The sequence below is a fragment of the Streptomyces sp. NBC_00988 genome (assembly GCF_045162645.1).
In the GTDB taxonomy this organism is placed as follows: domain Bacteria; phylum Actinomycetota; class Actinomycetes; order Streptomycetales; family Streptomycetaceae; genus Streptomyces.
In genome coordinates, this window is record NZ_CP108730.1 from 7,085,716 (window position 1) to 7,994,783 (window position 909,068).

853 protein-coding genes, 6 tRNA genes, 4 pseudogenes and 2 riboswitches (2 of these 865 only partly in view) are annotated in these 909,068 nt (G+C 69.7%); of the genes and pseudogenes, 520 read left to right on the forward strand and 343 right to left on the reverse strand.

What is annotated here, in order from left to right; all coding sequences use genetic code 11:
• The 3 genes in view from OG496_RS32580 to OG496_RS32590 are tightly spaced (at most 17 nt apart) and all read right to left on the reverse strand, a layout consistent with a single transcriptional unit that may run on beyond the window.
• Positions 1-777, reverse strand: partial view of a glycosyltransferase family 2 protein gene (locus OG496_RS32580; RefSeq protein ID WP_405973462.1) — the 5' end (the start) only. Its footprint begins 1,167 nt before the window's first position; 777 of the gene's 1,944 nt are visible here — the first part of the coding sequence; it begins with the start codon at positions 775-777; its stop codon lies beyond the left edge, outside the window.
• 17 nt (positions 778-794) lie between these two features.
• Entirely contained in the window at positions 795-1,610 is an 816-nt protein-coding gene (locus OG496_RS32585) for a helix-turn-helix domain-containing protein (protein WP_405973463.1), read from the reverse strand.
• Positions 1,607-2,383, reverse strand: coding sequence for a peptidoglycan-binding protein (locus OG496_RS32590; RefSeq protein ID WP_405973464.1), 777 nt, complete (start codon positions 2,381-2,383; stop codon positions 1,607-1,609). The genes OG496_RS32585 and OG496_RS32590 overlap by 4 nt, the downstream gene beginning before the upstream one ends.
• Positions 2,384-2,679: 296 nt before the next feature.
• Here OG496_RS32590 and OG496_RS32595 point away from each other — a divergent pair, with 296 nt between their 5' ends.
• The 3 genes from OG496_RS32595 (at position 2,680) to OG496_RS32605 (ending at position 6,932) form a co-directional block, all read left to right on the forward strand.
• A complete protein-coding gene (locus tag OG496_RS32595; protein ID WP_405973465.1) occupies positions 2,680-3,117 on the forward strand; it encodes a peptidoglycan-binding protein in 438 nt (145 codons plus the stop codon).
• Between the two features lie 123 nt (positions 3,118-3,240).
• Entirely contained in the window at positions 3,241-5,175 is a 1,935-nt protein-coding gene (locus OG496_RS32600; RefSeq protein ID WP_405973466.1) for a P-loop ATPase, Sll1717 family, read from the forward strand.
• 83 nt (positions 5,176-5,258) lie between these two features.
• Positions 5,259-6,932 (forward strand): protein kinase domain-containing protein, encoded by a 1,674-nt coding sequence (locus OG496_RS32605; protein WP_405973467.1) that lies wholly within the window; start codon positions 5,259-5,261, stop codon positions 6,930-6,932.
• Between the two features lie 90 nt (positions 6,933-7,022).
• Here the strand turns inward: OG496_RS32605 and argS are convergent, their stop codons facing one another.
• The gene (gene argS / locus OG496_RS32610; protein WP_405973468.1) at positions 7,023-8,792 is read right to left on the reverse strand and encodes an arginine--tRNA ligase; all 1,770 of its coding nucleotides are present in this window, start codon (positions 8,790-8,792) and stop codon (positions 7,023-7,025) included.
• A 203-nt stretch (positions 8,793-8,995) separates the two neighbouring features.
• Here argS and lysS point away from each other — a divergent pair, with 203 nt between their 5' ends.
• Entirely contained in the window at positions 8,996-10,738 is a 1,743-nt protein-coding gene (gene lysS, locus OG496_RS32615; RefSeq protein ID WP_405973469.1) for a lysine--tRNA ligase, read from the forward strand.
• A gap of 55 nt (positions 10,739-10,793) precedes the next feature.
• Here the strand turns inward: lysS and OG496_RS32620 are convergent, their stop codons facing one another.
• The 3 genes from OG496_RS32620 to OG496_RS32630 form a co-directional block, all read right to left on the reverse strand.
• The gene (locus tag OG496_RS32620) at positions 10,794-12,119 is read right to left on the reverse strand and encodes a DUF2637 domain-containing protein (RefSeq protein WP_405976755.1); all 1,326 of its coding nucleotides are present in this window, start codon (positions 12,117-12,119) and stop codon (positions 10,794-10,796) included.
• A 199-nt stretch (positions 12,120-12,318) separates the two neighbouring features.
• The gene (locus OG496_RS32625; protein WP_405973470.1) at positions 12,319-13,272 is read right to left on the reverse strand and encodes a DUF3558 family protein; all 954 of its coding nucleotides are present in this window, start codon (positions 13,270-13,272) and stop codon (positions 12,319-12,321) included.
• Between the two features lie 118 nt (positions 13,273-13,390).
• Positions 13,391-14,245: a DUF3558 domain-containing protein gene (locus OG496_RS32630; protein ID WP_405973471.1), complete on the reverse strand. Its 855-nt coding sequence runs from the start codon at positions 14,243-14,245 to the stop codon at positions 13,391-13,393.
• 260 nt (positions 14,246-14,505) lie between these two features.
• Between OG496_RS32630 and OG496_RS32635 the strand changes: the two genes are divergently transcribed.
• The 3 genes from OG496_RS32635 (at position 14,506) to OG496_RS32645 (ending at position 18,677) form a co-directional block, all read left to right on the forward strand.
• On the forward strand, positions 14,506-15,699 hold the full coding sequence (locus OG496_RS32635) for an RtcB family protein (RefSeq protein ID WP_366497468.1): 1,194 nt from the start codon (positions 14,506-14,508) through the stop codon (positions 15,697-15,699).
• Between the two features lie 215 nt (positions 15,700-15,914).
• The gene (locus OG496_RS32640; RefSeq protein ID WP_405973472.1) at positions 15,915-17,282 is read left to right on the forward strand and encodes a hypothetical protein; all 1,368 of its coding nucleotides are present in this window, start codon (positions 15,915-15,917) and stop codon (positions 17,280-17,282) included.
• A 135-nt stretch (positions 17,283-17,417) separates the two neighbouring features.
• Positions 17,418-18,677, forward strand: a complete 1,260-nt coding sequence (locus tag OG496_RS32645) for an alpha/beta hydrolase-fold protein (RefSeq protein ID WP_405973473.1) — start codon at positions 17,418-17,420, stop codon at positions 18,675-18,677.
• Between the two features lie 33 nt (positions 18,678-18,710).
• Here the strand turns inward: OG496_RS32645 and OG496_RS32650 are convergent, their stop codons facing one another.
• The 3 genes from OG496_RS32650 to OG496_RS32660 form a co-directional block, all read right to left on the reverse strand.
• Positions 18,711-18,905 carry a hypothetical protein gene (locus OG496_RS32650; protein ID WP_405973474.1) on the reverse strand — a complete coding sequence of 65 codons (195 nt, stop codon included), beginning with the start codon at positions 18,903-18,905 and terminating at the stop codon, positions 18,711-18,713.
• A complete protein-coding gene (locus OG496_RS32655) occupies positions 18,905-19,681 on the reverse strand; it encodes an SDR family NAD(P)-dependent oxidoreductase (protein ID WP_399397366.1) in 777 nt (258 codons plus the stop codon). The genes OG496_RS32650 and OG496_RS32655 overlap by 1 nt, the downstream gene beginning before the upstream one ends.
• Before the next feature lie 134 nt (positions 19,682-19,815).
• Positions 19,816-20,151 carry a YnfA family protein gene (locus OG496_RS32660; protein ID WP_266769654.1) on the reverse strand — a complete coding sequence of 112 codons (336 nt, stop codon included), beginning with the start codon at positions 20,149-20,151 and terminating at the stop codon, positions 19,816-19,818.
• A gap of 125 nt (positions 20,152-20,276) precedes the next feature.
• On the opposite strand from OG496_RS32660, the gene OG496_RS32665 reads away from it, so the two are divergent.
• From OG496_RS32665 to OG496_RS32680, 4 genes are all read left to right on the forward strand, one after another.
• The gene (locus tag OG496_RS32665) at positions 20,277-20,762 is read left to right on the forward strand and encodes a hypothetical protein (protein ID WP_405973475.1); all 486 of its coding nucleotides are present in this window, start codon (positions 20,277-20,279) and stop codon (positions 20,760-20,762) included.
• Between the two features lie 110 nt (positions 20,763-20,872).
• Positions 20,873-21,346 carry a MarR family winged helix-turn-helix transcriptional regulator gene (locus OG496_RS32670; RefSeq protein WP_033282572.1) on the forward strand — a complete coding sequence of 158 codons (474 nt, stop codon included), beginning with the start codon at positions 20,873-20,875 and terminating at the stop codon, positions 21,344-21,346.
• 192 nt (positions 21,347-21,538) lie between these two features.
• Positions 21,539-22,087: a DUF1062 domain-containing protein gene (locus tag OG496_RS32675; protein WP_405973476.1), complete on the forward strand. Its 549-nt coding sequence runs from the start codon at positions 21,539-21,541 to the stop codon at positions 22,085-22,087.
• 174 nt (positions 22,088-22,261) lie between these two features.
• Positions 22,262-22,816, forward strand: coding sequence for a hypothetical protein (locus OG496_RS32680; protein ID WP_366497461.1), 555 nt, complete (start codon positions 22,262-22,264; stop codon positions 22,814-22,816).
• Here OG496_RS32680 and OG496_RS32685 read toward each other — a convergent pair.
• The 4 genes from OG496_RS32685 to OG496_RS32700 all read right to left on the reverse strand — a co-directional run bounded on the left by OG496_RS32685 (position 22,785) and on the right by OG496_RS32700 (position 27,099).
• On the reverse strand, positions 22,785-23,501 hold the full coding sequence (locus OG496_RS32685) for a response regulator (RefSeq protein ID WP_405973477.1): 717 nt from the start codon (positions 23,499-23,501) through the stop codon (positions 22,785-22,787). The two genes, OG496_RS32680 and OG496_RS32685, sit on opposite strands and share 32 nt — an antisense overlap.
• Complete coding sequence (locus tag OG496_RS32690) at positions 23,498-24,673, reverse strand: sensor histidine kinase (protein ID WP_405973478.1); 1,176 nt, start codon at positions 24,671-24,673, stop codon at positions 23,498-23,500. The genes OG496_RS32685 and OG496_RS32690 overlap by 4 nt, the downstream gene beginning before the upstream one ends.
• A gap of 123 nt (positions 24,674-24,796) precedes the next feature.
• Positions 24,797-26,230, reverse strand: a complete 1,434-nt coding sequence (locus tag OG496_RS32695; protein ID WP_405973479.1) for an MFS transporter — start codon at positions 26,228-26,230, stop codon at positions 24,797-24,799.
• A gap of 56 nt (positions 26,231-26,286) precedes the next feature.
• A complete protein-coding gene (locus OG496_RS32700) occupies positions 26,287-27,099 on the reverse strand; it encodes a DUF6597 domain-containing transcriptional factor (protein WP_405973480.1) in 813 nt (270 codons plus the stop codon).
• Positions 27,100-27,226: 127 nt separating this feature from the next.
• On the opposite strand from OG496_RS32700, the gene OG496_RS32705 reads away from it, so the two are divergent.
• The 4 genes from OG496_RS32705 to OG496_RS32720 all read left to right on the forward strand — a co-directional run bounded on the left by OG496_RS32705 (position 27,227) and on the right by OG496_RS32720 (position 31,369).
• On the forward strand, positions 27,227-28,330 hold the full coding sequence (locus OG496_RS32705; RefSeq protein ID WP_405973481.1) for an LLM class flavin-dependent oxidoreductase: 1,104 nt from the start codon (positions 27,227-27,229) through the stop codon (positions 28,328-28,330).
• A complete protein-coding gene (locus OG496_RS32710; RefSeq protein ID WP_405973482.1) occupies positions 28,327-28,923 on the forward strand; it encodes an FMN reductase in 597 nt (198 codons plus the stop codon). The genes OG496_RS32705 and OG496_RS32710 overlap by 4 nt, the downstream gene beginning before the upstream one ends.
• A gap of 211 nt (positions 28,924-29,134) precedes the next feature.
• The gene (locus OG496_RS32715; protein ID WP_405973483.1) at positions 29,135-29,902 is read left to right on the forward strand and encodes a response regulator transcription factor; all 768 of its coding nucleotides are present in this window, start codon (positions 29,135-29,137) and stop codon (positions 29,900-29,902) included.
• Positions 29,903-31,369, forward strand: a complete 1,467-nt coding sequence (locus OG496_RS32720; protein ID WP_399397381.1) for an ATP-binding protein — start codon at positions 29,903-29,905, stop codon at positions 31,367-31,369. It begins immediately after the preceding gene.
• 33 nt (positions 31,370-31,402) lie between these two features.
• On the opposite strand, the gene OG496_RS32725 is transcribed toward OG496_RS32720, so the two are convergent.
• Complete coding sequence (locus tag OG496_RS32725; RefSeq protein WP_405973484.1) at positions 31,403-32,785, reverse strand: histidine-type phosphatase; 1,383 nt, start codon at positions 32,783-32,785, stop codon at positions 31,403-31,405.
• 251 nt (positions 32,786-33,036) lie between these two features.
• Entirely contained in the window at positions 33,037-33,189 is a 153-nt protein-coding gene (locus OG496_RS32730; RefSeq protein WP_405973485.1) for a hypothetical protein, read from the reverse strand.
• Positions 33,190-33,332: 143 nt separating this feature from the next.
• Between OG496_RS32730 and OG496_RS32735 the strand changes: the two genes are divergently transcribed.
• Positions 33,333-34,049, forward strand: coding sequence for a GPP34 family phosphoprotein (locus tag OG496_RS32735; protein ID WP_405973486.1), 717 nt, complete (start codon positions 33,333-33,335; stop codon positions 34,047-34,049).
• 18 nt (positions 34,050-34,067) lie between these two features.
• Here OG496_RS32735 and OG496_RS32740 read toward each other — a convergent pair whose 3' ends face one another.
• From OG496_RS32740 to OG496_RS32750, 3 genes and pseudogenes are all read right to left on the reverse strand, one after another.
• Positions 34,068-34,889 (reverse strand): SAM-dependent methyltransferase, encoded by an 822-nt coding sequence (locus OG496_RS32740; protein ID WP_399397387.1) that lies wholly within the window; start codon positions 34,887-34,889, stop codon positions 34,068-34,070.
• Between the two features lie 132 nt (positions 34,890-35,021).
• Positions 35,022-36,037: pseudogene (locus OG496_RS32745) on the reverse strand (NAD-dependent epimerase/dehydratase family protein).
• 82 nt (positions 36,038-36,119) lie between these two features.
• Positions 36,120-37,169, reverse strand: a complete 1,050-nt coding sequence (locus OG496_RS32750; protein ID WP_405973487.1) for an aldo/keto reductase — start codon at positions 37,167-37,169, stop codon at positions 36,120-36,122.
• 135 nt (positions 37,170-37,304) lie between these two features.
• Between OG496_RS32750 and OG496_RS32755 the strand changes: the two genes are divergently transcribed.
• Positions 37,305-37,856, forward strand: coding sequence for a TetR/AcrR family transcriptional regulator (locus OG496_RS32755; protein ID WP_405973488.1), 552 nt, complete (start codon positions 37,305-37,307; stop codon positions 37,854-37,856).
• Between the two features lie 19 nt (positions 37,857-37,875).
• Here OG496_RS32755 and OG496_RS32760 read toward each other — a convergent pair whose 3' ends face one another.
• The gene (locus OG496_RS32760; RefSeq protein ID WP_405973489.1) at positions 37,876-38,943 is read right to left on the reverse strand and encodes a LacI family DNA-binding transcriptional regulator; all 1,068 of its coding nucleotides are present in this window, start codon (positions 38,941-38,943) and stop codon (positions 37,876-37,878) included.
• A 148-nt stretch (positions 38,944-39,091) separates the two neighbouring features.
• Here OG496_RS32760 and OG496_RS32765 point away from each other — a divergent pair, with 148 nt between their 5' ends.
• The 4 genes from OG496_RS32765 (at position 39,092) to OG496_RS32780 (ending at position 43,433) form a co-directional block, all read left to right on the forward strand.
• Complete coding sequence (locus tag OG496_RS32765; protein ID WP_405973490.1) at positions 39,092-40,210, forward strand: substrate-binding domain-containing protein; 1,119 nt, start codon at positions 39,092-39,094, stop codon at positions 40,208-40,210.
• A 228-nt stretch (positions 40,211-40,438) separates the two neighbouring features.
• On the forward strand, positions 40,439-41,473 hold the full coding sequence (locus OG496_RS32770) for an ABC transporter permease (RefSeq protein WP_366497443.1): 1,035 nt from the start codon (positions 40,439-40,441) through the stop codon (positions 41,471-41,473).
• The gene (locus tag OG496_RS32775) at positions 41,470-42,258 is read left to right on the forward strand and encodes an ATP-binding cassette domain-containing protein (RefSeq protein WP_366497442.1); all 789 of its coding nucleotides are present in this window, start codon (positions 41,470-41,472) and stop codon (positions 42,256-42,258) included. The genes OG496_RS32770 and OG496_RS32775 overlap by 4 nt, the downstream gene beginning before the upstream one ends.
• An 86-nt stretch (positions 42,259-42,344) precedes the next feature.
• Positions 42,345-43,433, forward strand: a complete 1,089-nt coding sequence (locus tag OG496_RS32780) for an aldose 1-epimerase (protein ID WP_405973491.1) — start codon at positions 42,345-42,347, stop codon at positions 43,431-43,433.
• Between the two features lie 237 nt (positions 43,434-43,670).
• Here the strand turns inward: OG496_RS32780 and OG496_RS32785 are convergent, their stop codons facing one another.
• Complete coding sequence (locus tag OG496_RS32785; protein ID WP_019061278.1) at positions 43,671-44,108, reverse strand: hypothetical protein; 438 nt, start codon at positions 44,106-44,108, stop codon at positions 43,671-43,673.
• A gap of 669 nt (positions 44,109-44,777) precedes the next feature.
• Between OG496_RS32785 and hemL the strand changes: the two genes are divergently transcribed.
• From hemL to OG496_RS32830, 9 genes are all read left to right on the forward strand, one after another.
• Positions 44,778-46,088, forward strand: a complete 1,311-nt coding sequence (gene hemL / locus OG496_RS32790; RefSeq protein ID WP_399397488.1) for a glutamate-1-semialdehyde 2,1-aminomutase — start codon at positions 44,778-44,780, stop codon at positions 46,086-46,088.
• Between the two features lie 83 nt (positions 46,089-46,171).
• Complete coding sequence (locus OG496_RS32795; RefSeq protein WP_405976756.1) at positions 46,172-46,819, forward strand: histidine phosphatase family protein; 648 nt, start codon at positions 46,172-46,174, stop codon at positions 46,817-46,819.
• Between the two features lie 162 nt (positions 46,820-46,981).
• Complete coding sequence (locus tag OG496_RS32800) at positions 46,982-48,274, forward strand: hypothetical protein (protein WP_405973492.1); 1,293 nt, start codon at positions 46,982-46,984, stop codon at positions 48,272-48,274.
• Between the two features lie 89 nt (positions 48,275-48,363).
• Positions 48,364-48,966 carry a TlpA family protein disulfide reductase gene (locus tag OG496_RS32805; RefSeq protein WP_405973493.1) on the forward strand — a complete coding sequence of 201 codons (603 nt, stop codon included), beginning with the start codon at positions 48,364-48,366 and terminating at the stop codon, positions 48,964-48,966.
• Between the two features lie 6 nt (positions 48,967-48,972).
• The gene (locus OG496_RS32810) at positions 48,973-49,734 is read left to right on the forward strand and encodes a cytochrome c biogenesis protein CcdA (protein ID WP_352111894.1); all 762 of its coding nucleotides are present in this window, start codon (positions 48,973-48,975) and stop codon (positions 49,732-49,734) included.
• 3 nt (positions 49,735-49,737) lie between these two features.
• Positions 49,738-51,861, forward strand: a complete 2,124-nt coding sequence (locus OG496_RS32815) for a cytochrome c biogenesis protein ResB (RefSeq protein WP_405973494.1) — start codon at positions 49,738-49,740, stop codon at positions 51,859-51,861.
• Positions 51,858-52,976 (forward strand): c-type cytochrome biogenesis protein CcsB, encoded by a 1,119-nt coding sequence (gene ccsB, locus OG496_RS32820; RefSeq protein ID WP_033282458.1) that lies wholly within the window; start codon positions 51,858-51,860, stop codon positions 52,974-52,976. The genes OG496_RS32815 and ccsB overlap by 4 nt, the downstream gene beginning before the upstream one ends.
• Positions 52,977-53,061: 85 nt before the next feature.
• Positions 53,062-53,682: an RNA polymerase sigma factor gene (locus OG496_RS32825; protein ID WP_405973495.1), complete on the forward strand. Its 621-nt coding sequence runs from the start codon at positions 53,062-53,064 to the stop codon at positions 53,680-53,682.
• Positions 53,679-54,635, forward strand: coding sequence for a CU044_5270 family protein (locus OG496_RS32830; protein WP_405973496.1), 957 nt, complete (start codon positions 53,679-53,681; stop codon positions 54,633-54,635). Before OG496_RS32825 ends, OG496_RS32830 begins: the two co-directional genes overlap by 4 nt.
• Positions 54,636-54,648: 13 nt before the next feature.
• On the opposite strand, the gene OG496_RS32835 is transcribed toward OG496_RS32830, so the two are convergent.
• From OG496_RS32835 to OG496_RS32850, 4 genes are all read right to left on the reverse strand, one after another.
• Complete coding sequence (locus OG496_RS32835) at positions 54,649-56,190, reverse strand: hypothetical protein (RefSeq protein WP_405973497.1); 1,542 nt, start codon at positions 56,188-56,190, stop codon at positions 54,649-54,651.
• On the reverse strand, positions 56,187-58,325 hold the full coding sequence (locus OG496_RS32840; RefSeq protein ID WP_405973498.1) for a hypothetical protein: 2,139 nt from the start codon (positions 58,323-58,325) through the stop codon (positions 56,187-56,189). Before OG496_RS32840 ends, OG496_RS32835 begins: the two co-directional genes overlap by 4 nt.
• Positions 58,326-58,468: 143 nt before the next feature.
• Positions 58,469-59,434 carry an isopenicillin N synthase family dioxygenase gene (locus OG496_RS32845; RefSeq protein ID WP_405973499.1) on the reverse strand — a complete coding sequence of 322 codons (966 nt, stop codon included), beginning with the start codon at positions 59,432-59,434 and terminating at the stop codon, positions 58,469-58,471.
• Positions 59,427-59,885 carry a nucleoside deaminase gene (locus OG496_RS32850; protein ID WP_019061264.1) on the reverse strand — a complete coding sequence of 153 codons (459 nt, stop codon included), beginning with the start codon at positions 59,883-59,885 and terminating at the stop codon, positions 59,427-59,429. The genes OG496_RS32845 and OG496_RS32850 overlap by 8 nt, the downstream gene beginning before the upstream one ends.
• Positions 59,886-59,985: 100 nt before the next feature.
• Here OG496_RS32850 and OG496_RS32855 point away from each other — a divergent pair, with 100 nt between their 5' ends.
• Positions 59,986-61,245: a PucR family transcriptional regulator gene (locus OG496_RS32855; RefSeq protein WP_366497430.1), complete on the forward strand. Its 1,260-nt coding sequence runs from the start codon at positions 59,986-59,988 to the stop codon at positions 61,243-61,245.
• Here OG496_RS32855 and OG496_RS32860 read toward each other — a convergent pair.
• On the reverse strand, positions 61,242-62,186 hold the full coding sequence (locus tag OG496_RS32860; RefSeq protein WP_405973500.1) for a transglutaminase-like domain-containing protein: 945 nt from the start codon (positions 62,184-62,186) through the stop codon (positions 61,242-61,244). The two genes, OG496_RS32855 and OG496_RS32860, sit on opposite strands and share 4 nt — an antisense overlap.
• Positions 62,187-62,256: 70 nt before the next feature.
• Positions 62,257-62,874 (reverse strand): TetR/AcrR family transcriptional regulator, encoded by a 618-nt coding sequence (locus OG496_RS32865; RefSeq protein WP_405973501.1) that lies wholly within the window; start codon positions 62,872-62,874, stop codon positions 62,257-62,259.
• Positions 62,875-63,062: 188 nt separating this feature from the next.
• On the opposite strand from OG496_RS32865, the gene OG496_RS32870 reads away from it, so the two are divergent.
• Positions 63,063-63,803, forward strand: coding sequence for a VOC family protein (locus tag OG496_RS32870; RefSeq protein WP_405973502.1), 741 nt, complete (start codon positions 63,063-63,065; stop codon positions 63,801-63,803).
• 1,513 nt (positions 63,804-65,316) lie between these two features.
• Here OG496_RS32870 and OG496_RS32875 read toward each other — a convergent pair.
• Together OG496_RS32875 and OG496_RS32880 are read right to left on the reverse strand one after the other, a co-directional pair.
• Positions 65,317-66,555, reverse strand: coding sequence for an IS256 family transposase (locus tag OG496_RS32875; RefSeq protein WP_405973503.1), 1,239 nt, complete (start codon positions 66,553-66,555; stop codon positions 65,317-65,319).
• Positions 66,556-66,781: 226 nt separating this feature from the next.
• Positions 66,782-67,417, reverse strand: coding sequence for a hypothetical protein (locus OG496_RS32880; RefSeq protein ID WP_405973504.1), 636 nt, complete (start codon positions 67,415-67,417; stop codon positions 66,782-66,784).
• Between the two features lie 117 nt (positions 67,418-67,534).
• On the opposite strand from OG496_RS32880, the gene OG496_RS32885 reads away from it, so the two are divergent.
• From OG496_RS32885 to OG496_RS32905, 5 genes are read left to right on the forward strand one after another with little or no spacing between them, the layout of a single operon-like run.
• Positions 67,535-68,479, forward strand: coding sequence for a Scr1 family TA system antitoxin-like transcriptional regulator (locus tag OG496_RS32885; protein ID WP_405973505.1), 945 nt, complete (start codon positions 67,535-67,537; stop codon positions 68,477-68,479).
• A complete protein-coding gene (locus OG496_RS32890; protein ID WP_405973506.1) occupies positions 68,436-68,555 on the forward strand; it encodes a DUF397 domain-containing protein in 120 nt (39 codons plus the stop codon). The genes OG496_RS32885 and OG496_RS32890 overlap by 44 nt, the downstream gene beginning before the upstream one ends.
• Before the next feature lie 48 nt (positions 68,556-68,603).
• Positions 68,604-68,705, forward strand: a complete 102-nt coding sequence (locus OG496_RS32895) for a DUF397 domain-containing protein (protein ID WP_405973507.1) — start codon at positions 68,604-68,606, stop codon at positions 68,703-68,705.
• 35 nt (positions 68,706-68,740) lie between these two features.
• A complete protein-coding gene (locus OG496_RS32900) occupies positions 68,741-68,806 on the forward strand; it encodes a hypothetical protein (protein WP_405976757.1) in 66 nt (21 codons plus the stop codon).
• Between the two features lie 12 nt (positions 68,807-68,818).
• A complete protein-coding gene (locus OG496_RS32905; RefSeq protein WP_366497424.1) occupies positions 68,819-69,310 on the forward strand; it encodes a DUF2505 family protein in 492 nt (163 codons plus the stop codon).
• Here OG496_RS32905 and OG496_RS32910 read toward each other — a convergent pair.
• Both OG496_RS32910 and OG496_RS32915 read right to left on the reverse strand, forming a co-directional pair.
• Positions 69,295-70,740: a cytosine permease gene (locus OG496_RS32910; protein WP_366497423.1), complete on the reverse strand. Its 1,446-nt coding sequence runs from the start codon at positions 70,738-70,740 to the stop codon at positions 69,295-69,297. The two genes, OG496_RS32905 and OG496_RS32910, sit on opposite strands and share 16 nt — an antisense overlap.
• Positions 70,741-70,837: 97 nt before the next feature.
• Positions 70,838-71,137 (reverse strand): PLD nuclease N-terminal domain-containing protein, encoded by a 300-nt coding sequence (locus tag OG496_RS32915; RefSeq protein WP_366497422.1) that lies wholly within the window; start codon positions 71,135-71,137, stop codon positions 70,838-70,840.
• Positions 71,138-71,213: 76 nt separating this feature from the next.
• Here OG496_RS32915 and OG496_RS32920 point away from each other — a divergent pair, with 76 nt between their 5' ends.
• Both OG496_RS32920 and mqnP read left to right on the forward strand, forming a co-directional pair.
• The gene (locus tag OG496_RS32920) at positions 71,214-72,665 is read left to right on the forward strand and encodes a menaquinone biosynthesis decarboxylase (protein ID WP_405973508.1); all 1,452 of its coding nucleotides are present in this window, start codon (positions 71,214-71,216) and stop codon (positions 72,663-72,665) included.
• Complete coding sequence (gene mqnP, locus OG496_RS32925; RefSeq protein WP_366497420.1) at positions 72,662-73,564, forward strand: menaquinone biosynthesis prenyltransferase MqnP; 903 nt, start codon at positions 72,662-72,664, stop codon at positions 73,562-73,564. Before OG496_RS32920 ends, mqnP begins: the two co-directional genes overlap by 4 nt.
• 9 nt (positions 73,565-73,573) lie before the next feature.
• On the opposite strand, the gene OG496_RS32930 is transcribed toward mqnP, so the two are convergent.
• Positions 73,574-74,179, reverse strand: a complete 606-nt coding sequence (locus OG496_RS32930) for a rhomboid family intramembrane serine protease (RefSeq protein WP_405973509.1) — start codon at positions 74,177-74,179, stop codon at positions 73,574-73,576.
• 142 nt (positions 74,180-74,321) lie between these two features.
• Between OG496_RS32930 and OG496_RS32935 the strand changes: the two genes are divergently transcribed.
• The 6 genes from OG496_RS32935 (at position 74,322) to OG496_RS32960 (ending at position 78,452) form a co-directional block, all read left to right on the forward strand.
• A complete protein-coding gene (locus tag OG496_RS32935) occupies positions 74,322-74,963 on the forward strand; it encodes a UbiX family flavin prenyltransferase (protein WP_405973510.1) in 642 nt (213 codons plus the stop codon).
• Positions 74,964-75,051: 88 nt separating this feature from the next.
• The gene (locus OG496_RS32940; RefSeq protein WP_019061245.1) at positions 75,052-75,507 is read left to right on the forward strand and encodes an Lrp/AsnC family transcriptional regulator; all 456 of its coding nucleotides are present in this window, start codon (positions 75,052-75,054) and stop codon (positions 75,505-75,507) included.
• A 92-nt stretch (positions 75,508-75,599) separates the two neighbouring features.
• Entirely contained in the window at positions 75,600-76,763 is a 1,164-nt protein-coding gene (gene mqnE / locus OG496_RS32945; protein ID WP_366497508.1) for an aminofutalosine synthase MqnE, read from the forward strand.
• Between the two features lie 45 nt (positions 76,764-76,808).
• Positions 76,809-77,330 (forward strand): GNAT family N-acetyltransferase, encoded by a 522-nt coding sequence (locus tag OG496_RS32950; RefSeq protein WP_405973511.1) that lies wholly within the window; start codon positions 76,809-76,811, stop codon positions 77,328-77,330.
• A gap of 104 nt (positions 77,331-77,434) precedes the next feature.
• The gene (locus OG496_RS32955) at positions 77,435-77,746 is read left to right on the forward strand and encodes a DUF4229 domain-containing protein (protein WP_366497416.1); all 312 of its coding nucleotides are present in this window, start codon (positions 77,435-77,437) and stop codon (positions 77,744-77,746) included.
• A 70-nt stretch (positions 77,747-77,816) separates the two neighbouring features.
• Positions 77,817-78,452 (forward strand): TetR/AcrR family transcriptional regulator, encoded by a 636-nt coding sequence (locus OG496_RS32960; protein WP_366497415.1) that lies wholly within the window; start codon positions 77,817-77,819, stop codon positions 78,450-78,452.
• Between the two features lie 29 nt (positions 78,453-78,481).
• On the opposite strand, the gene OG496_RS32965 is transcribed toward OG496_RS32960, so the two are convergent.
• Complete coding sequence (locus OG496_RS32965) at positions 78,482-79,348, reverse strand: MaoC family dehydratase (RefSeq protein WP_405973512.1); 867 nt, start codon at positions 79,346-79,348, stop codon at positions 78,482-78,484.
• Between the two features lie 353 nt (positions 79,349-79,701).
• On the opposite strand from OG496_RS32965, the gene OG496_RS32970 reads away from it, so the two are divergent.
• From OG496_RS32970 to OG496_RS32995, 6 genes are all read left to right on the forward strand, one after another.
• The gene (locus OG496_RS32970; protein WP_366497413.1) at positions 79,702-81,615 is read left to right on the forward strand and encodes an AMP-dependent synthetase/ligase; all 1,914 of its coding nucleotides are present in this window, start codon (positions 79,702-79,704) and stop codon (positions 81,613-81,615) included.
• 120 nt (positions 81,616-81,735) lie between these two features.
• Entirely contained in the window at positions 81,736-83,511 is a 1,776-nt protein-coding gene (gene kstD, locus OG496_RS32975) for a 3-oxosteroid 1-dehydrogenase (protein WP_405973513.1), read from the forward strand.
• Positions 83,512-83,682: 171 nt separating this feature from the next.
• A complete protein-coding gene (locus tag OG496_RS32980; RefSeq protein WP_405973514.1) occupies positions 83,683-84,201 on the forward strand; it encodes an SAV_915 family protein in 519 nt (172 codons plus the stop codon).
• Positions 84,201-84,503 (forward strand): DUF6317 family protein, encoded by a 303-nt coding sequence (locus OG496_RS32985; protein ID WP_405973515.1) that lies wholly within the window; start codon positions 84,201-84,203, stop codon positions 84,501-84,503. Before OG496_RS32980 ends, OG496_RS32985 begins: the two co-directional genes overlap by 1 nt.
• Positions 84,504-84,509: 6 nt before the next feature.
• On the forward strand, positions 84,510-85,784 hold the full coding sequence (locus OG496_RS32990; protein ID WP_405973516.1) for a WXG100 family type VII secretion target: 1,275 nt from the start codon (positions 84,510-84,512) through the stop codon (positions 85,782-85,784).
• A complete protein-coding gene (locus tag OG496_RS32995; protein ID WP_405973517.1) occupies positions 85,762-86,319 on the forward strand; it encodes a hypothetical protein in 558 nt (185 codons plus the stop codon). Before OG496_RS32990 ends, OG496_RS32995 begins: the two co-directional genes overlap by 23 nt.
• On the opposite strand, the gene OG496_RS33000 is transcribed toward OG496_RS32995, so the two are convergent.
• Together OG496_RS33000 and OG496_RS33005 are read right to left on the reverse strand one after the other, a co-directional pair.
• Positions 86,272-86,961, reverse strand: coding sequence for a class I SAM-dependent methyltransferase (locus OG496_RS33000; RefSeq protein ID WP_405973518.1), 690 nt, complete (start codon positions 86,959-86,961; stop codon positions 86,272-86,274). The genes OG496_RS32995 and OG496_RS33000 overlap by 48 nt on opposite strands.
• Positions 86,962-87,529: 568 nt before the next feature.
• A complete protein-coding gene (locus tag OG496_RS33005; protein WP_003998944.1) occupies positions 87,530-87,733 on the reverse strand; it encodes a cold-shock protein in 204 nt (67 codons plus the stop codon).
• Positions 87,734-88,019: 286 nt separating this feature from the next.
• Between OG496_RS33005 and OG496_RS33010 the strand changes: the two genes are divergently transcribed.
• From OG496_RS33010 to OG496_RS33030, 5 genes are all read left to right on the forward strand, one after another.
• The gene (locus OG496_RS33010; protein ID WP_405973519.1) at positions 88,020-88,868 is read left to right on the forward strand and encodes a menaquinone biosynthetic enzyme MqnA/MqnD family protein; all 849 of its coding nucleotides are present in this window, start codon (positions 88,020-88,022) and stop codon (positions 88,866-88,868) included.
• Between the two features lie 111 nt (positions 88,869-88,979).
• Complete coding sequence (locus tag OG496_RS33015) at positions 88,980-90,659, forward strand: serine/threonine-protein kinase (protein ID WP_405973520.1); 1,680 nt, start codon at positions 88,980-88,982, stop codon at positions 90,657-90,659.
• 7 nt (positions 90,660-90,666) lie between these two features.
• Positions 90,667-91,254, forward strand: a complete 588-nt coding sequence (locus OG496_RS33020) for a hypothetical protein (protein WP_405973521.1) — start codon at positions 90,667-90,669, stop codon at positions 91,252-91,254.
• Between the two features lie 89 nt (positions 91,255-91,343).
• On the forward strand, positions 91,344-92,543 hold the full coding sequence (gene mqnC, locus OG496_RS33025) for a cyclic dehypoxanthinyl futalosine synthase (RefSeq protein ID WP_393044103.1): 1,200 nt from the start codon (positions 91,344-91,346) through the stop codon (positions 92,541-92,543).
• Positions 92,544-92,550: 7 nt separating this feature from the next.
• The gene (locus tag OG496_RS33030) at positions 92,551-92,964 is read left to right on the forward strand and encodes an imidazolonepropionase-like domain-containing protein (RefSeq protein ID WP_405973522.1); all 414 of its coding nucleotides are present in this window, start codon (positions 92,551-92,553) and stop codon (positions 92,962-92,964) included.
• Between the two features lie 95 nt (positions 92,965-93,059).
• On the opposite strand, the gene OG496_RS33035 is transcribed toward OG496_RS33030, so the two are convergent.
• On the reverse strand, positions 93,060-94,109 hold the full coding sequence (locus tag OG496_RS33035; protein ID WP_405973523.1) for a chitinase: 1,050 nt from the start codon (positions 94,107-94,109) through the stop codon (positions 93,060-93,062).
• Positions 94,110-94,511: 402 nt separating this feature from the next.
• Here OG496_RS33035 and OG496_RS33040 point away from each other — a divergent pair, with 402 nt between their 5' ends.
• The 4 genes from OG496_RS33040 (at position 94,512) to OG496_RS33055 (ending at position 99,363) form a co-directional block, all read left to right on the forward strand.
• A complete protein-coding gene (locus OG496_RS33040; protein WP_405973524.1) occupies positions 94,512-94,820 on the forward strand; it encodes a hypothetical protein in 309 nt (102 codons plus the stop codon).
• A 19-nt stretch (positions 94,821-94,839) separates the two neighbouring features.
• Positions 94,840-97,251 (forward strand): bifunctional polysaccharide deacetylase/glycosyltransferase family 2 protein, encoded by a 2,412-nt coding sequence (locus OG496_RS33045; protein WP_405973525.1) that lies wholly within the window; start codon positions 94,840-94,842, stop codon positions 97,249-97,251.
• Positions 97,248-98,555 (forward strand): acyltransferase, encoded by a 1,308-nt coding sequence (locus OG496_RS33050; protein ID WP_405973526.1) that lies wholly within the window; start codon positions 97,248-97,250, stop codon positions 98,553-98,555. Before OG496_RS33045 ends, OG496_RS33050 begins: the two co-directional genes overlap by 4 nt.
• A 112-nt stretch (positions 98,556-98,667) precedes the next feature.
• Positions 98,668-99,363, forward strand: a complete 696-nt coding sequence (locus OG496_RS33055; protein ID WP_363099606.1) for a demethylmenaquinone methyltransferase — start codon at positions 98,668-98,670, stop codon at positions 99,361-99,363.
• A 46-nt stretch (positions 99,364-99,409) separates the two neighbouring features.
• On the opposite strand, the gene OG496_RS33060 is transcribed toward OG496_RS33055, so the two are convergent.
• Both OG496_RS33060 and OG496_RS33065 read right to left on the reverse strand, forming a co-directional pair.
• A complete protein-coding gene (locus OG496_RS33060) occupies positions 99,410-99,724 on the reverse strand; it encodes a PASTA domain-containing protein (protein WP_405973527.1) in 315 nt (104 codons plus the stop codon).
• Positions 99,725-99,844: 120 nt separating this feature from the next.
• Positions 99,845-100,351: a GNAT family N-acetyltransferase gene (locus OG496_RS33065; protein ID WP_366497396.1), complete on the reverse strand. Its 507-nt coding sequence runs from the start codon at positions 100,349-100,351 to the stop codon at positions 99,845-99,847.
• 97 nt (positions 100,352-100,448) lie between these two features.
• Here OG496_RS33065 and OG496_RS33070 point away from each other — a divergent pair, with 97 nt between their 5' ends.
• The gene (locus OG496_RS33070; RefSeq protein WP_019061216.1) at positions 100,449-101,732 is read left to right on the forward strand and encodes a geranylgeranyl reductase family protein; all 1,284 of its coding nucleotides are present in this window, start codon (positions 100,449-100,451) and stop codon (positions 101,730-101,732) included.
• A gap of 36 nt (positions 101,733-101,768) precedes the next feature.
• Here OG496_RS33070 and def read toward each other — a convergent pair whose 3' ends face one another.
• Positions 101,769-102,395: a peptide deformylase gene (gene def, locus OG496_RS33075; protein ID WP_405973528.1), complete on the reverse strand. Its 627-nt coding sequence runs from the start codon at positions 102,393-102,395 to the stop codon at positions 101,769-101,771.
• A 197-nt stretch (positions 102,396-102,592) separates the two neighbouring features.
• Positions 102,593-103,402, reverse strand: a complete 810-nt coding sequence (locus OG496_RS33080) for a C40 family peptidase (protein ID WP_366497394.1) — start codon at positions 103,400-103,402, stop codon at positions 102,593-102,595.
• Positions 103,403-104,147: 745 nt separating this feature from the next.
• Here OG496_RS33080 and OG496_RS33085 point away from each other — a divergent pair.
• Genes OG496_RS33085 through nuoN form a run of 14 tightly spaced genes read left to right on the forward strand, consistent with a single transcriptional unit; the run spans position 104,148 to position 120,120 of the window.
• Positions 104,148-104,507 carry an NADH-quinone oxidoreductase subunit A gene (locus OG496_RS33085; RefSeq protein WP_007383963.1) on the forward strand — a complete coding sequence of 120 codons (360 nt, stop codon included), beginning with the start codon at positions 104,148-104,150 and terminating at the stop codon, positions 104,505-104,507.
• A 14-nt stretch (positions 104,508-104,521) separates the two neighbouring features.
• Positions 104,522-105,076 (forward strand): NADH-quinone oxidoreductase subunit B family protein, encoded by a 555-nt coding sequence (locus OG496_RS33090; protein ID WP_094215591.1) that lies wholly within the window; start codon positions 104,522-104,524, stop codon positions 105,074-105,076.
• A complete protein-coding gene (locus OG496_RS33095) occupies positions 105,073-105,813 on the forward strand; it encodes an NADH-quinone oxidoreductase subunit C (RefSeq protein ID WP_405973529.1) in 741 nt (246 codons plus the stop codon). Before OG496_RS33090 ends, OG496_RS33095 begins: the two co-directional genes overlap by 4 nt.
• Positions 105,810-107,147: an NADH-quinone oxidoreductase subunit D gene (locus tag OG496_RS33100; protein WP_405973530.1), complete on the forward strand. Its 1,338-nt coding sequence runs from the start codon at positions 105,810-105,812 to the stop codon at positions 107,145-107,147. The genes OG496_RS33095 and OG496_RS33100 overlap by 4 nt, the downstream gene beginning before the upstream one ends.
• The gene (gene nuoE, locus OG496_RS33105; RefSeq protein ID WP_366497391.1) at positions 107,144-107,995 is read left to right on the forward strand and encodes an NADH-quinone oxidoreductase subunit NuoE; all 852 of its coding nucleotides are present in this window, start codon (positions 107,144-107,146) and stop codon (positions 107,993-107,995) included. Before OG496_RS33100 ends, nuoE begins: the two co-directional genes overlap by 4 nt.
• Positions 107,995-109,341, forward strand: a complete 1,347-nt coding sequence (nuoF, locus tag OG496_RS33110) for an NADH-quinone oxidoreductase subunit NuoF (protein WP_399397453.1) — start codon at positions 107,995-107,997, stop codon at positions 109,339-109,341. Before nuoE ends, nuoF begins: the two co-directional genes overlap by 1 nt.
• Positions 109,338-111,842, forward strand: coding sequence for an NADH-quinone oxidoreductase subunit G (locus OG496_RS33115; RefSeq protein WP_405973531.1), 2,505 nt, complete (start codon positions 109,338-109,340; stop codon positions 111,840-111,842). The genes nuoF and OG496_RS33115 overlap by 4 nt, the downstream gene beginning before the upstream one ends.
• A gap of 11 nt (positions 111,843-111,853) precedes the next feature.
• Complete coding sequence (gene nuoH, locus OG496_RS33120; protein ID WP_366497507.1) at positions 111,854-113,218, forward strand: NADH-quinone oxidoreductase subunit NuoH; 1,365 nt, start codon at positions 111,854-111,856, stop codon at positions 113,216-113,218.
• The gene (nuoI, locus tag OG496_RS33125; RefSeq protein ID WP_405973532.1) at positions 113,211-113,840 is read left to right on the forward strand and encodes an NADH-quinone oxidoreductase subunit NuoI; all 630 of its coding nucleotides are present in this window, start codon (positions 113,211-113,213) and stop codon (positions 113,838-113,840) included. Before nuoH ends, nuoI begins: the two co-directional genes overlap by 8 nt.
• A complete protein-coding gene (locus OG496_RS33130; protein ID WP_366497388.1) occupies positions 113,837-114,682 on the forward strand; it encodes an NADH-quinone oxidoreductase subunit J in 846 nt (281 codons plus the stop codon). Before nuoI ends, OG496_RS33130 begins: the two co-directional genes overlap by 4 nt.
• The gene (gene nuoK, locus OG496_RS33135) at positions 114,679-114,978 is read left to right on the forward strand and encodes an NADH-quinone oxidoreductase subunit NuoK (RefSeq protein ID WP_016437642.1); all 300 of its coding nucleotides are present in this window, start codon (positions 114,679-114,681) and stop codon (positions 114,976-114,978) included. The genes OG496_RS33130 and nuoK (OG496_RS33135) overlap by 4 nt, the downstream gene beginning before the upstream one ends.
• A gap of 14 nt (positions 114,979-114,992) precedes the next feature.
• Positions 114,993-116,888 (forward strand): NADH-quinone oxidoreductase subunit L, encoded by a 1,896-nt coding sequence (gene nuoL / locus OG496_RS33140; protein WP_405973533.1) that lies wholly within the window; start codon positions 114,993-114,995, stop codon positions 116,886-116,888.
• 5 nt (positions 116,889-116,893) lie between these two features.
• A complete protein-coding gene (locus tag OG496_RS33145) occupies positions 116,894-118,465 on the forward strand; it encodes an NADH-quinone oxidoreductase subunit M (RefSeq protein ID WP_366497386.1) in 1,572 nt (523 codons plus the stop codon).
• Positions 118,462-120,120: an NADH-quinone oxidoreductase subunit NuoN gene (gene nuoN, locus OG496_RS33150; RefSeq protein ID WP_405973534.1), complete on the forward strand. Its 1,659-nt coding sequence runs from the start codon at positions 118,462-118,464 to the stop codon at positions 120,118-120,120. Before OG496_RS33145 ends, nuoN begins: the two co-directional genes overlap by 4 nt.
• Positions 120,121-120,192: 72 nt before the next feature.
• Here nuoN and OG496_RS33155 read toward each other — a convergent pair whose 3' ends face one another.
• A complete protein-coding gene (locus OG496_RS33155) occupies positions 120,193-120,741 on the reverse strand; it encodes a hypothetical protein (protein WP_405973535.1) in 549 nt (182 codons plus the stop codon).
• A gap of 255 nt (positions 120,742-120,996) precedes the next feature.
• Here OG496_RS33155 and recQ point away from each other — a divergent pair, with 255 nt between their 5' ends.
• Entirely contained in the window at positions 120,997-123,066 is a 2,070-nt protein-coding gene (gene recQ / locus OG496_RS33160; protein ID WP_405973536.1) for a DNA helicase RecQ, read from the forward strand.
• Positions 123,067-123,264: 198 nt separating this feature from the next.
• On the opposite strand, the gene OG496_RS33165 is transcribed toward recQ, so the two are convergent.
• Together OG496_RS33165 and fahA are read right to left on the reverse strand one after the other, a co-directional pair.
• Positions 123,265-124,203, reverse strand: coding sequence for a M56 family metallopeptidase (locus OG496_RS33165; protein ID WP_366099681.1), 939 nt, complete (start codon positions 124,201-124,203; stop codon positions 123,265-123,267).
• A 222-nt stretch (positions 124,204-124,425) separates the two neighbouring features.
• Positions 124,426-125,640, reverse strand: coding sequence for a fumarylacetoacetase (fahA, locus tag OG496_RS33170; RefSeq protein WP_405973537.1), 1,215 nt, complete (start codon positions 125,638-125,640; stop codon positions 124,426-124,428).
• A gap of 196 nt (positions 125,641-125,836) precedes the next feature.
• Between fahA and OG496_RS33175 the strand changes: the two genes are divergently transcribed.
• Together OG496_RS33175 and OG496_RS33180 are read left to right on the forward strand one after the other, a co-directional pair.
• A complete protein-coding gene (locus tag OG496_RS33175; RefSeq protein WP_405973538.1) occupies positions 125,837-127,108 on the forward strand; it encodes an ATP-grasp domain-containing protein in 1,272 nt (423 codons plus the stop codon).
• 115 nt (positions 127,109-127,223) lie between these two features.
• Positions 127,224-128,444 (forward strand): FAD-dependent oxidoreductase, encoded by a 1,221-nt coding sequence (locus tag OG496_RS33180; RefSeq protein WP_405973539.1) that lies wholly within the window; start codon positions 127,224-127,226, stop codon positions 128,442-128,444.
• 62 nt (positions 128,445-128,506) lie between these two features.
• On the opposite strand, the gene OG496_RS33185 is transcribed toward OG496_RS33180, so the two are convergent.
• Together OG496_RS33185 and OG496_RS33190 are read right to left on the reverse strand one after the other, a co-directional pair.
• The gene (locus OG496_RS33185; RefSeq protein ID WP_405973540.1) at positions 128,507-129,184 is read right to left on the reverse strand and encodes a formylglycine-generating enzyme family protein; all 678 of its coding nucleotides are present in this window, start codon (positions 129,182-129,184) and stop codon (positions 128,507-128,509) included.
• A gap of 3 nt (positions 129,185-129,187) precedes the next feature.
• A complete protein-coding gene (locus OG496_RS33190; protein ID WP_405973541.1) occupies positions 129,188-129,922 on the reverse strand; it encodes a hypothetical protein in 735 nt (244 codons plus the stop codon).
• 324 nt (positions 129,923-130,246) lie between these two features.
• On the opposite strand from OG496_RS33190, the gene OG496_RS33195 reads away from it, so the two are divergent.
• From OG496_RS33195 to OG496_RS33210, 4 genes are all read left to right on the forward strand, one after another.
• Entirely contained in the window at positions 130,247-131,683 is a 1,437-nt protein-coding gene (locus OG496_RS33195) for a CoA transferase (RefSeq protein WP_405973542.1), read from the forward strand.
• Positions 131,684-131,688: 5 nt separating this feature from the next.
• Entirely contained in the window at positions 131,689-132,579 is an 891-nt protein-coding gene (locus OG496_RS33200; RefSeq protein ID WP_405973543.1) for an alpha/beta hydrolase family esterase, read from the forward strand.
• 24 nt (positions 132,580-132,603) lie between these two features.
• On the forward strand, positions 132,604-133,614 hold the full coding sequence (locus OG496_RS33205; protein ID WP_405973544.1) for an Lrp/AsnC family transcriptional regulator: 1,011 nt from the start codon (positions 132,604-132,606) through the stop codon (positions 133,612-133,614).
• A gap of 246 nt (positions 133,615-133,860) precedes the next feature.
• The gene (locus OG496_RS33210; RefSeq protein ID WP_405973545.1) at positions 133,861-134,133 is read left to right on the forward strand and encodes a hypothetical protein; all 273 of its coding nucleotides are present in this window, start codon (positions 133,861-133,863) and stop codon (positions 134,131-134,133) included.
• Between the two features lie 45 nt (positions 134,134-134,178).
• Here OG496_RS33210 and OG496_RS33215 read toward each other — a convergent pair whose 3' ends face one another.
• The 4 genes and pseudogenes from OG496_RS33215 to OG496_RS33230 all read right to left on the reverse strand — a co-directional run bounded on the left by OG496_RS33215 (position 134,179) and on the right by OG496_RS33230 (position 138,608).
• Positions 134,179-134,373 carry a DUF397 domain-containing protein gene (locus OG496_RS33215; RefSeq protein ID WP_405973546.1) on the reverse strand — a complete coding sequence of 65 codons (195 nt, stop codon included), beginning with the start codon at positions 134,371-134,373 and terminating at the stop codon, positions 134,179-134,181.
• A pseudogene (locus tag OG496_RS33220) lies at positions 134,370-135,238 on the reverse strand (helix-turn-helix domain-containing protein). Before OG496_RS33220 ends, OG496_RS33215 begins: the two are co-directional and overlap by 4 nt.
• A 127-nt stretch (positions 135,239-135,365) precedes the next feature.
• Positions 135,366-136,523: an arabinogalactan endo-beta-1,4-galactanase gene (locus OG496_RS33225; RefSeq protein WP_405973547.1), complete on the reverse strand. Its 1,158-nt coding sequence runs from the start codon at positions 136,521-136,523 to the stop codon at positions 135,366-135,368.
• A 78-nt stretch (positions 136,524-136,601) separates the two neighbouring features.
• Positions 136,602-138,608, reverse strand: coding sequence for a beta-galactosidase (locus OG496_RS33230; protein WP_405973548.1), 2,007 nt, complete (start codon positions 138,606-138,608; stop codon positions 136,602-136,604).
• A gap of 232 nt (positions 138,609-138,840) precedes the next feature.
• Here OG496_RS33230 and OG496_RS33235 point away from each other — a divergent pair, with 232 nt between their 5' ends.
• The 5 genes from OG496_RS33235 (at position 138,841) to OG496_RS33255 (ending at position 144,051) form a co-directional block, all read left to right on the forward strand.
• On the forward strand, positions 138,841-140,175 hold the full coding sequence (locus OG496_RS33235) for an ABC transporter substrate-binding protein (protein WP_399397472.1): 1,335 nt from the start codon (positions 138,841-138,843) through the stop codon (positions 140,173-140,175).
• On the forward strand, positions 140,172-141,161 hold the full coding sequence (locus OG496_RS33240; RefSeq protein ID WP_405973549.1) for a carbohydrate ABC transporter permease: 990 nt from the start codon (positions 140,172-140,174) through the stop codon (positions 141,159-141,161). Before OG496_RS33235 ends, OG496_RS33240 begins: the two co-directional genes overlap by 4 nt.
• A complete protein-coding gene (locus tag OG496_RS33245) occupies positions 141,158-142,039 on the forward strand; it encodes a carbohydrate ABC transporter permease (RefSeq protein ID WP_365308733.1) in 882 nt (293 codons plus the stop codon). The genes OG496_RS33240 and OG496_RS33245 overlap by 4 nt, the downstream gene beginning before the upstream one ends.
• Positions 142,040-142,097: 58 nt before the next feature.
• On the forward strand, positions 142,098-143,126 hold the full coding sequence (locus OG496_RS33250; protein ID WP_366497370.1) for a LacI family DNA-binding transcriptional regulator: 1,029 nt from the start codon (positions 142,098-142,100) through the stop codon (positions 143,124-143,126).
• Between the two features lie 106 nt (positions 143,127-143,232).
• Positions 143,233-144,051: an HAD family hydrolase gene (locus OG496_RS33255; RefSeq protein ID WP_399397475.1), complete on the forward strand. Its 819-nt coding sequence runs from the start codon at positions 143,233-143,235 to the stop codon at positions 144,049-144,051.
• On the opposite strand, the gene OG496_RS33260 is transcribed toward OG496_RS33255, so the two are convergent.
• The 3 genes from OG496_RS33260 to OG496_RS33270 form a co-directional block, all read right to left on the reverse strand.
• Positions 144,048-144,515: a transglycosylase SLT domain-containing protein gene (locus OG496_RS33260; protein WP_399397477.1), complete on the reverse strand. Its 468-nt coding sequence runs from the start codon at positions 144,513-144,515 to the stop codon at positions 144,048-144,050. The genes OG496_RS33255 and OG496_RS33260 overlap by 4 nt on opposite strands.
• 5 nt (positions 144,516-144,520) lie before the next feature.
• Positions 144,521-144,722, reverse strand: a riboswitch (cyclic di-AMP (ydaO/yuaA leader).
• Positions 144,723-144,953: 231 nt separating this feature from the next.
• The gene (locus tag OG496_RS33265; protein WP_405973550.1) at positions 144,954-146,948 is read right to left on the reverse strand and encodes a CocE/NonD family hydrolase; all 1,995 of its coding nucleotides are present in this window, start codon (positions 146,946-146,948) and stop codon (positions 144,954-144,956) included.
• A gap of 16 nt (positions 146,949-146,964) precedes the next feature.
• On the reverse strand, positions 146,965-148,470 hold the full coding sequence (locus tag OG496_RS33270) for a peptide MFS transporter (RefSeq protein WP_405862803.1): 1,506 nt from the start codon (positions 148,468-148,470) through the stop codon (positions 146,965-146,967).
• A gap of 205 nt (positions 148,471-148,675) precedes the next feature.
• On the opposite strand from OG496_RS33270, the gene OG496_RS33275 reads away from it, so the two are divergent.
• From OG496_RS33275 to OG496_RS33290, 4 genes are all read left to right on the forward strand, one after another.
• Positions 148,676-149,686 carry a polyprenyl synthetase family protein gene (locus tag OG496_RS33275; RefSeq protein WP_405843025.1) on the forward strand — a complete coding sequence of 337 codons (1,011 nt, stop codon included), beginning with the start codon at positions 148,676-148,678 and terminating at the stop codon, positions 149,684-149,686.
• A gap of 301 nt (positions 149,687-149,987) precedes the next feature.
• Positions 149,988-151,220 (forward strand): LolA family protein, encoded by a 1,233-nt coding sequence (locus tag OG496_RS33280; protein ID WP_405973551.1) that lies wholly within the window; start codon positions 149,988-149,990, stop codon positions 151,218-151,220.
• Between the two features lie 51 nt (positions 151,221-151,271).
• Positions 151,272-152,246 carry an ABC transporter ATP-binding protein gene (locus tag OG496_RS33285; RefSeq protein WP_366497363.1) on the forward strand — a complete coding sequence of 325 codons (975 nt, stop codon included), beginning with the start codon at positions 151,272-151,274 and terminating at the stop codon, positions 152,244-152,246.
• Positions 152,233-153,135, forward strand: coding sequence for an ABC transporter permease (locus OG496_RS33290; RefSeq protein WP_366497362.1), 903 nt, complete (start codon positions 152,233-152,235; stop codon positions 153,133-153,135). Before OG496_RS33285 ends, OG496_RS33290 begins: the two co-directional genes overlap by 14 nt.
• A gap of 7 nt (positions 153,136-153,142) precedes the next feature.
• On the opposite strand, the gene OG496_RS33295 is transcribed toward OG496_RS33290, so the two are convergent.
• The 3 genes from OG496_RS33295 to OG496_RS33305 form a co-directional block, all read right to left on the reverse strand.
• Positions 153,143-153,742: a flavodoxin family protein gene (locus OG496_RS33295; RefSeq protein WP_405973552.1), complete on the reverse strand. Its 600-nt coding sequence runs from the start codon at positions 153,740-153,742 to the stop codon at positions 153,143-153,145.
• A 292-nt stretch (positions 153,743-154,034) separates the two neighbouring features.
• Positions 154,035-154,592 carry a hypothetical protein gene (locus tag OG496_RS33300; RefSeq protein ID WP_405973553.1) on the reverse strand — a complete coding sequence of 186 codons (558 nt, stop codon included), beginning with the start codon at positions 154,590-154,592 and terminating at the stop codon, positions 154,035-154,037.
• A gap of 245 nt (positions 154,593-154,837) precedes the next feature.
• Positions 154,838-154,960, reverse strand: a complete 123-nt coding sequence (locus OG496_RS33305; protein WP_366489058.1) for a hypothetical protein — start codon at positions 154,958-154,960, stop codon at positions 154,838-154,840.
• Positions 154,961-155,311: 351 nt separating this feature from the next.
• On the opposite strand from OG496_RS33305, the gene OG496_RS33310 reads away from it, so the two are divergent.
• Entirely contained in the window at positions 155,312-156,088 is a 777-nt protein-coding gene (locus OG496_RS33310) for a hypothetical protein (RefSeq protein WP_405973554.1), read from the forward strand.
• 10 nt (positions 156,089-156,098) lie between these two features.
• On the opposite strand, the gene OG496_RS33315 is transcribed toward OG496_RS33310, so the two are convergent.
• Both OG496_RS33315 and rarD read right to left on the reverse strand, forming a co-directional pair.
• Positions 156,099-156,569: a VOC family protein gene (locus OG496_RS33315; RefSeq protein ID WP_405973555.1), complete on the reverse strand. Its 471-nt coding sequence runs from the start codon at positions 156,567-156,569 to the stop codon at positions 156,099-156,101.
• Between the two features lie 38 nt (positions 156,570-156,607).
• Positions 156,608-157,615 (reverse strand): EamA family transporter RarD, encoded by a 1,008-nt coding sequence (rarD, locus tag OG496_RS33320; protein WP_405973556.1) that lies wholly within the window; start codon positions 157,613-157,615, stop codon positions 156,608-156,610.
• A 159-nt stretch (positions 157,616-157,774) separates the two neighbouring features.
• Here rarD and OG496_RS33325 point away from each other — a divergent pair, with 159 nt between their 5' ends.
• Positions 157,775-158,083 (forward strand): alkyl sulfatase C-terminal domain-containing protein, encoded by a 309-nt coding sequence (locus OG496_RS33325; protein WP_405973557.1) that lies wholly within the window; start codon positions 157,775-157,777, stop codon positions 158,081-158,083.
• 28 nt (positions 158,084-158,111) lie between these two features.
• Here the strand turns inward: OG496_RS33325 and OG496_RS33330 are convergent, their stop codons facing one another.
• A complete protein-coding gene (locus tag OG496_RS33330) occupies positions 158,112-158,966 on the reverse strand; it encodes an SDR family oxidoreductase (RefSeq protein ID WP_405973558.1) in 855 nt (284 codons plus the stop codon).
• Positions 158,967-159,076: 110 nt separating this feature from the next.
• Between OG496_RS33330 and OG496_RS33335 the strand changes: the two genes are divergently transcribed.
• The 3 genes from OG496_RS33335 (at position 159,077) to OG496_RS33345 (ending at position 160,368) form a co-directional block, all read left to right on the forward strand.
• Positions 159,077-159,493, forward strand: coding sequence for a winged helix-turn-helix transcriptional regulator (locus OG496_RS33335; RefSeq protein ID WP_405973559.1), 417 nt, complete (start codon positions 159,077-159,079; stop codon positions 159,491-159,493).
• 84 nt (positions 159,494-159,577) lie between these two features.
• Positions 159,578-160,042 carry a DUF6082 family protein gene (locus tag OG496_RS33340; protein WP_405973560.1) on the forward strand — a complete coding sequence of 155 codons (465 nt, stop codon included), beginning with the start codon at positions 159,578-159,580 and terminating at the stop codon, positions 160,040-160,042.
• 68 nt (positions 160,043-160,110) lie between these two features.
• Positions 160,111-160,368: a hypothetical protein gene (locus OG496_RS33345; protein ID WP_405973561.1), complete on the forward strand. Its 258-nt coding sequence runs from the start codon at positions 160,111-160,113 to the stop codon at positions 160,366-160,368.
• A gap of 62 nt (positions 160,369-160,430) precedes the next feature.
• Here the strand turns inward: OG496_RS33345 and OG496_RS33350 are convergent, their stop codons facing one another.
• The 5 genes from OG496_RS33350 to OG496_RS33370 form a co-directional block, all read right to left on the reverse strand.
• Positions 160,431-161,510 (reverse strand): 2-oxoacid:ferredoxin oxidoreductase subunit beta, encoded by a 1,080-nt coding sequence (locus tag OG496_RS33350; RefSeq protein ID WP_405973562.1) that lies wholly within the window; start codon positions 161,508-161,510, stop codon positions 160,431-160,433.
• Positions 161,503-163,431, reverse strand: a complete 1,929-nt coding sequence (locus tag OG496_RS33355; RefSeq protein WP_405973563.1) for a 2-oxoacid:acceptor oxidoreductase subunit alpha — start codon at positions 163,429-163,431, stop codon at positions 161,503-161,505. Before OG496_RS33355 ends, OG496_RS33350 begins: the two co-directional genes overlap by 8 nt.
• Positions 163,432-163,749: 318 nt before the next feature.
• On the reverse strand, positions 163,750-164,409 hold the full coding sequence (locus tag OG496_RS33360) for a response regulator transcription factor (protein ID WP_366490331.1): 660 nt from the start codon (positions 164,407-164,409) through the stop codon (positions 163,750-163,752).
• A gap of 403 nt (positions 164,410-164,812) precedes the next feature.
• On the reverse strand, positions 164,813-166,162 hold the full coding sequence (locus OG496_RS33365; RefSeq protein WP_366489069.1) for a sensor domain-containing protein: 1,350 nt from the start codon (positions 166,160-166,162) through the stop codon (positions 164,813-164,815).
• A gap of 123 nt (positions 166,163-166,285) precedes the next feature.
• Positions 166,286-167,506: a sensor domain-containing protein gene (locus tag OG496_RS33370; protein ID WP_366489071.1), complete on the reverse strand. Its 1,221-nt coding sequence runs from the start codon at positions 167,504-167,506 to the stop codon at positions 166,286-166,288.
• Positions 167,507-167,764: 258 nt separating this feature from the next.
• Here OG496_RS33370 and OG496_RS33375 point away from each other — a divergent pair, with 258 nt between their 5' ends.
• The 15 genes and pseudogenes from OG496_RS33375 to OG496_RS33445 all read left to right on the forward strand — a co-directional run bounded on the left by OG496_RS33375 (position 167,765) and on the right by OG496_RS33445 (position 182,262).
• A complete protein-coding gene (locus OG496_RS33375) occupies positions 167,765-168,184 on the forward strand; it encodes an NADH-quinone oxidoreductase subunit A (RefSeq protein WP_405973564.1) in 420 nt (139 codons plus the stop codon).
• The gene (locus tag OG496_RS33380) at positions 168,175-168,870 is read left to right on the forward strand and encodes an NADH-quinone oxidoreductase subunit B (RefSeq protein ID WP_405973565.1); all 696 of its coding nucleotides are present in this window, start codon (positions 168,175-168,177) and stop codon (positions 168,868-168,870) included. The genes OG496_RS33375 and OG496_RS33380 overlap by 10 nt, the downstream gene beginning before the upstream one ends.
• Positions 168,867-170,249 carry an NADH-quinone oxidoreductase subunit C gene (locus OG496_RS33385; RefSeq protein WP_405973566.1) on the forward strand — a complete coding sequence of 461 codons (1,383 nt, stop codon included), beginning with the start codon at positions 168,867-168,869 and terminating at the stop codon, positions 170,247-170,249. The genes OG496_RS33380 and OG496_RS33385 overlap by 4 nt, the downstream gene beginning before the upstream one ends.
• Positions 170,246-171,214: a complex I subunit 1 family protein gene (locus OG496_RS33390; protein WP_366489074.1), complete on the forward strand. Its 969-nt coding sequence runs from the start codon at positions 170,246-170,248 to the stop codon at positions 171,212-171,214. Before OG496_RS33385 ends, OG496_RS33390 begins: the two co-directional genes overlap by 4 nt.
• Positions 171,214-171,828, forward strand: a pseudogene (locus tag OG496_RS33395) (NuoI/complex I 23 kDa subunit family protein); the annotation flags it as partial. The gene OG496_RS33390 and the pseudogene OG496_RS33395, both read left to right, overlap by 1 nt.
• Positions 171,829-172,175: 347 nt before the next feature.
• Positions 172,176-172,991, forward strand: a complete 816-nt coding sequence (locus OG496_RS33400) for an NADH-quinone oxidoreductase subunit J (RefSeq protein WP_405973567.1) — start codon at positions 172,176-172,178, stop codon at positions 172,989-172,991.
• Entirely contained in the window at positions 172,991-173,431 is a 441-nt protein-coding gene (nuoK, locus tag OG496_RS33405) for an NADH-quinone oxidoreductase subunit NuoK (protein WP_405973568.1), read from the forward strand. Before OG496_RS33400 ends, nuoK (OG496_RS33405) begins: the two co-directional genes overlap by 1 nt.
• Positions 173,428-175,422 (forward strand): NADH-quinone oxidoreductase subunit L, encoded by a 1,995-nt coding sequence (locus OG496_RS33410; protein WP_405973569.1) that lies wholly within the window; start codon positions 173,428-173,430, stop codon positions 175,420-175,422. Before nuoK (OG496_RS33405) ends, OG496_RS33410 begins: the two co-directional genes overlap by 4 nt.
• Before the next feature lie 6 nt (positions 175,423-175,428).
• Positions 175,429-177,003 carry an NADH-quinone oxidoreductase subunit M gene (locus OG496_RS33415; protein WP_366489081.1) on the forward strand — a complete coding sequence of 525 codons (1,575 nt, stop codon included), beginning with the start codon at positions 175,429-175,431 and terminating at the stop codon, positions 177,001-177,003.
• Entirely contained in the window at positions 177,000-178,523 is a 1,524-nt protein-coding gene (locus OG496_RS33420; RefSeq protein WP_405973570.1) for an NADH-quinone oxidoreductase subunit N, read from the forward strand. Before OG496_RS33415 ends, OG496_RS33420 begins: the two co-directional genes overlap by 4 nt.
• 189 nt (positions 178,524-178,712) lie before the next feature.
• The gene (gene htpX / locus OG496_RS33425) at positions 178,713-179,576 is read left to right on the forward strand and encodes a zinc metalloprotease HtpX (RefSeq protein ID WP_043682714.1); all 864 of its coding nucleotides are present in this window, start codon (positions 178,713-178,715) and stop codon (positions 179,574-179,576) included.
• Positions 179,573-179,965, forward strand: coding sequence for a YccF domain-containing protein (locus tag OG496_RS33430; protein WP_043682718.1), 393 nt, complete (start codon positions 179,573-179,575; stop codon positions 179,963-179,965). Before htpX ends, OG496_RS33430 begins: the two co-directional genes overlap by 4 nt.
• A gap of 12 nt (positions 179,966-179,977) precedes the next feature.
• Positions 179,978-181,135, forward strand: a complete 1,158-nt coding sequence (locus OG496_RS33435; RefSeq protein ID WP_405973571.1) for a barstar family protein — start codon at positions 179,978-179,980, stop codon at positions 181,133-181,135.
• A 114-nt stretch (positions 181,136-181,249) separates the two neighbouring features.
• Positions 181,250-181,816, forward strand: a complete 567-nt coding sequence (locus OG496_RS33440) for an SMI1/KNR4 family protein (protein WP_405973572.1) — start codon at positions 181,250-181,252, stop codon at positions 181,814-181,816.
• A gap of 179 nt (positions 181,817-181,995) precedes the next feature.
• Complete coding sequence (locus OG496_RS33445; RefSeq protein ID WP_366489088.1) at positions 181,996-182,262, forward strand: GlsB/YeaQ/YmgE family stress response membrane protein; 267 nt, start codon at positions 181,996-181,998, stop codon at positions 182,260-182,262.
• A 99-nt stretch (positions 182,263-182,361) separates the two neighbouring features.
• Here the strand turns inward: OG496_RS33445 and OG496_RS33450 are convergent, their stop codons facing one another.
• Positions 182,362-182,850, reverse strand: a complete 489-nt coding sequence (locus OG496_RS33450; protein WP_366489089.1) for a YajQ family cyclic di-GMP-binding protein — start codon at positions 182,848-182,850, stop codon at positions 182,362-182,364.
• 234 nt (positions 182,851-183,084) lie between these two features.
• Here OG496_RS33450 and OG496_RS33455 point away from each other — a divergent pair.
• Positions 183,085-183,166 (forward strand) — tRNA-Tyr (locus tag OG496_RS33455).
• A gap of 153 nt (positions 183,167-183,319) precedes the next feature.
• Here the strand turns inward: OG496_RS33455 and OG496_RS33460 are convergent.
• The 5 genes from OG496_RS33460 to OG496_RS33480 all read right to left on the reverse strand — a co-directional run bounded on the left by OG496_RS33460 (position 183,320) and on the right by OG496_RS33480 (position 187,782).
• Positions 183,320-184,684, reverse strand: a complete 1,365-nt coding sequence (locus OG496_RS33460; RefSeq protein ID WP_405973573.1) for a tyrosine-type recombinase/integrase — start codon at positions 184,682-184,684, stop codon at positions 183,320-183,322.
• Complete coding sequence (locus OG496_RS33465; protein WP_405973574.1) at positions 184,681-184,890, reverse strand: helix-turn-helix transcriptional regulator; 210 nt, start codon at positions 184,888-184,890, stop codon at positions 184,681-184,683. Before OG496_RS33465 ends, OG496_RS33460 begins: the two co-directional genes overlap by 4 nt.
• Positions 184,891-185,120: 230 nt before the next feature.
• Positions 185,121-186,521 carry a phage/plasmid primase, P4 family gene (locus tag OG496_RS33470; protein WP_405973575.1) on the reverse strand — a complete coding sequence of 467 codons (1,401 nt, stop codon included), beginning with the start codon at positions 186,519-186,521 and terminating at the stop codon, positions 185,121-185,123.
• Positions 186,518-186,871, reverse strand: a complete 354-nt coding sequence (locus OG496_RS33475) for a hypothetical protein (protein ID WP_405973576.1) — start codon at positions 186,869-186,871, stop codon at positions 186,518-186,520. The genes OG496_RS33470 and OG496_RS33475 overlap by 4 nt, the downstream gene beginning before the upstream one ends.
• On the reverse strand, positions 186,868-187,782 hold the full coding sequence (locus tag OG496_RS33480) for a bifunctional DNA primase/polymerase (protein WP_405973577.1): 915 nt from the start codon (positions 187,780-187,782) through the stop codon (positions 186,868-186,870). The genes OG496_RS33475 and OG496_RS33480 overlap by 4 nt, the downstream gene beginning before the upstream one ends.
• Before the next feature lie 165 nt (positions 187,783-187,947).
• Here OG496_RS33480 and OG496_RS33485 point away from each other — a divergent pair, with 165 nt between their 5' ends.
• On the forward strand, positions 187,948-188,385 hold the full coding sequence (locus tag OG496_RS33485; RefSeq protein ID WP_405973578.1) for a hypothetical protein: 438 nt from the start codon (positions 187,948-187,950) through the stop codon (positions 188,383-188,385).
• Positions 188,386-188,422: 37 nt separating this feature from the next.
• Here the strand turns inward: OG496_RS33485 and OG496_RS33490 are convergent, their stop codons facing one another.
• The 8 genes from OG496_RS33490 to OG496_RS33525 form a co-directional block, all read right to left on the reverse strand.
• The gene (locus OG496_RS33490; protein WP_405973579.1) at positions 188,423-188,887 is read right to left on the reverse strand and encodes a hypothetical protein; all 465 of its coding nucleotides are present in this window, start codon (positions 188,885-188,887) and stop codon (positions 188,423-188,425) included.
• A gap of 204 nt (positions 188,888-189,091) precedes the next feature.
• The gene (locus OG496_RS33495; RefSeq protein WP_405973580.1) at positions 189,092-191,224 is read right to left on the reverse strand and encodes an FtsK/SpoIIIE domain-containing protein; all 2,133 of its coding nucleotides are present in this window, start codon (positions 191,222-191,224) and stop codon (positions 189,092-189,094) included.
• Between the two features lie 59 nt (positions 191,225-191,283).
• A complete protein-coding gene (locus OG496_RS33500; RefSeq protein WP_405973581.1) occupies positions 191,284-191,598 on the reverse strand; it encodes a hypothetical protein in 315 nt (104 codons plus the stop codon).
• Positions 191,586-191,906 carry a hypothetical protein gene (locus OG496_RS33505; RefSeq protein WP_405973582.1) on the reverse strand — a complete coding sequence of 107 codons (321 nt, stop codon included), beginning with the start codon at positions 191,904-191,906 and terminating at the stop codon, positions 191,586-191,588. Before OG496_RS33505 ends, OG496_RS33500 begins: the two co-directional genes overlap by 13 nt.
• Before the next feature lie 2 nt (positions 191,907-191,908).
• Positions 191,909-192,307 (reverse strand): RRQRL motif-containing zinc-binding protein, encoded by a 399-nt coding sequence (locus OG496_RS33510; protein WP_405973583.1) that lies wholly within the window; start codon positions 192,305-192,307, stop codon positions 191,909-191,911.
• Entirely contained in the window at positions 192,307-193,173 is an 867-nt protein-coding gene (locus OG496_RS33515; protein WP_405973584.1) for a protein spdB, read from the reverse strand. The genes OG496_RS33510 and OG496_RS33515 overlap by 1 nt, the downstream gene beginning before the upstream one ends.
• Positions 193,170-193,616 carry a Pycsar system effector family protein gene (locus OG496_RS33520; protein ID WP_405973585.1) on the reverse strand — a complete coding sequence of 149 codons (447 nt, stop codon included), beginning with the start codon at positions 193,614-193,616 and terminating at the stop codon, positions 193,170-193,172. Before OG496_RS33520 ends, OG496_RS33515 begins: the two co-directional genes overlap by 4 nt.
• On the reverse strand, positions 193,613-193,882 hold the full coding sequence (locus tag OG496_RS33525; RefSeq protein WP_405973586.1) for a DUF6284 family protein: 270 nt from the start codon (positions 193,880-193,882) through the stop codon (positions 193,613-193,615). The genes OG496_RS33520 and OG496_RS33525 overlap by 4 nt, the downstream gene beginning before the upstream one ends.
• A gap of 497 nt (positions 193,883-194,379) precedes the next feature.
• Between OG496_RS33525 and OG496_RS33530 the strand changes: the two genes are divergently transcribed.
• On the forward strand, positions 194,380-195,174 hold the full coding sequence (locus OG496_RS33530; protein ID WP_067371678.1) for a GntR family transcriptional regulator: 795 nt from the start codon (positions 194,380-194,382) through the stop codon (positions 195,172-195,174).
• The gene (locus OG496_RS33535; protein ID WP_405973587.1) at positions 195,171-195,836 is read left to right on the forward strand and encodes a YdcF family protein; all 666 of its coding nucleotides are present in this window, start codon (positions 195,171-195,173) and stop codon (positions 195,834-195,836) included. Before OG496_RS33530 ends, OG496_RS33535 begins: the two co-directional genes overlap by 4 nt.
• 237 nt (positions 195,837-196,073) lie before the next feature.
• Here the strand turns inward: OG496_RS33535 and OG496_RS33540 are convergent, their stop codons facing one another.
• Both OG496_RS33540 and OG496_RS33545 read right to left on the reverse strand, forming a co-directional pair.
• Positions 196,074-197,276, reverse strand: coding sequence for a PIN-like domain-containing protein (locus tag OG496_RS33540; RefSeq protein ID WP_405973588.1), 1,203 nt, complete (start codon positions 197,274-197,276; stop codon positions 196,074-196,076).
• A gap of 469 nt (positions 197,277-197,745) precedes the next feature.
• Positions 197,746-199,416 carry an HNH endonuclease gene (locus tag OG496_RS33545; RefSeq protein ID WP_405973589.1) on the reverse strand — a complete coding sequence of 557 codons (1,671 nt, stop codon included), beginning with the start codon at positions 199,414-199,416 and terminating at the stop codon, positions 197,746-197,748.
• A gap of 269 nt (positions 199,417-199,685) precedes the next feature.
• Between OG496_RS33545 and OG496_RS33550 the strand changes: the two genes are divergently transcribed.
• On the forward strand, positions 199,686-200,186 hold the full coding sequence (locus tag OG496_RS33550; RefSeq protein ID WP_405976758.1) for an AAA family ATPase: 501 nt from the start codon (positions 199,686-199,688) through the stop codon (positions 200,184-200,186).
• A gap of 55 nt (positions 200,187-200,241) precedes the next feature.
• On the opposite strand, the gene OG496_RS33555 is transcribed toward OG496_RS33550, so the two are convergent.
• Positions 200,242-201,273 (reverse strand): hypothetical protein, encoded by a 1,032-nt coding sequence (locus OG496_RS33555; RefSeq protein ID WP_405973590.1) that lies wholly within the window; start codon positions 201,271-201,273, stop codon positions 200,242-200,244.
• Positions 201,274-202,245: 972 nt separating this feature from the next.
• Here OG496_RS33555 and OG496_RS33560 point away from each other — a divergent pair.
• On the forward strand, positions 202,246-203,058 hold the full coding sequence (locus OG496_RS33560; protein ID WP_365613403.1) for a polysaccharide lyase family 7 protein: 813 nt from the start codon (positions 202,246-202,248) through the stop codon (positions 203,056-203,058).
• A 57-nt stretch (positions 203,059-203,115) separates the two neighbouring features.
• Positions 203,116-203,328, forward strand: a complete 213-nt coding sequence (locus OG496_RS33565; RefSeq protein WP_033282563.1) for a hypothetical protein — start codon at positions 203,116-203,118, stop codon at positions 203,326-203,328.
• Positions 203,329-203,373: 45 nt separating this feature from the next.
• Here the strand turns inward: OG496_RS33565 and OG496_RS33570 are convergent, their stop codons facing one another.
• Both OG496_RS33570 and OG496_RS33575 read right to left on the reverse strand, forming a co-directional pair.
• Entirely contained in the window at positions 203,374-204,030 is a 657-nt protein-coding gene (locus tag OG496_RS33570; protein WP_399386481.1) for an NAD(P)H-binding protein, read from the reverse strand.
• Positions 204,031-204,173: 143 nt separating this feature from the next.
• Complete coding sequence (locus OG496_RS33575; protein ID WP_405973591.1) at positions 204,174-205,451, reverse strand: amidohydrolase family protein; 1,278 nt, start codon at positions 205,449-205,451, stop codon at positions 204,174-204,176.
• 269 nt (positions 205,452-205,720) lie between these two features.
• On the opposite strand from OG496_RS33575, the gene OG496_RS33580 reads away from it, so the two are divergent.
• From OG496_RS33580 to OG496_RS33600, 5 genes are all read left to right on the forward strand, one after another.
• Positions 205,721-205,793 (forward strand) — tRNA-Thr (locus OG496_RS33580).
• Between the two features lie 46 nt (positions 205,794-205,839).
• Positions 205,840-205,912, forward strand: a tRNA-Met gene (locus OG496_RS33585).
• An 88-nt stretch (positions 205,913-206,000) separates the two neighbouring features.
• On the forward strand, positions 206,001-206,165 hold the full coding sequence (gene rpmG / locus OG496_RS33590; RefSeq protein ID WP_003948671.1) for a 50S ribosomal protein L33: 165 nt from the start codon (positions 206,001-206,003) through the stop codon (positions 206,163-206,165).
• 94 nt (positions 206,166-206,259) lie between these two features.
• Positions 206,260-206,712, forward strand: coding sequence for a MaoC family dehydratase N-terminal domain-containing protein (locus OG496_RS33595; RefSeq protein ID WP_365308688.1), 453 nt, complete (start codon positions 206,260-206,262; stop codon positions 206,710-206,712).
• A 1-nt stretch (position 206,713) separates the two neighbouring features.
• Positions 206,714-207,142 carry a MaoC family dehydratase gene (locus OG496_RS33600; protein ID WP_390158025.1) on the forward strand — a complete coding sequence of 143 codons (429 nt, stop codon included), beginning with the start codon at positions 206,714-206,716 and terminating at the stop codon, positions 207,140-207,142.
• Positions 207,143-207,202: 60 nt separating this feature from the next.
• Here OG496_RS33600 and OG496_RS33605 read toward each other — a convergent pair whose 3' ends face one another.
• A complete protein-coding gene (locus tag OG496_RS33605; RefSeq protein ID WP_405973592.1) occupies positions 207,203-207,463 on the reverse strand; it encodes a hypothetical protein in 261 nt (86 codons plus the stop codon).
• Between the two features lie 124 nt (positions 207,464-207,587).
• On the opposite strand from OG496_RS33605, the gene OG496_RS33610 reads away from it, so the two are divergent.
• The 3 genes from OG496_RS33610 to OG496_RS33620 all read left to right on the forward strand — a co-directional run bounded on the left by OG496_RS33610 (position 207,588) and on the right by OG496_RS33620 (position 211,356).
• On the forward strand, positions 207,588-208,160 hold the full coding sequence (locus tag OG496_RS33610; protein WP_405973593.1) for a TetR/AcrR family transcriptional regulator: 573 nt from the start codon (positions 207,588-207,590) through the stop codon (positions 208,158-208,160).
• A gap of 93 nt (positions 208,161-208,253) precedes the next feature.
• Complete coding sequence (locus tag OG496_RS33615; protein WP_405973594.1) at positions 208,254-209,735, forward strand: DHA2 family efflux MFS transporter permease subunit; 1,482 nt, start codon at positions 208,254-208,256, stop codon at positions 209,733-209,735.
• A 565-nt stretch (positions 209,736-210,300) separates the two neighbouring features.
• The gene (locus OG496_RS33620; protein WP_405973595.1) at positions 210,301-211,356 is read left to right on the forward strand and encodes a UDP-N-acetylmuramate dehydrogenase; all 1,056 of its coding nucleotides are present in this window, start codon (positions 210,301-210,303) and stop codon (positions 211,354-211,356) included.
• 19 nt (positions 211,357-211,375) lie between these two features.
• Here the strand turns inward: OG496_RS33620 and OG496_RS33625 are convergent, their stop codons facing one another.
• Positions 211,376-212,008, reverse strand: coding sequence for an NAD(P)-dependent oxidoreductase (locus OG496_RS33625; protein ID WP_405973596.1), 633 nt, complete (start codon positions 212,006-212,008; stop codon positions 211,376-211,378).
• A gap of 123 nt (positions 212,009-212,131) precedes the next feature.
• On the opposite strand from OG496_RS33625, the gene OG496_RS33630 reads away from it, so the two are divergent.
• Both OG496_RS33630 and OG496_RS33635 read left to right on the forward strand, forming a co-directional pair.
• A complete protein-coding gene (locus OG496_RS33630; RefSeq protein WP_405973597.1) occupies positions 212,132-212,770 on the forward strand; it encodes a TetR/AcrR family transcriptional regulator in 639 nt (212 codons plus the stop codon).
• A gap of 30 nt (positions 212,771-212,800) precedes the next feature.
• Positions 212,801-213,466, forward strand: coding sequence for a hypothetical protein (locus OG496_RS33635; protein WP_405973598.1), 666 nt, complete (start codon positions 212,801-212,803; stop codon positions 213,464-213,466).
• Here the strand turns inward: OG496_RS33635 and OG496_RS33640 are convergent.
• Together OG496_RS33640 and OG496_RS33645 are read right to left on the reverse strand one after the other, a co-directional pair.
• Positions 213,447-214,487, reverse strand: coding sequence for an adenosine deaminase (locus OG496_RS33640; protein WP_405862854.1), 1,041 nt, complete (start codon positions 214,485-214,487; stop codon positions 213,447-213,449). The two genes, OG496_RS33635 and OG496_RS33640, sit on opposite strands and share 20 nt — an antisense overlap.
• A gap of 130 nt (positions 214,488-214,617) precedes the next feature.
• A complete protein-coding gene (locus tag OG496_RS33645; RefSeq protein ID WP_366489105.1) occupies positions 214,618-215,844 on the reverse strand; it encodes a pyridoxal phosphate-dependent aminotransferase in 1,227 nt (408 codons plus the stop codon).
• A gap of 260 nt (positions 215,845-216,104) precedes the next feature.
• Between OG496_RS33645 and OG496_RS33650 the strand changes: the two genes are divergently transcribed.
• The 11 genes and pseudogenes from OG496_RS33650 (at position 216,105) to OG496_RS33700 (ending at position 229,742) form a co-directional block, all read left to right on the forward strand.
• Positions 216,105-216,177, forward strand: a tRNA-Trp gene (locus OG496_RS33650).
• Between the two features lie 114 nt (positions 216,178-216,291).
• Complete coding sequence (secE, locus tag OG496_RS33655; RefSeq protein ID WP_019055477.1) at positions 216,292-216,579, forward strand: preprotein translocase subunit SecE; 288 nt, start codon at positions 216,292-216,294, stop codon at positions 216,577-216,579.
• A 77-nt stretch (positions 216,580-216,656) separates the two neighbouring features.
• Positions 216,657-217,505 carry a transcription termination/antitermination protein NusG gene (nusG, locus tag OG496_RS33660; RefSeq protein ID WP_405973599.1) on the forward strand — a complete coding sequence of 283 codons (849 nt, stop codon included), beginning with the start codon at positions 216,657-216,659 and terminating at the stop codon, positions 217,503-217,505.
• A gap of 168 nt (positions 217,506-217,673) precedes the next feature.
• Complete coding sequence (rplK, locus tag OG496_RS33665) at positions 217,674-218,108, forward strand: 50S ribosomal protein L11 (protein ID WP_019072313.1); 435 nt, start codon at positions 217,674-217,676, stop codon at positions 218,106-218,108.
• Positions 218,109-218,187: 79 nt separating this feature from the next.
• Positions 218,188-218,913 (forward strand): 50S ribosomal protein L1, encoded by a 726-nt coding sequence (gene rplA / locus OG496_RS33670; RefSeq protein ID WP_363099526.1) that lies wholly within the window; start codon positions 218,188-218,190, stop codon positions 218,911-218,913.
• A 158-nt stretch (positions 218,914-219,071) separates the two neighbouring features.
• On the forward strand, positions 219,072-220,013 hold the full coding sequence (locus OG496_RS33675; RefSeq protein ID WP_405973600.1) for a hypothetical protein: 942 nt from the start codon (positions 219,072-219,074) through the stop codon (positions 220,011-220,013).
• An 81-nt stretch (positions 220,014-220,094) separates the two neighbouring features.
• Positions 220,095-220,195 (forward strand): annotated as a pseudogene (locus OG496_RS33680) (DUF1396 domain-containing protein); the annotation flags it as partial.
• Positions 220,196-220,653: 458 nt separating this feature from the next.
• Positions 220,654-221,184: a 50S ribosomal protein L10 gene (gene rplJ, locus OG496_RS33685; RefSeq protein ID WP_359608910.1), complete on the forward strand. Its 531-nt coding sequence runs from the start codon at positions 220,654-220,656 to the stop codon at positions 221,182-221,184.
• A 123-nt stretch (positions 221,185-221,307) separates the two neighbouring features.
• The gene (rplL, locus tag OG496_RS33690; protein WP_366490336.1) at positions 221,308-221,691 is read left to right on the forward strand and encodes a 50S ribosomal protein L7/L12; all 384 of its coding nucleotides are present in this window, start codon (positions 221,308-221,310) and stop codon (positions 221,689-221,691) included.
• 571 nt (positions 221,692-222,262) lie between these two features.
• Positions 222,263-225,748, forward strand: a complete 3,486-nt coding sequence (gene rpoB / locus OG496_RS33695; RefSeq protein ID WP_366489111.1) for a DNA-directed RNA polymerase subunit beta — start codon at positions 222,263-222,265, stop codon at positions 225,746-225,748.
• A 94-nt stretch (positions 225,749-225,842) separates the two neighbouring features.
• Entirely contained in the window at positions 225,843-229,742 is a 3,900-nt protein-coding gene (locus tag OG496_RS33700; protein ID WP_366489112.1) for a DNA-directed RNA polymerase subunit beta', read from the forward strand.
• Between the two features lie 72 nt (positions 229,743-229,814).
• Here the strand turns inward: OG496_RS33700 and OG496_RS33705 are convergent, their stop codons facing one another.
• From OG496_RS33705 to OG496_RS33765, 13 genes are all read right to left on the reverse strand, one after another.
• Positions 229,815-230,081 carry a hypothetical protein gene (locus OG496_RS33705; protein WP_366489114.1) on the reverse strand — a complete coding sequence of 89 codons (267 nt, stop codon included), beginning with the start codon at positions 230,079-230,081 and terminating at the stop codon, positions 229,815-229,817.
• The gene (locus OG496_RS33710) at positions 230,078-230,353 is read right to left on the reverse strand and encodes a hypothetical protein (protein ID WP_399386507.1); all 276 of its coding nucleotides are present in this window, start codon (positions 230,351-230,353) and stop codon (positions 230,078-230,080) included. The genes OG496_RS33705 and OG496_RS33710 overlap by 4 nt, the downstream gene beginning before the upstream one ends.
• A gap of 26 nt (positions 230,354-230,379) precedes the next feature.
• Positions 230,380-231,258, reverse strand: coding sequence for a peptidoglycan-binding protein (locus tag OG496_RS33715; protein ID WP_405973601.1), 879 nt, complete (start codon positions 231,256-231,258; stop codon positions 230,380-230,382).
• Between the two features lie 126 nt (positions 231,259-231,384).
• Complete coding sequence (locus tag OG496_RS33720; protein WP_405973602.1) at positions 231,385-231,825, reverse strand: ATP-binding protein; 441 nt, start codon at positions 231,823-231,825, stop codon at positions 231,385-231,387.
• Between the two features lie 21 nt (positions 231,826-231,846).
• Positions 231,847-232,542, reverse strand: a complete 696-nt coding sequence (locus OG496_RS33725; RefSeq protein WP_366489120.1) for a hypothetical protein — start codon at positions 232,540-232,542, stop codon at positions 231,847-231,849.
• Positions 232,542-233,675 (reverse strand): hypothetical protein, encoded by a 1,134-nt coding sequence (locus tag OG496_RS33730; protein WP_405973603.1) that lies wholly within the window; start codon positions 233,673-233,675, stop codon positions 232,542-232,544. Before OG496_RS33730 ends, OG496_RS33725 begins: the two co-directional genes overlap by 1 nt.
• Positions 233,672-234,772: a hypothetical protein gene (locus tag OG496_RS33735; protein ID WP_366489124.1), complete on the reverse strand. Its 1,101-nt coding sequence runs from the start codon at positions 234,770-234,772 to the stop codon at positions 233,672-233,674. Before OG496_RS33735 ends, OG496_RS33730 begins: the two co-directional genes overlap by 4 nt.
• A gap of 23 nt (positions 234,773-234,795) precedes the next feature.
• A complete protein-coding gene (locus OG496_RS33740; RefSeq protein WP_405973604.1) occupies positions 234,796-235,989 on the reverse strand; it encodes a hypothetical protein in 1,194 nt (397 codons plus the stop codon).
• 14 nt (positions 235,990-236,003) lie between these two features.
• On the reverse strand, positions 236,004-236,348 hold the full coding sequence (locus OG496_RS33745) for a hypothetical protein (RefSeq protein WP_405973605.1): 345 nt from the start codon (positions 236,346-236,348) through the stop codon (positions 236,004-236,006).
• Between the two features lie 4 nt (positions 236,349-236,352).
• Positions 236,353-237,273, reverse strand: a complete 921-nt coding sequence (locus OG496_RS33750; protein ID WP_405973606.1) for a phage distal tail protein — start codon at positions 237,271-237,273, stop codon at positions 236,353-236,355.
• A gap of 36 nt (positions 237,274-237,309) precedes the next feature.
• Positions 237,310-238,593, reverse strand: a complete 1,284-nt coding sequence (locus OG496_RS33755; protein WP_405973607.1) for a tape-measure protein — start codon at positions 238,591-238,593, stop codon at positions 237,310-237,312.
• Positions 238,590-239,786, reverse strand: coding sequence for a phage tail protein (locus OG496_RS33760; RefSeq protein WP_366489131.1), 1,197 nt, complete (start codon positions 239,784-239,786; stop codon positions 238,590-238,592). Before OG496_RS33760 ends, OG496_RS33755 begins: the two co-directional genes overlap by 4 nt.
• Before the next feature lie 49 nt (positions 239,787-239,835).
• Positions 239,836-240,537: a hypothetical protein gene (locus OG496_RS33765; protein ID WP_405973608.1), complete on the reverse strand. Its 702-nt coding sequence runs from the start codon at positions 240,535-240,537 to the stop codon at positions 239,836-239,838.
• Between the two features lie 45 nt (positions 240,538-240,582).
• Here OG496_RS33765 and OG496_RS33770 point away from each other — a divergent pair, with 45 nt between their 5' ends.
• The gene (locus tag OG496_RS33770) at positions 240,583-240,834 is read left to right on the forward strand and encodes a hypothetical protein (RefSeq protein ID WP_405973609.1); all 252 of its coding nucleotides are present in this window, start codon (positions 240,583-240,585) and stop codon (positions 240,832-240,834) included.
• A gap of 393 nt (positions 240,835-241,227) precedes the next feature.
• A complete protein-coding gene (locus OG496_RS33775; protein WP_405973610.1) occupies positions 241,228-241,524 on the forward strand; it encodes an ATP-binding protein in 297 nt (98 codons plus the stop codon).
• A gap of 14 nt (positions 241,525-241,538) precedes the next feature.
• Here the strand turns inward: OG496_RS33775 and OG496_RS33780 are convergent, their stop codons facing one another.
• Entirely contained in the window at positions 241,539-241,745 is a 207-nt protein-coding gene (locus OG496_RS33780) for a hypothetical protein (protein ID WP_366489137.1), read from the reverse strand.
• Positions 241,746-242,024: 279 nt separating this feature from the next.
• Between OG496_RS33780 and OG496_RS33785 the strand changes: the two genes are divergently transcribed.
• The gene (locus OG496_RS33785; protein ID WP_405973611.1) at positions 242,025-242,903 is read left to right on the forward strand and encodes a hypothetical protein; all 879 of its coding nucleotides are present in this window, start codon (positions 242,025-242,027) and stop codon (positions 242,901-242,903) included.
• Positions 242,904-242,906: 3 nt separating this feature from the next.
• Here OG496_RS33785 and OG496_RS33790 read toward each other — a convergent pair whose 3' ends face one another.
• From OG496_RS33790 to OG496_RS33810, 5 genes are all read right to left on the reverse strand, one after another.
• Positions 242,907-243,185: a hypothetical protein gene (locus tag OG496_RS33790; protein WP_405973612.1), complete on the reverse strand. Its 279-nt coding sequence runs from the start codon at positions 243,183-243,185 to the stop codon at positions 242,907-242,909.
• A gap of 131 nt (positions 243,186-243,316) precedes the next feature.
• Positions 243,317-243,607 (reverse strand): hypothetical protein, encoded by a 291-nt coding sequence (locus tag OG496_RS33795; protein WP_399386531.1) that lies wholly within the window; start codon positions 243,605-243,607, stop codon positions 243,317-243,319.
• Between the two features lie 89 nt (positions 243,608-243,696).
• The gene (locus OG496_RS33800) at positions 243,697-244,296 is read right to left on the reverse strand and encodes a phage tail protein (RefSeq protein WP_366489141.1); all 600 of its coding nucleotides are present in this window, start codon (positions 244,294-244,296) and stop codon (positions 243,697-243,699) included.
• A 145-nt stretch (positions 244,297-244,441) separates the two neighbouring features.
• The gene (locus OG496_RS33805; RefSeq protein ID WP_405973613.1) at positions 244,442-244,855 is read right to left on the reverse strand and encodes a hypothetical protein; all 414 of its coding nucleotides are present in this window, start codon (positions 244,853-244,855) and stop codon (positions 244,442-244,444) included.
• Between the two features lie 289 nt (positions 244,856-245,144).
• Positions 245,145-245,615 (reverse strand): helix-turn-helix domain-containing protein, encoded by a 471-nt coding sequence (locus OG496_RS33810; protein ID WP_405973614.1) that lies wholly within the window; start codon positions 245,613-245,615, stop codon positions 245,145-245,147.
• 318 nt (positions 245,616-245,933) lie between these two features.
• Between OG496_RS33810 and OG496_RS33815 the strand changes: the two genes are divergently transcribed.
• From OG496_RS33815 to truA, 50 genes are all read left to right on the forward strand, one after another.
• Positions 245,934-246,269: a WhiB family transcriptional regulator gene (locus OG496_RS33815; RefSeq protein WP_405973615.1), complete on the forward strand. Its 336-nt coding sequence runs from the start codon at positions 245,934-245,936 to the stop codon at positions 246,267-246,269.
• A 10-nt stretch (positions 246,270-246,279) separates the two neighbouring features.
• Positions 246,280-246,951 carry a hypothetical protein gene (locus OG496_RS33820; RefSeq protein ID WP_405973616.1) on the forward strand — a complete coding sequence of 224 codons (672 nt, stop codon included), beginning with the start codon at positions 246,280-246,282 and terminating at the stop codon, positions 246,949-246,951.
• Positions 246,948-247,157 (forward strand): hypothetical protein, encoded by a 210-nt coding sequence (locus OG496_RS33825; RefSeq protein ID WP_405973617.1) that lies wholly within the window; start codon positions 246,948-246,950, stop codon positions 247,155-247,157. Before OG496_RS33820 ends, OG496_RS33825 begins: the two co-directional genes overlap by 4 nt.
• Before the next feature lie 164 nt (positions 247,158-247,321).
• Complete coding sequence (locus tag OG496_RS33830) at positions 247,322-247,879, forward strand: DUF1707 and DUF4190 domain-containing protein (protein ID WP_366489149.1); 558 nt, start codon at positions 247,322-247,324, stop codon at positions 247,877-247,879.
• Positions 247,880-248,406: 527 nt separating this feature from the next.
• Positions 248,407-248,778 carry a 30S ribosomal protein S12 gene (gene rpsL, locus OG496_RS33835; protein WP_003948652.1) on the forward strand — a complete coding sequence of 124 codons (372 nt, stop codon included), beginning with the start codon at positions 248,407-248,409 and terminating at the stop codon, positions 248,776-248,778.
• A 3-nt stretch (positions 248,779-248,781) separates the two neighbouring features.
• Entirely contained in the window at positions 248,782-249,252 is a 471-nt protein-coding gene (gene rpsG, locus OG496_RS33840) for a 30S ribosomal protein S7 (RefSeq protein WP_005481264.1), read from the forward strand.
• Positions 249,253-249,291: 39 nt separating this feature from the next.
• The gene (fusA, locus tag OG496_RS33845) at positions 249,292-251,421 is read left to right on the forward strand and encodes an elongation factor G (RefSeq protein ID WP_366489151.1); all 2,130 of its coding nucleotides are present in this window, start codon (positions 249,292-249,294) and stop codon (positions 251,419-251,421) included.
• A gap of 176 nt (positions 251,422-251,597) precedes the next feature.
• The gene (gene tuf / locus OG496_RS33850) at positions 251,598-252,791 is read left to right on the forward strand and encodes an elongation factor Tu (protein WP_366489152.1); all 1,194 of its coding nucleotides are present in this window, start codon (positions 251,598-251,600) and stop codon (positions 252,789-252,791) included.
• Positions 252,792-253,057: 266 nt separating this feature from the next.
• On the forward strand, positions 253,058-256,087 hold the full coding sequence (locus OG496_RS33855) for a glycosyl hydrolase 115 family protein (protein ID WP_405973618.1): 3,030 nt from the start codon (positions 253,058-253,060) through the stop codon (positions 256,085-256,087).
• Positions 256,088-256,150: 63 nt separating this feature from the next.
• On the forward strand, positions 256,151-256,531 hold the full coding sequence (locus OG496_RS33860; RefSeq protein WP_405973619.1) for a hypothetical protein: 381 nt from the start codon (positions 256,151-256,153) through the stop codon (positions 256,529-256,531).
• Between the two features lie 228 nt (positions 256,532-256,759).
• Positions 256,760-258,664, forward strand: coding sequence for a hypothetical protein (locus OG496_RS33865; RefSeq protein ID WP_405973620.1), 1,905 nt, complete (start codon positions 256,760-256,762; stop codon positions 258,662-258,664).
• Entirely contained in the window at positions 258,661-259,200 is a 540-nt protein-coding gene (locus OG496_RS33870) for a hypothetical protein (protein ID WP_405973621.1), read from the forward strand. The genes OG496_RS33865 and OG496_RS33870 overlap by 4 nt, the downstream gene beginning before the upstream one ends.
• Positions 259,201-259,210: 10 nt before the next feature.
• Complete coding sequence (locus tag OG496_RS33875) at positions 259,211-259,615, forward strand: hypothetical protein (protein WP_405973622.1); 405 nt, start codon at positions 259,211-259,213, stop codon at positions 259,613-259,615.
• A 109-nt stretch (positions 259,616-259,724) separates the two neighbouring features.
• Positions 259,725-260,231, forward strand: coding sequence for a hypothetical protein (locus OG496_RS33880; protein ID WP_405973623.1), 507 nt, complete (start codon positions 259,725-259,727; stop codon positions 260,229-260,231).
• Positions 260,231-261,814, forward strand: a complete 1,584-nt coding sequence (locus OG496_RS33885) for a translation initiation factor IF-2 (protein ID WP_405973624.1) — start codon at positions 260,231-260,233, stop codon at positions 261,812-261,814. The genes OG496_RS33880 and OG496_RS33885 overlap by 1 nt, the downstream gene beginning before the upstream one ends.
• Before the next feature lie 24 nt (positions 261,815-261,838).
• Complete coding sequence (mycP, locus tag OG496_RS33890) at positions 261,839-263,086, forward strand: type VII secretion-associated serine protease mycosin (RefSeq protein WP_405973625.1); 1,248 nt, start codon at positions 261,839-261,841, stop codon at positions 263,084-263,086.
• A gap of 146 nt (positions 263,087-263,232) precedes the next feature.
• A complete protein-coding gene (locus tag OG496_RS33895; RefSeq protein ID WP_405973626.1) occupies positions 263,233-263,685 on the forward strand; it encodes a hypothetical protein in 453 nt (150 codons plus the stop codon).
• 9 nt (positions 263,686-263,694) lie between these two features.
• Positions 263,695-265,521, forward strand: a complete 1,827-nt coding sequence (locus OG496_RS33900) for an alpha/beta hydrolase (protein ID WP_405973627.1) — start codon at positions 263,695-263,697, stop codon at positions 265,519-265,521.
• A gap of 130 nt (positions 265,522-265,651) precedes the next feature.
• Positions 265,652-266,098, forward strand: coding sequence for a hypothetical protein (locus tag OG496_RS33905; protein WP_399386557.1), 447 nt, complete (start codon positions 265,652-265,654; stop codon positions 266,096-266,098).
• A gap of 524 nt (positions 266,099-266,622) precedes the next feature.
• Positions 266,623-266,931, forward strand: a complete 309-nt coding sequence (gene rpsJ / locus OG496_RS33910) for a 30S ribosomal protein S10 (protein WP_003948644.1) — start codon at positions 266,623-266,625, stop codon at positions 266,929-266,931.
• A 17-nt stretch (positions 266,932-266,948) separates the two neighbouring features.
• The gene (gene rplC / locus OG496_RS33915) at positions 266,949-267,593 is read left to right on the forward strand and encodes a 50S ribosomal protein L3 (RefSeq protein ID WP_266861021.1); all 645 of its coding nucleotides are present in this window, start codon (positions 266,949-266,951) and stop codon (positions 267,591-267,593) included.
• 5 nt (positions 267,594-267,598) lie between these two features.
• The gene (rplD, locus tag OG496_RS33920) at positions 267,599-268,255 is read left to right on the forward strand and encodes a 50S ribosomal protein L4 (protein ID WP_033280017.1); all 657 of its coding nucleotides are present in this window, start codon (positions 267,599-267,601) and stop codon (positions 268,253-268,255) included.
• Positions 268,255-268,674 carry a 50S ribosomal protein L23 gene (rplW, locus tag OG496_RS33925; RefSeq protein WP_200681734.1) on the forward strand — a complete coding sequence of 140 codons (420 nt, stop codon included), beginning with the start codon at positions 268,255-268,257 and terminating at the stop codon, positions 268,672-268,674. The genes rplD and rplW overlap by 1 nt, the downstream gene beginning before the upstream one ends.
• A 38-nt stretch (positions 268,675-268,712) precedes the next feature.
• On the forward strand, positions 268,713-269,549 hold the full coding sequence (gene rplB, locus OG496_RS33930; protein ID WP_019055517.1) for a 50S ribosomal protein L2: 837 nt from the start codon (positions 268,713-268,715) through the stop codon (positions 269,547-269,549).
• Positions 269,550-269,561: 12 nt separating this feature from the next.
• Positions 269,562-269,843: a 30S ribosomal protein S19 gene (rpsS, locus tag OG496_RS33935; protein WP_019055518.1), complete on the forward strand. Its 282-nt coding sequence runs from the start codon at positions 269,562-269,564 to the stop codon at positions 269,841-269,843.
• Positions 269,844-269,883: 40 nt separating this feature from the next.
• A complete protein-coding gene (rplV, locus tag OG496_RS33940; RefSeq protein WP_006604878.1) occupies positions 269,884-270,231 on the forward strand; it encodes a 50S ribosomal protein L22 in 348 nt (115 codons plus the stop codon).
• A complete protein-coding gene (gene rpsC / locus OG496_RS33945) occupies positions 270,231-271,091 on the forward strand; it encodes a 30S ribosomal protein S3 (RefSeq protein WP_405973628.1) in 861 nt (286 codons plus the stop codon). The genes rplV and rpsC overlap by 1 nt, the downstream gene beginning before the upstream one ends.
• Before the next feature lie 5 nt (positions 271,092-271,096).
• Positions 271,097-271,516 (forward strand): 50S ribosomal protein L16, encoded by a 420-nt coding sequence (gene rplP / locus OG496_RS33950; protein ID WP_010986348.1) that lies wholly within the window; start codon positions 271,097-271,099, stop codon positions 271,514-271,516.
• Positions 271,516-271,740, forward strand: a complete 225-nt coding sequence (gene rpmC / locus OG496_RS33955) for a 50S ribosomal protein L29 (protein ID WP_003998824.1) — start codon at positions 271,516-271,518, stop codon at positions 271,738-271,740. Before rplP ends, rpmC begins: the two co-directional genes overlap by 1 nt.
• Positions 271,740-272,027, forward strand: coding sequence for a 30S ribosomal protein S17 (gene rpsQ, locus OG496_RS33960; RefSeq protein ID WP_019055521.1), 288 nt, complete (start codon positions 271,740-271,742; stop codon positions 272,025-272,027). The genes rpmC and rpsQ overlap by 1 nt, the downstream gene beginning before the upstream one ends.
• Positions 272,028-272,154: 127 nt before the next feature.
• Positions 272,155-272,523 carry a 50S ribosomal protein L14 gene (gene rplN / locus OG496_RS33965; RefSeq protein WP_003998823.1) on the forward strand — a complete coding sequence of 123 codons (369 nt, stop codon included), beginning with the start codon at positions 272,155-272,157 and terminating at the stop codon, positions 272,521-272,523.
• Between the two features lie 2 nt (positions 272,524-272,525).
• Complete coding sequence (gene rplX / locus OG496_RS33970) at positions 272,526-272,849, forward strand: 50S ribosomal protein L24 (protein WP_019055522.1); 324 nt, start codon at positions 272,526-272,528, stop codon at positions 272,847-272,849.
• Positions 272,849-273,406, forward strand: coding sequence for a 50S ribosomal protein L5 (gene rplE, locus OG496_RS33975; RefSeq protein ID WP_327401912.1), 558 nt, complete (start codon positions 272,849-272,851; stop codon positions 273,404-273,406). The genes rplX and rplE overlap by 1 nt, the downstream gene beginning before the upstream one ends.
• 5 nt (positions 273,407-273,411) lie before the next feature.
• Positions 273,412-273,597 carry a type Z 30S ribosomal protein S14 gene (locus tag OG496_RS33980; protein WP_003948630.1) on the forward strand — a complete coding sequence of 62 codons (186 nt, stop codon included), beginning with the start codon at positions 273,412-273,414 and terminating at the stop codon, positions 273,595-273,597.
• A gap of 213 nt (positions 273,598-273,810) precedes the next feature.
• Entirely contained in the window at positions 273,811-274,209 is a 399-nt protein-coding gene (gene rpsH, locus OG496_RS33985; protein ID WP_013001411.1) for a 30S ribosomal protein S8, read from the forward strand.
• Between the two features lie 22 nt (positions 274,210-274,231).
• Positions 274,232-274,771 (forward strand): 50S ribosomal protein L6, encoded by a 540-nt coding sequence (gene rplF, locus OG496_RS33990; RefSeq protein WP_019055525.1) that lies wholly within the window; start codon positions 274,232-274,234, stop codon positions 274,769-274,771.
• Between the two features lie 3 nt (positions 274,772-274,774).
• Entirely contained in the window at positions 274,775-275,158 is a 384-nt protein-coding gene (gene rplR, locus OG496_RS33995) for a 50S ribosomal protein L18 (protein ID WP_019055526.1), read from the forward strand.
• Positions 275,159-275,195: 37 nt separating this feature from the next.
• Positions 275,196-275,801: a 30S ribosomal protein S5 gene (gene rpsE, locus OG496_RS34000; protein ID WP_006376045.1), complete on the forward strand. Its 606-nt coding sequence runs from the start codon at positions 275,196-275,198 to the stop codon at positions 275,799-275,801.
• A complete protein-coding gene (gene rpmD, locus OG496_RS34005) occupies positions 275,801-275,983 on the forward strand; it encodes a 50S ribosomal protein L30 (protein ID WP_006376032.1) in 183 nt (60 codons plus the stop codon). The genes rpsE and rpmD overlap by 1 nt, the downstream gene beginning before the upstream one ends.
• Positions 275,984-275,985: 2 nt before the next feature.
• Positions 275,986-276,441: a 50S ribosomal protein L15 gene (rplO, locus tag OG496_RS34010; RefSeq protein WP_019055527.1), complete on the forward strand. Its 456-nt coding sequence runs from the start codon at positions 275,986-275,988 to the stop codon at positions 276,439-276,441.
• A gap of 256 nt (positions 276,442-276,697) precedes the next feature.
• Positions 276,698-278,011 carry a preprotein translocase subunit SecY gene (gene secY / locus OG496_RS34015; protein WP_366489166.1) on the forward strand — a complete coding sequence of 438 codons (1,314 nt, stop codon included), beginning with the start codon at positions 276,698-276,700 and terminating at the stop codon, positions 278,009-278,011.
• Complete coding sequence (locus OG496_RS34020; RefSeq protein WP_026150164.1) at positions 278,011-278,676, forward strand: adenylate kinase; 666 nt, start codon at positions 278,011-278,013, stop codon at positions 278,674-278,676. Before secY ends, OG496_RS34020 begins: the two co-directional genes overlap by 1 nt.
• Before the next feature lie 129 nt (positions 278,677-278,805).
• Complete coding sequence (gene map / locus OG496_RS34025; RefSeq protein WP_363099496.1) at positions 278,806-279,642, forward strand: type I methionyl aminopeptidase; 837 nt, start codon at positions 278,806-278,808, stop codon at positions 279,640-279,642.
• A gap of 258 nt (positions 279,643-279,900) precedes the next feature.
• A complete protein-coding gene (gene infA, locus OG496_RS34030) occupies positions 279,901-280,122 on the forward strand; it encodes a translation initiation factor IF-1 (RefSeq protein ID WP_003948620.1) in 222 nt (73 codons plus the stop codon).
• A 59-nt stretch (positions 280,123-280,181) separates the two neighbouring features.
• Positions 280,182-280,295: a 50S ribosomal protein L36 gene (gene rpmJ, locus OG496_RS34035; protein ID WP_003998809.1), complete on the forward strand. Its 114-nt coding sequence runs from the start codon at positions 280,182-280,184 to the stop codon at positions 280,293-280,295.
• A 206-nt stretch (positions 280,296-280,501) separates the two neighbouring features.
• Positions 280,502-280,882 (forward strand): 30S ribosomal protein S13, encoded by a 381-nt coding sequence (gene rpsM, locus OG496_RS34040; RefSeq protein ID WP_019055531.1) that lies wholly within the window; start codon positions 280,502-280,504, stop codon positions 280,880-280,882.
• 69 nt (positions 280,883-280,951) lie between these two features.
• On the forward strand, positions 280,952-281,356 hold the full coding sequence (gene rpsK, locus OG496_RS34045) for a 30S ribosomal protein S11 (RefSeq protein WP_006376016.1): 405 nt from the start codon (positions 280,952-280,954) through the stop codon (positions 281,354-281,356).
• 115 nt (positions 281,357-281,471) lie between these two features.
• Positions 281,472-282,494, forward strand: coding sequence for a DNA-directed RNA polymerase subunit alpha (locus OG496_RS34050; protein WP_019055532.1), 1,023 nt, complete (start codon positions 281,472-281,474; stop codon positions 282,492-282,494).
• Between the two features lie 83 nt (positions 282,495-282,577).
• A complete protein-coding gene (rplQ, locus tag OG496_RS34055; protein ID WP_399386568.1) occupies positions 282,578-283,072 on the forward strand; it encodes a 50S ribosomal protein L17 in 495 nt (164 codons plus the stop codon).
• A 126-nt stretch (positions 283,073-283,198) separates the two neighbouring features.
• The gene (truA, locus tag OG496_RS34060) at positions 283,199-284,044 is read left to right on the forward strand and encodes a tRNA pseudouridine(38-40) synthase TruA (RefSeq protein ID WP_405973629.1); all 846 of its coding nucleotides are present in this window, start codon (positions 283,199-283,201) and stop codon (positions 284,042-284,044) included.
• Positions 284,045-284,095: 51 nt separating this feature from the next.
• Here truA and OG496_RS34065 read toward each other — a convergent pair whose 3' ends face one another.
• On the reverse strand, positions 284,096-284,971 hold the full coding sequence (locus OG496_RS34065) for a hypothetical protein (RefSeq protein WP_366489171.1): 876 nt from the start codon (positions 284,969-284,971) through the stop codon (positions 284,096-284,098).
• A 348-nt stretch (positions 284,972-285,319) separates the two neighbouring features.
• Between OG496_RS34065 and rplM the strand changes: the two genes are divergently transcribed.
• The 3 genes from rplM (at position 285,320) to glmM (ending at position 287,907) form a co-directional block, all read left to right on the forward strand.
• Positions 285,320-285,763, forward strand: a complete 444-nt coding sequence (rplM, locus tag OG496_RS34070; protein ID WP_013001400.1) for a 50S ribosomal protein L13 — start codon at positions 285,320-285,322, stop codon at positions 285,761-285,763.
• Positions 285,764-285,809: 46 nt separating this feature from the next.
• On the forward strand, positions 285,810-286,337 hold the full coding sequence (gene rpsI / locus OG496_RS34075; RefSeq protein ID WP_019055538.1) for a 30S ribosomal protein S9: 528 nt from the start codon (positions 285,810-285,812) through the stop codon (positions 286,335-286,337).
• A gap of 211 nt (positions 286,338-286,548) precedes the next feature.
• Entirely contained in the window at positions 286,549-287,907 is a 1,359-nt protein-coding gene (gene glmM / locus OG496_RS34080; RefSeq protein ID WP_366489173.1) for a phosphoglucosamine mutase, read from the forward strand.
• Between the two features lie 38 nt (positions 287,908-287,945).
• On the opposite strand, the gene OG496_RS34085 is transcribed toward glmM, so the two are convergent.
• Positions 287,946-288,887: a DUF389 domain-containing protein gene (locus OG496_RS34085; protein ID WP_405973630.1), complete on the reverse strand. Its 942-nt coding sequence runs from the start codon at positions 288,885-288,887 to the stop codon at positions 287,946-287,948.
• Positions 288,888-288,934: 47 nt separating this feature from the next.
• Positions 288,935-289,903 (reverse strand): type I pantothenate kinase, encoded by a 969-nt coding sequence (gene coaA, locus OG496_RS34090; protein WP_405973631.1) that lies wholly within the window; start codon positions 289,901-289,903, stop codon positions 288,935-288,937.
• Positions 289,904-290,183: 280 nt separating this feature from the next.
• Between coaA and glmS the strand changes: the two genes are divergently transcribed.
• The gene (gene glmS / locus OG496_RS34095; protein ID WP_405973632.1) at positions 290,184-292,031 is read left to right on the forward strand and encodes a glutamine--fructose-6-phosphate transaminase (isomerizing); all 1,848 of its coding nucleotides are present in this window, start codon (positions 290,184-290,186) and stop codon (positions 292,029-292,031) included.
• A 536-nt stretch (positions 292,032-292,567) separates the two neighbouring features.
• Positions 292,568-292,978 carry a hypothetical protein gene (locus OG496_RS34100; protein ID WP_366489178.1) on the forward strand — a complete coding sequence of 137 codons (411 nt, stop codon included), beginning with the start codon at positions 292,568-292,570 and terminating at the stop codon, positions 292,976-292,978.
• 70 nt (positions 292,979-293,048) lie between these two features.
• On the opposite strand, the gene OG496_RS34105 is transcribed toward OG496_RS34100, so the two are convergent.
• On the reverse strand, positions 293,049-294,803 hold the full coding sequence (locus OG496_RS34105) for a M16 family metallopeptidase (protein ID WP_405973633.1): 1,755 nt from the start codon (positions 294,801-294,803) through the stop codon (positions 293,049-293,051).
• A 12-nt stretch (positions 294,804-294,815) separates the two neighbouring features.
• The gene (locus tag OG496_RS34110) at positions 294,816-295,829 is read right to left on the reverse strand and encodes a hypothetical protein (protein WP_366489180.1); all 1,014 of its coding nucleotides are present in this window, start codon (positions 295,827-295,829) and stop codon (positions 294,816-294,818) included.
• A gap of 149 nt (positions 295,830-295,978) precedes the next feature.
• Between OG496_RS34110 and OG496_RS34115 the strand changes: the two genes are divergently transcribed.
• The 6 genes from OG496_RS34115 (at position 295,979) to tsaE (ending at position 302,031) form a co-directional block, all read left to right on the forward strand.
• Positions 295,979-296,350 (forward strand): holo-ACP synthase, encoded by a 372-nt coding sequence (locus tag OG496_RS34115; protein WP_366489182.1) that lies wholly within the window; start codon positions 295,979-295,981, stop codon positions 296,348-296,350.
• A 74-nt stretch (positions 296,351-296,424) separates the two neighbouring features.
• A complete protein-coding gene (locus OG496_RS34120) occupies positions 296,425-297,876 on the forward strand; it encodes an NAD(P)H-hydrate dehydratase (RefSeq protein WP_405973634.1) in 1,452 nt (483 codons plus the stop codon).
• 224 nt (positions 297,877-298,100) lie between these two features.
• Positions 298,101-299,000: a L,D-transpeptidase family protein gene (locus OG496_RS34125; RefSeq protein WP_405973635.1), complete on the forward strand. Its 900-nt coding sequence runs from the start codon at positions 298,101-298,103 to the stop codon at positions 298,998-299,000.
• 55 nt (positions 299,001-299,055) lie between these two features.
• Positions 299,056-300,309, forward strand: a complete 1,254-nt coding sequence (gene alr, locus OG496_RS34130) for an alanine racemase (protein WP_405973636.1) — start codon at positions 299,056-299,058, stop codon at positions 300,307-300,309.
• Positions 300,306-301,544 carry an alpha/beta fold hydrolase gene (locus OG496_RS34135; RefSeq protein WP_399386583.1) on the forward strand — a complete coding sequence of 413 codons (1,239 nt, stop codon included), beginning with the start codon at positions 300,306-300,308 and terminating at the stop codon, positions 301,542-301,544. Before alr ends, OG496_RS34135 begins: the two co-directional genes overlap by 4 nt.
• A complete protein-coding gene (tsaE, locus tag OG496_RS34140; protein WP_366489189.1) occupies positions 301,510-302,031 on the forward strand; it encodes a tRNA (adenosine(37)-N6)-threonylcarbamoyltransferase complex ATPase subunit type 1 TsaE in 522 nt (173 codons plus the stop codon). The genes OG496_RS34135 and tsaE overlap by 35 nt, the downstream gene beginning before the upstream one ends.
• A gap of 346 nt (positions 302,032-302,377) precedes the next feature.
• On the opposite strand, the gene OG496_RS34145 is transcribed toward tsaE, so the two are convergent.
• Entirely contained in the window at positions 302,378-302,941 is a 564-nt protein-coding gene (locus OG496_RS34145) for a hypothetical protein (protein ID WP_405973637.1), read from the reverse strand.
• Between the two features lie 159 nt (positions 302,942-303,100).
• Here OG496_RS34145 and tsaB point away from each other — a divergent pair, with 159 nt between their 5' ends.
• The 5 genes from tsaB to OG496_RS34170 all read left to right on the forward strand — a co-directional run bounded on the left by tsaB (position 303,101) and on the right by OG496_RS34170 (position 305,891).
• A complete protein-coding gene (gene tsaB / locus OG496_RS34150; protein ID WP_405973638.1) occupies positions 303,101-303,754 on the forward strand; it encodes a tRNA (adenosine(37)-N6)-threonylcarbamoyltransferase complex dimerization subunit type 1 TsaB in 654 nt (217 codons plus the stop codon).
• Positions 303,755-303,783: 29 nt separating this feature from the next.
• Positions 303,784-304,302, forward strand: coding sequence for a ribosomal protein S18-alanine N-acetyltransferase (gene rimI / locus OG496_RS34155; protein WP_405976759.1), 519 nt, complete (start codon positions 303,784-303,786; stop codon positions 304,300-304,302).
• Complete coding sequence (gene tsaD / locus OG496_RS34160) at positions 304,295-305,398, forward strand: tRNA (adenosine(37)-N6)-threonylcarbamoyltransferase complex transferase subunit TsaD (protein WP_405973639.1); 1,104 nt, start codon at positions 304,295-304,297, stop codon at positions 305,396-305,398. The genes rimI and tsaD overlap by 8 nt, the downstream gene beginning before the upstream one ends.
• A gap of 14 nt (positions 305,399-305,412) precedes the next feature.
• Positions 305,413-305,652 (forward strand): hypothetical protein, encoded by a 240-nt coding sequence (locus OG496_RS34165; protein ID WP_405976760.1) that lies wholly within the window; start codon positions 305,413-305,415, stop codon positions 305,650-305,652.
• Positions 305,653-305,714: 62 nt separating this feature from the next.
• Positions 305,715-305,891, forward strand: a complete 177-nt coding sequence (locus tag OG496_RS34170; protein WP_366489196.1) for a hypothetical protein — start codon at positions 305,715-305,717, stop codon at positions 305,889-305,891.
• 22 nt (positions 305,892-305,913) lie between these two features.
• On the opposite strand, the gene OG496_RS34175 is transcribed toward OG496_RS34170, so the two are convergent.
• The 4 genes from OG496_RS34175 to OG496_RS34190 are packed head-to-tail and all read right to left on the reverse strand — an operon-like array spanning position 305,914 to position 311,356.
• Positions 305,914-308,226 (reverse strand): glycoside hydrolase family 3 N-terminal domain-containing protein, encoded by a 2,313-nt coding sequence (locus OG496_RS34175; protein ID WP_405973640.1) that lies wholly within the window; start codon positions 308,224-308,226, stop codon positions 305,914-305,916.
• Positions 308,227-308,260: 34 nt separating this feature from the next.
• On the reverse strand, positions 308,261-309,133 hold the full coding sequence (locus OG496_RS34180) for a carbohydrate ABC transporter permease (protein WP_399387577.1): 873 nt from the start codon (positions 309,131-309,133) through the stop codon (positions 308,261-308,263).
• Positions 309,134-309,164: 31 nt separating this feature from the next.
• Complete coding sequence (locus tag OG496_RS34185; RefSeq protein WP_405976761.1) at positions 309,165-309,980, reverse strand: carbohydrate ABC transporter permease; 816 nt, start codon at positions 309,978-309,980, stop codon at positions 309,165-309,167.
• Positions 309,981-310,027: 47 nt separating this feature from the next.
• A complete protein-coding gene (locus tag OG496_RS34190) occupies positions 310,028-311,356 on the reverse strand; it encodes an ABC transporter substrate-binding protein (protein ID WP_405973641.1) in 1,329 nt (442 codons plus the stop codon).
• Between the two features lie 108 nt (positions 311,357-311,464).
• Between OG496_RS34190 and OG496_RS34195 the strand changes: the two genes are divergently transcribed.
• The 5 genes from OG496_RS34195 (at position 311,465) to OG496_RS34215 (ending at position 317,115) form a co-directional block, all read left to right on the forward strand.
• Entirely contained in the window at positions 311,465-312,523 is a 1,059-nt protein-coding gene (locus OG496_RS34195) for a LacI family DNA-binding transcriptional regulator (protein ID WP_366489201.1), read from the forward strand.
• 138 nt (positions 312,524-312,661) lie between these two features.
• Positions 312,662-314,008 carry an endo-1,4-beta-xylanase gene (locus tag OG496_RS34200; protein WP_405973642.1) on the forward strand — a complete coding sequence of 449 codons (1,347 nt, stop codon included), beginning with the start codon at positions 312,662-312,664 and terminating at the stop codon, positions 314,006-314,008.
• A 135-nt stretch (positions 314,009-314,143) separates the two neighbouring features.
• On the forward strand, positions 314,144-315,196 hold the full coding sequence (locus OG496_RS34205) for an LCP family protein (protein WP_405973643.1): 1,053 nt from the start codon (positions 314,144-314,146) through the stop codon (positions 315,194-315,196).
• A gap of 166 nt (positions 315,197-315,362) precedes the next feature.
• Positions 315,363-315,719 carry a YciI family protein gene (locus OG496_RS34210; RefSeq protein WP_043676922.1) on the forward strand — a complete coding sequence of 119 codons (357 nt, stop codon included), beginning with the start codon at positions 315,363-315,365 and terminating at the stop codon, positions 315,717-315,719.
• A gap of 88 nt (positions 315,720-315,807) precedes the next feature.
• Positions 315,808-317,115 carry an RNA polymerase sigma factor gene (locus tag OG496_RS34215; RefSeq protein WP_405973644.1) on the forward strand — a complete coding sequence of 436 codons (1,308 nt, stop codon included), beginning with the start codon at positions 315,808-315,810 and terminating at the stop codon, positions 317,113-317,115.
• A gap of 46 nt (positions 317,116-317,161) precedes the next feature.
• On the opposite strand, the gene OG496_RS34220 is transcribed toward OG496_RS34215, so the two are convergent.
• Positions 317,162-318,343, reverse strand: coding sequence for a THUMP-like domain-containing protein (locus OG496_RS34220; RefSeq protein WP_405973645.1), 1,182 nt, complete (start codon positions 318,341-318,343; stop codon positions 317,162-317,164).
• Positions 318,344-318,444: 101 nt separating this feature from the next.
• On the opposite strand from OG496_RS34220, the gene OG496_RS34225 reads away from it, so the two are divergent.
• From OG496_RS34225 to groL, 5 genes are all read left to right on the forward strand, one after another.
• Positions 318,445-319,419, forward strand: coding sequence for a polysaccharide deacetylase family protein (locus tag OG496_RS34225; protein ID WP_405973646.1), 975 nt, complete (start codon positions 318,445-318,447; stop codon positions 319,417-319,419).
• Positions 319,416-320,132 (forward strand): hypothetical protein, encoded by a 717-nt coding sequence (locus OG496_RS34230; RefSeq protein WP_405973647.1) that lies wholly within the window; start codon positions 319,416-319,418, stop codon positions 320,130-320,132. Before OG496_RS34225 ends, OG496_RS34230 begins: the two co-directional genes overlap by 4 nt.
• A 78-nt stretch (positions 320,133-320,210) precedes the next feature.
• Positions 320,211-320,633 (forward strand): hypothetical protein, encoded by a 423-nt coding sequence (locus tag OG496_RS34235; protein WP_405973648.1) that lies wholly within the window; start codon positions 320,211-320,213, stop codon positions 320,631-320,633.
• A gap of 344 nt (positions 320,634-320,977) precedes the next feature.
• Positions 320,978-321,286: a co-chaperone GroES gene (gene groES / locus OG496_RS34240; RefSeq protein ID WP_019055579.1), complete on the forward strand. Its 309-nt coding sequence runs from the start codon at positions 320,978-320,980 to the stop codon at positions 321,284-321,286.
• 150 nt (positions 321,287-321,436) lie between these two features.
• On the forward strand, positions 321,437-323,059 hold the full coding sequence (gene groL / locus OG496_RS34245; protein ID WP_366489209.1) for a chaperonin GroEL: 1,623 nt from the start codon (positions 321,437-321,439) through the stop codon (positions 323,057-323,059).
• Between the two features lie 121 nt (positions 323,060-323,180).
• Here the strand turns inward: groL and OG496_RS34250 are convergent, their stop codons facing one another.
• Together OG496_RS34250 and OG496_RS34255 are read right to left on the reverse strand one after the other, a co-directional pair.
• Positions 323,181-323,954 (reverse strand): SDR family NAD(P)-dependent oxidoreductase, encoded by a 774-nt coding sequence (locus OG496_RS34250; protein ID WP_405973649.1) that lies wholly within the window; start codon positions 323,952-323,954, stop codon positions 323,181-323,183.
• Positions 323,955-324,062: 108 nt separating this feature from the next.
• On the reverse strand, positions 324,063-324,731 hold the full coding sequence (locus OG496_RS34255; protein ID WP_405973650.1) for an MOSC domain-containing protein: 669 nt from the start codon (positions 324,729-324,731) through the stop codon (positions 324,063-324,065).
• 80 nt (positions 324,732-324,811) lie between these two features.
• Here OG496_RS34255 and OG496_RS34260 point away from each other — a divergent pair, with 80 nt between their 5' ends.
• On the forward strand, positions 324,812-325,711 hold the full coding sequence (locus tag OG496_RS34260; protein ID WP_399386600.1) for a LysR family transcriptional regulator: 900 nt from the start codon (positions 324,812-324,814) through the stop codon (positions 325,709-325,711).
• A gap of 77 nt (positions 325,712-325,788) precedes the next feature.
• Here OG496_RS34260 and OG496_RS34265 read toward each other — a convergent pair whose 3' ends face one another.
• Positions 325,789-326,115, reverse strand: coding sequence for a WhiB family transcriptional regulator (locus tag OG496_RS34265; protein ID WP_405973651.1), 327 nt, complete (start codon positions 326,113-326,115; stop codon positions 325,789-325,791).
• A gap of 381 nt (positions 326,116-326,496) precedes the next feature.
• Between OG496_RS34265 and OG496_RS34270 the strand changes: the two genes are divergently transcribed.
• From OG496_RS34270 to OG496_RS34285, 4 genes are all read left to right on the forward strand, one after another.
• The gene (locus OG496_RS34270; protein WP_003948568.1) at positions 326,497-327,108 is read left to right on the forward strand and encodes a response regulator transcription factor; all 612 of its coding nucleotides are present in this window, start codon (positions 326,497-326,499) and stop codon (positions 327,106-327,108) included.
• A 266-nt stretch (positions 327,109-327,374) separates the two neighbouring features.
• On the forward strand, positions 327,375-327,962 hold the full coding sequence (locus OG496_RS34275; RefSeq protein WP_328680015.1) for a sigma-70 family RNA polymerase sigma factor: 588 nt from the start codon (positions 327,375-327,377) through the stop codon (positions 327,960-327,962).
• A gap of 192 nt (positions 327,963-328,154) precedes the next feature.
• Positions 328,155-329,660, forward strand: a complete 1,506-nt coding sequence (gene guaB, locus OG496_RS34280; RefSeq protein ID WP_366489216.1) for an IMP dehydrogenase — start codon at positions 328,155-328,157, stop codon at positions 329,658-329,660.
• A gap of 104 nt (positions 329,661-329,764) precedes the next feature.
• Positions 329,765-330,889, forward strand: a complete 1,125-nt coding sequence (locus tag OG496_RS34285; RefSeq protein ID WP_327401872.1) for a GuaB3 family IMP dehydrogenase-related protein — start codon at positions 329,765-329,767, stop codon at positions 330,887-330,889.
• A gap of 576 nt (positions 330,890-331,465) precedes the next feature.
• Here the strand turns inward: OG496_RS34285 and OG496_RS34290 are convergent.
• Together OG496_RS34290 and OG496_RS34295 are read right to left on the reverse strand one after the other, a co-directional pair.
• Entirely contained in the window at positions 331,466-332,029 is a 564-nt protein-coding gene (locus OG496_RS34290) for a hypothetical protein (RefSeq protein ID WP_405973652.1), read from the reverse strand.
• Between the two features lie 136 nt (positions 332,030-332,165).
• Positions 332,166-333,374, reverse strand: coding sequence for a nucleotide sugar dehydrogenase (locus tag OG496_RS34295; protein WP_366489219.1), 1,209 nt, complete (start codon positions 333,372-333,374; stop codon positions 332,166-332,168).
• Between the two features lie 289 nt (positions 333,375-333,663).
• Here OG496_RS34295 and OG496_RS34300 point away from each other — a divergent pair, with 289 nt between their 5' ends.
• The gene (locus OG496_RS34300) at positions 333,664-335,370 is read left to right on the forward strand and encodes a glycerol-3-phosphate dehydrogenase/oxidase (RefSeq protein WP_366489220.1); all 1,707 of its coding nucleotides are present in this window, start codon (positions 333,664-333,666) and stop codon (positions 335,368-335,370) included.
• 120 nt (positions 335,371-335,490) lie between these two features.
• Here the strand turns inward: OG496_RS34300 and OG496_RS34305 are convergent, their stop codons facing one another.
• Positions 335,491-336,660, reverse strand: coding sequence for a serine hydrolase domain-containing protein (locus OG496_RS34305; RefSeq protein ID WP_405973653.1), 1,170 nt, complete (start codon positions 336,658-336,660; stop codon positions 335,491-335,493).
• Between the two features lie 170 nt (positions 336,661-336,830).
• On the opposite strand from OG496_RS34305, the gene OG496_RS34310 reads away from it, so the two are divergent.
• The 7 genes from OG496_RS34310 to OG496_RS34340 all read left to right on the forward strand — a co-directional run bounded on the left by OG496_RS34310 (position 336,831) and on the right by OG496_RS34340 (position 350,261).
• A complete protein-coding gene (locus tag OG496_RS34310) occupies positions 336,831-339,278 on the forward strand; it encodes a serine/threonine-protein kinase (protein WP_405976762.1) in 2,448 nt (815 codons plus the stop codon).
• 164 nt (positions 339,279-339,442) lie between these two features.
• The gene (locus tag OG496_RS34315) at positions 339,443-342,766 is read left to right on the forward strand and encodes a protein kinase domain-containing protein (protein WP_405973654.1); all 3,324 of its coding nucleotides are present in this window, start codon (positions 339,443-339,445) and stop codon (positions 342,764-342,766) included.
• Between the two features lie 157 nt (positions 342,767-342,923).
• Positions 342,924-344,600 (forward strand): serine/threonine-protein kinase, encoded by a 1,677-nt coding sequence (locus tag OG496_RS34320; protein WP_405973655.1) that lies wholly within the window; start codon positions 342,924-342,926, stop codon positions 344,598-344,600.
• A 29-nt stretch (positions 344,601-344,629) separates the two neighbouring features.
• Entirely contained in the window at positions 344,630-346,336 is a 1,707-nt protein-coding gene (locus OG496_RS34325; RefSeq protein WP_405973656.1) for a serine/threonine-protein kinase, read from the forward strand.
• Positions 346,337-346,428: 92 nt separating this feature from the next.
• Positions 346,429-348,081, forward strand: coding sequence for a serine/threonine-protein kinase (locus OG496_RS34330; RefSeq protein WP_405973657.1), 1,653 nt, complete (start codon positions 346,429-346,431; stop codon positions 348,079-348,081).
• Between the two features lie 94 nt (positions 348,082-348,175).
• Positions 348,176-349,876 (forward strand): LamG domain-containing protein, encoded by a 1,701-nt coding sequence (locus tag OG496_RS34335; RefSeq protein WP_405973658.1) that lies wholly within the window; start codon positions 348,176-348,178, stop codon positions 349,874-349,876.
• 28 nt (positions 349,877-349,904) lie between these two features.
• Positions 349,905-350,261, forward strand: coding sequence for a hypothetical protein (locus tag OG496_RS34340; RefSeq protein ID WP_405973659.1), 357 nt, complete (start codon positions 349,905-349,907; stop codon positions 350,259-350,261).
• On the opposite strand, the gene OG496_RS34345 is transcribed toward OG496_RS34340, so the two are convergent.
• A complete protein-coding gene (locus OG496_RS34345) occupies positions 350,262-351,155 on the reverse strand; it encodes an AraC family transcriptional regulator (protein WP_405973660.1) in 894 nt (297 codons plus the stop codon). It abuts the gene before it with no gap.
• 102 nt (positions 351,156-351,257) lie between these two features.
• Here OG496_RS34345 and OG496_RS34350 point away from each other — a divergent pair, with 102 nt between their 5' ends.
• From OG496_RS34350 to OG496_RS34365, 4 genes are all read left to right on the forward strand, one after another.
• Positions 351,258-352,151: an MBL fold metallo-hydrolase gene (locus tag OG496_RS34350; RefSeq protein WP_405973661.1), complete on the forward strand. Its 894-nt coding sequence runs from the start codon at positions 351,258-351,260 to the stop codon at positions 352,149-352,151.
• Between the two features lie 44 nt (positions 352,152-352,195).
• Complete coding sequence (locus OG496_RS34355) at positions 352,196-353,689, forward strand: protein kinase domain-containing protein (RefSeq protein WP_405973662.1); 1,494 nt, start codon at positions 352,196-352,198, stop codon at positions 353,687-353,689.
• A gap of 159 nt (positions 353,690-353,848) precedes the next feature.
• Positions 353,849-355,480 (forward strand): succinic semialdehyde dehydrogenase, encoded by a 1,632-nt coding sequence (locus tag OG496_RS34360; protein ID WP_405973663.1) that lies wholly within the window; start codon positions 353,849-353,851, stop codon positions 355,478-355,480.
• A gap of 99 nt (positions 355,481-355,579) precedes the next feature.
• Entirely contained in the window at positions 355,580-357,358 is a 1,779-nt protein-coding gene (locus tag OG496_RS34365; protein WP_405973664.1) for a GMC oxidoreductase, read from the forward strand.
• Positions 357,359-357,448: 90 nt separating this feature from the next.
• On the opposite strand, the gene OG496_RS34370 is transcribed toward OG496_RS34365, so the two are convergent.
• The gene (locus OG496_RS34370; RefSeq protein ID WP_366489237.1) at positions 357,449-358,459 is read right to left on the reverse strand and encodes a cell wall protein; all 1,011 of its coding nucleotides are present in this window, start codon (positions 358,457-358,459) and stop codon (positions 357,449-357,451) included.
• Positions 358,460-358,671: 212 nt separating this feature from the next.
• On the opposite strand from OG496_RS34370, the gene OG496_RS34375 reads away from it, so the two are divergent.
• Positions 358,672-359,838: a hypothetical protein gene (locus tag OG496_RS34375; protein ID WP_405973665.1), complete on the forward strand. Its 1,167-nt coding sequence runs from the start codon at positions 358,672-358,674 to the stop codon at positions 359,836-359,838.
• 604 nt (positions 359,839-360,442) lie between these two features.
• Here OG496_RS34375 and OG496_RS34380 read toward each other — a convergent pair.
• Positions 360,443-360,700, reverse strand: coding sequence for a chorismate mutase (locus OG496_RS34380; protein WP_366489240.1), 258 nt, complete (start codon positions 360,698-360,700; stop codon positions 360,443-360,445).
• A 340-nt stretch (positions 360,701-361,040) separates the two neighbouring features.
• Here OG496_RS34380 and guaA point away from each other — a divergent pair, with 340 nt between their 5' ends.
• A complete protein-coding gene (gene guaA / locus OG496_RS34385; protein WP_327401854.1) occupies positions 361,041-362,612 on the forward strand; it encodes a glutamine-hydrolyzing GMP synthase in 1,572 nt (523 codons plus the stop codon).
• 14 nt (positions 362,613-362,626) lie between these two features.
• Here the strand turns inward: guaA and OG496_RS34390 are convergent, their stop codons facing one another.
• Positions 362,627-363,100, reverse strand: a complete 474-nt coding sequence (locus tag OG496_RS34390) for a pyridoxamine 5'-phosphate oxidase family protein (RefSeq protein ID WP_405973666.1) — start codon at positions 363,098-363,100, stop codon at positions 362,627-362,629.
• Between the two features lie 153 nt (positions 363,101-363,253).
• On the opposite strand from OG496_RS34390, the gene OG496_RS34395 reads away from it, so the two are divergent.
• Positions 363,254-364,048: a class II aldolase/adducin family protein gene (locus tag OG496_RS34395; RefSeq protein ID WP_366489242.1), complete on the forward strand. Its 795-nt coding sequence runs from the start codon at positions 363,254-363,256 to the stop codon at positions 364,046-364,048.
• Between the two features lie 5 nt (positions 364,049-364,053).
• Here the strand turns inward: OG496_RS34395 and OG496_RS34400 are convergent, their stop codons facing one another.
• Entirely contained in the window at positions 364,054-364,953 is a 900-nt protein-coding gene (locus OG496_RS34400; RefSeq protein WP_405973667.1) for a DUF4429 domain-containing protein, read from the reverse strand.
• A 209-nt stretch (positions 364,954-365,162) separates the two neighbouring features.
• Between OG496_RS34400 and OG496_RS34405 the strand changes: the two genes are divergently transcribed.
• Both OG496_RS34405 and OG496_RS34410 read left to right on the forward strand, forming a co-directional pair.
• Positions 365,163-366,443 carry a hypothetical protein gene (locus OG496_RS34405; protein WP_405973668.1) on the forward strand — a complete coding sequence of 427 codons (1,281 nt, stop codon included), beginning with the start codon at positions 365,163-365,165 and terminating at the stop codon, positions 366,441-366,443.
• A gap of 140 nt (positions 366,444-366,583) precedes the next feature.
• A complete protein-coding gene (locus OG496_RS34410) occupies positions 366,584-367,114 on the forward strand; it encodes a DoxX family protein (protein WP_405973669.1) in 531 nt (176 codons plus the stop codon).
• Between the two features lie 79 nt (positions 367,115-367,193).
• On the opposite strand, the gene OG496_RS34415 is transcribed toward OG496_RS34410, so the two are convergent.
• Both OG496_RS34415 and OG496_RS34420 read right to left on the reverse strand, forming a co-directional pair.
• Entirely contained in the window at positions 367,194-367,436 is a 243-nt protein-coding gene (locus tag OG496_RS34415) for a hypothetical protein (protein WP_405973670.1), read from the reverse strand.
• The gene (locus OG496_RS34420) at positions 367,423-368,844 is read right to left on the reverse strand and encodes a PspC domain-containing protein (protein ID WP_405973671.1); all 1,422 of its coding nucleotides are present in this window, start codon (positions 368,842-368,844) and stop codon (positions 367,423-367,425) included. Before OG496_RS34420 ends, OG496_RS34415 begins: the two co-directional genes overlap by 14 nt.
• Before the next feature lie 392 nt (positions 368,845-369,236).
• Between OG496_RS34420 and OG496_RS34425 the strand changes: the two genes are divergently transcribed.
• Together OG496_RS34425 and OG496_RS34430 are read left to right on the forward strand one after the other, a co-directional pair.
• Complete coding sequence (locus OG496_RS34425; RefSeq protein ID WP_405973672.1) at positions 369,237-370,565, forward strand: PspC domain-containing protein; 1,329 nt, start codon at positions 369,237-369,239, stop codon at positions 370,563-370,565.
• Positions 370,562-371,281, forward strand: coding sequence for a response regulator transcription factor (locus tag OG496_RS34430; protein WP_327401845.1), 720 nt, complete (start codon positions 370,562-370,564; stop codon positions 371,279-371,281). The genes OG496_RS34425 and OG496_RS34430 overlap by 4 nt, the downstream gene beginning before the upstream one ends.
• A gap of 47 nt (positions 371,282-371,328) precedes the next feature.
• Here the strand turns inward: OG496_RS34430 and OG496_RS34435 are convergent, their stop codons facing one another.
• Positions 371,329-372,408 carry an NlpC/P60 family protein gene (locus OG496_RS34435; protein ID WP_405973673.1) on the reverse strand — a complete coding sequence of 360 codons (1,080 nt, stop codon included), beginning with the start codon at positions 372,406-372,408 and terminating at the stop codon, positions 371,329-371,331.
• A 414-nt stretch (positions 372,409-372,822) separates the two neighbouring features.
• On the opposite strand from OG496_RS34435, the gene OG496_RS34440 reads away from it, so the two are divergent.
• A complete protein-coding gene (locus OG496_RS34440; protein WP_019055618.1) occupies positions 372,823-373,176 on the forward strand; it encodes a hypothetical protein in 354 nt (117 codons plus the stop codon).
• Here the strand turns inward: OG496_RS34440 and OG496_RS34445 are convergent.
• Positions 373,154-374,143 (reverse strand): tellurite resistance/C4-dicarboxylate transporter family protein, encoded by a 990-nt coding sequence (locus tag OG496_RS34445; RefSeq protein ID WP_405973674.1) that lies wholly within the window; start codon positions 374,141-374,143, stop codon positions 373,154-373,156. The two genes, OG496_RS34440 and OG496_RS34445, sit on opposite strands and share 23 nt — an antisense overlap.
• Before the next feature lie 97 nt (positions 374,144-374,240).
• On the reverse strand, positions 374,241-375,191 hold the full coding sequence (locus OG496_RS34450; RefSeq protein WP_405973675.1) for a C40 family peptidase: 951 nt from the start codon (positions 375,189-375,191) through the stop codon (positions 374,241-374,243).
• A gap of 311 nt (positions 375,192-375,502) precedes the next feature.
• On the opposite strand from OG496_RS34450, the gene pcrA reads away from it, so the two are divergent.
• Positions 375,503-378,004, forward strand: a complete 2,502-nt coding sequence (pcrA, locus tag OG496_RS34455; RefSeq protein WP_405973676.1) for a DNA helicase PcrA — start codon at positions 375,503-375,505, stop codon at positions 378,002-378,004.
• 31 nt (positions 378,005-378,035) lie between these two features.
• Here the strand turns inward: pcrA and OG496_RS34460 are convergent, their stop codons facing one another.
• The gene (locus OG496_RS34460; RefSeq protein WP_405976763.1) at positions 378,036-379,565 is read right to left on the reverse strand and encodes a peptidoglycan DD-metalloendopeptidase family protein; all 1,530 of its coding nucleotides are present in this window, start codon (positions 379,563-379,565) and stop codon (positions 378,036-378,038) included.
• 239 nt (positions 379,566-379,804) lie between these two features.
• Positions 379,805-380,695, reverse strand: coding sequence for a lipase family alpha/beta hydrolase (locus tag OG496_RS34465; RefSeq protein WP_405973677.1), 891 nt, complete (start codon positions 380,693-380,695; stop codon positions 379,805-379,807).
• A gap of 475 nt (positions 380,696-381,170) precedes the next feature.
• On the opposite strand from OG496_RS34465, the gene OG496_RS34470 reads away from it, so the two are divergent.
• A complete protein-coding gene (locus tag OG496_RS34470) occupies positions 381,171-381,587 on the forward strand; it encodes a cobalamin B12-binding domain-containing protein (protein WP_033280095.1) in 417 nt (138 codons plus the stop codon).
• Positions 381,588-381,821: 234 nt separating this feature from the next.
• Here the strand turns inward: OG496_RS34470 and OG496_RS34475 are convergent, their stop codons facing one another.
• Positions 381,822-383,438, reverse strand: a complete 1,617-nt coding sequence (locus OG496_RS34475; protein WP_405973678.1) for a DUF5691 domain-containing protein — start codon at positions 383,436-383,438, stop codon at positions 381,822-381,824.
• A 58-nt stretch (positions 383,439-383,496) separates the two neighbouring features.
• On the reverse strand, positions 383,497-384,843 hold the full coding sequence (locus OG496_RS34480) for an SWIM zinc finger family protein (protein ID WP_405973679.1): 1,347 nt from the start codon (positions 384,841-384,843) through the stop codon (positions 383,497-383,499).
• 409 nt (positions 384,844-385,252) lie between these two features.
• On the opposite strand from OG496_RS34480, the gene OG496_RS34485 reads away from it, so the two are divergent.
• The 7 genes from OG496_RS34485 to sucD all read left to right on the forward strand — a co-directional run bounded on the left by OG496_RS34485 (position 385,253) and on the right by sucD (position 393,847).
• The gene (locus OG496_RS34485; protein WP_405862938.1) at positions 385,253-386,383 is read left to right on the forward strand and encodes an AAA family ATPase; all 1,131 of its coding nucleotides are present in this window, start codon (positions 385,253-385,255) and stop codon (positions 386,381-386,383) included.
• A gap of 99 nt (positions 386,384-386,482) precedes the next feature.
• Positions 386,483-388,897, forward strand: a complete 2,415-nt coding sequence (locus OG496_RS34490; protein ID WP_405973680.1) for a DUF5682 family protein — start codon at positions 386,483-386,485, stop codon at positions 388,895-388,897.
• Between the two features lie 142 nt (positions 388,898-389,039).
• Complete coding sequence (locus OG496_RS34495; RefSeq protein WP_405973681.1) at positions 389,040-390,230, forward strand: vWA domain-containing protein; 1,191 nt, start codon at positions 389,040-389,042, stop codon at positions 390,228-390,230.
• A 65-nt stretch (positions 390,231-390,295) separates the two neighbouring features.
• Positions 390,296-391,126: a hypothetical protein gene (locus tag OG496_RS34500; RefSeq protein ID WP_405973682.1), complete on the forward strand. Its 831-nt coding sequence runs from the start codon at positions 390,296-390,298 to the stop codon at positions 391,124-391,126.
• 80 nt (positions 391,127-391,206) lie between these two features.
• Complete coding sequence (locus tag OG496_RS34505; RefSeq protein WP_366489267.1) at positions 391,207-391,401, forward strand: hypothetical protein; 195 nt, start codon at positions 391,207-391,209, stop codon at positions 391,399-391,401.
• Positions 391,402-391,761: 360 nt separating this feature from the next.
• Positions 391,762-392,940, forward strand: a complete 1,179-nt coding sequence (sucC, locus tag OG496_RS34510) for an ADP-forming succinate--CoA ligase subunit beta (protein ID WP_405973683.1) — start codon at positions 391,762-391,764, stop codon at positions 392,938-392,940.
• A 22-nt stretch (positions 392,941-392,962) separates the two neighbouring features.
• On the forward strand, positions 392,963-393,847 hold the full coding sequence (sucD, locus tag OG496_RS34515; RefSeq protein WP_355923795.1) for a succinate--CoA ligase subunit alpha: 885 nt from the start codon (positions 392,963-392,965) through the stop codon (positions 393,845-393,847).
• 61 nt (positions 393,848-393,908) lie between these two features.
• On the opposite strand, the gene OG496_RS34520 is transcribed toward sucD, so the two are convergent.
• Entirely contained in the window at positions 393,909-395,072 is a 1,164-nt protein-coding gene (locus OG496_RS34520; RefSeq protein WP_405973684.1) for a sigma factor-like helix-turn-helix DNA-binding protein, read from the reverse strand.
• Between the two features lie 96 nt (positions 395,073-395,168).
• Here OG496_RS34520 and OG496_RS34525 point away from each other — a divergent pair, with 96 nt between their 5' ends.
• On the forward strand, positions 395,169-397,031 hold the full coding sequence (locus tag OG496_RS34525) for a DUF6350 family protein (protein ID WP_405973685.1): 1,863 nt from the start codon (positions 395,169-395,171) through the stop codon (positions 397,029-397,031).
• Positions 397,032-397,044: 13 nt separating this feature from the next.
• Here the strand turns inward: OG496_RS34525 and OG496_RS34530 are convergent, their stop codons facing one another.
• Positions 397,045-397,809 (reverse strand): hypothetical protein, encoded by a 765-nt coding sequence (locus tag OG496_RS34530; protein ID WP_405973686.1) that lies wholly within the window; start codon positions 397,807-397,809, stop codon positions 397,045-397,047.
• 302 nt (positions 397,810-398,111) lie between these two features.
• Here OG496_RS34530 and purN point away from each other — a divergent pair, with 302 nt between their 5' ends.
• Entirely contained in the window at positions 398,112-398,741 is a 630-nt protein-coding gene (purN, locus tag OG496_RS34535; RefSeq protein ID WP_405973687.1) for a phosphoribosylglycinamide formyltransferase, read from the forward strand.
• Positions 398,738-400,312 carry a bifunctional phosphoribosylaminoimidazolecarboxamide formyltransferase/IMP cyclohydrolase gene (gene purH / locus OG496_RS34540; RefSeq protein WP_405973688.1) on the forward strand — a complete coding sequence of 525 codons (1,575 nt, stop codon included), beginning with the start codon at positions 398,738-398,740 and terminating at the stop codon, positions 400,310-400,312. Before purN ends, purH begins: the two co-directional genes overlap by 4 nt.
• Positions 400,313-400,390: 78 nt before the next feature.
• Here purH and OG496_RS34545 read toward each other — a convergent pair whose 3' ends face one another.
• The 6 genes from OG496_RS34545 to OG496_RS34570 form a co-directional block, all read right to left on the reverse strand.
• Entirely contained in the window at positions 400,391-400,861 is a 471-nt protein-coding gene (locus tag OG496_RS34545) for a hypothetical protein (RefSeq protein WP_405973689.1), read from the reverse strand.
• Positions 400,862-400,926: 65 nt separating this feature from the next.
• The gene (locus OG496_RS34550) at positions 400,927-401,868 is read right to left on the reverse strand and encodes a hypothetical protein (protein ID WP_405973690.1); all 942 of its coding nucleotides are present in this window, start codon (positions 401,866-401,868) and stop codon (positions 400,927-400,929) included.
• A gap of 93 nt (positions 401,869-401,961) precedes the next feature.
• The gene (locus OG496_RS34555; protein ID WP_405973691.1) at positions 401,962-403,521 is read right to left on the reverse strand and encodes a protein kinase domain-containing protein; all 1,560 of its coding nucleotides are present in this window, start codon (positions 403,519-403,521) and stop codon (positions 401,962-401,964) included.
• Entirely contained in the window at positions 403,518-404,276 is a 759-nt protein-coding gene (locus tag OG496_RS34560; RefSeq protein ID WP_405973692.1) for an FHA domain-containing protein, read from the reverse strand. The genes OG496_RS34555 and OG496_RS34560 overlap by 4 nt, the downstream gene beginning before the upstream one ends.
• A gap of 97 nt (positions 404,277-404,373) precedes the next feature.
• Positions 404,374-404,805, reverse strand: coding sequence for an ATP-binding protein (locus tag OG496_RS34565; protein ID WP_405973693.1), 432 nt, complete (start codon positions 404,803-404,805; stop codon positions 404,374-404,376).
• Positions 404,802-405,011: a hypothetical protein gene (locus tag OG496_RS34570; protein ID WP_405973694.1), complete on the reverse strand. Its 210-nt coding sequence runs from the start codon at positions 405,009-405,011 to the stop codon at positions 404,802-404,804. Before OG496_RS34570 ends, OG496_RS34565 begins: the two co-directional genes overlap by 4 nt.
• A gap of 109 nt (positions 405,012-405,120) precedes the next feature.
• Here OG496_RS34570 and OG496_RS34575 point away from each other — a divergent pair, with 109 nt between their 5' ends.
• Genes OG496_RS34575 through OG496_RS34585 form a run of 3 tightly spaced genes read left to right on the forward strand, consistent with a single transcriptional unit; the run spans position 405,121 to position 406,370 of the window.
• On the forward strand, positions 405,121-405,972 hold the full coding sequence (locus OG496_RS34575) for a Scr1 family TA system antitoxin-like transcriptional regulator (RefSeq protein WP_405973695.1): 852 nt from the start codon (positions 405,121-405,123) through the stop codon (positions 405,970-405,972).
• Complete coding sequence (locus OG496_RS34580) at positions 405,953-406,147, forward strand: DUF397 domain-containing protein (protein WP_405973696.1); 195 nt, start codon at positions 405,953-405,955, stop codon at positions 406,145-406,147. Before OG496_RS34575 ends, OG496_RS34580 begins: the two co-directional genes overlap by 20 nt.
• Positions 406,148-406,172: 25 nt before the next feature.
• Positions 406,173-406,370, forward strand: a complete 198-nt coding sequence (locus tag OG496_RS34585; RefSeq protein ID WP_405973697.1) for a DUF397 domain-containing protein — start codon at positions 406,173-406,175, stop codon at positions 406,368-406,370.
• Between the two features lie 68 nt (positions 406,371-406,438).
• On the opposite strand, the gene OG496_RS34590 is transcribed toward OG496_RS34585, so the two are convergent.
• Complete coding sequence (locus tag OG496_RS34590) at positions 406,439-407,044, reverse strand: RDD family protein (protein WP_366489283.1); 606 nt, start codon at positions 407,042-407,044, stop codon at positions 406,439-406,441.
• 244 nt (positions 407,045-407,288) lie between these two features.
• Between OG496_RS34590 and OG496_RS34595 the strand changes: the two genes are divergently transcribed.
• The 6 genes from OG496_RS34595 (at position 407,289) to OG496_RS34620 (ending at position 413,050) form a co-directional block, all read left to right on the forward strand.
• Positions 407,289-408,143, forward strand: a complete 855-nt coding sequence (locus OG496_RS34595; RefSeq protein WP_366489284.1) for a bifunctional methylenetetrahydrofolate dehydrogenase/methenyltetrahydrofolate cyclohydrolase — start codon at positions 407,289-407,291, stop codon at positions 408,141-408,143.
• An 88-nt stretch (positions 408,144-408,231) separates the two neighbouring features.
• On the forward strand, positions 408,232-408,735 hold the full coding sequence (locus tag OG496_RS34600) for a DUF3017 domain-containing protein (RefSeq protein WP_405976764.1): 504 nt from the start codon (positions 408,232-408,234) through the stop codon (positions 408,733-408,735).
• A gap of 255 nt (positions 408,736-408,990) precedes the next feature.
• Positions 408,991-409,452 (forward strand): helix-turn-helix domain-containing protein, encoded by a 462-nt coding sequence (locus OG496_RS34605; protein ID WP_399386666.1) that lies wholly within the window; start codon positions 408,991-408,993, stop codon positions 409,450-409,452.
• A gap of 94 nt (positions 409,453-409,546) precedes the next feature.
• Positions 409,547-410,725 (forward strand): DUF2690 domain-containing protein, encoded by a 1,179-nt coding sequence (locus OG496_RS34610; RefSeq protein ID WP_405973698.1) that lies wholly within the window; start codon positions 409,547-409,549, stop codon positions 410,723-410,725.
• Between the two features lie 371 nt (positions 410,726-411,096).
• Positions 411,097-412,086 carry a malate dehydrogenase gene (locus OG496_RS34615; protein WP_405973699.1) on the forward strand — a complete coding sequence of 330 codons (990 nt, stop codon included), beginning with the start codon at positions 411,097-411,099 and terminating at the stop codon, positions 412,084-412,086.
• A 154-nt stretch (positions 412,087-412,240) separates the two neighbouring features.
• Positions 412,241-413,050 (forward strand): hypothetical protein, encoded by an 810-nt coding sequence (locus tag OG496_RS34620; RefSeq protein WP_405973700.1) that lies wholly within the window; start codon positions 412,241-412,243, stop codon positions 413,048-413,050.
• Between the two features lie 35 nt (positions 413,051-413,085).
• Here OG496_RS34620 and OG496_RS34625 read toward each other — a convergent pair whose 3' ends face one another.
• Genes OG496_RS34625 through OG496_RS34635 form a run of 3 tightly spaced genes read right to left on the reverse strand, consistent with a single transcriptional unit; the run spans position 413,086 to position 415,173 of the window.
• Entirely contained in the window at positions 413,086-413,775 is a 690-nt protein-coding gene (locus tag OG496_RS34625; RefSeq protein WP_405973701.1) for a siderophore-interacting protein, read from the reverse strand.
• Positions 413,776-413,816: 41 nt separating this feature from the next.
• Complete coding sequence (locus OG496_RS34630; RefSeq protein WP_405973702.1) at positions 413,817-414,338, reverse strand: hypothetical protein; 522 nt, start codon at positions 414,336-414,338, stop codon at positions 413,817-413,819.
• On the reverse strand, positions 414,289-415,173 hold the full coding sequence (locus OG496_RS34635; RefSeq protein WP_405973703.1) for a GNAT family N-acetyltransferase: 885 nt from the start codon (positions 415,171-415,173) through the stop codon (positions 414,289-414,291). The genes OG496_RS34630 and OG496_RS34635 overlap by 50 nt, the downstream gene beginning before the upstream one ends.
• Positions 415,174-415,453: 280 nt before the next feature.
• Between OG496_RS34635 and OG496_RS34640 the strand changes: the two genes are divergently transcribed.
• The 5 genes from OG496_RS34640 to OG496_RS34660 all read left to right on the forward strand — a co-directional run bounded on the left by OG496_RS34640 (position 415,454) and on the right by OG496_RS34660 (position 422,689).
• Positions 415,454-416,980, forward strand: coding sequence for an aldehyde dehydrogenase family protein (locus tag OG496_RS34640; RefSeq protein WP_405973704.1), 1,527 nt, complete (start codon positions 415,454-415,456; stop codon positions 416,978-416,980).
• Positions 416,981-417,146: 166 nt separating this feature from the next.
• Positions 417,147-418,682 (forward strand): GMC family oxidoreductase, encoded by a 1,536-nt coding sequence (locus OG496_RS34645; protein ID WP_405973705.1) that lies wholly within the window; start codon positions 417,147-417,149, stop codon positions 418,680-418,682.
• A complete protein-coding gene (locus tag OG496_RS34650; protein ID WP_405973706.1) occupies positions 418,682-419,776 on the forward strand; it encodes a glycine betaine/L-proline ABC transporter ATP-binding protein in 1,095 nt (364 codons plus the stop codon). Before OG496_RS34645 ends, OG496_RS34650 begins: the two co-directional genes overlap by 1 nt.
• On the forward strand, positions 419,776-421,731 hold the full coding sequence (locus OG496_RS34655; RefSeq protein ID WP_405973707.1) for an ABC transporter permease: 1,956 nt from the start codon (positions 419,776-419,778) through the stop codon (positions 421,729-421,731). Before OG496_RS34650 ends, OG496_RS34655 begins: the two co-directional genes overlap by 1 nt.
• A gap of 1 nt (position 421,732) precedes the next feature.
• The gene (locus tag OG496_RS34660) at positions 421,733-422,689 is read left to right on the forward strand and encodes an ABC transporter substrate-binding protein (RefSeq protein WP_405973708.1); all 957 of its coding nucleotides are present in this window, start codon (positions 421,733-421,735) and stop codon (positions 422,687-422,689) included.
• Between the two features lie 6 nt (positions 422,690-422,695).
• Here OG496_RS34660 and OG496_RS34665 read toward each other — a convergent pair whose 3' ends face one another.
• Together OG496_RS34665 and OG496_RS34670 are read right to left on the reverse strand one after the other, a co-directional pair.
• The gene (locus OG496_RS34665) at positions 422,696-423,418 is read right to left on the reverse strand and encodes an isocitrate lyase/phosphoenolpyruvate mutase family protein (RefSeq protein WP_405973709.1); all 723 of its coding nucleotides are present in this window, start codon (positions 423,416-423,418) and stop codon (positions 422,696-422,698) included.
• A gap of 46 nt (positions 423,419-423,464) precedes the next feature.
• Complete coding sequence (locus OG496_RS34670; RefSeq protein ID WP_405973710.1) at positions 423,465-423,962, reverse strand: carboxymuconolactone decarboxylase family protein; 498 nt, start codon at positions 423,960-423,962, stop codon at positions 423,465-423,467.
• A gap of 46 nt (positions 423,963-424,008) precedes the next feature.
• Here OG496_RS34670 and OG496_RS34675 point away from each other — a divergent pair, with 46 nt between their 5' ends.
• Positions 424,009-425,400, forward strand: a complete 1,392-nt coding sequence (locus tag OG496_RS34675; RefSeq protein WP_405973711.1) for a PLP-dependent aminotransferase family protein — start codon at positions 424,009-424,011, stop codon at positions 425,398-425,400.
• 43 nt (positions 425,401-425,443) lie between these two features.
• Here the strand turns inward: OG496_RS34675 and OG496_RS34680 are convergent, their stop codons facing one another.
• Together OG496_RS34680 and rocD are read right to left on the reverse strand one after the other, a co-directional pair.
• Positions 425,444-426,289, reverse strand: coding sequence for a hypothetical protein (locus tag OG496_RS34680; RefSeq protein WP_399387589.1), 846 nt, complete (start codon positions 426,287-426,289; stop codon positions 425,444-425,446).
• 102 nt (positions 426,290-426,391) lie between these two features.
• On the reverse strand, positions 426,392-427,621 hold the full coding sequence (rocD, locus tag OG496_RS34685) for an ornithine--oxo-acid transaminase (protein WP_405973712.1): 1,230 nt from the start codon (positions 427,619-427,621) through the stop codon (positions 426,392-426,394).
• A gap of 91 nt (positions 427,622-427,712) precedes the next feature.
• Positions 427,713-427,802: riboswitch (ZMP/ZTP riboswitch) on the forward strand.
• A 31-nt stretch (positions 427,803-427,833) separates the two neighbouring features.
• On the opposite strand from rocD, the gene OG496_RS34690 reads away from it, so the two are divergent.
• On the forward strand, positions 427,834-429,288 hold the full coding sequence (locus tag OG496_RS34690) for a glycine hydroxymethyltransferase (RefSeq protein WP_405973713.1): 1,455 nt from the start codon (positions 427,834-427,836) through the stop codon (positions 429,286-429,288).
• A gap of 38 nt (positions 429,289-429,326) precedes the next feature.
• Here OG496_RS34690 and OG496_RS34695 read toward each other — a convergent pair whose 3' ends face one another.
• From OG496_RS34695 to OG496_RS34710, 4 genes are all read right to left on the reverse strand, one after another.
• Positions 429,327-430,085 (reverse strand): hypothetical protein, encoded by a 759-nt coding sequence (locus tag OG496_RS34695; RefSeq protein ID WP_405973714.1) that lies wholly within the window; start codon positions 430,083-430,085, stop codon positions 429,327-429,329.
• 49 nt (positions 430,086-430,134) lie between these two features.
• On the reverse strand, positions 430,135-430,839 hold the full coding sequence (locus OG496_RS34700; protein WP_405973715.1) for a hypothetical protein: 705 nt from the start codon (positions 430,837-430,839) through the stop codon (positions 430,135-430,137).
• Positions 430,840-431,085: 246 nt separating this feature from the next.
• On the reverse strand, positions 431,086-432,054 hold the full coding sequence (locus OG496_RS34705; protein ID WP_405973716.1) for a hypothetical protein: 969 nt from the start codon (positions 432,052-432,054) through the stop codon (positions 431,086-431,088).
• Positions 432,041-432,601 carry an RNA polymerase sigma factor gene (locus OG496_RS34710; protein WP_366489310.1) on the reverse strand — a complete coding sequence of 187 codons (561 nt, stop codon included), beginning with the start codon at positions 432,599-432,601 and terminating at the stop codon, positions 432,041-432,043. Before OG496_RS34710 ends, OG496_RS34705 begins: the two co-directional genes overlap by 14 nt.
• A 165-nt stretch (positions 432,602-432,766) precedes the next feature.
• Here OG496_RS34710 and trpS point away from each other — a divergent pair, with 165 nt between their 5' ends.
• Positions 432,767-433,780 (forward strand): tryptophan--tRNA ligase, encoded by a 1,014-nt coding sequence (gene trpS, locus OG496_RS34715; protein WP_366489311.1) that lies wholly within the window; start codon positions 432,767-432,769, stop codon positions 433,778-433,780.
• Positions 433,781-433,954: 174 nt separating this feature from the next.
• Positions 433,955-434,536 (forward strand): 2'-5' RNA ligase family protein, encoded by a 582-nt coding sequence (locus OG496_RS34720; RefSeq protein ID WP_405976765.1) that lies wholly within the window; start codon positions 433,955-433,957, stop codon positions 434,534-434,536.
• A 32-nt stretch (positions 434,537-434,568) separates the two neighbouring features.
• Here the strand turns inward: OG496_RS34720 and OG496_RS34725 are convergent, their stop codons facing one another.
• A complete protein-coding gene (locus OG496_RS34725; protein ID WP_366489313.1) occupies positions 434,569-435,312 on the reverse strand; it encodes a decaprenylphospho-beta-D-erythro-pentofuranosid-2-ulose 2-reductase in 744 nt (247 codons plus the stop codon).
• Between the two features lie 160 nt (positions 435,313-435,472).
• On the opposite strand from OG496_RS34725, the gene OG496_RS34730 reads away from it, so the two are divergent.
• Positions 435,473-436,423: a YihY/virulence factor BrkB family protein gene (locus tag OG496_RS34730; protein WP_366489314.1), complete on the forward strand. Its 951-nt coding sequence runs from the start codon at positions 435,473-435,475 to the stop codon at positions 436,421-436,423.
• On the opposite strand, the gene OG496_RS34735 is transcribed toward OG496_RS34730, so the two are convergent.
• Positions 436,374-437,690 (reverse strand): D-alanyl-D-alanine carboxypeptidase family protein, encoded by a 1,317-nt coding sequence (locus tag OG496_RS34735; RefSeq protein WP_405973717.1) that lies wholly within the window; start codon positions 437,688-437,690, stop codon positions 436,374-436,376. The two genes, OG496_RS34730 and OG496_RS34735, sit on opposite strands and share 50 nt — an antisense overlap.
• A 91-nt stretch (positions 437,691-437,781) precedes the next feature.
• Between OG496_RS34735 and OG496_RS34740 the strand changes: the two genes are divergently transcribed.
• The 4 genes from OG496_RS34740 (at position 437,782) to OG496_RS34755 (ending at position 441,574) form a co-directional block, all read left to right on the forward strand.
• Positions 437,782-438,021 (forward strand): SCO4848 family membrane protein, encoded by a 240-nt coding sequence (locus OG496_RS34740; RefSeq protein WP_366489316.1) that lies wholly within the window; start codon positions 437,782-437,784, stop codon positions 438,019-438,021.
• 4 nt (positions 438,022-438,025) lie between these two features.
• A complete protein-coding gene (locus OG496_RS34745) occupies positions 438,026-439,288 on the forward strand; it encodes a metallophosphoesterase (RefSeq protein WP_405973718.1) in 1,263 nt (420 codons plus the stop codon).
• A gap of 196 nt (positions 439,289-439,484) precedes the next feature.
• The gene (locus tag OG496_RS34750; protein ID WP_405973719.1) at positions 439,485-441,041 is read left to right on the forward strand and encodes an ABC transporter substrate-binding protein; all 1,557 of its coding nucleotides are present in this window, start codon (positions 439,485-439,487) and stop codon (positions 441,039-441,041) included.
• Positions 441,042-441,169: 128 nt separating this feature from the next.
• Positions 441,170-441,574, forward strand: a complete 405-nt coding sequence (locus tag OG496_RS34755) for an ATP-binding protein (protein WP_327401783.1) — start codon at positions 441,170-441,172, stop codon at positions 441,572-441,574.
• A gap of 30 nt (positions 441,575-441,604) precedes the next feature.
• Here the strand turns inward: OG496_RS34755 and OG496_RS34760 are convergent, their stop codons facing one another.
• A complete protein-coding gene (locus OG496_RS34760) occupies positions 441,605-443,059 on the reverse strand; it encodes a HAMP domain-containing sensor histidine kinase (protein WP_366489320.1) in 1,455 nt (484 codons plus the stop codon).
• The gene (locus OG496_RS34765; RefSeq protein ID WP_366489322.1) at positions 443,056-443,742 is read right to left on the reverse strand and encodes a response regulator transcription factor; all 687 of its coding nucleotides are present in this window, start codon (positions 443,740-443,742) and stop codon (positions 443,056-443,058) included. Before OG496_RS34765 ends, OG496_RS34760 begins: the two co-directional genes overlap by 4 nt.
• A 188-nt stretch (positions 443,743-443,930) precedes the next feature.
• Here OG496_RS34765 and OG496_RS34770 point away from each other — a divergent pair, with 188 nt between their 5' ends.
• A complete protein-coding gene (locus OG496_RS34770) occupies positions 443,931-446,333 on the forward strand; it encodes an MMPL family transporter (protein WP_405976766.1) in 2,403 nt (800 codons plus the stop codon).
• A 22-nt stretch (positions 446,334-446,355) separates the two neighbouring features.
• Here the strand turns inward: OG496_RS34770 and OG496_RS34775 are convergent, their stop codons facing one another.
• The 10 genes from OG496_RS34775 to OG496_RS34820 all read right to left on the reverse strand — a co-directional run bounded on the left by OG496_RS34775 (position 446,356) and on the right by OG496_RS34820 (position 453,795).
• Positions 446,356-447,159, reverse strand: coding sequence for a TetR family transcriptional regulator (locus OG496_RS34775; protein ID WP_405973720.1), 804 nt, complete (start codon positions 447,157-447,159; stop codon positions 446,356-446,358).
• Positions 447,160-447,170: 11 nt separating this feature from the next.
• Positions 447,171-447,707 carry a thiol-disulfide oxidoreductase DCC family protein gene (locus tag OG496_RS34780; RefSeq protein WP_405973721.1) on the reverse strand — a complete coding sequence of 179 codons (537 nt, stop codon included), beginning with the start codon at positions 447,705-447,707 and terminating at the stop codon, positions 447,171-447,173.
• The gene (locus tag OG496_RS34785; RefSeq protein ID WP_033280152.1) at positions 447,704-448,111 is read right to left on the reverse strand and encodes a hypothetical protein; all 408 of its coding nucleotides are present in this window, start codon (positions 448,109-448,111) and stop codon (positions 447,704-447,706) included. The genes OG496_RS34780 and OG496_RS34785 overlap by 4 nt, the downstream gene beginning before the upstream one ends.
• Before the next feature lie 96 nt (positions 448,112-448,207).
• Positions 448,208-448,618: a VOC family protein gene (locus tag OG496_RS34790; RefSeq protein ID WP_405973722.1), complete on the reverse strand. Its 411-nt coding sequence runs from the start codon at positions 448,616-448,618 to the stop codon at positions 448,208-448,210.
• An 80-nt stretch (positions 448,619-448,698) separates the two neighbouring features.
• A complete protein-coding gene (locus OG496_RS34795; RefSeq protein WP_405973723.1) occupies positions 448,699-449,307 on the reverse strand; it encodes a Uma2 family endonuclease in 609 nt (202 codons plus the stop codon).
• Between the two features lie 157 nt (positions 449,308-449,464).
• Positions 449,465-450,244, reverse strand: coding sequence for a succinate dehydrogenase iron-sulfur subunit (locus tag OG496_RS34800; protein ID WP_317884797.1), 780 nt, complete (start codon positions 450,242-450,244; stop codon positions 449,465-449,467).
• On the reverse strand, positions 450,244-451,998 hold the full coding sequence (sdhA, locus tag OG496_RS34805; RefSeq protein ID WP_019055697.1) for a succinate dehydrogenase flavoprotein subunit: 1,755 nt from the start codon (positions 451,996-451,998) through the stop codon (positions 450,244-450,246). Before sdhA ends, OG496_RS34800 begins: the two co-directional genes overlap by 1 nt.
• A gap of 30 nt (positions 451,999-452,028) precedes the next feature.
• On the reverse strand, positions 452,029-452,511 hold the full coding sequence (locus tag OG496_RS34810; protein WP_026150201.1) for a succinate dehydrogenase hydrophobic membrane anchor subunit: 483 nt from the start codon (positions 452,509-452,511) through the stop codon (positions 452,029-452,031).
• Positions 452,512-452,516: 5 nt separating this feature from the next.
• Complete coding sequence (gene sdhC, locus OG496_RS34815) at positions 452,517-452,897, reverse strand: succinate dehydrogenase, cytochrome b556 subunit (RefSeq protein ID WP_356053282.1); 381 nt, start codon at positions 452,895-452,897, stop codon at positions 452,517-452,519.
• Between the two features lie 262 nt (positions 452,898-453,159).
• Positions 453,160-453,795: a 2-oxo-4-hydroxy-4-carboxy-5-ureidoimidazoline decarboxylase gene (locus tag OG496_RS34820; protein ID WP_405973724.1), complete on the reverse strand. Its 636-nt coding sequence runs from the start codon at positions 453,793-453,795 to the stop codon at positions 453,160-453,162.
• A 132-nt stretch (positions 453,796-453,927) separates the two neighbouring features.
• Here OG496_RS34820 and OG496_RS34825 point away from each other — a divergent pair, with 132 nt between their 5' ends.
• The 5 genes from OG496_RS34825 (at position 453,928) to OG496_RS34845 (ending at position 459,235) form a co-directional block, all read left to right on the forward strand.
• The gene (locus OG496_RS34825) at positions 453,928-455,565 is read left to right on the forward strand and encodes a beta-N-acetylhexosaminidase (protein WP_405976767.1); all 1,638 of its coding nucleotides are present in this window, start codon (positions 453,928-453,930) and stop codon (positions 455,563-455,565) included.
• Between the two features lie 106 nt (positions 455,566-455,671).
• Entirely contained in the window at positions 455,672-456,361 is a 690-nt protein-coding gene (locus OG496_RS34830; protein WP_399386712.1) for a DUF4328 domain-containing protein, read from the forward strand.
• 146 nt (positions 456,362-456,507) lie between these two features.
• Positions 456,508-457,086, forward strand: a complete 579-nt coding sequence (locus OG496_RS34835) for a hypothetical protein (protein ID WP_366489329.1) — start codon at positions 456,508-456,510, stop codon at positions 457,084-457,086.
• A 123-nt stretch (positions 457,087-457,209) separates the two neighbouring features.
• Complete coding sequence (locus OG496_RS34840; protein ID WP_366489330.1) at positions 457,210-457,611, forward strand: hypothetical protein; 402 nt, start codon at positions 457,210-457,212, stop codon at positions 457,609-457,611.
• A gap of 148 nt (positions 457,612-457,759) precedes the next feature.
• The gene (locus OG496_RS34845; RefSeq protein WP_405973725.1) at positions 457,760-459,235 is read left to right on the forward strand and encodes an MFS transporter; all 1,476 of its coding nucleotides are present in this window, start codon (positions 457,760-457,762) and stop codon (positions 459,233-459,235) included.
• A gap of 23 nt (positions 459,236-459,258) precedes the next feature.
• Here the strand turns inward: OG496_RS34845 and OG496_RS34850 are convergent, their stop codons facing one another.
• Positions 459,259-460,449: a Gfo/Idh/MocA family protein gene (locus OG496_RS34850; protein WP_405973726.1), complete on the reverse strand. Its 1,191-nt coding sequence runs from the start codon at positions 460,447-460,449 to the stop codon at positions 459,259-459,261.
• 232 nt (positions 460,450-460,681) lie between these two features.
• Between OG496_RS34850 and OG496_RS34855 the strand changes: the two genes are divergently transcribed.
• The 4 genes from OG496_RS34855 to OG496_RS34870 all read left to right on the forward strand — a co-directional run bounded on the left by OG496_RS34855 (position 460,682) and on the right by OG496_RS34870 (position 463,572).
• Positions 460,682-461,281 carry an RNA polymerase sigma factor gene (locus OG496_RS34855; RefSeq protein WP_366489335.1) on the forward strand — a complete coding sequence of 200 codons (600 nt, stop codon included), beginning with the start codon at positions 460,682-460,684 and terminating at the stop codon, positions 461,279-461,281.
• A complete protein-coding gene (locus OG496_RS34860) occupies positions 461,274-461,465 on the forward strand; it encodes a hypothetical protein (protein WP_405973727.1) in 192 nt (63 codons plus the stop codon). Before OG496_RS34855 ends, OG496_RS34860 begins: the two co-directional genes overlap by 8 nt.
• Before the next feature lie 266 nt (positions 461,466-461,731).
• Positions 461,732-462,394 (forward strand): RNA polymerase sigma factor, encoded by a 663-nt coding sequence (locus tag OG496_RS34865; RefSeq protein WP_405973728.1) that lies wholly within the window; start codon positions 461,732-461,734, stop codon positions 462,392-462,394.
• Complete coding sequence (locus OG496_RS34870; protein WP_405973729.1) at positions 462,394-463,572, forward strand: hypothetical protein; 1,179 nt, start codon at positions 462,394-462,396, stop codon at positions 463,570-463,572. Before OG496_RS34865 ends, OG496_RS34870 begins: the two co-directional genes overlap by 1 nt.
• 208 nt (positions 463,573-463,780) lie before the next feature.
• On the opposite strand, the gene OG496_RS34875 is transcribed toward OG496_RS34870, so the two are convergent.
• Positions 463,781-464,635: a L,D-transpeptidase family protein gene (locus OG496_RS34875; protein ID WP_405973730.1), complete on the reverse strand. Its 855-nt coding sequence runs from the start codon at positions 464,633-464,635 to the stop codon at positions 463,781-463,783.
• A gap of 96 nt (positions 464,636-464,731) precedes the next feature.
• Between OG496_RS34875 and leuE the strand changes: the two genes are divergently transcribed.
• Entirely contained in the window at positions 464,732-465,388 is a 657-nt protein-coding gene (gene leuE, locus OG496_RS34880) for a leucine efflux protein LeuE (protein ID WP_366489343.1), read from the forward strand.
• On the opposite strand, the gene OG496_RS34885 is transcribed toward leuE, so the two are convergent.
• Positions 465,389-466,819 (reverse strand): FAD-dependent oxidoreductase, encoded by a 1,431-nt coding sequence (locus OG496_RS34885; protein WP_405973731.1) that lies wholly within the window; start codon positions 466,817-466,819, stop codon positions 465,389-465,391. It abuts the gene before it with no gap.
• A gap of 72 nt (positions 466,820-466,891) precedes the next feature.
• Between OG496_RS34885 and OG496_RS34890 the strand changes: the two genes are divergently transcribed.
• Positions 466,892-467,542 carry a TetR/AcrR family transcriptional regulator C-terminal domain-containing protein gene (locus OG496_RS34890; protein ID WP_405973732.1) on the forward strand — a complete coding sequence of 217 codons (651 nt, stop codon included), beginning with the start codon at positions 466,892-466,894 and terminating at the stop codon, positions 467,540-467,542.
• 3 nt (positions 467,543-467,545) lie between these two features.
• Here OG496_RS34890 and OG496_RS34895 read toward each other — a convergent pair whose 3' ends face one another.
• From OG496_RS34895 to OG496_RS34905, 3 genes are all read right to left on the reverse strand, one after another.
• The gene (locus OG496_RS34895; protein WP_366489348.1) at positions 467,546-468,037 is read right to left on the reverse strand and encodes an RICIN domain-containing protein; all 492 of its coding nucleotides are present in this window, start codon (positions 468,035-468,037) and stop codon (positions 467,546-467,548) included.
• A 94-nt stretch (positions 468,038-468,131) separates the two neighbouring features.
• Positions 468,132-468,980, reverse strand: coding sequence for a helix-turn-helix domain-containing protein (locus OG496_RS34900; RefSeq protein WP_405973733.1), 849 nt, complete (start codon positions 468,978-468,980; stop codon positions 468,132-468,134).
• Positions 468,981-469,001: 21 nt separating this feature from the next.
• Positions 469,002-469,955, reverse strand: a complete 954-nt coding sequence (locus tag OG496_RS34905; RefSeq protein ID WP_405973734.1) for a helix-turn-helix domain-containing protein — start codon at positions 469,953-469,955, stop codon at positions 469,002-469,004.
• A 202-nt stretch (positions 469,956-470,157) separates the two neighbouring features.
• Between OG496_RS34905 and OG496_RS34910 the strand changes: the two genes are divergently transcribed.
• A complete protein-coding gene (locus OG496_RS34910; protein ID WP_366489352.1) occupies positions 470,158-471,144 on the forward strand; it encodes a glycosyltransferase family 2 protein in 987 nt (328 codons plus the stop codon).
• The gene (locus tag OG496_RS34915) at positions 471,141-472,490 is read left to right on the forward strand and encodes a polysialyltransferase family glycosyltransferase (RefSeq protein ID WP_405973735.1); all 1,350 of its coding nucleotides are present in this window, start codon (positions 471,141-471,143) and stop codon (positions 472,488-472,490) included. The genes OG496_RS34910 and OG496_RS34915 overlap by 4 nt, the downstream gene beginning before the upstream one ends.
• Positions 472,491-472,559: 69 nt before the next feature.
• Here the strand turns inward: OG496_RS34915 and OG496_RS34920 are convergent, their stop codons facing one another.
• The 3 genes from OG496_RS34920 to OG496_RS34930 form a co-directional block, all read right to left on the reverse strand.
• Complete coding sequence (locus OG496_RS34920) at positions 472,560-473,735, reverse strand: acyltransferase family protein (protein WP_405973736.1); 1,176 nt, start codon at positions 473,733-473,735, stop codon at positions 472,560-472,562.
• 143 nt (positions 473,736-473,878) lie between these two features.
• Positions 473,879-475,219 carry a polysialyltransferase family glycosyltransferase gene (locus OG496_RS34925; protein ID WP_405973737.1) on the reverse strand — a complete coding sequence of 447 codons (1,341 nt, stop codon included), beginning with the start codon at positions 475,217-475,219 and terminating at the stop codon, positions 473,879-473,881.
• Positions 475,219-476,199, reverse strand: coding sequence for a glycosyltransferase family 2 protein (locus OG496_RS34930; protein ID WP_366490356.1), 981 nt, complete (start codon positions 476,197-476,199; stop codon positions 475,219-475,221). The genes OG496_RS34925 and OG496_RS34930 overlap by 1 nt, the downstream gene beginning before the upstream one ends.
• 198 nt (positions 476,200-476,397) lie before the next feature.
• Between OG496_RS34930 and OG496_RS34935 the strand changes: the two genes are divergently transcribed.
• From OG496_RS34935 to OG496_RS34960, 6 genes are all read left to right on the forward strand, one after another.
• Positions 476,398-477,708 carry a DUF6716 putative glycosyltransferase gene (locus OG496_RS34935; RefSeq protein WP_366489357.1) on the forward strand — a complete coding sequence of 437 codons (1,311 nt, stop codon included), beginning with the start codon at positions 476,398-476,400 and terminating at the stop codon, positions 477,706-477,708.
• Positions 477,709-477,755: 47 nt separating this feature from the next.
• Positions 477,756-479,057, forward strand: a complete 1,302-nt coding sequence (locus OG496_RS34940; RefSeq protein WP_405976768.1) for a cytidylyltransferase domain-containing protein — start codon at positions 477,756-477,758, stop codon at positions 479,055-479,057.
• Between the two features lie 14 nt (positions 479,058-479,071).
• Complete coding sequence (locus OG496_RS34945; RefSeq protein WP_329256252.1) at positions 479,072-480,010, forward strand: N-acetylneuraminate synthase family protein; 939 nt, start codon at positions 479,072-479,074, stop codon at positions 480,008-480,010.
• A 48-nt stretch (positions 480,011-480,058) separates the two neighbouring features.
• Positions 480,059-481,147 carry a hypothetical protein gene (locus OG496_RS34950; protein ID WP_366489360.1) on the forward strand — a complete coding sequence of 363 codons (1,089 nt, stop codon included), beginning with the start codon at positions 480,059-480,061 and terminating at the stop codon, positions 481,145-481,147.
• A gap of 239 nt (positions 481,148-481,386) precedes the next feature.
• Entirely contained in the window at positions 481,387-481,518 is a 132-nt protein-coding gene (locus OG496_RS34955) for a hypothetical protein (RefSeq protein ID WP_405973738.1), read from the forward strand.
• Between the two features lie 30 nt (positions 481,519-481,548).
• A complete protein-coding gene (locus OG496_RS34960) occupies positions 481,549-482,421 on the forward strand; it encodes a hypothetical protein (protein WP_405973739.1) in 873 nt (290 codons plus the stop codon).
• Here OG496_RS34960 and OG496_RS34965 read toward each other — a convergent pair.
• Positions 482,397-483,080 (reverse strand): class I SAM-dependent methyltransferase, encoded by a 684-nt coding sequence (locus OG496_RS34965; RefSeq protein ID WP_405973740.1) that lies wholly within the window; start codon positions 483,078-483,080, stop codon positions 482,397-482,399. The genes OG496_RS34960 and OG496_RS34965 overlap by 25 nt on opposite strands.
• Positions 483,081-483,311: 231 nt before the next feature.
• On the opposite strand from OG496_RS34965, the gene OG496_RS34970 reads away from it, so the two are divergent.
• The 8 genes from OG496_RS34970 (at position 483,312) to OG496_RS35005 (ending at position 493,239) form a co-directional block, all read left to right on the forward strand.
• Positions 483,312-484,541, forward strand: coding sequence for an amidohydrolase (locus OG496_RS34970; protein WP_366489363.1), 1,230 nt, complete (start codon positions 483,312-483,314; stop codon positions 484,539-484,541).
• A gap of 288 nt (positions 484,542-484,829) precedes the next feature.
• Complete coding sequence (locus OG496_RS34975) at positions 484,830-485,870, forward strand: BMP family protein (protein WP_405976769.1); 1,041 nt, start codon at positions 484,830-484,832, stop codon at positions 485,868-485,870.
• A gap of 228 nt (positions 485,871-486,098) precedes the next feature.
• Positions 486,099-487,157 (forward strand): BMP family ABC transporter substrate-binding protein, encoded by a 1,059-nt coding sequence (locus tag OG496_RS34980; RefSeq protein ID WP_366489364.1) that lies wholly within the window; start codon positions 486,099-486,101, stop codon positions 487,155-487,157.
• Between the two features lie 267 nt (positions 487,158-487,424).
• Complete coding sequence (locus OG496_RS34985; RefSeq protein ID WP_405976770.1) at positions 487,425-489,074, forward strand: ABC transporter ATP-binding protein; 1,650 nt, start codon at positions 487,425-487,427, stop codon at positions 489,072-489,074.
• Positions 489,071-490,198 (forward strand): ABC transporter permease, encoded by a 1,128-nt coding sequence (locus OG496_RS34990; protein WP_366489365.1) that lies wholly within the window; start codon positions 489,071-489,073, stop codon positions 490,196-490,198. The genes OG496_RS34985 and OG496_RS34990 overlap by 4 nt, the downstream gene beginning before the upstream one ends.
• Entirely contained in the window at positions 490,195-491,457 is a 1,263-nt protein-coding gene (locus tag OG496_RS34995) for an ABC transporter permease (RefSeq protein ID WP_399386744.1), read from the forward strand. The genes OG496_RS34990 and OG496_RS34995 overlap by 4 nt, the downstream gene beginning before the upstream one ends.
• Positions 491,454-491,864 (forward strand): cytidine deaminase, encoded by a 411-nt coding sequence (locus OG496_RS35000; protein ID WP_405973741.1) that lies wholly within the window; start codon positions 491,454-491,456, stop codon positions 491,862-491,864. The genes OG496_RS34995 and OG496_RS35000 overlap by 4 nt, the downstream gene beginning before the upstream one ends.
• A 97-nt stretch (positions 491,865-491,961) precedes the next feature.
• Positions 491,962-493,239, forward strand: a complete 1,278-nt coding sequence (locus OG496_RS35005) for a thymidine phosphorylase (protein WP_405976771.1) — start codon at positions 491,962-491,964, stop codon at positions 493,237-493,239.
• Positions 493,240-493,385: 146 nt separating this feature from the next.
• Here the strand turns inward: OG496_RS35005 and OG496_RS35010 are convergent, their stop codons facing one another.
• Complete coding sequence (locus OG496_RS35010) at positions 493,386-494,306, reverse strand: AEC family transporter (RefSeq protein WP_405973742.1); 921 nt, start codon at positions 494,304-494,306, stop codon at positions 493,386-493,388.
• Positions 494,307-494,406: 100 nt separating this feature from the next.
• Between OG496_RS35010 and OG496_RS35015 the strand changes: the two genes are divergently transcribed.
• Complete coding sequence (locus OG496_RS35015) at positions 494,407-494,802, forward strand: STAS domain-containing protein (RefSeq protein WP_405973743.1); 396 nt, start codon at positions 494,407-494,409, stop codon at positions 494,800-494,802.
• Here the strand turns inward: OG496_RS35015 and OG496_RS35020 are convergent.
• Both OG496_RS35020 and OG496_RS35025 read right to left on the reverse strand, forming a co-directional pair.
• Positions 494,686-495,702: a sigma-70 family RNA polymerase sigma factor gene (locus OG496_RS35020; protein WP_366489370.1), complete on the reverse strand. Its 1,017-nt coding sequence runs from the start codon at positions 495,700-495,702 to the stop codon at positions 494,686-494,688. The two genes, OG496_RS35015 and OG496_RS35020, sit on opposite strands and share 117 nt — an antisense overlap.
• A 139-nt stretch (positions 495,703-495,841) precedes the next feature.
• Positions 495,842-497,131, reverse strand: coding sequence for an MFS transporter (locus tag OG496_RS35025; protein WP_405973744.1), 1,290 nt, complete (start codon positions 497,129-497,131; stop codon positions 495,842-495,844).
• A gap of 63 nt (positions 497,132-497,194) precedes the next feature.
• Between OG496_RS35025 and OG496_RS35030 the strand changes: the two genes are divergently transcribed.
• On the forward strand, positions 497,195-498,151 hold the full coding sequence (locus tag OG496_RS35030; RefSeq protein WP_405973745.1) for a LysR family transcriptional regulator: 957 nt from the start codon (positions 497,195-497,197) through the stop codon (positions 498,149-498,151).
• A gap of 57 nt (positions 498,152-498,208) precedes the next feature.
• Here the strand turns inward: OG496_RS35030 and OG496_RS35035 are convergent, their stop codons facing one another.
• On the reverse strand, positions 498,209-498,973 hold the full coding sequence (locus tag OG496_RS35035; RefSeq protein ID WP_405973746.1) for a prolyl oligopeptidase family serine peptidase: 765 nt from the start codon (positions 498,971-498,973) through the stop codon (positions 498,209-498,211).
• 113 nt (positions 498,974-499,086) lie between these two features.
• Here OG496_RS35035 and OG496_RS35040 point away from each other — a divergent pair, with 113 nt between their 5' ends.
• Both OG496_RS35040 and OG496_RS35045 read left to right on the forward strand, forming a co-directional pair.
• A complete protein-coding gene (locus OG496_RS35040; RefSeq protein ID WP_405973747.1) occupies positions 499,087-500,253 on the forward strand; it encodes an adenosine deaminase in 1,167 nt (388 codons plus the stop codon).
• Between the two features lie 141 nt (positions 500,254-500,394).
• Positions 500,395-500,754 (forward strand): ATP-binding protein, encoded by a 360-nt coding sequence (locus tag OG496_RS35045; protein ID WP_366489377.1) that lies wholly within the window; start codon positions 500,395-500,397, stop codon positions 500,752-500,754.
• 76 nt (positions 500,755-500,830) lie between these two features.
• Here the strand turns inward: OG496_RS35045 and OG496_RS35050 are convergent, their stop codons facing one another.
• The 5 genes from OG496_RS35050 to afsQ1 form a co-directional block, all read right to left on the reverse strand.
• Complete coding sequence (locus tag OG496_RS35050) at positions 500,831-501,034, reverse strand: PspC domain-containing protein (RefSeq protein WP_318018402.1); 204 nt, start codon at positions 501,032-501,034, stop codon at positions 500,831-500,833.
• Between the two features lie 93 nt (positions 501,035-501,127).
• On the reverse strand, positions 501,128-501,679 hold the full coding sequence (locus OG496_RS35055) for a VanZ family protein (RefSeq protein ID WP_405973748.1): 552 nt from the start codon (positions 501,677-501,679) through the stop codon (positions 501,128-501,130).
• Between the two features lie 117 nt (positions 501,680-501,796).
• The gene (locus OG496_RS35060) at positions 501,797-502,441 is read right to left on the reverse strand and encodes a hypothetical protein (protein WP_366489379.1); all 645 of its coding nucleotides are present in this window, start codon (positions 502,439-502,441) and stop codon (positions 501,797-501,799) included.
• On the reverse strand, positions 502,438-504,027 hold the full coding sequence (locus OG496_RS35065; RefSeq protein ID WP_405973749.1) for an ATP-binding protein: 1,590 nt from the start codon (positions 504,025-504,027) through the stop codon (positions 502,438-502,440). The genes OG496_RS35060 and OG496_RS35065 overlap by 4 nt, the downstream gene beginning before the upstream one ends.
• Positions 504,024-504,701 carry a two-component system response regulator AfsQ1 gene (gene afsQ1 / locus OG496_RS35070; protein WP_033280216.1) on the reverse strand — a complete coding sequence of 226 codons (678 nt, stop codon included), beginning with the start codon at positions 504,699-504,701 and terminating at the stop codon, positions 504,024-504,026. Before afsQ1 ends, OG496_RS35065 begins: the two co-directional genes overlap by 4 nt.
• Before the next feature lie 278 nt (positions 504,702-504,979).
• Between afsQ1 and OG496_RS35075 the strand changes: the two genes are divergently transcribed.
• Positions 504,980-505,717, forward strand: a complete 738-nt coding sequence (locus OG496_RS35075) for a SigE family RNA polymerase sigma factor (RefSeq protein WP_366489380.1) — start codon at positions 504,980-504,982, stop codon at positions 505,715-505,717.
• A 178-nt stretch (positions 505,718-505,895) separates the two neighbouring features.
• Here the strand turns inward: OG496_RS35075 and OG496_RS35080 are convergent, their stop codons facing one another.
• Complete coding sequence (locus OG496_RS35080; RefSeq protein ID WP_405973750.1) at positions 505,896-506,552, reverse strand: uridine kinase; 657 nt, start codon at positions 506,550-506,552, stop codon at positions 505,896-505,898.
• A 127-nt stretch (positions 506,553-506,679) separates the two neighbouring features.
• On the opposite strand from OG496_RS35080, the gene OG496_RS35085 reads away from it, so the two are divergent.
• Positions 506,680-507,084: a hypothetical protein gene (locus OG496_RS35085; protein WP_405973751.1), complete on the forward strand. Its 405-nt coding sequence runs from the start codon at positions 506,680-506,682 to the stop codon at positions 507,082-507,084.
• A gap of 76 nt (positions 507,085-507,160) precedes the next feature.
• Here the strand turns inward: OG496_RS35085 and OG496_RS35090 are convergent, their stop codons facing one another.
• The 3 genes from OG496_RS35090 to deoC are packed head-to-tail and all read right to left on the reverse strand — an operon-like array spanning position 507,161 to position 510,504.
• The gene (locus OG496_RS35090) at positions 507,161-508,063 is read right to left on the reverse strand and encodes an aldehyde dehydrogenase family protein (protein WP_405973752.1); all 903 of its coding nucleotides are present in this window, start codon (positions 508,061-508,063) and stop codon (positions 507,161-507,163) included.
• Positions 508,064-509,539, reverse strand: coding sequence for an aldehyde dehydrogenase family protein (locus OG496_RS35095; protein WP_405973753.1), 1,476 nt, complete (start codon positions 509,537-509,539; stop codon positions 508,064-508,066). It lies immediately after the preceding gene.
• A 5-nt stretch (positions 509,540-509,544) separates the two neighbouring features.
• Positions 509,545-510,504 (reverse strand): deoxyribose-phosphate aldolase, encoded by a 960-nt coding sequence (deoC, locus tag OG496_RS35100; protein ID WP_405976772.1) that lies wholly within the window; start codon positions 510,502-510,504, stop codon positions 509,545-509,547.
• A 191-nt stretch (positions 510,505-510,695) separates the two neighbouring features.
• On the opposite strand from deoC, the gene OG496_RS35105 reads away from it, so the two are divergent.
• From OG496_RS35105 to OG496_RS35160, 12 genes are all read left to right on the forward strand, one after another.
• Positions 510,696-511,391 (forward strand): PH domain-containing protein, encoded by a 696-nt coding sequence (locus tag OG496_RS35105; RefSeq protein ID WP_366489386.1) that lies wholly within the window; start codon positions 510,696-510,698, stop codon positions 511,389-511,391.
• A 99-nt stretch (positions 511,392-511,490) separates the two neighbouring features.
• Complete coding sequence (locus tag OG496_RS35110; RefSeq protein ID WP_405973754.1) at positions 511,491-513,149, forward strand: hypothetical protein; 1,659 nt, start codon at positions 511,491-511,493, stop codon at positions 513,147-513,149.
• A 248-nt stretch (positions 513,150-513,397) separates the two neighbouring features.
• Positions 513,398-513,796 (forward strand): hypothetical protein, encoded by a 399-nt coding sequence (locus OG496_RS35115; RefSeq protein WP_405973755.1) that lies wholly within the window; start codon positions 513,398-513,400, stop codon positions 513,794-513,796.
• Between the two features lie 204 nt (positions 513,797-514,000).
• A complete protein-coding gene (pstC, locus tag OG496_RS35120; RefSeq protein WP_405973756.1) occupies positions 514,001-515,005 on the forward strand; it encodes a phosphate ABC transporter permease subunit PstC in 1,005 nt (334 codons plus the stop codon).
• A 78-nt stretch (positions 515,006-515,083) separates the two neighbouring features.
• On the forward strand, positions 515,084-516,358 hold the full coding sequence (gene pstA, locus OG496_RS35125; protein WP_405973757.1) for a phosphate ABC transporter permease PstA: 1,275 nt from the start codon (positions 515,084-515,086) through the stop codon (positions 516,356-516,358).
• A complete protein-coding gene (gene pstS / locus OG496_RS35130; RefSeq protein WP_405973758.1) occupies positions 516,355-518,058 on the forward strand; it encodes a phosphate ABC transporter substrate-binding protein PstS in 1,704 nt (567 codons plus the stop codon). The genes pstA and pstS overlap by 4 nt, the downstream gene beginning before the upstream one ends.
• Positions 518,058-520,523 carry a hypothetical protein gene (locus OG496_RS35135; protein ID WP_405973759.1) on the forward strand — a complete coding sequence of 822 codons (2,466 nt, stop codon included), beginning with the start codon at positions 518,058-518,060 and terminating at the stop codon, positions 520,521-520,523. Before pstS ends, OG496_RS35135 begins: the two co-directional genes overlap by 1 nt.
• A gap of 262 nt (positions 520,524-520,785) precedes the next feature.
• Positions 520,786-521,763, forward strand: coding sequence for a substrate-binding domain-containing protein (locus tag OG496_RS35140; protein ID WP_405973760.1), 978 nt, complete (start codon positions 520,786-520,788; stop codon positions 521,761-521,763).
• 99 nt (positions 521,764-521,862) lie between these two features.
• Positions 521,863-523,545, forward strand: a complete 1,683-nt coding sequence (locus OG496_RS35145; RefSeq protein WP_405973761.1) for a hypothetical protein — start codon at positions 521,863-521,865, stop codon at positions 523,543-523,545.
• A 113-nt stretch (positions 523,546-523,658) separates the two neighbouring features.
• On the forward strand, positions 523,659-524,621 hold the full coding sequence (locus OG496_RS35150; protein WP_405973762.1) for a sortase: 963 nt from the start codon (positions 523,659-523,661) through the stop codon (positions 524,619-524,621).
• A gap of 36 nt (positions 524,622-524,657) precedes the next feature.
• Positions 524,658-525,527 (forward strand): phosphate ABC transporter ATP-binding protein, encoded by an 870-nt coding sequence (locus OG496_RS35155; protein WP_405973763.1) that lies wholly within the window; start codon positions 524,658-524,660, stop codon positions 525,525-525,527.
• Complete coding sequence (locus tag OG496_RS35160) at positions 525,524-526,267, forward strand: hypothetical protein (protein ID WP_405973764.1); 744 nt, start codon at positions 525,524-525,526, stop codon at positions 526,265-526,267. Before OG496_RS35155 ends, OG496_RS35160 begins: the two co-directional genes overlap by 4 nt.
• 220 nt (positions 526,268-526,487) lie before the next feature.
• On the opposite strand, the gene OG496_RS35165 is transcribed toward OG496_RS35160, so the two are convergent.
• The 3 genes from OG496_RS35165 to OG496_RS35175 form a co-directional block, all read right to left on the reverse strand.
• The gene (locus OG496_RS35165) at positions 526,488-528,131 is read right to left on the reverse strand and encodes a phospho-sugar mutase (protein ID WP_405973765.1); all 1,644 of its coding nucleotides are present in this window, start codon (positions 528,129-528,131) and stop codon (positions 526,488-526,490) included.
• 120 nt (positions 528,132-528,251) lie between these two features.
• On the reverse strand, positions 528,252-529,076 hold the full coding sequence (locus OG496_RS35170; RefSeq protein ID WP_033280227.1) for a purine-nucleoside phosphorylase: 825 nt from the start codon (positions 529,074-529,076) through the stop codon (positions 528,252-528,254).
• 139 nt (positions 529,077-529,215) lie between these two features.
• Entirely contained in the window at positions 529,216-529,653 is a 438-nt protein-coding gene (locus OG496_RS35175) for a gamma-glutamylcyclotransferase (RefSeq protein ID WP_019055782.1), read from the reverse strand.
• Positions 529,654-529,827: 174 nt separating this feature from the next.
• Here OG496_RS35175 and OG496_RS35180 point away from each other — a divergent pair, with 174 nt between their 5' ends.
• Both OG496_RS35180 and OG496_RS35185 read left to right on the forward strand, forming a co-directional pair.
• Positions 529,828-531,276 (forward strand): NAD(P)H-quinone dehydrogenase, encoded by a 1,449-nt coding sequence (locus tag OG496_RS35180; RefSeq protein WP_262056026.1) that lies wholly within the window; start codon positions 529,828-529,830, stop codon positions 531,274-531,276.
• Between the two features lie 164 nt (positions 531,277-531,440).
• Positions 531,441-532,406 (forward strand): DeoR/GlpR family DNA-binding transcription regulator, encoded by a 966-nt coding sequence (locus OG496_RS35185; RefSeq protein ID WP_328679733.1) that lies wholly within the window; start codon positions 531,441-531,443, stop codon positions 532,404-532,406.
• A 5-nt stretch (positions 532,407-532,411) separates the two neighbouring features.
• On the opposite strand, the gene OG496_RS35190 is transcribed toward OG496_RS35185, so the two are convergent.
• Both OG496_RS35190 and OG496_RS35195 read right to left on the reverse strand, forming a co-directional pair.
• On the reverse strand, positions 532,412-532,987 hold the full coding sequence (locus tag OG496_RS35190; RefSeq protein ID WP_366489390.1) for a TetR/AcrR family transcriptional regulator: 576 nt from the start codon (positions 532,985-532,987) through the stop codon (positions 532,412-532,414).
• A 117-nt stretch (positions 532,988-533,104) separates the two neighbouring features.
• The gene (locus OG496_RS35195) at positions 533,105-534,877 is read right to left on the reverse strand and encodes an acetyl/propionyl/methylcrotonyl-CoA carboxylase subunit alpha (RefSeq protein WP_405973766.1); all 1,773 of its coding nucleotides are present in this window, start codon (positions 534,875-534,877) and stop codon (positions 533,105-533,107) included.
• Between the two features lie 390 nt (positions 534,878-535,267).
• Between OG496_RS35195 and OG496_RS35200 the strand changes: the two genes are divergently transcribed.
• A complete protein-coding gene (locus tag OG496_RS35200) occupies positions 535,268-535,744 on the forward strand; it encodes a hypothetical protein (protein ID WP_405973767.1) in 477 nt (158 codons plus the stop codon).
• Here OG496_RS35200 and OG496_RS35205 read toward each other — a convergent pair whose 3' ends face one another.
• Positions 535,745-536,365, reverse strand: coding sequence for a Maf family protein (locus OG496_RS35205; RefSeq protein WP_399386770.1), 621 nt, complete (start codon positions 536,363-536,365; stop codon positions 535,745-535,747).
• 36 nt (positions 536,366-536,401) lie between these two features.
• A complete protein-coding gene (gene mmpB / locus OG496_RS35210; RefSeq protein ID WP_405973768.1) occupies positions 536,402-536,533 on the reverse strand; it encodes a morphogenic membrane protein MmpB in 132 nt (43 codons plus the stop codon).
• 128 nt (positions 536,534-536,661) lie between these two features.
• Here mmpB and OG496_RS35215 point away from each other — a divergent pair, with 128 nt between their 5' ends.
• Entirely contained in the window at positions 536,662-537,759 is a 1,098-nt protein-coding gene (locus tag OG496_RS35215) for an SGNH/GDSL hydrolase family protein (RefSeq protein ID WP_405973769.1), read from the forward strand.
• 82 nt (positions 537,760-537,841) lie between these two features.
• Here OG496_RS35215 and OG496_RS35220 read toward each other — a convergent pair whose 3' ends face one another.
• Together OG496_RS35220 and OG496_RS35225 are read right to left on the reverse strand one after the other, a co-directional pair.
• On the reverse strand, positions 537,842-538,051 hold the full coding sequence (locus OG496_RS35220; protein WP_366489399.1) for an acyl-CoA carboxylase subunit epsilon: 210 nt from the start codon (positions 538,049-538,051) through the stop codon (positions 537,842-537,844).
• A gap of 13 nt (positions 538,052-538,064) precedes the next feature.
• The gene (locus tag OG496_RS35225; RefSeq protein ID WP_399386774.1) at positions 538,065-539,666 is read right to left on the reverse strand and encodes an acyl-CoA carboxylase subunit beta; all 1,602 of its coding nucleotides are present in this window, start codon (positions 539,664-539,666) and stop codon (positions 538,065-538,067) included.
• A 136-nt stretch (positions 539,667-539,802) separates the two neighbouring features.
• Between OG496_RS35225 and OG496_RS35230 the strand changes: the two genes are divergently transcribed.
• Both OG496_RS35230 and OG496_RS35235 read left to right on the forward strand, forming a co-directional pair.
• Complete coding sequence (locus tag OG496_RS35230) at positions 539,803-540,666, forward strand: biotin--[acetyl-CoA-carboxylase] ligase (protein ID WP_366489403.1); 864 nt, start codon at positions 539,803-539,805, stop codon at positions 540,664-540,666.
• Positions 540,667-540,784: 118 nt separating this feature from the next.
• Entirely contained in the window at positions 540,785-541,912 is a 1,128-nt protein-coding gene (locus OG496_RS35235) for an adenylate/guanylate cyclase domain-containing protein (RefSeq protein WP_366489404.1), read from the forward strand.
• 20 nt (positions 541,913-541,932) lie between these two features.
• Here the strand turns inward: OG496_RS35235 and OG496_RS35240 are convergent, their stop codons facing one another.
• Positions 541,933-542,538, reverse strand: coding sequence for a hypothetical protein (locus tag OG496_RS35240; RefSeq protein ID WP_405973770.1), 606 nt, complete (start codon positions 542,536-542,538; stop codon positions 541,933-541,935).
• A 146-nt stretch (positions 542,539-542,684) separates the two neighbouring features.
• Between OG496_RS35240 and OG496_RS35245 the strand changes: the two genes are divergently transcribed.
• On the forward strand, positions 542,685-543,479 hold the full coding sequence (locus OG496_RS35245) for an enoyl-CoA hydratase/isomerase family protein (protein WP_405973771.1): 795 nt from the start codon (positions 542,685-542,687) through the stop codon (positions 543,477-543,479).
• Positions 543,480-543,558: 79 nt separating this feature from the next.
• Here the strand turns inward: OG496_RS35245 and OG496_RS35250 are convergent, their stop codons facing one another.
• Positions 543,559-544,449, reverse strand: a complete 891-nt coding sequence (locus OG496_RS35250) for a hypothetical protein (protein ID WP_405973772.1) — start codon at positions 544,447-544,449, stop codon at positions 543,559-543,561.
• A 91-nt stretch (positions 544,450-544,540) separates the two neighbouring features.
• Positions 544,541-546,043: a cytochrome P450 gene (locus OG496_RS35255; RefSeq protein WP_405973773.1), complete on the reverse strand. Its 1,503-nt coding sequence runs from the start codon at positions 546,041-546,043 to the stop codon at positions 544,541-544,543.
• A gap of 227 nt (positions 546,044-546,270) precedes the next feature.
• On the opposite strand from OG496_RS35255, the gene OG496_RS35260 reads away from it, so the two are divergent.
• The 3 genes from OG496_RS35260 to hutH all read left to right on the forward strand — a co-directional run bounded on the left by OG496_RS35260 (position 546,271) and on the right by hutH (position 550,454).
• Entirely contained in the window at positions 546,271-547,644 is a 1,374-nt protein-coding gene (locus OG496_RS35260; protein ID WP_405973774.1) for a cytochrome P450, read from the forward strand.
• A gap of 37 nt (positions 547,645-547,681) precedes the next feature.
• The gene (locus OG496_RS35265; RefSeq protein WP_366489415.1) at positions 547,682-548,833 is read left to right on the forward strand and encodes a sensor domain-containing diguanylate cyclase; all 1,152 of its coding nucleotides are present in this window, start codon (positions 547,682-547,684) and stop codon (positions 548,831-548,833) included.
• An 82-nt stretch (positions 548,834-548,915) separates the two neighbouring features.
• Positions 548,916-550,454 (forward strand): histidine ammonia-lyase, encoded by a 1,539-nt coding sequence (hutH, locus tag OG496_RS35270; RefSeq protein WP_405976773.1) that lies wholly within the window; start codon positions 548,916-548,918, stop codon positions 550,452-550,454.
• 42 nt (positions 550,455-550,496) lie between these two features.
• Here the strand turns inward: hutH and OG496_RS35275 are convergent, their stop codons facing one another.
• Both OG496_RS35275 and OG496_RS35280 read right to left on the reverse strand, forming a co-directional pair.
• Entirely contained in the window at positions 550,497-551,321 is an 825-nt protein-coding gene (locus OG496_RS35275; protein ID WP_405973775.1) for a hypothetical protein, read from the reverse strand.
• Positions 551,322-551,362: 41 nt separating this feature from the next.
• Positions 551,363-551,656: an LAETG motif-containing sortase-dependent surface protein gene (locus OG496_RS35280; protein WP_033280240.1), complete on the reverse strand. Its 294-nt coding sequence runs from the start codon at positions 551,654-551,656 to the stop codon at positions 551,363-551,365.
• A gap of 130 nt (positions 551,657-551,786) precedes the next feature.
• Here OG496_RS35280 and OG496_RS35285 point away from each other — a divergent pair, with 130 nt between their 5' ends.
• Positions 551,787-552,140 carry a hypothetical protein gene (locus tag OG496_RS35285; RefSeq protein ID WP_328679704.1) on the forward strand — a complete coding sequence of 118 codons (354 nt, stop codon included), beginning with the start codon at positions 551,787-551,789 and terminating at the stop codon, positions 552,138-552,140.
• Between the two features lie 186 nt (positions 552,141-552,326).
• A complete protein-coding gene (locus OG496_RS35290; RefSeq protein WP_405973776.1) occupies positions 552,327-553,577 on the forward strand; it encodes an Ig-like domain-containing protein in 1,251 nt (416 codons plus the stop codon).
• 490 nt (positions 553,578-554,067) lie between these two features.
• Here the strand turns inward: OG496_RS35290 and OG496_RS35295 are convergent, their stop codons facing one another.
• Both OG496_RS35295 and OG496_RS35300 read right to left on the reverse strand, forming a co-directional pair.
• The gene (locus OG496_RS35295) at positions 554,068-554,301 is read right to left on the reverse strand and encodes a DUF397 domain-containing protein (protein WP_405973777.1); all 234 of its coding nucleotides are present in this window, start codon (positions 554,299-554,301) and stop codon (positions 554,068-554,070) included.
• Positions 554,273-555,106 carry a helix-turn-helix domain-containing protein gene (locus OG496_RS35300; RefSeq protein WP_405976774.1) on the reverse strand — a complete coding sequence of 278 codons (834 nt, stop codon included), beginning with the start codon at positions 555,104-555,106 and terminating at the stop codon, positions 554,273-554,275. Before OG496_RS35300 ends, OG496_RS35295 begins: the two co-directional genes overlap by 29 nt.
• A 142-nt stretch (positions 555,107-555,248) precedes the next feature.
• Here OG496_RS35300 and OG496_RS35305 point away from each other — a divergent pair, with 142 nt between their 5' ends.
• Positions 555,249-555,434: a hypothetical protein gene (locus OG496_RS35305; RefSeq protein ID WP_405973778.1), complete on the forward strand. Its 186-nt coding sequence runs from the start codon at positions 555,249-555,251 to the stop codon at positions 555,432-555,434.
• Positions 555,431-555,808 (forward strand): ATP-binding protein, encoded by a 378-nt coding sequence (locus tag OG496_RS35310; protein WP_405973779.1) that lies wholly within the window; start codon positions 555,431-555,433, stop codon positions 555,806-555,808. The genes OG496_RS35305 and OG496_RS35310 overlap by 4 nt, the downstream gene beginning before the upstream one ends.
• A 12-nt stretch (positions 555,809-555,820) precedes the next feature.
• Here the strand turns inward: OG496_RS35310 and OG496_RS35315 are convergent, their stop codons facing one another.
• Complete coding sequence (locus OG496_RS35315) at positions 555,821-556,387, reverse strand: DUF6817 domain-containing protein (RefSeq protein ID WP_405973780.1); 567 nt, start codon at positions 556,385-556,387, stop codon at positions 555,821-555,823.
• Between the two features lie 122 nt (positions 556,388-556,509).
• Between OG496_RS35315 and OG496_RS35320 the strand changes: the two genes are divergently transcribed.
• Positions 556,510-557,133 carry an exonuclease domain-containing protein gene (locus OG496_RS35320; RefSeq protein WP_405973781.1) on the forward strand — a complete coding sequence of 208 codons (624 nt, stop codon included), beginning with the start codon at positions 556,510-556,512 and terminating at the stop codon, positions 557,131-557,133.
• 343 nt (positions 557,134-557,476) lie between these two features.
• Here OG496_RS35320 and OG496_RS35325 read toward each other — a convergent pair whose 3' ends face one another.
• The 3 genes from OG496_RS35325 to OG496_RS35335 are packed head-to-tail and all read right to left on the reverse strand — an operon-like array spanning position 557,477 to position 563,393.
• Complete coding sequence (locus OG496_RS35325) at positions 557,477-562,147, reverse strand: putative T7SS-secreted protein (RefSeq protein WP_405973782.1); 4,671 nt, start codon at positions 562,145-562,147, stop codon at positions 557,477-557,479.
• Entirely contained in the window at positions 562,147-562,842 is a 696-nt protein-coding gene (locus OG496_RS35330; RefSeq protein WP_405973783.1) for a hypothetical protein, read from the reverse strand. Before OG496_RS35330 ends, OG496_RS35325 begins: the two co-directional genes overlap by 1 nt.
• Positions 562,839-563,393: a hypothetical protein gene (locus OG496_RS35335; protein WP_405973784.1), complete on the reverse strand. Its 555-nt coding sequence runs from the start codon at positions 563,391-563,393 to the stop codon at positions 562,839-562,841. Before OG496_RS35335 ends, OG496_RS35330 begins: the two co-directional genes overlap by 4 nt.
• 232 nt (positions 563,394-563,625) lie before the next feature.
• On the opposite strand from OG496_RS35335, the gene OG496_RS35340 reads away from it, so the two are divergent.
• From OG496_RS35340 to OG496_RS35360, 5 genes are all read left to right on the forward strand, one after another.
• The gene (locus OG496_RS35340) at positions 563,626-565,104 is read left to right on the forward strand and encodes an ABC transporter permease (RefSeq protein WP_405973785.1); all 1,479 of its coding nucleotides are present in this window, start codon (positions 563,626-563,628) and stop codon (positions 565,102-565,104) included.
• 158 nt (positions 565,105-565,262) lie between these two features.
• The gene (locus OG496_RS35345) at positions 565,263-565,949 is read left to right on the forward strand and encodes an ABC transporter ATP-binding protein (protein WP_366489436.1); all 687 of its coding nucleotides are present in this window, start codon (positions 565,263-565,265) and stop codon (positions 565,947-565,949) included.
• A gap of 288 nt (positions 565,950-566,237) precedes the next feature.
• A complete protein-coding gene (locus tag OG496_RS35350; RefSeq protein WP_405976775.1) occupies positions 566,238-569,585 on the forward strand; it encodes a S8 family peptidase in 3,348 nt (1,115 codons plus the stop codon).
• Positions 569,586-569,668: 83 nt separating this feature from the next.
• On the forward strand, positions 569,669-570,439 hold the full coding sequence (locus OG496_RS35355) for a group II truncated hemoglobin (RefSeq protein ID WP_405973786.1): 771 nt from the start codon (positions 569,669-569,671) through the stop codon (positions 570,437-570,439).
• A gap of 34 nt (positions 570,440-570,473) precedes the next feature.
• Positions 570,474-570,986: a hypothetical protein gene (locus OG496_RS35360; protein WP_405973787.1), complete on the forward strand. Its 513-nt coding sequence runs from the start codon at positions 570,474-570,476 to the stop codon at positions 570,984-570,986.
• Here the strand turns inward: OG496_RS35360 and OG496_RS35365 are convergent.
• The gene (locus OG496_RS35365; protein ID WP_366489440.1) at positions 570,976-571,908 is read right to left on the reverse strand and encodes a helix-turn-helix transcriptional regulator; all 933 of its coding nucleotides are present in this window, start codon (positions 571,906-571,908) and stop codon (positions 570,976-570,978) included. The two genes, OG496_RS35360 and OG496_RS35365, sit on opposite strands and share 11 nt — an antisense overlap.
• A 172-nt stretch (positions 571,909-572,080) precedes the next feature.
• Here OG496_RS35365 and OG496_RS35370 point away from each other — a divergent pair, with 172 nt between their 5' ends.
• Positions 572,081-573,121 (forward strand): NAD(P)-dependent alcohol dehydrogenase, encoded by a 1,041-nt coding sequence (locus OG496_RS35370; protein ID WP_366489441.1) that lies wholly within the window; start codon positions 572,081-572,083, stop codon positions 573,119-573,121.
• A 48-nt stretch (positions 573,122-573,169) separates the two neighbouring features.
• Here the strand turns inward: OG496_RS35370 and OG496_RS35375 are convergent, their stop codons facing one another.
• From OG496_RS35375 to OG496_RS35385, 3 genes are read right to left on the reverse strand one after another with little or no spacing between them, the layout of a single operon-like run.
• Complete coding sequence (locus tag OG496_RS35375) at positions 573,170-574,207, reverse strand: FecCD family ABC transporter permease (protein WP_405973788.1); 1,038 nt, start codon at positions 574,205-574,207, stop codon at positions 573,170-573,172.
• The gene (locus OG496_RS35380; protein ID WP_405973789.1) at positions 574,204-575,193 is read right to left on the reverse strand and encodes a FecCD family ABC transporter permease; all 990 of its coding nucleotides are present in this window, start codon (positions 575,191-575,193) and stop codon (positions 574,204-574,206) included. The genes OG496_RS35375 and OG496_RS35380 overlap by 4 nt, the downstream gene beginning before the upstream one ends.
• Before the next feature lie 32 nt (positions 575,194-575,225).
• Entirely contained in the window at positions 575,226-576,248 is a 1,023-nt protein-coding gene (locus OG496_RS35385) for an iron-siderophore ABC transporter substrate-binding protein (protein ID WP_405973790.1), read from the reverse strand.
• A 120-nt stretch (positions 576,249-576,368) separates the two neighbouring features.
• On the opposite strand from OG496_RS35385, the gene OG496_RS35390 reads away from it, so the two are divergent.
• Entirely contained in the window at positions 576,369-576,764 is a 396-nt protein-coding gene (locus tag OG496_RS35390; RefSeq protein ID WP_405973791.1) for a VOC family protein, read from the forward strand.
• Between the two features lies 1 nt (position 576,765).
• Here OG496_RS35390 and OG496_RS35395 read toward each other — a convergent pair whose 3' ends face one another.
• Positions 576,766-577,551, reverse strand: a complete 786-nt coding sequence (locus OG496_RS35395; RefSeq protein ID WP_405973792.1) for a hypothetical protein — start codon at positions 577,549-577,551, stop codon at positions 576,766-576,768.
• Between the two features lie 143 nt (positions 577,552-577,694).
• Here OG496_RS35395 and OG496_RS35400 point away from each other — a divergent pair, with 143 nt between their 5' ends.
• Positions 577,695-579,155, forward strand: coding sequence for an amidase (locus OG496_RS35400; RefSeq protein ID WP_405973793.1), 1,461 nt, complete (start codon positions 577,695-577,697; stop codon positions 579,153-579,155).
• A 144-nt stretch (positions 579,156-579,299) separates the two neighbouring features.
• The gene (msrA, locus tag OG496_RS35405) at positions 579,300-579,812 is read left to right on the forward strand and encodes a peptide-methionine (S)-S-oxide reductase MsrA (RefSeq protein ID WP_405973794.1); all 513 of its coding nucleotides are present in this window, start codon (positions 579,300-579,302) and stop codon (positions 579,810-579,812) included.
• Between the two features lie 84 nt (positions 579,813-579,896).
• On the opposite strand, the gene OG496_RS35410 is transcribed toward msrA (OG496_RS35405), so the two are convergent.
• The 6 genes from OG496_RS35410 to OG496_RS35435 form a co-directional block, all read right to left on the reverse strand.
• A complete protein-coding gene (locus OG496_RS35410; protein WP_405976776.1) occupies positions 579,897-580,832 on the reverse strand; it encodes a DUF5829 family protein in 936 nt (311 codons plus the stop codon).
• A gap of 113 nt (positions 580,833-580,945) precedes the next feature.
• On the reverse strand, positions 580,946-581,317 hold the full coding sequence (locus OG496_RS35415) for a hypothetical protein (RefSeq protein ID WP_405973795.1): 372 nt from the start codon (positions 581,315-581,317) through the stop codon (positions 580,946-580,948).
• A gap of 5 nt (positions 581,318-581,322) precedes the next feature.
• A complete protein-coding gene (locus OG496_RS35420) occupies positions 581,323-582,432 on the reverse strand; it encodes a threonine/serine dehydratase (RefSeq protein ID WP_405973796.1) in 1,110 nt (369 codons plus the stop codon).
• A 43-nt stretch (positions 582,433-582,475) separates the two neighbouring features.
• A complete protein-coding gene (locus OG496_RS35425; protein ID WP_405973797.1) occupies positions 582,476-583,090 on the reverse strand; it encodes a hypothetical protein in 615 nt (204 codons plus the stop codon).
• Positions 583,091-583,093: 3 nt separating this feature from the next.
• Positions 583,094-583,696, reverse strand: coding sequence for a DUF4291 domain-containing protein (locus OG496_RS35430; RefSeq protein WP_405976777.1), 603 nt, complete (start codon positions 583,694-583,696; stop codon positions 583,094-583,096).
• Positions 583,697-583,863: 167 nt separating this feature from the next.
• A complete protein-coding gene (locus tag OG496_RS35435) occupies positions 583,864-584,313 on the reverse strand; it encodes a DUF4304 domain-containing protein (protein WP_405973798.1) in 450 nt (149 codons plus the stop codon).
• Between the two features lie 394 nt (positions 584,314-584,707).
• Here OG496_RS35435 and OG496_RS35440 point away from each other — a divergent pair, with 394 nt between their 5' ends.
• Positions 584,708-587,170: a PA14 domain-containing protein gene (locus tag OG496_RS35440; protein WP_405973799.1), complete on the forward strand. Its 2,463-nt coding sequence runs from the start codon at positions 584,708-584,710 to the stop codon at positions 587,168-587,170.
• Between the two features lie 59 nt (positions 587,171-587,229).
• Here the strand turns inward: OG496_RS35440 and msrA (OG496_RS35445) are convergent, their stop codons facing one another.
• Together msrA (OG496_RS35445) and OG496_RS35450 are read right to left on the reverse strand one after the other, a co-directional pair.
• A complete protein-coding gene (gene msrA / locus OG496_RS35445; RefSeq protein WP_405973800.1) occupies positions 587,230-587,910 on the reverse strand; it encodes a peptide-methionine (S)-S-oxide reductase MsrA in 681 nt (226 codons plus the stop codon).
• Positions 587,911-588,073: 163 nt separating this feature from the next.
• Positions 588,074-589,192, reverse strand: coding sequence for a hypothetical protein (locus tag OG496_RS35450; protein WP_405973801.1), 1,119 nt, complete (start codon positions 589,190-589,192; stop codon positions 588,074-588,076).
• Positions 589,193-589,366: 174 nt separating this feature from the next.
• Between OG496_RS35450 and OG496_RS35455 the strand changes: the two genes are divergently transcribed.
• Positions 589,367-590,521, forward strand: coding sequence for a cystathionine gamma-synthase (locus OG496_RS35455; RefSeq protein ID WP_366489460.1), 1,155 nt, complete (start codon positions 589,367-589,369; stop codon positions 590,519-590,521).
• Positions 590,522-590,535: 14 nt separating this feature from the next.
• Here the strand turns inward: OG496_RS35455 and OG496_RS35460 are convergent, their stop codons facing one another.
• The 3 genes from OG496_RS35460 to OG496_RS35470 form a co-directional block, all read right to left on the reverse strand.
• Positions 590,536-590,784, reverse strand: a complete 249-nt coding sequence (locus OG496_RS35460) for a hypothetical protein (protein WP_405973802.1) — start codon at positions 590,782-590,784, stop codon at positions 590,536-590,538.
• Positions 590,785-590,818: 34 nt separating this feature from the next.
• Positions 590,819-591,322, reverse strand: a complete 504-nt coding sequence (locus tag OG496_RS35465; protein ID WP_366489463.1) for a sigma factor-like helix-turn-helix DNA-binding protein — start codon at positions 591,320-591,322, stop codon at positions 590,819-590,821.
• Positions 591,323-591,503: 181 nt separating this feature from the next.
• Positions 591,504-592,001, reverse strand: coding sequence for a MarR family transcriptional regulator (locus OG496_RS35470; RefSeq protein ID WP_366490373.1), 498 nt, complete (start codon positions 591,999-592,001; stop codon positions 591,504-591,506).
• Between the two features lie 163 nt (positions 592,002-592,164).
• Between OG496_RS35470 and ilvA the strand changes: the two genes are divergently transcribed.
• The 3 genes from ilvA (at position 592,165) to OG496_RS35485 (ending at position 595,465) form a co-directional block, all read left to right on the forward strand.
• A complete protein-coding gene (ilvA, locus tag OG496_RS35475) occupies positions 592,165-593,394 on the forward strand; it encodes a threonine ammonia-lyase (RefSeq protein WP_366489464.1) in 1,230 nt (409 codons plus the stop codon).
• Positions 593,395-593,591: 197 nt separating this feature from the next.
• The gene (locus OG496_RS35480; protein WP_405973803.1) at positions 593,592-594,611 is read left to right on the forward strand and encodes an ATP-binding cassette domain-containing protein; all 1,020 of its coding nucleotides are present in this window, start codon (positions 593,592-593,594) and stop codon (positions 594,609-594,611) included.
• Positions 594,608-595,465, forward strand: coding sequence for an ABC transporter permease (locus OG496_RS35485; protein ID WP_033285240.1), 858 nt, complete (start codon positions 594,608-594,610; stop codon positions 595,463-595,465). The genes OG496_RS35480 and OG496_RS35485 overlap by 4 nt, the downstream gene beginning before the upstream one ends.
• 120 nt (positions 595,466-595,585) lie before the next feature.
• On the opposite strand, the gene greA is transcribed toward OG496_RS35485, so the two are convergent.
• Both greA and OG496_RS35495 read right to left on the reverse strand, forming a co-directional pair.
• On the reverse strand, positions 595,586-596,086 hold the full coding sequence (greA, locus tag OG496_RS35490) for a transcription elongation factor GreA (RefSeq protein ID WP_366489467.1): 501 nt from the start codon (positions 596,084-596,086) through the stop codon (positions 595,586-595,588).
• Between the two features lie 168 nt (positions 596,087-596,254).
• Positions 596,255-596,653: a DUF4307 domain-containing protein gene (locus OG496_RS35495; protein ID WP_366489468.1), complete on the reverse strand. Its 399-nt coding sequence runs from the start codon at positions 596,651-596,653 to the stop codon at positions 596,255-596,257.
• A gap of 148 nt (positions 596,654-596,801) precedes the next feature.
• On the opposite strand from OG496_RS35495, the gene mca reads away from it, so the two are divergent.
• Together mca and OG496_RS35505 are read left to right on the forward strand one after the other, a co-directional pair.
• A complete protein-coding gene (gene mca / locus OG496_RS35500) occupies positions 596,802-597,662 on the forward strand; it encodes a mycothiol conjugate amidase Mca (protein ID WP_405976778.1) in 861 nt (286 codons plus the stop codon).
• On the forward strand, positions 597,655-597,924 hold the full coding sequence (locus OG496_RS35505; protein WP_405973804.1) for a hypothetical protein: 270 nt from the start codon (positions 597,655-597,657) through the stop codon (positions 597,922-597,924). Before mca ends, OG496_RS35505 begins: the two co-directional genes overlap by 8 nt.
• Before the next feature lie 33 nt (positions 597,925-597,957).
• Here OG496_RS35505 and OG496_RS35510 read toward each other — a convergent pair whose 3' ends face one another.
• Entirely contained in the window at positions 597,958-601,161 is a 3,204-nt protein-coding gene (locus OG496_RS35510) for a tetratricopeptide repeat protein (protein WP_405973805.1), read from the reverse strand.
• A gap of 147 nt (positions 601,162-601,308) precedes the next feature.
• On the opposite strand from OG496_RS35510, the gene OG496_RS35515 reads away from it, so the two are divergent.
• From OG496_RS35515 to OG496_RS35535, 5 genes are all read left to right on the forward strand, one after another.
• Positions 601,309-603,339, forward strand: a complete 2,031-nt coding sequence (locus tag OG496_RS35515; protein ID WP_405973806.1) for a thioredoxin domain-containing protein — start codon at positions 601,309-601,311, stop codon at positions 603,337-603,339.
• Positions 603,340-603,532: 193 nt separating this feature from the next.
• Entirely contained in the window at positions 603,533-604,801 is a 1,269-nt protein-coding gene (locus OG496_RS35520) for a glycosyltransferase (protein ID WP_366489474.1), read from the forward strand.
• Positions 604,798-606,444: an ArnT family glycosyltransferase gene (locus OG496_RS35525; protein WP_405973807.1), complete on the forward strand. Its 1,647-nt coding sequence runs from the start codon at positions 604,798-604,800 to the stop codon at positions 606,442-606,444. Before OG496_RS35520 ends, OG496_RS35525 begins: the two co-directional genes overlap by 4 nt.
• On the forward strand, positions 606,444-607,646 hold the full coding sequence (locus OG496_RS35530; RefSeq protein ID WP_405973808.1) for a glycosyltransferase: 1,203 nt from the start codon (positions 606,444-606,446) through the stop codon (positions 607,644-607,646). The genes OG496_RS35525 and OG496_RS35530 overlap by 1 nt, the downstream gene beginning before the upstream one ends.
• Positions 607,643-610,060, forward strand: a complete 2,418-nt coding sequence (locus OG496_RS35535; RefSeq protein WP_405973809.1) for a galactose oxidase-like domain-containing protein — start codon at positions 607,643-607,645, stop codon at positions 610,058-610,060. Before OG496_RS35530 ends, OG496_RS35535 begins: the two co-directional genes overlap by 4 nt.
• 25 nt (positions 610,061-610,085) lie before the next feature.
• Here OG496_RS35535 and OG496_RS35540 read toward each other — a convergent pair whose 3' ends face one another.
• The 3 genes from OG496_RS35540 to OG496_RS35550 form a co-directional block, all read right to left on the reverse strand.
• Complete coding sequence (locus tag OG496_RS35540; RefSeq protein ID WP_366489480.1) at positions 610,086-610,718, reverse strand: TetR family transcriptional regulator; 633 nt, start codon at positions 610,716-610,718, stop codon at positions 610,086-610,088.
• Complete coding sequence (locus OG496_RS35545; RefSeq protein ID WP_405973810.1) at positions 610,715-612,295, reverse strand: DHA2 family efflux MFS transporter permease subunit; 1,581 nt, start codon at positions 612,293-612,295, stop codon at positions 610,715-610,717. Before OG496_RS35545 ends, OG496_RS35540 begins: the two co-directional genes overlap by 4 nt.
• 138 nt (positions 612,296-612,433) lie before the next feature.
• Complete coding sequence (locus OG496_RS35550; protein WP_366489482.1) at positions 612,434-613,147, reverse strand: hemolysin III family protein; 714 nt, start codon at positions 613,145-613,147, stop codon at positions 612,434-612,436.
• Between the two features lie 329 nt (positions 613,148-613,476).
• Here OG496_RS35550 and OG496_RS35555 point away from each other — a divergent pair, with 329 nt between their 5' ends.
• The 7 genes from OG496_RS35555 to OG496_RS35585 all read left to right on the forward strand — a co-directional run bounded on the left by OG496_RS35555 (position 613,477) and on the right by OG496_RS35585 (position 620,773).
• Positions 613,477-615,354, forward strand: coding sequence for a phosphoenolpyruvate carboxykinase (GTP) (locus tag OG496_RS35555; protein WP_405973811.1), 1,878 nt, complete (start codon positions 613,477-613,479; stop codon positions 615,352-615,354).
• 252 nt (positions 615,355-615,606) lie between these two features.
• Positions 615,607-616,590 carry a serine/threonine-protein kinase gene (locus OG496_RS35560; protein ID WP_405973812.1) on the forward strand — a complete coding sequence of 328 codons (984 nt, stop codon included), beginning with the start codon at positions 615,607-615,609 and terminating at the stop codon, positions 616,588-616,590.
• Complete coding sequence (locus tag OG496_RS35565; RefSeq protein WP_366489485.1) at positions 616,577-617,038, forward strand: hypothetical protein; 462 nt, start codon at positions 616,577-616,579, stop codon at positions 617,036-617,038. The genes OG496_RS35560 and OG496_RS35565 overlap by 14 nt, the downstream gene beginning before the upstream one ends.
• An 80-nt stretch (positions 617,039-617,118) precedes the next feature.
• Positions 617,119-618,030 carry a hypothetical protein gene (locus OG496_RS35570; RefSeq protein WP_405973813.1) on the forward strand — a complete coding sequence of 304 codons (912 nt, stop codon included), beginning with the start codon at positions 617,119-617,121 and terminating at the stop codon, positions 618,028-618,030.
• Between the two features lie 32 nt (positions 618,031-618,062).
• On the forward strand, positions 618,063-618,824 hold the full coding sequence (locus OG496_RS35575) for a VWA domain-containing protein (RefSeq protein WP_366489487.1): 762 nt from the start codon (positions 618,063-618,065) through the stop codon (positions 618,822-618,824).
• Between the two features lie 3 nt (positions 618,825-618,827).
• Positions 618,828-619,619, forward strand: a complete 792-nt coding sequence (locus OG496_RS35580; protein ID WP_405973814.1) for a PP2C family serine/threonine-protein phosphatase — start codon at positions 618,828-618,830, stop codon at positions 619,617-619,619.
• The gene (locus tag OG496_RS35585) at positions 619,616-620,773 is read left to right on the forward strand and encodes a hypothetical protein (RefSeq protein ID WP_405973815.1); all 1,158 of its coding nucleotides are present in this window, start codon (positions 619,616-619,618) and stop codon (positions 620,771-620,773) included. The genes OG496_RS35580 and OG496_RS35585 overlap by 4 nt, the downstream gene beginning before the upstream one ends.
• Before the next feature lie 4 nt (positions 620,774-620,777).
• On the opposite strand, the gene OG496_RS35590 is transcribed toward OG496_RS35585, so the two are convergent.
• From OG496_RS35590 to OG496_RS35615, 6 genes are all read right to left on the reverse strand, one after another.
• On the reverse strand, positions 620,778-621,389 hold the full coding sequence (locus tag OG496_RS35590; RefSeq protein ID WP_405973816.1) for a hypothetical protein: 612 nt from the start codon (positions 621,387-621,389) through the stop codon (positions 620,778-620,780).
• Positions 621,376-622,914, reverse strand: coding sequence for a substrate-binding domain-containing protein (locus OG496_RS35595; RefSeq protein ID WP_405973817.1), 1,539 nt, complete (start codon positions 622,912-622,914; stop codon positions 621,376-621,378). Before OG496_RS35595 ends, OG496_RS35590 begins: the two co-directional genes overlap by 14 nt.
• Complete coding sequence (locus OG496_RS35600; protein WP_405973818.1) at positions 622,911-624,128, reverse strand: toxic anion resistance protein; 1,218 nt, start codon at positions 624,126-624,128, stop codon at positions 622,911-622,913. The genes OG496_RS35595 and OG496_RS35600 overlap by 4 nt, the downstream gene beginning before the upstream one ends.
• 14 nt (positions 624,129-624,142) lie before the next feature.
• Positions 624,143-625,222 (reverse strand): substrate-binding domain-containing protein, encoded by a 1,080-nt coding sequence (locus tag OG496_RS35605; RefSeq protein WP_405973819.1) that lies wholly within the window; start codon positions 625,220-625,222, stop codon positions 624,143-624,145.
• 117 nt (positions 625,223-625,339) lie between these two features.
• On the reverse strand, positions 625,340-625,744 hold the full coding sequence (locus tag OG496_RS35610; RefSeq protein WP_366489498.1) for a hypothetical protein: 405 nt from the start codon (positions 625,742-625,744) through the stop codon (positions 625,340-625,342).
• 132 nt (positions 625,745-625,876) lie between these two features.
• Positions 625,877-627,088 carry a pyridoxal phosphate-dependent aminotransferase gene (locus OG496_RS35615; RefSeq protein WP_399386865.1) on the reverse strand — a complete coding sequence of 404 codons (1,212 nt, stop codon included), beginning with the start codon at positions 627,086-627,088 and terminating at the stop codon, positions 625,877-625,879.
• 179 nt (positions 627,089-627,267) lie between these two features.
• On the opposite strand from OG496_RS35615, the gene OG496_RS35620 reads away from it, so the two are divergent.
• Positions 627,268-628,104, forward strand: a complete 837-nt coding sequence (locus OG496_RS35620; RefSeq protein WP_399386867.1) for a trypsin-like serine peptidase — start codon at positions 627,268-627,270, stop codon at positions 628,102-628,104.
• 26 nt (positions 628,105-628,130) lie between these two features.
• On the opposite strand, the gene OG496_RS35625 is transcribed toward OG496_RS35620, so the two are convergent.
• Both OG496_RS35625 and OG496_RS35630 read right to left on the reverse strand, forming a co-directional pair.
• Positions 628,131-629,738, reverse strand: coding sequence for an amidohydrolase family protein (locus tag OG496_RS35625; RefSeq protein ID WP_405973820.1), 1,608 nt, complete (start codon positions 629,736-629,738; stop codon positions 628,131-628,133).
• Positions 629,739-629,770: 32 nt separating this feature from the next.
• Positions 629,771-631,054, reverse strand: a complete 1,284-nt coding sequence (locus OG496_RS35630) for an amino acid deaminase (protein WP_405973821.1) — start codon at positions 631,052-631,054, stop codon at positions 629,771-629,773.
• Positions 631,055-631,192: 138 nt separating this feature from the next.
• Between OG496_RS35630 and OG496_RS35635 the strand changes: the two genes are divergently transcribed.
• The 5 genes from OG496_RS35635 (at position 631,193) to OG496_RS35655 (ending at position 635,774) form a co-directional block, all read left to right on the forward strand.
• Positions 631,193-632,239: a sugar kinase gene (locus tag OG496_RS35635; protein ID WP_405973822.1), complete on the forward strand. Its 1,047-nt coding sequence runs from the start codon at positions 631,193-631,195 to the stop codon at positions 632,237-632,239.
• The gene (locus OG496_RS35640) at positions 632,236-632,997 is read left to right on the forward strand and encodes an IclR family transcriptional regulator (RefSeq protein WP_366489507.1); all 762 of its coding nucleotides are present in this window, start codon (positions 632,236-632,238) and stop codon (positions 632,995-632,997) included. The genes OG496_RS35635 and OG496_RS35640 overlap by 4 nt, the downstream gene beginning before the upstream one ends.
• A gap of 10 nt (positions 632,998-633,007) precedes the next feature.
• Entirely contained in the window at positions 633,008-633,418 is a 411-nt protein-coding gene (locus tag OG496_RS35645) for a RidA family protein (RefSeq protein WP_366489508.1), read from the forward strand.
• Between the two features lie 127 nt (positions 633,419-633,545).
• On the forward strand, positions 633,546-635,021 hold the full coding sequence (locus tag OG496_RS35650; RefSeq protein WP_033285211.1) for a GntP family permease: 1,476 nt from the start codon (positions 633,546-633,548) through the stop codon (positions 635,019-635,021).
• A 75-nt stretch (positions 635,022-635,096) separates the two neighbouring features.
• Positions 635,097-635,774 (forward strand): hypothetical protein, encoded by a 678-nt coding sequence (locus OG496_RS35655; RefSeq protein WP_405973823.1) that lies wholly within the window; start codon positions 635,097-635,099, stop codon positions 635,772-635,774.
• 41 nt (positions 635,775-635,815) lie between these two features.
• On the opposite strand, the gene OG496_RS35660 is transcribed toward OG496_RS35655, so the two are convergent.
• Together OG496_RS35660 and OG496_RS35665 are read right to left on the reverse strand one after the other, a co-directional pair.
• A complete protein-coding gene (locus OG496_RS35660) occupies positions 635,816-637,069 on the reverse strand; it encodes a hypothetical protein (RefSeq protein WP_405973824.1) in 1,254 nt (417 codons plus the stop codon).
• A 101-nt stretch (positions 637,070-637,170) separates the two neighbouring features.
• The gene (locus tag OG496_RS35665; protein ID WP_366489514.1) at positions 637,171-637,689 is read right to left on the reverse strand and encodes a SigE family RNA polymerase sigma factor; all 519 of its coding nucleotides are present in this window, start codon (positions 637,687-637,689) and stop codon (positions 637,171-637,173) included.
• Positions 637,690-637,909: 220 nt separating this feature from the next.
• Here OG496_RS35665 and OG496_RS35670 point away from each other — a divergent pair, with 220 nt between their 5' ends.
• Positions 637,910-638,134 carry an antitoxin gene (locus OG496_RS35670; protein ID WP_393761594.1) on the forward strand — a complete coding sequence of 75 codons (225 nt, stop codon included), beginning with the start codon at positions 637,910-637,912 and terminating at the stop codon, positions 638,132-638,134.
• 46 nt (positions 638,135-638,180) lie between these two features.
• Here the strand turns inward: OG496_RS35670 and OG496_RS35675 are convergent, their stop codons facing one another.
• Together OG496_RS35675 and OG496_RS35680 are read right to left on the reverse strand one after the other, a co-directional pair.
• The gene (locus OG496_RS35675) at positions 638,181-639,455 is read right to left on the reverse strand and encodes an MFS transporter (protein WP_405973825.1); all 1,275 of its coding nucleotides are present in this window, start codon (positions 639,453-639,455) and stop codon (positions 638,181-638,183) included.
• A 113-nt stretch (positions 639,456-639,568) separates the two neighbouring features.
• Positions 639,569-641,263: a chitinase gene (locus OG496_RS35680; RefSeq protein WP_405976779.1), complete on the reverse strand. Its 1,695-nt coding sequence runs from the start codon at positions 641,261-641,263 to the stop codon at positions 639,569-639,571.
• Between the two features lie 387 nt (positions 641,264-641,650).
• Between OG496_RS35680 and OG496_RS35685 the strand changes: the two genes are divergently transcribed.
• The 17 genes from OG496_RS35685 to OG496_RS35765 all read left to right on the forward strand — a co-directional run bounded on the left by OG496_RS35685 (position 641,651) and on the right by OG496_RS35765 (position 657,028).
• Positions 641,651-642,460: a hypothetical protein gene (locus tag OG496_RS35685; RefSeq protein WP_366490377.1), complete on the forward strand. Its 810-nt coding sequence runs from the start codon at positions 641,651-641,653 to the stop codon at positions 642,458-642,460.
• A gap of 103 nt (positions 642,461-642,563) precedes the next feature.
• Positions 642,564-643,277: a Flp pilus assembly protein CpaB gene (gene cpaB / locus OG496_RS35690; RefSeq protein ID WP_366489517.1), complete on the forward strand. Its 714-nt coding sequence runs from the start codon at positions 642,564-642,566 to the stop codon at positions 643,275-643,277.
• Between the two features lie 9 nt (positions 643,278-643,286).
• On the forward strand, positions 643,287-644,537 hold the full coding sequence (locus tag OG496_RS35695) for an AAA family ATPase (RefSeq protein ID WP_405973826.1): 1,251 nt from the start codon (positions 643,287-643,289) through the stop codon (positions 644,535-644,537).
• 20 nt (positions 644,538-644,557) lie between these two features.
• Positions 644,558-644,962 (forward strand): TadE family protein, encoded by a 405-nt coding sequence (locus tag OG496_RS35700; protein WP_366489519.1) that lies wholly within the window; start codon positions 644,558-644,560, stop codon positions 644,960-644,962.
• 1 nt (position 644,963) lies between these two features.
• Positions 644,964-645,314: a TadE/TadG family type IV pilus assembly protein gene (locus OG496_RS35705; protein WP_366489520.1), complete on the forward strand. Its 351-nt coding sequence runs from the start codon at positions 644,964-644,966 to the stop codon at positions 645,312-645,314.
• Between the two features lie 25 nt (positions 645,315-645,339).
• Positions 645,340-646,680, forward strand: a complete 1,341-nt coding sequence (locus OG496_RS35710; protein ID WP_033285200.1) for a CpaF family protein — start codon at positions 645,340-645,342, stop codon at positions 646,678-646,680.
• 11 nt (positions 646,681-646,691) lie between these two features.
• Positions 646,692-647,633, forward strand: coding sequence for a type II secretion system F family protein (locus OG496_RS35715; protein WP_366489522.1), 942 nt, complete (start codon positions 646,692-646,694; stop codon positions 647,631-647,633).
• A gap of 16 nt (positions 647,634-647,649) precedes the next feature.
• Positions 647,650-648,540: a DUF5936 domain-containing protein gene (locus tag OG496_RS35720; RefSeq protein ID WP_366489523.1), complete on the forward strand. Its 891-nt coding sequence runs from the start codon at positions 647,650-647,652 to the stop codon at positions 648,538-648,540.
• A 393-nt stretch (positions 648,541-648,933) separates the two neighbouring features.
• Positions 648,934-650,118: a sensor histidine kinase gene (locus OG496_RS35725; RefSeq protein WP_405973827.1), complete on the forward strand. Its 1,185-nt coding sequence runs from the start codon at positions 648,934-648,936 to the stop codon at positions 650,116-650,118.
• A gap of 60 nt (positions 650,119-650,178) precedes the next feature.
• A complete protein-coding gene (locus tag OG496_RS35730; protein WP_405973828.1) occupies positions 650,179-651,054 on the forward strand; it encodes a response regulator in 876 nt (291 codons plus the stop codon).
• A 211-nt stretch (positions 651,055-651,265) separates the two neighbouring features.
• The gene (locus OG496_RS35735; protein ID WP_329349594.1) at positions 651,266-651,463 is read left to right on the forward strand and encodes a hypothetical protein; all 198 of its coding nucleotides are present in this window, start codon (positions 651,266-651,268) and stop codon (positions 651,461-651,463) included.
• Positions 651,463-652,065, forward strand: a complete 603-nt coding sequence (locus OG496_RS35740; protein WP_405973829.1) for a pilus assembly protein TadG-related protein — start codon at positions 651,463-651,465, stop codon at positions 652,063-652,065. Before OG496_RS35735 ends, OG496_RS35740 begins: the two co-directional genes overlap by 1 nt.
• Before the next feature lie 34 nt (positions 652,066-652,099).
• Positions 652,100-652,678 carry a hypothetical protein gene (locus OG496_RS35745; RefSeq protein ID WP_405973830.1) on the forward strand — a complete coding sequence of 193 codons (579 nt, stop codon included), beginning with the start codon at positions 652,100-652,102 and terminating at the stop codon, positions 652,676-652,678.
• A 55-nt stretch (positions 652,679-652,733) separates the two neighbouring features.
• Positions 652,734-653,321 (forward strand): OmpA family protein, encoded by a 588-nt coding sequence (locus tag OG496_RS35750; protein WP_399387611.1) that lies wholly within the window; start codon positions 652,734-652,736, stop codon positions 653,319-653,321.
• A 131-nt stretch (positions 653,322-653,452) separates the two neighbouring features.
• A complete protein-coding gene (locus OG496_RS35755) occupies positions 653,453-655,546 on the forward strand; it encodes a hypothetical protein (protein WP_405973831.1) in 2,094 nt (697 codons plus the stop codon).
• Entirely contained in the window at positions 655,543-656,373 is an 831-nt protein-coding gene (locus OG496_RS35760; RefSeq protein ID WP_405973832.1) for a hypothetical protein, read from the forward strand. Before OG496_RS35755 ends, OG496_RS35760 begins: the two co-directional genes overlap by 4 nt.
• Before the next feature lie 277 nt (positions 656,374-656,650).
• Complete coding sequence (locus OG496_RS35765) at positions 656,651-657,028, forward strand: hypothetical protein (RefSeq protein WP_405973833.1); 378 nt, start codon at positions 656,651-656,653, stop codon at positions 657,026-657,028.
• A gap of 78 nt (positions 657,029-657,106) precedes the next feature.
• On the opposite strand, the gene OG496_RS35770 is transcribed toward OG496_RS35765, so the two are convergent.
• Positions 657,107-657,472 (reverse strand): DUF192 domain-containing protein, encoded by a 366-nt coding sequence (locus tag OG496_RS35770; RefSeq protein ID WP_405973834.1) that lies wholly within the window; start codon positions 657,470-657,472, stop codon positions 657,107-657,109.
• A 132-nt stretch (positions 657,473-657,604) separates the two neighbouring features.
• Here OG496_RS35770 and OG496_RS35775 point away from each other — a divergent pair, with 132 nt between their 5' ends.
• Genes OG496_RS35775 through OG496_RS35785 form a run of 3 tightly spaced genes read left to right on the forward strand, consistent with a single transcriptional unit; the run spans position 657,605 to position 659,928 of the window.
• Positions 657,605-658,372, forward strand: a complete 768-nt coding sequence (locus tag OG496_RS35775) for a prepilin peptidase (protein ID WP_405973835.1) — start codon at positions 657,605-657,607, stop codon at positions 658,370-658,372.
• 55 nt (positions 658,373-658,427) lie between these two features.
• Positions 658,428-659,015, forward strand: coding sequence for a dihydrofolate reductase family protein (locus OG496_RS35780; RefSeq protein ID WP_405973836.1), 588 nt, complete (start codon positions 658,428-658,430; stop codon positions 659,013-659,015).
• 40 nt (positions 659,016-659,055) lie between these two features.
• Positions 659,056-659,928 (forward strand): LLM class flavin-dependent oxidoreductase, encoded by an 873-nt coding sequence (locus OG496_RS35785; protein WP_405973837.1) that lies wholly within the window; start codon positions 659,056-659,058, stop codon positions 659,926-659,928.
• Positions 659,929-660,022: 94 nt separating this feature from the next.
• Here the strand turns inward: OG496_RS35785 and OG496_RS35790 are convergent, their stop codons facing one another.
• Positions 660,023-660,562 carry a DinB family protein gene (locus OG496_RS35790; RefSeq protein ID WP_405973838.1) on the reverse strand — a complete coding sequence of 180 codons (540 nt, stop codon included), beginning with the start codon at positions 660,560-660,562 and terminating at the stop codon, positions 660,023-660,025.
• A 49-nt stretch (positions 660,563-660,611) separates the two neighbouring features.
• On the opposite strand from OG496_RS35790, the gene OG496_RS35795 reads away from it, so the two are divergent.
• The 5 genes from OG496_RS35795 (at position 660,612) to OG496_RS35815 (ending at position 667,275) form a co-directional block, all read left to right on the forward strand.
• Positions 660,612-661,418: a class I SAM-dependent methyltransferase gene (locus tag OG496_RS35795; protein WP_405973839.1), complete on the forward strand. Its 807-nt coding sequence runs from the start codon at positions 660,612-660,614 to the stop codon at positions 661,416-661,418.
• A gap of 808 nt (positions 661,419-662,226) precedes the next feature.
• Positions 662,227-663,000 (forward strand): isoprenyl transferase, encoded by a 774-nt coding sequence (locus OG496_RS35800; RefSeq protein ID WP_328679520.1) that lies wholly within the window; start codon positions 662,227-662,229, stop codon positions 662,998-663,000.
• A 372-nt stretch (positions 663,001-663,372) separates the two neighbouring features.
• The gene (locus OG496_RS35805; RefSeq protein ID WP_019058501.1) at positions 663,373-664,698 is read left to right on the forward strand and encodes a PhoH family protein; all 1,326 of its coding nucleotides are present in this window, start codon (positions 663,373-663,375) and stop codon (positions 664,696-664,698) included.
• Positions 664,699-665,079: 381 nt separating this feature from the next.
• Positions 665,080-665,796 (forward strand): lytic transglycosylase domain-containing protein, encoded by a 717-nt coding sequence (locus OG496_RS35810; protein ID WP_405973840.1) that lies wholly within the window; start codon positions 665,080-665,082, stop codon positions 665,794-665,796.
• A gap of 156 nt (positions 665,797-665,952) precedes the next feature.
• Positions 665,953-667,275, forward strand: a complete 1,323-nt coding sequence (locus tag OG496_RS35815; protein WP_366489540.1) for an AI-2E family transporter — start codon at positions 665,953-665,955, stop codon at positions 667,273-667,275.
• A gap of 125 nt (positions 667,276-667,400) precedes the next feature.
• Here OG496_RS35815 and OG496_RS35820 read toward each other — a convergent pair whose 3' ends face one another.
• The gene (locus OG496_RS35820; protein ID WP_366489542.1) at positions 667,401-667,937 is read right to left on the reverse strand and encodes an alkyl hydroperoxide reductase; all 537 of its coding nucleotides are present in this window, start codon (positions 667,935-667,937) and stop codon (positions 667,401-667,403) included.
• Between the two features lie 6 nt (positions 667,938-667,943).
• Complete coding sequence (locus tag OG496_RS35825; protein WP_405973841.1) at positions 667,944-668,495, reverse strand: peroxiredoxin; 552 nt, start codon at positions 668,493-668,495, stop codon at positions 667,944-667,946.
• A 135-nt stretch (positions 668,496-668,630) separates the two neighbouring features.
• On the opposite strand from OG496_RS35825, the gene OG496_RS35830 reads away from it, so the two are divergent.
• The 4 genes from OG496_RS35830 to OG496_RS35845 all read left to right on the forward strand — a co-directional run bounded on the left by OG496_RS35830 (position 668,631) and on the right by OG496_RS35845 (position 671,562).
• Positions 668,631-669,587 carry a LysR substrate-binding domain-containing protein gene (locus tag OG496_RS35830; protein WP_366489544.1) on the forward strand — a complete coding sequence of 319 codons (957 nt, stop codon included), beginning with the start codon at positions 668,631-668,633 and terminating at the stop codon, positions 669,585-669,587.
• A gap of 177 nt (positions 669,588-669,764) precedes the next feature.
• A complete protein-coding gene (locus OG496_RS35835; protein WP_405973842.1) occupies positions 669,765-670,673 on the forward strand; it encodes a MarR family transcriptional regulator in 909 nt (302 codons plus the stop codon).
• 96 nt (positions 670,674-670,769) lie between these two features.
• Positions 670,770-671,129 (forward strand): roadblock/LC7 domain-containing protein, encoded by a 360-nt coding sequence (locus OG496_RS35840; RefSeq protein WP_327407098.1) that lies wholly within the window; start codon positions 670,770-670,772, stop codon positions 671,127-671,129.
• Between the two features lie 4 nt (positions 671,130-671,133).
• The gene (locus OG496_RS35845; protein WP_026150674.1) at positions 671,134-671,562 is read left to right on the forward strand and encodes a hypothetical protein; all 429 of its coding nucleotides are present in this window, start codon (positions 671,134-671,136) and stop codon (positions 671,560-671,562) included.
• A gap of 32 nt (positions 671,563-671,594) precedes the next feature.
• Here OG496_RS35845 and OG496_RS35850 read toward each other — a convergent pair whose 3' ends face one another.
• From OG496_RS35850 to OG496_RS35870, 5 genes are all read right to left on the reverse strand, one after another.
• The gene (locus tag OG496_RS35850) at positions 671,595-673,934 is read right to left on the reverse strand and encodes an ABC transporter permease (protein ID WP_405973843.1); all 2,340 of its coding nucleotides are present in this window, start codon (positions 673,932-673,934) and stop codon (positions 671,595-671,597) included.
• Complete coding sequence (locus OG496_RS35855) at positions 673,931-674,623, reverse strand: ABC transporter ATP-binding protein (protein WP_366489548.1); 693 nt, start codon at positions 674,621-674,623, stop codon at positions 673,931-673,933. Before OG496_RS35855 ends, OG496_RS35850 begins: the two co-directional genes overlap by 4 nt.
• Positions 674,620-675,144, reverse strand: coding sequence for a PadR family transcriptional regulator (locus tag OG496_RS35860; protein ID WP_033286588.1), 525 nt, complete (start codon positions 675,142-675,144; stop codon positions 674,620-674,622). Before OG496_RS35860 ends, OG496_RS35855 begins: the two co-directional genes overlap by 4 nt.
• A 105-nt stretch (positions 675,145-675,249) precedes the next feature.
• On the reverse strand, positions 675,250-675,489 hold the full coding sequence (locus tag OG496_RS35865) for a hypothetical protein (protein WP_365305331.1): 240 nt from the start codon (positions 675,487-675,489) through the stop codon (positions 675,250-675,252).
• The gene (locus tag OG496_RS35870; RefSeq protein ID WP_366489550.1) at positions 675,486-676,412 is read right to left on the reverse strand and encodes an SPFH domain-containing protein; all 927 of its coding nucleotides are present in this window, start codon (positions 676,410-676,412) and stop codon (positions 675,486-675,488) included. Before OG496_RS35870 ends, OG496_RS35865 begins: the two co-directional genes overlap by 4 nt.
• Positions 676,413-676,647: 235 nt before the next feature.
• Between OG496_RS35870 and OG496_RS35875 the strand changes: the two genes are divergently transcribed.
• A complete protein-coding gene (locus OG496_RS35875; protein ID WP_405973844.1) occupies positions 676,648-678,972 on the forward strand; it encodes a transglycosylase domain-containing protein in 2,325 nt (774 codons plus the stop codon).
• A 77-nt stretch (positions 678,973-679,049) separates the two neighbouring features.
• Here OG496_RS35875 and OG496_RS35880 read toward each other — a convergent pair whose 3' ends face one another.
• The 7 genes from OG496_RS35880 to OG496_RS35910 form a co-directional block, all read right to left on the reverse strand.
• Entirely contained in the window at positions 679,050-680,507 is a 1,458-nt protein-coding gene (locus tag OG496_RS35880) for a catalase (RefSeq protein ID WP_405973845.1), read from the reverse strand.
• Positions 680,508-680,605: 98 nt separating this feature from the next.
• Positions 680,606-682,708, reverse strand: a complete 2,103-nt coding sequence (locus OG496_RS35885; RefSeq protein ID WP_366489554.1) for a SpoIIE family protein phosphatase — start codon at positions 682,706-682,708, stop codon at positions 680,606-680,608.
• Between the two features lie 289 nt (positions 682,709-682,997).
• Positions 682,998-683,690, reverse strand: coding sequence for a DUF402 domain-containing protein (locus OG496_RS35890; RefSeq protein WP_405973846.1), 693 nt, complete (start codon positions 683,688-683,690; stop codon positions 682,998-683,000).
• A gap of 72 nt (positions 683,691-683,762) precedes the next feature.
• Positions 683,763-685,166 carry a class II fumarate hydratase gene (locus tag OG496_RS35895; protein WP_365305324.1) on the reverse strand — a complete coding sequence of 468 codons (1,404 nt, stop codon included), beginning with the start codon at positions 685,164-685,166 and terminating at the stop codon, positions 683,763-683,765.
• An 89-nt stretch (positions 685,167-685,255) separates the two neighbouring features.
• Complete coding sequence (locus tag OG496_RS35900) at positions 685,256-686,053, reverse strand: DUF2690 domain-containing protein (RefSeq protein ID WP_405973847.1); 798 nt, start codon at positions 686,051-686,053, stop codon at positions 685,256-685,258.
• A 172-nt stretch (positions 686,054-686,225) separates the two neighbouring features.
• A complete protein-coding gene (locus OG496_RS35905; protein WP_405973848.1) occupies positions 686,226-686,609 on the reverse strand; it encodes an SH3 domain-containing protein in 384 nt (127 codons plus the stop codon).
• A gap of 273 nt (positions 686,610-686,882) precedes the next feature.
• On the reverse strand, positions 686,883-688,547 hold the full coding sequence (locus tag OG496_RS35910) for a fumarate hydratase (protein WP_366489560.1): 1,665 nt from the start codon (positions 688,545-688,547) through the stop codon (positions 686,883-686,885).
• A 183-nt stretch (positions 688,548-688,730) separates the two neighbouring features.
• Here OG496_RS35910 and OG496_RS35915 point away from each other — a divergent pair, with 183 nt between their 5' ends.
• Positions 688,731-689,450, forward strand: coding sequence for a DUF1707 domain-containing protein (locus OG496_RS35915; protein WP_405973849.1), 720 nt, complete (start codon positions 688,731-688,733; stop codon positions 689,448-689,450).
• A gap of 173 nt (positions 689,451-689,623) precedes the next feature.
• Positions 689,624-689,998 carry a WhiB family transcriptional regulator gene (locus OG496_RS35920; RefSeq protein ID WP_026150672.1) on the forward strand — a complete coding sequence of 125 codons (375 nt, stop codon included), beginning with the start codon at positions 689,624-689,626 and terminating at the stop codon, positions 689,996-689,998.
• Positions 689,999-690,161: 163 nt separating this feature from the next.
• Here the strand turns inward: OG496_RS35920 and glpX are convergent, their stop codons facing one another.
• Positions 690,162-691,196 (reverse strand): class II fructose-bisphosphatase, encoded by a 1,035-nt coding sequence (gene glpX, locus OG496_RS35925; protein ID WP_033286599.1) that lies wholly within the window; start codon positions 691,194-691,196, stop codon positions 690,162-690,164.
• Positions 691,197-691,322: 126 nt separating this feature from the next.
• Here glpX and OG496_RS35930 point away from each other — a divergent pair, with 126 nt between their 5' ends.
• The gene (locus OG496_RS35930) at positions 691,323-691,844 is read left to right on the forward strand and encodes a DUF4245 domain-containing protein (RefSeq protein WP_405973850.1); all 522 of its coding nucleotides are present in this window, start codon (positions 691,323-691,325) and stop codon (positions 691,842-691,844) included.
• A gap of 81 nt (positions 691,845-691,925) precedes the next feature.
• Here the strand turns inward: OG496_RS35930 and OG496_RS35935 are convergent, their stop codons facing one another.
• The 4 genes from OG496_RS35935 to OG496_RS35950 form a co-directional block, all read right to left on the reverse strand.
• Positions 691,926-692,516, reverse strand: a complete 591-nt coding sequence (locus tag OG496_RS35935; protein ID WP_366489565.1) for a malonic semialdehyde reductase — start codon at positions 692,514-692,516, stop codon at positions 691,926-691,928.
• A gap of 730 nt (positions 692,517-693,246) precedes the next feature.
• A complete protein-coding gene (locus tag OG496_RS35940; RefSeq protein ID WP_405973851.1) occupies positions 693,247-693,489 on the reverse strand; it encodes an exodeoxyribonuclease VII small subunit in 243 nt (80 codons plus the stop codon).
• 44 nt (positions 693,490-693,533) lie between these two features.
• Complete coding sequence (gene xseA, locus OG496_RS35945) at positions 693,534-694,742, reverse strand: exodeoxyribonuclease VII large subunit (protein ID WP_405973852.1); 1,209 nt, start codon at positions 694,740-694,742, stop codon at positions 693,534-693,536.
• Positions 694,743-694,836: 94 nt separating this feature from the next.
• On the reverse strand, positions 694,837-696,219 hold the full coding sequence (locus OG496_RS35950) for an APC family permease (protein WP_405973853.1): 1,383 nt from the start codon (positions 696,217-696,219) through the stop codon (positions 694,837-694,839).
• A gap of 99 nt (positions 696,220-696,318) precedes the next feature.
• On the opposite strand from OG496_RS35950, the gene OG496_RS35955 reads away from it, so the two are divergent.
• Both OG496_RS35955 and ppgK read left to right on the forward strand, forming a co-directional pair.
• Positions 696,319-697,344: a 4-hydroxy-3-methylbut-2-enyl diphosphate reductase gene (locus OG496_RS35955; protein WP_365305314.1), complete on the forward strand. Its 1,026-nt coding sequence runs from the start codon at positions 696,319-696,321 to the stop codon at positions 697,342-697,344.
• Positions 697,345-697,373: 29 nt separating this feature from the next.
• A complete protein-coding gene (ppgK, locus tag OG496_RS35960; protein WP_366489570.1) occupies positions 697,374-698,120 on the forward strand; it encodes a polyphosphate--glucose phosphotransferase in 747 nt (248 codons plus the stop codon).
• 449 nt (positions 698,121-698,569) lie between these two features.
• Here the strand turns inward: ppgK and OG496_RS35965 are convergent, their stop codons facing one another.
• Positions 698,570-699,145 (reverse strand): DUF6542 domain-containing protein, encoded by a 576-nt coding sequence (locus OG496_RS35965; RefSeq protein WP_405973854.1) that lies wholly within the window; start codon positions 699,143-699,145, stop codon positions 698,570-698,572.
• Positions 699,146-699,345: 200 nt separating this feature from the next.
• On the opposite strand from OG496_RS35965, the gene ychF reads away from it, so the two are divergent.
• The 13 genes from ychF (at position 699,346) to OG496_RS36030 (ending at position 712,785) form a co-directional block, all read left to right on the forward strand.
• Complete coding sequence (ychF, locus tag OG496_RS35970; protein ID WP_033286607.1) at positions 699,346-700,434, forward strand: redox-regulated ATPase YchF; 1,089 nt, start codon at positions 699,346-699,348, stop codon at positions 700,432-700,434.
• Between the two features lie 338 nt (positions 700,435-700,772).
• A complete protein-coding gene (locus OG496_RS35975; RefSeq protein ID WP_405973855.1) occupies positions 700,773-701,267 on the forward strand; it encodes a hypothetical protein in 495 nt (164 codons plus the stop codon).
• Positions 701,251-702,222 carry a bifunctional lysylphosphatidylglycerol flippase/synthetase MprF gene (locus OG496_RS35980; protein WP_405973856.1) on the forward strand — a complete coding sequence of 324 codons (972 nt, stop codon included), beginning with the start codon at positions 701,251-701,253 and terminating at the stop codon, positions 702,220-702,222. Before OG496_RS35975 ends, OG496_RS35980 begins: the two co-directional genes overlap by 17 nt.
• Before the next feature lie 202 nt (positions 702,223-702,424).
• A complete protein-coding gene (locus OG496_RS35985; protein ID WP_405973857.1) occupies positions 702,425-703,555 on the forward strand; it encodes an acyl-CoA dehydrogenase in 1,131 nt (376 codons plus the stop codon).
• Positions 703,556-703,689: 134 nt separating this feature from the next.
• A complete protein-coding gene (locus OG496_RS35990) occupies positions 703,690-704,802 on the forward strand; it encodes an SDR family oxidoreductase (protein WP_405973858.1) in 1,113 nt (370 codons plus the stop codon).
• Positions 704,803-704,996: 194 nt separating this feature from the next.
• Positions 704,997-706,346 (forward strand): aspartate aminotransferase family protein, encoded by a 1,350-nt coding sequence (locus OG496_RS35995; RefSeq protein ID WP_405976780.1) that lies wholly within the window; start codon positions 704,997-704,999, stop codon positions 706,344-706,346.
• Positions 706,347-706,533: 187 nt separating this feature from the next.
• Positions 706,534-707,001, forward strand: coding sequence for an SRPBCC family protein (locus OG496_RS36000; protein ID WP_366489581.1), 468 nt, complete (start codon positions 706,534-706,536; stop codon positions 706,999-707,001).
• A complete protein-coding gene (locus OG496_RS36005) occupies positions 706,994-707,566 on the forward strand; it encodes a flavin reductase family protein (protein ID WP_405973859.1) in 573 nt (190 codons plus the stop codon). The genes OG496_RS36000 and OG496_RS36005 overlap by 8 nt, the downstream gene beginning before the upstream one ends.
• Positions 707,563-708,909 (forward strand): NAD(P)/FAD-dependent oxidoreductase, encoded by a 1,347-nt coding sequence (locus OG496_RS36010; RefSeq protein WP_405973860.1) that lies wholly within the window; start codon positions 707,563-707,565, stop codon positions 708,907-708,909. The genes OG496_RS36005 and OG496_RS36010 overlap by 4 nt, the downstream gene beginning before the upstream one ends.
• 246 nt (positions 708,910-709,155) lie before the next feature.
• The gene (locus tag OG496_RS36015; protein ID WP_405973861.1) at positions 709,156-709,836 is read left to right on the forward strand and encodes a class I SAM-dependent methyltransferase; all 681 of its coding nucleotides are present in this window, start codon (positions 709,156-709,158) and stop codon (positions 709,834-709,836) included.
• Positions 709,837-709,841: 5 nt separating this feature from the next.
• Complete coding sequence (locus OG496_RS36020; protein WP_405973862.1) at positions 709,842-711,278, forward strand: cytochrome P450; 1,437 nt, start codon at positions 709,842-709,844, stop codon at positions 711,276-711,278.
• The gene (locus OG496_RS36025; protein ID WP_405973863.1) at positions 711,275-712,291 is read left to right on the forward strand and encodes a hypothetical protein; all 1,017 of its coding nucleotides are present in this window, start codon (positions 711,275-711,277) and stop codon (positions 712,289-712,291) included. Before OG496_RS36020 ends, OG496_RS36025 begins: the two co-directional genes overlap by 4 nt.
• Positions 712,288-712,785, forward strand: a complete 498-nt coding sequence (locus tag OG496_RS36030) for an SRPBCC family protein (RefSeq protein ID WP_405973864.1) — start codon at positions 712,288-712,290, stop codon at positions 712,783-712,785. Before OG496_RS36025 ends, OG496_RS36030 begins: the two co-directional genes overlap by 4 nt.
• Before the next feature lie 212 nt (positions 712,786-712,997).
• Here the strand turns inward: OG496_RS36030 and OG496_RS36035 are convergent, their stop codons facing one another.
• From OG496_RS36035 to OG496_RS36075, 9 genes are all read right to left on the reverse strand, one after another.
• Positions 712,998-714,551, reverse strand: a complete 1,554-nt coding sequence (locus tag OG496_RS36035; protein ID WP_405973865.1) for an ABC1 kinase family protein — start codon at positions 714,549-714,551, stop codon at positions 712,998-713,000.
• A gap of 93 nt (positions 714,552-714,644) precedes the next feature.
• A complete protein-coding gene (locus OG496_RS36040) occupies positions 714,645-715,256 on the reverse strand; it encodes a hypothetical protein (protein ID WP_405973866.1) in 612 nt (203 codons plus the stop codon).
• 62 nt (positions 715,257-715,318) lie between these two features.
• Entirely contained in the window at positions 715,319-715,822 is a 504-nt protein-coding gene (locus tag OG496_RS36045) for an RNA polymerase sigma factor (RefSeq protein WP_405976781.1), read from the reverse strand.
• A 292-nt stretch (positions 715,823-716,114) separates the two neighbouring features.
• Positions 716,115-716,336, reverse strand: a complete 222-nt coding sequence (locus tag OG496_RS36050) for a hypothetical protein (protein WP_405973867.1) — start codon at positions 716,334-716,336, stop codon at positions 716,115-716,117.
• Positions 716,337-716,572: 236 nt separating this feature from the next.
• On the reverse strand, positions 716,573-717,139 hold the full coding sequence (locus OG496_RS36055) for a nucleotide exchange factor GrpE (protein ID WP_405973868.1): 567 nt from the start codon (positions 717,137-717,139) through the stop codon (positions 716,573-716,575).
• On the reverse strand, positions 717,136-718,278 hold the full coding sequence (locus OG496_RS36060) for a tetratricopeptide repeat protein (RefSeq protein ID WP_405973869.1): 1,143 nt from the start codon (positions 718,276-718,278) through the stop codon (positions 717,136-717,138). The genes OG496_RS36055 and OG496_RS36060 overlap by 4 nt, the downstream gene beginning before the upstream one ends.
• Before the next feature lie 30 nt (positions 718,279-718,308).
• Positions 718,309-719,919: an Hsp70 family protein gene (locus OG496_RS36065; protein ID WP_366489598.1), complete on the reverse strand. Its 1,611-nt coding sequence runs from the start codon at positions 719,917-719,919 to the stop codon at positions 718,309-718,311.
• A gap of 199 nt (positions 719,920-720,118) precedes the next feature.
• Positions 720,119-720,874, reverse strand: coding sequence for an SDR family oxidoreductase (locus tag OG496_RS36070; RefSeq protein WP_405973870.1), 756 nt, complete (start codon positions 720,872-720,874; stop codon positions 720,119-720,121).
• Positions 720,875-720,922: 48 nt separating this feature from the next.
• A complete protein-coding gene (locus tag OG496_RS36075; RefSeq protein ID WP_405973871.1) occupies positions 720,923-722,446 on the reverse strand; it encodes an FAD-dependent monooxygenase in 1,524 nt (507 codons plus the stop codon).
• A gap of 58 nt (positions 722,447-722,504) precedes the next feature.
• Between OG496_RS36075 and OG496_RS36080 the strand changes: the two genes are divergently transcribed.
• Positions 722,505-723,116 (forward strand): TetR/AcrR family transcriptional regulator C-terminal domain-containing protein, encoded by a 612-nt coding sequence (locus OG496_RS36080; RefSeq protein ID WP_405973872.1) that lies wholly within the window; start codon positions 722,505-722,507, stop codon positions 723,114-723,116.
• A 572-nt stretch (positions 723,117-723,688) separates the two neighbouring features.
• Here OG496_RS36080 and OG496_RS36085 read toward each other — a convergent pair.
• Entirely contained in the window at positions 723,689-723,838 is a 150-nt protein-coding gene (locus OG496_RS36085) for a hypothetical protein (protein ID WP_405973873.1), read from the reverse strand.
• Positions 723,839-724,174: 336 nt separating this feature from the next.
• Here OG496_RS36085 and OG496_RS36090 point away from each other — a divergent pair, with 336 nt between their 5' ends.
• From OG496_RS36090 to OG496_RS36100, 3 genes are all read left to right on the forward strand, one after another.
• On the forward strand, positions 724,175-725,149 hold the full coding sequence (locus OG496_RS36090) for a glycoside hydrolase family 11 protein (protein ID WP_405973874.1): 975 nt from the start codon (positions 724,175-724,177) through the stop codon (positions 725,147-725,149).
• 40 nt (positions 725,150-725,189) lie between these two features.
• Positions 725,190-725,891, forward strand: a complete 702-nt coding sequence (locus OG496_RS36095; protein ID WP_405973875.1) for a polysaccharide deacetylase family protein — start codon at positions 725,190-725,192, stop codon at positions 725,889-725,891.
• A gap of 233 nt (positions 725,892-726,124) precedes the next feature.
• Positions 726,125-726,916 carry a hypothetical protein gene (locus tag OG496_RS36100; RefSeq protein WP_399386984.1) on the forward strand — a complete coding sequence of 264 codons (792 nt, stop codon included), beginning with the start codon at positions 726,125-726,127 and terminating at the stop codon, positions 726,914-726,916.
• A gap of 13 nt (positions 726,917-726,929) precedes the next feature.
• Here OG496_RS36100 and OG496_RS36105 read toward each other — a convergent pair whose 3' ends face one another.
• Together OG496_RS36105 and OG496_RS36110 are read right to left on the reverse strand one after the other, a co-directional pair.
• Positions 726,930-728,321, reverse strand: coding sequence for an ATP-binding protein (locus OG496_RS36105; protein WP_405973876.1), 1,392 nt, complete (start codon positions 728,319-728,321; stop codon positions 726,930-726,932).
• A 186-nt stretch (positions 728,322-728,507) separates the two neighbouring features.
• Positions 728,508-729,170 (reverse strand): response regulator transcription factor, encoded by a 663-nt coding sequence (locus OG496_RS36110; protein WP_405973877.1) that lies wholly within the window; start codon positions 729,168-729,170, stop codon positions 728,508-728,510.
• Between the two features lie 118 nt (positions 729,171-729,288).
• Here OG496_RS36110 and OG496_RS36115 point away from each other — a divergent pair, with 118 nt between their 5' ends.
• Positions 729,289-730,113 (forward strand): hypothetical protein, encoded by an 825-nt coding sequence (locus OG496_RS36115; protein WP_405973878.1) that lies wholly within the window; start codon positions 729,289-729,291, stop codon positions 730,111-730,113.
• Here OG496_RS36115 and OG496_RS36120 read toward each other — a convergent pair.
• The 3 genes from OG496_RS36120 to OG496_RS36130 form a co-directional block, all read right to left on the reverse strand.
• Entirely contained in the window at positions 730,094-730,723 is a 630-nt protein-coding gene (locus tag OG496_RS36120) for a hypothetical protein (protein ID WP_405973879.1), read from the reverse strand. The two genes, OG496_RS36115 and OG496_RS36120, sit on opposite strands and share 20 nt — an antisense overlap.
• Positions 730,724-730,762: 39 nt before the next feature.
• The gene (locus tag OG496_RS36125; protein WP_405973880.1) at positions 730,763-732,199 is read right to left on the reverse strand and encodes an NAD(P)/FAD-dependent oxidoreductase; all 1,437 of its coding nucleotides are present in this window, start codon (positions 732,197-732,199) and stop codon (positions 730,763-730,765) included.
• Between the two features lie 123 nt (positions 732,200-732,322).
• A complete protein-coding gene (locus tag OG496_RS36130) occupies positions 732,323-732,739 on the reverse strand; it encodes an SsgA family sporulation/cell division regulator (protein ID WP_318018619.1) in 417 nt (138 codons plus the stop codon).
• 209 nt (positions 732,740-732,948) lie between these two features.
• Here OG496_RS36130 and OG496_RS36135 point away from each other — a divergent pair, with 209 nt between their 5' ends.
• The gene (locus OG496_RS36135; protein WP_405973881.1) at positions 732,949-734,448 is read left to right on the forward strand and encodes a sigma-70 family RNA polymerase sigma factor; all 1,500 of its coding nucleotides are present in this window, start codon (positions 732,949-732,951) and stop codon (positions 734,446-734,448) included.
• On the opposite strand, the gene OG496_RS36140 is transcribed toward OG496_RS36135, so the two are convergent.
• Together OG496_RS36140 and OG496_RS36145 are read right to left on the reverse strand one after the other, a co-directional pair.
• Positions 734,410-736,005, reverse strand: a complete 1,596-nt coding sequence (locus tag OG496_RS36140) for a hypothetical protein (RefSeq protein WP_405973882.1) — start codon at positions 736,003-736,005, stop codon at positions 734,410-734,412. The two genes, OG496_RS36135 and OG496_RS36140, sit on opposite strands and share 39 nt — an antisense overlap.
• Positions 736,006-736,094: 89 nt before the next feature.
• On the reverse strand, positions 736,095-737,003 hold the full coding sequence (locus OG496_RS36145) for a LysR family transcriptional regulator (protein ID WP_405973883.1): 909 nt from the start codon (positions 737,001-737,003) through the stop codon (positions 736,095-736,097).
• A 90-nt stretch (positions 737,004-737,093) separates the two neighbouring features.
• Here OG496_RS36145 and OG496_RS36150 point away from each other — a divergent pair, with 90 nt between their 5' ends.
• The gene (locus tag OG496_RS36150) at positions 737,094-737,924 is read left to right on the forward strand and encodes an SDR family NAD(P)-dependent oxidoreductase (protein WP_405973884.1); all 831 of its coding nucleotides are present in this window, start codon (positions 737,094-737,096) and stop codon (positions 737,922-737,924) included.
• 90 nt (positions 737,925-738,014) lie between these two features.
• Entirely contained in the window at positions 738,015-740,243 is a 2,229-nt protein-coding gene (locus OG496_RS36155; RefSeq protein ID WP_405973885.1) for a DEAD/DEAH box helicase, read from the forward strand.
• A gap of 25 nt (positions 740,244-740,268) precedes the next feature.
• Here OG496_RS36155 and OG496_RS36160 read toward each other — a convergent pair whose 3' ends face one another.
• Both OG496_RS36160 and OG496_RS36165 read right to left on the reverse strand, forming a co-directional pair.
• Positions 740,269-742,881, reverse strand: a complete 2,613-nt coding sequence (locus OG496_RS36160) for a discoidin domain-containing protein (protein ID WP_405973886.1) — start codon at positions 742,879-742,881, stop codon at positions 740,269-740,271.
• Positions 742,882-742,981: 100 nt separating this feature from the next.
• The gene (locus OG496_RS36165) at positions 742,982-744,193 is read right to left on the reverse strand and encodes a serpin family protein (RefSeq protein WP_405973887.1); all 1,212 of its coding nucleotides are present in this window, start codon (positions 744,191-744,193) and stop codon (positions 742,982-742,984) included.
• Between the two features lie 297 nt (positions 744,194-744,490).
• Between OG496_RS36165 and OG496_RS36170 the strand changes: the two genes are divergently transcribed.
• The 6 genes from OG496_RS36170 to OG496_RS36195 all read left to right on the forward strand — a co-directional run bounded on the left by OG496_RS36170 (position 744,491) and on the right by OG496_RS36195 (position 751,222).
• Positions 744,491-745,807 carry a DUF4190 domain-containing protein gene (locus tag OG496_RS36170; protein WP_405973888.1) on the forward strand — a complete coding sequence of 439 codons (1,317 nt, stop codon included), beginning with the start codon at positions 744,491-744,493 and terminating at the stop codon, positions 745,805-745,807.
• A 147-nt stretch (positions 745,808-745,954) separates the two neighbouring features.
• Positions 745,955-746,707 (forward strand): GntR family transcriptional regulator, encoded by a 753-nt coding sequence (locus OG496_RS36175; protein WP_366489631.1) that lies wholly within the window; start codon positions 745,955-745,957, stop codon positions 746,705-746,707.
• Positions 746,708-747,049: 342 nt separating this feature from the next.
• The gene (locus OG496_RS36180) at positions 747,050-747,241 is read left to right on the forward strand and encodes an SPOR domain-containing protein (RefSeq protein ID WP_033286475.1); all 192 of its coding nucleotides are present in this window, start codon (positions 747,050-747,052) and stop codon (positions 747,239-747,241) included.
• A 31-nt stretch (positions 747,242-747,272) separates the two neighbouring features.
• A complete protein-coding gene (locus tag OG496_RS36185) occupies positions 747,273-747,683 on the forward strand; it encodes a (deoxy)nucleoside triphosphate pyrophosphohydrolase (protein ID WP_405973889.1) in 411 nt (136 codons plus the stop codon).
• 154 nt (positions 747,684-747,837) lie between these two features.
• Positions 747,838-748,245 (forward strand): ATP-binding protein, encoded by a 408-nt coding sequence (locus tag OG496_RS36190; RefSeq protein ID WP_405976782.1) that lies wholly within the window; start codon positions 747,838-747,840, stop codon positions 748,243-748,245.
• A gap of 262 nt (positions 748,246-748,507) precedes the next feature.
• Positions 748,508-751,222, forward strand: a complete 2,715-nt coding sequence (locus tag OG496_RS36195; protein ID WP_366489635.1) for a SpoIIE family protein phosphatase — start codon at positions 748,508-748,510, stop codon at positions 751,220-751,222.
• An 88-nt stretch (positions 751,223-751,310) separates the two neighbouring features.
• On the opposite strand, the gene OG496_RS36200 is transcribed toward OG496_RS36195, so the two are convergent.
• Positions 751,311-752,786 carry a hypothetical protein gene (locus OG496_RS36200; protein WP_405976783.1) on the reverse strand — a complete coding sequence of 492 codons (1,476 nt, stop codon included), beginning with the start codon at positions 752,784-752,786 and terminating at the stop codon, positions 751,311-751,313.
• Positions 752,787-753,015: 229 nt separating this feature from the next.
• Here OG496_RS36200 and OG496_RS36205 point away from each other — a divergent pair, with 229 nt between their 5' ends.
• The 4 genes from OG496_RS36205 (at position 753,016) to OG496_RS36220 (ending at position 756,022) form a co-directional block, all read left to right on the forward strand.
• Positions 753,016-754,338, forward strand: coding sequence for a hypothetical protein (locus OG496_RS36205; RefSeq protein ID WP_405973890.1), 1,323 nt, complete (start codon positions 753,016-753,018; stop codon positions 754,336-754,338).
• Between the two features lie 87 nt (positions 754,339-754,425).
• Positions 754,426-754,713: a hypothetical protein gene (locus OG496_RS36210; protein WP_366489637.1), complete on the forward strand. Its 288-nt coding sequence runs from the start codon at positions 754,426-754,428 to the stop codon at positions 754,711-754,713.
• Positions 754,710-755,714: a phosphotransferase family protein gene (locus OG496_RS36215; protein WP_405973891.1), complete on the forward strand. Its 1,005-nt coding sequence runs from the start codon at positions 754,710-754,712 to the stop codon at positions 755,712-755,714. Before OG496_RS36210 ends, OG496_RS36215 begins: the two co-directional genes overlap by 4 nt.
• Positions 755,711-756,022: a hypothetical protein gene (locus OG496_RS36220; protein WP_405973892.1), complete on the forward strand. Its 312-nt coding sequence runs from the start codon at positions 755,711-755,713 to the stop codon at positions 756,020-756,022. The genes OG496_RS36215 and OG496_RS36220 overlap by 4 nt, the downstream gene beginning before the upstream one ends.
• Here the strand turns inward: OG496_RS36220 and OG496_RS36225 are convergent.
• Genes OG496_RS36225 through OG496_RS36240 form a run of 4 tightly spaced genes read right to left on the reverse strand, consistent with a single transcriptional unit; the run spans position 756,003 to position 759,843 of the window.
• A complete protein-coding gene (locus OG496_RS36225) occupies positions 756,003-756,773 on the reverse strand; it encodes a succinate dehydrogenase/fumarate reductase iron-sulfur subunit (RefSeq protein WP_405973893.1) in 771 nt (256 codons plus the stop codon). The two genes, OG496_RS36220 and OG496_RS36225, sit on opposite strands and share 20 nt — an antisense overlap.
• Positions 756,770-758,713, reverse strand: a complete 1,944-nt coding sequence (locus OG496_RS36230) for a fumarate reductase/succinate dehydrogenase flavoprotein subunit (protein WP_405973894.1) — start codon at positions 758,711-758,713, stop codon at positions 756,770-756,772. Before OG496_RS36230 ends, OG496_RS36225 begins: the two co-directional genes overlap by 4 nt.
• Positions 758,713-759,534 carry a hypothetical protein gene (locus OG496_RS36235; protein WP_405973895.1) on the reverse strand — a complete coding sequence of 274 codons (822 nt, stop codon included), beginning with the start codon at positions 759,532-759,534 and terminating at the stop codon, positions 758,713-758,715. The genes OG496_RS36230 and OG496_RS36235 overlap by 1 nt, the downstream gene beginning before the upstream one ends.
• Before the next feature lie 18 nt (positions 759,535-759,552).
• The gene (locus OG496_RS36240; protein WP_019058435.1) at positions 759,553-759,843 is read right to left on the reverse strand and encodes a hypothetical protein; all 291 of its coding nucleotides are present in this window, start codon (positions 759,841-759,843) and stop codon (positions 759,553-759,555) included.
• A 292-nt stretch (positions 759,844-760,135) separates the two neighbouring features.
• Here OG496_RS36240 and OG496_RS36245 point away from each other — a divergent pair, with 292 nt between their 5' ends.
• The 8 genes from OG496_RS36245 to OG496_RS36280 all read left to right on the forward strand — a co-directional run bounded on the left by OG496_RS36245 (position 760,136) and on the right by OG496_RS36280 (position 772,007).
• The gene (locus tag OG496_RS36245; protein WP_405973896.1) at positions 760,136-762,316 is read left to right on the forward strand and encodes an ABC transporter family substrate-binding protein; all 2,181 of its coding nucleotides are present in this window, start codon (positions 760,136-760,138) and stop codon (positions 762,314-762,316) included.
• 84 nt (positions 762,317-762,400) lie between these two features.
• Positions 762,401-763,006 (forward strand): hypothetical protein, encoded by a 606-nt coding sequence (locus OG496_RS36250; RefSeq protein ID WP_405973897.1) that lies wholly within the window; start codon positions 762,401-762,403, stop codon positions 763,004-763,006.
• 153 nt (positions 763,007-763,159) lie between these two features.
• A complete protein-coding gene (gene typA / locus OG496_RS36255; RefSeq protein ID WP_366489645.1) occupies positions 763,160-765,067 on the forward strand; it encodes a translational GTPase TypA in 1,908 nt (635 codons plus the stop codon).
• Between the two features lie 685 nt (positions 765,068-765,752).
• A complete protein-coding gene (locus OG496_RS36260; protein WP_366489647.1) occupies positions 765,753-766,787 on the forward strand; it encodes an ABC transporter permease in 1,035 nt (344 codons plus the stop codon).
• A gap of 133 nt (positions 766,788-766,920) precedes the next feature.
• Entirely contained in the window at positions 766,921-768,729 is a 1,809-nt protein-coding gene (locus tag OG496_RS36265) for an ABC transporter substrate-binding protein (RefSeq protein ID WP_366489648.1), read from the forward strand.
• 94 nt (positions 768,730-768,823) lie between these two features.
• On the forward strand, positions 768,824-769,804 hold the full coding sequence (locus OG496_RS36270; protein ID WP_366489649.1) for an ABC transporter permease: 981 nt from the start codon (positions 768,824-768,826) through the stop codon (positions 769,802-769,804).
• 8 nt (positions 769,805-769,812) lie between these two features.
• Positions 769,813-770,874, forward strand: coding sequence for an ABC transporter ATP-binding protein (locus OG496_RS36275; protein WP_366489650.1), 1,062 nt, complete (start codon positions 769,813-769,815; stop codon positions 770,872-770,874).
• Positions 770,875-770,885: 11 nt separating this feature from the next.
• Positions 770,886-772,007, forward strand: a complete 1,122-nt coding sequence (locus OG496_RS36280) for an ABC transporter ATP-binding protein (RefSeq protein ID WP_399387027.1) — start codon at positions 770,886-770,888, stop codon at positions 772,005-772,007.
• Between the two features lie 1,366 nt (positions 772,008-773,373).
• Here the strand turns inward: OG496_RS36280 and OG496_RS36285 are convergent.
• From OG496_RS36285 to OG496_RS36310, 6 genes are all read right to left on the reverse strand, one after another.
• Positions 773,374-774,126: a class I SAM-dependent methyltransferase gene (locus OG496_RS36285; protein WP_405973898.1), complete on the reverse strand. Its 753-nt coding sequence runs from the start codon at positions 774,124-774,126 to the stop codon at positions 773,374-773,376.
• A gap of 162 nt (positions 774,127-774,288) precedes the next feature.
• Entirely contained in the window at positions 774,289-775,335 is a 1,047-nt protein-coding gene (locus tag OG496_RS36290; protein ID WP_366489654.1) for a dipeptide ABC transporter ATP-binding protein, read from the reverse strand.
• 25 nt (positions 775,336-775,360) lie between these two features.
• Positions 775,361-776,401 (reverse strand): ABC transporter ATP-binding protein, encoded by a 1,041-nt coding sequence (locus OG496_RS36295; protein WP_366489655.1) that lies wholly within the window; start codon positions 776,399-776,401, stop codon positions 775,361-775,363.
• A gap of 49 nt (positions 776,402-776,450) precedes the next feature.
• The gene (locus OG496_RS36300; RefSeq protein WP_366489656.1) at positions 776,451-777,431 is read right to left on the reverse strand and encodes an ABC transporter permease; all 981 of its coding nucleotides are present in this window, start codon (positions 777,429-777,431) and stop codon (positions 776,451-776,453) included.
• Positions 777,432-777,533: 102 nt separating this feature from the next.
• The gene (locus OG496_RS36305; RefSeq protein WP_366489657.1) at positions 777,534-779,264 is read right to left on the reverse strand and encodes an ABC transporter substrate-binding protein; all 1,731 of its coding nucleotides are present in this window, start codon (positions 779,262-779,264) and stop codon (positions 777,534-777,536) included.
• A 94-nt stretch (positions 779,265-779,358) separates the two neighbouring features.
• Positions 779,359-780,384 carry an ABC transporter permease gene (locus OG496_RS36310; RefSeq protein ID WP_405973899.1) on the reverse strand — a complete coding sequence of 342 codons (1,026 nt, stop codon included), beginning with the start codon at positions 780,382-780,384 and terminating at the stop codon, positions 779,359-779,361.
• 450 nt (positions 780,385-780,834) lie between these two features.
• Between OG496_RS36310 and OG496_RS36315 the strand changes: the two genes are divergently transcribed.
• From OG496_RS36315 to OG496_RS36335, 5 genes are read left to right on the forward strand one after another with little or no spacing between them, the layout of a single operon-like run.
• Positions 780,835-782,472 (forward strand): ABC transporter substrate-binding protein, encoded by a 1,638-nt coding sequence (locus OG496_RS36315; protein ID WP_405973900.1) that lies wholly within the window; start codon positions 780,835-780,837, stop codon positions 782,470-782,472.
• A 54-nt stretch (positions 782,473-782,526) separates the two neighbouring features.
• Positions 782,527-783,450, forward strand: a complete 924-nt coding sequence (locus OG496_RS36320; protein ID WP_405973901.1) for an ABC transporter permease — start codon at positions 782,527-782,529, stop codon at positions 783,448-783,450.
• The gene (locus OG496_RS36325; RefSeq protein WP_366489661.1) at positions 783,443-784,423 is read left to right on the forward strand and encodes an ABC transporter permease; all 981 of its coding nucleotides are present in this window, start codon (positions 783,443-783,445) and stop codon (positions 784,421-784,423) included. The genes OG496_RS36320 and OG496_RS36325 overlap by 8 nt, the downstream gene beginning before the upstream one ends.
• An 8-nt stretch (positions 784,424-784,431) precedes the next feature.
• Entirely contained in the window at positions 784,432-785,406 is a 975-nt protein-coding gene (locus OG496_RS36330) for an ABC transporter ATP-binding protein (RefSeq protein ID WP_366489662.1), read from the forward strand.
• Positions 785,399-786,472 (forward strand): ABC transporter ATP-binding protein, encoded by a 1,074-nt coding sequence (locus OG496_RS36335; RefSeq protein ID WP_405973902.1) that lies wholly within the window; start codon positions 785,399-785,401, stop codon positions 786,470-786,472. The genes OG496_RS36330 and OG496_RS36335 overlap by 8 nt, the downstream gene beginning before the upstream one ends.
• Before the next feature lie 150 nt (positions 786,473-786,622).
• Here OG496_RS36335 and OG496_RS36340 read toward each other — a convergent pair whose 3' ends face one another.
• Positions 786,623-788,740: a prolyl oligopeptidase family serine peptidase gene (locus OG496_RS36340; RefSeq protein WP_405973903.1), complete on the reverse strand. Its 2,118-nt coding sequence runs from the start codon at positions 788,738-788,740 to the stop codon at positions 786,623-786,625.
• Between the two features lie 201 nt (positions 788,741-788,941).
• Here OG496_RS36340 and OG496_RS36345 point away from each other — a divergent pair, with 201 nt between their 5' ends.
• The 8 genes from OG496_RS36345 to OG496_RS36380 all read left to right on the forward strand — a co-directional run bounded on the left by OG496_RS36345 (position 788,942) and on the right by OG496_RS36380 (position 796,809).
• The gene (locus OG496_RS36345) at positions 788,942-789,136 is read left to right on the forward strand and encodes a hypothetical protein (RefSeq protein WP_019058412.1); all 195 of its coding nucleotides are present in this window, start codon (positions 788,942-788,944) and stop codon (positions 789,134-789,136) included.
• Positions 789,137-789,159: 23 nt separating this feature from the next.
• The gene (gene mshB / locus OG496_RS36350; RefSeq protein WP_405973904.1) at positions 789,160-790,020 is read left to right on the forward strand and encodes an N-acetyl-1-D-myo-inositol-2-amino-2-deoxy-alpha-D-glucopyranoside deacetylase; all 861 of its coding nucleotides are present in this window, start codon (positions 789,160-789,162) and stop codon (positions 790,018-790,020) included.
• Entirely contained in the window at positions 790,020-790,436 is a 417-nt protein-coding gene (locus OG496_RS36355) for a DUF6113 family protein (RefSeq protein WP_366489667.1), read from the forward strand. Before mshB ends, OG496_RS36355 begins: the two co-directional genes overlap by 1 nt.
• Before the next feature lie 150 nt (positions 790,437-790,586).
• Positions 790,587-793,175 (forward strand): hypothetical protein, encoded by a 2,589-nt coding sequence (locus OG496_RS36360; RefSeq protein ID WP_405973905.1) that lies wholly within the window; start codon positions 790,587-790,589, stop codon positions 793,173-793,175.
• A gap of 148 nt (positions 793,176-793,323) precedes the next feature.
• Complete coding sequence (locus tag OG496_RS36365) at positions 793,324-794,250, forward strand: ABC transporter ATP-binding protein (protein ID WP_405973906.1); 927 nt, start codon at positions 793,324-793,326, stop codon at positions 794,248-794,250.
• Complete coding sequence (locus tag OG496_RS36370; protein WP_399387044.1) at positions 794,247-794,987, forward strand: ABC transporter permease; 741 nt, start codon at positions 794,247-794,249, stop codon at positions 794,985-794,987. The genes OG496_RS36365 and OG496_RS36370 overlap by 4 nt, the downstream gene beginning before the upstream one ends.
• 5 nt (positions 794,988-794,992) lie before the next feature.
• The gene (locus OG496_RS36375) at positions 794,993-796,198 is read left to right on the forward strand and encodes a histidine kinase (protein WP_366490382.1); all 1,206 of its coding nucleotides are present in this window, start codon (positions 794,993-794,995) and stop codon (positions 796,196-796,198) included.
• Entirely contained in the window at positions 796,195-796,809 is a 615-nt protein-coding gene (locus OG496_RS36380; RefSeq protein WP_366489671.1) for a response regulator transcription factor, read from the forward strand. Before OG496_RS36375 ends, OG496_RS36380 begins: the two co-directional genes overlap by 4 nt.
• Positions 796,810-796,910: 101 nt before the next feature.
• On the opposite strand, the gene OG496_RS36385 is transcribed toward OG496_RS36380, so the two are convergent.
• Together OG496_RS36385 and OG496_RS36390 are read right to left on the reverse strand one after the other, a co-directional pair.
• Positions 796,911-797,762, reverse strand: coding sequence for a tetratricopeptide repeat protein (locus OG496_RS36385; protein WP_405976784.1), 852 nt, complete (start codon positions 797,760-797,762; stop codon positions 796,911-796,913).
• Positions 797,763-797,785: 23 nt separating this feature from the next.
• Positions 797,786-798,790 (reverse strand): GNAT family N-acetyltransferase, encoded by a 1,005-nt coding sequence (locus OG496_RS36390; protein WP_405973907.1) that lies wholly within the window; start codon positions 798,788-798,790, stop codon positions 797,786-797,788.
• Positions 798,791-798,930: 140 nt separating this feature from the next.
• On the opposite strand from OG496_RS36390, the gene fdxA reads away from it, so the two are divergent.
• Positions 798,931-799,251: a ferredoxin gene (fdxA, locus tag OG496_RS36395; protein ID WP_019058397.1), complete on the forward strand. Its 321-nt coding sequence runs from the start codon at positions 798,931-798,933 to the stop codon at positions 799,249-799,251.
• A gap of 156 nt (positions 799,252-799,407) precedes the next feature.
• Complete coding sequence (locus OG496_RS36400) at positions 799,408-800,502, forward strand: bifunctional succinyldiaminopimelate transaminase/glutamate-prephenate aminotransferase (protein ID WP_405973908.1); 1,095 nt, start codon at positions 799,408-799,410, stop codon at positions 800,500-800,502.
• 83 nt (positions 800,503-800,585) lie between these two features.
• Here the strand turns inward: OG496_RS36400 and OG496_RS36405 are convergent, their stop codons facing one another.
• Both OG496_RS36405 and OG496_RS36410 read right to left on the reverse strand, forming a co-directional pair.
• Positions 800,586-801,038 (reverse strand): hypothetical protein, encoded by a 453-nt coding sequence (locus OG496_RS36405; protein WP_019072065.1) that lies wholly within the window; start codon positions 801,036-801,038, stop codon positions 800,586-800,588.
• 297 nt (positions 801,039-801,335) lie between these two features.
• On the reverse strand, positions 801,336-802,319 hold the full coding sequence (locus tag OG496_RS36410; RefSeq protein ID WP_405973909.1) for a heavy metal transporter: 984 nt from the start codon (positions 802,317-802,319) through the stop codon (positions 801,336-801,338).
• Between the two features lie 85 nt (positions 802,320-802,404).
• On the opposite strand from OG496_RS36410, the gene dapE reads away from it, so the two are divergent.
• Together dapE and OG496_RS36420 are read left to right on the forward strand one after the other, a co-directional pair.
• The gene (dapE, locus tag OG496_RS36415) at positions 802,405-803,484 is read left to right on the forward strand and encodes a succinyl-diaminopimelate desuccinylase (protein ID WP_399387055.1); all 1,080 of its coding nucleotides are present in this window, start codon (positions 802,405-802,407) and stop codon (positions 803,482-803,484) included.
• A gap of 75 nt (positions 803,485-803,559) precedes the next feature.
• Positions 803,560-804,318, forward strand: coding sequence for a TIGR00730 family Rossman fold protein (locus OG496_RS36420; RefSeq protein WP_366489679.1), 759 nt, complete (start codon positions 803,560-803,562; stop codon positions 804,316-804,318).
• 157 nt (positions 804,319-804,475) lie between these two features.
• Here the strand turns inward: OG496_RS36420 and folP are convergent, their stop codons facing one another.
• A complete protein-coding gene (gene folP / locus OG496_RS36425; protein WP_365305210.1) occupies positions 804,476-805,336 on the reverse strand; it encodes a dihydropteroate synthase in 861 nt (286 codons plus the stop codon).
• 135 nt (positions 805,337-805,471) lie between these two features.
• On the opposite strand from folP, the gene OG496_RS36430 reads away from it, so the two are divergent.
• Entirely contained in the window at positions 805,472-805,822 is a 351-nt protein-coding gene (locus tag OG496_RS36430) for a DivIVA domain-containing protein (RefSeq protein ID WP_405976785.1), read from the forward strand.
• Positions 805,819-806,400 carry a DNA-3-methyladenine glycosylase I gene (locus tag OG496_RS36435; RefSeq protein WP_405973910.1) on the forward strand — a complete coding sequence of 194 codons (582 nt, stop codon included), beginning with the start codon at positions 805,819-805,821 and terminating at the stop codon, positions 806,398-806,400. The genes OG496_RS36430 and OG496_RS36435 overlap by 4 nt, the downstream gene beginning before the upstream one ends.
• A gap of 7 nt (positions 806,401-806,407) precedes the next feature.
• Here OG496_RS36435 and OG496_RS36440 read toward each other — a convergent pair whose 3' ends face one another.
• Positions 806,408-807,211, reverse strand: coding sequence for an enoyl-CoA hydratase-related protein (locus OG496_RS36440; RefSeq protein WP_366489683.1), 804 nt, complete (start codon positions 807,209-807,211; stop codon positions 806,408-806,410).
• A 375-nt stretch (positions 807,212-807,586) separates the two neighbouring features.
• Between OG496_RS36440 and OG496_RS36445 the strand changes: the two genes are divergently transcribed.
• Positions 807,587-807,754, forward strand: coding sequence for a DUF3117 domain-containing protein (locus OG496_RS36445; RefSeq protein WP_003966491.1), 168 nt, complete (start codon positions 807,587-807,589; stop codon positions 807,752-807,754).
• A gap of 120 nt (positions 807,755-807,874) precedes the next feature.
• Here OG496_RS36445 and OG496_RS36450 read toward each other — a convergent pair whose 3' ends face one another.
• On the reverse strand, positions 807,875-808,573 hold the full coding sequence (locus OG496_RS36450; RefSeq protein WP_078622928.1) for an O-methyltransferase: 699 nt from the start codon (positions 808,571-808,573) through the stop codon (positions 807,875-807,877).
• 283 nt (positions 808,574-808,856) lie between these two features.
• Between OG496_RS36450 and sigE the strand changes: the two genes are divergently transcribed.
• The 5 genes from sigE to OG496_RS36475 all read left to right on the forward strand — a co-directional run bounded on the left by sigE (position 808,857) and on the right by OG496_RS36475 (position 814,482).
• The gene (sigE, locus tag OG496_RS36455) at positions 808,857-809,558 is read left to right on the forward strand and encodes an RNA polymerase sigma factor SigE (protein ID WP_019072074.1); all 702 of its coding nucleotides are present in this window, start codon (positions 808,857-808,859) and stop codon (positions 809,556-809,558) included.
• Complete coding sequence (locus OG496_RS36460; RefSeq protein ID WP_405973911.1) at positions 809,555-810,556, forward strand: anti-sigma factor family protein; 1,002 nt, start codon at positions 809,555-809,557, stop codon at positions 810,554-810,556. Before sigE ends, OG496_RS36460 begins: the two co-directional genes overlap by 4 nt.
• 738 nt (positions 810,557-811,294) lie before the next feature.
• Positions 811,295-812,866 (forward strand): trypsin-like peptidase domain-containing protein, encoded by a 1,572-nt coding sequence (locus OG496_RS36465; RefSeq protein ID WP_405973912.1) that lies wholly within the window; start codon positions 811,295-811,297, stop codon positions 812,864-812,866.
• Between the two features lie 201 nt (positions 812,867-813,067).
• Positions 813,068-813,517: a sec-independent translocase gene (locus OG496_RS36470; protein WP_366489687.1), complete on the forward strand. Its 450-nt coding sequence runs from the start codon at positions 813,068-813,070 to the stop codon at positions 813,515-813,517.
• 302 nt (positions 813,518-813,819) lie between these two features.
• Complete coding sequence (locus OG496_RS36475) at positions 813,820-814,482, forward strand: hypothetical protein (RefSeq protein WP_405973913.1); 663 nt, start codon at positions 813,820-813,822, stop codon at positions 814,480-814,482.
• Between the two features lie 96 nt (positions 814,483-814,578).
• Here OG496_RS36475 and OG496_RS36480 read toward each other — a convergent pair whose 3' ends face one another.
• From OG496_RS36480 to OG496_RS36490, 3 genes are read right to left on the reverse strand one after another with little or no spacing between them, the layout of a single operon-like run.
• The gene (locus OG496_RS36480) at positions 814,579-815,712 is read right to left on the reverse strand and encodes an Mrp/NBP35 family ATP-binding protein (protein WP_366489690.1); all 1,134 of its coding nucleotides are present in this window, start codon (positions 815,710-815,712) and stop codon (positions 814,579-814,581) included.
• A 43-nt stretch (positions 815,713-815,755) separates the two neighbouring features.
• Entirely contained in the window at positions 815,756-816,349 is a 594-nt protein-coding gene (locus OG496_RS36485) for a DUF1003 domain-containing protein (RefSeq protein WP_366489692.1), read from the reverse strand.
• Positions 816,339-817,706, reverse strand: a complete 1,368-nt coding sequence (locus tag OG496_RS36490) for a magnesium transporter MgtE N-terminal domain-containing protein (protein ID WP_405973914.1) — start codon at positions 817,704-817,706, stop codon at positions 816,339-816,341. The genes OG496_RS36485 and OG496_RS36490 overlap by 11 nt, the downstream gene beginning before the upstream one ends.
• A gap of 209 nt (positions 817,707-817,915) precedes the next feature.
• Between OG496_RS36490 and OG496_RS36495 the strand changes: the two genes are divergently transcribed.
• Complete coding sequence (locus OG496_RS36495) at positions 817,916-818,635, forward strand: hypothetical protein (protein WP_405973915.1); 720 nt, start codon at positions 817,916-817,918, stop codon at positions 818,633-818,635.
• 16 nt (positions 818,636-818,651) lie between these two features.
• Here the strand turns inward: OG496_RS36495 and OG496_RS36500 are convergent, their stop codons facing one another.
• Both OG496_RS36500 and OG496_RS36505 read right to left on the reverse strand, forming a co-directional pair.
• The gene (locus tag OG496_RS36500) at positions 818,652-819,167 is read right to left on the reverse strand and encodes a hypothetical protein (protein ID WP_405973916.1); all 516 of its coding nucleotides are present in this window, start codon (positions 819,165-819,167) and stop codon (positions 818,652-818,654) included.
• A 23-nt stretch (positions 819,168-819,190) separates the two neighbouring features.
• Complete coding sequence (locus tag OG496_RS36505) at positions 819,191-820,309, reverse strand: magnesium and cobalt transport protein CorA (protein ID WP_366489698.1); 1,119 nt, start codon at positions 820,307-820,309, stop codon at positions 819,191-819,193.
• A 520-nt stretch (positions 820,310-820,829) separates the two neighbouring features.
• On the opposite strand from OG496_RS36505, the gene OG496_RS36510 reads away from it, so the two are divergent.
• Positions 820,830-821,426: a suppressor of fused domain protein gene (locus OG496_RS36510; RefSeq protein ID WP_405973917.1), complete on the forward strand. Its 597-nt coding sequence runs from the start codon at positions 820,830-820,832 to the stop codon at positions 821,424-821,426.
• A 54-nt stretch (positions 821,427-821,480) separates the two neighbouring features.
• Here OG496_RS36510 and OG496_RS36515 read toward each other — a convergent pair whose 3' ends face one another.
• Positions 821,481-822,719, reverse strand: coding sequence for an MFS transporter (locus tag OG496_RS36515; protein WP_405973918.1), 1,239 nt, complete (start codon positions 822,717-822,719; stop codon positions 821,481-821,483).
• Positions 822,720-822,866: 147 nt separating this feature from the next.
• Between OG496_RS36515 and OG496_RS36520 the strand changes: the two genes are divergently transcribed.
• The 3 genes from OG496_RS36520 (at position 822,867) to OG496_RS36530 (ending at position 825,231) form a co-directional block, all read left to right on the forward strand.
• Entirely contained in the window at positions 822,867-823,508 is a 642-nt protein-coding gene (locus OG496_RS36520; protein WP_365305197.1) for a DUF6758 family protein, read from the forward strand.
• A gap of 196 nt (positions 823,509-823,704) precedes the next feature.
• Positions 823,705-824,562 carry a PHP domain-containing protein gene (locus OG496_RS36525; protein ID WP_405973919.1) on the forward strand — a complete coding sequence of 286 codons (858 nt, stop codon included), beginning with the start codon at positions 823,705-823,707 and terminating at the stop codon, positions 824,560-824,562.
• A gap of 63 nt (positions 824,563-824,625) precedes the next feature.
• Positions 824,626-825,231 (forward strand): MarC family protein, encoded by a 606-nt coding sequence (locus OG496_RS36530; protein ID WP_043674666.1) that lies wholly within the window; start codon positions 824,626-824,628, stop codon positions 825,229-825,231.
• Positions 825,232-825,374: 143 nt separating this feature from the next.
• Here the strand turns inward: OG496_RS36530 and OG496_RS36535 are convergent, their stop codons facing one another.
• A complete protein-coding gene (locus OG496_RS36535; RefSeq protein WP_019058373.1) occupies positions 825,375-825,527 on the reverse strand; it encodes a hypothetical protein in 153 nt (50 codons plus the stop codon).
• A 196-nt stretch (positions 825,528-825,723) separates the two neighbouring features.
• On the opposite strand from OG496_RS36535, the gene OG496_RS36540 reads away from it, so the two are divergent.
• Complete coding sequence (locus tag OG496_RS36540; protein ID WP_366489705.1) at positions 825,724-826,617, forward strand: NYN domain-containing protein; 894 nt, start codon at positions 825,724-825,726, stop codon at positions 826,615-826,617.
• Positions 826,618-826,621: 4 nt separating this feature from the next.
• Here OG496_RS36540 and OG496_RS36545 read toward each other — a convergent pair whose 3' ends face one another.
• Positions 826,622-827,500: an alpha/beta fold hydrolase gene (locus OG496_RS36545; protein WP_405973920.1), complete on the reverse strand. Its 879-nt coding sequence runs from the start codon at positions 827,498-827,500 to the stop codon at positions 826,622-826,624.
• A gap of 128 nt (positions 827,501-827,628) precedes the next feature.
• Positions 827,629-830,283 (reverse strand): DEAD/DEAH box helicase, encoded by a 2,655-nt coding sequence (locus tag OG496_RS36550; RefSeq protein WP_405973921.1) that lies wholly within the window; start codon positions 830,281-830,283, stop codon positions 827,629-827,631.
• A 480-nt stretch (positions 830,284-830,763) separates the two neighbouring features.
• Here OG496_RS36550 and OG496_RS36555 point away from each other — a divergent pair, with 480 nt between their 5' ends.
• On the forward strand, positions 830,764-831,501 hold the full coding sequence (locus OG496_RS36555; RefSeq protein WP_033282009.1) for a ferritin-like fold-containing protein: 738 nt from the start codon (positions 830,764-830,766) through the stop codon (positions 831,499-831,501).
• A gap of 21 nt (positions 831,502-831,522) precedes the next feature.
• Here the strand turns inward: OG496_RS36555 and OG496_RS36560 are convergent, their stop codons facing one another.
• From OG496_RS36560 to OG496_RS36575, 4 genes are all read right to left on the reverse strand, one after another.
• Entirely contained in the window at positions 831,523-831,792 is a 270-nt protein-coding gene (locus OG496_RS36560; RefSeq protein ID WP_366490386.1) for a hypothetical protein, read from the reverse strand.
• Positions 831,793-831,960: 168 nt separating this feature from the next.
• Positions 831,961-832,188: a DUF3107 domain-containing protein gene (locus OG496_RS36565; RefSeq protein WP_019072095.1), complete on the reverse strand. Its 228-nt coding sequence runs from the start codon at positions 832,186-832,188 to the stop codon at positions 831,961-831,963.
• Between the two features lie 176 nt (positions 832,189-832,364).
• Complete coding sequence (locus OG496_RS36570) at positions 832,365-833,009, reverse strand: TetR/AcrR family transcriptional regulator (protein WP_366489710.1); 645 nt, start codon at positions 833,007-833,009, stop codon at positions 832,365-832,367.
• 236 nt (positions 833,010-833,245) lie between these two features.
• A complete protein-coding gene (locus OG496_RS36575; protein ID WP_405973922.1) occupies positions 833,246-833,434 on the reverse strand; it encodes a hypothetical protein in 189 nt (62 codons plus the stop codon).
• A gap of 209 nt (positions 833,435-833,643) precedes the next feature.
• Between OG496_RS36575 and OG496_RS36580 the strand changes: the two genes are divergently transcribed.
• From OG496_RS36580 to moeZ, 12 genes are all read left to right on the forward strand, one after another.
• Complete coding sequence (locus OG496_RS36580; RefSeq protein ID WP_366489712.1) at positions 833,644-834,861, forward strand: alpha/beta hydrolase; 1,218 nt, start codon at positions 833,644-833,646, stop codon at positions 834,859-834,861.
• A 918-nt stretch (positions 834,862-835,779) separates the two neighbouring features.
• Positions 835,780-837,333 carry a DUF3152 domain-containing protein gene (locus OG496_RS36585; RefSeq protein ID WP_405973923.1) on the forward strand — a complete coding sequence of 518 codons (1,554 nt, stop codon included), beginning with the start codon at positions 835,780-835,782 and terminating at the stop codon, positions 837,331-837,333.
• Between the two features lie 56 nt (positions 837,334-837,389).
• On the forward strand, positions 837,390-837,482 hold the full coding sequence (locus OG496_RS36590; protein WP_405973924.1) for an Ms4533A family Cys-rich leader peptide: 93 nt from the start codon (positions 837,390-837,392) through the stop codon (positions 837,480-837,482).
• Positions 837,483-837,684: 202 nt separating this feature from the next.
• Positions 837,685-839,403: an ABC transporter substrate-binding protein gene (locus OG496_RS36595; RefSeq protein ID WP_405973925.1), complete on the forward strand. Its 1,719-nt coding sequence runs from the start codon at positions 837,685-837,687 to the stop codon at positions 839,401-839,403.
• A 4-nt stretch (positions 839,404-839,407) separates the two neighbouring features.
• Positions 839,408-840,514: an ABC transporter permease gene (locus tag OG496_RS36600; protein WP_405973926.1), complete on the forward strand. Its 1,107-nt coding sequence runs from the start codon at positions 839,408-839,410 to the stop codon at positions 840,512-840,514.
• On the forward strand, positions 840,511-841,509 hold the full coding sequence (locus OG496_RS36605; protein WP_393763330.1) for an ABC transporter permease: 999 nt from the start codon (positions 840,511-840,513) through the stop codon (positions 841,507-841,509). The genes OG496_RS36600 and OG496_RS36605 overlap by 4 nt, the downstream gene beginning before the upstream one ends.
• Positions 841,506-843,131, forward strand: coding sequence for a dipeptide ABC transporter ATP-binding protein (locus tag OG496_RS36610; protein ID WP_405973927.1), 1,626 nt, complete (start codon positions 841,506-841,508; stop codon positions 843,129-843,131). The genes OG496_RS36605 and OG496_RS36610 overlap by 4 nt, the downstream gene beginning before the upstream one ends.
• Positions 843,132-843,434: 303 nt before the next feature.
• A complete protein-coding gene (locus OG496_RS36615; protein WP_405973928.1) occupies positions 843,435-845,165 on the forward strand; it encodes a DUF3492 domain-containing protein in 1,731 nt (576 codons plus the stop codon).
• Positions 845,162-846,616, forward strand: coding sequence for a hypothetical protein (locus OG496_RS36620; RefSeq protein ID WP_405973929.1), 1,455 nt, complete (start codon positions 845,162-845,164; stop codon positions 846,614-846,616). Before OG496_RS36615 ends, OG496_RS36620 begins: the two co-directional genes overlap by 4 nt.
• Before the next feature lie 144 nt (positions 846,617-846,760).
• Positions 846,761-847,720 carry an NAD(P)-dependent oxidoreductase gene (locus tag OG496_RS36625; RefSeq protein ID WP_019058355.1) on the forward strand — a complete coding sequence of 320 codons (960 nt, stop codon included), beginning with the start codon at positions 846,761-846,763 and terminating at the stop codon, positions 847,718-847,720.
• Positions 847,708-848,457, forward strand: a complete 750-nt coding sequence (locus OG496_RS36630) for a spherulation-specific family 4 protein (protein ID WP_405973930.1) — start codon at positions 847,708-847,710, stop codon at positions 848,455-848,457. The genes OG496_RS36625 and OG496_RS36630 overlap by 13 nt, the downstream gene beginning before the upstream one ends.
• Positions 848,458-848,520: 63 nt before the next feature.
• On the forward strand, positions 848,521-849,699 hold the full coding sequence (gene moeZ / locus OG496_RS36635) for an adenylyltransferase/sulfurtransferase MoeZ (RefSeq protein ID WP_405973931.1): 1,179 nt from the start codon (positions 848,521-848,523) through the stop codon (positions 849,697-849,699).
• 89 nt (positions 849,700-849,788) lie between these two features.
• Here moeZ and OG496_RS36640 read toward each other — a convergent pair whose 3' ends face one another.
• The 3 genes from OG496_RS36640 to OG496_RS36650 all read right to left on the reverse strand — a co-directional run bounded on the left by OG496_RS36640 (position 849,789) and on the right by OG496_RS36650 (position 855,885).
• Positions 849,789-851,345: an alpha/beta hydrolase gene (locus tag OG496_RS36640; RefSeq protein ID WP_366489727.1), complete on the reverse strand. Its 1,557-nt coding sequence runs from the start codon at positions 851,343-851,345 to the stop codon at positions 849,789-849,791.
• A 139-nt stretch (positions 851,346-851,484) separates the two neighbouring features.
• Entirely contained in the window at positions 851,485-853,029 is a 1,545-nt protein-coding gene (locus OG496_RS36645) for an alpha/beta hydrolase (RefSeq protein WP_405973932.1), read from the reverse strand.
• Between the two features lie 96 nt (positions 853,030-853,125).
• Entirely contained in the window at positions 853,126-855,885 is a 2,760-nt protein-coding gene (locus OG496_RS36650) for a lysylphosphatidylglycerol synthase domain-containing protein (RefSeq protein WP_399387096.1), read from the reverse strand.
• Positions 855,886-856,071: 186 nt separating this feature from the next.
• Here OG496_RS36650 and OG496_RS36655 point away from each other — a divergent pair, with 186 nt between their 5' ends.
• From OG496_RS36655 to OG496_RS36680, 6 genes are all read left to right on the forward strand, one after another.
• On the forward strand, positions 856,072-856,458 hold the full coding sequence (locus tag OG496_RS36655; RefSeq protein ID WP_405973933.1) for an MGMT family protein: 387 nt from the start codon (positions 856,072-856,074) through the stop codon (positions 856,456-856,458).
• Positions 856,459-856,715: 257 nt separating this feature from the next.
• Positions 856,716-860,147, forward strand: a complete 3,432-nt coding sequence (locus OG496_RS36660) for an ATP-dependent helicase (RefSeq protein WP_405973934.1) — start codon at positions 856,716-856,718, stop codon at positions 860,145-860,147.
• Positions 860,148-860,247: 100 nt separating this feature from the next.
• Positions 860,248-863,835 carry an ATP-dependent DNA helicase gene (locus OG496_RS36665; RefSeq protein WP_405973935.1) on the forward strand — a complete coding sequence of 1,196 codons (3,588 nt, stop codon included), beginning with the start codon at positions 860,248-860,250 and terminating at the stop codon, positions 863,833-863,835.
• A gap of 4 nt (positions 863,836-863,839) precedes the next feature.
• The gene (locus OG496_RS36670; RefSeq protein ID WP_405973936.1) at positions 863,840-865,258 is read left to right on the forward strand and encodes a dipeptidase; all 1,419 of its coding nucleotides are present in this window, start codon (positions 863,840-863,842) and stop codon (positions 865,256-865,258) included.
• A gap of 155 nt (positions 865,259-865,413) precedes the next feature.
• Complete coding sequence (nudC, locus tag OG496_RS36675) at positions 865,414-866,358, forward strand: NAD(+) diphosphatase (RefSeq protein WP_366489735.1); 945 nt, start codon at positions 865,414-865,416, stop codon at positions 866,356-866,358.
• A 45-nt stretch (positions 866,359-866,403) separates the two neighbouring features.
• Positions 866,404-866,529 carry a hypothetical protein gene (locus OG496_RS36680; RefSeq protein WP_405973937.1) on the forward strand — a complete coding sequence of 42 codons (126 nt, stop codon included), beginning with the start codon at positions 866,404-866,406 and terminating at the stop codon, positions 866,527-866,529.
• Between the two features lie 72 nt (positions 866,530-866,601).
• Here the strand turns inward: OG496_RS36680 and OG496_RS36685 are convergent, their stop codons facing one another.
• Entirely contained in the window at positions 866,602-866,859 is a 258-nt protein-coding gene (locus tag OG496_RS36685; protein WP_318018708.1) for a mycoredoxin, read from the reverse strand.
• A 184-nt stretch (positions 866,860-867,043) separates the two neighbouring features.
• Between OG496_RS36685 and OG496_RS36690 the strand changes: the two genes are divergently transcribed.
• The 5 genes from OG496_RS36690 (at position 867,044) to OG496_RS36710 (ending at position 870,933) form a co-directional block, all read left to right on the forward strand.
• Entirely contained in the window at positions 867,044-869,239 is a 2,196-nt protein-coding gene (locus tag OG496_RS36690) for an ATP-dependent DNA helicase UvrD2 (protein WP_405973938.1), read from the forward strand.
• 168 nt (positions 869,240-869,407) lie between these two features.
• The gene (locus OG496_RS36695; protein ID WP_399387109.1) at positions 869,408-869,725 is read left to right on the forward strand and encodes a hypothetical protein; all 318 of its coding nucleotides are present in this window, start codon (positions 869,408-869,410) and stop codon (positions 869,723-869,725) included.
• A 173-nt stretch (positions 869,726-869,898) separates the two neighbouring features.
• Positions 869,899-870,267 (forward strand): WhiB family transcriptional regulator, encoded by a 369-nt coding sequence (locus OG496_RS36700; RefSeq protein WP_019058340.1) that lies wholly within the window; start codon positions 869,899-869,901, stop codon positions 870,265-870,267.
• Positions 870,264-870,590: a hypothetical protein gene (locus OG496_RS36705; RefSeq protein WP_366489738.1), complete on the forward strand. Its 327-nt coding sequence runs from the start codon at positions 870,264-870,266 to the stop codon at positions 870,588-870,590. The genes OG496_RS36700 and OG496_RS36705 overlap by 4 nt, the downstream gene beginning before the upstream one ends.
• 133 nt (positions 870,591-870,723) lie before the next feature.
• Positions 870,724-870,933, forward strand: coding sequence for a hypothetical protein (locus tag OG496_RS36710; RefSeq protein WP_405973939.1), 210 nt, complete (start codon positions 870,724-870,726; stop codon positions 870,931-870,933).
• Between the two features lie 49 nt (positions 870,934-870,982).
• Here OG496_RS36710 and OG496_RS36715 read toward each other — a convergent pair whose 3' ends face one another.
• Both OG496_RS36715 and OG496_RS36720 read right to left on the reverse strand, forming a co-directional pair.
• Positions 870,983-872,371 (reverse strand): AarF/ABC1/UbiB kinase family protein, encoded by a 1,389-nt coding sequence (locus tag OG496_RS36715; protein ID WP_366489741.1) that lies wholly within the window; start codon positions 872,369-872,371, stop codon positions 870,983-870,985.
• Positions 872,364-873,590, reverse strand: coding sequence for a TOMM precursor leader peptide-binding protein (locus OG496_RS36720; RefSeq protein ID WP_405973940.1), 1,227 nt, complete (start codon positions 873,588-873,590; stop codon positions 872,364-872,366). Before OG496_RS36720 ends, OG496_RS36715 begins: the two co-directional genes overlap by 8 nt.
• A gap of 218 nt (positions 873,591-873,808) precedes the next feature.
• On the opposite strand from OG496_RS36720, the gene OG496_RS36725 reads away from it, so the two are divergent.
• The 4 genes from OG496_RS36725 (at position 873,809) to OG496_RS36740 (ending at position 877,666) form a co-directional block, all read left to right on the forward strand.
• The gene (locus tag OG496_RS36725; RefSeq protein WP_262055785.1) at positions 873,809-874,405 is read left to right on the forward strand and encodes a M48 family metallopeptidase; all 597 of its coding nucleotides are present in this window, start codon (positions 873,809-873,811) and stop codon (positions 874,403-874,405) included.
• A gap of 113 nt (positions 874,406-874,518) precedes the next feature.
• Positions 874,519-876,201, forward strand: a complete 1,683-nt coding sequence (locus OG496_RS36730) for a TerD family protein (RefSeq protein ID WP_405973941.1) — start codon at positions 874,519-874,521, stop codon at positions 876,199-876,201.
• Between the two features lie 11 nt (positions 876,202-876,212).
• On the forward strand, positions 876,213-876,893 hold the full coding sequence (locus tag OG496_RS36735) for an AIM24 family protein (protein ID WP_329349496.1): 681 nt from the start codon (positions 876,213-876,215) through the stop codon (positions 876,891-876,893).
• A 17-nt stretch (positions 876,894-876,910) separates the two neighbouring features.
• On the forward strand, positions 876,911-877,666 hold the full coding sequence (locus OG496_RS36740) for an AIM24 family protein (protein WP_318018716.1): 756 nt from the start codon (positions 876,911-876,913) through the stop codon (positions 877,664-877,666).
• 80 nt (positions 877,667-877,746) lie between these two features.
• On the opposite strand, the gene OG496_RS36745 is transcribed toward OG496_RS36740, so the two are convergent.
• A complete protein-coding gene (locus OG496_RS36745; RefSeq protein ID WP_405973942.1) occupies positions 877,747-878,268 on the reverse strand; it encodes an NUDIX hydrolase in 522 nt (173 codons plus the stop codon).
• Entirely contained in the window at positions 878,265-879,704 is a 1,440-nt protein-coding gene (locus OG496_RS36750) for a zinc-dependent metalloprotease (RefSeq protein WP_399387122.1), read from the reverse strand. Before OG496_RS36750 ends, OG496_RS36745 begins: the two co-directional genes overlap by 4 nt.
• A 192-nt stretch (positions 879,705-879,896) precedes the next feature.
• Here OG496_RS36750 and OG496_RS36755 point away from each other — a divergent pair, with 192 nt between their 5' ends.
• The 4 genes from OG496_RS36755 to OG496_RS36770 all read left to right on the forward strand — a co-directional run bounded on the left by OG496_RS36755 (position 879,897) and on the right by OG496_RS36770 (position 883,074).
• The gene (locus OG496_RS36755; RefSeq protein ID WP_366489747.1) at positions 879,897-881,009 is read left to right on the forward strand and encodes an SDR family oxidoreductase; all 1,113 of its coding nucleotides are present in this window, start codon (positions 879,897-879,899) and stop codon (positions 881,007-881,009) included.
• A gap of 135 nt (positions 881,010-881,144) precedes the next feature.
• The gene (locus OG496_RS36760) at positions 881,145-881,606 is read left to right on the forward strand and encodes a molybdenum cofactor biosynthesis protein MoaE (protein WP_405973943.1); all 462 of its coding nucleotides are present in this window, start codon (positions 881,145-881,147) and stop codon (positions 881,604-881,606) included.
• Between the two features lie 152 nt (positions 881,607-881,758).
• Positions 881,759-881,923, forward strand: a complete 165-nt coding sequence (locus OG496_RS36765; protein ID WP_365305160.1) for a hypothetical protein — start codon at positions 881,759-881,761, stop codon at positions 881,921-881,923.
• Between the two features lie 53 nt (positions 881,924-881,976).
• Positions 881,977-883,074 (forward strand): PDZ domain-containing protein, encoded by a 1,098-nt coding sequence (locus tag OG496_RS36770; protein ID WP_405973944.1) that lies wholly within the window; start codon positions 881,977-881,979, stop codon positions 883,072-883,074.
• A 143-nt stretch (positions 883,075-883,217) separates the two neighbouring features.
• On the opposite strand, the gene OG496_RS36775 is transcribed toward OG496_RS36770, so the two are convergent.
• A complete protein-coding gene (locus OG496_RS36775; protein WP_366489750.1) occupies positions 883,218-883,760 on the reverse strand; it encodes a PPA1309 family protein in 543 nt (180 codons plus the stop codon).
• 174 nt (positions 883,761-883,934) lie between these two features.
• Here OG496_RS36775 and OG496_RS36780 point away from each other — a divergent pair, with 174 nt between their 5' ends.
• The 4 genes from OG496_RS36780 (at position 883,935) to OG496_RS36795 (ending at position 889,335) form a co-directional block, all read left to right on the forward strand.
• Positions 883,935-886,880, forward strand: coding sequence for a UPF0182 family protein (locus OG496_RS36780; RefSeq protein ID WP_405976786.1), 2,946 nt, complete (start codon positions 883,935-883,937; stop codon positions 886,878-886,880).
• A gap of 44 nt (positions 886,881-886,924) precedes the next feature.
• Positions 886,925-886,998: transfer RNA gene (locus OG496_RS36785), tRNA-Met, on the forward strand.
• Positions 886,999-887,203: 205 nt separating this feature from the next.
• Positions 887,204-889,072, forward strand: coding sequence for a tetratricopeptide repeat protein (locus OG496_RS36790; RefSeq protein ID WP_405973945.1), 1,869 nt, complete (start codon positions 887,204-887,206; stop codon positions 889,070-889,072).
• Between the two features lie 189 nt (positions 889,073-889,261).
• Positions 889,262-889,335 (forward strand) — tRNA-Met (locus OG496_RS36795).
• A 48-nt stretch (positions 889,336-889,383) separates the two neighbouring features.
• Here OG496_RS36795 and OG496_RS36800 read toward each other — a convergent pair.
• The 5 genes from OG496_RS36800 to OG496_RS36820 all read right to left on the reverse strand — a co-directional run bounded on the left by OG496_RS36800 (position 889,384) and on the right by OG496_RS36820 (position 893,341).
• Positions 889,384-890,529, reverse strand: a complete 1,146-nt coding sequence (locus tag OG496_RS36800) for an ABC transporter substrate-binding protein (protein WP_405973946.1) — start codon at positions 890,527-890,529, stop codon at positions 889,384-889,386.
• Entirely contained in the window at positions 890,526-891,389 is an 864-nt protein-coding gene (locus OG496_RS36805) for an ABC transporter permease (RefSeq protein WP_405973947.1), read from the reverse strand. The genes OG496_RS36800 and OG496_RS36805 overlap by 4 nt, the downstream gene beginning before the upstream one ends.
• Entirely contained in the window at positions 891,386-892,180 is a 795-nt protein-coding gene (locus OG496_RS36810) for an ABC transporter ATP-binding protein (protein ID WP_405973948.1), read from the reverse strand. Before OG496_RS36810 ends, OG496_RS36805 begins: the two co-directional genes overlap by 4 nt.
• A 152-nt stretch (positions 892,181-892,332) precedes the next feature.
• On the reverse strand, positions 892,333-892,749 hold the full coding sequence (locus tag OG496_RS36815; protein ID WP_328679190.1) for a Fur family transcriptional regulator: 417 nt from the start codon (positions 892,747-892,749) through the stop codon (positions 892,333-892,335).
• 151 nt (positions 892,750-892,900) lie between these two features.
• Positions 892,901-893,341, reverse strand: coding sequence for a cyclic nucleotide-binding/CBS domain-containing protein (locus OG496_RS36820; protein ID WP_399387134.1), 441 nt, complete (start codon positions 893,339-893,341; stop codon positions 892,901-892,903).
• 661 nt (positions 893,342-894,002) lie between these two features.
• On the opposite strand from OG496_RS36820, the gene OG496_RS36825 reads away from it, so the two are divergent.
• Positions 894,003-897,734 carry a tetratricopeptide repeat protein gene (locus tag OG496_RS36825; RefSeq protein WP_405973949.1) on the forward strand — a complete coding sequence of 1,244 codons (3,732 nt, stop codon included), beginning with the start codon at positions 894,003-894,005 and terminating at the stop codon, positions 897,732-897,734.
• 331 nt (positions 897,735-898,065) lie between these two features.
• On the opposite strand, the gene OG496_RS36830 is transcribed toward OG496_RS36825, so the two are convergent.
• The 4 genes from OG496_RS36830 to OG496_RS36845 all read right to left on the reverse strand — a co-directional run bounded on the left by OG496_RS36830 (position 898,066) and on the right by OG496_RS36845 (position 902,203).
• The gene (locus tag OG496_RS36830) at positions 898,066-898,917 is read right to left on the reverse strand and encodes a helix-turn-helix domain-containing protein (RefSeq protein ID WP_405973950.1); all 852 of its coding nucleotides are present in this window, start codon (positions 898,915-898,917) and stop codon (positions 898,066-898,068) included.
• A 24-nt stretch (positions 898,918-898,941) separates the two neighbouring features.
• Positions 898,942-899,469, reverse strand: coding sequence for a DUF6879 family protein (locus OG496_RS36835; protein ID WP_405976787.1), 528 nt, complete (start codon positions 899,467-899,469; stop codon positions 898,942-898,944).
• A gap of 104 nt (positions 899,470-899,573) precedes the next feature.
• A complete protein-coding gene (gene ltrA, locus OG496_RS36840) occupies positions 899,574-901,337 on the reverse strand; it encodes a group II intron reverse transcriptase/maturase (RefSeq protein ID WP_405973360.1) in 1,764 nt (587 codons plus the stop codon).
• A 599-nt stretch (positions 901,338-901,936) separates the two neighbouring features.
• A complete protein-coding gene (locus OG496_RS36845) occupies positions 901,937-902,203 on the reverse strand; it encodes a hypothetical protein (RefSeq protein WP_405973951.1) in 267 nt (88 codons plus the stop codon).
• Between the two features lie 226 nt (positions 902,204-902,429).
• On the opposite strand from OG496_RS36845, the gene OG496_RS36850 reads away from it, so the two are divergent.
• Both OG496_RS36850 and OG496_RS36855 read left to right on the forward strand, forming a co-directional pair.
• Positions 902,430-902,819, forward strand: coding sequence for a DUF6415 family natural product biosynthesis protein (locus tag OG496_RS36850; protein ID WP_405973952.1), 390 nt, complete (start codon positions 902,430-902,432; stop codon positions 902,817-902,819).
• A 23-nt stretch (positions 902,820-902,842) separates the two neighbouring features.
• On the forward strand, positions 902,843-903,052 hold the full coding sequence (locus OG496_RS36855) for a hypothetical protein (RefSeq protein ID WP_405973953.1): 210 nt from the start codon (positions 902,843-902,845) through the stop codon (positions 903,050-903,052).
• Between the two features lie 36 nt (positions 903,053-903,088).
• On the opposite strand, the gene hisN is transcribed toward OG496_RS36855, so the two are convergent.
• Positions 903,089-903,889 (reverse strand): histidinol-phosphatase, encoded by an 801-nt coding sequence (gene hisN / locus OG496_RS36860; RefSeq protein WP_366489757.1) that lies wholly within the window; start codon positions 903,887-903,889, stop codon positions 903,089-903,091.
• 215 nt (positions 903,890-904,104) lie between these two features.
• Between hisN and OG496_RS36865 the strand changes: the two genes are divergently transcribed.
• A complete protein-coding gene (locus OG496_RS36865; RefSeq protein ID WP_366489758.1) occupies positions 904,105-904,725 on the forward strand; it encodes a TetR/AcrR family transcriptional regulator in 621 nt (206 codons plus the stop codon).
• A gap of 9 nt (positions 904,726-904,734) precedes the next feature.
• On the opposite strand, the gene OG496_RS36870 is transcribed toward OG496_RS36865, so the two are convergent.
• The 4 genes from OG496_RS36870 to OG496_RS36885 all read right to left on the reverse strand — a co-directional run bounded on the left by OG496_RS36870 (position 904,735) and on the right by OG496_RS36885 (position 908,343).
• Positions 904,735-905,058, reverse strand: coding sequence for a multidrug efflux SMR transporter (locus tag OG496_RS36870; RefSeq protein WP_043674501.1), 324 nt, complete (start codon positions 905,056-905,058; stop codon positions 904,735-904,737).
• 87 nt (positions 905,059-905,145) lie between these two features.
• Positions 905,146-906,156: a ribosome small subunit-dependent GTPase A gene (gene rsgA, locus OG496_RS36875; protein WP_318018722.1), complete on the reverse strand. Its 1,011-nt coding sequence runs from the start codon at positions 906,154-906,156 to the stop codon at positions 905,146-905,148.
• Positions 906,157-906,168: 12 nt separating this feature from the next.
• On the reverse strand, positions 906,169-907,497 hold the full coding sequence (gene aroA / locus OG496_RS36880; RefSeq protein ID WP_405973954.1) for a 3-phosphoshikimate 1-carboxyvinyltransferase: 1,329 nt from the start codon (positions 907,495-907,497) through the stop codon (positions 906,169-906,171).
• Between the two features lie 123 nt (positions 907,498-907,620).
• Positions 907,621-908,343, reverse strand: coding sequence for a M50 family metallopeptidase (locus OG496_RS36885; RefSeq protein WP_366489761.1), 723 nt, complete (start codon positions 908,341-908,343; stop codon positions 907,621-907,623).
• Positions 908,344-908,393: 50 nt separating this feature from the next.
• Between OG496_RS36885 and OG496_RS36890 the strand changes: the two genes are divergently transcribed.
• Positions 908,394-909,068, forward strand: partial view of an SOS response-associated peptidase gene (locus tag OG496_RS36890; protein ID WP_366489762.1) — the 5' portion only. It continues 165 nt past the right edge of the window; only the first 675 of its 840 coding nucleotides appear in the window; its start codon is at positions 908,394-908,396; the stop codon falls past the right edge of the window.

The window sequence follows — 909,068 nt, forward strand, 5'->3', positions numbered from 1 at the left end:
CACGTGGTAGAGGCGGTGGAGGAGGCGGTTCTGGAGTGCGTCGATGTCGTCGGACGCTGGTGTGGCTTCCTTGAACTGGCGGACGATCGTACGGGTGTTGGGCCAGAAACCGTGCTTCGGGTTGAAACGGTGCTGGGTGTTGTTGCCGCCGTCGTCCCGCTTCATCCAGTAGTAGACGGGATAGTCGGCGAGGATCGAAATGCGCTCCGCCTTCAGATAGGCGGCGCTGACGAAGGCCAGGTCCTCCAGGATCCACGGGCCCTCGGGGAAGCGGAGTCCGTGTTCCTCGACGAACGCGCGCCGGAACATCTTGTGCGGCGACATGCTCTGCGTCAGCTCGTCGTTCTCGATCGTGCAGGCGTCCACCGTGTGCCGGAACAGTCGCCGGGGCCGCACCATCGTGCTGGACATCTTGCCGAGGACGACGTCCGCGTCGTTCCGCTTCGCGTGCTCGTACAGCCGCTCCAGGGCCTCGGGCCCGAGCGTGTCGTCGTGGTCGACGAACTGGATGTACTCGCCCCGGGCGTGCTTCATGCCGAGGTTGCGGGGCGCGCCCGGCCAGCCCGAGTTCGGCCGGGTGTGCACCTGGACGTTGGGAGCCCCGGCGGCGATCTTCTCCAGGCGGCTCAGTGTGTCGTCGGTCGAGCCGTCGTCGACGTAGATGACCTCGTACTCCTCGGCGGGCAGGCTCTGTCCCAGCAGGGACGGCGCGCACTCGTCGACGTACTTCCCGGTGTTGTAGACGGGAACGATCACGCTGACTTTGACTCTCGGCATTCCAGGACCCTACACAGCTACGCCACGCGCCCGTCAAAGCATTCCCGCTTGCCGCCCGCCGCCGGCTGGAAGCAAGCCCGCACCACAGTCCCCGGCCCCGTCACCGCCATCAGCGTGTAGACGTACGACTCCGCGTCCACGGCGTTGCCCACCTCGGCCGCGTGCACCGCCCCCGCCCGCCCCGGCACGCTCAGCTCGATGCGGTCGCCGATGTGGCCGCCCCAGGTGCGGGCCCAGGTCGTGCCGCACTCCCGGCTGTGGCGTAGTTCCATCCAGGCGCCGGTGGCCGTCCGATGCTGGGCGACGGTGTCCGGCTGGGCGGCGCAGCGCATGGCTATCGGGCTGCGGCCCTCGCAGGCCGCGCCGTGGCAGCCCGGGCCGGCGGGGGTGGCCGTGGTGGCGGCGGTGGGGGAGAGGGGTTCGGAGGCGCGGGAGTCGGGGAGCAGGAGCAGGGCGAGGACCACGGCGGTCACGGCCACCGCGCAGACGGACGCGAGGACCGCGAGGGTGACGACGCCCCGTTGTTCCGGGACCGGAGGCGGGGGCGGGGAGACGGGCGGTAGGGGGGAGGTGGGCGGCGGTGTCGCCTCCTCGGCCGTCGCCGCCCGCCCGCTGCCCTCCGCCTCCGCGAGCTCCCACAGCGCCACACACCGACCGACCGGTTCGCCCGCCAGTCGGCACAGCTCCTCCACCGCCTCCCTCGGGGGCAGGGTCTTGCCGTTGAGGTAGCGCTCCCAGGACGACTTGCTGTACGGCGTCTTCGCGGCGAGGCCCGCCAGGCTCAGGCCGGTGGCGGATCGCAACTCCCGCATCGCAGCGGCCAGTTGGTTCATCCCCTGAGGGCCTTCCAGGTGTGTGGGCCGACCATGCCGTCCACGACGAGACCGGACCGCTTCTGGAACGCCTTGACCGCGTGTTCCGTCAGCGGGCCGAAGATCCCGTCGATGCCGCCCGGTGAGATGCCCGCCCTGCGCAGCAGACACTGCGCCTCGGCGACATCGGGCCCGATGTCGCCCACGGCCAGATTCTCCTGCTGGGTACGGCTGTTGCCCGCGTACCAGTGGCCGTCGGACTGCTGGATCCGGCAGGAGTACGGCGGCGCGGACGTCGGCGCGGCGAGCGGGGCCGCCGATCGGGTCGTGGTCGTACTCGAAGCCGTAGGGCTGCCGGTGTTGTTGGCGTTCATGATGCGGACGGTCACCAGGACTGCCGACGAGACCGCCAGTACCAGGGTCACCGAGCCCGCCACGAGCGCGATGCGCAGGGCGCGGCGCTCGGGGGACCGCGGGGCCGTCTCCGGCGACGACAAGTGGCTTGCCGTCGGGGCCCGTTCGGGCGTGGCCGTCCAGCCCTCCGCCGCCACCTCCCGCAGCGCCAGCAGGCGGGCCGGGTCCTCGCCGCACGTCCGGGCCAAGGCCTCCAGCGCCTCCGCGGGTGGCAGCGAACGGGCGCCCAGATAGCGCTCCCAGGACTTCGCGCTGTACCCCGTCCGCGCCGCCAACTGCCGGATGCTCAGGCCGCTGTGGTCCTTCAGCCGGCGCAGGCGTACCACCAACTGCCGTACGCGCGGATCCAGTTCCGCGGGCAGCACTTTCCAACGCGACATGTGTTCCCCCCACTTCGCGTTCAGGGTCCGGGGTCAGCGGTCCCTGCCGCGTCGCATTCTGCATCACTGACACCGCATCGCACGGCTATTCGGTTCCAGCGCGTGGAGGGAATCGGCCATGGTCCGCAAGGGGCCGTCAGGCGTCCCGTCCCGTCGTCCCCGCTGTCGGTGTCCCTGCAGGTCAGAGGTGGTGGCGTCCCGTCGGGACGTCACTTCGGCGCCGGTTGTGGCGGGGCGGCCCGGGTGGACCGCAGTCTCGTTCCAGCACGACGACCGACTACCTGAAAGAGGAACGCATGCGACCGAATGTCGTGGCCAGGGCCCTCGTCAGCCTCACCGCCGTCGCCGGTATCGCGGTCGGGGGCGTCGCGTTCGCCGCCCCCAGCTTCGCCGCGCCGGCCGCCTCCGTACAGGCGTCCGACGTCTCGATCCAGGCGGTGCAGAACTTCGGCCTCTCCACCGCCGAGGCCAAGAAGGTGCAGAACTGGCTGCACACGTACTGGGGTTACACCGACACCATCGACGGACAGCTCGGCCCGAACAGCTGGAAGGCGTTCCAGCGCAACCTCCAGACCTACTGGGGCTACACCGGCGCCATCGACGGCGACCCCGGCGTCAACACCATCAAGGCGCTCCAGCGGCTGCTGCAGAACTGGGGCTACACCGGCGCGATCGACGGCGACGCCGGCTCCGGCACCCGGGCCGCGTTCAAGAACTTCGCCAACGGCATCTGAGAACACCGTTGTTGACCACCGCGGGCTGTCCCTCACGGGGGAGGGACAGCCCGCGGTTCGGCGTTCTCGTCGACCCGGCGTTCTCGCTACCGTGGGGGATGTCAACGACCGAGGGGGACGGGGATGGCGGACGGGCCACTGCTCGCACAGCTGCATTTCGGGCGCGAGGACGCCGAACGGGACGTGCAGGACGGCCTGTTGCTGCGCGGCGGGTTTCTGCCCAACGCCGCGTACCGGGGCGCGCTCAGCGGGCGGAAGATGCTGATCATCGGGCGCAAGGGGTCGGGCAAGAGCGCCATCTGCATGCAGCTCAAGTCGGACGGCGTCGGCCACTACGCCGGGACCGAGCTGATCCCCCCGGACGAGACCGTCGGTGAGGAGATCCGGCGCTTCGAACTACAGGGCTTGCCCGGGGACTCGGCGAAGGCGCTGATCTGGAGGTACCTCTTCGCCGTATACGCCGCCCGGCATCTGGTGGCCCACGCGAAGGGCGCGCACGGGCGCAGGCCCGACTCGGTGAAGGCGCTGGCACGGTTCCTGAAGCAGAACGGCGAGTCGGCGGACGGCCGGTTCGGGGACCGGCTCGCGCAGGCCGCCCGGGGGTTGCAGACCTCGCTGTCCCTGGAGGCGTTCGGGATCAAGGCGGGACTGGATCTCGCGCAGGCGCCGCTGTCCGAAGGGGTGCGGGCCACCCGGCAGTTGGACGTCGTCGAGCGGGGCGTGGCGCGGGCCTTCGCCGACCTCGGCTGCGACGCTCCCGACGGTGGCGGGGCGCACGGGCCGCTGCTGCTCATGGTCGACCAGCTGGAACTGGTGTGGTCGGCCGAGACGGACAGCAACTCCATGGTGATCGGGCTGCTGTTGGCCGCCAAGCACACGGCGAGCCTCTACGGTCGCGCCGTGAGCGTCCTGCTGTTCCTGCGCGCCGACATCTACGACTCGCTGCACTTCGGAGAGGGCGACAAGTTCCGCGGCGACGAACTGCGGATCACCTGGACCGAACAGGCCCTGCGGGACCTGGCGTTGGCGCGGGCACGGGCGTCGGCCGGGGCGGAGCTGACGCCCGAGGCGCCGTGGGGAGACCTGTTCCCGGCGGAGGTCGAGGGCGAGGAGACCGCCACCTACCTCTTCCGCCGCTGCCTGCCTCGCCCCCGGGACGCGATCCAGTTCCTCAACCTGTGCCAGGAAACAGCCTCGTTGATCCACGGGCGGGACCGGATCACGGAGGCGGACGTCGTACAGGCGGGCCGTCAGTTCTCCGACTGGAAGCTGAAGGACCTGGCGCTGGAGTACCTGGTCGCGCACCCTTTTCTGAAGCATCTGTTTCCGTTGTTCCAGAACACGGGATACGTCGTGACCCGGGCCGTCCTCGCGACCCGCTTCGAGGCGGCGGCCGAGTCGCTCCACCGTCTTTTCCCCGCTTACGCCGACGCGTTGACGGTCACCGGGGTCGTCGACGTCCTCTACGCGGTGGGTTTTCTCGGGGTGCGGCGCGGCAACGACGTGGTGTTCGCCGGGGGCGACGATCTGCCCGCGCAGTTCCACGAGACGGAGTTCCACGTCCACCCGTGCTTCCGGGCGGCGCTCGGGGCCACCAGCGCGATCGACCTGCGGCACTTCGAGATCGGCGCGGCGGCCGGCCGGGTGATCCAGGGCGGCTTCCCGGGCTCCTTCGACACGAGTTCCGGGTCGGCGCCCACCCGTGACCACCGGCTGGTGCAGGAACTCCGGCGCTCCTGCCACTCGATCCTCGCCCAGACCAGCAGGGCGGTGAGCCTCGCGCAGGGCGCCCAGGACGAGATCGCCCAGCAGATCAACCGCGTCCTCGATGAGGTCAACGGCCTGTCGTCGGGCGCCACTTCGGCCTACGACCTGGAGGACCGGGTCCTGACCACCGCCCACTACTTCGACACCCTCGCCGCGCAGCTCCTCGCCGGCGGACTGGACGACACCACCGGCGCGGGGGATGTCGTGCGGCGTGTGCAGGAGGAGGCGCGGAGGCTGCGGCGCCAGGCCGGCGGGTCGTACGGCAGCTCGGGCAACTCGTCGGGGCCCTGACCCTGAAGGCGCCATACTCGTAACGGAGTTCAGGGCCGGACCGTCGTGCGGCGGTGGCGATCCGCCGACGGGGGAGGGGACGGGTGCAGGGCGAACTGCTCGCCGGACGGTTTCGCATCGGAGACCGGTTGGGTGCCGGGGGGATGGGGCAGGTGTGGGCCGCTCAGGACGAGCGGATGCGGCGGGATGTCGCGGTCAAGGTGGTCCACCCGCAGTACGGCATGGACGAGGCGGAGACGCAGGCCCGGTTCCAGCGTGAGGTGCAGCTGGCGGGGCGGCTGTCCCACCAGAACATCGTCACCGTGCACGACTGGGGCGAGGTGTCGGTGGACGGGCGGCGGACGCTGTTCCTGGTGATGGAGCTGGTGCACGGGGTCCCTTTGCACCGACGGCTGGCGGAGTCCACGCCGGCGTGGCCGCTCGCGGTGGGGTGGGGTGCGCAGATCGCGGAGGCGTTGGCGGCCGCGCACGAGGAGGGGGTCGTCCACCGGGACATCAAGCCGGCCAACGTTCTGCTCACGCCTTCGGGGACGGTGAAGGTCCTCGACTTCGGGGTCGCCAAGTTCATGGGCGAGACCATCGGGGCGCGTGAACTGACCGTCACCGGGGTGCCGTTGGGGTCGCCCCCGTACATGTCCCCCGAACAGGCGGACGGTGACCGGGCCATCGACCACCGGAGCGACCTGTACTCGCTGGGGTGCCTGCTGTACCACGCGGTGACGGGGCGGCAGCCGTTCACGGGGAGCAGCCAGTGGGCGGTGCTGCGGAAGCAGATGGAGGCGGTTCCGGAGCCGCCGGGGGTGTATGCGGAGGGGCTCCCGTCATCTCTGGACGACCTCATTCTGAAGCTCTTGGCCAAGCGCCCGGAAGACCGGCCCGCCGACGCCGTCGCCGTCTATGAAAGCCTTTGTGCCCTCCTGGCTGACCACCTGGTGACCGAGCCCGGCGTGAGCATCCTGGACGTTACGCAGTTGGGGCGCAGCCACTCCGTGGCGAAGAGGATTCTGAGGGAGGCGTGGGAACTCCTTCGCTGGACGGAGTGGAACAAGGCAGAGCAGCGGAAGGCGGCGGACCTTCACCTGACGCGGGCCCGTGCGGCGGCCGACCAGATCCTGCTCAACGCGCACGCCGCCGCCGAGACTCTCCGTTCTGCGGCGCGGTCCGCGGCGGACGCGGATCGCCACGAGTCGCAGAAGCTGCTGGCCAAGGCCAGACGGGAAGCCGACTCGACCATGGAGCTTGCCGAGGAGATCGTCGCGGACGCGGCCGTCGAGGCTCAGAAGAACGCTGAAGAGGTGCTCGGCAAGGCATCCGAGGAAGCTGCGGGCACCATCAGGGACGCTGCCGAGGAAGCTGAGCGAATCCGGCGCGACGCCACGGACGCGGCCCACCAGCTGCGCGCCGATGCCATGGCCGAGGCCAAGAAGTTCCTTGCGGAAGCGGACCGGCCTCCAGGACAGGTCGACAAGACGGTCGGGGAATCGCGCCCGACCGCCACCGCGGCCGGCAGTGGTTCACGCCTGCTCGACAGGCTCCGCGGCGGTAGCCGCGCCGAGGCCGACGAGCAGGCGAACGCACCACGTCAGCGGACCGACGAGACTCCGGTGCCCACCAAAGGCCCGGCTGACGTGGCCAAGCCGAGGCCGGCCGTGCGCACCGACGAGTCGAACACATGGCGGCCCGAGGTCGAGGAAATCCTGAAGCGCGCACGCAGGCAGAGTGAAGCGCGGCGCGGGGATCTGTCCGAGACGTCGTAGGTCACTCGCTGAGGCGGGCTCGCACCCTGCCCGGCCGGAGCAGCGTGGCAACGTCGATCGGTGCTGTCACGCTGCCCGGTGATGGTCGGGTCAGAGCTTCTCCGGCGTCCTGATCCCCAGCAGCCCCATCCCCCGCTGCAACGTCCGCGCCGTCAAGTCCACCAGGAACAGGCGGTTTTCGACGACCTCCGGGGCGTTGTCCGGGGACAGTACGTGGCACTGGTCGTAGAACGTCGTGAGGGTGGAGGCCAGTTGGTAGAGGTACGCCGTCAGCTTGTGGGGGGCGTACTCCTTGGCCGCCTCCGCCACGACCTCGCTGAACTGGTCCAGGTGGAGGCCCAACGCGCGTTCCGCCGGGGCCAGTTCCAGTTCCGGGTGGGCGACCGGGCGGGCCTCGCCGGCCTTGCGGAGGATGGACTGGATGCGGGCGTAGGCGTACTGGAGGTACACCGCCGTGTCGCCGTTCAGGGAGACCATCTGGTCCAGGTCGAACTTGTAGTCACGGACGGCGGACGTCGACAGGTCGGCGTACTTCACCGCGCCGATGCCCACGTAGCGGCCGTTGTCGATGATCTCCTGTTCCGTCAGGCCGACCTTTTCCGCCTTGTCCCGGACGACCGCCGTGGCGCGCTGGACCGCCTCGTCGAGGAGGTCCTCCAGCTTCACCGACACACCCTCACGCGTCTTGAACGGCTTGCCGTCCTTGCCGAGGATCGTGCCGAAGGCCAACTGGTACGCCGTGACGTCGTCGTTGAGCCAGCCGGCCCGCCGCGCGGTCTCGAAGACCATCTTGAAGTGGAGGGACTGGCGGACGTCCACCACGTACAGAAGGCTGGTCGCCTTGAGGTTGAAGACCCTGTCCCTGATCGCCGACAGGTCCGTCGCCGCGTAGCCGTAGCCGCCGTCGGACTTGCGGACGATCAGCGGGACGCGGTTGCCGTCCGGGCCCTTGATGTCGTCGAAGAACACGCACAGCGCGCCCTCCGAGATCTCCGCGACGCCGGACTCCTCCAGCAGACGGCACGTCTCGTCCAGCATGTCGTTGTAACCCGACTCGCCGACGATGTCCGCGTCCCGGATCTCCATGTCCAGCTTCTCGAAGACGGAGAAGAAGTAGATCTTCGACTCGTCCACGAACTTCTGCCAGGCGGCGAGGGTCTGCGGGTCGCCCGCCTGAAGGTCTACGACCCTGCGGCGTGCCCGCGTCTTGAACTCCTCGTCGGAGTCGAAGAGTTTGCGCGCGGCCTTGTAGAGACGGTCGAGGTTCGACATCGCCTCCTCGCCGGTGACGTCCGCGTCGGCGTGGTCCAACTCGCCCGGGTGCTCGTCCAGATACTGGATCAGCATGCCGAACTGGGTTCCCCAGTCGCCGATGTGGTGCCGCCGGACCACCGACTCGCCGGTGAACTCCAGGAGTTGGACGACCGCGTCGCCGATCACCGCGGAACGGAGGTGACCGACGTGCATCTCCTTCGCCACGTTCGGCTGGGCGTAGTCGATGACCGTCGTGCCGGGGTGGGCGGCGACGGGCACGCCGAGGCGGTCCGTGTCGTCGGCGTAGCGCGCGGCCAGGGTCTCGGTGATCGCGCGGTCGGTGATCGTCACGTTCAGGAAGCCGGGGCCGGAGACCTCGATGTCCTTGATCACGTCACCGGTGGTCACGTTCGCCACGACCTGGGTGGCCAGCTCCCGGGGGTTGGCCTTGGCCTTCTTCGCGAGGGCGAGGATGCCGTTCGCCTGGAAGTCCGCCCGGTCGCTACGTCGCAGCAGGGGGTCCGCGTCGGCCTCCGGCAGGGTTGCCGTGAGGGCGTTCGCGAGGCGCTGGTGGACTAGGTCGGTGAGCGACGTGACCGAGGTCATGGGGTGGGAGCCGTTCTCCTCGTGGGATGCGTATACACCGCCAGTATCCCATGGGGGGTAAAGCGAGTTTTTCGGGTGCGGGCCCGGTGGGGGCTCACCGTCACGGGCTTGGAAAAGGCGTTTTCGTGGATGCGGGCTCGCCTGGGACAATAGAACGGTCAGTCGTGCGACCGTACCGGCTGCCCCGTGCCAGAAAGAAGGACGTGCCGATCGTGGCTCAGAGCACCGAGACCACCGACTGGGTCTCCCGTTTCGCGGATGAGGTCATCGAGGAGTCGGAGCGTCGGGCCCCCGGCAAACCTGTCGTCGTCGCGTCCGGGCTGTCCCCCTCCGGGCCCATCCACCTCGGGAACCTCCGCGAGGTCATGACCCCGCACCTCGTCGCCGACGAGATCCGCCGCCGGGGTCACGAGGTCCGGCACCTCATCTCCTGGGACGACTACGACCGCTACCGCAAGGTGCCCAACGGGGTGGAGGGGACCGACGCCAGCTGGGCCGAGCACATCGGCAAGCCGCTGACCTCCGTACCGGCCCCCGCCGGCTCGCCGTACCCGAACTGGGCCGAGCACTTCAAGGCCGCGATGGTCGCCTCGCTCGCCGAGCTGGGCGTGGAGTTCGACGGGATCAGCCAGACCGCGCAGTACACCTCCGGGGTGTACCGCGAGCAGATCCTGCACGCCATGAAGCACCGCGGCGACATCGACGCGATCCTCGACCAGTACCGCACCAAGAAGGCCCCGGCCAAGAAGCAGCAGCAGAAGGCCGTCGACGCCGCCGAGCTGGAGGCCGAGGCGGGGTCCGGCGCGGCCGAGGAGGACGACGGCAGTTCCGGTTCCGCCGGCTACTTCCCGTACAAGCCCTTCTGCGGCAGCTGCGGCAAGGACCTCACCACCGTCACGGCGTACGACGACGACACCACCGAGCTGACGTACGTCTGCACCGAGGACGGCTTCACCGAGACCGTCCTGCTCAGCGAGTTCAACCGCGGCAAGCTGGTCTGGAAGGTCGACTGGCCCATGCGCTGGGCCTACGAGGGCGTCATCTTCGAGCCGAGCGGGGTCGACCACTCGTCCCCGGGATCCTCCTTCCAGGTCGGCGGGCAGATCGTCGGGATCTTCGGCGGCGAGCGGCCCATCGGGCCCATGTACGCCTTCGTCGGCATCAGCGGCATGGCCAAGATGTCCAGCAGCAAGGGCGGGGTCCCCACCCCGGCCGACGCGCTCCAGATCATGGAACCGCAGCTCCTGCGCTGGCTCTACGCCCGCCGCCGCCCCAACCAGTCCTTCAAGATCGCCTTCGACCAGGAGATCCAGCGCCTCTACGACGAGTGGGACAAGCTGGACGGCAAGGTCGCGGACGGGTCCGCCCTTCCCGCCGACCTCGCCGCGCACGCCCGTGCCGTCCGTACCGCCGCCGGTGACCTGCCCCGCACGCCCCGCCCGATGCCGTACCGGACCCTCGCGTCCGTCGCCGACATCACCGCCGGAGCCGAGGACCAGACGCTGCGCATCCTCAGCGAACTCGACCCGGCCGACCCCCTGTCCACCCTCGACGAGGTCCGCCCCCGGCTCGACAAGGCCGAGGCCTGGATCAACACGCACGTCCCCGCCGACCAGCGGACCATCGTGCGCGACGAACCCGACACCGAACTCCTCAAGTCCCTCGACGAGCCCTCCCAGCAGTCGCTACGACTCCTGCGCGACGGCCTCGCCGACCACTGGTCCCTGGACGGCCTGAGCCACCTCGTCTACGGCGTCCCCAAGGTCCAGGCGGGCTTCTCCGCCGACGCGACCGCCAAGGAACTCCCGCCGGAGATCAAGACCGCCCAGCGGACGTTCTTCGCCCTCCTCTACCACCTGCTCGTGAGCCGCGACACCGGCCCGCGTCTGCCCACGCTGCTCCTCGCGGTCGGGCAGGAGCGGGTGCGGAGGCTGCTGGGGGAGTAGGAACACGGCAACGACGAAGGGCCCTCTTCCGAGGGCCCTTCGTCGTTCTCCCGTCTCAGGCGATGTGCTCTTCCTCAAGCTGTGTCGTGTGACGGTTGGTGAAGCGGGTGACCATCCGCTCGGCCTCGCGCTGCGGGAGCGTGATGCCGTACGTGGCCTCCACGTCGCCCCGGAACTGGCCCGAGGTCGGGTAGCTGCCGTCTATCGACTTCTTGAAGACCTGGTAGTACTCGTCCTCGGTCAGCTCCGTGCCACCGCCGGCACCCATCTCACGGGTACGGCCGGGGCCCGACGGGATCGGGAAGGTACCGGTGTCCTCCATGGAGGGCTCGGGAGCCGGGGCGGGCTCCTCCTCCTGCTGGAACGCCTGCTGCCGCGGGAACGGCTGCTGTTGCCGCTCGTACCGCTGCTGTTCCTCCTCGTACTGCTGGAACTGCGCGGCCTGCTGCTGCTCCGCGTACCACTGCCGGTACGCCGAGTCCGGGTCGTACGTCGGGTCGTAGCCGCCCTGGTACGCGACCGTCTGCGGGTCCCGCGCCTGCAGCCACTGGCTCTGCGCCTGCGCGTAGTCCTCCGGCTGCTCGGGGGGCTCGTTGTTCGCCTCGGCCGCGGGCAGCTGCTCGCGGACCGGTGCCGGGGTGTTCTGGACGGCCGGTGCCGCCGACTGTTCCGGCTCGCGGGCCGGCTCCAACTCCGGGGCGGGGGGCAGCAGTACGGGCTCGATGCCCGCCGCGGCCAGGCCCGAGGGGGCCGTCTGCGCGAGCGGGACGCCGTAGCGGGCCAGGCGCAGCGGCATGATCGACTCCACCGGGGCCTTGCGGCGCCAGGCGCGGCCGAAGCGGGAGTGCAGGCGGGCCTGGTAGACGAGGCGGTCCTGCTCCAGCTTGATGACCTGCTCGTAGGAGCGCAGCTCCCAGAGCTTCATCCGGCGCCAGAGCAGGAACGTCGGGACGGGGGAGAGCAGCCAGCGGGTGAGCCGGACGCCCTCCATGTGCTTGTCGGCCGTGATGTCGGCGATGCGGCCGATCGCGTGCCGGGCCGCCTCCACCGAGACCACGAACAGGATCGGGATCACCGCGTGCATGCCGACACCGAGCGGGTCGGGCCAGGCCGCGGCGCCGTTGAACGCGATCGTCGCGACCGTCAGCAGCCATGCCGTCTGGCGCAGCAGCGGGAAGGGGATCCTGATCCAGGTCAGGAGCAGATCGAGGGCGAGCAGGACACAGATGCCCGCGTCGATGCCGATCGGGAAGACGTACGCGAAGTTCCCGAAGCCCTTCTTCAGGGCGAGCTCGCGCACGGCGGCGTACGAACCGGCGAAGCCGATACCGGCGATGACGACCGCACCGGAGACGACCACACCGATGAGCACCCGGTGCATACGTGTGAGCTGAATGGGTGCGGACACCCGGACTCCCCTCCCCTTACATGTTGTTGCGCGCAACAGGGTGGCACATGTGTGCGGCGTCCTGGGTGCCGGTCCGTCAGGAGCCCGGTCCGCGAAGGGGCCGGGCTCCGTCAAAGGCCTGTGCTGACCTGCGAGTTGAGGTCCGGAAACGAACCGGATGTGAAATGTGCGGTCAGCTCTTGTCGGCGGCGGAAGAGGCGGAGGAGGAGGCCGTGGCGGCCGGGGCCTTCGCGTCCGACTTCGCCGCGGACTTGGAGGCGGAGGGGGAGGCGGACTTGGTGGAGGCCTTGGAGGGCGACTTCGAGGGCGTGCTGCTCGCGCCGCCCGAACCGGAGCCCGAACCCGCGCCCGCACCCGTGCCGTTGGCCGACGTGACCGCCGCCACGGCCTCCTTCACGGCCTTCTCCGCCGCCTTCGTCAGCGTGTCCGCGCTCGGCGCCTTGTCGCCCGCGAGGCCCGCGCCGTTGTAGTCGATCGTGACGACCACGTTCTCGACCCGCGCCACCACCGTCTGCTGCTTGAAGGCGCCTTCCTTCTTCTTCAGGTCGTAGCGCACCGCCGTCGCCTCGTCGCCCGCGCCCGCGACCGGCTCCGACTTGGCGTTCTTCGCGCCGGTGACGGACTGCGCCTCCTGCACCTGCTTCGCGTAGTACGCGGCGGCGAGCTTGTCGCCCTCGCCCTGCGTCTGCGAGGAGTCGAACCGCAGCAACGACACGTTCAGCCAGCGGAACTGCGAACCCTTGACCCCGTTGTTGTCCAGGCTCGTCCAGGAGCAACTCCCGCGCGACGCCGTGTCGCTGGACGTGCCCTCCTTGCCCGACTTGGCGCCCTTCGGCACCAGATCGGTCAACGTCTTCTTCGGCAGCACCGCACACGGCTCGGGCAGCTTCTTGTACGCCGCCGCCTGCACCGTCGGAGCGGCGGTCGCGTCGGCGGACGTCGTCGCACCGGGGCCGGTCGTGTCCTTGCCCGCGCCGTCGTCGGAGCCGGAGTCCGAGGAGCAGCCGGCCGCGATCAGCATCACCGGGACGGCGGCCGCGCAGACAAGGAGGCGGCTCAGACGCTTCGCCCGCTGCTGGTCACTGTGCTCTCGCTGTGCTGGTTGATGCATGGTTCCTTCACTCATGACGCTCGTGGTTCCTGCCGTCGGATCGGGTCCGAGGGGCCACGGTACGCGGTGAGTCACCTGTGCGGTCTCCGTTCACGGGCTTTGCGCGACCCCGCGAACGGCACCCCGCGAGGCCCTAACCGTTGAGCGAGTCGGCCAGCTGCGCGGCCAGTTTCCGCGCCCTGTCCTGCATCTTCTGGCTGTCCGGCACGACACCGACCGTCGCCGGCTGCTCCGCGTACTCGATGGTCACAATGACGTTGGACGTGCGAAACACCACAGTCACCGTGCGCTGCTGAGCCGTCGATCCGGAACTGCTCAACGCGTCGTCGAGGAACGCCTCGTCGCCGAGACCGGAGAGGGCGCGGGGTTCGAGACCGGTGGGGGAGGCGGTGGCGGACGCCGAGGCGGAGTCGGAGGCGGACGTGGAGGACGAGGGGGTGGCGGAGGGCGTCGCGGAGTCCGAGGCCGACGCCGAGTCGGACGCAGACGCCGACGCGGAGTTCGACTCGGTGTCCGACGCCGTGGCGCTCGCCGTCGGCTCCGGGAGGTCCGCCGCCGTCTCCTTCGTCGCGAAGATCGTCTGCGCCTGGTTGTCGTCGCTCACGGCGTTGTCGTAGGACACCACCCGCTCGAAGTCGACCAGGAGATGGTCGGTCGCGTCCGTGGACTCGACCTTCCAACGGCAGCCCACCTTGCGGTCCGTGTCGTACGTCAGCGTCGCGTCGCCCGCGTACGCCGCCTCGCGCTGATCCGCGTCGGTGATCTGCTGGAGGCCGGGGAGCAGGGAGTCCAGGGTGCCGTGACCGACCGCCCCGCAGGGCTCCGGAAGCGTGCGGTACTTGCCCGGCTGGGCCACCGCCGTCGCCGTACCGGCCTCGCCCGGGTTCGCGTCGTCCGTCGTACCGCTGTCGGCCGAGCCGCTCGTGCAGCCGGCCAGCAGCGCCACGAGGAGCGCGGCGGTGCCGGATACGTAGGCCTTCCGCTGCACGGTCGGGCTCCTCTCGACGGTGTGTCGGGTAGGGAGGTGTCGGGTGTCTTCTCTGCCCCTCGACCCCTTGAACGATCCAGGGTCTGCCAGTGTCCCCGCTGGTTAATCGCTTGCCGCACCGGGGGACCCCCTGGAGACAATGTCTATCGCACGCACAGCCGTGGACGCCGGTCCGCTGTCCCTTTCGTTGACCTTGGCGCCGGTTTTGCGATGTATGGCTTTTGACTTTTTTTGATTATTTCCGGGGGAATGAGGACGCTATGTCGTACGTGGAGATGCCGGGCGCGAAGGTCCCGATCCGTATGTGGACCGACCCGGCGTCGGTCGAGGAGGGCGCGCTCCAGCAGCTGCGCAACGTCGCGACCCTGCCGTGGATCAAGGGCCTGGCGGTCATGCCGGACGTGCACTACGGCAAGGGCGCGACGGTCGGTTCGGTCATCGCGATGCGGGGCGCGGTGTGCCCGGCGGCGGTGGGGGTCGACATCGGCTGCGGGATGTCCGCGGTGAAGACGTCACTCACGGCGAACGATCTTCCCGGCGATCTGTCGCGGCTGCGGTCGAAGATCGAGCAGGCGATTCCGGTGGGGCGGGGGATGCATGACAGTCCTGTGGAGCCGGGGCGGTTGCACGGTCTGGCGACCGGCGGGTGGGACGACTTCTGGGGGCGGTTCGACGGGGTCGCGGACGCGGTGAAGTTCCGGGAGGACCGGGCCACGAAGCAGATGGGCACACTTGGCGGAGGAAATCACTTCTGCGAAGTATGCGTGGATTCGGACGGTTCGGTGTGGCTCATGCTCCACTCCGGTTCCCGGAACATCGGCAAGGAACTGGCCGAGCACCACATCGGAACGGCCCAGAAACTCCCGCACAACCAGGGCCTGGTCGACCGCGACCTCGCCGTCTTCATCGCGGACACCCCGCAGATGGCGGCGTACCGCAACGACCTGTTCTGGGCGCAGGAGTACGCGAAGTACAACCGCACGATCATGATGGCGCTCCTGAAGGACGTGATCCGCAAGGAGTTCAAGAAGGCGAAGCCGGCCTTCGACTCGGAGATCTCGTGCCATCACAACTACGTGAGCGAGGAGCGGTACGAGGGCGTCGACCTGCTGGTCACCCGTAAGGGGGCGATCCGCGCCGGCTCCGGCGAGTACGGGATCATCCCGGGCTCGATGGGCACCGGTTCGTACATCGTGAAGGGCCTCGGCAACGAGAAGTCCTTCAACTCCGCGTCGCACGGCGCCGGTCGGCGCATGAGCCGGAGCGCGGCCAAGCGTCGCTTCTCGACGAAGGACCTGGAGGAGCAGACACGGGGTGTGGAGTGCCGTAAGGACTCCGGCGTCGTGGACGAGATCCCGGGCGCGTACAAGCCGATCGAGCAGGTCATCGATCAGCAGCGGGACCTCGTCGAGGTCGTGGCGAAGCTGAAGCAGGTTGTCTGCGTGAAGGGTTGAGTCAATTGCTCTGAGATCTCTCTGAGACCGCTGTGAATTCACGCCTCATTGCTGTGGATTCCAGTCGCCGACGCACGTCAAATGCGTGGTCCATTCACACGCTCCAGCGGCGAAAGCATTGCTTGCGCGCGTTCCTCATTGCTGGCCTCGAAATCCGCTGTGATGCTGCCCGGGTGTTAGCCCGACCCCACCCGCAGCGTCTCGGAGGACAGCACATGACGGAGCCGTACCGGAATCAGAGTGAGTTGAGTCGGCGGGCTGTCGTGGCCGCCGGGGCGGTCGCCGCTCTCGCGGGGACCGCCCTCGGCGCCGCCACCTCCGCGCAGGCCGCCACGAAGGCCACCGGCGGGCTGAAAGCCGGGGTCGGCAGGGCCGCCTTCACGCCCGCCGCCTCGCTGCTGCCGCTGGACAACTTCACCGCCGTGCACGACGACCTCAACGTCCGTGTCCTGCTGGTGGAGTCCGGGTCCCGGCGTATCGCGCTGGCCGTGCTGGATCTGACCTCGATCAGCGCGGAGGCGATCGCGTTGATGCGGGACGCCATCACCGCGGCCTCGGGCGTGACCACCGCGAACATCATGGTCACCGTCACGCACTGCTTCTCCGCGCCGCATGTGCAGGCGAGTTCGTCCTCGGCCGGTGCCGCCGCGTACGTCCAGAACATCGTCGCCGCCACCAGGTCCGCCGTCGCCGACGCCGTCAAGAACCTGCGGGACGCCGAGGTCGGCTACGGCTCCGGTCGAGTTGACGTCAACGTGAACCGCAACGTCCTCACCGCCGACGGCTATTGGCTCGGTGTGAACGAGCAACTGCCCTCGGACAAGGGCGTGCACGTCGCCCGGTTCAACGACCTCGACGGCAACCCGATCGCCGTCCTGGCCAACTACAACGTGCAGTCGTGCGTGATGCAGGACTCGGTCATGGCCGACGGCACCCTGCCGATCACCGCCGACCTCGGCGGCGCGGCCATGGCGCACGTCGAGACGCAGTACCCCGGTGCCGTCGGCTTCTGGCTGGTGGGCGCGTGCGGTGACCAGTTCCCCGCGTACCGCTCGAAGCGGTACACGATCGACAAGGACAAGGGCTGGACCTACGGCGTCGATCTGCACGACGCCGGGTTCGCGCTGCTGACCGCGCAGGGCGAGCGGCTCGGGAACGAGATCGTGCGGGTGGCGCAGGGGATCGGCAAGTACGAGAGCGGCAAGCACGTTGTGGTGCGGCTCGTCACCGACGACATCACCACGACCCAGGTCACGGGCCCGCAGGCGAGCGCGCCCACCAAGACCGCCACCTTCACCCCCACCGGCACCGCCCAGGTGCCGATCTGGGTCTTCCAGGTCGGCAAGGGCGTCTTCGCCGGTGTGGAACCGGAGTTGTCCACCACGACCGCGAACGCGATCCGTGAGAACTCGTCCTTCTCCAGCACGTTCGTCATGTCGATGTTCGAGGGCGGCGCCAAGAACATGCCCGACAAATGGAATTTCGACCACGTCACCTATGAGGCGGTCGACGGCTTCTACATCAAGGGCACCGCGGAGAAGGCCGTGGCGCGAATCGATCGCATCCTCAAGTCCCTGAACTGAATCGAGGTGATGACGGCAATGGCTACAAGGCGCGCCTTTTTAGGGCGGGTTCTGGGGACGGCCGTAGTGGCCACCACGGGCCTTTCCGCTTGTGATTCGGACTCGGACTCGGATTCGGGGAGCGGCTCCGGCCACATGAAAAGCGCCACCGCCCTCACCAAGGTCTTCGGCGAGGGTCAGAAGTTCATCGCGGTCGCCGTCGAGTACGACACCGAGATCGACACGTCCAAGCTCTCGGCCTCGTCCTTCAAGGTCGAGGGCCGTACGGTCACGAAGGTCTACGCCAACACCCGCGCGGCGACGGCCGATCAGGGCACCGACGGCACGTACGTCATCGTCGAACTGTCCGCCGAGGACGAGAGCGCGCTGCTGTGGGGAGGCGTGGGGTCGGCCTCGGCCGCGCCCTCGGCGTCCTCCTCAAGCAGCCCCTACGTCATCCCCGGTCCCCAGGTGGGCTCGACGGGCGGACCGGCCACCATCAAGGCGGCGAAGGGCACCGTCACCCAGGCCGGCACCGTCACGACCACCGGCGGTACCGGTTACCCCGCCGGCGACACCAAGGTCAGCACCAGCAGGACGGTGAACCTGATCGTCGACGACTTCGAGCAGTTCACGTACGAGGACTCGAAGACCGGCAGGTCGCTGCCCTACAACCTCTACATCCCCAAGGACTACGACCCGGGCACGTCCTATCCGCTGGTCCTCTTCATGCACGACGCGAGCCTGATCACCACCACGGTGCGGGCGACACTGGTGCAGGGCCTGGGCGCGGTGTGCTGGGCATCCCCCGAGGACCAGGCCGAGCGCCCGGCATTCGTGCTGGCGCCCCAGTACCCCGAGGTGGTCGTCGGCGACGACTACAAGCCGACGACGCTCTTCGACACCACTGCCGACCTGGTGAAAGCGCTGACGGCCAAGTACAGCATCGACACCGATCGCCTGTACGCCACCGGCCAGTCCATGGGCGCGATGATGACCCTCGGCCTGAACATCAAGTACCCCGACCTCTTCGCGGCCTCATGGGTCGTCGCCGGCCAATGGCCCTCCGCGCAGGCCGCGCCGCTGGCGAAGAAGAACCTCTGGGTCACCGTCTCGCAGGGCGACACCAAGGCCTGTCCCGGAGAGAACGCCATCATGGCCGCCGTAGAGAAGGCCGGGACGAAGGTCAGCCGCGCGGTCTGGGACGGCCAGTCCAGTGCGGCGGAGTTCGCCGCGGACGTGAAGGCCATGGCGGCCAAGGGCACGACGGTCAACTACGCCACGTTCAAGAAGGGTTCGACCCTGGCCGGAGGATTGGCGAACGCGCACGGCGTCGAGCACAACTCGACGTGGCCGATCGCCTACACCATCGAGGACATCCGGGCGTGGATCTTCCAGCAGCGGAGGGCCGAGTAGCGGAGGCCTGGAAGGCCAACTAGTGCGCCGCGCCTACTTGTTCGGGGCGTGCATCACCGCGTAGATCATCACGAACGCGACGAGGTGGATGCCGAAGAGGAAGTAGCCGAGGAAGTACCAGACCTTGCGCTCGTTCCTGGTCTCCTCGGCCAACCGGCGCTTGTCCAGGGCCTCTTGGGAGTTGTCCGGGCCGACTGGACCGGCCGGGGCGTCCGCTTCGTCGGGCATCACAGCTCCCGGTGGACCTTGGTGTTCGAGGCCTGGGCGCGGGGGCGGACGACGAGGAGGTCGATGTTGACGTGGCTGGGGCGGGTGACCGCCCAGGTGATGGTGTCGGCCACGTCGTCCGCCGTGAGGGGCTCGGCGACGCCCGCGTAGACCTTCGCCGCCTTCTCCGTGTCGCCGCCGAAGCGGGTCAGCGCGAACTCGTCCGTCTTGACCATGCCGGGCGCGACCTCGATGACCCGCACCGGGGTGCCGACGATCTCCAGCCGCAGGGTCTCGGCGAGGACGTGGGCGCCGTGCTTGGCGGCGACATAGCCCGCGCCGCCCTCGTACGTGCCGTGTCCGGCCGTGGAGGAGACGACCACGACCGTGCCGTCGCCGCTCGCGGTGAGGGCGGGGAGCAGGGCCTGGGTGATGTTCAGGGTGCCGAGGACGTTCGTCTCGTACATCGTGCGCCAGTCCGCGGGGTCACCGGTCGCGACGGGGTCGGCGCCGAGCGCGCCGCCCGCGTTGTTGATCAGGACGCCGATCGTCTTGAAGGCGGTCGCGAACTCGTCGACGGCATCGCGGTCGGTGACGTCCAGGGCGTACGCCGTGGCCTGGCCGCCGTTCGCGTTGATCTCCTCGGCGAGCGCCTCGATCCGGTCCTTGCGGCGGGCGGTGAGGACGACGCGGTAACCGGCCGAGGCGAGCTGCCGGGCCGTGGCGGAGCCGATTCCACCGCTCGCCCCGGTGACGACCGCGATACGGGAGGCGGCGGAAGGTGCGGCGGTGGCCATGGGCTGCTCCTCGGGACGGATCAACGAGACAGATCAACGAGACGGATCAACGAGATCGTATGGACGAGTTCGTATGGACGAGATCGTGTGTACGACTCCGTCCAGGATAGGGGGGCCGGTTCCGGGGGTCCGGGTCAGTTCCCCCTGGGCGCCCACATGATCACGGCCATCCCGGCCAGGCAGATCAGGGCGCCGGTGATGTCCCAGCGGTCGGGGCGGTAGCCGTCCGCGACCGCGCCCCAGGCCAGCGAACCGGCGACGAAGATCCCGCCGTAGGCCGCGAGGATGCGGCCGAAGTGGGCGTCGGGCTGGAAGGTGGCGACGAAGCCGTAGACGCCGAGTGCCATGATCCCGCCGCCGATCCACAGCCAGCCGCGGTGTTCGCGCACCCCCTGCCAGACCAGCCAGGCGCCGCCGATCTCGAAGAAGGCGGCGACGACGAAGAGGGCTGCGGAGCGGAGGACGAGCATGGCCGCCATCACATCACGCGGGCTGTCACCTGATGGACGGCGCCTGTCGCGCGCTCCGCGTGGGATACATCCGTACGACCACGGTGGCGTGGTGCAAGGGTGCGGCGTACTGAGGAGCGGATGGCATGCGGGTACTACGGGTACTACGGACTCTCGCTGTAGGGGGTGCCGCGCTGGCGGCGATGGGCGCGGCCCCTGGTCTGCCGGCTCACCCTGACATCCCCGGCCCCGAGGCGGATCTCGCCTACCACGGCTCCGCCACCATGACCGGCGGCCGGGTCGACGTGCGGTTCACCCCGCGCAACCACGGTCCGTCGGCGGTACCCGACGCGACCGTACGGCTGCGCTGGTCGAAGCCGCTCGCGGACTCGCAGACGCTGCCGCAGGGGTGTGCGCGGTCGGGGGAGCGGGTGGTGGTGTGCCGGACGGGGGCGCTGGCCGCGGACGCGGTGGGCGAGCGGATCGAGGTGCGGGTACGGCTGCGGGACGCGTCCTCCGAGGTGCTGCTGGAGCTGGACACGGTGTGGGGAGGGGGCGCGGTGGACGGGAACCGGGCCAACGACCAGCAGCGGGTGCTCGTCCTGGACACCGGTGACACCTACTACTTCTGAGCCACACCCGTAGTACCGAGGAGCCACGCCCGCGAGCGCGTCGTACGATCTCGATCTCCGCACGGCACGTACGGCGCGTGCGGAACGGCACAGGCGACGAGGGGTACGACATGTCCGGGAACGCGCGGGCGCGGCTGCTGGACGAGTTGTCCTCCGTATCGCGCCGGTACATGGCGTCGTACGCCCTGTTCAACCAGGCCGTAGCCGACCGGCTCGGGCTGCACCCCACCGATCTGCAGTGTCTGAACCTGCTCACGCTGGAGGCCGGGCCCGTGACGACGGGCCGGGTCGCCGAGCTGACCGGGCTGACGACCGGGTCGGCGACGCGGCTCGTGGACCGGCTGGAGCGGGCGGGGTACGTCGTCCGGGAGCGGGACGCGGAGGACCGGCGGCGGGTGCTGGTGGCGACCGTGCCGGAGAAGATCACCGAGTTCGGGCGCATGTGGAACCGGCTCGGCGGCGGCTGGTTCACCCTCTTCGACGAGCTGGGCGACGCGGAACTCGCCGTGATCGTCGGCCACATGAGGCGGACGGTGGAGTTCAGCGGGCAGCAGATCGCGCGGCTGCGCGCGGGGGACGTGTAGCGCCGGCGGCGCCGAAAACCCGTTGAGCGGCGCCGTCGCGCGCCGTTATCGTCCTGCCGAATCCAGTCGTCTGGGCGAGGACGTGCCGTTGTACACCGTGTGAGACCCCCCGAGTGCTGATCTGTCGCGCGTCGCACCTGTGCGCCGCGCCCCTTTCTGCTGCGGACTTCTCACTGGAACCGGTGTACTTCTGTGCTCGCGACCTGGTTTGTCATGCCCACCTGCCTTCCGCTCGTCCTCCGCCGTTGCCACGCGTGCGCGTCCGAACGCTTCCGGGCGAACGGCAAGTTCCGCGTCAACGCCCACCACAAGCTCATCGACGCCTGGCTCCTCGCGCTCTGCACCGGCTGCGGGGACACCACGAAACTCACGGTCCTGGAACGGGCGAACGTGCGCTCCGTACCACCCGGACTACTGGACCGGCTGCACGCCAACGACCCTTCCCTGGCAGCCGAGTTGCTCCAGGATCCGGTGCTGCGGCGCCGTAACCGCGTCGCCCTCGACTGGGACTGCGCCTGGCGTCTCGACACCGGCGGAACGGCCTGTCCGGACGGCGAGGTGATCGACGTATCGGTGCGTTTCGCGGCGCGGATACCGGTCCGGCCGGTGCGGCTGATCGCCGAGGGGTGCGGTCTGTCGCGGGCCGAGGTCGGGAGGCTGATCGCGGAGGGGAGTCTCGTCTCGGCGGTCCGGCTGGGCGGCAGGCTCACCGGCGACTTCACCTTCACGCTCAAGCGCTGAGCGCTTCTCGCGAGCGGGGGCCTGCCCTGAGGGACCCCTCGGGGCAGGCTCCACCTCGCGTCTCCACCCGGAAATCCACCCGTGGGTCCGGGAGCTTTCCCGGCTTCGGCGGGAGAGTCGGACTCAGGAAAACGCGAGGCGGGGACACCGCCGGGGACCGAGGAGTGGGACGTCATGACGGACATGGAGCAGGCGCTGACGATCAGCGGGGGCATCTTCGCGGTGATGATGCTGACGCAGTACGGGCGCCGGAAGTACGACCTGCACAAGGTGCTGATGCCGATCGGCACGGTGTCGGCGGTCGGGTACTTCTATCTGCAGGGGATGCCCACCCAGCACGTCGACGTGGTCGTCTATCTGGTGGGCGCGGCGATCGGGCTGGCCTGCGGTGTCGTCGCCACGTTCACGACCGGCGTCGAGCGCGACCCGGCCTCGGGCCATGTGTACACCCGGTGCGGCGCGGGGTTCGTGGCGATCTGGACGGCGGTGGTCGCCCTGCGCGTCGCCTTCATCTACCTCGCCGAGCACAACACCTGGTTCCGCGACCACCTCGGCACGTTCATGGCCGAGCACCAGATAGTCCAGGACGCCATCGCCCCGTTCTTCGTCATCATGGCGCTGGCCATGGTCCTCACCCGGGTGTTCCTGCTGCTGGCCCGCGTACGGCTGCTGCCGGCCGGGGTCCAGGGGGCGGCCCTCAGCCAGGGGTCTTCACCAGTCCGTGGATGAACGCGTACTTCACGGCATGCGCCCGGTCCCGCAGATGCGCCTTGGAGAAGAGGTTGTTGATATGAGTCTTCACCGTGGCCTCGCTCACCACCAGCCGCTCGGCGATGCCCCGGTTGGTGAGGCCCTCGCCGATCAGCGTGAGCACCTCGACCTCCCGGGGGGTGAGGTCCGGGGCGAGTCCGGCGCCCGGCCGTTCGACGGGGGCGCCGCCCCGCGCGGCGGCGGCGACGAGCCGGTCCCGTACGGCGGGGTCGAGCACGGACTGCCCGGCCGCCGCGACCCGCACCGCGCGGGTGATGTCCTGCCGGCCGGACTCCTTGGTGAGGTAGCCGCGGGCACCGGCACCGAGCGCGGCGAGGATGTACTCCTCGTCGGCGAAGGTGGTGAGCACGACGACCGCGACCTGCGGGAAGCGCTCGGTGAGCAGCCGGGTGGCCTCGACCCCGTCCATCCGCGGCATGTTGAGATCCATCAGGATCACGTCCGGGGAGTGCTCCTCGGCGGCCCGCACGGCTTCCCCGCCGTCCTTCGCCGTCGCCACGACCTCCACACCGGGCTGCAGATCCAGTACGGTCGCCAGCGCCTCGCGGACGGCGGTCTGGTCGTCGGCCACCACCACCCGCACGACGGCCTGCCGCTCGCCCGGTACGGAAGGTTCCCGCTCGCCGTGTCGCTCGTCGCTCATGTGGGGATCACCACGCGCACTCGCCATCCTCCTGCGTCGTCGCCGTCCACGATCGGCCCGGCCGTGACCGTGCCGCCCACCAGGTCGAGGCGCTCGCGCATCCCGACCAGTCCCATCCCGCTCCCCGCACCGGCCAGGGGCCGCGAGCCCTCCGGGGGCGCGGAGTTGACCACCTCGAAGACGGTCTCCTCCGGGAGGTGCTCCCGTCGCTCCACGTACTCCAGGCGCATGCGGACCGGGGCGCCGGGCGCGTACTTGTGCGCGTTGGTCAGCGCCTCCTGGGCGCAGCGCACGATCACCTGGGCGAGGCGGACGGGCAGTTCACGCTGGGGCCCGTCGACGGTCAGCGTACCGGCGTCGGACACGGAGTCGAGCATGGACCGCAAGGTCTCCACCAGCGGCAGCGCGTCCTCGCGCAGGTCCCCGACCGTGCGCTGCACCTCGGTCAGCCCCGACCGCACCAGGCTCTGCGCGCGCTGGGCCGCCTGCCGGGCCCGTTCGACGTCACCGGCCTCCAACAGGGCGTCGGTGACCTCCAGTTGCATGTTCACCCCGGCCAGCGAGTGGGCCAGTACGTCGTGCACGTCCCGGGCGATCCGGGCCCGCTCGGCGAGCGCCTCGGCCCGCGCCTCCGCCCGCGAGGCCAGCTCCGCCTGCTCGGCGGCGGCCCGCGCGGAGCGCAACGCGGCGGTGTGGGCGCGGTTGGAGAGCCCGACCAGCACGCTGACACCGGTGAAGGCACCCACGAGCCACGAGGTGCCGTGGTTGCCCCACGGCAGGAGCAGCACACCGGCGCACAGGGCGCTGGTGCACGCCGCGAAGGGCAGCGAGAGGCGGCTGTCGAGGCGGTATCCGGCGTGGCCGGTGGCGAAGTACGCGAACAGGGCCGACGCCCCGGAGTGGTCCAGTCCCATCAGCGCGGCGGACCCGGCCGACCAGACGCACAGCACCGCGAACTGCGGCCCCGGCGCGAGCCGCCCCTCCGGGATCAGCCGCGTGCACGTCATCAGCGAGACCAGGACCAGCAGACACAGCACCGCGAGCCCGGTCCCGGAGAACCCGATCGGCCGCACCGCGATCGCGCCGACGACGATGGCGCCGACGGTGCCGAAGACCTGGATGGGGTTGTTGTCCGCCGTGAACCACCGAATAGCGCTCTGAGTCCGGTTCACCGGGGCTCTCTTCCCGCCGTTGCTGTCGCTGTTGCTGTGACTGTCGCTGTTCCGGGGACTGTGACTGCCGCCGCCGTCCGACCGCTGCGAAAGCTACCAGCGTGCGGGTGCGCCCGTCGGCGCTCAGTGACCATGGTCCGCCGGCGCCGCGCGCGGCAGCAGCCGTACGAGACACAGGCACAGGGCGACCGCAGTGCCGACCACGCCCAGGCTCACGAGGAGCGCGTGGGTCGTGCCACCGCCAACTGCCGCGAAATACACGGTGGTCACGGCCGCCGCGCCGATCGCGTTGGCCAGTTGCTGCACCGCGTTGAGCGAGCCGCTTGCGCTGCCCGCCTCGGACGGTTCGATGTCGCCGATGGTGACGTCGTAGATCGTGCCGAAGCAGGTGCCCATGCCGAGTCCGATGAGGAGGAGGGGCGGGACGAGGGCCCAACCACCGGTCGCCGTCCCGGAGTTGGCGACCAGCGCGGTGAGGTAGCCGCAGCCGGTCAGGATGATCAGCAGGCCGGTGGCGGCGAGGCGGCGGCCGTGGCGGTGGATGAGCCGGTAGCAGGCGATCGAGGCGACGACGATGCCGGCGGAGAGCGGGATGAGACCGAGGGCGGTGCCCGCGGGGGAGCGGCCGAGACCTTGCTGGAAGTAGAGGGAGACGACGTAGAGGAGTCCGGCGACGGCGGCGAAGGCGACGACGCCGAGGAGGAGGCCCGCGGTGAAGCCGCGGTTGTGGAGGAGGGAGGGGCGGATGAGCGGTTCGGGTGCGGTGCGCTGGCGGTGGCAGAACCCGGCGAAGAGGGCGAGGCCGAGGAGCAGGAGGGCGGGTGCGGGTCCGGTCCAGCCGTGCGCGGAGCCGTAGATGATCCCGCCGAGGAGGCCGAGCATGGCGCCCGCGATCAGGGCCGAGCCGGGGCCGTCGACGGTGGCGGTGCCGTCGCCGGTGTCGTGGGGGAGGAGGCGCAGGGCGGCGAGGAGGGCGGCGCCGCCGAGGAGGAGGTTGATGAGGAACATGGGGCGCCAGCCGAGGCCGCCGAGATCGGCGTCGACGAGGAACCCGGCGAGGATCGGGCCGCCCACCGCCGACAGCCCCATCACCGGCCCGAACAGGCTGAACGCCTTGCCGATCTGGTCGCGCGGCCAGCTCGCCCCGAGGATGCCGAAGCCCTGCGGGATGAGCAGCGCCCCGAAGGCGCCCTGCACGAGCCGGGCGACGACCAGGAAGGCGGGGCCGGGCGCGAGCCCGCAGGCCAGGGAGGCGACGACGAACCCGGCGAGCCCGACGAGGAAGACCCGCCGCCGTCCGTACCGGTCACCGAGCCGTCCGCCGGGGACGAGGAGGACGCCGAGCGCGAGGGCGTAGGAGGCGCCGAGCCACTGGACGAGGGCGGGGCCGCCGCCGAGGTCTCTCGCGATGGTCGGGGCGGCGATGTTGGTGATCGTCGAGTCGAGGAGGTCGAGGACGTCGGCGGCGAGGACGACGGCGAGGATCGCCCAGCGGGTGCGGGCGGGGAGGGGCGGATCCCCTTCGGATTTGTTTGTGTTGTGCAGAGTCTGTGTCACGCAGATAAATATCCATGACCGTTCTCCATCCGGTCAACCGGATTAGAAGCGTGCCGTCAGTGCGCGCCCTGCACGCCCTGCGCGTACGCGGTCGGTGTCACCCCGACCGTCGCCGTGAAGTCCCGGACCAGGTGGGCCTGGTCGGCGTAGCCGAGGTCGGCGGCCAGCCCCGCCCAGTCCACGGGCTCCTCGGCGCCCGCCCGCTCCAGGGCCTCGTGGATGCGGTAGCGCAGGATGACCCACTTGGGGCCGACGCCGACGTACGCGGCGAAGAGGCGTTGCAGCAGCCGTACGGACAGGCCTTCGGCGTGGGCGAAGTCGGTCACGCGGCGGATCGTGCGGTCGGTGCGGATGCGGTCCACCAGGGCGGTCGCGAGGTCGGCCTGCGGGTCGGGCCGGGGGTCGAGGGTGAGCAGGAAGGCGTCGAGGGCGGCGACGCGGGCGGTCTCGTCGGGCGGGTCGAGGACCGTGGCGGGGTCGATGTCAGGGAACACGGCGGGTTGCCGGATCCGCCGCCCGGTCCACTCCGACACCGGGCGGTCCGGGGCGACGGTACGGAAGGCGCCGGGCCGGAACTTGATGCCGCAGACGCGTCCCCGCCCCTCCAGCTTCTGGGCGAAGAGGCCGTTCGGGATGCCCGCGACCTCGACGAAGGCGTCCTCGCCGGCCAGCCGCTGGAAGACGATGTGCACGGCCGGGTGCGGGACGACGTGGGAGACGTAGGGCTCGGTCAGGTCCCAGTCGATCAGCCAGTAGTGCTCGATGTAGGGGCGGAGGGCTTCGGCGGGTTCGGGGCGGCGGAAGTGCACGCGGGCGAGGAGTTCGGCGGGGTCGACGATTCCTCGGGTGTCGCGGTGCGGGACGGCCATGAAGGGATCGTAGGACGAGCCACTGACAACGGCCGGAGGGTGGCGGTGGTGCCGGTCGGAATATGTGCGGCGGGGTGGCCGTTGGAGGGTATAGTTGAATAATCAACAACCTGGAGGGTGAACGACCATGCAGTTCGGGATCTTCAGCGTCGGCGACGTCACACCGGACCCGACCACCGGACGGACGCCGACCGAGCGTGAGCGCATCAAGGCCATGGTCGCCATCGCGCTGAAGGCCGAGGAGGTCGGGCTCGACGTCTTCGCGACCGGTGAGCACCACAACCCGCCGTTCGTGCCCTCGTCGCCCACCACGATGCTCGGCTTCATCGCGGCGCGGACCGAGAAGCTGATCCTCTCCACCTCCACCACCCTCATCACCACCAACGACCCGGTGAAGATCGCGGAGGACTTCGCGATGCTCCAGCACCTGGCCGACGGACGCGTGGACGTGATGATGGGCCGCGGCAACACCGGCCCGGTCTACCCCTGGTTCGGGCAGGACATCCGCCAGGGCATCAACCTCGCCATCGAGAACTACGCCCTGCTGCGCCGCCTGTGGCGCGAGGACGTCGTGAACTGGGAGGGCAAGTTCCGCTCCCCGCTCCAGGGCTTCACGTCGACGCCGCGTCCGCTGGACGACGTACCGCCGTTCGTCTGGCACGGCTCGATCCGCAGCCCCGAGATCGCCGAGCAGGCCGCCTTCTACGGCGACGGCTTCTTCCACAACAACATCTTCTGGCCGGCCGACCACACCAAGCGGATGGTCGAGCTGTACCGGGAGCGGTACGCGCACTACGGGCACGGCACGCCGGAACAGGCGATCGTCGGGCTCGGCGGCCAGGTCTTCATGCGCAAGAACTCCCAGGACGCGGTGAAGGAATTCCGCCCGTACTTCGACAACGCGCCGGTCTACGGTCACGGGCCCTCCCTGGAGGACTTCACCGACCAGACCCCGCTGACGGTCGGCTCCCCGCAGGAGGTCATCGAGAAGACCCTCGCGTTCCGGGACTACGCCGGTGACTACCAGCGCCAGCTGTTCCTGCTGGACCACGCCGGGCTGCCGCTCAAGACGGTCCTGGAGCAGCTCGACCTGCTGGGCGAGGAGGTCGTACCGGTGCTCCGCAAGGAGTTCGCGGCGAACCGCCCGGCGGATGTGCCGGAGGCGCCGACGCACGCGTCGCTGCGCGCGGCCGTATCGGAGAAGGCTTCGGAAGAGGTGACCGTCGCATGAAGCTCGTAGTCGTCTCGGCGGGGCTGAGTGTTCCGTCGTCCACGAGGTTGCTGGCCGACCGGCTGGCGGCGGCGGTGGACCGGCGGACCCCCGTCGACATACAGGTCGTGGAACTGCGCGACCTCGCCGTGGAGATCGCCCACAACCTCACGAACGGCTTCCCCGGCAAGAAGCTGGCGGCCGCCCTCGACGCGGTGACGGAGGCGGACGGTCTGATCGCCGTCACGCCGGTGTTCTCGGCGTCGTACAGCGGACTGTTCAAGTCCTTCTTCGACGTGCTGGAGAAGGACGCGCTGGTCGGGAAGCCGGTACTCATCGCGGCGACGGGCGGCAGCGCCCGCCACTCCCTGGTGCTCGAACACGCCCTCCGCCCGCTCTTCGCCTACCTGCGGGCGGTCATCGTCCCGACCGCGGTGTACGCGGCCTCGGAGGACTGGGGTGCGGAGGGCCTGCCGGAGCGGATCGACCGCGCGGCGGGCGAGCTGGCGGCTCTGATGCAGGGCCTGTCGACAACGCGCCCGGCGAGCAAGCAGACGGTCGTCCCGTTCGCGGACCAACTGGCGGCGCTGAACATCAGCCCGTCCGGCGTTTGAGGACGAGGCCCCTTCAGGGCCGATGGGGGTCTGGGGGCGCAGCCCCCAGGTGCGCCCACCCCGACCCGGCCCAATCCCGCGCACCCGACCGTGAGAAGACGGTAGGAGCAAGGCCCGGGTTGCGCCCACCTCGGTGAGAGCCAGGTAAAAAGGGTGATCGTAGACCTGCCCCCACCGGTCAACCGCCGGAGGCCTTGGCACACTGGGTGACGTGCCCCAGACTGTGCTGCTCGCCGAAGACGACCGTGCCATCCGTCATGCCCTGGAGCGGGCCCTGACCCTGGAGGGCTACCAGGTGACCGCGGTCGCCGACGGTGTCGAGGCGCTCGCGCAGGCCCACCGCACTCCACCGGACGTGCTGCTCCTCGACGTGATGATGCCCGGCATCGACGGCCTCCAGGTCTGCCGGGTGCTGCGCGCCGAGGGCGACCGCACCCCGATCCTGATGCTGACCGCGCTGGTCGAGACGGCCGACCGCATCGCGGGCCTGGACGCGGGCGCCGACGACTACGTGGTGAAGCCCTTCGACGTGGAGGAGGTATTCGCGAGGCTGCGAGCCCTGCTCCGCCGCACCAGCCCGGTCCCGGCGAACGGCATCCCCGGCGCGTTGTCCACCACCTCCGGCGCCTCCGTCGACGTACTGCGGGAAGGCCCCCAGTCGACGACGTCGCCCGCCGACAAACAGATCACCGCGGCCGGCCTCCGCATGGACCTCCAGGCGCGCCGCGTCTGGCGCGACGAGCGCGAACTGGAGCTGACCCGGACCGAGTTCGAGCTCCTCGAACTGCTCGTGCGCAACGCGGGCATCGTCCTGGACCACTCCACGATCTACGACCGCATCTGGGGCTACGACTTCGGCCCCGGCTCCAAGAACCTCGCCGTCTACGTCGGCTACCTGCGCCGCAAGCTCGACGAGCCCGGCGCGCCGCAGCTGATCCACACGGTGCGTGGCGTGGGTTACGTGCTGCGGGAGGACTGAGTGGGCCGCCTGCGGCGGTTCGTGGCCACCAGGCGACCCAGACTGGTTTCACTCCGCACCACGTTCGTGCTGTCCTTCGCGGCGGTGACGGCTGCCGTCACGCTGCTCGTCGGCGTGCTGTCGTACGGCGCGGCGGCCCGGCTGGTCCGGGTCGACCAGGAGTCCGTGTTCGACCAGGTCGTCCAGGATCTGCAGGACGAGGTGCGGACGCACCAGATGACGACCGAGGACTTCTCCTCGTCCGCGCCCGGCCACGACATCGTGCGGCCGGCCCGTACGGATGTGCAGGTGCTCGGGCGGGACGGCGGTGTCCTCGACAGCGGCAGCCCGGCGCTGCCCGTCACCGGCGACGACCGGGCGATCGCGGGCGAGCGGGTGGCCGGGAAGACGGTGGAGCACAAGGACGTCGCCGTCGGCGAGGACGTGTACCGCATCGCGACCGTCTCGCTCGGCTCCGGGCGGGGCGCGGTGCAGGTGGCGCAGGAGTTCAGCGACACGGAGGATCTGCTGCGGGCGTTGCAGCAGCGGACGTTCGTGCTGATGGCGGCCGTGGTGGTGCTGGCCGGGCTGTGCGGCTGGTGGCTGGCGCGGCGTATCACCCGTCGCCTCATCATCCTCACCGCCGCCGCCGAGGACGTGGCCCGCACGCGTCGGCTCGGTGTCCAGGTCCCGGTCACCGGTTACGACGAGGTGGGCCGCCTGGGCCGGGCCTTCGACCGGATGCTCGGCCGCCTCGCGCAGTCGGAGGAGGACCAGCGCCGCCTGATCCAGGACGCGGGCCACGAACTCCGCACCCCGCTCACGTCGTTGCGCACGAACATCTCCCTGCTGCGGCGGATCGACGAGCTGCCGCCCTCCACGCGCGAGGAACTGGTCGCCGACCTCTCGCAGGAGGCCCGCGAACTCACCGACCTGGTCAACGAGTTGGTGGACCTGGCGGCGGGCCAGTCGGACACCGAACCGCCCCAGCAGGTCGACCTCGCCGACATCGCGGAGGACGTGGCGGGCCTCGCCCGCCGCCGCACCGGCCGTGACATCACCGTCCGGGCGAGCGGCGACACGACGACCGACGGCCGCCCCGGCATGCTCCAGCGCGCGATCTCCAACCTCGTCGAGAACGCGGCCAAGTTCGACCGGGCGGGCCAGACCCCGATCGAGATCTCGGTCTCGGGTCCGGCCCGCCCGGGCACGGTCCGCGTGGAGGTCCTCGACCGGGGCCCCGGCGTCTCCGAGACCGACCTCTTCCGCATCTTCGACCGCTTCTACCGCGCCGCCGACGCCCGTTCCCTCCCCGGCTCGGGCCTCGGCCTCTCGATCGTCCGCGAGGTGGCCCTGGCCCACGGCGGAGCACCGTTCGCGCTACGACGGGACGGCGGCGGGTCGGTGATCGGGTTCACGGTCGGAGGCGTGGCGGAACCGAGGTCGGGACCCGGGACCCGGGGCACGCGGCCGGGGCTGAGGAACTGACGTGCCCGGGGCGGGAGTCGATCGGCCGCCGGGTCAGCCGTTGGAGGCCGTACGCCCGAAGCAGCGCTCCAGCTCGTTCAGGTCGTAGAACTTGCTGCCCTTCGAGACGGGACGGCAGCCGGCCTTGAACGCCGTCTCCTTCTCGTTGTAGAGCATGCGGACGAGGTAGGTGTTGCCCTTGCGGAACACGTCCCACTGGATGTTGGAGCCGAGGGGCGCGACGGCCGCTCCCCGCCACGGGTTGCTGCCGTAGGTGTACGGCTTGGCGGTGGTGACGCCCTTCGTGCTGCCGGGCAGGCCCATCAGCGCGGCCAGCGGGATGATCTCCTCGGCGTGGGTGAAGCGGAGTTCGGCGCCGAGATCGCTCGTGCCGTCGCGCTTGGCCTCGGCCTTCTTGAAGAAGTCGTCGAGCAGGACGTCCGCCATCTTGTACGTGATGTCGCTGTCCGTGAAGCCCGGCCCCTTCTCGTAGAAGTCCTCGGCGTCGGAGACGTACCCGAACCAGTCGGCGTCGCGCGTCGAGATGTACCGGTCCATGCCCCAGCCCTTGCCGCCCGGGCTCTCCTCGCTCATCGCGGGGGCGATGGCGTACAGGTTGTAGACGGCGGTGGCGGCCTCGACGTCCGTGCCGATCGACGCGAACTCGCCCGCCGTGATGCGGTCCACGAAGGCCGGCTTGAAGAGCTTCTTCAGTACGTCGCGTGCGGCACGGTGGGTCTTCGGCTGGTCGGTGACGGACTCCAGGGTGGCCGCGAGGCGCTTGTCGTTGGCGATGTAGTCGCGGTACGCGGCGCCGCCGTCGGCCTTGTGGAAGTAGAGGAGGTCCTTGTCGGTACGGGTCGCGCCGATGAGGGAGGTCAGGTCGGGGTCGGTCTGGGCGAGGGCGGCGCCGTAGAGGTTGGCGCTGTCGACGGCACGCCCCTGACCCGAACTGACCACATCTATGGGCTCCTTGCTCTTCGCGATCGACGCGAAGAGGGTCGGCAGCCGCTTCGCCATCCGTACGGCGGTGTCGTGGATCTCCTCCTTGCCGCGCGCGCTGAGGTCGCCGTAGCCGACGGTGCTCATGGCGGCTTCGAGGGCCTGCGCCTTCGGCCCGAACTCCCGTCCCTTCGCGGTGAGTTGGCCCTCGGCCTGCGCCTTGTCCAGGAGCGCGAGGATCAGGTCGCCGTCCGAACTGTCGGTCGCGGAACGGGACCCGTGCCGCGACACGTTCTCGGTGAAGACGGGGGTGAAGCCGGCCGGGGCCTTCTGGTACGAGCGGGAGTTCTGCTCCGGCTGGTACACGGCCTTCGTGCCGTAGCTGTCGGTGTGGGCGTTGTTGCTGCTGCCGTTGCCGGGGGCGGCCTGGGCGGCGAACGGGGTGGCCAGCAGCGCGGTCATGCCGAGGACCAGGGCGGGAGTGACACGTCTCATGAGGCGCATGGTTCGTGGGGGAGGTGAACGGGGGGTGCACTGGGGGTGACTCCGGGGGCCTGGCTTTCGCGGCGCTTTGGCGGTGCTTTGTCAGCGCTTGTCGGCTGTGCGTCGCGAGTGGGGGGCTGGAGGCTGGGGGTAAATCTAACTCCTGTCTACCCCGGTGACCGGTTAGAAATGACCCCAGCCTGTGGCGAACGGGAGTGAGGGCGCGGTGCGGCGCGTCTCAGTAGGGGCGGGTGACGCGGGGGTCACGGCCGTACCGGGCCGTCGGCCGGAGCGAACAGGTGGGCCATCGCCTGCCAGAGGGGCATGACGCGGGGGGTGGTGTGCGGGGTTCGCCGGGAGGGGGACGGCTGGGCGGTGCGGGCGTCCTTCGTGAGGGAGACGGCGGTGTGAGGCATGTCGGTTTCCTTCCGGCGAGTCGTTGACCTTGGTCTTGGCTTTGACCTTGTGAGATCAACGATCCCGCCATCGGGCTGCCGCCACGAGGGGGTGAGCTGCCCGGTTGGGGGTGCAGCTGGCACCACCATGCAGAATGCACCGCATGTTCGGACCCGCACCGCTCCAACGCCTGTCCCTGCCCGAGGAGTTCGTGCTGCTGTCGTACGGGGAGAACGGCCGGGTGCCCAACTCGGCCCAGACGGCGGCGGGTTGCGCGGCGGCGGAACTCGGCGAACTGGCCCTGCGTAGACGCCTGTTGGTCAGACCGAGGAAGACCAGGAAACTGGGCGTCGAGATCTACCAGCACCGCGGCGAGATCGAACTGTCGCCCAACACGACCCGTACAGGCCTGACTTGGGCCGACGACTTGCTGTCCGCGTTACGCACCCGCACTGCCACCCTCACCCCCCGCCCCCTGACGGTGACCCGCTGGCTGAGGGAACGCGGCCGAGGGGCACTCGCACTCCACACGGCCGCCCTCACCGGAAGAGGGGTACTACGCCACACCCCCGGCACCCTGCTCACCAGAACCCGGCACCACCCGGACCCCGTCCTCCGTACCGCCCTGCTCGACGGCGTCCGCGCCGTCCGCGCCGAACAGGTGCCGCTCGACGAACACATGCTGTTCCTCTGCGACTTGCTGGACGGCGCCAGCCTGACGAAGGACTTCGGCCTCACCCTGACCCGCCCCCAACGCCTCGAACGCGCCCGCGGCATCGGCGCGGCGGGCGCCCTCCCGGAAACCCTGCGCGACACGAGCACCGTGCTGGGCTTCTCGCTGCCCGGCCGGGAGGGCAGAACGATCACGACAGGTGACTGAACTGTCGGGCACAGGCGGCTAGTTGTCCTTCCGCGCCACCCCGCCGTAGATGCCGATCGGCGCGGCGCCGGGGGCCGGAGTCTCCTCGGGGCGCCAGTGGGTGACGCGGACCAGGCCCGGGTCCACGAGGGTGAAGTCGCCGAAGAAGTCCAGGACTTGGGCGTGGGCGCGGAGGTTGAGGGTGGCGGTGGCCCGGTTGTAGACGGACGCCGCGTCGTGCCGGCCGTCCTCGTGGACGTCGCCTGTGGCGTGCGACAGGACGAGGTAGGACCCGGCCGGCAGTGCGTCGCGCAGGGTGGCGACGATGCCGTAGGGGTCGTCACCGTCGTCGGACAGGAAGTGCACGACGGCGACCAGTAGGACCGCAACCGGCTGGTCGAAGTCGATGGCCTTGCGGACCTCGGGGTGGTCGAGGATCGAGCGGGGGTCGCGCAGGTCGGCCAGGATGACGGAGGTGTCGGTGTCCTCCATGAGGGCCATCGAGTGGGTGCTGACGATCGGGTCGTTGTCGACGTAGACGATCCGCGTGTCCGGGGCGATGGCGTGCGCGATCTGATGCACGTTCGGCTCGGTGGGCAGGCCGGTCCCGATGTCGAGGATCTGCCGTACTCCGCCCTCCTCGACGACGTGCCGGACGGCCCGGTGCATGAAGCGCCGGTTGGCCCGCACGCCCTCCCGCACCTCCGGCGCCGCCTTGATGAACTGCTCGGCGGCCTCCCGGTCGACCTCGTAGTTGTCCTTGCCGCCGAGGAAGTAGTCGTACATCCGGGCCGGGTGGGGCTTGCTGGTGTCGATGATCAGTGGCTGCGCGCCACTGCCGTCCCCGCTGGGAGAGGTCATGAGGCCAGGCTCCGTCTTGAAGAGTCGCTGTCAGATCATCATCCTGACACGCCTGCCGTCGGGCTCAGGGCCACACCGGGCAATACGGGTGCCGAAGTTCCGACGTGTTTCCGCCGCCCGTCGGGAGTGTTCTCACGTCCCCGTGGCCAGGCCGTGTGCGAGGAGGCTCTCCGCGGTGTCGGCGACGGGGCGGGGGGCCATCCGAGGAGGCGTTGCGCCTTCGCGCCGGTGGCGTCGAAGTCCTGGCCGAGTTGCGGGCGCAGTGCGCGCAGCTGGGGGTTGAACCGGCCGAGGAAGCGGGCCAGGGGCAGGGGAAGTTCGCGCGTGGGTGCCTTCGCGGCGCGGTCGCCGAGCCGGCCGCGCAGGATGCGGGCGACCTCGACGGCGCGCAGGCTGCGGCCGGCGGAGGCGAGCCAGCGCTCACCGGCCGCCGCGGGGTCGGTCATGGCGCGCAGATGGAGGTCGGCCACGTCGCGGACGTCGACCCAACTCGATCCGAACGGCGGGCAGACCGCCATCTCGCCGTCGAGCATGCCCCGGATGATCCGCAGCGACGGCGGATCGTCGGGCCCGAGGACGGGTCCGAGCACGCCGACCGGGTGCACGGCGGCGAGTTCGAGCCCGTCGCCCTCCTCCTGGACGAACCGCCAGGCCGCGCGCTCGGCGAGCGTCTTGGACCTCTGGTACGGCGCGATGTCGGCGTCGACGTTCGTCCAGTACTCCTCCGTGAACGGCGTCGAGCGCGCCGGATGTCCGTAGCCGACGGCGCCGAACGCGCTGGTCAGCACCACCCGGCGGACACGGGCGTCGCGGGCCGCCCGCAGCAGCCGTAGAACACCCTCCCGGGCGGAGTCGACCATCGCCTCCTCGCTCTCCGGCGCGTTCCGCAGTGTCGGCGAGGCGACGTGCAGCACGTACGCGCAACCGGCGACCGCGTCCGGCCAGCCGTCGTCACCGCGCAGATCGGCCCGTACGACGGTCAGCCTTGCGTCGTCGAACTCGGCGGCGGCGTGCAACTGCGCGCGGAGCGCGGGCTCACGCCCCAGGTCGCGCACGGTGGTGCGGACGTCGTGCCCGGCCCGCAGCAGCGCGAGCACGCACCAGCTTCCGATGAACCCGGATCCTCCGGTTACCAGTACCTGTGTCATCGATGTCTCCATCAGGCGTGACGCGTAAGCGAGTTGGGCGTGAGCGGGGGGTCGGATATGGGTGGGCAGTCGTCCCTCGGCGTCACGACAGCGCCATACCGGGGATGCGGGCCCGGATCGCGTCGAGTTCGGCCTCGTCGGACACGCCCTGCCAGTCGAGGCGCGGCGTGTACGGGGCCTCCAGTTCACGCACCTCGGCGTCGGTCAGCTCGACGTCCAGGGAAGCCACCGCGTCGTCGATCTGCCGGATCGAGCCGGCCCCGACCAGGGGTGCGGTGACGACGGGCTGGTGGCGCAGCCAGGCGAGGGCGATCTGCGCGCGGCTCACGCCGTGTGCGGCGGCGACCTTCCCGACGGCGTCGACGATCGCGTGGTTGGACGCGTCCTCGGCCGGCGAGTAGAGCGTGTCGGCGTAGCCGCCGTCGGTGGCGGAACGGTTCGTGGACCTCGCGTCGTCCCAGGCGCGGGCCAGGCGGCCGCGGGCCAGCGGGCTCCAGATGATCGTGCCGACGCCCTCGTCCAGGCACAGCGGGATCATCTCCCGCTCCTCCTCCCGGGCGAGCAGGTTGTAGTGGTCCTGCATCGACACGAACCGCGCCCAGCCGTGCCGTTCCTGCAGGTGCAGCGCCTTCGCGAACTCCCAGGCGTGCATGGACGAGGCTCCGAGGTAGCGCACCTTGCCCGCCTTGACGAGGTCGCTCAGGGCTTCGAGCGTCTCCTCCAGCGGGGTCGCGTGGTCGTTGCGGTGCACCTGGTAGAGGTCGATGTAGTCGGTGCCGAGGCGGCGCAGCGAGTGGTCGACCTCGGTCATGACCGCCTTGCGCGAGAGGCCGCGGCCGTTGGGGCCCGGGCGCATCGGGTGCCGGAGCTTGGTCGCGATCACCACGTCGTCGCGGTCGGCGAAGTCCTTGAGGGCGCGGCCGAGGATCTCCTCGCTGGAGCCGTTGGAGTACAGGTTGGCGGTGTCGAAGAAGTTGATGCCGGCTTCGAGGGCGTGCTTGATCAGGGGGCGACTGGTCTCCTCGTCGAGGGACCAGACGGGGTGGCCGCGGTCGGGTGCGCCGTAGGTCATGGCGCCGATGGCGACCGGGGAGACGTCGAGGCCGGTGCGGCCGAGCTTGGTGTAACGCACGAGGGAGCTCCTACAATGGGGAACGAGAGCAAACGGAGAACTCTCCGGTTGACCCTTGTGACGTTAACGGAGAACTCTCCGGTTAGCAATCGGGCGACCGCCCGCCCGCCAGGGGGACGTATGCCAGGAGGACGTATGACCGACGCCGCGCCGCAGCGCTCCGACGCGCTGAAGAACCGGGAGGCGATCCTCCAGGTCGCCCACGACGCGTTCGCCGAGTCCGCGGGCGTCTCGCTCAACTCGATCGCCAAGCGCGCGGGGGTCGGCGCCGGCACGCTCTACCGGCATTTCCCCACGCGGGAGGCGCTGATCCTGGAGGTCTACCGCCTCGACGTGGACCGCCTCGTCGGCTCCGTGCCGGAGGTCCTCGCCGCCCATGCCCCGCTGGACGCGCTACGGCAGTGGTTCACCACCCTCGCGGCCTACGTCCGCCTCAAGCACGGCCTCGGCGACGCCCTGAACACGGCCGCCGCGCAGGAGGTCGTCAGTACGACGTCCGTCGCCGTCACGGCGGCTGTCGGTCGGCTCCTCGACGCGTGTGAATCCGCCGGGGCGGTGCGGCCCGGCCTCGACCCCACCGACGTGATCATGCTCCTGAGCTGTCTGTGGCGTACGCCCGACAACCCCGAGGGTGTGGCCCAGGTCGACCGCCTGATGGAGCTGGCGATCGACGGCTTCCGGCCGTAGGACGCCTTCTGGGTGACCGTCAGGCCGACGCACCCGGCGGTGGCGCGAGTGCCGTGATCTCGCCCGATCCCCGCTCGATCAGCCGGGTCGGAATGGTGACGGCGCGGGTGGGTGACTGGTCGCCGTCCAGTCTGCGGAAGAGCATCTCGGCGGCTGTCCTGCCCAACTGCTCGACGTCCTGGGCGATGACGGAGATCCCCGGGCTGAGGAGGTCGGCCAGGGGAAAGTCGTCGAAGCCCACGTGGGCGACGGTGTCCTGCAGACCGAGGGCGCGCAGGGCTCGCACGGCCCCTATGGTGACGAGGTTCTGGCTGGTGAACAGCGCGGTGGGCGGGTTCGGCAGCGCCAACAGCTGCCTGGTCGCGGTGATGGCGGATTCCTCGCTGGCCCCTGCGTGCCGGACGATCTCGTCGTCGTACTCGATGTGCCCGACTTCCAGGGCGTGCCGGTAACCGTCGAAACGCTGGGCGGCGGTGGAGATGGTCGCGCGGTCGCCGAGGTAGGCGATACGGCGGTGGCCGGTCTTCAGCAGGTGGTTGACGGCGGTGACGGCGCCCTGCCGGTTGTCGGAGACGACGGTGTCCGCGTCGAGCAGGCTGGGCTCGCGGTCGACGAAGACCACGCGGGTGCCCGACCGCTGCTCGCTGATCAGATAGCTGTGGTCGCGGCCGGCCGGCACGATCACCAGGCCGTCGACCCGCCGGTCGATGAGAGCGCGGGCCAACTCCCGTTCCCGGGCCGGGTCCTCGTCGAGGCTTCCGACCAGCACGAGCACTCCGCGCCCCCGTGCCACGTTCTCGACGGTGCGGGTCAGGGCCGCCGAGAACGGGTTCGCCGAGTCCTCGACGAGCATCCCGATCGTGGCCGTACGGCCGTCCCCGCGGCGCAGGCTGCTGGCGGTCAGGTTCGGCCGGTAGCCCAGTTTGTCGGCCGCGTCACGCACCCGGGCGGCGATGACCGGATCGACGGTGGGCACCTCGTTGACCACGCGGGAGACCGTCTTGATGGCGACGCCTGCCAGTGCCGCCACCTCGCGCATGGTGGGGCGGCTGCGCGGGGACGGCGACGGCGGCTCGCCCAGGGTCATCGTTGTCTCCAACCGATTCTGCGTTACCGACTCGTTGCCGACGCATGTTTACCAGTGTCTTGACGCGCTCGTCCATACGGGCCCACTATCCCGTCGAGTCAACGTTGTCTCAGCGTCGACCAAGGGACGGCTCGAAAGGGATCACGTCATGAACCTCTCCTCCAGCCAGGCGCCGGGCCTCCGCAGCCGGCGCACCCGGGCGGCAGCCGTCGGCGTCACCATCTGCCTCGGCGCCACCCTCGCGGCCTGCGGTTCCTCCGACTCGGGCTCATCGTCGTCCGGCAGCGGGAAGGTGGGCGTGTCACTGATCCTGAAGACGCTGAGCAACCCGTACTTCGTGAGCATGGAGAAGGACGCCAAGACGCAGGCCACCAAGGACAAGGTGAGCCTCACCGTGGCGGCGGGAACGTCGGACGGCGACACCCAGACCCAGATCACCGCCATCGACAACGCCGTCTCGCGCGGCGACAAGGGCATCCTGATCACCACCAACGGCGACGCGGTGAACACCGCGCTGAAGCGCGCCAAGCAGGCCGGCCTCTTCGTGATCGCCCTGGACACCGCCCCGAACCCGGCGAACGTCGCGGACATCACCTACGCGACCGACAACGAGCAGGCGGGCAAGCTCGACGGCCAGTACGCGGCGGCGGCCCTGAACGGCAAGCCCGCGGTCATCGCCATGCTCGACCTGTTCAACAACCAGGTCGTCTCGGTGGACATCGACCGCGACCACGGCTTCCTGGAGGGCATGGGCATCGACCCGGGCAGCAAGACCGAGAACGGCAAGGAGGCCAAGTCCGGGAAGTACACCGGCGGCACGGGCGGCACGTACACGATCGCCTGCCACCAGCCCACCCAGGGCGCCATCGACGGCGGACGCACCGCGATGGAGAACTGCCTGTCGGCCAACCCGAACATCAATGTCGTCTACGCCATCAACGAGCCGGCGGGCGAGGGCGCGTACAACGCGCTGAAGGCGGCGAACAAGGAGACGAGCGTCGCGATCTACGCGATCGACGGCAGCTGCTCGGGCCTGAAGAACGTCACCAGCGGCAAGTTCGCCGCGGACGCCGTGCAGTACCCGGGGAAGATGGCGGCCCTCGGCGTCAGCTCCATCGCGAAGCTGGCCCGCGGCGGCAGCAAGCCCAGCGTCACCAACGGCAAGTCGTTCTACGACACCGGCACCGCGCTGGTCGCCGCGAAGTCCCTCGGGGGGCTGACGGTCCAGTCTCCGGCGCAGGCGGCTTCCGCTTGCTGGGGGAGCTGATCCGGTCGGTCGGTCGGGTGGCTGGTCGGCCGGCTGGCCGGTCAGCTGGGTGGGCCGCCGGTAGCCGTCGTGGCACCGGCGGCGCACCCGCACCGCACGAGCCGATGAGCCCGTACCGCAGGAGTCCGTACCGCATGAGCCCGTACTTCATCAGCCCGACTTCATCAGCCCGTACTTCATGAGCTTCTACGAAGGCCCGCACGAGGGACAGAACCGGAAGGACCCCCTGTGACCACCCACGTGGACAGTGAAGCGACACCGGCGCCGGCGGAGGACTTCCTCAACCGGCCCGCCACGCCGGCTCAGCGCATCCAGTCGGTGCTGCACCGTCAGCCGGCACTCAGCCCGGCGATCGTCCTGGTGCTCGCCGCGATCGTGTTCTCCCTCATCAACGACCGCTTCTACGCGCTGCAGAACCTGTCGCTCGTCGCCCAACAGGTCGCCGTCATCGGCTCGTTGGCCGTCGGCCAGACCGTCATCATCCTCACGGCCGGCATCGACCTGTCCATCGGCGCGGTCATGGTGCTGGCCTCGCTGCTGATGTCGAAGCTCGTCGCGGACAACCACCTGCCGGGCGTGCTGGCCCTGCTCGCGGGAGCCGCCGTAGCGATCGCCGCGCAGGCGGTCAACGGGCTGCTGGTGACGAGGATCAAGCTGCCACCGTTCATCGTCACGCTCGGCACCCTCAGCATCTTCACGGCGATCACGCTCATCTACGCCAAGGGCCAGACCGTCTCCCTGCAGCCCGGCAACATCCTCATGTGGAGCGCGGACACGGTCTCCATCGGGCAGTTGAACCTGACCACCGGCGTCCTGCTCATGATCGCCCTGTACGCGGTGGTCGGCTACGCGCTGCGCTACACGGCCTGGGGCCGGCACCTGTACGCCGTGGGCGACGACATCGAGGCCGCCCGCCTCGCCGGTATCTCCGTCAACCGGGTGCTGCTGAGCGCGTACGTGGTCGGTGGGTTCGCCATCGCGGTGGGCGCCTGGATCCTGGTCGGCCGGGTCGGCGGCGGCGACCCGAACAGCGGCCTCAACGCCAACCTGCAGTCCATCACCGCCGTCGTCATCGGCGGCACCAGCCTGTTCGGCGGACGCGGCGTGGTGCTCGGCTCGCTGATCGGCGCGCTCATCGTCCAGGTCTTCGTCAACGGTCTGGCACTGGCCGGGATCGACCCCAACTACCAAGTCCTGACAGTCGGCGTGCTGGTGATCGCGGCTGTCTCCGTCGACCAGTGGATAAGGAGTGTGAAGTCATGACGACTGCCCCCACCACCGCCCCCGTTCTTGAGGCCAAGGGCCTGGTCAAGGTCTTCGGCCGGGTCGTCGGCCTGAACGACGTCGACCTCACCCTCTACCCCGGCGAGGTCCTCGCCGTCATCGGCGACAACGGCGCCGGCAAGTCCACCCTGATCAAGTGCCTCTCCGGGGCGCTCGTCCCCGATCAGGGCAGCATCCTGGTCGACGGCTCCGAGGTGAACTTCAAACGCCCGCAGGACGCCCGCGAGGCCGGCATCGAGACGGTCTACCAGACCCTCGCGGTGGCCCCGGCGCTGGACATCGCCAGCAACCTGTTCCTCGCCCGCGAGATCCGCCGCAAGGGTGTGCTCGGCTCGGTGTTCCGCATGCTCGACACCGGCGAGATGAAGCGTCAGGCGGCCGACCACATCAAGCGGCTGGGCATCAGCACCCTGCAGAACATCAACCAGGCCGTGGAGACGCTGTCCGGTGGCCAGCGCCAGTCGGTGGCCGTCGCCAGGGCGGGTGCCTTCGGCGGCCGGGTCGTCATCCTCGACGAACCCACCGCCGCGCTGGGCGTCCGCGAGACCGGCCAGGTGCTCAAACTCGTCCGAGACCTGCGCGACCAGGGCCTCGGCGTCATCCTGATCAGCCACAACATGCCCAACGTCTTCGACGTGGCCGACCGCATCCACATCCAGCGCCTCGGCGGCTGCGCCGGGGTCATCACCCCGCAGTCGCACTCGATGGAGGACGCGGTGGCCATCATGACGGGGGCGAAGAAGCTTGTTCCGGAAGCCGGGTGACGGGTCGTGGCGGGGGTGATGGGGCGTGTTCGGGAAGCGGGGTGACGGGTCGTGGCGGGGGTGAAGAGGCGTGCTCCGGAAGCCGGGTGACAGGCAGGGGCGGTACGTCGGACACGTTCCGGATCGCCGAGGGTCGCCTCGGCGACGAACCCACCGTGACCGTCTCCGCGCCGGACGGTGCCGTACGCGTCCTCCTCGCCCTGCGCGGGGCGACGCTGCTGAGCTGGCAGGTCGGACGCGGAGCGGCCGGTCAGCTCGCTGAACCGACTGAGCAGCTCACCGAACCGACCGAACCGACCGAACTGACCGAACTGACCGAACTGACGGACGGTTACCGCGACGAGGCGGAACTGCTCTCGCAGGACGGCGTACGGGCAGGCCTGCTCGCCCCGTTCCCCAACCGCGTCGCCGACGGCCGCTACCACTACGGCGGCCGCGACCACGACCTGCTGCCCGGCCACGTCGTGGACCGCACGGTCTACCACGGCTTCGCGCGCGAGGCACCGTTCCGGCTCGTCGGGGCCACCACAACGGCCGACTCGGCGCGGCTGCTGCTGCGCAGCACGAGCATCAGACCGGGCAGGTACCCCGGTTACCCGTTCGCGCTGGACCTCGACGTGGAGCTCACGATCGGCCGCCGCGAGCTGGGCATCGAGATCCGGGCGACGAACGTGGGGGAGACCACCGCCCCCTACGCGTCCGGCTGGCACCCGTACTTCACCCTGTCCCGCCCCGTCGACGACCTGGTCCTGCACATCCCCGCCCACACCCTGATCCGCACGGACGCGTCCCTCATCCCCCTGCGCGGAAAGGAAGCCCTGCTGCCCCTGGACCGCTGCCCCGACCTGGACTTCCGTACGCCCAGGAAGCTCGGCGGCGCAGTCATCGACGCCTGCTTCGCAGACCTGGCCCCCGGCCCCGGCGGCCGGACCGAGACGGTACTGAGCGACCCCGCTACCGGAGCCGAACTACGGGTGTGGCAGCACGGCGGCTACATGCACGTCTTCACCGGCGACACCCTGGCCCGCGACCGGCGCACCTCCATCGCCCTGGAACCCGTCGAGATACCCACCGACGCCTACAACCGTCCCGAACACGCCGACGCCCTGTCCCTGGAGCCCGGCGGGCAGCGGGGATTCCGTTTCGGGGTCGCGTATCGGCCCCCGACACACTGAGCTGCGGCAGCGGCTTGGGGGCGGGCGGCGCACGCGGCCTGGACGTCAAGGGCCTTTACTTGTACGGCCGTTCACTCGTCCTGCTCGGTGCCCTTAGGCGGGACCGGGGCGCGATCCACCAGCCGAACCTGTTTCCCCGGCTGTCCACGCGGCCAAGCTGATCCGCGTCCCGGCACCAAAAAGGGCGAGGCCCGAAGACCCCGCCCACCACCGCCACCGCACCGGTGAAGCCTCACCTCACGGCCACACCAAGCAATAAGGCTGATGCCCCGCCTCATGCAGCCGATGGCTGAAGTCCTGCCACTCGTGCAGCAGTTGGTACACATTGAACGCATCCCGAGGCCCACCCCGGTCCGGCACCGTCGACCAGATGAACGCCGCCGCGCCGACCGCTTCCTCGCCGATTCCGCGGAGCGGGTCGACGACGGTCATCGGGAGTTTGACGACCGCGTAGTCGGGGTGGAGGACCACCAGTTCCAGCGGGGGCACCTTGTTGAGCGGGACGCCCTCGATGCCGGTGAGGACCATCGCGGCCATCGTCTCCGGCTTGATCTTGGTGAACATGCCGTTCATCCCGAGCTCGTCGCCGCCGAGTTCCTCGGGGCGCATCGAGATCGGGACGCGGGCCGCGGTCGCGCCGTCGGGCGCACCGAAGTATTTGTACGTCACCCCCACCCGACCACCATTCCTGCTCCCCGCCCGCAACTGATCGATCCGACGTTCGATACGTCGCTCATCCCGATCCGACTCACCCGAACCCGAACCCGAACCTGAGCCCATGCCGGGTCCCGCACCTGATCCCGAACTCGCACCCGCACCCGATCCCGGACCCAACCCCGATCCAGGCCCGCCCCGCCGTGCCTCGGCGGCTTCCTCCTCGTCGCGCCGGTGCTTCCCCCGCCGGGCACGCCGAGGACCCAGGTCGTCAGTCCCCTCGCCCAGTCCGCCACCGCGATGCATATCTCCACCCGACTGCTTCTCCAGGACGCGTGACCCTCGCCGCGCAACCCGATCATCGTGTCAGTGACCTCCCCCACGGCCGCCCGCCGAAACGTGCGCTGAAACACCTGTCCGCAGGATCTGCGCAAGCCCTGAACACCGTCGCCCGCATGAGCTGTGTGTGTCTGTGTGTATCAGGTCCCAGTCTCGCAGACGGGTGGGGGCCCCTGCCCGGTCTCCCGCCGCCTACCCTGAGGAGGTCACTGAGTCACCGGAGCCCCAGCTCATCCCGAGAAGTCCGAGAAGCCGGAGAAGTCGCAGGTCATGACCGAAACGTCAAGCGGAACGCCAAGCGAAACGCCCAGCGGAACGTCCAGCGGCGGGGCGAGTGGAGTGCCGCCTGCCCTGCCGTATCCCTACGACGCCCCCGTCTCGCAGGCTCTCTTCGACCGTGCGTCGGTCGTCACACCGGGCGGCGTGAACTCCCCGGTGCGCGCCTTCCGCGCCGTCGGCGGCACGCCCCGGTTCATGGTCTCCGGCAAGGGTCCCTATCTGACGGACGCGGACGGACGCGAGTACGTCGACCTCGTCTGCTCCTGGGGTCCCATGATCCTCGGGCACTCCCAGCCCGACGTGATCGCCGCCGTCCACGACGCCGTCTCGCGCGGCACCTCCTTCGGCACCCCCGGCGAGGGCGAGGTCGCGCTCGCCGAGGAGATCGTCGCCCGCGTCGAGCCCGTGCAGCAGGTGCGGCTCGTCAGCAGCGGGACCGAGGCGACCATGTCCGCCATCCGGCTCGCCCGCGGGTTCACCGGGCGGCCCAAGGTCATCAAGTTCGCCGGGTGTTACCACGGTCACGTCGACGCGCTGCTCGCCGCGGCCGGTTCCGGTGTCGCCACCTTCGCGCTGCCCGACACCCCCGGCGTCACCGGCGCCCAGGCCGGCGACACGATCGTCCTGCCGTACAACGACCTCGAAGCCGTCAACGAGGCCTTCCACCGGCATCCCGGTGAGATCGCCTGCGTCATCACCGAGGCTTCGCCCGGGAACATGGGGGTCGTCCCGCCGACGCCCGGGTTCAACCAGGGGCTCAAGGACGCCTGCTCGAAGAACGGCGCCCTCTTCATCTCCGACGAGGTCATGACCGGGTTCCGCACCAGCAAGGCCGGGTGGTTCGGGATCGACGGGGTCCGTCCCGACCTCATGACCTTCGGCAAGGTCATGGGCGGTGGGTTCCCCGCCGCCGCGTTCGGCGGGCGCGCCGACATCATGGCGCACCTCGCCCCCGCCGGGCCCGTCTACCAGGCCGGCACCCTCTCCGGTAACCCCGTCGCGACCGCCGCAGGACTCGCCCAGCTGCGGCTCCTCGACGACGCGGCCTACGACACGATCGACGCCGTATCGGCGCAGATCCAGTCGCTCGTCACCGAGGCGCTCACCAAGGAAGGTGTCGCGCACCGGATCCAGAACGCCTCCAACATGTTCTCCGTGTTCTTCACCGACCGGAGCGTGCGCACCTACGAGGACGCCAAGGCGCAGGAGTCGTACCGCTTCACCGCGTTCTTCCACTCGATGCTGGCGAGCGGGGTCTATCTGCCGCCGTCGTCCTTCGAGTCCTGGTTCGTTTCCACGGCCCACGACGAACGGGCCATCCAGCGGATCGCCGACGCCCTCCCGGCGGCGGCCCGAGCGGCGGCGGAGGCCACGGCAGCATGACCGGCACGAGCGACAACAGCAACGACAGCAACGACAGCAACGACAGCAACGACAGCAACAGCGACATCACCGTCGTCCACGTGATGCGGCACGGCGAAGTCGCCAACCCGGAAGGGGTGTTGTACGGCCGGCTCCCCGGCTACCACCTCTCCGAGCTGGGGCGGCAGATGGCCGACCGGGTCGCCGAGCACCTCTCCTCCCGCGATGTCACGCACGTCGTCGCCTCCCCGCTGGAGCGCGCGCAGGAGACCGCCACGCCGATCGCCAAGGCGCACGGGCTCGACCTCGCGACCGACGGGCGGCTCATCGAGGCCGACAACGTCTTCCAGGGCAAGACCTTCGGCGTAGGAGACGGCGCGCTGAAGAAGCCCGACAACTGGAAGTACCTCGTCAACCCGTTCAAGCCGTCGTGGGGTGAGCCCTACGTCGACCAGGTCGTCCGGATGGTGGCCGCGCTGGACGCCGCCAAGGACGCCGCGCGCGGTCACGAGGCGGTGTTGGTCAGCCATCAGCTGCCGATCTGGATCGTGCGGTCGTACGTCGAGCGGCGCCGGCTGTGGCATGACCCGCGCAAGCGGCAGTGCACGCTCGCTTCCCTGACGACCTTCACCTACCGCGGCGACAAGATCGTGTCCGTCGGCTACACCGAGCCGGCCCGTGATCTCGTCCCGGCCCATCTCCTCGCCGGCGCGAAGCCCGTCAAGGGCAAGGACAAAGCGTTCGGTGCCTGACAGACACCGCCTGACGAACAACGGGGTGACCACTCGTCAGGGGCAGGTCTCGTGACAGCTCTGTGACATTTGTTTCGCAACCCACATCGTTCACAGCGAACTTTCTTGTCCGTCGCGTCCTCTCACAGGTAGACCACAGAGGACGCGACGGATGGGGAAGCAATGCGGAGTCTCACTCGACGGGGAGCGCTCGGAGTCGGTGCGGGCGCCGCGGCGGCCGTAGGACTCGCGGGGTGCGGGACGCTCGGCTCGGACGGGTCGAAGCCCTCCTCCGGCGGCTCCGGGAAGGGCTCCTCCGGCGGTCCCACCAAGTCGCTTGAGCCCCGCGCCAAGCCCATCGGTGACGGCTCCACGTCCTTCACCGGCGCGCAGCCCAAGCAGCCCGCGAAGCCCGTGCCGCTGGAGCCGGGGCAGACCCCGCCGCAGTTCGTGATCTTCTCCTGGGACGGCGCGGGCGAGGTGGGCAACGGCCTGTTCCCCCGCTTCCTCGACCTCGCCAAGCAGCACGGCGCGAGCATGACCTTCTTCCTCTCCGGCATCTATCTGTTGCCCGAGTCCAAGAAGCGCCAGTACAACCCGCCGAACAACGCGCGCGGCGCCTCCGACATCGGCTACCTCACCGACGAACACGTCAAGGCGACCCTGACCAACGTCCGCCGCGCGTGGCTTGAGGGCCACGAGATAGGCACCCACTTCAACGGCCACTTCTGCTCCGGCTACGGCACGGTCGGCAACTGGACGCCCCAGCAGTGGCGCAGCGAGATCGACCAGGCCAAGTCCTTCGTCAAGGAGTGGCGCACCAACACCGGCTGGCACGACCTGCCGTCCCTGCCCTTCGACTACGAGAAGGAACTCGTCGGCGGCCGCACGCCCTGCCTCCTTGGCCAGGACAACCTGCTGCCCACCGCCCGCTCCCTCGGCTGGCGCTACGACGCCTCCTCGCCCGGCGGCCGCCAGGTCTGGCCGGTGAAGCGCAACGGCGTCTGGGACTACCCGCTCCAGGCGGTCCCCTTCCCCGGGCACAGCTTCGAAGTCCTCTCGATGGACTACAACATGCTGGCCAACCAGTCGGTCAACTCCACCAACGCGCCCGCCTACAACTACCCGGGCTGGCGTACCCAGGCCGCACAGGCCTACATCTCCGGCTTCCAGCGCGCGTACGAGTCGAACCGCGCCCCCTTCTTCATCGGCAACCACTTCGAGCACTGGAACGGCGGCATCTACATGGACGCCGTCGAGCAGGCCTTCAAGCACATCGCCCAGCTGAAGGAGAAGGGCGAGGACGTGCGCATGGTCTCCTTCAAGCAGTTCACCGACTGGATCGACGTGCAGAAGCCCGAGGTGCTGGCCCAGCTGCGCACCCTCGACGTCGGCCAGGCACCGGCCGGCGGCTGGAAGTCCTTCCTGGCCGCGAGCCCCAGCTCCACTTCCACGGCCACCGGATCCGCCGCCTGAAATGCCGTCTGAAATGCGGGTTTCCGCCCGCCGTACGCCATTGAGGGGGGCGCGCAAGATCCCCAGAACGGGCATGCGAAACTTTTCACATGAGTGCCGCCAGTCGCGCCCGTAGCCGCGCCGTCCTGTCGACCGCCGGTGTAGCCGTCACCGCGTTGGTGCTGTCCGCGTGCAGCTCCGGAGGCACCTCCGGAGGTTCGGGCAACACCAACTTCATCACCGGCTCCGACGGCATCGCGACCGTCAAGAAGGGCGACCGCCAGGCCGCCCCCGACCTGTCCGGCAAGACCATCGACGGCAAGACGCTCAACACCGCCGACTACAAGGGCAAGGTCCTCGTCGTCAACGTGTGGGGCTCCTGGTGCTCCCCGTGCCGCGCCGAGGCGGACAACCTGGTCCAGGTCGCCAAGGCCACGGCCAACAAGGACGTCCAGTTCGTCGGCCTCAACACCCGCGACACCAGCACCGGACCGGCCGTAGCGTTCGAGAAGAAGTACGAGGTTCCGTACCCGAGTCTCTACGACCCGACGGGCCGGCTGATGCTCCGCTTCAAGAAGGGCACGCTCAACCCGCAGGCCATCCCCTCCACGATCGTCATCGACCGGGACGGCAAGATCGCGGCCCGCGCACTCCAGGCACTCAGCGAGGACAAGCTCCGCGAGATGCTCGACCCGGTCATCGCGGAGAAGTGAGCTGACGTGCTGCTCGCGGCGGTCACCGACCCCAACACCACAGTCCGCAGCGGAGCTTTGCTCCTCGCGCTGCCGATCGCGGTCCTCGGCGGACTCGTCTCCTTCTTCTCCCCGTGCGTCCTGCCGCTCGTCCCCGGCTACCTCTCCTACGTCACGGGAGTCACCGGCACCGACCTCGGCGACGCCCGCCGCGGCCGGATGGTCGCGGGCGCTTCCCTCTTCGTCCTGGGCTTCACCGTCGTGTTCGTCTCCGGTGGAGCCCTGTTCGGCTTCTTCGGGCAGACGCTCCAGGAGAACAAGGGCGTCCTGACCAAGGTGCTGGGCGTGCTCATGATCCTCATGGGCGTGTTCTTCATGGGGATGATGCCCTGGCTCACCCAGCGCGAGTTCCGCTTCCACAAGCGGCCGACGACCGGACTCATAGGAGCACCGCTGCTCGGCGCGCTCTTCGGGATCGGCTGGACCCCGTGCATCGGCCCGACGCTCGCGTCGGTGCAGGCACTCTCCATGGACCAGTCGAGTGCCGGTCGCGGCGCCATACTGACCGTCGCGTACTGTCTCGGCCTGGGTGTCCCCTTCGTCCTCACCGCGGTCGCGTTCCGCAAGGCCCTCGGTGCCTTCGGCTGGGTCAAGCGCCACTATGTCTGGGTGATGCGCGTCGGCGGCACCATGATGATCGTGACCGGCGTGCTGCTGCTCACCGGCGCCTGGGACGCGCTGGTGCAGGACATGCAGGGCTGGTCCGACGGCTTCACTGTAGGGATCTGATCGATGAGCAAGACGACCGCCGACTCGCCCGCCGAGACGCCCCGGGCCGACCCCGCCGGCGACGACCAGGACCTCGGCGCCGCAGGCTCCCAGCTCTCCACGGCCCCCGTCGAGACGGCCATGCCCGGCTCCTTCGGCGGCAACCGCGCCTCCGGCCTGACCGGCTGGCTCGCCTGGACCGGCCGTGAAGTGCTCGGCTGGGCGCGCTGGTTCTGGCGCCAGCTGACCTCGATGCGGGTCGCGCTGATGCTGCTGTTCCTGCTGTCGCTCGGCGCGGTCCCCGGCTCACTGATCCCGCAGTCCGGCACCGACGCGCTGAAGGTCTCCGAGTTCCAGGACGCGCACAAGACGCTCGGGCCGATCTACCAGAAGCTCGGCCTCTTCCACGTCTTCAGCTCGGCGTGGTTCGGGGCGATCTACGTCATGCTGTTCGTCTCCCTCGTCGGCTGCATCATCCCGCGCACCTGGCAGTTCGTCGGCCAGCTCCGCGGCCGCCCGCCGGGCGCGCCCATACGCCTCAACCGCCTTCCCGCGTACGCCACTTGGCGCACCGCCGCCGAGCCCGAGCAGGTCCGCGAAGTCGCCCTCGCGACGCTGAAGAAGCGCCGCTTCCGGGCCCACATCGCCGGGGACGCCGTCGCCGCCGAGAAGGGCTATCTGCGCGAGACCGGCAACCTGCTCTTCCACCTCGCGCTGATCGTGATGCTGATCGCCTTCGCCTGGGGCCAGCTCTTCAAGTCCGAGGGCGACAAGCTGATCGTCGAGGGCGACGGCTTCTCCAACACCCTCACGCAGTACGACGACTTCAAGTCCGGCAACCTCTTCAGCGACGACGACCTCGTGCCCTTCAGCTTCAACCTGAAGAACTTCGTCGGCACGTACGAGCGCACCGGCCCCAACCGCGGCACCCCGAGCACCTTCCAGGCCGACATCACCTACAGCCTCGGCGCCTACGGCAAGGCGGAGAAGCACACCATCAAGGTCAACGAGCCGCTGGAGATCGGCGACTCGAAGGTCTACCTCGTCAGCCACGGCTACGCCCCGGTCGTCACCGTCCGGGACGGCAAGGGCAACGTGGTCCTCCACCAGGCCGTACCGATGCTGCCGATCGACTCCAACATCACCTCGCAGGGCGCGATCAAGGTCCTCGACGGCTACAAGAACTCCCAGGGCGTCGCCGAACAGCTCGGTTTCGCCGCCCTGTTCGTGCCGACCTACGCCAAGGGCAGCGGCACGATGTTCTCCCAGTACCCCGGGCTCGACTACCCGGTGCTCAACGTGACCGGCTACCACGGCGACCTCGGCGTCAACTCGGGCATCCCGCAGAACGTGTACCAGCTGGACACCAAGAACCTGAAGCAGTTCAAGACCGCCAAGGGCGCCATCCTCAAGTCCCAGCTGCTGCCCGGCGAGACGATGACGCTGCCGAACGGCGCCGGGTCGATCACCTTCGACAAGCAGATCAAGGAGTGGGCGGGCTTCCAGGTCGTCCAGCAGCCCGGCACCACCTGGGCCCTGACCGGCGCGCTCACCGCGATCGTCGGTCTGGCCGGCTCCCTGTTCATCCAGCGCCGCCGCGTCTGGGTCCGCGCGACCACCGGCGCCGACGGCATCACCGTCGTCGAGATGGCCGGGCTCGGCCGCAGCGAGTCCGCGAAACTCCCCGAGGAACTCGGCGACCTGGCCGCGCTGGTACACGACCGGGCCCCGACGAAGACGGACGGGGGCTCGGCGAAGTCCGGCACCGGCTCGCCCACGCCCGGCACCGGCTCGACGAAGTCCGACCAGGGCTCGGCGAAGACCGACGAGTCCCCGACGAAGACCGACGGGCGCTCGACCAAGTCCGGCACCGGCTCGGCGAAGTCCGACCAGGGCTCGGCGAAGACCGACGAGTCCCCGACGAAGACCGACGGGCGCTCGACCACGTCCGAGACCGGCTCGACCAAGTCCGAGACCGGCTCGGCGACGTCCGCCGACGGCTCGCCCAAGCCCGGCACCGGCCCGACGAAGACCGACGCCGACCTGACGTCTGACGACGACCCCAAGACCCCCACCTCCGACGCCGACACCCACGACTCCGACTCCGGCGTCGAACCGCCCGTACCCGCCGAAGGGGCTGAGAAGTGACTCTCGCCGCCGCAACCGACATCGCCTCCGTGACCAATCTGGCCGCCGCGACCAACGAGCACCTGGCCAACCTCAGCAACACGCTGATCTACTCCTCGATGGCCGTCTACACCCTGGCTTTCTTCGCGTACATCGCCGAATGGACCTTCGGCAGCCGCAGCAAGATCGGCCGTACGGCCGCCGCGCTGACCGGTGCCGAGGCGAAGAAGGCGGCCGCGCCCGCCGTCACCGTGCAGAACGCCGGCGGCACCACCGTGCTGGAGCGGCCGAAGGTCGTCGTCCGGGCCGCGTCCGGCTCGCGCGACGTGCCGGACGGTCCCGGTGCGCACGGCGGGGACGAACAGGGCGACCTCTACGGCCGTATCGCCGTGTCCCTCACCGTTCTCGCGTTCCTCGTGGAGCTCAGCGGCGTTCTCGCCCGTGCGGCCTCGGTGGAGCGGGCGCCCTGGGGCAACATGTACGAGTTCAACATCACCTTCTCCACGGTCGCCGTCGGTGTGTACCTCACGCTGCTGCTGCTCAAGAAGAACGTGCGCTGGCTCGGCCTGTTCCTGGTCACGACGGTCCTCCTCGATCTCGGTATCGCCGTCACTGTCTTGTACACCGCCAGCGACCAGTTGGTTCCCGCCCTCCACTCGTACTGGCTGTACATCCACGTCTCGACGGCGATCATCTGCGGCGCGGTCTTCTACGTGGGCGCCGTCGGCACGCTGCTCTACCTCTTCAAGGACTCGTACGAGAGCAAGCTCGCGAACGGCGGCAAGCCCGGTGCCTTCGCCACCTCCGTGATGGAGCGGCTGCCCGCCTCGGCGAACCTCGACAAGTTCTCCTACCGCGTCAACGCGGCCGTCTTCCCGCTGTGGACGTTCACGATCATCGCGGGCTCGATCTGGGCCGAGTCGGCCTGGGGCCGCTACTGGGGCTGGGACCCGAAGGAGACCTGGGCGTTCATCACCTGGGTCGCCTACGCCTGCTACCTGCACGCCCGCGCCACGGCCGGCTGGAAGGGCCGCAAGGCCGCCTACCTGGCCCTGATCGCCTTCGGCTGCTGGATCTTCAACTACTACGGCGTCAACATCTTCGTCGGCGGCAAGCACTCCTACGCCGGCGTGTAACCCGCAACTCCCTTACGGCAGAGGCCGGTTCCGTGTGACATGGGTCACCGGAACCGGCCTTCGTCGTCCGGACAGGTAGAGGGGTGTGGATACGAACCTGCAGTTGAGGAAACGCATCCGCGCGGGGGACCACGACGCCTTCGGCGAGCTCTTCGACGCGTACGCACGCTCCGTCTACAACCACGCCTTCCGGCTCACGGGGGACTGGGCGCAGGCCGAGGACATCGTGTCGCTGACCTTCCTGGACGCCTGGCGCCTGCGCGGCAAGGCCGACGAGGAGGGCGGTTCGCTACGGCCCTGGCTGCTCGGCATCGCCACCAACGTCACGCGCAACACCCGCCGCGCGGCCCGAAGACACGCGGCGGCGCTCTCCCGGCTGCCCCGTGACGAGGTCGAGCGCGACTTCGCCGACGAGGTCGCCGCCCGCCTCGACGACACCGCCGAACTCGCCCTCGTACGCGTCGCGTTGGCGACCCTGCGCCGCGCCGAGCGTGAGGTGCTCGCCCTGTGCGTGTGGTCCGGACTCGACTACAGGGCCGCGGCCGAGGCGCTCGGGGTGCCGGTGGGGACCGTACGGTCGCGGCTCTCGCGGGCACGCGCAAAGCTCGCGAAACATCTCAAAAGTACGGAACTCCCCCCGGGGGACGGACAGATGAAAGGTGACCGCGACAGTGCGGTCGGGCCCCCGAGGGAGGGACAACGATGAACCAGCTCCCGGAACTTCCCGAGAGAGACCTTCCGCCGGGCCGTCACCGACTCCTAAAGGAGCATCTGATGACCGAGATCCGGCACGAGACCGCGACGGTCCAGGAGGGCAAGCCCGTTCCCGTGCGGAACAGGTGGCTGCGCCCCGCGCTCGCCGCGACCGCCGTCGCCACCGCCGCGGCCGTCACCTTCGTGGTCCTGCCGTCCTCCGGCTCCTCCCCGGCGCCCGCGCCACCGCCGCGGAAGTCGACGGTCGCGCTCCTGGAGGACATCGCGCTGGCGGCCGAGCACGAGAAGTCCTACGGCGGGGTCCGCGACGACCAGTTCGTGTACGTGGACAGCAAGGTGTCGTACGCGAACTCCGGGGAGGGGACGAAGACCCGGATCGATCCGCCGCACCGGCAGGAGGTGTGGATGTCGGTGGACGGCCTGCACGTCGGGCTGGTGCGGCAGGCGGGCATGGGGGCGCACTCCGTCCCGGTCGACGTGAAGCCGGGCAAGGCCGGCTGGGACGTCTCGTCCTTCTACAACCACGTGAGGACACTGCCCACCGACGCCGACGCGATGTACGACTACCTGGCCACCACCGCCCCGAAGTACGGCGGTGATGACAAGAACCAGGCCATGTTCGTGCTGGTCGGCGATCTCCTCCGCGATTCCATCGTGCCGCCGAAACAGAGCGCGGCGCTCTTCCGGGCGGTGGCCAGGATTCCCGGAGTGACGACGGTCGAGGGGGTGAAGGACGCCACCGGGCGCCCCGGTGTCGCCATCGCCCGGACCGACCCCTACAACCCGCTCAGGGACGAGTGGATCTTCGATGCCAAGACCTACGAGTTCCTCGGCGAACGCGAGGTGGCCACCAAGGACAACGCCGGCGTGAAGAAGGGCACGGTCACGGCGAACACGGCCGTGCTGCGCCGGGCCGTCGTCGACAAGGCGGGCGAACGGCCGTAGGAGACAAGGGTGTTCAGGCCGGAGGCAGGCAGTCCTTCGCGGGCTGCCTGTCCTCCGGCCAGGCGATCTTCACGAAGCGGGAGCCGCCCTGCGGGGTGAGTTCCACTATCGGTACGGCCTTGTCGTACGGGTTGCCGTGGACGTCCAGGCAGATCCAGCCGCTCGCCCCGTTCACCCGCAACGACCCCTTCACCTGGGGCCATTGGAGGCCGACGTCGGACAGCGGCGGGATCTTCTGCTGGTCGGGGGTGGCCTCGCGGATGCCGTGGACGGCGAGGCGCATCGCGTCGTAGGCGATGATCGCCTGGCCGTCGTCGAGGGAGACCGGGCCGATCGGGCCGACGGGGGAGGTCTTGGCGGTGGCGAGGAGTTTGTCGAGGTCCTGGGTGTCCTGGGCCGAACCGCCCGTCGCCGGGGGCTTGTTGACCCAGGCGTCCGGGTGGGCGAGGGCGGTGTAGCGGACGGCGACGCCGTGCTGGAGGGCGCTGCGGTCGAGCTTCTTGTCGCCGGTGAGGTACGAGCCCTCGTCGCCGGTGAGCACGGTGAACGTGCGGGACTGGCAGCCGCGGCGGCCCAACGCGTTGATGAACTGGCGGAGTTGGGTGTGTCGTCCGGCGAAGAACACGGTGTCCAGCTTGGCGTCCGTGTCACAGACGAGGTCGGTGATCTGCCGGAACGTGTTGGGCGTACTGCCCTCCTCGCTCCGGTTCGCGGGCGGCGTGAACGGCCACGACCCGTACGGCGAGCCCTTGAGCAGGGTGGCGAAGGCCTGTTGGAGCGTCTTCGTGTACGGGTCGCCGGGCTTGTCGTAGACCAGCAGGGCCCGGTCCGCAGTCACCCTGGCGAAGGAGGCGAGGGCGCGCGCCTCGTCGGTGTTGGTGGGGGAGACGCGGGCGAGCCCGGGGTAGGGGTCCTTGCCCCGCTGCCCGTTGGCGAGGTCGTCGGCGGTGATGGAGGAGCCGACCACCGGGATGCCGAGCCGGGTCAGTTGCGCCACGGCCTTCTTGTTGTTCTCGGTGCTCGTCCCTATCCCGGTGACCGCGCGCAGCCGGTCGGAGGAGTCCGTCATCGCCGAGAGCCGGTCGACCGTCCGCTCCCAATAGGCGCCGTCGGCACCGGGGTTGGCGAGCACCAGCCGGATGTACGGGGTCTCGCCGTTGTCGTCGTGGTTGGCTCGGTACTGCGCGAGATACGCGCCCTGCAACTCGTGCAGCACGTCGTTCAGGTTGTCGGCGTCGCTCGAACTGAACGGCTCGTACAGGGCGACGGTGACGTACGTACCGGCCTTGAGGGAGCGGTTCTCGCGGTCCACCGCTTTGATGGTGGCGGCGAACCGGCGCTGCCCGAAGTCGAACGACGAGGTCGACACCCCCACGCACTCGCTGCTGTCCTCGGGCCGGGCCACCCCGGCCGCGCAGGAGCGGTCGTCGTGCAGGAGGGTGCGGGTCAGCTGGACCAGTCCGAAGACCAGCGCGGCGGCGACCACGAGGGCCGTGTAGCGGTAGATCGGGATCGTCCGGATCCGCTGGACCAGTTCACGTGTCCACGCTCTCATCGCCCGCCCCCGTCTCGGTCGTCGCCGGCCGGAACCCTCAACGGGCGTCCGGCCAGGGCCTGTTCGGGCCACTGCTGGGCGGCCCGCCACAGCGGTTCACTGCCCGCGGGCCAGATGTTCGACAGCTGCTCCAGGTCGAAGTGCATCCGCCCCGCGACCTCCTCGTCCGGCAGCACCAGCGGATCCGTCACCTGCCACACCGCGTGCAGCAGCCGCCGTACCGTCAGATGAAGGGCCTGGTCCACACCGGCCGGGGGATCCTCCTCGGCGTCCGTGCGGGCGAGGGCGACGGCCTTGCGGTGGTCGCCGGGGGCGCCGATGTCCCGGCCGTGCGGATCGTGCGCGTGGTAGTAGGGCGCGGCGGTGACGAACAGCAGCGTCTCCAGCCAGGCGTACGGCGTGATGGTGCGGAAGGTGTTCCGCAGGTACGCGACCGCGTCCGCCGTGTCGCCCAGGGCGAGTTCGTGGTGCAGGCGGTAGCGGGCGCGGGCCGGGGTGTCCGGGTTGCCGGGCAGGCCGTCGTAGTGCGAGAGCAGGGAGCGGTGGACGGCACGCCAGCGGCCGTGGTCGGCGTCGTCGAGGTGCAGGCGGAGCAGGAGGAGGGTGCGTAGGAAGGGGTCGCCGACGAAGTAGCCCTCGGCCGGGGGGAGTCCCTCGGCGGTGAGCTGGGTGCGCAGCCGGTTCACCCCGGCCGCCCCGAAACTGTCCCCGAGCCGGGCCTCGGCCAGTGCCCGCGCCGAGTCCCCGTCGTGCGCGGTGGCGAGCACGGCCAGTTCCTCCGCGAGCCCCGGCGGCACCAGCCGGTCGAGCAACTCCCGGTACACCGGCCGCCGGTCACCCTCCGCGTCCCCGTCCGGCTTCAGCCCGGCGGTCAGCAACTCGCCCGGACTGACCGCCCCCACGGGCCGGTTCTGCCGTACGGCCTGCCCGAGCATCGCGGCCCCCAGCGGACTGCCGGCCGTCAACCGGTGGATGGCGTACGGCAGTTGGGGCGGCACCTCGACACGCGTAGAGCCGTCGGCGTCGGTGGCGCACACGTCGGCGATGACGCGCCGCGCCTCCTCGGGCGTCAGCGCCGGCAAGGTCACCAACAGGGCCCGGGACGAGGGTGAGGCCCCCGGCACCCAGCCGCTCGCACGCGCCACCTCCGGCAGCGGATGCCGTACGGCGTCCGGCAGTTCGGGGTGACGACGGCCGCGCAGACCGGCGACGAACACCACCTGGTCGCTGGTGCCGTCGGCACGCTCTCTCAGTACGGCCTTCATCAGCCCGGGACCGGGCCCCGACTGCACGTTGTCGACGAGCACGACCGGCCGCCCCACCCGGCGCATGCGCTCCCACCGGCGCCGGTACGTGTCGCCCAGATCGGCCAACAGGGCGCGCAGCAGCCAGCGTTCGGCGTCCGCGCGGGAGGTGCCGTCGGCGCGGAAGTCCCGGGCGATCTCGATCAGCCCGCGCTTGGCGTCACCGCTCGCGCCCGGGTAGGCGCTGTACCAGTCCGCGCCCGCCTTCAGCAGCCCGTTCGGCGTCCACACCAGGTCGAAGAGGGTGTCCAGGGTCGCCTCGATGACGGCCTGGCCCACCGGCCCCGTACCCGACAGATTGGCGATGAGCCGGGAGGCGACCTTGCCGGCCCAGCCCTGCGCGATCACCGCCCAGCGCCGGGCCGGGTCGCTCAGCAGCAGGATGCGCCGGGCCTCCTCGCGGGCGCTGTCCTCGTCCCGCGAGCCCCAGCCGGTCGCGCACACGGCGAGCAGCCCGGCTTCGAGCCGCGGGAAGTCGATGCTCCCGGCGCCGTGCACCACCGGTTCCCGCAGCTGCTCCGCGACGGTCGTCAGCGCCTGCCACACCGGCGACCAGGTCGCGGCGGGCCGCCCGGCCGGCAACCGGGTCAGCCGGTCGGCCTCGCAGTCGATCAGCGCGACCGGCGTGTGCCCGCGGTACGCGGTCCGCAGCTCGGCCAGCGCCATGCTCTTGCCGAGCCCGCGCGCGCCCGCGAGCACCACGAAGGGCGGTTCCGGGTGTTCGTACGGCGAGGTGAGCAGCTCGTACGGCCGCAGGCCGATCAGGCGCGAGGCGAGACCGGGCGGCTGTGCCTCGAACAGCGCCCCGCGTCCATGCAGCCCTCTTCCCACCGCATCTCCCCCTGAGCGGTCGCCTGGCACTGCAACTGGTTCTACCAACACCAGGGTAAATAGGGGGAGTTGGTTCGGACTAGACCGAGTGGTGTCCGTTGGGTTACGAAAATGTCGGAACGGTGGATGTTTGAGTGCCGCGCTCAGTCGACGGTGATCGAGTCCAGCTTCTCCCGCAGATAGACATGCGAGTCGACGGCCTCGTATGCCACCCGCCCGACCGGCGCGGGCACGGACTCCACGAGCGTGCCCGGGGTGCACTCGCCGAAGTAGACGAGCGACATCAGCTCCTCGGCGGGCGCGTCGGCGGGCGGCGGCAGCACGCGGTGCCGCCCGGACCGCCAGCGGTCCCCGGTCCAACGGGCCATCAGATCACCGATGTTGATGGTGAAGGCCTCCGCGTCGAACGGCGCGTCCTCCCACCCGCCCTCATCGGTGAACACCTGAAGTCCCCCCTTCCCGGCCTGCCGGTCGAGGATCGTCACGGTCCCGAAGTCGGTGTGCGGCCCGATCCGGAACTGCCCCGGCTCCGGCTCCCCGACGACCTCGACCCCCGGGTACCAGTTGATGTTGAACCCGTACGTCGGATGGTCCATGTGCTGGGAGAAGAAGTCGGGTTCGAGCCCGAGCGCGACCCCGAGCAGCGACAGCAGCTGCTTCTCCAGCTCGCCCATCCGGTCGAGGTACTCCTCGCAGAGCTGTTGGAGTCCGGGGATCTCGGTCGGCCACACATTGGGCGCGTACCACTCGGCGTTGATCTCCGGGTCCTCGAAGGGCTTGTGCGTGGCGAAGGTCAGCGACTCCTTCAGATCGGGCGGGGTCTCGGTCCCCTCCGAGTACCCGTTGGCCTCGGCACCGGGCCCGAGCCAGCCACGCCCGCCGACCTTGGCGGAGTAGGGCTCCTTCACGTCGACCGGGAGGGCGAAGAAGGCGCGGGAGGCCTCCCGGATACGGGACCGGAGACTCGGGTCCACCCCGTGCCCGGTGACGAGCAGGAACCCGGCCGTCTGGAGGGCGTCGTCGACGGTACGGGCGATGTCCTTGCGCGTCTGCTCGTCCCCCGAGATCCAGGGCTTCAGGTCGATCGTGGGGATGCGGGGCTCAGTCACCGATGTCCTCGTTCCAGAGTGCCGGGTTGTTCTTGATGAAGTCGCGCATCAGCGAGGTGCACTCGGGGTCGTCGAGGAGGACGATCTCCACACCGTGCTCGGCGAGCCAGTCGTGCCCGCCGTGGAAGGTCGCCGCCTCGCCGACGACGACCCGCGAGATCCCGAACTGCCGCACCAGCCCGGAGCAGTACCAGCACGGCGAGAGAGTCGTGACCATGGTCGTCCCGCGGTACGACCGCTGCCGTCCCGCCGCCTTGAACGCGGCCGTCTCTGCGTGCATCGAGGGGTCGTCGTCCTGGACGCGCCGGTTGTGGCCGCGCCCCAGCAGGGTGCCGTCGGCGCCGTAGAGCGCGGCGCCGATCGGGATACCGCCCTCGCCGAGCCCGGCGCGGGCCTCCGCGACGGCGGTGGCGAGCCAGGCGCTCGCCTGTGCCTGATCCAAAGGCTTCATGTCTTCACTCTCCAGTGGGCGAAACACGAGGGCAACGTGCGGAAAGTACTCTCCCCGCAACCCGTACCCGGACGAACTGTCAGCGCCCCTGGAGGTGCCCGTGCCCGCACTCACCCTCCGTGAGGTCCTGGCCCTCGACCCGGTCCGCGCCACCGAGCCCGAGCTGCTGGCCGGCGAGGCCGCGCTCGACCGCCCCGTGCGCTGGGTCCACTCCAGCGAGGTCTACGAGGGCGCGAACTTCCTCGACGGCGGCGAACTCCTCCTCACCAACGGCTTCGGCCTCACCGACACGGACGCGGAGATCCGCCGCCGCTACGTCCGCGAACTCGCGGCCCGGGGTGCGTCCGGCCTGGCGGTGGAGATCGGCCGCTCGCTCCCGACGATGCCGGAGGAGGTCACGGACGAGGCCCGCCGCCTGGGCCTTCCCCTGCTCGCCCTCCACCGGGTCGTCCCCTTCGTACGGATCACCGAGGCGGCCAACCGGGCGATCGTGGCCCGGGGCCTGTCCGGCCGTTCCGTCGTACGACCGTGGGGCGACGACCACACGGCCGCCCTCCTGGCCGACCTCGCCGACCGTGCCGCGCTGAACCAGCCGGAGGTCGAGGCCCGGTCCGCCCTCGCCGGCTTCCACCCCGGCCCGGGCGCCCGCCTGATCGGGGTCTCCGTGCACGGCGCGCGCGAGGTGACGGCCGTGGACCGGGCGGTACGGCTGCTGGGCGGGGCGAGCGTGCTGCGGGCGGCGTTCCCGGGCGACGTCCTGGCCCTGCTCGCACTTCCGGGGTCCGTCTCGGGCGACCCCATCCGAACCGTCCAGGAGGCATTCCGTACGGCCGCCGACCCCGGGCTGACCGTCGCGGTCGGGCACGCGGTCGAGGCCGGGAGCGGGTGGCTGCGCTGGAGCGACACGTTGCGGGCGGCCCGTACGACACTGGAGCTGGCGCTGACGGTCCCGGCGGCCGAACCCGCCGCCCCCGAGGGCCCGTTGGTGACCTCGGCGCGAGCCCTGGCCCTGGAGCGGGAGCTGACACGCGGCGGTGTCGACGCGAACCGGGACCGGTTGGCGAGGCTGGTCCAACACGCGCTCGGCCCCCTCCTGTCCTGGGAGGCGGCCCACCCGAGCGACCTGGTGCGCACACTCGAAGTGCATCTACGGCACGGCTGCTCGCCGACGCGGACGGCGGCCCTGCTGCACATCGGCCGCCAGTCGCTCTACCAGCGCCTGGAACGCATCGAGTCGTTGCTCGGCCTGGAGATAGACGACCCGGATCTGCTGGGCGAGCTGCTGGCGGCGGTGTGCGCGCATCGGGTGGTGCGGGGGATGGGGGCGGCTCAGGTACGGGGGCTGCGGACGGTCGCCTAGAGGTCGTCGCTCCGGCGCAGGGTGACTTCACTGGGCCCGTTGAAGGGGGCGTAGCAGGTCACGGTGGGCGGGGTGCGCAGGGTGTCGTCCTCGGTGAACAGTTTCCGTACGGCGTCGAAGGCGACCTCGCCACTGACGACCGGGGCGACACGGTCGTAGAACGCGCGTGAGGCCTCCGGCAACGGCTCCCCGGGCTTGCCCTCGTCCTCGCTCCACACATCCCAGAGCAGGGTCTCCACCTTGTTCAGGGCGGCGAGGTCGAGGCGGATGTTGCCCGCGACGAACCGTTCGCCCCAGAACGGGCCCTCCTCCGGCCGGTGCAGTCCGAAGGCGGTCGGGTCGGCGCCGCCCGTGCGGATGGCCTGCCAGGCCTCGCCCGCGACGAGGAAACGGTCGCGGGGTACGTCCATCGGGTCGAAGTCGGCGTTCCAGTGGGCGGTGACGACGGGGTCGGTGAGCTGGGAGTCGGCGAGGAGCCAGCCGCGGTCGTCGTCCCAGTACTCGGTGACGACGTGATCGCCGTGGAAGAGCTGGGAGGCGCCGGTGCCGGGCGAGTTGAAGTAGTCGGCGAAGCCGGAGCGGATGCGGGCCGGGATGCCGAGGTGCCGCAGGAACGAGCAGTGCAGCAGCGAGAAGTCCCGGCACACTCCGACGAACCGGTCGCCGGGTTCGCGCGGCAGGGTGAGCGGGGCGGGGTTGCGGTCCACAAGGATCCGCAGGATGTCGTCGATGTAGCGGGTCTCGGCGTCGTTGTGGAGCCGGTCGGTGGGGTGGGTGTGGTCGTAGAAGCCGCCTTCCAGGCGGTGGATGAGCAAGTCGCGGGTAATGCGGGCGAGTTGGGCGGGGTCGCGGGGGAGGCCGGCGTAGAGGTGGGCGAGGGCGCCGGGGTCGGAGTACGGGCTCTGGGCGGCGTGGAAGGCAAGTTCTGCGGTGAGGGGCATGGCACCTGACCGTGTCAAAATGCGCCCCGGATTGTCCAGGGTCGCTTCACCAACTACTCCACCGGTTACGTCACTTCGGTCTGCTCGGGTCTGCGGCGACCGATCGCCAGATGCGGTCCGGGAGGATGCGGGCGGCTTCGGCGAGGTCGAGTTCGATGTCGTCGACCTGGGAGAGCCAGCGGCGGACCACGCCGATCAACGGGCCCAGGACGAGGGACTCGATCAGGGGCAGCGGCAGCGGGGCCAACTCACCGGAATCGACGTGGGACTGGAACCAGAGGGAGAACACCGAGAGCCTGGCCTCCTGGGAGTCGCGGAGCTCTCTGGCCTGGGTCATGTTCCGCTGGTCGGTTCTGGCGGAGTGCAACAGCAGGGCGGCGTCCCGGTGTTCGCGGACGAAGGCCAGATGCGTCCGTACGATCGCGCGGATGCCGGTGCGGGCGGTGCGGGTTGCCTGGATCGCCGTGGCCAACTCGCCCAGCAGCCGGGTCAGCCAGCGCTGCGCCAGCGCGTCGTACAGGCCGTCCAGGCTGCCGAAGTGGTGGTACAGGCTGCCGAGGCTGACACCGCTGGCCTTGGTCACGGCGCTCACGGTGAGGCCCTGTTCGCCCTGCTCCGCGAACAGGCGCAGCGCGGCGTCGAGGAGCAGGTCCGCGGTGACCTCGCCGCGTTGTTGCTTGGGGCTCATGCGGGACAGCGTATTGGGAACTCAGTTCTAGAGTGAATTTCTAGAGCAGATTTCTGGAACCCTCTTCCGGTCTGGCTATCCGGCGGTCCAGACTTGGTGGTAGCCGGGCCCGCGTCCGTCCGTTTCGGGGGATACGGATGGCCGTGGGTCCGGTTCGCCGAGTGTGGGTGGTGCATAGGATCGGCGGCATGGCGCTGCGTCCCGTTCAGGTGAATATCAAGGCCGTTGACGGCTTGGCGGTTGGCCGGTTCTGGGGGGAGGCGCTCGGCTGGAGTGTCTTCAGCCCCGGCGTGACCACCTACGTCGGCCCCGAGGGCGGCCTCGTCTGGCCGGAACCGGTCGGTCTCGGCATCGACATCATTCCCGTCCCGGAATCCAAGACACCGACGAAGAACCGGCTGCACCTCGATCTCGCCACCACGTCCACGTCCCACCAGGCGGAGTTGGTCGCGCGTCTACGGTCTCTCGGCGCGACGCCCGTCGACGTGGGTCAGGGCGATGTCCCGTGGACCGTCCTCGCGGACCCTGAGGGCAACGAGTTCTGTGTCCTGGAGCCTCGGGAGATCTACCGGGACACCGGGCCGATCGCCGCGGTGGTCGTCGACTGTGTGGATCCTCGGGGTATGGCGCGGTTCTGGGGCGAGGCGGTGGACTGGGCCGTGCTCGAAGTCTCCGACGACCAGGCGTCGTTGCGCTCTGCCCAGGGTGTCGGGCCGTATCTGGAGTTCCTCCGCGTGCCTGGTGTGAAGGCCGTACCGGATCGCGTCCACCTGGATCTGATGCCGTACCTCGGTGACGACAAGGCGGCGGAGGTGGACCGGTTGAAGGGGCTTGGGGCGACTGACCTCGACCTCGGCCAGGGCGATGTCCCGTGGACGTGTCTGTCCGATCCGGAAGGGCACGAGTTCTGCGTGCTGGCTCTGTCCTGACGCGGGGCCTTGCTGATGTCCCGGCGCTTTCCAGTGAACGTTGGGCCACTCGCTTCTTGGCCAGTGTCGGGCTTCCGCGGCCCGAGTAAAGGGCGCTCCCTGCGGTCGCGTCGCCTGCGGCGATTCCGCTGCGCTCCACCCTTGACTAGGGCCGCTCCAGCCCGTTTCAGAAGCGAGCGAGCGGCCCGGAGGAACGGGTGCCCAGGTAGGGAGGCCCGTACCTGTACTGCGTGGCGGGCCGGTGTGGAGGGACGCGCTCGCGTCTCGCCTGCACGCCGGGTGGTCTCAGCGGCTACCGGTCGGTGGGGTGCGAGGGTGCGAGGGTGCGAGGGTGCGAGGGTCCGAGGGGCGCGCCGCCGTCTCGCCTGCATGCCGCCTCGGCTCGGCGGCCAACCCTGGTCGGGTGGTCGCCAGAAGCTGGGGGTAAAACTAACCATCGTCATGGGCCTTGACTGGTTAGAGATGGCCCCGGCTTCCAGAGGTGCCAGGGCAGGACGCAGGGCTGGGAGTGGGGTAGGCGGGTTGGAGAAGTGTGACATTTTCCCCTCGACTGTCACATTTTGGCGTGCCGGTACCCCGGGGAGGGGTGGTCGGCGGAGCGGGGGCGGTGGCCACTCGGGCTGGCCCGGAGGCTTCCTCCATGCCCGTGGCCCAGAACTGCCCATCACCCACTACCTGTTGCCTGTGACCCGTTGCTCGTGGGGTTGGCCGCCGCGAGCCCTATCGACCGATATAGGGGGCAGTACGGGCGGGGACTGACCCCACGGGCATGCGCGCAAACCGCAGACCGTGGCGGACGGACGCGCTCGCTTCTCGCCTGGATGCCGGGTGGACTCAGCGGCTGTCGGCCGGTGGGTGCTTGCTGCACAAGAGGCCAAGAGGCCAAGAGGCCAAGAGGCCAAGAGGCATGGAGTGCTGGGGAGTTCATGGCCCAGGGGAAAGAACAAGGGGCAATGGGCAGATCTGGGCCACGGGCATGGACGAAGACCCCCGGCCCCGGACTCTTCATGCATGCCCGTGGCCCAAATCTGCCCATTGGCCCCGGCTGTGGACTCCCCAGTGCTCCTTGGCTCTTGTGCAGCAAGTCCCCACCGGGCGGCAGTCGCTGAGCCGGCCCGGCGTGCAGGCGAGATGCAAGCGCGTCACCCTCGCCGCGACCCTGCCCTCTCTGGAAGCTGGGGTCTTTTCTAACCAGTCAGGGTCCATGACGGTGGTTAGTTTTACCCCCGGCTTCTGGCAACCACCCGACCAGCGTTGGCCGCTGAACCGAAGCCGTGTGCAGGCGAAACGTGAGCGCATCCCTCCACGCCGGCCGGCAGTACGGTTCAGGCAAGGGGGTCCCTACCTGGCCACCCGTTCCTCCGGGCCGCTCGCTCGCTTCTCCAACGGGCTGGAGCGGCCCTAGTCAAGGGTGGAGCGCAGCGGAATCGCCGCAGGCGACGCGACCGCAGGGAGCGGGTCACGTCCGCGGGAGTGGTGTATTGACGGCCACTCGGTGATCTCGTATTTGAGGCTATGCGGTGAGTTCGGTGGGCAGGGCGGTGTCGTCGGTTTCTGACTCGATCGGGTGGAGGCGGGCCTTGGCCAGCAGGTCGAGTCCCATGTAGCGGCGGGCCTCGGTCCATTCGTCGTTCTGCTCGGCCAGCACCGCGCCGACGAGCCGGATCAGGGCGCTGCGGTCGGGGAAGATGCCGACCACGTCGGTGCGACGCCTGATCTCCTTGTTCAGCCGCTCCTGCGGGTTGTTCGACCAGATCTGACGCCAGCTCTCACGCGGGAACGCGGTGAACGCCAGCAGGTCGTGCTGGGCGGTGTCCAAGTGGGCTGCAGCCTTGGGGAACTTGGCCTCCAGGGCGTCCAGGACGTGCCGCATCTGGGCCTTCACGGCGTCGGTGTCGGGCTGTTCGAAGACGGTCCGCAGCAATGTGGCCACCCACGGCTGGGCCGATTTCGGAACCTGGCTTAGCAAATTTCGGGCGTAGTGCGTGCGGCACCGCTGCCAGGAAGCGCCAGGCAGGACGGCGCCGATGGCATCGACGAGGCCGGCGTGGGCGTCGGAGGTCACCAGCTGGACGCCGGACAGGCCGCGGGCGATCAATGAGCGCAGGAAGGCCAGCCAGCCGGCGCCGTCCTCGGCGGTGGCGACGTCGATGCCGAGGATCTCGCGGTGCCCGTCGGCGTTGACGCCGACCGCGATGAGGGCGTGGACGTTGATGATCCGGCCGCCCTCGCGGACCTTCTGGGTCAGGGCATCGACCCAGACGAACGCGTAAGGGCCTTGGTCCAGGGGCCGGTTGCGGAATGCGGCGACCTGTTCGTCCAGGTGCTTGGCCATCGCACTGACCTGGGACTTCGACAGCTGGGTGACGCCGAGGGACTCGGCGAGCTTCTCGACCCGGCGTGTACTCACGCCGAGCAGGTAGGCGGTGGCGACCACCGAGATGAGGGCCTGTTCGGCCCTGCGGCGTCGTTCGAGGAGCCAGTGCGGGAAGTAACTCCCGGACCTGAGCTTGGGGATGGCGAGTTCGACGGTCCCGGTCCTCGTGTCCCACTCGCGTGGGCGATATCCGTTGCGGTGGTTGACGCGTTCGTCGCTGACCTGCCCATATGCGGCATTGCAGAGAGCGTCGGCCTCCGCGGACATGAGTGCGTCGGCGAACGTCTTGACCATCGCGCGCAGCAGATCGGGACTCGCCGAAGCGAGGTTGTCCTCCGCGAGGGCGTGCAGGGGCAGACTGTCGGGTGCGGTCATCGTGCTGATCTCCTTCGAGGCTTCGACACTTCGAAGATCAGCCGGTGGCCGTTCATCTATGCGGGCACCATCCCGATGCCGGAGCAAACCCCCGGATCAGGTCGAACCCGTACACCACTTCTCTGGACGCAACCAGGGAGCGCCCTTTACTCGGGCCGCGGAAGCCCGACACTGGCCAAGAAGCGAGTGGCCCAACGTTCACGTGTGAACAGGGGTTCAGTTCAGCTCAGTTCTGTGGCTGGGGCTCCAGTTCCGCGTAGTCCGCGAAGCTGCGGCGGTAACGGGTATGCCGGGTTTCTTGCGTGTGCTTGCGTTGCCATTCCTCTACGTCGGCCGGGTTGCCGTACGGGCCGGATGTGGCGTCGCAGTCGGTGTCGTCGCCGGAGACGCAGCGGGCTTCGTACTCCGGTTCCGCGCTGGGGTCCTGGACGATCGCGTACGGCACGAAGCGGAAGACCCGCCGGTGTCGGATCTCGTGGTCTCGGTGCTGGTGCCGGCGTAGGAGGACGTTCGCGTCGGTCTCGGCGGTGCCGTCGTTGCGGGCGCGGGCTTCGTAGCGGAGGACGGCGAGGTCGGTGCAGGCCTGGCAGTCGGGGATGGGGGAGGGGGGTGTGGTGATGTCGTAGGGGACGGAATTTCCGACCCAGGAGCGGGAGTTGGCTGCCTTTACGCTCGCGATCAGCCGTTCCTGGGGTGTTGCCGGGCGTACGGCTTCCGGGGCGGCCTCCCATTCGCGGCCGCCGCCGAGTGGGCGCAGCATCGCGTAGGGGCCTGCCTTGCCTCGGTACTCACCCACCTTGTTCGTACTGATGTCGTAGACGAGCGTTCCTTGTTCGATCTGGTTCGCGATCGGCTCAACCATGTTCACTCCGGGGCCACTTCATCACTCTGGGTGTATTGAGAGTCGCCCAGGGGAACGGTGCGTATCAATGCTTGGCGCGTGCCATTGGGCTATTGCCACGGAGGGGAGGCGGGTTCGGTGACCTATCGCAATGCGGAGGCCACGGGTGGAGTCAGTAACGCGGTGCTGTTCGGTGACTTACTCCGGTTCTATCGCGAGGCCGAGTTGCTCACGCAGGAGGCTTTGGCCCGGCAACTCCACTGCGACCGTTCACATGTGGCCAAGATCGAGGCGGGGACACGGGTTCCGCAGGAGTCGTTCGCGAAGACGTGTGACGAAATCCTGGGTACGGGTGGGGCGTTGCTGCGGATGTGGCGCCAGATCGACTGGTACCCCGAGGTGCAGCACCCCGATTGGTTCGAGCGGCGCGCTGAGATGGATGCCCGGGCTGTAGCACTGCGGGAGTATCAAGAGCGCGTCATGCCAGGCCTGTTGCAAACCCCGGGCTATGCACACGCGCTGTTCAGCCGTCGCCCCGCCGACGTTGAGGAGATCGAGTCGCGCGTCCGGGCCAGGTTGAGCCGTCAGCCGCGCTTCTTGGCCGACGACGGGCCGCTCTACGTCGCTGTTCTGGACGAGAGTTGTCTGCGAAACGCGGTGGGGAGCCCGAAGGTCATGCGCGACCAGTGTGCCCATCTGCTGAGCGTCGGACAGCGCCCCAACATCCGTATCCAGGTGGCTCCGGCGGGGCTCTTCGGGCTCATCCGCCCGCGCAACTCGATGTCGCTGATCGAGCTGCCGGAAGGGCGGTGGGTGTACTCGGAGTCCCTGGACAGCGGCCACTTCAACAACGATCCGGCCCTCTTCGCGCGTCACAGTCAGGCCTATGATGTGCTCAGGGCGGACATCCCGTCGGCCCGCGAATCCGCCGCTCTGATCAGCGACGTGATGGAGGGTTACGAGCACCATGGACAGGCACCAGCTCGGCGCGGCGACTTGGATCAAGAGCAGCTACAGCGACGACAACGGCGGCAACTGCGTGGAAATCGCCCCCGCTTTCCCCGCCGTGGTGCCGGTGCGTGACAGCAAGGTCGTCGAGAGTCCGGTGCTGATCGTCACGCGTGCTGCTTGGTCGGCGTTCACGGATGCTCTTCGCTGACTCGAACGCCCCCTTTCCGGGCGGCAGTTCGTGCCTATGCTGATCGTCATGGACAGGCATGAGCTGAACGCGGTGACCTGGATCAAGAGCAGTTGTAGCGGGGAGAACGGCGGCAACTGCGTCGAGGCAACCCTTTCTCTCCCCTTGTAGTGCCGGTGCGTGACAGCAAGTTGGTCAACGGCCCGGTGCTGGTCGTCACCCGTTCCGCTTGGTCTGCGTTCACTGCCGCTTACGTTGCGTGCTCGCGCTGATACTTTGCGTGTATGAAGTTCACCCTTACCTATGACGTGGCCGGTGCTCCTGACGGGTTCTTCGTCTGGTTTCTTGATTCGGCGCGTGAAGAGGACCTGTACAAGGGCGAGTTGACGTACAGGAGCTACGCGATGTCGGGGCGGCGTGAGAGTGACGAGCGGGTTGTCCGGCGCACCGTGGTCCAGCGGGCAATGCAACTGCCCGCTCCGGTCGCCAAGTTGCTCGGCGCGGACTTCAGTGAGGTCGAGGACGGGACCTTCGAGAAGGCCGACCGTCTGTGGACCTGGAAGGTCACGCCGAGCAGCCAGGCGGACAAGATCCGCCACGAAGGCCACCTGAGGGTCGAGGACGTCGACGCCGTCCGCAGCCGCCTCCGCCTGGACTTCACCTACGAGGCGAAGATCTTCGGCGTCGGCGGCCTGCTGGAGAGCTTCATGGAGAAGACCCTGCGCGAGGAGTGGGACCGGACCGTCCCGTTCTACAACCGTCAGGCCTCGGCCTGAGCGGACGCGGTCGCCGATGCCGACGCGGGCGTCGAGGTCCGTCCGGCGACGCGGGTGAACGCCACGTACAGCACCGCGCTCAGTACGAAGCCCGCGATCGGCGTGCTGTCGCCGAAGGACGGCCAGTGTTTCGGGACGTAGCCGACGTAGTCCTCCTGGTTGGAGAAGAGCGGGACCGATACCCCGATGCCGATCAACAGGGCTGCCAGGCCGGGCCAGTTGGTGAAGGTGGGGTCGGTAAGGCGGGGGGCCAGTTCCGCTGTCGTTGTCGTGGACCTTGACTGGAACCAACGCTCCACCAGGACCACGCCCAGCCACGGCGCCACCCAGTACGCGATCACCAGCAGGAACGCCTCGTACGCCGAACCCGCGTCGGACAGGGACGCCCACGCCGCCGCCGTACCGGCCACCCCGGACACGACGACCAGGACGCTGCGGTTCAGCCACGCGGGGAGTTTCAGGCCGAGGGCGGCGAGGGAGATCGCGCCGGAGTAGACGTTCAGGGCGTTCGCCGAGATCGCGCCGAGGATGATCGCGATCAGCACCAAGTTGCCCAGCCAGGAGGGGAGATGGCCCGTGAAGGCCGCCGTCGGGGTGGCGTCCTTGGGGGCCAGCAGCGTTGCCGAGGCCGCGCCCATCACCGCCACGAACGTCACCGACACGAACAGGCCCAGCGCCGGGTACAGGATCGTCCTGAACTTGTTCGCCGTGCGGGGGAGGTAGCGCGAGTAGTCCGTGGCGTAGGGGTTCCAGCCCGCCGCGTAGCCCCAGGCCGCGCTGAGCGCGAGCAGGAAGCCGCCAACGCCGCCGCCCGTGCCGCCCCCGCCGAGGTGTGCGTCCTTGAACGTCCAGACGCCGGCCAGCAGGAAGATCACCGCCAGCGCCGGGAACGCGTACTTCTCGAAGGTGTGCACGAAGTTGTGGCCGATGAAGCCGATGAGGATCTCGGCCACTACCACGAGCAACAGCGACGGCAGGGGGCGTAGACCCGTCAGCGTGTTCAGTGCGAACGCCGCGCTCACGCTGTTCACCGCGAACCAACCGACGCCCGCCACAAGGCCGTTGGCCGCCGACGGGAGGATGTTGCCGCGGAAGCCGAAGGAGAAGCGGCCGATCACCATCTGCGGGACGCCGAAGCGGGGGCCGTCCAGGGAGAGGAAGCCCTGCGTGATCGCGCCTAGGCCCGTGCCCAGGACGATCGCCGCGGTCGCCTGCCAGAAGGACAGGCCGAAGAAGAGAACCGCGATCACGCCGATGTAGACGGTCGCGAACTCGATGTTCGGGGAGGCCCAGGTCCAGAGCAGCTGGAGCGGGCTGCCGTGGCGTTCGGCGTCGGGGATCGGTTCGGCGCCGGCCGTCTCTACGGCGATGACCTTGTCACCGTATTCGGGGGCGAGGGTGCCGGTCGATTCGGCGGGAGCAGTCGTCATGCGAGGTAAGTGTCCGGTTCCTGCCGGTCCGGGCCCAGAGGCGCATTGTCCGTACCGGGCCGCTCACCGGCGTACAACCTGCACGTATCGCGTGACGTCACTCGGCCTTGGGGTCGTCCTTGAGGTCGTCCTTGTTCAGGGACTTCAGGAACTCGGGGTTGTCGTCCGGCGCGATCCACTGGCCCGGCGCGGCCGTCGCCTCGGCCCCGGTGCGTCGCGCCCGGCCCGCGATCAGCCACGCGATCGGGCCGACCAGCACCTCGCCGAAGAGCAGGATCACGAACACCCACGCCAGCTTCGGCATGCCGCGCACGTCCTCCTCGGGCGTGTTCAGGCAGTCCACGAAGGCGTAGATCCACAGGGCCAGGACCAGCAGGAAGGGCAGATACCTGAGCATGGCGGCGAGATTCTCCTGAGTGGTGGGACGGCCCCGGTGACGGGGTCAGGTTAGCGGGTGGCAGATACTTGGACACATGGCTTACGACGATCTTCGCTCCCTGCTCAGGGCACTGGAGCGCGAGGGAGACCTCAAGCGCATCAAGGCCGAGGTGGACCCGTATCTGGAGGTCGGGGAGATCGTCGACCGGGTTCAGAAGGCCGGCGGACCCGCTCTCCTCTTCGAGAAGGTGAAGGGGTCGTCGATGCCCCTCGCCATGAACGTCTTCGGGACCGACCGGCGGCTGCTCAAGGCCCTGGGGCTGAAGTCGTACGGCGACATCTCCGAGAAGATCGGCGGGCTGCTGCGGCCCGAGCTGCCGCAGGGGTTCGTGGGCGTGCGGGACGCTTTCGGGAAGCTCGGCTCGATGACCCACGTACCGCCGAAGAAGGTCAAGGAAGCGCCGGTGCAGGAGGTCGTCCTCCAAGGGGACGATGTTGACCTCGACGCGCTGCCGGCCCTCTTCACCTGGCCGCAGGACGGCGGGTCCTTCTTCAACCTCGGGCTCACGCACACGAAGGACCCGGAGAGCGGGATCCGCAATCTCGGGCTCTACCGGCTCCAGCGGCACGACAAGCGCACCATCGGCATGCACTGGCAGATCCACAAGGACAGCCGGAATCACTACCAGGTCGCGGCGAGGCGCGGGGAGCGGCTGCCGGTCGCCATCGCCTTCGGGTGTCCGCCCGCCGTGACGTACGCCTCCACCGCGCCCCTTCCCGGTGACATCGACGAGTACCTCTTCGCCGGGTTCATCGCGGGCAAGCGGATCGAGATGGTCGACTGCAAGACCGTGCCGTTGCAGGTGCCGGCGCAGGCCGAGGTCGTCATCGAGGGGTGGCTGGAGCCCGGGGAGATGCTGCCGGAGGGGCCGTTCGGGGACCACACCGGGTTCTACACGCCGCAGGAGCCCTTCCCGGCGCTGACCATCGACTGCGTGACGATGCGGAAGCGGCCGTTGCTTCAGTCGATCGTCGTAGGGCGGCCTCCGACGGAGGACGGACCGCTGGGACGGGCGACGGAGCGGTTCTTCCTGCCGCTGCTGAAGATCATCGTGCCGGACATCGTGGACTACCACCTGCCCGAAGCGGGCGGATTCCACAACTGCGCGATCGTCTCCATCGACAAGAAGTACCCGAAGCACGCGCAGAAGGTGATGCACGCGGTCTGGGGTGCGCACATGATGTCCCTGACCAAGCTGATCGTGGTCGTCGATGCGGACTGCGACGTCCACGATCTGCACGAGGTCGCGTGGCGGGCCCTCGGCAACACGGACTACGCCCGCGATCTCTCGGTCGTGGAAGGACCCGTCGATCATCTCGACCATGCCTCCTACCAGCAGTTCTGGGGCGGCAAGGCGGGTATCGACGCGACGAGGAAGTGGCCCGAGGAGGGCTACACGCGGGACGGCGGCTGGCCCGAGATGGTCCTGTCCGACCCGGAGACGGCGGCGAAGGTCGACCGCCGGTGGAAGGAGTACGGCCTGTGAGCAGCGCGTCTGCCGCGATCCCGCAGCCGGGGCGCACCAAGGCGTTCCTACGCCTCGTCATGATCGAGCACTCCGTCTTCGCCCTGCCCTTCGCCTACATCGCCGCGCTGACCGCGATGTTCGAGCTGGACGAGAACATCCACTGGGGGCGGCTGCTGCTCGTCACCATCTGCATGGTGGGGCTGCGCACGTTCGCGATGGCGGTCAACCGGATCATCGACCGCGAGATCGACGCCCGTAACCCGCGCACCGCGCACCGCGAGCTGGTCACCGGCGCGATGACGGTGAAGCACGCGTGGACGGGCGCGCTCGTCGCGCTGGTCGTCTTCCTGGGCTCGGCGGCCCTGCTGAACCCCCTCTGTCTGGCGCTCGCCCCCATCGCGGTGATCCCGATGGTGATCTACCCGTACGGCAAGCGGTTCACGAACTTCCCGCAGGCCATCCTCGGTCTAGCCCAGGCCATGGGCCCGGTCGGCGGCTGGCTGGCGATCACCGGCGAGTGGTCCTGGGACGCGGTGATCCTCGGTCTCGCCGTCGGCATCTGGATCGGCGGCTTCGACCTGATCTACGCCTGCCAGGACATCGAGACCGACCGTGAGATCGGCGTCATGTCGGTCCCGGCGCGCTTCGGTATCCCGGCGTCGATCTGGGGCGCCCGCGTCTGCCACGCGACCACGACCGCCCTCCTCGCCTGGTACGGCGCGGCGACCGGCGCCGGTGCCTTCTTCTGGTTCGGCCTGCTGATCGTCGCGGGCGCGTTCGTGTACGAGCACTCGATCGTCCGGCCGCATGATCTTTCGCGGTTGAACCGGGCGTTCTTCAGCGTCAACGGGTTCATCGGGATCGCGCTGTTCGTGTGTGCGCTGCTGGATCTTCTGGTGCGGGGTCTCAGCGTCTGAGCGGCGGACTCACGATGTCAGTGCGGTCCTCGGGGTGGGCCTGCGGCGGAACACGAACGCCGCTCCCACCCCCGCCGCCAGTCCGATCAGGTGGGCCTGCCAGCTGACCCCCGACTGGGTCGGTGCCAGGCCGAACAGGATCGAGGTGCCCCAGACCGCGCCGATGAGCAGGCCGACGGCGATGCCCAGTGGGCGGCGCTCGGTGAAGCCGCTGGTCAGCAGGAAGCCGAAGAGGCCGAAGATCAGGCCCGACGCGCCCGCCGTGTTCGTGTGGGCCGGGGATATGAGCCACACGCCGAGGCCGTCCGCGACGATGATCAGCGCGCTGATCGCGGCGAAGCGGCGGATGCCGCCCAGTGCCGCCAGGAAGCCGAACACCAGCAGCGGCACGGTGTTCGCGGCGACATGCGCGAAGCCGAAGTGGATGAACGCGGCCGGGACGATGTCGATCAGTTCGGACGGCTCGCGCGGGACGATCCCGAGGCTGTCGAGGGCGTGGCCGGACACCACGTCCACCACTTCGAGCAGCCACAACAGCGCGACCCAGCCCACCATCAGCTTGGCCGCGGCCTTCGCGCGGTCGCCCTGCGACCACTCCAACTCCGCACCGGACATGGCACCCCCCACGACTCACTCGTCCCCACAGAAGAACGCCCCGGCACCCTTGGCCGGTTCCCGCCCCGCGACGCCAGCTAGGCTCGGTGTCGTGAACCCAGTCAAGCCAGGAGAGACGCCGCGTACGCCTTGGATCGTAGGGGTGTCCGGCGCTTCCGGCACCCCTTACGCGGCTGCCGTCCTGCGCGCGCTCCTCGACGCCGGCGAGAGCGTCGACCTCGTGGTGTCCCGCGCGTCCCGGCTCACGCTCCTCGACGAGACGGGGATCGCCTACCGGGACGCCCACTGGCAGGACGACCTGCGCGAATGGCTGGCCCGCGGCGCCGACGGCAAGCCCGGCACCTTCCAGCCCGCCCTCGACATCGACGCCGTACGGCACTGGAGCGCGAGCGACCTCGCGGCGGGGCCGTCCTCGGGGTCGTACCCCGCGAAGGGGATGATCGTCGTGCCCGCGTCGACCGCCTGCGTCGCCGGGATCGCGCTCGGGCTGAGCAAGGACCTGTTGCAGCGGGCGGCGAGCGTCACCCTCAAGGAGCGGCGCAGGCTGGTGGTCGCCGTACGCGAGACGCCGTTGAACGGGCAGACGCTGCGGCACCTCGTGACGCTGGACGACCTGGGCGCGGCCGTGGTGCCCGCCTCGCCCGGGTTCTACGCCGGAGCCACCCACATCCAGGACCTGGTGGACTTCGTCGCCGGGCGGGTCCTGGACTCGGCGGGCGTCGAGCACGACCTGTACCGGCGGTGGAAGGGCGACCTCGGCGCCGGCTTCCGTACCGCCGACTGACGTACGGCACCCATGTATTCATCCGTCTTCATCGGCATCACATTCTCGGCATCACATTCATCGTCATCACCGGAAGGCAATCGATCGCATGGACGCGGTGGACAGGCAGCTCATCCAGGCCCTGAGAGAGAACGGCCGGGCCTCCTACGCGGAGCTGGGGCGCCTAGTCGGCCTGTCGGGACCCAGTGTCACCGACCGCATCAACCGGCTGGAGGCGGCCGGTGTCATCACCGGCTACCGCGCGACCGTCGACTCGGCCTCCCTGGGCCTCGGCGTCATCGCCCTGATCGGCATCTCGCTCTCCGACGCCGCCGACCACGAGGACGTGGCGCGCCGCATGAAGGACCTCGGCGAGATCGAGGACTGCTGGTTCATCGCGGGCGAGGACTCGTTCATGCTGAAGGTGCGGGCACCTGACGTGGACGGCCTGGAGAAGACCATCCGGCGGCTCAGCGGGACCAAGGGCGTCTCCCGCACCCGTACGACGATCGTGCTCTCCACGAAGTGGGAGAACCGGGTCGGAGAGCTGCCCGAAGAGGCGTAGGGGCATAGGCGCGAAGCGCCGTTTGGGGGCACCTCCCGCCCGAAGGGCGGGGGAGTACCGTTTAGCAAGCTGTCTTAGGAAGAGGTATGGGCATGGATGTCGGGCTCAAGCGCGAGCTGGAGCAGAAGGTCCGCTCCGGTGAGCGGCTGTCCCGTGAGGACGGCGTCGCGCTGTACGAGTCGGACGACCTGGCCTGGCTGGGCGGACTCGCGCACGAGGTGCGGACGCGGAAGAACGGCGATGTCGTCCACTTCAACGTCAACCGCCACCTGAACATGACCAACGTGTGCACCGCGTCCTGCGCCTACTGCTCGTTCCAGCGCAAGCCGGGCGAGAAGGACGCGTACACGATGCGCATCGAGGAGGCCGTCCGGCTCGCCAAGGCGATGCAGGGCGAGAACCTCACCGAGCTGCACATCGTCAACGGCCTGCACCCGAACCTCCCCTGGCGCTACTACCCCCGGTCGCTGAGCGAGCTGAAGAAGGCCCTCCCGGAGGTCTCCCTCAAGGCCTTCACGGCCACCGAGATCCACCACTTCGAGACCATCTCCGGGCTGAGCGCGAGCGAGATCCTCGACGAGCTCATCGACGCCGGCCTCGAATCCCTCACCGGCGGCGGCGCGGAGATCTTCGACTGGGAGGTCCGGCAGCACATCGTCGACCACCGGACGCACTGGGAAGACTGGTCGCGGATCCACCGCCTGGCGCACGAGAAGGGTCTCAAGACCCCGTGCACCATGCTCTACGGCCATATCGAGGAGCCGCGCCACCGCGTGGACCACGTGCTGCGGCTGCGGGAGCTCCAGGACGAGACCGGCGGTTTCCAGGTCTTCATCCCGCTGCGCTACCAGCACGACTTCGTGGACATGAAGGACGGGAAGGTCCGGAACCGGCTGCAGGCGCGGACGCAGATGGCCACCGGCGCGGAGGCCCTCAAGACCTTCGCCGTCTCCCGGCTGCTCTTCGACAACGTCCCGCACGTCAAGGTCTTCTGGGTCATGCACGGTGTCCAGACCGCCCAACTCGCCCTCCAGCACGGCGCGGACGACATGGACGGCTCGGTCGTCGAGTACAAGATCACGCACGACGCCGACAACTACGGCACGCCGAACAAGCTCACGCGCGACGACCTCCTCGACCTGATCCGCGACGCCGGTTTCCAGCCGGTCGAGCGGAACACGCGGTACGAGATCATCCGCGAGTACGACGGCCCGGACCCGGCGCGGCGCGAGTCCCCGCAGGCGATGCGGGTGTGACGACCCCCTTCTGTGACGACCACCTTTTGAAACGAACACGGCACCATGTCACTGACCTTTGAACTGGACCCCGCGATAACCCCCGCCCTGCGCGAGGAGATCCTCACCCTCTGGGCGGACGTCTCCAACGCGGGGGGCTCGGTCGGCTTCGTCGCACCGGTGGCGGTGGACGAGATACGGCCCGAACTGGTCCGGCACTTCGTCGCCATGGCGGAGGGCCGCACCCGGCTGCTGGTCGGCCGGGACGAGACGGGCACGGTCGCCGCGACCGTGTTCCTCGCGTTCAACACCCACCGCCTGATGCTGCACTGGCTGTGGCTCTACACGGTGATGGTCCATCCCCGCCACCAGGGCAAGGGCTACGGCCGCGACCTCCTCGCCGCCGCCGAGGCCGCCCGCGGCATCGACGGCATCGAGGCGATCCGCCTCACCTGCCGGGGCGGTCATGGCCTGGAGCGGTTCTACGGCTCCTGCGGCTACAAGGAGGTCGGGCGGGTGCCCGGCGCGATCCGCGTAGCCCCGGGGGACGATCGCGACGACATCTTCATGCTGCTGCCGCTGATGTGAGCCACACAGCAGCCGCGCACCCCGCCCGAAGATCGGTGGGGGCGCGTGCTTCACTGAGTAGGACTGTTCGGTTAAGTCTGTTCGTTACGGAAGAGTGGATTGAGATGTTCCGCTACACACTGTGGCGCCTCGGAGTCTTCGCGGGCTGCCTCGGCGTCGTCTGGGGCCTCGTCTACCTCGGCGTCTTCCCGCGCGGCTTCGGCGAGTCCAACGGCATGTGGATCGTGCTGCTGGCGCTGGTGATCTCGGCGCCGATCAGCTTCGTGGTGCTGCGCGGGGTGCGGGACCGGGCCTCGGTGCAGATCGTCGAGCGGGTCGACCGGATGAAGGCCAACCTGGACGCCAACCGCAGCCAGGAGGACGAGACGGTGGACGCCGCCCAGCCGGCCTCCCACCCGCAGGGCCAGGCTTCGTAGCACCCTTCCAGCAACCCCTGCTGTAACTTCTGTCGGCAGCCATGCGGTCTGGTCCAACTACCCTTGCCCCATGGGTGCCGTGAAGACCAAACGCATGCCGCGGGCGGTCCGTGAGCAGCAGATGCTCGACGCCGCCGTGCAGACCTTCGGGCAGCGCGGTTACATGGCCGCGTCGATGGACGAGATAGCCGAACTCGCGGGCGTGTCCAAGCCGTTGGTGTATCTCTACCTGAACTCGAAGGAAGACCTGTTCACCGCGTGCATCCGGCGCGAGGGCCAGGCGCTCACCGAGGCGGTACGGGCCGGCGTGGACACGGGGTCGCCCGCCGACCGCCAACTCTGGGACGGGCTGCGGGCGTTCTTCACCCACACCGCGCAACACCCGGACGGCTGGGCCGTGTTGCACCTCCAGTCCCGCACCCACGGCGAACCCTTCGCGGCCGAGGTGGCGGCCATGCGCGCCGAACTAGTCGCGTTCGTCACCGAGTTGATCGCGGTCACCGCCCGCGAGGCGCACCGCGACCCGGACCTCCCCGAGCATGAGGTCGCCGGTCTGGCCGAGGCCCTGGTCGGCGCCGCCGAGTCCCTGGCGGCCTGGTCGAACGCGACCCCGGGTGTCACCGCCAAGCAGGCGGCGGCGACGCTGATGAACTTCGCGTGGGCGGGGCTGGGGCAGTTGATGGAGGGGCGGCCGTGGACGCCGTAGCGCGCATCAGCTCGTAAAGATCGTGAGGCTCATAACGGGAGCGGTCGGACGAGCCCGTCCACGTGTGTCCGCTTGCCGCTCCGCAGCTGGAAACGGCCGCCTTCCGCCGCGTACTCCACCACCCCCGGCAACAGCACCGGCGCCCTGAACTCGGCCCGTACGTACGCCGATTCGGGCGTCCCGTGTGCCGCGAGGCACCGTGCGGCCGTCCACATGCCGTGGGCGATCGCGCGGGGGAAGCCGAAGAGGCGGGCGGTGAGGGGGGAGAGGTGGATGGGGTTGCGGTCGCCGGACGCGGCGCCGTAGCGGCGGCCGACGTCCTCGGCGAGGCGCCATTCCGCGAGGGTGGGCAACGGGGGCTGTGCGTGCGGGACTTCGGGTGCGGGTGTGTCGGCACGGTGGTGCCGGGCGAGATACGTGCTCCGCGACTCCCATACGACCTTGCCCGCGCCGTCGCCCGCACCGCCCACCCGCATCTCCGTGGTGACCGTCGCCTCCGTGCCACGCCGGTGCGGGGCCAACTCTTCGACGTAGACGGTGAGTTCGTGGTCCCCTGTGGCCGGTACCGCCGCATGCCGGGTGATCTCCACCGACGTGTGGACCAGGCCGAGGAGGGGGAGCGGGAAGGCTCGGCAGCTCATCAGGCGCATGGCGAGGGGGAAGCCGAGGACGTGGGGATACGTGATCGGGAGGGCGTCGTCGCCGGTGGCGAAGCCGCAGACGCGTTCGTAGGCGGCCAGTTTGGCCAGGTCGACGCGTACGCCGGGGAGGACGAGGCGGGTGCGGGGGAACGCGGCGTCGGGGCGGGGCCGTTTGAAGGGGGAGAGGAGGGCGCCGCGGAGGAGGAGCGGGGTGAGTGCGGGGGTGTCGCTGAGGGGCGGATAGGGGTTGGCCATGTCCCACTCCCGGGTGGCTTCCTGGGCGGCTCTTTTCGGCTTACTTCGCAGTAAGGTTACCGCAGGTAAGGCCAAGTGGGGCGAGCCGGGCGGGTCCATGGCGGGCGCATGGGTGACGCAGAGGTGGCGCAAGGCTGACGTAGGGCCGACAAAGCGCCGTGAACCCGCCGAGGTTGCACAGGCCCGGCTCCGTACCACCCCCGAACCCGCACGAAGCCCCCACGCGGGCCCCGTACGATCTTCGACCTAACCCGAGGTAACACGCCGGCCGCGGGCCGGGATGAACGCCTCGGTACGCACCATGCGTACCTAATGCAGCAGAGCGGTACAAGCTGCACGCCACAGGAGCTGCCATGTCCCTCGTCTATCCGTCCGGCTACGACTACGACGGCGCGCCCGTGCTCGTCGAGCCCGAGATCCGGCGGCTGGACGGCGTGGTGCGGGAGGTGTCCGTACCGCCGTTGGTGCCGCCGGCGACCCACGGCTCGCTCGCCGACCTGCCGTTCGAGAACGCGGCGGCGGCGCCGGAGCACGTGGTCCTCAGCAGGCAGGACGAGGACGGCAGTTGGCGGGATGTGACGGCGACGGAGTTCGCCGAGCAGGTGCAGGCCGTCGCCAAGGGGATGATCGCGGAGGGGCTCGCGCCGGGCGACCGGATCGCGGTCATGGCGCGGACGTCGTACGAGTGGACGCTCCTCGACTTCGCCGCGTGGGCGGCCGGTCTGGTCACCGTGCCGGTGTACCCGACCTCCTCGCTCTTCCAGATCCGGTGGATCCTCCAGGACTCGGGCGCGGTGGCGATGGCCGCCGAGACGGTCGCCCAGGCGGCGGCGCTAGGTCCGGAGACGCCCCGGCTGCCCGACCTGCGCCACATGTGGGTCTTCGAGAAGGGGCACCTGGACCGGCTGGCCGAGCTCGGCCGGACCGTCCCGGATTCCGAAGTCGCCGTACGGCGTGGGGTGTTGCTGCCCGACACGCTCGCCACCGTCATCTACACCTCGGGCACCACCGGCCGCCCCAAGGGCTGCGCGATCACCCACGGCAACTTCCTCGCGGAGATCGACAACGCGATCGAACTCCTCTACGGCGTCTTCAAGAACAAGGCGGACGAAGAACCCTCCACACTCCTCTTCCTCCCCTACTCCCACGTCTTCGGCCGCATGGTCGCGGTCGCCTGCATCCGCGCCCGGGTCCGCCTCGGCCACGCCGCGAGCCTCAAGTCCGAGGACCTGCTGGCCGACCTGGCGAGTTTCCAGCCGACCTTCCTGCTGGCCATCCCGTACATGCTGGAGAAGGTCTTCAACAACGCGCGGGCGAAGGCCGAGAAGGGCGGCCGCGGCAAGGTCTTCGACCGCGCCACGAACGTCGCCCGCCGCTACGGCGAGGCACTGGAGGCCCGCCAGTCCGGCAAGGGGCCGGGCCCGACCCGCCCGTTGAAGACGGCCCGCGCCTTCTACGACCCGCTCGTCTACCGCAAGATCCGCAACGCCCTCGGCGGCAAGCTCCGTTACGTCATCTGCGGCGGCTCCCCGCTGGGCCGCCGCCTCGCCGCGTTCTACGCCGGCGCGGGCATCGAGATCTTCGAGGGCTACGGCCTGACCGAGACGACGGCGGCGGCCACCTGCACGCCACCGCTCAAACCCCGCCTGGGGACGGTCGGTTGGCCGATGCCGGGCACCAAGGTCCGCATCGCGTCGGACGGCGAGATCCTGCTCGCCGGCGGCCAGGTGTTCCGGGGCTACTGGGATCCGCACGGCGACGGGGTGATCCCCGCGTCCCAGGACGGCTGGTTCGCCACCGGCGACATCGGCCGCCTCGACGACGAGGGCTACCTCACCATCACCGGGCGCAAGAAGGAGATCCTGATCACCGCGGGCGGCAAGAACGTGGCCCCGGCCCCCCTGGAGAACTGGCTCCGCTCCCACCCGTTGATCGCCCAGTGCATGGTCGTCGGCGACCGCCGCCCCTACGTCGCCGCCCTCATCACCCTCGACCTCGAAGGCATCACCCACTGGCGCCAGATGAACGGCAAACACCCGGTCCCCGCCGAACTCCTGGTCAACGACGAGGAGTTGATCGGAGTCCTGCAGCGCGCCGTCGACGACGCCAACAAGCTGGTCTCCCGCCCCGAGTCCATCCGCCGCTTCAGCATCCTGCCGGTGGACTTCACGGAGGCGGCGGGCCATCTGACGCCGTCGATGAAGCTGCGACGGGAGTTCGTCATGCAGGAGTTCGCGCGGGACATCGAGGCGCTGTACGCCAACTAGTAGCCGTCAAGGGCGATTGACCAGTGGGCGTTCAGGGTGATTTGGTGCGGACCTGGTCATTGACTTCCCAAGACCCCCGCGCGACATTCCCAGCCCATTCCCCGTCGGGCTGGAGCGGCCATGACCCCGAACACGGACGGACAGGCACAACACCCCGGTAGAAGACGTGTGTTGGCGGGTGGTGCGGTTGCCGCGCTCGGTGTGGCCGCCGGGGTGCAGCACTCGGCCCGCGCCGCCGATCTTCCTCTCCTCGGTACCTACGACGTCGTCGTGATCGGTGCGGGGGCGGCCGGGATGACGGCCGCGCTGACCGCCGCCAAGCAGGGCCTGAGCTGTGTGGTGGTGGAGAAGGCGCCGACGTTCGGAGGGTCGGCGGCCCGCTCGGGGGCGGGGATCTGGATCCCCAACAACCCGGTGATCCTGGCGGCCGGAGTCCCGGACACCCCCGCCAAAGCCGCCACTTACCTCTCCGCGGTCGTCGGCACCGACGTCCCGGCGGACCGCCAGCAGTCGTTCCTCGCCCACGGCCCCGCCATGATCTCCTTCGTGATGGCGAACAGTCCGCTGCGCTTCCGCTGGATGGAGGGATACAGCGACTACTACCCGGAGTTGCCGGGCGGGCTCCCCAACGGCCGTTCCATAGAACCCGATCAGCTCGACGGCAACATCCTCGGCACCGAACTCGCCCACCTCAACCCGCCCTACCTGGCCGTCCCTTCGGGCATGGTCGTCTTCAGCGCCGACTACAAGTGGCTCGACCTGGCCGCGGTGAGCGTCAAGGGCGCGGCCGTCGCCACCGAGTGCCTGGCCCGGGGGACGAAGGCGGCACTGCTCGGCCAGAAGCCGCTCACGATGGGCCAGTCCCTCGCCGCCGGACTGCGCGCCGGACTCCAGTCCGCGCAGGTGCCGGTGTGGCTCAACACCCCGCTCACCGACCTGTACTTGGAGAGCGGCGCCGTCACCGGGGCGGTCGTCACGCGGGCCGGAACCGCCGGACTGGTGCGCGCCTGGCGCGGGGTCGTGGTCGGCTCCGGCGGCTTCGAGCACAACGCGGCGATGCGCGCCCAGTACCAGCGCCAGCCCATCGGCACGGACTGGACCGTCGGCGCGAAGGAGAACACCGGCGACGGCATCCAGGCGGGCCAACGGGCGGGCGCGGCCCTGGCGTTGATGGACGACGCCTGGTGGGGCCCCGCCATCCCGATCCCCGACGACCCGTACTTCTGCCTCGCCGAACGCACCCTCCCCGGCGGCCTGTTGGTCAACCAGGCGGGTTCGCGCTTCGTCAACGAGGCCGCGCCGTACAGCGACGTCGTCCACATCATGTACGACCGCGATACCGCCGCCCCCGACATCCCGGCCTGGCTGATCGTCGACCAGAACTACCGCAACCGGTACCTGTTCCGGGACGTGTTGCCGACGTTCGCCTTCCCCGACGCCTGGTACAGCTCGGGGGCGGCGTACAAGGCGTGGACGCTGGACGCCCTGGCCACGTCGATCGGCGTCCCGGCGGCGGCCCTGCGGTCTTCGGTGAGCCGCTTCAACTCCCTTGCGGCGAGCGGCAAGGACACGGACTTCGGGCGCGGCGACAGCGCCTACGACCACTACTACACGGACCCGTCGATCCTCCCCAACTCCTGCCTCGCCCCGCTGTGGCTGCCCCCGTACTACGCCTTCCGCATCGTCCCCGGCGACCTCGGCACGAAGGGCGGCATGCGCACGGACGCACGGGCGCGGGTGCTGCGGGCGGACGGTTCGGTGATCCCCGGTCTGTACGCGGCCGGGAACGCGAGCGCGGCGGTGATGGGGCACAGCTACGCGGGCGCGGGCTCGACGATCGGACCGGCGATGACGTTCGGGTATGTGGCGGCGATGGACCTGGCGGGGGCGCTGTAGCGGTCTTGGCACGGGTGTCCTGGTCTGGTCATCGCGCGGTCAAGGGATGACCAGGCCGGGGCCAAGCGGCCGTATGCATTGCGCATGCAACGGGTTCGGAGGGCTGACATAGCCGGATTTGGGCCCTGGGTCGGTGGCTACTGTGATGGCGCGAATGTGTCCACAGCGACCATGACGACTTACGGGGAAGAGGAGACGGCGGTGGGGGAGCCGAACCGTTCACGCCTTCTTGACTACACGCAGGGGCCGGCGGCAGCGGGGGCGCCCGAGGCGCGTCGGTCGAGTCTGCTCGACTATGCGGAGGCCGTGCCCCGGTCCGGTCCGGCAGCCGACGGGCGGCCCGGACCCCGGCCCGGCGTCCCACCGTACGAGACGCCCGTCTTCGTGCCCGCGCATCCCCGGTACGTCGACGCGGTGGACGAGCACGGGCGGGCGGTCCGGGTGCCGTTCGTCGTCTACGAACTCTTCGAGCATCCGGCGCGGCGCACCGCGGCCTACGCGTTCAGCACGGTGGAGAAGCTGGTGGCCGCGTTCGGGGAGGCCCAGCCGTGGGTCGGGACTTCGATCGGGCCGCTCGCCGAGGCGATGGGCGAGCGGGGCGGCACCGTCGTCCTCGACCCGAACGTCGCCCCGGGGCAGCCGAATTGGCGGCCGGCCGACCTGGCCGCCTACGCGCGGGAGGTGCGCTGATGTCGGCCGACTTCAAGGCGGTGCTGGGCGACCTCACGTCGATGGCCAAGACCCTCCACGACCAGGCCACCGACTACCGGAAGTTGCACCCCCAGGTCGCCCCGCCCGTGGTGAGCGGCGGGGACGCGGGGCTCGACGACGCCATCAAGGAGGTCGCCCACCTCATCCTCGGCCTGCACATCGGCTTCGCCGACCGGCTGGACGACCACGGCGACAAGGTCGCGTACGCGCGGGACTCCTTCCACCGGCACGACGTCGACGTCCACGGTGTGTTCGACGACCTGATGGTGGGGGAGGACTGAGGGCTGATGGGCGACAGCTGGGTCGGCGGCGACATCGGTGGACTGCACACGATGGCCACCACGTACAAGAACGCCAAGGGCCAACTCGACGACGTCGTACGGCCGGTGACCAGTGCCGTCGAGGCGCTCGTCGACGACGCCGGGTGGAAGGGCGACGCGGCGGAGGAGTTCCGCGCGAAGTGGAGCGAGGACGCGCTGACGGCTGGGGCCTTCGCCAGCCTCGTGTTCGAGGTCGGGGACACGCTCGGCACCCTCGCCGACGCGCTGTCCACCTGCGAGACGGCGCTGCAGAACGCGGAGCACGTCGCCACGGGCAAGGGCGTGTCCATGGGGGACAAGGGCGTGCCGCTGCCCATGGTCACGGCGGACCCGCCCGGTGCGGCGGACCAGAAGACGATCTCCGCGATGACCGAGTACGACACGGTCCGCAAGCAGGTCATGCACACCGCGCAGCACGCCCGGCTGGTCGCCGCGGACAAGCTGCGTGGGCTGTACGCCCAGGTCACCGCGCCGGTGTCGACGGGCGACAAGATCACCATCGCCGACGCGCTGCGCGGTCTGTACGCCTACGACGCGGAGGACGCGCGGGCCGGCGGCAAGAAGGCGCGTACCGAACTCGACGACGCGAAGGCCGCGGAGCAGACGGCGAAGAAGGATCTCCGCGCGGAACGCAAGGCGTACCAGAAAGCGGGCCGCTCGCTCCCCAAGGACCTCCCGGCCAAGGGCGCCTACCGTGACGCGGTCATGCAGGTCGACTCGCTGGAGGAGGCCATCGCCCGCGCGGACGTCGGCAGCAGCAAGCTTCCGTACGACCGGTTGCTGAACGTCAAACTGGCCGATGCGGCGGACGCGTTGAGGCTGGGCAAGGGTCTTGAGGCACTCCCCGAGTTCCTCAAGGAGGTGCCGGTCATCGATGTCGCCGCGGCTGCCGCGTGCGGGTTGGTGGAGGCGAAGGACGACCACGACAAGGGGTGGTCGTGGCAGAAGTCCGTGACGGTGGATGTCGGGGTGGCTGCGGGGGGTGTGGCTGCGGGGGCGCTCGCGGTGTTGGCGGCGCCGGTCGAAGGGGCGGTGGGGGTGGCGTTGGTGGGAGTCGGTGCGACGATCCTCGCGACGGACGTCCTCGACCACACCTTCCACGAGCACTGGAGCGAGGACATCCATGACCACGGGGTTGTGAGCGGTGTGGCACACGGCGTCGGGGATGTCGGCTACAAGACCGGGCAGGACGTCGGACGACTGGGTAAGGACATCTGGAATGGCGTCACGAGCATCTTCTGAGGCCCCCACTTACGGAACGCCCGCTGACATCCCAGCCCTGCCGAAGCTCGGCAGGACCTGGTACAAGCGCGGTGCCCTCTACTGGCTGTGCCGCGCCCGCACGACCACCTTCCTGATCATCCTGATGGTCGTCGTCAGCGTTTTCGCGCTTGAGCTCTACGGCGGCTTCACCAGCGAGTGGTCGCCGACCGTGCGCCTCGTGTGGAACTGGGCCACGGGGGTCGCTTCCTGCGGGGCCCTCGTCTGGGGCTGGGTGCAGCAGCGCCGGGAGCACCACAAGGCCCTCCTGGACCCGCCCACTCCCGCGCAGACCATCCAGGCCAAGCGCGACCACAACAGGCAGGCCCCCGGCAGGGCCTTCGCCAACCGTTGGATGGTGCTGCTCCTGGTGCCCGTCCTGCCCGCCGTAGCCGCCTACACCGTCGGCTGGCTCACCGCCTGGACCACAGTCCGCGAATACCCGAGCGAGGTCGGCGCCCGCCGCGCCCTAGAGAGTGCCCGCCAGCTTTCGGGCGATCAGAAACGCCTGCGCTGACGACTCCCCGAGTTCCTCTTCCGCCTCCCGTACGGTCCGTGACCGGAGCACGAACCCCGCCGCCTCCAGCAACTCGGCCATCAGCTCGGGCCGCCGGCGTTCGAAGTCGAGGGTCACCGGGTGGCCGAAAGGCTGGTCGAGGGTGAGGGGCCGGTCGCCGGCCTGGAAGGCGAGCAGCAGGTACCCGTCCGGTGCGAGGATCCGGTGGAACTCCGCGAAGAGGTGCGGGAGTTGATCCACAGGCGTGTGGATGGACGAGTACCAGGAGACGGCCGCCGCCAGCGTGCCGTCCGGGATGTCCAGGTCCAGCATCGAGCCCTGCCGGAAGCGCAGCCCCGGGTTCTCGCGGCGCGCGATCGCGAGCATCGGCTCGGACAGATCGAGGCCGAACACGTCCAGACCCTGCCCGGCGAGGAACGCCGTGGACCGCCCGGGCCCGCAGCCGAGATCGGCCACCTGCCCACCGTCCCCCGCGCCCCTGCTCACCAACTCGGCGAAGCCCGCCATCACCGTCCAGTCCCGCGGCTTGGCGCTGCGTTCCCCGGCGAAATGGTCGGCGTAGTCCTCGGCGATGGCGTCGTAGAAGGTCCGGGTACTGATCACGAACTCGGCCTCGGCGGAGCCGGACGGCGTCGATGTCATGCCCGGGAACCTACCGACCCCCACTGACAACCAGCCGCTCTTCCGCAGCCCGCCCGGCGACAACCGCCCCGGTTTCCGCCACCCACCGAACGCCAACCCGCCGCGATCTCCGCGCCCCGCCCGGCGACCCCCAACCGGACTCCCCGCACCCTCCCGGCGGCAACTGGCCAGGTTTGCCGACACTCTGCTCGGCGCCTCCCGGGCCGGGCTTTCCGTCACCCGCCCGACGACGACCGGCCAACGAGCCTCGCCCGACCGAAGCCACCCGCCCGGCGACAACGGGCCAGCTTTCCGCCACCTGTCCGACTAATACCGGCTAATACCGGCCGGGCTCCGCATACCCGCCCGGCGACGACGGTTCGCCCAATGATCCCCGCCCAGCCAACGGTCCCCGCCCGACGGCAACCCGCCAGCCCGACGAGCCCCACCCGGTGACGACAAGCCCGCCCAACCGCCGGAGGCAAAGGCAGGAGCCCCGGCACCTTGCGGCACGGGGCTCCTTGGGTAGTGCTATCTGTTCCGGATCAAAGCACCAGGCTCCGAGACCGAAGGACTGCGATCAGGTGACTCAGACGGGGGTGACGTTCTCCGCCTGCGGGCCCTTCGGACCCTGGGTCACGTCGAAGGAGACCGCTTGGTTCTCCTCAAGCGAGCGGAAGCCGCTCGCGTTGATCGCGGAGTAGTGAACGAAGACGTCGGGGCCTCCGCCTTCTTGGGCGATGAAGCCAAAGCCCTTTTCGGCGTTGAACCACTTCACGGTTCCGGTAGCCATAAGCCCTCCTTGGGCCCAAAGGGTTGCCCTGCTCCAGAACCCTGCAAGTGTGAAAACAAGTCCCGCACTACTGCATACGTCTGAAAACGACAAGAGCCCGCGGTTACATGCTCCGCAGGCTCTGTACTGCAAGGGAAACCAAACTGCAACTTGCGGCGAGCCTAGCACTCGGGCAGCCGAAAGCAATAGAGGCCAAGATCACATCACCCGGACGTTTGAAGATCGCCGGGGGCTTGACTGCGGGGCCGAAGTATGGAGCGTACCGCATGAGGTCTAGCCTCACGTCGTGGACAATTCTCGCACCCGGCCGCGCGTCGGCCACATCCAGTTCCTGAACTGCCTGCCCCTGTACTGGGGGCTCGCGAGAACAGGCACGCTTCTCGACTTCGAGCTGACCAAGGACACCCCGGAGAAGCTCAGCGAGCAGCTGGTGCAGGGCGACCTCGACATCGGGCCCATCACGCTCGTCGAGTTCCTCCGCAACGCGGACGACCTGGTCGCCTTCCCCGACATCGCCGTCGGCTGCGACGGCCCGGTGATGTCCTGCGTGATCGTCTCGCAGGTCCCGCTGGACCAGCTGGACGGCCGCCGGGTCGCCCTCGGCTCGACCTCGCGGACCTCCGTACGCCTCGCGCAGCTCCTCCTCGCCGAGCGCTACGGCGTCCAGCCCGACTACTACACCTGCCCGCCCGACCTGAGCCTGATGATGCAGGAGGCCGACGCCGCCGTACTCATCGGTGACGCCGCCCTGCGCGCCAACCTGCTCGACGGGCCCCGCTTCGGCCTGGAGGTGCACGACCTCGGCTCGCTCTGGAAGGAGTGGACCGGGCTGCCGTTCGTCTTCGCCGTGTGGGCCGCCCGCCGCGACTACCTGGAGCGCGAACCGGTCATCACCCGCAAGGTCCACGAGGCCTTCCTCGACTCCCGCAACCTCTCCCTCGAAGAGGTCGGCAAGGTCGCCGAACAGGCCGCCCGCTGGGAGGACTTCGACGAGACCGTCCTGGAGCGGTACTTCACGACGCTGGACTTCCGCTTCGGTGCGCCCCAACTCGCCGCCGTCGCCGAGTTCGCCCGCCGCGTCGGACCTACGACCGGTTTCCCGGCCGACGTGAACGTGGAACTGCTCCAGCCGTAATAGCCGTATAGAAGGCAGAGGCCGTAGAACGCGGATCTGCTCCAGCCGTCATCGCCGGTGGGGTGTGGCGCACTACCCTGCTGGAAGTCGTACGGGGGAGGGGTGGACGGCATGCAGCCGCTCGGAGACGACGAACCCACGGTCGTGGGGCCCTACCGGCTGCTCGGCCGGCTGGGGTCCGGCGGGATGGGCCGGGTCTATCTCGGGCGCAGCGCGGGCGGTCGTACGGTCGCGGTCAAGATCGTGCATCCGCACTTCGCGCTCGACGAGGAGTTCCGCGCCCGCTTCCGCCGCGAGGTCGACGCCGCGCGCCGGGTGGGCGGTGCGTGGACAGCTCCTGTGCTGGACGCCGACCCGGGGGCCGCGGTGCCGTGGGTCGCTACGGCGTACGCTGCCGGGCCCTCCCTCTCCGCCGCCGTCGCGGACGGCGGGCCGCTGCCCACGGCCACCGTACGGGCGCTCGGCGCGGGGCTGGCCGAAGCGCTCACGGCGGTACACGAGTTGGGGCTCGTGCACCGGGACGTGAAGCCGTCCAACGTGCTCCTCACCCTCGACGGGCCGCTCCTCATCGACTTCGGTATCGCCCGCGCCACGGACGGCACCGCCTCCCTCACCTCCACCGGCGTCTCCGTCGGCTCCCCCGGCTACATGGCTCCCGAGCAGATCCTCGGGAAGGGGGCGGCGGGGGCGTCCGACGTCTTCTCGCTGGGGGCCGTGCTGGTGTACGCGGCCACGGGTGCGTCTCCCTTTCCCGGTGACTCCTCCGCCTCGCTCCTCTACAAGGTCGTCCACGAGGAGCCCGAACTGGGGGAGATGGACGGTGAGTTGAGGGAGCTGGCAAGTGCCTGTCTGGCCAAGGACCCCGCCTCGCGGCCCACGCCGGTGGAGGTGGCGCGATGGCTCGCTCCGGACGGGGCGGCCCGGCTGGTGGCCGGAGGGTGGCTGCCGGGGGCGCTGGTGGAACAGGTCAGCCGAAGTGCCGTACAGCTGCTGAATCTTGAGGTGGCGGGGGTTGCGGAAGGGGTGCCCTCGGGGCCGGTCGGGTTCAGCAGCCCCTCTGTGGGGGCGGAGGGCGGGGCCTTCGGGCCGGCGCCGGTGATGCCCAAGTCACCTGCCGGGTCAACCGGGTTCGTACCCGAACCCCGTGACGCGCCGCCCCCGTACGACACCGTGCCGCCGGCCTCCGGTCGTCACCCGGGGAAGGTGTCCGTGTCCGTCGCCGCCACGGCGGCTCCCGGCGCCAACGGGCGTGGCCGCAGGGTCGGTTGCGCGGTGGTGCTCTCCGTCGCCGCGGCGCTGGCGGTGGTGACGCTGGTGCCGGTGTGGTTGTACTGGCTGCAGCCGGACGACAAGGGCAAGGATTCCTCGGCGGGCGCGATCCCGACCTCCTCCGCCACGGCGACCAGCGCGCCGAGTGCCGGCGAAGGCACCCCGCTCAAGTCCATCCCCGACAACTACCTCGGCACCTGGCAGGGCGAGGGCACCGCCCTCGGCGGCACGCTCCCCGACGGGACCTTCCGGATCGTGATCGCCAAGGTGGGCGTGGGGCAGCGGCTGGGCATCCTCCGCCAGACCGACCAGCTCGGCGGCGTCTGCGACGACATACTGACCCTGAAGCAGGTGACGAAGACCCGGCTCGTCGCCTCGGCCGCGGGCGCGACGTCGAACCGTGACGTCTGCAACCAGGCCGCCCACACGGTGACCCTCACGCCCGTCGGCGACGACCTCAAGTACCTGTCGGACAGTTCCGCCGAGGGCTCCCCGACCGCGCGGTTGTCCAAGGTCAAGTAGCCGGCCGGTGGACTACGACCAGCTGCTGGTCGCCCTCGCGGGGGTGTGGGGCGCGGGTGCGGGGGCGGTGGTGGCGCGGGTCGGCCGGCGCGGTGCCGGTACCGCTCTCCTTGTCGTGCTGGTGTGTGTCGCCCTCGCCGCCGCCACCGGTACGCGACCCGAACTGGCGGTCTGGCTGCTGCTCGCGCCCGTCGCGGTCGCGGTGCCCAGGGCGGCGCTTCCCCTCGCGGGTGCCGCCCTCGTCCTGCTCGGTGTCGTCACCCTCGTGCCCGAGCACGCCGGGCACTGGACGACCGCGCTGCTCGGCGCCCTCGCGCTCGGCGGCGGGTACTTCGCGCTGAGCCGCATCGACTCCGGCGGTGGTGGTCTGTGGCTCGGCGAGGTGAGGCTCGCGGTCGGGGCGGGGGTCGTGCTCGGGTGGTACGGGTGGCCGACGGTGATGGTCGGCGCGTTCGCGGGGTTCCTGCTGAGGGCGGTCTACGGGGTGTTCGCGGCCTGGAGACGGCGGGACGGCCGGGGGATCGTCGTCCCCTTTGGGCCGTTTCTGCTCGCCGGTGCTTTCCTCGGACTGCTGGTCGGCGCGTACACGGCCTGAGGTCGGGGCGGGAAAACCGCTGGCGTAGGCTGGCGAGGTCCGTCAGCAACCGTTGCCCGTCCGCAACCCTTGACGAAAGGGACCTCCCGGTGACCGAGAAGGCCGAGCTTCAGTCCGTCCTCGACCGTGCCGCCGAGGGCGGGCGCATCACCCCCGAAGAGGCGCTCGACCTCTACCGCGACGCCCCGCTGCACGCGCTCGGCGCCGCCGCCGACGCCGTACGCAAGCGTCGGTACGCGGGTACGGAACACATCGCGACGTACATCATCGAGCGGAACATCAACTACACGAACGTGTGCGTCACGGCGTGCAAGTTCTGCGCGTTCTACGCCGCGCCCAAGGACACCGCGAAGGGCTGGACGCGGGACCTGGACGACATCCTGCGCCGGTGCGCGGAGACCGTCGAACTCGGCGGTACGCAGATCATGTTCCAGGGCGGACACCACCCGGACTTCGGCGTCGAGTACTACGAGAAGCACTTCGCCGCGATCAAGGGCGCGTACCCCCAGCTGGTCATCCACTCCCTCGGCGCGTCCGAGGTCGAGCACATGGCCCGGATCTCGAAGGTCTCCGTCGAAGAGGCCATCACCCGCATCCACGCGGCCGGCCTCGACTCCTTCGCGGGCGCCGGTGCGGAGCTGCTTCCCGCCCGCCCCCGCAAGGCCATCGCGCCCCTCAAGGAGTCCGGCGAGCGCTGGCTGGAGATCATGGAGGCGGCGCACAACCTGGGCGTCGAGTCCACGTCGACGATGCTCATGGGCACCGGCGAGACCAACGCCGAGCGCATCGAGCACCTGCGGATGATCCGCGACGTACAGGACCGCACGGGCGGCTTCCGGGCCTTCATCCCGTACACCTACCAGCCCGAGAACAACCACCTGAAGGGCCGCACGCAGGCCACGCTCTTCGAGTACCTGCGCATGATCGCCATCGCCCGCCTCTTCATGGACAACATCGCCCACATCCAGGGCAGTTGGCTGACGACGGGCAAGGAGGTCGGCCAACTCTCCCTGCACTACGGCGCGGACGACCTCGGCTCGATCATGCTGGAGGAGAACGTCGTCTCCAGCGCCGGAGCCAAGCACCGCTCCAACCGCATGGAGATCATCGACCTCATCCGCAAGGCGGGCCGCGTCCCCGCCCAGCGGGCCACGACGTACGAGCACATCGTCGTCCACGACGACCCGGCGAACGACCCGGTCGACGAGCGCGTGATGTCCCACATCTCGTCCACGGCGATCGAAGGCGGCACGGCTCACCCGGAGTTGAAGCTGCTGTCCGCCAACTAGGGCTGCTGTGCTGACGATTCACACGGCGGACGAGGGCGGGGCCGTCGCCGTCGAGGGTGCCCGGGTCGCGGGTGTGGGGACGCTGGCGGAGATCCTGGACCGCTTTCCCGGCGCCCGGGTGCGGAGTTGGCCCGGTGTCCTGGGACCCGCCCGCATCCACGAGGGCCCGCTCCCGGACGCCCCGAGCCCACGGGAGCGGATCCACGCCGTACTGAAGGCGGGCGCGACCGCTGTCCTGGCGGAACACGTCGACTCGCCCGAACTCCGGGCGGCGGCGCAGCGGAACGATGTCGTGATCCTCACCGCCCCGCGCCCTACGGCTCTTGTCGACCTGGGCCGTGCCGACCTCGCCGTATTCGACGAGGCCGGCACCTGCATCGCAACGGTGTGTGCGGGTCGGCTAGTTCACAGACGCCGTTAAGGGCAGTTTCCCCAGGGGCGCGGGGCTGTGACATTTGCGGCTCCGCCGCACGGACGCGACCAGCCACAAAAGACCGTGAGTCGGCGAACAACCAGTCACCCGGCAAACGCTTCCCCGAACGCCCCCGCAGACTGCGTCACCCCGCTGCAGTCCGTAGCCGCGTCGTCGTCCGAACTCCCGCTCTCACACGGCTGATCCCGGAACGTCGACCACATCGACACCCACGCGATCTTCTTCGACTCGGCGAACGTCCGTACCTGCGCCGCGTCCGAGAGCGAGAACGTCTCCCCGGAGACATCGTTCACGCCGATCATCGACGTGAGCGCCATCCCCTGCCAGGCCCCCGCGTCCGACAACCCGAACACCTTCTTCAGCTGGGTGTGCGTGGCCGTAGCAGAGGTGATCGCGTAGTCGCCCATGTCCGCGGTGTACGACTCGCCGTAGTTCATCGTCATGATGTTGACCGTGGAGACCTCGACCGCGTTGTCGTTGGCGGACTCCAGCAGCGCCAGGCTGTCGGAGTCGAGGCCGGACGGCATCACGGGCAGGGTGAAGGAGACCTTGAGGTCGGTGCGCTCCTTCTGGAGCAGGGCTATTGCCTTGGAGCGCAGGGCGACCGACGTCGAGTCGGTGAGGGTGTCGCCCTCGATGTCGAAGTCGGCCTGGGACGAACCCGCCGCGTCCAGCGCCTCGCCGTACGCCTTCGCGAGCGCCGTCGCGCTGGTGCAGGTCTCCGCCAGCTCCTTGCCGGACGCCCCGCCGAAGGAGACCCGGGCCGTGGCCCCGGAGGTCTTGAGCGCCGAGATCCTGGACTTCACGGCCGAGTCGCCGATCGCGGTCGTACCGTTCCACTCCGGAGTGCAGGTGCTGCCCTTGGCGATGGCGAAGGACAGGTTGTACGTCGACGGGGACCCCTTGCTGTCCATGTCCGCGGCCGTCGTGGCGCTGACGTACGGGGCGTAGGACGTGGTCGACGACGCGTCCGACGAGGCGGACGACGAAGGCGTCGACGACGGTGTGGACGTAGTGCTGTCCGTCCCTCCGGAGGACGAGTCCGACGAGTCACCGGAGCTGGAGGAGCATCCGGTGACCGCGAGGGCAAACAAGCAGGTGAGCCCGGCCGCCGGTTTCAGGAAACTCCTCATATGAGCATGCACCCTTTCCGTCTCGGGACGGTGATTTCTGTCTCAGGATGGAAACAGAGTCGGATTCCGAAGGCTAAATGAAGCACATGGGGCTGTGTCTCACGAAGACAGAAAAAACATAGGAAACCCACGGGTATCGTTGCGCGAAACGGTCAATCCGGGCGGCGAAGCGGAAGATTGGGGACACTACTGACACCGGCCGCTCATAAGGCTTTTCCTGGTTTCTCTATGGGAAGGCACAGGTTGCGGAATTTTTCTGGGCGGGCTCACAAGAGAATCAGAGTTTTGGTCACATAAAGGCGGCCTAATGTCTGGGGAATGCAATCCGAGTCCGCCATCGAAAACCGCGCCTCTGCGCGGGGTCGCCGCCGCAAAGCCGGCAACGGGTCCGCTGAAGGTCCCGTGTTCGTTGACAACTCCGGCCGCCGGTCAAAGGTGCTGCGCCGGATCGGCCTCCTCATGGGCACCGTCTGCCTCGGGTACGCGTTCGTACTCGGCATGGCGTTCATGGGCTGGGGCATCTCGATCAACCCCTCCTCGCTGCTGCCCTTCGGCGGCGGCCAGGCCGGTTCCGCTCCCGGCGGCGGCTACGGCCCCAACGGCGGCAGAGGCGGCGTAGCGCCCTCCGGTGTTCCGACCGGCGCTCCGACCGACATCCCCTCGGGCGCCCCCACGGGTGCGGCCCCGTCGTCCTCAGCCACCGCACACTGACCGGAGCGCCCCCGCAGCCATGACTACGACGACTCCCTCGCGCGGGCGCCGACGCGCCCCCACCCGGATGGAACGCGCGGCCGGCAAGGCCGCCGCGCTCCAGCGACCCCGGGTGATTCTCGCCCTGCTGCTTCTCCTCGGCCTCACCTGCGTGATGCTGCTCGACGGCTACCTGCGCGCGGAAGTCGGCGGCGACGAACGCGTCCGGGACGGCGCGAGCGCCAGCAAGGTCCCCGACAAGGTACTCAACGGCGGCCCGATCCTGACCTTCCGCAACGGCAAGCCGGTCACCCAGACCATCCCGAAGAAGACCATCGTCCTCACCTTCGACGACGGCCCGAACCCCACCTACACGCCCACGGTCCTGAAGATCCTCAAGAAGTACGACGTGCCGGGCACGTTCTTCCTGGTGGGCTCGATGGTCTCGCGCTACCCGGACATCGTGAAGCAGATGGTCGCGCAGGGCGAAGAGGTGGGCATCCACACGTTCACCCACGTCGACCTCTCCTACCAGAGCGACGCCCGCATCAAGCGCGAGATGGAGCAGACCCAGCTCGCGCTCGCGGGCGCGGCCGGCATCACCACCACGCTCTTCCGCGCGCCGTACTCCTCGGAGACGGACGCGATCGACAACTACAGCTACCCCGTCTACAAGAAGCTCGGCGCGTCCGGCTACACCAGCGTCTTCGTCGACACCGACAGCGACGACTGGAAGCAGCCCGGCGTCGCGAAGATCATCAAGTGGGCGACGCCGTCCGGGACTTCGGGTTCCTCGGTGCTGTTCCACGACGCCGGTGGTGTGCGGTCGCAGACCATGAAGGCGCTGCCCACGTACATCGAGAAGATGAAGGCGAAGGGCTACACGTTCACCACGGTGAGCGGCGCCATCGCCAAGAACAACTCCGCCACCCGGCCCGTCACGAGCACGGGCGCGGCCGCCGGGACGAGCACCGGCAACGTCGAGGCCGGCGCCAAGCCGTCCGCGGCACCTTCCGCCGCAGCGTCCGCCGCGCCTGGTGGCACCGGTGCGGCAGGCGGGAACGGCCAGACCCCGGTCGACTCGGCCGTCGGCGGCACCGGAACTGGCAACAACCGCAACGGCAACGGGCGGACCTCGGTCCTCCAGGGCGCCCACCGCGAGGCCACCGGCATGACCCTCTACGAGGGCAAGGCGTTGATCTACGCCGTCACCGTCGCGGAGTGGGTGGTGCCGGGACTCGCGGCGGGCCTTACCGTCGTCGGCGTCGCCGTCATGAGCCGCTTCGGGATGATGCTGATCCTCGCCCGGCGCCACTACAGACAGCGCAACAAACGCCGGTTCAGCTGGGGACCGACCGTCACCCGCCCGGTGACGGTGATCGTCCCGGCGTACAACGAGAAGGAGTGCATCGCCAACACCCTTGAGTCGCTGGCGAAGAGCACCCACCCGATCGAGGTCATCGTCGTCGACGACGGCTCTTCGGACGGCACCTCCGAGATCGCCCGCGAGGCGGCCCGCTCCTTCGGCATGACGAACGTCCGGGTCATCCGCCAGGAGAACGCGGGCAAGCCCGCCGCCCTCAACAACGGGGTGCGCAGCGCGAGTTACGACATCGTCGTGATGATGGACGGCGACACCGTCTTCGAGCCCGACACCGTACGGCACCTCGTGCAGCCCTTCGCCGACCCCGAGGTCGGCGCGGTCGCGGGCAACGCCAAGGTCGGCAACCGCAACACGATCATCGGCGCCTGGCAGCACATCGAGTACGTGATGGGCTTCAACCTCGACCGTCGCATGTACGACCTGCTGCGCTGCATGCCCACCATCCCGGGCGCGATCGGCGCGTTCCGCCGCGAGGCGGTCCTCCAGGTCGGCGGCATGAGCGAGGACACGCTCGCCGAGGACACGGACATCACCATCGCCATGCACCGCGAGGGCTGGCGGGTCGTCTACCAGGAGCACGCCAAGGCCTGGACCGAGGCCCCGGCCTCCCTCAAGCAGCTCTGGTCGCAGCGCTACCGCTGGTCCTACGGCACCATGCAGGCGCTGTGGAAGCACCGCAAGTCCCTTACGGACAAGGGTCCTTCGGGCCGCTTCGGCCGGGTCGGCATGCCCCTGGTGGTCATCTTCCAGATCATCACGCCGGTCTTCGCCCCGCTGATCGACGTCTTCACCGTCTACTCGATGATCTTCGTCGACTTCTGGGCGTCCCTCGCGATGTGGTTCGCGGTCCTCGGCATCCAACTCCTGTGCGCGGCCTACGCGTTCAGGCTGGACAAGGAGAAGTACCGCTATCTGCTGATGATGCCGCTGCAACAACTGGCCTACCGCCAGATGATGTACCTCGTCCTCATCCACTCCAGCATCACCGCCCTGACCGGCGGCCGGCTGCGCTGGCAGAAACTCAAGCGCACCGGCGAGGTCGGCACACCGGCGGGGGCGAGCCGATGACCTGGGAACAGCAGCAGGGCTACGGCGGGTACGGCCAGCCCCAGCAACCTCAGTACCCCCAACAGCCTTACGGCTACGACGCGTACGGCCAGCCGCAGCAGCCGTACCCGTATCAACAGCAGCAACAGCCTCCGCAGTACGTCGACTACGGGCAGCCGGTGTACACCACGGCGCCTCTTCCCGTCGTAGAAACGGAGTTGGAGCCGGACCCGGAGCCCGAGCCGGTTGCCGAGAAGGTGGTCGAGGAGGCCGCGCCCGTGCCCAAGCCGGCGGGCCGGGACCGGTACTTCGACACGCTGCGGGCCGTCGCGCTGGTCCGGGTCGTGACCTACCACACCTTCGGGTGGGCCTGGTGCGGGATGGTGTTCCCCTCGATGGGGATCATGTTCGGGCTGGCCGGGACGCTGATGGCGAAGTCGCTGGAGCGGCCGGCGTTCAAGGTGGTCAAGAGCCGGATGCGGAGGCTGCTGCCGCCGTTCTGGTTCTGGGGCTTCTTCGTGCTCGTGGCGATGATGATCCACGACTGGATGCCGGGCTGGCAGATCGTGTTCTGGATCGTGCCCGTCGGGGATCCGCCGGGCAACGCCTGGGGCACGCAGGCCTGGGAGATCCTCTGGTACCTGCGGACGTATCTGTGGTTCGTGATGCTCTCGCCGGTGCTGCTGTGGATCTTCCGCAAGGCGCCGATTCCGGTGCTGCTGTTGACCCTTGTGCCGATCGTGATCCTGAAGTTCGTGTGGGCGGGGCCGGACAACCGCTTCGGCAACGCGCTCTGGGACCTGTCGACGTACCTCTTCTGCTGGATCCTCGGCTTCGCCCACCGCGACGGTGTGCTCCAGAAGCTGAAGCCCTTCCTGGTGGTGACCCTGTCGGTCGCCGCGCTCGTCTTCGGTGGCTGGTACGCCTTCACGCACCAGGCCGAGGCCGGGACGTACGACCTGGACGAGAACCCGCTCGCCCAGACGTACTGGTCGGCCGGCTACGTCATGCTGCTGATGTGGGCCAAGGCCTACTTCAACATCGACTTCGCCTGGCTGACCCGGTTCAAGAAGCTCGACCGGATCGTCACGATCTTCAACTCGCGGGCCGTGACCATCTATCTCTGGCACGAGATCGCGCTGGTGCTCGCGGTGCCGCTGACCGACCAGTTCTGGAAGGTGCCCGCCTTCGAGAAGTGGCTGCCGCTGGGGAGCCAGTGGTTCATGTTCGGCATCGGCTGGATTCTCATCGCCGTCTTCATCGTGCTGTGCGGCTGGGTGGAGGACGTGGCGGCGAAGAAGAAACCGAGACTGCTGCCGTCGTGAGATTCCCTTTCACGTCGTGAGCTTCTCTTTCAGTGGTCAGCTTCTCTTTCAAAGGGGGTCGTACGGGCCGGGCGCCTTCGGGATGCCCGGCCCGTACTGCCACAATGGGCCCGTGACCCGCGCATCCCTGGACAAGCAGCCGCACGAAGTCGCCTCGATGTTCGACGACGTGGCGGAACGGTACGACCTCACCAACGACGTGCTGTCGCTCGGCCAGGACCGCCGATGGCGCAAGGAGGTCACGAAGGCGGTCGACGCCCGCCCCGCGCAGAAGATCCTGGACCTCGCCGCCGGTACGGCGACCTCGTCCCTCCCCTTCGCCCGCAGCGGCGCCTATGTCGTGCCCTGCGACTTCTCCCTCGGCATGCTCCAGGTCGGCAAGAAGCGCCACCCCTGGCTGCCGCTCACGGCCGGCGACGCGACGAAGCTGCCGTTCAAGGACGACACGTTCGACGCCGTGACCATCTCCTTCGGGCTGCGCAACGTGCAGGACACGGACACCGCGCTGCGCGAGCTGTACCGGGTGACCAAGCCCGGCGGCCGGGTGGTGATCTGCGAGTTCTCGCACCCGACCTGGGCGCCCTTCCGCACGGTCTACACCGAGTACCTGATGCGCGCGCTGCCGCCGGTCGCCCGGACCGTCTCCTCGAACCCGGACGCGTACGTCTACCTCGCCGAGTCCATCCGCGCCTGGCCCGACCAGCCCGCACTGGCCGAACGGCTGCGCAAGGCCGGCTGGTCGAAGGTCGCCTATCGCAACCTGAGCGGCGGGATCGTGGCCCTGCACCGGGGCTTCAAGCAGGCCTGAGTGCGGCTTCGGGGGCGGGTGCCCGAACTCCTCTGCTCGACCCCTCTCACCTGATCACCGTCTCGAAGAACGCGTCGCCCGGCGGCTCGTCCAGCTCGCGCTGCATCCCGCCGCTCGGCGGCCGGGGGGTGCGTGGCTCGCGCATACCGCCCCCGCCGTCCCCCTCACCGAAGTCGAACCAGACGTAGATCACGGAGTCCCGCGGCACCTCGGCGTCGGGCTGCGGGTACTGCCGTACGACGTAGTCGACGACGGCGAGATGGAAGTCGGGCCGGTCCGGCGAGTTGATGAACAGCCCGCGCGACTGGGCCGTCTCGCGCGCGTCCACGGCCATCAGGCCGACGAGCCGTGGCACGCGCACTTCAGGTGTTTTGGGCGTTATACGCACAGATGTCACCCCCAGCGGTACCGGAAGGGTAACCCCGGTCCGGTCCCGACCGGAAGCGTCAAGTGTCGTTCTGTAGCGGATGGTTACTCTAGGTTACAGTTCGAGTCGGTAGCAGTGGCCCTCCTCCTCGCGCGAGGGCGTGGTGAAGACCTCGGCGAGGTGCATGCCCAGCCGCTGGGTCACCGCGATGGACCGGGTGTTGCGGGCCAGGACCATCGCCACCACGCTCGGCACCCCGGCCGCCCGCACCCGCTCCAGGGTCGTCGCCGCGGCCGCCGTGGCATATCCCTGGCCCCAGAACTCCCGCCCCAGGCGCCAGCCGATCTCGATCTCACCCTTCGGTCCCCAGTCCTGCGGCCACGGCTGGGCGCCGGTGAAGCCGATCACCCGGTCCTCGGCGTCGAGCATCGTCCACAGGCAGAAACCGCGCTCCGCGTCGTGCCGGCGCTGGCGGGCGGTGAGCTCCTCGTAGACGGACAGCTCCGCGGCTTTCCCGCCGTGGAACTCCATGACGTCCGGGTGGGCGAAGGCCCGGTGCCAGGCCACGGCGTCCTCGTCGGTCGGGACACGCAGCCGTACTGCGGGGAGAGCTCGGTTCACGGGGCAGCCCTTCAGCCTGGTGATCAGTGGCGCTGAATAGACTGCCCATGTCCAGTGCCGGTCGGCACGCAGATTCCGAACTTGGGGAGATCCCGCCGTGACCGAGCCCCTCTCCGAAAACACCGCCGATGTGATCGTCGTCGGCGCGGGGCCAGCCGGCTCCGCCACCGCCTACCACCTCGCCAAGTCCGGACTCGACGTACTCCTGCTGGAGAAGACCGAGTTCCCGCGCGAGAAGGTGTGCGGCGACGGACTCACCCCGCGCGCCACCAAGCAGCTCGTGGCCATGGGCATCGACATCTCCGAGGAGGCCGGCTGGCTGCGCAACAAGGGCCTGCGCATCATCGGCGGCGGCGTCCGCCTCCAGCTGGACTGGCCGGAACTCGCCTCCTTCCCGGACTACGGCCTCGTCCGCAAGCGCGACGACTTCGACGAACAGCTCGCCCACAACGCCCAGAAGGCCGGCGCCCGCCTCTACGAGCGCTGCAACGTCGGCGCCCCGATCGTCGACGAGCGCACCGGCCGGATCACCGGGGTGAACGCCAAGCTCGGCGAGGAGAAACGCGAAGTCACCTTCCACGCGCCCCTGGTGGTCGCCGCCGACGGCAACTCCACCCGCCTCTCCCTCGCGATGGGCCTGCACCGCCGCGAGGACCGCCCGATGGGCGTGGCGGTGCGGACCTACTTCACCTCGCCCCGCCACGAGGACGACTACCTGGAGTCCTGGCTGGAACTGTGGGACCGCCGCGGCGCCGAGGACCGCCTCCTGCCCGGCTACGGCTGGATCTTCGGCATGGGCGACGGCACCTCGAACGTCGGCCTCGGTGTCCTCAACACCTCCGACTCCTTCAAGGAGTTGGACTGGCGCGAGGTCCTGAAGGCCTGGTGCGCGTCCATGCCCGAGGACTGGGGCTACACCCCCGAGAACATGACCGGCCCGATCCGCGGCGCCGCCCTCCCGATGGCCTTCAACCGTCAACCCCACTACACGAAGGGGTTGTTGCTGGTCGGCGACGCCGGCGGCCTGGTGAACCCCTTCAACGGCGAGGGCATCGCCTACGCCATGGAGTCCGGCCAGATCGCCGCCGACGTCATCGTCCAGGCCCACGCCCGCCCGACCCCCGCGAGCCGTGAACTCGCCCTGCAGCGCTACCCGCAGGTCCTCAAGGACACCTACGGCGGCTACTACACGCTGGGCCGCGCCTTCGTGAAGCTCATCGGCAACCCGAAGGTCATGAAGATCGCGGCCCAGCGCGGCCTGACGCACCCCCTGCTGATGAAGTTCACCCTGAAGATGCTGGCCAACCTCACCGACCCCACGGGCGGCGACGCGATGGACCGCATCATCAACGGGCTGAGCAAGGTGGCGCCGAAGGCGTAGAGCCAGCCGTAGAGCCGACTTCGGCTTTGGGTGCGATCAGCCGCTGAGCGCGGCTGTCTTGGCGGCCCGGCGGGCGAACACCTCGTCGCGCCGGTCCGCCACCTGTCGCAGCGCCTCCTTGCGGTCCCGCTTGGAGAGCCGGTCCAGATACACCTGGCCGTTGACGTGGTCGGTCTCGTGGGCGAGGCAGCGCGCGAAGTACCCCGTGCCCTCGATCACCAGCGGCTCGCCGTCCTTGTCGAGCCCGCGCACCACGGCCCGGTCCGGACGCGGTACGTCCATCACGGCACCCGGCACCGACAGGCAGCCCTCGCCCTCGTCGAGCAGTCGGCGCCCGGCCGGGGCGAGCGGGTCGAGGACGGGATTGACGATGTGTCCGACATGCCGGACACCGTCGTCGTCGGGGCAGTCGTACACGAACAGGCGCAGATCGACGCCCACTTGGTTGGCCGCGAGGCCGGCCCCCTCGGCGACGTACATGGTGAGGAACATGTCGTCGATGAGCGCGGCGAGGTCGGGACCGAACTCGGTCACGTCCCGGCTCGGCCGGTGCAGGACCTCTTCACCGACCCCGGTGACGCGTCGCACGGACCCGCGTCCGGCCTCGGGTGCGGGCCGGGGGTAGGAGTCGACGGGGCTGCCCTGGACGAAGACACGTGGCATGGCTTGCTCTCCTCATGTTTGGCGTCCGGCCATCTGGTAAGCCGAACCCGAGAACCTTGAGAAGAGAGCCTTTCAGGAGAGCCGCGAACTCCGGTAGTGGGAACGCCCCGTGGGTCCGGGGCGACCGGAGGGTACGCCGAGGGGACCGCTGCCCCCGAGCGGCAGCGGCCCCATGCTCACGGCGTCGTGCGCGGGTTTCAGAGCACCCGCACCGCGCCGGTCGGCATGTCGTACGACAGCGGCCTCTCCACGATGCCGGTGGAGGGGTTCTGCGCGCCGACGAACATGCCGTCGCCCACGTACACCGCCACGTGGTAGGCGCTGCCCGCGCTGCCCCAGTACAGGATGTCGCCGGCCTGGAGGTTGCTCAGGGACACCTGAGTTCCCGCGGTCGACTGGTCCTGGGAGACACGTGGCAGGCTGATGCCCACCTGCTTGAAGGCGGCTCCGACGAGTCCGGAGCAGTCGTACGCGCTGGGGCCGGTGGCGCCCAGGACGTAGGACTTGCCGATCTGCGCCTTCACGAAGGCCACGATGGTCGCGGCCGAACCGGTCGCCGTCGACGAGCTGGTGCTCGTGGAGGCGCTCGTGGTCGCCGTAGAGGCCAGGGTGGTCCTCTCGGAGCTGCGCGAGGCTGCCTGTGCCGCAGCGGCCTTGCGAGCGGCCTCCTGGGCCTTCTTCTTGGCCTCCGCCTTCTTCTTCGCGTCCGCGAGGTCCGCCTTCGCCTGCTTCGCGGCGTTTGCGGCGGCCGTGTCGCGCTCGGCCTGCAGCTGGTAGTTCGCTGCGGCCTGCTGCGTGGCCTCGGCGGACTGCGCGACCTGGGTGGCCAGGTCGGCCGTCAGGGTGGGCAGTTGCATGGTCTGTGTCGTCTCGGCGGCGTTGGCCGTGGCTGCACCCGCCGCCGCCATGCTGAGAACGCCACCGGCAACTCCGGCCCGCACGGCGATGTTCGTCGTCGCGCTGCGGCGGGGTTTCCGGTGGCTGCGTATGTGAGCGGTGTGGGACATGAGACCAACCGGTATCAGGGGCTCCTCCATACCTTCAAGAAACGTGTGCTGCGCCACAATTGTTCAACGGGCCCCATCAACCCCGGGTGTGTCGTTCCTTATTGACGCCGTAACGGACATTGCGGACCTGGGTGATCAGGCATGTGATCACGGCCTTTCGTCGGTACGCCCGAATTGCCCGCTGCCTACCACCTGTTGGGACAGGTGGCCAAGCCCCGTTCTCATGCGCCTCTCATGAGTGTGGCGGAGGTCACGGAACGGTTACCGGAATGCGTGCGTCCTGCGTGGGTACCGCGAGCGGGTGACTTCGTGAACGTGTGCACGCGTCCACACCGTGCCGCACGCCTCCCCCTGATGTGTGAACGGGTCTCCACTATCAAGCCGTCCCGTCCAACTCCAATTTGCATGCAAGGGAAGCCTCTTGATATTGAGATGCCGCCCTCGGCCTGCGGTGACGAGCGGAAATGTCACCTCTGGTGATCGGCCGGGCGCTTCGCGTGCGAAGATCGCCGCCCGTTCGGCGCGGTGATCCTTCGTCGGGTGGTGGAGATCACAAAGCTTGTGTAATACCCCGTGTCGCAGATCACAGAGCGCCGGGCATAAGATGCGGGGCAGTTGGGCTTGTGACCTGCTTCACATGTTCTCGATCTTCGTTGGGACGAACGGGGGTTGAGCGGCGCGTGAGCCGGAAGCGGACCCGATGCCATCGCCAGCAGTCAGTGCCGACTGAGAGGAGCGAGGAGCGGTGAACGCGTATGCGCCCATCCTCGTACTGGGAGCCCTCGGGGCAGGCTTTGCGATCTTCTCCGTGGTCATGGCCACGCTGATCGGTCCGAAGCGGTACAACCGGGCCAAGCTCGAAGCGTACGAGTGCGGCATCGAGCCGACCCCCACGCCGGCCGGCGGCGGGCGCTTCCCCATCAAGTACTACCTGACGGCGATGCTCTTCATCGTCTTCGACATCGAGATCGTCTTCCTCTACCCCTGGGCCGTCACCTTCGACGCCCTGGGTGTTTTCGGGCTCGTGGAGATGCTGCTCTTCGTGCTCACCGTCTTCGTCGCGTACGCGTACGTATGGCGGCGCGGCGGCCTGGAATGGGACTGAGGGGCCTTTAACTCATGGGACTCGAAGAAAAGCTGCCGAGCGGTTTCCTGCTGACCACCGTAGAGCAGGCCGCGGGCTGGGTACGCAAGGCGTCCGTCTTCCCGGCCACGTTCGGACTCGCCTGCTGCGCCATCGAGATGATGACGACCGGCGCCGGACGCTACGACCTCGCGCGCTTCGGCATGGAGGTCTTCCGCGGATCACCCCGCCAGGCGGACCTGATGATCGTCGCGGGCCGGGTCAGCCAGAAGATGGCGCCGGTGCTGCGGCAGGTCTACGACCAGATGCCGAACCCCAAGTGGGTCATCTCCATGGGCGTCTGCGCCTCGTCGGGCGGCATGTTCAACAACTACGCGATCGTGCAGGGCGTCGACCACATCGTCCCGGTCGACATCTACCTCCCGGGCTGCCCGCCACGGCCCGAGATGCTGCTGGACGCGATCCTCAAGCTCCACCACAAGATCCAGACCTCCAAGCTCGGTGTGAACGCCGAGGAGGCGGCCCGTGAGGCGGAGGAGGCGGCGCTCAAGGCACTGCCCACCATCGAGATGAAGGGCCTGCTGCGGTGAGTGACGCGAACGGCACCAACGGAGCCGACCCGGAGCAGGACCCGGGTGACTCCAACCTCCCCGGCCAGCGCGGCGAGGGCGAGGAGATCCGCGTCCAGCGCGGCATGTTCGGCGCCAACAATGGCGGCGACACCTCCGGTTACGGCGGCCTGGTCCGCTCGGTCCGCCTGCCGGGCGAGGCGAGCCGGCCCTACGGCGGGTGGTTCGACGAGGTCGCCGACGAGCTGGAGGGCGCCCTGGAGGAACAGGGCCTGCTGCCCGGCAACGCGATCGAGAAGACGATCGTCGACCGCGGTGAGCTCACCTTCCACATCGAACGCGAGCACCTGGTCCGCGTCGCCCAGACCCTGCGCGACGACCCGGCCCTGCGCTTCGAACTCTGCACCGGCGTCAGCGCGGTCCACTACCTGCACGACAAGGGCCGCGAACTGCACGCCGTCTACCACCTGCGCTCGATCACCCACAACCGGCTGATCCGCCTCGAAGTCAGCGCCCCGGACAGTGATCCGCACATCCCGTCCCTGGTCCCGGTCTATCCGACCAACGACTGGCACGAGCGCGAGACCTACGACTTCTTCGGGATCGTCTTCGACGGTCACCCGGCCCTGACGCGGATCATGATGCCGGACGACTGGCAGGGCCACCCGCAGCGCAAGGACTACCCCCTCGGCGGCATCGCCGTCGAGTACAAGGGCGCCCAGATCCCGGCTCCGGACCAGCGGAGGTCGTACTCGTGAGCACGCAGTCAGCATCCGCCTCCGCCGCTTCCGCGCGCGAGACCACCGAGGGCACCGTATATACGGTCACCGGTGGCGACTGGGACGAGGTCGTCCAGTCCGCGGCCAAGGCCGACGACGAGCGCATCGTCGTCAACATGGGGCCCCAGCACCCCTCCACGCACGGTGTGCTCCGCCTGATCCTGGAGATCGACGGCGAGACGGTCACCGAGGCCCGCTGCGGCATCGGCTACCTGCACACCGGTATCGAGAAGAACCTCGAATACCGCACGTGGACGCAGGGCACCACGTTCGTGACGCGCATGGACTATCTGACGTCCTTCTTCAACGAGACCGCCTACTGTCTCGCCGTCGAGAAACTCCTCGGCGTCGAGGACCAGATCACCGAGCGGGCGAAGATCATCCGGGTGCTCCTGATGGAGCTGAACCGCTTGTCCTCCCACCTGGTGTGCATCGCCACCGGCGGGATGGAACTCGGCGCCACCACGATCATGATCTACGGATTCCGCGATCGTGAAATGATTCTCGACATCTACGAGCTCATCACGGGCCTGCGGATGAACCACGCGTACATCCGCCCCGGCGGACTCGCCCAGGACCTGCCGCCCGGCGCGGTGGACCAGATCCGCGAGTTCGTGAAGAAGATGAAGAAGAACCTCCCCGAGTACGACAAACTCGCCACCGGGAACCCCATCTTCAAGGCCCGTATGCAGGACGTCGGTTACCTCGACCTGGCCGGCTGCATGGCCCTCGGCGCCACGGGCCCGATCCTGCGCTCCACCGGCCTCCCGCACGACCTTCGCAAGGCGCAGCCTTACTGCGACTACGAGACGTACGACTTCGACATCCCGACCGCCGACACCTGCGACTCCTACGGCCGCTTCCTCATCCGCCTGGAGGAGATGCGCCAGTCGCTCAGGATCGTCGAGCAGTGCCTGGACCGGCTGCAGCCCGGCCCGGTCATGGTCGCCGACAAGAAGATCGCCTGGCCCGCCCAACTCGCGCTCGGGCCGGACGGGTTGGGCAACTCGCTCGACCACATCAAGCAGATCATGGGCACCTCCATGGAGGCCCTGATCCACCACTTCAAGCTGGTGACCGAAGGCTTCCGCGTGCCGCCGGGACAGGCGTACGCGGCGGTCGAGTCGCCCAAGGGCGAACTCGGGGTGCACGCCGTGTCCGACGGAGGCACCCGCCCCTACCGGGTCCACTTCAGGGACCCGTCCTTCACCAACCTTCAGGCCATGGCGGCGATGTGCGAGGGCGGCCAGGTCGCCGACGTCATCGTCGCCGTCGCGTCCATCGACCCCGTGATGGGAGGCGTCGACCGGTGACCACCAGTTCTTCGGAGCAGGGCGTCAGTCTGGGCATGCCCCAACTGCCCGCGCCCGCCTACCCGGACGACGTCCGGGCCCGACTGGAGGCCGACGGGCGGGAGATCATCGCCCGCTACCCGGACTCCCGCTCGGCCCTCCTGCCGTTGCTGCACCTCGTGCAGGCGGAGGAGGGTCATGTCACGCGCACAGGGCAGCAGTTCTGCGCGACCCTGCTGGACCTGACGACGGCCGAGGTCGCCGCCGTGGCGACCTTCTACTCCATGTACCGGCGCCGGCCGAGCGGTGACTACCAGGTCGGGGTCTGCACCAACACCCTGTGCGCGGTGATGGGCGGCGACGCGATCTTCGAGTCGCTCCAGGAGCACCTGGGCGTCGGCAACGGTGAGACCACCGACGACGGCAAGGTCACCCTGGAGCACATCGAGTGCAACGCGGCCTGCGACTTCGCGCCGGTGGTGATGGTCAACTGGGAGTTCTTCGACAACCAGACCCCGGCCAGCGCCCGCCGCCTCGTCGACGACCTGCGCACGGGCGCTCCCGTGGAGCCCACGCGCGGGGCGCCGATGTGCACCTTCAAGGAGACCGCGCGGATCCTCGCCGGCTTCCCCGACGAGCGGCCAGGGGCCGTCGAGGCAAGCGGCGGTGCGGGACCCGCGTCGCTGGTGGGCCTCCGCCTGGCCAGGGGAGAGACCGCACCCGCGCGCGTGGTCCATCCGCGGGGCTCCGGCGCTCCGCAGGACCAGTCGCCGACGACCGAGCACCTCAGTTCGCACGATGCGCCGCAGGACACGTCGGCTTCCGACCCCGCCCACCCGGCGGGGCCTGTCGCCGAGGAGGGGGAGTGATGACCTTGGCACCCGAACTGAAAGACCACAGCCCCGAGAAGCTGCTCGCACCCGTGCTGTCGGCCTTCTGGGACGAGGACAAGTCCTGGAGTCTGGACGTCTACAAAAGGCACGAGGGATACGAGGGGCTCCGCAAGGCGCTCGCCATGTCGCCGGACGACCTCATCGCGTATGTGAAGGACTCCGGTCTGCGCGGTCGCGGTGGCGCCGGTTTCCCCACCGGAATGAAATGGCAATTCATTCCCCAAGGGGATGGAAAACCACACTATCTAGTTGTCAACGCCGACGAGTCGGAGCCCGGGACCTGTAAGGACATCCCGCTCCTCTTCGCGAACCCGCACAGCCTCATCGAGGGCATTGTCATCGCGTGCTATGCCATCAGGTCGTCGCATGCCTTCATCTATCTGCGTGGTGAAGTCGTCCCCGTATTGCGGCGGTTGCACGAGGCCGTACGCGAGGCGTACGAGGCGGGCTACCTCGGCGAGAACATCCTGGGCAGCGGACTCGACCTCCAGCTCACCGTGCACGCAGGCGCGGGCGCGTACATCTGCGGTGAGGAGACCGCGCTGCTCGACTCGCTCGAAGGCCGCCGTGGTCAACCGCGGCTCCGTCCCCCTTTCCCTGCGGTCGCGGGCCTCTATGCGTGCCCGACTGTGGTGAATAACGTCGAGTCGATCGCGTCAGTTCCCGCCATTCTGCAAAAAGGCAAGGAATGGTTCAGGTCGATGGGCAGCGAGAAGTCCCCGGGCTTCACGCTCTACTCGCTCAGCGGCCATGTCACCAGTCCCGGTCAGTACGAGGCGCCGCTCGGCATCACACTCCGCCAGCTGCTCGACATGAGCGGCGGCATCCGGGCCGGGCATCGCCTCAAGTTCTGGACGCCGGGCGGGTCTTCCACGCCGATGTTCACCGACGAGCACCTCGACGTCCCTCTTGACTACGAGGGAGTGGGCGCCGCGGGTTCCATGCTCGGCACCAAGGCTCTGCAATGTTTCGACGAGACGACCTGCGTCGTGCGTGCCGTCACCCGCTGGACCGAGTTCTACGCCCACGAGTCCTGCGGCAAGTGCACCCCGTGCCGTGAAGGGACGTACTGGCTCGTGCAGTTGCTGCGCGACATCGAGGCCGGCAAGGGCGCCATGTCCGACCTCGACAAGCTGAACGACATCGCCGACAACATCAACGGCAAGTCCTTCTGCGCCCTCGGCGACGGCGCCGCCTCGCCGATCTTCTCCTCGCTCAAGTACTTCCGCGAGGAGTACGAGCAGCACATCACGGGCCGGGGCTGCCCCTTCGACCCGGCCAAGTCCACGGCCTGGGCCGACCGCACGGAGGTGAACGCATGACGGTGACCACGAACGCTCCCTCCGGAGGGGGCGAAGCGGCGGTCCCGCCCGAGGATCTCGTCTCGCTGACGATCGACGGCGCCGAGATCAGCGTGCCCAAGGGCACCCTGGTCATCCGCGCCGCCGAGCAACTCGGCATCGAGATCCCCAGGTTCTGCGACCATCCCCTCCTCGACCCGGTCGGCGCCTGCCGTCAGTGCATCGTCGAGGTCGAGGGCCAGCGCAAACCGATGGCGTCCTGCACGATCACGTGCACGGACGGCATGGTCGTCAAGACCCAGCTCACCTCGCCGGTCGCGGAGAAGTCCCAGCACGGTGTGATGGAGCTGCTCCTCATCAACCACCCGCTGGACTGCCCGGTCTGCGACAAGGGCGGCGAGTGCCCCCTGCAGAACCAGGCGATGTCCCACGGCAACGCCGAGTCCCGCTTCGAGGGCAGGAAGCGGACCTACGAGAAGCCCGTCCCGATCTCCACCCAGGTGCTCCTGGACCGCGAGCGGTGCGTGCTGTGCGCCCGCTGCACCCGCTTCTCCAACCAGATCGCGGGCGACCCGATGATCGAGCTCCTGGAGCGGGGCTCGCTCCAGCAGGTCGGCACCGGTGAGGGCGACCCCTTCGAGTCGTACTTCTCCGGGAACACCATCCAGATCTGCCCGGTGGGCGCGCTCACCTCGGCGGCGTACCGATTCCGCTCCCGCCCCTTCGACCTGGTCTCCACACCTTCCGTGTGCGAGCACTGCTCCGGAGGCTGCGCGACCCGCACCGACCACCGGCGCGGCAAGGTCATGCGGCGCCTGGCCGCCGTCGACCCCGAGGTCAACGAGGAGTGGGTCTGCGACAAGGGGCGCTTCGGCTTCCGGTACGCGCAGCAGCGCGACCGGCTGCAGACGCCCCTGGTGCGCAACGCGGACGGCGTCCTGGAGCCCGCGTCCTGGCCGGAGGCCCTGGAGGCCGCCGCCCAGGGACTGTCGGCCGCGCGGGGCCGGACCGGTGTCCTGACCGGCGGCCGCCTCACCATCGAGGACGCCTACGCGTACAGCAAGTTCGCGCGCGTGGCGCTCGACACCAACGACATCGACTTCCGCGCGCGCGTGCACAGCAGCGAGGAGGCCGACTTCCTGGCCGCCCGGGTCGCCGGCCGCGGCCGGGACCTCGACGGCAACGGCGTCACGTACACCTCCCTGGAGAAGGCGCCCGCCGTCCTGCTGGTCGGGTTCGAGTCCGAGGAGGAGGCGCCCGGCGTCTTCCTGCGGCTGCGCAAGGCCTCGCGCACGCACGGGCAGCGGGTGTTCTCGCTCGCCACCCACGCCACGCGCGGACTGGACAAGGCGGGCGGCATCCTGCTGCCGGCCGCTCCCGGCACCGAGACCGAGTGGCTGGACGCGCTCGCCAGCGGGTTCGGTCTGGAGGACGACGGCGCCCGCGCCTCCGAGGCGCTGCGCACCGAAGGCGCCGTGATCGTCGTCGGGGAGCGGCTGGCCGCCGTCGCCGGTGGTCTCACCGCCGCCGTACGGGCCGCGTTCGCCACCGGTGCCCGGCTGGTGTGGATTCCGCGCCGGGCCGGGGAGCGCGGGGCGATCGAGGCGGGCGCGCTGCCGTCGCTGCTGCCGGGCGGGCGTCCGGCCACCGACCCACGCGCGCGTGACGAGGTCGCCGTCGCCTGGGGCGTCGCCGAACTCCCGCACCGCTACGGCCGCGACGCCGGCCAGATCGTCGAGGCCGCCGCCGGTGGTGAACTCCGGGCGCTGCTCGTCGCCGGTGTGGAGCCGGGCGACCTGTCCGACCCGGCACGCGCGCGTGCGGCACTGCACGAAGTCGGCTTCCTGGTGTCGCTCGAACTGCGGCCCAGCGAGGTCACCGAGCACGCGGATGTCGTTCTCCCGGTCGCGGCGGTCGCCGAGAAGGCGGGCGCCTTCCTCAACTGGGAGGGCCGGGTCCGCTTCTTCGACGCCGCGCTCAAGCCCGACCAGATGACCCGCACCCTCGCGCCGACCGACGCGCGTGTGCTGCACATGCTGGCCGACGCCATGGACGTACACCTGGGTCTGCCCGATCTGCGCACCACGCGCGCGGAGTTGGACCGGCTCGGGGCCTGGGACGGGCCGCGGGCCACCGATCCGCTGGAGACCGCGGGTGTGCTGCCCCGGCCGGCCGCCGGGGAGGCCGTGCTCGCCGGACACCGGCTGCTGCTTGACCAGGGCGCGCTCCAGGAGGGCGACGAAGCACTCGCCGGCACCCGGCACGCCGCCCACGCGCGCGTGTCGGCCGCCACGGCCGCCGAGGCGGGCGTCAAGGACGGCGACGCGCTCGCCGTGACCGGCAACTCCGGAACCGTCGAACTCCCGCTGCGGATCACCGAGATGCCCGACCGCGTGGTCTGGCTCCCGCTGAACTCCACCGGCGGGGGCGTCGCCTCCGACACCGGGGCGCTGCCCGGCGCACTCGTCCGCATCGGCCCGGCCACGCTCGCGGGCGAGGCCCCCAAGGAGGTGGAGGCATGAGTCCCTACGGCATGAGCCCGTACCTCGCCGCGGAAGACCTCTCGATGTTCGGCCGCGACCCCTGGTGGCTGGTCGTCGTCAAAGCGGTGTTCTGCTTCGCGTTCCTGATGATCACCGTGCTGTTCTCGATCGTCTGGGAACGCAAGGTCGTCGCCTGGATGCAGCTGCGCATCGGCCCCAACCGGCACGGCCCCTGGGGCATGCTCCAGTCGCTCGCCGACGGCGTGAAGCTGATGCTCAAGGAAGACCTGATCGTCAAGCGCGCGGACAAGCTGATCTACGTCCTCGCGCCGATCATCGCGGCCATCCCGGCCTTCATGGCGATCGCGGTGATCCCCTTCGGGCCCGCCGACAACGAGGTCTCGATCTTCGGCCACCGCACCACGATGCAGCTCACCGACCTGCCGATCGCGATGCTCTACATCCTCGCGGTCGCCTCGGTCGGCATCTACGGCATCGTCCTGGCGGGCTGGAGCTCCGGCTCCACCTACCCGCTGCTCGGCGGTCTGCGCTCCTGCGCGCAGATGATCTCCTACGAGATCGCGATGGGCGCCGCGTTCGCTTCGGTGTTCCTCTACTCCGGGTCGATGTCCACGTCGACGATCGTTGAACAACAGCACGACCGCTGGTACATCATCCTGCTGCCGGTCTCCTTCATCATCTACATCATCACGATGGTCGGCGAGACCAACCGCGCCCCCTTCGACATGCCGGAGTCCGAGGGCGACCTGGTCGGCGGCTTCAACACCGAGTACTCGTCCATCAAGTTCGCGCTCTTCATGCTCGCCGAGTACGTGAACATGGTGACGGTCTCCGCGGTGTCGACCACGCTCTTCCTGGGCGGCTGGCGGGCCCCGTGGCCGATCAGCTCCTTCTGGGAGGGCGCGAACCACGGCTGGTGGCCGATGCTCTGGTTCGTCATCAAGGTCCAGCTGCTGCTGTTCTTCTTCATCTGGCTCCGCGGCACCCTCCCGCGCGTGCGCTACGACCAGTTGATGAAGCTCGGCTGGAAGGTCCTCATCCCGGTCTCCGTCGTCTGGCTGATGCTCGTCGCGACCGTACGGACCCTCAAGAACGAGAACTACGACTTCGCCGACATCGCCCTCTACATCGGCGGCGGTGTGCTCGTCCTGCTGTTGCTGTCCTTCATCGCGGACATGTTCCGCCAGAAGGCCAAGGACGACGCGCAACTGGCCGAGGAACCCGCCGGGTTCGACGCGATGGCGGGCGGATTCCCCGTACCGCCGCTGCCGGGACAGGAGTTGCCACCGGTGCCACGGCGCCCCTCGCGCCGCGAGCGGGAGTTGATTGTCAGTGGTGGGTCGGACACTGGCAGTGACGGATCTCTGGATGGAAAGGAGGCGTCCGATGGCTGAGGAGCCCAAGGAGACCAAACCCGGTTTCCAGAACCCTGTGGCCGGCTTCGGCGTGACCTTCAAGGCCATGTTCAAGAAGCGGCTGACCGAGCAGTACCCGGAGCAGGAGAAGACCACAGCCCCCCGGTTCCACGGACGGCACCAGCTCAACCGCCATCCGGACGGCCTGGAGAAGTGCATCGGCTGCGAGCTGTGCGCCTGGGCCTGCCCCGCCGACGCCATCTATGTGGAGGGCGCCGACAACACCGACGAGGAGCGCTACTCGCCGGGCGAGCGGTACGGCCGCGTCTACCAGATCAACTACGCCCGCTGCATCCTGTGCGGCCTGTGCATCGAGGCATGCCCCACGCGCGCGTTGACGATGACCAACGAGTTCGAGCTGGCGGACACCAGCCGCGCCAACCTCATCTACACCAAGGAACAGCTGCTGGCGGGCCTCGACGACACCATGGTCGACAGCCCGCACGCCATCTACCCGGGGATGGACGAACAGGACTACTACCGGGGCCTGGTGACGGAGGCCGCACCGGGCACGGTGCCCCAAGTGGCCGTCTCCAAGGGCGAACTGCATCCATTGGCAAGCCCTTCGGGCGCGGCTGAAGAAGAGGGGGCGGAGGCATGAGCGCGCAGTTCGCCGCCGCCTACTCCACCTCCACCGGCGAGGCCTTCCAGTTCTGGGTCCTCGGCACGGTCGCGGTGATCGGCGCCCTGTCCACCGTCCTCATGAGGAGGGCCGTGCACAGCGCCCTCTCCCTCGCCGGGACCATGATCATCCTGGCGGTCTTCTACCTCGCCAACGGCGCCTACTTCCTGGGCATCGTGCAGATCGTCGTCTACACGGGCGCGATCATGATGCTGTTCCTCTTCGTGGTGATGCTGGTCGGCGTCACGGCCGCCGACTCCCTGACGGAGACCATCAAGGGCCAGCGCTGGCTGGCCCTTCTCTGTGGGCTCGGCTTCGGCATCCTGCTGCTCGCGGGCATCGGCAACGCCTCGCTCACGCAGTTCGACGGCCTGAGCACGGCCAACGCCAACGGCAACGTGGAGGGCCTGGCCGCCCTCATCTTCACGAAGTACGTGTTCGCCTTCGAGATCACGGGCGCCCTGCTGATCACGGCCGCCGTCGGCGCCATGGTGCTCACGCACCGCGAGCGCACCGAGCGGCCCAAGACCCAGCGCGAGCTGTCCGAGCAGCGCGTCCGCGAGGGCAAGCACCTCCCGCCGCTCCCCGCCCCCGGCGTCTACGCCCGGCACAACGCGGTGGACATCGCGGGCCTGCTGCCCGACGGCACCCCGTCTGAGCTCACGGTCAGCAAGACGCTCCGTGACCGTGGCCAGATCCGCGACGTGTCCAGTGAGGCGCTGAGCGACCTGCGGGCCCTGGAGCAGCGTGCCGAGGAGCGCCTGGAGCGCACCGAGATCGAGCCGGCGAACCTCAAGCGGACCGAGGAGGCGTCGAAGTGAACCCCGTCAACTACCTCTATCTCTCCGCCCTGTTGTTCACGATCGGCGCGACCGGCGTGCTGATCCGGCGGAACGCGATCGTCGTCTTCATGTGCATCGAGCTGATGCTCAACGCCTGCAACCTCGCGTTCGTCACCTTCTCCCGGATGCACGGCAACCTCGACGGTCAGGTCATCGCCTTCTTCACGATGGTCGTCGCCGCCGCGGAGGTCGTGGTCGGGCTCGCGATCATCGTGTCGCTGTTCCGTTCCCGCCACTCGGCCTCGGTCGACGACGCCAGCCTGATGAAGCTCTGAGGGGTCGCTGAATCGTGGAGAACCTGATTGCGCTGCTGGTAGCGGCGCCTCTGCTCGGAGCGGTCGTCCTGCTGTGCGGCGGCCGGCGGCTCGATGCCGTCGGCCACTGGATCGGCACGATCCTCTCGTCCGCCTCCTTCGTGATCGGTGTCGTCCTCTTCACCGACCTGCTGGGGAGGAACGCCGAGCACCGGACGCTCATGCAGCACCTGTGGACCTGGGTCCCCGTCGAGGGCTTCCAGGCGGACGTCACCTTCCGCCTCGACCAGCTGTCGATGACCTTCGTCCTGCTGATCACCGGTGTCGGCTCGCTGATCCACCTGTACTCGGTCGGGTACATGGAGCACGACGAGCGCCGGCGCCGCTTCTTCGGCTATCTGAACCTGTTCCTCGCGGCGATGCTGATCCTCGTCCTCGCCGACAACTACCTTCTGCTGTACGTCGGTTGGGAAGGCGTCGGTCTCGCCTCCTACCTGCTGATCGGCTTCTGGCAGCACAAGCCCAGCGCGGCCACCGCCGCGAAGAAGGCCTTCCTGGTCAACCGGGTCGGCGACATGGGCCTGTCGATCGCCATCATGCTGATGTTCACGACGTTCGGGACCTTCGCCTTCGGGCCGGTCCTCAGCCACGTCGGTGACGCCTCCGAGGGCAAGCTCACGGGCATCGCCCTGATGCTGCTGCTCGCCGCCTGCGGCAAGTCCGCCCAGGTGCCGCTGCAGTCCTGGCTCGGCGACGCGATGGAGGGCCCGACCCCGGTCTCGGCCCTCATCCACGCGGCGACCATGGTGACCGCGGGCGTGTACCTGATCGTCCGCTCCGGAGCGATCTTCAACGCGGCGCCGGACGCACAACTCGTCGTCACCGTCGTCGGTGCCGTCACGCTCCTCTTCGGTGCGATCGTCGGTTGCGCGAAGGACGACATCAAGAAGGCCCTCGCCGGCTCGACCATGTCGCAGATCGGCTACATGGTCCTCGCCGCGGGCCTCGGCCCCATCGGCTACGTCTTCGCGATCATGCACCTGGTGACGCACGGCTTCTTCAAGGCCGGGCTCTTCCTCGGCGCCGGTTCGGTCATGCACGGCATGAACGACGAGGTCGACATGAGGAAGTACGGCGGCCTCAGGAAGTACATGCCGGTCACCTTCATCACCTTCGGACTCGGCTACCTCGCCATCATCGGCTTCCCGGGCCTGTCCGGCTTCTTCTCCAAGGACAAGATCATCGAGGCGGCCTTCGCGAAGGGCGGCACCGAGGGCTGGATCCTCGGCGGCTCGGCCCTGCTGGGCGCGGCCATCACGGCGTTCTACATGACGCGCGTGATGCTGATGACCTTCTTCGGCGAGAAGCGCTGGCAGCCCGACGAGAACGGCAACGAACCGCACCCGCACGAGTCCCCGAAGACGATGACGATCCCGATGATCGTGCTGGCCTTCGGATCGGTCTTCGCCGGCGGCATCTTCGGCATCGGCGACCGCTTCCTGCACTGGCTGGAGCCCATCACAGGCCACGAGGAGGGCAACTCCCCGGTCAGCGCCCTGACGGTCACCCTGGCCACCATGGTGGTGCTCGTCATCGGCGTCGGGATCGCCTGGGCGCAGTACGGGCGCAAGCCGGTCCCGGCCGTCGCCCCGCGCGGGTCGCTGCTCACCCGGGCCGCCCGCCGCGACCTCCTCCAGGACGACTTCAACCACGTCGTCCTGGTGCGCGGCGGCGAGCACCTCACCCGCTCCCTGGTCTACGTCGACCACACCCTGGTCGACGGCGTCGTCAACGGCACGGCGGCCTCCATGGGCGGCCTCTCCGGAAGGCTGCGCAAGCTGCAGAACGGCTACGCGCGGTCGTACGCGGTCTCGATGTTCGGCGGTGCGGCCATCCTCGTCGCCGCGACCCTGCTGATGAGGGCGGTCTGATACCGATGTCCTTTCCCCTCCTGACAGCGACGGCGGTGCTCCCGGCCCTCGGGGCGGTGGCCACGGCCGCCGTCCCGGCCGCCCGGCGCACCGCCGCGAAATGGCTGGCGCTGATCGTCTCGCTGGCGACGCTCGCGCTGGCCATCACGATCCTGGTGCGCTTCGACCCGGGTGGCGACCGCTACCAACTCACCGAGTCCCACGCCTGGATCGCCGACTTCGGGGTCCGCTACGAGCTGGGAGTGGACGGCATCGCGGTCGCGCTCCTCGCGCTCACCGCCCTGCTGATCCCGTTCGTGATCCTGGCCGGCTGGCACGACGCCGACCCCCTGGAGACGGGCAACAAGCGCTGGCGGCCCACCCAGGGCTTCTTCGCTCTCATCCTTGCGGTGGAGGCGATGGTGATCATCTCCTTCGAGGCCACCGACGTCTTCCTCTTCTACATCTTCTTCGAAGCCATGCTGATCCCGATGTACTTCCTCATCGGCGGCTTCGGGGACAGCGCCCACGAACACGGCGACGAGGCGGCGGCCACCCAACGGTCGTACGCAGCGGTCAAGTTCCTGCTCTACAACCTGGTCGGCGGGCTCATCATGCTGGCGGCCGTGATCGGCCTCTACGTAGTGGCCGGGAACTTCTCGCTCGCGGACATCGCGCAGGCGCGGGCCAACGGCACGCTGCACATGGCGACCAACACCGAACGCTGGCTGTTCCTGGGCTTCTTCTTCGCCTTCGCGGTGAAGGCGCCCCTGTGGCCGCTGCACACCTGGCTGCCCAACGCGATGGGCGAGGCCACCGCGCCGGTCGCCGTACTGATCACGGCAGTTGTCGACAAGGTCGGCACCTTCGCGATGCTCCGCTTCTGCCTCCAGCTGTTCCCGAACGCGAGCAAGTGGGCGACGCCCGTGATCCTCGTCCTCGCGGTGATCAGCATCATCTACGGCGCGCTGCTCGCGGTCGGGCAGCGGGACATCAAGCGGCTGGTGGCGTACGCGTCGATCTCGCACTTCGGGTTCATCGTGCTGGGCATCTTCGCGATGACCAGCCAGGGCCAGTCCGGCGCGACGCTCTACATGGTCAACCACGGTATTTCCACGGCCGCGTTGATGCTGGTCGCCGGGTTCCTGATCTCGCGGCGCGGCTCGCGTCTGATCGCCGACTACGGAGGGGTGCAGAAAGTGGCCCCGGTGCTCGCGGGCACCTTCCTGATCGGCGGTCTGGCCACGCTGTCGCTGCCGGGACTCGCGCCCTTCGTGAGCGAGTTCCTGGTCCTGGTCGGCACGTTCTCGCGCTACCCCGCGATCGGGATCATCGCCACCTTCGGCATTGTCCTCGCCGCGCTCTACACCCTCGTCCTCTACCAGAGGACGATGACGGGCCCGGTGAAGCCCGAGGTCGCCTCGATGCCGGACCTGCGCCCGCGTGAACTCCTGGTCGTCGCCCCGCTGATCGTGCTGTTGATCTTCCTGGGCGTCTACCCGAAGCCCGTCACGGACATCGTGAACCCGTCGGTCAAGCAGACCTTGTCCGACGTGCACAAGAAGGATCCCAAGCCCTCGGTGGAGGCGGCCAAGTGAGCGCAACAGCCGTCCACAGCCTGTGGACAACGGCGGCAACCGCGGCCGACCCGATCTCGAAGATCGACGCGCCGAAGATCGAGTACGGGCAATTGTCGCCCACCTTGATCATCCTCGGCGCGGCCCTCATCGGGGTCCTGGTCGAGGCGTTCGTCCCGCGCAAGTCCCGTTACTACGCCCAGGTGTTCGTGTCCGCCGTAGCGCTCTGTGCCGCCTTCGCGGCGGTCGTGGCGCTTGCGGCGGACGGGTACGGCACCACCAAGGCGCACATCGCGGCGATGGGCGCGATCGCGGTCGACGGACCGGCCCTGTTCCTGCAGGGCGTGATCCTGCTGTCCGGACTGGTCGGCCTGTTCACCTTCGCGGAACGGCGGCTCGACCCCGAGGCGCACGGCAACCGCGTCGACTCCTTCGCCGCGCAGGCCGCCTCCGTACCGGGCAGCGACAGCGAGAAGGCGGCGATCAAGGCCGGGTTCACCACCACCGAGGTGTTCCCGCTCCTGCTCTTCGCGGTCGCCGGAATGCTCGTCTTCCCGTCCGCCAACGACCTGTTGACCCTGTTCGTGGCCCTGGAAGTCTTCTCGCTCCCGCTCTACCTGCTGTGCGCCCTGGCCCGCCGCAAGCGGCTGCTGTCGCAGGAGGCCGCGGTCAAGTACTTCCTCCTGGGCGCCTTCGCCTCCGCGTTCACCCTGTTCGGCATCGCGCTGCTCTACGGCTACGCGGGCTCGATGTCGTACTCCACGATCGCGCAGGTCGTCGACGGCTCGATCACCAACATCAACCCGGCCCTCGCCGACACCATGGGCAACGACGCGCTGCTGCTCATCGGCGGCGCGATGATCGTCATGGGGCTGCTGTTCAAGGTGGGCGCGGTCCCGTTCCACATGTGGACGCCCGACGTCTACCAGGGCGCGCCGACCCCGGTCACCGGCTTCATGGCCGCCGCGACCAAGGTGGCCGCCTTCGGAGCGCTGCTTCGTCTGCTCTACGTCGTGCTGCCGGGCCTGCGCTGGGACTGGCGGCCCGTCATGTGGGGCGTGGCGATCATCACGATGCTGGGCGGCGCGATCGTCGCGATCACCCAGACCGACATCAAGCGGCTGCTGGCGTACTCGTCGATCGCGCACGCGGGATTCATCCTCGCGGGTGTCATCGCGACCACCAGGGACGGCGTCTCGTCCGTGCTCTTCTACCTGGGCGCCTACTCGTTCGTGACGATCGGCGCGTTCGCGGTCGTCACGCTCGTCCGGGACGCCGGCGGCGAGGCGACGCACCTGTCGAAGTGGGCGGGGCTCGGGCGGAGGTCGCCATTGGTCGCGGCCGTGTTCGCGGTGTTCCTGCTGTCCTTCGCGGGCATTCCGCTGACGGCCGGCTTCGCCGGGAAGTTCGCCGTGTTCAAGGCGGCGGCGGCCGGTGGCGCGGCCCCGCTGGTCGTGGTCGGTGTGCTCTCCTCCGCCATCGCGGCGTTCTTCTACATCCGCGTGATCGTGCTCATGTTCTTCAGCGAGCCGAGGCCCGACGGTCCCACCGTCGCGGTCCCGTCCCCGCTGACCATGGCGACGATCGGGGTGGCCGTCGCGGCGACGCTCGTCCTCGGTGTTGCTCCGCAGTACTTCCTGGACCTGGCCAACCAGGCCGGGGTGTTCGTGCGCTGAGCGCGGGCCGACGAGCCCATACGTAAGGCCCCGGTTTCCTTCGAGGGAGCCGGGGCCTTCGCGTAGGCGCACTCAGACGGTCGGGCAGACGACCTCGGGGTTCCACGCGGCGAACAGGCCCGCCGAGTTGGGCTTGTAGAGCCAGGCGTGCAGGGTGAAGTAACCGGGCAGCTGGTCCTTCTGGAAGGTCTGCCCGAACAGCGTCGGCGCCGCCTGGCCCGAGTCCTTCACGACCCACTCCACCGCGACCAGCTTCCGCGGGCCGCCGCTGGACGTGCCCGTGTACTCGTTCGTGAACCCGTCCGCGTACACGAGCGCCGCCGGCTTCTGCGGATCGACCGAGCCGATGTTCGCCGGGTTGACGTAGTGGTAGCCCATGCCGCCCTCGGCGGGGTCGGCGACACAGGTGTCGGTGCGCGCGTATCCGCCGCTCGCCGCGAACCCCTCGTACCCGTACTTGGCGGTGGCCTGAGTCGTCCTGCTCAGCTCCGTCCACACGGACGGGTCGGGGTCGGCCGCGGCGTGGGCCGGTGCGGCGGTCAGCGCGAGGGCCGCGGCCGTCGCCACCGCGAGGGCGGTCGTGACGGCGCTCTGCACGAGCCGAGAGGACCGAGGGGACATGGTGGGGCTCCTTGGACTTTCGGGAGGCGTCCGCACGCACGGCGCGCCGTCCGTTCGGGGCGTGGCGGGCCTCCGCGGTCCCGCCCGAGCAGCATCTTCCGGCTCTACCGGTCGCGCCATGTGACGGCAGCCATTCGACTGACCACGATCGGTCACCGCCGCCAGCCTGTGGATAACTCCGACGCTGTCAGCGCGGAGCCCTATCGTGGACGCAGTGGTCGAGGGACGACGTACGGGGGACGAGCGATGCACGGGATGGGCGGGACGGTTGTGACGACCGAAGTACGGACGCCGGCGGCACAGGGCGAGAGCGAGGCGCTGGCCACGCTCCACCGCGTCTTCGGCTACGACAGCTTCCGCGGCGAGCAGGAAGAGGTCATCGAGCATGTGGTGGCGGGCGGCGACGCCGTCGTCCTCATGCCGACCGGCGGCGGCAAGTCGTTGTGCTACCAGATCCCGTCCCTGGTCAGACCCGGTACGGGAGTGGTCGTCTCGCCGCTGATCGCGCTGATGCAGGACCAGGTGGACGCGCTGCGGGCGCTCGGGGTGCGCGCCGGGTTCATGAACTCGACGCAGGACTTCGGCGAGCGACGCGTGGTCGAGGCGGAGTTCCTGGCGGGCGAGCTGGACCTGATCTACCTCGCGCCGGAGCGGCTGCGGCTCGACAACACGTTGGACCTGCTGTCGCGCGGCAAGATCTCGGTGTTCGCGATCGACGAGGCGCACTGCGTGTCCTCGTGGGGGCACGACTTCCGCCCGGACTATCTGTCCCTCTCGGTACTCGGCGAGCGCTGGCCGGACGTCCCGCGGATCGCGCTCACGGCGACGGCCACGGACGCGACGCACAAGGAGATCACCCAGCGGCTGAACATGCCGGGCGCCCGGCACTTCGTGGCGAGCTTCGACCGGCCCAACATCCAGTACCGGATCGTGCCGAAGGCCGACCCCAAGAAGCAGCTGCTGAGCTTCCTGCGGGAGGAGCACGCGGGCGACGCGGGCATCGTGTACTGCCTGTCCCGCAAGTCCGTCGACACGACCGCCGAGTTCCTGTCCCGCAACGGCATCGAGGCGGTGCCGTACCACGCGGGCCTGGACTCGGGCACGCGCGCGGCACACCAGTCGCGGTTTCTGCGCGAGGACGGCCTGATCGTCGTCGCGACCATCGCCTTCGGCATGGGCATCGACAAGCCGGACGTACGGTTCGTCGCCCACCTCGACCTGCCCAAGTCCGTCGAGGGCTACTACCAGGAGACGGGTCGTGCGGGGCGTGACGGATCGCCCTCCACGGCGTGGATGGCGTACGGCCTGAACGACGTCATACAACAGCGCAAGATGATCCAGTCCAGCGAGGGCGACGAGGCGTTCCGCCGCCGGGCCGCCTCCCACCTGGAGGCGATGCTCGCGCTGTGCGAGACCGCGCAGTGCCGGCGCGGCCAACTGCTCGCCTACTTCGGGCAGGACCCGGACGCGGCGGCCTGCGGCAACTGCGACACCTGCCTCACCCCGCCCGAGACCTGGGACGGCACGGTCGCCGCGCAGAAGGTGCTGTCGACGGTGGTGCGGCTGCAGAGGGAGCGGGGCCAGAAGTTCGGCGCCCTGCAGATCGTCGACATCCTCATGGGGCGCCGGTCGGCCAAGGTGATCCAGTTCGACCACGACCAGCTGTCCGTGTTCGGCATCGGTCAGGACCTGGCCGAGGGCGAATGGCGGGGCGTAGTGCGGCAGTTGCTGGCACAGGGGCTGCTCGCGGTCGAGGGCGAGTACGGCACGCTGGTGCTCACCGAGGCGAGCGGCACGGTGCTGCGGCGCGAGCGCGAGGTACCGCTCCGCAAGGAGCCGAAGAAGCCTGCGGGCTCCTCGCGGTCGGGGTCCTCGTCCTCGGGCCGGGGCGAGCGCAAGGCCAAGGCCGCGGCGGTGGAGCTGCACGAGTCGCTGCAACCGGCCTTCGAGGCCCTGCGCGCCTGGCGTGCGGAGCAGGCTCGCGAGCAGGGGGTTCCGGCGTACGTCATCTTCCACGACGCCACGCTGCGGGAGATCGCGACGATCTGGCCCACGTCGGTGGGGCAGCTATGCGAGATCAGCGGGGTCGGCGAGAAGAAGCTGGCGACGTACGGGGAGGGCGTGATCGGGGTGCTGGCGGGGCTGGGCGAGGCGCCGGCCGCGGCTTCGGCGCCGGCTGCGGTGCAAGTGTCGGCACCGGCACCGGCGCAGGCGCGGGCACAGGCGTCGGCATCCGCGTCGGGCCGGGCTGCGAAGGATGTTGACCCCGGTGCGGATTACTGGCCGGAGATGGATGAGGAGCCGCCGCCCGAGGACTGGATGTAAGGGGCGGGACTGGGGTGTTGGGGCCCGGACAGGGGCGTGGGTAGTCCCCGGTAGGGTCCTCAGCCCAGCGCGGTCAGTCTGAGGGCGTCCGTGCAGGGGGCCGTAATCCTGGGACCGGGGTGCGGGGAGCCCGCAACGGCCGGCGGTCCAGGGCTGTCGGCGCTTGGCGCTCGGCCCAGGACCGTGAGCCCGGGTTCCTCAGCCCAAGGCCGTAAGCCCCGGTGCGAACACGATCAGCAGGGGCAGCAGCGGGACCAGGGTCGCCACCGTCGTCGTCAGGGCCCGGTGGCGGCGGCCCAGCCTCGGGCGGGGGTCCAGGAGGCGGTTGACGCGTTCGCCCAGGAGGCGGTGGCTGGAGGCGCAGGAGAGGACGCCTCGGTGGTTGTTCAGCTCGATCAGGGCCAACGCCGTTGTCAGGTGGCCGCATTGGCGGGAGGCCGTGTCGTCGGCGGCCAACTCGACCAGGCGGTGGGTCTGGTCGCAGAAGTGGGCGAACAGGGGGACGTGCGGGAAGCCCGAGGCCAGTGCGGTCGAGAGGTGCAGGAGCCAGTCGTGGTGGGCGCGGGCGTGGCCGCGTTCGTGGGTGAGGACCGCGTCGAGCTGGTGGCCGGTGAGGCGGTGCAACGCGCCTGTGGTGACGACCAGTTGGGGCGGGTGACCGGGCATCCACCAGGCGTCCGGGTACTCGTCCTCCAGGACCAGGAGGGGGCCGCGCGCCGGGGGCAGGCCCGCGGGCAGGTCGGGGGCGCGTTCGCGGAGATGGGCGCGGGCCTGGCCTCTGCGGCGGCGGGCCTCGGCGAGTTCGCGGGCCAGCATCGCGGTGGTCCAGGCGGCGCCGCAGGCCAGGGACAGCGTGAGGGCGACCGCCCAGACGGGGGCGGCGGAGAGGTCGTAGGCCGCGGTGACGGCAGGGGGAGCGGGGGCGAAGACATGATCGCGGACGGTGTGGAAGACGGCGGCCGCGCCCAGGACCAGGGCGGCGAGGCAGCACAGCAGGACCGTGGCGACCAGGCACTGCCACACCCACAGGCCGATCACGGGTTCCCGTTCGGGCCACAGCGCCCGGGTCAGCGCGCGCGGAGCCGGCACGGCGGCCGAGAGGGCGACGACGCTCAGCAGGAGCAGGCAGACAGTCATGCCACGGGCTCCGGATCCTGGTCAGCGGAACGAACGGAACAAACAGGGGGAGACGAAGGCGCGGGTGCGGCTGTACCCGAGGGCGGGTGCACGACAGGTGTGCCGCCCGCCGTCAGTATGACTGCACGGGCGGCTGGAGTCAGGTGTACAGAGACCACCGGACTCATCTCACCCGCCGGCCCCCGCGCCGCGGACTCCGCCGACCTCGCCACCCCTCGCGTCTCAGTCCCGCGCCACGATCCGCCCCGTGACCTCGCCCAGCCCCACGCGCGTGCCGTCCGCGCCCGGGGCCCACGCCGACAGGGTGACCACATCCCCGTCCTCCAGGAACGTCCGCTTGCCGTCCGGGAGTTCGAGGGGGTCGCGGCCGTTCCAGGTCAGTTCCAGGAGCGAACCCCGCTCGCGTTCCGTCGGGCCGCTGACCGTGCCGGAGCCGTAGAGGTCGCCGGTGCGGAGGGAGGCGCCGTTGGCCGTCATCTGGGCGAGTTGCTGGGCGGCGGTCCAGTACATGGTGGAGAACGGCGGCTCGGACACCGTGTGGCCGTTGATCACGACGGTGATGCGGAGGTCGTAGCCGCCGGGTTCCTCGGCCGAGTCGTCCAGGTAGGGAAGGAGTTCGTGGGTGCGCTCCGGCGGGGTTGCCCGCGACTCCTCCAGCGCGTCCAGCGGGGTGATCCACGCCGACACCGACGTGGCGAAGGACTTGCCGAGGAACGGGCCGAGGGGGACGTACTCCCAGGCCTGGATGTCGCGTGCCGACCAGTCGTTGAGGAGGCACAGGCCGAAGACGTGTTCGCGGAAGTCGGCGAGCGGCACCGGACTGCCCATCGTCGACGGCGCGCCGACCACGAAGCCGACCTCCGCCTCGATGTCCAGGCGGACCGACGGGCCGAAGACCGGCGCGGGGTCGGCCGGGGACTTGCGCTGGCCGGACGGGCGTACGACCTCCGTGCCCGAGACCACGACCGTGCCGGCGCGGCCGTGGTAACCGATCGGCAGGTGCTTCCAGTTGGGGGTCAGGGAGTCGGGGGCGTCGGGGCGGAAGATGCGGCCGACGTTCCGGGCGTGGTTCTCCGAGGCGTAGAAGTCGACGTAGTCCGCGACCTCGAAGGGGAGGTGCAGGGTCACCGACGAGAGGGGGTGGAAGTACGGGGCGATCGTCTCCTGGTGGGACGGGACCGTCACCCACGCGGTCAGCGCGCGGCGGACGTCCGACCAGGCCGTGTGGCCCGCGGCGAGGAGCGGGGTGAGGGTCGGGTGCGCCAGGAGGGAGACGTACGGCGAGCCGAGTGCCTCCGCTGCCGCGCCCGCGTCGAGCACGTGGTCGCCGAGCCGGACGCCGACGGTCCGTTGGTCCGAGCCGGCTGGCGAGAAGACGCCGTAGGGAAGGTTGTGCGGGCCGAAGGGGTCGCCCTCGGGAAGATCGAAGGGGGGCATGGGTGCTGCCTCACTCTCGTGCGTACGCGCATGTGGCCGCGCCACACGTTACGGGTGAGTTGCGGGAACCGGCAGTGTCTAAAGAGTTCGCAATGTCCGAATAGGTCTTGTCGGAGGAGGCAATTCCGGCTTAGCGTCCTTTGGGGGACACGGACGGGGTGGGTCCGGTCTGTAGGGGGGACACGTGGGGGGACCCGTGGCCAAGCGCACCAGCAGCGTGCCTTTCGAGGCCGACCGCGAAGTGCCGGGCCTGATCGTGAAGTTCGGCGACTATCCGCTGCATCACGGCGGGGTGGGCGCGATCCGGAGTCTGGGGCGCCTCGGCGTGCCGATGTATGCGATCACGGAGGACCGTTACACGCCGGCGGCCGCTTCCCGTTACCTGGAGCGCGCGTTCGTGTGGCCGACGACCGGCACGGAGGAACCCGGGCGACTGGTGGAGGGCCTGCTGCGCATCGGGCGCCGCATCGGCCGGCCCACGGTCCTCATCCCCACCGACGAGGAGGCCGCCGTCCTGATCGCCGAGCACCAGGACACGCTCGGCTCCCGCTTCCTCTTCCCGCGCGTGGAACCGAAGTTGCCGCGCCACCTCGCGAGCAAACAGGGCCTGCACGAACTCTGTGTGGAACACGGCATCCCCAGCCCCGCGGCGGCCTTCCCGCAGTCGTACGACGACATCGTCGAGTTCGCCGAGAAGGCCCGCTTCCCGCTGGTGGCCAAGAACAGGGAGGCGTTCGTACGGCGCTCGCAGCCGGCCGTGAACGGTACGACGAAGATCACGACCCGCGAGGGGCTGCTCACACTGGCCCGGGACTGGGGCGAGCACCCCGGGGTGATCCTCCAGGAGTACCTGCCGAGGGAGGATGCCGAGGACTGGATCGTGCACGCGTACTTCGACCAGGACTCGACACCGCTCGCCCTGTTCACCGGCGTGAAGGTGCGCTCCTGGCCGCCGCACGCGGGCATGACGGCAAATGCGTACGTGGTCGACAATCCGGAACTCGCGGACCTCGCCGCACGTTTCATCAAACAGATCGGCTTCACCGGCATCATCGACCTCGACCTGCGCTTCGACCGGCGCGACGGTCAGTACAAACTGCTCGACTTCAACCCCCGCATGGGCGCCCAGTTCCGGCTCTTCGAGAACGAGTCGGGGGTGGACGTGGTCCGCGCCATGCACCTGGACCTGACCGGCCGCTCCGTTCCCGAAGGGGAACAGCGCGCCGGCCACCGGTACATCGTGGAGAACATCGACCTGCCCGCCCTCCTCGCCTACCGCCGCAGCGGCTATACGACGCCGCACGCACCGGCGCGGGCGAGCGGGACGGAGCTGGCCTGGCTCGCGGGTGACGATCTGCGGCCGTTCTTCACGATGCTGGCCCGCTTCGTGCGGCCGGGCGCGAAGCACCTGTATCAGCTGTGGCGCACCAACCGGCGCGGCAGCAGCACCAGTAGCAGCAAGCAGTAACTCCAGCAGCAGGCAGCAAGTAGCTCAAGGGGCAAGCAAGTAGCTCAAGGGGCACGCGAGTTCAAGCAGTGGCTCCAACACGAAGTGACGAATTGACGTCCTGGGGAGGGACTTCGTGATTCAACCGGTAGCAGTCATCGGCGCCGGGCCGTTCGGCCTGTCCACCGCCGCGCATCTGCGGGCACGCGGCATTCCGGTCCGTGTCTTCGGCGAGCCCATGGTCAGCTGGCGTGACCACATGCCCGCCGGGATGCTCCTGAAGTCGACCCCCGCCGCCTCCAGCCTCGACGCCCCGCAGCCCGGCCACAACCTCGTCGACTACTGCGACGCGGCCGGCATCCCCCGCCTGGTCACCGACGAGGACATCATCCCCGTGGAGACCTTCATCGCCTACGGCGAGTGGTTCCAGCAGAAGCTGGTGCCCGAGCTGGAGCGGGTACGGGTCGTCTCCGTCGACCGCAAGACGGGCGGCGGCTTCGAACTCAAGCTGGACTCGGGGGAGTTGTTCACGGCGAGGGCGGTCGTGGTCGCGACCGGCCTGCACGGCCTCGCCCACCTCCCGCCGGAGCTGGCCGCGGCGGCGGTCGACGGGCCCGCGCCCACCGGTCCCGTCTCGCACAGTTCCCAGCACCATGACCTGAGCGGATTCAAGGGCAAGGAGCTGATCGTCGTCGGCGCCGGTCAATCCGCCCTGGAGACAGCGGTGTTGGCGGCCGAGGCGGGCGCGAACGTGCGGATCGTCTCGCGCGGGCACGGCCGGGTCGCCTTCGGCGCACCGCCGTGGAAACAGCCGAAGCTGCGCCCCGAGTCGCCGTTCGGGCGGGCGTGGTCGCTGTGGGCGCTGAGTTACCACCCCCAGCCGTACCGCTACCTCCCCGAGCAGACCCGGCACTACCTGGTCCGCAGGGTGCTCGGGCCGCTCGGGGCGTGGTGGCTGCGCGAGCGGTTCGAGGGGAAGGTGCAGGTCAGCGAGGTCGAGCGGATCGTACGGGCGGAGGCGAGCGGGGGCGCGGGCGCGGCGGACGGCGGCCCGGTACTCACCGTCGCGACGCCGGGCGGGGGTACGCAGCAGCTCACCGCCGACCACGTCATCTCCGCGACGGGGTACCGGGTCGACATCGCGGCGATGGACTTCCTCGGGCACGAGCTGCGCACCCAGCTGGCGGTGAGCCGGGGTACGCCGAAACTCGGCGCCGGGTATGTGTCGTCCGTGCCGGGCGTGTACTTCACGGGGCTGCCGTCGGCGTCGTCGTACGGGCCGGTGATGCGGTTCGTGTGCGGGACGGAGTTCGCGTCGCCGAGGCTGGCGAAGCATCTGGTGGCCGCGCACGGGTAGTTGAGCGCCGGGGCGGGCGGCGGACGGTCGGACCGGGCTCAGAGGGGTAGTGGGTCAGGGGCTCAGCGGGTCGCGGACCGGGCGACGCGGAAGCCGACGTCGTCCACGCGGAACGTCGGGTGGCTTCGGCGGCGTACGGAGGCGCGGCAGCTCCAGTGCTCGTCGAACCAGCCGCCGCCGCGCAGTACCCGGTAGGTGCCGTAGACCTCGGGGTCGTAGAGGTCCCAGCACCATTCCCACACGTTGCCCAGCATGTCGTGCAGGCCCCAGGGGTTGGGGAGTCGGGCGCCCGGTTCGTGGGGGCGTTCATCGGAGTTGCCTCGGTGCCAGGCGATGTCGTCGAGCGGTCCGTAGCGCGGGCCGCTCGTCCCGGCCCGGCACGCGTACTCCCACTCGGCTTCGGTGGGGAGGCGGTAGCTGTCGGCGGAGGGCCCCCGTAGGAGGGGTTCACCGTGGGCGTCGAAGTCGTACGCCGGGGTCAACTCCTCTTGCTGGGAAAGGGAGTTGCAGAAGAGGACCGCGTCCCGCCATGACACGGTCTCCACGGGGAGGCGGTCGTTGCCCTGTGCGGTGCTGGGGCGTTCGCCGGTGACCTGGGCGTACTGCGCCTGGGTGACGGGGAGCGTGCCGAGGTGGAAGGGGGCGAGGCCGACCGTCCAACTCCGTTGCGTGCGGCGGTCGGTGAGGGTGACCTGGCCGGGCGGGACGGGGGTGAGGTCGATGTGGGTGGTTGTGCCCATGAGTTACGTCAGCTCCGTGAGCATCGGGGTCAGGCGGGCGGCGAGTCGGGGGTCGGAGTGGTCAAGTTCCGCTGCCGTGGCTGTGATTGTCGCGGTGAGCGCGCGGCGGAGTTCTGGTTCCGTCAGGGAGCGGATGAGGGTGGATTCCAATGGGGTTGTGACCTCGTCCGGCAGCAGGTGGGCGCCTTTTGAGTAGGCGGTGGGGAGGTCGAGGCGTAGGCAGGCCAGGGTGATCAGTTGGTCGCGCAGGGCGTTGATCCAGTGTGCGGCCTGCCAACTCCGGCCCCGTTCAAGGCAGATGCGGGCGTGCAGGGCGTGGTGCCAGGCGTAGCCGATCAGGGTGTTGCGGTCAGGCGGGGGGAACGGCGGCTGTTCGTGTGGGGTGCCGAAGAGGGTTTGCCAGGCTGGACCCCGGGCGCCGAACTCCTGCTCCGGGGCGAAGGTGAGGTCCAGCTCCACCCAGCCGGGCAGCAGGAACACGCGGATGACGCTGGTGCCGCCGATGCCGAGGTCCCAGTGGTGCCGGGTGTCGAACTCGTCGTAGATCCACGCCGTCCAGCGACCTACGGCCTCGGTGACATCGCCCCGCACGGCCAGCACGATGTCCGTGTCCGACCAGCGGTCGCCGGTTCCGCTGGCGACCGAGCCGGTGTAGGCGAAGCCGGTGATCGAGTCGTCGGCTTCGGCGCGGGCGAGGAGTTGGGCGCGGGTGCGGTCGCGTTGTTCGGGAGTGAACATGTCTGGATGATGCATGCCGAGGGGCCGTGCTGATCATTGGCGGGCGAGAGAACAGGACACACGGTCGCCATTGCCGGTGCGGGTGGGAGGGGCTCCGGAGATCGTGGCCGCGAGGGCTCTCCCGCGCAGGGTTCCTCGCCGGACTACCGCCCGTCTTCAGGTGGTGCCGGGAACTGGCCTGGGCCGGGACCGCCTGAGTGGGTGTGCGGCTGTTTTCCGTCGCGGAGGAGGCGATTTTGGCTGCTTCCCGTCAGATTTCCCGGTGCTTGCGTGCCGGTGCCCATCCTTGAACCGCGGGGGACGGTGAGCGGAGGTGGGCGTGAGATGGGTTTCTCTGCGGTGGCGGAGCGGGACGGCTTCGATCCGGTGGCGTGTCTGGAGGAGCTTCTGGCGCCGTTGGGTCTTTCCACGGCTGACACCGGTGGTGAGGTGACGTTCGCGGGCCAGGATCCGATCGTGCCCGATCGGATTCGTCTGGGTGCCGCCATCGGTATCCCGATGATGGCCGCGGCGGTGGGCGCGGCGGCGTTGCACCGCATCCGGTCGGGCATCGGCCAGGACCTGCGTCTGGACCTGCGGCAGGCCATCCACCATGTCACCCCGCACGCCTTCTGGCATCCGACGCTGGCCGGTGAGCTGCCCGAGCACTCTCTGATCTTCGACAACCCGTTCCTGCTCGACAGCTACCGCACCCGGGACGGGCGGACCGTCATGGCCTCGGGCGTCTATCCGCATCTGGCGGCGAAGTGGTGCCGTTTCCTGGACGTTCCGCCGGACCGGGACAAGGTCGCCGCGGCGTTCGCGAAGTGGGACGCGTTCGAGCTGGAAGAGGCGGCCAACGCCGTCGGTCTGCCTCTGTGCGTGGCGCGCACCGCGCAGGAGTGGGCGGCACATCCGCAGGGTGCGCTGCTGGCCTCGCAGCCGGTCATCGGGCTGGAACAGATCGGCCCGGCCCCCGTGAAGAAGTTCTCCGCCTCCGATCGCCCCCTGGACGGGGTCAGGGTGCTGTCGTTCACGCACGCGGTGGCGGGTCCGACCGTCGGCCGGACGATGGCGGAACAGGGCGCCGACGTACTGTGCGCGACCCGGGCCAACGACTACGAGCACGCGTTCATCTACACCCAGGCCAACATCGGATCGCGCAGCACGCTGCTGGACCTGAACTCGGACAACGGCAGGCGGCTGGCCGAGGAACTGCTGGCCGAGGCCGACGTCGTGGTCAACAACCACCGCGGCGACAAGCTCGAACGGCTCGGACTCGCCCCGGACGAGCTCGCGAAGCGCCACCCCGGCCTGGTGCAGGTGTCGGTCACCTGTTACGGCTCCCAGGGGCCGTGGGCCGCCCGCGGCGGTTTCGACATGAACGGTTCCGCCGCTTCCGGCCTCATGGCGGCAGCCGGGTCGGAACAGGAACCGAAGCTGCCCGTGACCGGCATGATCAACGACTTCGTCACCGGCTACATGGGAGCTGCCGGCGCCACCGCCGGCCTGGTCAAACGGGCGACCGTGGGCGGGAGTTGGCATGTGACGGTGAACCTGACCCGCAACGCCATGTGGTACCTGACCCTGGGGCTGGTAGACCCGGCGCTGGCCGGCAGCGACGAGGAACACAGCCTGCGGGAGCCGAAGGCGTTCGACGCGGACACACCCCTGGGCGCCCTGCACTTCCCCGCGCCGCAGGTCGAGTTCAGCAGGACTCCGCCCGCCTGGCCGGACCCCGCGCTGGTGCCACGCGGTTCGAGCAGTCCCCAGTGGCGGTGAGCCCGGTGCCGCTCGTCGAACGCGGGGAACTGACGGTGGACGGGCGCAGGCGCACGTACGTCGTGGTGACCGGCCCGCCCCGGTCGCCGGTGCCGCCGTCCGGACGGCCGCTGGTGGTGTTCTTCCACGGCACGGCCCAGACCGGTAACGGCATACGCCACTTCAGCGGCGACTCCTTCGACGCGCTGGCGGACCGCGCCGGCGCCGTCGTCGTGTACCCCGACGGGTACCGCCGGGACTGGAACGGCGCACGCGACATCGACACGCCCGCGCAACGGCACGGTGTCGACGACGTCGCCTTCTTCACCGCGCTGGTCGAGGAGATGGCCGCCCGGCACGACATCGACGCGGATCGGGTCGTCACGGTCGGCTTCTCGCTGGGGGGCCAGATGGTGATGCGCCTGCTGCACGACGTACCGGAACGACTGGCCGCGGCCGCGATCATCAGCAGTACCCAGCCCGACGCCGCCCATATCTCCGCCGCACACCGCGGGCCCGACGCGAGCACACCCGTTCCGATGCTCCTGTTCCACGGCACCGCCGACCCGCTGGCCCCCTACCAGGGCGGCATCGTCAGCGTGCACGGCCTCTTCCCGCGCGGGCTTCACCTCTCGGCGCCCGATACGGCCGCGTACTACGCCGCCCGCAACGGCATCTCCGCGGCCCCGGTGAGCGAACCACTGCGGCAGCCGGGAGGCGCGAAGGTACCCGCCGTCACCGTGACGACCTACGGAGGGGACACCGACGCCCCGGTGGCGCTGTTCACCGTCCACGGCGGCGGGCACCAGGTGCACAACGCCGTTCGCGCACCGCTGCGGTGGCTGCTGGGCCCGGGGTGCCGCGGCCTGGTGTGTGCCGACGTGATCGCGCGGCGATTCGCGCTGGTGCCGCAGTAGCCGGACCGGACAAAGATGGACCGCATGGACGAGAGCGGCAGACCCGGGATCGATGAGGACGACGTCGCTCTCATCGATGCCCTGCACGTCAATCCGCGGGCCGGCTTCGAACAGCTCGGCCCTGCCCTGGGCATGTCCGCGGTCACGGCCGGGCGACGCTGGCGACGACTCACCCGGGCGGGCCTGGCCTGGATCTCCAGCGCGCCCGGCCCGGCGATGCCGCTGGCGAGCGCCGTGGTCGAGGTGGCCTGCGCACCGGGCGACGCCGCCGGCATCGCCAGGGCGCTGGCCGCTCGGCCGCAGGTCTTCAGCGTCCACCTGACCGCGGGGAGCCACGACCTCTACGCCCTGGTGCTGGCCAGGGACACCGCGGCCATGTCACGTCTGCTCGTCGACGACATCGGTCGCATCCCCGCGATACGGCAGCTCACGGCTCGCGTCGCGACACACGTGTTCAGCGGCGTGCACTGGCGCCTGGGGGCGATCGACCCCGAGGCCGTGGAAGCCCTGTCGTCCGCGGATTCCCCGAGCCACGCCACGACGCGCGAGCTGGACGCATTCGATCAGGCCCTGTTCCTGGCACTGCAGAGCGACGGACGCACGACCATCCGCGATCTGTCCCGCGGCCTGGACCGGTCCGAGCGAGCGGTCACGCGGCGCCTGGAAAGCCTGGTACGCGCCGGAGTGCTCGCGTTCCGGACCGACTTCGTACGATCCGAGGGCGGCTGGCCCGCGCAGGTCGCGCTGTCCCTGCGGGTTCCCGACGAGGCGTTGCACGAGGTGGGCAGCCGTGTGGGCGCGTGGCCACAGACCCGGGTCTGCGCGGCCGTGATCGGGGCGGCCAACCTGTTCGTCACCGTGCAGCTCCACGATCTGCCGGCTCTCGACCCCCTGCTACGGCGCATCCGCTCGACCTGGCCGGCCGTCGAGGTGACAGACCGCCAGGTCGTCCTGCGCCCGGTCAAGTCCTGGGGCCGGCTCCTCGACACCGAAGGCCGGGCGATCGACACGGTCCCGGTCGATCCCTGGGCTTGAACACCGCACACCGGAGCTCCGGGGCAGAGTGAGCCCGGTGGTGACGGCGTCGAGGTCGCCGACTCGGCCGTGGGCGAAGCCGGTCACTCCGGGGAAGGCGTTGAGTACTTGAGTACGGCCTTGAGTTGCTGGTGTTCGTCCTCGGTGAGCGTGGAGGGGCGACGGGTGGGCCGACCGGTGACCTGCCGGACGCTCGGCGGCGCCGGAGGCCTGGCAGCGGCTGATCGTCGTGTTTAGGGTTCCCCCATGAATGACGAGATCACGGCCACGGTCGGCCACCAGTTGTACTCGTTCGACGGTCGGATACTGGAGATCTTCGGCAACCACCCCAAACGCTTCCACATCCGGCACATGCGCCTGAGCGTCACCGGCCCCGACCGGAAGGGGAGGCGGATCGTGGAGATCGACGCCGTGGGGATGCACCTCACCATGCCCTACACGGCCGCGGAGTGGGAGGCACCGGGCTTGGCCGCGCTGCTGGAAACGGTACAGGCGGCCATCGCGCAACTCGCCGAGTAGGGAGGTTCGTTGAGTGTCACACTTCTGGCGAGGGGTGGGGGTGGGTCAGGCTCCGGACGCGTACGTCACGAAGTTCGTCCACGTGGTTGCCGTGACGGCGAAGCGGGGGCCCTGGGGGCTGTGCTTGGAGTCGCGGATGTGGATCGTGGCGGGGGTGGTGGCTACTTCGACGCAGGAGTCGCCTTCGGAGCCGCTGCTGTAGGTGCTCTTGAACCAGGTCAGTTCGGGCTCGCGGATCATGTTTCCCCCAGCAGTTGCTCGATGAAGGCTGTCGACTCACGCGGGGTGAGAGCCTGAGCCCGGATGATGCCATACCGCAGTTCAAGGATACGTAGCAGCTTGGGCTCCGAGACCGGCCGGCCGTTCGCCACGACCGGCGAGCGTCCTACCGCCGAGCCGTCGGCGAACTTCAGCACATCGATTCCGCCGTCGACTCCCGCGTGCTCCTCGCGGTCCATTGGCATCACCTGAAGCTCGACATTCCTCAACTGGCCTGTCTCCAGCAGATGTTCCAGCTGTCGGCGCAGCAACGCCTTCCCTCCGAGCGGACGCCGAAGCGTCCACTCCTCCAGCACGAAGCTGAGTTCAGGACCGGGGTCCCGCTTGAAGATCGCCTTGCGTGCCACACGCGCGGCGATGTACCGCTCTACCTCGTCCTCGGTGTACGCGGGGCGCCTCATCAGGAGAAGGGTGCGTGCGTACTCCGGCGTCTGAAGCAACCCGTGGATGTTCAGGGGATCGTAGAGCTGAAGCTCGACCGCCTGCGCCTCCATCTTCGCCAGCGCCCGCACCTTCTTCGGGTACCTGACCCGCGCGACGTCCTCCTTCATCGCCGAGATCAGCCCATCCGCCCCCAACACCTCCTCCGCCTTGTCCAGATACTCAGGCCGGGGAATCCGCTTCCCACCCTCGATCTTGTAGACGAGATCCTCTCCGTACCCCACCGCCACCGCGAAGTCCGGGACCCGCATCCCACCGCCTCGCGCCGCAGCCTCAACTGCCGCCCCACCGTCGGGAGGACCGCCAACCCCCAGTCGTCGTCCGGGTCGACCTCCCAACCCGGCTCGTCCGCCTCGCTGTTGAGCTGCTCCGGTTCCCTGTCCACGCTCGCCCCTCTGTCGTACGGCCGTGCCGCAACGCCCCCTACCCGTACGGCCCCTGTCGACAGCCTGGACATCACTGGACAGGCACCGGACAGTAACCGTACGGGTTGGACTCGTCACTCGCGGGCATTACGACCGGTAGTGGCCCAGCGTCCTCAACCCCGGCAACGCCTTGTCATCGAAGTCGAACAACGCCAGGTTCTCCCACGCGTTGCCCGACGCCGGGTCCGCCGGGTCCCAGCCGTCACCGGCCCGGTACGTCCACACGCCCTCCCAATAGCAGTAGCCCAGCCCCTTGTTGCCGGGCACATCCACCATCAGGTCGGCCACCGTCCGCAGCCACGCCGCCTGCCCGGCCGGGGTTGCCGGGTAGCCCGCCGTGAGCTGCGAGGGGTCGTACATGATGTCGTTCGTCGCGTCCTCGCTCTGCAGCGTGAAGGGATACGCCGTCTCCGCGATCAGCACAGGCTTGTCGTAACGGGCCGCCAGATCCGCCAAGTTGGCCGCCGCGGCGTCCGGGGTGCCGTGCCAGAACGGGTAGTACGACTGGGCGATGATGTCGAAGTCGACGCCGTCGGCGACCACGTTGTCGTACCACCAGCGTGACGTGCCGTTGTCGCCGCCGGAGGCGATGTGGAGCATCGTCCGGATGCGCGGGGTCGTGTCGCGGGCGGCGTTCAGACCTGCCTTCAAGAACGTCGTCAGGTTGCCCCAACCCCCGGCGTCGTCACCCCAGTTCTTGCCGGTCGGCCAGAGCAGCCCGCCGTTGATCTCGTTGCCGATCTGCACCAGGTCCGCCGGAGTGCCCTGGCGGCGCAACGCGCCCAGGATGTCGGCGGTGTGGTCGTAGACCGCCCTCGTCAGGCCCGCCACGTCCAGGTCCGCCCAGGCCGCCGGCTTGGTCTGGTGGGACGGGTCGGCCCACGTGTCGGAGTAGTGGAAGTCGACCCAGATGCCGATCCCCGCCCGGCGCAACCGCTTCGCCAACGGCAGGATGTGCTTCTTGTTGTTGTAGCCGTCGGCCGGGTTCACCCAGACCTTGAGGCGGGCGTGGGTGACGCCCGCGTCGGCCAGGATGCGGATCGGGTCGTCCCGGCGGCCGTCCGCACGGCGGTAGATCGCCCCGTGCGCCTCGTCCTTGGGGAGCGACGAGATGTCCATCCCCCGGATCTCCAACCGGCGCCGGTCCGACCCGGTACCGGTGCTCGCCACGGCCGGCGTCGCGCCCAGCACCGGTACCGCGAGTGCGGCCGCACCCGCCGCCGTAAGAACACTGCGTCTGCGCATTACGAAGTTCCCCTTCAAGTGAAACGGCTCTGGGAATGACGGGAATGACGGAAATGACGTGAAACACAAGGGAGTTGGTCAGTGCGGGTCCTGGAAAACCTCCACCCCGCCCGCCGGCACCGCCGCCCGGCTCCCGTCCGGCAGCACCACCTTCACCTCGCCCCCGGTGTGGTTCACCGCGAAGCGAAACGTCCCCGACTCGCCCTCCCGTACGACGAGTTCGACATCGCGAGGCAGATCGACCGGCGTGATCCCCGCGTCCGCGAGGGCGAGGTCGACGACGGCGGCCAGGTCGGCACCCGTCAACCGCGTCGCGAGGTACCACGCGGCCCCCGACCCCACCGCACGCCGAGTCAGCGCCGCCCCACCCGCCGTACGACCGTCCGCGAAGACCGCGAGCGTCTCGCAACCGGCTCCCGGCACCACGACCTCCGACCAGAGGTCCGCCTCGTACAGCGCGCCGTCCGCACCCCGGACCGAGACCGTCTCCCCGGGCAGCAACGGGTCGAACTCCTCGACCGTCAGTCCGAGTACGTCCCGCAGCGCCCCCGGATACGCGCCCGGATGCAAGGTGTCGTTCTCGTCGACGATCCCGGAGAAGAAGGACACCAGCAGCGTCCCGCCCCGCGACACGTACCGCTCCAGATCCGCCCCCACCCCCACCGGCGCCGCGTACAACTGCGGTACCACCAGCAGCGGATACCGCTCCGGGTCCAGGTCCCCCAACCCCGTCGGCGGCAGGAAGTCCACCGTCAAGTGCCGGTCGTAGAGCGCCTCGTAGAACGAATCCAACCGTTCCCGCGCGTCCAGATCCTGACTCGGCCGCCACTCCAGGCTCTGCGCCCACCAGGAGTCCCAGGACCACACCATCGCCACGTCACCCCGGGTCCGCGTACCCCGCAGACCGGCCCGGCTCAAGTCGGAGACCCGGCGCCCGAGTTCCGTCACCTCGCGCCAACCCCGGTTGTCCGTACCGGAGTTCGCCAGCATCGCCGTGTGGAACTTCTCCGCCCCCGCCTGCGACTGCCGCCACTGGAAGAACATCGCGCCCTCGGAACCCCGGGCCACATGCCCGAGCGAGTTCCGAGCCATCTCACCAGGACGCTTCGCCGGGTTGTACGGCTGCCAGTTGACCCCGGACGTGGCGTGCTCCAGCAGCAGCCACGGACCCCCGCCCGCCACCGAGCGCGTCAAGTCCGCGGCCAGCGCCAGGTTCACGTGCGTGCGGCGGCCGTCCGTCATCAGGTAGTGGTCGTTGGTGACGAGGTCGACCTCCTTGGCCCAGGCCCAGTAGTCGACGGTCTGGCCCTGGCTCGGCGCGACCATGAAGTTGGTGGTGACGGGGACGCCGGGGGAGAGGCGGTGCAGGATGTCCCGCTCGGCGACGAAGTTGGCGCGGGCCTGGGCGTCGGCGAAGCGGTGGTAGTCGAGTTGCTGGGTGGGATTGCATACGGACGGGGTCGCGCGGGGCGGAGTGATCTCCTCCCAGTCGCCGTACTGCTGGCCCCAAAACGCCGTCCCCCAGGCGTGGTTGAGGGCATCGAGGGTGCCGTAGCGCTCATGCAGCCACCCCCGGAAGGCCGCCGCGCACACATCGCAGTAGCAGGCGAGGACCGGGGCGCCGTACTCGTTGTGGACGTGCCACAGCACCACCGCCGGGTGGCTGCCGTAGCGCTCGGCCAGCGCCGTCGTGATCGTGGCCGTCGCCGCCCGGTACTCGGGGTTCGAGTGGCATATCGCGCCCCGCGAGCCGAAGGCCAGGCGGACTCCCTCGCGCGTCACCGGGAGCGCGTCAGGGTGCGCGCGGTAGAACCACGCCGGCGGTACGACGGTCGGCGTGCCGAGGTTCACGGCGATGCCCGCCGCGTGCAGCAGGCCCATCACCGTGTCGAGCCACTCCCAGTCGTACTCACCCGGCCGCGGCTCCATCCGGGCCCAGGAGAAGACACCGAGGGACACGGCCGTGACCCCGGCCTCCCGCATCAGCCGTACGTCCTCCTCCCAGACCTCCTGCGGCCACTGCTCGGGGTTGTAGTCACCTCCGAAGGCGAGCGGCAGACGGTCGTGCGGGGCGGGGGACGGCATGGGTTCACTCCCGGGGATCGGTGACTGAGACGGCCAAACCACGGCTGAAACGCGGCCGTTTCTGTGATCGTGCACATGGATGGTTGCGGCGTCCATCCGTCAACAACAAGTAGGTAACCCCACGGTTCATCCATTGACAAGGGTCCGAAACAATTCTCTACTGTGCACGGTCACAGAGCCGTGCGGAGCAGGTGGGACACATCCGAGGCCGGCTCGCACTCAGTCAGGGGAGATGAAGATGTCGATCCACCGCCACCAGTTCAGCAGGCGCAGCATTCTTGCCGGGGCAGCAGCCGTAGGCCTCACGGGCACCCTCGCCGCCTGTGGCGGTTCCGACGACGACTCCGGCAAGAGCAGCGGGCCCGTCAAGCTGACCTACTGGACCTGGGCGCCGAACATGGAAAAGGTCGCCGCGATCTGGAACAAGAAGAACCCGGACATCACGGTCACCGTCTCCAAGCAGGCCGCGGGCAAGGACATCGTCTCCAAGCTGATCACCGCGAAGAAGGCGGGCAACGCCCCCGACCTCATCCAGGTCGAGTACCAGTCGCTGCCGACGCTGGTCTCGAACGACGTGCTCGCGGACATCTCGAAGTACGCGAAGTCCGCCAAGTCCCAGTTCGCCGAGGGACTTTGGAGCATGGTCACGCTCGGCACCGACGCCGTGTACGCGATACCGCAGGACTCCGGGCCGCTGATGTTCTTCTACCGCGAGGACCTGTTCAAGAAGCACAACCTGACGGTCCCCGCGACCTGGGACGACTTCGCCAAGACCGCCCGCGCCGCCAAGAAGGCCCTCCCGGACGCCTACTTGACGACGTTCTCCTCCAACGACCCCGGTCTGTTCGCCGGCTTGTCGCAGCAGGCGGGCGCCAAGTGGTGGACCGTGCAGAGCGGCGGCAAGTGGACCGTCGGCATCGACGACGCGGCGACCAAGAAGGTCACCGACTTCTGGGGCGGGCTCGTCCAGGAGGGCGTGATCGACAACCAGCCGATGTACACGCCCGCCTGGAACAACGCGCTGAACAAGGGCACCAACATCGCCTGGGTCTCCGCCGTGTGGGCGCCCGGTGTGCTGGTCAGCTCCGCCCCCGACACCAAGGGCAAGTGGCGCATGGCGCCGCTGCCGCAGTGGAGCGCGGGCGAGGACGTCACCGGCAGCTGGGGCGGCTCCTCCACCGGTGTCTCCACCGACTCCAAGCACGCCGAGGCCGCGACCAAGTTCGCGAACTGGCTGAACACCGACCCGGAGGCGCTCGCCGCCCTGGTCAAGGAGGCCGGCATCTACCCGGCGGCCACCAAGGGCCAGTCCGGCTCGGTCCTCACCACGCCCGAGTTCTTCCCGAACCAGACCGACTTCTACGACACGGCCGCGAAGATCGCCGCCACCACGGCCGCGTCCGCCTGGGGCCCGAACGTCCAGGTCGCCTACGACACCTTCAGCGACGCGTTCGGCAAGGCCACCAAGGCGAAGAAGGCCGCGCAGTTCGACACCGCGCTCGCGACCATGCAGTCGTCGACCTTCACCGACATGAAGAAGCAGGGCTTCAAGGTGACCGAGGCATGACCAGCACTCCGCTCAAGGGCACCGACCGGCCGACGGTCGGGCCCTTGGCGGACGGCACCGCCACCTCCGTCCGCCCCCGCCGCTTCCGTCGCCGTGGCCGCAGCGCGCCGTACTGGTTCCTCGTACCGGCCGTGCTCCTGTTCGCCGCCTTCACCGTCGTACCGATCGGGTACGCGGTGTGGCTCAGTCTCCACAAGGTCCAGGTCAAGGGCATCGGCCTCGGCAAGGGCGCCCGTCAGCAAGTGTGGAACGGCATCGGCAACTACACCGACGTCCTGCACGACTCCGAGTTCGGCCACAGCGTCCTGCGCGCCTTCGGCTACGGCCTGATCGTCATCCCCACGATGCTCGGTCTGGCCCTGGTCTTCGCGCTGATGCTGGACACCCCGCAGGCACGCAGCGCCAAGTTCGCGCGCCTCGCGATCTTCCTGCCGTACGCCGTCCCCGGCATCATCGCCGCCCTGATGTGGGGCTTCCTGTACCTGCCGACGGTCAGCCCCTTCTACTACCTCCTGCGCGAGTTCAACCTCCCGCAGCCCGACCTGTTCGACGGCGGCAACCTGTACCTGTCCTTCGCGAACATCGCGGTGTGGGGCGGCACCGGCTTCAACATGATCGTCATCTACACCGCCCTGCGCTCCATCCCGCAGGAGATCTACGAGGCCGCCCGCATCGACGGCGCGTCCGACCTGAAGATCGCCCTGCGGATCAAGATCCCGATCGTGATGCCGTCCCTCGTGCTCACGTTCTTCTTCTCGGTCATCGCCACGCTCCAGGTCTTCACCGAGCCCATGGCCCTCAAGCCGCTGACCAACGGCCTCTCCAGTTCCTGGAGTCCGCTGATGGCCATCTACGACGCCGCCTTCCTCAGGTCGGACATCTACGGCGCCTCCGCCACCGCCGTGGTGCTGGCCCTGGCGACCTTCGCGCTCTCCTTCACGCTGCTGCGCGTCTCCGACCGCTACACCCGGGAGGACCGGGCATGACCCCCCTCACCCTCACCGCCACCGACGCCCGCCCGGGCCCCGCGAAGCCGAAGCGCACCGCGTGGGTGCCCACCCTGGTGCTGGTCATCGGCTCGCTGTACTGCCTGATCCCCGTGGTCTGGGTGGTCATCGCGGCCAGCAAGGGCCGCGGCGAACTCTTCTCCACGTTCACCTTCGCCCCCGGCTCCGGCTTCCTCGACAACATCAAGGACCTCAGCGCCTACCGCGACGGCATCTACTGGCAGTGGATGGTCAACTCCCTCTTCTACGCGGGCGGCGGCGCCCTGCTCTCCGCCGCGGTCTCGGCCGCCGGCGGCTACGCACTGGGCCGATTCGCCTTCAGGGGACGGGAGTTCATCTTCAAGCTGATGCTGGCCGGCGTCCTCGTCCCGAGCATCGTCCTGACCGTCCCCCAGTACTTCCTCCTCTCGAAGCTGGGCCTGGCCGACTCGTACTGGTCGATGCTCCTCCCGTCGATCCTCTCTCCCTACGGCGTCTACCTCGTCCGTATCTACGCGGCGGCCTCCGTGCCCGCCGAACTCCTCGAAGCCGCCCGCATGGACGGCGCGAGCGAGTGGCGGATCTTCTCGCGGATCGCCGTGCCGATGATGATGCCGGGGCTCATCACGGTGTTCCTGTTCCAGTTCGTCGGCATCTGGAACAACTTCCTGCTGCCGTACGTGATGCTCGCGGACGACACCAAGTTCCCGCTCACGCTGGGCCTTTACACCCTGCTCAACCAGGGCGCCTCACAGCCCGCGCTCTACACCCTGGTCATCATGGGCTGCTTCCTCGCGATCCTGCCGCTGATCGCGCTGTTCCTGGTGATCCAGCGCTTCTGGTCGCTCGATCTGCTGAGTGGATCGGTCAAGGCCTGAGGTGCACGTACTGAGCCGTATCTCCCCCCACCGCACCTGAACCGGCAGAACGAGGACCATGGCCACCAGTCCGAACGGACGCCGTAAACCGCCCACCATCCACGACGTGGCCCGGGAGGCAGGGGTCTCCCGGGGGACCGTCTCCCGGTTCCTGAACGGCGGCCACTACGTCTCACCGGCCGCCCGCACCGCGGTGGAGACGGCGATCAGGAAGACGGGCTACGTCGTCAACCGGCACGCCCGCTCCCTGAGCACCGGACGGTCGGACTCGGTGGCGTTCCTCCTCACCGAGCCGCAGGAGAAGTTCTTCGAGGACCCCAACTTCAATGTCCTGCTGCGGGGTTGCACCGAACACCTGGCCCGCCACGACATCCCGCTCCTGCTGATGCTGGCCTCGTCGAAGGACGAACGCCGCCGCCTGACCCGGTACATCACCTCGGGCCACGTCGACGGCGTCCTCCTCGTCTCCAACCACAGCGGCGACCCGGTGGCGGCCGAACTCCGGGACGCGGGCATCCCGTTGGTGGCCTGCGGCAAGCCGCTGGGGGCCGCCTCCAAGTACAGCTACGTCGCCGCAGCCGACCGCGACGGCGCCCAGGAGATGGTCCGCCACCTCATCGCCGCCGGCCGCCGCCGCATCGCCATGGTCACCGGCCCGCTCGACGCACCGGGCGGCCCCGACCGCCTGGCGGGTTACCGAGACGTACTGACAGAGGCAGGCCTCCCACACGACCCGACGCTCGTCGTCGAGGGCGACTACCGCCGCACGGGCGGCGAGGAAGCGGCCCGCAGACTCCTCGCCCAGGCCCCCGACATAGACGCGGTGTTCGTAGCCTCGGACCTCATGGCCCTGGGAGTCGTCAACACCCTTCAACAGTCCGGCCGTTCGGTCCCGGATGACATCGCTGTCGGAGGCTTCGACGACTCGGCGGCGGCCACCTCCATCACCCCGGCCCTCACGACCATGCGCCAGCCCTACGACCGCATCAGCGCCGAGATGGTGCGCATGCTGCTGGCCCAGATCGCCGGTGAGGACACGGCGGGCGTGATTCTGCCTACGGAACTGGTGGTACGGGAGTCGGCATAACGGTCGTAATTGTCAAACCAACCGGAACACGGGTACACGCATGTGAAGGCAGCAGCCGTCCGGTTCGTGTCGAGTCGGTGGGGCGTTCCATCCGTATTCTCTGATCATGGCCGCACCCCTCGCATATGCACTGATCGCCACCGACCTGGACGGAACGCTGCTGCGCGGCGACGACACCCTCTCCGACCGGTCCCTCGCCGTACTGCGGCGGGTGGCGGAGGCCGGTGCCCGGCACCTCGTCGTCACCGGCCGGCCCGCCCCGAGGGTGCGGCCCCTCCTCGACGACCTCGGCTCCCGGGGGCTCGCGGTGTGCGGACAGGGCGCGCAGTTGTACGACGCCGGCGCGGACCGTCTGCTCTGGTCGGTCACCCTGGACCGGGAGTTGGCGGAGACCGCGCTCGGCAAGATCGAGGCGGAGGTGGGCCAGGTGTACGCGGCGGTCGACCAGGACGGCGTGGACGGCCTCACCCTGATCGAGCCCGGCTACCTGATGCCGCACCCCACGCTCCCCGCGGTACGGGTGGGCCGACGCGACGACCTCTGGTGCGAACCCATCAGCAAGGTGTTGCTCCGTCACCCCGCCCTGGAGGACGACGAGTTGGCCTCCACGGCCCGCTCGGTGGTCGGTTCCCTGGCCTCGGTCACCATGTCGGGCCCCGGTACCGTCGAACTCCAGCCACTCGGCATCACCAAGGCGACGGGACTGGCCCTCGCCGCCCGCCACTTGGGCCTGACCCCGTCCGACACCATCGCCTTCGGCGACATGCCGAACGACATCCCGATGTTCGACTGGGCAGCCCACGGCGTGGCGATGGCCAACGCCCACCCCGAACTCAAGGCGGTGGCGGACGAGGTGACGAAGTCGAACGAGGACGACGGCATCGCCGTCGTCCTCGAAAGACTGCTGCTCGACGCGGGTTTCTAGTAAGCGCCGTACACGTTGTCGATGGAGCCGTACACGGCCGCCGCGTAGTTGCAGGCGGCGGTGATGTTCGCGACCGGGTCGTACGGATCGAACGAAGTCCCGGCCACGTGATACGCGTTGAACGTCGGGTCGATGACCTGGAGAAGCCCCTTCGACGGCGTACCGGCCGCCGCGTTGGAGTCCCAGTTGTTGATCGCGTACTGGTTACCGGACGACTCACGGATCACGTTCCGGTAGATCCCGTTGTACGTCCCCGGAATCCCCTTCTGCGCCATGATCGCGAGCGACTCACGGATCCACCCGTCAAGGGTGTTGGGGTACCCGGCGGTGGTGGTCGAGGCGGTGGTGGCCGCGGACGCGGTGGTCGCACCGACGACAGGAAGCGCGAGGATCGCGACACCGGTACCGGCGACAACGACACGGCGGACGAGGCGGGCGCGGCGGGACTGGGCGGTTGCAGGCATGACGAGGTTCCTCTCCGTCGCCTGCGAGGTGAGCTGTCGGGTTCGGGCTGGGAGGTGCCCGGCCAAGCCCTTGCGGACGTGACTTAACCCCAAGCCGTTCCGGTCGTGCTGACCGGCCCGGCGACTTACCTGGTTCCCCCGCTCCTGCCGTGCGAGAAGTTCGTGACTGGGATGCCGGGCGGCGGCAGGATTCGGCGTTCCGCTCGACAGGCCGGGAACGTATGCGAGAGCACATGTCCGGAACAAGTGGCGGAATCACACCTAACCCCTATTGACCTTGGTCTGAGGCGTATGAGGCACTTGATCCTTTGCGTGAGCCAAGGGTCAACTGTCAAATGCCGTAAGGGAGAACGCGGGCAGACCAGGACACAGGTCACGCACAGAAACGCGTGACCCAACTCACGGGAGGATTAAGAACGGCAAATCGGGCATTCGCCCTCAACTGGCAGTTCTCGGAATCCTTTTCTCCCATGTGCGGTGGAAGATCACTTCTTCGCCCTCGGTGCAGATGACCTCATTCGAGGTAATAAATTCCGTTTCGTCGCAAGTAATCTCCGACCGTGTCCGCACGGTCGTGTCCCACCCCAGCTCCGGCCGGTGCAGCCGGATCGACCAGTCCGACCGGGTGCGCGCCGACAACGGGTCGGACTCGTCGATCGTGTACGTCTCCAACGCGTCCTCGGTGAACTCCAACCCGTCCGGGTACACGCGCGTGCCGCCGTACCGGGGGTCCACCTCCAGCCGCCACTCGCCCTTCGCGACATCCCGCACGACCAGCCGCTCGGGGCGCGGTTCGTCCAGCGTGGCCGGGTAGTTGACCCCGAGCGGCTCGGCCTCCTCGGGTTCCTCGAAACGAATGCCCTCCGTCAACTCCTGCTCCCGCACCGGGAGTTCGAGCGCACTCCCCTCCGGGTCCAGCGTGAACCCAGCCGCCGACTCCGGCTGCGGCCAGATCCACGGCCAGTACGCCGACGACACCGCGAGCCGGATGCGGTGCCCGGGCGGGAACGCGTGCCCGATGCCGTTCAGCTCGAAGGTGACGTCCTCGGTGGCGCCCGGCGTCCACGGCACCGCCCGGTCCCGCCCGTGCCGCGCCGACAGGTTCAGCACACCCCGGGTGACGAGGGTCGAGGCGCCGTCGGGGGCCACGTCGCACAGCCGGGCGATCACCTGCCCGCGCGGCACCCCGCAGGTCAGCCGCAGCCGTACCCTCGGCCGCCCCAGCACCCACGTCTCGGCCGGCACCTCGAACTCGAAGCACGCCGACCGGGCGTCCTCGTCCCGCTGGTCCGGCGGCAGATCGGCGTCGTTCCCGAAGGGGAAGAAACGGCCCGCGTCCACACCGGTGTGCATGGGGGAGCGGACGATCACGGGCGCACCCCGGAGGCCGTACGTCGTCGTCTTCACGTGCGGCGAGGGCCACGCGGGTTCACCGACCCAACGGCCCGGGAGGGTGTCGTAGACCGTGGCCGGTGGGTGCGAGTCGCTGACGTAGGCCCGTAGGAGCGGGTCGGACGTGACGCCGGTGTCCTTGTCCTTGAGCCAGTGGTCCCACCAGCGGAGGGTCTCCTGGAGGAAGCCGATCGCGGGGCCCGGCGGCAGGCCGCGGTCCGGGTACTGGTGGGACCACGGACCGATCAGGCCGCGTACGCGGTCCGGCGGGAGGTGTTCGACGAGCCGTAGGACCGTGTCGCGGTACGGGTCGTGCCAGCCGCCCACCGCGAGGACGGCCGCGCCGATCGCGCCGTAGTCCTCGCAGACGCTGCCGTGCTTCCAGTAGTCGTCGCGGATCTGGTGGGCGAGCCAGGTGTGGATGAACGGGTCGATCTGTTCGAGGCGCTTGAGCCACATGTCGCGCCAGATCAGACCCGCGTACTCGGGGTCCGGCGGGCGGGCGACGAAGGCGAGCATGGTGGCCGCCCAGGCGTGCAGGTCGACGGCGAGGGCGGAACCTCCCATGTAGTGCACGTCGTTGTCATAGCGGTCGTCCGTGGAGCAGACCGTGACGATCGCCTTGAGCGGCTCGGGCGCGAGGGCCGCGATCTGGAGGGAGTTGAAGCCGCCCCAGGAGATGCCGAACATGCCGACCCTGCCGGTGCACCAGGGTTGCGCGGCAAGCCAGTTGACCACTTCTACGCCGTCGGCGAGTTCCTGGGCGTCGTACTCGTCGCCGGGGGCACCCTCGCTGTTGCCGTGCCCGCGCACGTCGACCCGGACGGAGGCGTAGCCGTGGCCCGCGTACCAGGGGTGGCGCTGGGCGTCCCGGGGCGCGGTCCAGTCGGTCAGGCGGTACGGGAGGTATTCGAGGAGCGCGGGGACGGGTTCGTCCGTCACCGGGCGCCACACGCGCGCGTAGAGGCGTGTTCCGTCCGCGAGGGGGATACGGATGTCCTCGTGGGCCGTCTCGTGGGGGAAGGACGTACGGATGCGCATGAGGGACCCCGCAGGTTCAGTGGACCGGGTGCATGGTGCGGCGCAGCCACGGCGCGGCGGCCATCACCGCGAGGCCCGCGGCCACCGCGATCGCGCCGTTGACGCCGAAGTAGGCCGGCTTGGAGACGTCGTCGTAGAGCTTCACCGTCTGGGCCTGGATGCCGTTCGCGAGGGCGAGGGACAGGAACCAGAGGGACATGGTCTGGCTGGAGAAGGCGGCCGGGGCGAGCTTCGTGGTGGCCGACATGCCGGAGGTCTCCAGGAGGATGTCGCCGAGGCCGAGCAGGAAGTACGAGCCGACGATCCACCAGGCCGACATCCGGTAGGCGTCGCCGCTGTGCCCGCTGGTCGGCAGGACCATCAGCAGGAAGGAGAGTCCGCCGAGTACGACGCCGATCGCGATCTTGTTGGAGGCGTGCGGCTGGCCGCGGCCCATGCGGACCCAGAGCGCGGCGACCACGGGCGCGAGCCCGACCTCGAAGGCGCCGAGCGCGGACGCGTACCAGCTGGCGGGGAAGTCGAAGCCCAGGATGGTCGTCTCGGCGTTCGACGCGGCCAGCAGCATCATCGTCGAATAGGCCTGGAAGAGGATGAAGTTGAAGACCGTCGAGGCCAGGAACAGCACGATGTACGGGCGCAGCCGGCCACGTTCCTCGGACGTCACCCGGGGGCTCGTGAACATCACCGAGAAGAACACGACCGGGGCGATCACGGAGATCACCGTGAGGAGGTCGACGAAGCGGCCCATCGTGAGCCAGCCGGCGGTGGCAAGCCCGGTCGCGAGCACGGCGGCCACCAGGATGCCTACGACGATCAGCCGGACCGCGCGGCGCAGCGCGTCCGGCGCGAGCGCGAACTCCGCGGTGTTCCTGCGACCGGCCAGGTGACGGCGCCCGGCGACGTACTGGATGAGCCCGAACGTCATGCCGACCGCGGCGGCCGAGAAGCCCCAGTGCCAGCCCTCGTGGTCGCCGAGCCAGCCGGTGATCAGCGGGCCCGCGAAGGCGCCGATGTTGATCGCCATGTAGTAGAGCGCGAAACCGGCGTCCCGGCGCTCGTCGTCGGTGCGGTAGAGCTTGCCGACCATGGTGGCCACGTTGGGCTTGAGCAGGCCGGTACCGGCGCTGATCAGGCCGAGGCCCACCCAGGTCATCGTGGAGGTGGGGACCGCCATCGCGTAGTGCCCGCAGGCGATCAGGATGCCGCCCCACAGCACCGCGCGGTACGAACCGAGGATGCGGTCCGCGAGCCAGCCGCCCGCGACCGAGACGAGATAGACCAGCGTTCCGTAGGCTGCCGACACGGACGCGGCCGTTCCGGACGACATGCCCATGCCGCCGTGCGCGACGGTATCCGCGAAGTAGAGGACGAGGATGGCCTGCATGCCGAGGAACGAGAAGCGCTCCCAGACCTCAAGCCCGGAGAGCGTGAGCAGCCCCTTGGGCTGGCCGAAGAAGGCGTGGTCGTCCTCGGGGGGCGGTTGGTCGTCGGGTTCGGCTTCCAGTGCGGTTCGAGACACCATCCACTACTTCCGCGTAAGTCGATAAATATCCGTTCTTATCAGGTGATCGAAAACATACCGGTCGTGATCCGATACCGCCCCTGCTGGACGGGGTGGGCGGCATGGGTGATCGAAAGCTGACCGGATACGCTGACTTGAGTGATGCCAGCGACCTATCGACAAACCGTGTGACCGCCCAGGGACACCAGCAGACAGGAGACCCCTCGTGACCGTCGTCGGGCCGTTCGGGCTGAGCGTGCGGGACCAGGCTCTGGAAGCCGATGTCCAGGCCGGATTGACGGCCGTCGAGGAGGGTCTGCTCGAAGCCACCAAGAGCGAGGTCCCCTTCATCACGGAGGCCGCCCAGCACCTCGTGCGCGCGGGCGGAAAGCGGTTCAGGCCGCTCCTCGTGATGCTCGCCGCGCAGTTCGGCGACCCCTACGCGCCGGGTGTCGTGCCCTCGGCCGTCGTTGTCGAGCTGACCCACCTCGCCACGCTGTACCACGACGACGTCATGGACGAGGCGACCGTACGGCGCGGCGTGGAGAGCGCCAACGTCCGCTGGGGCAACTCGGTCGCGGTCCTCACCGGCGACTTCCTGTTCGCGCGCGCGTCGCACACCCTGGCCGACCTCGGCCCCGAGGCGGTGCGGGTGCAGGCCGAGGCGTTCGAACGCCTCGTCACCGGCCAGATCCTGGAGACCGCCGGCCCCTCCGACGGACGCGACCCGGTCGAGCACTACCTCGACGTGCTCGGCGGCAAGACCGGCTCCCTGGTCGCGGTCGCCTGCCGCTTCGGCGCGATGATGTCCGGCTGCGACGACACGGTCGTGGACGTCCTCACCCAGTACGGCGAGCGGCTCGGCGTCGCCTTCCAGCTCGCCGACGACGTCCTGGACATCGCCTCCGACGGGGAGGAGTCCGGCAAGACCCCGGGCACGGACCTGCGCGAGGGCATCCCCACGCTGCCGGTGCTGCTGCTCCGGGAGCGGGCGGCCCGCCTGGGTCTCGCCGAGGACATCGCCCTGTGCGAGCTGCTCGACTCCGACCTCACGGACGACGCCCGGCACGCCGAGGCCCTCGCCCGCCTCCGCGTCCACCCGGCCCTGGAGCAGGCCCGCCGTGACACCGTCCGCTACGTGGAGGACGCCCGCGCGGCCCTCGCTCCGCTCCCCGAGTGCGACGCCAAGGTCGCCCTTCTGGAGATGTGCGACGCGGTGGTGCACCGCGCGGGCTGAGGTCCTGAGCAAGAGGTCCTGAGCAACTGCCGTACGGAAGCGGCGTCTTCCCCCTAGGGGTTTGGGGAGGCGTCGCTTCCGTGTGTCATACCCCAGGCGTACGTGGAGTTGGCTCCCGGGTCTGACGCTTATGCGTGGCGGATTTGGTCAGATGGAGAACAGGGAAAACACCACTCCTCACCGATTCGGGTGAGAATGGCGGCTCAGGGTGGTGGGGGCCCCTCCCGGTTCGAGCGAAGCCGAGAACTGGGGGAGAGTGCACGACGGACTAGCCGCCGCCGACGACGGAGGTAAGGCAGACATGGCACCGTACGAAACCGACGACAGCACGGACACCGGAGAGCGCGACGAGCTCCGGGCCGGGCGGCGCAGGGCGGCGCGGTACATCGTCCCGGTCACCGTGGTGGGGGTGGCGGCGGCGACCATCGGACTGGTCCCGGCGCTCGCCGACTCCGGCGACCCGAACCTTCCCAAGGTCACCGCTCAGCAGCTCATCGACAAGATCGCCAAGTCGGACGTCCAGCAGCTGTCCGGCACGGTGAAGATCAGCACGGACCTCGGCCTGCCCGACCTCGGCGGCCTGGAGAGCAGCATGCTGTCCGGCGCCACGAAGTCCGGCGACGGCTCCTCCGCCGACCCGACGACCAAGCTCACCGAGCTGGCCACCGGCACCCACACCCTGCGCGTCGCGGCCGACGGCCCCGACAAGCAGAAGGTCTCCCTGCTGGAGAACGCGGCGGAGTACAGCCTCATCCACAACGGCAAGGACGTCTGGGGCTACGACAGCCAGACGAACGAGGTCTTCCACGGCACGACCGCCGCGGATACTTCGAAGGGCGATGAGACCCGGGCAACGCCGAAGGGGCTCACCGACGAGGCGCTCAAGTCGGTCGACGACACGACGTCCGTCACGGTCGACGGCACGGAGCATGTTGCCGGGCGGGACGCCTACAAGCTGCTGATCAAGCCCAAGCAGTCCGGTACGACGGTCGGCGCGATCAGCATCGCGGTGGACGCGAAGACCGGCCTGCCGCTCAAGTTCACGCTCACCCCGGCGAGCGGCGGCGCGGCCGTCGTCGACGTCGGCTTCACCCAGCTCAGCCTCAGCAAGCCGGCCGCCTCGACCTTCGACTTCAAGACGCCCAAGGGCGCGAAGGTCACCACGGAGGACAGTGCGACGAAGGGTGCTCCGACCCCGGATCGCTCCGCCCCGTTCGGCAAGACGGACAAGACCGGCAAGGCGGGCAAGGGCCTCGGCAAGAGTGCCGACGACCCCACGGTCATCGGCAAGGGCTGGAACTCCATCGCCGTCTTCGAGACCGGCGGCCAGGGCATCCCGTCCGGCTCCAAGTCCGGCGGCGGCGACCTCGGCGGCTTCCTCAGCTCGCTCGGCGACCAGGTGAAGGGCTCCTTCGGTTCGGGCACGGTGTACTCGACCCGGCTGATCAACGCCCTGGTCACGGACGACGGCAAGGTGTACGTCGGCGCGGTCACCAAGAGCGCCCTGGTGAAGGCGGCCGACGCGGCGAAGTAAGTACCGACGGTTGATCAACTGCCGTAGGAGCACGACGAATTGAGGGAGTCGATGGGCGGACCGTCCGCTGAGGTGCAGGAACAGGCGGACGCGGGTGACGGCATCATCGCCACCCGTGGTCTCACCAAGCGCTTCCGCGGCGGGCAGCTCGCCGTGGACGGTCTCGACCTGACCGTCCCGGCGGGCAGCGTCTTCGGCTTCCTCGGGCCCAACGGCTCGGGCAAGACCACCACCATCCGCATGCTGATGGGGCTGATCGAACCCACGTCTGGGACGGCCCGTGTTCTGGGGCGGCCCATGCCCAGGTCTGTGCGTACGGTTCTGCCGCGTGTGGGCGCTCTCATTGAGGGGCCTGCGCTGTACGGCTTTCTCTCCGGGCGAGACAACCTGCTTCGTTACGACGCCGCTGATCCGACGGCCGATCCGCGTACCCGGCGGGATCGTGTGGCTTCCGCGCTGGACCGGGTGGGGCTGACGGCGGCCTCCGGGAAGAAGGCGAAGGCGTACTCCCTGGGGATGAAGCAGCGGTTGGGGCTTGCGTCCGCGTTGCTTCAGCCTCGGCAGCTGCTTGTTCTGGACGAGCCGACGAACGGGCTCGATCCGCAGGGGATGCGTGAGATTCGGTCTCTGATCCGGGAGTTGGCTTCCGACGGTACGACGGTCTTTCTCTCCTCCCATCTACTTGATGAGATCGAGCAGGTCTGCACCCACGCGGCGGTGATGGCACAGGGCCGGCTGATCACGCAGGGTTCTGTGGCCGAGCTGGCTGCGGGGACCAAGGGGCGGCTGTTCGTGGCTACGCCCGACCCTGGAGACGCGGCACGGGTGCTGAAGGAACTGGGGCTGGCCGACGTGGTCGTGGCGGAGGAGCGGGTGACCGCGGAGCCTCCCGATCGTGAACTCGCCGAGGTGAACGCGGCGTTGGTGACCGCCGGGGTGCGGGTGCGGGGCTTTGGGGTTGAACGGGCTTCTCTGGAGGACGCGTTCGTGGCGCTCACGGGGGAGGGGTTCGATGTCGCGGGCTGAGGTGGTTGCTTCCGCTGGTTCTGGGCCGGTTGCCGTGCGTGCGCCCCGGTTTCTCTGGACCTTTGGGCTGTTGCGCAGCGAGTTGGTGACGACGTTCCGGCGGTGGCGCACGCTTGCGTTGCTTGGTGTGCTGGCCGCCGTGCCGATTCTGGTCGGGATCGCGGTCAAGCTGGAGACGCAGGACGCGGGCGGGCCTGGGCGTGGGGACGGGGGTGGAGGGCCCGCGTTCATCGCGCAGATCACCAACAACGGGCTGTTCCTGGTGTTCACGGCGTTGGCCGCCACGCTTCCGTTTTTTCTGCCGATGGCCATCGGGGTCGTCGCGGGTGACGCGATCGCGGGCGAGGCCAGCGGGGGGACCCTGCGGTATCTCCTGGTGGCTCCGGCCGGTCGCACCCGGTTGCTTCTTACCAAGTACGCGACCGTGCTGACGTTCTGCGTGGTGGCGACCCTGGTCGTGGCGCTGTCGGCGCTGACGGTCGGGGCGTTGTTGTTTCCGCTGGGGGACCTGACGACCATCTCGGGTACGCAGATCAGTTTCGCGGAGGGGTTGGGGCGGGCGCTGTTGATCGCGTTGGTCGTGGCCGCGTCCCTTGTCGGTATCGCGGCCCTGGGGTTGTTCATCTCGACGATGACCAGCAGTGGGATCGCGGCGATGGCTACCACCGTGGGGCTGCTGATCACCGTCCAGATTCTGGACCAGATTCCCCAACTGCACGCGCTCCAGCCGTACTTCTTCTCCCACTACTGGCTGTCCTTCGCCGACCTCATGCGTGAGCCCGTGTACTGGGACGATCTGGTGAAGAACCTGGGTCTTCAGGCGTTGTACGCGGCGGTTTTCGGGTCGGCGGCGTGGGCGCGGTTCACGGCGAAGGACATCACGGCGTAGGGCGTTGCTACGAGGCTGAGTCCTCGAAGGGGAAGCGGGCCAGCGGGGCTTCCTGGGTGAAGAACGTCTTCGCTCGGGTCAGTGCCTCGGTGTCCTTCAGGACGTCGCCGGGGGCGCTGCCGTTGCCGAACAGGACTCCGCCGAAGCGCATCTTGAGGTACGCGGCCGAGTTGTTGAGCGTGCCGACCACCGGGGCGGCTACCACGGGTTCGTCGTCGGCGAGGGCGGAGATGCCCCAGAGGGTGCGGCCGGCCATCGTTGCCCTGAAGTCCGCGCCGGGGACACGCAGCCAGTCGGACCAGTAGTCCAGGTAGCGCTTGGTGAGGCCGGAGAGCGAGTACCAGTAGACCGGCGAGGCGATCACGATGTCCGTCGCGGCGAGGGTGGCGTCGAGGAGCTGCCGGATGGCGTCGTTCTCGGTGGGCTGGACCGCCCCGACGATTCCGTCGTGCCGGATGTCCAGGAAGTCGGGGAGCGGGTGGTCGGCCAGGCGTATCCACTCCTGCTCGACGTCCGGGGGCAGCTGCTCGGCGGCCCTGCGGGCGAGGAGTTCCGTGTTGCCGTCGAGGCGGGCGCTGCCCAGCACGAAGAGGAAGCGGCGGGTCATGGGTCCCCCAGGGGTAATCGGCGTGCGGCGATTGTAGCCGTATGCATTATATGCGTACGCAATCACCTGTCCATGGGGTGCCTGTGGGGTGGGGTGGTTGGGGTGGGTGCGCCCGCGGTGTGTGGGTGGGGTCGGGGTCGTGGCGGTACGGCGAGCCCGCCGCTGGTGGGGCCCCACGGTTTGTCTACATGGCTGAGCGGGTTGGTGCCGGGTACGCGGCGGGCTGCGCCGCACCGCCACGACCCACTCCCGTTTCGTCGGCGGCTGCGGGCTCGTGGGGCGAGGGGGGGTGTCAGCGGGGGTGCCGGGTTGTGCCTGTGAGGCGGGTCAGGGCTTCTGTTTCGCGGGGTGGTTCGCCGGTGAGGTCGCCGATGCGCCAGGCCGGGACCCAAGGGACGCGGTAGACGTCGATCACCGACTCGATGGCCTTGACGTGGGGGGCCAGCTGGCGGGGGAGGCGGCCGGGTGCGTCCGCTACGAGGACTACGGCGTCCAGGTCGAGGCCTGCGGGTGCCTCGCCGCGGCGGAAGACCTCCAGGGCGCGGGAGACGGCGGCCAGCCCTGCGGCATGCGTGCGGGCGACTAGCAGGATTGACGGTGGGTCCTCGGGGCCCGGCCAGTCGCGGCCGCAGTCCTGGCCGCCGTAGACCGAGGCGAGGGTGGTGGCGCCGGTGCCGCCGTGGGTGGCGACCCAGGAGAAGCGGCGGCGTGGGGTGGTGGCGATACGGGTGGGGATACTGGAGGGGCGCTCGGGTGCTTCCGGTGTCCCTGCGTGCGGGCCGTTGCCCACCGGTAGTGGTACCGGTCCGCGGAGCCAGATCTCCGGGCCCTGGCGTCCACCTGTCTGCATGACCGAGTTCCTCCCTCGTGGGCCCCGCCGGTGCTCACGGAACTCCTGGGACGAGGCTGTGACGTCGCGGTGACCTGAGAACCTGAAGGGAACGGCGAGACTCAACAGTACGCGTACGAACGGATCTTGACGTCGGGGAGCGCGGGCCGCCTCCCCGACGCATGCGAGTGAGGGAACCGATGACTCGACTCAGCCGCGAGAAGAAGCGGGAACAGAAGCGAGCCGCACGCTCGGCACCCACCGCGTCACCTTTCGAGGTACGCGTACCCGTGGACGGCCCGGGCGCCGGTGGTGCCTCGATCGGTGGAGTGCCGGTCGCGGTCGTCGCGGGGGAGGAGATCCAACAGGCGGTTCTGGGTCACCTTCATCGCATCGCCTCGGCCACGGGGCATCCCGTGCGCGCGACTGTCCACGACGATCGGATCGGGTACGTCGTTCCGCTTCAGATCGATCCGGACGGGTCCAGTCACTTCTCGGCGGAGCCTTGGGCGATGGCTGGCGTAGGGGAAGGCGCGGTGTCGGCCGTCCCTGCTGGGTTTCCGCCGCCGCCCGCTTTGCCGCCGGGGGTGTCTGCGGACGTCGTGGAACCTGGGCCGGAAATGGTGCGGGAGCCTGAGGGTCGCCGTGGGGCGAGCGGTGATCCGGTGACTCATCGGCTGCGGGCCGTGTCCGCTCCGGGGGTGGAGGGGGAGGTGGTTCCGACCTTTCCGTTGCGGGCTGTGCCTGAGTCGGTGGGGGAGTCGGCGCCCACGTTCCCGTTGCACGCGGTGCCGGAGTCGGCCGACGGGGGTGCGCCGCTGGGGTCGGTCCAGGTGCCTACGGGGGCGTTCGGGCCGCCGCCTGTGATGGACTCGGCGCCGGTGGCGGATGTACCGCCGGTCACTCCGGAACTCGCTCCCCGTCCCGCCGCCATCCCCATTCCCGACCTCGCCCTCACCGCCCCGGAACCGGACCCCAAGCCGACGCCCGCGCGTGGGTTCGACGCCGTGGCCGAGGCCGTGCTGGGGGACGAGCCGGTGACGACCGACGGTGCGGGGACCGCGTTTCTCATCGAGCCGATGGTGCGGATCAACGACGCCGTCAAGGCGGGGCGGATCGAGGAAGCGGTCGGGCTGGCGGAGCGGACCGTCGGGGATGCGGCGGGTGCTCTCGGGCCTGAGCACCCCGAGGTTCTGCGGTTGCGTGAACTCGCCGCCTACATCGCCTACTTGGCCGGAGACCCGCTCCGCGCCTTCCATCTCTCCCTCGACCTCGCCCGCATCCGCCACCGCGCCCACGACGCGGAGGCCGCCTACGGCAACGTCCAGAGCGCGGCCACGGCCTGGCGTGCCGTACGCGACCCGGAGCGGGGCCTCGCCCTCGGCCGCGACCTCATCGACCTGTGGACCGAACTCACCGCCGAGGACGGGCCCGCCGTAGAGGACATCGAGGAACTGGAGTCCGCTCGCGCCCGTATGGGGCGCCTCACCGAGCGCGCCCGCAGGGCCGCTGAGTGAAGGCCGCCGTCTAGGCCACGCAGAACTCGTTGCCCTCGGGGTCCGTCATCACGACCCATGCGCCGGCCGGTTCCGTCACCCGGCGCAGCACGCTCGCGCCGAGGCTCGTGAGGCGTTCCACCTCGGCCTCGCGGTGGTCCGGGCCCGGGTGCAGGTCGAGGTGGAGGCGGTTCTTGGTGGTTTTCGGCTCCGGGACCCGCTGGAAGAGGAGGCGGCGGCCCAGGCCCGTGCCGCGGTCCTTGTCGTAGGGGTCGTCGGGGTGTCGTACGGCCATCAGGTCGCGGAAGGCCGGGCGGCCGTGGAAGTCGACGGTCGCGGCTTCGGGCAACGCGCCCATTTTCAGGAGCTGTTGGACGAGGGTGCTGTTGTCCTCGGGCTCGTAGTGGAGTGCGGCGGCCCAGAAGTCCGCCTGGGCGTGCGGGTCCGCCGCGTCGATGACCAGCTTCCAGTGGATGGGTGTGGGTGCGGGCGTCTGTGTCATGCCCTTCACTCTGGCATCGGTGCGGTGTGGCTGCGGGGCTACGCCTCTACCGGGTCCGCCGGGTTCGCCGTGTCCACTGGGGTCGGACTGTCGGCTGGGGGCCTCTTCTGTTTCTGTGGGATCGCCGCCGCTGCCGCCCTGCCCCTGCGTGCCGTGCGCCATGCGTCCGTCGTCAGGAGGATGAGGGCCAGCCACACCAGCGAGAAGCCCGCCCAGCGTGCGGGTGGCATGGACTCGTGGAAGTACAGGATGCCCAGCAGGAATTGGAACACCGGGGCCATGTACTGGAGCAGGCCCAGTGTCGACAGCGGTACCCGGATCGCCGCCGCGCCGAAGCAGACGAGGGGGAGGGCGGTGACGATGCCGGTGGAGGCGAGCAGGGTGGCGTGGCCGGGGCCCTCCTGGGCGAAGGTCGCCTTGCCGTGCGCGCCGAGCCACAGCAGGTAGGCGAGCGCCGGCAGGAACTGGATCGCCGTCTCCGCGGCCAGGGACTCGATGCCGCCGAGGTTGACCTTCTTCTTCACCAGGCCGTACGTCGCGAAGGAGAAGGCCAGGCAGAGGGAGATCCACGGTGGTTGGCCGTAGCCGACCGCCAGGACGATCACGGCGGCCAGGCCTACGCCGACCGCGGCCCATTGCGCCGGGCGCAGGCGTTCCTTCAGGAGGAGGACGCCCATCGCGATGGTGACGAGGGGGTTGATGAAGTAGCCGAGCGAGGCCTCGACGACGTGGCCGCTGTTCACGGCCCAGATGTAGACGCCCCAGTTGACGGTGATGAAGGCCGCGGCGATCGTGACGAGGCCCAACTTGCGTGGCTGGCGCAGGAGTTCACCGGCCCAGGCCCAGCGCCGGATCACGAGGAGTGCCACGGCGACGAAGGCCAGCGACCACACCATGCGGTGGGCGAGGATCTCGGCGGCGCCGGCGGGCTTGAGCAGTGGCCAGAAGAGTGGGACGAGGCCCCACATGCCGTATGCCGCGAAGCCGTTCAGCAGTCCTATGTGGTGCTGGTCGCCCTTCGGCTTCCCGCTCGGCTTCCCGCTCACGGGCCCCTCCTTCACGCGCGCCTTGCCGCCTGGCCGCGCCGATGCGGCCAGCACGAAGGTAGCGCCGGGCGCCCTCGGCTGTCATGGCCGTATCGCCATACGGTCATGACAGGCGGGGGAGGGGCGCCCGACATGCGGCCGCTTCCACCCGATGTTGGGATGGAACGACGTGGCCTGTGTCGGCCTGAGGGCGCCTGGGACGACGACCTCACCATCGACCTCGTCCTCACCGACGAGGACCGCCGCCACCGCCTCACCCTGCACAACGGTGCGCTCACCCACCGCATCCTGGACACCCCCAGGACCCAGGCGGGCCTGACCCTCACCCTCACGAAGCCCCGGCTCCTGGGCCTCCTCGCAGGCAAGGGCCTCGACGGCGTCACGGCCGAGGGCGACGCGTCCTTGCCGGCCCGCCTCTTCTCCTACGTCACCCAGGCCGACAAGGCGTTCCCGATCGTCACGCCGTGATGGCCGGGGGAGGCCTTCCGCGGGCGGTTCAGCCCTTGAGCGCGATGGCGATCGACTCGCTGATCGGCGTGGTCGGGCGGCCCGACAGGCGGGACAAGTCCCCGGTGGAGACGACCAGTTGGCCCTGCGTGATGGACGCGTCGACGCCGACGAGGATCGCTGCGAACGGCTCGGGCAGGCCGGCGCCGGTGAGGATGCCGACGAGGGTCTCGGCGGGCACGTTGTTGTAGGCGATCTCCTTGCCGGTCTGCCGGCTCAGCTCGGCCGCGTACTCGGCGAAGCCCCACGCCTCGTCGCCGCCCAGTTCGTACGTCTGGTTCTCGTGGCCCTCGCCGGTCAGTACGGTGACGGCGGCAGCGGCGTAGTCGGCACGGCTCGCGGAGGAGACCCGGCCGTCACCGGCGGCGGCCACGACGGCGTTGTGCTCCAGCACGGGGGCGAGGTTCTCGGTGTAGTTCTCGTTGTACCAACCGTTGCGGAGCAGGGCGTACGGCACACCGGACGCGAGCAGTGCCTCCTCGGTGCCGTGGTGGTCGTCGGCCAGGGCGGCGGTGAGGGTGCCGGGGGCGCTGGTGTAGGCGAGGAGGGCGACACCGGCGGCCTTCGCGGCCTCGATGACGACCTTGTGCTGCTCGACCCGGCCCTTGTCGAACTCGTTGCCGGAGATCAGCAGCACCTTGTCGCCGGCGGCGAAGACGGTGCCGAAGGTCTCGGGGGTGTTGTAGTCCGCGACCACGATCTTCACGCCGCGCTCGGCGAAGTCGGCGGCCTTCTCCGGCGTCCGTACGACAGCGGTGATCTGGTCGGCCGGAACCTTCTCCAGCAACTGCTCCACGACGTGACGGCCGAGGTGTCCGGTGGCTCCGGTGACGACGATGCTCATGGGTGACAGCTCCTTGTGGGTGTGCGGCGTGGTGCGGTGCGGTGCGTGTCACTAACCCTAGGGGAGGCGCTAACTCGTGGAAAGTACCCACTTTGAAGTAAGGTACTGGCATGGCAGTAAGCGCAGAGATGACGGGTGGCCGCACCGAGGGTGAGGCGATGTGCCCGCACCGCCTGATCATGGAACACGTCACGTCCCGCTGGGGCGTCCTGGTCCTCATCGAACTCCTCGACCGCCCCTACCGCTTCAGCGAACTCCGCCGCGCGATCGGAGAGGTCAGGCAGGTGAGCGAGAAGATGCTGGCGCAGACCCTGCAGACCCTCGAACGGGATGGCCTGATCCACCGCGACGCCAAACCGGTGATCCCGCCCCGGGTCGACTACTCCCTGACCGAACTGGGACGGGAGGCGGCGGAACAGGTACGGGGTCTGGCGTTGTGGGCCACGGACCGGATGGGGCGGGTGTTGGAGGCGCGGGAGGCGTACGACGCGGAGAAGGGGCGAGCCGGTACCGCCGGGGCGCCTTAGTCCTGCCTTGTGCGCGGCGCGTCCTTCCATGCGCCCCCTTTCCGCCTCGCGCGCCGCTTTCGGGGGCGGGGCAGGCTGGTCGGCATGGTTGCGTCACAACAGGACGAGCTCATACGGGAGTTGGCCCGCCAGATCGGTTTCATGGCGGAGGAGCTGCGCAACGCGAACCGGATCCAGTTGCACCGCCTCTTCGGTGAGCAACTGGACCGGGCGATCGACGATCCCTCGTTCGCGGACGTGTTGGGTGCTCCGGGCGGTGTGTCCCTGGAGAGGCGCCGTCAACTGGCCTTCGCCAACAAGCAGTACGTGCTGATTCTGCTGAGTTATCGCATCGGTGGCATCGACAGAGGTGAACTGCTCGGTCACCTCAAGTTCCTGAGCAAGAGTTCCGTATTCGCGGAGTACTGGCAGCTCACCTCCGAGGGCCGGAGTTCGTTGCCGAAGGAGTCGTTGGAAGCGCGGATCGGCAGAGCGGTCAATGCCGTCATGGAAGAGCGGCTCGACGATCTGGACGAGTGGTGGGTGGTCGGGGCGCCCTCCGAGGCGTAAGCCGAGAGCCGGCGACCGCCGATTGGCTACCTTGCGGTTGTGCTCGACGCCGAGAGGGGCCCACTTATATGCGTCACGAAAACTTGTCCGTCCGAATAGTCCGCCGCCTTGGCGACCCGCCGAGTCAGCGGGGCTCCGTGTCCGGCCAGAACTGCCCCGACCTCTTCGAGTTGAGTGACGGCAACTTCGCCGTCATCGGAACCGACCGCACCGAAGAACTCGACTCTCTCCTCCCCGCCGACGCCGCCCGAGCCGACTACGAGCGCATCGTCGTCATCACTCGCGACACCCTGCTCCGTGCCAAGCGGGACATCCCCGACGCCTGACGTAAACAGAGCAGAGGGCCCGGGTATCACACCCAGGCCCTCCGTCCGTATGAGCGAAACCGTCAGCCGACGACGGTCCAGGTGTCGCCGCCGGCGAGCAGTGCGGCGAGGTCGCCTTTGCCGTTCTGTTCGATGGCTGTGTCGAGTTGGTCGGCCATCTGGGTGTCGTAGACCGGGCGTTGCACGGACCGGAGGACGCCGATGGGGGTGTGGTGGAGGGTGTCGGGGTCGGCCAGGCGGGACAGGGCGAAGGCGGTGGTCGGAGACGTCGTGTGGGCGTCGTGGACGAGGATCTGCGCCTCGTTGTCCGGGGTTACGTCGACCACCTTCAGGTCGCCCGTCGTCGCGTCCCGGATCACGCCGCGCGAAGCGTCCGCGCCGAAGCGGATCGGCTGCCCGTGTTCCAGGCGGATCACCGCCTCCTCGGCCTGCTGGCGGTCCTTCAGCGCGTCGAAGGCGCCGTCGTTGAAGATGTTGCAGTTCTGGTAGATCTCGACGAGCGCCGTGCCGGGGTGGGCGGCCGCCTCGCGGAGGACCTGGGTGAGGTGTTTGCGGTCCGAGTCGATCGTCCTCGCGACGAAGGACGCCTCCGCGCCGATCGCGAGCGACACCGGGTTGAAGGGGGCGTCCAGGGAGCCCATCGGCGTCGACTTGGTGATCTTGCCTACCTCGGAGGTCGGCGAGTACTGGCCCTTCGTCAGGCCGTAGATCCGGTTGTTGAAGAGGAGGATCTTCAGGTTGACGTTGCGGCGCAGGGCGTGGATCAGGTGGTTGCCGCCGATGGAGAGGGCGTCGCCGTCACCTGTGACCACCCAGACGCTCAAGTCCCGCCTGGAGGACGCCAGTCCGGTCGCGATCGCGGGCGCGCGGCCGTGGATCGAGTGCATGCCGTACGTGTTCATGTAGTACGGGAAGCGGGAGGAGCAGCCGATGCCGGAGACGAAGACGATGTTCTCCTTGGCCAGGCCCAGTTCCGGCATGAAACCCTGCACCGCCGCGAGGATCGCGTAGTCACCGCAGCCGGGGCACCAGCGCACTTCCTGATCGGACTTGAAGTCCTTCATGGACTGCACGGCCTCGGCCTTGGGGACGAGTGAAAGTGCCTCGATCGTGCCCGTGCCTTCCGTGGACGTCTCAGCCATCGATGGCCTCCTTGAGAGCCGTGGCGAGCTGCTCAGCCTTGAACGGCATGCCGTTCACCTGGTTGTACGAGTGCGCGTCCACCAGGTACTTCGCCCGCACCAGCGTGGCGAGCTGACCGAGGTTCATCTCGGGGATCACCACCCGGTCGTAGCGCTTGAGGACCGCGCCGAGGTTGCGGGGGAAGGGGTTGAGGTGGCGCAGGTGCGCCTGGGCGATCGACTCACCGGCGCCCCGCAGGCGGCGGACTGCCGCCGTGATCGGTCCGAACGTCGAGCCCCAGCCGAGGACCAGCGTCCGCGCTCCGTGCGGGTCGTCGACCTCCAGATCCGGTACGTCGATGCCGTCGATCTTGGCCTGGCGGGTGCGGACCATGAAGTCGTGGTTGGCGGGGTCGTAGGAGATGTTGCCCGTGCCGTCCTGCTTCTCGATGCCGCCGATGCGGTGTTCCAGGCCGGGCGTGCCGGGGATCGCCCACGGGCGGGCCAGGGTCTGCGGGTCGCGTTTGTACGGCCAGAAGACCTCGGTGCCGTCGTCCAGGGTGTGGTTCGGGCCCTGCGCGAACTGGACGGTGAGGTCCGGGAGTTCGTCGATGTCGGGGATGCGCCAGGGCTCGCTGCCGTTGGCCAGATAGCCGTCGGAGAGGAGCATCACCGGGGTGCGGTAGGTGAGCGCGATCCGCGCGGCCTCGATCGCCGCGTCGAAGCAGTCGGCCGGGGTGCACGGGGCGACGATCGGGACCGGCGCCTCGCCGTTGCGCCCGAACATCGCCTGGAGCAGGTCGGCCTGTTCCGTCTTGGTGGGGAGGCCGGTGGACGGGCCGCCGCGCTGGATGTCCAGGACGAGGAGCGGGAGTTCCATCGATACGGCGAGGCCGATGGTCTCCGACTTCAGTGCCACGCCCGGGCCGCTCGTCGTCGTCACCGCGAGGGAGCCGCCGAAGGCCGCCCCCAGCGCGGCGCCGATGCCCGCGATCTCGTCCTCGGCCTGGAAGGTCCGTACACCGAAGTTCTTGTGCCGGCTCAGCTCGTGCAGGATGTCCGAGGCCGGGGTGATCGGGTACGAGCCCAGGAAGAGGGGCAGGTCCGCCTGTCGGGACGCGGCGACCAAGCCGTAGGACAGGGCCAGGTTCCCGGAGATGTTGCGGTAGGTGCCGGTCGGGAACGCGGTGGTGGCCGGTGCGACCTCGTAGGAGACCGCGAAGTCCTCGGTCGTCTCGCCGAAGTTCCAACCCGCCCTGAACGCCGCGATGTTGGCCGCCGCGATCTCGGGTTTCTTGGCGAACTTCGACTTCAGGAACTTCTCGGTGCCCTCGGTCGGCCGGTGGTACATCCACGACAGCAGGCCCAGCGCGAACATGTTCTTGCTGCGCTCGGCCTCCTTGCGGGTCAGGCCGAAGTCCTTCAACGCCTCGACGGTGAGGGCCGTCAGCGGCACGGGGTGCAGGCTGTAGCCGTCCAGCGACCCGTCGTCCAGGGGCGAGGCGGCGTAACCCACTTTCTGCAGCGCGCGTTTGGTGAACTCGTCCGTGTTGACGATGATCTCCGCACCGCGCGGCACATCGGCGATGTTCGCCTTCAGAGCGGCCGGATTCATCGCGACCAGCACGTTGGGCGCGTCGCCCGGGGTCAGGATGTCGTGGTCGGCGAAATGCAGCTGGAACGACGAAACCCCCGGCAGGGTGCCTGCGGGGGCGCGGATCTCGGCCGGGAAGTTCGGCAGTGTGGAGAGGTCGTTCCCGAAGGACGCCGTCTCCGAGGTGAAGCGGTCACCGGTGAGCTGCATACCGTCACCCGAGTCACCGGCGAACCGGATGATCACCCGGTCCAGGCGCTGGACGTCCTTCACCCCCGCCGGTTTGCGTTGTTCCCCTACGACGGCTCCGTCGGCCTGCTCCGCTGGGCTACTGACCTGGCTGGTCACTGAACTGGACCTCCTCTTCGAGGACGCTGTCCGGGCATGGTCGTACTGCCGACCCTCCCAGGATCAACCCTACGTCTGTAAGGGTCGCCTTCCTTCGGCCGTTCGCATGATGGACGCAGTTTTGAGACGGCCCGGCGCCCTGACTTGTCATGATTTCCCGCCCCCCGGTACTTCCCTTGACGACGCTCCCGTTGCGTTGACTGGTTCTCGGATCACGCTGTCCGAGTCCCGGACTCGGCTGACAGCGAACTGACGGTGGTGAACAACCGCCGGTCGGCGGCCGGACAGCTGACACGGTGTCAGTTTGGCAGGATTCTGTCAGGAGTTGAGGTAGGTGAGGACGGCCAGAACTCGTCGGTGATCCCCGTCACTCGGCGACAGGCCCAGCTTCAGGAAGATGTTGCTGACGTGCTTCTCGACCGCGCCGTCGCTCACCACGAGCTGTCGGGCTATCGCGGAGTTCGTCCGTCCTTCGGCCATCAGCCCCAGCACCTCGCGCTCCCGAGGGGTGAGTCGGGCGAGCACGTCCTGCTTACGGCTGCGCCCGAGCAGCTGCGCGACCACCTCCGGGTCGAGCGCCGTACCGCCCGAGGCCACGCGCACCACCGCGTCGACGAACTCACGCACCTCGGCCACCCGGTCCTTCAGCAGATAGCCGACGCCGTGCGTGGAACCGGCCAGCAGTTCGGTGGCGTAGCGCTCCTCCACGTACTGCGACAACACCAGCACGCCGAGGCCGGGATGCGCCTTGCGCAGCTCCACGGCTGCCCGCACGCCTTCGTCTGTGTGCGTCGGCGGCATCCGTACGTCGGCCACGACCACGTCCGGCAGCGCGCCCTGATCCGCCAGCTCGGTGATGGTCTTCACCAGCGCGTCGCCGTCGCCCACCCCGGCCACCACGTCGTGCCCGCGGTCGGTCAGCAACCGGGTCAGGCCCTCCCTGAGCAGCACTGAATCCTCGGCGATGACCACCCGCACCCTGTCCTCCACGATGTTCGGCCCCCCATTGCCCGCCCTGCCGGCCCACGTCGACTCGCGTCCGTCCACACGACAGGTCCAGCATTCCAGGGTTCGCGACCTGGTGCGGGCGGGGGGATGGAATCGGGGAAGGGGGGGTGTTGGAGGCTGGGGGTAAATCTAACCGTTGTCGGGTGCTTTGAATGGTTAGGCTGGACCCCAGCCTGCGGAGGGTGGTGGGGGTAGAGGAATCCGGCCTGTCCGGTGTCTGCTCCGCTGCGCGGACGTTCGCCCTTTCAGCACACGCCGGCTATTTCTAGACTGTCCGGCGTTTGAGGACGAGGCCGTTCAGGCCGATGGGGGTCTGGGAGCGCAGCCCCCAGAGGGCAGGGCGGCGGGCTCAACCCTTCAATGCCCCAAGCCCTCAACCCCGCCAGGGCAGCTCCGCCGTGATCCTGGTAGGCCCACCCACCGGCGAGTCCACCACCAGAATCCCGTCCACCGCGTCGAGCCGCCCGGCAAGACCGGCCAGCCCCGAACCGCCGGAGGCATCCGCGCCGCCCACCCCGTTGTCCACGACCTGCAGCATCAGCCGGTTCTCCACCCGCCACACATCCACGGCCGCCCACGTCGCCTTCGCGTGCTTGCTGATGTTCTGCAGCAGCTCGGAGACGGTGAAGTACGCGATCCCCTCGATGGCCGCCGCCGGCCGCGCCGGCAGATCCACCTCCACCTGCACCGGCACAGTGCAGCGCGAGGCCACGGAGGACAGGGCGGCGTCCAGCCCCCGGTCGGTCAGCACCGCCGGATGGATCCCGCGCGCCAGGTCCCGCAGCTCCTGCAACGCCGTCTTCACCTCACCGTGCGCCTCGCCCACCATCCGCGCCGCGGCCTCCGGGTCCTCCGTCAGCTTCTCCTTCGCCAGCCCCAGATCCATGGCCAGAGCTACGAGGCGAGCCTGCGCGCCGTCGTGCAGGTCCCGCTCGATGCGCCGCAGGTCCGCCGCCGCTGTGTCGACCACGACACCCCGGTCAGACTCCAGCTCCACGACCCGCGTCGCCAGCGTCGACGGTCCGAGGAGCCCGTGCACCATCAGCCGGTCGACCATCGTCAGCGCCCGCACGATCCACGGCGTGGCCAGTGTGAACAGCAGTCCGACCAGCGCGGTGACGGTGATCTCGAAGGGGTTGTCCAGATAGATCTGGTGGTGCTCGTCGCCGTAGAGCTGAAGGCCGCCCCCACCGCCGTACATCGGGAAGAGCCAGAACCACAGCGGGTACGTCAGGAGGGCCCAGCCGTAGGCCCAGAAGTTGAGGGCGACGACGAAGGAGAAGACCGCCCACGGGAAGTGCAGTACGGCGTACAGCAGGTGGCGCCAGGACGTGCCGCTCTTGAGGACGGCGCCCATCCAGGCCATCGGGCCGTTCTTCTTCATGCGCAGCGGCTCGGGATCGGCGACGTCCAGGTCGAGCAGGCGGCGGGCCCGCGCCCGTTCCAGCGCGCCGAAGCCCCGGCAGCCGGCCAGGGCGCCCGCCAGGACCGGGACGCCGAGGAAGGTGATCAGCAGGCCCGCGCCCAGCGACACCATCGTGACGGCGTAGGTGAAGAGCAGGATGCTGATCGGCAGGCTCAGCAGCACATAGCCGAACTCCCGCCAGCTGCGCGCCTCAAGGGGTGCGCGCAGCGCGGTCGGCAACCGGTGCCGGCGCTGACGCCGCCCGTCGAGGTCGAACGTGCCGTGCGATCCGTACCCCTGCCCGTACTCCGTGGCCATTGACGTGGTCCCGTTCTACTCGTTGTCCGCAGCCGTGCCAGCCGTGCTGTCGTATCTCCAGACTGCTCGACCGCAGGTCCGTGGACCATGGAGTCCGTCGGCCTCCCGGGAGGGGGGTTTTCCCTACCCCCGGCCCGGTCCGGTGGTCCGGTCGCGCTCGCGCCACGGCAGCTCCGCCGTGACGGTCGTAGGTCCCCCAGGCGGGGAGTCGAGGACGAACAGGCCGTCGACCGCGCCGAGTCGGTCGGCGAGGCCGCGCATGCCGGTGCCGCCGTCGAGGTTCGCGCCGCCGCGGCCGTCGTCCCAGACCTGGATGAGCAGGCGGTCGTCCGACCGCCACACGTCGACCGACGCCGTACGGGCGCCGCTGTGCTTGCTGATGTTCTGCAGCAGCTCGGAGACGGTGAAGTACGCGATGCCCTCGATGGCCGCGGCCGGGCGCGCGCCGATGTCGGCCGTCACCTTCACCGGCACCGTGCAGCGCGAGGCGACGGAGGAGAGGGCGGCGTCCAGCCCGCGGTCGGTGAGGACGGCGGGATGGATCCCGCGCGCAAGGTCCCGCAGCTCCTGGAGCGCCAGCTTCACCTCGCCGTGCGCCTCGTCGACCATCGCGGCGACCTGCTCGTCGGCCCGGCCCTCCAGCAGCTTCTCCTTGGCCAGCCCCAGGCCCATCGCCAGATTGACCAGCCGGGCCTGCGCCCCGTCGTGCAGGTCGCGCTCGATCCGCCGTAGATCCGCCGCCGCCGTGTCGACGACGACACCCCGGTCGGACTCCAACTCGGCGATACGGCGCTCCAGTTCGTCGGAGGGGGAGAGGAGGCCGCGCACCATCGCGCGGTCCGCGTTCGCCAGCCCGCGCGCGATGAACGGCAGCACCGGCCACAGCACGAACAACGAGGTCAGCGTGACGGTGAAGGTGACGATGCCCCACGGCAACCGCATCCCGTCGTACAGCACCGTCCGCCAGCCCACCGGGTCCTTCAGTGCCATCCACACCCGTTGCAGCAGCCCGCCGCCCTTGCGCCACGGCAACGGGCTCGGCTCGTCGATCCGCACCCCGAGCAGCCGCCGGGCCCGGCCCCGCTCGAACTTCCCGATCAGCCGCGCGCCCATCAACCCCAGCGCGAGCAGCGGAAACCCGACCACGGTGACGGTCAGGCCGCCGCTGATGGTCAGCATCGTCACCACATAGACGAAGCCGAACACCGACACCGGCAGATTCGTCAGGAGATGCGCGATCTCCTTCCAGGTGTGTCTGTCATAGGCGAAGCGGGCCGGCGGCAGCGGCTCGTCGAGCTCGCCGCCGGATGCCGCCGGGTCGGCGTAGGGGATGCGTACGGTCATATGGGCCAGCGTGCCGCGCGACGCGCTCCGGCGCCATGAGGTCCGCCGCCCGGGTCTGCTGGGGAAAACCCCACCATCGCGTCCGTCCCGTCATTCCGAGCGGATCTCAAGCCGTGACGGGCTGCTTACCTTGCCTTTAACAGGGCCTAGACTCCCGTGCGTACAGATCGTCGAACACAGAGTTCACATGGGTCACGGGGGCACCGGGTCACCGGAGCGGGCCGTGGGGAAGCCCGTGCGGAGGAGGAGGGGTCGGACTTGCGGGAGACGTTGCCGGACAGCTTGCGGGAGCCGACCGTGGTCGTCGCGGCGGACTACTTCCGGTCCTACTCCGTCGTGGGACTGCTCGCCGTCGTCGGCGTGCTCTTCGTCGCCGTGGCCTTCGGCGCCGGCCGCCTGCTGCGCCCGGTCGTCCCCACCCCCGAGAAACTCCTGACGTACGAGTGCGGCGTCGACCCCGTCGGCGAGGGCTGGGCCCACACCCAAGTCCGGTACTACGTCTACGCGTTCCTGTACGTCATCTTCGCCGTCGACTCGATCTTCCTCTTCCCCTGGGCGACGGTCTTCGCCGCACCGGGCTACGGCGCGACCACCCTCGTCGAGATGTTCGTCTTCCTCGGCTTCCTGACCGTGGGCCTGCTGTACGCATACAAGAAGGGCGTCCTGGCATGGACGTGACGCCGGACATGACCTCCTCCTCGTCTTCGCCCTCGCCGGAGCCGGTGTACCTCCCCGAGCCGAAACGCCTGGGCGCCCTCGCCCGCCTCGCCCCCGAACCCATGAAGGTGGTCCTCAACTGGGGCCGCCGCTACTCCCTCTGGGTCTTCAACTTCGGCCTCGCCTGCTGCGCCATCGAGTTCATCGCCGCGTCCATGGCCCGCCACGACTTCATCCGCCTGGGCGTGATCCCCTTCGCACCGGGCCCGCGCCAGGCCGACCTGATGGTCGTCTCCGGCACGGTCACGGACAAGATGGCCCCGGCCGTGAAACGCCTCTACGAGCAGATGCCCGAGCCCAAATACGTCATCTCCTTCGGCGCGTGCAGCAACTGCGGCGGCCCGTACTGGGACTCCTACTCGGTCACCAAGGGCGTCGACCAGATCATCCCGGTCGACGTCTACGTCCCCGGCTGCCCGCCCCGCCCCGAAGCCCTCCTCCAGGGCATCCTCAAACTCCAGGAGAAGATCGCCCGGGAGTCGCTGGGGGAGCGGTACGGGGTGACGGGGGGCCGGGCTTCTACGGCGGCGCTGCAGAGCGGGCTGGTCACGGCGCCGGTGCCGGATGGGGATTCCGCGGGTGCGGGTGCGGGTGCGGACTCGGACTCCGGCTCGGGTTCCGGCTCGGGCTCGGGTGATGCCCGATGACCGCCGTCGGTTGGCTGCCCGCTCCGGTTGAGGAACTCTTCGGTACGGAGGCCACGGCCGAGGAGTCCTACGACCTCCTCACGGTCGACGTACCCCCCGCCACCTGGCTCGCCGCCCTGCGCACCGCCCGCGACGACCTGGGCTGCACCTACTTCGACTGGCTGAGCGCGGTCGACGAACCAGGCACCGGCTTCCGCGTCTCCGCCCACGTCGTGGCACTGTCACCGGTACGCCGTCTCCTCGTCCGTACAACCGTCCCGCACGAGACCCCGGCACTCCCCACCGCCGTCGACGTCTACGCGGGCGCCGCCTGGCACGAACGCGAGACCCACGAAATGTTCGGCGTCGACTTCGAGGGCCACCCGGCGCTGGACCACCTCCTCCTCCCGGAAACCTTCGAGGGCCACCCCCTCCGCAAGGACTTCGTCCTCGCGGCCCGAGTCGCCAAGGCCTGGCCCGGAGCGAAGGAACCGGGCGAGTCCGACCACGGCGGCCCGAAACGCCGCCAGATGCTCCCGCCGGGCGTACCCGACCCGAACGAGTGGGGCCCCATGAAGGGCCAGCTTCCGGCGGCTCCGGCACGGCCTGCACGGGGGGCGGGGCGGGCTGCGGGGGAGCGTCCGGTACGTGCGGGGGGTGACCGTCCTGTCCGTGCGGCGGGCGAGTCCCCAGCTCGTGCGGCCGGTGACGGTCCGGCCCGTGCTGCGGGTGATCGCCCTGTGCGGCGGGCCCGTTCGGTTTCGGAAGGATCGGTGAGTCAGGGGGCGCCGGCCGAGGGTGCGGCCCCTTCGGGAGAGGGCGCGGTGCCATCGGCTGGGGGCGCGGGAGCGTCGGCCGGGCGTGAGGCCTCGCAGGTTGAGAACGCAGCGCCGGCGAGTGAGGGTGCGGTGCCCGCGACCGAGGGTCAGGCCCAGTCGGCCGAGGACGTTCGCGGCCCTGCGGTCCCGCCTGCTGGGCCGCGCCGGTCGCGCAGCGCGAGCGAGGGTTCGGCGAGTCAACAGGGCACGGGCGCGGCACCCCCTCGCCGGTCGCGCAGCGCGAGCGACGGCTCGGCATCGCAACAGGCACCGGCGCCAGCACCTGCGGTGGAACCGGCGGTGGAACCGGAATCGGCACCTGCGGCCGACCCGTCACAGGGACCGGCATCAACACGAGAGGGCAGCACCGCCCCGCCCCCCACCGCTCCCCGCAGCACGGACGCCCCGTGGCACAACGCCCGCCCAGCCTTCGAGCAGCCCGAGCCCGACCCGGACATAACTGCGGCTGACGCGGATGCAGTTGAAGGACCCGATTCACCCCCCACCACCGAAGACCCCGCCCCCGAAAACCCGACTCCCGACCCCCCGACCCCCGACACCCCCACAGGAGGCCCGCAGTGAACGACGTGCTCGACGTCGCCCTGCGACTCCTGATCGTCTTCGTCGTCTTCCTCACCTTCCCCCTGATCGTCGGTCAGACCGAGCACAAGGTGATGGCCCACATGCAGGGCCGCCTCGGCCCCATGTACGCCGGCGGCTTCCACGGCTGGGCCCAACTCGTCGCGGACGGCGTCAAGTTCGCCCAGAAGGAAGACATCGTCCCGGCGGGCGCGGACCGCCGTATCTTCCAACTCGCCCCCGCCGTAGCCCTCCTCCCGTATCTGCTCGTCCTCCTCGCCATCCCCATCGGCCCGAGCGAGGGCGCCGTCGGCCAGGTCCTGGACGCGGGCATCTTCTTCGTCCTCGCGGTGATGGGCGTGAGCGTCCTCGGCTCGCTCATGGCCGGCTGGGCCTCCGCCAACAAGTTCTCCCTCCTCGGCGGCCTCCGCACCGCCGCGCAGCTCCTCGCCTACGAACTCCCCATGCTGCTCACCGCCGCCTCCGTGGCGATGGCAGCCGGCACGGTCTCCCTCCCCGGCATCCTCGACGCCTTCCACTGGTGGTGGCTGCCCTGGCAGATCGTCGGCGCGGTCGTCTTCTTCGTGGCGGGCCTGGCCGAACTCCAGCGCCCTCCCTTCGACATGCCCGTCGCCGACTCCGAGATCATCTTCGGCGCCTACACCGAGTACACCGGTCTCCGCTTCGCCCTCTTCCTCCTCGCCGAGTACGCCGGAATCGTCGTCCTGTGTGGCCTGACCACCGTCCTCTTCCTGGGCGGCTGGCACGGCCCGTGGGGCGCGGACGGCCTCGGCTGGGTGTGGACCCTGCTGAAGACCGGGATCCTCGCCTTCGTCGTCATCTGGCTCCGCGTCACCTATCCCCGCCTGCGCGAGGACCAGCTCCAGAAACTCTCCTGGACCCTCCTCGTCCCCCTCTCCCTCGCTCAGATCGCCCTCACCGGCGTCGTGAAGGTGGTGTTCCTCTAGTGGCCCCCATCCCCGGCTCCGGTCTGGCCAAGGGCCTGGCCGTCACCCTCCGCACGATGACGAAGAAGACCGTCACCGAGCAGTACCCGGACACCCAGCCCGACCTCCCGCCCCGCACCCGCGGGGTCATCGGCCTGTTCGAGGAGAACTGCACGGTCTGCATGCTCTGCGCCCGTGAGTGCCCCGACTGGTGCATCTACATCGACTCCCACAAGGAGACGGTCCCGGCGGCGGCCCCCGGCGGCCGTGAGCGCAGCCGCAACGTCCTCGACCGCTTCGCCATCGACTTCTCCCTGTGCATGTACTGCGGTATCTGCATCGAGGTCTGTCCTTTCGACGCGCTGTTCTGGTCCCCGGAGTTCGAGTACGCCGAGACCGACATCCACGAACTCACCCACGAACGCGACAAGCTCCGCGAGTGGATGTGGACCGTCCCGGCCCCACCCGCCCTCGACCCCGGCGCCGAGGAACCCAAGGAGATCGCCACCGCCCGCAAGACAGCCGAGAAGCTGGCCGCAGCTCAGGCAGCTCAGGCCGCGGAAGCAGCAGAGGCCATGCAGACTCCGGAAGCCGCAACGACCGCAGAGGCCACGCAGGCCAAGCCCGCAGAGACCACCCGGACCACGGAAGCTGCAGGGCCCGCGAAGTCCACGCAGGCCGTAGAGGCCACCGAGACCGCGCAGCCCAGGCCCGCAGAGCCACCGCAGGCCGCAGAAGCCGCAGGGCCCACAGCCGCCACGCCGGCAGAGGTCACCGGGGCCGAGCAGGCTGGGCCCACCGAGGCCGCGGAGGCCACCGAGGCAGCGGAGGTCAAGCCGGCAGAAGCCGCCGAAGCTGCGCCGACCACCTCCGTCGAAACCACCTCCGCCGAAGCCGCGCCCACCGAAGCCGCGAAGCCCACCCCGGCCAAGCCCCCGCAGCCCAACCCCGCCGACCCCACCGAGCCGCCGGAGGGCCAGTCGTGACCCTCGCCGAAACCGTCGCCGTGACCGCCACGGCACCCCTCGCCGCCCCCCACACCCACGGGTTCCTCTCCCCGACCGGCGTCGAGATCGCCTTCCTCCTCGTCGGTCTGGTCACCTTCGGCGCCGCCCTGGTCACCGTCACCACCAAGCAGCTGGTGCACGCCGCCCTGTGGCTCGTGGTGACCCTCGGGGGTCTCGCCGTCGAATACCTCCTCCTCACCGCCGAGTTCATCGCCTGGGTGCAGGTCCTCATCTATGTCGGTTCCGTCGTCGTCCTCCTTCTCTTCGGTCTGATGCTCACCAAGGCCCCCATCGGCCGCTCCCCGGACGCCGACTCCGGCAACCGCTGGGCCGCCCTCGCCGTGGCCGTCGCCGCCGCGGCGGCCCTGGTCTGGGTCGTCGTCGACGCCTTCCGCGCGACCTGGATGGACCTGGACGGTCCGGCCGCCGGCTCGACCGCGGTGACCGGCGCGAGCCTGTTCCAGAACTGGGTCCTCCCCTTCGAGGCCCTCTCCGTCCTTCTCCTCGCGGCCCTGGTCGGCGCGATCGTCCTGTCCCGCAAGACGAAGTCGGAGCTGAGCTCTCCCCCTGTGAACTCCCGGCGCGCGACCGGTAGTTCCCCATCCGTCCCGGATTCCCGTAATCACACGTTCAGGCGAAATAGCCGGTCTCAAGGCAACGATCCGACCGCGCGGGACAACCGGACCGAGCGGAACGACCCGACTGAGCAGAATCAGACCGCCCAGAACCAGACCGCGCAGAACAGCGCAACCGCGCAGAACAACCCCACCGAGCAGAAGGGAGCCCGCTGATGCACCTCGTCTATCCCGCCGTGCTCGCCGCCCTCCTCTTCTGCACCGGCATCTACGGCGTCCTCGCCCGCCGCAACGCGATCCTCGTCCTGATGTCGGTCGAGCTGATGCTCAACGCCGTCAACCTGAACCTGGTCGCCTTCGACGTCTGGCTCAGCAGGACCGCCGAGGAGAAGCTGCACTCCGGCCAGGCCCTGACCCTGTTCACCATCGCCATCGCCGCCGCGGAGATCGGCATCGGCCTGGCGATCGTCCTCGCCGTCTACCGGGGCCGCGGCACCTCGGACATCGACAAGCTCCGCGACACCGCCGAGGGCCACGAAACCGACGGCCCCGACGGATCCGGCGGCTCCGACAGCCCCGGCGGGTCCAGCCCCGGCGGCTCAGACAGCGACGGCCCCGAGCCCCCCGCGGCCGAGAAGGCTGAGGCCACCGCGTGACCACGACCACCCTCGCCGTCCTCGTCCCCCTCCTTCCGTTCCTGGGCGCCGCGGCCGGCCTGCTCCTCGGCCGCACCGCCCCAGGGTTCGTCCGCCCGCTCGCCGTCCTGCCGTCGCTCGCCGCGCTCGCGCTGGCCGCGATCGTTGCTGTACGCCAGGGCGGCGAGGCGGCCGTCGACTCCGCCACCGAGCTCACGCCCACGGGCTCGGTCCCCGTCGAACTCGCCCTGCACATCGACGGCTTCGCCGCCCTCGTCGCCGTCCTGGTCGCCTTCGTCGCCACCTGCGTGCAGATCTACTCGACGGGCTACCTGCGCGATGACCCGCGCTACCCCTCGTACGCCGCCCTCGTCTCCCTCTTCACCTCCGCGATGCTCCTCGTCGTCTACTCCGGCGACCTGATCGTGCTGCTGGTCGGCTGGGAAGTCATGGGCATCTGCTCCTACTTCCTCGTCGGCCACTACTGGGAGACCCCGGAGGCCCGTGCCGCCTCCATCAAGGCATTCCTCGTCACCAAGCTCGGTGATGTCCCGTTCCTGATCGGCCTGTTCGCGCTCGCGACCGACGCCGGGTCCTTCCGCATCACCAAGGTCCTGAGCACCGTCGTGAACGGCGGGCTGCACCACCCGACGCTGATCGCCCTGCTGCTCCTGGCCGGTGTGGCGGGCAAGTCGGCGCAGTTCCCGCTGCACACCTGGCTCCCCGACGCGATGGCGGGCCCGACACCCGTCTCCGCGCTGATCCACGCCGCGACGATGGTCGCCGCCGGTGTCTACTTCGTCGCCCGTCTCCTTCCGGTGTTCGAGGCCTCCTCGGCCGCGATGGTCGTCCTCGCCGTCATGGCCGCCGTGACGATGGCCGGGTCGGGCCTCGCCGCGCTAGCCCAGGACGACATCAAACGCGTCCTCGCCTACTCGACGATCGGTCAGCTCGGCTACATGACCGGCGCCCTCGCCGTCGGCGACCGCGGTGCCGCCGTCTTCCACCTCCTGTCCCACGGCGCCTTCAAGGCGCTGCTCTTCCTCGCCGCCGGCGTGATCATCCACGCCTCCGGCACCAACTCGCTGGCCGCCATGTCCCGCATGGGCAACCTGCGCGCCCGCGTCCCCGACGCCTTCTGGACGATGACCGTGGCGCTCCTCGCGCTCGCCGCGATCCCGCCCTTCAGCGGTTTCTTCTCCAAGGAGTCCGTCCTCGGCGCCGCCGAACACGCGGCCACCGGAGACACCGCGCACATCCCCGGCGTCGCGGGCTGGATCGTCCTCGCCGCCGGCCTGCTCGCGGCCCTGCTCACCGCCGCGTACGCGACGCGCCTGTGGCTGCTCGCCTTCCACGGACGGGGAGTTGAAGCCCCCGACCACGGCAGGCAGCCCGTGGCGATGAACGCCGTGCTGTGGGTGCTCGCCGTCCCGTCCCTCGCCCTCGGCGGACTCGCCTACCGCGTGCTCCCCAACTGGTTCGACGGCCGTGACCTGACCCCGACACTCACCACGTCCGTCCTCGGTACGGGCGTCGCCCTCGTCGGCGGCATCGTCACCTACGGCGCCTGGCGGCACACCACCGCACGCGCGGCCGGCGCACCGCTGGGCGCGGTCGCGGCCCACCCGGAGGGCGACGCCGGACTCGTCGAGGCCGAGGCCATCGCGAGCCACACGCCCGCCTACGGAGACGTGGCCTCGGCACCCGACCCGGCGGATCCGGGCCGCCTGCTACTCGGCCCGCTGCACCGCCACGCGGCCTCCGGCTTCCATCTGGACGCCGTGTACGCGGCCCTGTTCGTCCGCCCGGTGATGGCCGCGGCGAGTCTCGTCCGGTTCCTCGACCGCGAGGTCGTCGACACCTACGTACGTGGCGCGGGCACCCTGCCCCGCCTGCTCGGCGCCGCCGTACGGCGCGCCCAGACCGGCAATATGCAGACCTATGTGAGCGCGCTGCTCGCCGGCACCGTCGTCCTGACGGTCGCCGTCCTCCTCGTCGCCACGGGAGCGTGAGCAGGCGTGATCGATATCAACGAGTCCGTGATGCAGGTCCTTCTGGCGTTCATCGTCGTCGGCCCGCTCCTGGGCGCCGTCACCGCCCTCCTGCCCGCCCCGCCGGGACTGAAGGGGAAGTCGCCCGAGCAGGCCGTACTACGGCACGGCGTCACCGTGACCGGCGTGATCCTCATCGCCGCGATCGTCCTCGCGCTCGGCTTCGACCACGACCATCCCTCGAAGATGCAGGCCACGACCGACATCAGCTGGATCCCCGCACTCGACGTGCGCATCCACCTCGGCATCGACGGCATCTCCCTCCCCCTCCTGGTCCTGACCGCGCTGCTGACCTTCCTCTGCGCGCTCTACTCCTACTTCAAGATGCCGTCGGGCCCGTCCCCGAAGGCGTTCGTCGCCCTGATCCTCGTCCTGGAGTCCGGCACCCTCGCCACCTTCGCCGTCCTCGACCTGATCCTCTTCTTCCTCGCCTTCGAGACCGTCCTGATCCCGATGTACTTCCTCATCGCCCGCTGGGGCGGTGCCCAACGGACCCAGGCCGCCTGGAAGTTCATCCTCTTCACGCTGCTCGGCTCCGTCGTCATGCTGCTCGGCCTGCTCCTGATCGGAATCAAGGCGGGCACATTCGACATGGTGGCACTCGCCACTGACAACGGCCGGTCGCTGACCACATCCGTGCAGGTCATCGCCGTTCTGGCGATCGGGATCGGGCTCGCGGTCAAGACCCCGATGTGGCCCCTGCACAGCTGGCTGCCCGACGCTCACACCGCCGCCCCGACCGTCGGCTCGGTCCTGCTCGCCGGCGTGATGCTCAAGATGGGCACGTACGGGTTCGTCCGCATCCTGCTGCCGATCGCCCCCGACGGCATGCACACCTTCGCGCCCTACCTCGCGGCCTTCGCCGTCGTCGGGATCATCTACGGCTCCCTGGCCTGCCTCGCCCTCGCGAAACAGGGCGCGAAGGGCGACCTCAAGCGCCTCATCGCGTACTCCTCCGTCGGCCACATGGGCTTCGTCCTGCTCGGCATCTCGACGATGACCCCGACCGGTGTGAACGGCGCCCTGTTCGCCAACATCGCCCACGGCCTCATCACCGGCCTCCTGTTCTTCCTCGTCGGCGCCCTCAAGGACCGCACGGGCACTACCGACTTGGACACCCTGGCCGAGGAGACGGGTGCAGCCCTCTACGGCAAGGCCCCGCGCCTCGGCGGCCTGCTCGCGTTCGCTGCCGTCGCCTCGCTCGGACTGCCCGGACTCGCCGGATTCTGGGGCGAGATGCTCGCGCTGTTCGGCGCGTTCAAGCCCGCCGCCGACCTCAGCCGCCCGGCCTTCCTCACCTTCATGGCGATCGCGGCCTTCGGCACCCTGCTGACCGCCGCCTACATGCTCGCCGTGGTCCGCCGCGTCTGCATGGGCGCCGTGGCGCAGGAAGCGCCGAAGCTCGCCGACGTCCAGACGTACGAGTTCGCCGCGTGGACCCCGCTCGTCGCCCTCACCGTCGCCGCCGGCCTGTGGCCGAAGGCACTCCTCGGCCTGACCGACCCGGCCGTGCAGCAGCTCCTCGCAGGAGGCAACCGATGAGCGCCCTGGCCCAGCCTCTCGCGGAGTCGATGGTCCAGTCCGTCGACTGGCTCGCGATCGCACCGCCCACCATCACGGCGGTCGTCGGCCTGGTGGTCCTCGTCGCCGACCTGTTCCTCCAGGAGGCCAGAAAGGCACTCCTGGGCTGGGTGTCGGTCGCGGGCCTGGCCGCCTCGGCCCTGATGCTGCTGCCCCTCCTGGACGGCGACCGCGCCACCTTCTGCCTCACCGGCGACGCGACCGCCTGCAGCTATACGGCGGACCGCTTCACCCTGGTCATCCAGTTCCTGGTCCTCGGCGGCGCCCTGTTGGCTGCCCTCCTGTCGATCACCACCCTGAAGGACGCCGACAAAGGACTCCCCGAAGGGGAGTACTGGTTCCTGCTGCTGTCCTCCGCCGCGGGTGCCGCCCTCCTGCCCGCCTCCCGTGACCTCGCGACCCTGATCGTCGCCCTGGAAGTTGCCTCCCTGCCCGCCTTCGCCCTTGTCGGCATCCGGCACGGCGACAAGAAGTCCGCCGAAGCGGCTCTCAAGTTCTTCCTGTCCTCGGTCACCGCGACCGCGGTCAGCCTGATGGGCGTCAGCTTCGTGTACGCCACCACGGGCACCCTGTACGTCACCCGGATCGCCGACCGCATCCAGCACGTCGACGGCCAGTTCCACACCCTCGCCCAGACCGGCGTCGCGCTCACCCTCGTCGGCTTCGCCTTCAAGACGGCCGCCGTCCCCTTCCACTTCTGGGTACCCGATACCTACGTAGGAGCGCCCCTCCCGATCGCCGCCTACTTGTCGGTCGTCGGCAAGGCGGTCGGCTTCTCGGGCCTGATCCTCGTCACCGTCGTCGCCTTCCCGTCGTACGCCGACGTGTGGGGCCCGGCACTCGCCGCCCTGGCCGCCCTCACCATGACGGTCGGCAACCTGGGCGCCCTGCGCCAACAGGCCACGCGCGTGTACAGCGCGGTACGGCTGCTCGCCTGGTCCTCCGTCGGCCAGGCCGGCTACCTCCTGGTGCCGATCGCCGCCGCCGCGTACTCGAAGGACGCCCAGAAGTCGATCGGCTCCACCGTCGCCTACGCCCTCATGTACGCGGCCGTGAACCTCGGCGCCTTTGCGGTAGCTGCTCTGGTGGGCCGTAGCAGAGCCCTCAACCGGATCAGCGACTACCGCGGCCTGTACGCGTCGAACCCGCTCGCAGCACTGCTCCTGGCCTTCTTCCTGCTGTGCCTCGCCGGGCTGCCGCCGGGTGTCATCGGACTCTTCGCCAAGGTGACCGTCTTCTCGGCGGCCGTCGACGCGGGCCTGGGCTGGCTGGCTGTCGTCATGGCCGTCAACGTGGTGATCGCGCTCTTCTACTACCTCCAGTGGACGGCCCTGCTGTTCCGCGCCCCGGTGGGCGAGCACGGCAAGCACCGCGTCCCCGCGCCCCTCACCGCCGCGCTCGCCCTCACCGGCGCCCTCGGAATCGCCCTCTCCGGAGCACCCCAACTGGTCCTGCGCTTCGCCGGCACCGGACTCTTCTGAGCCACCGGCACATACCACCGTCCTCACCCGGACGGCCCACCCCCGGCGTCGTACGCACAAGGGAACTAGAGCCCCCCGCCTGGCGTTGACCAGTACGGGAGGGTCCACTGGACGTGACACCACGACACCGGTGGCATCAGAGACCAGCAAGCAAAGGGTTCCCCTGCTGCACGATTTGGAGGGCGTACCGTGCACCGCCGGCACAACGGGCTCAGGACCGCAGTTCTCCTCGGGGGACTGTCCGCACTCATCATCGTCATCGGCAGCTTCTTCGGCCGCACGGGCCTCGTCGTAGCGGTCGTGATCGCGCTGGGCACGAACGCGTACGCGTACTGGAACAGCGACAAACTGGCGCTACGCGCGATGCGCGCCCGCCCGGTGAGCGAGTTCGAGGCCCCGGCCCTGTACCGGATGGTCCGCGACCTCTCCACCCAGGCCCGCCAGCCGATGCCGCGCCTGTACATCTCGCCCACGGAGGCCCCCAACGCCTTCGCGACGGGCCGCAACCCGCGCAACGCCGCCGTGTGCTGCACGGAGGGCATCCTGCGCATCCTGGACGAGCGCGAGCTGCGCGGAGTCATCGGCCACGAACTCAGCCATGTCTACAACCGCGACATCCTGATCTCCTCGGTCGCCGGCGCCCTCGCCTCGGTGATCATGTTCCTGGTCAACTTCGCCTGGCTGATCCCGATCGGCCGCTCGAACGACGACGACGGCCCCGGCATCCTGGGCATGTTGATGATCATGATCCTGGGTCCCCTCGCGGCCAGCCTCATCCAGTTGGCCATCAGCCGCTCAAGGGAGTACGAGGCGGACGCTTCCGGCGCCCAGCTCACCGGAGACCCCCTCGCCCTCGCGAGCGCGCTGCGCAAGCTCGACGCCGGCACCAAGCAGCTTCCGCTGCCCCCGGAGCCCCGCATCGAGACCGCGAGCCACATGATGATCGCGAACCCCTTCCGCCCGGGCCAGGGACTCTCCAAGATGTTCTCGACACATCCGCCGATGGCGGAGCGGATCGCCCGGCTCGAAAAGATGGCAGGTCGCCCTCAGTGAAAACCATCCTGAACGTCATTTGGCTCGTCCTGAGCGGCTTCTGGCTGTTCCTCGGGTACCTCTTCGCGGGCGCGCTGCTGTGCATCACGATCATCGGCATCCCGTTCGGGATCGCCGCCTTCCGTATCGGCGTCTACGCCCTGTGGCCCTTCGGGTACACGACGGTCGAGCGCCGGGACGCGGGCGCCCCCTCCTGCGTAGGCAACGTCCTGTGGCTGATCCTCGCGGGCTGGTGGCTGGCCCTCGCGCACATCGTCACCGGCATCGCCATGTGCATCACGATCATCGGCATCCCGTTCGGCATCGCCAACTTCAAGCTGATCCCGGTCTCGCTGTTCCCCCTGGGCCGCGAAATCGTGCCCACGGACCAGCCGTTCGCCACCCGCTGACGGCGGGCAGCGGTGGGGGCGCCCAAGTACGTCCTGCTGTCGTACGACGAAGGTGCCGAGTCCACCGGCGAGCACGGCTACGAGGAGACCTGGGCCCTGTGCGAGGACGCCGCCGATCTCTTCGCCGACCCGCCCCCACCCGCGCGCGGGACGTACGAACTCCTCGGCTGCGCACCCGAGGGCGACCTGCGAACAGCCCTCGCACGCGCGCGTGCCGACGGTTCGGCACCGCTAGGCCTACTCACCCTGGAGACCCTCGGCAGGACCGGCGGGGGAGAGGGCGAGTGGCGGCTGGAGGACGTACGCGTCGTAGGCGACCGTCCCTGCGCGCGTGACCTGTCACTGAGGGACGTCACCGTCGAGGGCAGGCAGTCCGACGACAACCTCTACGACTATCCGCAGCGCCCGCCCCTGTCGCCGGGCTACCGGGTACTGGGCGCGGACGGCCAGCCATGGGGCGGCTGCCGGGACCTGGCCCACGTCCAGGAGGACCGGCCCGAACAACTGGAGCCTCCCCTGCGCCTGTTGGGCTGCTCCCCGCGCGGTGCGCTGCGGGCGGCACTGGACGGCGGGGAAGAGGACCTGGGCCACGTCAAGGTGGTGCGCGTCGACTCGTCCGGCCGGCCCGTGCAGCCCGCCGCCGAGGGCGAGTTACGGGCCTGGATCCCGTCCGCGCGCGGCTCGGGCCTGGTCGACCTCACCCTCGACCCCTGGTCGGAACGCCCACCGCTCGCGGCCCGGGAGGTGTGGGACCTGTGGGGCGAGGGCCGCCCCTCCGAACCCAACCACTGGGCCGGTTGCGACGCGGAAGGCCGCCGATCCTGGCTCGACACGGCCCTGGCGAACCACACCCACGACACCTCGGACCGTCCGCCGGGCACCACCTATCACCTCGACGGCAGCCACATCACCGACGCACCCGGCTTCTTCTGCGCCCTGGGCGAGGCGGTGAACGGCCCCGCCGGATACTTCGGTCGGGGCCTGGACGCTCTGAACGACTGCTTGCGCGGCCGCTGGGGAGCCGCCTCGCCCTTCACCCTCGTCTGGCACGACGCCGCCGTAGCCCGCGCCTGCCTCGACGTCACCCCGCACACCGGCCGGCGCCCGCCGACGTTCGAGGAACTGCTCGCGTTCCTCGCCGAACGGCACGTCGACGTCCGCCTGTCCTGACCGTTCGTCACCGCACCACGCCCGCAGCCGGAGCACACGGCCAGCGGTTTTCCACAACCGCCGGGTTGTCCACAGGCCGGCCCGATTGTCAGTGGCGCGCGGCACCATGAAGCCATGACCGAGAACGAGCAGCAACTGCTGACACGGGTGGCCGCCGAAGCCCGCAACACCCGCCCGTCGGGCCGGACTTCACTCCCCGCCCCGGTGGACGGGGCCACGGTGACCCGCGCCGAGGCCGCCCTGGGGTTCCGCCTGCCCCCGCTGCTCGCCGCGCTCTACACACGGATAGGGGACGGCGGATTCGGCCCGGAGTACGGCCTGTTGCCCCTCCTCGACAACCCGCCGGCCGGCGAGCCCGCCGCCGTCACGCAGTACCTCGCCAACCGCGCGAGCGGACACAAGGACCCCGACTGGCCCTGGCCCGAGGGCGTCCTGCCGATATCCCACTGGGGCTGCGCGATGTACGCGTGCGTGGACTGCCGAACCCCACAGGCCACGGTCCTCCTCTACGAGCCGAACGCCGACGAGGCCGACCACGCGTGGTACGTCGACGCGCCCAGCCTCGCCGACTGGCTGCGCTCCTGGCTCGACGGCACGGGTTGGTACGAGGACTACGAAGGCGCCCCCGAACCGACACCGTGGACCGGCTTCCGCATCCGCACGACGGTACAGGCATCCTGAGCGGTCGTCGCAGGCCACCGATGCCTGCAACCACCACACGCATCCGTGACGTCCTGTTCATCGACACGGCGGAACATTCAGCGACAGGCCGTGGCAAGGACCTACGAACACAGCCTGTCCGGGCGGAATTCACAGCTCCGGATCAGTGCAAGCACAGCGCGAGAGGGCAGGTTCACGGCATGGGCATCATCAGCTGGATCATCCTGGGACTGTTGGCCGGAGCCATCGCCAAATTCCTGCTGCCGGGCCGCGACCCGGGCGGCTTCATCGGTACGACCATCATCGGCGTCGCGGGAGCGTTCATCGGCGGCTGGATCTCGGCCCGCTGGCTGGACCACCCGGTCGCCAAGAACTTCTACGACGGCGCCACTTGGGCCTCGGCGATAGGTGGCGCGCTCGTCCTCCTGATCGCCTACCGCGTCCTGTTCGGCAACTCGCGCAACTAGCGCGTCCCCGTGCCGCAGCCAGCAGGCGAGAAGGGTGGGCATCGACGGATGCCCACCCTTCCTCGTAGCTCGCGCGCGGCGGACGCGCGAAGCGTGGTTCTACCGGTAGTTCACGAACTGCAGCGCGAAGTCGAAGTCCTTGCCCTTGAGCAGGGACTGCACGGCCTGGAGGTCGTCGCGGCTCTTCGAGCTGACCCGCAGCTCGTCGCCCTGCACCTGGGCCTTCACGCCCTTGGGACCCTCGTCGCGAATGATCTTCGCCACCTTCTTCGCGTTGTCCTGGGAGATGCCCTCCTCGATCGACGCGGAGATCTTGTACTCCTTGCCGGAGAGCTGCGGCTCACCGGCGTCCAGCGCCTTCAGCGAGATGCCGCGCTTGATCAGCTTGGACTGGAAGACGTCGAGGATCGCCTTGACCCGCTCCTCGGAGTTCGCCTCCATGAGGATCTTCTCGGCGGACCATGCGATCGAGGCACCCACGCCCTTGAAGTCGTAGCGCTGGGAGATCTCCTTGGCGGCCTGGTTGAGGGCGTTGTCGACCTCCTGCCGCTCGACCTTCGAGACGATGTCGAAACTGGAGTCGGCCATGTCCTGTGGCTCCTTGTATCGGGGTGCGTATCGATGCGTGTCACTGCGTATCGGCGTGCGTCGGGGCAGCCGCCGAGCCCGGCGCAGGCCCCGGGCCGCATCCGCATAAGCCTAGCCACCCCCTCCCCTCCGAGCGCCGGTCAATCGGGTGGCGAAGCACCCCTGGGCATCGGGTATCGTTTACGTCGTTGCCACGGAGCACCGCCGAAAAGCGGTTCGAGAGGCAGCAGCCCCGGCGGTGTGCCCGAGTGGCCAAAGGGAGCAGACTGTAAATCTGCCGGCTTAGCCTACCCAGGTTCGAACCCTGGCGCCGCCACACGGAAACGAAGGGCCCGTGACCTGCATTCAGTGCAGGTCACGGGCCCTTCGTTATGCGCCATGGAGATTCAACGGCTGTCTCGCTCTGTCTCGCATTCGAACGCCGTGTCTCGAAGTGTGTGGACGGGGCGTGGACGGGATTTCAGGCCGGTCACCTGCCCTGTCCCAGCCGAGCGGAGATCTTCGCGTTGGCAGCGTCGTCGCCGTCCTTGAGGAACTTGGCGTAGACCCGGAAGAGCACCGCCACACTGTGGCCGGCGCGCTCGGCAACGAGCTGAGGCTCTACCCCTGAGCTGAGCCAAGTGGACACCGCAGCGTGGCGAAGATCATACGGACGCTTGGCCAACACAGACTCGAACTCGGCGGTGGTCAGGGCCCGGGTGCGAGCCTCTGCCCAGACCTCGCCATAGCCCGTGTCCTGGACCAGCCCACCGCGCATCGTCTGGAACACCCGTCCCTCGCTGGCCGTGCCGTAGGCGGTGAGGTGCCACCGCAGCAAGGCGACCAGTTCGGGCGGGATCGGCACGTGCCGGACCGCCTTTCGGGGACGGTGCTTCAGGCCGCGCTTGTCGTGCGCTTCGCCACTGTCCGTCCACGCGGAACCGGAACGGGGACGGGTGTCCCTGAGACGGAGCAGGCCCCACCCGCGTCGGGGCAGGTCGCAGTCTCGGCGCCGTAGGCCGATGACTTCGGCCGGCCGTGCCGCCGCGTAGTACATGCAGCCGAAGAACGCTGCGAGACGTCGACCGCGCGGGCTTTGATCTCGCACGGCGGCCAACAGCTTGGACGCTTGACCAGGGTTCGGCACGCAGGCCGGATCGACCTCTTCAACCACCTGCTCGGGGGCTTTCCACTTGATGCGGGTGAGCGGGTTGTCGGTGAGGAGTTCGGCCTCTACTGCGTACTCAAGCGAGTTGTAGAAGATTGCACGCTTTCGGCTGATCATTCCCGCCGACGCGGTCTTGCCGTCCAGCCGAAGGGAGACGGCATTGAGGGCGGCTCTTACTCGAATGAGGTCAGAGAGTGCCGAGGTGGGCAGTGACTTGCGGTCGAACCAGTCCAGCACTTTGGCCACGGCGGTGGGAATCTCCTGATTCCTGCGCTTCATGTTGAATGCCCAGCCGTAGAGGGCCGAGCGGACGGCTTGCGCGTCTGGCATGCCCTTGGTGTCCTTCACGAACACGGGGGTCACGGTCGCCATGGCTTCGGCCAGAGTGCGGCGGGTCGACGCGGGGGAGTGGTCCCACTTCATCTCGATGTAGTTGCGTGCGTGCTCGTACCACGAGATATCCCGGTCCTTGGTGACCAGCGACTTCGGCAGGCCGCTTTCCACGTCGAATGCTTCGCCGTCGCGCGCCGCCGTAACGAGTTGGGCCCGGCGACTTTCCGCCAGGCCCAATGTCAGGAACGATTCCGAGTGGGGGCGCAGTCCTACCTTCCAGCGGAGTTGGTAGGGCTTCCGATAGTCACGCTTGCGGATGGCCCAGATCTTTACGGTGTAGCTCCACTCGGTCACGCGGCATCCATTCCGTCGAGAAAGGCGTCCAGGACGCTCCGGCGCACGCGGATGCGGCCGGTCTGCGTGCGCTTGGCTTCAGGTCCGTAGCCGCGATTGCGCCAGCGGTACCAGGTCGCGCGGGTTATGCCGATTTCCACGAGTGCATCGCTCAGGTCCAGCCACGGATCGGCAGGGATGTGGCGACGCCGGGTAGGGGTGCTCATGCGGAGATCTCCCTGGGGTGAGGAGAGGATGAGGCGGGGTGTGGTTGGCGTCACAATGCTGTGGGTCGCGACCCATCGCGGCCCAAGCCTGTGACCTGCGGTTTTGTGCGCTCGTGTTGCGACCCATCGCGGCCCAAGCGTCGGGTGGGGTGGGCCGCGATGGGGTGCGGAAGAAACCGCAGGTCACAGGCTGTGGGTCGCGATGGGCCGCGACCCGGCGGATTGTGGACTCAACCGCTGAGGGCGATGCCGTTGTAGGTCGCGATCCGTTCCTCGCCCGACGGCGCTCGGGGCCGGGTGCGGTTGAGTTGGGGTACGACGGAGAGCAGGTTGCGGCCGAAGACTTGTTTGGTGCCGGCGCGGACGCCGTTGTCTTCGGCCCACTCGCGCCAGACCGTCCACAGTGCGTCCACGGGGACCGTGCACGCGGGTCCGGTGGTGCAGCGTTCGCGGACGAATGCGCTGGTGGGTGAGGCGGTGTCCTGCATGGTGGTGACCGCTTCGCGACTGGACTGCGGTTGCGTGATCCGGCCGGTGCGCTGAAGGCGGGCCAGTCCGTCCAGTGCCCAGTTGAGGATGCCGGGCATCTCTGCGATGAGGCGGTCGACGAGGGTGGGATCTTCCTTGCCCAGCCACGACAACCGCATACTGAGCAGTACGAACCGCTTGGCGATGACCCCGGAGGAGTCGCCGAAGTGCGGCAGTTCGTTGGACAGCATCATCAACCGGGTGGGCAGTTTCCCGGTCCACACCTCGCGGTACTTGCGGTCGACGTCGATCGTGTCCTCACCCGAGATCGTCAACAGCCGTTCCACGACCTGGCTGTTGTCGTTGCCGGACAGCCGGGCGTCGGAGATGACCGCGAGCGGCTTGCCGACGAGGGTGGACAGTCCGAAGTTCGTGCCGAGTCCGGCCAATGTGGGTCCGGCGAGATTCTCCTTGCCGACGAGTGTCTTCAGGACGCGGGCGATGGTGCCCTTTCCGGAGCGGGAGGGGCCGACGATGAGCAGGATCTTTTGCTGGTCGGTGCGGCCGGACAGGACGTAGCCGAACCATTCCTGAAGTGCGGCGATGGCGTCGGCGTCATCGGGCCAGACCTGAGCCAGGAAGCGTTCCCAGGTCGGTGCCTGCGCTGCGGGGTCGTAGGCGAAGGGCACGGAGCCGAGGTTGAAGAATCCCGGTCCGTGCGGGATCAGGGCGCGGTCCTGGATGCGCAACAGGCCGTTCTCGCAGGCCACGATCAGGCCCTGGTCCTGCTCGGGGGCGCCCTGGTCGTCGATCCAGGAAGGGGCGTCGGTGTCGGTGGGCACCAGGGTGATGGAGCCGAGGGCATCCAACAGGTTGCTGATCTTCTGCTTTGTGGGTGCCCAGTCGCGTTCCTCGGTCTCCCCGTCCTTGGTCGGGGCGAGGAAGACGACGTGTTCGAGGCGCTCGTACATGGCCTTGCGGATCTGAGCCTCGTCGATCTCGCGCCAGCAGGTACCGGTCCAGCGCATCCACGAGGCACGCCAACGCCGGAACACGAGTTTGCCGTCCTCGCTCTGCCAGTCGGGCAGCAGCCGGCGCGCGACTGCCAACGGGTTGGAGGGCGGGGGCAGTTCCTCGGTCTGGGTGTCGGGGCGGTTCATCATGCGGCCGTCCTCCCTTCCTGCGGGGCCCGGAGCGGGCAGTGTTCGCGGTGGCCGGCGTGTTCGGTGATCAAAGCGAGCACCTTGCGTGCGCCGAACGCGCGGCGGTCCCTGCCGCACAGGCACGTCGACCGGGCGGTCGGGGTGGCGCCGCGAGGGGTGCAGATGGTCAGCCACGCGACCGGGTACCGGCCGTCGCCCTGCTGCGGGTCAGGTCGAACAGCAGTGGGGACGCCTACGGCGACGCCCTTCGAGTCGCCCAAGTCCGCCTGTGCCGGGGCGAGTTCGGCGGGGATCGGGCCGTCCGGGGTGGGGGTGAGGCTCTTCAGGCGGGGGCGCGGTGGGGTGCTCATGCCGCATCCCGCCTGACCTGGTTGTGGGCGATGGACCAGTTCAGGGCGCTGCGGAGAGTGGAGCGGCACTCGGCAGCGGTGAGTCCGGTCGACTCCCCCGCCTCCTGAAGAGCCTGTTCAACCACGTGCCGGGGGAGGTCGCCCCACGCGATGAGCCGTCCCAGAGCGCGCGCCGCCCGGAACAACGAGGCTTCCCGCCCGCCGGGTTGGGCCGACATGACGTTTCGCGTCTCGTTGCCGAGTGCGATGTCAGCGTATGAGCTGGATTGCGTCGTTACGGGCTCCGAGGGCGCCCGTACGGCCCTGGGGGCGGGTTGCAGGATGCTCAGCAGCCACGCGGGCACAGGGGCCGTCACGGGGGCGCTCAGGGCTTCGTAGCGTCCGGCGGGCAGGATGCTGCCCGCAGCGACGATGTAGCCGCCCCATGCGCGGGTGTCGATCAACTCCCCGATGGTTCCTGCCGTGTTGGACAGCCGTACCCCGTCCGGGGCGGTGAAGTGCAGGTGCTGTCCGCCGCTCGCGGTCCGAGTCCGGTAGGTGTCGGGCACCCGGTGTCCGGCGCGCTCGCAGAGCGCTGCGAAGGTTGCCGCGCCGTCAGGCGCGTCCGAACTGCCTTTGCTGCTTGTGGTCTTGGGCATGTCGAGGTCGACGACGAGCAGGCCGGAGGGTCCGGTGGCGATGCCGACGTTGAACGGGGCCTGCGACCAGGCCGCTCGGATGCGGTCGGGGTTCGTGGTGGCGCGCTGCTCCCACTTCTGGTGGGCGTGCGTGCAGGCTCCGGTGCGGGGGCAGGTGGCTTCGCCGTGCAGGGCGGGGCGCTTGGTGCCCGGCCGGAGGGGGAAGACGCGCCAGCCGCGTTCGGCGGCGTTCAGGGCCGCGCGCAGCAGCGCGGATCGGGGGGCATGGGTCATGCTGGATGCCTCCAACAGGTCTGTTGTGGACTGGTTGGCAAGGGCGGCCCCGGATCTTTGGCGAGACGAGGGGGCCGCCCTTGGCGTGTCTAGGGGATGTGCAGGGCAAGTTGGGTGGGGGTGGTGAGTCAGTGGGGAAAGACACTGAGGAGCGCTTGGCTGTGCGTGTATACGCACGACTTCCAACACCCTTGGCACTGGCTCGCAGGAGGCAACGCATTGGAGCTGTGGACGATCGTCGCGGCGGTATCAGCCGTCATCGCCAACGTCATCTCTGTGTTGGTCGCTCGGACTAGTCTCCGCAAGGCGGATGCCGCCTTGGAGCAGAGTCGAATCAACGCAGAACTGAGCTTGCAAAGGGCGGACTTGGCTCTTGAGCAGGCGCAACAGCTGTCTCGCGAATCCCTGCAAGCCCACTGGGCAATCGACGGAGCCATGTCTGCCATAGCTTGGCGCGACCAGGTGATCGAATTACATGATCGAGGCCTTACAGCAGAGCGGATACGCCGCATCATGCTCCTTGAAGACGGTGGCGCCGGTTACGAGGCCAGTAACGGGCACATCGACGACATCCTCAGAGGAATGCCACGGCGGCCCCAATGACAGATCGCCGGAAGGCCTTTGTACGCACCCACAGCGCTTAGCCGTGGAAGTGGTTGCGCTTGAAGATCGCTTTGCGGATGTTGACCGTGGTCCCGTTGCTGTGGCCGCGCGTGCTGAAGACCTGCACTGCGATCCACCCACCGAAGATCACAGCGGCGAGAGTGATGAGCTGGCTGATGAGCGCGGTCAGGGCGGCGATGAACGAGGTGAGCAGGATCAGTCCGCCGCACACGGCGAGGAACCCGACGCCCCCGAGCGCGATGTTCACGGCCGCGCGGGAGACGGGCGGCTTGGCGACGACCGGTTCGGGCTGCGCCGGGCTGATGGCGTAGCCGGTGACGACGCGTCCGTCCGGAAGGACGATGCTCGCCACGGACGGGATGGTGCCCGGCTGGACGGCGACGAGCGGCGCCGGCGCGGCGCCGGCGGGCGGGATGGGTGCCGGGTAGTAGACGTCCATGGCCCGTTCGACGGGCGCGTGACCGGATGTCTCGGGGTACATGCGGAATCCCTTCCGAACATAGATCAGGGAGGCAGGGACACCCCCTTGAAGGGGCGCTGTGGAGGGGGTTTTCGGGGCCTGTCCTGCGGGTCCTCCCTGCCTCCCTGAACGATCATCAGTGCAGGTCAGGGGGAAGGAGGCGGGTCAGGGAGGGGTTTAGGGACTTCTCCCTGCCTCCCTGGCCCGCCCGGGTGCGGCTCCCTGTCATCCGGCGGTGGAAGCGGAACCCTCGCTGTTGGTGTCGTCGTCGCGGTTGGCGAGGGCGCGGGCGAGGCGGTCGCGGCCGATGACCATGCGGCCGTCCGACTTGTAGGGCTCGGCTCCGGTGCCGTCCAGGACGCGCTTGAGGTCGATGAACGACCACTTGCCGTAGGCGTCCGCGTTCAGCGCGGCGAGCCTCTTGAGGACGTCCTGGGTCAGCACCCGGGAGGCGTCGCCGACCACGGACCCGATGTCGGCGAGCGGGTCGCGGTCCTCGCCGCGGTCGATGACGGTCAGCGTGGTGACGCCGTCGCGCAGGGCCTTGGCGCGCTCGATGATGGCTTCGGCCGCGTCGTCGTCGACGTAGTGCGTGCGCACGGTGATCGACGACTGCCCCTTCGGGATGTCGATCCCGGACGAGGCGACGACGAGGGTTCCCTGATCCAGGCCGGGGCGCAGCAGGTTCGGAGCGGCGCCTCCGTCGACGGCCTTGTCCCCCAGCGCCATCCGCGCCTGCGACTCCGTTCCCAGCGCGAGCGAGGCCCGCGTGTGGGCGCCCTCCCGTACGAGCTTGGGGAGGTTTTGGTCGGTGGGGTCCTGGGTGCCCTGCCACATCAACACGTTCACCGCACGACCCTGGTTGTGGATCTTCCGCACGGCCATGAAGTACCGAGACGTGGCCTTGGAGCCGCCGTAGAAGCGGCCCTCGTCGTCCTTGAGCGGGCACATGAACGCCACCTGCGCCTCGTCGACCAGCACGATGAGCGCGGGGAAGACGGTGCCGGGCGGGGCCATCAGGCGGCGGTTCATCTCGTCGACCGCGCCTTCGACCATCTCGGTCACCTGAATGACGTGCTCGTCGGTCGGACCCTGAATCAGGGTGGTGGCGACGCCGTCGAACATCTTCCAGTCCCCGATGCCCTTGAGGTCGCCCATGAGGAACTGCACCGACTTGTCGAGCGCGAGCCACAGGGCGAGGGAGCGCAGGGCGACGGTCTTGCCCTGGTTGGACAACCCGGTGATGAGCAGGTGGCGCTGATACACGCTCAGCGCGGCAGCGTCGCCGCGCAGGTCCTGCCCCCACGGGGCTTTGCCCTTGGTGTAGTCGGCGGTCATCGTCTCGTCGGTGACCAGCGGCGACGGCCCGATCGGCTCATCGAGCGCCCCGGAGTCGGCGACCCACAGGCGGACCGTGCGGGCGGCGGTCGGGATGGTGATGAACACCTCGTGCTCGTGCCGGGTGAGGTTCTCTGCCAGCTTGCGCCGCTTGTTCTGCACCTCGTTGGTCGACACCCCCGAGGGCAGGGTGACGTCGACCTCGACTCCGCATCCGGCGATCCGGATCGGTCCGAGCATCGCCGCGCCGGCGTCGCCCATCTCCTTGATGGCGTTGCGCAGGGCGGGCACTCCGAGGTCGCGCAGGGCCTTGACGACGATGGACGGGGTGATCGGCTCACCCTCCCCGTTGCGGACGTTGGCGGGGAGCGCCCACTGGGGTGCGGCCTGCTGCTTGCTGCCGACCGCCCACAGGCCGAGCAGGGCGAACAGCGGACCGAGGATCACAGCGGTGGGCCAGATGATCTGCACGATCCGGATCAGGGTCGCTATGAAGTCGATCGTCGCCTTCAACGGCGTGATGACGTCACGGACATCGTGGGTGTTGATGGCCATCACGACCCCGAGCGCGACCAGCACCCCGACGCTCATGGCGGCGCCGACTCCGACGCCCTTGGCCGCTTCCACGGGTGAGTGGAGGAGGTCCATGCGGCGGTGGTGGCGGGCGGCGCGGAAGCGCTGCAACCGCTCCTCCCACTCCTCCGCCAGCTCCAGGTTCCCCGCGGCTTCCGCCGCACGGATCATCCGCTCGTAGCGGGCCCCGGTCTTCCCGTCCCAGGTGCGACGGGCCACGATCCGGCCCCCGTTGAACGTGTAGAGACTGTGCCGGGCGACCGCACGGGCGGCGGACTTGGTGTTCTCATGGGTGACCGCAGTCTTCACGGCCCTCCCCGAACGCACCCACAGGGGGACCAGGGGCGCGGGCGGGGCGTCGGGCACCACGGTCAGCACCGTGGGAGTGACCTCCGGCTCGGTGCCGGTGGGCGGGTTCTTGACGAGGCGTACGACGTTCTCGGACATGCGGGAACTGCTCCTGACTGCCCTTGCGGGGGCGGGAGTTCGAGGAAAGACGAGGGGGGTCAGCGCTGGTGCCGGGCGCGGTTCTTGGCGCGGCTGAGCTGGGACGGCTCACTACGAGGGCCGTCGAACCAGCAGAACGGGCGGATCGTGTCGGCGGCCTTGAACACGCGGATCGCGGCGCCGGCCGGAGCGTCGGGCAGGGGGTAGACGCGGGCCCCGTCCAGGGAGGCGAGGATGCGGGCTCCGTGGTGCTCGCATCCGTCCGCGCCGGCGCCCGCCGTGTCGAGCACGGTCACGGCGGGCGGGCCGTCGCAGGGGGTGGGGTCCTGCGGGTGGGCGGCGGGGCAACGGTGGTCCATGCTCACCACAGCCACCCGGACGCCTTCTTCGCGGCCTTTTCGCGGGCGGCTTCGGTGAGGATGCGCAGCTTCTCGCCGTTGAGGGCGGTCAGTTCGGCGGTCAGCCGGGCTTCGGCAGCGGAACCGGTGGTTTCCATCTGCCGCTCGGCACGGCCCGGGTTCTTGCCGCGTACGACCTGGTAGGAGCCGCCCGCGATGGCGCGGGCCATGGCCCGGCGCTCCGAGCCGTTCAACGGCCACCACTCGCCCTTGCGGACCGCTTCCAGCTTGGCGGCGGTCTTCTGGATCTCACGGTCCAGGCGGCGGATCTCGGATTTGGACACGGTCAACTCCCCTTCGGGGCAGGGCTGTTGGTGGGGTAGGCGCACAGGACGCACATGCCGAGCGAGCGCGGCATGCAGTAGCTGTAGGCGACCTTGCAGACCGGGCAGGTCTGGCGGGCGAGCATCGCCAGCGCGAGCGCGCCCCACTTCCGCGACGTCATCGGCCGTACGGGCTTGGCGAGGTCGATGCGGTAGAGGTAGGCGACGCGGACCGTGCCGGAGCGGCGGTTGACGCGCATGACCTGCGCCGCTATCGGCTGACCCCCGGGACGCAGGCCACGGGCCCGTAACTGGCGGCGGGTGGCGTACTGCTCGTCGCTGGGGGCGTACTTCCAGGGGAAGGTAGGGACGCCGTAGCGGGCTCCGGTCGGGTCGTAGCACTTGCCGAACGCGGCGGACATCAGGCGACCCGCTTCCATGCGGCGCGGAGGCGGACCTCGGATGCGGAGTGGCCGGCCGCGCGGAAGCGGATGGCCATCTCGCGGTACGACAGGGCGGGCGTCTCGCTGGTGCGGATCTCGTCGACCAGGCCGTCAAGCTCCCCATCCGTGAGGGCGGGCGCCGCCCAACCGATAGCCGGTACCGGCTCGGAGCGGCCCCATACGGGAAGCTCCCACTGGGTTGTGACGCCGGGCGTGACGGGCCTCGTCACGCTGGTCAGCGCCCTGCCGGTGTCCTCGCCCTGACGGGCCGTCTCCAGCGTCGACCACGCCCGCGACAGACTCCCGGCGGTCTTGGCCTGTACCCGGGCGACGCTCGCTCCCGCCTGCGTCACGGCCGTCAACCGCGTCGTCTCCGTGGCCGCTTCCGCCCGCAGCCGGGCACGGGCCACGGCCGCTTCGTCTCGGGCTTCCTGCTGAATGCCACGGATGGCGTCCAGCGCGGTCGGGGTGAGCGCGGTCCGCTCCCACATCCCGTGCACCAGCCACAGGGCCTTGGCCGCGATCGGCAGCCACGCCACCGCCAGCCACGCCCCGGAGGACGCTTCAGCGGTGAGCGCGTGCGCGACGAGGACGCCGGCCGCGATGGCACCGAAGCACCAGCCGACCCCGGTCACCGTGCGGGAGTGGTCACCCTGCGCTGCCAGGCGCCGTTCGTAGGCGAGGGTCGCGAGCCATCCGCCGTCGATCCCGAGTCCGACGACCAGGGCGACGAGCCACGGCATCGCGCTGCCGAGCCACATCGTGACGACGGCGAGGGTGAGGACCATGGACACGGCCGTCATCGCGACGGCGGGCAGCACGGTCTTGGCGTTCTTGGCCCTCATGCCGCACCCCCCACCGCGATCACAAAGGCGAGGATGAGCAGGGCGCCGCCGGTGAGGGTGAGGTCGACCGCGCGGCGCAGGCCCGTGTACTTGGCGACTGCCAGGCGGGACAGGCCCGCGATGTCGGCAGCGAGGTCACCGGATACGGCGTCGGTGATCTGCTCGGGGGTGAGGGTGGCCCACAGGGGGAAGCCGTGCCGGCCGCTCAGGTTGGGGCGTACCGAGCGCAGCAACAGCCCTGCCGCGCCGATCAGCAGCCCCATGCCGAGCCCACCGACCACCAGGGCGGGCGGGGTGAGCGGGACGCCGTTCGCGATGGTCCAGGCGCCGGCGAGGACCGCCCCGACGAACGCCAGCAACAGCGCGGTCTTGTTGTCGGTCCGCGCGATCTCCGCCTTCACCTCAGCGTGCGCGGTAGTCAGGTTCTGCTCGATGGTGCTCATGCGCCCACCTCCGGCAGCGTTCCGGCCGGGGTGCGGTTGGCCTGCTCGCGGTAGGCGGTGAGCAGGCGGCGCCGGGCGCGGCGGATGCGCTGTGCGTCCAGCTCGTTCGGGGTGCGGTCCAGCGTGATGATCTGCGCGTTGAGCAGGTCGACGTCCGCCAGGATGACGGGCATCTCCTGCTCGACCGCGTCCAGTTCCGCGTTCGTAGGCTCAAGCCATCCGGCGAACGCGGTAACAGCCTCTTGAACAGTGACGATGTAGCTCATTGGGTCGTGGTTCCTCTCAGCGTGGAACGGCCCGAACAGCGGCCCCGGGTCTAGCCACCCGGGGCCGCGCGCCGTCGAAGTCGGGTTTCCGGCTCCCCTCAGCGCTGCTCGTACGAGACGAACAGCGGAGGCAACCGGCCGCAGCGGATGAGCTGCGGAAAGGTCGAGTTGCGCTGTACCGCGCACGGGACAGACCCCGTGCGCGCCCGCCCGCTTGTCTGCGGAGGTGGGGCGGGTCTCCCTCAAACGCTCTGTTGAGTTCTCAAAGAACAGATCCTCCCCAGCAAGCGCGGTAACCCCTGGTCAGAGGGGTTCTCGTCCTCACGAGACCCGCCGGGCGCTGTGCGGTCGTGCAGTTCTAAGCAGCCCAAAGAAGGGCCTCTTCCGCTCGCTGTCCTAGGACTGCGAGCGGCCTGAGAAGAGAATGCACCGCAGTCCTGGGACTGTCAACAGTCCCAGGACTGTGCTTGACTGGGGTGTGTCGAAAGGAGGTCTGCGTGGCACCGAAGTGGCGCGAACTGGCCGACAGATTCGCGGAGCAGATCAGAAGCGGCGAGATCAAGCCGGGCGCCCAGTTGCCCCAGATCAGAGACCTGGTCGCGGCTGGCGAGGGGTCAAAGGACACCGTTCACAAGGCGTACAAGGAACTGGAAGCCCAGGGGCTGGTGACTTCCTCACGGGGCCACGGCACCGTGGTGCGCCAGCAACAGCCGCTCAAGCGGCTCGGTATCGCGCGGTACGACAAGGCGAAGTGGCGGGACGGTGATGAAGTCGCGTTCATCGCGGACCGCGTGGCGTCCGGTCGCTCGTACCGCCGGAACGAACAGACCCAGACAGTCAGCCGGGTCAAAGCGTCGGCAGCCGTGGCCGCAGCCCATGGCTTGCCCGAAGGGGCAGACGTGTACGCACGGGCACGGGTGGTGAAAGAGGGCACGCAGCCGACTCACACCCTGACCAGCTACTACCGGCCCGAACACGTCGAAGGAACCCGCATCGTCGACCCGACCCCGGGCCCCGCAGGGCGAGGTGGCGGGTTCCGTGTCCTGTACGACGCCGGATACGAGATCGACCACATGACCGAGGAGCTGTTCGCGCGGGTACCCACGGCGGAAGAAGCTCAGCTACTCCAGCTCTCACCCGGTGAGTGGGTGGTGGAACTGCACCGCACCACGTACACGGCAGATGGGACCGTGGTTGAGTTCGCCATCGGGGTGCACGCCGCGACGCGCTTTGCGTGGTCGTACGACTTCAAGGTCCCCGACTCGGCGAAGACGGAGGGCGAGAGCAAGTGATCCAGGCTCAGGCATGGGCGGACGCTCAGCGGCTCTGGGACTTTCAGCAGATGGGCCACGAGCTGCGCCCATGCTCCGTGGCCATCGGTCTCGGCAGCCACGACCTGGGGGTGGCCGACACCACGGCAGGCTTCTATCACCAGGGCATGGCGCCGCTCATCGTGTTCACTGGGGCGACCAGCCGCACGACGCATGAACGGATGCCGCGCGGTGAGGCCGAGCACTATCGCGACCGCGCGATGGAGCTGGGGGTTCCCGAGCACGTCATCCTTGTTGAGCCGAATGCGCGGAACACGGGCGAGAACATCCGCTTCTCGCGCGCTCTGCTCGAAGCACGGCACGAATCCGTCTCGTCCGTCCTTCTGGTCAGCAAGCCCTACGAGGAACGGCGCGCGTACGCGACTGCCTGCAAGCTGTGGCCGGCCGTCGGGTGGGTGTCCGCGTCCACTCCTATGACGCTTGCCGACTACGTCGACTCGATCGGGGACGCCCGGCTTGTCGTCGACATGTTGGTCGGCGCGCAACAGCGCCTCATGATCTACCCGCGACAGGGGTTCATGATCGAGCAGGACATTCCCGGCGACATCAAGGCTGCGTACGAGCGTTTGCGCGACCGCGGCTTCACCAGCCGACTCGTACCAGAGACCGCAGAACCTGCTTGATAGAGCGCGCGATCCAGGGTCAGCGCGAATGGAACCGCATCTACGCAGCAGTGGAGCGTCGACCACCCCACACGATCGCCCCGCGACGTCGGTTGCAGCGGCCCTACGCCCGGCTCGCCCCTCACCCGTTCTGGAAGACGCGAGCAGGCCGGTCGCCCGCTATCAGGGTGATCATCACGCTTGTGGAGCCGCACGCCGCAGCCACCCTGATGCAAGCCCAAAGCCGCTCTGCCGACCTCATGGCGCGTCGGCAGCCCGTTTCCTTTCCTCGTGCACACGTTCAATGAGTGCGCGCCGCAAAGAGTCGCTCTCAACATGCAAAACGAGGTCACCTTTCAAGCGAGGAGCATTGGCGACGATCCTTCTTAGTTCATTTAGGTGGTCTCGATACATATCGATCGCAAACTGAATCCCGCCAGCTTTTGCCTCTAGCACTTCTTTCATGTCCGGGTTGCCGGCAGCCTCATTCTGTTCCGCGAGGTTCCCCCTAAGCTCGCGCTCTCTCCTCTCCAGCGTGCGAAGAATTTGAGCTTCATACCCTTCAATGACGGTAGAGTTCACATAGATTCGCCTGGACCGCTTCTCACCTTGCTCCCTAGCAATATTTGCCTGGTATACCGTTTCGCGACTCACCGACACAGGGGAGTCGACCCTCACCGCCTCAAGGAAGGTGGCGAAGTTAATAATACGCAGAGATACGCCAGCGCGCTGGCACATCTCTGCGACCAATTCTTCGCGCGGCCCTAGGGAGAAGTCGATCCGCTTATTTATCCAATCTTCCTTCTCGTCATTGGAGATAATAAGAACAGGCATGTCACCTTCTGCCGCCTTAATGAGAGTTTGCTCCCACCATAGATAGTCACCGTCGGGATTAGTCCTTTTGGCTCTATCCTTGTATCCTGGCGGTATCCGGCCTTCCCTCCTGCGAGCAGCTTCAGCCTGTGCTTTGACATATTCTTCTTCAGGGAGAGGCTGTCCAACCTTTCCATCGAAGAGTATCGCTAGCGTTTTCAGTACAGGGTCGTCGTTCAGAACTCTACCGATCGTTAGATCGAACACCCCTTGATGAGATTTGACTCGTTCGATAGCTACGCTAAAGGCGTTTTCGAGCGGCTCTTTGAGCGTCTTTTTCTCACTGCTATCGAGGGCCGATCGGTTTGCAAACTCATTAAGCCTTTGGAGTGCTTGATTCTGTGCCGTTTCCAGCAATTTGCACGTCTCGTCATAGAAAGAAAGTTGATCGCGCGCGGCTTCAACTCGATTTCGATGAAACTCAAGCGCAACCTGATGTGGCACCCAAAGGTTTCCCTCTATCGAGATTAGGCTATCGATCATTTCTTTTCTGGCGGTCGGCGTGACCCGGTAGAGGTCCAACAGAACGCTAGAGTCGATCACAACGAGAGACTCTTGCAGTGCCCGCGAGATTTCGTCTTTCGTCATTCTCCAGTGACTGGAGAATGACTCCAAGAAAGAGCTAATGGCGGTACCCTCCTTCTGCGGTCCGTACAATGGATCACACCTATTCCCATCAGGCTAGACGATGTGGGCGCTTTACGGGCCTGAACGCAGTGCCTTCAGTCGGCCTGGAACGATGATTGACGGAACCTGTCTCGGGCGCTGTGAATCTACGCAGGTCACCCAACCCGACTTGGGCCGCCTGTGGGCCGTCTGAGGGGGACCGAAGATGACAAACGACGACCAGCAACGCGTAGTTGTCTGACCCTCGCCCTGCTCGCTGCGCCACCCTTGCGGCCAACCTCTGGCCAACATGGGTCAGCGTGCAGGATGTTGAGTGCCAAAGATGCAGTTCACGGCCTAGCTGTCCGCGTGAAACCGGCTGGTCTTGAAAGCCGTTCCCGTGGAGGCTTCGCCCCTCAGGAATGCAGGCGCGGAGCATGGCATGCGGGCGTTAGCGGGCCATCTGCTCGTGGAGGTGCCGCGCCGTGGTGGCCAGGAGGCGTTGAAGCTTCGCCCTGTGTTCGCCGTAGGTCTTGAGGGCGTGGCAGTTGGGGCATAGGGCGATCATGTTCCAGGGGACATCCGGTCCGCCCTTGGCCAGGTCGTGAACGTGGTCGACCTGCAAGATAGGCAAGCCGGCTGTGGTCAGCTCGCTGGGGTGGCCGTCGCACTTAGGACTCTCGCACTTGCCCTTGCAGCGCTTGAGCACGGCTGCTCGCGCGCTGGGGTCGCGGACGTAGAGATCAGCCAGGGTTGGTTTCTTCATCTGACCTTTCCGCTTCGCGTTCGCCTCCGCCTTTTGGGCCAGGCGCTTGTATGCGTCCTCGTCGCTCTCCCCTGTGTCGTGTGTTCCAGGTTCGAGGTCGTCGGGGCGGTAATCACCTGTGTCGTCGTGCAGTTCACCCGTATCCGCCTCCAGCGCCTCCAGGACCTCCAGTGGCCATGTCTTGCGTTCGGGGGAGGGGACGGGGGCCAGGACCCAGACGAACTCACGGCGGGGCTCCTTGTCGGCTCCGACGCCCCACCGCAGTCGGCGTTGTACGACCACGACCCATGCTTCGAAGCTGAACTGCCCCTGAAATGGCTTGTGCCAGTAGCGCAGCGGACGGCCTGCGCTCTGGTGCTCTGCCATGAGCTCGTTGCCATCGGTGAGCTTTTGGTCCCCCGAGAGGCCATCGCCGACGTAGGCGATCCACTCTGTGTCCGGGATGCGTCCATCGGCGTAGGGGCCCTTGTCGTCTGAGAAGACGCTCAGGATGCCGTCGGCGAGACAGCCGATCCCTGCCATCTTCTGACCGCCGTAGGTACGCCAGAGGGCGTCTCGGTCTTTGAAGGTCTCCCCGAGCAGAGGGCGTAGGGCATCCGGCCACCTGCCGGCGAGCAAGTTGTGCAGGCCGAAGTCTTCCAGCAGGCCCGGTGCCAAGGGGTGGAAGTAGCGAAGGAGCAAGCTGGCTGCCGCGGCAGCCGCCGCCTCTGGGTGCGAGCGGATCAGGATGTAGTCGTCCTCCCGTAGACCGCCCAACGGGTCGACCGCGTTCAGGGATTCCAGAGTCGGGCGGCGTCCGCGGCTGGTGAGGCTCAGTTCCTGTTCGCGTTCAACGATCCACAACTCATCGCGCACCAGCGCCCAAAACGGGTACAGGACGCCGTCTGCTGCATCCTCAACGTGCCCGTACTTCGCCATGAGCGGCGCAACAGCGTCACGGATGGTCGACCACGACTGCATGCGGGGAACTCCGCTGACGGCCTGTCCGATCGCCCACAGAAGTAGCACGGGACGATGCAGCGCTGGGCCCGTCGCGCGACGTGCGGGACGTACGTCCCCCACTCGTCGCTGAAAGGTCTTAGGAGGCTCCACGACGGTGAAGCCCTCCCTGCGAAGCCACGCCACCGCGTGCTTGAGACCGCCACTGAACTCAGAAGGCTTCAGCGCTGTCCCGGAGTCGTATCGGTGGGCGACGCCGACTATGGCCTTCGAGTCGTAGTACGTGCCCTCGTGCACGAGAAAGTAGGTGGCCGCGGCACGGTAGCCGTAGAGGTCCCTGAAGGCCTCATGGCCGATCCGGTCGTGCTCTGCAATCGCTTGCAGGACGCCTGCGCGGGTGATCTCAGAAGGTGCCATGCGCGCCACCGTAGATCACGGCACTGACAACGGACTTGGTTCGATGAGATCCCGCCAGGTGCGACCAGGCCCCCAAGGCCGACACCGTTCAGAATCGGAGGTTTCCCAGTGAGGACCATCGATGACGCGCTCATGAGCGTGCTCGAAGACCGCATGGGCGCCCTGCTCGGCGTGACGGCTGGCTCACCCTTGAAGCCGAAGCGGAGATGACTGCCATCTCTCAGACTCTGACGAGACCGATGTCCCCACGCCCACCGTTCTGCGTCTTGATGGCTGGGCTCCCCGGCTCTGGCAAGACCACCGTTGCCCGCGTTCTCACCGATCGTCGGTTCGTGCGCCTGTGTCCTGATGAGGAGATGTACCGCCGTCATGGCGTGTACGGGGTGGACTTCCCCCGAGGTACATTTCCCACCCTTGAGCGGCCAGTACTCGACGACGTGATGGGTGAACTCGGGGAGCATCTCAAGTCGGGGCGTGATGTCGTCGTTGACCACGGCTTCTGGACTCCAGAAGATCGAGCTAGATGGCAAGCCATCGCTACCGGCGCCGGCGCCACGCCTGTACTGGTCTACCTCGCGGCCAGCCACGATGAGCTGTGGGCGAGGATCAGCAAGCGCAACGAGTTCCATGTGGACGATCCCAACTCGATCTACTTCTCAGAGAGTGACCTTCAGCGGTACCGCGCCCGGTTCATCCCTCCCCAGGCCGACGAACCGCACCTCCTCTACGAGGGCGACCCTTCGGTCGTGATCGCGGCCCTGGAAGCCTAGCGTTCAGGTGTCGCTTTGCCCCCGGGGTTCTCGTGGCTCGCTCGCGCACTTCGGCCTAGAACGGCGGAATATTCGCTGCCTCTCGCACGATCTGTGCAATTTCTAGGGACCCAGAGTCGCTAAGGGTTCTGGCATACATTTCATGCTTCCCATGAGGGATGCTGCGAAGAATTTCGAGTTTGTACTCTTCTTCTGACTCGCGCCCTTGTATTGCACTTAGGGCTCCCTTGATGCCGTATGCGCCTCCTTCGCTAATCCCTTGCAGAACCAGATCTCTGTACTCGGTCTGGTTATTTTCGTGAAAGCGATCTGCGACTTTTAGCGATTCGCTAACACCCCGGAGTGAACCTACCAAACGCAGAAGAGAAACGGCGTCTCTGTCGAGGGAAGCTGCTCTTAGGAGTGCATTTGCTTTTTGGATTCCGGTCGCATTTTGCGCTTGAGCTAGAGCCGTTATATATATGTTCACCAGTCCTCCGATGTCGGCTCGCCTCATGCCTACGATCAGGGCTGGCGCTGAATCCACTCCTTGGTGCCTGGCGGCGTGCCTTAGAAGGTGACCCACGGTTAGGTTGTTGTCCGTGGCTGCCCACGGGCTACCTGTTGTACTCCATGGGTCGTCATCCAGCGGTGGGGGAGGGAAGCTGAGGTTCAATACGTACACGGTTCGAACGACCGTTTTGGGGTCGTCTTGCGCTGCACGCTCCATGAACGAAGAGACCGACATCTGGGCTTTCAGCATGGGGCCGATGACGCTTGGAAGCCACGTGTCGGTTGGGCTTTGTCGAGAACTTTCCACAATTTCTATCAAGTCATACATCTGGGCATGTATGAGTGGCCCAACATTCCACGGTTTTTCATGGTTCTCTAATTGTGGAACTGACTCTGCTGTTGAAGCTTCGCGACTGGCTTGCTTGAAGGATGCTGTAACGCGTTCGCGCCATACGCTTTGATCCGTTTCCTGGGCGGGAAGGGGCGCGTTCGTAAGGCGGGAATATTCGGCGAGTGCCTCCACGATTGACAAAACTTGAGAGAGATTCGCAGAGCTCGTACCGGAAATCTTCTCCTGAATTGTGGATCGTGCCATGGTGTGCCCCCGCCTCTGCTTGGCAATTAGGCGCTCGATCTCACGGATTGTTGGGTTCCCTGCCCGCACCCGAAGCTCCTGCAACCGATCGGCCACACTCATTCGATGCCCCTGTCCGCAGGTGTCCGGCTGTCCGCAGCTGTCCGGCTCTGTCTGTCACCGTCCGTGGCTGTCCGGCTGTCGAGGCGAAACCCTATGCGGCCTGCGGTTTAGCTGTCCGGACTTTGCCGAATTCGGCCGATGCTGTCGCCGACTCCATCCCGGACATGTTCGCTTACTCGCGAAGGGCCTGGCCTTGTACGGAGGCGGGCGCAATCTTGGCGAGTACCAGTGGACATGGGGCAGCCGTGAAGCCGTGGAGGAATCAGTTCGATGGAGCCCGACAACTCTGCCGTAGAGGAGCGTGGCGACAGCGACGCCAAGGGCCTTAATCGCTGGGCGCCGATCATCACGGCAGTAGCTGGGATGCTCGGGGCGGTCGCCGCTCTGGTTAGTGCTCTGCGGGGTTGAGCCTGTGCCGAGTCGCGACTCGGAAGGAAGGGGCGGTAGCCGGTCGTGCGTGGACGACATGTGGACGACGGGCGGGTCTGGCCTTGGGACTGCGAGTGAATGCCCAGCTCACAGGGTTGATGGAGGGGCTCCCGCAGAGAGACTGTAAATCTGCCGGCTTAGCCTACCCAGGTTCGAACCCTGGCGCCGCCACATGATCGAAAGGGTCTGTGATCAGCAGCAATGCTGATCACAGGCCCTTTCGTCGTTCCCGAGGACTGCCCGAGGACGTCCCGAGGCTTTCCGGGACGTCCCGGAAAGCCTCCCCGCGGCCCCCTTCGCCCTGCCGCCAACCTTGACGTGCCCGTGCCACAGCCCTACTGTCGCGACACCGCGTTCACGTTGAAACATAAAGTTCATAGATGTGAACGCGTGCTCCGCCAACCGAGTCGAGTCCACAGAGCAGACAGGAAGGCACCCCCCATGCGCATGCGTACGCTGCTCACCTCCCTGGCCACCGTCGTCGCCGTCACCGGCGGCCTCGCCCTCACGGCGCCCGCCGCGTCGGGCAGTACCGGCGCCGCCCACGTCGTCGCCTCACCCCTGGCCGACCCCTCCGTCGCGCCCGGCGGGAACTTCGACCTGGGGGTGTGGCAGCTCCAGGAGCCGATCGGTTCCCCCGGCTCGCCCACGACGATCTCGTCGTCCCGGCTCCAAGGGGCCAACGGCTTCCAGGACTCGTACTTCTACACGGACACCCGCGACGGCGCGATGACCTTCTGGGCGCCGGAGAAGGGCGTCACCACCCCCAACTCGAACTACGCCCGCTCCGAACTGCGGGAGATGAACCGCAGCGGCAGCGCCGCCGACTGGTCGCTCAGCGGCACCCACACGATGAAGGCGACGCTACGAGTCGTCTCCGTCACGTCGAACGTCTGCGTCGGCCAGATCCACCTCGGCAGCGGAGGCACGTCCACCAAGCCGCTGCTGGAGCTGTACTACCGGTCGAGCGGCGACATCGTCCTCGGCACCGAGAACTCGCCCTCCGGCGGCCAGACCCTGCACACCGTGGGCAACGTGTCGGTCGGCAAGACGTGGAGCTACACGATCGGCGTCTCAGGCGGAAACACCATCAACCTGACGGTCAACGGGAGCACCACGCACTACGCCATCCCGTCGTCCTTCAACGCCTACAAGCAGTACTTCAAGGCCGGTTCGTACAACCAGTCGTCCTCCGACAGCACCACCAAGGGCGCCCGCGTCGCCTTCTACGGCCTGACCGTCGCCCACAGCTGAACGCGCCTGAGCGAGCCTCGACAGCCGACCCGGCCTGCGGCGGGGCAGACTGATCCCATGTCGTCACGCCGCAGAAGCTGCCCCGAGTGCCGTCGTGAAATCGCCGTCGTGGCCGGCCGGTTCGCGCGGCACGACCCGCCCGGCGCGCGGGAGACCGGCGACCTCGTGTCCTGCCCCGGGTCCCGCCGCCAGGCGGAACTCGGGGCGGCCCAGCCCGCGTTGGACGGATACGTGGTCCCGGAGTTCCCCGGCCAGATGCCACTCTTCTGAACGGCGGCCCACCCCGCCGCCGGGGAACCCCAGTTGCTCAGATCCTCAGTTCCCCGCCACCGACTTCACCGCCACCGACACCGGCGCGGATCCACCGATCAACTCCAGCGTCAGACCGGCCGTCGCAGGCGTCTCCACCAACTCCGCGAGTACGGCGGCCACATCGTCGCGCGGGATCGCGCCGCGACCGGTGTGGGCCTCCAGCCGGACCAGACCGGTGCCGGCGTCGTTCGTGAGCGAACCGGGGCGCAGGATCGTCCAGTCCAGCGCGTCCAGGCCGCGTACGTACGCGTCGGCCTCGCCCTTGGCCCGCAGATACACGTCGAAGACGCCGTCCCCAGAGTGTGTCGGATCCGCGCCCATCGAGGACACGACGACATGGCGCCGTACGCCCGCCAGGACCGCCGCGTCGGCGAACAGCACCGCCGAACCCCGGTCCACCGTGTCCTTGCGGGCCGTGCCGCTGTTCGGGCCCGCGCCCGCCGCGAAGACCGCCGCGTCCGCGCCCCGCAGATGGGCCGCGACCTCCTCGACCGAGGCCGACTCCAGGTCCAGCAGCAGCGGTTCGGCGCCGGCCGCCCGTAGATCGTCGCTCTGTTCGGAGTTGCGGATGATGCCCGCGACCTCTTCACCGCGCGCGGCGAGCAGGCGCTCCAGCCGCAGCGCGATCTGACCATGACCTCCAGCGATGACAATGCGCATGCCTTCGACCGTACGCCCGGACGGCCGCACGCGCCGCATGACTTCAGCCGCGTCCCAGCGGCGCACACCCGCGATGGACGCGCCGGGCGCGCGGACCCGAGCCGTGGCGCCTCAGGCGTACGCCCCGGCGCGGCGACAGCCGCTCACGACAACTCGCCCCGTCCCTGCCGGGGCAGCCCCAACTCCGAGCCCGCCGCCGTGTTGCAGTACTCCCGCACCGCGCTCGTCCGTGCCACCACGCGCCCCCGGTGCACCACGATCCGGCTGTACGCCAGCGACAGCGCGCCCGCGAGCCGGTCGCCGCGCACCGCGAGCAGTTCGGCCGGAAATCCCGCCTCGACGCGGACCTCGGGCAGGCCGAGCGCCGCGCGCGCCGAGGAACTCACCGTGTCGTAGGCGTCCTCGGGCCGCATCCCGTGCCGCGAGGCCAGCAGGTAGGCCGCCTCCAAGGGGTCCCCGCGGCCCACCGGGTTGGACACGTCGCGCAGGGCGCCGCTGCCCGCGGCGACCTGGACGCCGGCCGTGCGCAGCAGCCGTACGGGAGCCGTGCCCCGGCGGTCGACGCCGCCGCAGCCGCCCTGCGGCAGGCAGACCACCGTCACGCCGGCCGCGGCCAGTTGGTCCGCGATCCGCGTGACCGTGTCCGCCGGCAGCCGCCCCAGGCCGCCGCACGGGCCGAGCGTCACCCCGGGGCGCATCCCGCCCGCGACGGCCGCCAGCCGGGCCAGGCGGGTCGGGTCGGCGGCGTCCGTGTGCAGGTCGACCGGACAGCCGTGCTCGGACGCGACCTCCAGGACCGCCTCCACATAGCCCGTCGGATCGGGGTCCAAATCTGGACATCCACCTACTACGGAGGCCCCCATTTTCAGCGCGTCCCGCAGCATCGCGAGCCCGTCCGCCCCCGCCACCCCGGTCAGCAGCCGGGGCATCGCCACCGCCGTCAGCTCCGCCAGCCCGCGCAGCGCCCGCCGCGCCCGCAGTACGGCGGCCAACGCGCTCAGCCCCTGGACGTCCCCCACGCGAACGTGTGCCCGCTGCGCGGTGGCCCCGTGCCCGAGTTGGAGGAGGGCGGCTTCCGTGGCGCGACGCTGGACGTCCTGGGGATCGTAGGAGACCGGTCCGCCGTTCTCGGCCGACAGGGCGGTGTCACTGTGCGTGTGCGGCTCGGCCGGGGCCGGGAGGAGGAGATAGCCGCTGAGGTCCACGCGCGCGCCGCACGCGCGCGTGGCGTCCGTCGCCAGGCTGCCGGCCGTGCCGACCGCCTCGATGCGCCCGGCGCCCAGCCGTACGTCCACGGTCCGGCCGTCGGTCAGCCGGGCCCCGCACAGCAGGAGCGCGGCCGGGTCGGCCGGCCCCGACGAGCCTGAGGAACCCGACGGACCAGACGACGAGTGGGACGGCTGGGGCTGGCTGTCGGGCATCGCGCTCCAGGGGCTCAGGGCTTCGCGGGCTCGGGGCTGCGGGGCTCAGGACTGGGGACTGCGCAAAGGGGCGCAAGATCACGCAGAGTGAGTCGAGCCTAGGGCGGTGATCCGCTCACGGCCGGGAGGAGCGCAATAGTCGTACCGGTGTGGTCCCCCATACGGGAGGGGCCCTTGAGGCCTCCGGGAGGGCCGTGGAAGGGGCTGGAGCGGTGCCGCGAAACGGATTTGGGCGATCGGTCGCCGAGCGTGTAATGTCTTCATCGCTCGCCCCAATAGCTCAGTCGGTAGAGCGTCTCCATGGTAAGGAGAAGGTCTACGGTTCGATTCCGTATTGGGGCTCTGGTGTGAAAGGTTCCCGTCACAAGATGGGAACTGATCGCATCGCAGCGGTGTAGCTCAGTCGGTAGAGCAAGCGGCTCATAATCGCTGTGTCACCGGTTCAAGTCCGGTCACCGCTACTGACAGTAGCCGATTGCGGGGTCGGTCCTTCGATCGGCTACTCTGTTATGCGTTCATAGTCCCATCCGTTCGTCAAGGAGCACTCCTGTGGCTGCCACCGACGTCCGCCCGAAGATCACGCTGGCCTGCGTGGAGTGCAAGGAGCGGAACTACATCACCAAGAAGAACCGGCGTAACAACCCGGACCGACTGGAGATGAAGAAGCACTGCCCGCGTTGCAATGCGCACACCGCGCACCGCGAAACGCGATAAGAATCAGGCTCGTACACGAGGCCGTCCCCGAAGTCTGGGGGCGGCCTCGCGTCGTTCCCCACACAGCAGCAGGAACATCAGGAGGTACCGGGCCATGGCGCTCGACCAGTCCTTCGTGGGGCGGACCTACCCGCCCACCGACCCCTACGAGGTGGGCCGGGAGAAGATCCGTGAGTTCGCGGAGGCGGTGGGCGACGCCAACCCGGCGTACACGGACCCGGAGGCCGCCAAGGCGCTCGGTCACCCCGATGTGATCGCCCCGCCGACCTTCGTCTTCTCCATCACGTTCAAGGCGGCCGGACAGGTCGTCCAGGACCCGCAGCTCGGCCTCGACTACAGCCGGGTCGTGCACGGCGACCAGAAGTTCGTCTACGTCCGCCCCGTGCGCGCCGGTGACCGCCTGACGGTCACCTCCACGATCGAGGCGATCAAGTCGATGGCGGGCAACGACATCCTGGACATCCGCGGCGAGGTCCACGACGAGGCCGGCGAGCACGTCGTGACCGCCTGGACCAAGCTCGTGGCCCGCGCGGCGGAGGGGAACTGACATGACGGCGAAGATCGCGTACGACGACGTCGAGGTCGGCACCGAGCTGCCGGCCCAGACCTTCCCCGTGACCCGTGCCGCCCTCGTCCAGTACGCGGGCGCCTCCGGGGACTTCAACCCGATCCACTGGAACGAGAAGTTCGCCAAGGAGGTCGGGCTCCCGGACGTCATCGCGCACGGCATGTTCACCATGGCCGAGGCGATCCGCGTGGTCACCGACTGGACCGGCGACCCGGGCGCGGTCGCCGAGTACGGCGTCCGCTTCACCAAGCCCGTCGTCGTCCCGAACGACGACCGGGGCGCGACCGTCGAGGTCAGCGCGAAGGTCGCCGCCAAGCTCGACGACAACACGGTCCGCGTGGACCTGGTGGCGATGAGCGCCGGGCAGAAGGTGCTCGGGATGTCACGGGCGGTCGTACGACTGGCCTGATCGGTCGGCTGCGGGCCGGGGTGAGTCGAGGTAAGGGGTGTCTGCCATTGCGGGCGCCCCTTACTCGTAAGGCGACGGAAACGGCACGTCGTCCGGCGCGTGCAGGTCCGTGCCGAGGAACTCCTCGACGATGGGCGCGAGGTCGTACGAAGGCCGGTAGACCCCGCCGAACGGCAATTCGGTCACTGGCAGTGACGCTGTCGAGGAACGGAGCCGGCCCGCCTGTGTGTCGTGCCACACGTAGAACGTCGCGACTCCCGGGAAGTCCAGTCTGCGGATCCAGGCCCGGAGGGCTTCGGCGGTGCGCTCGAAGGCGGTCACCTCTTCAGCCCGCGAGCTCCGCGATCCAGGTCAGCGGCACGGGAGAGGTATCCGGCTCGCCGCGCCGGAACTCCGCAGGGGCCACCCCTTGACGTAGTTAGTGATTGAGTACTAACTTTCTCGCATGGTCAGGATGAGCGCAGAAGAGAGGCGCGAGAGCGTCATCCGCGCGGCGATCGCCGAGTTCGCGCAGCGGGGGTACTACGGGACCTCCACCGAGGCGATCGCCAAGCGGGTCGGGGTTTCGCAGCCGTATCTCTTCCGGCTCTTCCCGGGCAAGAAGGCGATTTTCGCGGCGGCCTCGCTGCGGTGTGTGGGGGACGTGTGCCGGGCCCTGGAAGAGGCGGCCGAGGGGTTGGAGGGTGAGGACGCCCTGCACGCCATGGCCGACGCCTACGTGCGGCTCATCATGGAGTACCCAGAGAAGCTCCAGATGCAGATGCAGACGTACATCACCGTGGCCGCCGCCGAGGCGGAGGGCGATCACGAGTTCGGTGAGGTCGTGCGGAACGGCTGGATGAAGCTCTGGGAGATCGTGCACCTGCCGCTGGGGGCGGACGTCAACGAGACGACGACCTTCATGGCGTACGGAATGCTGATCAACACCCTGGCCGCCATGGGTTTTCCGCCCGAGCACCGGGTCTGGGAAGGGTTGTATCCGGAGGCCCGGGTCACCGGTCGGCTGGAGAAGTCGTAGTGGCGGGCAAGGGGCGGATTCTGCGCCTTTTCCTGCCCGGCAAAGTTAGTCATCAATAACTAATCATCGATACGAGCACCCTTTGGGGGAGCGATGTCAGAGCCAACCGCACGTCGCGGGGGAATGGTCTGGGCCCTCGTGATCACCAGTGTCGCCGGATTCATGGCGGCCCTGGACAACCTCGTCGTCACCACCGCCCTGCCGTCCATCCGTAAGGACCTCGGGGGCGCGCTGGGCGACCTGGAATGGACCGTGAGCGCCTACACGCTCACCTTCGCCGTCCTGCTGATGTTCGGCGCGGCGCTCGGCGACCGGTTCGGGCGCCGCCGGCTCTTCCTCGTCGGCATCACGGTCTTCACCGTCGCCTCCGCCGCCGCGGCCATGGCGCCCGGCATCGAGTCCCTCATCGCGGCCCGCGCGGTCCAGGGCGTCGGCGCGGCGATCATGATGCCGCTGACGCTGACCCTGCTGACGGCGGCCGTGCCCGTCGCCAAGCGCGGGATGGCGTACGGCATATGGGGCGCGGTCAACGGACTCGCCGTCGCCTCAGGACCCCTCATCGGCGGCAGCCTCACCGAGCACATCTCCTGGCACTGGATCTTCTGGCTGAACGTCCCGCTCGGCCTGGCCCTGATCCCGCTCGCCCGCCTGCGCCTCTCCGAGTCGTACGGCACCGGCGCCCCGCTCGACTTCCCCGGCACCCTGCTCGCCAGCGGCGGCCTCTTCGGGATCGTCTACGGCCTGGTCCGCGGGCCCGCCGACGGCTGGACCAGCTCGCTCGTCCTCACCGGACTGTTCGCGGGGAGCGCGCTGTTCGCCGGCTTCATCATCTACAGCGTCAACGCCAAGAACCCCATGCTCCCGATGCGGCTGTTCCGCTCCCGCGCCTTCTCCGGGATCAACGCGGCGAGCCTGCTGATGTTCCTCGGGATGTTCGGGTCGATCTTCCTACTCAGCCAGTACATGCAGGGCGTCCTCGGCTACTCGCCCACCGAGGCGGGCCTGCGGATGCTCCCCTGGACCGGCATGCCGATGCTCGTCGCCCCCATCGCCGGCATCCTCTCCGACCGCATCGGCGGCCGCCCGGTCGTCGCCGCGGGCCTCTTCCTCCAGGCGGCCGGTCTCGGCTACATGTCCTACGTGGTCACCACCGACGTCTCCTACAGCGCCCAGCTGCCCGGCCTGATCCTCAGCGGCATCGGCATGGCCCTGTTCTTCGCACCGGCCTCCAACCTGGTCATGTCCAGCGTCCGCCCCCAGGAACAGGGAATCGCCTCCGGCGCCAACAACGCCCTCCGCGAGGTCGGCGGCGCCCTCGGCATCGCGATCATGGCGTCGATCTTCTCGGCCCAGGGCGGCTACCAGACGGCCCAGACCTTCGTCGACGGCCTGAAGCCCGCGCTGGTCACCGGGGCGGCGGTGGTCGCCCTCGCCGGAGTCGCGACGCTGCTGATCCCGACGCGGCGGCGGGCAGCGGAGCTCGCGGCGACGTCCGCGTCCGCCGAGCCGGCGGGGAGCGTGGATTCGGCGGGGTCTTCCGAGTCCGACTCGGTACTGGAGAACGCCGGTCGCTGACCGGGACAACTGTGCACGCACGCGTGGGGCCCTGCCGTCGCCGGTGGGGCTTCCCGCGTGTGTGCGGCTTTGTTGGTGGGGCTTTGCGGGTGTGTGCGTCTGCTGTTGTCGGGGGAGCTTCACGCGCGCGTGGGCTTGGGATCGTGGATGGGGCTTCACGCGTGCGTGCGTGTGTCCGGCTTCGGTGGTGAGGTTCTACGGGTGTGTGCGTTCGGCTTCGCCGCGGATGTCAAGGCGGTGGTGGCCAAGGAGTTGGCTTCGCGGGGATGCGTGGTCTGAGCGGAGGCGCGGGCCGGCGGCGGATGGTGCATCGCGCCGGGCGTGTGTCTCGGGCGGAGGCGGTGCCGGTGTGTCGGACGTTCGCCCGGCCGCGGATGCGGTGCCCCGTGGCGGACGCGTACCCCGTGCCCCATCGGTGCCCCACACGCTCTCGGCGCCGGAAGCCCGTGCCGCCCCGCTCGCACCACCCCACCGCCACCGGTCCCGTACCTCCGCCCCCGCCGAAATGACCAGCCGCACCCCGCCACCCCCAGGCTTGTCAGTCCCGTCTCGTAGTCTTGGCCCTGTGCAGGAACTCCACGACGCTCCCCTCGCCCCCCTGACCACCTTCCGGTTGGGCGGTCCCGCGACCCGGTTGGTCACCGCTGGCACCGACGCCGAGGTGATCGACGTCGTGCGCGCGGCCGATGACGCCGGGACGCCGTTGCTGGTCGTCGGAGGTGGGTCGAACCTCGTCATCGGGGACAAGGGGTTCGAGGGGACCGCCCTGCGGATCGCCACCCGTGGCTTCGAACTCGACGGTACGCGGCTGGAGTTGGCGGCCGGTGAGGTGTGGACCGACGCCGTCGCCCGCACCGTGGAGGCCGGTCTCGCCGGTGTGGAGTGCCTCGCCGGGATTCCCGGGTCGGCCGGTGCGACCCCGATCCAGAACGTGGGGGCGTACGGGCAGGAAGTCTCCGCCACCATCACCGAAGTGGTCGCCTACGACCGCACCACCCGCGAGACGGTCACCCTCACCAACGAGGAGTGCGCCTTCTCCTACCGGCACAGCCGGTTCAAGGCCGAGCCCGAGCGGTATGTCGTGCTGCGCGTCCGCTTTGAACTGGAGGACGCGGACGGGCTGTCCGCGCCCGTGAAGTACGCCGAGACGGCCCGTGTCCTCGGTGTCGAACCCGGTGATCGGGTGCCGTTGGCGCAGGCCCGGGAGACCGTGCTCGCGTTGCGCGCCGGGAAGGGCATGGTGCTTGATCCCGAGGACCATGACACCTGGTCGGCCGGTTCCTTCTTCACCAATCCGATCCTCACCGACGCGCAGTTCACCGCGTTCCACGCGCGCGTGGAGGAGCGTCTCGGGGAAGGTGTGGAGCCGCCCGCGTACCCGGCGGGGGAGGGGCACACCAAGACCTCCGCCGCCTGGCTGATCGACAAGGCCGGCTTCACCAAGGGGTACGGCAGCGGGCCCGCCCGGATCTCCACCAAGCACACCCTCGCCCTCACCAACCGGGGTGAGGCGACCACGGCCGACCTGCTCGCCCTCGCGCGTGAGGTCGTCGCCGGGGTCCACGACACCTTCGGGGTCACGCTCGTCAACGAACCGGTGACCGTCGGCGTCAGCCTCTGAAACCGCCCTCCGGAGGGCCTCAATAGGCCAGCCCCACCCCTTGCTTCACCGTCCCGGGATCGTCCGTCATCGTCAGCATCGCGTGCGCGACATCGGCCCGCGCGATGAACCGGCCCTTGTCCGGGAAGCCGCCCACGACCGTGCGGTACGTGCCGGTCAGCGGCTTGTTCTGCAGGCGTGGCGGGCGGACGCTCGTCCAGTCCGTGGCGCTGGCGGCGAGGGCCGCCTCCATCTCCCGCAGGTCGTCGTAGACGTCCTTCAGGAGGGCCGAGATCAGCCCGCGCGCGGTGCGGTCGAGGAGCCCGGCACCCTCCGGGTCCGGGCCGATCGGACCGGCGCTCACCACCAGCACCCGGCGCACCCCCTCCGCCTCCATGGCCGCCAGGACCGTCCGCGTGAGCCGGGTCGCGACCCCCGCGTCCTTGCGGCTGCGGGCACCGAGCCCGGACAGGACCGCGTCCCGGCCCGCGACCGCCGGGCGCAGCGCCTCCGGGTCGGTGAGGTCCGCGCGGAACACCTCCAGACCCGCGCCCCGCACGGTCAGCCGCGCCGGGTCCCGTACGACCGCCGTGACCTCGTGGCCGGAGGCCAGCGCCTGGCGGACGATCTCCTGGCCGATGCCTCCCGTGGCACCGAAAACGGTGAGTTTCATGACGCACTCCTGCCCCTGAACGAGGTGGGTGAGTGTTTACTCACCCCTGCTTCCCTCTAGGGTGGGTAAGTACTCACCCACCCGTCAAGCCCGAACGGACCGGCCATGGAATCCTTGGGCCCCATGCAGCAGAAACAGGCCCCGGAACCCGCCACGCAGAAGCCCGCCCGGGTCCGCATCCTCGACGCCGCCCACGAGTTGATGCTCACCGTCGGCCTGGCCAAGGCGACCACCAAGGAGATCGCGAAGGCCGCCGGGTGCTCCGAAGCAGCCCTCTACAAGTACTTCGCCAGCAAGGAGGAGCTGTTCATCCGCGTCCTCACGGAACGGCTGCCCCAGCTGACGCCACTCCTGCGCAGCCTCGCCGCCGAGCCCGGACAGCACTCCCTGGAGGACAACCTCACCGAGATCGCCCGCCAGGCGGCCCTCTTCTACGAGCAGAGCTTCCCGATCGCGGCCTCCCTGTACGCCGAGACCCAGCTCAAACGGCGCCACGACGAGGCGCTGCGGCAGCTCGGCTCGGGCCCCCACAAGCCGATCGAGGCCCTGGGTGCCTATCTGCGCGCCGAACAGGCCGTCGGCCGCGTCCGCCCCGACGCGGACACCTTCGCGGCCGCGTCGCTCCTCCTGGGCGCCTGCGCCCAGCGCGCGTTCGCCTACGAGGCCGCGGGGACCGGCGTACGACCGTCCGTGGACGAGTTCGCGCCACGCCTGGCCCGGACGCTGCTGGGCGGAATCTCCGTTGCAGAGGCCCCCTCCTGACCGGGACCCTTGCCCTATGAGGCACCCCAAATGGAGCTGAGACTCCGCCAGTTCAGACCCCGGACCGGCCCGCACGAACACCGTGTCGTCCAGCCCGGGCGACCCCTGCGCCACACCTCACTGCGCGACCAGGCGCCGTTCGGGATGCTCATGGGGGACCACGACGGGCTGAGCCGGCTCGCGGGCCTGTTCTCGTTCGCCGCCTGCTCGCGGCACACCATCGTGCACGTCCCGCTGCGGGACGGTGCGCCGCCCGACGAGGGGTGCGGGGAGCTGGTCGATCTGGTGGTGGCGCACTCGGAGGCGGGGCTGCGGCCCTCCAAGTGGCCCGAGCTGCGGCGGTCGTTGGGGCGCGGCACACCGCTCACCGCGCGCACGGACGAGGCACGAACCGAGCGCCACGCGCGCGCGTGGCTGGAGCGGCCGTACGACCGCGGACTGTTGCGGCACACCACGCACGCGCGTACGTACTTCCTCATCGGCGACCGCGAGGTGTTCTCCTACGCCGCCACGGCCTTCGCCTACGCGGCCGGCTGGGGGCCGCGGCACAAGGGGGTCGCCGAGGGGAAGTCGGCGTTCATGGCCAGTCTCCAGCACGAGCTGGAGCCCACGCGGGGCGGAGGGCATCCTTCCGAGGTCCTGATCTGTTTCAAGCCGTATCCGCCCTACGCCCACTTCAAGAGACCGGGGCACTGAGCCAGTCGTCGATGCCCGACAGGAGCTTCGTCTTCATGTCCTCCGGGGCCGCCGATCCGCGTACCGACTGCCGGGCCAGTTCAGCCAGTTCGCGGTCCGAGAAGGCGTGGTAGCGGCGGGCGATCTCGTACTGGGCGGCCAGCCGGGAGCCGAACAGGAGAGGGTCGTCGGCGCCGAGGGCCAGCGGGACGCCCGCTTCGAAGAGGGTCCTCAGGGGGACGTCCTCGGGCTTCTCGTAGACGCCCAGGGCCACGTTCGACGCGGGGCACACCTCGCAGGTGATGCCCCGGTCGGCGAGCCGCTTCATCAGCCGCGGGTCCTCCGCCGCGCGCACCCCGTGGCCGACCCGGGTCGCGTGCAGGTCGTCCAGGCAGTCCCGCACCGAGGCCGGGCCCGCCAGTTCGCCGCCGTGCGGGGCAGACAGCAGGCCGCCCTCCTGGGCGATCGCGAAGGCCCGGTCGAAGTCCCGTGCCATACCCCGGCGTTCGTCGTTCGAGAGGCCAAAACCCACTACCCCATGGTCCGCGTACCGCACGGCCAGCCGGGCCAGCGTGCGCGCGTCCAGGGGGTGCTTCATCCGGTTCGCGGCCACCAGCACCCGCATCCCGAGCCCGGTCTCGCGGGAGGTCGTCTCCACCGCGTCCAGGATGACCTCAAGCGCCGGGATCAGCCCGCCCAGGCGCGGCGCGTACGACGTCGGGTCCACCTGGATCTCCAGCCAGCCCGAGCCGTCCCTGACGTCCTCCTCGGCGGCCTCGCGGACCAGCCGCTGGATGTCCTCGGGCTCCCGCAGGCACGACCGCGCCGCGTCGTACAGCCGCTGGAAACGGAACCAGCCCCGCTCGTCCGTCGCCCGCAGCTTCGGCGGCTCCCCGCTGGTCAGCGCCTCGGTCAGGGCGTCGGGCAGGCGTACGCCGTACTTGTCGGCGAGCTCCAGCACGGTGGTCGGCCGCATCGACCCGGTGAAGTGCAGGTGCAGATGGGCTTTCGGCAGTTCAGAGACATCACGTACACGCTCCATCTGGGAATCCTGCCGTACGTTTCCGCCGTCCCGGTACCACTTTCCTCGATCGTGGTCTTGCTCGCACAAAGCAACGGGCCGCCTCCCCGGAGGGAAACGGCCCGTACGCACGCGTGGAGCACGAAAAACGTCAGTCCTTGGCCTCGGACAGCAGCTTCTGGATACGGCTGACACCCTCGACGAGGTCCTCGTCACCCAGGGCGTACGACAGCCGCAGGTAACCGGGGGTCCCGAAGGCCTCGCCCGGGACGACCGCGACCTCGGCCTCCTCCAGGATCAGCGCGGCCAGCTCGACCGAGTCCTGCGGGCGCTTGCCGCGGATCTCCTTACCGAGGAGCGCCTTGACCGACGGGTACGCGTAGAACGCGCCCTCGGGCTCCGGGCAGAGCACGCCGTCGATCTCGTTCAGCATCCGCACGATCGTCTTGCGGCGGCGGTCGAAGGCCTCGCGCATCTCGGCCACGGCCGTCAGATCACCGGACACGGCGGCCAGCGCGGCGACCTGCGCCACGTTCGAGACGTTCGAGGTGGCGTGCGACTGGAGGTTGGTCGCGGCCTTGACGACGTCCTTCGGGCCGATGATCCAGCCCACCCGCCAGCCGGTCATGGCGTACGTCTTGGCGACACCGTTGACCACGATGCACTTGTCGCGCAGCTCCGGGAGGATCGCGGGCAGCGAGGTGAACTTCGCGTCGCCGTAGACGAGGTGCTCGTAGATCTCGTCCGTCATGACCCACAGGCCGTGCTCGACGGCCCAGCGGCCGATCGCCTCGGCCTCGGCCTCGCTGTAGACGGCGCCGGTCGGGTTGGACGGCGAGACGAAGAGGACGACCTTGGTGTTCTCGGTGCGGGCCGCCTCCAACTGCTCGACCGTGACGCGGTACCCGGTCGTCTCGTCGGCGACGACGTCCACCGGGACACCGCCCGCGAGACGGATCGACTCCGGGTACGTCGTCCAGTACGGCGCGGGGACGATGACCTCGTCGCCCGGGTCGAGGATCGCGGCGAAGGCCTCGTAGATGGCCTGCTTGCCGCCGTTGGTGACCAGGATCTGCGAGGCGTCCACCTCGTAGCCCGAGTCGCGCAGCGTCTTCGCGGCGATCGCGGCCTTCAGCTCCGGCAGACCGCCGGCCGGGGTGTAGCGGTGGTACTTGGGGTTCGAGCAGGCCTCGATGGCGGCCTGGACGACGTAGTCCGGGGTCGGGAAGTCCGGTTCACCCGCGCCGAAGCCGATCACCGGACGTCCGGCGGCCTTGAGGGCCTTTGCCTTGGCGTCCACGGCGAGGGTGGCGGACTCGGAGATCGCGCCGACTCGGGCGGAGACCCGGCGCTCGGTGGGAGGGGTTGAGGCGCTCATGGGGCCCATCGTTTCAGACCGGAAACCCGCCCGGCACACCGGTTTCACAGACTGAACAGGATCGGGCGAGTGTGGAACAACCGTCCGGATTCCCGCCCCGGCCTGGGCGATCTTCCTCCGGCAATCCCCGTACAGGCACTTTCTGTTCGACGACCGGCCCCGGAGCACGTACACTCCTAGCTCGTTGGCCTTCAACAGCCGCGCCCCACCAGGTGCACACCGAGCACCCGGGCGGATGCGGTACGTTGGGGACGTCACAAAGGGTCGTAGCTCAATTGGTAGAGCACCGGTCTCCAAAACCGGCGGTTGGGGGTTCAAGTCCCTCCGGCCCTGCTACACACACCTTCACGCAGGATGTGTGCGCAGCGCATGTACGTACAGCAATGCACCGCCGTGCGGCTCAGACCGGGCGCGGCACGGCCACGACCCGGGAACAGGTGAGGATGAATGGCGGACGCCGTGGGCTCCATCGACATGCCTGATGCCCAGGACGAGGTGTCGGAGTCCAAGAAGAAGGCCCGCAAGGGTGGCAAGCGGGCCAAGAAGGGCCCGCTGAAGCGCCTCGGCATCTTCTACCGCCAGATCGTCGCGGAACTCCGCAAGGTCGTCTGGCCGACCCGCAACCAGCTGACGACGTACACGACGGTTGTCATCGTCTTCGTCGTCATCATGATCGGTCTCGTGACCGTGATTGACTATGGACTCAATCACGCCGCGAAGTACGTCTTCGGCTGAGGCCGGAAGCGAAGGGCGCCCTGACCGGCGCCCCTTTCGCGTGTTCCACCCCCATGTATCCAGGAAGAAGCAGCCACGTGTCTGACCCGAACCTGAACGAGGCCGTCGAGCCGGACGAGTCCGTGGAAGACGAACTCGACATCGTCGAGGGCGCGGACGAGGAGCTGGACGAGGTCGAGGCTGCGGACGCCGACGCGGGCGAGCCGGCCGAGGAAGCCGCCGTACACGTCGAGGACGAGGACGCGGAAGCGACCGAGGACCTCGACGACGAGGCCACGGCCGAGGACGACGAGGAAGAGGCCGAGCCCGTCGACCCCGTCGTCGCCCTGCGTGAGGAACTGCGTCTCCTGCCCGGCGAGTGGTACGTCATCCACACGTACGCCGGTTACGAGAACCGCGTGAAGACCAACCTGGAGCAGCGCGCCGTCTCGCTGAACGTCGAGGACTTCATCTTCGCGGCCGAGGTGCCGCAGGAAGAGGTCGCGCAGATCAAGAACGGCGAGCGCAAGACGATCAAGCAGAACAAGCTCCCGGGCTACGTCCTGGTCCGCATGGACCTGACGAACGAGTCCTGGGGCGTCGTCCGCAACACCCCCGGTGTCACCGGCTTCGTGGGCAACGCCTATGACCCGTACCCGCTGACCCTGGACGAGATCGTCAAGATGCTCGCCCCGGAGGCCGAGGAGAAGGCCGCGCGCGAGGCGGCCGAGGCCGAGGGCAAGCCGGTTCCGCAGCGCAAGGTCGAGGTCCAGGTGCTGGACTTCGAGGTCGGCGACTCGGTCACCGTCACCGACGGCCCGTTCGCGACGCTGCAGGCGACCATCAACGAGATCAACGCCGACTCGAAGAAGGTCAAGGGTCTCGTCGAGATCTTCGGCCGCGAGACGCCGGTGGAGCTCTCCTTCGACCAGATCCAGAAGAACTAGTTCTTCCTGGAGTTACGTCTTCCGCGCAGGTCAGACGGGCTGTCAAAAGCCTCTCTGACCTGCGCGGTTTTTAGCCGCACATGGATACCCGTTATCGTTGTGCGGTATGCCTCCATCCGGATTAACCGGACAGAGGCCGAACACTCTCACTAGGACCCGGAGAGAGCAATGCCTCCCAAGAAGAAGAAGGTCACGGGGCTCATCAAGCTCCAGATCAACGCCGGTGCGGCGAACCCGGCCCCGCCGGTCGGCCCCGCGCTCGGTCAGCACGGCGTCAACATCATGGAGTTCTGCAAGGCCTACAACGCGGCGACCGAGTCGCAGCGTGGCTGGGTGATCCCGGTGGAGATCACGGTCTACGAAGACCGCTCCTTCACCTTCGTCACCAAGACTCCGCCGGCCGCGAAGATGATCCTCAAGGCCGCTGGTGTCGAGAAGGGCTCGGGCGAGCCGCACAAGACCAAGGTCGCCAAGATCACCCAGGCGCAGGTCCGTGAGATCGCCACGACCAAGCTTCCCGACCTGAACGCCAACGACCTGGACGCCGCGTCGAAGATCATCGCCGGCACTGCCCGTTCCATGGGCATCACGGTCGAAGGCTGACACCCACCCTTCAGGACATACCGTGGCAGGGCCTGCTCGGCCCACACCACGACTCCTCAGAACACACACAGGAGCAGTAGTGAGCAAGCGCAGCAAGTCTCTCCGCGCTGCGGACGAGAAGATCGACCGGGACAAGCTCTACGCCCCGCTCGAAGCCGTCCGTCTCGCCAAGGAGACCTCCACCTCCAAGTTCGACGGCACCGTCGAGGTCGCCTTCCGTCTGGGTGTCGACCCGCGCAAGGCGGACCAGATGGTCCGTGGCACCGTGAACCTCCCGCACGGCACCGGTAAGACCGCCCGGGTCCTGGTCTTCGCGACCGGTGACCGTGCTGAGGCCGCGCTCGCCGCGGGCGCCGACATCGTCGGTTCCGACGAACTCATCGACGAGGTGGCGAAGGGCCGGCTGGACTTCGACGCCGTCGTCGCCACCCCGGACCTCATGGGCAAGGTCGGTCGCCTCGGCCGCGTGCTCGGTCCCCGTGGTCTGATGCCGAACCCCAAGACCGGCACCGTGACGCCGGACGTGGTCAAGGCCGTCAACGAGATCAAGGGCGGCAAGATCGAGTTCCGCGTCGACAAGCACTCGAACCTGCACTTCATCATCGGCAAGGCGTCCTTCGACGACACCCAGCTGGTGGAGAACTACGGCGCGGCCCTGGACGAGATCCTCCGTCTGAAGCCGTCCGCCGCCAAGGGTCGCTACATCAAGAAGGCCGCGATCAGCACCACGATCGGCCCCGGCGTTCCGCTCGACCCGAACCGCACCCGCAACCTCCTCGTCGAGGAGGACCCGGCCGCCGTCTGAGCCTCGCGCTCACTCCGGTAGCCGCGTCCAGCGCGCGTCAGGATCAAGCGAGCCCCGCAACCTTCGGGTTGCGGGGCTCGTCCTCTTTTCGGACGGGGTGTCAGTGCGCTGCGCTAGCGTTTCTGGCAGGCACAGCAATCGCATAGGGGTGGGGACGAATGAAGAGCACGACCGTGCGCCGGGTGGGTCTCTCGATCGCGGTGGCGACCACGCTGGCCTCGGTGGCCGCCTGTGGTTCCTCGGGGTCCTCCGGGAGCTCCGGCAAGGACGACAAGGCCGTGGGCAAGGGCTCGACCCGGGTGAGCCCCATAGCGGCCCTGCGCAGCGCCGAGCAGTCCACCGACAAGGCGGACTCCGCCAAGGTCGAGTCCTCCACCGTCATGGGCTCCCTGATGTCCATGGACGCCAAGGGCGACCTCGGCTGGGGCGACGGCATCACCGGCGTCCTCACGATGACGTACACGGGCGGCACGATGGCCCAGACGATGCGCGCGGCCGGCAGCACGTCGATGGAGGCCCGCTATCTGCCGGACGCCTACTACGCGAAGATGGGCGACAAGTTCGCCGAGCAGGCGGGCGGCAAGCACTGGCTGAAGTACGACTACGACGACCTGGCCAAGCTCGGTGGCAGCTCCGGCGCGTACCTCAAGGACCAGATGCAGAACTCCACGCCGAACCAGTCGGTGAAGCTCCTGCTCGCCTCCGGGGACGTCAAGAAGGTCGGTACGGAGTCGGTCCGCGGCCAGCAGGCCACCCACTACTCGGGCACGGTCAATGTCGCCGACCTCGCCGCCAAGAACTCCAACCTCACCGCGAGCCAGCTCGCCGGCCTGAAGAAGCAGCTCACCGCGGCCGGCGTCAGCACGGAGCAGGTCGACATCTGGGTCAACGCCCAGAACCTGCTGGTCAAGAAGGTCGAGAAGGGCCAGATGTCCTCGGGCCAGTACAGCCAGACCGCCTACTACAGCGACTACGGCGTGAAGGTCGACGCGACCGTGCCCCCGGCGAGCGACACCGAGGACTTCACGGCCTTGCTGAAGCAGCAGGGCGCGGGCTCGGGCAGCAGCGACACGTCGACCGGGTCCGGCACGAGTTCCTGAGCGGATGACAACTCGGCTGGGCGCAAGTCCGGCCAGGGTCAACTCCGGCCAGGGCCAAGGGACTTCGCTGGGCTCGCCGCCCTGATCGTCGCCGCCGGTGCTGTCGGCTGCTCGAAGCTCGTCGCGGACCGGTCGCCCGACATGTGTCCGCGTCCGCCGTAGCGAAGGCGGCGAAGGAGACGGGCGGGAAGAGCCGGCTGAAGCTCGACGCGTCCGCCCTGGGCGGGGCGGCCGACGATCCGAGCGCCAACTCCATGAGCGCGGTACGTCGGCAAGGCCACCCTCGCCGATAGCCCGCTCGACATGACGGTCACCGCCCCGGCGACGGAGGACATCACCGACCTCGCCGCGCTGGTGAAGGACGTCCAGGGCTGAGCCGTACGGGCGGATTTGCTTCAGTCCGTGGCGCTCGCGTACGGTGGTCCAGAAGCCAAAGACCGCTGGTCGTTGCCGTGCCTGTCAAAGGGTGTGGTGACCGAAGGATCCGCTGAACAGTGGACGACCCGCGCAGGTGAACTGGATGTGTTCCCGGGAATGTTGTTTCCGGTCGAGCTACGCCCCGTGCGCCTGCGCCGGGGCGTTTTCTCTGTCCCAGCCCCTTCTGAGCGGTCCTCATCACCCGGAAGGAGGCCGACGCTCTATGGCAAGGCCCGACAAGGCTGCCGCGGTAGCCGAGCTCGCGGACCAGTTCCGCGACTCGAACGCCGCCGTGCTGACCGAGTACCGGGGTCTCACCGTGGCGCAGCTCAAGACGCTGCGTCGTTCGCTCGGTGAGAACGCCCAGTACGCCGTGGTGAAGAACACGCTGACCAAGATTGCGGCCAACGAGGCCGGGATCTCTACGCTCGACGACCTGTTCAACGGTCCGACGGCGGTCGCCTTCATCACCGGTGACCCGGTGGAGTCGGCGAAGGGTCTTCGTGACTTCGCCAAGGACAACCCGAACCTCGTCATCAAGGGCGGTGTCCTTGACGGCAAGGTGCTGTCCGCCGACGAGATCAAGAAGCTCGCGGACCTTGAGTCCCGCGAGGTTCTGCTCTCCAAGCTGGCGGGTGCCTTCAAGGGCAAGCAGACTCAGGCTGCGCAGCTCTTCCAGGCGCTTCCGTCGAAGCTCGTCCGCACGGTGGACGCCCTTCGCGCCAAGCAAGAAGAGCAGGGCGGTGCCGAGTAATTCGGCTCGCAGCATGACCGCCGCCTGAGGCTCCGCGCCCCACGGCAACGGTCGTAGCGGGCCGAACGTACGCCCGCCAGACATGTACACCCCGGCACCAGCCGAAATTAGTGGAAGGAAGCCATCGTGGCTCTCACCCAGGACGAACTTCTCGCCGAGTTCGAGACCATGACCCTCATCCAGCTTTCCGAGTTCGTGAAGGCGTTCGAGGACAAGTTCGACGTCACCGCCGCCGCCGCGGTCGCCGTCGCCGGCCCGGGTGCCCCGGCCGCCGCCGCCGACGCCCCCGAGGAGCAGGACGAGTTCGACGTCATCCTCACCGGCGCCGGCGAGAAGAAGATCCAGGTCATCAAGGTCGTGCGTGAGCTGACCTCGCTGGGTCTCAAGGAGGCCAAGGACCTCGTGGACGGCGCCCCGAAGCCCGTCGTCGAGAAGGTCGCCAAGGACGTCGCCGAGAAGGCCGCCGAGTCCCTCAAGGCCGCCGGCGCCTCGGTCGAGGTCAAGTAACACCGTCGAGGCCGTGAACGAGGTCCCAAGGACCTTGTAACGCCTCAGCACCGAAGAGCGATCATCCATCTGGGTGGTCGCTCTTCGGCGTTCCTGGGTCGGGTGAGCGGCAGCCTTGCGATCAGGGGTTCGCGGAGTATGGTGATCTTCTTCGTGCCTCCAAGCATCCCTGGTGGTATGTGGTGTGGGCCATGGAGGCCTTGACGAACCGCACGCAGCGCGCAATTCTCAGGACGCGTCGTCACAACGATCCGAATCCGAGGCATGGATCGGCGGCGAAGAGGGCAGTATCAACGCGTTGAGGACGTGAGCTTGCCGAGGGTGTTGAGCACGACGAGGGTCTCAAAAAAGCGGGGCTGGACATCAGTGCGCCAAGTGGCTACACTGACCCTTTGCGCTGCCTGTTAGCTGCTCCCTGCCCGTCACCAGGGGCATGCCCTCACTTGAGCATCGATGACCGGACCAACTCTGACCTGGCCTTTCCGGGCCGTCTCAGGAAGTCCATGTCTCTTTGCCCCTGAGAGGGGCCGGTACGCGCGTAGTGAGTCCGAGCCCTCGGAAGGACCCCCTCTTGGCCGCCTCGCGCACTGCCTCGACCGCGAATATGAACAACGGCGCCAGCACCGCCCCGCTGCGCATCTCCTTTGCAAAGATCAAGGAGCCCCTCGAGGTTCCCAACCTGCTCGCGTTGCAGACCGAGAGCTTCGACTGGCTGCTCGGCAACTCCGCCTGGCAGAGTCGGGTCGAGGCGGCTCTGGAGTCGGGTCAGGACGTCCCCACGAAGTCCGGTCTGGAGGAGATCTTCGAGGAGATCTCTCCGATCGAGGACTTCTCCGGGTCGATGTCGCTGACCTTCCGCGACCACCGTTTCGAACCTCCCAAGAACAGCATCGACGAGTGCAAGGAGCGCGACTTCACGTACGCCGCCCCGCTCTTCGTAACCGCTGAGTTCACCAACAACGAGACCGGCGAGATCAAGTCCCAGACGGTCTTCATGGGCGACTTCCCGCTCATGACCAACAAGGGCACCTTCGTCATCAACGGCACCGAGCGTGTCGTCGTGTCGCAGCTGGTCCGTTCGCCGGGCGTCTACTTCGACTCCTCGATCGACAAGACGTCCGACAAGGACATCTTCTCCACCAAGGTCATCCCGTCCCGGGGTGCCTGGCTGGAGATGGAGATCGACAAGCGCGACATGGTCGGTGTCCGCATCGACCGCAAGCGCAAGCAGTCCGTCACCGTCCTGCTCAAGGCTCTCGGTTGGACGACCGAGCAGATCCTGGAGGAGTTCGGCGAGTACGAGTCCATGCGCGCCACCCTGGAGAAGGACCACACCCAGGGCCAGGACGACGCGCTTCTCGACATCTACCGCAAGCTGCGTCCGGGCGAGCCCCCGACCCGCGAGGCCGCGCAGACGCTTCTTGAGAACCTCTACTTCAACCCGAAGCGCTACGACCTCGCCAAGGTCGGCCGCTACAAGGTCAACAAGAAGCTGGGCAGCGAAGCCCCGCTGGACGCCGGTGTGCTGACCGTCGAGGACATCATCTCGTCGATCAAGTACCTGGTGAAGCTGCACGCCGGCGAGACCGAGACCGTCGGGGACAACGGCACGACGATCGTCGTCGAGACCGACGACATCGACCACTTCGGCAACCGTCGTCTGCGCAACGTCGGCGAGCTCATCCAGAACCAGGTCCGTACGGGCCTGGCGCGTATGGAGCGAGTCGTCCGTGAGCGGATGACGACCCAGGACGTCGAGGCGATCACGCCGCAGACCCTGATCAACATCCGGCCGGTCGTCGCCTCCATCAAGGAGTTCTTCGGCACCAGCCAGCTGTCGCAGTTCATGGACCAGAACAACCCGCTGTCGGGTCTCACCCACAAGCGCCGTCTGTCGGCGCTTGGCCCGGGTGGTCTCTCCCGTGAGCGGGCCGGCTTCGAGGTCCGTGACGTGCACCCCTCGCACTACGGCCGCATGTGCCCGATCGAGACCCCTGAAGGCCCGAACATCGGCCTGATCGGCTCGCTCGCCTCCTACGGCCGGGTCAACGCGTTCGGTTTCGTCGAGACGCCGTACCGCCGGGTCACCGACGGTGTCGTCACCGACGAGGTCGACTACCTGACCGCCGACGAAGAGGACCGATTCGTCATCGCGCAGGCCAACGCGCCGCTCGGGGACGACTTCCGGTTCGAGGAGACCCGCGTCCTGGTCCGCCGTCGTGGCGGAGAGGTCGACTACGTCCCCGGTGACGACGTCGACTACATGGACGTCTCCCCGCGCCAGATGGTGTCCGTCGCGACCGCGATGATCCCCTTCCTGGAGCACGACGACGCCAACCGTGCCCTCATGGGCGCGAACATGATGCGTCAGGCTGTTCCGCTGATTAAGTCCGAGGCGCCGCTGGTCGGCACCGGCATGGAGTACCGCTGCGCGGTCGACGCCGGTGACGTCCTGAAGTCGGAGAAGGACGGTGTGGTCCAGGAGGTCTCCGCGGACTACATCACCACCGCCAACGACGACGGCACGTACACCACGTACCGCCTCGCGAAGTTCTCCCGCTCCAACCAGGGCACCTCCGTCAACCAGAAGGTTGTCGTGGACGAGGGCGCCCGGGTCATCGCCGGCCAGGTGCTGGCCGACGGCCCGGCGACCGAGTTCGGCGAGATGGCGCTCGGCAAGAACCTGCTCGTGGCGTTCATGCCCTGGGAGGGTCACAACTACGAGGACGCGATCATCCTGTCGCAGCGCCTCGTACAGGACGACGTCCTCTCCTCGATCCACATCGAGGAGCACGAGGTCGACGCCCGTGACACCAAGCTCGGCCCCGAGGAGATCACCCGGGACATCCCGAACGTCTCCGAGGAGGTCCTCGCCGACCTCGACGAGCGCGGCATCATCCGTATCGGTGCCGAGGTCGTCGCCGGTGACATCCTCGTCGGCAAGGTCACGCCCAAGGGTGAGACCGAGCTGACCCCCGAGGAGCGCCTGCTCCGCGCGATCTTCGGTGAGAAGGCGCGCGAGGTGCGCGACACCTCGCTGAAGGTGCCGCACGGCGAGATCGGCAAGGTCATCGGCGTCCGCGTCTTCGACCGCGAGGAGGGCGACGAACTGCCGCCCGGCGTCAACCAGTTGGTCCGGGTGTATGTTGCGCAGAAGCGCAAGATCACCGACGGCGACAAGCTGGCCGGCCGCCACGGCAACAAGGGTGTCATCTCCAAGATCCTGCCGATCGAGGACATGCCGTTCCTTGAGGACGGCACCCCGGTCGACATCATCCTGAACCCGCTGGGTGTCCCGTCCCGAATGAACCCGGGACAGGTCCTGGAGATCCACCTCGGCTGGCTCGCCAGCCGCGGCTGGGACGTCTCCGGCTTCAGCCAGGACTGGGCGAAGCGCCTGCAGGTCATCGGCGCCGACCAGGTCGCGCCGGGTACCAACGTCGCGACCCCGGTCTTCGACGGCGCCCGCGAGGACGAGATCTCCGGTCTCTTCGAGGCCACGATCCCGAACCGCGACGGCGACCGCCTGGTCCAGGCCTCCGGAAAGGCCAACCTGTTCGACGGCCGTTCCGGCGAGCCGTTCCCGGAGCCGGTCTCGATCGGCTACATGTACATCCTGAAGCTGCACCACCTGGTCGACGACAAGCTTCACGCCCGTTCGACCGGTCCGTACTCGATGATCACCCAGCAGCCGCTGGGTGGTAAGGCGCAGTTCGGTGGTCAGCGCTTCGGCGAGATGGAGGTGTGGGCGCTTGAGGCTTATGGCGCCGCTTACGCCCTCCAGGAACTGCTGACGATCAAGTCCGACGACGTGACCGGCCGCGTGAAGGTCTACGAGGCCATCGTCAAGGGCGAGAACATCCCCGAGCCCGGCATCCCCGAGTCCTTCAAGGTGCTCATCAAGGAGATGCAGTCGCTCTGCCTGAACGTGGAGGTGCTGTCCAGTGACGGTATGTCCATCGAGATGCGTGACACCGACGAGGATGTCTTCCGCGCAGCGGAGGAGCTCGGCATCGACCTGTCCCGGCGCGAGCCGAGCAGCGTCGAAGAGGTCTGACGGGAGTCCGGAGACCTGCGCCACGCAGGTCTCCGGCCCCAGGACCCCCGTATCAGACCCCAAGACTTACAACCCTGAGAGGGATTGACGCATAGTGCTCGACGTCAACTTCTTCGATGAGCTCCGGATCGGTCTGGCAACCGCTGACGACATCCGTCAGTGGAGCCACGGCGAGGTCAAGAAGCCTGAGACCATCAACTACCGCACGCTCAAGCCCGAAAAGGACGGACTCTTCTGCGAGAAGATCTTCGGTCCGACCCGGGACTGGGAGTGCTACTGCGGCAAGTACAAGCGCGTTCGCTTCAAGGGCATCATCTGTGAGCGCTGCGGCGTCGAGGTGACCCGCGCCAAGGTGCGCCGTGAGCGGATGGGCCACATCGAACTGGCCGCGCCCGTCACCCACATCTGGTACTTCAAGGGTGTCCCGTCCCGGCTGGGATACCTGCTCGACCTCGCCCCGAAGGACCTCGAAAAGGTCATCTACTTCGCGGCGTACATGATCACGTTCGTCGACGAAGAGCGCCGTACGCGTGACCTGCCCTCGCTGGAGGCGCACGTCTCCGTGGAGCGTCAGCAGGTCGAGAACCGGCGTGACTCCGACCTCGAAGCCCGCGCCAAGAAGCTTGAGACCGACCTGGCCGAGCTTGAGGCCGAGGGCGCCAAGGCCGACGTGCGCCGCAAGGTGCGCGAAGGTGCCGAGCGGGAGATGAAGCAGCTGCGTGACCGTGCGCAGCGCGAGATCGACCGCCTGGACGAGGTGTGGACCCGGTTCAAGAACCTCAAGGTCCAGGACCTCGAAGGTGACGAGCTGCTCTACCGCGAGCTGCGTGACCGCTTCGGCACGTACTTCGACGGTTCGATGGGTGCCGCGGCGCTGCAGAAGCGCCTGGAGTCCTTCGACCTCGACGAAGAGGCCGAGCGTCTCCGCGAGATCATCCGTACCGGCAAGGGCCAGAAGAAGACCCGTGCGCTGAAGCGGCTGAAGGTCGTGTCTGCCTTCCTGCAGACCTCCAACAGCCCCAAGGGCATGGTCCTCGACTGCGTCCCGGTCATCCCGCCGGACCTCCGCCCGATGGTGCAGCTGGACGGTGGCCGCTTCGCGACCTCCGACCTGAACGACCTGTACCGCCGTGTGATCAACCGCAACAACCGCCTGAAGCGACTCCTCGACCTCGGTGCCCCCGAGATCATCGTGAACAACGAGAAGCGCATGCTTCAGGAGGCCGTCGACGCGCTCTTCGACAACGGCCGTCGTGGCCGCCCGGTGACGGGCCCCGGCAACCGTCCGCTGAAGTCGCTGTCCGACATGCTCAAGGGCAAGCAGGGTCGCTTCCGTCAGAACCTGCTCGGTAAGCGCGTGGACTACTCCGCGCGTTCCGTGATCGTCGTCGGTCCGCAGCTGAAGCTCCACCAGTGCGGTCTGCCGAAGGCCATGGCGCTGGAGCTCTTCAAGCCGTTCGTGATGAAGCGCCTGGTCGACCTGAACCACGCGCAGAACATCAAGTCGGCGAAGCGGATGGTCGAGCGCGGCCGCACGGTCGTCTACGACGTCCTGGAAGAGGTCATCGCCGAGCACCCGGTTCTGCTGAACCGTGCGCCCACGCTGCACCGCCTCGGCATCCAGGCCTTCGAGCCGCAGCTGGTCGAGGGCAAGGCCATCCAGATCCACCCGCTCGTCTGCACCGCGTTCAACGCGGACTTCGACGGCGACCAGATGGCCGTACACCTGCCGCTCTCCGCGGAGGCGCAGGCCGAGGCCCGCATCCTGATGCTGTCCTCGAACAACATCCTGAAGCCGGCCGACGGTCGTCCCGTCACCATGCCGACCCAGGACATGGTGCTGGGTCTGTTCTTCCTCACCACCGACGGTGAACTCCGCGACGTCAAGGGCGAGGGCCGCGCGTTCGGCTCTACGGCCGAGGCGACGATGGCGTTCGACGGCGGCGAGCTGGCGCTCCAGTCGGCCGTGGACATCCGCTTCCCGGTGGGCACCATCCCGCCGCGTGGCTGGGTGCCGCCGGTCCGCGAGGAGGGCGAGCCCGAGTGGCAGCAAGGTGACACCTTCCGCCTCCGTACGACCCTGGGCCGCGCGCTCTTCAACGAGCTGCTGCCCGAGGACTACCCGTTCGTCGACTACTCGGTGGGCAAGAAGCAGCTCTCCGAGATCGTCAACGACCTGGCCGAGCGCTACCCCAAGGTCATCGTGGCGGCGACGCTCGACAACCTGAAGGCGGCCGGCTTCTTCTGGGCGACCCGTTCCGGTGTCACCGTGGCCGTCTCCGACATCGTCGTTCCCGAGGCGAAGAAGGAGATCGTCAAGGGCTACGAGGCGCAGGACGAGAAGGTCCAGAAGCAGTACGAGCGCGGTCTGATCACCAAGGAAGAGCGCACGCAGGAGCTCATCGCGATCTGGACCAAGGCGACCAACGAGGTCGCCGAGGCGATGAACGCGAACTTCCCGAAGACCAACCCCATCTTCATGATGGTCGACTCGGGTGCCCGAGGAAACATGATGCAGATGCGTCAGATCGCGGGTATGCGCGGTCTGGTGTCGAACGCCAAGAACGAGACGATCCCGCGTCCGATCAAGGCCTCCTTCCGTGAGGGCCTGTCGGTGCTGGAGTACTTCATCTCGACCCACGGTGCTCGTAAGGGTCTGGCCGACACGGCCCTCCGTACCGCCGACTCCGGTTACCTCACCCGTCGTCTGGTCGACGTCTCCCAGGACGTCATCATCCGCGAGGAGGACTGCGGCACCGACCGCGGCCTCAAGCTGCACATCGCGGAGCGCGGCGCGGACGGTGTCCTGCGCAAGGCCGACAACGTCGAGACCAGCGTGTACGCCCGTGCGCTGGCCGAGGACATCACCGTCGACGGCAAGGTGCTGGCCCCGGCCAACACCGACCTCGGCGACGTCCTCATCGACGAGCTGGTCAAGCACGGCATCGAGACGGTCAAGACCCGCTCGGTCCTGACCTGCGAGTCCGCCGTCGGCACCTGCGCCATGTGCTACGGCCGCTCGCTGGCCACCGGCAAGCTGGTCGACATCGGTGAGGCGGTCGGCATCATCGCCGCCCAGTCCATCGGTGAGCCCGGTACCCAGCTGACGATGCGTACCTTCCACACCGGTGGTGTGGCCGGTGACGACATCACCCAGGGTCTGCCCCGTGTCGTCGAGCTCTTCGAGGCTCGTACGCCGAAGGGTGTCGCCCCGATCTCCGAGGCCCAGGGCCGCGTGCGGATCGAGGAGACCGAGAAGACCAAGAAGCTCGTCGTCACCCCGGACGACGGCAGCGACGAGACGGCGTTCCCGATCTCGAAGCGTGCCCGTCTCCTGGTCAGCGAGGGCGAGCACGTCGAGGTGGGCCAGAAGCTCACCGTGGGTGCCACCAACCCGCACGACGTGCTGCGCATCCTGGGTCAGCGTGCCGTCCAGGTCCACCTGGTCGGCGAGGTCCAGAAGGTCTACAACTCGCAGGGTGTGTCGATCCACGACAAGCACATCGAGATCATCATCCGGCAGATGCTCCGCCGTGTGACGATCATCGAGTCCGGCGACGCCGAGCTGCTGCCCGGCGAGCTGGTCGAGCGTTCGCGCTTCGAGCAGGAGAACCGTCGTGTGGTCCAGGAGGGCGGTCACCCGGCCTCCGGTCGTCCGCAGCTCATGGGTATCACCAAGGCCTCGCTGGCCACGGAGTCCTGGCTGTCGGCGGCGTCCTTCCAGGAGACGACCAGGGTTCTGACGGACGCGGCGATCAACGCCAAGTCCGACTCCCTGATCGGCCTCAAGGAGAACGTCATCATCGGTAAGCTCATCCCGGCCGGTACGGGCCTGTCCCGCTACCGCAACATCCGGGTCGAGCCGACCGAGGAAGCCAAGGCCGCGATGTACTCGGCCGTCGGCTACGACGACATCGACTACTCGCCGTTCGGCACGGGCTCCGGCCAGGCCGTACCGCTGGAGGACTACGACTACGGTCCGTACAACCAGTGAGTAGCTGAAACGCGTTGAAGGGCGGCACCCCGTACGTACGGGGTGCCGCCCTTCGGCGTTCTCAAGTGCTTCTCAGTGGGGTGTCAGTTCCCAGGCGGTGACCACCACCGTGGCGATGGCGGCCAGGGCGCCGATGCTGGCGAGCGGCCAGCGGGAGCGTTCCAGGGCGTCCAACCGCTGTTCGTGGTCGGAGAGTTGGCGGTCGGTCTGGTCGCTGCGCTGGACCAGCAGCGCGAGGGAGCCGTCGACCCGGGCGAAGCCGGCCTCCACGGTTCCGCGCAGCCGTTCCAGTTCCACGGCGACGGCGATCGGGTCGGACAGGGAAGTGGGTTCGTTCACGTGTCCTCCTGTTCCGGCTCGGCCTTGACCAGCTTCAGCAGCGCGCCGTCCCCGGCCGCCGGCACATCGGTGCGCAGCCAGGTGGGCAGCAGTGCCTGTACGGCGGGCAGGGCCATGACCCTGGTGACTCCCGCGGCTGCGGCCAGCGCCGCGGCCACCCAGGGCAGGGTGTCCGGGACACCGGCGGCGTCGACGACCGTCGGCAGCAGGACACACAGGCCGACAGCGGTCTGGAGAACGGTACGGAGAGTGCGCTTGGCGGCCTCTGACATGGGTGGACCTTGCCTTTCCGAGGAGTTCAGGAGCTGTACGGGACCTTCAGCGCGATCCAGGAGGTGGCCCCCGGCCAGCCGTCCGCCGCCGTGCCGGTGTAGCCGAGCTTGCGCTGCCACTTGGCGTAGGAGGTCTTGTCGGCGGTGGTCCACTGGGGGCCGGGGCCGGAGGTGTACGCCGAGCAGCCGACGGCGACGAGCCGCTTGCCCATCGCCGTGACGACCGCCGACTCGGGGTTCTTCTTGAACCAGTCGGCGCCGGGGAAGGGCTGGTAGGTGGGGTTGGCCGGCTTGGTGGGCGCGGTGACCTTCGTGCCGAGGCGGGTGGCCACCCGGGTGCGGAAGTCGGCCATCGTGAAACCCCGCGGGTCGATCTTGGTGTTCGTCCACTCCTTGTGGCCGATGACCGAGTGGGCGTTCCAGCCGTGCGCTCGGCACAGGGCGGCCGAGGCGCGGACCATCGCGTCCAACTGGACTGCCGGCCAGGGGTCCTTGCCGTCGCCGAGGTTGACGCACTCGAAGCCGTAGAAGTGGACGTTGCCGTCCGTGTTGTTCTGGTTCGGGGCGGGAAGGGTGGGGCTCTGGGCGATGACTGCCTTCAGTACGTCTCCGTCGCCGCTGCCCGCGTGGTTGGCTCGGCCGTTGCCCACCAGGTGGACCGTGCCGTCCTTGGCGATGACGCCGTGGCAGAGGGGGCCGGGGAGTTCTGAGTGGCCGTTGTAGCAGAGGTCGACGGAGGCGGTGGTGCCGGAGGTGACGGTGTGGTGGATGACGATGCCGTTGACCGGGCCCCAACTGCCCTTGCTGTTGCGGTTGTTGGTGCGCCAGCCGGGGTGTTCGGTGACGGTGATGCCCTCGGCTCGGAGGGCTGCGATCAGGGCGTCTGGGGAGAGGGGTGTGGCCATGGGATGCCTTTCGGGAGGTGACTGGGGGGCGAGCGGGGGGAATTGGGCATGAAAAAACCCGGGCCGGGGGTGGGGGCTCGGGTTGTGTGCGGTGTGCGGGGGTGTGGGGTGGGCGGGGTTTGGAGGCTAGACCGGCGTTGTCGTAGACGTGCTGTCTGTCGTTCCGTCGTCTCCTGAACCGTCGCCGCCGTCTCCCGAACCGTCGTCCGTGGGGGTCCACTTGGTGCACAGGGCGGTGTAAGCGGCTGTGCTGTCGACGAAGTCGGCCAGGGCGGCGGCCACCGCTCGTTGGATTGCCGTCTGGTCGGGGATCACCGGGGCCGTGCCGACCGGCATGACCGAGACGCGGCCGCTGCCGCGCAGGGCCGAGGAGTTGGTGCCGGACTCGGTGAACTGGGCGGTGACGGTGACCGGGGAGTAGATGCCGGTGACCGAGTCGGGTGCGATGACGCTGTTGTAGCTGCTGTCGGAGACGTTGACGTAGACCGTGTGGCCGGCCTCGGTGATGGTGGCGCGGCCGGCGAAGTCGATGGCGAGGCCCCAGGGCTGGGTGGTGTCGATGTCCATGGGCGGGGTCCTTTCTCGGAGTCAGGTCTGACGGCCGTGCATCAGTACGGGGTTGACGTAGACGGTGCCGGAGGCGCTGGTGACCTGGGCCTGGACCTCGACCTTGAGCAAGGTGCCGTAGAGCGCGGAGAAGTCGGAGCCGACCAGGCCCGACTGGTCGTAGTCCGCGCCGGCGCTGACGACGGTGCCCCACAGTGCGCTGTTGACGAGGACCTGGACGGAGCCGGTGGCGCCGGAGCTGGTGCGGGTGTTCATGAGGAGCCGCATCTTCGGCTGCCAGACGACGTTGTAGGACATCGCGATCGTCGTCATCGTGGTCGCCGTGGTCAGCGGCCAGCGGGTGAGGGTCGTGTCCTGCGGTGGCAGCAGGTTCAGCCAGGGGCGGGCGAGGCCGCCGGTGGCGACGTCGTCCGAGATCAGCTCGCGCTCGGCGATGTCGTAGATGCGCAGGGGTTGTGCGGAGGTGGCGGTGCCGTCGCCGTTGTACATGCTGATGGCGCGGGTGCCGGTCTGGCGGCGGAGTTCCATGCGGTACTCGCTGGTGCCGGGCCACTTGCCGACCTTGAAGACCGGGGAACCGGTGGCCGGGCCCACCTCCAGGGTGCCGCCCGAGACCGTGTTGAGGGCCGGGCGGGTGTTGACGGCCGTGGAGAGCTGCTGGATGCGGCGCTCCATCTGGGTGAGCCGGTCGATGATGTCTTCGGGCAGTTGGGGCATCAGACCTCCTCCAGGTAGAGGTCGGCGGTGTCGGGGCGGCCGCGCTGGGCGGGGCTGACCTTGACGCCGATGATCCGGTAGCGGGTGTCGAGGCCCTCGGCGTACCACTCGTCGGTGATCCGGATGCGGACCGTGCGGCCGATCAGCGCGGCCGGGACCAGGTCGTCGAGCCGCACGCTGATCTCGGGGATCACCACCGCGCCGGTGGCCGCGGCCAGTTCGGTGCGGGCGAGCGCGGTGAGGGTGGCCGCGTCGGTGATGTCGTTGTGGTCCGAGGTCAGGTCGATGCGCGGGTAACCCGCTTGTCCGATCAGGTCGTTGGCGACCGCGACGGTCGAGCAGAGCGGCCGGGACTCGCTGGCCTGGTCGGAGTTGGTGGAGGCGCCTCGGGCTCGGTCGGTGGTGCCGCCGCGGGTCGCGTCGCGCGGGAAGGAGTACGACAGGATCGTGCCCGGGCGGTCCATCACCAGGTCGGTGGCACCGGTGAGGATCTTCGGGCTGCCGAGACGGAGGCGGCGTACCCGGGCGCCGGTCGTCGGGTCCGTGTACACCGAGATGTAGTGCTCGAAGCCGTCCTCCAGCGCGGCCAGCGCGTCCAACGCGTCGAGGTAGACCGTCTCGTCGCCGTCGCGGTAACTCGCCGAACGGGTCACCCCGGAGGTCTCGGTGCCGTAGCTGACGCCGATGTCTCCGCCGGGGAGCGCGGTCTGGAGGTCCGTCCACAGGGCCCTTGCCACGTCCAACTGGTCGCCGGTCAGGGATAGTTGGTAGGTCGCGTCGTACTCGGGGGTCGTCGCCCGGATCAGGCGCCTGCCCGCGTACGACTCGAAGGTCGCCGCCTGGACGCCGAGGGTGAGCACGCCCTGGTCGTCGCTCTGCAGGGTGCTCGTCCAGACGATGCCGCCCCACCACAGGTCGTTGCCGCGCTGGAGGTAGACCGAGGTGCGGCCCTCCTCGATACGGCGGACCCGGGCGGCCATCGCCGCGTCGGGGACGGGGATGGTGCCCGAGAGTGAGCCGGCCCTGCCGATGTAGTCGTCGACGGTGACGTCGCGCAGCGGCAGGATGTCGATGGTGCGGTCGGTGAGCAGGTCGCAGAAGATCGCCCGGTAGGGCGTGTTGATCGTGGTCACGCGGCGGCCTCGTAGGTGGCGGTGCCGAAGACGGTGTAGCCGCTCGCCCAGGTCCACGGGGTGATGCCGTCCACTCCACCGGTGTAGGCGTACGCGGTGAGGATGGACTGGGCCGAGCAGGTGACCAGCTCGAAGGCCCCGGTGGTGGAGAGGTAGACGCGGGCCGTGGCGCGGTTGCCGGCGGTGTTCGCGGACATCTCGGCGAAGCCGATCGCCATGCGGGTCGAGGACGCGGCGACGGGCAGGGAGAAGCGCCAGTTGTCGTTGACGGTGGGGCTGGTGCCGAAGGTGGTGGTGCTGCCGAACGTGATCGCGAAGTTCAGGTGCACGGTCGTCCCGAACTTGACGTACCGGCAGCTCACCGTGGCGTTGCCGAAGGCCGGGGTCGCCGATCCGGTGGCGGTGGTCCAGGTCGGTGTCCAGCTCTGCCAGGTCGGCAGCACCGGGTAGTCGGTCCAGGCGGTGCCGTTCCAGCGCTGCAACTGGCCGTTCAGGTCCCGGTACTGGCCGGGGTAGGCGCCGTTCGAGGTGTCGGTGGTGATGGGGAGGATGCCGCCGACGCCGACCGTCGCGGTACGCCGGCCGACGAGAGCGGTGGTCCAGGAGATGCCGCCGGTGCCCGCGCTGGTGCCGGCCGGCACGGTGACCTCGTACAGCGGGAGCGCCAGGTCCGGGACGGCGGGCACGGCCGGGGTGGCGGCCGGGGTGCCCTTGACGATCTCGACGACGGCCTCGGTGCGGCCCGAGCTGTCGTAGAGGTCGTCGTAGATCCGCAGGACGAGCAGGTCGATCCGGGTGTACTGGGCGTCGCCGTCCGGGAAGGTCACGGTCTGGTACTCGGTCAGCGCGAGCGGGTAGGCGCCGCGGGTGTCGGTGGACTGCACGATCGCGCGGCCGGGGCTGACGGTGCCGCTCATGGTGCCGGTGGTGCCGGTCAGGGTGAAGCCGGAGATGCGGAACGAGCCGGTGGGCGATCCCGGCAGCACACCGGAACGGGTCGCCACGGCCGAGGTCGGGGTGAGGGCGCCGAGGGAGATGAGCCTGGTGTCCTCGCGGGACTGGCTGTCCGGGGAGAGCCAGCCGGAGCGTACGGTCATGGTCGAACTCCTTTGAGGAAGGGTCAGTTGGCCGGGTCGACGCGCATGAAGAGGTTGTCGAACCAGCAGGTCACGGCCGCGTCGCTGGAGCGGTGCATGGCGGTCATCGTGTAGGTCGCGCCGGCGGTGAGCCCGTACAGCCGCCACATGGTCGCGACCGAGCTGTAGACGGTGCCTCCGTGGGAGGCGGAGTTCTCGTCGTTCGCGGCGAACGTCACGGTGCCGTTCTGGGTGATCTGCGGGGCCATGTACGCGAGGGCGGTGGTGCTGCTCTGGGTCAGCATGCGCGCGCCGAAGTGGAGCAGCACCGCGCCGGTGGCCGGCGCGACGAAGGTGAGGGTGAGCGCGGTGACGGCGGTGTCCGTGAGCGCGGCCGTGTACGTCGTCGACGTGGTGTAGCCGGCGTCCAGCGACGAGGCGAAGCCCGACGGCGGTGCCACGGCGGGCAGCCACACGGAGCCGTTCCACCGTTGCAGGACGCCGTTCGAGGAGTCGCGGTACTGCCCGGTGTAGCTCGCCGTGGTGACCGCGCCGGCCGGAGCGATACCTCCGATGCCCTTCGGGTAGCCGACCCAGGCCGCGCCGTCCCAGCGTTGGAGCGTGTTGTTGATGTCCCGGTAGTGGCCCGGGTAGCCGCCCGACGCGGTGTCGTCGGAACGGGTCGGCAGGATGCCGCCCATCGGGACGGTGGTCGGGCGCAGGTCGACGCGGGCGGTGTCCCAGGCGATCCCGCCGCTGCCGGTACTGGCGTTGGCGGGCACGGCGACCGTGAACAGCAGGAGCGAGGTGTCCGGGAGGGTGGGTGCCACCGGGGTGGCGGCCGGGGTGCCCTTGACGATCTCGACGGCGGCCTCGCTGCGGCCGGAGCCGTCGTAGGTGTCGTCGTAGATACGCAGGACGACCAGGTCGATCCGGCCGTACTGGGCGTCGCCGTCGGCGAAGGTGAGGGTCAGCGGTTCGGTGACGGCCACCGGGTAGGCGCCGCGGTCGATGCTCGACTGGATGACGGCCCGGCCGACGCTGACGGTCGCGCTCATGGTGCCGGTCGTCCCGCCCAGCCACAGTCCCGTCACCCGGTAGACCCCGCCGGAGGAGCCGGGCAGTACCCCGGACCGGCCCTTGCTGTCGGTGACCGGGGTGAGCGAACCGATCTGGTTGGTGCGGGTGTCCTCGCGGCTCTGGCCGGTCGGTGACAGCCATGCGGTGCGTACGCTCATGGGATCCTCCAGGGTCAGGAAGCGGTTTCGTAGGTGCCGTGGACGGACAGCACGTCGCCGGTGCCCCGGACGACGGGCAGCGACCTGTCCCAGATGCCGGCGTTGCTCGCGAGGGTGTCGCGCAGCGAGCGGGCGTAGCCGACGCCGCTTGTCACCGGGAGCAGGCCGCTGCCGGGCGGCACCGCGATCCGGTAGAGCGGCAGGGCGTTGCCGTCCGGGGAGTTCGGCACGGTGGGCGTGGCCGCCGGGGTGCCCTGAACGAGCCGTACCAGTACGGCAGTTGTCCCTGTGCCGTCGTAGTCGTCGTCCAGTAGGGCGAGTTCGACGCCCACGCCGGGCCAGGCCGCTGTGACCGTCATGCGATCACCACTCCGCCGAGCGCCAGCGCACCGACATCTGCGCGTCGGTGCCGAAGGTGTCGGGGCGGAACGCCAGCTCGGCGCGGCCCGGTTCGAAGGCGAACAGTTCCTCGGGGCTGCTGTCCGCGGCGGCGGTGTGGCGGCGCGAGGCGGTCGAGTTGAGGGTGACCGTCCCGGCCGCGGTGTCGACGACCAGTTCGTCACCCGCCGCGAGCCCGATCTCGTAGCGCAGCCGACGTCCCGAAGTCCGTTCCGTCACCGTCGGGTTGGTGCAGGGGCCGGTGAAGGTGAGGATCGGATGGGTGGGCGCGGAACCGGAGTTGTCGGCGCCCACGTCACCGGTGGACGACGCCTGGCCCCAGTACAGCGGCCAGGTCAGCGGCCAGGTGAGCCCGCTCTCCGGCTGCGGGGCACCGGTGACGGCGGTCAGTTCGTCGACGGTGTAGCGGCGCGGATCGGTGGCGTACCACTGCACGGACGCCTTGGAGACTCCCTGCGTGGTGTACGTCCGGTCGGCCGTCAGGACCCGCTGGCTGACCCGCGCCCTGATGGCCAGCGTCTCGCCGTGCAGCCGCACCGCCAGCCAGCGCTCCGAGTCGCCCAGCAGCAGGGACTGGCGCAGGGCACGCATCGCGGAGAGGGAGGAGGCGGTGTCGTCGCTGCTCGGTACGGTCCACACCGAGCCGCCGACCTTGCGGGGCTTGGCGTAGCGCGCGCCCGGCCAGGCGCCGTGCGCGGTGGGGTGGTCGGCGTCCGTCGTGTCGTAGTCCGGCAGGTCCTCCCAGCCGGTCAGCCCGTCACTGCCGATCTCGTACGTCGTACCGGGGCCGAGCAGCAGTCCGGCCCACTGCAGCTGCCCGTCGCGGGTGATGAGTGAGCCGGGGGGAACGTCGTCGGTGGTCGTGGTGGTCGTCAGATCGGCCATGGGGCCGTCACCTCGCTGTCAGGGGTGCGTGCCGCTTCATGCGCGGGCGTGGGCGGAGGCCAGGAAGAGCAGGTCGGTCGCGGTGCCGTGGGCGCCGGTGCCGTTGCTCTCGTGGAACTCCTTGATGCGGTGGGGGTGTTGGGCGTTCCCGCTCCGGCTTCTCGCGGCCAGGGCGCGCTGCCGCTCCAGGGCGGTGAGGGACAGGACCTTGCCGGTCCGCGCACCGGGCACCGCGACTCCGCCCCCCGCGAGCATCGGGATCTTGCTCAGGTGCACGCCGAACTTCTTGCCGAGGATGCTGAAACTGAGCTTGTTCAGCCCGTCGATCACCCAGTTCGCGAAGGCGATCAGCCCCTGGACCGGTCCCTTCACGACCCCGGCGACGGTCTGCGCGCCGGTCGTGACGAACTGCCCCATCGCGCGCAGGGTGTTGGAGGTGGCGTTCTTGATCCGGGTGAACCCGGCGGGGATCTCCTTGGTGATCCAGCTCAGCACCGGCTTGACGGCGTTCTTGAACCCGTTCCAGATCGAGGACACCTTGCCGCTGAGGGCACGCGTGTCGCCGGTGGTCAGTGCCTTGAGAACGGCGAAGCCGGCGCCGATGACGGTGCCGAGGACGGAGAGGGTGGTGGTGATCAGGGTGAGATAGCCGGTGACGTAGGTGTTCACCGCGCTCGCGATGAGCCTGAGGACCGGTCCGAGGATGGTCAGGTAACTCTCGACGTACTTCAGGATCAGCGTGGCCAGTTGGTCCATCAGGCGCTGGCCGGTCTCGGAGTTCAGCGCGATGTCCAGCAGCCAGCCGGCCAGCGGGAGCAGGATGCCGACGACGAAACCGAGAGGGTTCGCGCGGGTCAGCGCGTTGACGATGATCATCACGCCGGAACCGATGGTCATCGCGGTGCCGAAGGTGTCGAGAAGGCCGCCCAGGACACCGGAGGCGGCGATGAGGGTGCCGACGACGGCGAAGACGCCGCCGAGCCCGGTGGCGAGCCTGCCGAGGGACTTTCCGGCGGCCCTGGCCCTGGTGCCGGTGGACTTGATGCCGGACGCGGCGCCGGTGGCGGCCTGGCCGGTCCTGGTGACGGAGCGCGCGACGGTGTCGGCGTTCGTTCTGAACTGCTGGACGGCGGTGGAGCTTTGGGCGGCGGGGGTGGCGAAGCGGTCGACGTCGCCGGCGGCGCCCTTGATCCGGTCGATCAGGGATCGGAGGGCGGTCCCGGTCTGGCCCACCCGGGACTGGAAGGCGCGCAGTACCGGTGCGACTCCGTCCAACGGGTCCTTCGGCAGATCGCCCGGTGAGATCGCCGCGCCGCTCATCCGCGTGCCTTCGCCAGGAACATCAGCGCGTCGGCGGTGCGCTGCGGACTGCTGGTCTCGGCCGCGTAGTAGTGCTCGATGTGCAGCGCGCTGCCGTCGGCACCGGAGACCCCGGCGTACGCCCGGCCGCGCGAGGCCGCTGTCCTGAGCAGCCGGTCGAGCTTGCTGAGCGGCAGGACGGCCTCGGCCTCACCGGCCTCGGCGAGCAGCGCGGGGACACCGCCGGAGCGGGGCATGACGACACCGCCGGTGGCCAGCGCGGGGATCCTCGGCAGACTGACGCCGAAGGTCTTGCCGCCGACCATCGGGACCCAGCCCGGGATGGAGACGTGGATGCCGTTCAGGGCGCCGATCGCGCGGTTGATGAGACCGATGACCGCGTTGATCGGGTCGCGGACCGCGCCCTTGATGCCGTCGAAGGCCCGGCTCGCGATGCCCTTCAGCCCGCCCCAGATGCTGGACAGCCGGTCCTTCACGGCCCGGAAGGCGTCCGGGATCGCGGACTTGACCCAGCTGACGATGGGCGAGATGACGGCCTTGATGCCTTTCCAGACGTTCGAGACGACCGTGCTGATCGCCTTCAGGACGCCGGTGATGATGGCCTTCCACACGTTGACGTAGGTCTTGATGACCGTGGCGACGGCCTTGACGATGTTCGTGATCGCCGTCTTGATGCCGCTCCAGACCGACTTGATCAGCTTGCCGGCGTTCTTCATGATCGGCTCGATGGCCTTCATGACGCTGCTGATCACGGACTTGATGACCTCGAAGGCCTGTTTCAGGACCTTCTGCATGGTCTTGGAGTTGGCCACCATGTCGATGACCTTCTGGATGAGCGGCGCGAGCAACTGCATGAGCAGGCCGAAGAAATTGCCCTTCATCGACGTGTTCATCTTGTCCTGGCCCTTGGCCGCCTTGCCGGCACCGGACTCGTATGTGCTGAGGTTGGTCCCGGCACTGGAGCCGGTCTTTCCGGCCTTCGCGAGGGACTTCTCCGCCTGATCCGTGGTGGTCTTGAGCCCCTTCAGCTCCCGGCTGGATCCCTCGGCCGTACTCTTGAGCTGTTTGAGATTGCCCTCACTGGTCCGCGCCTTGTCACCGATGCTCTTCGCGGCACTTGCTGCGCCGTCGGCCTGGGTCTTGAACCGCTGGAGCGCAGTTGTCGATCTGCCGAACGCTGCGACAAGAGACATGTGTTGTTCCTCTTCTCCATTTTTTCACCAACGGCCCGGAAGCCATGGATCAGGCAGTACCGATCGCTGTCGCAAGGGACTCGGCCTTTTCTCTGATTCGGTCCAGTTCACCGCCCAGCCTGTTCAGGTCCGCTGCTGTTCTCCGGTACGCCTCCCGGTTGTCCTGAGTGAGGCGGCGGTCGTTTGTGCGCCGCCCCGCCTCGTGGGCCTGACCGGCCGAACTGACCCGAGCGGTCTCGGCGAGATGCGCCTGTCCGCGGGCGAGCTGGGTTATCGCGGTGCCGTGTTCGCCGAGCTTTGCCTCGTGTGCGCCGAGGCGCAGAGCTGTTTCCGCCTTGTACGTCTTGAGGTCGAAGTCCTGGACAGTGGAGTCCGGGGCGATGAGCCGGACGATCCTGCTGGCTGTGGCGTTTCCGTCGCTTTTCTCCAGGAGCTTTTCCCACACGGCGCCGACGGGCATGTCAATCAAGCCGGCCAGGGGGCTCTTCATGAGTTGTGACCCGAGCACGTTGAAGCCGTCCGTGGTGACGGAAACCGCCTCCAGGTCCAGCTTGAATCCCTGGATACTGGAATAAACCGTCTGATAAGAGGCGGCGACATCTTTCCAGGTGTTCCACGGCAGTGGAAAGTCCTTGAAAGTCTGCGGTGCCATGTTGCTTTCGATGCTGTCGATCCGCTTTTCGTGATCGGCGAGCTCACTGCTTATTCCGGGAATGGGGTTGCTGGGTGTTGGAACGGGATCTTGGTGCACGGCGTTCCCCTTTCCGTGGCGAAGTCGGGCTGCTATGATCCGGGCATGCTTGCACATATCTATGTGGACAACAGCCCCGTTGCCTACGTGATACTTCTCGCCGTCTGTTCTCCGCTGGCGCTCGCGGCATTGGCGTTCATAACCGTCGAACTGGTTCCTTCCTTGCGCAGGTACAGTCTCGTGCGAGACAAGGAGCCGATCGATCGAAAGTTCTATGCGAGTGGTTGCCTTGTGATGGCTCTGGCGATGTCGGGAATGGTCGCGTGGGGTATCTGGGGGATTTTCAGGAATCTCTGACGCCTGGAATTCGGGCGCACGAGGAAACGGTCCGGGTACCCGTGGTCGCTTCTCTTCCGGCGGCGTTCATGTGTTCGTCGCTGCCTGCGATCGGGCTCTACTTTTCTGCGCGGGCCATCCGATTCGTCGTCCGGTTGTCGACTGAGGGACGGCGACTCGCGTCGATACCGGCGCGGCGCGGCACGCGGAGAGGGGATCCCGTAGATCTTGTCCATCTGCCGGACCGGCCCGCGGTCGCACGGATCACACCGCCGGGCTGTTTGGCGCTCCCGTTCTTGACGGGAGTTTCCCTCGGTGCGGCGGCACTTGTAGTGAGCCTGCTTCGGGAGGCCGTCACCACGTGAGCGTCGGGCTGATCCAGGAGAGCGTGAACAGCACCGGGGGCTGGGCGAGTTGGCGGACTCCGTCGAACTCGCCGTGGGGGAGCTGTGTACCAACGCCGTACGACATGGCGGCGGGCTCGCGGGGCTGGAGTTGACGCTCGGGACCGGGCGGCAGTTCGCGCCGCCGTTGCTGCGGGTGATGGTGAACGACCGCGCCCCCGGGCGGGCGCCCGAACTGCCCCTGGACGCCGGCCTGTTGACCGAGGGCGGCCGGGGGCTGCGGCTCGTCGAGGCGTTGGCGCGGCGGTGGGGGTGGCACCGTACGGGGTTCGACGAGAAGCAGGTGTGGTGCACGTTCGTCGTGTGAGCGGCGAGTGGCACTTACGGCCGCCCGCCGCGTCCCCGCCCCGCCTCCGTCAGTGCGTCCGTCCACCCCGCCGCGTACGCCCGCGACTCGCGCGTGAGCAACTCCTCGTACAGCCGGTCCAGCAGTGCCGTGCGGTCGGGGGCGGGGGAGTGCAGGAGGTGGGCGAGGCGGGTGTAGGTGTCGATCGGCTGGTGCGGGGAGTGGCTGGTGCCAGTCGCCATGTCGTCGTCCTGCTTTCCTGTCTGTCCGCTCGGCTGGTGGTACAGGTGGCGCTCCTGGGGCGCTCGAAGCGTCGATTCGAACTAGTGTACGAGCTATCACGTGGCGCCGTTCTGTGTTTGCCGAAGACGAACCCTCACCCTGCGGTTCGGACCTGCGGTGATGCGGGGTGCGGTGGAGGTTCTGCCAGGTTCGTGAAGTAGGATCCGGCCGTTCTCCCGTCGGTGAACGAAAGGTGAAGGAACAGGCCTGGTGAGGCACTTGAGGGCCTGTCTACGACGGTGGGCGGCGACGGGGCGGCCGTCCTCGCGCGGGGGGCGCGGTGGGGCAGGGACGAGAGCAGGGCCTACGGGGTGGATGGGGACGCGAGCAACGCGCGACAGACACATGTGATCGACTGGCTCGAACAGGCCCCCGATCTACCGCATCTCATCGCCCGCCTGTCCGAACTGGTCCTACGGCTGGGCTACGCGCCCGACGACCTGGTGATCCTGCCGCGCGCCGAGCTGGACCGGCGTGAACTGGCCGCTTACAGCGCGGGTTGGGCCGACGTGGTCGACGAGCAACTCCCGGCCGTGCGGCGGGCGTACGAGCAACGGATCACCGCCGCCTACGTCCAGGGGCAGGAGGACGCCCGCACCGGCCGCCGGCCGCGCCGCGCAAGGGATCGTGACGCCGGTGGTGCCGGTGGCGAGGTCATCCAGTTGCCCTACGTCCAACTGTTACGCCCGCCCTCCGAGTTGACGCGAGTCGAAGAGCGCGGGGAACGGGAGCGGTCCGTGGCAGACGGGATGCCGCTGCCCGTGCCGGATACGGATACGGATGCGGTTATGGACTTACCGGGCGTGGATGCGGATGCAGTTACGGAAGTCGAAGACATCCTTGTCACCGCCCGTGATGTGCGGGAGAAACGTGCCGCACCGGCCGAACGGCGTTCGGTCGTACGGCGCAACGGGCGCCCCAGTGTGCCTCCGCTGAACACCGGCACCGGCCGCGACAGGGGACGTAGAACCGAGTCGTCCGAGCCCTCGCCGCCCCAGTCCGGCGCCCGGAGTGAGGAACGCCCCCGCCTGTCCGCCAAGGCCCGTGCCCTCGCGGACGAGTTGGAGGGCCGGGCCTCCCACGGGCGCCGGGACGAGGAGACGGGCCCGGCGGACTGACAATCAGCCGAAGAACCGGGCCAGTTGGACATTCGAGGGAGCTGCCTTCTCGGTCTCGGGCGCAGGCTCGCCCTCCTGCACTGCTGCTGCCTCCTCGTCGTACGAAGGCCGCGGCACCGGCGCCGGAGGCTCCGGCTGGTCGCCCTCCTCGGAGTTGACGGAGGCGAACATCCAGTTCGCGGCGGCGAGATGGTCCACGGCGGCGGCCAGCAGATGGTCGGTCACCGACCAGTCGGCGGCCCCGCCGTGCAGCTCCCGGTTGAGGGCGCTGTCGTGCGGCAACTGCCGTATGAGCACGGTGAGTCGGCGCGCGGAGAGCCGGTCACGGTGCCAGTCGAGCAGATCGATGCCGTAATAGCGGAGCAGGTCCGCTTCGAGGGCCTCGGCGTGTTCGTCTACGAACCCGACGAGGCTCAGCCTTCCCCCAGGCCGAGCCCGGTCTCCTTGCCGTAGGCCTCCAGGATGGCGGCGATGTCCTGCATCGTGACCTCGTGCTGCTCGAAGCGGGTGAACTGCTTCTCGCCCAGGAGGAGTTGGAGCAGCCCGTCCACGTCGTTGTCGTCGAGCCTGCGCAGCGCCTTGGCGGTGGCGCGGGTCAGCTCGGTGGGGAGGGTGTAGCTCTCGGTGTCGAGTTCGAACGACCAGGTACGGCCGAGGGCTTCGAGCCGCTGGGCGCGGGCCGCGTTGACGTCGAAACGGGTCATGGCGATGAGTACTCCTTAACAGGCCTAAGGGGAAGGGGAGTTGGGGCCCGGGGTGGGACAGGCAGCCGCGCCTGTCCCACCCCGGTGGGTCAGGACGCGGCGTACGCGGCGTCCTTCATCACGAAGCTGGCCAGCGGCGAACCGTCGGCCGCGGACATCGCCGTGTAGGTGATGCCGAGTTGGGCCGCCGACTTGCGGGCCAGCTTGATGTCGTCCGCCGCGGTGACCTGGCCGCGCGGGACGCCGAAGCGGTAGGTCACGGTGGAGCCGTCGCTCGCCCGGACGTCCGTGAACTCCAGGCCGAGAGCGCGCACATCGGCGAACGGCCGGTCGGCGATGTCGTACTTGTAGACGCCGGTCGAGCCCGTCACCGCGCCGACCGCACCGCCGCCCATGAAGAACGGCAGCGTGTCCTCGTTGAACTGCATCAGCGAGAACTTCAGGGTCAGGTCGCGGTCCGAGTACACGAAGTGCACCGGGCTGACCGCCTGCCACACGTCGACCGGCTCCAGCTTGTCCTTCTTGCTGAAGGTGACGCCGTCACCGGAGGTGAACCCGAGGTTCTTCCAGGTCGCCCAGTCGGTGGCGGTGTCGGTGGAGAACGTCGACGGTACGGCCGTGTCGGCCGGGGCGACGTAGAGGCGGCCTACGCCGGCGATGCGGATCTCGGAGGAGTTGGTTCCTGCCATGGTGAATCTCCTTGTTTTCCAGGTGAGTTGAGACGGGGTGCCGTCGTACCCGGGAGGTCCGGGTACGAAGAAGGCCCCGCCGGGGGGTGGCGGGGCCTTCGGTCTGTGGGGCGGCGCGGAGCGTCCGGGAGATCGGTGGAGGGGATCAGTAGACGTCCACGTACACCTTCATCACCGTGACGTAGCGGTTGGCCGCGGAGTAGAGGTAGTCGGGCAGCCAGCGCGGGCCGTCCTGCTCCTCGACCTCGGTGACGAGGTTCGTGCCGTACTTGCTGTTCGCCATCGCCAGCAGGGCCTGACGGGCGTCGTTGGCCAGGACGTGCGCGGCCTGCTTGGTCGGGCCGTACACCTCCAGCTCGATCAGCGGCTGGTCGACATGGCGTTCGCCGACCCAGGCGCCGCCGCGCCGGTTGACGAACACGGCGGCGGCCGTGCCGTCGAAGCCGGTCGGCGCCTGTACGGCGACGATCGCGCCGGAGAGCCGGGAGTCGTCCTCCAGGATGTCGACGATCATCGCCTCGACGTCCGGGAAGGCGCTCGGTGGAGTGGGTGTGGTCATGCCGGGTCACCTCGGGGCAGCTTCGGGAGGGCGTGCGGGACGCGGCGGTACACCTGCACACCGCGACGAGGCACTGAGCGGCCGGCCTACGGGCGCAGCTCCGCCGCTGCACCAACTGTGACAGACGAGCGTGCGCGCACGCAACTAAAAACCGAGAGCCGGGTGAGTGGGGGAGGGTGAGGGGGTGGGGGGAGGGGCGAGGGGGTGGGGGGGAAGTCTGGGGGCGGGGAGGGAGGGACCAGTTCCCTCGTGCCGCGAACCGGTGACCAGAGGTCGGCCGGTCAGTCGCTCAGTCGGTCACCAGTAGTCGTGCGTCCTCGTGTTGTTCCCTGTCCGTCGCTGCCGGCACGTCGTTCGGCAGGAACTGCTCGACCACGCGCACGAACATCTCCCGCCGGTCGGCCGGCACCCCCAGCAGATCCGCGACCTCCTCCAGCGTGGGGCGACGGGCGAACTCGGCGCCGGGTGCGGGGGAGGCCAAGTAGTCGTGGGGGTCGGCGAGTTCCTCCGCGGTGAGCCGGCCGGAGCGGATGAGCATGTCGCGGACCGGCACGCCCAGCACGCGGGCGAGCCTGCGCGTGGTCTCCAGGTCCGGCATGCTCTGGCGCTGCAGCAGGCGCGTGACGGCGGCCCGGTGGACTCCCGCCTCGTCCGCTATCCGGGACTTGCCGCCGCCGCGCGGGCTGTCGATGTCGTAACCGCGGTCGCGCATCAGGTCCTCGACCCACGCGGCGAACGCGTCCAGATCCTGGCTGGTCATCTGTGTGCTCGCTTCCTTTGGATGGCGGCGAGTTTAGCTTGCTTGCGCGCACGGAATTACGTGCTCGCGTGCAAGCACTGAGGAAAATCGGCTCAACCAGGGGGAGAGCTCGGTGGAGGCTGGGGCGCGGGAGTCGATTTGTGGCGGATTGTCGCCGGATCTGGTAGGCGAGTGACTGAAGTTTACGTTGCGAGCGCGCGCGCAATCTGTAAACCTGGACGACCTGGACGGCACTTGCCAGATGCCCGTGCCCCACCCGTCCCACGCCCATGCCGTACTCGTGTCCTACCCGTGCCCACCGTTCCACAGGGAGGCCCCATGTCCACCGACTCGTGCCCAGCACCCCGCCCCCATGACGAACCCGTCGGCTGGCAGACCGCCGCCGCCTGCGCCGGGCTCCCGCCCAAGGCCGTCTTCTCCAAGAAGGTCAAGGAGGCCGCCCCCGTCCTGCGGGCCTGCGCCCGCTGCCCGGTACGGCGGGACTGCGAGCGGATCGTCGCCCCGGCCGACAACTGGTTCGACGGCGTCTGCGGCGGCCGGCTCTACCGCTCCGGCCGCCCGGTCGAGATCCCCGCGCACCTCCTCCCGGCCGCCCTGACGGCCTTGCCGGCGCTGCCGACCACGCGCGCCCGGCGGGGAGGCTCCCTTGCCTGACCTGAGTCCGGTGCCTGACCCGAGTCCGGCGTCCGCCGTGACGGACCCGACCGCGCACGCCGCCCTCTGGATCGGCACGCTGCTCCAGCAGTTCCCCGAACTCACCGTCGAACTCGCCCCCGGCCGCACCGCACCGGCCCACCGCGCACCCGCCCCGCCGCCCCCGCCCGGCCTCGCCGACCGGCTCCGCGAGGAACGCGCCGAGGCCCTCCTCCTGGAGCAGCGGCACGGACTCGTCGCCCCCGGCCACAGTGCGGCCCCGCTGCGCCTGCACATCTCGGACACGATCCGGGACATCACGGACGGCGTCGTAGAACTGGAGGAGGCCGTGCGGGACCGGCTCCGGCTGCCCCGGGCGCGGCGGGCGGCCGTGCCCGAGCGGTTGCGGCGGATCGCCGGGCTGCTCGACGAGGTGGCCGGCGACGCCGTACTCGCGGCGCATGTACGGGACGAGACGCGGCGGATGGCGCGGCGCTGTGCCCGCGCGCTGGGGGACACCGAGACCGTCGTACGGGTGTCGGGGCGCTGCCCCTGGTGCGACTCGGTGTCGTTGCGGGCCTTCCCGGACCGGGGCGCCGTGCTCTGTGTGAACCCGGCCTGCCGTTGCTCGGTGCCCGACTGCGGCTGCCACGACGACCCGGCCTACCGGCACACCTGGAACGAGGGGGAGTGGGAGCGATGACGACGTTGACCAGGGGTGGGCTGCCGACGCTGATTCCTGGGCCGCTCGCCGCGCAGGAGGCCGGGGTCGCGCCCGCCACCATCCGCAAGTGGGTCCAGCTCGGGCACCTGGCGCCGGTCGGCAGGGCGGGGCGGGCGCAGCTGTTCCGGCTGGAGGACGTGTTCGCGGCGGAACGGGCCGCCGGGGGTACCAGGCGCGCACGCTGAGGGGCGGCCACCCCGCTCCCCTCTGTAGGGGGCCAGGGGCTCAGGGGTTCTCTATGGGGCGGGGGTGGCCGACCTCTTTCGGTATTGATGGGGAACCGGTGCCGTTTTCGGTGCGTTGGAGCATCATGGAGGCATTCGGTCTCCGGCGCCGGGGGAGGTGTTCCGTGTCGTACCCGACACCGTGGCAGGGGCAGTGGCCAGGACCGCACCAGCCGTCGCCGGCACAGGCCGGGGCGTCGATGCTGGCCGCGACGGCGGACCGGGAGCGGGCGGTGGACGTGCTCCGGGCCGGTTTCGCCGAGGGGCGGCTGCGCGAGGACGAGCTGGAGAAGCGGGTCGCCCGGGCCTACGACGCCCGTACGGTGGGCGAGTTGATGCTGCTGGTCGCCGATCTGCCCCAGGGTCCTCAGGTGGCGCCTGTCGTCCAGGCTCCGCCGCCGGGATTCCGGCCGGTGCCGCCGACGTTCCTGCCGCCCCCGGTGCCGCCGACCAACGGCAAGGCGGTCGGCTCGCTGGTCTGCGGCCTCCTCATCGTGCCGACCCTGGGCCTCACCGGCATCCCCGCGGTGATCCTCGGCCACACGGCCCGCGCGGAGATACAGCGGACGGACGAGGGCGGCGACGGCCTCGCCCTCACCGGCCTGGTCTTCGGCTGGCTCGCGGTCACGGGCTGGGCCCTGATGCTCCTGCTGATGATCGCAGCGACGGCGAGCTCGACGTGACGCCTCCCGCTGAGGGTGACCGGGGGCTCCGACTGAGGGCGACCTGGGGGCTCCGGCCGAGGTTCCGTCAGAGGACTCCGGTTGAGGTCTCCAGCTGAGGGCAACGTCCGAGGGGTTGGTCTGTGGGCCGGGTCTGAGGGTTCGGTCTGACGACCCCGCCCCGCAGATCCAGAGCCCAGCCCCGCGCGAATCCCCCCAGCCCGCCCCCTCGGACCCACCCCCTCCCCGCCGTAGATTCGAAGATCGCGGACGGGGGGCGGCTTCGGCATCTTGCGTGTCGAGCCGTGGGTGCCACCCATTTGTTTTGACCGCAGCGAATGAGGTAGGTACGCTCAGACCTTGTGCCTGGGGTGTGCCCTGGCTCTCGTGCGTGCCTTGAACCGCACTAAGGGAGTCGACACCGGCCACCGCGATCCGCGCCCCTTTTGCTTACCGGCGAAAGTCTGCGCGATCCGACACACCCGACCGCGTGGGTCGGCGACGTTCCAGGTTAGCTTCACCATCGGCACACAGAAACCGGAGAAGTAGTGCCTACGATCCAGCAGCTGGTCCGGAAGGGCCGGCAGGACAAGGTCGAGAAGAACAAGACGCCCGCACTTGAGGGTTCGCCCCAGCGTCGTGGCGTCTGCACGCGTGTGTTCACGACCACCCCGAAGAAGCCGAACTCGGCCCTGCGTAAGGTCGCGCGTGTGCGTCTGACCAGCGGGATCGAAGTCACCGCTTACATTCCGGGTGAGGGACACAACCTGCAGGAGCACTCCATCGTGCTCGTGCGTGGCGGTCGTGTGAAGGACCTGCCCGGTGTTCGCTACAAGATCATCCGCGGTTCGCTTGACACCCAGGGTGTCAAGAACCGCAAGCAGGCCCGCAGCCGCTACGGCGCCAAGAAGGAGAAGTAGAAAATGCCTCGTAAGGGCCCCGCCCCGAAGCGCCCGGTCATCATCGACCCGGTCTACGGTTCTCCTCTTGTCACCTCCCTGATCAACAAGGTGCTGCTGAACGGCAAGCGCTCCACCGCCGAGCGCATCGTGTACGGCGCCATGGAGGGCCTGCGCGAGAAGACCAGCAACGACCCGGTCATCACGCTGAAGCGCGCGCTGGAGAACATCAAGCCCACGCTTGAGGTCAAGTCCCGCCGAGTCGGCGGTGCGACGTACCAGGTTCCGATCGAGGTCAAGCCCGGTCGCGCCAACACGCTCGCGCTGCGCTGGCTGGTCGGTTACTCCCGCGCCCGTCGCGAGAAGACCATGACCGAGCGTCTGCTCAACGAGCTTCTCGACGCTTCGAACGGCCTCGGTGCGGCCGTCAAGAAGCGCGAGGACACCCACAAGATGGCCGAGTCCAACAAGGCCTTCGCGCACTACCGCTGGTAGTCGCTACCCACGACGAGACCGAGAGAAGACCGAAGCCTTATGGCTACCACTTCACTTGACCTGGCCAGGGTCCGCAACATCGGGATCATGGCTCACATCGACGCGGGCAAGACGACCACCACTGAGCGGATCCTCTTCTACACCGGCGTCAGCTACAAGATCGGTGAAGTCCACGACGGCGCCGCCACCATGGACTGGATGGAGCAGGAGCAGGAGCGTGGCATCACGATCACCTCTGCTGCCACCACCTGTCACTGGCCGCTTGAGGACGACGACTACACCATCAACATCATCGACACCCCGGGGCACGTCGACTTCACTGTCGAGGTGGAGCGTTCGCTGCGCGTCCTCGACGGTGCCGTCACGGTGTTCGACGGTGTCGCCGGTGTCGAGCCGCAGTCCGAGACGGTGTGGCGTCAGGCCGACCGTTACGGCGTGCCGCGCATCTGCTTCGTCAACAAGCTCGACCGGACCGGCGCGGAGTTCCACCGCTGCGTCGACATGATCAAGGACCGCCTCGGTGCGGTACCGCTGATCATGCAGCTTCCGATCGGTGCCGAGATGGACTTCAAGGGCGTTGTGGACCTGGTCCGCATGAAGGCGCTCGTGTGGTCCGCCGAGGCGGCGAAGGGCGAGATGTACGACGTCGTCGACATCCCGGCCACGCACGCCGAGGCCGCCGAGGAGTACCGCGGCAAGCTGGTCGAGGCCGTCGCGGAGAACGACGACGACATCATGGAGCTGTTCCTGGAGGGCATCGAGCCCACCGAGGAGCAGCTGTACGCCGCGATCCGTCGCGTCACCATCGCGTCCGGCAAGTCCAACGGCATCACGGTCACCCCGGTGTTCTGTGGCACCGCGTTCAAGAACAAGGGCGTCCAGCCCCTGCTCGACGCGGTCGTGCGCTACCTGCCGACCCCCCTGGACGTCGAGGCCATCGAAGGCCACGACGTCAAGGACCCCGAGGTCGTCGTCAAGCGCAAGCCGTCCGTGGACGAGCCGCTGTCCGCGCTCGCGTTCAAGATCATGAGCGACCCGCACCTGGGCAAGCTCACCTTCGTCCGGGTCTACTCGGGCCGCCTGGAGACTGGCACCGCGGTGCTGAACTCCGTCAAGGGCAAGAAGGAGCGCATCGGCAAGATCTACCGCATGCACGCGAACAAGCGTGAGGAGATCGAGGCGGTGGGCGCCGGCGACATCGTCGCCGTGATGGGCCTGAAGCAGACCACCACCGGTGAGACGCTGTGCGACGACAAGAACCCGGTCATCCTGGAGTCCATGGACTTCCCGGCGCCGGTCATCCAGGTCGCCATCGAGCCCAAGTCCAAGGGTGACCAGGAGAAGCTGGGTATTGCCATCCAGCGTCTCGCGGAGGAGGACCCCTCCTTCCACGTTCACTCGGACGAGGAGACCGGCCAGACCATCCTCGGCGGTATGGGCGAGCTGCACCTTGAGGTGCTGGTCGACCGTATGAAGCGCGAGTTCAAGGTCGAGGCCAACGTCGGTAAGCCGCAGGTCGCGTACCGTGAGACGATCCGTAAGGCCGTCGAGCGCGTGGACTACACCCACAAGAAGCAGACCGGTGGTACCGGTCAGTTCGCCAAGGTGCAGATCGCGATCGAGCCGATCACCGAGTCCGACGGCCCGGCGTACGAGTTCGTGAACAAGGTCACCGGTGGCCGTATCCCGCGGGAGTACATCCCGTCGGTGGACGCCGGTGCGCAGGAGGCCATGCAGTTCGGCATCCTCGCCGGGTACGAGATGACGGGTGTCCGCATCACGCTTCTCGACGGTGCCTACCACGAGGTCGACTCCTCCGAGCTCGCCTTCAAGATCGCCGGATCGCAGGCCTTCAAGGAGGCCGCGCGCAAGGCGTCCCCCGTGCTCCTCGAACCGATGATGGCCGTCGAGGTCACCACGCCCGAGGACTACATGGGTGAGGTCATCGGCGACATCAACTCCCGCCGTGGCCAGATCCAGGCCATGGAGGAGCGTGCCGGTGCGCGCGTCGTGAAGGGCCTCGTGCCCCTCTCGGAGATGTTCGGCTACGTCGGCGACCTCCGCAGCAAGACCTCGGGTCGCGCAAGCTACTCGATGCAGTTCGACTCCTACGCCGAGGTTCCCCGGAACGTCGCCGAGGAGATCATCGCGAAGGCCAAGGGCGAGTAACACACACCGTTTGCACGCTTTAGGCTTGACACCGACCGCCGGGGTCCGAAGACCGGCAGCGGGACGAGAGATCGTCCCCGGAAACCGGGAGCAGAACCCCGGCGGGCGGCATCCCAGCAAAGATCACCTGGCGCCGATGAGTAAGGCGTACCAGAACCACTCCACAGGAGGACCCAGTGGCGAAGGCGAAGTTCGAGCGGACTAAGCCGCACGTCAACATCGGCACCATCGGTCACATCGACCACGGTAAGACGACCCTCACGGCCGCCATTACCAAGGTGCTGCACGACGCGTACCCGGACCTGAACGAGGCCTCGGCCTTCGACCAGATCGACAAGGCTCCTGAGGAGCGCCAGCGCGGTATCACGATCTCGATCGCGCACGTCGAGTACCAGACCGAGACGCGTCACTACGCCCACGTCGACTGCCCCGGTCACGCGGACTACATCAAGAACATGATCACGGGTGCCGCGCAGATGGACGGCGCGATCCTCGTGGTCGCCGCCACCGACGGCCCGATGCCGCAGACCAAGGAGCACGTGCTCCTGGCCCGCCAGGTCGGCGTTCCGTACATCGTCGTCGCCCTGAACAAGGCCGACATGGTGGACGACGAGGAGATCCTGGAGCTCGTCGAGCTCGAGGTCCGTGAGCTCCTCTCCGAGTACGAGTTCCCGGGCGACGACCTGCCGGTCGTCAAGGTCTCGGCGCTCAAGGCGCTTGAGGGCGACAAGGAGTGGGGCCAGACGGTCCTCGACCTGATGGCCGCCGTCGACGAGTCGATCCCGACCCCCGAGCGTGACGTCGACAAGCCGTTCCTCATGCCCGTCGAGGACGTCTTCACGATCACCGGTCGCGGCACGGTCGTCACCGGCCGTATCGAGCGTGGTGTCCTGAAGGTCAACGAGACCGTTGACCTCATCGGCATCAAGCAGGAGAAGACCACCACCACGGTCACCGGCATCGAGATGTTCCGCAAGCTGCTCGACGAGGGTCGCGCGGGCGAGAACGTCGGCCTGCTCCTCCGTGGCATCAAGCGCGAGGACGTCGAGCGCGGCCAGGTCATCATCAAGCCCGGCTCGGTCACCCCGCACACGGAGTTCGAGGCCCAGGCGTACATCCTGTCCAAGGACGAGGGTGGCCGTCACACGCCGTTCTTCAACAACTACCGTCCCCAGTTCTACTTCCGCACCACGGACGTGACCGGCGTCGTGACCCTCCCCGAGGGCACCGAGATGGTCATGCCGGGCGACAACACTGAGATGACGGTCACGCTCATCCAGCCCGTCGCCATGGAAGAGGGCCTGAAGTTCGCCATCCGTGAGGGTGGCCGCACGGTGGGCGCCGGCCAGGTCATCAAGATCAACAAGTAGTTCTGATCTGATCTGGTAGCAGTTTCCAGAGGGGCCCGTACGACTTCGGTCGTACGGGCCCCTTTGCTGTTCCCCGGCTGCTGTTACGAAACTATTCGGCGCGTACGACCCGTTGTCCCCTCCTTCCGCTCGCCCCACCATTTGTCATGCCGCTGAGCAAATTCGCTTCGGAGGGATGAGTCGTGGGCGAGCGCGTGAGCCGAAGAGCCGTTCTGGGGGCGGGACTTGCCGCGGTCCCGGTGCTGTCGTCGGGGGCCCCGCGGTCCATGGATGCGGGTCCGTACATCTCCTTCTCGCGTACGACGGGTGCCTTGCCCCTCGGCGGAGCCCCGGTCGTCGTGGACCCCGACGATCACCCCGGAGTCGTACGGGTGGCAGGGGACCTGAGGGACGACATCGAACGCGTCACCGGCGTACGCCCCGGGAGCGCGCTCGCGCGTGCGCGTGAGGTGGTGCTGGTCGGGACGATCGGGCGCAGTGCGCTGATCGACGGTTTGGTGGCCGCCGGGAGGCTGGACGTGTCCGGGGTGCGGGGCCGGTGGGAGACTTCGCTGCAGACGGTGGTCGAGCGGCCGATGCCGGGTGTGGAGCGGGCGTTCGTCGTCGCGGGGAGCGACCCGCGCGGCACGATCTTCGGTGCGTACGACGTGTCGTACGGCATCGGGGTCTCGCCCTGGCACTGGTGGGACGACGTGCCGCCCACGCATCGTGACGAGGTGTGGGTGCTGCCCGGGCGGTACTCGCAAGGCGCCCCGGTGGTGAAGTACCGCGGGTTCTTCATCAACGACGAGAATCCGGCGCTCGGGACGTGGGCGCCGGCGTACTTCGGGCCGGGCAAGGCGCCGGGGTATCCGGGCGGCTTCACGGCGGACTTCTACGGCCGGGTCTTCGAGGTGCTGCTGCGGCTGAAGGGGAACTACCTCTGGCCGGCGGTGTGGGGGCGGGCCTTCGCGGAGGACGACCCGGAGAACCATCGGCGGGCTTCGGAGTACGGGATTGTCATGGGCACGTCGCATGAGGCGCCGATGATGCGGGGGATCGAGGAGTGGAACCGGCATGCGGTCGCCGCCGTCCGGGACTCGTCCGGTGCGATCGTGACGCCGGGGCACGATCCGTACGGCGGGACGGGGGAGTGGTCGTACCGGCTCAACTCCCCGGCGATACGGGCCTATTGGCGGGCCGGTGTGCAGCGGATGGTCGACCAGGGCTTCGAGGGCGTCGTCACGCTCGGCATGCGCGGGAACGGCGACACGAGCCTCCCCGACGGTGACGGCATTGAGCTGATGCAGGAGATCATCGCGGCGCAGCGGCAGATCATCGAGGAGGTGACGGGGCGGCCGGCGGAGGAGACTCCGCAGGTGTGGACGCTGTACAAGGAGGTGCAGCGGTACTGGGACCGGGGGTTGCGGGCGCCGGACGATGTGACCGTCGTTCTGACGGACGACAACTGGGGGAACATCCGTAAGCATCCGGATGTAGGGGACGGGGCGGGAGACGGTGACCGGGCCGGGGGTTATGGCCTGTACTACCACTTCGATTACGTGGGCGCCGGGCGGAACTACAAGTGGGTGGACACGGCGAACCTGCGGAACGTGTGGGAGCAGCTGCACGCGGCGTACGCGTACGGGAATCGTGGGTTGTGGGTCGCGAATGTGGGCGACCTGAAGGGGAACGAGCTGCCGACCGAGTTCTTTCTCAACTACGCCTGGAATCCTGAGGGTTGGGATGCCTCGCGGCTGGGCGAGTGGGAATTGCGGTACGCGCGCCAGAACTTCGGGGCAGGGCAGGCCGATGAGATTGCCTCAGTGCTGGCTGCGTACGGGCAGTTGCAGGCCCGCCGTAAGCCGGAGTTGCTGAACCGGCGGATCACTCTCGTCGACGGCCGGGTGGTCTACGACGATCAGCAGACTCCCTTCGCCTTCGGGCACCGGGAGTTGGAGCGGGTCACGGAGGAGTGGCGGGAGCTGGGGAGACGTGCCGAGTGGATCGGGCGACGGTTGCCGGCCGGGGTGCGGGACGCGTGGTTCGAACTCGTCGGGTACCAGGTGCAGGCCACCGCCAACCTGTACGGGCTGCGGTCGGCCGAGTTCACGAACTTGCTCTACGCGGCGCAGGGCCGGGCCGCGACGAACGACCTCGCGGATGCGGCGGAAGCGGGGTTGGCGCGGGACTTCGCGCTGGCCGAGCGCTTCAACTCGGCGGTGGCGGGCGGGAAATGGCGGGGATTCCAGACCCAGCCGCACATCGACTACGGGGATGTGGAGCGGTACGGGCCCAATGCCGGTTGGCAGCAGCCGGAGAGGGACAACGTGGCGTTGCCGGATGTGTTGTTCCCGGCGGTGCGGCGGATTGAGGTGCCGGGGGCGGCGGGGCTCGGGGTGTCGGTGGACGGTGCTTCGGAGTCGGGGGCGTGGTGGCCGGGGGGTGCGGCAGGGGTGACGGCCGCGGCTCTACTTCCTGCGTTCAGTCCGTATCAGACGCGGCCGCAGCAGTTCGTCGAGGTGTTCAACCGGGGTCGTACCGCCTTCGATTACCGGATCGAGGTGTCGGTGCCGTGGTTGGTGGTGGAACGGCCGCGGGGGCGGGTCGAGCGGCAGGTTCGGGTGGAGGTGGGGGTGGACTGGGCGCGGGTGCCGGGGGGTTCCGGGGCGCGGGGGTCGTTGACGGTGCACGGTGCGGGGGAGTCGGTCACTGTCTCGTGCGTGGCGGAGAGGCCGTCGGGGCGGGGGCTGCGGGGGTTCGTGGAGGCGGGCGGATACGTGGCGATCGACGGGGAGCACTACGACCGGGCGGTCGGCGGGTGGCGTCGTATCGACGGCATCGGGCGTACGGGGTGTACGGGGCGTACCGGGTGTACCGGGGCGGGGATGACGCCGTGGCCGGTGACGTTGCCTCGGCAGACGCCGGGTGGGGTGGATTCGCCGTGGCTGGAGTACGAGGTGAGTCTGCTGGCGGCGCCTCCTGGGGGTGAGGTCACGGTGTGGGCGTACCTGTCCCCTCGTAACCCTGCGTTGCCGACGGGTGGTCTGCGCTACGGCGTCTCGCTCGACGACGGGCCGATCGTGACCGTCGACATCAACATCGGTGCTGATGACGGGCTGTTGAACGCGGTGTGGGCCCGTAACACCTCCGACAACGTCAACGCGACGGCGACGAAACACTCCGTGACGAAGGCCGGGGTCCACCGGTTGAGGTTCTGGATGGTGGACCCGACGGTGGTGCTGCAGCGGCTCGTGATCGACACGGGGGGTCTGCCGGCGCTGTACCTGGGGCCGTTGGAGAGCCGGCGGGTGTAACGCGCGGCGGCGGGCGGAGGGTTACGGGTGGACGTGACGGGCGTTTCGGGTGGCGTGCCGGGTGTGCTGGACGTTTCGGGGGTGCCGAGTGTGCCGGGGGTTTCGGCACGGGGGCCGGGTCTGGCTTCGTCGCCGGGTGAGAAACGGGCGGCGGCGCGGGCGATCGAGGACCACATCGAGCCCGGCACGCGTACGGCGGGGCGGTGGGCGGACGACGAAAACGGTGCCGCCGTACGGGAGTTCGCCGCGAAGGACGGGAGCGGGTGGGTCACTTCGGCGGCTCTGAAGAAGGCGCACGGGGCGTGGGCGGACCAGGTGAAGAACCTCATGGACCGGCTGGGCGCGGAGAAGGACGCGTTGCGGAGCGGGAACGCGGTGCTGACGAGTACGGATCTGGCGGTGGGGTCGGCTTTGCGGGAGCGGTCCGCGTTGGACACGTTCTGAGGCGAGCGGGTCGGCGGGTCATTGGGTCGGTGGGTCAACGGGCCTTCGGATCAGCGGAGTTATTGAGTCAGCGGAGCTATTGGGGCGATTGGGCGCATGCCGACGTATCACGAGATCATGACCACCGACCTCGCCGCGCTGGCCACCGCGGCCGAGCGCTGGGACGGCATGGCGGGCGAGTTCGAGAAGCAGGAGGCGGCGTACCGGCGGGATGTGCACGGCATCTCCGTGGGCACGTCGTGGACCGGGCTCAGCGCCGACGCGGCGACCGCCCGTTTCGACGTCACGCTCAAGGAGTTCCAGTACGCGCAGACGGAGGCCAAGGGGATCGCGGCGCTGCTGCGGGACGCGCACGACCGGTTCGTGGAGTTGCGGGGCCGGGTGGTGGCGGCGCGGTGGGACGCGGTCCGGGCGGGCATGCGGGTCTCGGAGTCCGGGGTGGTGAGTCCGAGTTCGGGCCAGCCGCACACCCCCGCAGCTCCCCAGGCCGTACAGCCGTGGCAGGACGGGATCAACAAGGCCGTACGCGATGTGACGGACGCGGACACGGGCGTCCGGATCGCGCTGGCGGCGGTGGTGACCGACTCCGAACTGCTGGCCGGCGGGCGGGGGTTCAACGGCAGGGCGCTGGGCGACATCGAGGCGTACGAGGCCGAGGAGGCGGAGGGGTACCTGCAGAAGCTGAGCAGGGGCGGGGAATTGACGGATGCTCAACTCGCTGAGTTGGAACGGTCGTTCCGCGACAACAGCGAGGACGAGGGTTTCTCACGGATGGTCCTGGACGACCTCGGCCCCACCGGCACGCTCAAGCTCACGAACGAGCTGAACGACCGCATCCACGTCCAGGGCGGCGCGGGTGCGGGTGGGTACTCGGCGATCGAGACGGGTCTGGCGAACACGCTCGCTACGGCGACGAGACACACGAAGTCTCCCTGGTACGGGAAGTGGCGCACCGCGATGCGGCGCGCGGGTGTGGCGCACTACGCCACGGACGCCCAGGGCCTCCACCTGGACAAGGCCGTCGGCTACCAGTCCCTCGTCACGCTGATGCAGAAGGGCCACGGCTACGCGCCGGGGATGGTCGAGGATCTCACCGACGACATGATCGCGGCGGAGAAGAAACACCCCGGGATCTGGCGGGTGAAGGGCACCTACGCCGGGGCGCGCGGCGGTTGGTTCGCCAACGATCCCGTCGACGGCATGCTCGGCATCATGAGCCGCGATCCGGCGGAGGCGGCGCGGTATCTCCATTCCGACGCCCACATGGAGTACCTCATGAAGGATCGGGATTGGAACGTCACCCTCAGCGATGAGGGGGTTTCGAAGGGCGGCCACTATGTGTCCCGGTTGGACGGGGACGACCGGGCCGGCTTCGGGGCGGCGTTGCAGGCGGGGGCCACGGGGATCGATCCTGCGGATCCGAAGGGGGTTCGGGTGGGGGATCGGGCGACGAATGATGCGGTGTTCAAGTCGGCGCTCACGTATTTGGCGGACAAGGGGGATGAGTTTCCGGCGTCGTTGCGGAAGCCGATGGCTAACGTCCTGGTCAATCATGGGGGGACTGTGCATGCGGCCATGAGCGAGGTGGATGTTGGCCATTCGCCCTTGGACCAGCATCAGCTTTTCGAGGTTGCGAAGCAGGTGTCCAAGGATGAGGGTGCGTACGGGACTTTGAACGGTGGGATGAACCAGGCGATGGTGTCAGCCATTCACAACGACCACTCGAAATCGGCCGATTCTCTGAGCGGGGCCGGCCGGACCGTGGGTTTCCTGGAGGAGGCGCGGGTGCAGGCTGCGGGGGATCCGAAGGTCGCGGAGTTCCAGACCAAGCCGTTCTTTGACAAGGCGATCAGTTACATCCCTGTGGTCAGTGGTGATGTGCAGACGGGGTTCGACTATGTAACCGATCAATGGCTCGCGGACGAACAGAAGAAGCTTGATGACAAGCAGACCGAAGAGAATGTCAAGGTCTACTACAAGAGGAACCGACAGCTAATGGGCCTCTCAGAGGAGTGGAGCAAGACGCATCGAGTCGTTGACAGCTCCTACTTCAACCCGCACCAGGAAATTCGCCGATCGTCGATCGACGGGATGGCGAACGCCAAGGGCGTCTCCGGGGAACAGTCCAAGTGAACACACGTATCCGTGCCGTTCTCCTCGGCCTCTGCGCACTTTCTGTCTCTGTCGTCGCGGCTTCCTGCGACGACCCGGCCGACCACGAGATCCCGAAGACCATTTGCGGTACGCACGTCGATCCCTCGGTGAGTCGTCCGTTGGTGACATCGGGCGAAGACTTGCACGAGTACAACCGTGTGGATCGTTCCGAAGCGATCACAGCTCCCTGCGTGTTGTTGTCCGGCCCCGACCCAGTCCTTGACCTCGGGTTCTCGTGGGACCCGAACCCGACTGACCTGATGTACCTGGCACAGGGCACGGGTTCGGTCTCGCACGTAACAGATCCCCGAGCCATTGACTTCACTTACAAGACAATCGTCGGCACCGACGGAGCCATCTCGATCGCCCCCTGCAAGACCAACGGCGGCAAATACTTCACCCTCACCCTCCAAGTCCCCCAAATCAAACTGATGGACCAGACCCACCGCAAGGACATCGAGAAGTTCATGCGGGCCTACTTCCCGGCGACACTCAAGACCTTGGGGTGCAAGTGACGTTGCCTGAATGAGTACGAGCGCTCATGTGCCGCCCCGCGCCCTGCAGTTGGCTGAGGGCATGTCGATCACGCAGGGCACTTCGGTACGCGGTACATGGGTCGGACCGCTGATCGCGACGGTCGTCACCCTTCCCGCCGCCCTCGTCGCGTACATCGTCGCCGGCCTCTCACCCATGGCCTGCGACGCCTGCGACGGAGCGGAGGCGGCGCACTTCACCCGAAGGTTCGACACCGCCTTCACGTTCCTTCAGGCAGGGCTTCTGGCCTCCGTCGCGCTGTTGCTGGTCAGTTGGGGCCTGCCGCAGGCCGAGTTGAACGTCGCCCGCCGCCGCGTGGTCGCCGTCCTCGCGCCCGGCACGGTCCTGCTCTCGGTGATCTTCTTCGCGGGAGTGGTCCCCTCCTGGCCCAGCTGACCGGCCCGTTCCGACCGCTAACGGAACGGAGTGAAACGGGACTGTCACTGGGTGTAGCTAAAGTGGGCGGTGGTACTGGGGTGTTGAGGAACGCACGGGGGAGGGCAGTGTGCTGCCGAGCGACGGTGGATCGGGCTCGGGGACGTCGTCGTGGGCGTCCGGTGTGTTCGGTGCGTTCGACGCTGCCAACGGGGCTGCCGATGTCGCCACCGAACTGTCGTCGTTCACGGCGTTCCGGAAACGCGTCGACCAACTGATTCACGACCTCAAGGACTCGGACGCCGGCCCGGGCAAGGTCGGCCAGGAGCGGCTCGTACGGCAGCAGTTCGGTGGCGGTGGCGGCCAATGGTCCGAGGCGGCCGGGCTGTTCACCGCGTACGAGACGGTGGTCGGTGAACTGGAGACGCTCTCGAAGCTGCTCTCGGACTCAATGGAGGGCATGAACATCGCGGTGCTGGCCTCGCACAAGGGCTACCGGAACATTGACCTCGACCTCCGCGACCGCATGACCGCGATCAGCGCGGAGACGACGAAGCGCTACGGCGGCGCCCACGACCCCCAGTTCCCGAAGGAGCTTCACACCGTCACCGGAGGCGACGCGGGAGGCACGATCTGATGTCCGCCGTAGCGCCCGGAACCGGCAGCACGCCCTTCGAGGACATGAGCCACGAGCAGATGCTCGCGTGGCTCGACCAGGCGAACCCGGGCACGGTGCGGTTCGCCGCAGACCGCCTGACCGCGGCCGCCGAGGAGATCCGCAGGATCGGCGAGGAACTCAAGGTCCGCCCGCAGCACGTGGAGTGGAAGGGTGAGGGAGCCGACGCGTTCCGCACCTGGGCCGGCGACCTGGCCAACTCCACCCTGCGCCTGGGCGACTTCAGCGACGGCGCCGTGAAGTGGCTGGGCCAGGCGTCCGACGCGATCGCCCACGCCCAGGCCGCGATCCCGCGCGATACGAAAAGCGCGCGAGCGACTCCGAACGCGGCGTCCCTGGCCCACAACGCCCCCGACGCCACGGCCGTCCACACCAAGTCCGCGACAGAACTCGCCGCCACCACCGCAGCCAAGGAGAAGGTCCGCCAGGAGGCCGCACTCCAGATGCTCAAGCTGGGACAGTCGTACCGACTGTCGGCCACGCAGCTGGACGGGTTGGAGCGGCCCGCGTTTCCGCCGCCGCCGGATGCGATCCGACCGCCGGAGAAGTACGGGTCGTCGGAAGATCTGGCTCGCTCCGAGGATGTGAGTTCCCACAGGTCGGGTGGGCGCGCCACGGTGTCCGATCTGGTTGGCGCCGACGGCGTCACACATACGTGTGCCGCTCAGCCCGACCAGCCCGACCAGCCCGAGGCGACGACCATCGCGGTCGGGCGGACGTCGGCCGATCGCCCGGCTCTGGAAGACAGAGAGCGCTCCACGCAGGTGGGTATCGACTCGGTGGGTTCTCTTCCCGATACATCTCACTCCGCCATGAGTACGGCGGGTGGGGTGCCGGTGCCGGTCCTCCCGGAGACGGGTGCGCTCCCGTCAGCGGGCGTAATCGCCGCACCGATCTCGGGTGTTGGTTCGCGCGGGCCCGCCGGTTCCAGTGGGCCGGGTGGATCCGCTGCCGGTGGACGTACGTCCGGTCCGCTCGGGCAGGGCATCACCGGTTCCGTCACCGGACGGGGCGTAGGCGAGGCGAGTCCGGTCGCCAACCGCGACCTGCGCGGTTCCGGCGCGGCATCCGGTCGTAGCGCTCCCGGCAGAGGCATGCCCGCCGGCCGTGGCGTTCCGGCCGGCTCGGGAATCAGCGGTGGGCGTCCGACCGAAAAGCCCGCCATCGGCAGATCGACGGGGCGGCCGTCAGGGAGCACGGTCGTCGGCGGAGAGCGGGCGGGAAGCCGGGGTCCGGCCGGCCGGATGCCCGTCGCGGCACCGGGGAGGCAGGCGACTGCCGGTCCGGTGGCCGGGCGTTCCTTTCCCACTCCGTCCAACGGTGTCGTCGGCGGCACTCCGCAGCGGACAGGCAGTGCTCCGGCCCGTCCTGGCGCGCCGGTGCCCGCCGCACCGACACGAGGAGGCATCTCCGGCGGTACGCCGACTGAGGCCGGTCCCCGGGGCGGAGTGCCCGGCGATGCCGCCCGGCGGCCCGGTCGTACTGGACAGGGGAAACAGGAACAGGGGGCTCGCCGCCGTAGCGAACCACCGCCCTCCGACTGAGGCCAGGGCCACGAGAGGAAGTACATGTCCACGAGGAACACCTGGCGCAGGGCGTCCGGCGCCGTGGCCTCAGCCGTGACGGGCCTTCTGCTGCTCGGCGCTACGGCCGCTCCGGTCCATGCCGCCTCCACCCGCTCCCAGCAGTGGCACCTGGACGCCATGCACGCGGAGGAGATGTGGCGAACGAGCACGGGCAAGGGCATCACGGTCGCCGTGATCGACACCGGAGTCGACCCGGGCAACCCGGACTTGAAGGGGCGGGTGCTCGACGGCAAGGACCTCGCGCCTTCGGGCCGCTCCGGTGACGAGCACACGGACTATGACGGCCATGGCACGGGGATGGCCGGACTCATCGCGGGAACCGGTGCCTACGACGGGGGGAACGGCGCGTTCGGTCTCGCTCCGGGGGCCAGGATCCTGCCTGTCCGCTTGCCCGCGGACAGCGACACCAATGGCTTCGCGGGGCCCTCCTACTTCAGCAAGGCGATCCGTTACGCGGCGGACGCCGGAGCCGAGGTCATCAACATTTCCATGGGCGGGCGTCTCAACAGCCCGCAGCTCACGGCCGCGGTGAAATACGCCCTGGATCACGGCTCGCTCGTTTTCGCGGCCGTGGGAAATGACGGGGACAAGGGCAATCCGGTCGAGTATCCGGCGGCCACGCCCGGTGTGGTCGGAGTGGCGGCGGTGGGCAAGGACCTCCGTGGGACTGCCGAATCCGAATCGGGCTCGCAGGTCGACATGGCGGCCCCGGGCGAGGATATGGTCCATGCCTGCGGAGGGGAGACGGGCCTCTGCAAGAGCCATGGCACCAGTGACGCCACCGCCCTGGCCTCCGCCGGCGCCGCCCTGATCTGGTCCAAGCACCCGACGTGGACCAACAACCAGGTCCTCCGGGTCCTGCTCAACACGATCGGCGCCCCCACGGACGGCGCGAAGCGCAACGACTCGATCGGGTACGGCATCGTCCGGCCGCGTGTCGCGCTTCAGGATCCCGGTGATCCGGGGGCGGCCGGCACCTACCCGCTGCCGGACCTCCATGCCTCGGCGTCGCGGTCTCCCGGAGCTGCGGCCCCCAAGGACTCAGCTGTTCAGGACGAGGGAGCGAACGGGGCGACGGAAGTCTCCTCCGACAAGGACGGAGGCAACGCCCTCTGGGTCGGGCTGGGCACAGGCGTTGTCCTGGTTCTCGGTGCCGTGATCGCGGTGGCCGCCATCCGCAGGCGTCGGACGCCCCCTGCACCGCCTGACCAGGGGCCTGGTTCCGGCTGAGTACGGATACTCATACGCCGTGGTGGCCGATGCGGATGAGGCAGGGGGTGCGGGGTAGCTACGGTACGTTTCCGAACGCCGAGTGGTGCGAGCGTGTGTTCGTATCCGCTCGGTGGCATGCCAAGTGACACGGGGAGGAACTACGCATGGCGTGGGAGGAGTGGGAGGAGTGGGAGCAGCTCAAAACCGCGGCGGCTGAACGGAGTTCTGCCCGGATGCAGCTGAACCACGTACCGATGGACCCGGGGGGTTCCGGCGGTCAGTTGGTGTCGAACCGACGCGACTGGGCCAAGGCAGGGGAGGACGTCGGCTCGCTCCGTGACGACATCAGCAAGGCGTTCGGGAAGCTGACGGACGGGCAGAAAGGCCTCGGTGAAGACTCCGGCTGTGTGACCGCAGCGGCTCAGAAGGAGGTCCACGACTCGTGGGAGGCCTACGTCAAGAGCGTCAGCGCGCGTTGCGGGAAGCTCTCGGGGCTGCTGGAGAAAGCGGGCAACGAGCAGCTGAAGACCGATGAGGCGGTCGAGGTCGAACTCGGCAACCTGGAGGTCGAGTACGCGGACACCCCGGCCGTCGGCGGCCAGGACAAGGGGCGGTAACGCGTCGTCATGGACCTCGCGACACTCAGGGCCCTGAAGCCGACCGAGTACTCGGAGGCGGCCGACGGATACCGCAGCACTTCCGACATGGCGAGCGCGGCCAAGGACCGTATCGAGAGTCAGATCGCCGTAGCCATGAGGAACTCGCTGAAGGGCGAAGCTGCGACCGCTGCGGTCAAACAGCTGATGGAGCTGGGCAAGAACTTCCACTACATCCAGGTCGAGTGCGGTCTTGTCAGTACGGCGCTTGAGGCGTTCTCGTACGAGGTGGGAGCGGCCAAGAGCAAGCTCGACGCGGCGCTCGAAGGCGCGCAGACGGCGACGCTCATCGTGAACGCCGACGGTTCGATCACCTATCCGCCGGCCGGGGAGAAAGGCCAGGACGGCAAAGTCCCCCACGGCGGCACGGTGAGTGGCCTTACGGACGACACAGCCGCCGCGGTGGGTCAACAGGCGGCGAACTTCGACACCAACCCCAACCACCGCCTCGCCCAGGACTATGCCGACCGGATCGCCGGTGCCCTGAAGGAGGCGACGGAGGCTGACGAGAAGTGGGCGCCGAAGCTGCGCGCGTTGAAGGCGGACGACGATCTCACCGTTTCCGACAAGGACTGGGCCGACGCGTCCGCCGACACGAGCGGCGTGCGTGAAGCGGGCAGAAAATACCTCGACTCGCTGCCCCAGCCGCCCCAGGACGGCAGCCCGGAGGACAACGCGGAGTGGTGGAAGGGGCTCACAGCGGAGGAGCGGGCCGCGTGGATATCCGTTGACCCCAAGGCTGTGGGGGAGCTCAACGGATTGCCGTCCGCAGTCCGGGACGAGGCCAATCGCGTGGTGTTCGACGAGACACGGGCGCGGCTCCAAATCGAGCTGGACTCGATCCCGAAGCCTCCCGCCGACGAGTGGACGTGGATCACTGCAGGCTCGTACCCGTCAAAGGTGCACACCGACGAGTGGATGGACTGGTACAGGCAGTACGGCGATCGGTCGGGGCAGTTGAAGCAGGTCCTTACGGGCATGGGGTACATCCAGGACCGCTTCGACCGGACCGGCGAAGGAGGTCTGCCCGAGGCGTACCTGCTCGGTTTCGACCCGGTGGGGCTGGGCGACGGAAAGGTCATCATCGCCAACGGAAATCCGGATCTCGCGGACCATGTGGCTGTATATGTCCCCGGTACCTTCTCCGGCCTCGAAAAGATCGGAGAGGGAGACTCCCATGGGGACCTCGGTCGCGGGGAGACCCTGTGGGCGGAGAGCTCCAAGCTTGCGCCGGGCCAGAACGTTTCCACCGTCACGTGGCTCGACTACGACCCTCCGGACAGCATCGTTCCGCAGGCGAGTAGCGGTAAGTACGCGGAGGAGGGAGGCCCGCGTCTGTACGACTTCCTCCAAGGAAACAGGGCAGCCCATGAAGAAGCCTCCGGAAACGCCGCCCACACCACGGTCCTCGGGCACAGCTACGGAAGCACGGTCGTCGGTGTCTCCGCCCAGTCCGGGACGTGGAGCGACTCCGAGGCTGTCGACGACTACATGTTCGCGGGGAGCCCTGGTGTTCAGGCGGATCATGCGGCTGACCTGGGCGTCGGTGCGGATCATGTCTGGGCGATGGGTGGACCTGGGGACGACGAGATCGTGCGTCAGGGCGGTCGCCTGATGGGGCTCGGTGACAACCTGACCATTCCCACCGATGAATCGTTCGGCGGAAACGTGATGAAGAGTGACTCGGACGGCCACAGCGGATTCTGGGACACAGACGGTCAGCAAGCGTCGCTCAGCCTGGAGAACCAGGCTCGGGTGATCACAGGAAGGTACGGAGATGTCGTTCTGGAGGACTGAACGTCCCCAGCCCCGCAGGGGAGTTACTGCCCGTAGGGGATTTTTCGCAGGCGCAGGACCATTGATCGCCGCGTCCGCCCTCGTACTGGCAACAGGCTGTTCGTCTTCTTCTCAGGGAAGTGGGAACTCGTTGGGCTACGAGCCGAAGTCCCGGTCGACCGAGACGGTCAAGGGGGAGATCTCGAAGCTGTCCAGCCAGATCTTCGACGTCATGAGCATCAAGAGCAAGGTCACAGAACCGGGCCCGAACGTTCAGCCCTGTGGGTCCGGTGACGGTGGCTCGGGGGAGTTGAACAGGATCCGGCACCCCTGGTCGGCGTACGGGGTGGGGAACGACGTCATGGAGAAGGGCATGGCCAATCTGCGCCAGGGGCTGCCCAAGCAGGGCTGGAAGATCGAGAAGGTCGGCGACGACGGCAGCAGCAACAAGAACATGCAGATCCTGGTCGTCCACGAGAAGACGCTCAGCCAGGCCGAGATCACCTGGCTCAAGGGACTGGACGGCAACGAGCCGCTCATCGAGGTGAACCTGTACTCGCGGTGCTTCCGGTCGGTCGGTGCCTCGGGGCAGGGCTGAGGCAGCGGGAGCAGGTCTCGGCAGGCGCGGCGCAGTGCCCTCGGCGCAGAGCATGGGCGTGGGTGCCCAACTCGCCCCGGTCTGATCGGCCGTGCGTTTGACCTACGTCACTCCCGGGGTATTCTCTCCGGCTCGATTGGCGGAGGCACTGCCCCATATGGCAGACTGTCGGAGTTGCTCGGTCGAGTGTTGATGCTGCGCGCCTCCCGTCGGGAGGACCGGAAGCGAGTCCCACGGTACTCGTCGTCCCAACTGCCTTACGGCAGCGCTGGGGCGGACGTACGGGAATCTTTCGGGAAGTGTCAGTGCGGCGCCGGCCAGGCACCCGGTGGGCTTCTTCGCCCTCGGCTTGCGGTTCCGGAAGGGCCGTGCTTTCCCAGCAGGGAAGTTCCGTATATGGGACTTCTGTGTCGGTGAGAGCGCGACACACCCGACCGCGTGGGTCGGAGGAATCGAAGAGACAGAGAGCAGAAGGGCTTTACCGGGGTGCAGAGCGTTACTAGAGACAGGACTACTGAGTAGCCATGGCGGGACAGAAGATCCGCATCCGGCTCAAGGCCTACGACCACGAGGTCATCGACTCCTCGGCGAAGAAGATCGTCGAGACGGTGACGCGCACTGGTGCGTCGGTCGCGGGCCCGGTGCCGCTGCCCACTGAGAAGAACGTGTACTGCGTCATCAAGTCGCCGCACAAGTACAAGGACTCGCGCGAGCACTTCGAGATGCGCACGCACAAGCGCCTGATCGACATCCTCGACCCCACCCCCAAGACCGTTGACTCTCTGATGCGACTCGACCTCCCGGCCGGTGTCGACATCGAGATCAAGCTCTAGGGGCCGGTGAGCTGAAGATGGCTAAGCAGATCAAGGGCATCCTGGGCGAGAAGCTCGGCATGACGCAGGTGTGGGACGAGAACAACCGTGTTGTTCCCGTGACCGTCGTCAAGGCCGGCCCCAACGTCGTGACCCAGGTCCGTACGAACGACAGTGACGGCTACGAGTCGGTCCAGATCGCCTTCGGCGAGATCGACCCGCGCAAGGTGAACAAGCCCCTCAAGGGTCACTTCGCCAAGGCCGATGTCACGCCGCGTCGCCACCTCGTCGAGATCCGCACCGCGGGCGCCTCCGAGTACACGCTCGGCCAGGAGATCACCGCTGAGGTGTTCGAGGCCGGCGTCAAGGTCGACGTGACCGGCAAGAGCAAGGGCAAGGGCTTCGCCGGTGTCATGAAGCGTCACAACTTCAAGGGCCTCGGCGCCGGCCACGGTGTCCAGCGCAAGCACCGCTCTCCCGGCTCCATCGGTGGCTGTGCCACCCCGGGCCGTGTGTTCAAGGGCGTCCGCATGGCGGGCCGCATGGGCAACGAGCGGGTCACCACCCAGAACCTGACCGTTCACGCTGTTGACGCGGAGAAGGGACTGCTCCTCATCAAGGGAGCCATCCCGGGTCCGAACGGCGGCCTCGTCCTGGTCCGTACCGCGGCCAAGGGGGCCTGAGGACTATGAGCACCATTGACATTCTGTCGCCCTCCGGCGACAACGCCGGGACCGTAGAGCTCCCGGCCGAGATCTTCGACGTAGAGAAGATCAGCATCCCGCTGCTTCACCAGGTCGTCGTCGCACAGCTGGCCGCCGCCCGTCAGGGCACGCACAAGGTCAAGCGTCGTGGCGAGGTCCGCGGTGGCGGTAAGAAGCCGTACCGCCAGAAGGGCACCGGCCGCGCCCGTCAGGGCTCGACCCGCGCCCCGCAGTTCGCCGGCGGTGGCGTCGTGCACGGCCCGACGCCGCGCGACTACTCGCAGCGGACCCCGAAGAAGATGAAGGCCGCGGCCCTGCGCCACGCCCTCACCGACCGGGCCCGCAACGCTCGCATCCACGTCATCACCGGCGTGATCGAGGGCGAGACCCCCTCCACCAAGGCCGCCAAGAGCTTCCTCGGCAAGGTCAGCGAGCGCAAGAACGTGCTCCTGGTCATCGAGCGCTCCGACGAGGCCGCGCTGCTTTCCGCGCGCAACCTGCCCCAGGTCCACATCCTGGAGCCGGGCCAGCTGAACACGTACGACGTTCTCGTCTCGGACGACGTGGTCTTCACCCAGGCCGCTTTCGAGTCCTTCGTGTCTGGCCCCCAGGCCGCTGACACCGAAGGGAGCGAAGCCTGATGGCTACGCGTCACCCGAGCATCGCCTCGAAGGCCGCCAAGGCCAAGAAGGTCGCCCGCATCGCCAAGGCGAAGCGGCACGAGACCGAGGGCAAGAACACCGTCGAGACGCCGATCAGCAAGTCGTTCACGGACCCCCGTGACGTGCTGCTGAAGCCGGTCGTCTCGGAGAAGAGCTACGCGCTCCTCGACGAGGGCAAGTACACGTTCATCGTCGCCCCGGGTGCCAACAAGACCCAGATCAAGCAGGCCGTCCAGGCGGTCTTCTCGGTCAAGGTCACCGGGGTCAACACGATCAACCGTCAGGGCAAGCGCAAGCGCACCAAGACCGGTTTCGGTCAGCGCGCGGGCAGCAAGCGCGCGATCGTGACCCTCGCTGAGGGCGACCGTATCGACATCTTCGGCGGTCCGGCCGCGTAAGCGGGTCGGATCGTCCGATATCGGACGAGGACTGAGAAATGGGAATCCGCAAGTACAAGCCGACTACGCCGGGCCGCCGTGGCTCCAGCGTCGCCGACTTCGTCGAGGTCACGCGGTCCACGCCGGAGAAGTCGCTGGTCCGCCCGCTGCACAGCAAGGGCGGCCGTAACAATTCCGGTCGTGTGACCGTTCGCCACCAGGGTGGCGGACACAAGCGCGCCTACCGCGTCATCGACTTCCGTCGCCATGACAAGGACGGCGTGCCGGCGAAGGTCGCGCACATCGAGTACGACCCCAACCGCACCGCGCGCATCGCGCTGCTGCACTACGCGGACGGCGAGAAGCGCTACATCCTCGCCCCGCGCAACCTGCAGCAGGGTGACCGCGTCGAGAACGGTCCCGGGGCCGACATCAAGCCGGGCAACAACCTGGCGCTCCGCAACATCCCGGTCGGTACCACGATCCACGCGATCGAGCTCCGTCCCGGTGGCGGCGCCAAGTTCGCCCGCTCCGCCGGTGCCTCGGTGCAGCTGCTGGCGAAGGAGGGCACGATGGCCCACCTTCGTATGCCCTCCGGTGAGATCCGCCTGGTCGACCAGCGCTGCCGCGCCACGGTCGGCGAGGTCGGCAACGCCGAGCAGAGCAACATCAACTGGGGCAAGGCCGGCCGTAAGCGCTGGCTGGGCGTTCGCCCGTCCGTCCGTGGTGTTGCGATGAACCCGGTCGACCACCCGCACGGTGGTGGTGAGGGCAAGACCTCCGGTGGTCGCCACCCGGTCTCCCCGTGGGGTCAGAAGGAGGGTCGTACTCGCTCGCCGAAGAAGGCATCGAGCAAGTACATCGTCCGCCGCCGCAAGACGAACAAGAAGCGCTAGGAGCGGGTTTAGATGCCGCGCAGTCTCAAGAAGGGGCCCTTCGTCGACGGCCACCTCATCAAGAAGGTGGACGTACAGAACGAGGCCGGCTCCAAGAACGTCATCAAGACCTGGTCCCGCCGCTCGATGATCGTCCCGGCCATGCTCGGCCACACGATCGCGGTGCACAACGGCAAGACCCACATCCCGGTGTTTGTCACCGAGTCGATGGTCGGCCACAAGCTCGGCGAGTTCTCGCCGACGCGCACCTTCCGGGGTCACGTCAAGGACGACCGGAAGTCGAAGCGCCGCTAGCGCGGGGCGACCGACCATGACAAACACTGAAGGGACAACCATGGAAGCCAGGGCCCAGGCGCGGTACATCCGCGTCACGCCCATGAAGGCCCGCCGCGTGGTGGACCTCATCCGTGGCATGGACGCCACGGAGGCTCAGGCGGTCCTGCGTTTCGCCCCGCAGGCCGCGAGCGTGCCCGTCGGCAAGGTGCTGGACAGCGCCATTGCCAACGCGGCACACAACTACGACCACACCGACGCCGGCAGCCTCGTCATTTCCGAGGCGTACGTCGACGAGGGTCCGACCCTGAAGCGGTTCCGGCCGCGTGCCCAGGGCCGCGCCTACCGGATCCGCAAGCGGACCAGCCACATCACCGTGGTCGTCAGCAGCAAGGAAGGAACCCGGTAATGGGCCAGAAGGTTAACCCGCACGGGTTCCGGCTCGGCATCACCACGGACTTCAAGTCCCGGTGGTACGCCGACAAGCTGTACAAGGACTACGTCAAGGAAGACGTCGCCATCCGTCGGATGATGACGTCCGGCATGGAGCGCGCCGGCATCTCGAAGGTTGAGATCGAGCGCACCCGTGACCGCGTGCGTGTGGACATCCACACCGCTCGCCCGGGCATCGTCATCGGCCGCCGCGGCGCCGAGGCCGACCGCATCCGCGGCGACCTGGAGAAGCTGACCGGCAAGCAGGTCCAGCTCAACATCCTTGAGGTCAAGAACCCGGAGACGGACGCTCAGCTGGTGGCCCAGGCCGTCGCCGAGCAGCTGTCCTCCCGCGTCTCCTTCCGCCGCGCCATGCGTAAGAGCATGCAGTCGGCGATGAAGGCCGGCGCCAAGGGCATCAAGATCCAGTGCGGCGGTCGCCTCGGCGGCGCCGAGATGTCCCGCTCGGAGTTCTACCGCGAGGGCCGCGTGCCCCTGCACACGCTCCGCGCGAACGTCGACTACGGCTTCTTCGAGGCCAAGACGACCTTCGGCCGTATCGGTGTGAAGGTCTGGATCTACAAGGGCGACGTCAAGAACATCGCCGAGGTCCGCGCCGAGAACGCCGCTGCCCGTGCGGGTAACCGCCCGGCTCGCGGTGGCGGCCCGGGCGGCGACCGCCCGGCCCGCGGCGGTGGCCGCGGTGGCGAGCGTGGCGGCCGTGGCCGCAAGCCGCAGCAGGCTGCTCCCGTTGCCGAGGCCCCCAAGGCCGAGGCTCCGGCGGCTGCCGCTCCGGTCGAGGCCGCGCCCTCTTCTACCGGTGGAACGGAGGCCTGACCGAAATGCTGATCCCCCGTAGGGTCAAGCACCGCAAGCAGCACCACCCCAAGCGCCGTGGTCAGGCCAAGGGCGGTACGCAGGTTTCGTTCGGCGAGTACGGCATTCAGGCCCTCACGCCGGCGTACGTGACGAACCGCCAGATCGAGGCCGCCCGTATCGCGATGACCCGCCACATCAAGCGTGGCGGCAAGGTCTGGATCAACATCTACCCGGACCGCCCGCTCACGAAGAAGCCTGCCGAGACCCGCATGGGTTCCGGTAAGGGTTCTCCCGAGTGGTGGATCGCGAACGTGCACCCGGGCCGGGTCATGTTCGAGCTGTCCTACCCCAACGAGAAGATCGCCCGTGAGGCCCTCACTCGCGCAGCGCACAAGCTGCCGATGAAGTGCCGGATCGTCAAGCGCGAGGCAGGTGAAGCGTGATGTCGGCCGGTACCAAGGCGTCCGAGCTGCGCGAACTGGGTGACGAGGAGCTTCTCGCGAAGCTCCGCGAAGCCAAGGAAGAGCTGTTCAACCTCCGCTTCCAGGCGGCGACCGGTCAGCTCGAGAACCACGGTCGGCTCAAGGCCGTCCGGAAGGACATCGCGCGGATCTACACCCTGATGCGTGAGCGCGAGCTGGGCATCGAGACGGTGGAGAGCGCCTGATGAGCGAGAGCAACGTGACTGAAGAGCAGACCGCGAGCCGCGGCTTCCGCAAGACCCGTGAGGGTCTCGTCGTCAGCGACAAGATGGACAAGACCGTCGTCGTCGCTGTCGAGGACCGTGTGAAGCACGCGCTGTACGGCAAGGTCATCCGCCGTACGAACAAGCTCAAGGCCCACGACGAGCAGAACGCCGCAGGCGTCGGCGACCGCGTCCTCCTCATGGAGACGCGTCCGCTGTCCTCGACGAAGCGCTGGCGCATCGTCGAGATCCTCGAAAAGGCCAAGTAGGTAATTCCCGCAAGGGAATTCCAATGAATGCGGCCTGCGGGCAAACCCGCAGGTCAGTTCCGCCAGGCTCCAACGGGGTCGAGAAATCGACCCCGTTGGGGAACCGGCAGACGATCAGGAGATAGACGTGATCCAGCAGGAGTCGCGACTGCGCGTCGCCGACAACACTGGTGCGAAGGAAATCCTTTGCATCCGTGTGCTCGGTGGCTCCGGTCGCCGCTACGCGGGCATCGGTGACGTCATCGTCGCCACCGTCAAGGACGCGATCCCCGGTGGCAACGTGAAGAAGGGTGACGTCGTCAAGGCGGTCATCGTTCGCACCGTGAAGGAGCGCCGCCGTCCGGACGGCTCGTACATCCGCTTCGACGAGAACGCCGCCGTCATTCTGAAGAACGACGGCGACCCTCGTGGTACCCGCATCTTCGGCCCGGTCGGGCGCGAGCTGCGCGAGAAGAAGTTCATGAAGATCATCTCGCTGGCTCCGGAGGTGCTGTAAGCATGAAGATCAAGAAGGGTGACACGGTTCAGGTCATCACCGGCAAGGACAAGGGCAAGCAGGGCAAGGTCATTGCGGCCTACCCCCGCGAGGACCGCGTCCTGGTCGAGGGTGTCAACCGGGTCAAGAAGCACACCAAGGCCGGCCCCACCGCCAAGGGTTCGCAGGCCGGCGGCATCGTCACGACCGAGGCGCCCGTCCACGTCTCCAACGTCCAGCTGGTCGTTGAGAAGGACGGCAACAAGGTCGTCACGCGTGTCGGCTACCGCTTCGACGACGAGGGCAACAAGGTTCGCGTTGCCAAGCGGACGGGTGAGGACATCTGATGACTACCACCACCAGCCCGCGCCTCAAGACGAAGTACCGCGAGGAGATCACGGGCAAGCTGCGTGAGGAGTTCTCCTACGAGAACGTCATGCAGATCCCCGGCCTCGTCAAGATCGTGGTGAACATGGGTGTCGGCGACGCCGCCCGTGACTCCAAGCTCATGGACGGTGCCGTCCGCGACCTGACCACGATCACCGGTCAGAAGCCGGCCATCACCAAGGCCCGCAAGTCCATCGCGCAGTTCAAGCTGCGTGAGGGTCAGCCGATCGGTGCCCACGTCACGCTCCGTGGCGACCGCATGTGGGAGTTCCTGGACCGCACCCTGTCGCTCGCGCTTCCGCGCATCCGCGACTTCCGTGGTCTGTCTCCCAAGCAGTTCGACGGTCGTGGCAACTACACCTTCGGTCTCACCGAGCAGGTCATGTTCCACGAGATCGACCAGGACAAGATCGACCGCGTCCGGGGTATGGACATCACCGTGGTGACCACGGCGACCAACGACGCCGAAGGCCGTGCCCTTCTCCGTCACCTCGGCTTCCCCTTCAAGGAGGCGTAAGCGAGATGGCGAAGAAGGCTCTGATTGCCAAGGCTGCTCGTAAGCCCAAGTTCGGAGTACGTGGCTACACGCGCTGCCAGCGCTGCGGCCGTCCGCACTCCGTGTACCGCAAGTTCGGCCTGTGCCGCGTGTGCCTTCGTGAGATGGCTCACCGTGGCGAGCTGCCGGGCGTGACCAAGAGCTCCTGGTAGTCCGGTACTTCCGGACTCCCGAAGCTCTCGGTAAGCAGAGGGCACGGTCAGGTGCCCACCCCTCCATGGCATAGGCTAGGAGGGTTGGGCGCCTGATTGCCGCCCATACGACTTACTACGCCGTAGGTCCACCGCACCGCACCCGCCTCGTCTCGGATCGAGGAGAGGGATGGGCACCAGGAAACCCCGGCGAGAGAGGCCGAAGGCCAATTCATGACCATGACTGATCCGATCGCAGACATGCTTACGCGTCTGCGGAACGCGAACTCGGCATACCACGACTCCGTGACGATGCCGGCATCGAAGATCAAGTCTCACATCGCGGAGATCCTCCAGCAGGAGGGCTTCATCACGGGCTGGAAGGTCGAGGACGCCGAGGTCGGCAAGAACCTCGTCCTCGAGCTGAAGTTCGGCCCGAACCGTGAGCGCTCCATCGCGGGCATCAAGCGGATCTCCAAGCCCGGTCTCCGGGTTTACGCGAAGTCCACCTCCCTGCCCAAGGTGCTCGGTGGCCTCGGCGTGGCGATCATCTCCACGTCGCACGGTCTCCTCACCGACAAGCAGGCCGGCAAGAAGGGCGTAGGCGGAGAAGTTCTCGCCTACGTCTGGTAGCGGAAGGGAAACGGAAGAAGCTATGTCGCGTATTGGCAAGCTCCCCATCACGGTTCCCGCCGGCGTGGACGTCACCATCGACGGCCGTACGGTCTCGGTCAAGGGCCCCAAGGGCTCGCTGACCCACACCGTCGCAGCGCCGATCGACATCGCCAAGGGTGAGGACGGCGTGCTCAGCGTCACCCGCCCCAACGACGAGCGTCAGAACAAGGCCCTGCATGGCCTGTCCCGCACGCTGGTGGCGAACATGATCACCGGCGTGACCGAGGGTTACGTGAAGAAGCTCGAAATCAGTGGTGTCGGTTACCGCGTCGCGGCCAAGGGTTCCACCCTTGAGTTCGCGCTCGGCTACAGCCACTCGATCACGGTCGAGGCGCCCGAGGGCATCTCGTTCAAGGTCGAGAACCCGACGCACTTCTCGGTCGAGGGCATCGACAAGCAGAAGGTCGGCGAGGTTGCGGCCAACATCCGCAAGCTGCGCAAGCCCGACCCGTACAAGGCCAAGGGCGTCAAGTACGAGGGCGAAGTCATCCGACGCAAGGTCGGAAAGGCGGGTAAGTAAGCCATGGCATACGGTACGAAGATCGCTAAGGGCGACGCTTACAAGCGTGCTGCCATCAAGCGTCGTCACATCCGCATCCGGAAGCACATTTCCGGTACGGCTGAGCGTCCGCGCCTGGTCGTGACCCGCTCCAACCGCCACATCGTGGCCCAGGTCATCGACGACATCAAGGGTCACACCCTGGCGTCGGCGTCGACCCTGGACACCTCGATCCGCGGCGGCGAGAGCGACAAGTCCGCGCAGGCCAAGTCGGTCGGCGCCCTGGTCGCCGAGCGCGCCAAGGCCGCCGGTGTCGAGGCTGTCGTATTCGACCGTGGCGGCAATCAGTACGCGGGGCGCATCGCCGCCCTGGCGGACGCCGCCCGCGAAGCCGGACTGAAGTTCTAGTCGCTTCCGTAGCTAGCGGAAAGAGAGAGGTAATCCAATGGCTGGACCCCAGCGCCGTGGAAGCGGTGCCGGTGGCGGCGAGCGGCGGGACCGGAAGGGCCGTGACGGCGGCGCTGCTGCCGCCGAGAAGACCGCGTACGTTGAGCGCGTAGTCGCGATCAACCGCGTCGCCAAGGTTGTCAAGGGTGGTCGTCGCTTCAGCTTCACCGCGCTCGTCGTGGTGGGCGACGGTGACGGCACCGTCGGTGTCGGTTACGGCAAGGCCAAGGAGGTGCCGGCCGCGATCGCCAAGGGTGTTGAAGAGGCCAAGAAGCACTTCTTCAAGGTCCCCCGTATCCAGGGCACCATCCCGCACCCGATCACGGGCGAGAAGGCCGCGGGCGTCGTCCTGCTCAAGCCTGCTTCCCCCGGTACCGGCGTCATCGCCGGTGGCCCGGTGCGTGCTGTCCTGGAGTGCGCCGGCGTTCACGACATCCTGTCGAAGTCGCTCGGTTCGTCCAACGCGATCAACATCGTGCACGCGACCGTGGCGGCCCTCAAGGGCCTGCAGCGTCCCGAGGAGATCGCGGCCCGCCGCGGTCTGCCCCTTGAGGACGTCGCCCCCGCGGCTCTTCTTCGTGCACGTGCCGGGGCGGGTGCGTAATGGCTCGCCTCAAGGTCACGCAGACGAAGTCGTACATCGGCAGCAAGCAGAACCACCGTGACACGCTGCGGTCGCTTGGTCTCAAGGGGATCAACACCGTGGTCGTCAAGGAGGACCGCCCCGAGTTCCGCGGAATGGTGCACACCGTCCGCCACCTCGTGACGGTTGAGGAGGTCGACTGATCATGGCGGAGAACAACCCGCTCAAGATCCACAACCTCCGTCCCGCCCCGGGCGCCAAGACCGCCAAGACCCGTGTGGGTCGTGGTGAGGCGTCGAAGGGTAAGACGGCCGGTCGTGGAACCAAGGGCACGAAGGCCCGTTACCAGGTTCCGGAGCGCTTCGAGGGTGGCCAGATGCCCCTCCACATGCGTCTCCCGAAGCTGAAGGGTTTCCGTAACCCGTTCAAGACCGAGTTCCAGGTCGTGAACCTCGACAAGCTGGGCGCGCTGTACCCCGAGGGTGGCGAGGTCACCGTAGAGGGTCTCGTCGCCAAGGGTGCCGTTCGCAAGAACAGCCTCGTCAAGGTGCTCGGCCAGGGCGAGATCTCCGTGGCGCTGCAGGTTTCGGTTGACGCCGTCTCCGGCTCCGCCAAGGAGAAGATCACTGCCGCGGGCGGTACGGTCACCGAGCTCGTCTGATCTTTCGGACCGAGTCTGACCAACGTCAGCATCAGCGGCCGGGGTTGGCCCTCTCTGGAGGGCCAACCCCGGCCGTTTTTTCAGTAGTCGTGACTCATGGGACGTTCGATCGGTATCCCCTAGGGGCGTTGATGTAGGTAGGCTGTGCGGCTGGTACCCAGCGTCGTCTTGGCATGCCGTAATCTCGTTCCACAGGCCATCAACCACACTTAGTCGTCACCTCACGCGCGCACACGCGGGGGTCGCAGGAGGCACCGTGCTCACCGCGTTCGCCCGGGCGTTCAGGACACCCGACCTGCGCAAGAAGCTGCTCTTCACGCTCGCCATCATCGTGGTGTATCGAGTCGGTACGCACATCCCGATCCCAGGCGTCGATTACAAGAGCGTCCAGACCTGTATCGACGTCTCGAACGGCAACCAGGGTCTGTTCGGTCTGGTCAACATGTTCAGCGGTGGCGCGCTGCTCCAGATCACGATCTTCGCGCTCGGCATCATGCCGTACATCACGGCGAGCATCATTCTGCAGCTGCTGACCGTGGTGATCCCGCGTCTGGAAGCCCTCAAGAAGGAGGGGCAGGCCGGTACGTCGAAGATCACGCAGTACACGCGTTATCTGACCGTGGCGCTCGCCATCCTCCAGGGCACCGGTCTGGTGGCCACCGCCCGCAGCGGCGCCCTCTTCTCGGGCTGCCCGACGGCGAATCAGATCGTCCCGGACCAGTCGATCTTCACCACCATCACCATGGTGGTCTGCATGACCGCCGGCACCTGCGTCGTGATGTGGCTCGGCGAGCTCATCACCGACCGCGGCATCGGCAACGGCATGTCGATCCTCATGTTCATCTCGATCGCCGCGACCTTCCCGTCCGCGCTGTGGGCCATCAAGAAGCAGGGCACGCTGGCCGGCGGCTGGATCGAGTTCGGCACCGTCATCCTCGTCGGCCTGGTGATGGTCGGCCTCGTGGTCTTCGTCGAGCAGGCCCAGCGCAGGATCCCGGTCCAGTACGCGAAGCGCATGATCGGCCGCCGTTCCTACGGCGGTACGTCGACCTACATCCCGCTGAAGGTCAATCAGGCCGGTGTGATTCCGGTCATCTTCGCGTCGTCGCTGCTCTACATCCCGGCTCTGGTCGCTCAGTTCTCCGGCAGTACGTCCACCTGGAAGACCTGGATCCAGACCAACCTGACCAAGGGTGACCACCCGATTTACCTGGTCAGCTACTTCCTGCTGATCGTTTTCTTCGCGTTCTTCTACGTGGCGATCTCGTTCAACCCCGAGGAAGTCGCGGACAACATGAAGAAGTATGGTGGCTTCATCCCGGGCATCCGGGCTGGCCGGCCCACCGCTGAGTACCTGAGTTACGTACTCAACCGGATCACCTGGCCGGGTTCGCTGTATCTGGGTCTGATCGCTCTCGTACCGACGATGGCGTTGGTCGGTTTCAACGCAAGCGGCAACTTCCCGTTCGGCGGGACCAGCATCCTGATCATCGTGGGTGTCGGTCTTGAGACGGTGAAGCAGATCGAGAGCCAGCTCCAGCAGCGCAATTACGAAGGGTTCCTCCGCTGATGCGAATCGTCCTCGTCGGGCCGCCGGGTGCCGGTAAGGGAACGCAGGCTGTGCGCCTCGCCAAGACGCTGCACATCCCGCACATCTCCACGGGCGACCTCTTCCGTGCCAACATCAGTCAGGCCACGGAACTCGGCAAACTGGCGAAGTCCTACATGGACGCGGGCAACCTGGTCCCGGACGAGGTCACCATCGCGATGGCCAAGGACCGCATGGAGCAGCCGGACGCCGTCAACGGCTTCCTGCTGGACGGTTTCCCGCGCAACGTGTCGCAGGCCGAGGCGCTGGACGAGCTGCTGAAGACCGAGGACATCAAGCTGGACGCGGTCCTCGACCTGGAGGTCTCCGAGGACGAGGTGGTCAAGCGCATCGCCGGCCGCCGCATCTGCCGCAAGGACTCCAGTCACGTCTTCCACGTGACGTACAGCCCGCCGAAGCAGGACGGCGTCTGTGACGTCTGCGGCGGCGAGCTCTACCAGCGCGACGACGACTCCGAGGACACGGTCCGCACCCGCCTGGAGGTCTACCACACGCAGACCGAGCCGATCATCGACTACTACAAGGCCCAGGGCCTGGTGGTCACGATCTCCTCGCTCGGTCCGGTGGACGAGATCACGCAGCGGGCGCTGGACGCGCTGCAGCGCGAGGACGAGAGCGCGAAGTAGTCATCAAGCAGATCCGGCCGCGGTGCCCGCAGGGGCGCCGCGGTCGTACTGTTGTGTACAGCTATTTTGGTACGGCCTTTGTGTACGGCCATTCCTTTGTGTCGCGGAAGACGGAGAGCGCAGGCCCCCATGGTGCAGATCAAGACCCCCGAGCAGATCGCCAAGATGCGCGAGGCGGGGCTGGTCGTCGCCGCGATCCACGCGGCCACGCGTGAGGCGGCCGTACCCGGCGCCAGCACGAAGGATCTGGACGAGGTCGCCCGCAAGGTCCTCGCCGACCACAACGCGAAGCCGAACTTCCTCGGCTACGGCGGCTTCCCCGCGACGATCTGCACCTCGGTGAACGAGGTCGTCGTCCACGGCATCCCCTCCGAGGAGGTGGTGCTGAAGGACGGCGACATCATCTCCATCGACTGCGGCGCGATCATCGACGGCTGGCACGGGGACGCGGCGTACACGGCGTTCGTGGGCTCGGGGCACGCCCCGGAGCTTCTTGAGCTGTCGCGGGTGACCGAGGGGTCGATGTGGGCCGGGATCGCCGCGATGAAGCTGGGGAATCGGCTCGTCGACATCTCCCGTGCCATCGAGACGTACATCCGTCGGCAGCCGAAGCCGGGTGGGGGCAAGTACGGGATCGTCGAGGACTACGGCGGTCACGGCATCGGTACCGAGATGCACATGGACCCGCACCTGTTGAACTACGTCGAGAAGCGGCGGGGCAAGGGGCCGAAGCTGGTGCCGGGGTTCTGCCTCGCCATCGAGCCGATGGTGTCCCTGGGGACCCCGAAGACCGAGGTCCTCTCGGACGACTGGACGGTCATCACGACGGACGGGACCTGGTCGTCCCACTGGGAGCACTCGGTCGCTCTGACGGAGGAGGGGCCGCTCGTGCTGACGGCTCCTGATGGCGGTAAGGCGAAGCTGGCCGAGTATGGAATCACGGCTGCGCCGGATCCGCTCGCGTAGTCGTCCGTCCGACGGTCGGTGGGGGCTGGTCGCGCCCACGCGGAGCCGCGAATGCCACAGCTCCGCGCCCGTAAAAACAGGGCATTACAGGTGCCCGGTGCTTAACGATCTCCCCTCCGGGGCATTCTTCCTCGATTCGTCTTTCCGAGTGGCCTGACGTAGACTGACTCGTCGGCTCTCGTGCACCCGCATGTCCGCATGCACCCCGCAAGGGGAACGCACCGAGTCGATCAAGGTAGTCGATTCGAAGGGCGAAGCGTGGCCAAGAAGCAAGGTGCCATCGAGATCGAAGGCACTGTCGTCGAGTCTCTCCCGAACGCCATGTTCAAGGTGGAGCTCCAGAACGGCCACCAGGTCCTGGCACACATCAGCGGCAAGATGCGTATGCACTACATCCGCATCCTCCCTGACGACCGGGTCGTGGTGGAGCTGTCTCCGTACGACCTGACGCGTGGCCGGATCGTCTACCGCTACAAGTAGATCTTGCCCGGGTTCCGCGCAAGCGGCGCCGAAGGCAACTGACCCGGAGAACCTCACCAATGAAGGTCAAGCCGAGCGTCAAGAAGATCTGCGACAAGTGCAGGGTGATCCGCCGTCACGGTCGGGTCATGGTCATCTGCGAGAACCCGCGCCACAAGCAGCGCCAGGGCTGACGCACGACCTTCCCTCTGCAGCTTTTCGCAGAGTTTCGCGCGACGCGAGCAATACATGTTCATACGCAGGACCCGGGCGTAGTAGGCGCCCGACACCCCCGGCTCGGAGGCTGGGGACCCACGTCGTACCAAATCTTCCACGGAAGAGGCCGGCGGCTGGGATCCGGTTCTGCGGAAGACCTCCGAAGATCAACTGGAGCCATTGAATGGCACGCGTTTCCGGTGTCGACATCCCGCGCGAAAAGCGCGTGGAGGTCGCCCTCACCTACGTGTTCGGCATTGGTCGGACCCTTTCCCAGCTGACGCTGGCCGAGACCGGCATCGACCCCAACACCCGCGTTCGCGACCTCTCGGAAGAGCAGCTCGTCGCGATTCGTGAGTACGTCGACGCCAACATCAAGACCGAGGGTGACCTCCGTCGCGAGATCCAGGCCGACATCCGCCGCAAGGTGGAGATCGGCTGCTACCAGGGTCTCCGTCACCGTCGTGGTCTGCCCGTACGCGGTCAGCGCACCAGCACGAACGCTCGTACCCGCAAGGGTCCGCGTCGCGCCATCGCCGGCAAGAAGAAGCCGGGCAAGAAGTAGTCCGCAGCGGACAACGCTTCACCAGCGGTCTTCGCTGTAGGACCGACCACCTCCCCGTAGGAGTAATAGATGCCCCCCAAGGGTCGTCAGGGCGCTGCCAAGAAGGTGCGCCGCAAGGAAAAGAAGAACGTCGCTCACGGCCACGCGCACATCAAGAGCACGTTCAACAACACGATCGTTTCGATCACGGACCCCGCGGGCAACGTGATCTCCTGGGCCTCCGCCGGCCACGTCGGCTTCAAGGGCTCGCGCAAGTCCACCCCCTTCGCCGCGCAGATGGCCGCCGAGTCGGCCGCCCGTCGCGCGCAGGAGCACGGCATGCGCAAGGTTGACGTCTTCGTGAAGGGCCCGGGCTCCGGTCGCGAGACCGCGATCCGCTCCCTCCAGGCCACTGGCCTTGAGGTCGGCTCCATCCAGGACGTCACCCCCACCCCGCACAACGGCTGCCGTCCGCCGAAGCGCCGCCGCGTCTGACGCACGGTTGTCTCAGGTTTCGGGCGGTATGGCCTTTCGGGGCTGTGCCGCCCGTACCCTTGCAGTACTAGTCGGACATCAAATAGTGGGTGTCCATGACTGAAGGACTCACTTCATGCTGATCGCTCAGCGCCCCTCGTTGACCGAAGAGGTCGTCGACGAATTCCGCTCCCGGTTCGTGATCGAGCCGCTGGAGCCGGGCTTCGGCTACACCCTCGGCAACTCCCTGCGTCGTACGCTCCTCTCCTCGATCCCCGGTGCCGCTGTCACCAGCATCCGGATCGACGGTGTCCTGCACGAGTTCACCACCGTGCCGGGCGTCAAGGAGGACGTCACCGACCTGATCCTCAACATCAAGCAGCTGGTCGTCTCCTCCGAGCACGACGAGCCCGTTGTGATGTACCTGCGCAAGCAGGGTCCGGGTCTGGTCACCGCCGCCGACATCGCGCCCCCGGCCGGTGTCGAGGTGCACAACCCCGACCTCGTCCTCGCCACGCTCAACGGCAAGGGCAAGCTGGAGATGGAGCTCACGGTCGAGCGTGGCCGCGGTTACGTCTCCGCCGTGCAGAACAAGCAGGTGGGCCAGGAGATCGGCCGTATCCCGGTCGACTCCATCTACAGCCCGGTGCTGAAGGTCACGTACAAGGTCGAGGCCACGCGTGTCGAGCAGCGGACCGACTTCGACAAGCTCATCGTCGACGTCGAGACGAAGCAGGCCATGCGGCCGCGCGACGCCATGGCGTCCGCGGGCAAGACCCTGGTCGAGCTGTTCGGTCTCGCCCGCGAGCTGAACATCGACGCCGAGGGCATCGACATGGGCCCGTCCCCGACGGACGCCGCCCTTGCCGCTGATCTCGCCCTGCCGATCGAGGAGCTTGAGCTCACCGTTCGGTCGTACAACTGCCTCAAGCGCGAGGGCATCCACTCCGTGGGTGAGCTCGTGGCTCGTTCCGAGGCCGACCTCCTGGACATCCGCAACTTCGGTGCGAAGTCCATCGACGAGGTCAAGGCGAAGCTGGCCGGCATGGGCCTGGCCCTGAAGGACAGCCCGCCCGGATTCGACCCGACGGCCGCTGCCGACGCCTTCGGCGCCGACGACGACGTGGACGCGGGTTTCGTGGAGACCGAGCAGTACTGATCGGTTGTTGCCGGTGAGCATCCGCTCGCCGGGTCCTGACCCCGGTACCTGATACGGCCGGGGCAGATACCAAGGAGAAAGAAATGCCGAAGCCCACCAAGGGCGCCCGTCTGGGCGGCAGTGCCTCGCACGAGAAGCTGCTCCTCGCGAACCTCGCGAAGTCGCTTTTCGAGCACGGCCGTATCACCACCACCGAGGCGAAGGCCCGCAAGCTGCGGCCGTACGCCGAGCGTCTGATCACCAAGGGCAAGAAGGGCGACCTTCACAACCGCCGTCAGGTGCTTCAGGTGATCACGGACAAGAGCATCGTCCACACGCTCTTCACCGAGATCGGCCCGCGCTACGAGAACCGTCCCGGTGGCTACACCCGTATCACCAAGATCGGTAACCGTCGTGGCGACAACGCGCCCATGGCCGTCATCGAGCTGGTCGAGGCGCTGACTGTCGCACAGGCTGCGACGGGTGAGGCCGAGGCCGCCACCAAGCGTGCCGCGAAGGACACCGAGGCTGCTGCCCCGGTCGAGGTCGTCGAGGACGCCAAGCCGGTTGAGGCCGACGAAGAGTCCAAGGACGCGTAACACCGTTCTTGGCTGCCGGTCCGCTGTGGCTGGTCGCGTAGTTCCCCGCGCCCCTGACGGGGCGCTTCAGTGGGCCCGTTCCTTCTTGGGACGGGCCCGCTTTTGTGTACCTGAAAGGATCTCGGTGTGAGTGATGAAGTAGCGGCCGGGTTCGTACGCGTACGACTCGACCTCTCCTACGACGGGACCGCGTTCTCCGGGTGGGCCAAGCAGGCCGGGGGGCGGCGGACCGTGCAGGGGGAGGTCGAGGACGCGTTGCGGACGGTGACGCGGTCGGGGGCGGCGGCGTACGACCTGACCGTGGCCGGGCGGACCGATGCCGGGGTGCATGCCCGGGGGCAGGTGGCGCATGTCGATCTGCCGGGGGAGCTGTGGGCGGAGCACCGCGAGAAGCTGCTGAAGCGGCTTGCGGGGCGGTTGCCGAAGGACGTGCGGGTGTGGGGCGTCGCGGAGGCCCCTGAGGGCTTCAACGCGCGGTTCGCGGCCCTGTGGCGGCGCTATGTGTACCGGGTGGGGGATCGGCCGGGGGGCGTGGATCCGTTGCTGCGGAACCATGTGCTGTGGCACGACTGGGAGTTGGACGTCGAGGTGATGGACGCCGCTGCCAAGTCCCTTGTCGGGGAGCATGACTTCGCCGCTTATGCGAAGAAGCGTGAGGGTGCTTCGACCGTTCGGGAGATTCTCGACTTCGGGGTGCGGCGGCGGGATGACGGGGTCGTCGAGATCGAAGTGCGTGCCGACGCCTTCTGCCACAACCAAGTGCGGTCCATGGTGGGCGCGTTGGTGTTCGTCGGCGACGGGCACCGGGGCGCCGAGTGGCCGCGGAAGGTGCTGGACGCGCGGGTGCGGGACAGTGCCGTGCATGTCGTACGGCCGCACGGGCTGACCTTGGAGGAGGTCGCCTATCCGGCCGACGAGGGGCTGGCGGAGCGGCAGTTGCTGGCCCGGCGGGTGCGGGGGGCTCTGCACTGAGGGCCGACCGGGTGGGCGCGCTGGCGCCAACTCCCGGTGGCCCCCAGCCTGTTACTGCGCCGCCGCCGAAGCCTGTGCCGCGCCGCGGGCGTGGATCTGGTCGAAGGCGAACTTGGCGAGGTCGTCACCGATCGCGAAGACCTTGGTGTCCTTCGCCGTCACGTCCGTGCCGTTGGTGAAGCCGGCGACCGTGAAGTAGGCGTAGCGGCCGTAGGCGTTGGTCGTCGTACGGCAGATCGCGCCGTCGCAGAAGGCCTTGACGCCCTTGCCGGACAGTGACTTGACGGCGCTCTTGGTGTCCGCCTGGCCCTTGGCCTTCGTCGCCTGTGCCTCGGTGTCGAAGAGGGCCACACCGACCGTGACCGCGATGTTGTCCTTGACGTACGAGACCCGCATGAGGCGGGTGCAGCCGTTCGCGGTGAGGACCTTGGGGAGGGTGCCCGAGGCGACCGAGGCGCAGTTCGTGGTGTCGGCCGTCGGGCCCTTCTTGTACACCGTCGAGGCGACCGTCAGCTGGGTGCCCGGGAAGAGGGTCGCCGGGCTGAGCGGTGCCGTGTCCTTCGCCTTGCTGGAGATGAACTCCTCGGGGTCCAGCGGCGGGGGCGCGCTGGTCGGCGCGAAGGACGGCGAGGTGGCGTCGGCGCTGGGCACGGAGGCGCTCGCGGGCAGGTTCGTGGGCTTGCCCGACGCGCTCGTGTCGTCGTTCGCCGACATGACGGCCATGGCCACGGCTGTCCCGACGGCCACCGTCGCGAGCGCGCCGCCGACTATCAGCAGCAGTCGCTTGCGTCTGTTGCGCGTCTCCGCCTGGTCGGCGAGCGCGGCCCAGTCCGGGGTCTCGTCGTCGACGCTGCCGCCCCACGGCTGCTGCGAATTGGGTTTCCAGGGATCCCACTGGGACTGGGGTCCCCCCTGTCCGAAGCTCATGGGTCGCATCCTAGACGGGGCGACGGCGGTACCGGTGCGCCTCAATGAGGCCTGTGGCGACTGACGTTGGGGATGTCACGGTAAGTACTTTCGCCGTCGCTTTCCGCACCCACTTCTGGTCGTGCTGACCCCGTTTTGACCCGTCCGGGGCGGCGCGGGTACTCTTACGGTTTGTTATGCGTATCGGTTTGGTCGCCCTCAGGCGAGAGGCCCTTACGTAGGTTCCCTGGAGCAGTTACCAGTGGGCGGCATACGGGCATCGTCCCCGGCCATTGTCGTCCCCAGCTGCACGATCGCTTCAGTGATGCCATGTGTCAGCACCCATCCACTGAAGAAGAAGGCTGCGAAGTGCGTACGTACAGCCCCAAGCCCGGCGATGTGACTCGCCAGTGGCACGTCATCGACGCCCAGGACATCGTCCTCGGCCGTCTGGCTACCACTGCTGCGAACCTCCTCCGCGGCAAGCACAAGCCGACCTATGCCCCGCACATGGACATGGGCGACTTCGTCATCATCATCAACGCCGACAAGGTTCACCTGTCCGGCAACAAGAAGACCCAGAAGCTGGCGTACCGCCACTCCGGTTACCCGGGTGGTCTGCGCTCCGTCCGTTACGACGAGCTGCTGGCGAAGAACCCCGAGAAGGCCGTCGAGAAGGCCATCAAGGGCATGATCCCCAAGAACACCCTGGGCCGTCAGATGATCAGCAAGCTGAAGGTCTACTCGGGCGACCAGCACCCGCACGCTGCCCAGCAGCCGGTGCCGTTCGAGATCACCCAGGTCGCGCAGTAGTTCCGGCCACACACCCCCTAAGACAGAAAAGAATCTGAGGAGAACCGTGGCCGAGACCACCGTTGAGCAGCCGGTCGAAGAGACCGAGACCGAGCTCGTCGACATCGAGAGCTACACCACCGAGTCCGACGTCCCCGTCGAGGGTGAGTACACGTCGGAGTCGCTCGCCGGCCGCTTCGGCGACCCGCAGCCGGCCGCCGGCCTGGGCCGTCGCAAGAACGCCATCGCGCGCGTTCGCATCGTGCCCGGCACCGGCAAGTGGAAGGTCAACGGGCGCACGCTTGAGGACTACTTCCCGAACAAGGTCCACCAGCAGGAAGTCAACGAGCCCTTCAAGGTGCTCGAACTCGACGGCCGCTACGACGTCATCGCCCGCATCTCGGGTGGCGGCGTCTCCGGTCAGGCCGGTGCCCTGCGCCTCGGCGTGGCCCGCGCGCTGAACGAGGCCGACGTGGACAACAACCGCGCCGCCCTCAAGAAGGCCGGTTACCTTCGTCGCGACGACCGCGCGGTCGAGCGCAAGAAGGCCGGTCTCAAGAAGGCCCGCAAGGCCCCGCAGTACAGCAAGCGCTAAATCGCGCCTGCGGTCTGTACTCCGAACGCCCCGGCGGCACGCCACTCGTGCCGCCGGGGCGTTCGTTTATCACAGCCGGGGGCGTATAACGGCACAAGACGCTCAAAGGCTTGTGTGATCGGATGATCAGGCATCGTGTGCCTGGAATGCAGGACTTCAGCTCTGCGGGACTTCGGCCTTGCAGGACTTTTCGCCTTCCTCAGGAGGACAAGTGGGACGACTCTTCGGCACGGACGGCGTGCGCGGTGTCGCCAACGTGGATCTGACGGCCGAGATGGCCCTCGGACTCTCCGTCGCGGCGGCTCATGTACTCGCCGAGGCGGGCACCTTCGCGGGCCACCGGGCGACGGCCGTGGTCGGGCGGGACCCGCGCGCGTCCGGGGAGTTCCTGGAGGCCGCGGTGGTCGCGGGCCTGGCCAGCTCGGGAGTGGACGTACTGCTCGTCGGTGTGCTGCCCACCCCCGCGGTGGCGTATCTCACCGGTGTGCTGGGCGCCGACCTCGGAGTGATGCTCTCCGCGAGCCACAACGCGATGCCCGACAACGGACTGAAGTTCCTCGCGCGCGGCGGGCACAAGCTCGACGACGAGCTGGAGGACCGGATCGAGAAGGTCTACGACGAGCACCGCACCGGCGCCCCCTGGGACCGCCCGACCGGCTCGGGCGTCGGCCGGGTCCGGCACTACAGCGAGGGCTTCGACCAGTACGTCGCCCACCTCATCGGCGTGCTCCCGAACCGGCTCGACGGGCTGAAGATCGTCCTCGACGAGGCGCACGGCGCCGCCGCCCGGGTCTCCCCGGAGGCGTTCTCGCGGGCCGGCGCCGAGGTCATCACGATCGGCACGGACCCCAACGGGCTGAACATCAACGACGGTTGCGGCTCGACCCACCTGGGTCTGCTCAAGGCCGCCGTCGTCGAGCACGGCGCCGACTTCGGCATCGCGCACGACGGTGACGCCGACCGCTGCCTGGCCGTGGACCACACCGGTGAAGAGGTCGACGGGGACCAGATCATGGCCGTGATCGCGCTGGCGATGCGGGAGCGTTCCGCACTGCGCTCCGACACCGTCGTCGCGACCGTCATGTCGAACCTCGGCTTCAAACTGGCCATGGAGCGCGAGGGCCTGACGCTCGTCCAGACCGCGGTCGGCGACCGCTACGTCCTGGAGGAGATGAAGGAGCACGGCTACGCGCTGGGCGGCGAGCAGTCCGGCCATGTGATCATCCTGGACCACGCGACCACCGGCGACGGCACGCTGACCGGCCTGATGCTGGCGGCGCGGGTCGCCGACACGGGTCGTACGCTCAAGGACCTCGCGTCCGTGATGACGCGGCTGCCGCAGGTGCTCATCAATGTGCCCGACGTGGACCGCACACGGGTCGGCACCTCTGCCGACCTGGCCGCCGCGGTCGCCGAGGCGGAGCGTGAACTCGGCTCCACGGGGCGGGTGTTGCTGCGTCCGTCGGGTACCGAGCCGTTGGTGCGGGTGATGGTGGAGGCCGCCGACATCGACCAGGCGCGGTCGGTGGCGGGGCGGTTGGCGGACGCGGTGAAGTCGGCGCTCGGGTAGGCGACTTGGGCGGATGCCGTCGTGAAGTCGGCGTCCAGCTAGGCGAGTTGAGCGGTGCGCTCGCGCTGCCGGGCCCAGAACCACTTCTGGGCGAGCAGCGTGAGCGTGCCCGCCAGCACGATGCCGCCGAGGTTGGCGAGGAGTTGCCAAGTGGAGCCCCACGTCTGGGAGTAGTCGCGGTAGCTGAAGGCGACGGCGGCGTTCGCGGCGGCCGGGACGGTCGTCACCGAGATCGCTACGCCGATCAGGGCACCGGACTTGGCGGACGTCAGGGACAGGGTGCCCGCGATGCCGGCCAGGAAGGCCACGACGAAGGACATCCAGTCGGGCTTCCAGATGAAGGCGGTGTTCGGCCGCGAGGCCTCCACCATGGACTTCTCGAAGAGCCCGAGGGTGTCCAGCAGCCAACTGAAGCCCACCGTAAGGACCATGGCCGCCGCGAACCCGGCGAGCAGCGCCCACAGCGACCGCCAGACCAGGTGCGGCGCCTTCCGCACCAGCGCCGTCGAGATCCCCGCGAGCGGCCCGAACTCCGGTCCTACGGCCATCGCGCCCACGATCAGGATCGCGTTGTCCAGCATCACACCGCAGGCCGCGAGCATGGTGGCGACGGTCAGGAACGCGACGTAGGTGACGGTGAGGGTGGACTCCTCGTGCGTGGCGTCGGCGAGGTGCTCCCACAGCACGGCGTCCGCGCCTTCGCCGGGCGCGTCGTCCTGGGCCTGGTCCGCCCGCTCCGACAGGGACAGGTCGATGTTCTCGACGGCGATGGAACCGATCCGGTCGAGCTCCAACTCTCGTAGCGCGCCGATGAGTTCGTCACCGGCCTCGCGGGCGACGTCGCACATGACGACGTCGCCGGCGGGGCTGCGGGCGGCGCCGGTCATGACCACGAGGTGTGCGGTGCCGACGGTCGTCTCGATGAGCTGGACCACGGCGTCGGTCTTGTCGGCGGGGGTGATGAGGCGCAGGTGCAGCATGACGCCTTTCTAACAGGCGTCGCGTGTGGGGTTGTACGTCTGCGGGGCTACAGCTTGCGCAGGCTGAGCCGTCGCACCTTGTGGTCGGTCCCCTTGCGGATGACGAGGGTGGCGCGGCCCCGGGTGGGGGCGATGTTCTCCACCAGGTTGGGCTTGTTGATGGTGCGCCAGAGGGTGCGGGCGTAGTCGACGGCCTCGTCCTCGGAGACCTGGGTGTACTTGCGGAAGTACGAGTCCGGGTTCTGGAACGCGGTGGCGCGCAGCTTGCGGAACCGGTTCAGATACCAGCGCTCGATGTCCTCGGCGCTCGCGTCGACGTACACACTGAAGTCGAAGTAGTCGGCGAGACCGACGCGGGTCCGGCCGTCCTTGCCGGGGAGCGCGGGCTGGAGCACGTTGAGCCCCTCGACGATCAGGATGTCGGGGCGCCGGACCGTGAGCCGCTGGTCAGGGACGATGTCGTAGATGAGGTGGGAGTAGACGGGCGCGGTGACCTCGTCCTTGCCGGCCTTGATGTCGGCGACGAAGCGGGTGAGCGCGCGGCGGTCGTACGACTCGGGGAAGCCCTTGCGCGACATGAGCCCGCGCGCCTCCAGCTCCCGCGTGGGCAGCAGGAACCCGTCGGTGGTGACCAGCTCGACGCGGGGGTGCTCGGGCCAGCGGGAGAGGAGCGCCTGGAGGAGGCGCGCGACGGTCGACTTCCCTACGGCCACGGAGCCGGCGACGCCTATGACGAACGGGGTGCCGGACTGGGAGCCCTGCTCGCCCAGGAAGGTGTTCAGGGCGTTTCTGAGGCCGTCCGTGGCGCCGACGTAGAGGTTGAGGAGTCTGGACAGCGGGAGGTAGATGTCACGCACCTCGTCGAGGTCGATGACATCGCCCAGGCCGCGCAGCTTCTCGACCTCCTCGGCGGTGAGCGGCAGCGGCGTCTTGTCGCGCAGCGCGCTCCACTCGGCTCGGGTGAGGTCGACGTAGGGAGTCGCCTCCGGCTTGTGCCGGTGGGCGCTCCGGGGCATCGGGGAGACCGGAGAGATCACAGTCCATTGTTAACGGAGTTTGAACGGGGTGGTGGGTGGGGTGCGTCACGTGGGGTGGGTCATGGGGTCTCCGGGGTGGTCGTGGGGCTCGGTGCGGGTAGTGGGCCGGACATCGTTCCGTATGCCTTGGCAGTTCGTTTCGGGCCGCGAGGGCTTCATGGGGCACGCAGGCGAAGCCGTACTCGATCATGGCCGTAATTTCCGAAATCGGGCACGGAGTGCCGTGTTCGGACGGGGTTCGGCGCCTAGGCTGCGGCGCATGTGCGGAATCGTGGGATACGTGGGGTCGCAGTCGGCGCTTGATGTGGTGATGGCCGGGCTGAAGCGGCTGGAGTACCGGGGGTACGACTCGTCGGGTGTCGCCGTGCTCGCGGACGGTGGGCTGGCGGCGGCCAAGAAGGCGGGGAAACTCGTCAATCTGGAGAAGGAGCTGGTCGACCGCCCGCTGCCGGCGGGGTCGACGGGCATCGGGCACACGCGCTGGGCCACGCACGGCGGGCCGACGGACGCGAACGCCCACCCCCATCTCGACAACGCGGGGCGCGTGGCCGTCGTCCACAACGGCATCATCGAGAACTTCGCCTGTCTGCGGGCCGAGTTGGCGGAGCGCGGGCACGATCTCGCCTCCGACACGGACACCGAGGTGGTCGCGCATCTGCTGGCCGAGGAGTTCTCGGGGTGCGCGGACCTGGCGGAGGCGATGCGGCAGGTGTGCCGGCGGCTGGAGGGCGCGTTCACGCTGGTCGCCGTGCACGCGGACGAGCCTGACGTGGTCGTGGGCGCGCGGCGGAACTCGCCGCTCGTCGTCGGGGTGGGGGAAGGGGAGGCCTTTCTCGCCTCCGACGTCGCCGCGTTCATCGCCCACACGCGCTCCGCGATCGAGCTGGGGCAGGACCAGGTCGTCGAGCTGCGCCGGGACGGCGTGACGGTCACCGGTTTCGACGGGGCTCCGGCCGAGGTCCGCTCCTACCACGTCGACTGGGACGCGTCCGCCGCGGAGAAGGGCGGCTACGACTACTTCATGCTCAAGGAGATCGCCGAGCAGCCGAAGGCGGTCGCCGACACGTTGCTGGGCCGCATCGACGCGGTGGGCCTGCTGACCCTGGACGAAGTCCGCATCCCCGTCCACGAGTTGAGGGAGATCGACAAGGTCGTCATCGTCGCGTGCGGTACGGCCTTCCACGCCGGGCTGATCGCCAAGTACGCCATCGAGCACTGGACGCGGATCCCCTGCGAGGTGGAGCTGGCGAGCGAGTTCCGGTACCGGGATCCGATCCTGGGCGCGCGGTCTCTGGTCATCGCCATCTCCCAGTCCGGCGAGACGATGGACACGCTGATGGCCCTACGGCACGCGAGGGAGCAGGGCTCCAAAGTCCTGGCGATCTGCAACACCAACGGGTCGACGATTCCCCGGGAGTCGGACGCGGTGCTGTACACGCATGCCGGGCCCGAGGTCGCCGTGGCGTCGACGAAGGCGTTCCTGACGCAGCTGGTGGCGTGCTATCTGGTCGCGCTGTATCTCGGTCAGGTGCGGGGCACGAAGTGGGGCGACGAGATCCAGGCCGTCATCCGGGATCTGTCGCAGATCTCCGGTGAGGTCGAGCGGGTGCTGGAAACCATGGAGCCGGTACGGGAGTTGGCGCGATCGGTGGCGTCCAAGAACACCGTGCTGTTCCTGGGCCGGCATGTCGGTTATCCCGTTGCCCTCGAAGGCGCCCTGAAACTCAAGGAGTTGGCGTACATGCACGCCGAGGGCTTCGCGGCGGGGGAGTTGAAGCACGGGCCCATCGCTCTGATCGAGGAGGGCATGCCGGTTGTGGTGGTCGTGCCGTCATCTCGCGGGCGGTCGGTTCTGCACGACAAGATCGTGTCCAACATCCAGGAGATCCGGGCGCGGGGTGCGATGACGATCGTGATCGCGGAGGAGGGCGACGAGACGGTCGTCCCGTATGCCGATCACTTGATCCGGATCCCGGCCACCCCGACGTTGCTGCAACCGCTGGTGGCTACCGTGCCGTTGCAGGTGTTCGCCTGTGAGTTGGCTACGGCTCGGGGGAACGAGGTGGATCAGCCTCGGAACCTGGCGAAGTCGGTGACGGTGGAGTAGGGCTCGCTCCTCAGGGCTTCCCTGAAGGGGGTGAAGGCTCCGGTCGGGAACGTGAGGGTGGCCCTGGCCGGGGTCTTTGAGCCGCGGACGTAAGGGCATCGGCAAGGCTTACGGCCGGGCAGCCCAACATCCCCGTCAATACCCGGCGTTGACGTTGCGTCAGGCAGCCCGCGAAGACCGCCGCGTCGGCGTTCGTCCGCTCGCAGAGTGTCGCCGCCTCGCGAACCTTGCCGTACGTCAGAAGAGTTCGCGAGGAATAGGGCGACGCCATCTTCTTGGCACCGCCGTCCGAGACGCCCCGCCGCTGCACGATCCGGCCCACGACCCGCGCACCGCGTTCCTCCAACATCCGCGCCGCCGAATCCATCAGCGCGGCCCAGTCCCTCTGCTTGCCGGAGAAGTAGCCGACATGCATGGGCTTCAGGCTAGTTGCGCTCCGCTGAAAGCGTGCTGAGGGCGTCGTGAAACCGGGTGCGCGCAGGCTCTGTGTCAGAAGGAAGCCGATGCGGAACTGACGAACCAAGGAGCACATCACCGTGGGTATCAACCTCACCGACCAGGACAAGCTCACCCTCCGTACCGCCGCGTACGGCGCCGTCACGCTCATGGCCGCCGCCGGTGCCACCACCGGCTCGCCGCACCGGATCGCCACTCAGGGCAGCCTCGCGCTGGCCTCGGCGACCGGGCCGGTCGGGTACGTGCTCGCCGAGAACACGAAGATCCCGAACCTGAACGGGAAGTCCGTGGCCGAGATCGCCGACCAGGTGCTGCCGGCCCTCACCACCGCCATGAGCCTGCTCAAGAAGCAGGACCCGGCCGAGGCCGACAACTTCCGCGGCACCGTTCTCGTCGCCCTCGAAGCGGCCGTCCGGCCCAAGAAGGGCGAGCCCGGCCCCGTCATGCTGGAGATGGTCCGCAAGATCACCGGAGCCCTCGACGCCGCGTGACCCGGCCGGATCAGACCGATCAGACCGATCAGACCGATCAGACCGATCAGACCGGATCAGGCCGGGCCGGTCATCGCCGTCGGCGCGCGCGATGCACCAGGTACAGCCTCCGGAGGAGCATGACCGGTGGGACCTCGATGAGGGCTACGGCGAAGGCGCCACCCAAGTCCCCGTCGGGCCCGATGATCGCGCGGACGATCGTGAATCCGCCGAGCAGGACCCACGCGGCCGCCACCACGGCGAGCAGCCAGCCGCCGATGGTCCGGAGCCACGTCGGGACCCACGTCGCCGGTCCAGGGCCTTTGGACGCCTGGGGCCGCGGTGTCCCCTGCCGCGGCCGCGGGATGCGTTCCGGAGCGCGGGCCGGCAGCCGTACCACCGCCGTCTCCGGGACCGCCGCGTCGATCGTCGCGATCCGGTCCGGGGTCACGTCGAGGTACAACGTCGGTTCCACGGTGACCGCGAAGCCGTCGGGGCCCGTGAGGCCGCGGGCTCCGTCGGGGCGGGTGGTCATCGCCACGCAGGTGTCGTAGGCGATGGTCACCGCGCCGCGCGGGGTCGTGACGCTCACGCCCTCCTCGCCGATGACCAGCGTGACGTTCTCGTTCTCCAGGGACTGGTGGCGGCTCCCCGTGACCGTGGTCCCGGAGTACTGCGGGGCCGGGGTCAGGCCCGCCCAGTCGGCGCCCCGGTGGCCCGGGACCTGGAGCAGGGCGGACGCCCACGCCTCGCGGGCCACCTCGCGCAGGTCCGCGACCGTGACCGCCGCCAACTCGGCCCGCTGCTCGGCGGGGGAGAGGACGCGGTGGCCGAGGAGGAGGTCCAGGGCGTATCCGGGGAGGGAGGCCGCGGCGAAGTCCGGGACGTCGTACACCTTGAGTTTCTTGTTGCGGACGGAGTCCAGCTCGGACTGCGCGATGGTGCCGTTGCGGAGGCGGGCGAGGGTGTCGACGAAGCCGCCGACCACCGCGTCCTGCTTCGTCGGCAGCGCGTCGGCGTACGCGGTGAGCGTGGCGAAGTCGGTGTCGCGCGGGGAGTAGTCGGCCTGCGCCGAGTAGGAGTAACCGCCCTCCTGCCGTAGGTCCTGGAAGAGCGCCCGGCCCAGCACGTCCGCGAAGACCGCGGCCGCCGTCGACCGTCGTACGACCGAGGTCAGGACCACCTGGCCGTCCTCGCCGCAGAAGTACGCGGGGGTCGCCGGAAGCGCGCTCGTGGCCGCGGGGGCCGGGAAACGGGTGCCCGTCGGCAGGGTGAGGTCCAGGCCCTCCGGGACGGACTCGCTCGTGATCCACAACACCGCGTTCTCACGGGTGAAACGGGTCCGCGCCCACTCGCCGACCTGCTCGGGCGTCACGCCCCAGGTCCCCAACTCGCTGTAGCTGGACAGTCCGTAGCCCTGAGCGCCGTAACGCCACAGCGGGAGCTGGGAGTTGGCGCCGTTCGCGCGGCCCGCGGCCTCCGTGCGCAGGATCTCCCGCTCGGTGTCCAGCCGCGCCAGCGGCAGTTCGCGCAGGGCCGCGCAGACACTGTTGAGGTGCGCTACGACCTCCTCCTCGTCGCCCGTCGCGTGGAAGAGGGTGTACGCGTTCGCCGTCGCGCCGTTGTAGTGCAGGTCGGTCAACTGGAGCCGGTGCAGGGCCAGATGCTCGACGAGATGGGTGAGCCCGGACGTCGCCAGGGTCTCGTCGGCGCGGCCCACCCGGAAGAAGAGGCCGGCCGTGACCTCGCCGCCCTGGCGCGGGGCGTAGAGCGTGGGAACGCCCTGGGTGGTCGTGCAGCCGATCAGGCCGGCGAGGGCCTCCGGCGCGAACTCGGTGGTCTTCATCGTCGGCTCCCCCTAGAGCGTCGCGAGCGCGGACTTGCGGTACTTCACGAACGCGGCCTTCCAGCCGGGCAGGTACTGCCACTGGTACTCGCTCACCCGGTCTTCGAGGGAGACGAAGTGCGCGGCCGCGTCCTCGAAGTGGCCGCCGATCGAGAAGGCCAGGGCGAACGCGCTGTCCGCCGCGATCCAGCTCCACCCGGGGGCGTAGTCGGGGTGCAGCACCGACGCCCGTGCGGCGGCCCGCAGTTCGTCGCGGACGGAGACACTCCGCAGGTACGTGCGCTGCTCCACGCCGCCCAGGTCCGCCCAGTGCTCGATGTGCGCCTCGGCGACCACCGCCCCGGCGTGCGAACCGGCGGGGGCCGCGGCCACGCACTCCTGCGCGAAGGAGTGCGCCGCCTCCCAGGAACCGCTCCACTTGGGGCACACCTGCTGGAGCAGCTGGGACTGCGCGCGGAAGTGGTGGGGGTGGTGGGCGGAGAGGCGGTCGTAGCGGCGTCGGGCCTCGGCCTGTCCGAGTTCCAGGCCGCGGGCGGTGAGCAGCCGGGCGGTCCAGGCGGCGGCGTTGCCCGGCTGCTCGGCGCACACGTCGATCAGCAGCAGCTCGGCCCGCCGCAGCCAGTCGTGGAACTGGCCGAACTGGTCGCGCGAGACGTGCTCCGCGCGGGCGCGGCTGCGGATGGCCCAGCCGATACGGATGCAGCGCTCGGCGAGCAGCGTGCGGGGGAGGGGGTCGGCGGGGTGGTCGGCCGCCGCCCGCTCCAGGTAGGTCTCCACGCCGTCCAGGCCCGCGAGTTGGGCCGAGGCGAAGGACATCTTCTCCACGGAGTTCTCGACCGGGTTCCGGGTCGGGTTCCCGGTCGACGCGAGGGCTGTGAAGAAGGCCTGTGTCGCCTGCCAGTCGCCTGCTCGGGCCGCGTCCCGCAGCGGGGTGAGATCGGGCAGCGTGGTGAACGGGTCGTCGACCGGTTCCGACAGGGCTACGGGTCTTTCGTCGTCGTCGGTCGTCGTGCTGGTGGTGGTCATGCTCCGCCCCCTGGCGAATCCTGAACCCACGGCGCGCCTACTGGCCCCCCAGGGCGCGCGAACGTGAGTGATGTCATGCGAGTTGCCGCAGGTTAGCAGCCGTCTGTGACAGGCGGGACGGGGGCGGGCGCGGTCGTAGGGTGCTCGGCATGAGCATCATCGGGGTTGGTATCGATGTGGCCGAGATCGACCGGTTCGCGGCGTCGCTGGCGCGTACGCCGGGGATGGCTCGGCGGCTGTTCTTGGACAGCGAGTTGCTGCTGCCGAGCGGGGAGCGGCGAGGGCCCGCCTCCCTCGCCGCCCGGTTCGCGGCGAAGGAGGCGCTCGCCAAGGCGTTGGGGGCGCCGGCCGGGCTGCACTGGACGGATGCCGAGGTGTACGTCGAGGACAGCGGGCGGCCTCGGTTGCGGGTCACCGGGACTGTCGCGGCTCGGGCTGCCGAGTTGGGGGTGCGGACTTGGCATGTTTCGTTGAGCCATGACGCGGGGGTGGCCTCTGCGGTGGTTATTGCGGAGGGGTGACGGGGGGCGGGGGCTGTGGGGCCGATCGCCGTCGGCGGCTGCGGCTCTGGGGCTTACGGGGCAGACTCGAACGTATGCGTACTGCGTACAGCGTGGAGTCGGTAAGGGCCGCCGAGCAGCGGCTGATGGCGCGGGTTCCGGAGGGTGCGCTCATGCAGCGCGCCGCCGCTGGACTCGCCGTTGCCTGTGCTCAGTTGTTGGGGCGGGTCTACGGCAGTCGGGTCGTGCTGCTGGTGGGGAACGGGGACAACGGGGGGGATGCCCTGTACGCGGGGGCTCGGCTCGCGCGGCGGGGGGCCGGTGTCGTGGCTGTGCTGCTTGCGCCTGAGCGGGCTCATGCGGGCGGGCTCGCGGCGTTGTTGCGGGCCGGTGGGCGGACCGTCGTAGCCGGTGCCGGTGCCGGTGATGTCGAGGGGGTTCTCCTCCGCGCCGATCTTGTTCTTGACGGGATCGTCGGGATCGGGGGGCGGGGTGGGTTGCGGCCCGATGCCGCTCGGCTGGCGGGGCTTGCCTCGGACTCTCGGGGGATTGTCGTCGCCGTCGACCTGCCCAGTGGGGTCGATGCGGACAGCGGTGAGGTGCGGGGGGCTGCCGTGCGGGCCGATGTCACCGTCACCTTCGGGGCCCATAAGCCTGGGTTGTTGATCGATCCTGCGCGGGAGTACGCCGGGGCCGTGCGGTTCGTTGACATCGGGCTGGGGGCCGAGCTGCCCGACGAGCCCGCACTGGAGGCACTCCAACATGTGGACGTGGCGCGGTTGTTGCCCGTGCCGGGGGCTGAAAGTGACAAGTACCGGCGGGGGGTTGTGGGGATCGCCGCCGGGTCCGGGCGGTATCCGGGGGCTGCCGTGCTCGCTGTTGCCGGGGCCTTGCGGGGTGGGGCGGGGGCCGTGCGGTATGTCGGGCCGGCCGCGGACGCGGTGATCGCCCGGTTCCCGGAGGCGCTCGTGTCGGACGGGGGGCCGCGTAAGGCGGGGCGGGTGCAGGCCTGGGTCGTCGGGCCGGGGGCGGGGGACGACGCCGGGACCGTGGCGGAGGTCGTGACTGCCGATGTGCCGGTGCTCATCGACGCGGACGGGTTGCGGCTGGCCGACCCGGACGCGGTACGGGCTCGTACTGCGCCGACGCTCATGACTCCTCATGCGGGAGAAGCGGCCGCGTTGCTCGGGGTTCCTCGGGGGGAGGTCGAGGGGGCTCGGCTGGAGTCCGTACGGGAGTTGGCTGGGCGGTATGGGGCGACCGTGTTGCTCAAGGGGTCGACCACGCTTGTCGCCGACTCGGGGGGTGGGGCTGTGCGGGTCAATTCGACAGGGACGGGGTGGCTGGCCACGGCGGGGAGCGGGGACGTGTTGTCGGGGCTTGCCGGGTCGTTGTTGGCGGCGGGGTTGTCGGCGTTCGATGCGGGGAGTGTGGGGGCGTATCTGCATGGGCTGGCGGGGAGGTTGGCTGCGGACGGGGCGCCGGTGGGGGCGCATGATGTGGCTGAGGCGGTTCGGGTGGCTTGGCGGGATGTTGTGCTGGGCTGATTCCTTTCGCCCCCGCCGCCCCTACCCGTCCCATCACTGGGGGCTGCGCCCCCAGACCCCCCTTCGGCCTGGACGGCCTCGTCCTCAAACGCCGGACGGGCTGGGTAGCCGGCCTGCCTTGAAGGTGACTCCGGCCCGCGCTGGAAGCACTCGCGCTCGTCAATAAGGGTGACCCCTCCGCGCGGCACCCGCTTCCCGTCGTACCGCCACGTTTCTCTGATCGCATGATCAGTACACGAATCGCGCACAGAAGTATCGCGGTGCTGCTCACCGCGGTGATCGCCCTCCCCGTCGGGGCCGGTAGTGCCTGGGCGGACGGGCCGGTGCCGCCGGCTGCGGGGCCCGGGGAGACCGAGCTGGTGCCGGGGGTGCCGCCGGGGCCGTATCAGCCGTGGCAGATCGATACGCCGGATCAGGCGCTCGCGCCGGAGGTGTACACGCCTACCGCCGAAGAAGACAGGGTCGAGCCGCGGGACGCCGTCGCGGGGACCTACGCGCTCGTCGAGTACGTGCCGATCGCGGACGCCGTCGCCAAGGTGACCTGCAGCAAGCAGACCGGGCCGTATCAGCGGGGCGTCGAACGGTGGCTGAAGCTCAAGGTGGACGGGAAGCAGTCGGGCGGCGACTGCAAGGCCATCCGTGCCTTTCAGAAGAAGCAGGGCATCAAGCCCGCCATCGGGTTTGCCGGGCCTGTGACGTGGGCTCGTATGCAGCTCATCGGTGCCAAGAAGAATCCGAACGCCGCCCGGAAATGCCCCGTCCGCTCGTACCGCGTCGCCTGTGTCGATCTCGATCGGCAGCTCACCTGGGTGCAGAAGGGGAAGAAGGTCGTCTTCGGGCCTGTGCCCATGCGGAGCGGGCGGAGCGGGCATGTGACCCGGGGCGGTTGGCACAAGATCTACTGGAAGCACAAGAACCACTGGTCGACGCTCTACAACAGCCCTATGCCGTATGCCCAGTTCTTCGACGGCGGCATCGCCTTCCACGCCGTCTACGGCAGCATCTACACCACCGTCGGCTCCTGGGGCTGCGTCAATCTGCGGCTGGCCGACGCCCGCAAGCTCTGGGGTGTGCTGAAGAAGGGCGACCGTGTGTACGTGTGGGGGCACCGGCCCGGGAACTAGGGAACAAGGAGGGCTCAGAGGGGGTGTCAGTCCCCTCTGAGACACTGGGGGTGCCATGAATGAGACAGCGACACAGCCCACCGCACCGTTGCGCGCCCGCGCCGAGATCGATCTGGGCGCCCTGCGGGCCAATGTGCGGACCCTGCGCGCCCTCGCGCCGGGCGCTGCCCTCATGGCCGTGGTCAAATCCGACGCCTACGGCCATGGGGCTGTGCCGTGTGCGCGTGCCGCCGTGGAGGCGGGGGCCACCTGGCTCGGTACCGCCACGCCCCAGGAGGCGCTTGACCTGCGGGCCCGTGCCGGGCTGCCCGACGGCGTGCGGATCATGTGCTGGCTGTGGACCCCGGGCGGGCCCTGGCGGGAGGCCATCGAGGCGGATCTCGATGTGTCGGTGAGCGGGATGTGGGCCCTGGAGGAGGTCACCAACGCCGCTCGTGCCGTTGGGCTTCCCGCGCGCGTGCAGCTCAAGGCCGACACCGGGCTGGGTCGTAACGGGTGTCAGCCTGGTGATGACTGGGCCGAGCTCGTCGGGGGTGCTCTCCGCGCGGAGGCCGAAGGGCTTCTCCGTATTACCGGGCTCTGGTCCCATCTCGCCTGCGCCGACGAACCCGGGCATCCCTCCATCGATGCCCAACTCCTTCTCTTCCGCGAGATGGTGGCGTACGCGGAGGAGCGTGGGGTGCGGGCTGAAGTGCGGCACATCGCCAACTCGCCTGCCACGCTCACCCGTTCCGACTCGCACTTCGATCTCGTTCGCACGGGAATCGCCGTCTACGGCATCTCGCCCAGCCCTGAGGTGGGGTCCTCGGCCGACTTCGGGCTGCGGCCCGTGATGTCCCTGAAGGCGTCCGTCGCGCTCGTGAAGCAGGTGCCCGGTGGGCACGGGGTCAGTTACGGGCATCACTACGTCACCCCGGGCGTGACCACCCTCGGACTCATCCCCGTCGGGTACGCGGACGGCATTCCGCGGCACGCCTCCGGTACCGGGCCCGTGCTCGTCGGCGGGAAGTGGCGGACGGTCGCGGGGCGGGTCGCCATGGACCAGTTCGTCGTGGACCTGGGTGGGGACGACCTGGAGGCCGGGGCGGAGGCGATCCTGTTCGGGGCCGGTGACCGCGGTGAGCCCACCGCCGAGGACTGGGCGCAGGCCGCCGGCACCATCGCGTACGAGATCGTGACCCGCATCGGAACACGCGTTCCCCGCGTCTACGTCAATGAGGTCGTCGGCGAGGCCGTCCCCGAGGTCATCCCCGGGTATGAGGGAGACGACGTAGCGCAGGGTCTTGACGTGAAGAGGAGCGGCACGTGAGCGAGAGCAGTGCGGAGGCGGTCGCCGCGGTCGCCTCCGCCGCCGCGGGGGCGGGCGGGAACTGGCGGAAGGTCACCGGTATCGCGGGCGCCGCGATAGGTGTGATCGCCGCCGGGGCCGCGGCCGGTGTCGCCATAGAGCGGATGACCGTCGGGCGTGGCATGCGCGAGCGGGCCCGGCTGGCGCTCGACTCCACCGGGCCGTACGGCTCGCTGCGCGGCACCCCCGGCACGGCGCGGGCCGACGACGGCACCGAGCTGTACTACGAGGTCGACGACATCGAGCCGGACGTCGCCGTCACGCCCAAGCGGCGGCGGCTCTTCGGGCGCAAGGCACCCGCTCCCGTCACCGTCGTCTTCAGTCACGGCTACTGCCTCAACCAGGACTCCTGGCACTTCCAGCGGGCCGCCCTGCGCGGGGTCGTGCGGACCGTGCACTGGGACCAGCGCAGCCATGGGCGTTCCGCGCGCGGGGTCGCGCAGCTGGAAGACGACATGCCGCTCACCATCGACCAGTTGGGGCGCGACCTGAAGGCCGTGATCGACGCGGCCGTGCCCGAGGGGCCGATCGTGCTCGTCGGGCACTCCATGGGCGGCATGACGGTGATGGCCCTCGCCGACCAGTACCCCGACCTGATCCGCGACCGGGTCGTCGCCACCGCCTTCGTCGGTACGTCCTCCGGGCGGCTCGGCGAGGTCAACTTCGGGCTGCCCGTCGCCGGGGTCAACGCGGTGCGGCGGGTGCTGCCCGGCGTGCTGAAGGCGCTCGGGCAGCAGGCCGCACTGGTGGAGCGGGGGCGGCGGGCCACCGCCGATCTGTTCGCCGGGATCATCAAGCGGTACTCGTTCGCTTCGCGGGACGTCGATCCGGCGGTCGCGCGGTTCGCCGAGCGGATGATCGAGGGGACGCCCATCGACGTCGTAGCGGAGTTCTATCCGGCCTTCACCGACCACGACAAGACGGCCGCCCTGACCCACTTCAAGGACATGCCGGTGCTCGTGCTGGCCGGGATCGGCGATCTCGTCACGCCCAGTGAGCACAGCGAGGCCATCGCCGACCTGCTGCCGGACGCCGAGCTGGTGCTCGTGCCGGACGCCGGGCACCTGGTCATGCTGGAGCACCCCGAAGTGGTGACGGACCGCCTCGCCGACCTGCTCACCCGCGCGGGTGCCGTGCCGGCAGGGGCTACCGTAAGTGGCTATGGAAGCACCAGCAGCACCGCACAACGCGGCTGAGCCCCTGTCCGTCTCGATCACCGTCAACTCCCCTGATCAGATGCGGGAGTTGGGGCGCCGCCTCGCCAAGTTGCTGCGCGCGGGCGATCTCGTGATGCTCACGGGTGAGCTGGGCGCCGGCAAGACGACACTGACCCGGGGGCTGGGGGAGGGGCTCGGGGTGCGGGGTGCGGTGACCTCGCCGACCTTCGTGATCGCCCGGGTGCATCCGTCGCTCGGTGAGGGGCCGCCGCTTGTGCACGTCGACGCGTATCGCCTGGGCGGCGGGCTCGACGACATGGAGGATCTCGACCTCGATGTCTCGCTGCCCGAGTCCGTGATCGTCGTGGAGTGGGGTGAGGGCAAGGTCGAGGAGTTGACCGACGACCGGCTGTCGCTCGTGATCCACCGGGCCGTCGGGGATACGACCGACGAGGTACGGCATGTGACCGTCACCGGGCTGGGTGCGCGGTGGGCCGCCGTCGAACTGGGTGTGCTCGGGGCCTGACCGGGTGGCGCGGGGGGTGCGGGCGGTGTGGGTTCCGACAAGGTGTCGGCAAGATGTTGCGTTCGGGGTCTCGCGCGTGGTCACATGGTATCCAGTTCGTAGTTAGGTCTACCTAACTACGCCTGCCCCCGGCTCCCAGGAGGCGTCCATGTCGGCTTCAGAGAACCAGCGTGAGTGGGCGCGGCCGTCTGCGTTCGCTGGGGTGTCCATGCGGGAACTGTTGGCGGCGGGGGAAGCGGCCAAGGCTGTTTCTACGCCGCCTCGCGCGCCGGAGGCCCCGCCGGTTGAGCCGCGTAAAGCCGCGTAGTCGTTCGGCTGCGGGCGCGATCCCCGTCAGCGGGTCGCGTCAGCGAATCACTACGATCGACTGGCCGATCGTCGCGAACTCCCACATGGCCGCGCCGTCCTCGATGGACTCGCGGATGCCGCCCGACTTCGTCGTGGGGTCGGGATCGTCCGTCGCGCCGCTGACCGCCGCGCTGAAGCCGATGGCGACGTTGTCCGCGTTGGTGAAGCGGACGACGTGCTGGATGGGGGTGCCGTCGGTGCCGGTGATGGCGTTCGAGCGGGAGGTGACCGGATAGGTGCCCGTGGGCGGGTCCACCGTGCCGGGGGTGACCTTGAACGTGCGGTTGACCTTGTTGTTCTCGGCGACCAGCCACACCCGGTCGTCGTCCACCGAGTACACGACCCGCTCGCCCTTGCCGGAGCCGGCGGGCAGCGCGGCGGGGTTCTTCTTGTCGCGCGGGGCCTTCTTGGCGGCCACCGCCGCGGGTGAGGCGTTCGCGGCGGCGCCCGTGTCCCCCAGCCCGGCCGGGACGGTCGCCGACGCCTGATAGGCGAGGAAACCGACCGTGGCGACCGCCGCCACGGTGAGCCCGGCCACGATTCCCGAGCTGCTGCCGGCCATCAGCGCCCACCTCCGCGTCTCGTACGTCTACGTCCTGTGTCGGTGCCCCGTACGGTCCCGTACGTCCCGTAAGTCCGGTGACCCTAGGTGACCGTAGCAGCCGGGGCCGGGCCGACCGGGGCGGCCGTGCTCGCGGCGCCGGAGCCGTAGGCTGTTTGCGTGCTCTTGCTCGCTCTCGATACCGCCACCCCCGCCGTCACCGTCGCCCTGCACGACGGCGAGGCCGTCATCGCCTCGTCGAGTCAGGTGGACGCGCGCCGCCACGGTGAGCTGCTGCTCCCGGCCGTCGACCACGTGCTCGCCGACGCCGGGCTCACGCTCGACGCCGTCACGGGAATCGTCGTGGGCATCGGCCCCGGCCCCTACACCGGGCTGCGCGTCGGGCTGATGACCGCCGACACCTTCGGGTTCGCGCTCGACGTGCCCGTGCACGGTGTGTGCACGCTGGACGGCCTTGCCTACGCCACCGACCTCGACGGCCCCTTCGTCGTCGCCACGGACGCGCGGCGCAAGGAGGTCTACTGGGCGCGCTACGCCGACTCCCGGACCCGCGTCACCGACCCGGCCGTCGACCGGCCCGCCGACATCGCCGAGCAGGTCGCAGGACTGCCCGCCGTCGGCGCCGGTGCGCTGCTCTACCCGGACACCTTCCCGGCCGCCCACGAGCCGGAGCACGTGTCCGCCGCCGCGCTCGCCTCGCTGGCCGCGGAGAGACTCGCGGCGGGCGTCGAACTCCCCGCGCCCCGGCCGCTGTACCTGCGCCGTCCCGACGCCCAGGTGCCCAAGAACTACAAGGTGGTCACCCCCAAGTGACCGAATCCCTGAGCCCTCGGCTGCGCGAGATGCGCTGGTGGGACATCGACTCCGTGCTGGAACTGGAGAAGGACCTCTTCCCCGAGGACGCCTGGTCCCGGGGCATGTTCTGGTCCGAACTGGCGCATGCGCGGGGGGCGGAGGCGACCCGGCGGTACCTGGTGGCCGAGGCGGACGGTGAGGAGACCGGGAGCGGCGTGCGGGTCATCGGCTACGCCGGTCTCGCCACCACCGGCGACCAGGCCGACATCCAGACCATCGCCGTCGCCCGCGACCACTGGGGCACCGGCCTCGGCTCCACCCTGCTGACCGAACTCCTCACCGCGGCAAGCGAGTTCGAGTGCGCCGAGGTCATGCTGGAGTGCCGCGTCGACAACGTCCGCGCGCAGAAGCTGTACGAGCGCTTCGGCTTCGCCCCGATCGGATTCCGGCGCGGCTACTACCAGCCGGGCAACGTCGACGCCCTGGTGATGCGCCTGACCACAGATCCCGACAGCAGCTCCGCTGCGGGGTCAACTTCCGTACAAGGAACCGAGATCCATGACTGACTCACGCGACGAGCCTCTCGTCCTGGGCATCGAGACCTCCTGCGACGAGACCGGCGTCGGCATCGTCCGCGGCACCACCCTGCTGGCGGACGCGGTCGCGTCCAGCGTCGACGAGCATGCCCGTTTCGGCGGGGTCGTACCGGAGGTGGCGTCCCGCGCCCACCTGGAGGCGATGGTCCCGACGATCCAGCGCGCGCTGAAGGACGCGGGCGTGAGCGCCCGTGACCTCGACGGCATCGCGGTCACGGCGGGGCCGGGGCTCGCGGGTGCCCTGCTCGTCGGCGTCTCCGCCGCCAAGGCCTACGCCTACGCCCTCGGCAAGCCCCTCTACGGCGTGAACCACCTCGCCTCCCACATCTGCGTGGACCAGCTGGAACACGGCCCGCTCCCGGAACCGACGATGGCGCTCCTGGTGTCCGGCGGCCACTCCTCCCTCCTCCTCTCCTCGGACATCACCTCGGACGTACGGCCGCTGGGTGCGACGATCGACGACGCGGCGGGCGAGGCCTTCGACAAGATCGCGCGTGTCCTGAACCTCGGTTTCCCGGGCGGGCCGGTCATCGACCGGTACGCGAAGGAGGGCGACCCCAGGGCGATCACCTTCCCGCGCGGACTGACCGGGCCGCGCGACCCGGCGTACGACTTCTCCTTCTCCGGGCTGAAGACGTCCGTGGCCCGCTGGATCGAGGCGAAGCGGGCGGCGGGGGAGGACGTGCCGGTGCGCGATGTGTCGGCGTCCTTCCAGGAGGCCGTCGTCGACGTCCTGACCCGCAAGGCCGTACGCGCCTGCAAGGACGAGGGCGTCGACCACCTGATGATCGGCGGCGGGGTGGCGGCCAACTCCCGCCTGCGGGCCCTGGCGGCGGAACGCTGCGAGGCCGCCGGCATCCGCCTCCGCGTCCCGCGCCCGAAGCTGTGCACGGACAACGGCGCGATGGTCGCCGCGCTGGGTGCGGAAATGGTGGCGCGGAACCGGGTCCCCTCGGACTGGGACCTCTCGGCCGACTCGTCCCTCCCGGTGACGGACCCGCACGTCCCGGGACATCACCACCACGACCACGTGCACGAGGTCAGCAAGGAGAACCTGTACTCGTGACGACGGTCGCCTTGATGTGGGAGGCCCGGGCGGTCCCCGGGCGGGGCGAGGAACTCCTCGCCTGGGCACGGGAGCAGCGGCTCCCGGCCGAGCCCCTGCGCCGGGAGTTCCTGCGCGCACCCCAGGACCGGGTGCTCGTCATCACGTGGTGGGACGCGGAGTACGATACCGAGCTGCCCGAACTGCCCGAGCCGGGCGGGGAGTTGGTGACTCGGGCGGTGCATCGGTGGCGGTTCGAGTCGGTGGGCGAGTAACAAGGGTTCTGCCCCCAGCGCCTCCGTCGCACATCACCCAACAGACCGTCGGGAGGCTCTTCTTGAAGCGCGTGGTCCTGTCCGTCGGTTTCATGGCCGTGGCCATGACGATCACGTCCCTCATCACCGAGCACGCGCTGCCACCGTTGCTGGAGGTCGTGACGTTCCTGGTCGTGGCGTTCGCGGCGCTCGGCGTGGGGGCACTGATACAGGCGGGCCGGCGCAAGGCCAGGAGATAGCGCCTGAGGACGGCCGGCGGCGTCACTCACCGAGGCCGACCTCGCACCGCAACCGCCGCTCCGCCCCCACCACCCGCACGGGACCCGTCAGCGTCAGCCGCGTCGTGTGGCGTACCTCCGCGCTGGAAACCCCCAACCTCAGCTCCAGTACGCCCGGTTCGACCACCCGGCGCCCCGAGCGGTCCGTGAACGCCGACAGGTCCGCGTGGAAGTGGAAGGTCACCCGCGTCGCCTCGCCGGGGCCCAACTCCAGACGCTGGTAACCGATCAGGCGGACGTCCGGGCGGGTCACCGAGGCGACCGGGTCGTGGAGGTAGAGCTGGACGATCTCCGTGCCGGTGCGGTCGCCGGTGTTGCGGACGGTGAGGGGCAGGTCGTAGGAGCCGTCCGTGTCGATCTCCAACTCCCTCTCCAACTCCCTTGATCCGGCGGGCTCCCACTCGAACGTCGTGTACGAGCGGCCGTGGCCGAAGGGGTACAGCGGGGTCGGGTCCAGGCTGCTGACCTCGTCGGCCAGGCCCAACGGGGGTTGCAGGTACGTCCATGGCTGGCCGCCGGGCATGTGCGGGACGCTCACCGGGAGGCGGCCCGACGGGTTGACGCGGCCCGACAGCACTCCCGCCACTGCCGGGCCGCCTTCCTCCCCAGGGAAGAACGCCTGGACCACCGCGCCCAGTCGGCCGTGCCAGCGGCCCAGCGCGTAGGGGCGACCGGTCAGGAGGACCAGGACCACCGGGACGCCCGTCGAGACCAGTGCGTCGAGCAAGTCGGCCTGTACGCCCGGTAGTTGGAGGTCCGCCACATCGCAGCCCTCGCCCGATGTGCCGCGTCCGAACAGGCCCGCGCGGTCGCCGAGCACCGCCACGCACACGTCCGCCTCCGCCGCCCGCGCCACCGCCTCCTCGAAACCGGAGGTGTCCGGGCCGGAGACGTCACACCCCTCCGCGAACGTCACCTTGGCGTCCGGGAGTTCGGCCCGCAGCGACTCCAGCACCGTGGGGATCTCGATGCCCATCGGCACCTCGGGGTGGTGTGTACCCACGTGGGACGGGAAGGAGTAGCAGCCGAGCATGGCGAGAGCGTCCGCCGCCCGCGGGCCGACCACGGCGATGCGCGCATCCGATGTCAGCGGCAGCAGACCGTCCGGGTTGTCCAGCAACACCACTGATTCCTCGGCCAGTTGACGGGCCAGGGCGCGGTTCGCCGTCGAGTCCAGGTCGATCCGGCCGGTCGGCTCCGGGGACCAGTCCTCGTCCAGGAGTCCCAACTCGGCCTTCTGCAACAGCACTCGGCGCGCCGCCCGGTCCACCAGCGACTCCGGGATCTCGCCCGCCCGCACCGCCTCCACGAGCGGTTTCCCGTAGCACTTCAGGGTCGGGAGCTCTACGTCGATGCCCGCCTCCAGCGCCACATGGGCCGCCTGCGCCGGGCTGCCCGCCACCCGGTGGAGCGTCTCCAGGAAGCCGATGCCGAAGTAGTCGGCGACCACGGTGCCGGTGAACTGCCAGTCGTCACGCAGGAGTTCGGTCAGCAGGCGGGGGTCCGCCGACGCCGGTACGCCGTCCGTCTCGTTGTACGCCGCCATCACCGAGCGCGCCCCGCCCTCCCGCAGCGCCATCTCGAACGGCGGCAGGGTCACGTCCGCGAACTCCCGTACCCCGGCCCGCACCGGCGCCAGGTTCCGCGCGCCCACTGAGGACGCGTACCCGGCGAAGTGCTTCAGCGTCGCGACGACCCCGGCCGACTCCAGCCCCCGCACGTAAGCCGTACCGATGGTCCCCACCAGGTAGGGGTCCTCGCCGATCGTCTCCTCCACCCGGCCCCAGCGCGGATCCCGTACGACGTCCAGGACCGGGGCGAGCCCCTGGTGGACGCCGGCCGCGCGCAGGTCCGCGCCGATGTGCCGGGCCATCTCCTCGACCAGCTCCGGGTCGAAGCTGGCGCCCCACGCCAACGGCACCGGGTACGCCGTCGCACCCCACGCGGTGAAGCCCGCCAGGCACTCCTCGTGCGCCACCGCCGGGATGCCGAAACGGCCCGCCGCCGCGATCCGGCGCTGCGCGCGGGCCAGCGCCTGCGCGCCCAACTCCGGGTCCACCGGCGCCGTACCGAAGGAACGGGTGAGCTGGCCAAGACCCCGGGTGATCAGCTCGTCCCAGTCGTACTCCGAGGTCATCTCCCGCTGCAGCGGGGCGACTCCGTCGCCGTCCGTGGCGGCGCCCACCCACACGCCGTAGAGCTGGGCGGTCTTCTCCTCCAGGGTCATCCGGGCGAGCAGGTCGTCGACGCGGGCGGCGGCGGGCAGGGCGGGGTCGCGCCAGGGGGTGGTGGTCATGAAACTCCGTTCGGAAAGGGTGAGTTGGGGCAGCTCACTTGCCGCCCACGCCCATCAGGCCGCCGACCAGGGCGCGCCGGGCCACCAGGTAGACGGCGAAGATCGGGATGCCGGAGAGGACGACCGAGGCGAGCAGGGCCGGGATGTTCACGCCGAACTGGCTGACGTAGTTGAAGAGTCCGAGTGTGAGGACCCTCGGTCCGTCGGACTGGGTGAAGATCAGCGGGAAGAGGAAGCCGTTCCAGGCCTGGAGCGCCGCGTAGATGACGACCGTGCTGATACCGCCCTTGGTCATCGGGATGACCAGTTGGAACAGCATCCGCGTCGCCGACGCGCCGTCGAGCGCCATCGCCTCGTACAGGTCCTCCGAGATGTCCCGCAGCGTGCCGGTCAGGATCAGCACGGAGACCGGCATCGCGAACGCCGCGGTCGGGAGGATGACCGCCAACAGGCTGTCGTACAGGTCGAGTTTGGCGATCATCAGGTACAGGGGGACCACGACTGCCTGTGCCGGGATCGCCACGCCCATCAGGAACAGGCGGAAGGCCGCGCTCGACCAGACCGTGCGCGTGCGTACGGCCACGTAGGCCAGCGGGACGCACAGCACCAGGACGATTCCTACGACCGCCGCCGCCACCAGTGCCGTGTTCGCGAGGAAGTGGCCGAAGCCGTTGTGCAGGACGGTGTTGTAGTTGGCGAAGGTCGGATCGGTGGGCGGCTTCAGGGCGTTGTTGCCCAGCGCCTTGTCCTGGCGGGTGAGGGACGCCGAGATCATCGCGTAGATCGGGACGATGACGACCGCGAGCCAGAGGAGGGAGCCGAGGCCGGCGACGGGGTTGGGGCGCTTGGTCCAGTGGCGGCGCCTGTGGGTGCGCGGAGGTTCCACCGGTTCCCCTGCCGTCTTCACCGGACGCGGCAACGTGTCGTGTGACACTCCGTCACATCCCTTCGCGGGTACTGCGCATGGCGCCGAAACCGGTGAGCCGGACGAGGACCAGGGACAGCGCGGTGGCGATGACGACCAGGAAGGTCGCGATCGCGCTCGCGTAGCCGAAGTCGTAGCTCTTGAAGCCGGCTTCGTACATCAGGTACGGCAGGATCGCCGTGTCCGTGCCGGGGCCGCCCTGGGTGAGGATCAGGACGGTCTCGAAGTAGGTGAGCGAGCCGACGATCATCAGCACGCTGGAGGTCGTCGCCGTGTTGCGGAGTTGAGGCAGCGTGATCGAGAAGAACTGCCGGTAGCGACCGGCGCCGTCGATTGCCGCCGCCTGGTAGAGCACTTCGGGGATCTGACGGGCTCCGCCCTGGTAGATCAGCGTGTGGAAGGGGATGAACTGCCAGCCCCCGACGAACACGATCGCGAGGAACGCCCCGCTCGTCGAGCCGAGCGTGTCCTGGTGGATGACACCGAAGTTGGGGTCCAGCAGCGCGTAGAAGAGCAGCGCGATCGCCGTCGAGGACAGCAGGAACGGCACGAAGAAGATCGCGGAGAGGACGGCCCGGTTGCGCTGGCGCCCGGCCGCCCAGACACCGAGAAGCAGGGAGACCACTGTCTGGAAGGCCCAGCTGGTCACCGTCAACAGCACGGTGACGGTGAGGGACTGGGTCAGCCGGTCGTCGTTCAGGAGCTTCTGCCAGTTGGCGAGGCCGATCGGCTTCGGATCCCCGAGCCCGTTCCACCGGGTGAAGGAGAGATAGACGGCGAGGAGCATGGGGGCCACTGCGAAGAAGGCGAAGAACAGGACACCTGGGATCGCCCACACGGCGTGTGGGCGACCCGCCTTCGTCGCTGCGCTCTGGGTCACTTGAGCCCCTTGAGCGCGGACACGAACTGACTGGGTGAACTCTTCCCCACGAACAGCTTGTTGATCTCGGTCAGCATCGGCGTGGACACATCCGGATCCACCGCCTGGTCCCAGCTCAACGTGAACGCCGGTGCCTGCTGCACCATTTGGTACTGGAACTTCGCGAACTCCGGGTTGGGCGAGGAGTCCAGCAGCTTCTCCGCGTTGGAGGTGGTCGGGATGTCCCCGTTGGCGACCAGGTCCTTCGCGTACGCCTCCGACGCACAGTCACGAAGGAACGCGATCGCCGCGTCCTTGTTGCCCGTACGGGCGTTCACCGACCAGTAGTTGGTGGGGTTCCCGACCACGTTACGGATATCGCCGGCACCCCCTTCGTACTTCGGGAACGCGAACCACCCCAGGTTGTTCTTCGCGAAGTCGGGAAACTTCCCGAGCTGTGTCGAGTACTCCCACGACCCCATCAGATGCATCGCCGCCTTGCCCTTGGCGAAAACCGCGGGCGCCCCACCGTTGACGTACGACACAGAGCTGAACCCCTTGCCGAACGCCCCGTCGTCGATGAGCTGCTTGACCGTCTCGGCGGCCTTGAGGACGGCCGGGTCGCCCCAGCCGGACGCGTCACCGTTCTTGATCCTGTCGAAGACGTCGGGCCCGCCGATCCGGTCGACCAGGTACTCCAGCCACATCAACTCGGGCCAGATGTCGGCGCCGCCGAGGGCGAACGGGGTGATGTTCGCCGCCTTCAGCTTCTTGTTGATGTCGAGCAACCCGGCCCAGGTGGTGGGTGGTTGGAGCTTGTGCGCGGCGAAGACCGTCTTGTTGTAGAAGAGGATCACCGGCTGCATACCGCGCATCGGTATGCCGTAGTTCTTGCCCTTGAGCGCGCCCGCCGCGAGCACCGACGGCAGGAAGCCGTCCTTGAGGGCCGGGTCGGACTTGATGGTGTCGGTGAGGTCGACCAGCTGGTTCGCCTCCTGGTACGCCTTGATCGAGCCGCCGCCCCAGTTGAAGAAGACGTCCGGCGCGTTCGGTGAGCCCATCGCCGTGCGCAGCTTGGCCGGGTAGTCGGTGCCGGGCACCTTCTCCAGCTTGATCTTGCCCTTGGCCTTCTTCGCCGCCGCCGACGCGTTGAACCGGGTGACGGCCTTGACCTGCACCTTCGCCGCGTCGTCGCCGTAGGTGAAGGCGGTGACCGTGCCGCTGCCGCCGGTGCTGTCGCTGGAGCCGCAGGCCGTGAGCCCGGTGGTGAGCAGGGTGGTGGCACCGGCGCCGAGCACCCAGCGCCTGCTGAACGTACGCCCGCCGTTGGACGTGTTGGGCTCCATGGACAGCACCTCTCGTGCGAATGTTTCGAGCCGTTCTGCGAATGTTCCGGGAACCTAAGGCGCGCTGGGGGGTTCGTCAAGAGGTCGCGCAGGGATACGATCGCCGCCATGACAGCCCCGGATTCCGCCGAAACCCAGACAGCGGGTCGGCCGACCCAGACCGCCACGCTCGCCGAGATCGCCCGCGAGGCCGGAGTGTCGGCTCCGACTGTTTCGAAGGTCCTCAACGGCCGTGCCGACGTCGCTCCAGCGACCCGCACCCGCGTCGAGGACCTGCTCCGCGTCTACGGCTACCGGCGCCGCCGCGCCGAGGCGACCCGCTCCCCGCTGATCGACCTGGTCTTCCACGAGCTGGAGAGCGCCTGGGCGATGGAGGTCATCCGGGGCGTGGAGAACGTGGCGCGCGACTCCGGGCTGAGCGTGGTGCTCAGCGAGAGCGCGGGGCGGCTGACCCCGGGCCGGACCTGGGCCGACCAGGTCGCCGCCCGCCGCCCGCACGGCGTGATCCTCGTCCTCTCCGGGCTCGACGAGTCCCAGCGGGCGCTGCTCACCAGCCGTTCCATCCCGTTCGTGGTGATGGACCCGGCCGGCGACCCGGGCGCCGACGTGCCCTCGATCGGCGCCACCAACTGGCAGGGCGGGCTTGCCGCCACCCGGCATCTCGTCGAGCTGGGCCACACCCGGATCGGCGCGATCAGTGGACCGTCCCGGATGATGTGCAGTCGCGCCCGGGTCGACGGATACCGGGCCGCGCTGGAGACGGCCGGGCTGCCGGTCGACCCCTCGCTGATCACCACCGGCGACTTCCACCACGAGGCCGGCTACCGGCTCGGCCTTGAGCTCCTGCGCCGCCCGGACCGGCCCACCGCCGTCTTCGCCGGCAACGACCTCCAGGCCCTCGGCCTGTACGAGGCCGCGCGCGAACTGGGCCTGCGCATCCCGGAGGACCTGAGCGTGGTCGGCTTCGACGATCTGCCGGTCGCCCGCTGGGTCGGCCCGCCGCTGACGACCGTACGACAGCCCCTCACCGAGATGGCCGAGGCGGCGGCCAAGCTGGTGCTCGACCTCGGGCGCGAGCGGGAGACCTCGGCGGCACGGCGGGTGGAGCTGGCGACGAGCCTGGTGGTGCGGAGCAGCACGGCGGCGCCGGCATCCCTGGCTCCGTGACGCGGGCGGTACGGCGGTTTCCGCTTCCGTGAGTGACGGACGTGGCCGGAAGGTGACGTATTGACGAGTGGGGTGAGTCGCCCCACACTCCTCCGAAGCCAATCGGTTGCACAACCGAAACTTTCGGAGGCACCCGCAATGAGATCTCTGAGAACCGGCTTGTCCCTGGCGGCCCTGTTCACCGGCGCCGTCATGCTCTTCGCGGCACCCGCCGCGCACGCCGCCGACACCCCGCTGCGCGACCTCGCCGCCGCGAAGGGCAAAGTCGTCGGCACCGCGGTCACCGGCTCCAAGCTCACCGGCACGTACGGCGACATCGCGGGCAGCCAGTTCAGCTCGCTCACCCCCGGCAACGCCATGAAGTGGGAGACGGTCGAGCCGACGCAGGGCAGCTTCAACTGGTCGGAGGCGGACCAGATCGTCGCCTTCGCGCAGGCCCACAACCAGCAGGTGCGCGGCCACACCCTGGTCTGGCACAGCCAGAACCCGAGCTGGCTGACCAACGGCACCTGGACCTCGGCCCAGTTGAGCAGCCTGCTGCAGAACCACATCAGTACCGAAGTCGGCCGCTACAAGGGCGAGATCACCGCCTGGGACGTGGTGAACGAACCCTTCAACGAGGACGGCACCTACCGCTCGACGCTCTGGTACAACGGCCTCGGCGCCAACTACATAGCGCAGGCGCTGACTTGGGCCCACGCCGCCGACCCGGCCGCCAAGCTCTACATCAACGACTACAACGTCGAGGGCGTCAACGCGAAGTCCACCGCCCTCTACGACCTGGTCAAGTCCCTGAAGGCGGCGGGCGTCCCGATCGACGGGGTCGGCCTCCAGGCCCACCTCGTCCTCGGGCAGGTCCCGGCCACCCTCCAGCAGAACATCCAGCGCTTCGCCGACCTGGGCGTGGACGTGGCGATCACCGAGCTCGACGTACGGATGGCACTCCCGGCGGACAGCGCGAAACTCGCCCAGCAGAAGGCCGACTTCAAGAGCGTCATGGCCGCCTGCGTCGCCGTGGCGCGCTGCGTGAACGTCACCGTGTGGGGCTTCACCGACTCCGACTCCTGGGTCGACAGCACGTTCCCGGGCTACGGGGCGGCGACCCCGTACGACGCCAGCTACGCGCCGAAGCCGGCGTACTACGGCCTCTCGGAGGCGCTCGGCGGCACGACCACGACCCCGCCGCCGACCGGGGCGTGCTCGGCGACGTACGGCGTGACGAGTCAGTGGAACACCGGGTTCACCGGGCAGGTGACGATCGCCTGTTCCGGGGCCTCGCTGTCGTCCTGGAAGGCGAGTTGGACGTACGGCGCGGGCCAGCAGATCACGCAGGCCTGGAACGCGACCTGCACCCAGTCGGGCACGGCGGTGAGTTGTGCGAACGCGAGCTACAACGGGACGGTCCCGGACGGCGGTTCGGTGACGTTCGGCTTCAACGCGTCGTGGAGCGGGAGCAACCCGGTGCCGGTGGTGACCCTGGGATGAGGGAGGCGGGGGAGGCGCACGGGGGAGCGCTGGGGGAGTGAAGCGGGGCTGAGAACCGTGAGATTTTCCGTAGAAAACCGTCCTGAGACGCCTCCCCTAACTTTCTCCTAATAATTCACACTTACGTTCCTCCCCGTGACGGACAAAGAGAACGTTGACGAGGACAGACGCGTGGGCCGGCGATCGAGAGTGCTGAAGATCGCCGGCCTCACCCTGGCCGGCGTCCTCGTCCTGGGCGTGGGCACGGCGGGCTGGGCCTACTGGCACCTCAACAGCAACATCAAGAGCGTCGACATCGACAGCGCGCTCGGCACCGACCGCCCCGCCAAGGCGGTGACCACACCGTCCGCCGCCGCGTCCGCGTCCGCCACCCCCGTGCCGACCGGCTCCCTCAACATCCTGGTCCTCGGCTCCGACTCGCGCAGCGGCAAGGAGAACAAGGCGCTCGGCGGCGGCGACAGCTCCGGCGCCCGCTCCGACACGGCGATGGTCGTCCACATCGACGCGGGCCGTAAGAAGGCCACGATCGTCAGCATCCCGCGCGACACCCTCGTCACCCGCCCGTCCTGCCCGCTGTCGTCGGGGGGTTCCACGTCGGTGGCGTATAACGCGATGTTCAACACCGCGTACTCGGTGGGCGGGCCGGTGTGCGCGGTCAAGACGGTCGAGTCGATCACGGACGTCCGCATGGACCACTACATAGAGATCGACTTCGCGGGCTTCGCGAAGCTGGTGAACGCGCTGGGCGGCGTCACGGTGACGACCACGCAGGACATCGACGACGACGACAGCCACCTGCACCTCAAGAAGGGCACCCATCACCTCAACGGCAAGCAGGCCCTGGCCCTCGCCCGCACCCGGCACGGCATAGGCGACGGCAGCGACCTCGGCCGAATAGGCCTCCAACAGATGCTGGTGAAGGCCCTGTTGACCCAGATCTCCACCCACGACCTCCTCACCGACCCCACCAAGCTCTACGAGGTCACCGACGCGGTCACGGACAGCATCACCACCGACACCGGCCTCGACTCCCTGAGCGAACTGATCAGCCTCGGCCAGAGCCTGAAGGGCCTGTCGGCGGACGCGGTGACGACGGTGACGATGCCGAACGTCACGGCGCCGTCGGACCCGAACCGGGTGGTGGCGAAGGAACCGGCGGCGAGCGATCTGTGGGAGTCGCTGCGCTGAGAGGACGCCTACTGAGCCTGCGCTGACCTGCGGAAATGGGTGGGCGGAAAAAATCTTCGGGGTTTTCCGGCGAGTGTGTCGATCCGCTCGCCCCTCGTTCGACGCATGGTTGAAAGGCCGGGAACAGCCCGGTCGGAGAACGCAGAGAACGAACCGAGGAGTCACCATGCCCCGCTACCTCTCCCTCGTGCAGATCGACGAGAAGACCGCCCCCGCCGAGGGCCCGAGCCCCGAGCTGATGCAGCGCATGGGCGAGCTGATCGAGGAGATCACCAAGGCCGGCGTCATGCTCGACACCGCCGGCCTCACCCCGACCGCGCAGGGCGCCCGCGTGCACTGGGAGGGCGGCAAGATCTCCGTGACCGACGGCCCGTTCACCGAGTCCAAGGAGGTCGTCGGCGGCTACGCGCTCATGCAGTGCAAGGACATGGCCGAGGCGATCGAGTGGACGAAGCGGTTCCTGAAGGTGCACGAGGAGTTCTGGACGGTGACCTGCGAGGTGCGGGAGATCGCGGAGGGCTGAGCCTTCCCCGGCCCTGCCCGGTTTCCGTGGCCTTTCCTTTCCCGGCCTTCCTTGGTCTGAGGCCGCCGGGGGTGTTGCATGGTGGGTTGTGACTCCGGAATCACAACCCACCGCAGACCCGCGTGCCACCGCCACGAACGCTCGCGGCAACGCCACGGACCCGCACAGCACCATCGAGACCGTCTTCCGCATCGAGTCCCCCCGCGTCATCGCCGCCGTCGCCCGCCTGGTCCGCGACGTCGGCATCGCCGAGGAACTCGCGCAGGACGCGCTGGTCGCCGCGCTGGAGCAGTGGCCGAGGGACGGTGTGCCCGACAACCCGGGCGCCTGGCTCATGGCGACGGCCAGGCACCGCGCCGTCGACCTGATCCGGCGCCGGGAGAACTACGCCCGCAAGCTCCAGGAGATCGGCCGCACCCTGGAGACGACGGCCCCGCCCGAGGAACCCCCGGCCCCCGACGACATCGACGACGACCTCCTGCGCCTGGTCTTCACCACCTGCCACCCGGTGCTGTCCCCCGAGGCCCGCACCGCCCTCACCCTCCGCCTCCTCGGCGGCCTGACCACCCCCGAGATCGCCCGCGCCTTCCTCGCCCCCGAGCCGACGATCGCCCAGCGCATCGTCCGCGCCAAACGCACCCTCGCCACCAAGAACGTCGCCTTCGAGGTCCCCTACGGCCCCGACCGCGAGGCCCGCCTGGGCTCGGTCCTGGACGTCATCTACCTCATCTTCAACGAGGGTTACGCGGCGACGGCGGGCGACGACTGGCTTCGCCCGAGCCTCTGCGAGGACGCGCTCCGCCTGGCCCGTCTCCTCTCCGGCCTGATGCCGAAGGAACCCGAAGTGCACGCCCTGGCCTCCCTGTTGGAGTTCCAGGCCTCCCGCTCGGCCGCCCGCACGGCCCCGAACGGCGACCCCGTCCTCCTCAGGGACCAGAACCGCCGCCGCTGGAACCGCCTCCTCATCGCCCGCGGCATCACCGCCCTCGGCCGCGCCGACGCCGTGTCCACCGGCGCCCCCGGCCCCTACGCCCTCCAGGCCGCCATCGCCGCCTGCCACGCCCACGCGTACACCTACGACGAGACCGACTGGCCGACGATCGCGACCCTGTACGGCCTCCTCGCGACCCGATCCCCGTCCCCTGTAGTGGAGTTGAACCGCGCGGTGGCCATCTCCATGGCGCAGGGCCCGGCGCCGGCACTGGAGATCGTCGACACCCTCGCCTCCGAACCGGCCCTGCGCGACTACCACTTGCTCCCGAGCGTCCGCGGCGACCTGCTCCTCCGCCTGGGCCGTACGACGGAGGCGAAGGCGGAGTTCGTCAGGGCGGCTTCGCTGGCGCGCAACGAACGCGAACGCCAATTCCTGCTGCGCCGGGCGGCGGAGGCGTCGTAGCGCGGGTCATAGCGCAAAGGGGGTCCATAGACAGTTGCTTTGACCGTCAGACAGGCCGCCCGATCAACATCGCCGGCGCCCCCGCCACCCGAGTAAGAAACACCGTCGCCGAGTTGGGCCCCTGAGGCTTCACCTTCCGCCGCAGCTCCTCCGGTTCGACGGCCGACCCCCGCTTCTTCACGGTGAGGACGCCCACCTCCCGCTCCCGCAGCAACGCCTTCAACTTCTTTACGCCGAAGGGAAGTCGGTCGGTGATCTCATAGGCGGTGGCATACGCGGTAGGCCGTAGCTCATCCGCCGTCACATACGCGATGGTCTCGTCGACAAGCCCACCCCCCACCTCCTCCGCCACCTCGGCAACCAGGTGCGCACGGATGACCGCACCGTCGGGTTCGTACAAGTACCGTCCGACGGAACGCACTTCAGGGTTAGGCAACCCGCGCCCGTGCAGAACTCGCGGTCCGGGCAGCAGAGTTGCCCGCACCGCCCCCGGCCGCACTCCCGCCCCGAACCACAGCACCGCCTCCTTCACGTCACCCCCGTCCGAGATCCACTCCGCCTCGGCCTCCGCCGGGATCGCCTCGTGCGGTACCCCGGGTGCGATCTTCAGCGCGGCGAGCGGGGCCGTCGTAGCGGCGCCGATGGCCCAGGACAACGGCGGGGAGTACGCCTCGGGGTCGAAGATGCGGCCGCGGCCGCCGCGCCGTGCGGGGTCGACGAACACGGCGTCGTACGCGGACGTGTCGACGTCGGTGACATCCGCCTCGCGGACCTCGATCAGGTCGGCGAGTCCCAACGCCTCCGCGTTCGCGCGGGCCACGGCCACCGTCAGCGGGTCGCGGTCCACGGCCAGGACCCGCACCCCCGCCCGTGCCAGCGCGATCGCGTCGCCGCCGATGCCGCAGCAGAGGTCGGCGACGGAGGTCACGCCGCGGTCCAGGAGGCGGGCGGCGCGGTAGGTGGCGACGGTGGCCCGGGTGGACTGTTCGAAGCCGTTCGGGGTGAAGAACATCCGGTCGGCGTCCTCGGGTGTGAACTTCGCCGCTGCCGCGCGTTGGCGCAGCCGGGCCTGGCCGAGGGCCGCCGAGACGAGGTCGGCGGGGTGGTCGCGGCGCAGGCGGGTGGCGACGGCGAGTTCCTTGGCCGGGTCGGTGCCACGGACCTCGTCGAGGAGGGCGCGGCCCTCGGGGGTGAGCAGGGCGGCGAAGGCGAGTACGGGGTCGTTCACCGGGACATTGTGGGCCAGTCGGTGGACGGTGTGCCTCCGGTGGCGGTGTGTTGGCGGTGTCGGCGCGGGATCGGGGCCGGGGCCTGAAAAGATCCGACCCCATGCGAGTAGTCGTACAAAATGACATCAATCGGGCGTGTGCGAGCCGGGGAGACCGGGGAACCCTGGGCGATCGGGGTCGGACGGCGGGAGTCGCCCGTGGTGCGCTCGCCGCCCTCGCGCTCGCCGCTCTCGTCTCCGGCTGCGGCCAGCCCGGCCCGGGCGCGGGCGTCCACCCGGCGCAGGGCGCGCAGCCGCTGCACGCGCCCCCGGCCCGCGCGCTGGACTCCTACGCGAGCAAGTTGCGCGCCGCGTACGCCGCGCGGGCTGCCGCGGCCAAGCGCTGGGGGCTGGCGAAGGTGCCCCTCCAGGCGCCGCCGGCACCCGCGCAGAAGCCGGAGATCACCGCGCGCAAGGGCTTCGAGGTGGACGACCAGGAGGAGTTGAACCTCCCGCCGGTCTTCACCACGATCCCCACGAAGCAGAAGATCGTCTTCCTCACCATCGACGACGGCGAGAACAAGGACCCCGCGTTCCTGCGGATGATGAGCGACCTGAAGATCCCGTACACGGCCTTCCTCAGCAACTACCTGGTGAAGGACGACTACGGCTACTTCCGGAAGATGCAGGCCCAGGGGCACACGGTCAACAACCACACCCTCACGCACCCGTATCTGCCGGGCCTGTCCTACGCCGAGCAGAAGCGCGAGATCTGCGGCATGCAGGACATCATGAAGAAGCAGTTCGGCAAGGCCCCGACCGTGTTCCGGCCGCCGTACGGGAACTACAATCACGACACCCTCGTCGCCGCGAAGTCCTGTGGCGTCAAGTACGCCCCGATCTGGGACGAGGAGGTGTTCGTCGACCACTGGGAGTACCGCGAGGACGACCGGTCCCTGCACCCCGGCGACATCGTCCTGACGCACTTCCGGGGCCGCGAGGACTGGAAGGGCACGATGGTCGACGACATGCGCCGCTTCCTGGGCAAGGTCACGGCCGAGGGTTACGCGGTGGCCCGCCTGGAGGACTACCTGTGAGGCGGGCGGGCCGTCTGCGGGTACCGGTGGCCGTCGCGTCGGCGGCCGCTCTGCTGTTCCTCACCGGTTGCGCCCAGTCCGTCGACCCCATCGAACGGCTCGGCAAGAAGGCCGCCCAACGCGTCCACCCGCACGGCCCGGCCCGCGAACAGCCGTACCGCCACTGGGGTTTGACGGCCCCGCTGGCCCCCGCCCCGAAACCGTCCCCTCACCCCGCCGCCCGCTCGGCGGGTCCGGGCCTTCCACCCGTCGTGGACCACGTCCGCACCCGCGACCGGGTCGTCTTCCTGACCTACGACCACGACGCGAGCGCCCGCCGGGACCCGAGGTTCACCGACCTGATCCGCGAACTGCGCCTCCCGGTCACGGAGTTCCGCACACCCCCGAAGCCCGCCCGCTTCACCGGCCTGCCCTACGCCACCCAGCGCACCGAGATCTGCGGCCACCGCCCCCACCCCGGCTCCCGCCTGCTCCGGCCCCCCGAGGGCACGTACGACACGACGACCCGCCGCGCCGCGGCCGACTGCGGCATCTCCGCCCTGGTCCTCTGGCGGGCCTCCACGACGACCGGCACCCTGACCTACGCCCGGGGCGACCACCGGCTCACCCCCGGAGACATCGTCCAGATCACCCCGACCGGCACGACGGCCCGCCTCCTCCGGGGCATCCAGGAGCGGGGTCTGACGGTGGGGCGCCTGGAGGACTACCTCTAGGGCCGGTCCCGTAGGTGTCAGTCGCCCCGGATAGCCTGCCGCGCACGTCGAACGGCGGTGAGTGGAAAGGGCCTTGCGATGGGTGGCAACGAGTGGACCTCCATCGGGCCGTACCAGAGGGATCTGGAGTCGGCGTTCCGGCAGGCGCAGGAACAGGAACTGGCCAAGGACGACCACGGGTTTCCGGGGCGGGACATCGTCGATCTGTGGGAGGACGACGGCTGGCGGGAGTACATCCTGACGGGCGGCACGTCCTCCGTGCTCGACTTCTACGCGCTCATCGACGCGGCGTCCGGAGACGACTTCGCCATGATGCGGCCACTGTCCGAGGGCGAGCTGTGCGACTGGACGCCTGAGGGCAGACCCACCCGCGAGCGATGGATCGCCGCTCTCCGCATCGGGGATCTGGCCTTCCCGGGCCGTGGAACGGGCCGGTGCACGATCCTCTACCGCGACGGCGAGCCGGCGGAGATCGGCTACTGGGGGTGCACGGCGGACTAGTGCGGGAACCGTCCAACGCCGGTCGGCAAAATCAGCCCGTCCGGCGTTTGAGGACGAGGCCGAAGGCCGATAGCGGGGGTCTGGGGGCGCAGCCCCCAAGGACGGCGGCATCAAGCACAGGCCCGCCACACGGCTCAGGGTGACGTCAAAATTCCGCTCAAGCGCCGCGGGCATTGGCACTCCGCTTGACCGAGTGCTAATCGCAGTCATAGTCTCAGACCTGGCACTCCCCCCTGGAGAGTGCCAATAGCGACGGGCAGGTCCGGCACCCGCGACGACGGATCGACCTGGTCGCCACCTCAGACAGTTAACCCCGTGAGATCTCCGAAGGGGGAGGTCGGATCGTGACGACCGCCAGCTCCAAGGTTGCCATCAAGCCGCTCGAGGACCGCATTGTGGTCCAGGCGCTCGAAGCCGAGCAGACCACGGCCTCTGGCCTGGTCATCCCGGACACCGCGAAGGAGAAGCCCCAGGAGGGCGTCGTCCTCGCGGTGGGCCCGGGTCGCTTCGAGAACGGCGAGCGCCTGCCGCTCGACGTCCAGACCGGCGACATCGTGCTGTACAGCAAGTACGGCGGCACCGAAGTGAAGTACCAGGGCGAGGAGTACCTCGTCCTCTCGGCCCGCGACGTGCTCGCGGTCATCGAGAAGTAGTTCACCCGGTACCACCCGGATGTACTGAGCTTCACCGATACACCCAGTTTTGCAGTGAGCTGCGCCCCTGGCCCCCGCGACCTTATGAAGCCGGGCGTCAGGGGCGTAGTTCGTTTCACCCACGTTTTCCGAGAGGGCTGAACCGCTCCCATGGCGAAGATCCTGAAGTTCGACGAGGACGCCCGTCGCGCCCTCGAGCGCGGCGTCAACAAGCTTGCCGACACGGTGAAGGTGACGATCGGCCCCAAGGGCCGCAACGTCGTCATCGACAAGAAGTTCGGCGCCCCCACCATCACCAACGACGGTGTCACCATCGCCCGCGAGGTCGAGCTGGAGGACCCGTACGAGAACCTCGGTGCCCAGCTGGTGAAGGAGGTGGCGACCAAGACCAACGACATCGCGGGTGACGGCACCACCACCGCCACCGTGCTCGCCCAGGCGCTCGTGCGCGAGGGCCTGCGCAACGTCGCCGCGGGTGCCTCCCCGGCCGCCCTGAAGAAGGGCATCGACGCCGCCGTCAAGGCCATCTCCGACGAGCTGCTCGCCACCGCGCGGCCCATCGACGACAAGGCCGACATCGCCGCCGTCGCCGGTCTGTCCGCGCAGGACAGCCAGGTCGGCGAGCTCATCGCCGAGGCGATGGACAAGGTCGGCAAGGACGGTGTCATCACCGTCGAGGAGTCCAACACCTTCGGTCTGGAGCTGGACTTCACCGAGGGCATGGCCTTCGACAAGGGCTACCTGTCGCCGTACTTCGTGACGGACCAGGAGCGCATGGAAGCGGTCCTCGAAGACCCGTACATCCTCATCCACCAGGGCAAGATCAGCTCCATCCAGGACCTGCTGCCGCTGCTGGAGAAGGTCATCCAGGCCAACGCCTCCAAGCCGCTGCTGATCATCGCCGAGGACGTCGAGGGCGAGGCCCTGTCGACCCTGGTCGTGAACAAGATCCGCGGCACGTTCAACGCGGTCGCGGTCAAGGCCCCCGGCTTCGGCGACCGCCGCAAGGCGATGCTCGGCGACCTCGCCACCCTCACCGGCGGTCAGGTCATCGCCGAGGAGGTCGGCCTCAAGCTCGACCAGGTCGGCCTGGACGTGCTGGGCTCCGCCCGCCGCGTGACGGTCACCAAGGACGACACGACCGTCGTCGACGGTGCCGGCGACTCCTCCGAGGTCGCGGGCCGCGTCAACCAGATCAAGGCCGAGATCGAGAACACCGACTCCGACTGGGACCGCGAGAAGCTCCAGGAGCGCCTCGCGAAGCTGGCCGGCGGCGTGTGCGTGATCAAGGTCGGCGCCGCCACCGAGGTGGAGCTGAAGGAGAAGAAGCACCGTCTGGAGGACGCCATCTCCGCGACCCGCGCCGCGGTCGAGGAGGGCATCGTCTCCGGTGGTGGCTCCGCTCTGGTGCACGCCGCCAAGGTCCTGGAGGGCAACCTCGACAAGACCGGCGACGAGGCCACCGGTGTCGCGGTCGTCCGCCGCGCGGTCGTCGAGCCGCTGCGCTGGATCGCCGAGAACGCGGGCCTTGAGGGCTACGTCATCACCGCCAAGGTCGCCGACCTGGAGCCCGGCCAGGGCTTCAACGCCGCGACCGGCGAGTACGGCGACCTGGTCAAGGCCGGCGTCATCGACCCGGTCAAGGTCACCCGCTCCGCCCTGGAGAACGCCGCCTCCATCGCCTCCCTGCTCCTCACGACCGAGACCCTGGTCGTCGAGAAGAAGGAAGAGGAGGAGCCGGCCGCTGGTCACAGCCACGGCCACTCCCACTGACGCGAGTCGGTGAACCCGTAGTACGTGTACGTCGAAGGCCCGGCACCCTCTGGGGGAGCCGGGCCTTCGCGTTCCGCCGGAACCTTCGTCACCGAGGCCGCCGTCACCGTGGCGGCCGCCGTCACTGCGGCCCGTACTTCCGCCCGGTCTTCGAGGTGATCCCGCCCAGCACCGCCTGCGGGGTGACCTTCACCAGACCCATCAGCGCCTTGTAGCGCGGGTCCGGGATCGACAGCGACTTGCCGCGCGCCAGATCCGAGAGCGCCGCCGCGACCAGCTTGTCCGCGTCCAGCCACATCCAGTTCGGGATGTTGTCCGTCCCCATCCCGGCCCGCTCGTGGAACTCGGTCCGCACGAAGCCGGGCGCCAGCGCCATCAGCCGTACGCCCGTACCCGCCAGGTCCTTGGCCGCGCCCTGCGTGAACTGCACGACCCACGCCTTCGACGCGCCGTACGTCCCGCGCGGTACGAAGGCGGCGACGGAGGCCACGTTGACGACCCCGCCGCGCCCGCGCTCCCGCATCGCCTCGGTCGCCGCGCTGGTCAGCCGCAGCACCGCTTCGCAGTGCACCTTGAGCATCTTCAGCTCGTCGGCCATGGACACGTCGAGGTAGCGGCCCTTGTTGCCGAAGCCCGCGTTGTTGACCAGCAGGTCGACGGGGTTCTTGCGGTCGGCGAGACGGGCGGCCACCGTGTCGATGCCCTTGTCCGTGGCGAGGTCGGCGGTGAGCACCTCGGCCTCGATGCCGTGCCGGTCGTGCAGTTCGGTCGCCTGCTCCCCGAGCCGCTCGGTGTTGCGCGCCACCAGCACGAGGTTGTGTCCGTCCGCCGCGAGCCGCCGCGCGAACGCGGCACCGATGCCCGCGGTCGATCCCGTAATCAATGCCGTTGTCATGGCGCAAGATTAGTGACCTGGAGCAAGCCGGTCCGATCTCTGCACAGGCCCTCCCGATCCGTGACGAACACGTGTCGAACAACGTGTCGAACAGGTCGTGACGGCAGGTCAGCCCGCGTTCTCCGCGACATACTTCCGGGCCTGCGCGAGCGACTCCGGATGCAGCGCCTCGCCCGCCGGGAGCAACTGCGGCAGCAGCTCCCGCTCGGTCGTCACGGCCCGGAACTGCAGGGCCACCGTCACGTCGTGGTCGGGCCGGTGCACGATCTCGATCGGATCGCCCGCCCGGATCTCGCCGGGCTCGATCACCCGCAGATAGGCCCCCGGCGCACCCTTCACGGTGAACCGTTTCACCCACCCGCGTTCGCCCAGATGGTCCTGGAAGGTACGGCACGGGATCCGCCCGCAGGTGACCTCCAGGACCACCTCGGGACCGATCCGCCAGCGCTCGCCGATCCGCGCGCCGGACACGTCGAGCCCCAGGGTCGTCAGGTTCTCCCCGAAGGAACCGCTGGCCAGCGGGCGTCCCAACTCCCGCTCCCAGTCGTCGAGATCCTCGCGCGCGACCGCGTACACCGCCTGGTCGTCGCCCCCGTGGTGCCGCCGGTGACACACCGCGTCCCCGGCCAGCCCGCTCCCGGCGACGCCCTTGGGCCCGGGCGCGCTCACCCGCACCGGCGCGTCGGTCGGCCGCTTGTCGATGCCGGTCACCCCGTCGGGCTGGTCCGTGTACGGCACGGCCGTGGCCCGGCCCAGATTCAGCGAGAGAAGCTTCATGACGGCACGGTAGACGAGAGCACCCCAAAGGTGCGGTGCATTATTCGTCGTCGTAGCAAAGAAGCACTTATGCTCGGGGTGTGATCGAGGCCCGTCATCTCCGTGTGCTGCGCGCCGTCGCCGCCACCGGCTCCTTCTCGGCGGCCGGGCGTGAACTGGGCTGCACCCAGCCCGCCGTCAGCCAGCAGATGAAGGCCCTGGAGACCTCGGTCGGCACCCCGCTGCTGATCCGCACCGGCCGCGAGATGCGTCTGACGCAGGCGGGCGAGGCCCTGGTCCGGCACGGCGCCGGCATCCTCGCCGGCCTGACGGCGGCCGAGGAGGAGGTCGCCGCGATCGCGGGCCTGCGCGCGGGCCGGGTCCGTCTGGTCTCCTTCCCCAGCGGCAGCTCGACGCTCGTCCCCACCGCCCTGGCCGCCCTGCGCGCCGCCCACCCCGGCACCCGCGTCTCCCTGGAGGAGGCCGAACCGCCGAACTCCGTCGACCTCCTCCGGGAGGGCGACTGCGACATCGCACTCGCCTTCCGCTACGAGACGGCGGCGGGCGCGGAGGACTGGTCCGACCTGGTGGTCCGACCGTTGCTCAGCGACCGTCTGGTCGCCCTGGTCCCGGAAAAGCACCGGCACGCGCGTGCCGGGTCGGTCGCCATCGGCGAACTCGCCGACGACCCCTGGATCGCCGGCTGCCCGCGCTGCCGGGGCCAGTTGGTCGAGGTGTGCGAGGCCGCCGGCTTCACCCCGCGCATCGACTTCGCGACCGACGACTATCCGGCGGTCGTCGGCCTGGTGAGCGCGGGGCTGGGCGTCGCCGTCCTGCCCCAGCTCGCCATCGAGTCCGTACGGCCCAGGGGAGCGCGGACGGTGACGCTGGAACCGGCGGTGCGGCGGGAGATCGTCGCGCTGACGCTGCCCGACCTGGCGCGGGTGCCGGCGGTGGCGGCGACCCTCGACCAGCTGGCGCGGGCGGCCCGCGAAAAATAGCGGGGCACGCGTGCGCGTGCCCCTGTTGGAGAGCTGGGCGTGCCTCCTGGTGGAGGGCTGGTTGGAGAAACGTTCCTTCAGTTGTTCGAAGCCATGTCCCCGGCGGCCGAAGCCGACACCAGCCGGCTGCGGGCACGCCCCATGAGCTCTTCGCGCTCGTCCTCGGTCAGGCCGCCCCAGACGCCGTACGGCTCGCGCACCGCCAGCGCGTGCGCCGCGCACTGTGCGCGGACCGGGCACCTCATGCAGACCTCTTTGGCCGAGTTCTCACGAGCGCTTCGTGCCGCACCGCGCTCGCCCTCGGGATGAAAGAAGAGCGAGCTGTCGACCCCTCGGCAGGCAGCCAGGAGCTGCCAGTCCCACAGGTCCGCGTTCGGTCCGGGAAGGCGGGAGAAATCTGCCATTGCGTGACCCCTTGTAGCCGTTATGGGCGGATACGGTGTCCACGACCGTACAACTACGATCTAAGGAGATGAAAATATGACTCATTGCGAATCTAGCCTCAGACACCAGCAAAAGGGAAGAAATAGGGCTGAATGGGGCACCGGTTGTGATGAAAGCTTGTGGGTCGGCCGCGCACGCCTCCACCGTGTCCGCACCCTCACGTAGAGTGCCGAAGATGGCACACGGCCCCGTAACTCTTTCGAGTGACCGTCGTTGAGAGTGCGAGGCGGTTGAAAACAACAAGTGCTCGGGCAGGCGTCCGAGTCGGTCGACCGCACAGGTGACGATTTCGTACCAGCCTGGAGGCTCAAGGTGACGCGCATCAGTTGCGGAGGGCGGCCATGACATCCGTCCTCGTCTGTGACGACTCCCCGCTTGCCCGAGAGGCGCTCCGCCGCGCGGTCGCGACCGTGCCCGGTGTCGAGCGCGTGACGACGGCGGCCAACGGCGAGGAAGTCCTCCGCCGCTGGGGTGCCGACCGCTCGGACCTCATCCTGATGGACGTACGCATGCCCGGACTCGGCGGTGTCGAGACCGTGCGGCGGCTGCTGTCCGCCGACCCGGGCGCACGCATCATCATGCTCACCGTCGCCGAAGACCTGGACGGCGTGGCCCTCGCGGTCGCGGCCGGCGCCCGCGGCTATCTGCACAAGGACGCCTCGCGCGCCGAACTGCGGGCCACGGTCACCCAGGCCCTCGCCGACCCGACCTGGCGACTGGCCCCGCGCCGGCTGCGGTCCGCCGAGATGGGCGCCGCACCGACGCTCACCGCGCGCGAGATCCAGGTCCTCGAAGGGATGAGCCACGGCCGCTCCAACGCGGAGATCGGCCGTGAGCTGTTCCTCTCCGAGGACACCGTCAAAACACACGCACGGCGCCTCTTCAAGAAACTCGGCGCCTCGGACCGGGCACACGCCGTGGCGCTCGGTTTCCGGTGGGGCCTGGTCCGTTAGGACCAGGTCAGTGGGTCGTAGCGGGGATACGAGAATCCCCGCCCGCCACCGGGTGGGCGGGGACGGTGAAGGGGCCCGCCGGGCGCCCGCTGCTCGTTTCGCCGCGGATGCCGCATCCTTGAGGTGTGGAGTTCCTCGGGGACGAGTCGGTCGAGCGGGAGGGGAGGGCGCAGGAGATGACTTCCGGCGCACCTGCTCATAACGCTTCGGTGCACAACAACGGACGCGGTGCCACGGACCCTTCGGCCGCAAGGCACCATGGACCGATGCGTGACGACGAGGCGGCCAGAGCCCCAGGGGCGATTGGTGGACTCGTCCTTCGCGCGGTCGACGGAGACGAGCAGGCGACCCACGATCTGCTCGCCCACGTCCACCCACTGGCCCTGCGCTACTGCCGCACCCGGCTGTCCCGACTCCCGGGCGACGCACGGCACTTCGTGGAGGACCTCGCCCAGGAGGTCTGTGTCGCCGTCCTCCTCGCACTGCCCCGCTACAAGGACACCGGCCGCCCCTTCGAGGCCTTCGTCTTCGCCATCGCCGCCCACAAGGTCGCCGACCTCCAGCGCGCCGCGATGCGCCACCCCGGCTCCACGGCCGTCCCCTCCGACGAGATGCCGGAGCGCCCGGACGACTCGCTGGGCCCCGAGGAGCGCGCCCTGCTCAGCAGCGACGCCGAATGGGCCAAGAAACTCCTGGCCAACCTCCCGGAGAACCAGCGCGAACTGCTCCTGCTGCGCATCGCCGTCGGCCTCACCGCCGAGGAGACCGGCCAGATGTTGGGAATGTCACCCGGCGCGGTCCGGGTCGCCCAGCACCGGGCACTGAGCCGACTGCGGGCACTGGCCGAGCAGTAACTCCCGTACGGGCACTGCCCTCGACGGCGGAGCCCTGCGCCGCGACGCCTTCCGTGAACAGCCGGGCGGCGGCGTACGTACGAACATACGAAGCCCGGAGCGGGCCGTAGCCGTGGAATCGTGGAATTAGGTGACCGCGCTTCCCGTTAGCATGGACATCCGCACCGATCAAGGCCATTTGGGGAAGGTGTCATGACTGCCAACGTCGACGGAGTGCCCGCCAAATTCGCGACACTAGGGCTGACCTACGACGACGTGCTGCTGCTGCCGGGCGCGTCCGACGTGCTCCCGAACGCGGTCGACACCTCGTCCCGCATCTCGCGCAACGTCCGGGTCAACATCCCGCTGCTCTCCGCGGCGATGGACAAGGTGACCGAGTCCCGGATGGCGATCGCGATGGCCCGCCAGGGCGGTGTCGGTGTCCTGCACCGCAACCTCTCGGTCGAGGACCAGGTCAACCAGGTCGACCTCGTGAAGCGTTCCGAGTCCGGCATGGTCACCGACCCGATCACCGTGCACCCGGACGCCACGCTCGGCGAGGCCGACGCGCTGTGCGCCAAGTTCCGCATCAGCGGCGTCCCGGTGACCGACGGCAACGGCAAGCTGCTCGGCATCGTCACCAACCGCGACATGGCCTTCGAGACCGACCGGTCCCGTCAGGTGCGCGAGGTCATGACCCCGATGCCCCTGGTCACCGGCAAGGTCGGCATCTCCGGCGCCGACGCCATGCAGCTGCTGCGCCGCCACAAGATCGAGAAGCTGCCCCTCGTGGACGAGGCGGGCATCCTCAAGGGCCTCATCACGGTCAAGGACTTCGTCAAGGCCGAGCAGTACCCGAACGCCGCCAAGGACGCCGAGGGCCGCCTCATCGTCGGCGCCGCCGTGGGCGCCAGCCCCGAGGCGCTTGAGCGCGCCCAGGCCCTCGCCGAGGCCGGCGTGGACTTCCTGGTCGTCGACACCTCGCACGGCCACAACAGCAACGCCCTCAACTGGATGGCGAAGATCAAGTCGAGCGTCGGCGTCGACGTGATCGGCGGCAACGTAGCCACCCGCGACGGCGCCCAGGCCCTCATCGACGCCGGTGTCGACGGCATCAAGGTCGGCGTCGGCCCCGGCTCGATCTGTACGACCCGTGTCGTCGCCGGCATCGGCGTCCCGCAGGTCACCGCGATCTACGAAGCGTCCCTCGCCGCCCGCGCGGCCGGCGTCCCGCTCATCGGCGACGGCGGCCTGCAGTACTCCGGCGACATCGGCAAGGCGCTCGCCGCCGGCGCCGACACGGTGATGCTCGGCAGCCTGCTCGCGGGCTGCGAGGAGTCGCCGGGCGAGCTGCAGTTCATCAACGGCAAGCAGTTCAAGTCGTACCGCGGCATGGGCTCGCTCGGCGCGATGCAGTCCCGCGGCCAGGGCCGGTCGTACTCGAAGGACCGCTACTTCCAGGCCGAGGTCGCCTCCGACGACAAGCTCGTGCCCGAGGGCATCGAGGGCCAGGTGCCCTACCGCGGCCCGCTGGCCAACGTGCTGCACCAGCTCGTCGGCGGGCTGCGCCAGACCATGGGCTATGTGGGCGCGGCCACCATCGAGGAGATGGACACCAAGGGCCGCTTCGTCCGCATCACGTCGGCGGGCCTCAAGGAGAGCCACCCGCACGACATCCAGATGACGGTCGAGGCACCGAACTACAGCCGCAGCAAGTAGTCGGCAGGCTTCCCCAAGGGCGGCTCCGGACACACCGGGGCCGCCCTTGTCGTGCCCGTCGGCGATACTGGAAGACGCTGAAACGCAGAGGAAAGGCCACAGACGTGACTGAGATCGAGATCGGGCGCGGCAAGCGCGGCCGCCGGGCGTACGCCTTCGACGACATCGCCGTCGTCCCCAGCCGCCGTACGCGGGACCCGAAGGAGGTCTCGATCGCCTGGCAGATCGACGCCTACCGCTTCGAGCTGCCCTTCCTGGCCGCCCCCATGGACTCGGTCGTCTCCCCGGCCACCGCGATCCGCATCGGCGAGCTCGGCGGCCTCGGCGTGCTGAACCTCGAAGGCCTCTGGACGCGGTACGAGGACCCGCAGCCGCTCCTCGACGAGATCACCGGCCTCGACGTGGACACCGCGACCCGCCGCCTCCAGGAGATCTACGCCGCTCCCATCAAGGAGGAGCTGATCGGGCAGCGAATCAAGGAGGTGCGCGACTCGGGCGTGGTCACCGCCGCCGCGCTCTCCCCGCAGCGCACGGCCCAGTTCTCCAAGGCCGTCGTCGACGCGGGCGTGGACATCTTCGTCATCCGCGGTACGACGGTCTCCGCGGAGCACGTGTCGGGTTCGCACGAGCCGCTGAACCTGAAGCAGTTCATCTACGAGCTGGACGTCCCGGTGATCGTCGGCGGCTGCGCCACGTACACCGCGGCCCTGCACCTGATGCGCACCGGCGCGGCCGGCGTCCTTGTCGGCTTCGGCGGCGGCGCGGCACACACCACGCGCAACGTGCTGGGCATCCAGGTCCCGATGGCCACGGCGGTGGCCGATGTCGCCGCCGCCCGCCGCGACTACATGGACGAGTCCGGCGGCCGGTACGTGCACGTGATCGCCGACGGCGGTGTCGGCTGGTCCGGCGACCTCCCCAAGGCGATCGCCTGCGGCGCGGACGCGGTCATGATGGGCTCCCCGCTCGCCCGCGCCACGGACGCGCCGGGCAAGGGCCACCACTGGGGCATGGAAGCGGTCAACGAGGAACTCCCGCGCGGCAAGAAGGTCGACCTCGGCACGGTCGGCACGATCGAGGAGATCCTTGCGGGCCCGTCCCACATCCCGGATGGCTCGATGAACATCTTCGGGGCGCTGCGCCGCGCGATGGCGACGACCGGGTACAGCGAGCTGAAGGAGTTCCAGCGGGTCGAGGTGACGGTGGCGGACTCGCAGCACAAGCGGTAGGCGGTAGGCGGTTCTACGACGCTTCGAGGGGCCCGGGTCTGGGTGGTCCGGGCCCTTTTGTGTGCCCAAGTGGGGGTGGTGGGGCGCGTGTTGGGATTGGGGGGCGCACGGTTGCGTTCGGGGCGAAAGTTCGCTGGTGGGGCGTGTCGGGGCGGTAGCGTCCGTGATCGGCGCCCCAGTTGTCTGGGGTGCTCCCTTCCGCGGAAATCGTTCCGGACCCGGGCTCTCGGGGCCCGGCCCGAATTCCAGAGGAACCGCCTACCGGGCTAATGGGCGGCCTCGTGGAAGGGGGCGCCCATGGGTCGCCACCGCAAGCCCACCCGCTGGGACCGGATCCGTCTTCGGATGGTGAAGCAACGGAGGAGGTGGATCTTGTGGATGTACGGCGGAAAGTGAGCGGCCACCCCCAAGGCAACTAGGGGTGGACACTCCGTTCACTTTTCAGGAGCCTGCCGCAGTGCCCACTGCGGCAGGCTCCACCTGTTTCTTACGGTACCGGCGCCGCGTGTCGCACGCCACCAGCCCCCGACGCACAGCCCGCCCCAAGCGCCCCCCTGCACAACCCGCGCGCCGGGGTCAGAGCGCAGCCTTCTTGGCGCCCGAGAACGCGGCGAACGCGGCGATGGCGAAGAAGACGAAGGTGAGCGGGTCGGAGTCGGCCTTCCAGGCGTCCTGGACCACGCCGAAGTGGTCGAAGAACACCTTGCTGAAGTTCACGCCGTACTCGTCCGCGATGAGCATCGCATCGCCGACCAACTGGCCGAGATAGACCGCGCCCAGGGCCAGCACGGCGCTGACCACGGGAAGCGCGGGGTTGCGCCCGCCGAGCCTGCCCGCAGCCAGGCCGATCACGAAGCCGACGCCGACCGCCGCCCAGCCGATCTCGTGCTTGGTGGTGCCGATGACGACGCCGTAGATGCCGGCGGCGACCAGTGCGGCGGCGACGGCGGTCACCAGGCCGAGCGCGATGTTGTTCTTCGGGGGAGCGGGCGGGGCGTACGGCGCGCCCGGTGCCGGAGGCGGCGGTACGGTGCCGGGCTGCTGGGCGTACGGGTTGCCGTCGACCGGCTGCGGCGGCGCGGGCTGCTGCGCCTCGGCCTGCGCCTGTGGCGGCTGTGGTGGCGTGGCTGACTGGCTCATGACAGAAATCCCCCCACGGGATATGAAGACAAGAAAGGTGAAGCGGAGATGCGCGCGCACGAATATGAGACAGCTGTGCGACGGGTGTGGGGAGATTAGCAGGTCGACGTGACCCTGTGACCAGTCGTTTTCGAGCTCAGAGCCGGTGTGCCGCGCCCGTCGGCGTCGCCCCGCGCGTGTCCAGCAGCAACTGCGCCTTCACAGACAGGCCCTGGAGGTCGTACGTCCGGTGCTGCTGGAGCAGGATCGTCAGGTCGGCGTCGGCCGCCGCCTCGTAGAGGGAGTCCGCGCGGGGGACTGGGCGGTCCAGGACGCTCCAGGACGGGATGTGTGGGTCGTGGTAGCTGACGGAGGCGCCGAGTTCCATCAGGCGGATCGCGATCTCCTGGGCGGGGGTGCCCTGTTGGTCGGCGAGGTCGGCCTTGTAGGTGACGCCGAGGAGCAGGACGCGGGCCCCGCGCGCGGACTTGCCGTGTTCGTTGAGGAGCGTGGCGGCGCGCTGGATGACGTAGCGGGGCATCTGGTTGTTGACCTGCTGGGCGAGTTCGACCATGCGCAGGGGGCGGGGGCCGTGGCCGGTCAGGTCCTGGGGGACGGCGTGGCCGCCGACGCCGGGGCCGGGGCGGAAGGCCTGGTAGCCGAACGGCTTGGTCTCGGCGCAGCGGATGACGTCCCAGAGGTCGACGCCCAAGTCGTGGCACAGGACGGCCATTTCGTTGACGAGGGCGATGTTGACGTGCCGGAAGTTGGTCTCCAGGAGCTGCACGGTCTCCGCTTCGCGCAGGCCACGCGCGCGTACCACCTTGTCGGTGAGGCGGCCGTAGAAGGCGGCGGCCGACTCGGTGCAGGCCGGGGTGAGGCCGCCGATCACCTTGGGGGTGTTGGCCGGGGTGAAGTCGCGGTTGCCGGGGTCGATGCGGCTGGGGGAGTAGGCGAGGTGGAAGTCGCGGCCCGCGCGGAGGCCCGATCCCTCTTCGAGGAGGGGGCGCAGGAAGTTCTCGGTGGTGCCGGGGTGCACCGGTGACTCCAGGATCACCGTGGTGTGCGGGCGCAGGTGGGCCGCGAGGGCGCGGGCGGCCGTCTCCACCTGGCTGAGGTCGAGGCCGCCGTCGGCGTCCCGGGGGGTCGGCGCGCAGATCACGGCGGTGCGTACGCGGCCGAGCTCGGCGGGGTTGGTGGCCGGCCGGAAGCCCCCCGAGAGCATCCGGCGCAGTTCGGCGGGGCTGAGGGAGCCGGCCTCAGGACCGGTCTTGAAGCCGACCGTGGCGATACCGGCGGCGACAGCGGCCTGGGCCAGGGGCAGGCCGAGAGGACCGAGTCCGATGACGGCGAGATCTGCGGGCATGGCGTGGGCCGTCCTTCCCAATAACCGAAGCGGGACAGATAACCGAAGCGGGACAGGTGCGCAAGCCCTGTGGACAGAACGAGCGAGCGCAATGTCAGACTAGGAGTAAATATGACCGTTATGCGGGATTGGACGGCTGTGTTTTTCGGCAGTCCTGTGATTGTTGTCCACAGGCTGGGGGCGAGTGGTGGCTGAAGTCGGGCAACCCGGTCAGAATTTGGGCAGGAGGGATACGAACCGGGCTTCGCCGAACGGGTGCGGCCGGCGCTACCGATAGCGGGAGGCAGCGGTGAGGACAGCGACACTGGGTCCGGCGCAGCGAGCCGAGGCACTGGCGGGAATGGCCGAGCGCGAACTGGATGTGCTCGTGGTGGGCGCAGGCGTGGTCGGCGCGGGCACCGCCCTGGACGCCGTGACACGCGGCCTGTCCACGGGACTGGTCGAGGCGCGCGACTGGGCGTCCGGCACATCGAGCAGGTCGAGCAAGCTCATCCACGGAGGTCTGCGCTATCTGGAGATGCTCGACTTCGCCCTCGTCCGCGAGGCACTCAAGGAACGCGGACTGCTGCTGGAGCGGCTCGCCCCGCACCTGGTGAAGCCGGTGCCGTTCCTGTACCCGCTCCAGCACAAGGGCTGGGAGCGCCTCTACGCCGGCTCGGGCGTCGCGCTCTACGACGCGATGTCCATGGCCCGCGCGCACGGGCGGGGTCTGCCCACCCACCGCCACCTGAGCCGCCGTCACGCCCTGCGCGTGGCACCCGCCTTGAAGAAGGACGCCCTGGTCGGCGCCCTGCAGTACTACGACGCGCAGATGGACGACGCCCGCTATGTGGCCACCCTGGTGCGCACGGCCTCGTCCTACGGCGCGAAAGTCGCCAACCGCGCGCGGGTGACCGGTTTCCTGCGCGAGGGCGAGCGCGTGGTCGGCGCCCGGGTGCAGGACGTCGAGGCGGGCGGCGAGTACGAGATCCGCGCCAAGCAGATCGTGAACGCCACGGGCGTGTGGACCGACGACACCCAGGCGATGGTCGGGGAGCGCGGGCAGTTCCACGTCCGGGCCTCCAAGGGCATCCACCTGGTCGTCCCGAAGGACCGCATCAACTCCTCCAGCGGGCTGATCCTGCGCACCGAGAAGTCCGTGCTGTTCGTCATCCCCTGGGGCCGGCACTGGATCGTCGGCACCACCGACACCGACTGGGACCTTGACAAGGCCCACCCGGCCGCGTCCAGCGCCGACATCGACTATCTGCTGGAGCACGTGAACTCGGTGCTCGCGGTGCCGCTGACCAGAGACGACGTCCAGGGCGTGTACGCGGGACTGCGTCCACTGCTCGCCGGTGAGTCGGACGCCACCAGCAAGCTGTCGCGCGAGCACACCGTCGCGCATCCGGTGCCGGGGCTCGTCGTCGTCGCGGGCGGCAAGTACACGACGTACCGCGTGATGGCCAAGGACGCCGTGGACGAGGCGGTGCACGGGCTCGACATGCGGGTCGCCGAGTGCGTCACCGAGGACGTGCCGCTGCTCGGCGCGGAGGGGTACCGGGCGTTGTGGAACGCGCGGGCGCGGATCGCCTCCAAGACCGGCATCCATGTGGTGCGCGTGGAGCACCTGCTGAACCGTTTCGGTTCGATGGCGGAGGAGGTCCTCGACCTCATCGCCAAGGACCCCACGCTCGGCGAACCCCTCCAGGCGGCTGACGACTACCTGCGCGCCGAGGTCGTCTACGCCGCCTCGCACGAGGGCGCCAGACACCTGGACGACGTCCTCACCCGCCGCACCCGCATCTCGATCGAGACCTTCGACCGGGGCACGCGCAGCGCCCGTGAGGCGGCCGAGCTGATGGCACCGGTGCTCGGCTGGGACAAGGACCAGATCGAGCGCGAGGTCGAGCACTACGAGAAGCGGGTGGAGGCCGAGCGGGAGTCGCAACGCCAGCCCGACGACCTGACGGCGGACGCGGCGCGGCTGGGGGCGCCGGACATCGCGCCGCTGTAGAGACCCCGGGCGCGGTCGGCTTCGCCCGGAGCCGGCTTCGCCCGAAGGCCGCCGCAGCCCCCGCCCGCTTCACTCGAACGAGTGTCGTGAACTGGGATCTTTGTCCGGAACCCGGCCGTTCTACGAGGTGCGGGGGCAGAACTCGGCGGCGAGCAGGGCCGGTTCGAGACCGGGGTCCGCTATCCCGCTCGTGTTCACACGGAAGGTGAGGACACGACGGCCGTCGACGGTGGCTGCGGTGCGCACGTAGCTGCCGGAGATACGGCCGTTGTGCCCCCACACCGTGATGCCGCACGGGAGCTTCACGGGGAACAGACCCATGCCGTACGAGCCATGCGCGGTACGGGTGTCGAGCATCTCGCGCAGCCGGCGCGGGGGCAGGAGTTCGCCGCCGAGCAGGGCCGAGTAGAAGCGGTCCAGGTCGGTGAGCGTGGTCACCAGTTCGCCCGCGGCGCCGGCCACCCGCGGGTCGAGATCGGTGACGTCGGAGCCGTCGGTCGCGTAGGCGCGGCCGTGCGGCGAGGGAAGAGTGGTGCGGGAGCCCGGGAAGGAGGTGCCCGTCAGACGCAGCGGAGCGATGATGCGGCGCTCGGCCTCGGTGGCGTACGAGTTGCCGGTGACCTGTCGGATCACCAGGCCGAGCAGGACGTAGTTGGTGTTCGAGTAGGAGAAGCGGCCTCGATCGGCCGGAGGGTGGGTGACTGCCGTACGGACGGCCTGAGTTGGGGAGACGGGGACCGTGCCCCCGGTGACCGCGGTGAAGTCGTACAGGCCGCTGGTGTGGGTGAGCAGGGAACGGAGGGTCAGCGCGCGCCCGTCGTTGCCCGCTCCGTGTACCAGACCGGGCAGGTGCCGCTCCACCGTGTCGGACAGGGACAGCCGGTGTTCGGCGGCCAGTTGGAGGATCACGGTCGCGATGAAGGTCTTCGTGATGCTGCCGGCGCGGAAGTGGTCGGCGCGGCTGATGTCTGTTCCGGCCTGTGCGTACTCCGTCGTACCGAGTGCGTAGTCCGACTCGGCCTGCGCGTCATCCGTGCCGGCCCGCGCGTCATCGGTCCCGGCTTGCGGGTCGTCCGTCCCGGTCGGCGGGTGCTCCGTCCCGGTCGGTGCGGTGCCAACGCCCGTGCTGTCGTGGGCCAGTAGGGCCGCGGCGGGAGCCCTGCCCCGGGTGACCAGCAGTCTGACCAGGGCGTTCGTGTCCGGTGCCGGGTGGGCCTGGGAGGCGGTCGTGGACAGGCAGAGGAGCGCCAGGGACACCGGGACGGCGAGCAGTGTCCGAGGTGTGGGCATCGTGATCCTCCGTTCTCGCCGGTCATCCTGCCCGGCTTGGCTGTGTGACCTGCGGCGGATATGCGACCGGATCTGCCGTCGGTGCGCGGGGAGAGGCCCCCTGGGCGTTGGGCACTTGTTCGGTGGGGGACAATGGAGGCTCTGTCAGGGCGGGTTGCATGAGGGGACGCATGTCGGAGGCGGAGCGGGCGGGGACATCCCGTCAGGACAAGAGCGAACGTCTCCTCGCCGGGCGGTACCGGTTGGGAGCAGTGCTCGGCCGCGGAGGCATGGGCACGGTGTGGCGTGCCGAGGACGAGACCCTGGGCCGGACGGTCGCCGTCAAGGAGCTGCGGTTCCCGTCCAGCATCGACGACGACGAGAAACGCCGGCTGATCACGCGGACGTTGCGCGAGGCCAAGGCCATCGCGCGGATCCGCAACACCAGCGCGGTGACGGTCTACGACGTCGTCGACGAGGACGACCGGCCGTGGATCGTCATGGAGTTGGTCGAGGGCAAGTCGCTCGCCGAGGCCATCCGGGAGGACGGCCTGCTGGAGCCGCGGCGCGCCGCGGAGGTCGGGCTCGCGATACTCGACGTCCTGCGGTCCGCGCATCGCGAGGGCATCCTGCACCGCGACGTGAAGCCGTCGAACGTGCTGATCGCCGAGGACGGCCGGGTCGTGCTCACCGACTTCGGGATCGCACAGGTCGAGGGCGACCCGTCGATCACCTCCACCGGCATGCTCGTCGGCGCGCCCTCCTACATCTCCCCGGAGCGGGCCCGCGGGCACAAGCCGGGTCCGGCGGCCGACCTGTGGTCGCTCGGCGGGTTGCTGTACGCGGCGGTCGAGGGCGCACCGCCGTACGACAAGGGTTCCGCGATCGCCACGCTCACCGCGGTGATGACGGAGCCGTTGGAGGAGCCGAAGAACGCCGGGCCGCTGAAGGACGTCATCTACGGCCTGCTGAACAAGGACCCGGCCCAGCGTCTCGACGACGCGGGTGCCCGGGCGATGCTCAACGCGGTGATCCACGCGCCCGAGCCGAAGGCCGAGCCGGAACCTGCGGCGGACGCGACGAGGGTGGTTCCGTTGCCCGCGCAGCCGGGGCCCGCGGAGTCCGGCGGCAAGAAGAGCGGTGGCGGGAGCGGGAGTTCGGGTCCCTCGGCGGGGGCCGAGCGGTTGCGTGGGGCGTTGCGGTCCATGCGGAAGGCGGCGGGGGGTTCGGCGGGGGCCGGGGCGGCCACGACTTCGGCGGCTGCGGGTTCTGCCACGAGTCCGGCTGCGGGTTCGGGTTCTGGGGCGGCTTCAACTCCCGTTGCTGGTAAGCGCGGTGGCTCGGGTGCGGGTGCGGCTGCTGCTGCCGGGGCTGGTTCGGGCGGCGTTGCCGGTACTTCGGGCAAGAGTGGCTCCGGTGCTGCTGGGGCCGCTGGCTCCAGTGGGGCGAAGAGCGCGGCTGCCGACGGGAGTTCAGGGTCTGCCGCTACCGGGCCTCGGACGCCTGGGGTGCCTTCGGCTCGGTCGGGAGGCGCTTCTGGTTCGGCGACCCGTTCCGGGACGGCGGCCGGTGCGGGAACTGCGGCGGGTACCGGCGCTTCGGCTGGTTCCGGGACTGCGTCCGGTTCCGGAGCTGCGGCCGGCTCGGCGGCGAAGGCCGGTGCGTCGGACTCGGGTACACGTGACCCGGGTACACGTGACCCCGGTGTGCAGTCGTCCGGGCTGCGGGAGACGGGACTGGGGGACTCCGGTACCCGGGACCTGGGCGCGACGCACGAGTCGGGCACTCGGTCGGCCAACTCGGGCTCGGGTGGGCGGAGTTCAGGGTGGCCCGTGATGACGCCGCCGGATCTGCCGCCGCGGCCGGTGCCGAGGGCGCCGCTCACGGATGTGGTGCCGAAGCGGACGCTGGTGATCATCGCGGTCGTCATCGCGCTCGCGGTGATCGGTGTCGTGCTCGCGCTCACGCTCGGTGGCGATGACGACGGCTCCAAGGGGTCGAAGCACACCAGCGGTGCCAAGGCGGACAGCAGTGTCAGCGCGAGTGCGAGCAGCGACACCAAGAAGGACAGCGGCGACACCGGGAGCACGGGCGGTGCGCAGACCGACTCCACGGCGACCGCGTCGGCCGGGGGAAGTGCGGCGAGTTCGGGTACGGGCGCGTCCGGCGGGACCGGTGACGAGGCGGACGGTTCCTCGGGCGGCGCCGCGGTCGTGAAGACGTACAAGGGGAGCCAGGGCTTCTCGATAGGCCTGCCCGCCGGGTGGTCGTACCAGTCGACCGACTCCGCGGGGGTCCGGCTGACCGGGCCCGACGGGCAGAAGCTGCTGATCGCCTGGACCAGCACGCCGAAGGGCGATGCGGTGGCGGACTGGAAGAACCAGGAGCAGTACATGACCCGCTCCGGGTACACGCGGATCCGAATAGAGAAGGTGGACTACCGGAGCTGGAACACGGCCGACTGGGAGTTCACCTATGAGGACGGTGGGACGAAGTACCGCACCATCGACCGCGGGTTCGTCGTCAACAGTCATCTCGGATATGCGCTCATGTACACCGCCAAGGCGGCCAATTGGGGTACTGAGCTTCGTAAGGACACCTGGACGACCCTGACGAAGACGTTCGAACCGAAGTCGTGAGGCGGGTGGGTCCGGGTTTGGCGCGCCAGATCCGTCAACCCCTCTTTGTGGGTTGCCTCCGGCACGTATCGTGAGTGGTTGCGGACCGTACGCATCCAGGTATGTGGGCGGAACGGGGCGCAAGGCGAACGGAATTGACCAACCGGGCGGCCGGGGGAGGCAACGTGGACGACTATGCGGGTCGGGTGCTCGCCGACCGCTACCGCCTGCCGCTGCCGCCCTCCGACGAGTACGAACTCACCGAGACCCGCGCCTTCGACACCTACAGCGGGCAGGAAGTCCTGGTACGCCAGGTGCCGTTGCCGGAGGTCGTCGAGGCGGAGGTGCTCGGCGAGGACGGGCTGCCCGACGGGTTCACGGCGCGTGATCGCGGGGCGCGGCGGCCGGCCGCGGCGCGGACCGCGACGCGGCGGCCCTCCGACCCGGCGGTACGGCGCGCGGTCGAGGCCGCGCAGGCCGCGGCGCGGATCCCCGACCATCCCCGGCTGGACCAGGTCTTCGACGTGTTCGCCGAGGGCGGTTCGCTGTGGATAGTGAGCGAACTGGTGTCCGCCCAGACGCTTGCCACGCTGCTCGTCGAGAAGCCGTTGTCGCCGTACCGGGCGGCCGAGGTCGCCTCCGACGTGCTGATGGCGCTGCGGGTCCTGCACGCGCACGGCTGGGTCCACCGGAACATCACCGCCCGCACGGTGCTCGTCTGCGACGACGGCCGCGTCATGCTGACCGGCCTCGCGGTCGGCGCGGCGGAGGAGGCACTGTGCGGCTACGACCCGGTGCCGCCCCAGGACGGCGACGAGGACGGACGCGGGGAGCAAGGGCAGCACGGCGGCGGGGCAGCGGTACCCGCGAGTCTCCGGGCGCAGGGCGGCGGCGCTGTACCGCGTGCGGGTTCTGCGGCCCCGCGCGGTTCCGTATCTCCTTCCGGCTCGACGACTCCGCCCGGTCCCAGGGCTCCCGGCGGTTCTACGCTCCCTGCGGTCCCCGGTAACTCCCGTGGCGGCGGCGCGATCGGCTTCGGCGGCGCGGGTGGCGGAACGGGCGCCGGTGCGGCCGCCGTGGGCCCCGGTGCGGTGGACCCCGAAGCCGCCCGGCGGGCCGCGATCGAGGCGCGGGCCGCCGGAGGGCTGCCCGGAGTCGGTGCGGAGGGCGGTGGCGGAAGCCCGTCCTCCGCCGCGCTGGCCCGCAGGGAAGCGGAAGTCGGCGGTGACGTCAGGGCCGCGCGGGCCGGGGCGATCGCCGCGTACCGCGCGGGCGCGCGAGCTGCCGCCCGGGTCCAGGAGACCCAGCAGCCGGCGCTCCCCGGTGCCCGGCCCCCGGTCGAGGGCGAGCGCGGCACCGCCCAGGCCAACGGTTCGGCCCAACTGCCGTACTCCGGCGGCAACGGCGTGGAGCAGCACCCGCCCGGCACCACACCCCCGGGCCAGATAGCCGACCCCTACGGCGTCCGCAACACCGCCTGGCACGGCGCCACGCCACGCCCCGGCGCCCCGGCCACGCAAGGCGACCGACCGTACCCTCCGCAGGAAGGCAGCGGCGCCGGTACACCGTCCCCCGAGGGAACAGGCACGTTCCCCGACGCGACCGCTCCGGCCCGCGACGGAGAGGGCCGTCCCTACGATGCGGACGCCTCGGCGCGCGACGGAGAGGCCCGTCCCTATGGCGCGGGCGCCCCGGCCTACGGCGCCGACACCCGCCCCCACGGCGCTGACCCCTCGGCCCACGGCCGCGACGCCGGTCTTCACGGCACGGATGCGTCGGCCTATGGCGCGGACCCTGCTGCCCATGGCGCGGACACTGGGGCCTACGGTCCGGAGGCTCCGCCCTACGGCGGAGACACCCGTTTCTACGGCGCGAACGCCCCGGCCCGTGGCGGCGCACCCCGCCCTCAAGGCGCGGACCCTTCGGCGCACGGCGCGGACCCCTCGGCCTACGCCGGAGAGGCCCGTCCCTACGGCGCGGGCGCCCCGGCCCACGGGACCGACCCCCGCTCCCACGGGACGGCCCCCGCGCCCTACGGCACCGACCCCTCAACCCGCAGCGCAGACCCCTCCACCTACGGCGCCCTCGCCCCCGCCGCGGGTCAGTCCGCCGTACCCTCCGCCGGTAATCCCCGCCTCGACGGCCCCGTCTCGCCGGGAGCCGCCAACACCTCCGGCAACTCCCCCCGCCCCCCAGCCCGTTGGGACGAGCTGGCCTCCGCCGGTGCGCCGGCTCGCCGTGGGCCCGCTACCGCGCTGGCCGCCGAGCGTGCGCGGCAGGTGCGGATGACGGTCGTGGGGCCGGTGACCGAGCGGTGGGCGCCCGAGCAGGCCGTACCGGTGCATGAGAACTGGCAGTTGGCCGCGCCGATCGGGCCTGCCACCGATCTGTGGGCGCTCGGGGCGTTGCTCTTCCGGGCCGTGCAGGGGCATGCGCCCTATCCCGAGGAGGCGACCGCCGAGCTGGTGCAGCTCGTGTGTGCGGAGCCGCCTGCCTTCGCCGAGGAGTGCGGGCCGCTCAGGCCGGTCGTGGAGTCCTTGTTGCGGCAGGACCCGACCGAGCGGCTCGACTTCGAGGAACTGCGGGGCTGGCTGCGGTCGTTGGTGCGTTCGGCACCCGAGCCCGAGGCCGGTACGCATGTCGTCGCCACCCCGCCGACCGACCCGCGGCGGCTGCCGATCGTGCGGCGGCGCGGCGAGTTGGTGCGCAGGCGGCGGGCCGGGCTGCCCGCGACCAGCCCGCACGGCCGGCACAAGCGGGCCAAGGAGGAGGTCGGCGGGTCACCGCGGCGACTTGGCCGGACCCTGTTGATTCTCGTCTTCCTGCTGCTCGCCGGCGCGGTCGCGTACGCCATGCTCTTCATGCCCAAGTCCGGGGAGAACACCGGGGCAGGGCAAGGGGATCGGACCGGGGCCGCCGGGGAAGCCAGTACCGCGCCCAGTCAGTCCTCGGCCGGGGCCAGCAGTCAGCCGCAGCCCGATCAGACCTCGCCCAGTGCCCACAACAGCCCCTCGAACTCCGCCAGTTCGACCGAGACGCAGACGGGCCCGAACGTCGGCGACGGGTTCGTGCTGCGCAAGGACCCCGAAGGGTTCCAGATCGCGGTGGCGAAGGGCTGGACCCGGACGCCCAAGAACGGGAGCGGTCAAGTCGTCTACTCCCACGGCGACTTCGAGCTGATCGTCGTAGCGGGACGGGACAGTGCCACGACGGACGGCAGCGACCCGATGGTCTACCAGCGGGACAAGGAGGCCGAGTTGCAGCCGTACCGCAACTCCAGCTGGGCCACCGCGACCGGGCTGCGGACCATCACGGTGGGCGGAAAGACCATGGCCGAGGGGCAGTTCACCTGGACGGACAGCCAGGGGGGCGACCTGTTCGTGCGCAACATGGCGTTCCTCATCGACGGCCGCTACCACATCGTGCAGGTACGCGGCCCGGAGGCTCAACGCGACGAAGTGACACGGCTGTACGAGCAGGCGTCGTCGACCTACCAGTACACCGGGTGACCTGCGGAGGCGGCGCGCCGAGCCCCGGTGGTTCCCGTCCGGGCGCAGAAGCGACAACCGTCACAGTGCGGTCTCCGTGGTACCCCGCTGGTTCCCTGGACGAGGCCCTGTCCTTACGCTGAGCCTGTCAAGAGCATTGCGGGGAAACGTGAATCAGATGCAGGGCCTGCTTCTCGCGGGGCGCTATCGGCTCGCCGAATCGATCGGCAGCGGCGGCATGGGCCGGGTGTGGCGTGCGCACGACGAGGTACTGCACCGGACCGTCGCCATCAAGGAGTTGACGGCCGCGCTCTATGTGTCCGAGAGCGACCAGCCGAGGCTGCTGGCGCGCACCCGCGCCGAGGCGCGCGCCGCCGCGCGGATCAACCACTCCGCCGTCGTCACCGTGCACGACGTACTCGAACACGACGGCCGCCCCTGGATCGTCATGGAGCTCGTCGAGGGCAACTCCCTTGCCGACGAGGTCAAGGAGAAGGGCCGGATCGAGCCCGCCGAGGCCGCGCGCATCGGCGTATGGGTGCTGCGTGCCCTGCGCGCCGCGCACGCCGCCGGTGTCCTGCACCGTGACGTCAAGCCCGGCAACGTGCTGCTCGGCCAGGACGGGCGGGTGCTGCTGACCGACTTCGGCATCGCGCAGATCGAGGGCGACAGCACCATCACGCGCACGGGAGAGGTCGTAGGGTCCGTCGACTACCTCGCCCCCGAGCGCGTCCGCGGCGCCGATCCCGGACCGTCCTCCGACCTGTGGGCGCTGGGCGCCACGCTCTTCACGGCAGTTGAGGGCCGTTCGCCCTTCCGCCGCACCTCGCCGCTGTCCACGATGCAGGCCGTCGTCGAGGAGGACGCCGGCGAACCGCGGTACGCCGGTGCGCTCGCGCCCGTCATCGCCGCGCTGCTGAACAAGGACCCCGCGCTACGGCCCGACGCGGACCAGGCCGAGCAGATGCTCGCGGAGGCCGCCGAGGGGCGGCGGCCGCGGGCGGCGGAGGAGTGGCTGCCGACGCAGCGAGTGGGCTCACAGCAGGGCGGGTCGGCGGAGGACTTCGGTTCGGGCTCGGGTGCGACGCCGTACCCGTCGGCGACCCGGGGCGCGACGCCGTATCCGTCGGCGACCGGGCCGACGACCCATCACACGCCCGTCGTCGCCAGTACGGCGTTCACGTCCGCGCCGGCTCCGTCGAAGCGGCGCCGGCTCCGTTCGGTCGCCCTGGTGGTCGTCGTCGCCGCGCTCGTCGGCGGCGGTGCGGCGCTGGGGCTGCAGAAGTGGCACCAGGACAGCGGGCAGGACGGCGGCCCGGCCGCCTCCGTCTCGCAGAGCCCAACGGCGACCGACGCCACGTCGTCTCCGGCGCAGGGCTCCCTTCCCGCCAACTGGGAGGTCCACCACGACCCTTGGGGCTTCGACGTCTCCCTCCCCAAGGGCTGGAAGCGGAAGGTCTACGGCGACGCCGACGGCATCAAGCAGGTCGACTACACGCCCGACAACGGCAAGCACTTCGTCCGCATAGCCATCGACACCTCACCGGACTTCCCCACCGCGTACGACCACCAGCTGGACCTGGAGGTGCAGCTCCAGAAGCTGGTCGACTACAACCGGGTGACCCTGGCGGCGAACACCTACCGCGACCGTCCGGGCTCCCTGTGGGACTACACCTGGACCGCGCTGGCGAAGGACACTCCCTTCCCGGGACCCCGGCGTGCCATCGAGGAGACGTACATGTCCCGCGACGGCGTCGAGTTCGCGATCTACATGTCGTCCCCCGCCGCCGACTGGGCCCAGACGAGCGCGCAGTTCAAGACGGTCCTGCAGAGCTGGAGTCCCAACTCGGGCTGACCGCTTGCGGTTGCGTCATGATGGTGCGCATGGGGACCGAGGGGGACAACACCCGGGTGATCGCCGGGCGTTACCGACTGGAGCAGCGGCTCGGGCGCGGTGGCATGGGCGTCGTGTGGCGGGCGACCGACCAACTCCTGGGCCGGCAGGTCGCGGTGAAGGAGATCGCCCAGGACGACTCCCTCTCCGAGGAGGAGGCCCGCCAGTACCGCGACCGCACCCTGCGCGAGGCACGGGCGGTCGCGCAGCTGCGGCACCCGCACATCATCGTCGTGCACGACGTCGTCGAGCAGGACGAACGGCCGTACATCGTCATGGAGTTGATCGACGGCGGCTCGCTCGCCGAGCGGATCTCCAGCCGCGGCCCGGTCGACGCCGCCGAGGCCGCGCGGATCGGGATCGCCCTCCTCGGCGCGCTGCGCACGGCGCACGCGGCGGGCGTCCTGCACCGGGACATCAAACCGGCCAACGTCCTGCTGCAGACGGCCACCGACGAGGACGGCTCCGAGCGGGTCGTGCTGACCGACTTCGGTATCGCGCAGGTCGCGGGTGCCACGACGCTCACCGAGAGCGGGGCGTTCGTCGGCTCGCCCGAGTACACCGCGCCGGAGCGGATGTCGGGCGTGCGGACCGGTCCCGCGTCCGATCTGTGGTCGCTGGGCGCGCTGCTGTGCACGGTGCTGAGCGGTGAATCGCCGTTCCGCCGCGACTCGTTGGGCGGCATCCTGCACGCGGTCGTCGTCGACGAGATCCGCCCGCCGGAGCAGGCCCGGCCGCTGCTGCCCGTCGTACTGGGACTGCTCGAACGCGATCCGGAACGGCGGCTGGAGGCGGCGGAGGCCGAGCGGATGCTGCGGGCCTTCCTGGACACCGGGCGGACGCCGAAGGCGTCGACGGGGCGGCATCCGAAGGTGACATCCGGCCATGCGGCGAAGCCGGCACCCGGGTACACGCCGACCCAACGGGACGTCCCGCGACGGGACTTGGTGCCCCTGCCATCGCCGTCCCCGCCATCACCATCGCCGTCCCCGCCCACCCCTTCTTCCACGGCCGAGCAGGCCCCTCGGCGTTCCACGCGGGGTGTGCTCGTGGCCGCGTTGCTGGTCGCGGCGATGGCGGGGGCCGGGGTGTCGGCGGCGGCGCTGTTGATGCGGGGGGACGACGGGGACGGGGGCAACGGCGGTGCCCTGCCCGTGAGTTCGGCGCCGTTGACCTCCACGAGTGCCGGTACGCCGTCACCGTCCCCCACACTCACACCCACACCCACCCCCTCGGCCACCGCCAACACCCCCACCGCGCCCTCCGGTTACCGCATCGCCCACGACCCCGACGGCTTCTCCCTCGCCGTACCGGAGGACTTCGTGCGCGTGCCGCAGGGCGAGCGCATCTTCTACATGTCGCCGGGGGAGACCTTCCGGCTCGGCGTCAAGATGTCCGACCCCGAACAGGGCGGCCCGCTCGCGGTGATGAAGAGCGCGGCGGCCGACGGGGCGGACACGAACCCCGGTTACCACGACGGCAGGGTCACCGACACCACGCACTACGGACACCCCGCCGCGCTCTGGGAGTTCAGCTGGAACGGCTTCAGCACGGCGGAGGGACCCCGGCACACGTACGACATGTGCTGGGAGGAGAACGGCCGGATGTACGACGTGTGGGTGTCGGCGCCGGTCGGGAAGGTGCGGGAGGCGAAGGAGTACTTCGACGTCGCGCTGGACACGTTCGTACGCACCTAAACGGGAGATAAGCCGCGACCTCGGTCACGGCTCTGTGACCGGAAAGCGCCAGAGGTGGATGTGGTGGCGTCCGGCGAGATAGGGATGGACGTATGAGCAGCAACGGGGGAGCCGGACACGGAGCGGACGAGCCGACGAGTTTCGCCCTGCAGCCGCCGAACCCGCGCATGGCCGTGCCGACGCCGGTGCCGCATCCGGACAACCCGTACGCGGCGCCCGGTTCGCCGCCCGCGCCGCAGCCGGACCCCGGCACCGGACGCCTCATAGCCGGGCGGTACCGGTTGCTCGGCAAGCTCGGGCACGGCGGCATGGGCACGGTGTGGCGGGCCAAGGACGAGACGGTGGACCGCGAGGTCGCCGTGAAGGAGCCCCGCGTCCCGGACCACCTTCCCGAACGCGAACGTGCCAACGCCTTCGAGCGGATGCGCCGCGAGGCACGCGCGGCGGCACGGCTCGACCACCCGGCCGTCGTGAACGTGCATGACGTGGCCGTTGTCGACGGTCAGCCGTGGATCGTGATGGAGCTGGTGACCGGCCGCTCGCTGGGCGACGCGTTGCAGGAGGGCACCCTCGACGCGCGCGACGCGGCCCGCATCGGCCTCCAGGTCCTCGGCGCGCTGGAAGCGGCACACGCGGCGGGCGTCCTGCACCGCGATGTGAAGCCGGACAACGTCCTGTTGGGCCGCCACGACCGGGTCGTCCTGACCGACTTCGGCATCGCGCAGATCGAGGGCGAGACGAACCTGACGGACACCGGCGGTTTCGTCGGTTCGCCCGAATACATCGCGCCGGAACGGGTGTTGGGCCAGCGCCCCGGCCCCGCTTCCGACCTGTGGTCCCTCGGCGTGGTCCTGTACGCGGCGACGGAGGGCGTCTCCCCGTTCCGCCGCAGCAACACCCCCGCCACCCTCCAGTCGGTGCTCAACTCCGTGCCCGCACCGCCGACTTCGGCCCCGGGCCCGCTCGCCGATCTCATCACCGCCCTCCTCGCCAAGGACGCGGCGAGCCGCCCGAACGCGGCCCAGGTGCGCGCCGCACTGGAGTCGGTGGCCAACCCGCCGGCACCGGTGCCCACGCAGGAGGTGCGGTACGTCGAACGCCCCGGAACCGGAAGGGGATTCCGGCCGGGCCGCACAACGTGGTTCGGCCTCGGCGCGGTGGTCGTCGCGGCGGCGGTGACGGCGTGTCTGCTGATCGCGAACCCGTTCGCCGGATCGCGGACGCTCCCGCCCGGCTGGAAGAAGCACCACGAGACGGACGTGGCGGCGACGCTCGCGGTTCCCGCCAAGTACACGCGCGGTGTGCCCGACCGCAAGACCGACAAGGGTCACTGGGTCACGTACACGGACCTGAGCGGGACCATCCAGATCGGCCTGCTTCTCGACCGGAAGTCCGAGGACACCCTCGGCGAGATCAAGGACTCGGCCGCCGCCCAGATGTACGACGACAACGGAGACTTCAAGGAGAGCGGCAGCTCCGAACTCGACATGGCGAAGGGCGGGAAGACCGGACCGAAGCCGACCGGCACCTATCGGGGCAGGCCCGCCGCCACGAACACGATCGCCTACCTCACCGATGACAGCCAGGACGCCCTTCCCTGGGAGGTGCAGATCCTCTACTACAAGACCACCGCCGGCAACATGTACCGCCTCACGATCAGCTATCCCGGCAAGGGCGACTTCACAGCCCGCGGCCGTGAGGTGGCGAAGGCGGCGATCGCGAACCTGGACGTCGACACGCTGTGAGCGGCGGTGCGACGGCGCGCAAATGCGTTGTCAGTGGCGGCAGTTAAGGTCATCCTCCTCTTTACCGGATCTTGGGAGGGGTTTGATCGTGAGGATGTCCAAGTGGAGACGCACCGGGGTGACCTGTGCCACCGTGGCACTGACCGCGGCCGCGATGACGGGAGTTGCGAGGGCGGCCGACGACACTGAGGCGCCGCAGGCGCCGGTCGTCTCGTCGCAGGAGTATCCGGACGACTCGAACGAGCATGACGGGACCGGTAGTTACGGCACGTTCGTCATCGACTCGGCGTCCGACGACGTGGTGTCGTACCGCTACGAGTGGATGGGCGGCCTCCCGCAGACCCTCACCGCGTCCGAGCCCGGCGCCGCCGTCTCCTTCCGCTGGCTGCCGCAGACGCACGGGGCCACCTATCTCTACGCCCAGGCGATCGACGCCGCGGGCCACGTCAGCGCCAGGACGACCTACTTCGTCCGGGTCAGGTCGGGCCGGGCGGCGGTCTCCCACTGGGACCCGCAGCACGACTCCGGCGCGGACACCGGTACGGGCGTCACCCCCGACGCGCAGGGTCCCACCGGGACGGGCATCGCCTCCGCCGCCCGGTTCGACGGCACGGACGAGGCGTATGTGACGCTCGACTCCGCGGTGGACACGGCGAAGATCTTCTCGGTCGGCGTGTGGGTCCGGCCGGACGCCCTCGACGCCGGCATGACCGCCGTGAGCCAGGCGGGCTTCTCCCTGGGTACGGCGACGAACTCGGCGACCGGCGCCCCCACTTGGTCCTTCGCGCTGCCCACCGAGGACGGCGGCACCGCACACGTCACCGGCGGCTCCCCGGAGGCGGGCGAGTGGGCCCACCTCGTCGGCGTGTACGACGCCGAGCAGCACACGGCCCGGTTCTACGTCGACGGAGACCTCGTCGGCACGGCCGAGAACACCGCCGCGACCGGCGGCACGGGCACCCTGCGGCTCGGCGCGGGCGCCGACGCGGCCACCGCGCACTGGCACGGCCTGCTCACCGAAGTGAACGTCTGGGACCGGGTGTTCGTCCCCGCGGAGATCACGACCGCGGCCACGCGCACCCCGCAGAGCCAGGGCTACTGGGACCTGGAGACGGCGCCCGGCGGCCAGAGCCCCGAGTTCGCGGGCGGCGAGCCGCTCACCCTGGCGGGCGACGCGTCGATCTACACGGGCACCGACGACTGCGACGTGAACCCCGACTGCACCCCCGCGCTGTACCCCATGGTGGGCACCGGCAACCTGCTCCTGGACGGTGACGGCGACTACGCCACGACACCGGACGCGGTACGCCCGTCCGACGCGGGCTTCTCGGTGACGGCCCACGTGCGCCTCGACGAGGACACGGCCACGCGCGACATGACGGTCCTGTCCCAACCCGGCGCGCACACCGACCTGTTCACCCTGCGCTACGTCGCCGCGTCCAGGTCCTGGGAGGCCGTGGTCGCCCACGAGGACAGCGTCGGCGCGCCGACCACGACGGTCAGCGCGGCCGTCGCGCCGTTCGGGTGGGGGGAGGACGAGTTCCTCGCGGTGGTCTACGACGAGCGGACCGACCAGCTGCGGCTCTACGTGGACTACGACTACGCCGCGGACACGGCGAGTGTCAGCGGCCAGGACACCTGGACGCCCACCGGCGACCTCCAGGTCGGCCGGAGCGTCACGGCGGACGGGGGGACGGACTACCTGGCCGGTGAGATCGACGAGGTCCACACCTACGCCGGAGTGCTCGACCGGACGCGGCTCGCCATTCTGAGACTGGGCGGCACGGACGACTGACCGGACGCCGGGAGCCGGGGAGGTGGCGGTGCGCTCGCAGGAGCAGGCGGCGGGGCATGAGGACCCGGCGCTCACGAGCATGCGCGCGCTCGGCGATCGCGGTCTGCCGCAGGACGTGATCGACGTGCGCGCGGCCTGCCGCCACCACTCCGTGATCGAGCTGGAGCAGCTGGCGCTCGGGGCCGACGGCCCGGACTTCGACCTCTTCGGTCTGCGCGACCGGCTGGAGAGCGTCGTCTGGGTGAGCGACGAGGAGTTCGCGGCGCACGGCCTCGACGCGGCGGAGACCGCGGAACTGCGGCACTGGGCCCTGGAATGGGAGTCCGACCTCGGGCTGCGGCTCGCGGAGGAGTACGACGACGGTCCGGACGGCGAGGGCGAGTAACTACGAACTCCCCGCCGATACCCGGTACTTGCCCGGTGTCATCCCGAACTCCCTACTGAACGCATGCGACAGGGCGTACGGGCTGCCGTACCCCGCCTCCCGCGCCACCGCCGCCAACGAGGCGTCCGTGTCCCGCAGTCGTGTCGCCGCCAACGTCAGCCGCCACCACGTCAGATACGCCATCGGCGCCCGCCCCACCAGCGCGGTGAACCGGCGGGCCAGCGTCGCCCGGGACACACCCGCCGCCGCGGCCAGCCGGTCGTTGGTCCAGGGCGCGGCGGGGTCCGAGTGCAGGGCCCGGAGCGCGGCCGTGGTCACCGGGTCGTTCAGCACGGACGGCCAACTGCCCTTCTCCGCCTCGGACATCCACGCCCGCACCATGTAGATGAGCAGCAGATCGAGCAGACTCGGCAGCGCCAGACAGGCCCCCGGCCGCCGTTCGTCGAGTTCGTTGGCCAACAGGTCCACGGCCGACCGGAGTTCGGGGTGACGGCCGACCCGGTTCGGCAGATGGACCACCTCCGGCAGCTCCGCCATCAGCGGATGCGTCCGGCTCCGGTCCAGTCGGTACTTCCCGCACAGCAACTCGACCTCACGCCCGTCACCGGCCGGCCGCCGCATCTCCTCGAACGGCACCGCGCGCGCCGTGTCCCCGGGCGAGTCCGCCAGCACGTGTCCCGCACCGTGCGGCAGCAGGACGACGTCCCCCGCGCCCAGCGTCACCGGCTCACCGCCCGTGTCGGGCACCAGCCAGCAGCCGCCCGCGAGCACGACATGGAACCCGGCACCCTCGTACGGCGCGAGCCGTGTGCACCAACTGCCGCTCACCCGAAGGCGGTTGGAGGAGGGCTGCCCGGTCCGTACGGCGGAGATCGCGTCGCTCACCACGTCCATGCAGCCAGAGTACGCGAGAGGGGCACCAGTGAGCTGTATGCGTATTCAGACGAGCAGTTCACGCATTGAGACACTCGGACTGTCCTCCCTAGGCTCGTTCCCATGACCGAGGACAACACACAGACCCTGACCATCGGTGACGTCGAAGTCGTACGAGTCGTCGAGTGGGCGCGGCCCTACGCCCCCGCCCGCACCCTCGTCCCGGACCTCCCGGCCGACGTCTGGCAGAAGCACCGCGAGACGCTCGCCCCCGACCACTGGGAGCCGGAGACCGACCGCGCCGTCGTGGCGCTCCAGACCTGGGTGGTGCGCAGCGCCGGGCGGACCGTGCTCGTGGACACCGGGGTCGGCAACGGGCGGGAACGGCCCGGCAATCCGCTGTTCCACATGAGCCAGGGCGACCTCCCGGGGCGGCTGGCGCGGGCCGGCGTACGGCCCGAGGAGGTCGACGTCGTCGTCAACACCCACATCCACGGCGACCACGTCGGCTGGAACACCCATGACGTGGACGGGAGTTGGGTGCCGCTGTTCCCCAACGCGCGCTACCTCCTGCCAGCCGCCGACGACTTCCACTTCGGGCCCGAGAACAACTACGGCGGTGCGGTACGGCCCGACGACCGCCTGACCTACGAGGACAGCGTCGCGCCCGTGCACCGCGCCGGGCTGGCGACCCTGTGGGACGGCACGTACCGCGTCGACGAGCAGCTGACGTTGGAGTCCGCGCCCGGACACACGCCCGGTTCGTCCGTGCTGCGGGTGGCCTCCGGCGGTGAACGGGCCGTGTTCGTCGGGGACTTGCTGCACAGCCCCGTCCAGATTCCGCACCCGGAGTGCAGCAGCTGCTTCTGCCTCGATCCCCGGCAGGCCGCGGACAGTCGGCGGCGCGTGCTCGAACGGGCGGCGGACGAGGGGGAGTTGGTCATTCCGGCGCACTTCGGCGGTACCGGTGTCGCGGAGGTGCGGCGGGTGGGCGACACGCTGGTGCTCGGGAAGTAGGACGCGCGTCGACAAGGCCGTATCCGGCGCGGTACTGATGGGGCATGAGCGAAGTCGGCGAACAGGTGCGCGACGGACGTCTGGTCGGCGGTCGCTACCGGCTGCTCGAACGGATCGGCGCCGGCGGCATGGGTACCGTATGGCGGGCCTTCGACGAACTCGTGGACCGCGAAGTCGCCGTAAAACAACCGCGGTTGCCCGGCGACCCGGAGGACGAGGAGTTCCAGCGCGCCGCCCACCGGCTCTACCGCGAGGTCCGCGCCGCCGCCCGGGTCGACCATCCCTCCGCCGTCGCCATCCACGACGTCGTCATCGAGGACGAACTCCCGTGGATCGTCATGGAGTTGGTGCGCGGCGAGTCCCTCCACGAACTGCTCGGGCGCGGCCCCCTCGCCCCCGCCGAGGCCGCGCGCATCGGCCGCGCCGTCCTCGGCGCCCTGCGCGCCGCCCACGCCGTGGGGATCGTGCACCGGGACGTGAAACCCGCCAACGTCCTGCTCGGCCCGCATGACCGCGTCGTCCTCACCGACTTCGGCATCGCGCACATCCAGGGGGAGGAATCCCTCACCGCCAGCGGGGAGTTCGTGGGCTCGCTCGAATTCATCGCCCCCGAGCGCATGTCGGGCACGGGCGCGGGACCGGCCTCCGACCTGTGGTCCCTGGGCGTCCTGCTGTACGCGGCCGTCGAAGGGGCATCTCCCTTCCGGCGTACGACCGTTGAGTCCACCCTCGGCGCGATCCTCGCCGGCGATCCACCCGAACCGACCCGCGCGGGGCCTCTCGGGCCCCTGGTCCTACGGCTGTTGGAGCGGGACCCGGAGGCGCGGCCGGGGGCGGAGGAGGTCGGCGCGGTACTGGACGCGGTGGCCGAGGGGAAGGACGTACCGGAGCCGACGGCCGCCGTCCAGGACGCGCCGCCCAGCGAGGAGCCCGAGGGTGCCGCCGTCGTCTCCGACGCCGTACCGGAGCCCGAGCCCACGCCCAAGTCCCGCCCCCGGCGTGCCCTTCTCATCACCCTCATCACCCTCGGCGTACTCCTCCTGGCCGGTCTGGTCTTCGGCACCGTCGTCGACAGCCTCCTGGACCGGAACATCACCAAGATCGCCCCTTGGACCGCCCACCCGGAGAAGGAGCTGTCCGCCGTCCTCTCCCTTCCGTCCCAGTCCAAGCGGCTCGGCGCGCAGACGGGATCCGGCAGCCGTACCGTCACCTACGGCACCGGCACCCTCCGGGTCCGCCTCACCGAGTGGGACCCGGCCGCCGACTCACCGCTCACCGAAGCGCACTCCCTGGGCAAGGGCACGTCCCACCCGCAGTACACCCGCACCAGCTTCCGGGGAAACAAGGACGCCGTCCTCGCGGACACGGTCTACGAGCGGTCCGGCATTCCGACCCGCATCATGGCCCTGATCATCCGCACCGCGGATCACCGTATGTACGAACTGCGCGTGGACATGCCCAAGGGCACCCCGGACGAGAAGAAGGGCACCGCGCTCTTCAAGGGCGCCCGTGACCGGCTCAGGCTCACGGAAAAGTGATCCGGCGGCGGTCCGGTGGCGATCCGGGGGTGATCATCCCCGTACAACGCCCTGATCAGCGTGTTCGTTGCCAGTGATCGCTGGCGTGATGTGTGTACCGCGTGAATCCCGATTACCGACGGGTACCCAAACCTCCCCTCGCGGCATACCCTGCCGCACATGACGGACTCGCAGGCCCCGGAAAAGACCGGTACGGAAACGACGACCGGCACGAACCCCCTCGCGCCGGCCCCCACAGGCGCCCGTACCGCCGCCGATGTGGTCACCCCGGAGCTGGTCGCCCAGCTCACGAAGGGTGTGGTCGGCTCCGGCCGGACCGCCAACCACTCGCCGTTCACCGGTGAGAAGCTCGCCGATCTGCCCGAGTCCACACCCGAGGACGTGGCGAAGGCCTTCGACGCGGCCCGCGCCGCCCAGGCCCTGTGGGCGCAGACGCCGGTACGGCAGCGCGCGGCCGTCCTGCTCCGCTTCCACGACCTGGTGCTCGCCCGCCAGGCCGAGGTCCTCGACCTGATCCAGCTGGAGACCGGCAAGGCGCGGCTGCACGCGCACGAGGAGGTGCAGGCCGTCGCCGTCGCGGCCCGCCACTACGGCCGCAAGGCCCCCGCCTACCTCAAGCCGAAGCGGCACACCGGCGCCGTCCCGACCCTCACCAAGGTCACCGAACTCCGGCACCCGCGCGGGGTGGTCGGCCAGATCGCCCCCTGGAACTACCCGTTCGAGCTCTCCGTCGGCGACGCGCTCCCGGCCTTCGCGGCGGGCAACGCGGTCGTGATGAAACCGGACACGGAGACCTGCCTGACCGCCCTCTGGGCCCGCGACCTCCTCATCGAGGCGGGCCTGCCGGCCGAGGTCTTCCAGGTCGTCCTCGGCGAGGGTCCGGTCGTCGGCCCCGAGGTCGTGAAGCACGCCGACTACGTCTCCTTCACCGGCTCCACCCGCACCGGCCGCGAGGTCGCGCAGAGCGCCGCCGCCCGCCTGATCGGCGTCTCCCTCGAACTCGGCGGCAAGAACGCCATGTTGGTCCTGGAGGACGCCGACATCGAGAAGGCGGCGGCGGGCGCGGTCCGCGCCTGCTTCTCCTCCGCCGGCCAACTCTGCGTCTCCATCGAGCGGTTGTACGTCCACGAGTCCATCGCCGACACCTTCCTGGAACGCTTCGCCGCCCGCACCAAGGCGATGCGCCTCGGCACGTCCCTCGCGTACGGCGCGGACATGGGATCGCTGGCAGGGGAACGGCAGTTGGAGTCGGTGACCCGCCACGTGGAGGAGGCGGTCGCCAAGGGCGCGAAGCTGGTGGCCGGTGGCGTCGCCCGCCCGGACATCGGCCCGTACTTCTTCGAGCCCACCATCCTCGACGGCGTCGAGGCCCCCATGGCCGTCTGCGCCGAGGAGACCTTCGGCCCGGTCGTCTCCGTCTACCGCTTCTCGACGGAGGACGAGGTGGTGGCGGAGGCCAACTCCACGCCGTACGGCCTCAATTCCTCGGTCTGGACGAAGAGCGGCAGCCGCGGCCGCGCCGTCGCCGCCCGCCTCCGCACCGGCACGGTCAACGTCAACGAGGGCTACGCCTCCGCCTACGGCAGCGTCCAGTCCCCGATGGGCGGCATGAAGGACTCCGGCCTCGGCCGCCGCCACGGCTCCGAGGGCATCCTCAAGTACACGGAGGCCCAGACGATCGCCCAGCAGCGGTTGTTGCCGATGGCGCCTTCGCTGGGGATGGACGACGAGGGCTATGCGCAGTTCATGAGCAGGAGCCTCCGTGCCATGAAGGCATTCCGGCTGAGGTAGTCACCCCAGGGGCGCGGGGCTGTGTCGATATGCGGCCCCCGCCGCGTGAGCGCGACCAGCCACACACGACCCGCAGCGAATCTCAATGAGGAGAACACGTTGTCGCAAGATGCCTACGACTATGACGTCCTCGTCGTCGGTTCCGGCTTCGGCGGTTCAGTGACCGCCCTCCGCCTGACCGAAAAGGGCTACAGCGTCGGCGTGTTGGAAGCCGGCCGCCGCTTCACCCCCACCACGCTCCCCAAGAACTCCTGGGACCTCAAGAACTACCTCTGGGCCCCCAAGCTCAACATGTACGGCATCCAGCGCATCCACCTGCTGGGCAACGTCATGGTCCTCGCCGGCGCAGGCGTGGGCGGCGGCTCCCTGAACTACGCCAACACCCTCTACGTCCCGCCGAAGCCGTTCTTCGAAGACCCCCAGTGGCGCGAGATCACCGACTGGGAAGAGGAGTTGAGCCCGTACTACGACCAGGCCCGACGCATGCTGGGCGTACGCCTCAACCCGACGATGACCCCGTCGGACGTCCACCTGAAGGCCGCGGCCCAGCGGATGGGCGTCGGCGACACTTTCCACATGGCCCCCGTCGGCGTCTTCTTCGGCGACGGCAAGGACGCCGGGGGAACAGCGAAGGCGCGCCCCGGCGAACAGGCCGCCGACCCGTACTTCGGCGGCGCGGGCCCGACCCGCAAGGCCTGTACCGAGTGCGGCGAGTGCATGACGGGCTGCCGCCACGGTGCCAAGAACACACTGAACGAGAACTACCTCTACCTCGCCGAGAAGGCGGGCGCGAAGGTCCACCCGATGACGACGGTCGTGTCGGTCACGGACGACTCGCAGGGCGGCTACGCGATAGCCACCCTGCCCACGGACGCGAGGAAGTCGTCGGAGGGCCGTACCTTCAAGGCCCGCCGGGTCGTCCTCGCCGCCGGCACCTACGGCACCCAGACCCTCCTGCACCGCATGAAGGCGGGTGGGCAACTGCCGTACCTCTCCGAGAAGTTGGGCGAGCTGACGCGCACCAACTCGGAGGCGCTGGTCGGCGCGCAGACGAACAACCGCCGTTACCGCAAGGCGACCGGCACCCGGCGGGTCGACTTCACGCGCGGGGTCGCCATCACGTCCTCGATCCACCCCGACGAGAACACCCACATCGAACCGGTCCGCTACGGCAAGGGCTCCAACTCGATGGGCGGCCTCTCCATCCTCCAAGTCCCGTACGCGGAGGGCTCGTCGAGGGCGCTGGGCTGGCTGGCGAACGCGGCGAAGCACCCTGTCCTGGTCCTGCGTTCGCTCTCCAACCGGCGTTGGTCGGAGCGGACCATCATCGGCCTGGTGATGCAGTCGCTGGACAACTCCCTGACGACGTACCTGAAACCGGACGGCGTCGGCAAAGGACTGTTGACGGCCCGTCAGGGCCACGGCGCCCCCAACCCCAAGCAAATAAAGGCCGCTTCGGAGGGCGCGGCGGCGATCGCGGCCGAGATCAACGGCTTCGCGGGCTCGAACGTCGGCGAACTCATGGGCACCCCGCTCACCGCCCACTTCCTCGGCGGCTGCCCCATCGGCGCCTCCCGCGAGACCGGCGTGATCGACCCGTACCACCGCCTCTACGGCCACGCCGGCATCTCGGTCGTCGACGGCTCGGCGGTCTCGGCGAACCTCGGCGTCAACCCGTCCCTCACCATCACGGCACAGGCGGAGCGCGCGATGTCGTACTGGCCCAACAAGGGCGAGCCCGACCCGCGCCCGGAGCAGGGGCTGTCGTACGAACGCCTGAAGCCGGTGGAGCCGCGTCGACCGGCGGTCCCCGAGGGCGCGTTCGGCGCGCTGAAGCTGCCGTTCCTGGGGATGCCGACGGTGCCGCCGAAGTCGTAGCCAATCAGGGGTACTTGAACGGCCGGTACAAACAGAAGGACCTGCGCCCCCCTCCGAGCGCAGGTCCTTCCTCGTGCGGCGAGCTACGTGTTACGCGCTCGCCCCGCTCTTGCGCCGACGGACCATGACCACCGCGGCGGCACCCGCGACGACGGCGGCGCCGCCCACGAGGCCGATCACCGGGAGCGCGGAACTGGAGCCGGTCGCGGCGAGGTTGCCGGTCGGGAGGTCGGAGACCTCGCCCTGCGGCTTCTTCACCGAGGTGTCCTTGTCACCGGTGCTCGGGGTGGCGGTGCCCGGGTCGGTGTTCGAGGAGCCGGCCTTCAGGACCTCGAAGTCGTACTGGGCCCAGCCCTCGGCGATGCAGTCCTGGCCCTTGATGTTGTCGAGGTAGGCGCCGGAACCGAAGGAGTAGGCGTCGCCGGCCGGGGCCTTCGCGCTGATGCTGACGCGCAGGTCGACGGTCTCGCTCTTCCCGGACTTCAGGGCGTTGACGTAGAAGAAGTAGTCACCGGCCCACTCGTCGTTGCCGATGCGGTCCCACTTGCCGGACTCGGGGTTCTTGAACTCCAGGTCCACGTACGGGCTCAGGAACTTCGACTCGTCGAGCTCGTAGTTCTCGACCTCGGCGTAGAAGGCGACGCCGTCGACCGTGGTCTTCGACTTGTTGGTGACGGTCAGCTTGAAGCTGTGGAAGCCGTCGCCCGCGACGATCTTGCCCGGCAGGCCCTTGATGTCCGCGGACACCTTGGCGTCGGAGAAGTCCTCGTCCAGGTCCTCGCAGAACGGCACGTCCGGGTCGGTCGGCTCCCCGCTCGGCTCGGCCGAGGTGGAGGGCGTGGCCGACGTGGAGGCGCTGTCGCTCGCCGAGGGCGACGTCGAGTCGCTCGGCAGGGTGCTGCCGGACGGCGACGCGGAGTCGGAGTCGGACGGCGTCGGGGAGACCGAGTCGGACGGCGTCGCGGAGACGGACTCGCTCGCGCTGTCGCTCGGGGTCGGCGACGCCGAGTCCTCCGCGAACGCGGCGGGCGCGGAGAGCAGGGCGAGGGGAGCGATGACGGCCGTCGCGGCCGCCGCGGCCATGGCACGGCGCAGCTTCATGAAGTCCTCAGGAAGTCCGGTGTGCTGCGGCAGCGCAGCACGCTGGTCGGAGGGCTCCGCGTGTGGGGCGCGGGTGTGGCCCTTGGTTATGCAGGTGAGACCCGGGAAACCTGAGAACGGTTGTGCCCACTCTCACAGGATTCTTATGTGGGCTGTGTCACACCCAAGTTCTTCTTGTGAACAGGCTTTCGGAACGTCTAGAACTTGGGGACGTGTCTGACAAGCCTTCAGAGGAACCGTCCTCGATCCCGGAGATCCCCGACGATGTCTGGGAACAGTTCGCCCGTGACACGGAGCGCGAGATCCGCGCCTCCGCCCCGAAGGAACCGTCCGCCCGCGCCCGTGAGGTGACCGAGCGGCTGAAGAAGGACGAGAGCAAGGGGAAGAGGAAGGGCAAGGGCAGGCGCCAGGAGCCCGAGGGCTGGCGGACCGGTCCCGCTTGGCAGGAGATGAACGGGCGGGCCCGGCGCAGGCGCCGCGCGTGGGCCGTCCTCGGCCTCCCGCTCGCGATAGCCGTCGCCGTGGTCGCGATGAAACCGTCGCTCATCCCGGGCGACCCCTTCGGCGGCAAGGCGGATTCGGACCCCGCCGCGGCGACCCCGCTCGCGCCGGAGACGGCCGCCCCGACCACCGCGCCCTCCGCCGTCGACCCCGAAACCCCCACCCTGGACCGGCCGTTCGCCGGTTCACCCGCCCTGAACTGGGCCGACGGCGCGGCCGGCATCGTCCTGCCGAAGGCGGAGGCCGTGGGGAAGTTCTCGAAGGACCAGGTCGAACTGGCCCTCCAGCAGACGAAGATCCTGCTCGTCGGCGCCAACCTCGACCCGAAGACGATCCGCGGCGACCGCCCGGCCGCCGCGCTCGCCGTCCTCGACCCGAAACAGACCAAGACGTTCGACCGGCTGAACGCGTCACTGACCGCCCCGACCAAGGCGCAGGACCCCACGCAGCTCTTCAGCCGCTTCGACCCCAAGGACGTACGACTGGTCGGCGACGTCGTGAAGACGCGCGGACGCATCACCTTCGGGAAGAGCGACGACGGCGGCGTCACCGTGCACACCGACTACACCTTCGTCTACCCGCTGGTCCGTACCGACGGCTCCATCACGGTCGCCCGCACCATCGTCCGTCGCGTGATCGACCTGGAAGTCCTCGACCCCACGCGCTACCAGGCCACTCCCGGCCTGCTGGCACTCGGGCAGAACAACGCGGACTTCGGCAACTCGGCCTGCGGGGTCTACGACGGCTACCTGCACCCGGAGTTCGGCTCCGCGTCCCCGACGGGCGCCGCGCCCACCGGTCCGACGGAGGACCCGTACGACCGGAGCCGCGACCTCACCAAGGGCGAGGGCACCTGCGGCACGGCCACCCGGACCTGACCTGAGGCCGGCAGGCAACGGACAAGCGAAGGGCCCCGCGGGACGGAGCCGCGGGGCCCTTCTCCGTCAGCACCGACGTCAGGGCAGCGCCGGTGCCTGGGAGCGGCGCCGGGGGGTTGCGCCGCTTGTCTCAAGTGCCCTGGGTCGGCGCCCCGGCGCACACGGGGCGCACGCTTGGTCTCGACCTTTGGCGGGGGTCCGGCAGAGGAACAGTGCACTGCAATGCGGTTGTCTGCATGGGGACTTGGGGCTCGGGAAAGCCTCAAGGCCCTCTACGCATCGTGCTGGATGGACGCGGCCTCCGCAACCGTTCGATCCGGCTTTGTGCATTTTTGCAGTTTCCGCCGGGCGGCCCCGGGCGTCCCCGGAGCCGACCGTTCTCTTGGGTGACCGGGCTGCTGTCCCCTGCCGTCCGGTCACGACCCTGGAGCGAGGTCCCACGACGCACGGCACGATCCGTACGTCTCATCGCCCCAGCCGAGCCACGCGTGGTTCTCTCGGGCCCGCCCCTGGCTGGCGCGGACACCACCCCCAACGAAGCGGTTCGCGAGGCGGTCACGCGCCGTACGGGTGAGGGCGGCCCCGAACTCAGATACGACCGGCCTCAGATACGACCCCGGGACAGTTCGAGCAACGTCATCGCCAGGGAGGTACCGGGCTTGCCGAGCGCGGCACTGTAATGGCTGAGGATCTCGTTCTCCCGGGTCAGGCTCACCCGCCGCCCACCGGAGGCGATCCGCGCCTCCTGGACGACGGCGGACACGGCGACCCGTTCCTGGATCAGACCGATGATCCGGTCGTCCAGAGCGTCGATGCGCTCCCGGGCATCGGCGATGGTCTGCTCGGGCGTGGTGGCGGTCATAAGGATCTCCTCGTCGCGGAACGGCCACCCCCGACCGACAACCCCCGGAAAACGACAGGCGCCCCGGGCCTTGTCGGCCCGGGGCGCCTGGAAAGTCGCTCGTCAGTAACTCAAGCAGCTCGACCATGGCAGCCGGCGGGCCGGTTGCCATAGGTAAAGAGGGAGGTCGGGTGCGTGAGCATGGGGCGAGTATGGCACAGGCCCGGTGGCCTGGGGGCGGAGCACCCAGAGACGACCAGGTGACCCACCCGAGCCTCGTCACACAGGGACGACCAGGTGTCCCACCCGAGCCCCGTTAGAATCGATGACCAGAACCCCGCCCAACCGCCGGAAGGCCCCCGTGTCAGCAGCGACCCCCGCCCCCGACACCGTCCTGGTCGTCGACTTCGGCGCGCAGTACGCCCAGCTCATCGCCCGCCGCGTCCGCGAGGCCCGGGTCTACAGCGAGATCGTGCCGAGCACCATGCCGGTAGCGGAGATGCTCGCCAAGAACCCGGCGGCGATCATCCTCTCCGGCGGCCCCTCGTCGGTGTACGCGGAGGGCGCCCCCCGCCTGGACCGCGAACTCTTCGACGCCGGCGTCCCCGTCTTCGGCATGTGCTACGGCTTCCAGCTCATGGCCACGACCCTCGGCGGCACCGTCGACAACACGGGCGCCCGCGAGTACGGCCGTACGGAACTTCACGTCTCCAAGTCGTCCTCCACCCTCTTCGAAGGCACCCCGGACGAGCAGTCGGTGTGGATGTCCCACGGCGACGCCTGCTCCGCCGCCCCCGAGGGCTTCACGGTCAGCGCGTCCACGGACGTCGTCCCGGTCGCCGCCTTCGAGAACGACGAGAAGAAGCTCTACGGCGTCCAGTACCACCCCGAGGTCATGCACTCCACGCACGGCCAGCAGGTCCTGGAGCACTTCCTGTACCGGGGCGCGGGCCTCACCCCGAACTGGACCACCGGCAACGTCATCGACGAGCAGGTCGCCGCGATCCGCGAGCAGGTCGGCGACAAGCGCGCGATCTGCGGTCTGTCCGGCGGTGTCGACTCCGCCGTCGCCGCCGCCCTCGTCCAGAAGGCCATCGGCTCCCAGCTGACCTGCGTCTACGTCGACCACGGTCTGATGCGCAAGGGCGAGACCGAGCAGGTCGAGAAGGACTTCGTGGCCGCGACCGGCGTACAGCTGAAGGTCGTGGACGCGGAGGAGCGCTTCCTCACCGCGCTCGCCGGGGTCTCCGACCCGGAGCAGAAGCGGAAGATCATCGGCCGCGAGTTCATCCGCGTCTTCGAGCAGGCGCAGGCCGAGATCATCGCGGACGAGGGCCCGGAGGTCGCGTTCCTGGTGCAGGGCACGCTCTACCCGGACGTCGTCGAGTCCGGCGGTGGCACCGGCACCGCCAACATCAAGTCCCACCACAACGTGGGCGGCCTCCCCGAAGACCTGGAATTCCAGCTCATCGAACCGCTCCGCAAGCTGTTCAAGGACGAGGTCCGGATGGTCGGCCAGGAGCTGGGCCTCCCGGACGAGATCGTCCAGCGCCAGCCCTTCCCGGGCCCCGGCCTCGGCATCCGCATCGTCGGCGAGGTCACCAAGGACCGCCTCGACCTGCTCCGCGAGGCCGACGCGATCGCCCGCGAGGAACTGACTGCGGCCGGCCTCGACCGCGACATCTGGCAGTGCCCGGTGGTCCTCCTCGCGGACGTCCGCAGCGTCGGCGTCCAGGGCGACGGCCGCACCTACGGCCACCCGATCGTCCTGCGCCCGGTCTCCTCCGAGGACGCGATGACCGCCGACTGGTCCCGCCTCCCGTACGACGTCCTCGCGAAGATCTCCACCCGCATCACGAACGAGGTCGCCGACGTCAACCGGGTGGTCCTCGACATCACGTCGAAGCCGCCGGGCACCATCGAGTGGGAGTAGGCCTCTCTTGAGGCTCAGGTCCGCTTGAGGGTGCGCACCGGCTCTCCGGGGTGCCAGACCTGAGTGACGAGATACGTCTCGTCCTCGACGAAGGTCCGCACGACCTCCGTCACCTCGGTGCGGAAGAGGTGGAACGGCTCCGGCGGTTCCACCTCTTTGCTGTACGCCCCCTTCACCCCGGCATCCGTCACCTCCACCGCCCGCCCGCCGACCCGCACATCCCCGCCGCCCATCTCCGTACCCGCCCCCGGGTTCGCCTGCAGCGCGAACCGCGGATCCCGCCGCAGATCCAGCGCCTTCAGCGAGTCGGGCATCATCCCGAGCCACAACTCCCCGTCCAGGAACCGCACTTCGAGCCCGCTCGTCCGAGGCGACCCGTCCTTGCGCAGCGTCGCGAGGATGTGATGTGTGAACGCCCCGAAGCGTTCTTCCACGATCGCGGCGAGTTCGGGTTCCGCGGCGACGAATACCGCCCAGTTCGCAGTCATACGACCACTGTCCCGCCGATACCCGACATCCACTGTCCGGATTAAGGGACGCCGGGCACGCTTGGTGCCGCATCTTTACAGAACACCACTGCCCTTTTCGCCTCACTGACGGTAACTTCCGCCGGTAACCAGGAACCCAGTGCTGGAGGACCGATGCACGGGCCGACACCGCCCTCCCCCCTGCCCACCGACCGGCTGCGGTTCGCCATGCCGCCGATGCACGAGTCGGTCGAGGACGAACGCCGGCACCGCAAGGAACGGCTCGCGGGCGCCCTGCGCCTGTTCGGCCGGTACGGCTTCGAGGACGGGGTCTCGGGGCACATCACCGCCCGCGACCCCGAGTTCACCGACTGCTTCTGGGTCAACCCCTTCGGGATGCCCTTCCGGCACGTCACCGTGAGCGATCTGGTGCTGGCCAACTCGGAGGGCCAGGTGCTCCAGGGCCGCCACCACGTCAACCAGGCCGCCTTCACCGTGCACTCCCAGGTCCACGCGGCCCGCCCGGACGTCGTCGCGGTCGCCCACTGCCACTCCGTGCACGGCCGCGCGCTCTCCGCCCTCGGCGACTTCCTCGACCCGATCAGCCAGGAGAGCTGCGCCTTCTACGAGGACCACGCGCTCTACGACGCCTACAGCGGTGTCTCCGTCGACGCCGAGGAGGGCAAGCGGATCGCCGCCGGCCTGGGCTCGCGCAAGGCGCTCGTGCTGCGCAACCACGGCCTGCTCACCGTGGGCGACTCGGTGGACGCGGCGGCCTGGTGGTTCCTGTCCATGGAACGCTCCTGCCAGGTCCAGCTCCTCGCGAAGGCGGCCGGCCGCCCCCTCCTCATCGACCACAAACTCGCCGTCGCCACCCGCGAACAGACCGGCGGCGACCTCGTCGCGTGGATCAACTACCAGCCCCTGTGGCAGGACATCAGCCGCAGCGAACCGGACCTCCTCAACTGAGACCCCTACCGGAAACCCCGCAGCACCGCCGCCTTGGTCATCGTGAACTCCTCGTCCGTGAGCACCCCTTCCCGGTGCAGCTCCCCCAACTCCCGCAGCCTGCGCAGGAGCACGTCGTGATGGTCGGCCGGAGGCGGGACGACGGCCGCCCGTCGGGGCCGGCCCGCGAACTCGCCGTTGTCGCCTTCGTGTTCCCGGGCCGACGGATGCGGCAGCCGCGCGGTCACCGCCGTCGCGACCAGCGCCGTGAGCAGGTCCCGGCGGGTGCTGCCCCACAGATCGAGGGCGTACGGGTCCTTCTCCGGCGGCAGCTTGGAGAACACCGTCTCGCGGGTCACGAACCGCATGAACCCGTCCTCGTACCCGGAGTTGGGCAGCCACTCCACCTGGACCAGGTCGCCCACGGCGACTATGCGCGGCCCGGTGGCACGCTTGACGCGCTCCGAGGTGTCGGCCCAGTCGATGCGCACCTGCGCGCCGTCGAACGACACCGTGCCGTCGGACGAACGCACCGAGACCGGCACCGGCGGGCCGGGCAGGAGATAGGCCTTGGTGGGCTCCTTGGGGATCTGGTCGAGGAGCAGCCCGTGCCGGATCTCCTCCGCCACGTACTCGGCCACCCCGGACCGGTCGATGTCCACGATCAGCCGGTACGGATCCGCCGCGTCCGGCAGCCGGCCGCCGGTCGCCTGGAGCAGCGGGTCGGCACCCTCGCGCAGCCTCAGCCGCAGTCGGCCACGCTTGCGTTCGGGTTCGTAGACGACGCCCGCGACGGCTTCGAGGGGCACGACGATCTCCCCGTACGTCTGCCGGAACAGTGGCACGGAGCGGTGAAGTCCCGGCGTGATACGGACCGTTGTGCCGTCGAAGGCCCAGGTCCCGTCGCGCTGGATGATCTCGGCCATAGGGAAATTCTCGCAGCCGGGTCAACACGGCGGCCGTCACTTCACCCGCGCTGACCAGACCTGCCGGACGCGGGCCGTGTCCCGTAGGGCACAATCCGCTGTTGTCGTACGGGAGTTGCAAGGCGGTGGCCAAAGGCTTCGGAGCCGGCCGCCGAACGTGAGGGTCCGGGGTCGCGGGCCGAGGGGCATGGGGAAGGCAGGCGTCGGGCGTGGCGGTGCAGGAGGCGAGACAGGGCGGCGAGCACGTCGGTGCCCACGGAGGCGGCTGCACCTGCGGGGACTGCCCGCACGGAGCACGCGAGGGGCATCGGCGCGCGGTCGCCGCGTTCCTCGTCAAGCGGGACGGATTCGCTGCAGGGGAGGGGCTGCCCGCGGCGGTGGCGCACTCGGTGTCCGCCTCCCGCCAGTGGGTCTCGGACGAACTGACCCAGTCCGCCGACGTCGTCGCCGAACGCGGCCGCGCCGAGGGCGGCGCCTGGCTGGCCCGGCTGTGGCACCGCACGGCCTTCACGGTGTGGAGCGCCTTCGTCGTGCTGCTCCTGGTGCAGGCGTTCACCGCGATCGGCGCGGGCTGGACGGCGGCCCGCACGGCCGGGCTGCTGGCCGCGCTCGTGGTCGCCGGCGCGCTGACGGCGGCCTCCTGGTTCCACCGGGCGCGCGGTGGGGCGCTGGCCCCGGTCATCGGTGAGGACAACCGGCTGTCGACCTCCCGTGCCGTGGCCGTGTCCTGGGTGCTGTTCGTGGCGTACGCGGTGCTGGTCCTGGCCGGCCGCCTCGCCGCCGCCTCCGACCACGCCGAACGCGACGCCCTCATCTCCGGCCTCGAACTCGCCCGCGGCGCCGGTGTGGTGACCGTCCTCGCCGTGGTCTGCGCGATCGCCGTGCTCGTCCGCCGGGTCGTCGGCCTGCGCGTGCTGGGCCAGCGCCTCCAGAAACTCCCCGCCGACCGCCCCCGCGCGGCCGACCTCCTCACTGACGACGCGGGCCGCGGTACCTTCGCCGACATCCAGTACGTCGCGATCAGCGCCGTGGCCCTCGTCTTCGTGGCTGTCCGCCTGGCCCGCCGCCCCGACCAACTGCCCGACCTGCCCTGGGGGTTGGCGGTGGTCGTGCTGATCTCGGCCGCGACATACCTGGCCGGCAAGTACGCGGAGGGCGGCCGTCCGGTCATCCTCTCGGTGGTGCGTTCCCGCGAGGCGGGCGACCTCGACGCCCCCATCCGCACCGGCGACGACATCGAGATCCGCGGCGCGGGCTTCGTCCCCCCGGGCGCGCAGACCGCAGACCGCCTCTCCCGCATGGTCGTCCGCATCGGCCCGGTCAACGTCCATGTCCCCCTGGTCCCGGTCACCGGCGGCTTCTCCAACCCGACGGACACCCTCCTGACCGTCCCGGTCCCGGTCGATGTCGAGCCCGGCCGCGTGGAGGTGCAGGTCGTGACGGCGGCGGGCGTGGAGACGAACTCCTGCGTCGTCGACGTCACGGACTGACGCCCTCGGCGGACCGACCACCGTACGAGTCGTGCCAAGGTCGCGAAAATTCGTTGAAGCATGATTGAGCGCGTCCCCCTATTCGTACGTATGGTCTGTTGAGGGGTCACGGCACAGCGGGCGAGAGGCGGCTACGGGCGATGACTCACGGCACTCGAATGGATACGCAAACCCCCTACCTCGACGGCGACCGGAGCTGGCGGGACACCGCCACCCGATACGCCCTGCTCCCATTGCGCGTCTTCCTCGGCGTCACCTTCATCTATGCCGGCCTGGACAAACTCACCGACAGTGCCTTCATGAAGTCCTCCGGCGCCGGCTCGGTCGGCGAGACGATGCGCGCGGTCCGCGACTCGGCGGCGATCCCGGCCCTGGTCGACCTGTCCCTGAAGAACCCCGTCGGCTTCGGCTACGCCATCGCCTTCGGTGAACTCGCCGTCGGCATCGGCACGTTGATCGGTCTGCTGGCCCGCCTCGCCGCACTCGGCGGCGCGCTGATCTCGCTCAGCCTGTGGCTGACCATCAGCTGGGCCAACGACCCGTACTACTACGGCAACGACCTCGCCTACCTGATGGCCTGGCTGCCCCTCGTCCTCGCCGGCGCTTCGATGTTCTCCTTCGACGCGGTGATCCGTGGAAGGCGAAGGCAACGGGCGGGCGGCTACCGGTAGCTCCCGAGGAGGGAGCCGCCGACGGTGAAGCCGCCGGACTCTTTCCGGGCGGGCTGTCAGGCTCGCTCGCAGACGATCTTCAGCCGGATATGTCCGGACCGGGGTCGGCCGTGTTCCCGCGGCCGGCCTCTCGGCGTCTGCGGACCGCGCCGTTGATGCCCGCCACCACGCCGGCCAGCACCAGGCCGACCGTGACCAGCGGGATCACCGCGAACCACTCGGTCACCCACAGCCCGCCCGCGTCCCCGGCGTAGACCACGCCCGCGGCGGCGAGGAAGAGACCGGCGACCAGCTTTCCGGGCTGGAACTCATGACGCAGCACGGCTGACCTCCGCCTGTCCGACGCCGACCTGGAGGTCCAGGTCCAGCGTGCCGGTGCTCTTGACGCCCGTCGCCGGGGTCAGGGTGACCTGCTTGTGCTTGCCCGGCTCCACGTCCACGTCCTTCTTGTCGTCACCGGGCAACTGGATGTCCCCGACGCGTACGTCCACACTCAGCTTCACCGTCACGTTCGGCGGCACGATCACCTTCAGCTGCCCGACGCCCACCTCGGCGTCCGTCGCGACCGTCTGCCCCTTGGCCAGCCGCAGCCGGGTCAGGTCGAGTGTGCCCACACCGTTCCCCAGGTCGTACTTCGTCTGTACGTCCGCCACCGCCGCGGGCTGCCACGTGAGGCGTTCCCAGTGCGTGGTGAGGTCCTTGGGCAGGGCCGCCGAGGCGGCGAGCAGGCCGGCCGTGACGATCGCGAGGAACACCGAGCCCGCCCCTGTACGCCCGAGGAACGCGCTGATCGCGATCCCCAGGCCGAAGACGACGAGCGCACAGGCCAGGCCCGCCTGCAGGCTGGTGCCGAGCGCCTGGTCGTCCCACTTCGCGGCGGTGCCGAGGGCCCCCGCGAACAGCGCGAGCAAGAACACCCAGCCGCCGATCCAGCGCGGCCCACGCGTTCTCTGGGGCACCGGGCGGGGAGCCCGCTGATCCGCGGGCCAGTGCGGGTACGAGGGGGCGAGTCTGACGTCGATCACGTCCGCGATGTCACGGTCGCGGGAGTCGCCGGGGCCCCACAGATAACCGGTGCCACCGACGTGTGTGCCGTCCTTGACGATCGGATCACGCCACCAGGAGGGGTAGGCGGTGGCCACCGGCGGCGCCTGGGCCTCCGGCGGGGCGTCGGCGACGGCCTGCGCGGCGAGCGGGTCCGGGTCGGGGGCGCCGCGCTGCTGCGACCAGTACCCCGCGCCCGCCAGCAGGAGGGAGAGGACGACCGCGAAGGTCAGCACACTGGCGTTGTTCAGCATCGACAGGAACACACCGCAGCCGACCAGCGCGAACAGCACGGCGGCCAGGGCCTGGCCGTCCACACGGCCGGTGAAGAGCTTGCGGACCTCGTTCTCCTCCTCGTCGTCGTACGGGACGAAGAGCCATGCGAAGCCGTAGAAGATGAGGCCGATGCCGCCCGTCGCCGAGAGCACGGCGAGCGTGATCCGGAAGATCACCGGGTCCATGTCGCACTGCCGCCCGAGCCCCGCGCACACCCCCGCGAGCACCTTGGACCGCCGGTCCCGCCGGAACCGGTGCGGAGCCGCGGCCGCGGTGCCGTCGCCGGGCACGGCACCCGGCGAAGAGGCGGCACCGGCGCCGGGCACGGCGTCCTGCGGCCCGCCGCCCGCTCGCGGACGTGGGCCGGAGCCGGGTCCCGGACCCGTCGCGGCGCGCTCGTGATCTGTCATGCGTCCATGCTGCCCGCCGCGAGCCGCCGATGGCAGTCGGGACGACCCTGGCCGAACCCTGAAATCCGCCCCGACCCGGACCGGGGGAGTGTTCGAGAGGCTTGGGCGCGCGCCGGTGGGCTGAGCCGCGAGCTGTTCGCCGGGCGGGCGCGGTCGCCGAGGGCGGCCGGCTGCCCGCCGGGCTTCCTGTGCCACGGCGACTGACATCGCCACAGGCACCGCGACCGACTCGTGTGCTGGTGGCGCTCAGATCTCCCGCGGCCGCAGTCGACCCATCGATCGCGGACGCCCGCCCCCCTTCCGGCAACCCGTCAGAACCCCCGCCGCACGCCGATTTCGCGGACCGAGCGTGCCGAATTCGAAGATCAGGGGAGTCTCGGGGGTCGACCCTGATGCCCCGGGCGGCGGGGCGTGTGAACATCGGTGGCATGCCGGAAGCCGCAGCATTGCCCGTCGAGGACCCGCGGCCGCCGCGCAAGCTCTACCGCAGCAGTGACGGTCGCTGGCTCGGTGGTGTGGCGCGGGGGCTCGCCGGGCATCTCGGGCTGCCGGTGATCTGGGTGCGGCTGGTGTTCGTGGGGCTGTTCCTCGCGGACGGACTCGGCGCGCTGCTGTACGCCTCGTTCTGGTTCTTCGTGCCGCTCGGCGTCGGCGGGGTCGCCGGTCAGCGGCCCCCGTCGCTCGTCTCCACCGAGACCTCGCCGGACGGCCGCCGCAGACTCGTCGCCCGCAAGCCGGACAAGGGCCAGATCGTCGCCCTGCTCCTCATGGTCGTCGTCGCGCTGGTCTTCGTCGGCAATGTGAACCTGGGCAATGGTGCCAAGGCCTATCTCTTCCCGACCGTCCTCGTCGGCGCGGGCGTCGCCCTCGTCTGGCGCCAGGCGGACAACGCCCGCCGCGCCCGCTGGGCCGAGGTCGGCAGCCGCCGCCGTACGCTCAGCCTGCTGCGCGCGGGCGGCGGCGTCCTGCTCGTCACCGCCGGCGCCACCGCGATCTTCGTCCTCCAGGGCTCCGCCAGCCACCTCGGCTCGGTCCTCCAGGCCGCCCTCGCGGTCCTCGTCGGCATCACGCTGCTCGCCGGCCCGTATCTCGTGCGGATGACCCAGGACCTCTCCGAGGAGCGCCTGATGCGCATCCGCGCCCAGGAGCGCGCCGAGGTCGCCGCCCACGTCCACGACTCCGTGCTGCACACCCTGACCCTGATCCAGCGCAACGCGGAGAGCCCCAACGAAGTGCGCCGCCTGGCCCGCGCCCAGGAGCGCGACCTGCGCGCCTGGCTCTACAAACCGGAGGGCACCGGCAAGGACGAGGCCGACGAACCCGACACCCTCGCCGAGGCGGTGCGCCGGAGCGCGGCCGAGGTCGAGGACAAGCACGGCGTCCCCATCGAGGTCGTCGTCGTCGGCGACTGCCCGCTCGACGAGAGAATCGGCGCCCAGATGCAGGCCGCGCGCGAAGCGATGGTGAACGCGGCCAAGTACGGTGGCGAGGGCGGCGCCGTACAGGTCTACGCCGAGGTGGAGGGGAAGACGGTCTTCGTGTCCGTCCGGGACCGCGGACCGGGCTTCGACCTCGACTCGATACCCGCCGACCGCATGGGTGTCAGAGAATCGATCATCGGCCGTATGGAGCGCCACGGCGGTACGGCACGACTGCGCGCGGTGCCGGACGGCGGTACCGAGGTCGAGCTGGAGATGGAAAGGGTGGAGAAGACGTCATGAGCGACGCGACCGAGACGAACGAACCGGCGGAGCCGACCGGCGGGAGCGCGGGCGGGCGTCACGTGCGCGTGGTCCTCGTCGACGACCACCGCATGTTCCGTACGGGGGTCCAGGCCGAGATCGGCCGCACCGAGGAGACCGGTGTCGAGGTGGTCGGCGAGGCCGCGGACGTCGACCAGGCGGTCACGGTCATCACCGCGACCCGCCCCGAGGTGGTCCTCCTCGACGTGCACCTGCCCGGCGGCGGCGGGGTCGAAGTCCTGCGCCGCTGCGCCCCGTTGATGAGCGACGCCGAGCAGCCCGTCCGCTTCCTCGCCCTGTCCGTGTCGGACGCGGCGGAGGACGTGATCGGGGTGATCCGCGGCGGTGCGCGCGGCTACGTCACCAAGACGATCACCGGCACGGACCTCGTCAACTCCATCTTCCGGGTCCAGGAGGGCGACGCGGTCTTCTCGCCCCGCCTGGCCGGCTTCGTCCTCGACGCCTTCGCGTCGACCGACGCCCCGCCGGTCGACGAGGACCTCGACCGCCTCACCCAGCGCGAGCGCGAGGTGCTCCGCCTCATCGCGCGCGGCTACGCCTACAAGGAGATCGCCAAGCAGCTGTTCATCTCGGTGAAGACGGTCGAGTCCCATGTCTCGGCGGTGCTGAGGAAGCTCCAGCTGTCCAACCGGCACGAGCTGACGCGGTGGGCGACGGCACGCCGACTGGTTTGACCCGTAAGGGAGTTCACCCGGGACCCCTTGGGGGACACCCCGGGGATTCACACCACCCGGGTCGCCCCCGCGAACGGCATCTCGTCGATCGGCGCCAGCCGTACCGGAGCCGTCGGGTTCGGGGCGTGGATCATCTGGCCGTCGCCGACGTAGATGCCGACGTGACTGATGCCCGAGTAGAAGAACACCAGGTCGCCGGGGCGCAGTTCGGACCGGGAGACGCGCTGGCCGGCGTTGATCTGGGCGTAGGTCGTGCGGGGCAGGGAGACACCGGCGGAGCTGTACGCGGCCTGGACGAGGCCCGAGCAGTCGAAGGCGTTGGGGCCGGTCGCGCCCCAGACGTAGGGGCTGCCGAGCTTCTGGTAGGCGTAGGAAACGGCCGCCGCCGCACGGGAGTTGGGGGCGTCGGCCGCGGCGGCGGAGGAACCGGGCGCGGCCAGCGCGCCCCTAGCCGTCGTGGAAGAGCGTGACGCGCGGCCCGCGTCGCCGGTCGTGGCGTCCCCGACCTGCGCCCGTTGCTGTGGGGTCAGACCGGACAGCAGGCGGCGCGCCTGGTCCAGCTTGCCGTTGATCGTCTTCTTCTGCCTGCCCAGCTCCGCCTGCCGGGACTTCAGCGAGGTCAGCTCGATGTGCGCGGCGCCGCGCAACTGCTCGATCTCGCGCAGCTGTTGCCGTACGAGCTCGACGGCCGCCGTCTGCCGGTGGCCCATCCGGTCGGCGAACTCCGTGCTGTCCAGATACCGTTCGGGGTTGCTGGAGAGCATGAGCTGCACCGCGGGGTCGATCCCGCCGCCGCGGTACTGCGCGGCGGCGACATGACCCAGCGAGTCCCGGGCCGAGTTGAGCTTCTCCGTCTTGCGTGCCGCCTCGTCCCGCAGGGTGTTCAGTTGCTTCTCGGCCGCGTCCGCCTTCTCCTTCGCGCCGTCGTACTTCTCGGTCGCGACCTCCGCCTCCTGGTACAGCTTGTCCACCTTGGTCTTGACCTGCGTCGGTGTCAGCTGTGGCTCGGCGTGCGAGGTCCCGTCGAAGCCGGTCGCCGTCGCCGCGCCCGCGAGGGCGATCGTTGCCGCCGTACGGGCTGTATTGCCGCTGAGCGAGCGCTGTCGGGGCTTGCGGTGCGCTGCCACGTGGACTGCACGTCCTTTCGTACGACCGCCGGGGGAGCGGGCGATTGCGCGTCCGGCGGCGGCCCGCACAGGGGGAGCGGGCCGCCGCCGGACATTCTTCGGCGGTGGTGGCCGACTGCCGCCCCTGGTCCGGGCGGCGGTGGGGAGCCGGTCACCTGGTGGAGGACGCTAAACCTGATGGTGACGGCCCGGTAACGCATGTGCACAACTGACATGAGGTGATCGGCAATTGACCGTAAGTGACTGTGATCCCGGTCCGGGGCCGCCGCCTTCGCACGGAGCGCTGACCGAAGCGGCGGTTCCGGCGCGGGGCGGGTCGGCGTGGTGCTATGGCCGCATATATGCAAGGGCCGGGAAGCGGTAACGAGGGGCGGTGTCGGTCAGTCCCGGAGCCCCTGATTAGGCTCCGATCCCATGGACGTACTCATCCATCTCTTCGTCGGCCTGCACATCATCGGCATCGCCGCGCTGCTCGGCGGTTTCCTCACCCAGATGAAGGCGATGGGCCAGGGCACGGCCCGCTTCGTCCCCGGCATGCTGCACGGCGCGCTGACCATGCTGGTCACCGGCGCGATCCTGGTCGGCCTCAACCAGGCCGACGATCAGCACGTCAACAACATCAAGATCGGCATCAAGCTCGCGCTGCTGATCGTGATCCTCGGCCTCGTCTATGTGAAGCGCGACGAGGAGACGGTCGACAAGAGTCAGTTCGCGCTGGTGGGCGGGCTGACGATGGTGAACATCTTCATCGCGGTCCTGTGGACGTGACCCCGGACGTGGCGGCGAGGTAGAACCGGACCGTCCCCGCGGCGACCACCAGCCAGGCCGCCACCGCGATCCACAGAACCACCTCCCCGGGCGTCCGCAGCCACGAGACGCCCACGGCGGTCCCCACGGACAGCATGGTCGCCGCCGTCATCCCCAACGGGAACACCGTCGACCAGCGCCGCACGTCGAAGCGCAGCCGCGGCCAGGCGATCTCGGCGCCCAGCAGGACGGCACACCAGGCCACGTCGAGCACCAGCAGTGCCACTGTCACGGCCCGCAGGACGCCTCGGTCGTCGGAGTTCCACAGGTACAGGCGCGCGCTGTCGGCGGCGATCAGCTTCGACCCGGCCAGCGCCGAGACGGCCAGCGCACCGCCGACGATCCAGTGGTCCCCGACCCCGGTGATCACCTGCCGCCACTCGAAACGGGCCAGCGCGAACCCGTAGAGGACCAGCCCGAACCAGAACAGCACAAGCGCCGTGTGTGCGAGCCAGGCCACCGACTCGGCCCCGGCGATCGTCGCCCCCAGCACGGCCAGCGACTGCGTGGCCACACACCCGAGGAACACGGTCCCGGGCATACGTCCCTGCCAGTTCCGTACGACCCGTACGAGCAGCCAGGGCCACAGCACCGCGGCCAGCGCCAGCAGCGCCTCGGCCACCGTCTGCCAGCCCGTTGCCGAGAACCGCGTCCCGAGTACGGCGGTCGCGGCCGTGGCGGTCAGCGCACCGGGTGTCCCCGCCTCCGTGAGCCACCGCCGCCGGTCCCGCAGCAGCCGTACGGCGAAGTCCGCGGCCAGCCCCAGCCAGAAGGCGCAGGCCACCGCGAAGGCGATACGGGACAGCACCTCGTACCCCGTGACACGCAGGCCGACCGACATGATCGCGGTGGCCATCACGACGGCCCCGGCCGCCGGCGGACGCTGTGCCCACCAGGCGCGGAAGCGGGAGATACCGGTATCGGGCATGGCCCGATGCTAGGGAGCGGCCCCGGTACCGACGACGGGCCACGCGCGCGTGGAGCTCAAAAACACCTGCACGCGTGCGTGCGTGCCGAGAGCCCGCTCAGGCCGGCCGCACCACGCTGTGGACGGTCGCCGCGCCGTCGTGGTGGACCGACTCCTCGCGCACGTAGGCGCCGGGCTTCGGGGCGTGGATCATCATGCCGTCGCCTACGTAGACACCGACATGGCTGATGTCGTCGTGGAAGAAGACCAGGTCACCGGGTTGCGCGTCGGCCAGGGAGACCGTCGTGCCGGCGTTCGCCTGGTCGGTGATGACGCGCGGGAGGGTCACTTCGGCTGCCTTCCAGGCGGCCTGGGTGAGGCCCGAGCAGTCGTACGAGCCGGGGCCGGCGGCACCCCAGACATACGGCTTGCCGACCTGGGCGCGGGCGAAGGCGACGGCCTTGGCGGCCTTGGTGGAGTAGAAGGAGTCGGCGGAGGGCGAGGAGCCGGAAGGGGTGCTCCGCGCCGCCTCGGTCCGCTGCTCCCGCGCGGTCGGCCGCGCCAGCAGTTCGCGCGCGGTGGAGAGCTTCTTCTGGACGGTGGCCTTGGCCGTCCTCAGGTCGCTCTGCGTGTCGTCGGGGGTGTGGAGGCTCTCGGCCGTCTCATGACGAACCGCGTCCTTCTGGCGGCTGGTCAGCCGGCTCATCAACTGGGCCTGCTCGAAGTAGTCCCGCGGGGTGTCCGGGAGCAGGAACTCCGAGGCGTCCGCGGCTGAGGCCCCGGTGCGGTACTGCGCGGCGGTGAACGAACCAAGCCGCTCCCGCGCGGAGTTGAGCTTCTGCGCGAGCTTGGGCACGTCCTCCGGGCCGGTGTCGACGCGCCTGCGCTGCCTGGCCGCCCTCTCCCTGGCCGCGTTGTACGTCTCGGTCGCAGACTCCGCCCGCCGGTAGAGGTCGTCGACCTTCTGCTCTACCTCTCCGAGGCCCGGGTTGCCGTCGTCGGCGGCGGGGGTCCATATGCCTGCGATGCGCGAGCCCGCGGAACGCGGCTTGCGGTGCGACGACGCCAAAGGAGGCGACTCCTTCCGGATGGTGCCCTACGGGCCGTTGTTGCCCTACGGTCCATGCTCCGAAAGGGAGTTGGACCGACGCACCCCAGGTCGGTGGTGGTGTGAGGGGCGTACGGCTTGATCGAACGCTAACCAACTCGTGTGGTTTCTGTGAAGGTTGATGTTCGATATGCCCGATACGCGTCCGTGACTTTGGCCATGCGCGGGATCAGTCGTCGCTGATCGTGATCGACCGGTTCTGGTCCGTGAATTTTCCCGAGTTCCTGGGGTGGCGGCCGGTTGTCAGTGCGGCGCCCTAAACTCGGAGAGCGATGAGCAGCCTCTTTGACGACAGCTTCCTGGCGAATCTTCAGGCCCCTCCGGCCTACGACGAAGAACCCCCGCCACCGCCCGAGGACGAGGACGGACCGGAGCCGATTCCGGACGACCTGTTCGGCGGGAACTTCGACGTGCCCGCGAGCAGAGACGCCCACTACCGGGACGGCGCCCCACGCCCCGTGGTCGACCCGGCGGCGCTCCTGGACGGGCTGAACGAGAACCAGCGCGCGGCCGTCGTCCACTCCGACACCCCGCTGCTCATCGTGGCCGGCGCCGGCTCCGGCAAGACCCGTGTGCTCACCCACCGCATCGCCTACCTCCTCGGCGAGCGCAACGTGCACCCCGGGCAGATCCTCGCGATCACCTTCACCAACAAGGCCGCGGGCGAGATGAAGGAGCGCGTCGAGCAGCTCGTCGGCCCGCGCGCCAACGCGATGTGGGTGATGACCTTCCACAGCGCGTGCGTCCGCATCCTGCGCCGCGAGTCGAAGAAGCTCGGCTTCACGTCCTCGTTCTCGATCTACGACGCCGCCGACTCCAAGCGCCTCATGGCCCTGGTCTGCCGCGACCTGGACCTGGACCCGAAGCGCTTCCCCCCGAAGTCCTTCAGCGCCAAGATCTCGAACCTGAAGAACGAGCTGATCGACGAGGAGGACTTCGCCGCCCAGGCCGCCGACGGCTTCGAGAAGACCGTCGCCCAGGCCTACGCGATGTACCAGTCGCGGCTGCGCGAGGCCAACGCCCTCGACTTCGACGACCTGATCATGACGACGGTCAACCTGCTGCGTGCCTTCCCGGACGTCGCCGAGCACTACCGCCGCCGCTTCCGGCACGTCATGGTCGACGAGTACCAGGACACCAACCACGCGCAGTACGCGCTCGTGCGCGAGCTGGTCGGCACCTCCGAGCACCCGGTCGACGTCCCGCCCGGTGAACACGACCTGCCGCCCGCCGAGTTGTGCGTCGTGGGTGACGCCGACCAGTCGATCTACGCCTTCCGCGGGGCGACGATCCGCAACATCCTCCAGTTCGAGGAGGACTACCCGAACGCGACGACGATCCTCCTGGAGCAGAACTACCGCTCCACGCAGACGATCCTGAGCGCCGCCAACGCGGTCATCGAGCGCAACGAGTCCCGCCGCCCCAAGAACCTGTGGACCAACGCGGGCGCGGGCGCGCAGATCACCGGCTATGTCGCGGACACCGAGCACGACGAGGCGCAGTTCGTCGCCGAGGAGATAGACCGTCTCACCGACGCGGGCGACGCGAAGGCCGGAGACGTCGCCGTCTTCTACCGGACGAACGCGCAGTCCCGTGTCTTCGAGGAGATCTTCATCCGCGTCGGCCTGCCCTACAAGGTCGTCGGCGGCGTCCGCTTCTACGAGCGCAAGGAGGTCCGGGACGTCCTGGCCTACCTCCGTGTGCTGGCCAACCCGGAGGACGCGGTCCCGCTGCGCCGCATCCTCAACGTCCCCAAGCGCGGCATCGGCGAGCGCGCCGAGGCGATGATCGACGCCCTCTCGCAGCGCGAGAAGATCAGCTTCCCGCAGGCGTTGAAGCGCGTCGACGAGGCCTACGGCATGGCCGCGCGGTCGACGAACGCGGTCAAGAAGTTCAACACGCTGATGGAGGACCTCCGTACGATCGTCGACTCCGGCGCGGGCCCGGCGACGGTCCTGGAGGCGATCTTCGAACGCACCGGCTACCTCGCCGAGTTGCAGGCCTCCACCGACCCGCAGGACGAGACCCGCATCGAGAACCTCCAGGAACTGGCCGCCGTAGCCCTGGAGTTTGAGCAGGAGAACAGCGGAGGGGAGGGGGAGAGCGAGACGCCCGTCGGGCTCGCCGCCTTCCTGGAGCGGGTGGCGCTGGTCGCCGACTCCGACCAGATCCCCGACGAGGACGAGGACGGCTCCGGAGTCATCACCCTGATGACCCTGCACACCGCCAAGGGACTTGAGTTCCCGGTCGTCTTCCTCACCGGCATGGAGGACGGCGTCTTCCCGCACATGCGCGCCCTCGGCCAGGCCAAGGAGCTGGAGGAGGAGCGGCGCCTCGCGTACGTGGGCATCACGCGCGCGCGGGAACGCCTTTACCTGACACGCTCGTCGCTGCGCAGCGCCTGGGGACAGCCGTCGTACAACCCGCCCTCCCGCTTCCTGGAGGAGATCCCGGCGGCGCACGTGGAGTGGAAGCGGACCGGCGCGATGGCGGCTCCGCCGTCGACGGGTCCGGCCTCGGGCATCGCGGCCTCGCTGTCCTCGTCCCGCTCGCGCTCGTCGGCGTCGGGTGCGTCGGGCTTTGCCACGCGCAGGACCTCGGAGAAGCCGGTCGTGGCGCTGGCCGTCGGCGACCGGGTCACGCACGACCAGTTCGGGCTCGGCACGGTGGTCGGCGTGAAGGGCACGGGGTCGAACGCGGAGGCGACGGTCGACTTCGGGGAACCCAAGCCGAAGCGGCTGCTGCTGCGGTACGCGCCGGTGGAAAAGCTGTAGCCCGTAAGGGAGTTGGGGCGGCGGGGGCGGCTTACGTCGGGTCGAGCCCGTGGCTGCGGAGCCACGGGAGCGGGTCGATCGCCGCCCCGCCCGCCGGGCGCACCTCGAAGTGCAGGTGCGGGCCGGTGGAGTTGCCCGAGTTCCCGGAGTACGCGATCGGGTCGCCGGCCTTCACCGTCGTACCGGAGGCGACGCGGTAGCTGGAGAGGTGGCAGTACCAGGTCTGCGTGCCGTCCTTCTCCGTGAGGATCAGCATGTTGCCGTAGGCGCTGTTCCACTTCGTGGAGACGACGCCGTCGGTCGCGGCCATCACTGTCGTGCCGTACGAGACGGGGAAGTCGATGCCCGTGTGCACGGACATCCAGTTGACGCCGGCCTGGCCGAAGTAGGCGCTGAGGCCCTTCTGCGTGACCGGCAGCACGTACTTGGGGCGCAGCCGCTCCTTGCGGGCCGCCTCCGCCGCCGCCTTCTTCTTCTCGGCCTCCTGCTGGGCCTTGAGGTCGATGCGTTCCTGCGTACGGCTGGCCCGGTCGGCGAAGTCGTCGGCACCGGCCGACAGGCTCTTGATCTGGGCGTCCAGCTTGTTGTTCGCGACGGACGGCTTGACCGAGGTCGCGTCCGAGGCGGAAGCCGTCGTGTCGCTGCCACCGGTCAGCGTGCCGACGGACGCGGCGGCGATCCCGGCGACACCCATCACACACGCGGACGGCACGGCGATGGTCATCAGCGCGGACCGCTTCGGAGGCGTACGGCGGCGGGAACGGCTCCCGTTGCGGGCCGCGGCGCGCGAGCCGGCCGGGGCCGGGCGCGGGGTGAACTCCTCCTGGTCGTCAAGGAGTTCGGGGCGGGTCTGGGCCCTGTCCTGCTGTTCCGGCTCGGCCTCGTCGAGGGTGGGCATCTCGCCGGTGGCGGTCAACTCGCCGTCTTCCGGGGCTGGTTCGTCGTACGTGCCCTCGTGCGTCCCGTCGTACGACGCCTGTTCAAAGGTGGTGGTCTGTTCAAAGGCGGTGGTCGCGTCGGCGGCGGTGCCGTCGGCGTTCCACTGCGTGGCGTCGTACGCGCCGGTGTCGAAGGCCTGCGTGCCCCATTCCCACTGCTGGGTCTGGTCGGCGGGGGCCGCTGCGGGATGGGCCGACTGGTCCGGCTGGAGCCAGGCGTTCGCGTTCCACTGCCCGCTGACGTCGGGGGCGCCGGTCTGCGGCGGGATGGCGGACAGCTGCTGGTAGTCGGCCGACCAAGCGGTGTTCTCGTAGGCGCCCGTGTCGTACGTGGCGTGGTGCTGGGCCGCGTACGGGTCGTAGTTCAGGGTGTGTTGGGCACCCGTGGACCAGGCGGAGGAGCCGTAGGCGCCGGTCGCGTGTGCCCCGGTGCCGTGGCCGTTGCCCGGCATGTCGCCGAAGAGGGGGTCGGTGGCGAAGCTCGCGGTGGCCTGGGCGCCCGGGTGGAAATCCGTGGCGGTGTGGTCGCCGTACGTGGTGAAGTCACCGTACTGGGCGTCCTGCCCGCCGTACGACGCGTAGTGCGCCGAGGTGGCATCGGAAGCCGGAGCCGGGGTGGTCATGGTCCCCGACGGGTGACGATCGTTCACCAACTTCTCTATTCGCCTCGACAACAGGGGCTGCCAGAGCAGTGCGGTGGACTGTACCCGGCAGTATGCGGGCGCGACAATCTTCGTCAGGTTTCGCGTCAGCAGGAAACGGGCATTCGGCCGTGTTTCGGGGGACGGCGGGCACGGGTTTGGCCGTGGGTTCGAATAGCGTTCGATCTTCGCGAGGCTGTGTGCCGGCTGTCGATGCCCGGTCAGGCCACTGTCAGGCCGCCGGTGTGGGTGCCCGCGCGGGTGCCGGTGCGGGTCGCGGCCGGGGTTTCCGGCAGTGGGGTGTCGAGGGCCTGGCGGATGCCTGTCGCGATGGCCGGGTGGATCGGCAGGGCGAGGTGGCCGATGCCGCTGACCTGGACGTTCTGGGCGATCAGGTCGGGATGGTCGATGCAGGCCGTCTCCAGCGGTTCCATCAGGTGGTCCAGATCGCTCCAGAAACTGACGAAGTGCGTACGGCAGCCGGGCGCGGGCCGGGTCAGCTCCTCGATCACCGGCGAGCCGGGCCGCATCTGCCGGACGATCGGGTGGGCGTTGGCCAGCGGGACGACGGCCGTGCCGGAGTGCGGGGTGCCGAGCGTCACCAGCGTGCGGACCCGCAGGTCGCCGCCGAGCCGCTGCACGTAGTACCGCGCGATCAGCCCGCCGAGGCTGTGCCCGACGATGTCGACCTCCCGGCTGCCCGTTCGCTCGCAGATCTCCTCGATGTGCCGGCCGAGCAGCTCCGCGGCGGTGCGGATGTCGCAGGTCAGCGGCGAGTAGTTGAGGGACTCGACCTGGCGGCGGCCGTGCTGGGCCAGGGAACGGCGCAGCAGCACGAAGACCGAGCGGTTGTCGATGAACCCGTGCAGCAGCACCACCGGAGGCTTCGCCTCGGTCGGCAACTGCGTCGCGTCCTCCGGTGCGGGCGGCTCGGGCAGGGGTTCCCGGCGTTCCTGGGTGATTCCGGAGGGATAGAGGAGAAGGTGGCCCGCGAGGATCACGATCTCCAGGGCGGTCGCTTTCAGGAGGGTCGTCGAGAGGCCCGCCAGCCTGCTGGGCAGGAGGCGCTGACAGAGGGGGAGAAAGGGCAGTGCAGCCCTGGTGACCTTCATGGCCGACCTCCTGTCGGCACACGGACGACAGCTCCGTCCCCCGTGTGCCCTCGTGGGAGGCCACGGCGAGGGTCACCGACGGTGCCCGAGGGGTATGCGCTGGGTGAGTGCGGTGCACGGCGTGACCGACGCCGTCGACGTACCAAGGAGCCCTGTCGGTCTGGCGACGAGGCTTCCCGCTGTCGTGCCGTACCTGCCCTGCGTGCCCTTCGTGCCTGCGCCGATGCGCCGTACCACCGCGCCGCGCGGCCTGCGGCGCGGTGGTACGGCGACCTCGTTGCGGCTCCCGGTGCGCTTGTTCCCGCTGGAACGCTGCGCGGTGAACGTGTCCCATCGTGTGATTTCCCCCTCGGTATCCGCCGCGAAACTGCCGGTTGCGGGATGCTGGAGATAACGTTCGTTCACTTCCCGCACTGAAGCGGGTACCGCGGTACCCGTGGGTAGGGATGAACGCAGTCGCTTCATGGAGGCAGTGATGGGTGTGGCAGCCGGTCCGATCCGCGTGGTGGTGGCCAAGCCGGGGCTCGACGGCCACGATCGCGGGGCCAAGGTGATCGCGCGGGCGCTGCGCGACGCCGGTATGGAGGTCATCTACACCGGCCTCCACCAGACCCCCGAGCAGATCGTCGACACCGCGATCCAGGAGGACGCCGACGCCATCGGCCTCTCCATCCTCTCCGGCGCCCACAACACCCTCTTCGCCGCGGTCATCGACCTCCTCAAGCAGCGCGAGGCCGAGGACATCCTCGTCTTCGGCGGCGGCATCATCCCCGAGGCGGACATCGCCCCCCTCAAGGAGAAGGGCGTCGCGGAGATCTTCACACCCGGGGCGACCACCCAGGCGATCGTGGACTGGGTGCGGGAGAACGTGCGGCAGCCGGCGGGGGCGTAGGGCCTGCGGCGAGCACGGATTCACTTTGTGGCGCCGGTGACTTTTCAGCCTGGTCTTCGGCGAGCGGGGCTTCGCTTCTCGACGCCGGTCACCTTCAGCCCGTCCGGGTTCGCTTTTCAGCGCAGGCCAGCATTTTCAGCCCGTCCGGCGTTTGAGGACGAGGCCGTTCAGGCCGAAGGGGGGTTTGGGGGCGCAGCCCCCAAGCTTCTACGGCGCCTCCAACTCCCGCAGCTTCTACGGCGCCCCCAGCTCCTCCGCCATCGCCGCGCGCAACCGCAACGTCGTGACCAGCCGCTGAAACGCCTCCGCCCAATAACCCCCCGCTCCCGGCGCCGCGTCCTCCGACTCGTCCGGCACCGCGAGCAACCCGTCCAGCCGACTCGCCTCGCCCGGATCGAGACACCGCTCGGCCAGCCCCATCACCCCACTGAAGCTCCATGGATAACTCCCCGCGTCCCGCGCGATGTTGAGCGCGTCCACGACAGCCCGCCCCAGCGGCGCAGCCCACGGCACCGCGCACACCCCGAGCAGCTGAAACGCCTCGGACAGCCCCTGCGCCGCGATGAACCCGGCGACCCAGTCGGCCCGTTCGCCCCCGCCCAGCGTGCTCAGCAGCTTGGCGCGCTCGGCCAGGGACACCGCCCCCGGCCCGCCCGCCTCCGGTGCCGACGGCGTCCCCAGCAGCGCCCGGGACCACTCGGCGTTCCGCTGCCGTACGGCCGCCCGGCACCACGCGGCGTGCAACTCGCTCCGCCAGTCGTCCGCCACCGGAAGCGCCACGATCTCCGCGGGTGTCCGTCCGCCGAGCCGCCGCTCCCAGGTAGCGAGCGGAGTCGCCTCCACCAACTGGCCGAGCCACCACGAGCGTTCACCCCGTCCCGCCGGAGCCTTGGCCACCACACCGTCCCGCTCCATGCCCGAGTCGCACTCGTGCGGTGCCTCGACCACCAGGCCCGGTTGCTCGCGCGTGCGGTCGACGGCTACGCAGGCCGATGCCCGGACCGCCATCCGCGCGGCGAGCGCCGAGTCGGGGAGTGCCGACAGCAACTCCGCAGCCGTGGCACGGACGTTGCGGCTCCGGTCGGCCAATGCCTGCTCCAGGAACGGCTCGTCCTCGGCGGAGAGCCGCATCCGCAGCGAGTCGAGGAACATCAGCCGGTCCTCCGCGCGCTCCGTCCCCCAGGTCGTGACGAGCAACTCGCGTGCGGCTGAAGGCTGGTGCGCCCGTATCGCCGCGAGCAGGGCGACCCGCTCGGCGAACAATCCCTCCTGCCACAGCAGTTGAACCTGCTCCGGGTCGTCGAGAGCCGGCAGGGCCGTGCCGCCGCCCGGTGTCGCGCGCAGGGCGAACCGCCAGTCCGGGTTCAGCCGGGCCAGCCACAACGCGCGCGGGCCCGCGAACTCCAGCGCAGCCGGCCGCAGGTCCGTACGCCCCCGGGCCGCGTCCAGCAGTGCGGGCAACGCCTGGACGGGCGCGGCGAAACCGCGCGCGTTGGCCGCCGTCAGCCACTGGGGCAGCAACTCCATGAGATCCGGTGAGGTGCCCCTACGGCCTCCACCGCCCGTACCGGGACGGTCGGTCAGCAGCATCGCCAGCCTGCGGGCCGCCGCGGTGGGCAGCGCCGGACGCGCGTCGGGCGCGGCGGGCTCCGGACGCTGTGCCGCCGGCGCCGGACACAGCCCCGCCCTCCGCCGTACGGTCTCCACGGCCGCCGCGTCCAGCAGGGCCACGGGTGCGTCCTGGCCCGGCGCGCACCCCGGAGGCGTACGGCGGTCCGTGCCGAGCAGCGCGGTGGTGACGAGCTCTTCCCAGTCGGCCGCCGGGGGCGCCGGTGCGGGGGTGGTGTTCATGCGGTGCCTTTCCGTCGGGAGGCTTGGAGTGGCCTGGAGTGATGGCGTACGGGTGGGCTCAGCACAGCGACACCGGCTCTCCCGCCCCCTCCGGCCAGGCCGTCAGCGGGGTGAAGCCCCGGTGGCCCAGTTCGCCGAAGACCTTGACCGGGGCGCCGCCGGAGAGCGCGACGAGTCGCCACAGGCCGGGGCGGGAACGGGCGGTGGACGGGAGCGGGAGCGCCAAGTCCGCGTCGGCGTCCGCCAGTTGCCAGGAGTCGCCGTCCGGGGTGGTGACGACCCGGTCCAGTGTCACTGGGACCGCATCCAGCCAGGGGTCGTGCCGTAGGGCTTCTCCGTAGTGGACGGCGGCCTGAGCCGTCGTCACCCCCAGCGGTCGAGCCGTCGTAGGCGAGGGTGCCGTGAACTGCTCACCCAGGGCAGCCCGGAGCTGCCCGGCACCCGGGAACGCGGACACCTCCGCGTCCAGGGCGAGCCCCATGGGCAGCGCCAACTCGGGGGCGCGGCCACCGGCGCCGTAGGAGAGGAGGAGGGACGTGCGGCCCGAGTCCGTGCCGTGCAGCCAGATTCTTCGGGTCGTCAGTTTCGGGTCCGTCGTGTCGTACTGGGCGAGGACCAGCCAGTGGTCGCGGAGCGGTGGGCCGTCCGGTGAGGCGGGCAGGCCGATGCGGGAACGGACCGTCGCCGCCAGGTCGTCGGGCAGGTGCTCGCGGCGCAGCCAGGCCTGGTCGAGGAGGTGGAGCAGGGCGCTCTCCTCCAGCAGGCGGATCGGCCAGCCGGGCCCGGACGACGGGATCGCCCCCAACTCCCTTGCGCGCGCGGCCAGTCCGGGGGCCTGGGCGTCGACCATGCGGGCCGCGGTCTCCTCCCACAGCCCGTATCCCGCCTGCTCCGCCGAGGCCAGGCCGGTGCGCAGCAGGTCCGTCAGCCGCTGCTCCAACTCGCCCGCGCCCGCGGTGATCCGCTCGGCCCTGCGCTCCGCCCGGCGCCGTGCAGCCTCCGGATCAGCGGCGGCCGGGGACGCCCCCGCCGCCCGCTTCTCCTCCGTCCGCTTCCGCCGCCCCGCCAGCCACTCCCCGGCCCAGTCCGGCGCCTGCCCCGACGGCACCGCCCTGTCCTCGCCCGCCCACAACAGCAGCAGCCCCAGCGCGTGCTTGCACGGGAACTTGCGGCTCGGACAACTGCACTTGTACGCCGGCCCCGCGGTGTCCGCGATGTCGACGACCGTCTGATACGGCTTGCTGCCACTGCCCTTGCACAGCCCCCACACCGTCCCCTCGTCAGAACTGCCCGCCTCGGACCACGGCCCCGCCGCCCCGAGCTTGCTTCCCGCTTTGCGTGACGCTGCGTCAGGCGCCAGTGCCAGCACCTGATCAGCCGTCCAGCGCACCCCCTGCTGAGTCATGTCATCGAAGGTAGATCCCAGCACTGACAATCGGCCCGCGAGCGGTTGGCGGGCGGGGTGGGGGGTGCTGGTGGGTGGGGGGCTCGGGGCAGGTCGGTGGGTGCGCCCGCGGGCGGATCGGGGTGGTCCTGCGGCGGGTTGAGGGCGGGCGGGAATCGATGGCGCGGCCGGGCGCAGGCGGGCTGCGGGCGGTCCCGCGCTCGGTTTCATGCTCGGCTCCGCGCTCGATCCCGCCCTCGGCTTCATGCTCGGCCCTGCGACGGCTCCGCGATCAGGTCGGAGGTGAGGTCGGAGGTGAGGTTCGCGATCGGTTCGCCAGCGCGTTTCCGCAGGTCAGATCGCGTTGTCAGTGGGGTCGTGCAAGGTGGACACCAGATCCGAACCGGCCGAGCTGGAGGGGGCCTCAGCCATGACTGTGTCCGTAGAAACCACGCCTGGGCAAGCGCACGAGAAGCCGTCGGACGAGGTGTTGCGGCCGCATGCCGAGGACGCCTTCGCCGACGAACTCGCCGCGCTGGCCGCGCAGGACGACCGGCCGCGTCCGGTCCGCTGGAAGATGTCGCCGTGGGCGGTCGCCACCTATCTGCTCGGCGGCACGCTGCCGGACGGCACGGTGATCACACCGAAGTACGTCGGCCCGCGCCGCATCGTCGAGGTCGCCGTCACCACCCTCGCCACCGACCGCGCCCTGCTCCTGCTCGGCGTGCCCGGCACCGCCAAGACCTGGGTGTCCGAACACCTCGCGGCGGCGGTCAGCGGCGACTCGACCCTGATCGTGCAGGGCACCGCCGGCACTCCGGAGGAGGCGATCCGTTACGGCTGGAACTACGCGCAGCTGCTCGCCAACGGCCCGAGCCGCGACGCCCTCGTGCCCAGCCCCGTCATGCGGGCCATGGCCGAGGGGATGACGGCGCGCGTCGAGGAGTTGACCCGTATCCCGGCCGACGTACAGGACTCGCTCATCACGATCCTGTCGGAAAAGACGCTGCCGATACCGGAGTTGGGGCAGGAGGTGCAGGCCGTCCGCGGCTTCAACCTGATCGCCACGGCCAACGACCGCGACCGCGGGGTCAACGACCTCTCCAGCGCCCTGCGCCGCCGTTTCAACACGGTGGTGCTGCCGCTGCCGGAGAGCGCCGACGCCGAGGTCGAGATCGTCGCCCGCCGCGTCGACCAGATCGGCCGCTCCCTCGACCTGCCCGCCGTGCCCGAGGGCGTCGACGAGATCCGCCGTGTGGTGACCGTCTTCCGCGAACTGCGCGACGGGATCACCGCGGACGGGCGGACGAAGCTCAAGTCGCCCAGCGGCACGCTGTCGACGGCCGAGGCGATCTCCGTCGTCACCAACGGGCTCGCCCTGGCAGCCCACTTCGGCGACGGACTGCTGCGGCCGAGCGATGTCGCCGCGGGCATCCTCGGCGCCGTGGTCCGCGATCCGGCGGCCGACCGGGTCATCTGGCAGGAGTACCTGGAAGCGGTCGTCCGTGAGCGCGACGGCTGGAAGGACTTCTACCGCGCCTGCCGTGAGGTGAGCGCGTGAGCGACTTCAGGGGGCCGGCCGACGACGACTCCAGTTGGAGCTGCTGGAGCCGGAGTTGGAGCGGGAGTGGGAGTGGGATCCGGAGGGGAGGGGGACGAAGTGGCGGGAACTGAGGGGGGCGGGGGCCGGGGCGCCGGGCCGCTGTTGCTCGGGGTGCGGCATCACGGGCCCGGTTCGGCGCGGGCCGTGCGGGCGGCGTTGGACGCGGCCCGACCGCGGGTCGTACTGATCGAAGGACCGCCCGAGGCCGACGTGTTGATCCCGCTGGCCGCCGACGAGGACATGCGGCCGCCGGTCGCGCTGCTCGCCCACGCCGTGGACGAGCCGGGCCGCTCGGCCTTCTGGCCGCTGGCCGAGTTCTCCCCGGAGTGGGTCGCGATCCGCTGGGCCCTGGAGCACGAGGTCCCGGCCCGCTTCATCGACCTCCCGGCCACGCACACGCTGGCGTGGGGGAAGGACGACGCCGAGGGCGAGTTGACGGGGGAGGAGCAGCCACCGGACCCGACTGACGAGACCCCGACCGCCGAGACCTCGACCGCCGGGACCCCGTCCAGCGAGTCCCCTTCCGCCCCCGAGCCCGCCGGTACGGACATCCGCGTCGATCCCCTCGCCGTGCTCGCCGAGGCCGCCGGATACGACGATCCCGAGCGCTGGTGGGAGGACGTCGTCGAGCACCGGGGTGTGGGGGAGCGGGACGCGTTCGCGCCGTTCGCCGCGCTGGAGGAGGCGATGGGGGCGCTGCGCGAGACGTACGGGGTCGGCGGGCACGACCGGGATCTCGTGCGGGAGGCGTACATGCGACTCCAAGTGCGGGCGGCGCAGCGGGAGTTCGAGGACGACGTGGCCGTGGTGTGCGGGGCCTGGCATGTGCCCGCGCTGCGGCAGAAGACGGCCGTCGCCGCGGACCGCGCCCTGCTGAAGGGGCTGCCCAAGGTCAAGGCCGATCTGACCTGGGTGCCGTGGACGCACCGCCGGCTGTCGCGGGCCAGCGGGTACGGCGCGGGTATCGACTCGCCGGGCTGGTACGGCCATCTGTTCGGCGCCCCGGACCGGCCGGTCGAGCGGTGGATGACCAAGGTCGCGGGACTGTTCCGGGAGGAGGATCGGATCGTCTCCCCGGCCCATGTCATCGAGGCCGTACGGCTGGCGGAGACCCTCGCGGTGATGCGCGGCCGACCGTTGCCGGGGCTCGGTGAGACCACCGACGCGGTGCGCGCGGTGATGTGCGAGGGCTCGGACGTCCCGCTGGCGCTGGTGCGCGACCGGCTCGTGGTCGGGGATGTGCTGGGCGAGGTGCCGCCGGGTGCGCCCGCCGTGCCGTTGCAGCGCGACCTCGACCGGTTGCAGCGCAGGCTGCGGATCAAGCCGGAGGCGCTGGAGCGGGAGTTGGAGCTCGACCTGCGCAAGGAGACCGACGCCGGGCGCAGCAGGCTTCTGCACCGGCTGCGGCTGCTGCGCATCGAGTGGGGCGAGCCGGCCGCGTCGCGGGGGAGCACGGGGACGTTCCGGGAGACCTGGCGGCTGCGCTGGGAGCCGGAGTTGGCGGTGCGGGTCGCGGAGGCGGGGGTGTGGGGGACCACCGTGCTGGCGGCGACGACCGCGAAGGCGGAGGCGGACGCGATCGGGGCGCAGAGTCTCGCCGACGTCACCGCACTCGCCGAGCACTGCCTGCTGGCCGAACTGCCGGACGCGCTCCCGGTGGTGATGAAGGTCCTCGCCGACCGCGCGGCCCTCGACACCGACGTCGGCCATCTCGCCCAGGCACTCCCCGCCCTGGTCCGTTCGCTGCGCTACGGCGACGTACGCGGCACCGACACCGGCGCGCTGACGGAGGTCGCGGCCGGCCTCGCCGAGCGCGTCTTCGTCGGCCTGCCCCCGGCCTGCGCGGCCCTGGACACGGATGCCGCGGAGGAGATGCGGCGGCATGTGGACGCGGTGCACGGGGCGGTGGCTCTGCTGGGTGATGCCTCCGGACCCGGGCACGGTGACCTGCGGGACCGTTGGCGCGCGGTGCTGCGGACGCTCTCCGCGCGGGACACCGTTCCCGGTGTCATCCGGGGGCGAGCCGTACGACTCCTGCTGGACGAAGGGGAGTTGGGGCCGGACGAGGCGGCCCGGCTGATGGGGCTCGTGCTCTCGCCGGGGACGCCGCCGGCGGACGCGGCCGCGTGGATCGAGGGGTTCGTCGGCGGTGGGGGCGGGCTGCTCCTCGTACACGACGAGCGCTTGCTCGCGCTGGTGGACGCGTGGCTGACCGGGGTGCCGGCGGAGGCGTTCACGGACGTACTGCCTTTGCTGAGGCGAACGTTCTCGTCATACGAGCCCGGAGTGCGGCGGACACTCGGGGAGTTGGTGCGGCGCGGGCCGGGGAAGCAGGTGGGTACGGCGGCGACGGCGGCCGGGATACCCGGGTTCGGGGCGGAGCTGGACGCCGGGCGCGCGGACGCGGTCGTGCCGGTGCTGCGGCTGCTGTTGGGGCTGGACGACAACGAGCTTGTGGGGGTGGCGGGATGACGAGCGGCAACGGCAGGCAGGGCAAGGGAAGGCCGGGGGAGAGGGTTCAGCCGGCGCGTGCCGGTGGGGGCGTGGACCGCCCGGCGACGGCCGTGCGGGTCGTACCGCTGTGGGAAGGGCTGCGTACGGCGGGGGTGCGCGGATGACGGCCGAGGCGGTCGCGGTCGGCGGGGTCGCGGATCCCGGGGACCCCGGCCAGGAGCGGTTGCGGCGGTGGCGGCTGGTGCTCGGGGGTGACGCGGCGGACGGCACCGGGTGCGAGTTGTCCGGGCAGGACGCCGCGATGGACGGGGCGCTGGCCGCGCTGTACGGCAGGGGGGACAAGGGGCGGGCGGCGAAGGACCGTTCGGCGGGGCTCGGGGCGTCGGCGCCGTCCGTCGCGCGCTGGCTCGGGGACATCCGGACGTACTTCCCGTCCTCCGTCGTCCAGGTCATGCAGCGCGACGCCATCGACCGGCTCGGGCTCTCCGCGCTGCTTCTCGAACCGGAGATGCTGGAGGCGGTCGAGGCCGACGTACATCTCGTCGGCACGCTGCTCTCCCTCAACAAGGCGATGCCGGAGACCACGAAGGAGACGGCACGGGCGGTCGTCCGCAAGGTCGTGCAGGACCTGGAGAAGCGGCTCGCCAGCCGCACCCGGGCCACCCTCACCGGCGCGCTCGACCGCAGCGCCCGTATCAACAGGCCGCGCCACCACGACATCGACTGGAACCGCACGATCGCGGCCAACCTCAAGCACTACCTGCCCGAGTACCGCACGATCGTGCCGGAGCGGCTGATCGGGTACGGGCGCGCGTCCCAGTCCGTGAAGAAGGAGGTCATCCTCTGCATCGACCAGTCCGGGTCGATGGCGGCGTCCGTCGTCTACGCCTCCGTGTTCGGGGCGGTGCTGGCGTCCATGCGGTCGATCAACACCCGGCTCGTCGTCTTCGACACGGCGGTCGTCGACCTCACCGACCAGCTCGACGACCCGGTGGACGTGCTCTTCGGGACCCAGCTCGGCGGCGGTACGGACATCAACAGGGCGCTCGCGTACTGCCAGTCGCAGATCACCCGGCCCGCGGAGACGGTGGTCGTGCTGATCAGCGACCTCTACGAAGGGGGCATCCGGAACGAGATGCTGAAGCGGGTCGCGGCGATGAAGGCGTCGGGGGTGCAGTTCGTGACCCTGCTCGCGCTGTCCGACGAGGGCACGCCCGCCTACGACCGTGAACACGCCTCCGCGCTGGCCGCGTTGGGCGCGCCGGCCTTCGCCTGTACGCCCGACCTGTTCCCGGAGGTGATGGCGGCGGCGATCGAGAAACGGCCGTTGCCGATACCGGACACCGCGTGACGAACTGGCTTGGGAGACAGGGGGGTTGCGCGCTCTAGGACGGACCGTGCAAGGATCGTCGCCTCATGAACTGGCCCGCCGCACTGCCCGGTGCCGCCCTGCGCGTGATGCGTACGGCGGTTGGGCGGCGTGTGCGTCAACGGGCGCTTCAAGTCGCCCTGCTGTTAGGCGGGTTGTTCGTGCTCGGCGTTGTCTTCGGGGGACATGCGCAGGCGGCGGAGGGCGGTTCGGTCCCGGCGAAGCCGGTGCGTCTGGGCAAGCCCGGGATTCCGGTGGTGACTTCGCTGGTGAAGTCGGTTCCGGTTCTGGTTCCGGAGACCATGGCTCAGGTCGTACAGCCGGTCGCCGAGGTCGTGAAGACGGTGACCGAGGTGTTGGCCACGGCGCAGGTGCCGCCGCTTTCGTCGCTGCCGACCCTGCCCTCGTTGCCCTCGTTGCCCGCCGAGCCGACTCTTCCGGTGCAGACGCTTCCGGCACAGTCAACACCGGTGCAGGTCCCCGCCACCCCACAGCCCTCGCATGGCGGCGGAAGCAAGACGGGCGGGGCCGCTGCTCACGTGCACGCCTCGGAACCCGCGGCGGTTTCCACCCGCGTGGCCGTAAGCGCCACGTACGGGCCGAACGTCGGCGCCGTAGGCCGTGCAGCCGTCGTACGTCACGCCCCGTCCCTCTCCGCGGGACGCACCCCCACTCAGCACCAGGCACCCACCGATGACCCCGACGGCGCGCAGCGCAATCAGCCGGGGGTGGACAACGGCGGCTCGCGGCACTGTGACGCGTGTGCCGTGACCTTGGGCTTCCGCGTGCTCGTGCGGATCGTGCCCGGTGTCGCCACGCGTGCGGACGTGGGCGAGACGCGGGACAGGTACCGGGACGTTCCCGTCTTCCCGGGCTAGGCAGGGTCTTTCCGGCAGTTGAGCTGCCCGGAACGTCGCCATGTCTCCAGCCCCGGAATCCCTGAGGAACCGACGCACGCATGAGCACGAACATCGACACCACCCCTGCCGAACTCCGACGACGCCTCGTCGACTCCCACGTCTCCGTCCCGAGGGAGTCCAGGGTCAGGGCCGCCGCGGCCATCCAGGGTGCTCAGGCCGCACGCGATGTCCGCACCCGGATCACCGCCCCCGGTCCCGCCGCGCAGCCGCGCCGCGCCCGGCACTGGGAGTGACCGACTCCGTGAGGCAGTGACCCCGGACGGCCGAATGCCGTCGGTCCGTCCGGAGTGCGTCTCGCGGTATGGGGCCTCGCCGGGCCAACCCCAACCCGGTGAGGCCCCGCCCGAACGACCTGCCCGAACGTCCCGCCCGCGGCACTCCGTGTCACAGAATCCGGCATCATGTGACAGGTATCACCGCTCAGGTGTGACCCTCGATTTAGGGGCCCCCTGCAAGCAGCGATAACCTGCGAGACGGACATGCCGCGCGCTCGGTCACCGTGTGCGCCTCCCTTGTGACAGCGGACGTCACGTTGCCCTTCGCGGCACGCCCACGCATCCAACGAACCGCGATATCACTGAGGACGGAAGCGCGTGGACCTGTTCGAGTATCAGGCGAGGGACCTCTTCGCCAAGCACGATGTACCGGTGCTGGCCGGTGAAGTCATCGACACGCCTGAGGCGGCCCGCGCAGCCACCGAGCGGCTCGGTGGCAAGTCCGTCGTCAAGGCCCAGGTGAAGGTCGGCGGCCGTGGCAAGGCCGGTGGCGTGAAGCTCGCCGCCACCCCGGACGAGGCCGTCGCGCGTGCGACGGACATCCTCGGCATGGACATCAAGGGCCACACGGTCCACAAGGTGATGATCGCCGAGACCGCGCCCGAGATCGTCGAGGAGTACTACGTCTCGTACCTCCTCGACCGCACCAACCGCACCTTCCTCGCCATGGCGTCCGTCCAGGGCGGCGTGGAGATCGAGGTCGTCGCGGAGGAGAACCCCGAGGCCCTCGCGAAGGTCCCGGTCGACGCCAACGAAGGTGTCTCGATCGAGAAGGCCCGTGAGATCGTCGCCCAGGCGAAGTTCCCGGCCGACGTCGCCGAGCAGGTCGCCGAGATCCTGGTGACCCTGTGGGACACCTTCATCAAGGAGGACGCTCTCCTCGTCGAGGTCAACCCCCTCGCCAAGGTCGCCTCCGGCAAGGTCATCGCCCTCGACGGCAAGGTCTCCCTCGACGAGAACGCCGAGTTCCGCCAGCCGGACCACGCGGCGCTTGAGGACAAGGACTCGGCGAACCCCCTTGAGGCGGCCGCCAAGGAGAAGAACCTCAACTACGTCAAGCTCGACGGCGAGGTCGGCATCATCGGCAACGGCGCGGGTCTCGTCATGAGCACCCTCGACGTCGTCGCGTACGCCGGTGAGAACCACGGTGGCGTGAAGCCGGCCAACTTCCTCGACATCGGCGGCGGCGCGTCCGCGGCCGTGATGGCGAACGGCCTGGAGATCATCCTCGGCGACCCGGACGTCAAGTCCGTGTTCGTCAACGTCTTCGGCGGCATCACCGCGTGCGACGAGGTCGCCAACGGCATCGTGCAGGCGCTGCAGCTGCTCGCGGACAAGGGCGAGGACGTCACCAAGCCCCTCGTCGTCCGTCTCGACGGCAACAACGCCGAGCTGGGTCGCAAGATCCTCTCCGACGCCAACCACCCGCTGGTCCAGCGCGTGGACACCATGGACGGCGCGGCCGACAAGGCCGCCGAGCTCGCGGCTGCGAAGTAAGGGAAGAGGGACAGACACAGCCATGGCTATCTTCCTCACCAAGGACAGCAAGGTCATCGTCCAGGGCATGACCGGCTCCACGGGCATGAAGCACACCAAGCTCATGCTGGCCGACGGCACGAACATCGTCGGTGGCGTCAACCCGCGCAAGGCGGGCACCACGGTCGACGTCGACGGCACCGAGATCCCGGTCTTCGGCACGGTCGCCGAGGCGATCGAGAAGACGGGCGCGAACGTGTCCGTCCTCTTCGTGCCGCCGGCCTTCTCCAAGGCCGCCGTCGTCGAGGCCATCGACGCCGAGATCCCGCTCGCGGTCGTCATCACCGAGGGCATCGCCGTCCACGACTCGGCCGCGTTCTACGCGTACGCCGTGGCCAAGGGCAACAAGACCCGGATCATCGGCCCGAACTGCCCCGGTCTCATCACCCCGGGCCAGTCGAACGCCGGCATCATCCCGGGCGACATCACGAAGCCGGGCCGGATCGGCCTGGTCTCGAAGTCCGGCACGCTGACGTACCAGATGATGTACGAGCTGCGTGACATCGGCTTCTCGTCCGCCGTCGGCATCGGTGGCGACCCGGTCATCGGTACGACGCACATCGACGCGCTCGCCGCGTTCGAGGCCGACCCCGACACCGACCTGATCGTGATGATCGGTGAGATCGGTGGCGACGCGGAGGAGCGGGCCGCGGACTTCATCGCGAAGAACGTGACGAAGCCGGTCGTCGGTTACGTCGCGGGCTTCACCGCGCCCGAGGGCAAGACCATGGGCCACGCCGGTGCCATCGTCTCCGGTTCCTCCGGCACGGCCGCCGCGAAGAAGGAGGCCCTTGAGGCCGCCGGCGTCAAGGTCGGCAAGACCCCGACCGAGACGGCGAAGCTCGCCCGCGAGATCCTGGCCGGCTGAGTTACCTCGCTTCACGTCGATGGGCCCGTTCCCCTGGGTGGGGGCGGGCCCATCGGCGCGTTTACCGACTCAGCGGTGCCAGCCTCTCCGGACCGCTCGTCATCCCGCTCCGCAGACGGTCCCGAAGAGAAACCTCCTCCTCCGACAACGCACCCTGCACGACCCGCGCCGGCACCCCCTCCACCCGTTCCCCCAACGGCACCGGCGGCTCGTAATGCGTGGGCGCGACCCGCACGGTGAACGTCGTCGCCCCGATGATCGCCACCGTGAAGGCAATCGCGGCCCGGGTCCAGAACACGGTCCGCCGTTCGCCGACGAACCGCACCGTCGGCGGCTTGGCCGCGTGCAGCCGCCCGGTGGAGGCGAGTTCGGTCATCCGCCGGTGCAGTTCGGTCGGGTCGGACAGGTCGGGCAACTGCGCGGCGATGGCCTCGCGCGCGTGCAGCAGCCGGTTGGCGGCCGCCGGCGTACTCGCCTCCGTCTCCGCCGCGGTCTCCGCGAGCCCGAGCCCCACCCCGTCGTAGAGGAGAAGCGTGCGGCGGTACGACGGCGGGAGCTTGAGGAGGGCGGTCAGGAGGGCGCGGTCGGAGGCGTCCGGGGGCGGGGGTTCCGGGTGGCGGTATCTGGGGCGGAACCGGTGCCAGGGGGAGAGGGCGTGCTCGTACGCGACCGAGCGCACCCAGCCGGCCGGGTCGCGGTCGACCGCCACCTCGGGCCAGCGCTGCCAGGCGACCTGGAAGGCCCGCTCGACGGACTCGCGCGCCAACTCGCGCCGCCCGGTGAGCAGATAGGCCTGCCGTACGAGGGCGGGTGCGCAGAACGCGTAGAGCGCGTCGAAGGCCTGAGCGGGCGTCAGGGGTGCGCGGGACGGTTCCTCGATCGGTACGGGGACGGGAGCGGGGACGAGGACGGGTTCGAGCACGGCGGTGTCGTCCACCACCTCGACCTCGACCACCTCAACCGCCTTGACCTCGACCACCTCGACCGCCGGAGGCTTCCGCTGAGGCTCCGTCACGGTCTCTTCTTCACCCAGGCTGGTGAGCAATTTCGCGTACGCCTCCCGTTTCCGGCCACGTGGTGTCGTACGGCCGGTCTCCCACGAGCGCACCGTCTCGCGGCTGACGCCCACCCGCTCGGCGACCTGAGCCTGCGTCAGCGAGCCCGCCTCGCGCAGGCGTCGGCGTTCCTTGGGTGGAGGGAGCGGGGTTGCAGGGCTCTGCGTCACCGGACGCCCCTTCGTACGAAAAAGTACATAAACGTATATTGAGCGACACTTCCGAGGTTCGCCTGTTACGACGAGAAAGCGCGTGTCGTTGGGAGCATGGCGGGCGTGATGCCGATGACCCACCGCCGAGCGCTGTTGTCGCCCCTGCTCACCCGGATGCGCGACCGATCCCCCGGACTGGCCGCCAGCCTCTTGGGTGGCGCGGTCGCGGCGGGGCTCGGGCTCGGTTCGTTCGCGGTGCTCGTGATGGTGCTGTGGATCAGCTCGCCGTACCCCGACAGCGGACCCGGCGGCGCCCTGCACATGGCCGCCGCCCTGTGGCTCCTCGCGCACGGCGTCGAACTGGTCCGCGCCGACACGCTCTCCGGAGTCCCCGCCCCCGTGGGCGTCACCCCGCTCCTCCTCCTCGCCCTGCCGCTGTGGCTGCTGCACCGGGCCGCCCGGCACGCGGTGCTGGGAGGGGAGACCGGTGAGGACGACGCCGAGGCCCCGCCCCTGATCGCCGCCCGCACCGCCTGGACCGGCGTCGCCCTCGGCTACCTCGCCGTGGGCACCGCCGCCGCCCTCTACGCGTCCGGCGGTGAGTTCTCCCCCTCCTGGAGCTGGACGGCGGTCTGCCTGCCGCTGCTCGCCGCGGGCGCGGCCGGCTCCGGTGTGTGGACGGCGTACGGGCGCCCGCGCGAACCCGTGCTGAGCGTGCTGATCCACCTGCCGGCCGGGTTGCGGCGGCTCGTCCTCGGCCCGGAGGCCCGTGAGTCGAGGGCTCGTATCGGCACCGCGGTACGTGCCGCCGGTCTCGGCACGGCGGTCCTCGTCGGGGGCGGCGCGCTGCTGCTCGGCACGTCCCTGATCTGGCACGGCGGCGCCGCCCGGACGTCCTTCCTCCAGCTGACGGAGGGGTTGTCGGGCCGGTTCGCCGTCCTGCTGCTCTGCGTCGCGCTGATCCCGAACGCGGCCGTGTGGTCCGCGTCCTACGGCCTCGGCCCCGGCTTCGCCCTCGGCGTCCACCACGCGGTCGCCCCCCTCTCCTCGGCCCCGGCCCCCCTCCTCCCGCCGTTCCCGCTCCTCGCGGCGGTCCCGGACGCGGGCACCGGAACCCCGCTGAACTGGCTCGCGGCGCTGGTGCCGGTGGCCGCCGGGGTGACCGTGGGGTGGTTCGTGGCGCGGGTCGCGGTAGGTGGCGGCGCGGGTCAACGGGGCGACAGCGCGGGCGAGTTGACGGAGGAGCAGAAGCGCAAGGCGGCCGGTGCAGGGCTCCGCCAACAGCCGCCGCACGCCCTCTCCGCGCATGGCCCCTCCGCACGCACCCCCTCAGCACAGGCTCCTTGGGCGCAAGGCCGCACCACCGCCACCGCCCTGCTCGCCGCTGCCCTGTGTGCCGTAGCGCTGGGTCTGCTCGCCGAGTTGTCCGGGGGGCCGCTCGGGAGTGCCGCGCTCGCGCGGTTCGGGCCGGTGTGGTGGGAGACCGGGGGTGCGGCGCTGGCGTGGATCGCTGGGGTGGCCGTGCCTACGGCGCTCGGGCTGCGGGCGTGGCGGCTGCGGGAACGCCGGGTGCCTACGCCGACGATCGGGAAGTCGACGATCGGGAAGCCGCGGGAGGCCGAGGCCCGGACGGTGCCTCACACTGCGGCGGAACGCTGGTTCCGGCGGCCGTACGCGGTCGGCCGGAGTTGGTTCGCGCGCGAGCCGAAGAAGGCGGAGCAGCCGGTCCCGGTACCCGTGCCGGCGCAGGCTCCCGTCGATCAGCCGTACATCGCCTACGACCACGACCCCACGTTCGACCCCTACGACTTCCTGCCCGTCGACGTACCGTCGGAGCCGGCGCCCACCCCCTGGTACGACGACGCCTCCCGCGAGGCCCGCTGGGCGGCCTTGAGGGAGGCGTCCACGCCACCTGAGCCCGAGCCGTCGGAACATGCGGACGAGCCGGGACCGCCCGATATGAAGGGGCCGAACTGACCGGTGCCGTCTGTCAGTTGGCGGTCCCCAGGAACCCCCGCAGCTCCTTCGGCAGCAACTGGTTGCAGGACTGCTTTGCCTCGTTCGTGAGGGCGTCGTTGGCGCAGGTGTAGTAGTCCTTGTAGGCGAGCTGCGCGACGAACATCGCGGCGACCAGGGCGATCGCCAGGGACGCGGTGACCAGGCCGCTGATCGCCGCCGTCGTCTGCGGGCGGGCCTGCGTCTCGGGCACCGCCGGGGTGTCCGGGTCGGCGGTGGGGGACTTGGCGCGCAGGGCGCTGCCGCCCCAGTAGAGGGCCAGCGAGCCGAGCAGCAGGGCCACGTACGGCCAGCTGAAGAGGGCGAAGAAGAAGGCCCACATGCCGCTCAGCAGGGCGTAACGGGCGCGGCGCTGGGCCGGGTCCGTCGGGTCCCAGCGCATGCCGCCATGGCCGGGGCCGCCGTTGCCCGGGCCCTCGGGTCCGCCCTGTCCGGTGGGTCCGCCGGGCCGGTCGCCGAAGTTGCCCGAGGAACGCCCAGGCTGCCGGTCGCTCCACTGACTGCCCCATGGCGAGTGACCGCCGTCACCCTGCGGGGCGTCGCCATCCTCGCCACCCTCTGGGCGTCGCGGCTGCCAGGGCCGGTCCGGGGTGCCCTCGGGCGGCGGTGCGAAGGGATTGTCGTCCTGCCCAGCACCGCTCTTCCCGTCCGAGGGCGCGTCGGGCGGCGACGAGGGCCGCTCCCGGAGCAGCACCGACTGCGGCGGGAACGTGAGAAGTCGCAGACTGCGGTCCGGCATCAAATGAGCGTCTTCCCCTTGTGGATGTGCTTGGTGGATACGTCTCTCCGACACGAGCCGGCAGTACGTGAACGCCTCGCACGACAACGGCGTTCCCGGACCCGCTCTCCCCAGACGCTACCTTCCGGCCACGCCCCCGTCCCGTGGGGGCTGTCCGGTGTGCCGGTATCGTTGCTGACGGTCGGCCGCTTCGTAGACTTCCCCGTATCCCGGGGCGCGAAGCATTCGTATGAACGCACGAGACGTACGGATGCGCGAGCCGGCCGTACAAGACGACGCTCCCCCCGAGAAAGGGCCCCGCCGTGGCCGCCAAGCCCGTGGCCAAGCGCCTCGTCGTGCTGGTCTCCGGATCCGGTACGAATCTGCAGGCGCTCCTCGACGCCGTCGAGACCGCCGGCACCGAGGCGTACGGAGCCGAGATCGTGGCCGTGGGCGCGGACCGCGAGGGCATCGAGGGCCTCTCCCGTGCCGAGCGCGCCGGACTGCCCACCTACGTGTGCAAGGTGAGGGACTTCGGGACCCGCGAGGAGTGGGACACGGCCCTCGCCGAGGCCACCGGCGCGTACGAGCCGGACCTGATCGTGTCGGCGGGGTTCATGAAGATCGTGGGCAAGGAGTTCCTGGCCCGTTTCGGCGGCCGGGTCGTGAACACGCACCCCGCCCTGCTGCCCAGTTTTCCGGGAGCCCACGGCGTACGGGACGCGCTCGCGTACGGCGCCCGGGTCACCGGCTGCACCGTCCACTTCGTCGACGACGGCGTCGACACCGGGCCGATCATCGCTCAGGGCGTGGTCGAGATCCGGGACGAGGACGACGAGAGCGCTCTGCACGAGCGCATCAAGGAAGTCGAGCGCACGCTGCTCGTCGATGTCGTGGGGCGGCTCGCCCGCAACGGCTATCGCATTGAGGGACGAAAGGTAGTTATCCAGTGACCGCCGAGAACATCGAGAGCGGCAAGCGGGCCATCCGTCGCGCGCTCGTCAGCGTCTACGACAAGACCGGTCTGGAAGAGCTGGCCCGCGGCCTGCACGAGGCGGGCGTGGAGCTCGTCTCCACGGGCTCCACCGCCGCCCGTATCGCCGCCGCCGGTGTCCCCGTCACCAAGGTCGAGGAGCTGACCGGCTTCCCCGAGTGCCTGGACGGCCGGGTCAAGACCCTGCACCCCAAGGTGCACGCCGGCATCCTCGCCGACCTGCGCCTGGAGAGCCACCGTCAGCAGCTCGACGAGCTGGGCGTGGCCCCCTTCGACCTCGTGGTCGTCAACCTGTACCCGTTCCGGGAGACGGTCGCCTCGGGCGCGTCCGCCGACGAGTGCGTCGAGCAGATCGACATCGGCGGCCCGTCGATGGTCCGCGCCGCCGCCAAGAACCACCCGTCGGTCGCGGTCGTCACCAGCCCCGCGCGCTACGCCGACGTCCTGAACGCCGTACAGAACGGCGGTTTCGACCTCTCCACCCGCAAGCGGCTCGCCGCCGAGGCCTTCCAGCACACGGCGTCGTACGACGTGGCGGTGGCGAGCTGGTTCGCGAGCGAGTACGCGCCCGTGGACGAGTCGCGGTTCCCCGACTTCCTGGGCGCCACCTGGGAGCGCGAGAACACCCTGCGCTACGGCGAGAACCCGCACCAGCCCGCCGCGCTCTACGTCGACGGCAGCGGCGGTGGCCTGGCTCAGGCCGAGCAGCTGCACGGCAAGGAGATGTCGTACAACAACTACACGGACACGGACGCCGCGCGCCGGGCCGCGTACGACTACGCCGAGCCCTGTGTCGCGATCATCAAGCACGCCAACCCGTGCGGTATCGCGATCGGTTCGGATGTCGCCGAGGCGCACCGCAAGGCACACGCGTGTGACCCGCTGTCGGCGTTCGGCGGGGTGATCGCGGTCAACCGCCCGGTGACGAAGGAGCTGGCCGAGCAGGTCGCGCCGATCTTCACCGAGGTCATCGTCGCCCCCGACTACGAGGAGGGCGCGCTGGAGATCCTCGCCAAACGGAAGAACCTCCGCGTGCTGAAGACCCCGGCCGGCCCGTCGAACGCGGTCGAGGTCAAGCCGATCGACGGGGGCGTGCTGCTCCAGGTGACGGACCGCCTCCAGGCGGACGGCGACGACCCGACGAACTGGACGCTGGCGACGGGCGAGGCACTCTCCGCCGCCGACCTCGCCGACCTCGCCTTCGCGTGGAAGGCCTGCCGCGCGGTGAAGTCCAACGCGATCCTGCTGGCCAAGGACGGTGCCTCGGTCGGCGTCGGCATGGGCCAGGTCAACCGCGTCGACTCCGCGAAGCTGGCCGTCGAGCGGGCGGGCGAGGAGCGGGCGCGGGGTTCGTTCGCGGCCTCGGACGCGTTCTTCCCGTTCCCGGACGGGCTTGAGGTCCTGACCGAGGCGGGCGTCAAGGCCGTTGTCCAGCCCGGCGGTTCGCTCCGGGACGAGCTGAGCATCGAGGCCGCGAAGAAGGCGGGCGTCACGATGTACTTCACGGGGACGCGGCACTTCTTCCACTGACGGGTCGCGCACGCGCCAGGAGTACGGGGCTCCCGCACAGGTCGACCTGTGCGGGAGCCCCGTCGGTCGTGCGGTGGATCAGGTGAGCCAGACCGAGCAGGAGCCGGACGTCACCCACTTGTGGGAGCGGATGTTGTTGTCCACGACGAAGCCGTTGCTGAAGTAGTTGTCGGTCAGGTTGTCCGCGAAGTACTCGTTCGGGGACAGGCAGGTGTAGCCGCCGCCGTAGCCGGCCAGGTACCAGAACTGGACGACGTCGTTGCCGCCGGTGTAACCGGCGTTCATGACGGACGACGCCCGGTCCCAGACACCGGCGAAGCCGCCGCCGGCCGCGTTCCAGTCGCTGTCGTTCCCGGCCGTCGACCCCAGGAGCGTGCCCTGGCAGTCCAGGCCGTCCCAGGCGTAGACGTTGCCGTTGCGGCCCGGCCACTTGTTGTTGCAGCCGGTCGCCTGGACGCCGGTGTCGGACGCCTGGGCGGCCGTGGCGGGCACGCCGAGCCCCAGGGCGGTCAGGCCGATGACGGCCGCCGCGATGGCGAGTTTGCGCATGGTGGATCCCCCTTGCTCTCGTGTGGGTGGTGCGGCTCTGCGCTTCTATGTCGTGCTGGTCCGCGTCAGGCGCGTTGCGGCACGATCAGCGCCGCCCGGTCGTACGCCTGACGCTCAAGGCGCCGGTAGGTGTCGAGCGCCTCGCCGTAGCGGCCGGGCAGCCGGTCGACGTAGTACGTCTCCCGGGCCGCGGCCACGGTCTTCAGGGAGGTCGCGCGGGCGCACGTGGCGTCGGCGGCCGCGGTCCTCCGTTCGGTCGCGAACGCCCTGTCCGCGCCGGCGGTGCCCAGGCGGGCGGTGTTCTCCCGCACCGCGTCCCGGGCCGCCTGCGGGTCGGGATAGGACAGCCCGGCCCGCTTCATGCACCGCGACCAGGCGCTCACGGCGGCGGTCAACTGCCGGTCGCGCAGCAGGTCCTGGTCGTACAGGGCGGGCAGGCCGGTCGCGGTCTTCGAGGCCTGGAACCAGTCGGCGGGGTCGCCGTAGAGGGCCTTCTCGGCCTGCTTCGTGCAGCCGCCGAGGCGGGTGCGGACCTCCTGGCCGCCGCCGGGGAGCCGGGCCGAGAGGACCTGGACGTCGCTGTCGCCGCCGTCGAGCTCCTTGTCGAAGGCGGCCCGGCGTGTGGCGGTCAGGCTCTGGCGGTAGGCCGCGATGGGGTTGTGCAGGCGCAGCCGGTCCTGCCGTGCCTCGATGCGACCGCCGTAGCCGTACTGGCGGGCCCATGCCACGTCGTCCTGTACGTACCGCACCGGCATGCTCTCGCGCAGGGTCAGCGTGCGGTCCTCCCAGTACGCGAACCCGTGGCTGTTCATGCACCGCCTGGTCAGGCGCTGTTGGGCGTCGCCGATCCGGAGCTCCTGCTGCCAGGTCAGCGGCTGCGGGCCACTCCGGCCGGCCGCCGTGCCGGCCGGCCCCGGGGTGTCGGAGTCCTGGCCCTGACCGCATCCGGTCACGACCGCCCCCGTCACCGCCAGGGCCGCACACAGCGAAGCGAACGCACGCTTCATGACACGCCCCCGTTTCCCCCTGCCACCCCGTCCAGGGCGGCACTCACACCGTGGGGCACGCGGGCCGCGCGGGGTACCTCGGAACTCTCAGGGTCACGTCCCGCCGGGAGGCGTGTACTCCTTGAGGTAGTGCGCGACACGGGCGGCGTAGGCACGGTTCTTCGGGGGAACGCCGCCCGTGTCGTTCACCTTCTTGTACGACGTCCGGTAGGCGGCGGCGATCAGCACGCGCCGGTCTCCGGGCAGCGAGCTCTTCAACCCGCTGTCGATGAAGCACAGGTAGCGGCCCATGGCCGGGATCGACTGGGCCGGGGTCAGGGGCGGGGCCGGGGTCGCCGAGGCCGGGGCGCCGTCGGCGCGGATCCACCAGCGCAGGACGGCCGGTGTCCAGCGGGCGATGCCGTACTCGCCACCGCCCGGCACGGACGGGTCCGAGAGGTCCGGGTCGAAGTTGCTCTCCGTCTTCAGCATCGCCGCGACGAGGGCCGGGGTGACCTCCGGCAGGGCGCACTGGTGGGCGGAGTCGACGATCAGCTTGCGGTACCGGACCGGGACGCCCTTGTCGGTGCGGAGTTCGGAGGCGCCGTACACGGCGGGCGAGCCCGTGGCGTCCGGGGTCGTGGTCGTGCCCGATCCCGCCCAGGTGCTGATGCCGTACCCGGCGGCGGCGACGGCCACCGTGGCGATCACCGAGCCGACGGTCACGGCGGTCCGGCGGCGCTGCGGCACCGGACCGCGCGGCGGCCGGGGCGAGGTGCCCGTGCCGGCCGCCGACTCGACGCGGCGCAGCAGAGCGGCCGTGGCGATGCGGTCGGCGTGGGTGCGGGTGAGGCAGTCGCGGACGATCTCCCGCCAGGCGTCCGGGAGTTCGGGGGAGAGACGTAACTCGTCGGTGCCGGCGGCGTAGGAGGCCGCCGCGTCCCGGCGGGCCGCCGGGGTGGTGCCGGGGAGGGGGAAGGAGTCGGCGAGGACCAGATGGGACAGGACACCGAAGGCCCAGACGTCCGCGGAGGGGCGGATACGGCGGCCGCGTTCGTCGATCTCCGACCAGAGGACTTCGGGGGGTGTGTAGTCCGGGGTGGAGAACGCCGGGGTGTACGCGTGCGTGCCCTCCAGTTGCGCCGCCATGTTGAAGTCCGCCAGCCGTGCCGAACCGTCCTTCATCAGCAGGACGTTGGCCGGTTTCAGGTCACCGTGCACCCAGCCGGCGCGGTGCAGCTGGGCCAGCCCCTCGCAGATCTGCGCGAGGAGGACGGGTCCGGCGGCGGGGCGCGGGGTGCCGGACAGCAGGGACGCCAGCGATCTCTCCGCCTTCTCCAGTACGAGCACGGTGGCGCCGTCCAGGGCGGGGCGGGACGGGTCGTCGACGGTAAGGGTGTCGTACATCCGGATCAGCCGGGGTCTCTTCAGGCGCCGGTGCAACTCGACCTCGCGCTCGACGAGTTCGCGCAGATGGGCGAGTTGGCGCGGGGTGCCCGTGCCGGTCGGCAGGAACTTCAGGGCGGCCGTGCGGGGGAGGTCCTCGCCGGGTACGTCGGCGGTGCGGCGGGCCTCGTAGACGCTGCCGAAAGCGCCCGTGGCGATCGGCGCCCGCACCTCCCACACGCCGACGCGGTAGCCCCGGGGGACGTCGACGGCGTACGGCTCGGTCACCGCGCCAACCGCCCGGACGGTGTGGCGGTGAGGACGAGCAGGTCGTCCTCCCGGACGAGGTCGAAGCGGAGGGCCAGCGACACCAGGGACTCCTTCTTGCCGTTGAGGCGCGGGCCCTGGTCCGCCTCGTCCGGGCCGGGCTTCAGGCGCAGCTTCACGGCCAGGTAGTCGATGTTCCACTGGACCGAAGTGCGGGACGCGGCGGGCCAGTTGGGGCGCAGCCGGTCGACGACCTGGTCGACCGTGGGCAGCGGGGCGTGCGGTTCGCCGCGCAGGCGGGGTTCGCACAGGGCGGCGAGGACCGCGAAGTAGCGCTTGGTGCGGTCGACGGAGAAGGCGGGCGCGGTGGTCCCGCCGACAGCGTTGTCGCCGCCGGTCTCCGCGTGCAGGTAGTCGTGGCGGGGCGCCCACACCTCGATGGGCAGCAGGTCACCGGCCGCGGGCAGCACGATCCGCGAGAACTCGAAAGGCACCGGGGCGTCCAGCCGCCCCGGCCCGACCTTGATGTGCTCGCCCGCCCCCTCCGGGTTCTCCACGACGTACGTCTGCTCCCGGCTGAGGTTGCTGAGCGTCCAGAACGCGCCCTGGGCGCCGATCTCACCCGCCCGGCGCGAGACGCCCTCGTGCGCGATCGGCAGGTCGGCGCCGCACCCGGCGCGTCCGAAGGTGAGCCGCTCGCCGGGGGCGAGCCGGTGCTGGGTGCGGTTTCGCTCGTCCTCCGAAGTGGGCGGAGGTACCACGACGATGCTGTACAAGGTGCGTCTCCCCGTGCCCGACAGCTACCCGTGTCAGGGTAGGGCGACGTACCGGGCCGGTGTCCCCCTTCTGCGGGCGCGACCCGGGCCCTGGCGCTTATTGGCGCGAACTGTTCAGTGGGGCGGGGTGTGAGCGGGGGCCGGAGCCGGGAGTGAAGTCGGCCTCGGGCGGGGGCAGTTCACACCACACGGTCTTGCCCTCCGGCCCCTGTTCCACGCCCCACCGCGTCGCGAGCGCGTCGAGCAGCACGAGCCCGCGGCCGTTCTCGTCGTCGGGCCCGGCCGCGCGTACGACGAGCCAGGCGTACGGTTCCGGGTCGGTGACGGCGACACGGGTACGGCCGTCGGTGTGGGTCACTCTCAGGGTCACCGGGGTGCCCTCGCCCAGGTGCTTGATCACGTTGGTCAGTAACTCGCTGACACAGAGCTGGACTTCGGGACACGGGACGCCGAGGTGTTCGCGTACGGCACGGCGGGCCTCCGGCACCACCATGGGTACGGCGAGGAGTTCGAGGACGAGCGGAGTCACCGGCCGGCCGCCTTGCGGAGGGCGGCGGTGAGGGCCCGCGCGGTGTCGAGGTTGCAGTTCCCGAGTTCGACGAGCGGGGGGCCGTAGGTCTGGACGATGGAGGGGAGGTCGAGGCCGAGGGACGGAAGGGTGATCCCGTGTGCCTTCAACGCGGCCTGGAATTCGGCCACTTCGGCGGTGGCCTCGTGGGAGTAGGGGCTGGTCATTTCCGTACGCCTCTCTCTGTGACGAATCGCTCACACAGTGACGCGGAATCTCGTACCGTGACAGTGGTTTGGGTTGCACCCGGGAACTGGCAAAAGGCGGTGGTGAGTTGTGCCCCCACGCAAGGACACCGACGCGTCGGCGAATGTCCCTTCCTTCTACGGCGCGGAGTTGCGCTTCAAGAGGGAACAGGCGGGCCTGACGCTCGAACAGCTGGCGGAGGGAAGCTATCGGGGTATCCCGTTCCTGAGCCTGATCGAGCGCGGTGAGCGGCGAATGCCGTTGGATCTCGCCAAGCACGTGGACAAGCGGCTGGGTACGGACGGCTTTTTCGAGCGGCGTTGTGAAGACGCGAGGAAGGCGAAGCGGTCGGGGCATGCGGAGTACTTCGCGGATGTCGCGGAGTTGGAGACGTACGCGGACTCAATTGAGGACTGGGCCCCGATGCTCGTCCCCGGACTGCTGCAAACAGAGAGTTACGCCAGGGCAGTTGTCCGCACCTCGCTGCCTTGGCTGCCGCCGAAAACCGTAGAGAAGCAGGTCACGGCTCGCTTGGACCGCGCGAAGCTCTGGGAACGGGACGAGCGTCCGTCGTTCTGGGTCGTGCTCCACGAGTCGCTGATCCGCAAACCGCTGCTGCCGTCCGAGGAGATGGCGGTCCAACTGGAGCACATCGGGGAGGTGATCAACGGCAATCAGGGCGTTTTACAGATCCTGCCGGAAACGGCTGCGGCACACACGTTCATGATGGGCATGATCCGGACCATGACCTTCCCGGACGCGCCGCCCGTGGTGTACACAGAGGGCCTGCACAGCGGTCAACTGATCGACTATCCAGCCCTCGTGAAGGACTACCGCAGGTCGTACGATCTGCTCAGGGCCGCGGCGCTACCGCCAGACGCGTCCCTGACCATGATCGAGCAAGCGGCAGAGGACTACCGAAATGGCAAGCACCGAGCATGACTTGAGCTGGCGTAAGAGCACCTACAGCAACGGTTCTGGCGGCGAATGCCTCGAAGTCCGCGACGACCTCCCTGGTGTCGTCCCCGTCCGGGACTCCAAGGTCCTGGACGGGTCGGCCCTCCTCATCCCCGCCTCCGCGTGGGCGCCTTTCGTCGACTGGGCCGGTACTGCCTAGCCGTCTACCTGGGAGGATCACGGAAATGGCAAGCACAGGGCCTGACTTGAGCACTGCGGTGTGGCGAAAGAGCAGCTACAGCAACGGCTCTGACGGTGACTGTGTCGAGGTCCGTGACGACCTCCCCGGTGTCGTCCCCGTCCGGGACTCCAAGGTCCCCCATGGCCCCGCGCTCCTCCTCCCCGCCCCCGCCTGGACCCCCTTCGTCGACGCGCTCAAGTAGGCAAACGCCCCGGGGCCGGGTCACCACCTGGTGACCCGGCCCCGGGGGCGAACACGCGAACCGGCGGACTACTGCGTGCGGATCACGATCGAGCCGATGATCTTGTCGGCGAACGTCTGGCGCTTCGCGTCCCACGCCGGCCACAGCCAGCCCAGGTAGCACGCGATGCTGTCGACGAAGTGGGCGAGGCGGCGGACGAACGCCATGCCGACGCCGAGCGGCTGGCCGTCGCTCTCCCGCACCAGACGGATGCCCAGCGCCTTCTTGCCGACGGTCTGGCCGGTGCGGCCCTCCTGGATCAGCTGCCAGATGGCGAGGCCGATCAGAGCGATGGCGCCAATGGCCAGCAGCACCCCCTTGCCGCGGCCGACGATGACCAGGATGTACGGCACCAGGAAGACGAGCCCGTCGACCAGCGTGCCGAGGAAACGCTGGCCCCAGTTCGCGTACGGCGGGGTCGCGCCGTAGCCCGCCTGCTGGTAGCCGGGGTACGCCGGCTGCTGCGGGTAGCCGTAGCCCTGCTGCGGCGGGACACCCTGGGGCGCGCCCTGCGGGTAGCCGTAGCCCGGCTGGCCCTGGGGCTGGCCGTACCCGGGCTGGCCCTGCGGCTGGCCGTAGCCCTGCTGGGGGTTCTGCTGTGGCTGTCCGTACGGGTTGTTCGGGTCGTAACTCATGGCGGGTTTTCCTCCGTTGGCAATGCGGGGACGATGCGGATCGCGCGGAGGAATGTCACAAGATGAGCGGCTTGCCCCCCAACACCTACCGCGGTACTGCGGCGTTCATCGTTCTAGCCGACGCTGGATTTTGTCCAGCGGCATTCCATAGGTGTTGTGTAAGTGCAACATCAGTGATCATGGCGATACACCCGGGGTGTACCCGGATTGGAACCCGGAGGGCGTCATCCGCGAGGATGGGTCCATGACCGCCCAGATTCTCGATGGCAAGGCCACCGCAGCCGCGATCAAGTCCGATCTGACCGCCCGCGTGGCGGCGCTGAAGGAGAAGGGCGTCACGCCCGGCCTCGGCACGATCCTGGTCGGGGACGACCCCGGCAGCCAGAAGTACGTCGCCGGCAAGCACCGGGACTGCGCCCAGGTGGGCATCGCGTCCATCCAGCGCCAGCTGCCCGCCACCGCCTCGCAGGAGGAGATCGAGGCGGTCGTACGCGAGCTGAACGAAGACCCTTCCTGCACCGGGTACATCGTCCAACTCCCGCTCCCCAAGGGCATCGACGAGAACCGCATCCTCGAACTCATGGACCCGGACAAGGACGCCGACGGCCTCCACCCGATGAACCTCGGCCGCCTCGTCCTCAACGAGCCCGCCCCCCTGCCCTGCACCCCGAACGGCGTCCTCACCCTCCTCCGTCGCTACGGCGTGGAGATCAAGGGCGCGGAGGTGGTGGTCGTCGGCCGCGGTGTGACCATCGGCCGTCCCATGCCGCTCCTCCTCACCCGGCGCAGCGAGAACGCCACCGTGACCCAGTGCCACACGGGCACCCGCGACCTCTCCTCCCACCTCAAGCGCGCCGACATCATCGTCGCCGCCGCCGGTTCCGCCCACCTGATCCGCCCCGAGGACGTGAAGCCGGGCGCCGCCGTCCTCGACGTGGGCGTCTCCCGCAACGCCGACGGCAAGATCGTGGGCGACGTCCACCCCGGCGTCGCAGAGGTCGCCGGCTTCATCTCCCCGAACCCCGGCGGAGTCGGCCCGATGACCCGCGCCCAGCTGCTCGTCAACGTGGTCGAGGCGGCCGAGCGCAGTGTCGCCTGAAAGCCCTGAAAACCCTGAAAGCCCTGAAAGCCCTGCGAGCAAGGACCCCGGTCCAAGTAAGGGTGTGGATGCCGTGGATGACACCGAGGTGACGGACCCCGCTACGAGCGCGGACGCCGTAGCCGCCGTAGCTCCTGCGGACGACGACATCGAGGTCATGGACCCGGTCAGCGCGCCCGACGCCGACGGGCACCCGCGCCGCGCCACCCGCCGCTTCCCCCTCTTCACCCGGGACACCGCCCGCCCCGAGGGCGGCGGCCGGGCCGCCCCGGGCGACGCCCCGGCCCCGGCCCGCCAGTGGCCGATCCTCGCCATCCTCGGCGCGGTCGGCCTCGGCCTCCTCCTGACCGCCTTCGACGTCTTCCGCTACGGCATCCTGCTGATCGGCGCCGCGCTGCTGGCCGGCGCCGTCCTGCGCTGGGTCATGCCGGACGTCGGCATGCTCGCCGTCCGCTCCCGCTTCACCGACATCGTCACCTACGGCGTGCTCGGCCTCGCGATCGTCCTGCTGGCGCTGATGGCGCAGCCGAAGCCGTGGCTGACGATCCCGTATCTGAAGGACACGCTCCACTACACGGTCAACAGCAACTAGCTTGCTGCTCCTGGAAGTTCGCGACACACGACGGCGGCCCGTCCTCTCCCCCGAGCAAGGACGCGCCGCCGTCTGCATTCACCGTGGCGCCGGGTGGGGGTCCCGCTCAATACCTGTCAGCGCGCTGTGGCAGGGAGGTGACCGTTTCGCTACGCGCTCCGCACCGCCCGGCGACGAGGGAACCGTTCCCCTTCCGGCGTCGTCATTTCGCTCGGAGTGGGCGCAAGGGGACACCGAGGACACCGGGGAGGTGCGATGGGCGGCTGGCAGCCGCTGCCGGACGAACTCCCGGCGGAAGTACGGCACTTCGTAGAACAGCTGCGCCTCCTCAAGGACCGCACCGGGCTGAGCCTGGTGGCGCTCGGCGCGCGCACCGCGTACAGCAAGTCCTCCTGGCACCGCTATCTCAACGCCACCCAGCCCCCGCCCCGCCAGGCCGTCGTCGCCCTGTGCCGGGTGGCCGGCGTCGACCCCGAACGCATCGGCGTGCGCTGGGAGCTGGCGGTCCAGGCCTGGCCCCGGCAGGTGCCGGTCCCCGAACGGGCGGACAGCGGGGACGAGTACCGGGACGATCCGACCCTTCCGTGGTGGGACACCCCGCCCGGGGAACCCGAGCGCGGGCCCGGCGGACGGCTGCTCCGGTACGCATTGGTGCTGTTGCTTCTCCTGCTCATCACTGCTGTCGTGGGAGTCGTGGTCCTTGTGTCGATGTATTGACAAGTTTGCGGATATGCAACGAAGCCGACCAACAACCGCGTTAGCGTGGGCAATTCCGGGCAGAGGGGGGAAAGCAATGCCTCGTTGGAGGGCCTTGCCGGATGAACTCGATCCGCAGGTCAGGGAGTTCGCCAGCCAGTTGCGCAGGCTCGTCGACCGCAGCGGCCTGAGCATCGCGGCGGTGGCCGACCGCACGGGTTACAGCAAGACGTCCTGGGACCGCTATCTCAACGGCCGGCTCCTCGCACCGAAGGGCGCGATCATCGCCCTGGCCGAGGTCACCGGTACCAACCCTGTTCATCTGACCACGATGTGGGAGCTCGCCGAGCGTTCCTGGAGCCGCTCGGAGATGCGGCACGACATGACCATGGAGGCGATCCGGGTCTCCCAGGCGCGCGCCGCGCTGGGGGAGTTCGGGGCGCCCCCGGCGAACGCGCCGAGCGCCAAGGCGCAGGGCGGCAAGACGGCCCGTAAGGGTGGCGGCAGTGCCACCGCCACCCCGGGGATCGCGGGCCCGGCGGGAGTGTCCCCGACGGTGCCGCCGCAGCCGGCGGCGCCCGACGGCGACGTACGGGAAAGCGCTTCGAAGGACGTGAGGGAAGGTCCGGCGAAGGTCGCCAACTCGTGGGGGATGGCCGGGTATTCGCGACCGAAGGCGTCCGGTGCGGAAACGGCTGCCGTGAAGCCCGAGCCCGAGGCGCCCGAGACACCGGTCCCGTACGGCGAACCCGCGCAGCCGTCCCGGCCCGCGCCGCCCGCCGGCGTGGGCGGTGCCAAGCGGCGGGCACTCATGTTCGGCGCCGGGGTCCTCGGGGTGCTGGTCGTGATCGCGGCCGTGTTCCTGTTCACGAACAACGGCGGCGGGGAGAAGAAGGCCGGGGCCGCGCACACCTCGGCCTCGGCGTCCGTCAGTACGAACCCCGATCTGCCGGCCGGAGTGAAGTGCGTGGGCGCCGGCTGCACCGGCAAGGACGCCGAGGCGATGGGCTGCACCACGGAGGCGGGCGCGGTGACCACCGCCAAGACCGCGACCGTCGGTACGACCGTCGTCGAGGTCCGCTACAGCAAGACGTGCGGTGCCGCCTGGGGCCGTATCACCACGGGGGTGGCGGGGGACTCCGTGCAGGTCAGCGCGGGGACCGCCAAGGAGACCGACCGCATCTCGGCGTCCGATGACGCCATCGCCTACACCCCGATGGTGGCCGTGAAGGACGCCGGCGAGGCGAAGGCCTGCGTGACGCTGGCGTCGGGGCAGAAGGGGTGCACCACCTAGGGGAGGGACCCAGGGGCGGGCGTCTGTGGGGATTCTGTGTACGTGTGGAATGCCCGCTCCGGATCGGGGCAGGCGGAAAGTACCCCCACGGGAGTCCGGACACCCGGTGCCCCCCACGGCGGTCGTCCGGTGTTCCTCTCCCGAGCCGGACGGCCGCCTTTTCCGTGCCCCGGTCCCGACTCTGTTCTCGCCTCTGTTCTCGTCTCTGTTCCTGTCTCTGTGGGGTGGGCCACACGGACCCGGGAGTCCGGGATCGCGGATGCGCGATAGCCTGACCGGTGGATCTCTTGACGCCAAGAGATCGATCATTTGTACGTCCCGCACCCCGGGGCAGTGCCGCCCCACCGCCAGCTGTCATAACGGAGAACGCCATGACCCGCACTCCCGTGAACGTCACCGTCACCGGCGCGGCCGGCCAGATCGGTTACGCCCTGCTCTTCCGCATCGCCTCCGGCCAGCTGCTCGGCGCGGACGTGCCGGTCAAGCTGCGTCTCCTGGAGATCACCCCGGCGCTCAAGGCCGCCGAGGGCACGGCGATGGAGCTCGACGACTGCGCCTTCCCGCTCCTCCAGGGCATCGACATCACGGACGACCCGAACGTCGCCTTCGCCGGCACCAACGTCGCCCTCCTCGTGGGCGCCCGCCCCCGCACCAAGGGCATGGAGCGCGGCGACCTGCTCTCCGCCAACGGCGGCATCTTCAAGCCGCAGGGCAAGGCCATCAACGACAAGGCCGCGGACGACATCAAGGTCCTCGTCGTCGGCAACCCGGCCAACACCAACGCGCTCATCGCGCAGGCCGCCGCCCCGGACGTACCGGCCGACCGCTTCACCGCGATGACCCGCCTCGACCACAACCGCGCGCTGACCCAGCTCGCGAAGAAGACGGGCACCACGGTCGCCGACATCAAGCGCCTGACCATCTGGGGCAACCACTCCGCCACCCAGTACCCCGACATCTTCCACGCCACGGTCGCCGGCAAGAACGCCGCCGAGACCGTGAACGACGAGAAGTGGCTGGCCGAGGAGTTCATCCCGACCGTCGCCAAGCGCGGTGCCGCGATCATCGAGGCCCGCGGCGCGTCCTCCGCGGCCTCCGCCGCCAACGCCGCCATCGACCACGTCCACACCTGGGTCAACGGCACGGCGGACGGCGACTGGACCTCCATGGGCATCCCGTCGGACGGTTCCTACGGCGTCCCCGAGGGCCTCATCTCCTCCTTCCCGGTCACCACGAAGGACGGCGTCTACGAGATCGTCCAGGGCCTGGACGTCAACGAGTTCTCCCGCGCCCGCATCGACGCGTCGGTGAAGGAGCTGGAGGAGGAGCGCGAGGCGGTCCGCTCCCTCGGCCTCATCTAGTCAGCTGCGGGGAGTCACCCGCGGGGCCGTTCTCGACGGCTCTGTCACGGACTTGCGCGGGCCCTGTTCCGGTTACGGCCGGAGCGGGGCCCGTTTCCTGTTTCCGCCGCTAACTTCGGAAGAGGTACGTGGTGGGTGATTCGGGGGGTTCGTGATGAGTGACTGGAATCGTTTCGCGGCGGAACGCGGGCCGAGTGAGGAGCGGGGGCAGGCGGCCTGGTCGGTGTGGTCCACGGCGGAGACGCAGACCTCGCTGACCGCGCCGGCGTGGGTGTCACCACCGACTCCCGTCCCGGCTCCGACTCCCGTCCCGGCTCCGACTCCCCTCCCGGCTCCAACTCCCGCCCCCGCGCCCGCTTCCGGCCGTCGCGCCTGGAGGCTGGTCCTCGCGGTGGCGCTCGCGGTCGTGCTGGGCGCGGGTGCCGGTGCCGGGGTCTGGTACTTCATGCACGGGCGCGGCACGCACAACCACGTGGACGCGAGCGGGAGTTCGAGGAAAACCGGGCTCGGATCGTCGTACCGCACCGCCCAGGACCCCACCGGCTACACGGTCGACGTCCCGAAGGGCTGGACCCGTACCCAACGGCAGGGCGCGAAGGCCCCGGTGGTCACCTACGACTCCCCGGACGGCACCCGCCGCCTGCAGATCTTCCGCGTCTCGGAGAACTCCCCTGCCGAGTCCCTCGACCTCGCCGAGAACGACCCCGGCTACGGCTTCGTCCGACAGCCCGGTTACCAGGTCATCGACCGTGCCACGGGCTCCAGTTGGGCCGAACTCACCTATCGCTACGACGACCAGGACAAGGGCGTCCGGCGGGTGATCGACCACCGCTTCGAGGCGGCGGACGGCTCGTTCTACGCGGTCCGGTCCAGTGGTCCCGCGTCTCTCGATCCCGCCCTGGTCCGCGCACCGCTCACCGCGGCGGTGGATTCCTTCTGCCCGGCAGGCGCGAACTGCCGGTAGGCGGGCGCGAACTGCCCTTGGGCGGGGGCGGGTTCCTACTCCATCCCGCGCTTCCCCGGCGCCCAGAACGGCTTCGTGAGGACCGAGCGCCGGTCCCAGCCCAACTCCCGTACGAGCACCTGCCGGACGTGCTGCACGGTACGGGCCTCCCCGGCGACGTACGCTATGCCGCCGGGCTCGGGGGCGAGGCGTTGTACGGCATCCGGGAGCGAAGTCCCGCCCCTGGTCAGCCAGTCGAGGCGCTCGGAGTGGGCCAACGGCAGCCGGTCCGCCTCCGACTCCGTCTCGACGCAACCGGCGACCCGCGCCCCCTGGGGCAGCGCGGCCAGCATCGCGCCGAAGGCGACCGAGGCCGTCTCCTCGCCGACGAAGACGTGGTGGGAGGCGTCGGGGCGGAGGGTGAAGGTGCCCTCGGGCTTCCGCAGGCGCACCTGCTCGCCGATGCCGACGCTCTTCCCCCAACGGCCCCCGGGTCCCCCCTCGGAGTGGTCCAGCACGCACAACTCGACGGCGCCGGACGGGTCGTAGCGCCAGATGGAGTACGTGCGCAGGGTCAGGCCGGTGACCAGGACGCGGACCTGCTGGCCGGGGTGGACGTCGAGTCCGGCGAGGGTGTCGCTCTCGATGCGGAGTCGGCGCATGCGGGCGGTGATGGGTTCGGCGGTGGTGACGGTGGCCCGGAGGGTGACCAGGTCGAGGACGGGATTCAGGAGGGCGGACGGCACAGGGGCTCCTCAACTGGGTGGCGCGTGTGGGGAGTTGGCGATCAGGAGTGGCGGTCTGGACGCGATAGTACGCGTTTCTCGTCAAACGCGATAGTGCGTGTGGTGGGAGTGTGGTCGCGGTGTCCGACGATTACGATCACGACCGCGGTGGCCGCGAGGACGATCAGGGCGACCGTGCGCAGCGTCGGGGCCATACCGTGACCGAGGTCGGTGTGGGCGGCCAGGCTCGTGCCGGTGACCGCCACGCCCAGGGCCGCGCCGAGCTCGCGGGCCGAGGTGCCGAGACCGGAACCGAGGCCCGTCTGGTGCGGCGGCAGCGAGGTGACGACACCGACGGTGAGCGCGGGCATGGAGAGCCCGGTGCCGACGACCGGGCGGGGGCGGTGCGACCAGTGGACGGCGAGTTTCGGGACGAGGGCCGTGCCGATGGTCAGCGGCACGATCGCGACGCCGGTGACGGCGGCGCCGTAGCCCTTGATCCCCTGCAGGTACTGGGAGTTGATGGGGGACTGGTCAGCCGCCGTCGCCCAGCCGCTTCTCGAACCAGTGGTCCGCGTAGACATGGTCCACATAGGCTGGAATCTCCGCGTACCCGCACGCCCGGTACATCGCCTGCGCCTCCGTGAGCGCCGCATGCGTGTCCAGCCGCACGACGGTGAAGTCGTGTTCCACGGCGGCCAGTTCGAGCTCCGCGAGGATGCGGCGGGCGAGGCCGAGGCGGCGGGCGTCGCGGTGCACCCAGACGTGCCGGATCTCGCCGACGCCCGGCTCCAGGGTCCGCAGCGCCCCGCAGGCCACGGGCCGCCCCTCCTCGTACGCGACGAAGAACGCGCCCGCGTCCCCGGTGACCTCCTCCGGCCGTACGAGATCCGTCTTGTCGAAGCCCTCCGGGAAGCGGGCGTCGATGTCGGCGGCGTAGGCGTCGAGGCAGGCGCGGGCGTCCTCGGTGGCGCCGTCGACGAGGGTGATGGTGATGCCGGCGAGGCGGAGGAGGCGTCGGGTGGTCGCCAACGCGTCGGTCAGTTCGGTGCGTTGGGGTGCGGTGAGGGTGGCGAGGAGACCGGCGGCGAGCGCGTTGGCGCGGCGGTGCTGCTCCTTGACCTCGACGCGGCCGGCGTCGGTCAGCTCGATCAGGCGCAGCCGGGTGTCGTGCGGCGGCACGGTCAGCCGCACCAGCCCCTGCGCCTCCAGCGACTTCGCCATCCGGCTCAAGTAGCCCGCGTCCAGGGCGAGTCGGCCGCGCAGTGCGCGCAGCGAGACGCCGTCCCCGATCTCGAAGAGCAGCCGGGCCTCGCCGAGGGGGCGGTCCTGGCCGAGGTAGTGGTCGTCGAGGGCGCCGATGCGGCGGGTGAAGTAGCGGTTGAAGTGCCGGAAGGCGGCGACGTCCTCCGCGGTCACCGGTGCGAGTCCGGGCGCGGATGCGGGTGCCGGTCCCGGTGTGGGTGCCGGTGCGGGTGTCGATTCCGTGACTGGCTCCATAGTTCTTTGACTTTAGTCAAAGGAATCGTCGGAGTCCATGGTCGCGATGCGGCTTTTGTGCCCTTGTTCAGTGACTCGGCCCACTTTCGGCCATGGATTGCGCATGCATACGGACGTCCCGGGCAGGCGCTCGCAGTCCCCGAGAGTGACAGTTAGGTGACGCTGGGGCGCTGAACAGGAACGGAAGGCAATACCGATCATGGCCGACAACACGGAACAGCAGGCGGGGAAGACCATTCACGCGGGCGGGGACTGGCTTGAAGCGGTCTCCGGCGCCACGCGCGAGATCATCGACCCCGCGGACGCGCTGCCGTTCGCCGTGGTCGCGGAGGGCGACGAGAAGGACACGGACATAGCCGTCGCCGCAGCCCGTGCCGCCTTCGACGGCGGTGAGGGGGCCTGGCCGCGCACGCCGGTCACCGAGCGTGCTGCTCTCCTGCGCCGGGTCGCCGACCTCCTCGTGCGCGACCGCGAAGAGCTCGGCCTGCTGGAGAGCCGGGACGCGGGCAAGACCGTGGAAGAGGGCCGCGTCGACATCGACTGTGTCGCCGACGCCTTCCGCTACTTCGCCGACCTCGTCGCCGGCGAGGCCCCCGGCCGGGTCGTCGACGCGGGCACGCCCGAGGTGCACAGCGTCGTCGTGCACGAGCCCGTCGGCGTCTGCGCGCTGATCACCCCCTGGAACTATCCGCTGCTCCAGGCGAGTTGGAAGATCGCGCCCGCCCTCGCGGCCGGCAACACCTTCGTCGTCAAGCCCAGCGAGATCACCCCGCTGACGACCGTCGCCCTGATCGACCTGCTCGTCGAGGCCGGCCTCCCGAGCGGTGTCGCCAACATCGTCACCGGTCCCGGTCACTCGGTCGGCGCCCGGCTCGCCGAGCACCCCGACGTCGACCTCGTCTCCTTCACCGGCGGCCTCCTCAGCGGCACGAAGGTGGCGCAGGCCGCCGCCGTGACCGTCAAGAAGGTCGCCCTCGAACTCGGCGGCAAGAACCCGAACGTCGTCTTCGCCGACGCCTGCGCCACCGAGGAGGGCTTCGACACCGCCGTCGACCAGGCCCTCAACGCGGCCTTCATCCACAGCGGCCAGGTCTGCTCGGCGGGCGCCCGCCTCATCGTCGAGGAGACCGTCCGCGAGCGCTTCGTCGCCGAACTCGCCCGCCGCGCCGAGAAGATCCGCCTCGGCCGCGGCACCGAGGACGGCGTCGAGTGCGGCCCCCTCGTCTCCGAACAGCAGCGCGCCAGGACCGAGTCGTACGTCGCCGCCGCCCTCGCCGAGGGCGCGGTGCTGCGCTCCGGCGGCAAGCGCCCCGAGCCGACCGCGGCCCGGCCCGCCACCGGCTACTTCTACGAGCCGACCGTCCTCGACCAGTGCCACCGCGAGATGACCGTCGTACGCGAAGAGGTCTTCGGACCGGTCCTCACCGTCGAGACCTTCCGCACCGAGGACGAGGCGGTCGCGCTCGCCAACGACACCGAGTACGGCCTCGCGGGCGCCGTCTGGACCGCCGACGCGGGCCGCGCGCGCCGGGTCGCCGGACGGCTGCGGCACGGTACCGTCTGGATCAACGACTTCCACCCCTACCTCCCGCAGGCGGAGTGGGGCGGCTTCGGAAAGAGCGGTGTGGGCCGGGAGCTCGGCCCCGCCGGACTCGCCGAGTACCGCGAGGCCAAGCACGTCTACCAGAACCTGGCGCCGAAGCCGGTGCGCTGGTTCGCGGGCTGAGCCCCGCGGCCGACTGAGCCGGTTCGCGGGCCGACCTCCTCGGTCGGCCGCGCCGGTTCGCAGGCCGCCCCTCGCGCCCGGTTCGCGGTCCGGCCCCCGGCCCGCTCCGCGGATCGGTCCCGCTCGTCCCCTTCGACCCCCAGCCCCCACTGGAGTGAGTTCCCCCATGCCCGACAACGAGAACGCGTATTCGTACGACTACGTCGTCATCGGCGGCGGCACCGCAGGCTCCGTCATCGCCTCCCGCCTCACCGAGAACCCCGACGTCACCGTCGCCGTCATCGAAGGCGGCCCCAGCGACGTCGGCCGCGAGGACGTGCTGACCCTGCGCCGCTGGATGGGCCTCCTCGGCGGCGAGCTGGACTACGACTACCCGACCACCGAGCAGCCGCGCGGCAACTCCCACATCCGGCACAGCCGCGCCCGCGTGCTCGGCGGCTGCTCCTCGCACAACACCCTCATCGCCTTCAAGCCGCTGCCGTCCGACTGGGACGAGTGGGAGGCGGCCGGCGCGAAGGGCTGGGGCGCGATCTCGATGGAGGCGTACTACGCCCGCCTCCTCAACAACATCGTCCCCGTCGACGAGAAGGACCGGAACGCCATCGCCCGCGACTTCGTCGAGGCGGCCCAGGAGGCGCTCGACGTCCCGCGCGTCGAGGGCTTCAACAAGGCACCCTTCACGGACGGCGTCGGCTTCTTCGACCTCGCGTACCACCCGGAGAACAACAAGCGGTCGTCGGCTTCGGTCGCCTATCTCCACCCGGTGATGGACGAGCGCCCCAACCTGACGATTTTCCTTGAGACTTGGGCCCATCGCCTGGAGCTGGACGGCACCCGCGCGGAAGGTGTGCACGTCCGCACCAAGGACGGCGAGGAACTCCTCGTCCGCGCCCGCCGGGAGGTCGTCCTGTGCGCCGGCGCCGTCGACTCCCCGCGGCTGCTCCTGCACTCGGGCATCGGCCCCCGCAAGGACCTCGAAGCGCTCGGCATCCCCGTCGCCGTCGACCTCCCGGGCGTCGGCGAGAACCTCCTCGACCACCCCGAGTCGGTGATCGTCTGGGAGACCAACGGGCCGATCCCGGAGAACTCCGCGATGGACTCCGACGCGGGCCTGTTCGTGCGCCGCGACCCCCAACACCCCGGCCCCGACCTGATGTTCCACTTCTACCAGGTCCCCTTCACCGACAACCCCGAGCGCCTCGGCTACGAACGCCCCGAGTTCGGCGTCTCCATGACCCCGAACATCCCCAAGCCGAAGAGCCGCGGCCGCCTGTACCTGGAGAGCGCCGACCCGGCCGTCAAACCCGCCCTGGACTTCCGGTACTTCACCGACGAGGACGACTACGACGGCCGCACCCTCGTCGACGGCATCCGCATCGCCCGCGAGATCGCGAAGACCGAACCACTCGCCGGCTGGCTCAAGCGCGAGGTCTGCCCCGGCCCGGAGATCCTCGGCGACGCGGAACTCAGCGAGTACGCCCGCAAGGTCGCCCACACCGTCTACCACCCGGCCGGCACCTGCCGCATGGGCGCCGACACCGACGAACTGGCCGTGGTCGACCCCGAGTTGAGGGTCCGCGGCCTGGACGGCATCCGCATCGCCGATGCCTCCGTCTTCCCGACCATGCCCGCCGTGAACCCGATGATCGGGGTGCTCATGGTCGGCGAGAGGGCCGTCGACCTGATCGGAGGTGGTGCGTGATGAGTACCGCGACGACGAGTACCTCCCGTACCCCCAGCGCCTCTGGCAACCCCGTGTTCTCGGTGGACGGCCTCTGGAAGGTCTTCGGCCCGAAGGCCGACCAGGTCCCCGCCGACCCCGAACTCACCGCCCTCGACGCCGCCGACCTGCGCACCCGCACCGGCTGCACCGCCGCCGTCCGCGACGTCTCCTTCGACGTCCGCAAGGGCGAGGTCTTCGTGGTGATGGGCCTGTCCGGCTCCGGCAAGTCCACCCTGGTCCGCTGCCTCACCCGCCTCATCGAACCGACCGCGGGCACCATCGCCATCGACGGCGAGGACGTCCGCGCCATGGACAGGTCCCGGCTGCGCGAACTCCGCCGCCACCGCGCCGCGATGGTCTTCCAGCACTTCGGCCTCCTCCCGCACCGCACGGTCCTCGACAACGTCGCCTACGGCCTGGAGATCCAGGGCGTCGGCAAGGCCGAGCGCCGCCGCCGGGCCGCCGAGGTCGTCACCAAGGTCGGCCTGGAAGGCATGGAACAGCGCCGTCCCGGCCAGCTCTCCGGCGGCCAGCGCCAACGCGTCGGCCTCGCCCGGGCGTTGGCGGTCGACCCCCAAGTCCTCCTGTTCGACGAGCCGTTCAGCGCGCTCGACCCGCTGATCCGGCGCGACATGCAGGAGGAGGTCGTCCGGCTGCACCGCGAGGAGGGCCGCACGATGGTCTTCATCACCCACGACCTGAACGAGGCGCTGAAGCTCGGCGACCGCATCGCCCTGATGCGCGACGGCCGCATCGTCCAGCTCGGCACCCCCGAGGAGATCGTCGGCTCACCCGCCGACGACTACGTCCGCGAGTTCGTACGGGACGTCCCACGCGCGGACGTCATGACCGTCCGTACGGCGATGCGCCCAGGAGACTGCGGAGGTCAGGAGCACCCCGGCGCGCTCGCGGCCGACGCGGTCGTCGCCGAGGCGATCAAGGTCGTGTCCCGCGGCGGAAAGCCCGCCTGCGTCGTCGAGGACGGCCGCTGTCTGGGCGTGGTCGACCACGCACGGCTGCTGGACGTCGTGGCCGGGGCGGAGCTCGCCGATACCGGCAAGGAGGCGGTCTGATGGCCACGGTCACCGCACCCGCCCCGCGTCTCGCCCTCCCCGGCGTCCTCCGGCACCGGGCCGCGCACAAGCTCCTGCTGCTCGCGCTCGCCGCCGCGATCCTCGTACCGCTAGCCAACGCGCACTGGGCCAGCGGGAGTTGGCCGCACGCTCTCACCGTCGACCTGTCCGGTCCGCTGGGCCGGGCCAACGACTGGATCATCGACAACCGCGACAGCTCCCCGCTGTTCCTCTACTTCTTCGGCTACATCAGCAACGCCGTCGTCCTCTCCGTACGCGCCGTCTACCTGGTGCTGCTCGCCGCGGGCTGGGCGGGCGTCACCGCGTTCGGCGCCCTCGTCGCCTGGCGGGTGGCTGGCGTACGGCTCGCGATCGGCACCGGCGTCGCCTTCCTCGCCTGCGGTCTGCTCGGCATGTGGGTGCCGACCATGCAGACCCTCGCCCTGATGGTGGTCGCGGTGCTCACCTCGGTCGTCGTGGGCGCGCTGCTCGGCCTGGCCGGCGGCCTCTCCGAGCGGACGGACCGCGCGCTGCGCCCGGTCCTGGACACCATGCAGGTGCTCCCGGCCTTCGCCTACCTCCTCCCCGTCGTCCTCGTCTTCGGCATCGGCGTCCCCGCCGCCGTCCTCGCCACCGTCGTCTACGCCGCCCCGCCCATGGCCCGCCTCACCACGCTCGGCCTGCGCAACGCCGACCCGGAGGTCCTGGAAGCCGTCGACTCCCTGGGCGCCACCGGACGCCAACGCCTGTTGACCGCAAGGCTCCCGCTGGCCCGCAGGCAACTCCTCCTCGGCCTCAACCAGACGATCATGATGGCCCTCTCCATGGCCGTCATCGCCTCCGTCATCGGCGCCGGAGGCCTCGGCGACCGCGTCTACCAGGCCCTCGCCTCCGTGGACGTCGGCGCCGCCCTGGCCGCCGGCATCCCGATCGTGCTCCTGGCCGTCGTACTGGACCGCGTCACCGCGGCCGCGGGCGAACAGACCGACGCGTCCGCGGGCGAACCGGGGTCGACTCTCCGCCCGTGGCTGTACGCCCTCGGCGCCACCGTGGCCGTAGCAGTGGTGGCCCGTCTCGCCGGCGCCCTGGACTGGCCCTCCGGCTGGACCCTGAACATCGCCGAACCCGTGAACCGCGTCGTCGACTGGATGACCGCCCACCTCTACTCCGGCGTCCCCTACCTCGGCGGCACCGCCGACTGGGCCGGCCGCTTCACCACCTGGGTCCTGGACCCCGTACGCGACGGTCTGCAGTGGCTGCCCTGGTGGTCGGTGCTGCTGATCGTCGCCGCCCTCGCCTGGGTGATCGGCACCTGGCGCACCGCGCTCACCGCCGTCCTCGCCATGGCCGCGATCGGCGTGCTCGGGGTGTGGAAGCCGTCGCTGGACACGCTGTCGCAGGTGCTGGCCGCCGTGGCCGTCACCCTCGTCCTCGGCTTCGCGACCGGCATCGCCGCCGCCCGCAGCGACCGCTTCGAACGGGCCCTGCGCCCCGTCCTCGACGTCTGCCAGACGATGCCGCAGTTCGTGTACCTGATCCCGGTCGTCGCCCTCTTCGGCGTAGGCCGCGCCCCCGCCGTCGCCGCGGCGGTCGTCTACGCCCTCCCCGCGGTCGTCCGCATCACCACGCAGGGCCTGCGCGACGTCGACCCGGCAGCCCTGGAGTCGGCCCGCTCACTCGGCGCGACCAGCGCCCAGCAGCTGCGGCAGATCCAACTCCCGCTCGCCCGCCCGGCGTTGCTCCTCGCCGTCAACCAGGGCGTGGTCCTCGTCCTCGCCGTCGTCATCATCGGCGGCCTGGTCGGCGGCGGCGCCCTCGGCTACGACGCCGTGTTCGGCCTCGCCCAGGGCGACCTGGCGACCGGACTCGTCGCCGGCGCCGCGATCGTCTGCCTCGGCCTGATGCTCGACCGGGTGACCCAGCCGACGGAACGCCGCACCAAGAAGGGAGCGTGACATGCGAGTTCGTACGGCTTACTCAGTTGCCGCGGTGACGTCCCTCGCCCTGCTCTCGGGCTGTGGCGCCGCCGACATGACCAAGCAGGCCTCGCCCTTCGCCAACGCGCAGGGCGCCAAGACCGTGACCCTCTCCGTCCAGTCCTGGGTGGGCGCGCAGGCCAACGTAGCTGTCGCGCAGTACCTGTTGGAGCACAAGCTCGGCTACCGCGTCGACACCGTCCAGGTCGACGAGGTCCCCGCGTGGGACGCGCTCAGCCAGGGCCGGGTCGACGCGATCCTGGAGGACTGGGGCCACCCCGACCAGGAGAAGCGCTACGTCGACGACAAGAAGACGATCACGCGCGCGGGTGGCCTCGGCGTCACCGGGCACATCGGCTGGTACGTCCCGACCTACCTGGTCAAGCAGCACCCCGACATCACCGACTGGAAGAACCTCAACAAGTACTCCTCGCTGTTCCGCACCGCCGAGAGCGGCAGCAAGGGCCAGTTGATGGACGGCTCGCCCTCCTACGTCACCAACGACAAGGCCCTGGTGACGAACCTGAAGCTCAACTACCAGGTGGTGTTCGCCGGTTCGGAGGCCGCGCAGATCACCCAGATGAAGCAGTTCGCCAAGGAGAAGAAGCCCTTCCTCACCTACTGGTACGCCCCCCAGTGGCTCTTCAAGAAGGTCCCGATGACGGAGGTCAAACTCCCCGCCTACAAGGAGGGTTGCGACGCCGACGCCGCCAAGGTCGCCTGCGCCTACCCCCACACCCCGCTGGAGAAGTACCTCAACACGGACTTCGCCAAGAAGGGTGGCAAGGCGGCGGCCTTCCTGAAGAAGTTCACGTGGACGACCGAGGACCAGAACGAGGTCTCCCTGATGATCGCCGACCAGAAACTCTCCCCGGCCGACGCCGCGAAGAAGTGGGTGGACAACCACCCCTCCACCTGGAAGGCCTGGCTGTCCTGACCCCGTTCACCGCTTCAGCTCCTCGGCCCTCTCCTTGAGCGCGAGTGCCGCCCAGCGCTGGAGCCCCGGCCCGAACGTGACGCGCGTGGCCCCGAGTTCACCGAGTGCGGTGGGCGAGGGGCCCTCGCCGTCCAGCCGCGCGAGCACGTTGACCGGCCCCTGGATACCGGACCGCAGCAACGGCAGCACCTCCGCCGGAGCCATGATCGGATAGACGCAGTCGGCACCCGCCGCGACGTACAACGCGGCCCGCTCGATGGCCCGTTCGGGGTTCCCGTCACCGTGCAGGAAGGTGTCGACCCGCGCGTTGACGAACAACCGCTCCGCCGCCACCGCCCGCACCTCGGCCAGCCAATCAGCGTGCTGACGCGGGTCCTTGAGCACACCCCCGTCGGAGTCCTCAAGGTTGCAGCCCACCGCCCCCGCCTCCAGCAGCCGCTCCACCAGCTCCTTCGGCGCGAGCCCGTACCCGCCCTCGACATCCGCCGACACCGGCACGTCCACGGCCCGCACGATCCGCGCCACCGCCGCGAACATCTCGTCCGCCGGCGTCGCCCCGTCCTCGTACCCGAGCGAGGCGGCGACCCCGGCACTGGGCGTGGCGAGCGCCGTGAACCCGGCCTCCACGAACACCCGCGCACTGACCGCGTCCCAGGGCCCGGGCAGCACCAGCGGATCACCGGGCAGCCGCCGCCGATGCAGACTCCGGAACAGCTCCACCTTGCTCACGGCCGACACCCCCGCACCTCACGGCCCAACACCCCTGCAGGCGACGTCACTTGAACTGTCCCGCCTTGTAGTGCCCCGGCACCATCCGCGTGCTCACCCCGAACCGGTTCCACGCGTTGATCACCGTGATCGCGGCGATCAGCTGCGCCAGCTCGGCCTCCTCGAACTGCCCGGCCGCCCGTGCGTACACCTCGTCCGGCACGAAACCGTCCGTGATCACGGTGACCGCCTCGGTCAGCTCGATCGCCGCCAGCTCCTTCTCGGTGTAGAAGTGCCGCGACTCCTCCCACGCGCCGAGCTGGATGATCCGCTCCACGCTCTCGCCCGCCGCGAGCGCGTCCTTGGTGTGCATGTCGAGGCAGTACGCGCAGTGGTTGAGCTGCGAGGTGCGGATCTTCACCAGTTCCAGCAGCTTCGGGTCGAGGCCCCGCCGGGCGGCGATGTCGAGACGGACCATCGCCTTGTAGACCTCGGGCGCGTGCTGGGCCCAGTCCAGGCGGGGACTGTGCTCGTGGGCGTAAGGAGTTTCCTGTGTCGTGGTCATGTCTCGACTCTAGAAGTCAGGCAGCCCAGGAGTATGGTCCATTTCCATGGCGAAATCCTGGGCCACTTACGGCGTCGACCTGCATGTCGAACCGACCGCCACCAGCACCGGCGTCCGCCGCGGCCTCACGGACGCCCTGCGCGGCGCCGTCCGCACCGGCCGCCTCGCTCCCGGCACCCGGCTGCCCTCCTCCCGCTCCCTCGCCGCCGACCTGGGCGTCGCCCGCAACACGGTCGCCGACGCCTACGCCGACCTCGTCGCCGAGGGCTGGCTCACCGCCTGCCAGGGCTCCGGAACCCGCGTCGCCGAACGCGCCGTCGTCCCGCCCACGGAGACCACCCGGCCCCGCCGCCTCCGCAGCCGCCCCACCTATGACCTCGTCCCCGGCACCCCCGACCTCGCCGCCTTCCCCCGCACCGAGTGGCTCAAGGCCGCCCGCCGCGCCCTCACCTCCGCGCCCTACCAGGCCCTCGGCTACGGCGACCCCCGTGGCCGTGTCGAACTCCGCACCGCCCTCGCCGCCTACCTCTCCCGCGCCCGCGGCGTACGCGCCGACCCCGAGCACATCCTGATCAGCGCGGGCATCTCCAGCGGCCTGCGCCTCCTCGGCGCCGTCCTGCGGACCCGCGGCGCCCACACGATCGCGGTGGAGTCCTACGGCCTCGCCGTCCACTGGCAGATCCTGGCCGAGGCCGGCCTGCGCACCCGCCCGCTCCCCTTCGACGAACTGGGCACGAACCCAGGCCAGTTGACGGACGAACCGGCGGTCCTCCTCACCCCCGCCCACCAGTTCCCCATGGGCGTCCCCCTCCACCACGACCGCCGCTCCGCCGCCGTCGACTGGGCCCGACGCACCGGCGGCCTGGTCCTGGAGGACGACTACGACGGCGAGTTCCGCTACGACCGCCAGCCCATCGGCGCCCTCCAGGGCCTCGACCCGAACCACGTCGTCTACCTCGGCACCGCCAGCAAGTCCCTCGCCCCCGGCCTCCGCCTCGCCTGGATGGTCCTGCCCCCCTCACTCATGGAGGAGGTCACGCAGGCGAAGGGCGGCACCGACACCTGCGGCGTCCTGGACCAGCTGACCCTCGCCGAGTTCATCACCTCCGGCGCCTACGACCGCCACGTCCGCGCCGCCCGCCTGCGCTACCGCCGTCGCCGCGACACCCTGGTCGACGCCCTCGCCCAGCGCGCCCCCGACGTCCACGTCACCGGCATCGCGGCCGGCTTCCACGCCGTCCTCAGCCTCCCACCCGGCACCGAACAGTCCGTCGTCCAAGCCGCCGCCTGGCAGGGCCTCGCCCTCCACTCCCTGTCCTTCTACCGCCACGAACACGCCCTCGCCGACCCACTGGACGCCCTGGTCGTGGGCTACGGCACGCCGCCGGACCATGCGTGGGCGGGGGCGATTGAGGCACTGTGCAGGGTGCTGCCGTGACCTACGCCGCCGTTCTCGTGTGGCCCGGTCTACGCCGTTTCCACTACGCCGTTTCCACGGGAGCTTCGTCGGCTGCCTCCGCCGGCGCCTCCCCGAACCGAGCCAACGCCAACGCCCCCACCACAGCCACCAGGAACCCCAGCACCGCCAGCCACTCCAGCCCGTCCCGCGTACGGTCCCCGAGCCACACCACCCCCACCGCGGCCGGCCCGAGCGTCTCCCCGATCACCAACCCCGCCGTCGCCGTCGTCACAGACCCCCGCTGCAACGCCGTCGTCAGCAACAAGAACGCCGCACCCCCACCGACGAGCAGCGCGTACGTCGCCGGATTGCCGAACAGCGTCGACGGTGAGAGCGAGTCGATCAGCCGGACCGCCACCTCGACCACCCCGAACCCGAACCCGGCGCCGAGACCGAGCGTCAACGCCCGCCCCCGCTCCGGCAGTCGCCCCCCGACCAGCCCGAGCAACAGCACCGCCACCGACGTTGCCAACATCGCCCACTTCAACGCCATGGACCCGTCCCGGTGCCCCTCCGCCCCGGACGCCAGCCCGAGCATCGCGAGGCCCGCGCACACCACGCCGACGGCTCCCCACTCCACGCCGCTGAGCCGTACCTTCAGCAGCCGCGCGGCCACCACCGCCGTCACCGCGAGGCTCGACGCCAGCGCCGCCCCGACCGCGTAGATCGGAAGCGACCGCAGCGCCGCGATCTGGAACACGAACCCCAGACCGTCCAGCCCCAGCCCCGCCAGGTACCGCCACTGCCGCAGCGCCCGCAGCAACAGTGCCGCGTCCCCGCCCCCGCCCGCCGTGGCCGCCCGCGCGGCGACCGCCTGCAACACCGTCGCCGTACCGAAGCAGACCGCCGCGCCGAGCGCGCACACCATTCCAAAGAGCACAAAGTGACTCTAGGGGAGGGGAGATCGCCACGGGTCCCCTGGGCGGGGCCTCTCACCGATCTCTGGAGATTCCCCGGACCGGCACGGCCCCTAGACCCCCAACACCGCCCGCAGTTGGGCCAGCCCCCAGTCCAGGTCCTCCTGGCTGATCATCAGCGGCGGCGCGATCCGGATCGTCGATCCGTGGGTGTCCTTCACCAGGACGCCCCGGTCCATCAACCTCTCCGAGATCTCCCGGCCCGTCCCGACCGCCGGGGCGATGTCGACCCCCGCCCACAGACCCCGCCCGCGCACCGCCGTCACCCGGCCGGTACCGGTCAACTGCCGCAATTCCCGGTGCAGATGCTCCCCGAGCTCCGCGGCCCGCGCCTGGTACTCGCCCGACCGCAGCATCGCGATCACCTCCAGCGCCACCGCACACGCCAGCGGATTCCCGCCGAACGTCGACCCGTGCTCCCCGGGCCGGAACACGCCCAGCACCTCCGCACTCGACACCACCGCCGACACCGGCACCACCCCACCGCCCAGCGCCTTCCCGAGCACATACATGTCGGGCACCACCCCCTCGTGCTCGCACGCGAACGTCCGCCCCGTCCGCCCGAGCCCCGACTGGATCTCGTCGGCGACGAAGAGCACGTTCCGCTCCCGCGTCAACTCCCGTACCCCCGCCAGATATCCGGCCGGCGGCACCAGCACCCCCGCCTCGCCCTGGATCGGCTCCAACAGCACGGCCACCGTGTTCTCACTGACCGCCGCCCGCATCGCGGTGAGGTCCCCGTACGGCACGATCTCGAAGCCCGGCGTGTACGGCCCGAAGTCCGCCCGCGCCTCCGCGTCGGTCGAGAAGCTGACGATCGTCGTCGTACGGCCGTGGAAGTTGTTGCCCGCCACGACGATCTTCGCCCGCCCTTCAGGCACGCCCTTGACCCGGTACCCCCACTTCCTAGCCGTCTTCAGCGCGGTCTCCACCGCCTCCGCGCCCGTGTTCATCGGCAGCACCAGCTCCATGCCGCACAGCTCGGCCAACTGCTCGCAGAACGCGCCGAACCGGTCGTGGTGGAACGCCCGCGACGTCAGCGTCACCCGCTCCAACTGAGCCTTCGCCGCCGCGATCAGCCGCGGATTGCCGTGCCCGAAATTGAGCGCCGAATAGCCGGCCAGCAGATCGAGATAACGCCGCCCCTCCACGTCCGTCATCCACGCACCGTCGGCGGTGGCGACGACCAACGGCAGCGGGTGGTAGTTGTGCGCGGTGTGCGCCTCGGCGGCGGCGATGAGGGCTTCCGTACTGTCTTCGTTACTGGCTTCCGTACTGGTCACGGCGTCTCCCGGGGGTGAGGGTGCCCCTTTCCTATCCTCGCCCGCATGGTGGACGCGGGAGCCGCACCGTCCGGCACGCCCGGTAGGCTGACCGGCGGGCCGTGACTGGCGCGCTGGGATGGGACCGACCATCGGGGAGCGGCCCGAGCTGGAATGTGTGCCGTGCGCCTGGGCCGTACCGAGAACGCCGAACGCCACGTCCGGAGGTCCCCATGCCCGACAATTCCGCGCCCCTCTCCAACGAGTCCACCGCCTTCCGCGCCGCCCTCGATGTGATCCGCGCCGTCGAGCCGCGCGTCGCCGACGCCATCGGCCAGGAAGTCGCCGACCAGCGCGAGATGCTCAAGCTGATCGCCTCCGAGAACTACGCCTCCCCGGCCACCCTCCTGGCCATGGGCAACTGGTTCAGCGACAAGTACGCCGAGGGCACCATCGGCCGCCGCTTCTACGCCGGCTGCCGCAACGTCGACACCGTCGAGTCCCTCGCCGCCGAGCACGCGCGCGAACTCTTCGGCGCCCGCCACGCCTACGTCCAGCCGCACTCCGGCATCGACGCGAACCTCGTCGCCTTCTGGTCGGTCCTCGCCGACCGCGTCGAGGTCCCGGCCCTCGCGAAGGCGGGCGTCCGCCAGGTCAACGACCTCTCCGACGCCGACTGGGCCGAACTCCGCCAGGCCTTCGGCAACCAGCGCATGCTCGGCATGTCCCTGGACGCCGGCGGCCACCTCACCCACGGCTTCCGCCCCAACATCTCCGGCAAGATGTTCGACCAGCGCTCCTACGGCACCGACCCTGTCACCGGCCTCATCGACTACCAGGCGCTGCGCGCCTCCGCCCGTGAGTTCAAGCCGCTGATCATCGTCGGCGGCTACTCCGCCTACCCGCGCCTGGTGAACTTCCGCATCATGCGCGAGATCGCCGACGAGGTCGGGGCGACCCTGATGGTGGACATGGCGCACTTCGCCGGCCTGGTCGCGGGCAAGGTGCTGACCGGCGACTTCGACCCGGTCCCGCACGCTCAGATCGTCACCACCACCACCCACAAGTCGCTGCGCGGCCCGCGCGGCGGCATGGTCCTGTGCGACGACTCCCTCAAGGACCAGGTCGACCGCGGCTGCCCGATGGTCCTCGGCGGCCCGCTCCCGCATGTCATGGCCGCCAAGGCCGTCGCCCTCGCCGAGGCCCGGCAGCCCTCCTTCCAGGACTACGCCCAGCGCATCGTCGACAACTCCCGTGCGCTGGCGGACGGCCTGATGCGCCGGGGTGCCACCCTCGTCACCGGCGGCACCGACAACCACCTCAACCTGATCGACGTCGCCTCCTCCTACGGCCTCACCGGCCGCCAGGCCGAGGCCGCCCTGCTCGACTCGGGCATCGTCACCAACCGCAACGCCATCCCCGCCGACCCCAACGGCGCCTGGTACACCTCCGGCATCCGCATCGGCACGCCCGCCCTGACCACCCGCGGCCTGGGCACCGCCGAGATGGACGAGGTCGCCGGTCTCATCGACCGCGTCCTCACCACCACGGAGGCCGGCACCACCAGCAAGGGCGCGCCGTCCAAGGCCCAGCACATCCTCGACCCGAAGATCGCGGACGAGATCTCCCACCGCGCAACGGACCTCGTCGCCGGCTTCCCGCTCTACCCGGAGATCGACCTCGGCTGACCCACGCTCTCTCTTGAGTTGTCAAAGACCGGCGACTCTCACAGATCGATGAGTTCCTGTCGTGGTTCCTCGCGCGGCGGTCCGGCCTCACGCCGGGCCGCCGCGCGGCGTATCAGCAGCGTGCCGCCGATCCCGACGGCCGCACCCGCCGCCGCCCACCAGACAGGGTCGGTAAGCCCCACAGATTCAGGCCCACCCCCAACTGCCTTGCCCTCGGCGCCGGTTCCGCCGAGCACCCCCGCCCGGTCCATCTGCGCGAAGACCGCGCGCGGCGCCCGATGCCAGCGGATGTCGTCGTCCGCCACCTCCGGAGCCGGATCCGTCCGTACCCACGGTGTGCCGTCCGCGGCGACGAACAACTGGTCCTCCCGCTCCACCGCCACATCACCACCCGGAGCCCGACTGGTCCGAGGCCAGCCCCCGACCCCGGTCAGTCCCCACACCACGGTGATCCGCACCGCCGGATACCGGCCGGCCTCCCACTCCTGAGACACCCGCTCCGTCCCCGAGTACGTCGGCTGCAACAACGTCCACAGGCGCGCGAACGACGACTCCCCGGAGCGCCATGTCTCGGTCCGGCCGGTGTCACCCGCCACGACCAGCGCCAGATCAGGGATGTCCCGGAGCGGGTCCTGAGCCCTGGGCTGGGCCTGATCCACAGCCCCGGTCCACACCCGCTCCGTCCCGACAGCCTGAGCCTGAGCCTGAGCCTGAGCCGACCCGGCCAGAACCATCAACACCGGCCCCGCCACGAGACACAGGCCCCGCATCCTCGCCCGTCCCCTCCCGCGTTCCATCCGTCCCCCCTCTCCATCTCTCTCTTCCTCTCCTCGTCCCCTCCGCCCCTCACACGTCCCGCAACTCCTGCCTGGGCCCCGGCTCCCGCCCCTTCCGCCACCGGTCCAACGGCAGCCGCGAGGCGAACGGCCGCAGAACCAAGGTCAGTACCGCTCCGGCCGCCGCACCCGGTATCGCCCACCACCAGTCGGTACCGTGCCCCTTGTCCGGGAGGGAGACCCGCACCGTGGTGGACCCCGCCCCTGCCCCCGCCCCCGTGTCGGCGTCAGGTGCGACAGTCGCCGGAGCGGGCTCGGTCGACTGCCACGGCGCCGGGAAGATGCCGGAGTATCCGTCGCCGGTGCCCTTGCCCGTCACGCCCAACTTCGCCAAGAGGGCGCGCAGTTGGGCGGGTTGCGCGGCCCGGTGCCAATAGCCGTTCAGGTTCGTGTTCTCCGACACGTCGGCGGCCGTGTGGATCCAGACCGCCTGCGGCCGGGACTCGACCGGAAAGACCCGGTCGATCCGCCAGGGCGATATGTCGTGCGCCAGCCAGGTGACGTTGATCTGGCGGGCGTGGGCCAGATCGGCCTCGGGCGGCTTGTCGCGGGTGCCCTTGCCCTCAGGGCCGAGCAACTGCTGGAGTTTTCCGTACTGTTCGTCCGAGTAGTACAGCGCGGTGGCCTGCCCGCTCTCCGGCGAGGCCACGAGCACGCTCGTCGGTCCACCCGCCGCCGCGTCCGACGCACCCCACACCATCAGAGCCAGCGTCATCGCCAACGCCCCGCTCAGCGCCGCCAGTTCACGAATCCCGCCCGCACTCCTACCTGCCCTGCCTGTCCTGGCCGCGCTCCTCCCAGCCCTGCCCGCGCTCCCGCCCGTAACCCCGCCCGCACTTCCGCCTCCGGACATCCGAACCCCCAACCAGCCGATCCCCGTACGGCCCGCCCGCGAGCCGCCTGTCACTTCTGGTACACCGCCCGGCCCACTGAGGTTCCCACCCCGCCCGAGCCGCTTTCGCTACTCGCCCGACTCCCGCCCGTCGAGCGATCGCGCGATCTCCAAGGCCCGCCGCTTCGACCCCACGCCCTCCAGACGGAACGTCAGATCCCCGCCCGGAACCACGTCGACCGCATGGGTCCACAGCAGCGTCGGCCCCGCCGTCCGCTCCTCCCGCGTATAACGGTCCCCGTCCGCGTCCACCAGCCAGAAGCTCAGCAGATGCGGTCGCGCGAACCACAGCGCCGGGTTCTGTATGCCCTCCGGCGGGACGGTCCCGCTCAGGGACAACCACTCCGGCGGCTCGCGCACCGTCTTGGCGAAACCGACGTCCAGCCGCGCCGGATACTCGTCGACCCGGACCGTGTGCCCGCCCTCCCGCCAGCACAGGCTCACCAGAAAGCGCCCCTGCGGCTCGCCGGTCACCGTCACCGCGTCCGGAACACCCAACGCGTCCGGCACCACCGGCTCGAACCCCGCCCGCCGACGGGCCTGCGCCAGCGTCACCGACCGCCCGCACCCCGGCACCACAGCCCCGGCCGAGGGCACCGCCGACGGGTCGTACCGCACCTCGACGCCACCGAAGCCGAACCAGTCGAAGACCGCCGCCCGCACCGGAGGCGTGAGCACGAGCACCGTCAGCACACCGCACAGGACCGCCACCAGCGCCCGCCGCCGCATCCGCATCCAGCGCCGGACGGCACGCAGCCGCGCCCGGACTCCGGTCGGCACAGGCACAGGCACCGGGATCTGCTCGGCCAATATCTGCGCCAGCACCCGCTCGACCATCGTCTCGGACCCGACGGCCTCGCCCTCGCCTCCATCACCGCCCCGCGCGTCCAGCGAACGCCCCAACGCCCGCAGCTCCGCGGGCAACCGAGAGGCACCCGCGTGCCCATCGCGGCCCACCCGCCGACGCCCGGCGCCGTCACCCGTACCGGCGCTGGCACCTTCACCGTCGTACGACTCCTGTCCGTCACTCACACTCATCACCCCCTTCCCGAGGCTGGAAATCCGGCAGCAACCGTCCGAGTTTCCTCAGCGCGCGGTTCAGCCGGGACTTCACCGTGCCGCGTGGCCAGCCCAGGGCCTGGGCCGTCTCCGGTTCGTCCATCTCCAGGAGATAGCGGTAGGTCACGACCAGGCGGTGCTCCTCGCTCAACTGGTCCAGGGCGGAGAGCAGGGCCGCGCGGCGCTCCGTCTCCAACGTGGCGACCGCGGGGTCCGCCGATTCCGGTATCAGCGGCTCGGCCTCCGCGAACGCCGCCTCCCGGCCGGCGAGCGTGCGCTGACGCGCCGCCGTGCGCACTGTGTTCCTCGTCTCATTGGCGACGATCGACAGCAGCCACGGCTTGAACGCCGCGCCGTCCCGGAACCTGCCCAGCGCGCAGTACGCCTTGACGAAGGCCTGCTGCACCACGTCCTCCGCGTCCGCTCCCGCCCCGAGTGCCGCGGCCGCCCTGAGTGCGATGCCCGTGTGGGCCCGCACCAGCTCCGCGTACGCCTCCGGCTCTCCGGCGCGTACGCGTGCGATCACCGCGGCCTCATCGACGATGCGGCCCCCCTCCCGCGTCTCCACACATTTGGTACACCGCCCGAGCCGGATCGGTTCCCACCCGTGTCGCATCTCTTCCGAACGAGTTCCGAACCCGGCTCCGGGCCTGTTCCGGACCGGCCCCCAAGACCTGAGAGAATGGTGAACATGGCCTCTGACCGACCCCGCGTGCTCTCCGGAATCCAGCCCACAGCGGGCTCGTTCCACCTCGGCAACTACCTCGGCGCCGTCCGCCAGTGGGTGGCCCTGCAGGAGTCCCACGACGCGTTCTACATGGTCGTCGACCTGCACGCGATCACGGTCCCGCAGGACCCGGCGGACCTGCGCGCCAACACCCGGCTCGCCACCGCACAGCTGCTGGCCGCCGGGCTCGACCCGGAGCGCTGCACGCTCTTCGTCCAGAGCCATGTCCCCGAGCACGCCCAGCTCGCCTGGGTCATGAACTGCCTGACCGGCTTCGGTGAGGCGTCCCGCATGACCCAGTTCAAGGACAAGTCCGCCAAGCAGGGCGCCGACCGCGCCAGCGTCGGTCTGTTCACGTACCCGATCCTCCAGGTCGCCGACATCCTGCTGTACCAGGCGCACGAGGTGCCGGTCGGCGAGGACCAGCGCCAGCACATCGAGCTGACCCGCGACCTCGCCGAGCGCTTCAACGGCCGCTATGGCGAGACCTTCACGATCCCGAAGCCGTACATCCTCAAGGAGACGGCGAAGATCTACGACCTTCAGGACCCGTCGATCAAGATGAGCAAGTCGGCGTCGACTCCGAAGGGCCTCATCAACCTTCTCGACGACCCGAAGGCGACCGCCAAGAAGGTCAAGAGCGCGGTCACCGACACGGACACCGTGATCCGCTACGACGCGGAGCACAAGCCGGGCGTCAGCAACCTGCTCACCATCTACTCGACCCTCACCGGCACCGGGATCCCGGAACTGGAGCAGAAGTACGAGGGCAAGGGCTACGGTGCGCTCAAGACGGACCTCGCCGAGGTCATGGTCGAGTTCGTGACGCCCTTCAGGGAGCGCACCCAGGAGTACCTGGACGACCCGGAGACGCTCGACTCGATCCTGGCCAAGGGCGCGGAGAAGGCGCGAGCCGTCGCGGCCGAGACCCTCGCCCAGGTGTACGACCGGGTCGGCTTCCTGCCCGCCAAGCACTGAGGCGTACGACCGCACTGAAGTACCACTGGACAGAGCGCTGCACATCACTACGGTTGCGCCTGCCCACAACTCGGTCGTGGCCGTACAGTCGATAGCCGGGTGGCCGCACGCGTGGCCGCCCCGCTCGCCATCAAGACCGCCATCAGGACCACCGACAGGACGACAGGAGACGACGTGGGGACCGTAACGATCGGTGTGTCGATCGCGGTCCCGGAGCCTCACGGCAGCCTGCTCCAGGAGCGGCGCGCGGGCTTCGGCGACGCCGCGGCTCACGGCATCCCCACGCACGTCACGCTGTTGCCGCCGACCGAGGTCGAGGCCTCGCAACTGCCCGCGATCGAGGCCCACCTGGTCGATGTCGCCGCCGCCGGGCGCCCCTTCCCGATGCGGCTGTCCGGCACCGGGACCTTCCGGCCGCTGTCCCCGGTCGTCTACGTCCAGGTCGTCGAGGGCGCTTCCGCCTGCACCTGGCTGCAGAAGCAGATCCGCGACGCCTCCGGTCCGGTGGCACGCGACCTGCACTTCCCGTACCACCCGCACGTCACCGTGGCGCACGGCATCGACGACGAGCTGATGGACCGCGCCTACGAAGCGCTCGCCGACTACCGCGCGGAGTGGTCGTGCACCGGCTTCGCGCTCTACGAACAGGGCCCTGACGGCGTCTGGCGCAAGATGCGCGAGTTCGCCTTCGGCGGAGCCGTCGTACCGCCCCAGGCGGCCCACACCGAGCGCGGCACGATCCCCAGCCACCAGTAGGCAGCGACCAGGGCCGGTTCAGCCGCCTGTGCTCACAGCGGCAGCCGCCGGAACAGCGCCCGCGGCACGTGCCGCAGCGCCGACATCACCACACGCAGCGTCCCGGGCACCCAGACGGCCTCCGAGCCTCGGCGCAGGCCCAGTTCGATGGCCGTGGCGACGGCTTCCGGAGTCGTCGCGAACGGCACCCTCTCCGGACCGGCCGTCAGCTTCGACCGTACGAACCCCGGTCGTACGACCATGACGTGCACGCCCGTGCCGTGCAGCGCGTCGCCCAGCCCCTGGGTGAACGTGTCCAGGCCGGCCTTGCTGGAGCCGTAGATGAAGTCCGCGCGGCGGGCCCGTTCGCCGGCGACCGAGGAGAGCACCACCAGGGAGCCGTGCTCCTGGGTCTGCAACGCCCGCGCGCTGACCAGGCCGGCCGAGACGGCACCGATGTAGTTGGTCCGCGCGACGCGTACCGCGGCGGCCGGTTCGCGCTCGTCCCGCGCCTGGTCACCGAGGATGCCGAAGGCGAGCAGCACCATGTCGACGTCGCCCTCCGCGAAGACCTTGCCGAGCACGGTCTCGTGGGAGTCGGGGTCGAGCGCGTCGAAGGCGACGGTGTGGACCTCGGCCCCCAGGACACGCAGTTCCGAAGCGGCACTCTCCAGGGCGGGCGACGGACGGCCCGCCAGCCACACCGTGCGGGTGCGCCGCGCGATCATCCGGCGGGCGGTGGCCAACGCGATCTCTGAGGTACCGCCGAGGACGAGGAGGGACTGTGGAGGACGCATGCCGGTGACCGTATCGTCCCTTTATGGGCGTTCAGTTGTGCGGCATCGACCCCCTCCCTGAAATGGGCGATTAATCGGATGCCGCCGACCACGACGGCACGCGCGCGTGTTTGCGGGGTACCCGCACATCGGTCTCCCCGGAGGAGGGCAGAATCGGATCATGGACTGGCTGAAGAAGCTCCCCTTCATCGGGCCGCTGGTGGCGCGCCTGATGCTCACGCACGCGTGGCGGTCGTACGAGCGGCTGGACCGGGTGAAGTGGTCGCAGCTGGCCGCCGCCATGACGTTCATCAGCTTCATCGCGCTGTTCCCGCTGCTGACCGTGGCCGCCGCGATCGCCGCCGCCACACTGAGCACCGACCAGCAGCACGAACTCCAGGACAAGATCGCCGAACAGGTCCCCGGCATCTCCGACCAGCTCAACATCGGTTCCCTGGTGGACAACGCGGGCACCATCGGTCTCATCGCCGGTGCCGTCCTGCTGTTCACCGGCATCGGCTGGGTCGGCTCGATGCGGGAGTGCCTGCGCGCGGTGTGGGAGCTGCCCGACCGCGACGAGAACCCCCTCCTGCGCAAACTCATCGACACCGGAGTACTGGTCGGCCTGGGCGGCGCCGTCCTCGCGACGATCGCCATCTCCACCGTCGCCTCCGCCCTGGTCGACTGGATCAGCCGCGAACTCGGCCTGGTGCAGGGCGGCTGGGGCGGGATCCTGCTGCGCGTCGCCGCGTTCGGCGTCGCCGTGTTCGTCGACTTCCTGCTTCTGCTCTACGTCCTGACACTGCTGCCCGGCGTCGAACCCCCGCGCCGCCGGCTCTTCGTGGCCGCGCTGATCGGCGCGGTCGGCTTCGAACTGCTGAAGCTGCTGCTCAGCGGCTACATCCAGGGCGTCGCCGCGAAGAGCATGTACGGCGCGTTCGGCGTCCCGGTAGCACTGCTCCTGTGGATGAACTTCACCTCGAAGCTGGTCCTGTTCTGCGCCGCCTGGACGGCGACGCCGAGCAAGGGTGACCCCGAGGACGACGAGTACGACCCGGCCGACGAGACCGAGAACCCCAAGGTCAGGGACGACGGCGCCGGACCAGATCCGGCAGCGGCCAGCGCCGGTTGACCAGGAAGACACCGGCCGCAAGCAGCACCAACAGCCCGCCGGTGACCGCGAGCGCGATCCCGACCCCGCTCGAACCGTCGTCCTCGGAGGCCGTCGCGGTGGCCGACCCACTGGCGCTCGGCTTCGTGGACGTGTCGCCGCCCGCCTCCCCGGTGGCCGTCGCACCCGGCTGTGCGCTCGCCTGCGGGACGTTCTTGGGTGCGACGAGCTCACCCACCGGCTGCAGCTTCCCGTCCGCCTGGAAGCCCCAGTCGAGGATCTTCGCGGCCTCCTTGTAGACCTCGTTGTGCTCGTCCTTCTCCGGGTTCATGACCGTCACCAGCAGCACCTTGCCGTTGCGCTCGGCGACGCCGGTGAAGGTAGCGCCCGCGTTGGTGGTGTTGCCGTTCTTGACGCCCGCGATGCCCGGGTACACCGAGATGTCCGAGTCGCCGCTCAGCAGCCGGTTGGTGTTCTGGATCTCGAAGGTCCCGCGGACCGACTTGCCCTTCTTCTTCGTCGTCTCGCCCGGGAACTTCGCGCTCACCGTCGAGCAGTACTCCCGGAAGTCCTTCTTCTGCAGCCCGGAACGCGCGAACAGCGTCAGGTCGTACGCCGACGAGACCTGCCCCGGCTCGTCGTAGCCGTCCGGCGTCACCACGCGCGTGTCCAGCGCCTGGAGGTCCTGGGCGTGCGCGTTCATGTCGGAGACGGTCCTGGCGACACCCCCGTTCATGTGGGACAGGACGTGCACCGCGTCGTTGCCGGAGCGCAGGAAGACACCGAGCCACAGGTCGTGCACCGTGTAGCTCTCGCCCTCCTTTATCCCGACCAGGCTCGAACCGGCGCCCATCCCGGCCAGGTCGGACGCGACGACCTTGTGCTCGGTCGTCTTCGGGAACTTCGGCAGCACGGTGTCCGCGAACAGCATCTTCAGGGTGCTCGCCGGAGGCAGCCGCCAGTGCGCGTTGTGCGAGGCGAGCACCGCGCCCGACTCGGCGTCGCTCACGATCCACGACCGCGCGGTCACGTCCTTCGGCAGCACCGGGACGCCGGACGTCAGATTGACCTGCGTCCCCGCCTGTCCGAGCCGGGTCCCGCCGACCGACGACATGTTCGCCGGGGGAGTGGCCGTAGGACTCACCGACGAACTGGCCGACGAACTCGGAGTCGCGGTCGGCGTCGGCGTCGGGGCCGCGAGGGCGACGGGCGCGGTGAGCGCGAGGGACGACAGGGCGGCGGAAAGCACCAGCAGGGGTCGCCTGATGGTCTGCAGTGGAGCGGGCACGGACGAGAACGTACATGCCGGGGGACCCGAAGTCCCGTCACCGGCCCCACCCCGGACACGGGCCCCCGGGGACGACGGCGATACTGGACTCATGAAGCTCAGCCGCCCCGTCTCCTGGTTCCTGCTCGCCTTCGGGGTGTGGAGCTGGATCATCTGGGTCACTTTCGTCAAGAATCTCGTCGCGGACGGCAGCGGCCTGGCCTTCGACGACGGCCGCCCGACGGCCTACTTCTGGGTGCACCTGACCCTGGCCATCGTGTCCTTCGTATTGGGGACGGTCATCGGAGGCCTCGGGTTGCGTGGACTGCGCGCACTGCGCGAGACGTCATAAAGAAGTGGCCGTCGTCGTCATCGCTCTCGTCGCCCTGGTCGCGGTCGCCGTCCTCGGCGGCGGGCACTGGTACGTCTGGCGCCGCCTTGTCCGCGACACCACGCGCGCGTGGGGCCCCGCCCGCATCACCGGCACGGCCGTGCTCGTCGTCGGCCCGGTCCTGATGATCGCGGCCCCGGCCGCCGAACGCGGCGGCGCACCCTTCTGGCTTCAGCAAGCCCTGGGCTGGCCCGGCTTCCTGTGGATGGCCCTCGCGATCTACCTCCTGCTGGCCGTCCTCGCGGGCGAGGTCCTACGGCCGCTGCTGCGCCGGCTCCTCGAACGGCGCGGGCGGCCCGGGACGGCCGTGGAAGAGCACGAGGCCCCGACCCCCGCCACGGCCCCCGAAGAAGCCTCTGAAGCGGCCCCTGAAGGGCCGCCGGGCAGTGGTCCGCTCTCCGTCCCCTCCCGTCGGCTCTTCGTCTCCCGTGTCGTCGGGGGCGCGGCCGCCGCCGCGGCCGTCGGGACCGTCGGATACGGCACCTATGGGGTTCTGCGGGGACCGAGCGTCAAGCGGGTCACCGTGCCGTTGGCCAAGCTGCCGCGGTCCGCGCACGGGTTCAGGATCGCGGTCGTCAGCGACATCCACCTGGGGCCGCTCCTGGGGCGGGGGTTCGCGCAGAAGGTCGTCGACACGATCAACGCGACGCAGCCCGACCTGATCGCGGTCGTCGGCGACCTGGTCGACGGGAGCGTCAAGAACCTGGGGCCCGCCGCGGCTCCGTTGGCTCAACTGCGGGCGCGGCACGGGTCATTCTTCGTCACGGGTAATCATGAGTACTTCTCCGGTGCCGCCGCCTGGGTCGAGGAGGTGCGGCGGCTCGGGATCCACCCCCTGGAGAACGCCCGTACCGAACTGGCCGGATTCGACCTCGCCGGGGTCAACGACCTCCAGGGCGAGAGCGAGGGGCAGGGGCCCGACTTCGGGAAGGCGCTCGGCGACCGTGACACCACGCGCGCGTGCGTCCTGCTCGCGCATCAGCCCGTGCAGATCCACGAGGCCGTGAAGCACAACGTCGACCTCCAGCTCTCCGGGCACACCCACGGCGGCCAGTTGTGGCCCGGCAACTTCATCGCGGCGGCGGCCAATCCGACGGTCGCGGGCCTGGAGCGGTACGGCGACACCGAGCTGTACGTCAGCAGGGGCGCGGGCGCCTGGGGACCACCCACGCGCGTGGGGGCGCCGTCGGACATCACGGTCGTCGAACTGGCCTCGAAACAGGCTTAGTTGCCGATGCGGGGGCGCGCCTGCGAACTGGCTGAGAACCGGCTGTGAAACGGGCAATTAACACCCGTCGGTAAGTTCTTTCTCATCTCGGCAGAACCCTCTTCCCCCGGATGAAACTCCTGTGGTTAGGTGATCCGCGCCACTAGGGGAGTGGCATATGCGAGGGGCCCGGGAGGGCCCTTGGGAGGGCACACCGATGCGGTCGGTTCGCATACGGATTCTCGCGACGCTGCTGGTTCTGGCGGCCGTGGGAGTCGGGGGCTGGCAGTTGCTGCCCTCGGACGGGAGCAAGGACAAGACGATCACGGTCGGGACGACGGACGCTGTCACGTCCCTCGACCCGGCCGCCGCCTACGACGCCGGTTCCTGGGCGCTGTACAGCAACGTCTTCCAGTCGCTCATGACGTTCGACTCGGGCGGTACGACACCAGTGCCGGACGCGGCCAAGAGCTGCGCGTTCGTGGGCGGCGGGCTGACGACGTACCGCTGTGTGGTGCGCGACGGGCTCACCTTCCCGAGCGGGCGCGCGATGACCGCCGAGGACGTGAAGTTCTCCTTCGACCGGGTCAAGAAGATCAACTCCGATGTGGGTCCGGTGTCGTTGCTCTCCACGCTGGGCTCGGTGGACGCCTCCGGGATGACGGTCACCTTCCATCTGTCGTCCCCGGACGCCACGTTCCCGTTCAAGGTGGCCACCGGCGCCGGTGCGATCGTCGACAGCACCAAGTACCCGAAGGACGCCCCCCGCAACGGCTACCAGGTCGACGGCACCGGGCCGTACACCCTGTCCACGTATACGAAGGACAAGAAGGCGGTCCTTTCGCCGAACAGCCGCTACAAGGGTGCCGTCAAGAACACTGGGAGCCCGATCGAGCTGCGCTACTACTCCGACTCGGACGCGCTGCAGAAGGCGTACAAGGCGAAGCAGGTCCAGGTGGCCACCCGCCAGCTGCCGCCGAAGATGCTCTCCGGGCTCTCGGCGAGCGACCCGAACCAGCGCGTGTCGGAGGCGGACAGCTCCGAGACCCGCAACCTGTACCTCAACACCCGTAAGGGCACGCCCCTGCACGACGTCCTCGTCCGGCGGGCCATGGCCTGGCTGATCAACCGCGAACAGCTGGCCGCCACGGTGTACGACGGCACGGTCGACCCGCTGTACTCGCTGATCCCCACCGGCATCGTCGGCCACACGACGTCCTTCTTCGACGACTACCCCTCCCAGAACGTCAAAAAGGCGAAGGCACTCCTCGAAGAGGCCGACGTCTCCCTCCCGGTCCACTTCACCTACGGCTACGGCATCGGGCACGGCTCCGGCAAGGAGGAGGCCGCCGAGCTGAAGAAGCAGCTGGAGGCGAGCGGGCTCTTCAAGGTGGACGTCAAGGGCTACGAGTGGACCGACTTCCAGAAGCGCTGGGCGACCGGCAAGCTGGACGCGTACGCCGTCGGCTGGGTCGCCGACTACCCCGACCCGGACACCTTCGGCTCCCCGCTCGTCGGCACCGGCTCGACGATGAACACCGGCTACAGCAACAAGATCGTCGACCAACTCATCCTCAGCAGCCAGAAGTTCGCCGACCGCAGCCGCGTCGACGAGGACTTCCGCGACCTGCAGTCGGACGTGGCCGCGGACGTGCCGCTGATCCCGCTGTGGCAGCGCAAGGAGTACGTCGTGAGCAGCGAGGACGTCGGCGGCATCTCCTATCTCACGGACGGCACCGGCGTGTTCCGGCTGTGGGCGCTGGACTGGATCTGAGGCGATCCCGCGGCATCGGACGTGATGCCGCGGGACTGACCTTTGTTCGATCTTCTGTCCGAGTGACGCCGGTGGGCCATCGCACGCAGCACCATGTGACGGAGGTGTGTGCGGGGTGAGGAGCCGACGTGGTCAGACGCAACGCATTCCGGCTGCCCCGGCACCCGGCTTCCGTGGGTCTCGCCCGGCGCCGGGTCCGGGACCATCTGGCCGACTGGGGACACCGGAGTGACGACCCGGCGCTCCAGGACGCCGTACTGCTGGTGTCCGAACTGGCGACCAACGTCGTACGCCACGGGCCGCTCCTGGAGCGGGAGTTCGAGGTGGCGGTGACGGCCCTCGCGGACGGCTCCTGCCTCATAGAGGTGTCGGACGAGGGCCGCCTCGAACCCCGCCTGCGGGTCGTGACGGCCCTGGAGGAGGCCGGCCGAGGCCTCCACCTCGTGGAGGGCATCGCGGCCGCCTGGGGCGTCTGGAGCCGAGGCCCACACGGCAAGACGGTCTGGGCCCTGGTCCAGGCCGACACCCCCTGACACCCGTGCCCTTCTACGACCTGTCGTGTTCTACGACGGCACCGGCGTCCGCGTCGGCAGGGTCACCGTCACCGCGAGCCCCTCGCCCGGCGCCGTCCGCACCGCCACGTCGCCGCCGTGCGCCTTGACGACGCCCTGCACGATCGCCAGCCCCAGACCGCTGCCCGCGCCGCCGCCCGCCCGGAAGAAGCGGTCGAAGATGCGCGCCGCGTCGTCCTCGCAGAGCCCAGGACCCTGGTCCGCGACACACAGCCGTACGACCCCGTCCTCGCGCTCCACACCGAGCCGCACGGGCACGTCCGCGGGCGTGTGGGTGCGGACGTTGGTCACCAGGTTGCCGAGTATCTGGCGCAGGCCCGACTCGTCGGCGCGCACCAGGAGGGAGCCGTCGGCGCCGACCGTGACGGGCCGCTCCGGCTGCTGCACCCGCAGGTCCTCGGCGGCGTCACGCACCAGGCGGCTCAGATCGACGCTGCGGAAGCGCAGCTCGGGCCGCTGGTCCAGGCGGGCCAGCATGAGGAGTTCGTCGACGAGACGGCCCATACGGTCCGCCTCCGCGTTCATCCGGTCCCAGGCCCGCTTGCGCTCGTCGGGCTCGGTCAGCATGCCCTTGTCGTACAGCTGGAGGTAGCCGCGTATCGCCGACAGCGGGGTGCGCAGCTCGTGCGAGGCGTCGGCGACGAAGCGGCGCAGCTGGGCCGCCGTACGCTCGCGCGTGCGGTACGCCGACTCCACCTGGTGGAGCATGGAGTTGAGGGCGACCCTCAGCTGCTCGACCTCCTGCGTCGGATGGTGGCTGGAGGGCACGCGCCGGGTCAGGTCGCCCTCGGCGATGGCCGTCGAGGTCTCGACCATGTCCTCCAGGGGCCGCATCCGCCGGCGCACGCTCATCATGGTCAGCGCGGCGAGCAGCACGAGCAGCAGGCTGCCGAAGGCGAGGTCCAGCTTGAGGGCCTTGGCCATGGCGTGGTGGAGGCCGCCGGTGGAGGCGGCGATCAGGATGTACGTGCCGTCGGCGAGCCGGGTCCCGATCGCGCGGTACGGGTCGTCGCTCAGTGAGATGTCGCGCGGTGTGCCGTCGGCGGCCAGCGCGGCCGGGTCGCTGAAGAGGGCGGCGAGGGCCCGCTGGTCGGCGGTCGGGGCGAAGCCGGCGATAGTGAGCACCTTGCCCCGGGAGTCGACCGCCGCGAACACCTTGTCCGGGTTCGGCGAGTCGGCGCGCTCCTGGGGCATCAACTGGTCGCCGATGCCGGACAGGGTGCTCAGCATGTTGAGCTGCTGCATGGTGAGCTGCGAACCGCTCAGCGAGTCACGGGACTTGGTCAGCTCGGTGTCGACCTGGGCGAGCAGATAGTGCCGCATGCCCATCAGGCTGACGGCGGTGGCCATGACGATGCCGAGCGCCAGCAGCGCGAGGTTGGCCAGGGTCAGCTTGGCGCGCAGGGAGTGGGCCCCGCGCTCGCAGTTCGGCAGCCGGATGTTCATGCGAGGCCGTATCCGACGCCCCGCCGCGTGGTGATCACGGGCGGTCCCAGGGTCTCCAGCTTGCGGCGCAGATAGCTGATGTAGGTCTCGACGACGGTCGACTCCGGCGGGGTGTGCTCGTACTGCCAGACGTGGCGCAGGAGTTGCTCCTTGGGCACGACCCGGCCGCCGTTGCGCACCAGGAAGCGCAGCAGGGCGTACTCGGTGGGGGTCAGCTCGACCGAGCGGCCCGCGCGGTGCACCGAGTACGTCGTCTCGTCCAGCTCCAGGTCGCCGTAGCGCAGGGGCGGGCGCTGGGGGAGGACGTCGGCGGGGCGGGTGCGGCGCAGGACGGCGGTGATGCGGGCGACGACCACGTCGATGTCGAACGGCTTGGTGATGTAGTCGTCGCCGAAGCCGAGGGCGCCGACGATCTCGGCCGGCGCGTCCCGCGCGGTGAGGAAGACGACCGCCAGGTCCGGCCTGCGGGCGCGCAGTTCGTGCCCCAGGGCGCGGCCGTCGCCGTCCGGGAGCATCACGTCGAGCAGCGCGCAGTCCGGGCGGGTGCGCTCGGCGAGGGCGAGCGCCTCGCGCACGGTGCCCGCGACCATCACCTCGAAGCGGTGGTAGCGCAGCGCGATGGCGAGGACGTCCGCGATGCTCGGTTCGTCCTCCACCACCAGCACGGTTCCTGGAGCCGTCATGCCCCCAGTATCGGCCGGGGCACTGACAGCCGGGCCGGTTCGGTCTTTGGAGTTCCTTGAGAGTCATGGCCGATGCATGTCCACGCGTGCGTGCCGCCGCCAATTCTGTAGCCCAGGACCTGGGGGACCAACCGACCGATCGACCGAGTCAACTCGGTTTCGAATAAGGAGTGTTGAGCGTGGCGGCATTGGCACGGTGGTGCTATCGGCACCGGCTGGTGGTCCTGTTGCTGTGGGTGGGGGCATTGTTCGGCCTGGGCCTGTCGGCCTCGACGGCCGGGACGGACTACGCGAACGTCTTCTCCCTCCCGGACACGGACTCCAAGAGCGCGTACGACCAGATGGCGAAGGCCTTCCCGAACACCTCGGGCGACACCGACACGGTGGTCTGGAAGGTCGACTCGGGTTCGGTGAAGGACCAGTCCGTACGGTCCCAGATCCAGCCCGCGCTCGACAAAATCGCTGACATGAAGGGCGTCGGCGGGGTCACCGGCCCCTACTCCGGTGCCCGGGGCGCGGGGCAGATCAGCTCCGACGGGACGATCGCGTACGCGCAGATCACCTTCGCCGAGCAGGCGAACGCCGTCCCCAAGGACCTCGTCCAGAAGGTCGTCGACACCGCGCAGGACGCCGGAGGCAAGGGCCTCCAGGTCGAACTGGGCGGCCAGGCCGTGCAGCGCGTGGAGGAGCCCCCGGGCGGCATAGCCGAAGGCGTCGGCATCCTCGCGGCGGCCGTCGTCCTGTTCCTGGCCTTCGGCTCGTTCTACGCGATGCTGCTCCCGATCGGCATCGCGATCTTCGGCGTCGGCACGGGCCTGTTCTCCACCCAGCTCCTCAGCCACACCACCGACATCCCCGACCTGGCCCCGCTGCTGGCCACCCTGATCGGCCTCGGCGTCGGCATCGACTACGCCCTGTTCATCGTCACCCGGCACCGACGCGGCGTCCAACGCGGCCTGGATCCCGAGGAGTCGGCGGTCATCGCCCTCAACACCTCGGGACGGGCGGTGCTGTTCGCGGGCGGCACGGTGTGCATCGCGCTCGCCGGGATGCTGGTGACGAACCTGCGCTTCCTGGACGGCGTGGTCATCGGCACCTCGCTCACGGTGGTCCTGAGCGTGCTCGCGGCCACGACGCTGCTGCCCGCCCTGCTCGGCTTCCTGGGCGTGCGGGTGCTCAGCCGGAAGCAGCGCCGCAAGCTGGCCGCGACCGGGGCCGAGCCGGAGCGCACCGACAACCTCGCGGCACGCTGGTCGGCCGCCGTGCAGAAGCGTCCGCGCCGGATCGCCGTGTTCGCCCTCGTCGTCATGGCCGTCCTCGCCTTCCCCATCCTGTCGCTGCGCCTCGGCGCCACCGACCAGGGCAACGACGACTCGTCGACGACCACCAGGCAGGCGTACGACCTGCTCGCCGACGGTTTCGGACCGGGCTTCAACGGCCCGCTCCAGGTGGTCACTTCGGGCGGCGACACCGCCACGCTGGTCGAGGACATCCGGGCGACGAAGAACGTGGCCCAGGTCGCCGCGCTGCCGCCCGCGCACGGCGTGACGGTGATCCAGGTCGTCCCGAAGACCTCACCGCAGTCCGTGCAGACGGACGACCTGATCGACACCCTGCGCGACAAGGTGATACCCGAGGCCGGCGTGACCGGCCACGTCGGCGGCGTGACAGCGATCTCGAAGGACTTCGCGACCGTCACGGGCGACCGCCTCCCGCTCTTCGTCGCGACGATCATCGGCCTGAGCTTCCTGCTTCTCCTGCTCGCGTTCCGCTCGCTCGTGGTGCCGCTGACGGCCGCCCTGATGAACCTCATCGCGGCGGCGGCCTCCTTCGGTGTCCTGGTGGCGATCTTCCAGTGGGGCTGGGGCCTGGACATGCTCGGCCTCGGCAAGGAGGGCCCGATCAACGCCTTCCTGCCGGTCATCATGCTGTCCCTGCTGTTCGGCCTCTCCATGGACTACCAGGTGTTCCTGGTGAGCCGTATGCACGAGGAGTGGGTCCACACCAAGGACAACGCCCGCGCGGTCCGCGTCGGCCTCGCGGAGACCAGCCGCGTCATCAACAGCGCGGCCCTGATCATGGTCTGCGTCTTCCTGGCCTTCGTCCTCAGCGGCAACTCCGGCGCGGCGACGGCGGGAGTCGGCCTGGCCGCCGCGGTCGCCTTGGACGCCTTCATCCTGCGTACGGCCCTGGTGCCGGCCGCGATGCACCTCCTGGGCACGTCCAACTGGTGGCTGCCCGGCTGGCTGGACAAGGCGCTGCCGCACCTCGCGGTGGAGCCGGCCGAGGAGCCCGCTCCTGCCGCCGTGGAGGGCCCGTCCTCGGCCGTCCACGGTTTCGTCCGTACGACCGAGGGTGAGCCCGTGGAGGGCGCCTCAGTGACGCTGCTGTCGGCCGGGGGGCGCCAGCTGGACCGCGTCGAGTCCCTGGCGGACGGTTCGTACATCGTGTCGGTGCCGGGCCCGGGGACCTACCTCCTGGCGACGACGGCCACGTCGTACGGCTCGATCGCCCGCCACGTGGCGGTGACGGACGGCCCGCTGGTCTACGACGTCGAACTCGCGGAGGGCGAGGTGGACGCCGTCAACTGACGCCGTCGACCGGCCTGGGTGCTCAGGGGCGTTCGTCGTCGGCAGGTCCGGCGGCGGACGCCCCGCGCTTCTCCTTCTCCTTCTTCTTCGCCTTCGCCGGGTCGGGCAGCGCGTTGGTCATGCCGGGCAGGAAGTCCGTGAACAGCTCGTGCACCTCCAGGACGAGGGGCCGCAGCACCCTGAAGCGCGCGAGGGACACCCCGCGCGCGGTGAGGCGGGCGCCGCGCTCGGCGAGCCGGTAGCTCCGTTCGCGGCCCTCGGTCCGGTCGAACACCCAATAGAGCACGAGCCCCATCTGGGAGAGCCACATCAACTCCGGGAGCACGTCCCGCAGTTCGGGCGCTACCTTGGTCTTCGCGCCGAACAGCACCTCCTTGTGGACGTCGATGGCCTGCACACGCGCGTGCTCGCTCTCCGCGGAGAACGGGCTCAGCGGGCTGTCCGGGTCGGCGGCGTTCTTGAAGAACTGCACCGCGAACTGGTGGTACGGCTTCGCGATGTCCAGCCACACCCGCAGCACGCCCGCGAGCCGCGCCTCCAGATCGGTCTCCCGGTCCAGCACCTCGCGGACCGCGATCCGGTGCTCCTCGGCGAGCCGGTCGTAGAAGCCCTGGATCAGGTGCTCCTTGCCGGCGAAGTAGTAGTACGCGTTGCCGACCGAGACGCCCGCCTCTTTGGCGATCGCCCGCATCGTCGTCTTGTCGTAGCCGTGCTCCTGGAACAGCCGCATGGCCGTCTCCAGGATCAGCGCACGGGTCTGCTCGGACTTCGCGGACCTGGCGGGCGTACCGCTGTCCTCTTCGGGGCTGTCGTTCTTCGCGGGCACGGGAAGAGAGCCTATCCAGTGGGGCAGGAACCGTCGGCGCAGCCCGGCGCGGTGTAGGTCCACCCCTGGCGCGGGTCGTAGGACCAGCCGTCGCCCCGCCGGTAGGTCCGCCCGCCCCACTGCCGGGCGTTCGCCTGTCCGGCGCCCCACTGCGCCCCGCGCCACTTCGCGGCGGCGAGCACGGCGCCCCTGGCGAGGCGGGCCCCGGCCGGGGTGTTCAACCGGTGGGCCAGGGGCCGCTGTTCGCGCAGGGCCCACAGGGTGACGATCCAGGCGGCGGCGCCCCGGTAGACCTGCCCGGAGTCGCCGACGACGGTGACCTCGTCGAGGGTGGCGCGGTGGTCGAGCCCGGGAAAGCGCTGCCGGGCCTCTTCGGAGGACGCCGGTACCAGCTCCAGGGGCACCAGTTGCGGCTGCCGTACGAGCCAGTCGCGCACGAAGGTGCACAGGGAGCAGTCGGCGTCGTAGAGGACGGTGAGCCCGTGGACCGGGACGCGCGAGGCGTCCCGGTCCTGGGTCCCGCCGACGGCCGGGGCCACCCCCGTCACGCCCCGGCCGTCGGCGGAACCCAGCCCTGCGGCGCGATGGGCGGCACCTGCTCCCGCTCCATGACCCCGCGCCGCCGGATCTTGTTCAGCACGAACACGTTCCCCAGGTGCATCACCCCGAGCACCAGCAGCACCACGCCCACCTTCTTCGACAGGGCCTCGAAGATGCCCCGGGTGTCGTCGATGGTGCCGTCGCCGCTGAGGTACAGGGCGACGAACCCGAGGTTGACGAGGTAGAAGCCCACCACCAGGAGGTGGTTCACCGCCTCCGCGAGTTTTTCGTTCCCCTGGAGGACGTCGGCGAGGAAGATCCGTCCGTTGCGGCTGAGCGTGCGGGCCACCCAGACGGTGAGTCCGATGCTGACGATCAGATAGATGACGTAGGCGATGACCGTGCGGTCCATGCGCCTCCCCCTTCTTGAACACGTTCAAAAACGCTGACAGGAAGAACTGTAGGAGCATTTTTGAACGTGTTCAACTTGCCTGCGCTGGGACCTGCGTCACACCCTCCGCGCTAGCTCCGGCCGCTTCGAGTAGTCGGTGAATCCGATGACGTTGCCCCAGGGGTCGGCGATCTCGACGGTCCACCCGGTGGCCACGGAGAAGGGTGCGTCGAGGAGGGGGATACCGGCGGCGGTGAGCTGCTGTGCCGCCTTCCGCGCGTCCGGGACCTCCAGCCACACGCGGGGCGAGGGCCAGGGGGGTGGCCTGTGTCCCAGCCCGTCTTCCTGTCGCAGGAGAACTCCGGGCGTCTCGCCGCCGACCTTCAGGATCGCGATCCCGGCCTCGTCGAGCCGGAACCCGACGGTGAACCCGGCACGTTCGTAGAAGGGGACCGCCTCGGCGAGGTCCCCGACGGGGAGGAGGACGTTGTCGAAGCCGAGCAGTTCGTACGACTCTTCATCTGACATGCCATCAGGTTAGGTCGATGATCGGCGCAGGCCCGGGATTGCCCGACGATCCTGAGCCGGTTGTGAGCCGGGCGGCGCGGTCAGTCGTTCTTGGGCTGCCCCGCCTTGAGGATCTCCGCGACGTCCAGGGTGACCTTGGCGCCGAGGGTGTCGGGGAGGGTGACGAGTTCGCCGGGGGCGTGGACGCGGTGGCTGGCGTACGTGCCCTCCGCCGGGTCCGTCAGGACGTGGAGGCGCTGGTGCTGGCGGTCGATGATCACGTACACGGGCACGTTGGAACCGGCATAGGCGGCGACCTTGGTGCGCAGGTCGGCCTGGTAGTTGCTCGACGTGACTTCCAGGACGAGGCGGAAAGCGATGGGGTCATAGCAACTGTTCTCGACGAGGTGTTCCTGGAAGTCCGCGTCCACCAGCGCGAAGTCCGGGATCGCGTAGTCCTCGGCGCCGCTGGACAGCCAGAGCCCAATGCCCTGGAGCACCATCGACTCGGTTCCGTGCAATCCGGCTGCGATGAAAGGAACCATGAGGTCGGTCAGGGCGGCGGCGTGAGCTCCGTCCGGGGGCGGGGACATGACGATCAGGTCTCCGATGATCTCGACTCGGTTGCCCGGGTTGCGGTCCATGAGGCGGTTCGCCTCCGCGATCAGCGGACGGTCGCCGTGCGGCTGCTCGACGGGTGCTGCGGACATCACGTGCCTCCCGTGGGCTGTTGTCGAGAGCATCATCGTAGGCCGGGCAGCCCTCAGGAGCCCTGAAAGAGGCGCTTCGCCCGATCGTGGCCCCGCACGCCCGAGGGCCCCGTTCCAAAACAGGAACGGGGCCCTCGGGGACGCACAGGAAAGAACCTCAGAAGCGCCGCGTGATCAGCGCCCGCTTCACTTCCTGGATCGCCTTCGTGACCTCGATGCCTCGCGGGCACGCGTCCGTGCAGTTGAAGGTGGTGCGGCAACGCCACACGCCGTCACGGTCGTTGAGGATCTCCAGGCGCTGCTCGCCCGCCTCGTCACGGCTGTCGAAGATGAAGCGGTGCGCGTTGACGATGGCGGCCGGGCCGAAGTACTGGCCGTCGTTCCAGAAGACCGGGCAGGACGACGTGCAGGCCGCGCACAGGATGCACTTCGTGGTGTCGTCGAAGCGCTCGCGGTCCTCCGCCGACTGGAGGCGTTCCCGGGTCGGCTCGTTCGTGTCCTTCGTGATGAGGAAGGGCATCACGTCGCGGTACGCCTGGAAGAACGGGTCCATGTCGACGACCAGGTCCTTCAGGACCGTCAGACCCTTGATCGGCTCGACCGTGATCGGCTTCTCGGGGTTGAGGTCCTTGATCAGGGTCTTGCAGGCGAGACGGTTCTTGCCGTTGATCCGCATCGCGTCCGAACCGCAGATGCCGTGGGCACACGAGCGGCGGAACGTGAGCGTGCCGTCCAGTTCCCACTTGATCTTGTGGAGGCCGTCGAGGACGCGCTCCTTGGGGTCGATCTCCAGCTGGAAGTCTTCCCAGACCGCTTCCGCCGAGACCTCGGAGTTGAAGCGGCGGATGCGGAAGGTGACCGTGATGTACGGGGAGTCGGCGAAGCCGGGCTCGGGCTGGCCGGCCGCTTCCGCCTTGTCCAGAACAGGGGTAGCCATCAGTACTTACGCTCCATCGGCTGGTAGCGGGTCTGGACGACCGGCTTGTAGTCGAGACGGATGGACTCGGTGCCGTCGTCGCCGACCTCGCGGTACGCCATGGTGTGGCGCATGAAGTTGACGTCGTCGCGGTTGGGGTAGTCCTCGCGGTAGTGACCGCCGCGGGACTCCTTGCGCGCGAGCGCCGAGACCGCCATGACCTCGGCGAGGTCGAGCAGGTTGCCCAGCTCGATGGCCTCAAGGAGGTCCGTGTTGAAACGGCGGCCCTTGTCCTGGATCGAGACGTTGCGGTAGCGCTCGCGCAGCTCCGCGATCTTCTCGACCGCCGTCTTGATCGTCTGCTCGGTGCGGAACACCATGACGTTCGCGTCCATGCACTCCTGCAGCTCGCGGCGGATGACCGCCACGCGCTCGGTGCCCGTGGAGTTGCGCAGGTGCTCGACCTGGTCGATGACCTGCTGCGCCGGGTCCTCCGGCAGCTCGACGTACGACGCCTTCTGCGAGTACTCCGCCGCCGCGATGCCCGCCCGGCGCCCGAACACGTTGATGTCCAGGAGGGAGTTGGTGCCGAGGCGGTTGGCGCCGTGGACGGAGACGCAGGCGACCTCGCCGGCCGCGTACAGGCCCGGGACGACGGTGGTGTTGTCCGTGAGGACCTCACCCTGGACGTTCGTCGGGATGCCGCCCATCGCGTAGTGCGCGGTGGGCTGGATCGGGATCGGGTCCGTGTACGGCTCGATACCGAGGTAGGTGCGCGCGAACTCCGTGATGTCGGGCAGCTTGGCGTCCAGCTGCTCCGGCGGGAGGTGCGTCAGGTCCAGGTACACGTGGTCGCCCTCGGGACCGCAGCCGCGGCCCTCCCGGATCTCCGTGTAGATGGAGCGGGACACGACGTCACGGGACGCGAGGTCCTTCATGACCGGCGCGTACTTCTCCATGAAGCGCTCGCCGTCCTTGTTGCGGAGGATGCCGCCCTCACCGCGGGCGCCCTCCGTCAGCAGGATGCCCATGCGCCAGATGCCGGTCGGGTGGAACTGGAAGAACTCCATGTCCTCCAGCGGCAGTCCGCGCCGGTACACGGCGGCCTGGCCGTCACCGGTCAGGGTGTGCGCGTTCGACGTCACCTTGAAGAACTTGCCGCAGCCGCCGGACGCGTAGATCACGGCCTTCGCCTGGAAGACGTGGATCTCACCGGTCGCCAGCTCGTACGCGACGACGCCCACCGACGTCTTCACGCCGTCGACGTCGGCGATCAGCTGGTCGAGGACGTAGAACTCGTTGAAGAACTCCACGCCCTCCTTCACGCAGTTCTGGTACAGCGTCTGGAGGATCATGTGGCCGGTGCGGTCGGCCGCGTAGCAGGACCGGCGGACCGGGGCCTCGCCGTGGTTACGGCTGTGACCGCCGAAGCGGCGCTGGTCGATCGTGCCGTTCGGCGTGCGGTTGAACGGCAGGCCCATCTTCTCCAGGTCGAGGACCGAGTCGATGGCCTCCTTCGCCAGGATCTCGGCGGCGTCCTGGTCGACCAGGTAGTCGCCGCCCTTGATCGTGTCGAAGGTGTGCCACTCCCAGTTGTCCTCCTCCACGTTGGCGAGCGCGGCGGCCATACCGCCCTGCGCGGCGCCCGTGTGGGAGCGGGTGGGGTAGAGCTTCGTCAGTACCGCGGTGCGGCTGCGCTTCGTCGACTCGATCGCGGCGCGCATACCGGCGCCGCCGGCGCCGACGATGACGGTGTCGTATTTGTGGATCTTCATCAGAATTCCTCAGTCCCTCAGCCCGGTGGCCTAGCGGATGTTCGGGTCGAAGGTGAAGATCACCAGCGTGCCCAGCAGGATGGTGAACACCGTGGCGGTGTAGAGCAGGCCCTTGAGCCACAGCCGGGTGTTCGCGCGCTCCGCGTAGTCGTTGATGACCGTGCGCAGGCCGTTGGCGCCGTGCAGCATCGCCAGCCAGAGCATCAGCAGGTCCCAGACCTGCCAGAACGGCGAGGCCCAGCGGCCCGCCACGAAGGCGAAGCCGATCTTGGAGACACCGCCGTCCAGCACGAGCTGGATCAGCAGGTGGCCGAGGACCAGGACGACCAGCACGACACCGGACAGGCGCATGAAGAGCCAGCCGTACATCTCGAAGTTGCCCCGGGTCGACTTCGGGGTCTTCTTGGTGCGCTTGCGGGGGGCCTCGATGAGGGGCGCGGGGTTGTCCACGGTGTAGACGGACGCGCTCTCCACGGGGCCGATGCCCGACGCTGCGGTTTCAGTCGTAGACATCTGTGTCAGCTCCCGAAGAGAACACGAGCGGCGTGGCCGAGCACGGGGTAGATCGCCCCGATCATCAGCACCAGCCACAGGCCGACGACGGACCAGAGCATCTGCTTCTGGTAGCGCGGGCCCTTCGACCAGAAGTCGACGGCGATGACGCGCAGACCGTTGAGGGCGTGGAAGAGGATCGCGGCGACGAGGCCGTACTCCAGCAGTGCCACGATCGGCGTCTTGTAGGTGGCTACGACCTTGTCGTAGTCCTCGGGGGAGACACGCACAAGAGCGGTGTCCAGCACGTGTACGAACAGGAAGAAGAAGATGAGGACGCCGGTGACTCGATGAGCCACCCAGGACCACATTCCTTCCCGGCCGCGGTACAGCGTTCCAGCCGGCACGGAAGAACCCTCCGGGAGCGGGGATTTAGGGCCGCGCCGGCTTCTCTGTCGGTCGGGCCCGGCCGGGTACGGTCCTCCGGCCCTCAGCATCGTATCCAGCCGTTGACGCGGGTCTTACGGCGGGCCTGCTGGTGTGATCAAAATGGCACGCAAAGGTGCACGTACGGGCTAGTTTCGGGCGGCTAATCGGTGGGGGGTTCGTGTTGTTCGCCGGGTGCGGCGCCGTTGTGGCCGGTCGCGCCCCGCGGCGGAGCCGCGGATGTCACAGCCCCGCGCCCCTGAAAACCCCGGCCAAGCGCCCTCGTGCAAGGCGCCGCAACTCCTCCGCCACCACTACCCGCTCCTCCTCCGGGTCGTTCGTCAGACGTGACCGGATGCCTGCCAGGACGTGGTCCAGGACCTCGTCCGGTGCAATGCCGTCCACGCAGATGACGAACACGTGGCCGAAGCGGGCCTCGTACGCCGCGTGCGCCGCGTCCAGCGCCATGTGGGCCGCCTCGTACGTGTCGTCCGGCAGGACCGGAAGCGACTCGCCCGCCAGGGCCTCCGCCAGGTCCCCCGGCGTCAGGTCGTACGACGCCTCGTCGGACGCGGCGAGCAGGGAGTCGAGGTCGGGGTAGGGGCGGTGGTCGGTGAGGCGGCGGGACCAGCGGAGGCTGTGGAGGCAGGTGAGGAGGGTGTGGCGGGCGTCCTCGGGGGACGCGGCGTTGAACCCCGCCAGTGAATTCGGGGACGGTGAGGTGCGGGACTGCTCGGGCAGCGCCGGTATGGCCACTCGGCCGGGGAGGTGGGGGAGGCGGTGCGCAGGCAGTGTGGATCCTCGCGTCACGGACGGTGCGGCAGGGGATGCGGTGCTGAAGAGTGAGAAGTGCGTCACCACGTTATCGGGAGTGGTCATGAGGTGTCCGACAGATGCCCGAATTTCACCCGGACGGGAGAGTTTCGGAACGCGTGGTGGACACCCGCGATCCACCCGGGGCCGTAGGTTGGCGCCGTGAGCCAGCACAGGCGCCGCTCGTCGGCGAAGCAGGTGAAGCAGACCAAGCAGAGGCGCGGGCTGATCGCCGTCGCCGCTGCCACTGCGGTGGTCGCGGCCGGGGTGGGGCTCGGGCTGTGGGCGGCGTCCGGCGACGAGGGGGGTTCCGGGGGCGCGGCGGTCGGGTCCGCCGACGAGACCTCCGCCGCCTCGCGCGGCGCGGCCTCCCGCTCCGCGTCCCCGACGCCGAGTCCGACCCGGTCGTATCCGCTGTCGCAGACGCCCCGCACCATTCCCGCCGTGCGCTCCCACACTCCCGCGCGCGGTCCGGGCTGGCGGCCCGCCAAGGGGAACCGGGTCGTCGTCGAGGACGCCGATCTCGTCGACGAGGGGCGGCTGATCGCCGGGGAGTTGGGGCTGACCTACGGCGGCGAGTCGAGCGACGTGCGCGCCGGGGACGTACGGCTGGCGCTGAACGACGACGAGGGCGCGAACCCGGAGTCGTACGCGATGACCGTGCGCGGCGGGCGGGTCAACATCAGCGGGCCCTCGGACGCGGGGGTGTTCTACGGCACCCGCACCCTCAAGCAGGAAGTGCACGGCGGAGGTACGGCGCCGGAGGGCGTCGTGCACGACCAACCGGCCAAGCCGCAGCGCGGGTTCATGCTGGACATCGCGCGCAAGCCGTTCACCGCGGCCTGGATCGAGGACCGGGTACGGGAGTTGGGCGACCTCAAGTTCAACGAACTGGGGCTGCACTTCTCCGACGACCAGGGCTTCCGGATCGAGTCCACCAGCCATCCGGAAGTCGTGTCGAAGGACCACCTCACCAAGGCGCAGGTCAAGCAGATCGTCGACCTCGCGGCCAGCCGGCACATCACCGTCGTGCCCGAGATCGACTCGCCCGGGCACCTGGGCGCGGTGCTCGCCGCCCATCCGGATCTGCAGCTGCGGAACGTGTCGGGCGTCGCCACGCGCGGTGCGATCGACATCTCCAAGGACGCGTCCGCCGCGATCGTCGACGAACTCCTCGACGAGTACGCCGGGTTGTTCCCCGGTGACCAGTGGCACCTCGGCGGCGACGAGTACCAGGCGCTGACCGTCGCCAACCCCCAAGCATCCTTCCCGCAGTTGGCCGCCGAGGCCACGAAGGCCTACGGCTCCGGCGGCACCGTCGCCGACCTCACCACCGGCTGGCTCAACGACCGTGCCGACACGGTCCGCAATCACGACCGCACGATGCGGGTGTGGAACGACGGCTTCTTCGCGAATACGTCCGTGCAGGCCGCCAAAGATCTCCAGGTCGCGTACTGGACGGGCAAGGAGATCGGCGCCCGGCAGCCCGTCGCGTATCTGAGCGCGGGGCGCAAGGTCCTCAACTACAACGACGAGTACCTGTATTACGTCCTCGGCGAGCCGCAGACCTTCGTCTATCCGACGGGGCGGCGGATCTACGAACAGTGGACCCCGCGCGTGCTGCGCGGCACGACGGCGGTCCCGGCGAAGTACGAGAGCCAGATCCTCGGAGGCTCCTTCGCGGTCTGGTGCGATCTCGCCAACTCGCAGACGCAGAACCAGGTCGCGGCGGGTATCCGTATGCCGCTGCGGGCCACGGTCCAGAAGCTGTGGGATCCCGGGACGCCCGCGTTGACCTGGACCCAGTTCAAGTCCCTTGCGGACAAGGTGGGTTGAGCGGGGCGGGTCGCGAGGCTGGACGGGCAGGGGCTGGGGAACGTATGTTCCCCTCTCTTTTCTCTTTCCGCTCGTACTCGGGGGTCGCTTCACCATGTCCGTTCCCATGCCCACACCCAGACCCGTGCCCGGACCCGCGTCCTATCTGCGCTCACCGGTCGGGCTCGGCCGGGCCGCCGTCGCGCTGCTCGGGCTCGTCATCGCCGTCGACCTGTTCGCCGTCTACGCCGATCTCGTCCTCTACGACGTGACGGGCGACCTCATGGACGGCGCGTCCGGCGGTGCGGTCGCCCGGAGGCTGGACGACGCGAACTCGCTCAACACGGTGGCCGGTGGCGTCCAGTCGGGCTCGCTGGTCATGTCCGTCATCGTGTACCTGTGCTGGTTCGTGCGGGTGCGGGCCAACGCCGGGGTGTTCGCTCCCGACACGCAGAGCATGAAGCCCGGGTGGGCGATCGCCGGGTGGTTCGTCCCGTTCGTGAGCCTCTGGTACCCGCGCCGGATCACCCGTGACATCTGGGACGCCAGTAGCCCTCTGGGCGCCCGCAGGTCGTATCTGCTGGTCAACGCGTGGTGGACGCTGTGGCTCCTGTCGCTCGTCGGCGACCGGGTCGGCTCCGCGCAGTCCGGGAGCGCCGACACGGCGGACGGGATGCACGCCGGTGCCTACGCGTTGATGATCTCCGACGCCCTCGACATCGCGGCCGCGGCGCTGGCGATCGCGCTGGTCCTGCGCCTGACCCGGATGCAGCACGCGAAGGCGCTGGCGGGGCCGGGTGTTCCGGCCGGGGCCTGAGGGATCCCGCTCCGTTGGCCGAAAAACCTCTTCTTCCGTTTTCCCTGCCTGCTCGGGGGCGTCCCGTGTGACACTCCCGGGGTGGAGCACGCAGTCAGGGGAAACGTGGGCTCCATAGGGGAGGGGCCCCGCTGAGGGAGGTCTGGATGAGTCTGGTGGAACTGATCGCGCAGGCCGACGAACGCGCACTGGCCGCCGGTGGACTGGCTTGTTTGGATCGGTGCGTGCCGCTGCTGGGCGGTGACGACGAGGTGCTGCGTCCGCTGTGGACCAGCCTCGCCGACCCGGCCGTGGGGGAGACGTGGGGCGAGTCCCTGGAGCAGGCCCGTGCCAAGCTGCCCGCCCTTTTCGAGGAACCCGGCGAGGACCAGGCCGTGCGGCTCGCCCGCACGATGCTCGCGACCGCGCCGGCGGTTCCGGCCGGCACCGAGGTACGGGAGTGGGCCGACGCCTGCTCGGTCGCCTCGCTGCGGATCCACCGGCTCCTGGAGGTCATGGCCCCCGCCGGCGACGCGGACGGCGCCGATGACATCGACTCCCGCCGTGAAGGTCGTACGGAGGGAGTCTCGCCCCTCGTCGCCGCCGAGCTGCGCCGGCAGGTCGCCGTCCTCGAACTCCTCGCGGGAACGGGCTCGGGCGGACTGCGTCAGGTGCTCGCGGTGTCGACCGAGGGGCGCCGGGTGCTGCGCGCGGTGGTCTCGCGCCGGGCGCGCGGGCGGAGTTGAGAACGGGAGCGCAGCGGGACCTGTGACCGTCGTGCGGCGGAGGTGGGGCGGTCCTGCGCCGGTCCGCGGAAATGTCCGGATCGGGGTGCCGGAACACCGCTCCATCATGCTTTTCCTGGTGCGATGACGCATGTGACGACGGTTCGAGAGACCAGGCCCTCCGCCGCCACCCGGCCTGTGCGGTGGGCGGCGGACGCGGTGGCGACGATGCGCGAGGGGGCCCGGGTCCGTCTCGACTACTCGGCGCAGAGCCTGTGGCGGGTCGACCGGATGATCGAGGAGATACGGCGGGACGGGGCGCCGTACGCCGCCGTCGAGAGCGAGTTGCGCGGGTTCGGGGCGTACGCCGGTGAGGTGATCGCGCGGCAGACCGGCGGGGAGTGGTGGGCGACCGGGGGCGAGCACTGGCTGCGTACTCCGGAGGGGCGGTTGTGGGACCCCATCGACGAGGCTCGGCGGTGTTTCGGTGGGCACGGCTCGCTGCGGCTGCTGTGCCGGGACGCGGTGAACGGCGTTCGCCGGTAAGGGAGTTCAGCCTCCCGCACCCAGCACCCAGCACCCGGCACGCAGCGGGTCCCGGTCGGCAAAATCGCCGTAATAAGAGACGCCAGCGTTCCCAAGGGGTCGGGTGCGGGAGGACGATGAGGGCGACCGCCGGACCCGGGGAGGATCCATGGCCGAGAACCGTCGTTGGTGGGCGCTGGTCGTCATCGCGCTCGCGCAGTTGATGGTCGTCCTCGACATGACCATCGTCAACATCGCACTGCCGTCCGCCCAGACCGACCTCGGCATGTCGGACGGCAACCGGCAGTGGGTCATCACCGCCTACACGCTCGCGTTCGGCGGGCTGCTGCTGCTCGGTGGCCGGATCGCGGACCTCGCCGGGCGCAAGAACACCTTCATGATCGGGCTGATCGGCTTCGCCGCCGCGTCCGCGCTCGGCGGTGCCGCCGCCAACCAGGGCATGCTGTTCGGCGCCCGAGCGCTGCAAGGTGTCTTCGCCGCCCTGCTCGCCCCCTCCGCGCTGTCGCTGCTCACGACGACGTTCACCGACCCGAAGGACCGCAGCAAGGCCTTCGGTGTGTTCGGCGCGATTGTCGGCGCGGGCGCGGCAGTTGGGCTGCTGGCCGGCGGGTTCCTCACCCAGTACCTGGACTGGCGCTGGTGTTTGTACGTCAACGTGCCCATCGCGCTGGTCGCCTTCGCGGGCGCGTGGGTCCTGCTCAGCGACAGCTCCCGGCACCCGGACGCCCACCTCGACATACCCGGAGCGCTCCTCGGCTCCCTCGGCATGCTGACGCTGGTGTACGGCTTCTCCGAGGCGGAGTCCAGGAGTTGGAGCGACGGGCTCGTCCTGACCCTGCTCGCCGCCGGGGTCGTGCTGCTCGGCGCCTTCGGGTTCTGGCAGACCCGGGCGAAGGTTCCGCTGCTGCCGATGTCGGTGGTGAAGGACCGTCAGCGGGTCGGCGCGTTCCTGACCATCCTGTTCGTCACCATCGGCATGTTCGGTGTGTTCCTCTTCCTCACCTACTACATGCAGCGCGTCCTCGGATACTCGCCGGTCAAGACGGGCGTCGCCTATCTCCCCATCACCGTCGGCATGATCACCGGCTCGACCCAGGTCGCGGCCCGGCTGCTGCACCGGGTCCCGCCGCGCACCCTGATGGTCCCGGGCCTGCTGCTCGCGGCGGGCGCGCTCGCACTGATCGCCCAGGTCGGGGTGGAGCCCGCGTACGCCACGTACATCCTGCCCGGCATGCTGATGCTCGGCCTCGGCATGGGTACGGCGATGATGACCTCGGTGTCCCTGGCCACCGGAGGCGTCGCACCCCGCGACTCCGGCGCGGCCTCCGCCACCTTCAACACGGCCCAGCAGGTGGGCGGTTCGATCGGTACGGCCCTCCTCAACACGATCGCCGCCTCGGTCACCACCCGCTATGCCACCGCCCACGCGGGCCCCGGCGTGAACAAGCAACTGCTGGAGGCGAAGGCCGCGGTGCACGGCTTCAACGTCGCCACCTGGTGGGCGATGGCCTCGATCCTGCTCGCCGCTCTCATCGCGGGCGTCCTGGTGAACGCGGACCGGGTGCCCACACCGGGCGCGGTGGCGAAGGAGACCCCGCAGCAGCCGGTGGAGACCTCCATCTAGACCTACGGCGCCGACAACGGGCCCTACTGCGCCCGTACTTGACCCCGCTCGAAGTAGGCGACGAGTTCCGGATCGAGGGGCGGCACCTCGCGCGGGGTGCCGCCGTCCCGCAGTGACTCGGTGGCCCCGGACCCCGCGGCCACCGCCATCCGCGCGGCGACGGGCGAGGTGTCGGTGCGCCCGCCGTGCCGTACGAAGCGCAGGAACTCGTCGATCAACAGCGGGTCGGCGCCACCGTGTTCGCCGTCCTGCCCGGTGTTCGGGACGCGGTACTCGGCGTCGGCGTGCTCCCGGTATTCCGAGCGGCGGCTGTTCCAGACCTTCACCACCGCGCCGGGCCCGTCGCCGAAGTTCTCCAGTCTCCCCGCGTCGCCGATGACGGTGTAGTTGCGCCAGTAGTCGGGGGTGAAGTGACACTGCTGGTAGGCGGCCAACACCCCGTTGTCCAGGCGCATGTTGACCAGCGACACGTCCTCGACGTCGATGACCGGGTTGAGCGCCCGCTGGGTGTGCGGCGGCCAGTGTCCGTCCTCGGTGTACCAGTCGGCGGTCTTCGGCTCGCCGGGCGCGCGCCGGTGCGGAAGGCCGCCGTAGACCAACAGGTCGCCGAACGCCTGCACTTGGCGGGTGTAGCCGCCGGCCAGCCAGTGCACCACGTCGAGGTCGTGCGCGGCCTTCTGCAGCAACAGGCCTGTGCTGTAACGGCGTTCGGCGTGCCAGTCCTTGAAGTACCAGTCACCTCCGTAGCCGACGAAGTGCCGTACCCACACCGTCTTCACGGTGCCGACCGCGCCGCCCTCGATCAGGTCCCGCATCAGGCGGATCACCGGCATGTGGCGCATGTTGTGGCCGACGTAGAGGCGGGTGCCGGTCTCGTGGGCTGTCCGCAGGACGTGGTCGCAGCGTTCGACGGTGATGTCGAGCGGCTTCTCGACGAGGACCGGCTTGCCCGCGCGCAGCGCCTCGCAGGCGAGGTCGGCGTGGGTGTGGTCGGGGGTGAGGACGAGGATCGCGTCGACGTGGGGGGACGTGACAACTCCCCGATGGTCGGCGGTTGTTGAGACACCCGGGAGGTCCTCTGTCGCCTGTTGGCGGGCCGCCGGGTCGGGGTCCGCGAGGGCGGTGACGCGGGAGCCCGCGCCGGGGCGGTGGGCGACGCGGGCGAGGCTGCCGCGCAGGCCGTAGCCGAGGACACCGATACGGAGGTCGGACATGGGTCTCCTTCGTTCGCGGGGACGCCACGGGCGGACGTACGCCGGGGCCAGAGGGACCGTGCCCCGTCGGCGGGCCGGAGATGTGCCGGGCGGGCCGCGGGCTGTGACGTTTCTGTGAGGTGCGGCGCTGATGGCGATGGGGGGTGCGGGGGATCGCCGAGGGGGGATCACCGAGGAGGACCGCCGTGCCCGTACGGATTCTTCGCGCACTCGGTACGGACGAGGACAGTCCTTGGGCCAGACAGGCGAGCCCCGGCGCGGGCACGCGTACGACGGGGAACTGGGCGCGGCCGTCGCGCGGGCCCAGGAGGGCGACGACGGCGCTTTCGCGGTCGCGTACCGGATCGTGCAGCCCGGGCTGCTCGGGTATCTGCGCGGCCTCGTCGGCGACGACGCCGAGGACGTGGCGTCCGACGCGTGGCTGGAGATCGCCCGCGACCTGGGTCGGTTCCGCGGCGACGGGGCGGGCTTCCGCGGCTGGACGGCGACCATCGCCCGGCACCGGGCGCTCGACCATCTGCGCAGACAGCGGGTACGTCCGAGACCGGCGGCGCTCGAACAGGACGTACTCGAACTGCCGGGCCCGCACAGCACCCACGACCAGGCGCTGGAGTCCCTCTCCACGGAGTACGCGCTCGGGCTGGTGCGGGGGTTGCCGCAGGACCAGGCCGAGGCTGTGCTGCTGCGGGTGGTCGTGGGGCTCGACGGGCCCGCCGCCGCCCGGGTGTTGGGCAAGCGGCCGGGGGCGGTGCGTACGGCCGCCTATCGGGGGTTGAGGCGGCTGGCGCGCGAACTGGGTGTGGCGGAAAGGGATGGAGACGGACATGGCTGAACGCGACACGGGCCTGCCCGGCCTCCCTGGCCTGCTGGGCGCGGCTCTCCGCGAGGGTGATGTGGACGGCGAGGCCGAGCGGCGGGCGGTGGCCGCGTTCAGGGCGGCGCGGGACGCGGGGGTCCAGGCGGCGCCGACGCGGAGTCAGGACGACTGGCGGCCGAGGGGCAGCGGTGCCCTGTAAGGATGTCGCGCTTCGTCGCGGGTCGGAGAGACACCGCGGAGACGGCCGGAGCCGCCACCCCCCACAGGAGAGGCCCCGGCCGTCGCGCTGTACGGGCCGCGCGGCGGCCCGTACTTTTTACAGCGCCGGGAGTGCGTTTTCTGTCACACCGGGAGCCCGAACCACGTAGTTGCATCTTGTACGGACATGGACGAGGAACAGTTTCAGGTCGTAACGTGCCTTTCGCGCCGGAGGGCGGACGCGACCAACAAAATTCGAGGGACCACGTGCTGGGGGACGACGCGGAGCTGACCGCCGCGGTGCTTGCGGCACAGGACGGGGACGAGACCGCGTTCCGGACTGTGTACCGCACGGTGCACCCACGGTTGCTCGGATACGTACGGACGCTGGTCGGCGATCCGGACTCCGAGGACGTCGCGTCCGAGGCCTGGCTGCAGATCGCCCGTGACCTGGACCGGTTCAGCGGGGACGCGGACCGGTTCCGCGGCTGGGCGGCCCGGATCGCCCGCAACCGCGCCCTGGACCACATACGGATGCGCGGCCGCCGCCCCGCGATAGGCGGCGACGAGACCGAACTCACCGGCCGCGCCGCCGACTCCGACACCGCCGGCGAGGCCATGGAGGCCCTGGCCACCGACAACACCCTCTCCCTCATCGCCCAGCTCCCGCAGGACCAGGCCGAGGCCGTCGTCCTGCGGGTGGTCATGGGCCTCGACGCCAAGACCGCCGCGGAGACCCTCGGCAAGCGGCCCGGCGCCGTCCGCACGGCCGCGCACCGCGGGCTGAAACGACTGGCGGAACTGCTCGGCGGCGACCCGGAATCGGCCGCGGCCCTCGACGCCCTGCCGCCCCAGCGAGAACCGCGCGACCGCGCGGTGACGTCCGCCACTGTGACGCATACGCGCGCGCGGACGCAGAAGGACATGTGATGGCCGACGAGCGCTGTGCTTTTCCGGGGGACCGCCCCCGGACCCCCGGCCGATGGCTGGACCGTGAGACCGCCGAGCTGCTGCTGCGCGGCGAGCCCCTGGAAGCCGTCGATCCGGGCGCCCGCGAACAGGCCGAGCGGCTCGCCAGGACCCTCGGCGCGCTGTCCGTGGAACCCGCGCAGACCAAGGTCGAACTCCCGGGCGAGGAAGCCGCGTTGGCCGCCTTCAGAGCGGCGCGCACCGGCAATGACGTCGAACGGGCCGCCCTCGCACGGCGCGGCCGCGGGCCGTCCTCCGACGCCGGTCTCGTCCGGCTCGGGCGGCCCGCCGCGACCGTCCCGGGGCCGCGCTGGGGAAGACCCGTACGGGTCGGCCTGACCGCGGCGCTCGCCGTCGGCATGCTCGGCGGAGTCGCGGCCGCCGTCGGCACGGGAGCCCTTCCGACACCGTTCTACGACGACCCGACGCCCGCCTCCTCCATCTCCGCCGCCGTGACGCCGTCCGACCGCACGCTCGTCTCGCCCTCGCCGAGCGGCACCGGCGGCCCGGGCACGCCCACGGCGGGCGGCGGCTCCGACGACTCCTCCGGCGAGGCGGCCGGCAGCGGCACCAACCCCACGCCATCCGCCGGTACCGGTGACGACAAGTCCTTCGGCTCGGGCGGCTGGTGGAAGGGCGTCACCTCGTCCTGCCGTGCCGTGCGCGACGGCAAGCCCCTGGCCCCCGGCCGCAAGCGGACCCTGGAGGGCGCGGCGGGCGGTACGTCCCACGTGTGGACGTACTGCAAGGGCCTCCTCCAGCACACCGGCACCGGAACCGACACGGACGACAAGAACGCCGGCGGCAAGGGCAGCAGCGACGGAAGCGGCAGCGGGGACAGCGACGGGCAGAACGTCGGCGGTCAGGGCGGCGACCAGAACGGTTCGGACGAGCAGGCCGGCGGTCAGGGCGGCGGCGGGAACATAGCCCCGATCGCCCCGGGCGGCGGCAGCGGCAGCGGTGGTGGCGGCAACGGCGGTGGCAGCGGCGGCGGTTACCAGAACAACGGCGCCTCCACCTCCGGCCCCACGGTCTTCACCCCGCTCGCCCGGCGCCAGCCGCCGTCCACCCCGGCTCCGTCGCACACCACCGACACCCGGCAGACCCCGTCGCCGAGCCCGACGTACAGCGTGCTCTGAACCGATCGCACGCCGCTGACCTGCACTTTCGTGGCTCGTGGAAATTTCTTCGCGGCGGGTGTGACATTTCCGGCCGCCGTGGCGCAGTACTGAGTGAGCCGACTGGTCATCGGCCAACGCACAGAGCCGGGGTTCCCCCCGTACCTACGGCTCGTGCACACGGCGCGGGTGGGACACGTTCCCCCGGTCCCGCCCGCGCCCCATACACCTACCGGTAGACGACGACCTTGTCGCCGGTCCGCACCTGGGCGAAGAGACTCGCGATCGCCGCCTCGTCCCGTACGTTGACGCAGCCGTGCGAGCCGCCCGCGTAACCCCGCATCGAGAAGTCGTACGAGTAGTGCACCGCCTGGCCGCCGCTGAAGAACATCGCGTACGGCATGGGGGAGTGGTAGAGCGTGGACACCCAGTTCCGGGCCTTCCAGTAGACCTGGAACACACCGTCGCGGGTCGGGGTGTACTGCGCGCCGAACCGCACCGACATCGTCGACACCGTCCGCCCGTCGATCATCCAGCGCAGGGTCCGGCTCGTCTTGTCGATGCACAGGACCCGGCCGGTGAGACAGCGCGGGTCGGGCGCGCCGGCCGGCTGGCCGCCCATCAGGTACAGGTCCCACTTGCCCGGCTCGTGCGTCATCCTCAGCAGCCGTTGCCAGGTGTCGGTGTCGGTCTGGCCCGTCTTCGGCAGCCCGCGCTTGCCCTGGAAACCCGCGACGGCCTGCTCGGTGAGCTCGTCGTAGGTCCCGGTCGGCCCGTCGAAGAGCCAGTCGACCTGCCGTAGCCGCGCCTGCAGTTCGCGCACGTCACCACCGCTGTCGCCGCGCGACCACAGGACGTTCGCGGCGCGGCCGGTGCTCGGGGAGGCGGAGGATTTCCCGTCACCGGTGCCGCTACTGCTACTACTGCCGGGAAGCTTGATGCGGACGGGCAGATGGTGCCCACCGTCCGCGCCGGTGCCCTGCACCGTGCAACCGCACATCGCCACCAGCGCCGACAGGGCCACTGCGGCGGCGATCGCTCTCGCCCTACCCGTAGTACGCCTCCCCATACCCGTAGTACGCATCGCGGACCCCCGTCGTCTCACCGGCTTCGTACCCCGGAGACGTACCCCCGGATGACAGACCGCGAACGGCGTCCGGCGCATGCGACACTCGTTCTCATGTTCGGTGTCATAGACCTCCCCACCTACCTGGCCGGCCTCGTCCTGATCGTTCTGCTGCCCGGGCCCAACTCGCTGTACGTCCTCTCGGTCGCCGCCCGGCGCGGTGTCCGGGCCGGGTACACGGCTGCCGCCGGTGTCTGGTGCGGGGACACCGTGCTGATGACGCTCTCCGCGGCCGGGGTCGCCTCGTTGTTGCAGGCCAACGCCGTGCTGTTCGGGATCGTGAAGTACGCGGGGGCCGGGTATCTGACCTGGCTGGCGTTCGGGATGCTGCGGGCCGCGTGGGCGATGTGGCGGAGCCGCAAGGAGCGGGCGGCCATGGAACCGGCTCCCGCCGCGGAGGCGGCCGAGGAGCGGCCTTACCGCCGTGCCTTCGTCGTGAGCCTGTTCAACCCGAAGGCGATCCTGTTCTTCGTCGCCTTCTTCGTGCAGTTCGTCGACCCGGGGTACGCCTACCCCGCGCTGTCGTTCGTCGTGCTCGGCGCCTTCGCGCAGCTGGCGAGCTTCCTCTACCTCACTGCCCTGATCTTCAGCGGGACCCGGCTGGCGACGGCCTTCCGCCGTCGCAGGCGGCTCGCGGCGGGGGCCACCTCGGCTGCGGGGGCGCTGTTCCTGGGCTTCGCGCTGAAGCTGTCACTGGCCAGCTCCGTGTAACTAGCGGTTCAGGCCGAAGCGTTCCGTGTACTCCGCCAGGCCGCTGTCCGTGTCGCCCGCCCAGCCGACGTAGCCGTCGGGGCGGACCAGGAAGAGGCCCGTGCCGTACGTCTCGGCCGCCAGGCCTTCTACGACGCGCACGGCGTCGCCGTCGCCGATCGCCGGTGCCTTCGTGCCCAGCGCGAGCAGGGTCCAGTGCGGGCCCCGGAAGGCGTCGAGGAGGCGTACGCCCGCGACGGTCCGGTTCGGGGCGCGGTCGCCGGCGCGGATCCCCTCTCCCGGTGCCCGGGTCTCCGTCGTGAGGGTCGACTCCGGGTAGCCGATGCCCAGTTGGCGGGTCGCCTCGCCGCGGCGGGCCTCGCCCCGGTGGACCTGGGTGGACAGGCCGAGCATCTCGGCGGCGTTGGGGAGCCGCTCCTCCTCGTAGGTGTCGAGCAGGCTCGCGGGGGCCTCGCCGCGCAGCACCGCGCCCAGCTTCCAGCCCAGGTTGTAGGCGTCCTGGACGCTGGTGTTGAGGCCCTGGCCGCCGGCCGGCGAGTGCACGTGCGCCGCGTCCCCGGCCAGGAAGACCCGACCCTGCTGGAAGCGGTCCGCGAGGGCCGCCCGGGGCCGGAAGTCCGAGGCCCAGCGGAGCTCGGTGACGTCCTCGGGGGCGAGGTGCGAGCGGGCGGCGACGATCTTCCGTACGCCGTCGAGGGAGAGGTCGGGCGTGCTGTCGTCCAGGAGCTGGGCGACCACCTGGAAGTCCTCCGTCCCGGCCAGCGGGCAGACCGCGAGGAAACCCTCGTCGCCCCGCGGCGGGAAGATGTGCCAGTTGTCGCGGTCCAGGCCGGTGATACGGGTGTCCGCGACCAGGATCGGGTTCGGGTCGACGGTCTCGCCGGTCATGCCGATGCCGAGCCCGCGCCGGATCACCGAGCGGCCGCCGTCCGCGGCCACCGCGTACCGGGCGCGGACGGGGGCGCCGGACGCGAACGCGACCGTCACACCGTCCTCGTCCTGGGTGAGCCCGGTGACCTCGCGGCCGAAGGACACCCGGCCGCCCAGCTCGTCGAGCCGGGCCCGCAGGATCTCCTGGGTGCGCCACTGCGGCACCATCCACGGGGCGCCGTACGGCGAGTCCTCGTTCGTCTCGGCCGGGTCGAACATGTTCTGCTCGGCGACCCGCTCGCCGTCCTGCCAGATCATCCCGACCGGGTAGTCGCCGCCCGCCGCGAGGATCGCGTCCAGGACGCCGAGGTCGTCGAAGACCTCCATCGTGCGCGGCTGGATGCCCTTGCCGCGCGAGCCGGGGGACAGCCCCTCGCCGCGCTCCACGACCAGCGCGTCCACCCCGCGCCGGGCCAGGTCGATGCCGAGGGCGAGTCCGGTGGGGCCCGCGCCCACGATCAGTACGTCCACGTGCTCGGTCAGGTTTCCGTGCTCGGTCATGATCCAGTCTCCTTAACGCTGTTAAGTGCGGCTGGTTCCGAGAGTGGCCTTAACGGTGTTAAGTTGTCAAGCGTGAGTACGGAGCGACGCACCCCCCTCGACCGCAAGCGCGTGGCGGACACGGCCCTGAGACTGCTGAACGAGGTCGGTCTCGACGGGCTGACCCTGCGCGCCATCGCCAAGGAGCTGGACGTCAAGGCGCCCGCCCTGTACTGGCACTTCAAGGACAAACAGGCGCTGCTCGACGAGATGGCGACGGAGATGTACCGGCGGATGGTCGCCGACGCCCCGCTCGCACCCGAGGACACCTGGCAGGAGCGGCTGCTGAAGTCCAACCGCGGACTGCGCGACGCGCTGCTCGGCTACCGCGACGGCGCCAAGGTCTTCAGCGGCTCCCGCTTCACCGGCACCCCGCACGCCGTGGAGATGGAACGCACCCTGCGCCTGTTCACCGAGGCCGGCTTCACCCTCGCCCAGGCGGTCCGCGCGACCTCGACGTCGTACCTCTACACGATCGGTTTCGTCACCGAGGAGCAGGGCGTCCAGCCGCTGCCGGACGAGCGCCGCGAGGGCTACGACGTACACGAACGCGCCCGCCTGCTGGCCGACTTCCCTCTGTCGGCAGCGGCGGGCGCGGAGATCTTCGAGGACTACGGCCGGCACTTCGAGGAAGGGCTGGCCGTAGTCGTGGCGGGTGTGGAGGTGTGGTCCGGGGTCAGGTGAGGGTCAGTTGTGAGTGCCGTACCAGACGTAGTACGAGGAAGGAATCGTCGACTGGTTGTTGTCGGTCGCGTAGACCGCGTCCTTGACGGTGCTCGTCCTCAGGTACCCCTCGCCGGCCGAGCCGAGGTCGTCGAAGAAGTGCCCGCTGTCGCCCTGGTACCACCACCACTGGCCGCTGGCGCCGTTGCAGGTGCTCATCCAGACGGCGTTGACGGTCGTCTTGTTGTCGGTCGTCAGGCAGGTGCCGGTCTCGCGGTTCCTGACCTGCGCGAAGCTGCCGGAAGCGCCGACGAAGTCCCACTGCTGGCGATTGCTCCCGACGCACGACGTGGCGAACGCCGTCCCGGTGTCCCCGGCCGTCAGACACGTCCCGAACCCGGCGTTCTGGAACTGCCAGTAGGTGGGCGCCGCTTGGGCCGTGGCCGGGAACATCAGCCCGGCGCTCGCGGCGAGAGCGCCCACGGCGCTGACTGCGGCAAGACGGAGTTTCTTCACTGCAACCTCTTTCGGAGAGTTGGAAGTGGAGCGGTCGTCCTGATCAACAGCCTGCCGGGAAGGGGCAGTTGGGGCGTTGGCGCACAGAGCACACTCATGTGGCAATGCGTCCACGGAAACCGTGGGAGTACTTGCGGAAGTCGCCCGGCGCCAGCCCGTACGCGGCGCGGAAGGCGCGCGCGAAGTCGGTGGCGCGGGTGAAGCCCCAGCGGGCCGCGACGGCGTGCACGGGGGTGGCGGCCTGGGCCGGGTCGGCGAGGTCGAAGCGGGCGCGCTCCAGGCGCCTGCGGCGGACGAACGCCGCGACGGTCTCGCTCTCGTCCTCGAAGAGCCGGTGCAGATAGCTGAGCGAGATGCCGTGCGCGGCGGCGATGCTCTGCGGTGTCAACTCCGGGTCGTCCAGGCGCTGTTGGATGAACGCCATGATGAGCGGGGTCAGTGGGGCCCGGGGTCCCAGCGGCGGGCAGGGGTCGGGTTCGGCGGCGCGGGCCAGCAGGGCGGCGACCAGGCTGCTCAGGACCGTGCCCAGCCGGGGTCCGTCGGCGGGGCGGTAGGCGCCGGTGTGTTCCATGATCTGGGTGAGGAAGCGGGCGAGCAGCGGGGCCACGCGGTCCCGGCCCGGGATGCGGTGGCCGAGCACCCGGTGGGCGCTGTCCCGGGGCAACGGCAGCAGCGCCTCCGGTACGACGACGCCGACGGCTCTGACCGGGCCGGTGCGGATCTCGTGCGGCCGCAGGCCGTCGTCGCAGTAGAAGTCGCCCGCGCGCAGGCGCGTTTCGCGTCGGCCGCAGGTGATGAACGCCTCCCCCTCCAGGAGGAGCGCGAGGCGGTAGCGGTCCGCGCCGGTCCTCCGGGTGGAGCGGGCGTCACGGCGTAGTTCCAGCGGTTGGAAGGCCGCCGACCACACCGGCATCTCACCTAGTCTGACGAGTCGTCCGGTCATGAACTCCCCCTGGGTCTCTGGTCATTCGGTACGGGTCTCGCGGTACTCCCGCGGCGGTACGCCGTAGGCCGTGCGGAACGCCCGGGTGAAGGCGGAGTGGTCCCTGAAGCCCCAGCGGGCGGCGATGCGGTGCACCGGGGTCTCCCGCAGGTGCCGGTCGGCGAGGTCGCTGCGGGCCCGTTCCAGGCGGCCGCGGCGGATCAGCGCGGTGACCGTGGTCCCGCCGGCCCGGAACAGCTGATGCAGATAGCTGACGGAGATGTGGTGGGCGGCGGCCACCGTGCGCGGGGTCAGTTCGGGGTCGGCCACGTGCTCCAGGACGTAGGACTCGATCCGCGCGGGCAACTCGGGCTCAGGAGGTTCGGGCGGGCCGTCGAGGTGATGGGTGAGGGTCGCCGCCAGCAGGTCCAGGGCGACCGCGCTCACTCGGGTCTCGTCGGCGGCCGGGTAGGCGCGCGTCTCGGCGGCCAGGTCGGTGAGGAAGTGGGTGAGCAGGGCGCCCAGTCCCTCCCGGGCCGGTAATCGGGTCCCGAGCAGGCGGTCGGCGCGGCGGGCCGGGAGCGGCAGCAGCGTCCAGGGGACGTGGACCCGCAGGAGGGTCGCGGGTTCCGGGCCGGTGATCCGCAGCCGGAGGGGGCGGGAGCTGTCGTAGAAGGTGAGGTCCTGGCCGTGCAGGAGGGCCTCGTGGCCCGTCTGGGAGACCGTGAGGGTGCCCGATAGGGGGAAGACCACCGTGCACACGGCGGGGTCGGAGCGGTGGATCAGGCGGGTCGTGCGGCGGAGGACGGACGGGGAGCAGGTCAGCTCCTGGATGTGGACGGGGCCGAGGTCGCGGGTGCGGGCCGTGGCCCGGAACCGTCCCGGTGCCGCGCTCGTCACGCGCATCGGAGGGTCGCAGGTGTGCAGGAAGGTGTCGAAGGCGGCCAGTCGTTCGGCCGGTGGCAGGTCCTCGCTCCGGAATACCGTTCTGATCACGCGACCCCCGGGTCGATCCGACGTTCATTCGAACGTTGGATCGTCGAGCGGGCGTTCGGGATGTGTGCTGGAGTGGGTATTTGTAAATGGAGGGCGGCCCGTAACTTCGCGTTCACCTGTTGGCCCCGGCAGGGTTGATATCCGGGCTCGAACATCTCCTACGGTCACAAGAATCCGCCCCGGAGAGAGCCCAGGTGTACGCGTGACCAACCGCCCCCCAACACTGTCCGTGATCGTCCCTTGCTACAACATCGAGGCCTATGTCCCGGAAACGGTGACCAGCCTGATCAACAACGCGCGGGACGAGTTCGAGTTCCTGTTCGTCGAGGACCGCTCGACCAAGGACAAGACCTATGAGGCTCTCCTGGAGCTGACGAAGCGGCTCCCGAACAGCAGGGTCATCCGGCACGAGAAGAACGGCGGTCTGGCCACCGCCCGCAACACCGGGATCGACGAGGCCGAAGGCCGCTACCTCACATTCCTCGACGGCGACGACTGGCTCGCGCCCGGCTATCTGGCCGACCTGGTGGACGTCATCGAGCGCTTCGACGTCGACTTCGTGCGCACCGACCACGTCACCGTCACCGGCGTCGAGCGGGCCATCCAGCGTTCTCCCGAGGGCCGCAGGCACACCCCGCTCGACCCGCGCAGCTCGATCCTCCCCGTCGACGACACGACGATGGTCGACTACCCGTACGCCTGGGCCGGCATCTACCACCGCCGCCTCCTCGACCGGGGCCTGCTGCGCTTCCACGACGGCCTGCGCACCGCCGAGGACCGCCCCTGGATCTGGGAACTGCACCGCAAGGCCGAGTCCTACGTCGCCGCCAGCCTGCGCGGGGTCTTCTACCGCCGGGGCCTGGCCGGTTCGCTGACCCAGATCGGCGACGCCCGCCAGCTGGACTTCTTCCGCTCCTTCGACCTGGTCCTCGCCGAACTGGCCGACGACCCGGAAGCCGCGAAACTGAGGAAGAAGGCGCTGCGCAACTACTGCGTCGTCATCGCCCACCAGCTCCTGGACCGGGGCCGGTTCGAGCGCAGCGTGCACGCCAAGCTGCGGCAGATGGCCGCCGAGGCGCTCGGCCGGATGACGGAGACCGAACTCAACGAAGCGCTCGTCGGCATGGGCGAGGAACGCGTGCACACGCTGCGGCGCATCCGCGGTGGCATGAAGGGAGTCGCGGCATGAGCGGCACGACACAGATCTTCTTCTCGGCCACGCAGTACGCCGCCGCGACCGTCACCGCCGCGATCCGCGCCGGCTTCTTCGGCCCGCGCACGGCCCATCGCCGCATCCTGGTGGTCAGCAACACGGCCGCCGTGCCCGAGGTCGGCACCCCGCTGGACAAGATGCCCGGCTTCGAGAAGCTGCGCCCCGAGTTCGACGAGGTGCGCTCGTGGAACGAGTTCATCTCCCCCTTCCACCCGGCCGGTTGGTCCCCGCGGGCCCAGGACACCGCCCTGTGGGAGAAGGCCGTACGCCTCGCCTGGAACCTCGGTGACGAGGACGTGGAGATCGCCTGCGAGTCCATCCAGGCCAACCCCTCCCGCGCGGTCGCCGACATCTTCGCCGACAGCCCGGTGCACGTGTACGCGGACGGCCTGATGAGCTACGGCCCCACCCGCAACCGCATCCCGCACAACCTGAACAGCCGCATCGCGCGCGTGCTGCACCTCGACCTGATACCCGGGCTGCGGCCGATGCTGCTGTCCGAGTACGGGGTCGAGCCGCAGCCCATCCCGAACGAGGCGATCGTCGACGTCCTCGCGCAGATCGGTGAGGAGGGCGCCTCGATCCTCGCCGACCGGCTGCCCCAGGAGAACCGGCCCACGGCCGTGATGCTCGGCCAGTACCTCTCCGCCATCGACCTGATCACCCAGGACGAGGAGGAGCAGCTGCACGTCCGCATGCTGCGCGCCGCGGCGAAGGCGGGCCACCAGGACGTCCTGTTCAAGCCCCACCCCAGCGCACCGGCCGTCTACAGCACGTCACTTGAGCAGACCGCCGACCAACTCGGCGTCCGCCTCACGGTGTTGCGCGAGCCGGTCCTCGCCGAGACGGTGTTCGCCCACCTGCGCCCGCAGTTGGTCATCGGCTGCTTCTCCACGGCCCTGATGACGGCCGCCGCCCTCTACGACATCCCCGTCGCCCGCGTCGGCACCGGACTGCTCCTCGAACGCATCACGCCGTACGAGAACAGCAACCGCATCCCGCTCACCGTGATCGACGCGATCCTGCCGGACGCCGAGAAGGACAAGGTCGGCCAGCCTCTCGAACTGGGCGCCCTGGCCGAGCAGTTGGCGCCGCTGGTGCGGGCCGTCGGCTACTGCATGCAGGCCCTGAAGCACCACGCGATGCGCGACGAGGTGACCGCCTGGCTCGCCGTCCACCTCGACGAGTACCCGCAGTACTTCAAGAAGCGCCGCCTGACCAGCCTGCGCCTGCCCGGCGGCAGCGCGGTCCGCGCGGAGTCGCTGCGCCGCAACCCGACCGTACGGCGCGTGGTGCGCCGTATCCGGGCCGCGCAGGCCTGAGACGCAAGCGGAAGGGCCCCTCGACCGGCAGCGGTCGAGGGGCCCTTTTCAACTGGTCGGCCGGCGGGGTTACTTGCCGAGTCTCGCCGCCAGCTGCTTCGACTGCAGCGTCATCGTGCGCTTCAGCCGTGGCCCGAACGGTTTCTCGACGAAGCGGTGCATCAGATACGCCAGGCACAGCAGCCCCGGCACGGTCAGCGCGAGCGTCTCGTACGGGCCGAGCCCGAAGCCCCGGTGCAGGACGCGGATCGCGAACCAGCCCAGGTGCTCGTGGATCAGATAGAACGGGTACGTCAGCGCGCCCGCCAGCGTCAGCCAGCTCCAGTTCGCCCAGCTCGTCCAGCCCAGCGCCACCGCCGCGACGGCCGCGAAGGCGACGAGGACGATCGCCTGGATGACATGCGGGTTGCGGTGGAAGTCGCCGGTCATGCCCGGGTGCCACAGGGCCGTCACCGAGTAGCGCTGACCCAGCAGGAAGGACATCCCCACGATGCCCCACAGGAGCAGGTCGCTGCCGTAGCGGTAGATCAGGTAGAAGGCGAGGCCGCCGATGAAGTACGGCGCGTGGTCGCGCATCGTCAGCTCGGTCGTCAGCGGGTTGTCGGCGACCCGGGCGAAGCAGCCGGCCATCGTCCACAGGATGCAGAAGGTCACCACACGGCGGTAGGTGACGCCCTTCCAGATCACGAACAGCGCGAAGAACAGGTAGAACCGCATCTCCACCCAGAGCGTCCAGTCCACGCCGATGACCCGGGGCACGCCCAACGGCTGCTGGAGCATCGTGAAGTTGACCAGGAACTCGTCCGAGCGCAGCGGCTTGACGACCACCGGCATCAGGACCGACGCGGTGCCCACCAGGATCAGGGCCACCCAGTACGCCGGGTACAGGCGGGCGATGCGGGAGCGGAAGAACTCGCCCATCGACTTGCCCCAGCTGCTCATGCAGATCACGAAGCCGCTGATGAGGAAGAAGAACTGCACGCCGAGCGAGCCGTACGTCCCCGCCTCGGACAGGGTCGGGAACATCTTCCCGGGGGACTGGTGCCAGGAGGAGGCCACCTCACCGTTCTTGCCGGTGAAGTGGTAGAGGCACACCATCAGCGCGGCCAGCAGCCGCAGTCCGTCCAGGGCGCGCAGCCGGTTCTCCCGGGGCGGGCGGGGCGGGGCGACGGGTGGCTGCTCCGGTTCCTGCCCAGGGTCCTGGCCCCTCAGGGTGGGTGCCAGGGCCTGGTCAACCGCGTTCATCCTGGGCCTTTCTCGCCGACGTCGAATGGCTGTTCCGCGGGGGAACGATGTGACGCTACGAACGTTCGACGGATGAGAGGCAATTCACCGGCGACACACAGGGGTCTCCTACATGTCGCCCGGATGAACAATTTGAATGGACGCTAACGTCCGGACAAAGCACGGGCGCGACGCGCGATCCGCCGAACCGTCTGGTTGCGCGGGATGAACGACAGTTGTGCCGGTACGGCCCCGGGCAGCGCCAGCGCGGTCAGGCGCCGGCGTTTGAAGTAGCGCCACGTGTGCGGGTTCAGGTGGGCCGAGAGGTAGCGCTCGGCGTCCTCGCGCAGCCGGGGGTAGATCCTGGGCTGCATCGCGAAGCCAACTGCCTTGAGCAGTCCGGACAGTTCGTCCACGCGCTCCGGCGACGGCATCCGCCAGTCCGTCACCGCCTTCTTGTCGGCGAGGTCGGGCAGCACGTCGTCCACGATGGTCAGCGGCACCCGGTTGCTGTTCTGGTACGGCGCGAGCCGGGTCAGCAGGGTGTCCGTGCCGACCCGCGCGACCGGGATGTCGTACAGGCCGGCGGCGGTGAACAGCGCGGTGGAGAAGCAGCCGACGACCAGGGCGGGACGCATCCGCTGGAAGGCGACCTCGGCGAGCACCGGCCGGTCCAGCAGGGTGAGGTGAGCCCCCAGCTTCTTCGCCTCGTCCTCCAGCAGGCGCGACCAGCGGGAGGGCGCCACGGGGTGCGGCTTGAACACCAGCTCGCGGTGGCCGAGCGCCACCGCGCCGCGCACCATGCGCAGATGCAGCTCCTCCTCCTGCTGGTCGGTGAGGATGCCGAGCGCGGCGAGGTACTGGCCGAGCAGCAGGGCCGGTTGACCCTCGACGGCGGGCAACTCCTCCTCGGACTCGGCGAGTTCGCCAAGTACCTTGAGGAAGGCTTCTGTTGGCACCAGTTCCGGCGGGACGCCGAACTCGGTGAGCAGCAGCGGGGTGAGGCCCGGGACGAGATCGAGGTGCAGCAGCCGCTCGATGCGGGTGCCGACCAACGGGTCGATCTTGTCGCGCGTGGGGCCATAACTTATGAGGCCGTCCGCGTAGACGTCGACCGGGGCACCGGTGAACAGCTGGCACAGCGCGAGCGACGGATTGACCTGGACGGACTCCACGGCGAGCCGGATCTCGTCGTCGCCCAGCTTCCACAGCAGCCGTACGTACCGCTCCCACATCGGGACGTCGTCGCCCCGGGGGCTCCAACCGCTCGGGTGGAAGGGGGAGATGGTCTCGTTCCACGACAGGACGTCGTCGAAGCGCCCGCGCAGCTGGTCGAAGCCCGGCATCGAGTCCACCGACGCGGTGGTCTCCGGGTTCGCCGCGTTGTTGGTGATCAGCAGCAGCCGGCGGTCGGCCTCGCCGAGGAGCCCGGCGTCCAGCGCGGCGGCCAGCGTCGCGGCGCCGTACAGCGTCGACGCGCACAGGATCTGGGTGGTGCGGGGCATCAGGCGGCCACCGTCCGGGCCGAGGTGGGACGGCGGCGCAGGCGCCGCAGCCGGCTCGCCCGCTGGGGGTCCATCGAGTCCATTACCTCCGCCAGAACATCCTGCGGCATGCGCTTGAGCGCGGCGGAACTCAGTGAACGCAGTTTTCGAGCCACGGCGGGTTCGAACCTCTCGATCGATCCGAGATGATGAGCCATGATCGCGCAATACGTGCGCACTGCTTTGGGCAGCAGTTTATCGGCGTCGCGGTCAGCCGCCGTCTCCTCGATTACCTGGTCGAACGCACGAATGAAATCGAGCTGCCGCACGTCCCCGATCTGGGTCAGCGACGAGGCGACACCGCGCCGGTAGAACACCCCGAGCAGTCCCACCGTGGCGAAGGACTCCGCCTCCCGGTGCAGCTTCCAGATCCACGGCCGGTCCTCGGCCGTGCGCAGCCCGTCGGTGAAGTGCAGCAGGCCGCGGTCGACCAGTCTGCGGTGGTAGATGCCCGCCCAGGCGTAGGCGTAGTCCACGGAGGTGGAGCGGTCGGCGGGCAGGATCGCGTCCCGCGGGTTCAGCACCACACCGCGCCGGCCCTGCGGCACCCGGGCGATCGAGCGGGCCTTCGCCGTGCACACCACGTGGTCGGTGCGCACGAAGTCGCAGCCGAGTTCCTCGATGGCGGCGAGCAGCCGCGGGAAGTAGTCCGGGGCGAGCCAGTCGTCGCCGTCCAGAAACGTCAGATACTCGCCACGTGCCTTGTCGATGCCGGTGTTGCGGGCGGTCGCCAGCCCTCCGTTCTTCTTGTGTCTGACATGCACGACGCCTGGCAGCTCCCGCTCCGCGCGCGCGAGAATGTCAGGTGTCTCGTCGGTCGAACAGTCGTCGACGAAGATGAATTCGAAGTCCTCCCGTGTGTTCGCACGCAGGCTCTTCAGGGTGTCGGGCGCGTATTGCTGCACGTTGTAGAACGGCACGATGACGGAGAGCTTGACCACCCGCATGACGTTAGAGGGCGCTCCGTCATCGGTCTTTACCATTGGTTTGATGTCGGGTGAACGCCACGTGGCGAACCTGTGAACCAGGAATTTTTACGGCCCCGCCACGCCCTGATTCGCCATTCGGCGGTGTGCTGTTAACCGTTTGTTGCCTTCTGGTTGGGCCGAACAACGGAATGGCTTCCTAGCGTCTTCGGTGTGCCAGCAAGTGCAACGCAGACCCTGCGAGTCGCCGTCCTCGCGGATTCCGACACCCGGTGGAAATGGGGTTCGCTCACCGCGAACCGCATCGCTCCGCCGAATTCGGACATCTCTTTGGACGGGTACCTCCTGCGGGGTCGTGCCACCCCAACAGCCCGCCAGCTGAAGGAAGTCGGCGTCACCGCCGACTCCCTCCGCGAGGTGACCGCCGTCGAGTTCCTGCGCGCCATGGAGAAGGAGCCGTACGACATCCTCGTGCTCTCCCTCGTCGGCGGCGGGGTCCAGGCGATGCTGCACGGTCTGGCCCGCGCCTGGGACGGACGCACCAAGCGCCCCGTGGTCGTCACCGGCTATGTCGGCGTCGTCTACGAGAAGCTCACCGACGGCCTCCTGCTCCGGCACGGCGCGGACCTCGTCCTCGCCAACTCCCGCCAGGACGCGGACCGTTTCAAGGCGGTCTACGACGGGGTCGGCGCCGACTCCTCGACGGTCACCGAGGTCGCCCTGCCGTTCCTCGGCGGGGACGCCTACACCGGCGAGCACGACCCGTACACGGTCGTCTTCGCCGTGCAGCCCTCAGTGCCGGACAATCGCCGGGACCGCGACTACCTGCTCAACAGGGCGATCCAGCACGCCCGTTTCCACCCGAACCGCGAGGTGCTCCTCAAGCTGCGCTCCAAGCCGGGCGAACACACCACGCACATCGAGGAGTTGCCCTACCAGAAGCTGGTCCAGGGCAAGGACCTCCCCGCCAACTTCAGCCTGGTGTACGGGCACATGGGCGACGTCCTCGACCGCACCGACCTCCTGGTGACCATCAGCTCCACGGCCGCCCTGGAGTCCCTGCACCGCCGTATCCCCACCGTCGTGCTGACCGACCTCGGCATCCGCGAGGGGCTCGGCAACCACCACTTCGTGGGCTCCGGGTGCCTCGCCTCCTGGGACCAGCTCGACGCCGGGTACAAGCCGGTGCCGGACGCGGAGTGGGTGGCGCGGCAGGGCGTCGCCGCCGAGGGGTCGTACGAGACGGCCTTCGACGCGGCCCGGGAGCGGATCACGAAGCTGCTGGCCGGCGCCGACATGCCCGCCCTGAAGCCGTACTACACGCCCGAGACCGCCCCCGGCTATCTGCCCGGCATCCTCGCCCGCCACCACCTCGGCCCGGACGGCACCCCGCTGCCCGGCGCCCCGGCCGCGGACAAGGCGCCAGGGCCCGTCCGGCAGATCGTGCGCCGGGCCGCGCGCGGCGCCTACCGCCACGGCGTGCAGCGCGTGGCGCCCGTCATCCGCCGGATGGGGGAGCTGTGAACGCCAAGATTCCCGCTCAAGGAGCACATCCCATGGGAGTAGAGCCCATGTCCAACTCGCAAGCAGGGCAAGGCGCTTCGGTGCGCCGGGTGCTCGCGGTGATCCCCGCGCGCGGCGGCTCCAAGGGCGTCCCCGCCAAGAACCTCGCCCCCGTCGGCGGCGTACCGCTGGTCGCCCGCGCCGTCCGCGAGTGCCGCGCCAGCCGACTGGTCACGGACGTCGTGGTCTCCACCGACGACCAGGCCATCGCCGCCGCAGCCCGCCAGGCCGGCGCCGAGGTCGTGCTGCGCCCCGCCGCCATCGCCGGCGACACGGCGACCTCCGAGGCCGCCGTCCTGCACGCCATGGACGCCCACGAGGCGCTGCACGGCTCCGCGGTCGACGTCGTCCTGCTGGTGCAGTGCACGAGCCCCTTCATCGTCCGCGAGGACGTCGACGGCATCGTCAACGCGATCGTCGCGAACGGCGCCGACACCGCCCACACCGTCGCCCCCTTCCACGGCTTCGTGTGGCGCGACGCCGACGACGAGGCGACGACGGTCGTGGAGCCGACCCGCACGGGTGAGGTCGGGGGCGCCACGAAGGTGGCCAACCCGCCTGTCACCAGCGGCGGTTACGGCGTCAACCACGACAAGTCGTTCCGCCCGCGCCGCCAGGACCGCCCCCAGGACTTCCTGGAGACCGGCGCCGTCTACGGCATGGACGCGGCCGGGTTCCGCAAGGTCGGCCACCGCTTCTTCGGCCGCACGGAACTCGTACGGACCGACCCCGCCCGCGTGTTGGAGATCGACGATCCCCACGAGCTGGCCAGGGCACGGGCGTTGGCCCCGCTCTTCGACGCGGACCGCCCCGGTTCGCTGCCGACCGCCGACGACATCGACGCGGTCGTACTCGACTTCGACGGCACCCAGACCGACGACAGGGTGCTGATCGATTCCGACGGACGGGAGTTCGTCTCCGTGCACCGCGGAGACGGACTCGGCATCGCGGCCCTCCGCAAGACCGGCCTGAAGATGCTGATCCTGTCCTCGGAGCAGAACCCGGTCGTCGCCGCCCGGGCCCGGAAGCTCCAACTCCCGGTCCTGCACGGCATCGACCGGAAGGACCTCGCACTCAAGCAGTGGTGCGAGGAGCAGGGCATCGCGCCGGAGCGCGTGCTCTACGTCGGCAACGACGTCAACGACCTCCCGTGCTTCGCCCTCGTGGGCTGGCCCGTGGCGGTCGCGAGCGCCCACGACGTCGTACGCGGCGCCGCACGCGCGGTCACCACCGTGGCCGGTGGCGACGGCGCTGTCCGAGAGATCGCCAGCTGGATCCTCGGCCCCTCTCTCGATTCCCTCACCAAGTAAGGAAACCCGCTGTCATGAGCAACAACTCCCGTCTGCGCCAGTTCGGTTCGAAGACCGCAGGTCCCGGCCACCCCGTCTACGTCGTCGGCGAGATCGGCATCAACCACAACGGTGAGCTGGAGAACGCCTTCAAGCTGATCGACGCCGCCGCCGAGGCCGGCTGCGACGCCGTCAAGTTCCAGAAGCGCACCCCGGAGATCTGCACCCCGCGCGACCAGTGGGACATCGAGCGCGACACCCCCTGGGGCCGCATGACCTACATCGACTACCGCCACCGTGTGGAGTTCGGTGAGGACGAGTACCGCCAGATCGACGAGTACGCCAAGTCGAAGAACATCGACTGGTTCGCCTCCCCGTGGGACACCGAGGCCGTCGCCTTCCTGGAGAAGTTCGACGTCCCGGCCCACAAGGTCGCCTCCGCGTCGCTGACCGACGACGAGCTCCTGCGCTCCCTCCGCGCCACGGGCCGTACGGTCATCCTCTCCACCGGCATGTCGACCCCGAAGCAGATCCGCCACGCGGTCGAGGTCCTCGGCAGCGACAACATCCTGATGTGCCACGCCACTTCGACCTACCCGGCGGTGGCCGAGGAGCTCAACCTCCGCGTCATCAACACCCTCCAGGCCGAGTTCCCGAACGTCCCGATCGGCTACTCCGGTCACGAGACGGGCCTGCAGACCACCCTCGCCGCGGTCGCGCTCGGCGCCACCTTCGTCGAGCGTCACATCACCCTCGACCGCGCCATGTGGGGCTCGGACCAGGCCGCGTCGGTCGAGCCGCAGGGCCTGACCCGCCTCGTCCGCGACATCCGCACCATCGAGGCCTCCCTCGGCGACGGCGTCAAGAAGGTCTACGAGTCGGAGCTCGGCCCGATGAAGAAGCTGCGCCGCGTCAACGGCGTGGTCGCCGAGGCGGAGATCGCCGCGGCCGCGGGCGAGCCGGTCTCGGTCTGAGTCTGAGCCATTAAGCGCCACTTACGGTCACGGGACGGTCGTACGACAATGAGCCCCCACGCCGGCACCGCCGGCCTCACCCCCCACACTCTCGCGTTCGTGGAGAGTCCGGTGCAGCTTCTGAACGTGCTGGAGTGGGCGCACCTCCGTGCGCCCAGGGCCGAGGCGGCACCCGGCGGGGGGCTCACCCTCGTGGTCCTGTCGCCGACCGACCCTATGACCCGCGGCCAGCTGCGCCGCATGGCCGACCTCGCCCGCGACGAGGGCCACACCGTGCGCTGGGAGGAGGCGCGGGGCGGACCACTGGCGCCCTTCCAGACCATCGGCGGCCTCACCCGGCTCCTCCGCAGGGCGGACCGGATCGTCATGGGAGACCCGTTCTCGCGGTATGTGCAGTTGTTGCTGACGATCACCAAGGCACGCGAGCTGGTGGTCGTGGACGACGGCACCGCGACGATGGAGTTCGTCGCCCAGCTCGCCAGCGGCGAACGCCTGGTCCGCTGGCACCGCAAGGGCGGCCGCCCCGGCCCCCGCGACCTGATCTTCGCCCCGGTCTCCTCGGCGGCCCGCCGCCGCCTGACCCCGAGCGCCCGCCGCACGGTGGAGATCTTCTCCTCCATGCCGATCGAGACGACTCCCGAGGGCGTCACGATCACCCCGAACGCATTCGCCTGGACCCGCGCCACCTTCGGGCCGCCCCGCATCACCAAGGGCGCGGACATGGTCGGAACGTCCCTGGTGGAAACGGGAGTTGTCGACAACGACCGCTACCTGGAGGCCGTAGCCGCCCTCGCCAAGACCCACGGCGCGACCCGCTACTTCGCCCACCGCCGCGAAAGCACGGAGAAACTCCACCGGTTGGCGGTCGAGACAGGCCTGGAGATCGTCCGCCCGGACCTCCCGCTGGAGTTGATCGCCCGCCGGGGGCCCATCGGCCGCACGATCCTGAGCTTCCCCTCGACGGTCGTCCACACCTTGCCACTGGCCTTGGTGGGCACGGAAGTCCGGGTCGCGGTGTGCGACATCGACCCCGCATGGCTGACCGAGAACGCCTCGCCCCGGGCGCAGGGGTTCCTGTCGGGGGTCACGGGGACGGCGCGGGACGTGCATCGGTTGTCGGCGGTGACGGCGGCGTAGGGCGAAGCGCTCCGATCCCCCGGTCAAGGGGCGCTGTTCACCCCTTGGAGGGAAAGACTCCGGTCGTGGATGGCCCGGGGCGACCCGTGGACCCGAGACTCCTCAGAGGACTGTGGCCGTCCCCTGACGCAGGGTGTCCCGGGTGTAAAAGGGGAACTGCGACAACAACCGGGCCAAGGTCTTCAACTGCCTCTACGAGTGGTACACCGACAACACCTGGCGGCAGCAGCAACCGTACGGTGGCGCGCCGCGACTGCGGCACCGCCGACCGCACCTCGTGGCGCAACCATGTGGACGTCGACGTGATCGGCGAGATCGACACCGCCGAGAAGCCGATGAACCAGGCCGACGTCAACTGCCGGGTGGGCTGAGCGGCATCGCAGCGAGCCGAGGAGGACCACGTGCCAGAGCGTGAAGCCGACCCACGACCAGGAATCGCGCCTACGACCACTCCCACCGCCGGCACCCTGTTCGCCGCCCTCTATGGCGAACTGACCCCCCACGCCTGGCACGATCCCGACTCCGAGCACGACGCGTATCAGCTGTTCCACCGGCGGTCGCTCGCCATGGGCTGGCTGGAGGACCGGGCGGTCATGATCTCGGGGCGTACCGGCGAGGAGCGTCCGGTCGGTGGTCCGGGGCTCTGGGCCATGAACGACGCCGGGTGGACCCACCCCGGGGCCGGGCCGGGCGCGGGGCTCGTCTCCTGGTTCCAGGTCGAGGCCGGCGCGGTGGCGGCTGAACGGCCGTTGCCCGTCCAGCCGTTCCTGCGCTGTGCCCAGGACGTGACGGCGCGGGTCGGCACGCCACGGCTGACCTCGGTGCAGGTGTTGCTGCCGGTGCAGGGGATCGACCCGGGGGCACGGCCGGCCTACGCCGCCGTACCGTCGATGCTGACGACCGAGTGGTTCGGCGAGCGCGACCCGGGGACGAAGACCCCGGTGGATGTCCACATCGACAGCGGGCGCGATCCCGTGATCCCAGCCGTCGCACGTCAACTCGCCCAGGATCTGCGGGACTTGGAGCAGGACGTGTTCACGTGCGGGGACGACGAGGTCACCGCGCGGGGCGAAGCCATTCCGCCGCTGTTCCACGACAGCTTCTGGAACGGGCCGCCCCTGCACGGCATGACACTGCGCGGCGAACTCGCCGAGTGGTCCTGCGACGCGATCGGCTGGCTGGCAGCGGCCGTCGCCGACTGTGCCGCCCGGCTCGGGGTCCGGTCACCCCTGTTGTTCAGCGTTCGTGTTCATTCGGACGGCGACGGCTTGTGAGCCAGGGCGAAAGCCCGCCCCCACTTCTGCTGCCCCTGAGGCTCGACCCGGGCCTGGGCGTAAAGGCCCAGGCCCGCCTCCGTGAGGTACGTGGCGATCTCGGCCGGGGTGCGGAAGTAGTAGTCGAGGGAGATGTCCTGGCCGTAGCGCTCGGTCATGTGGATGTGTTCGCCCTCCGAGGCCTGGAACGCGAGCAGGACGTAGCCGCCCGGTCGTAGGACCCGGTGGAACTCCGCGAGGACGCCGGGCAGGTCGGCGTCCGGGATGTGGATCGTCGAGTAGAGGGCGATGACGCCGCCCAGGGTCGCGTCCGGTACGTCCAGGGCGGTCATCGAGCCGACCCGGAACCGGAGTTGGGGATGCGCCTCGCGGGCCAGCGCCACCATGTGCGGGGAGATGTCGATGCCGAAGGCCTGGAGGCCGAGGGCGTTCAGGCGTGCGGTCACATAGCCGGGGCCGCTGCCGATATCGGCCACCTGCGCCTCGCCCGCCGCCGCCGTGCGGACGAGCTCGGCGAAAGCGGTCAGGAGGGCGCTCTCGACGGGGCCATCGCCCAGGCCGTCCGGATGCTCGGCGCCATACGCGGGCGCGATCGCGTCGTAGGAGGAGCGGGTGGCCTCTATGAAGTCCGCGGTCAGATCCGCGTTCGGGTCGGTCACGTCGGCGGACCCTACCAAGGGACACGTTGGGTAACCATGTCCGTGATACGGACGGGACGAGCCGTGCCGGGGTGAGGCGTGGTATCCCAGAAGGAGCAGGGAGTCTACCCATCCCCACTAGCAGCTATGCGGTCGGCGGTCAGATTTTCTTCGACTAACGGGTTGAACTTTTGTTGATCGAGGGTCAGTTGACCACCCGGGCGCCCTACCCTTCAGAGGGTGAAGCAATTGATGTCACCAGAGTCCGAGGCAGAGTCCGAGGCCGAATCCGTCGGGAATGTGCTTCCGGGCACCCTGTCGGAGACCTTGCGTGCCGAACTCGTCGCGTTCCGGCGGGACTTGCACATGCATCCCGAGCTGGGCAACCAGGAGTTCCGGACCACCGCCGCGATCAAGGCGCGGCTGGAGCTGGCCGGTCTCGAACCCCGGGTCCTCGCCATGGGCACCGGGCTCGTCTGTGACATCGGACCCCGCGACACCGCCGTACCCATGCTCGCGCTGCGCGCCGACATCGACGCCCTGCCCATCCCGGACACGAAGAGTGAGTGCGCGTACCGCTCCACCGTGCCCGACCGCGCCCACGCCTGCGGCCACGACGTGCACACCACCGTCGTGCTCGGCGCCGGTCTCGTGCTGGCCCGGCTGCACGAGCAGGGACTCCTGCCGCGGGCCGTACGGCTGCTCTTCCAGCCCGCCGAGGAGGTCCTGCCCGGCGGTGCCACCGACGCCATCGAGTGCGGGGTGCTCGACGGGGTCGGCCGGATCATCGCCGTGCACTGCGACCCCAAGGTCGACAGCGGGCGGATCGGGCTGCGCATCGGCCCCATCACCTCCGCCTGCGACCGGCTGGAGGTCTCCCTGGACGGCCCCGGCGGCCACACCGCCCGGCCGCACCTCACCACCGACCTCGTGACCGCCGCCGCCCGTGTCGCCACCGACGTGCCCGCGATCGTCGCCCGAAGGATGGACGCGCGCAGCGGGGTCTCCGTGACCTGGGGGCGCATCGAGTCCGGCCACGCGCCCAACGTCATCCCGCAGCACGCCGAGCTGTCCGGCACCGTACGGTGTCTCGACCTCGACGCCTGGCGGCAGGCGCCCGACATCGTGCACGCGGCGATCGACGAGGTCGCCGGGCTGCACCGGGCCAAGTCCGCGATCACCTACGTGCGCGGGGTCCCGCCCGTCGTCAACGACGCGCTCGTCACCGAGCTGCTCCGGGACGCCATGACCGCGCGCCGCGGACCGCTCTCCGTCGAGGACACCGAGCAGAGCCTGGGCGGCGAGGACTTCTCCTGGTACCTGGAGCACGTGCCCGGCGCCATGGCCCGGCTCGGCGTCCGCACCCCGGGGGAGCGGACCGTACGGGACCTCCACCAGGGCGACTTCGACGCCGACGAGTCCGCGATCACGGTCGGCGTGGAGCTGTTCACCGCCGCCGCGCTGATCGACGGCGCGATCTGAACGGAACGTCTTGGCTCAGGTGGCCGTAGGGGCGCCCGTTCGGTACCCCTACGTCCCCTTGTGTCACCCGGGTGTAACCACCGGCGCGTGAACGTAACGCGGCGGCGGCACGATCCGGTAACGGCAAGGAGAAACCCCGTTCCCCTCCTCGTCTACGCGCGTTACTGTGCGCGGAAATCGCCACAGAGGCGGCGGCTTGGGGAAGCGGTCCGGTGACGGTGCCGTGGGGACGAAGGAGTGCTTGCTGTGCGTCAGACATCTCGGAGGACGAAGTTCTCCCAAGCTGCGGTGGCCGTAACGGTCATCGCCCTCGCGGCCACCGCCTGCGGTAGCTCCAGCAAGGACGCCGACAAGGCGAGCGACACCTCGTCGTCCTCGTCCGGCAAGTACACCGGCAAGGGCATCGGCCTCGCCTACGACGTCGGCGGCAAGGGCGACCAGTCCTTCAACGACGCGGCCTACGCCGGTTTCCAGAAGGCCGAGAAGGAGTTCAACATCTCCGGCCGCGACATCGAGCCGCAGGACAACGAGTCCGACGCGGACAAGGTGCAGCGCCTGGAGAGCCTGGCCACGGCCGGCTACAACCCGGTGATCGGTGTCGGCTTCGCCTACGCCCCCGCCGTCAAGGAAGCCGCCGCGAAGTTCCCGAACATCACGTTCGGCATCATCGACGACGAGCAGGACAAGGCCGCCAACGTGGCCGACCTCGTCTTCCACGAGGAGCAGTCCTCGTACCTGGCGGGCGTCGCCGCGGCCAAGGCGACCAAGAAGAACCACATCGGCTTCATCGGCGGCGTGGACGTCCCCCTCATCCACAAGTTTGAGGCCGGCTTCGACCAGGGCGCCAAGTCCGTCAACCCGAGCATCAAGATCGAGTCGCAGTACCTGACGCAGACCGCGGCACAGGGCGGCTTCTCGAGCCCCGACAAGGGCAAGGACGCGGCGAGCGGCCAGATCGACGCGGGCGCGGACGTCATCTACGCCGCCGCCGGTCTCTCCGGCCAGGGCGTCATCTCCGAGGCCTCCGCCAAGGGCATCTGGGCCATCGGCGTGGACTCCGACCAGTACGAGCAGGCGGCGCTGGCCAAGTACAAGGACGCCATCCTCGGCTCGGCGCTGAAGAACGTCGGCGGCGCCGTCTACGACCTGGTGAAGTCGGTCTACGAGGGCAAGCCCAAGACCGGCGTGATCCGCTACGGCCTCGACAACGACGGCGTCGGCTTCTCCGACACCAACCCGAAGTACAAGGCCATGACCGCCGCCGTCGCCGCGGTGGACAAGGCGAAGGCGGACATCATCTCCGGCAAGATCACCGTCAACACCAAGTAGTACGACGCTCCATGACGAGGGTCTTTTACTAGCCCCTCCGGGCATCGTTGCAGCCAGGCGCCCCTTGCCTCCCGCAAGGGGCGCCTGGCTGTCCGTACGCTGGCCACCATCTGTGGCCACAGCTCTATAACGGACCGGACAGATGGGGTTTTCCGTCTGGTCTACGCGCGTTACGCTGCGGCGGAACCAGCGCCTGGTTTGGGCGCTTGCACGAAGGAGTCTCGTTCCATGCGCCGGGTGTCCCGAATCGCGGTTGCAGGCGTTGCAACCGCAGCTCTTGCAGTAACCGTCTCCGCCTGTGGCAGCTCGTCCAGCGAGTCCACGAGCAGCAGCAGCAGTTCCGGCACGTCCAAGGGTATTGGCCTTGCCTACGACGTCGGCGGCAAGGGCGACCAGTCCTTCAACGACGCCGCCTACGCGGGTCTGGTGAAGGCCGAGAAGGACTTCGGCGTCAGCGGCCGCGACGTCGAGCCGCAGGACAACGAGTCCGACGCGGACAAGGTGCAGCGCCTGGAGACCCTCGCCAGGTCCGGCTACAACCCGGTGATCGGTGTCGGCTTCGCCTACGCCCCCGCCGTCAAGGAAGCCGCCGCGAAGTTCCCGAAGATCACCTTCGGCATCATCGACGACAACACCATCACGGCCGCCAACGTCGCCGACATGGTGTTCCACGAGGAGCAGTCGTCGTACCTGGCCGGCGTCACCGCCGCGCTGACGACCAAGACCAACACCGTCGGCTTCGTCGGCGGCGTGGACGTGCCCCTGATCCACAAGTTCGAGGCGGGCTTCGAGCAGGGCGTCAAGGACACCAAGAAGGGCGTCACGGTCAAGGCCCAGTACCTGACCCAGACCGCCGCGCAGGGTGGCTTCTCCAGCCCCGACAAGGGCGAGGCCGCCGCCGACGGTCAGATCGAGGCCGGCGCGGACGTGGTCTTCGCGGCCGCCGGTCTCTCCGGCCAGGGCGTCATCAAGTCCGCCGCCGCGCACAAGGTGTGGGCGATCGGTGTCGACTCCGACCAGTACAACCAGGCCGCGCTGGCCAAGTACAAGCCGTACATCCTCACCTCGGCCCTGAAGAACGTCGCGGGCGCGGTCTACGACCTCTCCAAGTCCGTCATCAAGGACAAGAAGCCGCTGAGCGGCGAGATCCGCGGCTCGCTGAGCAACGGCGCGGTCGGCCTGGCCGACTCCAACCCGACCTTCAAGAACAACGCCACCCTGCAGGCCGCCCTCAAGAAGGCCGAGGCGGGCATCAAGGACGGCTCGATCACGGTCAAGACCTCCTGAACCAACGGTTCCAGGCCAGTCACGACCATGGCCAAAAGAGCGCTGTAATGACAGCGTTACGGCCACGGAACGGGGTGTGGGGAGGATGTCTCTCCGCGCCCCGTTCGCGCGGCAGAATGCTCGGAACGGATCGGATGCCAGACAGAAGACGATCAGGTCCGGGCACTATTTAAAGCAGGGGCGCTACGCGCGTAGAGAGGCCCCTTTCCACGAGGAGAGTTCGCCATCGACGCGTCCAGCAACCCTCCACTCGGCGATCAGTCGACGATCGCGGTCGAGCTGGTGGGGATCACCAAGCGGTTCCCGGGTGTCGTCGCCAACAGCGACATCCGCTTCAGTGTCCGAAAAGGCACCGTGCACGCCCTCGTCGGCGAGAACGGCGCCGGCAAGTCGACCCTGATGAAGATCCTCTACGGCATGCAGAAGCCGGACGAGGGCACCATCGCCGTCGACGGCGAGCTCGTCACCTTCTCGTCCCCCGCCGACGCCATCGCCCGCGGCATCGGCATGGTCCACCAGCACTTCATGCTCGCCGACAACCTCACCGTCCTGGAGAACGTCGTCCTGGGCAGCGAGAAGCTGCACGGCATCGGCGGCGGCGCCCGCAAGAAGATCAAGGAGATCTCCGACCGCTACGGCCTGAACGTCCGCCCGGACCTTCTCGTCGAGAGCCTCGGTGTCGCCGAGCGCCAGCGCGTCGAGATCCTCAAGGTCCTCTACCGCGGCGCCCGCACCCTGATCCTGGACGAGCCCACCGCCGTCCTGGTGCCGCAGGAGGTCGACGCCCTCTTCAGCAACCTGCGCGAGCTGAAGTCCGAGGGCCTCGCCGTCATCTTCATCTCGCACAAGCTCGGCGAGGTCCTCTCCGTCGCCGACGAGATCACCGTCATCCGGCGCGGCACGACGGTCGGCACGGCCGTCCCCTCCGCGACGACCCCCCGTCAGCTCGCCGAGATGATGGTCGGCAGCGAACTCCCCACCCCCGAGACGGCGGAGTCGACGGTCACCGACACCCCCGTCATCGAGGTCAAGGGCCTCACCGTCTACGCCGCCGGCGGCGCCTCCCTCGGCGCCGAGTCCGAGCCCACCGCAGGCGGACTCCTCGGCGACCTCGGCCCCACCGCCGGCGCCGCCAAGCGCGTCCTGGACGACGTCACCTTCACCATCCACGCCGGTGAGGTCATGGGCATCGCCGGCGTCGAGGGCAACGGCCAGACCGAGCTCATCGACGCGCTGATCGGCCTGAAGAACGCCGACTCCGGCTCCATCGGCTTCCTCGGCGACGACATCACCCCCTGGGCCACCCGCAAGCGCCGTGAAAAGGGCATCGGCTACATCCCTGAGGACCGCCACCGCCACGGCCTCCTCCTGGAAGCCCCGCTCTGGGAGAACCGCATCCTCGGCCACGTCACCGAGAAGCCCAACTCGCGCGGTCGTCGGGGTCTCTGGCTCGACATCAAGGGCGCCCAGGCCGACACCCGCCGGATCGTCGAGGAGTACGACGTCCGCACCCCCGGGATCGACGTCACCGCCGCCTCCCTGTCCGGCGGCAACCAGCAGAAGCTGATCGTCGGCCGCGAGATGAGCCACAAGCCGAAGTTCCTGATCGCCGCCCACCCCACCCGCGGTGTGGACGTCGGCGCGCAGGCCGCGATCTGGGACCAGATCCGCGAGGCCCGCCGTGAGGGCCTGGCCGTGCTGCTCATCTCCGCCGACCTGGACGAGCTGATCGGCCTGTCGGACACCCTGCGTGTGATCTACGACGGCAGGCTGGTCGCCGACGCCGACCCGGCCACCGTCACACCGGAGGAGCTCGGCTCGGCCATGACCGGCGCCGCGTCCGGTCACCTCGAACACGTCGAAGAGTCCGCAGAAGACGGCGCCGACGACACCGCCCCGGAGGACGAGGCCCGATGAAGAAGTTCGACAAGGAGCGCGTGCTCCTCGCCGTGGCCGGCCCGGTCATGGCGCTGGTCGCCGCGATCCTGCTGACCTCGGTCGTGCTGCTCGCCTCGGGCAAGAACCCGATCGAGCCGTACAACCTGATGCTCCAGCAGATCGGGTACTCCGACGTCCAGGTGCTGATCATCAACCAGGCGTCGATGTACTACATCGCCGCCCTGGCGGTCGCCCTCGGCTTCCGGATGAACCTGTTCAACATCGGCGTCGACGGCCAGTACCGCCTCGGCGCCGTGATGACCGCGGTCGTCGGCGCGCACGTCGGCCTGCCGGCCGTACTCCAAGTGCCGTTGCTGCTCCTGGTCGCCGTCCTCACCGGCGCCTTCTGGGCCGGGATCGCGGGTGTCCTCAAGGTCACCCGGGGGGTCAGCGAGGTCGTCGCGACGATCATGCTGAACGCGATCGCGACCAGCCTGATCCTCTACCTCACGCAGACCAACACCTGGGGCGTGCAGGTCGGCAACAACATGACGACCGGCATCATGAAGAAGTCCGGCTGGATCCCGGGCATCGACATGGGCTCGGACGTCGGCGAGATCTACGGCCTGGTCTTCCTCGCCGCGATCATGGGCGTCCTGTACTGGCTCGTCCTCAACCGCACCCGCTTCGGCTTCGACCTGCGCGCCACCGGCGAGTCCGAGTCCGCCGCCGCGGCCTCCGGCGTCGACGCCAAGCGCATGACGCTCACCGCGATGCTGATCTCCGGCGGTGTCGCCGGCCTCGCCGGTCTGCCGCTGCTGCTCGGCGACAGCCACACCTACAGCCTCACCTTCCCCGAGGGCCTCGGCTTCACCGCCATCGGCATCGCCCTCCTCGGCCGCAACAACCCCGGCGGCATCGCCCTCGCCGCCCTCCTGTGGGCCTTCCTCGACAAGGCGTCTCCCGCCCTGGACTACGCGACCCCGGTCGCGTACCAGAAGGAGATCGCGACGATCATGCAGGGCCTGATCGTCTTCGCGGTCGTCATCTCGTACGAGGTCGTCCGCACCTGGGGCCTGCGCCGCCAGCAGAAGCGCGTCGGTGAGGAACTCGCCGCTGCCGCCCGGAACAACTCCGAGAAGAAGGAGGTGGCGGCCCGATGAGTACCGCGACCATCGCCAAGCCGCAGGCGCAGCAGCCCGGCAAGGGCGGCCGCCGTTTCTCGCTCCCCGTGCTCCTGCTGATCATCGCGGGCGCCCTGATCCTCACCTCGCTGGTCCGCGTCATCACCGGCGCGGACGGCATCACCTCCACCGGCCAGATGTCCACGGCCCTCAGGGCGGCGGTGCCGATCGGCCTCGCCGGTCTCGGCGGCCTCTGGGCCGAGCGCGCGGGCGTCGTCAACATCGGCCTCGAAGGCATGATGATCCTCGGCACCTGGTTCGGCGCCTGGGCCGGCTACCAGTGGGGCCCGTGGGTCGGCATCGTCTTCGGCATCATCGGCGGCTGCCTCGGCGCGCTGCTGCACGCGATCGCCACGGTGACGTTCAACGTCAACCACATCGTCTCCGGTGTCGCCATCAACATCCTGGCGCTCGGCACCACCCGCTATCTGTCGAAGTTCACCTTCGCCAACACCGAGCAGGGCTCCGCCAAGCAGTCCCCGCCGATCGACTCCCTGGGCACCTTCGACATCCCGGGCCTCTCCACCTGGCTGGACAAGCTCAACGAGAAGCACTGGTTCCTGCTCTCGGACATCGCGGGCCTCATCGGCGGTCTGATCACCGACCTCTCCCCGCTCACCGTCATCGCGGTGGCTCTGGTCCCGGCCACCTGGTGGGTCCTGTGGCGCACCGCCTTCGGCCTGCGCCTGCGCTCCTGCGGTGAGAACCCGGTGGCCGCCGAGTCCCTCGGCGTCAACGTCTACAAGTACAAGTACATCGCCGTGATCATCTCCGGCGGCTTCGCCGGCCTCGGCGGCGCCTTCCTGTCGATCGTCGCGTCCAACGTCTACCTCGACGGTCAGACCGGCGGCCGCGGCTACATCGGCCTCGCCTCGATGATCTTCGGCAACTGGATGCCGGGCGGACTCGCTCTCGGCGCGGGCCTGTTCGGCTACACCGACAGCCTCAACCTGCGCGGCGGCTCCACCAACGTCCACGCCCTGATCCTGCTGATCGGCTTCCTGCTGGTCGCCGGCTGCGCGTACATGGTCTGGAAGAAGCGGTACGTCCCCGCAGGCATCACCGCCGCCGTCGCGGCCCTGATGTTCGTCTGGTACGCCACCACCGACGACGTCCCGACCCAACTGGTCGGCGCCAGCCCCTACATCGTCACCCTGCTGGTGCTCTCGCTGTCCGCGCAGCACCTGCGGATGCCGAAGGCGGACGGCCTGCCGTACCGGAAGGGACAGGGCAAGTGACCTCGTCCGCCACCGAGTTGGCCGTCGACTGGGACGAGCTGCGCGCCGAGGCGCGGGAGGCGATGGCCCACGCGTACGCGCCGTACTCGGGCTATCCCGTAGGGGTCGCCGCCCGGGTCGACGACGGCCGCACGGTCTCCGGCTGCAACGTGGAGAACGCGTCGTACGGGCTCGGCCTGTGCGCCGAGTGCGGGCTGGTCTCCAACCTCCAGCGCACCGGCGGCGGCCGGCTGACCCACTTCACCTGCGTCGACGGCAAGGGCGACATCCTCGTCCCGTGCGGCCGCTGCCGCCAGCTGCTGTACGAGTTCGGCGGCCCCGGCCTGCTGGTGGAGACACCGGCGGGCATCCTGCCGCTCTCGGAGATGCTCCCGCAGGCCTTCGGGCCGGACCATCTCACCCGGTAACTCCCGTACGGCCCCGCCGAGTCGGTCCATTCCCCTCGGCGGGGCCGCACATTTTCTGAACGTTCGGAAGGAAAGCCAAGCCATGGCGCAAGTCTCGATGGACGCCATCTCCGTCATCCGCACCAAGCGGGACCGCGGTGAACTGAGCGACGAGCAGATCGACTGGGTCATCGACGCGTACACCCGCGGAGATGTGGCCGACTACCAGATGGCCGCCCTCAACATGGCGATCCTCCTCAACGGCATGAACCGCCGCGAGATCGCCACCTGGACCGCCGCGATGATCGCCTCCGGCGAGCGCATGGACTTCTCGTCCCTCTCCCGCCCGACGGCCGACAAGCACTCCACGGGCGGCGTGGGCGACAAGATCACCCTCCCGCTGGCCCCGCTGGTCGCCGCCTGCGGCGCGGCCGTCCCGCAGCTCTCGGGCCGCGGCCTCGGCCACACCGGCGGCACCCTCGACAAGCTGGAGTCGATCCCCGGCTGGCGGGCCCTGCTCTCCAACGAGGAGATGCTGCACGTGCTGGACACGACCGGCGCGGTGATCTGCGCGGCGGGCGACGGCCTGGCCCCCGCGGACAAGAAGCTGTACGCACTCCGGGACGTCACGGGCACGGTCGAGGCGATCCCGCTGATCGCCTCCTCGATCATGTCGAAGAAGATCGCCGAAGGCACGGGCTCGCTGGTCCTGGACGTGAAGGTCGGCACGGGCGCGTTCATGAAGACGATCGAGGACGCGCGTGAACTGGCGTCCACGATGGTGGGGTTGGGCACGGACCACGGCGTGAAGACGGTGGCGCTGCTGACGGACATGTCGACCCCGCTGGGCCTGACGGCCGGCAACGCCCTCGAAGTCCGGGAATCCGTCGAGGTGTTGGCGGGCGGCGGCCCCTCGGACGTCATCGAGCTGACGATCGCCCTGGCCCGGGAGATGCTCGACGCGGCCGGCATCAAGGACGCCGACCCGGCGAAGGCCCTGGCCGACGGTTCCGCGATGGACGTCTGGCGCCGGATGATCGCGGCCCAGGGCGGAGACCCGGACGCGGAGTTGCCGGTGGCACGCGAACAGCACGTGGTGAAGGCCTCGTCCTCCGGGGTCATGACCCGCCTGGACGCCTACGACATCGGCATCGCGGCTTGGCGGTTGGGCGCGGGGCGTGCGCGCAAGGAGGACCCGGTACAGGCAGGCGCGGGAGTGGAGATGCACGCCAAGCCGGGAGACGTGGTGACAGCGGGCCAGCCCCTGCTGACCCTGCACACGGACACCCCGGAGCGCTTCGAGTACGCCCTGGAGGCGGTGGAGGGTTCCTACGACATCGGCGCCGAGGGGACCAAGTTCACGGCTTCGCCGGTGGTGCTGGAGCGCATCGCCTGATCGGTGGTTCGTTGTGGGAGAGGGGCTGGGCTTTCACATCCCGGCCCCTCTTGCCTACCTGAGGGGCGCGGGGCTGTGTCAATGTGCGGCTCCGCCACGTGGGCGCGACCAGCCACGACGCACCCGCAGCCAACGAACCACCGAACTCACCCGAGCAGCGCAGCAATCCCCACCAACACCGGCACCGACAACACCGTCGACAGCAGGATCGAGTCCCGAGCCAGCCCCTCACCCACCCGGTACCGACTCGCGTACGTGTACAGGTTCTGCGCGGCAGGCAGGGCCGAGGTCACGACCACGTCGAGCAACCCCGCTCCGCGAATGCCGAACACCGCGACGGCCAACGCCCACGCGATCACCGGCTGCCCCACGACCTTCAACGCGACCGACAGCAACACCGGTTGACGATCCGCCCCCCGCCCCGGCATCTTGCTGCCCCGCAGGGAAATCCCGAACCCGATCAGCACCGCCGGCACAGCCATGTTGCCGATCAGCGTGAGGGGTTCCATCACCGGGTTCGGCACATGAACCCGGCTCGCCGCCACCGCGACCCCCGCGAGCGAACCCACCGCGATCGGATTCCGCAGCGGCGTGAGCAGCCGTAGCCACAACGGCCCCTTCTCGCCCTCCCCCGACAGATCGAGGACCGTCAGCGCGAGCGGGCTCACCACCACGAGCTGGAACAACATCACCGGCGCCACCAGCGAGGCGTTGCCCAGGACGTACGCCGAGATCGGGATACCGAGGTTGCCGGAGTTGACGTAACTCGAACAGAGCGCCCCGATCGTCGTACGGCCGACACCCCAGCCCCGTACGACGCCCACCGCCACGAACAGCCCCGCCACCGCCGCCGTGCTCAGCACCGTCACGAGCAGCCCGCTGGAGAAGATCACCGACAGGTCGGCCCGCGCGAGGGTCGTGAACAGCAGCGCCGGGGACGCGACGTTGAAGGCCAGCTTGGTCAGGACGTCCCGCCCGTGTTCGCCGAGGGAACCGCGCAGCCCGATCAGATAGCCGACCGCGATGACCACACCGATGACCGCGAACCCGGTCAGCACCCCCTGCACGGCACCCCCTCGGCGGCGACGTCGGCGCGCGGGAGGGCGTCGGGTATCCAGGGCGGGGCTGATCCGTGGGGCATACAGCAAACCTAGGCGGTCGCCCCCGATGAGTTACGACCGCCCACCCGGTCTACCGATCGTGGACGCCAAGACACCCGCTGTACTCGTGCCGGCCCGCCCCGTCACCCGTGACGAGGTGGCGGGGCTGTGCGCCGAGGTACGGGCACTGCTGGAGGCGACGCCCGGTGCCGGAGCGGTCCTGGTCGAGATCGAGGTCGTGGGGCCGGGACCGCCGGGGCTCGGTACCGTCGATCTCCTGGCCCGCCTCGCGCTGACCGCCCGCCGGGCCGGTGGCCGGATCAGGCTCCGCGACCCCGCCCCCGCACTACGAGCCCTCCTCGATCTCGTCGGACTCCGCGTCGAGATGGAGGGGCAGGTCGAACAACGGGAACCAGCGCTTCGTGTCCAGGAAGAAGTGGAACCCGGTGAGCCCGCCGTCTGAGATCTCCAGGATCTGGACCGCCCAGGGCGCGTAACCACCCGCCTCGGGGTCCGGCTTGTACTGGGCGAAGCCCGGCAGACCGTTCACCTGCACCGGGATCAGGCGTGAGCCCTCGCAGGCGGAACCGATCGTCGTCATGAAGCCCGTGATGTCGTCGTGGCCGGTCAGCCACAGGTCGAACGGCGGCATCGTCATGATGGCGTCCTCGTGCAGCAGCGCGGTGAGCGCGGCCATGTCGTAGCCCTCGAAGGCCGCGACGTACCGCTCAAGAAGCTTGCGCTGCTCCTCGTCGAGCGGGTCGGACACGGCCGCGTCGGCCGCCTTGTCGTCCCGCTCGGCGAGGGTCGTACGGGCCCGCTGCAGCGCGCTGTTGACCGACGCGACCGAGGTGTCGAGCAGCTCGGCCACCTCGCTCGCCCGCCAGGCCAGCACCTCGCGCAGGATGAGCACCGCCCTTTGTTTGGGCGGGAGTTGCTGCAGGGCGGCCATGAAAGCGAGTCGTACGGACTCCTTGGCCACGGCCGCCTCCGCGGGGTCTGCGACGGTCGGCAGCACGCGCGCGTCCGGCATCGGCTCCAGCCACGTGTTGTCCGCGCGGGGCGACAGCGCGGCCTGCGCGAGGGGGGTGGAGTCGCTGAGATCGACGGGCCGTGCCCGCTTGTTGCCTGCGGACAGCATGTCCAGGCAGACGTTCGTGGCGATCCGGTACAGCCACGAACGGAGACTGGACCGTCCCTCGAACTTCTCGTAGTTCCGCCACGCGCGGACCATCGTGTCCTGTACGGCGTCCTCGGCCTCGAAGGAGGAGCCGAGCATGCGGTAGCAGTACCCGGTCAGCTCGACGCGGTGCTTCTCCAGCCTGACGTCGAGGTCCGTCGTCGTAACAACGCTGTCACTCATGGTCTCGCCCACCCACCCCTGTGGCCGTTCTTCCCTTACCCCGAAACGTAGCGCAGCCCACTGACAATGGCGCGAGGAGTGGATGAACGTGCAGGTCAGGGTGGTTACAGGGCGCCCGGTATCGGTGTGGGCGCCGTCCTCAAACGCCGGACGGGCCGATCGGCGCCAGCCTCTGCTGCGTCCGCGCCGCCCGCGACCCCAGCACAGTGATCGTCATGACACCCAGTACCGCGAGTACCCCCACACCCACCGTCCCGGCCCAGCCCTCCGCGTGGAACGCCATCGCGCCGACCGTGCTGCCGGTGCTGGAGCCGATGTAGTAGGCGGACTGGTAGAGGGCGGAGGCCTGCGCGCGCCCGGTTGTCGCCGTCTTGCTGACCGCCGAGGACGCGACCGCGTGCCCCGCGAAGAAGCCGGCCGTGATCAGGACCAGGCCGAGCAGCACCAGGGGAAGCGAGTCGGCGAGGGAGACCAGCAGACCCGCCGCCGTCGTACCGCCCGCCAGGTAGAGGGCACCCCGGCGCCCCAGCCGACCCACCAGCCGCCCCGCCGTGGACGCCGACACGGTCCCCACCAGATACACGAGGAAGATCGAGCCGATAATGCCCTGCGGGAGGGAGAAGGGGGCCTCGGTGAGGCGGTAGCCGATGACCGTGTAGACGCCGCCGAAGACCGTCATGAACAGCGCGCCGATCGCGTACAGCCGGCACAGCAGCGGGTTCGCGAGGTGGTCGCGGACCGTGCGGGCCAGGACGCGCGGGCGCAGCGAACCCGGCGTGAAGTGCCGAGGGGCTGGGAGCAACAGCCGGAAGGCGATGGCGCAGGCGACCGCGATGACACCGATCACCGCCACGGCGACCCGCCAGCCCCATTCCTGCGCGACCCAGCCGGTGATGACCCGGCCGCTCATCCCGCCGACGCTGTTGCCCGCCACGAACAGGCCGATCGCCGTGACCAGCGCCTTCGGCCAGACCTCCTCCGCCAGATACGCCGTCGCCGAGGCCGGCAGCCCGGCCAGCGCGGCCCCCTGGAGGAACCGCAGCGCCACCAACGCGCCCAGCGACGGCGCGAACGGGACCAGCACCCCGAGGCTCACCGCGACCACCAACGACGCCGTCATGACCGTACGACGTCCAAAACGCTCCGACAGCGCGCTCATCGGCAGGACGAACAACGCGAGCCCACCCGTCGCCGCCGCCACCGTCCAGCTCGCCGCACTCGCCGACACCGCGAAACCGGAGGAGATCAGCGGCAGCAGGGCCTGCGTGGAGTAGAGGAGCGCGAAGGTCGCCACGCCCGCGAGGAACAGCGCGAAGCTCATCCGGCGATAGCCGGGACCACCCGGCGTCAGCCGTGAGTCGGAGTCGGCGTCGGGGACAGGGCTGGCGGCGGCCACGATCGTGGACGCCCCGGTATCGGCGGGAGACATGCTTCGAAGTTACGTACGGCCCCGCTCATCCGTCCAATGCACGGAAACGCCATAATCGTTCCCATGGTGCATCAGTACAGCTCACAGGCTCACCTGTCACCGTCCGGTGACACAGAAGACATCGTCGCGCTGCTCGCGCCCCGCCTCGCGTACTTCGCCGGCGTCGCCCGCACCGAGCACGTCACGCGGGCCGCGCAGGAGATGCAGGTCCCGCAGTCCACCCTGTCGCGGGCGATGGTCCGCCTCGAACAGGACCTGGGCGTCGACCTGTTCGCCCGCAGAGGCCGCACGGTGTCCCTGACCCCGGCCGGCCGCACCTTCCTCACCTCGGTCGACCGCGCCCTCGCCGAAATCGAGAAGGCCGCCGACGAGGTCCGCGCCGACGCCGACCCCGCCACCGGCAAGGTCGCCTTCGGCTTCCTCCACACCCTCGGCTCCGAAACCGTCCCCGGCCTCATCCGAGCCTTCCGCGCCGACCACCCCCGCGTCCGCTTCAGCCTCGTCCAGAACTACGGCGAGGCCATGCTGGAACGGCTGCGCGCGGGCGAACTGGACCTCTGCCTCCTGACCTCCCCGACCCTCGACGCCCCCGACGTCGTGGCCCACCGCCTCGACGTACAGAAACTCCGCCTCGTCGTCCCGGCCGACCACCGCCTGGCCACCCGCAAGCGCATCCGCCTCGCGGAGGCAGCCGACGAGACCTTCGTGACCCTGGAACCGAGCTACGGCCTCCGCAGCATCACCGACGCCGTCTGCAAGGAGGCCGGCTTCCGCCCGAAGATCGCCTTCGAGGGAGAGGAGGCCGAGACCCTGCGGGGCTTGGTGGCGGCAGGGCTGGGGGTCGCGCTTCTCCCTCCACCAGCCGTACCCCGCCCGGGAGTTGCGGAGTTGACGGTCACAGCTCCAAGAGCGGTGAGGGAGATCGGCGTGGCATGGCTGGACGGCCACCCCGACACCCCGCCGGTGGCAGCTTTCAAGCAGTTCCTCCTCGCAAGAAAGGGCAACTTGCTCCCAACGTAGGCGCATCCCCCTAGGGGCGCGGGGAACTGCGCACCTAGGTACAACAGCCCGCACCCCTCACCCCCTGCGAAGCGACCGCCCAAACCCCGCAGCCAACGGCATCCTCAACCCCAACGGCGGCGGAGCCATCAGCGCATCCTCAACAGGCCGCGAGAACGTCCGCCCGAACAACGCCCCCATCACGAAGTCCTCGGCCAGCGCGTGCACTTCCTGCCGGTGCTGATGCAACCCGTGGCCATCGGAATGCACTTCGAACCGGCAGATGTCCCGGTTGGCCTTCTTCGCCCGAGCCGCCAACCGGAACGACAGTTCGGGATCGGTCCGTTCGTCGTTCGTGCCGTGCACGATCAGCACCCGCCGCCCCGCCAGCTGCTTCACCGGTTCGGGTGGCGCGGCCACATCCTGTTCGGGCAGCCAAGGAGCCAGCGCCACCACGGAGTTCACCGCCTCGTGCCCCGCGGAGCGCAACGCCGCCCGGGCTCCCATGTCGATCCCGGTGAGACACACGGGCACGTCCCCGTACCGCCGTACGACCTCCTCCACCGCCCACGCCGCGTCGCGCGCGAGGGACGCCTCGCTGCCGTTCCAGCCGCGGCGGCGGTAGTGGACGACATGCGCGGCGAGCCCGTCACCCGCCCCCGCGCGGGCCAGTCGGCGGCCCAACGTCCGTACGGAGGCCGTCGCCAACATGGGGGAGGGTCTACGGCTGGACACCTCCTCGCCGCCGGGGAGCAGCAGCACCACGCCGCTCACCGAGGTCGGTTCGGGACCGAGCGCTCTCCCCAGCCGGGCCGTCCTGACCGGCGTCGCTTGCTGTGCCATGACAGAACAGTGTCAGAAGTGAGCGTGTACGCCATCCTTCCGCGCGGTCACCGTTACGTATCGACGGATTCGTACAACGGGTGATCTACGCGCGTAGGAGTTAGAGTGCGGAAATGACGAGCCAGAGCACCCCGAACACCCCGACGCCGGACCAGATCCGCCGGGCGCCGAAGGTTCTGCTGCACGACCACCTCGACGGCGGTCTCCGCCCGGGGACGATCGTCGACCTCGCGAGGGACGCCGGGTACACCGGACTCCCCGAGACCGACCCGGACAAGCTCGGCATGTGGTTCGCCGAGGCCGCCGACTCCGGTTCGCTGGAGCGGTACTTGGAGACCTTCTCGCACACGGTCGCCGTGATGCAGACCCGGGACGCGCTGATCCGGGTGGCCCGCGAGTGCGCCGAGGACCTCGCCGAGGACGGTGTCGTCTACGCCGAGGTGCGGTACGCGCCCGAGCAGCACCTCGACGGCGGGCTCAGCCTCGAAGAGGTCGTCGAGGCCGTCAACGAGGGCTTCCGGCAAGGGGAGTCGCTTGCGCGGGAGAGCGGGCGGCGGATCCGTGTCGGGGCGCTGCTCACCGCCATGCGGCATGCGGCCCGTTCCCTGGAGATCGCCGAACTCGCCAACCGGTACCGCGACTTGGGCGGCGGCGGAGTTGTCGGATTCGACATCGCGGGCGCGGAGGCCGGGTTCCCGCCCACCCGGCACCTGGACGCCTTCGAGTATCTGAAGCGCGAGAACAACCACTTCACGATCCACGCCGGTGAGGCCTTCGGGCTGCCGTCGATCTGGCAGGCGCTGCAGTGGTGCGGCGCCGACCGGCTCGGGCACGGGGTGCGCATCATCGACGACATCCAGGTGAAGGAGGACGGTTCGGTCGAGCTCGGGCGCCTCGCGTCGTACGTGCGCGACAAGCGCATCCCGCTGGAGCTGTGCCCCAGCTCCAACCTCCAGACCGGAGCGGCCGACTCCTACGCCGAGCACCCCATCGGGCTGCTGCGCCGACTGCACTTCCGCGCCACGGTCAATACCGACAATCGCCTCATGTCGCACACCAGCATGAGCAAGGAATTCGAGCACCTTGTCGAGGCGTTCGGTTATTCGCTCGACGACATGCAGTGGTTCTCCGTCAATGCTATGAAGTCAGCATTCATTCCTTTCGATGAACGACTCGCCATGATCAATGACGTGATCAAGCCCGGATATGCCGAGCTGAAATCCGAATGGCTGTTCCGGCAGACCGCTTCCACCAGCGGTTCTACGGCCGAAGAGGGCTGAACGAGGTCGAGGGGTGGGACCGGAATGCGGGCGGGTGTTCACAATCCGTCCGCATTTCGATGTTTGCGGCGGATGCCTTCGCGTGTTTACGGTCTTGGACCGCTCACATCCCCCGTCATCCCATTCAAGGACGCATTCACCATGAAGCAGTCTGCTGCCAAGACCCTCGGTGTCGCCGCCCTCGGTGCCGCTTTCGCCGCTGTCGGCGCGGGTGCCGCGAGCGCGGCTCCGGCGCTTCCGGACGCCACCCAGGCGCTGGGTACCGTGACCCACACGCTGCCCGCGGAGAACGTCGCCAAGGCGCTGCCGGGTGCCGGCCAGGCGCTGAGCCAGGCGCAGCCCGCGCTCGCCGGTGGTCTGTCCGCCGTGCAGCCCGCCGCCGAGAAGGTGCTGTCCGACGGTCCGACCGCGCCCGTCGCCGGGCTGCTGGGCGGCCTCCCGCTGTCGAACACGGGCCTGCCCACGCACGGCCTGCCCCTGAACGGCATCCCCCTGGGCTGAGCCCACCCCCGAACGCGCCGATGGGGCGCACCCCCGGACGAGGGGTGCGCCCCATCGGCGTACGCGCGCCGGAGCCTCACCAGGCCTCGCCGCGCACCTTGTCCTCGGCCGGGAACAGGATCCACAGCGCGATGTAGAGCAGGAACTGCGGACCGGGCAGCAGGCAGGAGACCAGGAAGATCACCCGCATCGTGGTCGCGGAGGTACCGAAGCGCCGCGCCAGCGCTGCGCACACTCCGCCGATCATGCGGCCTTGGGTGGGGCGGGCAATGGCGGTCATGATGGGCTCCTTCGCGAGCGGCTGTCCGGGGCCCCCGTGTGGTTGCCCCATCTGCCTTCAACGGTACGGAGCCGCTGCCCGCCCGGCGTCGCTCTACGGTGCGATGCCGACCCTGGGAATCGTCGGGGTCCGTCCCTGAGCCGGTTCCTCCTGGAGGACGGTCAGGGGCTGTCGGGTCTCAGCCCTGCGGCGGAGCCAGGAGCGGGCCGCCGGGACGATCGCGGCGTGCGCGAGGGCGACGCCCACGGTGTTCATGAGCAGCGAGTCGATGTCGACGACCTGGCCCGGCACCCCGGTCTGGAGCAGTTCGATGCCCAGGGAGATCAGGGCGCCCGCCGCGACCGTACGGATGAAGGACGCGAGCGGGGAGACATGGAGTCTGCCGCTGACCATCGGGAGCAGGACGCCCAGCGGGGCCAGCAGCGCGAGGCCCTCGCCGATCCGCTTCGACGCCTCCGGCCAGCCCATGGCCAGATCGGCTCTGATACTGGCCAGCGGGTGCAGGTTCGGGGGCATTACCCAGGGGACGTCCCTTGGGCGCAGCGTGACCCAGGCGACGAGCACGAGATGTGCGACGAGGAGGACACCTCCTGCCACACGGACGCGAATCGCGGCGCTGCCGCCGATGGAGCCTTGACGCTGCACGCCCCACAAGACGCCCTCTCCGGCACGATCGGTTCCGGGTAGGCACCGAGCACCAGGGTGAGGCCTGCGCCACACGCCCCTTTTCGCGCCTCGTTCACCCCCGGGGCGCACGCGGCTTCAGCCGCCCGTCACCTCGCTGGACGGCGGTGCCTTGGTGCCCGGGTCGGAGCGGACGTCGTCCGTGCACTCGTAACGGCGCAGCGGCGAGCCGTCCGGGCCGCCGAGGATCACGGAGCCGTCGCCCTCGGCCGCGGCCGAGTCGGAGAACGTACAGACGAGCTGGGCGAGCGCGTACGACGTGAGGTCGGCCGGTGAATTGCTCAGCCGCAGCGCGTCCTTGGGGTCCTTGGCGCGGGGCCCGCTCACCGTCATGCCGCCGCGCACGTCGGTCGTGTACCCGGCGTCCTTCTCGCCCGACGACGGCGACTCCGCGAGCTGGTCCAGCAGCCCCTGGGCGACGATGACGCGCCGCTGCACGTCCGCCGTGCCGTCCGGCACCTGCACGGCCCGGTCGACGGTCACCAGCGACGACCCGCACAGCAGGAACACCTGCACGGGCACCCCGCGCGCGGCCTGCGGCGACACGTCCGGCTCGGTGAGCGTGCACGGCACCCGTGACGGCGCCGCCCCGAAGTCGGTCGGCACCTCCGTGGCCCGGATCCCGCATCCGGCGAGCAGCAGGCCGAGCAGGGGGAGCGCCAGCAACGGCCGTACCGCCAGGGCGCGTTCGCGGGGCCGGGCCGTCAACTGTCGTACGGTCATGATCCGTTCCCCTCGGAGCCGACCGATCCGTCAGGGCCTTCGCCCTCGCCCTTGTCGGTCTCCTCCGTGAGTGTGGAGGCGTCCCGGGGCAGGCGCAGGGTGAACACCGCGCCGCCGTCGGGGGAGTTGGCGGCGGTGATCTCGCCGCCGTGGATGTGGGCGTTCTCCAGAGCGATGGAGAGGCCGAGGCCGCTGCCCTCGGAGCGGGGCCGGGAGGCGCTCGCCTTGTAGAAGCGGTCGAAGACGTGCGGCAGGACGTCCTCGGGGATGCCGGGGCCGTGGTCGCGGACCGCGATGACGAGGTCGTCGTCCTCCAACCGGACCGACACCCGGACCGGCGAGCCGCCGTGCTTGAGGGCGTTGCCGATGAGGTTGGCGAGGATGACGTCCAGGCGGCGCGGGTCGAGCACGGAGTGGATGCCGCGCTCCGCGTCCAGGTCCACGGCGTCCAGCCAGGCGCGCGCGTCGATGCACGCGGTGATCTGGTCGGCGAGGTCGACGTCGTCCAGGACGAGGCGGGCGGTGCCCGCGTCGAAGCGGGTGACCTCCATCAGGTTCTCGACGAGGTCGCCGAGCCGCTTGGTCTCGCTGACGACGAGCCGTACGGCAGGCTCGATCATCGGGTCCACGCTGCCGGTCTCGGCGTCGAGTTCCTCCTCCAAGACCTCCACCACGGCGGTGATGGCGGTGAGTGGAGTCCGCAGCTCGTGCGACATGTCGGCGACGAAACGGCGCGAGGCGTCGTCGCGGGCGGCCATGTCGGCGACCCGCTTCTCCAGCGCCTCGGCGGTCTGGTTGAACGTCCGTGACAGTTCGGCGAGTTCGTCGGTACCGGAGACCCGCAGCCGGGTGTCGAGCTTGCCCTCGCCGAGCCGGCGCGCGGCGATGCCGAGCCGGTGCACGGGCTTGAGGACGGTCGTCGCGGCGGCCTGCGCGAGCAGCGCGGAACCGATCAGCGCGAGCCCGGTCGCGATACCCAGCGACCAGGCGAGGGAGTTGAGGTCCTTCGCCTCGGGCTCAAGGGACTTGAGCATGTAACCGGTCGGCCCGCCGCCGATCATCCGGGTCCCGGCCACCAGATACGGCGTGCCGTGCTCGGTGACCCGCTGCCAGTACAGGTGGTACGGCTCCTTGTTGCCGTCGGACACCGACTGCTGCTTGTTCACCGCCGTCCGCAGCGACTTGGGCACGTCCTCCAGCGAAAAGCCGTTCAGGCCGCCCGAGTTGCCGTAGACCGTCTTGTCGTTCGCGTCCTCGCCGACGAGCAGGACGCTGAAGCGCTGGCTGCTGTTGGCCATCTGGCCCGCGGTGCGCATCAGTTCGTCCTGCGTGGGGTGCATGGGCAGGGCGCCGGCGCGGTTCTGCATCTCCTGGCGGAAGTCGCGCAGGACGGCGTCCTGGGCGCGGGTGAGGACGGCCTCGCGGTTGAGCCAGTACGCGATGCCGGACGCGGACACGGCGGCGGTCAGCGCGACCAGGCCGAAGACCACGACCAGCCTGAGGCGCAGGCTGGTGAACCGCAGCCGCCACAGAACTCCCTTACGACCCGGGCGCCAGCCGCGGATCCCCCCTGGTGCGTCGGTCACTGAGGCGAGTCCAGGCGGTAGCCGACGCCGCGCACGGTACGGATGAGGGTCGGGGACGACGGGATGTCCTCGACCTTGGCGCGCAGCCGCTGGACACAGGCGTCCACCAGCCGCGAGTCACCGAGGTAGTCGTGCTCCCACACCAGGCGCAGCAACTGCTGCCGGGACAGGGCCTGTCCGGGCCGCCGGCTCAGCTCCAGGAGCAACCGCAGCTCGGTGGGCGTGAGTTGGAGGTCCTCGCCGTTCTTCGTGACGGTCATCGCGGCCCGGTCGATCACCAGCGAACCGAACGTCGCCGCGTCGTTGGCCTCGCGCTCCCCGCGCCGCAGCACGGCCCGGATACGGGCGTCGAGCACGCGCCCCTGCACGGGTTTGACCACGTAGTCGTCGGCGCCGGACTCCAGTCCGACGACGATGTCGATGTCGTCGCTGCGCGCGGTGAGCAGAATGATCGGCAGCTGGTCCGTGCGCCGGATACGACGGCACACCTCGAAACCGTCGATGCCGGGCAGCATCACATCCAGCACGATCAGGTCCGGCCGCTGCTCACGCAACAGCTTCAGACCGTCCTCGCCGCTGGCAGCGGTGGCTACCCGGTGTCCCTGGCGCGTCAGCGAGAGCTCCAGGGCCGTCCGGATGGCGTCGTCGTCCTCGATCAGCAACAGGGAAGGCACGGGGCTCATTCTGGCCCATGGCGGGCCGGGGTTTCGACACCTGTACGTGTACGTAGCTGTCGTAGGTACGTGTGCGCACCCGTAGCGCCCTTTTCTGTGACCGGACTGTCCGTTTTCTGAGGCCAGCCGCAGAGACCGGGCCCTGTGACAGGTCTGTGACAGTCGGGGGACACGTCCATGAAGTGCCCCCGGCAGGATTTTCGGCACAGGCAAGGAACCACGAGGGAACCGAGCCGGAACTTCCGAACACCGGGCAAGTCCACTACGGGGGGCGCGAGATGAACACGCTGCACAGCACCAGCAACAACGCAGTCATCACGCGTCTGCACGACGTCACCCGGGGTTCCGAGAAGTCCGGTGCCGTGAGCGGGCGGGGGTGCGCTCGCGGCACCGGGCGTCAGCACACCGGTTACATGACGGTGGTTGACGCGCACACGGGGGAAGCGCACGGGGGAAGCGCGTACAGGGAGGACACGGGGGAGCGTCGCTCGCTGTCGGAGGCGGAGTTCACCGCCTACGTCCAGGAGCGCCGCGCCTCCCTGTACGCCACCGCGTACCACCTGACCGGTGACCGCTTCGAGGCCGAGGACCTGCTGCAGAGCGCGCTGTTCTCGACGTACAAGGCATGGGACCGGATCAGCGACAAGGCCGCGGTCGGGGGCTACCTCCGCCGCACCATGACGAACCTGCACATCAGCGCGTGGCGCCGCCGCAAGCTGAACGAGTACCCGACCGAGGAACTGCCGGAGACGCCCGGCGACACGGACGCGATGCGCGGCACCGAACTGCGCGCGGTCCTGTGGCAGGCGCTGTCCCGGCTGCCGGAACTCCAGCGCACCATGCTGGTCCTCCGCTACTACGAGGGCCGCACGGACCCGGAGATCGCGGAGATCCTCGACATCAGTGTCGGCACGGTGAAGTCCAGCATCTGGCGGTCGCTCCGCCGCATGCGTGAGGACGAGGTCCTCAGCTTCGGCCGTGACGAGGAGGACGCCTTCGGGGAGCTTGTCGCCTGAAGGTTGGGGGGAATAGGTAACGGGGGAGGTCCGGGGGGACCGCGGGGGATCGGTACCGGGGGGTGCCGACGGGGTCACGGGGACCATGGGGGGAAACACGGGGGAAGTACCACGGGGGAACGGGGAGAGCGGGACTGGAGGGCCGGGGGGTCCGTCCAGTCCCGCTTTTTTCGTGCCCTCAGACGGTGGGGGTGGTGGCGGGCGTGGAAGCGGCGGCCGGGCGCCGGCCCACCGCCGCCGCCGCCGCGAGCCTGCCCAGCGCCTCGTCCTTGTCGCAGGCGTACGCGCCGAGTCCGGTCTGCCGGGCCACGATCGACCGCTCCAGCCGCATCAGCCGCCAGCCGCGCCGCAACAGGAACGGCACGGACTTACGGCCCTCCCTGAGATCCCGCAGGAAACGGCGCCGGAAGGTGCGCATCGGGCCGCGGCTCAGGCACAGCGCGTCCGCGAGGACGCCCAGCTCCTGGCACCGGGTGATGACCTCGGCGGCGAAGATGCCCTCCGCTATGAACAACGGGGTCCGGCCCACATCGACCGCCTCCGTGCCCGTGCGGGCGCTCAGCGAGATGTCGTAGACCGGCACGTCCGTACGGCCCGTGCGGCACAGCTCGACGATCGCGGTGACCGCGACGTCCGCGTCCCAGGAGTCGGGGTGGTCCCAGTCGATGTCCGAACTCCCCGCCACCTGCGGCAGCGTCGGGTCGTCGCCCTCTTTGTAGAAGTCGTCGAGCCGCAGCACGGGTAGACCGGACCGGGCGGAGACGAGGGACTTGCCGGACCCCGAGGGGCCGCACAGCAGCACGACACGGGCCGGTGACGGGGAAAGGATGCTCACGGGACACCAGTTTGACGCATTCCGTACGTCCTGCCGACCCCGCGGGTCGCCAGTGGAACGCGCATCACACGTCAACTACCCTTCGTGCTGACCTGATTACCCTGCGCACCAGAAGGTGGCACCAGCAATGGCACGACACACGTCCCCCCAGCATCCGACCGCCCAGCGCGCCCTCGTCGCCCTCGCGATCGCCTCAGGCGCCCTCGGTGCGGGGGCGGCGTCGGCAGCCGCGGACACCGCGCCGGTGGTCGACGTGATGCGGACGCGGCCCACGTCCTTGGGCAAGATCGACCCCGCGGCGGGGCTCGGCGCCGTCACCGGCACGGTCGGATATGTCACCGGGCCGGTCGCGGGTCTCAAGCCCAACCCCCTCGCGGGGACGGGTGTCGACCCGCTCGACAACGGGGTCGCGACCCAGCTCGCGGACTTCCAGCCGTTGGCCTCGCAGGCGTTGACGGGGCCGGTGGCCGAGGCTCAGTCGATCGGGAGCATGCCGGTGGTGGGGCAGGTGACGGGGCTGTTGGGGGGTTGAGCGACTGCGGGGGCGGGCGCGGGGAGCCGCATGTCGAACACAGCCCCGCGCCCCTGGGCGTTGGCCTTCGGCCTGCCTAGTACGACGAGCCGGATGCCCCCAGCGAACCCGTCGGGTGCCAGACCGTCTTCGTCTCCAGGAAGGCCGTCAGACGGTCGATGCCGGGAGTCTCCGCGTAATCCACAGGCTGTGGACGGAGAACCCGCTTGAGGTTGTCGGCCGCTGCGATCTCCAGCTCCTTCGCCAGTACGTCGTCCGCGCCCGCCAAGTCGATCGCGTTGACGTCCTGGTGTGCGGCCAGGGGGGCCGCGATCTCCGCCGTCCTGCCGGACAGGATGTTGACGACGCCGCCGGGCAGGTCGGAGGTGGCCAGGACCTCGCCCAACGACAGTGCGGGGAGCGGGGAGTTCTCGCTCGCGATGACGATGGCCGTGTTGCCGGTCGCGATCACCGGGGCGACGACCGAGATCAGGCCGAGGAAGGAGGACTCCTGGGGTGCCAGGACGGTGACCACTCCCGTCGGCTCGGGGGACGACAGGTTGAAGTACGGGCCCGCCACCGGGTTCGCGCCGCCGACCACCTGCGCGATCTTGTCCGTCCAGCCCGCGTACCAGACCCAGCGGTCGATCGCCGCGTCGACCACGACGGCCGCCTTCGACTTCGACAGGCCCTCCGCGTCCGCGACTTCCCGCGCGAACTGGTCCTTGCGGCCCTCCAGCATCTCGGCGATGCGGTAGAGGATCTGGCCGCGGTTGTAGGCCGTAGCGCCGGACCAGCCGCCGAACGCCTTGCGGGCCGCCACTACGGCGTCGCGGGCGTCCTTGCGGGAGGACTGCGGCGCGTTCGCGAGCCACTTGCCCTTGGAGTCGGTCACCTCGTACACCCGGCCGCTCTCGCTCCGGGGGAACTTGCCCCCGACGTACAGCTTGTAGGTCTTGAAGACGCTGAGGCGTTCGTTGGTGCGATCAACTGTGCTCATTTATCGCTCGCCCTCCGGGCTCGACGGGGCGAGGTACGCCTCCAGGCCGTGGCGACCGCCCTCGCGGCCGAAGCCCGACTCCTTGTAGCCGCCGAACGGCGAGGTCGGGTCGAACTTGTTGAACGTGTTGGACCAGATGACACCCGCGCGCAGCTTGCTCGCGACCGCGAGGATGCGGGAGCCCTTCTCCGTCCAGATGCCGGCGGAGAGGCCGTACTGCGTGTTGTTGGCCTTCGCGACCGCCTCCTCGGGCGTGCGGAAGGTCAGGACCGACAGCACCGGGCCGAAGATCTCGTCGCGGGCGATGGTGTGCGCCTGGGTGACGTTCGTGAAGAGCGTCGGGGCGAACCAGTAGCCGGAGGACGGGAGTTCGCAGGACGGGGACCAGCGCTCGGCGCCCTCCGCCTCGCCCTGTTCGACGAGCGAGGTGATCCGCGAGAGCTGTTCGGCGGAGTTGATCGCGCCGATGTCCGTGTTCTTGTCGAGCGGGTCGCCGAGGCGGAGCGTGGAGAGCCTGCGCTTCAGGGAGTCCAACAGCTCGTCCTGGATGGACTCCTGGACGAGCAGGCGGCTGCCCGCGCAGCAGACCTGGCCCTGGTTGAAGAAGATGCCGGTGACGATCCCCTCCACCGCCTGGTCGATGGGGGCGTCGTCGAAGACGATGTTCGCGCCCTTGCCGCCGAGTTCGAGGGTGACCTTCTTGGTCGTACCGGCCACCTGGCGCGCGATCGCCTTGCCGACCGCCGTGGAACCGGTGAAGGCGACCTTGTTCACGTCCGGGTGCGCGACCAGCGCGGCGCCCGAATCGCCGTAGCCCGGAAGGATGTTGACGACACCCTTGGGGATGCCCGCCTGGCGGCAGATGTCCGCGAAGAAGAGTGCCGAGAGGGGGGTCGTCTCCGCGGGCTTCAACACGACCGTGTTGCCGGTGGCCAGTGCCGGGGCGATCTTCCACGCGAGCATCAGGAGCGGGAAGTTCCAGGGGATCACCTGGCCCGCGACGCCGAGCGGCTGCGGGTTCGCGCCGAAGCCGGCGTGGTCCAACTTGTCGGCCCAGCCCGCGTAGTAGAAGAAGTGCGCGGCGACCAGGGGAAGGTCCGCGTCGCGCGTCTCCTTGATGGGCTTGCCGTTGTCCAGGGTCTCCAGGACGGCCAGTTCGCGGCTGCGCTCCTGGATGATCCGGGCGATGCGGAACAGGTACTTCGCGCGCTCGGAGCCGGGCAGCGCCGACCACTTCTCGAAGGCCTTGCGGGCGGCCTTCACCGCGCGGTCGACGTCCGCCTCGCCCGCCTGGGCGATCTCGGAGAGGACCTCTTCGGTCGAGGGGGAGACGGTCTTGAAGACCTTGCCGTCGGCCGCCTCGGTGAACTCGCCGTCGATGAACAGGCCGTAGGAGGGCGCGATGTCGACGACGGCGCGCGACTCGGGCGCCGGTGCGTACTCAAATGCGGATGCGGATGCAGATGTGGATGCCATGTGGATCAGTCCACCGTCACGTAGTCGGGGCCGGAGTAGCGGCCGGTGGCCAGCTTCTGACGCTGCATCAGCAGGTCGTTCAGGAGCGAGGACGCGCCGAAGCGGAACCAGTGGTTGTCCAGCCAGTCCTCGCCCGCCGTCTCGTTGACGATGACCAGGAACTTGATCGCGTCCTTGGAGGTACGGATACCGCCCGCGGGCTTCACGCCGACCTGGACGCCGGTCTGGGCGCGGAAGTCGCGGACCGCCTCCAGCATCAACAGGGTGTTCGCGGGCGTGGCGTTGACGGCGACCTTGCCCGTCGACGTCTTGATGAAGTCCGCGCCGGCCAGCATGCCGAGCCAGCTCGCGCGGCGGATGTTGTCGTACGTCGACAGCTCGCCGGTCTCGAAGATGACCTTCAGGCGGGCGGCGCCCGAGGCCTCCTTCACGGCGACGATCTCGTCGTAGACCTTCATGTAGTTGCCCGCGAGGAACGCCCCGCGGTCGATGACCATGTCGATCTCGTCGGCGCCGGCGGCGACCGCGTCGCGCACGTCGGCCAGCTTCACGGCGAGCGCGGCACGGCCGGCCGGGAAGGCGGTGGCGACGGAGGCGACCTTCACGGAGGAACCGGCGACGGCCTCCTTGGCGGTGGCCACCATGTCGGGATAGACGCAGACGGCCGCAGTCGAGGGGCTCGTGCGGTCGGTCGGGTCGGGGCGGACCGCCTTGGCGCCGAGCGCCCGGACCTTGCCGGGGGTGTCCGCGCCTTCCAGCGTCGTCAGGTCGACCATCGAGATGGCGAGGTCGATGGCGTACGCCTTCGCGGTGGTCTTGATGGAACGGGTCCCGAGCGAGGCGGCACGCGCCTCCAGGCCGACCGCGTCGACGCCGGGCAGCCCGTGGAGGAAACGGCGCAGCGTGCTGTCGGAAGCCGTTACCTCGCCGAGTGCGTGTGCAGCAGCAGGTGCAGTGGTGGGCATGGTCACCACACGAGCATATCTACGCGCGTAGCAGCTGTACACCCCGGGCAAGTGGTCCTACCTAGGGGCGCGGGGCCGTATCCGTGTGCGGCTCCGTCGCGTGGGCGCGACCAGCCGCAGCGCACCCGCGGTCGCGAACGCAACAGGTCCCCGACGGCGAGCAGGCGCACCCCTGAGGCAGAATCGGCAGCATGACGACCCCGCACCCCGAGCCCAAAGACCGGATCTACCGCTCACCCGCGGGCCTCATCGGCGGTGTCCTGCTGCTGGCCATCGCCTGCTGGCTCGGCATCGACGCCCTGGTGTCCGGCCACGGCCGCACCCCGTGGCTCGCGCTCGCCGGCCTGATCCTCGTCGTCCCGGCGATCGCCGCGTTCACGCTCCGCCCGGCGGTGTACGCGGGCCCGGACCGGCTGCGCGTCCGCAACCCGTTCCGGGTCGTCGTACTGCCGTGGGGTGAGATCGCCACGCTGCGGTCCGGGTTCTCGAACGAGGTCGTCACGAAGGCGGGCGCCAAGTTCCAGCTGTGGTCGGTGCCGGTCTCGCTGCGGGCCCGCAAGAAGGCGGCGCGGCGCGAGGCGAAGGCCGCGGCGGAGGCGGCGGGCGCGCAGCGCGGCGGCAGATCCGGCGCCCTGGGCTTCGGCGGCGGGCTCGGCGGGTTCGGCGGCGGCATGGGCGCGGGCAGCGGCATGCGGGGCGGCGCCGTGCCGGGCGGGTCCACGCGCGCGGAGTCCGACCAGATCATGACCGACCTGCGCGAACTGCTGGAGGCCAGGGAGCAGGCGGAGTCGGCACAGGGCGAGGTCACCGTGCGCTGGGCGTACGAGGTGGTCGCGCCGGTGGTCGCCGGTGCCGTACTCCTGGCGATCCTGCTGGCGACGGGCTGACCGGACGGGCACCGCCCGCAGTCGCACCGCCCGCGCATCCCCCTCCGCACTGGGATCACCCGCACTCACCCCTCCCCACTCACACCTCTCTGGGATGTCATGACCACGAACGTCCGGGAGTCGTCGCCGCTGCCCCTTTCCGCGATACCCGAGGGGTGCGTGGACTGGAACGGGGAGCACGCGCGCGTGTGGGCCGGCGCGGTGGTCCCGTGGTGGGTACCGGTACGGCCGCGCCACTGGGCCGTCGAACTGGCCGTCTGGTGCGCCGTGCTGGCCGCCTTCGGCCTGCTGGCGACGACGGACCTGCCCCCGGACCTGGTTGCGCTGCTGCCGCTCCAGGTCGTCTGGTGGCTGTGGCGTCCCGAGGGCGTACGGTTCTCCGCCCCCGTACTGATCGTGCTGGCGGCGATACACGGGATCGGGCTGTCGTGGCCGGTCCTGGTGTGCGCCGCCCTGCTGGTCCTGGCCTCCGTGACGGCCACCGGGCTACGGGCACGCGCGCGTGCCCGCCAGCGGCACAGCGCCCTGGCCGCGACCGACGGGGTCACGGCCGTACCGCCGGACGCTGACGGGCCGGTGCGGCGGGGCGGGCTTTTCCTCAGGTTCGGGGCCGGTCTGGCCCTACCTGGTGTCGTCCTGCTCGCCACCTCCGGCCTGTGGCACGGGGCGGACGACCGCCAACTGGCCGTCGCGGAGGGCCTGTTCACGCTGGGCCTGGCCCTCACCCTGCTCCTCTCCGGAACCCTCGGCCGACGCCGGGCGGTCGCCCTGCGCACGGCACCCGCGCCCGTGCTGCGCGTCCTCGTCGGCAAGGACGAGCACGAGGACGCCGTGATCTACGCGACGGACGACACGGAGGCGCTACGGCCGCTGTTCACGGTCGCGACGAGGGCGGTACGCGACGACGAGGGGGAGGGGGACGGGGACGACAAGGGCGACGAGGCGGCGCGGGAGGAACTGGAGGAACTCCTCGACAAGGACGCGGCCGGTGAACCGGCCCCCCTGCGCGAGGCCGTCCTCTACGGCACCCCCTGCGACGGCGCCGAGATCCTCCTGCTCACCGCGCCGGAGGAGCCCGGTGAGCCGCCGGTGACGCAATGGTCAACCGGGCCCGTACGACCCTTGCCGGAGGGCGCCGCGCGGCGGCGGCTCGCCCGGGAGGAGCGGGCGGCGGTGCGGGCGGCGCGGGACGGGGAACTGGCCGCGACCGTGCGGGCGGGGACCACCGTGGTGCCGGTACGGCGCTGGCGGGCGGGGCCGGTGGACCGGCTGGCGGGCTTCCTGACGATGCTGTGGTGCGTGGGGTACTTCCTGTTGGGGATCGACGACAGCCTCTGGCTTCAAGGGCTGCTCCTCCTCACCGGCCTGCTGTGTGCCGTCCGCGTCCCCGTGAAACTCCGCTGGCGCATCACCGCCGACCGCACCGGTATCTGGCTGAACCGGCTGCGCGCCCCGCGCCACATCCCCTGGGACGACCTCCGCTCCGTCCGTCGGGAGTCCTTCGAGCTGCAACTGCGGGTGCGCGACGGCGACGACTGGTCGGTGGCCGCGCCCCGTTGGCCCTGGCTCCAACGCAGACGCCAACTCGCCCATCCCTACGACGCGTTGGCCGCCGAACTCGCCGCGATGATCGCCGACCCCGCCCTGCGCCCCACCGGCGAGAGCGGGGAGAAGGAGCGCGGGCGGCCGCTGTGGCCGTTCGCCGTGGGTCTCGGTATCGCCTGGATCGCGGTGCTCGTCACGCACTGGCTGTCCTGACCGCTGTGCGGGGCGGTGCCCCATGCCGACGCTTCCGTCCGCTTATTGGCAACGTTGTCCAGACCGTGCGGTGAGCGCTTTCCCTGTGCCTGTCCTAGGGGTTACCTAGGGGATACTTCGACATGAAGCGTGGGCCCGGCCACCACATTTGTCTCGTGCCGTTCACTCGTGCCTCAGTAGATTGCTGATGCCGTCCATAGCGCCGTACCTGCGGGTTTTACTCATCAATGGGCGGCAGGGGTGGGGACATGGAGCGGTCCGGTGAGGCGGCAAGACCTGCCGTCGCGGTGATGGGCATGAGATGTCAGATCGACATCGACGGCCGGGGCGGGTTCGGCTGGCGGCTGGTCGCCCCCAACGGTCGGGCGGTGGCGGTGTCGTTGACCTCGCACGACAGCCATGCGCGATGTCGTACGGCCTTCGTGCGGCTGTGCGCGCGCCACGCCGAGATGGGCGGTGGCATCCAGCACAGCACCGAGGGCGGCGGCTGGGTGTGGGTGGTGTGGGAGACGTCCGGGCGGCATCTGGCCGGCGCGGCGCGGACGTACGAGCGACATGCCACGTGCCGTGCCGCCTACGACCGTTTCCGCGCGATGCTGCCCGAACTGGTGGGTGCGGGGCCTGAGTTATTCGGGGACAGTAGCTGACGTTCGGTCAACTTGCCTACTCCACAGGTGAGTTCATCAACTGATACTGCCCAGCGGCGAGTTGTCCATGGTGCGGGCGGGGTCCGCGCAACGGTTGTTGCCCCCAGGGAACCTCTCGTTCACACCTCGGGGTGAGCATGTCAATCGTGGGCCCGGAGCGTCGGGACCGTGCCTGTGCCGAGACGAACCAGACAGCCGCAGCCCGTGACCGCTCTCGCGGCCGGGCCCGACGACGACGTGCCGAGACGCCTGTACGCCGACCCGGGTCTGCCCGACCGGGTCTTCCGCGTGGTGCTGCGCTCCGGCGGCACCTTCGTGCTGGGCGTCATGCTGCTCGTGGGCGGCTTCCTGCTCTACCGGGCGTGGCTGGCGCTGGACAAGGCCGGCTGGTCGTTCCTCACCACGGCCCAATGGGCGCCGGACCAGGGGAACTTCGGGATCGCGGCCGTGCTCGTCGGCACCGTGCTGATCGCGGTCGTCGCCGTGTCCGTGGCCGTACCGCTGGCCACCGGCGCGGCGCTGTACATCTCGGAGTACGCGCCGCCCCGGCTGCGCCGGACCCTGATCAGCACCGTCGACCTGATGGCCGCCGTGCCGTCGGTGGTCTACGGCCTGTGGGGCGTGTTCTTCCTCCAGGACAAGGTGCTGCCGATCGCCCGCTGGATCTCCACGTACTTCGGCTGGATCCCGGTCTTCGACGTGCGGGGCGCCGACCCGGCCGACCCGCTGGCGCCCGAGAGTCTCTACACGTCCTCGACGTTCATCGCGGGACTGGTCGTCGGCATGATGATCGCGCCGATCATCTGCTCGATCATGCGCGAGGTCTTCTCCCAGGCTCCCGCCGGTGAGCGCGAGGGCGCCTACGCGCTCGGCGCGACCCGCTGGGGCATGATCCGCAGCGTCGTCCTGCCCTTCGGGCGCGGCGGGATGATCGGCGGCACCATGCTCGGGCTCGGCCGGGCGCTCGGCGAGACCATCGCCATCTTCATGATCATCTCGGTGACCTTCGACATCCAGTGGCACGTCCTGCAGTCCGGGACCAGCTCGATCGCCTCGCTGATCGCGCTGCACTACGGCGAGGCCAGCGAGTTCGGCATGTCCGCCCTGATGGCGGCGGGTTTCGCGCTGTTCCTCATGACGCTGATCGTCAACTTCGCGGCCTCCTCCATCGTCGCCCGGTCCCGCTCGGGCGCGACGAGCGACGCCTGACGACGGCCCGAGGGTGACCCCCTTCCGTTCCCTCTCCCCGGCACCCGCAGCCCTTACGCCACACAGGAATGAGCGACCATGACCGTTGCCCCTGAAGCGCCCGGCGCGCGTCAGGCGACCGGCCGCCCGCGCACCACGCTGCCGGGCCCCGTGCCCGCCGCAGTGCCGGGCGGGGAGCGCCGCCGCGCCCTGACCCGGCTGCGCGCCACCGACACGTACGCCGTGGTCGGCGCCGCCGCCTCCGCGCTGTCGCTGACCTGGCTGCTGTTCGCCTGGGTGCTCCCCTTCAACGGCGCGGTCGGCTTCGTCGTCATGGCCTACGGCCTCTTCCTGCTGATCTACGCCCTGCTGGTCTCCTTCGACGAGGACGGGCCCGCCATCGTCGACCGGATCGCGGCGACGGTCGTCCGGTCGATGGGCGTGCTGCTGGTGGTGATCCTCGCGTTCGTCGTCGTGTACGCGCTCGTCGAGGGCCGCAAGGCGCTGGTGCACCTGAACTTCTTCACCCAGGACATGAAGCTGGCCGGCCCACTGGAGCCGCTCAGTGTGGGCGGCGCGCTGCACGCGGCGGCCGGCACCCTCATCATGATCACCATCGCGCTGATGATCACCGTGCCGGCCGGACTGGTCTGCGCGGTGTTCCTCACCGAAGTGCCCGGCGGCTACGCCCGGTTCGTGCGCACCATCGTCGAAGCGATGACGGCGCTGCCGTCGATCGTCGCCGGCCTGTTCATCTACGCCACCGTGATCCTGGGCCTCGGCCTGAGCCAGTCCGGCCTCGCCGCCGGTCTCGCCCTCTCGGTGATGATGCTGCCGATCATCATCCGGGCCGCCGACGTCGTGATCCGGCTGGTGCCCGGCACCCTGCGCGAGGCCAGTTACGCGATGGGTACGAGCCGTTGGCGCACGGTGTGGCACGTCGTCCTGCCGACCTGCCGCTCGGGCCTGACCACCGCCGTGATCCTGGGCACCGCACGCGGCATCGGCGAGACCTCACCGGTGCTGCTGACCGCGGGCTACACCAACGACCTCAACCTCAACCCGCTGCACGACCCGATGGTCTCCCTGCCGCTGGTCACCTTCGAGTACGTCAAGTCGCCCGAGCCGAACATGATTTCGCGCGGTTTCGGTACGGCCGCCCTGCTCATGACGCTGGTGCTGCTGCTCTTCGTCGCCGCGCGCATCGTCGGCGGCCGTGGACCGGGTCAGTTGAGCCGCCGTCAGGAACACCGGCGCGTCCTCGCGTCGCGACGTGACGCGCGTCGCTTCGCCGGTCGCCAGGCCCTCTCCGTTTCCATTCCTTCGTCGATCCCGAGCCCCAACGCCCTTACCGAAAACGGGAGTTCGTCGTGAAACCCGCCACTCGTCTCCGTCTGGCGGGCACCGTGCTGTCACTGCTGTGCGCCGTGCTCGCCGCCCAACCGTCGTCCGCCGCTGCCGCCTCCTACGCGAAGATCACCGGCTCCGGCTCGACCTGGAGCTCCAACGCGGTCCAGCAGTGGGTCCGCAACGTCAAGGCCAACTACGGCATGACGGTGAACTTCTCGGCCAACGGCTCCTCGCAGGGCCGCCAGCAGTTCAAGAACAACACCGTCGACTTCGCGGTCTCCGAGATCCCCTACGGCCTCAAGGAGCAGGGCGTCACCGAGGTCCCGCCGAGCCGCGGCTACGCCTACATGCCGATCGTGGCCGGCGGTACGGCGTTCATGTACAACCTCAAGATCAACGGCAAGATGGTCACCAACCTCCGCCTGTCCGGGGACGTACTCACCAAGATCTTCACCGGCAAGATCACCCGCTGGAACGACCCCGCGATCGCCGCCGACAACCCGGGCCTGACCATGCCGGCCCGCGCGATCGTCCCGGTCGTCCGCTCCGACGGTTCGGGCACCAGCGCCCAGTTCACCACCTGGATGTCCAAGGAGTACCCGGCCCTGTGGAGCGACTACTGCTCCCGCACCGGGCGCGGCAGCGGCAACTGCGGCATGACCTCGTTCTATCCGCTGCTCAGCGGCTCCACGATGGTCTCCAAGTCCGGCTCGCTCGGTGTCTCCGGCCATGTCCGCCAGCCCTCCGGCGAGGGCGCGATCACCTACGTCGAGTACTCCTACGCGAAGAACACCGGCTTCCCGGTGGCCAAGGTGCTCAACAAGGACAACTACTACGTCGAGCCGACCGCGGCGAGCGTGGCGGTGGCGCTGACCAAGGCCGAGATCAACGAGAACAAGCAGTCCTCGAACTACCTCACCCAGATCCTCGACAACGTCTACACGAACCCGGACGCCCGCACCTACCCGCTGTCCAGCTACAGCTACATGATCCTGCCGACGAAGGTGGAGGCGGGTTTCACCACGGCCAAGGGCAACTCCCTCGGCACGTTCGCCCGTTACTTCCTGTGCGACGGACAGCAGCAGGCCGACGACCTGGGCTACTCGCCGCTGCCGAAGAACCTCGTCGAGGCGGGCTTCGAGCAGATCCGCCGGGTGCCGGGCGCGCCCACCAGCACCATCAACATCAACGACTGCCGCAACCCCACCTTCTCCGGCGGGGTCAACACCCTGACGAAGAACGCCCCTTACCCCAAGTCCTGCGACAAGAAGGGCTCGACGCAGTGCACCACCGGCACGGCCGGCGCGGCGGGCACCGACACCCCGGTGAAGCCCGCCGCCAACGGCGGTAGCACCTCGGGCGGCTCCAACTCGTCGTCCGGCGGCTCGACTTCGGGCGGTTCCTCCGCCTCGGGCGGCACCGGCGGCACCGACACCAACGGCGACGGAAAGCCCGACAGCACCGCGAGCGCCGCGGCCGGCGGCACCTCCGGGGCGTCCGTCGACCCCGACACCGGCGAAGTCGTCAGCGGTGACGGGACCGGCACCGGCACCGGTGACACGTCGGTCGTGGCCAACCCGGTCGCCCTCGCCTCCGACAACGCCCTCGGGATGCGTGGCGCCCTGATGGCCCTGTCGGCCGTACTGCTTCTCGCGGTGGTCGTCGGACCACCGCTCACCGCGCGGATGCTGGCCGCCCGCTCGCGCCGCAAGAGGGAGTTCTGATGAGACGGCTGACGGTACGGACGGCGCCCGGCCGCCGGCGGGTGACCGCGGGCGTGGGCTGTCTGCTGTCCGCCCTGGTGCTGGCGGTACTGCCGCTGCCCCACGGAGCGGACCAGGCGCGGGCGGCGGTCACCGAGACGTCGGCGGTGACCAAGAGCGGGGCGAAGGGGCCGTACGACGACTTCTCGAATCTCAAGGTCACGGTGCACCAGACGAAGGACCTGACCGGGCAGGGCGTGCGGGTGACGTGGACGGGCGGGGCGCCGTCCGACAACTCGTACTCCAACTTCCTGTCGGTCATGCAGTGTTGGGGCGACGAGGCGTCCGGGCCGGACCGTACCCAGTGCGAGTACGGACTGGCGTCCGGCGTGCAGGCGGGAAACGGCCGGTTCGTGTACCAGGGCGGCGGTTCGCTCGGTGACCCGCTGGAGACCGGGTCCTCGACCCCGGTCGACAGGAACGGCACCCACTACGCGCCGTTCCGGCCGGTCGAGGGGCAGGGCGACCCGACCACGAGCGGCACGGACATCACGTACTTCAACGACGGGGACACCAACGCCGTCGCGTTCCTGCCGAACGACGGGGACGGCGGCGGCGACATGTCGTTCGAGCTGAAGTCGGCCGTGGAACAACCCGCCCTGGGCTGCGGCGCCCGCACCACGTCGGCCGGCACGATCCAGCCCTGCTGGCTGGTGGTGGTGCCCCGCGGCACCCACAACGCGAGCGGGAGCCCGTACAAGTCGGGCGACGCGGTCTCCTCCTCCCTGAGCCGGTCGAACTGGGATCAGCGCATAGCGTTCCGGCTCGGCTTCGCCCCGGTCACGGACAGTTGCGACCCGAGCAAGCCCGAGCGCGGAATCATGGGCTCCGAACTGGCCACCGACGCCGTCACGTCGTGGCAGAGCGCGCTGTGCAAGGCCGGAACGTACCGGTTCAACTACACCCAGTCCGGCGAGCAGCAGGCTCGGGACGCGGTGACCTCGGGTGACGCGCTGGCGGGGCTCGCCATGACGGTGGATCCCGTCGAACCGGTCGACGGGGGACCCCAGGTGGTGCACGCGCCCGTCGCGGTCACCGGGCTGACCGTCGGCTTCGTCTGGATGTACGACGTCACGGGCGGCACCGTGCCGTTGACGGAGCTCAAGCTCAACCAGAGGCTGCTGGCCAAGGTGCTCACGCAGTCCTATCCCCTCAGCCTGATCAAGCCGGGCGACAAGGTGCCCGGCTACCTCGCCGCCAACCCGGATTCCCTCGTCAAGGACCCCGAATTCCTCAAGCTCAATCCGGGCCTCGCGGGCCAGGCGGCCGCCAACACCCCCTTGGGTCTGGCCGTCGCCGTGGACAACACCGACTCCGCCAACCTGGTGTGGAAATACATTCTGGCGGACACCGACGCGAAGGAATTCATCGCGGGGAAGGCCGATCCCTGGGGAATGAAGGTGAACCCCGCGTACGAGAACGGGGTGCTCTCGGATTCCCTGGACTTCTTCCCCAAGACGGACCTCACGCCCACCACCACGCAGTGCGGGGGCGGCTACCCCGATTTCACGTACACCGGGCTTGACGTGGTCCCCTACATGAACGACATGCACGACGCGGCGCTGAAGATACGCCGTGGCTCCATCGGCACCGCGTACAACTGCGATTTCACCACTCTCCCGACGAAGCCGGCGGCGATCGATCGCCCGATCCCCACGCAACAGCGCCAGTTCGGCCTGGTCGACAACGCGTCCGCCGTGCGTTACCTGCTGGGTGCCGCCGCCCTGCCGAACGCCGACGGGCAGTACGTCAAGCCCACCAACGACTCCCTGCTCAAGGCCGTCGCCGAGATGCCCGACTCCGACGTGGCCGGAGTCAAGGCGCCCAACCCCGGCACGATGAAGGACGGCGCCTATCCGCTGACCGCGGTGGTCTACGCGGCGGCCTCCCTCGACCAGGCCAAGGACGCCCGCCTCGACTACGCCAGGGTGATGCGCTACGCGGCCGGCGACGGCCAGACCCAGGGCACCGTGAAGGGTCAACTGCCGTACGGATACGCCCCGTTGCCCACGGCGATGCGCACGCAGGCAAAACAGGCGGCGGCCCGGCTGGAGAAGGGCGTGCCGGACCCCGACGAGTCCGTCGGCGGCACGTCCGGAGGGAGCGGCGACCTGAGCGGCACCGGCAGCGGCGGCTCGGTGTCCGGCGGAGCGGACGGCGGCACCAGCGGCGCCACCGGCACCGGCTCAACCGGTACGTCGGGCGCCACCGCCGACGCCTCGGACACCGCCAAGCCCTCCACCGCCCCGGCGGAGACCGACCCGGCCAAGCAGAACGTGGCCCAGTCCGGCGGCTACACCCCCTCGGACGTGCTCGGGATCGTCCGCTGGGTACTGCTCGGCGTCCTCGTCGCCGGCGGAGCGGCCGCCCTCGCCGGCCCGGTCATGCTGCGCCTCTCCACACGCCGCCGGGCGGCCGGCGGCTGAGTTTCCCGGGTGTCCGGATTTCCCGGGGCGCATTCACGCCCCGGGAAATCCGCACACCGTCAAGTGAATTCCCTTGGAGTCACCTAGGAAATGGAGTCGTCACCTGATGACCGGCTGGAATTAGTGGTCCCGGGACGCGATTCTACGGAATTGTTCTGCGTGGCCGGCCGACGGGCCGGCGGCGAAAGAGATCCGGATTCTGCCTGTACGTCTTCCGCTTGTACGTCCTTTGCTCGATCCGTTTCCACGGAGGAGAACTCAAGTGAACGTCAAGACCCGCCTGCGTATCGGTGCCGGTGTCGGAGCGGTCGCCCTGGGCCTCGGTGCCCTGGCCGCCCCCGCCTACGCGGACCCCGGCTCGGCCACCGACTACCGTCAGCTCGCCGGTGTCGGCTCGGACACCACCCAGGACGTCGTGAACGCCCTCGGCGACGCGATCACGAACAGCAGCGGCAAGGTCATCGCCTCGTGGAACGCCACCGGCACGACCCCGATCACCACCAAGGCGACCGGCAGCTGCACGATCCCGCGTCCCGACGGCTCCGGCGCCGGCATCACGGCCCTGAACACCGCCCTGGACGGCTCCACCGGTTGTGTGGACTTCGCCCGTTCCTCGCGCGGCCCGAACAACACCACCACCACGGACCTGACGTTCATCCCGTACGCCAAGGACGCGGTGTCCTGGGTCAAGCAGGACGGCAGCGCGCTGCCCGACAACCTGACGACCGCCCAGCTCAAGGCGATCTACGAGTGCACCCTGACCACGCTCAACGGTGTCACGCTGACCCCGATCCTGCCGCAGTCGGCCTCCGGCACCCGCGCCTTCTTCCTCAGCTCCATCGGTGTGACGGCCCCCGGCTCCTGCGTCACGTCGGACTCCACGATCCAGGAGAACGACGGCTCGGCCGTCGACAGCGCCGGTGACATCTTCCCGTACTCGGTGGCCCAGTACACCGCCCAGGAGACCCTCGTCGTCGACGACCGCCGCGGCTCCGCCGTGCTCGGCTCCGTCAACGGAACGGGCGCGCGCAATGACGACCTCACGCTGAACCTGGACTTCCCCTACCTGCGGAACGTCTACAACGTCGTCCCGACGGCCAAGCTGTCGGACTCCCTGATCGCGGCCACCTTCGTGGGCACCGGCTCCGCGGTCTGCCAGAACACCTCCACCATCACCGACTACGGCTTCGGCGGCCTCGGCAGCGACTGCGGCAGCACGACCCTCAAGGGCGAGAGCTGATCACCGTCCAGTAGCCGCGCAACGGCCGGGCACCCCCGTGGGTGCCCGGCCCTGTCGGCGTATTCATCCACGACCCGAACCCCGTGGGGGGACCACCACATGAATCACCGTCTCGCACAACTCCGATCGCCAGTGGCCCTGTTGAGCTGCTGCGCGCTGCTGTTCGCCGCCCTGGCCGGGGTCCTCGCCTTCTCGGGTCGGGCACAAGCGGCCACGACACTGGGCAAGTTCACGGTCGCACCGGCCACCGGCAGCATCTCGGACAACCCCATGACCACCTCGGTCACGTCGAGCGCGGGGTGCCCGAACACCACCCAGGTCACGGCCGTCCTCAAGGTGTACAAGCCGACCGACTCCGCCGTGCAGACCAACCTCGCCCAGAGCGTCACCAAGCCCCCGCTCGGCACGGCCCCCTTCACCGTGGACATGAAGGCGCTGGCCGGGACCACCGCGAAGAGCCTGGAGCAGGCGCTGCGCGTGTGGATCCCCGACGGATCCCTCGACGGCACCTACACCCTGGGTCTGGGCTGCGGCGGCGGCACGACCGCCGACGGCTTCCTCGCCAAGGTCCGGGTCACCGGCACCAGTTGGGCCCTGCTCGAACAGCAGCCCACGTCCCTCGCCCTGACCGCCGCCTCCGGCGTCCAGGTCGGCGGCGACCTCAAGCTCACCGCCACGGTGACCCCGGCCGCGGCCGGCTCCGTCGAGTTCAAGAACGGCGACACGTCGCTCGGTACGGCGGCGGTCGCGGACGGCAAGGCCGAACTCACCGTCAAGGCACCGGCGATCGGCGGCCTCACGACGTACAGCGCGGTGTTCACCCCCACCGACCTCGACGCCTACGCCACATCCGAGGCCACCGTCACCCCGACCATCGACTACGCCATCTCCGCCAAGGACGCCGACGGGAAGGCCCTCGCCGCCGATCCCACGCTGTCCATCGGCCAGAAGGTGAAGGTCACCGTCCAGGGCTTCACACCGGGGGCCACCGTGGGCGTGACCCTCACCGGTTCCAACGCGACCTACGCCGACGTGACCGCGAGCGCCGACGGTGCCGTCACGGACTACGCGTTCACCGTGCCCGACGCCCTGCCCAACGGCGACCACGGCCTCCACTTCACCGAGAAGTCGGGCGTGTTCGGGTCCTTCGCCTTCGTCAGCACCGACGCGGCGACCTCCAGCCCGAGCCCCAGCGACAACCCCGACCTCACCGTGACCGACGAGGACGGCACCGACCTCGGCACCGATCCCGCCCTCGAACCCGGCCAGAAGGTGAAGATCACTGCCCGCGGTTACACCGCGAGTGCCGCGGTCAAGGTCACCCTCGCCGACAGCGACGCGACCTTCACGGACGCCAAGGCCAACTCCGCCGGGACCGTGGACAGTTACGCGTTCACCGTGCCGAGCGACATCGCCGACGGCGACCACACGCTGACGCTCGCCGAGGACAGGACCGACGGCCACAGCGTCGCCTTCGCGTTCACGACCGGCGGCGACGACTCCAGCGAGTCGCCCTCGCCCAGCGCGTCCGACTCGGCCTCCGGCGGCACGGACACCGGCGGCTCCACGAGCGGCGGTTCGGACACGGGCGGCACGACGGGCGGTGACGGCGGCACCGGAACCGGCTCGGGCACCGGCTCCATGGCGGCCACCGGCACCGAGGCCGGCGCGATCGGCCTCGCCTCGCTCGCGTTCCTCGCCGCGGGTTCGGCGCTCGTGCTGCACATGCGCCGCAAGGGTCTGCTGACCTTCGGCACCGGCGACACCCCGCAACACCGCTGACCGGCCGGGCGGGTCCGGGGACGCACGCCGACGCGCCCCCGGACCCGCCCACCCGCCGTACGAGAGACGTCGTACGAAGGAAACCGTCCCGCTCGCTTCGAGGAGCGCACCCCGTGACCACGCTCGCCCCGCCCACGGCCGACGCGTCGGCGCCGGCCGACGGCCCGCCCGACCCGCCACCGCCCCCGCCGACCACGCAGCCGCGGCAGGAGACCCCGCGGCCCCCCGCCCGTCCCGGGCTCGCACTCGCCGGGGCGGCCCTGTGCGTCCTGGCCGCCGTGCTCCTCGGCTTCGCCGCGAACCTCACGGTCGTCGGCCACCTCCAGCACGCCAGGAACCAGCAGACGGCGTACGACGAACTGCGCAAGGAACTCGCCCTGGGCACCGCCCCCGTGGGCCAACGCGACTACGAGGGAAGGATGTTGAAGCCGGGCGCGCCCGTCGCCCTGCTGCGCATCCCCGCCCTCGGCATCAAGGAGGTCGTCGCCGAGGGCACGACCTCCGAGGTGCTGATGTCCGGCCCGGGCCACCGCCGGGACACCCCGCTGCCCGGCCAGGCCGGCACCTCGGTGATCATGGGCCGCCAGTGGGGCTACGGCAGCCCCTTCCTCGACCTGCACAACCTGCCCGTCGGCGCCGGCATCGAGCTGACCACCGGCCAGACCAAGGCCGTCTACCAGGTCACCGGCATCCGCCGCGCGGGCGACGCGCTGCCCGCGCCCATCGGCCAGGGACAGGGCCGGCTCACCCTGATCACCGCCACCGGCGGCCCGTACACACCGAGCGGTGTGCTGCGGGTGGACGCCCGGCTGATCACCCCCGTGCAGGCCAACCCGCCGCGCGACCTGCGCGCCGGCTGGATCTCCGCGTCCGAGGAGGCGCTGGGCGGTGACGACAGCGCCTGGCTCCGGGTCTTCCTGTGGTCCCAGGGCCTGTTGCTCGCCGCCCTGCTCGCGGTGGTCGCCCATCGGGTCTGGGGCCGCTGGCAGACCTGGATCTGCGCCGGCCCCCTGCTGCTCGCCCTGGGCCTCGCCGACTCCGGGGCCATCGTCTCCCTGCTGCCCAACCTGCTCTGAACCACCCGACCCCGTACGGGAGTTGACCTCACCACCATGTCCACCGACCTCACCGGGAACGCCCCCTCGGCCGCGAACCCCGACCTCACCGACACACTCCTCCAGCCGCCGCTCACCATCACCGGTCAGGGCCCCGCGAGCCTGCGCGCCGACTCCGTCTCCGCCTGGTTCGCCGACCACAAGGTCCTCGACCGGGTCTCGCTCACGATGCCCGCCCGCGAGGTCACCGCGCTCATCGGCCCCTCCGGCTGCGGCAAGTCGACCTTCCTGCGCATCCTCAACCGCATGCACGAACTGATCGGCTCCGCCTCCCTGGCCGGCCGGGTCCTCCTCGACGACGAGGACATCTACGACCGCGGCCGCCGCATCACCCACGCCCGCCGCCAGATCGGCATGGTCTTCCAGAAGCCGAACCCCTTCCCCGCCATGTCGATCTACGACAACGTCCTCGCCGGCCTCAAGCTCAACGCCATCAAGGCCACCCGCGACGGCAAGGACGGCCTGGTCGAGGAGTGCCTCGTCAAGGCGGGCCTGTGGAAGGAGGTCAAGGACCGCCTCCGCCAGCCCGGCGGCGCCCTCTCCGGCGGCCAGCAGCAACGCCTGTGCATCGCACGGTCGTTGGCGGTACGACCCCGCGTCCTCCTGATGGACGAACCCTGCTCGGCGCTCGACCCGACCTCCACCCGCCGCATCGAGGAGACCATCGCCGAGCTCAAGTCCGAGGTGACCATCGTCATCGTCACCCACAACATGCAGCAGGCGGCCCGCGTCTCGGACAGCTGCGCCTTCTTCCTCGCCTCGCAGAACACCCCGGGCGTGATCGTCGAACACGGCGACACCCAGGCGATGTTCAACTCGCCCCAGGACGAACGGACTTCGGACTACGTGAACGGACGGTTCGGATGACGGCAGGGCCGGGAGCGGTGGTCCGGGCAGCCGCCGGTGCCGCGGCGACGCTCCTGCTTGTGGCCGGCTGTGGGGAGGGGACGCGGGGCACGGCGGCCGGCCCGACGGTCAGGACGACCACGACGACCGCTCCGGCCGCCCCCCTCGCACCACCGGTGCCGTCCGCGTCCGCGCCGAGGTCCGCCGCCGCCCCGACGCCTTCCTCGGTCACTCCGCGCCCCCACACACCGGCATCCGTCCCGGCGGTCCCGTCCGCCTCCGACGCCCGGGTGCCCGGCCCGGACCTCTCCCGGAAGGTCCCGTCCGCCGCTCCACGCCGTACGCCCACGCGGTCCGCCGCGCCCGGCACCGACACGGCGACGACCGGGCGTCCCACGTCCACGACGATCCGTATCGGCGGCTGGTCCTCGACCGTGGTCCGGGGCGACCAGGCGGAGGTCGACGCCTGCCGGCACGCCGTGCAGTGGACGGGCCCCGCGATCGGCACCGAGGACGGCTACGAGCTGCGAACCGTGGTGATCGTCGGCCACGACTACTGCGGCTTCGACCGTTTCGCCACGCTGCCCGTCGGCACCAGGGTCAACATCAGTACCCCGCGCGGCACTTGGACCTATCGGGTCTACGCCCACTACGTCACCCCGGGCCGAGGCGTCCCGGCGGCGGGCCTCTACTGGGGCGACCTCACCCTCCAGTCCTGCGTGGGACCGGACACGGGGTTCAGTTACCTGATGCGTGACTGAACCCCGTGCGCGGCTCGTGCACGGACGCGGCCCGCCCGGTTAGGGGGCAGGCGGGGCGCAGACCGGCGGATGTCTCCAAGGGGGGGTGAGGAGCACATCCGTATAGCCGTTCCAGCATGGAACGGCTGCGGCGGGAGAGGGCGGCCGGGGAGCATGCGACAGCCCAACTCCCGGTGAACCAGGGGGAGCTGGGCTGACGTGACGGTGGCTCGGATCCGGCTCAGATGCCGGCCGCGGCCGACAGCTCCCGCTTGATCGTCGCGAGGGTCTCGGCGGCCTGAGCCCGGGCAGCCGGGAGGTCGGCATGTGTGGCCACAGGCACCACGACCTCCAGGTAGCACTTCAGTTTGGGCTCGGTGCCGCTGGGCCGGACGATGACCCGGGCACCGTCGAGCGTGTAGCGCAGACCGTCCGTGGGCGGGAGCTTCTCCGTCCCCTCTGCCAGATCCTCGGCGTCGGTGACGGCCAGCCCCGCGAGCGCGGCCGGTGGCTGCTCGCGCAACCTCCGCATGGCGTCCGCGATGACGGTCAAGTCCTCGACACGCACGGAGAGTTGATCGGTGGCGTGCAGACCGTGCTCCACGGCGAGATCGTCGAGGAGGTCGAGCAGATCGCGTCCCTCGGCCTTCAGCTCGGACGCCAGCTCGGTGATGAGCAGGGCGGCCGTGATGCCGTCCTTGTCGCGCACGCCGTCCGGGTCCACGCAGTAACCGAGGGCTTCCTCATAGCCGTAGCGAAGGCCCTCCACCCGGGCGATCCACTTGAAGCCGGTGAGGGTCTCCTCGTAGGGCAGGCCCGCCTTCTCGGCGATACGGCCGAGGAGGGACGAGGAGACGATCGACTCGGCGAAGGTGCCCTGGGCGCCGCGCCGCACGAGGTGCGCGGCGAGGAGGGAGCCGACCTCGTCGCCGCGCAGCATGCGCCAATCGCCGCCCTGGGTGCGGTCCTTGACGGCCACGGCGCAACGGTCGGCGTCGGGGTCGTTGGCGATGATCAGGTCGGGGTCGTCGGCGCGGGCCCGCGCGAGGGCGAGGTCCATCGCGCCGGGCTCCTCCGGGTTGGGGAACGCGACGGTCGGGAAGTCCGGGTCGGGCTCGGCCTGTTCGGCGACGAGCACGGGCTCGGGGAACCCCGCCCGCGCGAACGCGGCCAGCAGCACGTCCTTGCCGACGCCGTGCATCGCCGTGTAGACGGTGCGCGCGGTGCGGGGGGAGCCGGGGGCGAGGACGGCGTCCGTGCGGGCGAGGTAGGCGTCGAGGACGGCGTCGTCGAGGGTTTCCCAGCCGGCGTCCGGACGGGCCACGTCGTGCAGGGAGTCGACGGCCTCGATCTCGGCGGCGATCTCCGCGTCGGCCGGGGGCACGATCTGGGAGCCGTCGCCGAGGTAGACCTTGTAACCGTTGTCCCGGGGCGGGTTGTGGCTGGCGGTGACCTCCACGCCCGCGATCGCGCCCAAGTGCCGTATGGCGAAGGCGAGTACGGGGGTGGGGAGGGGGCGGGGCAGTACGGCCGCCTTGAGTCCCGCGCCGACCATCACGGCGGCGGTGTCGCGGGCGAAGTCCGCCGACTTGTGGCGGGCGTCGTAGCCGATGACGACGACTCCGTCGGTCGCGCCGTGCTGCTTGAGGTACGCGGCGAGACCGGCGGCGGCCCGGATGACGACCGCACGGTTCATCCGCATGGGCCCGGCGCCCAGTTCGCCCCGCAGGCCGGCGGTGCCGAACTGAAGCGTCCCGCTGAAGCGCTCGGCGAGCTCGGTGACGTCCCCGGCGTCGATGAGCTTCCCCAGCTCCTCACGGGTGTCCGCGTCGGGGTCCTCGGCGAGCCAGGTCCTGGCCCGCGCGATGAGTTCGTCGTCGTGCACGTCGGGTCAACCTCTCGTGGGGTATGTCGGTTTTACGTCAGCGTCTTGGCCGACGGCGAACGGGCGGGTGGGTGGGAAACATCCGGGGGTCCAGGGGGCGTAGCCCCCTGGGGACGGCGCCTACAGCCGCCCGAGCACCTGGGCCAACAGCGACCCCATCTGCGTGGCGGAATCCCGGCCGGCCTGAAGAACTTCCTCGTGGTTCAGGGGCTCACCCGTCATACCCGCGGCGAGGTTCGTCACCAGGGAGATACCCAGCACCTCCGCACCGGCCTCACGCGCAGCGATCGCTTCGAGCACCGTCGACATGCCCACCAGGTCCGCCCCGATCACCCGAGCCATGCGGATCTCGGCCGGAGTCTCGTAGTGCGGCCCGGGGAACTGGGCGTAGACGCCCTCCTCCAGAGCCGGGTCGATCTCCTTGCACAGGGCGCGCAACCGGGGGGAGTACAGGTCGGTCAGGTCGACGAAGTTCGCGCCGACGATGGGGGACGTGGCGGTGAGGTTGATGTGGTCGCTGATCAGCACCGGCTGCCCGGGCCGCATACCCTCGCGGAGCCCCCCGCAGCCGTTGGTCAGGACGATGGTCTTGCAGCCGGCGGCGACGGCGGTACGTACGCCGTGCGCGACGGCGGCGACACCGCGGCCCTCGTAGTAGTGGGTACGCCCGAGGAAGACCAGTGCGCGCTTGTCACCGATCCCGTACGAGCGGATGCGACCGCCGTGGCCCTCGACGGCCGGCGGCGGGAAACCGGGCAGCTCGGTGACGGGGAAGTCGGCCTCGGGTACGCCGAGCGCGTCGACGGCCGGTCCCCAGCCGGAGCCCATCACAAGGGCGACGTCGTGGGTCTCGGCGCCCGTCAGTTCGCGCAGGCGCGTGGCGGCGGCGTCAGCGGCGGCATGGGGGTCGCCCTGGATGTCGTCCGGAAGAAGAGATGCGTTCACGCGGATGAGCGTAGCTGGTCTGGGCCTACGCGCGTAGATGACAGAGCTCACGGGATTGCGATCGTTGTCTTGTCGTTTCCAACGAGACCTGTGACGGGCGTTATGTGTGGGAAGCGCTCAGCGCTGCCGCGGGGAACCCTCAGCAGGGCCGCTTCCGCAGCTCCATCACATAGTCGTGCGGGGCGCCGGCCGACTCGGCGGCGTCGGCGAGTTCACCGAGGTAACGGGCGGACGGGAGCCCTCCCTCGTAGCCGTTCAGCACGTACACCCAAGCGGGTTCCTCGCCCTCCAGGGTGTGCACCCGGACCCGCATCCGGCGGTAGACGTCGAGGCCGACGCCCTCCCAGCGGTCCATGGAGTCCTCGTCGGGCGGCGCGATCTCGTACAGCGCGACGAAGACCTGGGAGCGCGGGGCCTCCACGATCGTCGCGAGCGCGCCCTCCCAGCCCATGTGCTCGCCGCCGAAGGTCAGCCGCCACCCGTTCAGCCAGCCCGTGGCGCGCAACGGCGAGTGCGGGGCGCGGCGGGTCATCAGCCGCGCGTCGAGATTGCCGGCGTACGCGGCGTAGAGCGACATGCTTCGAGAGTACGGCAGCGGAACCACCCGCCACTCCCGTAACCACCGGTACCCGAGCGCCCGGACTTCCGTACTCACCGGTACCCGGGTCCACTGCCGAAAAGGCCCTCCGCGGCCCCGACGCCCGCACCTCCCGTCGCCCCCGGGCGGAAGCACCTTGAAGCGTGCGGGACAATGGGGTACGTGACTCGGATCGTGATCATCGGTGGCGGACCCGGCGGCTATGAAGCGGCGCTGGTGGCAGCGCAGCTCGGCGCGGAGGTGACCGTCGTCGACTGCGACGGTCTGGGCGGGGCGTCGGTGCTGACCGACTGCGTCCCGTCGAAGACCCTTATCGCGACGGCCGAGGTGATGACCACCTTCGACTCGTCGTACGAGGAGCTGGGGATCATCGTCGCGGACGACACCCCACCCCTGGAGCAGGCGGCCCGGGTCGTCGGCGTGGACCTCGGCAAGGTCAACCGCCGTGTGAAGCGCCTCGCGCTCGCCCAGTCGCACGACATCACCGCGTCCGTGACCCGGGCCGGCGCCCGTGTCATGCGCGGCCGGGGCCGGCTCGACGGCATGCAGGCCATCGACGGTTCCCGCAAGGTCATCGTCAAGGCGGCCGACGGCACCGAGGAGACCCTCGTCGCGGACGCCGTCCTCATCGCGACCGGCGGTCACCCCCGCGAGCTGGACGACGCCCGCCCGGACGGCGAGCGCATCCTCAACTGGACCCAGGTCTACGACCTCACCGAACTCCCCGAAGAACTGATCGTGGTCGGCTCCGGTGTCACCGGCGCCGAGTTCGCCGGCGCCTACCAGGCCCTCGGCTCCAAGGTCACCCTCGTGTCGTCCCGAGACAGGGTTCTGCCCGGCGAGGACCCGGACGCCGCCGCCGTACTCGAAGACGTCTTCCGGCGCCGCGGCATGAACGTCATGGCCCGCTCCCGCGCCCAGTCCGCCAAGCGCGTCGGCGACAAGGTCGAGGTCGTCCTCGCCGACGGCCGTGTCATCACCGGCTCGCACTGCCTCATGGCCGTCGGCGCCATCCCGAACTCCGCGGGCATGGGCCTGGAGGAGGCGGGCGTCAGGCTGCGCGACTCGGGCCACATCTGGACCGACAAGGTCTCCCGTACGACCGCTCCGGGCGTGTACGCGGCCGGTGACGTGACCGGGATCTTCGCGCTCGCCTCGGTGGCCGCGATGCAGGGCCGTATCGCGATGTACCACTTCCTGGGCGACGCGGTGGCCCCGCTGAACCTGAAGACGGTCTCCTCGAACGTCTTCACCGACCCCGAGATCGCGACCGTCGGCTACAGCCAGGCCGACGTCGACGGCGGCAAGATCGACGCCCGCGTCGTCAAGCTCCCCCTCCTCCGCAACCCGCGCGCGAAGATGCAGGGCATCCGGGACGGCTTCGTCAAGATCTTCTGCCGCCCGGGCACCGGCATCATCGTCGGCGGTGTCGTCGTGGCGCCACGCGCCTCGGAACTGATCCATCCGATCTCGATCGCCGTCGACAACAACCTGACGGTCGAACAGATCGCGAACGCCTTCACCGTCTACCCGTCTCTTTCGGGCTCGATCGCCGAGGTGGCCCGGCAGCTCCACACGCGGAAGGCGACGGGCGAAGTCTGAGCCGAAACGGACTCCCCGCTGGTCACGGGGAGTTGTCGACCATTCGGGCGGCATAGGCGGCGAGACTAGGCCCTATACCACTTCCCGTCCTGCTGTACGAACAACTTCCGTTATTCGGCGCAAACACCTGAAAGCAGACGGTCGTTGGGGTTACTGTCAGTTTCGTGTTCGCTGCAGAACGTCGCCAATTGATCCTCGAAATGGTGCGAGCGAATGGGGCCGTATCGCTCCGTGAGCTCGCCCGCGTCGTCCAGACCTCCGAAGTGACCGTACGGCGGGACGTGCGCGCACTGGAGGCAGAAGGACTCCTCGACCGCCGGCACGGCGGTGCGGTATTGCCGGGCGGGTTCACGCGAGAATCCGGCTTTCCGCAGAAATCGCATCTCGCGACCGCCGAGAAGACGGCCATCGCCGATCTCGCCGCCAGCTTCGTCGAAGAGGGCGAGGCCATCGTGGTGGGGGCGGGTACCACCACCCAGGAGCTGGCCCGCCGGCTCGCCCGGGTGCCCGGACTGACCGTAGTCACCAACTCCCTTCTGGTGGCCCAGGCGTTGGCCCATGCCAACCGCGTGGAGGTCGTCATGACCGGCGGCACCCTGCGCGGTTCCAACTACGCACTGGTGGGCAGCGGAGCCGAACAGTCCCTCCAGGGCCTGCGCGTCTCCCGGGCCTTCCTCTCCGGGAGCGGCCTGACCGCCGAGCGCGGGCTGTCCACGTCCAACATGCTGTCGGCGTCCGTCGACCGGGCCCTCGTCCAGGCGGCCGCCGAGGTCGTCGTCCTGGCCGACCACACCAAGCTCGGCACGGACACCATGTTCCAGACCGTGCCCACGGACGTCATCACCCGCCTCGTCACCGACGAGCCCCCGGGCCACGACGACCGCGCGGCCACGGAGTTGCAGGCGCTGGCCGACCAGGGGGTGCAGATCGCCGTGGCCGGCGCATCGGGAAGCCAGGGGGGTGACCAGACCCCGACGCGGGACCAACGCCGCCGGGACGTACCCCTCCCGGCACCGCGACGGGGTCAAGTACCGGGCGGCGGGCCGGGGTTGAGGGCAGCGGGTGTCCTCGGCGGGGAGTCTCCCGAGCGGGAGCGCGCGGCGCGGGTGGCGGACCTGCGCAGGCGCTGATCGGACTACCGCTTCAGCCCTCGCAACGTCAACGTCAGCAACCTGTCCGCCAGTTCAGGATCCCCAGGGTTGCCCTCAGCCGCGAGGGCGATCGCGTGGGTCAGCTGGAGAAGGTCGCCGATCTCGACGTCAGGACGGACGTCGCCCGCCTCCTGTGCCCGGGACAGCAGCGCGCCCCCCGCCTCGCGGATCGGGTGGCTGCACCGGGCCAGCGCGGACGTACCGTCGTGGGCGACCGCCATCAACGCCCGGGACAGCCCCCGGTACTCACTCGCGTGCGTCACCATCTCCCGCAACCACGTCACCAGAGCCACACACGGCTGCGGCGCGGACAGCAACTCCCGGGAACGGGCGAGGAGTTCACTCGCCGCGTCCTCGAACACCGCGCTCATCAGGGACTGCCGGTTGGGGAAGTGCCGGTACAGCGTGCCGATACCGACGCCCGCACGCCGCGCCACGTCCTCCAGGGACGCGTCCGTACCGTGCGCGGCGAAGCACACCCGGGCCTCGGCGAGCAGCCGCTCGTAGTTGCGGCGGGCGTCGGCACGCAGCCCCGCCGGCGGCCTGTCTGTGTCGGTCATGGGTCCCACCTGCCCTCCTCGGCTCGTTTCCGTCAGCATGCCAGGCGTTCATTACAGAAGTGCCCGGCCAAGACAGGCTGTTCCTGTCCGCCGGGCACCTCTGAACGTGCGGTGGGGTCAGTCCTTGATCTCACAGATCGCCGCGCCGGAGGTGATGGAGGCGCCGACCTCCGCGCCAAGTCCCTTGATGGTGCCGGACTTGTGCGCGTTCAGCGGCTGTTCCATCTTCATGGCTTCGAGTACGACGATGAGGTCGCCCTCCTTGACCTCCTGGCCCTCCTCGACCGCGACCTTGACGATCGTGCCCTGCATCGGGGAGGCGAGGGTGTCGCCGGAGGCGACGGGGCCGGACTTCTTGGCCGCGCGGCGCTTGGGCTTGGCGCCCGCCGCGAGGCCGGTGCGGGCCAGCGACATGCCGAGCGAGACCGGGAGGGAGACCTCCAGGCGCTTGCCGCCGACCTCGACGACGATCGTCTCGCGGTCGGTGTCCTCGTCCGCCTCGGCGTCCGTGGGGGCCGCGAAGGGCTTGATCTCGTTGACGAACTCGGTCTCGATCCACCGGGTGTGGACCGTGAACGGGTCGGCGGAGCCGGTGAGTTCGGGGGCGAACGCCGGGTCCCTGACGACCGCGCGGTGGAACGGGATGGCCGTGGCCATGCCCTCGACCTGGAACTCGTCCAGCGCACGGGCGGCGCGCTGGAGCGCCTGCTCGCGGGTCGCGCCGGTGACGATCAGCTTGGCCAGGAGCGAGTCCCATGCCGGGCCGATGACCGAGCCGGACTCGACACCGGCGTCCAGGCGGACGCCCGGCCCTGACGGTGCCGCGAAGGTGGTGACGGTGCCGGGGGCGGGCAGGAAGCCGCGGCCCGGGTCCTCGCCGTTGATGCGGAACTCGAAGGAGTGGCCGCGCAGTTCGGGGTCGCCGTAGCCGAGTTCCTCGCCGTCGGCGATGCGGAACATCTCGCGGACGAGGTCGATGCCGGCGACCTCCTCGGTGACCGGGTGTTCCACCTGGAGGCGGGTGTTGACCTCAAGGAAGGAGATCGTGCCGTCCTGGCCGACGAGGAACTCGACGGTCCCGGCGCCGACATAGCCGGCCTCCTTGAGGATCGCCTTCGAGGAGGCGTACAGCTCGGCGACCTGAGCCTCGGAGAGGAACGGCGCGGGCGCCTCCTCGACGAGCTTCTGGTGGCGGCGCTGGAGGGAGCAGTCGCGGGTGGAGACGACGACCACGTTGCCGTGGGAGTCGGCCAGGCACTGGGTCTCCACGTGGCGGGGCTTGTCGAGGTAACGCTCGACGAAGCACTCGCCGCGGCCGAAGGCGGCGACCGCCTCGCGCACCGCGGAGTCGTACAGCTCGGGGACCTCTTCGAGCGTGCGGGCCACCTTCAGACCGCGACCGCCGCCACCGAAGGCGGCCTTGATCGCGATGGGCAGCCCGTGCTGCTCGGCGAACGCGACCACCTCGTCCGACCCGGAGACCGGGTCGGGGGTGCCGGCCACCAGCGGGGCACCGGCGCGCTGGGCGATGTGCCGGGCGGCGACCTTGTCACCGAGGTCCCGGATCGCCTGCGGCGGCGGGCCGATCCAGATGAGGTCCGCGTCGAGGACCGCCTGGGCGAACTCGGCGTTCTCCGACAGGAATCCGTAGCCGGGGTGGATGGCGTCGGCACCGGACTCGCGGGCCGCGTTCAGGACCTTGCCGATGTCCAGGTAGCTGCTCGCCGGTGTGTCACCGCCCAGGGCGAACGCCTCATCCGCGGCGCGGACATGCAGAGCGTCCCGGTCCGGGTCGGCGTATACGGCCACGCTCGCGATCCCGGCGTCCCGGCAGGCCCGGGCTACGCGGACAGCGATTTCGCCACGATTGGCGATGAGCACCTTGCGCACGATTGAGGCTCCCTCCTTGAAACAAGCCGAGTTTAGGGACTGCCGACACGGCGCATCGACCCGTCCCCAGTGGTGAGCTTGCCCACACGGAGCGTGATGCGAGGCTCGCTCGACCCGCGAAATCCCTTGTCGCACCTCGGTACGCAGGACTCCTCGTGGAAACCCTAGCTCTCCGGTGTGGGCAAGGTCTCTGTGAGAGCGTGCCGCGCGCCACGCCGTTTCTTTGTGGAGTCCCTACGAATGGCCCAATGATTCTTTGCCCCCATCACAACCCTTGTCCCGCGGTTTACCCGTTAGTAGCGTTCGGGTTGTCTCGAACGTACTTGGGGTAACAAGGCTCCTGATCGAGCGGTAGTCGGAAGTGGGTGGGGGCCGGTGGTACGCAGGCCGGTGGCATGGATCTTGGCGCTCGTCCTCTTCGTGGAGGCGCTCGGAGTGGCCGCGCTGAACTGGTTCCTGGGGGTCGTCGTCGACCGTCAGGACATGTCCCTGGCCGGCCTCGACCCGGACGCGATGTCCGTCTCCTCGAAGGTCGGCGGCATAGTCTTCGGCCTCTACTTCGCCCTGTGCGGAGTGGTCGCCCTGCTCGTCGCCCTGCGCGACCGGGCCCCGGCGGGCTTCGGCCGCATCCTGCTGATCAGCGTGGCCGTGGTGCACGGCCTGCTGGGCGCGTTCGCGTGGGGCCTGGTGGGCCCGGGAGCGTTCGTGTCCATGGTGGTGGTGCTCGCCCTGGTCGTCCTGCTCCTGATGACGTACGACCGCCTTGAGGGGTCGTCCGGGGGCGCTGCCGGGCAGAGCGTGGACAAGGGCGGCGAGAGCGAGGGCCCGGGGCCGATCGCGCCGCCGGCCGCCCCCAGTCCCTCCTGATCATCCCTCTGGGGGCGTCCACAACTCCGTGATGCCGACGCCCAGTTCGGCCAGCAGGCGGCGAACGAGCGGCAGGCTGATGCCGATCACGTTGCCGTGGTCGCCGTCGATGCCCTCGATGAACGGTGCGGAGCGGCCGTCGAGGGTGAACGCCCCGGCGACGTAAAGGGGTTCGCCCGAGGCGACGTACGCGGCGATCTCGGCGTCGGTCGGTTCGCCGAAGCGGACGACGGTGGACGCGGTCGCCGAGACGTACCGGCCGCTCGTCGTGTCGTAGACGCAGTGGCCGGTCTGGAGCGTCCCGGCCCGGCCGCGCATCGACTTCCAGCGGGCGGTGGCCTCCTCGGCGTCGGCGGGCTTGCCGAGGGCCTCGCCGTCCAGGTCGAGCACGGAGTCGCAGCCGATCACCAGGGCGCCCTTGACCTCGGGCTTCGCGGCGACGACGGAGGCCTTGGCCTCGGCGAGCGCGAGGGCGAGTTCGGCCGGGGTGGGGGCGCTGACGGCGTCCTCGTCGACCCCGCTGACGATCACCTCGGGGTCCAGTCCGGCCTGGCGCAGCAGGCCCAGCCGGGCGGGGGACTGGGAGGCGAGCACGAGTCGGCGGCGCGGCTGATCTGTCATGCGTTCAGGGTATCGGCGCGGTGCGGTGCGCTCGTCTCAGCCGGACAACCCGAGCACGATCATCGCCAGCACCATCGCGAGCGCCATGAGGATTCCGAGCCGCCGCAACATGACCTCCGTCTCCCGCAGGTCTTTGGGAGGCTCGTCATCGGGGTCGGACCACAACATGCTTCCGAGCTTGCGGTGGTTTGGGCCGGGGCGCCTGAGTACGGGTACTCAACTTCCCCGGCTTCCCCAAAAGGGTCCATGGTTCCGTTAGAGTAATGGGACTGTGGTTCCTTTTGGAGAGGTGCGTCATGTTCACTGCTGCCTGGACCGCGTCACCCCAGCTCCCGAGCGAGGGCTTCACTCCGAACTGGTCCCGTGAGGGCTTCTGGCGTCAGTCGTTGCGGCAGGTCGTGCGGTTGACGGCGGGTGGGGCGAGGGTGCGGGTGCGGTTCTCCAACGCGTACGGGAACTCGCCGGTGCGGATCGCTGCGGGCTCCGTGGCCGCCGGTGGAGTTGTGGTGCGGCTGGCCTTCGAGGGCTCGGCGGAGGGGGAGATGCCTGCGCGGGGGGAGTTGGTGAGCGACGCGGTCCAACTCGCCGTAGAAGCAGGGGAGTCGGTGGCTGTCACGCTGTACTTCGACTCCGCTACCGGACCGGCAACCTTCCATGCACAGGCATTTGCGACCAGCTACCGGGGTGCGGGGTGTCTGCTGGGTGGGGACGGGTTCACCGAGTCGAGTGAGTCCTGGTACTTCCTGTCCGCCGTCGAGACCGACTCCGGGCGTGCGGACGGGATCGCGCTCTTCGGTGACTCCATCACCGACGGGTTCGGGTCCACGCCGGGGGCCGACCGACGGTGGTCGGACGCGTTGGCCTCGCGGACGGGGCGGGCCGTGTTGAACGCGGGGATCGGGGGGAACCTGCTGCTCAACGACTCCGCGTGGTACGGGGAGCGGGGGGTGCGCAGGTTCGGGCGCGATGTGGTGCGACTGGCCGGGGTGGACACGGTCGTTGTGCTGCTGGGGCTCAATGACATCGGGTTCAGCGAGACGGACGCGCAGCCTACGTACAAGCCGGCGCCGGTGCTTTCGGCTGGTGAAGTCATCGCCGGGTACCGGGAGTTGATACGGCAGGGTCGCTCTCGTGGACTGACCGTGATCGGGGCGACCTTGTTGCCGTTCGGGGGGGCTGATCACTGGGGGGAGCGGGCGGCGAAGGTCAGTCACGAGGTCAACGAGTGGGTGCGGTGCTCCGGGGAGTTCGACGGGGTTGTCGATCTGAATCGGGTGATGGCCGACCCGGAGGATTCGGATCGGCTGCACCCTGCTTACGACTTCGGTGATCGGCTGCACCCCAATGACGAGGGGTACGGGGTGATGGCCGACGCCGTGTCGCGTTGTTTGTAGCTGCGGGCCGGTGGGGGCTGGGCGCGCCCACGCGGCGGAGCCGCACATTGACACAGCCCCGCGCCCCTTGGGTGAATCTCCTCTAGCCGGGCCAGAAAGTGCGGGTCCATGCGCTTGGGCTCGGGTGAGGAAGCCTCGCGCCCGCGATGCGTGACGGGTCGGACCAGGCGTCCCGCTGCCTCGGGGTGCCCGGTGGTGTGGAGGTTGCCGCTGCGGCGCGGGCCCTGACTACCGCCAAGGCCGCTGCCAGTTCCTCCGGGGTCGGGTTGCCCCGTACGACTTTGATGTTCATGGCGGGCGCTCCTCTACAGGGGGATGTTGCCGTGCTTCTTCGGGGGCAACGACTCGCGCTTGGTGCGGAGTTGGCGTAGGCCCCGGACCACGTGGCGGCGGGTGTCGGAGGGGAGGATCACCGCGTCGATGTAGCCGCGTTCGGCCGCGATGTAGGGGTTGAGGAGGGCGTCCTCGTACTCCTGGATCAGGCGGGCCCGGGTCGCGTCGAGGTTGCCGGCCGCTTCCGCCTCGGCGATCGTGCGGCGGTGCAGGATGTTGACCGCGCCCTGGGCGCCCATGACGGCGATCTGGGCGGTCGGCCAGGCCAGGTTGAGGTCGGCGCCGAGGTGCTTGGAACCCATGACGTCGTAGGCGCCGCCGAAGGCCTTGCGGGTGATCACCGTGATGAGCGGGACCGTCGCCTCCGCGTAGGCGTAGATCAGCTTCGCGCCCCTGCGGATGATGCCGTAGTGCTCCTGGTCCACGCCCGGGAGGAAGCCGGGGACGTCCACGAAGGTGATGACCGGGACGTTGAACGCGTCGCAGGTGCGGACGAAGCGGGCCGCCTTCTCGGAGGCGTCGATGTCCAGGCAGCCCGCGAACTGCATGGGCTGGTTGGCCACGATGCCCACCGGGCGGCCCTCGACCCGGCCGAAGCCCGTGAGGATGTTCGGCGCGAACAGCGGCTGCGTCTCGAAGAACTCGGCGTCGTCCAGGACGTGTTCGATCACCGTGTGCATGTCGTACGGCTGGTTCGCGCTGTCCGGGACCAGCGTGTCCAGCTCGCGGTCCTCGTCCGTGACGGTGAGGTCCGCCTCCTCCGGGAACGCCGGGGGTTCGCTGAGGTTGTTGGACGGGAGGTACGACAGCAACTGCTTGACGTACTCGATCGCGTCCTTCTCGTCGCCCGCCATGTGATGGGCCACGCCCGACACCGCGTTGTGGGTCCGGGCTCCGCCCAGCTCCTCGAAGCCCACGTCCTCGCCCGTGACCGTCTTGATGACGTCCGGGCCGGTGATGAACATGTGCGAGGTCTGGTCGACCATCACCGTGAAGTCGGTGATCGCGGGGGAGTAGACGGCGCCGCCCGCGCACGGGCCCACGACCAGGCTGATCTGGGGGATCACGCCGCTCGCGTGCGTGTTGCGGCGGAAGATCTCGCCGTACGCGCCGAGCGAGGCCACGCCCTCCTGGATGCGGGCGCCGCCGGAGTCGTTGATGCCGATGACCGGGCAGCCCGTCTTCAGCGCGAAGTCCATCACCTTGACGATCTTCTGGCCGTAGACCTCGCCCAGGGCGCCGCCGAAGACCGTGAAGTCCTGGGAGAACACGGCGATGGGGCGGCCGTCGACCGTGCCGTACCCGGAGACGACTCCGTCGCCGTAGGGGCGGTTCTTCTCCAGGCCGAAGTCCGTGGAACGGTGCCGGGTCAACTCGTCGAACTCGACGAAGGACCCCTCGTCGAGGAGCAGCTCGATCCGCTCACGGGCCGTCAACTTGCCCTTGGCGTGCTGCTTTTCGACGGCACGTTCCGAGCCGGCGTGCGTCGCTTCCTGGATACGGCGCTGAAGATCCGCGATCTTCCCGGCGGTGGTGTGGATGTCGATCTCTTGAGGCGCTTCCGGCTCGGACATCGGGATTGCGGCTCCCTGCCTGCTCAAAAGGGGGACGGGTTACTCATCCGTAGAGTAGTGGCGGGCCTACCGATCGGCAGTGCGGCGTACAACACACCTCGGGTGGCTTGCACGACACACCCCTAGGGTGGCTGGCATGACGCCGCGAGATGCCTCAGACGACAGCAGCCGTTGGTCCGATCTGGAACGGCCGCCCCTCAACGCCGGCGCGCTGCGCCGCGGACTCGTGCGGGCGGGCGGGCTGTGGACCGGCGTGGAGGTCGTGCAGCGCACCGGTTCCACGAACTCCGACCTCGTCGCGCTGGCCGCCGCCGGCAAGGCGGCCGAGGGTACCGTCCTCGTCGCTGAGGAGCAGACCTCGGGGCGCGGGCGGCTCGACCGGCAGTGGACGGCACCGGCCCGCTCCGGCCTCTTCTTCTCCGTCCTGCTGGAGCCGAGCGACGTGCCCGTGGCCCGCTGGGGCTGGCTGCCGTTGCTCACCGGGGTCGCCGTCGCGACGGGTCTGTCCCGCTCGGCCGGCATCGACACGGCACTCAAGTGGCCCAACGACCTCCTGGTGACTGTCGGCGGCGAGGAACGCAAGGCCGGCGGCATCCTCGCCGAGCGCGCGGGCGACGACGCGGTGATCGTCGGCGTCGGCATCAACGTCACCCTGCGCGAGGACGAGCTGCCCGTTCCGCAGGCGGCCTCACTGGCCCTGGCCGGGGCTGTCACCACGGACCGCGACCCTCTCCTGCGGGCGGTTCTGCGGTCCCTGGAGCACTGGTACGACAAGTGGCGCGCGGCGGGCGGCGACCCGGCCGCCAGCGGCCTCCAGGAGACCTACGCCGCTGGCTGCTCGACGCTCGGCCGGGTCGTCCGGGCCGAACTGCCCGGGGACCGGTCCATCACCGGCGAGGCCGTCGCGATCGACGGCGACGGGCGGCTCGTCCTGGCCACGGAGGACGGCGTGCAGGAGCCCGTGGGGGCGGGCGACATCGTCCACCTGCGCCCCGCGTGACCCCGACCGCTCTTGTGGCGGCTCTTCCCGTGTGACTCACGGAGTGAGCTGGCCCACACCTGCCGTAGCATTGGGCCCGGTCGATACCTGACCGTGGCAGATCGGAAGGGCAGCAGGCGTGACCGTCGACGACACGGGCTCCGGCGCGGACGCGGACGGCCGGGTGGACCCCGATGCCGTCGTTCCCAGCGAGAACCCGCTCGCGCTGCGCCTCGAAGGACTGATCCTCGGCGCGGAGCGCCGCTACACCCCCTTCCAGGCGGCCCGCACCGCCGGCGTCTCCATGGAGCTGGCCACGCGCTTCTGGCGGGCCATGGGCTTCGCCGACGTCGGCCAGGCCAAGGCGTTCACGGAGGCGGACGTCCTCGCGCTGCGCCGCCTCGCCGGTCTCGTCGAGGCGGGGCTGCTGAGCGAGGCGATGGCGGTGCAGGTGGCCCGCTCCACCGGGCAGACCACCGCGCGGCTGGCCGGCTGGCAGATGGACTCGTTCCTGGAGGGCCTGACCGAGCCGCCGGAGCCGGGCATGTCCCGCACCGAGGTGACGTACCCGATCATCGAACTGCTGCTGCCCGAACTGGAGGAGTTCCTCGTCTACGTCTGGCGGCGCCAGCTCGCCGCCTCGGCCGGCCGGGTCGTCCAGGCGGGCGACGACGAGGAGATGGTCGACCGGCGCCTGGCCGTCGGCTTCGCCGACCTGGTGGGCTTCACGCGGCTGACCCGCCGCATGGAGGAGGAGGAACTCGGCGAACTCGTCGAGGCCTTCGAGACCACCGCCGCCGACCTCGTGGCAGCGCGCGGCGGCCGTCTGATCAAGACCCTGGGCGACGAGGTGCTCTTCTCCGCCGACGACGCCGGAGTCGCCGCCGAGATCGCCCTGCGCCTCATCGAGACCATGGCCAACGACGAGACGATGCCCGAACTCCGCGTCGGCATCGCCTTCGGCACGGTGACGACCCGCATGGGCGACGTCTTCGGCACGACGGTCAACCTCGCCTCCCGCCTCACGTCGATAGCTCCTCGCGACGCCGTCCTCGTCGACAGCGCCTTCGCCGAGGAACTCATCCGCAGCGGCGAGGCCCCCGCCTCCGAGGCGGAGGCCGCCGAAGCCGCGGCGAAGGCAGAGAAGGAGGGCGAGGAGCCCCCGACCTACCGCTTCGCCCTCCAGCCGATGTGGCAACGCCCCGTGCGCGGCCTGGGAGTTGTCGAACCCTGGCTCCTCACCCGCCGGGACTCGTCACCGGTGTAGGCCCAACTCGCTTACGCCGGTCAGTGTTTGGCGAGCCCGTCCACGCAGAGCCCGATGATCGGCACGCACAGACTCGGCCGACTCGGGGCAGGGGCGGGGTAGTTGGGGGTCCGGCTGGGTGCGGGCGTGGGCGTCGAAGTGGGAGTCGAGGCAGGCCGGGGAGCCGGTGCCTGAGGCGGTGGCGTGGCGGCCGTCGCTGTCTCCGGGATGGTCGTCGGGTTCGCGTCCACGGGTGTCTGCGCCGCCGTCGCATACGGAGTCGGTACGACCCCGAAGGTCGTCGTAGGACTAGGCGTCGCGCTCACCCCGCCCATCGCCGAGGTCGCGGAGGGGATCGCGGCCGGGTCGGCGCTGATGGTCGCGGCGGCGTTGGCGGGCCGGTCAGTGCTGTCCGTGGCGCCGGTGCCGGGGTCCGGGCGGGGTTCCGCCTCCGCCGTGCCCAGCCCGCCGATTCCCGACTCGGGCGCCAGCCGTACGAGGCTCAGCACCCCGGCGGCCACGGCGAGCCCTCCGACGGCGAGCAGGACCTTGCGGGGCCGGGGACGGCGGTGCCGGCCCCTGGGGAGCGGCGGCGGCGCTATGTCCGCCGCACCCTCGGCCGGCTCCGCCTTCGTGGTCGTCGTCACGATCCCTCCCCTGTGGTGTGGCGGACGCACGTTATGCGCTTCTACGGGCGGTGCGGCGGGAGTTGGGCGGGATGTCACCCGAACGGGGAAGCCGCGTGCGATGATCGGGGCGAGGTCTGTTAACCCACGTTAACCAGGAGGCGGTCATGGGCGAGGAGCGGTTCGGGGAGTTCGTGCTGGTGCGGCGGCACGGGTACGTCGCGGAACTGGTCCTGGACCGGCCCAAGGCCATGAACGCGGTCTCCACGGCGATGGCGGGCTCGATCGCCGAGGCCTGCACGGCCCTGGCGGCGGACCGGGACGTACGCGTGACCGTGGTGACCTCGTCGCACGAGCGGGCGTTCTGCGTGGGCGCGGACCTCAAGGAGCGCAACTCCCTCACGGACGCGGAACTCGTACGGCAGCGCCCGCTCGCGCGCCGCGCGTACACCGGCGTCCTGGAGCTCCCCATGCCGACGATCGCCGCCGTGCACGGCTTCGCCCTCGGCGGCGGCTTCGAACTCGCCCTGTCCTGCGACCTGATCGTGGCGGACGGTACGGCCGTGGTGGGCCTGCCGGAGGTGTCGGTGGGCGTGATCCCGGGCGGCGGCGGTACCCAGTTGCTGCCTCGGCGGGTGGGCGCGGCCCGGGCGGCCGAACTGATCTTCACCGCACGGCGGTTGGAGGCGCCCGAGGCGTCGGAGCTGGGCCTGGTGGACGTCCTGGTGGAGCCGGGCCAGGACCGCGAGGAGGCCCTGGCGCTGGGTGCGCGCATCGCCGCGAACTCGCCGGTCGGCCTGCGGGCGGCCAAGCGGGCGCTGCGACTGGGGCACGGCCTGGATCTCCGGGCGGGCCTTGAGGTCGAGGACGCGGCCTGGCGCTCGGTGGCGTTCTCCGGGGACCGGGCGGAGGGCGTGGCGGCGTTCAACGAGAAGCGGACGCCGGAGTGGCCGGGGGAGTAGCGGGGGAGGAAGAGGGGGCTTGTGTGCGTTGCCGGGTGCGGGTTCGTTGTGGCTGGCCGTGTTGGTCAGTTGCCCCCGCTCACCCCTCGAACAACCCCGGCCCGCCGCCACCCCGCCCCGGCGTCGTCACGTGATACCGACCGCACGTCATCGACCAGTCCACGTTGCCCCGAATCCACGCCCCCATCCCGCGGACGTACCGGGACAGCCTCGCGTCGCCCTGCGCCAGCAGGGGGCGGGACAGGTGGTCGTACAGGGAGATCTGGCTCTCGCACATGTGGACCGCCCTGTCCAGCGCCTCCTGGAGGGGGCAGCGGAAGTGCTGTGCCAGGACGGTGATCAGGTTGGTGTGGTCCGGCCAGTGCAGCTCGCGTACGCCCGAGATGATGTCGTTGGTGTACGCGACGGCGCGTGCGGCGGCCTGTTCGCAGGAGCGGACGTCGGGGCGGGCCCAGAGGGGGCCCGGCAGGTAGCAGTCCTCGGCGAGTTCGATGACGACGAAGCACATGCCCCGCATCAGGATCGTGGACTCGCGCAGGCGTAGGTACTGGTCCAGGTCCGGCACGATGCCCTTCGTGCGGTAGATCGCCTCCGCCGCCGCGGCGCCCAGATAGCGGTTGAAGCCGTCGGTGATCCGCTCGAGCTGTTCGTGGTGGGCTGCCATCCGGGTCACTCTGGTGCGCAGGTCCACCAAGGCTTCCAGGTAGGGCTCGGGCACCGGGTCCCGCGCGCCCTGCAACACGCGCTGCGACCAGAGGATGTGCTCGGCCAGGTCTTCGATCCGGCCCTGCGCGGGGGCCTGTTCGGCGAAGCGGTCGTCCTGGAGGAAGAGCCACACCATCAGCTGTGCCGCGAGAACGGCGCCCTCCAGGCTGCCGTGCGGATGGGTCAGCGCCCCGAGTTCGCCGAACTGCACGGCGCGCGCGGCGACTTCGTCGGCGGGGGTGACGATGTAGTCGTAGCGGCGCATCCAGGCGATGGTCCGCTCGGTGATCTCCGCCTCTCCGGGGTGCCGAGCCGGGGGTACGGGACACCACAACTCCGGTACAGAGAGCGGGGGTTCAGTCGGCCGCGGGGTCGGTCGGGTGGGCGGGGCAGCGGGGCGTTCCCGCTGATGCGCCGGCTTCATCAATGGGCTCCTCCTGCGGGCTGGTCGGCACCTTCGACCTCAACTCCTGCCGATGTTCTGCCTGTTCGGCCGTCGTGGCCCTCGTGCCGTGCGGCTCCACCGTCAGGTTCAGCGGGACCGGGGACAGCGTCATCCGCAGCATCGGCCGCGGACCGGGGGTGCCGGGGACCTTGGCCAGGCGGACCCTGGACAGGATGTGCGCGGCGGCCAGGGTCGCCTCCGCCATGCCGTAGGCGTCGCCGATGCACTTGCGGGTGCCCGCCCCGAACGGGATGAACGCCTCGCGCTGCTCGCGGCCGACCCGGCCGGGCAGCCAGCGGTCCGGGTCGAACCGCTCCGGGTCGGGGAAGCGCTCCGCGTCCCGGTGCAGGCAGTACGGGCTGAACATGACCTCGTCCCCGGGGCCCAGCCGGGTGCCGCCGAGGTCGACGTCCCCGGTGACCCTGCGGCTGAGGACCGAGACCGACGGGTACAGGCGCAGGGTCTCGGTCAGGGTCCGGCCCAGGAGAGGTAGGGCGGGGATGTCGTCGTGGACGGGAGCGCGGCCCGGCAGCACGGTGCCGACCTCGTCGTGCAGGTTCTGCTCCAGTGTCCTGTCCCCGGACAGTACGGCGAACGTCCAGGAGAGCAGGTCGGCGGTGGCGGGGATGCCGCCGATCATGAGGGTGGCGATCTGGTCGCACACCTCCTCGTCGGTGAAGGCCCGCCCATGGTCGTCCCTGGCGGCCATGATCAGGGACAGCCCGTCGCTCAGGTCCGCGCCGCGGGCACGGTACGCGGCGACCATCCGCGCGATCAGGGAGCGGGCGGTGACCCGGGCCCGCTCGAAGCGGCGGTTGGCCGGCAGGGGAGCCCGGTGCACCAGCCCGAAGGGGATCACCATCTGCCACCACATGCCGGGCATCAGGACGGTGTACGCCTCCTCGATCTCGGCGGTGAGCCGCAGCTGGGCCGGGTCCGAGAACAGGGTGCGGGTCAGGGCCCGGCAGGCGAGGCGGCGCATCTCCCGACACACGTCCACGATCTGGCCCGGCGCCCACGAGGCGACCGTCTCGCGGGCGCAGTCGACCATCGCGGCGGTGTAGCCGGTGACGCAGGCGGGACGGAACGCCTGGTTCATCAAAGGGCGTTGGTAGCGGTGGTCGGCGGCGGAGCAGGTGCCCAGGCCGTCGCCGATCAGGGTGCGGGCGGCGTCCACGAACGGGCCGCCCTTGTCGAAGCGTTGGTGTTCGGTGACCAGCGCCCCGCGCACCAGCTCGGGATCGGTGAGGAGGTGGACGGGCTTGGGGCCAAGACGCAGTCGCACCACGGGCGCCCGGGTGTGCTGGCGCAGCAGGAACGGCATGGGGTCGCGCCACATCGGCAGCGCGTGACCCAGGACCGGCAGACCCTGGGCGGCGGACGGCGGCGGGGTGACGGGGGCCGGTGCGGACATACGGCGCTCCTCGGCTCGGAGGTCCGGTCGTCGGATCCGACGGGCACCATGGTCGGGCGCCGAGGGGGTGGGCCGTAAGGGCGTGTGCGGGAGCACAACAGGGGCGCTGGGCTGGGCAGTTGGCGCCCTGTCCGGCCGGCCGGACGACGAGGACACTGCTGTCGGTACGAGGTCGGGGCACCCGGACCACGGGGTGAGCGCCGTCCGCGACCGAAGGGGGCTGTCCTGTGCCGACCGTCGACGACGTACCCACCGCGCCGGGCTGCCTGCCCGGCATCGGGCATCTGCACCACCTCGTCGGCGACCGGCTGGGGTTCCTCGAATCGCTGCGGCGGGAGGGGCCGTTGGTCCGGGTCCGGCTGGGAACCGCGCCGGTCTACGTCGTGACCGACCCCGCGCTGGTGCACCAGGTGCAGTCCTCCAAGGGGCGCAGCTTCGGGCGGGGCAGGCAGTTCCAGCGGCTGGCGGCCCTGCTGGGCAACGGCCTGATCACCTCGGACGGGGAGCTGTACCACCGGCAGCGCAGGACCGTGCAGAAGGCGTTCACGGTGGCGCACATCGAGCGGTATCTGACGGCGATCCACCGGCAGGCGGAGCAGGTGTGCGCCGGCTGGGAGGAAGGGCGCCCGGTGGACGTGCTGCACGAGATGAAGGCCCTGTCCGTGGCGGTGATGGCCGGGACGGTCTTCTCCGGGCGCATGACCGACCGGGTCCTCGACCAGGTGGTCCAGGTCCTGCCGGTGATCGAGAAGGCGGCCGTCGAACGCCCGATGATGCCCGAGGTGGTGGACCGGCTGCCCCTGCCCTTCGTGCGCCGCGGGGACGAGGCCATGGCCCGGATGCGGGCCGTGGTGGGCGAGGCGCTGGAGGCCTGCCGTGACCGGGAGCCGGTGGACGGGGCCGCGGGTGACGTGGTGGCGTGCCTGCTGGCGGCGCGCGATCCGGACACCGGCCGGCCGCTCGACCACGACCTGGTGTGCGACGAGATCATCGCCCTGCTGGTCGGTGGCGCGGCCAACGTGCCGACCATGCTGGCCTGGACGTGGTTCCGGCTGGCGCTGCGGCCGGGGGCGGAGGAGCGGGTGCTCGCCGAGATCGCCGCCCTGGACGGGGCCCCGACCATGGTGGACCTGGACGGCGGGATGCCGTACACGCGGGCGGTGATGTTCGAGGCGATGCGGCTGCACTCGGTGCAACTGGTGACCCAACGCACCGTGGCGGCCGTGGAGTTGGGCGGAGTGATGCTGCCGAGCGGCACCGACACCGCGTACAGCATGCACTCCCTGCACACCGATCCGCGGCTCTTCCCGCATCCGAAGGTGTTCTCCCCGGAGCGGTGGCTGCCGGACAGCGGGTGGGAGCCGGTGCGGCACGCGTTCGTGCCGTTCGGCGGCGGCCGGTTCAAGTGCGTCGGCGACAACTTCGCCTGCGCGGCGATCCTGGCCACGATGGCGGCGGTGGGCGCCCGCTGGCGGCTCGGGATTCCGCCCGGCCTGAGGGTCGGTGTGTCGGTCAGGGAACCGATCCCCGGCCCGAAGGGTCTACGGCTCGTGCCGCACCCTGTGAGGTCTGCCGCCAGAGGTACCCGTTCGCCGCATTGACATCCCTTTATGTCCCTAATGTCCCTAGCCTGGAGTGATGGGTGAGGACAGGCGGTTGGCGGCCGTGGTGGAGCTGGCGCAGGGGATGGCGGCGGCACACACCCCTCGTGAGTCCTGGCGGGCGGCGGCGGCCGGGGCGTGCCGGGCGCTGGACGGGAGTTTCGCCGCGCTGTCGGTGTGGGAGCGGGAGCTGGGGCGGCTGCGGGTCCTGGTGAACGTGGGGGAGCGGGCCGCGGGCGAGGAGGAGTTCCCGGACGGCGAGACCTACCCGGTGCACCAGTTCCCCGAGATCACCGAGTTCCTGCACGAACGGTGGGCGGGCGGCGGCGAGCCCAACGCCTGGGTCGAGACCGCCGAGGGCCCGGCCGCGGGCAGCCCCGGCTACTGCCACCAACGCGTGGCCGCCCTACGGCGTCGTAGGCGCGGATGCTGTGTCGTCGCCCCGATCGTGCTGCACGGGCGGGCGTGGGGTGAGCTGTATGTGGCGCGGCCGGTCGGTGCGCCGGTCTTCGGCCGGGGTGACGCCGACTTCGCCACGGTCCTGGCCTCCGTCGTCGCGGCCGGGATCGCGCAGACCGAGCGGCTGGAGGAGGCGCGGCGGCTCGCCTTCACGGACGCGCTCACCGGGCTCGCCAACCGCCGTGCCGTCGACGTGCGGCTCGACGAGGCGATCGAGCGGCACCGGCGCGACGGGGTCGTGGTCAGCCTCGTCGTCTGCGACCTCAACGGGCTCAAGCGCGTCAACGACACCCGGGGGCATGCGGTCGGTGACCGGCTGCTTGAGCGCTTCGGTTCGGTGCTGTCGCTGTGCGGGGCGATGCTGCCGGGCGCGCTCGCGGCGCGGCTCGGCGGCGACGAGTTCTGCCTGCTCGCGGTCGGGCCGCCCGCCGATGAAGTGGTCGACGCGGCGGTCGAACTGTGCCGCCGGGCGGCCGAGTTGGAGCTGGGTGAAGGTGTCGCGTGCGGGGTCGCGTCGACGGAGGATCCGATCGGGGCGGTGCGTTCCGGCCGTCGGCTGTTCCGGCTGGCGGACGCGGCCCAGTACCGCGCGAAGGCCCTCCGCGCCGACAAGCCGGTGGTCGCCGGGCGGGACGGGCCGGACGATCCCGTGGTGCGGCTCGCGGACTCCCCTACGCCGGAGATGCCTGCCGAGCGGCGGCGGTTCCGGGGGCGTAGGACGGGGCTGTAGGACGTGACCTACCTGTAAGGGTCTAAGTGGCTACCCGGTAGTGACATCGCTGCATTCAATGCGTACGCTCCTGAATATGGATATGCACACTGTGGTGGTGGGGACGTCCGGGGTCACCGCGTCCGACGTTCTTGCCGTGGCGCGCGGGGGCGCCCGGATCGAGCTTTCCGGTGAGGCCGTCGCGGCGCTCGCCGCGGCGCGGGAGATCGTGGACGCGCTGGCCGCCAAGCCGGAGCCCGTGTACGGGGTGAGCACCGGGTTCGGGGCGTTGGCGTCGCGGCACATCAGCCCGGAACTGCGGGCACAGTTGCAGCGCAACATCGTTCGTTCGCACGCCGCCGGGATGGGGCCGCGGGTGGAGCGGGAAGTCGTCCGCGCGCTCATGTTCCTGCGGCTGAAGACCGTCTGCTCCGGTCACACCGGGGTGCGGCCCGAGGTCGCGCAGACCATGGCCGACGTGCTGAACGCCGGGATCACCCCCGTCGTCCACGAGTACGGCTCCCTCGGCTGCTCCGGCGACCTCGCGCCGCTCTCCCACTGCGCGCTGACGCTCATGGGCGAGGGCGACGCCGAGGGTCCGGACGGGGTCGTACGGCCCGCCGGTGAGCTGCTCGCGGAAGCGGGGATCGCGCCTGTCGAACTGCGCGAGAAGGAGGGCCTCGCCCTTCTCAACGGCACCGACGGCATGCTCGGCATGCTGGTCATGGCCCTCGCCGACCTCGACATGCTCTACAAGTCCGCCGACGTCACCGCCGCGCTCTCCCTGGAGGCACTGCTCGGTACCGACAAGGTGCTCGCGCCCGAGCTGCACGCCATCCGCCCGCACCCCGGTCAGGGTGCCAGCGCCGCCAACATGCTTGCCGTGCTTGCCGGTTCGGAGCTGACCGGGCACCACCAGGACGGCGCGCCCCGCGTCCAGGACGCCTACTCCGTACGGTGCGCCCCGCAGGTCGCCGGCGCCGGACGCGACACCATCGCGCACGCACGGCTCGTCGCCGAGCGGGAGTTGGCGTCCGCCGTCGACAACCCCGTTGTGCTGCCCGACGGTCGGGTCGAGTCCAACGGCAACTTCCATGGCGCGCCCGTGGCTTACGTCCTCGACTTCCTCGCCATCGTCATCGCCGACCTCGGTTCGATCGCCGAGCGCCGTACCGACCGGCTGCTCGACAAGAACCGCTCGCACGGGCTGCCGCCGTTCCTCGCGGACGACGCCGGTGTCGACTCCGGGCTGATGATCGCCCAGTACACGCAGGCCGCGCTGGTCAGCGAGATGAAGCGGCTCGCCGTACCGGCGTCCGCCGACTCGATCCCGTCCTCCGCGATGCAGGAGGACCACGTCTCCATGGGCTGGTCGGCCGCGCGCAAGCTCCGCACCGCCGTCGACAACCTCACCCGGATCATCGCCGTCGAGCTCTACGCCGCGACGCGCGCCGTGGAGCTGCGCGAGGGCCTGGCCCCGGCGCCCGCGTCCCGGGCGGTCATCGACGCCGTACGGGCGGCGGGAGTCGAGGGTCCCGGTCCGGACCGGTTCCTGTCGCCCGACCTCGCGGCGGCGGACGCGTTCGTGCGGGGCGGGCACGTGGTCGAGGCCGTGGAGAAGGTCACCGGGCCACTGCGATAGGGCAGTTGGGGCCCCGTCCCGTCAACGGCGGGGCCCCGTCGGTCACTTGAACTTGGCGGCCTGGGCGTCGATCACGACGGACGGCACGACGTAGGCCTTGCCCGACATGAGGGCGCCGAGGTTGACCGTGTAGTACGTGACGAGGGTGCTGCCGTGGCGCACCACCTCGGTGTGCGCGGTGCCCGTCTCGCCGCCGGAGTCCTCCATCACGGCGCTCGCGCCGAACGCCACCGATTCGTCACCGGTGCCGGACGCCTTCTCGGCGGCGACCCCGGTGTACTTCTGGCTGTCGCCGCCCGAGGTGACGGTGAAGCCGCCGGCGCAGCTCTTGACCCCGTCGGAGACCGCCTTGAACGCCTTCTCCGCGCCGTCGCCGTCGTACGAGGACAGTCCGACGACGGTGGTCGTGCGGTCCAGCGCGGCACCGAACGCGTCGTCGAACTCCTTCTCGGTCATGTCCTCCACGGACTTGGAGGCGGCGGAGGAGGGCTTCTTCGCCTCGGTGACCATCTTGTTCGTGGCCGCGGCGGCGTCGCCCGGCGCCTGCCCGGCCATGGCCCAGGCCACCGGCCGGCACTGCGCCTTGTCGACCGTGACCGCGCTCTTGGTCGCGGGGTACGTCTTGCCGACCGACCCGACCTCGTAGCCGACGGCATCGCCCTTCGCGATGGCCAGCTTCTTCAACTCGGTGACGGTGAGCGCCTTGGCGGTGTTCTTCGAGGAGTCCTGGGCGGAATCCCCGGTGCTGCTCTTGGAGTTGCTCTCGGCCTTGTCCGAACCGCCGTCGGAGCAACCGGTGATGAGGGCCAGCGACAGTGCGCCCACCGCGACGGTGACGCACAGCCGTATGCCCGATGATCTCTTCATGAGCGGACTATGAAGCTTGAGTCAAAGAGTCGTCAAGCAAGTTAAAAGCCGAGGCGTTCCCGTCGTACCGAATACGCCACGAACCCGGCGCCGAGGCCGAGGAACACCGTGCCGCCGACGATGTACGGCGTGGTGTTCGGGCTGCCGGTGTCGGCGAGTTGGGTGTCGTCGGAGGAGGCGGTGACGGCCGTCGAGGTGACCCGTGCCTGCTGGGTGACCTGCGAGGCAGGTGTCGCCGAAGTCTCCACTCTGGCCTGGTCGGTCACCGTCGCGTTGGCGGAGGGGACGAACCAGAGGGCGCCCAGCAGGGTGCCCGCGGCGGTGGCGGTCAGCATCGTTCGGCGAGCGGTTGACACGGAATATCGATCCCCTTGTGGCGCTGGCGAATTGGCCGTGTGGAGCGATGCTAATGAACTGTGCGGGTCGCGGGAAAGTCACGGGAGCTGTGGGCCGTACGCTCCCGGCATGAGCACTCCAGAGACATCACGTTTTGTACGCCTTCGTGTCGAACTCGTTCTTGAAGTCGAGAACGAGGACGCCGTGACCAAGGCCGCGCTGGCCAAGATCGCCGAGGATCCCGAGCTGCCCGGCGACGAGCGCGGGCACGCCGAGACCGCTGTGACGGAAGACACCGCCGAGGCGCTCGCCTATCTCGTGGACCCGTTCGACCTGGTCAGTGAGATGCCCGGGGTCGAGCTGGCCCAGGCCTCGTGGAGCAGTGAGGAGATCGACTACGACCCGGATTCGCCGGATTGGGACATCGACGAGGATGATGTCGACGGCGATGAGGAAGCGGACGGGGTGGCAGTGGTCGGCTGAGCCGTGCGCGGGAGAATGTGACCCCGGGCGGCAAGCGCTGCCCGGGGTTTCGCCGTGGACGTGGTGTGCCCCACACATGCGCAACAAGCGGAACGGGACGCACCAGTCGTAGCGTTGGTTTATTAAGGATTGTTTAACGGGGTGCTCGGGGTTTTCGGGGATTCGGCAACGATGGAGAAACGTGTGATGACGGACAGTAAGCGGCGCAAGAGCCTCATGGCCGCGTCCGCACTGCTCGGCGGTGTGCTCGTGCTCACGGCGTGTTCCGGCAGCGACGACAAGTCGTCCGGCAGCGATTCGAGCCAGAGTTCACAGTCGAAGGCCGACGAGGCGGCGGCGAAGAAGTCGTCCGAGGCCCAGATCAAGATCACACCGGCGGACGGTTCGGACAACGCCTCCATCAACAACTCGGCCGCGGTGACGGTCAGCAAGGGCACGCTCACGGCCGTGACGATGACGACCGCGGACGGCAAGGCCGTCGCGGGCACCATCGCCGCCGACAAGCTCAGCTGGAAGCCCAGCGCGCAGCTGGACCGCTCGACCACGTACAAGGTCGCGGCCACCGCGAAGGACTCCGCGGGCCTCGCCGCCCACGAGAACGCCTCGTTCACCACGGTCTCCCCGGCCAACAGCTTCATAGGGAACTTCACGCCCGAGGACGGCTCGACGGTCGGCGTCGGCATGCCGGTGTCGATCAACTTCAACAAGGCGATCACGAACAAGTCCGCCGTCCAGAAGGGCATCACGGTCACCTCCACCAGCGGCCAGGAAGTCGTCTGCCACTGGTTCAACACCCAGCGCATGGACTGCCGCCCCGACGAGTACTGGAAGGAGAACTCCACCGTCACGCTGAAGCTCGCGCTCGACGGCGTCGAGGGCGCCTCCGGGGTCTACGGCGTGCAGCAGAAGACGGTCACCTTCCACATCGGCCGCAACCAGGTCTCGTACGTCGACGCGAAGTCCAAGCAGATGAAGGTCGAGCAGGACGGCAAGGTCGTCAAGACCATCCCGATCTCGGCCGGTTCGCCCGAACACACCACGTACAACGGCCAGATGGTCATGTCCGAGAAGTTCACGCAGACGCGTATGAACGGTGCGACGGTCGGTTTCACGGACGACGACGGCAAGGGCGAGTACGACATCAAGGACGTCCCCCACGCCATCCGCCTCACCAGCTCCGGCACGTTCATCCACGGCAACTACTGGGGCTCGCCCTCGGTGTTCGGCTCCGTCAACACCAGCCACGGCTGCGTCGGCCTCCAGGACGTGAAGGGCGCGGGCGACAAGAACATGCCGGCGGCCTGGTTCTACAACAACTCGATGGTCGGCGACGTGGTCGTCATCTCCAACACCGGCGACAAGACGGTGGCCCCGGACAACGGCCTCAACGGCTGGAACATGGACTGGGCCCAGTGGAAGGCGGGGTCGGCGGTCTGACCCGACCCCACCTGACCTGTCGACTCCGGTCAACTTCGGTTTGCTTGAAGGCGGTTGCCCCTGGCGGGGCGGCCGCCTTTTGCGTTGCGGAAGTCAAGTGGTCCATGGGGGCGGAGAGTTGCCAGTAGCATACGGAACGTGACGTACCTCGGGTGCGCCTCCCTTGTTCCGGGCCCCTCTCCTCGGGGCCCGGCCCGAAGCGGGGCGGTTCCGGGTAAAGAAAAAAGGCCGCCTCCCTATGGAAAGGGAGGCGCACCCTATGGGACGTCATGCCAGGCCAAGGCTGACTCTCGTGTGTCGACTCACCCGGTTGCTGCCGGAATCGTGGGCCAAGCACGTGAGGAGGTGGTGGCTCTGGTGGCTCAGCAGGTAGCGGGAGATCCCCCGAAGGACTAGGGACCTCCCACCAAGCTCCTGACCGAGCTTGAGCCCCTGTCGCGGTATCCGGCCGTGGCGGGGGCTCGTTTCTCTTCTCCGACGACGATACCGGCTACGGCGCCCGCAGCAACCCCGACTCGTCAACAGGGGTCTTGAGTGCGGTGATGAACGGGGTCCAGGCGGGGGCGGTGAGGATGAGGGCGGGGCGGTTCGGGGCCTTTGAGTCGCGGACGGGGACGAGGCCGGGGAGGTTGGCGGCGACCTCTACGCAGTTGCCGCCGCTTTCGTTGCTGTAGCTGCTCTTGAACCAGAGAGCGTCACTCAAGTCGATCCGGGTGCTTGCCATTTCGGTAATCCTCCGCCGCTGCCTTGATCATGGCGAGGGACGTGCCTGGTGACAGCGCGACGGCCCTGAGCCGATCGTATGCCTTGCGGTACTGATCCACGAGGGCCGGATCATCAATGGTGTCACCGCAGTAGGACGCCTCGGTGTACACCAGCGGCGGGGCATCCGGGAACGTCATGCTCATGATGGAGGCGGCCATCAGGGGGTACGCCTTCTGTTTCCGCGGAACGATCTGCGGAGTGATTCGGCGCCGCTCCGCCAGCTCCGCGATGCGATCCAGTTGTGCTGTCATGGCCTGGGCTTCCAGGAGCGGTTCGGTGATCAGCGACTCATGCAGGATGACCCAGTACTCCGGGATGTGGTGGTCCTCCTCGAAGAGATTGGCGCGTGCCATACGAGCGTTGACCTTCTCCTCCACATCGGCGTCGAGCGACAGCGGGAGACCCGCCAGGATGACGGCCCGCGCGTAGGCCGGAGTCTGAAGTAGCCCAGGGAGGAGTGTCGGGCACCACTCCTCGATGGTCGTGGCGTGCTTCTCCGCGTCCAGGACCTTCTCGAAGTACTCGGCGTGCCCTGCCCGACGGGCTTTCCGCACCGACTCGCAGTTCCGCTCGAAGAACCCGTCCGTCCCCAACTTCTGATCCGCGTGCTGGGCCAGATCGAGCGGCATCCTTCGCTCGCCGTGCTCAATGTCGCTCAGGTACGTCTTGCTGTAGAAGCTGCCCTTCAGGAACGCATCCAACGACAGCCCCGCCTCCTCCCGCTTCCACCTCAACTCCTTGCCGAAGAAGGTCGGAACGCTCATCGACCCGTCGATGTCCTTGCCCCGTGCAACCACTTGCCCTCCTCCGCAGCCCCGGTCGCGAACGCGAAACCTCTTTTACGGTAGCCAGCGGAACGTCAGTCTGTGAGGAGTTCGTCACAGAGCGCACAGGAGGCACCCGTTCATGTCCACCCCCTACGACACAACCCTCTGCGTGGAGGAACTCCGCGACGCCCTCGCCCTGCACGACATCACGCTCCCCTCCCTCGGCGTGGACATCCTGTACGCCGGCCTCGTCGCGCTCGGGAACTGCAACACCGTCACCGCCCGTGAACTCGCCGCCGCCCTCCGCAAGGCGGCGGAACGGTGACCCTCGAACTCCGCCTGCTCGCCACCCCCAAGGCCGTACCGGAACTGCGCCACCACCTCCGCCACCACACCTACGACGTCCGCCTCTGCGCAACGGAGTTGGTGACGAACGTGATCGACCATGTTGGGGAAGGGACCCCGGTGACTGTCCGCGTCCTCGGTACGGACGACGGCCACACGCGCATCGAGGTCACCGATCCGGACCCGCGCGCGTTGCCGCTGCTGCTCCGGGCGACCGCGACGGACGAACACGGCCGGGGGATGGCGCTGCTTGACGCGTTGGCCCGGCGGTGGGGCGTGGAGCAGGGGGCGGATCGCAAGACGGTGTGGTGCGAGGTGGAGGGGCTCAACAGCCGTGCCGAACGGGGCTGTTGATCTGATCTGCGCTCAGCCCAGTTGCCGGGCCACGGCCTCGCGTGCGGCGGGGGAGAGCAGGGTGCCCGCGCGGGTGAGGAGGGCGTGCAGGCCGGGGCCGTAGCGCTCGGCCAGTTCCGTGTTGTGGGCCAGTACGTCCAGTTCGTTGGCGGCCGTGATGTCGAAGAACGCCCGCAACTGGTCGGCGGGTGGGCTGAGTTCGCGGCCGGTGAAACGGTCCCGGAAGGCGAACTCCGTGGTGCCGTCGACGCGAGGGTAGACCGCGCCGCGGTCGCAACTGGCGTAGAGGTAGACCAGGGCCTCCGCCTGGTCGCCGATCAGTGCGACGAGCGTGGCCCGGTCGGAGAGGGGCAGCAGCGCCTGTGTGAAGCCGTCCGTACCGTACGTCGCGTGGCACAGCCCTGCGGTCTGGACGACGGCATCCGCTCCCCAGTCCGCCAACAGCCCCTGAACACGGCCCAGATGTGCCAGCAGCGTGCCACCGGGATGGGGCATCTGGTCAGCTCCCCGGTCGTGTAGGAACGCCTCGATCGCCACGCGTCCGTTGCCCGTCAGGTGGTGCTGCTCGGCCGGTGCCATGACTGGGGGTCCTCTCGTCGGTGGTGCCGTAACACTGGGTCGAAACACTCGGTCGAAGGTACGAGGTTGCCGCTGCCGTATCGGAAACTGTGATGGAGATCCGCGCCAGAGGGAGAGCTGCTGTGCCTACGTTCGTAGTCTTCGACCTTGAATTCACGTCATGGTCGGGAGCGCTTGAGCAGGACTGGGGGTCGCCGGGACAGCTGCGCGAGATCGTGCAGATCGGTGCGCTGCGGCTGCGTGAGGACTGCTCCGTCGTCGAGGAGTACGAGGCGCTGGTCCGGCCGGTGGTCAACCCCCAACTGTCCGAATACTTCACCGAACTCACCGGCATCGACCAGGAGACGCTGGACCGGGAAGGACTCCCCGCAGCGGAAGCACTCGGCGACTTCCTCGGATTCTGCAGGGGGCAGTCCGTACTCTCGTACGGCAACGACATGGTCGTCCTCGGCGAGAACGTCGGCTGGGCACGATCCCGGGGCGAAGAAGTCAAGAACGGATTCCTCGACGCCCATTTCCTGAACATCAGGCCCTGGCTGAACTCCGTCGCGCCGTCGACTTCCACGTCCAACGTCGGCCGCTTGTGGCAGGTCCTGGGCCTCCCGAAGCCCGCGACGGGCGAGGAACACTCAGCCCTCTTCGACTGCTATTCGTTCGCTTCGGCCCTTGAGCACTTGTGTGGGGGTGGGGCTGGGTTGCCCGCGTTTCTGCCGCTCACTAACCAAGCAGCCGCCGAAGACGCCTGACTTCTTCAACCAGTTGGGGACCGTCGGTGCAGGACACGTAGCGTGGTTGCTGTACCAACGCGGCTGCGATCAACGCTAGTGAAATTTCACCTTTCGGCGCCACGCAATCGCCGCGCGATGTCGATATCACTCTGCAGTGCGCTGAACCGTGGAGGCTCGCGGTCTGCGTCCAGGACCACGACGTGGAGTTTGTCCCCGGTTTTGGGTGGAGCTACGCTCTTGTCCCACCAGGAAGGGTGCTTCACTTGGTCAATGAAGCCGGTTGCGCCGTCCACGTCAACCCTCGCTCCCACGGGGGCTACCGCGACCACTGTTACTTCGATCTCCTGGTGATTTTTCAATGTCACTTCGGCCCTCCGAAAATGGAAACCCAGCTTTTACCTTGGGTCAGCTCGTTGAATCTGTCGAGTTTGTCTACGGGAATCTCAAATTCCAGGCGCGGCGCTCCGTTGAGCCCGTTGTAGTCGTGGATCTTTGCATAATCGCCGAACTCGTCCAAGAATGATGGATGCATCTTATATCTCACCATGCCTTTGGCGAAGTTTGCTCCCGTCGGTCCAGCGTACTCCGCTGCCACCGCCGCTTCGCCGAAGTAGATCTTTCCGTTGGAGAGAATTCCTCCACCGATGTCTACGCCGGGTTGGTGGTTTGCGGGATTCGGCCCGTTTTCAAGCTCGTATTCCGCATGGGCCCCCTTCGGGGTGCGGAAGATCTCGATGTATTCCGGCGCGAGTCCCAAGTGATCCGTCCATGTATGTGGATTTCCCACATAGGTGAACGGGTTTGGTGCAGGAGTGAGCCCGAGAGGGTCCGAAGTGAGATAGCGCGCTGTCTCCGGGTCGTAGTGCCGGAAGAAATTGTAATGCAGCCCCGTCTCGGGGTCGAAGTACTGGCCCGGGAAGCGGAGCGGCGTATACGCGGTGCTGTTGGCCGTCCAAGCCGTGGTGCCCCACAACGTAGTGCGGGTGTGCCAGGCGATGTCGCCCTGTTCGTCGATGAGTTCGGTCGGTGTGCCGACCAGGTCGGTGACGATGGCGAAGAAGCGGGAGTCGATCTCGTCCTGTGGTGCGTCGGCCGCGGTGATGCGTTCTGTTTGGGCGATGGGGCGTAGGCCCTGGTGGTCCCATGTGAGGGTGACGGGGTTCGGCAGGTCCGGGGATGAGGCGGTCTGTTCGCACAGGGTGGTGCCGTCCCAGGTGAACACCACGCGTTCTACGACCGTTTCACCGTCGGCGGCCAGACGGGACTTCGCCGTGCGGCGGCCGAGAGGGTCGTACGTGTAGCGCCAGCACGTCCCGTCCGGAGTCGTCACCGACGTCAGGCGGTCTTCGGCGTCCCAGTCGTAGCGCCATGTGTCCGGCTTGCGGGAGAGGCGGGTTTTCTGGCGCAGGGTGATGCGGCCGAGAGCGTCGTGCCCGTAGCGGACGTGGCCTGCGCGGGTGATGCGGGTGCCGGTGTAGGCGCGGTCGCCCGTCGCCTCCTGGCCCGGGTGGCCCGGCGGCCAGTGTGCTTGCGTCTGGTTGCCTGCCTCGTCGTACGCGTACGTCTCGGTCCAGTTCGCCGCGTGGACTGCCGTCACCCGGCCCGCCGCGTCCAGGTCGAAGCGGCGGGTGCCCGAGAGTTGGTCGTCGATCGCCGTCAGGTTGCCGTCGGCTCGGTAGGTGTAGGCGCGGTGCTGGAGTGAAGTGCCGGTTGCGCCGACGACCGATTGGGTCGTCAGACGGCCCAGGGCGTCGAAGGTGTGCTCCAGGGTGAGCATCTCGCCGACCTGGCGGTTGAGTTCGCGGCCCACCTCGTCGTAGGTGAAGTCGATGGAGCGGCCCGAGGCCGTCATCCCGATGCGGCGACCGGAATCGTCGTACGTCCATGTCGTGGTCGCGCCGGAAGGAGTCGTACGAGCCGTGCGGCGGCCGAACTCGTCGTACGTGTACGTCAGTTCGCGGCCGTCGATCGTCTCCGAGCGGACTCGGCCGTGGCGGTCGCGCAGGATCGTCAGGGTGGTGTCCGGGCCGGTCGCCTGGGCGAGTTGGTCTGTCATGTCGTAGGCGTACGTCGTGACTTGGCCTGCCGCGTTCTTGCGGGTCATCTGGCCCAGTTCGTTGCGTTCGAACTCGATGACCTGGCCGAGGGCGTTCGTGCGGGATGTCAGGCGGCCTGTCGCGTCGTGGGTGTAGGTGAGGGTGCGGTCGTCGAAGTCCGTCTCCGCGATCAGACGGCCTGCCGCGTCGTAGTCGTAACTCCAGGTCAGGCCTTGGGGGTTGGTGACCTGGATGAGGTTCAGTTCCTTGTCGTGGGCGAACTCGTGGCGCACTCCGTCCGGGCTGGTGCGGGCCGTGAGCAGGTCGAAATGCGTGTACTCGAAGCGTGTGTGGCCGCCCAGCGGGTCTGTGTGGGTGGTGCAGTTGCCCTCGCCGTCGTACGTCCAGGACTCCGTCGTGCCGTCGGGTGCTGTGCGACGGGACAGGCGGCCCTCGACCGTCCACTCCCAGCGGGTTGTCGCGCCCAGCGCGTCCGTGAGTGTGACAGGTCGGCCGAAACTGTCACGTTCGTAGCGGGTGACCCTGCCGAGCGGGTCGGTGATCTCCAGCGGGAGGCCGGTGCGGTCGCAGCGCACGGCTGTGGTCTTGCCGAGCGGGTTGGTCACCGAAGTGAGGTGGCCCGCCTCGTCGTACGCGAAGTGGGTGGTGTGGCCGAGGTAGTCCGTCACCGAGGTGCGGTTGCCGCGGTCGTCGTAGGACTGGCGCACGGTCGTGCCGTCCGGGTTCACCAGCCTTGTCGGCAGGCCGAGTTCGTTGTACTCGGCTCGTGCCTCGCGTCCGTCGGGCCGGGTGGCGGCGAGCAGATTGCCGTTCTCGTCGTAGCGGAACGTCGTGGTGTGGCCGAGCGGGTCCGTCTCGGAGAGGAGGCGGTTGTAGCGGTCGCGCCGGTACCGGGTGATCGCGCCGAGTGGGTCGATCACCGCCACGACCTGGTACGCGTCGTTGACGAGGAAGCGGCGGACGTTGCCCGCGGCGGTGATCGTGGTCGTGACCCTGTGGCCCGTCTCCGGGTCCGTGTCGTCGTAGGTGACGCGCAGGCTCATGTGGCCCGCCGAGCCGCCCTCGGCCGTGCAGCGGTCCTGGTCGTCGTACTCGTAGGTGTAGCCGCGGTCGTTGGTGTCCGTCCACGAAGTGACGCGGCCCGTCGTGTCGTAGGTGAAGCGCAGGGGGAGGCCGGAGGAGTCGGTGACGGCGGTCAGGTTGCCGTCCGTGTAGCCGTAGCGCTTCAACTCATGGCCGGTGGAAGCCAGTTGGAAGGCCGTGATGCGGCCCTCCTCCGTCGTGACCCGAACCTCGTGGTCGCCGCTGGAGACGACGGAGAGTGGGGTGCCCTCGCTGTCGTACTCGAAGGTGATCCAGTTGCCGTTGCGGTCGTCGATCTGCTCCAGGACTGCCAGGCTCTCCGTGCGGTCGCTGAAGTGCCACACTCTGCGCGTCCGGGGGTCGGTGACCGTGTAGCCGCCGTCCTCGCGGTCCAGGGGCCAGCGCGGGCCGTGGCTCGGGAGCGTGGGCAGGCCCGGCGCCGGGTGCGGGTAGGGCAGGAGCAGGCCGTCCTCGGTGACGAAGACGACACCTGTGGAGCTGATCTCCAGGCGCTGGTCGAGGGTGGAGGACCAGGACGGGCCGAACCAACGGCCCAGCCGGTAGCCGGACTCCACCCGTCGTTTGAGGATCAGGGGCAGGGAGCCGGGGAGGGTGACGTCCGTCTGAGGCAGGTACATCTTGCCGGTGGCGAAGTCGATCGGGTCGGAGCCGCGGCTCTCCACGGCCTTCTGGTCGCGGGTCACCTTCGCCGGGCCGTCCGAGACCGCGCTCTCCGCGGGCTTTGCCACCTTCTCGGCCGTCTCCTCCACCGTCCGGCGGACGCCTGACTGCGCCGCCCCCTCCAGTCCCTCCTTGGCTGCGAGTCGCGCCAGCCCTGCCTCCAGCCCCGCCCCGTCCCCGACCAGGTTCGGCAGCAGCCGCCCCGTCCCCTCCGACGGGTCCTTCATGAAGTCGTCCAGCATCGTCTTCGCGGCCCGCTCGGGGTGCGCGGCCGTCGAAACCAGGCCCGCCAGCGTCATGTTGACGTTCTGGACGTACGCCGCGGGGTGCGTGATGTTGTACGGGTCCATGGGGTTGAGGCCGCGGGCGAAGTTCAGGATGCCCGCCGTGCCCTTCACCACGCCGGCGTCGAAGTGGAGGATCTCCGTGTTGACGGCCTGGTAGCCGTCTACCGCGTCCGCCTTCAGCTGGGCCAGTGGGGGCGGTTCGGCGGGGGCGTGGGCCAGGGCCTTGCGGACCGCGCTCGCCGCCGTGCGGGCGGCCTCGTCGCGTTGGCGGCGGGCCTCGTTGAGGAGCTCGTGGGCGCGTTCTACGGCGGCTGCGCCCGGGTCCGTTGTCGGCTCCTGCTGCTTGTCGTCGTCCTTGTGCTTCGCTACGTCCGCCTTGTACGCGTCAGACGCCTTCTTGCCCGGCCCGTACAGGTCGATCGCGTCCCGCGCCTGCCCCTGTGCCCACTCCACCGTCTCCGCGTACGACGACAGCGCCTTGCCCGCCGCGTCGCAGGCGTCCGCCGCCTGGAGCCACTTCGTGGGGTGCATGGCGAATTTCTTGCGGAACGCCTCGGCCGCTTCGCCTTGCCAGGATGAGGAGTTGAGCCTGCGCATGCCGTCGCCGACCTTGTCGAAGGCCGTGTAGAAGTCGGTCAGGTGCTTGGCCGTCGCGCGGATCGCCTTCGCGTCGCCGTGGAGCAGGTCCTTCGGTTGGTCGCTCTGGCCGAGTTGCCGCTCGGCCGGGGTCGCGCCCAGGTCCGAGGCGATGCGGTCGCCCGCGTTCTCGACCTTGTTCGCGAGGTCGTGTGCGCCGACCTTGTCCAGCGCGTCGCCGGCGGCGTCCGTGCCCTTGTCGACCAGCTCGCCCGTGAACTTCTTGCCCGCGTCGACCGCGTCGCCGACCTTGCTCAGGCCGGAGTTGACCAGATCGCCGATGCCCATCAGCCCGCGTCCCCGCCCGGCTGAGCCTGTTCCTGTGCTGCCTGCGCGGCCTCCGCCGCCTTCGCCCGCTCCTCCGGTGACGGGCCCAACGGGCCGTCGAGCAGGTCGTTGTACTCGTCACCGCTCAGGCCCGCCGCGCTCGCCAGGTTGGCCGGGTTGAGGCCCGGGCCCAGCGGGCTGAGCGTGTGCGAGGTCATCACGTCCCGCGCCGCGTCCTTGTACGCCTGTCCGCTGTTGTCCAGCGCCTTGTCCATGGACTCGGCGCTGTAGTCGACGCCGCCCGTGTACTCGTTGTTGCGCACCAGGTCGCCCCAGCTCTGCTTGGTGACGTCGTCCTCCGACGCGTACGGGTTGCCCATCCCCGCGTTCACCACGATCTTCATCGTGCCCTGGACGTACTGGTCCGTCTCGTACAGCGTGCCTGCCGAAAGACCCACGCCCGTCGCGAAGTTGTTGCCCTCGTTCACCAGCGTGCGCACGCCCCACTCCCAGCGTTCGCAGAACGACGTGAACCCCGACAGCAACTCCTCGTTGCCCAACTCCAGCCCGGAGAGGCCGAGTTCCGAGAACCCGCGGCCCGCTCCGGCCAGGCTGTCGATGCCCAGGTCCTTCAACTCGCCCAGCACCAGGGTGATCCCCTGCGCTATCTCGTCGAGCCCGGCCGCCTTGATGTTCTCGCCCGCGTCCCCGCTCATCCCCGTATCCCCTCCGCGTCCGCGTCCGCGTCTGCGTCCAGCGCCGCCGCCTCCGGCACGATCCCCGACACCGGTGGAAACAGCGCCCCTTCGCCCTCGGTACCCACATCCAGGGCCACTCCGCACGGCACACCCACGGCGCTCACAGCCGGCACCGTCGCGTCCAACAGGCGGGCTCCCAGCAGCCGTTGATACGGCCACTCCCGCCCGCCTTCACCCCTCGCGATCGCGAACCTCGCCAACGCCGATTCGTTGGAAAACGCGTAGATCCACCGGATACCGCCGAAATCTCCGACCAGGGGGGTGTTGTCCGCGTCCGTGGGGACCAGTACCGCCGTACGGCGGAACTCGCCCAGCAGCACCGCGAATTCGTGCCGCCCGCGCGCCGCGACGTCGTCGCTGGTCAGGGGCTCGGAGTCGCCGACAGGTGCGGGAGGTGGACCCGCCTCACCCATCTCCGCGTAGTCCAGCAGCCGGGACCGTCGTATGCCTCCGGCCTCCCCGCCGGCCTCCCCGCCGTTCTCCATGTCGCTTCCCCCGCGATCAGACATGGGTGAAATCATCACACCAGCACATCGCGTACGGCAACGCGGAAAGCCTCAGCAGCGCCTGGACGGGGTCTGGACAGGGACCGGGCGGCGCCGTAAACGTCGTAGAACGGGATATAGCGCAACCCCATTGACAGCCCCGCGCGGGCTCATTCTTTGGCCATGGACAGCCTTCTCATCGTTCTCTTATGTCGGCCTTATGGCATCATCACGCGCCGTACCTAGCTTGCGGGCCATGTTCTTCACCTACCTGAGGCGCGAGTTGCGCCGCCGCAGAAAAGCGGCCCTCGTCGTCGCCTCCGGCCTCGCACTGGGCATTGCGCTGGTCATCGTGGTCAACTCCGTGTCCTCCGGCATGGGGAAGGCACAGGACAAGGTCCTCCAGTCGCTGTACGGACTCGGCACGGACATGACCGTCACCAAGGCGGCCACGCCCACGGCCAGCGGTTCGCAGCAGCCGCGGTTCCAGTTCGACGCCAACAACAACGGCGACAGCAAGACGCAGAGCAGTGACCGCGTCATGGTCCAGGGCTTCACCACGCTGGCCTCCAGCACCGTCACCAAGGTGGCGGGGCAGAAGGGCGTCTCCGACGCGGTCGGCGGGCTGAGCCTCAACGTCGTCAAGGTCGACGGGCAGTTCACCCGCGGCCAGTTCCAGCAGAACCAGGGGAGCGGCACCGGAAGCGGCGGCAACCGCGGCGGCGGTACCGGCGCGCCGCAGGGCGAAGTCACCGGTGGTGGCGCCAACTTCAACATCAACTCGTACTCGGTCTACGGCACGGACGTCACCAAGCCCGCGCTCGGCCCGCTGACCTCCTCGAAGATCACCAGCGGCCGTACGTTCACCACCGCCGAGGCCAACTCCAAGGTCGTCGTCGCCGACTCGGCGTACGCCAAGGAGAAGAAGCTCAAGGTCGGTTCGACGGTCACCATCAAGAGCGTCAAGTACAAGGTCATCGGCATCGCCACCGCCACCAGCGGCGACGCGGCGGCCAACCTGTACGTCCCGCTGACGCAGGCGCAGACCCTGAGCGGTGACAAGAACAAGGTCACCACGATCTACGTCAAGGCGACCGACTCCAAGCAGATCTCGACCGTCAAGAAGACCATCACGAGCAATGTCACGGGTACGACGGTCACCACGTCCGCCGATCTCGCCGACACCGTCTCCGGGTCCCTGTCCACCGCCTCCTCCCTCGCCACCAGCGTCGGCAAGTGGCTGTCGATCGCGGTCCTGATCGCCGCGTTCCTGGTCGCCGGGCTGCTCACCTCCTCCGCGGTCTCCCGCCGGGTGCGGGAGTTCGGCACGCTGAAGGCGCTCGGCTGGAAGTCCGGCCGGGTGACCCGGCAGGTGGTCGGCGAGGCCGTCGTCAACGGTCTGGTCGGCGGTGTCCTCGGCATCGCGCTCGGCCTGGCGGGCGCGTACGTCGTGACCGCGATCAGCCCGACCCTGTCGGCCTCCCTCGGCAGCACGGGCGGCGGCGGTGGCGGTGGAGCGGGCGGTCCCGGTGGTGGCGGCGGTGGCGGTGGCTTCGGCGGTGGCCGGCAGGCCGCGGCCAAGACCCTCGACGTCGCGCTCACCGCGCCCGTCAACGCCACCACCATCGCCCTCGCGGTCGGCCTCGCCGTGGCCGGCGGCCTGATCGCCGGCGCCTTCGGCGGCTGGCGAGCGTCGCGACTCCGTCCGGCTGACGCCCTGCGCAGAGTCGAGTAGCAGGCCTGGCGAAGTGAACTGCGATCCGGCAGTGCGCCCCAAAGGGGCGCGGGGAACGGCGCGACAGCCCCACCGGAGCCGCAGACGAACGACGGCGCAACCTGGGGTCCGTCATACCGGCGGACCCCAACCCCCTTTACTTCTCCAGGAGTTGGACCGTGTACGAACTAAGAGGCGTCACCAAGCTCTACTCGCGCGGCAAGGAAACCGTCCACGCCCTCGACGGCATCGACCTCACCATCGGCGACGGCGACCGCCTGGTCATCCAGGGCCCCACCGGCGGCGGCAAGTCCACCCTGCTCCAGATGATCGGCGCCCTCGACCGCCCCACCGCCGGCGAAATCGTCCTGGACGGCGTCGACTTGGCGAAGCTGTCGGAGGCCAAGCTCACCAAGGTGCGCAGCGAGAACATCGGCTTCGTGTTCCAGTCCTTCAACCTGATCCCGACGCTCACCGCACAGGAGAACGTCGAGACCGCCCTCGTACCGCTCGGTTTGAAGGCGAAGATCCGGCGTGAACGGGCCGCCGAGGCGCTGGTCTCGGTCGGCCTGGGCGAGCGGGCCAACCACCTCCCCGGCGAGATGTCCGGCGGCCAGCAGCAGCGTGTCGCCATCGCCCGCGCGCTCGTCAAGCAGCCCAAGGTGCTGCTCGCCGACGAACCGACCGGCAACCTCGACGAGTCGATGCGCGACGAGATCATGGACGTACTGGAGCGCATGTGGAAGGAGCACGGGCTGACCTTCATCATGGTCACCCACGACTCCGCCATCGCGAAGAAGGCCCCGCGCCTCGCCACCATCCGCAAGGGCAAGATCACGGTGAAGGAGAACGCCGGGTCGAAGTAACTGGGCCTCCACGCAAGGGAGTTCGGCGCTCAGATGAGTGATACGGCGGAGCCCTACCGGAGTTCTCACGCGCTTCACCCGTCAACTGCGTAACGGAGTCCGGGCGACCGCGTAACAGTTCGCGGATGCGCTTTCTTACCCTCCTCTCATCCCTTGAGCGGGTGATCACCCCTCGGCATACTGCGTATTCCGGGGGGTGTCACGCACGGGTGTGCGGGCTTTCCCCCGGTCGGGTGAACGGGGAATTCGCCCGGTACCTCAGCTCCAGGGGGAGCCTTGCGCAGACACGTGAAGAGAGCGTGCGCGGCCACCGTCGCCGCGTCCGCCGCCGTAGCCCTCGCCGCCGGAATGACCAGCCCGGCGTCGGCGAAGCCCGAACAGCGTGCGGCAGGTGCCGCGCAACTCGGAGCCGCACGGACCGGTGCCGCACAGGCCCGGCTCAAGGGCGACCACCGCATCACCCTGATCACCGGCGACCGCGTCATCGTCGACGCGAAGGGCCGGGTCGCCGGTCTGGAACCGGCGAAGGGCCGTGAACACATAGCCGTATCGGTCCGCAAGCTCGACGGGCACACGCTCGTCATACCCGTCGACGCGGCCCAGTTGATCGCGTCCGGCAAGCTCGACCAGCGGCTCTTCGACGTCACCGAGCTCAACAAGTCGGCGGAGCGCGCCTCTCAGAAGGCCGGCCTGAAGGTCATCGTCGGCTACCAGGGCGCCGCCACCGCCACCAAGGCCGACGTCCGGGACGCGGGCAGGCTGCGCCAGTCCCTGAAGACCCTGAACGCCGACGCCGTCCAGACCCCGCGGCAGGACACACCCGAGCTGTGGAAGGCCGTCACCAACGGCGACAAGTCGGCCGCCGGCATCGCGCACGTCTGGCTCGACGGTGTCCGCAAGGCCAGCCTCGACAAGTCCGTGCCGCAGATCGGTGCCCCGAAGGCGTGGGCGGCCGGCTACGACGGCAAGGGCGTCAAGATCGCCGTACTGGACACCGGAGTCGACGCCGACCACCCGGACCTGAAGACCCAGGTGATCGAGTCCAAGAACTTCTCCACCGCCGCCGACGCCAACGACCACTTCGGGCACGGCACGCACGTCGCGTCGATCGCGGCGGGCACCGGCGCCATGTCGCACGGCAAGTACAAGGGCGTCGCGCCCGGCGCGAAGATCCTCAACGGCAAGGTCCTCGACGACACCGGCTCCGGTGACGACTCCGGCATCCTCGCCGGCATGGAGTGGGCGGCCCAACAGGGCGCCGACATCGTCAACTTGAGTCTGGGTGGCCAAGACACCCCGGAGATCGACCCGTTGGAGGCGGAGGTCAACAAGCTCTCCGCCGAGAAGGGGATCCTCTTCGCGATCGCCGCGGGCAACGAGGGCCCCCAGTCGATCGGTTCGCCCGGCAGCGCGGACGCGGCCATCACGGTCGGCGCGGTCGACGGCAACGACAAGCTCGCCGACTTCTCCTCCACCGGCCCGCGCGTCGGCGACGGCGCCATCAAGCCGGACGTCACCGCGCCGGGCGTCGACATCACCGCCGCCGCGGCCCCGGGCAGCGTCATCGACCAGGAGGTCGGCGAGAACCCGCCCGGCTACCTGACCATTTCGGGTACGTCGATGGCGACCCCGCATGTCGCCGGTGCCGCCGCGATCCTCAAGCAGGAGCACCCGAGCTGGGGCTACGCCGAGTTGAAGGGCGCGCTCACCGGGTCCGCGAAGGGCGGCAACTACACGCCGTTCGAGCAGGGTTCGGGCCGTATCGCCGTCGACAAGGCCATCAAGCAGAACGTCATCGCCGACCCGGTGTCGGAGAGCTTCGGCATCCAGCAGTGGCCGCACACCGACGACACCCCGGTCACCAAGCAGGTCACCTACCGCAACCTCGGCACCGCGGCCGTCACCCTCAAGCTCACGGTGGCCGCCACCAACCCCAAGGGGCAGACGGCTCCTTCGGGCTTCTTCAAGCTCGCCAAGACGTCGGTGACCGTACCGGCCGGCGGCACGGCCTCGGTCGGCCTGACCGCCAACACCAAGCTGGGCGGCACGCTCGACGGCGCCTACTCCGCGTACGTGACGGCGACGGGCGGCGGGCAGAGCGTCCGTACGGCCGCGGCCGTGGTGCGCGAAGTCCAGTCGTACGACCTCACGTTGAAGTTCATCAACCGTGACGGCACTCCCGCGAAGTACTACACGGCCACCGTGGCGGGCCTGTCCGGCCTCGGCGCCGGCGGCTACTTCACCCCCTACGACGAGTCGGGCACCGTCAAGGTCCGTGTCCCCAAGGGCGGTTACGTCCTCGACACCGGGATCTTCGTGGACCCGGAGGACTTCACCAAGGGCGCCGACTGGATCGCCCAGCCCAAGCTGAACATCGCCAAGAACACCTCGCTCACCATCGACGCCCGCACCGCCAAGCCGGTCGACGTCACGGTGCCGGACGCGGGCGCCAAGGCGGCCTTCGCGTCACCGAGTTACTCGCTCATGACGGCGGACAGCGGCGCCTCCTTCGGCTGGCTCCTGGAGACGTACGCCAACTTCCGCTCCGCGCACCTCGGTCCGCAGATCACCGACGGCTCGCTCTCCGAGCAGTGGGACGCGCACTTCCTCAAGGGCACCGACGAGCAGTACGACACCACGACCGGCGGCAAGGTCAAGCAGCTCGCCACCGGCTTCACCAAGCACTACAAGGCGAGTGAACTCGCCACGGTGAAGGGCCGCCTGGGCGCCGCGGCGAGCGGCAAGACCGGCCTGTTCTACGCCTTCGGCTACCTGCCCGACGGTGGCGGCGGCGCCTCCGCCACCAGCACCGCGCAGCCGCTGCCCGGCACCCGCACGCTGCACGTCTCCACCATCAACGGGGTGCAGTGGGAGCTGGACTTCGAGCAGGACGGCGCGCTCGGCCCGGACGGCTTCCCGGTCTCCGAGGCGTACTACGTCTCGAACGACCTGGAGACCTTCAAGGCCGGCCGGACGTACACCCGGACCTTCAACACGGCGGTCTTCGGCCCGCACCTCGACGACGTCTACGGCGTGTACCGCTACGGCAACGAGATCTCCGGGATCGTGCCGCTGTTCGCCGACTCCGCGCAGCACGCGGGCTCGTCGCTGTTCACCTCGGTCAACACGACCCTGTACCGCAACGGTACGAAGGTGGGCTCCAACAAGGACCCGCTGCTCGGCCAGGAGGTGTTCAAGGTCCCGGCCGCCAACGCCTCGTACAAGCTGACCACTTCGGTGATCCGCAGCGTCAAGGTCGCCGCCGCCTCCACCCGGATCGACGCGAGCTGGACGTTCTCCTCGAAGAAGCCGACCGGTACCGACGAGGTCCAACTCCCCGTCTCCACGGCCCGCTTCAACGCGGTGACTGGCCTCGACAGCCGCGTTGCGGCCGGCAAGAAGATGACCTTCCCGGTCACCGTCGAGGGCGCGGCGGCCGGCCGCAACCTCAAGTCCCTGGGCGTGTGGGTGTCGTACGACTACGGCCAGACCTGGAAGAAGGTCAACGTCGTCAACGGCAAGATCACCGTCACCAACCCGGCCAAGGGCAAGGCCATTTCGTTCCACGCGAAGATCGCCGACAAGAAGGGCAACAAGTCGACGATCTCGATCTACAACGCGTACTACGGCAAGTGAGCCGCTAGTGCCTGAGTAGGCCGACAGCGAACGGCCCGCCGGAAGTGCAGCTTCCGGCGGGCCGTTCGTGTTTCCGTGGCCCCATGACAGCTGAGACCGTCGAGTACATCCGGTACCGCATCCCCGAGCAGCGGTCGGTGGAGTTCCTGGCCGCCTACACCCGTGCCGCACGACAGCTGGCCGCCGCCCCGCAGTGCGTGGCGTACGAACTGGCCCGTTGCGAGGAGGACGCCGAGCACTTCGTCCTGCGCATCACCTGGACGTCGATCGAGGCACACCTGGAGGGCTTCCGCAGGTCGGAGCTGTTCCCGCCGTTCCTCGCCGAGATCGGCCCGTACGTCGAGAACATCGAGGAGATGCGCCACTACGAGCCGACACCGGTGCGCGGCGACGGCTCTGCCGTCCCCATCCTGTACGACTGGGCGGGCGGCGCCGAGGCCTTCTCCCGGCTGACCGAGGTCTTCTACGACAAGGTGCTCAAGGACGACCTCCTCGCCCCCCTCTTCGCCGGTCTGGCCCCCGAGCACGCCGCGCACGTCGCCCTCTGGCTCGGCGAGGTCTTCGGCGGCCCGGCGACCTACTCCGAGACCCAGGGCGACCACGGCCACATGGTCGCCAAACACTTCGGCAAGAACATCAGCGAGCGCCAGCGCCGCCGGTGGGTCGACCTCATCCAGGACGCGGCGGACGACGCGGGCCTGCCGACGGACGCGGAGTTCCGGTCGGCGTTCCTCGCGTACGTGGAGTGGGGGACACGGCTGGCGGTGTACTTCTCCGGCCCGGACGCGCAACCGCCCGCCAAGCAGCCGGTGCCGCGCTGGAGTTGGGGGTCGATGCCGCCCTATCAGGGGTGACACCGCCGTGCAGGGGGTGTCGTAGGGTCACCCCATGACCGCCGCCGTCACCGCCATGATCACCGCCGTCGTCGGCGTGCTCGGCACCCTCTTCGCCCCCGTCCTCAGCCAGCGCCTCACCGCCCGGCAGCGCGCGGACGAGGCTCAACTCGCCGAGGGGGCACGGCGGTTCGAGGAGCGGCGGGACGCCTATACGGCCATGAACAGGGCCTCACGGCAGTTCCACACGCTGCTCAAGGACGCCCTGCACCGCATCCGCGACGGCGTCTACACCGAGCTGGAGCGCGACCAGTTGGAGGAGGCCCGCCGCGACTACCGGGACCGTTACGCCGAGGCGCAGATGGTCGTGCCCGAGCGGATCCTGGACGCGTCCCGCTCGGTGAACCAGGTCCTCGCCGGTGTCGACGCCGTAGTAAAACGACTGGACCGTGGCCTTGCCCGGGACGGTGAGAGCGCCGAGGAGGCGCTGGTCCAACTGAAGGAGGCCGAACCGCGGTTGGCCGCGATGCGGCAGCTGATGCGCGCGGACCTCGGCGTCACGGAGTGAGGTCGGGGCGTTGGGTCGAGGCCCCCGCCCGGGTCGCGTCCGTGCCCCAGCTCGCCAGCAGGCGCAGGGCGTCGGCCGACGGGGAGCCCGGCTCCGCGTGGTAGGTGATCAGGGACTGCTCGGAGCTGTCGCTGAGGCGGAAGCCCTCGAAGTGGAGGGTGAGGTCGCCGACCAGGGGGTGGTGGAGGCGCTTGACGCCGTAGGTCTTCTCCTTGACGTCGTGGGTGGCCCACAGGCGCCTGAACTCCTCGCTCTTCACGGAGAGTTCGCCGACCAGGGCGGACAGGCGCGGGTCGTCCGGGTGGCAGCCCGCGTCCATGCGGAGCATGCTCACGACGTCCGTGGCCTTCTGCTCCCACTCCACGAACAGCTCCCGGTACTCGGGCCGCAGGAACACCAGCCGCGCCCAGTTCCGCTCCTGCGGCGGCAACTCGGACCAGTCGCCGAAGACGGCCGCTGCCATCCGGTTCCACACCAGGATGTCCGTGCGTCGGCCGCAGACGTACGCCGGGACCGTCTCGATCGCGTCGAGCAGCTGCCGTAGCGGAGGCCGCACGTGCTGGGTGGGGGCCGACGGCTTCTTCTTGTGCTGCTTCGGCTTCGCGAGGTGGGTGAGGTGCGAGGACTCGGCATCCGACAGGCGCAGGGCGCGGGCGATCGCTTCGAGGACCTCGGCCGAGACGTTCCGCCCGTTGCCCTGCTCCAGGCGGGTGTAGTACGCCACCGAGACCCCGGCCAGCTGCGCCAGCTCCTCGCGGCGCAGCCCGGGGACCCTGCGGTGCCGCCCGAAGTCCGGCAGCCCCACGTCCTCCGGCTTCAGCCGGGCCCGCCGGGTGCGCAGGAACTCGCTCAGCTCGGCACGTCGGTCCAGGTGCCGGCCGGGGTCCAGGGGCTCGGGGGCGGATTCGGGCTGTTCGTCCATACGGCCCAGTATTCCCGGTCCTACGTCCAGGAGCCTGATCCCGCTGGTGGTAGGCACAGCGGACGTACGCAGAGGCGTGGGCTGGGTAGCCTCGGGACTTTCGGGCAGGCTTGGCAGCGTGCCCGGTCGGAAGGCAGCCGGGCGCACATCCCCCCGCTAGGAGAGTTTCGGCATGACCACAGTCGCCGCATACGCAGCCCCCGCCGCCAAGGCTCCCCTGGAGCGCACCACCATCGAGCGCCGGGCCGTACGTGAGTTCGACGTCCTGATCGACATCAAGTTCGCCGGTATCTGCCACTCGGACATCCACCAGGCCCGCGAGGGCTGGGGCAAGGCCACCTTCCCGATGGTCCCGGGCCACGAGATCGCCGGTATCGTCTCCGAGGTGGGACCCGGGGTCACCAAGTTCCAGGTCGGCGACCGCGTGGGCGTCGGCTGTCTGGTCGACTCCTGCCGCGAGTGCGACAACTGCAAAGCGGGCCTGGAGCAGTACTGCACCGGCGGCAACGTCGGCACGTACAACTCCGTCGGCAAGGACGGCGAGCCCACCTACGGCGGCTACTCCGAGAAGGTCGTCGTCGACGAGAACTTCGTCCTCGGCATCCCCGAGGGCATCTCCCTCGACGAGGCCGCACCGCTGCTCTGCGCCGGCATCACCACGTACTCGCCCCTGAAGCACTGGAACGCCGGCCCCGGCAAGAAGGTCGCCATCATCGGCATGGGCGGCCTCGGCCACATGGGCGTCAAGATCGCGCACGCGCTCGGCGCGGAGGTCACCGTCCTCTCGCAGTCCCTGCGCAAGCAGGACGACGGCCTGAAGCTCGGCGCCGACCACTACTACGCCACCAGCGACCCGAAGACCTTCGAGGAACTGCGCGGCACTCTCGACCTGATCATCTCCACGGTGTCGGCCCCGCTCGACCTCGGCGCGTACCTCTCGCTGCTGAAGACGGACGGCGCGCTGGTCAACGTCGGCGCCCCCGAGGAGCCCGTCTCCCTCAACCTGTTCTCGGTGATCGGCGGCCGCAAGACCCTCGCCGGTTCCGGCATCGGCGGCATCCCGGAGACCCAGGAGATGCTGGACTTCTGCGCCGAGCACGGCTTCGGCGCCGAGATCGAGCTGATCTCCGCCGACCAGATCAACGAGGCGTACGAGCGGGTGCTGGCTAGTGACGTCCGGTACCGGTTCGTGATCGACGTCGCCACGATCTGACATCGCCCACATGACCGAGGGCCCCGGAGCCGCACCGCTCCGGGGCCCTCAGCGTTCCGCCTTGCTCCGACCCAGCAGCCACAGCAGATACGGCCCACCGACCAGCGAGGTGAGCGCGCCGACCGGCACCTCCAGCGGCGGCAGGATCGTCCGCGCGGCGAGATCGGCGGCCACCAGGATCACCGCACCCGTCAACGCCGAGCACACCAACGGCAGTTGAGGCGTACGGGTGAGCCGCCGGGCCAGCTGCGGCGCGGTCAGCGCCACGAACCCGATCGGCCCGGCCGCCCCGGTCGCCGTCGCGGCCAGCACCACCCCGAGCACGGTCACCGCGAGCCGCGTCCGGTCCACCCGCACCCCGAGCGAGGCAGCGGTGTCCGCGTCCAGCCCGAGCGGCCGCACGGCACGGCTCGCCCACACCAACGCGGGCAGGCACAGCAGTAGTACGACGGCCAGGGGCGCTGCCTGCTCCCAGCCCCGCCCGTTGAGGGAGCCGGTCAGCCACAGCTTGACCGTCTCGGCCGCCTCCAGTTCGCTGTCCGAGAGATACAGCTGCACCACGGCCGACAACGCGACCCCGATCCCAACCCCCGTCAGCACGAACCGAGTTGGCTGCATCCCGTGCCGCCAGGCCAGTACGTAGACGAGCGCGGCGGCCGCGAGCCCGCCGAGGACGGAGACGGCGGGCATGGCACTGGGCGAGTTGACGACCCCGGCGGACAGCGCGAGCACCGTCGCGGCGGCGGCACCGTGCCCGACCCCGATCACGTCCGGACTGGCGAGCGGATTCCGGGTCACGGTCTGCACGAGCGCGCCCGCGAGCCCGAGGGCGACCCCGACCAGCGCCCCGAGCACGATCCGGGGAACCCTCAACTCGTTGACGACGAGGTCGTACTGCCCGGATCCGGTCCGGAGCGTGTGCCACACCTCGCCGGGCGAGATGTAGGTCTGCCCGCAGCAGGCGGCGGCGGTCATGGCAACGGCCAGGACGAGTACGAGAGTTGCGGCCACGAGGGCCGAACGGCGGTGCAGGACAAGGGAGATGGAGGGGTGCGGGCGCAGGACGCTGACACCAGTGGCGCTCATACGGCCGTCCCCTTTCGCCGTACCAGCACCACCAGCACCGGCACCCCCACCAACGCCGTCATCACCCCGGCCGGCACCTCGGCAGGAGAGCGCACGACCCGCCCCGCCACGTCCGCCGCGACCAGCAGCGCGGCGCCGAGCAGCGCGGACAGCGGGAGCAGGGCGCGGTGACCGCCGGAGGTGAGACGCCGGGCCAGGTGCGGGACGGCGAGCCCCACGAACGCGATGGGACCGGCGGCGGCCACCGCGGACGCCACCAGCAGGGTCGCCCCGAGCGCCGCACACACCCGCACGACCCCCACCCGATGCCCCAGCGCCCGCGCCGTCTCGTCCCCGAGGGCCAGCGCGTCGAGCCCGCGCGCACAGGCGAGCACCAGCAGCGCCCCGGCCACCAGGAACGGCAGCATCTCCACGACAGTGTCGGCGTCCCGTCCGCTCAGCGAGCCGACCTGCCAGAAACGGAACTGGTCCAGCGTCGCCGAACTGGACGTCAGGACCACGGTCGTACCACCGGCGGTCATCGCCGACAACGCCGTACCGGCGAGGGCGAGTTTGACCGGGGAGGCCCCGCCCCGGCCGCGCGCGGCGATGCCGTAGACGAGACAGGCGGCGAGGACGGCACCGGCGAAGGCATACCAGACGTAGCCGCTGAAACCGCTCGCGAGGCCCGTCGCGATGGCGAGGACGACACCGGCCGCCGCGCCCTGGCTCAGGCCGAGGATGCCGGGATCGGCGAGCGGGTTGCGGGTGACGGCCTGCAGTGCGGCGCCCGCGACGCCGAGCGCCGCACCGGCTGTCAGCCCGATCTCGGTGCGGGGCAGCCGCAGCGACCGTACGACCAACGCGTCCGGTGAACTCCCGCCGTGGAAAAGGGCGTTGAGCACCTCGGACGGGGGGATCGGGCGGGTGCCGACGGCGAGGCTGAGCAGCACGGCGGCGGCCACCGCGAGGGTGGCCGCCGGCCAGGCGAGACGTCTGACGCTCACTGCGCTGTTCCGTTGCTCGTCGCTCTGTCTCTCTACTTGCTGATGTCCTCGGCGAGTTGGAGGACGACGAGGCGGGCGGCGGTCGGGCCGGCGTTGAGGTACCAGGGGTCGTCGTCGACCTTCACGGCGTGCCCGGCCTTGACCGCGCTCATCGACTTCCAGAGCGGCCCGGCGAGCACGCTCGCGGCATCCGTCTTGGCCGCGTCGCCCTGCACGGAGTAGAAGATCCAGTCGCCGTCGGCCTTGTCGATGCTCTCGGCGCCGATGTCCTCCGAAATCGCCTTGAACTGCTGGGACTTGGGCCGGTCCAGCCCCATGTCCACGGCGATGGAACCGGTGAAGGAGGAGACACCGAACATCCGGGTCCTGCCGGGTGTGAACCGCAGCATCGACACGGAGGTCCTCGACAGTGCCTCGCCCTTCTCGCCCGCGTCCTCGACGATCCCGTCGAGCAGCTTCTGCGCCTGCCGGCCCTTGCCGATCGCGTCGCCGACGAGGAGGAGGTCGCGCTTCCAGTTGATGCCGTTGCCGGCGGTGACGACGGTCGGCGCGATCTTCGACAGCTTCGGGTAGAGGTCGCCGAGCGAGTCGTTGGCGAGGATCAGGTCGGGCTTGGCGGCGGCGAGCGTCTCCAGGTTGGGCGCCTGGCGCGTGCCCGCGTCCGTCATCGCGGCGAGCTTCGACTTGTCGGCCGGGAAGGCGTCCGCCAGGTAGTCGGGGACGAGGCCGGCGTTGTCGGCGCGGGTGGTGGCCGCCGGGACGGTGCCGAGGGAGAGCAGGTCGTCGAGCTGGCCGGTGCTGAGCACGGCGATCTTCGTGGGCTTCGACTTGATGGTCGTCCTGCCCTCGAAGTGCGTGACGGTGCGGGGGAAGGTGCCGTCGGTGTCGGTGTCCGAGCCCATGCCGGTCGCGAGGGTGCTGGGCGCGGCGGAGGGGCCCGCCGAGGCGCCGATCACCTTGTTCTGCGAGCCGTCGCCGGTCTTCTCGGCATCGTTGTCGGCGGAGGACGACGAACACCCGGCCAGCAACCCGCCGACGGCGGACACGGCGACCATCGCCGTGACAGCCTTCCTCTTGAACGCACGCACTATCACTGTCACTCCGATCAAATCCGGCCAGGTAAGGCTTACCTTAGCTTGCCGTCGGAGTAGCTTGGTCACGAGGAGGCCCACACGATGACCGTGCAGCTGAACCACACCATCGTCACCGCGCACGACAAACACACGTCGGCCCGATTCCTCGCCGACCTCCTGGGCCTCCAAGTGAGCCCGCAGTACGGCCCGTTCATCCCGGTGGCGATTCCGAACGGGGTGACCCTCGACTACATGGACCACCCCGGTTCGGGTTTCGCCGAGATCACTCCGCAGCACTACGCGTTCCTGGTCTCGGAGGACGACTTCGACGCGATCTTCGGCCGCATCCAGGCAGCGGGCCTCACCTACTGGGCGGACCCGGCACATCGCCGAGAGGGCGAGATCAACACGAACGACGGCGGCCGGGGCGCGTACTTCGACGACCCGAACGGACACGTCCTGGAGATCCTGACGCGGCCGTACGGAAGCAGAGGCTGATTCAGGCGGCGGCGAAGGACTCGCCCGCGCCGTAGGACCGTACGAACACGCCGTCGTCCCCCGACGGCCGCACCGAGTGCGCACGTCCCAGTCCGGAGACATGGGCACGGCCGTCCGCCGACACCTCGACCAGCGTGCTCTCGTCGAGGGCGACGCCGTGGGGGAGCCGGTGCCGGGTGACGGCGGCGATGAGCCGAGGCAGCGTCCCCCACTGCGCCGCGTGCGCGTCCACGGCGAAGGACACCAGCCCGAGCCCGTCCCGTACGGCGATCTCGTCCAGGTCCTCCGCGGTGTCCTCCGGGCACACCGCGACGCCGTCGAGCAGCCACCCCCCGACGACGGCCGACCGCGCGGCGAGGGCGGCACCGGCGGAGAACCCGGCGTACGGGACCCCCCGCTCGGCGAGCAGCCGCGGCAACCGGTCGAGGCAGTCCGCGAAGGCGTCCTGATAGGCGGGGGTCAGCCCACCGCACACGAGCAGCCCGTCGACGTCCGAGACCGCGTCGACGTCGAAACGCCCGCCGATCGGCACGAGGACCGGTACGGGTGTGCAGTCGCCGGCACTCCTCAACGCGCCCTCGTAGCGGGCGAATTGACGCTCCCCGTCCCCCTCGCCCTCGTCGACGATCACGCAGGCGACGCGGGGCGCGGACCCGGCGGACTTGCCTGCGGCGCGGAGGAAGGGTTCGTAGACGACGGGGGTGGCCCACCCGCCGCCGATGAGGAAGGTGCTGGGTCCGAGCGGACTCGGCTCACTCGGGTCACTGGGCTTGCTCGGCTCGTTCACGGACGCATCAAATCCCGACCCTCTGGGGCCTGTCACACGCTTTTGCCGCCCGGGGTCATGCCGGTGGGGGAGGTCGACACGTCAACTCCGTTGCGTGAAGCGGTATTTCGTGGCTTCTCGCCATGGTCGTTACGGTCGGATTCATGGAGCGGAACCTGTGGAATTTCCCGACGGCCGAAGAACTCTCCGCCGCGCTGCGCGCCGGTGACGTGTCCTCGGCGGAACTGACCGACGAGGCGATCACCCGTATCGAGCGGCACGACAAGGAGATCAACGCGATCTGCGTGCCGGACTTCGACCGTGCCCGGGCCGCCGCACGCGCCGCCGACGAGGCCCGCGCCCGCGGCGAGGACCGGCCGCTGCTCGGCATCCCGGTGACGGTCAAGGAGTCGTACGACATCGCCGGGCTGCCCACGACGTGGGGCATGCCCGCGCACCGGACGTACGTACCCGCCGAGGACGCGGTGCAGGTGTCGCGGCTCAGGGCCGCGGGCGCGGTGGTCCTCGGCAAGACCAACGTGCCGTTCGGGCTGCAGGACATACAGAGCTTCAACGAGATCCACGGCACCACCAACAACCCCTGGGACCACGGCCGTACGTCGGGCGGGTCCTCCGGCGGATCGGCGGCGGCCCTGGCGTCCGGGTTCGGTGCGCTGTCCATCGGGTCCGACCTCGCCGGTTCGTTGCGCACCCCCGCGCATTTCTGCGGTGTCTACGCGCACAAGCCGACGCTCGGGCTGGCGGCGACCCGCGGCATGGTCCCGCCGGACACGCCCGTACTGCCGGTCGAACTCGACCTCGCCGTCGCCGGCCCGATGGCACGCACCGCCCGCGACCTCGCCCTCCTGCTCGACGTCATGGCCGGACCGGATCCGCTGACGTTCGGTGTGGCGTACGGCGTGACGCTGCCGCCCGCGCGCCACGAGCGGCTCGGTGACTTCCGGGTCCTGGTCCTCGACGAGCATCCGTTCATCCCGACGGGGTCCGCGGTGCGGGCGGGCGTGCACCGGGTGGCCGACGCGCTCGCCGACGCCGGTGCCCGCGTCGAACGGTACACGCCACTGCTGCCCGACCTGACAGAAGCGGCGCTGCTCTACACGCACTTGCTGTTCTCGGGCTCCGTCGCACGGTTCCCCGTCGAGGAGTACGAGGACCTGCGCACCCGCGCCGCCGGACTGAGCCCGGACGATCACAGTCTCGACGCGGCGCGGCTGCGTGGCATGGTGCTCAGTCACCGGGACTGGATGGAGGTGAACAACCGCCGGGAGCTGCACCGGCACGGCTGGCGGCGGTTCTTCGGCGCGTTCGACGCCGTGGTGTGTCCCGTGACGCCCACGCCCGCGTTCCCGCACGACCACAACCCCGATCCGCTGGCACGCCGGCTCGACATCGACGGCGTACCGCACCCGTACTTCGACCAGCTGGTCTGGGCCGGCCTGGCCACCATGCCCGGGCTGCCCGCCACGGCCGTACCGGCGGGACGGTCGCCCGAAGGGCTGCCGGTGGGCGTGCAGATCGTCGGGCCGATGTTCGAGGACCGGACCCCGCTGCGGCTGGCCGAACTGCTGGAGGAGAGGATCGGCGGTTTCCGGGCGCCGGCGTAGGGCGCAGGGCGTACGGGCAGGTCGGTCGCGGAATCGCGCGGACCCCTCGTGTGTTGAGCACACTGGGTAAAGGATGCCGGTGAGGTACGAGCCGAGTGACCGAACTGCCCGAGTGATCTGGCTGACGGAAATTGGAGGGTCGCGATGGCTGCGCAGACGCAGAGGGCCGTGCTGGCGGGCGGATGCTTCTGGGGGATGGAGGAGCTGGTCCGCCGGCTGCCGGGCGTGACGGCGACCCGGGTCGGCTACACCGGGGGTGATGTGCCGAACGCGACGTACCGTAACCACGGCACGCACGCGGAGGCCATCGAGATCCTCTACGACGCGGAGCAGACCGACTACCGCGCGCTCCTGGAGTTCTTCTTCCAGATCCACGACCCGAGCACCAAGAACCGCCAGGGCAACGACATCGGCCTCAGCTACCGCTCGGCGATCTACTACGTCGACGACGAGCAGAAGCGCGTCGCCGAGGACACGATCGCGGACGTGGACGCGTCGGGTCTGTGGCCGGGCAAGGTCGTCACCGAGGTGGAGCCGGTCGGCCCCTTCTGGGAGGCCGAGCCCGAGCACCAGGACTACCTCCAGCGGTACCCGGACGGCTACACCTGCCACTTCCCGCGGCCGGGGTGGCGACTGCCGGCTCGCACGGAGGGCTGACGACGGGGCGGGTCCAGACCCTGGCGGTACGACATCCAGAGGCGTGAGCCCCCTTCCTGCGCGGGAGGGGGCGCACGCCTCTGTCTAGCGGGTGGTGGTGCCGTTCTTGGCGAACGTCCACACCGCACGGCTGCCGGGGCCGACGGTGAGGGTCGAGTTGCCGATCCGCTCCACGTGCCGGTCCTTCACGGGCCGGTTGAGTGACATGTCGACCTGCTGGTACCCCGCCTGTTCGCGAGGGACGACGTCGAGCCGGATCGTGGTGCCGCCGCCCTCCGCGACGACCCCGCCGTCCGTCAGGGTCCGGACGGTGAACCCGCCGGCCCGCAGCAGCGGCACGGTGTCGGCGAGGTCGCCCGGGGTGACCGCGATACGGACGGCGGTCACGTCCCGCATGAGGTGGGTGCGGTAGTCGTCGGAGAGGTAGCGCTCCCGGCCGACGTCACCGGGGAAACTCGGCGGCTCGGTGTTGCTGCGCGGGTCGGCGAAGTACTCCGGCCGGTACTCCATTCCCCAGGCGTCGAAGGCGTCGTACTGGGTGTCGGTGAGGACGGCGTCGAACCACGGCACGGGCACACCGTCACCGAAGTCCTTGGTCTGGAGGAAGTCGACGGGTTCGGCGACCCCCTCGTCCTTCAGCCGTTCCTTGACCGTCGCCAGGTCTCCCGCGTGTTCGACCGAGAGGCCGAGTCCGGCGGAGCCGAGGGTGCCGTCCTGGCCGGGGACGTCCCCGATCCCGAGCAGTTCCAGGTAGGTCTCGCGGCCCATCAGATAGCGGCCGGTCCAGGTCTGGCCGCCGGTGCCGGTCGTGGTGCGGACCTGGAAGTTGGCGAACTCCCGCAGGTAGGCGGAGTGTTCGATGGCGTCGGCGGTCTCCCGGTCGAAGACTCCGAAGGAGTGGTTGTAGAACAGCAGCTGCCGGTCGTACGAGCCGCCCGAGCCCCGGGTCCCCTCGGCCTGTGCCGTCCCCACCCCACCCCCGATCGCTCCGGCGAGAGCCACAGCGAGCACGATGATCATCCGTAGTGTGCGACGCATCAGCATGTGCGGGATCGTAGGGCGGGGAGGGCGCGGCCGCCGTTCTTTCTGAACGAGGTCGAAATGCTTGACACGGCGAGCGGGAAGAACGGCGGCTACAACAGGCTCTCGTCCCGGACCACCCAGCCGGTGCCCAACTCACGGCGCAGCGCCTCCAGCGCGGCCTGCGCCTGCCGTTTGAACAGCCGCAGTTCCTCGTCGGACCACGGGGACGGGTTCGGCGGATAATCCCAGTCGATCGACGACTGGTACCGCTCGGACAGCCTCGTCAGCTCGGCTCGGAGGGCCGGGGTGATCGGCAGGCGCGCCGGCTCACAGGGGTAGCCGTAGGGGCTGTCCATGTCGTCCGGCCACAACGGCACGTCCACGCCGGCCTCGAAGAAGAAGCGCAAGTGATGAACCACGCCGCACCCTCTCACGACGCCCACTGAGTACTCGGTCGGGCAGGTGGTGCTCATGGTGCTCATGGTGGTCAGGCTTTGTGCGGGACGGGAGCCGCGCCGACCCAACGGCGATAGGCGTCACCGTCGACGTTGCCGCCGCACACGATGGTGACCACATGCCGGCCGGCGAAACGGTCACGGTCTTCCAGGATCGCCGCGATGCCGAGCGCGGCCGACGGTTCGACGACGAGGCCGGCGTGGTCGAGGAGCATGCGCATACCGGCGATGATCGACGCCTCCTGGACGAGGACGGCGTCGTCGGCGACCAGGAGGAGATCGTCCAGGACGGCCGGGATGGGGCGCCGGCCCGCGACGCCGTCGGCGATGGTGTCGGTCGAGTCGGTGGTGACGACGCGGCGCTCGTGCCACGAGCGTGTCATCGCCGGCGCGCCCAGCGGCTGGACGCAGATCACCTCGACACCGGGCGCCAGGGCCTTCAGCACATGCCCCACGCCGGTGGCCATCGCCCCACCGCCGAGAGCGATCAGGACGGCGTCGAACGGCGGCGCGGGGTCGGCCAGTTCCGCCATTTCAGCCTGTTCCGCCGTTTGGGCCAGTTCGGCCAGTTCGGCCAGGGCGGCTTGTTTCGCCTGCTCTCCTGGTCTCGCCTGTTCTGCCGGTTTCGCCCGTTCCAGGGCTTCCACCAGTTCCAGGCCGATGGTCGCCGCGCCCTCGCAGGTCTCGATGTCCAGGCTGTCCTCGACCAGCCGGATGCCGTCGTACCGCGCGATCTCCGCCGCCCGCTCGCGCGCCAACTCGTGGTCGCCGTCCACCAGTTCCAGCCCGGCGCCCAACGCACGGATGCGATCCAGCTTGGCCGCCGTCGCGAAACGGGACGCTACGACGGTCACGTCGAGGCCCCGGCCACGACCGGACCAGGCGAGGGCCTGGCCGAGGTTGCCCGCACTGGCGCACACCACGGCCCGCGGACCACGCTCGGCGAGCAGACTCGCGACCACCTCGGTGCCGCGGCCCTTGAAACTGCGCACCGGGTTCGCCGTTTCGAGCTTGATGCTCACCGCACACCCGAGACCGGGCTCCAACGCCTCACAGCGATACAGCGGAGTACCGAGAAACACCGGGTCGATCACCCGCCGAGCGGCCCGGATCCGATCGGTGTCGAGACGCGTCTGCTGCACGACAGGGGAGCGTAGCGGCACCGGTGCTGTCACGGTTGTTCTGTCAGAGGCCGGACGGCTGGCTGGACAGCCAGCCGGTGTGCTTCGCGCGAAGGCGGTCCCGTTCCGCGGGGGTGGTGAGGATGACGTCCGCCCCACCGTCGTAGGGGTGGTGGATGCGTTGAAGGCCGGTGTCGGTGACGAACACTTCGGCGAGCGTGTCGTCCGCGACGGCGCGCAGCAGCCCGTCGACACAACCGTGCTGCCACGGGCGCCGGTCGGCGTAGAGGCGGGTGTGGGTGTGGAACTCCGGGAACTCCGGGTCGGCGTCGTCCTCGTCCGACTCGGTCCACCAGTGGACGCCGCCGGGGTGCAGTGTCCGGCGTGGTTCCGGATGGTGGGCGGGCCCGGTGGGTGTGTCCGACCAGCACCAGTCCATGGTCACCAGGAACACCTCGGTGTCCGCGAACAACTCGTCGAGGACGGTGTTGTACCGGTGCAGCGCGATCGCGTACTCGTCCTCGCATTCCGGATACCGCTTCGAGCCGGGGAGACTGTGGAAGCGCACCCACCGGTTCGCGTACGTGCTGCGGAACGTGTGGGCGACAGGCGGACCCGACGGCCGCCGTTCCCGCCACAGTGCCGCGAGCAGCGTCGACACGTCGTCGCCGGTGCTCATCCGTCATTCCCGCAGGTGGGCAAGGGGTCCGTCCGGTTCGTCTCGAAGCGGGTACGGGCGTTCCTGCGGCAGCAGCCGGGCGGCGGAGTCCGGGTCACCACCGCTGACGAGGGCCCGGATCTCGTGGGCGAGCGGTGTCACGTCGCGGATGGCGACCGTCCACTCGTCCGCGTAGCGGCGCACGGCCTCACCGGACAGACCGAGCTGCAGGGCACGGTAGGGCAGCGGCTGCAGGCGCAGATCCCGCTCGGGGTCCCACTGCACGCGAGCGGGCGCACGTTTCAACTGACGCTGCCAAGCGGCTCGGTCGGGGTGCACCCCACTGACGTAACTCGACAGGCACGCGTGTCGCAGCGCCCACTCGAAGCCGGCACGCGTGATCTCGACAGCCAGGACGGTCTCCTGGCCTGCCTTCTCACCCCAGCCGCAGCGGTACATCATCCACAGGAACGACGGCTTGATCCACGTCATCCGGTCCCGTTTCCACGCAGCCGGGAAGCGGCCCTCGCGGGCGGCGGGCAGGCCGATCTCCGGGGGATACGCCTGGTAGACGGTGATCGTGGACTCCGAGTGGACCGCACGGATTCCGCGCCGCGGTTCTTCCATGGCGTACAGGTCTTCCATGGCGTACAGGGTGGGGGCCGGGCGCTTCACGAAGCCACCGGTTTTCGACGGCCGTTCGTCTGTGACTGCCGTTCGCTACGGCGGAGGGCGACCGGCCGCAGCGCCGCTCGGCGTGTCAGCTCAGCGACTCGGCTGTCCAGTCCCGTACTTCACGAACGCCGCCGTTCTCGAATCGCCGGCAGCGCGTACTCCGTCACCGCGCTGATGACCCCGCGGGCGACCGGCTCCGGGTCGGTCGTGGCCGAGATGGTCCACCAGGTGTCGCGGTTCGCGGGGAGGAGGCGGCCTATGCGGCTGTGCCAGGCGGCGGGGCCGTAGACGGTGTTCGGGCTGGGGCGGGTGGGGAGGTGGGGCTCGCGTCTGCGGGCCTGGGCCCAGCCGAGTTTGTCGGCCACGGTGACGTTGAGGGTGAACTCGACCTGCCCCGCCGTGTTGTGCGCGGCCTTCTGGAAGCCGATGAGTGCCCAGGTTTCGAGATGGGGGAGTTCGTACGTCTGCCCCGAACCCTTGAAGCCGAGCGCGCGCAGCCCGGGAGCGATCCGTCCGCGCATCAGTGCGGTGAACGCCTGCTGCGCGGTGGGCGCGGAGCCGTCAGCCATCGGACGGCGCCACGACGGTCGGGCAGGACACTCCGGTGCGGGTGAGCCTGTGCTGCCGTATGACCCATCGGTCGCAGCCGGCTGGTGAGTGAAGCAAACCGTCATCCCCGTAGGTGGGCGAGAAGTCCGTCTCCAACAGGATATGGGTGTTCCTGCGGCGACAGTCGGGCCGAGGAGTCCTGGTCGCCGCAGCCGACGAGGGCGTGGATCTCGTGAACAGGCGGTCTGCTCGCCGCAGTTGAGCCGAAGCGGCACAAATGGACGCAGCCGGCCGATGCCCCGCCGTCGAAAGCGAAAGGAAACCGTTTTGCCGTACAACCACAGGCTGCTCTCATGAATCCCCTATCCCGGTAGGACTGCCTGCGGGGCAGCCACGTGTCCAAAAGGGGACTCAGTGAGCAGTGTCGGAAGATCCCGTCTGGCCGCCGCGACCGCGGTGGTGACCGTGATGACGGGCGGTCTCGCCGCGGTGGCCACCTCGCCGGCGTCGGCGGCGGCCTGCACGACGAACACGTACACCCGGCAGGTCTTCGCGAACACCGGTTTCTCGGGTGCGGCGAAGCGCACGGACTGTGACACGGCGATCAGCGAGAACTGGGGCACCAACTCGCCCGGTGTCTCCGGCGTCGGCAAGGACAACTTCGGTGTGCGCTGGACCGTGACCCGTGACTTCGGCTCCGGGGGCCCCTTCGCGTTCGCCGCGTCCGGGCAGGACGGCATCCGCGTGTACCTCGACGGCACGCGCGAGATCGACCTGTGGAAGAACGGCACCAGCACCGTCTCCAGGACCGTCAACCTGACCATCCCCAAGGGCACGCACACCCTGCGCGTCGACTACGTCAACTGGACCGGTGCCGCCGCCGTCAAGTTCGGCTACACCCCGCGCACCGGAGCCACCGTGGACCGGGTCGCCCCGCTCACGCCGGCCGGGCTGGCGATAGCGCGCGACGCCGGCGCCAAACGCAACCTCCTGCGCTGGTCGGCCAACAAGGAGATGGACGTGGCCGGTTACCGCGTCTACCGCCGCACCCCCGACCAGACCTCCTTCGGCAGCCCCCTCGCCACGGTCACCGGCACGACCTTCACCGACACCACCGCCGGCACGACCACCCACCTCTACGAGGTCCGCGCGGTCGACAGGTCGGGCAACACCTCCGAGGGCACGGCCGACGTCTCGGTCACCGGCAACCCGACCTTCCTGCGCCAGTACTTCGCCAACACCACCCTCACCGGCACCCCCAAGCGCACCGACACCGACACCGCGATCAGCGAGAACTGGGGCACCAACTCGCCCGGCGTGTCCGGCGTCGCCAAGGACGACTTCGGCGTCCGCTGGCAGATCACCCGCGACTTCGGCTCCGGCGGCCCCTTCACGTTCACCGCCTCCGGCCAGGACGGCATCCGCGTCTACCTCGACGGCGTACGCAAGATCGACCTGTGGAAGAACGGCGCCACCACCGTCTCCAAGACCGTCACCCTGACCGTCCCCCGCGGAACTCACGTCCTCCGCGTCGACTACGTCAACTGGACCGGCTCCGCCGCCGTCAAGTTCACCTACACGCCCGGCGCACCGGGCCCGGACAACGTCGCCCCGCTCGCGCCCACCGGGACGAAGGTGGCGTACGACGAGGCCGCCGGCTCCGCCACCGTCACCTGGGCGCCCAACAAGGAGATGGATCTCGCCGCCTATCCGTATCAGGTGTACCGGCAGGTCGCGGACGGCGGCTGGATCTCCATGGGGCCGACCAACAAGACCACCTGGACCGACCCCGACGTGGCAACCGACGGCAGGCCCCGCCAGTACGTCGTTGTGGCCACCGACCGTGTGGGGAACGCGTCCGAGCGGACCCCCGTCCTGACGGTCACCCCGCCCGACACCGTCATTCCGGCCGCCCCCGTCCTCGCCGTGTCCCACAAGCCGGGGACGGCCAGCTCCCTCGACATCAGCTGGTACCTGCCCAACGAACGCACCCCGAACGAGCTGCGCAACGGCGGCACCCTCAAGCTCTACCGCTCCACCGGCGACACCCTCGGCGACGACCCCGAACTCCTCGCCACGGTGACGGCGGCCTCACCGTCGATCGACACCTTCACGGACGCACTGCCGGCGTTCGACGGCACCACCTACACCTACGCCGCCGTGGTCACCGACGCCGCCGGCAACGTCTCCCCGATGTCGGAGCCGGTCACGGTGAGCCCCGACAGCGTTCCCCCGCCCGCGCTCACCGGCCTGACCGCGACCCCGCGCGCGGACGGCATCGTGCTGAGCTGGGACGCCCCCGCCGAGAGCGGCCTGAGCTACGTCGCCGCCCGCGTCGTCCGGCGGCCCGACGGCAGCATCCACTACGACAGCACCGGGTGCAGCGATGCCGGGTCGACGTTCCCGGAGAGGGACATACCTAACGAGCTGCTGTGCGCGGGACCCCCGGACGGCGAGACGGTGACCTTCATGGTCGCGGCGCTCGACCGCTGGGACAACCACATCGCCTGGGCCGACGCCTCCACCGTCACCGTCACCGAACCCGACAACAGGCCCGACGACGCCCGCGGCGAGAACACCGGCCCGCTCACCATCGCCAACCCCGACACCGTGGGCACCCTCGGATACGTCCAGTGGACCTGCGACGAAGAGACCCTCTGCGCCACCATCACCGAGTACCACCTGGACAAGTGGAACCCGTCCAACCACACCTACGAACGGGTCAGCACGATCGCGAGCTCCAAGGGCCCCCTCTACAAGACCTACGTGCCGCGAGTCCACGGCGATACGACGTACTTCCGGATCACCGGAGTCCTCACCGACGGCACAACCGCCGCCGTGACGTACGGCGCGGGAGCCTACGGCTTCTCACTGTGAGGCCCCGGGGCCACTCCCACTGCTGAGCGCCGCCCGTTCTCGCGTTCGATCGCCGCCGGCTACTTCTCCGTGCGGTCCGGAGCCTGCCCGATCCCGGTCGGGCAGGACACTCCGGTCCCGGCGAGCCCGCAGTAGCCGGCCGGATTCTTGTCGAGGTACTGCTGGTGGTACCCCTCGGCCGGGTAGAACACCCGGCCCTCCGCCGGGAGTATCTCCGTGCTGATCGTGCCGTAGCGCGACCGCGTGAGGACCTGCTGGTAGGCCGTGCGGGAGGCTTCCGCCGCGGCTGCCTGCTCGGGGGTGTGGGTGTGGATCGCCGAACGGTACTGCGTGCCCACGTCGTTGCCCTGGCGGAAGCCCTGGGTCGGGTTGTGCGACTCCCAGAACGTCTTCAGCAGTTTCTCGTACGAGATCAGCTCCGGGTCGTGGACCACACGGACCACCTCCGTGTGACCGGTCAGGCCCGAACAGACCTCCTCGTACGTGGGGTTCTCCGTGTACCCGCCCTGGTAACCGACGAGCGTTGTCCACACGCCCACCGGCAGCCGCCAGAACGTGCGCTCCGCACCCCAGAAGCATCCCAGTCCGAAGTCGGCGACCTGCAAGTGCTCCGGGTAGGGGCCGAGCAGCGGGCCGCCGAGAACGGTGTGGCGATCGGGGACCGTGAACACCGGCTGCGGCCGGCCCTGCAATGCCTGTTCGGGGGTGGGCAGTTGGGGCGTACGGCTGTGCAGGAACATGCGATCTCCAATCGGGCCACACCGAGGGTCCGCACCTGCTGAACGGGCGAGCCCTGCCGAGAATTCCGCCGCCCTTTCGAGTACGACCCGCTTCGTGTGCGACCGCCTCGGCACCCAGCGCTCGGCACCCAGCGCTCGGCACCCAGTGCTCGGCACCCGGCGCTCAGTGCGGCAGGCTCGCCGGACTCCCGCCGTTCGCCTCGTACCCCGCCACCGCCAGCGCCCGGTAGACCGCGAACTCCGCCGCCGGGTCCGGGGACAGGGTCCAGGGAAGCGCCCCGACGTGGCCGTCGATGTGTATGAGCTGGTTCATCGCCTCGGACCAGCGCTCCGCGCGGACGAGGAAGAAGACCAGGAGATGGCGGACGTGCGCCAGCATCGGGTCGTCGGGGCGGGCCGCGTGGACGGCGAAGAGCGCGCCGTGGATCGCCTTCTCCACGACCTCGCTCTGGTAGAAGCTGTTGACGAGGTTGACCTCGGGGAGGTGCTCGAAGACCGCGAAGAGCGGCATCGCGGCGAGCAGGGAGCCCTGCGGGGCGCGCGCGGCGGCCGCCTCCGCGAACGAGTTCGCCAGCTGGCGCGAACCGTGCCACTTCTCGCACCAGTAGTGCAGGGCCGCCAGGTGTGCCCCCATGTGCGTCGGCGCGCGGTCCAGGATCTTCAGCCACAGCTGCTCGAACTCCGGCTGCGGATACGTCAGTCCGCGGGCCACCGACAGCTCGACGATGTACGGCACCGGGTCACCGGGGGAGAGGAGCGCCGCCTGTCCGCAGGCGTCCCGCGCCTCCTCCATGATGATCCGGAACTCGTCGGTCCCCCGCGTCGACGTACGCCACGCCTGCTGCACCAGGAACTCCGCGTGGACGGCCGCGCCGCCCGCGTCCTTCGGGTGCTCCAGCCGCCACACCCGCAGCCACTGCCCGCCCGGCGTCTCGCTGACCCCGCCGGGCCGCTGCCGCAGCTCCAGCGACGCGGCGCCCGCGAAGGCCTGCACACGCTGCCAGCGCAGCTCACCCGTGATGTCGGTGCCGGCCAGCAACTGCATCGCCGCACGGTAGTCCTGCGTGCGCTGCACCAGGTCGAGGACGTCCACCAGGTCCTGGTCGGGGCCGGGCATGCGGATGTCCAGCTCCTCCTCGCGCACGAAGCCGTAGGTCGCCGGGTCCGCGGCGTCCGGGTGGCCCGGCGAGACCTGCTCGATCGCCCCGCGCCTGCGCCGCAGGAACGGGACCAGCACGAAGCCCAGCATGACCAGCGCCATCAGGACCCAGAGAATCTCCATGCCACAAGCGAACCAGACGCGTCCGACAATTGGCCAACCCGGTCCGCCGCCCTGTGGAAAACCACCCCCGCCCCGGCCCGCGGCCCTGTGGAAAACCTCCGTCGCCCAGCCACTGCGGCCCTGCGGAACCTCCGGATCGTCGTCCACCCCGCGGGCGCACTACGCTCGGGGCTCATGAGCGACAGGCACATCAGTCAGCACTTCGAGACCCTCGCGATCCACGCGGGCAATACCGCCGATCCCCTGACCGGCGCGGTCGTCCCGCCGATCTACCAGGTCTCGACCTACAAGCAGGACGGCGTCGGCGGTCTGCGCGGCGGCTACGAGTACAGCCGTAGCGCCAACCCCACCAGGACCGCCCTGGAAGAGAACCTCGCCGCCCTGGAGGGCGGCCGCCGCGGCCTCGCGTTCGCGTCCGGACTGGCGGCCGAGGACTGCCTGTTGCGTACGCTGCTCAGCCCCGGCGACCACGTCGTCATCCCGAACGACGCGTACGGCGGCACGTTCCGTCTCTTCGCGAAGGTCGTCTCCCGGTGGGGCGTCGAGTGGTCGGTCGCCGACACCAGCGACCCGGCGGCGGTACGGGCGGCCATCACCCCGAAGACGAAGGTCGTCTGGGTGGAGACCCCCTCGAACCCGCTGCTCGGCATCACCGACATCGCGGTCGTCGCGCAGATCGCCCGGGACGCGGGCGCGAAGCTCGTCGTCGACAACACCTTCGCGACGCCGTACCTCCAGCAGCCGCTGGCCCTCGGCGCGGACGTCGTCGTGCACTCCCTGACGAAGTACATGGGCGGTCACTCGGACGTGGTCGGCGGCGCGCTGATCGCGGCCGACGAGGCGCTCGGCGACGAGCTGGCGTACCACCAGAACGCGATGGGCGCGGTCGCCGGGCCCTTCGACTCCTGGCTGGTGCTGCGCGGCGCCAAGACGCTGTCGGTGCGCATGGACCGGCACAGCGAGAACGCCACCAAGATCGCCGACATGCTCACCCGGCACGCACGCGTGACGCGCGTTCTCTACCCGGGTCTCCCTGAGCACCCCGGTCACGAGGTCGCCGCCAAGCAGATGCGGGCCTTCGGCGGCATGATCTCCTTCCAGGTCGAGGGCGGCGAGGAGGCGGCCGTCGAGGTCTGCAACCGCGCCAAGGTGTTCACGCTCGGCGAGTCCCTGGGCGGCGTCGAGTCCCTGATCGAGCACCCGGGACGCATGACGCACGCGTCCGTGGTCGGCTCGGCCCTGGAGGTCCCCGGCGACCTCGTACGCCTCTCCGTGGGCATCGAGAACGTGCAGGACCTCCTGGAGGACCTGCAGCAGGCCCTGGGCTAGAAGGGCAGTCGGTCTCACCAACCCGTCAGCGGTGGAGTCGTCTCCGACGGCGGCTCCACCCAGGGATGGACCATCAGCGCCCATACGGTGAACGCCACGATCGCCGTCCACATCAGCGCCCACATCAGCCGCCGGGCGGCCCTGCGGCGGCGCAGCATCCGGCCGCCGCGCCGTACGACGTCCGCGTACAGCTCCGGCGGCACCTGCGGCGGAGTCCGATCCATGATCCGCCGTACGGCCGCCTCACGCTCGGGCCTGTTCACGCGCGCGTACCCCCGCTCCACGGCTTCCTGGGCGTCATGACGGCACCACCTTGGCCCCGCCCACCTTCGGTGCCGGACCGCGCGGTGGATGCAGCAGCGTCGCCGTCGCCCGCTCGCAGATCGTCCGGACCCGTTCCGTGGGCAGCCCGAGCAGTGCGGCGGCTTGCTCCTCGGCGACCCCCTCGTACAGCCTGAGGACGAGGATCAGCCGCTCCTGGGGCACGAGCGCGCCCAGCGGGCTGTCGGGGTGGGGGCGGGACCGGCCGAGACCGCCGTACTGGTGCCAGGCAGCGCGGGCGAAGCGGCTGGCCAGGTACTGGCGGGCGCGGTCGTACGGGTCCTCACCGCGCAGCCGGTCCCAGCACGCGTACGTGTGGGCCAGGGACAGCGTCAACAGGCGCCGCGCGCGCGGGTTGTCGTCCGGGGCCTCCGCGGTCAGCAGCGTGGCGGCATGCAGCAGCCGCCCTGCCGCGCCCGCGACGAACGCCTCGAACTCCCGGGCCCGGCGGGCGCCTTGGGACGCCTGCCGTTCTCGCACCGCGCAGCCTCACCCCCTGAAGGACCCGGTCTCATATGAGGCCAGGGCCGACGCGAGGTCAAGAGTTCGGTACGAAAGGCGGGAGTCGGGCATCACGCGCGTGTGCCCGCGCCCTTCATGAAGCCGGGTCCTCAAGAACCCGTGCCCTTCAGGAACCCGTGCCCTGAAGACCCCGCACCCTTCAGGAAGCCGACGGCGTCTCGGTGCCCGGGACCGCCATCCGCGCGGAGAGGGCGCTGTTGAAGCGTGTGAGGAGCGCGCAGAACTCCTCGCGCTCCTTCGGCGCCCAGTCGTGTGTCAGCTCCTCCATCAACTGACGCCTGGATGACCGCACTTCCTCCAGTCGCGACTGCCCGCGCGGGGACAGCTGCAGCACCACCGCGCGGCCGTCCTCGGGGTGCGAGGTGCGCTTGACGAGCCCGGTGTCGACGAGCGGAGCCACCTGCCGGGTGACAGTGGAGGAGTCGATCCCCATGCTCGCGGCGAGCGCCTTGACGCCCATCGGGCCTTCCTTGTCCAGGCGGTTGAGCAGCAGATACGCGGCGCGGTCCATGGAGTTGCGCACCTGTCCGACTCCGCCGAGCCGGGTCTGTTCGGCACGGCGCGCGAACACCGCCACCTCGTGCTGCAGCGTGTCGAGGAGACCGGGTTCACCGACGGTCGTCATGTCCATCGACATTTCAGGTGTTGTGGGCATGGCCGGAGGCTCGCTTCATGAAGGGGGTGCTGGGTTGGGGGACAGGGTACGCGGATGGAAGGCGGCCCGTACCGGCGCTGCGCAAACCAGTCTCGGAGGTTGGTCACAGCCGTGCCGTGCGCCTGTGAACTGCGATGCTTGAGTCATGAGCTACAGCACGGCTGACTCCTTGCGACCCGTCACCCTCGACGATGTGCGCGGCGCCCAGAAGATGCTCACGGGCGTGGCGCGGGTGACCGCGATGGAAGGCAGCAGGCACCTCACCCAGCTCGTCGGCTCGCCGGTGCACTTCAAGTGCGAGAACCTCCAGCGGACCGGCTCCTTCAAACTCCGCGGCGCCTACGTCCGTATCGCCGGACTGCTCCCCGAGGAGCGCGCCGCCGGTGTCGTCGCCGCGAGCGCCGGCAACCACGCCCAGGGCGTCGCCCTCGCCTCCGCACTCCTGGGCGTGCGCTCCACGGTGTTCATGCCCAAGGGCGCGCCCCTGCCGAAGATCAGCGCCACCAAGGAGTACGGCGCCGAGGTGCGCCTGCACGGCCACGTGGTCGACGAGACGCTGGCCGCCGCGCAGGAGTACGCCCACGAGACGGGCGCGGTGTTCATCCACCCCTTCGACCACCCGGACATCATCGCGGGCCAGGGCACGGTCGGCCTGGAGATCCTGGACCAGTGCCCCGAGGTGCGCACGATCGTCGTCGGGATCGGCGGCGGCGGGCTCGCGGCCGGTGTCGCGGTCGCCGTGAAGGCGCTGCGGCCCGACGTGCGGATCGTGGGCGTCCAGGCGGCGGGCGCGGCCGCGTTCCCGCCCTCGCTGGCGGCCGGTCGCCCGGTGGCGATCAAGAATCCGGCGACGATGGCCGACGGCATCAAGGTCGGGTGCCCCGGCGAGGTGCCGTTCGGGATCGTCGCCGAGCTGGTGGACGAGGTCCGCACGGTCAGCGAGGACGAGCTGTCCGCCGCGCTGCTGCTGTGCCTGGAGCGGGCCAAGCTGGTCGTCGAGCCGGCCGGTGCCAGCCCGGTCGCGGCGCTGCTGAGCGATCCGCGGGGCTTCGAGGGACCGGTCGTCGCGCTGCTGTCCGGCGGGAACGTCGACCCGCTGCTGCTCAACCGCATCCTGCGCCACGGCATGTCCGCGCAGGGCCGCTACCTGGCCGTGACGCTGCGGCTGACGGACCGGCCGGGGGCCCTCGCGACGCTTCTCGGGGTGTTGTCAGTGGTCGACGCTAACGTCCTCGATGTGAGCCACGTCCGGACCGATCCGCGGCTCGGGCTCACGGAGGCGGAGGTCGAGCTGCATCTGGAGACGAAGGGTCCGGTGCACTGCGCCGAGGTCGGCCACGCCCTGCGCGACGCGGGGTACACCGTCATCGACTGAGATCGGTCGTCGACCGAGGTCAGAACCCCTCGCCACCCGTTCCGTCACTCGTTCGAGAAAATCTGTTGAGAGACGCGATACATCGCGTTATGGTGTGTCTCGTGTCGCCCGCAGGCAGCAGCATGCCGCTCCCATGGGCAGAACAAAAGACACAAACCTAGGCTTTTCAAAGAATCCCCGACGACGTGGAGACTGATATGCCAGGCGCCATCTATGCCGAAGGCCTGGTGAAAACCTTCGGCGATGTGAAAGCTCTGGACGGCGTCGACCTCGATGTCCCCGAGGGCACCGTGCTGGGCCTGCTCGGGCCCAACGGCGCGGGCAAGACGACCGCCGTCCGCTGTCTGACCACCCTGCTGCGCCCCGACCGCGGCAAGCTGATCGTGGCCGGCCTCGACGTGCTGAAGCAGCCCAACGAGGTGCGGCGCTCCATCGGCCTCTCCGGCCAGTTCGCCGCGGTCGACGAGTACCTGACCGGCCGGGAGAACCTGCAGATGGTCGGCCAGCTCTACCAGATGAAGGCCAAGGCCGCGAAGGCCCGGGCCGACCAGCTGCTCGACCAGTTCAACCTCGGGGACGCCGCCGACCGTACGGCCAAGACCTACTCCGGAGGCATGCGCCGCCGGCTCGACCTGGCGGCGGCGCTCGTCGTCTCCCCGCCCGTGATGTTTATGGACGAGCCGACCACCGGCCTCGACCCGCGCAACCGCCAGATGCTGTGGGAGGTCATCAAACAGCTCGTCTCCGGCGGTACGACACTCCTGCTGACCACCCAGTATCTGGAGGAGGCCGACCACCTCGCGCACGACATCGCGGTGGTCGACCACGGCCGCGTCATCGCCCGCGGCACCTCCGACCAGCTCAAGGCCCGCACCGGCGGCGAGCGCGTCGAGGTCGTCGTGCACGAGCGCGACCACATCCAGATCGCCTCCGAGATCCTCCTCGGCTTCGGCAAGGGCGAGACCACGGTCGAGGAGCACACCCGCAAACTCACCGTGCCCGTCACCGGCGGCGCGAAGCTCCTCGCCGAGGTGATCCGCGAGCTCGACTCCCGCGGCATCGAGATAGACGACATCGGCCTCCGCCGCCCCACCCTCGACGACGTGTTCCTCTCCCTGACGGGCCACCTGGCCGAGGAGAAGGCCGAGGAGAACGGCACGGAAGCGAACCAGAACCCCAAGGACCGCAAGCAGAAGAAGGAGGAGGCCGCGAAGTGAGTGCCGTCACCGATGCCGCGCCGGTCGCGGCGCCGAGCAGCGCGCTGGGCCAGTCCGTGCACGACTCACTGGTCGTCGCCAAGCGGAACTTGATCAGAATGTCTCGAATTCCCGAGATGGTAATTTTCGGACTGATCCAGCCGATCATGTTCGTGGTGCTGTTCACCTACGTTTTCGGCGGTTCCATGCAGATCGGCGGCAGCACCAGCGCCACCGACTACAAGAACTTCCTGATGGCCGGCATCTTCGCGCAGACCGTCACGTTCGCCACCGCCAGTTCCGGCGCGGGCATCGCCGACGACATGCACAAGGGACTCATCGACCGGTTCCGCTCGCTGCCCATGGCGCGCGGCGCGGTGCTGACCGGGCGGACGCTCGCGGACCTCGTGCAGACCGCGCTGACCCTGCTGGTCCTCGCGATAGTCGCCCTGCTGGTCGGCTGGCGGGTCGGGTCGGACGGGGGAACCAACGCCGGCAAGGTGCTCGGTGCCTTCGGGCTGCTGCTTCTGCTCGGGTACGCGTTCACCTGGATCGGCGCCCTGATCGGGCTCAGTGTCCGTACGCCCGAGGCGGCCACCTCCGGCGGGCTGATCTGGCTCTTCCCGGTGACGTTCATCTCGAACGCGTTCGTGGACACCAGCAACATGACCCCGTGGCTGCGCCACATCGCCGAGTGGAACCCGTTCAGCGCCACCGTGCAGGCCTGCCGGGTGCTCTTCGCCAACCCGGGACAGTCGCCCTCGGACGCCTGGCCCATGGTGCACCCGGTGTGGGCCTCACTGATCTACTCGCTGCTGATCATCCTCATATTCCGGACGCTGGCGGTGCGGAAGTACCGCTCGGCGACGGCCTGAGGCACACGGGCAGGCACCGGCGCGGCTCCTCGCAGCCGTACCCGGGCCCGACCGCGCACGACGAAGCCCCCGGCGCCGCAAGGTCGCCGGGGGCTCGCCGAAGGGCGGGGGTCCTGAGGGTCAGCCGTTGTACGGCACGGCCTTGAGGATCGTCACCGAGGCCTTCTTGCCGTTGGGCAGCTCGTACTGCGCTTCCTCGCCGACCTTGTGGCCGAGCACGCCGGAGCCCAGCGGGGACTGCGGCGAGTAGGTCTCGATGTCGGCGCTCGCGTACTCGCGCGAGGCGAGCAGGAAGGTCGTGGTGTCGCTCTCGTCGCCGTCGAAGGCGATCGTGACGACCATGCCGGGCGCGACCGCGCCGTCCGACGACGCCGGAGCCTCACCGACCTTGGCCTTCTCCAGAAGCTGGGTCAGCTGGCGGATGCGGAGCTCCTGCTTGCCCTGCTCCTCCTTGGCCGCGTGGTACCCGCCGTTCTCGCGCAGGTCGCCCTCCTCGCGAGCGGCCGCGATCTTCACGGTGATCTCGGCGCGCGCGGGACCAGACAGGTACTCCAGCTCGTCCTTGAGCTTGGTGTACGCCTCCTGCGTGAGCCAGGTGACGTCTTCGCTGGTCTGGGTCACAGGTGCTCCTCGTAGGTACTGGGAATACAAAGCATCGCCCTACCCAGAAGAATGTTCCTTCATGGAAGGGCGAAACCACGAGCCTAACAATTCAACGGCGTCAGGGGGAGGACATAAGCCGTCAGACATACGTCAACGCTGGTCAGCGCCTACGTAACGAGAGTGACGTCAGTCGGAGTGGCAGCCCAGCAGCTCGGCCGTGGTGCCCCTGGCCGTGGTGCGCAGGGTGACGACCCTGTCGATGCGGGTCGCGGAGCCGCCGAAGTGGAAGTCGGCCCGGCCCACCTCGGACTGGTCGGCGGCTTGGGAGCGCAGGGTGCAGTAGCCGGTGGTCCCGGAGTCCTTGTGGACCTCCAGATGCACCTTGACCTCGTTGCCCGAGGCCTGGAAGGTGATCACCTCGGCGCTGATCTTGGCCTCGACGACGTAGTGGTAGGCGAAGTACCCGACGAGGGCGAGCAGCATCGCCGCGAGGACGGCGCCGGCGATCCTGAGCTTGTGGTCGGCACGCTCGTCCGACGAGCGGCCGTAACGGCCCTCGGGCAGTCGCGCACTCGCCGTACTCATGATCGTCCTCTCGGCAAGGGGCCGTAGAAGCAGGCCCCCGGAATTATTCGCCCCCGGATTCGGTCACTATAGAAGCCGCCGATCGCACCCCAGGACACCGGGGCGCCGACCTACTGAGGATTGAGTCTTGACTGACCAGCTGCGACTGATGGCCGTCCACGCGCACCCCGACGACGAGTCGAGCAAGGGCGCGGCCACCATGGCGAAGTACGTGTCCGAGGGGGTGGACGTGCTGGTCGTGACCTGCACGGGCGGGGAACGGGGCTCCATCCTCAACCCGAAGCTCCAGGGCGACACGTACATCGAGGAGCACATCCACGAGGTGCGCAAGAAGGAGATGGACGAGGCCCGCGAGATCCTCGGCATCAAGCAGGAATGGCTCGGCTTCGTCGACTCGGGGCTTCCCGAGGGCGACCCGCTGCCGCCGCTGCCCGAGGGCTGCTTCGCGCTGGAGGATGTCGACAAGGCGGCCGGCGAGCTGGTGAAGCAGATCCGGTCGTTCCGTCCGCAGGTGATCACCACCTATGACGAGAACGGCGGTTACCCGCACCCCGACCACATCATGACCCACAAGATCTCGATGGTGGCGTTCGAGGGCGCGACGGACACCGAGAAGTACCCGGAGTCGGAGTACGGCCCGGCCTACCAGCCGCAGAAGCTGTACTACAACCAGGGCTTCAACCGTCAGCGCACCGAGGCCCTGCACAGCGCGCTGCTGGCGCGCGGCCTGGAGTCGCCGTACGAGGAGTGGCTCAAGCGCTGGAACGAGTCGGGGCACACCGAGCGCACGCTCACCACGCACATCCCCTGCGCCGAGTTCTTCGAGATCCGCGACAAGGCGCTGCTCGCGCACGCCACGCAGATCGACCCCGACGGCGGCTGGTTCCGGGTGCCGATGGAGATCCAGAAGGAGATCTGGCCGACCGAGGAGTACGAGCTGGTGAAGTCCCTCGTCGCCAGCTCCCTCCCCGAGGACGACCTCTTTGCGGGCATCCGCGACAATGCCTGACATGAGCTCAAGCGCAGCCCTGGCAATGACGCACCTGGTCCCCCTCGCCGAGGTCGACGAGAACAAGGTCACCCCCGGCGTCCTCGGCTTCATCGTGTTCGCGGTGATGGCCCTGGCCGTCTGGGGCCTGATGAAATCGATGAGCAAGCAGATGAACAAGGTCGACTTCAAGGAGGGCGCGGACCCGAAGGCCGAGCCGACCGCGGAGTCGAAGGCCGAGGCCGGGGCCGCCCCGGCCGAGTCCAAGGCCAAGCAGGGCTGAGGCGGCCGGTCCGGCGGCCCGCACGAGGGGTGCTCAGGGGGTGCCGGACACCGTCACCCCCATCACCTCCCGCGCATGCCGGCTCGGCACCATGCCCAGCCGCCACGCCTGCCAGCCCGCCTCCAGGTTCACGCCCCGCTCCAGCAGCAGCTGGTACGCCTCCACGTAGTCGTGGAGTTTCTCGTCGCGGTGCGGGTGGCCGGTGCGCGACAGCTGGGCGAGTTCCTCCTGGGCGACCGCCGTGCCGACCACGACCCCGCCCGGGGCCGCGTACGGCAGCAGCGTGGAGCGCAGGAAGTGGGCCCAGTCCTCGCCGCGGTGGTCGCCGTACGAGGTGAACAGGCCTACGGCCTCGTCGCACAGCGTCAGTGCCTGTTGGGTACGGGCGTTGCCCGCGTCGACGACCGCGAGCTCCAGGCAGGTCCACGCCTCGCCGTGGGCGACGCCGATGCGCTGGAAGTCGGCGCGGGCGTCGACCAGGAGCTGGCGGGCGAACCCGGAGTTGCGCAGCGAACCGGTCTGGGCCGCGCGCTGGTCGCGGGTCACGCGTGCCGAGTGGTGCCGGGCGCAGGCGAGGCCGTAGACGTCGCGCATGCGGGAGAACATCGTGCGGGAGCGTTCCAGCTCGCGTACCGCGAGGTCGAGGTTGCCGGTCTCCTCCAGGGCCTGGCCGAGGTAGTAGACCGTCCAGGCCTCGCCGCGGGCGTCCTCGTTGTCGCGGTGCCGGGCGGCTGCCTGGCGCAGGCCGTCGATCGCGGGGGACGGGTCGCCGGCGACCAGGCGCGCGCGGGCCAGTTGGGTCAGGGCCCAGGCCTCGCCGCGGGCGTCGCGGGTGCGGCCGTAGAGGCCGAGGGCCGTGGTGAGTTCGGACTCGGCGCGGGGGATGTCGCCCATGCGCAGGCCGAGTTGGCCGAGCTGGAAGTGGGCCCAGGCCTCGCCGTGGACGGATTCGCCGGCGCGGTGCAGGACGAGGGATTCGGTCAACAGGCGCATGGCTTCGGGGAGTCGGCCGCGGTCGCGTTCCACGGCGGCCAGGGCGTGCATCGTCCAGGCGCGGTCCGTGGCGAGTTCGGGCGGGGCTTGCAGGTCGAGGGCCTCGCGGAGTTTCGCCGCCGCCTCGGTGAGGTTGCCCTGGTGGTGGAGGGTGATGCCGAGCGAGCAGAGGGCGCGTGCGGCGCCCGCGTCGTGATGGGCCTCCATGTAGAGGTCGACGACGGAGGTGAGGGTGGTGCGCGCCTTGTCGAGTTCGCCGAGCTGCCGGGCCGCGATACCCGTACGCCACTGCACCGAGCGGACCAGGAGGCCCTGGTCGACGGCCTGCGCCAACTCGCTGATCTCACCGAGCCGGTAGAGGTCGCCGCGCAGCAGGCAGTAGTCGCACAGCGCGCCCAGCAGATTCAGTACGGCGCCCTGGTCGACGCCCTCCGCGTGCCGCAGCGTCGAGGTGATGAAGCTCGACTCGTCGTCCAGCCAACGCAGCGCCTCGTCGAGCGAGGTGAAACCGTGCGGGCCGAACCGGTCCGAGCGCGTCGACATGTTGCCGTCGACCAACCGCAGGACGGAGTCGGCGAGTTCGCCGTAGTTCACGATCAACCGCTCCTGCGCGGCCGTACGTTCCGAGGGCTCCTCCTCGTCGAGGAGGCGGGCCTGGGCGAAGGCGCGGACCAGGTCGTGCAGACGGTAGCGGGTGCCGCGGACGTGGTCGATGAGGCCCGCCCGGGACAGGGCCTCCAGCTGGCGGGTGGCCTCGGTCTCGTCGGCGCCCAGCAGGGCCGCCGCCGCTGCCGCGCCCAGCGAGGCCCGGCCGGCCAGCGCCAGCCTGCGCAGCAGCGCGCGGGCCGGGTCGGACTGGTCGGTGTAGCGCAGCCACAGGGCCCGCTCGACCGGTTCCACCGGACCGTACGCGCCCAGATCCGTGGCCAGCCGACCCGGTGAGCGCGGGCCGAGGGAGGAGCCCGCGATGCGCAGCGCCAGCGGCAGCCCACCGCACAACTCCCTGATGTGGTCGGTGGATTCGGCGTCGTACGGCTCCGAACCGTCCTGCGCGGCCGCGCCCAGCAACTCCTCCGCGCCCGCGGCGTCCAGTGACTCCACCGGCAACTGGTGGACCCAGGCGGCGAGTTCGGCAGGCAGGTCGAGGGGCTTGCGGGCGGTGACCACGACCAGGCTGTCCGAACGCTCGGGCACCAGCGTGGCCACCTGCGCGACATCGGAGGCGTCGTCCAGGACGATCGTCACCGGCAGTCCGGTCAGGTGCTGGTGGTACAACTCGCCCAGCCGCTTGACCTGTTGGTCGGGCGAGGAGCGCTCGCGGAACAGCAACTGCTCACGGGGTGCGCCGAGCCGGTTCAGCAGATGCAGCAGGGCGTCGCGGGTGGGCAACGGCGGTTCGCCCGGGCTGTCGCCGCGCAGATCCACCACGCAGGCACCGCGGAACTGGTCCCGCAGATCGTGCGCGGCCCGCACCGCGAGAGTGGTGCGCCCCGAGCCGGGAGCACCGTGCAGCACGACCACGGTCGGCCGGGTCTCCGTACTCGCGCGCCCCGCCTGCACCAGTTGCCGAATCCGGGCCAACTCGGCCCGCCGACCGGCGAACGCCCCAACGGCATCGGGGAGTTGACCGAACGACTGCTCCAGCACACTCCTTCTCCGCGCAGCCGCACTCTTGTCCGCACCGCGCAACTGCGGCCCCGGCTTCCGAGTCGGCCCGGTGGACGCGGCGAGCACTCGCTGCTGGTCCAGGAACGGCCGGATGCCCCGCACCTCCAGCGCCGTCAGCCACTGCAACCGCAGCTGCTCCGGACCGCCGGGCTGGCTCACGGCACCGGCGCGGTGATGCGCGGCGGGCAGATGCGAGGCGGTCACCTTCACGACGGTCGCCGCCGCGCCCACGACACCGACGGTCACCCCGGCGCCGAACGCGGTCCCGGTCCCGGTGCCGAGGGCGAGGTCGGCCACCACGGCGGCGACCGCGCCAACACCCGCCACCAGCAAGGGAGTTCGGCCGCCCTCCTTCGCATACCGCTGCCCGAAGGTGAGCTGCCCCGCCGACGCCTCGTCGAGAGCCCGGGTGTAGGCCGCGTACTCGTCGGCCGCCGTCTCCGCCATGGCGTCCAGAGCGGCCCGGGACCGCGCCAGCAGCACCTGCCCGTCCGTGCGCCCGCCGGAGCGCCGCACCTCCTCCTCCACGGCCCGAGCCAACAGCCGCTCGGCATCGGTCCGATGGCCGTCCCGCATGTGTCGTCCCCCTCCGGCGGCAACTCCCTGGCCTATGAGTGTCCTTCGGGGGAGGCTTGAGCGCGAGAGGGCGACGATCATCCGTTCGCCGTGCGGAAGCGGTAGCCGGTCCCGCGGGCCTCGGCTCCGGTCAGGCACGATGGGGGCATGCCGAACCGACTGGCCCATGAGACATCCCCGTATCTGCTCCAGCACGCCGACAACCCCGTCGACTGGTGGCCCTGGTCGGCCGAGGCCTTCGACGAGGCTCGGCGGACCAACCGGCCGGTGCTGCTCAGCGTCGGGTACAGCAGCTGTCACTGGTGCCACGTCATGGCCCACGAGTCCTTCGAGGACCAGCCCACCGCCGACTACCTCAACGAGCACTTCGTCAGCATCAAGGTCGACCGCGAGGAACGCCCCGACGTCGACGCCGTCTACATGGAGGCCGTCCAGGCGGCCACCGGGCAGGGCGGCTGGCCCATGACCGTGTTTCTCACGCCGGACGCCGAGCCCTTCTACTTCGGGACGTACTTCCCGCCCGCGCCCCGCCACGGCATGCCCTCCTTCCGGCAGGTGCTGGAGGGGGTGCGCAGTGCCTGGACCGACCGGCGGGACGAGGTCGCCGAGGTCGCCGGGAAGATCACCCGGGACCTGTCCCAGCGCGAGATCGACTACGGCAGCACCGAGGCCCCCGGCGAGGAGGAGCTGACCGGCGCACTCCTCGGGCTCACCCGGGAGTACGACCCGCAGCGCGGCGGATTCGGCGGCGCGCCCAAGTTCCCGCCGTCCATGGCGCTTGAGTTCCTGCTGCGCCGCCACGCCCGCACCGGCTCCGAGGGCGCCCTGGAGATGGCGCGGGACACCTGCGAGCGCATGGCACGCGGCGGGATCTACGACCAGCTCGCGGGCGGGTTCGCGCGGTACTCCGTCGACCGCGAGTGGGTCGTCCCGCACTTCGAGAAGATGCTCTACGACAACGCCCTGCTCTGCCGGGTCTACGCGCACCTGTGGCGCAGCACCGGTTCCGAGCTGGCGCGCCGCGTGGCCGTCGAGACCGCCGACTTCATCGTGCGTGAACTCCGCACCAACGAGGGCGGGTTCGCCTCCGCCCTCGACGCCGACAGCGACGACGGGACCGGCAAGCACGTCGAGGGCGCCTACTACGTCTGGACTCCCGAGCAGTTCACCGAAGTTCTCGGCGAGGAGGACGGCGCACTCGCCGCCCAGTACTTCGGGGTGACCGACGACGGGACCTTCGAAGAGGGGCAGTCCGTCCTTCAACTCCCGCAGAGCGAAGGGGTCTTCGACGCCGGGAAGGTCGAGTCGGTCAAGAGCCGTCTCCTCGCCGCCCGTTCACAGCGTCCCGCCCCCGGCCGCGACGACAAGGTGGTCGCCGCCTGGAACGGCCTCGCGATCGCCGCGCTCGCCGAGACCGGCGCCTACTTCGACCGCCCCGACCTGGTCGAGGCCGCCGTCTCCGCCGCCGATCTCCTCGTACGCCTGCATCTCGACGAGCACGCCAAGCTGGCCCGCACCAGCAAGGACGGCCAAGTCGGGGCGAACGCCGGGGTGTTGGAGGACTACGCCGATGTGGCCGAAGGCTTCCTCGCGCTCGCCTCGGTCACGGGGGAGGGGGTCTGGCTGGAGTTCGCCGGGTTCCTGCTCGACCACGTGCTCGCCGGGTTCGTAGATGAGTCGGGGGCCCTGTATGACACCGCCGCCGATGCCGAGCGGCTCATTCGGCGGCCGCAGGATCCGACCGACAACGCCACCCCGTCCGGCTGGACCGCCGCCGCCGGTGCGCTGCTCAGCTATGCCGCGCAGACCGGCGCCGAGCCCCATCGCACCGCCGCCGAGCGGGCGTTGGGGGTCGTGAAGGCGCTCGGGCCGCGCGTTCCGCGGTTCATCGGGTGGGGGCTGGCCGTCGCCGAGGCGTATCTCGACGGGCCGCGCGAGGTGGCCGTCGTAGGGCCCTCGCTCGGCGACGAAGGCGCAAAAGCCTTGCACCGTACGGCACTTCTGGGGACCGCGCCCGGGGCCGTGGTGGCCTTCGGGGTTGCGGGGAGTGACGAACTGCCGTTGCTCGCCGACCGGCCCCTGGTCGACGGTGGACCGGCGGCGTATGTCTGCCGTAACTTCACCTGTGACGCGCCGACGACCGACCCCGAGCAGCTGAGCAACGCGCTGAACAGGTGAAACGCCAGAGTCGTAACCGGCGCAAACGCGACCAGTGCGAGAAATGCTCATGTGGGGGCCTCATTGTGACGAAACACGCTCTTCACTGAAATCACCTGCTCGCTTCACAGATCGCCCATAGTCTCTGCCTCGTGACGCGACGGATGTAACTCACCGTCGCGCCAGGGGGTATTGGGATCTGGGGGGATCTGTCTTGCTGACGTCTGTCTTCATCGCCGTCGTTTCGCTGGCCTTGTTCTGGATGGCCGCCTTCACTCTGTGGTGGCAGATGCACGCGTGGCGTACGCCCGAAGTGCTCGCCTCCACCCGATTCAGCAGACCGGACGGGGACGAGCACGTCTCGTTCTCGTTGCTGCTGCCGGCCCGGCACGAACAGGCCGTGCTCGACCACACCATCCAGCGGCTGCTGGAGTCCACGCACACCGACTTCGAGATCATCGTGATCGTGGGGCACGACGACCCCGAGACCGCGGCGGTGGCCAACAGTGCCGCGGAGCGCGACCCGCGTGTGCGGGTCGTCGTCGACACGCACGAGAAGAAGAACAAACCGAAGGCCATGAACACGGCGCTGCCGCACTGCCGCGGCGATGTCGTCGGGGTCTTCGACGCCGAGGACCAGGTCCATCCGGCGCTGCTCGCCCACGTCGACCACGCGTTCCGGACGACGGGAGCGGACGTCGTCCAGGGGGGCGTCCAGCTCATCAACTTCCACTCCAGCTGGTACAGCCTGCGCAACTGCCTGGAGTACTTCTTCTGGTTCCGGTCCCGGCTGCACCTGCACGCGCAGAAGGGGTTCATCCCGCTGGGCGGCAACACCGTCTTCGTGCGGACCGACGTCCTGCGCGAGGCCGACGGCTGGGACCCCAACTGCCTTGCCGAGGACTGCGACCTGGGCGTGCGGCTGTCCAGTGTCGGCAAGAAGGTCGTCGTCGCCTACGACTCCGACATGGTGACCCGGGAGGAGACCCCGGGCTCGCTGATGTCACTGCTGAAGCAGCGAACTCGCTGGAACCAGGGCTTCCTTCAGGTCTACCGGAAGAAGGACTGGAAGCAACTCCCGGGATTCGGACAGCGGTTGCTCGCCCGCTACACGCTGATGACCCCGTTCCTGCAGGCTTTCTCCGGGGTCATCATCCCGCTCAACGCGGCGGTCGCGCTCTTCCTGGACGTGCCGGTGGGCATCGCGTTCCTCACCTTCCTGCCGCTGGTCACCGCAGCCGTCACCTTCGTGTTCGAGGTCGTCGGACTGCATGACTTCGGCAAGCAGTACGGACTCCGCGTCCGCGCCGTCCACTATCTGAAGCTCGTCGTGGGCGGCCCGTTCTACCAGGTCCTGCTCGCCGGAGCCGCGATTCGCGCAGTGTGGCGTGAGCAACGCGGCCGGAACGACTGGGAGTTGACCTCCCACGTCGGCGCGCACCTCACCGAAACCGCAGTGATCCGAGAGGACGTTCCTGCGTGACTTCCACACTTCCCGCGGTGACCACCACGGTCCCCGCGCAGCGGCAGCCTGCGCCTGAAACCGGTTCGGCCAGTCGAACAGCGCCACCTTCACGGCTCCGTTCCTCCCGCCCCGACCTCCTCCTCTGCGGTCTCCTCCTCGTCGCGATCCTCGTCGTGCAGGGCTGGAACATCGCCGACTACCCGACGCTCAGCGACGACGAGGGCACCTACCTCGCCCAGGCCTGGGCCGTCCAACAGGGCACCGGCCTGGCCCACTACACCTACTGGTACGACCACCCGCCGCTCGGCTGGATCCAGATCGCCCTGCTCACCTGGATCCCCGCGCACTTCAGCCCCGACTCGATGACCGTCGGCACCATGCGCCTCGCGATGCTGGTCATCAGCGCGATCAGCGCGGTCCTCGTCTACGTCCTCGCCCGCCGGCTGTCGCTGCCGCGCTGGGCGGCCGGGCTCGCCATGGTGCTCTTCGGGCTGTCCCCGCTGTCCGTGATCCTCCAGCGGGAGATCTTCCTCGACAACATCGCCGTGATGTGGATGCTGCTCGCGTTCTGCCTGGCCGCGTCCCCAAGTCGCCATCTCTGGCACCACTTCGGGGCAGGACTGGCCGGCGCGGCTTCGGTCCTCACCAAGGAGACGATGCTCGTCATCCTCCCGGCGCTGCTGCTCACCATGTGGCGCCACGGACACCGCGACACGAGGAAGTTCGCGCTCACCGGCGCCATCACCGCCTGCGTCCTGATCGGCTTCGCGTACCCCCTCTTCGCCCTGCTCAAGGGCGAGTTGCTGCCGGGCAGCGGCCATGTCTCCCTGTGGGACGGCCTCAAGTACCAGATGACCAGGCCGGGTTCGGGCTTCATCCTCGACCAGGGCACGGGCTCCTACGGCGTCCTCCATTCCTGGCTGTACTACGACCGTGTCCTGCCGCTGGGCGGCCTCGCCGGGGCGCTGCTCCTGCTGGTCACCTGGCGCTGGTCGGTCACCGCCCGCTCCCTCGCCGGGCCGGCCATGACCGTGGCGATCCTCGCCCTGGTCTCGATGCGGCCCAACGGCTATCTGCCCGCGATGTACATCATCGGCGCGCTGCCCTTCCTCGCGCTCGTCCTCGCCGGGGGCACCGCCTCCGTCGCCCACGCGGTGCTGCGCAGATGGCGCGGCGAGGAGGAGAAACGGTACGTCACCGGGGGCCGGTACACGCTCGCCGTGGTCCTCGCGATCGCGGCCGGCGCCTATGTCGTACCGAAGTGGTACGACGGCGACCGCACCGCCATGACCACCGACGCCAACGCCCCCTACCGGGCCGCCTCCAAGTGGCTGTCCACCGAGGTCGCCGACCCGAAGGACACCCGTGTCCTCGTCGACGACGCGCTCTGGCTGGACCTGGTGCACGCCGGGTACCGGCCCGGGCTCGGGGTCATCTGGTTCTACAAGGCCGACCTCGACCCCGCCGTCACCAAGACGATGCCGCACGGCTGGAAGGACATCGACTACGTCGTGGCCTCCCCGACGGTACGGCGCGACGCGGTCGACCTGCCCAACGTCAAGGCGGCGATCGAGCACTCCACCCCGGTCGCCACCTTCGGCACCGGCGACGACCGCATCGAGATCCGGCAGATCCAGTCCGAGACCGTGGGAGCCCAGTGATGAGCCAAGAGTCCATGGTCCCCGGGGAGTTGGGCGATCCGGCCGTACGCGGAGCCGAGCTCGCGGAACCCGGCGCCGTCACCATCGTCGTACCGACCTTCAACGAGTCCGCGAACGTACGGGAGTTGCTGCACCGGATCACCGAATCGGTGCCCACCCGCCTGCCCTGCGAGGTCGTCTTCGTCGACGACTCCACCGACGACACCCCCGAGGTGATCTCCGCGGCGGCGCAGGACTGCCCGTTCCCGGTCACCGTGCTGCACCGGGAGGAACCGGTCGGCGGGCTCGGCGGCGCGGTCGTCGAGGGGATCAAGGCGGCGACGTCCGACTGGATCGTCGTCATGGACGGCGACCTCCAGCATCCGCCGTCCCTGGTACCCGAGTTGGTCGGCACCGGTGAGCGCTCGAACGCCGGGCTCGTCGTCGCCTCCCGGTACATCAAGGGCGGCAGTCGCGAGGGACTGGCCGGCGGATACCGCATCGCCGTTTCCCGCGGGGCGACCTGGCTGACGAAGACGCTCTTCCCGCGCAAACTCCGCGGTATCAGCGACCCGATGAGCGGCTTCTTCGCGATCCGGCGCAGCGCGGTGACGGCGGAGGCGCTGAAGCCGCTCGGCTACAAGATCCTGCTCGAACTCGCCGTACGCAGCCGTCCGCGCCAGGTCACCGAGGTGCCGTTCGTCTTCCAGGACCGCTTCGCCGGCGAGTCCAAGTCGACCGCGCAGGAAGGCTTTCGCTTCCTCCGCCACCTCCTCGGCCTGCGCACCGCCTCGCCGGTCGCGCGCATGATCGTGTTCGGCCTGATCGGCGCCACCGGCTTCGTCCCGAACCTGGTCGGCCTGTGGGCGCTCACCAAGACGGGCATGCACTACGTCCCCGCCGAGATCCTCGCCAACCAGCTCGGCGTGGCCTGGAACTTCCTGCTCATCGAGCACCTGCTGTTCCGCGACCGGCGCCGGCACCGCAGCTGGTGGGACCGGGCGGGCCGGTTCGCGCTGCTCGCCAACGCCGACCTGGTGCTGCGGATCCCGCTGATCGCCCTGTTCATCCACAAGTTCGGCATGGGCGCCGTGTCGGCGACCGCGCTCGCGCTGGTCATGACCTTCGTCCTGCGCTTCGTGGGCACAGAGGCGTTGGTCTACCTCCCGCGCCGCAAAGGGAGCCGCAAGGGGAGTCGTACAGCACCAAGGAGAGCCGTGTGAACAAGTACCGCAGAAGAACCGCCTTCGCCGGGGTGGGCGCCCTGACCGCCGGACTGCTGCTCACCTCGCCGCAGTCCGCCGAGGCCGCGAACCTCGTCGTCAACCCGGGCTTCGAGACGGCGGGCGGCGACGGGATGCCGTACTGCTGGGAGAAGTCCGGCTGGGGCGACAACGACTTTGATTTCACTACGACTTCGGATGCCCACTCGGGTTCGAAGGCCATGAAGGTCACCGTCACGCGGCGCGTCGACGGTGACCGCAAGGCGCTGATCACCGAGTCGACCGGGTGCGCGCCGGTGGTGACGGCGGGCAAGCAGTACGACCTCGGGCTCTGGTACAAGACGACCACGCCGGACGCGAACATCACGCTGTTCCGGCACGACGCGACGGCGGGCTGGCAGTACTGGACCGACCTCAAGACCCTGGAGATGCAGGGCAGTTGGACCCAGGCCACGGTCCGTACGCCCGAAGTCCCGGCCGGTACCGACCGGATCACCTGGGGTGTCTCGGTCTACGGCACCGGGTCCGCGACCACCGACGACTACACGATGGACCAGGTGCCGGACACGCTCCCGCCCGCGACCTGTACGGCCACCGCCGAGGAGTGTGCGAACGGCCGTTGGGACGTGCTCCCGACGCAGAACCCGGTGCGTTCCATGCACTCCGTCGTCCTCAACAACGGCAAGGTGCTGCTGATCGCGGGCTCCGGGAACAGCGAGGAGCAGTTCGACGCGGGGACGTTCACGAGCGCGGTGTACGACCCGGTGGCCGGGACGTACAAGGTGATCCCGACGCCGAAGGACATGTTCTGCTCGGGGCACATCCAGTTGCAGGACGGCCGGGTGCTGGTGCTGAGCGGCAACAAGGCGTTCCCGGCGGCGGACGGTTCGCACGGGTACGAGGGGTACAAGGACTCGTACATCTTCGACCCGGCGACCGAGACGTACAGCAAGACGAACGACCTCAACGACGGTCACTGGTACCCGTCGGCGACCGAGCTCGGCAACGGTGACGTCATCTCCTTCGGCGGGCTGCGCGAGGACTCGACGGGTTCGGTGACCGCCGAGTACTGGTCGGACGCCCAGCAGAAGTGGCTGCCGTTGTCGCAGGTCAACCAGACCTGGTCGTACTGGGGGCTGTACCCGTCGATGGTGCTGATGCAGGACGGCCGGCTCTTCTACACGGGCAGCCATGTCTTCGGGAACAACATCCCGGGGACGGGCAGCGCGATCTACGACTACGGCGCCAACACGATCACTTCGGTGTCCGGGTTGCAGAACAAGGACCAACGCGACCAGTCCGCAAGCGTGTTGCTGCCTCCGGCGCAGGACCAGAAGGTCCTCACCATCGGCGGCGGCAACATCGACTCCAACCCGGACGCGAACCGGCTGACCGACATCATCGACCTCAAGGCGGCGAACCCGACGTACACGGTCGGTCCCCAAATTCCGCAGGGGACCGTCGACTTGGGGAACGGTCCGGTGGCCGAGACCGGCAGCCAGGGCAAGATGTACGTCTCCGCCGTGGTCCTGCCGGACGGCACGGTGCTGGAGACGGGCGGCGGGCTGCACAACCGCGCGAACCCCGTCTACGAGGCGTCGATCTTCGACCCGGCGACCACGACGTTCGACCCGGTGGCCGCCGACCCGGAGGCCCGCGGATACCACTCCTCCTCGTTCCTGCTGCCGGACGGCCGGGTGATGTCGACCGGTGACAACCCGGGCAACGGCACCTGGAACCACAACGTGTCGATCTACACCCCGCCGTATCTCCTCAAGGGCACGCGTCCGACGATCACTTCGGTCATCGACAACGAGTGGGAGTACGGCGACACCCAGACGATCACCGTCGACCGGCCCATCGCCAAGGCCGAGTTGATCCGCCCGGCCGCGGTCACGCACTCCTCGGACCCGAACCAGCGTTTCGTGGACCTGCCGCTCTCGGTGGACGGCAACACGGTCGACCTGAACGTGACGAGCAACCCCAACCTGGCCCCGCCCGGCTGGTACATGCTCTTCGCGGTCGACGCCAACGGGGTCCCGTCGGTGGCCAAGTGGGTCCACCTGCAAGGCCCTTCGGCGCTGACCACGGACACCGCCTCGGCCCACGTCCACTCCTTCGCGGACTCCCTGAAGGGCAAGGTCACCGAGCCCGGCAAGAAGCGCACCTCGCAGAAGGTCAGCACGACCATCTCCGGCTGCGACCGCCACTACGGCACGATCAACGTCTGCGTCCCGACGGTCTTCCCGAAGGAGGTCAAGTCGACTACTGCGGCCCGCTGTTCATGGCTCCAGCAGAACGACTACGGCCGCCTGAAGGTCAACGGCAAGGACGACCCGCTGCGCCTCGACCCGAACAGGGACGGGGTGGCGTGCGGGAAGGGTGACGTGAAGACCGTAAAGAAGAAGGGGTAGTTGCCTGCCGCTGGAGTGCGGGCTCTCACTCGGTGAGCCCGTGCTCCAGCACATCCATCGCCCGCTCCACCAGATCCGAGAACTCCCCCTGGTGGCCGGTCTCCGCCCAGTACAGGGTCGCCTCCATCAGGCCGCCGACGAGGGCCATGGCGTAGACGCGGACCTCCAGGCTCTCCGGGTCGCGGCCGGTGCGTTCGGCGATGGCGTGGCAGAGCATGGTGCCGGTGACCGACATGCTCTCCATCATCCGTGAGCGCACGGCCGGGACCTGGACCATGAGGTGGGAGCGCAGCCGGGACGTCTCCTCGTCCTCCTTGAGGCCGTACTGGATGGCCTTGCGCATCACATACCTGAGGGTGACCATCCATGGTTCGTCGGCGGGGCGGGCCCGGAGCTCCTCCAGGATGATCGGGTCGAACTCGTCCGTGATGACGATGTCTTCCTTGGTGGGGAAGTAGCGGAAGACGGTCGACGGCGACACCTCGGCGCGCTCGGCGATCTGCTCGATCGTGGTCGCGTCGTAGCCCTGCTCCTTCACCAGTGCGTACGTCGCGGTGCGGATCGCCTCGCGGGTCTTGATCTTCTTGCGCTCGCGGAGGCCCAGTTGAGGGCGGTCGGCGGGGCTGAAGGGGGAGGGTGCGGCCGTCATGGTGTTCATTGTCCGGCATCCGCCAGAGCGATGGCCACGGCTGTGGCCGGGTCTTCCTCGGCCTCCTCCTGCTGGGAGGGCGCGGCCGGCGTGTTCGGCAGGAACGCCGCGGAGAGCAGGGCGGTGACCAGGGCCGCGACGCCGCACACGAGCAGGACCAGGCCCATGCCGTGGACGTAGGCGCTGTTCGCGGAGGAGATGAGGTCCGCCGAGCCTGTCTTCTGCGCGACCATGTGTGCCGCTACGACGGACTCCCCGGCCGTGTCGGCCGCCTTCGCGGGCAGGCCGGTGACGTCGAGGCGGTCGCGGAAGGTGCTCGCGAGCAGGCTGCCCAGCAGGGCGATGCCGATCGCGGCGCCGACCTGGCGCATGGTCATCAGGAGCCCGGCGCCGCTGCCGGCCCGGTCGCGGGGCAGGGCACCCAGCGCGCCGTCCATCGCGGGGACGATCGAGAAGCCGAAGCCGAACCCGGTGATGGACAGCCACAGCGCGGTGAAGCCGTAGCCGGAGTCGACGGTCGTACGGCTGCCGAGCAGGGCGGCGAAGGCCAGGACCACCAGGCCCGCGCAGACCACGGCACGGGAGCCGAACTTGTTGACGAGCGGCTGTGCGGCCCGGGCCGCGACGATCAGGCCGCCCATCATGGGCAGCAGCCGGACGCCGGTGCCGAGCGCGTCGTTGCCGAGGACCGCCTGGAGGTACTGCGGCAGTACGAACAGCAGGCCGGACAGGACGAACATCACGAGGGTCGCCGCGATCGAGCTGAAGAGGAAGCCGCGGTGGCGGAGCAGGGTCATGTCGAGCATGGGGCGTTCCATGCGCCGCTCGCGCAGTACGAGCGCGGCGATGAGGATCGCGGATCCGATGAGCATGCCCACGATCAGCGGGTCGCCCCAACCGCGGCTGGGCGCCTCGATGATGGCGTAGATGAGGGCGCCGAGGCCGGCCGCCGTGAACGCGGTGGAGAGGGTGTCGACCCTGGGCGATGCGGGGTCCTTGGTCTCGGGCAGCAGGAAGACGCAGGCCGCTATGCCGATCGCGGCCATCGGGATGTTGACCAGGAAGACCGAGCCCCACCAGAAGTGGTTGAGCAGCCAGCCGCCGATGATCGGGCCGAGCGGCAGCCCGAGCGACGAGGCCGCGGAGATGATGCCGACGGCCTTGGTGCGCTCGTCGGGGCCGAAGAGGGAGGGCAGCACGGACAGGGCGAGCGGGGTGACCAGGGCCGCGCCGACGCCCATCACCGTGCGGGCCGCGATGACCCAGTTGACGTCGCCGGCCAGGGCGCCCGCCACGGAACCGGCGAGGAAGATGCCGAGCCCCGCGATCAGCATGCGGCGGCGTCCGAAGCGGTCGCCGAGCAGTCCCGCCGGGAGCATGAGCGCCGCGAAGACGATCACGTACGAGTCCGCCATCCACTGCTGCTGGCCGGTGGTGGCGCCGAGTTCGCCGGCCATCGTGGGCAGGGCGACATTGAGGATCGTCGTGTCGAAGCCGAGCGTGAGCATGCTCGCGACCAGGGCCCCGAGGGCCCACCAGCGGCGCGGGTCGCGTCGCACGTCGTTGGATTGAGTGACAGTAGCCATGAAATGAGAGTAGCTCTCAAAAGGTGGTTGATGTCAACAGGGATCGACTGTCAGGGTGCGGAACCAGTCATGGTGGGCGGGCATGAAAAATGGCCACGGCTCGAAAGCCGTGGCCATGAAGACAAGGTGTCTCAGCTGCTACCCGTGCTGGTACGCCACCAGCGAGATCCCCACGTAGTGCACCAGGAACGCCGCCACCGTGAGGGAGTGGAAGACCTCGTGGAAACCGAACCAGCGCGGTGACGGATTCGGGCGCTTGATGCCGTAGATCACGCCGCCCGCGCTGTAGAGCAGTCCGCCGACGACCACCAGGACCAGGACGGCGATGCCGCCCGTGCGCATGAAGTCGGGCAGGAAGAAGACGGCCGCCCAGCCCATCGCGATGTAGCAGGGGGTGTAGAGCCAGCGCGGTGCGCCGACCCAGAAGACGCGGAAGGCGATGCCGGCCGCCGCCGCGCCCCAGATGCTCCACAGCAGCCACTCGCCCTTGGCGCCCGGCAGCAGCAGCATCGTCAGTGGCGTGTACGTGCCCGCGATGATCAGGAAGATGTTGGCGTGGTCGAGTCTGCGCAGGACACCGTCCATGCGCGGGCTCCAGTCGCCCCGGTGGTACAGGGCGCTGACCCCGAAGAGCAGGCAGGCCGTCAGGGCGAAGATCCCGCAGGCGATACGGGCCCGTGGTGTGTCGGCGAGAGCGGTGAGCACCAGGCCGGAGACGAGAACGGCCGGGAACATGCCGAGGTGCAGCCAGCCGCGCAGCTTCGGCTTCACATGGTCGGGGAGGGAGAGCGCGGAGGGACCATGGCCGTCTGTCGGCGTGTCCGTGGGCGCGTCGGGGACGGACGCAGTCATGCGCTCAATCGTACCTACGGAACCGTAAGTTACGTATCAGTGCGGCGAGATGAGGGGCCAGAAGTGGCCACTCTCTCATGCGTAGCCGACGCCCGGGTACCCGGGGTGAATCGATGGTGACGCACGGAAAACATGTCGATGAGTGGCTGATGAGTGGCGATCCTCACGTCGCTCGTATGTGAGGCCCTCTGGACATATGGGCGGACGCGTCGGATGATCAAATGAGTGCGGTCGGCACCGGATGAGCGCCAAGATCGACCATCGTGAAGCATCCGGGTCGCGGCCCCCACGGGGCAACTAGGACAAAATCCCTCATCATAGGAGCAATCGTGGCGCGCGACATCGCGGCTCCCCCCGTCATCCCAACCGAACACAAGGAACTGATCTCGTGGGTCAACGAGATCGCCGAACTGACCCAGCCGGACAGCGTGGTCTGGTGTGACGGATCCGAAGCGGAGTACGAGCGGCTCAGCGAGGAGCTCGTCCAAAAGGGCACCTTCAAGAAGCTCGACCCGATCAAGCGCCCCAACTCGTACTACGCCGCCTCCGACCCGACCGATGTCGCCCGGGTCGAGGACAGGACGTTCATCTGCTCCGAGCAGGAGCAGGACGCGGGCCCGACCAACCACTGGAAGGCTCCCGCCGAGATGCGGGACATCTTCGCGGGAGAAAAGGGCATCTTCCGCGGCTCCATGAAGGGCCGGACGATGTACGTCGTCCCGTTCTGCATGGGCCCTCTCGGTTCGGACCTCTCCGCGATCGGCGTCGAGATCACCGACTCCGCCTATGTCGCCGTCTCCATGCGCACCATGACCCGCATGGGACAGCCCGTCCTCGACGAACTCGGTACCGACGGCTTCTTCGTGCGTGCTGTGCACACGCTCGGAGCGCCGCTGGCCGAGGGCGAGGCGGACGTGCCGTGGCCGTGCAACTCCACCAAGTACATCTCGCACTTCCCCGAGAGCCGCGAGATCTGGTCCTACGGCTCCGGCTACGGCGGGAACGCGCTGCTGGGCAAGAAGTGCTACGCCCTGCGCATCGCCTCCGTGATGGCGCGGGACGAGGGCTGGCTCGCCGAGCACATGCTGATCCTCAAACTGACGCCCCCTATGAATGAAGGGGGAGACCGAAGGTCTTCGTTTGAGGGTGGTGGTGGGCGACGGGAGGGTGGTTCGAAGTACGTCGCCGCCGCTTTCCCGAGCGCCTGCGGCAAGACGAACCTCGCGATGCTGGAGCCCACCATCTCCGGCTGGACCGTCGAGACGATCGGTGACGACATCGCCTGGATGCGGTTCGGGGAGGACGGCCGGCTCTACGCGATCAACCCCGAGGCCGGTTTCTTCGGCGTCGCGCCCGGCACCGGCGAGCACACCAACGCCAACGCGATGAAGACGCTGTGGGGCAACTCCGTCTTCACCAACGTGGCGTTGACCGACGACAACGACATCTGGTGGGAGGGCATGACGGAGGAGACCCCGGCCCACCTCACGGACTGGAAGGGCAACTCCTGGACGCCGGAGTCCGGTTCGCCCGCCGCCCACCCCAACGCCCGCTTCACCGTGCCCGCTTCGCAGTGCCCGATCATCGCGCCCGAGTGGGAGGACCCCAAGGGCGTGCCGATCTCGGCGATCCTGTTCGGCGGCCGGCGCGCCTCGGCCGTACCGCTGGTGACGGAGTCCTTCGACTGGAACCACGGCGTCTTCCTCGGCGCCAACGTGGCCTCCGAGAAGACCGCCGCCGCCGAGGGCAAGGTCGGCGAGCTGCGCCGCGACCCCTTCGCCATGCTGCCGTTCTGCGGCTACAACATGGGTGACTACATGGGCCACTGGGTCGATGTGGCCAAGGGCCGCGACCAGGCGACGCTCCCGAAGATCTACTACGTGAACTGGTTCCGCAAGAACGACGCGGGCAAGTTCGTGTGGCCCGGCTTCGGTGAGAACAGCCGGGTCCTGAAGTGGATCGTGGACCGCCTCGACGGCCGCGCCGAGGGCGTCGAGACCCCGATCGGCGTGCTGCCGGCCAAGGGCGCCCTCGACACCAAGGGCCTCGACCTGTCCGAGGCGGACCTGGACTTCCTGCTCACCGTCGACAAGGACGTGTGGCGCGAGGAGGCCGCCCTGGTCCCCGACCACCTCAACACCTTCGGCGACCACACCCCGAAGGAACTGTGGGACGAGTACCGCGCGCTGGTGGAGCGCCTCGGCTAGAACCCACCGAAGACTCCGCGGCCGGCCGCCGATTGTGCCCTGACCAGCAATGTCGTCACAGGCCGGCCGCGGTGGCAGTACGACGGGCAGGGCCCCGCACAACGGCGTGCGGGGCCCTGCCCGTTGCCCCTACACCACCGGGGCGCCACCGCGTAGTCATGCCTCCCATTTCACGCATCTCCCCTGCCCAAGACGGGATTTCGGGGGACACTCGGGACAACCTGCAACGAACCCCGAAGTGAGGTGAGCGGGGTGCGCACACCGGTCAGCGATCCCCTGAGCGTGGGGCCGTACCGGATCGCCGGGCGGCTCGGCTCCGGCGGGATGGGCTGGGTGTATCTCGGCCGTTCGCCCGCCGGGCGTGAGGTGGCGGTGAAGGTCGTACGGCCCGAACTGGCCGCCGAGAGCGAGTTCCGCGAGCGCTTCGCCCGCGAGGTCGCCGCCGCCCGGCTGGTCAGCGGCGCCTACACCGCGGCCGTCGTCGACGCGGACACCGAGGCCGAACTCCCTTGGCTGGCAACGATGTACGTGCCCGGGCCCTCCCTCGCCGAGGCCGTCAGGTCGGACGGTCCGCTGCCCGAGGCGCAGGTGCGCAGGCTCGGCGCGTTCCTCGTCGAGGCGCTGCAGGCGATCCACGCGGCCAACCTGGTCCACCGCGACCTCAAACCGGCCAACGTGCTGCTCGCCTCCGACGGCCCCCGCGTCATCGACTTCGGCATCTCCCGCGTCGAGGGCGCCCCCAGCCTCACCCAGGCCGGAATCGTGGTGGGGACCCCGCCCTTCATGTCCCCGGAGCAGATGACGGCGGGTCAGATCGGCCCGCCCAGCGATGTGTTCTCCCTCGGCGGTGTCCTGGTGTACGCGCTGACGGGCCGCCCGCCGTTCGGCGCGGGGGAGGCGGTGAGCCTGCGGGTCGTGCACCGCCCACCCGAACTGGACGGCGTACCACCGGGGATACGGCCGCTGCTCGCGCGCTGTCTGGCCAAGCGGCCCGAGGACCGGCCCCAACTGGCCGTCCTGCTCGGCGAGTTGCTGGCACAGCCACGCCCCGCGACCTGGCCGCCGCCCGCCGTCGCCCGCACGATCGAGGTCCGCCGCAGTGAGCTGGCGGCCCGGCGAGGGGGCGGCACCAGCCTGCCGGTGCCGTCCTGTCTGCTGCTGCACGCGCAGGCCCTGCTCGACGCGGGCCTCACCGACGACATGATCACGCAGGCGGTGGTCCGTGGCGACGCCTGAGGCCTCCCTCCCGCCCGGCCGGGACTACGACATCGGTTCGTCCTGGCGGCAGTTGACCCACAACTGGGGCGCCCGCCGGAATTACCACGTCGAGAGCGATGTCGATTCCGTCTCCCTGCAATTCGATCTAGAGGCGTCCGGACGCACGCTCACCGTGCGTTTCATGACCACGAAAAGACTCCTTGTCGCCTTTGTCACCGACGGTCATTCTCTGCGCAAGGATCAATTGGCGATCGCCGCAGCCGCGTCGAACGCGTGGAACACCGAACAGCTGAATCCCATGCTCTCGGTGTGGGACGTACGCGGACCGAGACCGTGCCTCGCCGGGGTCTGCGACCTCCCGCTGACCTGCCGGATCTCCCAGGCCGATTTCGATGTTCTGGCCAGTGATTGGGTGGAACGGGCGCGACAGATGTTCACCCGTTGTCATCAGGTTTTCCAGCTTTAGAAGTGAATTGAGCATTCTCAGTCAACCCCTTTCGGCCACCGCCCTGTTGCCTCCACTATGGGCGCCAACGGGGGGTCGTCATGAGACATACGTTGTTCACTGTCCTGCTGTTCGGCTTGTTGATCGCGGTGATTCCGGCGGGACCGGCCGCCGCGGCCGGCGCGGACTGCGGCAAGAACTTTCCGACGCGGCTGGGCTGTTGGCAGGACGCGCTGGACGACGGGGCCGTGGTCACGGTCACGCTGAACAAGCCCCTGGGCTTCGACGCCGGCCAGAAGAGCGGCCAGGCCGCCGTCCGCCGGAACCTCAAGAACCTCCGGGTGCAGGTGCCAGCCGGTGTCCACACCGGCCAGGGCGGCACCGCGCTGATCGTCCTGGCCGGTCACGCACTCGTCGACCGGGACGCCCGGATCGACCGGCTGGACGACAGGACACTGAGCGAACTCCCCGCCTGCGACGGCGACTTGTGCAAGGCGCTCAAGAAGTCCTCGCTCACCGGCGGCCAACTGATCGACAAGAAGGTGGGCGTCGCCGAACTCGGGGGCGGACACAAGTCCACGGACCACACACGAGTCCTGCTCCTCGCCCTGACCGCCGTACTCCTCCTCCTGCTCCTGGCCCTCCTCCTCGCGGTCCGCCGCTCGCGCACCCCGGCCGTCGCAGGGGCCACGGAGGCCCGCTCCGAGGAGACCAGCGCCGAGACCACCGCCCGACTGCGCCCCGTCCCGCCCGCACCGGCCCCGTCCTCCTACGGCCGCCGGGTCGGCCCCCGCACCGGCCCGTCCCGAACGGCCGTCGTGCGTACGGCACTTCACCCGCAGGGCTACGTCGAACTCGATCACGTCCTGTACCGCGCGGTGTGGGCCGAACCGGACCGGACGCCGCCCGTGCCCGGCGCGTACGTCGAGGTCACCGACGCCCACGAAGCCGACTCCGACGTCCTGTACGCCTTCCCGCCCGCCGCCCGGCACCACGCGCGCGGCACCTCGTGACCCCCGTACCGCCCGGTCGACCAGGAGACGCCATGCACAGCGAATACCCGCCCACGATGCCGGCGGAGTACGCCGACATCGAGTTCGAGAACAACGCGCAACGGCTGCCGCTCGTACTGTGCCTGGACACGTCGAGTTCCATGGCGGGCGCGCCGATCCAGACGCTCAACGACGCGCTCGCCGAGTGGACCCGGGAACTCCACGACGACGTCTCCCTCAGCTACAGCGTCGAGGTCGCCGTGATCACCTTCGGCGGCCGGGGCGTCGGCGCCTGGCGGGGGCCTCAACTCCTCGACCCCCGGGCCAGGTTGAGCCCCTTCGTGCCCGCCCATGCCTTCCAGGCACCCCGGTTCACCGCGTCCGGGGTCACCCTGATGACGGAGGCGCTGGAGCTGGCCATGCATGTCGTCGCCGCCCGCAAGGCGGAGCTGCGCGCGTCCGGGCTCCAGTACTACCGCCCGCAGATCTGCCTGGTCACCGACGGTCTCCCCACCGACGCCACCGGCCACATGACCGACTCCTGGCACCGGCTGCTGCCCGTCCTCGCCGACGAGCAACAGGCCCGCCGTTTCCGGCTGTACGCGATCGGCGTCGGCGGCATCACCGACCGCGGCGAGCAGGTGCTCCAGGCGTTCGCGCCGAAGTTCAACGCGCGCATCCAGGGCTTCCCGTTCCGCGAGCTGCTGCAGATGATGTCGGCCAGTGCGAACGCCGAGCAGAAGGGCGCGGGCGACGAGGTCTTCGAGAAGATCTTCAGCCAGTTCAAGACCCAGCGCCCGGCCTGGGAGAGCTGAGCGGTGGCCGAATCGCCCTGGCGCATCCACGGCCTGAGCGTCGAGGGCTACCGGCACCGCCGTACCGGCACGCCCTGCCAGGACGCCTGCACCTACACGGCGTCCGCGTCGGTGTCCGTCCTCGCCGTCGCGGACGGCGCGGGCAGCCGCCCGCACTCTGACCAAGGGGCCCTGCACGCCGTCGAGTTGGCGGCCGAGCACTTCCGGCGCCGGGCGGCCGCCGCGTCCGGCTGCCCGCCGGGCGAGGAGGTCCACGACCTGCTCACCGACGCCTTCCACGACGTCAGCAAGATCTTCCTGGACACCTACGGCGCCACCGCCCCCGACTACGCCACCACCCTCACCGTCGTCGTCCTCACCCCCGGCTGGCTCGGCCATCTCAGCGTCGGCGACGGCTTCGTCGTCGTCCGTGCCGGAACCGAGGACGGGGAACGGCAGTTCCATCTCCTCCCGCAGCCGCCCGCCGTCAGCGAGTACAGCAACGAGACCGTCTTCCTCACCTCGCCCGACGCACCCCGCCGACTGCGCACCGACTGCGTGGCGGACCCGCGCGTCGACGGCGTCCTGCTGTCCACCGACGGCCTCACGCAGGCCGCCCTGTCGCTCTCCGGCGGCGGCCCGCCCCAGCCCAACACCTCTTTCGTGGAGGCGGTGTTGGGCTCCCTCGACACCCCGGGACCGGTGACCGACAAAGCGCACGAGAGCCTCGCCGCCCTCCTCAGGTCGGACCGGCTCACCAGCCTCAACGCCGACGACAAGACCCTGCTGCGGGCCGTGCGCGCGGTGACCCCATGAGTGGCCGCACGGTCCACCTGGACGGCAAGCCCGTCACCCTCGCCGAAATCCCGCTCAAGGGCGGCGGACAGGCGGCCGTCTTCCCGGTGGAGGGCGACGACACGATTGTGGTCAAGCTCTACCGCGACCGCCCAGGCCCGGACCTGGAGCGCCGCCTGGCCCGCATGCTCACGATGTCCCCCCTGGCCGCCCGCCCCACCGACGCCAACCAGCCCCCCGAACTCGCCTGGCCCACCGCCATGGCCCGCAGCCCCGAGGGCGAGTTCCTCGGCTACGCCATGCGCCGCTTCGGCGAACCCCAACACGTCCAGCTGGTGGGCCTGTTCACCCGCGCCCAGCGCCTCCGCCTCTTCGGCGACCGCGCGGACTGGCGCTTCCTGCTCGGCGTCGCCTGGAACCTCGCCTTCATGACCGCCCGCATGCACTACGACAACCTCGTCATCGGCGACTTCTCCAGCAGCAACGTCGTCGTCGACGCCAACGGCTTCGTCACGTTCCTCGACTGCGACTCCATCGCCTTCACCGACCCGGTCACCGCCGAGCCCTTCCCCTGCCTGATGCACACCACCGACTACTCCTCACCGGAACGCCAGTCGGGCGCCGCGGCCACCGAGGAGAGCGACAACTTCGCGCTGGCGGTGCTCATTTACCAGCTCCTCACGGCCGGCAACCACCCCTTCGGCGGCGTCCCGCACGACAGCACCCCCGAGTCCACGGTCAAGGACAACATCGCCGCGAGCGTCTCCTACGTCGTCCGCCCCGAGGCGGTCGTCATCCCGCGCGGCACCGTCGACCCCTCGGTCCTCCCACCCGGCCTCCTCACCCTGGCCCACACGGCGTTCGGCGCGGGCGTCCACGCCCCGTCCGCCCGTCCCACCCCGGAGGTCTGGCTGCGCGCCCTGGACCAGGAGCGCTCCCGCGTCCAGGTCTGCCCGCAACGCCCCCTGCACTCCTACGGTTCCCACCTCCCGACCTGCCCGTGGTGCACGCGGGCCGCGGTGACGGGACACGACGTGTTCAACCTGCCGGTACGGCCACCCGTGCCGGTACCGCCACCGCCGGGGGACGCGCAGGGCTCCCGGTTCGGCCCCCTGAAGGTGGTGGGCGTGGTGCTCGTACTCGTCCTGCTGATCGTCCTGATCGGGGTGCTCTGAGAGTTCAGCCGTTCTGCGAACGCCCCCGGTCCTCCAGATACCGCGTGTGCGACTCCTGCCGCCGCGCCTCCACCTCACGCAGGCTGGTCGCCAACCCCTGCGCCTCTTCCTGAAGCACCGTCAACTGCCGTTCCAGGTGCCGCTCAGGGGGCTCGGTGCCCGGGGCCAACCGCGTCCACCACCGCGTCCGTACGAACGTGTCGACCGCCTCCGGTACGTCCTGCCGGATCGCCCGCGACAGGATGTGCACGCCCTCCGGGTCCTGCGCGAGGTCGTGCGTGACCTGCGGATCGAGGAGCCCGGCGAGGAGCTGGTTCAGCTCGGTGAGCCGGCCCGCTGCGGCGGGCGGGAGTTCGACGCCGGTGAGGTAGCCGCCGAGCTTCTCGAAGTCGTCGCGGAGTTCCTCCAGTTGGGCGGAGGGGTCCGGGAAGTCGGGGAGCACCGGCCGCTCCGGCGGGGCGATCAGCGCACCCGCGCCGTACAGACCGACGACCACGACCGGCCAGTACGGCCCCGCCACACCCACGAACGTCAGCACCAGCCCGACGAGTCCGCACGCGCTGCCGGTGAGGTTCTTGCGGGACTCCAAGTAGCCAAGGAACTTACTGGTAGCCACGGATCTCCTCGAAGGCGCCGTCCAGCGAGCCCTGTTGGGCGTCGAAGAGCCGGCCGCCGGTCAGATCGGCGATGTGCTGGAGCTCCGCCTTGTCCGAATCGCCGAAGAGGATCGGGAAGACGGGTATCTCCCGCTGGGTGGAGGGGAGTTGACGGTAGAAGCCGTCGAAGTCCTTGGCCTTGGCACCGGTCGTGTTCTCGCCGTCGGTCATCAGCACGATCGAGGTGAACGTGTCGCCGCCGGTGCCGAGATGCTCGTACGCCTTCTCCAGCGAGGTGTAGATCGCGGTGGCCCCGTCCGCGCTGAGCGCCTTGGTGTCCTTGCGGATCGCTTTCAGCCCGGCCTGCGGATCGCTCGGGCTCACCACATGCGTCTGCACGCTCTTCACGGCCGACCCGAACGGCATCAGCGTGACCTCCTCGCGCTGCCGGAAGTCCCCGGTCAGATCGGTGAGGGCCTTCTTCAGCCGGGACAGCCGGTCGCCGTCCATCGAGCCCGAGGTGTCGAGGACGTATACCGTCCGCGACGGCCGGCGCAGCTTGTTCTCGTACGAGTCGAGGAGCCCGTCGGCGACGGACTGGCTGCCGGGGAACGGGAGTTCACGCCGTCGGCTGGTCTCCAGGCCGGACGCGGGCGGCACGGAGGCGACGACCGGGCGGCGGTGCGTGCGGGTGGTGATCAGCTTCTGGAGGGCGTCCGTGCGCAGGTCGGTCGTCACGCGCCGGACGTTCTCGCGGGTCGTGGCGTCCGTCGCGGCGAGGGAGGTCAACGGGTAGTCGGCGGTGACCACTCCGTCGCTCGGGCGGATCACGGTCAGGCCCGGGATGCCCTTGAGGACGGACTCGTAGTTGAGCAACGCGTCGACGTTTCCCCGGCGTTGGTAGGCCGTGGCCAGCCAGCCCGAGGAACCCGAGGTCAGCTTCTGCCCCTTGAAGAACTCCTTCAGCCGGGGAGTCGCCTTGGTGACGTCCGCGTCGGTGAGTGCCGACTGGGCGTCGGAGAGGGCGGAGGCGACCGAGATGAGGGTCGAGAAACCGGAGTTGGAGCGGGCCGGGTCCGTCATGCCGTAGGTCAACTTGCCGTCCTGGACGGCCTGTTCGATCTGGGACCAGGTGACCTTGTCCGGGGTCCAGCCCAGTGCCGTGACGGTGGCCGTCTTCACACCGATCGCGACCGGGCTCGACATGATCGGGGTCTCCGACACGACCTTCTTCGCCGCGTCGGGCCGTAGCCGCAGATAGTCGTTGGACGACAGCCACAGCGCGTCGTACTGGCCGTCGACCTTGCCCTTCGCCAGGAGGTCCACCGCGTCGAGGGTGCCCATGTAGGTGGGGCGGATCGTGATGCCGGTGTCCTTGCGGACCTGGTCGAACACCGGGGTCATGTCGCTGAGTTCACTGGAGGCGAGGACGCGAAGGGTCCCGGGCTTGGGGGCGTTGTCGGTGTCGGCCTTCGTGTCATGTGCCGACGTGCAGGCGGTCAACAGCGCGGCCGTGCCGAGGGCGAGCGCGACGAGACGTCTCATCCGAGGCCGCCTTCCAGGGCGCTCTGCGACCGGCTGCGCTCCAAGTACGTGCTGGCGTTCTGGAGTTCGGACGTCAGGGACTCCACGGTCGCGGCCATCACCTCGGTCGCCTGGACCTTGTAGGTGTCGATGGCGTCGAGGGTGCGGTAGATCTGCTGGAAGGCCGTCCGGAGCGTCTCCGCGCCCACCGCCGGGTCGGCCGCGATGCGCTGGATCTCGCCGCTCTGCGTGGAGAGCATCTCGGCGTTGCCCCGGATGAGGTCCTCGGTCGTGCCGCGCAGGGCGTTGACCTGGTCGACGACCTTGCGCTGGTTCTCCAGGGCCGAGGCCAGCATGACCGAGATACGGAGGGCGGAGACCGTGGTCGTAGCCGCGCGGTCGACGCCCTTGATCAGCTCGTCGTTGTTGCGCCGTACGACGTCCATCGCCAAGTAGCCCTGCGCGCACACCGCGAGCTGGGTCAGCAGGTCCTGGTGCTTCTGCCGGACCGGGAACAGGACGTCCGCGCGCAGGGTGTCGGCCTGGCCCGGGTCGGCGGTCTCGACGCCGGTGATGTGCTGCTCGACGGCCGTGTCGAGGGCCTGGGTGAGGACGACGTACTCCTGGAGCTTGCCCATGGTCTCCCAGAGGCGGACCCGCTCGGTCTGCAACGCCGCGTTGTCGCGACGGAGTTCGTCCTGGCCGCCGCGCAGCGAACCCACGATCTTGTTCAGCGTGCCCTGCGCGGAGGCGTACTTGGCGACGTGATCGCGCAGCTTGTTGCCGCCCGGTAGCCGGGACAGGAGCTTGCGCCCCTTGGAGGCGGGCAGGTCGCGCGGGTCCAAGTCCTCGACCACACGCCGGAGTTCGACGAGCGAACCGGCGACCTGCGACTGTGCGTCCCCGCCCTTCGACGGCAGACTCCGCACCGTCCGCTCCAGCATCCGGTTGGACTGCGCGGTCGCGGTGCGCATCTCACCGGCGCCGAGCGCGGTGATCTCCCCGACCTTGCCCGCGAATTCGGGCGAGCGGGCATCGAGCGAGGCAAGCCCCTCGATGTAGCCGGCGGCCTTCTGGGCCATGTCCGTACGGACGCTGTCGTCCACGGGCACAAGGCCGCCGGCCTTCTCCTTCGGCACCGGCGCGACGGCCTCCGGCGGAGTGAGGGTGAAGACGTCGTCCCCGCTCTGGGTGTGCTGACTGCTGTTCTGGCTGGTGTTGAAACTGCTGCTCATGTGATTCCCCCCGGTCAACCGCGCGCCCGGCGCGCCATGTCGTGCAGCACCTTCGAGGTGGGCACGGGCGCCTGCCGGACGCCGGTCAGCGTCTGGTTGAGATAGCTGGAGCGGTCGGCGGTGGCCGCGACGAACTCGGCGGTGTCACCCTGCGGCCGGAACCCGTGCCGTACGGCGAGCTTGCGCAACGTCGGGTCGCTGCTGAGGAGTTGACCCAGCTCGCGGCCCTCCGGGGTGAGCGGTACGACGGTGTGGTCGCTGTTGGCCGTGGTGTCCGGGTAGAGCACGACGAGGTCACCGACCGGCTGCTTGTCGAGGAGCAGCGAGGCCACCTGAGACTCGTACACGAGGACCAGCGGATTGCCGGCTCCGCTGATGAAGTCCCTGAACGGCGCGTCCGAGCTGGACTGTTGGGCACCCTGCATGCTGATCAGCTTGTGCATCAGGGGCGCGGTGCGATCCACATCGGCGCTACTGGCCGCCACCCGCCCGCCGTTGGCGACGTAGGAGGCGGCGGCGAGGTACAGAGCACCCGAGTTGGAGGTCTCGGGGTCGGTGGTGGCGATGTAGAGGGTGCCGGTCAACTCCCCGTGTTTCGACGCCCCCTTGAGCTGCTGCCAGGTCCGATCGCCCTTGGCCGCGTCGAGATAGGCGGCCATCTTCAGGGTGCCGCGGTCCTGGCTCTTGTCCAGCGTGGCGAGCCCGTTGTCCGCGAGCACCTGGGCGGCGCTGCGGTGGGCCACGACGACGAGCGGCGAGTAGAAGGGCCGCGGCAACGGCTGCCGCACCTTGTACTTGTCGGCGAGCGCGTCGGCCGGTGCCTGACTGGAGGGGAAGGCGAAGTCGTACCCCTTGAGATCGAGCCCCTCCATGGCCCAGGACCCGGAGGTCTCCGTCCTCACGGTGAAGCCCTTGGCGGCGAGGGCCTTCACCACATCGGGATCGGCGAAGAAGTCCGCCTTCTCCGAACCGATCACACCACGCACGGTCTTCGTTGCCGTGCCCTTGTCCCCGTTGTCCCGGCCCGCTACGACGGCTGCCACCACGCCACCGATCAGCAACACCGCGAGGACGATTCCCGCGATACGTCTCACGAGGGGCAGCGTGCTCGCGGAACCCAACATTCCCCGAGGAAAGGGATGAACGGGAGGTGTCGGAGGGGTCCCGGATCAACACGGCGCAGAGGAGCGCCTCTTCAGGGGCGCGACAGCTCAGGCGACCACGGTCACCGCATGCGCGTCCATCCGCTCGGCGGACAGAATCGCCGCCGCGGTATCCGCACGCGACGCCGCAACGACCAACGCCCGCCCGGCCAGCGCGTGAGCCCGCTGATGCAGGGCATCCGAACGCGCCGTAGAAGAGGCGGCTGCCGCCCGGCTCGGCGAGGCGGCGCCCCCACGCAACCGCGTGAGCTGCCCGGCAAGCCTCTCCGCGGCCACGTCCAGCTCGTCGGAAGGCTCCAGCGCCCGCAGTTCATCGGTCACCGCAAGCAGCGCGGCGAGATGCCCCGCAAGCTGAATGTCCAGCTCCTCCTCGCGCGACCGGTGCGGAAAGTCGGAGGAAGGGGTGCGGGCCACCGTGCTGTGGACCGACTTCGTGCGGATCGGTTCGTACATGGCATGGTCTCCTGTGCTCAGACAGGAAACCATCCTAGCTTAGATCTCGTCTAAAGTTATGCTGGCCGAAAATCTGGCCGAAAGAACCCCAAGAAAACCGCCCCGCGAGGTTTACGGCGGCTCCAGCACCGTTTACGGCTGGCTGTACCCGTCCAGGAAGTTCCCGATCCGGGTCACCGCGTCCCGCAGATCCCCGACCGACGGCAGCGTCACGACCCGGAAGTGGTCGGGCTCGGACCAGTTGAACCCGGTGCCGTGGACGACCATGATCTTCTCCTGGCGCAGCAGGTCGAGCACCATCTGCCGGTCGTCCTTGACCTTGAAGACCTGCGGATCGAGCCGAGGGAACAGATACAGCGCGCCCTTCGGCTTCACACAGGTCACGCCGGGGATCTGGGTCAGCAGCTCGTACGCCACATCCCGCTGTTCCTTCAACCGTCCACCCGGCAGCACCAGGTCGTTGATGGTCTGCCGCCCGCTGAGCGCGGCGACGACCCCGTGCTGCCCGGGCATGTTGGCGCAGAGCCGCATGTTGGCCAGGATCGTCAGACCCTCGATGTAGGAGTCGGCGTGCGCGCGCGGCCCCGAGATCGACATCCACCCGACGCGGTATCCGGCCACCCGGTACGCCTTCGACATCCCGTTGAAGGTGAGGGTGAGCAGGTCCGGGGCGACCTTCGCGGTCGGGGTGTGCGTGGCGCCGTCGTAGAGGATCTTGTCGTAGATCTCGTCGGAGCAGACGAGCAGGTTGTGGCGGCGGGCGATGTCGGTGAGGCCCTTGACCATCGCCTCGTCGTACACGGCGCCGGTCGGGTTGTTCGGGTTGATGATGACGATCGCCTTGGTGCGGTCGCTGACCTTCCGCTCCACGTCGGCGAGGTCGGGCATCCAGTCGGACTGCTCGTCGCAGCGGTAGTGGACGGCGGTCCCGCCGGAGAGCGAGACGGCGGCGGTCCACAGCGGGTAGTCCGGGGACGGTACGAGGACCTCGTCGCCGTCGTCGAGCAGCCCCTGCATCGCCATGACGATCAGCTCGGAGACGCCGTTGCCGATGAAGACGTGTTCTACGTCCGTCTCGATGCCCAGGGTCTGGTTGTGCATGACGACCGCGCGGCGGGCGGCCAGCAGGCCTTTCGCGTCGCCGTATCCGTGCGCCGACGACACGTTCCGGAGGATGTCCTCCAGGATCTCCGGCGGGCACTCGAACCCGAAGGCCGCGGGGTTGCCCGTGTTGAGCTTCAGGATGCGGTGGCCTGCCGCCTCCAGACGCATCGCCTCTTCGAGAACCGGGCCCCGGATCTCGTAACAGACGTTGGAGAGCTTGGTCGACTGGATCACCTGCATGTCGGTGAGCTTACGGCGCGGTAACGGGACTTGGCTCGTGCTTTCCGCCACATGAGACGCGCCGCGAACGGCCGGAAACCGATCCTTGCCCCCTCCCCTCTCAACGATCACAATGCCCATGACAAAAAGACGACGGCCGGAAGATCTCCGGTCGTCTCGTCATAAGAGGGGACCCCCACATGAACAAGCCTCTCCTTGCCGCGCTCTCCACCCTGGCCATCGCCGGGGCGGGCGTGGCACCCGCGGTCGCCGCACCCCAGGTGGCACCGAAGGCCGCCGCGGTGACCGTCGACTTCGCCGGTACCGTCTCGCTCAGCAACTGCTCCGGCTCGGTCATCCGCTTCCCGAACTCGACCGACACCGCTCCGGCGCTGGTCATGACCAACGGCCACTGCCTGGAGACCGGCTTCCCGGAGCCCGGTGAGGTCATCACCGGCCAGTCCTCCAGCCGTACCTTCGGGCTGCTGAACTCGGCCGGCACCAAGGTCGCCACACTCCGCGCCAACCAGGTCGTCTACTCGACGATGACCGACACGGACGTGACGATCTACCGCACCACCACGACGTACGCGGCGATCAAGAGCGCGTACGGCATCAGCCCGCTCACCGTGAGCGCCACGCACCCGACCGCCGGCACCGCCATCAAGGTCGTCTCCGGCTACTGGAAGACGATCTACAGCTGCAGCATCGACGGGTTCGTGTACCGGCTGAAGGAGGGCGACTGGACCTGGAAGGACTCGGTCCGTTACACCTCCGCGTGCAACACCATCGGCGGCACCTCCGGCTCCCCGGTCATCGACACCAGCACCGGGCAGGTCGTCGCCGTCAACAACACGGGCAACGAGGACGGCGAGACCTGCACCGTCGACAACCCGTGCGAGGTCGACGAGAACGGCACGGTGACGGTCCGCGAGGGCATCAACTACGCCGAGGAGACCTACAACATCCCGGCCTGCTTCACCTCGGCCAACGTGCTCAGCCTCAGCGCGTCCACCTGCACGCTGCCCAAGCCGTAAGGCAGGGGCTTTCCCCGAGGTGTAGGTCAGGAGCGGGAGTCGGCGTTCCGTCGCACGGGACTGCGACGGACCGACCGCCCCGCAAGTACGTCCGTCCGCCGGCCGTCCTCGATCACGAAACGGCCGTCGATCAGCACGTGCGGGATGCCGGTCGGCAGCTTGCGCGGCTGCTCGAAGGTCGAACCCGCCGCCACCGTCGCGGGGTTGAACAACACCAGGTCCGCGCGGTAGCCCTCCTTGACCAGGCCCCGGTCCGGCAGGCGCAGGCGTGCCGCCGGGCGTGACGTGAGGTGGGCCACGCACTCCTCCAGGGACAGCAGCCCCAACTCCCGTACGTAGTGGCCGAGATAGCGCGGGAACGTGCCGTACGCCCGCGGATGCGGCTTCGCGCCCTGGAGGATGCCGTCCGAGCCGCCCGTGTGGACGCGGTGCCGCATGATCTGCCGGACGTTCTCCTCGTGGCCCACGTGCTGGAGGATCGACGGGGCGAGCCGGTCGGCCAGGAGGAGATGACGGGCGGTGGTCCAGCTGTCGAGGCGGCGGCCGACGTACTCCGCCAGCGCGGGATCCGTGACCCCCGAGATCTCGATCGTGTCCCACTCCATCGGCACCCCGTGGCAGCCGTCCGAGCCGATCACCTCCAGGTGGTGGCGGATACGGTCGGCGGTCTCGTCGTCCGCCAGCCGCCTCAGGATCTCCTCCGGGCCGCCCTCGCTCGCCCAACTCGGCAGCATCGCCACGAGCGTTGTGCAGCCGGGGGTGTAGGGGTAGGTGTCGAGGCTGATGTCCGCGCCGGTCGCCAGGGCCTCGTCCAGGAGGGTCAGCAACTCCGGTGCGCGGCCCTCGTTCACGCCGAAGTTCATGGTGGCGTGGGCCAGATGGAGGGAGCAGTCCGCCTCGCGGCTCAGCTCCACCATCTCCGCGTAGGCCTCCAGCGCGCCCGCGCCGTACGAACGGTGGTGCGGGCAGTAGTAGCCGTCGTACGACGCCACCACCCGGCAGAGTTCGGTGAGTTCGGCGTCCTTCGCGTACATGCCGGGGGTGTAGGTGAGCCCGGACGACATGCCGACCGCGCCCTGTTCCATGCCCTCGGCGACCAACTGCCGCATCCGGTCCAGCTCTTGGGGTGTCGCCTCCCGGTCCTCCCAGCCGACGGCGAGCATCCGGACCGTGCCCTGCGGGATCAAGTAGGCCGCGTTGACCGCCACTCCACGATCCAACCGGTCCAAGTACTCGCCCACCGACCGCCAGTCGAAGTCGATGTCGTCGCCGTATCCGTTCCACCCGGTGATCGCCCGGCGCACCTCGGCGAGCGTGCGGTCGTCGACGGGGGCGTACGACAGCCCGTCCTGGCCGATGACTTCGAGGGTCACCCCCTGCGCGGCCTTGGCGCTGTGGTCCGGGTCGCGGAGCAGGGCGAGGTCGCTGTGGGCGTGCATGTCGATGAAGCCGGGGGAGAGGACCAGTCCCTCGGCATCCAACTCCCGCCGCGCCTTGGGGCGTTGACAGCCGGCCGCCGCGGCCTCCTGGACGATCGAGACGATCCGGCCGCCGTCGACGACCACATCGGCGCGGTACGACGGTCCACCACCGCCGTCGACGACGTCCGCGTCCCGGATGACGAGTTCTTCCATGCCCATGCCTCCAGCGGGGTCCGACACGGCCTCTAGAAGAACGTACGGATGTAGTCGACGACCGTCCCGTCCGCCTCCGCCACCGGGATCAGCTGCCACTTGTCGAAGGACGTGCAGGGGTGGGACAGGCCCATCCCGATCCAGTCGCCCACCTCCAAGTCCGCCTCGGCCGTCGTCCGCAGCCAGGCGTGCTGGTCGGACAGGCCGGTGACCTCGACGCCGGTCGCCGGGCGCTCCGTGTCATCTCGGCGGACGACCTGGGCGACGGGGAGGTCCAGGTCGTAGGCCGCGTCCCGCTTGCCCGCGTTGGCGAAGGCCTGCTCGGGGGAGGGGCGGGAGACGATCTGCGCCCAGAGCCGGAACGCGGGCTCCAGGGCGCCCTCTTCGGGGATGCGGGTGAAGGGGGTGATCTCGCGGTAGTGGACGTCGTCGTGCGAGACGTAGGCGCCCGAGCGCAGCAACTTCAGTGCGGGGAGCGAGAGTTCGGGCAGCTCGGCGAAGACGTCGGCCACCGCGTCGAACCAGGCGCTGCCACCCGCGCTGACCACGATCTCGTCGAGCCCCGATCCCGAGAAGCGTCCGTCCTTGTCGAAGTCCACGGCGAGAGCGGTCAGTTGACGCAGCCACGCGTGCACCCGCGCCGGATCGGCCTGTGGCACCTCGCCCTCGTACCCGGCGACCCCGACCAGCCGCAGAGTCCCTACGGCGGCCACCGCGTCCGCGACCGCCGCGCACTCCGCCTCCGTGCGCACGCCGGTGCGGGCGCCCTCGCCGGCGGCCAGTTCGACGACGACGTCCAGGGGGCGGGCGGCGCCGCGCAGGGCCGCGTCCATCAACTCGACCCCGCGCACGGAGTCGACGTAGCAGATGAAGCGGAAGTCGCTGTCGGCGTCCAGTTCGGAGGAGATCCACTTCAGGGCTGCCGGGTCTACCAGCTCGTTCGCCAGGAAGATCCTGCTGATCCCGAACTCCCTTGCCACGCGCACCTGGTGGGGGACCGCGAGGGTGATGCCCCAGGCGCCGTGGGCCAGTTGGCGGTGGAAGAGCTGGGGGGCCATGGAGGTCTTGCCGTGCGGGGCGAAGGCGAGGCCGTGGCGGGTCGCGTACGTCTCCATGAGGCGGAGGTTGTGGTCCAGGCGCTCGGCCGAGAGGGCGAGGACGGGGGTGGTGAAGCCGCCGGTGAAGAGGTTGCGGCGCTGGGCCGCCAGCTCGGCGACCGTGACGCCGTCCGCGTCCGGGGGGAGGCCCTTGAAACGGTGGTCGACGCGTTCCCCGGCGAGCCGGGTGAGCGCTTCGGTACCGGTGTCGCGGACCATGGGGCCTCCCTGAGCTGGCGTGTTGCAATCCCTGCAACCTTCATTGCGTATATCGCTTACCGCTGTCTAACATCTCGCCCAACACCGGGTCAACGGAGCCGCCGCCCCCGGCGCACCGGACGAGGAGCCATCACCATCGTGACCGCCGACGGACAGTCCACCGCCGCCCGTGACGTCGTGGACGTCGTAGCGCTGGGCGAGTCCATGGTCACGTTCCTACCCAGCCGGCCGGGCCGCCTCGCCGACGTGCCGTCCTTCGATCGCGCCATCGGCGGCGCCGAGTCGAATGTCGCCTGCGTGCTGGCGGCGGCCGGCCACTCGGTTCGGTGGGTCAGCCGGGTCGGGGCCGACGGCTTCGGTGATCACCTCGTCGAGACGATCGGCGGCTACGGCGTCGACGTGTCCGCCGTACGGCGTGATCCCGCGCGGCCGACCGGTATCTACTTCCGCACCGCCGGGGACCGGGCCACCGACGCGCACGAGGTGGCGTACTACCGGGCCGGGTCCGCCGCCTCCGCGATGGCCGCGTCGAACGTCGACCTGGCCGCCGTACGGGCCGGGCGGGTGCTGCATCTGTCCGGGATCACCCCGATGCTGTCCGAGGACTGTCTCGGCCTGGTCCGTGAGCTGACCGCGATCCGCGCCGGCCGTCCCCTGATTTCGTTCGACGTCAACCACCGTCCCGCGCTGGGGCGTTCGGCCGACGGGCCGAGTGTGCTGCTGGAGCTGGCGCGTGGTGCGGACCTCGTGTTCGTCGGGGAGGACGAGGCCGCCGAGGTCTGGGGGCTGGTCGGGGCCGATGCCGTACGGGACGCGTTCCCCGACCCCGAGACGCTCGTCGTCAAGCAGGGCGGACGCGGAGCCACCGTCTTCCACCGGGGCGACGCCACCTTCGTGCCCGCGCCGCACGTCGACGTCGTGGCCGCGGTCGGCGCCGGGGACGCCTTCGCCGCCGGGTTCCTGTCCGCGACCCTGCGGGGACTTCCCGTACGGGACCGGCTGCGGCACGGGCATCTCACGGCCGCCGCCGCCCTCACCGTGCCCGGTGACCTCGCCGCGCCCCCGGTCCGTGACCACGCCGACCGGCTGGTCGCCCTGGACGAGCAGGCGTGGGGGAGACTTCGACTCGGCCCCGGCTGGACCGACGCCGCCGACTGGGCCGACGAGGAGGTATGTACCCCATGAGTCAGACCGTCGACCGTGCGCTCAGCATCCTGCCGCTGCTCGCCGAGGGCCCCGCCGACCTCGGCCAGGTCGCCGAACGTCTCGACGTCCACAAGTCGACGGCCCTGCGCCTCCTGCGCACCCTGCACGAACACGGCCTGGTCTACCGCCAGTCCGACCAGCGCTACCGCCTCGGCGCCCGGCTCATCGCCCTCGCCCAGGAGGCGATGGAGAACCTCGACATCCGCGAGATCGCCCACCCCCATCTCGTCCGGCTGAACGAGCAGTGCGGTCATACCGTCCACCTCGCGGTGTACGAGGAGAACGAGGTCCTCTACATCGACAAGGTGGAGAGCCGCTACCCGGTGCGCATGTACTCCCGGATCGGCAAGCCGGTCGCCATCACCGTCGCGGGCGTGGCCAAGCTGCTGCTCGCCGACCTCCCGGAGATCGAGCGCCGGGCCCTCGCCGACAAGCTCGAATACCCCATGTACACCGCCCGCTCCACCCCCAACGCCCCTGCTTTCCTGCGGGAGTTGGAGAAGGTACGGGAACAGGGCTGGGCCACCGACCTCGGCGGCCACGAAGAGTCCATCAACTGCGTCGCCGCGCCGATCCGGGGCGCCGACGGACGCGTGGTCGCCGCGATGTCGGTCTCCGCGCCCAACGTCGTCGTCACCGCCGACGAACTCCTCACCCTGCTCCCCCTGGTCCGTCGCACGGCGGACGCCATCAGCGGGGAGTACTCCGGCCGAACCCCCGTCAAGGACCCCGTATGAAGGACCTCGTATGACCGAGAAGACCGCGCTCACGCCCAAGACCCACACCACCCCGCCCGCGAAGTTCTCGCACGGCGTCCGCAAGGGGAACATCCTCCAGGTCGCGGGCCAGGTCGGCTTCCTCCCCGCCGAGGAGGGCAAGCCGCCGACGCCGGCCGGCCCGACCCTGCGCGAGCAGACCCTCCAGACCCTCGCCAACGTCCAGGCGATCCTGGAGGAGGGTGGCGCGAGCTGGGAGGACGCGATGATGATCCGCGTCTATCTGACGGACGTGGACCACTTCGCCGAGATGAACGCGATCTACAACGAGTACTTCGAGGAGCAGGAGTTGAAGGCTCCTCCTGCCGCGCGCACGACGGTCTACGTCGGCCTGCCCGCCGGACTGCTCGTCGAGATCGACGCGCTGGCCGTTCTGAGCTAGCACCGAGCCGGCACCGCCCCAACTCCCGCACACCGTACGACGGTTCGGCGCCCTTCGGGGTGCCGCGCCGCGATCCCCCCTGCCCCGAAAGCCCCATGCTCTTACGACGACAACGAGGACCCCCACCATGTCCCTACCGCTCGCCGCCACCGCCCCCGCGACACCACCCCACACCGGAGGCCTGCTCCTCCTGCTCGACGGCACAGCAGGCCTGTTGACGGTCGCCGCCCTCGGGATCGCGCTCCTCCTCTTCCTGATCATCAAGGTCAGACTCCAGCCCTTCGTGGCCCTCCTCGCCGTCTCCATAACCGTCGGCCTGCTCTCCGGTCTGTCGGTCACCGAACTCTTCGGCACGGTCCAGCGCTCCGACGCCGTCTCCACCATCGAGTCCGGCATGGGCGGCATCCTCGGCCATGTCGCGATCATCATCGGCCTGGGCACGATGCTCGGCGCGATCCTCGAAGTCAGCGGCGGGGCAGAGGTGTTGGCGTCCCGGCTGCTGAATCTGTTCGGGGAGAAGCGGGCCCCGCTCGCCATGGGCCTCACCGGCCTGATCTTCGGCATCCCGGTCTTCTTCGACGTCGGCATCTTCGTCCTCGCGCCGATCGTGTACGCCGCGGCCAAGCGCGGCGGCAAGTCGATCCTGCTGTACTGCCTGCCGCTGCTCGCGGGCCTGTCGATGACCCACGCGTTCCTGCCGCCGCACCCCGGCCCGGTGGCCGCGGCCGGCCTGCTCCACGTCCAGCTCGGCTGGGTCATCCTCATGGGCATCGTCTGCGGTATCCCCGCCGTGCTCGCCGCGTGGGCCTACGCCGCCTGGGTCGGCAAGCGGATCTTCGTCGCCGTACCGCAGGACATGGTCGAGGCTGCGGCCGAGGCGAAGCAGGCGGTCATCGACGAACAGCGTGAGTCCGGCGTCGTACCGCAGGAGAAGCCGGTGTCGCTGGGCACGGTTCTCGCGATCATCGGTACGCCCCTGGTCCTGATCCTCGCGGCGACCTTCTCGTCGATCGCCTTCGACCCGTCCACGGGCCGCTCGGTGGTCGAGTTCTTCGGCAGCCCCTTCGTGGCCCTGACGATCGCGCTCCTCCTCGCGTACTACCTCCTGGGTCTGAGGCGCGGCTGGTCCCGTAAGTCCCTGGAGACCGTCTCCACCGCGTCTCTCAAGCCGGTCGGCAACATCCTGCTGGTCGTCGGCGCGGGCGGGATCTTCGGCGCCGTCCTCAAGGCGAGCGGGGTCGCGCAGGCACTCTCGGACACCTTCCACGACGTAGGCCTGCCGGTGCTCGTGCTGTCGTACCTGATCTCGCTGGTACTACGGGTCGCACAGGGTTCGGCGACGGTGGCGATCGTGACGACGGCGGGCATCGTGGCCCCGCTGCTGGCCGAGGGCGACCACTCGCAGGCGTTCGTCGCGCTGGTCATCATGGCGATCTCGGCGGGGTCGATCTTCGCCTCGCACGTCAACGACGGCGGCTTCTGGATGGTGGCGAAGTACTTCGGGATCAGCGAGCGGGACACGCTGAAGACGTGGACCGTGCTGGAGTCGGTGCTGTCGGTCGCGGGGTTCGCGGTGGCCGCTGTGCTCAGTGTGTTCGTGTAAGCCGCTTGTAGGCGTCTGATAACAAAGTTGGGGCTGGCTGTGCCCGACACAGGATCGTCGACCATACTGCCCGCTGTGGAGCAGCGCATAGGTTCGAGCAGCCAGCCCCTGGAGGGCGCCGGATTCGACCCGGCCTTCGTCCCCGGGCTCACCGCACCCGCCGTGTCCTCCGACCAGCCGGAGGACAAGAGGCCGCGGGACGCGGAGCCGGAGGACGCGAAGGCCGAGAAGCCGGCGACACCGGAGGAACCGAACGAGTCGGAAGGGTCGGAAGCGTCTGACGGTGAGGAATCGCCGGTCGCGAAGGTCGACGTCACGAAGGCCGACGTAAAGAAGGCCGTTGCCGAGGACGACGACGGTGACGCCGACGCGGATGAGGACGACGAGGAGTCGTCCTCGGACGGCCCGGTCTTCGAGGCGTCCGACCGTCGTGCGGAGATCGTCGCGGACGAGAAGGGCGTACGACTGCGCCTGGACGACCAGAACTGCGAGTTCCGCTGGGACGAGATCGGCGCCATAGAGACCGAGTCCCCGCGCTTCGGCAAGCGGTTCACCATCACGGTGCACACGCCTGACCGCCGTTGGTACCCGATCGAGATCGAGGCGGCGGCGCGGAGCAGGTTCGCCGAGTGGGAGACGCAGCTGGACGCGGTCCTCGACGCGTACTTCGACGACGAGGACGAGGCCGACGGGTCCGACGAGGTGGACGAGGCGGCGCTCGCCGCGGCGGAGGCAGAGGTCCGCGAGGACTGAGTTGCGTGTTCTGTCCGGCGTCGGACCAACTGCCGTTCTGATCAGAGCCAGTTGGGGCTGAGGGCGATCGTCCGGAGCTGGTTCATGGTCAGGGCCGGGGTCGTACGGGTCGCGGTGGTGTCCTGGGCGCCGGAGTTGAAGGCGCTGACCACCACCCGCCGCCCGTCGGTCCTGATGGTGTCGACGGTCCACATCACGACACCGGAACCGCCCTTCTCGCCGGGGCCCTGATGTTCGGCGACCTTCGTGCCGTCGGACAGGACCTCGGCGTCGGAGCCGAACAGATCGCCCTCGACATCCGACATGTCCGCCTGGACGTTGACCTGTACGAGGGTCTTGCCCTTGCCGTCGTCGACGACGGCATAGCCGAACCCGGAGTCGTCGGTGTCGCCGGCCTCGGACACGGTGAGGCCCTTCGGCAGCAGGGTCCGGAGTGTGGACGTGACGGACAGGGTGGCGCCCGTCTCGCTCGGACTCGGCGGTGTGACCGGCGAGTTGGGGTCCACCGGCATCGCGTCGATCGCGTCCCGCCAGGCCGTGGCGGCGGCCACCTTCCTCAACTGGGCCGGGGACAGCGGCGGTTGGGGCCTGGTGATCGGGGCGTCCTTCTCTGCGGCGGCGTTCCACTCGCTGATGCTGACGTGCTGGCCCTGCGGGGTGACGAGTTCGGCGCTCCACAACTTGGTGTCCACCCGGCGGTCCGGATACTCGTACCCCTGAAGGACCATGACCACTGACCCGTCCGCCAGCCGGCTCGTGCCGCACGCGTCGTAGTGCGTGAACGCCTTCCCCGGGCACCGGGTCGTCTGCCGCGCCTGGTCACTCCCCGGCTGCACCCGTCCCAGGCCGACCTCTACGGCCGACGCGCCATTGCCGTCGTCGTAGACGACATGGACGTACGGCGCCGGTTCCTCGTCCGTGCCGCGGGCCTCGGCCTTCGAGAACGTGCCCTGCGGGAGCAGCTTTTCGAGCGTGTTGATGAGCGCGGCGCCAGAGACGGGGGTGGGTGCGGACGTGGCCGTGGACCTCGCGGCGGTGGCGTGCGCGGCCTGTGCCTCGGCGGGGTTTCCGCTGGGCAGGAGCAGTGCGCCGCCCACGCCGACGAGGGCGATACCGGCCGCGCCGCTCATGACGGCGGCGTTGCGGCGGCGCAGCAGGCGCCGGCGGCCCTTGAGGGCGCCGGCGGTGGCGAGGGCGGCCCGGTCGGTCTCGAAGGCGTTGCCCGCGTCGTGCAGGCCGGCGGTGAGCCGTTCCTCGAAGGGGTCGAGGGGCTCGCTGTGCTGGGTGTCGGGCATGGCGGACCACCGTTTCGCGTAAGGGGATGTAATGGATGTACGGGCATTAAGGGGTGTAACGGGCGTGAGGGGGAGGGGAGTTGAAGGCGTGGTGCGGGTGTTCAGGGGCGGGCGTATTCGTCGAGGTTCTCGCCGAGCAGTTCGCGCAGCCGGCCGAGCGCGCGGACACAGCGGGTGCGTACGGCGGCCGAGCTGACATGCATCACGTCGGCGGTCTCCTCGACGGACCGGTCCTCCCAGTACCGCAGGACGACCACGGCGCGGTCCTTGGCGGGCAGCCGGGAGAGGGCCTGGAGGAGGGTCAGCCGGAGCGTCGTGTCGGCGCCCGGGGCGCCGGGGTCGGGCAGGTCGGGCAGGACGTCGGTGGCGCGTTCGGTGCTGCTGCGGCGCCGCTGGTGGGCGAGGTAGGTCCGGGTGAGGACGGTCTGGGCGTACCCGGCGGGGTTGCCGACCCGGGACAACCGCCCCCAGCCGACGTACAGCTTGCCGAGGGTCTCCTGGACCAGGTCCTCCGCGAGATGTGTGTCCCCGGCGGTCAGCAGACAGGCGGACCGATAGAGATGCCCGGCGCGCGCGGAGGCGAACTCCGCGTACTCGTCGGCACGTTCCTGTCGTCTCATGCCTGATCCCCCTGTTTTCGCGGGCTGTTGCCGGCGCCGCCCTCACTTGTACTGATGCGGTGGGCCCACGGAAATGTTTCAGGTCGGTGCGCCCCGAACACGCCCGCCTCGCGCCTCCGTCCGCCGGGGTGTCCGCGTCGGGGCCACCTTGTCCTCCGGGGCCGATCGTGACGACCATGTCCCTGACCGCGTAAGCCCGTTGCAGCGAGGGGGAACTGTCGTGTTCGACAACCTGGGAGACCTGGGCAAGCTCAAGGACAAGGCCGAGGAGATCGCCGAGGAGCACGGAGACAAGATCGCCGACGGGCTGGAGAAGGCCGGGGATGTCGTCGACGAGAAGACGGACGGCAAGCACAGCGAGCAGATCGACACCGCTGTCGACAAGGCGCAGGACCTGGTGGCGAGGCTCGCCGCGCAGGCTGCGGACGGTGAGAAGAAGGACTGAGGAGGACTGAGGAGGGCTGAGGAGGGCTTGGCCAGAGGGGGAACTCTCAGGCCACGGGGTCCAGTTCGTCGCCTGCTGTCGGGAGCGTGCGCATCGTGCGGAGCGGTGACAGGAAGTTCGGGAGGACGCTCGCCGTCATTCCCGCCGCGCCGATCCACAGCGTTGCCGTCGCTCCGAACACCGAGCCCGACGTCCCGCCCAGCAGTCCGCCCAGCGGGATTCCGCCCCAGGACACGAACCGGGCCGTCGCGCTCACGCGGCCCAGGAGGCGGTCGGGGGTGAGGGTCTGTTGGAAGCTGGACTGGGCCACGACGCGGACGACTCCGCCGAAGGAGAGCGAGGCGAGGCCGGCCGCCGCCACGCACACGCTCCAGCCCGGGTGGGCCAACGGCATCAGGACGGTCAGCGGACACGTCACCAGCGACGCGAGCCAGATGACCCGGCCCTGGCCGACCCACCGCGCGACCCGGGTCGCCGACAGCGCGCCCAGCAGCGCACCGCAGCCCATCCCGGAGAGGACGAGGCCGATACCGGAGGAATCGAGCCCCAACTCCCGTTCCAGGAAGACCAGCAGCATGGTCTGGTACATCACCAGGAAGAGGTTGAAGATCGCGTCGCTCAGCATGATCGCGCGCAGGGCGGGGTACTTGAGGACGAACCTCAAGCCCTCCTTGATGTCGCGCCCCAGCTGAGACCGCTCGCTCGGCCCCAACTCCCGTTCGGGCTGCGGTTCTTGCTTGCGGATACCGATCGCCAGCAGCCCCGACATAGCCATCCCGGCCGCGCTCACCAACAGCGTCGCGGGCGCGCCGACCCACCCGACCAGCGGCCCGGCGATCCCCGGCCCGCTGATGCTGGTCACCGAGCGGATCGCCGAGAGTTTCGCGTTCCCCTCGACGAGGTTGTCGCGCCCCACCAGATGCGGCAGATAACTGACGTACGCCACATCGAAGAAGACCGTCAGCACCCCATGGACCAACGCGACCGCGTACAGCCACCACACGGTCAGCAGACCCGCCCACCACGCCACCGGCACCGTCACGAGGACCAGCGCCCGCGCGAGGTCGGTGCTGATCATCACCGACCGCTTCCGCATCCGGTCCACCCACGCACCCGCCGGCAGCCCGACCAGCAGCGAACCCGCCGTGGTCATCGCCGTCAGCAGCCCGACCTGGAACTCGTCCGCGTCCAGCGCCACGATGGCGACGAGCGGCAGGGCGAGAAAGATGATCCGGTCACCCAACTGCCCGAGCGCGGTGGCCGCGAAGAGCCGTCCGAAGTCCGGTTCACGGAGGAGTCCGAGCCGGGTGGGTAAGGGCATGGGAGGCACCTGCCGGGAGGTCGACGTCAGGGATGATCACGTCAACCTAGCCGAGAGGTGGGGAGCGGGACCCGACAGCAGCCGCGCTCCCCACCCTCCCTGCCTACTGAGTGCTACGGCAACGCATGCACATGCGCCCCCACCGAGTTCGACCACGAACTCCCTGCGGCCGCATCCCAGTTGGTGGACCACGTCATCGCGCCCCGCAGGTCGGGATACGTCTTCGACGGCTTGAAGGTGCCGCAGTTGGTGCCGGCGGTGAGGCAGTCGAGGGCGTTGTTCACGATGGTGGGGGAGACGTAGCCGCTGCCGGCCGCGCTCGTCGAGGCCGGGAGGCCCAGGCCCACCTGGGACGGGGCGAGGCCGCCCTGGAGCTGGATGCAGGCCAGGGCCGTCAGGAAGTCGACCGTGCCCTGGCCGTAGACCTTGCCGTCGCAGCCGAGCATCGTGCCGCTGTTGTAGTACTGCATGTTGACGACCGTGAGGATGTCCTTGATGTTCAGGGCCGTCTGGAAGTACGCGTTCGACGTCGACTGCATGTCGATCGTCTGCGGGGCCATCGTGATGATGAGCGACGAGCCCGCCTTCGAGGAGAGGGACCTCAACGCCTGTGTCATGTAGGTCGCGTTGATGCCGTTCTCCAGGTCGATGTCGACGCCGTCGAAGCCGTACGTCTGCATCAGGGAGTAGACCGAGTTGGCGAAGTTCGTCGCGGACGTCGAGTCGCTCACCGAGATCGTGCCGTTCTGGCCGCCGATCGAGATGACGACCTTCTTGCCGGCCGCGTGCTTGGCCGCGATGTCCGCCTTGAACTGGTCGACCGTGTAGCCGCCGAGGCCGGCCGAGTCGAGCGTGAAGGAGACCGCGCCCGGGGTCGAGGTCGCGTCCGCGAAGGCCACGGCGATGATGTCGTACTGGGAGGAGACCGCCGAGAGCTTCTGGACGGTCGCGCCGTTGTTGAAGTTCTGCCAGTAGCCGGTCACCGCGTGCTTCGGCAGGGTGCCGCCTCCGCCTCCGCCTCCGCCCGTCGCCGTCGTCGTGCCCGTGACCGCCGTCGACTTGCCCGACTCACCCGCCGAGTTGGTCGCCGTGACCTGGAAGGAGTACGCCGTCGACGCCGCAAGTCCCGTGATGGTGGCGGACGTTCCCGTCACCGCCGTGATCTTCGTGCCGCTGCGGTAGACGTTGTAGCCCGTCGCTCCCGACACCGCGCTCCAGGCGAGGGAGACCGAGGAGGAGGTCGTAGAGGAGACCGTCAGGCCCGTCGGCGTCGCCGGGACCGTCGGGGCCGGGTCGCTGCCACCGCCGCCGTCCGGGCCGTAGACCGAGATGTCGTCCGCGTAGTACGCGGCCTGGCCGTACCAGCCGTGCGTGTACACCGAGACGGACGTCGTCGAGGCGCCCGTCGTGAACGTCGTCGACAGTTGCTTCCAGGCGGACGTGTCGGGGGTCCACGTCGACACGTCCGTCGTGCCCGTGCCGGTCACGCCCAGGTAGGAGTAGCCGCCCTGCACCCACGCGCTCAGCGTGTACGTCGAGTTGGGCTTCACCGCCACCGGCTCGCTGCACTGGGCGTTGTCCTGGCCGGCCGGGGTGGCCTTCAGGGCCGCCGCGCCGCTGTGGACCGGGGACGAGACGGTCGTGCCGCTGCCCGCCGTACAGGTCCAGTTGGTCAGACCCGACTCGAAGCCGGCGTTCTTGGCGTTGTTGATGTCGGCGGCGGACGCCTGGCCGGTGCCCGCGAAGGAGAGGGCGAGGGCGGCCATGGCGACCCCGGCCCACAGACGTCTTTTCCCGAGGACGGGCATGCCTGGTGCGCGGTCCACTGATGCCTCCGGTGGGGGAGTTTGGAGGGGATGTGACTGTGACTGTGCCGACGGTGGCCACCGCTGGGAGTCCCAGAGTTGGTCCAGACCAATCTGATGTCAAGAGGTCCAGACCAACTTCACCGACGGTGGTCTCGGCACTCCCGTCGCGATCGGATGCGCGACCTGCCCCGATTTGGCGTGTTGTGTGCGATGACAGTTGCCGCACAGCTACAGAAACGCTGTTCTCCGGTCACAGGGGCGTGGTTACAGTGCTGAGGTAGTCACGCAGTGAAGTCAACTCGGTGTGCCGGAGTAATGCCGGTGGGCCGACAGGCGTGAGACGGGGAGCTGCGCGTGCCAACTGCCATTGCCGTGACCAGCGCCGACATGGCGCTGCCACCACAGGACGAACGGACCCTGCCCGCCGTCGTCCTGCGGGACCTCGATCAACGACCGCTTGACCAGGCGCTGTCGGAGATGCAGGCCCTGATCGACCAGCACGGGCATGTCGTCGTCGTGTCCTCGCAGGCCGTGTCCGAGGGCGTCGACCGACGGCTGCACACGATCCGGTCCATCCTGGAGACCGACCGGATCGCCCTGTTCCGCCCCAATCTGCCCCCGCTCGGACTCGCCGTCCTGGCCCGGCAGTTGAGGCAGCTCGCGTCCTGCGACCTCAGTCCCGGTGTCCTCGCCTCGGCGGGCCGGCTGCTCACGCACTACATCCACGCCGGCGCGCTCCTCGGCTCCGTCACCAGACTGGACCGGGTTCCCGTCGGCCTCAAGTCGCACGCCAAGTCCTGGGTGCCCGGCAGTCAGTTCGCCGTGATCGCCCACCCCGAGCCGCAGTTGATCCGGGTCGGCCCCGGAGTCACGCTGGAGGGGCCGGAGTTCGGCACCTGGATGCTGGTCGCCAAGGGGCAGCTCCAGTCCGACTGGATCGGCACCACCCTCGCCCCGGCGTGGAACGCGATGGGGCTGCGCGAGGCCACCCTGCCCGCCGAATCGGTGACTTGGTGGGGTACGAACAAGCTGATCGAGTTCTGTACGTATCTGCCCGACCTGTCGGTGCTGTACCAACTCGTCACCTCTGTACGGCAGTCCGTGTGCCACTGGTGCGGCATCGACGTCATCGGCGACCGTTGTGTCTTCTGCTCCGCCACACCGCCCGTTCACGAGAACCAAACATCGAGCGGATAAGTCCTCAACACACAGGACACGCTTACAGCACACGAAGTCGCCAGACCTGGTTCGATCCGCTCATTTCCGCTCGACCGATATCCCCAATGAGGTTGTACGGTTCATGAACTCCCGTCAGCGCCGCGGCGTGATACTCCTGCTCCTGTCGGTGATCTGCGCCCTCGGTGCGTTCGCCGGCGTCCTCTCCGTCATCCGTGACGTGAAGTCCAAGGTCGGTCCCGAGGTCACGGCGTACCAGGTCAAGGACAACGTGGCGCCGTACACGGCTCTCACCGCCGCGCAGTTCAAGAAGATCGAGATGCCCAAGCGGTGGCTGTCGGACAACGCCGTGACCGACATCCGCCAGGTCCAGGGCAAGATCGCGGTGACCACCCTGCGCGGGGGCTCCCTGCTGCAGACCGACATGATCGTGGACCAGCCGGCCCTGCAGCCCGGGCAGCAGGAGGTCGCCATCATGATCGACGCGGCGACCGGCGTCGCCGGCAAGATCACACCGGGCTCCACGGTCAACGTGTACGCCACCTTCGCGGGCCAGAAGGAGGGTGACCCCGACCAGTCCAAGATCATCGTGACCAACGCGAAGGTCATCGACGTCGGCCACATCACCGCCCTCGACCCCGGCAGCAACAGCGACAAGAACCAGCAGACGTCCACCGACGGCGTGCCGATCACCTTCGCGCTCTCCACGCTCGACGCCCAACGGATCACCTACGCCGAGTCGTTCGCCGAGCGGGTGCGGCTCGCGCTGGTGGCACCCGGCACCGATACGACCGTCCCCGACAAGGACCGGACGTACGAACTCGCGAAGGACAAGTGAGAGGCCCGCATGCCCACCAGGATTCTTCCGGCGGTCGGAGACGCGGACGCCATCCGCGCCATCACGACCCTGCTCAGCCAGCTCCCGGACGCCGACCCGGTGGCCCCGGTGGCCGACTCGACGCAGCTCATCGACACCCTGGCCCGGCTCGCCGCCGAGTCCGTCGACGAGCTGCCCGAGGTCGTGGTGGTGCATGAACGCATCGGTCCCGTCCCGGCGTTGGAGCTGGTCCGCGAGGTCGCGCTGCGCTTCCCCGCGGTGGGCGTCATCCTCGTCACCACCGACGCCAGCCCCGGCCTCTTCCAGGCCGCCATGGACTCCGGCGCCCGCGGTCTGGTCGCCCTCCCGCTGAGCTACGAGGAGTTGGCCAACCGCGTCCAGGCCGTCGCCGCCTGGTCGGTGGGCGTACGGCGCCATCTGGGCCACGGCGGCGACGTGTTCACCGGTGTCGGCGGCACCGTCGTCACGGTCAGCGGCTCCAAGGGCGGGGTCGGCGCCACCCTCGCCGCGATCCAACTCGCCCTCGCCGCCCAGGTGTCGGGCCGTACCGTCGCGCTGGTCGACATGGATCTGCAGACCGGGGACATCGCCTCCTACCTGGACGTGCAGTTCCGCCGTTCCGTCGTCGACCTCGCCGCGATCACCGACATCTCGCCGCGCGTCCTGGCCGACGCCGTGTTCCGGCACGACACCGGGATGGCGCTGCTGCTGGCCCCCGGCGAGGGCGAACGCGGCGAGGAGGTCACCGACCGGGCCGCCCGCCAGATCGTCAGTGCCCTGCGCTCCCGCTACGAGGTCGTCGTCATCGACTGCGGCGCCCAGATGAGCGGCGCGAGCGCGGCCGCCGTCGAAATGGCCGACACGGCACTGCTGTTCACCACCCCGGACGTGGTCGCCGTACGCGCCGCGAAGCGCACCGTCCGCATGTGGGACCGGCTGCAGATCCGCAAGGCCGAGGAGACGACCATCGTCGTCAACCGCTATACGCGCGGTACGGAGATCCAGCCGGCGCTCATCCAGCGCATCACCGGCACGACGGTCGCCGCCACCGCGATCCCCGCCAACTTCAAGGAACTCCAGGGCGCGGTGGACGCGGGCCGCCTGCACGAACTCGACAACAAGAGCGTGGTGAAACAGGCCCTTTGGGGTCTCGCGGGCGAACTCGGACTGGTCAAGGTCCCCGAAGTCGCCCAGAAGAGCGGGCGGTCGCGGGGCGGCGGGGATCGCGGCTCGGTGAGCTTCCGGCGTCGGAGAGAGTGAGAGGAGTGAGGGGGATGCGTATGTCTTCGATGCCTGCCGTGCTTTCGACGGCGTCGCGTGAGCGGGACCGGGGCCAGACCACCATCGAGTTCCTCGGTATGACCCCGCTGATCATTCTGACGCTGGTGCTGATGTGGCAGTTCGTGCTGGTGGGGTACACCTTCACGCTCGCGGGGAATGCTGCGGACGAGGCGGTGCGGGCCGGGACGGCCGCCGCCCCGGGGGATCGGGAGGCCGCGTGCGAACAGGCGGGCCTCGACAAGCTGGACGGCGCGTGGAAGGGGGACGCCACGGTGACCTGCGGAGGCACGGGCTTCGTCACGGCCGACGTCACCCTTGAGGTGCCCGTCCTCTTCCCGGGCTCGATCGGCTTCCCCTTCACGGTGCACGGCCACGCGGGCGCCGTAGAGGAGGCGAAGGACTGAGATGGACAAGGGCAGGAAGGACCGCGGCCAAGTCGCCATCGAGTACCTCGGGTTCATCCCGATCCTGATCCTCGTCGCGATGGCGGGCGTACAGCTCGGGCTGATCGCGTACACCGCCATCCAGGCCGGTACAGCGGCCAGGACCGGGGCGCGCAGTGCCTCGCTGGAGCAGAACTACGCACAGGACTGCAAGGACGCCGTCAGTGGATTCCTGGCGGGCGGCACCAGTTGCAGCCGGGCCGACCTGGGCAGGTCCGTCCAGGTCACCTCCACCGTGAACATCCCCTCGATCGTGCCCGGTTGGGACTTCGGCACGGCCAGCAAGACCGCCACCATGCCGCTCGACCACTGAACGCGGAGCAAGGAGCACAGCACTCATGGGCCTGCGGGAACGAGTCAACCATCCCGAGGAGAACGGCCATCGGGGCGAGGACGGCCACATGGTCGCCTCGTACCGCGCCAAACTCCTGGAGGAGATCGACCTCGCGGAGATGAGCGCGCTGGCCGCCGCCGAGCGACGGGCCCGCCTGGAGCGGGTGCTCGGGCACATCATCAGCCGTGAGGGGCCGGTCCTCTCGACGGTCGAGCGTTCGCAGCTGATCCGCCGGGTCGTCGACGAGGCGCTCGGCCTCGGCATACTCGAACCGCTCCTCGAAGACGCGTCGATCACCGAGATCATGGTGAACGGCCCGGACGCGATCTTCGTCGAACGGGGCGGCCGCGTCGAGCAGTTGCCGCTCCGCTTCCCCTCCCACGACCAGCTGATGCAGACGATCGAGCGGATCGTGTCGACGGTCAACCGCCGCGTGGACGAGTCGAATCCGATGGTCGACGCGCGACTGCCGTCCGGCGAGCGCGTCAACGTGATCATCCCGCCGCTGTCGCTGACCGGCGCCACGCTCACCATCCGTCGCTTCCCGCGCTCCTTCACGCTCCAGGAGATGGTCGGCTTCGGCTCGCTGGACGAGCACATGCTGTATCTCCTCGCGGGCCTGGTGCACGCGAAGTTCAACATCATCGTGTCGGGCGCGACGGGCACCGGGAAGACCACCCTCCTCAACGCGCTCTCCGGCCTGATCCCGGAGACCGAGCGCATCATCACCATCGAGGACTCCGCCGAACTCCAGCTCCAGCAGTCGCACGTGATCCGCCTGGAGGCCCGCCCGCCGAACGTGGAGGGCAAGGGCCAGGTCACGATCCGCGACCTCGTCCGCAACTCCCTCCGCATGCGCCCCGACCGGATCGTGGTCGGTGAGGTCCGAGGCGGCGAATCCCTCGACATGCTCCAGGCGATGTCCACGGGCCACGACGGCTCCCTCGCCACGGTCCACGCCAACAGCGCGGAGGACGCGCTGATGCGCCTGAAGACCCTGGCGTCCATGTCCGAGGTGGAGATCCCCTTCGAGGCGCTCCACGACCAGATCAACAGCGCCATCGACGTCATCATCCAGCTCACCCGCTTCGCCGACGGCGCCCGCCGCATCACCGAGATCGCCCTCCTCGACAGCCACGGCAGCGAGCCGTACCGGCTGGCGACGGTGGCCCGCTTCAGCCCGCAGCCCATCTCCGCCGACGGCCGGGTCTACGGCACCTTCGAGTACTTCCCGCTCTCCCGCCGCACCGCCGACCGGCTCTACATGGCGAGCCAGCCCCTGCCGCAGGCCTTCGGCGTCGCCCACACCGCGGAACAGCTCGCCCTCAGAGAAGCCAGTAGGTAGGGACCGACCCCATGGATCTCCAGACGATCGTCACGCTCACCACCGGCGTCACCCTGCTGACCTGTGTCCTGGGCGTCGCCGGCGTGCACGCCTACGCCACGGGCAAGGCGCAGCGCGCGGCCCTGGTCGACCGCCTCACCTCGACCGGCCAGATCCAGGTGGGCCGCGTCCGCCGCTTCCGCGACCTGGACCGCAGACTGCGCCGCACGCGGCTCGGCCGGCAGCTCGAACTGCGGCTGGCGGCAACAGGGTTGGACATGACGCCGGGCGAGTTCTTCGTCTACATGCTGGCCACGGTCGCGGCGCTCTGGCTGATCGGGCAGGCGTCCCTGGCACCCTTCTTCGGGCCGATAGCAGGCCTGTTGGGCATCGGGGTGGCGATCCAGTTCCTCAACTGGCAGCGCCAGAAGCGCATCGAGAAGTTCATCAACCAACTCCCCGAACTGGCCCGCATCATGGCCAACGCCACCCACGCGGGCCTCGCGCTGCGCACCTCGATCAGCATGGCGGCGGAGGAGCTGGAGGCACCGGCCGGGGAGGAACTCGCCAAGGTGGCCAACCAGTTGGCGGTGGGTGCCTCGATGGACGACGCGCTGAGCGAGCTCGCGGACCGCCTCCCGTCCCGCGAACTCGTCGTCCTGGTAACGACGTTGGTGCTCTCGAACCGGGCGGGCGGCCAGGTGGTCAGCGCCCTGCGCAACCTCACGGAGACCCTGGAGGAACGCAAGGAGACCCGCCGCGAGGTCCGCACCCAGCTCTCCCAGGTCAACATGACGGCATACGCCGTTCCGGTGATGGGCGTGGGCGCCCTCTTCCTGATGAACGGCGTCAAACCCGGCGCACTGGAACGGATGACGGGCTCCCCGATCGGCCAGGCCTGCGTGATCATCGCCTTCGGGCTGTACGCGGTCGGCTTCATCCTCATCCGCCGCCTGTCCCGCATCGACGTCTGAGGGGAGGAGAGCAGACATGGTGGCACTCGTCCTCGGACTGGTCATGGGCCTCAGCGTGTGGGGCGTCTTCGCGGGCATCCGCATGTACCGCGCCGACGCGAAACTCCCCAGCGACCTCGTCCTGGCCCTGGAGGTCGGCGCGACCCGCACCGGCGCGGTCGACTCCCTCATCGACCGCATGGGCATGCGCTACGCCCCGATGGTCCTGCGCCTGATGGGCCCGAAGCTGGTCGCCAAGTACCGCCGCAAGATAGACCTCGCGGGCAACCCCGGCGGCCTGACCATCGACCGCTACGCGGCCCGCCGGGCGGTCTACGGCTTCCTCGGCGGCTTCGGCGGCCTGCTGATGCTGCTCGAAGGGCACTACATCGTCGCCGTCATCCTCTTCGCCTTCGGCGCGTTCTGGACGGAGGTCGGCATCTGGTCGGCGATCCGCATCCGCAAGGACGTCATCGAACGGACCCTGCCGGACTTCCTCGACGTGCTGGCGGTCGTGGTGAGCGCGGGCTTGGGCTTCCGCCAGGCGCTCGACCGCGTCGCCTCGAAGTACGAGGGCCCCTGGGCGGACGAACTCCGCATCACCCTCCGCCAGATGGACCTCGGCATGAGCCGCCGCGCCGCCTTCGCGGAACTCCGGCGACGCAACGACAGCGAGCAGGTCGCCATGTTCGTCACGGCGTTGCAGCAGGGGGAGGAACTGGGCGCGCCGATCGTCGACACGCTGGTGTCGCTGGCGAAGGACATGCGCCGCACGGACGCGCAGAACGCCCGCCGGAAGGCGGCCCGCGCGGTCCCCAAGGCCACCATGATGATCACCACGTTCATGGTCCCGGCCACGATGCTGCTCCTCGGCGCGGGCCTTCTCCTCGGCTCCGGCACGGACTTCAGCACGATCACGGGCAAGTAGGGACGGACGGGGGCGACTTGAACGATGGCGACGACGGACGAACGTGAACGTACGGGGCTGCTGCGCCGCCGCCCCAGACCACCGGAGATCACGACACCGCCGGCCGGGACGGTGCTGCCGGACCACGTGCGGTCGGGGGCGACGGACATTCCGGTGACCTCGGTGACGCCCGCGTTGCCGGTGGGATGGGCGCCGGCGGGGGGCTGGCTTCCGGGGGTACCGAGGCCGCCGGCGCAGCCGGGTGTGGAACGGTTGGCCGCCGACGGCGAGGACACCCCACAGGGGCCACCGGCACCTGACGACGATGGCCGCACGGGTGGTGCGGGTGCGGGGCAAATCCCGGCCGAGGGCCGGGAAGTGGCCCTACCCATCCAGATCAGCGCCCTACAAGCAATGTGCAGGCAGGTCTTCGGCTTCCGCCTTGCGATGATCGCCCTGGCCGCCCCCTCCGCCCTGGTCAACGCCACCCCCGGCGTAGCCACCCGCCTCGTAGGCGCAGCCGTAGTAGTCACGTTCATGGCGTCCTACGTCCTGTTCCGCGACTGGGAACGCTTCGGCCCCCTGCTCCTCCGCCACCCCTCCCTCCTGGCCGTGGACACCCTCTTCGGCTCCCTCCTCCTGATCTCGGCAGGACCCACCAGCACGCTCGCCTACGTCAGCGTCTGCACCCCCCTCCTCGCCGGCATCGTCTACGGCTGGCGAGGCGCCGGCTGCTTCGCGAGCCTCCAGGCGGTGATCCTGGTGCTGGCGCAGACCGCCGCGGCGGACGCCCACCGGATCGTGGCGCAGAGCTTCCTCCTCCCCGGCCTGTGCGTGATCGCCGGCGCGGTGGGAGTGACCCTGCGCAACCTGATGCTCCGCTTCGGCGAAGCCACGGCCGCGCTGACGACGGTCCAGGCCCGTCTCGCCGTGACGGAGGCGGTAGGAGCCGAACGAGCCCGCCTGGCAAGGGAGTTGCACGACTCGGTGGCGAAGACCCTGCACGGCGTGGCCCTCGCGGCGGACGGCCTGGCGGGCTCGGCGGGCGCGGACCGCATGAACCCGACCCTGATCAGGCAACAGGCGGAGCTGGTGGCCCGCTCGGCGCGCAGGGCGGCGGCGGAATCCCGCGAACTCCTGGCGGACCTGCGGCGCGAGTCCAACCCGGCCGAGGGCACGGACGTACTCGTGGAACTGGCCGCCCGCACAAGGGACTTCAGCACCAGAACCGGCCTGCCCACGACCTACCGCCCGACCGGCGAACACGGTGTGCCGCCGGTCCCGCCCGCCGTGGCACGCCAGCTCCTCACCATCGCGACGGAGGCGATGGAGAACGCCCACCGCCACGCGACCCCCACCAAGGTCGACGTGGAGGCCGGGGTCCACGACAGCCTCCTCCGCATCAGCGTCTACGACGACGGCCGCGGCCTGCCGCCCGGCACCACCCTCGAACAGCTGCGCAGGGCAGGCCACTTCGGCCTGGTCGGCATGGTCGAACGGGCCGCGTCGGTCGGCGCCCGCATCCGCATCGGACGGGGCGGCCACGACGCGGGCACGGAGGTCCGCCTGGAACTCCCGCTGGGAGCCCTGACGACCTGACGGCGTAACCCCATCCCCCCACCCGCACAGACGACTTGAGAGACCTGAGAGGAGGCAGCCATGCCGGACCAGACGACGCCCCACCCCGGCGCTCCCCAGCCGCCGCCGAACCCGTTCCACAACTTCCCGCAGCCGGCGCCGACTTCAGCCCTCCGGGTCGTCGTGGCCGACGACAACCCGGTGGTCCGGGCGGGCCTGACGGCCCTGTTGTCGGGCCGCGCGGACATCACGGTCGTAGCGGAGGCGGCGGACGGCCGGGAGGCGTACGAGGCGGCCCACTTCCACCGCCCCGACGTGGTCCTCCTGGACGTCCGCATGCCGGGCGTGGACGGCATCTCGGCGCTCCCGTACCTGGTGCGGATCGCGCCGGTCGTGATGCTCACGTACAGCAGTGAGTCGGAGATCGTCCAGGAGGCGCTGCGGCGCGGGGCGGGCGGTTATCTGGTCCACGGCGAGTTCACGGCGGACGAACTGGTCGCCGCCGTACGGGACATCAGGCAGGGCAGGGCCCATTTCACGCCATCGGCGGCGGGCGCACTGCTCGCGCAGCTGCGACAGGAGCGGACAGGCCCGTCCCTGCCCGAGGGCCTGGGCTCCTACGACTCTCAACTAGGTGCAGCTGCAAACGGAACAGCCCCCTCGATGCCCCATACTCAGCCGAATTTGCCACACGGCCTTTCGCAACTGCAATCAACTGTGAGACAGTCATCCTCGGACAGGTCACGGTTCCAACTGAGCGCGAGGGAGGCGGAGATCATGGACCACATCGCGTCCGGCATGACCAACCAGCAGATCGCCGCCACCTGTTTCATCTCCGAGAAGACCGTCAAGAACCACATCAACCGCATCTTCGCCAAACTCCACAGCACCAGCCGTTCCGAGGCCGCGGCCAAGTGGCTTGGTACGGCGCCGGGTTCGGCCCGAGGGCTGGGGTGACCGGTGACGCGGCGACGGTGGACCCAACTGCCGGGCCGGTGGGCCCGGTTCGGCGACGGGCGGGCCCAGTGCGAAGCCCGGGACTCCGATTGGGCCCGATTTTGGGCCCTGGGGCCCTCTGGCGTACCTGTAGTTCGGGCATACCGTTCTCATGTCGAAAGCGGCACCGGCGACGAGGAAGCCGGGATCGAGTCTCTCGGAGGGGAACACCATGAGCAACTGGATCAACACCACCGTGACGTACCTTCAGGCCCGCGCCGCCCGCAGCGACAAGGGTCAGACCGCGGTGGAGTACCTGGGCATCATCGCCGTGGTGGTCGCGATCGTGCTGGCGATCACGGGTACGGACATCGGGCAGTCGATCTTCGACGCGATCACGACGAAGATCGGCGAGGTCACCGGCGGCTGATGCGGCCGCGTAGGTACAGCGACGCAGGGCAGGCCTTCCCCATCTACATCACGGTGGTGGCGGGTCTGCTCTTTCTCGCGTTCGCCTACGTCGCGGTCGGCCAGGCCGCAGTGAACCGGGGTGGCGCCCAGACGGCCGCGGACGCGGCAGCGCTCGCGGCGGCCCAGGACACTCGGGACCAACTTGCGGGCAAGTGGGTGGAGAACGTACTCGACCCGACCAAGTGGCAGGAGATCTTCGACGGCAACGTGGCGGGACTCGTCGACGGATGCGGGCGTGCCGATGAGCTCGCGGGGCAGAACGACGCCCACGTGACCAGTTGTTCCCCGCCGACGGGGCTCCCCCTGGAGTACACGGTCGCCGTCGAGACGGACAAACCGGTCGGGGATTCGATCGTCCCCGGCACGGAGAGCACGTACTCGAAGGCTCATGCCACCGCCGTGATCGAGCCGCTCTGCACGTTCCAACTCCCCGGCGAGGGCGCCGGAGACGACGTGCTGCCGAAGCTCACCTGCAAGGACAGGGACTGGGACCTCGACCCGACGGATCTCACCGATCTACCGGGACCCGAGGACCTCTTCGACGTCCATCTGGCCGACTGACAAGCGAACGACGAGTGATGAAGGAAGCAGAGTCATGAGCATTCGGTTCACTTCGACGGCCCGCAGGGGGACGGTCGCACTGGCTGTCGCGGCCGGTCTGGCCTTCGGCGTGGCCGGCTGTGGGAGTGGCGGCGACGACAAGAAGCCGGACACTCCGGCGTCGGCCTCCAAGAGCAGCGGATCCGATCCGAGCGCTCAAGAGGGGCAGTCGGACGAGCCCCTGGCCGAGTTGAAAGGCTCGAACGGCCTGGTCCTGGACATCACTTCCGCCACTCGGGACTCGGGCGGCTTCATCACGGTGAACGGCAGTCTCAAGAACGACGGTGCCAACAGCATCGCGGTCCCTTCAGCGTTGAGCGGCAACGAGACCGAGATCATCAGGAACGGCAGGTCGTTGGGCGGCGCCACGCTCGTGGACTCCAAAGGCAAGAAGCGCTACTACGTACTGCGCGACACGGACGGCCGTCCGCTGACGACCACGGGCTTCTCGACCATCCGGTCGGGCGACGACCTGGCCGTCTTCATGCAGTTCCCGGCACCGCCGACGACCACGACCGAGGTCTCCTTCGAGCTGCCGACGTTCGCGGTCGCCACGATCAAGATCTCCGGATGAGGCGGCCGTGACCACCACTCCCCGTCTCGCCCTGGTCGTGACCGCCGCCACGATCATGGTCGCCGCGAACATCGTCGGCGCGGTGGCGGCGCACGCCGACGACACCCCGAGCCCGAGCGTCCCACCGGGCACCGAGGCCTCGGCCTCCGCTCCGGTGAAGGTCGACCCGAACGACCCGGACCTGAAGCTCCCCGAAGGCGCGACGCTCGCCGACCCCAAGGTCCTGGACATCAAGTCCGTCGTGGAGGACCAGGGCGGTGAGGAACGCCGTGAGGACACCAACTCGGACGTGACCTTCGCCCTCCAGGCCGAGGTCCTCTTCAGCAAGGACAGCTCCAAGCTGAGCGCCGAGGCGAAGTCCCGTATCGACGCGATCGCCGAGGAGATCAAGAAGCAGAACGCGTCGACGGTCCGCGTCTTCGGCTTCACCGACAACCTCGGCTCGTCCGCACACGGCGACGTCCTCTCCAAGCAGCGCGCCGACGCCGTACAGGCAGTCCTGGACTCGGACTTGAACAACCCGAACATCACCTTCGAGGTACGCGGCTACGGCGAGCAGTACCCGATCGCCGACAACTCGACAGAGGCCGGCCGCAAGAAGAACCGCAGGGTCGAGGTGACCTTCCCGCGCACGGAGAGCTGAGGCCCACCCAGGACTTGGGTACCGATTTGGGCCCACGGGCCCATCTCGGGCACCCGCCCCGTCCCTAACCTCTGGAACCTCTGCAAGGTCTTGTCGCGCTGTGAGCGACGTCGGGGGACGGGGGAGACACCATGGCCTCGATCGGAGGAGTGCCAGGAGTGCCGGAAGTGCCGGGCGGGCAAGGTGGGTCGAGCGGGCGCCGGGAGATGCCCGTGCCGCTCGCCACCGCGCTGGTGTTGGTGCACGTGCTCTTCGCCGTCACCCTCGTCGGCGGGCTCGGGCTGCTGATGACCGCCGGAGCGTACGACGCGCTCGACGGACAGGTGATCGCCCTCGTCGTGTACGCCGCCGCACCCGGCGTCCTCGGCTGGTGGCTCGCCCGGCGGAGTTGGGAGGGCGGGACCCGCGTCCGGCGTGGACTCCTCGCCGTACAGGGCTGGTTGGTCCTCGGCGGGGTCGTCAACCTCGCCTCCGGTTCCTCCCGTGGGGGACTGCAGCTGCTCCTCCCGATCCTCATCCTGTTCTTCCTGTCCCGCCCCGAAAGCCGTCAGTGGTACGGGCTCGCCGAACTGGACCGGGTGGAGCGCCGGCCGTTCTCCCTGTCCCGGCTGATCCGTTGGCGCCGGGACGAGGGGCAGACAGCGGTCGAGTACGCCGGGTTCATCGCCATCGTCGCCGCGATCATCACCGCGCTGCTGGTCAGTGGCCTCGGTACCCAGATCTTCACCGGCATCCAGTCGGAGATCTGCAAGGTCACCGGCATGGCCTGCCCCGCTTCGACGGGCGGCGACACGGACACAGCCGCCCGCGACAACAACGGCAATGGCAACGGCGGGACTTCAGGCGGCACCGGCACCACCGGCGGCACCGACACGACCACCACCACCGACCCGGACCAGACCGACGACAAGAAGCCCGCCCCGGCCGACGACAAGGACGGCAAGGACGACAAGAAAGACGACGACGGCTGCTTCTCCGGCGTCGGCGCCTTCTTCGGCTGCGCCGGCAACCAGGTCAAACAAGTCGGCCAAGGCCTCTTCGTCGACGGCGTCTGGGGCGACCTCACCGGCATCTACGACATGGTCCGCCACCCGGTGGACACCCTGAAGGGCATCGGCGACTACGGCAAACAGCTCGGCGACGACTGGTCGAAGAACTCCAAGGACGCCGGCAAGAAGTGGTCCGACGGCGACTACGGCGGCGCCCTGTGGGACTGGGCCGGTGCTTCCGTCAAGACCGGTGGCACGGTCCTCTACGACGTGTTCATCGGCGACGACGTCGCCAAGGACTGGAACAACGGCGACAAGACCCGCGCCGTCACCCACGTCCTCTGGAACGTCGGTTCCCTCTTCATCCCGGGCTACGACGGCGCGAAGATCGTCGAGAAGGTCGGCGACCTCGGCAAGATCGGCAAGCTGGGGAAGCTCGGCGAACTCGCGGAGAAGGCGGCCAAGGCCGCGGAGGACGCGAAGAAGGCCGCCAAGGCCGGTGACGTCGAGGGCGCCGACAAGGCCGCCAAGGCTGCCGACGACGCCGCCGAGGAAGCGGAGAAGAAGGCCGAGAAGACCGGCTGCACGATCGGCGCGCCGAGTCGCCGGATCCCGTACGACGGCAATGGCCCCGATACGCCCGGCACCCTCACCGGTTCCTCCGGCGCGGGCACCACCGTCCTCGCCGCCGGCGGCTCCCCGTACGTCGTCCTCGCCGAGGACGGTTGCGACGAGGACGCCAAGAAGGAGGCGGAGGACGCCCGCAAGCAGGCGGACGAGGCCGACAAGGCGGCGGACCGGTGGGAGGCGGGGGACGACGTCTCCGGGCCGGCGCGCGGGAAGACACTGAGGTTCCCCAACAAGCGGCACACCATCGGCGGAGCCGGAAGTGGTCAGGTCAAGGAAGCGAACACAGTGATCCTCCGGGGAAACGAGGATCTGGTCCGCGCGGACATCGAGGGCATAGCGAAGAACCGTGCCACGCTGTCGCCCGACGGGAACACGTACGAGATCAACGGTCGCAAGTACCGGGTCGAGGACAATGGAACGGTCTTCCCGGTCTCCGGCCCCGGCCTGGTCGACATGGACCGCATTGAATACGCTGCGCTGAAGGAGATCGTCCGGAACAAGGGCGACCTCAGCAAGTCGCAGCAACTGCAGCGTGACCCCAAGTTCGTCAACAACCCCGAAAAGGTGGCGAAGGCGAAGCAGGTGTACGACGGGACGTACAAGTGATCGCGAATCTCTTCACCGTCATGGAGGTCGAGCCGACGATCCTGCGGAGGGCGCTGGCGGATCTGCTGGGCGTAGCGGTGGCAGCCGTCGATGTCGCCGATACGGACGGGGACCAGGAAGCTCGGCGTTGGGACGCACCCGTCCTGTGCACCTACCGTGTGTTGCCGCCCGGTGACCTGGCGCTGGAACTCGACCTCTACGTCGAGGACGGGACGGCGGGTGCCCGCACGGAGGCGGGGCTCGCACACGGGGTCGCGGTCGGAACGGCGACCTCGGTTCTCTACCCCTCGTCGGACCTCGTCCTGGACAGCGCCTACTGGGTCGCGGTGCCGGACGGACGGGCCGTGCGATGCCGCCTGGAGGCGATCGACTCCGACGAGGACACGACGTACCGGGTGGACGCGGTGGAGGAGTACGTGCGCGACCTTCCGCGGGCCAGAGTGGAGAACCTCCCCGAAGTGCTCGACGGTGAGCGCATCGAGACCCCCGTCGCCGACGCCTTCCTGGCCACGTATCCGACGGGGACGACGGCAAGCGTGGAGGGCCGCGTCCACTTCTGCCTGCGTGTATGGGAACGGCTCGTACGCCGTCTGACCACCGGGTGGAGTCCTTCGGGGCGTTACCGTGAGGACCTTTTCCAGCGTGACCTCCGGGCCCGGGACGACCTGACGCGGCTGACGGCCGAGGTCGACGCCGAGCATGCCGAGGGTCTGCGTACAGCGCTGGCCCGTCTGGACGACGAGTTCCGGGACCGCACGGAGCCCGGCGACCACACGGAGACCGAACGCTGGTGGTGGGACCGCCGCCTGCGGAGTATCCCCTGGTGACCCGCCCTGGCCACGAGGCCCGCGCACACCAACCGGCCCAGGACGAGCACCACTTGCTGCCCCCCCCGCCCTACGCGACCTCCCCTACAGCTGGGCCGCCGGCTTCCAATGGCCCGCCGAACTCCCGGAATCCGCCGACAACATCGCCCGCGCCCGCGCGATCCTTGAGGCCTGCGCACCCACAGCCCCCGAACCCGACCCGGTCCCCGCCCCCTCCTGGCACAGCTATGAGGACGAGGACGAGGAACCGCCCGCCTGGCTCGAAGTCCGGCAGGTCATGCGGGAGTTGATGCCGTATGCCCGCCTCGTCACCCAGGAACGGATGACCGAGGCGACCCGCGAGTGCGCCCTGCTCAACATCCCCGGCGTACCCGAGGACCCGGACAGCGAGGAGGCCGCGCGCTTCGTCCGGCGCTGGGTGACGTGGATCAGCGGCTGGATCGCCGGCGAGGTCTTCACCTGGCTCGGCATGTGCGTCGACGACGACACCCTCGTCACCCCGTGGGCGATGGAACTGGCCGAGCGGTACGCCCGGTTCGGGTTCGTTCCCGACCGTGCCGTGGCGATGCTGAACTGGCACGGCACCGTGCCCCGCAGCCGCGAGGCCCTAGCCCGGCTGGCCGCCGAGGGGAAGCTGCCGCCGGAGGACCGATGACCCCTCGGACCGGGAACGCGGGACCCGGGAACGCGGGAGCGCAGGAAGCCGCCTACCCGCCTACCTCACCTACCCCGCCTACCCCGTCTCCACCGACACCCGAACCCCCGCCTCCACCCCCCACCCCGCCATGACCCCCGCCCCCGCCTCCAGCACATGCCGGGACCGCAACCGTGGCAGCCCCAGTCGCCCCGGCTTCATCGTGTGGACGGCGATGACCTTCAAGTCCCGGTCCAGGTAAGCCACATCGATCGGGAAACGCATCCGGAACGTGTGCACGCTGCTCGCCGGTGAGAGCAGCATCGCGCCGTCGATCGCGTCCCGGCCGAGCAGCCCCTTCGTGCGCGCCCGGTACGAGGTCGCCAGCTCCAGCGGGACGGCGACCGCCCCCGCCGCCCCCGGCACGATCAGCTTCCCCCGACCGTCACTCCAGCGTCGTCCCATGCCAGGCCACCTTCCTGCGCCACCTCGGAACCGGTGTGAACCGAGTCAACCGACCGTATCCACCAGGGAGTAGGCCCCACATGGGCCCACGGACCCATGCCCCGACCGCCGCCCACTCGATATCGTCCCCGCGTGCGCCTGATTCTGATCGTCGTGGGTGCCCTGTGGGGCGCGTGGTCGGGCCTCCTGCTGCCCCGCGCCGCCCACCGCCTCTCCGTGGACCCCGAGGAACCCTGGAAGGGGCAGTGCCCCGACGGCCACCCGATCACGGGCCCGCTCGACGGCTGGCTCGGCCGGGCCCGCTGCACCACCGACACCAGCGGCCCGCGGCCCGGCACCACCGCCTGCGGTCCCTACGGCCCCCGAACCCCCGCCGTATCCACCGTGACCGCCCTCATCTGCGCGGCCCTCGCCGCGGCCACCGGCCCCCGCCCCGAACTCGTCGTCTGGCTGCTCGCCGCCCCCGTCGCCGTCCTCCTCGCGCTGGTCGACCTCCGGGTCCACCGCCTCCCCGACATCCTGACCCTCCCGCTCGCCGCGGCCACCCTCGCCCTCCTCGGCATCGCGGTCGCACTCCCCGCCGATGCCGGTTCCTGGCTCACGGCCCTCTACGGCGGACTCGCCCTCGGCGCCACGTACTTGGTGCTGTACCTCCTCAACCCCTCCGGCATGGGCTTCGGCGACGTGAAACTCGCCCTCGCCCTCGGCACCGCCCTCGGCTGGTACGGCTGGCCGGTGCTCGTCACGGGCGCCTTCGCGGGGGTGCTGTACGGCGCGGTCTACGGCCTCGGCATGGTCGCCCTGCGCCGTGCGGGCCGTAAGACGGCGATCCCGTTGGGGCCGTTCATGCTCGGGGGAGCGTTCACCGGGTTGATGCTGGGGGCGTTCGCGGTCGCGTGAGACGGTGGTGGACCCGGCGCCGAGCGGGGCCGACCACGAACGAGGCGGTGCGCCCATGCGGAAGATCAGCCTGATGATGTCCGTGTCCCTCGACGGCTACATGGAGGGCCCCGACCGCGACATCGACTGGCACATGGTCGACGAGGAACTCCACCAGCACATGAACGACACCCTCAAACACATGGGCGCCTTCGTCGACGGCCGCGTCACCCACGAACTGATGGCGGACTACTGGCCCACCGCCGACGCGGACCCCGACGCCCCCGCCGCCATCGCCGAGTTCGCCCGCATCTGGCGGGACATGCCGAAGATCGTGTACTCGCGCACCCTGCCCAGCGGCCCCGCCGACTGGAACACGACCATCGTGCCCGAGGTCGTCCCCGAGGAGGTGCTGGCCCTCAAGGAACAGCCCGGCGGCGACCTGGGCCTCGGCGGCGCCGACCTCGCCGCGACCTTCCTCCGCCTCGGCCTCGTCGACGAGATCAAGGTGTACGTCAACCCGATCGTCCTCGGCCGCGGCAAGCCGATGTTCCCCGTCTCCGACACCCGCACCCCGCTCCGCCTCACCGAGTCCCGCACCTTCGGCAACGGGGTCGTCCTCCTGCGCTACGAGCGCGCCGACCTTAACTCCAGTCACTCGTAAAGCTGTTGTCTGCGGCACTCTCCCCAGGTAGGAAGAACCCATGACCGGACTCGGCGCTGTGTTCCGTCCCCAACTTCCCCCCGAGCGACTGCGGGCGGTGGTCCGACTGGCCGACGCCTCGGGGCTCGAAGAGCTCTGGCTGTGGGAGGACTGCTTCCGGGAGGGCGGGATCTCGGCGGCCGCCGCCGCGCTCGCGTGGAGCGAGCACGTACGCGTCGGCGTCGGCCTGTTGCCGGTGCCGTTGCGGAACGTCGCCATCACCGCGATGGAGGTCGCCACGCTGGACCGGCTGTTCCCGGGGCGCGCGATCCTCGGCGTCGGGCACGGCGTGCAGGACTGGATGGGCCAGGTCGGGGCACGTGTCGAGTCCCCGGTGACCCTGCTGCGCGAGCATCTCGACGCGCTGCGCGCCCTGTTGCGCGGGGAGCGCCTCACGACCGACGGGCGGTACGTCAAGCTCGACGACGTTGTCCTCGACTGGCCGCCGGCCGGCCCCGTCGAGATCCTCGCCGGAGCCACCGGACCGCGCACCCTCCGCCTCTCCGGCGCCGCCGCCGACGGCACGATCCTCACCGCGAGCACCCCACCGGACGGCGTCCGCCGGGCCCGTCAACTCATCGACGAGGGGCGGGAGTCGGCCGGCCGCACCGAGCCGCACAAGGTCGTCGTCTATCTCCTCACCGCCACCGGTCCCGACGCCGCCGCCCGCCTGCGCGCCGAACTCGCCGACGAGGGCGTGGAGTCGGTCCCCGACCTCGGTGTCGCCGGCGACGCGGGCACCGTCGCGAAGGCAGTCCAGCGCCTCGCGGAGGCCGGCGCCGACACGGTGATCCTCCAGCCCACCGGCGACGAACCCGACCCGGAGGGCTTCGTACGCTTCGCGGCGGAGGAGGTCAGGGCGCTCGTCCCCTGAGCATCGACGCTCGTCCTCTGAACATCGAACCTCGGTCCCTGAACCTCGGCCCTCGTCCCCCGACCCCGGAGCTACGCCTCCGTCGACCCCGGAACTACGCCTCCGCCGGCCGATGATCCCCGGCCGCCCCGTCGATCAACTCCCGCACGATGTCCATGTGCCCCGCGTGTCTCGCCGTCTCCTCGATCAGCTGGACCAGCACCCAGCGCAGGGACACGGAGTGCTTGCGCCACGGCGGCCGGCCGACCGCGTCCAGCGGCAGCTCCGCGATCGTGCGGTCGGCGGCGGCGCGGGCACGGCCGTAGAAGGCGACGATCTGTTCCGTCGTCTCGTCCGGGCCCGCGGCCATGTCCTCGCCCTTGTACGCGTCGAACCACAGCGGCTCCACCTCGCGGCCGTAGCTCTCCACGAAATAGCCGTACTCCACCGACGCCAGATGCTTCACCAGCCCGAGCAGGCTCGTGCCCGAGGGTGTCATCGGGCGTCTGGCCTGCTCCTCGTCCAGCCCGTCCAGCTTCCACAGCACCGCGTCCCGGACCCGGTCCAGGCTCGCGTGCAGCATCGCCTTCTCGTCGCCGTGGTACGGCAGCCCCGTATCGCCGTTGTCCATGTCCTCGTCCCCCTCCTCGGCCATGCTTCGAAATTAGCAGCGCCCACTGACAACGCCCTGCGACCATCGCCCCATGGACAACAGCGGGAGCAGCACGAGCAGTACGGGCAGCTTCGAGGACCTCGTCGTGGAAGGCCTCGCCGTCCCCACCGAGGGCTGGGACTTCTCCTGGTTCGAGGGCCGGGCCACCGAGGCGCGCCCCTCGTGGGGGTACGCGCGGTCCGCCGGTGACCGGCTCTCCCGCGCGACCACCGCCCTGGACGTCCAGACCGGGGGAGGGGAGGTCTTCGACTTCGCCCTGAGCCGGGCCGCCGCGCAGCCGCCGATGCTCGTCGCCGCCACCGAGGGCTGGCCGCCGAACGTCGCCAAGGCCACCGAACTGCTCCGCTCACGCGGTGTCGTGGTGGTCGCCGCGCCCGAGGACGCCCCGCTGCCCTTCGCCGACGGCGCCTTCGACCTCGTCCTGAGCCGCCACCCGGTCCGCGCCCACTGGCCGGAGATCGCCCGCGTCCTGCGCCCCGGCGGCACGTACTTCGCCCAGCACGTCGGCCCCCGCAGCGCCTTCGACCTCGTCGAGCACTTCCTCGGCCCCCAGCCGGAGTCCGTGAGCGGCGCCCGCGACCCCGAACACGAGCGGGCCGGCGCCGAGGCGGCAGGGCTGGAGATCGTCGAACTCCGCGCCGAGCGGCTGCGCATGGAGTTCTACGACATCGCGGCCGTCGTCCACTTCCTCCGCAAGGTGATCTGGATGGTCCCCGACTTCACGATCGAGGCCTACGAGCCCCAACTCCGCGCCCTGCACGAGTGGATCGAGGCCGAGGGCCCGTTCGTGACCCACAGCACCCGCCACCTCTTCGACATCCGCAAGCCGCACGCGTGACCGCCCGGTCTCCCGGCGCCGCGCGCCATTTGGCGAAATCCCGCGCGCCCGCGTGGCCGTAGTCCCGCGCTTGTCGCCGTACGGGTGTCAGCGCCGTCCCATCTCTCCTCACCACGTGCCGGGCTCGCTCGGCGTGGCCGGGAAGCGGGCGCCGCCACGCCCGGCCGGGACCACGTCACCTCACGTTCCCCATACGTACACGGGTTTTCCACATCGTTATCGAGATCGACTCGCATCCCACCCGCCGCCTCACGTAAGTTCAGACCAAGGTAATTCGCGTGAGCAAAGCCTCGCGGTCGGCACCGTGCGGTGGAGGGGGCCGCGCGGTGCCCTGCCCCGTCAAGCGGACGTTCGCTGACGGCGTCACCCCTGAGAGCGACATGCCGGGGGTCGGCGGAAAACCTCCACGTTCTCCTTGGAATCCGCTGTGAATCGGCCATGATCAGGGCCGGAATCAGGGGTTCCACACCCCTTGACGCGTCGTCGGCCGGTTTCGGAGAGTAGTTGTGGCACGCCGATGCACGCAGCATCACTTACGAAGGGTTATGGTGGAAACCCCCCCTCGGGCCGGTCCGTATCCCCCCCACGGACCGGCCCGATTTTTTTGTGCCCGCGGCGACGGCCCTCGCGCCCGCCGGCGACGGACCGGCCGACGAACCCAGGACGAACCGGGGGTGACTCGCGTCCGACACGGGTCCGACCTTCGTGCCGAACCGGGATGAGCCCAGACACCCCTTGGGGGAACAGGGCTCCGGCGGGGGTAGGCTTCGACGCCGGGGACTGCCATCCACGGAGGGGCTGACAACACGTGAACCTGCGCGACACCCTGCGCCGCCTGCTGGTCAGGTTCTACGCACGCAGGGTGGGAGGCCATCTCGACCACGCTCAGGTGCCCAAGCACGTCGGCGTCATCATGGACGGCAACCGGCGCTGGGCGAAGGCGGCCGGCTCCACCACCGTCCAGGGGCACCAGGCCGGCGGCGACAAGATCGAGGAGTTCCTCGGCTGGTGCAGCGAGACGGACGTCGAGGTCGTGACGCTCTGGCTGCTGTCGACGGACAACTTCGACCGCCCCCAGGAAGAACTCGGCCCGCTGCTCGGCATCATCGAGAACGTCGTCAGTTCGCTCGCCGCGGACGGCCGCTGGCGCGTGCACCACGTCGGCACCCTCGACCTGCTGCCGTCGGGAATGCAGTCCGCCCTCAAGGAGGCGGAGGAGTCCACCGCGCACGTCGACGGGATACTCGTCAACTGCGCCATCGGCTACGGCGGCCGCCAGGAGATCGCCGACGCGGTCCGCTCGATGATCCTGGACGCCGCCGACAAGGGCACCTCCATGGAGGAGCTCGCCGAGCACGTGGATGTCGACCTCATCGGCAAGCACCTCTATACGGGTGCCCAGCCCGACCCCGATCTGGTGATCCGCACGAGCGGCGAACAGCGGCTGTCCGGATTCATGCTCTGGCAGACGGCCCACGCCGAGTACTACTTCTGCGAGGTCTTCTGGCCGGCCTTCCGCAAGGTCGACTTCCTGCGCGCGATGCGTGACTACGCGGCGCGACACCGGCGCTACGGCGGATGAAGAGGCCGCTACGGCGCGTGACGGGCCGTGGCGGAGAAGGATCGGGCCGCTACGGCGAATGACGGACAGAACCCCGGTACCACCCCCCTTGGGACGTAAGTAACAAGGAGTTCACCAGGGCGCCGTCATATGCCGTGGCATGGCGGCGCATGTTCGAGGGCATAAGCCAAGCAGGTCGACGCCCGAACCACGGGTGTCGTATCTCAGCGGACGGCACGGGGCCGTCCGCCCGGGAGGCCCTTTGCACCAGTTCGACCGTGCGGTCAGTACGGGCGAGACGGAGGGCCGGTTCTCGGCCCGCGCATCGCGGCCTGGACCGGTCCAGCTCCTCTCCGTCGCTCCCCGACCTCATCCGAGGGGGTACGTCCTTCCGTGGTGACCAGCACAAAGCGCCGTTTGCCTGACCGGCGCACTTATGTCATCGACACCAGCGTTCTGCTGGCCGACCCGAACGCACTGAACCGCTTCGAGGAGCACGAAGTCGTGCTGCCGATCGTCGTGGTCACAGAGCTGGAGGCCAAGCGGCACCATCCCGAACTCGGGTACTTCGCCCGGCAGGCCCTGCGCCTGCTGGACGAGTTCCGCGTCCGGCACGGTCGCCTCGACGCCCCCATCCCGATCGGGGAACTCGGCGGCACCGTCAGGGTCGAGCTCAACCACTCGGACCCCAGCGTGCTGCCCAGCGGCTATCGCCTGGGGGACAACGACTCCCGCATCCTCGCGGTCGCCCGCAACCTGCAGGCCGAGGGGTACGACGTCACCGTCGTGTCGAAGGACCTTCCGCTCAGGATCAAGGCATCCTCCGTCGGACTCCTCGCCGAGGAGTACCGCGCGGAGCTCGCCATCACGGGCTCCTCCGGCTGGACCGGAATGTCCGAACTGACCCTGCCGGGCGAACAGGTGGACATCCTCTTCGAGGAGGGCCGCGTCTACGTCCCGGAAGCCGCCGACTTCCCCGTCCACACCGGTCTCACGATCCAGTCCGAGCGCGGCAAGGCGCTCGGCCGGGTCACGGCCGACGGCAACGTCCGCCTCGTGCGCGGCGACCGGGAGGCGTTCGGCATCAAGGGCCGCAGCGCGGAACAGCGCATCGCGCTGGATCTGCTGCTCGACCCGGACATCGGGATCCTGTCGATGGGAGGCCGGGCCGGCACCGGCAAGTCCGCGCTCGCGCTCTGCGCGGGCCTGGAGGCGGTCCTGGAGCGGGGCCAGCACAAGAAGGTGATGGTCTTCCGGCCGCTGTACGCGGTGGGCGGACAGGAGCTGGGCTATCTGCCCGGCTCCGAGGCCGACAAGATGGGCCCCTGGGCCCAGGCGGTCTTCGACACGCTGTCCGCGGTCACCAGCCGCGAGGTCATCGAGGAGGTCACCGCCCGCGGGATGCTCGAAGTCCTGCCCCTCACCCACATCCGCGGCCGATCGCTGCACGACGCGTTCGTGATCGTGGACGAGGCGCAGTCCCTGGAGCGGAACGTCCTGTTGACCGTCCTGTCCCGGATCGGCGCCAACTCGCGGGTGGTCCTCACCCACGACGTGGCCCAGCGGGACAACCTCAGGGTCGGCCGCTACGACGGTGTCGTCGCCGTGGTGGAGAAGCTGAAGGGTCATCCGCTCTTCGCGCATGTGACCCTCACGAGGTCCGAGAGGTCCCAGATCGCGGCGCTTGTGACCGAAATGCTGGAGGACGGCCAAATCTGAGGTAGTACCGGCCAGTTGGCGCCGCTCCGTAAAGCCGATGAGCTTAGCGGGGCGGCGCTTCGGCGTCTTGCTGTTTCTCCAAATCCCGTGGGGCAAACGGGATGTGAGCTTTCACACGCAACTCAGAATTGCCACCCGGCGTCCGGTTACGGCAGAGTCTCATTCCTGTCAGGCCCCGCATACGACACACGTGTACCCCCAGCGGTACGCACCACTTGAGCATCACAGCCAACTCCACAGCGAAGTCGTATGCCGCCCGCTCTTCACGCGGCGCTCCCCGAGCGGGAGTTGCCCACCGGGCCCGTGCCTCCCGTGACCCCGTAGTTGGGAGGCCAGCGTTCAGGGGCACGATTGCGTCCGCCAGGGTCACCGAAGCGGACGATGCTGGAAGGACACCGTGTGAGCCGGATTTCGGTCCGGGGATTCGCAGTGGCTTCGGCCACCGCGGTCACCGCCGTCGGAAGCGTCGTAGGCGTTGCCTCGGGCAGCGTCGCACAGGCGCAGAACAATGACGCCGAGACGACGGCAGCCGACACCACGCTCCTGGCGGACATCCCCACGGGCCAGCAGGCCCAGGTACAGACCGCCTCCTTGACGCAGCAGGCCGACGCCCAGGCGATCCAGGCCGACGCGAGCGCCAAGAAGGACGCGGAGGAGTCGGCCCGCCTGGCCGCCGCCAAGACCGCCGTCGCCAAGAAGGCGGCCGCGGAGAAGGCCGAGAAGGCAGCCAAGGAGAAGGCAGAGGCGAAGGCCGCAGCCGCCAAGGCGAGCAGCTCCTCGTCGAGCTTCCCCGTGCAGAGCTCCTACACGGTCGCGCAGATCCAGTCGATGGCCGCCTCCATGGTGCCCAGCGGCCAGTACCAGTGCTTCAGCAACATCGTGGACCACGAGTCCAGCTGGAACTACCGCGCGGTCAACGCCTCTTCCGGCGCCTACGGCCTCTTCCAGGCCCTGCCCGGTTCCAAGATGTCCTCGGTCGGTTCGGACTGGCAGACGAACCCGGCCACCCAGATCAAGTGGGGCCTCAACTACATGGACAGCCGCTACGGCAGCCCGTGCGAGGCCTGGTCCTTCTGGCAGGCGAACAGCTGGTACTAGAACCGGCATTGGGTCGGACGGTCATTCTGGTCCGGGTCCGCTCAACCTCACGAGGCCCCTCCCCGTCATAGGGGGAGGGGCCTTCGCCCTGTACGGTCGGACTCGCAGCGACTCCAGGGGGGAGTAGTGGGGCAAGACGGGGGAAGAGGACGATTCATGTCGCGAGTACCAGGATGGCTCGGCAAGGTCGGCGCCGGACTGAGCGAGATGGGGGAGCGGTTGGACGAGCGCCGCGCCGAGGTGGCGAAGGAACACACCGAGGCCGAGCCCGAACCGCCCGCGGACGACCTCCAACCCCCGCAGCCCGTACCGGTACCCGTGGTCATCGCCCGTGACCGCCCCGAGCCGGCGCTCGCCGTGCCCTGGGGGGTGCGGGTCGCCGCGGAGGCCGGCTGGCGGCTGCTGATCCTGGCCGGCACGGTCTGGGTGCTGATGCGCGTCATCAGCGCGGTCCAACTGGTGGTCCTCGCCTTCGCGGCGGCCCTGCTCATCACGGCCCTGCTCCAGCCGACGGTGGCGGCCCTGATCCGCTACGGCTTCCCACGCGGCGTCGCCACCGCGCTCACCGCGATCCTCGGCTTCGTCGTGATGGGGCTGATCGGCTGGTTCGTGACCTGGCAGGTCATGGCGAACATCGACAACCTCTCCGACCAGGTCCAGAACGGCGTCGACGACCTGCGCAACTGGCTGCTCAAGGGCCCGTTCCACGTCACCGAGAAGCAGATCAACCAGATCGCCAAGAACCTCCGCGAGGCCATCGGCGCGAACACCGACCAGATCACCTCGGCGGGCCTGGAAGGCGTCCAGGTCATCGTCGAGGCGCTGACGGGCATCCTCCTGACGGTCTTCTCCACCCTCTTCCTCCTCTACGACGGCCCGCGCATCTGGAAGTGGTCGCTGAAGCTGGTGCCCGCGGCGGCGCGGCCGGCGATGGCGGGCGCGGGTCCTCGCGCGTGGCGCACGCTGACGGCCTACGTCCGCGGCACGGTGATAGTGGCGTTCATCGACGCGGTCTGCATCGGCGTCGGCATCTACTTCCTCGGCGTGCCGATGGCCGTACCGCTGGCCGTGTTCATCTTCCTGTTCTCGTTCATCCCGCTGGTCGGCGCGGTGGCCTCCGGCGCGCTGGCGGTGGTGGTCGCGCTGGTCACCCAGGGAGTCGTCGTAGCGCTCCTGACCCTGGGTGTGGTCCTGCTCGTCCAGCAGATCGAGGGCCACATCCTCCAGCCCTTCATCCTGGGCCGCGCGGTCCGGGTGCACCCCCTCGCGGTGGTCCTCTCGGTCGCGGCCGGCGGAATGATCGCGGGGATCGGCGGAGCGGTGGTGGCGGTGCCGCTGGTGGCGGTGCTGAACACGGTGGTGAGCTACCTCAAGTCGTACTCCCAGGAACCGGCGTCGATCCAGTCCCCGAAGCCGAGGGGGGCTACGGCGGTGTCCTCGACGCCGGAAGACACCCCGAGGCCGGACCCGGAACCGTAAAACCCTGGGGGCTCCGCCCCCAGACCCCCGTTTCCCACCCACCCACCCGTTCACCGTGGGTTGAAAGGTTCACCTTTGAGGTCTGGGGGCGGAGCCCCCAGCGGACAGCCGACGGTCAGTCGAAGTCACTCAGCGGCCAGAACCGCCTCCGCCTCCAACGTGACCCCCACCGCCTCCACAACTGCCGCGATCTTGAACGCCTCCTGGATCACCTCGCGCTCAACACCCGCCTTGCGCAACACCTGTTCGTGCGAGTCGAGACACATCCCGCACCCGTTGATCGCGGACACGGCGAACGACCACAGCTCGAAGTCGACCTTGTCGACCCCGGGGTTGCCGATGACGTTCATCCGCAGCCCCGCGCGCAGGGTGCCGTACTCGTGGTCGGACAGGAGATGACGCGTCCGGTAGAAGACGTTGTTCATCGCCATGATCGCGGCGGCGGACTTGGCGGCCGTGTACGCCTCCGGCGACAGCGCGGCCTTCGCCTCGGGCGCCAACTCCCGCAGCACGAGCGGCGATCGGGAGGCGATCGCCGTGGCGAGGACCGTGCCCCACAGCTGCTGGGCCGGCAGGTCGGAGTTGCCGATGACCGAACCGAGGTTGAGCTTCAGGTCCTTGGCGTAGTCCGGTATGGCGGACTTCAGGGTGTCCAGTGACATCTCAGGTCACTCCCCGGCCAGCAGCGCGCCCGCGTCGAGCGTGTCGTCGCCCTTGGTCCAGTTGCACGGGCAGAGCTCGTCCGTCTGGAGCGCGTCGAGGACCCGGAGGACCTCCTTCGGGTTACGGCCGACCGAGCCCGCGGTCACCATGGAGAACTGGATCTCGTTGTTCTGGTCCACGATGAACACCGCGCGCTTGGCGAAGCCGTCCTCGCCCTCGATGCCGAGGTCGCGCATCAGCTCGTGCCTGGAGTCGGCCAGCATCGGGAACGGCAGGTCGCGCAGGTCGTCGTGGTCCTTGCGCCAGGCGTGGTGGACGAACTCGGAGTCGCCGGAGAAGCCGAGCACCTGGGCGTCACGGTCGGCGAACTCGTCGTTCAGCTTGCCGAAGGCAGCGATCTCGGTGGGGCAAACGAAGGTGAAGTCCTTAGGCCACGCAAAAACCACGAGCCAACCGTCGTAGGTCTTGTGAGTGATCTGTTCGAACTCCTTGCCCTTCTCCAGCGAGACACAGGCGGTCAGATCGAACGACGGGAACTTGTCACCGACAGTGAGCACGCGCACTCCTTGCAGCGGAGAAGCACCCAAGCGGAATGGGTGCTTCTCGTGGTTTGGTCGGCCCCGATCCTGGCACAACGTGCATTGATTGTGGAAATAGCTACACTGGGTCGTGTTGATCGGAGGCGGTTATCAGTGACCGTTAGTAATACGAGTAAGAGGCGCCAGCCCAGCCTCGCGCAGCTGCGCGCCTTCTCCGCGGTCGCCGAGCACCTCCACTTCCGGGACGCCGCGGCCGCGATCGGCATGAGCCAGCCCGCCCTCTCCGGTGCCGTCGCCGCGCTGGAGGAGACCCTCGGCGTCACGCTCCTGGAGCGCACCACCCGCAAGGTGCTCCTGTCGCCCGCCGGCGAGAGGCTCGCCGTACGGGCGAAGGCGGTGCTGGAGGAGGTCGTGGCGCTGCTGGAGGAGGCGGAGGCGGTGCGGGCGCCGTTCACCGGGGCGCTGCGGCTCGGGGTCATCCCGACCGTCGCGCCGTATCTGCTGCCGACCGTGCTGCGGCTGGTGCACGACCGGTACCCGGACCTCGATCTCCAGGTGCACGAGGAACAGACCGCGAACCTGTTGGAAGGGCTGACCACCGGACGGCTCGACCTGCTGCTGCTCGCCGTGCCGCTGGGGGTGCCGGGCGTGGTCGAACTCCCGTTGTTCGACGAGGACTTCGTGCTCGTCACGCCCCTCGGCCATCCCCTCGGCGGGCAGACCGGCATCCCGCGCGAGGCGCTGCGCGAGCTGAACCTGCTGCTGCTCGACGAGGGGCACTGTCTGCGCGACCAGGCGCTCGACATCTGCCGGGAGGCGGGGCGGGCGGACGCCCCCGTCACCACCACCGCGGCCGGGCTGTCCACGCTGGTGCAGCTGGTCGCCGGCGGCCTCGGGGTCACCCTGCTGCCGCGTACCGCCGTGCGCGTCGAGACGACCCGCAGCGACCAACTCCTCACCGGCTACTTCACCGAGCCCGCCCCGACCCGCCGGATCGCCCTCGCGATGCGCACCGGCGCGGCCCGCCGCGCCGAGTACCAGGAACTGGCCGCCGCCCTGCGCGAAGCCCTGCGCCCCCTGCCCGTAAGGGTGTTGGGCACCGGCAACTGACCCGCCCCCGTTCGGTCAAATGAGCGTCGGACAAAGGAAATCGAACGGCGGTAATTCTCAACTTCCGTCACCCGCAGGCAGGTAGGAAGAACCCGTCCGGAATATGCGCGCGGACTGATACACCTTCACCCCTCAGCGCTACACGTCAGTTGCGTGTACGAAAAGCCTAGGGGAGTGATGTCGGGCATTCGGGATTCCCTCGGCCGGGTCGGTCACGACCTGCTCGCGCGGGCTCTCGCGACCTGTGGGCGCGAGGAGTTCACCGGGGGACTGCGGGTGTCCGGCAGACCCGGCGGCACCTTCCATCTGCGCGGCGGACTCGTCGTCGCCGTGGAGAGCCCCGGCGCACCGGGACCCGAGGCGCTGCTGCTGCGCTCCGGTCGGGTCGGCGGCGAGCAATGGGCCGATCTGGTACGGGAGTCGGGCGGCACGCGCTGGCCGCTGGACGGGCTGGTCGCCCACGGGTACGCGGGCGCCGCCCAGTTGCGGATCGTGTGTGTGCTGGCCCTCCACGACGCGGCCTTCGCGGTCGTCGCCGGAGACATCGACGACTGCGAACCCGCCCCGGACGCCCAGCCGTTCGCCCCGGTCTCACTCGGCGAGCCCTCGTCCCGGCTGCTCCAGGACGCGGTCCGCAAACGCGCCGCGATCGCCGCGCTGCCGTACCCCGTACGCCCCGACCGGGAGCGCCCGCGGCCCCCGGCGCACGCCCTGGACGAGGCCGGACTCGGGCTGCTGCAACGGGAGTTGCTCGCCCATGTCGACGGCCGCCGTACCGCGCGCGATCTCGCGTTCCGTACCGGGCGCGGGGTCTACCCGGTCACCGCCGAGGTCGCGCGGATGCTCGCCGAGGGACTGCTGGAGTGCGCGGACAGCCCCGTGCCGATCCCGGTGCGGGTGCCGCCCGAGGCACCCGTCGTACGCCGTCGTGAGCAACCGGCGCTCCCACCGCCGCAGTTCACCGCGCCCGCCGAGCTGCCCCGGCGTAATCCGGGTGCCAGCGGTATCACCGAAACTCTCGTCCCCGAGAAGAGCGGGGCGGGTTGGAAAGGGTTCTTCCGCCTGCGGAACGGAACCTCGAAATGAACACGATGAACACGATGAACGCATGAAAAAAGGCGAACAAAAGCGATCAGCCATAGGGGAGTTGAGTACGTGGATCACAAAGCCCTGGCACTGGAAATGCGCGAACTGCGGGAAAAGGTGACCGGTATCACCGACACCGCGCTCACGGCGGCCGACGGACTGCTCATCGCGGCCGACACCGCCGACACGATCGACCCGGAGGGCCTCGCCGCGCTGGCCGCGGCCGGCCTGGGCCTGGCCCGGCGCACCGCCGAGGCCACCGGCCGCGGCACGCTGCGCCAGACGGTGACGTACGGCAGTCACGGCTGCGCCGCGACCTACGCCGTCGGCGACACCGCGCTGATGGTGGTGCTCGGCGACGAGGGGATGGACGTCGACCGGCTGCACCTCGCGGCCCGGCCGACGCTCGACCGCATCGAGTCGATCCTCACGGAGAAGGCGTCAGAAGGAGTGTGAAGGGATGGCGACAAAACGTATGACCCCAGGATTCTCCGACCAGGTGATGGGCCTGGTCAAAACCCTCCGCACCGATGCCCCCGACTGTGTGGCCTCGGGTGTGGTCGACATGTCCACCGGCATGTTGCTGTCGTACGAGACCATCGACAACCACCCGCCAGAGGTCCTCGACCTGCTGGCGGGTGCGACCCTCGACCTGTTCCAGGGCCGGACGGTCGCGATGATCGAGGACGTCTTCAAGGAACGCCGCGGGATCACCAGTGACCACCACTACTTCCAGGAGATCCTCGTCAACAGCGAGAACCTCACCCATCTGTTCGTGCGGATGACCGAGCAACAGGACGTCGTCGCCGTGGTCGTCTGCCGCAAGTCCGTGAACGTGGGCATGCTCTTCGCCCAGGTCCGGCGCGTGGTGCGGGAGTACGGACTCTGACGAGGGTGGACGGACGGCTGCGGACGGGACCGTTACTCCGTGCGCAGGCCGTCCGGCCGCATCATCCGCAGCAGCGGCGGCAGGCTCAGCAGGGTCACCGCCAGGACCACCCCCGCGCCGATGCCGGACATCGCCAGCACGCTGGCCCAGTCGATCCGGATCGCCGTGGCGCTCATCTTCAGCAGCACCGCGCCCAGCGTCAGCCCCACCGCCGTGGCCAGCACCAGGCCGAGGGCGATCGGGATCGCCGTCTGCCACAGCACCGACAGGCTCAGCGTGCGCCGCCGGGTGCCGAAGGCGACCAGCGCCGACAGCAGCTTCCTGCGCTCGCGCAACTGCTCCAGCTGCGACACCAGCAGGCTCGCCCCGATGAGGAGCAGGACGCAGGTGGCGCCGACGAACAGCCCGGTGCGGATCGAACGGAACTGCGGCGACACGTCGTTGCTCGCCAGGCTGAACACGTCCGCCAGCGGGTCCATCGTCGCGGCGGTGTTCCGTACGTAGTCGGTCGCGTCCGGCACCGACTGGTCGAGCGTGACGAACACCTTCTGGTCCAGGCCCTTCGCCGCGCTCGCGGGCAGCGCGCCCGAGGTGATCAGCAGACCGTCGCGTGCGTAGCCGGTCGGGTCCTCGCGGGGGGTCGCCGTCTTCAGCCCGGCCGGTACCGTCCAGGCGCCCGGGGTGCTCGGCATCTCGTCGTACGCCGGGTCGAAGTACACCGTCCTGCCGGCCTTGGACAGCCGCTTCGTCAGGGTGGCGGTCCCGCTGTCGGTGCTGGTGATCCGGAAGACGTCACCGTCGCGGCAGGTGGTCAGGTGGGCCACCGCACGCAGTTGGGCGCAGCTGCCGACGGCCACTCCCAGCGCGTCGTCCGGGTTCTTCGCCCGGTCGCCGACCGTGGTCTGGGAGATGGCCGACGTACCGCTCACGCCCTTGGTCGTCGCGATCTTCCGGTCGGCCTCGGCCAGCGAGGTGCCGCTGCCGATGGAGACCTCCATCTGGGCCCGGTCCAGATCGTTGCCGGTCGGCTTGGTGTAGCTGCCCTGGACGCCGGAGAACAGCATCTGCAGGGCGATCGCCCCGGCCACCGCGACCGCGATGCCGTTGACCATCCGGGCGGCCGTACCACTGCTCAACTGGAGCCTGCGGACGGCGAGTTGCCAGGACACCGAGCCGGAGTTCAGCCGGGCCACGGTGGCCTCGACGACCCAGGGCAGCAGCGCGGTGACGCCGACGAGCAGCAGGACCGTGCCGCCGGTCACCAGATACTGGTTGAAGTTCCCGTTGGAGTCGCCCTTGCCCATCATCGGGTAGAGCATCGCGAGGCCGGCCAGCGGCAGCAGCAGCCGCCACCACAGCCGGCGCCGCGGCGGCTTCGCCTTGCGGACCACACCGAGCGGCTCGATGACGACCCCGCGCAGCGCGAGCAGTGTCACCAGCACGGCCGCGGCCGGTACCGCGACGGCGACGAGCAGGGCGAGCGCGGGCGACGGGTTGAGGTCGCCGGGGTACAGGCTGATGTCCCGCACGTCCAGCAGGGACGCCAACTGCCGCCCGACCAGGAAGAATCCGGTGCCGAAGACGAGCCCGAGGAGCGCCCCCGCGAGCGCCTCGCCGCCCGCGATCCGGCGTGCCATCCGCCCGTCGGCGCCGACCAGCCGCAGGGCCGCGAGCCGCCGGTCCCGGCGCTCGCCGCCGAAGCGCACGGCCGCCGCGATGAACACCGCGACCGGCAGCAGCAGCACGACGAACACGATCAGGATCAGCAGGAGCAGCACCGGGTCCAGCTTGTCCGGCTGGCTGCCCGGGGAGGGCCCGTAGTAGTTGATGCGCTCGACGGTGCCCCCGGACTGACGCCCTTCCAGTCCCTTCCCGCCCGCGTAGTAGGCGAGTTCGGCGGGCCCGATGAGCCCCTGGTCCGCGATGGTGCCGGTGACCCGGTAGGGCAGCCGCTCACGCAGCAGCTTCCCGGAGTCGGACTTCAGGAGCTTGTCCAGCGCGGGGGAGACGACCATGTCGCCCAGCGCGGGGAACTTCGCGACCCCCGGCGGCAACGGCGCCTTGGTGCCCTCGGGCTCCAGCAGCCGGCCGCGGACGTCCTTGCTGCGGAACGTGGTGTCCGTGTCGGCGACGACGACCGTGTTGTCCGCCTTCGCCAGCTGCTTCCCGCTGTACGTGAAGTCCATCCGGGCATTGCCGCGCGCGTCCCGCTCGGACAGCGCGTTCGGCAGCGCGGTGGTGAGCAGCAGCAGCGCCACCCCCAGCCCGACGCCGACGGCCGTCAGGACGGCCCGCACCCAGCCCTCACGCCCGCCGCCGAAGGCGAACCGCACCCCCATGGCCAGATCGGCCGACCACTGACGCACGTTCATACGACGCGCTCCATGTCCCTGGACTTGCCGTCCCGTACGACGATCTCGCGGTCCGAGTAGGCCGCCACCCGCGCCTCGTGCGTGACCAGCACGACGGCCGCGTTCGTGGACCGGGCCGCCTCGGTGAGCAGCTCCATCACGCGCTCGCCGTTGAGCGAGTCGAGGGCGCCGGTCGGTTCGTCGGCGAACAGCACCCGCGGGCTGGTGACCAGCGAGCGGGCGACGGCGACGCGCTGCCCCTGCCCGCCGGAGACCTCACCGGGCCGCTTCTTGGCGAGGTCGTCGACCTCAAGCCGTTCCATCCAGGAGAGCGCGGCCCGCTCGGCCTCCTTGCGGTGCGTGCCGTTCAGCCGCAGCGGCAGGGCGACGTTCTCGACGCAGGTCAGCTCCGGCACCAACTGGCCGAACTGGAACACGAACCCGAACTCCGAGCGGCGCAGCGCACTGCGCTGGGCGTCGCTCATGGTCGCCATCTCCTGCCCGTTGTACGTGATCGAGCCGGAGTCGGGCGGCACGATCCCGGCGAGACAGTGCAGCAGCGTCGACTTCCCCGACCCGGAGGGCCCCATCACGGCGACGACCTCACCGGGATGGATGGAGAACTCCGCGCCGTCCAGCGCGGTCGTCGGCCCGTAGGCCTTGCGCAGCTCATGGGCTGCGAGCAGGGAACCGGCGGGATGTGTCGTCACTTGGCCACCACCTCGGCGAGTTTGTCGAGGCGCGCGGCGGTGAGCTCCAGCCACCGCAGGTCGGCCTCCAGATGGAAGAGGGCGTGGTCGCAGATCAACTGGTCCGCGAGATCGCCCTTGCGCTTGCGGTCGGTCAGGATCCGCATGCTGCGCAGATGCTCGGAGCGCTGCACGTCGAGGATCTCGGCCGCGTTCCGGTGGGTCAGCAGCGCGAGGACGACCTTGGTGTAGAGGGCCGACTGCAGATACGGCTCGGGCTTCTCCGGCGTCGCGAGCCACTTCTGTACGTCGGTGATCCCGGCGTCGGTGATCGCGTACCGCTTGCGCTCGGGACCGCCGCCGGCCTCGATGCCGTCGACCTCGACGAGACCGTTCTTCAGCAGGCGGGACATTGTCGAGTAGACCTGGCCGTAGTGCAGCGGCCGGTCGTGACCGAACTTCTCGTCGAAGGCCCGCTTCAGGTCGTAACCGTGACGCGGGCCGGACTCCAGGAGCCCCAGAAGGGTGTGACCGATGGACATGCGGAGCACTCTACACACGGGGTATACGCGGTGTGTATACGCACGGTGTGTAGATCATGGCGGGGGGTGGGGACGCGCAGGTGGGAGCCGATTGTCACGGTTCTGTCATTGAGGTGGCGCGGGTGGCCGCCCCCGGCGGGGCAGCGGTCCGGCCTCACCCGGCAACCGCCCCGCCTCCGCCAACGCCCTGCGCAGCAGGAACTCGATCTGCGCGTTCGCGGACCGCAGTTCGTCCCCGGCCCACCGGGCGATCGCGTCGTACACGGAAGGGTCCAGCCGCAGCAACACCTGCTTGCGCTGCTGCGGCCGGCGCTTCGCCTCGGAGGCCTCGGAAGGTTCGGTCACTGGTACAGGGTGCCCGTGTTCAGCACGGGCTGCGGTGCCCGGTCCCCGCAGAGCACCACCAGGAGGTTGGAGACCATCGCCGCCTTCCGTTCGTTGTCCAGCTCCACGATGTCCTGCTCGGTGATCCGGGCCAGTGCCGCCTCGACCATGCCCACCGCGCCGTCCACGATCTGCCGCCGGGCCGCGACGACCGCCCCGGCCTGCTGCCGCTGGAGCATCGCCGAGGCGATCTCGGGCGCGTACGCGAGATGCGTGAAGCGGGACTCGATGATCTGGACGCCGGCCGCCTCGACCCGGGCGCTCAGTTCGACGGCGAGCTTCTCGGTGATCTCCTCGGCGTTCCCGCGCAGCGAGAGCCCGCCCTCGTCGTGGGCGTCGTAGGGGTACTCGATGGCGATGTGCCGTACGGCCGTCTCGGTCTGGGTGGCGACGAACTCGGTGTAGTCGTCGACCTCGAAGGTGGCCTGCGCGGTGTCGCGGACCTTCCAGACCACGACCGCGGCGAGCTCGATCGGGTTGCCGTAGGCGTCGTTGACCTTGAGGGCCGCGGTCTCGTGGTTGCGGACGCGGGTCGAGATCTTCGTGCGTGAGGTGAACGGGTTCACCCAGCGCAGCCCGTCCCGCCGGATCGTCCCCCGGTACCGCCCGAAGAGCTGCACGACCCGCGCCTCGCCCGGCGCCACCGTGTTGAGCCCGCGCATCGCGATGAACGCCGCGAGCAGGACGAGGATGCCGCCGATGATCAGCGCGGCCTTGGCCCCGCCGGCGCCGACCGCACCGGCCCCGACCAGCAGCCCGGCGGAGACGAGCAGTCCGGCCAGCCCCAGGACGAGCGCGAGCCCGCCGCCGATGCTGTGCGCGGTGAACTCCCGTACGCGCGGCGCAGGCATGTCGGGCACGTCTGCGGGTACTTCGGTGGTCATGGTGATCCCCCATAGCTTGGTTCTAGCAATCTGATATCAGATTGCCCCGTCACGGCAACCCTCAACCCCTCTCGTACGTCGGTTCCATAAGGACGGGTGCTGATTGTCACGTCCGTAATGGACCGGATCGACAGCCCTTTGTCACAACTCCTGGTGTTAGCTTTCTGAGCTGACTTGACAGGCGAACCTGTGTGACACCAGAGCACAAGAGAGCGAAGCGGAGCGGAACGGACTCATGGGACGAGCGGAAGAGAGACGAGCGCGCCAACGCGGCGGCCACCGCGCGGCGCCCAAGACCCGCCGCTCGTCAGGGGCGGACGGCGCGGGTGCCACGGGCGGCAAGGACGCCACGGACGCCAAGGGCGGCAAGAGCTTCATACGCAGGCTCTTCACCTGGAAGAAGATCCTCGGCACGTTCCTCGGCCTCTGCCTGCTCGGCATCGGTGCGTTCATCGTGCTCTACATGATGATCAGCATCCCCGCGGGCAACGCCGACGCGAAGCTGCAGAGCAACGTCTACAAGTACAGCGACGGCAAGGTCCTGACCCGCCAGGGCGATGTGAACCGCGAGAACGTCGACCTCTCACAGGTCCCGAAGGCCGTCCAGGAGACGTTCGTCGCCGCCGAGAACAAGACGTTCTACAGCGACGCCGGCGTCGACCTCAAGGGCACCGCTCGCGGCCTGCTCAACACGCTGTCCGGCAAGGGCGCGCAGGGCGGTTCGACGATCACCCAGCAGTACGTCAAGAACTACTACCTGACGCAGGACCAGACCGTCACGCGCAAGCTGAAGGAAATGGTCATCTCGCTGAAGCTGGACCGCGAGAAGTCCAAGGACTACATCCTCGCCGGGTACATCAACACCAGTTACTACGGCCGCGGCGCCTACGGCATCCAGGCCGCCGCCCAGGCCTACTACGGGATCGACGCCAAGGACCTCGACGTCCAGCAGGGCGCCTATCTCGCCGCGCTGCTCCAGGCGCCGAGCCAGTACGACTGGCAGGCCGCGACCGACACCGGCCGGAAGCTGGTGCAGGCGCGCTGGAACTACGTCCTGGACAACATGGTCGGGCAGGACTGGCTGAGCTCCACCAAGCGCGAGGCCATGAAGTTCCCGATCCCCAAGGCGCCCAAGGCCGAGCCCGGCATGGAGGGCCAGACCGGCTACATGGTGTACGCCGCCGACCAGGCCCTGGAGAAGCAGCTGATCGCCTCGGGGCAGGCCGCCAACACCAAGGACGCCGAGGCGCTGGTCACCGCGGGCGGCTGGACGATCACGCTCAACATCGACAAGAAGAAGCAGACCCAGCTGGAGAAGTCGGTCAAGTCCCAGCTGACCAGCAAGCTCGACAAGAAGAAGCGAAAGGTCGACGGCAACGTCCAGCCCGGCGCGGTGTCCGTGGACCCGAAGACGGGCGCGGTCGTGGCGATGTACGGCGGCTCGGGCTACACCGAGCACTACACGAACAACGCGACCCGCACCGACTACCAGCCCGCCTCCACCTTCAAGCCGGTGATCCTGGCCGCGGCCCTGGCCGACGAGGCCAAGACGCAGTCCGGCAAGACGATCACGACCAAGACGCTCTACGACGGCACCAGCAAGCGCCCGGTCGTGGGCAGCGACATCGCGTTCGCGCCGGAGAACGAGGACGACCAGAACTACGGCAAGGTCACCGTCCAGACGGCGATGAACAAGTCGATCAACTCGGTCTTCGCGCAGCTCGGTGTCGACGTCGGCATGGACAAGGTCATGAAGACCGCGGGCGAGCTGGGCATGGACACCGGCGACCTGAAGGCCGTACCGGCGCAGACCCTCGGCACCATGGGCGCGAGCCCGATGGAGATGGCCGGCGTCTACGCCACCTTCGACAACCACGGCAAGAAGGTCACCCCGGCGATCATCAAGTCGGTCGCGCACAACACGCGCACGGTCACCATGCCGAACCCGATCGGCGCCCAGGTCATCCCGCGCGAGGCCGCCGACACGGTGTCCTCGGTGCTGACCGGTGTGGTCGACGACGGTACGGCGAAGGTGTCGGTGGCCGAGAACAGCAAGCGCGACGGGCAGCAGGTCGCGGGCAAGACGGGCACCTCCGACAACAACAAGTCGGCCTGGTTCACCGGCTACACGCCCGACCTGGTCACCTCGGTCGGCCTGTTCGGTGAGGACGCCAAGACCCACGCCCAGGTCCCGCTGACCGGCGCGACCGGTCTGATCACCGCGGGCGGCGGCCGTGTCAACGGTGGCGGCTACCCGGCGCAGATCTGGGCGACGTACATGTTCGGAGTGACCAAGGCGAACGGCAAGTTCGACCTGGACACCGACCAGGGCGCGGCCGTCGAGCCGGACTTCACGCCGACGGTGACCCCGACCCCGTCGGCGACGCCGTCCCCGACCCCGACGACCAAGTCGCCGTCGCCGACCCCGACGACGGAGTCACCGACACCGACCCCGACTCCGACGCCGACCCCGACACCCACCCCGACGCCGACGATCAGTCCGCCGGTGACACCGACCGGCGACAACACGGACAACCCGTTCGACCAGCTCGACCAGTAGTCAGGTCACACGGAGAGAGGGCGCCCGGCACTTCGCCGGGCGCCCTCTCTCGTACCACTGGGGGAACTCCCGTACCGCTACTCGAAGTTCGCGGCGATCCGGTCGCCGAGTTCCTTGTCCACGTTCTGCCAGTACTGCAGGGCGCGGTCGAGGACCGAGCGGGAGACGTCGGCCTTCAGATGGCCGCTGATGTTCGCCACGAGGCGGTCGCGGGCCGCGTCGTCGAGGACCTCGCGGACCATCGTGCCCGCCTGCCCCCAGTCGTCGTCCTCACTGTGCAACTTCGTTGCCTCGCGGACCAGTTCACCCGCCGTCTGCCAGCTCGCCGGGTCGCCGAACTGCCCGTAGTCGGCAGCCGGGCCGCCGTAGGAGTTCGGTGCGTACGGCCGCGCCGCGTTGGACGCCTCGTACCGCATCGGGCCGTCCTTGGCGTACGAGTTGACCGGGGAGTGCGGCCGATTGGGCGGCAGCTGGGCGTAGTTGGGGCCGATCCGGTACCGGTGGGTGTCCGGGTAGGAGAACAGCCGGCCCAGCAGCATCTTGTCCGGGGAGGGGCCGATGCCCGGGACCAGGTTCGAGGGCTCGAAGGCGGCCTGCTCGATGTGGACGAAGTAGTCCTCGGGGTTCCTGTTGAGGGTCATGCGGCCGACGTCGATCAGCGGGTAGTCCGCGTGCGGCCAGACCTTCGTCAGGTCGAAGGGGTTGAAGCGGTAGTCCGCCGCGTCCTCGAACGGCATGATCTGGACCTTGAGGCTCCAGCTCGGCGCGTTCCCGGCCTCGATCGACTCGTGCAGGTCACGGCGGTGCTTGTCGCCGTCCTGCCCGGCCAGCTCGTCGGCCTCGGCCTGGGTGAGGTACTCGACGCCCTGGTCGGTCTTGAAGTGGTACTTCACCCAGAACCGCTCACCGGCGCCGTTGATCCACATGTAGGTGTGGGAGCTGTAGCCGTTCATGTGGCGGTACGTCTTCGGGATGCCCCGGTCGCCCATCAGCCAGGTCACCTGGTGCGCCGACTCGGGGGAGAGGGTCCAGAAGTCCCACTGCATGTCGTTGCTGCGCAGCCCGGTCGCCGGGTGGCGCTTCTGCGAGCGGATGAAGTCCTGGAACTTGATCGTGTCACGGACGAAGAAGACCGGGGTGTTGTTGCCCACCATGTCGTAATTGCCGTGCTCGGTATAGAACTTGAGCGCGAAGCCGCGGGGGTCGCGCCAGGTGTCGGGCGAGCCCTGCTCACCGGCGACGGTGGAGAACCGCGCCAGCATCTCGGTGCGCCTGCCCGGCTGGAAGAGGTCGGCCCGGGTGAACTGGCTTACGTCGTTGGTGACTTCGAAGAAGCCGTACGCGCCGCTGCCCTTGGCGTGCACCACCCGCTCGGGGACCCGTTCCCGGTTGAACTGGGCCATCTTCTCGATGAGGTAGTGGTCCTGGAGCAGGATCGGGCCGTCGGGTCCGACGGTGAGCGAGTGTTCGTCGCTCTCCACCGGAATACCGGCGTTGTTCGTGGTGTACGGAGTGTGCTGGGGTGCCTGCGTCACGAGCGTCCTCCTGTTCAGGGAGAAAGTAGGTCGCTTCGCCTTCGCGTACCCCAGCAGTCAACTCCGACGCCGGTAGGTCGGCAACTTTTGGACAATGTCTAATTCCGGTTCAGTTCGAACCAGACCACCTTCCCGGTGCTGAGCCGGGTGGCTCCCCACCGACGGGCCAGTCTGTTGACCAGGTACAGCCCGCGTCCGCCCTCGTCCGTGGCCCGCGCCTGCCGCAGCCGCGGCAGCTGGGGCACGTCGTCGCCGACCTCGCAGCGCAGCACGTCGGTCCGCAGCAGCCGGAGCGTGACCGGCCGCGAGGCGTACCGCACGGCGTTGGTCACGACCTCGCTGACCAGCAGTTCCACGGAGTCGCTCATGTCCTCCATGCCCCAGCGGGCCAGCGCGCGCCGGGCCAGCCGGCGGGCCTGGCCGGGGGCCGAGTCCTCCGGGTCGAGGAACCAGTACGCCACGTCGCTCGGCGCGATCCCGTCGAAGCGGGCGGCGAGCAGCGCGATGTCGTCGTCCCGGTCGCCCGGGCCGAGCATGTCGAGCACCTCGTCGCACAGGGCTTCCAGGGGCGGCGGGTGATCGGGTCCGGTGAGCTGCGCGACCGCGGCGAGCTTCTCGCGCAGCTGCTCTATCCCGGTCCACACGTCCCGCAGCCGCGATTCGACCAGCCCGTCCGTGTACAGCAGGAGGGTGGCCCCCGCCGGGGCGTCCAGTTCCACGGCCTCGAAGTCGACCCCACCGACACCGATCGGGGCGCCGGGCGGCACCCGCAGGACCTCGGCCCGGCCGCCCAGGTGGAGCAGCACCGGCGGCGGGTGTCCCGCGTTGGCGATGGTGATGCGGTGCGAGACCGGGTCGTAGACCGCGTAGAGGCAGGTCGCCATGCGGTCGGTGCCGAGGCGCTGGGCCTGTTCGTCGAGGTGGTGCAGGACCTCCTGCGGGGGCAGGTCGAGACCCGCCAACGTCTGTGCGGTGGTGCGGAGTTGGCCCATGATCGCGGCCGAGGTCATGGAGTGGCCCATGACGTCGCCGACGACCAGGGCGACCCGGCTGCCGGGCAGCGGGATCGCGTCGTACCAGTCGCCGCCGACACGTGCGGTCTCGGCGGCGGGCAGGTACCGGGACGCCAGCCGTACGCCGGTGGGGCGCGGGAGGGTCTCGGGGAGCATGGTGCGCTGCAGCTCGTCGGCGATGTACGCCTCACGGCCGTAGAGCACGGCCTTGTCGATGCCGAGGGCGCTGTGGGTGGCGAGTTGGGCGGCGACCAGGAGGTCGTCGGCCTCGAACGCCATGCGCTCGGGGCGGCGCAGGAAGAGCGCGGCGCCGATCACCCGGCGCCGGCCGCGCAGCGGCGCGAGGATCGCGCGCTGGCCGGCGGGGACGATCAACTCGCCGCCCTCACCGAGGAGTTCCGGCAGTGCGGCGCGGGCGGCGGGCGAGTCCGCGAAGACGGGACGTACGCCCCGCAGCACCTCGTTGAGCGCGCCGCCGGGCCGTACCTCGCACAACTCGGCGGTGACCGCGGACAGTTCGGAGGGCTGCTCCGGCTGTATCGCGGGCATGAAGCCGTTCTCCGTGTCCCGTTCCTCCGGGATGCGGTCGGTACGGCGCAGGCGCAGCACGACGGGACCCGTGGGCCGCTCGTCGCCCACGGGCAGCGGGTCGCGGAGATAGACCAGGATCGCGTCCGAGAAGGTCGGCACGGTCGCCCGGCACAGCCCCATGACGATCTCGTCCAGGTCGATGCCGCGGGCGATCCGCCGGGTCGCGGCGCCCACGAAGCGCAGCCGGTCCCCGTCCCGCCGCATCGGCATGGGACCGCCGGGCGGCAGCCCCTGTCCCGTGCGGCGCTCCTTGGCGGCGGCGTCGGAGACCTCGCCGCCGCCCGGCTGGGCCGGGATGCCGTCGGGCGCGGGGCGCGGGCGATGGGTGTCGGGTTCGGCGGCCGAGGGCTGGGAGTGCTCGGAGCCGGCTGCGGCGGTATCGGGCTCGGGCTTCACAGGGGTACCTGCCGGGTCCTTCCCCTTGGCGCGGGACGTGCTCGTACCCGGCGCCGAAGGCGGCTCGCCGGTGCGTGCCTGTGCCGGTAAGCCGGCTCCACCGGACGGCCTGGACGGCGTCGAGGTGTGCAGGAGCGCCCCGCGGGGGTCTGCGGGGTCGGCGCCGCTCGGGCGCTCGAAGGAGGTGGGGTGCTCCGTCACGCGTGTCGAATCCGTCCGTCCGGGACCGCACGGGGTACGTGCGGATCGTCCCGCTGAAATGCCGATACCCGGAATACGTGCCCCAGGAACGGAATTCCCGCGTGGTCAGAGGCTGTTCCTGTGCCACCGGCGGACCGGCGGCCCGCTCCGGTGTCGCCCTGATACCCCTCGCTCACGTCCTGCCGCCCCTCGGTGACGTCTGGTCAGTCCCGGTACATGCCCCGGGAGTTGTGCGGTGCCCTTGCGGAGGACGATCCTACGGTTGCGCACCGGGGGCGCATCAAGGGTCTCATGTGGACATGTGCGCGGGGGTGCGGTCCCAGTCCTCCGGAAGAGAAGGTACAGCCCAGGACGGATCCGGGCGCCAGTGCTGCCATCCGTCCGCGAACGGCGAACCCCAAGCGCGGATCGTCTCGACCGCGGACCAGCCCGCTTCCCTTACCTGCTCGGCGAGTTGGGGATCCATCAGACCGTCCCGCTGGGCCTGCGCGAACTCGTCCTCGTCGAGCCAGCGCCAACTGCGGTCCGGGTGGACGGAGATGTCCAGGAAGTGATCCACCGAGTCGACTCCGCCGTCCCAACGGAGCTGCGGTTCCTCAAGGTTCACGTACCAGTTCTTGAACTGCCATCCGGGCTCCCAGAAAAGCCACACCGACCAGGGCTCACCGGGCCGCGCCAGCTTCAGCACACCGGTCCCGAACCAGTGGTCGCGCCGGACCGTGCGCGGCTTCGTGTACCGGGTCTCCAGCGGCTCCCCGTGCACCGACGTACCGTCCGCGAGCACCGGCCGCACACACTCGGTGCCGGGCGCCATCCAGACGGCGAGCAGCTCCTCGTCGTCCCGGACGACCGTGACGGGGCGGGCGATGTGGAAGCGCGGTCCGGCGTTCTCCCGGTAGCGCCACAGGATCTGATCCCCGGGCGCCCAGAAGGCCGTAGACGTACCCGCTTCCACCGCTCGTACCGCTCCACCGTCTGTCATGAAGAGATATTAGGTGCCCCGGGCATACGACGCTGCGGTGCGCGTCACGGTTCACGCCAGGGCGACAATTGGTTACGGACGCGTCATCCGCAGGACATCGAGGGCCTCGTCGAGCTGCGCGACGGTCAGGTCACCGCGCTCCACATAGCCGTTCTCCAGGACGACCTGGCGGATCGTCTTCCGTTCCGCCAGTGCCTTCTTGGCCACCTTGGCGGCCTCCTCGTACCCGATGTACTTGTTGAGCGGGGTGACCACGGACGGCGAGGACTCGGCGTATTCGCGCGCACGCTCCCGGTGCGCGACGATCCCCTCGACGGTCCGGTCGGCGAGCAGCCGCGAGACGTTGGCGAGCAGCCGGATCGACTCAAGAACATTCTTGGCGATCACCGGCAGCATCACATTGAGCTCGAAGTTGCCCGCGGCCCCGGCGGTGGCGACGGTCGCGTCATTGCCGACGACCTGCGCGGCGACCATCAGCACGGCCTCCGGAATCACCGGATTGACCTTGCCGGGCATGATCGACGACCCCGGCTGCAGATCGGGCAGCGAGATCTCCGAGAGCCCGGTCCGCGGCCCGGACGCCATCCACCGCAGATCGTTCGCGATCTTCGTCAGCCCTACGGCGATGGTCCGCAACTGCCCGCTGGTCTCGACGATCCCGTCCCGCGCGCCCTGCGCCTCGAAGTGGTCCCGCGCCTCGGTCAACGGCAGCCCGGTGACCAGCGCGACCTCGGCGATCACGGCGGCGGAGAACCCGGGCGGGGTGTTGATCCCGGTCCCGACGGCGGTCCCGCCCAGCGGCAGCTCGGCGAGCCGCGGCAGCGAGGCTTCGAGCCGCTCGACGCCGTAACGCACCTGCGCCGAGTACCCGCCGAACTCCTGCCCCAGCGTCACCGGCGTGGCGTCCATCAGGTGGGTCCGCCCGGACTTCACCACGTCGGCGAACTCGACGGACTTGCGCGACAGCGCCCCCGCGAGATGCTCAAGGGCGGGGATGAGGTCGTGGATGACGGCACCGGTGGCCGCGATGTGGATGGAGGACGGGAACACGTCGTTGGACGACTGCGAGGCGTTCACATGGTCGTTGGGATGCACATCGCGTCCGAGCCGCTCGGTCGCGAGGGTGGCGATCACCTCGTTGGTGTTCATGTTGGACGAGGTCCCGGACCCGGTCTGGAACACGTCGATCGGGAAGTGCTCGTCCCACTTCCCGCCGGCGACCTCACGGGCGGCTTCCTGGATCGCCTCCGCGATGTCCTTGTCGAGTACGCCGAGTTCGGCGTTCACCTTCGCGGCGGCACCCTTGATGCGGGCGAGCGCCTCGATGTGGGCGCGCTCGATGCGCTGCCCCGAGATCGGGAAGTTCTCCACCGCCCGCTGGGTCTGCGCCCGCCACTTCGCGTCGACCGGGACCCGCACCTCCCCCATCGAATCGTGCTCGATACGGAACGGACCCACTGTCTGACCGTCGGCCATCGCCGATCACCTCCTGTGGGGGACAGCATCGCGGACACGTCCCGTGTTCCCACCTCAGCGGAAGGAAACGGAGTGTCTCGGCCCGGCGCTCAGCGGCCGGGACCCGTACACACCGGCTGCCCGCCCACCTCGGCACAGGCCTGCGCCCCGCGCGGGTCGGGGGCGGCCAGCATCGGGCTGCTGTAACCGTCCGTACGGTGGCCCGGGTACTCGGCGGACAGCTCGTCCTGCCCGGCCCTGATCGAGATCTCCCGCGACCCGCCGACCCGGGTGCGCACCTCGGACCACACGGTCGCGCAGGACGGCGAGTACCGCAGCAGTACGACCTGACGGGCCCGGGTCACGACGCTCTCCGTACGGGCGTCCCGCGCGCAGGTCTCCGAGGACGGCAGCGCCCCCTGACAACCGCCGCCACGGCAGGAGGCCACCGTGTGCAGGTCCGCCCCGGCATCGTGGTCGAGGACGTCGGCGGCACCGGCGGTGACCGCGACGGTGGTCGCCATCGCGGCGAGGGCGACGAGGGCGCGGGCGGGGGCACGCAGCCGACGGGGCCGGCGGGGCCGTACGGACGGGATCGGGGGCTTCGGCGGGGGAGGAGCAGGCCGGGACTGCTCGCGGACCGCCGCGTCCCACAGGGAGAGCAGTGCCTCGGGTTCGGCGTGCGCGAGTCGGGCGAGGGCCTCGACGGCTGCCCGGGGCGGGAGTTGGCCGCCGCTGAGATAGCGGTGCCAGGTCGACTTGCTGAACGGGGTGACGGAGGCCAGCGCGGCCAGGCTCAGCCCGGTCCGCCGCTTGAGAAGCCGGAGCCGTTCCGTCAGGAGCGGCCCCGCGTCGTCGCAGGGGCCGGACCGAGGCTGCTGCTGCTCGACCGTCACGTGGCTTTCCATCCTGCTCCTCGCCGTACCGGGGTGAACGCCGTGATCCGTTCCCGGGGGAGGTGCGGGGCCACACCCGGATCGTCCGAATATGCCGGAATATGAAGGGGTGTTGACCTGGCACCACCCGACAGGACGCACTGGGTCGTCCCGTCGGGCGGTGCGGTCGGTCAGGTGATGAGGGTCAGCACCAGCGGACGCTGCTGCGGTTGTGGACGTAGTGGGCCGAGACGTAGCCCTCGTGGTGCGGGAGCTTGTACCAGCGGTGGTTGCCGAAGACGTTCGCCCCGTACGTCTTGCAGACGATGGGCAACGTCCGCCCGACCGCCCGCGTCCCGACGACGCGGTACCCGGTACCCGGGCCGGAACGGACGTTCAGCCGCTTGAAGTGACGAGTGGTGACCTGCCCCAGGGCGTGCCCCGTCACGTGGTGGTGGATGACGTGGTGGGCGACGTGGTGCCGGGCGTGCGGAACCGGGGCGGCGGTGGCGGCGACGGCTGTCACGGGGAAGACGGCGACGGCTGCGATCGCGGCGACGAGACCGTTGCGCAGAGTGCGTCGGATCATGGGGGGTTTCCTCCGAGTGGACTGAGGACCACGGGCTGTGATCCAGTCAACTCGGAGCGTGTCCGGCAAGCCTCGCAAAGATGCCGTCCCGCTGGTTCTCGGGACGAAATGGGACAGGGGTGAGGGTCTTGGGTGTCCCGGGACACCACTCAACACAGGCCGGCTATGACCAGCCCGTCCGGCGTTTGAGGACGAGGCCCTTTCGGGGCCGATGGGGGTCCAGGGGGCGGAGCCCCCTGGGGATGGGACGGGTAGGGGCGGCGGGGGCGAAACTCAGCCCAGCCCAGGCCCCCGCACCGGAATATGCGTGAACGTAGGCTCAGGCGCCGGGTTCTGGAAGAAGTCGTTGCCCTTGTCGTCGACGACGACGAACGCCGGGAAGTCCTCGACCTCGATCTTCCAGACCGCCTCCATACCGAGCTCCTCGTACTCGACGACCTCGACCTTCTTGATGCAGTCCTGGGCGAGCCGGGCGGCAGGCCCACCGATGGACCCGAGGTAGAAGCCGCCGTGCGCGTCGCACGCGTCCGTGACCTGTTTGCTCCGGTTCCCCTTCGCGAGCATCACCTTGGACCCGCCCGCCGCCTGGAACTGCTCGACGTACGAGTCCATGCGCCCGGCGGTCGTGGGCCCGAAGGACCCGGACGCGTAACCCTCAGGGGTCTTCGCGGGCCCCGCGTAGTACACGGGGTGGTCCTTCAGGTACTGCGGCATCTCCTCGCCCGCGTCGAGCCGCTCCTTGATCTTGGCGTGCGCGATGTCACGCGCCACGACGAGCGGCCCGGACAGCGAAAGCCGGGTCTTCACCGGGTACTTGGTCAGCTCGGCGAGGATGTCGTCCATCGGTTGGTTGAGGTCGACGCGGACGACATCGCCCTCTTCGAGGTGCTCGTCGGTGGTCTCCGGCAGGAACCGCGCCGGGTCCGTCTCCAACTGCTCCAGGAACACGCCCTCGGCGGTGATCTTCGCGACGGCCTGCCGGTCGGCGGAGCAGGACACGGCGATGGCGACGGGACATGAGGCGCCGTGCCGGGGCAGCCGCACCACCCGCACGTCGTGGCAGAAGTACTTGCCGCCGAACTGCGCCCCGATCCCGATCCGCTGCGTCAGCTCGAAGACCTTCTGCTCCAGGTCCTTGTCCCGGAACCCGTGCCCCAACTCCGAACCCTCGGCCGGGATCTCGTCCAGGTAGTGCGCGGAGGCGTACTTCGCGGTCTTCAGCGCGTACTCGGCGCTCGTACCGCCGACGACGATCGCCAGGTGGTACGGCGGGCAGGCCGCCGTACCGAGCGAACGGATCTTCTCCTCAAGGAACTTCATCATGGAGCCCTCGTTGAGGACCGCCTTCGTCTCCTGGTAGAGGAACGACTTGTTGGCGGAGCCGCCGCCCTTCGCCATGAACAGGAACTTGTAGGCGCCGCCGTCGGTCGCGTACAGCTCGATCTGGGCGGGCAGGTTCGACCCGGTGTTCTTCTCGTCCCACATGGTCAGCGGGGCCATCTGCGAGTACCTCAGATTGAGGTTGAGGTACGCGTCGTAGATGCCGCGCGACAGGGCCGACTCGTCGCCGCCCTCCGTGAGGACGTTCTGGCCGCGCTTGCCCATGACGATCGCGGTACCGGTGTCCTGGCACATGGGCAGTACGCCGGCGGCGGCGATGTTCGCGTTCTTCAGCAGGTCCAGCGCGACGAACTTGTCGTTGTTCGACGCCTCGGGGTCGTCGATGATCCGGCGCAGCTGCGCGAGGTGGGCGGGCCGCAGATAGTGCTGGATGTCGTGGATCGCCTCGGCGGCGAGCTGGCGCAGCGCCTCGGGCTCGACCTTGAGGAACGTCCGCCCGTCGGCCTCGAAGGTGGAGACACCCTCGGAGGTCACCAGCCGGTACGGGGTGGTGTCCTCTCCCATGGGGAGCAGATCGGTGTACGCGAACTCAGGCATGTCGCCCATTCCTCTTTCGACAGACAGCGCGGCCAGCCGCCATTGGCGGGCGTCCACCAGCGTAGAACCTGCCACTGACACCGAGCTTGTGAGGTAAGGCTCAGTTGCTCCGGGCGTTCGCCGCCACGCCAACGTTGTCCACACCCCTAGTCGCGATCTATCGCGTTTCGGTACGCTGCTGCCGTGGACCTTCAGAAGCAGCCCGCATCCGCGCCCACGGCCCCGCAGCCCGCGCCCGCCGCCCCTCAGCTGCGCGCCTCGGACGCCGACCGTGACCGCATCGCCGACATCCTGCGCGAGGCCCTGGCCGAGGGGCGCCTGGACGCGGACGAGCACGCCGAGCGGGTCGAGGGGGTGCTGAGCGCCAAGACGGTCGGCGAGCTGGAGGTCTTCATCCAGGATCTGCCGGCCGCCCACGACGGCCGCCGGGCGGCGACCCCGTCGTACAGCCCCGCTCCGAACCGTCCGACGGAGGGCGCGATCCCGGCCGAGGCCGACCAGCACGTGGTGGCGGTGTTCAGCGCCGCGATGCGCAAGGGCCGCTGGCGCGCGGGCCGCCGTATGCACGCGTACGCCGTGTTCGGCAGTGTCGAGATCGACCTCAGCGAGGCGATCTTCGAGTACCAGCAGGTCGTCATCAAGGCGGTCTCGGTCTTCGGCAACGTCGAGATCCGCGTCCCGGAGAACGTGTCGCTGCGCGGCACCGGCGGCGGAGTCCTCGGCAACTTCGAGGTGGACACGCTGGATTCCGTCGAACCGGACGCGCCCGTGGTCTACGTCGACGGGTGGGCCGTACTCGGAAACATCGAGGCAAAACCCAAGCGGGGCAAGCTCGTTGCGGACATTCTCGATCGGGTTCAGCGCAAGGTCGACAAGAATTTGCGCAAACACCTGGACCGTTGACGGTTGTGAATCGGGACACATGTGGAGCTGATCGGTCCACCCCTGCCCGGCCCTGACAACGCACAGAAGTGCCCGGAAACCAGCGGTTCGGAACTCAGTGCATAGGCGCGCGCACAGCGGGTAGGCCTTGCTGCATCGTCTCTCGCTCGCGAAGCCGTCGTCAGGAGTAGACCGTGCTGCAACCGCCGCATTCGTCCCTGCAGGTAGCTGCTGTTCCGGCTCAGCGGGTGCCTGCGCGAGACAGGGACCAAGACGCTCCCTGGCACACCGAAGCGGTGTGCCGGCGCGACGAGGCAGGCCTGTTCTTCGCACCCTCCAAGGAACCCACCGCCGCCCGACTCTCCCGCGAGGACGCCGCCAAGCGCGTCTGCGCCCGCTGTCCGGTCATGGTCGAGTGCCGGGAGCACGCACTCCTGCAACCCGAGCCCTACGGCGTCTGGGGCGGCCTCACCGCCGCCGAACGCCGCGTGGTCCTGGCCAGGCGCCGCCGCCGCGACCTGGAACTCCAGAAGGCCCGCGCGGCGGGCCGTATAGCGGCGGCCGGCTGACAAAAGGCGCCCCCTCCGCACCAGGGGGCGCCTTTTTCATTGCCGGGCGGGGCAACGCACCAAGGGGCGCGGGGCTGTGACATGGGCGGCTCCGCCGCGTGGGCGCGACCAGCCACAGGCGACCCGCAGCCGCCAATGGTCCACAGAACCCCACTCCTAGGCGCTACTTGGCCCGGTCGAAGTCAATCGCGCTGTACGCCCGCAGCTTGCTCAGCCGGTGCTCCGAGTCGATCCGCCGCACCGTCCCGGACTTGGACCGCATCACGATCGAGTCGGTCGTCGCCGTCTCCGCGCGGTAGCGAACCCCCCGCAGCAGCTCCCCGTCGGTGATCCCGGTCGCGACGAAGAACACGTTCTCGCCCGACACCAGGTCATCGGTGGTGAGCACCCGGTCCAGGTCGTGCCCCGCGTCCAGCGCCCGCTGCCGCTCGGCGTCGTCCTTGGGCCACAACTTGCCCTGGATCACGCCTCCGAGGCACTTCACGGCACAGGCCGAGATGATGCCTTCAGGGGTGCCACCGATACCGAGGAGCAGATCGACGCCGGTACCTTCGCGCAGCGCCAGGATCGAGCCCGCGACATCGCCGTCGGAGATCAGCTTGATCCGCGCACCGGTCTCCCGGATCTCCTTGATGATGCCGTCGTGCCGCGGCCGGTCCAGGACGACGACGGTGACGTCCTCGGGCGTGACCCGCTTGGCCTTGGCGACCCGGCGGACGTTCACCGAGATCGGCGCCTCGATGTCGACGAACTCGGCGGCCTCGGGCCCGGCGACGAGCTTGTCCATGTAGAACACGGCGGACGGGTCGAACATCGAACCCCGGTCCGCCGCGGCGAGCACGGCGATCGCGTTCGGCATGCCCTTGGCGTTGAGGGTGGTCCCGTCGATCGGGTCGACGGCGATGTCGCACTCGGGTCCGGTGCCGTCACCGACGCGCTCGCCGTTGAAGAGCATCGGCGCCTCGTCCTTCTCGCCCTCGCCGATGACGACGACGCCGTTCATCGAGACGGTGGAGACGAGGGTCCGCATGGCGCGCACGGCGGCACCGTCGGCGCCGTTCTTGTCACCGCGCCCGACCCAGCGGCCCGCGGCCATCGCGGCGGCTTCGGTCACCCGGACGAGTTCCAGGGCGAGGTTGCGGTCGGGGGCCTCGGAGGGGACTTCGAGTTCGGACGGCAGATGATGATGCTCGGTCATCGGAGCGCACCTTTCTGATACGACGACGGCCGGATGAGGGTATGGACCCGACTCTATCGCCAGGCAGACAAAATGAGCAGGGGGGCCCACGGATGAGCGGACCAGGGCACCTGCGACGATAGGGACGTGGCAGGTTCGAACGGCAAGCAGAAGACGGTCCGGGACATGATTCTCTCCCTGGGCCTGATCGGGATCGCGGCGGCGATCGTCTACATCTTCATCCCGCACAGCGACCACGCTCCCGACATCAAGCGGGTCGACTACCGCGTGGAGCTGCTCACGGCACGCCGCGCGGCACCGTACCCGGTGGCGGCCCCGGAGGGCCTGTCCACGACCTGGAAGGCGACCTCGGTCAGCTACGACGGCGCCGCGTTCGACGCCTGGCACCTCGGATTCAGTGCCCCCGGCGGACAGTACGTGCAGATAGAACAGTCGACTCAGAAGCCGGCCGACTTCGTCGACACCGCCAGCCAGGGCTCCGCCGCGACGAAGACCACCCAGGACATCGGCGGCCGCACGTGGACCCGCTACACCGGCGGCCGCTACGACGCCCTCGTGCTCGCGGGCAAGGGCTCGACGACGGTGGTGGCGGGCACGGGGTCGTTCGCGCAGCTGACGGAGATGGCGAAGGCGCTGCAGACGAAGTAAGCAGTCGTACGGCTGCGACGAAGGCCCCCGGCACAGCTCTGGTGCCGGGGGCCTTGTCATGCCATCAGGGGGTCATCCGTCTCAGACGGTGGTGACGACCTCGTCGTACTCCAGGCGGGGGGAGCGCGGGAACCAGGCGTCCTCGCCCGGCTTGCCGATGTTGATGACGACGAACGGGGTGTGGTCGCCGTCCAGGAACTCCTTCTGGACGCCCGCGAAGTCGAGACCGGTCATCGGGCCGGCGGCGAGACCGGCGGCGCGGATGCCGATGATGAAGTACGCGGCCTGCAGGGCGGCGTTCAGCGCGGCGTTGCCCTCACGGACCGAACGCTCGCCGAAGACGGCGTCCTTGGCCTGCGGGAAGTGCGGGAACAGGTTCGGGAGCTCCTCGTGGAACTCGTTGTCCGCGGAGAGGATCGCGACCAGCGGGGCGGCGGCGGTCTTCTTCTGGTTGCCCTCGGAGAGGTGCTGCACGAGGCGCTCGCGGGCCTCGGGGGAGCGGACCAGGGTGATGCGCAGCGGCGACTGGTTCATGGAGGTCGGGCCGTACTTGACCAGGTCGTAGATCGCCTGCACCTGCTCGTCCGTCACCGGCTCGTCGGTGAACGTGTTCGCGGTGCGGGCCTCGCGGAACAGCAGGTCCTGGGCGGCGGGGTCAAGAACGAGAGACATACGAGAACTTCCTCGGGGTGGCCGGAAACCGGAACCGGACCGTGGTCCGGATAGGCTGACGAGACCGACCGTACGCGATAGGAGGTTCAACATTCAACCAAAAGTGGAGCAGGGTGATCCGCATCACAGGGGAACGTCGTTGGGGCGGCTTGCCAGGGGCGGCTGTTGCCGATGAGGGGTCGGCGTTGCCGGCAGCGCGCGGCGGGCGGCAGGCGGCGGCGGGTATTGGTTGGCCGCCGTCACTGACGGGTACCTGCGGACGCGGCACGCTGTTCGCCGCCGGCGGTCGTAACTCGCCGTCCGCGGCTAGCAGTTGCCGACTGATCGCCGGCGCTGCGCGGGCTGACGGCCGTCGCGACTCGCTGTGCGCTACTGGTTGTCGGCTGTCGATACTCGCCTCGGCTGCCAGCTGTCGCCAACTGTTCGCCGACGCTGACAGCTGTCAGTTGCCGTGACTCGCTGCCGCCTGCCAGTTGGCGCTACTTGCCGTCCGCTGCCGTCTGTTGTGACTCGCTGTCCGCTGCCGGTCGTCGGTTGCTGGCCGTTCGGCGTCGCTGTCAGCTGGTGGCTGCGGCTACTCGCCGTCGACTGTTGTTGGTTGCCATCCGCTACCAGTCCTCGGCCGCTGGCCCTTGACGGCTCCGCGCTGACGCTGCCAATGGGCGGCAGCTGCGGCTTGCTGTCCGCCGCCAACTGTCGCTACCTGCGATCCGCGAGCCGCCCGCCCCCGCTACTCGCCGTCGCCACCCGCGTCTACGACTGTGCCCTCTTCCTCCGCCAATGCCGCGTCCAGCCGGGCCCTCGCCCCGTCCAGCCAGCGGCGGCAGACCTTGGCCAGTTCCTCGCCGCGTTCCCAGAGTGCGAGGGACTCCTCCAGGGTCGTACCGCCCGCCTCCAGGCGCCGTACGACCTCGATCAGCTCGTCGCGTGCCTGCTCGTACCCGAGCGACTCTTCCGTCACCTTGCTGGTCATTCGCCCACCCTATGCATCAACAGGCACTACGCCTCGAACAGGAACTACGCCTCGACCCGGACCGTGAACTCGCCCTCGGCGACCCGCGCGCGGAGCACCTCGTCCGCGCTCACCTCGTCCGGGTCCCGGACGACGTGCCCGTCGGCCCGCTGCAGCACCGCGTACCCCCGCTTCAGGGTGGCCGCCGGGGAGAGGGCCACCACGCGCGCGTGCGTGTGGGTCAGCTCCGAGTCGGCGCGGTCCAGGAGGTGGCCGAGGGTGCGCCGGCCGCGGTCGAGGAGGGCGGCGACGTGATCCGCGCGCTCGTCGATCATCCGGTGCGGATCCTGTATCGACGGCCGGGACAACGCCTGCGCCAGCCCGCGCTCCTCCCGGTCCACGAACGCCACGACACACCGCCGCGCCCGGTCGCGCAGCTGCCGTACGCGCTCGTACTCCTCGCCGACGTCCGGTACGACCTTCTTCGCGGCGTCGGTGGGGGTGGAGGCGCGCAGGTCGGCGACGTAGTCCAGGAGCGGGTTGTCGGGTTCGTGCCCGATCGCGGACACCACGGGCGTACGACAGGCCGACACGGCCCGTACGAGCTGCTCGTCGGAGAACGGCAGCAGGTCCTCCACGCTGCCGCCGCCCCGCGCCACGATGATCACGTCCACACCGTCGAGCGCGTCCAGCTCCTTCACGGCCTGTACGACCTGCGGCACGGCGTGCACGCCCTGCACGGGCACGTTGCGCACCTCGAAACGGACCGCGGGCCAGCGATGCCGCGCGTTCTCCAGGACGTCCCGCTCGGCCGCCGAGGCCCGCCCGCAGACCAGCCCGATCAGCTGCGGCAGGAACGGCAGCGGCTTCTTCCGATCGGCCGCGAACAACCCCTCCGCGGCCAGGGACTTCTTCAACTGCTCAAGGCGCGCGAGGAGTTCACCCACCCCCACCGGCCTTATCTCGGTGGCCCGCAACGACAACTGCCCCCGCGGCGCGTACCACTCCGGTTTCGCGAGTACGACGACCCGCGCGCCCTCGCTGACGACATCGGCGACCTCGTCGAACACCTGCCGAAAACAGGTCACGCTCACCGAGATGTCGTACGACGGGTCACGCAACGTCAGAAACACGACACCGGCACCGGGCCGCCGCGACAACTGGGTGATCTGCCCCTCGACCCACACCGCACCGAGCCGATCGATCCACCCGCCGATGAGCCGGGAGACCTCACCGACGGGGAGTGGCGCGTCCGGAGCCGTGTTGAGAGCCATGCGCCCGAGAGTAACGGCCACCTGTGACAACGGGGTCGAGGTGCGGGGTGGAGCGGGAGTCACGCGTACCCGGCCCCGCCCCCACGCCGGGTGTCTACTGCCGGACCGCCCCACGTGACTGCACCGCCAGCACCGCCAACCCCACCGCCAACCAGATCGCCCCCACCACCTGCGCGGTACCGGACGCCTCCACGATCACCGCGATCGTGATCGCCGCCCCCAGCACCGGCACCAGCACGTGCCGCCACCACACCACCGGCCCACCCCGGCGTCGTACCGCGAACCAGCCCACCACGCTCGCGTGCAGCAACGTGAACGCGGTGAGCGCGCCGATGTCGACGACCGAGACCAGGTGGTCGAGGCCGTCGTCGCGGCGGGCCGCCCAGACCGCGGCGATCAGGGTGATGACCGCCGCCGACAGCAACGCGACCCGCGGCACTCCGTCGTCGGTCTTCGACAGGGCGCGGGGGAGGCGCCGGTCGCGGGCCATCGCGAACACCAGGCGGCCCGCCGCCGCCTGGCCGGCCAGCGCCGCGAACGCCGCGCCGATCGCCTTGCTGACGGCCACCAGGTTGTGCAGCCAGTCGCCGACCGAGACGTCGACCGCGTCGTAGAACGCCGATCCCTGTTTCCCCGGGTCGGCGGCCAGCTGTGCGGAAGTCGTCGGCTCCAGGAGGGCGATCAGGTACGTCTGGGCGATGAACAGCACACCGGCCAGGGCGAGGCAGAACAGCAGCGCCCTGGCGACCTTCTCGGAGCCGCCGGTGACCTCCTCCGCGAAGGTGGCGACCGCGTCGAAGCCCAGGTAGGACAGGACGGCCACCGAGACCGCGCCGATCACCGCCGACAGCGCGAACGCGCCCTGCGTGCCGTCCCCGGACAGCGGCGACAGCCAGCCCCGTTCGGCGCCGTCGCGCGCGAGGACGACGGTCGCCGACACGATGAAGATGACGAGAACGACGATCTCCATCGCGAGGACGAGGAAGCCCACGCGGGCCGCCGCCCGCACACCCCAGAGGTTGAGGCAGGTCGTGATGACGACCGCCAGCGCGGTCCACACCCACCGGGAGACGTCCGGGACCAGCGCGTTCATGGCGATCCCGGAGAAGAGGTAGGCGACGGCGGGGATCAGGATGTAGTCGAGCATCGCCATCCAGCCGGCGATGAACCCGGCCTCCCTGCCGAGCCCCACGCGCGCGTAGGCGAACACCGAGCCCGCCTGAGGGACGACCCGCACCATCTGCGCGTAGCTGAACGCCGTGAACGCCATCGCGACCGTGGCCACGATGTAGACCAGCGCGACCGCGCCGTGCGACTTGGCGTCCAGGGTGCCGAACACGCCGACCGGTGCCATGGGGGCGATGAACAGCAGCCCGTAGACGACGAGATCCCGGAAACCGAGGCTGCGCCGCAGCTGGGGCCCGTCGCCGGCCGCGGTCTCCGTATCCGTGGCCGTACCGCTGTCCCTGTCCGCCATCTCGCGTCTCCCGTACGTCGTGCCCGGCCCCCACCCCTCCCACTCCACGGCCAGTCTCCCCAAGGACGCGATCTTTGACCCGTCGAGCGCGGCCTTACGATGGGACGCATGACTGCTTCGTCTGGCCGCCGTGTCCTGCTCGCCGCCCCCCGGGGCTACTGCGCGGGCGTGGACCGCGCCGTGATCGCCGTCGAGAAAGCCCTTGAGCAGTACGGGGCTCCGATCTATGTCCGGCACGAGATCGTGCACAACAAGTACGTCGTCCAGACCCTGGAGAAGAAGGGCGCCGTCTTCGTCGAGCGGACCGAGGAGGTCCCCGAGGGGAACATCGTGATGTTCTCCGCGCACGGCGTCGCGCCCGTCGTCCACGACGAGGCCAAGCAGGGCCGCCTCGCGACCATCGACGCGACCTGCCCCCTGGTGACCAAGGTCCACAAGGAAGCAGTCCGTTTCGCCAACGACGACTTCGACATCCTGCTGATCGGCCACGAGGGCCACGAGGAGGTCATCGGCACCTCCGGAGAGGCCCCCGACCACATCACCCTGGTCGACGGCCCGTCCGACGTCTCCAAGGTCGAGGTGCGGGACCCGTCCAGGGTCGTATGGCTGTCCCAGACCACCCTCTCGGTCGACGAGACCATGGAGACGGTCGACGCCCTGAAGGAGAAGTTCCCGCAGCTCATCTCCCCGCCCAGCGACGACATCTGCTACGCCACGCAGAACCGCCAGCTCGCCGTGAAGCAGATGGGCGAGGAGGCCGACCTGGTGATCGTGGTCGGTTCCAAGAACTCCTCCAACTCCGTACGGCTCGTCGAGGTCGCCAAGCTGGCCGGCGCCCGCGCCGCCTACCTGGTGGACTTCGCCGACGAGATCGAGGAGGCCTGGCTGGAGGGCGTGACCACGGTCGGCGTCACCTCGGGAGCCTCCGTACCGGAGGTCCTGGTCGAGCAGGTCCTGGAGTGGCTGTCCGGCCGCGGCTTCGAGGACGTCGAGCTCGTCAAGGCGGCCGAGGAGTCCATCACGTTCTCGCTGCCCAAGGAACTCCGCCGTGACCTGCGGGAAGAGGCGGCCGCGCTGGTCGCCGAGCGCACCGGTTCGGACCGTACGGCACCCTCCGGGCAGTGACTGTCAGTCGTTCGTCGTAGCGTGGATCCATGCAGATCTTCGGCGTGGACATCGGTGGATCCGGGATCAAGGGCGCCCCTGTGGACCTGGACAAGGGCGAATTGACGGAAGAGCGGTACAAGGTGCTGACCCCGCACCCGGCGACGCCGGACGGAGTGGCCGACGGCGTGAAGGAAGTCGTCGACCACTTCGGCTGGACGGGACCGGTCGGGTTCACGTTTCCGGGCGTGGTCACCGGCGGTGCCACGATCCGTACGGCGGCGAACGTCGACAAGAGCTGGATCGACCGGGACGCGGGCGCGCTGTTCAGCGAGAGACTGGGCGGCCTCCCGGTGACGGTCGTCAACGACGCGGACGCGGCGGGCGTCGCCGAGATGCACTTCGGCGCCGGCCAGGGCCGCAAGGGCACGGTGATCCTGCTGACCTTCGGCACGGGCATCGGCAGCGCCCTGTTCGTCAACGGCGTCCTGGTCCCGAACACGGAGCTGGGCCACCTTGAGCTGAACGGCCACGACGCCGAGAAGAAGGCGTCCAGCAAGGCCAAGGAGGACGGCGAGCTGACGTGGGAGCACTGGGCGCACCGCGTCCAGAAGTACCTCGCCCACGTCGAGATGCTGTTCTCGCCCGAGCTCTTCATCATCGGCGGCGGAGTCAGCCGCAAGGCCGACAAGTTCCTGCACTTCATCGAGGACATCAAGGCCGAGATCGTCCCGGCGCAGCTGCAGAACAACGCGGGCATCGTGGGGGCGGCGATGCACGCGGCGGGGGATGACTAGGGGTGGCCAGCGGCGACCAGTGACGACTGGGGCCGGCCGCCTGATCGGTGCGGGTGCGGGTGCGGGTGCGGGTGTACGGGTCTCGGTGGCCGGAGTCCGGTGGGCGTCGGCCGCGAGGCGGGGAGCCTGTGACAGGGACAGGTGACTACGGAGGAAGTCCGCCGCGGCCTGCGCGACGGGGCGGCGGCACAGGTCGCTGAGCGCGTGGGTTCGGACGGGCTTGCTGCACGGGCTTGCAAGGGCCCGGAGGACGGCTCGGTCGACGCGGAATGCTCCGCGGCTGAGGTCTCCGGCCCCGGAAACTTCCGTACGACCGGCCGCAAGACCGGTGACCTCAGAACTGGTCCTGGGAGGATCCCGACCCCGACCCCGGTCCCTGTCCCGGAGCCGGCCCCTGGGACGGGCCCCGGAACCGACCCCGGGGTCAGTCTTGCGGCTGCCCCGGGGAGTTATGCCCGCCGGCGACGCTTCAGCAGCCGGATCCTGCGGACCGTCGCGATGAGCCCCGCGACGAGCGTCCCGCCGTACAGCCAGCCGGCCTGGGTGGCGAGGCCGGTGAACAGGCCCATCAGCCGGTTGACGACACCGCCGCTGCCGTCGGCCACCGGGAAGAGGCCGACGGCGAAGGCGATCGGTACGACGACCGGTGCGGTCAGCAGGTCGCCGCGCCGGATCCAGACCGCGGTGAGCACGCACACCGGCACGAACAGCACGCCGTAGACGGTCAGCGACGCCCCGAACAGGAACTGGTCGATACACCCGAGCACGAACATCACGGCCGCGCAGAACAGCCCGCCGCCGAGCCCGGTGAGCCGGGGATTCGGCAGCTGACGTACCGTCTCGGCCGCCGTAGGGCTCGGGCGTCGTACGGCCGCCGGACGGCGCTGTGCGGTGCCGCGTGGCTGCGGGCCCGGGCGGGTCGTGCGGGCCGGGCCGCCGTTCGGACCCCGGCCCGCCTGCGGGGGCAGGGGCGGGGCCCCGCGTCTTGCGCCGGGCTGTGGGGGTCGTGTCCTGTGTTGCTCCACTGGACCAACTTAGGTCGGTTTATGTGCCGAATAGGTCCTCAGACACGCCGATGGGCAGAGCTTGGCCACGTGTTCGACGGGGAGCCGGGAGGGCGCGGCTCACGCCGTAGACTGGTGGATCGGCCCCGGGCCCCAGTCTCCGCAGCCCCAGCCGGTCCCCTCCACTGCTCTCACGCCACTCACGTACGGGAAGTCGCAACGTGTCGCTCACGATCGGAATCGTCGGTCTGCCGAATGTCGGCAAGTCGACCCTGTTCAACGCCCTGACCAAGAACGACGTGCTGGCGGCCAACTACCCGTTCGCCACGATCGAGCCGAACGTCGGCGTGGTCGGTGTCCCCGACCCGCGCCTGACGAAACTGGCCGAGATCTTCTCCTCGCAGAAGATCCTCCCGGCGACGGTCGACTTCGTCGACATCGCGGGCATCGTGAAGGGCGCGTCGGAGGGCGAGGGACTGGGCAACAAGTTCCTCGCGAACATCCGTGAGTCCGACGCGATCTGCCAGGTCATCCGCGCCTTCAAGGACGAGAACGTCGTCCACGTCGACGGCAAGGTCTCGCCGAAGGACGACATCGAGACGATCAACACCGAGCTGATCCTCGCCGACCTGCAGACCATCGAGAAGGTCCTCCCGCGCCTCCAGCGGGAGTCGCGCATCAAGAAGGACATCGGCCCGAAGGTCGCGGCGGTCGAGGCGGCACAGGAGATCCTGGAGAAGGGCGACACCCTCTTCTCGCAGGGCATCGTCCAGGGCTCCGGCAACGAGGAACTCCTCCACGACCTGCACCTGCTGACGACCAAGCCCTTCCTCTACGTCTTCAACGTCGACGAGGACGAGCTGGTGGACGAGGACTTCAAGACCGAACAGCGCGCCCTGGTCGCCCCCGCCGAGGCGATCTTCCTCAACGCCAAGCTGGAGGCGGACCTCGCCGAGCTCGACGATGAGGAAGCGATGGAGCTCCTGGAGTCGGTCGGCGTCGAGGAGCCCGGCATGACGACCCTGGCCCGCGTCGGCTTCGACACCCTCGGCCTCCAGACCTACCTCACGGCAGGCCCCAAGGAATCCCGAGCCTGGACCATCAAGAAGGGCGCCACCGCCCCCGAGGCCGCCGGCGTCATCCACACCGACTTCCAGAAGGGCTTCATCAAGGCGGAGGTCATCTCCTTCGCCGACCTGGTGGAGACGGGGTCGGTGGCGGAGGCCCGCGCCAAGGGGAAGGCGCGTATGGAGGGCAAGGACTATGTGATGCAGGACGGGGATGTCGTGGAGTTCCGCTTCAACGTGTGAGCAGCTGAACGTGCACCACGTTGGTGTTCCGGCAAACATGCAGGTCAGCTGGGGCCCGGCTCATCGGAGTCGGGCCCTTGGTGGGAACGGGGCACCGCCGAGGCTGTGCGCCTACGCGTTGTCGACGGCGGTCAGGATGTGCTCGGCCTTCAGTGTGGTGAGTCCGCGGTGGCCTGCCGGCCGTTCGGTTTTACGTTCTTGCGGCCCAGGGTGGCGGTTGCGTCCGCGGGTGCTGGCACGCTCGTGGTTTTATAGTAAAAGTTATTAATTCTGTATTTGTTTTCCTGTGAGGGTTTCCTTCGCTTCCCCCGTAAACAAGGGTGAAGGGCGGAGGGTACATGGACGCAAAAAACAGATTCGAGACGAGAGTCACCTTCCTGCTGCTACGCATGGAATGGCTGGGCGGCCTGGTTGTGTGTGCCGTGCTTGTCGTGTGGCATTTTTCGGAGATTCGGTGGGGGGTGTTTATCGCCCTCTTTGGCGTCATCGATGTCGTCGGTTATGTCCCCGGTGCTCTGGCCTTTCGGAGGAGTCGGGGTGGGTGTATCTCGCGCTGGTACTTCGTGGCGTACAACACCATGCACAGCCTCGTGACCGCGGGTGTCGTCGCCGGGCTGTGGGCGGTGCTGGTGGAGCCGGAGTGGGCGTTGCTCGCTCTTCCTCTGCATCTGCTGGGGGATCGTGCCCTGTTCGGGAATTCGCTCAAGCCGTTCGGGGTGCTTTTTGAACCTCATTCGCATCCGGCGTACATCGAATTCGAGCGGGCATACTCCAATTCGGCCGGAATTAATTCCGGTGAGTCCCGGAGGGGTGCGGATGCCGTCCGTCTTTGAGACCCTGGTCCGGCACAGTGACAATCCGAGTTCTTTTCTTGCCCTCAATCAGGGCAATGAGTACTTCCGGGATCCGCGGTTCGACGGCACCTGTGTCTATCGGCGGTCGGGGCGGCATCTGCTGCAGTTCGCGGGGCCCTTCGCGGCGGAGGAGCAGCGGGCGGGTCTGCTGGACGCCTTCGCGGCGCAGGCGCAGCCGCGGCGGCTGGTGGCCGTACAACTGCAGCGGGCGGACGCGGAGTTGTACGGGGCGCACGGGTTCACGGTGAATCAGCTCGGGGCGTCGTACGCGGTCGACCTGGGCCGGTTCACGCTGCGCGGGTCGGCCTTCGTGCGGCTGCGGAACAAGATATCCAGGGCCCGGCGCGCCGGTCTTGAGGTGGTCGAGGCTCCCACCGTGGCCGACGACGAGGTGCAGAACGAACTGGACCTGATCGACCGGGCCTGGCTCCAGGGCAAGGGCGGTGCCAAGGAGCTGCGGTTCCTGGTGGGGGAGCGGACCGGGCTGGCTCAGCGGCACCGGCGGTTGTTCGTGGGGCGGATCGGCGGGGTGGCCGTCGGGTACATCAGTTACTCGCCGGTCTTCGGGAGCCGGCCGGGCTGGCTCCACGACCTCAGCCGGCGTTCGCCGGACGCTCCGCCCGGGGTGATGGAGGCGCTCAACGCGACCGCGATGGAGCGGATGTCGGCCGACGGCGCGGGCTGGCTGCACTTCGGCTTCACGCCCTTCACCGGTCTCTCCGACGAGCACGAACTGCCGTGTGCGAGCCGTACTTTCACGCGCTGCGTGCGGTTGCTCGCCCAGCACGGTGAACGGATCTACCCGGCCGCCGCGCAGCTTGAGTACAAGCGGAAATGGGCGCCCCATGTGGTGCTGCCCGAGTACATCGCCTTCCAGGGGCGGCCCGGGCTTTCGGCGGTGTGGCAGCTGCTGCGCGCCACCCGGGCGCTGTAGGGCAGGCCCGGGCGACCGACCAGCCTCGCCTGTCCGACCAGCCTCGCCTGTCCGACCTGTCCTGCCAGTCCCGCTGGTCCGACCGTTCTCGCCGTTCTCGCCGGTCCTGCCAGTCCCGTCGGCCCGTCATTCCCGCCACCCGTCATTCCCGTCCGCCGGACGGGGTTCAGCGCGACCGGGTCGTCCCGGAGCAGGGGAGCACATGAGGTTTCTGGAGCGCGAACGCGCCGTACTGACGAAAATGCTGCCGGGGCTCGACGAGAGTCTGCGGGCGGTGTCGCTCATGGAGTTGGAGAGTCCGCGCAGCCCGGGTATCGGGCTCTTCCGCGACAGTGGCGGGCCCGGTCTTGTGGTGCCGGTCTCCTGCAAAGGTAAAGGCGCCACCGCTCTCGACGCCGTGCGGGTGCAGCGCGCGCTGGGCAGCAGGTCGCCGTCCCTGGCGGTGGCCACCACGATGCACCACTTCTCCATGGCCACCCTGGTCGGCCTGGTCACCGACGGCGAGGGCCTGGAGTGGATGCTCGTCGAGGGAGTGGCCTCCGGCAACCTCCTGGTGGCCTCCGGCTTCGCCGAAGGGCGGCCGGGCGCCGGCATCCTCTCGCCGTCGATGACCGCCGCGGTGGGACCTGACGGGGTGCGGATCAGCGGGGTGAAGCGCCCGTGCAGCCTCGCCCGGTCCATGGATCTGCTCACCGCCAGTGTCCTGGTACCCGGTGAGCGAGGGGCGCGTGACGAGCTGGCGGTGGCGCTGGTGCCCGCCGAGAGCGAGGGCGTGAGCGTCAGCGGTTTCTGGTCCAGCACCTTCCTGTCGGGAGCGGAGAGCGACCAGGTCACCCTCACGGATGTGCTCGTACCGCCGGAGCTGCTGCTGCGGACCTCGGCCACGGAGGGGCGCCTGGACGAACTGCAGACCGCGGGCCTGGTCTGGTTCGAGCTGCTGATGACGGGGAGCTATCTCGGGGCCGCGAGCGCGCTGGTGGAGCGGGTGCTGCGCAACGAGCGGGTGCCCGAGTCCGAGCGGGTCCGGCTGCTGGTGGAGGCCGAGGGCGCGATGGCCGCCGCGGAGGGCGTCGCCCGTCGGCTCGACGAGGGCTGCCCGGACGAGTCGACGCTCGCCGGCTCGTTGTACGTGCGGTACTGCGTGCAGGACGCCCTCGCCCGCATCGTCCCCCGGGCGGTGGAACTGCTCGGCGGCCTCAACTTCATGAGCTCGGACGAGGTCGGACACCTCGCGGCCTGTGCCAACGGGCTCTCCCTGCACCCGCCCGCACGGTCCAGGATGACCGGCCCGCTGGCGGCCCACCTGGCCGACGGCCCGCTCACCGTCGCCTGATCCGACCCCGACCCCGACCCCGACTCAGGCCCCGGCACGACCCTGACCCCGACCCCGGGCAGGACTCCGCACGTCTCCACGAACCGCGTCCCACCCCACCCCAACACCCCCCACCCGATGGGAGTTTCCGAACCATGCCGCCAGAACCCACCGGTCCGTCTCGTCCGTCCCCTCGGTCCCGCCCTCGAAGTCAACGCCCCACCCTGCTGCTCACCGGCGCCGCCGGAGTACTCGGCCAGGCCCTGATCGACGAGCTCTGCGACGACTACGACCTGATCTGCCTGCGCCACCGGGCACCCCTCGACGACCCCCGGGTACGGGAGGTGACGGCCGACCTGCGTGCCCCAGGTCTGGGGCTCTCCGCCGCCCAACGGCTGGACCTCGCCGCCGAGGTGGACGTGGTGGTGCACTCCGCCGCGGCCACCAACTGGCGGCTGGACCCGGCCGACATCTGGCGCACCAACCTGGACGGCACCCGGTCGATGCTCGATCTCGCGGCCCGCGCCGACGCCCCCTTCTTCTACATGAGCACCGCCTTCGTGGCGAACCCGCTCGCGTCCGAGGAGCGGGAGCGCTTTCCCGGGGCGGCCGCGTACCTCGCCTCCAAGACGGCGGCCGAGGAGGCCGTACGGTCGGCCGAGGTCCCCGGGGTCGTCCTGCGTCCGTCCCTGGTCATGGGCGACTCGTCCACCGGACGGATCGCCCGGGTGCAGGGCCTGACCCGGGCGCTGGGAGGGATCGTCAAGGGCCAGGTCCCGGTGCTTCCGGGCTCGCCCGGGACACGGATCGACATGGTGCCGCAGGACGTGGTGGCCCGCGCGGTGGGCGACCTGGTCAGATCCGGCGTCGCACAGGGCGAGTACTGGCTGACCGCCGGGCGCGAGGCCATCCTGCAGCGGGAGGTCGTCGACATCTGCCTGGAGTTCGCCGGACAGCACGGTGAACACCCGCACCCGCCGCGGCTGATCCCCGTGGAAGCGGTGCACCGGCTGCTGCTGCCGCTGCTGGAGGGGCCGTCCTTCCCCGCGCTGGTACGGCGCCGGCTCCAGGACTACGCCGAGCTGCTGCTCGTCTTCCAGCGCGAGCTGCCCTTCGCGTCCGACCTGGGGACACCGCACTGCGGTACGGCCCCCACGCGCGCCGAGATCCGGTCGGCGCTGGCACGCAACGTGGAGTGCTGGGCCACCGGCCGAGGGGGCCTGCGCCGGTCGCGGACGCCCCAGACCCCGGCGGAGCTGGCGTCATGACCGCGGTGGAGGTGACGGCTCACACCGTCGTAGGGGTCGCTGGTCCCGTCGCCGTAGAGGTGGCCGCTCCGGGCCCCGCAGGGGTTGCTGCTCACGCGCCCGTAGAGATGGCCGCTCCCGCTGCCGTAGAGATGGCTGATCCCGCCCCCGCAGGGGTGGTCGCTCCCGCCCCGGCAGGAGTGGCTGGCGTAGAGATGGCCGCTCGCGCCGCCGTAGGGGTGGCCGCTCCTGCCGCCGCAGGGGTGGCTGCTCCCGCTCCCGCAGCGGTAGCCGTTCCAGCCGCCGCAGAGATCACCGCCCCCACCACACCACCACCCCCCGACACCGCCGAGCTCTACCGCCGTCACCTCGGCACCGGCCGGGCGGTCATGGGCACGGTGCTCGGGGGGATGGCCGAGGTGTACTCCGAGGGTGCCTGGGTGCACACCGACAACGGGCGGCGCTATCTGGACTTCGGGGGCTACGGCGTCTTCATTCTGGGGCATCGGCACCCGGCTGTGCTGGAGGCCGTGCACCGGCAGTTGGACGCGCATCCGCTGGCCACCCGGGTGTTCCTGGAACCCGTCGCCGCGCGGGCCGCTGCCGCGCTGGCCGCGCACACCCCGGCGGGTCTCGACCACGTCCACTTCGTCAACTCCGGTGCCGAGGCCACCGAGGCGGGACTCAAGCTGGCACGCGCCCATGGGCGCAACGCCCTGGTGACCACCGTGTCCGGCTACCACGGCAAGACCCTGGGGGCGTTGAGTGTCACCGCCAACTCCCTTTACCAGAAGACCTTCGAGCCGTTGTTGCCGGACACCGCGCAGGTCGCCTACGGGGACTTGGCCGAGCTGGACACGGCACTCCGTGAGCGCCGCGACCGCGCCTGCGTGATCCTCGAACCGGTGCAGGGGGAGGGCGGGGTGCGTATCCCGCCGCCCGGGTATCTGGCGGAGGCGGCCGGGCTGTGCCGGGCGTACGGCGCCTTCCTGATCGTGGACGAGGTGCAGACCGGTCTGGGCCGGCTCGGTACTTGGTGGGGGATGGACGCCGAGGGTGTCGTGCCTGATGTCCTACTCGTCGGGAAGGGGCTGAGCGGCGGTGTCGTACCGGTGGCGGCGATGGTGGCGACCAAGGACGCTTACCGTCCGTTCTCCCGCGATCCCTATCTCCACACCTCCACCTTCGGCGCCTCGCCGATCGCCTGTGCCGCGGCGATGGCGGCGGTCGAGACGATCGACTGCGAGGGCATCGTGGGCCGGGCCGCCGCGCTCGGCCGGCAGTTGCTCGCGGGAGTCGTGGAGATCTGCGCTCCCTACCGGGACCGCCTGGTGCACGACGTCCGCGGCAGGGGACTGCTGATCGGGATCGAGTTCACCCGGGCACAGGCCGTCGGCGAGACGCTGCTGGAGCTGGTGAGCCGCGGCGTCCTGGTCAACCACTCGCTCAACTCCACGCGCGTGCTCCGGCTGACGCCCCCGGCGATCGCCGACGCCGACGAGGTCCAGCTCTTCCTGGACGCCCTGGCCGAAGCGCTGCGGTCCGTGCACACCCGCCTTGGCTGACTGTCACGACACCGGCTGACGGCCCGGCGATGGCCGACGCCGACGAGACCCAGCACTTCCTGGACGCCCCGGCCGAAGCCTTGCGGGCCGTGCACACCCGCCTCGGCTGACCGTCACGACATCAGCACGACAGCCCCTCCATGCCAGTTCAGCACGACAGCACCCCATGCCAGTGAGGACGTACACCATGCGCCATGTGACAGTCCGGATGACGGCTCAGGGCATCGACCCCGAGCACGCCTACCGGAGGATCAGCGACTTCAGCCGGTACCCCGAACTCACCACGACGGTCCGCGCGGTGGAGGTGCAGCCGCCGCGGCCCGACGGTTCCGTGGTCTCCGCGTGGACCGTCTCCTTCCGCAACGGGCTGATGCGCTGGACGGAACGCGACACCTTCTCGCCGGCCACCCTCTCCATCGCGTTCGAGCAGCTCAGCGGCGACTTCGAGACCTTTGAAGGCAGTTGGGCCTGCGCGGCGCACCCGGACGGCACCACCGTCACCTTCCGGGCCTCGTTCGACCTGGGGATCCCCACCCTGGCCGAGATCCTCGACCCGGTGGCCGAGTCGACGTTACGCACCAACATCGAGAAGATCCTCCAGGGTCTGCTCGGCACGGTGTCACCGGCCGGTCTCGCGGACGCCGCGCATGGCTGACCTCGCCCTGAACCTTGCCCTGGCCCGCCCGCCGGACCCGGGCGAACAGCTGCGGCACGAACCCGGCCCCGACACCGAACACTGCCTGCGTCTCTACGCGAAACTCGCCTCCGGTGTCACCGTGATCACCACCCAGGGCGGGGACGGGCGGCCCACCGGGATGACCGTCTCCTCCTTCACCTCCCTCTCGGCCCGCCCGCCCCTTCTCCTCGCCTGTCTGCGCAACGGTTCCCACACCCTGTCGGCGATCGGTGGCCAGGGCGTCTTCGCGGTGAACCTGCTCCGGGACAACCAGCGTTCGCGGGCCACCCGCTTCGCGGACCCGGCCGTCTCGGCGAGCGAGCGGTTCCGTGAGATCCCGCTCCGTCCCGTCCTGGGAGCGCCCGTCTTCGGCGACGCGCTCGCCTGGTCGGTCTGCCTGGTCGAGGACATCCGCCGCTACGGCGACCACAGCGCGGTGGTGGGACGGGTGGCCGTAGTCCAGGTGGCGTCGGGTCGGCCGCTGCTCTGGCACGACCGGAGGTTCGGGTCGCTGTCCGGGGCCGGGGAAGGGGTGCCCCGGTGACCCTGTTCGCGCCGGGCACGCCCTGCTGGGAATCCGGGGACCCGGACGGCACGGACGCGCCGTCCACCGTGTGCGGCCGGATCGGTGCCGATGTCGCGGTGGTGGGCGCGGGACTCGTAGGGCTGTCCACCGCCTATCACCTGGCGGAACGCCAACCCTCCCTGGACATCGTGGTGGTGGACGCGCGGCGGCCGGCGGCCGGTGCCAGTGGGCGGGGCACCGGGCTGCTGGGTCCGCGGGTGGGCCCGCCGGTCGACCGGGCGGTGCGTCGGCACGGGCCCGCCGTCGCCCGCCGGATGCACCGGGCCAGCGTCGAGGCCGTACGACATGTCGTGGAGCTGTGCGACCGGCTCGGTGTGCCCTGCGCGGACGGGGAGCAGATCGTCGCCGCGCGCTCCCGCACCGGGCTGGCGTCCCTGGCCCGGCAGGCCGCCGCCTACCGCGCCCTGGACCTGGAGGTGCCCGTCCTCTGCGCTGCCGACATCCGGCGCCGGGTCGACGTGCCGTACCACGCGGGTCTGCTCCACCGGCACACCGCCACCCTCGACCCGGCCGCGCTGACGACGGCGCTGGCCCGGGCCTGCGTGGCCAAAGGAGTACGGCTCTACGGCGGCAGCCCGCTGCGGGAGGTGCGTGGCGGGGACGGACACCGGCCCGAACTGGTCTTCCCACACGGCACCGTGCGGGCGCCGAAGTCGGTGCTGGCGGTGAACGCCGGGGTGGCCGGGCTTGGGCTGCCGGTGGGCACGGTGCTCGGGCTTGAGGTGCACGCGGTGGCGACCGAGCCGCTGGGCCACGAGGCGCGGGCGCTCCTCGGGCACGGTGGGCTGGCGGTGATCGACGCGGTGCCGCTGGCCCCGTACTTCCGTCTCACCGGGGATGGACGGTTGGTGGTCGGGGGCGGTACCGCCCTGTGTCCGGACGGGATCGGGCCCCGCCGCAGGGCCGTGCTGCGGGTCTTCGCGTTCCACCGGCTGGAGCAGTGGCTGCGGGCGCTGCACCCGGCGTTGGCCGGGGTGGAGGTCACGCACCGCTGGGCGGGCGGGATCGGGGTGACGGCGGACGGCCTCCCCGTGGTGGGGCCGGTCCGGGGGCGGCCCGCTGTCTGGTACGCGGGTGGCTGCAACGGGCACGGTCTGGCGATGTCGGTGGCGCACGGCTCCTATCTCGCCGCGGCCCTGCTCGGTGATGGGGACACGTGCGAGCTGCTGCCCTGGCACCGCTCCCGGGCGCCCCGCCTGCCGGTGTCGGGACCGGCCCGGCCGCTCCTGCGGGCCCGCCTGGCCGCGATGGATCGCACCGCCCGCCGCGCGGCGGGGTCCGCGCTCGGACCTCGGGGATGAGGGGCCGCCGTGGATCATCCGTCCGACTTCTCCCGGGACTGCCGCACCACCACACGGACCGCCGGCCGCTCCTGCGGTCCACCTCGCCGCGATGGACCGCACCGCCCGCCGCGCGGCGGGGCCCGCGCTCGGACCTCGGGGGTGAGGAGCCGCCGTAGACCATCCGTGTCGTGGACCATCCGTCCGACTTCCCTTCGACTGCCGCATCACCACACGGACGCCGGGCTCACCGGGAAAGGAATGTCAATGATCGGGACACTGCTGGCAAGGCCGTTGGAGCTCATGGAGGAGAACTTCCGCAGGCCGACCGGGCGGGCCGGGCGGTTCTTCGGAAACCTGATGGCGGTGCAGCACCGGAGCCTCACCGCGTGGACGATCGAGCACATGGACGTGCGCGGCCGTCAGCGGGTGCTGGACGTCGGGTGCGGCGGGGGTATGGCGGTGAAGCTGCTGTCGCGGCGGGCCGCTCAGGGGTTCGTCGCCGGGGTGGACTACTCGATGGAGATGGTCGAGCAGGCCGTACGGCGCAATCTGCCGGCCATCGCGCGCGGCCGGGTCGAGGTCCGGCACGGGGACTGCTCCCAACTGCCTTACGAGGACTCGTCGTTCGACCAGGTCTGCGCGATCGAGACCTTCTACTTCTGGCCGGATCCCCTGGGCGGTCTCGCCGAGGCGTACCGGGTGCTCAAACCGGGCGGGCAGGTGGCCGTCACGCTGGAGATGAGCCGGGAGGCAGCCGACGACCCGTCACTGACGCAGCGGTTCTTCGGGCGGCGTTTCACGGAACGTTCGCAGCGGGCGGGGCTGCACATCCTCTCCGGGGACGACCTGGTGGAACGGCTCACCAAGGCCGGGTTCCAGGACGCCCGGTTCGTGTCGGAGCCGCGCCGTTCGCTGGGCTGGGTCTGCGCGTTGGCGCGGAAGTGAGGGCGATGACGATGGCGATGACCGACGTACGCGATGGTGTGGCGGCAGGTGCCCCCCGGGCGGCCGGGCTGCCGTTGCTCGGCAGTGTGCTGGACTTCCGGCGGGACATCCTCCAGGCCATGCACCGGGGGCGCACCGCCCACGGCGACCTCGTCCAGTACCGGCTCGGGCCGGTGGCGGTGCACGGTGTGTCCAGTCCGGAGCTGGCCGCCGAGGTGCTGACCGACAGCGAACGGTTCGGCAAACTCGGGCCGGACAATCCGCTGAGGCTCGTCCTCGGCGAGGGCCTGCTGACCAGCGACGACCACAAGAGCTGGCTGCGCAACCGGCGGATGATGCAGCCGATCTACACCAAGCAGGCCCTCGCGGGCATGTTCGCGACGATGGGGGTCTCGGCGGCCGAGCAGATCGCGCACATGGCGGACCGCTACCGGACGGGCGCGGTGGTGGACCTGCACACGGAGATGATGCGGGTCACCCTGGACATCGTCAGCCGCTGCATGTTCAGCACCGATGTGAGCCGGACCCTGGCGGGGCTGGGACCGGACGCGGTGGACGTCGCCATCAACTACGCCTTCGACCGGCTACAGAACCCGCTGAGCCCGCCGACGTCCTGGCCGACCCCGCGCAACCGGCGTTTCCACGAGGTCATGCGGGGACTCGACGACCTCATCTACCGGATCATCGCGGAACGCCGACGGCCCGACGCCCCCACCGGCGGTGGCGATCTGCTGGACATGCTGCTGGCCGCCCGCGACGCCGACACCGGACAGGGGATGACCGACCGGGAGCTGCGGGACGAGGTGATCACCACCTTCGCCGCCGGGCACGAGACCACCGCGATCACCCTCACCTGGGCCTTCTACCTGCTCTCCCGGCACCGCGAGGTGCTGGAGCGGGTCCAGCGGGAGGTGGACGGCGTCCTGGGGAATGAAGAACTGCCCACCCCGGACGACCTGGCCGCGATGCCCTACACCCTGCGGGTCTTCGAGGAGGCCCTGCGGCTCTATCCGTCGGCGCCGATCCTGCCCCGGCTGGTGCAGCGGGACACCGAACTGGGCGGCTACCGGGTGCCGGCCGGGTCACGCGTCCTGGTGAACCTGTACGACATCCACCGGCACTCGCGGCACTGGCCGGACCCCGAGCGCTTCGACCCGGACCGGTTCCTGCCGGAGACCGGCAAGGGGCGGCATCGCTTCGCCTATCTGCCGTTCGGCGCGGGGCCGCACCTCTGCATCGGGAAGCACTTCGCGCTCATGGAGGCGCATCTGCTGCTGTGCGCCCTGGTGCGCCGCTGGGAGTTCCGCCATGTTCCCTCACACCGGGTGGTGAACCACGCCACCATCACGCTGCGGCCCCGGTACGGAATGCTGATGACGATGCATCAGCGGACGCCCTCGGCCGCCCGACCCGCCCATGTCGCCGGAGAACGGACCTCATGAACGCCGACGCCTCGCTCCTCGACCCCGAGCACATCAACCGGACCCGCTACCGGCCGGGCCAGCGGGCCGGTCACTACGAGAGCTTCTACCAGCGGGGCAACCACCCCACGGAACCCCGCGCGTTCTGGATCCGCTACACCGTGTTCAACCCCGCGGACATGCCCGAGGCGGCCATCGGCGAACTCTGGGCGATCTGGTTCGACGGGGTGACCGGTCGGCATGTGGTGGCCAAGGAGGAACACCCCATCGCCGACTGCCACTTCAGCACCGACTCGTTCGGGGCCCGGGTCGGCGACCGCGTGCTGGAACCGGGCCACCTCAAGGGCGAGGCGCGGGGACCGGACGGCCGGATCGGCTGGGACCTGACGTACACCGGGGACCAGCCGCCGCTGTTCCTGCTGCCGCCGCGGATGTACACGGGCGGGTTCCCCAAGGCCAAGAGCCTGGTCGGCACGCCGCTCGCCCGGTACAGCGGGAGCCTCGACGTCAACGGCGAGGAGATCGACATCGACGGCTGGACGGGCAGCCAGAACCACAACTGGGGCAGCCGGCACACCGACCACTACGCCTTCGGGCAGGTCGCCGGCTTCGACGGGGAGCCCGACAGCTTCCTGGAGGTCGTCACGGCCCGCGCCAAGCTCGGCCCGGTCCACATCCCGCAGGTCACCTTCCTCGTCCTGCGCCACGACGACCGCGAGTACTCGCTTGTGTCACTGCGTCAGGCGCTCACCGCCAAGGCGGACTTCGGCTACTTCTACTGGGACTTCGCCACATCGGACGGCACCGTCGACATCCGCGGCCGGATGACCGCCCCCAAGGAACGGTTCGTGGGCCTCAACTACTACAACCCGCCCGGCGGGATCAAACACTGCCTCAACACGAAGATCGGCTCCTGCACGGTGGAGATCGCCAACCGGGTCACCGGCAGGCGCACCGCGCTCAAGACCGACAGCCGTGCCCTGATGGAGATCCTCACGGACGACCGTGAGCACGGCATCACCATCCGCGCGTGAGCGGCCATCCGCGCGTGCGGGGCCCGGTCCCGCTCAGCGAGCGCGTCACGGTCCGGGTGCCGCCGGACACGGCGTACGCCGCCGTCAGCGACGTCACGCGCATGGGGCAGTGGAGTCCGGAGGTCTGCGGCGCCCGCGTGCTGGGCGGCCCCGGGACCGTGCGCGTGGGCACCCGCTTCGTGGGACTCAACCGCGCCGCGTGGCTGCCCTGGGCCACCTTGTGCACCGTGGTCGCCGCCCGGCCGGGCAGCTGCTTCTCCTTCAGGGTCAGCATCCTGGGCATCGCCCTGTCCCAGTGGACGTACCGCTTCAGGGAGGTACCCGGGGGATGCGAGGTCACGGAGGAGTGGCTCGACCTGCGGTCGGCGGTCGCCGGACGGCTGCTCACCGCCGTCAGCCCGTTGGTCACCGGTGTGGTCCGGCGCCGCGAGCGCAACCGGGCGACGATGCGGGCGACACTGGCCGCGCTCCGGACAGCGCTGGAGGGCGGCTGAGGGGGGAGCTTGGGGGGCGGGTTTCCGGCGGGCGGCTGAGGCAGGGGCCTGGAGGATGCCTGAGGCGGGTTTCTGGCGGGTGGTCGAGACGGGAGCCAGGAGGATGCCTGAGGCGGGAGTCCGGCGGGCGGGCGAGGCGGGAGCCCGGAGGACGTCCGAGACGGGTTCCTGTCGGGCGGTCGCGGCGGGGTGTGCGGCGGGAGCCGGACGCGTCAGCGGGACCTGCGGCGGTGGTCCAGCAGCAGTGCCATGGCGCCCAGGGCGATCAACCCCGCGTAGGAGGAGCCGCGTTCGCCTCCCAGGGCGGCCGGTGTCCTCGGGTGGTGGACCTGGAGCGCGAACCGCCGGTTGGACGCGTCGGCCAGCAGCCCGCGCAGCTGCTCGGGGCTGGTGGTGGCCGTGACCATCAGGTCCATCGCCGTACGGCCCAGCTGCTCCAGCGAGATGAACTCGCCCAGCAGGGACATCACGATGCCGCGGACCTCGCCCTTGAAGATCTCCGCCAGCGACAGCTCGGGCGCCAGGCAGCGCACCGAGCCTTCGAGGTTGGCGAAGGACTTCCCCAGCAGCGAGATCGAGGGCGCGGAGCCGATGCCCCGCTTGGTGGCCTTCTCCAGCACCGTGGTGAGCGAGACGCCGAAGTTGAGCTCGCCCAGCGAGGCACTGGAGATCTTGGGGACCAGCGCCGCCATGTCGGCGGCGAACGCCGGCAGGTTCGCCCAGGCGGTGAGTTTCCCCATGTCGGCCCAGGCGCGGGCCAGTCCGTGTCCGTCGTTCTGCGCCAACGCCATGAGCAGGGGCAGCAGTTGGAGGCTGGTCCGCTTGTCCAGGCGCCCCACCATGCCCCAGTCGATCAGGGTCGCGGGGCCCCCGGGCAGGGCGAAGACGTTGCCCGCGTGCGGGTCCGCATGGAACGTCCGCTGCACGAAGTAGCCGCGGTACATGAACCGCAGCAGGTCCTTGCCGATGTCGGTGCGTTCGCGGTCGCTGAACGACCTGGGGTCCAGATGCCGTACGGACATGCCGGGAGCCATCGACTGCACCAGCACCCGGGGTGTGGCCAGGAGGACCTCGGGGACGGCCAGGGTGCTGAAGGCGCGGGCCGCCTCCCGGCCCTCCTCCATGTTGCGGGCCTCGCCGGTGAAGTCCAGTTCGGGTTCCATGGCGTCGAAGATCGAGCCCAGCATCGCCTCGACGTCGATGACCTCGTTGAACCGCGGTGCCGCCCGCGCCACGATGCGGGACGCCCGGCGCAGCAGTGCCATGTCGGCCCGTACCGCCTCGCGGATCTCCGGCCGCTGGATCTTCACCACGGCCGGCCGGCCCCCGGGCAGGGTCACCTTGTAGACCTGGGCCAGCGACGCCGCCCCGAGGGGCTTGCTGGTGTCGATGTCGTCGAACCTGAGTTTCCAGTCGGGGCCGAGATCCTTCTCCAGGACCGGCTCGAACAGGGAGAACGGCTGCACGTCGACCTGGTCGTGCAGGTTCTGGAACTCGGCGATCATCGAGGGCGGCACCATGTCCGGCCGGGTGGAGAGGATCTGGCCGAGCTTCACATAGAACGGGCCCAGGCTCTCCAGGGCCTTCCGCACGGCCCGTGCACGTCGTTGGGCGTCCCCGGCGGCGGATTCCTCCTCCTCCGCCGGGGACCGGCCGTTGCCCTTGGATCTGCCGCGTTCCCGCGCCGTATGACCGACCTCGTCGGCGATCAGACTGCCCAGCACCTTCACGACCAGCCGGAGCCGGTCGCCGATCAAGGTCCTCACGACGCGGGTTCCCTCCTAAGGGTTCTGCGGCAGCCGGCCCGGCGCACCGGGCACGGACCGCGGGTCAACGGCCTTGTGACAGGACGGCGTCGGTCAGCCCTTCTTGGCCGGCGGACGGACTCCGGCACTCGCCGCGACATCACTGATCGCGTCCAGGGAACTGACCAGCGTGGAGAGCAGGTCGGTCAGCCGGGCGATCTGCTGGGGCAGGGTCGCCAGGGATTCGGCCAGGCCGCCGAGACCGCCCACGGCACCGGGCAGTCCCGCCGCCGCACCGGCGAGCTGACCGAGGGCCGCGAGCGGATTGTTGGAGGAGCCGGACGAGCCGGCCAGCCCGGCGAGGGCCGCCGCCGGATTCGCGCCGGCCAGTGCGGCGAGCGGGTTGGCGTTCGCGAGTGCGGCCAGGGGGTTCACCGCACCGGAGCCCCGGTCGGAGGAGGCGCCCGCCAGGAGGGCGAGCGGGTTGGCGCTGGCGAGTGCGGCCACGGGGTTCATGCCGCCGAACGCCGCCATCGCCTGGAGCGCCCCGAGCGGCGTCCCGGCCATGGCCGCCATCGGATTGCCGGAGCCGAACCAGTCCGGGAAGTCGGACTTCCTGGACTTGTTCGGCGGGTCGAGGAAATCGTTGAACGCCTTGTTGGAACTGTCGGCGATGTCGCCGAGTAAGTTCTTGATGGTGTCCTGCGTGCTCGGTTTGTCAGCCACTTTTCGAGTGTCCTTCCCTAGGGGCATCATGGAATTCACCAGAATGCCCAACCGTTTTTCGGTCATCCGCAGGATTCGCCCAGAGACTGGGTGCACATGTGCCGGAGCCTTGCTCTGCCACGTGTGAAAGCACCCTCGGCGGCCTTTACGGAGATCTGGTTGATGCGGGCGAACTCGGCGATGGAGATACCGTCGGCCCGCGCGAGCATCACCTGCCGCTCGCGGCCGCGGAGCTGGCCGGCCTGCCGGAGCAGCCAGCGACCGAATTCCTGGTCGCAGACGGCTTCCTCCAGCATCTCCGGCTCCCCGTCGGTGATGCGCAGCAGCAGCCGCTGCCAGCGCTCCCGTTCCCGGTAGCTGTCGATGCACAGCCGCATGGCGACCGTGGTCAGGAACGCCCCGAGCCGGTCGCGGTCCAGGTCGCGGTGGGTCGCCGCCCGCAGCATGGCCTCCTGGACGCAGTCCTCGGCGTCGTGCAGATTGGGCAGCCGACGCCGCACCAGACGCAGGAGGCGCTCGCGATGCTGAAGGACTTCAGTCCAGTAGGAATCGCGGCATAAGTGCATGCGCATCACCAATGATCGAACGAAAGAAATGTTCCCGGCGATTGGGTTCACGCATGCCCTCATGGCACGAAAATCCCCTCCACTCTTTCCACCTCCTCGCCCTTCCTTTTTATTCTTTGACGGAAGCAACGGCTTTCTGCCCTGGGGGGAGGTGGTTAACCCGGACATCACGCCCTTCCTTCGTTTGAATGAGAAAATGAGAAGGGATAACAGTATTTTCGGCTTGGCGACGAGGGAAGGCGAAAGCCCCGGCACCGCCGCGGGTGCTCGGTGGGCGGCGGTGCCGGGGCTTTCAGCGCGGCGAGTCGACGGAGGTCCGGGTTCCGCTCCGGTTGACGATTTCGGCCACGACCGTAGGAACCAGCAACAGCACGCAGCACACGAAGCCGATCAGTCCGGCTTCCAACCAGTAGATCGGATGCCAGTCCATGCACTCGAAGGCCGGCGAGCAGCCGGTGTCCTCCGGACTGGCCGGCGCGCCCTTCGTGAGGCCCCCGATGACGACGCAGAGCACGGAGACGACGGCCGAGGGGCTGACTGCGGCCGGTGCCTCCGATGTCGGGGTGCGCTCGCTCGGCGGCCCGCTACTCGATGCCGCGGCCGGAGAACCGGAACAGCGCCGCGTTCCCCGGTCCGGCCGGTGCCAAGTGGCCCCGTGACCGCTGCCTCGACAGCGGTCACGGGGCGTCGCCGTTCAGCGGTGTCGAGGACCGTGAGCAAGAGCGTGGACCGTGCTCGTCCAGCCGACGCTCACCGCTCGGTATAGACCCGCACCTGTTGCGGCCGCACGATGCGCGCGTCCATCCGGTAGCCGTGCCGCACCACTTCGGCGACCTCCCCGCTCTGTTCCGGGGAGAGCGCGGTGAGCGCCCCGACGGCTTCCTGCGTCTCGGGATCGAACGGGCTGCGGGCGACCGGGATGCGGGTCATGCCGTACTTCTCCAGCACGGCCAACAGCTCCGCCGCTACGGAGCCGACGAAGGCATCGTCCTGCGCGGCATGCCGTTCGATCCGGTCGACGAGGAGGACGAGGTCGTAGAGGAGCGGCTGTACGACGCGGCCCTCGGCGGCCTGGTGCGCGTGGTCGAGCTCGGTCAGCAGCCCGTCGAGACTCCGGCGGACCTCCCGGTCGTTGAGCAGCCGGCGGCGGAACTGGTCGCCGAGGGCGGCCAGTTCGTCGCGCATGCCGTCGACCGCGTCGGCCACGACGGCGAACGGGTCGGGCTGCGCCGCCGGGCCGGGCGGCGGCTCGGCCGGCTCCATGAGCTGGGGGACGGGCGGGTCCTCCGGCTGGGGCACGTGCGGTGGAGTGGTCATGAGAAGCTCCTGATCTGCGGCCTTTGGTGCGGGGGCAGGTCGTTGTAGGCGTGCTGCCAGCGCGGTTTGAGTCCCATCACGGCGGGCAGCAGGAAGAGTCCGGCGATGGACAGCACTGTCATCACGGTCGACTGGAATGCCAGGCCGAGCAGACACATGGCCATGATCACGGCCATGCTCTTGTGCCAGCGCCAGGTCTTTTCGAGTGCCGTGCCCGCCTCCGCCCGGTAGCCGTTCAGGCGGTTGACGAGCCCGGGGTCCGAGACGCCGACGGCCAGCGCCTGGTCCACGCAGTGCGTGACCATCGGGACGCTGCCCTCCGAGGCGATGACGTACCGCTGCCTGACCGGGTGCCAGACCATGGCGCCCTCGGCGCGCAGCGACCAGATGCGGCCGATCTGGTCGCGGACGGCCGGGCTGCCGGACCGCTTCGCCAGGGCCTGCTCGTAGTTGCTCAGCGCCTCGTCGTAACGCTTCGCCTGGTAAAGGCTGTTGGCGGCGGTGACCCGCACGTCCGTGTCGTCGGGCGCGAGCCGGGCCGCCTCCAGATGCCAGTTGGCGGCGGTGGTGGTGTCGCCGCGCGCCTCGTGCACCCGGGCGATCAGGGTGTGGGTGAGCGCGTCGTGGGGGTACAGCGCGAGGGCCCGCTGGAACTCCTGCAGCGCGTCGTTCCACAGACCCTGGTCGGCGTGGACGGCACCGAGCAGGCGCCAGGCGTCGCCGTTCCCGTCGTCGTGGTGCACGGCCTGCCGCAGCTCGTACAGCGCGCCCTCGCTGTTGCCCTGGCTGATCAGACTGCGGGCGTGCCCCACCCAGTCCCGGCCGCCCAGGGTGGGCTGCAGTTGCGGCTGCGTCTGCGGCCCGGGTGTCGGTTCCGGTGTGCGCGGGCGCTGCCGTGCCAGATCCAGTCTTCGGTTGTAGTCCTGGCGCCGGGCGGGGTCGAGCAGTTCCTCCCGCGCCCGGGAGATCAGCTTGACCGTGTCCTCGGCCTCCCGCCGCCTGGTGTCGTTGGGGGCCCGGCTCGCCCGGCCCGACCAGGTGCGGGAAGCCTGGTCGAGCAGCTTGCGCACCTGGTCCTCGGTCGCGGACCGTTCGATGCCGAACTCCGCGTAGTAGTCAGGGATGTCGTCGGTCGTCATCGCTGCCGGCTCCCGATGGAGGGTCGGGACCTAGAGGGTCGGGATGCGGGCGACGCGGTCACCGAGCTCGGCCAGCTCGGCGGCGTTCAGGTTGTCCGGGCGTTCGAGCTCGAACTCGCCGAGCCACTTGCCCGTCGTGACGTCCTTCACCTCTACGTGGATGACGCCGTCGACGTCGTAGGAGTACGACACCTCGAACGGCGCGCCCTTCGGGTACCGCGGGATGTCGATGGTGCCGTCCCCGACCGTCTTCACGTACTCCAGATCCTCGTCGTCCCCCTCCGTCACCTGGACCTTGAGCCGGCTCTGCTGCTCGGAGACGGTGTGGAAGGTGTCGCTCTTCTTGGCCGGTACGGGCGTGTTGTGCGGGATGATCACCGCGTTGTACTCAAGGTCGAGGTTGTCGTCGCGGACCGCGATCATGCCGAGCGACTGCGAGGTGACGTCCCTGATGGACTTCACCTTCCCCTTGGTGAGGCGGGCCAGGCCGTCGCCGGGGGCGGAGTCGACCGTCGCCCCGCTGCCGACGTACTTGCGCTTCTCCTGCGCGTCCTCGGCACGTACTGCGGCGTCCAGCCCGATCAGCGCGGCGCCGAGCGCGACCACCTCGTCCTGGGCGATGCCGCGCTCGGGCTCTCTGCCGGCCAGCCGCTGGATCAGCTCCTGCACCATGGGCATCCGGGTGGAGCCGCCGACCAGCAGCAACCGGTCGATGTCGGCCCAGCCGAGCCCGGCGTCCGCCAGCACGCCCTCGGTGATGATGCGGGTGCGGTCGAGCAGCTCGGCGGTGATCTCCTCGAACTTCTCGCGGGTCACCCGGATCTGCTCGTGACGGCCACCCGCGGAGAGGATCACGACGGACTGCGGGGCGTTCGAGAGGGTCCGCTTGGCGATCTCCGCCTTGTCGCGCAACTCGGCCTGCAGCGCGCTGTCCTCGGTGAGGTCCGGACCGCCCGCGGCCATGAACGCGCCGTTGAGGTGGTTCATCAGCGCGCCGTCCCAGTCGAAGCCGCCGAGGTTGCGGTCCCCGTCGGTGGCGATCACCGTGTAGTCGCCGTCCTCGACCCGCATGACGGTGATGTCGAAGGTGCCGCCGCCCAGGTCGTAGACGAGCACGGTGCCGATCTCCTCGCCGTCGTCCCGGCCGTCCCCGGTGGACTGGTCGAGGCCGTAGGCGAGCGCGGCCGCGGTGGGCTCGTTGACGATGCGCAGCACGTCGAGGCCGGCGAGCCGCCCGGCGTCCTGCGTCGCCTTGCGCCGGGCGTCGTCGAAGTACGCGGGTACGGTGATGACCGCCTGCTCGACGGGCTCGCCGAGCATCATCTCGGCGTCCTCCTTGAGGCGTTTGAGCAGCAGGGCGGAGATCTCCTCGGGCCGGTACGCCGTACCGGACTCCGAGTGGTAGACCGGGTTGGTCTCCCCCATGTAGCGCTTGACGAACTGCACCACGTGGTCGGGAGCCGTGGCCGCGGACCGCTTCGCCTGGGAGCCGACGACGACGGTGTCGCCCTGGAACATCACCACGGACGGGGTGATGTTCTCGCCCTCCCGGTTGCGGACGATGGACGGCCTTCCCGAACGGTCGGCCACCGCCACCGCGCAGTACGTGGTCCCGAGGTCGATACCTACAACACGCGTCACCGCTCATTCCCCCTTATGTGAGCAGAACTGCTGACAATCCCAATTGTGCCTATTCCGTGGCCCGTTGGCTGCTTTTCGGCGAGAACTGTTTGACGGTTTTCGGCCGGTCCGGGTGTCTCACTCCCGCGCACGGGGACGCAAAAGGGCGCGGGGAGCCGAGCAAGCGCCCCCGCGCCCCATGTCCGCTCCCCGACAGCTGTCAGAAGCCCCGCCGTGCCCCGCCGTCCACCGACACCATCACCCCGGTGACATACGAAGCCGCCGGCGACAGCACGAAGGCGCCCACGCGGCCGAACTCCTCCGGCGCCCCGTACCGCCGCAGCGGAATCGCCGACTCGTTGCCGGCCCGCCTGGCGTCCGGGTCGGGGGCCAGACCGTCCAGTTCGCGCATGCGGTCCGTGGCAATGCGGCCCGGGAGGACGCCGACGACGCGGATTCCGCGGGGGCCCAATTCGTCGGCCAGGGACTTCGCGAAGCCGGCCAGGCCGGGGCGCAGGCCGTTGGAGATGGCCATGCCCGGGGCCGGTTCGTGGGTTGTGCCGGAGAGGACGAAGCCGATGACTCCGCCAGGCCCCAGTTCCGCCGCGGCCGCTCGGGCCAGTCGTACCGCGCCCAGGAACACCGACTCGAAGGCCGCCTGCCACTGTTCGTCGGTGGTGGCCGCCACGTCGCCCGCGGGCGGCCCGCCGACGCTGATGAGGATGCCGTCGAAGGTGCCGTACAACTCCCTTGCTGTGGCGATCAGTTGGTGCGGTGCCCGCGGGTCGGAATTGTCCACGGCGACTCCGGCCGCGTTCGGGCCCAGCTCGGCTGCCGCCTCCGCCGCGCGCTTCTCGTCGCGGCCGGTGACGATCACCTTGGCGCCGTCGGCGACCAGTTCGCGGGCGACGGAGTAGCCCAGTCCGCGGGTGCCGCCGGTGACGACGTACACCCTGTTCTTCAGTCCGAGATCCATGAGGCCGGTCCCTTCTAAGAGGTCCAGAGGTCCAGAGGTCTATGAGGTCTAGAGGCCGAGGGTCGTGGTGACGACCGCGTCCACCCGCGCCGCCAGCTTCGTGTCGTCCGCCTCCGTCCACGCCCAGGTGACGTGTCCGTCGGGGCGGATCAGGGCTGCGCGTACGTCCGCCCACGCGGGCCGTGTCCGGTCCGGTGCGCCGGCGTGCACGGTGATCCGCTCCTGGGCGCGGTCGGCCAGCGCGCCCTCCGCCGTCAGGTCGAGCAGGACGTACGAGTCCGCCCGCAGCGCGCCGAACAGGGTGCTGTCAGTACGGGGGAGGGGGAGGTCGGGGGCGCGGGTGCCGGTCACCGGGTGGGCCGTGGGGTCCGGGTCCGGGTAGGCGACGTCGAGGGCGGTCAGGCGGCCGGCCAGCACGTCGCTGAACTCCCGTGATTCGGGGACCATGCGGCTCAGCAGGTCGCGCAGGGCGAGGCCCTCGGGGGTGAAGGCGTGGAACAGGTAGGTCTGCGCGCGGCTGTGCTCCATCAGCTGCTCGCCGACCGGGTGGCGGTCGGTGTGGTAGCTGTCCAGCAGGCCGTCCGAGGCCCAGCCGTCGATCGTCGCGGCCAGCTTCCAGCCGAGGTTGAAGGCGTCCTGGAAACCGACGTTCATGCCGACACCGCCGGTCGGGTAGTGCTGGTGGGCGGCGTCGCCCGCGAGGACGACGCGGCCACGCCGGTAGTGGGAGGCGAGGCGGGTGGCGTTGCCGTAGCGGGAGAGCCAGGACGGGTCGCGCATGCCGAAGTCGTCGCCGGCGATGTCGACGACCTTCTGCCGCAGTTCGTCCATCGTGAGGTCGCCGGGCCATGCGCTGGTCTCGCTGTCGGGGCTGGTGCCCGCGATGCGCCACCGGTTGTCGGGCAGCGGCACGATCATCAGGCCGCCGCGCTCGGTGAAGCGGTTGAAGCCGGGCGCGGGCGGGTTGTCGAAGAGGACGTCACCGAGCCAGCCGAGGTAGCGCGAGTCCGTGCCGGGGAACTCGATGCCGGCCGCCTCGCGCACGGTGCTCCGCGTGCCGTCGCAGCCCGCGACGTACTCCGCCTCGATCTCGTACGGCCCCTCCGGCCCCTCGACCCGGACGGTCACCGAGTCCGCGTGCTCGGTGAAGCCGGTGACGCGATGCCCGCGCCGGATCGTCGCGCCGAGCCCGCGGGCGTACTCCTCGAAGAGCGCCTCGGTGCGGGCCTGGGGGATGAAGAGGGTGTACGGGAACGGGGTGTCCATGACGGAGAAGTCGAGCCGGTTGGACAGGTTGGCGAAGTGCCCGGTGGAGATCTTCAGGCTCTCGTCGAGGAAGCGCTGGTGGATACCGCGGGAGGCCAGCACCTCGACGCCGCGCGGGTGCACGGTGAGCGCCTTGGAGCGGTTGTCGATCTCGGTGCGGAGTTCCAGGACGGTGACGGAGATGCCGTTCAGTCGGAGTTCGGCGGCCAGCCAGAGGCCGACGGGGCCGCCTCCGGAGATGACGACCTGCGCTGTTTCCACCCGCTGTGTCCCTGCCTGCTGTGCTTCCGCCTGCTGTGCACCCATGAGATCACCCATTTCTTGGTCGCTGACCTAGAGTCTTCGGGTGAAGTAAACTAGGTCAGTGACCAACAAGCAACAGAGCGACCGACTGGATCCGGCCACGGTGATCCGCGCAGGGCTCGACCTCCTGGACGAGAAGGGCCTGGACGCGGTGTCCACGCGCGCGGTCGCCGACCGGCTCGGCGTGCGGATCAACACCGTGCAGTGGCATGTGAAGACCAAGGCCCGGATGCTGGAGCTGATGGCGGACGCCGTACTTGGCGAGATCCCGCTCACCGGCCTGCCGGAAGTCCCTGCCGAACGCGCCCGCGAACTGGCCCGCCGGTTCCGCCGCGCCCTGCTGTCCCATCGCGACGGCGCGGCACTCGTGGTCGGCACCTACGCCGCCGAGCCCAAGACCCTGTCCTACGCGGAGGCTCTGGTCGAGGCGCTGCTCGCCTGCGGCCTGGGTGACCGCGAGGCCGCGTGGACCTCATGGGCCGTCGTCTACTTCGCACTCGGGCTCACCCAGGAGGAACAGGCCGTGGATCACCGGCCGTTGGGCGACATCCTGGCGCGCGCGATCTCCCCGGCGACACACCCCGCACTGCATCGCGTGGCCGGGCATCTCGCACCCGGGTCGTTCGAGGAGCGGTACGAGTTCGGGGTGGAGGCGCTGCTCGCCGGGCGCTGAGGAGCCGGATCAGGCGCTTCGGCGGACGGACCTCGGCGCGCTCTCGGCCCCGGCCGGAACCGTACGTGCCTGGTGTTCCACCTGGTGGTGAACCGGTACCCAGCGCACCTGGGTCGTGTCGGGGCGGGGGCAGGAAGGCGCGCGCCTTTTCGAGTACGGCGGTCACCTGGCGGCCGCCGTCGAGGACCAGGTCGGCCAGGTCGCGGAGGGCGTGTCCGGCGTCCGGGTGCGGGGCCAGGTCCTCGGCCAAGTCGCTTGCCCATATGGGGACTTCGACGATCGCGGTGGACGCGCCGATGTTCTCCGAACCGGCCGCCAGGCGTGCGGAGTTGTCCGGCGGGGGCAGGACGTGGACCGCGGGGCTGGGGTTCTCCCAGTACAGGGCGTCGTACGTGCCGTGTTGGAGGGGGATGCCGAGTTCCGCGGCGGATGCGCGGAAGGGTGCGGCCAGTTCGGGGAGGTCTCGGGGCAACTGGACCCAGCTGCCGCCCACATCGGTGCTGTGGAGGGAGCGCAGGGAGGAACGGTCGCAGGGCGTCGATCGTCTCGAACAGCGCCTCGCGCTAAGGGAGTTAGCGCGCGACGATCGGGGCCCACTCCGGTTGCTCCGCGAGTGCGAGTGCGAGTGCGAGTGCGAGTGCGGTCGCGCCGCCCACCGGCTCGGCGGGGTGCGGGTCGGCGACCACGAGGGCGTGCTGCTGCCCGTGTCCCACGGACAGCATCGGGATCGGGCGCCCCGCGCGGGATCTCCCGATCCGGCGCGGTCGGCAGGCTTCGGGAATCGGGCGACCAACTGCCGTGTGGACTCGGTGACATCGGTGACGGTGGGATAGCGGTTCGTATGATCGGGGAATTCTTCGAAACATTCGGTCGAAAACATTCGACGGCCGGATCTTGATTGTCGATGATCCGTGGATGACCTCCCGGCGTGAATCGTTCAATTTGGCTTATGAGCTGGGGAATTCGGCAAAGCCTCACGCGTCGGGACGTGTCGAATCTTTCGTATTCGATACCGAAACTATTGACAGTTGACAGGGGCAGGCCAACACTGACGCGCCATGGACAACACACCCGCACGCACGACGAACCGCTTCAGGCTGTTGGTCAGCGGTGTCTGCACCCTGCTGCTGGCACTCCTGGCGGCGATGACCCTGCCCGGCACCGCCAGTGCCGACACGGTCGTCACCACGAACCAGACCGGCACCAACAACGGCTACTACTACTCGTTCTGGACCGACTCGCAGGGGTCCGTGTCCATGAACCTCGGCTCCGGCGGCAACTACAGCACCACGTGGAGCAACACCGGCAACTTCGTCGCAGGCAAGGGCTGGAGCACCGGCGGCCGCCGGAGCGTGACCTACTCGGGGACCTTCAACCCGTCAGGCAACGGCTATCTGTCGCTGTACGGCTGGACGTCGAACCCGCTCGTCGAGTACTACATCGTCGACAACTGGGGCACCTACCGGCCCACGGGCACGTACATGGGCACCGTCACCAGTGACGGCGGCACGTACGACATCTACAAGACCACGCGCTACAACGCCCCTTCGGTGGAGGGCACGAAGACCTTCGACCAGTACTGGAGCGTCCGGCAGACGAAGCGCACCGGCGGCACCATCACCACCGGCAACCACTTCGACGCCTGGGCCCGCGCCGGGATGCCGCTCGGCAGCTTCAGCTACTACATGATCCTCGCGACCGAGGGCTACCAGAGCAGCGGGAACTCCAACATCACGCTGGGCGGGACAAGTTCGGGCGGCGGCACCAGTGGATGTACCGCGACTCTGTCGGCCGGCCAGCAGTGGAGCGACCGGTACAACCTCAACGTCTCGGTGACCGGTTCCAGCAATTGGACCGTGACGATGAACGTCCCGTCGCCCGCGAAGGTCCTCTCCACCTGGAACACCGCGGCCACGTACCCCAGTTCACAGGTGCTGACCGCCAAACCCAACGGCACCGGCAACAGTTGGGGCGCCACCATCCAGCCCAACGGCAACTGGACCTGGCCCACGGTCTCCTGCACGGCGAGCTGACCGCCCCCCACCAACTCCCAAGGCTGGAGGACCACTTCACATGAAATCCGCACCGCACTTCTCGTTACGTTCCCTACGACCCCTGGTCGCCGGGCCGGCCGTCGTCGCCCTGGCCGCCGCGGGCACCCTCGCCGTCGGCTTGAACACCCCTGCTCAGGCCGCCACCTGCGGCGGGTACGTCGGGCTCACCTTCGACGACGGCCCGTCCGGCAACACGCCCGCCCTGCTCAACGCCCTGAAGCAGAACGGTCTCCGGGCCACGACGTTCAACGAGGGCCAGTACGCGGCCGCGTACCCGGCACAGGTCAGGGCGGAGGTCGCCGCCGGTATGTGGGTCGGCAACCACAGCTACACCCACCCGCACCTGACGCAGCAGACCCAGGCGACGGTCGACTCGGAGATCTCCCGGACCCAGCAGGCCGTCGCGGCCGCGGGCGGCGGTACCCCCAGGCTCTTCCGCCCGCCGTACGGCGAGACCAACGCGACGGTGAAGGCCGTAGAGGCCAAGTACGGTCTGAAAGAGATCATTTGGGACGTCGACTCCCAGGACTGGAACGGCGCGAGCACCGACGCGATCGTCCAGGCGGCCGCCCGGCTCACCAACGGCCAGATCATCCTCATGCACGACTGGCCCGCCAACACGGTCGCGGCGATCCCGCGGATCGCGCAGGGGCTGGCCGCCCGCAATCTGTGCGCCGGGATGATCTCGCCGCAGACCGGCCGCGCCGTCGCGCCTGGATAGGGTCCGCGGCGGCGTCGGTGAGTTCCGTCAGGAACACCGTCCACGCGGCGCGGCGGCCGTCGCTGTCGCGCCGCGTGTACCACCCGACACGCGCCCCTGACCAGCGCGTTGGCCGCCGCTTTCAGGTTGTGTTCAGGCTCGGACGGGCCTCGGGCAACTCATGCACAGGAAGCCCCAAAGCTCTGGCAAAGGGGTCTGGGGCAACCCTCGGACAGCGTGTCATGGTGCCTGCCATGACGACTGATCACCTCACTCACGACCGGCCCTCGCGCCGCATCCGGCACGCGGCGAGCAAGGTGCCGGAGGTGACCGTCTACTTCTGGATCATCAAGGTGCTGACGACGGGCATGGGGGAGACGGCCTCCGACTTCCTGGCCCACGCGTTCGGCCCGATCCCCGCCGTCGGCCTCGGCGGCATCGCCCTGGTGGCCGCCCTGGCGGTGCAGTTCGCCGTGCGGCGGTACGTGGCCTGGGTCTACTGGACGGCGATCGTCATGGTCAGCGTGTTCGGCACGATGGCCGCCGACGTCCTGCACGTCGGCCTCGGCGTGCCGTACGCGCTCTCCACACCGTTCTTCATGGTCGTCCTGGCCGCCGTCTTCGTCCTCTGGTACCGCGGCGAGGGCACCCTGTCGATCCACAGCATCCACACCCGGCGCCGCGAGGCCTTCTACTGGGCCGCCGTGCTCGCCACCTTCGCGCTGGGCACCGCCTGCGGGGACCTCACCGCCACGATCGGCCTCGGCTACCTGGGCTCCGCCGTCCTGTACGGCGCCGCGATCACGGTTCCGGCACTCGCGCACCGCTGGGGCAAGCTGAACGCGGTGGCCGCGTTCTGGGCGGCGTACGTCCTCACCCGCCCGCTCGGTGCGTCGGTCGCCGACTGGATGGCCGTCAGCCACCAACGGGGCGGTCTCGCCTGGGGACTCGGTCCGGTCACCCTGTCCTGGACGGTGGCCATCCTCGGCTTCGTCGGCTACCTCGCCGTCTCCCGCAAGGACGTCGGGCACGACGCCGTGGCGTGAGCGCGGGGCACGGTCATCCGACGGGCAGTTCGACCACGAACCGCGCGCCGGGGGCGTGCCCGGCGTCGTACGTCACCTCACCGCCGGCGGAACGGGCCAGGCGGCGCGCCAGCGGCAGCCCGAGGCCCGCACCGCCGTGGCCGTCGCCGGGATCCGCGCGACGGCCGGGCTCGAAGAGCTGTCCGGCGAACGGGGGCGGTACGCCGGGGCCGTCGTCCACGATGTCGACGCGTACGCCGTCCGATGCGCCGTCGGGCGCGCGGTACGCGCGGACGGTGACGACGGATGCGGCGTAGCGGCAGGCGTTGCCGAGGAGCGGGCTGACGATGCGTTCGAGGAGGGCGGGCGGTACTCCGGCCACGAGGTGCGGTCCGGCCACCGTGATCGTCAAGTGCCCTGGTGCGTACGGTACTTCGGCCAGGCCGCGCAGTACGGGCAGGACCTCGGCCGTGCCCGGCGCGGTGAGGGTGCCGTCGCGGGCGTCGTCCAGGAGGGTGTCGCAGATGGTGCGCATCGACTCGGCGGCATCCGCGATGACCTGGTGGGTGGCACGGGTCTGGTCGGCCGTGCGGGGGCGGGCCCGCCACCAGTCGAGCTCGGCGATGATCCGGCTCAGCGGTGTGCGCAGCTCGTGCGAGAGCTCGCCGGTGAGCTGCCGTTCGTGGCGCAGAAGAGTGCGGATACGGTCCAGCAGGGCGTCCAACGACCCGCCGAGACGGGCGAGTTCGGCCGGATGCCGCATGCTGTCGAACCGTTCCTCGGAGGCGGTCGCGCTCCACTGGGTGGCCTGGTCGGTCATCGTGCGGACGGGGCGCAGCGCGCGGCCGACGGCCAGCCGGGTCAGGGCGTAGGTGCAGGCGAGCATGACGACGTCCAGCGCGAGCGATCCCAGGAGCAGGGTGTCGGCCGAACTCCGGTAGGGGGAGAGGTCCAGCGCGGTGACCACCGTGGCCCGGCCGCCCGCTCCGGGTACCGGGTGGGAACACAGACGGAGCGGGCGACGGACCGTGGTCGTCACGCACCGCTGTCCGCCCCGCGCGGCGAGCGCGTCGGCGACACGGGTCAACGGGCCTGCGGCCGGCGGCTGTTCGAGCAGGTGCCGGCCGGAGTAGATCCACACGTTGGCGTCGAGGAGGTCGTCGTGGGACGTCTCCAGCACCCGTACCGTCGCGCCGCTGGTGTCGACGGTCGTCGCGACGGCGGCGGCACGGGTACGCAGCTCGTCGTCCGCCTGATGCCGTAGCCGGTGCCCGGCAACGGAGTTGAACGCCACGGTGAGCACCAGCATCAGCAACGCGGCCGTGAACAACGCCACGAGGGAGAGCCGGCCGCGGAGGGTGCGGGGCGGGAGGTGGCGGAGGGCGGCGGTGAGGGTGGGCTGCGGTCGGTGTCGGGGGGTGCTCATGACGGGTGGCTGCCGATCGTGAGGGGCGTGCGGGGCGGCAGGTGGCGGAGGGCGGCGCTCATGGGGCCCGCAGCCTGTGCCGGGCCTCGCTCATGACGGCGGCGCCGATCCCGCGGCGCGCCACGCGGGAAACCAGCCGATCCCGGACGGCGTTCCCCGGAGCCCGGAGCCCGTGACGACCCCCGTTCATGACAGCCGGTGTCCGACCCCGCGGGCCGTGCCGATTGTTCGGGTGCTGCCTGTCTCGCGGAGTTTGCGGCGTAGGCGGGTCAGGTACTGGTCGAGGGTGTTGTCGTGGACCCGGGCGCCTTCGGGCCAGCCCGCGCGGACCAGTTCGCGGCGGCTGACGATGCCGCCGGAGGCCGCCATGAGCGCGGCCAGGAGCCGGAACTCGGTCGGTGTCAGGTCGACCCGGGTGTCCCGCATGTCGACGGTGTGCCGGACGGCGTCAAGCACCAGGTCTCCCGCCGTGGCGGCGGGCGCCGGCGTCGCCCGTTTGAGGGCCGCCCGCAGGCGGGCGGCGAGTTCGGCGAGGTGGAACGGCTTGGGCAGGTAGTCGTCGCCCCCGGCCGAGAACGCGGACAGCCGGTCGGGCAGCCGGTGATGCGCGCTGAGGAAGATGACCGGCGAGAGGAACCCGTTCGCCCGCATCGCCTGGCACACGTCCCGCCCGTCGGCGTCGGGCAGCCCGATGTCGAGCACGGCGGCGGAGACATCGGCGGTGGCCAGGCGCAGGGCGGTGGCGCCGTCCGGCGCGGGGACGGTGTCGTAGTCCTCGTCGCGCAGTCCGCGCATCAGCACGTCCCGCAGGGCGTGATCGTCCTCGACGACCAGGATCGTCCGGCGCATGGTCCTCCCTGACTACAATCCTGTAGACGGTCTACGGAACTGTAGACGATGTCGGGGCGGGAGCGCGCCGCACGGCGGTCAGGATGCGTTCAGGTGTCCGATGGCACGGTCGGGCCGCATGACATACGAGACATCCGAGACCTCTACGACCGGCACGACCGGCGTCGCGCATCCGCCGCGCTGGAACAAGGTGCCCGAGGTCACCGCCTACTTCTGGATCATCAAGGTGCTGTGCACGACCGTCGGCGAGACCGCGGCCGATCTGCTGAACGAGAAGGCCGGCCTGGGCCTGACCGGTGTGTCGGTGCTGATGAGCGGGCTGCTGGCGGTGGTGCTGGTGGTCCAGTTCCGTACGACCGCCTACCGCGCCGGCGTCTACTGGCTCGCCGTGGCGCTGATCAGCGTCGTGGGGACGCTCATCAGCGACAACCTGACCGACAACATGGGCGTGCCGCTGGAGACGAGCACCGCGGTGTTCGCCGTCGCCCTCGTGGTCGTCTTCGTGGTCTGGTACCGGCGCGAGGGGACGCTGTCCATCCACAGCATCGACACCACCGGCCGCGAGGCCTACTACTGGCTCGCCGTGCTGTTCACCTTCGCCCTGGGCACCGCCGCTGGTGACCTGGTCTCCGAGCGCATGAACCTCGGCTACTGGCTGTCCGCGGTCCTGTTCGCCCTGGCCATCGGGGCGGTCGCGGTCGCCCACTTCGCCCTCGGCCTGGACGCGGTGCGCAGCTTCTGGATCGCCTACGTCCTCACCCGCCCGCTGGGTGCCTCGATCGGCGACTACCTCTCCCAGCCGACCGGCGACGGCGGCCTCGGCTTCGGCACGGTCGTCACGAGCGCGCTGTTCCTGGCGGTCATCCTGGGCCTGGTGGTGTACCTCGCGGTGACCCGCAGGGACGTCATCGACCGTGGGGGTGTCACGCGACGGACGGCCTGAGCGCCGCCGCGACCGCCGGGGTCACGGGGTGCCCGGCGAGCACATGGCGGACGGCGTCGAGGGGGACGGAGCGCTCGTAGTAGTCCTCGAAGTGGGCCTGGACGGTCTCCGGGGAACGGTCGGTGAGGAGGCGGAAGAGGAAGCCGGAGCCGTCCGGGCTCTCGTGACCCGCGGGGAAGTCGATGGCCGAGCCGGTGCGCCACGCGGTGTCACCGGTCTCGCGCCACAGGCAGGCGGTGACGCGAGTGAAGTCGAGGCCTTCGTCGCGGAAGGCGGGGTCGTCCAGCAACGGACGTAGCGCGGCGGGCACTTCGTCGACGACACCGGGCCAGACCTCCTCGTCGTCCGTCCCGTACGGGCTCATCGCCGACTCGTGGTCGAAGCCGCGGACGAGCACGCCGGCCGGGGCGAAGAGGACGGAGAAGTCGTCCCCCGAGCCGTTGTCCATCAGGGCCGCCTCCTCGCCCGGGCCCCAGTCGGCGTCGAAGGCGTACACGCAGAACTGCGGATCGTCGCCGATCGTCGAGTCCAGGACCGCCAACGCCCGCAGGTGGACGCGGAGTTCGGCGGGATCGGGGAGGAGGGCGGCGGCCTCGTACACGGTGCTCATGACCTCATGGAAGCAGCCGCCACTGACAATCCCGGTGCGCTACTCGGTGATCCCGGGCAACGAGATACCGGCCTCTGCCAGCAACTCCCGTTCCCGAACCGTGAACGTCGGCCCGTCGAGCTGCGGCCGCAGCGGCCCAATTGCCGCCGCCGCAAGCACACTTGGCCGGAGCAGCGCCGTGCCCGGGGACTGGAGGGTCAGGACTTCCGTCATCGCGGTGGCCACGCGATACGAGCCCGTGGCCGTATAGGAGAGTCGGCTGACGTAGCGCTGGAGGAGACGGTCGGCCGCGCCCGCGCTCTTGCCCTTCGTCGTCTCGTAGTGGATGTCCTGGCCCACGGCGAGACTCCAGGCGAGTTCGACAGGCCTCGCGATGGCCCGTTGCGCCTTGCGGGAGAGGCCGTCGGTGAGGCCGTGGGACGCCAGTCGGGTGCGGAGGGCCACGGCGCCGAGGGCCGCCACCGACATGCCGTGGCCGTAGATCGGGTTGAACGCGGCGACCGAGTCGCCCAGGGCGACCAGGCCTTCGGGCCAGGACTTCAGACGCTCGTAGTAGTAGCGGCGGTTGACCGTACTGTGGGTCAGGGCCACGTCGGTGAGCGGTTCGGCGTGGGACAGGAGGTCGGCGACGATCGGGTGGCGGAGGGTGCGCGCGTACGGCTCGAACTCGGCCGCCTCGCGGGTGGGTTGGGCGCCCGGGGTGCCGATCAGGCTGACGTGCCAGCGGCCGTCCTCGATGGGGACGATGCCGCCCGTCCGGCCGGGTTCGCCCCGTCGCGGATCGGCCTGGACGTTGATCACGGGCCAGTTGCGGGTGGAGACCGGGGCGCGGTAGATACGGCTGGCGTACGCGATGCCGGAGTCGATGCGGTCCTCGGCGGGGCCCGGGATGCCCAACTCGCCCAGCCACCGCGGAGTTCGGGACGCCCTCCCGGACGCGTCGACGACCAGGTCCGCGGTCAGGTCGGTCTCGGTGCCGTCCGCCGCGCGCAGCCGTACACCGGTGACGCGGCGCGAACTCCCCAGCAGGGCCGTGACGTTGGTGTGCGGGCGCACGCTGACGCGCGGGTCCTTCAGCACCTGTCTGCGGACGACGGAATCCGTGAGGTCGCGGCTCGCGGTGATCAGGTAGTGGCTGTCCCGTTCCCAGCGGCGGTACCAGCCCTCGGGCGAGTGGATCAGCATGTTCGTCGTCATGGGCACCCGGTTGGCGCCCGCGGACAGCAACTCCTTGACCGTGCCCGGCACCAGGTCCTCGATCGCGTTGGCCCCACCGGACAACAGGACGTGGAAATGGGCGGCTTGGGGAACGCCCGGACGTGACTTCGGCCCCTCGGGCAGATCGTGCGCCTCGATGATCTCGACGGTGTCGACGAAGTCCTTGACCGCGGCGGCGGCGAGCATGCCGGCGAGGCTGCCTCCGACGACGACGGCACGGGTGGACAACCGGGGCGTCCAGGGCGGCGATTCGCTCATGGGGGCTGCTTTCTCCAGACGGGCACCGTTCGTGCGTGGCAGGGGGTACCGGCGAACCGGATCACATCGAGAGGCCTCGCAGAATATGCCAATCGCAAGGGGACCGAAACGGGGCCGCCGCCCTCACGCGCCGTCGAGCAGCGAGGCGAGGCCCCGGTCGAGGGACGGTTCCAGGGCCTCCCGGCCCGGCTCGGTCACCCGGTACGTGCGGCGCAGGAAGTGGTGCAGCGCGACCGTGTCGAAGCGGATCATCGCGATGCCCTCCGGCGAGTGGAACTCAACAGCCGTGTGGGCGGGGCCGTATGGCCGGATGTGCACGTTGCCCATCCCGGCCGGAGTGGCGAGACCCTCCTCCAGGAGCGCCCGCGCGAAGGTCCACGTCACCTTCTTGCCGTCGAGCGATATCCAGGCGGGGAACAGGAGTTGGACGGCGAAGGGGTCGCCCGAGGAGTAGCGAAGGGTGACCGTGACGGCCAGCTCCTGGTCGTCGTCGGCGATCAGGCGGGCGCTGGTGGGCTGTTCCAGGGTGACGTGGCGCATGGACGGTCTCCGATTCGGGTGGGACGGCGGCCGGTTGTGCCGACTCACCCTCCTTGAGCGCGCGGAGGGGCGCTTGATTACGCCGTGACGGAAGAAGGTTGATGTGATCTGGGTCACCTTCTGTTGTCGCTGCAACTTTAGTTGAAAGTTTCGGCATCTAGGCTTACAAATCCTTCCCCGCCCCCCTTGGCAACTGGAGCGTTGCTGCCATGAACGACGGTCCCGCCGCCGCATACGCCCGGATCTACGAGGAGCAGCAGCCGCGCCTCGTCGCCTACGCCCGCTCGCTCACCCGGAACGCCTGGGTCGCCGAAGACCTCGTCGCCGAGGCGCACTTCAGGGTGTGGCGCAGGCTGTCCGCCGGGCATGAGATCGACAACGTACCGGCGTACCTCATGACGACCGTGAAGCACCTCGCCACGGCCGCGGGGAGCGCCGCACGCGAGACACCGCGCGATCCGCAGGCCGACGAGCGGGCGGACGTGAGCCACGCGCACGTCCACGGGGGAGACCCGGCCGAGCAGGTGTCCTCAACCGACCTGCTGGTGCGGGTACTTGAGCAACTGCCCGAGCGCTGGGTGAAGGCACTGTGGCTGGCCGAGGCGGAGGGCCTGCCGCTGGCCGCGATCGGCCCCCAGCTCGGCACCAAGCAGGGCGCGACGGCCGTACTGCTGCACCGTGCGCGCGAGGGCATGCGGCAGGCGTTCCTGCGCGAGCAGACCGGTGCCCCGGACGATCCCGCGTGCCAGGTCCACTGGGCCCGGATGCCCGCGTACGTCCGCGGCGGCGCCACCGAGCGGCAGTCCGAACGCCTCCTCGGCCACGTCGACGCGTGCGACGACTGCCGCGCCCGCCTCGCGGCCCTGATGCGCGCCAACGACCGCCTGCCCGCACTCGTCGCACCGGCCCTGCTCGTGTTCGTCCTCGGCGGCGCGGGCAAGTTCCTGCTCGCCGCGTTCGGCGCGGGCTCCGCGGGAGCGGCCACGGCCGCGGGCGGTCATGGTGCCGGACTGCTGCACGGCATGCGCCATGCGGCAGCCGGCGCCTCCAAGACACAGATGGCGGCCGCCGTCGGTACGGCCGTGGCGGGCGCCGTCGCGGTCTGCGTCCTCCTCGGCGGCACCGACGCCTCCGAAGTCCCGGTCGCGAAGGGCCCGGTGGCCGAAGTCCCGGTCTCCCAGGCGCCGGTGGCGTCCGAGCCACGGACGGGGAAGCCCCCGAAGGTGCCGGGTGACCGCAGTGGTTCTACGGCACCTGCGGCGGACGGGTCGATAAGTGCCGTGCCTCCGGCCGTACTTGGCGTCACTGGGGGCGGGGTGGGCGTGACACCGGTGGGGGGTGGTGGGGCAACTCCGGTTTCCCCGACGCCTGTTGAGCCGCCGCCGGTGACCACTGAGCCGTCTCCGACCCCGCCTCCCACTCCACCGGTGACCACGAAGCCGGAGCCGACACCAACGGACCCGACGCCGACGGCACCGGCTCCCACGCCTCCGAAGAGCGAGGACCCGACGCCGGAGCCGAGCACTCCCGTGGAGGCGACTCCGGATCCCGTCACCCCTCCGGAGCCCACGACCCCGTCCGAGCCCTCGACGTCACCGACGCCCGAACCGTCCGACCCGGCCGGAGACCAACCCTGTTCGGACGGAGCCGGAGCCGACGGCAGGGGCGGATCAGCCGATGGCGTAGGCGCGGTAGACGGTCTCCACTGACGTGCCGCCGGTGGAGTCGGTCACCTGGGAGCGCAGGGCGACCGCGCCGGAGGCCGGGTTGTGCACGGCGGCCTTCCAGGAGGACCCGGAGCGGGTGACCGTCACGGCCTTCCAGGTCTTGCCGCCGTCCGAAGACGCCCAGACCTTCAGGGACTTGACCGTCGACTTGGTGAACTTGACGTCCGGGTCCTGAGACCCGCGGCCCGCACTGACGGTGACCGAGGTGGTGCTGCTCGCCGTCGCCCGGTTGCGGCTGTCGAGGCCGGCGGGCAGGAAGCGGGTCATGAAGACGGGGGCGACCACCGACTTGGCGGGGTCGGCCTTGAAGCGCCAGTCCAGGGTGACGCGCGAGGACAGCATGCCGGACGGGAAGGTGATGCCCGGGTGGTAGCGGTGGGCGTCCACGGTCAGCCGGTACGTGCCCGCCGAGTGGATACGGGCGGCGAAGGTGTCACTGGACGAGGAGCCCCAGTTGGTCAGGGTCTGCTTCTTGACGGTGGTGCTCCCCTTGGACAGGACCACCGTCTCCTTCGTCGGGTCGGCGCCCCAGACGCCCACGTCGGGGTCGCCGATCAGCGCGTCCGGGATGAAGTTCACGGACTTCTGCCAGACCATCGGCAGATAGTGCATCGGGCTCCACACGGCCCGCCCGAACGACTGGGTGAAGCTCTGCCCCGCCTTCAGTGTCCTGGTCGCCGGGAAACCGCCGCCGACGGCATCGCCGTTGTTCGCGAGCACGTCGTCGCGCGGCTGCCAGGTTCCGGGCGTCACATGGACCGCGGTGCTGAACGGCGCGCTGTCGTCGGTGACGTTGGCGTACAGGTCGGTCGTGCAGTCGTCGACCTTGGGCGCGGCCTGGAGGGCGGTGTCGTTCTGGGTGCCCATCTGCGTTCCGGCGCGCACCGAGAAGCGCAGCGTCGCCAGCTGCGACCGCTTGAACGAACCGCCGGGCGCGGACGGGATACCGGTCGTCTTCTTGACCGCGACATAGCTGTCGTTGCCCGACCACTGCGCCATGTACCCGAACTGGAGCAGCTTGGAGGAGTTGGGGATCGCGTAGAGCGATCCCGCGTCGTTCCAGCCGCCCGAGCTGAACGCGGAGGGCATGTCCATGGTGGCGGCGCACACCCGCGCGCTGATCCGGGCCGGCTCCGTCACATCGGCCGGGGTGTCCAGCGACACCTTCACGGCCTTGCCCTTACGGGCGTCCAGTGTCACGGACTTGGCCCCCGACACCGTGACCACCTGCGCGCCGATCGTGTCGGTGCCCAGACCGTCGGTGGCGCTCTCGTAGATGTCGGTCATCGCGAGGTACTTGCCCGCCGGCAGGCTGAGCCGCTTGCCCGACTTGACGGTACGTGTCTCACCCGACGACGCGTTGACGACGGTGATCGTCGTCGCCACCTTGGCGCCGTGCCGCCCCAACGTCGTGACGGTCAGCGAGCCCGACGCCGCCTGCGCCGAAGCTGCTGGAACGAGCAACGGCCCCGCGAGCGCGGCCACACCGACGAACGCGAGCGATGCGAGTGGTGTGCGTCTTGTCCGTCGTACGGACATGCTTCCCCCTGTGGACATGGTTCCCCTCCGAACCCCGAACCCCGGCCCCCGAAAACGGCTCATCGTAACCGTGTCGCAGACACGTTCGATCAGCGCCCCGCCCCCAGGTGGCACGCCTCCGCGTACGCCCTCACCAGCGGCCGTCCGCCGTCCTCCCGCCGCCAGGCCAGGGCATAGCGGCTCGGCGAAATCCCGTGCACCGGGCGGGTGACGACACCGCCGAGAGTGATCAGGTGGGCGTTGCCCGTGGCCACCAGGCAGACGCCGAGACCGGCGACCAGCGCCTCGTACGTCTCCTCCGTGCTCGCGATCTCCGCGCCGATGCGCGGTAGTTGGCCGCCGCGTTCGTCGAGGGCGAGCCAATGGTCGCGCAGGGGACCCGCGTCGGGCGGCAGGGCGAGGAACGGCTCGTCGACGAGGTCCGCGAAGTCGACCTCGGCGCGAGCGGCCAGCGGGTGGGTGTCCGGGAGCGCGACCAGGCGGGGTTCCTCCGCCACGACCGTCCAGTCGTAGCGCTCCGCGTCGGGCAGCGGCAGCCAGACGAAGGCGACATCTGCGTCGCCGTCCGCGAGGCCGGCCGTCGGATCGTCCCAACTCACCTGCCGCAGCCGTACGTTCGCCTCCGGACGCGCGGCCGTGAAGCGGGAGCGGATCGCGGGCAGCAGGCCGCCCCGGCCGGGGCTGGTGCTCATGCCGACCACCAGGGTGCTGCGCTCGGCCGCGCTCACCTCCGCCAGCGCGGACGCGCCCTCCGCCCAGACCGCCAACACCCGCTCGGCGTACGGCAGTAGAGCCGCACCGGCGGCCGTGAGTGCCACGCCCTGCCGGTCACGCCGGAACAGTTCGGCGCCCAACTGCCGTTCCAGCGCCCGGATCTGCTTGCTCAGGGCGGGCTGCGAGACGTACAGCTTCTCGGCCGCGCGCGTGAAGTGGAGCTCCTCGGCGACCGCGACGAAGTAGCGCAGGTCCCGTACGTGGACGTCCGTCGTCATAGCCATTGGTTATCAGCGTAGGTCTTGGACGGGTGATCGGGGGCGGGAGCAGGCTGGTCGGCAGGTGGACAACAGGGGATCTCAAGGGGAGTCGTCATGAACAAGGTGTGGCTGGTCACCGGTGCGAGCAGCGGGTTCGGGCGGGCGATCGTCGAGGCGGCGCTCGCGGCCGGTGACGTGGTGGTCGGTGCGGCCCGGCGGACCGAGGGGCTGGACGATCTCGTCGCCGCCCGGCCCGACCAGATGGAGGCGTTGCGCCTGGACGTCACCGACACGGGGGCGGCGGAGGCGGCCGTACGGGATGTGGTGGCGCGGCACGGGCGGATCGACGTGCTCGTCAACAACGCGGGCCGTACGCACGTCGGGGCCTTCGAGGAGACCACCGAGCAGGAGCTGCGGGACCTGTTCGACCTGCATGTCTTCGGGCCCGCGGCCCTCACGCGCGCGGTGCTGCCGTCCATGCGGGACCGCCGCTCCGGGGCGATCGTGCAGATGAGCAGCATGGGCGGGCAGATGTCCTTCGCGGGCTTCTCGGCGTACAGCGGAACGAAGTTCGCCCTGGAGGGACTCTCCGAGGGGCTCGCGGACGAGGTCGCCGAGTACGGCATCAAGGTGCTGATCGTCGAACCGGGCGCCTTCCGGACCGCCCTGTTCGACACGAGCAGGGCCGGGGTGAGCGCCGACAGCGGTGTGTACGCCAAGGTGAGCGCGACCCGCGGCTTCGTCTCCGGCGGTGACGGCGCCCAGGCCGGCGACCCCGCAAAGGCGGCGGCCCTCATCCTTGCCGCGCTGGACGCCGAGGACACCCCGCTGCACCTGCCGTTGGGTGACGACGCGGTCGACGCCGTGCTCGGGCACCTGGAGCAGGTGCGGGGTGACATCGCGGTGTGGGAGAAGCGGACCCGGGCGACGGGGTTCGACGCCTGACGGAGGGCTGAGAAGCCGGGCCCGCTCCCGTTGTCAGTGCTGCGTGCCACGATGGGTGCACGGCGAGACGCATGGGGAGCGGGGGGTGACATGGAGGGCGAGTTTCCGCGGGCCGGACGGCGGGCCAGGGAGCTGTGCGCACGGGGCACGCGGTTGTACGACGTGGCGCGCGCCCTGCGTGAGGACCACGCCCGCGCGCTCGACACCGTCCGCTCCGCGCTGGAGCCACTGCGGGCCGAACTCGTCGCGCAGGAGCTGGAGTCCATCCCGGTCGCCCGGCTGAAGGACGTCACCGAGGGGCGGCTGCGGCTCGGGGCGGTGGAGGCGGCGGGACTGACCTCCGTGCGCGCGGTGCACGAGGCGAGCCGGTACGAGCTGCGGCAGCTGCCCGGCGTAGGACAGCAGACCGCCGACCGGGCCCTCGCGGCGGCCCGGCAGATCGCGCGGGCCGTCGCGGAGACCGTGTCCGTCCGCATCGACGTCGACCACCCCGAGCCGCGCACCACCGCCCTGGTCATCGCCCTGCAACGGCTCGTCGAGGCAGGCCCGGAGCTGCGCCGTGCCCTGGACGCCGCGACCCGGCTCGACGAGCGGCTCGGCGCGCTGCTGCCCGTGGCCCGCCCCGCCAGCAGCAGGCTGTTGATGGCACTCGCCGGACGCAGGCGGCGGGAGAGCGCGCTCGCGGCGGTCGCCGAACTCCACGAACTGGTCGCCGACTCGGCCGCCAAGGACGTACGGCTGCTGATCGCGCAGGCCTCCACCGACCTGCTGCGGCCGCCGGTCTCCGACATCGAGGCATGGGTCGACTTCGAGCTGCGGTCCGCCGAGTACTACAGCCAGCTCGCCGAGGTCGACGGGCAGCAGCCGGACCTCGCGGCGAGCGAGGGGTTCCTGCCGGCCGAGCTGGCCGAGCGCGTGCACGCCCAGCCGCTGGACGACACCCATCGCCGGGTCTCCCTGCGCGGATACCAGTCCTTCGGCGCCCGCTTCGCCCTTGCCCAACGCCGGGTCGTCCTCGGGGATGAGATGGGGCTCGGCAAGACCGTCCAGGCCATCGCCGCGCTGGCCCATCTCGCGGCCGAGGGACACAACCACTTCCTGGTGGTCTGCCCGGCCAGCGTGCTGATCAACTGGACCCGTGAGATCGGCGCCCGCAGCACCCTGCGCGCGTTGCCGGTGCACGGCCCGGACCGGCACGAGGCCTACGCGGAGTGGGGTGAGCGCGGCGGGGTCGCGATCACGACCTTCGACACGCTGCACACCCTGCCCGCGCCGATCGACAAGTCGCTGAAGGGCAAGAGGCCGAGGGGCAAGGGGCTGACAGACCCGGCACCGACCGGCCCCACCCCGGGCATGCTCGTCGTGGACGAAGCCCACTACGTGAAGAACCCGGACACCCGCCGCACCAAGTCGGTCGCCCTGTGGACCGAGCGCTGCGACCGCGTCCTGTTCCTCACCGGCACCCCCATGGAGAACCGCGTCGAGGAGTTCCGCACCCTCGTCCGCCACCTCCGCCCCGACCTCCTGCCGACCGTCCGCAACGGCACCGCGGCGGCCGGACCGCACGCCTTCCGCAAGTCCGTCGCCCCCGCCTATCTGCGCCGCAACCAGGAGGACGTGCTCACCGAACTGCCCGCCCTGGTCCAGGTCGACGAGTGGGTGGAACTCGGCGTCGCCGACCGCGAGGCGTACGGCCGCGCGGTCGGCGACGGCAACTTCATGGCGATGCGCCGGGCCGCCTACGCCGACACCGAGAAGTCCGCGAAACTGCAACGCCTGCGGGAGCTGGTCGCCGAGGCTGCGGACAACGGCGTGAAGGTGGTGGTCTTCTCGTACTTCCGGGACGTGCTCGCCGCGGTGGAACAGGCCCTGGAGAAGGGGGTGTTCGGGCCCATCTCCGGAAGCGTCCCGGCCGCCCGCCGACAGCAATTCGTCGACGAGTTCACCCAGGCCCCCGGCCACGCCGTCCTGCTCTCCCAGATCGAGGCGGGCGGGATCGGCCTCAACCTCCAGGCCGCCTCCCTGGTCATCCTCTGCGAACCCCAGGTCAAACCGACGGTGGAGCACCAGGCCGTGGCCCGCGTCCACCGCATGGGCCAGATACGCACGGTCCAGGTGCACCGCATGCTCGCCACCGACAGCGTGGACGACCGGCTCCTGACCATCCTCAAGAACAAGGACCGGCTCTTCGACGCCTTCGCCCGGCGCAGCGCCCTCGCTGACGCCACCCCGGACGCGATCGACATCTCCGACGCCACGCTGGCCCGCCGCATCGTGGAGGAGGAGCAGCGGCGACTGGCGGCGGAGGCCACCAACTGACCGTGCCCGCAGGGGAGTTCGGCCGTCACGAGCGCACGTCGAGTTCCGCGAGAGCGGCACCTTCGCCGCCCCGCACGGTGACGCGGACGTACCGGGCGGCCGTGCCGTCCGAAGCGTGCCACGCGTGCCCGTTCGCGGAGACCTCGACCGTGTACGACCGCGGCTTCTTGGTCCACGTGGGCCGAACCGTCCCGACGCGCACCGTCCGCCCCAGGTCGACCGTGAGGGTGGCGCGGTCGGTGGCCGGTGACCAGGCGGTCGCGGGGCTCCCGTCCACGGCCGCCTCCGGGTAGAGGCCGGAGACGGAGGAAGTGGCCGTCGCCGGGCGGCAGCGGGCCAGGTCGGTGGTGGGGATGAGGTCCGGGCGCCGGGTCTTGAGGGTGACCGTGCCGGAGAGGGTGCGGCGCCCCTCGGGGGTGTCCAGCGAGAAGGGCGCGCCCGACCGCAGCCGTACCGTCGTCGTCTCCGGACCGATGGCGATGTCGTACGTACGACCGCGCCAGCGCAGCCCCGACAGGCGTACGCCGTCCGGGAGTTGGGGCGGCAGGGTCGGGTCGAGGTGGAGGGCGTCGGGGCGCAGGCGCAGGCCGGTGAGGCCGTGGGTGAGGACCTGGAGGAAGCCGCCCTTGCCGGTGAGGAAGTCCTGGGCGGGGGAGCCCGCGAGGGGGTCGGACGCGCCCGCCTTGTCGCCGCGCGACTCGGAGAAGAGGGCGAACGGGCCGCGGGCGAAGGGCTGGTAGGCCCGCCGCAGGAAGGTGTACGCGGCACAGCCCGGCTCGCCGATCGCCGCCGCGTCGATCGCGTGGACGGCGTCGGTCATGGCGGGGCCGTCCGGGTCGGTGCGCTGGGCGTAGTAGTCGAGGGTGGCGGCCGCGGCACCGGCCGGCATGGGCCACTCCAGCGGGTAGATCAGCAGCACGGTGTCCGCCTGCTTGATCTGGGAGCCGCCGTAGCCGTCGTACTGGAGGAAGATCTTGCGCTTCGGGTCGTAGGGGATGCGCAGGCCGTTCGCGACGGTGAGCCAGTCGGCGGGGGCGTCGGTGCCCAGGGCGCGGGCCGCGTCGGTCGCGGCGCGGAGGGCGGTGGCGGCGACGGCGTTGGTGTAGACGCCGTCGTTGACGCCGTTGCTGTACTCGTCGGGACCGGCGACCTCCTTGACGGAGTACGAGCCGTCGGAGTTCTTGGTCGCCCGCGAAGTCCAGTACTGGGCAAGGCCGTTGAGGAGGGGCCGGCCTCGGGTGCGGAGCCAGGTGCGGTCGCCGGTGGCGAGGTAGTACTGCCAGGCGGCGAGGGCGATGTCGCCCTGGAGGTGGTTCTGGGTGACGCAGTGCGGCGGCTGCCAGCTCTGGCATTCGCTCCACAGCCGGCCGTGACTCGCGCTCGTCCAGGGGAAGAACAGGCCCTTCACCGCGGTCTTCGCGGCGTTCTCGGCGGCGGCCGTGCGGGTGCGGTACCGGTATTCGAGGACCGGGCGGGCGAGGTCCGGGTGGGTGGCGAGCAGCGAGGGGAACATCCAGGTCTCGGCGTCCCAGAAGACCATGCCGGCGTAGTTGTCGCTGGTCAGACCGGCGGGCGCGATGCTGTTCCGGGCGCCGGGGCGCAGCGCGGACAGCAGCCCGTACTGGGCGGAACGGGCCCAGAGTTGGAGGTCCGGATGCCCCGGAACCTCGATGTCCGACGACCACAACGCCCGCCAGGCGGCGGTGTGCGAGGCGAGCAACGCGTCCCACCCCCGCCGCGCGGCCCGCCCGGCGGCGTCCTGGGCGGCGGAACGGGGGTCGCGGGAGGTGAGGGCGGTGTCGACGCCGACGTACTTGGTGGCGGTGTAGGTACGCCCGGAGCGGACGGGGAGGCGAGTGGCCTGGCCGGCGCTCAACTTCCCCGGATCGGGGGCGTGTTGGGGCCGCCCGGGCGCATCCAGCACAGATGCGACGGCCCCGTCGACACCCGTCCCGTCCGTGCGGAACGCCACGCCGATGGTGTGGTCGCCCACGTTCCCGCCGTCGGTCTGCGTGACACGGCGGGCGCCGCGGCCGTCGAGGCGGTCGGTGAGGGTGAGTTCGCCGTCCCAGTGCGGGGTCACGCGCAGGTGCACGGCGCCGGTGTGCGGGGAGTCGCGGGCGGCGAGGACGTCGTAGACGAGGTCGGTGCGGCGGCCGTCCGTGGTGGTCCAGGTGAGGGACGTACGGACGTACCCGCAGCGGAGGTTGAGGGTCTGGCGGTAGTGACTGACCCGGCCGCCGTTGCCACCGCCGTACGTCTCGGTGCCCGCCGTGACGTCGAGGCCGGTCCAGTTCGGGAGCGCGGCGAGGGCCTCGCGGCCGGCCGTGTTCGCGGGCCCCCGGGCATAGAGGCCGGAGACGAACGCGCCGTCGTAACGCGGGGTGTACAGCGGCCAGCCGGTCTTCTCACCGGACGCGGCGTACCCCGCACCGGCGGGCGGGACCCGGGTGCCGAGGTAACCGTTGCCGACGTAGGGGTGGTACGTGTCGGTCGGGTCGATCCGGCCGGCCGAGGGCGCCCAGCCGCGCGCGTCGCAGTCGTCGCGGAGGGGTGCGGCTGACGCCGGGGGAAGGGGGAGGGGGAGGAGCAGGGCGGCGGCGAGGAGGGGGAGCAGCAGACGGGTCGGCTTGGTCACCGTTCGACGATGGGGTGCGCTGCGAGGTGCGGGCGGGTGGCGCGCGGGGGGTTCCCACGGACGGAGCGCATGCGGGGTGGCCGCGAGCGCTCCGCGCCCCCTACCTCCCGTACGGCGTCGGGTCCGTGACCCAGCCCGCCGTCAGGATCAGGCGGGACTCCCGGTGTACGGCGAGGAAGCCGAACGGGCGGTCGAAGCGGGCCGTGACGACGGTGGTCGTGTGGCGGAGGTCGGGCCGGGCGCCGCCGAAGACGGGCGCGACCGCGGTCACCGCGGCGGCGCGGAAGCCGAGGGCGCCGAACTGGGCCACCGTGGACTGTTCGGCCTGCCCGATGGCCAGCGGGGTCGGGCTGATGCCGGGGAAGTGGCCGGCACCGGTGTCCATCGCCGTCGTGAGCCCGAACAGACCGTGCAGGTCCAGGAGATCGTGCCGCGCCCGCATGTCGTACGCGACCGTCGTCACCGACAGCTCCGGCGGTTGCGGTGTGGCGCAGCGCTGTTGCTCGACGCGCAGGCCCGGTCCCACGTCGCCGTACGGGAGTTGGCCGCTCGCTGTGACAGGGAGCCGGCGGGCCAGGACGTCAACTCCCGTGCCCAGCACCTGACCTGGGGTCATGCGCTGCTCGCCGAGCAGCAGGTGGACGTCGATCCCGTTGTCGCCCGGGACTTTCAGCTCGGTGACGTGTCCGTGCGGGCCGCTCACCACGCCGACCCGGTCGAGGCGGACGCCGGTGCGGTGCAGACCCACCAACTCCCGCCCCTGCCAGGGCCCGGCATCCGGGATGAGCCTCAACTCGCTGAAGGGGCGCGGCCATTCGGTCCGGAGTGCGAGCGCACTCGCCAGGACCATCAGCACGTCCTCGTCCAGCGTGACCGGCATCCGCTCGACGAGCCCGCCCGTCCGCTCGGCCGCCCACGCGTCCAACGCCCGCTGCGAGGCCGGAAGATCCTCGGTGAGCACACCGTGCGTGCCCGCCGACAGCCCGGCCCGCCACTCCTCCCGTACGGCCAGTTCGCGCCGGGTCCACAGGCCGAGCGCGGAGTTCAGCCCGGGCATCGACCCCATCGCGTCCAGCAACTCCCGCGCGGCGGCGGCAGCTTGGTCGGCGGGCATCCCCACCGCATCCGCGAGCTCCGCCCGCGCGGCGCCCGACGCCCCGTCGGCGAGAAACGCCAGCAACGGCCACACCCCGGCCGCCGAGAACACCGTGCCCCCCGTCGCCGACTCGGCCCAACGCGCCGTCAGCCGATTGACCGCGTCGACGCTCGCTCCGACCGCGGTGCCTTCGACTACCGCGCCCTGAACCGCCATCCCCCCGACCGCTCCCAATTCCGCCCCCATGAGTCCCGTAGCGCAAGATCACCCGATCACAAGATCGCGCACGGGAAGGCTATCGTCGGCCGCCCCGCCCCGATGATCAGCCCCAGTCCCGCTCGGGGAACGACTCCGGTTCGGTGACTCACCCCGCCGCCGGGAACACCGTGCCCCCGTCGGCCGCTCCCGCTCACCTCACGCTTACCATGCGCCAAGTCGTACGTCAGTTCCGCATCTGAAGATCTCCAGCTCTCCTTTTGGAGATCCCCGCCTGAACCAGGAGCACGGTAACCGGTGTCCATACCCCCGCCCCCGGAGCCCCAAGGGCCGCCCACCCAGGGTCCCGAGAGCCCCCAGGACCAGCCCCCGGCCCAGGCTCCCTCCCCGCAGGCGTCCACCCCGTACAACCCGTACGCCCCGCCCCAGCAGGACCCGTACGCCCCGCCCGCGCAGGTCCCGCACACCCCGTACGCCCCGTACCCCCAAGGCCCGCAGACCCCTCCGGGTCCCTACGGACCGCAGCCCTACCAGACCTGGTCCCAGGGCTACACCCCGTACAACAACCCCGCGCCGCTCAACGGCATGTCCGTCGCCGCTCTCGTGCTCGGCATCCTGTGCTGCATACCGGGGGTCGGGGTCGTCCTCGGGCTGATCTCGCTGAACCAGATCAAGAAGCGGGGCGAGCGCGGGCGGAGCATGGCGGCGGCCGGCATGGTGCTGTCGGCGTTCGGGCTGATGGTGTGGGTGCTCGCGGCGACCGGCGCGGCGACCGGCTTCTGGGACGACGTCAAGGACAGCGCGCGGAACGACTCCAGCGCCTCCCCCGTGAAGGGCGAGTGCTTCGACGCGCCCAGCGGTTCGCTGGAGGGCATGACGTACGACTTCGACGTGGTGTCCTGCGACGGCGCGCACGACGGGGAGGTGTTCGCCGTCGTGCGGATGGGCAGCGGCTCGTACCCGGGGGACAAGAAGGTCACCGCCACCGCCGACGACAAGTGCTACGCGCTCCAGGACGCCTACGCCATGGACGGCTGGGCCGTGCCCGACGACGTGGACATCTACTACGTCACCCCGACCTCGCAGAGCTGGAGCCTGGGCGACCGCGAGATCACCTGCGTGTTCGGCAACACGGACGAGGAGGCGAGCCTGCCCGCCGGTTCGCTGCGCAACGACGCCACGACCCTCGACTCCGACCAGGTCGCCTATCTGAAGGCGGCCCACGTCCTCAACTCGGCGCTGGACTCGGCCCCCGACGCGCAGTACGTCGAGGACGACCTGCCGGGGCACAAGGCCTGGGCGGGCCGGGTCTCGACCGCGCTGACCCAGCAGGCAGATCTGCTGGAGAGCCATGAGTGGCCCGGCGGTTCCGCCAAGCCGGTCGCGGCCCTGGTCAAGGATCTGCGGGCGGCGCAGAAGGAGTGGGCGAAGGCGGCCAAGGCCTCGGACGCCGACGAGTTCTACGGGCACTACGACAAGGGCGCCGACCTGATCGACCCCCAGAAGTCGGTCACCGCCCGCGAGGCTCTGGGGCTCGCCACGACCCCTCCGTCGTACGACCAGAACGACGGTGGCGGGGACGGCGGGGGAGACGCCGGCGGCATGGAGGTGTGACGGCTCCTATAGCGGGGAGAAAGTGCCTGGGTAAAGCCCACGCCGGGTATAAGTCATCACATCGAGTGATTCTCTGGCCTTTGCTTGCATGGCACAACCCACGGTTGCCAGGCTGTTGCTGTCTGTACAACCTGATGGGAGCGGCCAGTGACATTCGGTGAGCAGCCGGCGTATCTGCGCGTCGCGGGTGATCTCCGCAAGAAGATCGTCGACGGCCAGCTGCCCCCGCACACCCGGCTGCCCTCGCAGGCCAGGATCCGCGAGGAGTACGGGGTCTCCGACACGGTCGCGCTCGAAGCGCGCAAGGTGCTGATGGCCGAGGGGCTGGTCGAGGGCCGCTCCGGATCGGGGACGTATGTGCGCGAGCGTCCCGTGCCGCGGCGCGTCTCCCGCTCCGGGTTCCGGCCGCCGGCCGGCGCGACCCCGTTCCGGCAGGAGCAGGCCGAGGGGGAGGCGCGCGGCACCTGGGAGTCCAGCAGTGAGCAGGCCGAGGCCGGCGTCGCCATCGCCGAGCGGCTCGCGCTCCAGCCCGGTGAGCGCGTGATGTGCACGAAGTACGTGTTCCGGGACTCCGGCGAGACGATGATGCTCTCCACGTCCTGGGAGCCCCTCGCGGTGACCGGCCGTACGCCCGTGATGCTGCCCGAGGAGGGCCCGCTGGGCGGCATGGGGGTCGTCGAGCGGATGCGCGCGATCGACGTCGTCGTGGACAACGTCACGGAGGAGGTCGGCGCCCGGCCGGGTCTCGCCGAGGAGTTGCTCGCCCTGGGGGGAGTCCCCGGGCATGTGGTCCTGGTCATCCAGCGGACGTACTACGCCTCGGGGCGCCCGGTGGAGACGGCCGACGTCGTGGTCCCGGCCGACCGCTACCGGATCGCCTACCACCTGCCGGTCAAGTAGCGCACCGAGTAGTGCGCTTCATGTGAAGTAGTCCACCCCTTACGGCATTTGTCGCCGGAACCGGTCAATCCGCCCTGTCCTGGGCGCCGTTGGATTCCGGTCTTTCTCGCAGGTCGTTCACCGCGCCTGTAGCGTGCCTCTCACCGGATGCATCGAGGTGCGCCAACGGCGCGTTCGTCATCGTGCGCCCCCTCCGTCCTGGCTGGTTGCGTACCTCTTTGTGAAAACCCGTATTCGCTGCGTGAAGGTTAGGCGTAGGCTCCGGCATATGCGGATTGCGGTTTCCTTATGGGGTGGGGCACGGCACGAACCGCGAGCGGGAGACGGAGGGGCGCGATGGCGATGAACGACGGCACGATCACTCTTCCCTGGCTCGTGATACGGCAGGACGACAACGGCAATCGCTACCGCGTGGGGCGGTACGCGACCCGCGCCGAGGCCCAGAAGATCGCGGACAGCCTCGACGACCGCGGGCACAAGCAGCTGTACTGGGTCGAGCGGATCGGGCAGAGCGAGGACGCCACCCGCAACTGACCGCGCCCCGGCACCCCGTAGGCTCCGGCGCATGACGACACGGATCGTGGTGGTCGGCGCCGCCCTGTTCGACGGCGGCCGACTGCTCGCCGCGCGCCGCAGCGCACCCCCTGAACTGGCCGGGCGCTGGGAACTCCCCGGCGGCAAGGTCGAACCCGGCGAGCGCCCCGACGCCGCGCTGGTGCGCGAGTTGCGCGAGGAACTCGGTGTCGACGCCGAGACCGTGGAGCGCGTCCCGGGGCAGTGGCCGCTGAGGCCGCCGTACGTCCTCCAGGTCTGGACGGCCCGGCTGCTCCCCGGTTCGGCGGAGCCCGAGCCCCTCGAAGACCACGACGAACTGCGCTGGCTCGCCCCCGCCGACATCTGGACCGTCGACTGGCTCGACCAGGACGTGCCGGCCGTACGGGAGGCGCTCGCGCTCCTGGACGCGGGGGCGCGCTGAAGTCGTCGTAGGCCGGGACGGCGGAGCGCGCCGGGCTCGGTGTACGCCGTTCGTGCCACAGTGCGCCCTCGGGGACGGTACCGGGCCCTGAATATCGGGTATGTGCCCATTAACCCCATGAAATCGGACATGGGTGAGCTGGCTGGCCCGGGATGTGATCGGCTTGATCGACACCGAAGGCGACTGCGCCGAGTGGACCTTTCCCGCGGACCCCGGAGCCGTCCGCACCGCACGCACCGCCGTCCGCGGCCAGTTGCGCGACTGGGACCTCGACGCCCTCGCCGACATCGCGGCGCTGTTGGTCAGCGAGCTGGTGACCAACGCGCTGCGGCACGCCACCGGCCCCATCGGCGTCCGGCTGGTCCGGCCCGTCGGCCCGGCCGGTGTGCTGCTGGTCGAGGTCTCCGACCCGCTGCCCGACCCGCCCCGCGAGCGCGTCGCCCGCCCCGAGGACGAGAGCGGCCGGGGTCTCCAACTCGTCGCCGGCGCCTGCGTCCGCTGGGGCACCCGGCCCGGCGAGACGGGCAAGACCGTGTGGTTCGAGCTGGCCGTACCCGGGTGAACCGAGGGCGAACACAGCTGTACGAACCGGACAGTCGTGTCCATCGAGTGGTCCAGGCCTGTGACGGTTGTCGATCCGCGTGGTTCGACTGCGTGTCCGCTGGTTAGAAGACTGGGAGTGTTGTCGCAGGCAGGTCCGAAATGCATCGGGATTGTCCTGTGATCGTGAACACCGTGTTGTGCGGCGCCGTAGTGCTGGATACTGCGGGCAGCCGCCCCCGGTGACCGGTGCCGGACGCGGTGAGCTGGAGGGGACGGTTCGCGTGAGCGAGATACCAGCGAAGGCCACGGAGTCCGAGGACCCGTCGGACCGCGCGAGGGCTGAGGCCGCGAGTCACATCGACGTGCCCGGAGGCGACGGCGTGACCGCCGCCGACGTCATGGCGGGTGTGTCCGGCGGCGACGCGATGACCGTCGGCGACGCCATGTGGCAGAGCAGCCCACCCGGTTCGATCTACGACTACATCAAGGTCGCCTCCTTCTCCATAGGCCCCGACGGGCTCGTCGACCAGTGGAGCCTGCGGGCCGAGCAGCTGTTCGGCATCCCCACCGACCGCGCGGTGGGCATGGATCCCATCGAGGCGTTCGTCGACCCCGAACTGCACGAGCGCGGCCAGCGGAAGATGGCCGAGATCCTGGACGGCCGGGAGTGGACCGGAGTGGTTCCCTTCAAGGCGCCGGGGACCGCCGGGGGCGAGCCGGGCAAGGAGGGTCTCGCCGAGGTCTATGTGATGCCGACGCGGACCGAGGAGGGCGAGCGGGCCGCCGTCTGCATCGTCGTCGACGTCCGCATCCTGCGTCGTATCGAGACCGATCTCGCCGCCTCGCAGTCGATATTCGGTCAATCTCCGTTCGGGTTCCTGCTGATCGACCCCGACCTGCGGGTCCGGCGGGCCAACCAGCAGATCGCCAACACCTTCGGCGGCAGCCCCGAGGACCACCGCGGCCGGGGCGTCCACGACTATCTGCAGAGCCCCGAGGCCGAGCGGGTCACCGCGACCCTGCGCCGCGTCCTGGAGACCGGCAACTCCATCACGGACATGCATGTCACCGGCCTGGTCCCGGGTTCCGAGGAGCGCCGGCACTGGTCCATCAACCTCTACCGCGTGCACAGCGGCAGCGGCCGCCCCATCGGCATCGCCTGGCTCGGCACCGACGTCACCGCCCGCCGCGCCGCCGCCCGCGAGGCCGCCTCCGCGCGGCGCAATCTCGCCCTTCTGAACGAGGCCGGCGCCCGCATCGGGAACTCCCTCGACCTGGAGACCACGGCCCGCGAACTCCTCGACGTCGTCGTCCCCGGCTTCTGCGACCTCGCGACCGTCGACCTCTACCAGGGCCTCCTGGCCGGCGACGAGACCCCGCCGGGCCGCGCCGACGGCAGCGCGGAACTCCGCCGGGTGGCCTTCGCCAGCGCGGTCTCCGACGCCCCCTTCGTAGGCGGCGGCGCACCCGTGGCCGTGGGCGCGGTCCACCACTACCCCTTCAACTCGCCCTGCGCGGACGCCCTGCGCACCGCCCGCCCGCAGTACGTCCCCGCCGAGGAGGGCGGCCCGGTCCAGTCCACGCTGGCCGTGCCGATGGTCGCCCACGACACCGTCGTAGGACTCGCGCAGTTCGCCCGGACGAAGGGCAGCGAGCCGTTCGGGGACCGGGACCGGGATCTCGCGGTGGAGCTGGCGGCGCGGGCCGCCGTCTGTATCGACAACGCGCGGCTGTACCGGCGTGAGCACGAACGGGCGTTGATACTGCAGCGGTCCCTCCTCCCGCCCGGCGACCCGGAGGCCTCCGGCCTCGACATCGCCTGCCGCTACCTGCCCGGGAACGCGGCGACGGAGGTCGGCGGCGACTGGTTCGACGTCATCGAACTCCCCGGCCACCGCACGGCGTTGGTGGTCGGAGACGTGATGGGACGCGGTCTACGCGCGGCGGTGGCGATGGGCGAACTCCGCACGGCCGTCCGCACGTTGGCCCTCCTCGACCTCGAACCGGCCGAAGTCCTCTCGGCGTTGGACGAGATCGCGCGCGGCCTCGGCACCCCCGGCGGAGTTCAGCAGGCCACCCGGGCGGCCCGCCGCCCCCGCGAGGCGGACCTGGCCGAGGTGTATCTGGCCACCTGTATCTACGCGGTCTACGACTCGGTGACCAGGCGCTGCACGTTCGCCAACGCGGGCCACCTCCCGCCGGTCCTGGTGGAACCCGGCGAGGCCGCGCTGATGCTCGACGTCCCGCCCGGCATGCCCCTGGGGGTCGGCGGCGAACCCTTCGAGGAGGTGGAGGTCGAACTCCCCGAAGGCGCACTCCTGGCGCTCTACACGGACGGACTGGTCGAATCCCGCGACCACCCCCTGGACGAGGGCCTCCAGGCGTTCGTGGGCGCGCTGACCGACCCGGCGACCCGTGGTCCGTCCGACGGCAACCCGTCCACCGCGGCGGCCCTGAACGCCGAGACCCACCGCGACCTGGAGGACGTCTGCGACCACGTCCTCAGCACCCTCGACACCCACCACGGCGAGGACGACATCGCGCTCCTCATGGCCCGCGTCCAGGGCCTGCCGGCCGACTCGGTCGGCGACTGGACCCTGCCGCGCGAACCCCGCAGCGTGGGCCGCGCCCGCGAGTACGCCCGCGCCCGCCTCCAGTCCTGGGACCTTGAACCCCTCATCGACACCGCCGAGTTGCTGGTCAGCGAACTGGTGACGAACGCGCTGCGGTACGGCGAGGGCGAGATCCGGCTCCGTCTCCTGCTGGACCGCACCCTGGTGTGCGAGGTCTGGGACGCGGGCCTGGTCCAGCCACGCCGCCGCCGCGCCCGCGACACGGACGAGGGCGGCCGGGGCCTCCAACTGGTCGGCCTCCTGTCGGCGGCCTGGGGCTCCCGCCGGACGCCACGCGGCAAGACGGTGTGGTTCGAACTGCCGTTGCCGGACGGGGAGAACGGGTTGGTGGATCCGGCGGAGGCGTTGCTGAGTCTGTTCTGACGGCTCCGGTGATTCCGGCTGCTTTCGTTGTTCCGGGGGCGGCCGGCCGGCGGTCCGGCCTGTGCCTGTCGATGCCGACTGCGGAGTTCTACGTCGGCGGGAGCGCGCGGCGTTTCCGTGTGGCCGGTCCGCCGAAGGTGAGGGGTGGGCCGCCGTCCGGGTCCTCGCCGAGGAGGATTCCGCCGAGGACCGCCCCGCCGACCCCGCTCGTGTGCTCGTCGGCGGCACCGGCGTACGGGTTCCCGTGCACACGGACGTCCTGCTCGGCCGACTCGCGGGCCTCCAGCGCGGGTACGTCGGCCGCGGCGGGGTCGGTGGTGAGCAGCAGCTCCGCTTCGGCCAGCCGGGTGCGGGCTTCCACGCCCACGGCACCCCGGTGCGTCGCCACGAAACCGTCCGCCGAGCCCACGTCACTCCGCCCGACGAGCCACGCGGCGGCGCCGAGGACTCCGTCCCGCGTCCCGCCCAGCGGCAGCATGGCCTGGACGATGCGGCGCAGGGCGTCGAGGGGGTCGTAGCCGTAGGGGCGGTCGCCGGTGAGTTCTTCTCGTACGGCGGCGAGGGTGATGTGGGCGTGGGCGACGTGGGTGTGGAGCGGCCCTGTCGGTGATGCGGCCGTTGCCCTTGCGATGTCGGATTCGGCGCCGGTGAGTGTGGCGGGTACCAACTCCGCTGCGGCGGCGAGTGAGTTGGCGAGCCGGTCGACGTCGTTCAGGAAGGTGTCGGCCTGGCTGATGGCGCCCTCGGCGGCGCGGAGGGACCGTATGGCCTCGCCGGTGTGTCCCAAGTCGGCTGCCTGGCGGGCCTGGTTGAGGTGGGTGGTGGCGAACACGAGCCGGTCCTTGGCCTGTTCGACGTACCCAGTGACGGTGGTGGTCGCGGTCGCGGGTGCCGGGTAGCGGGCGTGCAGGTCGGCGAGGGTGGCGTCCACGGCCCCTGTACGGCCGGCCAGTTCGCGGAACCGGGCCTCCGCGACGCCGAGCGCTTCGTTCATCTCCTGCTCCAATGACCGGAGTTGATCGAAGGCGGGCGTTTCGGTGTCCAGCCGCCGCCCGGCTTCGGCACACCGTCCGACGATGCCGGCGAGGGCTTGCCGCCGGGCGGCTTCCTCTTTCGGTTCCGGGACACCTCGGTCGTAGCGCAGGCGTATCGCGAAGGCGGCGGAGAGCTCGCGCTCGGCGTCCCGCAGGGCCCGTACGAACGGTTCGACGGCCGCCGCCCCGAACCGGGCCTCGACGAAGGCGAGTTCCTCACGGCTCGTGCGCAGACAGTCGTCGGCCTGGACGAGGGCGGCACCGGCCTGGCGTTCCAGTACGGGGAGCGGGGTCACGGGGGGCTGGGGTGACACGACACCGACACCGGGAGTCGTACGGGTACGGGCCCTACGGGTGCGCCGCACATACCCGTACCCCGCGAGTACGGCCACTCCGCCGACGGCGACGAGGGGGAGGACGAGATCGGCGCCGGAGGTCGTCCCCTCGGCCTCCTGCTCCCCGTGTTCGCCCGCACCGGCGACGGGCCCGCCCCGGGCGGCCGCAACCGGAGCCTCCGCATTGATCGTCATCACCGGCAACACCAGCCACACGACCCCGACCGCCCCACCCAGCACGGCATGCCCCACCCGCACGGATATATGGGAGGTCCCGCGCCGCGGCCGGCCCCGTATCAAGGATGACGTCACATTTCGGAGCGTATGAGCAGGATTGCGGGCGCGCGACCGGGATGAGCCTGGGGTGGGACGTGGGGGCGTGTGGGGTGCGAGGGGTTCAGCTATGGGGAGGGGTGGCACGGGGATGGGGCATGCAGGGGGTTCGGGGGGAGTGGGGGCTGGGTCCGCTGAGCCGGGGATCGGGGCTGGTCGGGATCCGGAGATACGTGGGGGAGACCTGGCTGAGGGTTCGGAGGGCGGAGAGCGGGAGGCACCGGCCTGTCCGGCGGACGGCGACGGCGCCGAGCCTGGGGAGCCGGGGATCGGGAAGCGTGACGCGCCTGTGGGGACCGGCGCGTCTGCGGCGACCGATCCGCCCGAGGTCGCCGACGGTGGCGTACCCCCACAGGGGCCACCCGCACCCGACGACGAAAGTAGTACGGGTGGGAGGGGTGGGCGGGGTGGGAAAGCGAAGTGGGTTCGGCGGAGCGCCCTCGCCCTCGTACTCGCCTTGCTGCTGCCCATCCTCGGTGCCGAGATCGCCCTCCGCGTGAATTACGTCGGTGAGCCGTCCGACGGCACGTACACCCGGGGCCAGGACGCGATCTGGCTGGGCCACGCGTGGGTGGACGGGCGTAAGACCGACGGGGACGTGGCAGCGCTGGCCCGGCGGCTGAAAAGCACCGGTATCCGCGACCTGTACGTCCATTCAGGCCCCCTGGAGCACGACGGCACCCTCCCGGAGTCGGACTATCCCAAGGCGGCCTGGTTGATCGAGTCGGTGCACAGGGAGCTGCCCGGGGTCCGGGTCCAGGCCTGGCTGGGTGACAAGCTCGCCACCGAGAGCCCGGACGGCCTGCGCCTGCAGAACGCCTCGACCCGGACAGCGATCGTCGCCTCGACCCGCCAGATCCTCGCCGCCGGTTTCGAGGGCGCCCACTTCGACCTGGAACCCCTCCACTCCGGCGACGCGAACTACCTCGACCTCCTCGACAGGCTCCACGAGGTCACCCGGGCCCACGACGCCCAACTCTCCGTCGCCGCCCACCAGATCGACCCGCTCCCCGCCTTCCACTCCTTCTGGGGCACCGTCACCAACCACCCCAAGTGGTGGTCGCAGGCGTACTTCGGACAGGTGGCCCGCCGCGTGGACCAGATCGCCGTCATGTCGTACGACACGATGCAACCCCTGCAGAGCCTCTACGGCGGCTACGTCGCCCAACAGACCTCGCTCGCCCTGGAGGTCACCCCGGACTCCACCGACCTCCTCATGGGCCTGCCCTTCTTCCACGAGAACCGCTTCGGCCACCGCGGCGCCGCCGAGACCGTCCCCGCCGCCGTACGCGGCGTCCGCCTCGGCCTGTCCCGCACGGACGCGGACCGTACGAACTTCGGTGTCGCCCTGTACGTCGACTTCGCGGCGACGGAGGCGGACTGGACGGCGTACCGGGAGGGCTGGGTGCGCTGAGTACGAGTAGGTGTTCAAGTCCCGTAAAACACCGTGCTGTTCACAGCCGTGGGTGCGATGATCAGTCGAGTCCGATGGGGGTGGGCGATGTTGTTGACAGAGTTGGCCGCGCTGGCGTTGTTGCTGCTTGCGGCGATCGGAGTCGTCGCGGTGACGACCGGTTGGCTGTTGCCGATGGTGCGAGGCAGGGTCGTACGGCCGGAGTTGTGGGGATACGGCGCGCTGACCTCGGCACTGGGCATGGGGACGGGGATGTCCCTGCACTGGTGGTCGGATTCCCTGGCCATGGACGACGCGGGCGCGGCGACGGCGCTCACCCTGATCCTCCTCGGCGGCGCACTGCAGTACCGCGCGCAGCGCCCCGCGACCCCGTGACCACCACCCGCAAGACCCTCACTCCCACCGACTTCGCCCCCTTCGCCCACGCCCTCGGCCACACGCTGAACGACGTGACCCGCCTCCGCGGCGGTTCGAAGAAGGGCGTCTACCGCCTCGCCTTCCAGGACCGTTCGACCGCCGTGGCCTACGTCTGGTCCCCGGACGAGGACCTCTGGGACGCCGGCCCCGGCGACCCCCGCGACCCCTTCTCCCACGCCTCCGGCCTCACCCTCTTCACCGCGGCGGCGAACCGCCTCGCCGCAGCCGGCGTCCGCGCCCCGCGTCTCCTCCACGCCGACCCCACGCACACCCACCTCCCGGCGGACGTGGCGATCGTCGAGGACCTCCCGGGCGGCACCCTGGAGGACCAGCTGAACGGCGCCCCGGCCGCCGTACCGAAAGCGGCGGCGCTGGAGCGGATGACGGCCCTGCTCGACACCCTGCACTCCTGCACGGGCCCGCGCATCGGCAAGGTCGCTGTCGTCGACAACGGCGGCTCCTCGTACGGCGGTTCGTGCGAGGCGGTCGTAGCCGAACGAGCCCTGAGCGACCTCGACGAACTACCGGCACGCGACCCACGAGCAGCAGCCGTCCACCCCCAACTGTCCGATGCGATAAGGACGTTGGCGGCTCAGGTCCGACCCCGCACCGAGCCCCCCACCCTCATCCACGGCGAACTCGGCCCCGACCACGTCCGCGTGACGCCGGACGGAGTCCTCGCCCTCATCGACATCGAAGGCCTCATGTACTTCGACGCCGAGTGGGAGCACGCCTTCCTCCGCCTGCGCTTCGGCCCCCACTACGACGCCCTGCGCACCGAACACACCAAGGCCCTCGACGCCGACCGCCTGCGCCTCTACGGCCTGGCCATGCACCTCTCCCTCGTGGCAGGCCCCCTACGCCTCTTGGACGTCGGGGACTTCCCCGACCCGGAGTTCATGCGCGGCATCGCGGAACACAACCTCCAGCAGGCGCTGTCCTTCGTGGAGCGGACATGAGCGGCATCGAACTGACCCTGGCAGCGCTGCTGATCGCCGTCCTCGCCGGTGTCGGCCTCGGCGCGATCACGCGCGGCTGGACCCCGCTCGCGCGCCGGAACCGCATCGTGCGACCCCGGCTGTGGGGCTACAGCATCCTGGTCAGCGACGCGGGGCTTGCCGCGTGCGTGTTCTTCGGGCCGTTCCAGGGCCCGGACGACTCGCGGCTGGCCCCGTTCGCAGTGGTCGGTGCCGTCGTGGTCTTCGCCGGGGTCCTGGTACAAGGTGCCGCCCTCAACCCCGCGAAGCCTACGAAGAACGCCTCCTGATCTTCGACCCCAGCCACACCAGCGGGTCGTACTTGCGGTCGACTGCCCGTTCTTTCAAGGGGATCAGCGCGTTGTCCGTGATGTGGATGCCCTCGGGGCAGACCTCGCTGCAGCACTTGGTGATGTTGCAGTAGCCGAGGCCGTGTTCGTCCTGGGCGGTCTTCTTGCGGTCGAGGCCGGAGTCCGCCGCCGCGTCCAGCGGGTGCATGTCCAACTCCGCGACCCGCATGAGGAATCGGGGGCCGGCGAACGCCGTCTTGTTCTCCTCGTGGTCGCGGACGACGTGGCAGGTGTCCTGGCACAGGAAGCACTCGATGCACTTGCGGAACTCCTGCGAGCGGTCGACGTCCTCCTGCATCATCCGGTACTCGCCGGCCGCGACCCCCTCCGGCGGTACGAACGACGGAATCTCCCTGGCCTTCTGGTAGTTGAAGCCGACGTCCGTGACCAGGTCGCGGATCACGGGGAAGGCACGCAGGGGCGTGACCGTGATCGTCTCCTCGCGGGTGAACACCGACATGCGGGTCATGCACATCAGCCGGGGGCGGCCGTTGATCTCCGCCGAGCACGAACCGCACTTGCCCGCCTTGCAGTTCCAGCGCACGGCGAGGTCAGAGGCCTGGGTGGCCTGGATGCGGTGGATGATGTCGAGGATCACCTCGCCGTCGTTGACCTCGACCTTGAAGTCCTCCAGGTCGCCGCCCTCGACGTCCCCCCGCCACACCTTGAAGCGGGCTTCGTAGCTGCTCACTCGTACAGCTCCTCTTCGGCGAGGTACTTGACCAGCTCTTCCTTCTCGAAGAGGGCGAGCAGGTCGGCGCGGATGGGGTCGGTCGTCTCGCGGGTCAGGCTGATCTGGCCGGACACCGGGTCCGCGGCCGCCAACCCGCCGTTGGGGTGCGTCAGTTGGCAGATCAGGTTGATGCGGCGCCAGTCGCGGTTCATGCCGGGGTGGTCCTCGCGGGTGTGTCCACCCCGCGACTCGGTGCGCTCCAGCGCGGCCCGCGCCACGCACTCGCTGACCAGCAGCATGTTCCGCAGGTCCAGGGCGAGATGCCAGCCGGGGTTGAACTGCCGGTGGCCCTCGACTCCCGCCCTGCGGGCCCGTACTCGAAGATCCGCCAGTTTCTCCAGCGCCTGTTCCATCTCGCCCTCGCGGCGGATGATGCCGACGAGGTCGTTCATGGTCTGCTGGAGTTCCTGGTGGAGGGTGTACGGGTTCTCCGGCGGGCGGCCGTTCTCCTGCCCGGGTTCGGGGCCCTCCGCCGAGAAGGGGCGCAGTGCCTCCGCCGCCGCCAGGTCGACCTCCGTGTCGTCCACCAGCGGGCGGCTGTCCGCCAGGTCGGCCGCGTGGTCCGCCGCGTGCCAGCCCGCCCGGCGGCCGAACACCAGCAGGTCGGACAGGGAGTTGCCGCCGAGCCGGTTGGAGCCGTGCATGCCGCCGGCCACCTCACCCGCCGCGAACAGCCCCGGTACCCCGCGCGCCGCCGCCGTGTCCGACTCGACCGCGACACCGCCCATCACGTAGTGACAGGTCGGCCCGACCTCCATCGCCTCCGCCGTGATGTCGACGTCGGCCAACTCCTTGAACTGGTGGTACATGGACGGGAGTCGGCGCCGGATCACCTCCGCCGGCATACGCGTCGACACGTCCAGGAAGACCCCGCCGTGCGGTGAGCCGCGGCCCGCCTTCACCTCGGAGTTGATGGCGCGGGCGACCTCGTCGCGGGGGAGCAGTTCGGGGGGACGGCGGTTGTTGTCGGGGTCCTCGTACCAGCGGTCGCCCTCCGCCTCCGACTCGGCGTACTTCTCCTTGAAGACGTCGGGGATGTAGTCGAACATGAACCGTTTGTCCTCGGAGTTGCGCAGCACCCCGCCGTCGCCGCGAACCGACTCGGTGACCAGGATGCCCTTCACGGACGGCGGCCAGACCATGCCCGTGGGGTGGAACTGCACGAACTCCATGTTGAGGAGAGGCGCTCCGGCGAGCAGCGCCAGCGCGTGCCCGTCGCCCGTGTACTCCCACGAATTCGACGTCACCTTGAAGGACTTGCCGATCCCGCCCGTCGCGATCACCACGGAGGGGGCTTCGAGGACCATGAAGCGGCCGGTCTCGCGCTCGTAGGCGAAGACCCCGGAGACGCGGCTGCCGTCCTTCAACACCCTTGTGACCGTGCACTCCTGATAGACCTTCAGACGGGACTCGTAGTCACCGGTCTCCTTGTGGTCCTCCTGCTGGAGCGACACGATCTTCTGCTGGAGCGTGCGGATCAGCTCAAGTCCCGTACGGTCGCCGACGTGTGCGAGGCGCGGGTACTCGTGGCCACCGAAGTTGCGCTGGGAGATCTTGCCGTCTTTCGTACGGTCGAAGAGGGCGCCCCAGGTCTCCAACTCCCAGACCCGGTCCGGGGCTTCCTTCGCGTGCAGCTCCGACATGCGCCACTGGTTGAGGAACTTGCCGCCGCGCAGGGTGTCGCGGAAGTGGACCTGCCAGTTGTCGTGCTCGTTGACGTTGGCCATCGCCGCCGCGATGCCGCCCTCGGCCATCACCGTGTGGGCCTTGCCGAACAGCGACTTGCAGATCACCGCCGTACGGGCACCGCGCTCGCGCGCCTCGATGGCGGCCCGCAGACCGGCGCCACCGGCACCGACCACGACGACGTCCCACTCCTGTCGCTCGACCACGGACATCAGAAGAACCTCGGATCGTTGAAAGCGCCGGAGGCGACCAGGTACACGTAGAAATCGGCAGCCGCCACGCTGATCAACGACGCCCAGGCGAGCTGCATATGACGGTCGTTCAGCTTCCCCACGAACTTCCACGCCTTGTACCGCACGGGATGCTTGGAGAAGTGCTTGAGCTTGCCGCCGACGATGTGCCGGCAGGAGTGGCAGGACAGGGTGTACGCCCAGATCAGCACGATGTTGGCCACGAAGACGAGGGTGCCCAGGCCCATGTGGCCCCAGTGGTAGTGCTCGTCGCGGAAGGTCAGCACGGTGTCGTACGTCAGCGTGCCCGCCACCAGGAGCGCCGCGTAGAAGAAGTACCGGTGGACGTTCTGCAGGATCAGCGGGAAGCGGGTCTCACCGCTGTACTTCTTGTGCGGCTCGGCCACCGCGCAGGCCGGGGGCGAGGCCCAGAAGCCCCGGTAGTAGGCCTTGCGGTAGTAGTAGCAGGTCAGGCGGAAGCCGAGCGGGAAGATCAGGATGATGATGGCGGGGGAGATGCCCCACCAGCTCCCGAAGAGATCCGCGTTCGGGCCCGCGTGCATCGTCCGGCACCGGTCGGCCAGACAGGGCGAGTAGAACGGCGAGACGTAGGGCGCCGAGTAGTAGTTCGAGTCCGCGAAGGCCCGCCAGGTCGAGTAGACGACGAAGGCCAGCAGTCCGGCGGCGGTGACGGCCGGGGCCAGCCACCAGCGGTCGGTCCGCAGATGCGGGGCGTCGATCGCGGCGCGCGTACCGGTGTGTACGCCGCCGCTCTTCGGTTGGGGTTCCGTACCAGTGGCCAAGTCAGGACTCCGGTCGGTTCAGGGTGCGTGGCGGTCGTGGGCGCCGAGTCCTTCGTCGTCCGAGTCCGTCCACAGGGTGTTGTCGTAGGGGGTGTCGGGGATGGAGACGAGATCGGGGCGCCGGGGGCGCTCGATCCCTGGTGCGGCGTCACGCAGCAGCGCGACGCTCTCGCGCAGCCGGTCGGCGTCGGCCTTGACCCTGCGCATTTCCAGGCCGCCGCTGCCGAATTGGTTCTCCAGCCGCCCCACCGACCTGAACAGGTCGTCGAGACAGCGCTGGACTGACGTCAGTTCGTCGTGCACGGACATGACATGACCTCGCTTCCGTGGGCGTCGGCCCTGGACGGCAACGTTCATGCGCCTGCGAGTGTTGCGCGCCACACCTCCCGGTGGGAAGCGGTGTGCACGGATTGGCCGGGGTGCGTTGGTGTGTACGGGGGCAGATTCGAACATTGCGCCGCACGGGTGGGCTTCCCGGCGCCCCTCGCCGTGTCGCCCTTCATGGCCGAACCGTTTCCTCTTCAGTGGCCGCAAAGATCTGATCAGCTCCATATACGCCCAAAAGTGATCAGAAGCCCGCGGCTTACCGGAGGTAGCAGTGATGTCCCACGACGGCGTCAGACTGCGCGCGGTCATGCGCTCGGTCGCCTTCCTCACCGCGGGCGCGCTCGCGGTGCCCACCCTCGCGGCGTGCGGTTCCGACGACGAGTCGGGCAAGCCGCTCGCCGGCCAGGACATCGCCCCGGTCGGCCGTGACCTGGTCGCCGACGGCGGCACCCTGAACTGGGCCGTCGACGACGTACCGGAGACCCTCAACACCTTCCAGTCGGACGCCGACGACGCCACCACCCGCGTCGCCCAGGCCGTCCTGCCCGCGATGTTCCGGCTCGACGCGCAGGGCCGCCCGCAGCGCGACGCCGACTACCTGGAGTCCGCGAAGGTCGTCGACACCGAGCCCAAGCAGGTCGTCCTCTACAAGCTGGACCAGCAGGCCGTGTGGAGCGACGGCCGCGAGATCGGCGCCGCCGACTTCGCCGCCCAGTGGCGCGCCCTGTCCGGCAAGGACTCCGCGTACTGGACCGCGCGCAACGCCGGTTACGACCGCATCGAGAAGATCGAGCGCGGCGCCAACAACCTTGAGGTCAAGGTCACCTTCAGCCGGCCGTACGCCGACTGGAAGGCGCTGTTCTCGCCGCTGTACCCCAAGGACGTCATGGGCACCCCGGACGCCTTCAACGACGGCGCGCGCCGCAAGCTGAAGGTCACCGCCGGCGCCTTCGGGGTGCAGAAGATCGACCGCAAGGACAAGGAGATCGTCCTCGCCCGCAACCCGCACTGGTGGGGCCGGCCCGCGAAGCTCTCCGAGATCGTGCTGCACGCCGTACCGCTCGACAAGCGGGCCGCCGCGCTCGCCGACGGCACGGTCGACCTGGCCGAGATCGACCCCGCCGACGCGAGCCGTATCGCGCTCGCGGGCCGCGCCAAGGGGACGAGCACCCCGCTCCAGGGCGCGAGCCCGACGAGCAAGGACGAGAACAAGAACGAGAGCCGGCAGAAGAAGAAGCTCAGCAAGAAGGAGCGCAAGGCGCTCGCCAAGTACCTGCGCCAGCAGGACGAGTTGCGCGCCTTCACCGTCCGCCGCTCCTTCGAGCCCGCCTACACCCAGCTCGCCCTCAACGGCTCCGAAGGCCCTCTCGCCGACGAGCGCGTCCGGCGTGCGGTGGCCCGCGCGCTCGACCGCACCGAGCTGGCGAAGGTCGTACTCAAGCCGCTCGGCCTGCCCGCCGTGCCGGTCGGCAGCCACCTCGCGCTCTCCGGCCAGGCCGCGTACGCCGACAACAGCGGCGCGCTCGGCGACCACGACACCACGGAGGCGCAGGCGCTGCTCACCGACGCCGGCTGGGTACCCGGCGGACCGCTCAAGGACAAGGGCGGGAAGGCGGCCGGCGCCGAGGGCAAGAAGAGCAAGAAGTCCGACGACGCTGCCGAGTCCGAGGGCGGCTCCGACGGGCAGTACATCGTCGGCGAGGACAACAAGGACCCGCAGGACCACACCAAGAAGCACGACAAGGCTTCCGGGCACGGCGGCGACGAGGGCTCCAAGCACCTCGCCGACGGCAAGCAGTACGACGGCCGCAAGGTGAAGCAGGGTGGCGCGCCCGGCGCGTACGCCCCCAAGGGCACGGCCGCTCCGGCGGGCGCGAAGACCGGGCCGCTCGCCAAGGACGGCAAGCCGCTCACCCTCCGCTTCGTGCTCCCGTCCGGCACCGGTTCGGAGTCGCTGAGCGCGGTCGCCGACAGCATCTCCCGGATGCTGGCGAAGGTCGGCATCCGCACGGAGATCACCAAGGTCTCCGACGACAGCTACTTCAAGGACCACATCGCGTCCGGCCAGTACGACCTCGCCCTCTACTCCTGGCCCGCGTCCGCCTTCCCCGCCACCGACGCCCGCCCGATCTTCGCCAAGCCGGTCCCGGCCGCGGACGGCTCCCTGAACGTCGAGCAGAACTACACCCGCGTCGGCACCGACCAGGTCGACCAGCTCTTCGACCAGGCCGCCTCGACCCTCGACGAGGACGAGTCCGCCGCCCTGGTCCGCAAGGCCGACGCCCGCATCTGGGCGGCGGCCGGCTCGATCCCCCTCTACCAGCGCCCCCAGCTCACGGCCGCCCGCAGGACGATCGTCAACGCCGGCTCCTTCGGTTTCCAGACCCCGGTCTACGAGGACATGGGCTTCCTGAAGAAGGGCGCCCACCCCTCGGCCAGCCCGACCAAGGACTAGGGATTAACATCACCCGCACATGACGAGCATGGCCGCCGTCCCGCAGCTACTTGCGGGGCGGCGGTCGTCGTACGGGGGTGGGACATGCGGGGCTGGGGAGCGGCGGTGGCCGTGGCGGTACTGGGTGCGGGTGCGGCGGGTTGTGGTGTCACGGCGGGTGCCGGCCGGCTCGCCGCCGACGCGGCCACGATCTGCACGCACGGGACGTACGCCTGGACCGGCATCCGGCACGTCGAGCGGCTGACCGGGCTGCCCGACAGGATCACGTACGCCGACGGCGGGTACCAGGGTGTCATCGAACCCGTCTCCGACACCGTCTACCGCCCCACCGTGACCCATCCGCCCGAGGGTGTCGGCGCCGCCCGCGTGATCAAGGCGCTGGGCACGCATCTGAAGACGGACAACCCGCTCGCCGGGCCGTCCGAAACGGCCGGGCACGAGAAGACGGACTTTTTCAACGAGATCGCCGGACCCTGGCAGCTGTACTACGCCTGGGATTCGGTCGACCTGATCGAGGCCGACTTCACATATACCTGCGGACTGAACCAGCCGGTGCACGGCCATGTGCACACCTGGGACACCTACGGCGGAGGGTTCCTGCCCTGTTCCGAGCCGTCCGAGGGCGTCCCGGCCAAGGTCGCCGCCGTGAAACTGTGCCCCGCCGGATCCCTTGCCGTGACCGGCGTCTGACCGGTTCCGGCGCCGCCCGTAAGGCCCTGCGGAGGCCCCTTCCCCGTACGCCACGTACGATGGGGTAAGGCCGTGGCGTGTCCAGCCCGGCAGGGTCCGCGTAACACAGACGTACGCGCAGGCCTTCCTCACTCTCCGGGAGTTCGCCGCAATATGGCCACGCGCCACGACATCCGCAACGTCGCCATCGTCGCCCACGTCGACCACGGGAAGACGACCCTCGTCGACGCCATGCTGAAGCAGGCCGGTGCCTTCGCCGCGCACGCCGCCGAATCGCTCGACGACCGAATGATGGACTCGAACGATCTGGAGCGTGAGAAGGGCATCACGATCCTGGCCAAGAACACGGCCGTGAAGTACCACCCGAAGGATGGCGGCGACGTCATCACCATCAACATCATCGACACCCCGGGCCACGCCGACTTCGGTGGCGAGGTCGAGCGCGGTCTGTCGATGGTGGACGCGGTGGTGCTGCTCGTCGACGCGTCCGAGGGCCCGCTGCCCCAGACCCGCTTCGTGCTGCGCAAGGCGCTCCAGCAGCGCCTGCCCGTCATCCTCTGTATCAACAAGACGGACCGCCCGGACTCCCGGATCGACGAGGTCGTCAACGAGACCTACGACCTGTTCCTGGACCTGGACGCGGACGAGGAGCAGATCGAGTTCCCCATCGTCTACGCGTGTGCGCGTGACGGCGTCGCCTCGCTGACCAAGCCGGAGAACGGCACGGTCCCGCAGGACAGCGACAGCCTGGAGCCGTTCTTCTCCACGATCCTGTCGCACGTCCCGGCCCCCGAGTTCGACGAGGCCGCCCCGCTCCAGGCGCACGTCACCAACCTGGACGCGGACAACTTCCTCGGCCGTATCGCGCTGCTCCGCGTCGAGCAGGGCGAGCTGCGCAAGGGCCAGACCGTCACGTGGATCAAGCGCGACGGCACGATGTCCAACGTGCGCATCACCGAGCTGCTGATGACCGAGGCGCTCACCCGCAAGCCGGCCGAGATGGCGGGCCCCGGTGACATCTGCGCCGTGGCCGGTATCCCGGACATCATGATCGGTGAGACCCTCGCCGACCCCGAGAACCCGATCGCGCTGCCGCTCATCACGGTCGACGAGCCGGCGATCTCCATGACCATCGGTACGAACACCTCGCCGCTGGTCGGCCGCGGCGGCACCGGCAAGGGCGCCTCCGCGAAGGCGGCCGTCAAGGACCGCAAGGTGACCGCCCGTCAGGTCAAGGACCGCCTGGACCGCGAGCTGATCGGTAACGTGTCGCTGCGCGTGCTCGACACCGAGCGTCCCGACACCTGGGAGGTGCAGGGCCGCGGTGAGCTGGCGCTGGCCATCCTGGTCGAGCAGATGCGCCGCGAGGGCTTCGAGCTGACCATCGGCAAGCCGCAGGTCGTCACCCAGCAGGTCGAGGGCAAGACGTACGAGCCGGTCGAGCGCATGACGATCGACGTGCCCGAGGAGCACATGGGCGCGGTCACGCAGCTCATGGGCGTCCGCAAGGGCCGGATGGACAACATGTCCAACCACGGCTCCGGTTGGGTCCGCCTGGAGTTCGTCGTCCCGTCCCGCGGCCTCATCGGCTTCCGTACCGAGTTCCTGACCGGTACGCGCGGTACGGGCATCGCCCACTCCATCCACGAGGGCCACGAGCCGTGGTTCGGTGTGCTGACGACCCGTAACAACGGTTCGCTGGTCGCCGACCGCGCGGGCGCCGTCACCGCGTTTGCGATGACGAACCTCCAGGAGCGCGGTGTGCTGTTCACCGACCCCGGCACCGAGGTGTACGAGGGCATGATCGTCGGCGAGAACTCGCGCGCCGACGACATGGACGTGAACATCACCAAGGAGAAGAAGCTCACCAACATGCGCTCGGCCGCCGCCGACTCGTTCGAGGCGATCGTGCCGCCGCGCAAGCTCTCCCTGGAGCAGTCCCTGGAGTTCTGCCGCGACGACGAGTGCGTCGAGGTGACCCCGGAGTCCGTTCGCATCCGCAAGGTCGTCCTCGACCAGAAGGAGCGCGGCCGTTCCGCGAGCCGCGCCAAGCACGGCTGACGCATACGATCGCAGGCCGTTCCAGGCGCTGTTACCGGCCAACTGAGCCCGGGTGCCCCCATCTTGGGGGTGCCCGGGCTTTTTGCAACCGAATTAAGCCCCGCTTCCCGAGACGGTCTGTCCGTAATGCGGAGATCCTCGCCCGATAGCCATGTAACAAGTCCGTTTCGTGGCCTTCTCGCATCGAACAGTTTGTCCATGTTTTGGAAGATGTACGGGCGAGCTGTGACTGAATTGAGATTTAAAGACAGTGGTCGGCACCTGGCACATGGCAGATAGTTAGCCGCGTAACGCTCGGGTCAATGGGTCACCGCGCCGTGGGGACGGCGCCGACTCGCGAGCACCAGGGGGTGTCTGACCCTCCGCCAGGGGTGGCGGGGGAAAGACGTGAACCCCCTCCTGTTGGTGAACACGTGGAGTCATGAGGAGGAGCCCCATGCGTGGTGTCACGAACGCCAGGTGGGACACGCCGTCCGTCAGTAGCAACCTCGCCCGCCCATACGGAGATTGGCTCTGAGGAGTCGGCCGGCGGTCTAGTGCCGCCGTTCAACTACGCGCGTCCGGCTGCGGGATCTCCCGCCGCACCGGGGCGCTCCGGACCTCTTTCCTAGCTCCGAACGGTGATCGCGCACACCCTGCGGCGGTCGCCCGCTCGGCACACCCACACCTGTGAAATGGGCGAACAGTGACAAGTCCTATCGACATTGAGGGCGGCGGAACCTCGGTCGTCGTCGACGGCGAACCAGGGCCGCAGGCGGAACCCGAGGCCAAGAAGATGGAGGGCCGGTCGCCCGGCCAGCTGATGTGGATCCGCTTCAAGCGCGACCGCACCGGCGTGATCTCGGCCTACGTCGTGGCCTTCTTCTTCCTCGTCGGACTCCTCGCACCACTGATCTCGAAGCTGTACGGCAAGGACCCGTACACCGTGTACGCGGACGAACGCCCCGAGCTCTTCGACAGCGCGGGCGTCCCGCTGCAGCCCAACGGCGGGATCAGCAGCCAGTTCTGGTTCGGCCTCGAACCGGGCAACGGCTACGACGTGTTCACCAAGCTCGTCTACGGCATCCGCACCTCGCTGATGATCTCCGTCTGCGTGACGATCGCGACCGTCCTCACCGGCATCCTGCTCGGCGTCGCGGCCGGCTACCTCGGCGGCAAGTCCGACTACTTCATCAGCCGGGTCATCGACTTCCTGCTGGCCTTCCCCGCCCAGCTGTTCTTCATCGCCAGCATGCCGGTCGTCGTGTCGCTCTTCGTGAGCCCGACCGACGAGACACCGACGTACGTCCGTGTCGTGGCGCTCATCGCGGTGCAGTGGTTCCTGGGCTGGATGAGCCTGGCCCGTATCCTGCGCGGCACCAGTCTGGCGCTGCGCGAACGGGAGTTCATCGAGGCGGCCCGGGTCAGCGGAGCCTCGTCCTGGCGGATCATCAGCAGAGAGATCCTGCCGAACGTGGTCACGCCGATCCTCGTGCAGTCCACGTACATGCTTCCCGGCTTCGTGACCGCCGAGGCCGGCCTGTCCTACCTGGGCGTGGGCATCGTCGAACCGACGCCCGACTGGGGACAGATGTTCTCCAAGGCGTCCACCGAACTCGTGATGTCGAACGACATCACCTACATGTTCTTCCCGGGTGTCTCGATGATCATCTTCATCGTGGCCTTCAACCTGCTCGGGGACTCGGTCAGGGACGCCTTCGATCCCAAGACGGCACGCTGACCGTCCGTTGGCGGGCGTTCGCGCCCGGCTACCGCACGGCAACACAGCAATCCAGCACGGCAATCAAGCACGGCGATCCAGCACGGGAATTCCTTTGTGCGCTGGTGACACACAGATGGGTGGAAACTGAGTGATGAGTAGGGGCGGACGCCACGTATACGCCGCGCTCTCCGTGCTCGCGGCCGGGGCTCTTGTGCTCACCGGTTGCAGCAAGGGCGGCAGCGACGCGAGCGACAACAACAAGCAGGACAAGGAGAACGCGGCAAGACAGCAGAAGTCGATCAAGTTCGGCGACACCGCGGACTCCACCGGACCGGCCGCGGCAGTACCGGGCGCCAAGTCGGGCGGTTCGATAGAGGTGCTCCAGCGTGACAGCTACGCCCACCTCGACCCGGCTCAGATCTACGTCTCGGACGAGGGCTCGCTCTCGACCCTGATCCACCGAGGTCTCACCGGCTACAAGACGACCACGAGCGACGGCAAGGGACACGAGGTCGTCGGGGACCTCGCCACCGACTCCGGTACCACCACGGACGGCGGCAAGACCTGGAAGTACACGCTCAAGGACGGCATCAAGTTCGCCGACGGCACGCCGATCACGTCCGCGGACTTCCGCCAGACCTTCGAGCGGCTCTTCGCGCCCTTCATCAACCAGGGCCCGTCCTACCTCCAGCAGTGGCTGGCCGACACCTCCGGCGCCGACTACCGCAAGCTGCTGCCGGACGGCCCGTACAAGGGCAAGCACCTGCCGAGCACCGTCCTGGAGACCCCGGACGCCAAGACCGTCATCTTCCACTTCAAGACGGCGCACTCCGACCTGCCGTACGCCCTGGCCATGGCGGGCTACGCGGTCGTCTCCGCCAAGGGTGACACCCAGGCGAAGTACGACAAGTCGCCGGTGACGAGCGGCCCGTACAAGATCCAGTCGTTCAAGTCCGGCAAGTCGATGGTGCTCGTGAAGAACACCAACTGGGACCCGAAGACGGACCCGATCCGCCACCAGTACGTGGACCAGTTCAACTTCACGTTCAACCAGCAGTACGAGACGTCGACGAAGGCGCTCCTCGCCGACAGCGGCGCCGACCAGACCGGCATCAGCTTCAACAACCAGGTCGACGCGGGCAACCTGTCCAGCGTCCTCAAGGACCCGAAGATGAAGTCCCGCACGATCTCCGGCTACCAGCCGTACGTGGGACAGATGAACATCAACAACAGCCACCCGGCCATGAAGGACAAGACGGTGCGTGAGGCCATCGCCTACGCGCTGCCCATCACGCCGTTCCTCCGTGCCTTCGGCGGCACCGACGCGATGGAGGTCGCCGGCGGCACCATCAGCCCGACCGTCTCCGGCTACAACGCCGCGTTCGACCCGTTCGGCAAGAAGAAGAAGCCGGCCGGCGACCCGGAGAAGGCCAAGGCGCTGCTGAAGAAGGCCGGCAAGCTCAACATGAAGCTGACCTTCGGCTACACCAACACCCCCGAGGGCCAGCAGTACTCCACCGCCATGGCGGCGGGCCTGAAGAAGGCCGGCTTCAACGTCCAGCGCCAGGAGATCCCGGCCGAGACCTACTACGACCAGGTCAGCAAGCTGGACAACAACTACGACATCTTCCACACCGCGTGGGGCGCCGACTGGCCGTCCGCCTCGACCGTCGTCCCGCCGCTCTACGACGGCCGCGGCATCGCCGACGGTGCGCAGAACTACTCCCAGGTCAACGACCCCAAGGTGAACGCCGACATCGACGCGGCGAACAAGATCACCGACCCGGTCAAGGCCGCGGCCGCCTGGGAGAAGATCGACGAGTACCTCGTGAAGGACCTCGTCGCCTTCGTCCCGACCGCGTACTACAAGCAGACCCAGATCGCCGGCTCCAAGGTCGGCGGACTCGTCTACGACGACGTCATCGGCGGCGTCGACCCGCGACGCCTGTTCGTCAAGTAACCGCCGTCCGTCCGGCACCCGTTGCGTCCGTCCCCCTCCGGGGCGGCGCACCGGGTGCCGGACGGCCCGCCGACGTCAGAGAGCTGCCCCTGTCATGCTGCGCTTCCTCGTCCGCCGGACCCTCGGCGCCGTCGTCATCCTGTTCCTGCTGAGCATCGTCACGTTCCTGCTGTTCTTCGGGATGCCACGGGACCCGGGGCTGCTGATGTGCGGCAAGACGTGCAACCCGACCAGCCTCGCGAACATCCATCACGTGCTCGGCCTCGACAAGCCGATCAGCACGCAGTACGGGATCTTCCTCAAGAACCTCGTCATGGGCAGCAACGGCTTCGCCCAAGGCCCGTGCCCCGCCCCGTGCTTCGGGTACTCGTACCACACCAACGACCAGGTCTGGGCCACGCTGATCGACCGGCTGCCCACCACCATCTCGCTCACCCTCGGCGGCGCCTTCTTCTTCCTGCTCATCGGCCTCGGCACCGGCCTGCTAGCGGCCTGGAAGCGCGGCACGCTGATCGACAAGACGGCGACGGCCGGAGCGATGGTTCTCAGCTCGATGCAGATCTACTTCCTGGGTCCGCTGGCACTGGCGCTGCTGGTCTACCAGACCCACATCTTCGAGAAGCCGGCGTACAACAACTTCACCGCGAACCCGGTCAGTTGGTTCACCGGGCTGATCATCCCGTGGGTCGTGCTGTCCACGATCTTCGCCGCGCAGTACACCCGTATGGCGCGCTCGGCGATGATCGAACAGCTCCAGGAGGAACACGTCCGTACGGCCAAGGCGAAGGGCATGTCCCGCAGATACGTCTTCTTCCGCTACGCCTGGCGCGGTTCGCTGATCCCCATCGTCACCATCTTCGGCATCGACCTGGGCGCACTGCTCGGCGGCGCCATCATCACCGAGTACACCTTCAGCCTGCCGGGCCTCGGCAACCTCGCGGTCCAGGCCGTGTTCTTCAGCGACCTGCCGCTGCTGCTGGGCGTGATGATCTTCTCCGCCACCATGATCCTCCTCTTCAACATCATCGTCGACGCCTGCTACGCCTTCATCGACCCGCGCGTGCGGCTGGCCTAGGAGCACTCGTGACCACATTGACCAAGGAAGCCGGCGCTCCCTCGCCGGCCGACGCGGGTGCCTTTCTCTCGGTGCGGGACCTGCACGTCAGCTTCAAGACCGAGGACGGCGTCGTCCGTGCCGTCGACGGTCTCTCCTTCGACGTCGAACGCGGCAAGACGCTGGGCATCGTGGGGGAGTCGGGCTCCGGCAAGTCGGTCACCAACCTGACGATCCTCGGCCTGCACAACCCGATGTTCACCACCGTCGAGGGCGAAATCCTCCTGGACGGGCAGGAGTTGACCACGGCCCGCGAGTCCGAGATGGAGAAGCTGCGCGGCAACAAGGTCGCCATGATCTTCCAGGACCCGCTGACCGCGCTCTCCCCGTACTACACGGTGGGCCGCCAGATCGCCGAGCCGTACATGAAGCACCTGGGCGCCTCGAAGAAGGCCGCCTGGGCGCGCGCGGTGGAGATGCTCGGCAAGGTCGGCATCCCCAACCCGAAGGAACGGGCGAAGGACTACCCGCACCAGTTCTCCGGCGGTATGCGCCAGCGCGCGATGATCGCCATGGCGCTGGTCTGCGACCCGGACCTGCTGATCGCGGACGAGCCGACAACGGCCCTCGACGTCACGGTCCAGGCCCAGATCCTCGACCTCCTGAAGGACCTCCAGCAGGAGTTCGGCTCCGGGATCGTGTTCATCACGCACGACCTCGGTGTGATCGCCGACATGGCCGACGACATCATGGTGATGTACGCGGGCAACGCGGTGGAGCGCGGCTCGACGAACGAGGTCCTCCGCTCACCCCAACACCCCTACACCTGGGGCCTGTTGAACTCCATGCCCCGCCTGGACTCGGACCTGAGCGCGCCGCTGGACCCGATCCCCGGCGCCCCGCCCTCGCTCCTGAACCCGCCCTCGGGCTGCCGCTTCCACCCCCGCTGCACCTTCCAGGACCGGGTCGGCGGCACCCGCTGTGCCACCGAACGCCCGCTGCTCGCCCCCGACCGCGCCTCGGCCTGCCACCTCACGGCGGACCAGAAGCGCAGCATCTTCATCGAAGAGATCAAGCCCCGACTGGGCTAGGAGGAGACGTCATGACAGAGGACCTCGTCCTGCCCGCCCCGCGCGACGCGGTACCGGAAGCCTCCGGCGAACCGTTGCTGGTGGTGGAGGGCCTGACCAAGCACTTCCCGGTGAAGGGCGGTTTCCCGATCCGCCGTACGGTCGGCGCCGTCCAGGCCGTCGACGGCATCGACCTGAGCGTGCACGTGGGGGAGAGCTTCGGCCTGGTGGGGGAGTCGGGCTGCGGCAAGTCGACGACGGGCCGCCTGATCACCCGCCTGCTGGAGCCGAGCGCGGGCAAGATCACCTACCGCGGCCAGGACATCACCCACGCCTCCCGCAAACAACTGGCCCCGATCCGCTCCGAGATCCAGATGATCTTCCAGGACCCGTACTCGTCGCTGAACCCGCGGCAGACGGTCGGCAAGATCATCTCGGGCCCGATGGAGATCAACGACATCCACCCGGAGGGCGGCCGCGAGAAACGGGTCCGCGAACTCCTGGAGATCGTCGGCCTCAACCCCGAGCACTACAACCGCTTCCCGCACGAGTTCTCCGGCGGCCAGCGTCAACGCATCGGCGTGGCAAGGGCGTTGGCCCTCGAACCGAAGCTGATCGTCGCGGACGAACCGGTGTCGGCCCTGGATGTCTCGATCCAGGCCCAGGTGGTGAACCTCCTCCAGGAGGTCCAGAGGGAACTCGGCATCGCGTTCCTGTTCATCGCCCACGACCTCGCAGTCGTACGACACTTCTCGCACCGCGTGGCGGTCATGTACCTCGGCAAGATCATCGAGGTGGGCGACCGCGACTCCATCTACACCCGCCCCCGGCACCCGTACACCCACGCCCTGCTGTCCGCGGTGCCCGAGGTGAACCTCAGCGACAACGAGACGGTCGGCCGCGAACGCATCCGCCTCGCCGGCGACGTCCCCTCCCCGATCTCGCCCCCCTCCGGCTGCCGCTTCCGCACCCGTTGCTGGAAGGCCCAGGACAAGTGCGCGACCGAGGAGCCACCGCTGATCCAGATCGAGGGCAACCGCCCCGCCCACCTGACGGCCTGCCACTTCCCGGAGGAGCCGACGATCGAGGGACGGGGCGAGGACATCGTGCTGGACCCGGCGTTGGCTGCGCTGGAGGAGACGTTGGAGGACTAGGGGGTTGCCGCGGCCCCCGGGCCGTGATGTGACCGTTGGGCCGCCCGCTTCTTGGTCAGTGTCGGGATTGCGTGAGTCGAGTAAAGGGCGCTCCCTGCGGTCGCGTCGGCTGCGCCGATTGCGCTGCGCTCCACCCTTGACTCAACTCACGCAATCCCGTTTGAGAAGCGAGCGGGCGGCCCCGAGGGATGGGTGGCCCAGGTACGGATCCCCTTGCCTGTACTGCGTTCCGGTCCGGTGTGTGGGGGTGCGCTCGCGTTTCGCCTGTATGCCGGGTGGGCTTGGCGGCTACCGGTCGGTGGGGGGCGCGCTGCCGTCCCGCCTGCACGCCGCCTCGGCTCAGCGGCCGACGGTGGGTGGGTGGTTGCGGGAAGCCGGGGGTAAATCTAACCACCGTCGCAGGCTTTTACCGGTTAGAGATGACCCCGGCTTCCGGAGAGGGCCGGGTCGGGGCGAGGGCGGCGTGTTGCCGTATCGCCCGCACGCCGCCTCGGCTCAGTGGCTGTCGGCCGGTGGGGACTTGCTGCGCGACGCCACCAGGCCAAGGGGCCAAGGGGCAAGGGGCCAAGGGGCAAGGAGGGGCGCCGGGGGCGTGGCCGGGGGTGAGGGGAACGCGCTCGCGTATCGCCTGCGTGCCGGGCGGGTTTGGCGGCTACCGGCCGGCGGCGTGTGCGGGGACCGACCTCGACCCCACAAGCAACAGGTCACGGGCAACAGAACAGGTCGTGGGTAATGGGCAGTTCTGGGCCACAGGCACGGGGGAAGGCTCCGGGCCGGTGCTGGGCGGCGGCCCGGGTGATGGCCCCCATCTGCCAATTGCGCCTCCCCGCGGTACCCGGTTCGCAGCAATGTGACAGCCGAAGCGGAAGTGTCACACTTCTCCGACCCACCTACCCCCGGCTTCCCGCCCTGGCCCTGGCATTTCTGGAGGCTGGGGTCTTTTCTAACCGGTAAAAAGTCGCGACGGTGGTTAGATTTCCCCCCGGTTTTCCGCAACCACCCACCCATCCGCCCACCGCTGGCCGCTGAGCTGAGGGGGCGTGCTGGCGAGACGGCAGCGAGCCCCCGTGTTCTCTGCCTCCCCCCACCGGCGGGTAGCCGCCAAGCCCATCCGGTGTGCAGGCGAGACGTGCGCGTCCCTGCACACCGGCCGGCAGCACGGTTCAGGGAAGGGGGTCCCTACCTGGCCACCCGTTCCTCCGGGCCGCTCGCTCGCTTCTGAAACGGGCTGGAGCGGCCCTAGTCAAGGGTGGCCCGCAGGGCCATCGCCGCAGGCGACGCGACCGCAGGGAGCGCCCTTTACTCGGGCCGTGGAAGCCCGACACTGGCCAAGAAGCGAGTGGCCCAACGGCACCTGCGAAACGCCCTAGCCGCACCGGCTCGTAGTTTCAGCCACGGTAATGATCTCGGGGCAGTCCACTGCCAACGGCCCCCGCCCCCAGTCGCCGTACCGCTCCACGACGACAAACCCGGCCGAGCCCAGGAAGCGGTCCAGGGTGTCGGTGTCGAGGAACCGCAGGGTGGTTCGGTCGACTTGAGGCCGTTCCCACTGGGCGCCTTCGAACGTCTCGGTGAACGTCACGCGTTCCTCGCCCGCCGCCACGGACTCGACCTCGTGCCACACACGTACGACCCCGCCGCACCCGTCGGGAATCTCCCGCACCCGGTCCGGCGTCCACGTCTCCCACGCCCGGGCCCCCGGATTCCGCGTCTCGAACACGAACCGCCCGCCGGGCACGAGAGCGGCACGTACGGCACGTAGGGCGAGGCGCAACTCCTCGTCGCCGAGCAGCACTTGGAAGGCGTGTCCGGTCATGACGGCGAGTTCGAACTCACCGTGCCACTCGCGCGCCCGGAGATCTCCGAGCACCCACTCGACGCCGGGTTCACGAGCCCGCGCCCGCACCAGCATCGCCGCGGCGGGATCGAGTCCCGTCAGCCGCCCCCGGTGCCCCTCCCGCCGGGCCCGCCCGAGCAACCGCCCGGTACCGCACCCGACATCGAGCACGGAGCCGGCGGACATGACCAGCCCGAGACAGAAGTCGTCGCCGGGCCCCCACGGGTTGAGGGTGTCGTACAGCGCTGCGAGCGAAGGATCCGCGAACGAACGATCATCCACCGCGGCAGTGTGTCACGCCGAACCCCGGCTCGCCCGTTCATGGCGAAGGCCCGCGCCTGGGTGGGCGCGGGCCTTCGTCCCCTGGATCGGACGTTCATGGGCTCGGGTCAATGGGCCGGTGAAAGTCCGTTCCTGAAGGGGGCGGCTGACTAAAGGGGTGTGTCAGGCCGCCGCCTCGGGGTCCTTGGAGAGACGGGGTGCCGGAACGGTGTCCGCCGTCTCGGGGTAGTGGCATGCGGTCAGGTGGCCCGGCTTGTTGCCCTCGACCTGTACCAGCGGCGGAGCCTCCGTCGCGCACTTCTCCGTCGCCTTCCAGCAACGGGTACGGAAACGGCAGCCCGTGGGCGGGTTGATCGGCGACGGCACGTCACCGACCAGCCGGATGCGGTCCCGGGCGGGCGTCTCGTCCACCGTGGCCTCGGGCACGGCGGACAGCAGGGCCCGCGTATAGGGGTGGCGCGGGTTGCCGTACAGGTCGTCGCGGTCGGCGATCTCCACGATCTTGCCGAGGTACATTACCGCGACTCGCTGTGAGAAGTGCCGGACGATCGCCAGGTCGTGGGCGATGAACACGAACGCGATGCCGAGTTCCTTCTGGACCTTCTGGAGCAGGTTCACGACCTGCGCCTGGATCGAGACGTCCAGGGCCGACACCGGTTCGTCCGCGACGATCAGCTTCGGTTCGAGGGCCAACGCGCGGGCGACACCGATGCGTTGGCGCTGGCCGCCGGAGAACTCGTGCGGGAAGCGGTTGTAGTGCTCGGGGTTGAGACCGACGATCTCCAGCAGCTCACGGACGCGGGCCTCGCGGCCGCCGGCCGGGTTGATGTCGTTGATCTCCATCGGGCCGGCCACGATCTTGCCGACCGTCTGCCGCGGGTTCAGCGAGGCGTACGGGTCCTGGAAGATCATCTGGATCTCGGACCGGATGGGCGCCAGCTGCTTGCGGCCCGCGTGGGTGATGTCCTGGCCGCGGTAGGTGATCCTGCCGCCGCTCGGCTCCAGGAGCCGGGTGATCAGGCGGCCCGTCGTCGACTTGCCGCAGCCGGACTCGCCGACCAGGCCCAGGCTTTCGCCCTCGCCGACCTGGAAGTCCAGCCCGTCGACGGCCTGCACGGCACCGACCGTACGCCGGATCGGGAAGCCGCCCTTGATCGGGAAGTGTTTGGTCAGCCCGCTGACGTCCAGGAGGGGGTTCGCGTTGCTCATGATGGGAAGTCCCGTTTCTAGTACGTCAGTTGTGCTGGGTTACGGCGAGAAGGTCGGCGAAGAGTTCCTGGCGCTGCGCGGTGGTGAGGTGGCAGGCGGAGCCCCGGCCGTCGACCACCTCCAGCACGGGCCGCTCGCTGGAGCACAGGCCGCCCTCGACCTTCTCGGCGAAGGTGCAGCGCGGGTGGAAGCGGCAGCCGGACGGCGGATTGAGCAGCGAGGGCGGCGAGCCCGGGATCGGCATCAGCGGCACGTCGACCGGTCCTTCGAGGCTCGGCATGGAGCTGAGCAGACCGAGGGTGTAGGGGTGCTGCGGGTCCGTCAGCACCTCCTTCTTGGTGCCGCGCTCCACGCACCGGCCGCCGTACATCACGAGGACGTCGTCGGCGATGTCGGCGATGACGCCGAGGTCGTGCGTGATGAACACGATGGCGGTGCCGAACTCCTGCTGGAGGTCCTTCAGCAGGTCCATGATCTGGGCCTGGACCGTCACGTCGAGGGCCGTCGTCGGCTCGTCGGCGATCAGCAGCTCGGGGTCGCAGACCAGCGCCATGGCGATCATCGCGCGCTGGCGCATACCGCCCGAGAACAGGTGCGGGTAGTCGTCCACCCGGACCTCGGGCTGGGGGATCCCGACCCGCTTCAGCATCTCGATCGCCCGCGCGCGGGACTCCTTCTTGGAGGCACCGGTGTGCTTGCGGTACACCTCGCTGATCTGCTTGCCGACCGTGTGGTACGGCGACAGCGAGGCCAGCGCGTCCTGGAAGATCATGGACATCTTGTTGCCGCGGAGCCGCTCCAGCTCCCGCTCGCTCGCGGTGAGCAGCTCCTTGCCGTCGAGCAGGATCTCGCCCTCGATCGCCGTACGGTCGCGGTCGTGGAGGCCCAGGATCGTCAGGTTGGTGACGGACTTGCCGGAGCCCGACTCGCCGACGATGCCGAGCGTCCTGCCCTTGGCGAGGTCGAAGGAGAGCCCGTCGACGGCCTTGACGATGCCGTCCTCGGTGGAGAAGTGGACTTTGAGATCCCTGACGGAGAGGAAGGGCTGCTGATCGGTGCTCGTCACGGAGACGCTCCTGGGGGCGATGCGGGGGGTAGGGGGTACGGGCGGAGGGTCAGGCGAGCCGGATCCGCGGGTCGATGAAGGCGTAGGCGGCGTCGACGATGATGTTGAAGAACACGATCGCGGCGGCCGCCAGCACGGTGACGCCGAGCAGCATCGGCAGGTCGCTCTGGATGACGGAGATCACCGCGAGCCGGCCGATGCCCTGGAGGCTGAAGACCTGCTCGGTGATGATCGCGCCGCCGATCAGCGTGCCCAGGTCGATGCCGAACACCGTGACGATCGGACCCATCGCGCCGCGCCAGGCGAAGCGCAGGAACACGTTGGTACGGGAGAGGCCCTTGGCGCGCGCGGTCCGGACGTAGTCCTCGCTGAGCTGCTCGACCAGCTGGGAGCGGGCCATGCGGGTGTAGTTGGCGGTGAAGATGATCGACAGCACCAGCCACGGAAGCAGCAGGCCGGAGAACCACGAGACGGGGTTGTCGGTCAGCGGCGTGTACGAGGGCTGGTCGAGGATGCCTGTCTTGAAGACCAGGAAGTACAGCGCGATGTAGCCGACGAAGTAGATCTGGAGCGAGGAGCCCAGCAGCGACGCCGAGGTCGCGAACTTGTCCAGGAACTTGCCCTGCTTCAGCGCCGCGATCATGCCCGTGCCGACACCGAAGATCAGGAAGATGACGGCCGAACCGAAGGCGAGCGAGAGGGTCAGCGGCAGCCGGTCCATGATCGTGCCGAAGACGGGCTCGTTGTTGGCGAAGGAGTAGCCGAGGCACGGCGCGTTGCACATTCCGTAGCCGCTGTAGTCCCGCCCGACGAAGATCCCCTTCAGCCAGTACCAGTACTGCACCGGGATCGGATGGTCGATGCCCAGGTTGTGCCGGATCTGCGCGAGCGAGGCCGGCGTGCAGTTCTTGCCGCAGGACATCATGGCCGGGTCACGCGGGACGGCGTAGAAGAGCCAGAAGGTGATGGCGCTGATGATCAGCAGAATGACCAGCGCGCCGATCGTACGGCGGACAAGGAAGCGGAACATGGGGTCAGGACTCTCCGGGCGAGGCGCCGTTGCCGGGGCGTGAGGGGTGTGGGGCCGGTGGGGGGCGGCCCGGTGGGGCCGCCCCCTGGTGGCGTGTGGCGCCTACGCCTTGGCGTAGAGCCTCGTGAGCGCGAGGCCGGTGTTTCCGGCGTCGTAGACGAAGCCGCCGAGCTTCGAGCCGTGCATCCAGTTGCGGATGGCGTGGTAGTCCGGGACGCAGGCCGCGAGCTCCATGACCTGCTTGTCGATGGCGCCCCAGGCCTTGTTGGCCGCGTCCGCGTCGGTGATCTGCGAGGCGGCGGTGATCGCCTTGTCGACGCTCGCGTTCTTCAGCTGGGCGTAGTTGCTGCGGCCGTCGCCGATGTTGGCGCCGTCCCAGCAGGGGTAGAAGACCGAGTAGCCGCCCGGCCAGTCCGGGCTCCAGCCGGCCGCGAACAGGTCGTACGTGTTGTCGATCTTGCCGATCTGGGTGTAGAAGGTCGACTTGTCGATCTGCTTGTTGACGACCGTGAAGCCGGCCGCCTCCAGCGCGTTCTTGATCGCCACGGCCTGCTTCACCGCGTTGTCCGACGTCTGGTAGGCGATGACCAGCTTCTGCCCGACCTTGCCGGCCTCCTTGAGGAGGGCCTTGGCCTTGACCGGGTCGCCGCCGGGCTTCGTGGTCTTGCCGTAGAGGTCGAACTCCACGTAACCGGGCGTCACCGGGGAGAAGATCGTGGTCGCGATCTCGCTGGTGGACGCGCCACCGCGGATGGTCTGCAACTGCTGGTTCGGCCAGGCGTAGTTGATGGCCTGGCGGACCTTGACGTCCGTGATCCGGGTGGTGTTGATCGGCCAGTAGTAGGTGACCGTGTCGACCGCGGTGAGCACGCGCTGCTTGAGCTTCGCGTTGGTGAGGACCGTGGCGATCCGCTCGGGGGCGATCTCGTTGAAGATCGACATCGTGTACTGGTCGTTGCCCTTGTCCGCTATGTAGCGGTCGGTCGAGGCCAGCAGTTCGAAGCCGAACTGGAAGAGGTACTTGTCCGGGTAGGCGTTGCGGATCGGGTCCGTCGCCGCGTCCCAGTGCTCGTTGCGGGTGTACGTCAGCGACTTGCCGACGTCGCGGGCGGAGATCTTGTACGGGCCGCAGGAGAACGGCTGCTTGTCGTACTTCTCCTTGGTGTCCTTCGACTTCTTCACGAAGGAGTACGCCCGCTCGGCCAGCGTGAAGTTGAAGTCACCACGGGCCTCGTTGAGGCGGAAGGTGACGGTCTTGCCGTCGATCTCGATGGAGTCGAGGTTCTTGCCCTCGTAGGGGCCCTTGTACTTGTCGCCGCCCACCAGGAACTGCTGGACGTAGCGCGGGCCCTCGGTGACGAAGGAGGCGAAGAGGCGCTCGAAGGTGTGCCGGACGTCGTCCATGGAGAGGTCGGAGCCGTCCTCCCACTTGATGCCGTCCTTGATGGTGAACGACCAGGTCTTGCCGCCGTCCTTGGCCGTGCCCGCGTCCGTGGCCACGTCGCCGACCAGGGTGGCGCCGCCCTTGGAGTCCAGCTTGTAGCCGGTCAGACCGCGCATGATCGGCGTGGTGATGAGGATCTCGGTGGAGACGTAGATCTGGGCCGGGTCGAGGTGGTCCATGTCGAACTGGTCGAGCCCGTAGATCGTCCCGCCCTTGACCGCGCCGGCGACCTCGGGAGCCGGGCCCGTCGAGTCGGCCTTCGTACCGACGTCGATCTTGCTCTGCTTGGCCTTGCTGACCGAGGGGACCTTGCTGTTCGAGGTCGAGTTGCCGCCGCCGCAGGCGGTCAGCACCGAGCTCGACGCGGCCACGACGCCGGTGGCGATCATGAAGTTTCTACGGGAAAAAGACACAGTAACCCTGCCTTACGGGTGGGACGGGACCAGCCGGACGACATTGACCGGGCCGGAGATGAGAGATGGGTCAGCGCTTGGACTTCGGGTCGAGCGCGTCGCGCGCCGAGTCGCCGAGCAGGTTGAACGCCAGGACGAAGATCACCATGGCCAGGCCCGGGAAGAGCATGAAGGTGAAGTCCTGGGTGTAGAACTGGGCGCCCCGCTGGATCATGACGCCCCAGTCGGGGGTCGGGTCGATCATGCCGACACCGAGAAAGGCGAAGCCCGCCTCAGCGGTCACGTAGGCCGGGAGCATGAGCGTGGACTGGATGAGGATCGGGGTCCACAGGTTGGGCAGCAGTTCCTTGAAGACGATGCGTGCCGGCGACGCCCCGGTCACCTTGGCGGCCTCGACGAACTCCCGCTCGCGCAGGCCGAGTACCTGCCCGCGCAGCAGACGGGCGATCGACGCCCAGCCGAAGAAGGACATCATGATGATGAGCGCGGTGGCCCGCAGCCAGGTCGGGATGTTGTCGTCGGCGGCGACGAAGAGCCCGAACACCACCGGCATGAAGGCGATGATGAACAGCGTCGAGGGGATCGACAGCACGATGTCGATGATCCGGCCGACGAAGTAGTCCGTCTTGCCGCCCAGGTAGCCCGCGGTCACGCCGACCACGACGCCGACGGCGGTGGTGATCAGGGTGGCGGCCACGGCGATGCCCAGCGAGGTCCGGATGCCGTAGATCAGGAAGGTGAAGACGTCGCGGCCCAGCTGCGGCTCGATGCCGAACCAGAACTGCGAGCTCATGCCGCCGTTGGGACCCGCCGGGTACGAGAAGGCGTCGAGCAGACCCGGGTCCTGGCTCGCGTACGTCGTGTACGGATCTTTCCCGTAGAGCTTGGATATCAGCGGTGCGGCCAGCGCGATCGCGAAGAAGAAGATCACGATGATCGCCGATATGACGCCCGTACGGTCCCGTTTGAAACGGCGCCATGCGAGCTGACCCGGGGACCGGCTCTCGTTGGCCTTCGAGGCGGGAGAAGTGATCGACTTCTCGACGCTCTCGTCGGTCACCTCAAGCGGGGCCGCGGATGGAGTTGGGGGGGTCATGGTGCTCCTGGCCCAAGGGAGGGTCTGATGAGACTCCGCAGGGCACTCCCCTACGGGCTACGCCGGACTTTTTCAACGCAATTCATGCAAGGTCAATAAAATCTGGGCTGACTTGGGTTTCTCTTTACCTTCTTTGCGATCTCTTGGGCAGTCCGTAGCTACGCGGGTAGCATGCCGTGATCGGTCCGTGCTTTATATCGGGCCAACTGCACTAAACGGGCAATGAGTTCGTTATGCGGACGCCTCTGTATCGGAATGCGTACACCGGGACGTCACAATCCAACGGTTCCGCATCGCTTCTCAGTGATCCATTGTGCGCTACACCGAAGATCCTCTGAACGGACCTCAGGGGTCCCCCGAAAGGGTGGGCCCGCAGGCGATGTGCTCCTTTTCGGTCGATATTGACCGGTAACGGATCGGCATGGATCGGCTTTCCTGAGGAGGCACTCGATGCGTGGAGCCACGCACGCCAAATGGGCCGCTTGCGCGGCGGCGGTAGCCCTCGCGGCGACCGCCTGTGGGGGCGGCGGAAGCAGCAGCAGCGGCGGCGGCGGTGACGGCAGCGCGGTGCTCAGCGCCTCCTGGGGTGACCCGCAGAACCCGCTGGAACCGGCCAACACCAACGAGGTGCAGGGCGGCAAGGTCCTCGACATGGTCTTCCGCGGCCTGAAGCGGTACGACCCGAAGTCCGGCAAGGCCGAGGACATGCTCGCCGACAAGATCGAGACCACGGACTCGCAGAACTTCACGGTCACCGTCAAGAGCGGCTGGAAGTTCAGCAACGGCGAGGCCGTCACCGCGAAGTCGTTCGTCGACGCCTGGAACTACGGGGCGAGCCTGAAGAACAACCAGAAGAACGCGTACTTCTTCGGGTACATCGAGGGCTACGACAAGGTCCACCCCGACAGCGGCTCGCAGAGCGCCGGCACGCTCACCGGGCTCAAGGTGACCGGCACGGACACCTTCACCATCAAGCTCACCCAGAAGTTCTCGACCTTCCCCGACACCCTCGGGTACGCGGCCTACTCGCCGCTGCCGAGCACCTTCTTCTCCGACCACGCGGGCTGGCTGAAGAAGCCGGTCGGCAACGGGCCGTACACCATCTCGTCGTACACCAAGGGCTCGCAGATGCAGCTCAAGAAGTGGGACGGGTACACCGGGACGGACAAGGCGCAGAACGGTGGCGTGACCCTCAAGGTCTACACCGACAACAACACCGCCTACACCGACCTGATGGCCGGCAACCTCGACCTCGTCGACGACATCCCGGCCTCGCAGCTCAAGAACGTCAAGAGCGACCTCGGCGGCCGGTACATCAACACGCCCGCCGGCATCATCCAGACCCTCGCGTTCCCGTACTACGACAAGAACTGGAACAAGAGCGGCTCGGACAAGGTCCGCACCGGCCTGTCCATGGCGATCAACCGGGACCAGATCACCAACACGATCTTCCAGAAGACCCGCACCCCCGCCACCGACTGGACCTCGCCGGTGCTCGGCACCGAGGGCGGCTTCCAGGACGGGCTGTGCGGGGACGCCTGCAAGTACAACCCGACCGAGGCGAAGAAGCTCGTCCAGGAGGGCGGTGGCATCCCCGGCGGCCAGGTCAAGATCACGTACAACGCGGACACGGGCTCGCACAAGGAGTGGGTGGACGCCGTGTGCAACTCCATCAACAACGCGCTCGGCAACGACAAGGCGTGCGTCGGGAACCCGGTCGGCACCTTCGCCGACTTCAGGAACCAGATCGGCCAGCACAAGATGACCGGGCCGTTCCGCGCCGGCTGGCAGATGGACTACCCGCTCATCCAGAACTTCCTGCAGCCGCTGTACTACACCAACGCCTCCTCCAACGACGGCCAGTGGTCCAACAAGGACTTCGACAAGCTCGTGAACCAGGCCAACGCGGAGACCGACACCAGCAAGGCGATCAAGCTCTTCCAGCAGGCCGAGGGCGTCGTACGGGACAACATGGCCGCCATCCCGCTCTGGTACCAGAACGGCAGCGCGGGCTACTCCGACCGGCTCTCCAACGTGGCGCTGAACCCGTTCAGCGTCCCCGTCTACAACGAGATCAAGGTCAGCTGAGCCGCACCGGGGGCGGGTTCACGAGCGCCCGCCCCCACGATCCCCGGAGCCCCCATGGGACGGTACGTAATCCGGCGTCTGCTGCAGATGATCCCGGTCTTCATCGGCGCCACACTGTTGATCTTCCTGATGGTGAACGTGATGGGCGACCCCATCGCGGGGCTGTGCGGCGACCGGCAGTGCGACCCGGCGACGGCCGCCCAGCTGAAGCGGGAGTTCGGCCTCGACAAGCCCGTGTGGCAGCAGTACCTGACCTACATGGGGAACGTCTTCACCGGTGACTTCGGTACGGCGTTCAACGGCCAGAAGGTCACCGAGCTGATGTCGACCGCGTTCCCGGTCACCATCCGGCTGACCCTCGTGGCGATCGTCATCGAGGTCGTCGTCGGCATCGCGCTGGGTGTGGTCACCGGCCTCAAGCGCGGCCGCCCGATCGACACCGGCGTGCTGCTGCTCACCCTGGTCGTCATCTCCATCCCGACCTTCGTCACCGGCCTGCTGCTGCAACTGCTCCTCGGCGTCGAGTGGGGCTGGATCAAACCGTCCGTCTCCCCGTACGCGACCTTCAGCGAACTCATCGTCCCCGGGCTGGTGCTGGCCTCGGTCTCGCTCGCGTACGTGACCCGGCTGACCCGGACGTCCATCGCGGAGAACAGGCGCTCCGACTACGTCCGTACGGCCGTCGCGAAGGGCCTGCCGAGACGCCGGGTGATCGTCCGGCACCTGCTGCGCAACTCCCTCATCCCCGTGGTCACCTTCATCGGCACCGACATCGGTGCCCTGATGGGCGGCGCGATCGTCACCGAGCGGATCTTCAACATCCACGGGGTCGGCTTCCAGCTCTACCAGGGGATCGTCCGCCAGAACACGCAGACCGTGGTCGGCTTCGTGACCGTCCTCGTCCTGGTCTTCCTGGTCGCCAACCTTCTCGTCGACCTCCTCTACGCCGTACTCGACCCGAGGATCCGCTATGCCTGAGCAGCCGTTCGAACCGGAGCGCGCCATCGCCGGCACCGGCATGGGCGGCCCGATGGACCTCGCGACGAGCGAGGCGGAGACGCTGGAGAAGACCCCGGGCGGCCCGGAAGGCACGGGCCCGGCCGGCAAACCCCGCTCCCTCTGGTCCGACGCCTGGCGCGACCTGCGCCGCAACCCCGTCTTCATCATCTCCGCGCTCGTCATCCTCTTCCTGGTGGTCATCTCCCTCTGGCCCTCCCTGATCGCCTCGGGCAACCCCCTCAAGTGCGACCTCGCGAAGGCCCAGGAGGGCTCCCAGCCGGGCCACCCCTTCGGCTACGACGGCCAGGGCTGCGACGTCTACACGCGCACGGTCTACGGCACCCGTACGTCGGTGACGGTCGGCGTGCTCGCCACGCTGGGGGTGGCGGTCTTCGGGTCGGTGCTGGGCGGACTCGCCGGCTTCTTCGGAGGGATCTGGGACTCGATCCTGTCCCGCCTCACGGACATCTTCTTCGCGATCCCGGTGGTCCTGGGCGGCCTGGTGCTCCTGTCCGTGGTGACGAGCAACACCGTCTGGCCGGTCATCGGCTTCATGGTCCTGCTCGGCTGGCCGCAGATCTCCCGCATCGCCCGCGGCTCGGTCATCACCGCCAAACAGAACGACTACGTCCAGGCCGCGCGAGCCCTCGGCGCCTCCAACTCCCGCCTCCTGCTACGCCACATCACCCCGAACGCGGTCGCCCCGGTGATCGTCGTCGCCACCATCGCCCTCGGCACCTACATCTCGCTGGAGGCGACCCTGTCGTACCTCGGCGTGGGCCTGAAGCCGCCCACGGTCAGCTGGGGCATCGACATCTCGGCAGCCTCCCAGTACATCCGCAACGCCCCGCACATGCTTCTCTGGCCGGCCGGAGCCCTGGCGATCACGGTCCTCGCGTTCATCATGCTCGGCGACGCGGTACGCGACGCCCTCGACCCGAAGCTGAGGTGACCGGCGTCATGCTGCTCGAAGTGCGGGATCTGCATGTGGAGTTCAGGACCAGGGACGGGGTCGCCAAGGCCGTCAACGGGGTCAACTACAGCGTGGACGAGGGCGAGACCCTGGCCGTGCTGGGGGAGTCGGGGTCCGGGAAGTCCGTGACGGCGCAGGCCGTGATGGGGATCCTCGACGTGCCGCCGGGGAAGATCACCGGCGGGGAGATTCTGTTCCGGGGCAAGGACCTGCTGAAGTTCAAGGAAGAAGAGCGGCGCAAGGTCCGCGGTGCCGAGATGGCGATGATCTTCCAGGACGCGCTGTCCTCGCTCAACCCCGTGCTCTCCGTGGGCGACCAGCTCGGCGAGATGTTCATCGTGCACCGGGGAATGTCCCGAAAGGACGCGCGGACCAAGGCGGTTGAGCTGATGGACCGGGTGCGGATCCCGGGCGCGGCACAGCGCGTGCGCGACTATCCGCACCAGTTCTCCGGCGGTATGCGCCAGCGCATCATGATCGCCATGGCGCTCGCCCTGGAGCCGGCGCTCATCATCGCCGACGAACCCACCACCGCCCTCGACGTCACCGTCCAGGCCCAAGTCATGGACCTGCTCGCCGAGTTGCAGCGCGAACTGCACATGGGGCTCATCCTCATCACCCACGACCTCGGAGTCGTCGCGGACGTCGCCGACAAGATCGCCGTGATGTACGCGGGCCGGATCGTCGAGTCGGCCCCCGTCCACGACATCTACAAGGCGCCGGCCCACCCGTACACGCGCGGCCTGTTGGACTCCATCCCGCGCCTGGACCAGAAGGGCCAGGAGCTCTACGCCATCAAGGGCCTGCCGCCGAACCTCATGCACATCCCGCCCGGCTGCGCCTTCAACCCCCGCTGTCCGATGGCCCAGGACGTGTGCCGGACCGACGAACCCGAGCTGTACGAGGTGGATCAACACCGGGGCAGCGCCTGCCACTTCTGGAGGGAGTGCCTCAATGGTTGAGTCGATCCTGGAGGTTACCCGACTCGTCAAGCACTACCCGTTGACCCAGGGCATCCTCTTCAAGAAGCAGGTCGGTGCCGTCAAGGCCGTCGACGGTGTGGACTTCACGCTCAACAGAGGCGAGACCCTCGGCATCGTCGGGGAGTCCGGGTGCGGCAAGTCGACCGTCGCCAAGATGCTGGTCAACCTTGAGCGGCCGACCGAAGGGTCGATCAAGTTCAAGGGCGAGGACATCAGCAAGATGTCCGGCCGCGCCCTGAAGGCCGCCCGGCGCAACATCCAGATGGTGTTCCAGGACCCGTACACCTCCCTCAACCCCCGGATGACGGTGGGCGACATCATCGGGGAGCCGTACGAGATCCACCCCGAGGTGGCGCCAAAAGGTGATCGCCGCAAGCGAGTTCAGGATCTGCTGGACGTGGTCGGGCTCAACCCCGAGTACATCAACCGGTATCCGCACCAGTTCTCCGGCGGCCAGCGCCAACGCATCGGCATCGCACGGGGGTTGGCGCTGCGCCCCGAGGTCATCGTCGCCGACGAACCCGTCTCCGCGCTCGACGTCTCCGTGCAGGCGCAGGTGATCAACCTCCTCGACCGGCTCCAGGACGAGTTCGACCTGTCGTACATCTTCATCGCGCACGACCTGTCGATCGTCCGGCACATCTCGGACCGGGTCGGGGTCATGTACCTCGGCCGGATCGTGGAGATCGGCAAGGACGAGGAGATCTACGACCACCCGACGCACCCGTACACCCAGGCGCTGCTGTCCGCCGTGCCCGTGCCCGACCCGGACGCGCGGGAGCACCGGGAGCGGATCATCCTCGCGGGTGACGTGCCGTCGCCGACGAACATCCCCTCCGGGTGCCGCTTCCGCACCCGCTGCTGGAAGGCGCAGGAGCGCTGCTCACTGGAGGTGCCGCTGCTCGCGGTGCCCGCGGAGTTCCGGCTCGCGAGCGGGCCCGCGGCACACGACTCGGCCTGTCACTTCGCCGAGGAGAAGTCGGTCGTACCGAAGGAGGAAACCACCGAGGTGACCCCGGACGATCTTGCGGATGGGGCGGAATAACCGTACAAACAGGCACCAACCGCGTTAACACGCAGGCAACTCGGCCGACCCGGTCTCGATATACGGACGCGTCAACCTGAGTGACGTACGGCCGTGCGGGTGCCGTAAACGGACCGGGGCGCGCCATGTCGCCCCGGTCCGTTGCCGTACCTATGCCAGGCCCAACGCCCGCTTCAGGAAGTCCACTTGGAGCAGCAGGAGATTCTCCGCGACCTGCTCCTGCGGGGTCATGTGGGTCACCCCGGACAGCGGCAGCACCTCGTGCGGGCGGCCGGCGGCCAGCAGCGCGGAGGACAGCCGCAGGGCGTGCGCGACCACCACGTTGTCGTCGGCGAGGCCGTGCACGACCATCAGCGGGCGGTGCGGGTCGGCGGGGGAGGAGAGCCCGTCGTCCGTCACCAGACTGCTCTTCGCGTACGACTCCGGGTCCGCGGCCGGGTCGCCCAGGTACCGCTCCGTGTAGTGCGTGTCGTAGAGCCGCCAGTCGGTGACCGGGGCGCCCGCGATGCCCGCGTGGAAGACGTCCGGGCGGCGCAGCACGGCGAGCCCCGCGAGCCAACCCCCGTACGACCAGCCGCGGATGGCGACGCGCGAGAGGTCCAGCGGGTGGCTCTTCGCGAGGTCCTGGAGGGCGTCGATCTGGTCGTCGAGGGAGAGTGTGAAGTCGCGGTGGATCGCCTTCTCCCATGCCGGTGAACGGCCCGGGGTGCCGCGGCCGTCGGCGACGAGCACCGCGAAACCCTGGTCGGCGAACCACTGTGACGTGAGGTGCGCGTTGTGTGCGGCGACCACGCGTGGGCCGTGCGGACCGCCGTAGGGGTCCATCAAAACCGGAAGGGGACTGCTGCCGTCGTAGTCCCGTGGCATAAGCAGGGCGCACGGGACGCGCCGTGCGCCCCCCTCGGTGAACGTGATGCGCGGGGACAGACCGGGATCTTCGGCGTACGACGCGACCGGCACCGCCTTCCTGCCCGCGCGCAGCACCTGGACCTGAGTGCCCGGCCGGTCCGGCACCGCCGAGACCAGCACGGTCACGCCCCCGGCGCGTACCGCCGAGTGCACGCCGGGCTCCTGCGAGAGGCGCTCCAGGCCGAGCTCGTTGACGCGATAGACGTGCACCTCGCCGGTCTCCGGGGCCGGCGCGTCCTCGCCCGCCGACGCCGAGACCAACACGCTGTCGTCCGAGACGTCCAGCACCGCGCGGACGTGCAACTGCGGTCCTGTGAGCAGGCGTTCACCCACCGCGAGCACCCGCGCGCCACCCTCGTCGGCGATCCGCACGAGCCGTCCCGAAGGGCTCCAGCACGGCACGCCAGGGAAAAGATCAAGCCAAATTGGATCTTCGTCGGCGTGCACCATCCGGGTCGCCCCCGAGTCGGGCTCCACGGCGAGGAACAGCTGGCTGCGCTGGTCCCGGGCCTGCACGAGCAGCAGCGGCGCACCCGCCGCTGACCAGTGCACTCGCGCCAGATACGGGTACCGCGCCCGGTCCCAGACGACCTCCGTGCGCGTCCCGTCGAGCCCGATCACGTACAGCCGTACGTCCGCGTTGGCCGTGCCCGCCGCCGGGTACGCGACCCGCTGCGGCTCGCGCTCCGGATGGGCCGGGTCGGCGATCCACCAGCGCTGGACCGGCGTGTCGTCCGCGCGGGCGACCAGCAGCCGGTCCGACTCCGGCGACCACCAGAAGCCGCGCGTACGGCTCATCTCCTCGGCCGCGATGAACTCGGCCAGCCCGTAGGTGACGTGGTCCGACTCCGGCTCGGCGAGCGCCCGGTCACCGTCGCCCTCGGCTCCCACGACGCGCAGGGCGCCGCCCGTGACGTAGGCGATGTGCCGTCCGTCGGGGGCCGGGCGGGGGTCGATCACCGGTCCGGGGACCGGGAGTTCACGTGCCGTGCCGGATTGCGGATCCGCCGTGAAAAGCCGCCCTGACAAGGCGAAAGACGCCAACTCGGCCTCGCTGTCGGTGGCGTAGCCGACGATCCCCGCACCACCCTCGCGGGTGCGTTCGCGACGGGCCCGCTCCTCGCGCGAGAGGTGCTCCGAGGCGCCGCCCAGGAGGGCGCGCGGGTCGGCCGCCACGCGCTCGGTGCCGTCCGCCAGGTCGAGGACCCACAGCGCGTTCGCCCGGTCCGTGCCGGAGGAGGAGCGCAGGAACACGACCCGGGAACCGTCAGGTGACACGGTGAAAGCGCGCGGCGCGCCGAGCGTGAACCGCTGGGTACGGGCGTGCCGGCGGGGGAAGGAGTCAGCCTCGGTCGTCATGCCCCGACCATATTGGCCATGCGCCCCCTTGTGCGGCTGTGCGCCGAGCGATGCGCGAGCGCGGATAGTTATGATCACTAGCGCTGCGTGGGTATGAACCTGCTGGCTGCTGTATGGATTTGCTCACGGGTCCACGCCATGGATCCATTGCCCCCATAGTCCGACCCCCCTAGTCCCTGGGATCATTGGAGGTGAGCCGCCGTGGCACTCTCGATTTCGGCGGTGGTGCTGCTGGCGATCGTCGTCTTCCTTCTGGTCAAGAAATCAGGGCTGAAGGGCGGACATGCGGTCGTCTGTGTCCTCCTCGGGTTCTATCTGGCCTCCTCGACCATCGCGCCCACGATCAGCGATCTCACGACGAACATCGCGAGCATGATCGGCAGCATCAAGTTCTGACGGCTCGCCTTTAGGGTGGGTCCATGACGGAACTGCCCGCCCGTCGTCTGCTGCTGGTGCACGCGCACCCGGACGACGAGTCGATCAACAACGGCGCGACGATGGCCAAGTACGCGGCCGAGGGTGCCCACGTGACGCTGATCACGTGCACCCTCGGAGAGCGCGGCGAGGTCATCCCGCCCGCGCTGCGGCATCTGTCGGGCGCCGGACTGGCCGAGGAGCGGGAGCGCGAGCTCACCGCCGCCATGAAGGCGCTCGGGGTCACCGACCACGGCTTCCTGGGCGGCCCCGGCAGATACCGGGACTCCGGGATGATGGGCACCTCGGACAACGACGACCCCGCCTGCTTCTGGCAGGCCGACGTCGACGAGGCCGCCGGACATCTCGTCGAGGTCATCCGCGAGGTGCGTCCGCAGGTCCTGGTCACCTACGACCCCGACGGCGGCTACGGCCACCCCGACCACATCCAGGCCCACCGAGTGGCCATGCGCGCCGCCGAACTCGCCGCCGATGCAGGGGAGTCGATCGCCAGGGTCTACTGGAACCGCGTTCCCCGGACCGTCGTGGAAGAAGGCTTCGCGCGGCTGCGTGACGCGCTGCCGGAGCTGCCCTTCGCCGAGACGGCCGCCGTGGACGACGTGCCGGGTGTCGTGGACGACGGGCGGATCACCACCGTGATCGACGGCACCGCGTACGCCGCCGCCAAGACCGCGGCGCTGCGGGCGCACGCCACGCAGATCGAAGTGGCCCCGGAACAGCCGTACTTCGTGCTCTCCAACTACCTCGCGCAGCCCGTGTTCACCACCGAGTACTACGAGTTGGTGCATCCTGCGGTGAGTGACGGTGCGCCCGAGACCGACCTCTTCGAAGGGCTGGGCCTGTGATGAGCGCCACCAACGGCGGGAGCCTGCTCGCGCAGCCGCTGCAACGGCCGTCCGCGCTGCGGGTGTTGGCCTACCTCGGGCTCTTCGTGCTCGGCGCGGTCGTCGGGGCGGCCGGGGCCCTCGTGCAGGCCGCGTGGTTCCCGGGCGGGCTGCTGCTCGCGCTCGTGGGAGCGGCCGGGGCGTTCGTCGGCGGGGCGAGAGCGACCGAGGGCCGGGGCGGTGCCGTGGCGCCTGCCGCGGGCTGGATGGTGGCCGTCATCCTGCTCACCGCCAGCCGCCCGGAAGGCGACTTCCTCTTCGGCGCGGGAGTCGGTTCCTATCTCTTCCTGCTCGGCGGGATGGCCGTAGCTGTGATCTGTGCCACGTTGGGTTTGGGGCGGCAACCAACCAGCCCTGACGTCCGACTTGGCAAGTGACGTACCACTTCGCGGTGACGCGCGCGTGCGAGTCCGGTGTGGGTTTCCCCAGCGGCCGTGGGATACCGCCAAGAAGTGGCCAGTATGGTGGTGCGCGCCGCCGAGTCGCCCGTGGGTGTCGGGCGGCGGAGCCAACCGGGAGAACCTGCCTTGAGTCGTGAAACTGACACTCCGTCCTCCGGGCCCGACGGGCGCGGCGGAGCCGCTTACCCCTCGGGGACCCCGCCGTACGGGACGCCGGCGGCTTCCGACGACCGTACGGATGCGGGGCGTTCGGCCGCGCAGCCGGAGGAACGCAAGACCGAGACGACGCTGACGACCCGGATCCGGATCAACATCCCCGGTTCGCGGCCCATTCCGCCTGTCGTCGTGCGCACGCCCGTCGCGGACGCCGAGGGGTCCACGACCGCCGAGGTGCAGCTGCCGAGTTCCGCGCTGCCCACGGGCGGCGTCGTCGAGCCGTCCACCGAACTCGCGCTGCCCGGCGCCGAGGAGAAGACCAGCGACTGGTTCGCACCCCGCAAGTCCGGCCCCGCGAAGGGCGGTCAGGGCGGAGGCGGCACCAACGGCGCCGGGATTCCCGGCGGTTCGGCCGCGGGCACCCCGAGTGCGCCCGCTTCCGGAGCGCCCGGTGCGGGCCGGCCGAGCGCCGGCCGTCCCGGTGGTGTGGTCGGCGGCATGAACGTGACGAGCGCCGCCCGTCAGGCCGGCGCGAGCGGCGGCGGTACGAACGGCGCCGGAATCGGCGGCGCCACCGGTGCCGGACCCGTCGCCCCCGGGCACGGTGGCGGCACGGGTTCCTTCGACGTGACGGAAGCACTGGCGGCCGGCAACGGGCCGCGCCCGAACGGCGGTGGCCCCAACGGCGGCCCCGGCGAACCGCGCCGCGACGACCTGCCGTACTTCTCGGACAACGGCCAGCAGGGCGGTTACCCCGGGCCCAACGCCCAGGGTGGCCAGGGTGGTTACCCCGAGCCCAACGGCCAGGGCGAGTTGGGCGGCTTCCCCGGGGGCAACGGCCCCGGCGGGCGAGCCGAACAGTTCCCCGGTCCGAACGGCCAGGGCATGGGCCCGGGCGGTCCCGGCGGTCCCGGTGGACCCAACGGCTTCAACGGCCCGAACGGGCGCGGTGGTCCGGGCGGTCCCGAGGGCCCCGCGGGCCCGACCGGCGGTCCGGTCACCGGCAACGGCCTGATGCTGCCGCCCGGCCCCATGGGCGGCGGAGCACCGGGTGCGCCCAGCACGCTGAGCGGCTACGCCGACGGCCCTGGACCTGGCGGCACGAACGGCGCCGGTGGGCTTGGCGGTCCCGGTTCATTCGCCGGGCCTGGGGGTCCCGGGGGCCCTGGTGGTCCCGGCGCCCCGGGTGCGTCCTCCGGCCGACACGGCAGGGGCCCCGCTGGTCCTGGCGCGGGCCCCGGCGGTCCCGGCATGGGACCCGGTGGCCAGGGCATGGGCCCTGGCGGCCCCGGTATGGGCCCCGGCGGCGCGAGCCTCCCCGGCATGCCCCCCGGCGGCGGGCTCAGTGACGACACCGCGATCCTCACCCCGCAGAAGCCGGCCCCCGAACCCGGTGGCCCCGGCTACGGCGCCCCCGCCGACCAGGTCTCCGGCCACACCGTCACCAGCGGTATGCCGGTCATCCCGGGTGCGGGGAACTCGCCGTTCGGCCCGGGCACCCACCCCGACGGACCGCTGCCGCACACGCCCCCGAAGGTGTCCGAGCCCGGTGCGGCGCAGAGTGCGCCCGCCGCGGCCAAGAGCACCGGCAAGAGCGCGAAGAAAAAGAAGAAGGGCCGCAGCAAGCTGGTCCTGCTCTGCGTCGGCGTGTTCGTCATCGGCGGCGGCGCCTACTGCGCGGGCCTGCTGATGAACCACACCGACGTGCCCAAGGGCACCACCGTGCTCGGCCTCGACATCGGCGGCGGCACCCGTGACGACGCCGTCAAGAAGCTCGACGACGCGTTCGGCGACCGCGTGAACAAGCCGCTGAAGCTGTCGGTCGGCGGAAAGACGGTCTCGCTCAAGCCGGACCAGGCGGGGCTGCAGTTCGACTTCGCGGCCACCGTCAGCAAGGCCGCCACCAGCGACTACAACCCGGTCTCCGTGATCGGCTCGCTCTTCGGCCAGCACCGGGTCGTCCAGCCCGAGATGCCGACCGACGAGGAGAAGCTCCAGGCCGCCCTCTCCGACCTCGGCGGCGGCTCCGGCTCCGGCGCGGTCACCGAGGGCACGATCCAGTTCACGTCGGGCAAGGCGGTCGCCGTCTACGGCAAGGCGGGCAAGGCCATCGACGCGGCCGGGTCCGTCACGGCCGTGGAGGAGGCGTACCGCACCGAGGTGGAGACCGACACGGCCACCACGGTGACGGTCCCGACGACCACCAGGCAGCCGACGGTCACGAACGCCGAGGTCGACCGCGAGATGAAGGCGTTCGCGGAGCCCGCGATGTCCGCCCTCGTCACGGTCAAGACGGACACCGGCGTCACCCTGCCGCTGAGCCCGAACAAATCCCTGTGGAAGTTCCTCAGGGTGAAGGCCGTGAACGGCAAGCTCACCGACAGCCCCGACCTCACCGCCCTCAAGACGCTCTACGGCAGCACCTTCGACGGCGTGAAGATCACCCGGGCCACCGGCCAGAAGACGGCCGTCACCCCACAGGACGTCTACGGCGCCCTGCGCCAGGCCCTGATCAGCAAGACCAACCGGGTCGGGACCATCGTCACGAACCCCAGCTAGCGCACGACGACCGAACGAGGGGCACCCGGCACAGCGCCGGGTGCCCCTTCGTCGTACGGGATCCGCCTGGTCGTATGACATCTGTCATGCGGCACACCGGACCGCCGACACTGCCGGGCACCCGCCCCCGGCGGCCACGATGGGTGGCATGACGACAACAGCGGGGACCGCGACCACAGCGGTGGTCGGGTTCGATCAGGTGAGCAAGAGCTACGGCGAGGTGCGGGCCGTCGACGGGCTGTCGCTCGTGCTGCACCCGGGGGAGACGGTGGCCCTGCTGGGGCCGAACGGGGCCGGCAAGTCGACCACCCTCGATCTGCTGCTCGGGCTCAAGCAGGCCGACACCGGCAAGGTCGAGGTCTTCGGGACCAGTCCGCGTGACGCCATCGTCGCCGGGCGGGTGGGCGCGATGCTGCAGAGCGGCGGGCTGATGGACGAGGTCACCGTCGGTGAACTGGTCAGGCTGGCCTGCGACTTGCACCCCAGGCCGTACAAGGTCGCGGACGTGATCGCCCGCGCGGGCGTCGCGCAGATCGCCGACCGCAAGGTCAACAAGCTCTCCGGCGGCCAGGCCCAGCGCGTCCGCTTCGCCCTCGCGACCGCGGGCGACAGCGACCTGATCGTCCTCGACGAGCCGACCACCGGCATGGACGTCACCGCCCGGCAGGCCTTCTGGGCCACCATGCGCGAACAGGCCGACCAGGGCCGTACGGTCCTCTTCGCCACCCACTACCTCGAAGAGGCCGACGCTATCGCGGACCGCGTGCTGGTCCTGCACCGCGGCCGGCTGCTCGCGGACGGCACCGCCGCCGAGATCAAGGCGAAGGCCGGCGCGCGCAAGGTCGCCTTCGACCTGGAGGGCGAGATCGACGAGACCCCCCTGCGGTCCCTCCCGTTCCTCACCAGCGTCGACATCAGCGGCTCCACGGTCCGCATCCAGTCCACCGACGCCGACGCGACCGTCCACGCGCTCTACGGCCTCGGCGTCTACCCCCGCAACCTCGAAGTCGCCGGGCTCGGCCTGGAGCAGGCCTTCGTCGCCATCACCGCCGCCGAGGAGGCCAAGCAGTCATGAACAGCCTGATCAAACTGGAACTCACCCGCGCCCTGCGCAACCGCAAGTTCCTGTTCTTCTCGGTGATCTACCCCTCGGCCCTGTTCCTGCTGATCGCGGGCAGCGCCGGCACCACGGACAAGGTCGACGGCACGGGCCTGACGGTCGCCACCTACATGATGGTCTCGATGGCCTCCTTCGGCGCCCTGACCGCCGTCCTGATGGGCAACAGCGAGCGCATCGCGAAGGAGCGGGAGAGCGGCTGGGTACGGCAGTTGAGGCTCACCACGCTGCCGGGGCGCGGCTATGTCATCGCGAAGACGGCCAGCGCCGCCGTGGTCAGCCTGCCCTCCATCGTCGTCGTCTTCATCGTCGCCGCGACCGTGAAGGACGTACGGCTGGACGCCTGGCAGTGGCTCGCGCTGACCGGCGCGATCTGGGCCGGGAGCCTGGTCTTCGCCGCGCTCGGGGTGGCCATCGGGTACATGGCGAGCGGGGACGCGGTCCGGCCGATCACGATGATCACGTACTTCGGACTGTCGATGCTGGGCGGCCTGTGGATGCCCGCCACGACGTTCCCCGACTGGCTGCAGTCCATCGCGAAGTGGCTGCCCACGCACGCGTACGCTGCGCTGGGGCAGGCGATCGAGCAGAGCCAGTCGCCCCACGCCAAGGACGTCACCCTCCTCGTCGTCTACTTCGCCCTGTTCGCGGGCGGGGCGGCGTGGCTGTACCGGAAGGACACGCTGAAGGCGTGAGCGCGATGACCGAGGACCCGCTGCCGGAGAAGGCCAGGGTGGAGCGGCTGATCCGGATCGGACAGCCGCCCCGCGACCGGGGCGAGGTGCTGCGCAAGCTGGTGTGGATCCTGCCCTGGCTGGTCTTCCTCGGCGCGCCCGTGCAGGACCTGCTGGCCGGCCACCACACCACCGCGGCCACGACGGCCGGCTGGGTGGGCCTGGTGGCCTTCACCGGGATCTATCTGGCGGTCGTCTTCCGCACCATGGGCCGCCCCTACTCCGGCTGGCTCGTCGGCGCCATGGTCGCCGTGCTGTGGGTCCTGGCCGTCGCGCTGGCCCTCAGCCTCGGCGACTCCTGGCTCGGCCTCTTCGTGTACGTCTCCGTCACCTGCGGGGTCACCCTCCCCCTGACCGCCGCGTACTGGACGATCCCGCTGACCACCGCCGCGATGATGCTGGCGGGCTGGTTCGTCGACGACCTGGACGACGCCTGGGGCCTGTTCCTGATCGTGCTGCTGGTGGGCTACTCCATGACGGGCGTACGCCAACTGGTGCGCACGACGGTCGAGTTGCGCAAGGCGCGCGCCACGGTCGCCCAACTGGCGGCGAACGAGGAGAGGTTGCGCCTGGCCCGAGACCTCCACGACCTCCTCGGCCACTCGCTCTCGCTGATCACCCTGAAGAGCGAACTCGCGGGCCGGATGCTCCCCGGCCACCCCGACAAGGCGGCCCAGCAGGTCGCCGACATCGAACAGGTCAGCCGCCAGGCCCTGGTGGACGTCCGTGAGGCGGTCACCGGCTACCGCCGCCCCCGCCTGGCCGGCGAACTGGCGGGCGCGCAGGTCGCGTTGACGGCGGCGGGCGTCATCGCGGACCTCCCCGCGGAACCGGACCTGACCGCCGTGTCCGAGGACAGCGAGTCGGCCCTGGCCTGGGCCTTGCGTGAGGCGATCACGAACGTCGTACGGCACAGCGGCGCCCAGCGCTGCGTGGCGGAACTGGTCCGACGCCAGACCCTGGACGGCCCGATGCTCGAACTCTCTGTCGAGGACAACGGCTCGGGCGGCTCGGGCAAGGGCCCCGGCAACGGTCTGACCGGCCTCACCGAGCGCCTGGAGAAGGCCGGCGGCTCCCTGGAGGCGACCCGCCTCAAACACGGCTTCCGGCTGGTGGCACGGGTGCCCGCCGACGCTCCGGCCGCCGTGACGGACGTAGGATCGCCCGCATGAGCCGTACGATCAAGGTCCTCCTCGCCGAGGACCAGTCGATGGTCCGCGAGGCACTGGCCGCACTGCTCGGTCTGGAGGACGACATCGAGGTCGTCGCCCAAGTGGCCCGCGGCGACGAGGTGTTGGCGGCGGCACGACAGCACGACGTGGACGTGGCCCTCCTCGACATCGAGATGCCGGGCTGCACGGGCATCGAGGCGGCGGCCCAACTCCACAAGGAACTCCCCGCGCTGAAGCTGGTGGTCCTCACGACCTTCGGCCGCCCGGGCTACCTCCGCAGCGCGATGGAAGCGGGAGCGGACGCCTTCCTGGTGAAGGACGCCCCGGCGGCCCAACTGGCGGAAGCGGTACGGAAGGTGCTCGCGGGGGAGCGGGTCATCGACCCCACCCTCGCGGCGGCGGCTCTCGCGGAGGGCGCGAACCCTTTGACGGACCGCGAGCGTGAGGTGTTGCGGGCGGCGGCGGACGGTTCGACGAACGCGGAGTTGGCCAAAGCCCTTCATCTGTCCCAGGGGACGGTCCGCAACTATCTGTCGACGGCGATCCAGAAGCTGGCGGTGAGGAACAGGGCGGAGGCGGTACGCATCGCGAGAGAGAAAGGCTGGCTGTAAGACGCACGGGAGGGCAGTTCCGCTGAGGGGCGCGGGGCTGTATCGATGTGCGGCTCCGCCGCGTGGGCGTGACCAGCCCCGACGCACCCGTAGACGCACTGCTAGTTCAGCATCGCCCGAGCCGATTGCGCCTGCCCCCGCACCCGGTCAGCGGCAGGTTCATCCACAACCGCCACCACCTCGGCATACGCGTCCAGTTCGGCCGCTCCGGTGAGGAAGTCCCCACGTTGTACGAGCAGTTGAGCCCGCTCGTACCGCAACCGAGCCGCATGAGACGGCAACACCAACGCCAACTCCACGGCCCACAGGGCGACATCGGACCGCTCAGGCCGAGCGGCAGCCCACGCCCGGATGTTGTTCAGGACGCGAGACACAACCTCCAGAGGCGCCGCGGGCACCAGCATCCCGGGTTCCAGCGAAGCCCCCGTAGCCCCCGCCACCAACAACTCCGCATCGCCGCCCGACAACACCCGCCCTCCGACGAAGGGATCAACCAACACCTGATCCTCCGCCGGCCCGAACCCCACCACGAAGTGCCCCGGCAACGCGACCCCGTACACCGGCGCCCCCGCCCGCCGAGCCACCTCCATCCACACCACGGACAACAGGATCGGCAACCCGCGCCGCCGCCGCAGCACCGCGTGCAGCAGCGAGGACTCCAGCCGCTGATAGTCACCGGGCGAGCCCCGGAACTCGAACCGTTCGCCCAGGAGTTGACGCAACGCGCTCGCCCAGGCAGCGGGCCCGCCGGGGCGATACGGCACCTGCCCGGCCAGCCGGTCCAGTTCCACCTGGACCGAGTCGATCCCGGCGTCGTCGAGCGCCCCGTCCGCCGAGGCCCCCACGAGCAGACACAGCGCCGCGAGATCGGACCGCTCGGCCCGAGCCTCCTCGGCGAACAACTGCCGTACCACAGCGGCCCGTTCAGCCGCCGGAGGCCGGGGCGCAGGCATCGCGAACCCGAACCCGAACCCGCTCACGACGAACCGTCGCGATGGTCGCGGTAGTGGTGATAGGCGTGATGCGCGGAGAACCCCATGCCGGAGTACAGCGCCCGCGCCCCCACGTTGTCCGCCTCGACCTGCAACCACGCGGCCGAAGCCCCCTCCTCCAACGCCCGCGAGGCCAACGCGGCCATGACGACCGACCCCAGCCCCCGCCGCCGTAGCGCCGGATCGACCTCGACCGCGGCGAACCCGGCCCACCGCCCGTCGACGACACACCGCCCGATGGCCGCAGGCTCGGCACCCTCGCCGGGCACGGTCGCGAACCACACCGACGGCCCGCTCCCCAGCACCTTCAGGGCCACCTCGCTCACCCCCTTGCGCTGATAGCGGGCCAGCCACGCCTCGTCGGCCGACCGGGACAGCACGACGCCGGAGGCATCGGCGCGGTCGGCGACGGGGGCCAGGGCCCCGACCCACAGCTCGGCGGTGACCTCGCGGGTCCAGCCGCGCCGTTCGAGCTCGGCGCAGAGCAGCTCCTGCGTGCCCTCGGCGCCGGTCGCGGTCTGGACGTACGCGGGCAGGCCCCGGTCGCCGTACCAGCGTCGTACGACGGTCAGGGCCTCGTCGAGGGGCGGGCCGGGATCGCCGAGGGGCAGCACGGAGTTGGCGCGGCGGGTGAATCCGGCGGCGGCGCGCAGCTCCCACTCGCCGAGCCGCTCGCTCTCCACCGGCCGCCACGCGCGCGCGGAGACGTGGGCCAACTCCCGGTAGGTGGCGGACGGTCCCCGACGGCGGGCCGGAGCGGCCGGGACGGCCTTGCCCGCCACCAGCGAGGATTCCGAAACACGGACGGACTCGCCACCCTTACGTGTGATCGTCAGCACACCGCTGTCCCATGATGTGAGAACACCCACCGTGTCGGTGAACTTCTCCGTCGTGTCTTCAGCACCTGTCAAGCGCCTGACGGACACCCGTTTGCCCACGTCAGCAGCGGTTATGCGGACCTCAAGACGTCCCGCCGCAGAGATTTCCACAGGTCAGTTCACCCCTCCTGTATGGATCACGCCCCGGAACGGAGATACTAGGTGCGGGCATGGACGACGCCGCGCTCCCGCGCGCCGGGCGGCGGAGCCTACGGAGGCCCGCCAGCGCCCTATCGAGGAGGAACGACAGCGTGACCTACGTCATCGCGCAGCCTTGTGTCGACGTCAAGGACAAGGCGTGCATCGAGGAGTGCCCGGTCGACTGCATTTACGAGGGCTCACGGTCCTTGTACATCCACCCGGACGAATGCGTCGACTGCGGAGCCTGTGAGCCGGTGTGCCCGGTCGAGGCGATCTTCTACGAGGACGACACTCCCGAGGAGTGGAAGGACTACTACAAGGCCAACGTCGAGTTCTTCGACGAGCTCGGCTCCCCGGGCGGCGCCAGCAAGCTGGGCCTGATCGAGCGCGACCACCCCTTCGTCGCCGCGCTGCCGCCGCAGAACCAGTAAGAGCGGCCCGCACAGACGCGCCGCCTCGGTCCCGTACGGCCTGATCACGCCCGATCAGCGCCCTACGGGGCCGAGGCGTTTGCCGTACGGCGGTCTGACGACGGCTGTACGGGGCGCGCGTACGGGGCGCACGCACCAGAAAGTGAGCCAGTCATCGTGTCCGCAGTCACCGACCGCCTGCCCACCTTCCCCTGGGACAAGCTGGAGCCGTACAAGAAGACGGCCGCAGCGCACCCGGACGGCATCGTCGACCTGTCCGTCGGCACCCCGGTGGACCCGGTTCCCGACCTGATCCAGAAAGCGCTGATCGCCGCGGCGGACTCGCCCGGCTATCCGACGGTCTGGGGCACACCGGCACTGCGTGACGCGATCACCGGCTGGGTGGAGCGCCGCCTGGGCGCCCGCGACGTGACCCACCGCCACGTCCTCCCGATCGTCGGCTCCAAGGAACTCGTCGCCTGGCTCCCGACCCAGCTGGGCCTGGGCCCCGGCGACCGCGTCGCCTACCCGCGCCTCGCGTACCCGACGTACGAGGTGGGCGCCCGCCTGGCCCGCGCCGAGTACGAGACCTACGACGACCCCACGACTCTCGACCCCGAGGGCCTGAAGCTCCTCTGGCTCAACTCCCCGTCGAACCCCACCGGTGAGGTCCTGCCGAAGGACGAGCTGACCCGGATCGTCGCCTGGGCCCGCGAACACGGCATCCTGATCTTCTCCGACGAGTGCTACCTCGAACTCGGCTGGGAGGCCGACCCGGTCTCGGTCCTCCACCCGGACGTCAACGGCGGTTCCTACGACGGGATCGTCGCAGTCCACTCCCTCTCCAAGCGGTCGAACCTCGCCGGTTACCGCGCTGCCTTCCTGGCCGGCGACCCGGAGGTCCTCGCCCCGCTCCTGGAGATCCGCAAGCACGGCGGCATGATGACCTCGGCGCCCACTCAGGCGGCGGTGGTGGCGGCCCTAGGGGATGACACCCACGTCCAGGAACAGCGCGAGCGCTACACGACCCGCCGCACGGCCCTCCGCGAGGCCCTGCTGAAGCACGGCTTCCGCATCGAACACAGCGAGGCGAGCCTGTACTTGTGGGCGACGAGGGACGAGTCCTGCTGGAAGACGGTGGCCCACCTGGCCGACCTCGGCATCCTCGTGGCGCCGGGCGACTTCTACGGAGAAGCGGGCGAGAACTTCGTACGAGTGGCCCTGACAGCTACGGATGAGCGAGTAAGGGCAGCCGTGAACAGGCTCAGCTGAAGGTCTTTTGTCTTCGCCAGCCGATGAATGACGCGGAAAAGGGGTCCAGGGAAATTCCCTGGACCCCTTTTCCGCAGGCACACTCAGCCAAGCGGCAGACCCTTGAGCGGCAGCTCCTGCGCCGTGGGCAGCCCGCCCTTGGTCACCGCGTCCGTCGGCAACCCGCCACCCGCGGTCGCCGTCTTGGCCGTGTCACCGAGCAGGCCTCCGGCCTGCCCCGCCGTGTCCCCGGCAACATGCTGTGCGGCCGGAGCCACCGTCTTGGCAACCTTCCCGCCGGTCTTGCCTGCGGCCGGCACCGCCTTCTCCAGCGTCTGGCCACCGGACTTGCCGGCGACCCCCGTGACGTTCTGGCTCGCGCCGTCGACCGTGTTGCCGACGCTCGCCCCGTCCAGGGCGGTCAGCGCGCCCAGGTTCGGGGTGGCCGGCAGGGAGGGGGCCGCACTGGCGGAGCCGGCCGCACCGACCCCGGCTGCCGCTCCCGCTGCGACGAGCAGCGCGGCACGGGCGATCCGGCGGGTCAGGGGGAGGGACATGATGCTCCTTGTGTTGATCTCCGGGCTCGGACGCAGTGACTACCGCTCGAAGCGCGCGAAGGTTGCGGAGCGGCAACGTAAAGAGTTGGCAATGCGTCGCATAATCAGCTACGGATAAAAACGGACAAAGAGCGCCCGGTGTGAAAGCCTGCCAAATGCTCGCAGCCCTTTGTTTCCAAGGACTTCGGCGCACGCCAGGGTGACCGCACGAAAACCTGCGCGCGCCCGGGCCCGCATCGACCACGCATAACCCCTACGGGTGACGACCCGTACTACTGCCCGGACACTGCCTCGCGGCTACTGCTGCCCGCCCGGCCGCTCGGTCACTATCCGCACCCCGCCGGAGGCCTTCGTGGCGGTCGAGTGCCACGGGTCGTCCGCGCTGCCGGCGGCCCACTCGCGGCCGGCGTACGACACGCGCTCGATGTGCAGCACCGAGGAGTTGGCCACCGCCCAGTGCGCGAGCTGCCAACCGGTCCGCGTGCTGCCGGACCGCACCGGCAGGGTCACCGTGCTGCTCCCGCCGGTCGCACTCGCGCTCGGCGTCGGCGTGGACTTGGCCTTCGTCCTGGCGCCCTTCGATGCCGAGCCGTCCCCGGTCACCTCCGCGCCCGTCTCCTTCAGCACCGTGCGCCCGAAGTCCCGTACCAGCGCGGCCCGTACGGCGTCCGGGCCGGTGTCCGCCCGGGTGGTGTCCGGAAGGCCCTGACAGGTCAGCGTGGCGGCCGCCTGCCCGGTGAGGGCGGCGGACAGCAGCGTGGCCTCGGGCTCGTGCTTGGCGTACGCCTCCGGGTAGCCGCTGCGCTGCACGCGCTGCGCGGCGACGGTGAGGGGCAGCTGCTGGTAGTCGTCCACCTTGGACAGGTGCTCGTAGAAGACGCCCGCCGCGTACGTCGGGTCCAGGATCTCCTTCTTGGTGCCCCAGCCCTGCGAGGGCCGCTGCTGGAACAGGCCGAGCGAATCCAGGTCGCCGTGCTGGATGTTGACGAGCTGCGACTCCTGGAGGGCGGTCGCGAGCGCGATCGTCACGGCCCGCTCGGGCATCCCGCGCCCGGTGCCGACGGCGGCGATCGTCGCCGCGTTCATCGTCTGCTCCTGCGAGAACTCGTACGCCTGGCCGTCGTCCTTGCCGGAGACCACCTTGCAACCGGGCCCGCCCCGGCCGCCGGTGACGTACTGGACGACGAGATAGCCCGCGACCGCGAGCAGCACCACGAGCGCCGAGGAGAACCGGAAGAGGCGGCCGCGTCGACGCTTCTTGGGGGTGGGGGACTGGAGCATCCCCACAAGGTACTGGAGGCTCCTGTTACCGCTGCGCCGGGTGTGGACAAACGGTGGAGAGGCCCTTCGGGTTAGGGTCGACGCCATGTCCGACACCGCACTTGACCTCACGCTGGACGCCGCACGGCTCACCGCGCAGCTCGTCGACTTCCCCTCGGAGAGCGGCAGCGAGAAGCCCCTCGCGGACGCGATCGAGACCGCGCTGCGCGCCCTGCCGCACCTGACGGTCGACCGGTACGGCAACAACGTCGTCGCCCGCACGAACCTCGGCCGCCCGGAACGCGTCGTCCTGGCCGGCCACATCGACACGGTCCCGATCGCCGACAACGTCCCCTCACGCCTCGACGAGAACGGCGTCCTGTGGGGCTGCGGCACCTGCGACATGAAGTCCGGGGTGGCGGTCCAACTCCGCATCGCGGCAACGGTGTTGGCGCCCAACCGCGACCTGACGTTCGTCTTCTACGACAACGAGGAGGTCGCTGCCCACCTCAACGGCCTCAAGCACGTCTCCGAAGCCCATCCCGACTGGCTGGAGGGCGACTTCGCGGTCCTCCTGGAGCCGACGGACGGGCAGGTCGAGGGCGGCTGCCAGGGCACGCTCCGGGTGTTCCTGAAGTTCAAGGGTGAACGAGCGCACTCCGCGCGCGCGTGGATGGGCTCCAACGCGATCCACGCGGCCTCCAGGGCACTGGCCAAGCTCGCCGCGTACGAGCCGCGCACACCCTTCGTGGACGGCCTCCAGTTCCACGAGGGCCTCAACGCGGTACGCGTCGAAGGGGGAGTGGCCACCAACGTCATCCCCGACGCGTGCACCCTGGTTGTCAACTTCCGCTATGCGCCCGACCGTAGCGAGGAGGAGGCGGAGGCCTTCGTCCGCGACTACTTCGCCGACTGCGGGGTCGACGAGTTCGTCGTCGACGACCACACGGGCGGCGCCCGCCCCGGCCTGACCCACCCGGCCGCCGCGGCCTTCATGGCGGCCGTCGGCGGCGAGGCGCGCCCCAAGTTCGGCTGGACGGACGTGGCCCGCTTCAGCGCGCTCGGCGTGCCCGCGGTGAACTACGGCCCCGGCGCCCAACTCCTCGCCCACAAGGTGGACGAGCGGGTCGAGGCGGCCCTGATCCCCGAGGCGGAGCGGCGGCTGCGGGACTGGCTCACCGCCTGACATCCGTATGTCCCCCCTCTGTAACCCGCGTAGATCTACGCTGAGGTGGAAACACCGCAAGTGGAGGGAGCGCACATGGCTACAGGCAACCCCGAGGGCAAGCAGCAGCCACCGGAGGAGCAGCGCCTGGGACCGGTCCTCCGGCGGCGCGGCCAGGTGACGGCGAGCACGACCGACCAGCGCCTCCTGGATGCGGGCGGCCCCTCGGACTGGGTCCACACCGACCCGTGGCGCGTGCTGCGGATCCAGTCGGAGTTCATCGAGGGCTTCGGCACCCTGGCCGAACTGCCGCCCGCGATCAGCGTGTTCGGCTCGGCCCGCACCAAGCCGGACTCACCGGAGTACGAAGCGGGCGTACGCCTCGGACGCGCCCTCGTGGAGGCCGGGTGGGCCGTGATCACCGGCGGCGGCCCCGGCGCCATGGAGGCGGCCAACAAGGGCGCCCTGGAGGCCAAGGGCATCTCCGTCGGCCTCGGCATCGAGCTGCCCTTCGAACAGGGCCTCAACGCCTACGTCGACATCGGGCTGAACTTCCGTTACTTCTTCGTCCGCAAGATGATGTTCGTCAAGTACGCCCAGGGCTTCGTGGTCCTCCCCGGCGGCCTCGGCACCCTCGACGAACTCTTCGAGGCCCTCACCCTCGTACAGACCCAGAAGGTCACCCGCTTCCCGATCGTCCTCTTCGGGAGCGAGTACTGGAGCGGCCTGGTCGACTGGCTGAAGAACACGCTCATCGCCCAGGGCAAGGCGTCCGAGAAGGACCTGCTCCTGTTCCACGTCACGGACGACGTGGACGAGGCGGTCGCGCTGGTGTCGAAGGAAGCGGGACGGTAGCTCCGGCAACCCGGTCGAGTCCGGTCACCCTCAGCCCGTCCGGCGTTTGAGGACGAGGCCGTTCAGGCCGAAGGGGGGTCTGGGGGCGCAGCCCCCAGGGATGGGACGGGTAGGGGCGGCGGGGGCGGCTGCATCCATCAGCGGCTCCGCCGCGGGCTTACGCCAGCCCCCGCCTGCCCACCGCCGGAGGCCGATGCCCAGCGATCGACGCCACCATGTCCAGCACCTGCCGAGTCTCCGCGACCTCGTGCACCCGGTACACCTGCGCACCGAGCCACGCCGACACGGCAGTGGTCGCGAGCGTGCCCACGACCCGCTCCTTGACCGGCTTGTCGAGGGTCTCGCCCACGAAGTCCTTGTTGGACAGCGAGACCAGCACGGGCCACCCCGTGTCGACCATCTCGCCGAGCCGCCGCGTCGCCTCCAGGCTGTGCCGCGTGTTCTTCCCGAAGTCATGCCCGGGATCGATCAGAACCGACTCCCTGGGGACCCCGAGTTCCACGGCCCGCTCGGCGAGACCCAGGGTCACGCGCAGGATGTCGGCCATGACGTCGTCGTACGTCACCCGGTGCGGCCGGGTACGCGGCTCCGCGCCGCCCGCGTGCGTGCACACCAGCCCCACGCCGTACCGCGCGGCGACCTCCGCGAGCCGGGGGTCGACGCCGCCCCACGCGTCGTTCAGGAGATCCGCGCCCACCTCGCAGACGGCCTCGCCGACCTCGTGCCGCCAGGTGTCGACGCTGATGATCACGTCCGGGAAGCGCCGTCGCACCTCGGCCACGAAGCCGACCGTGCGCCGCGCCTCCTCGTCGGCGGTCACCTCCTCGCCGGGTCCGGCCTTGACCCCGCCGATGTCGATGATGGCGGCGCCCTCGGCCACCGCCTGCTCCACGCGCGCGAGGGCGGGCTCGTCGCGGAACGTGGCCCCCTGGTCGTAGAAGGAGTCCGGGGTCCGGTTCACGATCGCCATGATCACCGGCTCGTGCGTGTCGAATTCACGCCTGCCCAGCCTGAGCATCCCCTGTGACCTCTCCTAGTACGTACCGGTCTTCAGCCGCCTGTGACCCTAACTGTCAGCGTCGCATGGCACGATCGGACCCTGACACATTCGGCTTCGGCACGTCCGACATCGACGCCCGTGGAGACCCCAGAGATGTTCATGTTCCTGTTCCTGGTCGTCGCGCTCGCCGTCGTGGTCGGCGCCGTGACCCTCTCGGTGATCGGCGGCGGCGACAGCGCCCCGCTGCCCGACGCCGCGCCCGAGCGCCTCGACGACCCGCTGCCCCCGGACCGGCCGGTGAACCACGCCGACATCGAGACCCTCCGCTTCCCGCTCGCCGCGCGGGGCTACCGCATGGCCGAGGTGGACGACGCGCTGGGCCGCATCGCCGCCGAACTCGCCGAGCGCGACGCCCGGATCGCCGACCTGGAGCACGCCCTCGCGGGCGCGCAGGCCAGCGCCCACGTCTCCATGCAGAAGCCGGTCGAAGGCGACCAGCAGTGAGCGAGGGCGGGGCCGTCGCCGGTCCGGACGGCGCCCTGCGCTGCCCCTGGGCGCTGTCCACGGAGGACTACGTCGCGTACCACGACGAGGAGTGGGGCCGCCCGGTCCACGGCGACGACGCCCTCTACGAGCGGCTCAGCCTGGAGGCCTTCCAGTCCGGCCTCTCCTGGATCACGATCCTGCGCCGCCGCGAGGGCTTCCGGGCCGCGTTCGACGGCTTCCGGATCTCCAAGGTCGCCACCTTCACTGAGACCGACCGCGAACGCCTCCTCGCCGACACCGGCATCATCCGCAACCGCGCCAAGGTCGACGCGACGATCGCCAACGCGCGCGTGCTGGCCGACTGGGCGCCGGGCGAGCTGGACGAGTTCATCTGGTCCCACGCCCCGGCCCCGGGCCCGGCCCCGAAGACACTCGGGGACGTCCCGGCGGTCACGGACGAGTCGACGGCCCTGTCGAAGGCCCTGAAGAAGCGGGGCCTGAAATTCGTCGGGCCGACGACGGCGTACGCACTGATGCAGGCGTGCGGGTTGGTGAACGACCACCTGAAGACATGCGTCGCCAGAAACGCCTCCTAGTGGGCGCCTACCGACCCAAGTACTTCGGCTTCTCCTTGTTGACGAAGGCCTGCACGGCGATCGCGTGGTCCTCCGACGCGCCCGCCCGGGACTGGAGTTCGTCTTCTTTCTCCAGGGTCTCCTCAAGGGTGTGCGTCAGGCCGTAGGCCACCGCTTCCTTCAGGGCCGCGTACGCCACCGTCGGACCGTCCGCCAGCTGCCGGGCCACCTTCTCGGCTTCGGCGTGCAACTCGCCGACGGGGACGAGACGGTTGGCGATCCCCAGGTCGTACGCGTCCTGCGCCGTGATCGTGCGCGGGAACAGCAGCAGGTCGGAGGCGCGGCCAGGGCCGACGACCCGGGGCAGCGTCCAGGAGATGCCGGAGTCCGCCGTCAGGGCGACACCCGCGAAGGACGTGTTGAAGCCGGCCGTGTCCGCCACGACCCGGTAGTCCGCTGCCAGGGCGAGCCCGAAACCGGCGCCCGCGGCGACTCCGTTGACCCCGGCGACCACGGGCTTCGTCATGCCGGCCAGCGCCCGCACGATGGGGTTGTAGTGCTCCTTCACCGTGGTCATCGTGGCCCCGGTCCCGGCCTCGCGGTCGGAGGCCAGCAGCGTGATGTGCTCCTTGAGGTCCTGGCCCACGCAGAACGCCCGCTCACCGGCCGCGGTCAGCAGCACGGCCCGTACGGCGTCGTCGTCCGCCGCGGCCCGTACCGCGTCCCTGAGGGCGACTTTGGTCGCGATGTTCAGCGCGTTCATCGCCTCGGGGCGGTTCAGCGTGATCGTCGCGAGTCCGTCGCTCACCTCGTAGAGCACGGTGTCGGCCATGGCGTATCCCCTCGGGTGTCGCGGCTCCGGCGTACCGGTCGGTACGCCGTACGTCCGTAGGACAGCATGGCGGAGATCACCGTCCGCGCACCGGACCGGACGTGTGACCTGCGTCAAAGAATTCCGCTCCGGATTCGGGCGGCCGGGGTCGGCGCGGCGGCGGAGTATCGCAGTCACATCGGCGAATTGAGTGGTTTTGCTCGCGCGCGTTGCCCAAGCGATGCCGACTGATGTTGGTCATCGGGTCCTGAGATGCGGGATAATGGCTTGGAAGCAATGTGTTCGATGCCGGTGACGCGTGTCTCATTAGGGGCCGCGCGTGCCCTCCATGGGGCCGTCGGCGACGATGAGCTGGTTTCAGGAAGGGGAACGAGCATGGCGGCCATGAAGCCGCGGACGGGCGATGGCCCGCTCGAGGTGACCAAGGAGGGGCGGGGCATCGTCATGCGCGTTCCGCTCGAAGGCGGCGGGCGGCTCGTCGTCGAGCTGACCCCTGACGAGGCCGACGCGCTGGGCGACGCCCTCAAGAAGGTCGTCGGCTGACGCGGCGGAACGCGACCATACCCCTTCAGCTGCCCCGGCACCCGAGACGGTGCCGGGGCAGCTGCTTTCCCGGAGTCCCGGGTTCGGATTCCTACGGCAGGTCCGGCGCTCGACGCCTGTCTACCGCTTGACGGCGCACAGCAGGCCGTCGCCCACCGGGAGCAGCGACGGCACCAGCTCCGGGCTCTCGCGTACGGCGCGGAGCAGCTCGCGCAGCCGTAGGACTTCGGTGGGCTGGGGGCTTGAGTCGACGGTGCGGCCGTTGGCGAAGACGCCCTCGAAGACCACCAGGCCACCCGGACGCAGCAGGCGCAACGATTCAGCGAGATAGTCCAGGAACTCCAGCCGGTCACCGTCGCAGAACACGAGGTCGTAGCCCGCGTCCGCGAGCCGGGGCAGCACGTCCAGGGCGCGGCCCGGGATGAAGCGGGCCCGGTTGCTGGCGAAGCCGCACGCGCGGAAGGCCTGACGGGCGAACTGCTGGTGGTCCGGCTCCGGGTCGACGGTGGTCAGTACCCCGTCCGGCCGCATGCCGTAGAGAAGATGCATTCCGGAGACGCCGGTCCCGGTTCCGATCTCGGCCACCGCTTTCGCGTCCACGGTGGCGGCGAGCATCCGCAGCGCGGCGCCCGTGCCGGGCGACACCGAGCGCAGCCCTGCCTCGCGGGCCCGGTCACGGGCCCAGCGCAGTGCTTCGTCCTCGGCGACATAGGCGTCGGCGAACGCCCAGCTCGTCTGCCGGTTGCCGGTAATGACCCTCTCCTGTCCCCGTGGTTGCCTGGGCGTGACTGTATCCGTTGGTGCCGGGAACCTGCTGATGGGACCGGGCGTTTAGAAGGGGGAGGAAAGCACTGCGGGACGCGACCGGAGGGAAGGGCGGGGGATGACGATGGATCAGGTTGCCGAGCACGACGTCGAGCGAGACGCCGGGCAGGGTCACGGGTATCGGCTCACACCACCGCCAGGTCGGTATGAGCGTGTATCAAATTCTCGTAAAACCGCTTATCCGGAGCTAACGGGCGAGGTGGCTATGGTAGGGGCTCCACTGGACACCACCAGAGCCGACAGGGGAGGTGCGGCTGTACCTGTGGATCGGGGAGGAGTGCTTCGGCGCTTTCTCGGATCGGCGGGCAGGCCGAAATCCGTGAACGACACCGCTGCTGACCACAGCCACGCCGCTGACCATGCCCAGACCGCGACCTTCTCCACCGACGCGGACGGGCAGGCGTGGACTCCGCCCACCTGGGAGGAGATCGTCAGCACCCACAGCGGCCGTGTGTACCGGCTCGCGTACCGCCTGACGGGGAACCAGCACGACGCCGAGGACCTCACTCAGGAGGTCTTCGTCCGGGTCTTCCGTTCGCTGTCGACGTACACGCCCGGCACCTTCGAAGGCTGGCTGCACCGCATCACCACCAACCTCTTCCTGGACATGGTCCGCCGCAAGCAGCGCATCCGTTTCGACGCGCTGGGGGAGGACGCGGCCGAGCGACTGCCCAGCCGCGAGCCGTCACCCCAGCAGGTCTTCAACGACGCGCACTTCGACGCGGACGTCCAGCAGGCCCTGGACACCCTCGCCCCGGAGTTCCGGGCGGCGGTCGTCCTGTGCGACATCGAGGGTCTCTCGTACGAGGAGATCGCCGCGACCCTGGGCGTCAAGCTCGGTACGGTCCGTTCCCGGATCCACCGTGGCCGCTCCCAGCTCCGCAAGGCCCTCGCGCACCGCTCGCCGGAAGCACGGGCCGAGCGCCGTTCCTTCGTGGCGCGTGTGCCCGCGCTGGGGGGAGGGGGCGCGACCGCGTGAGTGGATCACGTCCTACGCCTGCGGAGCAGCACTTGGGAGACCGACTTTCCGCCCTGGTGGACGGGGAGCTCGGTCATGAGTCGCGCGAGCGTGTACTGGCGCACCTGGCCACCTGTACGAAGTGCAAGGCCGAGGCCGACGCGCAGCGCCGACTGAAGAACGTGTTCGCGGAAATGGCCCCACCGCCCCCTTCCGAGAGCTTCCTGGCCCGTCTGCAGGGGCTCCCCGGCGGAGGCGGCGACACGGACGGCGAGGAGCCGCCCGGCGGGGGACTGTTCGCCGCCGGGATCGGTGTCTTCGGCGTCAAAAGAGACGGTCCGCTCGACGCGTTCGAGTTCGGCTACGTCCCCGCGGGCCCGCACGTGGCCAGGGCCCTGACTCCTTCGTCTCCCTCCCCGTCTTCGTCCCGGTCCGCCCGCGAGGGCTTCCGTATCCATGACGTCAGCCGGCACGACGCCGACCGCTCCGCCTCGCGCGGGATGCGGTTCGCGTTCGTCGCCGCCGGGGCGGTCTCGCTGGCCGCGATCGCGCTGGGCGGGGTGGCCACGGTCGCGCCGGGCGACACGGCCGCGGAAGCGCGGGGCGGTACGGGTGTGACGCCGGCGCGTACCCAGGGTGCGGGCGCGGCGGCGACCACCGACGCGGGGCGCCGCCGCGCGGTCGGACCCCTGCTCGCCCAGGGCGCCAGCCAGCGCTCGATGCTCGGCGACACCGGGGTCCCGCCGACCTCGGTCTCGGCCCCGCTGCTCCCCGGAGTGCCGTCACCTGCGGCCGTCCAGGGCGACGAGGTCATGCACACGCTCTCCGCGCCGGTGATGGCCGGAGCGGCGGTCATCTCCCCCCTGATTCGCCCGCTGAACGCGACCCCGCCGGTAGCCCTCACGTCGTGGTCCACGGCCCCCGAGGTCATGACCCCGGGCCTGCTCCGCACCCCGCCGCCCGACGCCACCTCGTCCCCCTCTTCCACCCCCTCGCTCCCCTCCCACCCCCTCCACTGACCGGCCTCTGCGCCACGGTCCGCGAACCTGGTTGAATCCGGGGAGTACGGGGTTGGCGCGGGCAGTTGTGGGGGGACGGGGACCATGGACGAGGGGACGCCGGGTCAGGGGCCTGCGAAGACGAAGTGGTGGGCTCGGGGCCGGGGTACCGCGATACCGGGCACGGCTGAGGCGGAGGACGCCGCGCCGAAGCCTTTCGGTGATGCCGGGGTCCGTGTCCGCGGGGTCGGCATCGACGGGGATGCCGCTGCGGATACCCAGGGCGTCGGGGATACCGACGGGGACTTTGCGTTGCGGCCACCGGGTGCGTCTCGGGTCGCCGGCGATGGGGACTTCGAGTTGTGGGCACCTGTCGAGGGACTGAGCGGTGAAGTGGCCTCCGGCGGGGGCGACTTCGAGGCGGGACGTCCTGTGGTGGGGGAGGGCTTGGCCGGGGACGCGGCTGACGATGCCGGCGACGATGTCGAGTCGGGTCGGCCTGCGGGTGGGGCTCCAACTGGCGGTGCGGTTGCGGGTGTTGATGGTGATTTCGAGTTGAGGCGTCCCCTGGCGGGACCTTCGGCTGCTGCGGCGGTCGTAGACACGCGCGGTGAGACTGAGTCGGGGCGTTGCGTTCCGGAGGTCTCGACTGGCGCTGTGGCTGCGGGCGTTGACGCCGACTTCGAGTTGGGGCGCCCCTTGTCGGGTTCCCCCGACGGGGCCGTGGACGGCGATGGTGTTTCCGAGCTGGATCAGCCCATGTCGGATTCTCCGGGCGGCGGCGGGGCCGTAGACGTCGACGGTGTTTCCGAGCTGGACCACCCCCTGTCGGTCGCCCCGGCCGCCGCCGCGTCTCTAGGCGTCGGCGCTGATTTCGAACCTGGACATCCCGCGCCTGAACCCCCGACACCGCCCGGCGCGATCGTCCCGCCCACCGACCGGCCCACGCCCCTGCACGACCCCGATCCCTACAGCACCCCGCCGTACGGTGAGCCGGGGCCCTGGGCGGCTGCGCCGCCCGTTCAGCATCCGGGGGGTGCCCCTGCGTCCGGGGTGGCTCCACAGGCCTCCACAGCAGCTCCTGGCACCTCTGCGGCGCCCGTCTCCGACACCTTGACCTCTCCCTCCACCCCAGCCACCAACCCCTGGCACCGCTACGACCCCTGGGCCTCCCCCGCCCCCCTCCAGCAGGCCGGCACCCCCGAACGGCAGCGCTCCCGCACCCGGAAGCTGCTCGCCGCCTCAGCCCTCGCCCTGGCTCTTCTCTCCGGTGGCATAGGTGGCGTCGTAGGGGCGCATCTGGAGCGGGACGGGATCGGCGGGGACATCGTGTTGCCGCAGGCCGGGGAGGAAGACAGCCAGCGGGCGCCGGGCAGTGTTGCCGGGATCGCCGCTCGGGCCCTGCCCAGTGTCGTGACGCTGCATGTCACCGGGGACGAGGAGTCGGGGACCGGGACGGGGATCGTGCTGGACACGCGGGGGCACATCCTCACCAACAACCATGTGGTGGAGTCCGCTGGTGGTGACGGTCGGATATCCGTCAGCTTCAGTGGGGGGCAGACCGTCAAGGGGAAAGTCGTCGGGCGTGACACCGGGTACGACCTCGCCGTCGTGCAGGTGAGGGGGGTGCGGGGGCTGACGCCGATGCCGCTCGGGAACTCCGACAACGTGCGGGTGGGGGACCCCGTTGTCGCGATCGGCGCGCCCTTTGATCTCGACAACACGGTGACCTCCGGGATCATCAGCGCCAAGGAGCGGCCCATCACCGCCGGGGGTGAGGCGTCGGACGGGAGTGACGTGTCGTATGTCGACGCGTTGCAGACCGACGCGCCCATCAATCCCGGGAACTCCGGTGGGCCGTTGCTCGATGCGCAGGGGCGGCTGGTCGGCGTCAACTCGGCCATTCGGTCCGCCGACGACGGGGTCGGGGACGGGACGGAGAGTGGGCAGGCCGGGTCGATCGGGCTCGGGTTCGCCATTCCGGTCAATCAGGCCAAGCGTGTTGCCGAGGAGCTGATCAATACCGGGAAGGCGACGCATCCGGTCATCGGCGTCACCCTCGACATGGAATACGCGGGGGACGGGGCTCGTGTCGCCACGAAGGGCAGCGGGGACGGGCCCGCCGTCACCCCGGGCGGTCCCGGTGCCAAGGCGGGGCTGAGGGCGGGCGACGTCATCACCCAGGTCGACGGCGAGCCTGTCCACTCCGGTAACGAGCTCATCGTCAGGACGCGTGCCCATCGGCCCGGCGACCACCTGCGGCTGACCTTGCGGCGAGGCGGCAAAGACATGACCTTGTCGCTCGTTCTGGGCTCGGCGACCGGTGATTGACAGAAACGTCACAGGTGAGAGGCCCGCGCCCCGTCCCACTAGGCAAACAACCCGGAAAACCGGTGGTGTACACCCACTCGTAGCCCCCGGGACAGTACCGGTCGGGTGGGATCGCCGGGTACCGTGGACCCGGCCCGGACCACGGAAGACCCGCACAGACCACCGAGGGCCGAGGACCGAGGACATCGCAAGGAGCTTCAGGTGTTCAATGACATAGGCCCGCTAGAGCTGGTGACGATCATTGTCCTCGCCGTGCTCGTCTTCGGCCCGGACAAGCTCCCGAAGGTCATCCAGGACGTCATGCGGACGATCCGGAAGATCCGAGAGTTCTCGGAGAGCGCCAAGGCGGACATCCGCGAGGAGCTCGGTCCGGAGTTCAAGGACTTCGACTTCGAGGACCTCAACCCCAAGACGTTCCTGCGCAAGCAGCTGGACAACGACGAACTGGGGCTCAAGGAGATCCGCAACGGCTTCGACCTGAAGAAGGAGATGGCCGAGGTCACGGAGGCGGTCCAGAGCGCGGACTCCCCCTCCACTTCCTCGCCGTCCCCTTCGTCGTCGTCCTCCGGCAGCGGTCGTCTCGACATGACCAAGAAGCCCGAGGACCCGGAGAAGGACGACCGCCCGCCCTTCGACGCGGACGCCACCTGAGCCGTAAGCGGACGTCGGCTGAGGCGCAAGCAGACGCCGGCTGAGGCGGTAAGCGGACGCCGACCGAGCCGCATGACGACAGTCGCCCGACCGCGTCCTACGTGACGCGTTTCATACGCCTCCAGCCACTTCCACGCCTCCGTACGGCCTGAACAAGGCCCCCGTGCGCCTCGCGCGCCGGGCGCTTTCCGGGCTGCCTCGCACGAGGTGGCTATGCTGCCGAGTTGTTGTGCGGACCGGGCGAGTCGCCCGAAGGGGGGCGGGCCGCCCCGGTCCGACGAGAACGAGGAGGCGTCCGGAGCATGGAGACGACGAGTCGGGTAGGCGCGCAGGCGCCGGCCGCGGAGGGCGGACAACAACTCCCCTCCGCCCGGCGCACGGTCGACGGCTACCTGCTGGCGCCCTTCCCGTGGTACGGCCTCGACGAGGCCTTCACGGGACCGCGCTGGCTGATGCAGGTGGGCATGGCGGCGGACGGAGCCGTCGAGCACGGTTCGATCGGGCACGGCGACGAGCCCTCCGTACGCAACGAAGGCACGGAGGACAAGGAGAAGTTCGCGGTCGTCGTCACCGTCGCGGGCAACCCCGCCCGGCGCACCGCCGACGGCACCGGCCTCCTGGAGGCCACCTCGGTCTCCTCGGCGGCCTGGCTCGCCGGTGTGGGGCTGCTGTCCTTCACCTGGCCCGGCCAGATGGACCACACCCTGCGCGACGACTGGCTGGAGCAGCAGACGGAGACGGCCTGGGTCCTGGCCGACGACCTCGCCGGCGACGACTGGTCCACCCTGTCCCTCCCCGTGGACGGCGTGCCGACGCCCTTCCACTACCGCGAGTCCGAGTTCGGCTGGGTGCTGGCCGGGTCGACTCAGGAGGGCGTGCACGTGGGGGCGTACGGCAGGGGCATGAGCGCGTACGGGCTCGGCTTCGCCATGATCAAGGACATCGCTGTCTACGCAGCCCAGTAGCGGCTACGACGATGGGGGCGCCGTCTCACCGGACGGCGCCCCCATCGTCGTAGAGAAGTCCCTGTAGGACCTCGTAAGAAGATGCCTGGAACGTGCCTAGAACTTGTTCCTCGGGGTGATCCCCAGCGACATGCCCGAGAGGCCTCGCTGCCGGCCGCCCAGCTTGCCCGCGATCGCGCGCAGTGCCGCGCCCGCCGGGGAGTCCGGGTCCGTCAGGACGACCGGTTTGCCCTCGTCGCCGCCCTCGCGGAGGCGGACGTCGATCGGGATGGAGCCGAGGACGGGGACGCTGGCGCCCGTCGTGCGCGTGAGGCCGTCCGCCACCGACTGGCCGCCGCCCGTGCCGAAGACGTCGACCATCTCGCCGCAGTGCGGGCACGGCAGGCCCGCCATGTTCTCGACGACGCCGACGATCTTCTGGTGGGTCTGTACGGCGATGGAGCCGGCCCGCTCGGCGACCTCGGCCGCCGCCTGCTGAGGGGTCGTCACGACCAGGATCTCGGCGTTCGGGACGAGTTGGGCGACGGAGATCGCGATGTCGCCCGTGCCCGGGGGGAGGTCGAGGAGCAGGACGTCCAGGTCGCCCCAGTACACGTCCGCCAGGAACTGCTGGAGCGCGCGGTGCAGCATCGGGCCGCGCCACACCACCGGCGCGTTGCCCGGCGTGAACATGCCGATGGAGATGACCTTCACGCCGTGTGCCGACGGCGGCATGATCATGTTCTCGACCTGCGTGGGACGGCCGTCGGCGCCCAGCATGCGCGGGACGCTGTGGCCGTAGATGTCGGCGTCGACGACACCGACCTTCAGGCCGTCGGCGGCCATCGCGGCCGCGAGGTTCACCGTCACCGAGGACTTGCCGACGCCGCCCTTGCCGGAGGCGACCGCGTACACGCGCGTGAGGGAGCCGGGCTGCGCGAAGGGGACCTCGCGCTCGGTCTTGCCACCGCGCAGGGCGGTCGCGAGTTCCTTGCGCTGCTCGTCGCTCATCACGTCGAGGGTCACGTCGACACCGGTGACGCCCTCGACCCCCAGGACCGCGTCCGTCACGCGCTGCGTGATCGTCTCGCGCATGGGGCAGCCGGAGACCGTCAGGTACACGGTGACCGCGACCGCTCCGTCCGCACCGATCTCCACCGACTTGACCATCCCCAACTCGGTGATGGGTCGGTTGATCTCGGGGTCGTTCACCGTCGACAGCGCTTCACGCACCGCGTCTTCCGTAGCCATAGGGTCGATGGTACGGCGCCGCGCGGGGCCCCCGGTAAGCCCGTCACCGGTCGTCTACGTCACGTCCGTGCGACCGTTCCGCCGGGAATACGACGTGTTTGCGGTGGCCGTTCTCCCGTTCATCGAGCTCTTTCACCAGATCCTGGAGCTCGGAGCGGATCCAGTCCCGGGTCGCCACCTCGCCGAGGCCGATGCGCAGGGCGGCGATCTCGCGGGTGAGGTACTCGGTGTCGGCGATCGACCGCTCGTTCTGCTTGCGGTCCTGCTCCAGGTTGACCTTGTCGCGGTCGTCCTGCCGGTTCTGCGCGAGCAGGATCAGCGGGGCCGCGTAGGAGGCCTGGAGCGACAGCATCAGCGTCAGGAAGATGAACGGGTAGTTGTCGAACCGCACGTCCCGCGGCGCGAAGATGTTCCACAGCACCCAGGCGATGATGACGACCGTCATCCAGACGATGAACCGCCCGGTGCCCAGGAACCGCGCGATCCGCTCCGACAGCCGCCCGAAGGCCTCCGGGTCGTACTCGGGCAGGAACCGGCGCCGGGGCGGACGCGGCTGGTCGAGCCGGGCCCGGGTCCGGGTGGTGGCGGTCGCGCCCGCCGGGGTCCGCTCGCGCGTGGACTCGCGCTCAGGAGTCATGAGCCGCCACCTCCTCCGCCTCTGTCGAAGCGTCTGCCGTTGTCTCTTCCGATGCCTCTGCCTCGTTCTCGCGGTCGCCCTCGTTCTCGCCCTCGCCCTCGTCGAGGTGGAACTCGGTCTCCCGCCAGTCCTCCGGCAGCATGTGGTCCAGCACGTCGTCCACGGTCACCGCCCCGAGCAGCGACCCGGTCTCGTCGACCACGGGCGCCGCGACCATGTCGTACGTCGCGAAGAACCCGGCGATGAGCTGCAGCGTCGCGTCCGGGTCGAGCGGCTGCAGGTCGTCGTCGATGATCGCGCTGACCAGGGTGTACGGCGGGTCGCGCAGCAGCCGCTGGAAGTGGACCGTGCCGAGGTACTTGCCGGTCGGGGTGTCGTCGGGCGGGCGGCAGACGTAGACCTGGGCGGCGAGCGCGGGGGAGAGGTCGGCGCTGCGGACCCGGGCCAGCGCGTCGGCGACGGTCGCGTCGGGCCGTAGGACGATCGGCTCGGTCGTCATGAGGCCGCCCGCTGTGTGCTCCTCGTACGACATGAGGCGGCGGACGTCGGCTGCCTCGGAGGGCTGCATCAGGTTGAGCAGGCGCTCCTTGTCGTCCTCGGGGAGTTCGGAGAGGAGGTCGGCCGCGTCGTCCGGGTCCATGGCCTCCAGGACGTCGGCCGCGCGCTCCTCCTTCAGCTTGCCGAGGATCTCGATCTGGTCGTCCTCGGGGAGTTCTTCGAGGACGTCGGCGAGGCGGTCGTCGTCGAGGGCGGCGGCGACCTCGGCGCGGCGCTTGGGGGAGAGATGGTGCAGGACGTTGGCGAGGTCGGCGGGGCGCAGCTGCTCGAAGGTGGCCAGGAGGCTCTCCGCGCCCTGTCCCTGCTCCTCAAGGGAGAAACCGGTGACGCTGGACCAGTCCACGGTCAGCGTCTCGCCCTTGGCCCTTCTGAAGGCTCCGCCGGTCCTGCCCTTGCGGACGAAGATCCGGTCGATCTCCCAGTCCCGGCGGGCCGGCAGGTGCTGCACCGACAGGTCGAGGACGGTGACCTCCTCGTCGGTCTCGACGAGGGTGACGCGCCGGTCCAGGAGTTCGCCGAACACCAGCCGCTCGGTGGGCCGTTGCTCGAAACGGCGGACGTTCAGCACGCCGGTCGTGATGACCTGGCCGGACTCGATGCCGGTGATCCGGGTCATCGGGAGGAAGATGCGGCGCCGGGTGGAGAGTTCGACGACGAGGCCGAGCAGCCGAGGGGGCCGCCGGCCGACGCGGAGCATGGCGACGAGGTCGCGGACGCGGCCCACCTGGTCGCCGTTCGGGTCGAAGACGGCGACACCGGAGAGGTGCGACACGAAGACTCGGGGAGCGCCGGCTGCCATGGCCGCACCTCCTTCTTTCTTTTCTGGTCCGCCGATGGATTCTGTGGTTTCCGGATCTTCCGAAATGCCTGCTCGGACGGGCTTCAGGCTAGCCCGTCCCTATGTGATCCGCGCTGGTGGGCGGTCCGGACGGACTGGCTCCGCCGGTGCCTCGCGGCCCCGGTACGCTGCCGTACGCCATCGCCCCCCGCACGGAAGGCAACCCACCTGTGACTGCGATTCCCCAGGTCCGAAACCGTCGTGCGGCGCTGCTCGGCGCGGTCTGTGTCCTGGCCCTGACGGGGTGCGGCGGCGGGGACCCGGACGCGGGGACCAACGGGGTCGGCAAGCTGGCCGCCGACAAGATCCAGTCCAGGTCCGTGACGGCCGCGGGTGCCGCCGACGCGGTACGGCTGTCGGGGACCGTCGTCACCAGCGGGCGGACGTACACGCTCGACATGCGGCTGAAGTCCGACGGCGGCAGCGGGTCGGTCACCTCGAAGGGGTCGACCTTCGGGCTGCTGCGGATCGGCGAGCAGCTGTACCTGAAGGCCGACGCGGACTTCTGGAACAGCAACGGGGACTCGGGCGCCGGCGACTCGCTGCACGGCAAGTACGTGAAGGTGCCGCAGGGGGACCCCTCGTACAAGAAGTTCAGTGGTTTCACGGACAAGGACGTCCTCCTCTCCAGTCTGCTGACCCTGCACGGTTCGCTCGCGACGGACGGGCACCACGCGCAGAACGGTGTCCGGACGATCCGCATCACCGGCGACGACGGCTCCGGCGGCACCCTCGACGTGTCCCTGGAGGGCAAGCCGTATCCGCTCCGGCTGGTCCGTGCGGGCGGCGCGGGCACCCTGACCTTCTCGGACTGGGGCAGGAGCTTCACGGTGAAGGAACCGGCGGACGACGACACTGTCGACTACGGCAAGCAACTGCCGTCTTCTTAGCGTTAGTTGACGGCAGTTACCGGCGTTTGCGTTTCTTCAGGAGCAGGCGCGGCAACCCGGCCGGCATCGGCTGACGGGTCGTCGCCGGAGTCGGCAGCGGGGGCTCGGCCAGCGAATCCTCCGGCAGGCCGGCCGTCGCTCCCGTCGGTTCCAGGCGCAGCACCCGGCACTCGCGCGCCCAACGGGCCGTCATCGCCTCGCCGTCGGGGGCGTTGAGGCGCTTGCCCTTCAGCTCGGCGACGGCCGCCGTCCAGGCCTCGGAGTCCGGGGCCAGTTCCACGACCTTCGCCGTCCAGGTGACCAGCCGGCCGCCCTTGTCCTTGCTGCGGACCGTGACCTCGGCGGGGCCGCCGTCGGCCAGTCCCGGCAGCGGCTGTTCGCCCGGTCCGTCGCCGATCAGGCAGGCCGCGCCCTCGTGCCAGACGTGCCACAGGGCGCGGGCCGGGACGCCCGGACCGTTGACCCAGACGAGGCCGGACTTCTTCGTGGCCTCCTCGACGAGGGCCTGGTCGAGCAGCTCGCTGCTAGTCATGGCGCTCAGCCTATCCAGGCCGCTCACAGCCAGCCGTTGCGCTTCAGCGTGCGGTGGATCGCCAGACAGACCGTCACCGTGAAGGCGAGCACCGCCGGATACCCGTACCGCGCGTGCAGCTCCGGCATGTGCTCGAAGTTCATGCCGTACACGCCCGTCACCATCGTCGGTACGGCGATGATCGCGGCCCATGCGGTGATCTTCCGCATGTCCTCGTTCTGGGCGACGGACGCCTGTGCGAGGTTGGCCTGGAGGATCGAGTTGAGCAGCTCGTCGAAGCCGATGACCTGCTCGTGGACCCGGGCGAGGTGGTCGGCGACATCGCGGAAGTACTTCTGGATGTCCGGGTCGATCAGCCGCATCGGCCGCTCGCTCAGCAGCTGCATGGGACGCAGCAGTGGCGACACCGCGCGCTTGAACTCCAGTACCTCGCGCTTGAGTTGGTAGATCCGCGCCGAGTCGACACCGCGCGAGACCCCGCCCTTGCGGCCCGGCGTGAACACCTCGGTCTCGACCTCGTCGATGTCGTCCTGCACCGCGTCCGCGACCGCGACATAGCCGTCGACGACGTGGTCGGCGATCGAGTGCAGCACCGCCGAGGGACCGCGCGCGAGCAGCTCGGGGTCGTCCTGCAGCCGGTGCCGCAGCGCACGCAGCGAGCCCTGGCCGCCGTGCCGGACGGTGATGAAGAAGTCCCGCCCGGTGAAGCACATGACCTCGCCGGTCTCGACTACCTCGCTGTTGGCGGTGAGTTGGTCGTGCTCGACGTAGTGGATGGTCTTGAAGACGGTGAAGAGGGAGTCGTCGTAGCGCTCCAGCTTGGGGCGCTGGTGGGCCTGTACGGCGTCCTCGACGGCGAGCGGGTGGAGTCCGAACTCCCGGGCGATGACGGCGAATTCGGCCTCGGTCGGCTCGTGCAGGCCGATCCACACGAAGCCGCCGTCACGGCGCACCAGACGCATCGCCTCGTGCGGGGTGAGCGGCTTGCCGATGTCGACGCGGGCACCGTCGCGGTAGACGGCGCAGTCGACGACGGCCGAGGGGGTGCCGGGGTCGCGGGTCGTGTCGTACGCGCCGCCGTCCTTGCGCAGGGAGGGACGGGACGGGCGGACCACGGCACGCAGGTCGCGGATCATCGACATGGCGGGCTCCTTCGCGTCGAGCAACGAAAGGCGCCGGCGGACGGTTGGAACTGCCCGGAATGGGGACGTCCTGGGTACGGATGTTTGGCACGTCCACAAAGCGGGGAGCACCGCACCGTCGCGGTGGCGAACTTCGCTACTGATACAGGCACTGACTTCGGAACAGACAGATCGGTCGGATCGAACACACCGGACAGATCAGGCAGATCAGGAAAAAGAAACGAAGTGCTCTTCCGCGACAGTGAAGAAGTGCGAGAGGCGGCGGCAGCCGGCTGGAGGCTAGAAGCAGAGCCAGAGCGACGACATCAGCGGCCGGAAGAGCGGGTGGTACTGCCAGGCCGACTTCGGTCCATTGCAGCCCCACCTCCTCCGGCCGGTCCCCCGTGGGGGAGTGTCGACGGCGTCGGGACTTGATCGCGACGCTTCTGCGTGCTGCCCCGAACGACCGGCCAAGACTATCAGCCGACTGAACTGTCAAGGCGCTGCTTTGCCCGGTACTGACGAGTTCTATGCTCGCCGCATGGTTGATGTTCTTGCTCTGGTCGAGGCACGGTTGCGTACCGCGCTGGGCGATCCGGACGCCCGCGCCGCGGTCACCTTCCTCGGCACGGACCGCGTCGAGGTCCTGCGTTTCCCGGGCGACAACCAGGACGGGACCGTCGTCCGCTACGCCACCCTCGGCATGTCAGCGCAGCCGATGAGCGACCCCGCGGCGATGCTCGCCGACCCGGTCGCGGGCCCGCGCGCCGAGCTGGTCCTCTCCGTCCGCGGCGGCCTCGCGGACACCGACAAGGTGCTACGACCCCTTGCCGTCCTCGCCGCGTCCCCGCAGGTCGAGGGCGTGATCGTGGCCCCCGGCGCCTCGCTCGACGTGGGCGAACCGCTGTGGCCCGGCGCCCCGTTCACCTCGGTGCTGGTCGCCGAGCCGGGCGGGCTGGTCGAGGACCTGGAACTCGACGAGCCCCTCGATCCGGTGCGCTTCCTGCCGCTGCTCCCCATGACCCCGAACGAGGCCGCCTGGAAACGCGTCCACGGCGCCCAGGCCCTCCAGGAACGCTGGCTGACGAACGGGACGGACCTCCGGGATCCCTCCCGCAGGTCCGTCCCGCTCGACTGACCTCCCGACCGGCCGCGCGCGTGACCGATGTCACCAACGCCCGGCCGGAATCCGTCAGTTGGCGAACACCGCGAGACCGTCCTCCACCGCGTGCTGCGGCTCCAGCTCCTCGGCATCGTGCGTGAGCGCGTTCCGTCGTACGAGGACCACCAGCGCGCCCAGCGCCGCGGTGACGGCCGCGACCACGAACGGGATGTGGATGTTGCTCCACCCCTCGATCTTCGGGGCGAAGAACGGCGCGGCAGCGGCGGCGAACCAGCGGACGAAGTTGTAGCCCGCGCTCGCCACCGGGCGCGGCGCGTCCGACACACCCAGGGCCAGCTCGGTGTAGACGGTGTTGTTCACGCCGATGAAGGCGCCGGACAGGATCGTGCAGACGACGGCGGTGGTGTGGCTGCCGTAGCCGAGGACCAGGACGTCGACGGCGAGGAGCACCAGCGATCCGCCGAGCACCTTCAGGGAGCCGAACCGGGCCTGCAGGCGCGGAGCGACGAAGACCGAGAAGACGGCGAGCAGGACGCCCCAGGCGAAGAACACGGCACCGGACTTGTACGGGGTCATGTTCAGCACGAACGGGGTGAAGGCCAGCACGGTGAAGAACGTGTAGTTGTAGAAGAAGGACGAGACGGCTGCGGAGGCGAGACCGCCGTGGCCGAGGGCCTTGAGCGGGTCGAGCAGTGAGGTCTTCTGTGCGGGCTTCGGCTGTTCCTTCAGGAACACCGTGATGCACAGGAAGCCGATCGCCATCAGGAACGCGGTGCCGAAGAAGGGGTAGCGCCAGCTCTGGTTGCCCAGCAGGGCACCGACCAGCGGGCCGCAGGCCATGCCGAGGCCCAGGGCGGACTCGTAGAGCAGGATCGCGGCGGCGCTGCCGCCGGCCGCCGCGCCGACGATGACGGCGAGGGCCGTGGACACGAAGAGCGCGTTGCCGAGGCCCCAGCCGGCCCGGAAGCCGACGAGTTCGCCGACCGAGCCCGAGGTGCCGGCGAGGCCCGCGAAGACCACGACGAGGGCGAGGCCGAGCAGCAGGGTCTTCTTGCCGCCGATCCGGCTGGAGACGAAGCCGGTCACCAGCATCGCGACGGCGGTGATCAGGAAGTACGAGGTGAAGAGCAGGGAGACCTGGCTCGCCGTGGCGTCGAGGCCCTTGGCGATCGACGGCAGGATCGGGTCGACGAGTCCGATGCCCATGAAGGCGACGACCGAGGCGCCGGCGGTGGCCCAGACCGCCTTGGGCTGCCGAAGGATGCTGCCCGTGCCGGTGTCGGCTCCCTTGTCGAAGGGGTCGTCCATGCTTCCTCCCAAGTAGTTGGTATATGCACATAGTAAGTTAGGCAAGGTAATAAATGCAAGCTGCATCTAGTTTCGTTCCGTGAGTGGCCCGGCCGGACGGGTGATCGTCCTTGACGTGCGCGGGTGAGGGTAGGACCGTGGGGCCCTATGAGGGGCGAACCCAGTTGCCCGAAGTGTGGTGGCCGGGTCAGGGCTCCCGGACTCTTCGCCGATTCCTGGCAGTGCGATCTCCACGGGACGGTGCATCCGCTGCAGCCCGTGATCCCGCCCAGCGTCGAGGCGCTCAGTGTCGTGGTGCACCGGACGAAGGTGCCGGTGTGGATGCCGTGGCCGTTGCCGGTCGGATGGCTGTTCACCGGCGTGGCCTGTGCGGGGGACGACCGCAGTGGGGGACGGGCTACGGCCGTGGCCTGTTCCGGGCCGGGCCCCCTCGGGGGGATCGGGGAGTTGATCCTTGTCGCCGAGGAGCTGGGGGTCGGGCTCGGGGCGCGGTATGCGGGGATCGACGGTCCGGATCCCGGGCCTTACATGAACGTGGAGAAGCCTCCTCAGGCGAAGTTGCTTGCCGCGGGGCGGCCTACGCCGTTGTGGCATGTTTCTACGGCGCCGGATGACCGGGCCGTTTTCGCCGGCGAGGCGTTGGGGTTGTGGCTGTGGGCTGTGGTGTGGCCTGAGCAGTCGGGGTTGTTGATGTACGACGAGCTGGTGTTGACCGATTTGCGGGATGCGGGGGCCGAGGTTGATCTCGTGCCGTGTGGGGCGCTTTCGCCGCGGTTGATCGAGCCGTAGCGCCTCAGGGGTGGCTCGGTCTGTCGTGGGGTGGGTGCGGTGCCGTTGTAGCTGGTCGCGCCCGGGCGGCGGAGCCGCACATCGACACAGCCCGCGTCCCTTGAGGGCAAGATCCCTGGGGCGTTCATAGGGGCCCCTGGGATGCCGTTACCCTTGAGTGGTCCCTTTTTGTACTGTCGCCGTTTGGAGCTTGCGCGTGCGTATCGATCTGCACACCCACTCCACGGCCTCCGACGGTACGGACACGCCCGCTGAGCTGGTGCGGAATGCCGGCGCCGCCGGTCTGGACGTTGTCGCGCTGACCGATCACGACACCAGTCGTGGGTATGCCGAGGCGATCGACGCGTTGCCCTCGGGGCTCACGCTTGTCACCGGGGCCGAGATGTCCTGTCGGATCGACGGGGTGTCCATGCACATGCTGGCCTACCTGTTCGACCCGGAGGAGCCTGCTCTGCTCGCCGAGCGGGAGCTGGTTCGGGACGACCGGGTGCCTCGGGCCCGGGCCATGGTGGGGCGGCTTCAGGAGCTGGGGGTGCCGGTCACCTGGGAACAGGTTGCCCGGATCGCCGGCGAAGGGTCTGTCGGGCGGCCTCATGTGGCCACCGCGCTCGTCGAGTTGGGTGTCGTGCCCACGGTGAACGACGCGTTCACCGTGGAGTGGCTGGCCGACGGCGGGCGCGCTCATGTCGCCAAGCACGAGACCGACCCCTTTGAGGCGATCCGGCTGGTGAAGGCCGCGGGTGGCGTGACCGTGTTCGCGCACCCTGGCGCCAGTAAGCGCGGGCATACCGTGCCTGAGGCCGCCATCGCCGAGATGGCTGCCGCCGGGCTCGACGGTATCGAGGTCGAGCACATGGATCACGATGCCGAGACTCGGGTGCGGTTGCGGGGGCTCGCGAAGGAGCTCGGGCTGCTGGCCACCGGGTCCAGTGACTACCACGGGAGCCGCAAGAGCGTGCAGCTCGGGGAGTACACGACCGATCCCGAGGTGTACGGCGAGATCACGCGGCGCGCCACCGGGGCGTTCCCGGTGCCGGGGACCGGCGGAGCCTGAACTCGTTCGACCACTCCGTACGTCTCTCTCCGCTCATCTCTCTGCAAGGCTCGTGGCTCACCCATGTTCGACGTCGCCGTCTTCGGCTCCCTCTTCCTGACCCTTTTTGTCATCATGGATCCCCCTGGGATCACCCCGATCTTCCTCGCGCTGACCTCGGGACGACCGTCCAAGGTGCAGAAGCGCATGGCCTTCCAGGCCGTGTGTGTCGCGGGCGGTGTCATCACCGTCTTCGGGCTGCTCGGGCATCAGATCCTCGACTACCTGCATGTCTCCGTGCCCGCGCTGATGATCGCGGGCGGGCTGCTGCTCCTGCTCATCGCGCTCGACCTGCTCACCGGCAAGACCGACGAGCCCAAGCAGACCAAGGACGTCAACGTCGCCCTCGTACCGCTGGGCATGCCGCTGCTCGCCGGACCCGGTGCGATCGTGTCCGTCATCCTCGCCGTGCAGAAGGCCGACAGTGTGGCCACGCAGGTGTCGGTGTGGACGGCGATCCTCGCCATCCATGTCGTGCTGTGGGTGGTGATGCGGTACTCGCTGCTGATCATCCGGGTCATCAAGGACGGCGGGGTCGTCCTCGTCACCCGGCTCGCCGGGATGATGCTGTCCGCCATCGCCGTGCAGCAGATCATCAACGGGATCACCCAGGTGATCCGGGCGAGCTGAGCGGGGCCGGAAACGCGGAAACCCCGCACGGCGTCGGTGCCGTGCGGGGCTCTGAAGTGTGGTCGCGATCCGCGTGAGGGTCGCGGGCTCTGTCGTAGGTATTACGTCGTCAGTGTTACGTCGTAGGTATTGCGCGGCCTGTGTTACGAGGCCTTGGTCTCGGCGGGGCGGATCCACAGGCGCTGTCCTATGGCGGCAGCCTGTTGCACGATCCGATTGACGGAGGCGGCGTCCACGACGGTGCTGTCCACGGTGGTGCCGTCGACCTCGTCAAGACGCATGATTTCGAAGCGCATGGGCTTCTCCCTTCGTCTGGTCATCCTCCTGAGGAGAACTACTTGGTTACGTATGTAGTCAACGGGATGCGTGTTACAAACATTCCCTACGCTAAGGAAATTTTTCGCACGCCTAATTACTGACCGGTAAGAGATCGACGCGAGACTGACCGGGACCGGTTGTGTTCGCAGCGTGACCGCCGGGACAATGGAGCCGATGAACGACGACCTCGCGGCCCTCAGCGCCCGCCTCGACCGCACGAACGAGCTGCTGCAGCGCATGCTCGCCGAAGTGGCGAAGACGCCCTCGACGCATGCGATCTTCGTCGACGCCGGGTATTTGTATGCAGCCGCGGGCCGGCTCGTCTCCGGGACCGAGGACCGACGCACCTTCGACCTCGACACCGAGGGCCTCATCGAGGCGCTCATCGACAAGGCCCGCACGATCTTCGCGGACAGCCGGCTGCTGCGCGTCTACTGGTACGACGGCGCCCGGCGCCGCATCCACACCTCCGAGCAGCAGTCCATCGCCGAACTCCCGGACGTCAAGGTGCGGTTGGGCAATCTGAACGCCAACAACCAGCAGAAGGGCGTCGATTCACTCATCCGCTCCGACCTGGAGTCCCTCGCCCGGCACCGCGCCATCAGCGACGCGGCCCTCATCGGCGGCGACGAGGACCTGGTCTCGGCGGTCGAGGCGGCCCAAGGGTACGGCGCCCGCGTCCACTTGTGGGGAATCGAGGCCCCGGAGGGCCGTAACCAGGCGGAGCCGCTCCTCTGGGAGGTCGACAGCCAGCGCACCTTCGACCTCGACTTCTTCAAGCCGTACGTCTCCCGGCGCGCGTCCGCCGTCTACGAGGCCGCCGCCACCCGGCCCACCCGTGACGACGTCCGCTTCGTGGGCGCGCAGATCGCGGCGAAGTGGCTCGCGGCGCGGGGGAGGGAAGCGCTGGTCGAGCTGCTGCCCGGGCATCCGTATCTGCCGGGGTCCGTCGACCAGGACCTGCTGGTCGAGGCGGAAGGGCTGCTGCAGTACTCCCTGCGCGGGCAGGCCGATCTGCGGCGGGCGCTGCGGGACGGGTTCTGGGAGCACCTGCAGACGCAGTACTGATCCCTTAGGGGGTGGTGGCGTCCCAGAAGTCGGCGATGGCCTTGGCCGTCGCGGCCGGCTGGTCCGTGTTCGGTGAGTGCTCGGCCCGCGCGATGACCGTCCGGCGCGCCTTCAGTCGTACGGCCATGTCGTCGAGGAGCGGTACCGGCCAGGTGTCGTCGCGCGAGCCCGACAGGACGTGGACGGGGAGGGGGACTGCGGCGAGTTCGGCCACCCGGTCCGGCTCCACGCACAACTGGCGTCCCGCGGCGAGGAGTTGAGCCGGCTTGGTGCCCAGCCAGCGGCGGCGCAGGTCGGCCCGGTCGTCGAGCTCCTCGTCCAGCCCACCGCCGGTCTCGGTCTCCTCCGGTGCCTCCATCGCCTGGATCGCGTCCCACACCTCGGGCATCGACATCACGGCGAGCGCGTCCCGCAACAGCTTCACGCGCTGCTGCTGGGAGGCCGAGATCTCCGCCGGCCCCGACGCCATCAGCGTCAGCGACACGAACGGCGTGGGGTCGAGCAGCACGGCGGCCCGCGCGACGTGGCCGCCGAAGGAGTGCCCGAGCAGGTGCACCGGCGCGCCCACGGTCTCGGCCAGCGCGAGCACGTCCCGCGCCAACTCGTCCTGGGCGTAAGGGGATTCGTCGTCCGCCGGCCCGTCCGTCTCGTACTGACCCCGCCCGTCCACGGCCACGGTCCGGTATCCGCGCGCCCCGAACGCCTCGTGCAAGGGGTTGAAGTCCTCCTTGCTCCCGGTGAACCCCGGCAGCAACAGGGCGACTCCCTTGGCCTCGACACCGTCGCCGACAGGCGAGTCCACGACGGCGAACTCACCGCGAGCGGTCTGCAGGGTGTACGCGCGAGCGCCGGGGGGCGGGGTGAAGGAGGGCGGCTTGCTCATGGGGTGAGGTTAACCGGCGAGGCTGGGCGGGATGGGGACGGGAGGGTGTAACCGGGTTAACGGGCTGGTGGAACGCCGATGGCCCGGCCCACATGAAGTGGGCCGGGCCATCGGCGTTACTGAGCTGGTCAGGCCTCGGTGGCCTCAACTGCCGCCGTCGCCGCGGTCTTGCGCGGACGGCGCACCCTCGGCTTCGCCTCGGGCGCCTCCGCCGTCTCCACGGCGACCGGAGCCTCGGCGGCCTTCCGGGTCGTACGCCGACGCGGCTTGACCTCCGCCTCCTCGGCCACCTGGGCCGGGATCTCGGCGGTGGCGGCCGTCTTGCGGGCCCGACGGGGCTTGGCTTCGACAGCCTCGGCCGTGTCGACAGCGGCAACCGCTGCCTTACGGGTCCGACGCGGCTTGGCGTCCACGACCTCCGCCGGTGCCTCTACGGCAACAGCGGCGGCCGTCTTACGGGCCCGACGCGGCTTGCTCTCGACAGCCTCGACCGTGTCCACGGCGGCCTCGGCGGCAACCGCGGCCTTGCGAGTGCGGCGCGGCTTGGCCTCGACGACCTCCGCCGGTGCCTCTACGGCAACGGCGGCGGCCGTCTTGCGGGTACGGCGCGGCTTCGCCTCGACGGCCTCGGCGGTGTCCACGGCGACGACCTCGGCCGGAGCCGCGGTCTTCCGGGTCCGCCGCGGCTTGGTCTCCGCCACGATCGGCGTCTCCACGGCCTCCACCACCGGCTCCGCGACCTTGCGGGTACGGCGCCGGGGCGCGGCCGCTACGGCGTCGCCCTGCTCCTCGACCACCTGCGCGGGGATGTCGGCGACGGCCTTGCGGGTCGCGGTACGGCGACGCGGCTTGGTCTCCTCGACGGCCTCGACCGTGTCGACGACCTCGACCGCCTCGACCGGAGCCGTGGTCTTCCGCGCCCGGGTCCGACGCGGCTTGGCCTCGACGGCCTCGGCCGTGTCGACCGCGGCCACGGCGGCGGGTTCGGTGACAGCGGGGGTTGCGACCTCGACCGGCTCCGCGGCCTGTACGGCCTTACGGGTCCGGCGACGCGGCTTGGTCTCCTCGACCGGAGTCTCGGCGACGGGGGCCTCGGCCACCGGGGTCACCACCGCGGTCTCGACCGCGGGCTCCGCCGACTTCCGCGTACGCCGACGGCGTGACGTCGTCGGGGTGTCCAGGGTCGAACCCTCAGCCGTGGCTACGGCGTTCTCCGCGACCTCGGACACGGGTGTGACGGGCGTTGAGGTGACCGCCGTGGCCGGCAGCTGCTCTCCCGTCGCTCCGTTGCGGTTGCGGCGACGGCGGCGCGGCGTGCGGGTCGCGGTGTCCTCGGAGGCGGCCACCGCGGTCTCCTCCGGAGTGGACGACGTCACGGCCGTAGCCGCCGAAGTCCCTTCCATCGGGGCGCCGTTGCGGGTCCGACGGCGGCGGCGCGGGGTGCGTGCCGCGCGCTCGGTGTCGGTGGAACGGGACTCGTCGCGGCTGTCGCGGCTGTTGTCGCGGCCGCCCCTGCCGGCGTCACGACCGCTGTCACGGCCACCTCGGCCGCCATCGCGACCGCCCCGGCCACGCGGGCCGCCGCGGCCGCCGGTCTCGCCGAGGTCCTCGACCTCCTCCGCGGCCAGCCCGGCGCGCGTGCGCTCCGAGCGGGGCAGGACACCCTTGGTGCCCGCGGGGATGTTCATCTCCTCGAAGAAGTGCGGGGACGTGGAGTACGTCTCCGGCGGGTTCGGGAAGCCCAGGTCCAGCGCCTTGTTGATGAGCTGCCAGCGCGGGATGTCGTCCCAGTCGACGAGGGTGACCGCGATGCCCTTGGCACCCGCGCGGCCGGTGCGGCCGATGCGGTGCAGGTAGGTCTTCTCGTCCTCGGGGGACTGGTAGTTGATGACGTGCGTGACGCCCTCGACGTCGATACCGCGGGCGGCGACGTCGGTGCAGACGAGCACGTCGACCTTGCCGTTGCGGAACGCGCGCAGCGCCTGCTCACGGGCGCCCTGGCCGAGGTCGCCGTGGACCGCGCCGGAGGCGAAGCCGCGCTGCTGGAGCTGGTCGGCGAGGTCGGCCGCCGTGCGCTTCGTACGGCAGAAGACCATGACCGGGCCCCGGCCCTCGGCCTGCAGGATGCGGGCGACGAGCTCGGGCTTGTCCATGTTGTGCGCGCGGTAGATGAACTGCTTGGTGTTCGCGACCGTCGCGCCCTCGTCGTCCGGCGAGGTGGCGCGGATGTGCGTGGGCTGCGTCATGTAGCGGCGCGCGAGACCGATGACGGCGCCCGGCATGGTCGCCGAGAACAGCATCGTCTGACGGCGGGCCGGCAGGAAGTTGATGATCTTCTCGACGTCGGGCAGGAAGCCCAGGTCGAGCATCTCGTCGGCCTCGTCCAGGACGAGCGACTTGATGTGCTTGAGGTCGAGCTTCTTCTGGCCCGCGAGGTCCAGCAGTCGGCCCGGGGTGCCGACGATGACGTCGACGCCCTTGCGGAGCGCCTCGACCTGCGGCTCGTAGGCCCGGCCGCCGTAGATGGCGAGGACGCGCACGTTGCGCACCTTGCCTGCGGTCAGGAGGTCGTTGGTGACCTGGGTGCACAGCTCGCGCGTGGGGACCACGACGAGTGCCTGCGGGGCGTCGGTCAGCTGCTCGGGCTTGGCCCGGCCTGCCTCGACGTCGGCGGGGACGGTCACGCGCTCCAGGAGCGGGAGGCCGAAGCCCAGCGTCTTGCCGGTGCCGGTCTTGGCCTGGCCGATGACGTCCGTGCCGGAAAGGGCTACGGGAAGCGTCATCTCCTGGATCGGGAAGGGGGAGACGATACCGACGGCCTCAAGGGCCTCAGCGGTCTCGGGAAGGATTCCGAGCTCTCGGAAAGTAGTCAGGGTGCTGCCTCTTCTGTGTGCGCGGTGCGAGGCGAGCGCGGGGGTCGTGTCAGGACCGTGCCGGGGACGTCGGCTGCCTTACGGACAACCCGTGAGGGCAAGCCGTACTGCACGGGACCACTGCCGACGCTCTAGCGCTCGAACCGCTGAGGGTCCCCCTCCGAACGACGTACGCACTGTCACGTACGGGCGAGGAGGGCTGTCGGGTCGGAGCCGATCGGGCCACCGACCGGGCATCCTCATTCGTGCGGCCCGGCGAATACTCGGCGGGCGCATTACCACCATACCCCGGAATCACGCACATGCGTTGGCCGATTTGGTCACGTAGTCGTCGTCACACTGATTGACCAGGGACTTCCGCCGTGCTGTGAGCGGGCTATTGTGCGCTTCATGACGACCGCTGACAACGCCTCCGACGCGCCCGCCGAACCCACCGGAGTCGCCGCCCAGGACTGGGCCACGGCCTCCGTCGACCCGCAGTACCGCAACGCGGTCGTGGACCTGCTCGGCGCCCTCGCGTACGGCGAGCTGGCGGCCTTCGAGCGGCTCGCGGAGGACGCCAAGCTGGCGCCGACGCTCGCGGACAAGGCGGAGCTGGCGAAGATGGCGTCGGCCGAGTTCCACCACTTCGAGCAGCTCAGGGACCGGCTCACCGAGATCGGGGCCGAGCCGACCGACGCGATGCAGCCGTTCGTCGCCGCCCTCGACGGCTTCCACAAGCAGACGGCGCCCTCGGACTGGCTGGAAGGCCTCGTCAAGGCGTACGTCGGCGACTCGATCGCCAGCGACTTCTACCGCGAGGTCGCCGCCCGCCTCGACAAGGACTCCCGCCTGCTGGTGCTCGGCGTTCTCGACGACACCGGGCACGCCAGTTTCGCCGTGGAGAAGGTACGCGCGGCGATCGACGCTGACCCGCGCGTGGGCGGCCGACTCGCCCTGTGGGCACGGCGGTTGATGGGTGAGGCGCTGTCGCAGTCCCAGCGGGTTGTCGCCGACCGGGACGCGCTGTCGACGATGCTCGTGGGTGGCGTGGCGGACGGCTTCGACCTCGCGGAGGTGGGCCGGATGTTCTCCCGGATCACGGAGGCGCACACCAAGCGGATGGCGGCCCTGGGGCTCGCCGCCTAAGCGTCACCGGGGCCAGTACGGCTAGGCGGGGGCGGATCGTCCCCGGAGCCGTCGCGAGGGTCGAAGGAGCAGCGAGAGCGACGCCGCCGAGACGACCGCCGCGCCGAGCAGGCTCACCAGGCCGCTGCCGGGGCCCAGCGCGCTGTGGGTGACGAAGTCACCGAAAAGGGCTCCGGCGACGCCCGTGGAGAACACCAGGGGGCGGGTCGGCAGACGGTGTGCGAGCCGGTGCGTGGCGGCCCACGCGAGCAGCAGGCCGAGCACAGCGGAGCCGAGCGCTTCCAGGATCATCACGGGGGTCCCTCCCACGGCCGGCGTCGTTGTGCGGTCGTAGCCGGTCATACCCGTGACCTGCGGAATGCAATCCTCCCCTGTGGGTGACTTGTGCTCCATCTGTGGTGGAAACGCGAGGGGGCCCGGTGACCTCCACGGTCACCGGGCCCCCTCGTCCGTTCGCGACTACAGCGCGCCGAAGCCCACCTTGCGCGGGGCCGCCTCGCCGAGCTCGACATAGGCGAGCCGGTCGGCGGGGACGAGGACCTTGCGGCCGTGCTCGTCCACGAGGCTCAGCAGCGGAGCCTTCCCGGTCAGCGCCTCGGCCACGGCCTGCTCGACCTCCTCGGCGCTCTGACCGGTCTCCAGAACGATCTCGCGAGGCGTGTGCAGCACGCCGATCTTGACCTCCACGGCTATGTCCCTCCGACGGTCAGCAAAGTGCGCGATCTTCCGCGCCGTACGCAGCACACATTAGCCCGGCGAAGGGACGTAGATGTTCCGCGCCGGAACGCCAAGAGCGAACAGCCCACGGGAACAAACGGCCGCCCATGGCCCGCGCGGCTGCCCGTGGTGTTGTTCGTCGGCGGTCAGTGGTGCTGTTCGTTGCCGTGCAGCGGGAAACCGGCGATGCCGCGCCATGCCAGCGAGGCCAGCAGCTGGACCGCCTGGTCGCGCGGGACGCTGCGGTCGCTGTGCAGCCAGGAGCGGGCGACGACCTGGGCGAGACCGCCCAGACCCGAGGCCAGCAGCATCGACTCGGCCCGGGAGAGGCCGGTGTCCTCGGCGATGACGTCGCAGATCGCCTCGGCGCACTCGTTCGTCACCTTGTCGACGCGCTCGCGCACGGCGGGCTCGTTCGTCAGGTCCGACTCGAAGACCAGCCGGAAGGCGCCGCCGTCGTCCTCGACGTAGGCGAAGTACGCGTCCATGGTCGCCCGGACGCGCTGCTTGTTGTCCGACGTCGACGCGAGCGCGGTGCGCACCGCCTGGATCAGCGACTCGCAGTGCTGGTCGAGGAGGGCGAGGTAGAGGTCGAGCTTGCCGGGGAAGTGCTGGTAGAGCACCGGCTTGCTGACGCCGGCGCGCTCGGCGATGTCGTCCATCGCGGCCGCGTGGTAGCCCTGCGCGACGAAGACCTCCTGGGCGGCGCCCAGCAGTTGGTTCCGTCGGGCACGGCGCGGCAGGCGGGTGCCCCGCGGGCGCGCCGCCTCTGTCTGCTCGATGGCTGTCACGCCGCCTCCCAAATGTCGTCCTCATGCGGTGAGCGCCGCGCCGCCATCGTACTTTTCGGTAACCGTGGTGTGCGCGGTGCGAGCGCAGAATTTCACGTACCGGACGATGGTGAAAGCCGTGCGAATGCCCCTAGAAGGGGATGTAGAGGTCGCGGGCGGTCGGAGGTAAGCGGCTTCTTCTTACTGAAGGGGCCCGGTCCACCTGTTGATCCGCCTACTGAAGGGGCCGGTCGGTGTCACCGGTAGTCGTCTTCGTCGAGGGAGACGACGCGGGCCTGTTCGACGACGTCGGCCTCGTTGGCCTTGCTCGGGTCGACATCGGTCGGTTGTTCGTCGGCGGTGGTGTCGTCCTCGGGGGCTTCGACGTCGTACGGGGTGTCGCTCTCGTCCTCGAACGTCTCTGGATCGCTGGGGTCGACGGTCATGGCGGGCTCCCTTCCTGGTACGTCGTGCGCCCTATGTCGTCCGTCGTGCGCTTGTCGATACGGGTGCCCTGTCTACGAGCCTAGGAGACACCGGGCAGGGGTGCCATGGCTGACGCCGTAGGGCTGTCGTGGGTCTGTCCTAGGGCAGGCGCAGGGCTTGTGACGGCGAACACATGAGCCACTGCGTGATCGTCTCGTAACATTGCCGCATGTCTTCGACAGAGCTGCCCTCCGTGTCGGCCGCCAGTGTGCTCCCCAAGGTGGCGCCCGTCAGGGTCGGCGAGGGGGAGCGGCTCAGGTCGGTCGGGCTGCCGGGGATCACCCTGACGGTGCGGTCGAGAGCGGCGGTGCGCGAAGGACTGCCGCCCGCGCTGTACGTCCACGGGCTGGGCGGTTCCTCGCAGAACTGGTCGCAGCTCATGGCCGAGCTCGACGGCCTGGTCGACAGCGAGGCCCTCGACCTGCCGGGCTTCGGCGACTCCCCGCCACCGGACGACGGCGACTACTCCGTCACGGGGCACGCGCGCGCGGTCATCCGTTACCTCGACGCGGCCGGGCGCGGCCCGGTGCACCTCTTCGGCAACTCGCTGGGCGGCGCGATCACGACCCGCGTGGCCGCGGTGCGCCCGGACCTCGTCCGCACGCTCACGCTGATCTCGCCGGCCCTGCCGGAGATCCGCGTCCAGCGCTCGGCGTTGCCGACGGCGCTGCTCGGCGTGCCGGGGATCGCGTCCCTGTTCACCCGCATCAGCAGGGAGTGGACAGCCGAACAGCGTGTCCGCGGCGTCCTCGGCCTCTGCTACGGCGATCCCGGCAACGTGACACCGGAGGCGTTCCGCTACGCGGTCGAGGAGCTGGAGCGACGGCTCCAACTGCCGTACTTCTGGGACGCGATGGCCCGTTCCTCCCGGGGCATCGTGAACGCGTACACCCTGGGCGGCCAACACGGCCTCTGGCGCCAGGCCGAACGCGTCCTCGCCCCCACCCTCCTCGTCTACGGCGGCCGCGACCAACTGGTCGGCTACCGCATGGCCCAGCGCGCGGCCCGCACCTTCCGCGACTCCCGCCTGCTGTCCCTGCCGGACGCGGGGCACGTCGCGATGATGGAGTACCCGGAGACGGTGGCTGCGGCGTTCCGTGAACTTCTCGCGGATGCAGGGGAGTTGAGGGAGTTGGGAGAGTTCGGCGAGGTGGGGGAGTCGGCGGGAGCCGGTGCCGGCAGCGCTGCGGACACCGGTGCCGTGCGGGGACGCCGTGCTGTTGAAGCGGATGGTTTCGGCCGAGGTGGCGGGGGCGGTGCGCGGGGGTCCCGGGGCGGCGGTTCGGTGAGTACGGTGAGTGATGCCGGCGGTGCGGGAGCGGGCGCGGGGTCCGGATCCGGTGCCGGGGGCGATGGCAAGGCCGACGATACGAACGCGGGGAGCTGAGGGGGCGACGTGGGACGCCATAGTCGCCGTAGGTCCCCTGCGAAGGGTGACTCCGCGGACGTGGGCACAGGGGCGGGGAAGGGCGGAACGGGCGCGCAGGGCGCGTCCGGGGACGCTCAGGGAACGCCGGGGACGCCGCCGGGGACTCGGGGGTCTCAGCGGGGGCAGGGGAGCCGGTCTGGTTCTCCTGGTTCCGGGCCCGGGGTGCCACCTGGCCAACAGCGGTCTTCGGCGGGCGGGAACCCGGGATACGGGGCGTCGAACCTCCCGGACGGGACACCGGCTCGGGGCATACCGGGGCCGGGGCTGACCGACGGCACGCCTGCGCGGGGAGTTCCGCGGGCTCAGGGGGCGCCACCTGCTCAATCTGCTCAGAGGGGGCCGCGTCTTCAGGACGGGACTCCGGCTCATGGCGTGCCGGGTTTCGCGGGTGCGAGCCCGGCTCACGGTGTGCCTGGTTTCGCGGGTGGGACTCCGGCTCATGGCGTGCCGCGTTTCCAAGGGTCGCCGTCCGAGCAGGGTGAGCCGCGTTTCGCGGAGGGGACTCCTGCTCATGGGGTGCCGCGTTTCCAGGGGCAGCCGCCTGCTCAAGGCGGCCGGGGTCCTCAGGACGGGACCCCGGCTCACGGCGTGCCGCGTGTCCAAGGGTCGCCGCCCGAGCAGGGCGCGCCGCGTTTCGCGGACGGGACCCCCGCTCACGGAGTGCCGCGTTATCAGGGCCAGCCGTCGGCTCAAGGTGGGCCGCGTCCCCTGGAGGGGACACCCGGTCGCGGAGTGCCGCTTTACCAGGGGCAGCCGCCCGTTCAAGGCGGGCCGCGTCCTCCTGATGGGACCCCGGCTCACGGGTCGCCGCGTTTCTTCGGCGGTGGTCCTGAGGCTGGCGGGCCGCGGCTCCCTGATGGCACTCCCGCGCGCGGGGTGCCGCGTTTGCCGGACGGCTGGTCGGCGCAGGGTGCGCCGCGTTCCGTTGACGGCACTCCGGGGCACGGTGTTCCCCGGCTTCCGGACGGCACTCCGGCCCATGGGTTTGCCCGGTTGGCCGATGGCACTCCGGCTCATGGTTTTCCGAGGCTGCCGGATGGCACACCGGCTCGCGGTGTTCCTCGCGCGCCGGACGGCACCCCCGTGCAGGGCACTCCCCGTTTTCCCGACGGCACTCCGGCCCACGGGTTTCCGAGGCTGGCCGATGGCACTCCCGCGCGCGGTGTCCCTCATGTGCCCGACGGCACCTCACGCGTGCGTGCCGGTCATCCCGAGCAGCCTGAATCCGGGGGCGCCTGGGGTGAGTTGAGGGGGCGGAGCGGTGTGGGACCCGGTGGGCCGCGTGGGCCGCTCGGCGCTTCTCAAGCTCCGCCCGGCGCACCCGGTACCCCCGGCATGCCTCACACCCCCGTCGCCGGTACGCCCTCCGGTTCTGGCCCGGGGCTGCCCATCCCGCGGCAGCGCCAGGCTCCTCAAGCCGGTTCCCGGCGAGGTGGGCAGGCCGGTCGTAGTCCACGGCAGGATTACGTCGACGCCTTCGAAGCGGATGCGGACGACGACGTCTTCGCGCCCCGGACCGGCGTCGCGACGCACCCCTCCGACCCGTACGGCGCCGTCACCACCTGGACCCCCGAGAGCGACGCCGACGACGAGCCCCCTGCCGGCCTCGACTCCGCGCCCGGGGCCGCCAAGGGCCGTAAGGGACGGACGTACACAGGTATCGCGGCCGCCGCCGTCACCACCGTGCTGGCCGTCATCGTCGCCGGGCAGGTCGCCAAGGACGGCGATGGCGACGGGGCGCGGTCGCAGGCGGCGACCGATCGGGCCAGGGACGCCAGAGAGACGGCCTCGCCGGAGGTCGGTCCGTCCGGTACGCCGCGCCTGGTGGCCCTGACGTACGCCCAGAAGATGGCCAAGAAGTACCCGCTCAGCGCCAAGCTCAAGGGGCCGGACAAGTTCGACGCGGTGCCCGGGGTCGACAAGGTGCCCGGCAAGGGGCGCAAGTACACGTACCGCGTGGATGTCGAGCAGGGGCTCGGGCTCGACGGGACGCTCTTCGCGCAGGCCGTGCAGAAGACGCTGAACGACAAGCGGAGTTGGGCCCACAACGGCGCCCGTACCTTCGAGCGCATCTACACGGGCAAACCGGACTTCGTGATCACCCTTGCCAGTCCTGGTACCACCGCCACGTGGTGCGCCAAGTCGGGGCTCGACACCACCGAGGACAACGTGTCGTGCGACTCGGCGGCCACCGAACGTGTGTTGATCAATGCGTATCGATGGGCGCAGGGGTCGTCAACATATGGGGACAAGATGTACGCGTATCGACAGATGTTGATCAACCATGAAGTCGGTCATCGTCTCGGCTACGGGCACGTCACCTGCGACAAGGACGGCGAGTTGGCGCCGGTCATGCAGCAGCAGACCAAGTTCCTCGATCACGACGGGATCCACTGCCTCGCGAACCCCTGGCCGTACCCGGGCAGTTGACGGGCGACGCTTATGTCACATTGACACGAGCCGCAACTTCCATCATATTTTTGCGCATGTGGTCTAGTCATGTCCCGAGCCGCGCCATCATCGAGCTGGCGCTCATCGGCGTGACCCCGATCTGCGTGGCCGACATCCTCTGTCGCTGAACACCGCCTCCGGCGTTCGTGTCGCGACCCGCACCACCATGCCCTTGCCGCGTGACCTTGGCAGGGTTTTTCGACGACCTGACGCCGGAGCAGACGGCTGTTCACTTCCGTCTCACTCCTCGTCCATCAGTCTCACCATTCGAGAAATCTCCTGGAAATCCCGGCGGGATCCTCGAAAGTCATCCGAGAGGTCGTCATTCCGATGCGTCAACCGTCCGTCATAGCCCGGCGCGTGGCCGTGGCATCCGTCAGCCTGGCCGTGGCAGCGGGCGCCGCCGCCTGCGGGCCGAAGGACAACGATGCCAAGGGCTCCGGCGGTGACTCCACGCCCCACAAGGGCGGCACGCTCACGGTCCTGAACTCGCAGCCCCAGGAGGACTTCGACCCGGCCCGCCTGTACACCTCCGGCGGCGGCAACGTCCCCTCCCTCGTCTTCCGTACGCTCACCACCCGCAACCGCGAGAACGGCGCGGCCGGCGCCAAGGTCGTCCCGGACCTCGCCACCGACACCGGGCGCCCCAACAAGGACGCGACCGTGTGGACGTACACCCTGAAGAAGGGCCTCAAGTACGAGGACGGCACCGCGATCACCTCGGCCGACATCAAGTACGGCGTCGAGCGCTCCTTCGCCCCCGAACTCTCCGGCGGCGCGCCCTACTTGCGGGACTGGCTGGTCGGCGCGGCCGACTACCAGGGGCCGTACAAGGACAAGAAGGGGCTCAGCGCCATTGAGACCCCCGACAGCCGGACCATCGTCTTCCATCTGAACAAGCCCGAGGGCGAGTTCCCGTACCTCGCCACGCAGACGCAGTTCACGCCCGTCCCGAAGGGGAAGGACACGGGCACGAAGTACGAGGAGCACCCGGTCTCGTCCGGCCCGTACAAGGTCGTCAGCAACCAGAACGACGGTGAGACGATCGTCCTGGAGCGCAACAAGTACTGGTCCACCGCGACGGACGCCGAGCGCAAGGCCTACCCGGACAAGATCGACGTGAAGTCGGGGCTCGACTCGTCCGTGATCAACCAGCGGTTGTCCGCGTCTCAGGGGACGGACGCCGCGGCCGTCACGACGGACACCAACCTCGGGCCCGCCGAACTCGCCAAGGTCACCGGCGACAAGGAACTCGCCGCGCGCGTCGGCACCGGGCACTTCGGTTACACGAACTACATCGCGTTCAACCCCAAGGTCGCGCCGTTCAACAACGTCAAGGTGCGGCAGGCGATCTCGTACGCCATCGACCGCTCGTCGGTGGTGAACGCGGCGGGCGGTTCGTCGCTGGCCGAGGCCGCGACCACCTTCCTGCCGAACCAGAAGTCCTTCGGGTACGACCCCTACGACCTCTTCCCGGCGGGCGCGTCCGGCAACGCGGCGAAGGCCAAGGAGCTGCTGAAGGAGGCCGGTTACCCGAAGGGGATCACCGTCACGCTGACGCACTCCAACGACAAGGACTTCGAGACCAGCCCCGAGATCGCCACCGCGATCCAGGACGCGCTCAAGAAGGCCGGCATCACCGTCAAGCTCCAGGGCCTGGAGATCAACGACTACAAGGACAAGATCCACAGCGTCAAGACCGAGCCGGGCTTCTTCCTCGCCCACTGGGGTGCCGACTGGCCCTCCGGCGGTCCCTTCCTCGCCCCGATCTTCGACGGCCGCCAGATCGTCAAGGACGGCGCGAACTTCAACACCGGCCTGCTCAATGACAAGTCGGTCAATGCCGAGATTGACTCGATCAACAAGTTGACGAATCTTGACGAGGCCGCCAAGCGCTGGGGTGCACTGGACAAGAAGATCGGCGCGCAGGCCCTGACCGTGCCGCTGTTCCACCCCGTCTACAAGCGACTGGTCGGCAAGGACATCAAGAACGTCGTGATCAGCGACTGGACCGGCGTCCTGGACATCTCCCAGGTCGCGGTCAAGTAACCCCATGAGCGAGGCACTTGTCGCCTCCCAGACCGCCGGGACGGGCATCTCCGTCCCGGCGGTCTCGGGGGCCCGTCAGTTCTGGCGGCGGCTGCGTGCGCAGCGCGCCGCCCTCGTCGCGGCGGTCGTCGTCGCCCTGCTCGTCCTGGTCGCGCTCGCCGCGCCGCTGCTCACCGCCATCGAGGGCCAGGACCCCTTCACCTACCACCCCTCGCTCATCGACTCCGCGCGCGGAGGTGTGCCGACCGGCTCCTTCGGGGGCATCACCGGCGACCACTGGCTCGGCGTCGAACCGCAGACCGGCCGCGACCTGTTCGCCCGGCTCGCGTACGGCGCCCGGGTCTCGCTCGGCGTCGCCCTGGGGGCGACCGTCGTGCAGGTCTTCATCGGGGTCGTGATCGGTGTCGCCGCCGGGCTCGGCAGCCGATGGGTTGATCAACTGTTGAGCCGGATCACCGACATCATCGTGGCGATGCCGTTGATGATCATGTCGTTGGCGCTGCTCGCGATCGTGCCCAACAGCTTCCCGAGGCCCCTGCTGGTCGCGGGGGTCATCGGGCTGATCGCCTGGGGCAACGTCGCGAAGATCGTGCGCGCCCAGACGCTCACCCTCAAGGAACTCGACTACGTCGCGGCCGCCCGGCTCAGTGGCTGGGGCACCTGGCGAATCGCCCGCCGCGAGCTGCTGCCCGGCCTGGCCGCGCCCGTCATCACGTACTCGGCGCTGCTCTTCCCGATGAACATCAGCGCCGAGGCCGCGCTGTCCTTCCTCGGCGTCGGCGTGAAGCCGCCGACGCCCTCCTGGGGACAGATGCTCACCGCCGCCGATGTCTGGTACCAGGCCGCCCCGCAGTACCTGCTGCTGCCCGCCGGCGCCCTCTTCGTCACCGTGCTCTCCCTGACCGTCCTCGGCGACGGCGTCCGCACGGCCCTCGACCCCCGCGCGGCCTCCCGCCTGCGCGTCGGCACGGGGCGCAAGCGCGAGGCGAAGGCCGACGCGAGCGGCAAGAAGCTCGCGGTGGACGCCGGTTCCGGCCGGTCAACAGTTGATCCGAGCATCAACACGATCAAGTCGGCCGACGCCAACAGCGAGAAGGAGGACCCGGCATGAGCGGCTTCGGAGGCTTCGTCCTGCGCCGGGCCATCGGCACCGTGATCACCCTGTTCGCCATCTCGGTGATCGTCTACGTGGTCTTCTTCGTCACCCCCGGGAACGTCGCCCAGATCACCTGCGGCCCGCGCTGCTCCCCGGAGCAAGTGCACCAGGTGGCACAGCAGTTGAGGCTCGACGACCCGCTGTACCTCCGCTACTGGCACTTCCTCCAGGGCATCCTCGTCGGCCAGGACTACTCCACGGGCACCTCCGTGGAGCACTGCTCGGCGCCCTGCCTCGGGCAGTCGTACCAGGGCGACCAGCAGGTCACCCAGCTGATCCTGGCGAAGCTGCCGGTCAGCCTGTCGCTCGTGTTCGGCGCGATGGTGCTGTGGCTGATCCTCGGTGTCGGTACGGGCATCCTGTCGGCGTGGCGGCGCGGCCGGTTCACCGAGCGCCTGCTGACCGGCATCACCCTCGCGGGCGTCGCCACCCCGGTGTTCGTGATCGGCCTGGTGCTGATGATCGTCGTCTGCGGGCAGCTGCAACTGCTGCCCTTCCCGCAGTACGTCGGCCTCACCGACGACCCCGAACAGTGGGCCTGGAACCTGCTGTTGCCCTGGCTCTCCCTGGCCCTCATCGAGGCCGCCACGTTCGCCCGGCTCACCAGGGCGTCGATGCTGGAGACGCTCGCCGAGGACCACATCCGAACCTTCCGCGCGTACGGCGTCGGTGAACGGTCGATCATCGGGCGGCACGCGCTGCGCGGGGCGTTCGCGCCGATCATCGCGCTCAACGCCAACAACGTCGGCTCGGCGGTCGGCGGCGCGGTGCTCACCGAGACGCTGTTCGGGCTGCCCGGCATCGGCCAGGAACTCGTCCACGCCGTCAATGTCGTCGACCTGCCGGTGGTCGTCGGCATGGTCCTGGTCATCGGCTTCTTCGTGGTCATCGCCAACGCCGTCGCGGACGTGCTGTACGCGGTGGCCGACCGACGGGTGGTGCTCGCATGAGTTCGCTGGACGGCTCGACGGACGCCTCGGCGGACGTCCTGGTGGAAGTGACCGGCCTGACGGTCGGGTTCGGCTCTCTGCGGGCCGTGGACGGCCTCTCCTTCCGGCTGGAGAAGGGTGCGGCACTGGGCCTGGTCGGCGAGTCCGGCTCGGGCAAGTCCACCGTCGCCTCGGCCCTGTTGGGGCTGCACCGCGGCACGGGGGCCGACGTCGGCGGCTCGGTACGCGTGGCCGGCATCGACGTACAGGAGGCGTCCGACGCGGACCTGCACCGACTGCGCGGCGGGAAAGCCGCGATGGTCTTCCAGGACCCGCTGTCGTCCCTGGACCCGTACTACGCGATCGGCGACCAGATAGCCGAGGTCTATCGGGTGCACACGCGCGTGTCACGTCGGGCCGCACGCGCGCGTGCCGTCGATGTGCTGGACCGGGTCGGAATTCCGGACGCACCGCGGCGATCCCGTTCGCGCCCGCACGAGTTCAGCGGCGGCATGCGGCAACGCGCCCTCATCGCCATGGCCCTCGCCTGCGAGCCCGACCTCCTGATCGCCGACGAGCCCACGACCGCGCTCGACGTGACCGTCCAGGCCCAGATCCTGGACCTGTTGCACACCTTGCGCGAGGAGACCGGCCTGGGGCTGCTGCTCGTCACGCACGACGTGGGTGTCGCCGCCGAGAGCGTCGACGAGATCCTGGTCATGCGGCACGGGCGGGCCGTCGAGCACGGGCCGGTGGGCACCGTCCTCGGGGCACCGACCGAGGCGTACACCCGCGACCTGCTCGGCGCGGTCCCGCGCGTGGACGCGCCGCGCGCCCTCTCGACGGCGTCCACAGCGCCCGCGGACGTCGTCCTGGAGGCGACGGGCCTACGGCGTGAATTCGGGCGTGGGAAGCGGGCGTTCGCGGCCGTGGACGACGTGTCGCTGACGATCCACCGGGGCGAGACCCTCGGCATCGTGGGCGAGAGCGGCAGCGGCAAGACGACGCTGGGCCGGATGCTGGTCGGGCTCCTGAAGCCGACGGCCGGCGAGATCAAGCCCGGCGGCGGGGTCCGCCCCGACGTGCAGATGGTCTTCCAGGACCCCGTCTCCTCCCTCAACCCCCGCCGCAGCGTGGGCGAGTCGATCGCCGACCCGCTCCGCGCGCGTGGAGAACGCGACGAGGAGAGCATCCGGGGGCGCGTACGCGAACTCCTGGAGCGCGTGGGGCTCGAAGGGGCGCACTACGACCGCTACCCGCACGAGTTCAGCGGCGGCCAGCGCCAGCGTGTGGGCATCGCACGGGCGCTCGCGGCCGACCCGCGCGTGATCGTGTGCGACGAGCCGGTCTCCGCGCTCGACGTCACCACACAGGCCCAGGTCGTCGCCCTGCTCGGCGAACTCCAGCGCGAACTCGGCCTCGCGCTCGTGTTCGTCGCCCACGACCTCGCCGTCGTCCGCCAGGTCAGCGACCGGGTCGCGGTGATGCGACGCGGGAGGATCGTTGAACAAGGCCCCGCCGACGAGGTCTACGACGCACCCCAGGACCCGTACACGAAGCAGCTCCTGGCCGCCGTACCGGCCCTCGATCCCCAGGTCGCGGCCCAACGGAGGTCGGCCCGAAGGGAGTTGGCGACGACGTGACGGTACCGTCGCGACGACGAGACGGTGCCGTCCCCACGACGGGACTGTGCCGTCCCCGCGACGTGACGGCCTCGTCGCTACGGCGCCGTAGCGACGGCACGACAGCGGTCTGACGTTCCGTACGCGATTGATCTCTTAGCGCGACGGAACGCGATCCGCACGGGAAAGTTACGCCCGTTCACCCCTTTTGGTGGCGCGATGGACAACCGTCCGTCGCGCCACCGCCTTGTCCGCATACGTTCGTCCCGCTGCGAGCCGCCGGGTCAACGGCGGCTCCCCATATGGGAGATCGGGGGTGTGCCCGTGCGCATAGGATTGCTTACGGAGGGTGGCTATCCGTATGTGAGCGGTGACGCCAGACTCTGGTGCGACCGGCTCGTACGCGGGCTCGGGCAGCACGAGTTCGACATCTACGCGCTCAGCCGCAGCCAGCGCCAGGAGGACGAGGGCTGGCTCGAACTGCCGCCCCAGGTCAGCCGGGTGCGTACCGCGCCGCTGTGGACCGCCGAGGACGACGGGGTGACTCTTGGGCGCCGTGCGCGCCGGCGGTTCGCCGAGTGCTACGACGAGCTGGCGGCCGTGCTGTGCGAGGGGGACGGCCGGGCCCCGGAGGCGGCGGGCGGGGTGCCCGGCGAACAGGGAGAGCCCTCCGCCGATGTGGCGGACCGTTTCGCCAACGCGCTGTACGGGCTCGCGGAACTCGCCCGCGACGAGGGCGGACTCGTGGCCGCGCTGCGCTCCGAGAGCGCTGTGCGCGCGTTGGAACGCGCCTGTCGTGCGCCCGGCGCACTCCGTACGGCACGCGAGGCGCGCGTGCCCGAACTCCTCACCGTCGCCGCGCAGTTGGAACGCGCCCTGCGCCCCCTCTCGCTCGACTGGTACGAGGACGACGCCCTCGGCTCCGTGGACCTCTGCCACGCGACGGCCGGCGGCACCGCGGCCCTGCCCGGACTGCTGGCCCGGCACTTCGCAGGCGTACCGCTGCTGGTGACCGAGTACGGCGTACAACTGCGGACGCACTACCTGGCCTCCGCCGACGCGCCGCCCGCCGTACGGGCCCTGCTCGCCGCCTTCCACGGCAGGCTGGCCGCCGAGATCTACCGGCGGGCCACGCTGATCACCCCCGGCAACAGCCACACCCGCCGCTGGCAGGAACGCTGCGGCGCCGACCGTACGAAGCTCCGCACGGTCCACCCCGGCATGGAGGCGACCCGCTTCGCGGAGGTCGGCGAGGCGCCCGACGGCGCGGACCCGGACACGCTGGTGTGGGTCGGCCGTGTCGAACCCGCGAAGGACCTGATCTCCCTGCTCCACGCCTTCGCGGAGATCCGCAAGGACGAGCCCAAGGCGCGCCTGCGGATCGTCGGCGCGCCGTCCGGCGCCGAGGGGGAGGCCTACCTGGGCCACTGCCGGGCGCTGGCCGCACAGCTCTTCCCCGACGAGGCCGAGGGCGTGCACGCGGTCGGCGACAACCCGGTGTCCTTCGAGGAGATCGGCGGCCCGGAAGCCCCCACGCTCGCCGAGGCGTACGCGGCCGGCACGGTGATCGTCCTCTCCAGCGTCGTCGAGGGCTTCCCGCTCAGCCTGGTCGAGGCCATGTTCTGCGGCCGGGCGACCGTGTCCACGGACGTCGGCGCGGTGGTCGAGGTCATCGGCGGTACGGGGCTCGTCGTGCCCCCGCGCAATCCGCGGGCGCTCGCGGAGGCGTGCGTGAGCCTGTTGCGCGACCCGGAGCGCCGGGAGCGCCTGGGCGCCGCCGCGCGCGCCCGAGCGCTCGAACTGTTCACCGTCGAGCAGAACATCGCGGCATTTCACGGCATTTACCTGGAGATCGTCTCGCACTCCCCGGTACGCCGCGTCGTCCTGAACGAGTCGGGCGACCCCCTCCCCTTCGCGGCCCCCGCCGAGTCCCACGTCCCCGGCCGCTGGACCGGCCCGATGGCCCGCGTCGTGGCCCGCGGCGGCCCCACGTGGGCGACCGGAGCACCGGTACGCGCCACACCTCCCTTGCCGGCCACGGAGGCAGCCCGATGAGCGGCCTCGGCGAACTCGACCGCCCCGGGACACCTGGCGGCGCGGGGGCGTGGGATGCGCGATCGGAGGAGTGGCTCGGGGAGAGCGGGGAGTCGGAGGCGGAAGGAGAAGCGCAGGGAGAAGCGCCGGGCGATCCGTCGGCCGTCGGCCGGGACACCGGTGACGTCCGTGTCGCCGTAGACCGTGACGAAGCCGTGCCGGTCGCCGGCCCGGACACCTACGACACCGCCCCGATCACCGCCGCCCCCGCTCCACGCGCCGCCCGCCCCGCAGGCGACGCCGAGCAGTCGCACCCCCGTACGGCGCCCGAACGGGCCTCCCGGGCGACCGACCGCAAGCCCGCCCCCACCCGCCGTGGCGCCGCCGACCCGGTCAAGGCGTTGATGCACCGGCACCGCGAGCTGTGCGAACGGGCCGTCGACCCGCTGGAGATCGCCGCAGGGCTGGAGGCACATGGCGTCACCGATCGGACCGCCGCCCGCTTCCGGCACCGGGACGTGTTCTCGCTCGCCGAGGAGATGTACGCACGTGTGCCCCGCGACGACGCGGCGGCCCCGCCCTCCGATGCCGTGACCGAACAAGCGCCCCGCGCCGGCTGGGCCGTACTCGCCCTCCTGCCCGGAGTCCTCTGCGCTGCGGCCGTGACCGGTGTGCGGCTCACGGACGGTCGGCTGCGGCTGGCGGTGGCCGTCGGCGGTGTTCTCGCCGTGGCGCTCGGTGTACGCGTGGCCCTCGGCCGCGGCCCGTTGAGCAACCCGCCCGGCACGCACGCGTGGCGCACGCCCCCGGGCACGCGCCTGTGGACGTACTGGCTGTTGGCCTACGCCCTCCTCGGCGACGGACTGCTCCGCGCCGCGGACGACGGCGGACCCGACGGCCTGCCGACCGGCATCCCGGGCGGAGCCTGGTCCACGGCCACCGCACCGGTCCTGGCCCTCACCCTGGCCTGCGCCCCCGCCGCCTGGTGCGCCCACCACTTCGCCGTGCGCGCCCGGCGAAAACTCGCGACCAGTCGCGGACTTGAGGACTTCGCCGACTCCGTACGACCGCTGCTGCTCGGCACGTTCGCCCTGTTCCTGTGCGCCCTGACCACTCTCCTCGCCCTCTGCGGCGCGGCCCTGGGCGAGCCCGCCGCGTACGCCCAGGCCATCACCCTGGGCGCCCTGTTGCTGCTCGCCCGCCTCCTCACCGTCCACGGCTTCACCCGCGCCCCGACCTTCGCGCTCGGCGCGGCGGCCGCGGCGGAGGCGACGGTCCTGGCCCTGGACCTCATCGGCCGCCTCCCCGGCTGCGGCTTCCTGGCCGCCGCCGTCGAAACCGTCCTGGAGTCCTGGGGCCAGGGCGGCATCCCCGCCCTGGCCTGCGGAGCAGCCGCCCTGGCCCTCCTGTTCCACACCACCCGCACGCTGACCAGAGCCTCCGCGCACGCGCCGGCGAACGAGCCGCGGTGACGCCGCCGATGACCCGCACCAACCAGACGCGTCACCCAGCCGCAGGCGCCCGGCCCCACCGCCGGAGGCAACCGCATCACCCTGTGAAGGAGAACACCAGATGATCACCTCCCGATCCGGAGAGTCGGCCCCGGGAGCCGTCCGATGAGGGTCCTGCTGATCGGAGCCAACGGCTACCTCGGCCGCTTCGTCGCCGACCGCCTGCTCGCCGACCCGGCCGTCCAGCTCACCGCGCTCGGCCGCGGCGATGACGCCGACGTCCGCTTCGACCTCGCGACCGGCAGCCCCGGCGCGCTCACCCGCTTCCTGGACGCCGTCCACCCCGGAGTCGTCATCAACTGCGCCGGGGCCACCCGGGGCGGCGCCCGCGAGCTCACCCGGCACAACACCGTCGCCGTCGCCACCGTCTGCGAGGCCCTGCGCCGCAGCGGCTGCGGAGCCCGGCTCGTGCAGATCGGCTGCGGCGCGGAGTACGGCCCCAGCCAGCCCGGTTCCTCCACGGCCGAGGACGCCGTACCCCGCCCCGGCGGCCCGTACGGCGTCAGCAAACTCGCCGCCACCGAACTGGTCCTGGGCTCCGGCCTCGACGCCGTGGTGCTGCGCGTCTTCTCGCCCGCCGGACCCGGCACTCCCGCCGGTTCCCCGCTCGGCCGGCTCGCCGAGGCCATGCGCCGGGCCATGCAGTCCGGCGACGGCGAACTCAAGCTCGGCGGCCTGGGCGCGCAACGCGACTTCGTCGACGTACGGGACGTGGCCCGCGCGGTCCACGCCGCCTCGCTCTCCGCCGCGCAGGGCGTCATCAACATCGGCTCGGGCCGCGCGGTCCGGCTGCGCGACGCCGCCGCCGTCCTCGCCCGCGTGGCCGGATACGGCGGCGCCCTGCACGAACTCGACGGCCCGCCCGGCCCGTTGAGGGCGGCCATCGGCCACCCCCGCACCGACCCCGACCACGCCGCTCCGGCCGCGTACCCGTACCCGGACGGCTGCGGGAGCTGGCAGCAGGCCGATGTGCGCACTGCGCGCGACCGGCTCGGCTGGCGGCCCCGGATCAACCTCGAAGAGTCCCTCGCCGACATCTGGATGGAGGCGGCATGCCGCATCTGACCAGCACGACCCCGGGCACGGCGAGCACCGGTGTCCGCACCGGCTTCGGCATCCCCGGCTACGCGCACCCCTTGGTCGCGCCGACCGAATGGAGCGAACTCACCCGGCCCGGCACCCCCTTGGACTGGGTCGTCCTCAACGTCTCCTCCGGCCCGGGGGCCCGCCCCGACCCGCACTGCCTGGAGGCGGCCGGGCGGCTCCGCAACACCGGCGTCCGGGTCCTCGGCCACCTGGACGCCGCCCACGGCGCCCGCACCTTCGGCGACCTGGTCTCCGAGGCGCACCGCTACCGCGACTGGTATCAGGTCGACGGCTTCCTCCTGGACCGCTGTCCTGCCGAACGCGCCCAGCTCCCCGAGATCCACCGCACGGTCACCGCACTTCGCGAACTCCGGGACGGCGCCCACATAGTCCTGGGGCACGGCACCCACCCGTACCCCGGGTACACCGAGTGCGCCGACCAGTTGGTGACCTTCTCCGGCCCGTGGAGCGACTACCGCTGGTCGCAGGTCGCCGAGTGGACCGCCGACCACCCGCCCGAGCGGTTCTGCCACTTCGTGCACGGCGTCCCGCGCGGCCATCTCGACGAGGCGCTGCGCATCGCCCGCTGGCAGGGCGCCTCGACCATCTACTTCACCGACCGCACCGATCACGGCGGCCGCACCGACCCCTGGGAGACCATGCCCGGCTACTGGGACGAGATCGTCTCGCGGATCGGAACGGGTGTCTCGGAATGAAGAAGGGCATGGCAGTGTTACAGGGAGAACAACTGTAGTGATTGACCGACCAACGGAGTCCCCGTGTCGCTGCCACCCCTGGTCGAGCCGGCTGCCGAGCTCACCGTAGACGAGGTCCGCAGGTACTCCCGCCACCTGATCATCCCCGATGTGGGCATGGACGGGCAGAAGCGGCTGAAGAACGCCAAGGTGCTCTGTGTGGGCGCCGGCGGTCTGGGCTCGCCGGCGCTGATGTACCTGGCCGCGGCGGGCGTGGGTACGCTCGGCATCGTGGAGTTCGACGAGGTCGACGAGTCGAACCTGCAGCGCCAGATCATCCACAGCCAGGCCGACATCGGCCGCTCCAAGGCCCAGTCGGCGCGCGACTCCGTGCTGGGCATCAACCCGTACGTGAACGTGATCCTCCACGAAGAGCGGCTTGAGGCCGAGAACGTGATGGACATCTTCAGCCAGTACGACCTGATCGTCGACGGCACGGACAACTTCGCGACCCGCTACCTGGTCAACGACGCCGCCGTGCTGCTGAACAAGCCGTACGTGTGGGGTTCGATCTACCGCTTCGACGGCCAGGCCTCCGTCTTCTGGTCCGAGTACGGCCCGTGCTACCGCTGCCTCTACCCGGAGCCCCCGCCCCCCGGCATGGTCCCCTCCTGCGCCGAGGGCGGCGTCCTGGGCGTGCTGTGCGCGTCCATCGGCTCCATCCAGGTCACCGAGGCGATCAAGGTCCTCACCGGCATCGGCGACCCGCTCGTCGGCCGCCTGATGATCTACGACGCCCTGGAGATGCAGTACCGCCAGGTCAAGGTCCGCAAGGACCCGAACTGCGCGGTCTGCGGCCCGAACGCGACCGTCACCGAGCTCATCGACTACGAGGCCTTCTGCGGCGTCGTCTCCGAGGAGGCCCAGCAGGCGGCCGCCGGCTCGACGATCACTCCCAAGCAGCTCAAGGAGTGGATCGACGACGGCGAGAACATCGAGATCATCGACGTCCGCGAGATCAACGAGTACGAGATCGTCTCGATCCCCGGCGCCAAGCTGATCCCCAAGAACGAGTTCCTCATGGGCACCGCCCTGGAGACGCTCCCGCAGGACAAGAAGATCGTCCTGCACTGCAAGACGGGTGTCCGCAGCGCGGAGGTCCTCGCCGTCCTCAAGTCGGCCGGCTTCGCGGACGCGGTCCACGTCGGCGGCGGCGTGATCGGCTGGGTCAACCAGATCGAGCCCGACAAGCCCGTCTACTAGACCCACGCTCTCCCGGGAGGGGCTCGGCACCACCGGTGCCGGGCCCCTTTCCGCTGCCCCCGTTGTCCCTGTCGCCCCGACCGCCCCGGCTACGAGGCGCAGACCTTCCCGTCCTTGGGCACCGTCCCCTTCAGCAGATACGCGTCCACCGTCGAGTCGACACAGTCGCTCCCACTCCCGTACGCCCCGTGTCCCTCGCCCTTCCAGGTGAGCTCCACACCGACGCCCTTGCCCAGCTCGTCGACCATCTTGCGGGCACCCTCGTACGGCGTCGCCGGGTCCCCGGTGTTGCCGACCACCAGGATCGGCGCCGCACCGGGCGCGCTGACCTCCGGGGTGTCGTACTGCCCGGCCACCGGCCAGTCGTGACACCACCCGGCGGTGTCCCAGCCCAGGAAGTCGCCGAACACGGGGGAGATCTTCTCGAACTCGGGCAGCAGCTTCTGCGTCTGCTCCGGCGTCGGCCGCTGCTTGTCGTCCAAGCACGATATGACCCGTTGGGAATGGGTCGTCGTGCCGTAGTGCCCCGCGCTGTCACGATCGTTGTAGCCGTCGGCGAGCGCCAGCAGCTCCGAACCGTCGCCCTCCTCCGCGGAGTTCAGGGCGCTCGTCAGCGTGGGCCAGCTCTCCTTGCTGTAGAGCGGGAGGACGATGCCGGTCAGCGCGAGCGTCTCGGTCAGCTCCCGCCCGGTCGAGGTCACCAGCGGCTTGGCGTCCATCCGCTTCAGCAGGGCCGCGATCTTCTTCGAGCCCTGAGCCGGGTCCTGGTCCGTCGACTTGAGGTAGTCGTCCAGCGCGCGCTGGAAACCCCGGGTCTGGTTCAGCGCGTGGCCCACCGAGTCGGCGCTCGGGTCGACGACCGCGTCCAGGATCAGCCGCCCCACGTTCTTGGGGAACAAGTGGGCGTAGACACCGCCGAGTTCGGTGCCGTACGAGATGCCGAAGTAGTGCATCTTCGTGTCACCCAGCACCTGGCGCATCAGGTCCATGTCGCGGGCCGTGTCGGTCGTCGACACATGCGCCATCAGCTTCCCGGCGGCCTTCTCGCAGCCCTTGCCGAAGTCGGTGGCGTCCTGGAAGTACGCCTTCTCCTCGGCCGGTGTGTCCGGCGTGGCGTCGATGTCCTCGGAGGCCTGGATCGCCTTGTCGCCGCGGCAGCGGACGCCCTCGCTGGCGCCGACCCCGCGCGGGTCCCAGCTCACCAGGTCGTAACGCTCGTGCAGCGCGGACACCGTGGTGGCGTACGCCGGCATGTAGTCCACCCCCGAGCCGCCGGGGCCGCCGAAGTTGAACAGCAGCGAGCCGATGCGGTCGCCGCCCGTCGACTTGGAGCGGATCAGCGCGAGCCCGATCGTGGAGCCGTCCGGCTTCGCCCAGTCCAAGGGCACCTTGAGCGTCGCGCACTGCCAGTCGCTGCTCGGCGCGGCCGAGTCGGCGGTGGCCTTGCAGCGCCCCCAGTCGAGCTTCTGGCCGGTCAGCGACGCGGGTAGCGCGGCCGTAGTGGAAGAGGACGAGTCGGCTGCGGACGGCTTGGCGTCCCCCGCGCCCGCGCCGTCCTTGCCGTCGTCGGACGAGCCGCTGCTACAGCCGGCCGTCAGCAGTGCGGCGGCGGCCATCAGGGCCGTCCACCGTACGAATCGCGCCATGTACATTTCCCCCCTCGCAGGCCGTCCGCGTCACGCAGCGGATGGCGGTCAGGCCATAGTAGGCGGCGCGAGCCGAGCCCGTGACGGCCTGTGGATAACCTTTTGACCTGCGCGTTTGCCCGGATTTCGGGAGACGGGTTCAGGAGCAGACGGTGCCGGCCGCCGGGACTTTCCCGTTCAGCAGATAGCCGTTCACCGCGCTCTGCACACACTTGTTCTTGCTGTCGTACGCCCCGTGCCCCTGGCCCTTGTACGTCAGCTCGACCGCGACGCCCTTGCCCAGCGCGTCCACCATCTTCCGCGCGCCCTCGTACGGCGTGGCCGGGTCACCGGTGTTGCCTACGACGAGGATCGGCGCCGACCCGGCCGCGCTCACATCGGGATGGTCGGCGGCGCCCGGCACGGCCCAGTCGGTGCAGCTGACCATGCCCCAGGCGAGGAAGTCGCCGAAGAGGGGAGAGGCGGCCCGGAACGCGGGCAGCTTCTGCTCCACGTGGGCGGCGGTGTATCTCGGCCTGTCGTCGGCGCAGTTGATGGCGATGTTCGCCGCGGTGATGTTGCTGTACTCGCCGTTCTCGCTGCGCCCGTTCATGGAGTCGGACAACGCCATGAGGACCTTGCCGTCGCCGCTGTATGCCTGTTCGAGGCCCTCGGTGAGGTACTCCCAGAAGTCCTTCGAGTACAGCGCCTGAGCGATGCCGTTCGTGGCGGCGGTCTGGGTCAACTGACGGGGGAAGATGCCCGGGATCGGCTTGCTGTCGAGGTCCTTGAGCAGCTTGGCGATGCGGTCCTTGACGTCCTGCGCGGTGTCACCGACCGGGCAGTCCGTGGTCTTCGACGTGCAGTCGTCGGCGAAGTTGTCGAGCGCGAGCTGGAAGCCCTTGGCCTGTCCCAGGGAGCCCTGTTCGGAGTTCTGGGTGGGGTCGACGACCGCGTCGAAGACGGCGCGCCCCACGTGCTGGGGGAACAAGTGGGCGTAGACGCCGCCGAGTTCGGTGCCGTAGGAGATGCCGAAGTAGTGCAGCTTGTCGTCGCCGAGGACCTGGCGCATCAGGTCCATGTCGCGGGCCGCGTCGGTGGTGCGCACCTGGGGGAGCATCTTCTTGGAGTGCTTCTCGCAGGCCGCGTTGAACTGCTTGGTGTTGGCCAGGAGCTTGGTGCGCTCGGCCGTGGTGTCCGGGGTCGCGTCCTGCTGGAAGTACTGGTCGAGCTGGGAGTCGCTCTCGCACTCGACGCCGGCGCTGCGGCCCACCCCGCGCGGGTCGAAGCTCACCAGGTCGTAGCGCGTGCGCAGGGTCGCGTAGTCCTCGCCGAACGCGGGCAGTGTGGTGACGCCCGAGCCGCCGGGGCCGCCGAAGTTGAAGACGAGCGAGCCGATCCGCTTGCTCGCGGCGCCACTCGCCTTCGCCCGGACCAGGGCGAGTCCGATCGTGTCGCCCTTGGGCTTGCTCCAGTCGAGCGGCGCCTTCATGGTGGCGCACTGCCACTTGGTGCCGTTCGGCAGCGGCGACGGCGCGGCGCCGCCGCCCTCGGCCTCGGACGGGGCCGGGCAGTCCTTCCAGCTCAGCTTCTGGGCCGTCGGATCCTCGTCCTTGGAGTCGCCGCCGCAGCCCGCCAGCGTGGCGGACAGCAGGACGACGGTGGCGGTCAGGGCAGCGGCACGCAGCCGGGAGGGGTTCGGCATGATCCCATCCTGAGGTCGCATGCGGCGGTGCGCTCGGGGCGCGGGCCGTACGAGGTACGCACGCGTGCGTGCACCACGTCCGTACGCGTGCGTGCTCTACAAAGAGCCCTTGCGGGACAGGTGGTTGAAGAACAGCCACCCCGGCAGTACCGGGATCCACAGCGTCAGCAGCCGGTACAGCAGCACCGCCGGAGCGGCGACCTCCTTGGGGAGGCCCACGGCGATCAGACCGAGCGTCAGGCTCGCCTCGACCGCGCCCACACCGCCCGGGGTCGGGGCCGCAGAACCGAGCGCGTTGCCCGCGAGGAAGACGACCGCGACGCTGGCCAGGCTGAGCGACGTCGACTGGTCGCCGAACGCGCGGATCGACGCGTCCAGGCACATCACGAAGCAGGCGGTCAGCAGCAGCATGCCGCCGATGCCGGTGACCAGCTTCTGCGGCCGCTGCAGCACGTCGAGCATGCGCGGGATGACACCCGCGAAAAGCGACCGCACGCGCGTGACGAGGAACTTCCGCAGGAACGGCACCGAGGTCACCACGAGCACGAGCACCGCCACCGTCAGCAGACCGGCGATGACCGTCCGGGACGGCGACAGGGACGGCGTCTTCTCGGTGCCGGTCAGATAGCCGAACGACAGCAGCATCAGGATGTGGCAGCCAAGACCGAACAGCTGCGAGGCGCCGACACTCGCCACCGCGAGCCCTGGGCGCACCCCGGCACGCTGCAGGAAGCGCGTGTTCAGGGCGACACCGCCGACCGCGGCCGGGGCGACGATCTTCACGAACGACCCGGCGACCTGCGCGGCCACGGCCCGCAGGAACGGCACGCGCTCCGGCACGAACCCCAGGAGGGCCATCGCCGCCGCGAAGTAGCTCAGCGCCGAGAACAGCACGGCTGCGGCCACCCAGCCCCACTGGGCGTTGGCGACGAGCGGACCGAACTCGATGTGCGTGAGCTGAGTCAGCAGGAAGTACGCGCCGATCGCACCCGCGATGAAACTGATCAGCGTGCGCGGCCGCACCCGCTCCAGACGGGCCGGTTCGACGTGCGCCTGCGGTCTGATCAGCAGCACCTGATGACGGATCTGGGTGAGCAGATCCTCCTCGCGCGCCTCGTCCAACGCCTCGTCGATGGCCCGCTTCTCGGCCCGCTGCTCCGCGCGCACGGCCTTCTTGTCCGGCTTTTCGAGTACGGGCGTGGAGCCCTCCGAGGCCTCCTCCGCGCGGGCCAGCCTGGTCTGCCGGGACGCCTCCAGGATCGCGTCGCGCTCCCGCTGAGCGCGTTCCCGGGACAGGCGTCGCAGCGTCGCGCGCGTGGAGCGCGACAACGCGATCGGCTGGAGCATCGGCAGACAGTCGGCCACGGCGTCGGGCCCGAGGACACCGACCGCCGAGGCCACCGCGCGCTCGGCGCCCACCCGCAGACCGATCGTCGTCACCAACTGGGCGACGTCCATGCGCAGCAGCAGCTCACCGGCCGCGATCTCACCGCCGCGCAGGTCCGTGAGGATCACCGTGCCGGAACGATCCACCAGAATCGCGTCACCGGCGAGCCTGCGGTGGGCGATGCGCCGCGACTGCAGTGCCTGCACCTGATGCCAGGCCAGGCGCAGCAGATCGTCGGTGATCTCCTCGTCCGCGAGCGAGTCGAGCGTGCGCCCACCGGTGTGCTCGTAGACGAGCATCACGGCGTCGGGGCCGAGCTCCGAGGTCGCGATCAGCTTCGGGGCGTTGGCCCCGGCCGCGATCGCCGCGTACGCCAGCAGGGCCTCCTGCTCCAGCGCCTGGCGCAGCGACTGGAGGCTGCTGCGGGTCGCGAAGCCGCGCAGCGTCAGATTCCGCCACGCCCGGTAGAAGAAGCCCTGGGCCTGCTGTTCCCGGTCGACCACGGTGACGTCCAGCGGCGGACCGTCCTCCAGGGTCACGAAGTAGCGCCGGCCGCGGTCGCCGTTCTCCGTGTCGACGACCTCCTCGCGGGCCGCGCCCACAGGGTGGAAACCGACCGTCCGCAGGCCCGCCATCAGCGTCCGTCCGGTGGGGCGGACGTTCGGCGAGCCCACCGCGTACAGCGTCCCGTAGGCCACGGTCCAGCCGATGAGCACCGTCAGGATGATCGAGAACGGCGTCGTGTACCCGGTGACCAGCATCGAGAAGGCGTCGAGCAGCAGCACGATCCACAGCACGGAGCGCCAGCGCGGCCTCCGGGACATGCCTACGGCCGTCATGTAGGCGATGACGGGCGCCAGGTAGCCGTGCACCGGGTCGGTGAGGGCGTGGATGTCGCCGGGGGAGGGCTGAGTGAGCGCTTCTTGGATGGAGCCCGGGGCGGCCTTGGCGACCCACAGGTCTGTGGCGAGTGTCACTCCGTGTGCGAGGACCGCCGCGAGCACGCCGTCGGCGATGCGCAGCCCGTCCCGCTTGATCAGCCGCTCGATCGCGAAGGCGACCGGCACCAGCAGGATGGCGATGCTGGACGCCAGCCCCGCGATCTTGATCAGCAGGTCGGGCGCCTGCCCGGTGCCCTTGTTGATGTCCTGTTCGAGCCCCGAGGTCGTGCCGTGCGCGAACGCGGCGATCGCGAGCAGTACGACGATCGCGAGAAAGCCCACCAGGAGGCGCATGAGATCGGAGGGGCGGTGCACGCGCGCGGGGAGCAGTGGTTCGTCGCCCTCGACCTCTTCGACGTGCGGTTCGTCGCCGCAGTCGTCGAGACCGGGCACGGGGCCAGGCGCGGGCGCGGGCGTCTCGGCGGGCCCCTCCGGGGGGTCCTGCTCGTGGGCGTCGGCGGTGTCCGGGCGCGACGCAGCGTCAGAGGTGCCCTCCGCGTCTTCGGGGTGCACACCCTGCTGCTTCATCGTCTCTTCTTGATCTCGTATCACCGGTCACCGCCCGCACGATGGTGGCATGCCCCACCGACACACGGGGGCATCAGGGTGCAAATGCGGGGGCGCACAGTCTGCCCCACGCGCCGCTCCGGGGCGAGGGATACACAGAGTCGCCAGCGCGTCGCATTGTCGGTGGGGTGCGGCAGGATGGGGCGGATGAGCGAGGAGAGCCTTCCGGACGACGCCGGCCCCGAGCACGGCGACGCGCTGCCCGAGTACGCGGAGCGCGTCCTCGACGTGGCCGAACGGATTCCGCCCGGGCGCGTCATGACGTACGGAGACGTCGCCGAATGGCTGGAGGAGGGCGGCCCGCGCCAGGTCGGCCGTGTGATGGCCCTCTACGGGGGAGCCGTTCCGTGGTGGCGGGTCGTCCGCGCGGACGGCGTGTTGCTCCCGGGCCACGAGCTGCGGGCGCTCGACAACTACCGCGGGGAGGGCACTCCTCTGAAGGAGGCGAGCAGATCCGCCGAGGGGCACCTGCCGCGCGTCGACATGAAACGGGCGCGATGGGACGGCGGCGAGCGCGCGGACGGTCACACCTGACAGCTTCCGCCATCGGACGCGCCCCGGGGCGACCTGTGGCCCGTACGGGGGAAACCCGGCACGTCCGTGGCATGCCGTACGTTCGAGGGGCGAGGGACGCGAGGGGCGCGCGAGCCGTGAGGGAACGCGCGGAAGTCCTGCTTCCCGGTGACCCGTCGGCGTAGCGTCGGCTGCACCTGTCCCCCTCACCTCGCGGTCACCGCCCTCCACGCGCGGTGGTCAGGCAACCAGCACACCCACCAGGACCGGCGAACCACGTGAGCTCCTCTTCCTCCACCAGGCGCCTGTCGCACCCCCAGGTGCGACAGGGGAGCCGTGGCGCTTACCGACTGGTGCGTACCCCGCCGACCCGGCCGGCTCCCCCTCGTCTGGACGCGCCACAGCACTCCGTGGTTGACCACGAGGCCGGTCCGCTGCTCGTCCTCGCAGGTCCCGGCACCGGCAAGACGACCACCCTCGTGGAGTCCGTCGCCGCACGGATCGCCCGGGGAGGTGACCCCGCGCGGATCCTCGTGCTGACGTTCAGCCGCAAGGCGGCCGTCGAGCTCCGCGACCGCATGGCGCTGCGCATCGGCGCCGCCCGCGCGCCCCGCGCGACCACCTTCCACTCGTTCTGCTACGCCCTGGTCCGCGCCCACCAGGACAGCGACCTGTTCGTCGAGCCGCTACGTCTGCTGTCTGGCCCGGAACAGGACGTCGCCGTACGCGAACTGCTCGCCGGCCAGCCCGACCTGGAGCGGCTCGGCCTCGCCCACGTGCGCTGGCCCGACGAACTGCGGGCCTGCCTCACCACCCGCGGCTTCGCCGACGAGGTCCGCGCGGTCCTCGCCCGCAGCCGCGAACTGGGCCTGGGCCCCGGCTCCCTGGACGCCTTCGCCCGCCGCATCGGCCGCCCCGACTGGCGTGCCGCCGCCGCCTTCCTCGCCGAGTACCTCGACGTACTCGACCTCCAAGGAGTGCTCGACTACGCGGAACTCGTCCACCGCGCGGTGCTCCTCGCCCAGCGCCCCGAGGTCGCCGAGCGGCTTGCCGCGCAGTACGACGCCGTGTTCGTGGACGAGTACCAGGACACCGACCCGGCGCAGGTACGGCTGCTGCACGCCCTGGCAGGGGGCGGCCGCAACCTCGTCGCCTTCGGCGACCCCGACCAGTCGATCTACACGTTCCGGGGCGCCGACGTGAACGGCATCCTGGACTTCCCGAGCGCCTTCCCGCGCGCGGACGGCAGTCCGGCCCCCGTAGAGGTGCTCCGGACCTCCCGCCGCTCAGGCGCCGCCCTGCTGACCGCCACCCGCCTGCTCACCCAGCGCATGCCCCTGACCAGGCTCCCTGCGCAGAAGGTGCGCGCCCACCGCGAGTTGTCCCCGGTACGGGACGGCGGCCGCGTCGAGGTCTACACGTACCCGACCCCCGGCACGGAGCTGGACAACATCGCCGACATCCTCCGCAGGGCACACCTGGAGGACGGCGTCCCCTGGAAGGACATGGCCGTCCTGGTGCGCGCCGGCTCCCGGACGATCCCCACGATCCGCCGCGCCCTCACGGCGGCCGGCGTCCCCCTGGACATCGACGGCGACGACCTGCCCCTGCGCCACGAACCGGCGGTGGCACCGCTGCTGACGGCCCTGCGGGCGGTGGCGGCGGCGGAAGCATCAGTGCGGCCCGAGGACGACACCGAAGCCGTACGAGCCGTAGGGGAGGCCGACGACGTAGAAGACGCCGACGACGAACGGACCGCGGCGGAAGCCGAGGACGAGCACGAACAGGCCACGCCGGAAGCGGATCCCGAAGAGCCCGTTGCGCCCTCCTGGCTCGACACCGAAACCGCGCTCACCCTGCTCGTCTCCCCCCTCGCCGCCATGGACGCCGCCGACCTGCGCCGTCTGGGCCGGGCGCTGCGCGAGGAGGAGCGGGCCGGTGGCAACCCCGTGCCGCCGCCCTCGGACGAGCTGCTCACGCGGGCGCTCGCCGAGCCGGAGCGGCTGGTCGCGCACGACCCGACGTACGCGCGGGGAGCCCAGCGCCTGGGCGCGCTGCTGCGCAAGGCACGGGAGCGCCTGGCGGGCGGCGGTACGGCCGAGGAGGCGCTGTGGGACCTCTGGCAGGGCACACCGTGGCCCGGGCGCCTGGAGCGGGCGACACTGCGCGGTGGCGCGGCAGGGCGCAACGCGGACCGCGACCTGGACGCCGTCTGCGCGCTGTTCGCGACCGCGGCCCGCGCGGAGGAGCGCACAGGAGGCCGGGGCGCCCTCAACTTCCTGGAGGAGATCGACGCCGAGGACATCGCCGCCGACACGCTCACACGGCGTGCCGTACGCCCCGACGCCGTACGCCTGATGACCGCACACCGCTCCAAGGGCCTGGAGTGGAACCTGGTCGTCGTGGCCGGCGTCCAGGAGGGCCTGTGGCCGGACCTGCGCCGGCGCGGCTCCCTCCTGGAGGCCGACCGCATCGGCCGCGACGGACTCGCCGAACCGCTCACCCCGGGGGCCCTGCTCGCCGAGGAACGCCGCCTGTTCTACGTCGCTGCCACACGCGCGCGTGAACGCCTCGTCGTCACCGCCGTGAAGGCACCCGCTGACGACGGCGACCAGCCGTCCCGCTTCCTCACCGAACTCGGCGTCGAGCCCAAGGACGTCACCGGCCGCCCGCGCCGCCCGCTGTCGGTCGCCGCCCTGGTCGCCGAGCTGCGCGCTACGACCGTCGACCCGCGCGTGTCCGAGACCCTCAGGGAGGCCGCCGCGCGCCGGCTGGCCCGGCTGGCCGCGCTTACCGACGAGGAGGGCCGCGCGCTGGTCCCGTCCGCGCATCCGTACCGCTGGTGGGGCATGTACGACCCGACCGAGAGCAAGGTGCCGCTGCGTGACCGCGACCAGCCTGTCGTGCTCTCCGGAAGCGCCCTCGACCAGCTCGCCAACACCTGTGCCCTGCAATGGTTCCTGGGCCGCGAGGTGAAGGCCGACGCGCCCGCGACCGCCGCCCAGGGCTTCGGGAACGTGGTGCACGTCCTCGCCGACGAGGTCGCCTCCGGACGCACCCCCGCCGACCTCGACGCCCTCATGGAACGCCTCGACACCGTGTGGAACGCGCTCGCCTTCGACGCGCCCTGGAAGTCGGCACAGGAGAAGGACAACGCGCGCGTGGCGCTCGAACGCTTCCTGAAGTGGCACGTCGACTCCAACGGCGTCCGCACCGGCCGTACGCCGGTCGCCAGCGAGCACGACTTCGACGTCACCCTCGAAGCGGGCGACTACGAAGTGCGCATCCGCGGTTCCATGGACCGCGTCGAGGCGGACGGCGAAGGACGCGCCTACGTCGTCGACTTCAAGACCGGCAAGCAGACGCCCACCGCCCGCGAGGTGGAGCGCCACCCCCAACTCGCCGTCTATCAACTCGCCGTCCAGGAAGGCGCCGTCGACGAGGCCTTCGACGGAGTGCGCCCCGAACCGGGCGGCGCCGAACTCGTCCAGCTGCGCCAGGGCGCCGCGCAACGGGACGGCGGCGAGACCCTGCCCAAGGTGCAGGCCCAGGAGCCCCTGGAGGGGGAGTGGGCCGGTGAACTGCTGGCCACGGCCGCGGGCAAGGTCCTCGACGAACGGTTCACGCCTACGGCCGGGCAGCACTGCGCGCACTGCGCGTTCCGGGCGTCGTGCAGCGCACGGCCCGAGGGACGACACGTCGTCGAGTAACTCGCGTGACGTATCGCACCACATGTGCTGACCTGCGCTTCTTCTGCACCTGAGGGCGATTGGTCCTCGACTGTCAGTGGCCGCCGCTAGCCTCTCCGACATGCCCGCCCGTATCACCGATCCCGAGCAGCTCAAGGAGCTCCTCGGCATCCCCTTCACCCCGGAGCAGACGGCCTGCATCATCGCGCCGCCCGCCCCGCAGGTGATCGTGGCCGGAGCCGGGTCGGGCAAGACGACGGTGATGGCGGCCCGCGTGGTGTGGCTGGTCGGCACCGGCCAGGTCGCCCCCGAGCAGGTCCTCGGCCTGACCTTCACCAACAAGGCCGCCGGTGAACTCGCCGAGCGCGTCCGCAGGGCGCTGATCAAGGCGGGCGTCACCGACCCCGACGTCATTGACCCGGACAACCCCCCGGGCGAGCCCGTGATCTCGACCTACCACGCCTTCGCGGGCCGCCTCCTGACCGACCACGGCCTGCGCATCGGACTCGAACCGACGGCCCGACTGCTCGCCGACGCCACCCGCTTCCAGCTCGCCGCGCGCGTGCTGCGCGAGGCCCCGGGGCTCTACCCTGCGCTCACCCGCTCCTTCCCCGACCTCGTCAGCGACCTCCTCACGCTCGACGGCGAGCTGTCCGAACACCTCGTACGCCCCGAGGAGTTGCGCGCCTACGACGCCGAGCTGCTGCGCGCACTGGAGGGCCGCAAACTCAGCAACGCCGAGCTGCGCAAGGTCCCCGAGGCGGCCGCCGCACGGCGTGAACTCACCGAGCTGGTGAGCCGCTACCGGACCGCCAAGCGCGAGCGCGACCTGCTCGACTTCGGCGACCAGATCGCCCTCTCCGCGACCCTGGCCCGCACCCGCCCCGAGGTCGGCGACATCCTGCGCGACGAGTTCCGGGTGGTGCTGCTCGACGAGTACCAGGACACCTCGGTCGCCCAACGCATCCTCCTGGCAGGCCTGTTCGGCGCCGGTACGGGCCACCCGGTGACCGCCGTCGGCGACCCCTGCCAGGCGATCTACGGCTGGCGCGGCGCGTCCGTCGCCAACCTCGACGACTTCCCGGAGCACTTCGCGCACGCCGACGGCCGCCTCGCCGCCCGCCAGTCGCTCAGTGAGAACCGCCGCAGCGGCGGCCGCCTCCTCGACCTCGCCAACAACCTCGCGGAACCCCTGCGCGCCATGCACGCGGGCGTGGAGGCCCTCCGCCCGGCCCCCGGCGCCGAGCGCGAGGGCATGGTCCGCTGCGCGCTGCTGCCCACCCACACCGAGGAGATCGACTGGCTCGCCGACTCCATCGCCCACCTCGTACGGACCGGGAAGGCACCCGGCGAGATCGCCGTCCTGTGCCGTACGGCCACCGACTTCGCCGAGATCCAGGGCGCCCTCGTCGCCCGCGACATCCCGGTCGAGGTGGTCGGCCTCTCCGGGCTGCTGCACCTGCCCGAGGTCGCCGACCTCGTCGCCGTCTGCGAAGTCCTCCAGGACCCCGGCGCCAACGCCTCCCTGGTCCGGCTGCTGACCGGCCCGCGCTGGCGCATCGGCCCGCGCGACCTCGCCCTCCTGGGCCGGCGCGCCCGGTTCCTCGTGTCCCACACGCGCGTGGGGGCCGACGACGACCCGGACCGCCGACTCGCCGAGGCCGTCGAGGGGGTCGACCCCTCCGAGGTGATATCGCTCGCCGACGCCCTCGACACGTTCCTGGAGACACCCCTGTACGGCGCCGACCGCACCGGGGACGACGACGGGCTGCCCTTCTCACCGGACGCGCGCGTGCGCTTCGCCCACCTCGCCACCGAACTGCGCGACCTGCGCCGCTCCCTGTCCGACCCCTTGATGGACGTCCTGCACCGCGTCCTCGCTGTCACCGGCCTGGAGGTCGAACTGGCGGCGTCCCCGCACGCCCTGGCCGCCCGCCGCCGCGAGACCCTGTCGAACTTCCTGGACGTTGCCGCCTCCTTCGCCGCGGGCGACGGCGAGGCGAGCCTGCTCGCCTTCCTCGGCTTCCTGCGGACCGCCGCCCAGTACGAGAAGGGCCTCGACAACGCCCTGCCCGGCGGCGAGAACACCGTCAAGGTGCTCACCGCGCACAAGTCCAAGGGCCTGGAGTGGGACGTCGTGGCCGTCCCCGGCCTGGTCACCGGAACCTTCCCCAGCGGCCAGGGCCGCGAGAAGTGGACCGCCCAGGGCAAGGTCCTCCCGCACGCGCTGCGCGGCGACACCGCCACCCTGCCCGACGTGGCCTCCTGGGACTCCAAGGGCCTGAGGTCCTTCCACGAGGCGATGAAGGACCACCAGCACACCGAGGAACTCCGCCTCGGCTACGTCACCTTCACCCGCCCCCGCTCCCTGCTGCTCGGCTCCGGCCACTGGTGGGGCCCCACCCAGAAGAAGCCCCGCGGCCCCTCAGACTTCCTCCAGGCCCTGTACGACCACTGCGCGGCCGGAGACGGCGAGATCGAGGCCTGGGCGGACCAGCCCGAGGAGGGCGCGGAGAACCCCGCCCTGCACACGGCCACCGCCGACCAGGCCTGGCCGCTGCCCCTGGACGACGCGGCGATGGCCCACCGCCACAAGGCCGCCAAGCTGGTGATGAACCACTTGGAGTACCTCGCCTCCCACGACGAGGGCCACCCCGCGGCCACGCACGACCCGAACGCCCACGACGACCCGGACTGGCCCCCACCACCGGAGGACGACGAACCTCCTTACGACGAACCTCCTTACGACGAGCCCCCCTTCGTGGAGCCTCCCTACGAGGAGTCCCTCCCCGAGACCGAGATCGAAGCCGAAGACGCCCTCCCGGAGGACGACCTCGCCGACTGGGACGCCTGGAGCACGGACCGCCCGGCCGTTCCCCACCAGGCGACGGCCCCGCACGCCGCCGAACACTCCAGTGCGCCAGGGGGCGCACGCCCGCACCCCACGGAACCGCCTGGGACACCCCTCACCCCGGAGGAGGCCCGCGCCATCGCCTCCTGGGACCGCGACCTCGACGCCCTCACCGGCGAACTCCTGCGCGCCCGCCGGGGAGTCACCGACGTACCCCTGCCGGCCTCGCTCACGGCCACCCAGCTGATGCTCCTGGCCGCCGACCCGGACGCCCTCGCGCAGGAACTCGCGCGCCCGCTGCCGCGCCCGCCGCAACCCGCCGCACGTCGGGGCACCCGCTTCCACGCCTGGGTGGAATCACGCTACGAAGAGCTGACCCTGCCCATGCTGGAACCGGACGAACTGCCCGGCAGCGAGGCCGAGATCGCCGACGAACGCGACCTGGAAGCCCTCAAGGAAGCCTTCGAACGCACCGAGTACGCCCGGCGCACGCCCTACCGCGTCGAGACCCCCTTCCAGCTCGCGATCGCCGGCCGCGTCGTACGGGGCCGTATCGACGCCGTCTACAAACAGGGCGACGGCGACGGGACGACGTACGAGATCCTCGACTGGAAGACCAGCCGCACCCGCACCGCCGACCCGCTCCAGCTCGCGATCTACCGGCTGGCCTGGGCCGAGCTGCAGGGCGTGCCCCTGGAGGCGGTCACGGCCGCGTTCCTGTACGTGCGCGGCGGTGAGGTCGTACGGCCTGAGAACCTCCCGGACCGGGCAGCGCTGGAGCGGCTGCTGCTGGACGAGCCGGACGCGCAAGCAAACTGTGAGGAACCGCCCACCGAGGATGTCAGTGCGGGCCGATAGGCTCATGACCATGAGCCACACCGTTGACAGTGCCGTCAGCGCGGTCCGCACGTACATCGAGCAGCACCGCGCAGCCTTCCTCGACGACCTCGCCGAGTGGCTGCGCATCCCGTCCGTGTCGGCGCAGCCCGAGCACGCGCCCGACGTCCGGCGCAGCGCGGACTGGCTCGCCGCCACACTCCGGGAGACCGGCTTCCCCACCGTCGAGGTCTGGCCGACCCCGGGCGCCCCCGCCGTCTTCGCCGAGTGGCCCTCGGACGACCCCGAGGCACCCACGGTCCTCGTCTACGGCCATCACGACGTCCAGCCCGCCGCCCGCGAGGACGGCTGGGACAGCGAGCCCTTCGAGCCCGTCGTCCGCGGGAACCGCCTCTACGCGCGCGGGGCGGCCGATGACAAGGGCCAGGTGTTCTTCCACACACTCGGCGTCCGCGCCCACCTCGCCGCCACCGGCCGCACCGCCCCGGCCGTGCACCTGAAGCTGCTCGTCGAGGGCGAGGAGGAGTCCGGCTCCCCGCACTTCCGGGCGCTCGTCGAGGAGCACGCCGACCGGCTCGCCGCCGACGCCGTGATCGTCTCCGACACCGGCATGTGGTCCGAGGACACCCCCACGGTGTGCACCGGTATGCGCGGCCTCGCCGAGTGCGAGATCCGGCTGCTGGGCCCCGACCAGGACATCCACTCCGGTTCCTTCGGCGGCGCCGTGCCCAACCCGGCGACCGCCGCCGCCCGCCTCGTCGCCGCACTGCACGACGAGCACGCACGCGTGGCCGTCCCCGGCTTCTACGACGGCATCGTCGAACTCACCGACCAGGAGCGCGAGCTCTTCGCCGAGCTGCCCTTCGACGAGAAGGAGTGGCTGCGCACCGCCAAGTCGCACGCCACCCACGGCGAGGCCGGACACACCACCCTGGAGCGCATCTGGGCCCGCCCCACCGCCGAGGTCAACGGCATCGGCGGCGGCTACCAGGGCCCCGGCAGCAAGACGATCATCCCGTCGTCCGCCATGGTGAAGCTCTCCTTCCGGCTGGTCGCAGGCCAGGACCCCGACCACATCGAGAAGGCCGTCCGAGCCTGGGCGGCCCAGCAGGTGCCCGACGGAATCCGGCCGGACATCACGTTCAGCGCGGCCACGCGCCCGTGCCTGACACCCCTGGACCACCCGGCTCTGCAGTCCGTCGTCCGCGCCATGGGCCGCGCCTTCGAGAAACTGGTCCTCTTCACCCGCGAGGGCGGCTCGGGACCGGCCGCCGACCTCCAGGAAGTCCTCGGGGCACCCGTCCTCTTCCTGGGCATCTCCGTCCCCTCCGACGGCTGGCACGCCCCGAACGAGAAGGTCGAGATCGACCTCCTCCTGAAGGGCGTCGAAACCACCGCCCACCTGTGGGGAGACCTCGCCGACACCTGGCGCCGCGCGCCCTGACGAACCCGCGCGACCGGAACGGCCACGCGCGCGAGGCACACTGGAAGAACCGCCCCGCACACCCCGTCCCCGCCGGACCCGGTCGCCTCCTGCCGTATGTCCCGCTGAACCGCCCGCCGAAACAATCCGCATTGCCGGGGGAGTTGGAAGCACCCGTGACCACCTGGACCGACCACACAGCCGACCGACCCATCTCGCTCACCGCCCCGAGCGGCATCGACCGAGCCGCCCACCACCGGCTCGACGAGGCCTGGCTCGCCGCGGCGTGGAGCCACCCCACCACCCGCTGCTTCGTGGTCTCCGGCGGCCAGGTCCTCATCGACGAGACACCCGACGGCAACACCGAACTCGTCATGACCCCGTCCTTCGAGGCCCCCCTCACCGAGGCGCACCGCTACTTCCTGGGCACCGACGACGACGGCGTCAGCTACTTCGCCCTCCAGAAGGACGCCCTGCCCGGCCGTATCGACCAGTCCGCGCGGGCCGCAGGCCTGCGAGAGGCGGGCCTGCTGCTGTCACCCCGGGACGTGGGCCTGATGGTGCACGCGGTCGCTCTGGAGAACTGGCAGCGCCTGCACCGCTTCTGCTCCCGCTGCGGCGAGCGCACGGTGATCGCCGCGGCCGGCCACATCCGCCGCTGCCCGGCCTGCGGCGCGGAGCACTACCCGCGCACCGACCCCGCCGTGATCATGGCCGTCACCGACGAGGAGGACCGCATCCTGCTCGGCCGCCAGGTCCACTGGCCCGAGGGCCGCTTCTCGACGCTCGCCGGCTTCGTGGAGCCCGGCGAGTCCATCGAGCAGTCGGTGCGCCGCGAGGTCTTCGAGGAGGCCGGCATCACCGTCGGCCACGTCGAGTACGTCGCCAGCCAGCCCTGGCCCTTCCCGTCCAGCCTCATGCTGGGCTTCATGGCCCGCGCCACCTCGACCGACATCAACGTCGACGGCGACGAGATCCACGAGGCCCGCTGGTTCTCCCGCGAGGAACTGCGCGCCGCCTTCGAGTCCGAAGAGGTGCTGCCCCCGTACGGCATCTCGATCGCGGCCCGCCTGATCGAGCTCTGGTACGGCAAGCCGCTGCCGACGCGAACCTTCGTCTGAGCCAACCGGAGGCCGGCTGGCGGGGCGCGGATGAGTGGGGTGCGGATGACCGACCCGTACTGGAACCACGACGTCCACTGCCGCCCCGTCCGGTGCCTGTTGCTCGGTGCTCGGTTCCGGCGTCGGCTGCTGTGGCGCTACGTGGTCGTGGGGGACAGTCCGGCCGCGTGAGGACGACGACAAAGAGGGCGGCCCCTGACATCAAGGGCCGCCCTCTTCGGAGCTGTGTGCGCCGACCGTCGATCAGGCGCCGAGCGCCTGCTTCACCTGGGCGAGGCTCGGGTTCGTCATGACGACCTCGGAGCCGCCCTGGGAGGGAACCACCAGAACGGTGGGCACCGTCTGATTCCCGCCATTCGCCTTCTCGACGAAGGCCGCCGAAGCCGGGTCCTGCTCGATGTTGATCTCGTTGTACGCGATTCCCTCGCGGTCCATCTGGCTCTTCAGCCGACGGCAGTAACCGCACCACGTGGTGCTGTACATCGTCACAGTGCCCGACATTCTCTCGCGCTCCTCAACAGCTCGGGGGATGGGTCCTCGCAGTGGAGGGAACGTACGCGACACGGCCGCAATTCCCGCCGGGGGCGGCATGCGGCACGTGACGCCTGCCGCATTAGTACGACTGCGGGTGCCTCCCTGTGGACAACCGGCTCACCTGTCTCCGGCGACCTGGCAGCATGGCCGTGTGACAGCAGCAACGCACTCCTCCCTCTTCCCGCAGGTACCGGACTCGGCCGACGCGGTGCTCGAAGGACTCGACCCCGAGCAACGCGAGGTGGCCACCGCCCTGCGCGGTCCGGTGTGCGTGCTGGCGGGCGCCGGCACGGGCAAGACTCGGGCGATCACGCACCGGATCGCCTACGGAGTGCGCGCCGGGATCCTGCAGTCCTCCAGCGTGCTGGCCGTCACCTTCACCAACCGCGCCGCCGGCGAGATGCGCGGCCGGCTGCGCCAGCTCGGCGCCACCGGAGTCCAGGCACGCACGTTCCACTCGGCCGCGCTGCGCCAGCTCCAGTACTTCTGGCCGAAAGCGATCGGCGGCGGCATGCCCCGGCTCGTCGACCGCAAGATCCAGCTCGTCGCCGACGCGGCGGCCGCCTGCCGCATCCGCCTCGACCGCGGCGAACTGCGGGACGTCACCGCCGAGATCGAGTGGTCCAAGGTCACCCAGACCGTTCCCTCCGACTACGCGGCCGCGGCGGCCAAGGCGGGCCGCGACGTCCCCCGCGCCCCCGCCGAGATCGCCCAGCTCTACGCCACCTACGAGGACGTCAAGCGCGACCGCGCGGTCATCGACTTCGAGGACGTCCTGCTGCTCACCGTCGCCGTCCTCCAGGACCGGCACGACATCGCCGAACAGGTCCGCTCGCAGTACCAGCACTTCGTGGTCGACGAGTACCAGGACGTCAGCCCGCTCCAGCAGCGCCTCCTGGAGCTGTGGCTGGGCGACCGCGACAACCTGTGCGTCGTCGGCGACGCCAGCCAGACGATCTACTCCTTCACCGGAGCGACGCCGGACCACCTGCTCGACTTTCGCACCCGCCACCCCGGCGCCACCGTCGTCAAGCTGGTCCGCGACTACCGCTCCACACCCCAGGTCGTCCACCTCGCCAACGGCCTGCTCTCCCAGGCCCGCGGCCGTGCCGCCGACCACCGGCTGGAGCTGATCTCCCAGCGTTCCGCGGGCCCCGAACCCGTCTACGCCGAGTACACCGACGAGCCCGCCGAAGCCGAGGGCGCCGCCCGCCGCATCCGCGACCTCATGGACGCGGGCGTCCCGGCGAGCGAGATCGCGATCCTGGTCCGCACGAACGCCCAGTCCGAGACCTACGAACAGGCCCTCGCCGACGCCGGAGTGCCCTACCAACTGCGGGGCGCCGAGCGGTTCTTCGACCGCCCCGAGGTCCGCAAGGCCGGCATCGCCCTGCGCGGCGCGGCCCGCTTCGGCGGCAACGACTCCCTCCTGGACGACGTCATCGACCTGCCCTCCCAGGTCCGTGCCGTCCTCTCCGGCGAGGGTTGGACCACCGAGCCCCCGGCCGGCTCCGGCGCCGTCAGAGAGCGCTGGGAGTCGCTGGCGGCCCTGGTCAACCTCGCCCAGGACTTCGCCGCCGCCAAACCCGGTGCCACCCTCGCCGACCTGGTCGCCGAACTCGACGAGCGGGCCAACGCCCAGCACGCCCCGACCGTCCAGGGCGTCACCCTCGCCTCCCTGCACTCGGCCAAGGGCCTGGAGTGGGACGTCGTCTTCCTGGTCGGCATCGCCGAGGGCATGATGCCCATCACGTACGCGAAGACCGACGAACAGATCGAGGAGGAGCGCCGCCTCCTCTACGTCGGCGTCACCCGCGCCAGAGAGCGGCTCCACGTCTCCTGGGCCCTCTCCCGCTCACCCGGCGGCCGTCCCAACCGCCGCCCCAGCCGCTTCCTGGACGGCCTGCGCCCCGGCTCGACCGGCGTCGCGGGCAGACCCGGCACGGTCGCCCCCGGAGGCATCGAGCGCGGCTTCACGGGCGCGCCCAAGGCCGTGCCGCGCCGGACGCAGCGCACCGTGGCCCGCTGCCGGGTCTGCGGCCGCACCCTCACCGAGGCCGGTGAGATGAAGCTGATGCGCTGCGAGGACTGCCCCTCCGACATGGACGAGGGCCTCTACGAGCGGTTGCGCGAGTGGCGGGAGGTCCAGGCGCAGCGCAGCGGTCAGCCCGCCTTCTGCGTCTTCACCGACAAGACGCTGATGGCCATCGCCGAGACCGTCCCCGACGACGACGGCGAACTCGCGCGGATCCCCGGCGTCGGCGTCCGCAAGCTCAACCGCTACGGGGCCGATGTCCTGGCCATCTGCGGCGGTCAGGAGCCTGCGGAGGGTGTCGCGGAGGACTGATTCAAACTCGTCGAGAAAATAGTTTGCGCATGCCCCAGCAATCCCCATAGGTTCTTAGACACGGGAACAGGGGGCCTTCTCGAAGGCCCTGATTCCGTGCTGTACTTGCATATCCGTAGGACCGGTCTCACCCCCGGTCCCCCGAGACGCCGAGAGGAGGCGATTCCAGTGATCAGCATCAACGCCAGCTCCACCAGCACCGTGAAAATGACCGATCCCTCGGTCGTCTCCCTGTGCATGCTCGGCGTTTCGAACCTGGGCACCGGTCTGTCCGGCATTTCTGCCGCCCGTCCGGCGTCCGCCCTGTCTCTCGCGGTCCTTCCCGTCCGTGAGCGCAATGAGCGACCGACCAAGGCACTGGAAGCAGTAGGGGCACAGGCGCAGGCCTATGCCTTTGCACCCGGTGCCGGAAGCCGGAAGCAGACGACGCAGCACCACCAGATGTGGGCCTTCCGTGGGCCAGAACCCTGGAGTGATCCAGCCTGATCGATCAGGCCGGCGCCTTCAGGGCCGCGGAACCCCATCCGGGATCCGCGGCCCTTCTGTTTTCCCCGAACGGGGACGACGGAGCGAAGGGGCCTCGGGACAAGAAAAGAACCCGGTACCAAGCCGACAACCGGCCCAACAGGGCCGGACCGACCAGACGAGGAAGAACAACCGTGCAACTCGAAGCGCACGCCCCGTCCGTACCGCCTTCCGAAACGATCCCCCCGCCCGGCCTCACGGAGGACTCCACCTTGACTCCGCTCACTACGCTCACCGCGCTCGACGACGCCATCGAGAACCTGGGCGTGCCCGTCCCCTGCCGTTCCTACGACCCGGAGGTCTTCTTCGCCGAGTCGCCGGCAGATGTCGAGTACGCCAAGTCCCTCTGCCGCACCTGCCCGCTGATCGAGGCCTGCCTCGCCGGCGCCAAGGAGCGGCGTGAGCCCTGGGGCGTCTGGGGTGGCGAGCTCTTCGTCCAGGGTGTCGTCGTGGCCCGCAAGCGGCCGCGTGGCCGTCCGCGCAAGAACCCGGTCACGGCATGAACATCTTCGGAACGATCGACCGCCCCCTCACGCACGACCCCAAGAAGCAGGCCCCGATGAAGCCGTCCACTCCCAGCGAGCCCGCGGGCTCCGCGATCCCAGACTTCACCACCCCGGGTGCGACCGAGTCGCGCCAGAACAGGACCCGAGAGATGCAACTCATTCCAGAAGCCCTGGCTCGTGCGCATATGCACGAGCGCCTGCACGAGGCCGAGCGGGAACGCCGGGCCGTGCGCCTGGTGACCGCCCGCCGGATGCAGCGCAGGGCCGAGCGCGCCTCGATGCGCGCCCGCCGTGCGCTCGCCATGGCCGTCATGCAGTAACCGATCACACCTGAAGCGGTGGCCTCCCGACCTCGGGAGGCGAAAGCTCCCCCGCGGGGCCGGTCCGTCCGAACGGACCGGCCCCGCGGTGCGTTCCGCCAGCCGATCCCCTGCCGGGAGATATCGTCGCCGCGTGACGAGTCTTCCCGGAGGCAGTGACACCGGCGCCTCCACCGCGGAACCGTGGTCCGTCGTGTGCGCCCGCTGCGGCACCAGGTCCGAAGACCCGCAGCCCACCTGGACCTGCTCCGTGGAGCACGGAACCCGGCACTACTTCTGCGACACCTGCGCCAGGGAGAACCTCAGGGCGATCGAGGGACGGCTGGACTCGGCCTGGTGGTAGGCCGCACGCGCGTCACCACCGACCCGGCTCGCGCCGTCCGCGGCTCGACTCACGCCTCCGCCGCGGGGTCCTCCTCGTCCAGGTACTCCTCGTATGCGTCCGGGTCCTCCGGTACGAACCCCGGCAGCCACTCCTCCAGCTCATCGCGCAGCCGCACTGTCGCGCCCAGCTGACACAGGACGCCGATTGTGCTCAATGTCACCCGGTGTATCAGGAGATACGCCGGAGGCAGATTGAGCTGCTTGCCCAACTGGTGGGCGGGGGAGCGGGGGTCGGCGATACGGGCGGCTTGGCTGCGCATCCAGCCGCGGCTGAAGGTGAACGCGTCGACCTGGGCCGGCTCGATGATCGGCACGAGGTAGTCGAGGACGGCGTCGGGGTCCAGCTCTATCGACTCCTTGACGAAGCCCTCCGTGCGCAGCAGCTCGTAGACCCCCTCGGCGTCGCCGTCGAGCGTCATGCGCAGGGAGTCGCCGATGGGCGTCGGCAGACCGCCGGGGAGGCGGTCGACCGTGCCGAAGTCCAGGACACCCAGCCGCCAGTCGCCCTTGCCGTCCGGATCGGCGGGCAGCAGACGGAAGTTGCCCGGATGCGGGTCCGCGTGGAGGAGACCCGTGCGGGCCGGGCCGGAGAAGAGGAAGCGGGCCAGGAGCTGGCCTGCCCGGTCGCGCTGCTCCTGGGTGCCGTCGGCGATCACCTCCGACAGCGGGATCCCGTCGATCCACTCGGTGACCAGGACCTGGTCGCACTGGTGGACCACGGCGGGCACCATGACATCCGGGTCGCCCTCGAACTCCTCCGCGTGCGCCTGCTGGGCCTGTGCCTCCAGGCCGTAGTCCAGCTCCTCGGAGACCCGGTCGCGGAGCTCGGCGATGAGGGGCTTGATGTCCATCCCGGGGATGAGCGGGCCCAACAGGCGGGCGAATCGGCTCAGTTGGGTCAGGTCGGACAGGAGGGCCTCGCCGGCGCCCGGGTACTGCACCTTGACCGCGACCTCGCGGCCGTCGTGCCACACCGCCCGGTGCACCTGGCCGATCGACGCGGCGGCCGAGGGCTTGTCCTCGAACTCCAGGAACAGCTCGCGCCAGTCCTCGCCGAGCCGCTCCGTCAGCACACCGTGGACGGTGCGCGTCGGCATCGGCGGCGCGGCCTCCTGGAGCTTGGTCAGCGCGGCACGGTAGGGACCGGCGACCTCCTCGGGCAGCGCCGACTCGAAGACGGACAGCGCCTGCCCGAACTTCATCGCACCGCCCTTGAGCTCGCCGAGCACCTTGAACAGCTGCTCCGCCGTGCGCTGTTGCAGCTCGCGGCCGACGATCTCCGCGGACTCGCCCACGATCCGTTTCCCGAGCCCCCACGTCGCTCGCCCGGCGAAGCCGAGCGGGAGCGCGGCGAGCTTGGCGGTGCGGGTGACCGCCTTGCGGGGAAGATCAGACATGCGCCCTCCAAGTCCCGGCCGGCCGGGCCGAGTCTGCCTTACGGCGCACATCCCTCGACGGCCGGTCCCCTCCCATTGTCGCGTGTCGATCCTCGTCCGTAGAGGTGTGTCCCTCCTTACCTTTCTTCGTACCCTTCTCCGCGGCTCCGCACGGGCAGCCGGAATGCGCCCAGACCGGTCGCGCGTGCCAGTCCAGACCGGGCAGCGAGACCTCCCACCGCGCGCCCGCGCTCGACGGCGACCGCCCGTCCAGGAAGGTCAGCGCGTGCGCGGCCGCCAGCCCGGCGACGGTCGTGGCCAGCGTCAGGTCGCAGGGCCGCACCTGCGGCTGCCTGCCGGAGCGCCACTGCGCGACCAGACGCGGCCAGGTCGGATCACGGTCGGTGCGCGCGTGGTGCAGGCAGCCCGCGCAGGGCGTCTCGCCGGGCAGGACCAGCGGGCCCACGACTCCCGTGCCCTCCACGACACCGGCGTACAGATGAGGGGTCCCCGAGACGATCAGACCGGTGGCGGCGGCCGGGTCGGGCGCGTGCACGGCGACGTCGTCGCGCGGGGCGAGGATCACCAGGGAGTAACCCGGGTCGCTCTCCTCCGCCGCGGCCCGCGAGGTCCGGCGGGGCGGGCGGTCCGGTGCCGCCCGGCGTACCGCGCGGCGCGCCGCCTCGTCCCTGCGTTCGCCGACCGCCTCCGCGGGCAGCCCGCCCGGAGCGACGTCCCAGGGCTCGGTGTTACCACCGTCGCGCACGTCGACCTCGCCGATCCCCGCGCCCGACAACAGCGTGGCCAGCACCGCGCCCACTCTGCCCGCGCCTCTCACCTGTACCCGCAGTTCGCGACGCGCCGCCAGACGGCCCATCGACTCGCCCGGCTCGCCGGTGATCAGGGAGAGCGACGCGAGGTCCGGGCGCAGCCGGTCGAGGACGTCCGACTTCGCGCGGAGGGCATCGGCCGCGGGCCCGCCGCCCTTCGCGTCGTCGAGCAGACCCGCGTGCGTCAGCCCCTCCACCAGCTGGTCCACCTGGCCCTCGGGCAGATCCATCCGCTGCCCCTCCTCACGCAGGAGGGGCAGTCCGCGGGTGCCGTTGAGCAGGTCCAGGAAACTGCCCGTCGCCGTGTCCATCGGGCCCAAAGTCATGGCGTGCGCCGGTGTCATCCCGAACTGCACGGTGTGGAGATCGCGCCAGCCGCGCCGCAGCGCGGGCTTCACCATCGGATGCATGACAGGCCCCCGTAGCCCTAGGAAGTACGTCCCGTGTGCCGGCGGATCCGGTCGGTGCTCCGCCTGCGATGCCAGCCTGCCCGGCCCGGGCGTCGGGTGCAGAAAGTTGTCCACAGGCTGTGGGATTCGTCGTACAAATCAAACGCTTGGTGGCGGATCGATACCGAAACCGCCCCGGAGTCGGGACTTCCCGCGTGTGCAGAGGGTAACGTCGTGGCGTGCCCGCCGACCCACTGCACAGCGCCGGAAAACCACAGCGCAGTACGACGAGCCAGCCGCCAAGCGGCTCGGGGGCGAGCGCGATCGAGGTCCGCAGGAGTGCGCGTCGGCGCAGAACTGTCTCCGCGTACCGCGAGGGCGATCGCACCGTCGTGCTCATCCCCGCCCGCATGTCCGAGGCGGAGGAGAAGCGCTGGGTCACCGTCATGCTCGACAAGCTGGCCGCCCAGGAAAGCAAACGCGTGCTGGGTGACGCCGAGCTGTCCGAGCGCGCCGAGCGACTGTCGGCCCAGTACTTCGACGGCCGCGCCCGGCCCACCTCCGTGCGCTGGGTGACCAACCAGAACACGCGCTGGGGCTCCTGCACGCCCTCCGAGGGCAGCATCCGCCTCTCGCACCGGCTGCAGGGCATGCCCGAGTACGTCGTCGACTACGTGCTGCTGCACGAGCTGGCGCATCTCCTGGTGCCCGGACACGGGCCGCGGTTCTGGCGGCTCCTGGAGGCGTATCCGCGCACCGAGCGGGCCAAGGGCTACCTCGAAGGCGTGGTCGCGGCCGAGCGGCTGCCTAATCCGCCGGGCGCCCGCGACGAGTGAGGCCCTCTTGTGGGGGATTGTGTACCGGGTCTGTACCGACTTCCTCCGGTGTCAGTGATTGCCGTTAGCCTGGCGCGACTCACTTGCATCGGGATGGGGGACGGTCGTTACGCATGGCCAGGGAATTCCAACGCGGCCACAAGGCCAAGATCAGTGACCTCACCGCGGGCACGGATCTGTACGTAGGTGTGCAGATCACGGGCCCCGGACTGACGTTCGACATCAGCTGCTTCGGCCTCGACGCCGAGGAACGGCTCTCGGACGACCGGTACTTCGTGTTCTTCAACCAGCCGAAGTCCCCCGAGGAGTCCATCCAGCTCCTGGGTACCCAGGCGGGCGACTCGGAGTCCTTCCGGGTCACGCTCGACAAGATCCCGCCGCAGATCCACAAGCTCGCGTTCACGGCGACACTCGACGGCGCCGGGCAGATGTCGCAGATCGCCCCCGGGTACGTCCGGATCGTCGCGGGCGGCGAGGAGGTGGCCCGCTACTCGTTCAACGGTTCGGAGTTCACCACCGAGCGGGCCGTGATGCTGGGTGACTTCTACCTGAAGGACGTCTGGCGGTTCGCGGCCGTCGGCCAGGGCTTCGACGGCGGCCTCGAAGCGCTGCTGAAGAACTTCGGCGGCGAGGTCGCCGAGGAGGAGACGCCCGAGCCGCAGCAGGCGCAGCCCGCGCCGCCGCAGTCCGGTGCCGCCCCCGGCTTCGCCCCGCCCGCGTTCGGCGCCCCCGCGGCCCCGGCACCCGCCCCGGCCCCCCAGCCCGTCGCGCAGGGGTACACACCCCCGCCGGCGCCCGTGCCCTCCGTGCATGCCGCGCCGACCATCATCGCGCCTATGACCCCGCCCGGGGCGGGCACCGTGCCGCCCCCGGGTCCCGTGCCCGCGCCCTACGGCCAGCCGCAGGCGCCGTACGGACAGCAGGCCCCCGGTCAGAGCCCGCCTCCGCCGCCCGGCTACGCGCAGCCCCAGGCTCCGCACGCGCCGGGCCCGCCGCCCGGCTACGGTCAGCCGACTCCGCCCCCTGGCTACGGCCAGCCGCCCGTGCCTCCCGGCTACGGGCAGCAGCCGCCCGCTTTCGGGCAGGTCCCGGGGCAGGCAGCCGCCTACGGAGTGCCGTCGGGCGCTCCCCAGGGCGCCGGTGTGTCGGCCGCGCTGGAGAAGTTCAAGGAGACGCCCACCGGGCAGCGCTGGACGCAGCAGAACAAGAAGCTCGTCCGCGTCGACCTCGGCATCGGCGGCCAGCCCGTGCTCGCCCGCCAGGGCAGCATGGTGCTCTACCAGGGCAAGGTCGACTTCGGCTACAAGGGCGCCGGGTTCGCCGGGCGACTCGTGGGCAACGCGACCGGCCAGGAGATGCAGCTGATGCGCTGCACGGGCCAGGGCCAGGTGTTCCTCGCCGAGAACTCGACCAACCTGCACCCCGTTGAGCTCCAGGGGGATGCGATCTGCGTCTCCGCCGAGAACGTCCTCGCCTTCGACGAGAGCCTCCAGTACGAGGTCAGACGCATCGAGGGACACGGCATCCCCGGGGGCGCGCTGTTCACGATGCAGTTCCAGGGGACCGGCACCGTCGTCGTGAAGACCCACGGCGAGCCCGTCGTCCTGCCGGTCACGCCGACCACGTTCGCCGACTGCAACGCGGTCGTCGCCTGGTCCGCCGCCGCCCAGGTGATCGTCTCCAGCCAGGTCCGGATGCGTCGCAACGCCTATCCGGGCGACACCGGGGAGAGCGTCAACCTGCAGTTCCGGGCCGCCCCCGGAAACTTCATCGTCGTCCAGCCGTACGAGGTCTGAGGGAGCCCGTCATGAACCAGCCGCTCGCGGGCTACGCCCCCGCACCCGTCTCCGCCCGCATGGAGAACCACGGCAACAACATGCTGAAGGTCGCCATGCAGACCGGAAGCGACCTCTTCGCGCGCGTGGGCTCGATGATCGCCTACGAGGGCTTCATCCAGTACGAGCCCAACCCGCCGGCCGTGCGCCAGATCGCGCGTGACTGGATGACCGGCGAGGGCGCGCCCCTGATGAAGTGCTCCGGCGACGGACTGCTCTACCTCGCCGACTACGGCGCGGACGTCGTCGTGATCAACCTCAACGGCGACGGGATCTCTGTCAACGCCACCAACCTGCTCGCCTTCGACGCCCACCTCACCTGGGGCGTGGAGCGCGTCAAGGGGCTGGCGAAGTTCGCCGGCCAGGGCCTGTGGAACACCAAGATCACCGGCCAAGGCTGGGTCGCGCTGACCTCCCGCGGCAAGCCGATCGTCGTCGACTGCGGCGGCGGCGAGGACGAGACGTACGTCGACCCCGACGCGCTCGTCGCCTGGTCCCCGAACCTCAAGGTGAAGGGCAAGCGCAGCTTCAAGGCGCAGTCGCTGATCGGCCGCGGCAGCGGCGAGGCCTACCAGATGGCCTTCTCCGGGACGGGCATCGTCGTCGTCCAGCCCAGCGAGGACAGCACCGACCGTCTCCGGTTCCGGGGCTGAGGGGGGAACACGACACCATGCAGAGCCCGCTTTTCGCGTTCAACGACTCGCAGTCCCAGGACCGCTACAGCCTCCAGAACAAGCAGATGCTGCGCATCGTCCTGGAGGGCCACGACGACATCCTCGCCCGCAAGGGCACGATGGTCGCCTACCAGGGGCTCGTCGAGTTCGACGCCGAGTACCAGAACACCCAGCAGGCCTACGCGCGTGCGGCCACCGGCGAGGGCCTCAGCCTGATGCGCTGCCACGGGCAGGGCACGGTCTTCCTCGCCAACCTCGCCCAGCACATCCACGTAGTGGATGTGGAACAGGACGGCCTGACCGTCGACAGCAGCTACGTCCTCGCGATGGACTCCTCGCTGCACCACGAGGTCATCGCCGTGGACAGCCAGTACGGCATCTCCGGCTCGGGGAAGTACCAGCTCAACATCACCGGCCGCGGCAAGGTCGCCCTGATGACCTCGGGCGCGCCCCTGATGATGCAGGTCACGCCCGACAAGTACGTCAACTGCGACGCCGACGCGATCGTCGCCTGGTCCACCGGCCTGCGCGTCCAGATGCAGGCCCAGACGCACTCCTCGGGCGTGTGGCGGCGTCGCGGCAACACAGGCGAGGGCTGGGAGCTGAGCTTCATGGGCAGCGGCTACGCGCTCGTCCAGCCCAGCGAACTCCTGCCGCCGCAGAACGCCGCGATCGGCCAGGGCGTCGCCGCCCAGTTCGGCATGGGCCAGCACGGCGCGCACGCACAGAACCAGGGCAACGCCTGGAGCTGAGCGTCCGGAAAACCAACGTAAGGGGCGCCCGCCACTGCGGGCGCCCCTTACACGTTCAGCGCTTGCCACACCCCGCCCGCTCAGAGCCTGGCGCGCGTCGCCTCCAGCAGCCGTAGCACCGAATCGTCCGCTACGGCCGGTACCTCGTCGTACGGGAACCAGCGCAGGTCGAGGGACTCGTCGCTGATCTCCTGGACGGCGCCGGGGGGTGCCAGCACCGTGTACTGGACGTCGTAGTGGAAGTGGCACGGTGCCGGGATGCGATGGAGGTCGAGGCGGACCGGGCCGCCCGGCAGGAGGGTCAGTCCGGTGATGCCGGACTCCTCCGTGGCCTCGCGCAGGGCCGCGGCCTGCAGGGAGGTGTCCTCCGGCTCGCAGTGGCCGCCCATCTGGAGCCACATCCGCAGCTTCTTGTGCAGGGTGAGTAGGACCCTGCCGTGCTCCGGGTCGATCACCAGGGCGCTCGCCGTCACATGCCCGGCGTGGCAGGACTTCCACATGGCGTCCGGGTGGGCGGCCAGGTGGTCCAGGTAGGCCTGGCGCAGGTCCGTCTGGTCCTCGTAGCTCTTCAGTACGAGGACCGCGTCGTCGTACAGGCTCACTCGGTGTCGTCGTCCTCGGAGTTCTCGTCCTTCTTCAGGTTCGGCTTCTCCGCGGTGCCGCTCGCCGCCTCGCCGAGCATCTTGTCCAGCTCGGAGAAGTCCAGCTGCTCGCGGTGCACGAAGCCGTCCGGGTCGTCCAGGTCGGAGGCCGTCGGCAGCATGTCCGGGTGGGCCCACAGGCCGTCCCGGCCGTCGACACCGCGCGCGTCCGTGAGCGAGGCCCACAGGCGGGAGGCGTCGCGCAGCCGGCGCGGGCGCAGCTCCAGGCCGATCAGCGTGGCGAACGTCTGCTCGGCGGGACCGCCCGTCGCGCGACGGCGCCGAAGGGTCTCGCGGAGCGCGTCGGCGGACGTCAGGCGCGGCTTCGCGGCGGCGTGGACCACCGCGTCGACCCAGCCCTCGACGAGCGCCAGAGCCGTCTCCAGACGGGCCAGGGCGGCCTTCTGCTCCGGGGTGTCCTCCGGCTGGAACATGCCCTGCTGGAGCGCGTCCTGCAGCTGCTCCGGGTTCGCCGGGTCGAACTGGCCGACCACGTCCTCCAGCTTGGCGGTGTCGACCTTGATCCCGCGCGCGTACCCGTCGACCGCGCCGTACAGGTGCGAGCGCAGCCACGGCACGTGCGCGAAGAGGCGCTGGTGGGCGGCCTCGCGCAGGGCGAGGTAGAGCCGCACCTCCTCCTGGGGGACGCCCAGGTCCTTGCCGAACGCCTCGATGTTCAGCGGCAGCAGCGCGGCCTTGCCGACCGGGCCGAGCGGCAGACCGATGTCGGTCGAGCCGACGACCTCGCCCGCGAGCACGCCCACGGCCTGCCCGATCTGCGTGCCGAACATGGCGCCGCCCATCGAGCGCATCATGCCGATCAGCGGGCCCGCCATGGCCTGCATCTCCTCCGGCAGGACGTCACCCATGGCCGCGCCGACTCGCTCGGCGACCGGGTCCACGAGCTCCTTCCACGCGGGCAGGGTCGCCTCGACCCACTCCGCGCGGGACCACGCCACGGCGGTGCCGGCGCCGGACGGCAGCGACGTCGCGTCGTCCAGCCACAGGTCCGCCAGCCGCACGGCCTCCTCGACCGCGCTGCGGTCGGCGGGGCCGATGCTCGCGTCCTTCACGCCGTCCTGCGTGCCCTGGGAGACCGTCTGGCGGGCGATCTGCTTGGCCATGTCCCAGTTCACCGGGCCGCCCTCGTACGAGAGCATCTGGCCCAGCTGCTGGAACGCGGCGCCCAGGTCATTGGGGTTCAGCGAGCCGAACATGGCTGCGAGCGGATTGTCCGCACCGGGGCCGCCAAAGCCACCGGCACCTGGCAGGCCGCCGAAACCGAACGGGTTGGCCGGTCCCTGACCACCACCGCTCTCCTGGTCCTTCTTCTTGCCCTCGTCGCCGTCGTCCGGCTCCTCCGGCGGAAGGCCGAATCCGAATGGGGTGTCACTCACGGGATTCCTCGGCTGTTAAGGCCGCCGGTTCTCTCCGACGGCACGACTGCCCTTCAACACCACCCAGCGTAGACACCGCGGGCCGATCGAGCCTCGGTGCTTCGCCGAGACCCGGCCTGCGGCAGGATGGATGCCACCTGGTCCGGACGCGTCACGCGCATCCGTACTGAAGACAACCGCTGGAGACGCCCGGTGAGTTCCCCAGATCCGCAGGTTCGCGCAGCGCGAAACCACTCAACCAGTCCCGCCGTGCGCGGGCCCGTCGTCGCGGTCACCGGCGCCGCGTCCGGGATCGGGGCGATGCTGACCGAGCGGCTCGCCGCCTCCGAGGAGATCAAGCAGGTCATCGCCATCGACGAGCGGCGCGGCGAGTGCGCCGCGGCGCAGTGGCACATCCTCGACGTACGGGATCCGGCCATCGCGGAGAAGCTGCGCGGTGCGGACGTCGTCGTCCATCTGGCGCTGGACCTCGATCTGGAGACCGACCCGGCCGCCCGTTCGGCGTACAACGTGCGGGGGACGCAGACCGTGCTCACCGCCGCCGCGGCCGCCGGGGTCCACCGAGTCGTGCTGTGCACCTCGGCGATGGTCTACGGAGCGCTGCCCGACAACGAACTGCCGCTCTCGGAGGACGCCGAACTGCGCGCCACCGCGGAGGCCACCGGCGTCGGCGACCTCCTGGAGGTCGAGCGCCTCGCACGGCGTGCACCCCGGGCGCATCCCGGTCTCAATGTCACCGTCGTCCGCCCCGGAGTACTCGTCGGAGGCACTGACACCGCGCTGACCAGGTACTTCGAGTCGCCCCGGCTGCTGGTGGTGGCCGGGTCGCGGCCCGCCTGGCAGTTCTGCCACGTCGAGGACCTGTGCAGTGCCCTGGAGTACGCCGTCCTGGAGAAGGTCGAGGGCGAGCTGGCCGTCGGCTGCGACGGCTGGCTGGAGCAGGAGGAGGTCGAGGAGCTCAGCGGGATCCGCCGCATGGAGCTGCCGTCCGCGGTCGCGCTCGGCGCGGCGGCCCGGCTGCACCGGATCGGCCTCACTCCGTCCCCGGCGGGCGACCTGGCGTACACGATGTACCCCTGGGTGGTGAGCGGGAGCCGGCTGCACGACGCAGGCTGGCGGCCGCAGTGGACCAACGAGGAAGTGCTCGCGGAGCTGCTGGAGGAGGTCTCCGGGCGGCACACGGTCGTCGGACGACGGCTCGGCCGCAAGGACGCGACGGCGGCGGGTGCGGCGGGCGCGACGGTCGCGCTGCTGGGCGCGGCGGCGGTCGTACGGCGGGCGCGGAAGGCACGGCGGCGGATCTGACGGGTGGGCCCTTCCGGGACACCCCGAACTGGCTCCCGTAAATCGTGTTCCTGTAGAAGGCTCCAAGTCCCCACACGCGCGTGCTTGGTGAAAGTGCTATTCCTCGCTGTCCGCGAGGTGCGGCACGATGGAGGTATGGCACCCACGATCGACCATCCCGGTGAGCAGGCCGCGCAGGATCCCATCAAGCTGATCGGGATCCGGGAGACGCCGCTCTCCGTGGACGAGGTCTTCCGGGCCGTGGGGGACGACGCGGCCGGTGGGATGGCCCTCTTCGTAGGGACCGTGCGCAATCACGACGGCGGCGTCGACGTCGACGAGCTGGGGTACTCCTGCCACCCCAGTGCCGAGGACGAGATGCGGCGCGTCGCCGAGAAGGTCGTCGCGGAGTATCCGGTGCGGGCGCTGGCCGCCGTCCACCGTGTGGGGGATCTCGGCATCGGGGACCTCGCGGTCGTCGTCGGCGTGTCGTGTCCGCACCGGGGTGAGGCCTTCGAGGCGTGCCGGAAGCTGATCGACGACCTGAAGCACAAGGTACCGATCTGGAAGCACCAGAAGTTCTCGGACGGCACCGAGGAGTGGGTCGGCGCCTGCTGACGACAGCTCACCGACTTCTCACCGACCTCTGATCGGCTTCTCACCCGCCCTCCGGTTGCGTAACCGTCCCCCGGGCACGAGCGTTGTCAGTGGGGCTGGCTAATCTGCTGATCAGTCAGTTGAGGTCACTCATCCGGGGTTGGGAGGTCGGCATGGCGGCACTCGCCTGGTTGTTGATTCCGTTGGCGGCTGCGATAGGTGCCGGCGTGTGGGGCAGTTGGGCCAACCGGACGCGCAGGATGCGGAGCGACGGCCCGGAACTGGACGGCTATGCCCGGTTCCGCGAGGCCATGGAGAAGTCCCACTCCGGCACGTGATCGGAAGGCGGCCCTGACGGTGCGCTGACAGACGCGTCCCGTACTGTCGTGCCATGCCACGCCGCACCGCGACGATGCTCGCCTCCACCCTGATGCTGATCGCGCTCCTGTGCGCGGGAGTCCTCATCAACGTCCCGTATGCGGAGATGTCGCCGGGCCCGACGGTGAACACGCTCGGGGACCACGACGGCGAGCCGGTGCTGCAGATCACCGGGCGAAAGACCTACGCGACGACCGGTCACCTGAACATGACGACGGTCCGCGTCACCAGCGCCGACTACAACATGAACCTCATCGAGGCTGTGTACGGCTGGCTCGCCCACGACGACAAGATCGTCCCGCACGACACGCTGTACCCCGACGGCAAGACGGAGCAGCAGTCGACCCAGGAGAACGCCGAGGAGTTCAGCCAGTCCCAGGAGAGCGCCAAGGTCGCCGCCCTGGAGCAGCTGGGCGTCCCGGTGAAGTCCTGGGTGATCGTCTCGACGGTCGTCAAGGGCACCCCGGCCGAGGGCAAGCTGCACGCCGGTGACGTCATCAAGGCCGTCGACGGTACGACGGTGAAGCAGCCCGACGACGTCGCGAAGCTGGTCACCAAGCACAAGCCCGGCGAGAACGTCGTGTTCACCATCGTGCCCGCCAAGGAGCAGGCCGCCGCCGTGAAGGCGAACAAGACGGCGACTGCGGCGAAGAAGATCACGATCACCACCGCGACCTCCGACGACACCGGCACGAAGCGCGCCATCGTCGGTATCTCCGCCGGAACCGATCACACGTTCCCGTTCACCATCGACATCAAGCTCGCCGACGTCGGCGGCCCGAGCGCCGGACTGATGTTCGCGCTCGGCATCTACGACAAGCTCACCCCGGGCGACCTCACCGGCGGCAAGTTCGTCGCCGGCACCGGCACGATCGACGACGACGGCAAGGTCGGCCCGATCGGCGGCATCTCGATGAAGACGGTCGGCGCGCGCAGCAAGGGCGCCCAGTTCTTCCTGACCCCCGCCGACAACTGCGCGGAGGCCGCCAAGGACACCCCCGGTGGCCTCAGGCTCGTCAAGGTCAACACCATCAAGGACGCGATCAGCTCCCTGAAGCTGATCAACAGCGGCAAGACCGACGACCTGCCGAAGTGCAGCACCAAGGGCTGAACGAGCCTCTTCTTAAAACAAGCCCCTTCTTAAGAAGACCTCGCGTACGACTCAGAAGACCTCGCTACGACTCCGGGGGCGCCCTCAAGCAGAGGGCGCCCCCGGAGTCGTAGGCAAGGAACCGGAGTCGTAGCGGACGACTGTCAGTCCTCGAAGGTCGCCGACAGGGCCTCGGCGAGGCCGGGGACGAGGGCACCGCCCGTGAGGACCTCCGTGGGGGAGTCCTTCTCGCGCAGGCGCAGGGCCGAGTCGCGGGTGCCGTCGCGCAGGACCGCGACCGTCATCCGGACCTCCTGGCGGTCCGGGTGCTGGGCGACCCACTGGGTGAGCTTCTTCCCGCTCAGGCCCTCCGGGACGGAGGCCTCGGCGGACGGCGGCAGCATCAGGCGCTCGACCGTGAGCGCGCAGCCGGCCACCGCGTCGGGCCAGGCGATCGTGCCGAGGAACTCGTCCAGCGGCTTTCCGGCCGGAATCTCCTCCTGCTCGATCGGGGTGAGAGCGGTGGTCTCGGGCTCGTCCCGCAGGCCGAGTTGGGCCGCGAGGCCGGGTTCCTGGGCCCGCAGCCGCGCGGTGTCTACCAGGGCGAAGAGGCGAGCGGGCTGGTCCCAGCCGAGGCCCGAGGCGTACTCGTCGATCTCAAGTACGGCCCGGGTGAGCGGGTTCGCTGCCATGGGAGTGTTGGACATGGTCACAATCCTGCCTCGTTCATGGCCGGAATCGGGAACCGAGTAAACGGTGAGTAAGTTGCATAGGTGTGGGCCCGCGATCACGCGGGGCTACGGAAGGTCCGCGACACCGGGGACCTGACGCAACGACAGCGACCAACAGCGAACTTCGAGGTGCGCACCTTGGCTTTCCAGATGCCGGACCGCGGCGGAGGCCCGACAGGGCCGCGGATCAGAGTGGGCCGCCCGTCCCGGCGCGTCCGGACTTTGCTCATGACACTGGGCGTCCTTGCCGTACTCGGCATGGCGTTCACGATGTTCGCGGGCTTCTGGACGGACTGGCTCTGGTACCGGTCGGTGCATTACTCGTCCGTGTTCACCACCACCCTGACGACGAAGATCGGACTGTTCTTCGTCTTCGGCCTCCTGATGGCGGCCGCGGTGGGCGTGAACATCTGGCTGGCGCACCGCCTGCGCCCGCCGCTCAGCGCGATGTCGATGGAGCAGCAGAGCCTCGACCGCTACCGGATGGGCATCGCGCCGTACAAGAAGTGGCTGCTTCTGGCGATCACCGCCCTGGTCGGGCTGATCGCGGGCGCCTCGGCGTCCAGTCAGTGGCGGGTCTGGCTGATGTGGGTCAACGGCGTGCCCTTCCACCAGAAGGACCCGCAGTTCCACCTCGACGTGTCCTTCTACGCGTTCGACCTGCCCTGGTACCGCTTCCTGCTCGGCTTCGGCTTCGCCGCCGCGATCCTCTCGCTGCTCGCCGCCGCGCTGACGCACTACCTGTACGGCGGCCTGCGCATCACCAGCCCGGGCGCGCGCGCCACGGCCGCGGCCACCGGGCATCTGTCGGTGCTGCTCGGCATCTTCGTCGCCCTCAAGGCGGTGGCCTACTGGCTCGACCGGTACGGACTCGCGGTCAAATCCAGCGACTTCAAGGCGACCGGTGACTGGACGGGCCTGAGATACGTCGACGCGAACGCGTATCTGCCGGCCAAGACGATCCTGTTCTGCATCGCCGTCATCTGCGCGCTGCTGTTCTTCGCCACCCTGTGGCGGCGCACCTGGCAGCTGCCCGTCATCGGCTTCGGCCTGATGGTGCTCTCCGCGATCCTCATCGGCGGCCTGTACCCGGCGATCGTCCAGAAGTTCACGGTCCAGCCGAACGAGCAGGCCAAGGAAGCCCCGTACGTCCAGAAGAACCTCAAGGCGACGCGCGAGGCCTACGGCATCGACGACACCAAGGTCACGGAGTACTCGGGGACGAGCACCACCAAGGACAAGACCAAGCTGCGCTCCGACGTCGACTCCACGGCGAGCATCCGGATCGTGGACCCGAACGTCGTGTCGCCCACGTTCCAGCAGCTCCAGCAGATCAGGAACTACTACGCGTTCCCGACCAACCTGGATGTCGACCGCTACAGCGAGGACGGCAAGGACCAGGACACGGTCATCGGTCTGCGTGAGCTGAACCTCAACGGCATTCCGAAGAACAACTGGATCAACGACCACTTCCGCTACACCCATGGCTACGGAGTGGTCGCCGCCAAGGGCACCGAGGTCGACTCCGAGGGCCGCCCGGTCTTCACCGAGTCCGATCTGCCGTCCACGGGTGACCTCGGGACGTACGAGCAGCAGATCTACTACGGCGAGAAGACCACCACGTACTCGATCGTCGGCGGTCCCCAGAAGGAGATCGACTACTCCGACGACAGCGGCGAGAAGACCACCAGCTACACCGGCAAGAGCGGGGTCAACCTCTCCAACCCGCTCAACCGGGCCGCGTACGCGGTGGCGTTCAACGAGCCGCAGATCCTGTACTCCGGTGCGATCGGCGAGGGTTCGCGGATCCTGTACAACCGCACGCCCAAGGAGCGCGTCGAGGCGGTGGCGCCCTGGCTGACCATCGACGGTGACGCCTACCCGGCGGTCGTGGACGGCCGTATCCAGTGGATCGTCGACGCGTACACGACGAGCAACGGATACCCGTACGCCTCGCGTACGACCCTCGGGGACACCACGGCGGACTCGCTGACGGCGACCAACAACAACCGCGCGGTGGTGGCCCAGCAGAACCAGGTCAACTACATCCGCAACTCGGTGAAGGCGACCGTCGACGCGTACACCGGTGCCGTCAAGCTCTACCAGTGGGACACTGAGGACCCGGTCCTGAAGACCTGGATGAAGGCGTTCCCGAACACGGTCGAGCCCAAGAAGGACATCTCGTCCTCGCTGATGGCCCATCTCCGGTACCCGCAGGACCTGTTCAAGGTCCAGCGCGAACTCCTCACCCGCTACCACGTGACGGACGCGCAGACGTTCCTCAGCGGCAGCGAGGTGTGGCAGGTCCCGAACGACCCGACGAACCAGTCCAACAGCGCGGTGCCGCCGTACTACTTGAGCATGAAGATGCCGGACCAGTCCGCGCAGGCCTTCTCGTTGACGACGACGTTCACACCGAACGGCAGAGACAACCTCAGCGCCTTCATGGCCGTCGACTCCGAGGCCGGCACCCCGGACTACGGCAAGATCAGAATCCTGAAGCTGCCGACCAGCACGACCGTCGGCGGGCCTAAACAGGTGCAGAGCGCCTTCAACTCCCAACAGGACATCGCGGAATCCATCAAGCTGCTCAAGGGCGGCGACTCCGACATCGAGTACGGCAACCTGCTGACGGTGCCGCTCGACGGAGGACTGCTGTACGTGGAGCCCGTCTACGTACGCGGTGGTGGACTCAAGTACCCGCTCCTGCGCAAGGTGTTGGTGGCCTACGGGAACAAGACCGCCTTCGAGGACACCCTGGACGAGGGGTTGAACAAGGTCTTCGGGGCGGAGAGCACCACGACTCCGCCACCGGACGAGACCACCACTCCACCGACATCCAGCAACCCCACGGTCCAGGCCGCGTTGACCGACGCCCAGAAGGCATTCGACGCCGGGCAACAGGCGTTGAAGAAGGGCGACTGGGAGGCGTACGGGCAGGCGCAGAAGGATCTCCAGTCCGCGCTGCAGCGGGCCGAGGACGCGCAGGCCGCCGCCGACAAGAGCAAGAGCGGCAGCGGTAGTAGTGGCAAGAGCACCAGTAGTCCGAGTCCCAGTAAGAGTCCCAGTCCGAGCAGCAGTCCCAGCAGCGGATAGGGAAAAAGCCCACCTCACGCCGTGGTACGGTTGCAACACAACGGCGCGGGGTGGAGCAGCTCGGTAGCTCGCTGGGCTCATAACCCAGAGGTCGCAGGTTCAAATCCTGTCCCCGCTACTGATCGCGAAGGCCCGGATCCTTTAAGGATCCGGGCCTTCGCGCTGTGCGAACGCATGTGCCGACGAGGGTGACGGCCGTGCCGCCGGGGGGACTTGGTGAAACCGTGTTTGTGTTGTCTCTCTGTGGGCATGTCGACAAAACGCTGTAGAGACCTCACTGGCTGCGGTATACCAGGTGTACCCAGGTTGCAGGTGGTGCGACGATGGACGTTATGGGGGACAAGGCAACTCTGTTGGATACAGGGCGTTTTGTGCAGCCTTCCGACCGGGACGAGTCCGGTGACGGGGAGGTTGTCGACGAGGCACGCACACGGCTCGCCGCACAGGCCGGCGACGTCGAGGCGACGAGTGTCCTCGGAGCGATGCTGCTGCGCCGCGGTGATCTCGACGGAGCCGAGCCCCTGCTGCGTGCCGCCACCGCCGAGGGCGACCGGGCCGCGGCCAACAACCTCGGCGTCCTCCTGCACCAGCGCGGATACACCGACGAAGCTGCCGGCTGGTGGCGGATCGCCGCCGTAGCGGGGTCCGCGGCCGCCGCGCACGCGCTCGGCCGGTACCACCGCGAGCGCGGCGACGAGCCCGCCGCCGAGTACTGGCTGCGCCAGTCCGCCGAGCAGGGGCACGCGCTGGGCGCGTACGCGCTCGCCGATCTGCTGGAGCACCGCGGGGACACCGCGGCCGAGCGGTGGATGCGGTCCGCCGCCGAGCGCGGGCACCGCGAGGCCGCGTACCGGCTGGCGCGGGCGCTCGATCGGCAGGCGCCGCACGAGGACGAGCGTGAGTACGGGGCCGGGGGCGGGCGTGGGGCTGGGGGTGACAACGGTGTCGCATCGGCCCCAGGAACCTCTGGAGTCCCGGGGTCCCCGGGCAACGAGGCCGAGCAGTGGTACCGGCAGGCCGCCGCGCGTGGACATCAGCGGGCCGCGCTGCAGCTCGGGGCGATCCTGGAGAAGCGGGGTGAGCTCAAGGAGGCCGGGCGCTGGTATCTGACGTCCGCGAAGGACGGGGAGGCGCGGGCCGCCTGCGCGCTCGGGTTCCTGCTGCGCGACGCGGGCGACACCGAGAGCGCCGCCGTGTGGTGGCTCCGGGCCGCCCAGGACGGCGACGGCAACGCGGCCAACGCGCTGGGCGCGCTGCACGCCGAGCGCGGTGAGACGCAGACCGCCGAGCGGTGGTACCGGGCCGCGATGGACGCCGGTGATGTGAACGGCGCGTACAACCTCGGGCTCCTCTGCGCCGAGCAGACGCGTACCGCGCAGGCCGAGCAGTGGTACCGGCGGGCTGCCTACGCCGGGCACCGGGAGGCCGCCAACGCGCTGGCCGTGCTGCTGCTCCAGGGTGGTGACGCGACCGGGGCGGAGCCGTGGTTCTCCAAGGCGGCGGAGGCCGGGAGCGTGGACGCGGCGTTCAACCTCGGGATTCTCTTCGCCGGGCGGGGCGACGAAGGTGTCGCGCTGCCCTGGTACGAGCGGGCCGCTGCCGCCGGGCACACCGAAGCGGCGTTGCAGGTCGGGATCGCCCGGCTTCGGGACGGGGACGAGCGGGAGGCCGAGCGGCATCTGCGGTGTGCCGCGGGTGGGGGGAGCGCGGAGGCCGCCTATCGGTTGGCCTCGGTGCTCGATGCTCGGCGGCCGCCTGCGCCCGCGCATGAGCTGGGGGAGCAGGTGCACGAGAAGACCGAGTGCGAGGAGTGGTACGAGCGGGCGGCTTCTCAGGGACATCGGCGTGCGCAGGTCCGGGTCGGGATGCTGGCCGCCGCGCGGGGCGATGTCGTCGAGGCGGCTCGGTGGTACCGGGAGGCTGCCGAGGCCGGGTCTCGTAACGGGGCGTTCAACCTTGGGCTGTTGCTGGCCCGGGAGGGGAGTGAGCCGGAGGCTGCCGTGTGGTGGGCCCGGGCTGCGGATGCGGGGCATGGGCGGGCGGCGTTGCGGTTGGCTCTGGTGTACGCGCGTCGGGGGGAGCTGGCCGAGGGGCAGCGGTGGGCTGATCGGGCGGTGACGCTGGGGCCTCGGGAGGTTTCCGAGCGGGCGGCTCGGTTGCGGGACGCGTTGCGGCAGGAGCTGACGGCGTAGTTTTTCGCCCCCGCCGCCCCTACCCGTCCCATCACTGGGGGCTGCCGCCCCCAGGCCCCCGCTTCGGCCTGGACGGCCTCGTCCTCAAACGCCGGACGGGCTGGGTGGTGGCGGCCCGCGTCGAGAAGCTGAGTTGATAAGCGATTTGCTTCTGTCCGCCCGTCTGACGTAGCGTTGCAATCACAACGGCGCGGGGTGGAGCAGCTCGGTAGCTCGCTGGGCTCATAACCCAGAGGTCGCAGGTTCAAATCCTGTCCCCGCTACTGAAGACCGAGGGCCGGAATCCGAAAGGGTTCCGGCCCTCGGTGTTTCTACGGTTGGTGGCCCACCGCCTCTTCGTACAGCGAGCGGTCCACCGTCCTGGATTCCGGCAGTGCCGCCCCCTTGGAGACGCCCGCCGCCTTGTACGCGGCCTGAAGCCGGGTCGTCGTCCCCGCGCGGATCTCCCAGTCCATCGTGAGCGACGGGGTCGACTTGAGGACCGCCTCGTCCGTCTTCAGGAGTTTCGCCAGGTAGGCGACGAAGGACGCGTCCGCTTTGTAGTCGCCCGCGAAGTACGTGTTCACCGTGCGGATGTAGGCGCGGAGGAGGGCCACGCCGGCGTCCACGTCGTCGTTCAGGAGGCTGGGGCCGTACAGCATGCCGCCCAGGGGCTCGCCCAGCGGTTGGCCGCCCAGGAAGGCGTACTGGGGGTTGTCGTCGACCTTGCGCCAGACCGGGTCCAGGAGCCAGGCCGAGTCGACGCCGCCGTTCTGGAGGGCGGTGAGGACGTCGGCCGAGCCGAGTTGCTGGTACTGGATCTTGTCGAGGCCGCCGCCGTGGGTGGCCAGGGCCTTTTCCATGGGGTACGCGATCACCGAGCCCTTGCCGATCATCGTGCCCATCCTGCGGCCCGCCATCCTGACGTCCGCCGCCGCCTCGCCCTTCTTCAGCTTCACCCAGAGGCCGCTCTTCGACTTGGGGTCGGGGGAGAAGTTGCCGGCGACCCACTTGATGTCGAAGCCGCCCTTGACGCCGTTCATGACGGCCGCCTCCGGGGCCGCCCAAATCGCGTCGATGTCTCCCTTGGCCAGCAGCGGCAGCGCGTCCGGAGTCGGGAGGACCTTGAGTGTCACGTCCAGGCCCTCCTTCTTGAACTCGCCCTTGTCGACGGCGACTTCGAGCGGGGCTACGTACTCCGCGCTCAGCGTTCCCGTCGCGATCGTCAACTTCCCTGTCTTGGGGAGTGGTTGGGCGGAAGGGGCGAGGGGTTCGCAGCGGGCCGGGACGCGGGTGGGGGAGAGGTCCGCCGGATCCGTCCAGGAGGACTTGCCGCAGCCGTCCACCGGTGTGACCGTGCGGTGGCCCGCGGCGGTCGTGCCCGAAGTCCCGCTGTCCCCCGCGTACTTGGACGAGCAGCCCGCCGACGCCAGCAGGGCCGCCACGACAACCGCCGTACCGTACACACGCCTTCTCATGACTGGCCCCGTCCTCGGTCCCTCGGTGCCCACGGTGTGAGCAACCGGCCTGCCACACGAACCAGTTCGGAGAAGACGACCCCCAGGACCGCCACGCACACGATGCCGACGAACATCACGTCGTTCTCGAACAGGGCGCGGGAGTCGAAGATCAGGTGGCCCAGGCCGTTCGTCGCCGCGATCTGTTCCGAGGCGACGATGACCAGGACCGCCACGCCTGCCGCTATGCGTGCGCCCACCAGGACCGCGGGGAGGGAGGCGGGGAGGAGGACGTGGCGGAACATCTGCCATGGCGTGGCGCCGAAGACCTGGCCCGCGTCCCGGTGGCCGGACGGGATCGCCACCACCGCCGACATCGTCGAGATCCAGACGAAGAAGAAGACCGTCGTCGCGACGAGCGCTATTTGCGGGCCTTCGCCCAGGCCGAACATGTTCAGGAAGACGGGGAGCAGAGCCAGTTTCGGTACGACGTACAGGGCGTCCAGCAGTGGTTCCAGGGCGGCCCGGACCAGGGGCAGGGAGCCCATCAGCAGGCCCAGGGCGTAGCCGGTCGCCGTGCCCAGCGCGTAGCCGCCCAGGACGCGTTTGGTGGTGGCCCAGACGTCCGGCCAGAGGTCGCCTGCCGCCGCCCTGGACCAGCCGTCGGAGAGGATCGTGGACGGGGACGGGTAGACGCGGGGGTCTATCCAGCCCTGGGTGGCGGCCAGTTGCCACCAGAGGATCAGGGCGAGGGGGATCGCCACGGCGAGGGTGAGTTCCAGGGCGCGTCGGCGGCGGTGGGTGCGCAGGGGGTGGAGCTCGTGGGGGCCGGGGCGGCGGACCAGGACCGACTCCTGGCGGTCGGGGGCGACAGTGGTCATGCCGGTACCGCCTCCTTCCGCAGCAGCTCCCACAACTCGCTTTTCAGCGCGGTGAATTCGGGGGTGTCGCGGATGTCGCCGGTGCGCGGGCGGGGGAACGGCGGGCGGTGTTCGGCGATGATCCGGCCCGGACGGGCCGACATCACCAGGACACGGTCACCCAGGACCAGCGCCTCCTCCAGGCTGTGCGTGATGAAGAGGGTGGTGGTGTGCAACGTCTGTGTGAGGGCGAGGAGTTCGTCCTGGAGGATCGTGCGGAGTTGCGCGTCCAGGGCGGCGAACGGCTCGTCCATGAGGAGCAGTTCGGGCTCTACGGCCAGTGCACGGGCGATGGCCACCCGCTGGCGCATGCCGCCCGAGAGGGTCGCCGGGTAGGCGTGCGCGAAGTCGGCGAGGCCCAGGCGGGTCAGCCACTCGGTGGTGCGGGCGTTCGCCTCGCGGCGCGGGACTCGCTGGATGTCCAGGCCGAAGCGGACGTTCGCCCTGACCGACTTCCAGTCGTAGATGCCGTAGTCCTGGAAGATCATGGCCGCCGGGCTGGCCACGCGGCGGAGCCGCGTATCGGATTGCGGCGACGTGCGGATCTCCAGGGTGCCGGTGGTGGGGCGCAACAGGCCTGCGGCTATGCGGAGGAGGGTGGACTTGCCGCAGCCGGAGGGGCCCACCAGGCAGACGAACTCGCCTGGGGCGACGGTGAGTTCGAGCGGGCCGAGGGCGTTCACCTGGTGCGGGGGGCGGCCGAAGGTGCGGGTCAGTTGGGTGGCGTGGAGTTTTGGGTGCGGGTCTCCCACGGTTGCTCCTCGCGGAGGGCGGTACGTCTGTCCGGACGGGTGGGGGGGTGCCGCACGACGATATGACGGTCCGTCAGATTCGGGAAGCCTGTACGCAGCACAAAGCCCCGGCGTCCGTGTCGAACGGATACCGGGGCCTGTGAAGGGAGTCGCTACGCGCTCGCGCAGTTCGGGCACAGCCCGCGGTACGTCACCTCTACGTCCGAGACCGTGAAGCCGAAGCGCTCCGAGTCGGGGAGGTCGGCGAGGGGGTTGCCGCCCGGGTGGACGTCGCGGATCTGGCCGCACTGGGCGCAGACCAGGTGGTGGTGCGGGCGGTGCGCGTTCGGGTCGTAGCGCTTGGCCCGCTTGTCGGTGGAGACTTCGAGGACCTCGCCGAGCGAGACCAGCTCGCCCAGCGTGTTGTAGACCGTCGCCCGGGAGATCTCGGGGAGCTTGGTCACGGCGCGGGAGTGGACCTCGTCGGCGGTCAGGTGGACGTGGTCGCCGTCGAGCACTTCGGCCACGACGCGCCGCTGTGCGGTCATCCGCCATCCGCGTCCGCGCAGCCGCTCCAGAAGGTCACTCATGCGTGCCAGCTTAACAGCAGGGTGACCAGTTTCCGAATAGGTGTGACTTTGGAGGGGTGCTGGACTTGGACTCAGTCCAAGTAGCATTCCGGCGCTGACTCCGGCTCCGGCTCCGGCTCTGGCTTCGGCTTCGGTTCGGTCCCGTCCGCCGTCAGGCCGGTACCTGCTGTCGCGCCGGTGCCCAGCAGCGGATGATGTCGCGGACCGAGACGATGCCGGCGGGCTCGGCGCGGTCGAGGACGATGAGGTGGCGGAAGCCGCCGTGGGCCATCGCGCTGGCCGCGTCCTCCAGGGTCCAGGCCGGGGTGGCGAAGACGACGTCGGTGGTGGTGTGGGCGTGGGCGCGCTCGGTGTCCGGGTTCTGGCCCCGGCCGAGGGAGTTGAGGATGTCGCGTTCGGTGAGGATGCCGATGCCGCCGGCGTCAGGGTCGAGGACCACGGCCGCGCCGACGTGGCGCGAGGCCATCAGGGCGGCTGCCTGGCGGAGGGTGTGGGCGGGGCCGATGGTGAGGACCACCGTGCTCATGGCGTCGCGGACCAGCGTGGACTGTGGAGTGGATCGCGGTGTGGGTTGCGGCGTTGGATGCAGCATGGGATGAGGCCACCTCCTAGTGGAATCCGCGTGGTTCACGGAACCCGGGCCCGTTGCTTGCCGGTCCAGGTCCGTTAGTTACCGGATTCACAAGTTCACAAGTGGGGGGACTCTCAGAGTTGCAGGTAAAGCACGGGTCAACAAGAGGGCGCGTGCGGCCGGTTGGGGGCGTGCGCGGGCGTCCCGTGGTGCTCAGTAGCGCATGTATTGATCGTGTTCGTCGGTGGGGTGCGGGGTCACCCTCCACCCCGCCGACGAGCTGCACGGTTGCGGCAGGCATTGGTCGTTGCTGGTCGTCGTTGGCCACCCTCGGACGGCCCACGGACGGCCCAGCGTGGAACATCGAAGAGCCGTCTCCCACTCGCTGGGTGCGGAACGCCAAAGGGCTGTCCTCATGGTTTGGTTCTTTCGGCTGATCAAGGCTGTGACCTGCGAATGAGTCTGAGCCAGCGGCTTCGCAGGGGTGAGGTCACAGCTCATCCGTTAGAAGCCGCCGTTCCATGGCGAAGCGCGGAGGCCATGGGGGCAGCCAGCTCGCAGGGCGTTGTCGAACGGCCCGGCGAGGAGAGGATTTCCATGCAAAGGCCAACCTGCATGTGAGGGGATGTCGTAGCGTTCTCCTGTATGTACCAGGACATCGCTTGGGTCTGGGTGAGGGAACGTGGCAGAGCAGCGGATCTCGCGGCAGGAACTGATTCGACGGCAAAGACGCACTGGTTTTGTCGGACGACAGGGGCAGTTGGCTAGCTTCAAGGAAGTCTTGAGGCAGCTACCTGAGGAGTCCGTGCAGTTCCTCTTTCACATTCGAGGTCCGGCTGGCGTGGGGAAGTCCACGTTGCTGCGTCAAATGGAAAGTGCCGCCCGTGAAGCACAGGCCGTCTCATCTTACATAGATGAGACAGTTACTGACGCGGTAGAAGTCATGGAGGCCATTAGCGGACAGTTCGCACAGCAGGGCCTACCAATGAAGGCGTTCGAGAAGAGACTTGGAACCTACCGCCAGCGCCTTCATGAAGTCGATGCAACTGCTGCCACCTCGGTGGCTGGGGAATCTGCGGAGCCGACCCCATCCGCCGCCGCAGTAGTCGCCTCGAAAGTGGGGCTTGTAGGACTCGGCATGCTCCCAGGCATCGGAGCTTTCACTGGCTCAGTAGATGCACAACAGGTGGCAGCAGGAGCAATTCAGCTCAAGGCGATGCTCAGCACAAAATTCAACAGCCGTGATGACGTTCAGCTGGTTCTATCTCCTCTCCAGGAGCTAACTCCTGTCTTTCTTGAGGACCTTTCAGAAATATCGCAGCGCCGACAGTGGGTCTCGCTGTTCATCGATACCTATGAGCGCACCGGCCCAATACTAGATCCTTGGCTGCGAGCCGTTTTGCTTAGCGATAAATACGGCGAACTACCAGCGAATGTTCTAGTGGTCCTTGCCGGGCAGCCCCGTTTGGAGGAAAGGTGGTGGGGTGACTTCGCGGATGTAATCACAGATCTACCGCTCGAAGTGTTCACCGAAGCGGAAGCTCGCCAGCTCTTGGCCACTAAAGGCGTCACGGATGAACGAGTTATCGAAGTCATCCTGCAACTGTCCGGGCGGCTTCCTGTGCTGGTTTCCACCTTGGCCGAGAGTCGCCCGAGTAGCGTTGAGGAGGTAGGGGATCCTAGCGGAACGGCAGTAGAGCGATTCTTGAAATGGGAGACAGATCCTGCCCGGCGGGCAGTTGCTCTGGCCTGCGCCCTTCCTCAAGAACTAGATGAAGACATTTATCGTGCAGTCGTGGCCGATGATGCGGAGAATCTCTTCTCTTGGCTAAAGTCAATGCCATTTGTAAATTATCGCTCCGGTCAATGCCGCTATCACGATGTTGTCCGTGAAACTATGTTGCGTGTGCAACGTCAGCAGTCACCTTTGCGGTGGCAAGAAGAGCATAACAATCTTGCTGACGCGTTTAGGCGGTGGCGTATTGAGTTAGAGGGTGATGTGACTCTGGCCGGCGCTTGGTGGGACGAAGAGCAGTGGCGCACATACCAAAATCAAGAGATGTACCATCGCCTGTGTGCTAACCCTCGGACGGGTTTACTAGGAGCTCTACGTGTGCTAATTGAGGCCCACAAGCACGATATCAGTTCCCTGCGTCGCTGTGTCCGAGTGGTTCTTCAGGCTGGACGCGATACTGATTCGGCAAGGGTTAGCGATCTCGGACAACAAATGCTAAGGAGGCTAGAGGACAGAGCTACAGCGAGAATTAAGTGCCTGAGTCTTCTTCTGTCATACGATGAGCTGGCCAGTGAGGACCGAGTTCGCATCTATATTCTACGAGCCTTAAGCAAGAGGAGGTCCCAAGCAGCGGATTCCGCGGTGAGTGATTATTCTGCTGCTTTGGCTCTCGATCCGATGGCTGCGCGCGCGTATTCGGGTCGCGGACTGACGTACCAACAAATGGAACAGTATGAAGATTCCCTAGCGGATTTCGATCGCGCCCTGGAAATCGATCCCGACATCTCTAGTGTTATCAGTAGTCGCGGTTTGAGTCACTTCTTTGCTAGGAACTTTGATGAAGCGCTTGCCGACTTCGATCGTTCCATTGAACTAGACCCTGAGGGTTTGATGGCCTATGTGTTTCGAGGGCTCACATACGGCACCTTGCAACGCTTCGACGATTCTGCTGCTGACTTCAAGCGTGCGATAGAAATCGAGCCTGAAAGCCCAGGAGCATACCTCGGTCGGGGCCTCACTTACTATTCGTCCAAGCGTTACGATGATGCACTTTCCGACTTCAACCGTTTGGCCGACCTCACCCCCGATGACGTACAGGTTTTGTGTCATCGCGGCAGAACCTTTGATGCAGTTGGTCGCTTTGACGACGCGCTTACCGATTATAATCGTGCGCTCGACCTCGATCCACGAAGCGTCTCGGGTCACATTAGCCGTGGCCTGACCTATCAATCCTTGGAGCGGTACGACGACGCGCTTGCCGATTTTAGTCGTGCGCTCGACCTCGATCCACAAAGTGCCTGGGCCTATATCAATCGTGGCCTGACGCTTGCATCCTTGGAGCGGCACGACAACGCTCTTGTGGACTTCAACCGAGCTCTCGAAATAGAATCTGGCAACGCCATGTTCCATGGTAATCGTGCTGTGACGTACCGATCGTTGGAGCGGTATGACGAGGCGCTTGCCGACTTGAATCGGGCCATTGAACTAGAACCCGACATGCCTGGCCTGCTTGGTAATCGTGCTGTGACGTACCGATCGTTGGAGCGGTATGACGAGGCGCTTGCCGACTTGAATCGGGCCATTGAACTATCCCCTGATGTAGCTGGATTCTACAGTAACCGTGGTATGACGTACCGATCGTTGGAGCGGTATGACGAGGCGCTTGCCGACTTGGATCGGGCCATTGAACTAGAACCCGGCAATGCCAGCTTCTATGGCAATCGTGGTCTGGCGTACCGATCGTTGAGGCGGTATGACGAGGCGCTTGCCGACTTGAATCGGGCCAGTGAACTAGATGTAAACGACGTCGTTCTCTATACGAATCGAGCCGAACTCTATACAGATATGAGGCGGTTTGAAGACGCTCTGCTGGACATTGACCGCTGTCTCGAACTTGATCCCCGTAACGGTCGGGCATACAGCGTCCGGGGCAGTACGTACGAGGCTATGGGGCGACTGACCGACGCATTGAACGATTATGACCGGTCTCTGGAAATTGAACCCACTTATACCTGGGGTTACTGCAAGCGGGGGGATGTCTATCACGACCTAGCGCTATTCGACGAGGCTCTTGCCGATTTTGATCGCGCTCTGGAGATGGAACCCGCTGACACGTATGCGATGAGTCGGCAATGTCTAATATTTCGATTGATGGGAAGAATTGACGAGTCATTCGCAAAGTGCAGTCGTATTCTCGAAGTGGAAAGTGAGAGCAGTCAGGCCTATACAGATCAAGGCGTGGTCTACAGGCTGAAGGGTGAATATGACCAGGCTCTCGCTGCCTTCGATCGGGCCATCGAATTTGATCCTCAAAACGCTTGGGCGTACTATGAGAAGTCGGTCGTGTTGTACGCTACGCTGCATCGGGATAGAAAGAGATTCTTGATGCGCACCATTAGGGTCATAACTGAAGAGCCTGGCGGAATTGAAAAAAAGGGAAACTTGTTTCTCTCTAGCTGCCTTCTTCCTCGATGGCAGCGGGCGGAGGTGCATTTTGCTGATTTCATGTCAAGTGACCCGGTGCCTGGAATTCTTCGCCAGCTCCTAACGGCTGTTGATAGTATGGCGGTTGCAGTTCCTTCGAGGGTGCACAACCTGACCAATTTTCGTGAAAGAATCAAAGTGCGAATTCTTCAAGTTTCCAGTGAAGGCGCGCAATCTTCCCAAGGTCACGTTTAAGCTTGATGCTCGATCGGCCGGGGCTGACCTCAAGAAGTGCGAAAAAAGAGGCAGTCGGCGGTCTGGAGCTCCTAATCTGCCGTGCGTCACGCTTTGCACTGCGCCTCATACTTCTCGCCGGCAAGGCCGATGAGCTTCCGCATCCTCGGTGAGACGTTCCAGGTTGATCAATTCGTCGGGGATTTCTGCCACGACCTGGATCTTGAGTCGCCTCCGCGACAGACTCGGGGGTGTGGCTCGGGGAACGGAGAGTTCTACGGGTGTGGGCACGACGGCGGGTGGCAACCGACGATGGATGTAGAGCGACCACCGATTTGGTCAAAGGCAGGGCTCAGCGCAGGGCTTCGATGGCTTTCACAATCAGAGCGCGAGCGTCCGCACCGTACACGGCCATGCCGCGCAATCGCTTGAACGCCTTCACGTACAGGGCGATCTCGGATGGCTGGGTGACGTTCACCTCGGCGGACACAAGTTCGACGGAGACGTGCTTGTCGTCGTAGATGTGGAAGGTCTCCTCGGGCCAGTGTGTCCGGCGGATGGTCATGGGGATGACGCCGAGGGAGACGGCCGGTAGGGCGCCGGCGGTGAGGAGGTAGCCGAGTTGCGCTGCCATCGCGTCGGGGTCGGCCACCTGGGAGTGCAGGACGGCCTCCTCGATCACCACGACGAAGCGGTGTCCCTGTTCGTGAATGATGCGGGAGCGTTCGAGCCGAGCGCGCGCAGCATGCGCGCTGTCGTCGATGTCCAGGTCGTGGATGCCTGCGGCGATGCCGAGGACAGCGAGCGCGTAGCCCTCTGTCTGCAACAGTCCGGGGACGATGCTGGAGGAGTAGATCCGGAAGTTCTGGGTTTCGCGTGACGCCTGCATCCTGCTGTCCTGGATGTGGCGTAGTCCGGCGCGGACCTGGTCGCGCCATTGCCGGTACATCGATTCGGCGTTGATGGACTGCACGACGAGATCCTGCGCTTGGCTGTCCGACCCGGTTGCGGTGCACCAGCGTCGGATGTCGTTCGCGGACGGCCCGGTGAGGGAGTTCTCGATGCGTGAGGTCTTGGAGTAGTGCCAGTCGCACGCGGCAGCCAACTGCACGACCGTCAGGCCGGCTTCCTTGCGCAGGTCGCGCAGCCGGTGGGCGACGGCTTCACGTGCGGCCTGGGCAGACGAGGAGGGCGAGGCGGGCATGGGTTGGCTGCCGGTGCTTTCTGGTCAGTGGATCTGGTACTGGTCGTGCGGGATCGCGCGAGCCCATACGGACTCGAAGGACTCAGCGCACAGCTTCGTGGCGGCTGGGTCCTCGGAGATCTCGTGGCCGATCATGGCTCCGTCGCCGGAGAAGTAGCCCCACCGGATCACCTGGTCGTCGAAGAGCCAGAAGTCGTTGCCCGGCAGGGCGATGTCCGAGGCGTGTCGGCGGGGCAACCAGCGGACCTGTTCCCCGGCGTGCACGTTGACGCCGGTGGAGGCGTGTTCGTAGCGGATGTAGTCCGTGACGGGTTCGGACACGATCCGGGCGCGCCGCACCGCGACGCCGCGCGCCACGGCACGTGAGACCAGATCCACCCAGGGTGCCCAGTCCGGCGATCCGGGGTCTGTGTCGAGACGGCCGGTCTCCAGCCATGTCCGGAAGTCATCAGCCTCTGCGGCCACCCCGTAGTGATCTCGCATCTCAAGGTGCACAGCGGAGCGTGTGCAATCGTCCATGAGTTCAGCGATCGTCGGAACGATCGAGGGCAGTCGGGTAGCCGGAGCGTGTTGCCACGCTCCGGCCCCCTCAGAACCGGACGTGCGGCTGTTCACCGCATCCGGCTCAAGCGAGCCCCCAGAGCTGTTGCGCGCGTTCATGCCTGCCCGGCCCTCCTGTTGTCGCCAGAGTGATGCTGGCGATGACATTCAGCGTGTACGAGGCGGAGGTTTGTCTTCTCGTCCGAGCCGCCGTGCCGCCTATACACGAAGTGATGCTTGTGGAGCATCTTCATGGATGCCGAGAACCAGGCCGCCCACTCCCGTGGGCTGTCAGGCTCGTATTCGGCACCGGAGATCAGCGCCTGTTTGCACAGGGGGCAGATCCCCTTTTGGCGAGCTGCCAGCGTGACAGACGTCCTGTCCGCGGTTACTGGCATCCTTTTGCGCGTGCGATTCGCCCAGTACTCGGCGAGCGTCGGATCATCAGGCGAGTACCCCGCCTTGAGGCCGACGTGCCGTTCAATCTTGGTCCACCTGAGCTTGTAGAGGTACATGCCGGTTTCCCGGTCACCAAATACCCATTTGCTCTGGCGATACGAGTTGAACTGCCCGTAGTACCTTTCGGTACACCAGGTCTTCGACTTCCTCGGGTGCGTGTGTCTGGCCCATTTGAAGGTCAGCTTCCACAAGTAGTCGTCCAGATCGCGGAACGTCTTCTTGGACACACCCGACCGGTAGTAGGTGGCCCATCCCCGAAGAATCGGGTTGAGCCACTTCACCACGGCCATCACGTTAGACCCTCGGTGGGCCAACATCTCGTCGCGGAGCCTTTTCCGGAACCTCTTGACAGCGGACTTGCTCGGCTTCGTGAGCAGTTTCCCGTTGTAGCGGCGAACGTTGAACCCGAGAAAGTCAAATCCCTCTTCGAGGTGGACAACGCGCGTCTTTTCCTCGTTGAAGGACAGCCCTCTCGGCTCCAGCCACCCGGCCAAGTCATCCTTGACCCGATACGCCTGACTCTCGCTGTGACAGAACACGGCGAAGTCGTCGGCGTACCGCACAAGCACCGGCGCGTCCCTCCGCTGCCACAACGTGGCACCTTCGAGGCAACCGGCGGCTGCACTCATCCCGTGAAGAGCGATGTTCAACAACAACGGGCTCACCACGCCACCCTGCGGAGTTCCCTCCTCAGTAGGCGCGAACCGCATGTTCTCCATGATCCCTGACTTGAGCCATCCACGGATCATTCCCCTACCAGGGAAGTGGCCAAGGTTCGTCATCAGGTGCTCATGGTCGATCCGGTCAAATGCCGATGCCAGGTCAGCGTCGAGAACCCACAGCCGCCGTGCCCGTCTCTGGGCCACCGTGCTGAAGATGTTCGTGATCGCGTCGTGGCACCCTCGTCCGGGGCGGAAGCCGAAACTCCGAGCCTCGAAACGAGCTTCCCACTCGGGTTCCAGCGCATTCTTGACCATGGCCTGGCGGGCACGGTCGCACATGACTGGGATTCCCAGCGGGCGTCGCTTTCCGTTCGCTTTGGGAATGTACACGCGCCGTACGGGGCGAGCATGGTCGATGGCGGGTTTGGCTGCCAGCTCGGCCACCATCCGTCCTCGCTCCTTCGGAGTCAGGGCGGTTTCACCATCGATGCCGGCCGTCCGGCGTCCGGAACTCAACTGGGCCACCCTCTTCACGCTTACCTGCACGTTGGAGTGGGATCGCAGCATGAGTTTCTGCAAGTTTCGGACTCTCTTCAAGTCCCCTTCGCGCGTAGCTGTGAAGATGCGCTGCCGCAGTCGCCGTACCGACGCTTCGGCCTTGGCCCAGTCGATGCTGTTCCATGCCTGCGTGTGGTCTTCGGGTCCGTTCGCCAGAGCAGGCCGGACAGTTGCTCCTGTCCTCGTTCCTGAACTCGGCATCTAACTTGCCCCTCAGTTCTGGTTTCCAGATAGCTGATCTTCACAGGCTCACCTGATCCGCGTGGGCTCCCTTTCGGGCCGGGCACAGGCCCGTATCCGACGGGTTATGCGGGGAGGATTGTCCGCCCCGGTTTCCCCTGGGCTTTCGCCCTGTCGGCATTCGCTTCTCGGATCATCCTGTCCTGCTGGAGAGTTGGGCCTTCGTTGCCTCCGGCTTACCGTGGTCCTCACGGACTCCAACAGGGTTTCCACGTTCCGCTCCAGTGAGATGCGGCTGGGGTGGGCGCCCTCTTTACCCCGGAACCTGCGGTGTCCACTCCCGCTTATGCGAAGACGCGGGATCGCATAGCACTCTTCCGTGCTCGGGTTCTATAGCCGCCAACTGCTCTGCCATCCGCGCGACTTGGAAGTAACGAGGCGTCATCAAGGGTTCACTCACGTTCGCCCGTCCAGCCTTCCCCTTCGCCTGTGGCTGCCCGATGGCCAGGCTGCTCTTGGACTTTTCCGCTCGGCTTCACACCCCGCCGTTGCCAGCGACGCATGCGAACGTGGGGACGGACCTTGGACACCGGTCCGGGGCGGTTACCTCCTCCTCTCACTCATCCACTCAGCTGGAGCGACCTCGTGTCGCACTCGCACGCCTCCCTGATCATGTGCACCATCCTGGCAGGGATGCGGATGACGGCCTCGTCCACCGGAATGCCGATGGCATGACCTGGTACTTCGAACGCGGCGCATTCTGCTTCGAGTTGAGGGTCGGGCTTCCATCCCTGGAAGACGAGTTCGCCCTTCTCCTGGTCGATCCACACGGTCGGTGAGTCCGCGGTCTTGGTTTCGGGGTCGATCCCGATGAACCGTAGCGACATGACTGTCTCCATCCATGAGATGTGCAGTTCTTTGCGACACGTTCCGGCAGTCGACGTAGCTGGTCAAGAGAGCGAAATCGCCAAGCTCCATGGCAGGTTGGCATGAGTGCAAAGATCTGCACATTGCTGGCATTGGCGTCCATCGCGCTCCTAGCTTCAAGAGGCACGACGAGACCCGGCGACCACGCGAACGGCCCCGGGCGTGGCCGACTGGGCAGGGGTCGACATGGCGAACCGCACCACCGCGGCATCCGAAGGTACTGAGCGTCGGCAAGCCGATCGCCCTGACATCACCGTCATGCGCGAGACCGCGCAGATTCTGCTGGACCCAGACGCCGTGGCGCTGCCCCCAACGGCTGATGAGCTGGAGACGCTGACGCAGATGATTCGGGGCCACCTGGAGCTGCTCATCCCCGAGGTCGAGCAGTCCGTCAGGCGGTTGAAGAAGGAAAGCGTCCCTCGGTACTGCGCGCTTGCTTGTGTAGGTGAGGCGAGGGGGAAGCTCCGTGCCGAGCCGAACCGCAGATTCGGCGGCGAAGTCGGCTATGCCCGGCGCTTGGCACGCATCTTGAATGCTTTGTGCGACCACTACGAGAACCTCGGCGAGCGTCCCTGACCGCAGCTATCGACGACACTTCGATGCGCTCCGCCGAGTGCGCGCCGGCTGCCCAGGACGGCTACCAGGAACTGCACCTCGAATGCCGCCAGACCAAGGACATCCCACTGCCCCACGGGGCCGGCCTGGTCCTGGTACGACGCTGTGCCTGTCCCTGCCACACGCCTATGGCGGGTGCGTTCGAGGTCGGCTCGAAGACCGATGACTGCCTCACGACGGTTCAGGAGCCCTGAGGAAGGCGAATCGATCAGGTCAGGCCGCAAGCGAGGTCAGTACCGCTGGTTGAGATACCCCAGGAACTCGTCGTGCAGGATGCCGTTCGACGCGGCCGCGTTGCCGCTGTGCGGGCCCGGGCGGCCGTCGAGGCCCGTGAAGGTGCCGCCTGCCTCGGTGACGATGATCGCGGTCGCGGCCATGTCCCACAGGGAGAGTTCGGGTTCGGCGCAGATGTCGACCGAGCCCTCGGCGACCATCATGTAGGGCCAGAAGTCGCCGTACGCGCGCGTGCGCCACACCTCGCGGGTCAGGTCGAGGAAGCCGCCCAGGCGGCCCTGGTCCTCCCAGCCGGTGAGCGAGGAGTACGCGAAGGAGGCGTCCGTCAGCTTCGAGACCTGGGAGACGCGCAGCCGGGACGCGGAGGACAGGCTGCGGCCGGTGTAGGCGCCGTGGCCCTTCGCGGCCCACCAGCGGCGGCCGAGCGCGGGCGCGGAGACCAGGCCGACGACGGGCTGGTAGCCGCCCTCCGCCGCCTCCGTGAGGGAGATCAGCGTGGCCCAGACCGGGACGCCGCGTACGTAGTTCTTGGTGCCGTCGATCGGGTCGATCACCCAGCGGCGCGGGCCGGTGCCCTCGATGCCGAACTCCTCGCCGAGGACCGCGTCACGCGGGCGTGCGCGCTGCAGATGACCGCGGATGACTTCCTCGGCCGCCTTGTCCGCCTCGGTCACCGGAGTCATGTCCGGCTTGGTCTCGACCTTGAGATCGAGCGCCTTGAACCGCGCGGTCGTCGCTGCGTCGGCGGCGTCCGCGAGGACGTGGGCGAGGCGCAGGTCATCGTGATAGTCGGCCATGCGTGAACCGTATCTTCAGGGGTCGCGCCGGGGCTACAGGGTCCGGTGGGCGAAACGGGAGGTGGGGGACCATCGCGTCCCTCCCTGAGCGGCACTCTTCCGTCAACTCCCGCGCGCAATGGCCGAAGTGCGCCCCCCGGCACCGCCGCGAACCCTTGACAGTGCCCCCGTGCGCGTCAAATCTGGGCGCAGAGCCGCTCGCCCCCGGGAGGCGAATGATGCCTGCAGCGCGGGAATCCCTGCTGGACGCCGCCTATACGGCGCTGGCGCGCCGGTCGTGGTCCACCGTACGGATGGTGGACGTGGCCGCTGCCGCCGGAGTGTCCCGGCAGACGCTGTACAACGAGTTCGGCAGCAAGGAGGGGCTCGCGCGGGCGCTGGTCAGAAGGGAGGCCGACGGGTATCTCGTCGGTGTCGAGCGGGCGCTCGGCAGTCACAACGACGCCCGCGAGCGGCTGACCGCGACCGCCGAGTGGACCACGTCGGCGGCCCGCGAGAACGCGCTGGTACGGGCGATGCTCACCGGCTGCTGGAGCGAACGGCTGCCCTCGCCGACCCTGTCCGCGGTGCCGTCCTCCTCCGCCGTACCGGCACAGCGACGGGCCGACGGGCCGCTGCCCTCACCCGGTGACTTCGTGGCCGTCGTCCGTGACCGTGCCGTGGCGGCGCTCGCCGGACCCGGGGCGGCCAAGCCGGACACCGCCGACCTGGCCCGGTCCTGCGAACTCGTCGTACGGCTGGCGCTGTCCTGTGTGGCGGCACCGCCGGGGGAGGGCGGGGTCGGTGAACTGGTGCGCGGTGCGCTGACACCGACCCATCGGATCCTGGGTGCCTGACGGACCTGCTCAGTGCGCGGAGCCCGACAGCTGGAGTCCGATCACCCCGACGATGACGAAGCTGATCGACACGAGCTTCAGTGTCGACACGAGGTCGCCCAGGAAGGCCATCCCGTAGATCGCGGTGCCGGCCGCGCCGATGCCGGTCCACACGGCGTACGCGGGCCCCACGTCGAGTTTCTTCAGGGAGAGGGTGAGCAGGCCGAAGCTGCCCAGGGCGAAGGAGCAGAAGGCGACCGTCGGCCACAGGCGCGTGAAGCCGTGGGACAGCTTCAGGCACACGGCGAACCCGGTCTCCAGAATTCCGGCCACGACAACCAGCAGCCACGCCATTGTGCTGTCCTCCCGTTTGTCCGGCTCGGTGCGATTATGCACTTACCGAACTTGAGTCCCCACAAACACGCGGTGGTCAGGCGGTGATCAGTCGCCCTCGGTTCGCTCCCGGGTCGCCAGCAGCCGCCGTAGCGAGTACAGCCGCTGCGGGTCCGCGTGGCCGTCGGCCACCCACTGGTCCAGGGCGCAGTCCGGCTCGTCGTGGCTGCAGGCGCGCGGGCAGTTCTCCGTGCCCGGTTCCAGGTCGGGGAACGCCTTGATGACCCGGGACGGGTCCACGTGGTGCAGGCCGAAGGAACGGACGCCCGGGGTGTCGACGACCCAGCCGGAGTCGTCGGGCAGCGGGATCATGCGCGCCGAGGTCGTGGTGTGCCGGCCGCGGCCGGTGACGGCGTTGACGATGCCGGTGCTGCGCCGCCGCTCCAGCGAGACCAGCGCGTTGACGAGGGTCGTCTTGCCGACACCGGAGTGGCCGACGAACGCCGTGATCTTGCCGTCCAGTTGCTTGCGGACCCGCTCCACCGCGGTGCCGTTCTCCAGCTCCTCGCGGCTCGTGACGACATAGGGGACGCCCAACGCGCCGTACATCTCCAGGAGTTCGTCGGGCGATGCCAGGTCCGACTTGGTCAGGACGAGCAGCGGGTCGAGGCCGCCGTCGTAGGCCGCGACCAGGCAGCGGTCGATGAGGCGGGGGCGCGGCTCGGGGTCGGCGAGGGCGGTGACGATGGCGAGCTGGTCGGCGTTGGCGACGACCACGCGCTCGTACGGGTCGTCGTCGTCGGCCGTGCGGCGCAGCACGGAGGTGCGCGGCTCGATGCGGATGATGCGGGCGAGGGTGTCCTTGTCGCCGGAGAGGTCGCCGATGATGCCGACGCGGTCCCCGACCACCGCCGCCTTCCGGCCCAGTTCACGGGCCTTGACGGCCATCACGACCCGGTCCTCGACCAGGCACGTCAGCCGGCCCCGGTCGACGGTGACGACCATGCCCTCGACCGCCTCCTCGTGCTTGGGGCGGATGTTCGTGCGCGGCCGGTTGCCCTTGCGGTTCGGGCGCTGGCGGATGTCGTCCTCGTCGGTGTTCTTGCCGTAGCGACGCATGGCGTGTGTCCCCTACGCCCCGTCGCTCCCGAGCATCCCGGTCCACAGGTCGGGGAAGTCCGGAAGGGTTTTCGCCGTCGTCGCCACGTTCTTGATCTGCACACCCTCGACCGCGAGGCCGATGATCGCGCCCGCGGTGGCCATGCGGTGGTCCTCGTAGGTGTGGAAGATCCCGCCGTGCAGGCGGCGCGGGCGGATGTGCAGACCGTCGGCGGTCTCGGTCACGTCACCGCCCAGCTCGTTGATCTCCTTGGTGAGCGCGGCAAGCCGGTCGGTCTCGTGCAGGCGCAGGTGGGAGACGCCCCGCAGGGTCGAGGGGGAGTCGGCGAGTGCCGCTACGGCCGCGATGCCGGGGGTCAGTTCGCCGACCTCGCCCAGGTCCACGTCGATGCCGTGGATCGCACCCGAACCGGTGAACTCCAGCCCGTACTCGGTCAGTTCGCAGGAACCGCCCATCTCGGTGAAGATCTGCCGCAGGCGGTCACCGGGCTGGGTCGTCCGCGCCGGCCAGTCCGGTACGACGACCTTGCCGCCGGCCACGAGCGCCGCCGCGAGGAACGGCTGGGCGTTGGACAGATCCGGCTCGACGGTCAGGTCCCGGCCGAGCAGCGCGCCCGGGGTCACCCGCCAGACGTTGGGCTCGCCGCCGGACTCCGGGGTGTCCACCTGGGCACCGACCGCGCGCAGCATGTCGACCGTCATCCGGATGTGCGGCATCGAGGGGAGCGAGGAGCCGATGTGGCGGACCTCAACGCCCTGGTTGAAGCGCGGGCCGGAGAGCAGGAGGGCGCTCACGAACTGGGATGACGAGGACGCGTCGATCTCTACGGGGCCGCCGTCCAGCGCGCCCCCGCCGTGCACCGTCAGGGGCAGCGCGCCCCGGCCGTCGTCGTCGATCCGGGCGCCGAGGACGCGGAGGGCGTCGATCACGCCGTGCAGGGGGCGTTCGTACGAGCGCGGGTCGCCGTCGAAGCGAATGGGGCCGTCGGCCAGGGCAGCGACGGGAGGCAGGAAGCGCATCACCGTGCCCGCGTTGCCGACGTCGACCGTGGCCGGGCCGTGCAGGCCCGAGGGGATGACCCGCCAGAACTCTCCGGAGCCCTTTTCCGTGCCCACGCCCTCCTCGATGCCCACGCCCATCGCGCGCAGGGCGGCTGCCATGAGGAGGGTGTCCCGGGAGCGGAGGGGGCGGCGCAGCCAGCCGGGTTCGCTGGCGAGGGCTGCGAGTACCAGAGCGCGGTTGGTGACGGACTTGGACCCCGGGACGTGGACCGTCGCGGCGACGGCTCCGGCGGCGGTGGGGGCGGGCCAGAGGGCGGTTTGTGAGTCGTTCGGGGCCATGGCCCCACTGTATAAGTAGGCCGTCTGTCGAGTGCCGCGCCGTTGGGGCTGGTCGCGCCCGCGCGGCGGAGCCGCAGACAGATACAGCCCCGCGCCCTAGTGACTCGCCCCTTCGGGGGCTTGTCACAGCTCCAGCAGCCAGCGTCCCCCGCCTATCAGCGAGCACAGGGACACCAGGTGGAACAGAAAGAACCACAAGCCTGCCGGTACGTGGGTCAGGCGGGCCAGTTGGTCGGCGTCCGAGTCGCCTGCGCCGCCCCGCGCCCTCTTCGCCTGGAGCTCGAATGCGGGGCGTACGCCACCCAGCAACAAGAACCACACCACCGCGTACGCGAAGGCCGCCTGCACCTGGGGACCCGTCAGCCAGGACACGAGCAGGAAGGCCGCGCCGCTGAGGATGACCGTGAGGGCGCCGTAGGCGTTGCGGATCATGACCAGCATGGCTATCAGGAGGAGGGTCGACAGCCACAGGAGGAGGGTGATGTGGCCGGCGCCCAGGAGGGCCGCGCCGCCCAGACCCAGGAGCGGGGGAGCGGTGTAGCCGGCGGCCGCCGTGAGGATCATGCCGAGGCCGTGCGGCTTGCCGCGGCTGACCGTGAGGCCGCTGGTGTCGGAGTGGAGGCGGATGCCGGTGAGGGTGCGGCCGGTGAGCAGGGCCACCAGGCCGTGGCCGCCCTCGTGGGCGATGGTGATGGCATTGCGGGAGAGGCGCCACAGGCTGTGCGGGACCACCACGGCCAGGGCGGCGACCAGGGTGGCGATCACCACCCACAGGTCGGGGTCCGGCTGGCTGCCGAAGACCTCGTCCCACAGGGCGGTGATCGAAGGGATTGCGGTGCTGTCCATGGGTGGCGGAGGCTCCCGTAGGTCTCGTCGAATCTGGCAGTCTGGCACGTATGTGCGGACGGTATGCAGCGAGTCGTGGGCCCGAGGATCTCGCAGGAGTCTTTGAGATCGAGAAGTGGGAGCCCGAGGAGGCTTTGGCCCCCGACTACAACGTGGCCCCGACCAAAGAGGTCTATGCAGTCCTCGACCGTCCACTTAGAGACGCGGACGCTGCATCTGCTAGTTCCTCCGTCACGGGTGAGCCGGTTCGCCAGCTCCGTCGGCTCAAGTGGGGGCTCGTGCCGAGCTGGTCGAAGACGCCCGAGGGCGGCGCGCGGATGATCAACGCCCGTGCGGAGACCGTGCACGAGAAGCCGTCGTACCGTCGCGCCTTCTCCACCCGGCGCTGCATCATCCCCGCCGACGGCTACTACGAGTGGGTCACCGCCAAGGACGAGCGGGAACTGGAGGTCGAGGGCAGGAAGAAGCGGCAGCGCAAGCAGCCGTACTTCGTGCTGCCCGCCGACGGGTCGGTCTTCGCGATGGCCGGGCTGTACGAGTTCTGGCGGGACCGGACCCTGCCCGACGACCATCCGCTGGCCTGGTGGGTCACCTGCTCGGTGATCACCACCGAGGCGGAGACGACCCCGCTGGCGGGGCCCCCGGCCGAGGGGCCGCACGCGCTGGCCGACATCCACCCCCGGATGCCCCTGATGCTCACCCCGGACCGCTGGGACTCCTGGCTC

What these genes read in the sequence shown, in the direction of transcription:
- OG496_RS32585 (WP_405973463.1), bottom strand. Translation starts at nt 1,610, where the DNA reads ATGAACCAACTGGCCGCTGCGATGCGGGAGTTGCGATCCGCCACCGGC.
- OG496_RS32590 (WP_405973464.1), bottom strand. Translation starts at nt 2,383, where the DNA reads ATGTCGCGTTGGAAAGTGCTGCCCGCGGAACTGGATCCGCGCGTACGG.
- OG496_RS32595 (WP_405973465.1), top strand. Translation starts at nt 2,680, where the DNA reads ATGCGACCGAATGTCGTGGCCAGGGCCCTCGTCAGCCTCACCGCCGTC.
- OG496_RS32600 (WP_405973466.1), top strand. Translation starts at nt 3,241, where the DNA reads ATGGCGGACGGGCCACTGCTCGCACAGCTGCATTTCGGGCGCGAGGAC.
- argS (WP_405973468.1), bottom strand. Translation starts at nt 8,792, where the DNA reads ATGACCTCGGTCACGTCGCTCACCGACCTAGTCCACCAGCGCCTCGCG.
- OG496_RS32620 (WP_405976755.1), bottom strand. Translation starts at nt 12,119, where the DNA reads ATGCACCGGGTGCTCATCGGTGTGGTCGTCTCCGGTGCGGTCGTCATC.
- OG496_RS32625 (WP_405973470.1), bottom strand. Translation starts at nt 13,272, where the DNA reads ATGAGTGAAGGAACCATGCATCAACCAGCACAGCGAGAGCACAGTGAC.
- OG496_RS32635 (WP_366497468.1), top strand. Translation starts at nt 14,506, where the DNA reads ATGTCGTACGTGGAGATGCCGGGCGCGAAGGTCCCGATCCGTATGTGG.
- OG496_RS32640 (WP_405973472.1), top strand. Translation starts at nt 15,915, where the DNA reads ATGACGGAGCCGTACCGGAATCAGAGTGAGTTGAGTCGGCGGGCTGTC.
- OG496_RS32645 (WP_405973473.1), top strand. Translation starts at nt 17,418, where the DNA reads ATGAAAAGCGCCACCGCCCTCACCAAGGTCTTCGGCGAGGGTCAGAAG.
- OG496_RS32650 (WP_405973474.1), bottom strand. Translation starts at nt 18,905, where the DNA reads ATGCCCGACGAAGCGGACGCCCCGGCCGGTCCAGTCGGCCCGGACAAC.
- OG496_RS32655 (WP_399397366.1), bottom strand. Translation starts at nt 19,681, where the DNA reads ATGGCCACCGCCGCACCTTCCGCCGCCTCCCGTATCGCGGTCGTCACC.
- OG496_RS32660 (WP_266769654.1), bottom strand. Translation starts at nt 20,151, where the DNA reads ATGCTCGTCCTCCGCTCCGCAGCCCTCTTCGTCGTCGCCGCCTTCTTC.
- OG496_RS32665 (WP_405973475.1), top strand. Translation starts at nt 20,277, where the DNA reads ATGCGGGTACTACGGGTACTACGGACTCTCGCTGTAGGGGGTGCCGCG.
- OG496_RS32670 (WP_033282572.1), top strand. Translation starts at nt 20,873, where the DNA reads ATGTCCGGGAACGCGCGGGCGCGGCTGCTGGACGAGTTGTCCTCCGTA.
- OG496_RS32680 (WP_366497461.1), top strand. Translation starts at nt 22,262, where the DNA reads ATGACGGACATGGAGCAGGCGCTGACGATCAGCGGGGGCATCTTCGCG.
- OG496_RS32685 (WP_405973477.1), bottom strand. Translation starts at nt 23,501, where the DNA reads ATGAGCGACGAGCGACACGGCGAGCGGGAACCTTCCGTACCGGGCGAG.
- OG496_RS32700 (WP_405973480.1), bottom strand. Translation starts at nt 27,099, where the DNA reads ATGGCCGTCCCGCACCGCGACACCCGAGGAATCGTCGACCCCGCCGAA.
- OG496_RS32705 (WP_405973481.1), top strand. Translation starts at nt 27,227, where the DNA reads ATGCAGTTCGGGATCTTCAGCGTCGGCGACGTCACACCGGACCCGACC.
- OG496_RS32710 (WP_405973482.1), top strand. Translation starts at nt 28,327, where the DNA reads ATGAAGCTCGTAGTCGTCTCGGCGGGGCTGAGTGTTCCGTCGTCCACG.
- OG496_RS32725 (WP_405973484.1), bottom strand. Translation starts at nt 32,785, where the DNA reads ATGAGACGTGTCACTCCCGCCCTGGTCCTCGGCATGACCGCGCTGCTG.
- OG496_RS32730 (WP_405973485.1), bottom strand. Translation starts at nt 33,189, where the DNA reads ATGCCTCACACCGCCGTCTCCCTCACGAAGGACGCCCGCACCGCCCAG.
- OG496_RS32735 (WP_405973486.1), top strand. Translation starts at nt 33,333, where the DNA reads ATGTTCGGACCCGCACCGCTCCAACGCCTGTCCCTGCCCGAGGAGTTC.
- OG496_RS32740 (WP_399397387.1), bottom strand. Translation starts at nt 34,889, where the DNA reads ATGACCTCTCCCAGCGGGGACGGCAGTGGCGCGCAGCCACTGATCATC.
- OG496_RS32755 (WP_405973488.1), top strand. Translation starts at nt 37,305, where the DNA reads ATGACCGACGCCGCGCCGCAGCGCTCCGACGCGCTGAAGAACCGGGAG.
- OG496_RS32760 (WP_405973489.1), bottom strand. Translation starts at nt 38,943, where the DNA reads ATGACCCTGGGCGAGCCGCCGTCGCCGTCCCCGCGCAGCCGCCCCACC.
- OG496_RS32765 (WP_405973490.1), top strand. Translation starts at nt 39,092, where the DNA reads ATGAACCTCTCCTCCAGCCAGGCGCCGGGCCTCCGCAGCCGGCGCACC.
- OG496_RS32775 (WP_366497442.1), top strand. Translation starts at nt 41,470, where the DNA reads ATGACGACTGCCCCCACCACCGCCCCCGTTCTTGAGGCCAAGGGCCTG.
- OG496_RS32795 (WP_405976756.1), top strand. Translation starts at nt 46,172, where the DNA reads ATGCGGCACGGCGAAGTCGCCAACCCGGAAGGGGTGTTGTACGGCCGG.
- OG496_RS32800 (WP_405973492.1), top strand. Translation starts at nt 46,982, where the DNA reads ATGCGGAGTCTCACTCGACGGGGAGCGCTCGGAGTCGGTGCGGGCGCC.
- OG496_RS32805 (WP_405973493.1), top strand. Translation starts at nt 48,364, where the DNA reads ATGAGTGCCGCCAGTCGCGCCCGTAGCCGCGCCGTCCTGTCGACCGCC.
- OG496_RS32815 (WP_405973494.1), top strand. Translation starts at nt 49,738, where the DNA reads ATGAGCAAGACGACCGCCGACTCGCCCGCCGAGACGCCCCGGGCCGAC.
- OG496_RS32830 (WP_405973496.1), top strand. Translation starts at nt 53,679, where the DNA reads ATGAACCAGCTCCCGGAACTTCCCGAGAGAGACCTTCCGCCGGGCCGT.
- OG496_RS32835 (WP_405973497.1), bottom strand. Translation starts at nt 56,190, where the DNA reads ATGAGAGCGTGGACACGTGAACTGGTCCAGCGGATCCGGACGATCCCG.
- OG496_RS32850 (WP_019061264.1), bottom strand. Translation starts at nt 59,885, where the DNA reads ATGAAGCCTTTGGATCAGGCACAGGCGAGCGCCTGGCTCGCCACCGCC.
- OG496_RS32860 (WP_405973500.1), bottom strand. Translation starts at nt 62,186, where the DNA reads ATGCCCCTCACCGCAGAACTTGCCTTCCACGCCGCCCAGAGCCCGTAC.
- OG496_RS32865 (WP_405973501.1), bottom strand. Translation starts at nt 62,874, where the DNA reads ATGAGCCCCAAGCAACAACGCGGCGAGGTCACCGCGGACCTGCTCCTC.
- OG496_RS32870 (WP_405973502.1), top strand. Translation starts at nt 63,063, where the DNA reads ATGGCGCTGCGTCCCGTTCAGGTGAATATCAAGGCCGTTGACGGCTTG.
- OG496_RS32875 (WP_405973503.1), bottom strand. Translation starts at nt 66,555, where the DNA reads ATGACCGCACCCGACAGTCTGCCCCTGCACGCCCTCGCGGAGGACAAC.
- OG496_RS32880 (WP_405973504.1), bottom strand. Translation starts at nt 67,417, where the DNA reads ATGGTTGAGCCGATCGCGAACCAGATCGAACAAGGAACGCTCGTCTAC.
- OG496_RS32895 (WP_405973507.1), top strand. Translation starts at nt 68,604, where the DNA reads ATGGACAGGCATGAGCTGAACGCGGTGACCTGGATCAAGAGCAGTTGT.
- OG496_RS32905 (WP_366497424.1), top strand. Translation starts at nt 68,819, where the DNA reads ATGAAGTTCACCCTTACCTATGACGTGGCCGGTGCTCCTGACGGGTTC.
- OG496_RS32910 (WP_366497423.1), bottom strand. Translation starts at nt 70,740, where the DNA reads ATGACGACTGCTCCCGCCGAATCGACCGGCACCCTCGCCCCCGAATAC.
- OG496_RS32915 (WP_366497422.1), bottom strand. Translation starts at nt 71,137, where the DNA reads ATGCTCAGGTATCTGCCCTTCCTGCTGGTCCTGGCCCTGTGGATCTAC.
- OG496_RS32920 (WP_405973508.1), top strand. Translation starts at nt 71,214, where the DNA reads ATGGCTTACGACGATCTTCGCTCCCTGCTCAGGGCACTGGAGCGCGAG.
- OG496_RS32930 (WP_405973509.1), bottom strand. Translation starts at nt 74,179, where the DNA reads ATGTCCGGTGCGGAGTTGGAGTGGTCGCAGGGCGACCGCGCGAAGGCC.
- OG496_RS32940 (WP_019061245.1), top strand. Translation starts at nt 75,052, where the DNA reads ATGGACGCGGTGGACAGGCAGCTCATCCAGGCCCTGAGAGAGAACGGC.
- mqnE (WP_366497508.1), top strand. Translation starts at nt 75,600, where the DNA reads ATGGATGTCGGGCTCAAGCGCGAGCTGGAGCAGAAGGTCCGCTCCGGT.
- OG496_RS32950 (WP_405973511.1), top strand. Translation starts at nt 76,809, where the DNA reads ATGTCACTGACCTTTGAACTGGACCCCGCGATAACCCCCGCCCTGCGC.
- OG496_RS32955 (WP_366497416.1), top strand. Translation starts at nt 77,435, where the DNA reads ATGTTCCGCTACACACTGTGGCGCCTCGGAGTCTTCGCGGGCTGCCTC.
- OG496_RS32960 (WP_366497415.1), top strand. Translation starts at nt 77,817, where the DNA reads ATGGGTGCCGTGAAGACCAAACGCATGCCGCGGGCGGTCCGTGAGCAG.
- OG496_RS32965 (WP_405973512.1), bottom strand. Translation starts at nt 79,348, where the DNA reads ATGGCCAACCCCTATCCGCCCCTCAGCGACACCCCCGCACTCACCCCG.
- OG496_RS32970 (WP_366497413.1), top strand. Translation starts at nt 79,702, where the DNA reads ATGTCCCTCGTCTATCCGTCCGGCTACGACTACGACGGCGCGCCCGTG.
- kstD (WP_405973513.1), top strand. Translation starts at nt 81,736, where the DNA reads ATGACCCCGAACACGGACGGACAGGCACAACACCCCGGTAGAAGACGT.
- OG496_RS32980 (WP_405973514.1), top strand. Translation starts at nt 83,683, where the DNA reads ATGACGACTTACGGGGAAGAGGAGACGGCGGTGGGGGAGCCGAACCGT.
- OG496_RS32985 (WP_405973515.1), top strand. Translation starts at nt 84,201, where the DNA reads ATGTCGGCCGACTTCAAGGCGGTGCTGGGCGACCTCACGTCGATGGCC.
- OG496_RS32990 (WP_405973516.1), top strand. Translation starts at nt 84,510, where the DNA reads ATGGGCGACAGCTGGGTCGGCGGCGACATCGGTGGACTGCACACGATG.
- OG496_RS32995 (WP_405973517.1), top strand. Translation starts at nt 85,762, where the DNA reads ATGGCGTCACGAGCATCTTCTGAGGCCCCCACTTACGGAACGCCCGCT.
- OG496_RS33000 (WP_405973518.1), bottom strand. Translation starts at nt 86,961, where the DNA reads ATGACATCGACGCCGTCCGGCTCCGCCGAGGCCGAGTTCGTGATCAGT.
- OG496_RS33005 (WP_003998944.1), bottom strand. Translation starts at nt 87,733, where the DNA reads ATGGCTACCGGAACCGTGAAGTGGTTCAACGCCGAAAAGGGCTTTGGC.
- OG496_RS33015 (WP_405973520.1), top strand. Translation starts at nt 88,980, where the DNA reads ATGCAGCCGCTCGGAGACGACGAACCCACGGTCGTGGGGCCCTACCGG.
- OG496_RS33035 (WP_405973523.1), bottom strand. Translation starts at nt 94,109, where the DNA reads ATGAGGAGTTTCCTGAAACCGGCGGCCGGGCTCACCTGCTTGTTTGCC.
- OG496_RS33045 (WP_405973525.1), top strand. Translation starts at nt 94,840, where the DNA reads ATGACTACGACGACTCCCTCGCGCGGGCGCCGACGCGCCCCCACCCGG.
- OG496_RS33050 (WP_405973526.1), top strand. Translation starts at nt 97,248, where the DNA reads ATGACCTGGGAACAGCAGCAGGGCTACGGCGGGTACGGCCAGCCCCAG.
- def (WP_405973528.1), bottom strand. Translation starts at nt 102,395, where the DNA reads ATGCCACGTGTCTTCGTCCAGGGCAGCCCCGTCGACTCCTACCCCCGG.
- OG496_RS33080 (WP_366497394.1), bottom strand. Translation starts at nt 103,402, where the DNA reads ATGTCCCACACCGCTCACATACGCAGCCACCGGAAACCCCGCCGCAGC.
- OG496_RS33090 (WP_094215591.1), top strand. Translation starts at nt 104,522, where the DNA reads ATGGGACTCGAAGAAAAGCTGCCGAGCGGTTTCCTGCTGACCACCGTA.
- nuoF (WP_399397453.1), top strand. Translation starts at nt 107,995, where the DNA reads ATGACCTTGGCACCCGAACTGAAAGACCACAGCCCCGAGAAGCTGCTC.
- OG496_RS33115 (WP_405973531.1), top strand. Translation starts at nt 109,338, where the DNA reads ATGACGGTGACCACGAACGCTCCCTCCGGAGGGGGCGAAGCGGCGGTC.
- nuoH (WP_366497507.1), top strand. Translation starts at nt 111,854, where the DNA reads ATGAGCCCGTACCTCGCCGCGGAAGACCTCTCGATGTTCGGCCGCGAC.
- nuoI (WP_405973532.1), top strand. Translation starts at nt 113,211, where the DNA reads ATGGCTGAGGAGCCCAAGGAGACCAAACCCGGTTTCCAGAACCCTGTG.
- OG496_RS33130 (WP_366497388.1), top strand. Translation starts at nt 113,837, where the DNA reads ATGAGCGCGCAGTTCGCCGCCGCCTACTCCACCTCCACCGGCGAGGCC.
- OG496_RS33145 (WP_366497386.1), top strand. Translation starts at nt 116,894, where the DNA reads ATGTCCTTTCCCCTCCTGACAGCGACGGCGGTGCTCCCGGCCCTCGGG.
- OG496_RS33155 (WP_405973535.1), bottom strand. Translation starts at nt 120,741, where the DNA reads ATGTCCCCTCGGTCCTCTCGGCTCGTGCAGAGCGCCGTCACGACCGCC.
- recQ (WP_405973536.1), top strand. Translation starts at nt 120,997, where the DNA reads ATGGGCGGGACGGTTGTGACGACCGAAGTACGGACGCCGGCGGCACAG.
- OG496_RS33165 (WP_366099681.1), bottom strand. Translation starts at nt 124,203, where the DNA reads ATGACTGTCTGCCTGCTCCTGCTGAGCGTCGTCGCCCTCTCGGCCGCC.
- fahA (WP_405973537.1), bottom strand. Translation starts at nt 125,640, where the DNA reads ATGCCCCCCTTCGATCTTCCCGAGGGCGACCCCTTCGGCCCGCACAAC.
- OG496_RS33185 (WP_405973540.1), bottom strand. Translation starts at nt 129,184, where the DNA reads ATGGGCACAACCACCCACATCGACCTCACCCCCGTCCCGCCCGGCCAG.
- OG496_RS33190 (WP_405973541.1), bottom strand. Translation starts at nt 129,922, where the DNA reads ATGTTCACTCCCGAACAACGCGACCGCACCCGCGCCCAACTCCTCGCC.
- OG496_RS33195 (WP_405973542.1), top strand. Translation starts at nt 130,247, where the DNA reads ATGGGTTTCTCTGCGGTGGCGGAGCGGGACGGCTTCGATCCGGTGGCG.
- OG496_RS33205 (WP_405973544.1), top strand. Translation starts at nt 132,604, where the DNA reads ATGGACGAGAGCGGCAGACCCGGGATCGATGAGGACGACGTCGCTCTC.
- OG496_RS33210 (WP_405973545.1), top strand. Translation starts at nt 133,861, where the DNA reads ATGAATGACGAGATCACGGCCACGGTCGGCCACCAGTTGTACTCGTTC.
- OG496_RS33215 (WP_405973546.1), bottom strand. Translation starts at nt 134,373, where the DNA reads ATGATCCGCGAGCCCGAACTGACCTGGTTCAAGAGCACCTACAGCAGC.
- OG496_RS33225 (WP_405973547.1), bottom strand. Translation starts at nt 136,523, where the DNA reads ATGCGCAGACGCAGTGTTCTTACGGCGGCGGGTGCGGCCGCACTCGCG.
- OG496_RS33230 (WP_405973548.1), bottom strand. Translation starts at nt 138,608, where the DNA reads ATGCCGTCCCCCGCCCCGCACGACCGTCTGCCGCTCGCCTTCGGAGGT.
- OG496_RS33235 (WP_399397472.1), top strand. Translation starts at nt 138,841, where the DNA reads ATGAAGATGTCGATCCACCGCCACCAGTTCAGCAGGCGCAGCATTCTT.
- OG496_RS33240 (WP_405973549.1), top strand. Translation starts at nt 140,172, where the DNA reads ATGACCAGCACTCCGCTCAAGGGCACCGACCGGCCGACGGTCGGGCCC.
- OG496_RS33245 (WP_365308733.1), top strand. Translation starts at nt 141,158, where the DNA reads ATGACCCCCCTCACCCTCACCGCCACCGACGCCCGCCCGGGCCCCGCG.
- OG496_RS33250 (WP_366497370.1), top strand. Translation starts at nt 142,098, where the DNA reads ATGGCCACCAGTCCGAACGGACGCCGTAAACCGCCCACCATCCACGAC.
- OG496_RS33255 (WP_399397475.1), top strand. Translation starts at nt 143,233, where the DNA reads ATGGCCGCACCCCTCGCATATGCACTGATCGCCACCGACCTGGACGGA.
- OG496_RS33260 (WP_399397477.1), bottom strand. Translation starts at nt 144,515, where the DNA reads ATGCCTGCAACCGCCCAGTCCCGCCGCGCCCGCCTCGTCCGCCGTGTC.
- OG496_RS33265 (WP_405973550.1), bottom strand. Translation starts at nt 146,948, where the DNA reads ATGCGCATCCGTACGTCCTTCCCCCACGAGACGGCCCACGAGGACATC.
- OG496_RS33270 (WP_405862803.1), bottom strand. Translation starts at nt 148,470, where the DNA reads ATGGTGTCTCGAACCGCACTGGAAGCCGAACCCGACGACCAACCGCCC.
- OG496_RS33280 (WP_405973551.1), top strand. Translation starts at nt 149,988, where the DNA reads ATGGCACCGTACGAAACCGACGACAGCACGGACACCGGAGAGCGCGAC.
- OG496_RS33285 (WP_366497363.1), top strand. Translation starts at nt 151,272, where the DNA reads ATGGGCGGACCGTCCGCTGAGGTGCAGGAACAGGCGGACGCGGGTGAC.
- OG496_RS33290 (WP_366497362.1), top strand. Translation starts at nt 152,233, where the DNA reads ATGTCGCGGGCTGAGGTGGTTGCTTCCGCTGGTTCTGGGCCGGTTGCC.
- OG496_RS33295 (WP_405973552.1), bottom strand. Translation starts at nt 153,742, where the DNA reads ATGACCCGCCGCTTCCTCTTCGTGCTGGGCAGCGCCCGCCTCGACGGC.
- OG496_RS33300 (WP_405973553.1), bottom strand. Translation starts at nt 154,592, where the DNA reads ATGCAGACAGGTGGACGCCAGGGCCCGGAGATCTGGCTCCGCGGACCG.
- OG496_RS33305 (WP_366489058.1), bottom strand. Translation starts at nt 154,960, where the DNA reads ATGAAGGTGACCCAGAACCGCCTGTTGGATCTCCTCCCCCGCGACGAC.
- OG496_RS33315 (WP_405973555.1), bottom strand. Translation starts at nt 156,569, where the DNA reads ATGACACAGACGCCCGCACCCACACCCATCCACTGGAAGCTGGTCATC.
- OG496_RS33325 (WP_405973557.1), top strand. Translation starts at nt 157,775, where the DNA reads ATGGAACGACGTGGCCTGTGTCGGCCTGAGGGCGCCTGGGACGACGAC.
- OG496_RS33330 (WP_405973558.1), bottom strand. Translation starts at nt 158,966, where the DNA reads ATGAGCATCGTCGTCACCGGAGCCACCGGACACCTCGGCCGTCACGTC.
- OG496_RS33335 (WP_405973559.1), top strand. Translation starts at nt 159,077, where the DNA reads ATGGCAGTAAGCGCAGAGATGACGGGTGGCCGCACCGAGGGTGAGGCG.
- OG496_RS33340 (WP_405973560.1), top strand. Translation starts at nt 159,578, where the DNA reads ATGGTTGCGTCACAACAGGACGAGCTCATACGGGAGTTGGCCCGCCAG.
- OG496_RS33345 (WP_405973561.1), top strand. Translation starts at nt 160,111, where the DNA reads ATGCGTCACGAAAACTTGTCCGTCCGAATAGTCCGCCGCCTTGGCGAC.
- OG496_RS33350 (WP_405973562.1), bottom strand. Translation starts at nt 161,510, where the DNA reads ATGGCTGAGACGTCCACGGAAGGCACGGGCACGATCGAGGCACTTTCA.
- OG496_RS33365 (WP_366489069.1), bottom strand. Translation starts at nt 166,162, where the DNA reads ATGGCCACGGAGTACGGGCAGGGGTACGGATCGCACGGCACGTTCGAC.
- OG496_RS33370 (WP_366489071.1), bottom strand. Translation starts at nt 167,506, where the DNA reads ATGACCGTACGCATCCCCTACGCCGACCCGGCGGCATCCGGCGGCGAG.
- OG496_RS33380 (WP_405973565.1), top strand. Translation starts at nt 168,175, where the DNA reads ATGGACGTGACGCCGGACATGACCTCCTCCTCGTCTTCGCCCTCGCCG.
- OG496_RS33385 (WP_405973566.1), top strand. Translation starts at nt 168,867, where the DNA reads ATGACCGCCGTCGGTTGGCTGCCCGCTCCGGTTGAGGAACTCTTCGGT.
- nuoK (WP_405973568.1), top strand. Translation starts at nt 172,991, where the DNA reads ATGCACCTCGTCTATCCCGCCGTGCTCGCCGCCCTCCTCTTCTGCACC.
- OG496_RS33420 (WP_405973570.1), top strand. Translation starts at nt 177,000, where the DNA reads ATGAGCGCCCTGGCCCAGCCTCTCGCGGAGTCGATGGTCCAGTCCGTC.
- OG496_RS33440 (WP_405973572.1), top strand. Translation starts at nt 181,250, where the DNA reads ATGACCGAGAACGAGCAGCAACTGCTGACACGGGTGGCCGCCGAAGCC.
- OG496_RS33445 (WP_366489088.1), top strand. Translation starts at nt 181,996, where the DNA reads ATGGGCATCATCAGCTGGATCATCCTGGGACTGTTGGCCGGAGCCATC.
- OG496_RS33450 (WP_366489089.1), bottom strand. Translation starts at nt 182,850, where the DNA reads ATGGCCGACTCCAGTTTCGACATCGTCTCGAAGGTCGAGCGGCAGGAG.
- OG496_RS33465 (WP_405973574.1), bottom strand. Translation starts at nt 184,890, where the DNA reads ATGAGCACCCCTACCCGGCGTCGCCACATCCCTGCCGATCCGTGGCTG.
- OG496_RS33470 (WP_405973575.1), bottom strand. Translation starts at nt 186,521, where the DNA reads ATGATGAACCGCCCCGACACCCAGACCGAGGAACTGCCCCCGCCCTCC.
- OG496_RS33475 (WP_405973576.1), bottom strand. Translation starts at nt 186,871, where the DNA reads ATGAGCACCCCACCGCGCCCCCGCCTGAAGAGCCTCACCCCCACCCCG.
- OG496_RS33480 (WP_405973577.1), bottom strand. Translation starts at nt 187,782, where the DNA reads ATGACCCATGCCCCCCGATCCGCGCTGCTGCGCGCGGCCCTGAACGCC.
- OG496_RS33490 (WP_405973579.1), bottom strand. Translation starts at nt 188,887, where the DNA reads ATGTACCCCGAGACATCCGGTCACGCGCCCGTCGAACGGGCCATGGAC.
- OG496_RS33495 (WP_405973580.1), bottom strand. Translation starts at nt 191,224, where the DNA reads ATGTCCGAGAACGTCGTACGCCTCGTCAAGAACCCGCCCACCGGCACC.
- OG496_RS33510 (WP_405973583.1), bottom strand. Translation starts at nt 192,307, where the DNA reads ATGTCCGCCGCGTTCGGCAAGTGCTACGACCCGACCGGAGCCCGCTAC.
- OG496_RS33515 (WP_405973584.1), bottom strand. Translation starts at nt 193,173, where the DNA reads ATGAGGGCCAAGAACGCCAAGACCGTGCTGCCCGCCGTCGCGATGACG.
- OG496_RS33520 (WP_405973585.1), bottom strand. Translation starts at nt 193,616, where the DNA reads ATGAGCACCATCGAGCAGAACCTGACTACCGCGCACGCTGAGGTGAAG.
- OG496_RS33525 (WP_405973586.1), bottom strand. Translation starts at nt 193,882, where the DNA reads ATGAGCTACATCGTCACTGTTCAAGAGGCTGTTACCGCGTTCGCCGGA.
- OG496_RS33540 (WP_405973588.1), bottom strand. Translation starts at nt 197,276, where the DNA reads ATGACGAAAGACGAAATCTCGCGGGCACTGCAAGAGTCTCTCGTTGTG.
- OG496_RS33545 (WP_405973589.1), bottom strand. Translation starts at nt 199,416, where the DNA reads ATGGCACCTTCTGAGATCACCCGCGCAGGCGTCCTGCAAGCGATTGCA.
- OG496_RS33550 (WP_405976758.1), top strand. Translation starts at nt 199,686, where the DNA reads ATGGCTGGGCTCCCCGGCTCTGGCAAGACCACCGTTGCCCGCGTTCTC.
- OG496_RS33555 (WP_405973590.1), bottom strand. Translation starts at nt 201,273, where the DNA reads ATGGCACGATCCACAATTCAGGAGAAGATTTCCGGTACGAGCTCTGCG.
- OG496_RS33560 (WP_365613403.1), top strand. Translation starts at nt 202,246, where the DNA reads ATGCGCATGCGTACGCTGCTCACCTCCCTGGCCACCGTCGTCGCCGTC.
- OG496_RS33565 (WP_033282563.1), top strand. Translation starts at nt 203,116, where the DNA reads ATGTCGTCACGCCGCAGAAGCTGCCCCGAGTGCCGTCGTGAAATCGCC.
- OG496_RS33570 (WP_399386481.1), bottom strand. Translation starts at nt 204,030, where the DNA reads ATGCGCATTGTCATCGCTGGAGGTCATGGTCAGATCGCGCTGCGGCTG.
- OG496_RS33575 (WP_405973591.1), bottom strand. Translation starts at nt 205,451, where the DNA reads ATGCCCGACAGCCAGCCCCAGCCGTCCCACTCGTCGTCTGGTCCGTCG.
- OG496_RS33595 (WP_365308688.1), top strand. Translation starts at nt 206,260, where the DNA reads ATGGCGCTCGACCAGTCCTTCGTGGGGCGGACCTACCCGCCCACCGAC.
- OG496_RS33600 (WP_390158025.1), top strand. Translation starts at nt 206,714, where the DNA reads ATGACGGCGAAGATCGCGTACGACGACGTCGAGGTCGGCACCGAGCTG.
- OG496_RS33610 (WP_405973593.1), top strand. Translation starts at nt 207,588, where the DNA reads ATGGTCAGGATGAGCGCAGAAGAGAGGCGCGAGAGCGTCATCCGCGCG.
- OG496_RS33615 (WP_405973594.1), top strand. Translation starts at nt 208,254, where the DNA reads ATGTCAGAGCCAACCGCACGTCGCGGGGGAATGGTCTGGGCCCTCGTG.
- OG496_RS33625 (WP_405973596.1), bottom strand. Translation starts at nt 212,008, where the DNA reads ATGAAACTCACCGTTTTCGGTGCCACGGGAGGCATCGGCCAGGAGATC.
- OG496_RS33630 (WP_405973597.1), top strand. Translation starts at nt 212,132, where the DNA reads ATGCAGCAGAAACAGGCCCCGGAACCCGCCACGCAGAAGCCCGCCCGG.
- OG496_RS33635 (WP_405973598.1), top strand. Translation starts at nt 212,801, where the DNA reads ATGGAGCTGAGACTCCGCCAGTTCAGACCCCGGACCGGCCCGCACGAA.
- OG496_RS33640 (WP_405862854.1), bottom strand. Translation starts at nt 214,487, where the DNA reads ATGGAGCGTGTACGTGATGTCTCTGAACTGCCGAAAGCCCATCTGCAC.
- OG496_RS33645 (WP_366489105.1), bottom strand. Translation starts at nt 215,844, where the DNA reads ATGAGCGCCTCAACCCCTCCCACCGAGCGCCGGGTCTCCGCCCGAGTC.
- secE (WP_019055477.1), top strand. Translation starts at nt 216,292, where the DNA reads ATGGCGGACGCCGTGGGCTCCATCGACATGCCTGATGCCCAGGACGAG.
- rplK (WP_019072313.1), top strand. Translation starts at nt 217,674, where the DNA reads ATGCCTCCCAAGAAGAAGAAGGTCACGGGGCTCATCAAGCTCCAGATC.
- OG496_RS33675 (WP_405973600.1), top strand. Translation starts at nt 219,072, where the DNA reads ATGAAGAGCACGACCGTGCGCCGGGTGGGTCTCTCGATCGCGGTGGCG.
- rplJ (WP_359608910.1), top strand. Translation starts at nt 220,654, where the DNA reads ATGGCAAGGCCCGACAAGGCTGCCGCGGTAGCCGAGCTCGCGGACCAG.
- OG496_RS33710 (WP_399386507.1), bottom strand. Translation starts at nt 230,353, where the DNA reads ATGTCAGAGGCCGCCAAGCGCACTCTCCGTACCGTTCTCCAGACCGCT.
- OG496_RS33715 (WP_405973601.1), bottom strand. Translation starts at nt 231,258, where the DNA reads ATGGCCACACCCCTCTCCCCAGACGCCCTGATCGCAGCCCTCCGAGCC.
- OG496_RS33720 (WP_405973602.1), bottom strand. Translation starts at nt 231,825, where the DNA reads ATGGACATCGACACCACCCAGCCCTGGGGCCTCGCCATCGACTTCGCC.
- OG496_RS33725 (WP_366489120.1), bottom strand. Translation starts at nt 232,542, where the DNA reads ATGCCCCAACTGCCCGAAGACATCATCGACCGGCTCACCCAGATGGAG.
- OG496_RS33735 (WP_366489124.1), bottom strand. Translation starts at nt 234,772, where the DNA reads ATGACCGTACGCTCCGGCTGGCTCTCCCCGGACAGCCAGTCCCGCGAG.
- OG496_RS33740 (WP_405973604.1), bottom strand. Translation starts at nt 235,989, where the DNA reads ATGAGCGTACGCACCGCATGGCTGTCACCGACCGGCCAGAGCCGCGAG.
- OG496_RS33745 (WP_405973605.1), bottom strand. Translation starts at nt 236,348, where the DNA reads ATGACGGTCACAGCGGCCTGGCCCGGCGTGGGCGTCGAACTCGCCCTA.
- OG496_RS33750 (WP_405973606.1), bottom strand. Translation starts at nt 237,273, where the DNA reads ATGGCCGATCTGACGACCACCACGACCACCGACGACGTTCCCCCCGGC.
- OG496_RS33755 (WP_405973607.1), bottom strand. Translation starts at nt 238,593, where the DNA reads ATGAGCGGCGCGGCGATCTCACCGGGCGATCTGCCGAAGGACCCGTTG.
- OG496_RS33760 (WP_366489131.1), bottom strand. Translation starts at nt 239,786, where the DNA reads ATGTCTCTTGTCGCAGCGTTCGGCAGATCGACAACTGCGCTCCAGCGG.
- OG496_RS33770 (WP_405973609.1), top strand. Translation starts at nt 240,583, where the DNA reads ATGCTTGCACATATCTATGTGGACAACAGCCCCGTTGCCTACGTGATA.
- OG496_RS33780 (WP_366489137.1), bottom strand. Translation starts at nt 241,745, where the DNA reads ATGGCGACTGGCACCAGCCACTCCCCGCACCAGCCGATCGACACCTAC.
- OG496_RS33795 (WP_399386531.1), bottom strand. Translation starts at nt 243,607, where the DNA reads ATGACCCGTTTCGACGTCAACGCGGCCCGCGCCCAGCGGCTCGAAGCC.
- OG496_RS33800 (WP_366489141.1), bottom strand. Translation starts at nt 244,296, where the DNA reads ATGGCAGGAACCAACTCCTCCGAGATCCGCATCGCCGGCGTAGGCCGC.
- OG496_RS33805 (WP_405973613.1), bottom strand. Translation starts at nt 244,855, where the DNA reads ATGACCACACCCACTCCACCGAGCGCCTTCCCGGACGTCGAGGCGATG.
- OG496_RS33810 (WP_405973614.1), bottom strand. Translation starts at nt 245,615, where the DNA reads ATGACCAGCCAGGATCTGGACGCGTTCGCCGCGTGGGTCGAGGACCTG.
- OG496_RS33815 (WP_405973615.1), top strand. Translation starts at nt 245,934, where the DNA reads ATGTCCACCGACTCGTGCCCAGCACCCCGCCCCCATGACGAACCCGTC.
- OG496_RS33825 (WP_405973617.1), top strand. Translation starts at nt 246,948, where the DNA reads ATGACGACGTTGACCAGGGGTGGGCTGCCGACGCTGATTCCTGGGCCG.
- rpsG (WP_005481264.1), top strand. Translation starts at nt 248,782, where the DNA reads ATGCCTCGTAAGGGCCCCGCCCCGAAGCGCCCGGTCATCATCGACCCG.
- fusA (WP_366489151.1), top strand. Translation starts at nt 249,292, where the DNA reads ATGGCTACCACTTCACTTGACCTGGCCAGGGTCCGCAACATCGGGATC.
- OG496_RS33855 (WP_405973618.1), top strand. Translation starts at nt 253,058, where the DNA reads ATGGATGCGGGTCCGTACATCTCCTTCTCGCGTACGACGGGTGCCTTG.
- OG496_RS33875 (WP_405973622.1), top strand. Translation starts at nt 259,211, where the DNA reads ATGAGTACGAGCGCTCATGTGCCGCCCCGCGCCCTGCAGTTGGCTGAG.
- OG496_RS33885 (WP_405973624.1), top strand. Translation starts at nt 260,231, where the DNA reads ATGTCCGCCGTAGCGCCCGGAACCGGCAGCACGCCCTTCGAGGACATG.
- mycP (WP_405973625.1), top strand. Translation starts at nt 261,839, where the DNA reads ATGTCCACGAGGAACACCTGGCGCAGGGCGTCCGGCGCCGTGGCCTCA.
- OG496_RS33895 (WP_405973626.1), top strand. Translation starts at nt 263,233, where the DNA reads ATGGCGTGGGAGGAGTGGGAGGAGTGGGAGCAGCTCAAAACCGCGGCG.
- OG496_RS33900 (WP_405973627.1), top strand. Translation starts at nt 263,695, where the DNA reads ATGGACCTCGCGACACTCAGGGCCCTGAAGCCGACCGAGTACTCGGAG.
- rpsJ (WP_003948644.1), top strand. Translation starts at nt 266,623, where the DNA reads ATGGCGGGACAGAAGATCCGCATCCGGCTCAAGGCCTACGACCACGAG.
- rplC (WP_266861021.1), top strand. Translation starts at nt 266,949, where the DNA reads ATGGCTAAGCAGATCAAGGGCATCCTGGGCGAGAAGCTCGGCATGACG.
- rplD (WP_033280017.1), top strand. Translation starts at nt 267,599, where the DNA reads ATGAGCACCATTGACATTCTGTCGCCCTCCGGCGACAACGCCGGGACC.
- rplW (WP_200681734.1), top strand. Translation starts at nt 268,255, where the DNA reads ATGGCTACGCGTCACCCGAGCATCGCCTCGAAGGCCGCCAAGGCCAAG.
- rplB (WP_019055517.1), top strand. Translation starts at nt 268,713, where the DNA reads ATGGGAATCCGCAAGTACAAGCCGACTACGCCGGGCCGCCGTGGCTCC.
- rpsS (WP_019055518.1), top strand. Translation starts at nt 269,562, where the DNA reads ATGCCGCGCAGTCTCAAGAAGGGGCCCTTCGTCGACGGCCACCTCATC.
- rplV (WP_006604878.1), top strand. Translation starts at nt 269,884, where the DNA reads ATGGAAGCCAGGGCCCAGGCGCGGTACATCCGCGTCACGCCCATGAAG.
- rpsC (WP_405973628.1), top strand. Translation starts at nt 270,231, where the DNA reads ATGGGCCAGAAGGTTAACCCGCACGGGTTCCGGCTCGGCATCACCACG.
- rplP (WP_010986348.1), top strand. Translation starts at nt 271,097, where the DNA reads ATGCTGATCCCCCGTAGGGTCAAGCACCGCAAGCAGCACCACCCCAAG.
- rpmC (WP_003998824.1), top strand. Translation starts at nt 271,516, where the DNA reads ATGTCGGCCGGTACCAAGGCGTCCGAGCTGCGCGAACTGGGTGACGAG.
- rpsQ (WP_019055521.1), top strand. Translation starts at nt 271,740, where the DNA reads ATGAGCGAGAGCAACGTGACTGAAGAGCAGACCGCGAGCCGCGGCTTC.
- rplX (WP_019055522.1), top strand. Translation starts at nt 272,526, where the DNA reads ATGAAGATCAAGAAGGGTGACACGGTTCAGGTCATCACCGGCAAGGAC.
- rplE (WP_327401912.1), top strand. Translation starts at nt 272,849, where the DNA reads ATGACTACCACCACCAGCCCGCGCCTCAAGACGAAGTACCGCGAGGAG.
- OG496_RS33980 (WP_003948630.1), top strand. Translation starts at nt 273,412, where the DNA reads ATGGCGAAGAAGGCTCTGATTGCCAAGGCTGCTCGTAAGCCCAAGTTC.
- rpsH (WP_013001411.1), top strand. Translation starts at nt 273,811, where the DNA reads ATGACCATGACTGATCCGATCGCAGACATGCTTACGCGTCTGCGGAAC.
- rplF (WP_019055525.1), top strand. Translation starts at nt 274,232, where the DNA reads ATGTCGCGTATTGGCAAGCTCCCCATCACGGTTCCCGCCGGCGTGGAC.
- rplR (WP_019055526.1), top strand. Translation starts at nt 274,775, where the DNA reads ATGGCATACGGTACGAAGATCGCTAAGGGCGACGCTTACAAGCGTGCT.
- rpsE (WP_006376045.1), top strand. Translation starts at nt 275,196, where the DNA reads ATGGCTGGACCCCAGCGCCGTGGAAGCGGTGCCGGTGGCGGCGAGCGG.
- rpmD (WP_006376032.1), top strand. Translation starts at nt 275,801, where the DNA reads ATGGCTCGCCTCAAGGTCACGCAGACGAAGTCGTACATCGGCAGCAAG.
- rplO (WP_019055527.1), top strand. Translation starts at nt 275,986, where the DNA reads ATGGCGGAGAACAACCCGCTCAAGATCCACAACCTCCGTCCCGCCCCG.
- OG496_RS34020 (WP_026150164.1), top strand. Translation starts at nt 278,011, where the DNA reads ATGCGAATCGTCCTCGTCGGGCCGCCGGGTGCCGGTAAGGGAACGCAG.
- map (WP_363099496.1), top strand. Translation starts at nt 278,806, where the DNA reads ATGGTGCAGATCAAGACCCCCGAGCAGATCGCCAAGATGCGCGAGGCG.
- rpmJ (WP_003998809.1), top strand. Translation starts at nt 280,182, where the DNA reads ATGAAGGTCAAGCCGAGCGTCAAGAAGATCTGCGACAAGTGCAGGGTG.
- rpsM (WP_019055531.1), top strand. Translation starts at nt 280,502, where the DNA reads ATGGCACGCGTTTCCGGTGTCGACATCCCGCGCGAAAAGCGCGTGGAG.
- rpsK (WP_006376016.1), top strand. Translation starts at nt 280,952, where the DNA reads ATGCCCCCCAAGGGTCGTCAGGGCGCTGCCAAGAAGGTGCGCCGCAAG.
- OG496_RS34050 (WP_019055532.1), top strand. Translation starts at nt 281,472, where the DNA reads ATGCTGATCGCTCAGCGCCCCTCGTTGACCGAAGAGGTCGTCGACGAA.
- rplQ (WP_399386568.1), top strand. Translation starts at nt 282,578, where the DNA reads ATGCCGAAGCCCACCAAGGGCGCCCGTCTGGGCGGCAGTGCCTCGCAC.
- OG496_RS34065 (WP_366489171.1), bottom strand. Translation starts at nt 284,971, where the DNA reads ATGAGCTTCGGACAGGGGGGACCCCAGTCCCAGTGGGATCCCTGGAAA.
- OG496_RS34085 (WP_405973630.1), bottom strand. Translation starts at nt 288,887, where the DNA reads ATGCTGCACCTGCGCCTCATCACCCCCGCCGACAAGACCGACGCCGTG.
- coaA (WP_405973631.1), bottom strand. Translation starts at nt 289,903, where the DNA reads ATGCCCCGGAGCGCCCACCGGCACAAGCCGGAGGCGACTCCCTACGTC.
- glmS (WP_405973632.1), top strand. Translation starts at nt 290,184, where the DNA reads ATGTGCGGAATCGTGGGATACGTGGGGTCGCAGTCGGCGCTTGATGTG.
- OG496_RS34105 (WP_405973633.1), bottom strand. Translation starts at nt 294,803, where the DNA reads ATGAAGACCACCGAGTTCGCGCCGGAGGCCCTCGCCGGCCTGATCGGC.
- OG496_RS34110 (WP_366489180.1), bottom strand. Translation starts at nt 295,829, where the DNA reads ATGACCACCACCAGCACGACGACCGACGACGACGAAAGACCCGTAGCC.
- OG496_RS34115 (WP_366489182.1), top strand. Translation starts at nt 295,979, where the DNA reads ATGAGCATCATCGGGGTTGGTATCGATGTGGCCGAGATCGACCGGTTC.
- OG496_RS34120 (WP_405973634.1), top strand. Translation starts at nt 296,425, where the DNA reads ATGCGTACTGCGTACAGCGTGGAGTCGGTAAGGGCCGCCGAGCAGCGG.
- OG496_RS34125 (WP_405973635.1), top strand. Translation starts at nt 298,101, where the DNA reads ATGATCAGTACACGAATCGCGCACAGAAGTATCGCGGTGCTGCTCACC.
- alr (WP_405973636.1), top strand. Translation starts at nt 299,056, where the DNA reads ATGAATGAGACAGCGACACAGCCCACCGCACCGTTGCGCGCCCGCGCC.
- tsaE (WP_366489189.1), top strand. Translation starts at nt 301,510, where the DNA reads ATGGAAGCACCAGCAGCACCGCACAACGCGGCTGAGCCCCTGTCCGTC.
- OG496_RS34145 (WP_405973637.1), bottom strand. Translation starts at nt 302,941, where the DNA reads ATGGCCGGCAGCAGCTCGGGAATCGTGGCCGGGCTCACCGTGGCGGCG.
- rimI (WP_405976759.1), top strand. Translation starts at nt 303,784, where the DNA reads ATGCGCTGGTGGGACATCGACTCCGTGCTGGAACTGGAGAAGGACCTC.
- tsaD (WP_405973639.1), top strand. Translation starts at nt 304,295, where the DNA reads ATGACTGACTCACGCGACGAGCCTCTCGTCCTGGGCATCGAGACCTCC.
- OG496_RS34165 (WP_405976760.1), top strand. Translation starts at nt 305,413, where the DNA reads ATGTGGGAGGCCCGGGCGGTCCCCGGGCGGGGCGAGGAACTCCTCGCC.
- OG496_RS34175 (WP_405973640.1), bottom strand. Translation starts at nt 308,226, where the DNA reads ATGACCACCACCCCCTGGCGCGACCCCGCCCTGCCCGCCGCCGCCCGC.
- OG496_RS34190 (WP_405973641.1), bottom strand. Translation starts at nt 311,356, where the DNA reads ATGGAGCCCAACACGTCCAACGGCGGGCGTACGTTCAGCAGGCGCTGG.
- OG496_RS34195 (WP_366489201.1), top strand. Translation starts at nt 311,465, where the DNA reads ATGACAGCCCCGGATTCCGCCGAAACCCAGACAGCGGGTCGGCCGACC.
- OG496_RS34200 (WP_405973642.1), top strand. Translation starts at nt 312,662, where the DNA reads ATGAGATCTCTGAGAACCGGCTTGTCCCTGGCGGCCCTGTTCACCGGC.
- OG496_RS34210 (WP_043676922.1), top strand. Translation starts at nt 315,363, where the DNA reads ATGCCCCGCTACCTCTCCCTCGTGCAGATCGACGAGAAGACCGCCCCC.
- OG496_RS34225 (WP_405973646.1), top strand. Translation starts at nt 318,445, where the DNA reads ATGCGAGTAGTCGTACAAAATGACATCAATCGGGCGTGTGCGAGCCGG.
- OG496_RS34235 (WP_405973648.1), top strand. Translation starts at nt 320,211, where the DNA reads ATGGGTGGCAACGAGTGGACCTCCATCGGGCCGTACCAGAGGGATCTG.
- groL (WP_366489209.1), top strand. Translation starts at nt 321,437, where the DNA reads ATGGCGAAGATCCTGAAGTTCGACGAGGACGCCCGTCGCGCCCTCGAG.
- OG496_RS34250 (WP_405973649.1), bottom strand. Translation starts at nt 323,954, where the DNA reads ATGACAACGGCATTGATTACGGGATCGACCGCGGGCATCGGTGCCGCG.
- OG496_RS34255 (WP_405973650.1), bottom strand. Translation starts at nt 324,731, where the DNA reads ATGAAGCTTCTCTCGCTGAATCTGGGCCGGGCCACGGCCGTGCCGTAC.
- OG496_RS34265 (WP_405973651.1), bottom strand. Translation starts at nt 326,115, where the DNA reads ATGGCAGATTTCTCCCGCCTTCCCGGACCGAACGCGGACCTGTGGGAC.
- OG496_RS34270 (WP_003948568.1), top strand. Translation starts at nt 326,497, where the DNA reads ATGACATCCGTCCTCGTCTGTGACGACTCCCCGCTTGCCCGAGAGGCG.
- OG496_RS34275 (WP_328680015.1), top strand. Translation starts at nt 327,375, where the DNA reads ATGCGTGACGACGAGGCGGCCAGAGCCCCAGGGGCGATTGGTGGACTC.
- guaB (WP_366489216.1), top strand. Translation starts at nt 328,155, where the DNA reads ATGACTGCCAACGTCGACGGAGTGCCCGCCAAATTCGCGACACTAGGG.
- OG496_RS34290 (WP_405973652.1), bottom strand. Translation starts at nt 332,029, where the DNA reads ATGAGCCAGTCAGCCACGCCACCACAGCCGCCACAGGCGCAGGCCGAG.
- OG496_RS34295 (WP_366489219.1), bottom strand. Translation starts at nt 333,374, where the DNA reads ATGCCCGCAGATCTCGCCGTCATCGGACTCGGTCCTCTCGGCCTGCCC.
- OG496_RS34305 (WP_405973653.1), bottom strand. Translation starts at nt 336,660, where the DNA reads ATGCCCACACCTCGGACACTGCTCGCCGTCCCGGTGTCCCTGGCGCTC.
- OG496_RS34310 (WP_405976762.1), top strand. Translation starts at nt 336,831, where the DNA reads ATGTCGGAGGCGGAGCGGGCGGGGACATCCCGTCAGGACAAGAGCGAA.
- OG496_RS34320 (WP_405973655.1), top strand. Translation starts at nt 342,924, where the DNA reads ATGCAGGGCCTGCTTCTCGCGGGGCGCTATCGGCTCGCCGAATCGATC.
- OG496_RS34325 (WP_405973656.1), top strand. Translation starts at nt 344,630, where the DNA reads ATGGGGACCGAGGGGGACAACACCCGGGTGATCGCCGGGCGTTACCGA.
- OG496_RS34330 (WP_405973657.1), top strand. Translation starts at nt 346,429, where the DNA reads ATGAGCAGCAACGGGGGAGCCGGACACGGAGCGGACGAGCCGACGAGT.
- OG496_RS34335 (WP_405973658.1), top strand. Translation starts at nt 348,176, where the DNA reads ATGTCCAAGTGGAGACGCACCGGGGTGACCTGTGCCACCGTGGCACTG.
- OG496_RS34345 (WP_405973660.1), bottom strand. Translation starts at nt 351,155, where the DNA reads ATGGACGTGGTGAGCGACGCGATCTCCGCCGTACGGACCGGGCAGCCC.
- OG496_RS34350 (WP_405973661.1), top strand. Translation starts at nt 351,258, where the DNA reads ATGACCGAGGACAACACACAGACCCTGACCATCGGTGACGTCGAAGTC.
- OG496_RS34355 (WP_405973662.1), top strand. Translation starts at nt 352,196, where the DNA reads ATGAGCGAAGTCGGCGAACAGGTGCGCGACGGACGTCTGGTCGGCGGT.
- OG496_RS34360 (WP_405973663.1), top strand. Translation starts at nt 353,849, where the DNA reads ATGACGGACTCGCAGGCCCCGGAAAAGACCGGTACGGAAACGACGACC.
- OG496_RS34370 (WP_366489237.1), bottom strand. Translation starts at nt 358,459, where the DNA reads ATGAAGCTGCGCCGTGCCATGGCCGCGGCGGCCGCGACGGCCGTCATC.
- OG496_RS34380 (WP_366489240.1), bottom strand. Translation starts at nt 360,700, where the DNA reads ATGACCGCCACCACGCCCGAGCAGACCATCGCCGATGCCCGGGAGCGC.
- OG496_RS34390 (WP_405973666.1), bottom strand. Translation starts at nt 363,100, where the DNA reads ATGACTGCGAACTGGGCGGTATTCGTCGCCGCGGAACCCGAACTCGCC.
- OG496_RS34395 (WP_366489242.1), top strand. Translation starts at nt 363,254, where the DNA reads ATGCACGGGCCGACACCGCCCTCCCCCCTGCCCACCGACCGGCTGCGG.
- OG496_RS34400 (WP_405973667.1), bottom strand. Translation starts at nt 364,953, where the DNA reads ATGGCCGAGATCATCCAGCGCGACGGGACCTGGGCCTTCGACGGCACA.
- OG496_RS34410 (WP_405973669.1), top strand. Translation starts at nt 366,584, where the DNA reads ATGACTCACGGCACTCGAATGGATACGCAAACCCCCTACCTCGACGGC.
- OG496_RS34420 (WP_405973671.1), bottom strand. Translation starts at nt 368,844, where the DNA reads ATGACAGATCACGAGCGCGCCGCGACGGGTCCGGGACCCGGCTCCGGC.
- OG496_RS34425 (WP_405973672.1), top strand. Translation starts at nt 369,237, where the DNA reads ATGCCCCGGGCGGCGGGGCGTGTGAACATCGGTGGCATGCCGGAAGCC.
- OG496_RS34430 (WP_327401845.1), top strand. Translation starts at nt 370,562, where the DNA reads ATGAGCGACGCGACCGAGACGAACGAACCGGCGGAGCCGACCGGCGGG.
- OG496_RS34440 (WP_019055618.1), top strand. Translation starts at nt 372,823, where the DNA reads ATGGACGTACTCATCCATCTCTTCGTCGGCCTGCACATCATCGGCATC.
- OG496_RS34445 (WP_405973674.1), bottom strand. Translation starts at nt 374,143, where the DNA reads ATGCCCGATACCGGTATCTCCCGCTTCCGCGCCTGGTGGGCACAGCGT.
- pcrA (WP_405973676.1), top strand. Translation starts at nt 375,503, where the DNA reads ATGAGCAGCCTCTTTGACGACAGCTTCCTGGCGAATCTTCAGGCCCCT.
- OG496_RS34460 (WP_405976763.1), bottom strand. Translation starts at nt 379,565, where the DNA reads ATGACCACCCCGGCTCCGGCTTCCGATGCCACCTCGGCGCACTACGCG.
- OG496_RS34465 (WP_405973677.1), bottom strand. Translation starts at nt 380,695, where the DNA reads ATGAAGGTCACCAGGGCTGCACTGCCCTTTCTCCCCCTCTGTCAGCGC.
- OG496_RS34470 (WP_033280095.1), top strand. Translation starts at nt 381,171, where the DNA reads ATGGGTGTGGCAGCCGGTCCGATCCGCGTGGTGGTGGCCAAGCCGGGG.
- OG496_RS34475 (WP_405973678.1), bottom strand. Translation starts at nt 383,438, where the DNA reads ATGAACACCACCCCCGCACCGGCGCCCCCGGCGGCCGACTGGGAAGAG.
- OG496_RS34480 (WP_405973679.1), bottom strand. Translation starts at nt 384,843, where the DNA reads ATGACTCAGCAGGGGGTGCGCTGGACGGCTGATCAGGTGCTGGCACTG.
- OG496_RS34485 (WP_405862938.1), top strand. Translation starts at nt 385,253, where the DNA reads ATGACTGTGTCCGTAGAAACCACGCCTGGGCAAGCGCACGAGAAGCCG.
- OG496_RS34495 (WP_405973681.1), top strand. Translation starts at nt 389,040, where the DNA reads ATGACGGCCGAGGCGGTCGCGGTCGGCGGGGTCGCGGATCCCGGGGAC.
- OG496_RS34500 (WP_405973682.1), top strand. Translation starts at nt 390,296, where the DNA reads ATGAACTGGCCCGCCGCACTGCCCGGTGCCGCCCTGCGCGTGATGCGT.
- OG496_RS34505 (WP_366489267.1), top strand. Translation starts at nt 391,207, where the DNA reads ATGAGCACGAACATCGACACCACCCCTGCCGAACTCCGACGACGCCTC.
- sucD (WP_355923795.1), top strand. Translation starts at nt 392,963, where the DNA reads ATGGCTATCTTCCTCACCAAGGACAGCAAGGTCATCGTCCAGGGCATG.
- OG496_RS34525 (WP_405973685.1), top strand. Translation starts at nt 395,169, where the DNA reads ATGGCGGGCGTGATGCCGATGACCCACCGCCGAGCGCTGTTGTCGCCC.
- OG496_RS34530 (WP_405973686.1), bottom strand. Translation starts at nt 397,809, where the DNA reads ATGCCGGACCGCAGTCTGCGACTTCTCACGTTCCCGCCGCAGTCGGTG.
- OG496_RS34545 (WP_405973689.1), bottom strand. Translation starts at nt 400,861, where the DNA reads ATGCGCAAACTCGCCATCGCGGCGGCCGTCATCGGCCTGACCGCCCTG.
- OG496_RS34550 (WP_405973690.1), bottom strand. Translation starts at nt 401,868, where the DNA reads ATGAAGCGTGCGTTCGCTTCGCTGTGTGCGGCCCTGGCGGTGACGGGG.
- OG496_RS34570 (WP_405973694.1), bottom strand. Translation starts at nt 405,011, where the DNA reads ATGACCAGCCCCTACTCCCACGAGGCCACCGCCGAAGTGGCCGAATTC.
- OG496_RS34580 (WP_405973696.1), top strand. Translation starts at nt 405,953, where the DNA reads ATGGCAAGCACCGAGCATGACTTGAGCTGGCGTAAGAGCACCTACAGC.
- OG496_RS34585 (WP_405973697.1), top strand. Translation starts at nt 406,173, where the DNA reads ATGGCAAGCACAGGGCCTGACTTGAGCACTGCGGTGTGGCGAAAGAGC.
- OG496_RS34590 (WP_366489283.1), bottom strand. Translation starts at nt 407,044, where the DNA reads ATGAGTTACGACCCGAACAACCCGTACGGACAGCCACAGCAGAACCCC.
- OG496_RS34595 (WP_366489284.1), top strand. Translation starts at nt 407,289, where the DNA reads ATGACCGCCCAGATTCTCGATGGCAAGGCCACCGCAGCCGCGATCAAG.
- OG496_RS34605 (WP_399386666.1), top strand. Translation starts at nt 408,991, where the DNA reads ATGGGCGGCTGGCAGCCGCTGCCGGACGAACTCCCGGCGGAAGTACGG.
- OG496_RS34615 (WP_405973699.1), top strand. Translation starts at nt 411,097, where the DNA reads ATGACCCGCACTCCCGTGAACGTCACCGTCACCGGCGCGGCCGGCCAG.
- OG496_RS34620 (WP_405973700.1), top strand. Translation starts at nt 412,241, where the DNA reads ATGAGTGACTGGAATCGTTTCGCGGCGGAACGCGGGCCGAGTGAGGAG.
- OG496_RS34630 (WP_405973702.1), bottom strand. Translation starts at nt 414,338, where the DNA reads ATGTCTACGCGGACCACTGGTTCGAGAAGCGGCTGGGCGACGGCGGCT.
- OG496_RS34640 (WP_405973704.1), top strand. Translation starts at nt 415,454, where the DNA reads ATGGCCGACAACACGGAACAGCAGGCGGGGAAGACCATTCACGCGGGC.
- OG496_RS34645 (WP_405973705.1), top strand. Translation starts at nt 417,147, where the DNA reads ATGCCCGACAACGAGAACGCGTATTCGTACGACTACGTCGTCATCGGC.
- OG496_RS34650 (WP_405973706.1), top strand. Translation starts at nt 418,682, where the DNA reads ATGAGTACCGCGACGACGAGTACCTCCCGTACCCCCAGCGCCTCTGGC.
- OG496_RS34655 (WP_405973707.1), top strand. Translation starts at nt 419,776, where the DNA reads ATGGCCACGGTCACCGCACCCGCCCCGCGTCTCGCCCTCCCCGGCGTC.
- OG496_RS34660 (WP_405973708.1), top strand. Translation starts at nt 421,733, where the DNA reads ATGCGAGTTCGTACGGCTTACTCAGTTGCCGCGGTGACGTCCCTCGCC.
- OG496_RS34670 (WP_405973710.1), bottom strand. Translation starts at nt 423,962, where the DNA reads ATGACCACGACACAGGAAACTCCTTACGCCCACGAGCACAGTCCCCGC.
- OG496_RS34675 (WP_405973711.1), top strand. Translation starts at nt 424,009, where the DNA reads ATGGCGAAATCCTGGGCCACTTACGGCGTCGACCTGCATGTCGAACCG.
- OG496_RS34680 (WP_399387589.1), bottom strand. Translation starts at nt 426,289, where the DNA reads ATGGTGTGCGCGCTCGGCGCGGCGGTCTGCTTCGGTACGGCGACGGTG.
- OG496_RS34690 (WP_405973713.1), top strand. Translation starts at nt 427,834, where the DNA reads ATGCCCGACAATTCCGCGCCCCTCTCCAACGAGTCCACCGCCTTCCGC.
- OG496_RS34695 (WP_405973714.1), bottom strand. Translation starts at nt 430,085, where the DNA reads ATGGAACGCGGGAGGGGACGGGCGAGGATGCGGGGCCTGTGTCTCGTG.
- OG496_RS34700 (WP_405973715.1), bottom strand. Translation starts at nt 430,839, where the DNA reads ATGACGCTGGCTCTGATGGTGTGGGGTGCGTCGGACGCGGCGGCGGGT.
- OG496_RS34705 (WP_405973716.1), bottom strand. Translation starts at nt 432,054, where the DNA reads ATGAGTGTGAGTGACGGACAGGAGTCGTACGACGGTGAAGGTGCCAGC.
- trpS (WP_366489311.1), top strand. Translation starts at nt 432,767, where the DNA reads ATGGCCTCTGACCGACCCCGCGTGCTCTCCGGAATCCAGCCCACAGCG.
- OG496_RS34725 (WP_366489313.1), bottom strand. Translation starts at nt 435,312, where the DNA reads ATGCGTCCTCCACAGTCCCTCCTCGTCCTCGGCGGTACCTCAGAGATC.
- OG496_RS34730 (WP_366489314.1), top strand. Translation starts at nt 435,473, where the DNA reads ATGGACTGGCTGAAGAAGCTCCCCTTCATCGGGCCGCTGGTGGCGCGC.
- OG496_RS34740 (WP_366489316.1), top strand. Translation starts at nt 437,782, where the DNA reads ATGAAGCTCAGCCGCCCCGTCTCCTGGTTCCTGCTCGCCTTCGGGGTG.
- OG496_RS34750 (WP_405973719.1), top strand. Translation starts at nt 439,485, where the DNA reads ATGCGGTCGGTTCGCATACGGATTCTCGCGACGCTGCTGGTTCTGGCG.
- OG496_RS34760 (WP_366489320.1), bottom strand. Translation starts at nt 443,059, where the DNA reads ATGAACATCCGGCTGCCGAACTGCGAGCGCGGGGCCCACTCCCTGCGC.
- OG496_RS34765 (WP_366489322.1), bottom strand. Translation starts at nt 443,742, where the DNA reads ATGACGGCTCCAGGAACCGTGCTGGTGGTGGAGGACGAACCGAGCATC.
- OG496_RS34785 (WP_033280152.1), bottom strand. Translation starts at nt 448,111, where the DNA reads ATGGACCGCACGGTCATCGCCTACGTCATCTATCTGATCGTCAGCATC.
- OG496_RS34790 (WP_405973722.1), bottom strand. Translation starts at nt 448,618, where the DNA reads ATGTCAGATGAAGAGTCGTACGAACTGCTCGGCTTCGACAACGTCCTC.
- OG496_RS34795 (WP_405973723.1), bottom strand. Translation starts at nt 449,307, where the DNA reads ATGTCCGCAGCACCCGTCGAGCAGCCGCACGGCGACCGTCCGCTGATC.
- OG496_RS34800 (WP_317884797.1), bottom strand. Translation starts at nt 450,244, where the DNA reads ATGGCTACCCCTGTTCTGGACAAGGCGGAAGCGGCCGGCCAGCCCGAG.
- sdhA (WP_019055697.1), bottom strand. Translation starts at nt 451,998, where the DNA reads ATGAAGATCCACAAATACGACACCGTCATCGTCGGCGCCGGCGGCGCC.
- OG496_RS34810 (WP_026150201.1), bottom strand. Translation starts at nt 452,511, where the DNA reads ATGTCTACGACTGAAACCGCAGCGTCGGGCATCGGCCCCGTGGAGAGC.
- OG496_RS34820 (WP_405973724.1), bottom strand. Translation starts at nt 453,795, where the DNA reads ATGACCACTCCCGATAACGTGGTGACGCACTTCTCACTCTTCAGCACC.
- OG496_RS34830 (WP_399386712.1), top strand. Translation starts at nt 455,672, where the DNA reads ATGCCCACACCCAGACCCGTGCCCGGACCCGCGTCCTATCTGCGCTCA.
- OG496_RS34835 (WP_366489329.1), top strand. Translation starts at nt 456,508, where the DNA reads ATGAGTCTGGTGGAACTGATCGCGCAGGCCGACGAACGCGCACTGGCC.
- OG496_RS34840 (WP_366489330.1), top strand. Translation starts at nt 457,210, where the DNA reads ATGACGCATGTGACGACGGTTCGAGAGACCAGGCCCTCCGCCGCCACC.
- OG496_RS34845 (WP_405973725.1), top strand. Translation starts at nt 457,760, where the DNA reads ATGGCCGAGAACCGTCGTTGGTGGGCGCTGGTCGTCATCGCGCTCGCG.
- OG496_RS34850 (WP_405973726.1), bottom strand. Translation starts at nt 460,449, where the DNA reads ATGTCCGACCTCCGTATCGGTGTCCTCGGCTACGGCCTGCGCGGCAGC.
- OG496_RS34860 (WP_405973727.1), top strand. Translation starts at nt 461,274, where the DNA reads ATGGCTGAACGCGACACGGGCCTGCCCGGCCTCCCTGGCCTGCTGGGC.
- OG496_RS34870 (WP_405973729.1), top strand. Translation starts at nt 462,394, where the DNA reads ATGGCCGACGAGCGCTGTGCTTTTCCGGGGGACCGCCCCCGGACCCCC.
- OG496_RS34875 (WP_405973730.1), bottom strand. Translation starts at nt 464,635, where the DNA reads ATGCGTACTACGGGTATGGGGAGGCGTACTACGGGTAGGGCGAGAGCG.
- leuE (WP_366489343.1), top strand. Translation starts at nt 464,732, where the DNA reads ATGTTCGGTGTCATAGACCTCCCCACCTACCTGGCCGGCCTCGTCCTG.
- OG496_RS34885 (WP_405973731.1), bottom strand. Translation starts at nt 466,819, where the DNA reads ATGACCGAGCACGGAAACCTGACCGAGCACGTGGACGTACTGATCGTG.
- OG496_RS34900 (WP_405973733.1), bottom strand. Translation starts at nt 468,980, where the DNA reads ATGACCGGACGACTCGTCAGACTAGGTGAGATGCCGGTGTGGTCGGCG.
- OG496_RS34915 (WP_405973735.1), top strand. Translation starts at nt 471,141, where the DNA reads ATGAGCGGCACGACACAGATCTTCTTCTCGGCCACGCAGTACGCCGCC.
- OG496_RS34920 (WP_405973736.1), bottom strand. Translation starts at nt 473,735, where the DNA reads ATGAACGCGGTTGACCAGGCCCTGGCACCCACCCTGAGGGGCCAGGAC.
- OG496_RS34925 (WP_405973737.1), bottom strand. Translation starts at nt 475,219, where the DNA reads ATGCCCCGCACCACCCAGATCCTGTGCGCGTCGACGCTGTACGGCGCC.
- OG496_RS34940 (WP_405976768.1), top strand. Translation starts at nt 477,756, where the DNA reads ATGTCCAACTCGCAAGCAGGGCAAGGCGCTTCGGTGCGCCGGGTGCTC.
- OG496_RS34945 (WP_329256252.1), top strand. Translation starts at nt 479,072, where the DNA reads ATGAGCAACAACTCCCGTCTGCGCCAGTTCGGTTCGAAGACCGCAGGT.
- OG496_RS34950 (WP_366489360.1), top strand. Translation starts at nt 480,059, where the DNA reads ATGAGCCCCCACGCCGGCACCGCCGGCCTCACCCCCCACACTCTCGCG.
- OG496_RS34970 (WP_366489363.1), top strand. Translation starts at nt 483,312, where the DNA reads ATGTCACCAGAGTCCGAGGCAGAGTCCGAGGCCGAATCCGTCGGGAAT.
- OG496_RS34980 (WP_366489364.1), top strand. Translation starts at nt 486,099, where the DNA reads ATGCGCCGGGTGTCCCGAATCGCGGTTGCAGGCGTTGCAACCGCAGCT.
- OG496_RS34990 (WP_366489365.1), top strand. Translation starts at nt 489,071, where the DNA reads ATGAAGAAGTTCGACAAGGAGCGCGTGCTCCTCGCCGTGGCCGGCCCG.
- OG496_RS34995 (WP_399386744.1), top strand. Translation starts at nt 490,195, where the DNA reads ATGAGTACCGCGACCATCGCCAAGCCGCAGGCGCAGCAGCCCGGCAAG.
- OG496_RS35005 (WP_405976771.1), top strand. Translation starts at nt 491,962, where the DNA reads ATGGACGCCATCTCCGTCATCCGCACCAAGCGGGACCGCGGTGAACTG.
- OG496_RS35015 (WP_405973743.1), top strand. Translation starts at nt 494,407, where the DNA reads ATGAGTTACGACCGCCCACCCGGTCTACCGATCGTGGACGCCAAGACA.
- OG496_RS35020 (WP_366489370.1), bottom strand. Translation starts at nt 495,702, where the DNA reads ATGAGTGACAGCGTTGTTACGACGACGGACCTCGACGTCAGGCTGGAG.
- OG496_RS35025 (WP_405973744.1), bottom strand. Translation starts at nt 497,131, where the DNA reads ATGTCTCCCGCCGATACCGGGGCGTCCACGATCGTGGCCGCCGCCAGC.
- OG496_RS35030 (WP_405973745.1), top strand. Translation starts at nt 497,195, where the DNA reads ATGGTGCATCAGTACAGCTCACAGGCTCACCTGTCACCGTCCGGTGAC.
- OG496_RS35035 (WP_405973746.1), bottom strand. Translation starts at nt 498,973, where the DNA reads ATGGCACAGCAAGCGACGCCGGTCAGGACGGCCCGGCTGGGGAGAGCG.
- OG496_RS35040 (WP_405973747.1), top strand. Translation starts at nt 499,087, where the DNA reads ATGACGAGCCAGAGCACCCCGAACACCCCGACGCCGGACCAGATCCGC.
- OG496_RS35045 (WP_366489377.1), top strand. Translation starts at nt 500,395, where the DNA reads ATGAAGCAGTCTGCTGCCAAGACCCTCGGTGTCGCCGCCCTCGGTGCC.
- OG496_RS35050 (WP_318018402.1), bottom strand. Translation starts at nt 501,034, where the DNA reads ATGACCGCCATTGCCCGCCCCACCCAAGGCCGCATGATCGGCGGAGTG.
- OG496_RS35060 (WP_366489379.1), bottom strand. Translation starts at nt 502,441, where the DNA reads ATGACCGTACGACAGTTGACGGCCCGGCCCCGCGAACGCGCCCTGGCG.
- OG496_RS35075 (WP_366489380.1), top strand. Translation starts at nt 504,980, where the DNA reads ATGAACACGCTGCACAGCACCAGCAACAACGCAGTCATCACGCGTCTG.
- OG496_RS35085 (WP_405973751.1), top strand. Translation starts at nt 506,680, where the DNA reads ATGGCACGACACACGTCCCCCCAGCATCCGACCGCCCAGCGCGCCCTC.
- OG496_RS35090 (WP_405973752.1), bottom strand. Translation starts at nt 508,063, where the DNA reads ATGAGCACAGTTGATCGCACCAACGAACGCCTCAGCGTCTTCAAGACC.
- OG496_RS35095 (WP_405973753.1), bottom strand. Translation starts at nt 509,539, where the DNA reads ATGGCATCCACATCTGCATCCGCATCCGCATTTGAGTACGCACCGGCG.
- deoC (WP_405976772.1), bottom strand. Translation starts at nt 510,504, where the DNA reads ATGCCCACCACTGCACCTGCTGCTGCACACGCACTCGGCGAGGTAACG.
- OG496_RS35105 (WP_366489386.1), top strand. Translation starts at nt 510,696, where the DNA reads ATGACGACCCCGCACCCCGAGCCCAAAGACCGGATCTACCGCTCACCC.
- OG496_RS35110 (WP_405973754.1), top strand. Translation starts at nt 511,491, where the DNA reads ATGACCACGAACGTCCGGGAGTCGTCGCCGCTGCCCCTTTCCGCGATA.
- OG496_RS35115 (WP_405973755.1), top strand. Translation starts at nt 513,398, where the DNA reads ATGGAGCGGTCCGGTGAGGCGGCAAGACCTGCCGTCGCGGTGATGGGC.
- pstA (WP_405973757.1), top strand. Translation starts at nt 515,084, where the DNA reads ATGACCGTTGCCCCTGAAGCGCCCGGCGCGCGTCAGGCGACCGGCCGC.
- OG496_RS35135 (WP_405973759.1), top strand. Translation starts at nt 518,058, where the DNA reads ATGAGACGGCTGACGGTACGGACGGCGCCCGGCCGCCGGCGGGTGACC.
- OG496_RS35145 (WP_405973761.1), top strand. Translation starts at nt 521,863, where the DNA reads ATGAATCACCGTCTCGCACAACTCCGATCGCCAGTGGCCCTGTTGAGC.
- OG496_RS35155 (WP_405973763.1), top strand. Translation starts at nt 524,658, where the DNA reads ATGTCCACCGACCTCACCGGGAACGCCCCCTCGGCCGCGAACCCCGAC.
- OG496_RS35160 (WP_405973764.1), top strand. Translation starts at nt 525,524, where the DNA reads ATGACGGCAGGGCCGGGAGCGGTGGTCCGGGCAGCCGCCGGTGCCGCG.
- OG496_RS35175 (WP_019055782.1), bottom strand. Translation starts at nt 529,653, where the DNA reads ATGTCGCTCTACGCCGCGTACGCCGGCAATCTCGACGCGCGGCTGATG.
- OG496_RS35180 (WP_262056026.1), top strand. Translation starts at nt 529,828, where the DNA reads ATGGGGTACGTGACTCGGATCGTGATCATCGGTGGCGGACCCGGCGGC.
- OG496_RS35190 (WP_366489390.1), bottom strand. Translation starts at nt 532,987, where the DNA reads ATGACCGACACAGACAGGCCGCCGGCGGGGCTGCGTGCCGACGCCCGC.
- OG496_RS35205 (WP_399386770.1), bottom strand. Translation starts at nt 536,365, where the DNA reads ATGACAGATCAGCCGCGCCGCCGACTCGTGCTCGCCTCCCAGTCCCCC.
- mmpB (WP_405973768.1), bottom strand. Translation starts at nt 536,533, where the DNA reads ATGTTGTGGTCCGACCCCGATGACGAGCCTCCCAAAGACCTGCGGGAG.
- OG496_RS35215 (WP_405973769.1), top strand. Translation starts at nt 536,662, where the DNA reads ATGTTCACTGCTGCCTGGACCGCGTCACCCCAGCTCCCGAGCGAGGGC.
- OG496_RS35220 (WP_366489399.1), bottom strand. Translation starts at nt 538,051, where the DNA reads ATGAACATCAAAGTCGTACGGGGCAACCCGACCCCGGAGGAACTGGCA.
- OG496_RS35225 (WP_399386774.1), bottom strand. Translation starts at nt 539,666, where the DNA reads ATGTCCGAGCCGGAAGCGCCTCAAGAGATCGACATCCACACCACCGCC.
- OG496_RS35230 (WP_366489403.1), top strand. Translation starts at nt 539,803, where the DNA reads ATGACGCCGCGAGATGCCTCAGACGACAGCAGCCGTTGGTCCGATCTG.
- OG496_RS35245 (WP_405973771.1), top strand. Translation starts at nt 542,685, where the DNA reads ATGGGCGAGGAGCGGTTCGGGGAGTTCGTGCTGGTGCGGCGGCACGGG.
- OG496_RS35250 (WP_405973772.1), bottom strand. Translation starts at nt 544,449, where the DNA reads ATGCGCCGCTACGACTACATCGTCACCCCCGCCGACGAAGTCGCCGCG.
- OG496_RS35255 (WP_405973773.1), bottom strand. Translation starts at nt 546,043, where the DNA reads ATGTCCGCACCGGCCCCCGTCACCCCGCCGCCGTCCGCCGCCCAGGGT.
- OG496_RS35265 (WP_366489415.1), top strand. Translation starts at nt 547,682, where the DNA reads ATGGGTGAGGACAGGCGGTTGGCGGCCGTGGTGGAGCTGGCGCAGGGG.
- hutH (WP_405976773.1), top strand. Translation starts at nt 548,916, where the DNA reads ATGCACACTGTGGTGGTGGGGACGTCCGGGGTCACCGCGTCCGACGTT.
- OG496_RS35275 (WP_405973775.1), bottom strand. Translation starts at nt 551,321, where the DNA reads ATGAAGAGATCATCGGGCATACGGCTGTGCGTCACCGTCGCGGTGGGC.
- OG496_RS35280 (WP_033280240.1), bottom strand. Translation starts at nt 551,656, where the DNA reads ATGCTGACCGCCACCGCCGCGGGCACCCTGCTGGGCGCCCTCTGGTTC.
- OG496_RS35285 (WP_328679704.1), top strand. Translation starts at nt 551,787, where the DNA reads ATGAGCACTCCAGAGACATCACGTTTTGTACGCCTTCGTGTCGAACTC.
- OG496_RS35290 (WP_405973776.1), top strand. Translation starts at nt 552,327, where the DNA reads ATGACGGACAGTAAGCGGCGCAAGAGCCTCATGGCCGCGTCCGCACTG.
- OG496_RS35295 (WP_405973777.1), bottom strand. Translation starts at nt 554,301, where the DNA reads ATGGCAAGCACCCGGATCGACTTGAGTGACGCTCTCTGGTTCAAGAGC.
- OG496_RS35300 (WP_405976774.1), bottom strand. Translation starts at nt 555,106, where the DNA reads ATGAGCGTTCCGACCTTCTTCGGCAAGGAGTTGAGGTGGAAGCGGGAG.
- OG496_RS35305 (WP_405973778.1), top strand. Translation starts at nt 555,249, where the DNA reads ATGTCCACCCCCTACGACACAACCCTCTGCGTGGAGGAACTCCGCGAC.
- OG496_RS35315 (WP_405973780.1), bottom strand. Translation starts at nt 556,387, where the DNA reads ATGGCACCGGCCGAGCAGCACCACCTGACGGGCAACGGACGCGTGGCG.
- OG496_RS35325 (WP_405973782.1), bottom strand. Translation starts at nt 562,147, where the DNA reads ATGGGCATCGGCGATCTGGTCAACTCCGGCCTGAGCAAGGTCGGCGAC.
- OG496_RS35330 (WP_405973783.1), bottom strand. Translation starts at nt 562,842, where the DNA reads ATGAGCGGGGACGCGGGCGAGAACATCAAGGCGGCCGGGCTCGACGAG.
- OG496_RS35335 (WP_405973784.1), bottom strand. Translation starts at nt 563,393, where the DNA reads ATGTCTGATCGCGGGGGAAGCGACATGGAGAACGGCGGGGAGGCCGGC.
- OG496_RS35340 (WP_405973785.1), top strand. Translation starts at nt 563,626, where the DNA reads ATGTTCTTCACCTACCTGAGGCGCGAGTTGCGCCGCCGCAGAAAAGCG.
- OG496_RS35355 (WP_405973786.1), top strand. Translation starts at nt 569,669, where the DNA reads ATGACAGCTGAGACCGTCGAGTACATCCGGTACCGCATCCCCGAGCAG.
- OG496_RS35360 (WP_405973787.1), top strand. Translation starts at nt 570,474, where the DNA reads ATGACCGCCGCCGTCACCGCCATGATCACCGCCGTCGTCGGCGTGCTC.
- OG496_RS35365 (WP_366489440.1), bottom strand. Translation starts at nt 571,908, where the DNA reads ATGGACGAACAGCCCGAATCCGCCCCCGAGCCCCTGGACCCCGGCCGG.
- OG496_RS35370 (WP_366489441.1), top strand. Translation starts at nt 572,081, where the DNA reads ATGACCACAGTCGCCGCATACGCAGCCCCCGCCGCCAAGGCTCCCCTG.
- OG496_RS35375 (WP_405973788.1), bottom strand. Translation starts at nt 574,207, where the DNA reads ATGAGCGCCACTGGTGTCAGCGTCCTGCGCCCGCACCCCTCCATCTCC.
- OG496_RS35385 (WP_405973790.1), bottom strand. Translation starts at nt 576,248, where the DNA reads ATGGTCGCCGTGTCCGCCGTCGGCGGGTTGCTGGCCGGGTGTTCGTCG.
- OG496_RS35390 (WP_405973791.1), top strand. Translation starts at nt 576,369, where the DNA reads ATGACCGTGCAGCTGAACCACACCATCGTCACCGCGCACGACAAACAC.
- OG496_RS35400 (WP_405973793.1), top strand. Translation starts at nt 577,695, where the DNA reads ATGGAGCGGAACCTGTGGAATTTCCCGACGGCCGAAGAACTCTCCGCC.
- msrA (WP_405973794.1), top strand. Translation starts at nt 579,300, where the DNA reads ATGGCTGCGCAGACGCAGAGGGCCGTGCTGGCGGGCGGATGCTTCTGG.
- OG496_RS35410 (WP_405976776.1), bottom strand. Translation starts at nt 580,832, where the DNA reads ATGATCATCGTGCTCGCTGTGGCTCTCGCCGGAGCGATCGGGGGTGGG.
- OG496_RS35415 (WP_405973795.1), bottom strand. Translation starts at nt 581,317, where the DNA reads ATGAGCACCATGAGCACCACCTGCCCGACCGAGTACTCAGTGGGCGTC.
- OG496_RS35425 (WP_405973797.1), bottom strand. Translation starts at nt 583,090, where the DNA reads ATGAGCACCGGCGACGACGTGTCGACGCTGCTCGCGGCACTGTGGCGG.
- OG496_RS35430 (WP_405976777.1), bottom strand. Translation starts at nt 583,696, where the DNA reads ATGGAAGAACCGCGGCGCGGAATCCGTGCGGTCCACTCGGAGTCCACG.
- OG496_RS35435 (WP_405973798.1), bottom strand. Translation starts at nt 584,313, where the DNA reads ATGGCTGACGGCTCCGCGCCCACCGCGCAGCAGGCGTTCACCGCACTG.
- msrA (WP_405973800.1), bottom strand. Translation starts at nt 587,910, where the DNA reads ATGTTCCTGCACAGCCGTACGCCCCAACTGCCCACCCCCGAACAGGCA.
- OG496_RS35450 (WP_405973801.1), bottom strand. Translation starts at nt 589,192, where the DNA reads ATGGAGATTCTCTGGGTCCTGATGGCGCTGGTCATGCTGGGCTTCGTG.
- OG496_RS35455 (WP_366489460.1), top strand. Translation starts at nt 589,367, where the DNA reads ATGAGCGACAGGCACATCAGTCAGCACTTCGAGACCCTCGCGATCCAC.
- OG496_RS35470 (WP_366490373.1), bottom strand. Translation starts at nt 592,001, where the DNA reads ATGTCGATGGACATGACGACCGTCGGTGAACCCGGTCTCCTCGACACG.
- ilvA (WP_366489464.1), top strand. Translation starts at nt 592,165, where the DNA reads ATGAGCTACAGCACGGCTGACTCCTTGCGACCCGTCACCCTCGACGAT.
- OG496_RS35480 (WP_405973803.1), top strand. Translation starts at nt 593,592, where the DNA reads ATGCCAGGCGCCATCTATGCCGAAGGCCTGGTGAAAACCTTCGGCGAT.
- OG496_RS35495 (WP_366489468.1), bottom strand. Translation starts at nt 596,653, where the DNA reads ATGAGTACGGCGAGTGCGCGACTGCCCGAGGGCCGTTACGGCCGCTCG.
- mca (WP_405976778.1), top strand. Translation starts at nt 596,802, where the DNA reads ATGGCCGTCCACGCGCACCCCGACGACGAGTCGAGCAAGGGCGCGGCC.
- OG496_RS35505 (WP_405973804.1), top strand. Translation starts at nt 597,655, where the DNA reads ATGCCTGACATGAGCTCAAGCGCAGCCCTGGCAATGACGCACCTGGTC.
- OG496_RS35510 (WP_405973805.1), bottom strand. Translation starts at nt 601,161, where the DNA reads ATGCGGGACGGCCATCGGACCGATGCCGAGCGGCTGTTGGCTCGGGCC.
- OG496_RS35515 (WP_405973806.1), top strand. Translation starts at nt 601,309, where the DNA reads ATGCCGAACCGACTGGCCCATGAGACATCCCCGTATCTGCTCCAGCAC.
- OG496_RS35530 (WP_405973808.1), top strand. Translation starts at nt 606,444, where the DNA reads ATGAGCCAAGAGTCCATGGTCCCCGGGGAGTTGGGCGATCCGGCCGTA.
- OG496_RS35540 (WP_366489480.1), bottom strand. Translation starts at nt 610,718, where the DNA reads ATGAACACCATGACGGCCGCACCCTCCCCCTTCAGCCCCGCCGACCGC.
- OG496_RS35545 (WP_405973810.1), bottom strand. Translation starts at nt 612,295, where the DNA reads ATGGCTACTGTCACTCAATCCAACGACGTGCGACGCGACCCGCGCCGC.
- OG496_RS35550 (WP_366489482.1), bottom strand. Translation starts at nt 613,147, where the DNA reads ATGACTGCGTCCGTCCCCGACGCGCCCACGGACACGCCGACAGACGGC.
- OG496_RS35570 (WP_405973813.1), top strand. Translation starts at nt 617,119, where the DNA reads ATGAGACATACGTTGTTCACTGTCCTGCTGTTCGGCTTGTTGATCGCG.
- OG496_RS35575 (WP_366489487.1), top strand. Translation starts at nt 618,063, where the DNA reads ATGCACAGCGAATACCCGCCCACGATGCCGGCGGAGTACGCCGACATC.
- OG496_RS35585 (WP_405973815.1), top strand. Translation starts at nt 619,616, where the DNA reads ATGAGTGGCCGCACGGTCCACCTGGACGGCAAGCCCGTCACCCTCGCC.
- OG496_RS35595 (WP_405973817.1), bottom strand. Translation starts at nt 622,914, where the DNA reads ATGAGACGTCTCGTCGCGCTCGCCCTCGGCACGGCCGCGCTGTTGACC.
- OG496_RS35600 (WP_405973818.1), bottom strand. Translation starts at nt 624,128, where the DNA reads ATGAGCAGCAGTTTCAACACCAGCCAGAACAGCAGTCAGCACACCCAG.
- OG496_RS35610 (WP_366489498.1), bottom strand. Translation starts at nt 625,744, where the DNA reads ATGTACGAACCGATCCGCACGAAGTCGGTCCACAGCACGGTGGCCCGC.
- OG496_RS35615 (WP_399386865.1), bottom strand. Translation starts at nt 627,088, where the DNA reads ATGCAGGTGATCCAGTCGACCAAGCTCTCCAACGTCTGTTACGAGATC.
- OG496_RS35620 (WP_399386867.1), top strand. Translation starts at nt 627,268, where the DNA reads ATGAACAAGCCTCTCCTTGCCGCGCTCTCCACCCTGGCCATCGCCGGG.
- OG496_RS35625 (WP_405973820.1), bottom strand. Translation starts at nt 629,738, where the DNA reads ATGGAAGAACTCGTCATCCGGGACGCGGACGTCGTCGACGGCGGTGGT.
- OG496_RS35630 (WP_405973821.1), bottom strand. Translation starts at nt 631,054, where the DNA reads ATGGTCCGCGACACCGGTACCGAAGCGCTCACCCGGCTCGCCGGGGAA.
- OG496_RS35640 (WP_366489507.1), top strand. Translation starts at nt 632,236, where the DNA reads ATGAGTCAGACCGTCGACCGTGCGCTCAGCATCCTGCCGCTGCTCGCC.
- OG496_RS35645 (WP_366489508.1), top strand. Translation starts at nt 633,008, where the DNA reads ATGACCGAGAAGACCGCGCTCACGCCCAAGACCCACACCACCCCGCCC.
- OG496_RS35650 (WP_033285211.1), top strand. Translation starts at nt 633,546, where the DNA reads ATGTCCCTACCGCTCGCCGCCACCGCCCCCGCGACACCACCCCACACC.
- OG496_RS35660 (WP_405973824.1), bottom strand. Translation starts at nt 637,069, where the DNA reads ATGCCCGACACCCAGCACAGCGAGCCCCTCGACCCCTTCGAGGAACGG.
- OG496_RS35665 (WP_366489514.1), bottom strand. Translation starts at nt 637,689, where the DNA reads ATGAGACGACAGGAACGTGCCGACGAGTACGCGGAGTTCGCCTCCGCG.
- OG496_RS35675 (WP_405973825.1), bottom strand. Translation starts at nt 639,455, where the DNA reads ATGCCCTTACCCACCCGGCTCGGACTCCTCCGTGAACCGGACTTCGGA.
- OG496_RS35680 (WP_405976779.1), bottom strand. Translation starts at nt 641,263, where the DNA reads ATGCCCGTCCTCGGGAAAAGACGTCTGTGGGCCGGGGTCGCCATGGCC.
- OG496_RS35685 (WP_366490377.1), top strand. Translation starts at nt 641,651, where the DNA reads ATGGCGCTGCCACCACAGGACGAACGGACCCTGCCCGCCGTCGTCCTG.
- cpaB (WP_366489517.1), top strand. Translation starts at nt 642,564, where the DNA reads ATGAACTCCCGTCAGCGCCGCGGCGTGATACTCCTGCTCCTGTCGGTG.
- OG496_RS35695 (WP_405973826.1), top strand. Translation starts at nt 643,287, where the DNA reads ATGCCCACCAGGATTCTTCCGGCGGTCGGAGACGCGGACGCCATCCGC.
- OG496_RS35700 (WP_366489519.1), top strand. Translation starts at nt 644,558, where the DNA reads ATGTCTTCGATGCCTGCCGTGCTTTCGACGGCGTCGCGTGAGCGGGAC.
- OG496_RS35705 (WP_366489520.1), top strand. Translation starts at nt 644,964, where the DNA reads ATGGACAAGGGCAGGAAGGACCGCGGCCAAGTCGCCATCGAGTACCTC.
- OG496_RS35710 (WP_033285200.1), top strand. Translation starts at nt 645,340, where the DNA reads ATGGGCCTGCGGGAACGAGTCAACCATCCCGAGGAGAACGGCCATCGG.
- OG496_RS35715 (WP_366489522.1), top strand. Translation starts at nt 646,692, where the DNA reads ATGGATCTCCAGACGATCGTCACGCTCACCACCGGCGTCACCCTGCTG.
- OG496_RS35720 (WP_366489523.1), top strand. Translation starts at nt 647,650, where the DNA reads ATGGTGGCACTCGTCCTCGGACTGGTCATGGGCCTCAGCGTGTGGGGC.
- OG496_RS35725 (WP_405973827.1), top strand. Translation starts at nt 648,934, where the DNA reads ATGTGCAGGCAGGTCTTCGGCTTCCGCCTTGCGATGATCGCCCTGGCC.
- OG496_RS35730 (WP_405973828.1), top strand. Translation starts at nt 650,179, where the DNA reads ATGCCGGACCAGACGACGCCCCACCCCGGCGCTCCCCAGCCGCCGCCG.
- OG496_RS35735 (WP_329349594.1), top strand. Translation starts at nt 651,266, where the DNA reads ATGAGCAACTGGATCAACACCACCGTGACGTACCTTCAGGCCCGCGCC.
- OG496_RS35740 (WP_405973829.1), top strand. Translation starts at nt 651,463, where the DNA reads ATGCGGCCGCGTAGGTACAGCGACGCAGGGCAGGCCTTCCCCATCTAC.
- OG496_RS35745 (WP_405973830.1), top strand. Translation starts at nt 652,100, where the DNA reads ATGAGCATTCGGTTCACTTCGACGGCCCGCAGGGGGACGGTCGCACTG.
- OG496_RS35750 (WP_399387611.1), top strand. Translation starts at nt 652,734, where the DNA reads ATGGTCGCCGCGAACATCGTCGGCGCGGTGGCGGCGCACGCCGACGAC.
- OG496_RS35755 (WP_405973831.1), top strand. Translation starts at nt 653,453, where the DNA reads ATGGCCTCGATCGGAGGAGTGCCAGGAGTGCCGGAAGTGCCGGGCGGG.
- OG496_RS35765 (WP_405973833.1), top strand. Translation starts at nt 656,651, where the DNA reads ATGCGGGAGTTGATGCCGTATGCCCGCCTCGTCACCCAGGAACGGATG.
- OG496_RS35770 (WP_405973834.1), bottom strand. Translation starts at nt 657,472, where the DNA reads ATGGGACGACGCTGGAGTGACGGTCGGGGGAAGCTGATCGTGCCGGGG.
- OG496_RS35780 (WP_405973836.1), top strand. Translation starts at nt 658,428, where the DNA reads ATGCGGAAGATCAGCCTGATGATGTCCGTGTCCCTCGACGGCTACATG.
- OG496_RS35785 (WP_405973837.1), top strand. Translation starts at nt 659,056, where the DNA reads ATGACCGGACTCGGCGCTGTGTTCCGTCCCCAACTTCCCCCCGAGCGA.
- OG496_RS35790 (WP_405973838.1), bottom strand. Translation starts at nt 660,562, where the DNA reads ATGGCCGAGGAGGGGGACGAGGACATGGACAACGGCGATACGGGGCTG.
- OG496_RS35795 (WP_405973839.1), top strand. Translation starts at nt 660,612, where the DNA reads ATGGACAACAGCGGGAGCAGCACGAGCAGTACGGGCAGCTTCGAGGAC.
- OG496_RS35810 (WP_405973840.1), top strand. Translation starts at nt 665,080, where the DNA reads ATGCTGGAAGGACACCGTGTGAGCCGGATTTCGGTCCGGGGATTCGCA.
- OG496_RS35815 (WP_366489540.1), top strand. Translation starts at nt 665,953, where the DNA reads ATGTCGCGAGTACCAGGATGGCTCGGCAAGGTCGGCGCCGGACTGAGC.
- OG496_RS35820 (WP_366489542.1), bottom strand. Translation starts at nt 667,937, where the DNA reads ATGTCACTGGACACCCTGAAGTCCGCCATACCGGACTACGCCAAGGAC.
- OG496_RS35835 (WP_405973842.1), top strand. Translation starts at nt 669,765, where the DNA reads ATGTCGGGCATTCGGGATTCCCTCGGCCGGGTCGGTCACGACCTGCTC.
- OG496_RS35840 (WP_327407098.1), top strand. Translation starts at nt 670,770, where the DNA reads ATGCGCGAACTGCGGGAAAAGGTGACCGGTATCACCGACACCGCGCTC.
- OG496_RS35845 (WP_026150674.1), top strand. Translation starts at nt 671,134, where the DNA reads ATGGCGACAAAACGTATGACCCCAGGATTCTCCGACCAGGTGATGGGC.
- OG496_RS35850 (WP_405973843.1), bottom strand. Translation starts at nt 673,934, where the DNA reads ATGAACGTGCGTCAGTGGTCGGCCGATCTGGCCATGGGGGTGCGGTTC.
- OG496_RS35860 (WP_033286588.1), bottom strand. Translation starts at nt 675,144, where the DNA reads ATGTCCATCGGTCACACCCTTCTGGGGCTCCTGGAGTCCGGCCCGCGT.
- OG496_RS35870 (WP_366489550.1), bottom strand. Translation starts at nt 676,412, where the DNA reads ATGACCACCGAAGTACCCGCAGACGTGCCCGACATGCCTGCGCCGCGC.
- OG496_RS35875 (WP_405973844.1), top strand. Translation starts at nt 676,648, where the DNA reads ATGGGACGAGCGGAAGAGAGACGAGCGCGCCAACGCGGCGGCCACCGC.
- OG496_RS35890 (WP_405973846.1), bottom strand. Translation starts at nt 683,690, where the DNA reads ATGACAGACGGTGGAGCGGTACGAGCGGTGGAAGCGGGTACGTCTACG.
- OG496_RS35895 (WP_365305324.1), bottom strand. Translation starts at nt 685,166, where the DNA reads ATGGCCGACGGTCAGACAGTGGGTCCGTTCCGTATCGAGCACGATTCG.
- OG496_RS35900 (WP_405973847.1), bottom strand. Translation starts at nt 686,053, where the DNA reads ATGGAAAGCCACGTGACGGTCGAGCAGCAGCAGCCTCGGTCCGGCCCC.
- OG496_RS35905 (WP_405973848.1), bottom strand. Translation starts at nt 686,609, where the DNA reads ATGATCCGACGCACTCTGCGCAACGGTCTCGTCGCCGCGATCGCAGCC.
- OG496_RS35910 (WP_366489560.1), bottom strand. Translation starts at nt 688,547, where the DNA reads ATGCCTGAGTTCGCGTACACCGATCTGCTCCCCATGGGAGAGGACACC.
- glpX (WP_033286599.1), bottom strand. Translation starts at nt 691,196, where the DNA reads ATGACCGAGCATCATCATCTGCCGTCCGAACTCGAAGTCCCCTCCGAG.
- OG496_RS35935 (WP_366489565.1), bottom strand. Translation starts at nt 692,516, where the DNA reads ATGTCTCTCGTTCTTGACCCCGCCGCCCAGGACCTGCTGTTCCGCGAG.
- OG496_RS35940 (WP_405973851.1), bottom strand. Translation starts at nt 693,489, where the DNA reads ATGACCAGCAAGGTGACGGAAGAGTCGCTCGGGTACGAGCAGGCACGC.
- xseA (WP_405973852.1), bottom strand. Translation starts at nt 694,742, where the DNA reads ATGGCTCTCAACACGGCTCCGGACGCGCCACTCCCCGTCGGTGAGGTC.
- OG496_RS35950 (WP_405973853.1), bottom strand. Translation starts at nt 696,219, where the DNA reads ATGGCGGACAGGGACAGCGGTACGGCCACGGATACGGAGACCGCGGCC.
- OG496_RS35955 (WP_365305314.1), top strand. Translation starts at nt 696,319, where the DNA reads ATGGGACGCATGACTGCTTCGTCTGGCCGCCGTGTCCTGCTCGCCGCC.
- ppgK (WP_366489570.1), top strand. Translation starts at nt 697,374, where the DNA reads ATGCAGATCTTCGGCGTGGACATCGGTGGATCCGGGATCAAGGGCGCC.
- OG496_RS35975 (WP_405973855.1), top strand. Translation starts at nt 700,773, where the DNA reads ATGGACGCAAAAAACAGATTCGAGACGAGAGTCACCTTCCTGCTGCTA.
- OG496_RS35980 (WP_405973856.1), top strand. Translation starts at nt 701,251, where the DNA reads ATGCCGTCCGTCTTTGAGACCCTGGTCCGGCACAGTGACAATCCGAGT.
- OG496_RS35985 (WP_405973857.1), top strand. Translation starts at nt 702,425, where the DNA reads ATGAGGTTTCTGGAGCGCGAACGCGCCGTACTGACGAAAATGCTGCCG.
- OG496_RS35990 (WP_405973858.1), top strand. Translation starts at nt 703,690, where the DNA reads ATGCCGCCAGAACCCACCGGTCCGTCTCGTCCGTCCCCTCGGTCCCGC.
- OG496_RS35995 (WP_405976780.1), top strand. Translation starts at nt 704,997, where the DNA reads ATGGCCGCTCGCGCCGCCGTAGGGGTGGCCGCTCCTGCCGCCGCAGGG.
- OG496_RS36000 (WP_366489581.1), top strand. Translation starts at nt 706,534, where the DNA reads ATGCGCCATGTGACAGTCCGGATGACGGCTCAGGGCATCGACCCCGAG.
- OG496_RS36005 (WP_405973859.1), top strand. Translation starts at nt 706,994, where the DNA reads ATGGCTGACCTCGCCCTGAACCTTGCCCTGGCCCGCCCGCCGGACCCG.
- OG496_RS36015 (WP_405973861.1), top strand. Translation starts at nt 709,156, where the DNA reads ATGATCGGGACACTGCTGGCAAGGCCGTTGGAGCTCATGGAGGAGAAC.
- OG496_RS36020 (WP_405973862.1), top strand. Translation starts at nt 709,842, where the DNA reads ATGACGATGGCGATGACCGACGTACGCGATGGTGTGGCGGCAGGTGCC.
- OG496_RS36025 (WP_405973863.1), top strand. Translation starts at nt 711,275, where the DNA reads ATGAACGCCGACGCCTCGCTCCTCGACCCCGAGCACATCAACCGGACC.
- OG496_RS36045 (WP_405976781.1), bottom strand. Translation starts at nt 715,822, where the DNA reads ATGCACTTATGCCGCGATTCCTACTGGACTGAAGTCCTTCAGCATCGC.
- OG496_RS36055 (WP_405973868.1), bottom strand. Translation starts at nt 717,139, where the DNA reads ATGACCACTCCACCGCACGTGCCCCAGCCGGAGGACCCGCCCGTCCCC.
- OG496_RS36060 (WP_405973869.1), bottom strand. Translation starts at nt 718,278, where the DNA reads ATGACGACCGACGACATCCCTGACTACTACGCGGAGTTCGGCATCGAA.
- OG496_RS36070 (WP_405973870.1), bottom strand. Translation starts at nt 720,874, where the DNA reads ATGGATCTCGGACTGAAGAACAGGGTGTACGTCGTCACCGGCGGCACC.
- OG496_RS36075 (WP_405973871.1), bottom strand. Translation starts at nt 722,446, where the DNA reads ATGGGTGCACAGCAGGCGGAAGCACAGCAGGCAGGGACACAGCGGGTG.
- OG496_RS36085 (WP_405973873.1), bottom strand. Translation starts at nt 723,838, where the DNA reads ATGCTGTCCGTGGGACACGGGCAGCAGCACGCCCTCGTGGTCGCCGAC.
- OG496_RS36090 (WP_405973874.1), top strand. Translation starts at nt 724,175, where the DNA reads ATGGACAACACACCCGCACGCACGACGAACCGCTTCAGGCTGTTGGTC.
- OG496_RS36095 (WP_405973875.1), top strand. Translation starts at nt 725,190, where the DNA reads ATGAAATCCGCACCGCACTTCTCGTTACGTTCCCTACGACCCCTGGTC.
- OG496_RS36100 (WP_399386984.1), top strand. Translation starts at nt 726,125, where the DNA reads ATGACGACTGATCACCTCACTCACGACCGGCCCTCGCGCCGCATCCGG.
- OG496_RS36105 (WP_405973876.1), bottom strand. Translation starts at nt 728,321, where the DNA reads ATGAGCACCCCCCGACACCGACCGCAGCCCACCCTCACCGCCGCCCTC.
- OG496_RS36110 (WP_405973877.1), bottom strand. Translation starts at nt 729,170, where the DNA reads ATGCGCCGGACGATCCTGGTCGTCGAGGACGATCACGCCCTGCGGGAC.
- OG496_RS36115 (WP_405973878.1), top strand. Translation starts at nt 729,289, where the DNA reads ATGACATACGAGACATCCGAGACCTCTACGACCGGCACGACCGGCGTC.
- OG496_RS36120 (WP_405973879.1), bottom strand. Translation starts at nt 730,723, where the DNA reads ATGAGCACCGTGTACGAGGCCGCCGCCCTCCTCCCCGATCCCGCCGAA.
- OG496_RS36125 (WP_405973880.1), bottom strand. Translation starts at nt 732,199, where the DNA reads ATGAGCGAATCGCCGCCCTGGACGCCCCGGTTGTCCACCCGTGCCGTC.
- OG496_RS36130 (WP_318018619.1), bottom strand. Translation starts at nt 732,739, where the DNA reads ATGCGCCACGTCACCCTGGAACAGCCCACCAGCGCCCGCCTGATCGCC.
- OG496_RS36135 (WP_405973881.1), top strand. Translation starts at nt 732,949, where the DNA reads ATGAACGACGGTCCCGCCGCCGCATACGCCCGGATCTACGAGGAGCAG.
- OG496_RS36140 (WP_405973882.1), bottom strand. Translation starts at nt 736,005, where the DNA reads ATGTCCGTACGACGGACAAGACGCACACCACTCGCATCGCTCGCGTTC.
- OG496_RS36145 (WP_405973883.1), bottom strand. Translation starts at nt 737,003, where the DNA reads ATGGCTATGACGACGGACGTCCACGTACGGGACCTGCGCTACTTCGTC.
- OG496_RS36150 (WP_405973884.1), top strand. Translation starts at nt 737,094, where the DNA reads ATGAACAAGGTGTGGCTGGTCACCGGTGCGAGCAGCGGGTTCGGGCGG.
- OG496_RS36155 (WP_405973885.1), top strand. Translation starts at nt 738,015, where the DNA reads ATGGAGGGCGAGTTTCCGCGGGCCGGACGGCGGGCCAGGGAGCTGTGC.
- OG496_RS36165 (WP_405973887.1), bottom strand. Translation starts at nt 744,193, where the DNA reads ATGGCGGTTCAGGGCGCGGTAGTCGAAGGCACCGCGGTCGGAGCGAGC.
- OG496_RS36180 (WP_033286475.1), top strand. Translation starts at nt 747,050, where the DNA reads ATGAACGACGGCACGATCACTCTTCCCTGGCTCGTGATACGGCAGGAC.
- OG496_RS36185 (WP_405973889.1), top strand. Translation starts at nt 747,273, where the DNA reads ATGACGACACGGATCGTGGTGGTCGGCGCCGCCCTGTTCGACGGCGGC.
- OG496_RS36200 (WP_405976783.1), bottom strand. Translation starts at nt 752,786, where the DNA reads ATGACGATCAATGCGGAGGCTCCGGTTGCGGCCGCCCGGGGCGGGCCC.
- OG496_RS36205 (WP_405973890.1), top strand. Translation starts at nt 753,016, where the DNA reads ATGGGGCATGCAGGGGGTTCGGGGGGAGTGGGGGCTGGGTCCGCTGAG.
- OG496_RS36210 (WP_366489637.1), top strand. Translation starts at nt 754,426, where the DNA reads ATGTTGTTGACAGAGTTGGCCGCGCTGGCGTTGTTGCTGCTTGCGGCG.
- OG496_RS36220 (WP_405973892.1), top strand. Translation starts at nt 755,711, where the DNA reads ATGAGCGGCATCGAACTGACCCTGGCAGCGCTGCTGATCGCCGTCCTC.
- OG496_RS36230 (WP_405973894.1), bottom strand. Translation starts at nt 758,713, where the DNA reads ATGTCCGTGGTCGAGCGACAGGAGTGGGACGTCGTCGTGGTCGGTGCC.
- OG496_RS36240 (WP_019058435.1), bottom strand. Translation starts at nt 759,843, where the DNA reads ATGTCCGTGCACGACGAACTGACGTCAGTCCAGCGCTGTCTCGACGAC.
- OG496_RS36245 (WP_405973896.1), top strand. Translation starts at nt 760,136, where the DNA reads ATGTCCCACGACGGCGTCAGACTGCGCGCGGTCATGCGCTCGGTCGCC.
- OG496_RS36250 (WP_405973897.1), top strand. Translation starts at nt 762,401, where the DNA reads ATGCGGGGCTGGGGAGCGGCGGTGGCCGTGGCGGTACTGGGTGCGGGT.
- typA (WP_366489645.1), top strand. Translation starts at nt 763,160, where the DNA reads ATGGCCACGCGCCACGACATCCGCAACGTCGCCATCGTCGCCCACGTC.
- OG496_RS36265 (WP_366489648.1), top strand. Translation starts at nt 766,921, where the DNA reads ATGAGTAGGGGCGGACGCCACGTATACGCCGCGCTCTCCGTGCTCGCG.
- OG496_RS36270 (WP_366489649.1), top strand. Translation starts at nt 768,824, where the DNA reads ATGCTGCGCTTCCTCGTCCGCCGGACCCTCGGCGCCGTCGTCATCCTG.
- OG496_RS36280 (WP_399387027.1), top strand. Translation starts at nt 770,886, where the DNA reads ATGACAGAGGACCTCGTCCTGCCCGCCCCGCGCGACGCGGTACCGGAA.
- OG496_RS36290 (WP_366489654.1), bottom strand. Translation starts at nt 775,335, where the DNA reads ATGAGCAACGCGAACCCCCTCCTGGACGTCAGCGGGCTGACCAAACAC.
- OG496_RS36300 (WP_366489656.1), bottom strand. Translation starts at nt 777,431, where the DNA reads ATGTTCCGCTTCCTTGTCCGCCGTACGATCGGCGCGCTGGTCATTCTG.
- OG496_RS36305 (WP_366489657.1), bottom strand. Translation starts at nt 779,264, where the DNA reads ATGATCGCCACCGGCGTCGTGGCCGCGTCGAGCTCGGTGCTGACCGCC.
- OG496_RS36310 (WP_405973899.1), bottom strand. Translation starts at nt 780,384, where the DNA reads ATGACCCCCCCAACTCCATCCGCGGCCCCGCTTGAGGTGACCGACGAG.
- OG496_RS36315 (WP_405973900.1), top strand. Translation starts at nt 780,835, where the DNA reads ATGCGTGGAGCCACGCACGCCAAATGGGCCGCTTGCGCGGCGGCGGTA.
- OG496_RS36320 (WP_405973901.1), top strand. Translation starts at nt 782,527, where the DNA reads ATGGGACGGTACGTAATCCGGCGTCTGCTGCAGATGATCCCGGTCTTC.
- OG496_RS36325 (WP_366489661.1), top strand. Translation starts at nt 783,443, where the DNA reads ATGCCTGAGCAGCCGTTCGAACCGGAGCGCGCCATCGCCGGCACCGGC.
- OG496_RS36330 (WP_366489662.1), top strand. Translation starts at nt 784,432, where the DNA reads ATGCTGCTCGAAGTGCGGGATCTGCATGTGGAGTTCAGGACCAGGGAC.
- OG496_RS36335 (WP_405973902.1), top strand. Translation starts at nt 785,399, where the DNA reads ATGGTTGAGTCGATCCTGGAGGTTACCCGACTCGTCAAGCACTACCCG.
- OG496_RS36340 (WP_405973903.1), bottom strand. Translation starts at nt 788,740, where the DNA reads ATGACGACCGAGGCTGACTCCTTCCCCCGCCGGCACGCCCGTACCCAG.
- mshB (WP_405973904.1), top strand. Translation starts at nt 789,160, where the DNA reads ATGACGGAACTGCCCGCCCGTCGTCTGCTGCTGGTGCACGCGCACCCG.
- OG496_RS36355 (WP_366489667.1), top strand. Translation starts at nt 790,020, where the DNA reads ATGAGCGCCACCAACGGCGGGAGCCTGCTCGCGCAGCCGCTGCAACGG.
- OG496_RS36365 (WP_405973906.1), top strand. Translation starts at nt 793,324, where the DNA reads ATGACGACAACAGCGGGGACCGCGACCACAGCGGTGGTCGGGTTCGAT.
- OG496_RS36370 (WP_399387044.1), top strand. Translation starts at nt 794,247, where the DNA reads ATGAACAGCCTGATCAAACTGGAACTCACCCGCGCCCTGCGCAACCGC.
- OG496_RS36375 (WP_366490382.1), top strand. Translation starts at nt 794,993, where the DNA reads ATGACCGAGGACCCGCTGCCGGAGAAGGCCAGGGTGGAGCGGCTGATC.
- OG496_RS36380 (WP_366489671.1), top strand. Translation starts at nt 796,195, where the DNA reads ATGAGCCGTACGATCAAGGTCCTCCTCGCCGAGGACCAGTCGATGGTC.
- OG496_RS36385 (WP_405976784.1), bottom strand. Translation starts at nt 797,762, where the DNA reads ATGCCTGCGCCCCGGCCTCCGGCGGCTGAACGGGCCGCTGTGGTACGG.
- OG496_RS36405 (WP_019072065.1), bottom strand. Translation starts at nt 801,038, where the DNA reads ATGTCCCTCCCCCTGACCCGCCGGATCGCCCGTGCCGCGCTGCTCGTC.
- OG496_RS36410 (WP_405973909.1), bottom strand. Translation starts at nt 802,319, where the DNA reads ATGCTCCAGTCCCCCACCCCCAAGAAGCGTCGACGCGGCCGCCTCTTC.
- dapE (WP_399387055.1), top strand. Translation starts at nt 802,405, where the DNA reads ATGTCCGACACCGCACTTGACCTCACGCTGGACGCCGCACGGCTCACC.
- OG496_RS36420 (WP_366489679.1), top strand. Translation starts at nt 803,560, where the DNA reads ATGGCTACAGGCAACCCCGAGGGCAAGCAGCAGCCACCGGAGGAGCAG.
- folP (WP_365305210.1), bottom strand. Translation starts at nt 805,336, where the DNA reads ATGCTCAGGCTGGGCAGGCGTGAATTCGACACGCACGAGCCGGTGATC.
- OG496_RS36430 (WP_405976785.1), top strand. Translation starts at nt 805,472, where the DNA reads ATGTTCATGTTCCTGTTCCTGGTCGTCGCGCTCGCCGTCGTGGTCGGC.
- OG496_RS36440 (WP_366489683.1), bottom strand. Translation starts at nt 807,211, where the DNA reads ATGGCCGACACCGTGCTCTACGAGGTGAGCGACGGACTCGCGACGATC.
- OG496_RS36445 (WP_003966491.1), top strand. Translation starts at nt 807,587, where the DNA reads ATGGCGGCCATGAAGCCGCGGACGGGCGATGGCCCGCTCGAGGTGACC.
- OG496_RS36465 (WP_405973912.1), top strand. Translation starts at nt 811,295, where the DNA reads ATGTCGGATTCTCCGGGCGGCGGCGGGGCCGTAGACGTCGACGGTGTT.
- OG496_RS36475 (WP_405973913.1), top strand. Translation starts at nt 813,820, where the DNA reads ATGGAGACGACGAGTCGGGTAGGCGCGCAGGCGCCGGCCGCGGAGGGC.
- OG496_RS36480 (WP_366489690.1), bottom strand. Translation starts at nt 815,712, where the DNA reads ATGGCTACGGAAGACGCGGTGCGTGAAGCGCTGTCGACGGTGAACGAC.
- OG496_RS36485 (WP_366489692.1), bottom strand. Translation starts at nt 816,349, where the DNA reads ATGACTCCTGAGCGCGAGTCCACGCGCGAGCGGACCCCGGCGGGCGCG.
- OG496_RS36490 (WP_405973914.1), bottom strand. Translation starts at nt 817,706, where the DNA reads ATGGCAGCCGGCGCTCCCCGAGTCTTCGTGTCGCACCTCTCCGGTGTC.
- OG496_RS36500 (WP_405973916.1), bottom strand. Translation starts at nt 819,167, where the DNA reads ATGACTAGCAGCGAGCTGCTCGACCAGGCCCTCGTCGAGGAGGCCACG.
- OG496_RS36505 (WP_366489698.1), bottom strand. Translation starts at nt 820,309, where the DNA reads ATGTCGATGATCCGCGACCTGCGTGCCGTGGTCCGCCCGTCCCGTCCC.
- OG496_RS36510 (WP_405973917.1), top strand. Translation starts at nt 820,830, where the DNA reads ATGGTTGATGTTCTTGCTCTGGTCGAGGCACGGTTGCGTACCGCGCTG.
- OG496_RS36515 (WP_405973918.1), bottom strand. Translation starts at nt 822,719, where the DNA reads ATGGACGACCCCTTCGACAAGGGAGCCGACACCGGCACGGGCAGCATC.
- OG496_RS36520 (WP_365305197.1), top strand. Translation starts at nt 822,867, where the DNA reads ATGAGGGGCGAACCCAGTTGCCCGAAGTGTGGTGGCCGGGTCAGGGCT.
- OG496_RS36530 (WP_043674666.1), top strand. Translation starts at nt 824,626, where the DNA reads ATGTTCGACGTCGCCGTCTTCGGCTCCCTCTTCCTGACCCTTTTTGTC.
- OG496_RS36535 (WP_019058373.1), bottom strand. Translation starts at nt 825,527, where the DNA reads ATGCGCTTCGAAATCATGCGTCTTGACGAGGTCGACGGCACCACCGTG.
- OG496_RS36540 (WP_366489705.1), top strand. Translation starts at nt 825,724, where the DNA reads ATGAACGACGACCTCGCGGCCCTCAGCGCCCGCCTCGACCGCACGAAC.
- OG496_RS36545 (WP_405973920.1), bottom strand. Translation starts at nt 827,500, where the DNA reads ATGAGCAAGCCGCCCTCCTTCACCCCGCCCCCCGGCGCTCGCGCGTAC.
- OG496_RS36550 (WP_405973921.1), bottom strand. Translation starts at nt 830,283, where the DNA reads ATGACGCTTCCCGTAGCCCTTTCCGGCACGGACGTCATCGGCCAGGCC.
- OG496_RS36555 (WP_033282009.1), top strand. Translation starts at nt 830,764, where the DNA reads ATGACGACCGCTGACAACGCCTCCGACGCGCCCGCCGAACCCACCGGA.
- OG496_RS36560 (WP_366490386.1), bottom strand. Translation starts at nt 831,792, where the DNA reads ATGATCCTGGAAGCGCTCGGCTCCGCTGTGCTCGGCCTGCTGCTCGCG.
- OG496_RS36575 (WP_405973922.1), bottom strand. Translation starts at nt 833,434, where the DNA reads ATGACCGTCGACCCCAGCGATCCAGAGACGTTCGAGGACGAGAGCGAC.
- OG496_RS36580 (WP_366489712.1), top strand. Translation starts at nt 833,644, where the DNA reads ATGTCTTCGACAGAGCTGCCCTCCGTGTCGGCCGCCAGTGTGCTCCCC.
- OG496_RS36590 (WP_405973924.1), top strand. Translation starts at nt 837,390, where the DNA reads ATGTGGTCTAGTCATGTCCCGAGCCGCGCCATCATCGAGCTGGCGCTC.
- OG496_RS36595 (WP_405973925.1), top strand. Translation starts at nt 837,685, where the DNA reads ATGCGTCAACCGTCCGTCATAGCCCGGCGCGTGGCCGTGGCATCCGTC.
- OG496_RS36600 (WP_405973926.1), top strand. Translation starts at nt 839,408, where the DNA reads ATGAGCGAGGCACTTGTCGCCTCCCAGACCGCCGGGACGGGCATCTCC.
- OG496_RS36605 (WP_393763330.1), top strand. Translation starts at nt 840,511, where the DNA reads ATGAGCGGCTTCGGAGGCTTCGTCCTGCGCCGGGCCATCGGCACCGTG.
- OG496_RS36610 (WP_405973927.1), top strand. Translation starts at nt 841,506, where the DNA reads ATGAGTTCGCTGGACGGCTCGACGGACGCCTCGGCGGACGTCCTGGTG.
- OG496_RS36620 (WP_405973929.1), top strand. Translation starts at nt 845,162, where the DNA reads ATGAGCGGCCTCGGCGAACTCGACCGCCCCGGGACACCTGGCGGCGCG.
- OG496_RS36625 (WP_019058355.1), top strand. Translation starts at nt 846,761, where the DNA reads ATGAGGGTCCTGCTGATCGGAGCCAACGGCTACCTCGGCCGCTTCGTC.
- OG496_RS36630 (WP_405973930.1), top strand. Translation starts at nt 847,708, where the DNA reads ATGCCGCATCTGACCAGCACGACCCCGGGCACGGCGAGCACCGGTGTC.
- OG496_RS36640 (WP_366489727.1), bottom strand. Translation starts at nt 851,345, where the DNA reads ATGGCGCGATTCGTACGGTGGACGGCCCTGATGGCCGCCGCCGCACTG.
- OG496_RS36645 (WP_405973932.1), bottom strand. Translation starts at nt 853,029, where the DNA reads ATGCCGAACCCCTCCCGGCTGCGTGCCGCTGCCCTGACCGCCACCGTC.
- OG496_RS36650 (WP_399387096.1), bottom strand. Translation starts at nt 855,885, where the DNA reads ATGAAGCAGCAGGGTGTGCACCCCGAAGACGCGGAGGGCACCTCTGAC.
- OG496_RS36655 (WP_405973933.1), top strand. Translation starts at nt 856,072, where the DNA reads ATGAGCGAGGAGAGCCTTCCGGACGACGCCGGCCCCGAGCACGGCGAC.
- OG496_RS36665 (WP_405973935.1), top strand. Translation starts at nt 860,248, where the DNA reads ATGCCCGCCCGTATCACCGATCCCGAGCAGCTCAAGGAGCTCCTCGGC.
- OG496_RS36670 (WP_405973936.1), top strand. Translation starts at nt 863,840, where the DNA reads ATGACCATGAGCCACACCGTTGACAGTGCCGTCAGCGCGGTCCGCACG.
- OG496_RS36680 (WP_405973937.1), top strand. Translation starts at nt 866,404, where the DNA reads ATGACCGACCCGTACTGGAACCACGACGTCCACTGCCGCCCCGTCCGG.
- OG496_RS36685 (WP_318018708.1), bottom strand. Translation starts at nt 866,859, where the DNA reads ATGTCGGGCACTGTGACGATGTACAGCACCACGTGGTGCGGTTACTGC.
- OG496_RS36705 (WP_366489738.1), top strand. Translation starts at nt 870,264, where the DNA reads ATGAACATCTTCGGAACGATCGACCGCCCCCTCACGCACGACCCCAAG.
- OG496_RS36715 (WP_366489741.1), bottom strand. Translation starts at nt 872,371, where the DNA reads ATGTCTGATCTTCCCCGCAAGGCGGTCACCCGCACCGCCAAGCTCGCC.
- OG496_RS36720 (WP_405973940.1), bottom strand. Translation starts at nt 873,590, where the DNA reads ATGCATCCGATGGTGAAGCCCGCGCTGCGGCGCGGCTGGCGCGATCTC.
- OG496_RS36730 (WP_405973941.1), top strand. Translation starts at nt 874,519, where the DNA reads ATGGCCAGGGAATTCCAACGCGGCCACAAGGCCAAGATCAGTGACCTC.
- OG496_RS36735 (WP_329349496.1), top strand. Translation starts at nt 876,213, where the DNA reads ATGAACCAGCCGCTCGCGGGCTACGCCCCCGCACCCGTCTCCGCCCGC.
- OG496_RS36740 (WP_318018716.1), top strand. Translation starts at nt 876,911, where the DNA reads ATGCAGAGCCCGCTTTTCGCGTTCAACGACTCGCAGTCCCAGGACCGC.
- OG496_RS36760 (WP_405973943.1), top strand. Translation starts at nt 881,145, where the DNA reads ATGGCACCCACGATCGACCATCCCGGTGAGCAGGCCGCGCAGGATCCC.
- OG496_RS36765 (WP_365305160.1), top strand. Translation starts at nt 881,759, where the DNA reads ATGGCGGCACTCGCCTGGTTGTTGATTCCGTTGGCGGCTGCGATAGGT.
- OG496_RS36770 (WP_405973944.1), top strand. Translation starts at nt 881,977, where the DNA reads ATGCCACGCCGCACCGCGACGATGCTCGCCTCCACCCTGATGCTGATC.
- OG496_RS36775 (WP_366489750.1), bottom strand. Translation starts at nt 883,760, where the DNA reads ATGTCCAACACTCCCATGGCAGCGAACCCGCTCACCCGGGCCGTACTT.
- OG496_RS36780 (WP_405976786.1), top strand. Translation starts at nt 883,935, where the DNA reads ATGCCGGACCGCGGCGGAGGCCCGACAGGGCCGCGGATCAGAGTGGGC.
- OG496_RS36790 (WP_405973945.1), top strand. Translation starts at nt 887,204, where the DNA reads ATGGACGTTATGGGGGACAAGGCAACTCTGTTGGATACAGGGCGTTTT.
- OG496_RS36800 (WP_405973946.1), bottom strand. Translation starts at nt 890,529, where the DNA reads ATGAGAAGGCGTGTGTACGGTACGGCGGTTGTCGTGGCGGCCCTGCTG.
- OG496_RS36805 (WP_405973947.1), bottom strand. Translation starts at nt 891,389, where the DNA reads ATGACCACTGTCGCCCCCGACCGCCAGGAGTCGGTCCTGGTCCGCCGC.
- OG496_RS36815 (WP_328679190.1), bottom strand. Translation starts at nt 892,749, where the DNA reads ATGAGTGACCTTCTGGAGCGGCTGCGCGGACGCGGATGGCGGATGACC.
- OG496_RS36820 (WP_399387134.1), bottom strand. Translation starts at nt 893,341, where the DNA reads ATGCTGCATCCAACGCCGCAACCCACACCGCGATCCACTCCACAGTCC.
- OG496_RS36830 (WP_405973950.1), bottom strand. Translation starts at nt 898,917, where the DNA reads ATGCCCGCCTCGCCCTCCTCGTCTGCCCAGGCCGCACGTGAAGCCGTC.
- ltrA (WP_405973360.1), bottom strand. Translation starts at nt 901,337, where the DNA reads ATGCCGAGTTCAGGAACGAGGACAGGAGCAACTGTCCGGCCTGCTCTG.
- OG496_RS36845 (WP_405973951.1), bottom strand. Translation starts at nt 902,203, where the DNA reads ATGTCGCTACGGTTCATCGGGATCGACCCCGAAACCAAGACCGCGGAC.
- OG496_RS36850 (WP_405973952.1), top strand. Translation starts at nt 902,430, where the DNA reads ATGGCGAACCGCACCACCGCGGCATCCGAAGGTACTGAGCGTCGGCAA.
- OG496_RS36855 (WP_405973953.1), top strand. Translation starts at nt 902,843, where the DNA reads ATGCGCTCCGCCGAGTGCGCGCCGGCTGCCCAGGACGGCTACCAGGAA.
- hisN (WP_366489757.1), bottom strand. Translation starts at nt 903,889, where the DNA reads ATGGCCGACTATCACGATGACCTGCGCCTCGCCCACGTCCTCGCGGAC.
- OG496_RS36865 (WP_366489758.1), top strand. Translation starts at nt 904,105, where the DNA reads ATGATGCCTGCAGCGCGGGAATCCCTGCTGGACGCCGCCTATACGGCG.
- OG496_RS36870 (WP_043674501.1), bottom strand. Translation starts at nt 905,058, where the DNA reads ATGGCGTGGCTGCTGGTTGTCGTGGCCGGAATTCTGGAGACCGGGTTC.
- rsgA (WP_318018722.1), bottom strand. Translation starts at nt 906,156, where the DNA reads ATGCGTCGCTACGGCAAGAACACCGACGAGGACGACATCCGCCAGCGC.
- aroA (WP_405973954.1), bottom strand. Translation starts at nt 907,497, where the DNA reads ATGGCCCCGAACGACTCACAAACCGCCCTCTGGCCCGCCCCCACCGCC.
- OG496_RS36885 (WP_366489761.1), bottom strand. Translation starts at nt 908,343, where the DNA reads ATGGACAGCACCGCAATCCCTTCGATCACCGCCCTGTGGGACGAGGTC.